The 922,746-nt window shown below is 39.6% G+C and carries 874 protein-coding genes, 30 tRNA genes, 6 rRNA genes, 1 other RNA gene, 27 pseudogenes, 11 riboswitches and 2 other annotated features (1 of these 951 cut by a window edge); of the genes and pseudogenes, 203 read left to right on the top strand and 735 right to left on the bottom strand.

Going from position 1 to position 922,746, the window contains the following annotated elements:
- Nucleotides 1–79 precede the first annotated feature (79 nt).
- The 7 genes from KFZ58_RS19350 to KFZ58_RS07725 all read right to left on the bottom strand — a co-directional run bounded on the left by KFZ58_RS19350 (nt 80) and on the right by KFZ58_RS07725 (nt 7,543).
- Nucleotides 80–124: an erythromycin resistance leader peptide gene (locus tag KFZ58_RS19350; protein ID WP_108721263.1), complete on the bottom strand. Its 45-nt coding sequence runs from the start codon at nt 122–124 to the stop codon at nt 80–82.
- Nucleotides 125–242: 118 nt separating this feature from the next.
- Nucleotides 243–2,132, bottom strand: coding sequence for an ABC transporter permease (locus KFZ58_RS07750; RefSeq protein ID WP_235794233.1), 1,890 nt, complete (start codon nt 2,130–2,132; stop codon nt 243–245).
- Nucleotides 2,107–2,871, bottom strand: a complete 765-nt coding sequence (locus tag KFZ58_RS07745; protein ID WP_235794232.1) for an ABC transporter ATP-binding protein — start codon at nt 2,869–2,871, stop codon at nt 2,107–2,109. The genes KFZ58_RS07750 and KFZ58_RS07745 overlap by 26 nt, the downstream gene beginning before the upstream one ends.
- A gap of 121 nt (nt 2,872–2,992) precedes the next feature.
- Nucleotides 2,993–3,994, bottom strand: coding sequence for a sensor histidine kinase (locus KFZ58_RS07740; RefSeq protein WP_235794231.1), 1,002 nt, complete (start codon nt 3,992–3,994; stop codon nt 2,993–2,995).
- The gene (locus KFZ58_RS07735) at nt 3,991–4,698 is read right to left on the bottom strand and encodes a response regulator transcription factor (RefSeq protein ID WP_235794230.1); all 708 of its coding nucleotides are present in this window, start codon (nt 4,696–4,698) and stop codon (nt 3,991–3,993) included. The genes KFZ58_RS07740 and KFZ58_RS07735 overlap by 4 nt, the downstream gene beginning before the upstream one ends.
- A gap of 226 nt (nt 4,699–4,924) precedes the next feature.
- Nucleotides 4,925–6,109 carry a cation:proton antiporter gene (locus KFZ58_RS07730; RefSeq protein ID WP_235794229.1) on the bottom strand — a complete coding sequence of 395 codons (1,185 nt, stop codon included), beginning with the start codon at nt 6,107–6,109 and terminating at the stop codon, nt 4,925–4,927.
- An 18-nt stretch (nt 6,110–6,127) separates the two neighbouring features.
- Entirely contained in the window at nt 6,128–7,543 is a 1,416-nt protein-coding gene (locus tag KFZ58_RS07725; RefSeq protein WP_235794228.1) for a sodium/glutamate symporter, read from the bottom strand.
- Between the two features lie 189 nt (nt 7,544–7,732).
- On the opposite strand from KFZ58_RS07725, the gene KFZ58_RS07720 reads away from it, so the two are divergent.
- From KFZ58_RS07720 to KFZ58_RS07710, 3 genes are read left to right on the top strand one after another with little or no spacing between them, the layout of a single operon-like run.
- On the top strand, nt 7,733–7,936 hold the full coding sequence (locus tag KFZ58_RS07720; protein ID WP_235794227.1) for a hypothetical protein: 204 nt from the start codon (nt 7,733–7,735) through the stop codon (nt 7,934–7,936).
- Between the two features lie 13 nt (nt 7,937–7,949).
- Nucleotides 7,950–8,138 (top strand): hypothetical protein, encoded by a 189-nt coding sequence (locus KFZ58_RS07715; RefSeq protein WP_235794226.1) that lies wholly within the window; start codon nt 7,950–7,952, stop codon nt 8,136–8,138.
- Complete coding sequence (locus tag KFZ58_RS07710; protein WP_235794225.1) at nt 8,131–9,531, top strand: amidase; 1,401 nt, start codon at nt 8,131–8,133, stop codon at nt 9,529–9,531. Before KFZ58_RS07715 ends, KFZ58_RS07710 begins: the two co-directional genes overlap by 8 nt.
- 68 nt (nt 9,532–9,599) lie before the next feature.
- Here the strand turns inward: KFZ58_RS07710 and KFZ58_RS07705 are convergent, their stop codons facing one another.
- Both KFZ58_RS07705 and dacB read right to left on the bottom strand, forming a co-directional pair.
- Nucleotides 9,600–11,663 carry a catalase gene (locus KFZ58_RS07705; protein WP_235794224.1) on the bottom strand — a complete coding sequence of 688 codons (2,064 nt, stop codon included), beginning with the start codon at nt 11,661–11,663 and terminating at the stop codon, nt 9,600–9,602.
- A gap of 213 nt (nt 11,664–11,876) precedes the next feature.
- Nucleotides 11,877–13,238, bottom strand: coding sequence for a D-alanyl-D-alanine carboxypeptidase/D-alanyl-D-alanine endopeptidase (gene dacB / locus KFZ58_RS07700; protein ID WP_235794223.1), 1,362 nt, complete (start codon nt 13,236–13,238; stop codon nt 11,877–11,879).
- 131 nt (nt 13,239–13,369) lie between these two features.
- Here dacB and KFZ58_RS07695 point away from each other — a divergent pair, with 131 nt between their 5' ends.
- Nucleotides 13,370–14,620 (top strand): DNA polymerase IV, encoded by a 1,251-nt coding sequence (locus KFZ58_RS07695; protein WP_235794222.1) that lies wholly within the window; start codon nt 13,370–13,372, stop codon nt 14,618–14,620.
- 67 nt (nt 14,621–14,687) lie between these two features.
- Here the strand turns inward: KFZ58_RS07695 and KFZ58_RS07690 are convergent, their stop codons facing one another.
- Nucleotides 14,688–16,478, bottom strand: coding sequence for a cation:proton antiporter (locus tag KFZ58_RS07690; protein ID WP_235794221.1), 1,791 nt, complete (start codon nt 16,476–16,478; stop codon nt 14,688–14,690).
- 368 nt (nt 16,479–16,846) lie between these two features.
- Here KFZ58_RS07690 and KFZ58_RS07685 point away from each other — a divergent pair, with 368 nt between their 5' ends.
- Nucleotides 16,847–18,148: a S8 family peptidase gene (locus KFZ58_RS07685; RefSeq protein WP_235794220.1), complete on the top strand. Its 1,302-nt coding sequence runs from the start codon at nt 16,847–16,849 to the stop codon at nt 18,146–18,148.
- A 137-nt stretch (nt 18,149–18,285) separates the two neighbouring features.
- Entirely contained in the window at nt 18,286–19,689 is a 1,404-nt protein-coding gene (locus KFZ58_RS07680) for an FAD-binding oxidoreductase (RefSeq protein ID WP_235794219.1), read from the top strand.
- 327 nt (nt 19,690–20,016) lie between these two features.
- Here KFZ58_RS07680 and KFZ58_RS07675 read toward each other — a convergent pair whose 3' ends face one another.
- Complete coding sequence (locus KFZ58_RS07675) at nt 20,017–20,172, bottom strand: hypothetical protein (RefSeq protein ID WP_235794218.1); 156 nt, start codon at nt 20,170–20,172, stop codon at nt 20,017–20,019.
- A gap of 46 nt (nt 20,173–20,218) precedes the next feature.
- Here KFZ58_RS07675 and asnB (KFZ58_RS07670) point away from each other — a divergent pair, with 46 nt between their 5' ends.
- On the top strand, nt 20,219–22,066 hold the full coding sequence (gene asnB, locus KFZ58_RS07670; RefSeq protein ID WP_235794217.1) for an asparagine synthase (glutamine-hydrolyzing): 1,848 nt from the start codon (nt 20,219–20,221) through the stop codon (nt 22,064–22,066).
- A gap of 301 nt (nt 22,067–22,367) precedes the next feature.
- On the opposite strand, the gene KFZ58_RS07665 is transcribed toward asnB (KFZ58_RS07670), so the two are convergent.
- From KFZ58_RS07665 to KFZ58_RS07600, 14 genes and pseudogenes are all read right to left on the bottom strand, one after another.
- Nucleotides 22,368–22,982 (bottom strand): pyridoxamine 5'-phosphate oxidase family protein, encoded by a 615-nt coding sequence (locus KFZ58_RS07665; RefSeq protein WP_235794216.1) that lies wholly within the window; start codon nt 22,980–22,982, stop codon nt 22,368–22,370.
- A gap of 199 nt (nt 22,983–23,181) precedes the next feature.
- Entirely contained in the window at nt 23,182–24,126 is a 945-nt protein-coding gene (locus tag KFZ58_RS07660; RefSeq protein ID WP_235794215.1) for an ATP-grasp domain-containing protein, read from the bottom strand.
- 15 nt (nt 24,127–24,141) lie between these two features.
- Nucleotides 24,142–25,194 (bottom strand): LLM class flavin-dependent oxidoreductase, encoded by a 1,053-nt coding sequence (locus KFZ58_RS07655; protein ID WP_235794214.1) that lies wholly within the window; start codon nt 25,192–25,194, stop codon nt 24,142–24,144.
- 86 nt (nt 25,195–25,280) lie between these two features.
- Nucleotides 25,281–25,388: riboswitch (SAM riboswitch) on the bottom strand.
- 115 nt (nt 25,389–25,503) lie between these two features.
- Nucleotides 25,504–26,403, bottom strand: coding sequence for a sulfurtransferase (locus KFZ58_RS07650; RefSeq protein WP_235794213.1), 900 nt, complete (start codon nt 26,401–26,403; stop codon nt 25,504–25,506).
- Between the two features lie 138 nt (nt 26,404–26,541).
- On the bottom strand, nt 26,542–27,144 hold the full coding sequence (gene cysC, locus KFZ58_RS07645; protein ID WP_235794212.1) for an adenylyl-sulfate kinase: 603 nt from the start codon (nt 27,142–27,144) through the stop codon (nt 26,542–26,544).
- A gap of 10 nt (nt 27,145–27,154) precedes the next feature.
- Nucleotides 27,155–28,932 (bottom strand): annotated as a pseudogene (locus tag KFZ58_RS07640) (SLC13 family permease).
- A 17-nt stretch (nt 28,933–28,949) separates the two neighbouring features.
- Nucleotides 28,950–30,128, bottom strand: a complete 1,179-nt coding sequence (sat, locus tag KFZ58_RS07635) for a sulfate adenylyltransferase (protein WP_235794211.1) — start codon at nt 30,126–30,128, stop codon at nt 28,950–28,952.
- 35 nt (nt 30,129–30,163) lie between these two features.
- Nucleotides 30,164–30,970, bottom strand: coding sequence for a uroporphyrinogen-III synthase (locus tag KFZ58_RS07630; protein ID WP_235794210.1), 807 nt, complete (start codon nt 30,968–30,970; stop codon nt 30,164–30,166).
- Between the two features lie 3 nt (nt 30,971–30,973).
- Complete coding sequence (locus KFZ58_RS07625; RefSeq protein WP_235794209.1) at nt 30,974–31,597, bottom strand: NAD(P)-binding protein; 624 nt, start codon at nt 31,595–31,597, stop codon at nt 30,974–30,976.
- 2 nt (nt 31,598–31,599) lie between these two features.
- Nucleotides 31,600–32,343 carry a sirohydrochlorin chelatase gene (locus KFZ58_RS07620; protein ID WP_235794208.1) on the bottom strand — a complete coding sequence of 248 codons (744 nt, stop codon included), beginning with the start codon at nt 32,341–32,343 and terminating at the stop codon, nt 31,600–31,602.
- A 14-nt stretch (nt 32,344–32,357) separates the two neighbouring features.
- Nucleotides 32,358–33,137, bottom strand: a complete 780-nt coding sequence (cobA, locus tag KFZ58_RS07615; RefSeq protein WP_235794696.1) for a uroporphyrinogen-III C-methyltransferase — start codon at nt 33,135–33,137, stop codon at nt 32,358–32,360.
- Nucleotides 33,138–33,186: 49 nt separating this feature from the next.
- Nucleotides 33,187–34,920: an assimilatory sulfite reductase (NADPH) hemoprotein subunit gene (gene cysI / locus KFZ58_RS07610; RefSeq protein ID WP_235794207.1), complete on the bottom strand. Its 1,734-nt coding sequence runs from the start codon at nt 34,918–34,920 to the stop codon at nt 33,187–33,189.
- Between the two features lie 29 nt (nt 34,921–34,949).
- The gene (locus KFZ58_RS07605; RefSeq protein WP_235794206.1) at nt 34,950–36,797 is read right to left on the bottom strand and encodes an assimilatory sulfite reductase (NADPH) flavoprotein subunit; all 1,848 of its coding nucleotides are present in this window, start codon (nt 36,795–36,797) and stop codon (nt 34,950–34,952) included.
- A gap of 147 nt (nt 36,798–36,944) precedes the next feature.
- Nucleotides 36,945–37,679, bottom strand: a complete 735-nt coding sequence (locus tag KFZ58_RS07600) for a phosphoadenylyl-sulfate reductase (RefSeq protein WP_235794205.1) — start codon at nt 37,677–37,679, stop codon at nt 36,945–36,947.
- Nucleotides 37,680–37,793: 114 nt separating this feature from the next.
- A riboswitch (SAM riboswitch) is annotated at nt 37,794–37,897 on the bottom strand.
- A 252-nt stretch (nt 37,898–38,149) separates the two neighbouring features.
- Nucleotides 38,150–38,250: riboswitch (SAM riboswitch) on the top strand.
- A 139-nt stretch (nt 38,251–38,389) separates the two neighbouring features.
- On the opposite strand from KFZ58_RS07600, the gene KFZ58_RS07595 reads away from it, so the two are divergent.
- From KFZ58_RS07595 to metC, 4 genes and pseudogenes are all read left to right on the top strand, one after another.
- Entirely contained in the window at nt 38,390–39,439 is a 1,050-nt protein-coding gene (locus KFZ58_RS07595) for a homocysteine S-methyltransferase family protein (protein WP_235794204.1), read from the top strand.
- Nucleotides 39,440–39,502: 63 nt separating this feature from the next.
- Complete coding sequence (locus tag KFZ58_RS07590; RefSeq protein WP_235794203.1) at nt 39,503–40,609, top strand: 5-methyltetrahydropteroyltriglutamate--homocysteine S-methyltransferase; 1,107 nt, start codon at nt 39,503–39,505, stop codon at nt 40,607–40,609.
- Nucleotides 40,610–40,744: 135 nt separating this feature from the next.
- Nucleotides 40,745–40,851, top strand: a riboswitch (SAM riboswitch).
- 80 nt (nt 40,852–40,931) lie between these two features.
- A pseudogene (locus KFZ58_RS07585) lies at nt 40,932–42,052 on the top strand (methionine biosynthesis PLP-dependent protein).
- On the top strand, nt 42,049–43,215 hold the full coding sequence (gene metC / locus KFZ58_RS07580; protein ID WP_235794202.1) for a cystathionine beta-lyase: 1,167 nt from the start codon (nt 42,049–42,051) through the stop codon (nt 43,213–43,215). Before KFZ58_RS07585 ends, metC begins: the two are co-directional and overlap by 4 nt.
- A gap of 741 nt (nt 43,216–43,956) precedes the next feature.
- On the opposite strand, the gene KFZ58_RS07575 is transcribed toward metC, so the two are convergent.
- From KFZ58_RS07575 to KFZ58_RS07550, 6 genes and pseudogenes are all read right to left on the bottom strand, one after another.
- Nucleotides 43,957–44,343: an ectoine synthase gene (locus KFZ58_RS07575; RefSeq protein WP_235794201.1), complete on the bottom strand. Its 387-nt coding sequence runs from the start codon at nt 44,341–44,343 to the stop codon at nt 43,957–43,959.
- A gap of 52 nt (nt 44,344–44,395) precedes the next feature.
- Nucleotides 44,396–45,669, bottom strand: a pseudogene (gene ectB, locus KFZ58_RS07570) (diaminobutyrate--2-oxoglutarate transaminase).
- A gap of 4 nt (nt 45,670–45,673) precedes the next feature.
- On the bottom strand, nt 45,674–46,204 hold the full coding sequence (gene ectA, locus KFZ58_RS07565; protein WP_235794200.1) for a diaminobutyrate acetyltransferase: 531 nt from the start codon (nt 46,202–46,204) through the stop codon (nt 45,674–45,676).
- A gap of 432 nt (nt 46,205–46,636) precedes the next feature.
- Complete coding sequence (locus tag KFZ58_RS07560; protein ID WP_235794199.1) at nt 46,637–47,950, bottom strand: 2-hydroxycarboxylate transporter family protein; 1,314 nt, start codon at nt 47,948–47,950, stop codon at nt 46,637–46,639.
- Nucleotides 47,951–47,955: 5 nt separating this feature from the next.
- Complete coding sequence (locus tag KFZ58_RS07555) at nt 47,956–48,819, bottom strand: HpcH/HpaI aldolase/citrate lyase family protein (RefSeq protein ID WP_235794198.1); 864 nt, start codon at nt 48,817–48,819, stop codon at nt 47,956–47,958.
- A 20-nt stretch (nt 48,820–48,839) separates the two neighbouring features.
- The gene (locus KFZ58_RS07550) at nt 48,840–50,021 is read right to left on the bottom strand and encodes a CaiB/BaiF CoA transferase family protein (protein ID WP_235794197.1); all 1,182 of its coding nucleotides are present in this window, start codon (nt 50,019–50,021) and stop codon (nt 48,840–48,842) included.
- Between the two features lie 228 nt (nt 50,022–50,249).
- Between KFZ58_RS07550 and KFZ58_RS07545 the strand changes: the two genes are divergently transcribed.
- Together KFZ58_RS07545 and KFZ58_RS07540 are read left to right on the top strand one after the other, a co-directional pair.
- Nucleotides 50,250–50,891, top strand: coding sequence for a GntR family transcriptional regulator (locus KFZ58_RS07545; protein WP_235794196.1), 642 nt, complete (start codon nt 50,250–50,252; stop codon nt 50,889–50,891).
- Between the two features lie 61 nt (nt 50,892–50,952).
- Nucleotides 50,953–52,014, top strand: a complete 1,062-nt coding sequence (locus KFZ58_RS07540; RefSeq protein ID WP_235794195.1) for a tartrate dehydrogenase — start codon at nt 50,953–50,955, stop codon at nt 52,012–52,014.
- A gap of 53 nt (nt 52,015–52,067) precedes the next feature.
- On the opposite strand, the pseudogene KFZ58_RS07535 reads toward KFZ58_RS07540, so the two are convergent.
- Nucleotides 52,068–52,219: pseudogene (locus KFZ58_RS07535) on the bottom strand (twin-arginine translocase TatA/TatE family subunit).
- 269 nt (nt 52,220–52,488) lie between these two features.
- On the opposite strand from KFZ58_RS07535, the gene thpD reads away from it, so the two are divergent.
- Nucleotides 52,489–53,391 carry an ectoine hydroxylase gene (thpD, locus tag KFZ58_RS07530; protein ID WP_235794194.1) on the top strand — a complete coding sequence of 301 codons (903 nt, stop codon included), beginning with the start codon at nt 52,489–52,491 and terminating at the stop codon, nt 53,389–53,391.
- 394 nt (nt 53,392–53,785) lie between these two features.
- Here the strand turns inward: thpD and KFZ58_RS07525 are convergent, their stop codons facing one another.
- A complete protein-coding gene (locus KFZ58_RS07525) occupies nt 53,786–55,852 on the bottom strand; it encodes a catalase (RefSeq protein WP_235794193.1) in 2,067 nt (688 codons plus the stop codon).
- 130 nt (nt 55,853–55,982) lie between these two features.
- On the opposite strand from KFZ58_RS07525, the gene KFZ58_RS07520 reads away from it, so the two are divergent.
- Nucleotides 55,983–56,846: a DUF421 domain-containing protein gene (locus KFZ58_RS07520; protein WP_235794192.1), complete on the top strand. Its 864-nt coding sequence runs from the start codon at nt 55,983–55,985 to the stop codon at nt 56,844–56,846.
- 126 nt (nt 56,847–56,972) lie between these two features.
- Here KFZ58_RS07520 and KFZ58_RS07515 read toward each other — a convergent pair whose 3' ends face one another.
- The gene (locus tag KFZ58_RS07515; protein WP_235794191.1) at nt 56,973–57,410 is read right to left on the bottom strand and encodes a CBS domain-containing protein; all 438 of its coding nucleotides are present in this window, start codon (nt 57,408–57,410) and stop codon (nt 56,973–56,975) included.
- Between the two features lie 173 nt (nt 57,411–57,583).
- Here KFZ58_RS07515 and KFZ58_RS07510 point away from each other — a divergent pair, with 173 nt between their 5' ends.
- Complete coding sequence (locus KFZ58_RS07510; RefSeq protein ID WP_235794190.1) at nt 57,584–59,551, top strand: acetate--CoA ligase; 1,968 nt, start codon at nt 57,584–57,586, stop codon at nt 59,549–59,551.
- Nucleotides 59,552–59,702: 151 nt separating this feature from the next.
- Nucleotides 59,703–60,575, top strand: coding sequence for a dipicolinic acid synthetase subunit A (dpsA, locus tag KFZ58_RS07505; RefSeq protein WP_235794189.1), 873 nt, complete (start codon nt 59,703–59,705; stop codon nt 60,573–60,575).
- Nucleotides 60,576–60,644: 69 nt separating this feature from the next.
- On the opposite strand, the gene KFZ58_RS07500 is transcribed toward dpsA, so the two are convergent.
- The gene (locus KFZ58_RS07500) at nt 60,645–61,016 is read right to left on the bottom strand and encodes a YuzC family spore coat inner layer protein (RefSeq protein ID WP_235794188.1); all 372 of its coding nucleotides are present in this window, start codon (nt 61,014–61,016) and stop codon (nt 60,645–60,647) included.
- 127 nt (nt 61,017–61,143) lie between these two features.
- Here KFZ58_RS07500 and KFZ58_RS07495 point away from each other — a divergent pair, with 127 nt between their 5' ends.
- The 3 genes and pseudogenes from KFZ58_RS07495 (at nt 61,144) to KFZ58_RS07485 (ending at nt 63,877) form a co-directional block, all read left to right on the top strand.
- On the top strand, nt 61,144–61,920 hold the full coding sequence (locus KFZ58_RS07495; protein ID WP_235794187.1) for a 2-keto-4-pentenoate hydratase: 777 nt from the start codon (nt 61,144–61,146) through the stop codon (nt 61,918–61,920).
- A 178-nt stretch (nt 61,921–62,098) separates the two neighbouring features.
- A pseudogene (locus tag KFZ58_RS07490) lies at nt 62,099–63,630 on the top strand (multicopper oxidase family protein).
- An 82-nt stretch (nt 63,631–63,712) separates the two neighbouring features.
- On the top strand, nt 63,713–63,877 hold the full coding sequence (locus KFZ58_RS07485; protein WP_235794186.1) for a hypothetical protein: 165 nt from the start codon (nt 63,713–63,715) through the stop codon (nt 63,875–63,877).
- A gap of 676 nt (nt 63,878–64,553) precedes the next feature.
- On the opposite strand, the gene KFZ58_RS07480 is transcribed toward KFZ58_RS07485, so the two are convergent.
- The 8 genes from KFZ58_RS07480 to pruA form a co-directional block, all read right to left on the bottom strand.
- Entirely contained in the window at nt 64,554–65,576 is a 1,023-nt protein-coding gene (locus KFZ58_RS07480) for a DUF2332 domain-containing protein (RefSeq protein WP_235794185.1), read from the bottom strand.
- Nucleotides 65,577–65,852: 276 nt separating this feature from the next.
- Nucleotides 65,853–66,434: a helix-turn-helix domain-containing protein gene (locus tag KFZ58_RS07475; protein ID WP_235794184.1), complete on the bottom strand. Its 582-nt coding sequence runs from the start codon at nt 66,432–66,434 to the stop codon at nt 65,853–65,855.
- 91 nt (nt 66,435–66,525) lie between these two features.
- Nucleotides 66,526–67,431, bottom strand: coding sequence for a hydroxymethylglutaryl-CoA lyase (locus KFZ58_RS07470; protein ID WP_235794183.1), 906 nt, complete (start codon nt 67,429–67,431; stop codon nt 66,526–66,528).
- Between the two features lie 236 nt (nt 67,432–67,667).
- Entirely contained in the window at nt 67,668–69,044 is a 1,377-nt protein-coding gene (locus tag KFZ58_RS07465) for an LLM class flavin-dependent oxidoreductase (RefSeq protein WP_235794182.1), read from the bottom strand.
- A gap of 29 nt (nt 69,045–69,073) precedes the next feature.
- Nucleotides 69,074–69,622 (bottom strand): NADPH-dependent FMN reductase, encoded by a 549-nt coding sequence (gene ssuE / locus KFZ58_RS07460; RefSeq protein WP_235794181.1) that lies wholly within the window; start codon nt 69,620–69,622, stop codon nt 69,074–69,076.
- Nucleotides 69,623–69,751: 129 nt separating this feature from the next.
- Nucleotides 69,752–69,859: riboswitch (SAM riboswitch) on the bottom strand.
- Nucleotides 69,860–69,985: 126 nt separating this feature from the next.
- The gene (locus KFZ58_RS07455) at nt 69,986–72,724 is read right to left on the bottom strand and encodes a UPF0182 family membrane protein (protein ID WP_235794180.1); all 2,739 of its coding nucleotides are present in this window, start codon (nt 72,722–72,724) and stop codon (nt 69,986–69,988) included.
- A 198-nt stretch (nt 72,725–72,922) separates the two neighbouring features.
- A complete protein-coding gene (locus KFZ58_RS07450; protein ID WP_235794179.1) occupies nt 72,923–73,921 on the bottom strand; it encodes a proline dehydrogenase family protein in 999 nt (332 codons plus the stop codon).
- A gap of 91 nt (nt 73,922–74,012) precedes the next feature.
- Nucleotides 74,013–75,560 (bottom strand): L-glutamate gamma-semialdehyde dehydrogenase, encoded by a 1,548-nt coding sequence (gene pruA / locus KFZ58_RS07445; RefSeq protein ID WP_235794178.1) that lies wholly within the window; start codon nt 75,558–75,560, stop codon nt 74,013–74,015.
- A gap of 269 nt (nt 75,561–75,829) precedes the next feature.
- Here pruA and KFZ58_RS07440 point away from each other — a divergent pair, with 269 nt between their 5' ends.
- The gene (locus KFZ58_RS07440; RefSeq protein WP_235794177.1) at nt 75,830–77,206 is read left to right on the top strand and encodes a sigma-54 interaction domain-containing protein; all 1,377 of its coding nucleotides are present in this window, start codon (nt 75,830–75,832) and stop codon (nt 77,204–77,206) included.
- Nucleotides 77,207–77,298: 92 nt separating this feature from the next.
- Nucleotides 77,299–78,174, top strand: a complete 876-nt coding sequence (locus tag KFZ58_RS07435; RefSeq protein WP_235794176.1) for a GNAT family N-acetyltransferase — start codon at nt 77,299–77,301, stop codon at nt 78,172–78,174.
- Between the two features lie 53 nt (nt 78,175–78,227).
- On the opposite strand, the gene KFZ58_RS07430 is transcribed toward KFZ58_RS07435, so the two are convergent.
- Complete coding sequence (locus KFZ58_RS07430) at nt 78,228–79,439, bottom strand: hydroxymethylglutaryl-CoA synthase (protein WP_235794175.1); 1,212 nt, start codon at nt 79,437–79,439, stop codon at nt 78,228–78,230.
- Nucleotides 79,440–79,698: 259 nt separating this feature from the next.
- On the bottom strand, nt 79,699–80,958 hold the full coding sequence (locus KFZ58_RS07425; RefSeq protein WP_235794174.1) for a YeeE/YedE family protein: 1,260 nt from the start codon (nt 80,956–80,958) through the stop codon (nt 79,699–79,701).
- 236 nt (nt 80,959–81,194) lie between these two features.
- Between KFZ58_RS07425 and KFZ58_RS07420 the strand changes: the two genes are divergently transcribed.
- Together KFZ58_RS07420 and KFZ58_RS07415 are read left to right on the top strand one after the other, a co-directional pair.
- Nucleotides 81,195–81,653, top strand: a complete 459-nt coding sequence (locus KFZ58_RS07420) for a hypothetical protein (protein WP_235794173.1) — start codon at nt 81,195–81,197, stop codon at nt 81,651–81,653.
- Between the two features lie 74 nt (nt 81,654–81,727).
- Nucleotides 81,728–82,153, top strand: coding sequence for a S1 domain-containing RNA-binding protein (locus KFZ58_RS07415; RefSeq protein WP_235794172.1), 426 nt, complete (start codon nt 81,728–81,730; stop codon nt 82,151–82,153).
- 80 nt (nt 82,154–82,233) lie between these two features.
- Here KFZ58_RS07415 and KFZ58_RS07410 read toward each other — a convergent pair whose 3' ends face one another.
- The 4 genes from KFZ58_RS07410 to KFZ58_RS07395 form a co-directional block, all read right to left on the bottom strand.
- On the bottom strand, nt 82,234–83,823 hold the full coding sequence (locus tag KFZ58_RS07410; protein WP_235794171.1) for a BCCT family transporter: 1,590 nt from the start codon (nt 83,821–83,823) through the stop codon (nt 82,234–82,236).
- A gap of 218 nt (nt 83,824–84,041) precedes the next feature.
- Nucleotides 84,042–84,350 carry a YolD-like family protein gene (locus KFZ58_RS07405; RefSeq protein WP_235794170.1) on the bottom strand — a complete coding sequence of 103 codons (309 nt, stop codon included), beginning with the start codon at nt 84,348–84,350 and terminating at the stop codon, nt 84,042–84,044.
- Between the two features lie 4 nt (nt 84,351–84,354).
- Nucleotides 84,355–84,519, bottom strand: coding sequence for a hypothetical protein (locus KFZ58_RS07400; protein WP_235794169.1), 165 nt, complete (start codon nt 84,517–84,519; stop codon nt 84,355–84,357).
- A 147-nt stretch (nt 84,520–84,666) separates the two neighbouring features.
- A complete protein-coding gene (locus tag KFZ58_RS07395; RefSeq protein ID WP_235794168.1) occupies nt 84,667–84,933 on the bottom strand; it encodes an atypical membrane-integrating protein (Mistic protein) in 267 nt (88 codons plus the stop codon).
- Nucleotides 84,934–85,120: 187 nt separating this feature from the next.
- Between KFZ58_RS07395 and KFZ58_RS07390 the strand changes: the two genes are divergently transcribed.
- The gene (locus KFZ58_RS07390) at nt 85,121–85,909 is read left to right on the top strand and encodes an HAD family hydrolase (RefSeq protein ID WP_235794167.1); all 789 of its coding nucleotides are present in this window, start codon (nt 85,121–85,123) and stop codon (nt 85,907–85,909) included.
- Nucleotides 85,910–86,049: 140 nt separating this feature from the next.
- Here KFZ58_RS07390 and KFZ58_RS07385 read toward each other — a convergent pair whose 3' ends face one another.
- The 3 genes from KFZ58_RS07385 to KFZ58_RS07375 form a co-directional block, all read right to left on the bottom strand.
- The gene (locus KFZ58_RS07385; protein ID WP_235794166.1) at nt 86,050–86,325 is read right to left on the bottom strand and encodes a hypothetical protein; all 276 of its coding nucleotides are present in this window, start codon (nt 86,323–86,325) and stop codon (nt 86,050–86,052) included.
- Nucleotides 86,326–86,427: 102 nt separating this feature from the next.
- Entirely contained in the window at nt 86,428–86,994 is a 567-nt protein-coding gene (locus KFZ58_RS07380; protein WP_235794165.1) for an NADPH-dependent FMN reductase, read from the bottom strand.
- A 14-nt stretch (nt 86,995–87,008) separates the two neighbouring features.
- Nucleotides 87,009–88,064, bottom strand: coding sequence for an LLM class flavin-dependent oxidoreductase (locus KFZ58_RS07375; RefSeq protein WP_235794164.1), 1,056 nt, complete (start codon nt 88,062–88,064; stop codon nt 87,009–87,011).
- 156 nt (nt 88,065–88,220) lie between these two features.
- Between KFZ58_RS07375 and KFZ58_RS07370 the strand changes: the two genes are divergently transcribed.
- The gene (locus KFZ58_RS07370) at nt 88,221–88,565 is read left to right on the top strand and encodes a winged helix-turn-helix transcriptional regulator (RefSeq protein ID WP_235794163.1); all 345 of its coding nucleotides are present in this window, start codon (nt 88,221–88,223) and stop codon (nt 88,563–88,565) included.
- Nucleotides 88,566–88,699: 134 nt separating this feature from the next.
- Here the strand turns inward: KFZ58_RS07370 and KFZ58_RS19345 are convergent, their stop codons facing one another.
- The 3 genes from KFZ58_RS19345 to KFZ58_RS07360 all read right to left on the bottom strand — a co-directional run bounded on the left by KFZ58_RS19345 (nt 88,700) and on the right by KFZ58_RS07360 (nt 91,205).
- A complete protein-coding gene (locus KFZ58_RS19345) occupies nt 88,700–88,831 on the bottom strand; it encodes a zinc ribbon domain-containing protein (RefSeq protein ID WP_370642472.1) in 132 nt (43 codons plus the stop codon).
- Nucleotides 88,832–88,865: 34 nt separating this feature from the next.
- Nucleotides 88,866–89,867: an RNA-guided endonuclease InsQ/TnpB family protein gene (locus KFZ58_RS07365; protein WP_370642471.1), complete on the bottom strand. Its 1,002-nt coding sequence runs from the start codon at nt 89,865–89,867 to the stop codon at nt 88,866–88,868.
- 336 nt (nt 89,868–90,203) lie between these two features.
- Complete coding sequence (locus KFZ58_RS07360; RefSeq protein ID WP_235794162.1) at nt 90,204–91,205, bottom strand: LLM class flavin-dependent oxidoreductase; 1,002 nt, start codon at nt 91,203–91,205, stop codon at nt 90,204–90,206.
- 248 nt (nt 91,206–91,453) lie between these two features.
- On the opposite strand from KFZ58_RS07360, the gene KFZ58_RS07355 reads away from it, so the two are divergent.
- The 4 genes from KFZ58_RS07355 to KFZ58_RS07340 all read left to right on the top strand — a co-directional run bounded on the left by KFZ58_RS07355 (nt 91,454) and on the right by KFZ58_RS07340 (nt 97,899).
- The gene (locus tag KFZ58_RS07355; protein ID WP_235794161.1) at nt 91,454–92,326 is read left to right on the top strand and encodes an AAA family ATPase; all 873 of its coding nucleotides are present in this window, start codon (nt 91,454–91,456) and stop codon (nt 92,324–92,326) included.
- Nucleotides 92,327–92,586: 260 nt separating this feature from the next.
- Nucleotides 92,587–94,506, top strand: a complete 1,920-nt coding sequence (locus KFZ58_RS07350; protein WP_235794160.1) for a vWA domain-containing protein — start codon at nt 92,587–92,589, stop codon at nt 94,504–94,506.
- Between the two features lie 117 nt (nt 94,507–94,623).
- Nucleotides 94,624–96,105, top strand: coding sequence for a sodium/proline symporter PutP (gene putP / locus KFZ58_RS07345; RefSeq protein ID WP_235794159.1), 1,482 nt, complete (start codon nt 94,624–94,626; stop codon nt 96,103–96,105).
- A 108-nt stretch (nt 96,106–96,213) separates the two neighbouring features.
- On the top strand, nt 96,214–97,899 hold the full coding sequence (locus KFZ58_RS07340) for a M20/M25/M40 family metallo-hydrolase (RefSeq protein WP_235794158.1): 1,686 nt from the start codon (nt 96,214–96,216) through the stop codon (nt 97,897–97,899).
- Between the two features lie 281 nt (nt 97,900–98,180).
- On the opposite strand, the gene KFZ58_RS07335 is transcribed toward KFZ58_RS07340, so the two are convergent.
- The 14 genes from KFZ58_RS07335 to KFZ58_RS07270 all read right to left on the bottom strand — a co-directional run bounded on the left by KFZ58_RS07335 (nt 98,181) and on the right by KFZ58_RS07270 (nt 112,932).
- Complete coding sequence (locus KFZ58_RS07335) at nt 98,181–99,554, bottom strand: SLC13 family permease (RefSeq protein WP_235794157.1); 1,374 nt, start codon at nt 99,552–99,554, stop codon at nt 98,181–98,183.
- 53 nt (nt 99,555–99,607) lie between these two features.
- The gene (locus tag KFZ58_RS07330; RefSeq protein WP_235794156.1) at nt 99,608–101,098 is read right to left on the bottom strand and encodes a tripartite tricarboxylate transporter permease; all 1,491 of its coding nucleotides are present in this window, start codon (nt 101,096–101,098) and stop codon (nt 99,608–99,610) included.
- 15 nt (nt 101,099–101,113) lie between these two features.
- Nucleotides 101,114–101,557: a tripartite tricarboxylate transporter TctB family protein gene (locus KFZ58_RS07325; protein ID WP_235794155.1), complete on the bottom strand. Its 444-nt coding sequence runs from the start codon at nt 101,555–101,557 to the stop codon at nt 101,114–101,116.
- Nucleotides 101,558–101,624: 67 nt separating this feature from the next.
- On the bottom strand, nt 101,625–102,605 hold the full coding sequence (locus KFZ58_RS07320) for a tripartite tricarboxylate transporter substrate binding protein (protein ID WP_235794154.1): 981 nt from the start codon (nt 102,603–102,605) through the stop codon (nt 101,625–101,627).
- Nucleotides 102,606–102,731: 126 nt separating this feature from the next.
- On the bottom strand, nt 102,732–103,406 hold the full coding sequence (locus tag KFZ58_RS07315) for a response regulator (protein ID WP_235794152.1): 675 nt from the start codon (nt 103,404–103,406) through the stop codon (nt 102,732–102,734).
- A 21-nt stretch (nt 103,407–103,427) separates the two neighbouring features.
- The gene (locus tag KFZ58_RS07310) at nt 103,428–105,014 is read right to left on the bottom strand and encodes an ATP-binding protein (RefSeq protein ID WP_235794150.1); all 1,587 of its coding nucleotides are present in this window, start codon (nt 105,012–105,014) and stop codon (nt 103,428–103,430) included.
- Between the two features lie 698 nt (nt 105,015–105,712).
- Nucleotides 105,713–106,423, bottom strand: coding sequence for an MOSC domain-containing protein (locus KFZ58_RS07305; protein WP_235794143.1), 711 nt, complete (start codon nt 106,421–106,423; stop codon nt 105,713–105,715).
- A gap of 51 nt (nt 106,424–106,474) precedes the next feature.
- Nucleotides 106,475–107,425, bottom strand: a complete 951-nt coding sequence (locus KFZ58_RS07300; protein ID WP_235794141.1) for a threonine ammonia-lyase — start codon at nt 107,423–107,425, stop codon at nt 106,475–106,477.
- 45 nt (nt 107,426–107,470) lie between these two features.
- Nucleotides 107,471–108,325, bottom strand: coding sequence for a YitT family protein (locus KFZ58_RS07295; protein WP_235794140.1), 855 nt, complete (start codon nt 108,323–108,325; stop codon nt 107,471–107,473).
- Between the two features lie 396 nt (nt 108,326–108,721).
- Entirely contained in the window at nt 108,722–109,333 is a 612-nt protein-coding gene (locus tag KFZ58_RS07290) for a response regulator transcription factor (protein WP_235794138.1), read from the bottom strand.
- On the bottom strand, nt 109,330–110,457 hold the full coding sequence (locus tag KFZ58_RS07285) for a sensor histidine kinase (RefSeq protein ID WP_235794136.1): 1,128 nt from the start codon (nt 110,455–110,457) through the stop codon (nt 109,330–109,332). Before KFZ58_RS07285 ends, KFZ58_RS07290 begins: the two co-directional genes overlap by 4 nt.
- A 111-nt stretch (nt 110,458–110,568) precedes the next feature.
- A complete protein-coding gene (locus tag KFZ58_RS07280; RefSeq protein ID WP_235794134.1) occupies nt 110,569–111,252 on the bottom strand; it encodes an ABC transporter permease in 684 nt (227 codons plus the stop codon).
- A complete protein-coding gene (locus KFZ58_RS07275) occupies nt 111,249–111,986 on the bottom strand; it encodes an ABC transporter permease (RefSeq protein WP_235794132.1) in 738 nt (245 codons plus the stop codon). The genes KFZ58_RS07280 and KFZ58_RS07275 overlap by 4 nt, the downstream gene beginning before the upstream one ends.
- Before the next feature lies 1 nt (nt 111,987).
- The gene (locus tag KFZ58_RS07270; protein WP_235794131.1) at nt 111,988–112,932 is read right to left on the bottom strand and encodes an ABC transporter ATP-binding protein; all 945 of its coding nucleotides are present in this window, start codon (nt 112,930–112,932) and stop codon (nt 111,988–111,990) included.
- A gap of 327 nt (nt 112,933–113,259) precedes the next feature.
- On the opposite strand from KFZ58_RS07270, the gene KFZ58_RS07265 reads away from it, so the two are divergent.
- Complete coding sequence (locus tag KFZ58_RS07265) at nt 113,260–114,147, top strand: fructose bisphosphate aldolase (RefSeq protein WP_235794128.1); 888 nt, start codon at nt 113,260–113,262, stop codon at nt 114,145–114,147.
- 399 nt (nt 114,148–114,546) lie between these two features.
- Here the strand turns inward: KFZ58_RS07265 and KFZ58_RS07260 are convergent, their stop codons facing one another.
- On the bottom strand, nt 114,547–114,759 hold the full coding sequence (locus tag KFZ58_RS07260) for a YjzC family protein (protein WP_235794127.1): 213 nt from the start codon (nt 114,757–114,759) through the stop codon (nt 114,547–114,549).
- Between the two features lie 203 nt (nt 114,760–114,962).
- On the opposite strand from KFZ58_RS07260, the gene KFZ58_RS07255 reads away from it, so the two are divergent.
- The gene (locus tag KFZ58_RS07255) at nt 114,963–115,589 is read left to right on the top strand and encodes a metal-dependent hydrolase (RefSeq protein WP_235794126.1); all 627 of its coding nucleotides are present in this window, start codon (nt 114,963–114,965) and stop codon (nt 115,587–115,589) included.
- A 64-nt stretch (nt 115,590–115,653) separates the two neighbouring features.
- Here the strand turns inward: KFZ58_RS07255 and KFZ58_RS07250 are convergent, their stop codons facing one another.
- The 3 genes from KFZ58_RS07250 to KFZ58_RS07240 all read right to left on the bottom strand — a co-directional run bounded on the left by KFZ58_RS07250 (nt 115,654) and on the right by KFZ58_RS07240 (nt 117,191).
- Nucleotides 115,654–115,812, bottom strand: a complete 159-nt coding sequence (locus tag KFZ58_RS07250; RefSeq protein WP_235794125.1) for a hypothetical protein — start codon at nt 115,810–115,812, stop codon at nt 115,654–115,656.
- A gap of 367 nt (nt 115,813–116,179) precedes the next feature.
- Nucleotides 116,180–116,950 carry an SDR family NAD(P)-dependent oxidoreductase gene (locus KFZ58_RS07245; protein WP_235794124.1) on the bottom strand — a complete coding sequence of 257 codons (771 nt, stop codon included), beginning with the start codon at nt 116,948–116,950 and terminating at the stop codon, nt 116,180–116,182.
- A 169-nt stretch (nt 116,951–117,119) separates the two neighbouring features.
- Nucleotides 117,120–117,191 (bottom strand) — tRNA-Val (locus tag KFZ58_RS07240).
- A 302-nt stretch (nt 117,192–117,493) separates the two neighbouring features.
- Here KFZ58_RS07240 and KFZ58_RS07235 point away from each other — a divergent pair.
- The 6 genes from KFZ58_RS07235 (at nt 117,494) to KFZ58_RS07210 (ending at nt 123,763) form a co-directional block, all read left to right on the top strand.
- Nucleotides 117,494–119,176, top strand: a complete 1,683-nt coding sequence (locus tag KFZ58_RS07235; protein ID WP_235794695.1) for an ABC transporter ATP-binding protein — start codon at nt 117,494–117,496, stop codon at nt 119,174–119,176.
- Entirely contained in the window at nt 119,166–120,989 is a 1,824-nt protein-coding gene (locus KFZ58_RS07230; RefSeq protein ID WP_235794123.1) for an ABC transporter ATP-binding protein, read from the top strand. The genes KFZ58_RS07235 and KFZ58_RS07230 overlap by 11 nt, the downstream gene beginning before the upstream one ends.
- 72 nt (nt 120,990–121,061) lie before the next feature.
- Entirely contained in the window at nt 121,062–121,790 is a 729-nt protein-coding gene (locus KFZ58_RS07225) for an alpha/beta hydrolase (protein WP_235794122.1), read from the top strand.
- Between the two features lie 166 nt (nt 121,791–121,956).
- Nucleotides 121,957–122,475, top strand: a complete 519-nt coding sequence (locus KFZ58_RS07220; protein ID WP_235794121.1) for a YjcG family protein — start codon at nt 121,957–121,959, stop codon at nt 122,473–122,475.
- The gene (locus KFZ58_RS07215) at nt 122,472–122,897 is read left to right on the top strand and encodes a GNAT family N-acetyltransferase (RefSeq protein WP_235794120.1); all 426 of its coding nucleotides are present in this window, start codon (nt 122,472–122,474) and stop codon (nt 122,895–122,897) included. The genes KFZ58_RS07220 and KFZ58_RS07215 overlap by 4 nt, the downstream gene beginning before the upstream one ends.
- Before the next feature lie 158 nt (nt 122,898–123,055).
- A complete protein-coding gene (locus tag KFZ58_RS07210; RefSeq protein ID WP_235794119.1) occupies nt 123,056–123,763 on the top strand; it encodes a DUF421 domain-containing protein in 708 nt (235 codons plus the stop codon).
- A 35-nt stretch (nt 123,764–123,798) separates the two neighbouring features.
- On the opposite strand, the gene KFZ58_RS07205 is transcribed toward KFZ58_RS07210, so the two are convergent.
- Complete coding sequence (locus tag KFZ58_RS07205) at nt 123,799–124,068, bottom strand: hypothetical protein (RefSeq protein WP_235794118.1); 270 nt, start codon at nt 124,066–124,068, stop codon at nt 123,799–123,801.
- 123 nt (nt 124,069–124,191) lie between these two features.
- Nucleotides 124,192–124,407, bottom strand: a complete 216-nt coding sequence (locus tag KFZ58_RS07200) for a hypothetical protein (protein ID WP_235794117.1) — start codon at nt 124,405–124,407, stop codon at nt 124,192–124,194.
- 194 nt (nt 124,408–124,601) lie between these two features.
- On the opposite strand from KFZ58_RS07200, the gene KFZ58_RS07195 reads away from it, so the two are divergent.
- Nucleotides 124,602–125,057 carry a CotY/CotZ family spore coat protein gene (locus tag KFZ58_RS07195; protein ID WP_235794116.1) on the top strand — a complete coding sequence of 152 codons (456 nt, stop codon included), beginning with the start codon at nt 124,602–124,604 and terminating at the stop codon, nt 125,055–125,057.
- Between the two features lie 81 nt (nt 125,058–125,138).
- On the opposite strand, the gene KFZ58_RS07190 is transcribed toward KFZ58_RS07195, so the two are convergent.
- Nucleotides 125,139–125,657, bottom strand: a complete 519-nt coding sequence (locus KFZ58_RS07190) for a CotO family spore coat protein (RefSeq protein WP_235794115.1) — start codon at nt 125,655–125,657, stop codon at nt 125,139–125,141.
- A 118-nt stretch (nt 125,658–125,775) separates the two neighbouring features.
- On the bottom strand, nt 125,776–127,146 hold the full coding sequence (gene mgtE, locus KFZ58_RS07185; protein ID WP_235794114.1) for a magnesium transporter: 1,371 nt from the start codon (nt 127,144–127,146) through the stop codon (nt 125,776–125,778).
- A gap of 124 nt (nt 127,147–127,270) precedes the next feature.
- On the opposite strand from mgtE, the gene prpE reads away from it, so the two are divergent.
- Nucleotides 127,271–128,014: a bis(5'-nucleosyl)-tetraphosphatase PrpE gene (prpE, locus tag KFZ58_RS07180; RefSeq protein WP_235794694.1), complete on the top strand. Its 744-nt coding sequence runs from the start codon at nt 127,271–127,273 to the stop codon at nt 128,012–128,014.
- Here the strand turns inward: prpE and KFZ58_RS07175 are convergent.
- Genes KFZ58_RS07175 through yjbM form a run of 3 tightly spaced genes read right to left on the bottom strand, consistent with a single transcriptional unit; the run spans nt 127,995 to nt 130,345 of the window.
- Nucleotides 127,995–128,897, bottom strand: a complete 903-nt coding sequence (locus KFZ58_RS07175; RefSeq protein ID WP_235794113.1) for an RluA family pseudouridine synthase — start codon at nt 128,895–128,897, stop codon at nt 127,995–127,997. The two genes, prpE and KFZ58_RS07175, sit on opposite strands and share 20 nt — an antisense overlap.
- The gene (locus tag KFZ58_RS07170) at nt 128,894–129,703 is read right to left on the bottom strand and encodes an NAD kinase (RefSeq protein WP_235794112.1); all 810 of its coding nucleotides are present in this window, start codon (nt 129,701–129,703) and stop codon (nt 128,894–128,896) included. The genes KFZ58_RS07175 and KFZ58_RS07170 overlap by 4 nt, the downstream gene beginning before the upstream one ends.
- 33 nt (nt 129,704–129,736) lie before the next feature.
- Complete coding sequence (gene yjbM / locus KFZ58_RS07165) at nt 129,737–130,345, bottom strand: GTP diphosphokinase (protein WP_304956830.1); 609 nt, start codon at nt 130,343–130,345, stop codon at nt 129,737–129,739.
- Nucleotides 130,346–130,937: 592 nt separating this feature from the next.
- Here yjbM and KFZ58_RS07160 point away from each other — a divergent pair.
- From KFZ58_RS07160 to KFZ58_RS07145, 4 genes are all read left to right on the top strand, one after another.
- Nucleotides 130,938–131,507, top strand: coding sequence for a CYTH domain-containing protein (locus KFZ58_RS07160; protein WP_235794110.1), 570 nt, complete (start codon nt 130,938–130,940; stop codon nt 131,505–131,507).
- 78 nt (nt 131,508–131,585) lie between these two features.
- A complete protein-coding gene (locus tag KFZ58_RS07155; RefSeq protein ID WP_235794109.1) occupies nt 131,586–131,969 on the top strand; it encodes a globin domain-containing protein in 384 nt (127 codons plus the stop codon).
- A 17-nt stretch (nt 131,970–131,986) separates the two neighbouring features.
- Entirely contained in the window at nt 131,987–132,880 is an 894-nt protein-coding gene (locus KFZ58_RS07150) for a ClpXP adapter SpxH family protein (protein WP_304956823.1), read from the top strand.
- A gap of 363 nt (nt 132,881–133,243) precedes the next feature.
- Nucleotides 133,244–133,456 carry a hypothetical protein gene (locus KFZ58_RS07145; RefSeq protein WP_235794108.1) on the top strand — a complete coding sequence of 71 codons (213 nt, stop codon included), beginning with the start codon at nt 133,244–133,246 and terminating at the stop codon, nt 133,454–133,456.
- A gap of 65 nt (nt 133,457–133,521) precedes the next feature.
- Here KFZ58_RS07145 and pepF (KFZ58_RS07140) read toward each other — a convergent pair whose 3' ends face one another.
- The 4 genes from pepF (KFZ58_RS07140) to spxA all read right to left on the bottom strand — a co-directional run bounded on the left by pepF (KFZ58_RS07140) (nt 133,522) and on the right by spxA (nt 138,652).
- Nucleotides 133,522–135,333, bottom strand: a complete 1,812-nt coding sequence (gene pepF / locus KFZ58_RS07140; RefSeq protein WP_235794107.1) for an oligoendopeptidase F — start codon at nt 135,331–135,333, stop codon at nt 133,522–133,524.
- A 102-nt stretch (nt 135,334–135,435) separates the two neighbouring features.
- The gene (locus tag KFZ58_RS07135; protein WP_235794106.1) at nt 135,436–136,626 is read right to left on the bottom strand and encodes a competence protein CoiA; all 1,191 of its coding nucleotides are present in this window, start codon (nt 136,624–136,626) and stop codon (nt 135,436–135,438) included.
- A 606-nt stretch (nt 136,627–137,232) separates the two neighbouring features.
- On the bottom strand, nt 137,233–137,916 hold the full coding sequence (gene mecA, locus KFZ58_RS07130) for an adaptor protein MecA (RefSeq protein WP_235794105.1): 684 nt from the start codon (nt 137,914–137,916) through the stop codon (nt 137,233–137,235).
- 340 nt (nt 137,917–138,256) lie between these two features.
- On the bottom strand, nt 138,257–138,652 hold the full coding sequence (gene spxA / locus KFZ58_RS07125; protein WP_235794104.1) for a transcriptional regulator SpxA: 396 nt from the start codon (nt 138,650–138,652) through the stop codon (nt 138,257–138,259).
- A gap of 398 nt (nt 138,653–139,050) precedes the next feature.
- Between spxA and KFZ58_RS07120 the strand changes: the two genes are divergently transcribed.
- Nucleotides 139,051–139,392, top strand: a complete 342-nt coding sequence (locus KFZ58_RS07120) for a P-II family nitrogen regulator (RefSeq protein ID WP_235794103.1) — start codon at nt 139,051–139,053, stop codon at nt 139,390–139,392.
- 21 nt (nt 139,393–139,413) lie between these two features.
- A complete protein-coding gene (locus KFZ58_RS07115; RefSeq protein WP_235794102.1) occupies nt 139,414–140,784 on the top strand; it encodes an ammonium transporter in 1,371 nt (456 codons plus the stop codon).
- Nucleotides 140,785–140,828: 44 nt separating this feature from the next.
- Here the strand turns inward: KFZ58_RS07115 and KFZ58_RS07110 are convergent.
- A pseudogene (locus tag KFZ58_RS07110) lies at nt 140,829–141,421 on the bottom strand (GNAT family N-acetyltransferase).
- A 162-nt stretch (nt 141,422–141,583) separates the two neighbouring features.
- Nucleotides 141,584–142,792, bottom strand: coding sequence for a putative glycoside hydrolase (locus tag KFZ58_RS07105; RefSeq protein WP_235794101.1), 1,209 nt, complete (start codon nt 142,790–142,792; stop codon nt 141,584–141,586).
- 406 nt (nt 142,793–143,198) lie between these two features.
- Here KFZ58_RS07105 and KFZ58_RS07100 point away from each other — a divergent pair, with 406 nt between their 5' ends.
- On the top strand, nt 143,199–144,065 hold the full coding sequence (locus KFZ58_RS07100) for a DMT family transporter (protein WP_235794100.1): 867 nt from the start codon (nt 143,199–143,201) through the stop codon (nt 144,063–144,065).
- Between the two features lie 78 nt (nt 144,066–144,143).
- Nucleotides 144,144–144,322: a binding site (T-box leader), on the top strand.
- A gap of 483 nt (nt 144,323–144,805) precedes the next feature.
- On the top strand, nt 144,806–145,804 hold the full coding sequence (gene trpS, locus KFZ58_RS07095) for a tryptophan--tRNA ligase (RefSeq protein ID WP_235794099.1): 999 nt from the start codon (nt 144,806–144,808) through the stop codon (nt 145,802–145,804).
- A gap of 123 nt (nt 145,805–145,927) precedes the next feature.
- On the opposite strand, the gene KFZ58_RS07090 is transcribed toward trpS, so the two are convergent.
- The 6 genes from KFZ58_RS07090 to KFZ58_RS07065 form a co-directional block, all read right to left on the bottom strand.
- On the bottom strand, nt 145,928–146,689 hold the full coding sequence (locus tag KFZ58_RS07090; RefSeq protein ID WP_235794098.1) for a YjbA family protein: 762 nt from the start codon (nt 146,687–146,689) through the stop codon (nt 145,928–145,930).
- A gap of 77 nt (nt 146,690–146,766) precedes the next feature.
- A complete protein-coding gene (locus KFZ58_RS07085; protein ID WP_235794097.1) occupies nt 146,767–146,973 on the bottom strand; it encodes a YuzI family membrane protein in 207 nt (68 codons plus the stop codon).
- Between the two features lie 274 nt (nt 146,974–147,247).
- A complete protein-coding gene (fabF, locus tag KFZ58_RS07080) occupies nt 147,248–148,486 on the bottom strand; it encodes a beta-ketoacyl-ACP synthase II (protein WP_235794096.1) in 1,239 nt (412 codons plus the stop codon).
- Between the two features lie 30 nt (nt 148,487–148,516).
- Nucleotides 148,517–149,455, bottom strand: coding sequence for a beta-ketoacyl-ACP synthase III (locus KFZ58_RS07075; RefSeq protein ID WP_235794095.1), 939 nt, complete (start codon nt 149,453–149,455; stop codon nt 148,517–148,519).
- A gap of 114 nt (nt 149,456–149,569) precedes the next feature.
- A complete protein-coding gene (locus KFZ58_RS07070; RefSeq protein ID WP_235794094.1) occupies nt 149,570–150,532 on the bottom strand; it encodes a BMP family ABC transporter substrate-binding protein in 963 nt (320 codons plus the stop codon).
- An 88-nt stretch (nt 150,533–150,620) separates the two neighbouring features.
- Nucleotides 150,621–151,217 carry a hypothetical protein gene (locus tag KFZ58_RS07065; RefSeq protein ID WP_235794093.1) on the bottom strand — a complete coding sequence of 199 codons (597 nt, stop codon included), beginning with the start codon at nt 151,215–151,217 and terminating at the stop codon, nt 150,621–150,623.
- Between the two features lie 139 nt (nt 151,218–151,356).
- Between KFZ58_RS07065 and KFZ58_RS07060 the strand changes: the two genes are divergently transcribed.
- Nucleotides 151,357–151,524 carry a DUF2929 family protein gene (locus KFZ58_RS07060; protein WP_235794092.1) on the top strand — a complete coding sequence of 56 codons (168 nt, stop codon included), beginning with the start codon at nt 151,357–151,359 and terminating at the stop codon, nt 151,522–151,524.
- 74 nt (nt 151,525–151,598) lie between these two features.
- Here KFZ58_RS07060 and KFZ58_RS07055 read toward each other — a convergent pair whose 3' ends face one another.
- Nucleotides 151,599–151,949, bottom strand: coding sequence for a hypothetical protein (locus KFZ58_RS07055; protein ID WP_235794091.1), 351 nt, complete (start codon nt 151,947–151,949; stop codon nt 151,599–151,601).
- Nucleotides 151,950–152,054: 105 nt separating this feature from the next.
- On the opposite strand from KFZ58_RS07055, the gene KFZ58_RS07050 reads away from it, so the two are divergent.
- A complete protein-coding gene (locus KFZ58_RS07050; protein ID WP_235794692.1) occupies nt 152,055–152,867 on the top strand; it encodes an undecaprenyl-diphosphate phosphatase in 813 nt (270 codons plus the stop codon).
- Between the two features lie 48 nt (nt 152,868–152,915).
- Here KFZ58_RS07050 and KFZ58_RS07045 read toward each other — a convergent pair whose 3' ends face one another.
- Both KFZ58_RS07045 and KFZ58_RS07040 read right to left on the bottom strand, forming a co-directional pair.
- Nucleotides 152,916–154,052 (bottom strand): TIGR04053 family radical SAM/SPASM domain-containing protein, encoded by a 1,137-nt coding sequence (locus KFZ58_RS07045; protein WP_235794090.1) that lies wholly within the window; start codon nt 154,050–154,052, stop codon nt 152,916–152,918.
- Nucleotides 154,053–154,098: 46 nt separating this feature from the next.
- On the bottom strand, nt 154,099–154,347 hold the full coding sequence (locus KFZ58_RS07040) for a DUF2249 domain-containing protein (RefSeq protein WP_235794089.1): 249 nt from the start codon (nt 154,345–154,347) through the stop codon (nt 154,099–154,101).
- Nucleotides 154,348–154,553: 206 nt separating this feature from the next.
- Between KFZ58_RS07040 and KFZ58_RS07035 the strand changes: the two genes are divergently transcribed.
- Nucleotides 154,554–155,246 carry a Crp/Fnr family transcriptional regulator gene (locus KFZ58_RS07035; RefSeq protein ID WP_235794088.1) on the top strand — a complete coding sequence of 231 codons (693 nt, stop codon included), beginning with the start codon at nt 154,554–154,556 and terminating at the stop codon, nt 155,244–155,246.
- Between the two features lie 59 nt (nt 155,247–155,305).
- On the opposite strand, the gene KFZ58_RS07030 is transcribed toward KFZ58_RS07035, so the two are convergent.
- Together KFZ58_RS07030 and KFZ58_RS07025 are read right to left on the bottom strand one after the other, a co-directional pair.
- Nucleotides 155,306–155,617: a metal-sulfur cluster assembly factor gene (locus KFZ58_RS07030; RefSeq protein ID WP_235794087.1), complete on the bottom strand. Its 312-nt coding sequence runs from the start codon at nt 155,615–155,617 to the stop codon at nt 155,306–155,308.
- A gap of 93 nt (nt 155,618–155,710) precedes the next feature.
- On the bottom strand, nt 155,711–156,472 hold the full coding sequence (locus KFZ58_RS07025; RefSeq protein WP_235794086.1) for an alpha/beta fold hydrolase: 762 nt from the start codon (nt 156,470–156,472) through the stop codon (nt 155,711–155,713).
- A gap of 136 nt (nt 156,473–156,608) precedes the next feature.
- On the opposite strand from KFZ58_RS07025, the gene KFZ58_RS07020 reads away from it, so the two are divergent.
- From KFZ58_RS07020 to KFZ58_RS07005, 4 genes are all read left to right on the top strand, one after another.
- Nucleotides 156,609–157,442, top strand: a complete 834-nt coding sequence (locus KFZ58_RS07020) for a Cof-type HAD-IIB family hydrolase (RefSeq protein WP_235794085.1) — start codon at nt 156,609–156,611, stop codon at nt 157,440–157,442.
- Nucleotides 157,443–157,552: 110 nt separating this feature from the next.
- Complete coding sequence (locus tag KFZ58_RS07015; RefSeq protein WP_235794084.1) at nt 157,553–157,702, top strand: hypothetical protein; 150 nt, start codon at nt 157,553–157,555, stop codon at nt 157,700–157,702.
- Nucleotides 157,703–157,906 (top strand): DUF3813 family protein, encoded by a 204-nt coding sequence (locus KFZ58_RS07010; protein ID WP_235794083.1) that lies wholly within the window; start codon nt 157,703–157,705, stop codon nt 157,904–157,906. It begins immediately after the preceding gene.
- A gap of 182 nt (nt 157,907–158,088) precedes the next feature.
- Nucleotides 158,089–158,352 carry a NifU N-terminal domain-containing protein gene (locus tag KFZ58_RS07005; RefSeq protein WP_235794082.1) on the top strand — a complete coding sequence of 88 codons (264 nt, stop codon included), beginning with the start codon at nt 158,089–158,091 and terminating at the stop codon, nt 158,350–158,352.
- Nucleotides 158,353–158,444: 92 nt separating this feature from the next.
- Here the strand turns inward: KFZ58_RS07005 and KFZ58_RS07000 are convergent, their stop codons facing one another.
- The gene (locus tag KFZ58_RS07000; protein ID WP_235794081.1) at nt 158,445–159,287 is read right to left on the bottom strand and encodes a YitT family protein; all 843 of its coding nucleotides are present in this window, start codon (nt 159,285–159,287) and stop codon (nt 158,445–158,447) included.
- A 131-nt stretch (nt 159,288–159,418) separates the two neighbouring features.
- Here KFZ58_RS07000 and KFZ58_RS06995 point away from each other — a divergent pair, with 131 nt between their 5' ends.
- Both KFZ58_RS06995 and yppF read left to right on the top strand, forming a co-directional pair.
- Nucleotides 159,419–160,279, top strand: coding sequence for a DegV family protein (locus tag KFZ58_RS06995; RefSeq protein ID WP_235794080.1), 861 nt, complete (start codon nt 159,419–159,421; stop codon nt 160,277–160,279).
- A gap of 128 nt (nt 160,280–160,407) precedes the next feature.
- On the top strand, nt 160,408–160,584 hold the full coding sequence (gene yppF / locus KFZ58_RS06990; protein WP_235794079.1) for a YppF family protein: 177 nt from the start codon (nt 160,408–160,410) through the stop codon (nt 160,582–160,584).
- A 28-nt stretch (nt 160,585–160,612) separates the two neighbouring features.
- Here the strand turns inward: yppF and KFZ58_RS06985 are convergent, their stop codons facing one another.
- Together KFZ58_RS06985 and KFZ58_RS06980 are read right to left on the bottom strand one after the other, a co-directional pair.
- Nucleotides 160,613–162,100, bottom strand: coding sequence for an alpha-amylase family glycosyl hydrolase (locus KFZ58_RS06985; RefSeq protein WP_235794078.1), 1,488 nt, complete (start codon nt 162,098–162,100; stop codon nt 160,613–160,615).
- Between the two features lie 170 nt (nt 162,101–162,270).
- Nucleotides 162,271–162,639, bottom strand: a complete 369-nt coding sequence (locus KFZ58_RS06980; RefSeq protein ID WP_235794077.1) for a YisL family protein — start codon at nt 162,637–162,639, stop codon at nt 162,271–162,273.
- A 157-nt stretch (nt 162,640–162,796) separates the two neighbouring features.
- On the opposite strand from KFZ58_RS06980, the pseudogene KFZ58_RS06975 reads away from it, so the two are divergent.
- Nucleotides 162,797–163,992: pseudogene (locus tag KFZ58_RS06975) on the top strand (ornithine--oxo-acid transaminase).
- Between the two features lie 50 nt (nt 163,993–164,042).
- Here the strand turns inward: KFZ58_RS06975 and KFZ58_RS06970 are convergent.
- The 9 genes from KFZ58_RS06970 to KFZ58_RS06930 all read right to left on the bottom strand — a co-directional run bounded on the left by KFZ58_RS06970 (nt 164,043) and on the right by KFZ58_RS06930 (nt 177,125).
- Nucleotides 164,043–164,600 (bottom strand): hypothetical protein, encoded by a 558-nt coding sequence (locus KFZ58_RS06970; protein ID WP_235794076.1) that lies wholly within the window; start codon nt 164,598–164,600, stop codon nt 164,043–164,045.
- A gap of 3 nt (nt 164,601–164,603) precedes the next feature.
- Nucleotides 164,604–165,236: an SCO family protein gene (locus KFZ58_RS06965; RefSeq protein ID WP_235794075.1), complete on the bottom strand. Its 633-nt coding sequence runs from the start codon at nt 165,234–165,236 to the stop codon at nt 164,604–164,606.
- An 87-nt stretch (nt 165,237–165,323) separates the two neighbouring features.
- Nucleotides 165,324–167,003 (bottom strand): cbb3-type cytochrome c oxidase subunit I, encoded by a 1,680-nt coding sequence (locus KFZ58_RS06960; protein WP_235794074.1) that lies wholly within the window; start codon nt 167,001–167,003, stop codon nt 165,324–165,326.
- An 18-nt stretch (nt 167,004–167,021) separates the two neighbouring features.
- Nucleotides 167,022–167,489: a cytochrome c oxidase subunit II gene (locus KFZ58_RS06955; protein ID WP_235794073.1), complete on the bottom strand. Its 468-nt coding sequence runs from the start codon at nt 167,487–167,489 to the stop codon at nt 167,022–167,024.
- Between the two features lie 13 nt (nt 167,490–167,502).
- On the bottom strand, nt 167,503–167,664 hold the full coding sequence (locus KFZ58_RS06950; RefSeq protein WP_235794072.1) for a hypothetical protein: 162 nt from the start codon (nt 167,662–167,664) through the stop codon (nt 167,503–167,505).
- 321 nt (nt 167,665–167,985) lie between these two features.
- Nucleotides 167,986–171,711 carry a helicase-exonuclease AddAB subunit AddA gene (addA, locus tag KFZ58_RS06945; RefSeq protein WP_235794071.1) on the bottom strand — a complete coding sequence of 1,242 codons (3,726 nt, stop codon included), beginning with the start codon at nt 171,709–171,711 and terminating at the stop codon, nt 167,986–167,988.
- Nucleotides 171,711–175,202 carry a helicase-exonuclease AddAB subunit AddB gene (gene addB, locus KFZ58_RS06940; RefSeq protein ID WP_235794070.1) on the bottom strand — a complete coding sequence of 1,164 codons (3,492 nt, stop codon included), beginning with the start codon at nt 175,200–175,202 and terminating at the stop codon, nt 171,711–171,713. The genes addA and addB overlap by 1 nt, the downstream gene beginning before the upstream one ends.
- Nucleotides 175,203–175,854: 652 nt before the next feature.
- A complete protein-coding gene (gene lepB / locus KFZ58_RS06935; protein WP_235794069.1) occupies nt 175,855–176,406 on the bottom strand; it encodes a signal peptidase I in 552 nt (183 codons plus the stop codon).
- Between the two features lie 59 nt (nt 176,407–176,465).
- Nucleotides 176,466–177,125, bottom strand: coding sequence for a TVP38/TMEM64 family protein (locus tag KFZ58_RS06930; protein WP_235794068.1), 660 nt, complete (start codon nt 177,123–177,125; stop codon nt 176,466–176,468).
- Between the two features lie 197 nt (nt 177,126–177,322).
- Here KFZ58_RS06930 and KFZ58_RS06925 point away from each other — a divergent pair, with 197 nt between their 5' ends.
- The gene (locus KFZ58_RS06925; RefSeq protein WP_235794067.1) at nt 177,323–177,712 is read left to right on the top strand and encodes a YhjD family protein; all 390 of its coding nucleotides are present in this window, start codon (nt 177,323–177,325) and stop codon (nt 177,710–177,712) included.
- Here the strand turns inward: KFZ58_RS06925 and KFZ58_RS06920 are convergent.
- The 3 genes from KFZ58_RS06920 to KFZ58_RS06910 all read right to left on the bottom strand — a co-directional run bounded on the left by KFZ58_RS06920 (nt 177,660) and on the right by KFZ58_RS06910 (nt 180,316).
- Entirely contained in the window at nt 177,660–178,181 is a 522-nt protein-coding gene (locus tag KFZ58_RS06920) for a competence protein ComK (protein ID WP_235794066.1), read from the bottom strand. The two genes, KFZ58_RS06925 and KFZ58_RS06920, sit on opposite strands and share 53 nt — an antisense overlap.
- A 213-nt stretch (nt 178,182–178,394) precedes the next feature.
- Nucleotides 178,395–179,390 (bottom strand): lipoate--protein ligase, encoded by a 996-nt coding sequence (gene lplA / locus KFZ58_RS06915; RefSeq protein ID WP_235794065.1) that lies wholly within the window; start codon nt 179,388–179,390, stop codon nt 178,395–178,397.
- Between the two features lie 197 nt (nt 179,391–179,587).
- Entirely contained in the window at nt 179,588–180,316 is a 729-nt protein-coding gene (locus tag KFZ58_RS06910; protein ID WP_235794064.1) for an MBL fold metallo-hydrolase, read from the bottom strand.
- A 100-nt stretch (nt 180,317–180,416) separates the two neighbouring features.
- Between KFZ58_RS06910 and yhfH the strand changes: the two genes are divergently transcribed.
- Entirely contained in the window at nt 180,417–180,545 is a 129-nt protein-coding gene (gene yhfH / locus KFZ58_RS06905) for a protein YhfH (RefSeq protein WP_235794063.1), read from the top strand.
- 187 nt (nt 180,546–180,732) lie between these two features.
- Nucleotides 180,733–182,547, top strand: coding sequence for an oligoendopeptidase F (gene pepF / locus KFZ58_RS06900; RefSeq protein ID WP_235794062.1), 1,815 nt, complete (start codon nt 180,733–180,735; stop codon nt 182,545–182,547).
- Between the two features lie 142 nt (nt 182,548–182,689).
- Here pepF (KFZ58_RS06900) and hemY read toward each other — a convergent pair whose 3' ends face one another.
- From hemY to KFZ58_RS06880, 5 genes are all read right to left on the bottom strand, one after another.
- A complete protein-coding gene (gene hemY / locus KFZ58_RS06895; RefSeq protein ID WP_235794061.1) occupies nt 182,690–184,093 on the bottom strand; it encodes a protoporphyrinogen oxidase in 1,404 nt (467 codons plus the stop codon).
- A complete protein-coding gene (gene hemH / locus KFZ58_RS06890) occupies nt 184,093–185,031 on the bottom strand; it encodes a ferrochelatase (RefSeq protein WP_235794060.1) in 939 nt (312 codons plus the stop codon). The genes hemY and hemH overlap by 1 nt, the downstream gene beginning before the upstream one ends.
- Nucleotides 185,032–185,057: 26 nt before the next feature.
- Entirely contained in the window at nt 185,058–186,092 is a 1,035-nt protein-coding gene (gene hemE / locus KFZ58_RS06885) for a uroporphyrinogen decarboxylase (protein ID WP_235794691.1), read from the bottom strand.
- Between the two features lie 103 nt (nt 186,093–186,195).
- The gene (locus KFZ58_RS19340) at nt 186,196–186,633 is read right to left on the bottom strand and encodes a hypothetical protein (protein WP_370642465.1); all 438 of its coding nucleotides are present in this window, start codon (nt 186,631–186,633) and stop codon (nt 186,196–186,198) included.
- Nucleotides 186,597–188,408 (bottom strand): transglycosylase domain-containing protein, encoded by a 1,812-nt coding sequence (locus tag KFZ58_RS06880; RefSeq protein ID WP_370642464.1) that lies wholly within the window; start codon nt 188,406–188,408, stop codon nt 186,597–186,599. Before KFZ58_RS06880 ends, KFZ58_RS19340 begins: the two co-directional genes overlap by 37 nt.
- Before the next feature lie 145 nt (nt 188,409–188,553).
- Between KFZ58_RS06880 and KFZ58_RS06875 the strand changes: the two genes are divergently transcribed.
- A complete protein-coding gene (locus KFZ58_RS06875; RefSeq protein ID WP_235794059.1) occupies nt 188,554–189,060 on the top strand; it encodes an antibiotic biosynthesis monooxygenase family protein in 507 nt (168 codons plus the stop codon).
- A 59-nt stretch (nt 189,061–189,119) separates the two neighbouring features.
- Here the strand turns inward: KFZ58_RS06875 and KFZ58_RS06870 are convergent.
- The 4 genes from KFZ58_RS06870 to KFZ58_RS06855 all read right to left on the bottom strand — a co-directional run bounded on the left by KFZ58_RS06870 (nt 189,120) and on the right by KFZ58_RS06855 (nt 192,314).
- Nucleotides 189,120–190,456, bottom strand: a protein-coding gene (locus KFZ58_RS06870; RefSeq protein WP_235794058.1) for an IS3 family transposase whose coding sequence is annotated in 2 segments (ribosomal slippage) — nt 189,120–190,075 and nt 190,075–190,456 — 1,338 coding nt in all. Because the reading frame shifts where the segments join, the coding sequence is not laid out codon by codon here.
- 197 nt (nt 190,457–190,653) lie between these two features.
- A complete protein-coding gene (locus KFZ58_RS06865) occupies nt 190,654–191,133 on the bottom strand; it encodes a thioredoxin family protein (RefSeq protein WP_235794057.1) in 480 nt (159 codons plus the stop codon).
- Between the two features lie 3 nt (nt 191,134–191,136).
- Nucleotides 191,137–191,568 (bottom strand): disulfide oxidoreductase, encoded by a 432-nt coding sequence (locus KFZ58_RS06860; protein ID WP_235794056.1) that lies wholly within the window; start codon nt 191,566–191,568, stop codon nt 191,137–191,139.
- A 110-nt stretch (nt 191,569–191,678) separates the two neighbouring features.
- Nucleotides 191,679–192,314, bottom strand: a complete 636-nt coding sequence (locus KFZ58_RS06855) for a phosphatase PAP2 family protein (RefSeq protein ID WP_235794055.1) — start codon at nt 192,312–192,314, stop codon at nt 191,679–191,681.
- Nucleotides 192,315–192,451: 137 nt separating this feature from the next.
- On the opposite strand from KFZ58_RS06855, the gene KFZ58_RS06850 reads away from it, so the two are divergent.
- A complete protein-coding gene (locus KFZ58_RS06850) occupies nt 192,452–192,889 on the top strand; it encodes a ferritin-like domain-containing protein (RefSeq protein ID WP_235794690.1) in 438 nt (145 codons plus the stop codon).
- 110 nt (nt 192,890–192,999) lie between these two features.
- Nucleotides 193,000–194,178: a M20 family metallopeptidase gene (locus KFZ58_RS06845; protein ID WP_304956822.1), complete on the top strand. Its 1,179-nt coding sequence runs from the start codon at nt 193,000–193,002 to the stop codon at nt 194,176–194,178.
- 33 nt (nt 194,179–194,211) lie between these two features.
- Here KFZ58_RS06845 and KFZ58_RS06840 read toward each other — a convergent pair whose 3' ends face one another.
- Both KFZ58_RS06840 and KFZ58_RS06835 read right to left on the bottom strand, forming a co-directional pair.
- The gene (locus KFZ58_RS06840) at nt 194,212–195,423 is read right to left on the bottom strand and encodes an ABC transporter permease (RefSeq protein WP_235794054.1); all 1,212 of its coding nucleotides are present in this window, start codon (nt 195,421–195,423) and stop codon (nt 194,212–194,214) included.
- Complete coding sequence (locus KFZ58_RS06835; protein ID WP_235794053.1) at nt 195,416–196,162, bottom strand: ABC transporter ATP-binding protein; 747 nt, start codon at nt 196,160–196,162, stop codon at nt 195,416–195,418. The genes KFZ58_RS06840 and KFZ58_RS06835 overlap by 8 nt, the downstream gene beginning before the upstream one ends.
- 489 nt (nt 196,163–196,651) lie before the next feature.
- On the opposite strand from KFZ58_RS06835, the gene KFZ58_RS06830 reads away from it, so the two are divergent.
- Together KFZ58_RS06830 and KFZ58_RS06825 are read left to right on the top strand one after the other, a co-directional pair.
- Nucleotides 196,652–197,083, top strand: coding sequence for an HIT family protein (locus tag KFZ58_RS06830; protein WP_235794052.1), 432 nt, complete (start codon nt 196,652–196,654; stop codon nt 197,081–197,083).
- Nucleotides 197,084–197,272: 189 nt separating this feature from the next.
- On the top strand, nt 197,273–197,632 hold the full coding sequence (locus KFZ58_RS06825; protein WP_235794051.1) for a YtxH domain-containing protein: 360 nt from the start codon (nt 197,273–197,275) through the stop codon (nt 197,630–197,632).
- A gap of 136 nt (nt 197,633–197,768) precedes the next feature.
- Here KFZ58_RS06825 and KFZ58_RS06820 read toward each other — a convergent pair whose 3' ends face one another.
- From KFZ58_RS06820 to KFZ58_RS06810, 3 genes are all read right to left on the bottom strand, one after another.
- The gene (locus KFZ58_RS06820; RefSeq protein WP_235794050.1) at nt 197,769–198,737 is read right to left on the bottom strand and encodes a glycine betaine ABC transporter substrate-binding protein; all 969 of its coding nucleotides are present in this window, start codon (nt 198,735–198,737) and stop codon (nt 197,769–197,771) included.
- A gap of 85 nt (nt 198,738–198,822) precedes the next feature.
- A complete protein-coding gene (locus KFZ58_RS06815) occupies nt 198,823–199,665 on the bottom strand; it encodes an ABC transporter permease (protein WP_235794049.1) in 843 nt (280 codons plus the stop codon).
- A complete protein-coding gene (locus KFZ58_RS06810) occupies nt 199,666–200,871 on the bottom strand; it encodes a quaternary amine ABC transporter ATP-binding protein (protein WP_235794048.1) in 1,206 nt (401 codons plus the stop codon). It abuts the gene before it with no gap.
- A gap of 496 nt (nt 200,872–201,367) precedes the next feature.
- Here KFZ58_RS06810 and KFZ58_RS06805 point away from each other — a divergent pair, with 496 nt between their 5' ends.
- Complete coding sequence (locus tag KFZ58_RS06805; RefSeq protein ID WP_235794047.1) at nt 201,368–201,868, top strand: GbsR/MarR family transcriptional regulator; 501 nt, start codon at nt 201,368–201,370, stop codon at nt 201,866–201,868.
- Between the two features lie 8 nt (nt 201,869–201,876).
- Here KFZ58_RS06805 and KFZ58_RS06800 read toward each other — a convergent pair whose 3' ends face one another.
- Together KFZ58_RS06800 and KFZ58_RS06795 are read right to left on the bottom strand one after the other, a co-directional pair.
- Complete coding sequence (locus tag KFZ58_RS06800; RefSeq protein WP_235794046.1) at nt 201,877–202,233, bottom strand: DUF1878 family protein; 357 nt, start codon at nt 202,231–202,233, stop codon at nt 201,877–201,879.
- A gap of 218 nt (nt 202,234–202,451) precedes the next feature.
- Entirely contained in the window at nt 202,452–203,351 is a 900-nt protein-coding gene (locus KFZ58_RS06795; protein WP_235794045.1) for a glycine betaine ABC transporter substrate-binding protein, read from the bottom strand.
- 511 nt (nt 203,352–203,862) lie between these two features.
- Between KFZ58_RS06795 and KFZ58_RS06790 the strand changes: the two genes are divergently transcribed.
- From KFZ58_RS06790 to KFZ58_RS06780, 3 genes are all read left to right on the top strand, one after another.
- Nucleotides 203,863–204,768, top strand: coding sequence for a glycine betaine ABC transporter substrate-binding protein (locus tag KFZ58_RS06790; protein ID WP_235794044.1), 906 nt, complete (start codon nt 203,863–203,865; stop codon nt 204,766–204,768).
- 155 nt (nt 204,769–204,923) lie between these two features.
- On the top strand, nt 204,924–205,109 hold the full coding sequence (locus tag KFZ58_RS06785) for a hypothetical protein (RefSeq protein WP_235794043.1): 186 nt from the start codon (nt 204,924–204,926) through the stop codon (nt 205,107–205,109).
- Between the two features lie 93 nt (nt 205,110–205,202).
- Nucleotides 205,203–206,225 (top strand): peptidylprolyl isomerase, encoded by a 1,023-nt coding sequence (locus KFZ58_RS06780; RefSeq protein WP_235794042.1) that lies wholly within the window; start codon nt 205,203–205,205, stop codon nt 206,223–206,225.
- A 56-nt stretch (nt 206,226–206,281) separates the two neighbouring features.
- Here the strand turns inward: KFZ58_RS06780 and KFZ58_RS06775 are convergent, their stop codons facing one another.
- The 7 genes from KFZ58_RS06775 to KFZ58_RS06745 form a co-directional block, all read right to left on the bottom strand.
- Nucleotides 206,282–206,482 (bottom strand): sporulation YhaL family protein, encoded by a 201-nt coding sequence (locus KFZ58_RS06775; RefSeq protein ID WP_235794041.1) that lies wholly within the window; start codon nt 206,480–206,482, stop codon nt 206,282–206,284.
- Between the two features lie 66 nt (nt 206,483–206,548).
- Nucleotides 206,549–207,499 carry a 3'-5' exoribonuclease YhaM gene (gene yhaM, locus KFZ58_RS06770; protein WP_235794040.1) on the bottom strand — a complete coding sequence of 317 codons (951 nt, stop codon included), beginning with the start codon at nt 207,497–207,499 and terminating at the stop codon, nt 206,549–206,551.
- A 107-nt stretch (nt 207,500–207,606) separates the two neighbouring features.
- Nucleotides 207,607–208,155, bottom strand: a complete 549-nt coding sequence (locus tag KFZ58_RS06765) for a GbsR/MarR family transcriptional regulator (protein WP_235794039.1) — start codon at nt 208,153–208,155, stop codon at nt 207,607–207,609.
- Nucleotides 208,156–208,205: 50 nt separating this feature from the next.
- A complete protein-coding gene (locus KFZ58_RS06760; RefSeq protein WP_235794688.1) occupies nt 208,206–211,166 on the bottom strand; it encodes an ATP-binding protein in 2,961 nt (986 codons plus the stop codon).
- Nucleotides 211,167–211,186: 20 nt separating this feature from the next.
- Nucleotides 211,187–212,413, bottom strand: coding sequence for a metallophosphoesterase family protein (locus tag KFZ58_RS06755; RefSeq protein ID WP_235794038.1), 1,227 nt, complete (start codon nt 212,411–212,413; stop codon nt 211,187–211,189).
- A 102-nt stretch (nt 212,414–212,515) separates the two neighbouring features.
- Nucleotides 212,516–213,766 carry an ABC transporter permease gene (locus tag KFZ58_RS06750; protein WP_235794037.1) on the bottom strand — a complete coding sequence of 417 codons (1,251 nt, stop codon included), beginning with the start codon at nt 213,764–213,766 and terminating at the stop codon, nt 212,516–212,518.
- Nucleotides 213,759–214,658 (bottom strand): ABC transporter ATP-binding protein, encoded by a 900-nt coding sequence (locus KFZ58_RS06745; RefSeq protein ID WP_235794036.1) that lies wholly within the window; start codon nt 214,656–214,658, stop codon nt 213,759–213,761. Before KFZ58_RS06745 ends, KFZ58_RS06750 begins: the two co-directional genes overlap by 8 nt.
- A 149-nt stretch (nt 214,659–214,807) precedes the next feature.
- Between KFZ58_RS06745 and KFZ58_RS06740 the strand changes: the two genes are divergently transcribed.
- Entirely contained in the window at nt 214,808–214,993 is a 186-nt protein-coding gene (locus KFZ58_RS06740; RefSeq protein WP_235794035.1) for a YhzD family protein, read from the top strand.
- Nucleotides 214,994–215,040: 47 nt separating this feature from the next.
- Here the strand turns inward: KFZ58_RS06740 and KFZ58_RS06735 are convergent, their stop codons facing one another.
- Entirely contained in the window at nt 215,041–215,811 is a 771-nt protein-coding gene (locus tag KFZ58_RS06735) for an enoyl-CoA hydratase (RefSeq protein ID WP_235794034.1), read from the bottom strand.
- A 122-nt stretch (nt 215,812–215,933) separates the two neighbouring features.
- Complete coding sequence (locus KFZ58_RS06730) at nt 215,934–216,293, bottom strand: YlbF/YmcA family competence regulator (protein ID WP_235794033.1); 360 nt, start codon at nt 216,291–216,293, stop codon at nt 215,934–215,936.
- Nucleotides 216,294–216,625: 332 nt separating this feature from the next.
- On the opposite strand from KFZ58_RS06730, the gene KFZ58_RS06725 reads away from it, so the two are divergent.
- Complete coding sequence (locus KFZ58_RS06725; protein ID WP_235794032.1) at nt 216,626–217,516, top strand: PucR family transcriptional regulator; 891 nt, start codon at nt 216,626–216,628, stop codon at nt 217,514–217,516.
- A gap of 89 nt (nt 217,517–217,605) precedes the next feature.
- A complete protein-coding gene (locus tag KFZ58_RS06720; protein ID WP_235794031.1) occupies nt 217,606–218,703 on the top strand; it encodes an ABC transporter ATP-binding protein in 1,098 nt (365 codons plus the stop codon).
- Between the two features lie 308 nt (nt 218,704–219,011).
- Here KFZ58_RS06720 and KFZ58_RS06715 read toward each other — a convergent pair whose 3' ends face one another.
- The 3 genes from KFZ58_RS06715 to KFZ58_RS06705 all read right to left on the bottom strand — a co-directional run bounded on the left by KFZ58_RS06715 (nt 219,012) and on the right by KFZ58_RS06705 (nt 221,171).
- Nucleotides 219,012–219,209, bottom strand: a complete 198-nt coding sequence (locus KFZ58_RS06715) for an alpha/beta-type small acid-soluble spore protein (protein WP_235794030.1) — start codon at nt 219,207–219,209, stop codon at nt 219,012–219,014.
- Between the two features lie 123 nt (nt 219,210–219,332).
- The gene (gene fumC, locus KFZ58_RS06710; protein ID WP_235794029.1) at nt 219,333–220,718 is read right to left on the bottom strand and encodes a class II fumarate hydratase; all 1,386 of its coding nucleotides are present in this window, start codon (nt 220,716–220,718) and stop codon (nt 219,333–219,335) included.
- 219 nt (nt 220,719–220,937) lie between these two features.
- Nucleotides 220,938–221,171, bottom strand: coding sequence for an IDEAL domain-containing protein (locus tag KFZ58_RS06705; RefSeq protein ID WP_235794028.1), 234 nt, complete (start codon nt 221,169–221,171; stop codon nt 220,938–220,940).
- A 252-nt stretch (nt 221,172–221,423) separates the two neighbouring features.
- On the opposite strand from KFZ58_RS06705, the gene KFZ58_RS06700 reads away from it, so the two are divergent.
- Nucleotides 221,424–222,287: a cation diffusion facilitator family transporter gene (locus KFZ58_RS06700; RefSeq protein ID WP_235794027.1), complete on the top strand. Its 864-nt coding sequence runs from the start codon at nt 221,424–221,426 to the stop codon at nt 222,285–222,287.
- 68 nt (nt 222,288–222,355) lie between these two features.
- Here the strand turns inward: KFZ58_RS06700 and KFZ58_RS06695 are convergent, their stop codons facing one another.
- Both KFZ58_RS06695 and KFZ58_RS06690 read right to left on the bottom strand, forming a co-directional pair.
- Entirely contained in the window at nt 222,356–222,649 is a 294-nt protein-coding gene (locus KFZ58_RS06695) for an AzlD domain-containing protein (protein ID WP_235794026.1), read from the bottom strand.
- Nucleotides 222,646–223,329 carry an AzlC family ABC transporter permease gene (locus KFZ58_RS06690; RefSeq protein WP_235794687.1) on the bottom strand — a complete coding sequence of 228 codons (684 nt, stop codon included), beginning with the start codon at nt 223,327–223,329 and terminating at the stop codon, nt 222,646–222,648. Before KFZ58_RS06690 ends, KFZ58_RS06695 begins: the two co-directional genes overlap by 4 nt.
- Nucleotides 223,330–223,746: 417 nt before the next feature.
- On the opposite strand from KFZ58_RS06690, the gene nhaC reads away from it, so the two are divergent.
- Nucleotides 223,747–225,111, top strand: coding sequence for a Na+/H+ antiporter NhaC (gene nhaC, locus KFZ58_RS06685; RefSeq protein ID WP_235794025.1), 1,365 nt, complete (start codon nt 223,747–223,749; stop codon nt 225,109–225,111).
- 98 nt (nt 225,112–225,209) lie between these two features.
- Here the strand turns inward: nhaC and KFZ58_RS06680 are convergent, their stop codons facing one another.
- Together KFZ58_RS06680 and map are read right to left on the bottom strand one after the other, a co-directional pair.
- Entirely contained in the window at nt 225,210–225,974 is a 765-nt protein-coding gene (locus KFZ58_RS06680; RefSeq protein WP_235794024.1) for a cobalamin-binding protein, read from the bottom strand.
- 15 nt (nt 225,975–225,989) lie between these two features.
- A complete protein-coding gene (gene map, locus KFZ58_RS06675; RefSeq protein ID WP_235794023.1) occupies nt 225,990–226,742 on the bottom strand; it encodes a type I methionyl aminopeptidase in 753 nt (250 codons plus the stop codon).
- Nucleotides 226,743–226,895: 153 nt separating this feature from the next.
- On the opposite strand from map, the gene KFZ58_RS06670 reads away from it, so the two are divergent.
- Entirely contained in the window at nt 226,896–227,621 is a 726-nt protein-coding gene (locus tag KFZ58_RS06670) for an ABC transporter ATP-binding protein (RefSeq protein WP_235794022.1), read from the top strand.
- Entirely contained in the window at nt 227,614–229,257 is a 1,644-nt protein-coding gene (locus KFZ58_RS06665; RefSeq protein ID WP_235794021.1) for a putative ABC transporter permease subunit, read from the top strand. The genes KFZ58_RS06670 and KFZ58_RS06665 overlap by 8 nt, the downstream gene beginning before the upstream one ends.
- Nucleotides 229,258–229,472: 215 nt before the next feature.
- Here the strand turns inward: KFZ58_RS06665 and KFZ58_RS06660 are convergent, their stop codons facing one another.
- The 8 genes from KFZ58_RS06660 to KFZ58_RS06625 all read right to left on the bottom strand — a co-directional run bounded on the left by KFZ58_RS06660 (nt 229,473) and on the right by KFZ58_RS06625 (nt 236,493).
- A complete protein-coding gene (locus tag KFZ58_RS06660) occupies nt 229,473–229,592 on the bottom strand; it encodes a YjcZ family sporulation protein (protein WP_235794020.1) in 120 nt (39 codons plus the stop codon).
- Between the two features lie 91 nt (nt 229,593–229,683).
- Nucleotides 229,684–230,433 carry a (S)-benzoin forming benzil reductase gene (locus KFZ58_RS06655; protein ID WP_235794019.1) on the bottom strand — a complete coding sequence of 250 codons (750 nt, stop codon included), beginning with the start codon at nt 230,431–230,433 and terminating at the stop codon, nt 229,684–229,686.
- Between the two features lie 56 nt (nt 230,434–230,489).
- Complete coding sequence (locus KFZ58_RS06650) at nt 230,490–231,863, bottom strand: dipeptidase (RefSeq protein ID WP_235794018.1); 1,374 nt, start codon at nt 231,861–231,863, stop codon at nt 230,490–230,492.
- An 88-nt stretch (nt 231,864–231,951) separates the two neighbouring features.
- Nucleotides 231,952–233,088 carry a bifunctional cystathionine gamma-lyase/homocysteine desulfhydrase gene (locus tag KFZ58_RS06645; protein ID WP_235794017.1) on the bottom strand — a complete coding sequence of 379 codons (1,137 nt, stop codon included), beginning with the start codon at nt 233,086–233,088 and terminating at the stop codon, nt 231,952–231,954.
- Between the two features lie 2 nt (nt 233,089–233,090).
- On the bottom strand, nt 233,091–234,017 hold the full coding sequence (locus KFZ58_RS06640) for a PLP-dependent cysteine synthase family protein (RefSeq protein ID WP_235794016.1): 927 nt from the start codon (nt 234,015–234,017) through the stop codon (nt 233,091–233,093).
- Nucleotides 234,018–234,030: 13 nt separating this feature from the next.
- Nucleotides 234,031–234,492: an S-ribosylhomocysteine lyase gene (locus KFZ58_RS06635; protein ID WP_235794015.1), complete on the bottom strand. Its 462-nt coding sequence runs from the start codon at nt 234,490–234,492 to the stop codon at nt 234,031–234,033.
- Between the two features lie 2 nt (nt 234,493–234,494).
- Nucleotides 234,495–235,142 carry a class I SAM-dependent methyltransferase gene (locus tag KFZ58_RS06630; RefSeq protein WP_235794014.1) on the bottom strand — a complete coding sequence of 216 codons (648 nt, stop codon included), beginning with the start codon at nt 235,140–235,142 and terminating at the stop codon, nt 234,495–234,497.
- Nucleotides 235,143–235,785: 643 nt separating this feature from the next.
- Nucleotides 235,786–236,493 carry a YhcN/YlaJ family sporulation lipoprotein gene (locus KFZ58_RS06625; protein ID WP_235794013.1) on the bottom strand — a complete coding sequence of 236 codons (708 nt, stop codon included), beginning with the start codon at nt 236,491–236,493 and terminating at the stop codon, nt 235,786–235,788.
- 166 nt (nt 236,494–236,659) lie between these two features.
- Between KFZ58_RS06625 and KFZ58_RS06620 the strand changes: the two genes are divergently transcribed.
- A complete protein-coding gene (locus KFZ58_RS06620; protein WP_235794012.1) occupies nt 236,660–236,896 on the top strand; it encodes a YhdB family protein in 237 nt (78 codons plus the stop codon).
- A 62-nt stretch (nt 236,897–236,958) separates the two neighbouring features.
- Here the strand turns inward: KFZ58_RS06620 and KFZ58_RS06615 are convergent, their stop codons facing one another.
- The 5 genes from KFZ58_RS06615 to KFZ58_RS06595 form a co-directional block, all read right to left on the bottom strand.
- Nucleotides 236,959–237,645 carry an anti-sigma-I factor RsgI family protein gene (locus KFZ58_RS06615; protein WP_235794011.1) on the bottom strand — a complete coding sequence of 229 codons (687 nt, stop codon included), beginning with the start codon at nt 237,643–237,645 and terminating at the stop codon, nt 236,959–236,961.
- Nucleotides 237,642–238,370, bottom strand: coding sequence for an RNA polymerase sigma factor SigI (sigI, locus tag KFZ58_RS06610; RefSeq protein ID WP_235794010.1), 729 nt, complete (start codon nt 238,368–238,370; stop codon nt 237,642–237,644). The genes KFZ58_RS06615 and sigI overlap by 4 nt, the downstream gene beginning before the upstream one ends.
- 297 nt (nt 238,371–238,667) lie before the next feature.
- A complete protein-coding gene (locus KFZ58_RS06605) occupies nt 238,668–239,369 on the bottom strand; it encodes a PRC-barrel domain-containing protein (RefSeq protein WP_235794009.1) in 702 nt (233 codons plus the stop codon).
- A 67-nt stretch (nt 239,370–239,436) separates the two neighbouring features.
- Nucleotides 239,437–240,261 (bottom strand): S1C family serine protease, encoded by an 825-nt coding sequence (locus KFZ58_RS06600; RefSeq protein ID WP_235794008.1) that lies wholly within the window; start codon nt 240,259–240,261, stop codon nt 239,437–239,439.
- 193 nt (nt 240,262–240,454) lie between these two features.
- The gene (locus KFZ58_RS06595) at nt 240,455–240,673 is read right to left on the bottom strand and encodes a hypothetical protein (RefSeq protein ID WP_235794007.1); all 219 of its coding nucleotides are present in this window, start codon (nt 240,671–240,673) and stop codon (nt 240,455–240,457) included.
- Nucleotides 240,674–240,857: 184 nt separating this feature from the next.
- Here KFZ58_RS06595 and KFZ58_RS06590 point away from each other — a divergent pair, with 184 nt between their 5' ends.
- From KFZ58_RS06590 to KFZ58_RS06580, 3 genes are read left to right on the top strand one after another with little or no spacing between them, the layout of a single operon-like run.
- Complete coding sequence (locus KFZ58_RS06590) at nt 240,858–242,360, top strand: spore germination protein (protein WP_235794006.1); 1,503 nt, start codon at nt 240,858–240,860, stop codon at nt 242,358–242,360.
- A gap of 9 nt (nt 242,361–242,369) precedes the next feature.
- On the top strand, nt 242,370–243,494 hold the full coding sequence (locus tag KFZ58_RS06585; protein WP_235794005.1) for a GerAB/ArcD/ProY family transporter: 1,125 nt from the start codon (nt 242,370–242,372) through the stop codon (nt 243,492–243,494).
- Entirely contained in the window at nt 243,481–244,617 is a 1,137-nt protein-coding gene (locus KFZ58_RS06580) for a Ger(x)C family spore germination protein (RefSeq protein WP_235794004.1), read from the top strand. The genes KFZ58_RS06585 and KFZ58_RS06580 overlap by 14 nt, the downstream gene beginning before the upstream one ends.
- 170 nt (nt 244,618–244,787) lie before the next feature.
- Here KFZ58_RS06580 and KFZ58_RS06575 read toward each other — a convergent pair whose 3' ends face one another.
- From KFZ58_RS06575 to KFZ58_RS06545, 7 genes and pseudogenes are all read right to left on the bottom strand, one after another.
- Nucleotides 244,788–245,996 carry a quaternary amine ABC transporter ATP-binding protein gene (locus KFZ58_RS06575; protein WP_235794003.1) on the bottom strand — a complete coding sequence of 403 codons (1,209 nt, stop codon included), beginning with the start codon at nt 245,994–245,996 and terminating at the stop codon, nt 244,788–244,790.
- An 8-nt stretch (nt 245,997–246,004) separates the two neighbouring features.
- A complete protein-coding gene (locus KFZ58_RS06570) occupies nt 246,005–246,856 on the bottom strand; it encodes an ABC transporter permease (RefSeq protein WP_235794002.1) in 852 nt (283 codons plus the stop codon).
- A gap of 74 nt (nt 246,857–246,930) precedes the next feature.
- Nucleotides 246,931–247,953, bottom strand: a complete 1,023-nt coding sequence (locus KFZ58_RS06565; protein WP_235794001.1) for an ABC transporter substrate-binding protein — start codon at nt 247,951–247,953, stop codon at nt 246,931–246,933.
- 381 nt (nt 247,954–248,334) lie between these two features.
- Nucleotides 248,335–249,405 carry an undecaprenyldiphospho-muramoylpentapeptide beta-N-acetylglucosaminyltransferase gene (gene murG / locus KFZ58_RS06560; RefSeq protein WP_235794000.1) on the bottom strand — a complete coding sequence of 357 codons (1,071 nt, stop codon included), beginning with the start codon at nt 249,403–249,405 and terminating at the stop codon, nt 248,335–248,337.
- A 170-nt stretch (nt 249,406–249,575) separates the two neighbouring features.
- Nucleotides 249,576–251,002 (bottom strand): annotated as a pseudogene (locus tag KFZ58_RS06555) (aldehyde dehydrogenase family protein).
- Between the two features lie 98 nt (nt 251,003–251,100).
- The gene (locus KFZ58_RS06550; protein WP_370642455.1) at nt 251,101–252,303 is read right to left on the bottom strand and encodes a NupC/NupG family nucleoside CNT transporter; all 1,203 of its coding nucleotides are present in this window, start codon (nt 252,301–252,303) and stop codon (nt 251,101–251,103) included.
- Between the two features lie 164 nt (nt 252,304–252,467).
- On the bottom strand, nt 252,468–253,760 hold the full coding sequence (locus KFZ58_RS06545) for an NCS2 family permease (protein ID WP_235793998.1): 1,293 nt from the start codon (nt 253,758–253,760) through the stop codon (nt 252,468–252,470).
- 246 nt (nt 253,761–254,006) lie between these two features.
- On the opposite strand from KFZ58_RS06545, the gene KFZ58_RS06540 reads away from it, so the two are divergent.
- Nucleotides 254,007–254,336, top strand: coding sequence for a hypothetical protein (locus tag KFZ58_RS06540; RefSeq protein ID WP_235793997.1), 330 nt, complete (start codon nt 254,007–254,009; stop codon nt 254,334–254,336).
- Between the two features lie 132 nt (nt 254,337–254,468).
- Here the strand turns inward: KFZ58_RS06540 and odhB are convergent, their stop codons facing one another.
- From odhB to KFZ58_RS06500, 8 genes are all read right to left on the bottom strand, one after another.
- Nucleotides 254,469–255,737, bottom strand: coding sequence for a 2-oxoglutarate dehydrogenase complex dihydrolipoyllysine-residue succinyltransferase (odhB, locus tag KFZ58_RS06535; RefSeq protein WP_235793996.1), 1,269 nt, complete (start codon nt 255,735–255,737; stop codon nt 254,469–254,471).
- Complete coding sequence (locus KFZ58_RS06530) at nt 255,724–258,585, bottom strand: 2-oxoglutarate dehydrogenase E1 component (protein WP_235793995.1); 2,862 nt, start codon at nt 258,583–258,585, stop codon at nt 255,724–255,726. Before KFZ58_RS06530 ends, odhB begins: the two co-directional genes overlap by 14 nt.
- 1,186 nt (nt 258,586–259,771) lie before the next feature.
- Nucleotides 259,772–260,245: a tRNA (uridine(34)/cytosine(34)/5-carboxymethylaminomethyluridine(34)-2'-O)-methyltransferase TrmL gene (trmL, locus tag KFZ58_RS06525; RefSeq protein ID WP_235793994.1), complete on the bottom strand. Its 474-nt coding sequence runs from the start codon at nt 260,243–260,245 to the stop codon at nt 259,772–259,774.
- 46 nt (nt 260,246–260,291) lie between these two features.
- The gene (locus KFZ58_RS06520; RefSeq protein ID WP_235793993.1) at nt 260,292–261,140 is read right to left on the bottom strand and encodes an amidase domain-containing protein; all 849 of its coding nucleotides are present in this window, start codon (nt 261,138–261,140) and stop codon (nt 260,292–260,294) included.
- A gap of 67 nt (nt 261,141–261,207) precedes the next feature.
- Nucleotides 261,208–262,353 carry a tRNA epoxyqueuosine(34) reductase QueG gene (queG, locus tag KFZ58_RS06515; RefSeq protein WP_235793992.1) on the bottom strand — a complete coding sequence of 382 codons (1,146 nt, stop codon included), beginning with the start codon at nt 262,351–262,353 and terminating at the stop codon, nt 261,208–261,210.
- A 20-nt stretch (nt 262,354–262,373) separates the two neighbouring features.
- Nucleotides 262,374–264,077 carry an ABC-ATPase domain-containing protein gene (locus KFZ58_RS06510; RefSeq protein ID WP_235793991.1) on the bottom strand — a complete coding sequence of 568 codons (1,704 nt, stop codon included), beginning with the start codon at nt 264,075–264,077 and terminating at the stop codon, nt 262,374–262,376.
- 135 nt (nt 264,078–264,212) lie between these two features.
- Nucleotides 264,213–264,286: transfer RNA gene (locus KFZ58_RS06505), tRNA-Gly, on the bottom strand.
- A 142-nt stretch (nt 264,287–264,428) separates the two neighbouring features.
- Nucleotides 264,429–265,121: a Crp/Fnr family transcriptional regulator gene (locus KFZ58_RS06500; protein WP_235793988.1), complete on the bottom strand. Its 693-nt coding sequence runs from the start codon at nt 265,119–265,121 to the stop codon at nt 264,429–264,431.
- 438 nt (nt 265,122–265,559) lie between these two features.
- Between KFZ58_RS06500 and dat (KFZ58_RS06495) the strand changes: the two genes are divergently transcribed.
- Nucleotides 265,560–266,429: a D-amino-acid transaminase gene (gene dat / locus KFZ58_RS06495; protein ID WP_235793987.1), complete on the top strand. Its 870-nt coding sequence runs from the start codon at nt 265,560–265,562 to the stop codon at nt 266,427–266,429.
- Between the two features lie 138 nt (nt 266,430–266,567).
- Nucleotides 266,568–268,568 (top strand): S9 family peptidase, encoded by a 2,001-nt coding sequence (locus KFZ58_RS06490; protein WP_235793985.1) that lies wholly within the window; start codon nt 266,568–266,570, stop codon nt 268,566–268,568.
- 362 nt (nt 268,569–268,930) lie between these two features.
- On the opposite strand, the gene argH (KFZ58_RS06485) is transcribed toward KFZ58_RS06490, so the two are convergent.
- The 33 genes and pseudogenes from argH (KFZ58_RS06485) to KFZ58_RS06325 form a co-directional block, all read right to left on the bottom strand.
- Nucleotides 268,931–270,301 (bottom strand): argininosuccinate lyase, encoded by a 1,371-nt coding sequence (gene argH / locus KFZ58_RS06485; protein ID WP_235793984.1) that lies wholly within the window; start codon nt 270,299–270,301, stop codon nt 268,931–268,933.
- A 22-nt stretch (nt 270,302–270,323) separates the two neighbouring features.
- A complete protein-coding gene (locus KFZ58_RS06480; protein ID WP_235793983.1) occupies nt 270,324–271,544 on the bottom strand; it encodes an argininosuccinate synthase in 1,221 nt (406 codons plus the stop codon).
- A gap of 75 nt (nt 271,545–271,619) precedes the next feature.
- Nucleotides 271,620–272,579 carry an ornithine carbamoyltransferase gene (gene argF, locus KFZ58_RS06475; RefSeq protein WP_235793982.1) on the bottom strand — a complete coding sequence of 320 codons (960 nt, stop codon included), beginning with the start codon at nt 272,577–272,579 and terminating at the stop codon, nt 271,620–271,622.
- Nucleotides 272,567–275,818 (bottom strand): carbamoyl-phosphate synthase (glutamine-hydrolyzing) large subunit, encoded by a 3,252-nt coding sequence (gene carB, locus KFZ58_RS06470; RefSeq protein ID WP_235793981.1) that lies wholly within the window; start codon nt 275,816–275,818, stop codon nt 272,567–272,569. The genes argF and carB overlap by 13 nt, the downstream gene beginning before the upstream one ends.
- A complete protein-coding gene (locus tag KFZ58_RS06465) occupies nt 275,805–276,893 on the bottom strand; it encodes a carbamoyl phosphate synthase small subunit (protein WP_235793979.1) in 1,089 nt (362 codons plus the stop codon). Before KFZ58_RS06465 ends, carB begins: the two co-directional genes overlap by 14 nt.
- Nucleotides 276,890–278,095: an acetylornithine transaminase gene (argD, locus tag KFZ58_RS06460; RefSeq protein ID WP_235793978.1), complete on the bottom strand. Its 1,206-nt coding sequence runs from the start codon at nt 278,093–278,095 to the stop codon at nt 276,890–276,892. The genes KFZ58_RS06465 and argD overlap by 4 nt, the downstream gene beginning before the upstream one ends.
- On the bottom strand, nt 278,088–278,933 hold the full coding sequence (argB, locus tag KFZ58_RS06455) for an acetylglutamate kinase (RefSeq protein ID WP_235793977.1): 846 nt from the start codon (nt 278,931–278,933) through the stop codon (nt 278,088–278,090). Before argB ends, argD begins: the two co-directional genes overlap by 8 nt.
- On the bottom strand, nt 278,902–280,128 hold the full coding sequence (gene argJ / locus KFZ58_RS06450) for a bifunctional glutamate N-acetyltransferase/amino-acid acetyltransferase ArgJ (RefSeq protein WP_235793976.1): 1,227 nt from the start codon (nt 280,126–280,128) through the stop codon (nt 278,902–278,904). Before argJ ends, argB begins: the two co-directional genes overlap by 32 nt.
- A 15-nt stretch (nt 280,129–280,143) precedes the next feature.
- On the bottom strand, nt 280,144–281,184 hold the full coding sequence (argC, locus tag KFZ58_RS06445) for an N-acetyl-gamma-glutamyl-phosphate reductase (protein ID WP_235793974.1): 1,041 nt from the start codon (nt 281,182–281,184) through the stop codon (nt 280,144–280,146).
- A gap of 153 nt (nt 281,185–281,337) precedes the next feature.
- Nucleotides 281,338–281,781, bottom strand: coding sequence for a GtrA family protein (locus KFZ58_RS06440; RefSeq protein ID WP_235793973.1), 444 nt, complete (start codon nt 281,779–281,781; stop codon nt 281,338–281,340).
- A 45-nt stretch (nt 281,782–281,826) separates the two neighbouring features.
- Nucleotides 281,827–282,966, bottom strand: a complete 1,140-nt coding sequence (locus tag KFZ58_RS06435; RefSeq protein WP_235793972.1) for a glycosyltransferase family 4 protein — start codon at nt 282,964–282,966, stop codon at nt 281,827–281,829.
- Between the two features lie 21 nt (nt 282,967–282,987).
- Nucleotides 282,988–284,136 carry an NAD-dependent epimerase/dehydratase family protein gene (locus tag KFZ58_RS06430; RefSeq protein WP_235793971.1) on the bottom strand — a complete coding sequence of 383 codons (1,149 nt, stop codon included), beginning with the start codon at nt 284,134–284,136 and terminating at the stop codon, nt 282,988–282,990.
- Nucleotides 284,137–284,372: 236 nt separating this feature from the next.
- Nucleotides 284,373–285,329 (bottom strand): alpha/beta hydrolase, encoded by a 957-nt coding sequence (locus KFZ58_RS06425; protein ID WP_235793970.1) that lies wholly within the window; start codon nt 285,327–285,329, stop codon nt 284,373–284,375.
- A 223-nt stretch (nt 285,330–285,552) separates the two neighbouring features.
- Nucleotides 285,553–286,674: an ABC transporter permease gene (locus tag KFZ58_RS06420; RefSeq protein WP_235793969.1), complete on the bottom strand. Its 1,122-nt coding sequence runs from the start codon at nt 286,672–286,674 to the stop codon at nt 285,553–285,555.
- Nucleotides 286,671–287,936, bottom strand: coding sequence for an ABC transporter permease (locus KFZ58_RS06415; protein ID WP_235793968.1), 1,266 nt, complete (start codon nt 287,934–287,936; stop codon nt 286,671–286,673). Before KFZ58_RS06415 ends, KFZ58_RS06420 begins: the two co-directional genes overlap by 4 nt.
- A 13-nt stretch (nt 287,937–287,949) precedes the next feature.
- Complete coding sequence (locus KFZ58_RS06410; RefSeq protein WP_235793967.1) at nt 287,950–288,888, bottom strand: ABC transporter ATP-binding protein; 939 nt, start codon at nt 288,886–288,888, stop codon at nt 287,950–287,952.
- A gap of 226 nt (nt 288,889–289,114) precedes the next feature.
- Nucleotides 289,115–289,756: a response regulator transcription factor gene (locus tag KFZ58_RS06405; protein ID WP_235793966.1), complete on the bottom strand. Its 642-nt coding sequence runs from the start codon at nt 289,754–289,756 to the stop codon at nt 289,115–289,117.
- Between the two features lie 14 nt (nt 289,757–289,770).
- Nucleotides 289,771–290,778 (bottom strand): sensor histidine kinase, encoded by a 1,008-nt coding sequence (locus KFZ58_RS06400; protein WP_235793965.1) that lies wholly within the window; start codon nt 290,776–290,778, stop codon nt 289,771–289,773.
- An 882-nt stretch (nt 290,779–291,660) separates the two neighbouring features.
- Nucleotides 291,661–292,167: a DNA-deoxyinosine glycosylase gene (locus KFZ58_RS06395; protein WP_235793964.1), complete on the bottom strand. Its 507-nt coding sequence runs from the start codon at nt 292,165–292,167 to the stop codon at nt 291,661–291,663.
- A gap of 190 nt (nt 292,168–292,357) precedes the next feature.
- The gene (locus KFZ58_RS06390; RefSeq protein WP_235793963.1) at nt 292,358–292,921 is read right to left on the bottom strand and encodes a sugar O-acetyltransferase; all 564 of its coding nucleotides are present in this window, start codon (nt 292,919–292,921) and stop codon (nt 292,358–292,360) included.
- 153 nt (nt 292,922–293,074) lie between these two features.
- On the bottom strand, nt 293,075–293,851 hold the full coding sequence (locus KFZ58_RS06385; protein WP_235793962.1) for a GNAT family N-acetyltransferase: 777 nt from the start codon (nt 293,849–293,851) through the stop codon (nt 293,075–293,077).
- Between the two features lie 30 nt (nt 293,852–293,881).
- Nucleotides 293,882–294,022 (bottom strand): hypothetical protein, encoded by a 141-nt coding sequence (locus KFZ58_RS06380; protein ID WP_235793961.1) that lies wholly within the window; start codon nt 294,020–294,022, stop codon nt 293,882–293,884.
- Nucleotides 294,023–294,085: 63 nt separating this feature from the next.
- On the bottom strand, nt 294,086–294,475 hold the full coding sequence (locus KFZ58_RS06375) for a hypothetical protein (RefSeq protein ID WP_235793960.1): 390 nt from the start codon (nt 294,473–294,475) through the stop codon (nt 294,086–294,088).
- Nucleotides 294,472–295,446: a phosphotransferase gene (locus tag KFZ58_RS06370; protein ID WP_235793959.1), complete on the bottom strand. Its 975-nt coding sequence runs from the start codon at nt 295,444–295,446 to the stop codon at nt 294,472–294,474. The genes KFZ58_RS06375 and KFZ58_RS06370 overlap by 4 nt, the downstream gene beginning before the upstream one ends.
- A gap of 575 nt (nt 295,447–296,021) precedes the next feature.
- Nucleotides 296,022–296,969, bottom strand: coding sequence for an alpha/beta hydrolase (locus KFZ58_RS06365; RefSeq protein ID WP_235793958.1), 948 nt, complete (start codon nt 296,967–296,969; stop codon nt 296,022–296,024).
- Between the two features lie 173 nt (nt 296,970–297,142).
- Nucleotides 297,143–297,511, bottom strand: coding sequence for a VOC family protein (locus KFZ58_RS06360; protein WP_235793957.1), 369 nt, complete (start codon nt 297,509–297,511; stop codon nt 297,143–297,145).
- 156 nt (nt 297,512–297,667) lie between these two features.
- Nucleotides 297,668–297,854: non-coding RNA, 6S RNA (gene ssrS, locus KFZ58_RS06355), on the bottom strand.
- A gap of 53 nt (nt 297,855–297,907) precedes the next feature.
- A complete protein-coding gene (locus tag KFZ58_RS06350; protein ID WP_235794686.1) occupies nt 297,908–298,156 on the bottom strand; it encodes a sigma-G-dependent sporulation-specific acid-soluble spore protein CsgA in 249 nt (82 codons plus the stop codon).
- A 12-nt stretch (nt 298,157–298,168) separates the two neighbouring features.
- Nucleotides 298,169–298,315, bottom strand: a complete 147-nt coding sequence (locus tag KFZ58_RS06345; protein ID WP_235793956.1) for a small, acid-soluble spore protein L — start codon at nt 298,313–298,315, stop codon at nt 298,169–298,171.
- A gap of 101 nt (nt 298,316–298,416) precedes the next feature.
- On the bottom strand, nt 298,417–301,905 hold the full coding sequence (locus KFZ58_RS06340; RefSeq protein WP_235793955.1) for a hypothetical protein: 3,489 nt from the start codon (nt 301,903–301,905) through the stop codon (nt 298,417–298,419).
- A gap of 341 nt (nt 301,906–302,246) precedes the next feature.
- Nucleotides 302,247–302,312 (bottom strand): SEC-C metal-binding domain-containing protein, encoded by a 66-nt coding sequence (locus tag KFZ58_RS06335; RefSeq protein WP_235794685.1) that lies wholly within the window; start codon nt 302,310–302,312, stop codon nt 302,247–302,249.
- A gap of 130 nt (nt 302,313–302,442) precedes the next feature.
- Nucleotides 302,443–302,520 (bottom strand): annotated as a pseudogene (locus KFZ58_RS19335) (SEC-C metal-binding domain-containing protein); the annotation flags it as partial.
- A 1,305-nt stretch (nt 302,521–303,825) separates the two neighbouring features.
- Nucleotides 303,826–304,479: an SDR family oxidoreductase gene (locus KFZ58_RS06325; RefSeq protein WP_235793953.1), complete on the bottom strand. Its 654-nt coding sequence runs from the start codon at nt 304,477–304,479 to the stop codon at nt 303,826–303,828.
- A 429-nt stretch (nt 304,480–304,908) separates the two neighbouring features.
- Here KFZ58_RS06325 and KFZ58_RS06320 point away from each other — a divergent pair, with 429 nt between their 5' ends.
- Both KFZ58_RS06320 and KFZ58_RS06315 read left to right on the top strand, forming a co-directional pair.
- Nucleotides 304,909–306,252: an RNA-guided endonuclease TnpB family protein gene (locus KFZ58_RS06320; protein ID WP_235793952.1), complete on the top strand. Its 1,344-nt coding sequence runs from the start codon at nt 304,909–304,911 to the stop codon at nt 306,250–306,252.
- Between the two features lie 301 nt (nt 306,253–306,553).
- Entirely contained in the window at nt 306,554–306,757 is a 204-nt protein-coding gene (locus KFZ58_RS06315) for a hypothetical protein (RefSeq protein WP_235793951.1), read from the top strand.
- Nucleotides 306,758–306,988: 231 nt separating this feature from the next.
- Here KFZ58_RS06315 and KFZ58_RS06310 read toward each other — a convergent pair whose 3' ends face one another.
- Nucleotides 306,989–308,593, bottom strand: coding sequence for a fatty acyl-CoA synthetase (locus tag KFZ58_RS06310; RefSeq protein WP_235793950.1), 1,605 nt, complete (start codon nt 308,591–308,593; stop codon nt 306,989–306,991).
- Nucleotides 308,594–308,805: 212 nt separating this feature from the next.
- Between KFZ58_RS06310 and KFZ58_RS06305 the strand changes: the two genes are divergently transcribed.
- On the top strand, nt 308,806–309,087 hold the full coding sequence (locus KFZ58_RS06305; protein ID WP_235793949.1) for a hypothetical protein: 282 nt from the start codon (nt 308,806–308,808) through the stop codon (nt 309,085–309,087).
- A 102-nt stretch (nt 309,088–309,189) separates the two neighbouring features.
- Here the strand turns inward: KFZ58_RS06305 and KFZ58_RS06300 are convergent, their stop codons facing one another.
- The 15 genes and pseudogenes from KFZ58_RS06300 to KFZ58_RS06230 form a co-directional block, all read right to left on the bottom strand.
- A complete protein-coding gene (locus tag KFZ58_RS06300; protein ID WP_235793948.1) occupies nt 309,190–309,663 on the bottom strand; it encodes an RDD family protein in 474 nt (157 codons plus the stop codon).
- Nucleotides 309,664–309,675: 12 nt separating this feature from the next.
- On the bottom strand, nt 309,676–310,674 hold the full coding sequence (sppA, locus tag KFZ58_RS06295; RefSeq protein ID WP_235793947.1) for a signal peptide peptidase SppA: 999 nt from the start codon (nt 310,672–310,674) through the stop codon (nt 309,676–309,678).
- A gap of 42 nt (nt 310,675–310,716) precedes the next feature.
- Nucleotides 310,717–310,938, bottom strand: a complete 222-nt coding sequence (locus KFZ58_RS06290) for a YdbC family protein (RefSeq protein WP_235793946.1) — start codon at nt 310,936–310,938, stop codon at nt 310,717–310,719.
- A 24-nt stretch (nt 310,939–310,962) separates the two neighbouring features.
- Nucleotides 310,963–311,256, bottom strand: coding sequence for a hypothetical protein (locus tag KFZ58_RS06285; protein ID WP_235793945.1), 294 nt, complete (start codon nt 311,254–311,256; stop codon nt 310,963–310,965).
- Nucleotides 311,257–311,269: 13 nt separating this feature from the next.
- Complete coding sequence (locus tag KFZ58_RS06280; protein WP_235793944.1) at nt 311,270–311,881, bottom strand: 3'-5' exonuclease; 612 nt, start codon at nt 311,879–311,881, stop codon at nt 311,270–311,272.
- A 145-nt stretch (nt 311,882–312,026) separates the two neighbouring features.
- Nucleotides 312,027–313,103 carry a tartrate dehydrogenase gene (locus KFZ58_RS06275; protein ID WP_235793943.1) on the bottom strand — a complete coding sequence of 359 codons (1,077 nt, stop codon included), beginning with the start codon at nt 313,101–313,103 and terminating at the stop codon, nt 312,027–312,029.
- A gap of 25 nt (nt 313,104–313,128) precedes the next feature.
- A complete protein-coding gene (locus tag KFZ58_RS06270) occupies nt 313,129–313,515 on the bottom strand; it encodes an alanine racemase C-terminal domain-containing protein (protein WP_235793942.1) in 387 nt (128 codons plus the stop codon).
- A gap of 8 nt (nt 313,516–313,523) precedes the next feature.
- A complete protein-coding gene (gene alr / locus KFZ58_RS06265; protein ID WP_235793941.1) occupies nt 313,524–314,261 on the bottom strand; it encodes an alanine racemase in 738 nt (245 codons plus the stop codon).
- Nucleotides 314,262–314,315: 54 nt separating this feature from the next.
- Nucleotides 314,316–315,164, bottom strand: coding sequence for a D-amino-acid transaminase (gene dat / locus KFZ58_RS06260; RefSeq protein WP_235793940.1), 849 nt, complete (start codon nt 315,162–315,164; stop codon nt 314,316–314,318).
- 169 nt (nt 315,165–315,333) lie between these two features.
- Entirely contained in the window at nt 315,334–316,332 is a 999-nt protein-coding gene (locus KFZ58_RS06255) for a pyridoxal-phosphate dependent enzyme (protein WP_235793939.1), read from the bottom strand.
- A gap of 1 nt (nt 316,333) precedes the next feature.
- On the bottom strand, nt 316,334–317,515 hold the full coding sequence (locus KFZ58_RS06250; protein WP_235794684.1) for a M20 metallopeptidase family protein: 1,182 nt from the start codon (nt 317,513–317,515) through the stop codon (nt 316,334–316,336).
- A gap of 77 nt (nt 317,516–317,592) precedes the next feature.
- The gene (locus KFZ58_RS06245) at nt 317,593–317,976 is read right to left on the bottom strand and encodes a RidA family protein (RefSeq protein WP_235793938.1); all 384 of its coding nucleotides are present in this window, start codon (nt 317,974–317,976) and stop codon (nt 317,593–317,595) included.
- Between the two features lie 20 nt (nt 317,977–317,996).
- Nucleotides 317,997–319,427: an NAD-dependent succinate-semialdehyde dehydrogenase gene (locus KFZ58_RS06240; RefSeq protein ID WP_304956821.1), complete on the bottom strand. Its 1,431-nt coding sequence runs from the start codon at nt 319,425–319,427 to the stop codon at nt 317,997–317,999.
- A 92-nt stretch (nt 319,428–319,519) separates the two neighbouring features.
- A pseudogene (gabT, locus tag KFZ58_RS06235) lies at nt 319,520–320,871 on the bottom strand (4-aminobutyrate--2-oxoglutarate transaminase).
- Nucleotides 320,872–320,891: 20 nt separating this feature from the next.
- Nucleotides 320,892–321,608, bottom strand: coding sequence for a GntR family transcriptional regulator (locus KFZ58_RS06230; RefSeq protein WP_235793937.1), 717 nt, complete (start codon nt 321,606–321,608; stop codon nt 320,892–320,894).
- Between the two features lie 205 nt (nt 321,609–321,813).
- On the opposite strand from KFZ58_RS06230, the gene KFZ58_RS06225 reads away from it, so the two are divergent.
- Nucleotides 321,814–322,803: a 2-hydroxyacid dehydrogenase gene (locus KFZ58_RS06225; protein ID WP_235793936.1), complete on the top strand. Its 990-nt coding sequence runs from the start codon at nt 321,814–321,816 to the stop codon at nt 322,801–322,803.
- 23 nt (nt 322,804–322,826) lie between these two features.
- Here the strand turns inward: KFZ58_RS06225 and KFZ58_RS06220 are convergent, their stop codons facing one another.
- Both KFZ58_RS06220 and larE read right to left on the bottom strand, forming a co-directional pair.
- Complete coding sequence (locus KFZ58_RS06220; protein WP_235794682.1) at nt 322,827–324,014, bottom strand: M24 family metallopeptidase; 1,188 nt, start codon at nt 324,012–324,014, stop codon at nt 322,827–322,829.
- Nucleotides 324,015–324,502: 488 nt separating this feature from the next.
- Entirely contained in the window at nt 324,503–325,339 is an 837-nt protein-coding gene (gene larE / locus KFZ58_RS06215) for an ATP-dependent sacrificial sulfur transferase LarE (protein WP_370642450.1), read from the bottom strand.
- Between the two features lie 229 nt (nt 325,340–325,568).
- A riboswitch (SAM riboswitch) is annotated at nt 325,569–325,671 on the top strand.
- Between the two features lie 87 nt (nt 325,672–325,758).
- Here larE and KFZ58_RS06210 point away from each other — a divergent pair.
- From KFZ58_RS06210 to KFZ58_RS06185, 6 genes are all read left to right on the top strand, one after another.
- Nucleotides 325,759–326,853 carry a 5-methyltetrahydropteroyltriglutamate--homocysteine S-methyltransferase gene (locus KFZ58_RS06210; RefSeq protein ID WP_235793935.1) on the top strand — a complete coding sequence of 365 codons (1,095 nt, stop codon included), beginning with the start codon at nt 325,759–325,761 and terminating at the stop codon, nt 326,851–326,853.
- Between the two features lie 75 nt (nt 326,854–326,928).
- Entirely contained in the window at nt 326,929–328,059 is a 1,131-nt protein-coding gene (locus KFZ58_RS06205) for a methionine biosynthesis PLP-dependent protein (protein ID WP_235793934.1), read from the top strand.
- An 86-nt stretch (nt 328,060–328,145) separates the two neighbouring features.
- Nucleotides 328,146–328,568, top strand: a complete 423-nt coding sequence (locus KFZ58_RS06200) for a general stress protein (protein WP_235793933.1) — start codon at nt 328,146–328,148, stop codon at nt 328,566–328,568.
- Nucleotides 328,569–328,830: 262 nt separating this feature from the next.
- Nucleotides 328,831–329,601: a gluconate 2-dehydrogenase subunit 3 family protein gene (locus KFZ58_RS06195; RefSeq protein ID WP_370642449.1), complete on the top strand. Its 771-nt coding sequence runs from the start codon at nt 328,831–328,833 to the stop codon at nt 329,599–329,601.
- A 20-nt stretch (nt 329,602–329,621) separates the two neighbouring features.
- Nucleotides 329,622–331,367 carry a GMC family oxidoreductase gene (locus KFZ58_RS06190; RefSeq protein ID WP_235793932.1) on the top strand — a complete coding sequence of 582 codons (1,746 nt, stop codon included), beginning with the start codon at nt 329,622–329,624 and terminating at the stop codon, nt 331,365–331,367.
- A 37-nt stretch (nt 331,368–331,404) separates the two neighbouring features.
- Nucleotides 331,405–331,623, top strand: a complete 219-nt coding sequence (locus KFZ58_RS06185) for a twin-arginine translocase TatA/TatE family subunit (protein WP_235793931.1) — start codon at nt 331,405–331,407, stop codon at nt 331,621–331,623.
- 361 nt (nt 331,624–331,984) lie between these two features.
- On the opposite strand, the gene KFZ58_RS06180 is transcribed toward KFZ58_RS06185, so the two are convergent.
- The 6 genes from KFZ58_RS06180 to KFZ58_RS06155 all read right to left on the bottom strand — a co-directional run bounded on the left by KFZ58_RS06180 (nt 331,985) and on the right by KFZ58_RS06155 (nt 341,338).
- A complete protein-coding gene (locus tag KFZ58_RS06180; RefSeq protein WP_235793929.1) occupies nt 331,985–333,748 on the bottom strand; it encodes an L-lactate permease in 1,764 nt (587 codons plus the stop codon).
- Between the two features lie 97 nt (nt 333,749–333,845).
- Nucleotides 333,846–334,610 carry a fumarylacetoacetate hydrolase family protein gene (locus KFZ58_RS06175; protein ID WP_235793928.1) on the bottom strand — a complete coding sequence of 255 codons (765 nt, stop codon included), beginning with the start codon at nt 334,608–334,610 and terminating at the stop codon, nt 333,846–333,848.
- A 62-nt stretch (nt 334,611–334,672) separates the two neighbouring features.
- Nucleotides 334,673–336,130 (bottom strand): FAD-linked oxidase C-terminal domain-containing protein, encoded by a 1,458-nt coding sequence (locus KFZ58_RS06170; RefSeq protein WP_235793927.1) that lies wholly within the window; start codon nt 336,128–336,130, stop codon nt 334,673–334,675.
- A 21-nt stretch (nt 336,131–336,151) separates the two neighbouring features.
- Nucleotides 336,152–337,534 carry a (Fe-S)-binding protein gene (locus KFZ58_RS06165; protein WP_235793926.1) on the bottom strand — a complete coding sequence of 461 codons (1,383 nt, stop codon included), beginning with the start codon at nt 337,532–337,534 and terminating at the stop codon, nt 336,152–336,154.
- Nucleotides 337,535–338,851, bottom strand: coding sequence for an FAD-binding oxidoreductase (locus KFZ58_RS06160; RefSeq protein ID WP_235793924.1), 1,317 nt, complete (start codon nt 338,849–338,851; stop codon nt 337,535–337,537).
- A 306-nt stretch (nt 338,852–339,157) separates the two neighbouring features.
- Entirely contained in the window at nt 339,158–341,338 is a 2,181-nt protein-coding gene (locus KFZ58_RS06155) for a malate synthase G (RefSeq protein ID WP_235793923.1), read from the bottom strand.
- Between the two features lie 157 nt (nt 341,339–341,495).
- On the opposite strand from KFZ58_RS06155, the gene KFZ58_RS06150 reads away from it, so the two are divergent.
- On the top strand, nt 341,496–342,380 hold the full coding sequence (locus tag KFZ58_RS06150; protein ID WP_235793922.1) for a LysR substrate-binding domain-containing protein: 885 nt from the start codon (nt 341,496–341,498) through the stop codon (nt 342,378–342,380).
- 372 nt (nt 342,381–342,752) lie between these two features.
- Here KFZ58_RS06150 and KFZ58_RS06145 read toward each other — a convergent pair whose 3' ends face one another.
- The 4 genes from KFZ58_RS06145 to KFZ58_RS06130 form a co-directional block, all read right to left on the bottom strand.
- A complete protein-coding gene (locus tag KFZ58_RS06145) occupies nt 342,753–342,869 on the bottom strand; it encodes a putative holin-like toxin (RefSeq protein ID WP_235793921.1) in 117 nt (38 codons plus the stop codon).
- Nucleotides 342,870–343,116: 247 nt separating this feature from the next.
- Entirely contained in the window at nt 343,117–344,577 is a 1,461-nt protein-coding gene (locus KFZ58_RS06140; RefSeq protein WP_235793920.1) for a CoA-acylating methylmalonate-semialdehyde dehydrogenase, read from the bottom strand.
- Nucleotides 344,578–344,595: 18 nt separating this feature from the next.
- The gene (gene ald, locus KFZ58_RS06135) at nt 344,596–345,738 is read right to left on the bottom strand and encodes an alanine dehydrogenase (RefSeq protein WP_235793919.1); all 1,143 of its coding nucleotides are present in this window, start codon (nt 345,736–345,738) and stop codon (nt 344,596–344,598) included.
- A 41-nt stretch (nt 345,739–345,779) separates the two neighbouring features.
- Nucleotides 345,780–347,141 (bottom strand): aspartate aminotransferase family protein, encoded by a 1,362-nt coding sequence (locus tag KFZ58_RS06130; RefSeq protein WP_235793918.1) that lies wholly within the window; start codon nt 347,139–347,141, stop codon nt 345,780–345,782.
- A 243-nt stretch (nt 347,142–347,384) separates the two neighbouring features.
- Here KFZ58_RS06130 and KFZ58_RS06125 point away from each other — a divergent pair, with 243 nt between their 5' ends.
- Complete coding sequence (locus KFZ58_RS06125; RefSeq protein WP_235793917.1) at nt 347,385–349,046, top strand: PucR family transcriptional regulator ligand-binding domain-containing protein; 1,662 nt, start codon at nt 347,385–347,387, stop codon at nt 349,044–349,046.
- Nucleotides 349,047–349,195: 149 nt separating this feature from the next.
- Here KFZ58_RS06125 and KFZ58_RS06120 read toward each other — a convergent pair whose 3' ends face one another.
- The 23 genes from KFZ58_RS06120 to KFZ58_RS06015 all read right to left on the bottom strand — a co-directional run bounded on the left by KFZ58_RS06120 (nt 349,196) and on the right by KFZ58_RS06015 (nt 374,772).
- Entirely contained in the window at nt 349,196–349,681 is a 486-nt protein-coding gene (locus KFZ58_RS06120; RefSeq protein ID WP_235793916.1) for a hypothetical protein, read from the bottom strand.
- A gap of 4 nt (nt 349,682–349,685) precedes the next feature.
- The gene (locus tag KFZ58_RS06115) at nt 349,686–350,192 is read right to left on the bottom strand and encodes a hypothetical protein (RefSeq protein ID WP_235793915.1); all 507 of its coding nucleotides are present in this window, start codon (nt 350,190–350,192) and stop codon (nt 349,686–349,688) included.
- The gene (locus KFZ58_RS06110) at nt 350,153–351,334 is read right to left on the bottom strand and encodes a sodium/proline symporter (RefSeq protein WP_235793914.1); all 1,182 of its coding nucleotides are present in this window, start codon (nt 351,332–351,334) and stop codon (nt 350,153–350,155) included. The genes KFZ58_RS06115 and KFZ58_RS06110 overlap by 40 nt, the downstream gene beginning before the upstream one ends.
- 33 nt (nt 351,335–351,367) lie before the next feature.
- The gene (locus KFZ58_RS19155; RefSeq protein ID WP_255695074.1) at nt 351,368–351,493 is read right to left on the bottom strand and encodes a hypothetical protein; all 126 of its coding nucleotides are present in this window, start codon (nt 351,491–351,493) and stop codon (nt 351,368–351,370) included.
- 906 nt (nt 351,494–352,399) lie between these two features.
- A complete protein-coding gene (locus KFZ58_RS06105) occupies nt 352,400–353,647 on the bottom strand; it encodes a M20/M25/M40 family metallo-hydrolase (RefSeq protein WP_235793913.1) in 1,248 nt (415 codons plus the stop codon).
- Between the two features lie 214 nt (nt 353,648–353,861).
- A complete protein-coding gene (locus KFZ58_RS06100) occupies nt 353,862–354,917 on the bottom strand; it encodes a C45 family autoproteolytic acyltransferase/hydrolase (RefSeq protein WP_235793912.1) in 1,056 nt (351 codons plus the stop codon).
- A gap of 234 nt (nt 354,918–355,151) precedes the next feature.
- Nucleotides 355,152–355,385, bottom strand: a complete 234-nt coding sequence (locus KFZ58_RS06095; RefSeq protein ID WP_235793911.1) for a hypothetical protein — start codon at nt 355,383–355,385, stop codon at nt 355,152–355,154.
- A gap of 124 nt (nt 355,386–355,509) precedes the next feature.
- On the bottom strand, nt 355,510–357,009 hold the full coding sequence (locus KFZ58_RS06090; protein WP_235793910.1) for a sodium:solute symporter family protein: 1,500 nt from the start codon (nt 357,007–357,009) through the stop codon (nt 355,510–355,512).
- Nucleotides 357,009–357,227, bottom strand: a complete 219-nt coding sequence (locus tag KFZ58_RS06085) for a hypothetical protein (protein WP_235793909.1) — start codon at nt 357,225–357,227, stop codon at nt 357,009–357,011. The genes KFZ58_RS06090 and KFZ58_RS06085 overlap by 1 nt, the downstream gene beginning before the upstream one ends.
- Nucleotides 357,228–358,133: 906 nt before the next feature.
- Complete coding sequence (locus KFZ58_RS06080; protein WP_235793908.1) at nt 358,134–358,283, bottom strand: hypothetical protein; 150 nt, start codon at nt 358,281–358,283, stop codon at nt 358,134–358,136.
- A gap of 345 nt (nt 358,284–358,628) precedes the next feature.
- Nucleotides 358,629–359,864: a Zn-dependent hydrolase gene (locus KFZ58_RS06075; protein ID WP_235793907.1), complete on the bottom strand. Its 1,236-nt coding sequence runs from the start codon at nt 359,862–359,864 to the stop codon at nt 358,629–358,631.
- Nucleotides 359,865–359,867: 3 nt separating this feature from the next.
- Entirely contained in the window at nt 359,868–360,128 is a 261-nt protein-coding gene (locus KFZ58_RS06070; protein ID WP_235793906.1) for a hypothetical protein, read from the bottom strand.
- Nucleotides 360,129–360,149: 21 nt separating this feature from the next.
- On the bottom strand, nt 360,150–361,622 hold the full coding sequence (locus KFZ58_RS06065) for an NCS1 family transporter (protein WP_235793905.1): 1,473 nt from the start codon (nt 361,620–361,622) through the stop codon (nt 360,150–360,152).
- A 161-nt stretch (nt 361,623–361,783) separates the two neighbouring features.
- Nucleotides 361,784–363,052: an NAD-dependent dihydropyrimidine dehydrogenase subunit PreA gene (preA, locus tag KFZ58_RS06060; RefSeq protein ID WP_235793904.1), complete on the bottom strand. Its 1,269-nt coding sequence runs from the start codon at nt 363,050–363,052 to the stop codon at nt 361,784–361,786.
- 29 nt (nt 363,053–363,081) lie between these two features.
- Complete coding sequence (locus KFZ58_RS06055; RefSeq protein WP_235793903.1) at nt 363,082–364,455, bottom strand: NAD(P)-dependent oxidoreductase; 1,374 nt, start codon at nt 364,453–364,455, stop codon at nt 363,082–363,084.
- 391 nt (nt 364,456–364,846) lie between these two features.
- Entirely contained in the window at nt 364,847–366,268 is a 1,422-nt protein-coding gene (gene hydA, locus KFZ58_RS06050; protein WP_235793902.1) for a dihydropyrimidinase, read from the bottom strand.
- Between the two features lie 30 nt (nt 366,269–366,298).
- Complete coding sequence (locus tag KFZ58_RS06045; RefSeq protein ID WP_235793901.1) at nt 366,299–367,561, bottom strand: Zn-dependent hydrolase; 1,263 nt, start codon at nt 367,559–367,561, stop codon at nt 366,299–366,301.
- A 326-nt stretch (nt 367,562–367,887) separates the two neighbouring features.
- On the bottom strand, nt 367,888–369,330 hold the full coding sequence (locus KFZ58_RS06040; RefSeq protein WP_235793900.1) for an aldehyde dehydrogenase family protein: 1,443 nt from the start codon (nt 369,328–369,330) through the stop codon (nt 367,888–367,890).
- A 65-nt stretch (nt 369,331–369,395) separates the two neighbouring features.
- Entirely contained in the window at nt 369,396–370,145 is a 750-nt protein-coding gene (locus KFZ58_RS06035) for an SDR family NAD(P)-dependent oxidoreductase (RefSeq protein ID WP_235793899.1), read from the bottom strand.
- A gap of 5 nt (nt 370,146–370,150) precedes the next feature.
- A complete protein-coding gene (locus tag KFZ58_RS06030; RefSeq protein WP_235793898.1) occupies nt 370,151–371,218 on the bottom strand; it encodes a tartrate dehydrogenase in 1,068 nt (355 codons plus the stop codon).
- Between the two features lie 143 nt (nt 371,219–371,361).
- Nucleotides 371,362–372,837, bottom strand: coding sequence for an amidase (locus KFZ58_RS06025; protein WP_235793897.1), 1,476 nt, complete (start codon nt 372,835–372,837; stop codon nt 371,362–371,364).
- 151 nt (nt 372,838–372,988) lie between these two features.
- Entirely contained in the window at nt 372,989–374,458 is a 1,470-nt protein-coding gene (gene panF / locus KFZ58_RS06020; RefSeq protein WP_235793896.1) for a sodium/pantothenate symporter, read from the bottom strand.
- Nucleotides 374,455–374,772, bottom strand: coding sequence for a YhdT family protein (locus tag KFZ58_RS06015; protein WP_235793895.1), 318 nt, complete (start codon nt 374,770–374,772; stop codon nt 374,455–374,457). Before KFZ58_RS06015 ends, panF begins: the two co-directional genes overlap by 4 nt.
- A gap of 401 nt (nt 374,773–375,173) precedes the next feature.
- Here KFZ58_RS06015 and KFZ58_RS06010 point away from each other — a divergent pair, with 401 nt between their 5' ends.
- Nucleotides 375,174–375,866, top strand: a complete 693-nt coding sequence (locus KFZ58_RS06010) for a FadR/GntR family transcriptional regulator (protein ID WP_235793894.1) — start codon at nt 375,174–375,176, stop codon at nt 375,864–375,866.
- Between the two features lie 211 nt (nt 375,867–376,077).
- Here KFZ58_RS06010 and KFZ58_RS06005 read toward each other — a convergent pair whose 3' ends face one another.
- Nucleotides 376,078–376,281, bottom strand: a complete 204-nt coding sequence (locus KFZ58_RS06005; RefSeq protein WP_235793893.1) for a transposase — start codon at nt 376,279–376,281, stop codon at nt 376,078–376,080.
- Between the two features lie 478 nt (nt 376,282–376,759).
- On the opposite strand from KFZ58_RS06005, the gene KFZ58_RS06000 reads away from it, so the two are divergent.
- Nucleotides 376,760–377,725: a P1 family peptidase gene (locus tag KFZ58_RS06000; protein WP_235793892.1), complete on the top strand. Its 966-nt coding sequence runs from the start codon at nt 376,760–376,762 to the stop codon at nt 377,723–377,725.
- Nucleotides 377,726–378,004: 279 nt separating this feature from the next.
- Here the strand turns inward: KFZ58_RS06000 and tkt are convergent, their stop codons facing one another.
- From tkt to rpiB, 4 genes are read right to left on the bottom strand one after another with little or no spacing between them, the layout of a single operon-like run.
- Entirely contained in the window at nt 378,005–380,017 is a 2,013-nt protein-coding gene (gene tkt, locus KFZ58_RS05995; protein ID WP_235793891.1) for a transketolase, read from the bottom strand.
- A gap of 15 nt (nt 380,018–380,032) precedes the next feature.
- Nucleotides 380,033–380,695, bottom strand: a complete 663-nt coding sequence (gene fsa, locus KFZ58_RS05990) for a fructose-6-phosphate aldolase (protein ID WP_235793890.1) — start codon at nt 380,693–380,695, stop codon at nt 380,033–380,035.
- Nucleotides 380,696–380,729: 34 nt separating this feature from the next.
- On the bottom strand, nt 380,730–381,677 hold the full coding sequence (glpX, locus tag KFZ58_RS05985) for a class II fructose-bisphosphatase (protein ID WP_235793889.1): 948 nt from the start codon (nt 381,675–381,677) through the stop codon (nt 380,730–380,732).
- A gap of 17 nt (nt 381,678–381,694) precedes the next feature.
- Complete coding sequence (gene rpiB, locus KFZ58_RS05980) at nt 381,695–382,186, bottom strand: ribose 5-phosphate isomerase B (protein WP_235793888.1); 492 nt, start codon at nt 382,184–382,186, stop codon at nt 381,695–381,697.
- Nucleotides 382,187–382,489: 303 nt separating this feature from the next.
- Here rpiB and KFZ58_RS05975 point away from each other — a divergent pair, with 303 nt between their 5' ends.
- A complete protein-coding gene (locus KFZ58_RS05975) occupies nt 382,490–383,251 on the top strand; it encodes a DeoR/GlpR family DNA-binding transcription regulator (RefSeq protein ID WP_235794679.1) in 762 nt (253 codons plus the stop codon).
- A 47-nt stretch (nt 383,252–383,298) separates the two neighbouring features.
- On the opposite strand, the gene KFZ58_RS05970 is transcribed toward KFZ58_RS05975, so the two are convergent.
- The 20 genes and pseudogenes from KFZ58_RS05970 to KFZ58_RS05880 form a co-directional block, all read right to left on the bottom strand.
- Nucleotides 383,299–384,072 carry a triose-phosphate isomerase gene (locus KFZ58_RS05970; protein ID WP_235793887.1) on the bottom strand — a complete coding sequence of 258 codons (774 nt, stop codon included), beginning with the start codon at nt 384,070–384,072 and terminating at the stop codon, nt 383,299–383,301.
- On the bottom strand, nt 384,065–384,733 hold the full coding sequence (gene dhaL, locus KFZ58_RS05965; RefSeq protein ID WP_235793886.1) for a dihydroxyacetone kinase subunit DhaL: 669 nt from the start codon (nt 384,731–384,733) through the stop codon (nt 384,065–384,067). Before dhaL (KFZ58_RS05965) ends, KFZ58_RS05970 begins: the two co-directional genes overlap by 8 nt.
- Before the next feature lie 35 nt (nt 384,734–384,768).
- A complete protein-coding gene (locus tag KFZ58_RS05960; RefSeq protein ID WP_235793885.1) occupies nt 384,769–385,758 on the bottom strand; it encodes a dihydroxyacetone kinase subunit DhaK in 990 nt (329 codons plus the stop codon).
- 281 nt (nt 385,759–386,039) lie between these two features.
- Nucleotides 386,040–386,936, bottom strand: a complete 897-nt coding sequence (locus KFZ58_RS05955; RefSeq protein WP_235793884.1) for a 2-hydroxy-3-oxopropionate reductase — start codon at nt 386,934–386,936, stop codon at nt 386,040–386,042.
- Between the two features lie 93 nt (nt 386,937–387,029).
- Nucleotides 387,030–387,668, bottom strand: coding sequence for a dihydroxyacetone kinase subunit DhaL (gene dhaL, locus KFZ58_RS05950; RefSeq protein ID WP_235793883.1), 639 nt, complete (start codon nt 387,666–387,668; stop codon nt 387,030–387,032).
- 12 nt (nt 387,669–387,680) lie between these two features.
- Nucleotides 387,681–388,682 (bottom strand): dihydroxyacetone kinase subunit DhaK, encoded by a 1,002-nt coding sequence (gene dhaK, locus KFZ58_RS05945; RefSeq protein ID WP_235793882.1) that lies wholly within the window; start codon nt 388,680–388,682, stop codon nt 387,681–387,683.
- 41 nt (nt 388,683–388,723) lie between these two features.
- The gene (locus KFZ58_RS05940; protein WP_235793881.1) at nt 388,724–389,632 is read right to left on the bottom strand and encodes a dihydrodipicolinate synthase family protein; all 909 of its coding nucleotides are present in this window, start codon (nt 389,630–389,632) and stop codon (nt 388,724–388,726) included.
- Nucleotides 389,633–389,656: 24 nt separating this feature from the next.
- Nucleotides 389,657–390,667 carry a C-terminal binding protein gene (locus KFZ58_RS05935; RefSeq protein ID WP_235793880.1) on the bottom strand — a complete coding sequence of 337 codons (1,011 nt, stop codon included), beginning with the start codon at nt 390,665–390,667 and terminating at the stop codon, nt 389,657–389,659.
- Between the two features lie 19 nt (nt 390,668–390,686).
- The gene (locus KFZ58_RS05930) at nt 390,687–391,583 is read right to left on the bottom strand and encodes a sugar phosphate isomerase/epimerase family protein (RefSeq protein WP_235793879.1); all 897 of its coding nucleotides are present in this window, start codon (nt 391,581–391,583) and stop codon (nt 390,687–390,689) included.
- A gap of 5 nt (nt 391,584–391,588) precedes the next feature.
- On the bottom strand, nt 391,589–392,413 hold the full coding sequence (locus tag KFZ58_RS05925; protein WP_235793878.1) for a sugar phosphate isomerase/epimerase family protein: 825 nt from the start codon (nt 392,411–392,413) through the stop codon (nt 391,589–391,591).
- A 121-nt stretch (nt 392,414–392,534) separates the two neighbouring features.
- The gene (locus KFZ58_RS05920; protein WP_235793877.1) at nt 392,535–393,914 is read right to left on the bottom strand and encodes a GntP family permease; all 1,380 of its coding nucleotides are present in this window, start codon (nt 393,912–393,914) and stop codon (nt 392,535–392,537) included.
- A 153-nt stretch (nt 393,915–394,067) separates the two neighbouring features.
- Complete coding sequence (locus KFZ58_RS05915; RefSeq protein WP_235793876.1) at nt 394,068–395,024, bottom strand: 3-hydroxyacyl-CoA dehydrogenase family protein; 957 nt, start codon at nt 395,022–395,024, stop codon at nt 394,068–394,070.
- A 61-nt stretch (nt 395,025–395,085) separates the two neighbouring features.
- Entirely contained in the window at nt 395,086–395,898 is an 813-nt protein-coding gene (locus KFZ58_RS05910; RefSeq protein ID WP_235793875.1) for a sugar phosphate isomerase/epimerase family protein, read from the bottom strand.
- A gap of 598 nt (nt 395,899–396,496) precedes the next feature.
- A complete protein-coding gene (locus KFZ58_RS05905; RefSeq protein ID WP_235793874.1) occupies nt 396,497–397,333 on the bottom strand; it encodes a class II fructose-bisphosphate aldolase in 837 nt (278 codons plus the stop codon).
- A gap of 103 nt (nt 397,334–397,436) precedes the next feature.
- Nucleotides 397,437–398,876 carry a four-carbon acid sugar kinase family protein gene (locus KFZ58_RS05900; RefSeq protein ID WP_235794678.1) on the bottom strand — a complete coding sequence of 480 codons (1,440 nt, stop codon included), beginning with the start codon at nt 398,874–398,876 and terminating at the stop codon, nt 397,437–397,439.
- Between the two features lie 8 nt (nt 398,877–398,884).
- Nucleotides 398,885–399,178: pseudogene (locus KFZ58_RS05895) on the bottom strand (NAD-binding protein); the annotation flags it as partial.
- The gene (locus tag KFZ58_RS19150; protein WP_255695070.1) at nt 399,172–399,345 is read right to left on the bottom strand and encodes a transposase; all 174 of its coding nucleotides are present in this window, start codon (nt 399,343–399,345) and stop codon (nt 399,172–399,174) included. The gene KFZ58_RS19150 and the pseudogene KFZ58_RS05895, both read right to left, overlap by 7 nt.
- Before the next feature lie 89 nt (nt 399,346–399,434).
- Nucleotides 399,435–399,644 (bottom strand): transposase, encoded by a 210-nt coding sequence (locus KFZ58_RS19145; protein ID WP_255695069.1) that lies wholly within the window; start codon nt 399,642–399,644, stop codon nt 399,435–399,437.
- Nucleotides 399,645–400,204: 560 nt separating this feature from the next.
- The gene (locus KFZ58_RS05885; protein WP_235793873.1) at nt 400,205–401,329 is read right to left on the bottom strand and encodes an alpha-hydroxy-acid oxidizing protein; all 1,125 of its coding nucleotides are present in this window, start codon (nt 401,327–401,329) and stop codon (nt 400,205–400,207) included.
- A 261-nt stretch (nt 401,330–401,590) separates the two neighbouring features.
- The gene (locus tag KFZ58_RS05880) at nt 401,591–402,598 is read right to left on the bottom strand and encodes a 2-keto-3-deoxygluconate permease (protein ID WP_235793872.1); all 1,008 of its coding nucleotides are present in this window, start codon (nt 402,596–402,598) and stop codon (nt 401,591–401,593) included.
- Between the two features lie 579 nt (nt 402,599–403,177).
- Here KFZ58_RS05880 and KFZ58_RS19330 point away from each other — a divergent pair.
- Both KFZ58_RS19330 and KFZ58_RS05875 read left to right on the top strand, forming a co-directional pair.
- The gene (locus tag KFZ58_RS19330) at nt 403,178–403,243 is read left to right on the top strand and encodes a hypothetical protein (protein ID WP_370642496.1); all 66 of its coding nucleotides are present in this window, start codon (nt 403,178–403,180) and stop codon (nt 403,241–403,243) included.
- Entirely contained in the window at nt 403,237–403,611 is a 375-nt protein-coding gene (locus tag KFZ58_RS05875) for an FCD domain-containing protein (RefSeq protein WP_370642495.1), read from the top strand. Before KFZ58_RS19330 ends, KFZ58_RS05875 begins: the two co-directional genes overlap by 7 nt.
- A 279-nt stretch (nt 403,612–403,890) precedes the next feature.
- Here KFZ58_RS05875 and KFZ58_RS05870 read toward each other — a convergent pair whose 3' ends face one another.
- The 5 genes from KFZ58_RS05870 to KFZ58_RS05850 all read right to left on the bottom strand — a co-directional run bounded on the left by KFZ58_RS05870 (nt 403,891) and on the right by KFZ58_RS05850 (nt 409,742).
- Entirely contained in the window at nt 403,891–405,078 is a 1,188-nt protein-coding gene (locus KFZ58_RS05870) for a mandelate racemase/muconate lactonizing enzyme family protein (RefSeq protein WP_235793871.1), read from the bottom strand.
- A gap of 12 nt (nt 405,079–405,090) precedes the next feature.
- On the bottom strand, nt 405,091–406,239 hold the full coding sequence (locus tag KFZ58_RS05865) for a glycerate kinase (protein ID WP_235793870.1): 1,149 nt from the start codon (nt 406,237–406,239) through the stop codon (nt 405,091–405,093).
- A 117-nt stretch (nt 406,240–406,356) separates the two neighbouring features.
- On the bottom strand, nt 406,357–407,700 hold the full coding sequence (locus KFZ58_RS05860) for a 2-hydroxycarboxylate transporter family protein (RefSeq protein ID WP_235793869.1): 1,344 nt from the start codon (nt 407,698–407,700) through the stop codon (nt 406,357–406,359).
- 121 nt (nt 407,701–407,821) lie between these two features.
- Nucleotides 407,822–408,883 (bottom strand): tartrate dehydrogenase, encoded by a 1,062-nt coding sequence (locus KFZ58_RS05855; protein ID WP_235793868.1) that lies wholly within the window; start codon nt 408,881–408,883, stop codon nt 407,822–407,824.
- 184 nt (nt 408,884–409,067) lie between these two features.
- Nucleotides 409,068–409,742, bottom strand: a complete 675-nt coding sequence (locus KFZ58_RS05850) for a GntR family transcriptional regulator (protein ID WP_235793867.1) — start codon at nt 409,740–409,742, stop codon at nt 409,068–409,070.
- 548 nt (nt 409,743–410,290) lie between these two features.
- Between KFZ58_RS05850 and KFZ58_RS19325 the strand changes: the two genes are divergently transcribed.
- Together KFZ58_RS19325 and KFZ58_RS05845 are read left to right on the top strand one after the other, a co-directional pair.
- Nucleotides 410,291–410,734, top strand: coding sequence for a PIG-L family deacetylase (locus KFZ58_RS19325; RefSeq protein WP_370642444.1), 444 nt, complete (start codon nt 410,291–410,293; stop codon nt 410,732–410,734).
- Entirely contained in the window at nt 410,731–413,070 is a 2,340-nt protein-coding gene (locus KFZ58_RS05845) for an FIMAH domain-containing protein (RefSeq protein WP_370642443.1), read from the top strand. The genes KFZ58_RS19325 and KFZ58_RS05845 overlap by 4 nt, the downstream gene beginning before the upstream one ends.
- A 338-nt stretch (nt 413,071–413,408) precedes the next feature.
- On the opposite strand, the gene KFZ58_RS05840 is transcribed toward KFZ58_RS05845, so the two are convergent.
- From KFZ58_RS05840 to KFZ58_RS05825, 4 genes are read right to left on the bottom strand one after another with little or no spacing between them, the layout of a single operon-like run.
- On the bottom strand, nt 413,409–414,218 hold the full coding sequence (locus KFZ58_RS05840; protein WP_235793866.1) for a carbohydrate ABC transporter permease: 810 nt from the start codon (nt 414,216–414,218) through the stop codon (nt 413,409–413,411).
- A 17-nt stretch (nt 414,219–414,235) separates the two neighbouring features.
- Nucleotides 414,236–415,213 (bottom strand): carbohydrate ABC transporter permease, encoded by a 978-nt coding sequence (locus KFZ58_RS05835; RefSeq protein WP_235793865.1) that lies wholly within the window; start codon nt 415,211–415,213, stop codon nt 414,236–414,238.
- Nucleotides 415,214–415,271: 58 nt separating this feature from the next.
- Nucleotides 415,272–416,576, bottom strand: coding sequence for a sugar ABC transporter substrate-binding protein (locus KFZ58_RS05830; protein ID WP_235793864.1), 1,305 nt, complete (start codon nt 416,574–416,576; stop codon nt 415,272–415,274).
- A gap of 55 nt (nt 416,577–416,631) precedes the next feature.
- Complete coding sequence (locus KFZ58_RS05825) at nt 416,632–417,783, bottom strand: ROK family transcriptional regulator (RefSeq protein WP_255695113.1); 1,152 nt, start codon at nt 417,781–417,783, stop codon at nt 416,632–416,634.
- A gap of 294 nt (nt 417,784–418,077) precedes the next feature.
- On the opposite strand from KFZ58_RS05825, the gene argH (KFZ58_RS05820) reads away from it, so the two are divergent.
- Nucleotides 418,078–419,478: an argininosuccinate lyase gene (argH, locus tag KFZ58_RS05820; RefSeq protein ID WP_235793863.1), complete on the top strand. Its 1,401-nt coding sequence runs from the start codon at nt 418,078–418,080 to the stop codon at nt 419,476–419,478.
- A gap of 128 nt (nt 419,479–419,606) precedes the next feature.
- On the opposite strand, the gene KFZ58_RS05815 is transcribed toward argH (KFZ58_RS05820), so the two are convergent.
- From KFZ58_RS05815 to KFZ58_RS05745, 16 genes are all read right to left on the bottom strand, one after another.
- On the bottom strand, nt 419,607–420,905 hold the full coding sequence (locus KFZ58_RS05815) for a family 4 glycosyl hydrolase (RefSeq protein ID WP_235793862.1): 1,299 nt from the start codon (nt 420,903–420,905) through the stop codon (nt 419,607–419,609).
- 458 nt (nt 420,906–421,363) lie between these two features.
- Complete coding sequence (locus tag KFZ58_RS05810) at nt 421,364–422,416, bottom strand: galactitol-1-phosphate 5-dehydrogenase (protein WP_235793861.1); 1,053 nt, start codon at nt 422,414–422,416, stop codon at nt 421,364–421,366.
- A gap of 38 nt (nt 422,417–422,454) precedes the next feature.
- Nucleotides 422,455–422,613: a hypothetical protein gene (locus tag KFZ58_RS05805; protein ID WP_235793860.1), complete on the bottom strand. Its 159-nt coding sequence runs from the start codon at nt 422,611–422,613 to the stop codon at nt 422,455–422,457.
- Nucleotides 422,614–422,682: 69 nt separating this feature from the next.
- Entirely contained in the window at nt 422,683–423,354 is a 672-nt protein-coding gene (deoC, locus tag KFZ58_RS05800; protein ID WP_235793859.1) for a deoxyribose-phosphate aldolase, read from the bottom strand.
- Nucleotides 423,355–423,375: 21 nt separating this feature from the next.
- Complete coding sequence (locus KFZ58_RS05795; RefSeq protein ID WP_235793858.1) at nt 423,376–424,407, bottom strand: zinc-binding dehydrogenase; 1,032 nt, start codon at nt 424,405–424,407, stop codon at nt 423,376–423,378.
- A gap of 49 nt (nt 424,408–424,456) precedes the next feature.
- On the bottom strand, nt 424,457–425,716 hold the full coding sequence (locus tag KFZ58_RS05790) for a galactitol-specific PTS transporter subunit IIC (RefSeq protein ID WP_235793857.1): 1,260 nt from the start codon (nt 425,714–425,716) through the stop codon (nt 424,457–424,459).
- Between the two features lie 81 nt (nt 425,717–425,797).
- Nucleotides 425,798–426,085, bottom strand: a complete 288-nt coding sequence (locus KFZ58_RS05785; RefSeq protein WP_235793856.1) for a PTS sugar transporter subunit IIB — start codon at nt 426,083–426,085, stop codon at nt 425,798–425,800.
- A 2-nt stretch (nt 426,086–426,087) separates the two neighbouring features.
- Nucleotides 426,088–426,573 carry a PTS sugar transporter subunit IIA gene (locus KFZ58_RS05780; protein WP_235793855.1) on the bottom strand — a complete coding sequence of 162 codons (486 nt, stop codon included), beginning with the start codon at nt 426,571–426,573 and terminating at the stop codon, nt 426,088–426,090.
- A gap of 39 nt (nt 426,574–426,612) precedes the next feature.
- Complete coding sequence (locus tag KFZ58_RS05775) at nt 426,613–428,670, bottom strand: BglG family transcription antiterminator (RefSeq protein ID WP_235793854.1); 2,058 nt, start codon at nt 428,668–428,670, stop codon at nt 426,613–426,615.
- Nucleotides 428,671–428,885: 215 nt separating this feature from the next.
- On the bottom strand, nt 428,886–429,017 hold the full coding sequence (locus KFZ58_RS19140) for a hypothetical protein (protein WP_255695068.1): 132 nt from the start codon (nt 429,015–429,017) through the stop codon (nt 428,886–428,888).
- Between the two features lie 409 nt (nt 429,018–429,426).
- On the bottom strand, nt 429,427–429,780 hold the full coding sequence (locus tag KFZ58_RS05770) for a PTS glucitol/sorbitol transporter subunit IIA (RefSeq protein WP_235793853.1): 354 nt from the start codon (nt 429,778–429,780) through the stop codon (nt 429,427–429,429).
- A 36-nt stretch (nt 429,781–429,816) separates the two neighbouring features.
- Complete coding sequence (srlE, locus tag KFZ58_RS05765) at nt 429,817–430,839, bottom strand: PTS glucitol/sorbitol transporter subunit IIB (RefSeq protein WP_235793852.1); 1,023 nt, start codon at nt 430,837–430,839, stop codon at nt 429,817–429,819.
- Nucleotides 430,840–430,856: 17 nt separating this feature from the next.
- Nucleotides 430,857–431,402: a PTS glucitol/sorbitol transporter subunit IIC gene (srlA, locus tag KFZ58_RS05760; protein WP_235793851.1), complete on the bottom strand. Its 546-nt coding sequence runs from the start codon at nt 431,400–431,402 to the stop codon at nt 430,857–430,859.
- Entirely contained in the window at nt 431,386–431,859 is a 474-nt protein-coding gene (locus KFZ58_RS05755) for a transcriptional regulator GutM (RefSeq protein WP_235793850.1), read from the bottom strand. Before KFZ58_RS05755 ends, srlA begins: the two co-directional genes overlap by 17 nt.
- Nucleotides 431,860–431,862: 3 nt before the next feature.
- Nucleotides 431,863–433,746: a BglG family transcription antiterminator gene (locus tag KFZ58_RS05750; RefSeq protein WP_235793849.1), complete on the bottom strand. Its 1,884-nt coding sequence runs from the start codon at nt 433,744–433,746 to the stop codon at nt 431,863–431,865.
- 25 nt (nt 433,747–433,771) lie between these two features.
- Nucleotides 433,772–434,569: an SDR family oxidoreductase gene (locus KFZ58_RS05745; protein WP_235793848.1), complete on the bottom strand. Its 798-nt coding sequence runs from the start codon at nt 434,567–434,569 to the stop codon at nt 433,772–433,774.
- 449 nt (nt 434,570–435,018) lie between these two features.
- Between KFZ58_RS05745 and KFZ58_RS05740 the strand changes: the two genes are divergently transcribed.
- On the top strand, nt 435,019–435,789 hold the full coding sequence (locus KFZ58_RS05740) for an NRDE family protein (protein WP_235793847.1): 771 nt from the start codon (nt 435,019–435,021) through the stop codon (nt 435,787–435,789).
- A 56-nt stretch (nt 435,790–435,845) separates the two neighbouring features.
- On the opposite strand, the gene KFZ58_RS05735 is transcribed toward KFZ58_RS05740, so the two are convergent.
- Both KFZ58_RS05735 and proB read right to left on the bottom strand, forming a co-directional pair.
- Nucleotides 435,846–437,093, bottom strand: a complete 1,248-nt coding sequence (locus KFZ58_RS05735; RefSeq protein WP_235793846.1) for a glutamate-5-semialdehyde dehydrogenase — start codon at nt 437,091–437,093, stop codon at nt 435,846–435,848.
- A 1-nt stretch (nt 437,094) separates the two neighbouring features.
- On the bottom strand, nt 437,095–438,192 hold the full coding sequence (proB, locus tag KFZ58_RS05730; protein WP_235793845.1) for a glutamate 5-kinase: 1,098 nt from the start codon (nt 438,190–438,192) through the stop codon (nt 437,095–437,097).
- 510 nt (nt 438,193–438,702) lie between these two features.
- Between proB and serA the strand changes: the two are divergent.
- Nucleotides 438,703–440,288, top strand: a pseudogene (gene serA / locus KFZ58_RS05725) (phosphoglycerate dehydrogenase).
- Between the two features lie 37 nt (nt 440,289–440,325).
- Here serA and KFZ58_RS05720 read toward each other — a convergent pair.
- The 13 genes and pseudogenes from KFZ58_RS05720 to KFZ58_RS05665 all read right to left on the bottom strand — a co-directional run bounded on the left by KFZ58_RS05720 (nt 440,326) and on the right by KFZ58_RS05665 (nt 451,591).
- Complete coding sequence (locus KFZ58_RS05720) at nt 440,326–441,111, bottom strand: HAD family hydrolase (RefSeq protein WP_235793844.1); 786 nt, start codon at nt 441,109–441,111, stop codon at nt 440,326–440,328.
- 83 nt (nt 441,112–441,194) lie between these two features.
- Entirely contained in the window at nt 441,195–441,848 is a 654-nt protein-coding gene (locus KFZ58_RS05715) for a carboxymuconolactone decarboxylase family protein (RefSeq protein WP_235793843.1), read from the bottom strand.
- Nucleotides 441,849–441,882: 34 nt separating this feature from the next.
- Nucleotides 441,883–442,419 (bottom strand): nitroreductase family protein, encoded by a 537-nt coding sequence (locus KFZ58_RS05710; RefSeq protein WP_235793842.1) that lies wholly within the window; start codon nt 442,417–442,419, stop codon nt 441,883–441,885.
- A gap of 374 nt (nt 442,420–442,793) precedes the next feature.
- The gene (locus tag KFZ58_RS05705) at nt 442,794–444,056 is read right to left on the bottom strand and encodes a 3D domain-containing protein (protein WP_235793841.1); all 1,263 of its coding nucleotides are present in this window, start codon (nt 444,054–444,056) and stop codon (nt 442,794–442,796) included.
- 325 nt (nt 444,057–444,381) lie between these two features.
- Nucleotides 444,382–445,176, bottom strand: a complete 795-nt coding sequence (locus KFZ58_RS05700) for a SurA N-terminal domain-containing protein (protein ID WP_235793840.1) — start codon at nt 445,174–445,176, stop codon at nt 444,382–444,384.
- Between the two features lie 398 nt (nt 445,177–445,574).
- Nucleotides 445,575–445,970 carry a transcriptional regulator Spx gene (gene spx / locus KFZ58_RS05695; RefSeq protein ID WP_235794675.1) on the bottom strand — a complete coding sequence of 132 codons (396 nt, stop codon included), beginning with the start codon at nt 445,968–445,970 and terminating at the stop codon, nt 445,575–445,577.
- Nucleotides 445,971–446,054: 84 nt separating this feature from the next.
- Nucleotides 446,055–446,555 carry a CarD family transcriptional regulator gene (locus tag KFZ58_RS05690; protein WP_235793839.1) on the bottom strand — a complete coding sequence of 167 codons (501 nt, stop codon included), beginning with the start codon at nt 446,553–446,555 and terminating at the stop codon, nt 446,055–446,057.
- Nucleotides 446,556–447,156: 601 nt separating this feature from the next.
- On the bottom strand, nt 447,157–447,795 hold the full coding sequence (locus KFZ58_RS05685; protein ID WP_235793838.1) for a TVP38/TMEM64 family protein: 639 nt from the start codon (nt 447,793–447,795) through the stop codon (nt 447,157–447,159).
- A 77-nt stretch (nt 447,796–447,872) separates the two neighbouring features.
- Complete coding sequence (locus KFZ58_RS05680; RefSeq protein ID WP_235793837.1) at nt 447,873–448,787, bottom strand: DUF7916 family protein; 915 nt, start codon at nt 448,785–448,787, stop codon at nt 447,873–447,875.
- 211 nt (nt 448,788–448,998) lie between these two features.
- Nucleotides 448,999–450,015, bottom strand: a complete 1,017-nt coding sequence (locus tag KFZ58_RS05675; RefSeq protein WP_235793836.1) for an RNA-guided endonuclease InsQ/TnpB family protein — start codon at nt 450,013–450,015, stop codon at nt 448,999–449,001.
- Nucleotides 450,015–450,398 carry a hypothetical protein gene (locus KFZ58_RS05670; protein ID WP_235793835.1) on the bottom strand — a complete coding sequence of 128 codons (384 nt, stop codon included), beginning with the start codon at nt 450,396–450,398 and terminating at the stop codon, nt 450,015–450,017. The genes KFZ58_RS05675 and KFZ58_RS05670 overlap by 1 nt, the downstream gene beginning before the upstream one ends.
- A gap of 311 nt (nt 450,399–450,709) precedes the next feature.
- A complete protein-coding gene (locus KFZ58_RS19320) occupies nt 450,710–451,000 on the bottom strand; it encodes a carbon-nitrogen hydrolase family protein (protein ID WP_370642517.1) in 291 nt (96 codons plus the stop codon).
- Nucleotides 450,904–451,591, bottom strand: a pseudogene (locus tag KFZ58_RS05665) (carbon-nitrogen hydrolase family protein). The gene KFZ58_RS19320 and the pseudogene KFZ58_RS05665 overlap by 97 nt, the downstream one beginning before the upstream one ends.
- 469 nt (nt 451,592–452,060) lie before the next feature.
- Here KFZ58_RS05665 and srtD point away from each other — a divergent pair.
- Both srtD and KFZ58_RS05655 read left to right on the top strand, forming a co-directional pair.
- The gene (gene srtD / locus KFZ58_RS05660; RefSeq protein WP_235793834.1) at nt 452,061–452,675 is read left to right on the top strand and encodes a class D sortase, LPxTATN-specific; all 615 of its coding nucleotides are present in this window, start codon (nt 452,061–452,063) and stop codon (nt 452,673–452,675) included.
- 67 nt (nt 452,676–452,742) lie between these two features.
- Nucleotides 452,743–457,785 carry a 5'-nucleotidase C-terminal domain-containing protein gene (locus KFZ58_RS05655; RefSeq protein ID WP_235793833.1) on the top strand — a complete coding sequence of 1,681 codons (5,043 nt, stop codon included), beginning with the start codon at nt 452,743–452,745 and terminating at the stop codon, nt 457,783–457,785.
- A gap of 247 nt (nt 457,786–458,032) precedes the next feature.
- On the opposite strand, the gene KFZ58_RS05650 is transcribed toward KFZ58_RS05655, so the two are convergent.
- Complete coding sequence (locus tag KFZ58_RS05650; protein ID WP_235793832.1) at nt 458,033–458,242, bottom strand: hypothetical protein; 210 nt, start codon at nt 458,240–458,242, stop codon at nt 458,033–458,035.
- A 214-nt stretch (nt 458,243–458,456) separates the two neighbouring features.
- Here KFZ58_RS05650 and KFZ58_RS05645 point away from each other — a divergent pair, with 214 nt between their 5' ends.
- Complete coding sequence (locus KFZ58_RS05645) at nt 458,457–458,996, top strand: DUF3267 domain-containing protein (RefSeq protein ID WP_235793831.1); 540 nt, start codon at nt 458,457–458,459, stop codon at nt 458,994–458,996.
- Between the two features lie 29 nt (nt 458,997–459,025).
- On the opposite strand, the gene KFZ58_RS05640 is transcribed toward KFZ58_RS05645, so the two are convergent.
- Nucleotides 459,026–459,847 carry a metallophosphoesterase gene (locus KFZ58_RS05640; protein ID WP_370642441.1) on the bottom strand — a complete coding sequence of 274 codons (822 nt, stop codon included), beginning with the start codon at nt 459,845–459,847 and terminating at the stop codon, nt 459,026–459,028.
- A gap of 215 nt (nt 459,848–460,062) precedes the next feature.
- Between KFZ58_RS05640 and KFZ58_RS05635 the strand changes: the two genes are divergently transcribed.
- Together KFZ58_RS05635 and KFZ58_RS05630 are read left to right on the top strand one after the other, a co-directional pair.
- Nucleotides 460,063–460,938 carry a C40 family peptidase gene (locus KFZ58_RS05635; RefSeq protein ID WP_235793830.1) on the top strand — a complete coding sequence of 292 codons (876 nt, stop codon included), beginning with the start codon at nt 460,063–460,065 and terminating at the stop codon, nt 460,936–460,938.
- Between the two features lie 150 nt (nt 460,939–461,088).
- Nucleotides 461,089–461,631: a beta-class carbonic anhydrase gene (locus tag KFZ58_RS05630; RefSeq protein ID WP_235794673.1), complete on the top strand. Its 543-nt coding sequence runs from the start codon at nt 461,089–461,091 to the stop codon at nt 461,629–461,631.
- A 69-nt stretch (nt 461,632–461,700) separates the two neighbouring features.
- Here the strand turns inward: KFZ58_RS05630 and KFZ58_RS05625 are convergent, their stop codons facing one another.
- The 7 genes from KFZ58_RS05625 to KFZ58_RS05595 all read right to left on the bottom strand — a co-directional run bounded on the left by KFZ58_RS05625 (nt 461,701) and on the right by KFZ58_RS05595 (nt 468,373).
- Nucleotides 461,701–462,633 (bottom strand): MBL fold metallo-hydrolase, encoded by a 933-nt coding sequence (locus KFZ58_RS05625; RefSeq protein WP_235793829.1) that lies wholly within the window; start codon nt 462,631–462,633, stop codon nt 461,701–461,703.
- Nucleotides 462,634–462,788: 155 nt separating this feature from the next.
- On the bottom strand, nt 462,789–463,721 hold the full coding sequence (locus KFZ58_RS05620) for an aldo/keto reductase (RefSeq protein ID WP_235793828.1): 933 nt from the start codon (nt 463,719–463,721) through the stop codon (nt 462,789–462,791).
- Nucleotides 463,722–463,874: 153 nt separating this feature from the next.
- Nucleotides 463,875–464,852 (bottom strand): ring-cleaving dioxygenase, encoded by a 978-nt coding sequence (locus tag KFZ58_RS05615; protein WP_235793827.1) that lies wholly within the window; start codon nt 464,850–464,852, stop codon nt 463,875–463,877.
- A gap of 190 nt (nt 464,853–465,042) precedes the next feature.
- Entirely contained in the window at nt 465,043–465,942 is a 900-nt protein-coding gene (locus tag KFZ58_RS05610) for an ABC transporter substrate-binding protein (protein WP_235793826.1), read from the bottom strand.
- A gap of 13 nt (nt 465,943–465,955) precedes the next feature.
- Nucleotides 465,956–466,702 carry an ABC transporter permease gene (locus tag KFZ58_RS05605; protein WP_235793825.1) on the bottom strand — a complete coding sequence of 249 codons (747 nt, stop codon included), beginning with the start codon at nt 466,700–466,702 and terminating at the stop codon, nt 465,956–465,958.
- Nucleotides 466,703–466,717: 15 nt separating this feature from the next.
- Complete coding sequence (locus KFZ58_RS05600) at nt 466,718–467,692, bottom strand: ABC transporter ATP-binding protein (RefSeq protein ID WP_235793824.1); 975 nt, start codon at nt 467,690–467,692, stop codon at nt 466,718–466,720.
- An 18-nt stretch (nt 467,693–467,710) separates the two neighbouring features.
- On the bottom strand, nt 467,711–468,373 hold the full coding sequence (locus KFZ58_RS05595; RefSeq protein WP_235794672.1) for an ABC transporter permease: 663 nt from the start codon (nt 468,371–468,373) through the stop codon (nt 467,711–467,713).
- Nucleotides 468,374–468,729: 356 nt separating this feature from the next.
- On the opposite strand from KFZ58_RS05595, the gene asnB (KFZ58_RS05590) reads away from it, so the two are divergent.
- On the top strand, nt 468,730–470,235 hold the full coding sequence (gene asnB / locus KFZ58_RS05590; protein WP_235793823.1) for an asparagine synthase B: 1,506 nt from the start codon (nt 468,730–468,732) through the stop codon (nt 470,233–470,235).
- An 85-nt stretch (nt 470,236–470,320) separates the two neighbouring features.
- Here the strand turns inward: asnB (KFZ58_RS05590) and KFZ58_RS05585 are convergent, their stop codons facing one another.
- The 20 genes from KFZ58_RS05585 to KFZ58_RS05500 form a co-directional block, all read right to left on the bottom strand.
- A complete protein-coding gene (locus KFZ58_RS05585; protein WP_235794671.1) occupies nt 470,321–471,760 on the bottom strand; it encodes an MDR family MFS transporter in 1,440 nt (479 codons plus the stop codon).
- 415 nt (nt 471,761–472,175) lie between these two features.
- A complete protein-coding gene (locus KFZ58_RS05580; RefSeq protein WP_235793822.1) occupies nt 472,176–472,898 on the bottom strand; it encodes an amino acid ABC transporter ATP-binding protein in 723 nt (240 codons plus the stop codon).
- Nucleotides 472,895–473,554 carry an amino acid ABC transporter permease gene (locus tag KFZ58_RS05575; RefSeq protein WP_235793821.1) on the bottom strand — a complete coding sequence of 220 codons (660 nt, stop codon included), beginning with the start codon at nt 473,552–473,554 and terminating at the stop codon, nt 472,895–472,897. The genes KFZ58_RS05580 and KFZ58_RS05575 overlap by 4 nt, the downstream gene beginning before the upstream one ends.
- 126 nt (nt 473,555–473,680) lie before the next feature.
- On the bottom strand, nt 473,681–474,493 hold the full coding sequence (locus tag KFZ58_RS05570) for a transporter substrate-binding domain-containing protein (protein WP_235793820.1): 813 nt from the start codon (nt 474,491–474,493) through the stop codon (nt 473,681–473,683).
- Nucleotides 474,494–474,923: 430 nt separating this feature from the next.
- Complete coding sequence (gene fosM / locus KFZ58_RS05565; protein WP_235793819.1) at nt 474,924–475,346, bottom strand: FosM family fosfomycin resistance protein; 423 nt, start codon at nt 475,344–475,346, stop codon at nt 474,924–474,926.
- A 13-nt stretch (nt 475,347–475,359) separates the two neighbouring features.
- Entirely contained in the window at nt 475,360–475,866 is a 507-nt protein-coding gene (locus KFZ58_RS05560) for a GNAT family N-acetyltransferase (RefSeq protein WP_235793818.1), read from the bottom strand.
- Between the two features lie 54 nt (nt 475,867–475,920).
- On the bottom strand, nt 475,921–476,025 hold the full coding sequence (gene yxzF / locus KFZ58_RS19445; RefSeq protein WP_502654444.1) for a small protein YxzF: 105 nt from the start codon (nt 476,023–476,025) through the stop codon (nt 475,921–475,923).
- Between the two features lie 95 nt (nt 476,026–476,120).
- The gene (locus tag KFZ58_RS05555) at nt 476,121–476,594 is read right to left on the bottom strand and encodes a tetratricopeptide repeat protein (RefSeq protein ID WP_235793817.1); all 474 of its coding nucleotides are present in this window, start codon (nt 476,592–476,594) and stop codon (nt 476,121–476,123) included.
- 21 nt (nt 476,595–476,615) lie between these two features.
- Complete coding sequence (locus KFZ58_RS05550) at nt 476,616–476,921, bottom strand: hypothetical protein (protein ID WP_235793816.1); 306 nt, start codon at nt 476,919–476,921, stop codon at nt 476,616–476,618.
- 133 nt (nt 476,922–477,054) lie between these two features.
- A complete protein-coding gene (locus KFZ58_RS05545) occupies nt 477,055–477,276 on the bottom strand; it encodes a TIGR04104 family putative zinc finger protein (RefSeq protein ID WP_235793815.1) in 222 nt (73 codons plus the stop codon).
- Nucleotides 477,277–477,305: 29 nt separating this feature from the next.
- Nucleotides 477,306–477,671: a DUF4181 domain-containing protein gene (locus tag KFZ58_RS05540; RefSeq protein WP_235793814.1), complete on the bottom strand. Its 366-nt coding sequence runs from the start codon at nt 477,669–477,671 to the stop codon at nt 477,306–477,308.
- A 30-nt stretch (nt 477,672–477,701) separates the two neighbouring features.
- The gene (locus KFZ58_RS05535; RefSeq protein ID WP_235793813.1) at nt 477,702–478,616 is read right to left on the bottom strand and encodes a phosphotransferase; all 915 of its coding nucleotides are present in this window, start codon (nt 478,614–478,616) and stop codon (nt 477,702–477,704) included.
- A gap of 44 nt (nt 478,617–478,660) precedes the next feature.
- Entirely contained in the window at nt 478,661–478,843 is a 183-nt protein-coding gene (locus tag KFZ58_RS05530; RefSeq protein WP_235793812.1) for a hypothetical protein, read from the bottom strand.
- A gap of 60 nt (nt 478,844–478,903) precedes the next feature.
- Nucleotides 478,904–480,178 (bottom strand): RNA-guided endonuclease IscB, encoded by a 1,275-nt coding sequence (gene iscB, locus KFZ58_RS05525; RefSeq protein WP_235793811.1) that lies wholly within the window; start codon nt 480,176–480,178, stop codon nt 478,904–478,906.
- A 277-nt stretch (nt 480,179–480,455) separates the two neighbouring features.
- Entirely contained in the window at nt 480,456–480,971 is a 516-nt protein-coding gene (locus tag KFZ58_RS05520) for a GNAT family N-acetyltransferase (RefSeq protein WP_235793810.1), read from the bottom strand.
- A gap of 530 nt (nt 480,972–481,501) precedes the next feature.
- The gene (locus tag KFZ58_RS19135; protein WP_255695058.1) at nt 481,502–481,630 is read right to left on the bottom strand and encodes a hypothetical protein; all 129 of its coding nucleotides are present in this window, start codon (nt 481,628–481,630) and stop codon (nt 481,502–481,504) included.
- Between the two features lie 185 nt (nt 481,631–481,815).
- The gene (locus KFZ58_RS05515) at nt 481,816–482,295 is read right to left on the bottom strand and encodes a GNAT family N-acetyltransferase (RefSeq protein WP_370642439.1); all 480 of its coding nucleotides are present in this window, start codon (nt 482,293–482,295) and stop codon (nt 481,816–481,818) included.
- Between the two features lie 52 nt (nt 482,296–482,347).
- Nucleotides 482,348–482,854, bottom strand: a complete 507-nt coding sequence (locus KFZ58_RS05510; RefSeq protein ID WP_235793809.1) for a GNAT family N-acetyltransferase — start codon at nt 482,852–482,854, stop codon at nt 482,348–482,350.
- A gap of 115 nt (nt 482,855–482,969) precedes the next feature.
- A complete protein-coding gene (locus KFZ58_RS05505; RefSeq protein ID WP_235793808.1) occupies nt 482,970–483,146 on the bottom strand; it encodes a hypothetical protein in 177 nt (58 codons plus the stop codon).
- Between the two features lie 62 nt (nt 483,147–483,208).
- Entirely contained in the window at nt 483,209–483,691 is a 483-nt protein-coding gene (locus KFZ58_RS05500; protein WP_235793807.1) for a GNAT family N-acetyltransferase, read from the bottom strand.
- A gap of 160 nt (nt 483,692–483,851) precedes the next feature.
- Between KFZ58_RS05500 and KFZ58_RS05495 the strand changes: the two genes are divergently transcribed.
- Both KFZ58_RS05495 and KFZ58_RS05490 read left to right on the top strand, forming a co-directional pair.
- Nucleotides 483,852–484,103, top strand: a complete 252-nt coding sequence (locus KFZ58_RS05495; RefSeq protein ID WP_235793806.1) for an AbrB/MazE/SpoVT family DNA-binding domain-containing protein — start codon at nt 483,852–483,854, stop codon at nt 484,101–484,103.
- Nucleotides 484,104–484,496: a type II toxin-antitoxin system death-on-curing family toxin gene (locus tag KFZ58_RS05490; protein ID WP_235793805.1), complete on the top strand. Its 393-nt coding sequence runs from the start codon at nt 484,104–484,106 to the stop codon at nt 484,494–484,496.
- Nucleotides 484,497–484,542: 46 nt separating this feature from the next.
- On the opposite strand, the gene KFZ58_RS05485 is transcribed toward KFZ58_RS05490, so the two are convergent.
- The 9 genes from KFZ58_RS05485 to KFZ58_RS05445 all read right to left on the bottom strand — a co-directional run bounded on the left by KFZ58_RS05485 (nt 484,543) and on the right by KFZ58_RS05445 (nt 491,859).
- Nucleotides 484,543–486,330 carry a putative ABC transporter permease subunit gene (locus KFZ58_RS05485; protein ID WP_235793804.1) on the bottom strand — a complete coding sequence of 596 codons (1,788 nt, stop codon included), beginning with the start codon at nt 486,328–486,330 and terminating at the stop codon, nt 484,543–484,545.
- The gene (locus tag KFZ58_RS05480; protein WP_235793803.1) at nt 486,327–487,118 is read right to left on the bottom strand and encodes an ABC transporter ATP-binding protein; all 792 of its coding nucleotides are present in this window, start codon (nt 487,116–487,118) and stop codon (nt 486,327–486,329) included. Before KFZ58_RS05480 ends, KFZ58_RS05485 begins: the two co-directional genes overlap by 4 nt.
- A 201-nt stretch (nt 487,119–487,319) precedes the next feature.
- Entirely contained in the window at nt 487,320–487,688 is a 369-nt protein-coding gene (locus KFZ58_RS05475; RefSeq protein WP_235793802.1) for a DnaJ family domain-containing protein, read from the bottom strand.
- 163 nt (nt 487,689–487,851) lie between these two features.
- Nucleotides 487,852–488,406: an SLOG family protein gene (locus KFZ58_RS05470; RefSeq protein ID WP_235793801.1), complete on the bottom strand. Its 555-nt coding sequence runs from the start codon at nt 488,404–488,406 to the stop codon at nt 487,852–487,854.
- Between the two features lie 61 nt (nt 488,407–488,467).
- Nucleotides 488,468–488,917 (bottom strand): spore coat protein, encoded by a 450-nt coding sequence (locus tag KFZ58_RS05465; RefSeq protein ID WP_235793800.1) that lies wholly within the window; start codon nt 488,915–488,917, stop codon nt 488,468–488,470.
- Nucleotides 488,918–489,108: 191 nt separating this feature from the next.
- On the bottom strand, nt 489,109–489,261 hold the full coding sequence (locus tag KFZ58_RS05460) for a small acid-soluble spore protein P (RefSeq protein ID WP_235793799.1): 153 nt from the start codon (nt 489,259–489,261) through the stop codon (nt 489,109–489,111).
- 63 nt (nt 489,262–489,324) lie between these two features.
- Entirely contained in the window at nt 489,325–489,930 is a 606-nt protein-coding gene (locus KFZ58_RS05455) for a Dph6-related ATP pyrophosphatase (protein WP_235793798.1), read from the bottom strand.
- 132 nt (nt 489,931–490,062) lie between these two features.
- On the bottom strand, nt 490,063–490,446 hold the full coding sequence (gene mscL, locus KFZ58_RS05450; protein WP_235793797.1) for a large conductance mechanosensitive channel protein MscL: 384 nt from the start codon (nt 490,444–490,446) through the stop codon (nt 490,063–490,065).
- 63 nt (nt 490,447–490,509) lie between these two features.
- Nucleotides 490,510–491,859 carry a dihydrolipoyl dehydrogenase family protein gene (locus tag KFZ58_RS05445; RefSeq protein WP_235793796.1) on the bottom strand — a complete coding sequence of 450 codons (1,350 nt, stop codon included), beginning with the start codon at nt 491,857–491,859 and terminating at the stop codon, nt 490,510–490,512.
- 187 nt (nt 491,860–492,046) lie between these two features.
- On the opposite strand from KFZ58_RS05445, the gene menC reads away from it, so the two are divergent.
- On the top strand, nt 492,047–493,129 hold the full coding sequence (gene menC / locus KFZ58_RS05440; RefSeq protein WP_370642493.1) for an o-succinylbenzoate synthase: 1,083 nt from the start codon (nt 492,047–492,049) through the stop codon (nt 493,127–493,129).
- A gap of 271 nt (nt 493,130–493,400) precedes the next feature.
- A complete protein-coding gene (locus KFZ58_RS05435; RefSeq protein ID WP_209463680.1) occupies nt 493,401–493,601 on the top strand; it encodes a cold-shock protein in 201 nt (66 codons plus the stop codon).
- Between the two features lie 61 nt (nt 493,602–493,662).
- Here the strand turns inward: KFZ58_RS05435 and KFZ58_RS05430 are convergent, their stop codons facing one another.
- Nucleotides 493,663–494,595: a manganese-dependent inorganic pyrophosphatase gene (locus tag KFZ58_RS05430; protein WP_235793794.1), complete on the bottom strand. Its 933-nt coding sequence runs from the start codon at nt 494,593–494,595 to the stop codon at nt 493,663–493,665.
- Nucleotides 494,596–494,674: 79 nt separating this feature from the next.
- The gene (locus KFZ58_RS05425) at nt 494,675–495,223 is read right to left on the bottom strand and encodes a hypothetical protein (RefSeq protein ID WP_235793793.1); all 549 of its coding nucleotides are present in this window, start codon (nt 495,221–495,223) and stop codon (nt 494,675–494,677) included.
- Nucleotides 495,224–495,349: 126 nt separating this feature from the next.
- Here KFZ58_RS05425 and KFZ58_RS05420 point away from each other — a divergent pair, with 126 nt between their 5' ends.
- Together KFZ58_RS05420 and KFZ58_RS05415 are read left to right on the top strand one after the other, a co-directional pair.
- Complete coding sequence (locus KFZ58_RS05420) at nt 495,350–495,799, top strand: DinB family protein (RefSeq protein WP_235793792.1); 450 nt, start codon at nt 495,350–495,352, stop codon at nt 495,797–495,799.
- The gene (locus tag KFZ58_RS05415) at nt 495,786–496,907 is read left to right on the top strand and encodes an NAD(P)/FAD-dependent oxidoreductase (RefSeq protein ID WP_235793791.1); all 1,122 of its coding nucleotides are present in this window, start codon (nt 495,786–495,788) and stop codon (nt 496,905–496,907) included. The genes KFZ58_RS05420 and KFZ58_RS05415 overlap by 14 nt, the downstream gene beginning before the upstream one ends.
- A 241-nt stretch (nt 496,908–497,148) precedes the next feature.
- Here the strand turns inward: KFZ58_RS05415 and KFZ58_RS05410 are convergent, their stop codons facing one another.
- Both KFZ58_RS05410 and KFZ58_RS05405 read right to left on the bottom strand, forming a co-directional pair.
- The gene (locus KFZ58_RS05410) at nt 497,149–497,565 is read right to left on the bottom strand and encodes a universal stress protein (protein ID WP_235793790.1); all 417 of its coding nucleotides are present in this window, start codon (nt 497,563–497,565) and stop codon (nt 497,149–497,151) included.
- Between the two features lie 48 nt (nt 497,566–497,613).
- Nucleotides 497,614–499,074: a SulP family inorganic anion transporter gene (locus KFZ58_RS05405; RefSeq protein WP_235793789.1), complete on the bottom strand. Its 1,461-nt coding sequence runs from the start codon at nt 499,072–499,074 to the stop codon at nt 497,614–497,616.
- A 264-nt stretch (nt 499,075–499,338) separates the two neighbouring features.
- Between KFZ58_RS05405 and KFZ58_RS05400 the strand changes: the two genes are divergently transcribed.
- The gene (locus KFZ58_RS05400) at nt 499,339–499,485 is read left to right on the top strand and encodes a hypothetical protein (RefSeq protein ID WP_235793788.1); all 147 of its coding nucleotides are present in this window, start codon (nt 499,339–499,341) and stop codon (nt 499,483–499,485) included.
- Between the two features lie 132 nt (nt 499,486–499,617).
- On the opposite strand, the gene KFZ58_RS05395 is transcribed toward KFZ58_RS05400, so the two are convergent.
- From KFZ58_RS05395 to KFZ58_RS05300, 20 genes are all read right to left on the bottom strand, one after another.
- Nucleotides 499,618–500,298, bottom strand: coding sequence for a Rossmann-fold NAD(P)-binding domain-containing protein (locus KFZ58_RS05395; RefSeq protein ID WP_235793787.1), 681 nt, complete (start codon nt 500,296–500,298; stop codon nt 499,618–499,620).
- A 162-nt stretch (nt 500,299–500,460) separates the two neighbouring features.
- Nucleotides 500,461–501,102, bottom strand: coding sequence for a YczE/YyaS/YitT family protein (locus tag KFZ58_RS05390; protein WP_235793786.1), 642 nt, complete (start codon nt 501,100–501,102; stop codon nt 500,461–500,463).
- A 167-nt stretch (nt 501,103–501,269) separates the two neighbouring features.
- A tRNA-Leu gene (locus tag KFZ58_RS05385) sits at nt 501,270–501,351 on the bottom strand.
- 7 nt (nt 501,352–501,358) lie between these two features.
- Nucleotides 501,359–501,432 (bottom strand) — tRNA-Cys (locus KFZ58_RS05380).
- 11 nt (nt 501,433–501,443) lie between these two features.
- A tRNA-Gly gene (locus tag KFZ58_RS05375) sits at nt 501,444–501,518 on the bottom strand.
- 3 nt (nt 501,519–501,521) lie between these two features.
- Nucleotides 501,522–501,596 (bottom strand) — tRNA-Gln (locus KFZ58_RS05370).
- A gap of 7 nt (nt 501,597–501,603) precedes the next feature.
- Nucleotides 501,604–501,679, bottom strand: a tRNA-His gene (locus KFZ58_RS05365).
- Nucleotides 501,680–501,689: 10 nt separating this feature from the next.
- Nucleotides 501,690–501,763 (bottom strand) — tRNA-Trp (locus KFZ58_RS05360).
- A 16-nt stretch (nt 501,764–501,779) separates the two neighbouring features.
- Nucleotides 501,780–501,864, bottom strand: a tRNA-Tyr gene (locus KFZ58_RS05355).
- 19 nt (nt 501,865–501,883) lie between these two features.
- Nucleotides 501,884–501,959, bottom strand: a tRNA-Phe gene (locus KFZ58_RS05350).
- 51 nt (nt 501,960–502,010) lie between these two features.
- Nucleotides 502,011–502,087, bottom strand: a tRNA-Asp gene (locus tag KFZ58_RS05345).
- Between the two features lie 92 nt (nt 502,088–502,179).
- A tRNA-Met gene (locus tag KFZ58_RS05340) sits at nt 502,180–502,256 on the bottom strand.
- 42 nt (nt 502,257–502,298) lie between these two features.
- A tRNA-Val gene (locus KFZ58_RS05335) sits at nt 502,299–502,374 on the bottom strand.
- An 80-nt stretch (nt 502,375–502,454) separates the two neighbouring features.
- Nucleotides 502,455–502,529: transfer RNA gene (locus tag KFZ58_RS05330), tRNA-Glu, on the bottom strand.
- 17 nt (nt 502,530–502,546) lie between these two features.
- Nucleotides 502,547–502,638, bottom strand: a tRNA-Ser gene (locus tag KFZ58_RS05325).
- Between the two features lies 1 nt (nt 502,639).
- A tRNA-Asn gene (locus tag KFZ58_RS05320) sits at nt 502,640–502,714 on the bottom strand.
- Nucleotides 502,715–502,765: 51 nt separating this feature from the next.
- Nucleotides 502,766–502,881: ribosomal RNA gene (gene rrf / locus KFZ58_RS05315) — 5S ribosomal RNA — on the bottom strand.
- Nucleotides 502,882–503,042: 161 nt separating this feature from the next.
- Nucleotides 503,043–505,961, bottom strand: a 23S ribosomal RNA gene (locus tag KFZ58_RS05310).
- 173 nt (nt 505,962–506,134) lie between these two features.
- A 16S ribosomal RNA gene (locus tag KFZ58_RS05305) occupies nt 506,135–507,705 on the bottom strand.
- Together the 16S, 23S and 5S rRNA genes with 14 tRNA genes alongside form the textbook arrangement of a ribosomal RNA operon.
- Nucleotides 507,706–508,230: 525 nt before the next feature.
- Nucleotides 508,231–509,097, bottom strand: coding sequence for a nucleotidyltransferase-like protein (locus tag KFZ58_RS05300; protein ID WP_235793785.1), 867 nt, complete (start codon nt 509,095–509,097; stop codon nt 508,231–508,233).
- Between the two features lie 131 nt (nt 509,098–509,228).
- Between KFZ58_RS05300 and KFZ58_RS05295 the strand changes: the two genes are divergently transcribed.
- On the top strand, nt 509,229–509,609 hold the full coding sequence (locus tag KFZ58_RS05295) for a YgzB family protein (RefSeq protein ID WP_235793784.1): 381 nt from the start codon (nt 509,229–509,231) through the stop codon (nt 509,607–509,609).
- Nucleotides 509,610–509,712: 103 nt separating this feature from the next.
- Here KFZ58_RS05295 and perR read toward each other — a convergent pair whose 3' ends face one another.
- The 5 genes from perR to KFZ58_RS05270 all read right to left on the bottom strand — a co-directional run bounded on the left by perR (nt 509,713) and on the right by KFZ58_RS05270 (nt 513,063).
- Nucleotides 509,713–510,180, bottom strand: a complete 468-nt coding sequence (gene perR, locus KFZ58_RS05290) for a peroxide-responsive transcriptional repressor PerR (RefSeq protein ID WP_235794669.1) — start codon at nt 510,178–510,180, stop codon at nt 509,713–509,715.
- A 143-nt stretch (nt 510,181–510,323) separates the two neighbouring features.
- Nucleotides 510,324–511,271: a D-2-hydroxyacid dehydrogenase gene (locus KFZ58_RS05285; RefSeq protein ID WP_235793783.1), complete on the bottom strand. Its 948-nt coding sequence runs from the start codon at nt 511,269–511,271 to the stop codon at nt 510,324–510,326.
- A 55-nt stretch (nt 511,272–511,326) separates the two neighbouring features.
- Nucleotides 511,327–511,986: a sugar transferase gene (locus tag KFZ58_RS05280; protein ID WP_235793782.1), complete on the bottom strand. Its 660-nt coding sequence runs from the start codon at nt 511,984–511,986 to the stop codon at nt 511,327–511,329.
- Nucleotides 511,987–512,100: 114 nt separating this feature from the next.
- Nucleotides 512,101–512,568, bottom strand: a complete 468-nt coding sequence (gene bcp, locus KFZ58_RS05275; protein ID WP_235793781.1) for a thioredoxin-dependent thiol peroxidase — start codon at nt 512,566–512,568, stop codon at nt 512,101–512,103.
- Between the two features lie 57 nt (nt 512,569–512,625).
- Nucleotides 512,626–513,063, bottom strand: a complete 438-nt coding sequence (locus KFZ58_RS05270; RefSeq protein WP_235793780.1) for a potassium channel family protein — start codon at nt 513,061–513,063, stop codon at nt 512,626–512,628.
- 178 nt (nt 513,064–513,241) lie between these two features.
- Between KFZ58_RS05270 and KFZ58_RS05265 the strand changes: the two genes are divergently transcribed.
- Nucleotides 513,242–514,540, top strand: a complete 1,299-nt coding sequence (locus KFZ58_RS05265; RefSeq protein ID WP_235793779.1) for a glutamate-1-semialdehyde 2,1-aminomutase — start codon at nt 513,242–513,244, stop codon at nt 514,538–514,540.
- Nucleotides 514,541–514,746: 206 nt separating this feature from the next.
- On the opposite strand, the gene KFZ58_RS05260 is transcribed toward KFZ58_RS05265, so the two are convergent.
- From KFZ58_RS05260 to mutY, 4 genes are all read right to left on the bottom strand, one after another.
- Nucleotides 514,747–516,513, bottom strand: coding sequence for an ABC transporter ATP-binding protein (locus KFZ58_RS05260; RefSeq protein ID WP_235793778.1), 1,767 nt, complete (start codon nt 516,511–516,513; stop codon nt 514,747–514,749).
- 110 nt (nt 516,514–516,623) lie between these two features.
- Nucleotides 516,624–517,151, bottom strand: a complete 528-nt coding sequence (gene ntdP, locus KFZ58_RS05255; protein ID WP_255695052.1) for a nucleoside tri-diphosphate phosphatase — start codon at nt 517,149–517,151, stop codon at nt 516,624–516,626.
- Nucleotides 517,152–517,363: 212 nt separating this feature from the next.
- Nucleotides 517,364–517,534, bottom strand: a complete 171-nt coding sequence (locus KFZ58_RS05250) for a gamma-type small acid-soluble spore protein (RefSeq protein WP_235793777.1) — start codon at nt 517,532–517,534, stop codon at nt 517,364–517,366.
- Nucleotides 517,535–517,696: 162 nt separating this feature from the next.
- Nucleotides 517,697–518,767 (bottom strand): A/G-specific adenine glycosylase, encoded by a 1,071-nt coding sequence (gene mutY, locus KFZ58_RS05245; RefSeq protein ID WP_235793776.1) that lies wholly within the window; start codon nt 518,765–518,767, stop codon nt 517,697–517,699.
- Nucleotides 518,768–518,937: 170 nt separating this feature from the next.
- Here mutY and KFZ58_RS05240 point away from each other — a divergent pair, with 170 nt between their 5' ends.
- Nucleotides 518,938–519,924, top strand: a complete 987-nt coding sequence (locus tag KFZ58_RS05240) for a metal-dependent hydrolase (RefSeq protein ID WP_235793775.1) — start codon at nt 518,938–518,940, stop codon at nt 519,922–519,924.
- A 32-nt stretch (nt 519,925–519,956) separates the two neighbouring features.
- Here the strand turns inward: KFZ58_RS05240 and KFZ58_RS05235 are convergent, their stop codons facing one another.
- The gene (locus KFZ58_RS05235) at nt 519,957–520,286 is read right to left on the bottom strand and encodes a YfhH family protein (protein WP_235793774.1); all 330 of its coding nucleotides are present in this window, start codon (nt 520,284–520,286) and stop codon (nt 519,957–519,959) included.
- Between the two features lie 56 nt (nt 520,287–520,342).
- Entirely contained in the window at nt 520,343–521,155 is an 813-nt protein-coding gene (recX, locus tag KFZ58_RS05230) for a recombination regulator RecX (RefSeq protein ID WP_235793773.1), read from the bottom strand.
- Between the two features lie 104 nt (nt 521,156–521,259).
- Here recX and KFZ58_RS05225 point away from each other — a divergent pair, with 104 nt between their 5' ends.
- Nucleotides 521,260–522,147 (top strand): TIGR01777 family oxidoreductase, encoded by an 888-nt coding sequence (locus KFZ58_RS05225; protein ID WP_235793772.1) that lies wholly within the window; start codon nt 521,260–521,262, stop codon nt 522,145–522,147.
- Nucleotides 522,148–522,344: 197 nt separating this feature from the next.
- Here KFZ58_RS05225 and KFZ58_RS05220 read toward each other — a convergent pair whose 3' ends face one another.
- On the bottom strand, nt 522,345–522,647 hold the full coding sequence (locus KFZ58_RS05220; protein ID WP_235793771.1) for a hypothetical protein: 303 nt from the start codon (nt 522,645–522,647) through the stop codon (nt 522,345–522,347).
- Between the two features lie 135 nt (nt 522,648–522,782).
- On the opposite strand from KFZ58_RS05220, the gene KFZ58_RS05215 reads away from it, so the two are divergent.
- From KFZ58_RS05215 to KFZ58_RS05200, 4 genes are all read left to right on the top strand, one after another.
- Nucleotides 522,783–523,199, top strand: a complete 417-nt coding sequence (locus KFZ58_RS05215; RefSeq protein WP_235793770.1) for a helix-turn-helix domain-containing protein — start codon at nt 522,783–522,785, stop codon at nt 523,197–523,199.
- A 97-nt stretch (nt 523,200–523,296) separates the two neighbouring features.
- On the top strand, nt 523,297–523,500 hold the full coding sequence (locus KFZ58_RS05210) for a PLD nuclease N-terminal domain-containing protein (protein ID WP_235793769.1): 204 nt from the start codon (nt 523,297–523,299) through the stop codon (nt 523,498–523,500).
- Nucleotides 523,500–524,408, top strand: coding sequence for an ABC transporter ATP-binding protein (locus KFZ58_RS05205; RefSeq protein ID WP_235793768.1), 909 nt, complete (start codon nt 523,500–523,502; stop codon nt 524,406–524,408). The genes KFZ58_RS05210 and KFZ58_RS05205 overlap by 1 nt, the downstream gene beginning before the upstream one ends.
- On the top strand, nt 524,408–525,184 hold the full coding sequence (locus tag KFZ58_RS05200; RefSeq protein ID WP_235793767.1) for an ABC transporter permease: 777 nt from the start codon (nt 524,408–524,410) through the stop codon (nt 525,182–525,184). Before KFZ58_RS05205 ends, KFZ58_RS05200 begins: the two co-directional genes overlap by 1 nt.
- Nucleotides 525,185–525,288: 104 nt before the next feature.
- Here the strand turns inward: KFZ58_RS05200 and KFZ58_RS05195 are convergent, their stop codons facing one another.
- The 9 genes and pseudogenes from KFZ58_RS05195 to KFZ58_RS05155 form a co-directional block, all read right to left on the bottom strand.
- Nucleotides 525,289–525,486 (bottom strand): type II toxin-antitoxin system antitoxin, encoded by a 198-nt coding sequence (locus KFZ58_RS05195; protein ID WP_235793766.1) that lies wholly within the window; start codon nt 525,484–525,486, stop codon nt 525,289–525,291.
- 12 nt (nt 525,487–525,498) lie between these two features.
- A pseudogene (locus KFZ58_RS05190) lies at nt 525,499–526,348 on the bottom strand (SPFH domain-containing protein).
- 73 nt (nt 526,349–526,421) lie between these two features.
- Nucleotides 526,422–527,297: a ComEC/Rec2 family competence protein gene (locus tag KFZ58_RS05185; RefSeq protein ID WP_235793765.1), complete on the bottom strand. Its 876-nt coding sequence runs from the start codon at nt 527,295–527,297 to the stop codon at nt 526,422–526,424.
- 136 nt (nt 527,298–527,433) lie between these two features.
- Nucleotides 527,434–529,572: an ATP-dependent Clp protease ATP-binding subunit gene (locus KFZ58_RS05180; protein ID WP_235793764.1), complete on the bottom strand. Its 2,139-nt coding sequence runs from the start codon at nt 529,570–529,572 to the stop codon at nt 527,434–527,436.
- 635 nt (nt 529,573–530,207) lie between these two features.
- Nucleotides 530,208–531,785 (bottom strand): acyl-CoA synthetase MbcS, encoded by a 1,578-nt coding sequence (gene mbcS / locus KFZ58_RS05175; RefSeq protein WP_235793763.1) that lies wholly within the window; start codon nt 531,783–531,785, stop codon nt 530,208–530,210.
- A gap of 117 nt (nt 531,786–531,902) precedes the next feature.
- Nucleotides 531,903–532,703 carry a delta-lactam-biosynthetic de-N-acetylase gene (gene pdaA / locus KFZ58_RS05170; RefSeq protein WP_235793762.1) on the bottom strand — a complete coding sequence of 267 codons (801 nt, stop codon included), beginning with the start codon at nt 532,701–532,703 and terminating at the stop codon, nt 531,903–531,905.
- Between the two features lie 54 nt (nt 532,704–532,757).
- Nucleotides 532,758–534,071 carry a Na+/H+ antiporter family protein gene (locus KFZ58_RS05165; RefSeq protein ID WP_235793761.1) on the bottom strand — a complete coding sequence of 438 codons (1,314 nt, stop codon included), beginning with the start codon at nt 534,069–534,071 and terminating at the stop codon, nt 532,758–532,760.
- Nucleotides 534,072–534,257: 186 nt separating this feature from the next.
- Complete coding sequence (locus KFZ58_RS05160) at nt 534,258–535,064, bottom strand: YfkD famly protein (RefSeq protein WP_235793760.1); 807 nt, start codon at nt 535,062–535,064, stop codon at nt 534,258–534,260.
- Nucleotides 535,065–535,127: 63 nt separating this feature from the next.
- Entirely contained in the window at nt 535,128–535,520 is a 393-nt protein-coding gene (locus tag KFZ58_RS05155; protein WP_235793759.1) for an OsmC family protein, read from the bottom strand.
- A gap of 157 nt (nt 535,521–535,677) precedes the next feature.
- Between KFZ58_RS05155 and KFZ58_RS05150 the strand changes: the two genes are divergently transcribed.
- Nucleotides 535,678–536,832 (top strand): MFS transporter, encoded by a 1,155-nt coding sequence (locus KFZ58_RS05150; RefSeq protein WP_235793758.1) that lies wholly within the window; start codon nt 535,678–535,680, stop codon nt 536,830–536,832.
- A 452-nt stretch (nt 536,833–537,284) separates the two neighbouring features.
- On the opposite strand, the gene KFZ58_RS05145 is transcribed toward KFZ58_RS05150, so the two are convergent.
- The 7 genes from KFZ58_RS05145 to KFZ58_RS05115 all read right to left on the bottom strand — a co-directional run bounded on the left by KFZ58_RS05145 (nt 537,285) and on the right by KFZ58_RS05115 (nt 543,181).
- On the bottom strand, nt 537,285–537,968 hold the full coding sequence (locus KFZ58_RS05145; protein ID WP_235793757.1) for an amino acid ABC transporter permease: 684 nt from the start codon (nt 537,966–537,968) through the stop codon (nt 537,285–537,287).
- Between the two features lie 75 nt (nt 537,969–538,043).
- The gene (locus tag KFZ58_RS05140; protein WP_235793756.1) at nt 538,044–538,916 is read right to left on the bottom strand and encodes a transporter substrate-binding domain-containing protein; all 873 of its coding nucleotides are present in this window, start codon (nt 538,914–538,916) and stop codon (nt 538,044–538,046) included.
- Nucleotides 538,917–539,070: 154 nt separating this feature from the next.
- Nucleotides 539,071–539,886, bottom strand: coding sequence for a YihY/virulence factor BrkB family protein (locus KFZ58_RS05135; RefSeq protein ID WP_235793755.1), 816 nt, complete (start codon nt 539,884–539,886; stop codon nt 539,071–539,073).
- Nucleotides 539,887–539,907: 21 nt separating this feature from the next.
- A complete protein-coding gene (locus KFZ58_RS05130; RefSeq protein ID WP_235793754.1) occupies nt 539,908–540,207 on the bottom strand; it encodes a YtxH domain-containing protein in 300 nt (99 codons plus the stop codon).
- A gap of 60 nt (nt 540,208–540,267) precedes the next feature.
- Nucleotides 540,268–540,942, bottom strand: coding sequence for an SOS response-associated peptidase (locus KFZ58_RS05125; RefSeq protein WP_235793753.1), 675 nt, complete (start codon nt 540,940–540,942; stop codon nt 540,268–540,270).
- 15 nt (nt 540,943–540,957) lie between these two features.
- On the bottom strand, nt 540,958–541,953 hold the full coding sequence (locus KFZ58_RS05120) for a glutaminase (RefSeq protein WP_235793752.1): 996 nt from the start codon (nt 541,951–541,953) through the stop codon (nt 540,958–540,960).
- Between the two features lie 163 nt (nt 541,954–542,116).
- Nucleotides 542,117–543,181, bottom strand: a complete 1,065-nt coding sequence (locus KFZ58_RS05115) for a CAP domain-containing protein (protein ID WP_235793751.1) — start codon at nt 543,179–543,181, stop codon at nt 542,117–542,119.
- Nucleotides 543,182–543,603: 422 nt separating this feature from the next.
- Between KFZ58_RS05115 and mreBH the strand changes: the two genes are divergently transcribed.
- From mreBH to KFZ58_RS05095, 4 genes and pseudogenes are all read left to right on the top strand, one after another.
- A complete protein-coding gene (mreBH, locus tag KFZ58_RS05110; protein ID WP_235794667.1) occupies nt 543,604–544,611 on the top strand; it encodes a rod-share determining protein MreBH in 1,008 nt (335 codons plus the stop codon).
- A 388-nt stretch (nt 544,612–544,999) separates the two neighbouring features.
- Nucleotides 545,000–546,151: a CaiB/BaiF CoA transferase family protein gene (locus tag KFZ58_RS05105; RefSeq protein WP_235793750.1), complete on the top strand. Its 1,152-nt coding sequence runs from the start codon at nt 545,000–545,002 to the stop codon at nt 546,149–546,151.
- A 19-nt stretch (nt 546,152–546,170) separates the two neighbouring features.
- Nucleotides 546,171–547,381: pseudogene (locus tag KFZ58_RS05100) on the top strand (acyl-CoA dehydrogenase family protein).
- 79 nt (nt 547,382–547,460) lie between these two features.
- On the top strand, nt 547,461–548,906 hold the full coding sequence (locus KFZ58_RS05095; protein ID WP_235793749.1) for an NAD-dependent succinate-semialdehyde dehydrogenase: 1,446 nt from the start codon (nt 547,461–547,463) through the stop codon (nt 548,904–548,906).
- Between the two features lie 175 nt (nt 548,907–549,081).
- Here KFZ58_RS05095 and KFZ58_RS05090 read toward each other — a convergent pair whose 3' ends face one another.
- The 6 genes from KFZ58_RS05090 to KFZ58_RS05065 all read right to left on the bottom strand — a co-directional run bounded on the left by KFZ58_RS05090 (nt 549,082) and on the right by KFZ58_RS05065 (nt 555,785).
- Nucleotides 549,082–549,393, bottom strand: coding sequence for a DUF3870 domain-containing protein (locus KFZ58_RS05090; protein WP_235793748.1), 312 nt, complete (start codon nt 549,391–549,393; stop codon nt 549,082–549,084).
- Between the two features lie 5 nt (nt 549,394–549,398).
- Entirely contained in the window at nt 549,399–550,169 is a 771-nt protein-coding gene (locus KFZ58_RS05085; RefSeq protein WP_235793747.1) for an IclR family transcriptional regulator, read from the bottom strand.
- A gap of 63 nt (nt 550,170–550,232) precedes the next feature.
- Nucleotides 550,233–551,405, bottom strand: a complete 1,173-nt coding sequence (locus tag KFZ58_RS05080; RefSeq protein ID WP_235793746.1) for a saccharopine dehydrogenase family protein — start codon at nt 551,403–551,405, stop codon at nt 550,233–550,235.
- A gap of 42 nt (nt 551,406–551,447) precedes the next feature.
- Nucleotides 551,448–552,944, bottom strand: a complete 1,497-nt coding sequence (locus KFZ58_RS05075; protein ID WP_235793745.1) for an aldehyde dehydrogenase family protein — start codon at nt 552,942–552,944, stop codon at nt 551,448–551,450.
- A 30-nt stretch (nt 552,945–552,974) separates the two neighbouring features.
- On the bottom strand, nt 552,975–554,603 hold the full coding sequence (locus tag KFZ58_RS05070; RefSeq protein WP_235794666.1) for a thiamine pyrophosphate-dependent enzyme: 1,629 nt from the start codon (nt 554,601–554,603) through the stop codon (nt 552,975–552,977).
- Nucleotides 554,604–554,609: 6 nt separating this feature from the next.
- A complete protein-coding gene (locus KFZ58_RS05065) occupies nt 554,610–555,785 on the bottom strand; it encodes an LL-diaminopimelate aminotransferase (RefSeq protein ID WP_235793744.1) in 1,176 nt (391 codons plus the stop codon).
- 295 nt (nt 555,786–556,080) lie between these two features.
- Between KFZ58_RS05065 and kynU the strand changes: the two genes are divergently transcribed.
- From kynU to KFZ58_RS05040, 5 genes are all read left to right on the top strand, one after another.
- The gene (kynU, locus tag KFZ58_RS05060; RefSeq protein WP_235793743.1) at nt 556,081–557,352 is read left to right on the top strand and encodes a kynureninase; all 1,272 of its coding nucleotides are present in this window, start codon (nt 556,081–556,083) and stop codon (nt 557,350–557,352) included.
- Entirely contained in the window at nt 557,352–557,993 is a 642-nt protein-coding gene (kynB, locus tag KFZ58_RS05055; RefSeq protein ID WP_235793742.1) for an arylformamidase, read from the top strand. Before kynU ends, kynB begins: the two co-directional genes overlap by 1 nt.
- Nucleotides 557,990–558,838 carry a tryptophan 2,3-dioxygenase gene (gene kynA, locus KFZ58_RS05050; RefSeq protein WP_235793741.1) on the top strand — a complete coding sequence of 283 codons (849 nt, stop codon included), beginning with the start codon at nt 557,990–557,992 and terminating at the stop codon, nt 558,836–558,838. Before kynB ends, kynA begins: the two co-directional genes overlap by 4 nt.
- A gap of 83 nt (nt 558,839–558,921) precedes the next feature.
- Nucleotides 558,922–560,259 (top strand): sodium-dependent transporter, encoded by a 1,338-nt coding sequence (locus tag KFZ58_RS05045; protein WP_235793740.1) that lies wholly within the window; start codon nt 558,922–558,924, stop codon nt 560,257–560,259.
- A gap of 277 nt (nt 560,260–560,536) precedes the next feature.
- Nucleotides 560,537–561,877, top strand: a complete 1,341-nt coding sequence (locus KFZ58_RS05040) for a CoA-disulfide reductase (RefSeq protein ID WP_235793739.1) — start codon at nt 560,537–560,539, stop codon at nt 561,875–561,877.
- A 550-nt stretch (nt 561,878–562,427) separates the two neighbouring features.
- Here the strand turns inward: KFZ58_RS05040 and KFZ58_RS05035 are convergent.
- The 8 genes from KFZ58_RS05035 to ribD form a co-directional block, all read right to left on the bottom strand.
- A complete protein-coding gene (locus KFZ58_RS05035) occupies nt 562,428–563,099 on the bottom strand; it encodes a hypothetical protein (RefSeq protein WP_235793738.1) in 672 nt (223 codons plus the stop codon).
- Nucleotides 563,100–563,323: 224 nt separating this feature from the next.
- Nucleotides 563,324–564,376, bottom strand: a complete 1,053-nt coding sequence (locus KFZ58_RS05030) for a C45 family autoproteolytic acyltransferase/hydrolase (RefSeq protein ID WP_235793737.1) — start codon at nt 564,374–564,376, stop codon at nt 563,324–563,326.
- Between the two features lie 82 nt (nt 564,377–564,458).
- Nucleotides 564,459–565,028, bottom strand: a complete 570-nt coding sequence (locus KFZ58_RS05025; protein ID WP_235793736.1) for a hypothetical protein — start codon at nt 565,026–565,028, stop codon at nt 564,459–564,461.
- Between the two features lie 72 nt (nt 565,029–565,100).
- The gene (locus tag KFZ58_RS05020) at nt 565,101–566,978 is read right to left on the bottom strand and encodes an ABC-F family ATP-binding cassette domain-containing protein (RefSeq protein WP_235793735.1); all 1,878 of its coding nucleotides are present in this window, start codon (nt 566,976–566,978) and stop codon (nt 565,101–565,103) included.
- Nucleotides 566,979–567,303: 325 nt separating this feature from the next.
- Nucleotides 567,304–567,774, bottom strand: a complete 471-nt coding sequence (gene ribH, locus KFZ58_RS05015) for a 6,7-dimethyl-8-ribityllumazine synthase (protein WP_235793734.1) — start codon at nt 567,772–567,774, stop codon at nt 567,304–567,306.
- An 18-nt stretch (nt 567,775–567,792) separates the two neighbouring features.
- Nucleotides 567,793–568,998 (bottom strand): bifunctional 3,4-dihydroxy-2-butanone-4-phosphate synthase/GTP cyclohydrolase II, encoded by a 1,206-nt coding sequence (locus KFZ58_RS05010; protein WP_235793733.1) that lies wholly within the window; start codon nt 568,996–568,998, stop codon nt 567,793–567,795.
- 35 nt (nt 568,999–569,033) lie between these two features.
- The gene (ribE, locus tag KFZ58_RS05005; protein WP_235793732.1) at nt 569,034–569,645 is read right to left on the bottom strand and encodes a riboflavin synthase; all 612 of its coding nucleotides are present in this window, start codon (nt 569,643–569,645) and stop codon (nt 569,034–569,036) included.
- Complete coding sequence (gene ribD, locus KFZ58_RS05000) at nt 569,626–570,741, bottom strand: bifunctional diaminohydroxyphosphoribosylaminopyrimidine deaminase/5-amino-6-(5-phosphoribosylamino)uracil reductase RibD (protein ID WP_235793731.1); 1,116 nt, start codon at nt 570,739–570,741, stop codon at nt 569,626–569,628. The genes ribE and ribD overlap by 20 nt, the downstream gene beginning before the upstream one ends.
- Before the next feature lie 160 nt (nt 570,742–570,901).
- Nucleotides 570,902–571,047: riboswitch (FMN riboswitch) on the bottom strand.
- 330 nt (nt 571,048–571,377) lie between these two features.
- Here ribD and KFZ58_RS04995 point away from each other — a divergent pair.
- Nucleotides 571,378–572,373: a DmpA family aminopeptidase gene (locus tag KFZ58_RS04995; protein WP_235793730.1), complete on the top strand. Its 996-nt coding sequence runs from the start codon at nt 571,378–571,380 to the stop codon at nt 572,371–572,373.
- A gap of 12 nt (nt 572,374–572,385) precedes the next feature.
- On the opposite strand, the gene KFZ58_RS04990 is transcribed toward KFZ58_RS04995, so the two are convergent.
- From KFZ58_RS04990 to KFZ58_RS04820, 35 genes and pseudogenes are all read right to left on the bottom strand, one after another.
- Entirely contained in the window at nt 572,386–572,949 is a 564-nt protein-coding gene (locus KFZ58_RS04990; protein WP_235793729.1) for a DUF6933 domain-containing protein, read from the bottom strand.
- 369 nt (nt 572,950–573,318) lie between these two features.
- Nucleotides 573,319–573,978 (bottom strand): reverse transcriptase-like protein, encoded by a 660-nt coding sequence (locus KFZ58_RS04985; protein ID WP_235793728.1) that lies wholly within the window; start codon nt 573,976–573,978, stop codon nt 573,319–573,321.
- Nucleotides 573,979–574,398: 420 nt separating this feature from the next.
- Nucleotides 574,399–575,301 (bottom strand): RluA family pseudouridine synthase, encoded by a 903-nt coding sequence (locus tag KFZ58_RS04980; protein WP_235793727.1) that lies wholly within the window; start codon nt 575,299–575,301, stop codon nt 574,399–574,401.
- A 61-nt stretch (nt 575,302–575,362) separates the two neighbouring features.
- Nucleotides 575,363–575,593 (bottom strand): excisionase family DNA-binding protein, encoded by a 231-nt coding sequence (locus tag KFZ58_RS04975; RefSeq protein WP_235793726.1) that lies wholly within the window; start codon nt 575,591–575,593, stop codon nt 575,363–575,365.
- A 72-nt stretch (nt 575,594–575,665) separates the two neighbouring features.
- Nucleotides 575,666–575,989 (bottom strand): GNAT family N-acetyltransferase, encoded by a 324-nt coding sequence (locus KFZ58_RS04970; RefSeq protein ID WP_370642435.1) that lies wholly within the window; start codon nt 575,987–575,989, stop codon nt 575,666–575,668.
- A gap of 38 nt (nt 575,990–576,027) precedes the next feature.
- A complete protein-coding gene (cyoE, locus tag KFZ58_RS04965) occupies nt 576,028–576,957 on the bottom strand; it encodes a heme o synthase (RefSeq protein ID WP_235793725.1) in 930 nt (309 codons plus the stop codon).
- 135 nt (nt 576,958–577,092) lie between these two features.
- Nucleotides 577,093–578,067: a tRNA dihydrouridine synthase gene (locus KFZ58_RS04960; protein WP_235793724.1), complete on the bottom strand. Its 975-nt coding sequence runs from the start codon at nt 578,065–578,067 to the stop codon at nt 577,093–577,095.
- 187 nt (nt 578,068–578,254) lie between these two features.
- On the bottom strand, nt 578,255–579,637 hold the full coding sequence (gene rlmD / locus KFZ58_RS04955; RefSeq protein ID WP_235793723.1) for a 23S rRNA (uracil(1939)-C(5))-methyltransferase RlmD: 1,383 nt from the start codon (nt 579,635–579,637) through the stop codon (nt 578,255–578,257).
- Between the two features lie 75 nt (nt 579,638–579,712).
- Complete coding sequence (locus KFZ58_RS04950) at nt 579,713–580,621, bottom strand: diacylglycerol kinase (protein ID WP_235793722.1); 909 nt, start codon at nt 580,619–580,621, stop codon at nt 579,713–579,715.
- A gap of 202 nt (nt 580,622–580,823) precedes the next feature.
- Nucleotides 580,824–582,254, bottom strand: a complete 1,431-nt coding sequence (gatB, locus tag KFZ58_RS04945) for an Asp-tRNA(Asn)/Glu-tRNA(Gln) amidotransferase subunit GatB (RefSeq protein ID WP_235793721.1) — start codon at nt 582,252–582,254, stop codon at nt 580,824–580,826.
- Nucleotides 582,254–583,729 (bottom strand): Asp-tRNA(Asn)/Glu-tRNA(Gln) amidotransferase subunit GatA, encoded by a 1,476-nt coding sequence (gene gatA, locus KFZ58_RS04940; protein ID WP_235793720.1) that lies wholly within the window; start codon nt 583,727–583,729, stop codon nt 582,254–582,256. The genes gatB and gatA overlap by 1 nt, the downstream gene beginning before the upstream one ends.
- Nucleotides 583,730–583,741: 12 nt before the next feature.
- Complete coding sequence (gene gatC, locus KFZ58_RS04935; RefSeq protein WP_235793719.1) at nt 583,742–584,032, bottom strand: Asp-tRNA(Asn)/Glu-tRNA(Gln) amidotransferase subunit GatC; 291 nt, start codon at nt 584,030–584,032, stop codon at nt 583,742–583,744.
- A gap of 209 nt (nt 584,033–584,241) precedes the next feature.
- A complete protein-coding gene (locus KFZ58_RS04930) occupies nt 584,242–584,385 on the bottom strand; it encodes a hypothetical protein (RefSeq protein ID WP_235793718.1) in 144 nt (47 codons plus the stop codon).
- 12 nt (nt 584,386–584,397) lie between these two features.
- Nucleotides 584,398–585,675, bottom strand: a complete 1,278-nt coding sequence (locus tag KFZ58_RS04925; protein ID WP_370642433.1) for a helix-turn-helix domain-containing protein — start codon at nt 585,673–585,675, stop codon at nt 584,398–584,400.
- 275 nt (nt 585,676–585,950) lie between these two features.
- Nucleotides 585,951–587,054, bottom strand: coding sequence for a CamS family sex pheromone protein (locus tag KFZ58_RS04920; RefSeq protein WP_235793716.1), 1,104 nt, complete (start codon nt 587,052–587,054; stop codon nt 585,951–585,953).
- On the bottom strand, nt 587,051–589,063 hold the full coding sequence (gene ligA, locus KFZ58_RS04915) for an NAD-dependent DNA ligase LigA (RefSeq protein ID WP_235793715.1): 2,013 nt from the start codon (nt 589,061–589,063) through the stop codon (nt 587,051–587,053). Before ligA ends, KFZ58_RS04920 begins: the two co-directional genes overlap by 4 nt.
- A gap of 14 nt (nt 589,064–589,077) precedes the next feature.
- Complete coding sequence (gene pcrA / locus KFZ58_RS04910) at nt 589,078–591,294, bottom strand: DNA helicase PcrA (protein ID WP_235793714.1); 2,217 nt, start codon at nt 591,292–591,294, stop codon at nt 589,078–589,080.
- A 20-nt stretch (nt 591,295–591,314) separates the two neighbouring features.
- Nucleotides 591,315–591,992, bottom strand: coding sequence for a heptaprenylglyceryl phosphate synthase (gene pcrB, locus KFZ58_RS04905; protein WP_235793713.1), 678 nt, complete (start codon nt 591,990–591,992; stop codon nt 591,315–591,317).
- A gap of 329 nt (nt 591,993–592,321) precedes the next feature.
- Nucleotides 592,322–592,618, bottom strand: a complete 297-nt coding sequence (locus KFZ58_RS04900; RefSeq protein ID WP_235793712.1) for a YerC/YecD family TrpR-related protein — start codon at nt 592,616–592,618, stop codon at nt 592,322–592,324.
- 23 nt (nt 592,619–592,641) lie between these two features.
- Nucleotides 592,642–593,715, bottom strand: a complete 1,074-nt coding sequence (locus KFZ58_RS04895; protein WP_235793711.1) for a DUF3048 domain-containing protein — start codon at nt 593,713–593,715, stop codon at nt 592,642–592,644.
- Nucleotides 593,657–595,522, bottom strand: coding sequence for an adenine deaminase C-terminal domain-containing protein (locus KFZ58_RS04890; protein WP_370642432.1), 1,866 nt, complete (start codon nt 595,520–595,522; stop codon nt 593,657–593,659). The genes KFZ58_RS04895 and KFZ58_RS04890 overlap by 59 nt, the downstream gene beginning before the upstream one ends.
- A gap of 213 nt (nt 595,523–595,735) precedes the next feature.
- Nucleotides 595,736–596,233 (bottom strand): metallophosphoesterase family protein, encoded by a 498-nt coding sequence (locus KFZ58_RS04885; RefSeq protein ID WP_235793710.1) that lies wholly within the window; start codon nt 596,231–596,233, stop codon nt 595,736–595,738.
- A 77-nt stretch (nt 596,234–596,310) separates the two neighbouring features.
- Entirely contained in the window at nt 596,311–597,558 is a 1,248-nt protein-coding gene (purD, locus tag KFZ58_RS04880) for a phosphoribosylamine--glycine ligase (RefSeq protein WP_235793709.1), read from the bottom strand.
- Nucleotides 597,559–597,734: 176 nt separating this feature from the next.
- Nucleotides 597,735–599,266 (bottom strand): annotated as a pseudogene (gene purH, locus KFZ58_RS04875) (bifunctional phosphoribosylaminoimidazolecarboxamide formyltransferase/IMP cyclohydrolase).
- A gap of 10 nt (nt 599,267–599,276) precedes the next feature.
- The gene (gene purN / locus KFZ58_RS04870) at nt 599,277–599,837 is read right to left on the bottom strand and encodes a phosphoribosylglycinamide formyltransferase (protein ID WP_235793708.1); all 561 of its coding nucleotides are present in this window, start codon (nt 599,835–599,837) and stop codon (nt 599,277–599,279) included.
- Nucleotides 599,834–600,852 (bottom strand): annotated as a pseudogene (purM, locus tag KFZ58_RS04865) (phosphoribosylformylglycinamidine cyclo-ligase). The gene purN and the pseudogene purM overlap by 4 nt, the downstream one beginning before the upstream one ends.
- 17 nt (nt 600,853–600,869) lie before the next feature.
- Nucleotides 600,870–602,282: an amidophosphoribosyltransferase gene (purF, locus tag KFZ58_RS04860; RefSeq protein WP_235793707.1), complete on the bottom strand. Its 1,413-nt coding sequence runs from the start codon at nt 602,280–602,282 to the stop codon at nt 600,870–600,872.
- The gene (gene purL, locus KFZ58_RS04855) at nt 602,258–604,486 is read right to left on the bottom strand and encodes a phosphoribosylformylglycinamidine synthase subunit PurL (protein WP_235793706.1); all 2,229 of its coding nucleotides are present in this window, start codon (nt 604,484–604,486) and stop codon (nt 602,258–602,260) included. Before purL ends, purF begins: the two co-directional genes overlap by 25 nt.
- Entirely contained in the window at nt 604,470–605,153 is a 684-nt protein-coding gene (purQ, locus tag KFZ58_RS04850) for a phosphoribosylformylglycinamidine synthase subunit PurQ (RefSeq protein WP_235793705.1), read from the bottom strand. The genes purL and purQ overlap by 17 nt, the downstream gene beginning before the upstream one ends.
- Nucleotides 605,150–605,401, bottom strand: a complete 252-nt coding sequence (gene purS, locus KFZ58_RS04845; protein WP_235793704.1) for a phosphoribosylformylglycinamidine synthase subunit PurS — start codon at nt 605,399–605,401, stop codon at nt 605,150–605,152. The genes purQ and purS overlap by 4 nt, the downstream gene beginning before the upstream one ends.
- Complete coding sequence (gene purC / locus KFZ58_RS04840; RefSeq protein WP_235793703.1) at nt 605,398–606,111, bottom strand: phosphoribosylaminoimidazolesuccinocarboxamide synthase; 714 nt, start codon at nt 606,109–606,111, stop codon at nt 605,398–605,400. Before purC ends, purS begins: the two co-directional genes overlap by 4 nt.
- Nucleotide 606,112: 1 nt before the next feature.
- Nucleotides 606,113–607,417 carry an adenylosuccinate lyase gene (gene purB, locus KFZ58_RS04835; RefSeq protein ID WP_235793702.1) on the bottom strand — a complete coding sequence of 435 codons (1,305 nt, stop codon included), beginning with the start codon at nt 607,415–607,417 and terminating at the stop codon, nt 606,113–606,115.
- A complete protein-coding gene (gene purK, locus KFZ58_RS04830; protein ID WP_235793701.1) occupies nt 607,414–608,547 on the bottom strand; it encodes a 5-(carboxyamino)imidazole ribonucleotide synthase in 1,134 nt (377 codons plus the stop codon). The genes purB and purK overlap by 4 nt, the downstream gene beginning before the upstream one ends.
- On the bottom strand, nt 608,534–609,025 hold the full coding sequence (purE, locus tag KFZ58_RS04825; protein ID WP_235793700.1) for a 5-(carboxyamino)imidazole ribonucleotide mutase: 492 nt from the start codon (nt 609,023–609,025) through the stop codon (nt 608,534–608,536). The genes purK and purE overlap by 14 nt, the downstream gene beginning before the upstream one ends.
- A 231-nt stretch (nt 609,026–609,256) precedes the next feature.
- A riboswitch (purine riboswitch) is annotated at nt 609,257–609,357 on the bottom strand.
- Nucleotides 609,358–609,470: 113 nt separating this feature from the next.
- Nucleotides 609,471–610,379 carry an SDR family oxidoreductase gene (locus KFZ58_RS04820; protein WP_235793699.1) on the bottom strand — a complete coding sequence of 303 codons (909 nt, stop codon included), beginning with the start codon at nt 610,377–610,379 and terminating at the stop codon, nt 609,471–609,473.
- A gap of 172 nt (nt 610,380–610,551) precedes the next feature.
- Between KFZ58_RS04820 and KFZ58_RS04815 the strand changes: the two genes are divergently transcribed.
- Entirely contained in the window at nt 610,552–611,376 is an 825-nt protein-coding gene (locus tag KFZ58_RS04815; RefSeq protein ID WP_235793698.1) for an aldo/keto reductase, read from the top strand.
- 71 nt (nt 611,377–611,447) lie between these two features.
- On the opposite strand, the gene KFZ58_RS04810 is transcribed toward KFZ58_RS04815, so the two are convergent.
- Nucleotides 611,448–612,059: a DUF2179 domain-containing protein gene (locus KFZ58_RS04810; RefSeq protein WP_235793697.1), complete on the bottom strand. Its 612-nt coding sequence runs from the start codon at nt 612,057–612,059 to the stop codon at nt 611,448–611,450.
- A 336-nt stretch (nt 612,060–612,395) separates the two neighbouring features.
- Here KFZ58_RS04810 and KFZ58_RS04805 point away from each other — a divergent pair, with 336 nt between their 5' ends.
- Entirely contained in the window at nt 612,396–613,892 is a 1,497-nt protein-coding gene (locus KFZ58_RS04805; RefSeq protein ID WP_235793696.1) for a glycine betaine uptake BCCT transporter, read from the top strand.
- A 510-nt stretch (nt 613,893–614,402) separates the two neighbouring features.
- Here KFZ58_RS04805 and KFZ58_RS04800 read toward each other — a convergent pair.
- The 5 genes from KFZ58_RS04800 to KFZ58_RS04780 form a co-directional block, all read right to left on the bottom strand.
- Nucleotides 614,403–614,993, bottom strand: a complete 591-nt coding sequence (locus KFZ58_RS04800; protein WP_235793693.1) for a CalY family protein — start codon at nt 614,991–614,993, stop codon at nt 614,403–614,405.
- A gap of 27 nt (nt 614,994–615,020) precedes the next feature.
- Complete coding sequence (gene sipW / locus KFZ58_RS04795) at nt 615,021–615,587, bottom strand: signal peptidase I SipW (RefSeq protein ID WP_235793692.1); 567 nt, start codon at nt 615,585–615,587, stop codon at nt 615,021–615,023.
- A 34-nt stretch (nt 615,588–615,621) separates the two neighbouring features.
- Entirely contained in the window at nt 615,622–616,119 is a 498-nt protein-coding gene (locus KFZ58_RS04790; protein ID WP_235793690.1) for a hypothetical protein, read from the bottom strand.
- Between the two features lie 88 nt (nt 616,120–616,207).
- Nucleotides 616,208–620,128: a S8 family serine peptidase gene (locus KFZ58_RS04785; RefSeq protein WP_235793689.1), complete on the bottom strand. Its 3,921-nt coding sequence runs from the start codon at nt 620,126–620,128 to the stop codon at nt 616,208–616,210.
- Between the two features lie 215 nt (nt 620,129–620,343).
- A complete protein-coding gene (locus KFZ58_RS04780; protein WP_235793688.1) occupies nt 620,344–620,910 on the bottom strand; it encodes an MOSC domain-containing protein in 567 nt (188 codons plus the stop codon).
- Between the two features lie 128 nt (nt 620,911–621,038).
- On the opposite strand from KFZ58_RS04780, the pseudogene msrA reads away from it, so the two are divergent.
- A pseudogene (gene msrA, locus KFZ58_RS04775) lies at nt 621,039–621,517 on the top strand (peptide-methionine (S)-S-oxide reductase MsrA).
- Nucleotides 621,518–621,553: 36 nt separating this feature from the next.
- Here msrA and KFZ58_RS04770 read toward each other — a convergent pair.
- Nucleotides 621,554–622,264: a gamma-glutamyl-gamma-aminobutyrate hydrolase family protein gene (locus KFZ58_RS04770; RefSeq protein ID WP_235793686.1), complete on the bottom strand. Its 711-nt coding sequence runs from the start codon at nt 622,262–622,264 to the stop codon at nt 621,554–621,556.
- Between the two features lie 168 nt (nt 622,265–622,432).
- Here KFZ58_RS04770 and KFZ58_RS04765 point away from each other — a divergent pair, with 168 nt between their 5' ends.
- Complete coding sequence (locus KFZ58_RS04765) at nt 622,433–623,605, top strand: MFS transporter (RefSeq protein WP_235793685.1); 1,173 nt, start codon at nt 622,433–622,435, stop codon at nt 623,603–623,605.
- Nucleotides 623,606–623,645: 40 nt separating this feature from the next.
- Here the strand turns inward: KFZ58_RS04765 and KFZ58_RS04760 are convergent, their stop codons facing one another.
- From KFZ58_RS04760 to KFZ58_RS04745, 4 genes are all read right to left on the bottom strand, one after another.
- Nucleotides 623,646–624,053 (bottom strand): nucleotidyltransferase substrate binding protein, encoded by a 408-nt coding sequence (locus KFZ58_RS04760; RefSeq protein WP_235793684.1) that lies wholly within the window; start codon nt 624,051–624,053, stop codon nt 623,646–623,648.
- Nucleotides 624,022–624,360, bottom strand: a complete 339-nt coding sequence (locus tag KFZ58_RS04755; protein ID WP_235793682.1) for a nucleotidyltransferase domain-containing protein — start codon at nt 624,358–624,360, stop codon at nt 624,022–624,024. Before KFZ58_RS04755 ends, KFZ58_RS04760 begins: the two co-directional genes overlap by 32 nt.
- 173 nt (nt 624,361–624,533) lie before the next feature.
- Nucleotides 624,534–624,971: a GNAT family N-acetyltransferase gene (locus tag KFZ58_RS04750; RefSeq protein ID WP_235793681.1), complete on the bottom strand. Its 438-nt coding sequence runs from the start codon at nt 624,969–624,971 to the stop codon at nt 624,534–624,536.
- Nucleotides 624,972–625,066: 95 nt separating this feature from the next.
- Nucleotides 625,067–625,720, bottom strand: a complete 654-nt coding sequence (locus KFZ58_RS04745) for an HAD family hydrolase (protein WP_235794665.1) — start codon at nt 625,718–625,720, stop codon at nt 625,067–625,069.
- A 194-nt stretch (nt 625,721–625,914) separates the two neighbouring features.
- Between KFZ58_RS04745 and KFZ58_RS04740 the strand changes: the two genes are divergently transcribed.
- Nucleotides 625,915–626,370: a YndM family protein gene (locus KFZ58_RS04740; RefSeq protein ID WP_235793680.1), complete on the top strand. Its 456-nt coding sequence runs from the start codon at nt 625,915–625,917 to the stop codon at nt 626,368–626,370.
- A 26-nt stretch (nt 626,371–626,396) separates the two neighbouring features.
- Here the strand turns inward: KFZ58_RS04740 and KFZ58_RS04735 are convergent, their stop codons facing one another.
- From KFZ58_RS04735 to KFZ58_RS04680, 12 genes are all read right to left on the bottom strand, one after another.
- A complete protein-coding gene (locus tag KFZ58_RS04735) occupies nt 626,397–627,731 on the bottom strand; it encodes an NCS2 family permease (RefSeq protein ID WP_235793679.1) in 1,335 nt (444 codons plus the stop codon).
- Nucleotides 627,732–627,860: 129 nt separating this feature from the next.
- A riboswitch (purine riboswitch) is annotated at nt 627,861–627,961 on the bottom strand.
- A gap of 59 nt (nt 627,962–628,020) precedes the next feature.
- Nucleotides 628,021–628,176: a hypothetical protein gene (locus KFZ58_RS04730; RefSeq protein WP_235793678.1), complete on the bottom strand. Its 156-nt coding sequence runs from the start codon at nt 628,174–628,176 to the stop codon at nt 628,021–628,023.
- A gap of 15 nt (nt 628,177–628,191) precedes the next feature.
- The gene (guaA, locus tag KFZ58_RS04725; RefSeq protein WP_235793677.1) at nt 628,192–629,727 is read right to left on the bottom strand and encodes a glutamine-hydrolyzing GMP synthase; all 1,536 of its coding nucleotides are present in this window, start codon (nt 629,725–629,727) and stop codon (nt 628,192–628,194) included.
- Nucleotides 629,728–630,014: 287 nt separating this feature from the next.
- Nucleotides 630,015–630,116: riboswitch (purine riboswitch) on the bottom strand.
- 41 nt (nt 630,117–630,157) lie between these two features.
- Nucleotides 630,158–632,362, bottom strand: coding sequence for a transglutaminase TgpA family protein (locus tag KFZ58_RS04720; RefSeq protein WP_235793676.1), 2,205 nt, complete (start codon nt 632,360–632,362; stop codon nt 630,158–630,160).
- The gene (locus tag KFZ58_RS04715) at nt 632,359–633,627 is read right to left on the bottom strand and encodes a DUF58 domain-containing protein (protein ID WP_235793675.1); all 1,269 of its coding nucleotides are present in this window, start codon (nt 633,625–633,627) and stop codon (nt 632,359–632,361) included. The genes KFZ58_RS04720 and KFZ58_RS04715 overlap by 4 nt, the downstream gene beginning before the upstream one ends.
- On the bottom strand, nt 633,627–634,586 hold the full coding sequence (locus KFZ58_RS04710) for an AAA family ATPase (RefSeq protein WP_235793674.1): 960 nt from the start codon (nt 634,584–634,586) through the stop codon (nt 633,627–633,629). Before KFZ58_RS04710 ends, KFZ58_RS04715 begins: the two co-directional genes overlap by 1 nt.
- A gap of 185 nt (nt 634,587–634,771) precedes the next feature.
- Complete coding sequence (locus KFZ58_RS04705; RefSeq protein ID WP_235793673.1) at nt 634,772–636,289, bottom strand: AbgT family transporter; 1,518 nt, start codon at nt 636,287–636,289, stop codon at nt 634,772–634,774.
- A 367-nt stretch (nt 636,290–636,656) separates the two neighbouring features.
- The gene (locus KFZ58_RS04700; RefSeq protein ID WP_235793672.1) at nt 636,657–636,797 is read right to left on the bottom strand and encodes a hypothetical protein; all 141 of its coding nucleotides are present in this window, start codon (nt 636,795–636,797) and stop codon (nt 636,657–636,659) included.
- A 175-nt stretch (nt 636,798–636,972) separates the two neighbouring features.
- Nucleotides 636,973–638,478, bottom strand: coding sequence for an amidase (locus KFZ58_RS04695; protein ID WP_235793671.1), 1,506 nt, complete (start codon nt 638,476–638,478; stop codon nt 636,973–636,975).
- Nucleotides 638,479–638,777: 299 nt separating this feature from the next.
- Nucleotides 638,778–639,956: a Ger(x)C family spore germination protein gene (locus KFZ58_RS04690; protein ID WP_235793670.1), complete on the bottom strand. Its 1,179-nt coding sequence runs from the start codon at nt 639,954–639,956 to the stop codon at nt 638,778–638,780.
- Nucleotides 639,949–641,055 carry a GerAB/ArcD/ProY family transporter gene (locus tag KFZ58_RS04685; protein ID WP_235793669.1) on the bottom strand — a complete coding sequence of 369 codons (1,107 nt, stop codon included), beginning with the start codon at nt 641,053–641,055 and terminating at the stop codon, nt 639,949–639,951. The genes KFZ58_RS04690 and KFZ58_RS04685 overlap by 8 nt, the downstream gene beginning before the upstream one ends.
- Nucleotides 641,052–642,608 (bottom strand): spore germination protein, encoded by a 1,557-nt coding sequence (locus KFZ58_RS04680; RefSeq protein WP_235793668.1) that lies wholly within the window; start codon nt 642,606–642,608, stop codon nt 641,052–641,054. The genes KFZ58_RS04685 and KFZ58_RS04680 overlap by 4 nt, the downstream gene beginning before the upstream one ends.
- Before the next feature lie 137 nt (nt 642,609–642,745).
- Here KFZ58_RS04680 and KFZ58_RS04675 point away from each other — a divergent pair, with 137 nt between their 5' ends.
- From KFZ58_RS04675 to KFZ58_RS04665, 3 genes are read left to right on the top strand one after another with little or no spacing between them, the layout of a single operon-like run.
- Nucleotides 642,746–643,762, top strand: coding sequence for a DUF3231 family protein (locus tag KFZ58_RS04675; RefSeq protein WP_235793667.1), 1,017 nt, complete (start codon nt 642,746–642,748; stop codon nt 643,760–643,762).
- A 6-nt stretch (nt 643,763–643,768) separates the two neighbouring features.
- The gene (locus KFZ58_RS04670; protein ID WP_235793666.1) at nt 643,769–644,773 is read left to right on the top strand and encodes a DUF3231 family protein; all 1,005 of its coding nucleotides are present in this window, start codon (nt 643,769–643,771) and stop codon (nt 644,771–644,773) included.
- Nucleotides 644,774–644,781: 8 nt separating this feature from the next.
- Entirely contained in the window at nt 644,782–645,279 is a 498-nt protein-coding gene (locus tag KFZ58_RS04665; protein ID WP_235793665.1) for a hypothetical protein, read from the top strand.
- A gap of 62 nt (nt 645,280–645,341) precedes the next feature.
- On the opposite strand, the gene KFZ58_RS04660 is transcribed toward KFZ58_RS04665, so the two are convergent.
- A complete protein-coding gene (locus KFZ58_RS04660; protein ID WP_235793664.1) occupies nt 645,342–645,533 on the bottom strand; it encodes a hypothetical protein in 192 nt (63 codons plus the stop codon).
- Between the two features lie 204 nt (nt 645,534–645,737).
- Between KFZ58_RS04660 and KFZ58_RS04655 the strand changes: the two genes are divergently transcribed.
- From KFZ58_RS04655 to opp4C, 5 genes are all read left to right on the top strand, one after another.
- Nucleotides 645,738–646,709: an ABC transporter ATP-binding protein gene (locus tag KFZ58_RS04655; protein WP_235794664.1), complete on the top strand. Its 972-nt coding sequence runs from the start codon at nt 645,738–645,740 to the stop codon at nt 646,707–646,709.
- Between the two features lie 14 nt (nt 646,710–646,723).
- Nucleotides 646,724–647,755 carry an ABC transporter ATP-binding protein gene (locus KFZ58_RS04650; protein ID WP_235793663.1) on the top strand — a complete coding sequence of 344 codons (1,032 nt, stop codon included), beginning with the start codon at nt 646,724–646,726 and terminating at the stop codon, nt 647,753–647,755.
- Nucleotides 647,756–647,847: 92 nt separating this feature from the next.
- A complete protein-coding gene (locus KFZ58_RS04645; RefSeq protein WP_235793662.1) occupies nt 647,848–649,671 on the top strand; it encodes a peptide-binding protein in 1,824 nt (607 codons plus the stop codon).
- Nucleotides 649,672–649,831: 160 nt separating this feature from the next.
- Nucleotides 649,832–650,800, top strand: a complete 969-nt coding sequence (locus tag KFZ58_RS04640) for an ABC transporter permease (protein WP_235793661.1) — start codon at nt 649,832–649,834, stop codon at nt 650,798–650,800.
- Nucleotides 650,801–650,811: 11 nt separating this feature from the next.
- The gene (gene opp4C / locus KFZ58_RS04635) at nt 650,812–651,735 is read left to right on the top strand and encodes an oligopeptide ABC transporter permease (RefSeq protein ID WP_235793660.1); all 924 of its coding nucleotides are present in this window, start codon (nt 650,812–650,814) and stop codon (nt 651,733–651,735) included.
- Between the two features lie 226 nt (nt 651,736–651,961).
- On the opposite strand, the gene KFZ58_RS04630 is transcribed toward opp4C, so the two are convergent.
- Nucleotides 651,962–652,864: an NAD(P)/FAD-dependent oxidoreductase gene (locus tag KFZ58_RS04630; RefSeq protein ID WP_255695049.1), complete on the bottom strand. Its 903-nt coding sequence runs from the start codon at nt 652,862–652,864 to the stop codon at nt 651,962–651,964.
- Nucleotides 652,865–653,139: 275 nt separating this feature from the next.
- On the opposite strand from KFZ58_RS04630, the gene KFZ58_RS04625 reads away from it, so the two are divergent.
- On the top strand, nt 653,140–654,483 hold the full coding sequence (locus tag KFZ58_RS04625) for an RNA-guided endonuclease TnpB family protein (protein WP_235794663.1): 1,344 nt from the start codon (nt 653,140–653,142) through the stop codon (nt 654,481–654,483).
- Between the two features lie 307 nt (nt 654,484–654,790).
- Here KFZ58_RS04625 and KFZ58_RS04620 read toward each other — a convergent pair.
- Nucleotides 654,791–655,048 (bottom strand): annotated as a pseudogene (locus KFZ58_RS04620) (NAD(P)/FAD-dependent oxidoreductase); the annotation flags it as partial.
- Nucleotides 655,049–655,225: 177 nt separating this feature from the next.
- On the opposite strand from KFZ58_RS04620, the gene KFZ58_RS04615 reads away from it, so the two are divergent.
- Nucleotides 655,226–656,380: an AI-2E family transporter gene (locus tag KFZ58_RS04615; RefSeq protein ID WP_235793658.1), complete on the top strand. Its 1,155-nt coding sequence runs from the start codon at nt 655,226–655,228 to the stop codon at nt 656,378–656,380.
- A gap of 67 nt (nt 656,381–656,447) precedes the next feature.
- Here the strand turns inward: KFZ58_RS04615 and KFZ58_RS04610 are convergent, their stop codons facing one another.
- On the bottom strand, nt 656,448–657,191 hold the full coding sequence (locus KFZ58_RS04610; RefSeq protein ID WP_235793657.1) for a pirin family protein: 744 nt from the start codon (nt 657,189–657,191) through the stop codon (nt 656,448–656,450).
- A gap of 184 nt (nt 657,192–657,375) precedes the next feature.
- On the opposite strand from KFZ58_RS04610, the gene KFZ58_RS04605 reads away from it, so the two are divergent.
- The 5 genes from KFZ58_RS04605 to KFZ58_RS04585 all read left to right on the top strand — a co-directional run bounded on the left by KFZ58_RS04605 (nt 657,376) and on the right by KFZ58_RS04585 (nt 661,736).
- Nucleotides 657,376–658,107, top strand: a complete 732-nt coding sequence (locus KFZ58_RS04605) for an ABC transporter ATP-binding protein (RefSeq protein ID WP_235793656.1) — start codon at nt 657,376–657,378, stop codon at nt 658,105–658,107.
- Nucleotides 658,104–658,871 (top strand): ABC transporter permease, encoded by a 768-nt coding sequence (locus tag KFZ58_RS04600; protein WP_235793655.1) that lies wholly within the window; start codon nt 658,104–658,106, stop codon nt 658,869–658,871. Before KFZ58_RS04605 ends, KFZ58_RS04600 begins: the two co-directional genes overlap by 4 nt.
- 249 nt (nt 658,872–659,120) lie before the next feature.
- On the top strand, nt 659,121–660,038 hold the full coding sequence (locus tag KFZ58_RS04595) for a DMT family transporter (protein WP_235793654.1): 918 nt from the start codon (nt 659,121–659,123) through the stop codon (nt 660,036–660,038).
- Nucleotides 660,039–660,136: 98 nt separating this feature from the next.
- Nucleotides 660,137–660,877 carry a YqjF family protein gene (locus tag KFZ58_RS04590; protein WP_235793653.1) on the top strand — a complete coding sequence of 247 codons (741 nt, stop codon included), beginning with the start codon at nt 660,137–660,139 and terminating at the stop codon, nt 660,875–660,877.
- Between the two features lie 199 nt (nt 660,878–661,076).
- The gene (locus KFZ58_RS04585) at nt 661,077–661,736 is read left to right on the top strand and encodes an HAD family hydrolase (protein WP_235794662.1); all 660 of its coding nucleotides are present in this window, start codon (nt 661,077–661,079) and stop codon (nt 661,734–661,736) included.
- Nucleotides 661,737–661,880: 144 nt separating this feature from the next.
- Here the strand turns inward: KFZ58_RS04585 and KFZ58_RS04580 are convergent, their stop codons facing one another.
- The 10 genes and pseudogenes from KFZ58_RS04580 to KFZ58_RS04535 form a co-directional block, all read right to left on the bottom strand.
- Entirely contained in the window at nt 661,881–662,360 is a 480-nt protein-coding gene (locus tag KFZ58_RS04580; protein ID WP_235793652.1) for a PaaI family thioesterase, read from the bottom strand.
- 428 nt (nt 662,361–662,788) lie between these two features.
- A complete protein-coding gene (locus tag KFZ58_RS04575; protein ID WP_235793651.1) occupies nt 662,789–663,391 on the bottom strand; it encodes a trimeric intracellular cation channel family protein in 603 nt (200 codons plus the stop codon).
- 179 nt (nt 663,392–663,570) lie between these two features.
- Entirely contained in the window at nt 663,571–664,908 is a 1,338-nt protein-coding gene (locus KFZ58_RS04570) for a CitMHS family transporter (protein ID WP_235793650.1), read from the bottom strand.
- Nucleotides 664,909–665,042: 134 nt separating this feature from the next.
- The gene (locus tag KFZ58_RS04565) at nt 665,043–665,774 is read right to left on the bottom strand and encodes a response regulator (RefSeq protein WP_235793649.1); all 732 of its coding nucleotides are present in this window, start codon (nt 665,772–665,774) and stop codon (nt 665,043–665,045) included.
- Nucleotides 665,771–667,423: an ATP-binding protein gene (locus tag KFZ58_RS04560; RefSeq protein ID WP_235793648.1), complete on the bottom strand. Its 1,653-nt coding sequence runs from the start codon at nt 667,421–667,423 to the stop codon at nt 665,771–665,773. The genes KFZ58_RS04565 and KFZ58_RS04560 overlap by 4 nt, the downstream gene beginning before the upstream one ends.
- A 213-nt stretch (nt 667,424–667,636) precedes the next feature.
- A complete protein-coding gene (locus KFZ58_RS04555; RefSeq protein ID WP_235793647.1) occupies nt 667,637–669,061 on the bottom strand; it encodes a YfcC family protein in 1,425 nt (474 codons plus the stop codon).
- A gap of 212 nt (nt 669,062–669,273) precedes the next feature.
- A pseudogene (locus KFZ58_RS04550) lies at nt 669,274–671,391 on the bottom strand (heavy metal translocating P-type ATPase).
- Between the two features lie 153 nt (nt 671,392–671,544).
- Entirely contained in the window at nt 671,545–671,862 is a 318-nt protein-coding gene (ccsA, locus tag KFZ58_RS04545) for a cytochrome c biogenesis protein CcsA (protein ID WP_370642492.1), read from the bottom strand.
- Between the two features lie 121 nt (nt 671,863–671,983).
- Nucleotides 671,984–672,244: a metal-sensitive transcriptional regulator gene (locus KFZ58_RS04540; protein WP_235793646.1), complete on the bottom strand. Its 261-nt coding sequence runs from the start codon at nt 672,242–672,244 to the stop codon at nt 671,984–671,986.
- 207 nt (nt 672,245–672,451) lie between these two features.
- Complete coding sequence (locus tag KFZ58_RS04535; protein ID WP_235793645.1) at nt 672,452–673,048, bottom strand: peroxiredoxin family protein; 597 nt, start codon at nt 673,046–673,048, stop codon at nt 672,452–672,454.
- A gap of 334 nt (nt 673,049–673,382) precedes the next feature.
- Between KFZ58_RS04535 and KFZ58_RS04530 the strand changes: the two genes are divergently transcribed.
- Nucleotides 673,383–674,549, top strand: a complete 1,167-nt coding sequence (locus KFZ58_RS04530; protein ID WP_235793644.1) for an RNA-guided endonuclease InsQ/TnpB family protein — start codon at nt 673,383–673,385, stop codon at nt 674,547–674,549.
- 148 nt (nt 674,550–674,697) lie between these two features.
- On the opposite strand, the gene KFZ58_RS04525 is transcribed toward KFZ58_RS04530, so the two are convergent.
- Entirely contained in the window at nt 674,698–675,894 is a 1,197-nt protein-coding gene (locus KFZ58_RS04525; protein ID WP_235793643.1) for an alanyl-tRNA editing protein, read from the bottom strand.
- Between the two features lie 213 nt (nt 675,895–676,107).
- Nucleotides 676,108–676,989, bottom strand: a complete 882-nt coding sequence (locus KFZ58_RS04520; RefSeq protein WP_235793642.1) for a LysR substrate-binding domain-containing protein — start codon at nt 676,987–676,989, stop codon at nt 676,108–676,110.
- A gap of 181 nt (nt 676,990–677,170) precedes the next feature.
- Here KFZ58_RS04520 and KFZ58_RS04515 point away from each other — a divergent pair, with 181 nt between their 5' ends.
- The gene (locus KFZ58_RS04515; RefSeq protein ID WP_235793641.1) at nt 677,171–677,956 is read left to right on the top strand and encodes a sulfite exporter TauE/SafE family protein; all 786 of its coding nucleotides are present in this window, start codon (nt 677,171–677,173) and stop codon (nt 677,954–677,956) included.
- 93 nt (nt 677,957–678,049) lie between these two features.
- Here the strand turns inward: KFZ58_RS04515 and KFZ58_RS04510 are convergent, their stop codons facing one another.
- Complete coding sequence (locus KFZ58_RS04510; RefSeq protein WP_235793640.1) at nt 678,050–678,604, bottom strand: cysteine hydrolase family protein; 555 nt, start codon at nt 678,602–678,604, stop codon at nt 678,050–678,052.
- A 122-nt stretch (nt 678,605–678,726) separates the two neighbouring features.
- Nucleotides 678,727–680,433 carry an IS200/IS605 family accessory protein TnpB-related protein gene (locus KFZ58_RS04505; RefSeq protein ID WP_235793639.1) on the bottom strand — a complete coding sequence of 569 codons (1,707 nt, stop codon included), beginning with the start codon at nt 680,431–680,433 and terminating at the stop codon, nt 678,727–678,729.
- Nucleotides 680,434–680,688: 255 nt separating this feature from the next.
- On the opposite strand from KFZ58_RS04505, the pseudogene KFZ58_RS04500 reads away from it, so the two are divergent.
- Nucleotides 680,689–680,940, top strand: a pseudogene (locus KFZ58_RS04500) (AsnC family transcriptional regulator); the annotation flags it as partial.
- Nucleotides 680,941–681,129: 189 nt separating this feature from the next.
- Here the strand turns inward: KFZ58_RS04500 and KFZ58_RS04495 are convergent.
- Nucleotides 681,130–681,540, bottom strand: coding sequence for an Lrp/AsnC family transcriptional regulator (locus KFZ58_RS04495; RefSeq protein ID WP_235794661.1), 411 nt, complete (start codon nt 681,538–681,540; stop codon nt 681,130–681,132).
- A gap of 116 nt (nt 681,541–681,656) precedes the next feature.
- Between KFZ58_RS04495 and KFZ58_RS04490 the strand changes: the two genes are divergently transcribed.
- Nucleotides 681,657–682,436, top strand: coding sequence for an MBL fold metallo-hydrolase (locus tag KFZ58_RS04490; protein ID WP_235793638.1), 780 nt, complete (start codon nt 681,657–681,659; stop codon nt 682,434–682,436).
- 86 nt (nt 682,437–682,522) lie between these two features.
- On the opposite strand, the gene KFZ58_RS04485 is transcribed toward KFZ58_RS04490, so the two are convergent.
- Both KFZ58_RS04485 and KFZ58_RS04480 read right to left on the bottom strand, forming a co-directional pair.
- Nucleotides 682,523–683,743, bottom strand: coding sequence for an MFS transporter (locus KFZ58_RS04485; RefSeq protein WP_235793637.1), 1,221 nt, complete (start codon nt 683,741–683,743; stop codon nt 682,523–682,525).
- A 15-nt stretch (nt 683,744–683,758) separates the two neighbouring features.
- The gene (locus KFZ58_RS04480; protein WP_235793636.1) at nt 683,759–684,166 is read right to left on the bottom strand and encodes a MarR family winged helix-turn-helix transcriptional regulator; all 408 of its coding nucleotides are present in this window, start codon (nt 684,164–684,166) and stop codon (nt 683,759–683,761) included.
- Between the two features lie 165 nt (nt 684,167–684,331).
- Between KFZ58_RS04480 and KFZ58_RS04475 the strand changes: the two genes are divergently transcribed.
- The gene (locus KFZ58_RS04475) at nt 684,332–684,766 is read left to right on the top strand and encodes a cell wall hydrolase (RefSeq protein WP_235793635.1); all 435 of its coding nucleotides are present in this window, start codon (nt 684,332–684,334) and stop codon (nt 684,764–684,766) included.
- A gap of 201 nt (nt 684,767–684,967) precedes the next feature.
- Here the strand turns inward: KFZ58_RS04475 and ggt are convergent, their stop codons facing one another.
- The 16 genes from ggt to KFZ58_RS04395 form a co-directional block, all read right to left on the bottom strand.
- Nucleotides 684,968–686,611 (bottom strand): gamma-glutamyltransferase, encoded by a 1,644-nt coding sequence (gene ggt / locus KFZ58_RS04470; protein WP_235793634.1) that lies wholly within the window; start codon nt 686,609–686,611, stop codon nt 684,968–684,970.
- A 7-nt stretch (nt 686,612–686,618) separates the two neighbouring features.
- Nucleotides 686,619–686,792 carry a hypothetical protein gene (locus KFZ58_RS04465; RefSeq protein WP_235793633.1) on the bottom strand — a complete coding sequence of 58 codons (174 nt, stop codon included), beginning with the start codon at nt 686,790–686,792 and terminating at the stop codon, nt 686,619–686,621.
- Between the two features lie 14 nt (nt 686,793–686,806).
- The gene (gene pgsC, locus KFZ58_RS04460) at nt 686,807–687,268 is read right to left on the bottom strand and encodes a poly-gamma-glutamate biosynthesis protein PgsC (RefSeq protein WP_235793632.1); all 462 of its coding nucleotides are present in this window, start codon (nt 687,266–687,268) and stop codon (nt 686,807–686,809) included.
- Between the two features lie 17 nt (nt 687,269–687,285).
- The gene (pgsB, locus tag KFZ58_RS04455; RefSeq protein ID WP_235793631.1) at nt 687,286–688,479 is read right to left on the bottom strand and encodes a poly-gamma-glutamate synthase PgsB; all 1,194 of its coding nucleotides are present in this window, start codon (nt 688,477–688,479) and stop codon (nt 687,286–687,288) included.
- A gap of 821 nt (nt 688,480–689,300) precedes the next feature.
- Nucleotides 689,301–690,044, bottom strand: coding sequence for a hypothetical protein (locus KFZ58_RS04450; RefSeq protein WP_235793630.1), 744 nt, complete (start codon nt 690,042–690,044; stop codon nt 689,301–689,303).
- Nucleotides 690,045–690,792: 748 nt separating this feature from the next.
- Complete coding sequence (locus KFZ58_RS04445) at nt 690,793–693,126, bottom strand: NlpC/P60 family protein (RefSeq protein ID WP_235793629.1); 2,334 nt, start codon at nt 693,124–693,126, stop codon at nt 690,793–690,795.
- 17 nt (nt 693,127–693,143) lie between these two features.
- Nucleotides 693,144–693,368 (bottom strand): hypothetical protein, encoded by a 225-nt coding sequence (locus KFZ58_RS04440; protein ID WP_235793628.1) that lies wholly within the window; start codon nt 693,366–693,368, stop codon nt 693,144–693,146.
- A gap of 350 nt (nt 693,369–693,718) precedes the next feature.
- The gene (locus KFZ58_RS04435; protein ID WP_235793627.1) at nt 693,719–693,973 is read right to left on the bottom strand and encodes a YesK family protein; all 255 of its coding nucleotides are present in this window, start codon (nt 693,971–693,973) and stop codon (nt 693,719–693,721) included.
- Nucleotides 693,974–694,262: 289 nt separating this feature from the next.
- Nucleotides 694,263–694,874 carry a peptidoglycan-binding domain-containing protein gene (locus KFZ58_RS04430; protein WP_235793626.1) on the bottom strand — a complete coding sequence of 204 codons (612 nt, stop codon included), beginning with the start codon at nt 694,872–694,874 and terminating at the stop codon, nt 694,263–694,265.
- 172 nt (nt 694,875–695,046) lie between these two features.
- A complete protein-coding gene (locus KFZ58_RS04425) occupies nt 695,047–695,379 on the bottom strand; it encodes a YxeA family protein (RefSeq protein WP_235793625.1) in 333 nt (110 codons plus the stop codon).
- 371 nt (nt 695,380–695,750) lie between these two features.
- On the bottom strand, nt 695,751–697,562 hold the full coding sequence (locus tag KFZ58_RS04420) for an FtsX-like permease family protein (RefSeq protein WP_235793624.1): 1,812 nt from the start codon (nt 697,560–697,562) through the stop codon (nt 695,751–695,753).
- Between the two features lie 100 nt (nt 697,563–697,662).
- Nucleotides 697,663–698,421, bottom strand: coding sequence for an ABC transporter ATP-binding protein (locus KFZ58_RS04415; RefSeq protein WP_235793623.1), 759 nt, complete (start codon nt 698,419–698,421; stop codon nt 697,663–697,665).
- A 100-nt stretch (nt 698,422–698,521) separates the two neighbouring features.
- On the bottom strand, nt 698,522–699,514 hold the full coding sequence (locus KFZ58_RS04410) for a sensor histidine kinase (RefSeq protein WP_235793622.1): 993 nt from the start codon (nt 699,512–699,514) through the stop codon (nt 698,522–698,524).
- A gap of 5 nt (nt 699,515–699,519) precedes the next feature.
- Complete coding sequence (locus KFZ58_RS04405; RefSeq protein WP_235793621.1) at nt 699,520–700,197, bottom strand: response regulator transcription factor; 678 nt, start codon at nt 700,195–700,197, stop codon at nt 699,520–699,522.
- A gap of 1,020 nt (nt 700,198–701,217) precedes the next feature.
- Nucleotides 701,218–703,242 (bottom strand): catalase, encoded by a 2,025-nt coding sequence (locus tag KFZ58_RS04400; protein ID WP_235793620.1) that lies wholly within the window; start codon nt 703,240–703,242, stop codon nt 701,218–701,220.
- Nucleotides 703,243–703,264: 22 nt separating this feature from the next.
- Complete coding sequence (locus tag KFZ58_RS04395; protein WP_235793619.1) at nt 703,265–703,549, bottom strand: DUF3231 family protein; 285 nt, start codon at nt 703,547–703,549, stop codon at nt 703,265–703,267.
- A 231-nt stretch (nt 703,550–703,780) separates the two neighbouring features.
- Between KFZ58_RS04395 and KFZ58_RS04390 the strand changes: the two genes are divergently transcribed.
- The 4 genes from KFZ58_RS04390 (at nt 703,781) to KFZ58_RS04375 (ending at nt 706,413) form a co-directional block, all read left to right on the top strand.
- Nucleotides 703,781–704,287, top strand: coding sequence for a CBO0543 family protein (locus KFZ58_RS04390; RefSeq protein WP_235793618.1), 507 nt, complete (start codon nt 703,781–703,783; stop codon nt 704,285–704,287).
- A gap of 12 nt (nt 704,288–704,299) precedes the next feature.
- Nucleotides 704,300–704,845 carry a CBO0543 family protein gene (locus KFZ58_RS04385; RefSeq protein ID WP_235793617.1) on the top strand — a complete coding sequence of 182 codons (546 nt, stop codon included), beginning with the start codon at nt 704,300–704,302 and terminating at the stop codon, nt 704,843–704,845.
- Between the two features lie 204 nt (nt 704,846–705,049).
- Complete coding sequence (locus KFZ58_RS04380; RefSeq protein ID WP_235793616.1) at nt 705,050–705,895, top strand: RNA polymerase sigma-70 factor; 846 nt, start codon at nt 705,050–705,052, stop codon at nt 705,893–705,895.
- A 110-nt stretch (nt 705,896–706,005) separates the two neighbouring features.
- Nucleotides 706,006–706,413, top strand: a complete 408-nt coding sequence (locus KFZ58_RS04375) for a carboxymuconolactone decarboxylase family protein (RefSeq protein WP_235793615.1) — start codon at nt 706,006–706,008, stop codon at nt 706,411–706,413.
- 170 nt (nt 706,414–706,583) lie between these two features.
- Here the strand turns inward: KFZ58_RS04375 and KFZ58_RS04370 are convergent, their stop codons facing one another.
- The 17 genes and pseudogenes from KFZ58_RS04370 to KFZ58_RS04285 form a co-directional block, all read right to left on the bottom strand.
- Complete coding sequence (locus KFZ58_RS04370; RefSeq protein ID WP_235793614.1) at nt 706,584–706,781, bottom strand: hypothetical protein; 198 nt, start codon at nt 706,779–706,781, stop codon at nt 706,584–706,586.
- Between the two features lie 482 nt (nt 706,782–707,263).
- Nucleotides 707,264–709,057: a group II intron reverse transcriptase/maturase gene (ltrA, locus tag KFZ58_RS04365; RefSeq protein ID WP_235793613.1), complete on the bottom strand. Its 1,794-nt coding sequence runs from the start codon at nt 709,055–709,057 to the stop codon at nt 707,264–707,266.
- Nucleotides 709,058–709,536: 479 nt separating this feature from the next.
- On the bottom strand, nt 709,537–709,677 hold the full coding sequence (locus tag KFZ58_RS04360) for a hypothetical protein (protein WP_235791691.1): 141 nt from the start codon (nt 709,675–709,677) through the stop codon (nt 709,537–709,539).
- An 869-nt stretch (nt 709,678–710,546) separates the two neighbouring features.
- On the bottom strand, nt 710,547–710,906 hold the full coding sequence (gene crcB / locus KFZ58_RS04355; RefSeq protein ID WP_235793612.1) for a fluoride efflux transporter CrcB: 360 nt from the start codon (nt 710,904–710,906) through the stop codon (nt 710,547–710,549).
- A gap of 6 nt (nt 710,907–710,912) precedes the next feature.
- Nucleotides 710,913–711,299: a fluoride efflux transporter CrcB gene (gene crcB / locus KFZ58_RS04350; protein ID WP_370642429.1), complete on the bottom strand. Its 387-nt coding sequence runs from the start codon at nt 711,297–711,299 to the stop codon at nt 710,913–710,915.
- 57 nt (nt 711,300–711,356) lie between these two features.
- Nucleotides 711,357–711,420, bottom strand: a riboswitch (Fluoride riboswitch).
- A gap of 240 nt (nt 711,421–711,660) precedes the next feature.
- Complete coding sequence (locus KFZ58_RS04340; protein ID WP_235793610.1) at nt 711,661–712,005, bottom strand: ArsR/SmtB family transcription factor; 345 nt, start codon at nt 712,003–712,005, stop codon at nt 711,661–711,663.
- Between the two features lie 948 nt (nt 712,006–712,953).
- Nucleotides 712,954–714,606: an FAD-dependent oxidoreductase gene (locus KFZ58_RS04335; RefSeq protein ID WP_235793609.1), complete on the bottom strand. Its 1,653-nt coding sequence runs from the start codon at nt 714,604–714,606 to the stop codon at nt 712,954–712,956.
- A gap of 88 nt (nt 714,607–714,694) precedes the next feature.
- On the bottom strand, nt 714,695–714,973 hold the full coding sequence (locus KFZ58_RS04330) for an adhesin (RefSeq protein ID WP_235793608.1): 279 nt from the start codon (nt 714,971–714,973) through the stop codon (nt 714,695–714,697).
- Nucleotides 714,974–715,028: 55 nt separating this feature from the next.
- The gene (gene arsA / locus KFZ58_RS04325; RefSeq protein WP_235793607.1) at nt 715,029–716,813 is read right to left on the bottom strand and encodes an arsenical pump-driving ATPase; all 1,785 of its coding nucleotides are present in this window, start codon (nt 716,811–716,813) and stop codon (nt 715,029–715,031) included.
- A 15-nt stretch (nt 716,814–716,828) separates the two neighbouring features.
- Nucleotides 716,829–717,185, bottom strand: a complete 357-nt coding sequence (gene arsD, locus KFZ58_RS04320; protein ID WP_235793606.1) for an arsenite efflux transporter metallochaperone ArsD — start codon at nt 717,183–717,185, stop codon at nt 716,829–716,831.
- Nucleotides 717,186–717,278: 93 nt separating this feature from the next.
- Nucleotides 717,279–717,698 (bottom strand): arsenate reductase (thioredoxin), encoded by a 420-nt coding sequence (gene arsC / locus KFZ58_RS04315; protein ID WP_235793605.1) that lies wholly within the window; start codon nt 717,696–717,698, stop codon nt 717,279–717,281.
- Nucleotide 717,699: 1 nt separating this feature from the next.
- Complete coding sequence (locus tag KFZ58_RS04310) at nt 717,700–717,897, bottom strand: hypothetical protein (RefSeq protein ID WP_235793604.1); 198 nt, start codon at nt 717,895–717,897, stop codon at nt 717,700–717,702.
- Nucleotides 717,898–717,946: 49 nt separating this feature from the next.
- Entirely contained in the window at nt 717,947–719,236 is a 1,290-nt protein-coding gene (locus tag KFZ58_RS04305; protein ID WP_235794659.1) for an arsenic transporter, read from the bottom strand.
- Nucleotides 719,237–719,260: 24 nt separating this feature from the next.
- Nucleotides 719,261–719,605, bottom strand: a complete 345-nt coding sequence (locus KFZ58_RS04300; RefSeq protein WP_235793603.1) for an ArsR/SmtB family transcription factor — start codon at nt 719,603–719,605, stop codon at nt 719,261–719,263.
- Between the two features lie 173 nt (nt 719,606–719,778).
- Entirely contained in the window at nt 719,779–719,928 is a 150-nt protein-coding gene (locus tag KFZ58_RS04295) for a hypothetical protein (RefSeq protein WP_235793602.1), read from the bottom strand.
- Between the two features lie 63 nt (nt 719,929–719,991).
- Nucleotides 719,992–720,875 (bottom strand): annotated as a pseudogene (locus tag KFZ58_RS04290) (permease).
- A gap of 91 nt (nt 720,876–720,966) precedes the next feature.
- On the bottom strand, nt 720,967–721,287 hold the full coding sequence (locus KFZ58_RS04285) for an ArsR/SmtB family transcription factor (RefSeq protein ID WP_235793601.1): 321 nt from the start codon (nt 721,285–721,287) through the stop codon (nt 720,967–720,969).
- A 427-nt stretch (nt 721,288–721,714) separates the two neighbouring features.
- Between KFZ58_RS04285 and KFZ58_RS04280 the strand changes: the two genes are divergently transcribed.
- Nucleotides 721,715–722,917: an IS110 family RNA-guided transposase gene (locus KFZ58_RS04280; RefSeq protein ID WP_235793600.1), complete on the top strand. Its 1,203-nt coding sequence runs from the start codon at nt 721,715–721,717 to the stop codon at nt 722,915–722,917.
- Between the two features lie 248 nt (nt 722,918–723,165).
- On the opposite strand, the gene KFZ58_RS04275 is transcribed toward KFZ58_RS04280, so the two are convergent.
- Nucleotides 723,166–723,354: a hypothetical protein gene (locus KFZ58_RS04275; protein ID WP_235793599.1), complete on the bottom strand. Its 189-nt coding sequence runs from the start codon at nt 723,352–723,354 to the stop codon at nt 723,166–723,168.
- Between the two features lie 78 nt (nt 723,355–723,432).
- Between KFZ58_RS04275 and KFZ58_RS04270 the strand changes: the two genes are divergently transcribed.
- Entirely contained in the window at nt 723,433–723,708 is a 276-nt protein-coding gene (locus KFZ58_RS04270; protein ID WP_255695112.1) for a tyrosine-type recombinase/integrase, read from the top strand.
- A 580-nt stretch (nt 723,709–724,288) separates the two neighbouring features.
- Here the strand turns inward: KFZ58_RS04270 and KFZ58_RS04265 are convergent.
- The 5 genes from KFZ58_RS04265 to istA all read right to left on the bottom strand — a co-directional run bounded on the left by KFZ58_RS04265 (nt 724,289) and on the right by istA (nt 728,357).
- A complete protein-coding gene (locus tag KFZ58_RS04265) occupies nt 724,289–724,438 on the bottom strand; it encodes a DUF7667 family protein (RefSeq protein ID WP_235793597.1) in 150 nt (49 codons plus the stop codon).
- Nucleotides 724,439–724,693: 255 nt separating this feature from the next.
- Nucleotides 724,694–725,005 (bottom strand): YolD-like family protein, encoded by a 312-nt coding sequence (locus KFZ58_RS04260; protein ID WP_235793596.1) that lies wholly within the window; start codon nt 725,003–725,005, stop codon nt 724,694–724,696.
- Between the two features lie 577 nt (nt 725,006–725,582).
- Nucleotides 725,583–725,936: a hypothetical protein gene (locus KFZ58_RS04250; RefSeq protein ID WP_235793594.1), complete on the bottom strand. Its 354-nt coding sequence runs from the start codon at nt 725,934–725,936 to the stop codon at nt 725,583–725,585.
- Between the two features lie 73 nt (nt 725,937–726,009).
- On the bottom strand, nt 726,010–726,774 hold the full coding sequence (gene istB / locus KFZ58_RS04245; protein WP_235793593.1) for an IS21-like element helper ATPase IstB: 765 nt from the start codon (nt 726,772–726,774) through the stop codon (nt 726,010–726,012).
- Entirely contained in the window at nt 726,771–728,357 is a 1,587-nt protein-coding gene (gene istA / locus KFZ58_RS04240; protein ID WP_235793592.1) for an IS21 family transposase, read from the bottom strand. The genes istB and istA overlap by 4 nt, the downstream gene beginning before the upstream one ends.
- Nucleotides 728,358–729,372: 1,015 nt before the next feature.
- Here istA and KFZ58_RS04235 point away from each other — a divergent pair.
- Both KFZ58_RS04235 and KFZ58_RS04230 read left to right on the top strand, forming a co-directional pair.
- Nucleotides 729,373–729,594, top strand: coding sequence for a hypothetical protein (locus KFZ58_RS04235; RefSeq protein WP_235793591.1), 222 nt, complete (start codon nt 729,373–729,375; stop codon nt 729,592–729,594).
- Between the two features lie 525 nt (nt 729,595–730,119).
- Nucleotides 730,120–731,358: an IS256 family transposase gene (locus tag KFZ58_RS04230; RefSeq protein WP_304956804.1), complete on the top strand. Its 1,239-nt coding sequence runs from the start codon at nt 730,120–730,122 to the stop codon at nt 731,356–731,358.
- Between the two features lie 80 nt (nt 731,359–731,438).
- On the opposite strand, the gene KFZ58_RS04225 is transcribed toward KFZ58_RS04230, so the two are convergent.
- A complete protein-coding gene (locus KFZ58_RS04225) occupies nt 731,439–732,323 on the bottom strand; it encodes a cupredoxin domain-containing protein (protein ID WP_235793590.1) in 885 nt (294 codons plus the stop codon).
- Between the two features lie 390 nt (nt 732,324–732,713).
- Here KFZ58_RS04225 and KFZ58_RS04220 point away from each other — a divergent pair, with 390 nt between their 5' ends.
- A complete protein-coding gene (locus KFZ58_RS04220; RefSeq protein WP_235793589.1) occupies nt 732,714–733,361 on the top strand; it encodes a YdhK family protein in 648 nt (215 codons plus the stop codon).
- A gap of 291 nt (nt 733,362–733,652) precedes the next feature.
- Here KFZ58_RS04220 and KFZ58_RS04215 read toward each other — a convergent pair whose 3' ends face one another.
- From KFZ58_RS04215 to KFZ58_RS04200, 4 genes and pseudogenes are all read right to left on the bottom strand, one after another.
- The gene (locus KFZ58_RS04215; protein ID WP_235793588.1) at nt 733,653–734,174 is read right to left on the bottom strand and encodes a CueP family metal-binding protein; all 522 of its coding nucleotides are present in this window, start codon (nt 734,172–734,174) and stop codon (nt 733,653–733,655) included.
- A gap of 133 nt (nt 734,175–734,307) precedes the next feature.
- Complete coding sequence (locus tag KFZ58_RS04210; protein WP_235793587.1) at nt 734,308–735,012, bottom strand: cytochrome c biogenesis CcdA family protein; 705 nt, start codon at nt 735,010–735,012, stop codon at nt 734,308–734,310.
- Nucleotides 735,013–735,084: 72 nt separating this feature from the next.
- Nucleotides 735,085–735,605, bottom strand: a pseudogene (gene resA, locus KFZ58_RS04205) (thiol-disulfide oxidoreductase ResA).
- Nucleotides 735,606–736,302: 697 nt separating this feature from the next.
- The gene (locus KFZ58_RS04200) at nt 736,303–737,871 is read right to left on the bottom strand and encodes a multicopper oxidase family protein (RefSeq protein WP_304956818.1); all 1,569 of its coding nucleotides are present in this window, start codon (nt 737,869–737,871) and stop codon (nt 736,303–736,305) included.
- 280 nt (nt 737,872–738,151) lie between these two features.
- On the opposite strand from KFZ58_RS04200, the gene KFZ58_RS04195 reads away from it, so the two are divergent.
- Complete coding sequence (locus KFZ58_RS04195; RefSeq protein ID WP_235793586.1) at nt 738,152–738,478, top strand: four-helix bundle copper-binding protein; 327 nt, start codon at nt 738,152–738,154, stop codon at nt 738,476–738,478.
- Nucleotides 738,479–738,602: 124 nt separating this feature from the next.
- Here the strand turns inward: KFZ58_RS04195 and KFZ58_RS04190 are convergent, their stop codons facing one another.
- The 12 genes from KFZ58_RS04190 to groES form a co-directional block, all read right to left on the bottom strand.
- Entirely contained in the window at nt 738,603–739,277 is a 675-nt protein-coding gene (locus KFZ58_RS04190) for a response regulator transcription factor (protein ID WP_235793585.1), read from the bottom strand.
- Nucleotides 739,270–740,655, bottom strand: a complete 1,386-nt coding sequence (locus KFZ58_RS04185; protein ID WP_235793584.1) for a sensor histidine kinase — start codon at nt 740,653–740,655, stop codon at nt 739,270–739,272. The genes KFZ58_RS04190 and KFZ58_RS04185 overlap by 8 nt, the downstream gene beginning before the upstream one ends.
- Before the next feature lie 14 nt (nt 740,656–740,669).
- Nucleotides 740,670–741,395 carry a cytochrome c biogenesis CcdA family protein gene (locus KFZ58_RS04180; protein WP_235794656.1) on the bottom strand — a complete coding sequence of 242 codons (726 nt, stop codon included), beginning with the start codon at nt 741,393–741,395 and terminating at the stop codon, nt 740,670–740,672.
- Nucleotides 741,396–741,416: 21 nt separating this feature from the next.
- A complete protein-coding gene (locus tag KFZ58_RS19130) occupies nt 741,417–741,542 on the bottom strand; it encodes a hypothetical protein (RefSeq protein ID WP_255695048.1) in 126 nt (41 codons plus the stop codon).
- 392 nt (nt 741,543–741,934) lie between these two features.
- Nucleotides 741,935–742,525: a class I SAM-dependent methyltransferase gene (locus KFZ58_RS04175; protein WP_235793583.1), complete on the bottom strand. Its 591-nt coding sequence runs from the start codon at nt 742,523–742,525 to the stop codon at nt 741,935–741,937.
- Between the two features lie 240 nt (nt 742,526–742,765).
- The gene (copZ, locus tag KFZ58_RS04170; RefSeq protein WP_235793582.1) at nt 742,766–742,975 is read right to left on the bottom strand and encodes a copper chaperone CopZ; all 210 of its coding nucleotides are present in this window, start codon (nt 742,973–742,975) and stop codon (nt 742,766–742,768) included.
- Between the two features lie 34 nt (nt 742,976–743,009).
- Nucleotides 743,010–745,400, bottom strand: a complete 2,391-nt coding sequence (locus KFZ58_RS04165; RefSeq protein ID WP_235793581.1) for a heavy metal translocating P-type ATPase — start codon at nt 745,398–745,400, stop codon at nt 743,010–743,012.
- A 16-nt stretch (nt 745,401–745,416) separates the two neighbouring features.
- Nucleotides 745,417–745,719: a metal-sensing transcriptional repressor gene (locus KFZ58_RS04160; RefSeq protein ID WP_235793580.1), complete on the bottom strand. Its 303-nt coding sequence runs from the start codon at nt 745,717–745,719 to the stop codon at nt 745,417–745,419.
- 189 nt (nt 745,720–745,908) lie between these two features.
- Complete coding sequence (locus KFZ58_RS04155; RefSeq protein ID WP_235793579.1) at nt 745,909–746,187, bottom strand: glutaredoxin family protein; 279 nt, start codon at nt 746,185–746,187, stop codon at nt 745,909–745,911.
- Between the two features lie 132 nt (nt 746,188–746,319).
- Nucleotides 746,320–748,434 (bottom strand): heavy metal translocating P-type ATPase, encoded by a 2,115-nt coding sequence (locus KFZ58_RS04150; protein ID WP_235793578.1) that lies wholly within the window; start codon nt 748,432–748,434, stop codon nt 746,320–746,322.
- A gap of 419 nt (nt 748,435–748,853) precedes the next feature.
- Nucleotides 748,854–750,494: a chaperonin GroEL gene (gene groL, locus KFZ58_RS04145; RefSeq protein WP_235793577.1), complete on the bottom strand. Its 1,641-nt coding sequence runs from the start codon at nt 750,492–750,494 to the stop codon at nt 748,854–748,856.
- Nucleotides 750,495–750,541: 47 nt separating this feature from the next.
- On the bottom strand, nt 750,542–750,826 hold the full coding sequence (gene groES, locus KFZ58_RS04140) for a co-chaperone GroES (RefSeq protein WP_235793576.1): 285 nt from the start codon (nt 750,824–750,826) through the stop codon (nt 750,542–750,544).
- A 306-nt stretch (nt 750,827–751,132) separates the two neighbouring features.
- Between groES and KFZ58_RS04135 the strand changes: the two genes are divergently transcribed.
- Nucleotides 751,133–751,846, top strand: a complete 714-nt coding sequence (locus KFZ58_RS04135) for a CPBP family intramembrane glutamic endopeptidase (RefSeq protein ID WP_235793575.1) — start codon at nt 751,133–751,135, stop codon at nt 751,844–751,846.
- 3 nt (nt 751,847–751,849) lie between these two features.
- Nucleotides 751,850–752,026, top strand: a complete 177-nt coding sequence (locus tag KFZ58_RS04130) for a YdiK family protein (RefSeq protein ID WP_235793574.1) — start codon at nt 751,850–751,852, stop codon at nt 752,024–752,026.
- A gap of 197 nt (nt 752,027–752,223) precedes the next feature.
- Here KFZ58_RS04130 and KFZ58_RS04125 read toward each other — a convergent pair whose 3' ends face one another.
- Nucleotides 752,224–752,874, bottom strand: coding sequence for a redox-sensing transcriptional repressor Rex (locus tag KFZ58_RS04125; RefSeq protein WP_235793573.1), 651 nt, complete (start codon nt 752,872–752,874; stop codon nt 752,224–752,226).
- Nucleotides 752,875–753,095: 221 nt separating this feature from the next.
- Here KFZ58_RS04125 and KFZ58_RS04120 point away from each other — a divergent pair, with 221 nt between their 5' ends.
- Together KFZ58_RS04120 and KFZ58_RS04115 are read left to right on the top strand one after the other, a co-directional pair.
- Nucleotides 753,096–755,018: an ABC-F family ATP-binding cassette domain-containing protein gene (locus tag KFZ58_RS04120; protein WP_235794655.1), complete on the top strand. Its 1,923-nt coding sequence runs from the start codon at nt 753,096–753,098 to the stop codon at nt 755,016–755,018.
- Between the two features lie 90 nt (nt 755,019–755,108).
- Nucleotides 755,109–756,419, top strand: a complete 1,311-nt coding sequence (locus tag KFZ58_RS04115; protein ID WP_235793572.1) for a hemolysin family protein — start codon at nt 755,109–755,111, stop codon at nt 756,417–756,419.
- A gap of 38 nt (nt 756,420–756,457) precedes the next feature.
- On the opposite strand, the gene KFZ58_RS04110 is transcribed toward KFZ58_RS04115, so the two are convergent.
- From KFZ58_RS04110 to KFZ58_RS04025, 18 genes are all read right to left on the bottom strand, one after another.
- Nucleotides 756,458–757,627: an FtsW/RodA/SpoVE family cell cycle protein gene (locus tag KFZ58_RS04110; RefSeq protein ID WP_235793571.1), complete on the bottom strand. Its 1,170-nt coding sequence runs from the start codon at nt 757,625–757,627 to the stop codon at nt 756,458–756,460.
- 219 nt (nt 757,628–757,846) lie between these two features.
- Nucleotides 757,847–758,857 (bottom strand): tRNA (adenosine(37)-N6)-threonylcarbamoyltransferase complex transferase subunit TsaD, encoded by a 1,011-nt coding sequence (gene tsaD / locus KFZ58_RS04105; RefSeq protein WP_235793570.1) that lies wholly within the window; start codon nt 758,855–758,857, stop codon nt 757,847–757,849.
- Entirely contained in the window at nt 758,857–759,303 is a 447-nt protein-coding gene (gene rimI / locus KFZ58_RS04100; protein WP_235793569.1) for a ribosomal protein S18-alanine N-acetyltransferase, read from the bottom strand. The genes tsaD and rimI overlap by 1 nt, the downstream gene beginning before the upstream one ends.
- A 1-nt stretch (nt 759,304) precedes the next feature.
- Nucleotides 759,305–760,003 (bottom strand): tRNA (adenosine(37)-N6)-threonylcarbamoyltransferase complex dimerization subunit type 1 TsaB, encoded by a 699-nt coding sequence (gene tsaB / locus KFZ58_RS04095; RefSeq protein ID WP_235793568.1) that lies wholly within the window; start codon nt 760,001–760,003, stop codon nt 759,305–759,307.
- Between the two features lie 36 nt (nt 760,004–760,039).
- On the bottom strand, nt 760,040–760,504 hold the full coding sequence (gene tsaE, locus KFZ58_RS04090; RefSeq protein ID WP_235793567.1) for a tRNA (adenosine(37)-N6)-threonylcarbamoyltransferase complex ATPase subunit type 1 TsaE: 465 nt from the start codon (nt 760,502–760,504) through the stop codon (nt 760,040–760,042).
- Nucleotides 760,505–760,512: 8 nt separating this feature from the next.
- Nucleotides 760,513–761,481 carry a thiamine-phosphate kinase gene (gene thiL, locus KFZ58_RS04085; protein WP_370642426.1) on the bottom strand — a complete coding sequence of 323 codons (969 nt, stop codon included), beginning with the start codon at nt 761,479–761,481 and terminating at the stop codon, nt 760,513–760,515.
- A 238-nt stretch (nt 761,482–761,719) separates the two neighbouring features.
- Nucleotides 761,720–761,796: transfer RNA gene (locus tag KFZ58_RS04080), tRNA-Asp, on the bottom strand.
- A 152-nt stretch (nt 761,797–761,948) separates the two neighbouring features.
- Nucleotides 761,949–762,025, bottom strand: a tRNA-Met gene (locus tag KFZ58_RS04075).
- 99 nt (nt 762,026–762,124) lie between these two features.
- Nucleotides 762,125–762,240: ribosomal RNA gene (gene rrf, locus KFZ58_RS04070) — 5S ribosomal RNA — on the bottom strand.
- A 161-nt stretch (nt 762,241–762,401) separates the two neighbouring features.
- Nucleotides 762,402–765,321: ribosomal RNA gene (locus tag KFZ58_RS04065) — 23S ribosomal RNA — on the bottom strand.
- 172 nt (nt 765,322–765,493) lie between these two features.
- A 16S ribosomal RNA gene (locus KFZ58_RS04060) occupies nt 765,494–767,064 on the bottom strand.
- A 348-nt stretch (nt 767,065–767,412) separates the two neighbouring features.
- Nucleotides 767,413–767,486, bottom strand: a tRNA-Ile gene (locus KFZ58_RS04055).
- Nucleotides 767,487–767,501: 15 nt separating this feature from the next.
- Nucleotides 767,502–767,575: transfer RNA gene (locus tag KFZ58_RS04050), tRNA-Gly, on the bottom strand.
- Nucleotides 767,576–767,657: 82 nt separating this feature from the next.
- A tRNA-Pro gene (locus tag KFZ58_RS04045) sits at nt 767,658–767,734 on the bottom strand.
- A 5-nt stretch (nt 767,735–767,739) separates the two neighbouring features.
- Nucleotides 767,740–767,816, bottom strand: a tRNA-Arg gene (locus KFZ58_RS04040).
- 1,162 nt (nt 767,817–768,978) lie between these two features.
- A complete protein-coding gene (locus tag KFZ58_RS04035) occupies nt 768,979–769,494 on the bottom strand; it encodes a GNAT family N-acetyltransferase (protein ID WP_235793566.1) in 516 nt (171 codons plus the stop codon).
- A gap of 254 nt (nt 769,495–769,748) precedes the next feature.
- The gene (locus tag KFZ58_RS04030) at nt 769,749–770,681 is read right to left on the bottom strand and encodes a PhzF family phenazine biosynthesis isomerase (RefSeq protein ID WP_235793565.1); all 933 of its coding nucleotides are present in this window, start codon (nt 770,679–770,681) and stop codon (nt 769,749–769,751) included.
- 257 nt (nt 770,682–770,938) lie between these two features.
- The gene (locus tag KFZ58_RS04025; protein WP_235793564.1) at nt 770,939–771,634 is read right to left on the bottom strand and encodes a MerR family transcriptional regulator; all 696 of its coding nucleotides are present in this window, start codon (nt 771,632–771,634) and stop codon (nt 770,939–770,941) included.
- Between the two features lie 158 nt (nt 771,635–771,792).
- On the opposite strand from KFZ58_RS04025, the gene KFZ58_RS04020 reads away from it, so the two are divergent.
- Nucleotides 771,793–772,659 carry a VOC family protein gene (locus KFZ58_RS04020; RefSeq protein ID WP_235793563.1) on the top strand — a complete coding sequence of 289 codons (867 nt, stop codon included), beginning with the start codon at nt 771,793–771,795 and terminating at the stop codon, nt 772,657–772,659.
- Nucleotides 772,660–772,800: 141 nt separating this feature from the next.
- Here the strand turns inward: KFZ58_RS04020 and KFZ58_RS04015 are convergent, their stop codons facing one another.
- The 31 genes from KFZ58_RS04015 to xis form a co-directional block, all read right to left on the bottom strand.
- Entirely contained in the window at nt 772,801–773,337 is a 537-nt protein-coding gene (locus tag KFZ58_RS04015) for a helicase (protein WP_235793562.1), read from the bottom strand.
- Between the two features lie 66 nt (nt 773,338–773,403).
- On the bottom strand, nt 773,404–773,586 hold the full coding sequence (locus KFZ58_RS04010) for a PspC domain-containing protein (protein ID WP_235793561.1): 183 nt from the start codon (nt 773,584–773,586) through the stop codon (nt 773,404–773,406).
- Nucleotides 773,587–773,612: 26 nt separating this feature from the next.
- Nucleotides 773,613–773,756, bottom strand: coding sequence for a hypothetical protein (locus KFZ58_RS04005; RefSeq protein WP_235793560.1), 144 nt, complete (start codon nt 773,754–773,756; stop codon nt 773,613–773,615).
- Between the two features lie 120 nt (nt 773,757–773,876).
- Nucleotides 773,877–774,056, bottom strand: a complete 180-nt coding sequence (locus tag KFZ58_RS04000; RefSeq protein WP_235793559.1) for a hypothetical protein — start codon at nt 774,054–774,056, stop codon at nt 773,877–773,879.
- Between the two features lie 122 nt (nt 774,057–774,178).
- The gene (locus tag KFZ58_RS03995; protein ID WP_235793558.1) at nt 774,179–774,997 is read right to left on the bottom strand and encodes an undecaprenyl-diphosphate phosphatase; all 819 of its coding nucleotides are present in this window, start codon (nt 774,995–774,997) and stop codon (nt 774,179–774,181) included.
- Between the two features lie 152 nt (nt 774,998–775,149).
- A complete protein-coding gene (locus tag KFZ58_RS03990; protein WP_235793557.1) occupies nt 775,150–775,467 on the bottom strand; it encodes a hypothetical protein in 318 nt (105 codons plus the stop codon).
- Nucleotides 775,468–775,527: 60 nt separating this feature from the next.
- Nucleotides 775,528–775,713 carry a hypothetical protein gene (locus KFZ58_RS03985; protein WP_235794653.1) on the bottom strand — a complete coding sequence of 62 codons (186 nt, stop codon included), beginning with the start codon at nt 775,711–775,713 and terminating at the stop codon, nt 775,528–775,530.
- A gap of 213 nt (nt 775,714–775,926) precedes the next feature.
- On the bottom strand, nt 775,927–776,400 hold the full coding sequence (locus KFZ58_RS03980; protein ID WP_370642490.1) for a GNAT family N-acetyltransferase: 474 nt from the start codon (nt 776,398–776,400) through the stop codon (nt 775,927–775,929).
- A 112-nt stretch (nt 776,401–776,512) separates the two neighbouring features.
- Entirely contained in the window at nt 776,513–777,436 is a 924-nt protein-coding gene (locus KFZ58_RS03975) for an alcohol dehydrogenase catalytic domain-containing protein (RefSeq protein WP_235793556.1), read from the bottom strand.
- 131 nt (nt 777,437–777,567) lie between these two features.
- Nucleotides 777,568–778,167, bottom strand: coding sequence for a DJ-1/PfpI family protein (locus KFZ58_RS03970; protein ID WP_235793555.1), 600 nt, complete (start codon nt 778,165–778,167; stop codon nt 777,568–777,570).
- A 111-nt stretch (nt 778,168–778,278) separates the two neighbouring features.
- The gene (locus KFZ58_RS03965; protein WP_235793554.1) at nt 778,279–778,770 is read right to left on the bottom strand and encodes a hypothetical protein; all 492 of its coding nucleotides are present in this window, start codon (nt 778,768–778,770) and stop codon (nt 778,279–778,281) included.
- A gap of 169 nt (nt 778,771–778,939) precedes the next feature.
- Nucleotides 778,940–779,458: a GrpB family protein gene (locus tag KFZ58_RS03960; RefSeq protein WP_235793553.1), complete on the bottom strand. Its 519-nt coding sequence runs from the start codon at nt 779,456–779,458 to the stop codon at nt 778,940–778,942.
- Nucleotides 779,459–779,498: 40 nt separating this feature from the next.
- Nucleotides 779,499–780,158: a nucleotidyltransferase family protein gene (locus KFZ58_RS03955; protein ID WP_235793552.1), complete on the bottom strand. Its 660-nt coding sequence runs from the start codon at nt 780,156–780,158 to the stop codon at nt 779,499–779,501.
- A 241-nt stretch (nt 780,159–780,399) separates the two neighbouring features.
- Nucleotides 780,400–780,660: a hypothetical protein gene (locus KFZ58_RS03950; protein ID WP_235793551.1), complete on the bottom strand. Its 261-nt coding sequence runs from the start codon at nt 780,658–780,660 to the stop codon at nt 780,400–780,402.
- 122 nt (nt 780,661–780,782) lie between these two features.
- Nucleotides 780,783–781,121 carry a hypothetical protein gene (locus KFZ58_RS03945; RefSeq protein WP_235793550.1) on the bottom strand — a complete coding sequence of 113 codons (339 nt, stop codon included), beginning with the start codon at nt 781,119–781,121 and terminating at the stop codon, nt 780,783–780,785.
- Nucleotides 781,122–781,164: 43 nt separating this feature from the next.
- Nucleotides 781,165–781,662: a YddI family membrane protein gene (locus KFZ58_RS03940; RefSeq protein WP_235793549.1), complete on the bottom strand. Its 498-nt coding sequence runs from the start codon at nt 781,660–781,662 to the stop codon at nt 781,165–781,167.
- A 2-nt stretch (nt 781,663–781,664) separates the two neighbouring features.
- Nucleotides 781,665–782,699 carry a lysozyme family protein gene (locus KFZ58_RS03935; protein WP_235793548.1) on the bottom strand — a complete coding sequence of 345 codons (1,035 nt, stop codon included), beginning with the start codon at nt 782,697–782,699 and terminating at the stop codon, nt 781,665–781,667.
- Nucleotides 782,700–782,737: 38 nt separating this feature from the next.
- Entirely contained in the window at nt 782,738–784,759 is a 2,022-nt protein-coding gene (locus tag KFZ58_RS03930; protein ID WP_235793547.1) for a CD3337/EF1877 family mobilome membrane protein, read from the bottom strand.
- Nucleotides 784,760–784,801: 42 nt separating this feature from the next.
- Nucleotides 784,802–787,300, bottom strand: a complete 2,499-nt coding sequence (locus KFZ58_RS03925) for an ATP-binding protein (RefSeq protein WP_304956817.1) — start codon at nt 787,298–787,300, stop codon at nt 784,802–784,804.
- Complete coding sequence (locus KFZ58_RS03920) at nt 787,185–787,706, bottom strand: conjugal transfer protein (protein WP_235793546.1); 522 nt, start codon at nt 787,704–787,706, stop codon at nt 787,185–787,187. Before KFZ58_RS03920 ends, KFZ58_RS03925 begins: the two co-directional genes overlap by 116 nt.
- An 11-nt stretch (nt 787,707–787,717) precedes the next feature.
- Nucleotides 787,718–787,975: a TcpD family membrane protein gene (locus KFZ58_RS03915; protein ID WP_235793545.1), complete on the bottom strand. Its 258-nt coding sequence runs from the start codon at nt 787,973–787,975 to the stop codon at nt 787,718–787,720.
- A gap of 12 nt (nt 787,976–787,987) precedes the next feature.
- The gene (locus KFZ58_RS03910) at nt 787,988–788,959 is read right to left on the bottom strand and encodes a conjugal transfer protein (protein ID WP_235793544.1); all 972 of its coding nucleotides are present in this window, start codon (nt 788,957–788,959) and stop codon (nt 787,988–787,990) included.
- Between the two features lie 40 nt (nt 788,960–788,999).
- A complete protein-coding gene (locus tag KFZ58_RS03905; RefSeq protein ID WP_235793543.1) occupies nt 789,000–789,137 on the bottom strand; it encodes a hypothetical protein in 138 nt (45 codons plus the stop codon).
- A complete protein-coding gene (locus tag KFZ58_RS03900) occupies nt 789,125–789,403 on the bottom strand; it encodes a hypothetical protein (protein WP_235793542.1) in 279 nt (92 codons plus the stop codon). The genes KFZ58_RS03905 and KFZ58_RS03900 overlap by 13 nt, the downstream gene beginning before the upstream one ends.
- A 5-nt stretch (nt 789,404–789,408) precedes the next feature.
- Complete coding sequence (locus KFZ58_RS03895) at nt 789,409–789,699, bottom strand: hypothetical protein (protein ID WP_235793541.1); 291 nt, start codon at nt 789,697–789,699, stop codon at nt 789,409–789,411.
- A gap of 11 nt (nt 789,700–789,710) precedes the next feature.
- Nucleotides 789,711–789,992 (bottom strand): hypothetical protein, encoded by a 282-nt coding sequence (locus tag KFZ58_RS03890; RefSeq protein ID WP_235793540.1) that lies wholly within the window; start codon nt 789,990–789,992, stop codon nt 789,711–789,713.
- A 271-nt stretch (nt 789,993–790,263) separates the two neighbouring features.
- Nucleotides 790,264–791,274 (bottom strand): replication initiation factor domain-containing protein, encoded by a 1,011-nt coding sequence (locus tag KFZ58_RS03885; RefSeq protein ID WP_235793539.1) that lies wholly within the window; start codon nt 791,272–791,274, stop codon nt 790,264–790,266.
- Nucleotides 791,275–791,317: 43 nt separating this feature from the next.
- Complete coding sequence (locus KFZ58_RS03880) at nt 791,318–792,778, bottom strand: FtsK/SpoIIIE domain-containing protein (protein WP_235793538.1); 1,461 nt, start codon at nt 792,776–792,778, stop codon at nt 791,318–791,320.
- A gap of 152 nt (nt 792,779–792,930) precedes the next feature.
- Complete coding sequence (locus KFZ58_RS19125; RefSeq protein ID WP_255695047.1) at nt 792,931–793,056, bottom strand: hypothetical protein; 126 nt, start codon at nt 793,054–793,056, stop codon at nt 792,931–792,933.
- Nucleotides 793,057–793,071: 15 nt separating this feature from the next.
- Nucleotides 793,072–793,470 (bottom strand): DUF961 family protein, encoded by a 399-nt coding sequence (locus KFZ58_RS03875; protein ID WP_235793537.1) that lies wholly within the window; start codon nt 793,468–793,470, stop codon nt 793,072–793,074.
- Between the two features lie 415 nt (nt 793,471–793,885).
- Nucleotides 793,886–794,077 carry an ICEBs1 excisionase gene (gene xis / locus KFZ58_RS03870; protein WP_235793536.1) on the bottom strand — a complete coding sequence of 64 codons (192 nt, stop codon included), beginning with the start codon at nt 794,075–794,077 and terminating at the stop codon, nt 793,886–793,888.
- A 211-nt stretch (nt 794,078–794,288) separates the two neighbouring features.
- On the opposite strand from xis, the gene KFZ58_RS03865 reads away from it, so the two are divergent.
- The 3 genes from KFZ58_RS03865 to KFZ58_RS03855 all read left to right on the top strand — a co-directional run bounded on the left by KFZ58_RS03865 (nt 794,289) and on the right by KFZ58_RS03855 (nt 796,373).
- On the top strand, nt 794,289–794,699 hold the full coding sequence (locus KFZ58_RS03865) for a helix-turn-helix domain-containing protein (RefSeq protein ID WP_235793535.1): 411 nt from the start codon (nt 794,289–794,291) through the stop codon (nt 794,697–794,699).
- A gap of 67 nt (nt 794,700–794,766) precedes the next feature.
- On the top strand, nt 794,767–795,234 hold the full coding sequence (locus tag KFZ58_RS03860) for an ImmA/IrrE family metallo-endopeptidase (RefSeq protein WP_235793534.1): 468 nt from the start codon (nt 794,767–794,769) through the stop codon (nt 795,232–795,234).
- A gap of 29 nt (nt 795,235–795,263) precedes the next feature.
- On the top strand, nt 795,264–796,373 hold the full coding sequence (locus tag KFZ58_RS03855; RefSeq protein WP_235793533.1) for a tyrosine-type recombinase/integrase: 1,110 nt from the start codon (nt 795,264–795,266) through the stop codon (nt 796,371–796,373).
- A gap of 305 nt (nt 796,374–796,678) precedes the next feature.
- Here KFZ58_RS03855 and KFZ58_RS03850 read toward each other — a convergent pair whose 3' ends face one another.
- Nucleotides 796,679–796,996 (bottom strand): hypothetical protein, encoded by a 318-nt coding sequence (locus KFZ58_RS03850; protein WP_235793532.1) that lies wholly within the window; start codon nt 796,994–796,996, stop codon nt 796,679–796,681.
- A 1,068-nt stretch (nt 796,997–798,064) separates the two neighbouring features.
- Between KFZ58_RS03850 and KFZ58_RS03845 the strand changes: the two genes are divergently transcribed.
- Entirely contained in the window at nt 798,065–798,508 is a 444-nt protein-coding gene (locus KFZ58_RS03845) for a hypothetical protein (RefSeq protein WP_235793531.1), read from the top strand.
- A gap of 231 nt (nt 798,509–798,739) precedes the next feature.
- On the opposite strand, the gene KFZ58_RS03840 is transcribed toward KFZ58_RS03845, so the two are convergent.
- From KFZ58_RS03840 to KFZ58_RS03755, 18 genes are all read right to left on the bottom strand, one after another.
- Entirely contained in the window at nt 798,740–799,237 is a 498-nt protein-coding gene (locus KFZ58_RS03840) for a kinase (protein ID WP_235793530.1), read from the bottom strand.
- Between the two features lie 171 nt (nt 799,238–799,408).
- Entirely contained in the window at nt 799,409–799,879 is a 471-nt protein-coding gene (locus KFZ58_RS03835) for a peptide-methionine (S)-S-oxide reductase (protein WP_235793529.1), read from the bottom strand.
- Nucleotides 799,880–799,961: 82 nt separating this feature from the next.
- Nucleotides 799,962–800,357: a group-specific protein gene (locus KFZ58_RS03830; protein WP_235793528.1), complete on the bottom strand. Its 396-nt coding sequence runs from the start codon at nt 800,355–800,357 to the stop codon at nt 799,962–799,964.
- Between the two features lie 130 nt (nt 800,358–800,487).
- Nucleotides 800,488–800,679 carry a DUF6366 family protein gene (locus KFZ58_RS03825; protein ID WP_235793527.1) on the bottom strand — a complete coding sequence of 64 codons (192 nt, stop codon included), beginning with the start codon at nt 800,677–800,679 and terminating at the stop codon, nt 800,488–800,490.
- 64 nt (nt 800,680–800,743) lie between these two features.
- A complete protein-coding gene (locus KFZ58_RS03820) occupies nt 800,744–801,004 on the bottom strand; it encodes a hypothetical protein (RefSeq protein ID WP_235793526.1) in 261 nt (86 codons plus the stop codon).
- A 91-nt stretch (nt 801,005–801,095) separates the two neighbouring features.
- Entirely contained in the window at nt 801,096–801,392 is a 297-nt protein-coding gene (locus tag KFZ58_RS03815) for a hypothetical protein (RefSeq protein WP_235793525.1), read from the bottom strand.
- Nucleotides 801,393–801,509: 117 nt separating this feature from the next.
- Nucleotides 801,510–802,118, bottom strand: coding sequence for a transglutaminase-like domain-containing protein (locus KFZ58_RS03810; RefSeq protein ID WP_235793524.1), 609 nt, complete (start codon nt 802,116–802,118; stop codon nt 801,510–801,512).
- Nucleotides 802,119–802,326: 208 nt separating this feature from the next.
- Nucleotides 802,327–802,650: a YolD-like family protein gene (locus KFZ58_RS03805; protein WP_235793523.1), complete on the bottom strand. Its 324-nt coding sequence runs from the start codon at nt 802,648–802,650 to the stop codon at nt 802,327–802,329.
- A gap of 6 nt (nt 802,651–802,656) precedes the next feature.
- Nucleotides 802,657–802,869, bottom strand: a complete 213-nt coding sequence (locus KFZ58_RS03800; protein ID WP_235793522.1) for a WYL domain-containing protein — start codon at nt 802,867–802,869, stop codon at nt 802,657–802,659.
- 635 nt (nt 802,870–803,504) lie between these two features.
- Nucleotides 803,505–803,588 (bottom strand) — tRNA-Leu (locus KFZ58_RS03795).
- A gap of 120 nt (nt 803,589–803,708) precedes the next feature.
- Nucleotides 803,709–803,793, bottom strand: a tRNA-Leu gene (locus KFZ58_RS03790).
- 16 nt (nt 803,794–803,809) lie between these two features.
- Nucleotides 803,810–803,885, bottom strand: a tRNA-Lys gene (locus KFZ58_RS03785).
- Nucleotides 803,886–804,100: 215 nt separating this feature from the next.
- Nucleotides 804,101–804,175: transfer RNA gene (locus tag KFZ58_RS03780), tRNA-Gln, on the bottom strand.
- Between the two features lie 5 nt (nt 804,176–804,180).
- Nucleotides 804,181–804,257, bottom strand: a tRNA-Asp gene (locus KFZ58_RS03775).
- A gap of 27 nt (nt 804,258–804,284) precedes the next feature.
- Nucleotides 804,285–804,356 (bottom strand) — tRNA-Glu (locus tag KFZ58_RS03770).
- 8 nt (nt 804,357–804,364) lie between these two features.
- Nucleotides 804,365–804,455: transfer RNA gene (locus KFZ58_RS03765), tRNA-Ser, on the bottom strand.
- Nucleotides 804,456–804,458: 3 nt separating this feature from the next.
- Nucleotides 804,459–804,533: transfer RNA gene (locus KFZ58_RS03760), tRNA-Asn, on the bottom strand.
- 189 nt (nt 804,534–804,722) lie between these two features.
- Nucleotides 804,723–805,181 carry a SprT family protein gene (locus KFZ58_RS03755; protein WP_235793521.1) on the bottom strand — a complete coding sequence of 153 codons (459 nt, stop codon included), beginning with the start codon at nt 805,179–805,181 and terminating at the stop codon, nt 804,723–804,725.
- Between the two features lie 196 nt (nt 805,182–805,377).
- Between KFZ58_RS03755 and KFZ58_RS03750 the strand changes: the two genes are divergently transcribed.
- Nucleotides 805,378–806,841: a catalase gene (locus KFZ58_RS03750; protein ID WP_235793520.1), complete on the top strand. Its 1,464-nt coding sequence runs from the start codon at nt 805,378–805,380 to the stop codon at nt 806,839–806,841.
- Between the two features lie 199 nt (nt 806,842–807,040).
- Here the strand turns inward: KFZ58_RS03750 and gvpU are convergent, their stop codons facing one another.
- From gvpU to KFZ58_RS03680, 14 genes are all read right to left on the bottom strand, one after another.
- Nucleotides 807,041–807,445, bottom strand: a complete 405-nt coding sequence (gvpU, locus tag KFZ58_RS03745) for a gas vesicle accessory protein GvpU (protein WP_235793519.1) — start codon at nt 807,443–807,445, stop codon at nt 807,041–807,043.
- Between the two features lie 30 nt (nt 807,446–807,475).
- Nucleotides 807,476–808,249 (bottom strand): YtxH domain-containing protein, encoded by a 774-nt coding sequence (gvpT, locus tag KFZ58_RS03740; protein ID WP_235793518.1) that lies wholly within the window; start codon nt 808,247–808,249, stop codon nt 807,476–807,478.
- Nucleotides 808,250–808,270: 21 nt separating this feature from the next.
- Nucleotides 808,271–808,609: a gas vesicle protein gene (locus tag KFZ58_RS03735; protein WP_235793517.1), complete on the bottom strand. Its 339-nt coding sequence runs from the start codon at nt 808,607–808,609 to the stop codon at nt 808,271–808,273.
- Nucleotides 808,610–808,658: 49 nt separating this feature from the next.
- The gene (locus KFZ58_RS03730; protein ID WP_235793516.1) at nt 808,659–808,943 is read right to left on the bottom strand and encodes a gas vesicle protein K; all 285 of its coding nucleotides are present in this window, start codon (nt 808,941–808,943) and stop codon (nt 808,659–808,661) included.
- Entirely contained in the window at nt 808,909–809,187 is a 279-nt protein-coding gene (locus KFZ58_RS03725; protein ID WP_235793515.1) for a gas vesicle protein, read from the bottom strand. Before KFZ58_RS03725 ends, KFZ58_RS03730 begins: the two co-directional genes overlap by 35 nt.
- A gap of 89 nt (nt 809,188–809,276) precedes the next feature.
- Nucleotides 809,277–810,080, bottom strand: a complete 804-nt coding sequence (locus tag KFZ58_RS03720; protein ID WP_235793514.1) for a GvpL/GvpF family gas vesicle protein — start codon at nt 810,078–810,080, stop codon at nt 809,277–809,279.
- Between the two features lie 3 nt (nt 810,081–810,083).
- Entirely contained in the window at nt 810,084–810,347 is a 264-nt protein-coding gene (locus KFZ58_RS03715; protein WP_235793513.1) for a gas vesicle protein GvpG, read from the bottom strand.
- Nucleotides 810,347–811,114, bottom strand: coding sequence for a GvpL/GvpF family gas vesicle protein (locus KFZ58_RS03710; RefSeq protein WP_235793512.1), 768 nt, complete (start codon nt 811,112–811,114; stop codon nt 810,347–810,349). The genes KFZ58_RS03715 and KFZ58_RS03710 overlap by 1 nt, the downstream gene beginning before the upstream one ends.
- Nucleotides 811,115–811,141: 27 nt before the next feature.
- On the bottom strand, nt 811,142–812,053 hold the full coding sequence (gene gvpN / locus KFZ58_RS03705; protein ID WP_235793511.1) for a gas vesicle protein GvpN: 912 nt from the start codon (nt 812,051–812,053) through the stop codon (nt 811,142–811,144).
- A gap of 25 nt (nt 812,054–812,078) precedes the next feature.
- Entirely contained in the window at nt 812,079–812,339 is a 261-nt protein-coding gene (gvpO, locus tag KFZ58_RS03700) for a gas vesicle protein GvpO (protein ID WP_235793510.1), read from the bottom strand.
- A 77-nt stretch (nt 812,340–812,416) separates the two neighbouring features.
- Nucleotides 812,417–812,677 (bottom strand): gas vesicle protein GvpJ, encoded by a 261-nt coding sequence (gvpJ, locus tag KFZ58_RS03695; protein ID WP_235793509.1) that lies wholly within the window; start codon nt 812,675–812,677, stop codon nt 812,417–812,419.
- Between the two features lie 28 nt (nt 812,678–812,705).
- Nucleotides 812,706–813,197: a gas vesicle protein GvpQ gene (gene gvpQ, locus KFZ58_RS03690; protein ID WP_235793508.1), complete on the bottom strand. Its 492-nt coding sequence runs from the start codon at nt 813,195–813,197 to the stop codon at nt 812,706–812,708.
- A gap of 25 nt (nt 813,198–813,222) precedes the next feature.
- Nucleotides 813,223–813,690 (bottom strand): GvpT/GvpP family gas vesicle accessory protein, encoded by a 468-nt coding sequence (gene gvpT / locus KFZ58_RS03685; protein WP_235793507.1) that lies wholly within the window; start codon nt 813,688–813,690, stop codon nt 813,223–813,225.
- Nucleotides 813,691–814,199: 509 nt separating this feature from the next.
- Nucleotides 814,200–816,371, bottom strand: a complete 2,172-nt coding sequence (locus KFZ58_RS03680; protein WP_304956816.1) for a Tex family protein — start codon at nt 816,369–816,371, stop codon at nt 814,200–814,202.
- 190 nt (nt 816,372–816,561) lie between these two features.
- Between KFZ58_RS03680 and KFZ58_RS03675 the strand changes: the two genes are divergently transcribed.
- Nucleotides 816,562–816,747 carry a hypothetical protein gene (locus tag KFZ58_RS03675; RefSeq protein ID WP_235793506.1) on the top strand — a complete coding sequence of 62 codons (186 nt, stop codon included), beginning with the start codon at nt 816,562–816,564 and terminating at the stop codon, nt 816,745–816,747.
- A gap of 47 nt (nt 816,748–816,794) precedes the next feature.
- Here the strand turns inward: KFZ58_RS03675 and KFZ58_RS03670 are convergent, their stop codons facing one another.
- From KFZ58_RS03670 to acpS, 14 genes are all read right to left on the bottom strand, one after another.
- Nucleotides 816,795–817,391 (bottom strand): SpoIIE family protein phosphatase, encoded by a 597-nt coding sequence (locus tag KFZ58_RS03670; protein WP_235793505.1) that lies wholly within the window; start codon nt 817,389–817,391, stop codon nt 816,795–816,797.
- Nucleotides 817,388–818,179: an RNA polymerase sigma factor SigB gene (gene sigB / locus KFZ58_RS03665; protein ID WP_235793504.1), complete on the bottom strand. Its 792-nt coding sequence runs from the start codon at nt 818,177–818,179 to the stop codon at nt 817,388–817,390. The genes KFZ58_RS03670 and sigB overlap by 4 nt, the downstream gene beginning before the upstream one ends.
- Nucleotides 818,151–818,630 carry an anti-sigma B factor RsbW gene (rsbW, locus tag KFZ58_RS03660; protein ID WP_235793503.1) on the bottom strand — a complete coding sequence of 160 codons (480 nt, stop codon included), beginning with the start codon at nt 818,628–818,630 and terminating at the stop codon, nt 818,151–818,153. The genes sigB and rsbW overlap by 29 nt, the downstream gene beginning before the upstream one ends.
- Complete coding sequence (locus KFZ58_RS03655) at nt 818,630–818,959, bottom strand: STAS domain-containing protein (RefSeq protein ID WP_235793502.1); 330 nt, start codon at nt 818,957–818,959, stop codon at nt 818,630–818,632. Before KFZ58_RS03655 ends, rsbW begins: the two co-directional genes overlap by 1 nt.
- 105 nt (nt 818,960–819,064) lie before the next feature.
- Nucleotides 819,065–820,078: a PP2C family protein-serine/threonine phosphatase gene (locus KFZ58_RS03650; protein ID WP_235793501.1), complete on the bottom strand. Its 1,014-nt coding sequence runs from the start codon at nt 820,076–820,078 to the stop codon at nt 819,065–819,067.
- A gap of 100 nt (nt 820,079–820,178) precedes the next feature.
- Nucleotides 820,179–820,580, bottom strand: coding sequence for an anti-sigma regulatory factor (locus KFZ58_RS03645; protein ID WP_235793500.1), 402 nt, complete (start codon nt 820,578–820,580; stop codon nt 820,179–820,181).
- Nucleotides 820,581–820,582: 2 nt separating this feature from the next.
- Nucleotides 820,583–820,939: an STAS domain-containing protein gene (locus tag KFZ58_RS03640; protein WP_304956815.1), complete on the bottom strand. Its 357-nt coding sequence runs from the start codon at nt 820,937–820,939 to the stop codon at nt 820,583–820,585.
- Between the two features lie 5 nt (nt 820,940–820,944).
- Nucleotides 820,945–821,814, bottom strand: a complete 870-nt coding sequence (gene rsbRA / locus KFZ58_RS03635) for an RsbT co-antagonist protein RsbRA (protein WP_235793498.1) — start codon at nt 821,812–821,814, stop codon at nt 820,945–820,947.
- Nucleotides 821,815–822,014: 200 nt separating this feature from the next.
- Nucleotides 822,015–822,374, bottom strand: a complete 360-nt coding sequence (locus KFZ58_RS03630) for a type II toxin-antitoxin system PemK/MazF family toxin (RefSeq protein WP_235793497.1) — start codon at nt 822,372–822,374, stop codon at nt 822,015–822,017.
- Between the two features lie 4 nt (nt 822,375–822,378).
- Nucleotides 822,379–822,663, bottom strand: a complete 285-nt coding sequence (locus tag KFZ58_RS03625; protein ID WP_235793496.1) for a CopG family ribbon-helix-helix protein — start codon at nt 822,661–822,663, stop codon at nt 822,379–822,381.
- 128 nt (nt 822,664–822,791) lie between these two features.
- Complete coding sequence (gene alr / locus KFZ58_RS03620; RefSeq protein WP_235793495.1) at nt 822,792–823,919, bottom strand: alanine racemase; 1,128 nt, start codon at nt 823,917–823,919, stop codon at nt 822,792–822,794.
- A 631-nt stretch (nt 823,920–824,550) separates the two neighbouring features.
- Entirely contained in the window at nt 824,551–825,582 is a 1,032-nt protein-coding gene (locus tag KFZ58_RS03615; protein ID WP_235793494.1) for a LolA family protein, read from the bottom strand.
- 51 nt (nt 825,583–825,633) lie between these two features.
- The gene (locus KFZ58_RS03610; protein WP_235793493.1) at nt 825,634–827,160 is read right to left on the bottom strand and encodes an NAD(P)H-hydrate dehydratase; all 1,527 of its coding nucleotides are present in this window, start codon (nt 827,158–827,160) and stop codon (nt 825,634–825,636) included.
- Between the two features lie 57 nt (nt 827,161–827,217).
- A complete protein-coding gene (acpS, locus tag KFZ58_RS03605; RefSeq protein ID WP_235794649.1) occupies nt 827,218–827,577 on the bottom strand; it encodes a holo-ACP synthase in 360 nt (119 codons plus the stop codon).
- A gap of 136 nt (nt 827,578–827,713) precedes the next feature.
- On the opposite strand from acpS, the gene KFZ58_RS03600 reads away from it, so the two are divergent.
- Nucleotides 827,714–828,478, top strand: a complete 765-nt coding sequence (locus KFZ58_RS03600) for a rhomboid family intramembrane serine protease (protein WP_235793492.1) — start codon at nt 827,714–827,716, stop codon at nt 828,476–828,478.
- Between the two features lie 29 nt (nt 828,479–828,507).
- On the opposite strand, the gene KFZ58_RS03595 is transcribed toward KFZ58_RS03600, so the two are convergent.
- The 3 genes from KFZ58_RS03595 to cshA all read right to left on the bottom strand — a co-directional run bounded on the left by KFZ58_RS03595 (nt 828,508) and on the right by cshA (nt 832,513).
- Complete coding sequence (locus tag KFZ58_RS03595; protein WP_235793491.1) at nt 828,508–829,935, bottom strand: PH domain-containing protein; 1,428 nt, start codon at nt 829,933–829,935, stop codon at nt 828,508–828,510.
- A complete protein-coding gene (locus tag KFZ58_RS03590; RefSeq protein WP_235793490.1) occupies nt 829,928–830,407 on the bottom strand; it encodes a PH domain-containing protein in 480 nt (159 codons plus the stop codon). Before KFZ58_RS03590 ends, KFZ58_RS03595 begins: the two co-directional genes overlap by 8 nt.
- Nucleotides 830,408–831,016: 609 nt before the next feature.
- Nucleotides 831,017–832,513, bottom strand: coding sequence for a degradosome RNA helicase CshA (gene cshA, locus KFZ58_RS03585; RefSeq protein ID WP_304956814.1), 1,497 nt, complete (start codon nt 832,511–832,513; stop codon nt 831,017–831,019).
- Nucleotides 832,514–832,945: 432 nt separating this feature from the next.
- On the opposite strand from cshA, the gene KFZ58_RS03580 reads away from it, so the two are divergent.
- Complete coding sequence (locus KFZ58_RS03580) at nt 832,946–833,860, top strand: DMT family transporter (RefSeq protein ID WP_235793489.1); 915 nt, start codon at nt 832,946–832,948, stop codon at nt 833,858–833,860.
- Between the two features lie 48 nt (nt 833,861–833,908).
- Complete coding sequence (locus KFZ58_RS03575; RefSeq protein WP_235793488.1) at nt 833,909–834,766, top strand: DegV family protein; 858 nt, start codon at nt 833,909–833,911, stop codon at nt 834,764–834,766.
- A 94-nt stretch (nt 834,767–834,860) separates the two neighbouring features.
- Here the strand turns inward: KFZ58_RS03575 and KFZ58_RS03570 are convergent, their stop codons facing one another.
- From KFZ58_RS03570 to KFZ58_RS03460, 23 genes are all read right to left on the bottom strand, one after another.
- The gene (locus KFZ58_RS03570; protein ID WP_235793487.1) at nt 834,861–835,559 is read right to left on the bottom strand and encodes an alpha/beta hydrolase; all 699 of its coding nucleotides are present in this window, start codon (nt 835,557–835,559) and stop codon (nt 834,861–834,863) included.
- A gap of 324 nt (nt 835,560–835,883) precedes the next feature.
- Complete coding sequence (locus tag KFZ58_RS03565) at nt 835,884–836,261, bottom strand: YppG family protein (RefSeq protein WP_235793486.1); 378 nt, start codon at nt 836,259–836,261, stop codon at nt 835,884–835,886.
- A gap of 80 nt (nt 836,262–836,341) precedes the next feature.
- Nucleotides 836,342–836,629 (bottom strand): glutaredoxin family protein, encoded by a 288-nt coding sequence (locus KFZ58_RS03560; RefSeq protein ID WP_235793485.1) that lies wholly within the window; start codon nt 836,627–836,629, stop codon nt 836,342–836,344.
- Nucleotides 836,630–837,244: 615 nt separating this feature from the next.
- The gene (locus KFZ58_RS03555) at nt 837,245–838,111 is read right to left on the bottom strand and encodes a DUF6612 family protein (protein WP_235793484.1); all 867 of its coding nucleotides are present in this window, start codon (nt 838,109–838,111) and stop codon (nt 837,245–837,247) included.
- Nucleotides 838,112–838,474: 363 nt separating this feature from the next.
- Nucleotides 838,475–838,684, bottom strand: a complete 210-nt coding sequence (locus KFZ58_RS03550) for a hypothetical protein (protein WP_235793483.1) — start codon at nt 838,682–838,684, stop codon at nt 838,475–838,477.
- 17 nt (nt 838,685–838,701) lie between these two features.
- Nucleotides 838,702–839,379, bottom strand: a complete 678-nt coding sequence (locus tag KFZ58_RS03545) for a pilus assembly protein TadG-related protein (protein ID WP_235793482.1) — start codon at nt 839,377–839,379, stop codon at nt 838,702–838,704.
- Nucleotides 839,376–839,768 carry a TadE/TadG family type IV pilus assembly protein gene (locus KFZ58_RS03540; RefSeq protein WP_235793481.1) on the bottom strand — a complete coding sequence of 131 codons (393 nt, stop codon included), beginning with the start codon at nt 839,766–839,768 and terminating at the stop codon, nt 839,376–839,378. Before KFZ58_RS03540 ends, KFZ58_RS03545 begins: the two co-directional genes overlap by 4 nt.
- Before the next feature lie 71 nt (nt 839,769–839,839).
- The gene (locus KFZ58_RS03535) at nt 839,840–840,340 is read right to left on the bottom strand and encodes a hypothetical protein (RefSeq protein WP_235793480.1); all 501 of its coding nucleotides are present in this window, start codon (nt 840,338–840,340) and stop codon (nt 839,840–839,842) included.
- A gap of 63 nt (nt 840,341–840,403) precedes the next feature.
- Complete coding sequence (locus KFZ58_RS03530) at nt 840,404–841,123, bottom strand: YciC family protein (RefSeq protein ID WP_235793479.1); 720 nt, start codon at nt 841,121–841,123, stop codon at nt 840,404–840,406.
- Between the two features lie 92 nt (nt 841,124–841,215).
- The gene (locus tag KFZ58_RS03525; RefSeq protein WP_235793478.1) at nt 841,216–842,040 is read right to left on the bottom strand and encodes a hypothetical protein; all 825 of its coding nucleotides are present in this window, start codon (nt 842,038–842,040) and stop codon (nt 841,216–841,218) included.
- A gap of 182 nt (nt 842,041–842,222) precedes the next feature.
- Nucleotides 842,223–843,734, bottom strand: coding sequence for a hypothetical protein (locus KFZ58_RS03520; RefSeq protein WP_235793477.1), 1,512 nt, complete (start codon nt 843,732–843,734; stop codon nt 842,223–842,225).
- Between the two features lie 38 nt (nt 843,735–843,772).
- Nucleotides 843,773–845,176, bottom strand: coding sequence for a VWA domain-containing protein (locus KFZ58_RS03515; RefSeq protein WP_235793476.1), 1,404 nt, complete (start codon nt 845,174–845,176; stop codon nt 843,773–843,775).
- Between the two features lie 49 nt (nt 845,177–845,225).
- Nucleotides 845,226–845,444 (bottom strand): Flp family type IVb pilin, encoded by a 219-nt coding sequence (locus KFZ58_RS03510; protein WP_235793475.1) that lies wholly within the window; start codon nt 845,442–845,444, stop codon nt 845,226–845,228.
- A 19-nt stretch (nt 845,445–845,463) separates the two neighbouring features.
- On the bottom strand, nt 845,464–846,399 hold the full coding sequence (locus KFZ58_RS03505) for a type II secretion system F family protein (RefSeq protein ID WP_235793474.1): 936 nt from the start codon (nt 846,397–846,399) through the stop codon (nt 845,464–845,466).
- Nucleotides 846,400–846,402: 3 nt separating this feature from the next.
- Nucleotides 846,403–847,332 (bottom strand): type II secretion system F family protein, encoded by a 930-nt coding sequence (locus KFZ58_RS03500; RefSeq protein ID WP_235793473.1) that lies wholly within the window; start codon nt 847,330–847,332, stop codon nt 846,403–846,405.
- On the bottom strand, nt 847,304–848,674 hold the full coding sequence (locus KFZ58_RS03495) for a TadA family conjugal transfer-associated ATPase (protein WP_370642419.1): 1,371 nt from the start codon (nt 848,672–848,674) through the stop codon (nt 847,304–847,306). The genes KFZ58_RS03500 and KFZ58_RS03495 overlap by 29 nt, the downstream gene beginning before the upstream one ends.
- Before the next feature lie 23 nt (nt 848,675–848,697).
- The gene (locus tag KFZ58_RS03490; RefSeq protein ID WP_235793472.1) at nt 848,698–849,831 is read right to left on the bottom strand and encodes a CpaE/TadZ family protein; all 1,134 of its coding nucleotides are present in this window, start codon (nt 849,829–849,831) and stop codon (nt 848,698–848,700) included.
- Nucleotides 849,832–849,870: 39 nt separating this feature from the next.
- A complete protein-coding gene (gene cpaB, locus KFZ58_RS03485; protein ID WP_235793471.1) occupies nt 849,871–850,587 on the bottom strand; it encodes a Flp pilus assembly protein CpaB in 717 nt (238 codons plus the stop codon).
- A 534-nt stretch (nt 850,588–851,121) separates the two neighbouring features.
- Entirely contained in the window at nt 851,122–852,018 is an 897-nt protein-coding gene (locus KFZ58_RS03480) for a diacylglycerol/lipid kinase family protein (RefSeq protein WP_235793470.1), read from the bottom strand.
- A gap of 100 nt (nt 852,019–852,118) precedes the next feature.
- The gene (locus KFZ58_RS03475) at nt 852,119–852,763 is read right to left on the bottom strand and encodes a PepSY domain-containing protein (protein ID WP_235793469.1); all 645 of its coding nucleotides are present in this window, start codon (nt 852,761–852,763) and stop codon (nt 852,119–852,121) included.
- 92 nt (nt 852,764–852,855) lie between these two features.
- On the bottom strand, nt 852,856–854,202 hold the full coding sequence (locus KFZ58_RS03470; RefSeq protein WP_304956813.1) for a HAMP domain-containing sensor histidine kinase: 1,347 nt from the start codon (nt 854,200–854,202) through the stop codon (nt 852,856–852,858).
- Entirely contained in the window at nt 854,199–854,891 is a 693-nt protein-coding gene (locus KFZ58_RS03465; RefSeq protein WP_235793468.1) for a response regulator transcription factor, read from the bottom strand. Before KFZ58_RS03465 ends, KFZ58_RS03470 begins: the two co-directional genes overlap by 4 nt.
- 67 nt (nt 854,892–854,958) lie before the next feature.
- Complete coding sequence (locus tag KFZ58_RS03460; protein WP_235793467.1) at nt 854,959–855,522, bottom strand: GNAT family N-acetyltransferase; 564 nt, start codon at nt 855,520–855,522, stop codon at nt 854,959–854,961.
- A gap of 219 nt (nt 855,523–855,741) precedes the next feature.
- On the opposite strand from KFZ58_RS03460, the gene KFZ58_RS03455 reads away from it, so the two are divergent.
- Nucleotides 855,742–856,371: a VOC family protein gene (locus tag KFZ58_RS03455; RefSeq protein WP_235793466.1), complete on the top strand. Its 630-nt coding sequence runs from the start codon at nt 855,742–855,744 to the stop codon at nt 856,369–856,371.
- Nucleotides 856,372–856,415: 44 nt separating this feature from the next.
- Here the strand turns inward: KFZ58_RS03455 and KFZ58_RS03450 are convergent, their stop codons facing one another.
- Together KFZ58_RS03450 and KFZ58_RS03445 are read right to left on the bottom strand one after the other, a co-directional pair.
- Nucleotides 856,416–856,736 (bottom strand): thioredoxin family protein, encoded by a 321-nt coding sequence (locus KFZ58_RS03450; RefSeq protein ID WP_235793465.1) that lies wholly within the window; start codon nt 856,734–856,736, stop codon nt 856,416–856,418.
- Nucleotides 856,737–856,805: 69 nt separating this feature from the next.
- Nucleotides 856,806–857,621, bottom strand: a complete 816-nt coding sequence (locus tag KFZ58_RS03445) for a DUF368 domain-containing protein (protein WP_235793464.1) — start codon at nt 857,619–857,621, stop codon at nt 856,806–856,808.
- Between the two features lie 165 nt (nt 857,622–857,786).
- Here KFZ58_RS03445 and KFZ58_RS03440 point away from each other — a divergent pair, with 165 nt between their 5' ends.
- From KFZ58_RS03440 to KFZ58_RS03420, 5 genes are all read left to right on the top strand, one after another.
- On the top strand, nt 857,787–857,945 hold the full coding sequence (locus KFZ58_RS03440) for a YfhE family protein (protein WP_235793463.1): 159 nt from the start codon (nt 857,787–857,789) through the stop codon (nt 857,943–857,945).
- Between the two features lie 186 nt (nt 857,946–858,131).
- The gene (locus tag KFZ58_RS03435) at nt 858,132–858,557 is read left to right on the top strand and encodes a DUF4064 domain-containing protein (protein ID WP_235793462.1); all 426 of its coding nucleotides are present in this window, start codon (nt 858,132–858,134) and stop codon (nt 858,555–858,557) included.
- 138 nt (nt 858,558–858,695) lie between these two features.
- The gene (locus KFZ58_RS03430; protein ID WP_235793461.1) at nt 858,696–859,619 is read left to right on the top strand and encodes an ABC transporter ATP-binding protein; all 924 of its coding nucleotides are present in this window, start codon (nt 858,696–858,698) and stop codon (nt 859,617–859,619) included.
- A complete protein-coding gene (locus KFZ58_RS03425; RefSeq protein ID WP_235793460.1) occupies nt 859,612–860,574 on the top strand; it encodes an ABC transporter permease in 963 nt (320 codons plus the stop codon). The genes KFZ58_RS03430 and KFZ58_RS03425 overlap by 8 nt, the downstream gene beginning before the upstream one ends.
- Nucleotides 860,575–860,676: 102 nt before the next feature.
- Entirely contained in the window at nt 860,677–860,856 is a 180-nt protein-coding gene (locus tag KFZ58_RS03420) for a hypothetical protein (protein ID WP_235793459.1), read from the top strand.
- A gap of 115 nt (nt 860,857–860,971) precedes the next feature.
- Here KFZ58_RS03420 and KFZ58_RS03415 read toward each other — a convergent pair whose 3' ends face one another.
- From KFZ58_RS03415 to treP, 4 genes are all read right to left on the bottom strand, one after another.
- Nucleotides 860,972–861,250, bottom strand: a complete 279-nt coding sequence (locus KFZ58_RS03415; protein ID WP_235793458.1) for a YkvA family protein — start codon at nt 861,248–861,250, stop codon at nt 860,972–860,974.
- 106 nt (nt 861,251–861,356) lie between these two features.
- Nucleotides 861,357–862,073, bottom strand: coding sequence for a trehalose operon repressor (gene treR / locus KFZ58_RS03410; protein ID WP_235793457.1), 717 nt, complete (start codon nt 862,071–862,073; stop codon nt 861,357–861,359).
- A gap of 12 nt (nt 862,074–862,085) precedes the next feature.
- Nucleotides 862,086–863,744, bottom strand: a complete 1,659-nt coding sequence (gene treC / locus KFZ58_RS03405) for an alpha,alpha-phosphotrehalase (RefSeq protein WP_235793456.1) — start codon at nt 863,742–863,744, stop codon at nt 862,086–862,088.
- A gap of 27 nt (nt 863,745–863,771) precedes the next feature.
- Nucleotides 863,772–865,682, bottom strand: a complete 1,911-nt coding sequence (gene treP, locus KFZ58_RS03400) for a PTS system trehalose-specific EIIBC component (RefSeq protein ID WP_235793455.1) — start codon at nt 865,680–865,682, stop codon at nt 863,772–863,774.
- 226 nt (nt 865,683–865,908) lie between these two features.
- On the opposite strand from treP, the gene KFZ58_RS03395 reads away from it, so the two are divergent.
- Nucleotides 865,909–866,388: an SRPBCC family protein gene (locus KFZ58_RS03395; RefSeq protein ID WP_235793454.1), complete on the top strand. Its 480-nt coding sequence runs from the start codon at nt 865,909–865,911 to the stop codon at nt 866,386–866,388.
- A 179-nt stretch (nt 866,389–866,567) separates the two neighbouring features.
- On the opposite strand, the gene KFZ58_RS19120 is transcribed toward KFZ58_RS03395, so the two are convergent.
- The 4 genes from KFZ58_RS19120 to KFZ58_RS03380 form a co-directional block, all read right to left on the bottom strand.
- On the bottom strand, nt 866,568–866,702 hold the full coding sequence (locus tag KFZ58_RS19120; RefSeq protein WP_255695045.1) for a hypothetical protein: 135 nt from the start codon (nt 866,700–866,702) through the stop codon (nt 866,568–866,570).
- Between the two features lie 67 nt (nt 866,703–866,769).
- Nucleotides 866,770–868,599: a translational GTPase TypA gene (gene typA, locus KFZ58_RS03390; RefSeq protein WP_235793453.1), complete on the bottom strand. Its 1,830-nt coding sequence runs from the start codon at nt 868,597–868,599 to the stop codon at nt 866,770–866,772.
- A gap of 74 nt (nt 868,600–868,673) precedes the next feature.
- Nucleotides 868,674–869,993, bottom strand: coding sequence for a sensor histidine kinase (locus KFZ58_RS03385; protein WP_235793452.1), 1,320 nt, complete (start codon nt 869,991–869,993; stop codon nt 868,674–868,676).
- 3 nt (nt 869,994–869,996) lie between these two features.
- Nucleotides 869,997–870,680 (bottom strand): response regulator transcription factor, encoded by a 684-nt coding sequence (locus tag KFZ58_RS03380; RefSeq protein ID WP_235793451.1) that lies wholly within the window; start codon nt 870,678–870,680, stop codon nt 869,997–869,999.
- A 306-nt stretch (nt 870,681–870,986) separates the two neighbouring features.
- Between KFZ58_RS03380 and KFZ58_RS03375 the strand changes: the two genes are divergently transcribed.
- Nucleotides 870,987–872,384, top strand: a complete 1,398-nt coding sequence (locus KFZ58_RS03375) for a S1C family serine protease (protein WP_235793450.1) — start codon at nt 870,987–870,989, stop codon at nt 872,382–872,384.
- 499 nt (nt 872,385–872,883) lie between these two features.
- Here KFZ58_RS03375 and KFZ58_RS03370 read toward each other — a convergent pair whose 3' ends face one another.
- Nucleotides 872,884–873,549: a TraR/DksA C4-type zinc finger protein gene (locus KFZ58_RS03370; RefSeq protein ID WP_235793449.1), complete on the bottom strand. Its 666-nt coding sequence runs from the start codon at nt 873,547–873,549 to the stop codon at nt 872,884–872,886.
- A 212-nt stretch (nt 873,550–873,761) separates the two neighbouring features.
- Here KFZ58_RS03370 and KFZ58_RS03365 point away from each other — a divergent pair, with 212 nt between their 5' ends.
- Nucleotides 873,762–874,634 (top strand): NAD(P)-dependent oxidoreductase, encoded by an 873-nt coding sequence (locus KFZ58_RS03365; protein WP_235793448.1) that lies wholly within the window; start codon nt 873,762–873,764, stop codon nt 874,632–874,634.
- A gap of 24 nt (nt 874,635–874,658) precedes the next feature.
- Here the strand turns inward: KFZ58_RS03365 and yxiS are convergent, their stop codons facing one another.
- The 3 genes from yxiS to KFZ58_RS03350 form a co-directional block, all read right to left on the bottom strand.
- Nucleotides 874,659–874,964: a protein YxiS gene (gene yxiS / locus KFZ58_RS03360; protein WP_235793447.1), complete on the bottom strand. Its 306-nt coding sequence runs from the start codon at nt 874,962–874,964 to the stop codon at nt 874,659–874,661.
- 1 nt (nt 874,965) lies between these two features.
- Nucleotides 874,966–875,652: a class I SAM-dependent methyltransferase gene (locus KFZ58_RS03355; RefSeq protein ID WP_235793446.1), complete on the bottom strand. Its 687-nt coding sequence runs from the start codon at nt 875,650–875,652 to the stop codon at nt 874,966–874,968.
- A 104-nt stretch (nt 875,653–875,756) separates the two neighbouring features.
- Entirely contained in the window at nt 875,757–875,957 is a 201-nt protein-coding gene (locus tag KFZ58_RS03350; protein WP_209461826.1) for a cold shock domain-containing protein, read from the bottom strand.
- Nucleotides 875,958–876,282: 325 nt separating this feature from the next.
- Between KFZ58_RS03350 and trhO the strand changes: the two genes are divergently transcribed.
- Together trhO and KFZ58_RS03340 are read left to right on the top strand one after the other, a co-directional pair.
- Nucleotides 876,283–877,254, top strand: coding sequence for an oxygen-dependent tRNA uridine(34) hydroxylase TrhO (gene trhO / locus KFZ58_RS03345; RefSeq protein WP_235793445.1), 972 nt, complete (start codon nt 876,283–876,285; stop codon nt 877,252–877,254).
- 143 nt (nt 877,255–877,397) lie between these two features.
- A complete protein-coding gene (locus tag KFZ58_RS03340; RefSeq protein ID WP_235793444.1) occupies nt 877,398–877,877 on the top strand; it encodes a glutathione peroxidase in 480 nt (159 codons plus the stop codon).
- A gap of 292 nt (nt 877,878–878,169) precedes the next feature.
- On the opposite strand, the gene proS is transcribed toward KFZ58_RS03340, so the two are convergent.
- From proS to KFZ58_RS03325, 3 genes are all read right to left on the bottom strand, one after another.
- Entirely contained in the window at nt 878,170–879,609 is a 1,440-nt protein-coding gene (gene proS, locus KFZ58_RS03335) for a proline--tRNA ligase (protein WP_235793443.1), read from the bottom strand.
- 140 nt (nt 879,610–879,749) lie between these two features.
- Nucleotides 879,750–879,973, bottom strand: a binding site (T-box leader).
- Nucleotides 879,974–880,575: 602 nt separating this feature from the next.
- The gene (locus KFZ58_RS03330; protein ID WP_235793442.1) at nt 880,576–880,911 is read right to left on the bottom strand and encodes a hypothetical protein; all 336 of its coding nucleotides are present in this window, start codon (nt 880,909–880,911) and stop codon (nt 880,576–880,578) included.
- Between the two features lie 113 nt (nt 880,912–881,024).
- Complete coding sequence (locus KFZ58_RS03325; protein WP_235793441.1) at nt 881,025–881,576, bottom strand: cysteine hydrolase family protein; 552 nt, start codon at nt 881,574–881,576, stop codon at nt 881,025–881,027.
- A 25-nt stretch (nt 881,577–881,601) separates the two neighbouring features.
- Here KFZ58_RS03325 and KFZ58_RS03320 point away from each other — a divergent pair, with 25 nt between their 5' ends.
- Entirely contained in the window at nt 881,602–882,252 is a 651-nt protein-coding gene (locus tag KFZ58_RS03320; protein ID WP_235793440.1) for a hypothetical protein, read from the top strand.
- A 51-nt stretch (nt 882,253–882,303) separates the two neighbouring features.
- Here KFZ58_RS03320 and thiD read toward each other — a convergent pair whose 3' ends face one another.
- The 15 genes from thiD to KFZ58_RS03245 form a co-directional block, all read right to left on the bottom strand.
- Nucleotides 882,304–883,134 (bottom strand): bifunctional hydroxymethylpyrimidine kinase/phosphomethylpyrimidine kinase, encoded by an 831-nt coding sequence (thiD, locus tag KFZ58_RS03315; RefSeq protein WP_235793439.1) that lies wholly within the window; start codon nt 883,132–883,134, stop codon nt 882,304–882,306.
- Nucleotides 883,135–883,167: 33 nt separating this feature from the next.
- Nucleotides 883,168–883,653 (bottom strand): DUF456 domain-containing protein, encoded by a 486-nt coding sequence (locus KFZ58_RS03310; protein WP_235793438.1) that lies wholly within the window; start codon nt 883,651–883,653, stop codon nt 883,168–883,170.
- A 16-nt stretch (nt 883,654–883,669) separates the two neighbouring features.
- Nucleotides 883,670–885,103 (bottom strand): ABC transporter ATP-binding protein, encoded by a 1,434-nt coding sequence (locus tag KFZ58_RS03305; protein WP_235793437.1) that lies wholly within the window; start codon nt 885,101–885,103, stop codon nt 883,670–883,672.
- Between the two features lie 11 nt (nt 885,104–885,114).
- A complete protein-coding gene (locus KFZ58_RS03300; RefSeq protein ID WP_235793436.1) occupies nt 885,115–885,945 on the bottom strand; it encodes an ABC transporter permease in 831 nt (276 codons plus the stop codon).
- Nucleotides 885,942–886,931 (bottom strand): ABC transporter permease, encoded by a 990-nt coding sequence (locus KFZ58_RS03295; RefSeq protein WP_235793435.1) that lies wholly within the window; start codon nt 886,929–886,931, stop codon nt 885,942–885,944. The genes KFZ58_RS03300 and KFZ58_RS03295 overlap by 4 nt, the downstream gene beginning before the upstream one ends.
- Nucleotides 886,932–886,943: 12 nt before the next feature.
- On the bottom strand, nt 886,944–888,542 hold the full coding sequence (locus tag KFZ58_RS03290; RefSeq protein WP_235793434.1) for an ABC transporter substrate-binding protein: 1,599 nt from the start codon (nt 888,540–888,542) through the stop codon (nt 886,944–886,946).
- A gap of 174 nt (nt 888,543–888,716) precedes the next feature.
- Nucleotides 888,717–889,169: a DUF5342 family protein gene (locus tag KFZ58_RS03285; protein WP_235793433.1), complete on the bottom strand. Its 453-nt coding sequence runs from the start codon at nt 889,167–889,169 to the stop codon at nt 888,717–888,719.
- A 64-nt stretch (nt 889,170–889,233) separates the two neighbouring features.
- The gene (locus KFZ58_RS03280; RefSeq protein WP_235793432.1) at nt 889,234–890,055 is read right to left on the bottom strand and encodes an urease accessory protein UreD; all 822 of its coding nucleotides are present in this window, start codon (nt 890,053–890,055) and stop codon (nt 889,234–889,236) included.
- Nucleotides 890,048–890,668 (bottom strand): urease accessory protein UreG, encoded by a 621-nt coding sequence (gene ureG / locus KFZ58_RS03275; protein WP_235793431.1) that lies wholly within the window; start codon nt 890,666–890,668, stop codon nt 890,048–890,050. The genes KFZ58_RS03280 and ureG overlap by 8 nt, the downstream gene beginning before the upstream one ends.
- 41 nt (nt 890,669–890,709) lie before the next feature.
- Nucleotides 890,710–891,396, bottom strand: coding sequence for an urease accessory protein UreF (locus tag KFZ58_RS03270; protein WP_235793430.1), 687 nt, complete (start codon nt 891,394–891,396; stop codon nt 890,710–890,712).
- On the bottom strand, nt 891,389–891,844 hold the full coding sequence (ureE, locus tag KFZ58_RS03265) for an urease accessory protein UreE (RefSeq protein ID WP_235793429.1): 456 nt from the start codon (nt 891,842–891,844) through the stop codon (nt 891,389–891,391). Before ureE ends, KFZ58_RS03270 begins: the two co-directional genes overlap by 8 nt.
- A 10-nt stretch (nt 891,845–891,854) precedes the next feature.
- Nucleotides 891,855–893,573, bottom strand: coding sequence for an urease subunit alpha (gene ureC / locus KFZ58_RS03260; RefSeq protein ID WP_235793428.1), 1,719 nt, complete (start codon nt 893,571–893,573; stop codon nt 891,855–891,857).
- A 1-nt stretch (nt 893,574) separates the two neighbouring features.
- Nucleotides 893,575–893,892: an urease subunit beta gene (locus tag KFZ58_RS03255; protein WP_235793427.1), complete on the bottom strand. Its 318-nt coding sequence runs from the start codon at nt 893,890–893,892 to the stop codon at nt 893,575–893,577.
- Between the two features lie 23 nt (nt 893,893–893,915).
- Complete coding sequence (locus KFZ58_RS03250) at nt 893,916–894,218, bottom strand: urease subunit gamma (RefSeq protein ID WP_235793426.1); 303 nt, start codon at nt 894,216–894,218, stop codon at nt 893,916–893,918.
- Nucleotides 894,219–894,997: 779 nt separating this feature from the next.
- Nucleotides 894,998–896,371 carry a glycoside-pentoside-hexuronide (GPH):cation symporter gene (locus KFZ58_RS03245; protein WP_235793425.1) on the bottom strand — a complete coding sequence of 458 codons (1,374 nt, stop codon included), beginning with the start codon at nt 896,369–896,371 and terminating at the stop codon, nt 894,998–895,000.
- Nucleotides 896,372–896,513: 142 nt separating this feature from the next.
- On the opposite strand from KFZ58_RS03245, the gene KFZ58_RS03240 reads away from it, so the two are divergent.
- Nucleotides 896,514–897,719 (top strand): AraC family transcriptional regulator, encoded by a 1,206-nt coding sequence (locus KFZ58_RS03240; RefSeq protein ID WP_235793424.1) that lies wholly within the window; start codon nt 896,514–896,516, stop codon nt 897,717–897,719.
- 40 nt (nt 897,720–897,759) lie between these two features.
- On the opposite strand, the pseudogene KFZ58_RS03235 reads toward KFZ58_RS03240, so the two are convergent.
- The 14 genes and pseudogenes from KFZ58_RS03235 to KFZ58_RS03170 form a co-directional block, all read right to left on the bottom strand.
- Nucleotides 897,760–898,371, bottom strand: a pseudogene (locus KFZ58_RS03235) (glycoside hydrolase family 2 TIM barrel-domain containing protein); the annotation flags it as partial.
- A 105-nt stretch (nt 898,372–898,476) separates the two neighbouring features.
- Nucleotides 898,477–899,757, bottom strand: a complete 1,281-nt coding sequence (locus KFZ58_RS03230; RefSeq protein ID WP_235793423.1) for a TRAP transporter large permease — start codon at nt 899,755–899,757, stop codon at nt 898,477–898,479.
- Between the two features lie 4 nt (nt 899,758–899,761).
- Nucleotides 899,762–900,259: a TRAP transporter small permease gene (locus tag KFZ58_RS03225; protein ID WP_235793422.1), complete on the bottom strand. Its 498-nt coding sequence runs from the start codon at nt 900,257–900,259 to the stop codon at nt 899,762–899,764.
- Nucleotides 900,260–900,329: 70 nt separating this feature from the next.
- The gene (locus KFZ58_RS03220) at nt 900,330–901,352 is read right to left on the bottom strand and encodes a TRAP transporter substrate-binding protein (RefSeq protein WP_235793421.1); all 1,023 of its coding nucleotides are present in this window, start codon (nt 901,350–901,352) and stop codon (nt 900,330–900,332) included.
- A 332-nt stretch (nt 901,353–901,684) separates the two neighbouring features.
- Nucleotides 901,685–903,049: a hypothetical protein gene (locus KFZ58_RS03215; protein WP_235793420.1), complete on the bottom strand. Its 1,365-nt coding sequence runs from the start codon at nt 903,047–903,049 to the stop codon at nt 901,685–901,687.
- A gap of 177 nt (nt 903,050–903,226) precedes the next feature.
- Nucleotides 903,227–905,710 carry a glycoside hydrolase family 2 protein gene (locus KFZ58_RS03210; RefSeq protein WP_235793419.1) on the bottom strand — a complete coding sequence of 828 codons (2,484 nt, stop codon included), beginning with the start codon at nt 905,708–905,710 and terminating at the stop codon, nt 903,227–903,229.
- Nucleotides 905,711–905,793: 83 nt separating this feature from the next.
- On the bottom strand, nt 905,794–906,381 hold the full coding sequence (locus KFZ58_RS03205) for a CalY family protein (RefSeq protein ID WP_235793418.1): 588 nt from the start codon (nt 906,379–906,381) through the stop codon (nt 905,794–905,796).
- Nucleotides 906,382–906,666: 285 nt separating this feature from the next.
- Nucleotides 906,667–907,167 (bottom strand): hypothetical protein, encoded by a 501-nt coding sequence (locus KFZ58_RS03200; RefSeq protein ID WP_235793417.1) that lies wholly within the window; start codon nt 907,165–907,167, stop codon nt 906,667–906,669.
- 163 nt (nt 907,168–907,330) lie between these two features.
- Nucleotides 907,331–909,622 (bottom strand): glycoside hydrolase family 3 protein, encoded by a 2,292-nt coding sequence (locus KFZ58_RS03195; RefSeq protein ID WP_235793416.1) that lies wholly within the window; start codon nt 909,620–909,622, stop codon nt 907,331–907,333.
- Nucleotides 909,623–910,138: 516 nt separating this feature from the next.
- The gene (gene larC2 / locus KFZ58_RS03190) at nt 910,139–910,609 is read right to left on the bottom strand and encodes a nickel pincer cofactor biosynthesis protein LarC2 (RefSeq protein WP_235793415.1); all 471 of its coding nucleotides are present in this window, start codon (nt 910,607–910,609) and stop codon (nt 910,139–910,141) included.
- A 21-nt stretch (nt 910,610–910,630) separates the two neighbouring features.
- The gene (gene larB, locus KFZ58_RS03185) at nt 910,631–911,371 is read right to left on the bottom strand and encodes a nickel pincer cofactor biosynthesis protein LarB (protein WP_235793414.1); all 741 of its coding nucleotides are present in this window, start codon (nt 911,369–911,371) and stop codon (nt 910,631–910,633) included.
- Nucleotides 911,372–911,513: 142 nt separating this feature from the next.
- On the bottom strand, nt 911,514–912,992 hold the full coding sequence (locus KFZ58_RS03180; RefSeq protein ID WP_235793413.1) for a gluconokinase: 1,479 nt from the start codon (nt 912,990–912,992) through the stop codon (nt 911,514–911,516).
- 78 nt (nt 912,993–913,070) lie between these two features.
- Nucleotides 913,071–913,841: an SDR family oxidoreductase gene (locus KFZ58_RS03175; protein ID WP_235793412.1), complete on the bottom strand. Its 771-nt coding sequence runs from the start codon at nt 913,839–913,841 to the stop codon at nt 913,071–913,073.
- A gap of 28 nt (nt 913,842–913,869) precedes the next feature.
- Nucleotides 913,870–915,138 (bottom strand): nickel pincer cofactor-dependent isomerase, group 22, encoded by a 1,269-nt coding sequence (locus KFZ58_RS03170; RefSeq protein WP_235793411.1) that lies wholly within the window; start codon nt 915,136–915,138, stop codon nt 913,870–913,872.
- Nucleotides 915,139–915,725: 587 nt separating this feature from the next.
- On the opposite strand from KFZ58_RS03170, the gene KFZ58_RS19310 reads away from it, so the two are divergent.
- Together KFZ58_RS19310 and KFZ58_RS03165 are read left to right on the top strand one after the other, a co-directional pair.
- Nucleotides 915,726–915,983 (top strand): aldo/keto reductase, encoded by a 258-nt coding sequence (locus tag KFZ58_RS19310; protein ID WP_370642413.1) that lies wholly within the window; start codon nt 915,726–915,728, stop codon nt 915,981–915,983.
- Nucleotides 915,984–916,215: 232 nt separating this feature from the next.
- On the top strand, nt 916,216–917,355 hold the full coding sequence (locus tag KFZ58_RS03165) for a CAP domain-containing protein (RefSeq protein WP_235793410.1): 1,140 nt from the start codon (nt 916,216–916,218) through the stop codon (nt 917,353–917,355).
- A gap of 288 nt (nt 917,356–917,643) precedes the next feature.
- On the opposite strand, the gene KFZ58_RS03160 is transcribed toward KFZ58_RS03165, so the two are convergent.
- The 3 genes and pseudogenes from KFZ58_RS03160 to KFZ58_RS03150 all read right to left on the bottom strand — a co-directional run.
- Nucleotides 917,644–918,069, bottom strand: a complete 426-nt coding sequence (locus KFZ58_RS03160; RefSeq protein ID WP_235793409.1) for a putative toxin-antitoxin system toxin component, PIN family — start codon at nt 918,067–918,069, stop codon at nt 917,644–917,646.
- A complete protein-coding gene (locus tag KFZ58_RS03155; RefSeq protein WP_235793408.1) occupies nt 918,050–918,334 on the bottom strand; it encodes an AbrB/MazE/SpoVT family DNA-binding domain-containing protein in 285 nt (94 codons plus the stop codon). Before KFZ58_RS03155 ends, KFZ58_RS03160 begins: the two co-directional genes overlap by 20 nt.
- A gap of 315 nt (nt 918,335–918,649) precedes the next feature.
- A pseudogene (locus tag KFZ58_RS03150) lies at nt 918,650–918,778 on the bottom strand (RpiR family transcriptional regulator); the annotation flags it as partial.
- Here KFZ58_RS03150 and KFZ58_RS03145 point away from each other — a divergent pair.
- Nucleotides 918,779–919,409: pseudogene (locus KFZ58_RS03145) on the top strand (family 4 glycosyl hydrolase); the annotation flags it as partial. It lies immediately after the preceding pseudogene.
- Between the two features lie 331 nt (nt 919,410–919,740).
- Here KFZ58_RS03145 and KFZ58_RS03140 read toward each other — a convergent pair.
- The 3 genes and pseudogenes from KFZ58_RS03140 to KFZ58_RS03130 form a co-directional block, all read right to left on the bottom strand.
- Nucleotides 919,741–920,179: pseudogene (locus KFZ58_RS03140) on the bottom strand (MFS transporter); the annotation flags it as partial.
- 293 nt (nt 920,180–920,472) lie between these two features.
- The gene (locus KFZ58_RS03135) at nt 920,473–921,825 is read right to left on the bottom strand and encodes a gluconate:H+ symporter (protein WP_235793407.1); all 1,353 of its coding nucleotides are present in this window, start codon (nt 921,823–921,825) and stop codon (nt 920,473–920,475) included.
- 132 nt (nt 921,826–921,957) lie between these two features.
- Nucleotides 921,958–922,746: the 3' portion of a zinc-binding alcohol dehydrogenase family protein gene (locus KFZ58_RS03130; protein ID WP_235793406.1), read on the bottom strand. The gene runs 231 nt beyond the window's last position; only the last 789 of its 1,020 coding nucleotides appear in the window; its start codon lies beyond the right edge, outside the window; the stop codon is at nt 921,958–921,960.

Here is a 922,746-nt window from a genome sequence, read left to right as displayed (position 1 = left end):
TGAAATGAGGATTATTAAAAAAGGACAGACTAATCCCGTTTACTCTGCATACACAAACAGAGTCTTTGAACGTATTCAATTACTGGTTCAAAGCTGGGAAACGTAGTCTCATCGCATGTGTCATTTTTAATAATCCTCCTTAACGTTTAAAAGTATATTAATTATTATATAATTCTTTGTAGAATAAGTCAACGTTTTTTGAATTCAGGTGGCTAGTATGTCGAAGGTCACCTCAAATCAACCTAATAAATAGCTTCCCGTATTTGCTTCGTATAAAAATACCTTACGATCCCGAAATATACAACCTGGATCACTGCAAAACTACCAAGCACAAGCGCAGATTCCTGCAGGAGATTGTAATCAAACATATGAGACAACGCTGTGAGTGCCACCGCTCCATGAACGAGTGCGACAACAATCGGTGCGAAAAACAAAATTGCTGTCTGGCGGTTGACCACTTTTTTCAATTCGGAATCCGTCAGACCCATTTTGGCAATCGTACGGAATTTTTCCTTATCATCATCCAGATCGGTATATAGGCGGAAATACAGAAAGCTTCCGGCAGATACGAAAAATATGATCCCGATAAACAGTCCAATAAACATAATCGGTCCGTATACTTTATTGATTTGATAAATCGTATAGTCTATTGGTGAAAAGTTATAGCCGCCAATTTCATTAAATATGTCTTCACCTGCCTGTACAAGTGTATCATTCCGTGCATTATCAGCCATCCAGGCCACGTTAGTCTCAGTAGAAACCGGTTGTGGCAGCTCCTCATACATATCATCACTGATAATATAGTAGGAGTACATCTCCGGCAGCACATGCGCTTCTAACGTTCTGTCCGGCTGTATGGTCTCACCATCTGCAAGTTCAACCGGGATATCCATCAACCTGCCCGCTTCACTCTCGGGCACTAACACTCTATCACTGTCTCCCACAACAATCGCCTCATCATCCGCTACATTCACCTTGTTTTCACCGATTAATTCCGCAAAACGATTATAGTCAGATTCATTGGTGATTAACACATCTCTATCATTCTGGTTAAAATAATTCATATCAATGACACTTGAATCAGCTTGAATATCGTATGCCTCTATTTTTTCCTCAATGATCCCAATATCTTTTTCTATATCACTTTCCTTGTCATCCGGGTTGGAATTATACGAAAATGTGTAAGGATGCATTTCTTCTAACCCCCTTGTCGAATAAGACTGGAAGCCAATTAACGATCCAATTGCACTGAAAGCAACAGTAGAAATAATTGCCACCATAAAAAATGTCCGCGCATTATCCTTCATGCGGAATGATAAATCGGAAAAAAGTACCATATTGGTTTTTCTCCAAAATATCCCCTTGCTTTGTTTCAAACGCCGGATCACAAAGACACTTAATTGAGTAAATAATAGATACGTCCCGATGGTAACAACAATAATCACAGGTAGCATTGCAACGACAACCTGCATTCCTTTCACATATAGAGCCGTTCCATAACCAGCAATAAGCAGAACTGCTGCAATAATCGCAAGTATGATGGATGCTTTCGGCTCACCTTTTGATCGCCTGTCCCCTTTGATCAAGTCAATCAGTTTCCGAGTACGAAGGATAAATGACACAAACAGTGAAATAAATAAAAACAGAATAATGAATGACACAAATGTAAAGATGATTGCCAGTGTCGGAAAATAAAAATTAAGCGTTTCATCAATAACCAGGACATTTTCCGCGAGCAGCAAAATGGCTTTGGCAAAAACAAGCCCAAGTAAGATACCACTCAATGTCGCAAAAAAGCCGATCAGCATATTTTCCATAAATACCATGAGCCTGATCTGCCTCGTGCTCATCCCTTGCATCATCAACAATCCGAACTCTTTCTTGCGCGATTGCAGAAACGAACTCATCGAATACAAGACAAAAAAGAAGGAGAACACATAAATGATCCCGCCGGCAATCGCCATGCCATACAATATTTCGCCCCGAATCGTTCCCTCCATAAAAACCGGGTGAAATGCAAAGATGGCGAATGCAAAGAAGACCATTACTGTAAACAGGCTGCTCAAAAAATAAGCAGCATACAAACGCTTATTGCGGATGACATTATTAAACGCGAATTGACGAAAAGTCACTGTCATCCCCTCCCATCAAGGAAAGCGTATCAATGATCTTTTGGAAGAAGGTCTGCCTGCTATCACCACGGTGAATTTCCGAATAAAATTTCCCGTCACGGATAAATACAACCCGATCCGAGTAGCTTGCCGCCTGTGGATCATGCGTAACAAGCATCATCGTTGCTTGATCCTCTTTATTAATTGCCTCAAACATTTCCATCACATCTTTGGATGCTTTGGAATCAAGGTTTCCTGTCGGCTCATCGGCCAAGAGCAATTTCGGCTGATGAATCATCGCTCTGGCAGTAGCTGCTCGTTGTGCCTGCCCCCCGGATATTTCATACGTGCGCTTATCCATAATCTCTGAAATACCAAGTTTTTTAGCGATGATATCTGCTTTTTGCTTCATTTCCTTAACGCGTGCTCCATCCAATGTAAGTGGCAAAACAATATTTTCTTCAACTGTTAATGTGTGCAAAAGATTGAATTCTTGAAACACAAATCCCAATTCGCGTCGGCGGAATTTGGCAAGATCATTTTTGTTCAGATGATGCGGATTTTTCCCTTCAATTAGGACTTCACCCGATGTCGGTTCATCTATGGTTGCAATCATATTGAGAAGCGTCGTCTTCCCGCTTCCGGACGGCCCCATGATTGCGACGAATTCACCCTTTTCAATTTCCAGATCGATCGTTGACAAGGCCCTGTAGGCAACTTTCCCTTCATACACTTTGCTTGCGTTTTTGACTTGCAGCATTATGGTTCTCCTTTCGTTGGGGGCAATCGTTAATTCATTTACACCCACCCCAACACATATTTTCTACTATCAGTGTATCTCCCTTGGCCTTGTCATACCATTGATCATTCTTTCATTTTCCTTACATTGATGTAATGTTTTGTGCAGGTGTAAATACAATGCGAAATATTGTTCCTTTACCGACTGAACTTTCCATTTCAACTGCATGTCCGAGGTAATCGGCTACCTCTTTGACAAGATACAATCCCATCCCCGTCGATTCCCGGAATTTGCGCCCATTTTCACCAGTATAGAATGCATGGAAAATTCGCTTCCGGTCAGCTTCCGGAATTCCTATGCCAAAATCTTTCACTTCAAAAATAGCCGCGCCCTTTCTTTCATAAAGTGAGACGATGATTTGCTTGCTTTGTCCAGCCGAATATTTCACAGCATTTTGGATGAGCTGTGTCATGATAAACAAAAGCCACTTCTCATCCGATTCTACGGTGATGCCCGATTTCTCTTTTTCCAGTTTGGGATAGACTTCATTACGGATAAAAAAGCGCTTATTATCCTGATTGATTTCATGAACAAGCTTTTCTAAATCAACCGGTTTAATCTGGAAATCCTGCTCAATCGTCCTGAGGCGCGCCATATACAAAACCGTATTCAAGCCCGTCTTCATCTGCTCGGTTTCTTCCCGAATATTCGAGGATTCCGGTTCATCGAGATTTTGAGCGGTCAATTCGATAACCGAAAGTGGTGTTTTCATTTGATGGACCCAACGATCGATAAACGTAAGGTGTTCTTCTTTACTGGCATCAATCTCGCTGATTCGTTCTGTGTACAGCTTGTACTGTGATTTCAACAAATGATCGAGGGCTTCGGCAACCGGAACCGACTCCGTTTTTTGCAATGATTCATCAAGTGATTCCAGTGGCCCCTCCAGTCTTTGATAAAATTTCCTGCGAGAAAAATAGCGGTATACGAGGTAACAGCAAAATAAAAAGAATCCAAGAAAAATCGCATAAAGCGCCGTTTGAATTTCACGGTATCCATCCAGCCACAGAATTAAAAAAATCATGAAAAACTGCAAAAATTGCAGCCCAATCAACAACTTATTTTCCTTCATGAACAGCTTCATGGCGCGTCCCCCTCATTCCACGTCACATGAAGCCGGTAACCTGCACCTCTAACTGTTTCTACAGCATCATTGATTCCAAGTTCCTGGAATTTTTTCCGAACACGGGTAATATTTACATTGAGCGTATTTTCATCGACAAAGATCTGGTCGTCCCATAATTTTTCCAGTAAATCTTCCCTGCCTGCCACCCTTGGATGTCTGTCCATCAGGCTTTCGATGATATCTGTCTCTTTTTTGGTGAGTGAAACGGTGTTACTGGCGAATTTGAGCTCAAATCGTTCCGGAAAAAGCTGCAGCCCGTTCTTTTGAAGAATTCTTTCCTCATGTTTTGCCGCATATTCCCCGTAAGCTCGGCGCAGTTGACTGCGAATTTTTGCCATGACAACATCTGGATGGAAAGGCTTTGTAATAAAATCATCCCCACCATTTTCGAGCGCCATCACCTGGTCCATTTCCCCGGTCCGGGCGGAAATAAAAATAATCGGACAAATCGATTCAAGACGAATTTGCCTGCACCAGTAGAACCCATCAAAACTGGGGAGGTTGATGTCAAGCAGGACAAGATCAGGACTTTGGCTCAAAAATGTGTCCATCAAGTTTTCAAAATCATCGGCTACTAGCACGTCATAGCTGTATTTTGCTATAAACACGCGCAAATGGTCAGCGATTTTTGCATCATCTTCTACTATCATAATCTTCTCCATGGTAAAACCCTCATTTCAAGTATACTGCAGTTTGATTATAACATCTCAAGTGAAAATCCAGAGTGCTACACTAGGACGGCATAAACACCTTTTAATTAAATATTACTACAAAAACACCCCCAATGTACTGTTTCTTTCGATTATCGTTATAAGAAAGGTCCCTTTTTCAAGATAACCCTTCTTTATAGTACAATCGAAAACAACCTGTAATCGGGGGTGTTATGTTCTAACCTTTTAAACGTTTTGTTAACGGATATACGCCTACACTTTGAATGACTAATGAAAGCAAAACTGCGGCGAATGTTAAAGAAATAAGGATATCATCATTGCTGGCTGCCGCTTCAAATCCCATAAGCAACGCTACAGACATCGATCCTTTTATTCCGGACCATGTAATCAGCGAACTATCTTTTAAAGCAAATTCACTTTTCCACGTCGGGATGGCTTGTGTTAACCCTGTTAATACAAGCCAGCGAACTGCTAGCGATAAGATGAAAATGATAATCGCTAGTGTCCACTCGGAAAAAATTAAATATTCTGCTGCCTGGATACCAATTAATAAAAAGAGTAAGGCTAATACAGACGGCTCAACAATGTTCCAAAATCCATCCAGTGAATCTCGGAAATGATCTTCTTTAATATTTTTACCGAATTCAAAGGATAGCATCATTCCTGCTGTCACAGTGCTGAGTACACCTGAGACACCTATTAGTTCACCAAGATAAAAACTGCCATAGGCAACAATCACACTTAACATCACTTGATAGGTTCGGTGCTTCGAATAATGGACTGCTTTACTCATAAGCCATCCAAACGCAACACCAAGCACAATGCCGCCGATGGATACAAATAAGAACTCTCCGAGAAACATACCGAGAGAAAAGCTTGTTTCATTAACAAACATTCCTAAAAAGATAGAGAAAAGCACAATACTCGTACCATCATTTAACAGCGATTCGCCCTCTACAATATCAGCAATTTTTTCATCACTTAATGATTTTTTTAAGATAGAAACAACCGAAACCGGGTCTGTTGGCGTAAGTATGGAAGCGATCAGTAACGCTCCAACAAACGACATTTGTATAAAGATATTACTAACAAAATAAATAGTTGATCCTAGCAATATCACGGTTAATAACACACCAACAGTACCAAGACAGGTGATAATCCATTTGTTTTTCCGCAAATAATTAAGCGGAAAGTTGTAGGCGGAAGTAAATAATAACGCTGGTAAAAATACGTTAAATATCAACTCCTTTGATATCGTTATATCATCAAAATATGGTACAAATGCAAGGGATAAGCCTAATAATACTAAAATAACTGGCACCGGAAAATACGTTTGTTTCTTATCAATGGAGAATACAATATATCCAACCAGCAGCAAAAGCAGTACTTGATGTGAGCTCAATTAGGCTACCTCCTATAATCATGATTTCTTTTTACCAAAGTATAGTAATCCGACTAATGCACCAGTGATGCACATAACTGCTGCTAAAATAAGAAATGGTATAGCGCCAAGTTGATAAATCAGTGGTACAGATAAGGCTGTTACAAGCCCACCACCAAGAAATGGTTCGTATAACAATTGCTTATAACCAAAACCTTCAAATGCAGGTGATTGGTTTTCAGGATCGGCTATTCGCATCAGCAATAACCCTGTTGCCGTTATCCCCATTGATTGGCCGTAATCTCCGATACCGCGTTCAAACCAGTATGTCGGTATCATTCGTGGAGCCAATACAAGAAAGCCAAATACGTTCCATGCTATTCCTGCCCCTGCCAGTAGTAAAAACGGAACAATATATTGACCGATAACATCAAGTGAAACAGTGGCAATCGCTGTCAAGATTAATATATCAAGTGAAAATCCTTGAATCCGGTTCATCATTTGACGGTCAATAAGCTCGGTATTATCTATTTTATTAAAGAAAATCTGCAGAAGGATACCGCCAATCATCGCCAGCGGGAACAAGGGGATGTATGTCATAAATTCAGAATCAGTAAAAGCACCCCATGTTGCACCTTCCAGCCAAATCAAAAATTGCAGGAGTAACCAACCTACTAATACAGCCAAACCAACAACCGCAAAGTGCAACGAAAGTGGCTCAATAGATTCCGGGCGAACCGTCATTTTTGCGGCCGGATCCCTCTTTTCAAATTCCATTATCCCCTGCTTTCTCAAGGTAGAAAACCCTTTAACATCCTTGATGACATTCGTCTTTTCTTTACGTATCGCCCAGTTAATCAGGATAATCCCTATAATTACACCAGAGAGAATACCAACAGTGGCTAACCCAACAGCAAGATCATAACCCTCAGCAAATCCAAGTTCTTCAAATGTCCCTTGCATCCCCGCAGCTGTACCATGACCACCTTCAAATGCTACCTCAATTAGCGCACCTGCCATTGGTGGCAATCCAAAGAACGGAGACAAAACAAGGATAGCAAGTAAAATACCAATTACATATTGTCCCCAGCCAATCGTCCAACCAAATGAAAGTTGCGGTCCACCAATATTCCATATTTTTTTCAAACTCGGAATGGTTGCCCCTAAAAATAATGTCGCAAAGACAACATTAATCATTAACCCCGGCAAAGCTCCCCAAACCTCCATCACTTCAGGAGTCATAAGGCCAGTAGTCCAAAACGAGTCTTCATCTACAAAATTTCCCATTATCTTCCCGAGAACCTGTGGCCCCAATAGTAGCGCTAAAAACCCCCCAATGACGGAGGATGGGAGAAACAGATTTTGCAGCCAATTCACGCGTACACGAATCCATTTTCCGATAAGAAGAAATACCCCTAAATATAATAATGTAAATCCTATCTGCTCAGGCGTCATATGAAAAACTCCAATTCATGTATGTATTTAAAGCAATTTTTAACTTTATTCCCTAATTTTCTATCTTTAAACGAAATAGGTTGGAAAAGCATTCGATTGGAAAAGTTCCATAAATTTGGGCTTATGCATACAGTGGCATTGAATGCATTTTAAAGAAAGGGTGATCGTTTGTATCATAATAATGCATATATGACTACACATTTCCCCGCTTTACCACACGTGACACCGTATTTTCCGGTCTATATGATTCCATATAATACAGCGGTTGGTCATGATTGGATGAAGCAACCATACTGGCAGGAAAAGCCGGATGATTTTGTTCTTGCACATAACTACCCGAATCAAAAGAAAGTAAATTATATAAACCCTAAAAATTATTATTCATTGTCCTAAAGGAGGCGTCAATATGGAGCAAAAACGTATTAAGGAGCAGTTGAAACGACAGGGTATACCAGTAATAGAGGCAGATCTTCCTTATATACAAAAATTGCTGCTAACGATAGAGCGAGCCCATGCCCCCGTTAAAGCTAACAACAATTTGCATAAAGAAATACCGTTGGTTGTTGTTGACCCGGAGGTCGTTCAATTTGACTGAACTAAGCTTTTATACCGCAAGTGAATTGGCACCGTTAATCGAGGAAAAAAAACTATCCCCCGTCGAATTAACTGAAGCAATCCTTAAAAGAATGGAGAAGTTGGAACCAAAGGTCAATTCTTATATTACCCCACTAAACGAACTGGCATTGCAACAAGCCCAATGTGCTGAAAAGGAAATCATGAACAATTTTTACCGCGGCCCGCTGCACGGTATCCCGATTGGTATAAAAGATAATATGCACACCAGAGGTATCCGGACAACAGTTGGGTCAAAGATGCTGGATGATTTTCACCCCGACATAAATGCTACAGTAGTTGAAAAATTGCTCGGATTCGGTGGCGTTATGACGGGAAAATTGAATTTGAGTGAATTTGCGATAGGACCGTCCAATATCAATCCATTTTATGGAAGCGCACGAAACCCATGGAATCCTGGTCATGTGACAGGCGGATCCAGCGGTGGCAGTGCAGCGGCTTTGGCAGCGGGATTGACAACAATTGCTACAGGAAGCGATACTTACGGATCCATTCGAAACCCGGCATCCATGTGCGGTGTGTATGGTTTGAAACCAACATACGGGCTTGTCAGTGCACACGGCATTACCCCAACAGCGCGTTCCATGGATCATGTTGGGCCAATGGCGCGTTCGGTATCCGATCTTGCCTTAATGATGAACCATATGGCCGGGTATGACGCAAACGATCCTGGCAGTATTAAAGCAAACGTTCCCGATTATGTAAAAGATCTGAATAAAGGCGTCAAAGGGCTTCGCATCGGCATTCCAGGTTTCTTTTTACAAGGCTTGGAACCGGATGTTGAGCTCATCTTTAGAAAGGCCACCCGGAAGCTTGAAGAGTTGGGTGCAACAGTTATGGAAGTAGACATCCCCGAGTTGAATATGGCTAGTTATGCCGGTTATGTTATTGTGATGGGAGAAGGAGCCAGTTATCATCACGGTATGCTGCAAGCGAACCCCGAAGGATTTGGCCCCGATGACCGTATCCAGCTTGAAGCAGGCACTCTAATAACTACCACACAATACGTGGACTCACAGCAAATCCGTCGCGTATTGGTAAAAGCATTGAAAAAGGTCTTTTCGGGCATCGACGTTTTGGCTGGACCTTCCCTTCCGATCACCGCACCACAGTTTGAGCCTAACTGGGTAGAGCAGAATCTTGACCTAACAGAGCGCGCCATGCCATTTACTGTCCCTGCAAACTTGGCCGCAATACCAAGCTTGTCCGTTCCAATTGGCTTATCATCAAAGGGGCTCCCAATCGGCATGCAACTCATGGGCAATCACCTTTCTGAAAAATTATTGCTCCAAGCCGGCTATGCATGGGAATGCACAGACCCACTGGATGGGAAAATGCCTAAAATCGGTTATTAATGCTAAGAGGTAGACCTTATCTACGGTCTACCTCTTTTAAACTTCTATTTTTATGTTTTACTTCCACCCTATTTTCTATCCCAAAAACGCTGCTGCGCAATAGCTGAAACAAAATCCTCTCCGAAGTCTGAATTATTATCGGCAAAAACCACTCCAGCAAAATTATTTTTACTCGACTTTTGAATATATGGCTCCCCAGTCGTTGCAACACCTATAGGTTTATAATGTTTGTATGCTTGACTTACATAAGTCATGATATCCTGGCTGAATCTTTCCTCATTTTTTGAACTTCCACCAACGACGTAAAGTGCGTCATACAGGTAAGGGCTCATGGTAAGAAATGTTGCCTCAACTTTGAGGTTTGTGCCATCCGCTCCTGTTACCGTACCAAGTTGATCACTGACAATGTCAATAAATACCCCACGTTGCTGCAGGTAATTAAGTACACTCGTCACCTCATTACTATTAAAGCCATTGCCAATCAGTACTCCTACTTTTTGCGTATAAGCATATTTTGGTGTACTGTACTGGCTAAGAGATGGGTAACTTGTGGAAACAGGGACATTGGATCCACTTGGGCGGTCTACACCAATATTATCAGCGATGATGCAAGCCATTTCCTTATCCACGTTGACTAGGATATTGACGTTTTGCTGGCGAACAGATTCGCTTTTTACTTTTCCGAGTTGATAGCTAAACCCACTGATCGTATGCTGTTTTTCGATAGGTGTCAAACTATTCCATAAAATCCTCGGTTGTGTAAAGTAATCTTTGAACGAATCACTTCTCGCTCTAATCTTGTAGCCTTCAACTTTCGCTGGATAACTTACATAACCGCCTTCTTCTGGGGGCACCGTGTACGGCGTGTTATTCGCTAAGGAATTTTGATGATAGTTTACCTGATCAACATCGATTCGTTGTCTCATATAGCCTCGTCGCTGATTATTGTGAAACGGGCAAAGTGGCTTATTTATAGGTAATTCAGTGTAATTGGCGCTGCCAAGTCGATGTTGTTGTGTATCTCTATATGCCATTAACCTTCCCTGCAAGACAGGATCATTTGAAAAATCAATTCCCGGAACGACATTTGCAGGGTTAAATGCGACTTGTTCAGACTCCGTAAAGTAATTATCAATATTTTTATTTAATGTCATTTTCCCGATAATTTCAACAGGGATGAGCTCTTCAGGCCAAAACTTTGCAGGATCGAGAATATCAAAGTCGTATTTAAATTCATCCTCCAATGGAATTAGCTGAACACCTAATTCATATTCAGGGTAAGCACCATTGTCGATCGCCTCCCTGAGATCCCGACGATGATAATCCGGATCGAGTCCTCCGATTGTCAGTGCCTCATCCTGAAGAAGGGATTGGACACCAAGGACAGGCTTCCAAACATATCGCACAAAAGTCGCTTTCATTTGTTCATTAACAAATAGGTACGTATTAATGGACCACGATTCCATTACTCGATAGTTTTTTAAAATACCACGATCAGTCATGATCCACTGCACCATATGAAGTGCTTCATGGTTATTGGCCACATAATCCCAAAATAGATCGTGTGCACCACTCGCCGTTGGTATATCATCATCCTGTTTCGATTGGTAAGCATGCATTGCATCTGGGAACTTCATCGCGTCTTGATTAATTAATACAGGCATCGCAATCGTTGTCAGATCGACATTTCCTTCTTCTGTATACAATTTCACTCCCTGGCAACGTAAATCCCTTGCCGTATCATAAGATCCTTTAGCCCCCTGTACTGTAGAAAAACGGGTAGTCAATGGTGTCTTTTTACCCGCTTCCTGTAAGAATCCTGCTTTTGTCACATGTTTCATGGACTGATAACATTCAAATTCTCCATGCGCACTGTAACCTCTTGCATGAACTACTCTTTCCGGTATTTCTTCATGTCCAAAATGTGACATTTTTTCAAAAAACTCATAATCCTGACGCAATGAAGGGCCACGTATACCGGCTTTTAATTGATCCTGGTCTTGTGATCTTTTTTTCCCTTCCTGTGTCGTCATTGGTTCCCCATAATTTGATATGCGGTACTTATTTAACTGTTCCTGTTTAGCATTTTGGCCCACATGCCGGTTGTTTTCTGAAGATGACTTCTCATCCATGTGATCTCACACCCCAATTCTAAATAGTTAACCACTCATATACATATGCGTTTTCACAGGATGTAGAACATTAAAATAGCGGCAGTTCTGTCTTACGTTCTATCCCAAAATCGTTATTTAGCGCTGACTACTTTTGACAAGGCTTCGAGTCGTTCTATGCTTCCACCTTGGCTCCTTTGCCGAAGATTCAGGCACATAGAGAAGTGCTCTATGCTACCCCTCATCGCCAATTATCTCCAACAACGCATCCTCAATGACCTTCCCCTCATCTTCATCCAACAAATTATTAATCATGATGGAAAATAAAAGCCTTCCCTCGGTAAGCGTAGCTATATAACCTGATAATGTGCTCGCACCGTGTATAGTACCTGTTTTTGCTTGAACGGAAAGTCCGTGCATTCGATCTCCTAGCGTTCCACCTATCATACGATCTTCCACTCCCGCAACAGGCAATGCGTTTAAATAGGCAGGAAACCATTCTTCATCTTGAATAGCTAATAAAAGTTCTGTAATCTCATTCGGTGGGATTAAATTAAAATGGGAAATTCCGGATCCATCTCTGATCGAAATCGTATCTGTATTCACACCAAACTTGCGCAGCTCCGCCTCCATGCCTTCTATTCCTTTTTCCCAGCTTCCTACGCCATGTACAACCTTTCCCATTTCTTTCACCAAAATTTCCGCATGCCCATTGTTGCTTAATTTCATAAATGGTACGAGTAATTCTGCTAAAGATACGGATTTATGAGCAATTAACAGATTCGTATTTTCAGGGGCTTGTGCGATTTTCACATTGCCGGTCCATGAAATTCCCTCATTGTCTAATGCCTGCTGAAAAAGATCCATGGCATAGCCTGTCGGCCCCCATACTGAAATCCATTCTTGACTATTTTCTGCTCCCACAGGAATGGTTCCTTTAATTATTATGATGTTTCCTCCATGTTCACGCTCAATCGTTAGCTTGACTTCTTGATTTGAGCCAACCATTGTTGCTTCATTTTGAATTTGTATGTAATCAGTTTTTGGCGATACTGTTATGAATGGTTTTTCTCCCACCTCACTCCCAGGCGCTACTTCGATAATGACAGATCCAGAATTATAATCTTCATCTGGGGAAGCTGTTAATGCAGAAATTTGTGAACCATAATAATAATGCTCATCACTCCAATTCAAATCTGCGGATAAGCGAACATTATCATACCACGTATCATCACCTATGATATCACCTTCGATCTCTGTTACTCCCCGTGCCCGAATCTCCTTTGCAAAATTTTCGAAATCAGCTGGTAGTAATGTAGGATCTCCTTTTCCGATTACATAAAGATTCCCGTGGAGTTTATTTCCATTCAATGATCCATCTGTTCCTATGTTGGTTGAAAAGGTATAATCCTCTCCTAAAACAGAAAGTGCGGCTGCCGCTGTTAATAGCTTCATATTGGACGCTGGTGCTAGACGCGTATCTGCAATACGTTCGTATAGTTTACCCCCGGTTATGGCTGAACGAATGCTGATCCCAATAAGTGCACCGTTTAATTTTGGCTCATTGTGTATGTATTGATTTAGCTGATTCTTCATTTTATTACGCTCCTTTGCTAAGTATTTCCACAAAGATATGTTAGATTCCTTCTAAAGAATAAATTACCATTGTTATTTTTCCTTCCTTTGGCATACAATAAGAACAAACGTTCCTTAAGGTGGTGAGTACAATGGACTATTCCCCGTATCCTCGTAATGATGTGCTTTGCATTGATATGCGTTCTTTCTATGCAAGTGTCGAAGCTGTTAAATTAGGACTTGATCCCATGAAAACGTTGCTGGCAGTCGTTGGTGATCCAAATCGGTCTGGGAGTATTGTCCTGGCAGCTTCTCCGGAATTAAAAAGAAAACATGGCATTAGTAATGTGAGCCGATTCTTTGAGCTGCCGGATGACCCAGGTATTCATATTGTTCCCGCCCACATGGCTGATTACCTTCACGTGTCAGTGGAAATCACGAAGCTAATCAATAACTATGTACCGAAAGAAGCTATTCATCCATATTCCGTGGACGAAGTCTGGGTGACAGTAAACGGCCTGCAAAAACTTTTCGGAGATCGCTGGGAAGTTGCTGGAAAAATCAAGCAGGATATCATGGAAAATTTCGGGATTACTTCTTCTATTGGTATTGGTGATAATAAATTCCTCGCCAAAGTGGTCATGGATTTGCATGCAAAAAAAGCGGGCATTGCCGAGTGTAAATACGAGGATGTAGAAGAAAAACTTTGGCCCTCCCCCATTGAAGATATCTGGGGCATCGGCAGCAGGATGAAACGTAACCTAAATCGAATGGGAATCGTCACACTTGGACAACTCGCCAGATTTAACCTGGAACACTTGAAAAAGCGATTCGGGGTCATGGGTGAGCAGTTGTATTGGCACGCCTGGGGGATTGATTTAAGTCCTGTATTCGGTGATTTTACAAAGAACGAACAGAAAGGCTTTGGACACGGCATATCTTTGCTTCGGGACTACTCCAAAGAGGAGGTTACTGTCTGTATCCTTGATCTTTGTGAAGAAGTCTGCCGCAGAGCCCGAACAGCAAATAAAGTAGGAAAGACCATTCATCTTGGTATCTCTTACGCCAAGGAAACAAGCGGCGGTTTCTCCCGCTCAAGGTCCATCGCAATCCCCACCAATGTAACGATGGATATCTACGAGGTGTGCATGCAGCTGTTCCATCAATTTTACGATGGAGAAAGTAAAATCAGACATGTCTATGTCACCATGGATAACCTGTTTGAAAAAGGGGAAACACAATTGGACTTGTTTGAAGACCGCCCCAAGAAAAATGACATCGGCTATGTGATGGATGCCATTCGGGATAAATACGGCTCAACCGCTATATTGCGTGCGACAAGCTATACCGATGCCGGGATTACGCTGGATCGAAGTAAGAAGATTGGCGGGCATTATGCATGACTCGAATACCTTCATAGTAAACTTCAGGCAGATGGATAAGACATCCATCTGCCTGAAGAAATCCAATTTACGTTTCAGGTGGGGCTAAACTGACAATCGTATCCCCTTCCTTCGCATGTATATGATTGTCTTCTGTAAAAAACGCCACGCCCCCTGATTGTATTGAGTTAAATAACAGGGTTGTATTTTCGCCTATCTCTTTTTTCAACTCTTCATAACTATATCTTTCTGTGATTTCTGTTTTGCTGAATTCGTACCCTTCTTCTATTTTAGCGATTAGATCCTCAATTGCGGTATTTCTTGAGAATAACACTTCTCCACTCACTGTCCAAACCGGAGAAGAAAGGTCTGCCTCTATCTGGTCTTTTGTATTTAATTTATATACACTATTTCGCCCGAAGTCGTCTGTATACCTGGAGCTTACTAGCGCGTTGTATGGTTCGGTCCGTGTAGCAGCAATCAAGTAGTCATACGTTGATGTATCAATTTTAGTATCACTTGATAAAACCTCTGTCCGCTCAAAAGGAATTTCATTTTCTTCTGCATAAATCCGACCTTGCTCGGAAGTATCTGCGATGACGACAGGTATATCCATCCCTTTAAATGTTTTCCCTAAAGCTGCTGTAAATGGATTACCTCCAACCATGAGCACACCAGGTCTTCCTTCCCTCGTCAGACCCAATTTCCCGGCAACCCAATTTAGGGAAAACCCATGTGCACATACAGTAATAAATACGAGCGCAAACGTCACAGATCCAACCAATTCCGCTCCCGCAAATCCATGGTCCATCAATAAAGCGGCAAAATAATTAGCTACGGTTAGTGCCACAATACCTCTAGGAGCAATCCAGCCAATTAAGACTTTCTCTTTTATACTCAAATCTGTATTAATGGTTGATATAAAAATGGAAAGTGGTCGTATAATAAATAAAATAACTGCCACATATCCAAGGATTTCAATATCTAACATTTGTACTAATGTTTCTCGGTCCAGGGATGCCGTTAACATAATAAATATCGATGAGATTAAGAGTGTTGAAATATTCTCTTTAAAATCACGCATGTCCTGTATTCCAGGGACTTTCGTATTTGCCATCGTTACACCCATTGCTGTCACTGCCAATAACCCTGTCTCATGCATAATCAAATCTGAGACAGTAAATACGGCAACAACGGCTGAAAGTAATATCGGTGATTTTAAACTTTCCGGAATATATCCTTTCTTTATTAACCGACCCATACCTTTACCAAATACATATCCCAACAACCCTGTAAATAAAGAGGCTCCAAAAAAGAATAATAGTGATTGTATGTCCGAATTATTCCCAAAAATAAACACGACGATCTGGTAAGCAAAGACAGCTAATAGCGCACCAACTGGATCGATGATAATTCCTTCCCATTTAAGTATTTTTGCAGGTCTAGGCTTTAATTTGGTTTGCTTCAATAAGGGAATAATGACAGTAGGCCCAGTCACAATAAATAACGCACTAAGTACAAAAGCTACAGGCCATGACAATCCAGCGATAAAATAAGCGGCCATGACACCAAGTACCCAACTAAGTAACGCGCCAATCGTCACAATACGAGTTATCGAATGGCCTAACCCGCGAATATCCTTAAATTGAAGTTTAAGACTTCCTTCAAAAAGAATAATAGCTACTGCGATTGACACAATAGGGTCATACAGAACCCCAAAGTCTTCTGAAGGGTTAATCAATCCGATAAACGGACCAACCAGCAAACCTGCGATTGACATAATTACAATTGCCGGGAGACGAAACCTCCACGCTATCCACTGTGCTGCGACACCCAGTACAACGACAAGTATGACCTTTAATAACAGAGAATCAATCATTGCATTTTCACCTCTCACGTCTATCCTAACTATTCATCTAAGTATGTGATAATAATGTAAAATTATACCTTCGAAAAGAAAATGCTAAACAATAAGTAAGTTATCCCGCAATTCTATTTCAGACTTTTGCATTACTATTTTCATAAAAGTTAGTTATTTTGATGGATTGTCCACAATCTATTATCATGCTAAGCTTTCATTAAAGGACGAGCCCCTATTGCATCAAATTAGATAGTATACTCACTCTCTTCAAACAGGAAAAACATAGTTTAAATCATAGCGGTATTTGAGGGGATAATCGCACCTGTTCAAGTGTCCTGTTGCCACAGATAGTAGATTTTAAAATTAAAATCCTGAGGAGGCAAAAAATGAGTAACAGAAAAAGAGTATGGTATGAAGAGGCCGGTCGCAAACTAGATCCAGGGTTGGTGGAACAACTGCGTGTTAAAAGAAAAGAAGACCCTTACGCAACCAGCAACACTGATGATATACCGGTAATTGTGTATTTAACCCAAAACTCGGACAAAGCCAAAAGGGACGATCTACTGAATACCTGTCAAACAGACAATCGGAGCAAATTAGACAAAGATTTACGATTTCATGGAACTGTTGGTGGAAAGCTGACTCCTCAAATGATCAAACAGATTAAAGATCACGAAGCAGTTGATCGCATTTTTTATGACCGTGAAGTCACAAGCTTTCTGGATATCGCTAGCAGACAAATCGGGGCGGTTGATGTACAAGAGCAACATGACTTTACTGGAAACGGTGTAACGATTGCTGTCATTGACACTGGCATCTATCCCCATGCAGACTTAACAGAACCTGATAACAGAATTATCGCTTTTAAAGACTTTATTAATAATCAGGAAGAACCCTATGATGATAATGGGCACGGAACGCATTGCGCGGGTGACGCAGCAGGAAATGCTAATAAGTCAGATGGTTTATATATCGCACCGGCATCTGAAGCATCTGTTATTGGTGTGAAGGTTTTGGATCAAGATGGTGCAGGAAGATTATCGGCCATTATTGAAGGAATTACGTGGTGTATGGAAAACAAAGAGGAGTATAACATTCAGATTATCTCCCTATCTCTAGGAGCTCAGGCATATGAATCATATAGAGATGATCCGCTGGCACAGGCTGTACAAGAAGCTTGGCATAATGGCATCGTCGTTTGTGCCGCGGCCGGAAACAGTGGCCCGGCGCAACAGACTATCAGTACACCTGCTATCAATCCGTTTATCATTACGGTTGGATCTACGGTTGACCAAAATACGGACACGCGTTCAGATGATCATATTGCGGATTATTCAAGCCGTGGGCCAACCATTGATTCACTGATTAAGCCAGATATTTATGCACCGGGAACAGATATCATTTCCCTGTTGGCACCGGAATCTGCGCTGGAACAGCAGTTACCAGAACAAATCGTCGATGAAGATTACCTGCAATTATCCGGTACGTCGATGGCCACACCCATATGTGCAGGCGTCATTGCACAAATGCTCCAAGCCAATCCGAATCTTAGCCCCAATGATGTGAAAAGTATTCTTCAGGCAACAGCTCAACCAATGCTTGATGATTTATGGGGATATATCGAGGCGCGAACTGCGGTAGAAATGGCACTGGATTATGCCACTGGTCAAGAGCGTGTAGCTGAGTAAAAAGTTTATCCCTTTTTATATCGTTAGTGAGGTCTTCCGTGTTTTGGGAGGCCTTTTAACTTTGGTAGACTTTTAGAATTTCGTTCGATATACTAATTATAAAATCAGAAATTTCATAAAAGATAGGGGAGATCTCCATGGAAACAGAAGTTAAAGATGTAATAATTGAATTAGAGAAATTATTACGGGATGATCAGGTTACTATAAATGAGACTGTTCTAGAGGAGCATAGCACAGATGAATCCTATCATACGCCAAGTTCACCAAACGTGGTCGTGTTTCCTGAAAACGCGGACGAGGTGAGCGAAATCGTCAAGTTGGCTGATAAACATCAGATCCCAGTTGTGCCTTATGGCCTGGGAACAAGCCTAGAAGGACATGTGATTCCCTACGATCATGGCATAACCATCGATTTTTCATTAATGAACAACATACTGGAGATTCGGGAAAAGGATTTTCTTGTAAAAGTACAGCCAGGTGTGACCCGTTCCCAGTTAAACAAAGAGCTGAAAAAATACGGATTATTTTTCCCAGTAGATCCAGGTGCAGACGCAACACTTGGTGGGATGGCTGCAACGAATGCCAGTGGAACGATGTCTGTTCGCTATGGCATCATGCGTGATCAGGTTCGAGATTTGGAAGTTGTCCTTGCAGACGGAAAAACGATACATACAGGAAATTTAGCGGAAAAGTCCTCTTCAGGTTACCATTTAAGTGGCGTTTTTGTAGGGTCTGAAGGCACACTAGGCTGTTTTACAGAATTAACGTTAAAGGTATACGGCATACCAGAGCATCAAATGGCTGCAAGAGCTTCTTTTAACACGGTAGATGATGCAGTAGAAGCTGTCACCGCCATATTACAGGCCGGAGTTCCAATTGCTAGAATGGAACTTTTGGATGAGCCTTCCATGGCACAAGCAAATCAATATAGTGAAACGAACTACAAAGAAGTACCAACATTGTTTTTAGAATTTCACGGAAATGAAGCAGGCTTAGCGCAGGATGTTTCGTTTGCTGAAGAAATTCTCAGAGATTTCAGCTGTCTGGAAGTAGCATTTGAAACAGAAACTGCAGCACAGAATAAACTTTGGGAAGCAAGACATCATGTACTCTACGCTTACACACACGGCTATCCGGGAAGGAAATTAATGATAACAGATGTTTGCCTCCCCATATCTGAATTAGCAGGAGCTATTCAACATGCAAGAGAAGCAATAAGAACATTGAATCTCCAAGGTGGTATCGTAGGCCATGTGGGCGACGGAAACTACCATATATTCTTAATGATCGATCTCGATAACACAGAAGAAGTACAAAAAGCAGATCAATTAAATGAACAAATCGTCGAATATGCGCTTAACCGAGGAGGCACATGTACCGGAGAACACGGTGTTGGAATAGGAAAACAAAAATACCAGGAGCAAGAACATGGTGAAGCATTTCATGTGATGGAAAAGATTAAGTGGGCGCTTGACCCAAGTGGTCTGTTTAATCCGAATAAGATTGTGAAAGATGGGGTTTCTGCTGAAAGAGGATGGTAGTTGAATATTTTCGGAAGATGGTTGCCTCCCATCTTAGAGCGCGTGTCTCCTGTTTTAACATGCTTTCTCCCGATTTGGCGAAGCTGTGTCCCGTTTCGGTGCGGTTCTCTCCCGATATGAGAACGTATTTTAATGCTTGACCGCACTTTAAAATTATAAGGTATTAAAAATAAGGAACGGCCCATTGGTGAACATTTCCGCAATTAATAATGGCGCAATGGAAATAGTAGTGTTCTCGTCTAAATGGGCTAATTGAAATATCCCCTCTATATTTTGTTGTTTCTGGCTTTCCTGTATGATTTGCCGCCCATCCAGTCGTTATATAAATTACATATCATCTTCGTTAACCGCCCCTGATCTTATTGCAGAGGCGTCGCCATCTTCTTTCCTTCTTAGAAGCCATACAAATAGTATATCAAAAATAGAAATCCAATCTAATTTTTGAAATTGACTCGCTTGGGAATATTCTCCTTCATCCGGCATAGGATGATACGTAAAGCTTATTGCATCAAGAGAGGATGAATAGACTTTGTGCGGAATTACAGGAATTGTTGATTGGCGGAAAAATGTGAAAACGCAGCTACAGGTGCTGGAGAATATGACAGAGACCCTGACACTCCGAGGTCCGGACGATTCCAACGTGTGGACAGAACAGCATGCTGGATTTGGACATAAACGGCTTGCCGTTGTTGATATTGAAGGTGGTAAGCAACCAATGAGCAGGGAAAAAGATGGAAATACCTATACACTTGTATATAATGGTGAATTATATAATACAGAAGACTTGCGAAAAGAACTGAGAAAGCGCGACTATTCATTTCGGACTTCCTCCGATACGGAAGTGCTCCTTGCGTCCTACATCGAATGGAAGGAAGATTGTGTTCATCATTTAAACGGAATTTATGCCTTCGGTGTTTGGGATGCAAAAGAAGAAAAGCTGTTTATGGCAAGGGACCGGCTTGGCGTCAAACCGTTATTTTTCCATGAGCGTTCCGACCGTTTTATTTTTGGTTCAGAGTTAAAAGCCATTTTAGCGCATACAGATATCCAGGCAGTAGTAGGACGCGACGGTTTGGCTGAGATTTTCGGACTAGGACCTTCACGGACGCCGGGTCATGGTATTTTTAAAGGCATACGGGAACTGCGTGCAGGGCATGCACTGACTTTTTCCCGAGATGGGTTGAAAGTGTGGCGGTATTGGAATGTAAAAAGCCATCAGCAAGAAGATTCTGTGGAAGAAACTGCTGAACAAGTGAAGCATTTATTTGTTGATGCGGTAAAGCGGCAGCTAGTTTCCGATGTACCGGTATCGACGTTTTTATCCGGTGGGTTGGATTCAAGTGCGATTACAGCAATAGCTGCTGAGCACTATAAAACCCAAGGAAAAGGAGCAATCCCTACGTTTTCTGTAGACTATGAAGGAAATGATAAGCATTTCGTGGCAAGTAAGTTCCAGCCTTCCAGTGATCAGGACTGGATTAATAAGATGGTTAACTATAGTTCTACCAATCACCATAATGAGGTGATTTCCGGAGAAGAGCTGGCAGATTTTCTAAAAGAATCAGTCGTTCTGCGTGATCAGCCTGGCATGGCAGATATTGATTCTTCTATGTTATGGTTTTGCCATCGAATTAAGCGGCATACGACAGTGAGTCTGTCAGGAGAGTGTGCAGATGAAATTTTCGGTGGGTATCCTTGGTTTCATGATCCTAAGGGCTCAGGGAAAGGTGGTTTTCCCTGGATGCGTTCATTGGATTCGAGGATTAATCTGCTTCATTCCGAGTGGCAGAGTAAGTTGGATTTAAAGACATATGTGCATGACCAGTATAAGGAAACTATTGCGGAGACACCTCGTCTGGACGGGGAAAATGAAGAGGATGCTCGGCGAAGAGAGTTATTCTATTTAAATATGCACTGGTTTATGGCGCAATTACTGGATCGCAAAGATCGTATGAGTATGGGAGCAAGTCTGGAAGTCAGAGTGCCTTTTGCAGATCATAAGTTGGTAGAATATGTTTGGAATATTCCTTGGGACATGAAAATGGTTGATGGCAGGGAAAAGGGGATTTTACGAAAAGCGATGGAAGGTATATTGCCTGATGATGTGTTGTACCGGAAAAAAAGCCCGTATCCACGAACGTTTCAACCAGCGTATACCAAAGCTGTTGTAAACTGGATGTATGAAATATTGGCGGACAGGGACGCGCCGCTATTTGATTTCATGAACAGGGATAAAGTGGAAGCTATTGTAAGGAGCGAAGGGAAAGAATTTAAAGAACCCTGGTATGGACAATTAATGAAAGGGCCACAGCTAATTGCACATCTTGGTCAGATCGATTATTGGCTGCGAACATATAATGTGAAAGTAAGTGATTAAAGAAAAATGAGAACATATTGGGTCACATTGGCTCATGCAAGATTTTTTGATCCTGAACATAAAAGGCCGCAACCCCCTGGTTTAAAAATAACAAAGACCTGTGATGTGACAGCATCATAGGCCAAATAGACCGAGGCCCCATCAAAAAGGGTTTTTAAGCAGTCTTTAAGAAAAATGACCCCTCAGTGCCTGCGAAACCACATATGAGGAGTTGTTTTTTGTGGTTATTGTTGGACATGATATACGCAAGCAGCATGCCGTGTGAAGTGCATGAAAAGAGTTTAAAATTAATAGGTCAATTTTACAATTTCTGATCTTTTTTACTTTGTTTTGCGTTGAAAAAATCTCCGCCCTTTTGTTTTTGATCATCTGTCCCCCACTGGATTTCCTTATCCAGCGGCTTAAACTTTGGAATATGTTTGGAACAGTGAATATAAGCTTCTTCGACGTTGATAACAACCCAGCGCTCTGGTTTGTCTCCCTCTTTTTCTTTGATGTCATTCATTTGTTCCTCTGGAATTTTCAATGAAGCCAATTGGTCGTTTTCAAGAATTGATGCGTCCCCATTCACATGCAGCCCGATGGAATGCTCGAAAAAATCGATAAACATTAATCCGATATGAGGGTTTTCCAGGAGGTTTCCCAAACTTGCCATTACGCCATTTCCCTTATATTCTGGGTAAATGATGGTTTTTTCATTAATGACACGAACAAACCCCGGTGGACCCCCACGAAAAGAAGAGTCGCAATTCCCTCCTGCATCAGCCGTGGACAAGAATACCATTTCCTGTTTCTCCATAAACACTGTCATTACATGGTTAATATGGTCAAGCATCTGATTATCATAAAACGCCGCAGCTCGCTTCATCGTTCCAAATTGTTTCTGCAGCGTACGTTCCCCTTTAGAACCCGGCATAATTATTTCTCCTTTCACTTTTCAAGCATACACCAATTTCGTTTTAAATTTTAGATGCTGAAAGACATAGAGCAAATTACTCATATTTATTGTAATTATTTCTTTTCACTAATCTCTCTTAAGTTTCTCATCCATTGAGGGCTCTTACCACCCTTGATAATTAAAGCACCTTCCGCTAAAGAGAAGGTGCTTTTATATACTATGATTCCTGAAGGACTGCCCCTCTAACTTTCTTCAATTCTTCTCCCAAATACTTCGCTACTTCCAGCATACCAAATTTCCCACTCTTTGCTTCGGCATCGCTGTTGTAATTGGTATTCGTATTAATATCATACGTATAAATTTCTCCATTTTTATCCTGAATAAACTCGATTCCAGCAATTTTAATGTCATTTGCTGCAAGCACACGTTCATAATTTTCCAGGACAGGATGATCAAAACCTTCTCTTACTTGAAATGGTTCTAATTCCTCTTCTCCTAACTGATCTTCAATCGAGCAGGCATCTGCCGGGCATAGTTCAAACCCTTCCGATGTATCAACACGAACTGCATATAGGAACTTACCACCAACAAACTCACAACGTGTAATGAAAGACTCTGGTGACTCAATATATTCCTGAATTAAGGTAACGCCATCAACCGGCTCCTCAAATTCTTTCCCCTCCACGTATTGCTGCAAGGCTTCAACTGAATGAAAAAGTTTAACACCAAGACCTTTTCCAGCACGGTTATGCTTCGTAATGAATTTCTTTCCTTCAAATGATTCTGCTGCTTTTAACAGTTCATTTTTTCCAACTGCGGCAACAGTTCTTGGCGTTTTAATGCCGAACTTTTCAAGCTCCAAATACTGCAGCACTTTACTTAATTCTAACTGAAGCGCACGGCTTCCATTAATCACTGTTCTCTCGTTCTGCTCCAACCAAGACAGAACAGCACTTGTTAATTCCGGTGCGAAGCGATTTCCGCGCGTATGCGATGAAGCGCTCATCCGGTTATAAAAAACGCCATTTGGTGGCAAAGAAGTCAGGTCAACTTTGCCATTATCCAATAACCAATCTTCATATGGAAGCTGTAACTCTTCTAATCTATTGATTAAATGATCTGTCCATTCGTTATTTTCGTGTAGCACATATATTTTACTCACAAAATCCGCCCCCTATTATATGTTTGTTAACGATGCTCGCAGTTCCTCAACCTTTGGCATAACCTGTTTTGAAAAACGTTCCAATTCTTCCAGCTGTGGCGAACATTGTAATAACAGTAAATCAACGCCAACTCTTTCAAACTCCAAAACCTGTTTTGCAATTTGCTCCGGTGTTCCCACAAGATTTGGACGCAAGCCCCGGTTTGATACAGAATAATCCTGCAACTGAATCTGTTGCTCCAATTCCGACTTTGAGGTAAAATCTTCGAATCCGGCATAACCACTTGTATCTGTTACAGTGGTAATACGATTTAATTCAGCACGTGCTTCTTCTTCCGTATCCCGGCAAATGACATAAGCTGCCATACCAATTGATTGTAGAGGCTCAGGTCCAGCTGACTTTCTTCGTTCATTCATATCGGCAATTTTCGCCTCAGCTTCTTCTACGGTGTGGCCATGCAGGATATAAGCATCACATAGGGACGAAATAACCTGTTTCCCCTTCTCACTCTCACCACCTGCATATAAAACAGGATTCGGACGCTGAACCGGTTTAGGGGAAAGCTGCGTATTCTCTATTTTGTAAAACTTGCCATCATACGAAAATTTCTCTTCTGACCATAAGCCCTTTAAGATCTCAAGAAATTCGGTTGTCCGGTCGTACCTTTCATCATGTTCTGTAAAATCACCGCCATATTGTTTCGCTTCCTCAGCCCACCAGCCCGAAACAACATTTAAGGTAAAACGTCCTTTACTAATATGATCAATATTAGCTGCCATTTTTGCTGTTACAGCGGGATTGTGAAAAACCGGACGAACGGCTGCCATAATTTCAATTTTTTCCGTTACTGCGGCTAAAGCGGCTGCAGTTGACCAAGCTTCGATAGAATCCTGATCTGTTCCTTTTATATCATTTAAATATAATTCAGCGATTAACGTTGTATCGTATCCCCATTTTTCAGCAGATTGTATTACTTCCTTTGCATAATCATATGTTGGAGGCATGTTTTCAGCCTCAACATTTCTAAGCCATCCACCAAAAATAGGTAACCAAAATCCATACTTCATGAACTCCACTCTCCTTCTACAAAATAAACAAAAAACTCTTTCCCGGATAAGAAAAGAGTTTAAAATCTATAACAAGATTACGTCTTCTCTTATCTTTCAAGCGTATGCTTGATGGAATTAGCACAGTATTCTAATTAGCGAACCTGTTGCCGAGGTTTCAAAGGGCCATTTCCCTCCACCTCTCTAGATAAGGATTTAAAAATATGTAATTGTTAGATATCACATTGAAGCAATTTTTGGATAATGTCAATCGATCAGGAATTATTCTATCTTTCTTTGTTTCTGCTTATCCAAAAACAATACAGCGTGTTATTTTTCTTTTTCCACTGTATCCAACGGAAGTTTAGGGTCATCTGCCCATTCCGTCATTGATCCATCGTACATTGCAACATTGTTTTGTCCGAGTTTGTTTAAGATCAGTGCATTCCACGTTGCGGCAATACCACTGCCACAATAAGTTATAACTTTTTTATCCGAGTCAAGTGCTCCAGATTCTTCAAATGTTTTACGCAATTTTTCATAATCATAAAGTTCCTTTGAATCCGTACTAGAAAGATCACCAAAGAACACATTTACACTACCAGGTATATGCCCCTTTCGTGCATAAGTGTCAGTTTCACCATTGAAATCAGCTTCTGAAAGACTGTTAACCAGAATGACATCTTCATCATTTAATGCTTTTTTTACATCTTCTTTTGTAGCTAATAATTCAGGACGTCTTTCTCCAGTAAATGTGGCTTTAGGATAAGAACCTGGCTCTGTCGTAACCGGGCGTCCTTCCTCACGCCATTTCGGAAATCCTCCATCAAGTACTGCAACATTGTCAAAACCTTCATAGCGTAGCTGCCAAGCAAGACGTGATGCCCAGTCGGATGCAATTACTGGAGTGCCTACTATTGCTTGTCCTTGATCATAAACCACGACATAAGAGTCATCTCCAACACCAAGTTCACTAATTTTCTTTACAAATCTTTCTCTTGAAGGGATAGTAAAAGCATATTTGGAATCAGGATCCGAAAGATCTCCAAGCAAATCTGCAAAAACCGCCCCAGGGATATGACCTTTATCATACGCTTCCTTTCCCGACCAAACGTCATAATAACCGGAAGTTGGTTTTAGAAAGGTAGTTGCATCTAACAATCTCAGCTTTGGATCATCCAATCTGTCTGCTAACCAATCTGTGTCTACAAGTAAAGGTACATTACTCATGTTATTTCCTCCTTGAATATAGCTTATTAAACAATCCCTATAAGTTTACTTTGCTTTATTTTTCTATTATAGCTGACTACAGCAGTATGATCAAGTTTTATAATTGAGAAGGAACCGTATAAAAAAACTTACGATCTCCTACACAATATATCCCTTCTCCCTCAAATACGTAACAAGCACCTGAACTGATTCTTCTAATGATTGCTTTTCCGTATCTACAATGACTTCCGGATTAGAAGGCTCTTCATACGGCGCGTCAATACCAGTAAAACCTTTAATTTCACCAGCACGTGCTTTTTTATATAGTCCTTTTGGATCGCGCGCTTCACATGCTTCCACACTGCATTTCACATAAACTTCAATGAATTCATTCTCCCCAAGCAATGCCCGTGCCCCGTCCCGGTCTTCCCGATACGGCGAAATAAATGCGGTTAGGGTCACTAAACCTGCATCAACCATGAGATTTGTCACTTCTCCGATGCGACGGATATTCTCTTTGCGGTCTTCCGGGCTAAATCCTAAATTTTTATTCAAACCGTGGCGCACATTATCTCCATCTAAACGATAGGTGTGGATACCTAACTCATGAAGCCTTTTCTCTAATGCAACGGATACAGTAGATTTTCCTGAACCGGATAATCCGGTAAACCATAAAGCTGCACTTCTGTGATTATTCTTTTCTTGTCTATCCTTTTTCGTAACGTTAGATTCATGCCAAACGATATTTGTTAAACCGCTCATAATTTCCCTCCTAAAACCACCAATAATAGACAATCGTGACAGTTATTGCCATGACAATTAAACTAAGTGGTGCTCCTATTTTTATATAATCCGTAAACTTGTATCCACCTGGTCCATAAACAATCAGGTTTGTCTGGTAGCCAATCGGGGTGATAAAACTAGCTGAGGATGCAATAGCAATTGTAACGGCGAACCCCATAGGATCTAATTGCAGATTTGTAGCCATTTCTAACCCGATCGGAATCATTAATATTGCCGCAGCACTGTTCGTAATTAATTCCGTGAAAATATTCGTTAACATATAAATCAATAAAAGGATAATGAACAATCCCAGCGGCTCCCCTATCATCAATAGACCATCCGCAATCCATTGAGCCAGACCTGTTTTCGTCATTGCGATTCCGACTCCAAAGGAACTGGCAATGAGAAGCAATATATGGAAATGAATGTATCCCTTGGCTTCCTCTGCCGTAATCACCTTGGTTACTAATAATAGAATCACTGCTAGAGCCATCGCTTTAAACATACTTAATACACCAAGTGTCACCATCGCAAACATCGTTAAAAAGATAATGATAGAAAGCCAGCCTTTGACAGGATTACGTTTTAGAGACGCAGGGGTATCCAAGGACGTAAGTACATAGAAATCATTCGATTGTCGATACTTCTCAACAAAATCTGTACCCGCAAGCAATAATAATGTGTCCCCCGGTTTAAAGATAATATCCCCAATTTTACTCTCGATTCGCTCGTTTTTCCGATGTACCGCAATCACACCAGCATCATACCTGGACCTGAACCGTGTTTGTTTAGCGGACTTTGCTAGTAAAGAAGATTGATGGGACACAACAGCCTCCACAATTTGCGTATTGCCATTTTTTAAATCATCAATCTCTAAATGCGTACCTGTTCGTAATGTTAATCCTTTCGTCTTTTGTACATCGGTAAGCGTAGACATTAATCCTGTAAAAATCAATCGATCCCCAGTTTGAATGACCGTTGTTGAACGTACAGGAGATATCCGTTCCTCTCCACGGATAATTTCAATTAAATACAACCCTTTCAAATCTCTCAATCCAGCTTGCTTCACACTTTGATTAATAGAAGAAAAAGATGACTCTACGATTAATTCCGAAATGTATTCTCTGGAATCCGCTTTGACCTGTTGCTGAAACCCCTTGTATTCGGGCAATAACTTATAACCAATCGTAAAAATATAGATAAAACCAGCTATCGTTATGGGGATACCAATAATAGCCAGCTGAAAGATAGAAAAACCCACGTGCCCATAATCAAGTAACATGCCATGGACGACTAAATTTGTAGATGTTCCCATTAACGTAATCGTTCCACCTAGAATCGTCACGTAGGATAAAGGAATTAAAAATTTTGATGGTGCAATACCATGCTCCTCACACCAATTTTTAATTAAGGGTGTTAAGGTTACCACAATTGGTGTGTTGTTTAAAAATCCGGAAAAAATAGCTGTAGGAACAAAAAAGCGCACCATAGATCCTAGTAAACTCTTACTCTTATCAAGCCAGGACTTCATCATCTCATCAATGATGCCGCTTTTCTGTACCGCCCCTGCCACAACAAACAATAATGCAATGGTAAGCATGCCTTCATTAGAAAATCCGCTCAGCGCTTCCTCGGGGTCAGTATCCCCGTTATCAAGAAAACCGTAAGAACGAAAAAAACAACAATATCCGGGCGAGCCACTTCAAAAATCAGCCCGCCTAACATGACGATAATCATGCCTAAAACAATTAGCATCTCAAGTGACATGGGAAACATCCCTTTGGTTAATTTTCTTTCATACCCTTACGAAGTACTGCCGCCACTTCCGGACGTGAAAATTCCTTCGGCAAGTCCTCCCCATTACGAAGCTTTTCACGTACTTTTGTTCCACTTAGATGCACGTGAGATTCTTTATCATGCGGGCACGTTTTTGCAGTACCCATGTTTTCACACTTGGTGCAGTAAAATGCATGTTCAAATTTGAAAATTTGAATGCCCAGTTCCGCTTCAAATTGTGAAATAAATTCCTGCGCTTCGTATGTTCCATAATAATCACTGACACCAGCATGATCACGACCGACAATAAAATGGGTGCAGCCATAATTTTTGCGAACAATCGCATGCAGAATAGCCTCTTTTGGTCCCGCATAACGCATTGCCGCAGGATAAATAACAAGTCGCGTACGGTCTTCTGGATAATAATTTTTTAGAATCACCTGATAGCTTTCCATACGAATATCCGCAGCAATATCATCCGATTTGGTTTCACCAACCAATGGATTTAACAGCAAACCATCCACAGACTCAAGTGCACATTTTTGAATATATTCATGTGCACGATGCACAGGGTTGCGTGTCTGAAAACCAACAACTGTTTTCCAGCCTAAGTCTGCGAACATTTTTCGTGTTTCTGATGGATCCAGATAAAAATCTTCAAACTTGCTATGATTTGGCCGGTTCAATAAATAAATCGGACCAGCTAAATAAACCTCGCCTTTCTCATATGTCTTTTTCACACCAGGATGAGCTCCGTCAGTCGTACCATACACGAGCCTCGCTTCTTTTTCCTTGTCATAGTTGTACTTTTCTTCCAATTCAAGCACACCATAATAAGCGCCGTCCTCTCCAACAAGGGCAATTTCTGAACCAATCTCAAAATCATCTGCTTGCTCCCCGGTCACCGCAAGTGTAATTGGGACACTCCAAATCGTCCCATCTTCAAGGCGCATTTTCTCAACAACTCGTGTATAATCCGACTTGCCCATAAAACCAGTCAACGGGCTGAAACCACCGATGGCGATGAGCTCTATGTCAGATAGACTCCAGGCATTCAGTTCTAATGATTTCATTGCACTCACTTTATTTAGATAGGTTTCTCTTTGCGAACCAACTAATTCTCTTTGTACAAGTTCGCCCCCGTGCGGAATAATAGTTGTTTGTTCCTTTTGCGTTGTTAATGTCATCACTTAAAACCTCCATGTAATTGTTATTCAATTTCTTAATTGGAGTTTCCTGTCAAATAATCCCCTAGTTCGATGACCATTGTGCCCATCTTCGGTTTAGTGGGATGAAAAACAGTAGAAACATAGTGTTGCTCGAGTTCCTTTGCGGTTACTTTTCCCACTGCTACAGCTAAGACTTTATCGTTAAAGGAATCAACAATTTCTTTCGTTTTGCTATACGTAGTAAAAAGGTTTTGAACCTGGGTTTTACTCGTGAAAATCACAGCATCGAGTGACTGGTTGATGATTTCCTGCCTTAAGTTATTTAATGTAGTTTGATCCGGTTCCTTGTAATGATAAGGTTTTGATAGGTAAACAACATAGCCACGATTTTCTAATTTTTGCCTTAGTACTGCACCATCCTTATTATAAGCTTGTAAAAATAAACGTTTCCCTTTGTTAGGTTCCTCAACAGCCAAAGCTTCCAGCATACTTTCCATCGTGCCGTCTTTCGAAACAAATGTTGCTTCCATGGAATGTTTCTTCATCCATTTCTCTGTTTTACTACCACGAACTGCCAAATCTATATTCTCCATTTTCCGGATAAATTCAGGGAGACGATTCATATGATAAGCTGACTTTTCTAAAGTCTCCGCCCCGATCCCTGTAGTTAAAAGTGCCAGATCGAATGGTTTGGTTAGTAGCTCTGAAACATTTTGTTCGCTGATATTTTCATTTAAAATCTGTTCTCCTTGAATAGAAAAAGTGCGAGATGTACCTCCACTATTTTGAATCAGTTTGTTAATTTCATCTGCTTTACGTGTGGCTGCTACACCAATATTCTTACCTTCCAAGCCCTTCATTCCTTATCTCCCCTTCCGGCATAAACTTTTCAGCCACTCGATCGTTTGTCTCTGCTTATGCTTGTTTAAAAAGCTTTCCGACAAAAGTTCCTTTAATAATAATGTCTGAGCCATTTTATCCAGAAGGGAGTCTTTGATTAATTGACGGCTTTCATACAAAAAGTCAACGTAATCTCCATAGCTCTCGTCATAAATCGTATGAAGCTCATTTTTAATTTTGGCTGAAAGCATAGGACTTGCACCGTTGGTTGATATACCTACAGACAATTTTCCTTGTTTAAAATGAGCAGGAAAATGTACATTACCTTGGTCAGCTTCTCCCGCAACATTTAATAAGGAATTCGGAGGTGAAACCTTGATGACAGCTTGATTCACAACCGAATCATTTGTAGCAACGATTATTAAGAAAGCTCCATCAAGATCTTCCGTCTCAACATATTTTTGCTTCCAGTCTAACTGTTCTTCTTCCCAGAGTGAGCGAATCCCTTCCTTAATTTCCGGACTGATTACGGTGAGACGAGCGCCACCCGTAAGCAGGGACTGGACTCTCCGCTCAGCGACGTGGCCGCCTCCGATAATCACGATATTTTTTTCGCCTACATCGACCATAAGGGGGATTACTGCCATTATTAAGCATCCTTTTTATCAAAAGTTTCATAAACACGTTCCTTCAGTGCCTGTTTCATCGCAGGATGGTCGCCGAGCTGCCGGCATAATAAAACATCCTTGTTTGAGTTATTTAACTCACTTATTTTTTCCTCTAAATAATGCATGAGTACTCCCGTAAACCATAAATAAGGAACGATGAAAATTTGCGAATGCGCTTTTGTTAAAGACGACTGAATTGCTTCTTCAAAAGAAGGATTACAGGCAGCTAAAAAACAAACATCAACCCGGCTGAACTTCATCCTTGTTTGTAACTTTCCCCCAATTCGTTCCATATCCCTTTTCGTCTGCGGATTACGGCTTCCTCTACCGACAAGCAGTATTTTTGCATCAGGATTGACTGGTATATGGGTCTCTTTTATCCGTTCTGCCAAGACGTCTATGAAACGATCCTGTACACCAAGTGGTTGCCCATAGGTAAATGTAATAGAAGAATATTTCTCCTTTGCCCGGTTTACCTCTTCAGGTATGTCACTGTAGTAATGCCCGGCACTTAAAAGCAGGACAGGTATGATAGAGATGCGTGAAGCTCCCTGGTTTACAAGCATTTCAATACCTTGTTCTACCGTTGGCCCAGCCAGCTCCAAGAAACAAATTTCCTGAAGCGAAACGTCAATCTGTCGCTTGACAGAGTTGATACATGTAAATGCTTCAGCTATTGCCTCGGGGACACGGCTTCCATGACTGACATATAGAACTCCTTGCATTCATTAACCCCCAATCATCCAAGAACAGCCTGAGCAAAGACCTCTTCCTTTTCAATCGAACGCTGTTCAAACCATTGAATCTCTTCTCTCAGCCGTACAACCTCTCCGATAATAATCATAGCAGGATTCTGGATGGTACTGGACTTCTTCACAATGTTCTGCAAAGTTCCTGTCACCGTTTGCTGCCTCTCTGTCGTACCACAATGTACTAAAGCTATCGGTGTATTCGCATCACGGCCATATCGAATAAGTCTCTCACAAATAGCTGGGAGATTTTTTACTCCCATATAAATGCATAGTGTATCCATTCCTTGTGCAAGATTTTCCCAGTATTTTTCAGTATCAGCACCACTCTTGCTGGCTCCCGAGACGAAGGCAACCGAAGCGCTATAATTCCGGTGGGTTAACGGAATACCAGCATAGGCGGGAACTGCAGAACCAGAGGTAATACCTGGAACAATTTCAAAGGCAATTCCGTTTTGCGCTAACACTTCTGCCTCTTCTCCGCCTCTTCCAAATATAAATGGGTCTCCACCTTTCAATCTGGTGACAGTTTTTCCTTGATTTGCAAATGTACAGAGTAAGTTATTTATCTTTTCTTGCGTCAATGCATGCTGGTTGGGGCGCTTTCCACAATAAATCAATTCCGTCATATTAGAAGCATAACTTAATAATTCTTCGTTAACTAAACGGTCATATAAAATAACATCTGACTGCTGGATGGCCTTTACTCCTTTAATTGTAATTAAATCTGGATCTCCAGGACCAGCGCCTATTAAATAAACTTTGCCCATCATTTCACCACATCCTTCTACATGAATCACAAATTCTGCTTCCTAGTTTTTAGCTTTTGACCATATTCGTTGAATGAAAATCAAGTCCTGAAAGAACCTCATCGACATAACCGGCACGGACAACATAATCACCAAAGTGTTCCCCTTCCTGCCTTTCTTTCGCATACTGATTAATAATAGGATGAAGAATCGCCAGAATCTCTTCTTCCCCTATATTTTCACGGTAAAGGCTATTTAATCGGTCTCCAGTGAAACCACCTCCGAGATACATATTGTATTTTCCGGGGGCCTTCCCAATAAAAGCAATTTCAGCCAGAGCAGGACGTGAACAACCATTAGGGCATCCCGACATACGAATGATGATCTCTTCTTCGTTTAGGCCGGCTTCATCCAATATCACCTCAATTTTATCTATTAGCGAAGGGAGGTATCGTTCTGATTCGGCCATAGCCAAGCCGCAAGTTGGTAAGGCTACACAGGCCATCGAATTTCGCCTTAGTGCAGAATTATGTTTACCATCCGTAAGTCCATATTTTTCGATCAATTCCTTAATTTCCTTTTTCTTTTGGCTCGTTACGTTCGCAATAATCAGATTCTGATTCGGTGAAAGTCGGAAATCCCCTGTGTGGATCTTGGCAATTTCTCTTAGCCCTGTCATAAGCGAATAATCTTCAAAATCCTTGATACGACCATTTTGAATGAATAGAGTCAGATGCCATCTGCCGTCACCCTTTACCCAGCCATAACGGTCACCATTATGGGCGAAGTGATAGGAATGCTCCTCTTCAAGATTCCATCCTAACCTTTCATTTAGTTCATCTTGAAACCAATCGAGTCCTCTGGCATCGATCGTGTACTTAAAGCGGGCGTTCTTTCTATTCGAGCGATTTCCATAATCCCGCTGGATCGTTATCACCTTTTCTGCCAGTTCAATAATTTTATCTTTCGGACAGTAGCCAATCACTCGGGAAACTTGTGGGTATGTGGTTGTATCTCCATGAGTCATTCCCATGCCTCCACCGACCGCAATATTAAACCCTTGCAACTTTCCTTCTTCTAGCACGGCAATCAAACCAAGATCTTGGGAAAAGATATCCACATCATTGGAAGGCGGAACCGCTATACCGATTTTAAATTTTCTCGGTAAATAGTATTGCCCATACATTGGCTCAATTTCCTCCGGGCTGCGACTGTCTTCCACTTTTTCATCATCTAACCAGATCTCATGATACGCGTTTGTCTGTGGAGATAAATATTCACTGAGTTTCGCAGCCCATCCGTAAACCTCCGCATGAACCTCCGATTGATACGGATTCGGATTGCACATCACATTCCGGTTTACATCACCACAAGCAGCTAATGTATCCATCAATGCTTCATTTATTTCCTGCATTGTTTTCTTGAGATTCCACTTTAGTATCCCGTGCATTTGAAATGCTTGCCGGGTAGTCAATTTCAGCGTTCCATTGCCATATTTCTGGGCAAGATCGTCCATGACTAACCATTGCTCCGGTGTAGCCACACCACCAGGTGCACGTACACGCAACATGAACTGGTAAGCTGGCTCAAGCTTTTTGCGCCGCCGTTCGTCTCGTATATCCCTGTCATCCTGCTGGTAACTTCCGTGAAATTTTAACAACTTCGTATCTTCATCTGAAATTGCTCCAGTTATTCGGTCCTGAAGTCCTTCTTCGATCGTCCCTCGCAGGTAGTTACCTTCTTCCTTTATTCGCTCAAGATCGCTCGGAGGTCCATTCTGCTGTGAAAATCTATTGTTCACCATATTTAAGCTCCTTTCCATTTAGCTTCGACTTAATATATATCACGTTGATAACGTTTCTGCTGTCGCATATCTTTCAAATAGACTTCTGCTTCCTCATAGCTCATGCCGCCCTCTTGTTCAAGGATCGTTATCAATGTATGATTGACGTCCTTTGCCATCCGTTTTTCGTCACCACATACATATACATTAGCTCCTTCTTTTAGCCATTGATAGAGTTCCTCACTTTTCTCAAGCATAAGATGCTGGACATACACTTTTTCAGCAAGATCTCGTGAAAATGCGACATCCATCCGGGAGAGCACACCTTCCTTAAGCCACTTTTGCCATTCAACCTGATAAAGAAAGTCTGTGGAAAAGTGCTGATCACCATAAAATAACCACGTTTTACCATCCACACCTGTCTCCTCCCGCTCTTCCAGGAATGATCGAAAAGGTGCTACACCTGTGCCTGGTCCAATCATGATCACCGGCGTGTTAGCATCGGCTGGAAATTTAAAATTCGGGTTACGCTGGATATAAATTGGTAATAGAGACCCCAGCTCTGCCCGTTCCGCAGACTGTCCAGAGCAGACACCGAGCCGATTGCGCCCGTGGGCATTATATCTAACCGTTCCAATTGTCAGGTGTACCTCCTCCGGGTTTGCTTTATAACTGCTCGTAATCGAGTAGAGGCGGGCCGGAATTTTTCTGAGAATCTGTACAAATTCGCTTGGCGGCACCTCCCGAGGCGGGAAATCCTTTATCAAATCAAGCAAATCCCGCCCAACGAGATACGCTTTTAGTTCTTCCTCCCGTCCTGTCCTAACCAGTTCACTTAACCCGTCATTTCTGAAAAGTTGTGCTGCCTGCTCCACCAATGGTTTTATCAGTCTAGTAATCTCGAAATTCGTAAGCAGGGCATCACGCAATGCGCGTGTATCCCCCTTTTTATTTACCGGAACCGTTTCTTCAGGATCCCAGTTCATTTCATCAATCAGTTTATCCACCAGGACAGGATCATTTTCAGGGATGATACCCAAGCTGTCCCCCGGCTCAAAGGCCAAGTTTGACCCTTCGATAGATAACTCAAGATGCCGTGTTTCTTTGTTCGACCCACTTCCATTCAGATCCAAATTTTCTAGAATTTCAGCATTAAAGGGATTGGCTCTTGAAAAGTTCGATTTTTCCGCCTTGAGTGACCCAGTATCTACTTGCCCTGTACGGGCGGTTTCACTTCCAGGCTTAACCTCCTGCGTCACTTGCAATTTATCTAATACACCCTCAGCCCATTCTGCTGCAGGTTCGTCAAAATCTACATCACAATCCACCCGTGGGTAAATCCGTTCACCCCCTAATTCTTCCAACCGTTTATCAAAATCCTTGCCGGTCTGACAAAAGTACTCATAGGACTGGTCTCCCAGAGATAGCACTGAAAATCGCAAATCATCCAGTTTTGGTGCTTTTCTGCCATGAAGAAATTCATAGAAAGATATAGCATTATCCGGCGGTTCCCCCTCTCCATGGGTAGCCGTTATGATCAGTAAATCCTGGACTTTTTTTAAATTTTTTGGTTTAAAATCATCCAACGCAGCTAATGTAACCTTGATATCCCGTTTTTCTAACTTTTCGAGCATCTCCTCGGCAAGTGTTTGCCCATTACTAGTCTCAGATCCAAAAAGGACTGTCACTTCACGGGAAGCTATCTGCTGAACGTTTTGGGATGAAGTTTCAAGCTCTGGCGTATTCTGCACAACAGAATCAGGAGATCCCGCTGTCTGAGGAGCCGCCAGATATCCACTCAGCCAATTTTTTTGCGCCTCCGTTAATGTTGGAAGAAGGCGGTTAAGATTATCTATTTGTTCTTGATTAAAAGGACTGTTCATTACCTGTAACTGCAATTATAGTCACCTCACAAAGGAATAATTTTTCTTCTTTAACTGTATAGCCGGCAGTTGGATAGCTTTCGTAACATAAAACATTGTAATTAGAGCTGTTTACTAGGATTTATGTCCATACGTTTCCATAACTATATGAATTGGATGAATCTAGTTAGAATTATTCCCCGCAGTATGAAGCCCACATTCCGTTTTATCTAGGCCAGCCCACCTGCCTGCACGGGGATCATCAGAATCCGTTACTTGAGAAGTACATGGTATACAGCCGATACTTGGGTAACCTTGATCATGCAAATCATTGTAAGGCAAGTTGTTAACTCGGATATGTTCCCAAACGTCATCCCAAGTCCAATGAATCAACGGGCAAACTTTGATGGACTTAAATCGTTCATCTTTATTAACAAAGTCCGTATGCTTTCGACTGGGAGACTGTTCTCTGCGAAGACCGGAAATCCATGCAGGAACACCACTTAATGCTTCTTCTAGAGGCTTTATTTTTCGAATAAAACAACATTGGTCAGGCTGGCGCTTCCATAGAGCAGAGCCATATTGTTCCGCCTGTTCATCCAGGGTTAAGTCAGGCTTTTTTAAATGAATACGAAGTTCAGGATATTTTTCTTTTATTTTGTCAATAAGTTCATACGTTTCCTGAAAATGAATCTCTGTATCCAAAAAAACAATTTCCGCATCCTTTTTCACCTTGGAGATTAAATCAATTAATACGATGCCTTCCGCGCCAAAGCTGCATGCATAAACAACGGAATCACCGTATGATTCGTAAGCCCATTGCAAAACTCTCGTGGCTCCTTTAGTAGCATCTGTTGGATCCCAATCCTTAAAAGGGTCTCCCGGGAAATCATTATAGCTGACCGAGTAGTTCGTCATATGTCATCCCTCCAAATAAAAAGTATATGTTGAAATCAAAAATACCAATTAAAAATCCCCTTCTTATCATGTAAGAAGAGGATATGCTACTACATTATATTTAGCCATCGACTCTTCTTATCTTCCAGACATATAGCCTGTAGGAGTTGGCACAGTGTTTAACGTAACCTGTTGCCGAGGCTTCAAAGGGCCTTTCCCTCCACCTCTCTCGATAAGAAAAAATGCGTAAAATTAAATTTTATTAACTTGGTAAGTTATTATATACTGAAAAAACGGAAAAGTCAACAGATATTTCAGAAAAAGTATATTTAATTTTAAAATTTCCAGAATAGGGGCGCCTTTTAATATACGTTCTTTTTATTGTTATCTTTCCATACTCCATCTAAAATTATAAAAATTATAATTCTTTCCTTGACTTTCTATAAAAACAGCTGTAATGTGTTTATTAATCAATAATTGAATAAATATTTTTCTTATCCAGAGAGGTGGAGGGACTGGCCCTTTGAAGCCTCGGCAGCGGACTTTTTTTAGTACTGTGCCAATTCCAGAAGCGTATGCATGAAGATAAGAAGAGCAATTAGCGAACGATGTCTAACCCTCTTCTTATTCTAAGAAGGGGGTTTTATTTTTGAGTAATTACCAAAAACGCTATCCATAAACACGGCGTTTGAGAAATTCTTAGAAAATATGTAACCGGGAGGAGAAAAGATATGAAGCGCAGTTTAGAGGAACGTCTTAAAGATGGAACAGTGATTGCTGGGGAAGGGTATTTATTCGAATTAGAACGAAGGGGGTACTTACAAGCTGGTTCCTTTGTTCCTGAAGTAGCATTGAATAACCCCGAGGCACTTAAACAAGCATATAGGGATTATATGAATGCTGGTTCAGATGTTGTACTTGCATTTACATATAATGCACATCGAGAAAAGATGCGTATTATCGGTAAGGAGGACTTGTTAGAACCACTCAATCGTAATGCCATCCGTTTAGCAAAAGAAGTTGCTAAAGAGCATCCAATAGAAGAAGCATTAGTTGCTGGAAATATTTCCAACACCAATCTCTTTGACCCAGAAGATGCTGAATCAAAGCAACAGGTAAGAAATATGTTTGCTGAAATGACAAGTTGGTGCAAGGAAGAAGGCGTCGATTTCATTAATGGTGAAACATTTTACTATCATGAAGAAGCACTCATTGCACTGGAAGAGATTCTTAAACAAGGATTACCAGCTGTTATCACACTTGGACTAATGGGGGAAAACATTTTAAGAGATGGTTATACTGTAGATGAATCTTGCAAAATACTTTCAGAAAAAGGCGCATTGGTCGTTGGGATGAATTGTTTCCGTGGTCCGGACACAATGCAACCATATTTAGCTGACATAAGAAAAGCCGTAAACGGATATGTTGGTGGCTTACCAATTCCTTACCGCACATCCGAAGAAAATCCAACATTCTTTAATTTACCGGACGGAGGATGTAGTTGTCATTTACCATTAGAAACAACTTTCCCGACTGCACTGGATCCACTTTATCATAACCGTTATGAATTAGCAGCCTGGGCAAAGGAAGCAAAAGAAATTGGTATAAATTATATTGGTTTATGTTGTGGTGCATCACCAGCAATGCTGCGTGCAGTGGCTGAGGCGGTGGGTGTTGAAGCCGTGAATTCAAAATACTCCCCCGACATGGAAAAGCATTTCTTATTTGGAAAAGACAAAACACTAAAAGAACACAATTTGAACTATCGGTTAAAAGCTTAAGAGATAGATTTATGGAACGATAACACTAATTTCAAAAAAATAAAAAAGAAAGAAGGAATTTAAATGTCAATCACATTAATAAAAGCACCATTTCGAGGAGATCAAGTTGGAAGTCTATTACGACCAGAGAATTTACATGAAGCGAGAAAGGAATTCCAAGAAGGAAATATTACAGCAGAACAATTACGTGAAGTTGAGACAAAAGAAATTAAACGAATCGTTGACAAACAAATTGAAGTTGGATTAGAAGCAGTAACTGACGGTGAGTTTAGACGTAGATTTTGGCATACCGATTTCTTAGAACATTTGAATGGTATAGAGGGATATGTCCCCGATATAGGATATATTTTCCATGGTAATGAGGAAACGGAAAAATATAATATCCGAAATATAGGAAAAGTTACCTTTAATCCTAACCATCCATTTATAAAAGATTTTGTTGAATTTAATAAAATTGTTGATGGTCGTGCGGTTGCCAAACAAACGATTCCTAGTCCTAATCAACTGTTTAATGAGGGAATTATCGACGAGAGTATCTATCCTGACATTGAGGAATATGCAAATGACGTAATAAGAACATATCGTGATGCATTAAAGGCGTTTTACGATGCTGGAGTTCGCTATTTACAATTTGATGATGTTTATATTGCTGGCCTTTCTTCTCCAGATATCCCGTTTAATGATGGTAAATATTCACGAGAAACACTTATTGATCTTGCATTGCGAGTTATAAATGAAGTATTAGAAGGAAAACCAAAAGATTTGTTCGTGACGACCCACTTATGTCGTGGAAACTATCGGTCTAATTGGGCTTTTGAAGGAAGCTATGAACTTATTGCCCCTAAACTATTTGCAAAGGAAAAAGTTGATGGATTTTTCTTGGAATACGATGATGAACGTTCAGGTGATTTCAAACCATTAGAATTTATTCCAAATGGCGGATCAAGAGTTGTACTTGGTGTCTTAACATCCAAAAATGGTGAACTTGAAGATAAAGAATCAATAAAAGCACGAATTCAGGAAGCATCACAATATGTACCACTTGAACAAATATGCTTGAGTACACAATGCGGATTCGCTTCAACCCATCATGGAAATAAATTAACAGAAGAAGATCAATGGAGAAAACTAAAATTTATTGTTGACATTTCTAAAGAAATTTGGGGATAATTCAAAGCCCTTTTCAGTGATAAGGGGCCTTTCTATCTTTATGATAAACACCTATTAATTTACAAACATCCGAAATGGTAGTTTTGATCATGTGAAAATTATTCAGTGAGAGAAATAAGTTTTTCCAAATTACTGTTCTTATCCAGAGAGACAGAGAGATTGGTCCGTTAAAGTCTTAGCAACCGGTCTTATTTAAGTCCAAGTTGCTAATTCCAATAGGTATATTACCTAGAAGATATGAAGATAGTTTTCGGTATTAAGGACCTTCTTCTTATTGAAGGTCCTTTTATTTTGCTTAATTCACAGAAAAGGGATTGATAACATGACGGAGAAAAGCATCGACACGCTGTTGGCGCAGTTGGGCAATCATTCTGACAAGACGACTGGTGCAATAAGCCCACCGATTTATTTATCGACAGCATATCAACATCAAGGACTTGGTAGGTCCACAGGATATGATTATACACGTACCAAAAATCCAACACGAACTATTTTAGAAGAAGGAATAGCAGAACTAGAAGCTGGTGATAGTGGATATGCCTGTAGTTCAGGGATGGCTGCTATTCAGTTAACACTCTCCCTTTTCCAAACGGATGATGAATTAATTGTTCCAGAGGATATTTATGGGGAACATATCGGTTACTGAAACATTATGAAGATGCCTATAAGATAAAAACAACCTACTCTAAATTTAACGATTTCAATGAAACGGAAAAGTTGATTACCAATAAAACAAAGGCATTATTCATTGAAACACCAACAAATCCATTAATGCAGGAAATTGACATCGAATCGTATGCATCACTTGCCCATAAATATAATCTATTACTTATTGTTGACAATACTTTTTTAACCCCTTATCTGCAACGACCGTTAGAATCAGGAGCTGATATTGTTATTCATAGTGCAACGAAATACATCGGCGGACACAATGATGTACTGGCTGGATTGGTCATTGCTAAGGGAGAGGGAATTTATGAAAGACTAGCAACCAACCATAATGCCTCTGGTGCAGTATTGTCTGCTTTTGACTCTTGGCTATTAATTAGGGGATTAAAAACGCTTGGTTTACGGATGAAACGCCACGAAGAAAATGCCAAGGAAATTACCGAGTATTTGAAAAGTGAACCTGCTGTTACCGATGTATTATATACCGGAATCGGCGGTATGCTTTCATTCCGCCTTAAAGAAAGTAGATGGGTTGAATCCTTTTTAGCAAACCTGCAATTAATTACGTTTGCCGAAAGTCTTGGTGGGGTGGAAAGTTTCATTACTTATCCTGCCACACAGACCCATGCAGACATACCAGTTGAAGAACGAATACGACGAGGAATTGACGATCGATTATTACGTTTTTCCGTTGGTATTGAAGATGTAGGAAACATTATCGAAGACTTGAAACGTGTATTTTCCTATTTGAAAAAGGAGGAAATTGAGATATGAGCAATGAACATTTAGAAACAAAATTCATCCACGCATCAAGGAGCGTAGATATAGAACAGAAAACTGGTGCAGTAAATGTTCCTATTTATCTATCCTCAACATTTCACCAAGAAAGCTTTGATCATTTTAGTCCGTTTGATTATAGCCGATCAGGGAACCCAACAAGGCAAGCATTAGAAGAAACAATTGCCGGGCTAGAAGGCGGAACTAGAGGGTTCGCGTTTGCTTCTGGTATGGCGGCGATATCTTCTGCTTTTATGCTGCTATCAGCTGGTGACCATGTGTTGGTTTCCAGGGACGTCTACGGTGGCACCTATCGTTTTGTGACTGAAGTATTAACCAAGTTTAAAATTGACCATACATTTGTCAATATGTCGGAACTTAACGAAGTAGCTAGCGCAATCAAGCCGAACACAAAAATCATCTATATGGAAACACCATCTAATCCCTGTTTAAACATTACCGATATTAAAGCGGTTGTACGCATTGCCAAAACGAATAATTGTTTAACGTATCTTGACAACACATTTATGTCACCACTCTATCAAAATCCGCTAGACCTTGGAGTGGATATCGTGCTTCATAGTGCGACCAAATTTCTATCCGGGCATAGCGATATTATTGCCGGTTTAGCAGTCACAAAAGATGAAGAACTTGGTGAAAAATTAGCCTTAATGCAGAATTCCTTTGGGGCAATTTTAGGTGCGCAAGATTCTTATCTATTAATCCAGGGGATCAAAACATTGGGAACTCGTCTAAAACAGTCAACCGAAGCAGCACACAAAATCGCCGCTTTCTTAAACGATCATTCGTTAATTAAAAAAGTGTATTATCCTGGATTACCTTCCCATACAGGACATGGTATCCATGTTGGTCAAACGACAGGTGCTGGAGCCGTCCTTTCATTTGAATTAAATGATGATCTAGTAGCCAAAACTTTTGTGGAATATGTCCGCTTGTCAGTTTTCGCTGTTAGTCTGGGTGCAGTCGAGACAATTCTTTCCTATCCGGCTACAATGTCCCATGCTGCAATGCCAAGGGAAGAACGAGAAAAAAGAGGAATTTCTGATGGATTATTTAGACTTTCTATTGGACTGGAACATGCAGACGATTTAATTACAGATCTAGATCAGGCTTTACAAAAAGCTGTCCGTCAAAAATGACTACTTAAATATGCATACTTAAAAAATTTTAGAAAGAGGAAATTGAAATGAAAAAACAATAGTAAAAACTTCGTTTAAAGCAGATCACGTTGGAAGTTTATTACGTTCAGAAATTTTACATGAGGCAAGAAAAGGTTCTAAAGAAGGAAAAATTTCTCAAGAAGCATTGCAAGAAGTGGAAACAAAAGAAATTAAACGATTTTGTTCTTCGTCTTCGCGACAGAAACGAGACGAATCAGCGTTATGTCGCGCAGGCGCCCTGAAATACCCCTGGTATCATGGTTAACCACCGGTTGCTTCTTCTGATAACCACTCCACCCCGGGTTTCGTTGAGCGGAAAGTATGATAAACCCTTTTTGTTCAAGTTTGCGCAAAAGGGATCGACAAGCAATTTCTTTGGGGGCCTCCGTTTTCATACACCCAATTTCAGGCCAAGCAAATTTCTCTGGAAACTCGCGAACGGTGCCAAGAGGGATTGGTCGTCATCAGATGCCGAATCCATCTAATATCTTCAGTTGCGACTTTCTTCCTTGAATAATCATCGCCTGTTTTTCCATATTTTAATGATACTACAGAAAATGGAGTGTGTCCTGAGGGAATTTAAAAGGAGGAGGATTTTGGGGGGACCTGAAAAGTTGCAATATATATATTTAATTTTAAATTATCAGAGTGCATTTTTTAATAGATCAAGATAAAAAGAAACCAGACTAATAAGCCTGGCTCCCTTCTATAATTCTATCCCTACTCCGTCAACAACGGATAATATCCTTCTTCATTATGTGTCTCTCTTCCTACAAGCGGTGGGTTAAATACACAAACCATACGCATCTGCGTTCTGGCACGTAGTCGATGCTTATCATTTTCATCGAGGATATACATCGTCCCTGCTTTAATTTGATACACATCTCCGGTTTCGACCTTTTCAATTTCGCCTTCCCCTTCAATGCAGTAAACCGCTTCAATGTGATTTTTGTACCAGAAGAAATTATCTGTTCCTGCTTTAATAAGGGTATCATTCATGCTGAAGCCGACCCCGTCTTTTTTCAGTAAAAAGCGGCGACTCGTCCAGTTTTCATCAGATGTTTCGTCTGTAGTTCCAACAATTTCTTCAAGTGATTTTACGATCATTTCTATTTCCCCTTTGCCATTATAAATTGTCTATTTAGTCGTGTATTTTAACTTAAGCAAGAACATGCTTAATACTATCATCAAGAATCCCGAGCCCTTTTTCAAGGCCTTCTTTCTCAATATTCAGTGGTGGTAAGAATTTGACAACTTCATCGTTTGGTCCGGAAGTTTCCACAATTAGACCGCGCTTGAAAGCCTCTGCACAAATATCACTTGCAAGACCGTCCACATCAATGGCTATACCTTGCATTAGCCCCTGCCACGAGCTTCAGCCTTCAGCTCTGGATAATTTTTTACCCAAAGGTTTATTGTTTCAGTCAATATATTGGCTTTCGCTTGAATGTCTTTACTGAATTCATCTGTTTCCCAGTTAGTCAAGGCTTCTGTTGCTGCGAGAAATGCCAGATTATTTCCACGGAATGTTCCGTTATGTTCGCCTGGCTCCCATTGATCATATTCTGGTTTAATTAATGTGATCGCCATTGGCAGCCCAATTCCGCCAATTGATTTGGAAAGACAGACAATATCCGGATTAATTCCGGCAGGCTCAAAGCTGAAGAATGTACCGGTTCGTCCACAACCTGCTTGAACATCATCAATAATTAATAAAATGTCCCAGCGCTTGCAAATACGTTCTACTTTTTTCACCCACTCTAATCTGGCAGCATTCATGCCACCTTCTCCTTGAACTGTTTCCAGAATAATGGCTGCCGGCAGGGCAACGCCACTTCCGCTATCCTCAAGAAATCTTTCCAAATAAGCCAGTGAATCCTGATCCTCCACATAATCATCGAATGGCATAGATACCGTATGATGAAGCGGGATACCTGCACCATGACGTTTAAATGAGTTAGCTGTCACAGATAGGGAACCAATTGTCATTCCGTGAAAAGCATTTGTAAAACTGATCACCGTATCTCTGCCAGTTACTTTTCTGGCTATTTTCAACGCGCTCTCCACAGTATTTGTTCCAGTTGGTCCTGGAAACATGATCTTATAATCAAGATTTCGTGGTGTTAAAATTACTTCTTTGAAGCGTTCGAGAAATTCCTTTCTTGTAGTTGTTGCCATATCGAGGCTGTGTATAATTCCATCATTTTTAATATACTCAATTAATTTTTCCTGCATGGCGTCATCATTATGTCCATAATTCAGCGCCCCAGCTCCTGCAAAAAAATCAATATACTCTTTTCCATCTATATCCCACAGCTTATAGCCTTTAGCTTTTTCAAAAATGGTCGGCCATCCTCTGCTGTAACTTCTTACGGTTGATTCTATCTCTTCAAACGTTTTCATTTTCTTATCGCTTAACAAAGCCGTTGTCATGAAATCATCCTTTTATAACTATTTTTTCTTCTTGAATAGGTCCGATTTTAAACAATAGTTCATCCTCATGACCTTCTCCTGGAAAATCATTTGATGAAAAATAATCGCCTACCTCACAATTGGTCTCAAGTTTTTTTGCAAGACCTTGAAATAGGTTTTGTGACGGCGTATTTGATGGAGATACGGTTGCTTCTACGTATTCAACCGCCTCGCAATGTTCACGGTTCAGCAGTTGAAACAACATCTTCGTCCCCAACCCATTACCACGTTCGGATTCGTTAACAGCTACTTGCCAAATGAACAATGTATTCGGTGTATCCGGATGAATAAACCCGGAAATGAAACCGACAGTCTCCCCTTCTCTTTCCGTGACAATCGATGTTTCCGAAAAGATCTCACACCACATAAGATAGCTATAAGAGGAGTTAAGGTCAAGCACGCCTGTATGTTTAATCAACCCCCAAACAGCTGCCCCATCGTCTTTACTTGGCTTACGAAAATGAAAATCTGTTTGAATGTCCTTTTCTCTTGTCAATTCGCCAATTCCGCCTTTACTGATGCTCTCACCTCCGAAATTATTTTTGTAAATTGCGTACCTATTAAGATTAAATCCAAGGATTGATTTCGTCAAAAGGCATTAAACGTGATTCAGCGTGTTTAAACGTGATTCCATCCGATTAATTAAAAATAGTTGCCACAGCCTATAAATAACTACGAAATAATAAGAAATAGACAGAATTTATAGGGATTAGGGAAAAAATACAATAAATACTACATCAATTATAAATTTTTTAAATAGAAAAGAGTCTAAATCAATAATTATCCAGCCAATGTTTAAAGTTATGAAAAAATAGGCTCCCATTGCAGAAGCGAGATTATTGTTCTCACTTCTGCAATGGGAGCAGGTTCATTACGATTCAATTTTACATTTGGAAGCAAGCGATCCGGTACCTTGCTTCCTCTCTAGTTACATAAACAATGGCACTAACAGACCGGCAATTACAAGGATGAGAGCTCCCCCCAAACGGGAAGATAATTGTGCGAATGGCATAAGTTCCATTCTTTTAGCTGCAGATAATACTGCCACATCTCCAGTTCCCCCCATATTTGCCATACATAATCCTGCTGTAATTGCAGATTCGATTGGCTTAAATCCAACCAGTTTTCCTACGCCACCGGCACCAATAATTGCACCGATTACGACACTTGCTACGAGAATAATATATTCGAATGAAATCGCAGCTATAACTGTTTCGAGGTCTGTATAAGCAATACCGATACCAATTAATAATGCAAGTGTCCAATTCTTAGCTACGAATTGATACCATTGGTTTGCAGCCTCTTCGATAAAATCAGGCAATAAATCAAAAATTTTCAATGCTGCTACCAGGATAATCATTAATGCATATGGGTGAAGTGGGATGATTAACCCTAAAATTTGTCCAGCAATATAAAAGGTTAATGCTACTAAAACCCCAACCCCCATTAATTTAATATCATAATTAATTTTCTTATCGCTTCCTACTTTAAATCCTGCCATTAACTCTCCATTTCCAGTTAAACTTGGAACCTTCTTGCCTAACATATCTAATAATCCGGCACATATAATGGCAAACACGTTACCTAAAGCCAAGGCTGGAACGAGTATGGAGATATAATAAGATGGGTCATTCCCTAAAATCTCTGAATAGACTTGGGACATTGGTACAGCACCTGCACCCATTCCGCCTCCCATAATAGGCATAGCTATAAGAATAATTGCATCCCTAAACCCATAACCAATGATCAGACCAATAACACCCGCGAGTAGAATTGAAGCAATGACCGCTGAAAATAAAGGCAACGCAAACCTTGCTCCTGCTACTTTTAATGTTTTGGAATTCATTCCGAGAATACTTCCAGTAATTAATGCTGCAATATAAAAATTTAAAAATTCACCAGAAGTCATAAAATCATTAATCATTGTAACTGTGTACTCTGGCATTATTCCAGAATAGACCAGAAAGGCAGAACCAAAAATCGCTACAATAGCACCTCCGCCAAGGAAGCTTTTAACAATTGGTGTATGATCTCCAATCCAGCCAAACAGTTCTCCCAGAACCATCATAACGATAAGACTGCCAATCATTCCTCCTGGTAAAATTTCCATATACATGGCAGCAATGACAATAGCACTGAAGCCTAAAAACCACAAAATAGGCATATTAAAGATTTTCACCTGATTATACCATGGTTCATTATGATTGATTAATTCATCTGTTGAATACTTATTTGATTCCATTCCTTTCACCCCTTGTTTGTAGAAATCATGTTGAATTCATTTATTACTCTGTTTGCTTTATCAATGATTGGTTTATCAACCATTTTTCCATTCCATTGAAATACGCCTTGTTCATTCATATTTGCTAAGATTTCTCGTGCTTCTTTTATCTCTTTATCGCTTGGAGAGAAAACTTCATTTGCGATTTTGATTTGTTTAGGATGAACTAGCAACTTGCCCCCGAATGCTAATTTTTTTGCAGCTTTAGCATTCTTTTGGAATCCATCCTGATTATTTATATCGATATAGACCGTGTCGATTGGTTTTTGAATCCCTGCTGCACGGGATGATATAACAATTTGTGAACGTGGAAATAATAATTCTTTTTCTTCCTCTGTTGCCTCTCCGTCAATATCATTTACATAATCCACTCCGCCAAATACCAGCGCGGATATACGGGTGCTTGCTCCAGCGATTTCAAATGCGTTTTTTACACCTGAAGCGGTTTCAATTAACGGAAAAATATTTAAAGGGTTTGCCCTTTTTACCATGCTCTCGATTTCATCCAGATGTTTTGCTAAATGTTGAATGTCTTTATCTGTGTTTGCTTTAGGTAGCATAACACCTATGAAATTACCATACGTTGCAATCTCTTTTATCAGTTTCAAATCTATTGCGTATGCTTTTGATTGTATATCATTCATCCTTACAACCATCTGCTTCTCCATGGTGGAAAAGTGCTTGTGTATAAGTGTTCTGGCAGATTCTTTATCGGCTTGTGCGACTGCATCCTCCAGATCAAGGATGATGATATCAGCCGGAAGCTCGTTTATTTTCAGAAGCATTTTTTCCTTATCTGACGGAACAAATAATAATGATCGATGGAGCAATTGAATTTCCCCCTTATTCCTTAAATTACTTCGTCATCTTTTAATACTTTTATTCGGTCATTTTGATATCCAATTTCTTGTAAAATATAATCTGTTTGTTCTCCGACATCTGGAATCGGACCTGCCATCATCTCTTCTTTGTTTTGAAAAATTGGTGGCAATAAAGATTTTATAGTTCCAACAGGGGTTTCTATGTCCAGCCAGCGATCTCTTTCTTGTAGTTGTGGATGTTCGAAAAATTGTTTCATCGAATTCAGTTGTGCATTTGCGATCTTATTTTTTTCCAATATAGCAATCACTTCTTCTGCAGATTTACCTTTTAATTCCGCTTCAATCTCAATTCGTAAATTTTCTTTGTTTTGAACCCTTTTTGAATTACTGTTATATCTTTCGTCCATCGCTAATTCCTCATTTTTGAGAACCGTTTTGCAAAAATTTAACCACTCTCTTTCATTTTGGATAGCGAAAAATACCATATTATTGTCTTTTACAGGAAAAGGTCCATACGGATAAATGGTAGCATGCTGTGCTCCGGTTCTTTTTGGTGATGTGCCTCCATAAACAGAGTAGTACATAGGATAGCCCATCCACTCACCAAGTGCCTCCAGCATAGAGATATCAAGAACTGCACCTTTCTTTGTTTTCGCACGTTTAATCAACTGACCTAAAATACCGCTATATGCATACATTCCTGCAGCAATATCGGCTACAGAAATTCCTGCTTTTGAAGGAGCATCTTCCGTGCCAGTTACGGAAAGAAGACCTGCATCTGCCTGGATAATTAAATCATAAGCTTTTTTATTTACATAAGAACCATTGGAACCGTAGCCGGAAATATTACAAATAATCAATTGGTCATTAATCGCATGCATTTCCTCGTTACTTAAACCAAGCCGATTCATCGCACCAGGAGCTAGGTTTTGAATAACAACGTCTGCATCCTTTAATAATTCCTCAAATATTTCTTTACCTTCTTCTGCCTTCATATTTAAAGTAAGCGATTCCTTCGAACGGTTGAGCCAAACGAAATGGCTTGACATTCCATTAACTGTTTGATCATATCCTCTAGCGAAATCACCAACTTTTGGTCTTTCTATCTTAATTACTCTAGCACCCAAATCCGCCAACTGTCTGGATGCAAAAGGTGCAGCTACTGCCTGTTCAACAGAGATAACTTTTAATCCTTCTAATGGCAATATCATGTAAGCCCTCCCAAACTATTTTAGTAGAAAGAATAAGACCTTCTTAAGGCATAGCATAAATGCTGGCTGAATAATCTAGCGAAAACACAAATCTAGCAACAATTATGGATTTAGAATATTGTATTTTGTATCCAAAATGATATAATCATAGTATATTTATTGTTCATAGAAATGTCAAATTTGCTCATTATTTTTTTGTTCATTATTATTTTTATGGGAGAGATAGTCATGAAAAAAATAAAAAGGGTATCCGCAAAAGACCAGGTATTAAGTACGATTCGTAAAGAAATTTTCAATGGTAGCTTACACAGTGGTCAGGAAATTACACAAGAAGAAATTGCCAGTCTTCTTGGTGTCTCCAGGATGCCTGTCAGAGAGGCGTTTGAGGTTTTGGATCGTGAAGGACTACTGCGAATTGAATCCACTCGGAGGGTAACAGTTGTTGGGCTGAAATATGAGGAAATTCATATCCATTATGAAATCCGTTCCCTTTTGGAAGGGTTGGCAGCATCACATGCAGCTGCTAATACAGCGTATCATAAGCAATTAGAAAAAATACATCAGGAATTGTATAATAGTAGCAGCAAACAGGATAAACAACCTTATGTAGAAATAAACAAGCAGTTCCATCAAACGATTTGGGAAGCATCAAACAGTGTGAAACTAACAAGTATGTTGAATGATTTATGGAACGGACTTCAACCACAATTACCGGCACTAGTAACAGGCCAAACCGAAGCATCTATCAATGATCACAGGCGGGTACTTGAAGCCATACTTGACAGGGACGGGGAAAAGGCAAGAGAATATATGCAAGTCCACATCATAAGTAGTAGAGATAGCTTTATCGAAAACTTTGAAAATAAATAATTGGTCGGGAAAAGTTTTCTTTATAATGATGGTTGACCGACGACCGGATAGGAGGATGAATATGAAACAATTAAAAATCGCTAATATTCCTGGAGATGGGATTGGTAAGGAAGTTGTCCCTGCTGCTGTCAAAGTTTTGGAAGCGGTATCTAATATACATGGGGGATTAAGATTTAATTTTACGGATTTTCCTTACAGTAGTGAATACTATTTGAAGCATGGAGAGATGATGCCAGAAGATGATATTGCAAGATTGTCAGAATTTGATGGCATATTTTTAGGTGCTGTTGGTAATGTGAAATTGGTTCCTGATCATATCTCGCTATGGGGACTTTTAATAAAAATTCGAAGGGAATTTGAACAGACCATTAATATACGCCCGGCAAAAGTTATCAAGGGCGTTCAATCAAAGCTGGCAAATCCAAAAGACTTTGATCTGATTGTGGTCAGAGAGAATAGTGAAGGTGAGTATAGTGAAGTCGGAGGAAGAATTTTTCGGAATGAAGACGAAATTGCCATCCAAAATAATATTTTCTCACGTAAAGGAACGGAGCGTGCGATGCGATTCGCATTTGACCTCGCTAAAGGTAGGAGAAAACATGTAACAAGTGCTACGAAATCCAATGGAATTGTGCATTCTATGCCATTTTGGGATGAAGTCTTTAAGGAGATTTCAATGGATTATCCAGATATTGAAACAGACTCCCAGCACATTGATGCTTTGGCGGCTTTTTTCGTAAGCCATCCGGAGAAGTTCGATGTTATCGTGGCAAGTAATTTGTTCGGAGACATTCTAACCGATTTGGGAGCAGCTATTATGGGGAGTGTCGGTATTGCTCCAGCAGCCAATATTAATGTAAATGGAAAATACCCTTCGATGTTTGAACCAGTCCATGGATCAGCTCCAGATATAATTGGTAAAGGTATAGCGAATCCAATCGGACAGATATGGACAGCGAAATTAATGCTCGATCATTTTGGTGAAGAAGAAATCGGTACTGCTTTGCTGGATGTAATTGAAAGTGTAACAAATAACGGAATTATGACCCCGGATGTTGGAGGAAAACATAAGACAGAAGAGGTGACGAATGAAATTATAAAAAGGTTGAAAAGTCGAGGATAATTTTATTCATCTTGTCTGGCCAGTGGACTGGGTCCATTGGCCTTTTTTACATATTACTCAGTTGTTTCAGGCTGTTTGTCTTCTTTCGATTTACTTGATGTTTCATCATCGTCCATTAACTGATTCGTTGATTTTTTAAATTCGCGTAGCGTCTGCCAAAAGCACTTCCAATCTCTGGCAGTTTCTTCGGTCCTAAAATTATCAACTATTTTTGCCTTGTTATAATATAAACCTAAAATTCACTCAATTCTCTTCAAAAAATCCAATCTATTGAAAACAACTCTTTCTTGCTTTATCTATTTTCCCTAAGCAATTATTTGCTTCTATTATCCTAATATTTCTACTTTGATGTTTTGTATTTAATCTAGTAGGGTAGATAGTGAGACATAGGAAAGTTTCCTTATATAAGCCGGTAATTACACAACAATAGACGCGACATCGAAGAGATAAAAATTTTTGATAGGAGTGTTTATAATGGAAGATCTTTATCCATCACGGCAAAATAACAAACCGGAGATATTAAAACGGAAGGATCCTGTGATTCACACAGAACGATCAAAAGATAATCAAGCCCCTATTTCCAAAGAACAGCTTGATTCATATGAACGAAATGGCTTCTTGCAGATTGAGAATTTCTTCTCACCTCAGGAAGTAACGGATATGCAAAACGGTATTTTCGAACTGCAGGACTCCAGTAGAGACGTAACTTCTGAGAAAGTAATTCGTGAGCCGCAAAGTGAGGAAATCAGATCAATTTTTCACGTGCATAATGATGACAATTATTTTAAACAAGTTGCGAATGATCAGCGCCTACTCGATATCGTAAACTACCTTCTTGGTAGCGATGTCTATATACATCAATCTCGAATTAACTATAAACCGGAATTCTCAGGAAAAGAATTTGATTGGCATTCGGATTTTGAAACATGGCATGTGGAAGATGGAATGCCGCGGATGAGGGCTGTTAGTCTATCGATCGCCTTGTCCGACAACTATACATTTAACGGGCCTTTAATGCTTATACCTGGTTCCCATAACTACTATGTCAGCTGCGCGGGCGAAACACCTGATGATAACTATAAAGATTCGCTGCAGAAACAAAAGCTTGGTGTCCCTGATCATGATAGCCTGCGTTGGTTAGCTGATCAAGGAGGCGGTATATCAGTGCCAACCGGAAAAGCTGGTGCCATCACCTTATTTGAAAGCAATACCATGCATGGATCGAGCGGTAATATTACGCCATATAGCCGCAATAACTTATTCATGGTATATAATAGCGTTGAAAACGCACTAGTAAGACCGTACTCAGGAGGGAAAGAACGTCCTGAATTCATTGCTGTACGAGAAGGTGCTGCAATGTTAAGCGGAAGTAGATAAGAAGCTGACAGGGAAACTTTCCTGACATAGAATTACTGGCACATAAAATTGGGCTGCCTCAAAAGGAGTGTTTACTTCTTTTGGGGCAGTTTTTTCTCTTCTGTTGATGAACATAACCGAATAAAATCCATCCCACACAAATAACGATATTATCATACAACGAAAGTAGATCTTTAAATGGAGATTTCCGAACTACTGCTAAGAATTATAGTATCCTTTTTAGTAATATTTGTTCTAACAAGAACCATGGGAAGAAAAGAAATTAGTCTTATAGATAATAAAGATGATTATGTCTAAGCAAAAGAACCTGTCGCACCTGAGGCTCTTTTCATTTGTCCAACTAAGCATAAAAACGCTGAAGAAATACCATTATCAGCGTTTTGTAAAATAATTACTATTCTCTATCCCAAAAACGTTGCTTCGCGATTGCAGAGACAAAATCCTTTTCAAAGTCCGGATTATTTGCTGCAAAAACAACACCAGCTAGGTTATTACTTTTTGATGCATGCATATAAGACTGTCCAGTTGAGGCAATACCAATTGGTTTATAGTGTTTATATGCTTCATTTAAAAAATTCATAACACCTTGATGGAATTTTGCTTCATTTTCAGAACCTCCCCCAACGACATAGAGTGAGTCATATAAGACAGGATAGGTTCCAGTAAATGTCTTATTGACGTTGAGTGGTGTACCATCTGCACCTGTGACAGTACCAAGCTTTGCACTTATGATGTCTATGAAAACCCCGCAGTGATGTAGGTAGTCAAGAACACTACTTACCTCTCTACCGTTAAAACCATCGTTAATAAGAACAGCGACTTTTTGCGTATAGGCAGAAAACCGCGTATTGCTTAGGGCAGGAGAACTTTGTTCAACCGGGACATGTGGACCCTTTGGAGGATTGACGCCAATATTTTCAGCGATTGCGGTTGCCATTCCTGTATCAACGTTGCCAAACATATCGACAACTTGCTGCCTGACTGATTTACTCTGTACATATTCGAGGTGAAAGTTAAATGTTTCTACAATGTTTTGTTTCTCAACAGGTGACATACTATTCCAAAAAAGTCTTGGCTGTGTGAAGAAATCATAGAACGATTCTCCCCCGCGTTCCCGCGTTTTGTGTCCATCTACTTTTTCCGGGTAATGCGCATAACCACCTTCTTCAGGAGGGGTCTCTGCTGGTGTATTTCCTGCTAAAGAATTTTCATGATAGTTTACGGAATCGACATCAATTCGATGACGTGCAACGCCTTGTCGTTGATTAAAGTTCCTTTCGACAATAGGCTGGTTGATCGGAATATTATTAATATTTGCCGTACCAAGTCGATGATAATCCGTATCCCTGTAGGCAAATGATCTGCCCTGCAACACGGGATCATCAGTGAAGTCAATCCCCGGAACAACCGTTGCTGGGTCAAATGAGGACTGTTCTTCTTCTGCAAAGTGATTATCAACGAGCCGGTTCAACGTCATTTTACCGATTATTTCAACAGGAACAACTTCTTCCGGCCACAGTTTCGTGTCATCTAGAAGATCAAAGTCATACTTGAATTCATCTTCCTCAGCGATCAACTGCACACCGAGTTCATATTCTGGATATGCCCCACAATTAATAGCCTCATGTAAATCTCGTCGATGGAAATCCGGATCTACCCCTCCAATTGTATTCGCTTCATCCAGTAACAATGAATGAACGCCAAGCATAGGTTTCCATACAAATCTGACAAATGTTGACTTCCCCTGTTTATTGATAAATCGAAACGTATTGACTGGCCATCCTTCCATCATTCTCCAGCTTTTTGGACGGCCCCGACCGGACATAAGCCACATAACGAAATGAGCAATTTCCTGATTATTGGCGATATAATCCCAGGCATTATCATGCGCAATAGTCGCTTGCGGAACCCCAGTTCGCGGATTCGGTTTAACTGCATGCGTTAAATCTGAAAATTTCATGGCATCCATAACGGCGAAGATAGCAAATGAGAGTCCCAACATATCATAATTTCCTTCTTGTGTGTAAAACTTGGTTGCAAAACCACGTATATCTATTGCTGTATCCTTGGAGCCCTTACTTCCTATAAAATTGGAAAATCGGACGAATACAGGTGTTTTGGTGCCAGGTTCTTGCAAGAAGTGAGCTCTTGTGACATGTCTCATTGATTTATATAACTCAAATTCTCCATATGCCCCATCGCCTCTTGCATGAACCACTTTTTCCGGGATCCGTTCTCTACTAAAATGTGACTGCTTTCTATAAAAATGAAAGTCTTGAAATAATGTAGGTCCACGCTTTCCTGCTTTTAAGGACCACCGATCATTTGAAATTTTAAACCCGGCATCATCCGTCATTTTCTTGCCTGGACCTGTGTTTTTCTCCCGGTATTGTTCTAGTTGCTCATCTTTTTTATCCTCCCTCCCTGTTCTTTCATTTTCTGATGATGACTTATCATCCATGTAATCACTTCTTTCCCCGTTAAAATTTTCATCCCATGTTATACATATGCACACGTAGAACATTTCTATGATTAAAATAGGTATCTTTAACCATAATAGGAATATAAGTAATCACTAATGGAGGATCTAAATGCCAGATTTTGTAATAATCGTCATACGCTCTATATCTGCCTTCCTTTTTATTTTACTCCTGACAAGAATCCTTGGAAAAAAACAAATCGCACAGCTTACCTTTTTCGATTACATTACAGGTATTTCTATTGGCAATATGGCTGCTTCTGCGGCTATTGATACGAATATGCAATTAATAGATGGGATAATAGGGATATTTATATTTAGTATATTGTCAATGATAATTGCATTTGGGGCTGTAAAATCTCTAAAGTTTAGGCAAATCGTAGAAGGCAGTCCAATTATTGTAATGAGAAATGGAAATGTTCTGGAGAAGAACTTAGCCAAAGTTAGGATGACATTTGATGACCTCATGTTGGGTTTAAGAGAAAAAAGCACGTATAAGTTATCGGATGTTGAAACAGTAACACTGGAAACAAACGGAGAATTAAGTGTGATGAAGAAGTCAGAATATCAACCTTTAACCCCCAAAGATATTGGAATGATGGTGGAACCTGAACATACACCATCGTTAATCATTATTGATGGAAAATTATTGAGGAAGCGCTTGAATTACCTTGGGTATACAGAGGAGTGGCTACTTGGAGAAGTGATGAAACAAGGTGCCGAACATTTTAAAGATGTCTTCCTAGCACAAATCGATTCAAAAGGAAAAGTTTATGTTGATCTATATGATGATAAAGAAAAAGCACCACAAATGAAACAAAAACCACTTCTTGCAGCACAACTGAGGAAGATGCAAGCAGATTTAGAAGGTTTTGCGATCCAAACAAATGATCAAAATGCAAAGCAGATGTATTATAATCAATCAAAAGAACTTCAAGATCTCATCGACAACATCAATCCATTTCTTAAGGAATAAGCTTTGCTGAAAGAATAGAAAACTTTCCCCTAACATAAATCCATTTACATAAAAACCAAAGAGGCTGCTTTAAGCTTTTAGCGAAAGCAGCCTTTTTGGCATGAAATGGGAGTTCCAATCACAAACTTATTTCTGAGGTGCAGAAGGTGTTGAAATACTCGATAATGCCTGTTCTGCGGCAGTGTTCGATTGGTTGTCTACAGCAATATCTCCTAAAGCGACCATTCCAACCACTTGTCCATTTTCTACAACAGGCAAACGGCGTATTTGTTGCTCGGACATCAACTGTGCCGCCGCGTGTACATCCATATCAGGTGTACCCTGTACGACTTGTTGTGCAGTCATAGCCTCTGATATAGGTGTTTGAGCAGCTTCGCCTTGAGCTGTTGATCGGAGCGTAATATCGCGGTCTGTTATAATACCAGTCATTTGACCAGTGTTATTAACAACAGGAATCGCCCCGATATTATGCTCACTCATCACGGCTGCTGCTTCCTGTAGAGACTGTGTTTCCTTCACTGTAAATACATTTGATGTCATAATGCTTCCTAAGTTTTGCTGCATGAAAATAACCTCCCTTTCAATTCCTAGTCTTGTTCATTGTACATATAATATGAGAGGCAGATTTTGCATGTATTGTATTTATTTATAAACGCATTAAATACATTTATTTTATTCTGAAATTTATGTATAATAGTAATTACAATATAAAAATAAAGAATTAAAGGAGAATGTAAATGGATGAAAGTGGCATTTTAAAGGTAGTAGCGAATAGTGAACTTATCTATCCGGACAAAGAAAAGGGACAAGCTACATCTATTGGAAGCAGTGAAGCTTTTCAGGAACTTCTTGAACAATCGCGAGTGGATCCTACTTCCTTCTGGGATAGCGTTGCACGTGAGCTTGTGTGGTACGAGCCATGGAAGGAAACAATAAGTGGAGCTCTTCCAGATTTTCAGTTCTTTACAGGTGGAATCAGCAATCCATGTGTAAACTTACTGGATCGGCATGTCGAAAATGGTGCAGGAAACCGAACTGCTTTAATTTGGGAAGGTGAAAATGGCGATACGAAATTTTATACGTATAATATGCTACTTGCAGAGGTGAATCGATTTGCAAACGTCCTACGTTCATTTGGTGTTAAAAAAGGCGATTGTGTAGCGATTTACCTGCCAAATCTTTCAGAGGCGTTTATCGCTGTGTTAGCCTGTTTTCGAATTGGAGCAATTTTTAACAACATTTTTTCCGGCTATTCGGAAAAATCATTGAAAGATCCTCTCACAAATTTTGAAGCTAAAGTTATCGTAACAGCAAATGCAACACAGCGCCGTGGTAAATTAATTCCTTTGAAAGAAAAAGTCGATCAGGTACTGGAGGAAATCCAGCCGGTTGAAGCTGTCATTGTTGTCAATCGTCTAGATTCGGATACTGAAATGAACGTGGGCCGTGATTATTGGTGGGACGAACTGACGCAAAAAGCAAGCATTGACTGTGAACCGGAAAGAATTGAAGCAAATGAACCTGGTATTGTATTTTACACAAGTGGGACGACAGGAAAACCAAAAGGAGTCGTCCATTCCGGGATGGCATTTGTTATTCAAAATTACATTTACGCCAAGTATCACATGGATCATCAGCCTGACGATGTTTTCTGGTGTACTGCTGATGTCGGTTGGTTAACCATGCATATCTGGGGGATTGTTGGCTCTCTGGCAAATGGTGTGACAACGATTGTCTATGAAGGTGCACCCAATTATCCAACGAAGGATCGCTTTTATCAAATCATCGAAAAATACCGGGTCAACAAACTATTTACCGCCCCCACTGCACTCAGAATGTTGAAAAGCATGGGTGAAAAACCTTTGCAGCAATATGACTTATCCTGTCTTGATGTCATTTCGCTTGTCGGTGAGCCGTTTGATATGGAATCATGGAAATGGACATATGAGGTACTCGGCAAGAAAAATATTTATTTGAATAACACATGGGGGCAGACCGAAACAGCAGGAGCTCCAATCGCAGGAGCAGCTTGGCTAACACCTATGAAACCTGGGGCTACTGGGCTGTCCTTTTTAGGTGCCACATTCGATGTTGTTGACAGCGAGGGAAATTCCGTTGAACCTGGTACACTAGGAAATTTAATTATTAAGAAACCATTTCCAATGCTATGCCGGACACTTTGGAAGGAACCGGAACGCTACTACGGCGCCTATTTCAGCCAAGTGGATGGAAGTTATTTTGCCAGTGATTTAGCTTTAGTCGATAAAGATGGTTACTTATGGGTTGTCGGACGTTCGGATGATGCGCTTAATGTTGCAGGCCACCGATTGAGTACGATGGAAATGGAAAGTGCTGTTTTAGAATGTGAGGATGTCTCTGAAGCTGCTGTAATTGGAGTCCCTGATGAGATTAGAGGGGAAGTTCCAGTTGTATTTGCACGCGTGTCAGATGATATTAATGAATTGGAGACAATAAAGGAAAAAATCTATCAGCGGATTGAGCAGCAAATTGGCAAGATCGCACGTCCAAAAGCTATTATTTTTGCTGAATCATTACCGAAGACCGTTAGTGGAAAAATCATGCGTCGCCTGCTAAAGGAGGTCATTACAGAAGGAACGGTCAAAAGTGATGTAACAGGGCTTGAAGATCCAGAAGCTGTAGAGCATCTTAAAGAAATTGTTGGGGCAAGCACAACTAGAAACTAAAAAAATGACAATACAGTCACTTGTTTAATTTTAGCAAGTGACTGTATTTCTAATTAAATCATGCAATACTTTTTTCGAGATAACATAATTAATCTACGTATTAATATTATATATAGGTACATAAATTACAATAAAAAAGGTGGAATCGTTTTTGATAAACAACCAAAAGCTGCTCATCATAGGTGGGGATGCCAGATATCTGGAGGTTATTGAAAAATTAGCTGCTGAGGATGCAACTGTTTTTTTAGTTGGATTCGATCAAATAAGCTTTGACGACTCTAACGTTCAGCAAGCAAACTTGGATACAGTTGATATGAGTATTATAGATGCCATTATATTGCCTGTCGCAGGTACAAACACAGCAGGAGAAGTAGAAGCTACTTTTTCCGATAAAACAATTTCTTTATCCGAAGATCTGTTTAGACAAACACCAGAGCATTGTATTGTTTACACAGGTACATCCAATTCGTTTTTAGATCAAGCAGCTGCATCAACCAACAAGAAATTAGTCCGTTTGTTTGCTCGTGATGACATGGCAATATATAATTCTATTCCAACTGCTGAAGGCGCATTAAAACTGGCAATGGATGAATTAGATGTCACCATTCATGGGTCGAACGTGATGGTACTTGGTTTTGGAAGAGTTGGCATCACTGTTGCTCGACTCTTTGATTCCGTTGGGGCAAATGTTAGTGTCGGTGTAAGAAATTCTGCTGATGTTGCTCGGATTACGGAAATGGGGGTAAAGCCTGTTCAACTGGCTAACTTAGAGAAAAAGATTGGCGATGTTGATATTTGCATTAATACCATCCCACATCCTGTTATTGATTCCAAGATTATTTCGGCCATGGACAAATCCACTCTCCTTATAGATCTCGCTTCGAAACCCGGAGGCACTGACTTTGAATTTGCGGAACAAGAGGGAATTAAAACATTACATGCGCTCGGATTACCGGGGAAAACTGCACCTAAATCCGCTGGTAAGATTATTGCAAGAGTGCTTCTGGAATTGTTGGAAAAATAATGAAACACCCCCAAAAAAGGTTCCTATATGAACGCTTTTGGGGGCGTTTTTTATAAAATTACACAAAACTTACCTCCATCGCAATGCAATAAGTAATCGGCAGCATTCCAGATCCGTATTAGGAGCTTGTGACCTGAATTCCAACCGTAAATTATCAGGATTATAAGACACATCCACTTCTGTTGCAATGTCTAAGGAATGAATTAGTCGATTAACCTCCACCTCATCTGAAACTTGTGCAGCTTTCATCAATTTCGCATCAAATTCTTTTGACGCAGTTAATTTATCAAGAACTACATTAGCATCATTCATCAGTTTCTTCGTTTCATTAGCTGACTGATGAAAAAGGACAGGATCAACCGGTGGGTATTGGCGAGATGGCCAGAAAGCATGATGATAATAAGGTGGGTAGTAGTAAACAGGGGGATGCACATAATACATAAACAGACCTCCCTTCATAAATAACATCATATGCAATAATGCTTTTCTCAGGGAATGAACAGACTCACTTTCGTTTTACATATTCATAAAATTCCATTATTCTTACTCTAGAGAGAGGAGTGATTCTATGTCAAATGATGTAGATCAAATCGTATATAAATTGTTAGATGCACACAGGACGAAGAATCCAATTGATTTTATAAGAAATGATTATACATTAGATGAACAAACTGCATACGAGGTACAGAAACATTTCGTTCAGAAAAAATGTGAGCTTTATGATCAAGAAATAAGCGGCTATAAAATCAGTATGACAAGCCCGAAAACGCAGGAATTAGCAAGCACGAATGAACCGGCCTATGGCACGTTAACAACGAATAGTCTTGTAAAAAATTCAAGTACAATCGATATAGTTAATTTATTTGATCCGCTAGTTGAGCCTGAATTGATGTTTATTCTGACAGATGATTTATCCATCGGCGCAGCGGAAGATGAGATTCTGGCTAAAAGTAAAATTGCTGCTGGACTAGAAATTCCCGATTCCCGTTATAAGGATTGGTTCCCAAATTTCTCATTAGCAGACCTTTTATGTGATAACGGAGTAACCGGTCGTGTGGTTGTTTCTGAACCTGTTAACCCGCCATCCTTTAAGGATTTAGAAGAAATTAGAATGGAATTAAACCATAATGGAGAGATGATCGGGGAAGGAAAATCAGACAATGTACTGGGAAATCCCACTTCATCCGTAGCATGGCTGACGAAGAAATTAGCAGTTCGTCATATCAGCTTGAAAAAAGGGATGGTTATTTCATCAGGAACTTTTATTTCCCCTCTTCGGCTTGAAAAAGGAACGTATAAAGCTACATACAGTACGATAGGTAATGTTCAAGTGACGATCGAATAGATAATTCATCCCTTTCAGTTTCTTCTGGACGGGATGTTTTTCATTTATTGATTTCTTTTCCCCAAAGTAACCACTGGATTCTTCTCTAGAAATATCTAAAACTAATGAAAACGCCCGTTCACTAATGAGGCTCCTGTCATCTACTATACTAATACCTAATTACAGGAGTGAAATATAGATGAAACTCAAGAAATTTGTTGACGCGTTACCGATTGTGAATGCTTTAGAACCAATACAAAAAATAACAAAGGTGCGTATTATGAAGTACAGATGGAGGAATTTACACAAAAATTGCATCGAGACTTAAGGCCGACTCGATTGTGGGGATACTATCGCCAATTTCCCGGTCCGACAATTGAAGTCAACAAGGGCGATCCAATACAGGTGAAATGGATAAATAACCTTCCCGCAAAACATATCCTCCCAGTTGACAGATCGATTCACAATGTAGCACATCACCCTGAAGTACGGACAGTTACCCATTTACATGGGAGTGTGACCAGGCCGGAAAGTGATGGCTACCCTGAGGCGTGGTATACCAAAGGATTTAAAGAAGTTGGCCCGTTTTTCGAAAGGGAAATATACGAATATCCCAATCAACAGCGGGCTACGCTGCTATGGTACCATGACCACGCGATGGGGCTCACAAGGCTCAATGTTTATGCAGGGCTTATTGGCATGTATATCATTCGAGATGAACAGGAAAAAGCATTAAATCTGCCAAAAGATAACTTTGAAATTCCACTTGTGATTCTTGATCGATCATTCAATGATGATGGTTCTCTGTTTTACCCTCGCCAGCCGGATGATCCAGCAGATGACTTACCAGATCCTTCCATCGTACCAGCCTTTCTTGGTGATAAAATTATTGTGAATGGTAAGGTATGGCCATACTTCGAAGTGGAACCAAGGAAATACCGCTTCCGGATCCTTAACGCATCGAATACACGAGGTTATCAACTATCGCTTGATTCAGGGCAGTCTTTTTACCAAATTGGTTCAGATGGTGGCCTGATGCAAAAGACAGTAAAAATAAACAAACTGGCAATGGAACCGGCAGAACGAGTTGATGTCATCCTGGATTTTTCAAATCATGACGGTGAAACAATTATTTTAAAAAATGACCTTGGCCCAGATGCTGATCCCGAAGACGAAACGGATGAAGTAATGCAATTTAACGTAAACGTACCTCTTTCAGGTAAGGATCATAGTACCATTCCAAGAATATTATCCCGTATCCCTTCCCTAAAGAGGAACAACATTACGACAATGCGAAATTTAAAGCTAATCGGTTCTACCGACGAATTTGGACGCCCTTTATTACTGCTGGATAATAAAAAATGGATGGATCCAGTCACAGAAAAACCTCGGTTAGGCGATACCGAGATTTGGTCTTTCATTAACATTACCGGATTTGCGCATCCGATTCATATTCATTTAATTCAATTTCAAATGTTAGATCGACGTCCATTTGACCTGGACCAATATAATGAAGATAGAAGAATTGTATTTACAGGAAAGGCCACAGCTCCAGAACCAAATGAACGAGGTTGGAAAGACACGGTTTCAGCACCTTCCGCACAGATCACTCGTGTTATTGCTAAATTTTCTCCCTATACCGGAGACTATGTCTGGCATTGCCACATTCTAGAACATGAGGATTATGACATGATGCGTCCGCTTACCGTCATCAACTCTGAAGATTTATAAAGCTTTATATTTTTGTTGGAAACAACCCTCCATGATAATTTTCCTTCTTTTAAGCAAAATAAAAGAGATTGGAGGGATTTATGTGGATAAAAAGAAAAGAAAGCAACGAGCGGAGAGTGTTGTTGCCCCGGGTATGGATGAAGAAGATTCTTATGGTGAAAAAGCAACCAAGGCCGAAGTTGAACAGGAAGAATCGACTAAAGTTACAAGGCTTGTAAATGATGAATATGACCCAAGTGGAAAATAATATGTTGTTGAATGGTTCTTGGCGACCGAAATCTTGGGAAAAGCATCCTAACGGGCGCCATGAGCTGTTCATGGCGACTGAAATCTTGGAAATGCAGTCTTAATGGGCGCCATGAGTTGTTCATGACGACTGAAATCTTGGAAATGCAGCCTTAACGGGCGCCACGAGCTGTTCATGATGACCGAAATCCTGAAAATGCAGCTTATAACGTTGCCATGAGCGGTTCATGACGACCGAAACCTTGGAAATGCAGTCTTAACGGGCGCCATGAGTTGTTCATGACGACTGAAATCTTGGAAATGCAGCCTTAACGGGTGCCATGAGCGGTTCATGAGGACCGAAATCTTAGAAATGCAGCCTATAACGTCCTCATGAGCGGTTCATGACGACCGAAATCTTAGAAATGCAGCCTATAACGTCCTCATGAGCGGTTCATGGTGACCGAAATCTTGGAAAAGAAGTCTGATACACCAGTATGTAAAGTTAATAGCAAGATTTGTTCTTCGCTTTTTGTGAAAGTATACAACCTTGACCACTGGATCGTTTATATTGATTTGGATAAAAAAGAATATCACAGAAATTAATACTCCAACTTACTCCCTTTAACTTTTCACTCGAAAATAACTTCTTTCATTGAGTCTTTCTCTTCCAAACCATTTTTCTCCCTATAAATCTTTTACAAATTCCATGTAAACCACCGACCATGGCTATCTGTTTCTCCTACAATAAAATTGTGTTCATTGCCGTCCAGATAGTAGTCCAGATGCAACTCACCGTCCCACATATTATTGTATAGATGAAAGGTGTCCCGCTCCTTGCCCATATTTCTTATTTCTTCTAAAAGCATTAATTTATCCTGGTTTGAAAACTGATTCGCTACGTGTGTATGGAACACAATTATTGCTGAATCTTTAGGAATTTCCTTAATGATCTCAGGCAATAACGCGACCCCGTCTCCCTCGATTAAATTCAAATGGTTCCTTGTGGCATAATTTGCCGCGCGTTCAAATAATTCCCGTCTGTCATTGTGCTCCGGCCAAATTAACGCTTTTAACCACAAGAAATCATCAGGATCATTTAGATCACTTACATGTAAATCAATCCCTGTTCTGGATGCAACCGGCGGACTATTCTTACGTAAAAGCGGGAAACCTCTCCCCTCCACCTCCCCATTAATTTGAACAATAGAATCATTATTTCCATATACATCATCTGTTTTATAGGTGTAGCTGTATTTATCCCACAACAGTTGCAAGCCAGCACTCGTTCCTATTTCTATCAACGCCAAGGGCTTCTGCACTTTCTCATATGCAAAACAAAAACTGGGATAAAGGTAACTACAACGCCTAACCTCATTAGTTTGGACTAATTTACGTTGCATTACTGTAATTATTTCATCACTGTATTTCTTACAAAAATCCTTGAGATAGGGAAAACATTGATTTGGATTCTCGGGGGTATCTGTGATGCTTCCATAAAAATTCTTCAAATGATGTGATGTACCTTTTAGTAAAAGAAAATGCACAGCACCAAAAAATAAATTCGGAATTGGTTGCCCTCCCTGGGAATTGGTGCACAATTCTAATAACCCTTCATCTTCAGCTGTTCTTTCAGACAAAATTTCATATAAATTGCTTGATCCTCTGCACTCATTAACAGCAAAACTCTTAAAACGGTGGAAAATTACTGATTTATCCATGGAGACTCCTCCGTCACTTTTTGAATTAAATACTCCAAATCTTGACACCTATATTATCATAAAATTCACACCATTTTAATGGCGAAAACTAATTTTTTTATACACTAATACCCCCAAATCAAATTTCATTTCGATTATTGCTATAGAAACAGCTAGGGTGTTTCACTACTATAATCGGCGAAATTAAGAATTTAGGGGTAGAAAAGCGTGAATTTATTTTAAAGGACCTCTAGAAATAAAAGAACCCTTCTATTCGGGTCCCTCAGAGTAATCCTCTTAAATCGTACTATCAATAAATAATGTCAATACTTTAGCACCCTCATTGTCCACAGGGATAAATAAATGGGATTTTGATCCTTGAAAATAGGCACTGTCACCTTTTTCCATGTAATGCTCTTCTCCATCATAATACAAGTAAATTGCACCTTCGAGAATAAATATAAATTCATCCTGGGAATGGGTATAGGTCTCTTGCCGATGGTTCGTATGTTTAGGTGTCACGTGAACAATGGTTGGTTCTACACCATTATATTGGGATCTGTTCGCGAGCAACTCATAGGAGTAGCCCATATTCTCGTCTCCAATTTTAGACTGTCTGTTTGCTTTTGAAAGTAGTACCAGTTCTTGTTCTGATTTGTCATCCAGCACCCATGAGAGAGGAACCTCTAGAGCATCACTGATTTTGGATAATGTAGCGATTGCAGAAGCGGCTTGGCCGTTTTCGATTTTGGATAATAAGCTTTTGGAGATGCCGCATTCATCTGCAATTTGCTGTTGTGTTTTTTTGCTGCGTGCACGCATTTGTTTTATTTTTTTACCTATATTATCAAGATTTATGGTAACTCTCTCCTTTGCCATTTAAGTCGAATATATGCCTTTAATCATAGAATAGCTCGGCTTTACAGTCAAGGAGAGAATCTTTAAACCTTTAACACATGAATATGATCGATTAGGCCGTACTTACATAATGAGCAAGTGTCTTACTTGGCAATTCCTTTCCCAATTTATTCTGCATAAATAATGCTGCCTCTTGTATTTTACGTTCCTGAATCCCTGTTTTCACACCTAAACCATGCAGGAGATACAGCACATCATTTGTTGCTACATTGCCTGCTGCTCCCGGTGCATAAGGACAACCGCCCAAGCCTCCAACAGAACTATCAAATCGAGTTATGCCGTATTGCAGGGATCGCATAATATTAGCGATAGCCATTCCTCTTGTGTCATGAAAATGCATGATAATTTTCTCTTTCGGATAGCGGGATAACACCGCTTCAAGCAGCTGATCCACTTGGGAAGGAACAGCCGAACCGATTGTATCTCCAAGTGAAATATCATCTGCACCATATTCCAACAATTGATCACAAACACGGATAACTTCTTCAGGCGTTATTTTTCCTTCAAACGGACAATCAAATACGGTTGAAACATAGCCTGTTACACGTTTTCCTTCTTGTTTCGCCTCTTGGATAACGTCACGCATTACGGGAAAAGTTTCTGCTATTGTTTTATTTATATTTTTTTTATTGTGGGTTTCGCTTGCTGACATAAACACCGAAGCCCCATCAATCCCAGCTTCCAGCGCATGTTCAAGCCCCTTCCTATTTGGGACAAGCGCCGAATAGAAGACACCCGGATGTTTGATTATCCGCTTTCCAACTTCTCTGGCGTCAGAAAGATTCGGTATCCATTTCGGATGGACAAACGAGGAATACTCAATCTCCCTAACGCCTGATTCGGAAAGCATATTAATCCAAGCAACTTTATCGTCAGTTGAAATCCAGCTCTTTTCATTTTGCAAACCGTCTCGAGGTGCCACTTCTTTTATTTGAACAAAATCTGGCCAATTCTTCATGGTTTCCCCTCCTATTAATCATAGATGATGAAACATTTTCCTTCTATATAAGAATACGCTTACAAAAAATATTAGTTTGTTAGTTCAATTCTATTCAACTTTATATATTTATATTCAACTTTGTTGAATTAAGTGTATAGTCTTTAATGGTGAAATGTCAACTGTTAAAATTAAAAAAGAACCTGTGCTCACTGATTAAGTGGTAGCAGGTTCTTTTAGCTCTTTACGCGAAAAAGTTAATTCACCAACACGCCTTTGGTATTCTTCCCGGGATGATGATCCGGCAGTTGGTCTCCTTGACCGAATAAGTTATCCCTGAGTGTAGTTCCTTCATATTCTTTTTGAACCAATCCTCTATCCTGTAGAATTGGTACTACGTATTCAACGAAATCCTTAAATGTTCCTGGAGTTATCGCATAAGCAATATTAAAACCATCAACTCCAGCTTCATTCACCCATGCTTCCATCGTGTCGGCCACCTGCTCCGGTGATCCGACAGTATACGGCCCCATTCCGCCTATTCCTACAAATTCTTTAATATCTTCTGCGGTTGATGGTTTATCAGGGTCTATCTTCGTAAAGTTTTCTACTGCAGATTGGATTGCATTGCTCTCTACATAGCGTAAATTTTCGTCTGGGTCATATGCAGTTAAATCTATTCCAGTCCATCCACCGAATAAGGCGAGCGCACCTTCATGGCTAATATGATTTTTATAGTCATTAAATTTTGCCACAGCCTCTTCTTCTGTTCGACCAACTATCGGTGTAAACATTGTGAGTACTTTCACCTCTTCCGGTAATCTCCCTGCCTCTTTGATATCAGCATGTAACTTATCAACGGTGTCTTTCGTTGCAGATATCGTTGGTGCACCTATAAACACACATTCGGCATTTTCAGCTGCAAATGCGCGACCTTTCGTAGATGCTCCTGCTTGATAAATAACAGGAGTACGCTGTGGAGATGGTTCACTCAAATGCGCTCCAGGTACTTTAAAATAGTTCCCTTCATGATTAATGTCATGAACTTTGTTAGGATCGGTGTAAATGCCATTTTCTTTATCTACCTTAACAGCATCGTCCTCCCAGCTTTCTTCCCAAAGTTTGTAGGCAACGTCCAGATATTCTGCTGCTATATCGTATCGCTCGTCATGCTTAATTTGGCCTTCCAATCCCATATTGACAGAGGCACTTTTCAGATAAGAAGTAACAATATTCCATCCGATCCGCCCTTTAGTTAGATGATCTAATGTGCTGATTCTGCGTGCAAAAGTGTAAGGATGCTCATGTGTAACAGATGCTGTTACGCCAAAACCAAGATGCTTTGTAACTGCTGACATTAAAGGGACTACCAAGGAAGGGTTATTGACTGGAGCCTGTGCCCCTTGACTTACAGCTGCATCACGTGATCCCTTATACACATCATAAGTACCTAATACATCCGCAAGAAATACAGCATCAAACCGTCCCTTTTCCAACAATTTAGCAAGTTCAATCCAGTATTCGCTATCTTTATAGCGATATGACTCATCATCCGGATGGGTCCATAAACCAGGGGACTGATGCCCAGGCGTGTTCATATCAAACGCATTTAAATAAATCCTCTTTTTAGCCATATATGTTTTCCTCCTTGAAATTTCGTTATTTAAGTAAAAAACACTGCTGACGCCTGTCTGTTAACGATTTCGATAAAATATTGAAGTTGCTTTTTCGTGCGCTGTAAAATGTCCGCATCGATAATTGGATTTTCCTGCTGTTTATCTATTTGACTATCAAGCAGATAAAGTCCTTTTAAATTATGCCCCTTTAATGTGGCCAACACCGGTTTCAAAGCGTATTCGATTGCTAGCAAATGCGACGGACTCCCCCCTGTCATCAGCGGAAGTACTGGTTTGTGCTTGAGTACATCTTGCGGGAGGATATCGAGCAATGCTTTTAGAACACCTGAATATGCACCTTTATACACCGGCGATCCAACTATAATACCTTTTGCATTTTGGACTAATGCCGTAATTTCCTGAATGGCCGGACTATCAAACTTCCCTTGGAATACGTCTTCAGCTGGCACGTCTTTAACAGAAATATGAGTCACTGAAAAATACTCCTGTTGAAGTAAGGCCCCTAAGTATTTAAGTACTTGTTCCGATCGCGAAAATTCAGAAGGACTTCCCGATAGCACAACAATTTCACTCATGTGATCATCCTTTCTTATCATTTGTCTTTTTTCTAAACTTTCCTCTTTAGCTAAGAACTTCTGTATGTAACCATAAAAATAAGCCCCCTTTTCTTATATGAGAAAAGAGGGCTTTACTTTGATATTCCGCTCTTATCTCCCAAGAATTACTCCCGGTGGAATTAGCACCTTCCTGACACTAATCAGGGGTTGCTGAAGCTTCATAGGGCCACATCCCTCAGCTTCTCTTGATAAGAATATTTAGTTATAATGTATAGTGTATTTTAATTAATCCGATAAGTCAAGTGGGTTTTGAAAATTTAAATACAGTAAAATTAGAAAAGGAGCTCCAAATATTATCGGAGCCCCTTTTCCCTACTACAATCATTGTTGTTCTTCATTTAGTCTATCTTCTATCTCTGTCATAATTTCTGCAGCCTCGTTCCAATTTCCTTCAGATAGCGCATCCTGGTAGGAATTAAACAGATCTGAGAACTCTTGTAATATCTCATCTGATTCTGAAATTTGCTGTTCCTGTTCACCTGGCTCTGCTGTCTCTTCAGGTGTTTGCTCCTCATCCGGCTGACGATCCGGATCTACAAGATTTAACATTTGCTCAAGCGACTCCTCAAATGTGGCTTCCATGACGATATGATCATCGTAGGCGATGATAACTTGCTTCACTTCAGGAAGTGACGTCTCGTTGGAAGATTCAATATAAATTGGTTCCACATACATGACCGTATCTTCAATCGGAATGGCGAGCAAGTTCCCACGTATGACTTCAGATCCGCCTTGTGACCAGAGATTCAGCTCCTGAGAAATCGTACTATCCTGATTGATACGATTTTCAATTTGTTGCGGACCGTATACATTTTCCTGTCTTGGAAAACGATATACAAATTTTTCACCATAATGCTCTCCATCATTACGCACACCAATCCAGGCAATCATATTTTGTCGATTTCTTGGTGTATACGGCATCATCAAAATAAATTCTTCTTCTTCATATTCAGGTAGTTTCATTGTTACATAATAAGGCTCCATCTCAATATCTTCATTAAAGTATTTCTCTGTCGGGAACTCCCACGCATCTTCCCGGTTATAGAACATTTCAAGATCGGTCATATGATAGGTGCCGTAGATGGATGCCTGAATATTAAACAACCTTTCAGGGAAGCGGAAATGAGCCCGCACGTCCTCTGGAATTTCCTCTGTGAAGAGTTCAGGAAACATGTTTTCATATGTCTGCAGCAATGGATCTTCCGGATTTGCTATATAAAAATCCACTTCTCCAGTGTAAGCGTCCACGGTTACTTTTACCGAATTTCGAATATAATTGTTGTTTTCCTGATAGGATTCCGAGTATGGATATCTTTCAGCTGTTAGATATGCATCCATCATCCAAGCAAGACTGCCGTCATCACGAACAAAAATATACGGATCTGAATCATATTCGAAAAATGGTGCGATTCGATTAACACGGTCCATGATATTTCGGGTTTCAAGAAACTGACTCTCATCTGTTATCTGATCGGAGACAAACATCCGAAATGATCCCTCTTTTAAAGCAAATAACGCCCGATTAATCCCATCTAACGTAATACCCGAATCTTCTTCATACCGACTCGATACGTTTTCATCACCAGAAGGATAATCAAATTCATCCACTTCTGAATTAACAATTACATTCGGATAAGCCTCTTCCCCATAGTAAATTTGAGGACGTGTTATGTCCAAATCCCCTTCAGGAGGAAGATTTTGTAATATATATTCCGGCTGACCCTGCGCGGTTAATTCGTTAACATGACTCATGGTAACTCCATAACCATGTGTATATCTTAGATTCCGGTTCACCCAGGTTTGTGCTTGCTCTGGTAAATCAACTGTGCTTAATTCTCTTGCCCCAACAAAAACCTGCTCATATTCACCATCGATTTCATATCGGTCAATATCAACATCGTTAAATTGATAATAGGTCCGGAATGTCTGAAGCTGATTATATACATCAAGCAATGGTCTTGAATCATTGATCCGTACATTATTAATGGTTAATTCATTATCTTCCACCATTTCTTCATCTAACGTGCCATCACCTGGATGATCGGATACATCCATATCATTAAGATCATAAGCAGCACGTGTGAAATTAAGATTATGCTCCAGATACTCCTCTTCCTGTGAAAACTCATTCGGTGATACAAGGAACTGCTGTACACCAACAGATGCCAGTTGTCCTACAATTACCAATCCAACATATGCAACAACAGGGATTAGCATGGCTTGGATTTTCCCTTTTCGCAGTGCAATAATCACCCAAACAGTTCCAATAATTGCAACTGCGGCGAGAATATAGGCTTTTGGTATGTTGATAAGATTATCCGTATAACTCAACCCGTGCACAACACTTTGCTGAAAAAGGTTTACTTGATTTGTCAGCAATGTACCATATGGCGCTAGCAAATGATTACAAGCTAAAAGCAACCCAATAATTCCTAGAGTTACTCCCATATGCCACTGGGCTGAACGACTCATTCGGTACATGTTAAATACTGAATAAGAGCCAATCTGCACAATCAGGAAAAAGATGCTTAAACCAAGTAAAAGATAAACAATAAATTCCAGAAACGGCAGAACAAACATATAAAAAGAAATATCCATATTAAAATACGGATCCGCTTGCCCAAATGAAGCATGATTTAAAAGTTTGAGCGCAGGCTCCCAGCCGATCCCCTGTACGACCGTACTCCCAATCAGTCCTGCCAAAAGAGAAACACCAAACATAATGGCATTCATTATTTTTCGCTTCAGAATAATCGGTGGTAGCTGATGCGAATCAAAATGCTTGGTATAAGAACGGATAATCAAGAAAAAAGTGAAATATGTAACCACAAAGAACAAGATAAAGCCCGCTACACCGAGCAACACTTTACTTCCTAGGATAGTCGTAAACACTCCTCCAAAATCAAGGTTATCCATCCATATGTAATCTGTAACCCAGTGGAATGCAACCGATCCGATGATGAGAAGAAGTAGTAGTATTCCAATAACGATACCGAAACGCCTGCCGAATTTTTTCAACTGCGCTACTTGTTTGGGATTCCTATTGCTTTCATTATCCAAAAATTAACTCCCCCCTATGTTTCTTTTATTCTTTTTCCATGATAACAGATTTGTAGTATACTTTCCTTCTAAATATACGAAGAACAAAGAAGAAAGTTTCAATAAGATCTTAGAAACCTTATGAGAAAAGCCATAGCATAATCGCTATGGCTTATATATTAACTGATACGCCATTCTACTGTCTTGCTATTCTCCCATTCATCTCTTCCCTCGCCTCAACAATGCCAACACCAACGCCCCAGCCACTACCCCGGCAATAATTGGTTTTTTCTTCAACTTATTATCTTTCGTGTAAAAGGTATCCTTCAAAACCAAATTAATATTCTGTGGTCTTTCGGCCATACGGCGCATGAAATACCCAAACCACTCCGTGCCGAACGGAATATAGGTACAGAAATTATAACCCTCATCTGTGAGCCCGTGCTGCATGTCATTTCGAAAACCATATAGCATCTGGAATTCGTACGTATTTTTGTCGATATTATTTTCATGGATAAACGCTTTCAATTCATTGATGATATGATGATCATGTGTTGCGATAGAAGTAAATGTCTCTCCTAGCAGTCTTTTTCTAGCAATCATTACAAAATTACGGTCAATGTCCACTTTGTTCTGATAGGCAACTTCCTCGCTTTCTTTATAAGCCCCTTTTACCAGCCTGAGACGTACATCTTTAAGGCTATCCAAATCTACCTCGGTTCGGCATAGATAAGATTGAATAACCGTGCCTACGTTTTCATAATCTGTCCTTAAGATTTGAAGTACATCCAAGGTTTGCTGATAACGCGCATAATCTTCCATATCGATATTGACAAAAATATTATATTGAGCTGCCACTTGCAAAATTTCCTGCAAATTTTGGATGCAAAATTCCTGATCAATATCCAACCCCATTTGTGTTAACTTCACCGATATATGACAATCTATATCCTCTGCATGGATCTTTTCTAAGAGACGAATAGATTCTTCTTTCGCTTCAATGGCCTCTTCTTTTTCGGATACAAATTCTCCCAAACGGTCGAGCGTACAGCTTATTCCATGATGGTTAAGTTCCTTGACCGTTTCTGTAACGCTTTCAATTGTGGTACCCGCCACAAACTTTTCCGCACCCATACGGAAACCCCATTTTTTGGCACTCTTATTTAGTAATTTATTATTTGATAAGCCTATGAAAAAATCTCTTGTTAGATTGGACATGCTGGCGGCTCCTTTCAGGTAACTTCTTACATTAAAATTAGGAACAAGTGACAATAGGTGCACCCTATTGTCACAATTATTCTAGCCTTCTTTAGAAATGTTGCGATAATGTTTTAGCTTCCAAGAAGTGTGTGAGATAATCCGGGCCTCCTGCTTTGGAATCTGTACCGGACATTTTAAATCCGCCGAACGGTTGATAACCGACAATGGCACCGGTACATCCGCGGTTGAAATAGAGGTTACCCACTTGAAATTCATAGCGCGCACGGTTTAAATGCTCACGATTGTCTGAGATTACCGCACCAGTCAAGCCGTATTCCGTGTTGTTTGCAATCTCAAGCAATTCGTCGAAGTCTTCTGCTTTTGCAAATCCTAAAACCGGACCGAATATTTCTTCCTGCATGATACGTGCTTGTGGATCCACATCTTTAAAGATAGTCGGATGAACGAAATAACCTTTGGTATCGTCCGTTTCTCCACCAACAACAAGTTCCCCCTCTTGCTTACCAATTTCAATATAATTACTGATACTATCAAATTGTTTTTGATTAACAACAGCACCCATGTATGCATCTTCTTCACTCGTGTTGCCCACTGTTAATTCTTTTGTCAATTCGACACATCGTCCGAGCACGTCTTCATACACATCCTTATGCACGATTGCTCTTGAGCAGGCAGAACATTTCTGTCCGGAGAAACCGAATGCTGAATGCACAATGGATTGAGCTGCAAGTTCCAGATCTGCGTTATTATCAACGATGATCGTGTCTTTTCCACCCATTTCAGCAACCACTCGTTTTAGGAAGGTTTGCCCTTCTTGTACTTTTGCTGCACGTTCGATAATACGGATTCCAGTTGCACGAGAACCAGTAAAGTTAATAAAGTGCGTATTCGGATGATCCACGAGATGATCGCCAATTTCCGCAGGATCTCCTGGTACAAAATTTACCACACCTTTTGGCAGGCCTGCTTCTTCCAGTGCTTCTACTAATTTATATGCAATCACCGGTGTATTCTCAGATGGCTTCAGGAGCACAGGATTACCCGCTACAATTGGCGCAACAGTAGTACCTGCTACGATCGCAAATGCGAAGTTCCATGGCGGGATGGTAACACCTGGACCCATCGGCTGATAGAAATACGTATTTTCTTCACCCGCACGATCATTAATTTCTTTCCCTTTTTCCAGCTCAATCATATGGCGCGCATAGTACTCTATAAAATCAATACCTTCTGCTGTATCTGCATCAGCCTGCCCCCAAGGCTTACCAGCATCGTATACCAACCATGCGGAAAACTTATGCTTACGACGACGCACAATTGCAGCTGCTCTATACAGCACTTCTGCACGTTCTACCGCCGTCCATGTTCTCCATTTTTTAAAAGCACCTTCTGCTGATTCCATCGCTTGATCGACATATGCTTTTGTGGCTTTCGATACATTTCCAACGACTTGATTTTTATCGGAAGGGTTAACGGAAACCAATTTATCATCCGTATAAATTTTCTCCCCATTGATTACCAATGGATATTCCTGTCCTAACTGCTCTTTCACTTCCTTGAGTGCAGCATCAAATTCCTTTCGATTTGTTTCATCGTTAAAATCAGTAAATGGTTCATGTTTAAATGGTAAAACCAAAATAAAAACCTCCTTGATTTTTGTATCAATTTACTGAAAGCAATTACCTTAAATATTAAAAATATCTCTACAACCCTTCACCATTCTATAAGCAAAATACATGCCAACATCTATTTTTCTATGTTTCTATCGATCATTCGCCTTCAATGCACTGTTTTTATCCCTTTTATCTATTAAGGGCATTTCTAATTTACGTTTATTTTATTTACAATAGTGTAAAAATACTTTACACTTATCTTTACAATCCAAGGTTATATGGAGGGGACATGATGGCTAATGAACGTTATTACCTGGACGCTGTATTATCAACAGAAGATGATGCGATAACGATTATCAACCAACATAAAGAGGTTATTTTTTGGAATGATGCCGCCATACAAACGTATAACATTAAACGTAATGAGATTATAGACAGGCAAATAACAGATTTTTTCCATGACGATGATTTAATGGCTTTAAATGTGCTTGAGACGAAAAAACCAGTTCAAGGTACGTATCACAGGCCACGCCGGGATAAGCATGTTGTCGTTAACGCCTCCCCTATTTTCACGGATGATGGAGAATTAATTGGAGCGATATCCGCAGAACGGGATATCACGCATGTTGTAAAATTAAATGACAGTTTATTAACCACCTCTACAGCGTTAAATGAATTAAGACAAAAGGTTTATACAACGAACACAGAGGAAAACCCTTTTTCACGGCTAAAAGGAAATAGCCTCCCTCTCCAGCAAATGATTCAAATTGCAAGTAAAGCTGCCAAAACAGATGCCACAACACTCGTTCTCGGAGAAAGCGGGACTGGAAAAGAAATTTGTGCAAGGGCGATTCACGAGGCAAGCCCACGCAAAAACGGCCCATTTATTCCAGTTAACTGCGGAGCTATTCCAGAAGCATTATTTGAAAGCGAATTATTTGGCTATGAAGGGGGTGCATTTACGGGAGCCGAGAAAAAGGGAAAAACCGGCAAAATTGAGATGGCAAACGGTGGAACCTTATTTCTGGATGAAGTTGGTGAGCTCCCGCTGGATATGCAGGTAAAGCTGCTTCGTGTACTGCAGGAAAATATCATTTATAAAGTGGGCAGTTCTTCTGGAAAACCAGTGAACGTTCGCTTCATCGCAGCAACGAATCAGAATCTGGAGCAGCAAATGCAAGAAAAACAATTCCGTTCCGATTTATTTTATCGCTTAAACGTCATTCAAATCACCATGCCTCCACTAAGACAGCGAATCAATGATGTAGTCGAACTGGCAAAATTATTTCTCAAACAATTTGCCGTTCAATACGAAGTGCCACTCCCAACACTCGAACAAGATGCAGTAGAAGCCCTTTTTCAACATCACTGGCCGGGCAATGTACGCGAGTTACGAAATTTGATCGAACGTGTAATCATACTCTCGGAAAAATCCGTGATCAAAAAACAAGATATCTTGGCCTTTTTCCATAATACTTCTACTCCAAATACTGTACAGGAAATAGAAAGCAATCATTCGTTGGTTCAGGAAAAAGAAGATATCGAGAAAAAAAGGATTGAAGAAGCGCTCCAGCAAAATAATGGAAATAAAAGTGCCGCTGCTAAAATACTCGGGATTTCACGGGTGACGCTTTATAGTAAGATGAGGAAATACGGGATTAGAGATTAATTAGCGGGCATAGGACTTGAGAGTTTCATATATCTTTTAAAAAAGTTTATAATAAAAATGCTAAAATGATCCTTTCAGGGAGTGAAGAATATATGAAAACAACAATTCGACTTTTGCAAAATAACGACTATCCTCACGTTCAAGATTTGGACACTGGCATTGAAGATGATTATGTAAAAGACATATTTGATAGACTTATACAAGGGCCTAGTCGCTTATTTGGGTTATTCCAGGACGGGCAGCTTGTTAGTATAGCAGGATATACCATTTATGCAGGTAGTTATGCAATGTTAGGCAGATTAAGAAGCGACCGCAGATGGAAGGGAAACGGTTTCTCCACGTCTCTGATGACCCATGTATTGAACGCAGCATTTACCCTACATAGTATTAAGTGGGCTGGTGCCAACACGCAGGAGCATAATTTATCAGCACAACGTGTAATAGAAAAAAACGGTCTATCCAACTATATAATATTACACGGGGCTGTTACTAAAGATACCTCTGCGCTAGAAACAGGTGCAAAGCCTTGGAATCCAGTTACCGACTTACAGCGAAAAAGAGATTGGGTACAACAAACCTATGTAAAATCAGCACAGGTTTTCCCGTATGAATGTTATTACCCCTTCCCCGGTTCCATGGACTTATTTCAAGATCATGACCTTGAGCAATGGGCGTTTTATGAAAATGATGATCAAACCCGTGTATTGATTACCAAGACTGATCAAAAGAAGAATCATTATCTGCATGCCGTATACCCATGGAGCGATATGGCCACGCAACCCGGATTATGGGAGACAATTTCAAGCGATTACGGGAGATTAAAAGAACAAACAGGAGAAGACACCTACATATGGATGGATTTAACAAAAGAGGAAGCTCAAACATTGCCTGCTAATCATCGATTTGAGTTGCCCTCTCCGTGGCTGCTGTATGGGATTTATAAAGAGGAATATGAGAAATTAGGTTAACAGAAAAGACCTTTTGATGTTTCCCACACCAAAAGGTCTTTACTTAAAAATAATCAACGTTCTGCACGAGCCGAAATTTTTTCTGCCTCGATATTACTTGCCTTATTCACATACTGGCGAGAATGTCCCTCGATCCCGGAGAGGCAGATTTTTGCTGGATCTTGGTCAATATCAAGATCAAGGCTTGATCCATCAGTTGGCAATGTCTCCTGGAAAATCTCCTCATATTCGGAAACTGTTACCTCTTTTCTTGTAGCAAATAACTCACTGTGACGCGCTACATTTAAATGCTCCCGGTAACCCGGCTGCAGCCTGCCGGCAAATAACTCCCCTACTGCTCCTGAGCCATAGCTGAATAGCCCGATTCGTGAACCATCCTGCAAGTCTTCACTCTGCTCAAGCAGTGAAAGCAAACTTAAATACAACGAAGCCGTATAAATATTACCAACATTTCTATTATAAACCGCACCAATTTGATGGTTTGCTAATAAACGTTCACTATCTTCTTCTGTTCCTTCATCTAAAACAGCTCTTAACGCTTTTTTGCCCATCTTCGTGTATGGCAAATGAAAAGAAAATGCTTCAAAATCTGCTAGTCCCTGACCTGTTTTGGATTTGTATTGCTCCCAGGCACTGGAGAAGAATGCAATATATTGCTCATTCGAGAATTTTCCATCTACAAATGCTTCGTCAGAGTATACAGGTCGCCAAAAATCCATAACATCAGCAGTCAAATAAGCACTCGGGCCCTCAAGAACCATAATGCTGGGATCTGCGCTTACAACCATAGCAACAGCTCCAGCTCCTTGTGTCGCTTCGCCTCCAGTGTTTAAGCCGTATCTCGCAATATCTGAGCCTAGGACCAATACCTTACTTTCCGGATTCAACGCAATATGCCCTTTAGCCATTTGAATGGCGGCAGTAGCTCCATAACAAGCTTGTTTCACTTCAACAGCCCGTGCTTGAGGATTTAACCCAAGCAGGCGATGCACATATACTGCTGCAGATTTTGATTGATCGATACCAGATTCAGTTCCAAATAAAACAAAATCGATCTTTTCTTTATCTTCTTCATCTAAAATATCCAATGCTGCATTTGCGGCCAATGTCACCGGATCCTGCGTGAGAGGTGCGATAGCCATCTTTTCCTGCCCAATTCCAATTGTAAATTTTTCCGGCTCAACATTTCTTTCGACAGCGAGTTTGTTCATATCCACATATAAATGCGGGGTGTAAAAACCAATTTTGTCAATTCCAATTTCCACTATAAGCTCTCCTTTACTTTTCTGTATTGTGTACATGCCAATGATGGATGGGTAATTTTCCTAAACGATATGATATAGAGTGTCATACTTTACAATTTTTATGATAATATATAATCCTTATTCAACACAATTGAAGAGTTGTTTTGAAGGGTAGTGTAAATGGAAAGGTATTGGTTGACTCTTATGTCGCATTTAACAACAATAAGTACGTAAGAAATCACCATACAAAAACACGTATGGTGATTCACTTCTTAATGCTTCAACAAAATGAGTCTTTTGATTTTGGTACCGATAACCCAAACAACGGCCTGAGATAGAGTGCTACAAAGGTTCCTCCTAATGCAAGGATTCCCCAAATATATCCATGAAGGCTAAATGATGCAATGCCTCCGAAGTATGCGCCGATGTTACAGCCAAATGCGAGCCTGGCACCATATCCCATGAGTAATCCACCTATAACAGCTGCTGCTACATTTTTCGGGTTGATTCTAGTAAACTTAAATAGTCCACCTGCTGCTGATGCTAGAAACGCCCCTATGATTACACCCAAGTTTAATACAGTTGTAGAGTCTGCAAAAATCGATGACTCTAACATTGCGGCGTTAGCACCTTGCCAATAGCCCCAACTAGCTACATCGACGCCAAAGAACTGTGCTATTTTTGAACCCCATAAGGCAAAAGCTGAAGTTATTCCCCATGGTGTACCACGAGTCATTAACGTTAAGGCGTTTAGAACAGCTAACGCAATTGCAGCTGCGAACAACGGCCATGATCCACGGAGAATTCTCCTCCAACCAGTTGCTGACGGTACAGGAGCCATTTTTGGTGCTTTTTTCTTTTTCTCAACAACTAAGGTAATCCAAGCGATTAGACCAAACAATGCAATCGATAATGCCCATGCGCCACCATAACCAAGTCCCGTAGATGTTGCTAGAGAAACAGGTTCGAATGCTGGTAAATCCTCCGTCCAGAACGGAAGGTGTTTGGCTCCTATTGTTGAACCAGCAATAAAGAATAATAGCGTTACAAACATGACAGTACGCCCACCACCGACGGCAAAAAGCGTACCGGAAGCACAACCTCCACCAAGCTGCATTCCTATTCCAAACATGAAGGCACCTACTAGGAGACTAATGCCAATTGGTGATACATATCCAGCAACTTCTCCACCAAAGAATGAATAACCAAATGCTAGAATCGGAGCAAATAATGTAACAGCAACGGCTAACATTAACATATGTGAACGCAGGGCCTGCCCATTTCCGACAGCCGCCAACCTACGAAATGCTGAGGTGAAGCCAAAACGTGCATGGAACAATGTATATCCAAGCAACAAACCAATTACAAGTAGTAGTGGTTGAATACTATTTTGTGTAATCATTAAATATATCATTAATATAGCCCCAACAAATAGCCCACCAATTATTAGTGGCATTTGAGGCTTGTTTAAATCAGGTCTTTTTTCCACCGGATCTTTTACTTCACTTACAGGTTGAACACTAGCTACTGATGTCCCCATCTAAAACACCCTTTCTTGATAAATTTAGTCGGGTTTATCTTCTTATAATATTAACGGCAAGTGGTTGTTGTGTCAAAAGAAATTTATCCAAGCGTCTACCTCGCAGCCAGATAAACAACCCGTGAACGAGATAACTCCACGGCAATACAAGTTTGTAAAACAACTTTCCTCGTATTTTTCCAAGTTCAAGTGGTAAAATAAGATTAAATTCTAAATACAGTCTACATGGAGGTCACATGCTTACATTTGAAGAAAAGCTTGCAATTATTGAATCATTTCCAGAATTACAGCGCTACGATATTTCTCTTGGTCGTGTCAATTTCCATTTTGAAGAGAGTGTCGTTGATAAGAAAATAGTCGTCTATCGTCTACATCCAAATGGGAACGGATTTGTGTATGCTGAACAAATAGATGATGCCTATACGATTGATTCGAAAGGGATGGTAAACATCCGCGATTTTACGAAACAAGAACTACGTAAGGTGATCAAACAATCCATTGCATCACTATCTGAATCGGAGCCTTTTGAAGAAACATGGATAAATGCTGAAAACCAGACCCTAACATTATTTCATGATATTAGCACATGGGATATATATGCCGGTGACACACTGGACGGAACTTACGCAACCCATAATGCTGCAACTGACTATCTTCACCAAGAAGGTTTTAGACGTTTACAAGATACATATTAAACATCTCGCCCATTGATATTCTCCTTTTTATTTGTTATAATTAGTTGGTTTATCATTACTAAGGGGGAACTTCATTGTCAATTGAAGTAGGTAGCAAGGTACAAGGTAAAGTAACAGGCATAACTAATTTTGGTGCATTCGTAGAAATACCAGGCGGCAAAACAGGGCTTGTGCATATCAGCGAAGTAGCTGATAGCTATGTAAAAGATGTTAATGATCATCTAACAAAAGGGGATCAAATTGAAGTAAAAGTTATTAGTGAGAAAGAGGGGAAAATTGCTTTATCCATTAAAAAAGCAATTGATAGACCAGAGCGTCCAGCACGCCAAGGCGGAGATAGCAGGAATTCCAAAGCCAATCGCTCCAGAGGTAATTTCAAATCTAAGGAATCTTTTGAAGATAAAATGGCTAAGTTTTTAAAAACTAGTGAAGAAAATTTATCTACGCTTAAACGCAGCACTGATACAAAACGAGGCGGTAGAGGCGGAAGACGCGGATAGCAAAATGCTTCATCCTATAGATAAATGGACAGGGCAAGCCCGACTAACGGACTTGCCCTTCTTTATATCTCCACTGTTATTTATTGATTCTGTTGCTGTTGTTGTTTCCATTTCTTTTTCTTCCTTACATTATTTACCCATGCTCTATCCTCATCCATCATTTTCTTAGCGGCATAAATAGTCAGAATCTGTAAGAAAATAATCGGTATCCCCAGCAGTCCTGAAACTACTTCCAGTGGGGCAAGGCCACCTATACGCAATAATAGCAGGGCAAACACAGTAATGATTGCGGCGACAATCAGCCGCAAATTTTTCGAGGGTTCTGACTTACTCATGTTCCTCGTTCCTGCATAAGAAGCAATAGTATATGTTGTCGAATCCAGTGTCGTAATCATGAAAATCATGGCAACGACGACAAATGCCACAAGCGCGATAATTGATAAAGGTAATGAACTCAATATGGCCGGTATGGCTGCCATTACATCCTCTTGGGCAATTTCCAGTACAGGAACTTCTCCGGTTAGGAACCTCTGCACGCCAAGACCTCCAAGGACCGCTGTTGCACCCCAAGCTATGAGCATCGGCGCTAATAGATACGTCATAATCATTTCCCTTACCGTTCTTCCCCGTGATATCGTTGCGGCGAAAACACTATGCAGCATAGCCCATGTTGCATTATAGGCGAAATAAAACACGGTATTACTTTGTATATGTGTGCTTTCTCCCATATGAACGGCATTCGTATTAAGGATCATATCAATATAGTGTGTAGACAGAAAACCAATAGAGTCTGTGAAATAATTAAGTATGAATACACCAGGACCCGCTATCATGATAAATAAGGCTAATGCACCGGCAAGATACATATTAAAAGTACTTAATTTCTTAATACCTCTTTCTATTCCTAAGTAGGCACTGATAGAGAAAAAGCACACCCACACGATAGTTACGATTACTGTTAAACCAAACGTAATTTCGATATTAAAAATTTCAGCCAAATTATAAGTAACAATTGGCGTCCCTAATCCTAAGGTAACCGCAGCACCTGCAAGAATACTGACTAGGAAAAGTACATCCAATATTTTTCCGCCAATACCATCTGTAAACTTATCTCCGAAAATTACACGACATGCCTCGGAAATTCGCATAACCGGTTTCTTCCGGACATGGACAAGATATCCAAGGGCAGGTGCTGCCATGACAAAGATAGCAAAAGTTTGGAAAGTCCACAGGAACATACTGTATGCATTCCCCCACATCAGCGCATCTGCTGACATTGCCTCAACACCAATAGGGGGATCTACTGCGACATTGGCCCATTCGGTCATCCCTGTCCGCATGATGGTAGAGCCAAGCCCCATGGCAATGAGAATCGAAGCATATTCAAATAGCGTAAACCTGGGTTTTTCCAATGGATCTCCTAAAACAACATTTCCATATTTGGAAAATGACATATAAAGACCAGCTATAACCATCAAAATGGCATACCAAAGATATCCCCAGTTAAATATCTCCACAACCTGATTAAATATACCATTCAACAATTCCAGCGATTCATCCTGGTACATCGCAAAAGGTATACAAATTGCGATCATAATAAGTATAGAGGGAGCAAATATTTTATGGTCAATTAGACTTTTTTTGCTCGACCCTTTACCTTTCTTTTCCATTATGCAACCTCCATTTATTAATTAATAAATCAAATATACTCTCTCTATTTACCACTTTTTTATATTTATAAACATAGGTTAATAATAGAAAACTGTACCAAGGATGTTTACAAAACGTCTTAAGTTCACCGTGTATGGAGGGGTTGAGCCTCTCTATCATAATAGATAAGCTATTATCTTTCCATAAAAGGCCTTGCAGATCATTATCGCTACAAGACTTAATCAACACATACATCAAGTACATCCGTTAGTTTAATTTCGGTAGCATCATCCAACCTTAATGTAGCCGTATCGATCTTCCTTAACTTACCTTTTGAAGTTAGATAATCACCATCGTTATAATGTTTAATTTCGACAGGCAGATCATGATTTATAGCTTGCTTTAGTGCAGCGTTTATTTGTATTTCTTGTTGCTCCTCTATCATTGGTTTTTCTTTATAATTCTCTTCCGCCCACATTTGATTAAGTAAGTTCGTATGTTCCGGTATCATCAAAGATGTCCATTTTATTGTGCCTCTATCATTCATCCTCTTAAGCCCCCATCTTATTCTTTTGACTGATTGGTCCCGCTGCAAGAATATTTTTTAATTTAAACGTACGCACCTGCTTCCGGTAATAACAATAAGCAACGATAGCATCATGATCGATGCTGATTACCCGAATCACTCGCTCGGTAACGTTATTTTTTACATCCATGTAAAAGACTGCAATCTTTTCCTTTTGTTCAACAGAATGTATAAGCAAACCTTCCAATTTAAATCATTCCCTTCCATCAAGCAAACTTGTGTTCTTATTTGATTATATAGGAACAAGAGTTCTTTATAAAGTGGAAAAATAACACATTTAAGAATCATTATCCGTTGTCTCTTCAGCTTCGGAACCGCTATCATCCTCTTCCAGTTCAAGCCAGGAAAGCATTTCACCAACAATGGCATTAATTTTTTGATGAACCCTGTCTTCCCCATATTTTTCCTTTGCGCGTTCAATATTCTCAATTACATCATCACTAAAATGAATAATCGGCACATCTTCTTCTAAATTATTGAACAGTTCTAGAATTCCATCCAATGATTTATCAAACGACTTTCGCTCTATTTCAGTTGCCTTCATTTTTTATCACCCGGTAATTAGCTTATCCAAAAAATCATAAAATACGTGGATTACATTCAATTTAATCCACGTCATATGTGACCTTAATTCTATATCCTATAAACTTAATCTAAACATTACAGTCAGTTAATCAATCCTTTACATTCAGATGATACGATTGATATATCAAATGAAAGGGAGGAAAAAAATGAATACGCGCGCGATCTTTATTGATATGGATGGGACGCTACTAACGACTTCAAACGAAATATCCCGACGTAACACAGAAGCGATTAATATGCTAATTAATCAAGGGGTTAAGGTTTTTCTTGCAACGGGACGTCAATATGAAATAACAGCCCCTTACTATAAGGCACTTGAATTGAAAACGCCGATGATTTGTTTAAACGGCGCTTCCATTCACGATGGGAGAACAGGAAAAGCGATTCAGGTTAAGCCAATCATGTTGGATAAGGAGCGATTCCACCAAGTAACTGAAGAAGTTTCCTGCAATGTTCTTGTACACACTGCTACCGGCCTTTATTGCAAGAGTATGAGCTCAGAAATTGCCGAATGGACAAGGGAAGGTGGAATTCCTCCAAGTTATGTCGGTGATTTAAGAAATGTGAACTATCAGGATGTGCTAAAATACAGTATTCGAACAGGTGGCCCTAGCCAGCAACTTTCAAAATCATTTAAAGAGGAAGCTGCTGTCATTGATTGGAGTGATGGGTTTGAATTGGTGGCTCGTGGTGTTTCTAAATGGGCAGCCATTAAAACATTACTTCGTGCTTATGGAATCAACTCATCAGAAGTAGTTACATTTGGAGATGGCCCAAATGATATACAAATGCTTCGTCATTCCGGCACTGGAGTCGCTATGGCCAATGCTGATCCAATAGTAAAAAACGCAGCTGACTTTGTCACAGGGCATCATCAAAACGACGGCTTAGCCGAATTTATTGAACGTCACCTCGTCAAGTCCTTTGTTGTTTAGACAAGATAAAAAAGAGGCAAATATGACGCAACTATATAAGAAAAAAATACCGAATCGATAACGATTCGGATTTGCAAATTTTCTTTTCCTTGAATGATGGTATTGTAGTTTGTTTGTATCGATGCGCATTCTATTTCTATTTATAAAACATCATTATTATTTTGTTGCGCTTCCTGTACTTGTTGACGTGTATCGTGCAACTGTTCATAAGCCTGCTGAAATTGTGGGTTTTCCGTGCTTTCAGCTCCCGCTTGGTTCTGCACATTTTGCAATTGCTGTTCTACTTCGTTTAACTGCTGATCTGCTTGTTCCAATAGTTGCGGATCAGAACCTTGTGCAAGCCGGGCAGATTCTTGTGCCTCATGTAATTGTTTACTAATTTGCTGTAATTGCTGATGGACATTCTGGTGTACCATAAAGTTACCCTCCATAAAATCTATAATCGATGAGAATTTATATATTAGTGTTCCATAAATATTTCATCGTATGTATGGAGGATATTTAATTACGACAAAGTCCTAGAAATCATATTCCGCTTCTTTCGCTTCACGAATTTGCTTATAGGTTTCCGTTAATACGACTGTATCTTCCACCAAACGATCAATTCGGAATAATACGTCTTCATTTGTAATTTCTTTTTGATAGAAATCCATTTCTTCGATGAATACATAAGTTTGTACAATTTGTGCTTTCATATATCCTAAAATAGGTTTCACTTGGTTTTCTACAATTAAGTAATGCTTCGCGGAACCTGCTGTTACAATCATGCTGATAACTTTATCGCGAAACGCGTCTACAGGAAGTAAATCAAAGATGTTCTTCAATGTTGCTGGTATGGATGCTTGAAAAATTGGTGTCCCCAAAATAATCGCATCAGCTTCCATGATGGTTTCTGCGACATATTTTGTATCACCTTCATATTCCAAATAGTTACGACCATCACTAAACTGTACATCATACTCTGCTAAATCAATTAACGTCGTTTCCGTCTCTGGGTATTTTTCCGAGACTGCTTTCATGGTATAGTCCATCGCTGTTCTTGTTTTCGTTCCAACTTTCGAACCCGATAATCCGACAACCTTCATTTTTTTCACTCCCTTTATTTTGCCGTGTATTTCTTAATTGCTGGTAAAATTTCAGTACCAATCAGTTCAATATTTTTCTTTAATTTATCAAAAGGCATGCCGCCGAAATCCATTTGTGCGATATACCGTTGATGACCAAATTGCTCATGCTGGTAAAGAATTTTTTCAATTATTTCCTGTGGACTACCAATATTCATCACACTACGCGGATCTACTCCTTGAGCAAAGTGCTGCTTCGGAAATCCTTGGCCATTCGTTCGCTTCATTCCTTCATTAATATGTGGGTACATATCTCGTAAAGCCTGCTGTGATGAATCAGCCGCGTAGAAAAATCCAGCTGTTGCAACTGGGAATTCGGATGGATCAAACCCGCTTTGTTGTAAGGCTTCACGATAAGCGTCTACTGTTCGTTTAAATACTGAAACAGGTCCGCCTAAATGAGCCATGTACATGGGAACTCCGGCATAACCGGCTTTTATTGCACTAGCTGGTGTACCACCAACTGCGCGCCAAATCGGAAGCGAGCCATTTAGTGGACGTGGAAGAACCTTTGCATTATTTAGATCTGCACGAAATTGGCCACTCCAGTTAATTATTTCCTCATCGTTAATCTTCCGTAACAAATCAAATTTCTCTTCATATAACGCCTCATAATCACGAAGATCATATCCCAACAAATCATAAAGCCCCACTCTTGATGCACGACCGGCAACAATCTCTGCACGCCCTCCTGAAATTAAATCAATTGTCGCGAAATCTTCATAGACACGCACTGGATCCGAGGTGCTAATAATCGTAGAAGAGCTTGAGATTTTAATCTTTTCTGTTGCCTGGGCAATTGCTGCTAAAACGACCGTATGTGCTTGTGTTGCAAAATACTCCTGGTGACTTTCACCTACACTAAAAAAATCAATACCTGCCTGCTCAGCAAGCTGCGCTAATTCAATTATTTCATGAATACGTTGCTTTGCGGAAATTCGCTCTCTCGTTCCAGGATCCGGTAAATGATCACCTAATGTATAAAGTCCGAATTCCATTCCTTTGCTTTGATCTATACGATATTTTTCCATTTATTTCTCTCAACCTTTCTTTATATACATTACTATTTTTTATACATTTATTTTCTCATATCCAACTTAATGCTATTATAGAATATATTAACCCAATAAGAAAGTACGCACTTTTAAGTGGTATAGTATACAAAAAGATACTGTGGAGGAGATAAAATGGTAAAGCAACCGGAATTATGTCGTGTGGAAGATGCTTTAGGGATTTTGGTAGGTAAGTGGAAACCCATTATTTTATTACATTTACTGCAGGAGGGAACGAAAAGATTCAGTGAGCTTAAACGTAGTATGCCTGGAATCACACAGAAGATGCTTACAAAGCAGCTTCGAGAATTAGAAGATGAAGACATTATTGAGCGCGTGGTATACCCACAGGTCCCTCCAAAAGTAGAGTACTCTATTACTGAATATGGTAGAAGCCTGGAGCCAATTCTGGAAGCCATGCATGAATGGGGTACGAAGCACATGTTACATAAGAGGAATAAAGTGAACCTCTCCACCTAAATCAAAGATTTTGATGGAGCTTCCCTATTCATAGACGTTAGCTTTGTTCTAATGAACCGAGTCTTACATCATCTCCAAGGGCTTTGTTTTATACTGTTCGGACAGGACCTTGCCCTACAGTCGAAACAATCTATTTATGCAGTTGGACGCAAACCCAAAAGATCCAGTCCAACTTTTTCAATATTCATGGCAGCATTATGGTCGCGATCTAAAACTGTCCCGCATGATTTACATACATGCGTGCGAACGGACAGAGACTTTTTCACACGCTTCTCACAGCCAGAACAGTCTTGACTCGTATTAATGCGGTTTAATTCTTACGAGTTTTCCACCATTGTTTTCACATTTGTATTCAAGCTTATTACAAAAGGCACCCCAACCAGTGTCATGAATCGACTTTGCCAAATGACGATTTTTTACCATATTTCGGATATTCAAGTCTTCGACAAAAACAAATTTATACGTTTTCGATAGATGATAACTTCGTTTATGCAGAAAGTCACGGCGCTGGTTCGCAACTTTTATGTGTAGTTGCTGCACTTTTTGTAATTGTTTTTTCCAGTTATTTGAGCCTTTTTTCATACGGGAAAGTTTCTTTTGTGCTCGCTTTAATTTCTTTTCTTCTTTCAAGAGGAACTTCGGATTTTCTACTTTCGACCCATTGGATAGTACGGCAAACTTTTGAATACCAACATCAATGCCTGTTGATTGAACAGGGAAATCAACCGTTTCGTTTACGTGTCTTTCAACACTGAATATCGCAAACCAACGGCTACCTTGGCGTTTCATGGTGACTTGTTTCACCTTTCCTTCCAATGGGCGATGAAAGTTTACATATACTGCTCCGAGCTTTGAAATTAGTAGACGGTTGTTCTCGTCAAGTGAAGCAGCATATCGCACATCACGTACGTTGACTTCACCGGTTTTCTTGTTTTTTATATTTCGTTTTTCAACCCCAAATTGCGTAAATGTCATTGAATTATAATCTTTGTGTTTTTTGATTTTCGGATAACGTGCACGCCCTTCGAAAAAATTCTTGTATGCGCTTTCCAGACGGAAAAATACCTCCTGCAAAGGCTGCGACGGTATTGTTTTAAGAAAAGGGATCTTTTGTTTATCCGCTTTTTGCTGTTTTTGTAATTTAGTTCGGGACAGCCCTGACTTGTTTTTTTGATAAAAACGCTGTTTATCTAAAAGTGCGGAATTATACTGATGACGACAAATAGACAGCCAACTATCCATTGTTTGCATCTGTTCTTCGTTTGGAAACATTTCATATTTATAATTCATGCGTACCAGCATTTGTTGTCACCTCCCAAACGTTTGTTATATTCTCATTATATCAAACAAACGTTCTTAAGTCTAGACTTTTTAGTTTTTTTATAATAATTATAATAATAAAGCACCTATTCGTCCCCCACTAAATCAAAGATTTTGAAGGGGACTTCTCGACAAGGCTGTTAAATAAAACTTTTTTATTCTTGATCTTCCACATTTATAAAAAGCAAACCCTGTCACGTAGCAAGGGTTTGCTTTTTGCAGATAAGAAAGTATAAAATACTTTCTTACTGCATAAGTGCGGGCTTTGGTTGTCACCCAAAAGCTTGGTGACAACCAAGTTTTCTAAACATCCATTCGTTATTTTCCATTCACAACTTCTTTTAAAATTTCATAAGAGCGCTTTTGCTTGGCCGGATCATACATATACGATATAGCCATGATTTCATCCACATTATATTTCTCTTGGAAACGCGTTAACTGTTCGCGTACCGAATCTTTACTTCCGGTCAAAATCATACTGGACATCGACGTAGCCGCTTCTTTCTCACGCGAATCCCAAAGTTGATCCATGTTTTCAACGGGAGGACTTAACGGCGATTGGGAACCACGTATTATATTTAAGAAAAATTGGTGCATGGTTGTGGCTTCAAATTTGGCTTCTTCATCCGTTTCAGCCGCAATGACATTCAGACATACCGTCATATAAGGAGCATCCAAGTAGTCAGATGGCTGGAATTGTTGACGATAAATGGAAATGGCCTCTTCCATATGTTTTGGTGCAAAGTGGGAAGCAAATACATACGGCAAACCTAATCTAGCTGCCAACACAGCTGAATCAGTGGAAGAACCAAGAATATAGATTGGAATATTCGTGCCAACACCAGGATAGGCTTTTACAAAATCTTGTACCTTTTCAGGGCCAAAATGTTTAAGTAACGTCTTTACATCCTCTGGAAATGTATAAACCGAATCATTTTGAGATCGTCTAAGTGCATTGGCGGTCAACATATCTGTACCAGGTGCCCTACCAAGTCCCAAATCCACTCGATCCGGATAAATGGTTGCCATTGTTCCAAATTGTTCGGCTACAACCAATGGAGAATGATTAGGCAGCATAATTCCACCAGACCCAACGCGTATGGATTCTGTATGCTCCAAGGTATGTTTAATTAACATAGCAGTAGCCGAACTCACAAGTGTCGGCGTATTATGGTGCTCCGCAATCCAATATCGCCTGTAGCCCATCTTCTCAGTTGCTTGCGCCAAATCAACCATTGCATCGATGGCTTCTTTAGATCCCTCTCCTTGACGAATGGGTGCTAGATTTAAAACCGATAACGGTATTTGTATGGTTGACATTTAACATTCTCCTTGTATTTTAATAGTGGATACTATGCTCAAACTTCAGCTAAACTATATTCTTCCAAGTATCTCCATCATATCCCTTAAAGTAAGTAGTTCACAACTCATATGTTTCTCTAGCGATAACTGTGAATAATATTCAAAATACTTCCCTGCGATAAAGAACATTCACTCAGACAAGCACCAGGAAGTGACAAATACCTCCACTAACGTTTAGAATGTCCTTAGAAAGGAGCCTCCTATTAATGACAAATTACAATCTACCTGAAAATATAAATGAAATTTTAAATACAAATCATCGAACTGGCGATGATACGTTTCAAGAATTAATCTCGCAAGGTGGTTATGTACCACCACATATAGAGCTATTAATCGATGCGATCTCGGCACTCAGCATGGGGAAAAACATTTTACTAAAAGGTCCAACAGGCTCTGGAAAAACAAAGTTTGCTGAAACGTTATCGAACCTGTTCCACCAGCCTATGTTCAGTGTCAATTGTTCGGTGGATCTCGATGCTGAAAGTTTAATGGGTTTTAAAACACTGGCATATGAAGAAGACAAACAAGTAATTGAATTTGTACCAGGACCCGTCACGAGTGCAATGAAAGATGGTACTTTCCTCTATATTGATGAGGTTAATATGGCAAAACCGGAAACATTGCCACTTATTAACGGTGTCCTTGATTACCGAAGAACCGTTACTAATCCATTTACAAATGAAATCATCACAGCGAAAGAAGGCTTTAATGTTATTGCTGCGATTAACGAAGGCTATGTTGGCACTGTGCCATTGAATGAGGCATTGAAAAATCGCTTCATCGTTATTGATGTGCCGTATCTTGGAGGAGAACAATTAAAGGAATTAATTCAGACCAATACAAAATTAGCGGATGAGAGGTTAATCGACTTATTCGTCGCCTTGTCTACGGACCTCATCCGTGCTGTGTCCCAAGGAAAACTTGCCGAAGATGCCGCATCCATCCGCGCGTTGCTTGATGCTTGTGATTTGAGCGTACTTATCCCACCAAAACGCGCGATCCTAAGAACAATTGTGGATAAACTGGATGAAGAACGCGAGAGAGAATTTGTGAAGAATTTAGCAGATACATTATTTTAGGCTCTTGTCGTAGGTATTGTTGCTTTTAAAACTTCGCAATTGATATAAAAGACGACATAGGTGCTGTTTGCTATAAGAATTTGTTATAAACGCCGTTCGGGTAAGCGAAGCGAATCCCTGTTCTCAACCATAGTTTCCAAATGATTTTTTCACTACGTCATCTTTTATATCTTATATATCAAAAACAACAATCCTGTAGAAAACAGCCTTATTTTAAAATCCGAAAATTTCAGCTTGACCTGAGAAAGGAGGACGAGAGAGTGAAATATAATCGCTGGAATGATTCCAAGATAGATACGAATCTTTTTCTACAATTACAAGATTTATCCACTATATTATCGGACAATCCAGATTTAAAATTCGAATATAGGTATGGCTCGTTTATTGATCTTATCGATAAAAGAGTAACCGGTAGCAGTTTTTGGGATATTAACAGCCAAGAGAAGAAGGAAAATGGATACAAATCGGATGTATTTTTACGAACAATTGGGACATTACATTATTCCTATCTTCCCGCGATGAAAGCCTATTTAGAAGAGGCAAACCAATCAAACCTGCCAAGATTTGCTGCACAACTATTTACATTACTGGAAGATTTACGGCTCGAAGAAATCATAAAAGAAAATCGACCTGGTACGAAGAAAAACTTCGTTACCCGGACAGATTATCTAAAACACTACTTTGAGACCCAATTAGCTACAAACGTAACAAAAAGCTATCCGCTCGATGAATTGTTTTGTCTCATCTACCTGGCACTTCAGGCCGATAAGCCAGACCCAACTTTTCCAAAAGCAAATGAGCAACAGCTTCGCCAATTAGAAAAATTAAAGCCGCTGATTTATAGCACTTTTGAAGCAAAAAGCACGAATGATACAGCGGAAATTGCGGAGAAAATTTTTATTCAATTAGAAGAAATGTATAAGGATATGATCAATGTTTATTTTACCTTTCCAATTGCACACGTGGAAAATTATGAAAAAAATACATTATTTGATGAATTAACACGTACAGATGAACTGGAGAATGATGACCAGGAAGACGCTGATGACGAGAATAATGAATATTTTGATGAACAATTTTCAACCTGGCACACAGAAAATCAAAACAGTGACAGGAAGCAGAACTTTCTTCAATTTGACCTGGAAGTTGGCACAAAGACAGGTATTATGGGGGGCGGCGCGAGAGAAACAGAAGATGGCGATCAGGCCATGGGAACGATTCAAGGGACATCTGGGCAAAGTGAGAATAATGACTACTCTGAAACCGAAACGTTGGAAAAACAAGGGTCAGTTGAAGGGAAGCAAACAAATAAACCTGTCTATGGAGAAGAAAATAAAAATGCCGTCGCGATTGTAAAGAAAGCTGAATCACCGTCTGAGGAAGATCAACTCGCATACCAGGAAGACGTCCGTACAATCGAATCCTATAAACGAAAGCTCGCTTCAACTATAGAAAAAGCGCTGGAACACAAAATGAATGCTCCACGAAAGGATTTAGTAATGGGCCGGCTATCGAAAAATTTGCTGCCAGTTGTAACGGATGAAAATCCAAGAATCTTTTATAAGAAAACCGAAGAATCCAAAGACATTGATGCCGTATTTACCTTGCTGGTAGACTGTTCCGCTTCCATGTACAATAAAATGGATGAGACAAAAAGAGGGATCATTCTGTTTCATGAAGTATTAAATCAGCTGAAGATCCCCCACTCCATCATCGGTTTCTGGGAAGATGCAAATGACGTAAAGGAAAATTATCAACCAAATTATTTTCACTATATCCATTCCTTTACTGATTCATTCTATCAAAACACAGGAGCTAGAATTATGCAGCTTGAGCCGGAAGAAGATAACAGAGATGGCTTTAGCATACGCGTGATCACAGAGGAATTAGCAGCCAGAAGAGAAAAACATAAATTCCTGCTCGTTTTCTCAGACGGAGAGCCTGCTGCCGCAAATTATGATCAAAACGGAATTATCGATACAAATGTCGCTGTATCAGAAGCACGTAAAAAAGGAATCGACGTCATTGGCATGTTCCTAGCGGACGGAGAGATCGACGAAAGAGAAGATTTAACTATGAAAAATATTTACGGTAATCAGCGCTTAATGATACCAAGCGTTGACCAACTACCCGATCACTTCGCACCACTATTGAAGAAATTACTATTGCGGACAATCTAGGAAGCATGGGAGTTCTTCTCCCCTCAAAAGCATGTATAAAATTCTGATATAAATTGCGATAAAATACGTGTGTAACATACACTTAAAATATAGATTAAACAACAAGGGGGAGAAAGAATGGCTGATCATACGTTTCAACTTATTGCAATTATTTTTTATTTTGCTGTGATGATTGGAATTGGAGTATATGGATATCGCAAAACAAGTAATCTGGATGACTACATGCTTGGAGGACGTAAACTGAATGCTACAACATCCGCACTTAGTGCAGGTGCCTCAGACATGTCTCAATGGTTATTGATGGGGCTACCTGGAGCAATTTATGTTTCAGGTCTTGTGGAAGCATGGATGGCTATTGGGCTTTTGATTGGTGCTTGGGCAAATTGGTTATTGATCGCCCCAAGACTTCGTGCTTACACGCAGGTAGCAAATAATTCAATTACGATTCCGAGTTTCTTTGACAACCGTTTTAAAAATAACTCAAAAGTTTTACGAATCGTATCAGGGATTATTATTTTACTTTATTTCACATTCTATGTTTCATCGGGGTTAGTAGCTGGTGGCGTTTTCTTTGAAAGTTCGTTTGGTTATAACTATCACACCGGTCTCTTAATTGTTGCATCTGTAACAATTGCTTATACATTTATTGGGGGATTTCTAGCAGTAAGTTTTACGGATGTCGTTCAGGGCACAATGATGTTTTTGGCTCTTATTCTAGTTCCGATTTTCGGTTTATTTTTAACAGGAGGGCTTGGAAACACAGCAAACTCCATTAGAGAAGTAGATCCAACGTTACTCAGCTTTTTCGCAACCGCATCAGCAACTGGCGTTATCTCTTCCCTAGCATGGGGACTTGGATATTTTGGTCAACCACATATTATTATAAGATTTATGGCCATCTCATCTGTAAAAGAAACGACAAAAGCAAGAAGAATCGGCATCGGCTGGATGTTCCTTTCCTTACTAGGTGCAGCCGCTACAGCTTTAGTTGGTGTTGCTTACTTCCAGCAAAATCCCGACGTTACACTAACCGATCCGGAAGCAATCTTTATTTCATTAGGCCAAATTATCTTCCATCCATTTATTGCAGGAATAATGCTTGCAGCTGTAATGGCAGCAATTATGAGTACCGTTTCTTCCCAACTGCTTGTTACATCATCCGCATTAGTTGAAGATATTTATAAAGCGGTATTTAAAACAGATGCTAGTCAAAAACAGTTAGTAAATCTAAGTCGTATCGCTGTTTTAGCTATATCGTTAATTGCTATGATATTTGCCTGGCAACAAAATGAAACGATCCTCGGTCTTGTATCTTTTGCATGGGCAGGATTTGGAGCTGCGTTTGGCCCTGTGATTATCTTAGCCTTGTATTGGAAAAAGTTCACAGGTGCTGGGGCACTTTGGGGTATGATTGTAGGCGCGGTTACGGTCTTCGTTTGGGGAACCTCAGACCTATCAGGTTATCTTTATGAAATTGTGCCAGGCTTCGTACTGTGTTTAATCGTTGCCGTTGTTGTTAGTTTAATAACATATAAGCCAAATCAGGAAATCAACCGTGAATTTGATGAAGCACTTGATATTGTTCATAAGGAGAAATAGATTTTTTAAAAACGAGTTTGGTGAATTCCAAACTCGTTTTTGTATATCTATCACAATTACACTCAAAAATATAGTAAGATAATATTGAACCAATAAGGAGGTAATTAAATGGGAACATCACAACCCGAACTGATGGAATGCCGAGAAGAAATGCTTGAATTAACGAAACAACTTGTCAGCATCCAAAGTATTAATAAAACAGAGGGAGAAAAGGTTATAGCTTATTCGTTATACACATTACTTTCCAACCTCCCCTATTTCATGTCAAAACCTAATCACGTCACGATTGAACAAACCATAAATGACGACCTGGAGCGCTATAATGTACTGGCATTTGTGAAAGGAACAAAGACGACAAGTAATCGAACTGTAATCCTAATGGGACACATGGATACCGTTGGCGTCGATGATTTTAACCAATTACATGAATATGCATTTTCACCGGATGAATGGATGGATATTTTAAAAGATAAAGAAACACCTCCATCTGTAAAAGAACAGCTGCAATCCGACGACTGGCTTTTCGGCCGAGGTGCGCTTGATATGAAAAGCGGGCTTGCCAGTAATATCTATTTACTGAAATATTACGCAGCACATCCCGAGGAATTAGAAGGTAATCTCGTATTTGTTGCCGAATGTGATGAAGAGGACGGCTCACATGGTATACTATCCGCTCTTAAAACATTAAAAAACTGGAAAGAAGAACACGATTTTGATTATGTCGCTGCGGTCAATAGTGACTTTGTTTCCGCACGTTCTGAGGGGGATGAAAACCGCTATGTATATAAAGGAGCGGCTGGAAAACTCCTTCCATCCTTTTTAATCACTGGTGCAGAGACGCACGTGGGGGATGCTTTTGATGGGCTTGACCCGAACTTCATCGCAGCGGAATTGACTAGACAAATCAGTTATAATCCGGATCTCTGTAATGAAGCATTAGGAGAAATAACAGTACCTCCTGTAGCTTTAAAACAAACGGACTTAAAACCTACATATACAGTCCAAACCGCGCTATCTGCATATGTGTATTATAATTTTTTTATACATTCATGGTCTCCAAAAGAAGTATTGCATAAATTAAAGGAACAGGCTCAAATTGCATTTACAAATGCGCTTAACTCATTTGAGGAAAGATATCGGATTTTTTGTAAAAAAAGCAATCAGCCATATAAGCAAATACCTTGGCAACCGCGTGTTTTTCTTTATGAGGAAATGGAAAACATACTGATTGAAGAACACGGAGAAACTTTTATTCAACATATGAATAATTTTAAGCAGGAATTGTTAAATGATGATACATTGGATACTCGGATGTTTGCTGCCAGAGTTGTAGAAGAAGCATGGAAATGGATGGAAGATAAAAGCCCTGCCATATTTTTGTTCTATTCATCTTTATATTCTCCGAGAATTGAATTATCCGGCGAAACAGAAAATGAACGCATTCTGATCGATGCCCTTGAACGCTCAGTAGAAGATGTTCAGCCAGATTATAATCATCCAATTGCTGTGAGAAACTTTTTCCCCTATATCTCGGATGCAAGTTTTGTGGCGATGAGTGATGATACCGCCGGGATTAAAGCAGTTGAGAATAATAATCCTGGATGGGGAACAAAGCATTATGTAGAATATCAGGATATTCGTGATATTAATGTCCCGGTAATTAATATTGGTCCATATGGAATGGATGGACATAAACGGCTGGAGCGAGTGGAGATGACCTATTCGTTTGAAATTGTGCCAAACCTGACTAACTTGGTGATTCAGAGAGTGTTGGGGGATAAATTAAAAAAATAGATAAATGAATATCTAGCCAAAATTATTATTGATAAACTAAGACCGGAAAGGCTTTTGTTCCGGTCTTTTGTAAATTTCGACACAGCAGCCATGACGCCCAAGTACAGACTAAAATGGTTTTATTGTTCTTCATCTTCACTGCCTATGTCCTCTATCAATCTTCGGTAAAATTGTGTGTGCTATTTTCTCATCTAAGTCTTCATAGTCGTAATAACGAATCATATGGTATAGTTCATCTTTCGTCTGTTATGGAAATTATCACATTAACGGTGCTACCTTGCTTAAATTACGATTTGCCAATAAAAAAAGAAGCTGAGAAAAACAATAATCAGCCACGCCATCATCGCGACTACCCCCACTCGAAATAAATCGCGCTGATTATAATAGCCATACGAATGGCTTATCAAATGTACCGGGGACTGTGTGATTAATAAAAATCCGGGAATCCCCACCAAGTAGACAGCCATCGCCAGTTCCAGGGAGCTGAACATTGATATCTGTTCACCCAGAATAAGAGCAAGCGGTAGAGCGATGGTTAAAAAACCAAGTACATTAACAAATAAAATTCTGGCGAAAGCTATCAGTACACATAAACCAGCGACCACCGCAACAGGATGAGTATTTTCAAAAGAGCTAGTTAACCAGCCTGCAAACTGACTCATCGCTCCTGTATCTATCAGCATATTAGATAGCATTAAAGTAGCTCCAAAGAATAGCATCATATCCCAATTGATAGCTGTTCTTGCTTCTTCCCAGTCTATTACCCCTACATATGGAAGAACTACCAGGGCAGCTCCAAGCATCCCAATCAGTGGAATGGAATAGCTATGCCACGCATGGGTTAGCCATAAAACAAGAGTAAAAGCTATAATAAAAGCCATCCTTATTTCCTGAGGCTTCCATTTGCCCAGCATCTGTTTTTTGGAATATATGAGCTCTTTGACCGTCTCCTGATCAACCTTCTCTATCGGGAATGCAACCTGGAACAGCACCCAGAGCATGCACACAAATAAAAACATAGGAAAGCTAAAATAGATCAACCAGTTAAGATAGCTCATTTCATTGGAGACAGAGGAAAACATCCCGAATGCATAGATGGTAGAACTTGCGCCAGTAGGAACAAACGCTGCGGAAATCGCACTGACATATGCAGTCCCAATAAAAAATGACTTTCCTAAATTCGTAGTGCGTTGTATTTCACTTAATTTCTTTAATAAATCATCCAAGATATCGCTGATTAATTTCCCTTTTCCTATGTTTGATGGGATAAATACAGTCAGTACAAACATCATGATAAATGATAAGAAAATCAATAATCTGCCAGATCCCTTTGCAAGGTTCAATATGGAAAGGGCTATTCTCCCCGCTAAATCAGTGCGGACAAATGCATGTGCCAGTATAAATGTAGAAAATAACAACCAGACTAAACTGGATCCTAAATAGCTGAGCACCTCTTCATAAGAGGTAAAGTGAAAAGACAATAGCAAGATAAGTATCACTGAACTAAAAGCCAACGGGAACACTCTTCCTATCCAAAGAATTTGGATAATAAGAAGTGCCCCCACTGCTTTTATTTGAAGGCTCCAATCTGCACCAAAAAAGAAAAATAGAACGTAAAGTAATGCAGAAATAGACAGCAATATGTTTTTTTTCATCATTCATCCTCCCCCTTTAAGAAAGGGCAAGACTCTTATATGCTCTTTCCTCTTTACGCTTTACGCTTTTGTATCCATCCAACAATGAAAGGATAACAAATTGATAGAATTGTCATAATCAGCAAAGTGATCGTAATCGGTGATGCAAATAGTACATTGAAAATATTGTCATAGGAAACGATACTTTTTCTGAAATTTTGTTCCATATCCGAACCCACAATAACTGCAAGAATTAAAGGAGCGATAGGGAAATTAAGCAGTTTCATCATCACCCCGATCAATCCAAAAATAACTAGAATGTAGAAATCAATAATACTGTAACTCAGCGTATATGTCCCAATAAAAGCCAATACCAAAATCATCGGATAAAGAATTTTGGGAGGTGTATCTAAAATTTTCACTAATAACCCGATTATAAGGATATTGATTATTACAAGAAACAAGTTTCCGATAAACATACTGTTTACTAAGGTCCATACTGTTTCCGGGTTATTTTCGAACAATAGTGGACCAGGCTGCAGCCCTAGCATAATTAGAGCTCCTAAGATAACAGCTGTAGTTCCAGACCCGGGAATTCCCATGGTAAGTAGAGGGATAAATGATCCGACAGAAGCAGCATTGTTGGAAGACTCAGGAGCTGCAAGTCCCTCAATTGCACCCTTTCCAAACTTTTCTGGATGCTTGGATACCTGCTGTTCCGTGGTATAACTAAGCATTGCAGCGATAGATCCTCCGGCGCCTGGCAGAACACCAATCAGAAACCCTATAGGACTCTGTCTTAGAATCGGCCACTTTGACTGGTTCCATTGCTCTCTGGATATACCTTTCTTTCCTACTTTATTTTTCTCTTTTTTGATTTGATCAATACCAATCAGATTGTAAAGCACTTCACCTACAGCGTAAATCCCAATAATTACTACTAAAAAGTCTATCCCTTCACTTAATTGTGGAATGTCAAACGTAAATCTGTGCACGCCTGTTTGAAGGTCAATTCCAACCGTACTTAAAAGCAGCCCTACACTCATAGAGATAAAACCTTTAACCATGTTCCCCCGTGACAGGGATACAATTGCTGACAGGGTAAACACAAGTAGCAGGAAATATTCTGCTGGTCCAAAGTTAAGGGCGAAAGAGGCCAAAGGCTTTGCCAGTAAGATAAAGCCAATAATTGCTACTGTTCCTCCGATTAGCGAAGCAATTGCTGAAATCGTTAATGCCTGTCCTGCCTGCCCTTTTTGGGCCATTGGATACCCATCAAATGTAGCGGCAATCGCCGAACCATCACCTGGCGTATTAAGTAAAATAGAGCTTCTTGAACCGCCGTACATTGCCCCGTAGTAAATGGCTGCCATAAGCACTAATGCACTAGTAGGATCCATGCCGAAAGTTATCGGGATTAATACAGCAACTGCCGTAGCCGGTCCTAGTCCCGGAAGCATACCTACTACTGTTCCTAAAAACCCGCCAATCAAAACCCATAAAAGGTTCATAGGCTGTAGTGCCGTTGTCAGCCCTTCTATAAAACTCTGTACAACCACCCCCATAATAGGCTCTCCTTTCTATGGTAAACTTACATTTAATAATTCTGAAAATGAATACCAGGATATAAAAGAAAATATAACCGCGATTAATATATTTTTAATCCATGGCTTTCTTCCGTTTACGACAAATAACAAGCCTGTCAGGAAAATAATAGTAGAAATTAAAAAACCTATTCTTTCAAACAGGGATGTATACACAAAAATTAAAACTAATGTAGATACAATCAAAAACGGCGCTCTGCCAGTAAACAATACTTTTAATTCCTCAAATTTCTCATCACGCTGCCTCCACTCTTGTACAAAGTAAATAATACTAAAGAGAACTAAAACTGCCCCTATTAGAAGTGGAAAATACAGCGGACCATTCGGATCACCTACACGGGACCTTGTAAGATCAGACGTCAAGATCAGATAAACAATGCCAACCCCTAAAAAAAACACGGGCGTAATTAATCTAGCCACATCCAACCCTCCTAAAAATGTTCTATACAGGGGATGAACCTATTTTACTAGGTTCACCCCAAGATATTTATTCTATTAGACCTGCTTCTGTCATCAATTCATCAAATCTTTCTGTCTGTTCAGCTAAAAATTCCTGGGATTCCTGGCTATTATGATAGAATGGTTCCCATTCATTATTATTCATAACTTCCTGCCAGGCTTCTGTCTCGACCATCTCTCCAATCGCTTCATCCCAATATGCAATTTCTTCTTCAGACATATCAGGTGGTCCCATTACACCTCTCCAGTGAGGAAAGACCATATCTACACCCTGTTCCTGCCATGTACTTACTTCTTCAAGTCCTTCTATTCTCTCTTCTGAACTAACAGCAATCATGTTTATTTCTCCGGCAAGATGCTGTTCCTTCGACTCAGAAACCGACATAGTTGCCACATCTACATGGCCCCCTAATAGTGCCGTAAGCACATCGCCGCCACTTTCATAAACCAGAAATTCTACTTGGGAAACATCCACCCCAAATTCCTGAGCAGCTTGAACAAAAGATAAATGATCACTATTTCCTAGGCTAGGGCCAACACCAATTGTTAACGATGTAGGATCTTCTTTTAAGGCTTCCATCACTTCTGCCCCTGTTTCATATGGAGAGTCTGGCGGAACAGCTACAGAGACCCATTCCGTACTTAAGATTCCTAATGGGGTAAAATCCTCATAGGTAAGTTCACTTTGACCGAGCAAATTATTTGCAACAAGCAAACTAGAATTAATAGAAATTGTATGAGCATCCTGGCCTAACAAATATTGCCAGCCGACTTCTCCGCCGCCCCCAGGCTTATTAGAGACATTGATATTTTCTTCTATGATCCCTGCATCACCAAGAATTTTCTGCATCGCTCTTGCGGTAGCATCCCATCCACCACCTGGAGTAGCAGGAGCAACAAATTCAATATCGCCTTCTGGAAAATCCGCTTCAGATCCACTGCTCTCTGACGAACAGCCTGCGATAAAAACCAATGTAAGAATCAGCAATAATCCCACATATTTTTTCATGATTATCCCCCTTGTCTTTAAGATTTAAATAAATTGTAAAGCGAATATTAAGTAATGTAAACGTTTTCAAATTAAGCGAAATAAAATAATTAAACCATTTTTTGCGCATTTTGTTCATGGGTATGTTTAACAGAGAGAATACCTCCTTTCCGGGCGTCCAATGATTCCATATTCCTGTTCTACTTTAGCAACGTCTTCTGAAACCAAATATTCCATATAGCGCCGGGCAGTTGTTCTTGATGAGCCGATTTGTTTCCCCATTTCTTGTGCCGACCAGGACTTTTTCTCTTCTTCCATCATGTGTTGAACCTTCGCTAAAGTCACCTGATCAATCCCCTTTGGCAATGACCCTTCTTCGGCCTGCCTGTTCATGGATGGCAACAACAGCTCATCAACTGTAGCCTGATCGATATATTCTTTCTGTTTTAATAAATCTTTTTGCTTTTTATATTCATTCAGAATGGTTGCAAAACGATCCAGACTAACTGGCTTAATCAAATAATTTGTAATCCCTTTACGCATGCTTTCTTCTAATAGTTCTTTCTCTTTTGCTGCTGTTATAATAATGATATCAGCGCGGGGGTGAACATCCCTTAATTTCGGAATTAAATCTGTGCCTAAATAATCCGGCAGGTAAATGTCCAGCAAAATTAAATCCGGTTTCAGCTCTTTTGTTAGTGAGAGGGTCTGTTCACCGGTTAATGCCTTGCCAATGACTTTTATTCCATCCATTTTACCCAGAAACGCTTCATGAATATTTGCAATTCTAAAATCATCTTCTGCAATTACGATATCAATCATTTTAACTATCCCCTTTGACGATTATTTAGGAATATAAACCGTTATAGTGGCCCCTTGACGGCTGGAGTCAATCTCTATTATGCCATTTAATTTATTTACTGCAGCCTTGACATTATACAGACCAAAGCCCCTCTTCTTACTCCTATCCCCTTTCGTTGAATAGCCGGGCTGAAAAATGGTTTCCTGTTCTTCTTCCTTCATGCCGATTCCGTTATCTGAAACTTCAATAATAATATCGTTTCCAATATCAATTGTTGAAAAAGACACTAACGGGTGGGGTACGGATATTACTGCCTCTAAAGCATTATCCACTAAATTACCGATAATGGTAATAAGTTCTGCAACTTCAATATGGGGTGGCAATGGACTAAGATAGCTGCCTTCATCAATCATAAAGTCAACTTTCTTCTCAGAAGCCCTGCCCATCTTTCCTATTAAAATTGCTTGAACATTTGTATCTTCTATTTGATTGAATATACTTCGATTGTTTTTTTGAATATGATTCATTTCCCTATCAATTAATTCCAAGACTTGGTTATAGTTTCCCAACTGCAGCATACCGGAAATAAGATGCATTTTATTTGAATGTTCATGGTTTTGTGCACGTAAATCATCAGAGTACTTTTTCACCTCAGACAATGTGTTAATCATTTCCGTGATTTCCGTCCTATCCTTTATTGTTGCTACCAGTCCGGTAAATTCCCCTTGTGTAAACATAGGAACCAGATTTACAAATAAAGATTTATTGTTTAAATAAATCTCCTGATTCAATTTTTCATCCTTGGTTTCATAAACCCAGCTATATTCCAGAGGTGGAAGCAGTTCATAGATAGGTCTATGAATATATGAATCATTAACTTCCAGAAGATCCTTTGCAGAAGTGTTGATAAGTGTAATCTTATCATGCTCATCAGCAGCGACTACCCCTTCATTTAATGAGGAAAGCAACGTATCCTGTCTGCTGTACAAAGCTGCAATTTCCCGGGGCTCGTACCCGAATGTCTCCTTCCTGATATGCCGCGCCAATAAATATCCCAACACAATTCCGATAATAATAACAGCAACGGAAAGATATAAGATAAACCTTATTCTCTCATATATTAGAGACGCTATATCTTTTTTCAAATATCCCACAGTCGTTACCCCTAAGACGCTCCCCGTCTCCGATAAAATCGGCGCAATGCCTACGATAGACGGGGCTAGAAATTCATCGGATTCCATATTATAATACCCACCAAAAACCCGTGCTTTAAAACCATCGCCAAATGCCTGTACCCTTCCGAGGTATTCTTCGTTCGGATGTGTTAAAACCCGGCCCTCCTTATCCTGGATAATAATGAAATCTGCATCATTCTCCATACTAAACTGATCTGTAAGAAACTGTAGCGACGCTCTGCCATCTCCCTCTTGCAGCGACTCACTTACAGAAGGAAGGAGAGAGACTGTTCTGGCAGTTTGCATGCTCAGTCTATATTTATTGGAAAGTATTTGTTCGACAGTCGAATAGGCAAAGAAAATTGAAAGAATGAAGATAACTGAAATAATAACACCTAATAATAATCCGGTAATTTTAGTTTGTAAAGAAACATTAAACAAACGATTAATCAAGCTATCACCTATTTTTTTGAAATGAAAATATGAATCCGTGCAATCCGATAAGTGCATTTGCACAAATAAACATCTTAATTTTCGGGTCTTAAATGATTTAATAAAAACAAATCCTTTTTGTGAACGGGAAAAATCCACATGGATACAGAGTTTTTGGTGAAATAAAGATGCAAATCCCAATCAACCAAAGGACGTATTATCATGCGGAAAACGTTTAAGAAATCAAATAATGTATTTCAGATTCGCGTATTTTCAATTAACATTATTATACAAAATATGATAAGGCAATTCTATAGATATTTTGTCCCTATTGCTACTTTCTTAGAAGTAATCAAGAATGTATTAAAAAGCATAAAAGTATACTTTTAAAATATAAATCTATTATCATGGCGCATTCTTCAGCTTTTACCTCAACAATGAAGGAAGAAAATTTAAATATTTTCGTATGAATTCTCTTTTTACAAAAGACAATACCAAAAGTAAACTCAGTATTTACAAATATTTTTAAAGACTTAAATAAACATATCTTATATTAGACTGTTTATTGATCATAATTATCACTATATTCTCTCCATTTTAAGTGCCATTCATTTTTTTGCCAATATAAAAAGCCCGATTTACCAACACTTGAATTGGGCTTATTCATACTTCATAAAACAAGGTGTAGATCTATATCTTTAAAACATCATAAAAAATCCTCATTCATTAGGCCCTATCACACGCTTCCGACTACTTGAACTCCCCTTACCCTCTGCACGTTTGGATAACGTGCTACGCCAGCTTGGAGCAAGGAGCTCACAATCAGCAAGTCTACGTGCTAGGTCCAGATCTTGTTTTTGGTTATACATAATATCGTTACACTTCGCAACAGTCCATTCGGGAAATGGTCTTTCTAGAAGCTCGAGGTAATCTCCTGCTTCTATCTCACCTTCCTTGAGAACACGAAAATACCAACCTGTCCAGCCTTCTTGTTGGATTTTAATGGCAAGGTCTTTCATCCTCCAGCGCCGTGCAGGTCTCCAGCAAGGCCTTCTTGGTTGCGAGACTTGTACAACAGCTTCTCCGATATGAAAAATATCTCCAATACACAAATCAGCTTCAGCCATGTGTTGAACGGCTAAGTTTTCGCCAAAAGCACCAATGGTAAAGTCTGTTCGCTCAAGCTTTTTTTGCCATTTAGCATAATGGGAGATAGGATAGACAAAAATTGCCTTTTCCAATCCACCATGATTATTCATGTCGCCTTGCCCATCGCCTTCTAGATTAGTCTCGCCTGCCCAGATCTTCCCTGTAACGGTACGTTTTACGATGCCACTTGTCCATTTGCGCTCCATTGGATTCTTCGCATCTTTTTGCCCAAATGTTTGTGGCTTTCCGACCATAATTCGGTCAATGATGGCTTGATTCATCTATATCATCTCCTAGTATCGTTGCTTTTCTCTTTAACTCAAAAATTCTAGTTATCCCTGACTAAACATCGCTGTATTCCTGATATCAACATTCCCCCCGGAGAGTACACCGACAACATTCTTGTCCCTTATACCAAGTTTATCATTCATCGCCGCAGCAACAGTGACAGCACTTGATGGTTCAATCAGCTGCTTCATTCTCTCTAGGACGAGAAATTGTGCCCGACGAATTTCTTCATCGCTTACTGTGACAATTTGATCCAGGTACTTTTGCACAATTGGAAAAGTAACCTCCCCCGGATGGCTGGCGCGAAGCCCGTCGGCAATGGTGTTTGTTGCAGGAATAGAAGTGATTTGACCCTTTTCCAAAGATAAAACTGTATCATTTGCAGTTTCAGGCTCTACACCAATCACCGTTACATTAGGCTTTGTTTCCTTGATCGCTGTTAAAATTCCTGAAATAAGCCCGCCACCACCGATGGGAACAACGACACAATCCACATCCTCTATCTGATCCAGAATCTCAAGGCCGACCGTTCCCTGACCGGCAATAATAAATGGATCATCGTAAGGAGGAATATAGGTCCCATTATGTTCAGTTGCCAGAACACGGGCTCGTGGCAGCCGCTCAGCTGAAGTCGTTCCACATACCTCCATTTTTCCGTTGTATGCCTTGATCGCATTTGTTTTACTTTTATTGGCATCTTCAGGAACGACAATCGTTGCGGGCACTCCAAGTTTATTCGCGATGTATGAAACTGCCTGTCCATGGTTTCCAGAAGAAGCTGTTGTTATATATGTTGCCCCTTCTTCCAATGCCTCTTTCACTCGATTGGCAGCTCCTCTAATTTTAAACGAGCCTGTCCGTTGTAAATGCTCTGCCTTAAAAAACATCTGATTACCGCAACTTTTAGAAAATTGCGTCGATGTAAGTATAGGAGTTTGATGAATCGTATCAGAAATTTGTTCTCGAGCTTGATGGATATTTTTTAATAAAACCATATGTACGCCCCCTTTTATAAATCTATATTATTGGCTATTTACAAATCACTCGTTTTCTACTTCAATCGTATCATCCATAGAAGGTGTAGCAAAGAAAGTTCCTCCAGAAACGTCTTTCACATTGTGTACAACAACAAATGCATCTGGATCAATATCCCTAATCAATCTTTTCAAATATAAAATCCTTGGTGAACGTACAACCACATAAACAGCTTTCTTATCTTCCTCTGAGTATCCACCGAACCCTTCAAATACAGTAGCACTTGAAGCCATTTCCGTTGTAATTCGCTTTGATATTTCTATACTTTTAAGCGAAATAACATTAACTGCTTTCTTTGCATCAAATCCACTTAATACATAATCGCTAGCAATTTTGCCAACAAATAACGCAACGACAGTGTACATCGTGTATAAAGGACCGATAATAAATACGCCAGCCAATACAATTAAGATATCAAGAACAAATGTTACAAGCACAACATCCCAACCAAATTTTTGGTTAAACATTAACCCAATAATAGATGTGCCTCCAATTGAGCTGCCGGCTTGAATAATTAAACCAAACCCACTACCGGTAATAACACCTGCAAATATTGCAGCAACTAGAGGATCGCCAAGGGGCTGACCTAGATCTTCCGTAAGAAAAATAAGTAAGGATAAGAACGGTACATTAATAAGGCTTTTATATACCATGTGACGAGGAAGAAATTTAACACTTAACCCAATTAAAATCACAAAGCTTATAAATAGTAAGATACCCGGTGAAAAATCAAATGCATAATACAGAAGTAATGATATACCAATTATGCCTCCATCAGCAAGTTGATTCGGTATAGCTAATAATGTTGTTCCTAGTGCAACACACAAAGTCCCAATAATAATTAAAGTAATTTGTTTCATTAAATCGCACCTCCTTTTGAGTTTAAGGCATATCTCAAAAAATGATTTTTATTAGAAAACTTGGTTGTCACCAAGCTTTTCGGTGACAGCCTTAGTTGCACTTATGCAGTAAGAAATATGGATATGCTTTATTAACTGCCAAAATAAAAATGATTCGCTTACTTGATAGCACCAATAATAGGGTAAGTAAAACAATTTAAATGCTTAAGAAATGTTGGGAATGTGTTAGCTATATGATGTGACAATAGATAGAAAGTTATCCATTTTTATTCATGTTCAAAGGATCAATCCCCACTATGATAAATAAGCGAAAGTGCTAACAGATGAGGGGGTTGGTATAATTTCGTAGGGAAAATCAGTCAAAAATAACCTCCCGCTTTATCCAACGAGAGGCACTCATTTACGTTTCCAATAATAAATAGCAAGTTGGGTGCGATCCCTCAGATTCAACTTACTTAAAATAGTTGACAGGGTGTTACGCACTCGTCCTTCACTTATATACAACTGTGAAGCAATTTCTTTATTGGAATATCCTTGAGCGATGAGCTCGAGGATGTCCTGTTCCCGGTTAGTCAGGGGTTCCAAATCTTCAGAGGAGTCTCGATTCCCGGTGATTGTCTTTAGCACATCCGCATCTAATACAGACGAGCCCGAAACAAGCACCCTGATCTGCTGTGCCATATTTGTTGCAGGTGTAGATTTCAGCACATAGCCTTCCGCCCCAGCCCGTAATGCCAACCGAATATTATCTTCATCCCTAAAAGTAGTCAACATCATGATTCTCACCTGTGCCCATCTGCTCTTAATCTCTCTTGTAGCCTGTATACCGTCCATGTTTGGCATCCGAATATCCATTAAAATCACGTCCGGCAAATTATTCGAGCATTCATCAACTGCTTCTTTGCCGTCACTAGCTATAGCAGAAACTTTCATATCCGCTTCACGGGATAGAAGTACTTCTAAGCTTTGACAGACTAAGGTATCATCATCGACTATCATTATTTTCATGAATGAGCTCCTTTCTTATCTACCGAAAAGATGTGATTACTTTCTAAGGGGAGCACACTAACGAGTTGAAAGCCTCTATCAGAAGAGGAGAAGGAAATATTTCCACCAACTGCCTTCGCTCGGGTTCGTAAATTCCGTATTCCGATGCCCGCCTCACCCGATTGTTCTGTTTTTCCGTCGTCAGCCACTAGCAATCGCACAATTTTCTTACTTACATCTAAGGAAACTTCTACATGATTAGCATTCGAGTGGCGATACACATTGGTAAGAGCCTCTTTTAATACAGACTCTAAAATCCCCCATATATACGCAGGAACTCTGTTGGTGTCGCCGTTTGTCTGATATGTCACTTTACATGCTTGGTAGGATTCGCAGATTCTTTCCAGCCGGCTGCTTCCCATCGCGATATCCGGTTTCGTGTTATGGACTGTTTCTCGTAAATAGCTGGCACTATCATTCAGTCTTTGGCTCATCTGCTTAAACATCTCTTCCGCTTGTGCGTTATCTTCTTTCCACAATTGCTCAAAGGCTTGAAGAGCTAGAACGGCTCCAGTCAACTCATGGCCAACATGGTCATGTAAATCGCGAGCTATACGATTACGTTCAGTAAGCTCTGCCATATGGGCAGTCTTGATATTTGCTTCCAGAAGCTCTCCTTTTAACTTTTCTAATTCATACCAATTTTGCCGATCCTGATCAGCTTCTATTTGTAAGTTTCTCACTAGAACGGCCGATTCCTTCATCAACCACCCCGATACAAGCGAAAGGAGAAGAAAAAATAACATAAAGATGGAAGGTATCGCGTAGGCCGCACCTACTAATAGGAGCGGAAAACTGTACAAAGTCTTTCCTTTTAAAGCGGATTCGAACAAAGGTAATGCCATGCCCAGCCAGGCTTGCGGCCATAAAGGGATTACAAGTATGCACGCCAGCTGGTCCACCAAAATCGTCCAAGCCGGCAGCTCAAAACGCCACCTTGCAACAGCCATGGCAATCAATATCATAATCAGTAAAAGGGCTTCTATGACTGCATCTCCATTCAGCCAAAGAACCAATAGAAACATAATAAAAATGATACGAAAAATTAGCTTTCCCCACATAAACGAAACATTTGATTTACCCATGGTTATCAACCATCCTCACTCTAAAACATTTTCACGGGGCTCCACTGATGCAGTTTCGCTTTACGATCTCACACTTCATAATATCATCTTCCCTTAGCATATCATGTTATTTTAAGCAATTCTCCGCTTACTTCCCCCAAGTAAAAAGATCACAGTAAAAAGTAGCAAAAATCCGATTGGGAGGAACATCTTTGATAAATCACCACTCTCCACTAAAATATATTGTGCTTCTGCTAACCAATACGTTGGGAGAACCATAACCAGTTTCTGCATAATGTCCGGCATCAAATCAATTGGCCAGAACAAGCCACCAGCCATTGAAATAAGTATAATCAGTCCAAACAAGATACTAAAAGCTGTCTCCTTTTGTCGAAACAAAGCAAACCAAGCTAAAGAAAAGCTAATAGCGGTAAGAGAAAATACAGCATAAAGCAAGAATAGAAGGCCTGGTTCATACAGTGTATGTCCATATAACATACCACCAATAATCATTGCACCGTTTTGCAGAATAAGCAGAAGCGAATAAGCGAGTAGATTCTGCCATAAATATTGCAGATGAGTAACAGGAGAGACACCGATACGAAGCAAAGTACCGGAAACGCGGTCATCTAACATAATACTGACTAGCTTGGCGGAAGTAAACAATAGTAAAATGCCATAAAACTGAAAACCAATAGGCAACCCATAGGCTCCAGTATCCGGAAGAAATACGAAAACAATTGGCAGTCCAAAAAGCAGTACAATATTAATCAGTTTACGAAAACTTCGCTTAAGCGTAAATGCAAAGATCGTCATACAAGTCTCCTCCTTCCAATAATCATAGTGATAAGTCCAAAGATTACCGACCCCAGTAAGAGTAATCCTACACTCCATACTGCCTCGCTAATATTTTCGCCTAACATTACATTTACAATTGCTGTTTCCCCCAAAGCGAGAGGATTCAGGTACTTGTTGATCACGTTAAATATAGCTACATCAGGAATTGATACAAAAAAGTAACCTGCTAAAATCATAAAAATGAACACATAGGAGTAGCCTGTCAGCTCAGCAAAACGATATTTACGAAATCCAAGTACAGCTGTTAAAAATACCGTTTGAGAAATAAGGGATACCAGTATGAGGACAAGGACAACCCAACCGATATTTCCCCACCCTACTCCATACACCCAGTGCGTAAACAACACAATAACAAAACCATTTATTGCACTGTACAGCGTACTAGCCGTCAAAATAGAATAAGCATAGACATGTAGTTTCAAAGGCAGTGACTGCATTCTCCACCTGAAGTTAGTAAACAAGTCTTCTTTCATATATTCCATTGTATAAAAACCACCGACAAGCTGAAAGCCAATCACGATACCAACGGCTATAATATCGATCCCCCGACGACCACTATCATCCACTACCATATCGCCCATCGCAAAGCCATTCACCGTAATAATAGCCAACGGGAGCACTAACAGAAAGATAAGGCCAATATAGCCACGGAGCATTCGTTTTACTGCAAACCAGGTTAATCTGAAAAACATATTAATCATCCTCCCTATCACGGAGTGTTTTTCCGGTTAATGTTAAGAACACATCTTCAAGGGTAGGTTTTTCCACATTTATCGACTTCACACCACCGGAAGATTTAGCCACCGTTAGTACTCTATCCAGATTTCCTGATCCTGCTTGTGAAATCAGCGTAAACTGATCCCCGTCTCGTATCACCTGTTTTACTCCATTAATCTTCTCTAGCTGCTCTACTAATTCCTCAGGTCCCTCTTCCACTTCCAATTGAACTTTTTCTTCATATTGAATATTCTCTACCAGCTCATCAACGGTTCCTTCTGCAATTACGTGTCCTTGATCCATCACCACCACTCTGGAAGCAATAGACTGGACTTCCTCTATATAATGCGTTGTATAAAGAATCGTCGTTCCCTGCTGCTGGAGCTTACGGATGGATTCGAGAATATGATTTCTTGATTGAGGATCAATTCCGACTGTCGGTTCATCCATAATGAGGAGCTTTGGTTGATGTACCAAGGCACAGGCTATATTCAATCTTCTCTTCATCCCCCCGGAGAACTTAGTCGGAAGCTGCTTAGCTCGTTCAGTTAGTCCAACAAAGGAGAGTGTATCTTGCACACGTTTTTTTAATTCTGCACCGCGTAAACCATATATCCCTCCAAAGAATTCCAGATTCTCTTTTGCTGTCAAATCCTCAAATACCGTAACTTCCTGCGTCACGAGTCCTATTTTAGACTTGATGCTGCTTAAGTTCCGTTGTAGCTTTTTATCAAATACGCTAATATCACCTGAATCTATTTTAATCAAACCTGCCAAAGCATGAATCAGCGTTGTTTTCCCTGCCCCGTTCGGTCCAAGTAGTCCTAGAATTTCACCGTCTTCAATGACAATATCAACATGATCAAGCACCCTCGAGCTTCCATATCTCTTCACAATGTTGCTCATCTCTGCTATTAACATATAATATCCTCCAAATCATCTTCGTTATATAAACTATTATAGCAAGCCCTTATTGGGGTCGGTAGTTACAAATGTAACGGTTTATATTTGGGAAAGCGCTACTGATTCTCATGTAGCTTATTTCAACCAAAATAGTTTGATCTATGCTGATTTCAAAATTACCTAACCGGCTATTGACACACCTGACAATATATAACTTTTCTCACCAAATTCAATAGGTTCTTTTTACTTTTGAACAAACAACTGGTACAATATGTACGAAAGGATACTTTTGTTTTGGTTTTTATCAATCATTGACTTTCACAAAATAGATAAGGAGTTGGAATAATGCAAGACGAACAACTAGACTTCATTAAAAATGGTAAGGGATTTATCGCGGCACTCGATCAAAGTGGCGGTAGTACACCAAAAGCTTTAGCGCTATATGGCATTCCAGAAGATTCATATTCCACTGAGGAGGAAATGTTTGATCTCGTTCATAAAATGAGAACACGTATTATTACCTCCCCTGCTTTCAGTTCTGATTCTATTCTCGGTGCTATTTTATTCGAACAAACAATGGACAATAAAATTGAAGGCCTTTTTTCTGCAGATTACTTATGGGAAAAAGAAGGTATCGTTCCTTTCTTAAAAGTCGATAAAGGACTGGCAGAAGAAGCTGAAGGCGTTCAATTAATGAAGCCTAACCCTGGCTTAGATGCATTGTTAAAAAGAGCAAATGAAAGAAATATTTTTGGTACTAAAATGCGTTCTGTTATTAAAGAAGCAAACCCTGAAGGTATTAAAAAGGTTGTTGACCAACAATTTGAAACAGGTAAACAAATTCTTGCTGCTGGCTTAGTCCCAATTATCGAACCAGAAGTAGATATTAATAGTAAAGACAAAGAAAAATCCGAAGAAATCTTAAAAGATGAAATGGTAAAGCAGTTGGATAAATTAAGTGAAAATGAAAATGTAATGATAAAAATTTCCATTCCAACCGTAGATAACTTCTACAAAGAATTAATTGAGCATCCAAGAGTTATAAGAGTTGTAGCACTTTCCGGTGGTTACCCACTTGAAGAAGCAAATGAAAAATTAGCAGCAAATCAAGGTCTGATCGCAAGCTTCTCAAGAGCTTTATCCGAACCTTTAAATGCCAATCAATCAGATGAAGAATTCAATGCATTGTTAAAAGATTCCGTTAAGAAAATCTACGATGCTTCAATTACGTAAAACCTGTTTAATCACATAAGAATAGAAATAACGTATATGGGGAGTTGTTTTTTTCAGCTAACCTATGCGTTATTTTTTATTTCATTTTATTTATAAGAATCAAATTCCCCCTTAACACCTTAATAAACAGATAATTTGTTTAAATATTTAGAAATTTATTTATTTTCTAATATTAGAAGTTATCAAAAGTATCGAATAGACCGAACTTGAAATTATTTGAACATACATTGCAATACCCCAAAAACCTGAATAATTTCGATTGTAGTTATAGTAGATAAACAGTACACAAATTGTTTAGAAACTATATTTCATTACTACAATCGAAAGTGGAGGTCGTTTTGGGGTATGTTAAATAGAAATTGTATAAATAAAGGACCTAGTATTGGTGTTGCCCAACCACTAGTTATTACTCCTCCCTTGAACACCAGGTTTATTTAGGTCCCGCTGATTAATCCATACACGATCCTGATTGGCGTTCTCCGGAAATTTTTCACCGGCTTCCAGTTTTACTTGTTGCGGATCATTCACATTACTGCCTGTTTCACCACTTTCAATATAAATTCCATTGTTCGGTGCTTTTTGTCCAGCACGAAATTGAGATTGTTCAGCCATGTAATCACTCCTTTATCTTATTATGACTTATATACAATCAGTTATAACTGGAAAAGAGAGGATGAAGATGGAGTATAATCAACATTTGCAAAACGAGATACAATAAATTCCAAATCACCTCTAAACAGAACGCATATTTTGTTGTAAAATAAAACAGTGCGTTTGCACATACTATAAATTTTTTAAAAGAGGTGGAATTAAACGTGAATGGTACAGGACATGCGGCAATTGGAGCAGCAACAGGATTTATCGTAGCGAACACTTTTCATGCCACACCTTCAACAACACTCCTTTTCGTTGGACTTGGAGGAGTTTCAGGATTAATTCCCGACCTCGACATTGATGGGAAGCTTCGGGACAAAATCACGCTATCCCATAAGGTGATTCAAACTGTTGCATTGTTGATCGGGATTCTGATGGTTTTATATAGTTTTTACGAGGGAGCCAGTACTGATAGGTACTTGGGAATCGGTATCGGCCTGGGAATGATTATCTTATCCTCATCCATCAAGCAAAAGCATATGTTAACCATCACAGGAATCGGGGTCATTGCAGGAGGATCCTCCTTACAGGAAACCTGGATGATGCTATTTGGAATTTATATTTTAATCGCGTCTTTCGTTTCGCATCGCAGCTATACCCATTCGATAGTTGGTGTTATTTTCTTCGGAATCATTGTTTCTGAATTGGAAGTGTCCCTCGGCATTAATGGCATTTTCTACACCTGCCTGGCAGGCTATATCAGTCATTTAATTGCGGACAGTAAACTGCTTCCGTTTAGTAAACGAGGAATTAAGCTATTTTTGCCTGTTTCTTCAAAGGAATTCTAGAAAACGAGCAGAAGCAAGACACTGTAGCGCATTGCCTCTGGAAACGCGCTACAGCTTCATCTATTTATCGTTTTCTTTTATTTCTTTTATTATCTAAATTAAGAAACTCACTGTCGCCTGCAAACTCTGCGTCGTTTTTCTCGTTTTTTGGTGAAGTATCATATTTAATGACATTTCTTTGATTGCCCTTATCTTTATTACGATTTTTGTTTTGTTCGGACATGAAAAGAACCTCCTATAAATTGTTTCCTTCATCAATTTTAGTGTATCCATAACCAAGATTCTTATTTGTTCAATCATTACTAATGTAAGTTGGCTGTATGCATTTTTTCAGCAGATTCGTTCAAAATATAAAGGAACGTTTAATTGCAAAGCTAATCAACAAAGAAAAGAGGGTTTCATATGCCAAAAGGAAAAAAAGAAAAGACAAAAAATAAGAACAAAGAAGAGTTGAACGCCATGAAAGACGATAAAAAGTATCGACAAAACCGTCCTCCGAGATAGACCCATTTATCAAGTGGAGATATAAAAACAGCCCATTCTTCTGTGAATAGCACAGAAAAATGAGCTGTTTCATCATTAGCTAACGCTTAACGACTTGTGTATCCAGCATCAGCATGTATAGTTGTTCCAGTGATATAAGAGGACTGATCGGAAGCTAACCATAGGCTTGCCTCTGCAATTTCTTCAGCTTTTCCAAATCGATTTAACAGACTAAGCTGTGGTGCGTATTCTTCTGCAGTATACCCGAACTGCTCCAAAGCTCCACGAAGCATTGGTGTATCGATCGCACCTGGAGCTACAGAATTCACACGAATATTTTTGTCACCATTTTCCAGCGCAGCAACCTTGGTCATTCCTACTACACCGTGTTTAGCTGCAACATAAGCAATATTATCTGGCTGAGGACGGAATCCGCTTACTGATGAAATGTTAATGATAGATCCACCGTCACCTTGCTTAATCATCTGTTGTAGTTCATATTTCATAGATAATGCTGTTCCTTTGAGGTCAATTGACATTAGCTTATCCCAATAATCTTCATCAAACTCTGCTGCTGGCTTATCATCTGGAGTTAAAGCAGCATTATTAACAGCTACATCAAGACGGCCATATTTTTCAACCGTAGCATTAATTAGGTTTTGTACTTGGTCTGATTTAGAAATATCAACTTTAACAAAAAATGCCGTTCCTCCATTTTCTTCAATTTCAGAAACAGCTGCTTGTCCTTTTTCTTCATTTAAATCTGCAATAACCACTTTTGCTTTAGCATCTGCAAAAAGTTTGGCAGTTGCAAGGCCCATTCCCATTGCTGCGCCTGTTACAATTGCTACTTTGTCTTCTAGTACAGGAAATGTCATTTTTCATCGCCCCTTCTTTGTTGTCAAATATTGTCTACAATTTAATTATATGGGCCTAGTTCTAATTAATCAATATTTTTGATTCTATCGATATGTTTATGAACGCAAAAACACCCCATTCATCTGTAAGTTTATACAGAAAAATAGAGTGTTTTTCGTTAAAATAAAATGAGCCGTACTGGATTTGAACCAGTGACCCCTTGCCTGTCAAGCAAGTATTCTCCCGCTGAACTAACGGCTCATAGAATATAGAATTCCCTAAGCTACGGAATCGGAATATGAAACTATCAACACTATTTACTATATATAATGAAACAATTTCTGTCAATAAAAAAATTCCTCGCTTATATCTCGAGATAACATATTTTTATCAGCGTCCCCCTCTTTTCATTCTCCCGCACCCATAAAAACACTTCGTCCCTCGAAATAAAAACTGGAAAAAATCCTGTTTACCAATTATAATGGTGAAAAATTGCTTAACTTTGATGGAGGTTACTTGTGAAGACTTTATCTCATTTGAAAGCCTATAAACTTCCGATCATCATGGCTTATACATTAATGCTTGTGGAACTTGCAGTGGAATTACTACTTCCCCTTTTCCTCGGATTAATGATTAATCAAGGTGTGATGAATCAGGATTTAAATAATATTCTTATGTGGGGCGCAATTATGATCGGTCTCGCATTTATTGCTTTAATAGCTGGAATTTTTAATTCGTTTTATTCGGCCCATGTAAGTTTTGCTTTTGGCTATGATATCCGACAGAAATTGTTTGAAAAGATTCAAGACTTTTCTTTCCGAAACCTGAATCAATATCCAACTTCCGCGCTTGTGACAAGGTTTACGAATGACGTGCGGCAAATTCAAAATACCTTATTTATGGCTCTACGCATTATGGCAAAGGCACCTTTACTTGTATTGGGTGGGGTTGTGATGGCATTTATTGTAAATGCCAAACTTGCAGTGGTCTTTCTAGTTACCGTACCGCTTCTTATTCTGTTTCTTTTATGGGTACTTAAATTCGCTGGTAAAATGTTTAAGAAGGTACAAGGTAATGTGGATAATGTGAATCGCGTTATGCAGGAGAACCTTGCCGGGATGCGGTTGATTAAAGCATTTGTCAGGCGCGGATTTGAGGAGAATCGGTTTATTAAGGCAAACAGCGATTTGGCAAACACAACCAAAACAACCTTTCGATTTGTTGAAGCTTCCATGCCTGTATTGTTGTTTGTTATGAACCTAAGCCTTATTTTCATCATCTGGTTTGGAAATGCACAAGCGTTCGCCGGCCAAACTTCTGTTGGTGAGGTTGTGACAATTGTCAACTACGCATTGCGTGTATCCATGTCCATCTCCATGTTTTCCTTTATCATTATGGCATTATCACGCACAAAAGCCTCGGCCGGACGTTTGGATGAGGTGTTTACATTGGATGTGGACCTGCAGGATCAACAAGATATAGATCAAAGACGAGCCGTTACGGACGGCAAAGTGGAGTATCAGCATGTATCCTTCAGCTACCCGGGGGCAGATGAGGGGACTTTAACAGATATCTCATTCACGCTACACCCAGGTGAAAAACTTGCCATTATTGGGGCCACAGGATCTGGAAAAACATCCTTGTTTCAGCTTCTGCCCCGACTTTATGATTTAGACAGTGGGGAAATTTTTATTGATGGGAAGCGAATTTCTTCCTATCTATTAGATAAACTTCGCGGCAGTATTGGTTATGTCCCACAAAGCCCGCTTCTTTTTACCGGGACAATCAAGGATAATATTGCATGGGGTAAAAAGGATGCTACATTTCAGGACATCATCCGTTCTGCAAAAGATGCGCAGATTCATGAAACGATTATGGAGCTACCTGATCAATATGAAACAAGAGTCGGTCAAAAAGGGGTTAACTTATCCGGTGGGCAAAAACAGCGTATTTCCATTGCCCGTGCGCTCATCCGTAATCCAAAAATTTTAATGCTTGATGATAGTACGAGTGCACTGGATCTAGCCACAGAATCACGGCTGCTTGAAGCTATCCAGCCTTATCAGTGCACGACATTAATCGTTACGCAAAAAGTATCTACAGCAAGGAGCGCAGACCGCATTTTACTACTAGATGACGGGGAAGTTCTCAACATCGGCTCCCATGAGGAATTAATGAAACAATCCGACCTCTATCGCAAAATTGTGGAGTCACAATTTGGAAAGGAGTATGCCAATGTCAAGTAATCCATTAAAAGCCCCTTTTCAATATAAAAAAGTTTCATTAGACGATGTTACGACAGATAATCAACGAAAAGCGAAAGACGTGAGTGGAACCATCAAGCGTATATGGAGCTATTTAGCTAGAGAAAAACGTAAGCTGACCCTTGTCATATTTATGGTAATGGCCAGCTCCGGATTAGCGCTTCTCGGTCCATTTATGGTTGGTATGGCGATCGATGACTATATCGTTACCCAGGAAAGTGCAGGGCTTGGTATGTTGCTAGTGGGGCTCATTTTTGTTTACCTGTTCCACTCGCTATCCATTTTCCTGCAAAACTTTTGGATGGTGGGTGTTGCACAAAATACGGTTTACTCCTTACGAGCGGACTTATTCCAGCAGTTTCATCGTTTGCCGATATCCTATTTTGATAAACGGCAGCACGGCGAATTAATGAGCCGCTTAACGAATGACATCGATAATGTGAACAACACACTAAACCAATCAGTTATCCAAATTTTTTCGAGTGTGTTAACGCTTGTAGGAACGATTATTGTCATGCTGTATCTTAGTCCCATATTAACTGCCGTAACTATGTCGATTATACCGGCAATGCTTTACGCCATACGGTGGATCACGAAACGTACCGGTCCCCTGTATAAATTGCAGCAGAAAGATATTGGGGATGTAAATGGCTATGTAGAGGAAGTTGTTTCAGGCCAGCATGTTGTAAAAACTTTCTCCCAGGAAGAACAGGTTATTGAAGCATTCGAGGAAAGAAATAACAAGCTCAAAAATACAGGATTTTGGGCACAAACCATTGCGGGATTTATTCCAAAAGTCATGAATATGTTAAACTTTCTAAGCTTTGGTTTAATCGCACTTGTTGGTGGTATTCTTGCCATTAATACAACGCTTGTGACAATTGGGGTCATCGTTATTTTCACCGAATATGCACGTCAATTCACCCGTCCCCTGAACGAACTTTCCAATCAGTTTAATGTGCTGCTTTCTGCGATTGCGGGTGCGGAGCGTGTATTTAATGTCATTGATGAGACGCAGGAAGAAACCGATGAAAACGCGGCAAAAACACTTTCTTCAACGAATGGTCATGTTACATTTGACAACGTGTCCTTCGCCTATGAAGAAACACCTATTTTAAAAAATATTAGCTTTGAAGCGCGTCCCGACGAAACAATTGCTTTTGTCGGACATACCGGCGCAGGAAAAACGACAATCATCAATTTGATCTCTCGCTTCTATAACTATGACAGTGGAAAAATAGCACTCGATGGAATTGATTTGAAAGACATCAAACGCTCCAGCCTAAGGCAACATATGGCATTTGTATTGCAGGATTCTTTCCTGTTTCATACCACGATCCGGGAAAATATTCGGTATGGTCGTTTGGATGCAACAGACGAGGATGTCATTCATGCCGCTAAGAATGCAAACGCGCATGAATTCATAAATAAGCTGTTAGATGGATACGACACGGTTCTTGACCAGGAAGGCAGTGGAATCAGCCAGGGTCAGAAACAGCTGTTAACAATTGCCAGGGCATTGCTCGCGGAACCGAAAATTCTTGTGCTGGATGAGGCTACTAGTAACATTGATACCATTACAGAATTGAAAATACAAGAAGCTTTAAAACGGCTAATGCTTGGAAGAACCAGCTTTGTTATTGCTCACCGTTTGAATACGATTCAAGAAGCGGATACAATTGTTATGATGGAGCATGGGGAAATCATTGAAAAAGGCAACCATGAAGAGTTGATTAGTCAGCGCGGGCGCTATTATCAATTATACAAAGGCCAATTATTAGAAAAAGCGAATTAATACCCCTATAATCAAATTAAATACGTCCAGCCAAAAAACTGGAAAAATCCTACTCTAATCGAGGTGTTTGTAATGGGCAGAAAAGGTACCATGATCGAAAAAGAAATAAAGAGTGACTATTTACATGAAACGATGACATTGAAATTGTATCAGCCTGAATCATTTTCTCCCCTATACAAGTATCATATTTGTATTATGCAAGACGGAGATGATTATTATCAGATGGGAAGAATTGCAACACTTAGTGACCGGTTGCATGATAGTGAGGAAATAACGAATACGGTACTAGTGGGCATTCATTACCAGAATAGATATGATCGCAAAGAAAAATATCATCCAAGCGGGGAGCAAAACGCGGCTTACATCAAGTTCCTGGTAAATGAGGTTGTTCCTTTACTGGACAGGGAACTTCCTACATACCATATGGGAAAGTCACGTGCATTAATGGGTGATTCCCTTGCCGGTACATTGGCATTTATGACAGCACTAAAATATCCGAACACATTCGGTAAAGTAATCATGCAATCCCCTTTAGTTGATGAAGAGGTACTAGATGCAGTTGAAAACGCGAAGGATATCTATTCCATTGATATATATCATACCATTGGTACAGAGGAAACCGCAGTAGATACGACAGATGATGGCAAAGTTGATTTTTTAACACCGAACCGACAATTAAAGAAGCTCTTGCAGGAAAAAGGAGCGTGTTATACGTATCATGAATTAGAAGAAGGCCAGCACACTTGGAAGTATTGGCAAAAGGACATGAAACGTGTGTTAACATCCATGTTTGGCGGCTAATTTTCAATGAATTTTAGAAAACTTGAAAAAATAACCTTCCTATTTAATAGGAATTTCTGTTATAATAAAATATAACCGATATTAAAATAGAAACCACACGAGCAACCATATCCATCATATAGCGTGAGACACGAAATAACCATTACTATTATAGGAGGTTTAAATGATGAAATACGGTATCGCTATTTTTCCATCAAAATCAGTTCAAGATGAAGCAAATTCATATCGAATGCGCTATGATCCTCGTTATGATTTAGTACCACCACATATTACGTTGAAGGAATCTTTTGAGGCGGATGATAAACAAATCGAAGAACTGGTGACAGAGCTGAAACATATAGCAAACGAGTTTGAACCTTTTACGATTAATGTGAACAAAGTCAGTACATTCTACCCTGTGACAAACACGATTTATTTAAAAGTAGAACCGATTCAAGAACTTATCGATCTAAATGAAAAGATGCAGCAAGGTAAGTTTCCTGAAAATCAGTCGTATTCCTTTGTTCCCCATATTACAGTCGCACAAGAGCTCGCTGATGATGAATATTCCGATGTATTTGGCAGCCTGAAAATGAAAAAGATCCAGTTTGATGATGAAATTGACCGTTTTCAATTGTTGTATCAGCTGGATAATGGCTCCTGGTCGGTGCATGAAACATTTGTATTTGGGAAGGAATACGTGTGAATATTAAAATAGCAGAAACAAATAAAGATATTGATCATGCCTATCATGTTCGTATGACCGTATTTGTTGATGAACAAAAAGTGCCTCCTGAAGAGGAAGTGGATGACCATGACAAAACATGTCTCCACTTTATTGGGTATGAGGATGAGAAGCCGATTGCAGCCAGCCGTCTTCGGTTTGTTGACAATTACGGAAAACTCGAGCGAATTTGTGTATTAAAAAATCACCGTGGCAAATCACATGGGACAGAGATCATCGATAAAATGGAAGAGATAATTTCAAACAAAGGCTATGCTAAATCAAAATTGAACGCACAAACACATGCAGTGAATTTTTACCAGCACTTAGGCTATGAAGTTATATCCGGTGAATTTATGGATGCAGGTATTCCGCATGTAACCATGATTAAGCATTTACCCTAACAATTAGGTCGACTAAATAGGATACGAAATCCCCTTGCTAAACGCGAAAAAAGAGTTCGTTATACAACATAACGGGCTCTTTTTTTGCTGTCCTAAAATGAATGACTTCTATGCTCTTTGGTAAAGCTAAAATGAAAATGTTAAAAGGGGGCGCAGCAATGCAAGATTATTTACCAATGCTTTGGGATACCTTATTTGGTTTCTTTGCCTTATTTTTAGTGACAAAAATACTAGGAAAAACACAGATTTCACAATTAACCCCATTTGATTTTATTGCAGGCCTGATTTTAGGGGAACTTGTTGGTAATGCATTATTTGACGAGAAAGCCGGCATACCTGAAATAGCATTCGTGGTTACTTTATGGGCAGTTTTATTATACATTACAGAAATAATCACACAAAAATTTAAAAGAACTCGTGCACTAATAGAAGGAAGTCCAGCGATTGTTATTTACAATGGTAAATTAATTCGTGATACCATGAAAAAGAATAAACTTGATGTTAATCAGCTGAAAAATTTACTGCGTGGGAAAGATGTTTTCTCTATTCAAGAGGTAGAATATGCCATCCTGGAAGTAAATGGGACAGTATCTGTGTTGCGAAAGTCGGCTTTTCAAACTCCTACAAAGGGCGATATTAATGTATCACCACAAGAGGTCAAACTCCCTACAACCCTTATCAATGATGGGGAAATTATTTATGATAATCTCAAGGAAAAGAATCTCAACGAAGAATGGCTACTGGAACAACTAAAAGAGCAGGATTTCAACACTGCTGAAGACGTGTTTTATGCAGAATATACGAAGGATAAAAAGCTGTTCGTATTACCATTTGTAAATCGAAATCATGATAAATATGATGTCTAAACGCTCGCTTCATCCTGGCGTGACTGCGTGGACATCTATACACTTTCACTAAAGTGCTGCCCTTTCCCTGTGATCTTTCCATACAGTTGCTCAGAACGTGGATATTTAGGCATGGGATGTTGCGGCTGATCACTTTGATACGAATGATGAAATCGTTCATATTCCTTTTTTATTTCCTGATGTTGCTTTTCTAATACTACTTTAAATGTCTTCTCCACATAATTGGGAAACCTCCGCCTGTCTTCATTGATACGGTTTTGATAATCATTATATTGGTAATGTGTTACCGGTAAAATATATCCCATCGTAATCATCCTTTGGAAAAGACTTTTAAAAGGGCATTTTCATATTCATTTAACTATACCCTATTTTAAGAAAAATATGCCACTTTTCTTATTTATAATGAAGAAAAGTGGCTGAAATGATGTTTAAAACCAGAAGGGCCTTCGTTCAGGCTTATTTTCACTGCTTTCTTCTTTATCATCATCGTCTTTATGGTCTGATGATTCTACATTTTCTGTGCGTTCACCTCTCGGCCCGAAGAAGAATGGGTCACGGCGTTCATGACGTGGTCGTACAATATGGACGTTATCCGCTTTAATCACTAAATCTTTAACATGGATAACTTGTTTTTTATCAGACACTTGAATCACTCCTCCAACTAATATCGATCGTTATTAGTCTATGTTATTTTGTTACACTAGGTGTGGTCATCCGCCCGTAAAGATAGTTGGTTAAATATCTTGATAAATAAGTTGAACGCCCACACAATCCATGCCTTAACACATATTCTATTAAAGACAACTAAGTCAATACACTTTGGAAGGGGTTATAATTCATGGGTTGTGGAAAAGATTATGGCACAGGTAACTGTGTATGTGATATTTTAAGAGAGATTTCGGAGGCACAGAGTGATGTCGTAGAGAATTGCTGTGACACAAGTTGCGAACAATCGATCAACGATTTGCTAGGTGAATCAGAAAATAATAACGGTTTGGATACAGTACCAGTCATCTTATATTGTAAAGATGGTTGCAAACCATTTAAAGGATATGGTGCTAACCCGAACGATATTGGTGACATAACATCCAGCTTCTACTTTAGGGTGAAAAAAGTAACAAAAGATTGCTGTGCAACACTTGAACTATTAAGAGATCCGAAAGATGGAAACAGAGATCCTAAAAGCCCGTGTGAGCAAGATACTAAACCATTACTTGCCACTGGAATCTGCATGACTGTAGATCTCGATTGCTTCTGTCATGTTACTTGTCTGCCAGCAATAAACGCACTTTAATAAATAAGGCAGTAATGATTGTATAAAAAATACACCATTGAAAAGGAGGAGCCTTTCCCCCTTTCCCTGGTGTATTTTTTATTAAAAACCTAACAATCGAATCGATATGATTTCTTCCATTGGAACTGCCGTACTGGAGGCACGCTTACCTATTCGAATAAATACATCATCATCTTTTGAGTCCGTAATTACACCACGGTAGCTCCTTTTCTCCGTTTTAACTTCACACCTTAATTTCGGTGCATACTCCGGGGTGTCTACAAAATAAGCGACCTTCTCTTTCAATGTCATATCCTTAAATTTTTTTTCGTCTTTTTCTTCATCCACTATTACTTCATCATCATTATCTTCTTCACTTTCGTTTGTTTCAGTTTCAGATTCCATTTCATCAGAATAAAGTGCTTCTTCCTTGTAAAAACTTCGATTCAGTGGCTTTTTCAGAACAGATTGTGCCTTTGGAGTTGCTGCATAAGCATCTACTTCCTTATTTCGCCTTCTTTGAGGTGACGTATAGTTATGCTGCATCGGTGCTTTTGGTGTTTGTGCAGATGGCTGATGAATGTATAACAATGGATCCTTCGCAAATTTCTTCTTTCCCATTCGATAATCTCTCCTTTATAAAATGCGTCAACTTATTATATGAACCCAGGATTTGAAATGTGTTCATGGTGTAGGTGTGAGCAAAAAAGCACCTCCCTAAAGAGGTGCTTCCTCCATTTCAAATCAAATAATCCATAAACGCTGTTGCCATGCCGAAATAAATCAAAATGGAAATAATGTCATTGATCGTTGTGATAAACGGCCCTGATGCTACGGCCGGGTCAATTTTAAAACGGTGTATTAACATCGGGATTAATGATCCTGCTAATGTGGCTACAATGAGTGTTGCCATAATAGAAATGCCTACTAATAAACCTAAAAATATATCACCCTGCCACAAATAAATAACGATTGTAATCACGATTCCACATACCGTACCGGTGATCAATCCAGTAGTCGCTTCACGTAAAATCAGTTTGGCTTTCTTCTGTTTTCCATAGTCACCAGTTGCAAGTCCTCGTACAGCGACTGCTAAAGCCTGGGTACCTGTATTTCCAGCCATCCCGGCAATTAATGGAATAAATATAGCTAATACGGCAACTTGATCAAGGGTAGCCTCAAATTGTCCGATTAGACTTGCGGTAAACATGCCTAAAAATAATAGGATAACCAGCCATGGGAGGCGCTTTTTTGCTGAATTAAACGCACTGTCATAACGACTGTCTGTATCAGCTACAGCTGCCAGCCTGGAATAGTCTTCGCTTGCTTCCTCTTCCATAACGTCCAGAATATCGTCAACGGTAATAATGCCAAGTAAATGATTTTGAAAATCAACAACCGGAAGTGCAAGAAAATCATAATCCCGAATCATTTGCGCAACCTCTTCTTGATCTTTCCCCACTGATACGGAGACAATTTTCTCACTCATCACCGCTTCAATACGGACATCATCCTCTGCTATAATTAAATCACGTAAGGAGAGCACACCGACTAAACGCTTATCTTCATCCAAAATATAGAGATAATAAATTGTTTCTGCGTCCGGGGCCTCCTCTTTTAATTGATGCATGGCTTGTTTAACCGTCTTCGTTTTCATAATGGCTATAAATTCAGTCGTCATGATACTTCCGGCTGTTTTCTCTTCATAATGAAGCAATTGTTTAATTTCATCTGCGGAAGCTTTGTCCATAATTGTTAAGAAGCTAGCCACCTGATCTTTGTCCAGTTCATTTAGTATATCCACAGCGTTATCTGCTGCCATTTCCGCTAATACCATCGATGCGAAGCGTGGATCCATCTCCGCGAAAAATATTTTCGTATCGTCTAACTCCATGTTTTCCATAATTTCTGCTATTTCTTCTGGAGATAAATAGGTATATATTTGCAGACGAATTTCTTTTTCTTGTTCGAAAAAAAACACTGCTTGATCATATGGATGTAAATCCAGAAATTCAACACGAAAATCTGTCATTTGCTCATTTTTTAATGCTATTTGCAGCTTTTTCCAATGTTCCCCATACTTTATATCATCGTTTTCTTTGGATTCCATTTAATCACATCCTTTCAGGCAAGAAAAATGATCTAAAATCATGTACACTTTAATCATACACTTATTTTAATCGGGGTTAGAATTACCCGATCCTTCTAAAAACAAAACAAGGTGGAAATATATGATGAAAATAGATGTTATTGGTGATGTACATGGCTGTATAAATGAGTTGCATAAACTATTTAAAACATTAGGCTATCAGAAACAGGATACGATTTACATCCATCCTGATGCAAGAATTCCTGTGTTTCTAGGTGACATCACCGACAGAGGCCCTGCTTCGCTTCAGGTTATCAAGCTTGTGTATGATATGGTCATCGTACACAATAAAGGAAAATATGTACCTGGAAACCATTGCAATAAGTTATATCGTTACTTCCTGGGAAACAATGTTCAAGTACGCCACGGTCTGGAGACAACTGTCGCAGAATACAAAGCTCTTGGCAAAAGTGAACAGGAGCTTATAAAAACAAAGTTCATGACTTTGGTTGAGCAAGCCCCTCTCTACCTGCAGCTTCCTGAAGTGCAGGCAATTGTAGCACATGCCGGGATAAAAGAATCCTATATTGGGCGAACAGATAAAAAAGTAGAAAGCTTTGTTCTTTATGGTGATGTTACTGGTAATTTTGACGAGAATGGCCGTCCTATACGCGGAGACTGGGCGCAGGATTATCATGGCAGCAGATGGGTCGTGTACGGACACACCCCTGTTATGAAACCGCGAATCGTAAACAAAACGATTAACATCGATACAGGTTGTGTATTCGGTAATGCGTTAAGCGCCTTTCGCTTGCCCGAAGAAAAAATAGTAGCCGTTCCCTCAAAACAAGCCTATGTGGCAGATAAATTTAAGTCCTTTCCATTTTAATCAGCCTTTTCATGTCCTTTAAAAGGGGTGCATGAAATAACATGATTTCCTTTGTCGATGGATGTTCCACGCTAAGCTCAAAACAATGCAATGCCTGCCGTGCTATTTTTTCTGTAGATCCGCCATACAAATCATCTCCGGCAATCGGATGGGCAAAATTGGAAAAGTGTACACGGATTTGATGCGTCCTGCCTGTGTCCAATTCGATCTCGATCAAAGAATGATTCAGGTACTCGCAAATCACCTTGTAATGCGTCACTGCTCTTTTCCCTGCCTCTGTTACTGTACGTTCAATTATCGAATTTTCTTTCCGTACAATAGGGGCATCTATCGTCCCTTCTTTCTTCGTGAGATGCCCTTCGATAACGGCTTTATATTTCCGTTTCACTTTTCCGGATTTGTGGGAAGCAGAAAGCAATGAATGACTTAATTGATGCTTTGCTATTAAAACAAGTCCGGATGTATCCATATCGAGCCTTGTAACAATATGGACCGTGTAAGGGATGTTGTTCTTATTATAATAACCTAACAATCCATTTGCAATCGTACCTGACGGGTGATTAATAGATGGAAGGGTCGGAATTCCAGCAGGCTTGTCAATTACGATGATATAATCATCTTCATATACAATTATAAGCTCCATTACTTCCGGTTTTATATTATTTCCAATCATCTCTTCAGGAAATTGTACATGCAAGCGATCGCCAGCTGATAAACAATAACGCACATTTTTCATAGATCCATTGACTAAAATTTTACCACCATCAAATTTTATTGTTTTTATCATTCTTCTTGAAAACCCTTGGTACATTCGCAAATAATCACGTATAATCATGCCGTCATGTTCATGATTAATGATCCACTTCAATTCATTTCCGCTCATATCGAATTGTCATCGTCTGCTACGAATGAATCTCGTACCCTGTTCCAAAATGGAAAAGGCCTGAATCGTGCAAATCGCACCCTTTCTTTTGCCACTCGGCATTGAATGGATTTTACATTCGTGAAATTTGCTGTAAAATGATCAATCGCGATTAGGAAGCTCCTGTCAACCATCGGCTCAAGTAATGCAGTATGATGCTTTGGCAAAATTAATGGTGAACCGATCGTTCGGAAAACACGATTATTTATGGAGGCCATTTCGGTAAGCTGTATCGCTTCAAGTGATGGATGGATGATTCCTCCACCAAGCGCTTTATTGTATGCGGTGCTTCCTGAAGGCGTTGAGACACATAAACCATCCCCACGAAACGTTTCGAAATGTTCTCCCTTTATTTTTACATCAAATACAACCGAGCCTTCTGTCGTCTTAATCATCGTTTCGTTCAAGGCAAGAAAACGATCTTCTTTTCCACCTGATTTGGGACGTATAATTACTTCCAATAATGGATATTCCACAATCTGATATGGTGTCTTTGCAATCTCAATAATTAATTTCTCGACTTCCTCCGGTGTCCAATCCGCATAAAAGCCCAAGTGTCCTGTATGTACACCAATAAAAGCAGTCGATTCCAAGCGATGTACATATCTGTGAAAGGCCTCAAGAAATGTTCCATCCCCACCGACTGAAATGACAATATCCGGTTCTTTCCTGTCATATTCTAAATGAAACTCGGTTAGATATTGCTTCATTGTTGCTTTAATCGCATTGGATTTGTCGTCACCTTTTGATACAATTTTAAATTTCATTTACTCCCCTCCCCTTCGTTTCTTGACTTTTACTTACTTCCGATGGAAAATTCGTTTTGCTTCCTGTACTTCATTTTTAATTTTGGACATTTCTTCATCTAATTTAAAAGCCGCTTCTGCAGCACGCTGCAATCTTTCCTTGACTTCTTTGGGTATTCTTCCTCTGTATTTATAATTTAAGGAATGTTCATTTGTCGCCCAAAAGTTCATTGCCAATGTGCGTATTTGAATCTCCGCAATTATCATTTTAACTCCCATAATTGTTTCAACCGGGTATTCGATAATCATGTGATACGAGCGATAACCACTATCTTTCTTTTCGGATACATAATCTTTTTCTTCAATAATAGCTAAATCATTTCGTGTCCGAAGCATCGTAACTATGGTATATATATCATCGACGAATTGACAGACTACACGAACTCCCGCGATATCCTGCATATCTCTTTCTATATTTTCCAGTGGTATTTGTCTCACTTCAGCTTTTTCCAATATGCTGGCAACCGGTTTTACCCTGCCTGTAACAAATTCAATCGGTGAATCACTGGGTTCATATTCAAATTGTCTCCGCATTCCTTTTAATTTCACTTTCAATTCTTCAACAACTTGTGCATATGGCGCAAGTATCGCGTTCCAATTCAAATCATCACCGCCTATCATTCATATCAAACCCATTTTACCATAACAAATGAAAATGGCTAATCATTGCATATGCTCCTATTTTTGTCCATAATCAATACTAGCCTATTATGCCTAGGCTCTTTTCATAAGTATTATTGCTTTTAAAACTTCGCAGTTGAAAGAAACTGCGATGTAACTTGCAATTAAGATTGATGCTTTTACCCACCGCTACGGAAATACATTCCGCTTTCCGCGGGCGGCTGATGAGCCTCCTCGAGCTACGCTCTGCGGGGTCTCACCGTAGCCTTTAGCTCCCGCAGGAGTCTCCATGTATTTCCTTCGCTGGTGTTGTGCCTATTAAAATCCAGCTACAGATATCCACTTTTGATAGTTGATTGGAGCGGAGGACCGTTGACTCCTGCGGGAAAAGCACGTGTCTGAAGACCCCGCAGCGGTGGTCTTCCGCGAGGAGGCTGAAGCCGTGCCCTAAGGTGCGCAACGGTCCGGAGCGGAAATCAACAAGCACTTACGTCGCAATCTATATCTTATGCGTCGAAATCAACAATCTTTTAGAAATAGCCTATTATGCATTAATTTACGAGGAGATCTAATAATGACACAAGAAATTGAAATTGAATATAAAAATTTACTAACGAAAGATGAGTATGATCGTCTATTATACAACTTACCTTTTCCTGAATATAGCAAAACGCAAACAAATTATTATTTTGAAACAACTGATTTTGCATTGAACAAAAATGGATGCGCTCTAAGAATAAGGGAAAAAGACGGTGTGTATCAGTTAACCTTAAAAGAACCTCACAAAGATGGGCTGCTTGAAACGCATGATTCATTAACAGAAAAGGAAGCAGACGATTGGATACAAGGAAATATCATTGCAAAAACGAATACGACAAAGCAATTGAAAAATAAAGCTATTCCCCCGGAAAACCTTCATTATTATGGAAGTTTGACAACAAAACGGCATGAATTAGAGGACAAGGACATAGTTATTGTACTAGACTATAGTACATTCAATGGCAGGGAAGACTATGAGCTGGAAGTGGAAGCAGCATCTCAGGAAATTGGTATAGAAGCATTCGAAACTTTGCTAAAAGAACATAATATACAAAAAAGGGACACCCCAAATAAAATTGAACGATTTTTTCAAACAATATTGTGAGTAGGAAAATCAGATAAGTTGCTCCCAGGTCGCTCTGTTGCTACAATATAATATACAAACCAGCAAGGAGAATTTGTAATGCAGATTGAACACGGAAGTCTATTCGAAGCTATTGGTGGCTTTAATCAAATAGATAAACTTGTAACTTCATTTTATAAACGTGTCGGCCAACATCCGTTATTGATCCCTATTTTCCCTGATGATTTAACCGAAACAGCCAGAAAGCAGCGATTATTTTTAACTCAATTTTTCGGAGGGCCTAAGCTTTATTCCGAAGAGCGCGGTCATCCAATGATGCGAAGACGCCATTTACCTTTTCCAATAACGCCGGCAAGAAGAGATGCCTGGCTTGCATGTATGGAAGAGGCACTACACGCGTCTGAAATAGAAGAACCCTATCGTACAGCTATATTTGAAAAGTTAAGCTTGACAGCAAACCACATGATGAACACACCGGAATAAGAGAAAGGAGAATCGATGTGAGTTGGAATCAAACTGGGCTCAGAAGCTCAAAACAGACAAACACATCGGCTAATTACAGCTTTTTTGATTTTGTACAAAAGCCCATTGAGATTTATGTCTTTGTTGATCCTCTTTGCCCGGAATGCTGGTCTTTAGAACCATACTTAAAAAAACTGTCAATTGAATATGGGAGATTTTTCACAATTCGCCCAATCGTAAGCGGACAATTAAATACGCTAAATAAAGATCCATTTGATAAGCCAAGAAAGCTAAGGGCAATATGGGAAAAAACGGCGAAACGAACCGGTATGAGCTGTGATGGTGATTTATGGATCGAAAACCCTGTTTCTTTTCCATGGATTGCATCATTGGCAATAAAGGCTGCAGAGCTTCAAGGGAAAAAGTCTGGGAGAATTTTTCTCCGCAGAGTACAGGAAAACTTATTCCTTAAGAAACAGAATATATCTGAAGAAGATGTTTTATTCCAATGCGCAAGGGAAGCTAAACTGGATATAAATGAATTTAAGGAAGATTTATATTCAGACTCAGCCAAAAAAGCACTACAGCTTGATTTGAAATTAACAAAAGAAATGGAAGTAGACTATATTCCAACCATTGTCTTCTTCAATCAAATCGTTGAGCAAGAAGGTATTAAAATATCCGGACTTTATCCATATGACATTTATGTGCTTGTTTTAGCAGAAATGCTGCAAAAAGAGCCTATCCCTTCTGAAAAACCGCCATTGGAGGACTTCCTATCCTTTTACGGTGTTGTTGGCAACAAGGAGATTTCGGTCGTCTATGACTGGACAGTTGCAAAAACAGAAAAAGAAATGAAAAAACTGCAATTAACACAAAAAGTAGAAAGAATTCCTGTAAAGTATGGGTCTTTCTGGAAATATATCAGGTGAACTATAAGCCTTTGTTTTTTAAGGGCTTATTTTTTGTGCATATCGGACTGAGTGGTGCAAAGGTTAGCAAAGCGGGACGCTGATAAGTCTGAGCGCAACATTCAACGAGCAAAAAATAAAGGATACACGGGGCAGCGTGTATCCTTTCATTCTCTCTCTTTGTAAGATACAAAGGGGGATGGGAGAAAGTTTCATGATCAAACAAAGGGGTTTTGTTTGTGTTTATCTTACAAATTAAATATACCAGTAAAATCGATTAGAATCAATAGTTTGTGCATAGTTTCACAAAAATGTCACTTCTATTCCAAATAAAGACACATATAATGTTACAAGCTACGATGAAATGGATAGGAGTTGAGTGAAATGCAGCGTCTACTTCCCTTTTTCTTCTTATTGCTTACCATATTTGCTCTTGTTCTAAATATCTTTGGTCTCATGCAAATCATTCCGTTGTACATTACGTTACCTTTATTATTTTTAAGCCTTTATTTAACCATTTATTCATTCACAAACAGGCGAATGTATCGTGGGCATAAAATGGAAAAGCGCCCGGGTTTCACTAAAGTGAGAGGATAAAGAGGATAGGCTCAAGTATCTATAAATAAAAAACAGGATGATCATTTGATCATCCTGTTTTTTATTTATTTTAGCAGTAATATTTCCAACTCGTTTAGCTTTTCCTCAAAGACATCCATGGCATCTAAAATCGGCTGTTTAGATGTCATATCCACACCGGCTTTCTTCAATATTTCAATTGGATATTCACTACTTCCTGCTTTCAAGAAGTTAATATAACGGTCTACTGCACCATCTTTTCCTGAAAGTATTTGATTCGCAAGCGATGTTGCAGCCGAATACCCTGTTGCATATTGATACACATAATAATTCATATAAAAATGTGGGATTCTTGCCCATTCCAAGCCAATTTCTTCATCTGAGACAACATCATCACCGAAGTATTTTTTATTTAAGTCGTAGTAAATTTCCGTTAGTTTTTCCGCAGTTAGCGCTTGCCCGTCCTGCAAGCGTTTATGAATATCATGCTCAAATTCAGCAAACATGGTTTGACGGAATACGGTACCACGAAAGCCCTCTAGATAATGATTGAGCAAATAGAGCTTCTGTTTCTCATCATCAAGATTCTTTAACAGATAGTCATTTAACAAAGCCTCATTAGTTGTTGACGCCACCTCTGCTACAAAAATCGAGTAATTTCCATAACGGAAGTCCTGCGTTTTTCTCGAATAATAGCTATGCACAGAATGTCCGAGCTCATGTGCTAGGGTAAACGTGTCATTCAAACTGTCCTGCCAGTTCAACAGAATGTATGGATTTGTCCCGTATGTTCCTGATGAATAGGCACCACTGCGCTTCCCTTTATTCTCTTCAACATCAATCCAGCGATTTTCATAGCCCTCTTTTACAATGTCCACATATTCATCTCCAAGGGGGGCTAAACCTTCCAGCACATATTGCTGTGCTTTTTCATAAGGTATTTTCATATCGACATCCTTGACAAGTGGTGTATACATGTCATACATATGCACGTCATCCAACTCTAACACCTTTTTCCGCAATGCCACGTAGCGGTGAAGCAATGGTAATTTTTCATTAACAGCCTCAACCAGATTATCATACACTTGTTCTGGGATATGATTATCATCAAGTGCTGCTTCTCTAGCTGATGCATAATTACGGATTTTAGCATTAAAATTATTCGTCTTCAAATTACCACTTAGGGTGGAGGCAAATGTATTGATAAATTCTCCATACGTATCATACATTGCCTTAAAAGCTTCCTTACGAACATCACGATTTTCTGATTCCAGAAATCCAATATATCTCCCCTGCGTCAAGTCGACCTCTTCCCCATCATCATTTGTAATGGATGGGAAGCTTAGATCAGCATTATTGAGCATGCTGAACGTTTGCGCCGCGTTTGACAACGGCTCGGATGCTTCTGCCAGTAATGCCTCTTCACGCTGGCTTAATATATGGGGGCGCTGACGATTAATTTCATCCAACGTCTTTTGGTATGCTTGTAATTCCTGCTTTTCTTCAAGAAAACCTTTTATTGTCGCCTCATCCATCTCAAGTATTTCCGGTACAATAAAGCTCATCGAACTGGAAGCTAGTGTCAGCACATTCTCAGCTTTTGCGTTAAGTGCTTGGTAAAATGAATTTGTTGTATCCTGATCATAACGCATATGCGCATATGTAAACAGCTTCCCAAGCCGCATTGAAAGCTCATCCTGCAGCTGAAACAGCCCGTACAAGTTCTGAGCTGATTCAGAAAGCTTTCCTTGATATTTCTCAATTTCCGGAATATCCGCCTTCAGTTTCTTTAACTCTTCTTCCCACTTTTCATCTGTTGCAAAAATAGCCTCTAAGTCCCATGTGGATTCTTCAGGTAATTCACTGCGTTTTGGTAATTCCTTTGACGTTTTAGCCAAAACATATTCCTCCTTTATTTCGCTCTACTTCATTAATTCTACATTTGATAAAAAAATCCTTTAAAAAAGACCATATTAGTAGTATATCGAATTATGCGCAAGTCATGCTTGTATTTTGTCTGAAGCCTTTGCTACTAAAAAATCCATCATTGCTTCATCAGCCTTTAAAGCGTCTTCTATATTTTTATGGAATTTAACGGGATTGATTTTTGTAAATGAATGAACTGTTTTCTGTTTCACAATGTCTAAGTGGGATAAAAGCTGAAGATATTGCGTGATAGGATTTTCAGTAGAATGACTTAAAGGAAAATACTGCGGACTGAGAAATTGTTTCCGTAAAAAATGCTCTGTTGCTGTAATGGAAATATGACTTTCTACAGGCAATGGGGCTAATAAATCAATGGCTATTCGACTCTGCCAATCCCACGGCGAGGTCTTCATCCGATATTGTGAAGATACGGGCAGATGAATGATTGACGGCAGGTATTCCAAGTGGGTTCCTTTTAAATATAACCATTGACGCCAGGCTAATTCCGTTCCATACAGATGATTTGTGGGCTTTAATCGGAATTTGTATTTTTCGTTTTTCCATAATTGATAAAGCTCCAGTTGTGTAAATGGCTTTTTCATAAACAGATGCGTGAAATTCATCTGGGTAAGTGATCTCACATCAAGTTTACCGATGGCCTGTCTTGTTTGTGTGAAAAAAATATCCTGAAATGTGATAAATTGAAGGGTTTGTGGACAAAAGTAAAATAAAGTCAATGGTGTATCAGAAGAAAATTGATGGATAAATTGCTGGGAAAACTGATCGATTTTCAAATGATGTTTCGTTTGCCTTTTAAGTAAATTTTCCCCCAGAATCCATATTGGCGTTATTTCGGCATGCGCATATCCCGCGTTTCGCTGTCTTATCTGCTCAGGTCTTACTCGTGCACATTGATATTCAATAGCTATTCTTTTCCTGTTTATCGTTAGCAACAGATCTGGCCGCTGATTAATTTCCGAGATGAATACCTCAAGCTGAACATCCAGTTTTTGATGGATTAACCAGTTATATAGTAGTAATTTGCCTTTCGCATGATACGCCCCCTCCCCTCCTTCGTTTATTGGGCAATTCGATGTCGAACGATGTGCAAAATGTGGGATTACTTTTGAGCCTGCTTTGATGATTACTTGCTGCTTGCATGCTGGGCAGAAATACGGCTGTTTCTGTTTTGATTTTTCAATCTCTATGTTTGTCATGGTGTGGAGCATAATCATATTTCCATTTTTTGATATTGCCTGTAACATAAAATAAAACCACCTCCAACAATTACTATTCGACAGAGATGGACAAATTCCTGCAAAAATAATAAAAAAATTTCTTTTCGTAGGGATTGTTTCTTTTAAATCTTCGCAGTTGATATATACTGCGACGTAATGTGCAATAATTGCCGCCGTCCAGAATCGTTCCGGGCAGTCGCGGACCTTAGGGCACGGCTTCAGCCTTCTCGCGGAAGACCACCGCTGCTCAGGTCTGGACACGTGCTGGGACTGCGCGTAAATGCTCGTCCCACCGAAGACATTTGTTCTAAGCAGGAGTCACCGCCCGGAGCGATACCGAACTGGTGAGGTAGTTTAGTGCTTTGTATATTAATACTGATGCAGTTCATCGGCAGTAATCGCAATATCAGCGTAGGTAATACACGGAGACTCCTGCGGGAGCAGAGGCCTAGGTGAGACCCCGCAGTGCTCCAGCACGAGGAGGGCTCAGCAGCCGCCCGCGGAAAGCGAAGTGTATTACCGGAGCGGTGGATTAACAATCATATCATGATATGTCGCATTCTATATCTTTCGTGTCAAAAGCAACTGTCTTTTAGAAAACAGTATAAAAAAAAGACACCCTGTTTCGAGTGTCTAGACTTCAACTGGAAAATAAGATCTGACTTGAGCAAATGTGTCCGCTTCAAAGATCTTTTTCCCATATTCATCTAATAGGTGAATGGTTACGTCTGTATCATCTGCAAATTCTAATACTTGGCTAATGAAATCTTCCTGAATGTCATCATCCAATAATTCATCAGAAAATTCCATATACAGATAATAGCTTCCATTATAGTGGTAAAGTGTGTCCTCAGCACTTCCTGTGAAATCTGCAAAGTAATGACTTAATTGAATGACATCCTCGAAATCACGAAAACTTACGATAATCGACAGGTTGTCTTCTTCTTCAGATTCATCATTGTTGCCACCACTTGTTCCATATTTATCTTCAAGCATATTTTCTATTTTCTTATCAACAGGTACATCTACTGTTTCACCATCTTCTGTTGGTAACTCGATATTCTCCCCATCTTTGGATACTTGAGCTTTTGTAACAACAAATTCCAGTCCTTTATCCATTGCCTGAACCTGAATCCACAATGGCCCTTCTACAGTAAAGTCCTCTTTATAATTAACTTCATCCATCATTTGCCAAAATAATTGCTCGCTACGTTCACGATTATACCAAATTTCTTCGCGTTCAAATCCACGATCTTCAAGGTCAAAATAGGAAATATAAAACTTTACCGTATTTTCATTAATTCTCTCTATTTCCATTTTTATTTCTCTCCCTTCTATAAATAGTTAGGTGGAAGAGACCACTTCACCTTATCTATAGTGAAATAACTAATCATTTACCACTTACCCTTTAAAATACATTTCTAACCATTCATAGTTATATTTCTACTGCCATTGTATGATAGCTGCGTCCTTCTTGGAAATTAATATGCCTATAAATTTATGATTTGTTAATATCATATTCTAAAGCAATAACAATGATTTGTCACCCCTTAATTTTTAGAGGTGGACTCTACCCTAATATAACAAAAACACAGACCGTTAAAAAGGGATCTGCGTTTTTATTTACATTTATTATTTTCTATTGTTTGTGAGCGAATTAGTTGACCATTCGCTGCGCCTCACGTAGTTGAAAAGTACGTACCGTTCTTGGTAAAAATCGTCGAATCTCATCTTCGTTATACCCAACTTGCAAACGTTTCTCATCCAGAATTATTGGTCTTCTCAATAAACCCGGGTTTTGTTGGATTAAATTAAATAAATCTTTTAAAGGTAATTGATCGATATCAACGTCCAATTTTTGAAAAACTTTTGAGCGAGTCGAAATAATCTCATCAGTTCCATCTTCCGTCATCCGTAATATTTCCTTTATTTCATCCAACGTTAGTGGCTCGGAAAAAATATTCCTTTCTTTAAATAGAATATCATGCTCCTCCAACCATGCTTTTGCTTTTCTGCAAGATGTACAACTTGGTGAGGTATAAAGTGTTACCATGAAACTTCACTCCTCATTCTAAAGTGGGTATTTTCATAAACATTGAGTAACTTATTAGATTAAAATAAGTTTAATTAACCCTATATGTAAATTATACTACATTTGTCAATCAAAAGGTAGAGGATTTCCAAGAAAAATCAAGGTTTTTTCAAATGTTCATGAATTGTTTACATTTATCTTTGTACTAGTAACATACCCCATATCATTTTCAATTAAACCTGATACGTGAAAATATTTTTAAACCTAGCACAATAAATACATCTAAAATAGTGTTGGCGCTTACCTATAATTTTCAAAAAAATCCTTTAAAAATACTTGATTTTTTTCTTTTGAAGATATATGATACTTAACATAACTTTACATGTTAGAAAACCTAACATATGGAAAGGAAGAAATTCATGAAGAAAATTGAAGCTATTATCCGGCCGGAGAAATTCCAGTCACTTCGTAACGCCCTTTCTGCAATAGGTATCGGAGGACTTACTGTGACGGAGGCGGCAGGTACCGGGAAGCAAAAGGGACAAACGGGCATGTTCAGAGGGACAAGTTATCAAATTCAGCTACTTTCCAAAATAAAAGTGGAAATGGTTGTAGAAGAGACGCAAGCAGAGCAGATTGTAGAACTTATCATTGTAAATTGCAATACAGGAAATATCGGAGACGGAAAAATCTTTATCTATCCCATAGAAGAGATTGTTCGTATTCGGACAGGTGAAAGAGGTAAGGAAGCAGTTATCTAATTTATCTAAGGGGGAAATTTCATGGTAAAGAAAAGTTTATTTTTATTGATGGTACTATTTTTAATTGCAACACCTGTTTACGCTGCACCAACGACTACATCACTACAATTATCCGTTGATTTAGTTTGGGTGATGATTGCTGCATTTCTCGTATTTTTCATGCATGCTGGATTTGCGATGGTTGAATCAGGTTTTACAAGATCTAAAAATACATTAAATATTTTGATGAAAAATTTTTTAACCATTAGTATTGCTGCATTATTATTTTTCACTGTAGGTTACGGTATCATGTTCGGGACTTCCGCGGGGTCAATCATTGGATCTCATGGATTTTTTCTAAGTGGTGTCGATGATATTGGATTCTTCGTTTTTCAGGCTATGTTCATTGCTACATGCGCCACAATTATATCCGGTGCTGTTGCAGAGAGAATAAAACTAGGCAGTTATGTATTAATTGTTATCGCAATGACCGGGTTTATATATCCTGTTGTTGGGCATTGGATATGGCAGGGTGACGGTTGGTTAACAACTTTAGGATTCAGTGATTTCGCCGGTTCTACGGTTGTCCACCTAACAGGGGCTATTGCAGCACTTACTGTTGTACTGTTTCTCGGACCTCGTCACGGTAAATATGAGGGAAAGAAAGTTAATGTAATTCCTGGACATAATATTCCAATAGGTGCCCTTGGTGTGTTTATATTATGGCTCGGCTGGTTCGGATTTAATGGAGGAAGTACGCTCGCAGCAGATCCGGAACTGGTACCAATGGTCATCGGAGCAACACTATTATCCACATCTGCTGCCCTGGTCTCATCAGCAGCCTATACGAAATTACGCTTCAAAAGAGTTGATGCTTCATTATCTCTAAATGGGGTATTGGGTGGACTTGTCGGTATTACTGCAGGAGCCGCAGAGATCTCGCTTGGGGGGTCAATCATTGTCGGAATGGTTTCCGGGGTGTTGCTGGTTGAAGGTGTTCGTTTATTAGATACAAAAATGAAAATTGATGATCCTGTTGGTGCGATTACGGTTCACGGAATTTGTGGAATCTGGGGCACATTAGCAGTCGGTCTCTTCTCTACTTCAACTGGATTATTTTACGGAAATGGTTTTTCACAAATAGGAATACAAGCAATTGGTATACTTGCAGTCATCGCTTGGACGGTACTAACTGTAGGGACGTTTGTATTCGTCATTTCACGTTTTTCTTCTATCCGCGTATCTGAAAAAGAAGAAATTGCTGGACTCGACTTCGCTGAGCATGGTTCCAATGCATATGAATTCAAAGAATCATTGTTAACCCAGGAGGATGAACAAGTATCCAGTAGGCTTGGTTTAGCCGATCGACTAAATAACTTATCACCCCCGGTAGCAGATGAAAAGTCTTCCTAACATGAACAAGCCTCGTGCAGAAATTTCTGTACGAGGCTTGTTTTTTAAGCTTTTTCAGTTGTATGAATACCTTCTAATATATCTTTGGAATCACGTTCTTCGTCATATGTCAATACTTCATCAACCGATTGATAGGACTTACCATATATTTCCTCATCTTTATACGTATGAATATCCTCGTACATTTTTTTCATCTTTTGAAAAATCAGATCTTCCGAATCATCATTTGGAGACCAGTATAATATTTCCATTGCGGTGTCCTCATTTGTAGCTAATGAACGGCGATTATAATCAATCTTTTGTGCGTGCGTAAAGCCTTCCCTGTGATAAAAGTGAAGTCTCTTCTCTGAATCTGAATCATCATAATCGATAGGCTCCACTTCCAAAATAATGGGTTTATTTTTCTGTTTTAGCTTTTCAATTAACTTATGTCCTGTTCCCTGCCCTCTCGCATCTGGTGAAACCCATACATAGTCAATAAAGACGAATGAGTCAAATTCCGCAAACATCATGACATGCAGGGGACTTTCATCTTTATAGTAAACATCCCCTTTTCATTTAAGAGCATTTCCATATGCTCTTTTGATTTCATCTCTTCTACCGGGAAATACTTACTTAGCTTTTCATACCAATTCATAACTCGACTCCTTATTTTTTATTGGCTTTTTTTAGTATAACGGAAAATGGATCTTTTGTTAAATCTGCGTAAAATAAGTGCTATTTTTTTAGTATGTCCTGTGATTGGGCATCTAGACCAAAAAAACGGATCCTCTTATTGGAAAGAGATCCGCTTTTTAGATTATTTTCCGATCATATAGTCAACATTCTCTGTATACGTATTCCCGGCGTTCCATAACAGGAATTCATCAATCCCATTATCATATAGTGCTTTAATTTGTGCCTCAACTTCTTCTTTCCCATATTGCTTGGTTGCACCACTATATAGCCAAGGTGCTTCAAAATCCTGTAGCCATGGTCTTGAAACTGGAGGGTCTTCCAGCGCGCCCAATACTTCATTTTCCACTTGAGCATATTCGTTAACAAGATTATATGGTTCTGTGTCAGGTTTTTCTATTCCGAAATAAGACGTCCAATGACTCGGATAGATCATTGATGAAATTACATCGACATTTTCCGATATCTTAGAAAAGTTTTGACCAATACCGGGGGTTTCTTCAATGGTAGCTGCATAGCCGAATATATCCACAGCAACATCGACATCATAATTCGCCAATTCTTCCCTGGCGAATGCAACAAAGTCCGTTACAGCTTGTACACGTCTTTGTACATTATCAAGTTCGGAATCTTCATAATCACCGAGTCCATATTCCAGCTCCGAATCCCGGTTTTCAAATCCTTCCGGGAAGCGTACATAATCAAATTGAATTTCCTGAAATCCCATTTCTGCAGCCATCTTCGCTATCCCCACATTGTATTCCCATACTTCCTTTTCAAATGGATTTACAAATGCTTCTCCTTTATTGTTCACCCATACTTCACCGTTTTGCTGAAAAGAAAGATCAGGTCGCTCTTGTGCTAACACATTATCCTTGAAAACAACAACTCTGGCAATTGGATAAATATCATTTTCTTCCAGTACCTGCATCATTCCTTCCGGGTCACCTATAAAATTCTTTGCTATGTCTTCATACGGGGAACCTTCTGCAGGCGTGAACGTTATATTTCCATTATCTTCCTTAACATCAATTACCATTGTATTTAAGTCTGTTGTATTCACTAAATCCAAAAGCCCCTCAAAGCGACTGCCACCAGCCGAGTTACCAGTAACATAAATACCTCTCACCGCGTCAGGATATTCAAAATCATAGCCTGAATCATATGTAAAACGTTGCATTGGTTCACTTGTATCAATCGATTTAATATTGGTTTCTCTTTCCTTATGTGCGCTTGCTGTTTGCACTTCTTCCCCACTACTATTTATCGGCAGCATTATACTTAGCAGAAGAATACTTATAAATGTAAAAGCCGTGAGCTGTTTTCTCTCCATTACCTATCAATCCCCAAACGTATTTTAATCTAGTATATATGAAATCGACTCAGATTTGAACAAAAAATTAAGGATTTTGTCGAATTTTTTGTTTGAAAGGGAAAGCACGGGGGCGATTCTCGTACTTCCCACCCCATGTCCCCCTAAAATATAGATTCTTGAAAATTTAAATGAAGCAAAAGAACGGTCCCAATGCTTCCTTTCATGATATCTTTTCGCAGTAAATCATTTATATTCATGCTTTTCATCCTTTCTTATTTTAAAAACATAGGCGATTCAATTCTTCCATCAAGACTATAATTTCCTTATCTTTAGTGAAAACAAGAGAAGAACTGCCCCCCATGCTTCCTGCTTCCAGGTATGTTACAATAACAAAGTTGTTATATTTTATAGGAGCGTAATAAATATGTTGAAAGCTTATATGTTGCTAACCTTTTGTGTATTGGTATGGGGAAGCAATTTCGTGTTTGGAAAGATTTTAGTTCAAGATTTCTCCCCAACTCTATTAACATCACTAAGACTTTTCTTTATTGTGTTATTTTTAATTGGAATATCGTTTTATAAAAAACATTTAAAACGTGTAAAAAAAGCAGATTTACTTGCTATTATTTCGCTGGGGGTTATTGGTGTATTTATAAATCAATGGTCCTTTTTTATGGGATTACAAACTGCTGATCCTACAACATCAGCATTAATTCTGGCAACAGCTCCAATTTTAACTGGCTTTTTAGCGGCCACGTTTTTAAAAGAAAAAATAACGATACGTATGTTGTTTGGATCAATTGTAGCGATAATTGGTATTTATTTTGTTGTAACTAGAGGGAGTTTATCTTCTATATCTGTTGATACAGGGCTTCTATGGATTGTTCTAACGATGATAACATTTGCTATAATGATCATTTTAACGAGAGTTCTATCCCAAAGAATTGACCCACTTACCATGACGTTATATTCAAATATTGTTGGCTTTATTGTGTCAATCCCGTTTGTCTTCTTATTAGACAGTCCTTTACGAGTAAGTGTTGATATTTCTGATTGGGCTTTTCTAATCGGAACAGCAGTTATTGTGCATGGTGTAGCCACACTAATTTGGAATAGCAACATTCGATATGTAGATGCTTCAAAGGCATCTATACTATCTAATTTAGAACCTTTTGTGGCAATGGTTATGGGATTAATATTACTTTATAAGCCGATTACATCTGTAGAAATAATAGGTTCCTTATTTATTGTCGGAGGAGTAATTCTAACTACGTACCAACGGAAAAAATGAAGCACGGGGACGATTTCCTGACTCTGCTTCCTGCTTGCATTTCACAACAATGCTATATATAATGATAGAAAATCAATATATAAAGTGATGAAAAAGGCGTAGTACAATTATCCGCTGATTTTAAAGAGAGCTTGTGGTTGCTGAAAACAAGTATCAAGATAAATTGGAATTGGACTTTGGAGCTAATTAAAATTTAAAGTGATCTTTACAAAATGTTAAGATAATAAGGGTGGCACCGCGGTTCATTCGTCCCTGTCTCAGGGATAAATGGGCTTTTTTTATGTAATAAAATAACACTGTTTTGTAAGAGGTTGTTGCTTTTGACACAAAAGTTATAAAAGACGACATTATGCGCAATAATTGCCCCGTCCGGGGATCGCTCCGGGCAGTCGTTTTCCGCGGGCACGGCCTCAGCCTCCTCGCGGAAGACCACCGCTGCGGGGACTAGTTACAGCAACAAAACTGTTTCGTTTTATATACAAATAATATATAGTAGCCAATACTAGCGGAAATACATGAAGACTCCTGCGGGAGCAGAGGCCTAGGTGAGACCCCGCAGTGCGTCAGCACGAGGAGGCTCATCAGCCGCCCGCGGAAAGCGGAATGTATTTCCGTCGCGGAATCCTTGCTCTCAACCACTGTTTGCGAAGAAATTACGTCACATTCTATATCAACTGCGAAGATTTAAAGCTACAAAACTTACAAAAAAAGCCTAAAATAATAAATATGGAGTGAGTGAAATGAAGACAATTTTTTCAGGTATTCAGCCAAGCGGCACATTAACAATAGGAAATTATTTAGGGGCAATGCAGCAATTTGTAAAGTTACAGGATGATTATCAATGTTACTTTTGCATAGTCGATGAACATGCCATTACCGTGCCTCAGGATCGATTAAAATTAAGAAATAATATTCGATCCCTTGCAGCGCTATACCTTGCATCTGGACTCGATCCGGAAAAAGCCACGTTGTTTATCCAATCTGAAGTCCCTGCACATACAGGGCTAGGTTGGATGCTGCAGTCGATAAGCTATATTGGAGAATTGGAGCGAATGACACAATTTAAGGATAAATCTACTGGTAAAGAAGCCGTTTCATCAGCATTGTTAACATATCCTTCCCTAATGGCAGCAGATATTCTTTTGTACAATACGAATATTGTTCCTGTTGGCGATGATCAGAAACAGCATCTGGAACTTACAAGAAATCTGGCACAGCGTTTTAATCATAAATTCAATGATATTTTTACTATACCTGAAATCAGTATCCCTGAAGTCGGAGCACGGATTATGTCGTTGCAGGATCCTACAAAGAAAATGAGTAAATCGGATGACAATGAAAAAGGCTTCATCTCCATGCTTGATGAACCGAAAAGAATTGAGAAGAAAATTAAAAGTGCCGTTACTGATTCGGACGGAATTGTTGCATTTGACAAGGAGAACAAACCAGGCGTTTCAAACCTGCTGACAATTTACTCAAGCTGTACAGGAGAGTCGATAGAATCCCTTGAATCCAAGTATAAAGATAAAGGATATGGTGCGTTTAAGCAGGATACCGCAAATGCGGTTATTGATGTCTTAAAACCAATTCAAGACCGATACCATAACTTAATCGACTCAGAAAAATTAGATGAGATTTTAGATCAGGGTGCAGATAAAGCTGCCTCTACAGCGAATAAAACGGTTGCCAAGGCAAAAAAAGCGATGGGACTAGGCAGAGTAAAGAAGAATAAAGGTTAGAAAACTTGGCTTTTGTCAACTTAAGGTAAAAGCTTTAGTTGCACTTATGTAAATAGGAAAGTTTTATGCTTTCCTATTTGCATAGAAAAAATCATTCAGTGAGAGACCGTCTCACTGAATGATTTACTTTTGCTTCGATGTATTTTGCTCCTGGTTATTTTCCGCTTCCAACATTTTTTCAAGGAAAGGCTGTCCCTTGATTAATTTTGCACATAGTTCTTCATGTGACGTGCTCCATCCTTGCTTCACCCCATTATAAAGGGCATCCCATACTTTATCTTCGTTCATAAATCGTATAAATGGATAGTTTTTTGGATCCCATTCAGTGAGCCAATACCTTAACTCTTTTAGATTATTGGTCGTTCGTAATTGATCCAGCCCCATCATAAGCAGCTGCTTTAATTGGCGCTCTCTCCTTGTTAATCCAAAAACCAGTTCAGGCGGCATTGATAGCATATGGTATTCTTTCTCATAGATAGTGTTATCGAATTTAAAAGATTGAGGTTTTTTGTTTTCAATCATATCGAATACGAGTTGCTCCTGCCTTGGTATTAATCGGCTTTTACGAATCGGAATTTGATAGCCAATTGTATCAAGAGCCAGTATTTCATTACCGTCTGTGACAATACAAGCATATTCAAGTACGGATCGTTCCTGGCCTTTACGGGAATACGCACGTTTATAAATCATATCAAGCATTGCTAAAGGTAGCTCATTCATGTCGTTTTCAATATAATTGTATAAGTCATCCGTTATGTACAATAATGGAACCTGATCTAATAATTCAATTTTGTCATCCTTGCGCCATTCATGGAAATAACAGACGCTATACCCGTTCTCTTCTCCTTCAAACCAATTCACCCAAACATCGTGCAAATATAACATAAACAACCCTCACTTTTTAACTGAACTTACCATACATTATGACCATTATTTCAAAAAAGTATTCGAATGAAATGAGATTAAAGGTTGTTTGGCATACGATAAATCACGAACGCCATAATTAAAAATCCAATCAGCAGAAAATAACATTCTATTCTGCCTCCTACAAAAATAAAGTAATCCGCCCATGTTAATCCCGCTGGCAGTAAGTTCATGTATGCAATAATGGTTACGCCTCCAGCAACAGCCATCCCAAAGCCTATTAAAAATAAAAATACATAACCCATTTTAATCCCCGCCTTGCTTGTCCTTATCTATTATTCTAATTTATGCTTGTACAAACAAATAAATGAATGGTTGGCTGATTTTACTAGTGCTTGAGCTTTAGCGGTGGTTCGGATGGGGCTTGATTCGGTATTCCACTTTAGAAATACTTGCCTTTTATTAAAGGGGTTCTTATGAAGGCGTTCTGTGCTTTCTTAGAAGCACTTATGCTTTGGAATTACGGCTTATTTGTCAAAAAAAGAAACCGAGCCTACTCAGCCCAGTTTCACCTATCACTTATTCATATTTTTTAAAAACCAAGGAAACATTATGCCCGCCAAAGCCGAACGAATTGCTGACAACAACATCTACATCTTGTTTTCTTGCTTCATTTGGCACGTAATCAAGATCACAATCCTCATCCGGGGTTTCGTAATTGATGGTTGCAGGAATTATGCTTTCTTCCATCGCTTTTATGGAGATAACAGCTTCTACACTACCACCAGCACCAAGTAAATGGCCTGTCATCGATTTCGTTGAAGAGACTGGTAACTTATTAGCGTGTTTCCCGAAAACGTTTTTTATCGCAACTGTTTCAAATTTATCATTGAGAGCAGTGCTTGTACCATGTGCATTAATATAATCGACATCTTCAGGCGACATACCTGCATCATCAATGGCATGCTGCATGGCACGGGCGGCCCCTTCTCCATTCTCCGCTGGGGCTGTAATATGATAGGCGTCCCCTGTTGCACCATATCCAACAATTTCGCCATAAATATGTGCGCCGCGTTCTAGAGCCGTTTCCAATGTTTCAAGGATTAACAACCCGGAACCTTCTCCCATTACAAAACCATCGCGATTTTTATCAAAGGGACGGCTTGCTGCTTTAGGATTTTCACTTAGGGACAATGCTTTTGCTGAAGAAAAACCAGCAAATGCCATATTGGAAATTGGTGCTTCTGTCCCTCCTGCGATCATGTAGTCCACATCACCACGCTGCACTGCTTTGAAGGCATCTCCAATCGAATTGGCGCCAGACGCACATGCTGTGACACTGCAAGAATTAATCCCCTTTGCTCCTAATTGAATGGAAACTTGACCTGCAGCCATATCGGGGATCATCATTGGAACGAAAAAAGGACTCACACGTTTATAGCCTTTTTCATTAAATTTTGAATGTTGCTCTTCATATGTCTTCATACCGCCAATTCCGGAACCAATCCAAACACCAACGCGGTCCGCGTTATCCTCATCAATGGTTAAATTTGCATCTTCTACTGCCATCTTTGCAGCAGCTACAGCATATTGTGCAAATGGATCCATCTTTCTGGCTTCCTTTTTTTCCATATAATTTATTGGATCAAAATCCTTCACTTCTGCAGCAATTTGTGCGGGGAATTCTTCTCTGTTGACCTTTGTGACAAAATCAACACCAGATTTCCCAGCTACAATACTATCCCACATTGTTTTGACATCATTACCTAGTGGTGTCACTACTCCTAGTCCTGTTATAACTACTCTTCTATCATTCATAAGGTATTCCTCCCTATCACAATTGTTAACTTATTTTCCCCACTTTAGCGCTATTGCTCCCCATGTTAATCCACCACCGAAACCGACTAACACAATTAAATCATTATCTTTTATTTTACCATCTTTAACAGCTTCTGATAAGGCAATTGGGATCGAAGCAGATGAATTATTTCCATACCTTTTTACAGAATCTGCCATTTTGTCTTCAGAAATTCCAAGTCTCTCTCTTGCTGCTTCCATAATACGTATATTTGCTTGATGTGGGATTAAATAATCCACGTCCGATTCATTATAACCTATTTTCTCGATTACATTTACCGATGATTCAGGCATTTGTCTTACAGCAAATTTAAAAACTTCCCTGCCATTCATTTGAAGATGGTCATTTTCATCCTGATATAACTGTTTGCCGCCACTGCCATCTGCACCAAGTTCAAATGATAAAATACCTTTTCCTTCTGCAACTTCACCAATAACCGCAGCACCGGCTCCATCACCAAATAACACACAGGTATTGCGGTCAGACCAGTCTGTTATTTTGGATAGCTTTTCAACACCGATTACCAGTACATTTTTATATACGTTTGTTTCAACAAATTGTTTGGCAGTAACCATTCCATACATAAATCCTGAACAAGCAGCACTTATATCCATTGCTGCTGCTTTCCTAGCTCCTAGCCTATCCTGCACGATACAGGAAACAGATGGAAAAGGCGTATCCGGTGTTACTGTTGCAACTAAAATAAGGTCGATATCCTCTACTTTTACATTTGCTTCCTCTAACGCGTTTTGTGCAGCAAAAAAAGACATATCCGACGTATCTGTATCATCATCGGCAATTCTTCTTTCTTCTATCCCGGTTCGGCTGCGAATCCATTCATCACTTGTATCCACAATCTTTTCCAAATCTTTGTTTGTAACAACTTTAGGCGGCACGTAATGACCTGTTCCGAGTACACCAACGCTCATATTTGCATCCCCTTTATACATTAAAATATTATTAGTAATTATTATGACTTGGTACTAATATTAATGTATATCTTTAAATATAGCAAGAAAAAAACTGATGTATATGCATCAGTTTTACGATTGGTTGGGTAACAAGCCATTATTCACATATTCTTCGACCGCTTCTTTCACTTCGTTCTGAAAATATTCAGGAACATCCGGACTAAACTGCCCCAGTGAAATTAATTCATCCTGAAAATCAAATGTCATAATACTTCCACCAAGTGACTCTGCATTAAATTCTTCAGCTACTAACTCGTACAACTTATCAACATGTTGAACTGTGCTTGTCAAAACAGTCGATTCCGCTATTTCTGACTGATCCGATACATATCCAATAGCATATAAACCATCTTCTTCGGCTTGTTCAATGATATCGGTGCTATATGCATCTCCTGTTGGGTAAAATATATCCACCTCATCATCGCGCATCTCTCCATATATTTCCGGAGCGGTATTTGTATCATTCCAATCACTGTTGAAATCTACTTGTACCTCAGCTGCGGGATTTTGATAATTCACCCCTTCATAAAAACCTTCAATTTCCGGCTGCCATTCGTAATCGGCTATCATTCCAATCTGGTCTGTCTCTGTCATCTCACCTGCTACCATACCAGCAAAAAAACCCATCGCATGTGAATCGAAATTCAAACTGGTAACATTTTCATCAACATACCCACCATTAAAATAAACAAAATGCACATCCGGATACGTTGAAGCTATATTCGCAAAGTGTGCCCCATAAATATTGCTGTGTCCAAATATAAGATTCACACCATCCTCCACGAACGTATCTACTGCTTCCATGGTTTCTTGCTCTGTTGTTACATTTTCCTCATAGGATACATCTACTTCATACTTCTCTCCAATGTTCTGTAATCCTTCGTATCCTTTTTCCGCCCATGCTTGATTATCTATAGAACTATCCACAAGCATACCAACATTTTGAATTTGTCCAGTATCAAAATAGTCACTGCAGCCTGATAATATGATCAGTACAAAGGTTACTGTAAATAGGCTAATCATCTTTTTCAGCATTGCGCAAACTCCAATCCAAGTCTAACAATTACACTTGTTTTATCGATTTAAAAAGTATACATCAATTAAGTCCGTTTTCATATAAAAGTCATTTATAAAATTTTTTGTATAAATAATAATGTTCCAATACACTTTTTACTTTTTCTTCCATAGGTCTATTGTCACGAATATAGACAGCATTTTCAAGTTTAACATGCTGATTATCTTTATTTTTTTCTGATCGGACCTCTAGAGTTGATGGAAGTTCCTTCATTTTTAACCATTGCATTAATCCTTTCGTAAAATCTTTAATATAGATAGCTTCTGTTTGAAAAAAATCGGAATCAAATGTAATAAATGTGTTATTATAATAAAAACCTTTTTCATTCATTGGCATCCATTCGCCAAAAAGTAATGGGACATTAATTTCCACCCTATTTTCAACTCTGTCCACAAGTACCGGATTAATAATTAATGATTGCCCTGATTTAATCCCTGTATTGCTCTGATCACCAATAATAATTGCAGTGTCATAATGTTTCTTTACATCCGGTTTTACAAAATTAAATGAGCTATTTCTTCCCAAGAACATCGCAAGGACGCTATCTTCATCACCGATCCCATCAACTGTATAACTATTCTCAAGCAACTCGTCTACAATATGGAATCCAATCCAATGATTACAGTTATCTACTAAAATAGACATAGTTATCCCCCTATATGTAAATTTAAATAAATACTTTAACTTTATACGTTCTTTTGATAAACTATATTAGGATGGATCAAATTAAATGTAGGGAATCTTATATTTTTTAAAAAACGGGGTGTTAATGATGCGCTACATAATGACAATATTTTGGGCGCTGGCAATTGGTACTGTTGCTTCCTATGTTTTAACAAGTATGGCCGGTGAGCCATTTGTCTTTACAGAAGTCCTCATTCTAGCGGGTATCTTTGCAGTAGCAGCAATTGTTTTAGCTGAATTTATATTACCGGAAAGAAAAGAAGAGTAAAAGGATAATAAACCCTTGCCTACACGGTCGATTGGCAAGGGTTCCCTTTCGTTTTAAGCTGTTTTTCTAACGTTTTAATACCATGGTAATACACTTAATGCAGTAAGTGCAGCAAGTGGCAATACGAGTCTATTAAACCTTCTTGGTGGCCTGCCATATCCTGCATATCCATAGCCCGGGTAACCATAACCCGGATATCCATAGCTAAAGCCATAACCAAAGCGGTGGTCTTTATCATGATGATGGTGATGGTCATGTGCTGGTTCACCATTACCTATAGGTACAGCAATATAAACATATTCAGTATCCAATCCTGTAACAATACCATCTACTTTTGTAGCGTCAACCATTTCAGCAAGCACATAGGAATGCATATGACTTTTACATAATTCATATATATGATTATAATCGTTATTCATATTCATCTTTTCAGCCTCCTCACCATCTAGACTATTCAACTAAATGGCAGATGGTGACTTGTTGTGTATGAAAATGAGTGACCTTTAGGAGGATATTATAGAATGGAAACAATGACAGAACTTTGGACGTTAATACAATATTTAATATTAGGGTTGGTACAAGGTATTACAGAGCCGATCCCTATTTCCTCGAGTGGACATATCATCATCTTTCGTAATTTATTCGGCATCGAGGCTGAAGGACTTTCCTTTGAGATATTCGTTAACTTCGCGTCCCTTCTTGCGGTTCTAATAATCTATCGAAACGACATTATCCGGTTAACGATAAACGCTTTTCGGTACCTGATAAAAAAAGAGGAAGCTGCCAAAAGTGATTTTCAATTTATTATTTACCTTGTGATTGCGACAATCCCTGTCGGCGTCATCGGTTTATTATTTGGCGACATGATTGGCGATGCGCTCAGTGGAACCAATGTTGTCGGGGTTACATTACTAATTACGGCTGTAGCTATATGGGTAATCCGTAATTTAAGAGGGAGAAAAAGAGACGGGGATTTAACTGTAAAAGATGCGGTGATTGTTGGTTTTGCCCAAGCAATCGCTGTTACTCCGGGTATCAGCCGATCTGGTGCTTCCATTGTTGCATCCATGCTTGTCGGGATGAAACAAGAAACTGCACTCCGTTTTTCTTTCCTTTTGTATATTCCGGTAAGCCTAGGGACAACAATACTGGAAGTCCCCGATTTTATTGGTACACCCGAATTCGAGGCACTGCTGATTCCGAATTTAATCGCATTTATAGCTGCATTTATAGCAACATACTTCGCGTTAAAATGGTTTATGAATATAATGGCTAAGGGAAACCTGGCGTATTTCTCGTATTATTGCGTAATTGTAGGTGTACTTGTGATTTTATTTTTATAATGCGTAAAAGACTTCTGGCATCATTAACTAAGGATGCCAGAAGTCTTTTTATTTTGTCTCCTTTACCTTTTTCTTCTGTCGCATTGCTTTTGGAATATAGACACAATAGGGTTCGCTTTCCATGTAATCTCCTGTAACATTGTATGCTCTGGAGCGAGAACCACCACATACATGGCGAAATTCACATATCCCGCATTTTCCTTTATATTTATCCGGATTGCGTAAATTTTGGAAAACCTCTGATTCGCGGTAAATGGTTGCTAGTGGCGTTTGGCGGATATTCCCTGCTTTAATTGGCAGGAGACCACTCGGCAGGACATCACCGGTATGTGAAATGAAAACAAACCCATTCCCATCGTTTACCCCTTTAGGTGCACGACCTAATCCACCAATTTGACCGGTTTTTCCACTCATTAATGCATCTTCATAGAAAATATGCTCCTTATCACTTTTTCCTTTACTCTTCCGTATTTTACCTTGTATAACAACACGACGATAATGTTGTGCAGCAGTTGTTTTTATATCAAATGGTACACGTTTGGACAACTTATACAGCCAGCGCAAGACACGTTCATGTTCTGCCGGGGAGATCATGTCAGATTCCTTTCCTCTCCCTGTTGGAACAAGGAAAAATACACTCCATAGCACGCAATTAAGATTTTCCACCATTTCAGCCATTTCATCTAAGTATTCATAATTATAGGCGGAGATAACGGTGTTGATTTGCAGTGGCATTTCCAGTTCATTTAAATAGTTTATCGCATTCATTGTTAAATCAAATGAGCCTTCTGTTCCGCGGAAATGATCATGGACTTCCTTACAATGACCATCAATACTGAACGCCCATCTTGCCAGTCCTACATCTTTTGCTTTTTGCATTGCTTCTTTAGTTACATTAGGTGTAGCTGATGGTGTCATCGATACACGCACGCCTTTTTGAACAGCATATTCAGTTATATCAAAAACATCCGGTCGCTCAAGTGGATCCCCACCTGTAAATACAAGCATTGGATTATCCATTTCATAGATATCATCAATCAGCTTTTTACCTTCTTCAAATGTTAATTCCAGTGGATGCCGATGATGTTGTGCCTCTGCACGACAATGCAGGCATTTTAATTGGCAAGCTCGAGTTAATTCCCAAATAACAATAAACGGATTTTCATTATAATCTCGAGAAAACATCGTTTCCCTCCTCTTAAAAATCTTTCTTCATCGTAATACGATTCCATTACATATGGTTATTTTTCCCGATAGTCACACGCCAGAGCGTTGGCCCTTCTTCTGCGTATTCCCAGGAAAACATGCCTTCTCTCTCCATCATAAATTGATAGTGAAGCGGCTTTGGGTCATGATCGTTTGTAAGCTCCATTAATTGCCCTGCTTTTAATTCATCGAAAACCTCCAATATGCGCGCATGTCTAATTTTAGCCTCTAATTCAGGTGCATGCAGCTTCACTGTATATTCTATGTGATTCATACTAATTACCTCCCAGTCGTCTCAAGTTGTGGTACTGACATATATTATAAGTTCTGTGTCATCAATTAGATGTGCGTTAAAACACAGTTAAACATGATTTTCATCACGCAATTGAAAAGTTGTCACATTTTTGCCGATATTGTAGGTTCAGGAATGGTATAATGGTAGTAGAAAGTTGTAGTTTCCTAATGGAAAGGAGCTTTCAAATGAGAACACATACTGTTCAGGAGCTTTTACAACGGTTTTCTATGTTCAAAGATCTGACAGACTTTGAAATGGAACCGATTGTTAATTTAGCCAAAAATCGAATATACCGGCAAAAAACTCATATATTCATGCAAGGTGATCCATTAACGAATGTTTATTTTATACATCAAGGTAAAATAAAAATATATAAAACAGATTTTCAGGGGCGAGAGCAAATCGTAAATGTCTTGCAGCCTGGCGATATGTTCCCACATCAAGGCTTTTTTAGACAGGATGACTATCCTGCGCATGCAGAAGTTTTAGAAGAAGCGACGCTAATCTATATCCCGATTCATTCGTTTGAAAATTTCCTTATGACACATCCGGAAATTACTGTAAAATTATTGCGTGTGTTAGGAGATATCATTGTTGATTTACAGAGTCGCCTTGAGGAGAAGATTTTACGTAACACCTACGAGCAAATTATTCTGCTCTTATTGCGCTTATCCAAAAATTATGGAAAGGAAACAAATAAAGGTCAAATTCGTGTCACCACACGCTTCACCAATAAGGAATTAGCAAATATGATCGGATCCAGCCGTGAAACGGTAAGCCGTACATTAACTATGCTTAAGAAGAAAAATTGCCTCACGACAGATAAAGCCGGCTTTATGATTTTGGATATAGAAGCATTGGAAGACGAATTTTTTTAAAACAAAAAAGAAGGAGATAACAGCCATTGGCAGCTATCTCCTTCTTTTTTATTTCAAGATCAATCTGGAATACCTAAAGCAATTTTTGCATAACGGGACATTTTATCTTTACCCCATGGCGGATTCCAAACAATATTAACATCAATATCCTTGATTTCCGGAATATCCTCCAGTGCACCTTTTACATCTTGCTCAATATGTGCTGCCAGCGGGCATCCCATTGCAGTTAGTGTCATTGTTACTGTACATAAGCCTTCTTCATTTAAATCAACGTCATATATTAATCCAAGATTAACAATGTCAATCCCCAGCTCCGGGTCAATTACATTTTCAAGCGCACCCAGCATATTTTCCTTTAATGCTTCCTCCATATTCGCCTAACCTCCCTCGTATGGTATGTACTTATATTTAAACACAATTTTGCAGGTTTTTAAATGATTTAACTCACTTGTTTTATCATTGCATTATAAATGCTTTTCAAACCATTTCACTGTTTCAAGAATTGCATACCGGCTTACCTTATGATCACGATTGGTTTCTTTTAGGAACCTAATATTTTCCGAATTCTCGTATAGCTCTCTTGCTTCTTCATAAAATGTATACGAGTGGTCAAACGGTACGACACCATCATTTTCACCATGCCAGAATAAAAGTGGTCTCTCTTTTAGTTTTTCTGCCTGTGTGGAGAGATCATAATGCACTAGTTGCTTGTATAGACTCCCAATCATTTCCTCTGTTATAGGGAGGTCTCCCATCTTCTTAAAACTGTCAACCAATGTTTTTGCGTAAGTAGTTATTTTCGGGGAGCCCATTAGTACAGCTGCTGCTTTAATCCAGGGATATTGTGTTAGAGCGGCAGAAGTTGTAATACCTCCCATACTTGTTCCGGCTACTCCAAATCGATTATCTAAAATCAATCCTTTTTGATGAAAAAAATCCTTGATTGTTTGCAGCTCTTCCACATTTTGCATAACAATATCCCAAAATGAGATTTGCCTCTTGGTTGACGATATTTCCCTTTCTCGCTCCCCGTGGTATTGGCTATCAGGAAGTACAACACGATATCCTTTTGCCGCCAATAAATAGGCAAGCGGTAAATTCATTTCTTTTGCACTTGTAAATCCGTGAAAATATGTAAGAATAGGTAAAGCTTGATTTTGTTTCTCCGTATCAACGACCACTAAACTTGGTATTGTATGTATATTCGCATCAAAAACGCCTATCATCATCATGTCTCCTACTGTTCATTTATTCGATTATCTTTATTCTAATATCTCTTTTGACCCTTTTGCAACTAATTAGGAAAAACGCTTTACATCTATAGCATTCCCTTATAAACTATTGTCAGACGAGGTGAAATGAATGGAAAATAAACAACATTTAATTGCTTTGGATTTAGATGGAACCCTTTTAACAGACCGAAAAGAAATTAGTCCCTACACAAAACAAATGGTATTAAAAGCTGCGCGAGATGGACATATTATCGTTATATCAACAGGTAGACCACATCGCGCAAGCATTAATTACTACCATGATCTTGGACTAGATACACCAATGGTTAACTTTAACGGAGCACTGATTCATCATCCTAGAGATGATAAGTGGGATGCGCTTCATAATCCCATGCCTATACGAACTGCGCATAAAATCATCGATGCTAGTATGGAATTAGGTGTACATAACATTTTGGCAGAGGTCATGGACGATATTTATCTTGACCAATATGATGAGCAAATCCTACAGATCTTTCAGGACACCCAAAATGATCCCCCTTTTACGATTGGTAACCTAAAAAACAAACTGCAAGAAGACCCAACATCTTTACTTATTCATCCAAAAGAAGATCATATTCAGCACTTGCGAAGTCACCTGAATGATTATCATGCAGAGCTTATCGAACATCGCAAATGGGGCGCCCCTTGGAATATCATTGAAATTGTAAAAAAAGGAATGAATAAAGCTGTCGGACTTCAAAAAGTCGCCTACTATTTTGGTATTCCAGCGGACAGGATAATTGCTTTTGGGGATGAAGACAATGATCTGGAAATGATTGACTACGCGGGTGTTGGTGTGGCAATGGGCAATGCCATTGGTGAATTAAAATCCATTGCAAATCATGTTACAGATACCAACGAAGAAGATGGCATCGGTATTTTTCTGGAACATTATTTAAAACTACAAGTTAAATCAGTATAAGCTTGATTTGAATCCGTATATTTCCACCTATATATTTTTTAAAAATAACCCATACTACAAGTGAGCGTTCAAAACGTTCACTTTTGTTGTACGTCCAAGGAGGAATCATCATGGGAAAACAGAGTAAATCAAAGCGATTTAGTCATCAAGGCGCTGATTCTGTCAGAAAACATGACGAACGATTCCCTTACCGATCTCGTTTCTCTGATGTAGAGCGGAAACGTGCGGAAGCGGACAACCACACTGTAGGAGGGTTTTAGTTGGAAAACAATTTATTTCAACAAGCTAAAAATGCTGTTACAAATTTTATGAACAACAACCAATCGGGAAATACTACAACCGAGCAAGATAAGCAAGCTGCTCAAAATGCAATTACTAATGCTAAAAGTAACGCATCTCCCGAAGAACAACAGCAATTACAACAGTTGGAGCAACAACTTAAACAGCATAATCAGTTACACTAACCCCGCCGCCCGCACAGTAATTGCCAATTCATTCTTGTGATGAGGAGGATTTACGCGCGTGCGAACAACTACCCTCATCATCCAATGATGGGGGTAAGGTTGTTTCACCCGAATGATAATTGCTTTTTTCTTTTATCTATTTCTGCTAATATAAAGGTAAGTATGATTAGGAGGGATTACTTATGGCTGTACATGTTGAAGCTACACCAAACCCAAACGCATTAAAATTTACATCGGATAAGCTTATCTTTGAAGGGACAAACAGTATTTCCGTTATGCCTGGAGATACAAGTGAGTATGAAATTATGAACGAATTAATGCAACTTGAAGGTGTTGATAACGTTTTTGGATACCAAAATTTTATCACGATAAATAAATTATTTGGTGCAGAGTGGGATGATGTAACACCAAAAGTCACAGAAGTTATCGAGAAACACGGTTATTAAGTACATACGCCCGGAGCGGTATGATCCTGAGAATAACACATTATAAAAGTGAGGCCAGCTTGAGGACAATTCCTCCCGAGCTGGCCTCATTTTTAATCTTTCCGAAAGACACCAAATATACCGGTTGTTTGGACGATATTTGTAAATGCTTTAGGATCAACTTCATGGATGATTCTTTCCAGATCATATAATTCATAGCGGGTTATAACAAGATATACCATGTTCTGGTCTGTATTCGTATAGGCACCTTTCGCAGGTAAAATGGTAATCCCACGAACCATTGTTTTATGAATTTCGTGTTGTAACTCCACTGCTTTATGCGTAATTATCATTGCAGTAAGTTTCTGATGTCTTGTATGAATTGTGTCAATAATACGTGTGGTTACATATAACGTCAACATTGTATAAAGCGCATTTTCCGGCTCATAAAAAATTCCCGCAAAAACAATGATAACTGCATTTAAGATTAAAAAATAGGTCCCTATTGGCTTGTCTCTCATGCGAGATAGCAACATCGCCACAATATCCATACCGCCTGTTGATGCCCCTAATTTCAAGGTGAATCCAACACCGGCGCCAGCAAGCACACCACCAAATACAGCATTTAAAATGATATCATCGGAAAATGTGATTATCGGTATAAATTCCAGAAATAATGTGGTAAATAAAACAGAAACCACACTATAAATAGTAAACCCCTTGCCTACCTTAAACCAGCCTAAGATGAGTACAGGAACATTGAAGAGGAATAAGAGTATACCTGTTGTAAGCCCGATACCTAAATAATCATTAAATATACTTGCTGTTAACTGGGCAGCCCCTGTAAATCCACTAGCATAGACATTGGCGCCAATTAAGAAAAAATTTAGCGACATCGCATTTAGTGCAGCACCAAATATAACAATAGCGATCCGTTTTGCTTCAAATATAAACATAGCGACCTCCTTGTTCAACGATTAGAAAGTTGAAATTTACAATTTTATAAAAATAAATAAATATATTTTGACTATCGCTTCCGATAGCTTTAAACTAAAAGAAATAGAGTATAATGAATGAAGGTGAAAAAATGAATACGAAAATCATGACAGACTCTGCAAGTGATTTGTCAAATGAACATTATAACGAACTTGACATCGAAATGGTACCATTAACTGTTCATCTTGATGAAAAAGAATATAAAGACGTAACAGATATTAACCCAAAAACGGTTTATGATGCGATGAGAGAAGGCAAAAGCCCAAAAACATCACAAGTCTCACCGGAAACCTTTAAAGCTATTTTTACATCCTACGCTAAGAAAAATCAACCTTTAGTGTATATAGCTTTCTCATCCGGACTATCCGGTACCTATCAAACGGCAAAAATGATGGAAACGGAAGTAAAAGATGAATATCCTGATGCAGTGCTGCATGTAATCGATACGAAATGTGCTTCTATCGGCTGTGGCCTCATTGTCATGCACGCTGCTAGGCTCGCAAAAGATGGTGCCACTGCTGATGACATCAGTGAATCTGTTTCTCATCAGGCAGCGTATATGGAACATATCTTCACCGTTGATGATTTGGAATACCTTCTTCGTGGCGGCCGTGTAAGCAAAACGGCAGCTTTTGTTGGCACATTACTTAAAATCAAGCCCATCCTCCATGTTGAGGACGGAAAATTAATACCCCTTGAAAAAATAAGAGGATCCAAAAAGCTATTTCCCCGTATGCTGGAAATCATGGAAGAACGCGGTACTGATTTCGAAAATCAAACAATCGGAATAAGCCATTGTGATGATATCGAAAGAGCAGAAGAATTAGCTGCCATGATTAAAGAAAAGTTCAAACCAAAAGAAGTCATTATCGAAATGGTAGGCTCCGTCATCGGTGCCCATGCAGGCCCAGGAACAATCGCACTCTTTTTCTTAAATAATACAGATAAATAAGCACCCCCATACTGATTCAGGTTTATTCCCTTGGATCAGTATTTTTAATCATGAAAGGGAATGAATCAAAGAATTACCACATATATTTTATAAAAGGTTGTACATAAAATATGTGGGGGTGATTTTATATGTGGAATGAACTAAAGCATATGTATGAAATCGAACGAGAACAATCACCTGAATCGACAAATGATTTATTGGATTTTTATCAAGGAAAGTACGTCACCGGGGAAATTGGCATTCATTATTACCGAACAGTATATTATTACTTACATGAAGAAGGTGCCATATCCGTACATGAATAATATGCTTAATCATAGAAAGAGAAGCCCATTATACGCTTCTCTTTTTCTGTTTAAGGCTTAAATAAATAACTCCCGCGACAAATAAAAGGAATATACCTCCAAAAACACCAATAAAAGTCCAGTTAAATCCTGTATCAGGTTCAACCACGAATACTTCAGCCATCTCCCTTTCCAGTCCTATTCTATGTTCTCCATCCTCATTTTCCCGGACAATATTATCACCAAGATGTCCGCGAAGTTGCATTCCTGGGTCAATATCACTAACAGTAACAGATTGGAGTACACTGTCGTTATTAATAGCTATATACATGGTTTCATCTTCATATGTACGCTTAAAGACACTCATTGCACCACTAGAGCCAACATGTTCAAAATCGCCATGAGACAGGGCCGGGAATTCAGTTCGAAGCGAAGAGATCTGTGACAGAAACTCTTTTACCTCATCGTTACCACTGTTAAAGTTGACAAGCCTTTGAGACTCCTCGGCATCTTCCCCGTACACCGGTATCTCAGACCCCTGAAACAGGCTAGGAACACCAGGTGTTGTATACATATATGTTAAAGCTAGTGTCCATGTCGTTAAGTCATTACGGCCATTCTCTGTAAATTTTTGAGTAAAACGTTCTGTATACATATTGTCCACATACAATATGTCCGAATGGCTCCCGCTTTCTTCCCATGTTTCAACAAGTGCCGAAACTGGATTGCCCTCTTCTGAAAAGACCTCTGTCATTGACTCATATAGATCCTGATTCTCAATTAAATCAATATCCGTGTTTTCTTTTAAATGGGCCGCTCGCTCATCCGTTTGTAAAATATCCCCAAGCAAATAGAAATCCTCATCCATTTCTTTTATTTGTGCTGAGAAATTTTGAAGAAAACTTTCCGATGCCTGATCAACAGCATGAAGCTTAAATCCATCAATGTCTGTTTCATCCATCCAGAACGAGGCCGCATCAAGTAAAAAGTTTTCCACTTCCGGATTGTCCTGGTTTAATACAGCAACATTGTCCGCCCAATCGACGTTTAAATCATTGCTTTCCTGTACCCAGTCCTCTGTTTCAGGGTCGTCAACAATCGAATGACTTGATGCAACATAATTGGTAACAAACTCCATAACAACCTTTATGTCCCGTGCATGCGCTTCATCTATTAATGTATGCAAGTCCTCCATTGTACCAAACTGTTCCTCAACACTATAAAAATCTTCAATCCAATAACCATGGTAGCCATCAGATGCGTTTTCCATTAACGGGGAAAGAGAGATTGTTGTAATACCAATTTCCTTCAATTCATCAAGTTTGTTTATAACCCCCTCTAAATCTCCACCATGATACGCCTTTGAATCATCAACTTGTACCTGCTCGTCACGCTCAAAATTTCCATTATTATAACGATCCACTAATATATTGTATATAATCTCTTCCTGCTCCTCACTCTCTTCCTGTGCAGCGGCCGGCATTGTATTCATAAGAACAAAAATTATGGTAATAAGCATAAATGCTATTCTTTTCATGTAAAACTATCCTCCAAGTAATCATAATTATCCTTACTCTATTATTAACTTTTCCTATAGATAGTCAATAAAAGTCCCTATATTGTTGAAAATAATTCATATTTTCTTGAAATGAAAAAGGATGCCTCTACACTGGAGACAACCTTTTTGATCTTCACTATACTATTTATTTAGGGCAGGAAACCACCTGGCAGTCGTCCAAATCCTAAAGCGATTGTGATAACGATCGCAATAATGGCTTGAATCCACCAACTCTTCGTTGGTTCACGTCTAGTCATTTTAACTAAAATCATTTCCATTGCAAGAACTGCCCAAATGCCGGCAATTCCTTTGAATATCGCTTCACCCATCATGGCACTACCGCTAAAGTAATTTGCCAATAACGCACCGCCTGAATATAAAATTAACAGATAATCCAGTCGTAATATCATTTGTACAATTTTGGAACCTTTAGCCTTACCTTGTTTATGTAATATGTAAGCTACAGCAAACAAAATAAATGCAAGAACCCAAGACGTGACGTGTAAATGTGTATTCATAAATCCGCCTCCCTTAAAATCAATGAATCTAATTTTTATTTTCCATACTTAACTTATCATATCATGATTGCAATTTCACATGAAAGTTATATGTATTTCTTATGAGCAAAAACTGTTATACTGATTGTGAATTGTATTTTGAAATTGGAGGGATATTATGGTGTATTCCAGTCAGGAAATTATTGACCAAACACAGGAATATGGAGCAAAGAATTACCATCCGCTTCCTGTCGTAATATCAAAAGCTGAAGGTGTCTGGGTGCAAGATCCGGAAGGTAATCACTATATGGATATGTTAAGTTCATACTCAGCACTAAACCAAGGTCACCGTCATCCAAAAATCATTGATGCATTAAAGAATCAGGCAGATGCAGTAACGCTAACCTCACGCGCTTTTCATAATGACCAATTAGGACCATGGTATGAAAAAATCTGTAAGCTGACAAACAAAGAAATGGTACTACCAATGAACACTGGTGCCGAAGCAGTTGAGACAGCTATTAAAGCAGCTCGACGCTGGGCATACGATGTCAAAGGTGTTGAAAATAATAAAGCTGAAATCATTGTATGTGAAGGCAATTTTCATGGACGAACAATGACAGCAGTGTCTTTATCTTCTGAGCCAGAATACCAACGTGGATTCGGCCCAATGCTCCCGGGAATTAAAATCATTCCTTATGGAGATATTGAAGCATTACAAGAAGCAATTAATGAAAACACAGCAGGATTCCTATTCGAACCAATCCAAGGGGAAGCCGGAATTATCATGCCACCTGAAGGTTTCCTAAAAGAGGCATATGATGTTTGCTCCCGAAATAATGTATTATACATTGCGGATGAAATTCAGGCAGGACTGGGACGCAGCGGTAAAATGTTCGCCTGTGACTGGGAGGATGTAACAGCAGACATCCTCATACTAGGTAAAGCATTAGGCGGAGGTGTATTCCCTATTTCGTGCATTGCAGCGAACAAAGAAATTCTCGGTGTATTCAATCCGGGCTCCCATGGTTCAACATTTGGCGGGAATCCACTCGCATGTGCTGTATCCCTCGCTGCTCTCGAAGTGATTGAAGAAGAAGAACTAGATGAGCGATCTCTGGAGCTCGGAAATTATATGATGGAAGAATTAAAAAAATAGATAACCCAAACATTAAAGAAGTTCGCGGAAAAGGCCTATTTATCGGTGTCGAACTAACCGTGAGCGCACGCCCCTATTGTGAATCCTTAAAAGAAAAAGGATTACTATGTAAAGAAACACACGAAAACGTCATCCGCTTCGCTCCTCCACTCATTATTGAAAAAAAGGATCTGGACTGGGCGCTCGATCAAATTAAAGAAGTGTTAAAAGGGTAGCTATACAAAAACCACTCTTTAGAGTGGTTTTTGTATTAGAAAATAGAAATTTATTCATATTCCGATTCATCAATGAACAGCAATTGTATAAAATAAATGATAATACATAGTGCAAAGGCAAGGAATCCCCACCCGAGCGTTTTCTGTTCAACGATTAAGTAATTATTACATAACTGGGTAGGCGCGGCAACATACAGCCAACCCATGAAACCAAACATGATACTAAAAACGATATAGATTACATTTTTACCCATTTTTCCTAATTTCCTCCAGCTATCACGTAATGGTACACCAGCTAAAAATGGCAGACTGATAAATTTGAATATCTCTACAGCATGGATTGTCAAAGCCTCATCCATGGTACGTGGCATCATCCAGTATGCCAAGATAATGGTAAATAATAGTATTCCCGGGACACCATTATGATTCCAATTTTCAAAAAAACCAGATAATTTCTTCTGAAAAAATGGTGCCATTAAAATTCCCACTATAATAAGAAGAGGCATTTGCACATGCATATGAAAGCTCATAATGGATTCTACTAACGTAACAACAGGAGGAAGGCACAAGAAGACGTACAACCCTAATCCATAGACTGCTTGCTTCATCGGTTATCCCCCCTCTTTGCTATCAAGAATGGAGGTCACTTTAGCTGCAGCTTCATCAATTTTGGTATAATCCATCACATCAACTAACGTACCACTAGGATCTACTAAATAAAATGCAGAATTATGCGTGAAGTGCCCATTCCCATCCGGAATAACAATAACGCCAAACGCATCCAACAAATCATCCAATTCTTCCTGATCATTTATTCTTGCCATTCGCCACGTTTCCCCATCACTGTTAAAATAATTTCTATATTTAGTCAATGTTTCCGGGTCGTCCCTGATTGGATCAAAGCTGATACTTAAAAAAACAATATCCTCCCCAATGTACTCAGTTGGTATCTGATTATAAACTTCCGCCAGGTTCATTTCCAGCTCCAGACATACATCCGTGCAAGCAGTATAAATAAAGGTGAGCATAACATATTTATCCTCAAACGCTGAAAAAGGATAGACCCTCTCGTTACTATCTTCCAGTGTTACTTCCGGAAATTCAGGCCGCTCTTCAATTAACCCATTTGTCCTCGCACTTTCAGCAGTATAGGCGGAAAACCCATCTGTGCCTATATAGAAAAGCACAACTCCGAATATCAATGTAAGAATAATAGCTAGCGTATTATGCCTTTTGTTAATCATGGAGATCACTCCCCGAATTTTTGATCTTTACAAATAAATAATAGATAGAGATAGTCTTTCATCCAACAGACTATCTTTAATTGTTCATTACCATGTTCTAAATGGTGGAGATCCTGGAGGTGCATTAACGACTAGATCAACAATTGGTACGAGATACCCCATGGAAATAACTGCTATTGCCAGGACGACCCAAAGTCCCCATCGTTCTGTCCATTTTGGTGTTGTCGATGCATCATCTTCCGGTTCTGCAATAGGGAATTCCGTATTTCCCTTAGGTGCTTTAAACATGAGATGGAAAACGATATAGACCATTAGAACAACACCGATAAACAATAGCGTTCCTCCAATTGCCAAAAAGAACAAGTATGGATCCCAGCTCAATGCTGTTGCATTATCCCCGTATGTGGTGTAGGAAGTTCTTCGTGGTGAACCTAAGAGTCCTACCAAGTGCATTGCTCCAGACATAAATAGCATACCTACCGTCCACGTAATCGTTTGGATAATACCCAGTTTATTGATTTTAGGTGTAAGCTCACGTTTTGTTAAATATGGTATTAACCAATACATGATTCCAAAGAAAGTCAATACAACTGTTGTTCCAACCGTTAAATGAAAGTGTCCGGTTACCCATAGAGAATTATGGACAACTTGATTTAATTGGTTATTAGTCTGGGCAATTCCACCTGCTCCAGCTGGAATAAAGGCAATCATTGCAATCATTGGTGCAAGGAAACGAACGTCGCCCCATGGTAACTTCTTAACCCAGCCTAACAGTCCTTTTGCACCTTCTTTCCTTCCAGTACGTTCAAATACGGCGAACATAGCAAATGCCGTCATTAAGGATGGAAATGCGATTGATAGACTCATAAACACGTGCATGAATTTCAAACCTTCTGTAAATCCAGGGTCAACGATCTGATGGTGAAAACCACCCGGAACGTTTAAGATAACTAGTAAAATAACGACAACTCGGGCTAATGTATCGCTAAACAATCTTCCACCGATAATTCTTGGTACGATAACATACCATGCTGAAATTGCGGTGAAATACCAAACGTTTACCAAGGTATGGCCAAAGCTCCAGAACAATGTGCGGCTAAGCATAACATTTACGGTCTCTGTCCACCCAAAAGCCCATGGAATTAGCATTAAAACCTCAATCGTAACACCGATAGATCCAAGGAATAGGAGAAGGAATGCACCTACCGCGAAGAAAGAAAGTAATGGTAAATGTTGACCCTTGTTTCGCTTCTTCCAGATTGCTGCATTTGTAAATACACCAAGCGTAGCTGCCCAAACACCTAAGACAATAAATACTAAACCGATATAGAACCAAGGGGATGCTTGCATAGGTGGATAAAAGGTATACAATACAGTCGCTTCATCCATTACAATGGTTATAACAACCATTGCGGTCCCTATCAACATCAGTCCTAACGCAGTCCACCCCATTTTTCGAACGGAAGGAATAAGACCACCTAGTGTATGGGACATAGCTGCATAGAAATAACCAACCATGAACAATGCAGTAAATATAAGAATTAAGAGTATTCCATGTGCTGTCAGTACCTGATAGTAATTAAACCAAGCAGGCAATTCCAAGAGTCCTGCACGATTAAGTCCTTGCAAGAGTCCTAAAGTTCCTCCAATAAACAATACAATAAATGCTAGTGAAAAATAGGTTAATGTAAGACGTGCGTCATCCGGATTTACACCCAGTGCCTTATTTGTTTTTTCTTTAAATATTTCTTTTGCTGCCATCTCCATCGTATTTTCCTCCCTTCTTTAATAAACTGTAATCGTTGTACTCATCATTTGGTGACCAGCACCACAGTATTCATTACATAAAATCAGGTATTGACCGGGTTCATCAAATGTTTCTGTTATTGTCTGAATATGTCCGGGAACGACCATCGCATTAACATTCGTTCCAGCAATTTGGAATCCATGTATCACGTCTTTTGACGTCATTGTAAACGTGACCTCAGCTCCAGCAGGTACTTCAATTTCATTTGGTGTAAATCCAAATGCCTGCAGTGTCATAACAACTTCATATTCATTCTCCCCTACTTCAAACACACCAGGGTTATCAAAAGGTGCCGTTTCATCCACTTTTTGCGGATCAATCTGATCTGTATCACTAGGTGGCCCCAATCCTTGTGCAAATGTTTGATAACCTGTTACGACCATCGAAAGAACTAAAATTCCAACACCCAAAATAAGCCATATTTCTTCATAGCGATGCAATTTCATATGATTACCTCCTTTATACTCGAATCATGTAAATCACAAACAGTAAGACCATAAAGAAAATGATTCCTCCCCCTACAAATACGATGGAGGAAAATAAAGTTCCTTTTAATGACTTATCATCATTTTTTTCTTGTTCTTGCACTTCCCTTGGGACCATATCTTTTGATGTTTCCATTTAAGATCACCCTCCTTATTTTTAACTTACTTATATTGTAGTTTGAAGCTGTTATAGGTGGTGTGAGACAAATCACATTCTCCTGTGATTTAACTAACATATAATTATGTATTTCTTACCATTATTTTCATCCATTAAATCATTCTAAAACAATGTGATTACGCTTTTTTACACTGTTATTACACTTACAACAGCGATAATATTGTTACTGTTCATACAGTCCCTGTCTAATTAAATGTGCGCAAATTGTGAACATCTTAACATGGACAAACTGAATAAAAAAAGATCAGCCTTCTAAGTGCTGATCTTTTAATCTAATATCTATTTAATTGGCACATATAAAGCCACATTCCTGGAAAAGAAATAGAGATAGGCTGCTTTTACAGGCTGTTTCCAAATCTCCTCAATTGCATTTCGGTACAGATCCATTTGCGTTTCATATTTTTTTACTAATGTTTCTTTTACTTTATCAGCGGGTTCCTCTTCTAAAATTGAATCCGTCTTATAATCGATTAAAATCCAACCATCATCACTTGGTACGAGACAATCGATTACACCTTGGATTAACACATTTTCTTCTGTTTCACCTGTCCAGGCTGCATATACCTCTCTCGCCGGCAATGTGAGACTGAATGGCACTTCGCGGTGAATGGAAGATGCCTCCATCATAAGCTTGGCAATCCTAGTAGTGAAAAATTGTTCAATCGCAGCGAAATCAATAATTTCTGCTTCTTGTTTTGTCAGTATTTCTTTTTCCACCATTGCTTCCACATTTTCTTCAATTTCATCCCGGGCAAGCGCCCTAGTCATTGGCAGATGCTGCATCACAGTATGCATTGCCGTACCCTTTTCGGCAGAAGTAATGGTTTTTTCCTTTTGCATGAAGGTTGGTCTTTTTACAATCGGAGCTTGAAAGTCCTGAACGAGTTGGTCCCCGCTGTATTCATCCATTATCTCCCGTTGTCGTTTAATTTCTGTCACGGTTTGTTTTGCCCTAGACCTAGCAGCTTCTTCAAAAGGATATTGGAAAGATAGGCGTTTATCAACTTTTTCATCTAACGCTTCATCACTAACTTCCACAGGCTGCCATTTTGCAATATTCTCCTTTAGCTGTAATTCGGACTCTTCCTTACTTTCATCTAAATTGGCTAATGCACTTCCATGGATAATGGAAACATCCCAGTCGGAAGGGTCGAGTTGTATCTCATCCAGAATCACGTCACTAATGCCTTCTGTTCGAAGTGCACTATTTTTCGTATGTCGGATTAAAGCAGGTCCGACCCAGTCCAAATACGTTTTAGACTCCATTCGAAAATGAGCAGGTAATACCCAATTAGTATGATCAGCCATCTTTTGCCACTTCTGCTGTTTTTTCTCAAATGAAGCAACGTTTCCAACCATTACCATCTTTTCTTTTGCACGTGTCAGTGCTACGTACAGGACACGCATTTCCTCTGCCAGCAGCTCACGTAATTTTTCGTTTTGCATCGCATGATAAAATAAGGTTGGGTACGTGATGCGCTTAACGGGATCGATGTATTTACTTGCAAATCCTAAATCCTTATGCAATAAATATTTCTTTCTAAGATCCTGTACATTAAACTGCTTATCCATTGCTCCCAAAATAACAACTGGAAACTCAAGTCCTTTACTTTTATGAATCGTCATAATCCGAACAACATCTTCCTGCTCACTAAGTGCCCTAGCAGAACCAAGATCATCCCCCCGCTCTTCCATTCGCTCAATAAAGCGCAGAAAACGAAATAGCCCTCGAAATGAAGTTGTTTCATAGCCTCTCGCTCGGTCGTAAAGTGCACGCAGATTCGCCTGACGCTGTCGTCCACCAGGCATACCACCAACAAAATCATAATACCCTGTCTCACGGTATATGGCCCATATCAGCGCTGATAAAGCGCCTTGTCTGGCCGCCAAACGAAATTCCTCAAGAAGCGAAAGAAAATTTTCCAACTTATCAGCTAGCCTGCCAGTGTTCTGCCGCTTAAACTTCTTCACCGCATCGTAAAAGGCATGATGCTTATCTGCCAGCCGAATGGACGCTAAGTCTTCTTCGTTCAACCCAACAATAGGTGAGCGAAGAACAGAGGCTAAAGGGATCTCCTGTCTTGGGTTATCAATAACCTTCAGCAAGCTGATCATAATTTTGACTTCAATTGCTTCAAAATAACCCGTGGAGAGCTCGGCATATACAGGAATACCCTGCTTTTTTAATTCATCGACAATGGTAGGTGCCCATGTCATCGAACGCATTAAAATAACCACATCACGATACTGCATATCCCGCTGGACCTGTGTTGCTTTATCAACGACTTGGAACGGTTTATTTTCTTTCTGGCCAATCCAGGATTTTATTTTCTCCGCATATGCCCTTGCTTCCAGCTGCGCTTTCTCTAAATCCTGATAATCCTCGTCTTCTTGCGGATCTTCCTCTTCCCCCGCTTCCCTATCAATAATAAGGAGTTCGGGATTTGGCTCAGCGTTGGCCAGATCATCATACATCTTGTTCGCATAAATCAATTCCGCATCTGCATCATAACGAATCTCCCCTAATTCTTCATCAAGAATTTGGCGAAAAATATAATTCGCGCCGTTTAATACTTGCTCCCTGCTCCTGAAGTTACTAGCTAAGTCAATACGATTGGCAACAATTTCATCACGTGCAAATCGCTTATATTTTTGAATAAAGAGCGATGGCTCCGCATGCCTGAAACGGTAAATACTCTGCTTCACATCGCCTACCATGAATCTATTGCCCGGGCCGATTTGGTCACTGATTAATGTTAAAATAGTCTCCTGGACCAGGTTTGTATCCTGATATTCATCTATTAGCAATTCATTAAATTGCTCCTTAAATGTATGAGCGACGCTTGAAGGGACAGGTTTATCAAACGTCGATGATTCATCAATGAGTAGCTCAAGACAAAAATGCTCCAGATCGGAAAAGTCAAGTATCGCCTTTTCCCGTTTTTGTTCCGTAAAACGTGCTTTAAATTGCTTCACTAATTCGGTTAACTGCCGAATAACAGGGGCAAGCTCACGCATGTCTTCTATATGACTTGTCAAATCACGGTTGAACCATTTTTCCTTCATGTCATTCCAGCGCTTTTTGTAGCTTTTTCTTAAGGCTTGTACGCTTTCTTTTTTTATTTCATCACACTCTGTTCGTTTGGCTGATAGTTTCGCAAATGAACTGTCAGCCATAAAAGCTTGTAAATCATCCCAGGATTCAAGATGGTCTAATGCTTCTTGTAGGCCGGCTAAATCAGAATCTACCGCATCAGCATACTGATAAGGACCATCGCTTTCTTTCGTTAATACATGTGCTTGATTCATTTCTTCCTGGATTGCAGTAAATTGGCTTTTTACCTCACGTTTCATAATAGACAACCAATATAACTCGGATTCCTGAAAGTCCTCCGGCACCTCATAAACATCTGCTAGACTTTCAAGCCAATGATCCGGCCATGGGTTCTGCACTGCAAAGTTATATATTTTTAGAACTAAATCTTCTACTTCCACATCACTGCGGTCACTTGAAAAACGATCGACAACTGAAAAAAATCTTTCCAGTTCTTCTCCTTCTGATCCATACCATTCTTCAAATAAATCATCGATTACTTCCTGTTTGATCAGGTCTGTTTCCATATCATTTGCAATGCGAAAAGCTGGATCAATATCAAGCAAATACGCATATTGTTTAACGACATCCAAACAAAATGAATGTAATGTAGATATCGAAGCCTTTTGCAATAAAGAAAGCTGTTTTTTCAAGTGGTTGGACGTTGGATCTTGTGCTAATGCAGCTTCAATAGCCAACCCGACGCGATTTCGCATTTCCTGTGCCGCGGCATTAGTAAATGTAACAACAAGTAGGGAGTCAATATCAGTCGGACTATCTTTTTTCAACAGCTTTTGAATAATCCGCTCCACGAGTACTGCTGTTTTTCCGGATCCAGCAGCTGCTGCAACAAGCACATCACTGCCATCCGTATAAATGGCTTCTTCTTGTTCTTTTGTCCACGCAGCCATTATTTTCCCTCCCCTTTACGGAGTCTTTCTAAAATATCCTCATCTTTCATGTCTGTCAGTTTTCGATAATTGTTCGTTTCTAAGATCGGATCAAATTGGCAAAGTGAATGGAACGGGCAATACGTACAAGCAATTTCTTGTTTATGCTGATAGGGATTTAAGTGTACGCCGCCCTCTGTCATATCAATACCTGCCTGCATCATCATTTGATGAATATGGTTCTGCAGGCTTGTAAAAGTATCATAATCCGCTATTTTGGAATAACTGTAAAAACCGCCATTCTTTTTAACTCCCGCTGGAACAACCTGACTTGAGCCTGATTCTAGGGATGTGTCCATCTGCCTCACCATTTCTTCATCCGACAGAAGCATCCCCTGCATTTTATACTTCCGGAAAATTTCCTGTTCAAGGGCTTCATCATTCACTTTTTCATTTTTAGAGATCATCGGATTGTGTACGTGGAAATAAAGCACCCCTGCTGGTGTAGCTCTTGTCCCAAGCCATTGCTCGGAATTGGAGAGTACAACATCCAGATACGCCAGCATTTGTAATGCCAGTCCATAATAAACCTCGATAAGGTTCAAACCTTTTGCACTCGATTTATAATCAATAATTCGAAGGAATAAATCCTCTTCATTAACTGCTTTATCCACACGATCAATTCGCCCGCGGAGCATGAGTTCATATCCATTTTCTAAGCCAAGGGTAAGTGGTGGGAGTGTTTGGCCCTTCCCGAATCCAAGTTCCAGTCCAACAGGTGAGAAGTTACTCCTTCTAGCTTGTTCACTTAACACAAAAGCCGCCCTTGCGATAACATCCTGTAATTTCTTCTGAATATATTTATAACGGTTTGAACTGTGCAATATTTGATGTTGCAGGATAGGTGCCAAATTAACTACCGCTTTTTGCGCATATACATCTGTATCTTTCTTCGATAGTTGCCCAAATTCTTTCCCATCAGCTTGTATCCACTCTGTAATTGTTCTCAGTGCTTCATGGAAAAGCTGTCCGATGTCAGGTGCATCCAGTTTATATATTTTTCGTTCATCCAGATTTAAACTGTATTTTGCAAAATGCTGATACGAGCAGCGATAATAGGATTCCAATCTGGACACGCTCGCTTTTACCTGTTGTGGATATAATTCTTCCACCGTTTCAGAAGATAGGTTTATAGGTTTATTTTGATAATATAAGCTTTGCAAAATAGTGTGTGTTGTACCAAACCTCGGATGATGGTCCATATACCAATTCAGTACATTCCACCAAATTGGCCCTACAGGGTACCCTTTTCTTATTCGTGCTAATTGAGCTGTTAACGCTGATCTTGTTTTCAACGGAGTAGTAATAAAACGATCTGCTTCTGCCAATTCATCCGGATCCTGTAGTAAAATATGATCACAGCATGCTGGAAATAAGTCTTCGATTCGTTTAATGAGCTGTGACGGCATTTTCGATTTACCCTCTTCATCACTTAATGGATAGCTCACCCAAATCCTATCTTTTGCCGCTGTAAAGGCAATATACATATAAAACCAGTCGTCCAGTAATTGTTGCTTGCTGCTACTAGCCAGTTGCATCCCATGTCCGGCCAGTAATTCTCTTTCCTGCTCATTAATCATTCCATCCGCAGCCGGCTTCATTGGCCAAACGCCATCATTGACCCCTAGCAAAAATGCACATTTAATTCCGCTAATTCTCGAACGGTCAATTGTACCAACAATCACATGGTCAATAGTTGGTGGAACATGGGCAAATTTCAATGTCTCAAAACCAGCATCCAAGGTTGTTCGAAGTGTCGATAAGGTCATGCTTTCTTCGCCGGCTATTTCAACCATTTCATCAAATAACTGAATAACCGCATTCCATACTTGTTCCTGTTCCCTGCCTTTTTCTATTTCTCCTCGATCATCGTATATCTCGCGTGTCTGCTCTAAGCGCTTTGGTACATCGAGATCTTCCAATAACGTATAGGTTATCTCACATAATTCCTGCACTGTACGAGCATTTCTTATTTGCTCATCAAAAGGTTTTAATGCTCGTGCGACTTGATATCGGTACTTGTTTATTCGTTGTTGTATTTCTTTTTCTGAATCGGTTTGTGCTGCCTGATCAAAGCCTCGGAAACGCTGGAAAACCCACTCCTTGTCGCCAGTCCAGCTCGATCTGGAACGAATACCATATTCAAGTACGTAATTTTCCAATTCATCAATGGCATCATTCGTTAATGGAAAATCGGGGTTTGACGATGGAATGAATCCGGTCTTCAACAGACGAAAAACAGCATCATAGCGCCAATTCCCTTCGACAACATCCAATGCAGAACGAATAAATTCGATTAATGCATGATTGAGCATCGTTCGTTTTTCATCAATAAACACAGGGATATCATGATCACTAAATATCGTATCAATCAAATCATGGTATGTACCTGTCTCTCTTATAAATACAGCGATGTCCTGAAATCGATAGTTCTCTTCACGAACGAGACGGATAATTTCCTGTGCGGCTCCTTCGACCTCCGCGCGGGGATGAACAGCCTCGGCAATATTCAAGGGTGCTTCCCCGTCAAAAGTTAGTGCAGGTCTGACATCAAAATTACTTTCCAAATGAGCCAGATACGGTCGGTCCTTGAATCTGCCGTTCGCTGGATCCAATTCAACTGTTTCTTCAATATTAATTTGGTTGTTACGGGCAATTTCCTGCAGGACATGATAGGTTTCTGTTGTTTGATAAAACAGATCCAGTTCGGAAACCTCTGTATCTTGTTGATGATCAACTGTCAGCGTAACCGTTACACGTCTGCATTTTTTCATTAATGCTTCTACTACCGTTAGCTCTTTCGGAGTAAATCGGTGAAACCCATCAAAATATATTTCTGCATCCTCTAGTAACGTTGATTCCTGAATCTTATTTGTCAGTAACTGTAATTGGTCTTCAGAGTCAATATAATTACCTTCAAGTGCGTATATCAATTTTTCATAGATGTAAGCTAAATCTTCCAACTTTGCAGCTAATGCCTCTTCACCAGGCTCTTTATGTACATACTGCTTTATTTGGTGTATTTGTGTTTGGAGATCGTCTGGCGTGACTTCATATCGTTTGAATTCGGTAATCATGTTCTCCAATTGATCGAGGAATCCTTGCTTCTCCATCGCCTTTTGAAAAACGCGCCAGTCCCCCTGTCTTTCCTCAATAATTTTCCTGAGCATCATTTGAATACCGACCGAGCTAATGAATTGCCTGGTTCCGCCGCCGGTTTCCTGGAGTACCCGCCATGCCAACCTGGAGAAACTAACAACTTGCCCGCGGATGCTTCCCTTTATATCCTTATCATTGAACAGGGCATATTCCTGCTGAAATGTCATTTGATCTGGAACAATATAAAAAAGCTTGGGACCTTGTGGGTCATCCAGCAGTTTTTCTTTTATTTCATCAAGGGACCTGCCGCTTTTTCCTGTACCGGCTCTTCCCAACAAAAATCGGATTCCCATCATAATCCCCCGTTTATTCTAGTTTTATAAAAAATAGCTGTTTTCTAAAAGGTAGTTGTTTTTGGTACAAAAGTTATACAAGAAGACATAATGTGCAATATTCACTACCGTCCGGGATCGTTCCGGGCAATCGCGGACCTTAGGGCACGGCCTCAGCCTTCGACGCACACGACGTGCTAGTGCAGGTGTTGCGACAGGACGTCGCGAACTTAACCTGCCTCGCGGAAAAACCACCGCTGCGGGGTCTTCGGACACGTGCTGGGACTGCGCGTAAATGCTCGTCCCACCGAAGACATTTGTTCCCGCAGGAGTCGACTGCCCTCCACTCACCCGGACTAGTGACAGCACGAAACAGTCTCGTTTTATTACACAAATAATATATAATAAGCCAACACCAGCGAAGGAAATACATGGAGACTCCTGCGGGAGCTAAAGGCTGGTGAGACCCCGCAGTGCGTCAGCACGAGGAGGCTCACCAGCCGCCCTAAGGCGCGCCGAATGTATTTCCGTAGCGGTATCACAGTTCACAATTCTTTTCACTCTGTCGTCTTTTATATCAACTGCGAAGATTTAAAAGCAACAATACTTACGAAAAGAGCCTTAAAAATAGAGCTTCTATCTAATTCTATCAAAGATAAAAGCTCTAACATAACTATTTGCCGAGCGTGAAACTATTTTGATTAAGCGGCCAGTATTTAATATCAACTTTTCCAACAAGCTGTTCTGCCGATATAAAACCAAAGGATCTGCTGTCTAAGCTATCCTGCCGATTATCTCCCATAACAAAAAGCTTTCCTTCTGGCACTTCTTCCTTCCCGGTTATTTCTGTTAAGGTAAAATCATTTGTAAATGGTGTCGAATCACTGGCTTGGGCATATGATTCAAGAAACGCTTCATCCCAATGCTCACCGTTCACATAAAGGGAGTCATTCTTATATTCGACCGTATCACCAGGCAATCCAATTACTCGCTTCACATAATCGGCCTGTTGATTTGCATGAAATACGATGACATCAAATCGATCAACTTCTGTTATGTCATAAATGAATGTATTTACCATTAATAAATTACCATCATTTAATGTTGGCTCCATCGATTCACCATCTACTTCATAACTTGCAAAGAAAAGGGATCGAAAGACTACTACTAGTACCAACGTGAAAATAATCACCGGGATAATTCTACGATAATTTAATTTTTTCATTTTTAAACCTTCCTCCAGGGTAATATGATCTATCATCATAATACCCCGTTTGAAGGGTTTTAATCCTTTTGTTCAAGGTTCGGATTGTCTTTTAGCATCGCTTTCTTTTCCAATCTTTTTTCGATATATTTACCTATTATCCAAAATAATACAATACAAACACCGACTATAATGGTTCGTACCGGATTTTGGGCAAATTCCGTAATACTTGCTCCTACATAGGCAATCGAAAAGATCATTACTGATTTTCCAAGTAGTATAGCCAAGATAAATTGCTGTAGGCTAATTTTTGATAATCCAGCTACCACATTAATAACTGAAGATGGTGAAAAGGGAAAACACATGAGTAGAAAAAGAGGTCCGAATCCATGCCGTTCCAGCCATGTAGTTACGATTTTCACTTGTTTATTTTTGCGTATGGACTTCACTATTCGCGTATTACTAAGTTTACGTATAATGAGAAAAACAACAACTGCTCCTGAACTAGCACCAATCCAGGATAATAGAAATCCTTCTAATAACCCATATGCTGCGGCATTTGCAATAACAAACACTATTAATGGAAGAAAAGGAAGAAGTGCCTCAATAAATGGCAATAAAATTCCCGGTAATGGCCCAAGACTTTCATACTCACTCAGCAACTGCTGAATAAATTCCTCCCATCCCTCATTCTCAAGAATGCCTTTCCAATCAGAAAAATCGATGTTCATTAAGTACATTTAGTTAAATCTCCTCATTCATGTATACAAACGCTTTTTATTTCGTTCCATTATGTTTATTTTAATGTAAACATTTTAATATGCATAGTCTAACGTCATATTTAGCCACTTTCTTTTCCATTTAGGGTATATTTTTTATTCATTATATCATATAATATACATAAGGAACAAACGTTCTTAGATGGAGGGATTAACTTATGCGCTATCTTACGGATGAAGAACTGCGGGTAGCTTCACGATTCCTATTTCTTTCAATGGCAATAACTGTTATCAAACAAGATATCGAACATGTTCAAAAAGGAGCCTTTAAAATTAAAGAACCTTATGTTGAATTATTGGAAAATATGGCATCTGAAGCTACGAATGAACGCAGGGAGTTACAAAAAATAATGAAGAATAAAAACATCAAAGTCGTTGCAGGAAACAGGAATGAGTCGTTTTCATCTTTTCTATTCCTTTGCAGGGGCAGGGAGGAGATACGTAACTACTTTAATCCCGTTATTCGAAACAAAGTTGAAGCGATTATACAGGAACTCATGGTAATGGCTCGGCTACCATATCAGCCTTATGTTTCTGCAAAAACTTAATCCGATTATCGAGTAGGTAGCGATATTGCGCCGTTCGCTGTACTTGATTCAGCATGGAACCAAAAGAAACGTCGAGAATAATTTGCTTCCCATTTTTGAAAATGATTTCTGTACGGTGATTTGTTGCTTTATTGATTTGGTCAATATGGGAATGAGCAATCCAAGAACATTTAGGATTTGCAGGTGAGCATGTAGGAAAAAAGTACATCCCACTGGAAGGGTCAATCGAGATCGGTGCTTTATGTGTTAATCCACATATATCACGTGTTCCATCCTGTCTACCCTTTAGGCTGGCACCAAAGAACTTGCAAGCTGAATCAATAATTTTAGTTGGAGAATGGTCGACAACATATTCAAAGTCTTCTTCCAATATGAATCTGGCTGACTTGCCATTGTCACCGTGTTGCACGATAACTGCCATGGTCATTGGGGTAATTTCATAAGTTGGAGTATAAAAATCATTATACATATTTATCATCCTTTCGTTTTTAAACGAAAAGAAAGTGGCTAATTATTAATTTACCAAATTTCAACATAAAAAGCTATATAAAAATTGAATTTCATGAAAAAACTTTTTATTTTTCAGCAATTTCTAATGAAATAGTTGATTTTTCGGGTTATTTTTATAATCAATTTTGATAAAAAAAAATAGCAGCTCATTCTGCCATGAGCTGCCTTTCAATTAATAGATTAAGTTAATAAAATCTTCTTTCGTTATTCGTCCAAGGTAATGTGATACCTCGACATCTGCTAATGCTTCTTCAATCGCTTTTCGTTCATGACGAACACCAGTCAGGCTGTCTTCGATAACTCCTACATTTCCAACGCCAAAGAAGTCACCATAAATTTTGCAGTTTTCGATAACGCCTTTTTTAACATCCAGACGAACGTCCACCAAACCGGCATCAAATTTATGTGATGCTTGAATATTAAAAGATGGTGATTTACCATAGTTCCAATCCCATTGCTGATAACGTTTCTTGGAGATTTGATGAATATTCTCCCAATCTTTGTCGGTTAACTCATGGCGTGGAACGTCTTTGATATCTTCTACATCAAAAACATGTCGCAAAATAAGCGCTTTGAATTCGTCCATGGTAATTTTCTCATCCAGAAATTCGGAAATATTTGCTACACGGCTGCGAATAGATTTGATTCCTTTTGATTCGATTTTTTCTTTATTTACATTTAAAGCGGAAACGACATTTTCAATTTCCGAATCAAGCATTAATGTTCCATGACTGAACATCCGCCCTCTCGTTGAAAACATCGCATTACCGGAAATTTTACGACCGTTTGCCGCTAGGTCGTTCCTTCCGTGTAATTGCGCAGGTACGCCGATTTTATTTAATGCATCAACGATTGGCTGGGTGAACCGTTGGAAATTTTGAAAGCTATTTCCATCATCCTGTGTAATAAAACTGAAATTTAAATTCATTTCATCATGATACACGGCTCCTCCACCTGACAGGCGACGAACAACTTTTATCCCGTTTTCATCAACATATTCCGTATTAATTTCCTCAACGGAGTTCTGATTTCTACCGATAATAATGGAAGGCTTGTTCACATAGAACAATAAATAAGAATCCTGTTCGCCAAAATTTTCTAAAATATATTCTTCCAGTGCCAGGTTAACCATTGGATCTGTAATCCCTTGATTATCTATAAATTTCACTAGTAAACCCCTTTCTTTTAATTTGACTCTTTTTGTAAGTATAGTTGCTTTTAAATCTTCACAGTTGATATAAAAGACCTTACGTCGTCTTTTATATCTTTTGTGTCAAAAACTAAAACTTTTGAAAACAGCCTTTAATTTTCAATCTAACATTAGTTTACTGGAAAAAATAATGGCAATCAACGAATACACTTAACCTATCCCCAAATAAATCCTTCTTCCGCTAAATGAACGACTCCCTCATAATACCGCTTTGCCTCAATTACTAATTGAGACTTTTGACCATATTGCGGCAAATGGCTTAGCATCAACTCTTTCACATTTGCCTTTTCAGCAATGATCCCCCCTTCTTTGCTCGTCATATGTCCCGCTTTTGAACCATCCTGCTCAGCATAAAAGTTACAGTCCGTAATAAGCAAATCCGCCTGCTTCGCAAAATCAATCCATTCCTCTTTAAAACTTGTATCAGCAGTATAAACAAGCGTACTCTCTCCATCGGTGACCCGCATCCCGTAACATGGAACAGGATGATCCGTTTTTAAAAATGTAATAACAAACGGGCCCAACTCCAGTTTTGCGTTTGGATCATAAGCAATTCCTTTGGTGTAATTATGTGTTAGTTTAGCAAAACCTTGTGTATCCTCAGCATGTCCATATATCGGCAATATTTCCTCATTCCCCAACGCGTAAGATTGTACAAGTTTACCATACTGCAATACACCAATATCCGCGACGTGATCATGATGATAATGGGACAAGAGTACAGCATCAATATCAGAAACCTGTTTATACGTTTGTAATTTGGACAGGGCACCACTTCCTGCATCAACTAATAAAGAAAAATTATCTTTTTCAATTAAATACGAAGATGTTGCGCCATTTGGGGCGGGGTAACCACCCCAGCAACCGATTACAGTTAATTTCATATAAAATTCACTCCATTGCTTAAAATTTGTTGTAACACACTATTGACTGAACGAATACTGTTGTAGTACAATACATTTAACAAGTCAAAGGGGGATATCCATGATTAACGTTGTTGAATTTTTTAGAAACCTGCCTCGTAAAAAATGTGCACAATGCGGCCATGACATCCACGAAAAAGCTGATTGCTACATCAATTTATGTGATGATTGTGATCACCCAGCACGGTAATTAAGGATTTCATTTTTACTGTACTATAACATTATACTCCATATCAAGAAGCATGGAACGGTTCCCCCGATCTATCGGGAAGCAGATCCCATGCTTCCTTTTTTTAAAACAGAAAAATTGTATCATTCTTTTTGTTTTTATATTATAGTTAATTAGAGTACCGAAATAACGTGGAGGGGGAATGAAATTGACAACTACTTCAACAAAAAGATGGAAACGCGCGGAGGTTCCTGAAGAACAGAAATGGAACTTAAACGATTTATTTACATCCAATGAGGCTTGGGAACTCGAACTAGCCAAAGTCCAGGAGGATGTCAGTGAGGTAACACAATTTAAAGGAAAATTAGGCGCAAGTGCCGCGAACTTACTAAACGGACTCAGAGCCCAAGAACAACTCCAGGAAAGGGTTACCAGAGTAGCTACCTACGCCTCTTTAAAATCAAGTGCTGATGGGACAAATCCTGACAATCAACGCGACTCGGCAAAGGTCTCTTCAGCTCTAGCGACTATTAACACAAAGCTTTCCTTTATTCAATCCGAATTATTGCGTCTTTCTGATGAAACAATTCAGCAATTTTTAAAAGAAGAACCAAAACTGCAAATCTATCAAAAAGCACTTCAGGACATTGCGGAGAGAAAACCTTATACACTCACACCTGAGCTTGAGGAAACATTAGCGGCACTTAGTGAAGTACATAGTGCACCATACATGATATACGGGCGCAGCAAGTCCTCCGACATGGAATTTGATTCGATCACAGGTGAAGATGGATCCGAACTGCCGATGTCAGCTGCATTATATGAAGACCGCTATGAATTAGCTCCAGATAAAACAACGCGTCGTAATGCGTATAATTCGTTTACCAAAACATTAGATCAGTATAAAAATACGTTCGCTGCAACATATGCAACAGAGGTAAAAAAACAGGTTATTATGTCACGCCTGCGTTCCTATGATTCTGTTACAGATATGCTCCTGCAACCGCAAGAGGTTACAAAGGGTATGTATCATAATCAATTGGATGTTATACAGCAAGAATTGGCACCACATATGCGTCGCTATGCTAAATTAAAACAAGAAAAGCTTGGCCTGGATGAGCTGCATTTCAGTGATTTGAAAGCCCCTCTGGATCCGGAGTTCAATCCTGAAACGACTTATGAGGAGGCTATATCTACTATTCTTGAAGCACTTGAAGTAATGGGTCCTGAATACGGCGAAATTATGAAGAAAGCGATCCAGGAACGTTGGGTGGATTTAGCTGATAATGTAGGTAAATCTACTGGCGCATTTTGTGCAAGCCCATACGGTGTCCATCCATATATTTTATTAACATGGACGGATACAATGCGTGGCGCTTTTGTACTAGCACATGAATTAGGGCATGCCGGACATTTCTATCTTGCAGGCAAGAATCAATCACTCGTTAATACACGACCATCCACCTATTTCGTGGAAGCACCATCAACGATGAACGAGATGCTGCTGGCTAATCACTTACTTGCAAAAACCGATGACAAACGGATGAGGCGCTGGGTAATCACGCAATTGCTTGGCACATATTATCATAATTTCGTTACCCATTTACTAGAGGGCGAATTCCAACGTCGTGTATATGAATTAGCAGAAGCAGATACCCCGCTAACAGCAACTGTATTATCACAACAAAAACGTGAGGCGCTGGAAAATTTCTGGGGTGACACGGTAACATTTGATGAAGGTGCAGGCCTTACATGGATGCGTCAGCCGCACTATTATATGGGACTATATCCATATACGTATTCAGCAGGTTTGACCGTTTCTACTGCAGTTGCTAAGAAGATACAATCAGAAGGGCAACCAGCAGTCGATCGCTGGCTCAATGTACTCAAAGCTGGTGGTACTAAAAAACCGCTTGACCTTATCAAACAAGCAGGTGTAGATATGTCAAAACCTGACGCCATTAAAGAAGCTGTCGCCTACATTGGCTCACTTGTTGATGAATTGGAAAAAAGCTATGAATAAATAACGTCCAAGGAATGGCCGGAACTTTCCCCGGCCATTTTCTATTTTTGTCTATAAAATTTCCCAACACCACTAATTTCATTTCCAATTATACAAAAAGCTGGCTCCAAACAAATGAACATTGTTTGAAGCCAGCATCTACTTACCCTCGCAAAAATTCTACTACTTCATGAGCAGTCTTCTCACCTTGATCAATACAATCCGGTATACCAACACCGTCATAGGAACTTCCTGTTAAAAACGTACCAGGCAAATATTTTCGTGTCTGGTTACGCACTGCTGTAATCCGCTCCAAATGCCCAACCGTATATTGCGGTCTTGCATTTTTCCAGCGTGTGATCACACTGAATTCTGGATCGGATGTAATTTTCATCGTTTTCTTTAAATCCTTCAAGACAATTTCGGTCAATTCCGCGTCTGTCATATCTACAACAGACTGATCATTGGGTCTGCCAACATAACACCGTAATAATATTTTTCCGTCCGGGGTCGTTATCGGCCATTTTTTATGTGTCCATGTACATGCGGTTATCCGGTAATTACTGCTTTTGGATACAAGAAATCCTGTCCCATCAATATCTTTTTTAATCGCTGATTGATCAAAAGCCAATACAACATTCGCTGTTGAGGTTGCCGGCATGTCGTCGAGCGTTTTAAAGAAATCATATTGACTAAACAACCTTGGCACAGTGAAATGCGGTGTGGCCATGATAACAACATCCGCTTTTTCAACGTCCCCATTACTTAATAAAAGATGGTAACCATTATCCTTTTTCTCCACATGATCCACTGGATTACTAACCGTTACAGTGTCCTCATCCAATTTCTCAGCAAGGCTATCAATTAATGTTTCCAAGCCATTTTCCAAAGAGAAAAAGGCTCCAGTAGGATTCTTCTCCTTACTTTTGTCTGGCTTCGGCATTGTTTTCTTTAATCCCTTCATCACACTGCCATATTCCTGCTCCAACTTATAAAAGATAGGATAAGTCGCCTTCAGACTCATTTCATCAATATCACCAGAATGAATTCCAGATAATAGTGGATCAATTTGATTGATCAGCAATTCATTTCCGAAACGACGACGGAAGAAAACGCCAAGTGACTGGTCAGCCGCTTCTTTTCCTCTTGGTAAAACCAAATCAACTAAAGCTCTCCCCTTCCCTTTAGCGGAAATGAGATTGGAAGACAACAAGGGACGGATATTTTTGGGGATCCCCATAAATGTTCCTTTTGGCATTTTATGCAATTTATTTTTCACTAAAATATAAGATTGACCAGTGGCGTTACGGACAATTTGATCTTGAAGTCCCAGTTCCTCCACAAGCTTTACTGCAGGTTGTTTCCTGGCTAGTAATGAATCTGGACCCTGTTCAATCGTAAAGCCATCTCGCTTCATCGTTTTTATTTTTCCGCCTAAGCGATTGCTTGCTTCAACTAACTTCACATCATACGGCAGTCTTTTTTCCTTTATCTCTTTTTGTAAATAGTAAGCGGCGGTTAACCCGGTTATTCCGCCTCCTACAACTACAATATTTTTACGTGCCATCACACATCACGCGTTGCTTGTTTTAAAACGACATCTGCTAATGTATCGATAAATTGCGGATGTACATTTGGCATTTCTGGGCGATAATAATTGGCCCCCAGTTCTTCACAAACAACTTTACATTCATAATCATTGTCATATAAAACTTCCAGGTGATCTGCAATAAATCCAACAGGAGCATAGATGAATGAGCGATATCCTTTTTGCTCGTAAAGATCACGTGTTAAATCTTGCACATCCGGACCAAGCCATGGATCAGGGGTGTTCCCTTCACTTTGCCAGCCGATTTCATAATTTTTAATCGCTGTTTTTTCAATGATAAGTTTCGCAGTTTCAGCTAACTGTTCCGGATAAGGATCACCATCTTGCAGGATTTTCTCTGGTAAACTGTGTGCAGAAACGATTAATACAGCTTTTTCTTTCTCATCATTAGTGAGTTGCTGATAGACACTATCAATCTGCATAGCCCAATAGTCGATAAAGCCTGGTGCATTATACCAGCTCTCCACAGAAGTGAGAGATGTGACACCATGTTTTTCGGCTGCATCATTTGCCCGCTGATTATAGGATTTCACACTGAATGTAGAATAGTGTGGTGCTAATACGATCGAGACAGCCTGTTCAACTCCGTCTTTTGCCATTTCTTCTACTGCATCTTCAATAAATGGTTCAATATGCTTCAAACCAATGTATGCTTTAAATTCGTATTCATCTTGTTTGGCATTAACACTTTCTTCAATCGCTTTTGCCTGTTGTTCTGTAATTCTCGCCAATGGTGAAATACCACCTATTGCTTTATAGCGATCTTTTAAATCCTGCAGTGCATCTTCAGCAGGTTTTCTGCCATGACGAATATGTGTATAATAACGTTCAATATCCGCTTCCTTATATGGCGTACCATACGCCATTACTAATAATCCTATTTTTTTCCTTCCCATTTTACAGCACCTCTTCATGAAAATTCTTATCTTTTGGAATACGTATGAATCAGCTCAGTAAGCTTTTTCAATGTTTCTGGATTGACATCTGGTGTGACACCGTGACCCAAGTTAAATACATGGTTCCCGTCACGCATGCTATCATCAAGGATAGCCTTTGTACGTTTCTCGATAGTTTCCCAATTTGTTAAAAGTAGGGCGGGATCCAAATTACCTTGCAGCACCTTCGTTACACCCATTTCACGTGCTTCCGGAATCGTTGTTCGCCAGTCAAGACCGATCACATCAACAGGCAAATCATTCCATTCCAACAATAAATGTCGTGCCCCTACTCCGAATACGACCAATGGGACATCAAGCTTTTGTAATTCAGAAAAAATCCTTGTCATAACCGGTTTAATAAACACACGGTAATCAGCAACATTTAATGCCCCTACCCACGAATCAAAAATTTGAATCGCCTTTGCACCAGCTTCAACTTGCGCTTCCACATAGGTTATGGTCATGTCTGCCAGTTTGTCCATTAATGCAAACCACACATCCGGCTTGCGATACATTAAGGCTTTCGTTTTGCCATAATCTTTGGACGGTCCACCCTCTATCATATAACTTGCAAGTGTGAAGGGGGCTCCACTGAAGCCGATTAATGGTACATCAAGCTGTTCCTCTGTTAAAAGCTTAATCGTATCAAGCACATAGGGAACATCCGATTTCGGATTAATCATACCTAATTTTTCAACGTCTTGATAATCGGTAATAGGATTATGAATAACCGGACCGATTCCTGACTTAATTTCTACGTCTACACCGAGAGAAGGCAATGGGGACATAATATCTTTATAAAGAATAGCTCCATCCACCCCATAATTCTCAACAGGCAGGCGTGTGACATACGCGCACAATTCAGGCTGATGTGTGATTTCAAATAAGGAATATTTTTTCTTTAGTTCACGGTACTCCGGTTGTGACCTGCCAGCCTGACGCATGTACCATGCAGGCGTATAATCGAGTCTTTCACCCTTATACGCTTTAATCAGCGTATCATTTATTTGTTTGACCATATCATCATTCATCCTTTTTTCCTACTTAACTCCCATACTTACTATATCCATTTATGCGCTGACTGTACAGTAATGCCAAATGATTGTCATCAATTTGTTTAAATTACCATGAAAGGCTCACAGTACTTGATCTTCCCCCTTCCAATTTGGTTAACGGATCATAGGGGACAACATAATACGCATTGGACCCGAAAAGTCCCAATGTGTCTATTTCAAATTCTGTTTCTCCTTCTACCTCTCCTACCCGCTCGTCTACCCCTTCTTGTTCGCGATAAATACGATAAACGACACGATCATCAGCAGACCCCTGCCATGATAATTTCCCTTGAAACAAAGGCCCGAATGAGTATTCGGCATTCAAATTCGTTATTTGAGGTAACTCAATTGGCTCCGGAAGTGCATCTACATCCTCTGGTTTTGCAAAACTTTCTGCCAGTGCTCGCCTGTTATCCATTTCGGTTAATATCGCTTTTGTCAACCTTGTCGGATATTCACTTCCGGCAGTTAAGTAATTATCCTCACTCGCCTCATCATATCCCATCCATAAGGCGGTCGTATACTCGGGGTATAGCCTACAAACCAGGCATCATTTGTCTCACCTTCTACAAAAGGATGCTGTGTGGACCCGGTTTTACCTGCAAGTGCTTTATTGTAGTTGCCATGTGTAGCGGTCCCGCTTTCTACGGTATCCATTAACATTTCTGTCATATTCCACGCTACCTGCGGGCTAAATACTTCCTCTGGGCTTGGATTCGATTCAACAATCATCTCCTCATCCCGGTTGTAAATACGATCAATGGTAAAAGATTCAACCATGGAACCGTTACGCGCAAACGTGCCATAACTTTCCATTAAATCAATGGGTGTTAAGCCTTCGCTTAATCCACCTAATGCAATGGATAAGCCATCATCCTCGAAATTGATGCCCATTTGCTCAAGATAATCCTTTGAATAGTCAACTCCTATTTGATCAAGCAGCCATACCGCAGAGGTGTTTTTTGATGATTTTAAGGCATCATATATCGTTACCATACCATCATATTGCCCGTCGACATTCGCAACTGTATAACCATCATGGTCCATTTGCCGGTCTGGTATAAGTGAAAACGGCGTGTATTCTTGCATCATCGCTGGGCCATATACTGCGATAGGTTTCATAACAGAGCCCGGCTGCCTTGCTACTGTTGCCCGGTTCAGGTCACCTATCTGATAATCCCTGCCACCAATGGCTGAAATGATTTTGCCAGTCGCTTGCTCCATCATAACAAAAGCACCTTGAGCACCTTCTGTATTGCCTGGGAAATACTCTCCATTCTGAAATTGTTCATAGGCAATTTGCTGTGCAGTCTCATCCATATTTACAACAATCCGGTATCCTCCGCGTTTTAGTTCGTTAACGGGTAATTCATGTTTATCTGCAGCTTCCTTCATCACAAGGTCAACATAGCTATCCACCCAGGGATTCACTTCTCTCTCCTGAACATCAAGACCTAAAGATTTCTCTTGCTCCTGAACCCGTTTATCTGTTGAAATAACCCCTGTTTCTTCCATAACACTCAGCACAACATTTCTTCTGTCCAAAGCTTTTTCCGGATGGTTTATTGGGGAGTATCCATTCGGCGCTTTCGCCATCCCAGCCAAAAGTGCCCCCTCTGCAACAGTTAAATCACCAACGGATTTGGAGAAAAAATAATTGGAAGCTGTTTCTACTCCATAAACACCTTCACCAAAATAGATTTCATTCAGATACAATTCCAGTATTTTATCTTTTGAAAATTTACGTTCTAAATTTAACGCAGCCATTACTTCCTTCGTTTTACGTGTCCATGTTTTATCATTCGTTAGAAATAAGTTCTTGGCAACTTGCTGCGTGATTGTACTAGCACCTTCTACCTTACTCATTGCTAAAATGTTTTGGTAAACGGCACGGACTACCGATTTAAAATCAATCCCCCCATGGTCATAAAATCGTCTATCCTCAATGGAAATGAATGCATCTTGAACATGTTCCGGAATTTTCTCCAGTGAAACGGGAGTGCGATTTTCATTATATACTTTGCTGATAACTTCCCCATCTGTTGTTTCAATTACAGTCGTTGCATCCAGTACTAAATCTTCTTCATCAACAATCAATGCCCCGCCAACTAAAATAGTAGTATATCCGGTTAACCCTACGATTAAAATAATTCCTATTGTGATGAGAAAGATTTTAAGTTTATGGGGTAAAGGTCGTTTCTTATTTTCGAAAGCTTTGTGTCTTTTTTTATGTCTATCAGCTCGTTTAGGTTTATCAAATCTTCTATATTCATTCTCCATTTGTTCACCTCTGCACATTCACATGTCCATTATACGACAATTTTCTACAGTTCGAAAGTGACACATCTTTCATGTTTGGAAGTTGATAATGCATCCAGGGATAAGGTACTATGAAATTAAGTCAACTTTGAAAGGGGAACGGAATATGAAAGCATTTATGACAATTGGTACAATAGATTTTCTGCAAAAACTTGCAGCCAAACATGAAGACATCCATTTTCACCTAATGAACAGTAGCGAAGGATCATTAGCTTATTATGAAGATGAACCCAAGAACATCTTTTCTTCTGGAAGAGCGTATGAAGTTGTTATTCAAAGCGGCCTTCTGGAAGAAGAAGGATATGTCGTCATGAATAATATACCTGTAACCGATGATGGTAGAGCTATCTTCGAAGAGCGCTTTAAAGATCGACAAAATGCAGTGGATAAGTTGCCAGGATTCCAAGCATTTCGCTTTTTACGACCTACAAAAGGGGATACGTATGTTGTACTAACACAATGGAGATCTAAAGCGGACTTTGAGAACTGGAAAAACTCTGAAGCATTTAAAAAAGCCCATAAGGGGACTAGCACCAAACCACCCGCATACTTCCCGAACAAACCGTTTATCACAACCTACCATATGCATGATCCGGAAGAAGACGAAGATTAATAGCAAAAGCTAACTAGTCAGTGAAATGAACCCTTTGTCAAGGACATTTTAAAAAAAGACTATGCGACATCTAAAAGATGATTTCTGTATTGCACAGGAGTCATCTTTTTAAGATCCCATTGATATCTATAGTTATTGTAATAAATCATGTATTGTTTTATTTCTTTCTTTAGCTCTTCTAAAGTTTCACACCGCTTTATATAAGCTTCATCTTTAAAATGGCCAAAGAAGGATTCTTGAGGGGCGTTATCCCAACAATTTCCCCTTCGTGACATCGATTGTCCTAATTTGTTTTTCTTTAGTAATGCCTGGAAGTCTGGACTAGTGTAATGAAATCCCTGGTCAGAATGTATAAAGGCGTCTTTTACTAGTTTTACTCTTCTGTTTTCCATAAGTTTTTGGATTGTATCTGTTGCCAAATCTAATGCTAGACTGCTGGAAACGTTATATGCCAATAACTCGTTTGTTGATCCATCTTTAATAGTGGATAAATATGCTTTCTTCCCATTGCCATAAAATAAATAAGTTATATCTGTAAGTAATACTTTTCCTGCTGTTTCCTGTTTGAAATTTCTGTTAAGTGAATTAGGCACAACGGTGTGTTCCCTTGTAGCTTTCATCATTCTTTTATAAGGGTTCGTTTTTCTAATTGGACAAATAATATTGTATTTCCTCATTATTCTTCGGATGCGCTTTAAATTAAAAATGATACCGTATTGCCCGTTTAAAGTCATTTTGATTTGTCTTGCACCCTTTTTACGTCTTTTAAAATGATATGCCTGCAATATAATATCTCTTACTTCCTCCTCTTGATCTTCCCGCTGTTTTCTCCCTTTTTGAGATTCTAATGTAAAATAATTATAATAACCTGATCGTGATACACCAGCCAGTGTGCATAAGTAGCTGACTTTATTTTTTAGTTTGTACTTTTTAATGATCTCATTTATAAGTACAAACTTCTGTGAGGCAGCTAATTCTATTTCTTCTTGCGTAGCCCCCTCTCCATCATTTCGAGCTTTTTTAGTAGTTCATTCTCGGCTTTCAATAAGTGATTTTGTGCTTCAAGACGGGCATATTTCTCCTCTTGTGAAAGTTCTTTTTCACTTGGTCTCCCAGCATTTTCATTTCTAGTATCCTGTAGACCAACTATTCCATTTTTTCTATACGCAGCACGCCACCTCTTGCCAGATGATTGAACACGCTTTATCCCGATAATATTTATATCGAAACCATATTCCGTAAATATCTCTCTTGGAAATTTACCCTTTTCGTTTTCCGTAATAAAAATACGTTTAAATTCATCTGTATATGTGATCCCTTTACTACTAACTGATTTTACATATGGATTACGTGAAAGGATCTCAATTTCTTTCTCCGTAAACATTTTATTACTCATTTTAGCTTCCCCATTCTAAGTAGTTGTAGCGCGCGAGGTGTATTGGGGTTGTTGCCCCGGGGCAACAACCCCAATACACCTCATTCAACCATAAGTTATCTATTTACCCCATTATACATAAAAGTACTCTATAGGGTAGACTTTTTTAAAGTGTCTACTCTATAGGGTACATTCTACAGCTAGTTAGCTTTTTTATTTTAATCCAAAACATATTGATCGAAAAATGCCTCGTATTCCTCTTCAGGGTGCTGACCTACTAAACGCGAAACTTCTTCCCCATTTTCGTAATGAACTACAGTTGGTGTTGATTCAATACCGTATGCCAAACTTTCCTGGCCAAATTCCAACAAGTTGAATTTTTTCAAATCTACTTCCATATCTTCAGCTAATGGTGCTAGATAAGGAGTTGTTTGTTGGCAATAGGCACAATCTGGACTATAAAAATAAACCGTAGCTTCTTCTCCACTTTCCACTGTTTCACTTAGCTCGTCAGGCATGACCTGATTGTCATATAATGGATCATCCAACTGATCAATTGTTCCCTGCTCTAAATCAGTTGTTCCATACGGATTATCCTCATTTTCGACAGTTTGATTGTTTTGGTAATTTGTAACAAAGAATAGCGCAACAAACAATACAATGATAATGCCACCAAAGATAAACAATTTCTTCTTCATACATTAATTCCCCCTAGTTGTTTTTAAAATCATAAGATGTAATACAAAAATAATAATAAATGCTACGCCCGCTAAGAATGGAATCGTAATAAAGCCAAAGTAGTTCACATATGCTGCATTACATGGTACAAGTCCACAGGCACCCCCTGCTTCTTGCAATACGGGTAATTTTTGAACCAAATAGTGATAGGTAGAAACAAACATACCAATCCCGCTTAAAATCAGTCCAGGTAATGCGATGGTAATTTCCTTTTTAATCGCTGCTAGACCGTATATAACAACTAATGGATACATTAAAATTCGTTGTATCCAACAAAGTTCACACGGAACATATCCCATCACTTCCGAATAAAACAAACTACCTGCTAAAGCCACAAACGCTTGGACCCATATTAACAATAACAGGTTTTCTGCCTTTTTGCTCATTTTACTCATCTCCAAACAATCCCCTCTTATCGATTACCCTAATAGTATACAAACATCATGGAAATAAAACAAAAACCTTGCTTAAAAAAATATTATACTGTGACTATTTCTTGAACTTTTCACCTCCGCTGCTTCTGAATAAATTCATATAGATAAATCAATCCGATCAGACAAAGAAAACCAAATAAAAACCCTGAAACAACATCTGTTAAATAATGAACATTAATGAAATACCTGCTGATTCCAATGAGAAAAACAACAAACGCAAAAAACAGCTGTGTAAAAAATATAGCTTTGGATGAGGTTAATTTTTTAACAAGAAAATAGGCCAATAAGCCGTAGCAAACCATCGATATCATCGCATGTCCCGAAGGAAAACTATACCCCTCTGCATTAGCTGCTTCCAAAATACTCGGTCTATCTCTTTCAACGATTTCTTTTATAAGTAAATTAAATAAATGACTTATCAACGTGCCCCCACTAAAAATCAAAGCAGGAAGCCAGTCCTTAAACAACCACCACAGAAAAAGGGCCATAATTATTGTAAATGGCAGCAGAAAGGGCTGTGAACCAAATTCAGTTACGGCTCGGAAAAATGTATATATCCACGAACCATCAAGCCTTGCCACTAGATCACGTGTCCACTGATCCACATATGGGGCACTCCCGCTAACGATTCTTATTATCCAGATCCCTACCGTAAGTATCATCAACACGAACAGAAAAAGAATAATATATTTTTGTTTATTTATCATATCATCCATCTCCTCTCTAAATATATAATATCTCAATTTATGTTTGAAAAAAAATATAAAGGGAACATGCTATATATAATTTACGAATTTTAAAAATTAAAAAGGCGGGGATTAATATGAGTAATGAAGTACTTAAGATGGATAAAAGGTTACAAAATCTAATTGATGGGTTAAATGAAGACTTGGCACATGAATATGGTGCTGCAATTCAGTATACGTATAGTGCCTCTGTAGTTTCAGGCTTATACCGAGCTGCTTTAAAACCATTTTTTGAATCAGAAATTTCAGATGAGTTTGGACATGCTTTGTATTTATCCGAGAAAATCAAATCACTTGGGGGCACACCGACAACAACCGCTGCTGACGTACCACAGCCAACGGGCGTGAAAGATCTTTTAGAAGCAACCCTTCAAGCTGAATCAGATACAATCGATCGCTATGAAAAACGCAAAAAACAAGCTGATGAATTAGGCTACACAGAGCTTGTTGTAAAACTGGAAGATTTAATTGCCGATGAAACCAACCATAAAGAAGAAGTTGAGCGCTTGTTAGATGATCCTAGGTTATCTAAATAAGTTTCATATGGATGTCCCAAATGGGGCATCCTTTTAATATTTCCGAGTCTCCCCTATCTCCTTTAAAAGTGTTATACTAGTTAATAATCAACACGAGGAGGTCTAAATCATTGCTTAAAAACATACATGAATCGATTGATAATTTATACCCCGAAATGGTAAACATAAGAAGATACTTACATCAGCACCCGGAACTTTCCTTTCAAGAAACCGAAACCGCAAATTACATCGCGGCCTTTTATGAAAAATTAGGAATCCCCTATCAAACAAAGGTTGGCGGTAATGGCATAATCGCAACATTAAAAGGAGGAAAACCCGGAAAGACAGTAGCATTACGCGCTGACTTTGACGCACTTCCAATCCAAGATGAAAAAGACGTACCCTACAAATCAAAAGTGAATGGCGTGATGCATGCATGTGGCCATGATGGACATACATCGACATTACTTACGCTTGCAAAAGTAATGAAAGAATATCAGGAAGAGTTGCCAGGCACGATTGAATTTGTCCATCAGCATGCAGAAGAATATGCACCAGGCGGAGCGAAGCCTATTGTGGATTCAGGTGCATTAGATCATGTCGATGCCGTTTTTGGCACACATCTCTGGGCAACAACGCCACTTGGGGTACTGCAAACGTCCAAAGATGTGTTTATGGCAGGTGCTGATCGTTTCGAGATCATCATTCAAGGTCAAGGTGGTCACGGTGCTTATCCGCATGAAACAAAAGATGCGATCGTTCTCGGTTCTGAGGTAATCTCGCAACTCCAGCAAGTTGTAAGCAGAAGAATAGATCCACTTGAAACTGCTGTTGTAACGATCGGTATCTTTGAAGCTGGCAACGCCTTTAATGTTATAGCTGATCAGGCAAAATTAGTCGGTACAGTACGGTATCTGAATCCGGAAATCCAGGAGCAAGCCATTGCCGAAATGGAAAAAGTTATTAAAGGTATATGTGTAACAAACGATGCTTCCTATACCTTTGACTATGTAAAAGGCTATCCACCACTAGTCAACCATGAAAAAGAAGCAGAACTGGTTCTTGAAGCGAGCAAGGAAGTAGAAGAAATTCATACAGCCGAGGAAGTAGTTCCAGTAATGGGAGGAGAAGACTTCGCCTATTACACCCTTAAAAAACCGGGAGCGTACTTTTTCACAGGAGCAAATCTTGACGGTAACCCTTATCCGCATCATCATCCGAAATTTGATATTGATGAGCGCGCACTACCTATTGCCGCCAAGACATTGATTCAGGCTTATTTTGCTTATCAGAACGAATCTAATTCATAATGAAAGGGAGCTCCAGCGTCGGAGCTCCCTTTTCTACACGAGTTTGCTTTTCACATATCCATTAATAAACATGAAGGTAAAAACTGTTCCACTTACCAAAGCAATAACAAATCCAGCGTATTCCTGCATGAAGAGAAACAACAAGGAAAATAATACGGTTTGAAAGAGTGTTAACTGGAACAATAATTTAACCAAAGACTGCTGCCTATACGCTTTTCCAACCGGATAAATATCAAGCCACATCGTGGTTCGATGATGCTGATATAATGTCATCATCTGGAAACAACTTAAGTATAAGAATAGTATTACAAACAGGATCTGCACCCAAACATTAGGAATGAAATAAATAAACAAACCACCGATAATGATCAAACGAATATACATCCCTAAATAATCACCACTGCGTACAAATGTAATCCGATATAAATAATCAAATGTATGCGACTGCGTAAAAGGCAGCCTGCTTACCATGGACACGAGCCATTGCCGTTTTTTAATGCGATTCTTCAAATGAGGTACATCTGCAAACATATTTGCAATCCGGTAAAATGACTGCATCCGGATTTGATCCTTTTCCACTAATAAATCCCAGACGACCCCAGGTTGCTTCCGGGACACGTTTAAATCATATAGGAATACACCTGTAAATAATACTGTCGTTATCCCGGCCATTAGCATATTACCCTGAATGATGAAGTAGAATACAGTTATATTCAGCAATGTACGGACTGTCAAATCTACTTGTCTTATACCTGGTTCTCTTACCTTAAGCATCCACCAATTTGCAATAAGATTTCCTACTTTAAATAGGAGAACAATAGCAATCGTGAGTAAATACATATTTCCGGATCTATCGGGAAACTCAGCAAAATATAATGGCCCGAGTGCAGCGACAACAAGCAAAATAACGTATAACTGAATCACGAAGCTGTAAATAAGGGAATTGCGGAAATAGGCGTTCATTTTACTTTCAGCAGCGATAAGAAAAACCAAATCAGGTTCTTTTAACAATGTTCGAACAGGACTGTAACTTACCAATAGTCCAAGCAACGCGCCGATGATCAACGAAGTAGGAAAGTCTTCCGAAAGCTGTGCTAACCACTGCTGATAATAGACAGCGACGACAGAAATAAAAAAGAACAGTGCAATCATGAGATGTCCATTAAACATATACCGTAAATAACGGCTTAACTCTTTCATGTGAGCAGAAAGGCGCTGTTTAAAAAATTCATGGGAATTAAACATGGTTATCTTCTTCCTTCGTTAATTGCACATATAAATCATCCAACGTAGCACCAGGCATATTAAACTCCTCACGAAGCTCTTCCAATGTTCCGTTTGCTCGGATTAAGCCATCATGCAGAATGATGAAACGATCACAATAACGCTCTGCAGTAGCTAAAATATGCGTGGACATCAACACACCGGATCCATTATTTTTCATTTCATCCATTAATTGTAAATAAGATTGAATTCCTAAAGGGTCTAAACCAACAAATGGCTCATCAACAATATATAAGGGCGGCTCGATAAGAAACGCACACATAATCATGACTTTTTGCCGCATCCCTTTTGAAAAATGCACCGGAAACCAGTTTAATTTTTTCTCCATACGGAATTCTTTTAAGAGAGGCGTTAATCTCTTTTCAAAATCTTCCTCAGAGATATCATAAGCCATCGCTGTTAAACGAAGATGTTCATAAAGGGTTAATTCATCGTACAATATCGGCATTTCCGGAATATAAGCCAGTTGATTTCGATATGATGCGGGACTTTCTGTAAACGTCTTTCCATTTATAGCTACAGTGCCTTTTTTGGCATGCATTAAACCAATAACATGTTTAATGGATGTACTCTTCCCGGCGCCGTTCAAACCGATCAATCCAACAATTTCCTTTGGATAAACATCAAACGAAATTCCATGTAAAACATTTTTATGTGTGTATCCTCCATAAAGGTTATCAATATGTAACAATGGTTCCACTATGTTTCCTCCCAGCTTCAATCACTTGTACTAAATTTTATCACTTTTACATCACAATACCAAAAGAAACTGTCCACTTATTTTCGACATTTTTTTAAATATGTGTGTATAAATAAATGAAATCAGCACAAAATAAGGACTGAAGAAGCGAGGATGTTTCACTGCAAGTAAATTTGTACAAAATACAAATGAGGTGTTAGTGATCGGCATTCTAATGATATAAAACGCTTTTGCCAGGAATGTCTCAGTTACCGCTGAGACGCTGACAAAAATGTTTTTGTAAACCAAATAAAGTTATGCAGCAAATGCGAATTAACGATATTGTTTACGAAATGTCCCCAACGTTAGATATCCTGAGATCCTCCTTCTTCTTAAAGCAGGCTAACCCGCAAACACGCGGGTTATGCCTGTTTCTATGTGTATAGCTTTACATTCTGCCTCCTTTCTATATACAATAAATGTAGAGAATAAGAAGGAGTGGTGAGGTTAATGAGCCATAACGATTGTATTTTTTGTAAGATTCTTGATGGAGAGATCCCCTCAGCCAAAGTGTATGAGGATGACCACGTGTATGCTTTCCTTGATATTAGCCAAGTAACAAAAGGACATACGCTCATAATTCCAAAAACGCACACGAAGAACATTTATGAAACACCGCCGGAAGTTGCTAAAGAATTATTTGCTCGTGTTCCAAAGATCGCAGGCGCCATTAAAGAAGTTTATCAACCAATTGGCATGAACCTGCTAAATAATAATGAGGAGCCTGCAGACCAATCTGTATTCCATTTACATATCCATCTAATCCCGCGATACGGGGATGGAGACGGCTTTTCATCCAATTGGACCACACACACTAACGACTATTCATCCGAAGACCTGCAGCAAATAGCTAAAGATATTAATAGCACAATCGACTCCTAAACTGCCTGTATCTGAAAATTAGTACTTATTATCCATCAAAATATTTGGTATAATAAAAGTAGCTGGCAATCATGTGCAGTAAGTCCTCTGGTACCTAGCATGTCAGAGGTTTTTTAAAAAAGACGTTTGATAGTACCTGAAAAAGAGGAATAGAAATGTAAATAGTGGCGTGAAAGGAGCATATGCGTTATGTCAAAAGGCAAATCATTAGTACTTGGATTTATGGTCGGAGGTGCGGTAAGTGCTGCTACTGCATTGCTAAGTACCCCCGCGTCTGGTAGTGAACTACGTGGTCGTGTTAAAGAGCAGGGTACAGAAATGAAAGCATTAATTAATAACTTAAAGCAAGACGGATTGCGGCTAAGGAAACAAATTACCGAAACATCAAAAGAGGGAGCAGTATTAATTAAAGAACTCACTCAAGAAATGAAAAAATCTGTAGAAGAATGGAAAGAAACAGTCGAGCCCCATCAGGAAAATATCCATCAATACCTTGAACAGATTGAATCAAGCTTAAAGGATCTTGAGGACAAGGTTAAAAAGCAATAACATTCTTTTAAAGCATATCTTGAATCATTTGTAATCAAATAGGATGCCTTCGGACTGAGGCACCCTAATCTGTGTTCATTAATAAAGCTGCCTCATCTAATGATGAGGCAGCTTTATTGTTCATATCCTTAATGTTTTATTCACCAATGCCTTCTGTCCATTTTTCAAGAAGGTCAGGATTCTCTTCAAGGAATTGGCTTGCTGCTTCGTCTTCAGCTGTACCATTATTAACCGCTACGAGCAACTCGTTCTCCATTTCCGTATCGTAATCTTCTGTAATACGCTGCACAACTTCATATGCTGCTGGTGAGTCTTCCTGGAAGCTTGTATGTGCTATAGCTTCGATACGGTCACCTTCACCACCATAGATTTCTTGAGGGTCTTCAAGCATTTTCAGATCCAGTTCTGCAAACATCCAATGTGGTTTCCAACCTGGAATAACAATTGGCTCTTCATTTTCAATCCTTGTCTGTAGTTCAGACAACATAGCTGCTTCAGAACTTGCCTGAAGTTCCCAGTTTTCCAGTCCATATTCTTCTATAGCAGTTTCGGTACTCTGCATAACACCAGCACCTGCATCAATACCTGTTATTGTCCAATCAAGTGCTTCACCCAGTTCTTCGTTACCTTGAAGATCTTCAATAGAGTTAACATCTTCCATGTAGGATGGAACTGTCAAAGACAGCGGTGCCTGCGCTACGAATTCACCGATTGGTTCCAGATCATCCTGATACTCTTCCCAATAGCTACCGTGTGTAGTTGGGAGCCATGAAGCGGTCATAAACGACGCATCATCCTGGGCAACACTTGACCACATCGCACCTGCTTCAACCTGTGTGGTTTCGACATTGTAGCCAACTTCTTCAAGTACCTGTTGAACTAAAGGCGTACGTACCAACGCCCCTGCCCAAGCAACGTAAGTTAAATTAAGATCTGTTTCACCAAGTTCAACGCTGCTATTACTGCTTTCACCGCCGTCGCTGTTGTCACTGTCTCCGGAGTCGCTGTCACTTCCCTCTTCACTGCCTCCGCCGCCACATGCTGCCAGTACCATAACAAGCACAAGCGCTGCAGCTAAGCCTAATAATCTAAATTTCTTAGTCATAATAAATTGACCTCCCTTAAAATAATGTTTCTATATGTTCGGGATCCGCATCACCTGAATGATGCGGAAAAACCCGGTTACATGCTTAATTTTTAACTGCCCCTTTTGTAATGCGGTCAAGTAACATCGCAACGATAACAAGGGACAGGCCACCTTCAAATCCTGGTCCGATCGCAACCTGTGTAACAGCTCTGTATACAACTGTACCAAGACCGGGAGCCCCAACCATTGAAGCGATGACAACCATCGATAGTGAAAGCATGATTGTCTGGTTAATACCTGCCATGATTGATGGCATAGCAAGTGGTATTTGCACTTTCCCCAGTCTCTGACCGGTTGATGAACCAAATGCATTGGATGCTTCAATAAGTTCCTGATCCACCTGCCGGATACCGAGGTTTGTGAGCCTTACAGTAGGCGGCATGGAGAATATAATAGTAGCTACAACACCAGGCACCATGCCAAGGCTGAAGAAGACGACCGCCGGAATCAAATAAACAAATGCTGGCATCGTCTGCATGAAATCCAGAATCGGTGTAATCACCGTCTCGACGGATTTTTTCTGAGACATCCAAATACCAACCGGAATTCCGATAATCATCGACGCGACAACCGAGACAATAACAAGTGCTACCGTCTCCAGTGTTTCCGGCCAATAGCCAAGATTGTTGATAAGGCCAAGACCAACAAGTGCAAAAAGTCCAAGTTTCCAATTTACAATCCACCATGCCAGAAGTGCTACAACTACAATTAGCAAAATCGGTGGGACTAACTCAAGCACTACTACAAAATTCTCCGTAATGAATCCAATTACTGCAGTGATAGCATCAAATACTGCCCCGAACGAAGACGTCAAAAAGTCAACAAATGCTTCCACCCATTCTGCTAACGGAAGTTTGGGGAGAAATGTTCCTGCTCTTTCATCCATTTATTCTTCACCCCCATTTCCGTTCAATACCTTATCATCCCCGGCGAGAGCACCGATAATTGCCCCTCTGACAACAATCCCAACCAACTTGCCCGAATCATCTACAACGGACAGTGGCGCTTTGTCATCAGCCATCGGTTCAAATATATCACCAAGTAATGTGTCCGGGTTTACAGTCGGGATATCGGATGTAAGAATATCTTCCAGGCCTTTACTTTCTTTAGCTGCAGATGCTGCCTGGTCTGCCGTTACATAACCGAGCAACTTCTGTTTTTTATCAACCACATAAATCGTGGAGACACCATTTTCTTTCATTAACCTGAGGGCAACATTTGGGCCCCTGTCAACCGTCACTGTTTCAGCACGCTTCATCACATGACTCGCTGTGAATACATTGGCAAGATTGACATCTTGAACGAAGCGACTAACATAATCATCGGCAGGATCCATTAAAATCTCTTCGGCTGTACCAATCTGTACAATGGCACCATCTTTCATCAGGGCAATCCTGTCACCGATCCGAAGTGCTTCATCCAAATCGTGTGTAATAAAGATGATGGTTTTTTGTACGGATTGCTGCAAATCCATCAATTCATCCTGCATATCTTTTCGGATTAACGGATCCAGTGCACTGAACGCCTCGTCCATGAGAAGGATTTCCGGATCATTGGCTAGAGCTCTTGCCAGACCGACCCGCTGTTGCATACCGCCGGAAAGCTCATTTGGATACTTCTCCAAATAGCCGCCGAGACCAACTAGTTCAAGCGCTTCACGAGCCTTCTTTTCCCGTTCCTCTTTATCAATTCCCTGGATTTCCAAACCGTATTCAGCGTTCTTAAGAATCGATTTATGCGGCAACAAAGCAAAGTTCTGGAAAACCATGCTCATTTTTTTCCTTCGAACTTCTCGAAGTTGCTCCTTATTCATTTCTGTTATGTTTTCATCATCAAACCAAACATCACCAGAGGTTGGCTCGATCAAACGGTTCAGCATACGAACGAGTGTAGATTTACCACTGCCAGATAGGCCCATGATCACAAAGACTTCGCCATCCTGAACATCGAATGTAGCTTGATTAACACCCACTGTCATCCCAGTTAACTCCAGAATTTCATCCTTTGATTTATTTTCATCTAGGTATTTGACAGCTTGTTTCGGACGCCTGCCGAAAATTTTCGTTAATCGGTCTACCTTTATTTTACTCATGTTTTCACCTCACTTAACGACAAAATACTGTCGTTACTCTTTTTTATACAGGATTTTTTACAAATACTGCTGTTAGTTTAATAGATAAAACAAACTTTGATAGAGTTTGTCCGTAGCACAGAGACTCAAGAGCCCTGCCATGTCCATTTTTTCCTCCTTTTTAAGGCAATCTCATGCAACGAGGATAATAGTCATGCGACTTTTTAATCAGATAAAATCCATAAAACAACACCAATAATGTATATTGGATTAAATGTTAAATTTAACTGCCTCGTATCGCTCACTTTTAATACTATATACCATATTGCATTTATATTACAACCCTTAAATTCCATTATTTTTGTATATATTTTTTGTACAGTTTATTCTGTACGGAATTTATATGGATGTATCTTTGATTTACTTCAAATTCCTTCAAAATACTATCAAACTATCAATTTTCAATCTAATGGGATTTAGTGTAACCTTATCTTAGCAAGGCTTTAGGAGGATTTACATGAACATCCCTAACAATGAAGAAATTAGAGATAATCTAATGCTCGAATTCTCAAAAACAGTTGGAAACTTTGGTTTAAGTCCCGTAGAAGCGCGTTTGTTTGCTTATTTATACTTATCTGAAGAACCATTAACCTTAGATGATATGAGTGAGGCATTAGGTAAAAGCAAAACTTCCATGAGCACAAGCATTCGCTCATTATCAGATTTAAACCTTGTTACACGTGTATGGAAAAAAGGGGTTCGAAAGGATTTATATCAAGCCAATAATCAATTATTTAAAACATTTATGAATTCCTATATTAATAAATGGCTTGATACTACGAAACATCAAAAAGATGCCTTAGAGGATAATAAACATCTTATTAACGAGAAAAAGAAAAAGGAATCATCTGAAGAACTCACAACTCTGGATAAGCGTACGCATGATATTTTGCAATTTCATATCCTTGTAGAAAATTTATTCAGAAAAATGAAGGAAACAGGAATTGAGGAGGACTGATTCGAGGATCAACCTCGTCTCATCCTTTTTTCCTCTCGTTCTATGATAAGCGTGAATTCAGCCATTAAAGAAGGATAATATCCTTCTTTTTTTAGTGCGTAAATTGTATTGTTAGGATCAAGCTTTTCCGTAAGCATACCCGCAAATTCTACCAATAAAGATGTAAAATCCAGAAACCCTTCTTCTCTTTGAATGTTGAATTGATCTTCTAACTTTTGCAGCAAATGCATCATTTCCTCAAACTCTTTATATGTAATATTATGTTCTATAATTAGATGAATAAGTGGGTACGCATTCAGATCCATGATTGTGGAAAGTAATTGTAAATGAAAGGACGTTGTATCATTATTATTTAACGTTTTCAATGGCGAAAACCCCCTCAAATAGCAATTTAAAAAATTTCGTTTCATTTAAGCATATTTTACCACTAATTTTAAGGAATAAAAGCAAAAATCATTTATAAAATGAAAATCACCTTCTTTCTTCGAGAAAACGATTCAAAAACTTTGCGATATCTAAAAATGAATCCATTTTGATAATCTATCAAAATGGATTCATTAGGTGTCACACCTACTATATTATTTTATTCATCTTCTATTAAATCTTCAATGGAATCAATATCCATATACTCAGGAACAACAAGACCATTCCGTGTACCGGTCAAGTTCACTCCTAAATCTTCAAAATCTCCTTCATACTCTTCATAGTAAGCCCCATGTGTTGAAGGTAGCCACGCTCCAATCATTGCATCCGCACTTCCGTCCGCAACACTAGCAAACATTGGACCTGGTTCCACTTGAATTAATTCAACTTGATAATCCAATTCATTTTCCAATACGTATTTGGCGACATTTGAACTAGCAATTACATCCGCCCAGGCAACATACGTAACTCTTACTTCCGCTCCGTTTCCAGACTCTGCTCCTTCAACCCAGGAATTAACCAAGTCTTCATTTTCTTCAACCCATTCTTGTGCAGCTTCTTGTTCTGATAATCCTTCTTCAATTTTCAACATAACGTCTTGCAGATGATCCGGCTCCCATTGGAATTGGTCAAAAAATGTATACGCACCAGGCAAGTCTTCTTCTAAACCAAGACGTACAAGAGTGTTTATATTTTCTTCACCACCATAAACCTCTTGTGGATCTTCCAACATTTTCAGATCATACTCAAAAAATTTCCAGTGAGGGATCCAGCCAGTCACAATAATCGGCTCTTCTTCATCAATTGCGCTGCCTAATTCCGTTGCCATAGCAGCACCAGAGCTCTCCCTGAGTTCCCAGTTGTCTTCAAGACCATACGCAGATAATGCGTCCTCCGTTTGCCCCATAATACCAGCCCCTGGGTCAATTCCAACGATCTCATATTCGACCGCTTCGCCAACAGAAGCATTTTCATCAGTAGCTTCTTCACTTCCTCCACAAGCTGCTAATACTATCGATAAAGTCAAAACGGACGTTATCCCTAAAATTTTTTTAAACATGTGTCTCCCCCTTGATTACATATATATGAATGTTTAGACCATTAATTAGTATACATCTTGCATTACTATAATTACAAAATCCAAAATCGATTACATTCTCTACTAAATTGTAAAGTGATAATACACTAATCATATAATATGTATCTTACTTAGAATTCCTCTGTTTTACTTTATCAAACTTCTATTATTTTTACTTTTGTAATACTTACGAAAAACCTTTAAAATGGTGAAAATAGTTTAATATGTTCATTTAGCAAGCTTTATCTTGATTAGACTATTGTTTATACTCAATATCTTGGAAATACTCATTTTGAGAATACCAGCTTATTTGATATGATTAAAAATAGTCATTTGTTGGTGCAACTGGGCACTATTACCTAGTTGTACTTTACTTAACAGGGACGTGGAACCTGCTAAGTATGCAAATATAATATCATTTAAGGGGGTTTTTTCAATATTTAAAGATCGTAAATTCAAATTTGGTTTAATAGTTTTAGTCTTGTTCCTTACGATGTTCTTAGCTGCATGTGGTGGGGATAGCAGCGAGGAAACAAGCAGTGAAGCCTCTGACGATGAGGGCTCTGAGGAAACAAGTGAAGGGCCTGAAATAGGTCAGGAAGAATTAACTCAACCATACGTGGCTTGGGCAAGAGAAACAGTTAGTACACATATGCTGGGTGCTTTGCTTGAGATGGTCGGCTACGATGTTGAACTAGCGCAAGTAGAGGCTGGGGCGATGTGGTCCAGTGTTGCTGATGGTTCAGCCGATTTCCATACATCCGCTTGGCTCCCAGCAACGCACGGAGCGTACTGGGAACAGTATGAGGAGGATATTGTTCAAGTCAAACAGGTGCTTGATGAGGCACCGCTATCTTTGGGTGTCCCAAGTTACATGGAAGATGTGAATTCACTTGAAGACTTGAAGGATAATGAAGAGCTCGGTGAAGCAGTTGATTGGCAGGTTGTCGGAATAGATCCTGGCGCTGGAATCATGGAAAATACACAGGAAGCTTTCGAAGCATACGGTTTGGATAATTGGGAGCTGACATCAAGCTCTGAAGCGGCGATGCTTACTACACTGCAGGATGCCGTTGAAAATGAAGAGCCGATTATTGTACCGCTTTGGCAACCACATTGGATTTTCGGTACATTGGATTTGAAAATGCTTGAGGATCCACAAGAAATTTACGGTGGAGATGGCGACCAGATTTTCACGGTAGCTCGCGAAGGTCTGGAAGAAGATGCCCCAAGAGCTTACAAAGTGCTCGAGCAATATGATGAAAGTTATGAGATGATTGACGAAATGATGCCGAAAGTTCATGCGGAAGATCGGGACCCCGCTGAAGTTGTCCGGGAATATATTGAAAATAACCCTGATCAAGTTGATGAATGGCTTGACGGCGTACCAAGAGAATAAGCAGTAAATGGAACAGGGCGTTGCATCGCCTCTGTTCCATTTTTATTTCGACTCAAATTTAAATCCACACTGTTCAGATCGTTAATATTTTGGTACAGTTATAATTATACATAGAAAGAGAAAGGCTAGGTATCCTTTAGGGGGAGGTTATTTTATTGATTATTTATTTTGTGATTTTCGGGCTGGCGGTCTTGCTTATTTTTAACGTTTTAAATGATAAATTTTGTAGAATAATGGAAATGAAAATAGCGGATCAGAAAAAGTTTTTTCGAGTGATTAATTTTATGCTTGTCGTCTTACTTGTGAATGGTTATGTACGAGTTTTGAATGTAATGGTTTAATTATACATAAAAACTATTTTTCTGCCACAAAACTATGGTATATTTATCAATGTGTTAGTAAAATGTAACAATAAGATTAGGAGTGTTCGTAGAATGAAAAAACTGGCAATGGCTGTAACACTTACAGCAGGCGTATTAACTTTAGCAGCATGCTCTGATTCAGGGGAAGAAACGGTTGTTGAATCAGATGCAGGAAATATTACGCAGGACGAGTTTTATCAAGAGTTAAAAGACCGTCATGGTGAAGCCATGTTGCAGGAGTTAATGACGGTACAGGTTTTAGAAAATAATTATGAAGTAGATGAAGCTGCCGTTGATGAAGAAGTACAAGCAGCAAAAGATCAGTTAGGTGAACAATTTGAAATGGCACTTCAACAGCAGGGTATCCCTGACGAAGAAGCATACCGGGAAGTAGTACGTATTAGCATGTTACAGCAACAAGCTCTTACAGAAGACGTAGAAATTCCAGAAGAAGAAATTCAAGCAGAATATGATCGCAGGAATACAGAAATTGACGCACAACACATTTTAGTTGAAGACGAAGAAACCGCAAATGAAGTGAAAGAGCAACTTGATGATGGTGCTGACTTTGCAGAGCTAGCCAGTGAATATTCAACAGATGGCACAGCAGAAGACGGTGGCAATCTTGGGTATTTCTCTGTAGGTGATATGGTACCTCCATTTGAAGATGCAGCCTATAGCATGGAAGAGGGAGAAATTAGCGATCCTGTCGCCACACAGCATGGTTTTCATATTATCAAAGTAAATGATAAACGTGAGGCAGAAGAATCGATTGGTGAATATGAAGATGTGAAAGACAGTATTCGTGATGAGCTGGCTTTAGAACAAATAGACCCAGCCGCGTCCCAGCAAAAAATGAACCAATTAATGCAAGATGCAAATATCGAAGTGCAACTTGAAGAATTTGAAGGTTTGTTTGCCCCACCGGAAGAAGCACAGCAAAATGAACAAGAATCTGGTGATACTGAATCTGAAAATGGGTCTGACAGTGAATCTGAAGGTGATTCCAACAGTGAATCTGGAGATACTGAATCTGAAGAAGGCTCAGAAGACTCCGAAACAGAAGAGAATAGCGATGAGAATGCAGAAGGGTAATAATTTCGGCACCCTTCAGCTAGGTTAAAAGGCTAATACACATGTATTAGCCTTTTTTAATCTGATATTTGCCGTTCTCTTTGTTCATTTCTATATTGGCGCTCTGCCTCCATGCGATCCATGTATACTTTCCCTTCACGCTCAATAAACTGTTGCTGGAGGCGTTGATCTGCCCGCATCGTTCTAAACGCCATATAGCCACTAAGAAATATACAAATGATCATTACAAAAACCCACCAAGGTACTCCAAGTATCATTTATATAGCCTCCCTTGTCCATCCTTATAATCCCATATATATGTACAAGGAGATGAAATAATGACTTTATTTTTCCTCGAATAGAGGTTTATAAAATGCCCGGTTATCCATAGCAAATAATCGTTCTGTAAATTCACCCGGTTTCACTTTATCTAACGCACGATTTAACATATTCATTTTTGCATCCATTAAATCAATGAGATGCAGGATTTCTGCTTCACGGACTAATGGCGGCTTTGGACTTCCCCATTCTGCTTTTCCATGATGACTTAATACTAAATGTTGTAGAATTAATACTTCTTCTTCTCCTTCAATTTGCAGTTCTTTCGCCATTAAACCGATTTCCTCCACCATCATAGGAATATGTCCTAACAACTTCCCTTCCGTTGTATAGCTTGTCGTCACTACTCCTGATAATTCTTTTAGCTTGCCAAGATCATGTAATATAATACCTGCATACAATAAATCCTTATTAAGTTCAGGGTATAAATTATGTAGCTCCCTTGCAATGGCAAGCATACTTACAATATGATGGGCCAGCCCGGAAACATATTCATGATGATTTTTAGAAGCAGCCGGGTACGTTAGTAATGCTTCTTGATATTTTTTAATAAATGCCCGAACGATTCGCTGCATTACTGGGTTCTCCATCTCAAAAATTACCTCTGTTAACTTTTCCGATAAAATTTCCTTTTCAACCGGAGCCTTTTCAACGAAGTCTGAGACCCGGACACCGTCTGTAGGTTGTGCGGGGCGTACAGACTTGATTTTCAGCTGCGCCTTCCCGCGGAACTGATTCACTTCACCACCAAGTCTGACTATTTGTTCCGGTATAAATACCGTTTCATCCTCTTTTGACGCATCCCACAGCTTTGCATCGATTTCACCTGTAGCATCTCTCAAAATTAAGGTTAAGAAAGGCTTTCCATTGCTTGCAACACCTTTGGTTGCCTCTTTAATTAACATATAACCATCAAACACATCACCAATTGCGGCATATCCAATTCCCTTTACCATCCTGAAACTTCCTCCCCCTGTTTAAAAAAGAGATTGACGAAAAAACCGGCTGATGCAACATGCATTGCATACAAACCTATTCTTTTATGTCAATCTCTGCCTGTTTTTTATTTGTTTTTTGGAATATACTCAAAAATCTCTCCGGATTCCATGACCTTAATTAACTTCATTAACCATTCATAATAATTTTTTGCATAATGCAGTCTTTCCAAATCATCTTCTATTTTACTTTTTAGTTTTTCATCTGCTGTATCAGCCATTAGCTCATTTAACTCAGCTATGGTTTCTTCGGCTTCTTCAATATTTGTTTCGGTTTGCTGGCGCCAGCGGTTACCAAATAAAGAGGTAAAGGATTTGTACCAATCTTCCTCTGACCGATATAGGTCTTTTCGAATCCCTCGCTTAAACGTGGATTCTACCATTCTCATCTCGGATAACGCCCGGACCCCTGTTGACATACTTGTTTTACTCATTACCAATGCTTCTCGCATATCATCCAGTGTCATTGGCTGATCAGCAAAATATAAGACGCCATATAATCGCCCTACAGAAGGTGTAATCCCATACAAATTCATATTTTTTGCGATGACCTGAATAAATCGTTGAATCGTTTCATCATATTTTTCCCAGTTTTTTTCTTCGTTTTCCTCTGGCAATGGATGTCCCTCCATCTGCATATTGTCTAGAAATAGTTTATCATTATTTGCTAATTTATGCGAATCGTATTTCTCAGCCGGACAATTTCAGCATTTTTTGAAGCTTCTACTACCTCTTCCTTACACGTAAAAATGATTATTTGCTGCTCTTCAGCGATTTCCTCCACGATTTCTATTATTCGCTTTGTACGTAGCGTATCAAAATGTACGAACGCATCATCTATAATAAATGGCAATCGATGCTTGTCACTCATTATCTCACTTACCGCTAACCGTAATGCTACATATAACTGATCAATAGACCCTTGAGATAATTCATTCACTGTATATCGCAGGTTGTCATTTGCTTCTACTTGAAATGGCTTATTACCAATAGGAGCATATACCTTGAGATAAGTAGACCCTGTCATTTTTTTAAAGTAATTGGACGTTCGATCGATCACTTTACTTAAATATTTATCCCGGTAATTACGCTTGGTAAGAGCAAGCATTTCCTTGGCTGTCTTCAGTATAGCCCATTGTTTCGCATGTTTATTTAATTGCTCGGTCTCCATCTGAAATCGATGTGTTGTCTCAGAAAGCGATTCAGATGATTCCAACGTCTTAAGCGTTGCATTTACATCAGCAAGTTGATGACGTTTTTCATTTATATCTGTTTCAAACTGATCGATTTTAGATTGCGACTGCTGATGAGCAACTTCCAATTCATCTTGATCCGGATTCGCTTCAAGCAGGTTTTTCAAGGAAGCTTGCGAGAAAGTAACGCTGAGCTGATCAAGGCTTTTAGTTATTGTTGCTTCGATTTCCTGTTTCTCTTCCAGTTGTTTTGATTTTCTATAAAATTCGTCTACGGTTTCTACTTGTGCAATCTCAAGTAAAGCAGTTATTTCTTTTTTATACGTATCCATCTTTTGCTTTGTTACACGTTGTTGTTCATTATTTTCTTCGACTAAATTTGCGTAGTTTTCCAGCTGTTTGATTGCTGTTTGATAGGCATTTGTTAATTGTTCAACCATTTCAAATGAATGATCCATCGATGTAGTAGGGTTTTCCCCATTTTTAGATTGTAAAAACCTGTTAACTTCCTGATGAAATACTTTCTGAATATCTTGTAGTTGATTGAATTCCTCGTAAAATTGCTGCCGCTCTCGGTCTAATGTTACTAGTTGTTTCAATTGATGGAAGAACTCTGGCCAGTAACTGATTTCGACTTCCTGCAAAAATGGATAGGTTTCATATTGCGCCCTTATTCGCGTATTTAATTGCTCCTCCCTCTCCTCAAGCATTCTGCGCTTTTCATCCATTTTAATGAACTGCACATCTATGGCTTTCACTTGTTCCTTTAAGGAATCTAATTCATTTTCACTTTTATTATGAAGCGCAAGTAACTTTTCCGCTTCTTCTTTTTCTTCATTTGTTATCTGAAACGCAGGTGCCTGAAAATCTTCTTGAAGCAGCATATTTTCTATATCTTTGATAGTGCTTTTCCCCCACAGCCATTGTACGAAGCCGATGATTAAAAATAATGGTATGAGATAGAAAAGCAATGTGCTATCTGTGATAATCCCAACTATCCCTACTAGTAAGGAAAGGAGCATACTTGTAAGTAAAATACTCTTGCTATTCTTTTCTTTGGCTTGTTTATTTTTCTCCCATTCTTTTCGTTTATCAGCTGACTCCAATTTTAGCTTTTGGACTATATTATATTGTCTCTGTTCATTCATTTTATCCTGAAGTTCATAATAACGTTCTTCTGATAGTAATCCTTCTTCTATTTCCTGCTGCTGATTGATTACATAATTTCGTTGCTGTTTTGCCTGATTTCTTTCTTGCTGCATCTGGCTTTTTTCCAAATGAAGCTGATTTGCATCATTTTTTAACTGATTCCATGTATTTTCGATGTAAAAAGGGATATCAAGCGAAGCCAAATCTGCTGCTGTTAACCCGGTGTTTAGTTCATTAAGACCTGTGCTTATTTGCGTTTCCCGTTTATTAATTGCTATCTGAAGTCTTTCGAACTCTTTTTCATTTTGTTTATATTGTTCCTTTTTACGAAGAATTTCCTGTCCATGATCGTAAACAGATTTATCTTCCAACTCTTCCTTTAGCGTTGCTATTTTTTTCTGATACTGTTTTTGATTATCCTTCCATACAGCTAGTTCACTCGTTAACGGGAGTAATTTTTCATTTATTTTCTCCAGACGATTTACACCATTTTCTGGGAAGTCAATTTCAGCCGGATAGCTTACTAATTGATTTGTGTAATGGTGATAATCATGGATAATTGGTAATGCATGTTGATGCTTTTCAATGGAAAAGAGGTTCTTTTTTTCCTGTTGAATAGTCTCTTGCATTGCTTTAATTTCGTCTGTTAAAAAAGTTGCTTTTGCTTTCTTTTCCCGGTACAATGCTTCTTCAGTTTTAAATGTATGTAGATTCGAAAAGCGTTCGTTCAATGTGTCAAGCTGCTGATTAATCATTGGTTTTTTTCCATAGGGTTTAAATAATTCGCCAATTTGATTATCTAACTTTTTTTCAATGGAGTAAATATTATTAGCCCCGGTTAAACCAATCCCGAGCAACACTTCCCCAAGATCATCCTCTTTCATTTCTTTAAGTGCATGTAAATCAAAAGCTGAAAAGGAAAAAATAGATTGATACGTGCCATAGGTCATCCCGTTCAAACGATCTTTCAACCACTCTTCATCATGCTCATTCCCATCAGCGGTTAAACATGTTGCCGCACCGTTTCTTACCTCATCCAATCGCTCAATCGTATATTTGCCTGCGGTCGGATCAATTATTGTGAGCCTTCCGCCCATTTTACCACTTGTTTTTGGACGGTAAAAATCACGCTGCTTCGGCGTAAGGCCAAATAACATAAACAGAATGAATTTCTGCAAGGTTGATTTACCGGATTCATTTTCTCCATAGATGATTATAGCTGATTCACTCGTAAATTCAATATCATAATCCACCCATTTGCCAAAACCGTATATATTTGCATGCATTAGTTTCAATCTGACTCACCTCAATCTTTAACGAGATCATTAAACAATAATTGCTGCGCTTCCGTTTTTATAAACTCTTCGTCCGTTTGATTTAACGGTTCTATATATTTTCGCGCCTGCTTGTGCTGATATAATTCCTTCATAAATGGCTGGATCGATACTTCTTCAAAATGACGGGCTAATTCTCCAATAAAATGTTCCCCTTTATATAAATCTGTATCTAATAAAGAATGATAAGTTTCAACCGAATACCGGAAAATAAACTTCCAATTTTGGTTATGGCTTACTGTTTCATTAACAAGCTCCACAACCTCATCAAGATATTTTTCATTCTCCCATTCCTTGAGTTTTGGATTATCACCAGTTAGCGTCAAGTCTATCAGCATTGGTGTAGTGGAAACCCGATTTGTCAGATCATCTTGAATTTTATTTTCGATTTGATGAACTTCCCCGCACGTCGATACATCAATCGTTAACACATGAAATTGTATGGCCTGAAGTGGAATAAACGACATATCGGCACCTGTTTCTGTTAGTACTACATGGTAACAGCCTTTTTCCCCGGTTTCTTTTCGATGTCGTCCCTGAATATTTCCAGGATAAACAATCGGCGGATCTTCCTTTAACATTTCCCGCTGATGAATATGACCAAGTGCCCAGTAATGAAAGTTACGTTCCACTAAATCACTGATTTGAAAAGGAGCATATGTGTCATGCTCTGTATTGTTCCCGACACTCCCGTGAAGCATGGCAATATGAAATGGAATGGAAGGATCCGTAATCGCATATTCATCTGCCTTTTTCGTTAACACAGCGCGATTTTCATAGCTAAAACCATAAATAGCCACCTCTGTTTGATCATCTTTTCGATATACAAATTGCCTCACCTTTTCATCCGGAAAAATATGTACATTATCAGGATAGGTAACCGGATGAATATTTCCATTTATGTAATCATGGTTTCCATGCGATGCATAGACTTGGATGTCATGGGCTTTAAGTTTTCCAAAAGCTCGCCGCAAACGTATCTGTGCCTTTAAGCTTTGTTTTTCATTATCAAATAAATCGCCTGCAAGCAGCACAAAATCAACTTGTTTATCAACCGCAACTTGCATCAAATGATCAAGCGCAGTAAATGTACTTTCCAGTATTTCCGAAAAAATATGTTCAGGTGTATCTGCTAGTCCTTTAAACGGACTATCTAAATGAAGATCTGCTGCATGGATAAATGAAATTTGCTTTGCCATTTTTACACCTCTACTCTCGAACTCTATTTTATCAAAAACGGCCTGCGAATGCACGTTCGAAAACGAAAAGGCCACTTAAAAAGTGACCTCTTTTTTAGACATCTATTCCTTCTTCGATAACATGAACGCCTTTTTCAAATCTTTTAACGAATTCGTTCCCCCATACATGAGTACTCCACCTTTATAGATACGCGCCCCAATGATTGCTAAAAGTACGATTGTTGCTACTAATAATCCAATGGATAAAGCAACTTCCCATGCTGGGATATCCAGCATTCCGACACGTAAAAACATGATCATTGGTGCGAAAAATGGAATAAAGGAAGTTATTTTAACAAGTGCAGAATCCGGCGTACTTAAGCCAAACATCGCAATGAAAAATGCAACCATAATTAACATGATCATCGGCATCATCATTTGATTGGCATCCTCCACTCTACTGACCAGTGCTCCAAGCATTGCTGCAAGTGTTGCATATAGTAAATAGCCGAGTATAAAAAATACAAACGCATAAATATATACCGAGGCAGATCCATCCTGAATTCCCAAGTATTCAAAAATACCACCTGTTAACTCATCCTGTTTTGACATAATCAATGCATATCCGATGCCAACAAATAAACCTACCTGCGCTAAACCCAGTAAAGCTATGCCGGCAATCTTTGCAAACATGTGAGTAACAGGCGGAGCACTGGATACGAGAATTTCCATAACTCTTGATGACTTTTCCGTTGCTACATCGGTTGCTATCATCTGCCCGTAAATGATAATCGCCATGTATAACACAAATAGCATGATATAAACAATTCCTCTAGTTTGACTGAGCTCCTCAGAAGTCTTTGCTGTTTCATCCAGTGCCACCGTTTCAAATGTCACTGGTGCATATATTTCCTCCAACGTTGCCGCGTCAATACCCGCCTGCTGTGTGGCCAGTACTACTTTTAATTGCTGTAGTTGTTGTTCAATAACCATTTGATTCCCGGTGCCTGAAATATCATTTGCGTAATAGATGCTTTCAGGTAATTGATTTTCATTTAAGGATAATACAATGAATGCCTGATACTCTTCCTCTTGTATAGCCGTTCTTGCCTCTTCTTCAGAGCCATTGAATGAAACAAGTTCCATGTTTTCATCTGATTGTTCCACACTTTGGCTTAAAGGCTCAAATAGTTCACCCGATTCATCTATTACAGCGATTTGATCTCTGCTATCATCCGAAAAGGCATCCACGATTGTTTGAATATTAGCGACCCCAACAATAAATAATAGTGTGATGATGGTACTTATTAAAAATGCTTTTGATTTCACACGTGTCATGAACGTATGTGACAGTATGATCCAGAATTTATTCATAAGAAGCACCAACTTTCTCAATGAAAATATCATTTAAGGTAGGCTCTTCCAGTTCAAATTTACGAACAAATCCTTTTCCCTGCAATTCCCTAAAAATTCCTTGAGAGACATCTTCATTTTCAATTTGCAGCTCACAGCCTTCTGTTACTTTTTTATAACTAACAACACCGGGATAATCTCGTAAGAATTCTAGAGGAATTGCTGCGTGAATAACTAAGTTCTTTCTACCATAAGACCGTTTTATCTCCCTTAGAGTCCCCTGAACAACTGGTTTGCCTTTATGTAAAATGCATAAATGCTCACAAAGTTCTTCCACATGCTCCATTTGATGGGATGAGAATACAATCGATGTGCCTCTTTCTTTCAAATCAATAACAGCTTCTTTCAGCATTTCTACGTTAACCGGATCCAGCCCGGAAAACGGCTCATCCAAGATTAGTAGTTTAGGTTTATGAATGATTGCAGAAATAAATTGGATTTTTTGCTGATTTCCCTTCGATAATTCTTCTATTTTTTTATCCATGTATTCCGGCACTTTGAATCGCTTGAGCCATGCTTCTAATTCTGTGACCACTTCACTTTTACGCATCCCTCGTAATTTGCCGAGATAAATAATTTGATCCCTCACCTTTAATTTTGGGTAAAGTCCTCTTTCCTCTGGCAGGTAACCGATCAAATGACTTTTGTCATAGCTAATCGTGTCACCATTCCAGGTAATTTCTCCTTCTGTAATGTCCAATAACCCTAAGATCATACGGAAGGTTGTTGTCTTTCCTGCGCCATTTCCACCTAAGAATCCAAACATCTCTTTTTCCGGTATTTCAAGTGAAAGATGATCTACTGCCGTATGTTTGCCAAACCGTTTCGTTACATCTTTGATTTTCAACGTCAACTTTCTCTCCCCTTTCCCATACAAATATAATACTATACGTTTTTACTTATTAATAGTTTCATTTTTTAAAAATAATGACTTTCTCATTTAAGCAGGATTTTTGTAATTTATCAAGAATACTAATACTAGCAGGTCAAGGAGGTTTTACGATGAAAACATATGCATTAACTGTTTTTGCACAAACCGGCGAAAAGTTATTGGATGAGTCTTTTGAGGCTGGAAACGATGACGAAGCAAAGAAAATCGGCCAATCACGTTTGGAGAAAGAAGGATACAGCGAGCATACCCATCGCTGTGTAACCCCGGACGGGAAATTAATATTATTTCATCGGTAAGAAAGAGCAAACGACTTCATCCATTTTTCCATGAAGTCGTTTTTCTCCTATTTACCTTTAAATTTCGGCTTTCTTTTTTCTAAAAATGCCTGTACACCTTCCTGGTGGTCCTCCGTATGTCTTAACTCCCATTGTGCTTTTCTTTCTTCCTCCACATAGTATTCGAGTGTCTCTTTTTGTTTCGAATGATATATCATTTTTGTTTTAAGCATTGCCGTTAATGGTGTAGCTAGAAGCCTTTGCCCCATGTCTGTTGACTCTTCAACTACTTGTTTATCTGTCAGTATATCGACAAGCCCCATTGCCTTTGCTTGCTCACCACCTACTTGTTTTAAACCCCAGGTGAATTGCTTGGCCTTATTGGTACCAAGACGCTCTTTCAACAGAAAATGTCCTCCCCCATCTGGTGCCAAACCAATTCCAATGAATAGCATCCCTAACTTCGATTTATTTTGGGCAATGACGTAGTCTGCCGTTAATGCTAAACTCAAGCCTAACCCGGCAGCAGATCCCTGGACAGCTGAAATGACAATCTTTGGCATCATATATAGTTTTAGCACAATTTTTCCTATAGTACTCATTACGCCATCAAAAAATTCCTTATCCGCAAAATCCTTCATCATTCCGACATCTCCTCCAGCGGAGAAGGCATTCCCATATCCGGCCAAAATGACAACTTTATCGTCATTCTTTTCAACCGTCTCTGTTACCTCAAGTAATCTTTCCAGCATTTCTTTATCTAATGCATTATAGCGATCGGCACGGTTTAGATAAATATAGGATATATTGTTTTGACTTTCCATTATTACAGTGTCCATATAAACAACTCCTTTTTTGATGTTTATCTATCTCAACCTATTCGACATTGTTTTGGATATTCCTGCTTAAAAACAATAAAAAAAACTCACAGAATCAATCAAATCCTGTAAGTTTCTTCTTATTATTCAGTTGGTTCTTCCGGGCTGCCATACAGCTCTTCTAATGGTGCAGTAATAATACGGCTCACATCATTGATCACTGTGTTCAAGCGCTGTTCCTCTTCCATTAATTTGGAAATTTCACTATGCTGTTGAACGAGTTCGACAACTTGTTGAGCTTTTTGTACCTCTTCTTCCGTGATTTCCTGTCCCTGCATTTGTTTTTCCTGTAAACTCATTTGGGTATCACGGAAATTATCAAACATTTGCTTTGCAGATTCGTCAGCCATCACCGCTTCATAGGCAACTTGCAAATTTTTAAACTCATCACTTTCACGAATTGCTTTTTCTAAGTCATACGCGCTATCATAAATATTTGGCACGACACTACCTCCTTAAGTTATTCTAAAAGTAACTATAACAAACGTAAAGATTCATGTATACTAATTCGTGAAATATCAATGAAATCGGGTATGCCTTTTCTAATATAAAAAGGCTCTTTTCGTAAGTATTTTGCTTTAAATCTTCGTAGTTGATGTAAAAGACGACATAAGTGCTATAAACGCCATTCGGGTCAGCGAAGTGTGTTTCCGGAGCGAATCCCTGCTCTCAACTAGCGTTTCCAAATGAATTTTCACTATGTCGTCTTTTATATCTTTTGTATCAAAAGCAACAATCTTATAGAAAACAGCCTACAAAAGAGAGGTTTTTTAACATGTTAAAACAATTGCAAAATATTTTTCCATCCATGATTATATATAGCGATGATTTCAATAAGGCAACCGGAAATTACCAATGGTTTATCACAGAAACGAACGAAATTATCGGAATTGATAAAAGTGAATTAACAAAGAAAGATACATCGATATTAGCTGCTTTTCTGACGCCCTATGATATACAATTTCCCGTACCTACAGAACATGAAAAGACGTGGAAAAATCGAATAAACAACGGAGCCCTGATCGAAGCGGTAACTCCCTATCGATTTGTCTATTTTTCCATTAAGAAAAATCAAACAGACCCAAAATTATTTAAAGAAGCCCTTGATGAATTTTTCACAAAACCCGCCCCTATTTTATGGGAAAATGAACATGAAGGCATAATAATTGAAGAACAAACAGCTGATACAGAAGAAAACATTTCTTACGGTCAAATTATTGATGTATTAATGAGTGATCTGTATGTAAAAATTAAATTTCTGGTGGGGCCATATTTGGATAATCTAAAGAATATAGACCAGTATTACCATTCATTTATTAAGGGCGCTAAAACGGCATTTGCATACTCGGATAAATCCGTTATAACCTATATCGATGCTATTTCCTATATTCTCCTGGATCTAACAGACGTGCAATTACGAAGTGAAATAACTGCAATCGTTCTAAAAGAATTTAAAACGAATGAAGACGTCCTACATACAATCAAAACCTTTATCGAATGCAATTTAAATGTATCACTTGCGGCAAAGGAATTATATATGCACCGAAACAGTCTGCAATATCGATTGGATAAATTTATTGAAAAAACAGGTGTGGATATACGGCAATTCAACCAAGCAATGATTGTATATTTAGCGATACTGGCAAACATGCACAAAAGTGACTAATATATTTGGTCATGTTTCCTATTCCTTATTTACCTCTCTTTTTATACAATTAAGTTAATAAATCGCTTACATAAATGGAGGAGATACTAATGGCTGAATTACGTATGGAAAACATACAAAAGACCTATGACAAGAATGTTATTGCAGTAGATGATTTCAATTTAGACATAACAGACAAAGAATTTATTGTGTTTGTTGGGCCATCTGGCTGTGGGAAATCAACGACATTACGGATGATTGCTGGCCTGGAGGAAATTTCAGAGGGTGAACTATACATTGATGACCGAAAAATGAATGATGTTGCACCGAAGGATCGTGACATTGCAATGGTTTTTCAGAACTATGCGTTGTATCCACATATGAACGTTTATGATAATATGGCATTCGGATTAAAACTTCGTAAATTTAAAAAAGATGAAATTGAGGCTCGCGTTAATAATGCTGCCGAAATTTTAGGACTGGGAGCGTACCTGGATCGTAAACCAAAAGCACTGTCAGGTGGGCAACGTCAGCGTGTTGCTTTGGGACGTGCTATTGTTCGGGACGCCAAGGTATTCCTAATGGATGAGCCTTTATCCAACTTGGACGCTAAATTACGTGTACAAATGCGTGCTGAAATACAAAAGCTGCACCAACGCTTAAAGACAACTACAATCTATGTAACCCATGACCAAACAGAAGCTATGACAATGGCAACCCGCCTTGTTGTTATGAAGGATGGATTTATTCAACAGGTCGGAGCACCAAAAGAGGTTTATGACAAGCCTGATAATATATTTGTTGGCGGATTCATCGGTTCTCCGTCTATGAATTTCCTTACTGGAAAATTAACTGATGGCCAATTTGAAATGGAGGAAATAAAAATAAAAATCCCGGAAGGTAAAATGAAAATGCTGCGTGATCAGGGGTATGTTGGCAAAGAGGTTACACTTGGCATTCGCCCGGAAGATATTCATGACGAACCAGCATTTCTTGATGCTTCACCAGATACAAAAATTACCGCAGAAATTGATGTTGCTGAATTAATGGGAGCAGAAACATATCTATACTCAAAAGTAAAAGAGCAGGACTTTGTTGCGAAAGTTGATTCACGATCAGATATTACCGGAGGCGCAAGTATCGACTTAGCATTTGATTTGAACGGTGCACATTTCTTTGATCAGGAAACTGAATTACGGATAAGATAATTGTTCCCATGGCGACGTTAGAGACATCATTTTCAGTTTTACGGTAGCCATGAACTACCCATGACGACGTCAAAAGCATCATTTTTCGGGGTTATGGTAGTCATGACGCTCTCAGTGACCAAAGCGGCCTTCAAAGCTTGTCCTAGTTTAGATCAAAGGGATTATAAAGCCCAGAAATGAGCAGTAGCGATTCTTTTCAGTACGTATGATATCTGTGCTATATATTAAAATAGAGGGAAAGCTGTCTGAAAGCTTTCCCTCTATCAATTAACTCACTTAGAGGTTGATACCTCTAATAGCCATTGTTATTAAGATTGTCCATTCATTTGTTGTTGAGCAGTTTGAACAAGTCTTTTCGTGATTTCTCCACCAACAGACCCGTTAGAACGTGAGGTTGAATCAGCACCTAAATTAACGCCAAATTCTTGAGCGATTTCAGTTTTCATTTGATCAAGTGCTTGCTGTACGCCAGGTACAACTAGTTGATTTGAATTGTTATTAGCCATGTTTTTCACCTCCCTGTAATCAATAGTGTGAGCAAATTACTTCAACTTATCACAAATTATCGTTGGTAAATTGTTCAAAAAAACGGTTGCCCCGTCATGAGTGGGACAACCGTTTTTAATATTTTATTTTGGATATGTCATTTCTTCGGGATTAACGTATTTCTCAAATTCCTCTGCAGTTAATAATCCCAGCTCTACCGCTGTCTCTTTCAGCGTTGCGTTATCACTAAAGGCCTTTTTTGCTATTTTAGCTGCATTTTCATAGCCTATATGTGGGTTTAATGCAGTTACTAGCATTAATGAATCATTTAAATATTTTTCAATCTGTTCATGGTTTGGTTCAATACCTTGAACGCAGCGCTGATTAAATGATAGGATGCTATCTGCCAAAATTTGACTGGATTGCAAGAAATTATAAGCAATTACCGGCTTGAATACGTTTAATTCAAAATTACCCTGGCTTGCCGCAAAGCCAATTGTTGCATCATTTCCCATCACTTGTGTTGCCACCATTGTTACTGCCTCACTTTGTGTCGGGTTAACTTTCCCTGGCATAATTGAGCTACCTGGCTCGTTTGCCGGAATGGTAATTTCACCAATGCCACTGCGTGGACCGCTTGCCAGCCAACGAACATCATTCGCTATTTTCAGCATATCTGCTGCCAACGCCTTTAATGCTCCATGTGCATAAACGGTTTCATCATGACTTGTTAATGCGTGAAATTTATTTGGTGCAGAGATGAAATTTTTCCCCGTGAATTCATTAATTGCCGCACAGACACGTTCTGAAAATTCCGGATGTGCGTTTAAGCCTGTCCCTACTGCTGTTCCACCGATTGCAAGCTCTCTTAAATAATGCATGCTCTCGTTAATCATCATTTCGGATTTTTCCAGCATGCGATGCCAGCCGCTTATTTCCTGTCCAAGTGTTAAAGGCGTTGCATCCTGCAGGTGTGTCCGACCAATTTTTACAATATCCTGAAATTCGTCGACTTTTACCTTCAATGTATCTTTTAATGTGCGGACAGCCGGAAGCACCGTATCCTCCAGTTTTAGAACAGAAGCAATATGCATCGCAGTTGGATAGGTATCGTTGGAACTCTGTGATTTATTAATATCATCATTTGGATGAAGTTTCAGGTCACTACCGTCCTCCTCCAACCACAGATTGCCTACATAAGCCATAACTTCGTTGACATTCATATTCGATTGCGTCCCACTGCCTGTTTGCCAAACAACCAAAGGAAAATGATCATTTAATTTACCATCGCGGATTTGGTCGGCTGCATAGAAAATAGCCTCCGCTTTTTTATTATCCAACAGACCAAGGTCGTTATTTGCTTTTGCCGCGCTTTTCTTCAATATGGCAAAAGCCTTGATAATCTCTGTCGGCATTTTTTCATTTCCAATTGGAAAGTTTTGCTTACTTCGCTCAGTTTGCGCACCCCAATATTTAGCTGCAGGTACATTTATTTCCCCTATTGTATCTTTTTCTACACGGTAATCCATCATTTTGTCCTCCCCTATGTTTCAATCTTCTACTATTGTATCAAATTTTGTGGATATTGAAATAATCATGCCATTCTTGCTCTATTTAAATAATTTTCGTAATAATTTTCCTGTACCTCTACCTGCTATTCTTCTGCTAAATTTGTTTTCCCATTCTTACCTTTTTAACCGCATAAAATAGCCTCGCCATAACGAAGGCAAGGCTACAAGGTTCTGGTATTACTCCCAAACATATTGCTTGAATGATTCACTTAAGTGTATAAATTCTGCTTTATTACCAGTTTCAATAGCGTTATTAATTGCTTCTTCTAATTTTTCTTTATTCCACATAAAACATTGTTCATCCAACATCATTCTTGCTGTTAGTTTAAATTCAAATGGGATTTCTTTTCTGGCTTTAAGGATTTTCCCCTCATACCGATAAAATCGATACACCAGTTTTTCCTTTTTCATGGAACACTCCCCCTTTGTTCCTTTTCCCTATTATCTTAGATTTTTCAAATAATTGCAACGCAAAATGCTTATATTTTATAAATTTAGGTTAAAGCCCTGGGGAAATATTTAAAAATGAATGCTCCATGTGATTTTTACCATACTAAACTTACTTTGAGTTTTCCAATACATATACCCTGATGCTTGAATGTTTCTCTAGACCCACCACACACTACTTTGGTAGAATGTTAAAGATTGGCAGGAGGCTATGATATGAACCATTCTGATAACTTAAAAAGAGGAGAAAAAGGGGCATGGCTTAGTATTGGTGCCTATATTATTTTAGCCGTTGTTAAACTGATCGTTGCCGAAGTTGGTAATTCAGAAGCCTTGCGTGCGGACGGTTTAAATAATACTACCGATGTGGTGGCCTCCATTGCCGTTCTAGTCGGCCTGAAAATTTCACGTAAGCCGCCAGATGAAGATCATCATTATGGCCATTATCGAGCAGAAACAGTTGCATCTTTATTTGCAGCGTTTATTATGATGTTTATTGGATTACAAGTTATTTTTGATACCATTCAACAAGTGATCTCACAAGAGTCTGTTCAGCCCGATTTAGTAACAGCCTGGGTTGCCATTGGATCTGCGCTAGTTATGTTTCTCGTTTACTTCTATAATGTGAAGCTTGCCAAAAAAGTACAAAGCAGTGCTTTATATGCGGCAGCACAGGATAATCGATCCGACGCGTTGGTAAGTATCGGAGCATTTATCGGTATTATTGGTGCACAATTCGGTCTTTTTTGGTTGGATCCGTTAGCGGGATTAATGGTAGGAATAATTATTTGTAAAACTGCTTGGGATATATTTAAAGATGCAACACATACACTTACAGACGGTTTTGACGAGAAACAAATGGAACAAATACAAACAAGTATCTCCAAAGTTCCTGAGGTAAAAAAAGTCGTTGATGCCAAAGGCCGTATACATGGCAATCAGGCATTTATTGAAATCACGATTCTTGTCGACCCCGGGTTAACTGTTCAAGAAAGCCATGATATTACAGACCGTATTGAAAATTACCTGGCCAGCAAACACCATATCATGTACGCGCATATTCATATTGAACCGTATTAGAGAAACAGGCTGCCCGCCCGCGACAGCCTGTTTCTCTATATGCATGTCAGCAATCCCAGGCAACCTGGTTACATCGATATAAGAAATACAGTAATAATAGCACCAATAACAACCAAAATAACATTTAATCCGATATATGCCAATCCAATTGCCACAATCCCGCCTATCAATCCAATATAAGGCCGCTCCGGTATAACCGATAATATCCCTGGGAAAATAAGCGCCCCCAGTGCTGCATATGGTATGGCGTTTAACCAGCGATTTACCCAATCACGAAATTCCAATTTATCTACAACAAAAGCAGGAATTATCCTCGGGATCATTGTGACAAGTGACATGCCAATAATAATTAAAAAAATCATGCCCGCTCCTCCTTCAGCAAATAGATTCCACTCATTCCACCAATGATCGTGCCAAGCACAATAGCCCAGCCCGTACTCATGCCCAAATAAACACAAACTGCATTAATCAGCATCGCTATAATTGCAATTAAGCCGACTTTCAGTTCTTTTTTCACAGAAGGTATTAATAGACCAATAAACATCGCATATAATGCAATTCCCATACTCTGACTCAATCGATCCGGAATAACTTCCCCAAGTACCCCACCTAGAAAGGAGCCTAAAATCCATGACAAATAAGCCATTAAAATAATTGCTGTATAAAAAAGTACTCCTTTTTCCATTTTTGCTTCTTTCGGGTTTAAAGCAGCTACTGCAAACGTTTCATCCGTTAATCCCAATGATAATGGGGCCTTCCATTTTAATTTAATATTCCGCAATTGATTCATAAAGGATAAGCTCATCACAAAATGCCGGAAGTTCAATACAAACGTAGCGGTAATAATTTCTAAAGCGCCGGCTCCAACTGCGATCATATTCGCGCCCATAAGTTGACTAGCCCCCGCAAAAACCATGACACTCATCAACGTTAATTCGGATAAAGACATCCCCGCCTGTTTCGCTAAAACTCCATACGTTATCGCAATTGGCAGATAGCCTAGCATAATGGGTAGTCCGGTAGCGAGTCCTCTTTGGAGCATATATATAGATGGTGATTTATTCTGATTTCCAGCTGCATTCGTTCCCACTTTCCATCCCCTCTCTGAAACAATAATTCAAACTATTATATCTGATTTTCAAAAAATAAAAAAGTCCCTTAACTTGAAAATTAATGTTGACATACGCTGTGGTTACAGTGTATATTCGATATTAATCTAAATGAATACGTTAATCCAAGAATGCGAAGTAGATTATTTTTCTGATCAGCAAAAGAGATGGAGCGGTTGGTGCAAGCTCTGGCAGGAAATAATTGAATTACACATTCAGGTGTAGTGGATTTTTTACATGAGTGGTTGAACGTTAATGTTCATCAACCAGGGTGGTAACGCGGAGAGTGAGCTTCGTCCCTATTTAGGGATGGGGCTTTTTTTATTTTCAAACAGAAAGGAGATCAACGCATGTTCCCAGTCAAACCGAAATATAACCCGCATGTTGCCGAGTCGATTATCTTTTTTATCGTCATTGTTGGTTTAATCAGCTATTTTATCGTTGGATTAGGAGCAGACCCCCATATCCCGATATTGCTTGGTATATTCGTTCTTGTTGCGTATGGATTAATGCGGCGAATTCCATTTAAAGCTCTGGAGGAAGCAATGATAACCGGGGCAAAATCCGGCATGGGTGCTGTCTTCCTATTTTTAATAATCGGAATTCTCATCAGCAGTTGGATGATTAGTGGTACCATTCCTGCATTAATCAATACAGGATTCTCATTTATTGGTGGAACATGGTTTTATGGGATTGTATTTGCTATTACTGGCATTATTGGCGTTTCACTCGGGAGTTCCCTGACAACCACGGCGACCATTGGAGTGGCTTTTATTGGAATGGGAAGTGCGATGGATGCATCGATGGCGATCACTGCCGGTGCGATTGTTTCAGGTGCCTTCTTTGGCGATAAAATGTCTCCATTATCAGATACAACCAATCTTGCATCAACGATTGTAGGCGTAGATTTATTTGAGCATATTAAGCATATCAGTCTAACAACAATTCCTGCTTTTATAATCTCGTTTATTTTATTTGTCCTATTATCACCGGATCAGGCAATTTCAACTCAGGGCGGAAATAACTATCAGGCATCACTTGATGCAACCAATCTCATTCATTGGACATCATGGATCCCCTTACTTATATTGGTATTTTGTACTATGTTTAAAATACCTGCATTTATTGCGCTGGGGATCAGTAGTGTGATTGCCACATTACTTGCAAGCATCACGAGTGGACTTGGATGGTCGGATATATGGAACATCTGGTTTAGTGGATATACAGCCACAACCGAATTTGAACCAGTGAACGAGCTGTTAACGAAGGGCGGCATAAATAGTATGCTCTTCACCGTTTCTCTCGTTATTTTAGCTTTAGGATTTGGCGGGCTCTTGTTTGTAACAGGTATCATCCCAAGTATTTTATCTGCTTTTCAGGAAAAACTTAAGCGAGTACGAACCATTATTGTTTCGACTGCCGCAACTGCCATTGGGGTAAACGTATTGATTGGGGAGCAGTATCTTTCCATTATGCTAACAGGCGAAACCTACAAGGGAGTTTATCAAAAGGCAGGGCTTTCCAATAAGGCGCTTTCGCGAACGCTGGAAGATGCCGGTACTGTCATCAACCCACTTGTCCCTTGGAGTGTATGTGGGGTGTTTATCGCAGACGTACTAGGAGTTCCTGTGCTTACGTATTTACCATTTGCTTTCTTTTGTTTATTAAGTCCTTTGATTACCATTATATTTGGTGGGAGATCTTTGAAAAATTAAACATAGAATCTTCCTGTTTTTACACAAGCAGCTGGCGACCGCAAACATTCCTCAACTAAAAAAGGTTGTCTGGGAAAAATCCTCAGGCAACCTTATCATTAATAAATGGTTTGAACTAATTTACGCAAACCCTCAAGTAGCCGTGGTGAGGGTCTGCAAAATAATGATTCCTCAAGTACATGAATAGTACCATTCTGAATGGCCTTCATCTCACTCCATCCGGGACGCTTTTTAACAATCTTGGGGTTCATCTTTTCTTCCTTCACCCCGACCCAGACCATACAAATATGATCCGGGTTACGTTCTTTCACATCATCCCAGTCTGTTTGAACACTTGCCACATTTTCGGTTGCAAAAATATTTTCAGCTCCGGCAAGTTCACTTATTTCTGTTAGCCAATTGACAGATCCTGGAGTAAAAATAGGCTTTGGCCACCATTCCCAGTAGAGTGTTGGCTTATCCGATTGATTAGAAGCTTTTTCCCGGAAGCTTTCTACTTCTGCTATGAATTCGCCGGCCTTCTCCTCTCCTAATGTTTCACAATCCAGAGCGACAGCAACTTTCTTAATATCAGTTGCAATTTCTTCCAACGAATTCGGGTTTAAAATAATATATGGTAGTTTGCGCTCATCCAATGCTTCAATATTTTTTTCCATTCCAGGAACACTTAGTGATGCAAGCACAAGATCCGGCTCTAAAGCTGCAACCTTATCCATATCAATGGAAAGATCCGGACCCAATTTCGGCAGTTCCCGTACTGACTTAGGCCAATCGGAAAAATTATCGACGCCAACTAATTGATCGGTTTTTCCTAAATAATCTACAATTTCCGTGTTACTTGGACAAATAGATACAACGCGCATATGACACCCCCTAGCTTATTTATCCTGATCCGTGGTTAAAAGTGGGCCGTCTTTTGTAATCACAATCGTATGTTCATATTGTGCAGAACGTCCCCCGTCAACGGTTCTGGCTGTCCAGTTATTCGCATCCATCTGACTGTTCCAGGTTCCTTCGTTGATCATTGGCTCAATGGTAATAACCATGCCTTGTTTTAAGCGAAGTCCCTTATTCGGCAAGCCGAAATGCGGAATATGCGGTTCTTCATGTATCGTTGGCCCAATACCGTGACCAGTAAAGTCACGTACAACCGAGAAGCCTTCCCCTTCAGCATATTCCTGAACTGCATGGCCAATATCGCCAATACGATTACCGACTTGCGCCTGTTCAACCGCTTTATCCAAAGACACTTTTGACACTTCCAGCAATCGTTTGCCTTTTTCGTCCACATCCCCCACAGCATAGGTCCATGCAGAATCGGCGAGGCCACCATTCAGATTAACGACCATATCAATGGTTACGATATCCCCGTCTTTTAATTTTTCCTCCCTTGGAAATCCATGACAAATCTCATCATTAATCGATGCACAAATCGCATATGGATAACCATTAAACCCCTTTTGCTCTGGAGTTGCTCCATGATCGGCTAAAAAACCCTCTATAAATGTATCAATTTCCATTGTGGTAATACCAGGCTTAATCATCTTTGCAATTTCCTTATGTGCTTGAACCAGCAAATCTCCTGCTGCTTGCATTTTTTCAATTTCGCGCTTGCTTTTTCTTGTAATCATAATTTCTTCCTTTCTTTTTCCTCAAAATACGTTATACAATATGGATATGTTAAACTATTTATTATACATGTTTAGGTAGCAAAATCTACAATATAGTGTACCATAAAACAAAGCCACTTTCAGTAGGTAAACACTACTTAGGGGGAAATACCATTGATCGAAATTAAAGGCGTTAATAAAAATTTTCCAGGTAAAAAGAAGGCGATTAATGCGTTAAATTTAACCGTTCCTGACGGTAAAATTGTTGGATTTTTAGGGCCTAATGGTGCCGGTAAATCAACCATGATTAAGATGATCACAGGAATTCTGCCGATTGATAGCGGGCAGATTATACTTAACGGCCTGGATATTGAAAAAAATCCCCTTGCTGCAAAGAAGCTATTCGGCTATGTCCCGGATCACCCCGATATGTTTCTGCGACTAAAAGGAATCGAATACTTAAATTTCATCGCTGATATATTTGACCTCCCAAAAGAAATTCGGGAAGAAAGAATAGAACAACTGACAAAACAATTTGATATTTATAATGCACTTGGTGATTATATTCAAACCTATTCCCATGGTATGCGCCAGAAAATCATTGTTACCGGTGTGTTAATCCATGATCCGGCCATTTGGATTTTGGATGAACCGCTAACTGGGCTCGATCCTAAATCTTCATATATGTTAAAAGACATGATGCGAGAGCATGCCAATGAAGGAAACACCGTATTCTTCTCCAGTCACGGGCTGGAGGTTGTAGAACAATTATGTGATGAAGTTGCGATCATAAATAAGGGAGAGCTTATTTTTCATGGAGAAATAGAGGAGATGCGTGATCAGTATCAATCTGATCAATCTTTGGAAGAAGTGTTCCTGGAGTTGACTAACGATGAATAAAGCATGGCTCGTTATGAAGACAATGCTCAAGATGCAATATTCGAAAGCCGGAAGAAACAGTTCACAGGTTTGGGTCTTTGTTATTGCAGCCTTTATCCTATTGCCATTTGTGGGGCTATACATAAGTCTTGTAAATAGTATGGTTAGGGTTTTATATGAATTACTGCAACCATTCGGACAGGAATCACTAATTCTTGGAATTCTGTTTTTAATCCTTCATATGCTTTTATTTCTAATTAGTATTGTAACCGTTGTGAGTGCATTTTATTTCGCGGAGGATATTCAATCATTCATTCCATTTCCGCTTCAACCCTATCAACTATTGCTAGGAAAAGCAGCTAGTCCTTTTTTGTACCTGTATCTCACTGCCGGAGCTATCTTTTTACCAGCATTTTACTTTTATGGAAGTGTAAGTGGGGCTTCTATTTTATATTATTTATTCGGAGTCATCATATTTTTATTGCTGCCTATTATACCTTTTACGATTGCTTCCATCCTGGTGATGGTTCTCATGCGTTTTGTCAATGTGGCTAAAAACAAGGATCGTTCAAAAGTACTTGCAGGCGTTTTTTCGTTATTCTTTATTATTTTCATCAATGTATTCCTGCGACTTAATACAAATTCTGATGATATCTCTGCAAATTTTGCGGCCTTTATCCAGGAAAGGGATGATGTCCTTCAATTAATTACGGCTTTCTATCCCCCTGCATTTGTGAGTACATTAGCACTTACAGAAAGCACGACTTGGATTGGTGTTCTCTCCTTTGCTGCTTTGATAGGGATAAGTATAGCTGCTTTTCTTCTCTTCATTTGGATGGGTCAGTTACTTTATTTAAAAGGGGTATTAGGTATTGGGGCTGGTAATAAAAAGAAAATAGCTCAAAAGAAAGTAAAAAAACAAATGACCAAGAGGCCCGTATGGCTATCCTATATTCTAAAAGAGTTGCGCATTATTTTCAGAACTCCAACTTTTTTAATGCAATGTGTGATTCAGGGATTATTTGGTCCTGTTTTTATTGTGATCATATTAATGCTCGATTCCAGTAATGAATCACTAGCAGGTTTTATGCAGATGTTTTCTGAAAAAGAAAGCTTACTTCTAATGTTTATTGCAGTGGTATTTATTTTAGCTACAAATGCTACATCTATCTCATCTATTTCACGGGAAGGAAAGAGTTGGGAGGCTAATTTATTTCTACCTTTACATCCAAAGCAGGTATTCTTTAGTAAAATAGCTACGGCCTGGGCAATCAATTTAATTACGATTTTATTATTTTTAGTTGTTTTCATTATGGTTCTGCAAATTCCAGCAATTATCATTTTACATTGGTTGGTACTCACCTTAGGTGCAAGCTGGTTTACAAGCGCTTTAGGAACGTATCTTGATTTCTTGTCCCCTAAGCTAAATTGGACAGATGAGCAGGAAGTATTTAAAGCAAGAATGACGGGCTTATTCTCTCTTTTGTATACAGTAGGTATATTCGGTGTGATGGTACTTTTTATATGGAATATGAATAACGTTCAAGGTCTGTGGATGACTTCACTCGTCTTACTTGCTTGTTTAATTATTGCTGTAGGCATCGTTCACAAATTGCTTCAGAGAAAAATTAATGCAAATGAACAGCAGCGGTTATGAGAAAAAACGTTAACCTGTTTTAGAGGTTAGATGTTGGGGCGCGGGGATCCATAAAAGAGCGGACCTCCGAGTTGACTCTTTTGCTGTGCGGTTGTTTCTCGCTGCGCCCAAGTTGATCCCCCTGCTCTCCGCTCGATTCTTCCGTCCCATTTTAAATCACTAACAAAACAAGAGAGGCAACGGAAACTTAAAGTCCGCCGCCTCTCTTTTACTTACTAATAGCCACCGTAGCCGCCTGCACCACCTGTATAAGCGGTACCGATAATAATTAACAATATAAATAATACGACTATAAGCGCAAAGCCAGAGCCGTATCCTGTTTTACCTGCACCCATTTATTTCCCTCCCTGTTTTTTTCGGATTACTATACAATATATGCAGAGAAAAAGAATTAGGAAGGGCGTATACACAGTGCTAAATGAACATTTATAAATAATCCGCTACATTATATATTTTGCCATTTTCAATGTCGTCATCTGTAAGGATGTCGACAAGCACACTACCAACTGCATCGGTGTCTTTTAATAGGTTATTTTGTTTATAATCTTTGAACGTTTCTACTTCTGTAAATGCTTCCTTCGAGCTTTTACGAAGTTGCTCTTGCATATTTGTATCCATAATACCAGGATTGAATGCAATGACTTTATTTTCTGTGTTTCCTTGTTCCAGTGCGACCGTCTGTGTATACATGTTAATACTTGCTTTTGCCGTGCAGTAAGCACTCCAGCCGCTTACTGGTCTATCGGCAGCACCTGAAGTAACGGTTACACCGAAAAGGGGAACACGCGCATCTGTAGCTTTCCTCAAAAAGAAATTCATTAAAACCATTGGAGCGATTGTATTTACTTGTATGTGATTTGCTAGGCTTTCAGCTTTCGTATTCATTGCTTGATCAATAGGTTCTATTACGGCTGCATTATTTACAACGTAGAGTAATGTAAGCTCTTCTGTAAAAACTTCTTCACTAATAGCTTTACATGTATCTTCTAAGGCTGATATATCCCCTAAATCACAAGGGTAATGCATGTATCTTTTATTGTTTTGATCAGCGAGCTTCGATAATTTTTCATTTGTACTTCGTGATATTCCAATTACATTGATGCCGGATTCCAGAAATAATGTTGCAATAGATTCTCCCAACCCTTTCGAAACTCCGGTAATGATGGCAAATTTCATCCTCTCACCTCTTTATATATCAGTACATCTCAATCATTTAAAAGCAAGGTATACACCTATTTATTTCCATTCACTTCATTCCAATAATAAACCAAGGTCTCCATTCCTTTATCAAAGCTATCCAATGGAAAGCTTTCGTTAGGAGAATGCAGACGATCATCAGGCGTTCCGAAGCCCAGTAACACAATCGGCATACCGTAAATTCCCTCAATCCATTCTACAACAGGGATGGATCCGCCCATTCGTACATATACTGTTTCCTTGCCGAATGCTTTTGTATAGCTATTTGCCGCCTTTTTAATCAAATCATGTTCTGGTTCTACTTTATAAGCTTTTGCTGATAATTTTTCTTTTTTTACATCCACCGTTACGCCTGTTGGAGCTACTCGCCTTACATGATCCTCGAGCAATCCTTGTATTTTTTCCGGGTCCTGCCCTGGCACAAGGCGGCAGGTGATTTTTGCAGTAGCTGATGAAGGGATAATGGTTTTGGTTCCTTCTCCTTGATAACCGCCATACATGCCATTTACCTCAAAGGTTGGGCGCGCCATGGTGTGTTCTTTTGCTGTATATCCTTCTTCAGATACTGTTTCAGGTGCACCTGTTGCTTCAGGATAATTTTCTCCATCGACATCTGCAATTAATTTTCTTTCTTCTTCTGTTAATGGTTCCACATCATCATAAAAACCATCAACGGTAATAACCTCTTCCTCATTTTTCATAGAAGCCAGAATGTGACTCAGTGCCATAATTGGATTACGAATTGCCCCGCCATACATGCCGGAATGTAGATCATGATCAGGCCCTGTTACGTTGATTTCGATACCTGTGAAGCCTTTTAATCCATATAAAATGGTTGGCTGATTTTCTGCAACCATACCGGAATCAGAGATTACTGCAAAATCAGCATCAAATTGTTCCTTTTTCTCGTGTAAAGTGTCGTATAGATTTTCACTGCCAATCTCTTCTTCTCCTTCAATACACACTTTCACATTTAGTGGTAGCTTCCCGTCTGTTTTCATATATGCTTCGAAAACAGCAAGGTGCATAAATACTTGTCCTTTGTCATCACTGGAACCACGAGCAAAAACACGTCCGTCTCTTACTTCCGGTTTAAATGGATCACTATCCCATAGTTCAAGTGGATCTGCTGGCTGCACATCATAATGGCCATAGAATAACACTGTCGGTGCATCCGAACCAGCCCCGTTATATTCCGCATACACGAGTGGATGCCCGGGCGTTTTCTGCTTCTCTACATTTTCAAAACCAATATCTGTTAAATATGTAACCAAAAATCCTGCTGCTTCTTCTATATCTTGTTTATGTGCACTGTCTGTACTCACACTGGGAATCGATAAGAAATCATTTAATCGCCCCAATAAATCATCACGATTTTCTTTTATGTAGGCTAATGCTTTTTCACTCATCTGCCATTCCTCCTTGAATTCATGTTCTATTTATTTTAGCATAGCATAGTTAGAAAGAAAAAGGACAGCCCATCAGGCCATCCCCCCCTTATACATCTAATGCATTTTTTAAATCTTCTATTAAATCATCTGCATCTTCAATACCGACAGATAACCGAATCAGTCCGTCTGTAATTCCAAGTTCCAGTCGTCTTTCCCTTGGAATTGATGCATGGGTCATTTTTGCTGGTATAGAGATTAAACTTTCCACCGCACCCAAACTTTCAGCTAGTGTGAAATAGGTCACCTTATCCAATACCTCATCAGCTTTTTCTCCGCTGCCTGCATCAAAGGATAACATACCGCCAAAACCTGTTGCCTGGCTCGCAGCGATTTCATGCCCTGGATGACTGTTTAGACCGGGATAGTAAATTTTAGAAACGTGATCATGATCTTGCAGGAATTCCATGATCTTTTTTGTGTTTGTCTCGATTGCTTCCATACGCAAGCCAAGCGTTTTAATCCCGCGCATCAACAGCCATGAATCCTGTGGTCCCAGCACTGCACCTACTGAATTTTGTATGAAATGAATGTCCTCAGCTAATTTAGCAGAATTCACTGCTACTAGTCCCGCAACGACATCACTATGGCCTCCGATATACTTTGTAGCACTATGCAGTACAATATCTGCCCCAAGATCAAGTGGTTGTTGCCAATATGGCGTCGCAAATGTATTATCTACAATCAGAAGCAGGTTATGTTTTTTAGCGATTTCAGCCATCTTCCTTAAATCTGTTATTTTTAATAATGGATTTGTCGGTGTTTCAATAAATATCGCTTTTGTATTTTCTTGAATAGCTGCTTCCACTTTTTCGGGATAACTGGTATCAACATAATCATGATCCAATTTAAAGCGATTAATCACGCTCGTCATTAGTCGATAGGAGCCACCATAGACATCATCCGTCATTACAATGTGATCACCCGTATCAAATAACATCATCACAGAAGTTATAGCAGCCATTCCCGATCCAAATGCAAAACCGGATTTCCCGTTTTCCAAATCAGCAATTACTGTCTCTAACGCATGTCTTGTCGGGTTTCCTGTCCGTGAATATTCGTACCCTCCGTGATTACCTGCACTTTCCTGTTTATACGTACTTACCTGGTAAATCGGTACAGAAACAGCGCCAGTTTGTTCATCACCTGTAATTCCGCCATGAATCATTTTTGTTTTTGCCCGCATCCCTATTCTCCTTTACCTGAATAAATATTTTTACTTAAATAACGGTCACTTCCATCCGGAAAAACGGTTACAATATTCATTCCAGACTTTGCATTTTTTGCTTCCTGTAATGCAGCAAACATCGCTGATCCGGAAGAACTGCCAACAAGCAGGCCCTCTTTTCTAGCGAGTTCCTTCACAAACCGGAACGCGTCTTCATCTGAAACTGTATGGATCTGATCCATATAAGAGCGATCCATATATTCCGGTAAAAACTCCATGCCGATACCCTCTGTCAGGTGTGGGCCAGCCTCCCCACCTGCGATAATCGATCCCTCTGGTTCAACGATCACTGTTTTGATATTAGGATTCTTTTCTTTCAGATATTGCGCACTCCCCATAAACGTGCCACCAGTACCTGCACCTGCAACAAATATATCCACTTCCCCGTTTAAATCATGCCATAGCTCCGGTCCCAAAGTTTTATAATAGGTCCTTGTATTAGCAGGATTAGAAAATTGCTGTGGAGCAAAACTGTTAGGAATTTCGTCCACTAGTTGTTTCGCTTTTTCAATAGCGCCTGACATGCCTTGCTTTTTAGGTGTTTGAATAATACGAGCACCGAGCGCCTTCATGATCGACAACTTTTCCTGGCTGAAATGCTCCGGGACACAAAAAATCACCGAAAGATTTTTATCTAGTGCCGCTAGCGCTAAGCCGATGCCAGTATTTCCGGCAGTTGGCTCGATAATCGTACCACCTTCCTTAATGGCACCACTTGCTAATGCATCATCAATTAATTCCTCGCCGAGCCTATCCTTCACACTTCCACCCGGGTTGAAAAATTCCAGCTTTGCAAACAAACGCACCCCTTTTGGAAGTGGGAATTTGGTAATTTCCAGTAAAGGAGTCTCCCCAATTAATGCTTGAATTGACTTGTAAATTGCCATGTTTTCGCCTCACTTAGAAAACTTCGTGCCACTCCGTTCTTTTGCCCAACATCTCACGGGCAATCTCCTTAGCACCTTCCAGACTGTGGTTGGCAGCCCAACCACATTGCACTTCATTACATGCAGGAACTTCACCTGCTGCTAATACGTCCTGTAGTGTTTTATCTAATGCATCCAATACTTCATCATAATTATCGTTATTTATAATTGATAGATAAAATCCGGTTTGGCAACCCATTGGCCCGATATCAAGTACATTATCCATATGATTTCGAATGTTTTCCGCCATTAAATGTTCGATTGAATGCAAACCGCTCATTTCCATATGCTCTTTATTCGGTTGTTTAAACCGGATATCATATTTATAAACCTTATCCCCACTCGAACCTTCCGTTACGCCAACTAATCTTACATATGGTGCTTTTACCTTTGTGTGATCAAGATTAAAGCTTTCTACATTCATTTTCTCTGCCATGTTTAACCGCTCCTCTTAAATTTATTTGCTTTTACGATCCAAACAAAATCGTTCTCCTGTTTAAATGTTACATCAAAATTGTACTTTACGAAAATGTTTTGCAGTACATCGATTGTTGTATAATATTCCCGCTCGAGGTCTTCGGCTAACTCGAAAAATCCCTTATCTTTAGCATTTTCAATCATTGATTCCTTCGCAGCAATGGATTTAAACATCGTATCACCGAAAACAATTTTTCCATTTTCAGGCAACATTTCAGCGAATTGTCTAATTGCTGTATCTTTTTCACGATCTGTTAAATGATGAAATGCATACGTGCTTACAATTGTCTCTATTGAGCCTGCGTCTGGAAAATTTAAAAAATCCCCTTCCAATAACGTAAGCTCAGGTAATTTTTCTGCTGCTATTTCCAGCATTGCAGAGGAAGGTTCAACTCCTATAACCTGATGTCCAGCTTGGATCAGTTTTTCCGATAAATTGCCGGTTCCAACACCAAATTCAAGTACAGTTCCACTTGAATACCTGACTACTTCATCCAGAATCCTCTCGTACCCATTAAACACTGCTTCATATTGCGGATCTAATCCTGCCACACTGGTATCATAATCTTTGGCCCACTCATCAAATATACCAAGAAACTCCCGTCCCATAAGCATTCAGCTCCATTATTTTATTAGGCTCTTTTCGTAAGTTTTGTTGCTTTTAAATCTTCGCAGTTGATATAAAAAGCGACGTGACTTGAAATTACTTTTTACCCGCCGCTACGGAAATACATTCCGCTTTCCGCGGGCGGCTGATGAGCCTCCTTGTGCTCGCTGCACTGCGGAGTCTCATCTAGGCCTCTGCTCCCGCAGGAGTCTCCATGTATTTCCTCCGCTGGTATTTGGGTTACTGCCAATGAAGTGCATCCATATTAATATACAAAGCATTAATCAACTTACTAGTTCGGGTGAGCGGAGGGCGGTGACTCCTGCGGGAATAGCACGTGTCCGAAGACCCCGCAGTGTGGTTTTCTCGAGGAGGCTGAGGCCGTACCCGCGGAAAGCACCCGCCCTCCGTTCCCCCGAACGGCGGTTAAAACAAATTTTAATTACATCGCAGTCTATATCTTTTGTGTCAAAAACAACAAACTTTTAGATAACAGCCACTTATTAAAACATAGTAATTAACTATGGATAGTATGAATTATATGTATAACAATAGCATATGTTGCTGACTTTTTCTAGTGCAAAATTTAAAAACGAGTGCTCATATGATACATGAGACACTCGTTCTTCTTAAGGAAGTTATTATTTATTGATTTTCTGGGAATAATCTTTCAACCATATTACCGAATTGATCAAAGAATCCTTCAATCGGTTCGCCATTATTTACATCATCAACATAATTATTCGTTAAATCAACGAAATCCGGATTTGTTGAAATATAAACATTATCGATATCATTATTGACTGATTTTACGATACCAGATATTTCTTCTTTAACGTCATCGGTTAACTCATCGCCATTATCCTGGTTGTTGTTATTTATAGTGCCGTTATTGTTATTCGTGTTATTATTGTTATTCATGTTGTTATTATTATTGTTATTGTTGTTGTTATTGTTGTTATCGTTATCTAATCCAGCTGCAACATATGCATTATTTTCCGTTGTAAGTACATATGCATTGTCAATTTCATCTACTTGGTTCGTTATTTGCTCTGCAGCTTCCTCGGCAACATCATACTGATTATTTCCCTGGTTGTTATTTCCTGGATTGTTATTTCCTTGGTTATTGTTATTTCGGTTTGTATCCTGATTTCTCTCCGAATCTCTTCGCATTGTGTTATCTCGATCATCATTCATTCCGTCCCCGGCGTTATTAAACCGAGTTTGTTCAACGTTGTTTCCGTCAGTTGCACCCTCTTGATTATTTCCATTGCCATCACCATTGCCTCCTCCTTGACATGCTGCAAGTACTAAGACAAGCACAGCTAAAACACTAAAGATTTTCCACTTCATTTGTAATTCCTCCTTACTAATTTGTTTTTAGTATGTAACAGTGAAATAGTATTATACCTATTTTGTTTGAAAACCTAATTATGGTAAGCACACCATTTTTCTTTCCCTCATTATATATAAAATACGGGAAAGCTATCAGTATCCTTACTTTTTAAGGAGGGGAAAAATGGATATTCCGGATTATGATAAGGCACTGTACTACACGCTCTGGGGACAGTGGGATGACTTGCTTGTGGTTATGGTAAGGACGGAAGATGACATGTTGTCAAAGAAAATCCAGCTTTTCTTAAATGCATACCATTACTCACTTGACCAGGAAAAAATTATGAATTCCCACGATAACCTACTTTATTATATAGACCACGCAATGAAATACGAACCAGCGATTGTAATGGAAGTATAAGGAAGCATGGACGTTTGCTTCGTAAAAAGAGGCTCATGCCAAATGGATTGGAATGGGCCTCTTTATTGTTTATCGTCATCTTCAGAATGATTATCTTTTTCGGTATGATAAAATGTATGTATAATTTCTTTTTCTTTCTCATTCATCGATTTATCTTCTTTTCTCGCTGTGTCTCTTACATCCTTTGGGACACGAAAGGTTACAATTTCCCAATCAGGATCCTTCGCTGAGAGTTGTTTGAGGTTATCAGAAATAGGATTGTTGTTTGACTCTTTATTCATATAACTGAAGCCAACCAACATATTTTTTCCTTCATTTATTCGTTCTGCCTCTTCACTTTTTTTCATAATCATGCTAATTACTTTGTCCAATTGTGTATCCTGATACCCTGTTAATTCATTCACGAGCTTAGTTGCATCCCTATTTATTGGACGAATGGAATCAACATCAAGGTTCTCATCAATCACGAGTTCAATACTTGGATTAACATCAACATTTACATAAGCATATGTTTCATTTTTATCCATTGCCAAATAAAAAGGCACAAGAAGTAACACCAGTACAGGTACGATAACAAGTAATCGTGTTTGCACAGTAATAACGGTAGGAGCCCCTGTTTTAAATCCTTTATAGGAAACTTCCGCGCCGATAGCAGCATCTTTGATTGGGATCGTCTTTTGAAACGTCCCTTCTCTGGTCATAATAATGGTATAACGACGATGCTGCTCCATTACGATCCCTTTTTTCACTGACCCACCCCCTTTAAGTAATCTTTAAGATACACATAATCTTCACTGAGAACGATAAACATCGCTAATATGAATTTCCGGTTTCGCTCCAATGTTTTTTTGCTGACATCCACATGTTTCATCAAATGCTTAATTGGCAATTTTTTCTTTCGTTGCACATATTCTCGCAAAGCTGCATTTTCATAGATGACCCTGGCTGTATAAACAGCAGAATCACGAGCATCTCTGTGCCTTGGTGACAAATGCGTCAACTCTTCAAGTGTCAGCTTATAGGTATCAAGCTTTTCTTTAAAGTCCATAATTTCATCTCTACGATACCAGGCCTCTTGTTCCTGCTTGTACTTTTTTCCCGCAGCAATTGTTTCTATTGGGTTTTCCATTTTTTCTGTATCATAACTTTCATCCAATGACACAGCTTGGGGCTTTTTTTGCATATAACGAATATAATCAATCACTTTACGCTTGACGACAAGACTCGCAAACGATAAAAAGGAACATCCTCTCTCCGTAGAATAAGCCAGAATTGCCTCATTAAAGGCTGATAGCCCGATACTGAACTCATCATCCCGCTTTGGATCTATATATCGTTTACAGACTTCAGAAACACATTTAGCTATAAATGGCTGGTATGTCTTTAAAAGGTGATTTTGGACGGTGTGATCCCCTTGCTGTGCTGAGGCAATCATAGCATCAAGTGGATTGACTTGTAATGACTTACTCATCATCAAGCTAATACACCTCCAGCCATTATAAAATTCGTTTTATTATTATTAATTTTGACTGTGATTAGCTTACATTTATATTTATATTTATATTTATTTAAATTATATATCATCATTCATTCACCATCTCTATTTCTAGAATTACATTTACCTATTAATGTATGATTAATCTTAACGTACCACTTAGTCTTTAGGCTATCTCAAAACAATTACATTCTCTTTAAAAATAAGTTACCAGCGTCCAATAGCAGCAAACAAAAATGCCTCCGGTTACAGGAGGCATTTTTGTTTGCTTCCATTTCATCGTTCGAGTAAAATGTCTGCTTTATTTTTATATATTGTACTTTGATTGACATTTTCCAAAGAATCTTTTACATAGATATCTTCTCCGAACCAGTCCACGGATTCAATATCTTCAGGAGTGTAAACAAAATACTCCTCCTCAACCATGCTCTTACTGCTTCTAACAACAACATATTGAATTTTCCAGGATTCATTATCATAGATCATATCTGCAACTCTACCGATTTTTCCATCATTGGCGTGAACCTTAAAACCAATTGTTTCATCTTCACTTCGCAAGTCATATTCCTGAGACTCATCCATTTGTTGATCACGCTGTATTTTTGCTTCGGTAGGTTCTTCAAGCGATCCATACTCAATTCCCCAAAGTGGGTTACCTATCCAATATCTGCTCCAGCCGTAATATCCAATTATGGATTTTTCAGCTTCTTTTGAAACAGCTTGTTCGTCTGCGATCGAAGGGCTATTTCGAATCGTTTCTTTATCGAATTCCACTTCCAAATTCTCGTTTGCTTCATTCAAATTAATGAATGATCTAGGTGACAACAGTACCTTTCTTCCCGGTAGCCATTTTCTTGTATCGACAACCGCGTATCGGATTGCCCATTTCTTATCATCAAAATATACGTCTTTTATTTTACCCATTTCTCCATCTGATGCATCGATATTGTATGTTTTTAAGTCTGATGTGAAAAACAATAGGATTTCCTCCTTTAAAACGTGTTATATATTTTTAATACCCTCCTCCGTGTCATTTAAAACAATTTTACTGGCTATGCGCATAATAATAATCAATTGGCACAAAAAGTCCTACCCGGCCATGGGTATCGTGATTCAGTGTAGCAAAAATCACACCAATCACTTCTCCCTCTTCATTCATAACCGGGCTACCGCTATTTCCACGGTAAACAGGTGCTTCGATCATCAGTACTTCTTCCTCCCAACCCTCTAATTGTGTGTAACCAATGATATTTCCTTCATTTGCAATACCATTAAATTGCAATGGATTTCCAATAAAATGAATGGCTTCATTCTGCTCAAAATTCGTTTCATCAGCAAGCGTGAGATGTGGAAATTGCTGGGATGCATTTGTCTCGAGTACTGCTAAGTCAATCTGAGGATATGTATCTTTTATCTCCGCAGAAAAAAGACCTTCTTCCGGAAATGCTACCATAACCTCCTCTTCCCCTTCGATCACATGGTGGTTCGTCAATATCGTACCATCACTAGTAACAGCAAAGCCTGTCCCCTTACTGTCTTCTGTTTCTATTACGACTACCGCTTCTTTATCTGCTTGAATATCCTCACTCGTGGAGAGTTTTGCTGATGTCATTAAGAAATCAATTGCTGGTATGGAAAACGTTTGTGGGAGTAGTGCAACCACATTGAAGGCCATAACAGCAGCAATAAGCCAAAACGCCCATTTCGGAAATGGACGTTTCGATTTTCTTTCTTCTTTTTCCTGTCTATCCTTTTCGAATGCTTTCCGGCGTTCTTCCTGTACGAGTTCATATAGCTCTTCATCATCAAATTCTTCATATAAATCCTCATCGATCACGTCATGATTCTTTTTTCCTTCATCTTTATCCATAAAGTCACCCCGACCATAGAGCATTTTTCAATTTTTAATAATCCTTTTCGTATATGTTCTTCTATTTTACCATGTTTACGTAAATTCATAAAAAAGCAAGCGTCTACATGACCAAAAAAGGCCACAAACCGGTGTGACCTTAAATTTCTAAAAAGATATTCGAAAAAGGGATGAATCAATTGTACATCAGTACTCAAACTGTTTTTCTTCCAAAAATCAGCTTTATCATGTTTTGTGCTTTTTCCTGGGGAATATCGGTTGATAAAGAAATTTCTTTAATTGAAACATGTGGGTTTTTACGAATGAAATTGCGAACCCTATCCGTTTCCCTAAGACATGTTTCGCACATCATGAATGGACTGCTTTCCATTGGTTCCTTACACAATCGGCAATTACGGATAAACGCTGCCATTTCCCCACCCCTTATATTACTGGTAAATCTATCATAAACCATTCGCTAAATTTAGACAATCGACTTTCAGAAAAATAAGTCATTACTACTATACGAACTGAATTCAATTACTTATTTACCCTTACATAATTTAAACCACCTTCATACATACTATCCAAATAGCATCTGTTAGTTGGAGGTACATATGAGAAATAGAAGAAAAAGACAATCGAATCGTATCTTCCCATTAAAAGTCGACGAATTGAAAAGAATCATGGAGAGTAAGTTTGAAAATAATCCAGACTTAATCTTTTCCATTTATGAACAAGAAAACAAAAGAGTAGCTGTGTTTTTTATAGGTTACATGGTTGAAGTGGAAATGGCGGAAAATTACTTGTTAAAGCCATTATTAAGTATGCAAAAGGAATGGTCCAAGAAATCTGTTTTGAATGAAATTCCGTTAGGTGGAAGTGATACAAAAGATAAATTGGAAGACATCCTTCATAAAATTATGATTGGGGAGGTCTTTGTCTACGTGGAAGGGGAAGACGCTGTTGTCAGCTATCTTCTATCAAAAAAAGAAAAAAGGAATTTGCAACAGGCGGAATCGGAATCCTTAGTGTTAGGCCCAAAAGTAGCGTTTACGGAATCCATTGTCACCAATTTGAATATTGTCCGCTATGGTATTAGATCGACGGATTTGGTGCTGGAAAAACTGGAGGTTGGAAAAAGGGCTCCGCGTGAAGTGCGTATAATTTATTTAAAGTCCATTGCCAATGATACAGATATCAATACAATGCGACAGCGCCTGCAGGATTTAGAAGTTGATGAGATTGATGATGCTTCTGTGTTAATGCAATATATTGAGGATTCTTCATCAACCATCTTCCCGCAGTTTTACTTAACAGAACTGCCCGATCGTTTTACTTATTCTGTGATCAAAGGAAAGATTGGCGTATTGGTTGAAAACAGTCCAGATGCATTTATCGCGCCCACTTCCTTTTTTAGTTTTTTTGAATCGACAGAAGATTTATATATGCGTTGGAATGCCGGCACATTTCTACGAATCCTGAGATTTATTGCCATTTTCGTCGCGGTATTGCTCACCCCTGCATATGTTGCCGCAACAACATTTCATTACGAGGTTATCCCGACTCAGGAATTGATTACCATCGGTGAATCCAGGGCTGCGGTACCATTTCCTCCCATTTATGAAGTATTAGTGCTTGAATTCTTCATTGAACTTCTACGGGAAGCTGGGGCCAGATTACCAACGAAAATTGGACAAACAATCGGTATTGTTGGCGGTGTCGTGATTGGAACGGCGGCCGTTCAGGCGGGAATAACGAGTAACTTTCTCGTTGTTCTTGTTGCCTTAAGTGCACTGGCTTCCTTTACGATACCCAATTATCTGATGAGCACGTCTGTACGTATTATTCGCTTTCCAATGATTATTTTAGCTGGAACACTAGGTATGGTCGGAATGATGTTTGGTATTTGTTTCCTTATTATCCATTTATTAAAGCTAAAATCACTCGGGCGCCCTTATCTTGCGCCTATATATCCATTCCGGTGGGAGGATTTTAATAAAGTACTGTACAGGCTGCCAATGCAAAGGCAATACAAGCGCTTTGCCTCCTATCACCCAAAAGATTTAATACGTTTTAGAAAACGAAAAGCAGTTAAGAAAAAGGATATCGATGAGTAGGTGAACCAAGTGGATCTCAATGTCAACGTAAAACCAAACCTCCGTATTCAGGCATTTTACCTGTTTTTCATTATCTCCTTCATCCAATTAGGGGTCGGGTTGATGGGGACACCAAGGCTCGTTTATTTAGAGGCGCAGCAGGATGCATGGATATCCATCATCATCGCCCTTCTCTTTATACTCCTAGTTATCTTTAGTATGTTTCTTATTCTGAATCAATATGATAATGCAGATATACTCGGCATTCAGGTTGATATTTTTGGCAAATGGCTTGGCAAATTACTTGGTACAATCTATATCATCTACTTTGCAGTTGCGTTGGTGTCGGTATTCATTATGTATATCGAAGTTGTGAAAATCTACATTTTTCCCGAGTTAAGCAATCTCGTGCTGGGACTGCTTTTAATAAGCCTCATTATTTATAGCGTATTGGGAGGTATTCGGGTGATAGTAGGGGTTTCTTTTATCTTTTTCTTCCTTTCCATATGGGTGATTTTCTTGTTAATTGATCCAGCGTTACAGGCGGATATTTCCCATTTTCGCCCGATGTTTCAAGCGTCTTTTACAGAACTGATTCATGGCGCCTACGCTACCTCTTATACCTTTATGGGGTTTGAAATACTTTTTTTAATATATCCGTTTATCCAAAACAAAGAAAAGGCAAAAAAGCCAGTATATATGGCTATTGTATGGACAGCCGCAATCATTCTTATTATCACAGTGATATCAATCGGATTCTTCAGTCCGGAACAAATGAAGACACGAGAATGGGCATTATTGAATCTGTATAAAATGCAATCCCTTCCCTTTCTTGAACGCTTTGACTATATTGTTGTAACCACATGGATGATGGTCGTCCTGCCGAATATGCTTCTGCTTACATGGGGAATGACCTATGGATTGAAGCGGCTGTACCGTATTCCCCAAAAAATCACACTATATATAACGGCAGCTCTGTTAGTTATTTCCTGTTTCTTTCTAGATAACCATTTTCTCATTCAAGAATTTACTAACCGTACGAGCAAAGCCGGATTTTGGCTTGTGTATATATATCCGCTTTTGCTTCTGCCGCTCGTATTTGCAAAGAAAAAGTGGCGAAGGAAAAAAGGAGGCAACCGTCATGTATCCCCGTAGCAAATTTCTCCCATTGTTTCTAACATTGATGTTGCTGACAGGCTGTGTACCGATGAAAGAAATCGAAACACTTGCGATTATAAATGCATATGGTGTCGATTTTGCAGAAGACAAACCGGAGCAACTCGATGTAACTAGTATTGCTTTTCAATTCAATGCTCAGGCAGACAGCATCGCACAGACACTTTCTGGAACAGGGAGTACCATCAGGGAAGCCTTCCACAGCACTGGCTCAAAAACAAGTTATGACCTAAACTCCGGCCAAATCCGTTTAGTTCTTTACGGAAAGGAAACTGCACAAAATGGTATTTTGCCTTATTTAAATACGTTAGTTCGTGATTCCCGCGCATCTGAAATGTTGTATCCAGCTGTAAGCAATACAACTGCCAAAGAATTACTTACAACAGGGCAAGAAAGCACCGGAATTAATATCGCACAGCATCTACAGGGAATAATTGAAAAGGAAATTAAGGAAAATTCGATTCCGGATGTTTCATTTTATAATTTTAACCGTGTAAATCATAGTCCTGGAGAGGATCCGATGCTGCCACTGATTGGTATCAAAGGAAGTAAACCAGAATTAATTGGTATGGCACTATTAAGAGAGAGCAAATATGTTGGTGACATATCGATGGATGATGCTTTTCTTGTTAATCTGTTTCAAAGAAATATAAGCGACAAGCCTTTTAATATTTCTCTTCCAAAAGAGCCTTTTGCACAATATATTGAAGACACCGGGGATGAGGAGAGGCTAAATATTGATCTTTTGATTACGGATGCGAGAAGTAACACAAAATTAACGGATATAGATCAGCCTCGCTTTCAAACAAATATCATAATTGAGGCAAACTTGTTTGAAACCTCAGAAGAAATGGAAATAAAAAATGAACATGTGTTCAATTTGCTGGAAAGAGAAATAGAAAAAGAAATCCAAAACCAATATAACGAACTTTTGAGTAATTTGCAGGAGGCCAATACCGATCCGTTTGGCCTCGGTAAGCTTTATCGGATTCATAAGGAGAATGGCAAATTAACCTCCGAAGAATGGCATGAGAAGTTCCCGGATGCAGCCATGGATTTTAATGTGGATGTAAAGCTCATAAATTACGGAACCGTTCAGTAAACGAAACGCAGCCTAAAAAAACAGCTAACCCAAATGGGCTTAGCTGCTTTTTAGGCTGTTTTCTAAAAGATTGGGACTGCACCAAAGGTTCGTCCCACCGAAAACATTTGTTGCTTTTGACAGAAAAGATATAGACAAGTTACTTAAAATTAAGAAAGAGTCCTAATATATTACGCATCATGATATTCTTCACTCTCTTCAATGTCACTCGAAACCAACCCAGCCAATACATGAATCCGTAAAACAAATCCGACTACTTTCTCCTCGTCATTCACTACTGCAAGCGGAAACTTAGATTCAAGCACTTTCGGGATTAATTCATTGACATACTCGTCCCTTTTTACGACGGTAACATCATGGAGAAGAACATCCTCTAATGTTTGTTTTTCCTTTACCCCTTTTATGGCATCATCAATTGTTATAATGCCCTGCAAGCGACGGCCCCGATCGACAACGAACACACTTGATATTCCGTTTTCTTCCATTTCCTTAACCGCTACCTTTAAGCCATCCTTGATAGACACAAGAGCATTCGGCTTAATCATAACATGCTCTGCTTGAAATACCTTCGAACGATCAATATCTTTAATGAAATCGGAAATATAATCATTTGCCGGTGCTTCTATAATCTCTTCCGGTGTACCAACCTGAACGATACGACCATCTTTCATCACCGCAACACGATCACCTAGTTTAAATGCTTCATTCACATCATGTGTGATGAAAACAATCGTTTTTTGCAATCGCTCTTGTATGTCCAATAGCTCCAATTGCATTTCCCTGCGAATCAGTGGGTCGAGTGCACTAAATGGTTCATCCATCAGTAGTATTTCCGGATCATTTGCCAGAGCCCGCGCTAGCCCAACACGTTGTTGCATCCCACCGGATAATTCATCAGGATATTTATTTTCATAGCCTTTTAATCCGACGTTTTCAATATTTTCAAGCGCTATTTTATGCCTCTCCTCTTTCGATACGTTGCGAATTTCTAAACCATACTCCACATTTGCCAGAATAGTTTTATGATTGAATAATCCAAAATGCTGAAAAACCATTGCTATTTTTTCCTGCCTTACTTTCTTCAGCTGATCCGTACTGTATTTCGTAATATCTTCATCATCGATATAAATGGACCCATCTGTTGGTTTGTTTAATAGATTAAAACATCTGATAAAGGTTGACTTTCCACTACCTGACAACCCCATAATTACAAACACTTCTCCTTGCTTGATCTCTAGAGAAGCGTCATATACGCCAACCGTATGATTCGTTTCTGTTAAAATCTCTTCCTTTGTCTTGCCGCTCTTTATCATCGGGATAACGGATTTTGGTTTTGGTCCAAAGATTTTTGATACATGTTCTATCTTAATTTTTGACATTTGATCGCTTACCTCCTATGCTTTTGAAATTTATCTGCTATACCATTCGTGACACGATCAATGATAACAGCTAAAAATACAATACTAATGCCTGCCTCAAAACCTAAAGCAATATCAATACGGTTAATCGATACAAGTACTTGCTCCCCTAGACCTGAAGCTCCTACCATGGAAGCAATAACGACCATTGCCAGTGCCATCATTGTTGTTTGGTTAACCCCTGCCATAATCGTAGGCAGTGCTTGCGGGAGCTGAATTTTTCTCAGTGTTTGCAATTTCGATGAACCAAATGACTCAGCTGATTCAATTACATCCTTGTCCACACCACGTATCGCTAATTCCGTCAGGCGGATAACAGGCGGTACAGCATATATTAACGTTGCAAAAATAGCAGATACATTACCTAATCCGAAAAAGAAAATGGCCGGGATCAGATAAACGAAACTTGGCATTGTTTGCATTGCATCAAGGATGGGGCGCAGTATATTCGAGACAGGTTTACTAAATGCCATCCATATCCCTGAAGGAATACCTATTAATAAACAAATCAAAACAGCCGTTACGATAATAGCAATTGTTGTCATCATATCTTCCCAAAGGCCAAATGTTCCTATTAAAAATACAAAAAGGCCATAAAGAATACCCGAAAATATCGATTTAAAATACCATCCCACCAAAATAATAAATATAATAAATAACCACCATGGCATCAATGTTAAAAAGTCAGCAATTCCTCCAATGGTACGGGATGATATAAAAAATATAAAATCAAAAAAACCTTCTAACGATGAATCTAAAAAACTTACAATCTGATCTGCATAATCACCTAGATTTGTGCGTATATCAGGAAAATTCCCCATAAACCCATTTCACCTCTTTATAATTTGTTAACCTCAAGAAGCAGCTAACCAAGCGGCCAGCTGCTTCTATTTTATTACAACGCCTCTTTCACTGTTTCAGCTACATCCTCAGGTACCCAGCTTGTCCAAATATCCTCATGTTCGTTCATCCACCAGTTTGCAGCTTCCTCAGGCGTAGCATCATTTTCATCCATATATGTTAAAGCTTGCTCAGTAAGGTCGCTGCTCGTTTCATAGTTACTCAAAAACTCTACGACATCCGGTGCTTGCTCCGGCAAATCTTTATGAACGGCAACCGTAACATCATTTGGAGGAAATTCTGTTGCTTTTGTTTCTTCCCATTCTGCTTCATCATATTCAGGCTCTTCCAGTAAAGTTAAATCCATCGTAGCCGTTACAGCAGTTGGTGACCAGTAGTATCCTACCCAAGCTTCACCTGCATTGTATGCGTCTGTAAGATCTGCCACGATCGCAGCATCAGAACCAGGCATGAAATTATTCATTGTCGCGTCCAATCCATAGATATCGAATTTCGCATCAATTGCTTCTTGAACAGCCCATCCACTTGGAGCATTCACAACTCTTCCTCTGCCAGGATCTTCAGGGTCTTCAAACACTTCCGGGTAATCCTTTAAATCTTCAACTGTTTGTAAATCAGGTGCCATTGGCTCAATACCTCGCTCCTCGTCACCCTCAATGACATATGTTGGTACATATAGGCCTTGATTATTATCGTCAAAGTTAACAGAAACCTCTTCAATATCCCCTGCTTCAATTGCTTCTGTGTAAATTTCTTTTATGTTATCTGTCCATGCTTCCATGTAAACGTTAATGTCACCTTCTATAAGACCTTGAAACGTAGCTGCTGTTGTTCCAGCTGTAACGTCTGTATCATAGCCATAACCTTCTTCAATGATCGTTTGTGCAATACTATTGTGAACACGATTGCTGTCCCAACCAGCATCAGATAATACAATTGTGTCAATTCCCTCTCCCCCTGCTTCGTCTGAGCCGGAATCTCCATTTCCATCTGAATCCCCACAGGCAGAAAGCACTACTAATACAGTAGCACAAATTAAAATGATTAACTTCTTCATAAATTTCTTTACTCCTTTTTATATTTATTTTTAATGATTTAACAAAATGAAATGAATACCCATTACTAATTTTAATAGAATATGTGGATGGCATATCTCGGTCGTAAAAAAAGTGGATTGAAATTCCATTTACAGAGGATGACACGAATGAAATTTCCTTGATGGCTGCCTGCAAACAATGATATTAGTTTACCGAACTCGACATAATTCTACAAATATGCTAAACAGCTAAAATACGGCAAAAGTTGTTATAATATGGCAATACATGAGTTAAAATGCATCTATCAGCTTATTTATCTCTATATCTATCGATAACTCTCCTTATCATCAAAAATAAAAAAGCTCCCTTGATTAGCCGTAGCCAGACAAGGGAGTTTCGTCCTATTTCATGTTTTCTTCTAAGATCTCCATCACACGTTCACGTGCTTTTTCACTTTTATATTCTTTCATATGATCGGTCATAATTGATGAAAACTCTCTTAGTTGCTGAAGTTCCCTAACCAATACCTCTATCGTTAATGATTCCTCTTCAAGCACTCGAGCATATCTTTTTTCAGCGAATGATTTTGCATTGATAATTTGATCCCCCCTGCTTGCTTGTTTCGATAACGGGATGAGCAGCATAGGGATACGCAATGCTAAAAATTCAAATATTGCATTGGAGCCCGCCCTTGATAATACAAAATCTGTTGCCGCAAAAATATCCTTTAACTCTTCATTTACATATTCAAACTGTGCATATCCCTCTTCATTAATAGAGTGATCTACTTTTCCTTGACCACAAATATGGATAATTTGGAAGGATGGCAACAATTCAGAGAGGCTTTCTCTGAGTGTTTCATTTATTTTCTCAGCACCACCACTGCCTCCCATCACGAGTAAAACTGGTTTTTCTTTTGTCAATCCAGCGAATGCCAGCCCCTTTTCTTTATTCCCTTGGAAAAGCTCTTCGCGAATCACAGCACCAACATATTCTCTCTTTGGTTCAGGGAGATATTGCATTGTTTCTTCAAAGGTTGCTAGAACTTTTTTTGCAAAGGGAATGGCAATTTTATTCGCAAGACCCGGCGTGTAATCCGATTCATGAATAACTGCCGGCACGTTACGCAATTTAGCAGCTGCTACGACTGGAACGGAGACAAATCCGCCTTTGGAAAAAATGACTGCAGGCTTTCGCTTGCCAATAATCCTCCATGCCTGCATGGTCCCTTTCAGTACTTTAAACGGATCCTTCAGGTTTTCTTTTGACATATAGCGGCGCAACTTCCCGGTTGAAATGGGATGATAGGTAACATCCTCCAATTCTCCGATAAGCTTTCTTTCAATTCCATCTTTTGACCCTATATAATCAATTTCCCATCCCGCGCGTGCATACACAGGGATCAATGCAAGATTCACAATAACATGGCCAGCACTCCCCCCACCAGTGAAGAGGATGCGTTTTTTTCTCATAAATAGTACTTCCTTTCTATCTTAAAAACGGTGTAATAATCTTTATGATTACATTCTAAAGTGTAATAGAAATAGATAAAAAAAGGAAGTATCTTATATACGAAACAGAAACATGTGAATGTTGATATAAAGCAGGGAGTTTCACCTCGCTTTATATCAGCTACAGTAAGCTATTCATCCAAATTCAATACAACTAGCCTTTCTTCGGTCATTTCTTCAATGGAATATTTAGGACCTTCTTTGCCCCAACCGCTATCTTTCACTCCTCCATATGGCATGAGATCAACACGGTATTGGGATGAATCATTAATAATTAACCCCCGACTTCCACATTCCGTGCTGCATAAAAAGCAGTATCAAGATTTTTGGTGAATATTCCACCTTGAAGTCCGTACGGTGATTTGTTTAATTCCTCAATACATTCATCTAAATGGTTATATTCAATAATACTAACTACTGGTGCAAAAATTTCCTCGTAAACAACCAGCATATCCCCCTTCACCTCGCTCAGCACTGTTGGATCATACATTGCTCCAGTGCGTTTTCCGCCTGTAACTATTGTTGCACCGTTCTGCTGAGCTTCTTTTACCCATTCTTCAGCGCGCTTTGCTTCCTCCTCAGAAATCATAGGTCCTACATCTGTGTCTTCATCATTTGGGTCACCGACGACAAGGTCCTTCATCGCTTCTGTCAATTTTTCCTGAAATTCTTCCTTAACGTCTGTATGCACATACAGACGCTGTGGTGTAATACAGGTCTGACCTGCATACGCGAATCCTGCTGAAGACAGTGTAGCTGCTGCTTTATCCAAGTCTGCTTCCTTATCGATAATAACCGGTGAGTTGTTCCCAAGTTCCAATATCAGCTTATTTAGTCCTGTGTTTTGCTTCAATTTTAATCCAACTTCAGCACTGCCGGTAAATGTATAAGTGGAAATACGTTCGTCCTGTTGCATTTGTTTTCCAATTACAGAACCCGAACCAACAATTACATTCAGTAAACCTGCTGGTAGACCTGCTTTTTCAAACAAAGCCGCTAATCTTAGAGCAGTTACAGGTGTTGCGCTTGCCGGTTTTAGGACAACTGCATTTCCTGCAGCCAGTGCGGGGGCAATCTTATGTGCTACTAAGTTTAAAGGAAAATTAAATGGCGTAATCGCTCCGACGACCCCTACCGGAACACGGATTGTAAATGCCATTCGGTTTTCTGATCCTGGGGCAGCTTCTACAGGCACACCATGTCCGCTAATTCGCTTCGCTTCCTCTGCAGAAAGTTCCATTGTCTGAACAGCACGGTCAACTTCCGTTCGTGCCTGCTTCATCGGTTTTCCAGCTTCCGCCACCATTGTTTTTGCTAATTCCTCTTTCTCTGCCCGCAAGAGTTCAGTAACCTTTTTTAAAATTTCAAAACGTTCATAAGGGGCTAATTGCTTTGATTTATAGGCTTCCTCAGCACTTTCTATGGCATGGTCTACATCCTTTTCAAAAGCTTTAGAAATAGTTGCATAGGTTTCTTGTGTATATTTATTAAGAACTTCCAGCTTTTCTTCTCTTGCTATCCATTTACCATCAATAAAAAGATTAAATTGTTCACTCATCTTATCATTCACCTCTTACTATATATTTTTCCTTACAAAGTTGATTATAAACATTAAAAACAGCCCCCTACGAACGAAGGCTGCTGTTTGTTTATTATTTATAAGAAAAGACCTGCGACTGTAGCGGATAAAATTGATGCTAATATAGAGCCTATCAACAATTTCATGCCAAAACCTGAAACAGTAGCCGCCTTATCACCGTCAATACCTTTCACGGTTCCGGCAATAATTCCAATAGATGAGAAGTTAGCAAAACTTGTCAGAAATACGGTTACAATACCAATTGTTTTCTCTGACATCTCATCAAGCAATGGCTCGAATGCAAGCATTGCTACAAACTCATTTGTCACTATTTTCGTCCCCATTATGGAGCCCGCTTCAATGACTTCACTTGGGGCTATCCCCATTAATAAACCAATTGGGGCAAGAATATATCCTAAAATCTGTTGTAATGTTACGCCGGCAAACACTAATTGAATCAACCAGTTTACTAATTCCAAAGAAGCAATAAATGCAATTAGCATCGCAGCAACAATTAATGCAATTTTACCACCTTCAAGCGCGCCGTTACTCATTGCTTCAAAAATACTTCTATCATTTGAGACATTTTTTACATCCACATAATCTTCTTCTTCCGGAACTGTAACAGGTGCAACAACAGATGCAACCATCAATGCGCTGAACATGTTTAATGGTAGTGCCAACAAAATATATTCCGCTGGCATCATCTGAAGAAAAGAACCTACAATAGACGCTGACACAGAACTCATGGCAGAAGCACTAACGATGTACAGTCGATTATGAGTTAAATGGTGGAATTGTGATCTAATCGCTATTAAAGCTTCAGACTGCCCAAAAAAGATACTGTTCACACCATTAAACGATTCAATTTTTGGTAAGCCTGTAATTTTTGAAATAAGACCGCCAATATATTTAATAGTTATAGGTAGAACTTTTAAATACGTTAAAACTTGGAGCAGGGTTGCGAAAAAGATAATCAGTAACAAGACGTTAAAAAAGAAAACGCCCCCCTCTTGAATCTCAAACCCACCTACCACAAAGTTTATTCCTTCTGTTCCAAATTCAATTAATTTATTAAACACTGCTGATATTCCATTTATAATTGCTTGTCCAATTTGTGTTGAGAACATAAACCAAGTTATCAACAATTGTATTACCAGCATAATGCCAATAGCTTTAAAATTAATGTTTTTCTTATCATTAGACATCAAAAATGCGATGCCAATTACTACTACAATTGCTAATAATCCTAAAATAACCTCCACTATAATCCTCCCCATCTCTAGTTGTAACTGCTTTCATACAGCATAGGTAATTGTACCAAGTCGTCAGACGTCATGCAAGAGATTGTTTATTCTGCATTTTGTTATATCATGTAATTAGTTGTTCCCAATATAACGCGTTTCAACCCACCCAATCGCTTTTGCCTTAGGTTTTCAATCCATTAATGCATAGGGAAGAAAATCATTTGCAGTACAAAAATCACACCAAACAAATATAATATCCAGTGTACTTCTCTTCCTTTCCCACCTACGAGCTTCAATAGCGGATATGTGATAAATCCAATAGCTATTCCTGTGGCAATACTTGATGTAAATGGCATGGTAAGAATAACCGCAAAAGCCGGAAATGCTTCGTCAAAGGTTTTCCAGTCAATTTTAGACAGTCCCTCCATCATGAAACAACCAACGATAATTAATACAGGTGATGTTATCGCAGGAATGTTTGCGACAATCTGAATGATGGGCGTAAAGAAAACGGATAATGCAAATAAGGCTGCTACTACGACAGATGTCATCCCCGTTCTCCCACCTGCTGCAACGCCTGAGGTGGATTCAACATATGCTGACGCGGGGCTTGTCCCGAACATAGAACCAACTGTTGTAGCGGTCGCATCTGCCAAGAGAGCTTGCTTTGCTCGTGGCATATTTCCATTTTTCATGAACCCAGCCTGTTCAGCAACACCGATCATTGTACCGGTTGTATCAAAGATCGTTACAAGTAAAAACGCGAAAACGACGGTATAAAGACCATTCGTGAAAACTCCACCAATATTCATATCAAAAAACACCGGCATAGGAGGCATTGAAACAACCTCGTTTGTGAATTCCAGTTGTCCTGTGAAAAACGCAATGAGCCCTGTTGCCAACATCCCTAAAAATAGGGCACCCTTTAATTTCAGAACAAGCAATATTAAGGTTATAAACAATCCAGTAATCGTCAGCAGTATCATCGGATCACCCAGGTCACCTAACCCAACAATATTTGCATCGTTTGGAACGACCAAACCAGCATTTCTCAGCCCTACAAACGCAATGAAAAGACCAATACCCGATGTGATTCCGTACTTTAATGATGCTGGGATCGCATAAATTAATGTTTCCCGTAATTGCGTAAGACTTAATAAAATAAAAAGAATACCAGCTAAAAACACAGCACCGAAAACTACCTGATAGGATATACCCTGTGTGGCAACCACACTGGCAAAATAGGCATTCATCCCCATCCCCGGTGCTATAGCAATTGGATAGTTTGCAAAAAATGCCATATATAATGTACCAACCACTGCGGAAATAACAGTAGCCATAAAAACCTGGTCAAATGGTACCCCAGCTGAAGACAGAATAGCAGGATTTACTACGATAATATAAACCATTGTAAGAAAAGTTGTAACCCCAGCTACAAATTCTGTTCGAATATTTGTGTTGTTTTCTTTAAACTTAAATAATCTTTCCACCGCTAGCCCCTCTTTCCGAATAATAAAATCAACACAATCTATAATATTCGTTTTTTAGTATTTTTGCAAGGCTATTAAACGTTTTTTTATGTAAAATTATATTTTTCTAGAGTTATAAGGAAGGAAAATACAATCTTCGTCTAAGTAAGTTTGTGTTTTGCCTATTAACTTTTATAGAAAAAACGATTTTTGATAGATGTAAAATGAGATAAGCATGCTATAATGGTTCAGGAGGAGGTGAGTAGAATGAGTGAAGAAATGGCTACTGTATTAACAGAAATTCGCAATTTGAATAAACGGTTTGATTCCGTGGATGAGCGGCTGTATTCTATAGATAAACGGTTTTATTATGTGGACAAGCGGTTGGATTCTATGGATGAGCAATTTAAGTCTGTGAATATGCGGTTGGATTCCATGGACAAGCAATTCAATGAAATACGCGAAGATTTACGTATTGTCAAAGCGCAAACTGCTAAAAATTATGAGCTTCATCTTACTATGGAAAATTCGATGAATAAGAGAGTATCGGAGTTGGAATCGGATGTAAAGATACTTAAAATGGCCATTTCCGATTAACAGATGAAATATACTTTTACACCACAAGTAACTAAATGACAAAAGAAGTACTTCTCACTTCTACAATTTCAAAATTTCCCAAGCACAAAAAGCCCTCACCCTGATATTCCATCAAAGTGAGGGCATATGTTTTTATCCTTCAAGCAATAGATCATATGGATCTTCAAGTAATTGTTTAATGCGTACTAGGAACCGAACTGCTTCACTACCATCAACGATTCGATGGTCATAAGAAAGTGCAATATACATCATCGGACGAACTTCAATAGAATCATCAGGCATAACCATCGCACGTTTTTGGATATTATGCATCCCCAAAATACCAACTTGTGGCGCATTTAATATTGGAGTGGATAACATTGATCCAAAGGTTCCACCATTTGTAATTGAGAATGATCCACCTTGTATTTCATCCAGTCCCAGATTATTTTCCTGTGCTTTTTTACCAAGTTCTCCAATTTTACGTTCTATCCCTGCAAAATCCAGTTTATCTGCATCACGTACAACCGGAACTACCAATCCATCTTCTGCAGATACAGCAATACCTATATCATAGAAGTTTTTCTTTACAATTTCATTGCCCTGGATCTCCGCGTTAAGTAATGGGAACTCTTTCAATGCACCTACAACTGCTTTTGTAAAGAATGACATAAAACCAAGTTTCACACCATGTTTTTCAATGAATTTTTCCTTACGCTCACTACGGATTTTCATTACTTCCGTCAGGTCTACTTCGTTAAAAGTTGTGAGCATTGCTGCCGTTTCTTGTGCTTCCACGAGACGCTTAGCAATGGTTTGACGGCGACGTGACATTTTTATACGCTCTACCGGTTTATCAAACTCTGTTTTCTCGGATTTCTTCGTCTCTTCTTTCTTAGCAGGTTTCGACTCTTTCTTTTCATTTTTACTTTTTGCTGCCGCGTCTACGTCTTCCGGACGGACACGACCTAATGGATCACGCGGGCTCACTTCTCCCAAATCAATATTTAATTCGCGTGCCCGTTTTCTGGCTGCCGGTGAAGCAACGACATCATTTGTACTGTCATCTTTTGGCTCTTCCTTTTTAGAAGATTCATCTTTGTCTTCGATAGATGCTTTTTCTTTCGACGATTCTTCTTTTGGTTCTTCTTTGGATTCTTCTTCGGTAGTATCCCCGCCAGCTTCACCGTTCTCATCTATTTTAGCGATCACATCACCAACTTCTACATCATCGCCTTCTTCGCTAACGATTTCAGTGATTACCCCAGCGAAATCGGAGTTTACTTCAACATTAATTTTATCCGTTTCTAACTCGACAACCGGATCACCTTTTTCTACTTTATCCCCTTTTTTTACTAACCACTCGGCAATTGTGCCTTCTGTAATTGATTCGGCAAGTTCTGGAATTTTAATTTCGTTCACTGGTTTCTCCTCCTTTTGATGAATTGAGTGCTTTTTGGATTATCTGACTTTGTTCTGTTTTATGAACATTCGGTACACCGACTGCAGGAGATGCACGATTAGGACGCCCGATATATCGTAAGGTTTGGCCATCCTGCAGGAGATCTCTTAAATAATCATCAACGAAATCCCAGCTGCCCATATTTTTCGGTTCTTCCTGTACCCAAACAATTTCTTCCACATTTGGTAGATCTTTTAATTCTGCTTCCAGCTGCTTTTTAGGGAATGGATAAATTTGCTCCAGACGTAATACCTGCAGCCAATCGAATTTTTCCTCTGAATCATCCAGTTCCTCTTCGATATCCACCATTACTTTGCCACTCCCTATAAGTAAGCGTGTTACATTCTCTTTCTTAACATTCGGGTTTGGCTGCTTTCGTAATGGTTGGAACCTACCATCTGTGAATTCTTCCGCTACGGACGCTACACGTTGATTACGCAACAGGCTTTTCGGTGTCATTAATACTAATGGTCTGGCTTCTTCACGTCCACGCATTACGGCTTGCCTGCGAATTAAATGGAAAAATTGTGCAGATGATGTGACATTTGCGACAATCCAATTATTTTCTGCAGCCATTTGCAGGAAACGTTCCAAACGCGCACTGGAATGTTCCGGTCCTTGTCCTTCATATCCATGCGGCAATAGCATTACCATATTTGATTTCTCGCCCCACTTTGCACGAGCGGCAGAAATAAATTGGTCAAATATAACTTGGGCAGCATTCGCAAAGTCACCGAATTGCGCTTCCCAAATAACCAATGTATTTGGTGATTGAACACTATACCCGTATTCAAATCCTAATACACCTGCCTCAGATAATGGACTATTACGAATATCAAATGATGCCTTCGCCGCGTCCAATCCGTGCAGTGGACTATATTCATCACTATTCTCTGTATCATGTAATACAAGATGACGGTGAGCAAAAGTCCCTCTTTCCGTATCCTGGCCCGTCAAGCGAATTGGAACCCCGTCCTGTAAAATAGTTGCATAGGCTAACGCTTCTCCTGCACCCCAGTCTACTTTATTGCCTTCTTTCAGTGCATCCTCGCGCCGTTTAAGAATTCTTTCAACTTTTTTAAAGCTATTAAATCCTTCCGGCCGGTTCATTAATCCTTTATTTAGGGATTTTAGCGTATCAAGTGGTACAGCTGTCTCGTATTGATCAATTCCATTTCGTAAGGCTTTTGGAATGGCCTCTGCCTCAGCTTGACCTGCTTCGTTTTCCTTCATGCTTTCATATATATCACGAAGATCACGCTCGACTTTTTCTTGTATACCTTCAAATCCTTCTGTATCCAAAACCCCTTTTTCTTCCAATACGTTAGCAAAAACGTTTACTGCTGTAGGGTGGTTATCAATATCCTGATACAGCTTTGGCTGTGTTGATCTTGGCTCATCCATCTCATTATGGCCATAACGGCGATAGCCTACTAAATCAATAAGAAAATCCTTATGGAATTTTTTCCGATATTCATAGCCAATTCGAATCGCTGATATACAGGCTATTGGATCGTCAGCGTTTACATGAATGATCGGAATTTCAAACCCCTTGGCTAAATCGCTTGCATAACGTGTGGAACGCCCATCCCTCTGATTTGTTGTGTAGCCAACCAGATTGTTTGCAATAATATGAAGCGAGCCTCCTGTTGTATAGCCCGGCAATCCACTCAAGTTTAGCGTCTCCGCAACAACACCCTCACCAATAAATGCAGCGTCTCCATGAATAAGTACTCCAAAGGCTTTACTATCATCACGCATTGGATATCCTTTTTCGGAACGATCATCCTGTGCTGCACGTGCAAACCCTTCAACCACAGGATTTACAAATTCCAAGTGTGACGGATTATGCGCCAATGTAATACGTGTTGCTGTTTCTGTCTCGTTAACATCCTTCGTTGCACCAAGGTGATATTTCACATCTCCGGTCCAGCCATGATTTATCCCCATCGATCCTTCAGAAGGCATTAATTCCTTATCCGGGGAATGATGGAATTCAGAGAATATCTTGTCATATGGTTTTCCTAACACATGGGCCAAAACCGAAAGTCGACCACGGTGCGCCATTCCCATCATGATATTTTCTATTTTATCTGCAGCAGCGTATTTAACAATTTGGTCAAGCATTGGTACCATTGATTCTAAACCTTCAATGGAAAAACGCTTTTGACCAACAAATGTTTTTTGAAGGAATGCTTCAAAACCTTCTACATGTGCAAGGCGTTCGAGTAGTTGTTGCTTGTCTTCATCAGATAAATCCAACCGCGCTTCTCCAGCTTCGATTAATTCCAGTAACCATTTACGTTCTTCGTCATTATTCACATGATCATATTCATAGGTGATCGTACCCGTGTAATACTTTTTAAATTCATTAATAACATCCAAACCGCTTTCAATATTGCTTGGTGCTTTTTCCCATAACCATTCTGCTGGTATGTTTTTTAAATCTTCATCGCTTAATCCATATTTTTTGGGGTCGACTAACTCCGATTTTCTTGTCTTTTGAAGACCAACCGGATAAATATCTGCCTCCAAATGCCCATAACGTCGAATAGCCTCAACAAGTTTCATTGCAGAGGTCAGCTTTTTAACATCATTTTTTGAAGTTTTTTCAGATAGAGTTTGAGTCTCACCATTTGATTGATTTAGCCAATCAGGTGCCCCGTATTTGTCGAACATTTCTTTTGTAGAGGCGTCAAGGCTTTCCGGATCCTCTTTATACAAATCATATTGTTCTTCTACATACCCCATGTTTGGTCCATTAAACTGTTCCCAGAATCTCTCACTGGATTCCTCATTCAGTGCCACGTTTTATACCCCCATTAGAAGTTAACTTTATCTGTTTCACAACGATTCTTAACACTCATTTACATTATAGAACTGACAAATGACTTCATCAACTAATATACCCTATTTTATGCTTGGAAACAATATATGTAACCGGATTTATGCGCTAAATAGGATATTTGCATTTTTTACGGTTTTATGAATAATGAGGCATTATTTTGTCAGGTTCAATTTTTATGCTGTTTTGTTGCTTTTGACACAAAAATATAGAATGCGACATAACTACTGTTTGCTATTAGCATTTGCTATAATTGCCGTTCGGGATCGCTCCGGGCGGATGCTTTCCGCGGGCACGGCCTCAGTCTCCTCGCGGAAAACCCACCGCTGCGGGGCCTTCGGACACGTGCTGGGACTGCGCGTAAATGCTCGTCCCACCGAAGACATTTGTTCCCGCAGGAGTCACCGCCCGGAGCGATACCGAACTGGTGAGGTGGTTCGATGCTTTGTATATTAATACTGATGCAGTTCATGGGTAGTAATCGAAATACCAGCGGAGGTAATACACGAAGACTCCTGCGGGAGCAGAGGCCTAGGTGAGACCCCGCAGTGCGACAGCACAAGGAGGCTCAACAGCCGCCCTAAGGTGCGCGAAGTGTATTACCGGAGCGGCGGATTAACGGGCACATTAAGTTATGTCGTAGTTTTATATCAACTACTAAGATTTTAAAACAACAATATTTACGAAAAGAGCCTTTTTTACGTTCTACACTTCCAATTATAAGATTTATTCTGTATAATAAGGGTATAATAAAATATACGCAAATTTACATATAACTCTAAAGGAGGACATCCCATGTTGGACTTAGCATTATTAGGCGGTGTAATTGTTGTATTCTTAACATCTTGCCTAACTTCAGCATATCAATCAAAACCAGGTGTTCCAAAAAAGAATCAATAATGGAACAAAGGCGGAAGCGCCCGGTTAGCAACGTACAAACTGGAGCATTCCGCAATGAGATAAAGGAAACACGGTGAGCTGACAAGCGAACCGATGTTGACTTATCGTAGTGTAGGAATGTGAAGTTTGCTAGTTGCTGGGCGCTGGAGCCGGACGAGACCTATTTGGCTACTTAATTATCCACATCCCAACATTTTTATAATTTCCTAGACGATAAAACGCCATGCGAAAAATTCGCACGGCGTTTTTTTAATCCATTTTTGGAAAATGCTGTTGCCTTAATGCTTCATAAATAATAATTGCTGCTGTATTTGCTAAATTCAAGGAACGAATTTTATCATTCATATGGATCCGAAGACACCGATCCTCTTTCCCTTCTAACAGTTCTTTTGGAATTCCGTCTGTTTCACGGCCGAAAACAAAGAATATGTCCTCATCTATATTACTATAATCATAATCTGTATAATGCTTTGTACCAAAATTTTCAATATAATAAAATATACCTTCCGGGTACGTTTCATATAATTCATCTAATGAATCATATTCCTTAATTTCAACATCTTTCCAATAATCCAGTCCAGCTCGGCGCAGCATTTTGTCATCTGTAGAAAAGCCGAGTGGATGGATTAAATGTAGTGTTGTATCTGTACCAAGGCATGTTCTTGCTATATTACCGGTATTAGCGGGTATCTCTGGTTGAAATAATACGACATGTAAACTCACTTTCATTCTCCTTACAACTTTTAATAACTAATCTATTATACCACTTCTACTCACCAATTTGAAAAAACTTATACTGTATATTCGGCGTCCATGCTGTTGAATCCTCATAAGACCAGTATCTATTGCGACTATTATCAGTATGTGCGTTAACGAGCGGCATACCATAGGAATCTTTTGCAACAACGATTGTATTATGATCAAAGCGCCCATCACCCTCGAAATCATAGCAAATTATATCTCCAGGAAGTAGCGCTTCCGCATTCTCGACCTCTTTTCCTTGCAATCCTTCTTCAGACCCACTTAAATACCATCTCATGGAATGAGCAACTGCCCAACTAAAGCTCCAATTATCATCCTGATACCACCAGCCTTGCTCTCTAACCGGAGCACCACGCATTGGCGCACCACCTGCCCGTAAACACTGTGAGACGTAATTCGTACAGTCCACGTCAAATTTCCTGTAATTTGGGTTATAACTGTTCCACCAACGCTCTGCATATTGCACTGCAGCAAGACGGTCATAGGAAAAACGCATGTGTGCGGACCTTTCCTGTATTTCATCAGGAGTGATTGACTGTTTCGCTGTTGGCTGCTTAGCTGGCACTATCTCTTTATGATCTGTTATTTCACCATCAAGTAAACGGAATCTATATGGTGTAACCTGCTCCTCCCTATGAAAATGATCCCCCTGCTTGATAAAATAGGCTACATGCAGTAAGTATGCATACTCTGCTTCATTCTCATAACGGATTTTCCGATAAATTTTCGCGTCTCCCTGGATGCGGACAATTTCACTTTCCCGCTCCCTCCATAAAGCCTTTTTTCGTACCCACCAATCATCTGTATTTCGTTCTTCTCTTAAAAAATTCATCCACATTTCTTTTAATTTTTCCACACAAATCCCCTCCATTAAAGAGTATATGGAGGGGAAGCTTGGCAAAGTATGTGATTTTAATAACGATTTACTTGACTGGAATTTCCTGCTGAAAATCCATTCCTTTTTGCATCTCATATAAAACCTGTTCATCCTGTTCTTTTTCCATCGCTGCTGTGATGGCATCATATGCTTCAGGGGTACCTATTTTTCCGAGTGACCATGCAGCTGTTCCGCGGATTACCGGACGCGGGTCATTATTCATAACAGTAATCATCTTATCTACAGCTGTTTTATCCTTATAATGTCCAAGCGCGATTAATGCATTTCGCTGCAAGGGCTTTTTGCCTCTCCAAGAACCTGCTATATGACCAAATGTTTCTTTAAATTCACGATTGGAAATTTGCAGCATGGGTTTAAGTTTTGGTTTTGCAACATCATGCTCCGGTTCAAGTTCCGGATGAATGTGGAAATCTATGCTTTTATTCTTCGGACATACAAGCTGACAAGTATCACAGCCATACACGCGATTTCCGATTTTCGTACGGAATTCATCCGGTAAAAAATCTTTGGTTTGTGTTAAAAATGCGATACAGCGCTGGGCATTTAATTGACCACCCTCGACAATCGCACCAGTTGGGCATGCATCAATACATTTCGTGCATTCCCCGCAGCTGTCATCAACCGGTTCATCAGGAATAAATGGTATATTGGTAATCAATTCACCGAGATACACGTAGGAGCCGAATTCCGGCGTGATGATTGATGTATTTTTTCCACTAAATCCGATTCCAGCACGTTCCGCTACAGCTCGATCCGAAAGCTCTCCCGTATCTACCATCACTTTATTTTCGACACCTGGAACTTTTTCCTTGATAAAAGCTTCGAGTTTTTCCAGTCGCTCACGTAATACCTTGTGATAATCTATTCCCCATGAAGCTCGAGCAAATAGTCCACGGCGTTCTTCTTTCGTACTTTTTGGTGCGTCTTTCATACGGGACGGATAGGCAATTGCAATAGAAAGGATCGACTGTGCCTCAGGAAGCAGACGCTCTGGTTCGGTACGCTCTTCCAATGATCCTTTTTCAAAGCCTGATTGATACTTTAATTCCTGCTGGCGTCTCAGGCGCTCTCTTAATTCACCGAATACATCTGCAGAGGCAAAGCCGATTTTATCGATACCGATTTCTTTACTATAGGCTATAATTTCAGTCTTGAGTTGCTCGGTCTGCATCAGAACTAAGACCCTCCTTTCTATTTTTGCTGTACGTTTGCAGTACGAATCCGATTCAATACAGCAGCGATTTCATACCGGCGTGGACGGGCAATATCGCCGGGATGCTGATTTTTAAATGCCGTAAACGAAGCTAGCCCTTGTTTGTCCATTTGCTGCTCCAGTTCGCCTAAGAGTTCATGCAATGATTTATGTTGCAAGCCATTCGTACGATCAAGAAACTGAATGATTTCCGCAATCATCCTAGTCTGCGAACTATCAACTAACTGTTCTGTATCATCAAAATCGATATCTGTTCTTCCCATAATGATCTTCGTTAATCCTTTGGCTTGCGTTTTGGCTCGATTACCCTTTTTCGTTTGAAGCGTGTTTTGCTGAAAAGAGCGATTCGTAATATCCCCAAATGCTTCTTCTGCAACCTTATCACGTTCCAGCGGATATTTTTCCATAATTTCCTTCGCTTGGATAGTTACATTATATGGGACATATGCTTCCATCATAATAACCGAATCAGCCACTGCAAAATAATCCCCGGATCCGCCCATCACTAGTACTGTCGACACATCAAGCTGGTCACGCATTTGTTTGATTTTATCAATAAATGGGGTGATCGGCTCTTTACTGCTTTTCACCAATTGTTGCATGCGATGATCACGGATCATAAAGTTCGTCGCACTAGTATCCTCATCAATTAATAACGTCGTTGCACCTGCTTCGAGCGTTTCCATCACATTAGCAGCTTGAGATGTACTGCCACTCGCATTTTCCGTGGAGAAAAATTGCGTATCTTGCCCGTGTGGTAGATTATTAATAAATGGAGAGATATTGACACCTGTAATTTGTCTGCCATCCTCTGCACGAATTTTCACAGCGTCAGGATCTGTTAGCACATACTCACGGCCGTCCCCTAACGCATGAGCGTATACGCCACGTTCAATGGCCTGCAAAATCGTACTCTTTCCGTGATAGCCACCACCGACAATGAGCGTGATTCCTTTTTTTATTACCATTCCTTTTATTGGCTCTGATTGATGCGGAATATCCACAGACACCTCGTTTTCTTTCGGACTCTGAAACGGGATAGCTTTTTGTAATGGACGATTGCTGACACCACTTGCCCGCGGTAAAATCGACCCATTTGCCAGAAAAGCAATCCAATTATTGTTGTACATCTCTTCTCGAATCACGTCCTGCTGATCCGCAAGCTCTACAGCCTGGATGATTTGGGCATCTTTGATGCTAAAAATAGAATTGTTTATAATAGCTGGAATAGCTTGAGAGAATAATTTCTCTGCTTCCCTGCCGTTAATACGACGTCCGTTGGCAGGAAGACCTATCGAAATGCATACCGTAATAGCTTCTGCGTTTATTTGTACTGCACTCCGTTCCAGAATTTCTTGTCCTGGATTGTCAAAAAGGATCGCCCCACTCTTGCCGGATCCTTTAATGGTGAACTTTTGGTTCGCAATCGTTTTGCCAACAACCCGTGCAAATGCATCTTCAGTAGCAGTTTTCCTCGATGGGGTATTGAGCCAATCACTTTCTACATGACGCTGCCCTCGAGGAATAACTATCCGAATTTTCGATGGTGTCGCAAAAGGATCGCCCTGCACATAATCGATATATAAATCAAAATTATGATAACTGTATTTTCCCTGTATATCTTTGTACGCTTTATAGCTCTTATTATCCAATTGTTTTAGTTGCTGTAATAGCTTTTTCATGAAAACCCCTCAAATATAGTAGTTTAGTCCCTTTAGAATACTATGCAGGTGACAGGTAATTCAAGTAATGCGGTGGCAAAATAAAAACGCAACGCTTCGTATTAAGATACGAAACACTGCGTTAGGACATATGTATGGAGCGGATGATGGGAATCGAACCCACATCATCAGCTTGGAAGGCTGAGGTTTTACCACTAAACTACACCCGCAAAACCCTGCATACTATGTAGTGCGTTACACTCTTTTTTAAGAATGTAATTTTTATTATAACAAGACCTTTCACACAAAGCAACAGGAAATTCCACTTTTTTTGACAAAATATTTTAGAAGGCTGGTGAAACACCTTCTCATCTAAAGGACACAATTCTCCACACCGCAGTTTTCACAAACAAGCAACCTCCTAAAATAATGCATATTTTTAATCAAAAAATATTTGTTATCATTTTCAATAATTTCTTTTTGCTTCCACTTTTTCACAATACGGCTGACTGTTTCACGAGAGATTCCGATTTGCTTACTAATATCTGTTATCATAATAGGTTCGGTTATAAGAATTCCTTCTGTTGTTACGACACCATACATGTTTGAAATTCTTATAAATACCGAAGCAACGGCACCTTCTGATCCAAAAGCAACATAATCACGTATTTTCGCATTACTTGATTCCAGCGACTCTGCGACCCATCTAGTAAATTGCTGGCCCAATCTACCATTTTGTGCCAGGAGATTTTTAAGTTTATTTTTCCCAATATAATAGATAAATGAATGTTTTGAAGCTTTTGCTGTTGTGGAATATGTTTCTCCACTGAAAACACCCATTTCCCCAAAAACATCATAACCCTTTCTTGTGAAGAAGGTTATCTCTTTTCCAACCCCTATTTCTTTAAAAATACGTATTTCTCCTTGTTGTATGAAATATAAATAATCGGAAGGGTTTTTTTCGGTATAGATGTATACACCCTTTTTAATTTCAATTAACTTCGAGTTAGCTATAAGCATATCATAATCATGTGTATCTAATCTTTTTAATAAAGGTTCCATCATAATCCCGCCCTTCTTTCTTACTAGAGGATGTTCAAAAAGTCCGGTAAAAATGACACTTCGCAGGTGACCTTCTGCTAAAACCGCCCACGTCCTGTGGGCAACGCAGAAGTCACCACAACACGCGAGAAGCTCGTTGGCTTGTTTCTCCGCTCCTTGGAAAAGGAAAACCACTTTTCCTTCGTGTAAAAGCGTCTGCTCGAAACTACGCCGCCTCGAACTTTCGACGCACAGGACGTGCTAGTGCCGGTGTTGCGACAGGACGTCGCGAACTTAACCGGCCGGTCCTTTTTATCCTCCTTTTTGAACGCATACTACTACTATAATCAAACAATTCAATCAAGATCAGTGATGTTTGTCACTAATGCCCCGAAAAATTCGTTTACAATTCAAAAAAATAGATATAGAATAGGCTTATGTTTAAAGGAGGTTTATTGATTTATGTCCGTCTATCCGATTATTTTGGCACAAACAAAGTTTACTCATCGTGACAGTTTAACCTATCCATATGAAGAACGCGGTTTGCAATTTGGCGATGGTGTATATGAAGTTATTCGAATCTATAATGGTGCATTTTACTTACTAAATGAGCATGTGGATCGTCTTTACCGCTCTGCAGAAGCCGTGAAAATAGAGATTACATCAACCAAAGAAGAGCTTACCAATTTATTAATCGATTTATTGGTTAGAAACGATATGACAACAGATGGAAAACTTTACCTGCAAATAACCCGTGGATCAGCACCACGTGATCATGTTTTTCCAGTGGATGTACCTGCAAATATGTATGCCTATATCACAGATGCTCCTCGTAATACCACAAACCTGGAAAACGGTGTTTCTGTCATTACCGAGCGCGATGTCCGCTGGGAATATTGTTATATTAAAAGCTTGAATCTACTGCCAAATGTGCTTGCGAAACAGACAGCTAAAGAAAAAGGAAGCTACGAGGCTATCCTGCACAAGGATGGATTCGTAACAGAATGCAGCTCATCCAATGTATATCTGGTTAAAGATGGAGAGATTTACACACATCCCGCTACAACTAAAATTCTGCATGGTTGTGTTCGCATGCGTATTGAACAATTCGCACGAGACCTTTCCATTCCATTTAACGAGGAAGGATTCTCAGTCGAGGATATTGCACTCGCTGATGAGCTATTCCTATCCAGTAGCACATCGGAAATCACGCCAATTGTGAAAGTCGATAATCAGCAAATTGCTGACGGAAAACCTGGAAAAATCACGAAACAGTTGCAGGAAGCATATGTGGAAGATGCGGCTATTAAAGAGCGTAGCATGGAACATTAGAAAATTGGGGAGCAAGGGACGGTTCTCTTGCTCCTTTTTATTCGATGTATTGAAAAAAGAAAATTCTAGTAATTTAATTGATTCGTAAAGCGAAGTAGTTTACTATAGTTGTAAATCTATTCACTAGGAGGCTATTTAATGAGCGACGATTCAAAACGAACAATAACAGCAGCTGACATCACGCAAATTGAAGTATTCAGTGACCCCAAGTTCACCCCGGATGGAAGTGCATATACATATGTTTCAACAGTGATCAATGACAATAATGAATATGAATCCCATCTATTTTTTCAAAATTTGGATGAAGATGAAGCAAAGCAATGGACGTTTGGCGACGTAAAGAATAGTAGCCCCAGGTTTTCACCTGATGGCAAAAAGATCGTATTCGAGTCCAATCGAAGCGGTCTTCCGCAGCTTTGGATGCTAAACACAGATGGTGGGGAAGCCTGGCAGCTCACTACATTTAAAAATGGCACAGGAAATCCAAATTGGTCAAAGGACGGAAGATACATCATTTTCAGTGCTTCCTTAGACGCTGATGACGATGTACAAAAGCAAAACGAACAAGCAAAAGAAGAGCGTCAAAAAGAGGCTGAGGCGAAAAAGAAACAGCCACTTGTTATAAAACGTCTAGATCACAAATCAGATGCAAACGGCTTCCATGATAATAAACGCGCACAACTCATTTTATTTGATACAGAAAATGGAGATTTCTCCCAGTTGACTAAGGCCGATGCGGATCACGCATTTCAAGATATTTCACCTGATAGCAATACCGTGCTACTAGCAGCCAATTTAAATGAAGATGCAGATTATGAAAATACGAATGATTTATTCCTATTCAATCGTTCAACAAAAGATATAACAAAACTTACAAAAGGCGCATATCATAGTGCCAGTTTTTCTCCAAATGGTGACAAAATTGCCTGCTTCGGTCATGAATATACGTATGCTGGGGCGACGCAAAATGAACTCTATATATTCGATGTAGAAACTGGAGTTCGCACTTGCCTTAGCGAAGAATGGGATATCCAGCTTGGTGATGTCATGATCGGTGACATGAGACTAGGAAACTCCACAACAGGACCGGTTTGGTCAAAAGATGGAGATCGCCTCTTCTTTATAGCTAGTGATTTTGGTGCGACTGGTTTGTATCAGGTATCATTAAATGGCGATTTGGAAGTACTCTATAAAGAGGCGAATCATGTATTTGGATTTTCCTATTATGCCGAATCAGAATCTTTCATTCTCGGGATCAGTACACCAACAAATCCATGTAATTTTTATCAATTGAAAAATGGATCTGAGTTGAAGCGGTTAACCAACGCTAATGCGGCATTTTTAGAGGAAGTTGCTATAACCGAACCGGAAACGTTGACTGTAACCGCAGAAGATGGCTGGGAAATTCAAGGGTGGCTCCTTCGGCCATATGGGTTTGAAGAAGGCAAAAAATATCCATTCGTACTGGAGATTCATGGCGGCCCACATATGATGTATGGCCAGTCATTCTTCCACGAAATGCAATTATTGGCAGCAAAAGGTTACGTTGTACTATACACCAACCCAAGAGGAAGCTACGGATACGGACAACAATTCGTAGATGCTGTTCGCTCTGATTATGGCGGAGGAGATTACACCGACTTAATGAGTGCCGTCGATTACGCGCTGGGAAACTACAGCTTCATTGATGAGACCCGACTTGGTGTGACCGGAGGAAGCTACGGGGGATTTATGACCAACTGGATCGTTGGACATACAAACCGTTTTAAAGCAGCGGTAACCCAGAGGTCGATTAGTAATTGGTTGAGTTTTTATGGTGTGAGTGACATTGGTTACTTCTTCACAAAATGGGAACTTGGTAAAAATTTAATGGAAGATCCAGAGAAACTATGGAACTTCTCCCCATTAAAATATGCAGAAAACGTAGAAACACCATTACTGATTCTGCACGGTGAACAGGACTACCGTTGTCCGATAGAACAAGGTGAACAACTGTTTGTCACACTAAAACATTTACGAAAAAATGCTGAATTTGTCCGCTTCCCGGATTCTAGTCATGAACTAAGCCGAAGTGGGAAACCTGAAATGCGAATCGAGCGCTTAAATCATATTTGCCGGTGGTTTGAGGAGTATTTATAAGAAGTTGTGGTTCATTCAAGTTAATTTCAATGGATTAAAAACCCGCATTTTCCCCTTTGAAAATGCGGGTTTTTCATTGAAAAAGTTGCTTTTGGTAAATCGATCATCATCCATTCCCCATATAAAAGAGGTTTTTAAAATCCCGAACAGTGGTGGGAACCTGTACTTTCTGTTCATCTGGAAATACGGTCGCCTTTTTTATTTTTTCCAGCCTTAGTGTTGTTTCTCCATCAAAATAACGTTCTCTACATTGAAGGAAAATTAGTAGATTCATTATATACAGCAGAAATATCAAATATTTGGGGTCTATCTCCCACTATGCTAACACTTTAGCATAGTGGGAGATAGACCCCTTATAAATTCTATAAAGCGCTCTTCGCCAGCTCGAGCTGTTCCCGCACTTGCTGTTGCGAGGTGCCTCCGTAGCTGTGCCGATTTGCTACAACCTGTTCTGGAGCCAATACATCATAGATATCAGCTTCAAACAGATCACTAAATTTTTTATACTCTTCCATCTTTAAATCTAGCAGATATTTTCCGTTATCAATCGCGTGCAGCACAATTTTCCCAATGATTTCGTGCGCCTCACGGAAAGGCATTCCTTTTGTGACGAGATAATCCGCAATATCTGTTGCATTGGAATAATCCTCAGAAACGGCTTGTTTCATGTTGGCTGTTCTTACAGTCATAGTGTCAATCATTGGCGCAAGCATCAACAAGGAGTTCTCAAGTGTGTCAACCGTATCAAACATGCCTTCTTTATCCTCTTGCAAGTCTTTGTTGTACGCGAGCGGGAGTCCTTTTAAAACGGTTAATAAACCTATTAAATTACCATATACACGTCCAGTTTTTGCACGCAGCAACTCTGGTACATCTGGGTTTTTTTTCTGTGGCATAATGCTTGAACCTGTGCAAAAAGAATCATCCAGCTCGATAAATTGAAATTCCCGACTGCTCCAAATGACCATTTCTTCCGCCAATCTAGAAATATGCATCATCATAATCGAGGACGTGGACATGAACTCGAGAATAAAATCCCGATCACTGACTGCGTCCATGCTATTAGGATAAACATATTCAAAGCCTAACTCTTCTGCAACCTGCGTTCTGTCAATTGAGAAAGTTGTTCCGGCAAGCGCACCGGCCCCCAGAGGAGAACCGCTGACCCGCTTCAGACTATCCACAAGACGTTCCCTGTCCCGCTGGAGCATCCAGAAATAAGCTAACAAATGATGAGCGAAAGATACCGGCTGCGCTCTTTGCAAGTGTGTATAACCAGGAAGGATTGTATCTACATGATCAGAAGCCTGGTTTAAAATTGCCTTTTGCGTTGCTTTAACAAGCTCAATCAGTTCTTCTGTATGCTTTTTTAAATAAAGATGCATATCTGTAGCAACTTGATCGTTTCTGCTTCGTCCGGTATGCAATTTTCCACCCACAGGGCCAATTTCATCGATTAGGAATTTTTCAATGTTCATATGGATATCTTCATTTTCCACGGAAAAGATAAGCTCGCCCTGCTCTAGTTTATTTTGTACAGCTTTCAATCCTGATACAATAGTATTTCCTTCCTCTGCGGTTATAATTTCAGTGGAAACTAGCATGTTCACATGTGCGATGCTTCCCTGTATATCCTCATTCGCTAATTTTTGGTCAAATGAAATGGATGCCGTTTGCTCTTCAACAAGTTTATTCGTTTCTTTGGTAAATCTTCCGCCCCATAGTTTCGACATTGTAAAATTCCTCCCTGCTCAATTACTCCCCGGACTTAATCGCTTCTTTTTTCTTATTTACCTGGGAATGCACTTGCGTTGATAGTCCCCATAACTTAATAAAGCCAACTGCTGCATTGTGATCAAACATATCCCCTTTGGAATAGGTTGCTAATTCTTCATTGTATAAGCTATTGTCGGAATCTCTTGCAACAACCATTTGTGTACCTTTCCACAGCTTCACTTTCACTTTTCCGTTAACACTTTTCTGTGTCTCACCCATAAATGCTTCCAATGCATTTCTTAATGGGGAATACCATAGACCATCATAAATGAGTTGGGTCATTTTTTGATCAATTTGCGTTTTATATTGCGTAACTTCCTTCGTTAACGTTAAAAATTCCAATTCCTTGTGGGCATTAATTAAAATTAAAGCACCCGGGTTTTCATACACTTCTCTGGCTTTAATGCCTACTAAACGATTTTCAATATGATCGATTCTTCCGACACCATGTTTACCGCCAATGTCATTTAATTGTTCGATAATATCAACCATCCCTAGAGACTCGCCATTTAAAGCAATAGGCTCGCCTCCCTTAAATTCAATCTCCACATATTCCGGATCATCAGGAGCGTCTGCAATGGATGCCGTCCATTCAAAGGCTTCTTCTGGTGCTTCATTCCATGTATTTTCAAGAACCCCGGCTTCACAAGCTCTGCCCCAAATATTTGCATCGATGGAATAAGGTTTATCCACATTCACGGGGACATCAATATTTTTTTCCTTCGCATAAGCAATTTCTTCATCCCGGTTCATTCCCCACTCACGTACTGGAGCAATTACTTCCAAGTCCGGATTCAGTGCTTTGATCGATACCTCAAAGCGTACCTGATCATTTCCTTTTCCGGTGCAACCATGCGCAACAGCTACTGCGCCTTCCTCTTCAGCTACTTCAACCAATAATTTTGAAATTAACGGTCTGGATAGTGCAGAAGATATCGGGTATTTTCCTTCATACAGACAATTCGATTTTAGTGCAGGTAATAAATACTCTTTCGCCAGTAATTCTTTAGCATCTATAATAACGGCTTTGTCCGCCCCCACTTGCAACGCTTTTTCTTTAAGTGATTCTAAATCTTTTCCTTCCCCAACTTCTAATCCGAGTGCAATTACATCATAATCATATTTATCTTGAAGCCATTTAATAGAAACCGAGGTATCTAATCCCCCGGAATATGCTAGAACAACTTTCCCTTTACTCATCGTTTATCTCTCCTTGATGCATTTTTATTAATTATAACGTATATTTATGCAAAAATCTATATAAAAATAGAAAAATTATTTTTCCATTAATAATTTTAATAATGCCTTCTGTGCATGTAATCTGTTTTCTGCTTCATCAAAGACAGCAGAATGCTCTCCATCAATAATTTCAGCAGTGACTTCCTCACCTCGGTGCGCAGGCAAACAATGCAGGAAAAGATAATCAGATTTTGCAAATTGCATCAGTTCTTTATTCACTTGAAAGGCTTCAAACCGCAATTTTCTCTCATCTAACTCATTTTCTTCTCCCATACTCGCCCAGACATCTGTGACAACAATATCTGCATCCTGAATTGCCTCTTTTGGATTGTCATGAATAGCCAATTTGGCCCCGTTCTCTTCCCCTTTATTTTTAGCCTGCTGAAAAATCATATCATTGGGCATGTAACCTTTGGGACTTGCTACTGTCATATCCATACCTGTAATCGCAGCGGCTTGAAGCAGCGAATGTGTCATATTATTATCTCCATCACCAACATAGCACAGCTTTAATCCCTTTAATTTTCCTTTATACTCATAAATTGTCAAGAGATCAGCCAGGACTTGCGTTGGATGATGTGGATCTGTTAGCCCATTAATAACGGGTATGGAAGAAGCGTGAGCAAATTCCTCAAGCTTTTCATGAGAAAAAGTTCGAATCATTAATCCATCAACATATCTGGATAGAACTTGGGCTGTGTCGGACACGGTCTCCCCACGCCCTAATTGGATATCGTTTGCACTCAGGAATAACGCATGGCCCCCTAGTTGGATCATGCCAACTTCAAAAGAAACCCGCGTTCTCGTTGATGACTTTTCAAAAATCATGCCAAGCGTTTTTCCTTGAAGATGAGGATGGGAGACACCTTCCTTGACCTGTTTTTTCATCACCAACGCTTCCTTGATTAACACCATAATTTCGTCCCCGGTTAAATCTGCAACTGTTAACAGATGATCTGTTTGTAAGGACGTTTTTATTTGCTTCATGCTTCCCATACCACATCCCCTTTCCTTTTTCCTGGCAGATGTTTTACGTACGCTTGTAATGATCGTGGTATTTCATCTATTGTTTCACCTCTTAGAGAATTTGTTACCTGCCGTAATGTTTCCAAACTCGTGAAGTAAGGAATTTGATAGCGAACAGATAATTCACGAATATAAAAGCCGATCTTCTCTTTCTCTCTTCCCTGGTTAGGAATATTAAGAACGATGTTAGGGGCTTTATGTTGCCAATGGTGCAGCAGATCATCTTTATTTTTTAACATCCTCGTTGTCTGAATTCCATTTGCTTCCAGATATTTCGCCGTTCCTTCGGTTGCCGTAATGTTAGCACCTTGTTTCTCAAATTCGGCAATAAGTTCAACACTTTCCTGTTTCATACGGTCTGATACAGACACAAAAAGCTGTAACTCTTCCGCCTGAGTGAAATCATCCACATAAGGAGATGTTTTTTTCAATGCTTCTTTTTGACTCCAGCCTAGACCGATAATTTCCCCAGTTGATTTCATTTCCGGCCCCAGTACATGATCCACATCTTTTAGCTTACTAGCAGAAAATATTGGTGCTTTTACGGTGTAATACGCTGGTTCTGCCAATAAATCCAGGTCTTCTGTCAATTCTTTCAGTGGTACTCCAAGTTGAGTCATAACTGCCCATTCAATCATCGGGATATCCGTTACTTTACTCATGATTGGTACCGTTCTTGAAGAACGAGGGTTCACTTCCAATACGTAAATAATATTTTCATGAATGACAAATTGAATATTCATCATCCCAATAATAGGTACTGTTTGGCTTATTTTCCTGGTTATATCCACCATAGTCTCTTTCATCTGTTCAGATAAAGATACAGGGGGAAAACTTGTGATACTATCCCCAGAGTGTACGCCAGCTTTTTCTAGATGCTCAAAGATTCCTGGAATAACGATATCTTTTCCGTCACTAATCACATCGATTTCGCATTCTAATCCCGGAATATACTGATCGATTAATAACGGCCAGCAGTGGTCGTTAGTATCTTTTTGAATGCGGGTCACATAGTTTCTCAATTCATCTTCATTGTAGCAAATAAACATCGATTGTCCGCCAATAACATAGGATGGGCGAATCAGTACCGGAAAACCTAATTCATAAGCAGATGCAGACAATTCATCTAGACCATGGACAATATGGCCGGCGATGTGCGGGATGTTTAATTGATTCAAAACATCGTAAAACTGTTCCCTGTCTTCCATCTGATCGATATGTGCCGGTGCAGTTCCTAAAACATTTATACCCTCATCCTGCAGGTCATTTGCTAAATTGATAGCGGTCTGTCCGCCAAATTGAATCAGCACACCAGCAATGTTTTCTTTTTCAATCACGGCCAGAACATCTTCTAGTGCCAACGGTTCAAAATAAAGACGATCAGCAACTGAATAGTCTGTGCTGACGGTTTCCGGATTATTGTTAATCACAACAGCCTCGTAGCCCATTTTCTTGACAGCTAACGTTGCATGAACACTGCAATAGTCAAATTCAACACCTTGACCGATACGAATGGGGCCTGATCCCAGGACAAGAATTTTCTTAGCTGCATCATTTGTTATGACTTCATCGTCCCCAGTCCATGTAGAATAATAATATGGGGTGATGGCATCAAATTCGCCAGCACATGTATCTACTAATTTATATCCTGGTTTTAATGAAGCTTCTTTGTACGTTTTCCGCAATTGTTTTGCCGTTGTGCCTACTAATTCAGCGATCCGTTCATCACTAATGTTAAAATGCTTCGCTGCTTTCACCTTTTCCAAAGAAAGATGTTGCAAGCTATCGTTCGCGAGCGATTGTTCACATTGGATGATACCTTCTATTTTCCTTAAGAACCAGTAATCAATTTCTGTAAGTTCCATCAATTGGCCGATGGTCATTTGACGCATAAAAGCTTCCCCAATGGCAAAAAGCCGTAAATCATTAGGTGTGGATAGAAGTGCTTCTAGTGATTCTGTTGATTTTTCACTCATCCCCGGGAAGTGTAAACTATGCATACCCATTTCCAGCGAGCGTATCGCCTTATTGAGAGCTCCTTCAAATGTCCGATCAATGGCCATCACCTCTCCGGTAGCCTTCATTTGCGTTCCAAGCGTCCGGTCTCCTTCGGTAAATTTATCAAATGGAAAACGAGGGAGCTTAACGACAACATAGTCCAAGGCTGGTTCAAAGGATGCGTAGGTGTTGCCTGTGATCGGGTTAAGAATTTCATCCAGTGCGTAACCGATAGCACATTTTGCGGCGATACGAGCAATAGGATAACCTGTTGCTTTGGATGCTAATGCTGATGATCTACTTACCCTTGGGTTCACTTCGATAATACAATATTCATTCGACTCCGGATGTAATGCAAATTGAATATTACAACCACCGACAACGTCTAAAGCCCTAATCACATTAAGTGATGACGTTCGCAGCATTTGATATTGAACATCGGACAGGGTCTGGGATGGTGCGGTGACAATGGAATCCCCTGTATGAACACCAACAGGATCCATATTTTCCATATTACATACAATCACGCACGTATCGTTTTCATCCCGCATGACTTCATATTCTATTTCTTTCCATCCTTTAATACTTTTTTCTACAAGTACTTGATTAATCGGGCTAAGTGTTAGTCCATGATTTAAAAGATCAATAAATTCCTCTTCATTATATGCAAATCCCCCACCTTCACCACCAAGTGTATAAGCTGGACGTAAAATTACCGGATAACCGATTTCCCGGATGAAGCTCAATCCCTCTTCCATAGATGAAATAATTTTCGATTCTGAAATCGGTTCGCCAATATCCAGCATCAATTGGCGAAATTTTTCACGGTCCTCTCCTTTTTGAATCGAAGGGACGGACGTACCTAATAATTCCACATCATATTTCTCCAAAATACCTTTTTCATATAGCTCCACCGTTAGATTTAGTCCCGTTTGTCCCCCCAGTGTTCCGATCAGCCCATTAGGTTTTTCTTCTGCAATGATTTTTTCAAGGGTATTTACTTCGAGAGGCTCCATATAGACGTGATCAGCTATTTGTTTATCTGTCATGATCGTTGCTGGATTGTTATTTACTAAGACGACTTCGATGTCTTCTTCTTTTAAAGCCAGACAAGCCTGTGTGCCTGCATAATCAAACTCAGCGGCCTGACCGATAACAATAGGGCCGGATCCAATAACGAGAACTTTCTTTAATGGGTTATGCTTCCACATACTTGCTCCCTCCTGAGGTCACTACCTGTTGTATAAAATTTTTAAAAATATATTCGGTGTCGCTTGGTCCGGGGTGTGCTTCCGGGTGAAATTGAACCGATTGAACCGGCAAGCTCACATGCTTAATACCTTCAAGGGATTTATCATTCACATTTTGGAATAAGACATGAAAGGCTTCCTTATCTACGCTATCTCCTTCCACCACATAGCCATGATTCTGTGATGTCATTCGTACTTTCCCTGTAAGCAGTTCTTTCACAGGATGGTTGCCTCCCCGATGACCAAAAGGCATTTTCTTTGTTTTTCCGCCGTAAGCTAATGCAATAAGCTGATGTCCGAGGCAAATGCCAAGTGTTGGAAAATTTTCAGTTAGCGCTTTGATCATTGGAAAATATTCCGCCATCTCTATTGGGTCTCCAGGTCCGTTACTTAATAGAATCCCATCAGGACGCAAATCCTCAATCGCATCAAACGACGTATCAAACGGAACAATGGTCACCTTACAATCTTCTAGTAACAATGCATCCAGGATTGATTTTTTGTAACCAAAGTCAACGAGCACCACATGATATGAACCATTCCCGTACGTTTCCTGCTCTTGTACCGAAACCTGTTTGACTAAATCCAGGCTATGCTTATCTTGCCATTCATTTCGCCGATCTTCATTGTTTTTTGCTGTAACGATTTTTCCCCGAACGGTCTGATGCTTTCGAATGACAGCTACTAAAGCCCGTGTATCCACATTTTTCAAGCCAGGGATATTCGCTTCTTCTAATCTATCAGAAAATGAAGAAGCAGATTGATAATGGCTAGGCTCACCCCATACATCGCTCGCAATCACTGCGGATACAGCGGGACGTTTACTTTCGTTATCCTCATTATTGATCCCATAATTCCCAATTAAGGGATAGCAAAACATTAAAATTTGTCCAGCATAAGATGGGTCAGTCATCATTTCCTGGTAGCCGGTCATACTCGTATTAAAAACGACTTCTCCTGTTATTTCGTTTTCCGCACCGATCCAATCTCCTGCAAATTCCTCGCCGGTTTCTAGTATAAGATAGCCTTTTGTCATGATGAAACCCTCCCTTCTTTCTCCATTAAAAGCTGTTTAAACGATTGAATAAAATGTTCCAACTCTGCTTTCGGCGTTGTTAATGGAGGTAAAATTCGAAGCACATTTGATCCTGCTGCAAGAACAAGGATTTCCTTTTCCCTAAAAGCGCTAATCCATGATTTCACTTCATCTGTCATTTGAATTCCTATCAAGAGACCGAGTCCTCTTATTTCTTCAATACTGGAAAATTCCTGTTTCAATTCTTCCAGTTTGCCTCTCAGCCACTCCGCTTTTTCTCTAACCTCATGAAGTATATCCTCATTCAAGATCGCTTCCATTGTTGCTAGACCGGCACTCATCACAAGTGGATTACCACCAAATGTACTCCCGTGAGATCCAGGTTGGAAAGATTTCGCGACCTCCTCTTTTGCCAGCATTGCACCGACTGGAAGGCCAGATGCAAGCGCTTTTGCTGAAGTGATAACATCGGGTTCTATTCCGAATTGTTCATAAGCAAATAATGTTCCTGTTCTTCCGATTCCAGTTTGAATTTCATCTAGAATAAGTAAAATATCTTCCTTTTTACATAATGCTGCAAGCTCACTTACCCAAGCAAGACCGGCAGGATGTACGCCCCCTTCGCCCTGAACAAGTTCTAGAAGCACAGCTGTGGTCTTTCCATCGTTTATTTGCGTCAAAGCATCAAAGTCATTCAATGGCAAATAACGAAAGCCTGGCGTTAAGGGGGTGAAGCCCTGATGAATTTTCTTCTGACCGGTTGCGGCCATGGTTGTTCCTGTACGACCATGAAAGGAATTGGTAAACGTTACAATCTCCGTCCTTTCAACATTCCCGGAATCACTCGCATATTTTTTCGCTATTTTTATGGCCGCTTCATTTGCTTCGGCCCCACTATTACAGAAAAACACTTGATCAAAACAGCTATTGTCCGTTAACGCTGTTGCTAATTCCTGTTGGGGAGGAATATCATAAAGATTGGAACAATGCCACAATGTATCGAGCTGTCCCTTGACTTTATGGTGAACATTATCTGGCACATGACCTAAATTACAGGTGGCGATACCGGATGTGTAGTCCAGGAACTTCTGGCCATTATCATCCCATACGTTGCTCGCCTTTCCTTTCACAAGTGTTATAGGAAACCGTCCGTACGTATTCATTACTGCTGAGGTGGATTGGCTTTTTACTATGTTAGACATGGTGGGCCTCCTTATCGATAAATACTTTCGTGCCTGCTTCTTTTCCTTTGATGTAATCTTTCAAATCATCCGGGGTTAGCCCATTTAATATGACAGACTCACTTGCACCAGCTGATAAACTGTTTAATGCAGAACGGATTTTCGGTATCATTCCGCCATGAATAACACCTGACGTGATTTTCGCTTCAATTTGCTGTTTGGTAAGTTTGGAATGGACAATTTGCTTGCCATCAACGGTTTCCATAACGCCTGGAATGTCACTGATTAGTGCCAGCTTTCCTTTCAAACTTTCTGCTACAGCTGCTGCTGCCATATCTCCATTAATGTTGTACCGCCCGCCTGATTCATCGATACCGATCGGTGAAATAACTGGAATTCCTCCATGACTCATGATAACTTTTAACCATTCATCATTCACATTGGCAACCTCCCCGACATAACCCAGCGCCCCTGTAGGATCTAGAGGGCTTGCCTTTAAAAGAGAGTAATCCACTCCACTTGTACCAAGTGCTGTTCCACCAGCTTTTTGCAGGTTGGTGACAATTCTTTTGTTAATCGATCCGCTCATCACCATCTCCGCCACGTCTAACACTTCTTTCGTTGTTACGCGAAGACCATCAACGAATGGACTTTCCACTTCCAATTGATGTAGAAGTCGATTAATTTCCGGGCCGCCACCATGAACGATGACCGGTTCACAAATACCGGAACTTTTTAATTCCACAATCATTTTATAAAAGGAATCCGGAAGCTTTTCTAAAATACTGCCTCCTATTTTTAAAACCATCGCGTTCATTACGATCACCTCACGTTCGATAAGATGCATTGATTTTGACATAATCATAGGTTAAATCACAGCCCCATGCAGTTGATACGTGAGAGCCATTTCCTAAGTCTACATTCAATTCTACTGTTTCATTTTCCAGATACTGCTTTGCGTACGTCTCATCAAAATATACTGGAAGGCCTTCTTTCACGACTGCAATATCTCCAAGTGAAACAGATACTTTATCTGGGTCTATCGGCTGTTCACTATACCCTACAGCAGTTACAATGCGTCCCCAGTTCGGATCCGTTCCATAAACAGCAGCCTTTACTAGATTAGAAGAAATAACTGCTTTGGCCACTTGGCTTGCCACGTTATCTGAAGGTGCGCTGCCTACGTTCACTTCAATCAGCTTGGTTGCCCCTTCCCCGTCTCTGGCAATCTGTTTCGCTAACCCTTCGCAGACATACTGGAATGCTTGCAGGAAGGAAGCCCACTGTGGGTGTGACTCATTTAAAACTTTATTATTCTGCTGTCCATTCGCTAGAACTAGAACCGTATCGTTTGTGCTGGAATCACCATCTATTGTAATCATGTTAAATGACTTATTTGTTGTATCGCTTAACGCTTTCTGCAGACTGTCATGATCAACAGCAGCATCTGTCGTAATGAAAGAAAGCATGGTGGCCATGTTGGGGTCAATCATCCCGGATCCCTTCGCAGCCCCGCCGATCGTTATCGTCTTGCCATCGATCTCGACTTCTACCGCTATATGCTTTGTCACCGTGTCCGTTGTTAAAATGGCATTTTCGAAATTATCAGGGGAAGCGTGATTGCTGTCATCCATTGCCTCTATACCGGTATGAATTTTTTCCATTGGTAAAGGAACACCGATCAGACCAGTAGATGATACGGCAACATGATCAACAGCTACACCCATTTTTTCTGCCGCTAATGCCTGTGTTTCCAGTGCATCTTGAATCCCTTGTTTGCCGGTACATGAATTCGCCACACCGGAATTTACAACGACCGTTTGAATTAAATTCTCTTTTTCAATACTTTCCTTCGTCACTTTCAACGGGGCTGCCTGGAATGCATTTAACGTATAGACGCCTGCTGCAGTTGCAGGAGTATCTGAATGAATCCAGCCGAAATCCAGTTTTGTTTTTCGGAAACCTGCATGCATACCTCCTGCTGAAAAACCTTGTGGACTCGTTACATGTCCGTTATTTACGATGTGAATACCTTTTTCTGTTACAGCAACCATCTATTTTCATCCTCCTCATGGGTATATTGGTAAAGTCTTTAAACTGTGCTGCTCATCCCAGCCATTCATTAAATTGGCGTTCTGAATTGCTTGGCCGGATGCCCCTTTTACTAGATTATCAATCGCCGAGACAATAATAAGCTGATTTGTTCGCCCGTCAACATGAAGCCCAATATCACAAAAATTACTTCCATAAACATCCTTCGTAGTTGGAAATTCACCTTTGTCTCTAATTCGGACAAAAGGATTGGATTGATAAAAAGTTTTATAGATATTAATCACTTCTTCTGTTGACGTGTCCCCTTGCAACGTGCCATACATCGTACAAATTAAGCCACGTGTCATTGGGATAAGATGCGCGCTGAATGTAGTAGAAATAGACTCGCCTGCAGCCGACGATAAATATTCGTCTATTTCAGGAATATGTTTATGTGCTCCAATTTTATAGGGCTGAACATTGTCATTCGTCTCTGAAAAATGCGTCATAGCTGTTGGTGTTTTCCCAGCACCTGAGACACCGGTTTTCCCGTCAATAATAATGGGATGTGCTGAAATAATTTTCTCCTTGAGTGCAGGAATGAGTCCAAGTAAGGCGGACGTTGGGTAGCAGCCGGGATTGGACACGACACTCGCTTCTTTTACCTGTTCACTGTAAATTTCTGATAGTCCATAGACCGCATTGTTCAATGTTTCTTGGGGTGCCGCTTCTCCTCCATACCAAGACAAGTACTCTTCCCTGGAGCTGATTCGCAAATCTCCTGATAGATCAATGCATTGTACCGGTGAGTCTTCCAGTTTAGGAATAAGTTCTTTCGATACACCAGCCGGCGTAGCAAAAAACACAATATCCACTTCTGTTTTTAAACGCTCAATCTCCAATTTTTCCAATGGATCATCCACAAAATCAACCAAATGCGGATAAATGGATGCAAGCTGCTCTCCGTGATGGGACCCAGAAATAATTTTCTTAAGATGCATATATTCATGGTTATGTAAGAGCCTGATTAACTCTAGTGCGCCATATCCCGTTCCACCGATAATTGCTACGTTTTTCAATGCTATCTTCCTTTCATGTCATTTCTAAATTAATAATTATTATAAGACTTCACGTATAGTTATGCAAGTATATTTATGAAAAAATATTTATATTTATGCAAAATAATGTATAAAAAACCAAAATCCTAGATGTAGGATTGGTTTTTATTTTACCTATTCTTTTTTTGTCTTTTTAAACACAAAATATTTAATCATAAAAAAACTTGAACAGAATGAAAGAAACATAGCTATACCCTTCGCCACATTATAGCGCAGCCAACCAGGCACGCCTAAGGCCACAAGTAAGGAATTAACCCCTAAGAACACAAGGTTATTTACACCAAGACTAACGATGGCTTGAATAATAAATGTAATTCGCTGACGTTTGCTTCCCTCAGCTGAATTCCGAAACGTAATGCTGGCATTCCAAAAATAGCTGTTTGCTACAGACAACGTATAAGCTATTGTATTATACAATACAAGCATGCTGCTGCCTTCCGTGTGGAATAATAGTAATAATAGATTTAATGTCCCAATATCAATGGCTGCATTTGCAACACCTATTACACTAAACTGCAAAAATTGAAATGGCCCTTTTTTCCTTTTATGCTGTCTCATGAAACCCCTCTGTTTGACCAAAATTATCCACACGGCAACAAGTAATTATGTTAATTTTGCCTTTTCATTATTTCCTTCTAAACCCGTTACTTCTTCATAAAAATGAAGCAATTGTTCAGATTGTCCTTCCCAGCCCATATCCAAAACGTCTTTATGTGCTGATTGAGCCAAACGCTTTCGTAAAGTTTCATCTTCAAACCGTCTTACAGTGGCTGTAAAGTCTTCCGGATTTTCAGGATCGTACAGCAAGCCATTATAATTATCCTCTATTTGTTCGCAAGTCGGCCCACTTTTAGCAGCAACCAGCGGAAGACCGGAAGCCATTGCCTCCATAATAACTAGACCAAGCGTTTCTGTAGTTGACGGGAAAACGAAGACATCGGAAGACGCGTATGCCTTAGCAAGCTGCTCTCCGTGCATATAACCGGTGAAGACAGTATTCGTTCCACTAAAATGCTTTTCAAGTGCCAAGCGATGAGGTCCGTCCCCTATGATAGCAAGAACAAACTCATCCGATTCCTCTAATACAGATTTAATCTTTTCAATTTCTTTTTCCGGAGCAAGTCGACCAACAAAAAGCAGCAACTTTTTCTCCGGATACCCGTCAGTCAATCGATCACGCATTTTGGTGTCATACTGATCCGGTGTAAATAAATCCGTATCGACACCGCGTTTCCAAACATGCACATTATGAAAACCTCGCTTCGTCAGCTCCTTTTGTACCGTTTGGGATGTTGAGAGATTTAACGCTGCCTTATTATGGAGTTTTCGAAAATACCACCAAATTAATCCTTTGAAAATGGAAAGATGGTAGTAATCCAAATATTTAGCTACATTCGTATGATAGGAAGCTACCATTGGATATCCTAACTTTTCTGCATAATAAACACCAGAAAGACCCAAAATAGCTGGATTAACGACATGAACGATATCTGGATCATATTCCTTCAGCAGCTTTTTCACTACGCTATTTGGAAGTGCAAATTGCTTGGAACGATAAAAAGGAAGGGTGCGCGCCGGCACACCGTCAATTTTTGCCCCTTCAAATTCATAAACGCCCAGATCCGGCGCAATAATACGGACGTCATGCCCTTCTTTCATTAAGTAACGTATACTTGCTGTTAGTCGTGTAACCACTCCATCCGTAGATGGCAGGAAAGTCTCCGTTATTATAGCAATTTTCAATCAAGACACTTCCCTTACTTTTTATTTCCATGAAACTGTTGGCAGTACATTTTCTTCTATTACCCGATCCTTGTGATGAAGTACAGTTTTAAGGATATCGCGGATCACCTCATCGGTCAGTAAGTTTGGTTCCAGCCCAAGATCTCTTAGTTTTGTATTTTCAGCATGGTAGAAGTGTTCTTCCTGTTCGACCCTTGGGTTTTCCAGATGAGCGATCGTTGTTTCGATTCCTTCTTCATTCGCTACTTTTTGTACCTTACCTGCAAGATCCAGTACAGAGAAGGCTTCAGTGAATTGGTTAAACACACGGAATTCCCCTTTATCAGCCGGATTCTCTGCTGCAATCTCAATACAACGGACTGTATCCTCAATGTTCAGGAAGCCGCGGGTTTGTCCGCCCTTACCATAAACGGTAAGATCATGTCCGGTAGCTGATTGAATAATAAAGCGATTTAGCGCTGTACCAAATACACCATCGTAATCCAATCGATTGGAAAGTACTGGATCCATTTGGGTTTCTTCTGTATCCAAGCCATAAACAACGCCTTGGTTTAAATCTGTAGCGCGAATACCCCATATTTTACATGCAAACATAATATTATGACTATCATGCACCTTGGAAAGATGGTAAAAAGAACCTGGCTGCTTCGGATATGGAAGCATGTCTTTTCTTCCTTTATGCTCTATTTCAATATACCCTTCTTCAATAGGAATATTCGGTGTTCCATATTCACCCATTGTACCTAATTTAATGAGATGACAATCCGGAACGAACTCTTTAATACCATAAAGAACATTTAAATTACCAATAACGTTGTTAGCCTGGGTGTATACAGCATGTTCCCTATCAATCATTGAATATGGTGCAGAACGCTGTTCAGCAAAGTGAGCGAAAGCATCCGGCTGCTCTTTTTTCAATACCTCACTTAGGAAATCATAATGATTTAAATCACCATCATACGTGCGAATTTCCCTGCCGGTTAGTTCTTTCCATTTAGACACACGTTCATCGAGGGTAGCAATTGGTGTTAACGAATTAGAATGCAGTTCATTATCATATTTCCTTCTAATCATATTATCAATAATGGCTACATCATGACCCTGTTTCGATAAATAAAGGGCAGTCGGCCAGCCGCAAAAGCCATCTCCGCCAGCTACTATAATCTTCATTTCATTACCTCCGCATTTAAATTAATTTAATCCATTCATTTTTACTATCTACTGCTTGATAAGTAGTGCCTTTATCTTAAAATATACAAGGCCAATAAACAAAACCTATTCCCATAAAAAATATCATGTTAGGATAAGTTTAGCAATTATTATCCTTGTTTATCTTTAATCTTAACATATCCTAAACATCTTTCTTCAAGGGAGGGCTTCCTGCCCTTGGCAGAAAACCCTCATTATTATTCCATATATTTGGCCAAAAATTCTTCCATTTTCTCCACATATCTATCTTTTTGTGTGACAAAAGCCTCTCCGTGACCGGCTCCGTTAAATGTGATTAGATCTGCTTCACTATTCGTGTTTTCATACAATTCCTGCGTCATCGCAGTTGGCACAAATGTGTCCGCATTACCGTGAATATATAAGATTGGGATATCTGTCTTCTGCACCTGATCGAGTGCTGAAGCTTCTGTCAGGGTATATCCTGCACGCATATTTGTTACAAGGCTTGTACTTGGTAACACAGGGAAGGCCGGTAGATGAAACATGCGATCCAGTTGATATTCAAATAAATCATACACGCTCGAATAAGGGCTATCTGCAACAATTGCTTTTACATTATCAGGTAAATCTTCCCCGCTTGCCATTAACACCGTTGCAGCTCCCATTGATACCCCGTGTAATACTATCTCCGTATCTGGACCCTGTTTTTCTATTATCAAATCTATCCAATCCGCATAGTCCAGACGATCATGCCAGCCAAAGCCGATATAATCCCCTTCACTATCTCCATGGCCACGCAAATCTGCTGTAAACACATTATAGCCCAGTTCTTCATAATAGTACTGACCATACAAGCCCATATCACTTGCGCCTCCGAGATACCCATGTGCTAATACAACCGTTTTATCTGTGGGCTCTTCGGCTTCTAAAAAATACCCTTGGAGGTTTAAGCCATCAAAAGATGTCATCTCGATTTGTTCGAAATCCTGATTTTGATTCCATTCACGCCAACCACCCTCTGTGAAAACATCCATCGCTTCTGCAGAAACATCTAAATCTGAATTTCCTACGAGGAAATCCTTTACATTACGTTCAATTGCTAAATTATAAAAATAAAAGCTTGCAATAATATCTATAACTAATAAAAAACTAAGAAGTCCTATTCCAATTTTTATCCATCGTTTCTTCTTCACATTGGCCCCCCCTCTCCAAAAAAACTCTTATTCTATTATACTAGAAAATATAGATGATGGAACCGTGTTTGTGATGGTATTTCTTTACATTGAAGTTTATGTGCTGATTAAAGATTCTTTGTAAATTAGATCACTGCTTTTGTGTTTTTTTCAATGAAGAACTATGTTTTCTGACAGATACAAGCAGAGCAAAAACTCCCCGAAACGGAGAGTTTTTCTTTTTTCAGATATGTCTTCTTTCCATTAAATGAATCCCAATGCCCATAAAGACAACACCCATTAATAGCAGTATACTAATTGGATAAAGAAGTTCTTCCAGCGAATAGCCGTATACTGCAATACCATTAAGGACTTCCATGCCATAGGTCAGCGGATTCAATTTGGACAAAGCAAGTAGAAATTCTGATTCCACAATTTCAATCGGCCAAAAAGCACCACTAATCATCGCCATACTTACCGCAATAATGGGTAATACTGCATTGAGTTGCTGTACATTTTTAACAATAGCCGTTATCAAAATGGACAGGGCAACAATCGCAAACACATATGGAATCAGAAGAAGCAGGGTTTCTGCAAATCTGTCGTTAAACTCAACGCCGACCCAATAACGGAAAATGAGAAAAATAATTAGTACCTGCAAATAGCCTTCAAAAAAACTGTAAACTAAATTAGCTGCATACATTTCCCATTTTCTTAAAGATGATAAGATCATCCGATCCCAGATCCCATCTTGTTTATCTGTTAAAATCGGCAATACATTATAACCAATCGTGTAGATCACGAAGAATAGTGTAAAGCCAAACAATCGATGGAATGTATTTTTATTCGTTGGCGTCTCAGCACTGCTAAAATTGCTTGACTGAATAGAAAAAACCGGAGATTCCATGGATGATTCTAATTCTTCCAATGCATTTTCGCTATCCGCTTCATTCGAGGATAGGGCATCCGCTGCTTCCAGAATTTGTTCCTGTTGCTGTTCCTTCTCATACGCTCCCCGAATCGTTTGTTCAACCATATCGGTATTCGGTGAGTCGACACCTACAATTATTTGAAAATTATTCTTTTGAAGAATCACGCCAAGCTCTGCCCTTCCATTCGAAACCTCTTCCACCAATTCGTCTTCAGTCATCCAATTAAACGTAAAAGCATCTGTTTCATCCAAAGCCTCTCCGATGGAAGAAGCGCTTACCCCCTCGTCCTCTGCAAACACAGGAACGCTGATGGTTGTCACCCCTCCAGATCCACCGATAATAAGGGCAAATCCAATGGACATTACTGTAAAAATAGAAAAAACAAAAGGGTTGCGGATAAACAGTTTTAATTTTGAAAGTAAAATTCCAATCATGCTGACGACCCCCTTTTCGGAAAACTTAACGCTGCGAGAATAATGGCCACCATTGCAAAAATAACCAGAAATAAGATATGGTTCCAAATTTCCGACATACCATCACCTCGTAAAATCGTTAAGTATGCTGACATTCCTGCTCCATTTGGGGTGAGATTTCCAATGGTCCGCAAAAACACAGATGAATCCCCGATTGGGAAGAAGCTCCCACCTAAAAAGGCCATAATTGTTACAATGATTCCAGAGAAAAAATTTGTTATCAATTCCGAATTAAACCGGTAGCTTATCGCTGTCAGCAACACGGCTATACCACCAACTGCAGTGGCAAAAGCCAATGTGACAGTGAAAAACGCCAGAAGATCAGGCCACGTTACTCCAAAAACTAGCCAAGCAAAACCGTAAACAATTAATAGATGGAGAAACCCAATAACCATAGCTGACAGTAAAACACCGACAAAATAAACCCAACGCGAGACATTTCCCAGGATGATACGATCAAACACATGAAGTTTCTTTTCAAGGAATGCGATCGAGCCAATGGTAGAAGCAATGAACAGCACATTCATCGCCGCCATCCCGACAGCATAGTACCCTTTTGACGTTACAGGATTACCTTGATTAATTGGCGTTATTTCACCTACAAACATGTCTTCATCCAGTGCAATTGCACGTTCGTCAATTCCATTTTTGCTTAAAAACGTTCCTAATGTGAGTTGTTCCTGGTATTGCTGCAAAATATCATTTACGATAGAAGTTCCAATTTGATGTTCTTCATTTTGTGAAACCTGTAATTCAGGCTGCGTCGGTTCATCAAGCACCATATATGCCAGCATGTCATATGTGAAATTTTCCGGAATTTCGATAATAGCAGTATAGGTGTTATCATCTACTAATTCAGCCAGTTCTGAAGGATCAGCCTCATGAAAATCAACCATCTCCTCCAAAGCCTCACTTCTAAGAACATCCTCTTTTAATATGCGTATAGGCATCAATCCGTCGATATTTGCTCCAATCTCTTCAACTGATTCAGGGGGTAATTCATCTTCTATTGATTCCACGAAACGATCAACTTGCTCTTCTTCGTCCTCATGCTCAATCACTGCAAGTTTCACATTAATTTCCGGACTTTCACCACTCATCATGCCACCGAGCGCAGTCCCAAGTATGGCTATCAGTATGATGGGAAGCCCAACCAGCAATAACAATTGTACAGGATTCCTAAGCAATAGCAGCACTTGTTTTTTTACGATTTGCCAGATCATTTAGATTTCACCCCTAATCCCTAAGTGCTCGCCCAGTGAGATGGAGAAAAACATCTTCAAGCGTAGGTGTTTTCACATCAATTGAACGAAGCTCAAGTTCGGCTTCTTCTGCCAACTTAATTAATCTCGGGAACATATTTATTTCTTTAGGCACCATGATGGTTACTGCTCCTTCATTTTCTTCTCTGAGCACCCTATTAACTGTTGGACTTTCTTCTAACTTATTTATAAAGCTGTCATTCAACCGATTTGTTTTGATGGAAATTGCTTTTTCCGCGGAAAGAATTTGTTTAATTTCCTCTTTTGTTCCGGCTGCGATCAAATTTCCATGATCCAGGATATAAATCCGATCACACAGATATTCCACCTCTTCCATGTAGTGACTCGTGTAAAGAACTGTCATTCGTCTTTCCATATTCAAACGTTTTACAGTTTCCAGAATATAATTTCGTGATTGCGGATCGATCCCGACCGCCGGTTCATCCATAATCATTAATTGCGGATCATGCAGCATGGCGACACCAATATTCAAACGACGTTTCATCCCGCCGGAAAATTTACTAACTACTTCCTTTCGCCGCTCGGTTAACCCAATCAGTTCCAAAACCTCATCTATTTTCCGTTTCAAAGCAGCTCCTTTTAACCGATATATCCTTCCGAAAAACTGCAGATTTTCTTCCGCTGTTAAATCGGTATATAACGCAATTTCCTGTGGCACCATTCCAACAACTTTTCGTAATGGCGCAGGATTTTTCAAAATGCTTTTGTTGTTAAATCGGACGTCCCCATTAGTTGGTTCAACCAAGGATGACATCATCGAAATAGCTGTTGATTTCCCAGCACCATTTGGTCCAAGCAAACCAACAATTTCTCCTTTTTCAATAAACATATTCAGATTTTTGACTGCTTCCTTTTGTTTGAATCTATTTGTAAGATCCACCAATTCAATCATTGCGCTCACCTCCTGTAATTATTAGTTTACATCATCAGTTATATTGATCATATTGCCCGAAGTCACTGAATCATTCCTTTTTCATGTGACTGAAGTCATTTTTTAAATATAAAACAAAGGCTATCTCTAAGTTTTCAGAGATAGCCTTCACGTTTTCTTTATCATTTTAATTGTCGTATCGCGTTGTTCAATGATTTTATTTTCAGGTACAACACGTTGAATCCTCTTAACCATCAGCTATATCATGTTTCACTGCATAAATTGCCAATTGTGTCCGATCACGTAAGCCCGTCTTCTGCAGGATTTGTGTTAAGTGATTTTTTACTGTACCAACAGATAAGTGAAGTTCCTTCGCTATTTCCTTATTCGTCCGCCCTTCACCGATCAGTTTTGTAATGGCAAATTCACGCGGTAAAAAAGGCACATCCTTCGCTGATTCACTTTTAGCACGGTGCAGCAGACGTGGCATCACCTTTGCAGCTACCTCATCATGGATGGTCATACCACCCTTCATACAACTGTACACCGCTTCAATCAATTGTTTGGATTCCGACGTTTTCAGCAAAAATCCATTTGCCCCTTCCTTCAGCGCTTCTACTGCGTATTCTTCATCATTAAATGTCGTCAATATCAAAATTTTAATATTCGGCCATTGTTGTTTAATCTTCCTTGTTGCTTCAATCCCGTTCATAACCGGCATTCTCACATCCATCATAATAAAATCGACCATATGCTTTTCCAGAATGGCTATTGCTTCTTCCCCGTTTTCTGCTTCATGAGAGACATTAATTTTCTCATCCTGTTCCAGAATTACCTTTAGACCTTGTCTGACAATTGCCTGATCCTCAACCAGCAGTACCCGCCACATAAAAAATTCACCCCTTAAGCATTTGGAATTGTCCCCGTGACTACAAACTGTTTATCTGTTTGATATACATCAAGATTTCCATTAACTTCCCCTACCCGCTTTTTCATATTTGTAAGACCGAACCCATACACAAACGGCTTTTCATCATGTATGGCATTTGTTATTTTAAAAGAAATAGCTTCCGTTGCTGATTTCCCTATAGTAACATGTACTTCCCTTGATTGTGCGTGTCGCATTGCGTTTGTTAATGCTTCCTGAATCACACGATACAGTACTACACTTTTCTCATTCGATAATTGTACAGACAAGATTCCCTGCTTTATAGTAAATTGTACGAGAATATTACTTTCCGCTTCTAGTTTCCGGATCAGATGGATCACTGTCGCAATTCCTTCATTATCTTCTGTTTTAAGTGCTTTCACCGCTTGCCTTGTCTCGTTCAGACTTTCTTCCGCCATTTCCTTTAATTTATCATAACCGGAATGCTTATTTTCAATCGCCAGCATCTCAAGCTTCATAATCAGCGCAGTCAATCGATGCCCAACAGAATCATGGATGTCCCTGGCAACTTTTGTACGTTCCTCCAACCTGGCATTCTGTTCTGCTGCCAGATTCATTCGTTTTAAAATCCTGTATTCTCCCAAAAGCTGATCATAAATCTCCCTTTGTTCGCTTCTTTCATCCACCATTTGATTCATCTTTAGTATCAAGAAGGAAAAGAAAAGACTGAGAATTATAAGTTCAAACATTTGTCCGCTCTTTATTGTGGTTAGCGTAAAAGAAAACACAAGATTAATGACTAAATAGACTGGCAGCAATTTACCCTTCATTTTCATGGCAGCATCCATTGTAATAAACAGCAGCAACAAAGTAGTTAGCGCTATTTCATCTAACAGAAAATAGCCATGCATAACGATAATTGATGATAAAATTACATACAGCGGAAATAATACTTTTCCAATAGATAACAGAAAATATATTCCGCTGGCTATCGCAAAAACAATAATGCTTAATGGTACCATTTCGCTATCTCGTAAGATTAACAGCAACCACAAAATGGAAAACACACTAAAGCGTAACCAAAAAAATTTCAACTCTAATCCCACTTCCTATGATTCTGAAAAATTTCTACAAAAGATTTAAGCATGTGTAACTGGACTTGTAATAAGGACTGATCCCTCTTCATATAACCAACCTCTTTTTTATAAACAATACCAAAGATAAGTACATTTGGAAATGTTCTATACCAAATATGAGCGTCACATCTATTTCAATCCGTGTATGTTTTTAGAATCCGAAGGAAAAATTTACGAACGTAGATTTTTATCCATATATGTGGGACGGGTAGTGTTAATACCAAGGTATTAGCATGGGAGGTCGTCATAACTAATACATATCAACTGTTTGCACTACTTTAGCCTTGATAAATCATCTTTTATATAGGAATATTTTACCATTTATTAATAATTTAAACTTTTCTTAATAATTTTGTTGTATAATAGAGAGGACGGGTCCTGCAAGGTGTGCTCAGGAAGAAAGCAGTAAAAGAGATGAACTTTTTACATGGCGGCTTAAATCCCCTAATGAAAGGGGCGTGAGCTTGTGATACCAATTGACAAAGTGCTTGAGTTAATGTTTTTATTTGCCACACTTGTCCTGTTAGTTGTGAACACCAGCCAAGAAAAAAAGTAATCATCCCGATCAGATACACCCGACCCTTGGACAATTACTTTTTTTCCTTTCCCTAGACGAAGCCGCCTAACTGATGCAAGGCACCGTCTGAGGTGGGTCGTAAGTTATCCCTTACGACTCACACTTTAACATTGTATTCTATTGGTCTCAAAAATACAACTGGTTTCACATTTTGGCATTGGTGAAATTATTAAGTATAAAGAAAGGCATCTCTAAGTCGTGACTTGTAAAATTTTACTCCATGCCTCTACTTTCCCTGCAAATGATTTCGTATATTTTCCAGGAATCGGGCTGGTTGATGGCATTTTCACGACATCCACTCCCTCTAGTTCATCGGCTGGAAAATTTCTTTTAAATGTTTGATAGGATTTCCCTCCATTACATGCAATTAATGTAATGGTTGGGTGCTCCTTTAATAATCCGACGATATCATTCGGTTCCTCTTCCCAAATATTTGAATCCAAACTCCCTTCCCTGTAGCACTTGCCTATCGAATCCCATAAAGCAATCCCATGTTGCTTTACAAATGCAATTCTTTGTTCATACTCATCAAGCGGATTCTGATCAAAAAGCTCATAGAGATCGCTCCAAAAATGGTTACGAGGGTTCCCGTAATATTCCTGTTTTTCAAGCGACATCCCACCAGGAATAGATCCAAGAATAAGCACCTTGGGATCTCTCGGTACAACAGGCGGAAATGAATTTATTTTTTCATCCATTAAAATCACTCCATGACTACATATACCCTAACATCAGAATACCTACACTCACAGTAAAGGATAATCCCCATTTACCCAAGGGTTATGCGAAAACATCAGTTGTTAATAATTTCAAACCATTTTGATTCCTATTCATTAGTCTATATATGTATTGAAGGAGCTAAATAATACTTAAAGTCACTATTGGCCTTCATTCTAACTCCAGTTCATTAATAACCTTAGCTGGGTTTCCACCTACAACCGTATTATTAGGTACATCCCTTGTTACGACAGCACCAGATCCAATCACTACATTATCCCCTACATGAATTCCAGGATTGATGATTGCACCACCACCAACCCATACATTGTCTCCGATGATAACCGGTTTTCCAGACTCTATTCCGGATTTTCGTATGTTCGGATTCAATGGATGTATCGCGGTATAAATATGTACACCTGGCGCAATGAAGCAGTTATTTCCGATCCTAATTTCACAGACGTCTAAAAAAACACAATTAAAATTCGAATAAAAATTCTCCCCAACATGAATGTTATAACCGTAATCACATCGGAAAGTTGGTTCAATAAAAACGTTTTCGCCAGTAGAGCCGAAAAGTTCTTTCAAAATTTGGCCCCGTTTCGTATTTTCGGTTTCTAGGGTTTGATTATATAATCTCGTTAATTTTTTTGCATGTAATTGTTCGGCTTGTAATTCTGAGTCAGCTGGATTATACCATTCGCCACTTATCATTTTTTGTTTTTCTGTTTTCAAATTTTCTTTCTCCTTGTCCATCTATGATGTCTCTTCTATTCCATTATTCTATACAATACTGGCTTCATTGTAAATAATTACGTAAAGACTCTCTTAATTCATTAAACCCAAGTCGAATTTTCTTTATACCAGCTTTCTTCAGCCTCTTTTCAACTAAAACCTTTTATACGTTATATAATACGTATCATACGCCCCATCCAAAACATATCCAAGCTTTTGTGCTAACTCAGCAGACTCCAAATTCGCCGCATCCCAACTAGGATATAATCCCCTGTCAAGACACTCCAAAATTAAAGCAGCAGCTGCTACAGTCGCTAAGCCTTTTCTTCTATGATTAGGATGTGTACCAATTTCTATCTCAATTCCTGTATCATAAATACTATAGGATGATGCGCCGCATGCAACTTTTCCATCATACACAACAGCATAGCCTAATCCTCTATTTAAATAATCATCGATAGAATCAAACTGCCCTGTGAAGTCCTTTGAAATCTCATGCAAAGAGGCTTCCTTTGCCAAGGATGCATCAATTCTTTTTAGTTCATGTCCTTCTGGCAGACCTGATAAAAATTTCCCAATATGATTACGATCCAGATCTTCAACATTCTTTTTGAAACTATATCGCTGTATTTTTTTAATTGAACCTTCGTGAATCGTTTCGATGCGTTTTTTCCATTCATTTGTATTGACAATTGCTAGAATGTTTTCAGGCAAATTATTCAATAATGCTTCAGCTTCTTTTGCATGAGGGTTACCAGCATAGAATACAAAATCTCCTAGTGAAATTTGGCAGGCGGTGGGGCTTTCAAGATCATCCACCCAAGCACTTCCCATATGCCCTTGAAGACATGAAAGAATAATGGTGTCATTCATACCATCAAACATAGGGAATAACTTTTTTCTTACATTAAGATCTGATTCATAAATCATGGATGCTCCTTCTTTCTACATTAATTAAACTTAATGCTCTTTCCTAGCTAATTTTCGATTCCTTACAATACTATAAATACCAATTCCCAGAAAAAACAATGTTAGTATCACAAATAAAATTCCGTAACCTGCATCATTATTACCGAAATTATTAAAAGCATAAATAGCCATATTCAGCGCACTTAGAAACAGCCCTATTATAATTAGGGGTTGAACCCTGATTTTTGTCATACCTCACCTTTCCCTTTTGTTATTTAACTCATAAAAACGTTTTTTCACCGTTTCACTTAATGTCCGCATCCTCCTGATAACCGCATCCATATCCATCTCGTCCCGAATGAATAAAACCCACCAGAGCCCAACATACACTAAACAAAGCGTAATCAATACTGCCCATAAATCTCCATTTCCCAGTTGAGAAAAAAGGTATCCCAATCCATTCATGTCTGTTGTGTGCTGCGCACGGAATAATAATCCAACGATGGGGACCAGCAGTGAAACGATAATGCATGCATAAGCCCAATATATTAATTTGCCTCGAAAACAACTATAAATCGCACTGATTAAGGTTAACAACAGAAACAAATAATATATAACCCAAACCCAATTTGGCAATGTACTCACCTCTTTATTTCACGTATCATATCCGTCTTGACCTGCAATACGAATAACTCCAAGGACTGCTTATTTAACCAATTCGTTCCCCATACATCATCATTTTGCAGCATTGTGCCGAGTAGCCAAAATCTTCGTGCAGTGATAAATAGTGGTAAACTATCAACATCGTCTTTTGCCAATCTCCGTTGGGACGAATAGCCATTTAGAAGCCCATCCCAGCATTCTTCTTCCCGCTCGCCATAATTCGTAAGCAAGTTCCACCAAGATACCGCAACATCATATGCCCTGAATCCTATTGCCCCGCAATCAAAATCAAAGACCTCGACTCTACCTTTATTCATATGCATATTACGGCTATGAAAATCACCATGACAGAAGCCTGTTTCCAATTTTTTATTATTCAGTCCTGTCTTGAGGTTTTCTACAATCTCCTGAATATCCCCTTCTACTTCTTTGCCTAAGAACTTGCGAATAACCGGCAAAATAAGGGAAGTTGGTTCATCCAATAAATGATTCAGGTTTAATTCAAATCCGCGACTGCGCTCAGAATGAAAATCATCGGTAACATGATGCAAGTCCCCCAGTACTTCTCCAATTAATTTTGCGTTCTCTGCATTAATCGAAGGTCTCACGCCCTTTGAATACGTAAACAACACGCCATAACGCAGTCCTTCAGGCGCATCTATTTCACATACATAAGTACCATCACGTTTTGCGATCGGATAAGAAGCTGGATACTTTTTTTCATGTAAATGGTGCAGTGCATCCAATTCAAACGCAATAGTCTCTTCACTTCTCCATCCATGGCGGTAAACTCTGAAAATATATTGCTTTCTTGGTGTGATGATCAGATAGGTGTCATTTAAACCTCTTGTTAAAAACCTGCAGTGGCTTATAGGCCCTAAATTATAGCCTTCTAATAATCCTATGATTGATATTTCATCTATTAATGTATGTTTTACGCTTATGTTTGCCATTTTGTCCTCCATGTTGTAAAAACCCCTATTATTAAGATTCGCCATAAGTGGCTATCTTCCTGCTATGATTTCAGTATTTTTTAGCTAAAAAACACCCCTAATTCATGATAACAGAAAGAAGGGGATGTTTTGGTGCTGCTATGTTTTAAAATATTTAACCCATTTTATGCCCCTTTTCTACACCTATAATCGATTATAATTATAGAAAGGGGGCAAAAATGGTTATGTTAATTAATAGGAATTTCCTGTAAACGGAATGATCATTAATCTTCATCCAGTTTATATTATATGTGTTGTATTAAACACATCTAATATGAGTCCATCAAATTTAGGATGCAAATGGAGAAAGCACACTTGAATCGAAAGTGGAAGCGTCTAAACCGGGAGACAACACGTTCAAATCGGGAGAGCTAGCATCCAAGCCGGGAGACAGCATGTTCGAATCGGGAGAGCTAGCGTCTAAACCGGGAGACAGCGCATTCAAATCGGGAGAACCAACATCCGAAATGGGAGACAGCACGTCCAAAACGGTAGACAAAAACTGCTACCCTATAAAGTAACAGTTTTCAAACAACCTATTCCCCCAACACACCATCTATAAAATCCTGCAACCGCTCCTGAAATTCTGCAGTCGCAACCGTATGGGCATCCGTGTGTCCGGCATCAGGAACAATCCATAGTTCCTTTTCACCACCAGCTGCCGCGTATAGTTTATCGGCCATTTCCGTTGGGACAAGTTCATCTTCCGCGCCGTGAATAATGAATAATGGACGCGTGTTATCTTTCACCTGATCGATCGCAGAGGCTTCTTCAAAGGTGTAACCTGCTCTCACCTTTGTCATCACACTTGTTACATCAAGCAACGGAAAAGCTGGAAGATTATATAAATGGTTCAGCTGATGCGTTAATTCTTCCTTAGCCGTCGTGTACCCGCTATCTGCTACAATTCCTTTCACCTCATCAGTAAGGTCTTCCCCACTCGCCATTAAAACAAGAGCAGCGCCCATTGAATTCCCATGGAGAAATATGTCTTCAGCCCCATGGTTATCGACCAACATTTCGGCCCATTGTTGATAATCGAGTCGACCATGCCAGCCAAATCCGATATAGTCACCTTCACTTTCCCCGTGTCCACGGGCGTCCGGCATTAATACATCAAACCCTTGATCATAATAAAATTTCACCAGTTCATCCATATCCTCTTTCACCCCGCGAAACCCGTGAGCAAGAATAACAGCTTTACCGGTTGATACTTCATTATCCAAATAAATTGCTTTTAATGTTAAATCATCATATGAAGTCTGCTCAACGACTTGTTTACCCTGCACCCCGAACCATTCCTCAGCTTCTTCTATGATCGATTGATCCTGCTCGCTGGCAACCGTCTCAACTTCTTCACTATGTAATTCAACCTCATTCCCCCGCTGTACAGCTTCCCCATAAAAATAATTCGTTACCAGAAAAACTGCAACAAGAAGTAGGCTTGCAATAATCCCGGAAATAAGTAGTATTCTTTTTTTCAATTTACACCCCCCTTAATTTTTATTCATTTTCTTGATCCCTTATTACAGGGCTGTTTTCTAAAGATTTTTATTTTCAATTTTACAATATATTTTCATATTAGAAATAAAAAATGAGGCTAATACTCAAGTACAGCCCCAGATCCTCCTATACATACGCTCAAATTGTTCTATAATTACACCCACTCTAGAAACTCAATCCGATTACCAAATGGATCATTTACATAAAAGCGATTCGCTCCAGGTAGACGATCATCAACCCGAAAGTCAACATTTTTCGCAGCCAAGTGCTCCTTCATTCCTTCCAAATTCTTCACATGAAAAGCAGGATGAGCTCTTTTAGCAGACGTAAACGGGTCATCTGATCCAATATGTACATGTACATTCCCGGAACGAAACCACACTCCGCCTTCATCCCGCAATGTATCAGGTTTGTCTATTTCCTCAAAGCCTAATATATCCCGGAAAAATGCTCGTGCTTCATCTTCACTATCTACAGGTGCTGCAAGCCGCACATGATCAATTGATTCAAAGTAGAAATTCATAATATCCAGCTCCTTATATCGTATGATCTAATCATATCAATAACAACCCGAGGAGTATAATACATTTTAAATATCGCTTTTTTAAAGTTTTACTTATATCAACCAAATACTAAAAGACCAGCCTCCAAAAGAAGCTGGTCCCTATCATTTATAAAGTTACAGGCCACAATTGCCGTATTTAATATAAAAAGTTTTAAACCACCACTTCTCCAAGTGGGTGTTTGCAAAAACATTCCTGTCTTCCGCTACACATTGACGGCCCGACATTCCAATTTTTATATAAAACTCCCTATTCATCTGTTAGAGGTTAAAACTTATTTGAATACGCACATCGTAGCTTGTAAATACATTATATACCCGGGGCAAAGAAATTTCAATGGAAAATTCTCCTATTTATCAAAATAATAATTCGAAGACCTCCGTTAATTCTTTTGTCCGAACATCATCCCGAGCATTCCTAGCGTAATTAAGCTCACTTTCCAGAACATCATGTAAATACGCCATTTCCTCTTCACTTAAATCTCTAGCAAACATCTCTTCGTTCTCGTATTTATTGGCTTCCATTTTCCTGACAATTTGTTGGCACATATCACTTTCCATATGATTGGACAGTGATTCACGTAAATAATCTAGTGTATAATCGATTAGGTTCACCTTCTATATTTTCGTATTCTTCTTTTTTGCCCGTTGCTCAAGCTGGGATTTGGCTTGCTGATCCGCTATATCTTCGGACAAGCCCTGAGGATTTAAACTTGAATCGTTCACTTTTTGCTTGCTCCGATTCGTATTATTCTTTTTAGCCACTAAGACCACCTCCAGTAATTAGTGTTACAAAAATTTATGATTATATGCCCTAATTACTCTCCTACTACCAATTAAAGAACTGGGATGAAGAATGCTATCCCTCAGTCCCAGTTCTTTATTTTTTGAACAATTTTTTTGTTAATTATAGTGATAAGTGTTTCTTTGCCTTTTGTTGTTTTCTGTTTATACCATTCATTATAACTGGCGACTGTGATTAATATGGAACCGGCAATGAGGAGGTATGCCCACCATGGCATTGCTCCCCAGAATGGTCTTGTCTGCAGAAAGAGATTCAAGAGTAATACTCCCGCTCCCACAAAAAAGAATGATTTTTGTTTGGAATACATGCCGCCAATCATGGACGTGAGTGATAGTGTTCCTACAATAATGGCGTCATAAACCGTGTTACTTGCCAATCCATCCTGAACGAGGAATAGTGCCACAATCACCAAAATAGTCCATTGCATATAATTCATATTTTTTTGATGTTCTTCACCAGCAAGCCTTTTTATTAAGCTCGCCATCGCAATCCACGGCAGCACATAAAATTCGCGTTCCAGCAACGCAGGCAACTGAATAAATTCCAGCATAGAATAATACGGTTCAAATAAATAGCCGATCGCAATTACTACAACCCATTTACCTTCAACAAAATAAAGACGGTTCCTCTGTAAAAATAATGCAAGCGCTACGAAAATTCCCGGAAATATTTGTTCCCAAAGTACCCAGCCTGAATGGACATACATAAATCCAAGCGCAACAAACCCTGCTATCGTGTACCAGTCAAGCTGAGGAAGATTATTCTCATTCTCCTTATACACTGTAGAATACACGAACATCCCGGCACTGAAGAAAATGACCGCGAGTATCATAAAAAATAAGTAATCGGTTCCCGGATAATAATCGGCGATTTTCATAAATGCCGTAAATACAAGAATCAATGGAAATACATTTAAAATATCCCACTTTTTCACATGCAATAATCTGATGATCATTCCTGTGTATAAAAGGGTTACAATAAGCATGGTTAAATCAAATGGTTGCGAGAATGTAAAATTATAAGCACCGATAAAAGAAAATGGAAGTATATAATAAATCATTCTATTTTTCCATACTTGCTTGCTGGCATACCAAACAGTCATTAAAAGAATACTTGTTGCCAACCAAGCGTAATTCAGCTGATCCCCCATGTTCAGGTTCAGCATCACGTGGATAATCAGCATCCACAGCGATGTAAAGCCTGCATATAGGAATACCTTGATTTTCCATTCTTTTTTTGCATACAAAACGCTCAGACCATAAACAATAACAGCCAATGCCGCTGACCATACAGCTATTTCTCCATAAAACAGAGAAATTAACAGGGCAAACGGGTAATAGATATGACCCAACCACCAGAAAACATTTGTTAATTTCAGGTCATATTTCCTTAAAATCAGTCCGACCACAAATAACAGAAAAGCACCAAACGGCAATTGAAGTGAAGAAACGAAGGAAGAACGAATCATCATACCTTCAGCGTGAAGTGCAAACAGTGTTGTAAGATAAAATACTAAAGATACACTGCTTATGACATAGCGAAATGTTGCGGCTTTCGTTTTCTGGTACAAAAAGTATGCCATGATAATACCGCCAAATACGATTACTGCGCGTAATGTCGGATTAAAATCAAACTTAGAAAAATGCATCGTTAACAGCAAACCTGTAAAATAAAACCCCTGCGACACATAAAATGCATAATTTTTGTATTTTTCCCTTTTAACATAATGCCAGATAACTGTCATGACAAGAAGGACGATGCTTGCTGATACAAGTGCCAACGGTTCAAAAGGTCCGAATTCCGCAAATTCCATATTCCCAGTTACGTTTGCCGCATAAAACAGGGTGATGGAAAATCCCAGTGAGAGCGGCTGTAACCACGTAGTAAAGTTGGTATTCTTAGCAAAGTCTCTCAATTCAAACCGATCCATAGCAACAGCAACAATGCTGATAAACAAAAGCATGATTCCTGCCTGACCATAATCAAGAGCAACTAGCCGAATAAGCAAGCATAGCCCCATCACAACCATGGCGATATCCCGTGCACTTGTTTTGATAGCCTTTAAGAAAGAAGTGATCGTAACACTTCCAAATGTAATATAAAAAGCAAAGCCAACAAAAAACATAGGTAAAACAAGGGAATCATATGGAAAGAAAGTTTCACCAATCCTTACTGTTTCAAAGGAAGCGGTCATTAGGAAAATGGAACTCAAATAAGAAAAGAAAACATTTTTTTCTTTTGCCAGATTGGACAAATAGACAAAGTTACCGGCGATCAGCAGGTAAGCAATAACCAGGATGACGGACGGATCATCCATACGAACGACCATCCCCTGCAAGGTAATATAAATAAATGCCAGTCCGGATATAACAGCACTTGTGTATCGAAACACCTGCGTGATACCATGCTTATCTTCCATGAATTTCGGTATTGCCAGAAAGAAAAACCCGAGTAAAGCGTATGCAATAGGACCTATATGATGTAATGCTGAAAATTCAATGACCTGAAATGCACCATAAACAAGCATAGCACTGAAGACAAAGTTATATTCTCTATGGTTTGTTGCATAAATCATCGCAAAATATATCGCTGCAGTCAGGATCAGATTAAATCCGTGAAACACGTCACTGCTGTAAAAAACAAGCATCAGCATCGTGGATAAAATCAAATTCCCCTGCATGTAAACGACAAATTCTTTGGTAAACAGATTCCATTTATTATTTTTACGGAGAAAGTAATAACTTGCAATAAGCAAACTGTTAAACAGCATGATTCCCAAATAAAAACCGTCTACCGGTAAATGGAACAATAAGATGAAAAATCCAGCAAACAGCGTTAACGTAATATTGGAAAACCAGACAAACAACCTTGCCTGTAAGTTGGCAGCCAGAAATAAATAAACAGGAAGCAGTATCAGACTGCCGATTGCGCCATATAAAAATCGTCCTTCACCGTAAATCGATAAGTAAGAACCCAACTGTTCATAAAACCCGATAGATATGTATACGATCGGCAAAAACAGGCCCCCCAAAACATAAAAGGCAAATGCTGTTTTTGTTATATGAAGAATGCGATTCGTAAATATTGCCAAACCAAAAAACAAAACGGCAACAAAGGCAATCATTCCTGTTTTCATCCAATGTGACAACATATCCCACGTACTTGTGGCCAGTACGGTTCCGCCGATCAAAAGTAAAATAACACCAATTGCTAAAGACCATGTAATATTTCGTTCGCGGATTTCCTGGGCAGAGAGCCGCCGCTTGGTTGGAGGAACATCTTGTCTAACAGCAGGACTCTCTTTTTCATACGTTGTATCATCTGAAAGTTGTGTTTGAAAAGCAGATCGTTTATCATCTTCCGGTTTGTCTTCATGATCATTTACCTGTGGTATTTCGGATAATGACGGATAGAAATTTTCATAATAACGCTTATAACCCTGGAGCATTTTGTTATAAGTCTCATATGAAATATAGCTCCCTTTTTTAAGATTTTCCAACTCTTCCTCCATCAGTTCTTTTTTCTCCTGATCGGTCATCCGATCTTTCAATAAAAACACCTCTTTCCTATAGGGACAGGTGGACTATCCCAGAATGACCGGGATGAGGAACCTGCCCTCAGTGTCACCGCCTTAACATTCAAATTATTCGTTAACTTATTATACCAAATTGAATTTTACGATGAAACTTTTTATTCTATATTGGGTATCTTTTAAAAATGTAGAGGGTCTTTTAGATTGGGGATTCACGGGAATAACACGTGCAACATTAATAAGAGAGAATGGTTGTTATCCATTTCCCTCCTTTGCTGCTTGTAGGTTTATTGTAAACGAACAGATTAATAGATGTTTATCTTGAAACTTTTTGCTGGATCAAGTCTATGGCAAAATTCCTATTTGCCACAGCACTTTTTATACTTTTTGCCACTTCCGCATGGACATGGATCATTCCTGCCCACCTTCACTGACTTTTTACTCTCATTTTTTTTGGACGCTGGTAAAGGCTGCAGCGCTTTTTTCTCCTGCTCAAATAACTCTATAGATGTTTATCTTGAAACTTTTTGCTGGATCAAGTCTATGGCAAAATTCCTATTTGCCACAGCACTTTTTATACTTTTTGCCACTTCCGCATGGACATGGATCATTCCTGCCCACCTTCACTGACTTTTTACTCTCATTTTTTTTGGACGCTGGTAAAGGCTGCAGCGCTTTTTTCTCCTGCTCAAATAACTCTGATGATGTATATCCTTTGAGAAACCATTCCCTCGTGTTATTCATCAGTTCAACGACCTTATCCATTACAGCTTGAACTTTTTCCGTACTATTAAACTCAAATGTTTGACTCAAGAATCCCATTACTTCATTGGGTCCATCACCGATCCTTGTTGCATAAACGCATTCTTCTGCGATACCGTCCGCTTCCGCTTTGGTTATGTCAAAGTTTTTCGTTAGGTAGCTGACTAATTTCATATAGCTGTTATTTCTCTCCACGAATTCGGGCTCACCGGCTCTGAGCAGCTGCTGTTTTGTGAAAGGATAATAAGGTATATCGCTTCTGGCCTTATGTTCTTGTTTAACTTCCTTTGGATCGAACACTCTGCCATTTGAAAATCCATCTTCGTCAATATGGAGTTGCTTACAATAAGCATTCGAATCATGCATAACGAAATAATAATCCCTTAAATCGACCGGTTCGTTCATGTGATTTTCCACCATTTCAACCAATTTGGGACTGTTTAACGTTCCATAATAATACAAAATGCCTCTAGTAAGTTTAATCCACATCGTATTCCTTTTCACATTTGCTCTGACTTTAATATTATTTTTCAAGGCCAAAATCGGTTCGATAAGTTCTTCCGGTACAGCCAATACTTGTTTTCCTTCAAAAGTTCCAGTGTAAATCAAACCGGTACGACGTAAATATCTGATTTGTTCAACCTGTATATCCTCCTCAGTTGTGACTATAAACCCACCATTTTCTGCAATATTTGTCAGCAATTTAAAACGATCTGTGTCCCATAATTGACAAACACGCTCCAATTTATCCGGAATCGTTTCCTGCAACAGGTTTATCAGCTCAGCTTTTTTCAAACTGCTCGCATTTTTTATATCCAAATAACTTCTTATATCAGCAAGCTCATCTTTCGTATAATTATTCAAGCCTTCATGCAGGTTAAAAGGGACTTTTATATTTTTCCAATGCTTTTTATATTGCTTTTTTTCCATCTCAGCTCTATGTTCCTTCATCCCTGCTAACATATTTTTCATAGTTAATTCCATGTCTTCATCAAATTTATCGACCATAATATCACCCGCCTCTTCTTTACTCTATTATAATAGAGAGACTTTCGCGGAACAAGGGGACAGGGATAGGATCATCCTCCCATTATTCTTCCAGTTCCCGGGGACAGTGTACCCCTGAAAGAAAAGACAACACCCCCGCTTATAGGCAAGTTGTCTTTCATTAAAAAATTATTTCATGGGATCTATCGCATCTTTAATAGCTGTTGCTCCTTTCACTACCTGAAATTCCTTTCCGATCGATTTATCATTTTCGAGACTGGCGAGAATCGTTCTTGCTATATCCTCTCTTGGCACTTCGTCTCTATTTACTTCAGGAGCTGCATTTACCATTCCTGTTCCTTCGTCATTTGTTAATAACCCCGGATGTATAATCGTATAGTCCAGATCGGTTGCTTTTAACCATTCATCTGCATAATGTTTGGCAACGACGTATGGTGAAAAATTTTCATTTGCCTCCTGAATAGCTCTGCGGGTTGTATCAAATGAACTAATCATGACAAACCGTTTCACACCTGCAGTTTTAGCAGCTTCTATCGTTTTTACAGCCCCGTCCAAATCAATCATAAGGGTTTTGTCTTTTCCTGTATTTCCACCTGAACCTGCAGTAAATACGACCGTATCGACTCCCTCAGCTGCCTTTTCAATTACATCGACGTCATCCTCCAGATCCACTACAGCAGTTTCTGCGCCTAAACCTTCAAAGAAGGAAGCCTGCTCTTGTTTACGAATCATCGCTCTTGCTTCCATGCTGTCACTTCCCTGTATAAATCGAACCAGATGCTTTCCAATCTGACCATTTGCTCCAACTACAAGCACTTTCATTATAATCCACCCTTTCTATAATTCTGCTTGGGACGAGAACCTGTCCCTCCGTTCCTTTAGAATACTAAATATGACAGAAAATTTAAAGGATAAGGTTTCAGTATGAAATATCGTTGACAATTGTCTATAACAACTTTATCCCTTTCGGCAAGAAGACTCCATCTGAATTGTGTTTCGGGCCAGCCCAACAATTCAGGTGGAGATGAATTGTTGTCAGTCCGTAGGCTGAAAACTTCTCTTGTATTTACTTTTTTGCGAACAAAAATTCGCCTAATCATTTGTCCAATGATATAATAGTCATAGATAAGGATTTATATGATAATGAAATTAAACAATAGGTGGTGCGCCTATCGAAACAATCCGTACATACATTGAGTATCAAATAACGAAGTAATCCTATTTGACTCGCTGAGAAAGGTGGTGAACATAATGGCTAGAAAGAAAGCCGTTAAAGTATTGCGTAAACAAAAGAAATCCGAAAACATTCAACGGTTCACGCAGAAACAGAATATTGGACGTAGTAGGTTGACGGCTAAAGAATTCCGTCTGCTCCAACGTATGTCGCACAGTTCAAAAGCGTTGCGTAATGTTGGATTATATGCGATGAAACAAAACTATTTAAACAACGGTAAGATTCCGAACGCAAAAGAAGTTGACGCTGCAATGCGAGCTGATGTTAACTATTGGGCCGTTCAATCAAACTCCGCTCAAGCAATTCGCAGAACGTTGTATGCAGAAGCGAAAAGCTTTTTTGAAGCGCTTAAAAAATGGAAGGAAAGCCCGGAGGAATTCACGGGTCGTCCTAAATTTCCGAAGTATTCTCACGCTACGGACAAACGTATCATTGAAATCTACCAAGTTCCAAAAGTGGATAAAGACGGATATTGGGCTATTCCAATGAATGTGGCATTTAGAAAACGTTTCGGTTCTATTAACATTCGTATGCCTAAAAACTTGTTGAACAGGAAAATCTCATACATTGAAATCGTACCTAAGCAAAAAGGTCGGTTCTTTGAGGTGCATTACATTTATGAAATGCAAGTCCCTCAGATGAAGAAACAACCAACGACAACTACGAACGCTTTGAGTTGCGATTTAGGTGTAGACCTAATGATGAGTTGTGCAACAAACCATGGTGATACGTTCTTGATTGATGGCAAAAAGCTCAAGTCCATCAACCAATACTTCAACAAAACGATAAGCAATCTGCAAGCGGAAAATTTCGAAAACGGCATATCTAAACGCATTGTAACGAACCGTATGGCGACACTTTGGTACAAACGTGAAAATCAAATCAATGGTTATATCTCACAGGCTGTAGGATTGCTATTTAAAAAAGTAAACGCATTCAACATTGATACGATTGTTGTCGGTTACAACACTGGTTGGAAGCAAGCGTCCCGTATAGGGAAAAAGAGCAATCAGAAATTTGTTCAAATTCCATTTTATAAGCTGATTGCTGCAATCGAAAACAAATGTTTGAAAGAGGGTATTCGTTTCGTGAAGCAAGAAGAAAGCTATACATCACAAGCCAGTTTCCTAGACAAAGATACAATCCCTGTTTGGTCGAAAAATGATAAATCCAACTACACATTCCGTGGTAAACGTATCAATCGTGGTCTGTATCGAAGCAAAACTGGACAATGTATTCACGCTGACATTAACGGGGCATTGAATATTTTGCGTAAATCGGAAATTGTTGAATTGGACGAAGATCTTAACGTTAAAACGCCAATTAAATTGGAAGTACAAAAACGTAAAGCTGTTGCTTAGCGCATAGCTTAGTGGGTGCGTCAACCATCCATGTGTACTCGACTTGTCGGGGCTTGTAGCACACGCCAGAGCAATCTGAGTGGTGGCTTTTTCTATAAGAAGAACTACCCTTTTTCGGAAGAGTGGTGCAAGTGGGAAAACGATAGTTCGTCGTCAGTACCAACCAAAAACAGTGTTTGGGGAGTGCTTAGCGGTGCTTGTTATTCAGAGCGTCAAATCGTCTAAAGCATGTAGCGAGGAGACCTGAGTAGCTAACCCAAGCCCCCACTGAAAGGGGAACTGCAAGGTCCTCAGTGGGGGTATGTTGACCCATGATGAAAAAGAGGGATATCTATTTTTTGATCATGAAGGAAATCCAGTTAATTATGAAATCCCATGTGTTCTTTCCCAAATGGAATTGGCGGATGGACAAATAAAGCTGAATGGTAATTTACAAATTAATGGAGATCCTTTAACAGAAGCGGATATGGAATTTTTAAAGAAGGAAATGGCGAATGGCAATTAAATTACCGATCACCTGGGACCCTGGAATCTCCTATCCGCAAAAAAGGATTATTTCCATCGTACCCGGACTTACAGACATCCTATATTCACTAAATAATTAAGCAGCATCCATCGTTAGGATGCTGCTTTTTTCTATTCACTTAAAAGGAAAACGCCTTTTAATTCGGTTAAATTAATATAACTTTCGTCGCACACAAAAGAAAGCACTGCACCTCATGCAGCGCCCCACGATTTATTTTCCACCAAGGTCCCCGTACTGATCTCTCAATGCTCGCTTCATAACCTTCCCACTCGGATTCTTAGGTAGCTCATCCGTAAAATCCACGCGTTTTGGAACCTTAAATTTCGATAACTTTCCTTTACAAAAATCAATCACTTCGTCTTCCGACAGCGTGGCCCCTTCTTTTAAAATAATAATCGCTGTAACCGCTTCAACCCAGTACGTATCCGGAATACTGACAACCGCAACTTCAGACACACCATCCAGCTGATAAATTGCTTCCTCAACCTCTCTGCTGGATACATTTACCCCACCTGTATTTATCATATCTTTCTTCCGGTCAACAATGGTTACATAGCCTTCGTCATCCATCACACCTAAATCCCCGCTATGGAGCCAGCCATTTTTAAAGGCTTGAGCCGTTTTCTCCGGGTCATGCAAATATCCCTTCATCGCATGCGGTGTTCGATGAACAATTTCACCTATTTCACCGCGGGAGACCTCGATATCCTCATCATCCACAATTTTCGTCTGTACATTTAATGTCGCAACCCCTGCTGAACCGAGCTTACGCAATTGGTCTTCAGGTTGAAGCGCTGTCGCGAGTGGGGCAACTTCTGTTTGTCCATAGAAATTCCAGAAACGTGCGTTAGGTAAGCGCTCCGCAAGTTCTTTTAAGATTTCCCTTGGCATAATTGCCGCTCCATAATAGCATTTTTCCAATGTTGATAAATCACGTTTTTCAAAATCCGGATGACGAAGCAGCCCAATCCACACTGTCGGCGGGCAAAATAGTTGCGTCGCTCCTTCTTCTTCAATTGTTTTCAAAATCAGCTCAGGACTTGCAGCGCCCAGAATGATCCCACTTGAACCGACATATACACTTGGACCAAGAAACACATGAAGCTGTGCACTATGATAAAACGGCAATGCATGAATCGCTACATCAGCTGGATCCATTTTCCCGTCAACAATAGAACTCACATATTCGCTAATAATACTCTTATGGGAAAGCATCACGCCTTTTGGCCGCGATTCCGTACCACTTGTATACAACACTTGAGCAAGGTCATCGTCAGCAATTTCCGCATCAACAAAATCTGTTGGCTGACCGGTGCGCGCGGTAGCTAATGGTGTCCATTCGGTGAGCTCACCAACATAGGCAGCAGAAACTTCCATCAAATAGCGATGTTTTATGTCCAATCTCCCAGCTGAATGATCAAGTAAAGAAGCATATTCCTTAGAGGCAATGAATCCGCTAACTTCGGCGTGCTCCAAAATATACTGAACATCTTCTGTTGTAAGCATATAGTTGATTGGGATCATGACCGCGCCAATGCGTGCCAGGGCAAAATTCACCACAACAAAATCCAAGCTGTTTTTAGACATAACTGTTATCATATCGCCTTTTTTCATCCCATTCATTTGAAAAGCATGTGCCGTCTGGTTAACCATGTTATCCAGTTCCGCATAATTAAGGCGTTGCTCATTGTAAGCGAATGCAAATTTATCCGGCATTCGATCTCGGGTTCTTGCCAGTAAATCCCCTAATGTATTACGACCTGCCCTTTCCAACATCTTGCCAAGCCCATCATGTACATTTGTTTCTCTGTTCATTCTCCCACTCCTCAAATGAATTTGGATGCGACTCATGTTGAATTTTCTTAGTTTAATTTTATTTCAGATAACGGTTAATAGCAAGCAACACCTTAGCCTATAACTTTTTTAAAAAAACTTGGTAAATAATACATAAACTGAAGGACCCTGTGACACTCTATGTACAGAGCATGTTAATCAGCTCAAAAAACTTTCATGGAGGTTATTTCATTATGGCACAACAAAATTCACAACAGCAGATTCAACAAGCTGCTCAGCAAGCTCAACAAGCACAGCAAGCTGTACAACAAGCACAGGCTAGTGCAGATCCACAACAACTTCAGCAAGCTCAACAGCAATTGCAGCAAGCTGAACAAGGATTGCAAAATGCGCAAAATCAAGCAGGAGCTACTGCACAACAAGATCCACAAATCCAGCAAGCTCAGCAACAGCTTCAACAAGCACGTCAGCAAGCAACACAAGCTCAACAACAGCAAAACAACCAACAACAATAATGTAAGGAAATTACATGTAGAGGATCGCCATACTGCGATCCTCTTGTTTTGTTTATAGAAAATCAGGAGCCCCTGCAACATATGCAAAGAATCCTGCTTATTTTACTCCACGAACACAACTCTTGTATTCCCAATCATATCATGCACACCTTGTTTTTCCGGTGTAAATGCTACCACAATATAGAGAAGTACCATAAAGGAAAACACCCGGTAAATAAACCTTCCTACCAATTCTCTGAAAAGAAGATCACTCCACTCTAGTGGTCGTAAGTCATTTCGGATAACTTTCAAACCGAATATCATTTTACCTATCGTCTGATTAAAAAACTTTGTCATCAACAAAAAGTATACATAAAAGATCACCGCTCCAAGGATACCTGTTAATGTCCAAAACCCAACATCGATAGAAGCACCATCGTTTATAAATTTAAACGGGCTAAGCAGGATGCCATTTATGCTGAAAATGACTATTAAATCAACCAAATACGCCCAAAAACGCATCCAGAAGCCAGCGTATCGCCTCGGTAAAGAGCTTGATGTTGCTTCCGTGGTATATTCAATTTCTTCTTCATTCATTTAGGCACCCCCTTATTTCGTATATAAATACATCGCACGCGGCGCATTGGATTCCCTTAACAGGTCCTTGATTCCAGTTACATCAGATTCAGAACCGAACAAATTCTGGACGGCTCCACCTAACCACTGGTTGACTTCAAAGCCCTGTTGATATTCAATAACGCGAGCATTACCTAAGTCATAGTCTTCCTTCATCATAGCAATTGTATCGTCCATCGTACCAAGGTCATCTACAAGTCCATTTTCTTGAGCCTGTGATCCAGTGTAAACTCGGCCATCGCTCAATTCCCGAACCTCTTCTTCAGGCATGTCACGTCCGTCGACAATAACTTGCACAAAATCCCCATACATATCATCAATCATCGACTGCAAAATGTCTCGTTCCTCATCCGTCATCTCACGTGAGGCTGACATAATATCCTTGTATTCACCGCTTTTAATCGTGTTAAAATCAATGCCATGTTCATCGGCAAATTCAGCAAAATTGAAACTCTCCATAATGACACCAATGGACCCGGTCAACGTTGCTTCATGTGCCACAATTTTTTCAGCCGGTGCTGCTACATAATAACCACCGGACGCTGCCGTATTACCCATCGATATATAAACGGGTTTCTCATATTCTTCATGTATTTCTACTATTTTGTCATGGATTTCCGCACTTTCAACAACACCCCCACCAGGTGTGTTCACGCGTAAAATAATTCCGTTCACCGTACGATCTTGTCCAGCTTCCTCGAGCATTTCCAAAAATCGTTGATGATTATACCCGCCTGAATCAAGCACTGAATTTGAAGCAGTATCCTGAATAACGCCTTCCAAATTTAATACAGCGATCTGATTATTTCCATTCCCTTCTTCAATTACACTTTCTTGAAATTTGTTATCCTGCTGAAAATTAAACATTTCCTCAAAGTCAGCTGTGACCACACTTGTCGCCATTCGAAAACCTAATGAAAACACAAGTAAAACCACCGCAACAATGAGCGCGATCCAACGTTTACTATTCATATGTAGCGTCTCCTTTATGTATGTGATAATAAAAATAATACACTATTTATCCATATTCTGTAAAACAGCCTTTAACTCCTTCAACTCTTCTTCCGTCATCGTCACCCCTTTCCCCATTTTCCCTTTCTCAGGTGCCCAGTCCCTTAAATCATATTTTGGTTCACGCCCGTTCCAGCTGACTAAATTCAACTCCTTCGTCCATCCCTTTGGTGATTCAGAAAGCACACCAATGTTTTCCTTAATTTCATACTTCAATTCCGCCATATTCATTCCTCCTTCATTAATTTGTCATCGATTATTAAATATATAGACAAATGGGATGATCATGAGAACGGTAGGTATCAGATACAGGAAAGATAATGCAATTGTACCTAGAATGATCGCTAGTCCTAGCCCAATTAAAGAAAAATCAGTTCGTTTATCAATTTGATAGCCACTAACGATGCCAATCACACCAGCCAAAGCACCCAAAAGTCCAATATTTCCAATTGTATAAGCATTATCCATCACAGCAAATAATTGAGCGGCTAAAGAAATCACAATTCCTAGTACCCCGCCAAGTATGGCTGTTTTTTTCAACATAAATACCTTCTTTCTAAAAGTATAACTTTCGCTTTCGCCTAACGGGTTTACTCCTTGGTGGGACATATCCATGTTCATAGATTCTTCCCTTAGTCATCTGACATTTTTCCAAAAAGAAATCCATGGAACCAGCCTGATATGCGGCGAGAGCCGTCATCAAAATTTTTGCCGCAACCCGAGCGTCTTCCAGTGCATGATGATGTTCAAATCGAATACCGTGATGGGACGCCAGTGTGTTTAGTTTATGATTGATCAAGTCTGGCCATACCCGTTTAGAAATATTTGCTGTACAAAGGTAGTCCATATTCGGATAGGTCAAATTAAAATAATCCAGCGTCTGCCTGAGCACACTCATATCAAAGCTGGCATTATGCGCAACGACGGTGTTTTGTGATAAATAGTTATACAGTGTCGGCCAAACCTGAGGAAATGTTGGTGCATCAGACACATCACTCTCCGTAATCCCATGGATATATGTATTAAATGAGGTAAATTCCATCAACGGATTAATTAAACTGTAAAATTCATCCAAAATCTCATTTTCATTGGCGACAACTACACCAATAGCACATGGACTGAAACGCTTTTCATTAGCCGTTTCGAAATCTATGGAAGCGAAATTCATATGTATAGCCCCTTTTGATGTTGCATTATATTTTCTATATTAACATTAATATGGACGATGGTGGACTTGATAATAAAAAAACACCGGATTCATAGCGAAAGAAATCGCTTATATGGAATCCGGCAGCATTATTCACCAATCTAATTTATGTACCCATATATTCCTGAAGCAATTCCACAAACCGATCGCCCAGCTCCTTTGTGGAAGCTTTTCCTCCAAGATCAGGAGTCAGTTGATTCGTTTCTGTGAGAAGCGTTTTAATAGTTGAAAGAATCGCTTCATCCCACCCGTCTTCCCCGAAAAAATCCATCATCTGACTGACAGACCAAATGGCTGCGATTGGATTTGCAATTCCTTTACCAGCTATATCAGGGGCAGACCCATGTACAGGCTCAAACATCGAGGGGTATTCTTTTTCCGGGTTCACATTTGCCCCTGTCGCTAGACCCAATCCACCAGTAATTCCAGCACCGATGTCTGTTAAAATATCACCGAAAAGATTGGATGTGACAACAACTTCAAAACGCTCCGGATCCTGAACGAAATATAAACTGGCAGCATCCACTAAATAGGAATATGTCTTTACATCCGGGTACTCTTTTCCAACCTCTTCAAACACCTCATCCCAAAAAACCATAGAATAATTTAAGGCATTGCCCTTACTCACACTCGTCAATGTTCTGTTTGTTCTACGTGCTTCCGCGTATGCATACCGTATGATCCGCTCCGTACCTTTCCTGGAAAAGACACCTGTCTGCAGGACAACCTCTTCCGGCTTATCCTTATATAGCCAGTCGCCTGCTCCTGAATACTCTCCCTCACTATTCTCACGGATCACCAGAAAATCAATATCTTTTTCCGTCTTAGATTTGAGTGGTGTTAGGGATGGATTCAAGAGTGTAATAGGTCTTAAGTTTACATATTGATCGAATCCTTTTCGGATCTGCAATAGGAGCTCCCGTAATGAAATATGGTCAGGCACCCCCGGATAACCAACAGCTCCCAAGTAAATAGCATCGAAACCTTTTAGTTGATCAATACCATCATCTTCCATCATTTTCCCATGCTTCAGGTAATACTCACATCCCCAAGGGAATTCCTGAAATGAAAAGGAAATCTCCGGATCTATTTTTTCAATCGCTTTTAAAACTTTCACACCTTCAGAAACGACTTCCGGCCCGATTCCGTCTCCTGGTATTAGTGCTACATTAAAATACTTCATTTTCACCCTCCTTGAAATCGTGTGATCACACATACACCCGCCTAATTCGCTCCGTTAAACTCGACACTACTTCATCTACAATACTATCCATCCAATCTGCAACGTTATAGGCTGAAATTTCATCTGTACCTTGCTTCCCAATTAAAATTACTTCATCGCCTTCCGCTACATTCGGTATTTCTGTTACATCAATCAATGTTTGATCAAGTGATATCGTTCCAACAATTTTTGCCCTACGTCCTCCAACAAGCATCTCACCCTTGTTAGATAATGCTCTACTGTAGCCGTCCCCATGTCCAATCGGCACAACAGCTATTTTTTCATATCCTGTTGTGACATAACTGCCACCATAGCCAACTGGCGTATTTGGAGGTAATTTGCGCACATGAATCAATTTTGACTTCAATTTCATGACAGGTTTTAAGGTGATAATATCTTTTTGACGCGATGCAGGGGATATCCAAATAAAGCAACACCCGGCCTTACCATTTCCAAATGAAGGTCCGGTCTTTCCATAGCAATCGTAGAACCACCAACATGGCGAATGGGAAACGTAAATCCTTGGTTCTTGAGATTTTCTACCACATCTAAAAATAAGTCAAACTGCTTTTCTGTTGTTTCCACGTCCCCCTCATCCGCACTGGAAAAATGCGTGTAAATACCCTCCCACCTGAGGCCAGGGAGGTTGTAGGCAGACTCACAAAATGGAATCACTTCATGCGACTCTAACCCAAACCGATGCAAGCCTGTATCTACTTTTAGATGTACCGGAATTGTTTTCTGTTGCTTTATTGCCGCTTCGCTGATCGCTCGCGCCAACCGATACGAAAATACCGAAGCTGTGAGCTCATAATGAACCACATCTTCTGCCTGCTCGGGAGTGATTGAGTTTAACACATGAATTGGGACATTGATTTCATTTGCGCGTAACAGTGCCCCTTCCTCAACGGTTGTAACACCAAGGCGATCTGCCCCGGCATGAACCGCCTCTTTCCCTACCTGAATCGTTCCATGTCCATAGGCATTTGTTTTTATTACCGCCATTAACATGCTGTTATTTACTATAATTTTGATATTAAGAATATTTTTATATAATGTAGCAAGATCTATTTCGGCAGTGGTTGGATGATAGGCGGATAATGTGGGTGTATAAAACAATATAGGATACCTCCTTCTATTATTATCTCCTCACTACGATGGAGGAGGTACCTATCATGTTTTTGCCAGTTCCCGGATAAGCGAGCGAAATTCCTCTAAAATGCGTAATGTGGTTGCACCTGGAACTCCAGCCCCGATTTTGTGATTGTCTATTTGTAAAATGGGTATAATATCCGATTTTGTTGCAGAGACAAATACTTCATCAGCAGCAAGCATTTCATCAACAGTAAATGTCTCTTCATTCACCTTGATATTCAGTGAATCACATAGTTCCAGTATTTTTTTTCGCGTAATCCCATTAAGGATATAATTATTTGCAGGATGGGTGTACAGCTGTCCGTCTTTTACGATAAACACATTCGATGCACTTGCCTCTGTTACAATATCATCTCGGTGCAGAATCGCTTCAACTGCATTATTTTCAACTGCTTTTTGCTTGGCTAGCACATTTGGAAGCAGGTTTAGTGTTTTAATGTCACAACGCAACCAGCGAATATCCTCTGTGAGCACAGCCGCTCCGCCTTTTTCCTCCAGGTCAGTCATTCGATTCTCTGCCCTTGTATACGCTACAGTGACCGGGGGTACATCTGAGTCCGGAAATTCATGCCACCGCGGGCCTGCACCTCTGGATACCTGCAAATAAATAATACCTTCATGAAGTTCATTAGCGACCACTAATTTCTCTAAACTTTTCTTGAACTCATCCATCTGATACGGAAAATTCAGTTGGATTTCATTCGCGCTTCGCTGTAGTCTCACCAAATGCTCATCCATCATAAATGGCTTTCCGTCATAAACACCAATGACTTCATAAACCCCATCACCAAATTGATAGCCACGATCCTCTATATTGACGACATTTTCCCTTTCCATGATTTGATCATTAAATAGCATTTTAGCCATTGTAGAACCTCCTCCTAATTAGAATGCCGTAGTCGGGTGGTCGAAAGCTGAAGTCGCTCCCGCGAACGCCGAACATCCAGTGCTGAAAGCTGTAGCCGAACCTGCGAACGCCGAACACTGAACTCTGAAAGCCGTAGCCGAGCCAACGAAAAGTTCCTATCTGCTCCATTTAAAAATCTGGAAATTTTGACAGATATTTATTCGCAATATCCATGATGACGGATGTATCAACACTGCAGCCACTAATAATAATCGCAACGTTCGACCCTAAAGGCGCCTTATCATGTAAAATGGCCCCGATCCCAGATGCCGCTGCTCCCTCAATGACTAAGCGATGCTTTTCCAGCATGAAGTTCATTCCTTCAGCGATTGGCTCTTCGCCAAGCAAAATAATTTCATCCACATATTGTTGAACCATTTTGAAGGTATACTGATTATTTTCACCAATTCCTCCTAGCAAACTATCAGCCAATGTATCCTGCTCCTGCACGACAACAGGTTTACCCTGCTTGATACTTTCATACATGGTAGCACCTCGAGCGGTCGATACTCCCAGAAGCTTAAGCTTAGGTTCCATAGATTTCAAAGCAACACCCATCCCGGAATGAAGCCCGCCACCTGAAAGCCCTCCAATAACAGTATCAAGTCCAGGCAAATCCTCCAGCAGTTCCAAGCCAATTGTACCCTGGCCCGCAATCACCTCAGAATCATCAAAAGGATGAATCACCGTTAAGCCATGTTCTTTTTCCAATTGATACGAATATTCCTGCGCGTCATCTTGGGACTGGCCAATAACTTCAATCTGCGCGCCCATATCCCGGATCAGGTCCACTTTCGCTTTCGGGACACGGCCTGAGATACAAATAACTGCTTTCATTCCTAGCTCTTTAGCAAGATAAGCGACACTCATCCCAAAATTACCAGTCGAAAATGTGGTCACACCACGTTTTTGTTGTTCCGGCGTCAAACTTAACATTTTATTGGCTGCTCCCCTAATTTTAAAGGAGCCGCTCACATTCAAATTTTCCAATTTTAAATAAATCGATGTTCCTGCGATTTCAGACAATGTAGGTGAAAAAATCAAAGGAGAGCTTTTTACGATTGGAGCGATCCGCTTATGCGCTGTTTGAACGTCTTTTAAAGTTATCGGTTGTATGTTGCGAGTCATGTTACACTCCCTCCGCTTCTTCCTTCATTAAATAACGTTTGGCTGTTTCGGCAATAATGCAGACACCAATTGGTAAAACTTTTTCATCAATATCAAACGTTGGTGTATGGAGATTCCGGGGAGAGGAAGCCCTGTCATCGATTGCACAACCAAGGAAAAACATCGCCCCCGGAACTTTTTCCGTCATATGAGCAAAGTCTTCTCCACCCAGACCAAACGGCGTGTTGCGTATATAAAAATCAGGATAAAGGTCGCGAATAGTACGGTCAATGAATCGATTAATGCCAGGATCATTTTCAAGTGCAGGGTCCTCACAGGAAATCTTCAACCTATAATCCCCGTTCCACACTTTTACGATTGAAAATGCCTTCTCCAGTTCCGCGTGCATAATTTTGCGAACATCCGGGTTATAGCTTCGAATCGTTCCTTTGATTTCGATTTCAGATGGAAGAACATTGCTGGCAGATCCGCTATGAATGGATCCAATACTGATTACCGCTGATTCAAGTGGAGACACCCGTCTTGCGGTAATTCCGTACACCGCATCCAACACTGGACTAAGCATCCAGATTGGGTCTGTCCCCTGATGTGGATAGGCCCCGTGCCCGCCTGTTCCAAAGATCTTTGCTTCAAAAACATCCACATTAGCCATACTGTATCCATCATGAACCAGCACCTCACCCACTGAATGCTCTGGACTCATATGAAGCGCGATGACAGTATCTACATCATCCAACACACCCGCTTGAATCATATACGGAGCCCCTGTAGAGCCATGTTCATCAGCACGTTCTTCCGCAGGCTGAAACAGGAATTTAATCGTTCCTTGAATTTCTCTATTCTGGAAGTATTCGCTCAACAGATGAGCTGTTCCGAGTCCAATCGCCGTATGCGCATCATGCCCGCAAGCATGCATTACCCCTTGGTTCTGCGATCGGTAGTCATGTGTATTCTCTTCCTGAATTGGCAATGCATCCATATCCGCACGTATCGCGAATGTAGGTCCTTCTCCGGAAGAAAGGGTGCCGACAACTGCGGTTGGATATCCCACGTCCCTTTGAACATGCATGCCTGGAATATTTTCCAGAATCCGGGCAACCATCCGGGACGTTTCTACTTCCTGAAAACTTAGTTCCGGATTCGCGTGAAGCTTGCGCCGCCACTCGACCAACTGCATGACCATTTCCTCTGCTTTTGCCTTTATTTCTTTATTCACTGCAACCAAATGAACGCCCCCTTTTGATCATCCGGACTCGAAAACTACTCCCTGTATGCAATGGCACTGATTTCCACATTAACCTCCAGCAACTGGCTACCAACTGTAATTCTTGCTGGCTTATTGGCCACATCTTTAAAAAATGCTTCATAAGCTTGATTGAATTCAGCCACTGTATCTTGATTTAAATCAGCCAAATGGCATGTTACGTACACGATATCATTGATAGTCCCATTTGCTTCTGCTAATACATGTTTAATATTTTCCAGACTCGCAGTTGTTTGCTCAGAAATGGTGTCTCCCGCTAAGTCACCGTTTGGATGAACACCATCCATGCCTGACACAAAGATAAAATTTTCGACGTTGACCCCTTGTGAATACGGTCCACTAGGTTGAGGAGCGTTCTTCGTTTGAATAATTTGTTTCATGGGCAGCCTCCTTTCAGGCATTACTCCATTCCAATTGCTACATACTGTGTTTCCAAAAACGCTTCGATTCCGTCATGGCCGCCTTCTCTGCCAATGCCGCTCTCTTTCATGCCACCGAAAGGAACTTGTGCAGCAGATGGAGCCCCTTCATTCCAGCCGACAATACCGAAGTTCAGCTGTTCAATAACACGAGTGCCTCTTCCAACACTCTCGGTAAATACGTAAGCTGCCAAGCCATATGGCGTGTCGTTCGCAAGTGCGATTGCTTCGTCTTGAGTTTCTACTTTTTGTACAGGAGCCACAGGGCCAAACGTTTCTTCCTGCATCATCACCATCGATGGATCTGCATCTCCAATTACAGTAGGAGTAAAAAAGACACCGCCATCGGTTGTTGATGCCTCTCCTCCAGTAACAATGGAAGCGCCCTTATCTATCGCATCCTGCACATGATGATTCACCTTTTCCAGGCCTGCCTTATTGATGAGAGGACCAACATCGACCGATTCATCCTCCCCATTTCCTACTTTCAGTTCATTTACTGCTTTCGCAAACTTTTCAACAAATTCATCATACACGCCTGACTGAACATACACCCGGTTAGCACAAATACATGTCTGCCCTGCGTTTCTGAATTTCGAAGCCATCACACCTTTAACGGCCACATCAACATTTGCATCATCTAGAACAATCAGCGGTGCGTGGCCACCGAGTTCCAGCGACAAATTCTTCACCGTATCAGCACTTTGTTTGATTAAAATTTTTCCTACTTCCGTGGAGCCCGTAAACGTTACTTTGCGAACCTTCTCACTTTCCATCACGGCTTTTGCAATTTTTGATGAAGACCCTGTAACCAGGTTAATGACACCTTTAGGGAATCCTGCTTCTTCACATAACTCCATCAATTTCATAGCAGTTAACGGGCTTTCACTTGACGGTTTAATCACAATCGTACAACCTGCGGCGAGTGCAGGCCCCATCTTGCGCGTCAACATAGCAGCCGGAAAATTCCATGGGGTAATTGCCGCAACGACGCCGATTGGCTTTTTCCATACTTGCAGGCGTTTACCTGAAACATGCGTTGGGATCGTTTCCCCGTAAACACGCTTAGCCTCCTCTGCAAACCATTCAATAAAGGAAGCAGCATATTTTACTTCTCCCCTTGATTCGTTAATCGGCTTACCCATCTCAATCGTCATCGTTCGCGCAAGATCTTCTTGATTTTCTAACATAAGCTCATGGAATCGTTTTAAATAGACAGCCCTGTCGTATGCAGTAAGATTCGACCACTCTCCAAAGGCATCATGGGCCGCGTCAATTGCCTGGTTGGCCTCATCTTCGCCACCCACAGGCACGGTGCCGACTATTTCATTCGTTGCCGGATTAGTAACATCCTGTGTCTTCAAATTTTCTCCAACGGATAATCCATTAATATGCATCAAATAGTTTTTCATCATTTGTTCTCCTCTCTGTGTTTAATGTAGGTAGCCGATGCCACACCCGGCGAATACACTAAGGGCGTGGCCTGCTTAGCTCTTGGTTATGATTATTTTGCGGTAACTGCCAGGACTGCTTCAATGGACTCTTCCAATATATCCAACCCTTCCTGCAACTGTTCGTCGGTTATAACGAGCGGCATCAGCAAGCGAATTACATTATCATAAACGCCCGCTTTAAGGGCTACAACGCCACGTCGATGCGCTTCTTTGAAAATCTGATCCGTTATTTGTTTATCAGGGATTTACTCACGCGATCTGTAACAAACTCCATCGCACACATGGCGCCGATGCCTCTCACATCACCAATCACGTCAAAACGAGCTTGCATTTGCTTGAATTTTGCCATGACCTGTTGACCAATTACGTCTGCGCGCCCGTTCAGGTTTTCCTTCTCCATCACATCCAGCACCGCAAGCCCGGCACGGCAGCCAAGTGGACTTCCACAATATGTTCCACCCAGTTCACCGGCACCAGCAGCATCCATAATTTCTTTTCGTCCAATCACACCACTAATCGGCAGTCCCGCAGCCATTGACTTGGAAACGGTAACTAAATCCGGTTCAACTCCGAAATGCTCCATGGCAAAATATTTCCCTGTACGTCCAAAGCCAGTTTGAATCTCGTCAGCTATGAGAAGAATGCCATATTTCCTGCATAATTCGCTTATCCCCTGCACAAATTTCTTATCCGGAATAATGAATCCGCTTTCTCCTTGAACAGGTTCCATAATAACAGCAGCGACCTGATCAGGAGCCACTTCTTTTATGAAAAAATCCTCCATTTCATTTAATAAAAACGCAGAGTACGCTTCTTCACTCATGGACTCCGGGCGGCGGTAGAAATAAGGATACGGGGCATGGTAAACCTCTGGTGCAAATGGACCATATTCATATTTAAATGGCTTCACCTTACCGGTTAAAGACATCGTCATTAACGTTCTGCCATGAAAACCACCGGAAAAAGAAACAACCGCTTGACGTTTCGTATATTTACGGGCAATTTTCACCGCATTTTCAATAGCCTCTGCCCCACTATTTAAAAACATCACTTTCTTTTCAAAATTTCCGGGAGAAAGTGAAGCAATTTTCTCTGCGAATTCAATATATGGGTCATACATCATGACATTAAAGCCGGTATGAATATAGCGGTCAATCTGATCATGCAATGCATCTGTTACTGTCTCATGGCTATGGCCTGCATTTATAGTCCCAATAGCACCGGCAAAATCGATAAAATCATTTCCGTCCACATCTTTTAGCAATGCACCTTTTGCTGAATCTACAAATGTTGGAATTCCGTAACTGACCGCATCCGGAACGATCGCGTGTCTCCTATCAAGTAACGCTTTTGCCTTTGGTCCCGGTAATTCCGTTTGTACGTTCGCAAATTTTTTACTCATATGTTTGGCCTCCCCAAATTTTATTTAACTCCGAGTAAGTTCTCCCCGACGTATGCTATGTGGTCTCTCACCCGTTCATGAACGGTTTGGGCATCCTTTGTTACTAAGGCGTCGTATAATTCTTTATGCTCCTCATAAAATACTTGAGGACTAGAATAATATTGATCAAGATGCACGAGATATGCTCGAATTTGCACTTGAATCGAGTCATAGATTTTGATAATCCTAGAATTGTCGCATAAACCCACGACATAACTATGGAATTGCATATCCAGGTCAAATAGCGCATTCCAATCTTTCCGGCCTACTTCCTCCTTCATTTGTTTAATAATTGCTTCCAGTTCCTGAAAATGTTGCTCCTTCAGATTAGGAAACGCATCCGTGAAGGCATGAGCCTCGATTAATGTTCGAAGTTCGATAATCTCTTTTAAATCCTTATTTGAAAACTGTGCAACATACGTACCTTTTCGTGCTTTACTTATCACAAGCCCTTCCTGTTCAAGAATCTTCAATGCTTCCCGGAGTGTACTCCGGCTGACATCAAACTGCTCTGCCAGCTCTACTTCCAGCAACCGCTCCCCGAAATCAAGCTCAGAATCCCATATTTGCTGTCTAAGTTGTTCCGCGATAAGCTCACTTAGCGGTTTTTGCAATATCACAGTATCATCATCCATATGTTGGAATCTCCTTTTATATTCATCATTTACAACGTAATGTTTTTTGCCGATTGTCGACATTATCTATATCCTCATCTTAAAACACCTATTTTCAATTGTCAATATATTTTTTGAATTATTTATTTTAAATTGACTTTTTTAATATTTATAGCTATTTTGATAGTAAGGGACGCGGGGACAGGAACCTTGTCCCCCCTTGTTCTCCTTCAGGTATTGGGACAAGGAACCTGTCCCTATGTCTTACTCTTAAAATGGAGGTCTGTAATTGAAAAAAATAATTGCTTATGAACGTGTAGAAAAGCCTGTTCTGGAATATTTACAGCAAAAATATGATGTTCAGTTTTTTAAAAATATAGACCCGAAAACTGACCCCGAATTCCTGGAACAATTAAATGAAGCGGACGGTATTATCGGATTGGATTTACCGGTTGATAACGAATTACTGGAAAAAGCCCCTAATCTAAAAATTGTAAGTAATGTCTCTGTTGGCTATAATAACCTCGATCTGGAGCAGTTAGCCACACGGAATATAATGGCCACCAATACACCAGGTATACTAACAGACACGGTGGCCGATACGATATTTGGCATTCTCATTGCCACAGCTAGACGCATACCTGAATTAGATCATTTTGTTAAAAATGGTGAGTGGCAGCAATCGATTGAATCGGAGCACTTCGGTACAGATGTTCACCATAAAACATTAGGAATCATTGGAATGGGACGGATTGGTCAAGCTATCGCGCAAAGGGCACATTTCGGTTTTGATATGGATATTGTCTATCATAGTCGTACACGAAAAACGGATGTGGAAGAGACATATAGCGCAACGTACGCCAGCCTTGACGAGTTGCTGTCTACGTCTGATTTTGTTTGTCTCATCACCCCATTAACACCTGAAACAGAGGGGATGATTGGCAAAAGAGAATTTGAGCTGATGAAGAAATCAGCTATTTTTGTTAACGGCTCTCGTGGTAAGACGGTTGTCGAACAAGACTTAATTGATGCACTTACAAATGGCGAAATAGCCGCAGCAGGCGTAGACGTATTTGAAAAAGAACCAACAGATCCTGACAATCCGCTCTTGAAAATGAAAAATACGGTCACCCTACCACATGTGGGCTCGTCCACACATGAGACAGAATTAAAGATGTCTGAACTTGCCGCAACTAATCTCGAAAAAGGATTAAATGGAGAGAAACCTACGAATTTGATCGATCCAGAAGTGTGGGCACAGCTACATAAAGGCAGCTAGAAGGCTGCCTTTACTCATTCACCTTAAGCTAACCGGATGTTTGGTTTCACGAAAAGTTCTTGTGGAAAGTTATTGAATAATTCAACTCCGGTTTCCGTCACCCGGAATGATTCACTAATCTCCATTCCGGCATAGCCTAAATCAATGGTTGGAATCATGTGAAAGGTCATATTCGGTTCGAGTACGGTGCGATCTCCTGGCCTGAGGCTTGCGGTATGCTCTCCCCAGTCCGGTGGATAATTAAGGCCCATGGAATAGCCAATCCGTGACTCTTTTTTAATCCCGTTTCTTTCAATCGACTGTCGCCATGCCAATTCAACTTCTTCACAAGTAATGCCTGGTTTCACAACATCAAGGGCAGTGTTAACCCCTTCCGTAACAACTTCACTCAAACGTTGTATCTCCTCATCTGCCGCTCCCACCACTGCTGTACGAGCAAGCGGAGCATGATAACGCTTATAACAGCCGGACAATTCAATAATCACAGGCTCGCCCGCATTAAAAACATCATCTGTCCACGTCAAATGACAAGCAGAAGTCTTTTCTCCCTTTGGCACTAGTGGAACAATGGCCGGGTAATCGCCACCAAATTCTTCGGTACCACTTATTTGAGCATGTGAGATTGCTGCAACAACATCACTTTCCCTAACCCCTTCATTTAAGATTTCAAAAGCCGCTTCCATCGCTTTTTCTGAAATCCTGGCTGCTTTTTTCATATAGTCAATTTCCTGATCCGATTTGATAATACGGATCCAATTGGCCAAATTTGTGCCATCCTTGAACTTCGCATCCGGCAGGCCTTTTGTTAGCTGAATATATGACTTTGCCGTAAAATAATAGGTGTCAAACTCCATCGCAACGGTCTTCTTATCCCACTTTCTCTCTTTTAAAAAGTCAGCTACAAAGTCCATCGGGTGCCTAATCGTTGATTGTACATAATGATCCGCATATGGGAAAATATGATCTTCATCCAGCCAACTGGTGTGCCTTGCTGCATTCGCATCCAATCCACGGCCTATCCAGTACGGCTGGTCTTCATCTATCATAACGATGAGCAACTGGTGAACATAAAACGACCATGCATCATAGCCACTTAAATAATTCATATTCGCCGGATCTGTCACTAACAAAATATCTATACCTTCAGCTGCCATCCGTTGCTTTGCTCTCTTCATTCGCTCATGAAACTCCAAAACAGGAAACCTTAACATTACCATCCCTTCCCCTCTTCCTAAATTTACACAGTTCAGCGCACCGCACTGTTCATGAATACAACCGTTTCGCAACACCCCTTTCACTATTTATTCTATGCAATCAAATTACATGTAAGATAAATTTGTTAATGGAAACGCTTACTTATTATATGATAAAACATCACCTAAGGGTGGCTTGTTTCGCAGAAAACTGCGCCTATTTTATAAGATCAATCCAGAACAATAGCCTTATTTATTTTATGTCTAATTATATATCTCGGAACAACTTCCCTTTTATGCCGATTGTCGACATTTATACTTACCACTATCATAATTCAGTCCATTATCATTTGTCAATAAACTAATTTCACAATTTAAAATTATTTATACCCTTGTCATTATTCGACAAAAACCGGGGCTGTACAGGCACTGTTCGGTCTCTGTTCGTATAGAAAAAGCCTTGCAGAGGTGTTACAATTCCTCTGCAAGGCTTAAGATTAAAGATGCTAGCTTACTTCTGACTCCAATTCTTCTGCTGGTAATACTTCGTTCATGCTGCCTGTGCGGTAGCCACGAAGGTCCAGTGATACATAGTTGAAGCCAAGTGACTCAAGTTTTAGCTGGATTTCCTCTCGATGTTCCAGTAATTTGGTTATTTCCTCTGAAGTCACTTCGATGCGAGCAACATCCTCATGGTGACGGACCCGTACCATATCAAATCCTAATTTCGTAATAAATTTCTCTGCCTGATCAACTTGATTGATTTTTTGCTTATCCAGTTTAATACCATAAGGAATTCTGGATGCCAAGCTGCATGATGCAGGCTTATTCCATACCGGTATATCAAGTTCTTTTGTAAGCGCTCGAACTTCCTGTTTATAAAGTCCCGCTTCTTGGAGGACACTACGCGCGCCCGCTTCTGTTCTTGCTTTCAAGCCAGGACGAAAATCATCCATGTCATCCATAATCATGCCATCCAGCACATTGTCATAGCCCATTTCCTCAGCGAGCCCATTCAAATGGGAATAAAGCAATTTTTTACTGTAATACCAACTTTCAGGGGTGTTAGCTACAATATTCGCATCTTCTAATTCTTTTATTTCTGTTTGATGAACACGCACACCCATTTTTTCTGCAAGTTTTACTGCACCTTCAAATTCTTCTTTACGGAATAATTCAGATGCAACGACAACCCCAAGTACATTATCTTCTCCAAGTTCCTGCTGGGCACGCTTTAATACCAACGTACTGTCAACTCCACCGGAAAAAGCTACGATAACCCGGTTCATTCCTGAAAGAATCTCACCCAGCTTGTTGTTTTTCTCCATTGTTGTTTTATTCATACTACCTCGCCTCACTTTTTATAAGATTTCCTTCATTTGGAAAAAATTAATTTGTAAATACAACCTTTTATTTCCTTCTCTTTTTCTATTATAACAGCCAACTAAAACCGTTTCCACAAAAAACTTGAATAGCAACCTATTTCCCACCTATTAAAATAGTTTTCAAATTTCTCCTTGACTTTCCAAAGATTCGATTGTAAAGTATTGTTTATCAATTAAATATACAACTTTCTTATCCAGAGAGGTGGAGGGACTGGCCCTTAGATACCTCGGCAACAGGCTTAACTTAAGTACTGTGCCAATTCCAGAAGTGTAATGCTTGAAGATAAGAAGAGTGACCAGCTTATGGCGTCAAACCTCTTCTTATATTAGGAAGAGGTTTTTTTGGGCTAATAAAATATAGAAAGAAGGAATGAACCATGTCAATCAAAGCACCATTCAAAGCAGATCATGTTGGAAGCTTACTTAGACCAAATAATTTACACGAAGCAAGGAAAAATTTTAAAGAAGGAAACATCACTGCTGAAAAGTTACGTGAAGTGGAAATAAGTGAGATTAAACGTATTGTTGATAAGCAAATAGAAATTGGCCTGCAAGCTGTTACCGATGGTGAGTTCAGACGCACCTGGTGGCATCTGGACTTCCTCGAGCATTTAAACGGATTTGAAGGATATGTTCCTGAGCATGGCTACAAATTTGAAGGAACAGAAACGGAAAAATATGAAGTCAAAAACACAGGGGAAATTTCCTTTAACACTGATCACCCTTTTGTAAAAGACTTTACCGAATTCAATGAAATTGTCGGTGGACGCGCTGTTGCAAAACAGACAATTCCAAGTCCAAATCAATTATTTAATCCAAGGATTCGAGATACATCCATTTATCCGGATATCGAGGACTATGCAAAAGATATCATTAAAGCATACCAGGACGCACTACAAGCATTTTACGAGGCTGGTGTCCGCTACTTGCAATTGGATGATGTATATATTGCCGGCCTCTCTGCACCTGATCTTCCGCCCAATGATATCGCCTATTCGAGAGAAGAATTAATCGACTTAGCATTACGTGTCATCAACGGTGTTTTAGAAGGAAAACCGGAGGACTTAACGGTGACAACACATTTATGCCGCGGTAACTATCAATCTACTTGGGCTTTTGAAGGCAGCTATGCGCATATCGCCCCAACATTACTGGCAAAAGAAAAAGTAGATGGATTTTTCCTGGAATATGATGATGATCGCTCCGGAGATTTTAAACCACTTCATCACATACCAAATGGCGGAGCTCAAGTCGTGCTTGGTGTAGTGACATCAAAAAATGGAGAGTTGGAAGATAAAAAAGCAATTAAAGCACGTATTAGAGAAGCTTCCGAGTACGTGCCATTAGAACAGTTAGCCCTAAGCCCACAATGTGGATTTGCCTCCACGCACCATGGGAATAAATTAACCGAAGAGCAGCAATGGGATAAATTGAAATTCATCGTGGATACAGCGAAAGAAATCTGGACATAAACAGTTATGCAAAGCCCCTTCTCATATTCATAGAGGAGCGGGCTGTTTTATTATTTTTTGCAAGGAGATGAACACATGACAGATAACAGCATAGAAACCAGGTTAGCACAATTGGGCAATAAAAGTGATGAAAAAACCGGCGCCATTAACCCACCGATATATTTAACAACAGCCTATCAGCACAAGGGACTTGGCCAGTCAACTGGCTATGACTACAGTCGCACCAAAAATCCTACCCGGTCTCTATTAGAGGAAGGTATTGCAGACCTTGAAAACGGGGACTCAGGATTTGCCTGCAGTTCTGGAATGGCAGCCATTCAATTGGTATGCTCCTTATTTCGTTCGGGTGATGAGCTGATTGTTCCGCAAGATATATATGGCGGTACATACCGGCTACTTGAGCATTATGAAAATGCCTATGGGATTCAAACCGTATACGCTGATCCGGGGGACATACAGGAAACAAAAAAAGTTATTACTCCTGAAACAAAAGCCATATTTATCGAGACACCGACAAATCCTTTAATGCAAGAATTTAATATCGCAGAAATTGCAGCACTTGCTCAGAAGCACAATATTTTATTTATAGTTGACAATAACTTTTTAACCCCTTATCTGCAGCGACCATTGGAACTCGGAGCTGATATTGTTATCCATAGTGCAACGAAATACATCGGAGGCCATAATGACGTGTTGGCAGGATTGGTTGCAGCAAAGGGAAAGGAAATTTGTGAAAAGCTATCCGTCATTCATAATACGTCAGGGGCAGTTCTTTCCCCTTTTGATTCATGGCTTTTAATTAGAGGGCTAAAAACACTTTCTCTCCGAATGGATAAACATGAAGCAAATACGAAAAAGCTAGCGGATTTTTTACATAGCCATTCGATGGTTACAGATGTTTTATACCCGGGTAAAGGCGGCATGCTGTCTTTTCGCCTTCGTGAAAGTAAATATGTCAATGCCTTTCTGCAAAACCTTCAAGTCATTACATTTGCGGAGAGTCTTGGAGGAGTGGAAAGCTTTATCACCTATCCTGCAACACAGACACATGCAGAAATTCCCGAAGCGGAGCGAACGGCGCGTGGTGTTGATAACAGGCTCTTAAGGTTTTCTGTTGGTATTGAACAAGCAGATGATCTGATTAAAGACTTAAAACAGGCATTTTCAACTTTAGGGAAGGAGCAAAAAAACGATGAGCGCGATTAGGGGGCCAAGTAAAGGTATGACGTTTTAAAATTTCCAACCATGGGAAAAGAATAGTAGATTATTATTCCTAATGGAGGTGTTTTAAAATGGCCAAAGAAATTATTGGATCCTATCCCTCTAAAGATGAAGCAGTGAACGTGGTAGAACGTTTAGAACTTAAAGGTTTTGTCGCTAAAAATATTACTATCTTCGCAAACAGCGACCATAAGAAGGAAATGGAAAAGCGTACCGATGTGAAGGTCAAAAGCGATGCCACTGAAAATGAAGATGATGAATCCTTTATGGATAAGGTGAAAAAGGTATTTACAGGGAACTCAGTTACGGATTCTCATATCGAATTACACGAGAAATTAGTAAATGCCGGCGTATCCGAACATCAAGCACAAAAATACTCAGATGAGATCGAGTCCGGAAATATTCTGGTGGTGGCAGATGATGAATTAAAAATGGGAAATGATGCAACGAGTGATACGGTAACACTGGAAGAAACAGCAATACGGCGAGATTAGGGGGGCCGCTCTGCTTTAATGCATTAGCGTAGTGAGGAAACCCCACAAAGAAGGCGAACAGTGCCAGGCACTGTTCGCCTTCTTTATGTCTACAGTATTTTCAAAAAGTGTTTATTTATGTATTTAAGGGGTCTTTCCCGCTCCGCTCTACCACTTTAACGTAGCAAGGAACAGATCTATAAAAATTTATATGTTTATTTCCGGAATAACTGCACATAATATCCATAATTCGGCAGTTTCTGCAGATTAAGGAGGAATAGTAGTGGCAGATGAAAAGGACGATAAGAATAAGAAACAATCAGAAATGTCCCGGCGGAAATTTATAAAAAATACCGGTTATGTAGCTGGTGGGGCAATAGGTGGCGGTATTCTCGGTTCACTCCTTGGTACCAATTTTCTGGATGGGAATGAGCAGCAAACGGCACCCGAATCTACAAACGGGCAACCTAATTATAACCGTGCTTTTATGCATTTTGACAGTGAAGCGGATTTTAATGTATTAAGTGCAGCAACGGAGCGAATTTTTCCTGAAGATGATAATGGTCCCGGTGCAATTGCATTAGGCGTTCCCTTTTTTATCGACCATCAGTTGGCAGGGGGATATGGGAATAATGATAGAGAGTATATGAGAGGGCCATTTTTCCCTGGATCCGATTTTCAAGGATATCAGACAAGATTAAAACGACGCGAAGTTTTTGATATGGGTATCCAAGCTATCGAACGAGAGAGCCAAGATGAATTTGGCGCTTCTTTTGTGGACCTTGAAGGCGAGCAGCAAGATGAGATATTGCAAAAATTCCAGGAAGATGAAGTAGACATGAAAGGTGTTACACCAACTACCTTCTTTGAATTACTGCGATCAGCAACACTGGAAGGCGCATATTCAGATCCCCTGTATGGCGGAAATAGCAATATGGAAGGCTGGGTAATGAAGGAATACCCTGGCACTTACATGAGTTACTTAAATGAAATTGAGGAAGAAGGATTTATTGAAAAAGAACCAAAAGCCTTGGGATCACACATGTCATCATAATATTGATTGGAGGATAATATATGGCTACAGAACTGGATAAAGTAGAAGTTGTTACAGTAGGCGTTGGCTGGACCGGCGGCATCATTGCTGCAGAGCTCACCAAACAAGGAGTAAACGTTGTAGGTCTTGAGAGAGGAAGAGACCGGTCAACAGAAAATTATCAACATGTTCACGATGAATATCGGTATGCTATTCGTTATGATTTGATGCAAGATCTATCAAAAGAAACCGTAACATTTCGAAATCATAGGGACGAACGCGCACTCCCCATGCGCCAATTAGGCTCTTTCCTACTTGGTGAAGGGGTTGGTGGATCAGGTGTCCATTGGAACGGACAAACGTGGCGTTTCCTGCCATATGATCTTGAAATTAAGACCATGACCGACGAAAAGTACGGACCGAATAAACTGGGTGATGAGTATACCCTACAAGACTGGGGGATTTCCTATGATGAATTAGAACCTTATTTTTATAAGTTTGAAGAAATGGCTGGTATCAGTGGCGACGGGGACTCAATGCCAATGAGCGCACCAAGGAATAACCCGTATCCAACACCAGCAATGAAGGAAACACCGATTACGCAGCGTTTTAAAGATGCGGCTCGTAATTTAGATTTACAGCCTTTTCATATTCCTTCTGGTAACATGTCAGAAACCTATGAAAACCCGGATGGCCAGACGATAGCTCAATGTCAGTATTGCGGTTTCTGTGAGCGTTTCGGATGTGAATATGGCGCCAAGTCTTCGCCAAATGTGACCGTACTTCCAACAGCTCGGGAAACAGGAAATTTCGAGTTACGAACACATGCTAACGTAACTGAGGTGATGTACGATGGCAATCGGGCAACAGGTGTCAAATATATGGATCTGCAAACCGGAGAAGAATTTATTCAACCAGCAGATATCGTTGTCTTAACAAGCTATGTGATGAATAATGTCCGTTTGCTATTAAACGCAGGCATCGGTACTCCTTATGATCCAGAAACGAGAACAGGCGTGATTGGTAAAAATTATTGCTATCAAATCTTACCTGGTGCTACAGGTTTCTTTGAAGAAGAAAAATTCAATACGTATATGGGCGCAGGAGCCCTGGGAGCTGCTGTCGATGAGTACAATGGTGATAATTTTGACCATTCCGATTTAGACTTTATACATGGTGGCGTTGCCAAGATTGCCCAAACCGGACAGCGTCCTATTAATAACAATGTCGTCCCTAACGACACACCGAATTGGGGACAGGAATTTAAATCCCAATCGATAAATTACTATCACCGTAGTTTAAACGTTGGCTGCGAGGGTGCATCCATGCCTCATCGCAACAATTATTTAAGTCTGGATCCGGATTACACGGATATATTTGGATATCCACTTCTTCGTTTAACTTATGACTATACAGAGCAAGATAGAAACCTGCATGATTATCTCGCTGGTAAATGTGCAGATATTATGAAGGAAATGGGCGCAGATATAGTTGAACCAAGTGAAATGACAGACCATTACAACATTGTCCCATATCAAACAACCCATAATACCGGTGGAGCTATCATGGGAGCCGACCCTGAAAACTCAGCGGTTAATAATTATTCGCAAATGTGGGATGTGGACAATCTATTTGTTATTGGCGCTTCAGCATTCGCGCATAATGGAGGCTATAATCCAACAGGTACAGTAGGTGCTCTAGCATACCGGGCAGCAGAGGGCATCATGCAGTTCAGAGAAGAAGATGGCCAGCTTGTTGAAGGGAAAAAGAACAGCAAGATGACGTAAGAATGCCTGACATTTCAAAACGAAAGGAGATAGCAATATGGGCTTTACAAATATAGGCATACCGGGCTTAATTCTCATTGTAATCCTTGCTTTAATTATTTTCGGGCCGAAAAAACTTCCCGAGATCGGGTCTGCATTTGGGCAGACGCTTTCGGAATTTAAGAGATCTGCGACGAGTCTGATAAGTGATGAAGAACCTAAAGTAGAAGTAAAAGAAGATGGGAAGTATGATTCTCAGGCTGAGAAGACGGATTAGGAGTGTGGGAGGAAAATAGTCTAAATCGAAGCGAACAGTTGGTGCTGTTCGCTTTTTTGGGTTGTTTTCCGATTGATATGCGGTCTCTCCCGTTTCGGTGCTGATCTCTCCCGGTTTGACGTTCTGTCTCCCGATTTAGTGCTGCTCTCTCCCGGTTCGACGTTACTCTCTCCAGGTTCGGATATGTCTCTCCCGATGTGAGTCGACGTTAAAAATCACTGGTCAAGGAACAACGGAATGCCTTAAAACAAGATAAGGAGATGCTGCCAGGCCATGAGATTTTATACTAATGAATATCCAAGAACCATTTTAAAACATAAAAAACTCCCTCTATTCAGAAGGAGCTTCATTACAATAGGATTTAAGAAGCGGCGCGACGTTGAATGGCGTCTAAACGCTTGTTGTTTGTCGCAATAATGTAAATAACGATCCCCCAAATAATAACCGCGATAATCGATCCAATGTTGAAAATCCCCTTTTCGGCTGTCCACATAATCGAATAACCTATGGAACCTAACAACAATGAATAATAGAAAAACGGGAGAAGCGTTTTTCGAATAACGTCTCCTTCTTTCCCTACAAGCCCAACAACCGCTGATGCTGCGACAACGTTATGCACACAAATCATATTTCCAGCTGCACCACCAACTGCTTGAAGTGCAACCATCCACGTCGCGTCACCACCGATGCGCTCGCCTACCCCGAATTGGAAAAGGGAGAACATCATGTTACTAACCGTATTACTGCCAGCAACAAATGCGCCGAGCCCTCCAACGAACGTTGCAAAGATTGGATACATAGATCCCGCAAGATTTGCAACACCTTCTGCTAAAGCTAGCGGCATTTCTTGATAACCAGCCGCTCCGCCGTCTGAGTTAAGAAACACCTGCACCATAGGAACAGTAAAGATAAGAGCCGACCCAGCAGCAATCATTGTTTTACCGGAGTCTTTCCAGGCTCTAGCGAATTCCATGGCTCTCATCCCGTGCATATAGTATGTGAATACTGCAACAACGATAAAAATAAATCCCGGGGAAAATAGAATTTCCCAGCTGGAGGTTATTTCTGTCCCAAAAATATTAGGAACCGTTATCGTGCCAGCCTTAAGCCAATCTCCAACTACGGTTAGCCTTGAAATCAATAAAAGTGCGGCAATCAAAACGTATGGAGCCCATGCGCGCCACATGCTTATTTTACCTGCATAAATATCACTATGTTTAAGTTCAACTCGCCCGGTCCACGTTGGATCCCAGCGGTCTTTTGATTCGAAGTCCCAAATTTCGTCTTCCTTTGGCATTAGGAAACCCCTTTTGGCAGCTGGAATTACAATTGCCAATCCAACTAAGCCACCAATCATTGCAGGAAACTCAGGTCCTAATAAATTTGCAACAATAACATATGGTATCGTCATCGCGAGGGATGCAAAGATTGCGAACTTCCAGACCTTTAACCCTTCACTGAATGATTTATTCTTCCCAAAAAATCGTGTTAAGATAGCGACTAAAAATAACGGAATTAATAGTCCCGCAATGGTATGAAGCAAGGCCGCCTTACCAGCAACACTAAATACGAAGCCGGACACATCAGTGATTTGGGCGAGCGGCTCAACTCCTGTTCCCACTCCCACAATCATTGGCGTTCCAACTGCTCCAAATGATACTGGTGTACTTTGGATAACCATGCCGGAGACAACAGCTGCCATCGCCGGAAATCCAAGTCCAACCAATAATGGCACTGCAACAGCTGCAGGTGTACCAAATCCTGCTGAACCTTCAATAAATGAACCAAACAGCCATGCAATGATAATTACTTGAATACGCCGGTCAGGGGTAATATCTGTAAAACCGCGACGAATAGTATGAAGCCCTCCGCTTTCTTGCAGTGTGTTTAACAGTAAAATAGCGCCAAAAATAATAAATAAAAGTGTAACAGCAACGATCAGACCATGAACAGATGCAGCAGCTACTTTGGGAAAGGCTACATCCCAAACGAAAAGAGCCAGTAAAACAGCGACAATGTAGGAAAGCGGCATGGCCTTACTCGCTGGCCATTTAAGTCCAACTAAAAAAACAGCAACAACGATAATTGGAAGCAAGGCCAGAATAGCTAATATTCCACTACTCATTTTAAAATCCCTCCCTTTTACATATTTTTTATATAAAACAATACGTATGTCTGCCTATAACAAGCAGGAAAAATATTGTTTAATAACCAAAATAAAGTCAACCCTGTTTTACTGGATTACGAAGCTCACCAATTTCAGCAATTTTACAGTTGATTTCATCTCCATCTTTCATCATTTCAGCGCCGAGCGGACTGCCAGTTAAAATAACATCCCCCGCTTCCAGCGTCATCACACTGGAAAGGTAAGCAATCATCTTTCTCATGGAAAAAATCATAAGTGCTGTTGTGCTATCCTGTTTCTTGTCACCGTTTAAATATGCTTCAACTTTGACATTATCAGGGTCGAGTTCAGTTTCGATGTATGGTCCGAGCGGTGTAAACGTGTCAAATGATTTTCCTACCATCCAATGTCCATCTTCATGGAAAAATTGCGGTGCCGTTACATCATTGGCTACCGTATAACCAAAAATATAGTCTGTAACCTCTTGTTCAGTAAGGTTACTCGCGCGTTGCCCAATCACTACTGCAAGCTCTGATTCAAATTTCACTTCTTCAACTTTTCTTGGTAAAACTATAGCTTCTCCACTTCCAATAACAGAGGAAACTGGTTTATAAAAAAACACTGGAATCTCAGGTAATTCAGAGGGTAAGTCATCCGTTTTACCGACATAATTTGCACCAATTCCAATTACGTGTTTCGGTATAAGCGGTGCCAATAATTTAATCTCAGAATAGCTGTGGATTACTTCTGTATGGTTCCAACCTGTAAATATGTCTCCTTCAATTTGTTTGATACCATTGTCTGTTGCGATTCCTTGCAAAACTCTTTCATCCATCTGTTTTTTAAATCTAGCGAATTTCATTGTTTTCACTCCTCAAGCTCCAGTTCTTAAGAGATGGGTCAAGTGGCCCGTCTCTCAGGCTATTATACTTCTACTGTCTTCCATTCTTGCTTCACTTCTACACAGCGACCAGGGCTTGGAAATAGTTTACCGGGATTTAATAGATCCTCGGGATTAAATACAGCACGTATATCCGTTTGCGCAGCCATTTCCTCGTCACTGAAGATAAAACGCATTTCCGCTGACTTTTCGATCCCTACACCGTGTTCACCAGTAATCGAACCGCCAATATCGGCACAAACTTTCAAGCATTCCGAACCCGCTTTTGAAGCTCGTTCACTTTGCCCGGGAATACTTGCATCGAATAAAATAAGCGGATGAAGATTCCCATCCCCTGCATGGAAAATGTTTGCAATACGAAGCTCATACTTCAGACTAATTTCGGAAATTTTTGCAAGCACTTCAGGCAAACGTGTTCTAGGAATAACACCATCTTGTACGAGGTAGTCAGGAGAGATTGCCCCCATTGCACCAAATCCCATCTTGCGGTTTGCCCACCAAAGTCCTCGCTCTGCTTCATCTTTAGCCACTTTTACCTCACGTACATTATTATTTTGACAAACGTCAAGAATTTCATCGATTTGATCATCAATTCCAGCCGCGATTCCATCAACTTCAATAAGCAAAAACGCAGCAATATCTCTCGGGTGCCCAACCGGATAAGCGGCGGATTCAACACCTTCGATGGCTATAGAATCCATCATTTCAAGTGCGGCTGGAATAATACCAGCAGAAATAATATCTGAAACAGCTTGGCTTGCATCATTAATATCATCATAATAAGCAAGAACGGTTTTCTTACCTTCAGGGGTTTTTAACACCTTCACCGTAACTTTTGTCACAATGCCAAGCGTCCCCTCTGAACCAGTCAAGAGCCCAAGTAAATCGTATCCCGGACGATCTGGAACCCCGTCCTCACCTATTTCAATAATTTCACCACTAGGAAGAACGATCTCAAGCCCCAAGATATGATTTGTCGTAACGCCATATTTTAAACAGTGAGCACCACCCGAATTTTCAGCAACATTGCCACCAATTGTGCATGCATATTGGCTTGAAGGGTCTGGTGCGTAATAATAGCCTTTGTCTGAAATAGATTGTGTCAACTTTAGGTTAATATAGCCAGGCTCAACAACTGCTTTTCTATTTTCCAAGTCAAGATGGAGCATCTTCTTCATCCGAACCAGACTAATTAGGACTTCACCTCCGAGCGGGGTTGCGCCTCCGCTCAAGCCTGTTCCAGCCCCACGCGCGATATAAGGAATTTCTACTTTATTTAAGTATTTCACAACATCTGAAACCTGTTTTGTATTCCTCACAAAAACAACCGCTCTTGGCATCCCTTTTGACATCGTATAGCCGTCACATTCATATGAAATGAGATCTTCTTTTAAATAAAGAACTTCACTCTCGCCAACAATATTGATTAATTGCTGAACAACAGCATCAGGTTTTTGCTTTTTACGCTTTTTTCCAAACAAACCTTTCACATCCTTTTTTAATTAAGATTGCACGAGTTTGGCCTGCTCACTTTTCTCTTTTTCATAAGCCCAATCAAGCAGTTGTACGGTATGAACAACCTTTTCACTTCTACCATATTTTTTAACCCCCATTGCGATTTGCAGCATACAACCGGGATTACCCATTGAAATCATGTCAATATTTTCAGGAACATCGTCCACCTTACGCTCAAGAAGTGCCCCTGCCATCTCAGGATGTGTAAGGTTATAGATTCCTGCACTTCCACAGCATCTGTCAGCATCAGGTAAATCTACCATTTCCACGCCTGGTATTTCATTTAAAAGTTGGCGAGGTTCAAAGCGTATACCCTGCCCGTGCGCTAGATGACACGCGTCATGGTACGTAATTTTTGTATTAACTTCTGCTTTTGGACGTTTAAAATCATTGTCATACAGGAACTTAGAAACATCTTCAATTTTCGCTGAAAAATCTTCTGCTAAAGGGAGCATTTCAGGGTCATTTCTGAATAATTCATTATATTCCTGAAGTGCACATCCACAGCCTGCAGCATTTACAAGGACTTTGTCATAATCTTTAAAGGCCTCAATATTTTGTTTGGCGAGTTCTTTCCCTGTTTCTCTTTCACCGGCATGAATATGAAGAGCCCCACAACACCCCTGTTGTTTCGGAAGACCAACTTCAAACCCGTTATGTGTGAGAACGCGAATGGTCGCTTCGTTAACATCACTGAACATGACGTCCATGATACATCCTGTCAGCATGCCAACCCGTTGCTTTTTCTCTTCTTCAGCAGGCACGATCTCTGGATATCTGCCAAGTACAGGTTTTTCAACTTTCGGGAGAATGGATTCCATATCTTTCAAGTGTGTTGGCATTACATTTAGCAATCCTGTTTTTCTAACTACACTTTGCATACCGCTTTTTTGGTAAAACCGCATAAAAGACCCAAGCATATTCATACGATTCTGATACGGAAAAAAGCCGTTCAAAGCTGTCTTACTAAGCATACCTGTAAGACCTGTTAAAGGCATCGCTTGGCGAATTTGTCCACGAGCTTCTTCAATCAGCCCACCGACTTGGACGTCTGCCGGACATGCTGTTTCACAAGCACGGCAATCAAGACAATCAAAAACGGGTTTGGAAAAAGCTTCATTAATATCAATTTTTCCTTTCCCAACTGCTTCAATTAAATAAACGCGTCCTCTTGGTGAATGCTGTTCTTCACCTGTTTCTTGGTAAGTGGGACAAGCTTCAAGGCACATGCCACAGTGAACACAGTCTGCCCATTTATTTTCATCGGGAATATCCTCCCCAAGATAGTTTCCTAACGTCTTTGTTTGACAGGCTGGCCCATTTTCCAAGAGATTCACCAGGTTAGCAGATTCTTTTTCACCCACACTCATTTATATACCTCCTACAAAACGTTGTCGATTTAGGTTTCCCTTAGGGTCGTTCGTTCGTTTAATACCTTCCAGCAAAGCAAAATAAGATGGTTTTTCACCCCAAACATTAACCAACTCTCTTAACTTAAATGGTAAATGTGTACAAACAGCATATCCATTCCTTTCTTCTGCCTTTGACCTTAGTGCCTTAATATATAAAACAATATTTTCAGGAAATCCCTTTATAAATATCCTCGAAATACCATGACCTACACCACCATGCGCTTCAACGGAAACTTGATATACTTTAGAAAGTTGCTCAGCTGTTTCCAAGATAACGGGAACATCTAAATTATTACTTCCAATTTTCAATGCAGCTTGTGTATCCGCTTCGTTCTTTTCATCATTGTACCCATTGGGTCCAATATGGCGAAATCTTTCCCACCATTGTCTTGCTTCTTCCGCGTGTAATACAGAATGTTCCACTTCACCTGGCAAATGTTCATCTACCCAATTCTCCTGATCGAGAACAGCATTTTCTCGGTCTTCAAATGAAATGGCAAGTGTATAGTGATTTTTGCCAGTCATCTTTTCAGCAACAGAAGGATTTAAAAGTTCAATAGATACCGGTTCCATCATTGAATCGAGGATGAACACAGAGAATTCACGAATCTTTTGTTCATTACCTTTAGGGAAATACAGAAGAGACAACCCCTCATATTTCGGGAGCGGACGTAACTTAATCGTGATTTCACTAATGACACCAAGCGTTCCCATTGACCCGATGAAAAGTTTATTCATGTCATAACCCGCGACGTTTTTCACAACTTTACCACCTGTACGGATAACGTTTCCGTCTGCGTACACGATTCGTGTTCCGATAACCAAATCTCTGGCAGATCCATAAAGCAGTCGTTTCGCCCCGCTGTCATTCGCTGCAATAATGCCGCCAATCGTTGCCATCTCAGGCCAGGGAGCGTCAAGCGCTACACGCTGCCCTTTTTTGCCTACTTCATCTGTAATTTCTTTTAACGTCGTTCCAGGTTTCACCGTTAATGTCAGGTCTCCAGCTGAATGCTCCACAATACCTTTGTATTTGGCAAGCGATAATAGAATATCTGCCTGTTCAATCGCCCCTCCGTATCCTCGTTTCGTACCACCTGAAACAATATTGACCGTTTTATCGTATTTATTCGCATATTCAAGGACTTTTGAAATGTCTGCTTCAGAATGGGCCTCCATGATTTGCATACCGCCATTTCCAAGCGGATGCCTTGTTTCATGGCTTGGCTTCATTTGTACTTTCGGCAAAAGTCCTGCTAGATCCGGAGAAACCATGTTGCCATACCCCCTTTGGTTTTTGGTTGAGAAATCGCTTAGCTCTTGTAAATATCTATGCTTCTAAAATGATTTGATCACTTAATGAAATCGTTTCCATTAAATGGATTAACATATCAGTACCGTACCTATTTATAGCGGTTCTTTATTCTATTAAATCACTGTACTATATCTAGGTCAACACACTGTTTCAAAAAATCAGAAATATCATTATATATTTATAGAATAGTAGGGACTGGCTGCATACGGAAGCAACAGCCCCATTAACCTATTCCTATAGACGAGGCGTGAGTCACCTCCCCCCTATCACGATTTTAGTACATGTGCACTTTCTTTTACTTCTTGACGTCGACGGTGAAGAATTGGCTCTGTGTAGCCGCTTGGCTGATCTTTTCCTTTAAATACAAGGTCGCAAGCTGCTTGGAATGCGATCGAGTCATCGAAGTTAGGCGCCATTGGACGGTATAGTACATCTCCTGCATTTTGCCCGTCAACAATTTTAGCCATGCGCTTCAGCGTATTTAATGTTTGCTCCTCTGTACAAATACCATGGTGCAGCCAGTTTGCTATCATTTGGCTGGAAATGCGCAAAGTAGCTCGGTCTTCCATAAGCGCAACATTGTTAATGTCAGGAACTTTGGAACAGCCCACACCTTGCTCAACCCAACGAACAACGTATCCAAGTAATGTCTGTGCACTGTTATCAAGCTCTTCCTGTATTTCCTCTGCCGACCAGTTTGGATTTTCTGCAACTGGAATTTGCAAAATTTCATCACGGTAATCTTTTACTTCGTTTGCTAGTTCTTCTTGCACTTTTCTTACATCAATTTCATGATAGTGAAGTGCATGCAGTGTTGCTGCCGTTGGTGATGGAACCCAGGCTGTGTTCCCACCTGCCTGTAAATGCCCTCTCTTCTCTTTAAGCATCGCATCCATCAAATCTGGCATGGCCCACATTCCTTTACCAATTTGTGCTTTCCCTTTCAAACCAGCAGCTAAGCCAACACGTACGTTATTTTTCTCATAGGCATTCAGCCAAGTGGATGATTTCATCTCACCTTTACGAATCATCGGACCTGCTTCCATTGATGTATGGATTTCGTCACCTGTACGGTCTAAGAAACCTGTATTAATGAAAACAATTCTTTCTTTTACCTCATTAATACTATTTTTCAAATTCAAGCTGGTACGGCGTTCTTCATCCATTAAGCCGATTTTCAGTGTATTGCGCTTCATATCAAGCATATCTTCTACACGATTAAATAATTCATTTGCAAAAGCAGCTTCTTTTGAACCATGCATCTTCGGCTTAACAATATACACAGAGCCTTCCTTCGAATTTTGCAATGGTCCATTGCCTAAGAGGCCGTGTTTAGCCATCAAGCTTGTAAACACACCATCCATAATACCCTCAGGAACTTCTTGCCCGTTTTCATCTAGAATCGCATTGTTTGTCATTAAGTGACCAACATTACGGATAAACATAAGCACACGGCCGGATAGTATGACATCTTCGCCGTTCGGGCCTATGTAAGTACGGTCAGAGTTCAATGTACGTGTCACTTCTTTTCTTTCTTTTGTGAATACAGATGTTAAATCCCCTCTGCTAAGACCAAGCCAGTTGCGGTATACGAGTGTTTTATCCTCTGCGTCTACAGCCGCAACGGAATCTTCACAGTCCATAATGGAGGAAGTAGCAGACTCTAGGTAAATATCTTTCACGCCCGCCTCATCCGTTTTTCCAATCGAGTGATTTCGGTCGATTTGGATTTCAAAATGTAATCCGTTATTTTTCAGCAAGACAGCACTGGGATCTTCCGCTTGCCCCTGGTAGCCAGCAAATTTAGAAGCATCTATCAGTTCCGTTGTGTCACCGTTTTTAAGTGTGACTTCAAATTTCCCATTAACGATTGCATAATATGTTGCTTCTGTATGTGAGGAACCCTTAAGTGGTACATGTTCATCTAGAAAGTTTTTAGCAAAAGCTATGACTTTTTCACCGCGCACAGGATTATATGAACCTTTTTTCTCGGCCCCTCCTTCCTCACTTATTACATCTGTTCCGTACAATGCATCATAAAGTGATCCCCAACGTGCGTTAGCAGCATTGATTGCATAGCGCGAATTGTCAATCGGTACAACAAGTTGCGGCCCAGCCTGAAGTGTAATAACATCATCAATATTATCTGTCGTTATGTTAAAATCATCAACACGCGGCTCCAAGTAGCCGATATGCTCCAAGAATGCTTTGTACGTATCAGAGTCAAACGTTTGGTTTTCTTTATGCCATGTATCAATTTGCTTTTGAAATTCCTCGCGTTCTACTAACAATGCTTTGTTCTTTGGAGTCAAATCAGAGATAAGCTCCCCCAAATCTGTCCAAAACGTTTCATTGTCAAGACCTGTTTCCGGTAACGCTTCCACATTCACAAAATCATAAAGCTCTTTTGCAACCTGAATACTTCCCTTTTTTACGTAATCCACCATTCATCATACCTCCACTTCCTTCATTCTACTTCTATTCTATTACAGAGCGGTGTAAAAACAAAAATACATTTTTTGCATGAACGTTATTCCTTTTGGCTATACCTTGTAGTATAATAGAGGAAAAATTACAAAATATTGTCTTGAAAGGGTGCCTATCATGGAAATAAGACAGATAGAATATTTTGCAGAAGTTGCGAAACAGTTGAACTTTACAAGAGCCGCATCCATCCTTCATATTTCTCAGCCGTCATTAAGCAAGACAATTAAAAACCTTGAGGCCGAACTCGGTGCTCCGCTTTTTTATAGAGGGGCTAATCAATTGGATCTAACGGATGCAGGTCAAGCCCTTTTAGTAAATGCGAAACATGTACTGCATGCGTTTGAAAATTTAACATCTGAACTAAATGATGTCATTGATTTGAAAAAAGGTGAAATTAAAATTGGAATCCCCCCTATTATAGGTGCTGCATTTTTTTCAAAATTAATCAGCCAATACAAAGAAGCTTATCCTTCCATTGAATTGATCTTAACTGAAGTAGGCAGTAACAAAATTAAACATGGCGTTGATGAAGGCACACTTGACATTGGTTTAGTATGTAATGTGCCCATTCGAAAAGGAAACTTTGAAACTGTTAAACTATTAAAGGATCCCCTAATGCTTATTGTGCATAAAGACAATCCTTTAGCTAAAAAAGATACAATCGACTTTTCACATATCAAAAAAGAGCCATTTATTTTGTACCGGAATGATTTCTCCCTGCATGACAGTATTATTGAAGCTTGCGAAAAACACGACTTTTATCCAAATATCGTCTGTGAAAGCTCGCAAAAAGACTTTATGGTTGAAATGGTTGAAGCAAAGTTAGGTGTTGCTTTATTACCGAGTAAAATTTGTAACCAGATTAACAACGAAAAAATTATCGCCATTCCTTTTAACAGACCTGTTGTTAATTTGGAGTTAGGCATGATTTGGAGAAAAAACACCTACTTACCGTTCGCTGTACGTGAATTTATCGCCATGTCGGAATTGTTTACGATTTAATATATTATATATGGATTGGCTAAGGTGTGGTAAACAAATTAACAAAACATTGAAAGAGTATGGCCCTTCAAGGTTTTGTAGAATCATAATCTTTTTTCAATTTATCTAAAATACTGTACTTATTATGAGGATCCAACTCCTCAATACTGACTATATGTCCAATATCCATTCCGATAGTTCAATCATTTATTAGAAACTCAGGACTCACCAAACCAATGTTTCCATTGACAGTATAAAAAATTAAATTTATACTATACTTATAAATAAGGAACCGAGTAGCATCAACTACCCGGTACCGGCAACTACAACTGCATCAAGAGCAGTTGGCCAACTTTCTTGTTGTTTACCTGAGAAGTAACCGCTAGCCTTGGTCTAGGAGCGGTTATTTCTTTTTATCAGGTAAACGACAATAGTCACAACAAAAGTCAAATTAGCAATTTGGAGTAATCCAAATTGAGCTAACAGACTCAGTGTTTCATATGTCGTCATTCCCTGCCACCTCCTCTCTTGAGGACTTAAAAAGAGGAAATGGCCAACCGCTCACAATACCTATGTAGTTGCTGATATTATTTTAACATATCTTTTCATAGATTAGTAGTAATAAAGAATAAATGTTCGATGAATTATTCCCCATATCACAAATATAATTAACAAAACCTTGAAAGAGCATACCCTTTCAAGGTTTTATTAAAATCTCAATCATTATTTTTCATCTAATCTATAATCCTGTTGTGGATCAAACCCACCTCGTAGTAATAACCTTCTTCCGCGTATAAAAATTAAGCCCATCTTTCCCATTCGCATGCAAATCCCCATAAAACGAATCTTTCCAGCCAGCAAATGGGAAGAATGCCATTGGCGCCGGCACACCAATATTTACACCGAGCATCCCTGCATCAATCGTTTCACGGAATTGGCGGACACTGCCTCCATCATTTGTAAATATACACGCACCATTTGCAAAGCGTGATTTATTTGTTAGGTCAACAGCAGAATCAAGATCCTTGACTCGGGCAATAGATAGAATAGGTGCGAACATTTCATCCTGCCAAATTTTCATTTCCGTCGTTACATTGTCAAAAATAGTCGGTCCTACAAAATAACCTTCACGTTGCGCATCTTTATCGCTACGTCCATCACGAACGAGTTTAGCTCCTTCTCTTTCTCCCGTTTCAATATAATTTAACGTTTTCTCTTTATGATTCTCACGGATAACCGGTCCCAGGAAAACACCTTCATCCAGACCGTTACCAATTTTAATTTCATTTGTTTTTTGTGTAAGCTGTTCAATGAATTCATCCGCAACTGATTCCTCAACAGCAACAACGGAAGCTGCCATGCAACGTTCTCCAGCTGAACCAAACGCAGCATTAAGAATTTGTGTTGTTGCATTATCCAGGTTTGCGTCAGACAATACGATGGAGTGGTTCTTAGCTCCTGATAATGCCTGCACACGCTTCAAATTGTCTGTACCACGTTTATATACATACTCAGCAACTGGCTGCGAACCAACAAAAGAAATTGCCGCTACATTTTCATGATCAAGCAGACCATTCACCACATCATGTGCACCATGAACAATATTGAATACACCGTTTGGCAATCCTGCTTCTTCTAATAATTCAGCTAAACGATTAGCAAGTAATGGCGTACGTTCAGATGGTTTTAGTACGAACGTATTACCAGTTGCAATGGCCATTGGGAACATCCAAGCTGGGACCATCATCGGGAAATTAAATGGCGTAATTCCGCCGACAACCCCGATTGGATACTGATAAACACCTGATTCAAGTCCATTAGCAATGGATGGCAATTGTTCTCCCATCATTAAGGATGGTGCGCCTGCAGCAAATTCAACATTCTCAATACCTCGTTGTACTTCCCCTTGTGCTTCTTTAAAGCTTTTTCCGTTTTCAATGGTTACAATTTCAGCCAACTCATCCCAGTGATCTACGAGTAATTGTTGATATTTAAATAAAATACGTGCGCGTTTTGGAACTGGTACCTCTTTCCAGGTTTGAAAGGTTTCAGAAGCAACGTTTACTGCTTGATCCACATCATCCAATGAGGAGATCGGTACATGTGCGATAACTTCTCCTGTTGCCGGATTATATACGGATTCTGTTTTATCCGATTTTGCTTCAACCCATTCTCCACCTACATAGTTTTGAACTGTTTTTACTTTTGTTTGACTCATTTAAATAACCTCCAAAAATTATAATGATTGCGCTGCTATTTCTCTATCATTCAATAAGGAGTTTGGATCCTTATACTCCACTACATGAGAGTCTGCAACAGCTTTATATGTTACATACCCATCCATCGTATTAATTCCCTTTAAAATAGCTTCATCTTCTAAACTTGCTTTAACATATCCCTTGTTGGCAATTTTGAGTGCATATGGGAGAGTAACATTTGTTAATCCAAGTGACGATGTTCTTGGAACCGCTCCAGGCATATTCGCTACAGCATAATGAACGACTCCATGTTTCTCGTAAGTCGGACTATCATGGGTGGATATTTTATCAGCCGTTTCAAAAATCCCCCCTTGATCAATAGCAACATCTACGATAACCGATTTTTCCTTCATTGCCTTTACCATGTCTTCCGATACCAATTTTGGTGCTTTTGTTCCCGGGATTAATACAGCTCCAATAACAAGATCAGATTCCGCTACGGCTTCAGCTATATTAAAAGGATTTGATATAACGGTGTTAACTTGATTCCCGAATAGATGATCCAACTCTCGCAATCTATTGGCATTCAGATCAATAATAGTTACTTCCGCCCCTAATCCAAGGGCAATACGAGCTGCGTTTGTTCCTACAACTCCACCACCAATGACAGTTACCTTTCCTCTTTTAACACCAGGGATACCACTTAAAAGAATTCCCTTTCCGCCCTTTGTTTTTTCTAAAAATTGAGCGCCAATTTGGGTTGCAATTCTGCCGGCAACCTCACTCATTGGTGCAAGTAACGGCAGGGAGCCATCTTTGTCCTGAATGGTTTCATATGCGATACTTACTACCTTCGAATCCATAAATGCCTTCGTTAAAGCTGGCTCAGCAGAAAGATGAAGATAAGTAAGTAATAGTAATCCAGGATAAAAATAGTCATATTCTTCCGGGAGTGGTTCTTTTACTTTCATAACCATTTCCTGAGACCATACCTCTTCCGAATCTTTTACAATCTCAGCCCCCGACACCTGATATTCTTCATCACTGAAACCTGACCCACCTCCAGCTTGACTTTCTATTACAATCTTGTGCCCCGAATTTACAAGTGTATAGACACCAGAGGGAGATATTGCCACCCTGTTTTCATTGTTTTTTATTTCCCGCGGTATACCAATCTTCATTTATATCCCTCCATATTACAGCAGATTAAAACTCACTCACCTTAAGCTTCGTTATCTTTAAAAACTTTTTTTACGACATCAATAATGAATTCCAAATCATCATCTGTACTCGACAGTGGTGGACATAACGTTAGTATATTATTATAGCCCGCAACCGTATCTCCGTTTTTCCCAATGATCAATCCATTCGCTTTACAGTCTCCAATAATTTTTCCGATTCGTTCTGTGGATGCCGGCTCTTTTGTATTTTTATCTTTGACTAATTCAATCCCCATTAAAAAGCCCAAACTGCGAATATCCCCCACATACGGATGACTTCTTAGTTCTTCAAGCTCTTGCTGAAGTCGGTCACCTAATACAGCTGCTCTATCTGTTAGATTTTCTCGTTCCATAATTTCAATGTTTTTCAAAGCGACGGCACAAGACGTAGGGTTTCCTCCAAATGTATTAACATGACGGAAATGACTATTTTCCTCACTTGCTTTAAATGATTCGTACAAATCCTTACGTACAGCTGTGACTGATAATGGCAGGTAAGCACTTGTAAGACCTTTTGCCATCGTAATAATATCTGGCTTAATATCAAAGTGCATATGACCGAATGCTTTACCAGTTCTACCAAAACCGCAGATTACTTCATCAATAATTAGTAAAACGCCATGTCGCTTACATATTTTCTCGACTTCTTTCACATATACTGGATCTGGAATTAGCACACCGCCACCGGTGATTAGTGGTTCCATAATAATACCAGCAATGGTCTCTTTTTGCTCCCAAATAATTTTCTCTTCCAGTTCCCTGGCTCTTTGTAAATTGTGTTCCTCAACAGACATTCCTGCAGGCTTCCGGTAATTATCAGGAGGGGCTACATGTAAAAAACCAGAAGAAAGTGGTTCGTATTTGTATTTACGTAATGCCTGGCCCGTTGCAGCCAGTGCACCCATAGAACCACCATGATACGCTCTATAACGTGAAATAAATTTATATCTTGAAGATTCACCATTTTGTTGATGGTATTGCCGGGCGATTTTAAATGCAACCTCATTTGCATCGGATCCACTATTCGAATAAAAGATCATATAGTCATCATCTAACATATCATTTATTTTTTCAGCAAGCTGAATTCCTGGCACATGGCTTTGTGTCATTGATGTATAAGCCATCTTTTTCATTTGTTCGTATGCAACTTGTGCCAACTCCTCACGGCCGTAACCAACGTTTACACACCAAAGTCCAGACATCGCGTCCAGATATTTATTTCCTTGATGATCTGTGATCCAAGAGCCCTCCGCTTCAGACGCAATCATTGGATAGCTTTTTTCATTATACTGGGAAATATGGTGCCATACATTTTCCCGATCCTTTTCATTAAGTAACTGTGCTTCTTGATTTACTGTTTTCATATTCATCCTCTCCTTTCGAAAGATTGATAAAATCAAATCATTAAGAGCCTCGTTGAATTTACTAATTGTCCAACTATTTGTCATTAGCCATATCGGCTCTTCATTTCTTTCCGTATTATTAAATCTTATTTGACAGCGCTTTCTACATCGTTCATAATTAATTATATAGATAATTATTAAGATTTTCACTTTACATTGTGTTACATTATACCGATTTTAAATTAACACTTCGGAGGGATCGAATTGAACAATAAATTTGAACCAACTGTTAATAATGTTCTTTCAAGAGAAACATTTAAAAATGCAGTAGTCCTAGCAGGGGCTGGAGGGTTAAATAAGAAAATAAAATGGACACATATATTGGAAACGAAAAAATTTGATACGCTAATAAATGGGAATGAATTAATTCTTAGTACTGGTTTGGATCTTCAACTTGATTCATCCACAGCAACCTATGAAAGATTAATTGAAAAAAAGACTGCAGGCATCTGTATCGAATTGGGACCTTATTTCTCTGGTCTTACATCTCAGATAAAACAATTAGCGGATGAAAACAATTTCCCCATCATCGTATTTAAAGAAATTGTAAAATTCGTTGATATTACGCAGGATCTACATACATTGATTATTAATCAGCATCACCAAATGCTAAACCAATTAAGTGAATTGACACAGAAATTCACCGAACTATCCCTTGCCCCAAATGGCATATTAAAAATCTTACAGCAGCTACATAACAGTTTTAATCAACATGTGTTTTTTTTAACCGATGAAGCAAAATCATATTATTATCCTCCAGAAGCCAGTCATTTAGAACTGTTGCTTCAAAAATATTTTAAAAAATCAAATCCAATAAATATACAACAAAAAATAATTACAATGGATAATTACTCATTTGCTTTAGCACCAGTCGTAGGACTAGGGCAAGTATGGGGATATCTGTGCTTGCATATAGATGACAAACAAACAGATGAGTTATTTTTCTCTGTATTAGACCGTGCTGCACTTTCGATAGCTCAGATCTTATTAAGAAATAGAACGATAGAAGAGAGAAAATTAAATATGGAAGACAAATTAGTGCAAAATTTACTTCAAGGGAGAGATTATGAATTAGAAGAACTTCAAGCCTTTCTCCCTTCCATAAGTGAAAATCTATATTATAGAATTTTTATCATTCAGACCAATGCCCCTCCGTTAAATATGGAAGAAGACTGGGAAGAAATAAAAGTGCAACGATCCATGCTGATTCGTACTCTATTTAAACAATCAGGCTGTTTTCCGGTCGTTTCAGTTAAAAAGAATGAAATTGCCATAATGTGTTCTTTTACTGCTGAAGACAAAAAAATAAAAGAAACAAAATGGCTATCAACTATAATTGATAAAATATTCAACGTAGATGAAGAAAACATTATAGATGGAAGATCCACTTCCATTGGCGTGAGTAAGGTTTACCAGAATATTTCTCGAGCACCAATCGGTTATATAGAAGCAAAAGAAGTTCTTCAGTTACAGAATGTGGGTCTCTCGCAATGCTTCTACTATGAAAATATAGGTATCTATCAACTCCTTTTTAAAATACAAGAAGAGGGACACCTGGAATCTTATATTAATGAACATATTGGTGATTTAATTTCTCATGACCATAAAACGGATGCTGAGTTTCTAAGGACACTTGAAGTTTATTTCGAATGTAATGGTTCAAAAAAGGAAGCCGCTGACCGTTTATTTATTGTTCGGCAAACACTATATCACCGACTAGATAAAATTGAACAGATTCTAGGCAAAGATTTTATGGAACCGATGAACCGAATATCTATAGAAACTGCTATAAAGGGTTACCATTTAATGAATAGCAGAATTGATAAAGAAAATAAAAGATTAAATGTAACGGGTTTGGTTAACTAAACTGATACCCTATTCATAAAAAAGTTTGCAGACAAAGGGCTAAGTCCCTTGTCTGCTCAGAAACGAATCCCATTTTTAATATGTAAAATTCGCTTTCCGATCTGTAAACCTAGCGTTCTCATCAACCTTATTTTACACCCTATAATTTTTTATAGAGGATGGTACTGACCTGTTACACCATCCACAATAAAATCCTGTCCATCCCTTTTTTTATTGTAAACCACCCAGAAAGGTCGATAGAATAATTGTTGTTTTTCTACCTGGACGTGTGAGAAAGAAATCATTCTCATTTTTAAAGATAATGATTGAAAGATAAAACTCTCGGATATGGGTAAACAGTCTTCAAGTGTCTGATATTGCTGCATTCGCTGTTCATCCAATATCTCAGTCTCTTCCAATTTCGGGTTGTAATCTACCAGTGAGCCATTCCCACTTATAGCATCCACCGCACAACCCACCTTTTCATCCATCGGCAGAAAAAGTCTCTTAGCTTTTACATTATAGATGAAAAAGTAATACGGATAATAGATAATTCTATCCGCTAAATACTCTGCATCAGGCTGTAATTTCATGAGACTTGTTTCTATTTGTTTCTTTTCAAATTTAATTGATTGTGTTAAGATTTTTTCTCCCATGTCATTATCCCTCTAAATTTAGTCTGACTTTTGGATCTCCAACTGTACGTCTGTGCACTTTGTCAAGCGACGATTCCTGTTGCATTTCGTTTGATTTCGGCTGGACTTCTTTTGTTTCAAGAAAGTAGGAAATATTTCGTGCTTCAGGTGCTAAATCTTCAAAAATTCCCTTTTCCAATTTCTTAGGGATTCTTTTATTTTGTTTGGCTAAGTCAAATGCACCCAAAATTGGATCTGAAGGAGGCGTCCCAAACTTATTTCCAATCAGAAATGCAATTAGGGAAATCAACAGCCCTGCCAGAAATGGGTGTATCCCAGTCGCATTTTGAAGCGTGAATAACTCCCACACAATATTGGTTACAGAGCCACCGACCATTGCACTCAGAATACCAATTTTATTGGCTTTTTTTGAATAAACGGAAGCAATATAAGGGATCATAAATGTATTGCCCAATACGCCAAAAGCAAATATTACAAGAGCAAAAACGGTTGGCGGCTCGTATATAGCCACAACAATACCGATAATGCCCCAATTAAAATACATAACCTGGACACTAGTAACTGTTGTTTGTGACTAGCCTTCTTATTTATAAATCGGCTGTAAACATCACGTGAAAGTGTAGTCCCAGCTTGCATTAGCAAAGCATCACATGTAGACATAATGGCAGCCATAATGGCTGAGAGCAAAATCGCCGCTGCTATTCCCGGAAATAACATATAAACCATCTCCGGAATAACCATCTCAGGATCTGAAATGCTGGGCATAAGTATAATGGCTGAAAGTCCTAATATATAAGGGGTGAAAGTAAATAGTTGATTAAATCCTGCTGACCATAGAATTGCATTTTTGGTGGTATCGGCGCCTTCCATGGACATATGTTTAACAGAAACGTGTGGCAGTCCCATATAGCCGATAGCATAAATAAGTACTGCCCCCAGAATAACTCCCCATTGTCCGTAATAGATCAAATCCCTACCCCAAATGCTAAGATAGGTGGGGTCAATTGCTGCAAGTTGTCCATTTAACCCTGATAGCCCCCCCACTTGTGGCAATACCATGATACCAATTATGCTCACGCCTATCAGCATAATAACCCCTTGCACAAATCCACTGAAAGCAACAGCCAGATATCCTCCTGCAACAGTATAAATAACTATAACGCCTATACCTATAACAAGAGCCAATTGATAGGAAAACCCTGACATGGCTTCCAATGCCTTTCCCGCAGCAATAAACTGTGCAAATGCATATGCAAACAGGAATATGATTGCTACAGCTGCTCCATACACACGGATTGCTGTACTTTCAAACCTTTTTTCTAGATATTCTATTGGTGAAAGAGCACCTAATAACTGCGACATCCTTCTCATTCTTTTTCCCAGTACTGATAAATTAACAATGGAACCACCAGCATCACCTATAGCATACCACAGCGCATGCCAGCCCTCTTGGAATGCTTGCGCAGGCCCACCCATGAACATAAACCCGCTCATAGATGAACTTTGCATGCTTATAGCTGTAACTGGTGCACCGATTTTTCGATTCCCTAATAAATAATGATCTGTCGATACTGATGCTTTCCTGGTAAAATATAATCCTATCCCCAGCATAGCTAGTAAATAAATGAAAAAAACGATAATGTCTAAGTTCATTAATGATTACTTCCCTTCTAGTAAGTTTTTATGTTATTCTTCTGTATCTCCAATTTTTTCATCCCGACGCATTTTGAAATACATGACTAAAGCTGAAGTGACCCAGATCACTGGCCAAGGCAACATTAACAGTACAGTTTCCCAAGGTAAATTAAACATGGATTCGCCCCCTTTAATAGTAATTACAACTTTGTTAGGCGTTTTCACACAATCTAAATCTAAATTAGATATATTTTTACAAATATTTTGTTACAAGTTATTGTATTTTCTTCAGTTAACAAATATACTAGACAAAGTGTCAAGTTCTTATAGGTTTATGAAGACATTTTGTGACAGATGAATAAAATAGAAAAGTCCTCTGCCTTTTAACTTCAGAGTTTACCCATGCTAGGTGTGGAAAAACAGGGATAAGAAGTCTCGGTATGCATTATAAAAAAGACCTTTTTTAAAATAATGACAATGGTTTCGCGATCCTAGTCAAACTAGAGGACGGAACTACAATGGAATTGTTACTGAACTTGAAACCTTCCTTCAGCCAATCTACGGGAAACAATTTCTATTTTAGAAGAGTTTTAACGAAACAAATTTCCTTGAACTAAAAGTAAGAGGAGAAATTCTAAAAGAAAAAAAGAAAACCAACAAATTCATCATTTTGTGTTGTGAATTTGTTGGTTTTCCTTTTTTATTTATACTTAATCGTCACACTCTTTAACTGCTTATAATTATACAAGTGGATACCGGAAATGCTCCTTAAGTCAGTCTGTGCCCTAATGGTTTGAATATCAATCGTCTTCTCCGTATTCGGTTGTAGTAAGTGTTCATCTTGAGACAGCACCTTTTTTATTTCCTACAAAGCGTCTTTCCTATAACGAAGCTTGATCTCTCTGTTGAAACAAATAATCCCATTCATGAGCTTCAATACCATTAAAGTGAATTTTCTGAATAAAAATTTCCAATATCTTTTAAAAAATTATTTTTTAACCAGCGTTCATCCATACCTTTTAATCATGGAATAGCTGACTTTTCGTCATTCAGACTGTCCCACAGCGCGCTATACGCAATATATTACTCACCTCTTAAAACTTCAAGCACCATATGTGCTACAAAAGCACCTCTAACAGCAATATCATCTGTATTAATATATTCCTTACCTGGCTGATGCGCGAAATCTCCACTCATTCCCATACCATCAAGAGTTGGACAACCAACAGATGCAGTGAAATTACCATCAGTTCCAGCCCTCCCAATATCTCCTGTCATATCCATATTAAACCTTTTTCCAACCTCTTTGGCATTTTCATAAAGAGCCCTGTGTGCAGCATGATTTTCATCAAAAGGCGGTTTTTCTATACCACCCTTTGTCGTAATTTTAACCTCAGAGTTAAATGGCTTTAGATTTTGAAACAATGAATCGTATTTTTCCGCGATATCGGCAGAAGAAAATCTGGCATCTATGGTAAGCTCTCCAAAACCTGGTACGGTGGGCCAGCCAGCATTGCCGCTATTTAAGCAAGTACAGGCGATTGCCACACCATTTTCCAGATCCGTAAGGCTTTCTAGGTAAACAGCCTGCTGCGCCAGTTCTTTCAAGCTGCTTTCTGCATTTTCAGGCTCTTGACCAGAGTGCGCTGGCTTCCCTTCTGCAACAAATGTATAGTTCCCTCGGGCATAGCGTCCGATTGTCAAGCCACCAGAATAGTCCCCAAAAGTTGGTTCCACAACAAAGGAAGCTTTGCTCTTTTTGGCTAACTCTTTATAATGCATATGTGATGTAGGGCTGCCCGCTTCTTCATCAGAACTTAAAAAAAACACAATCTTTTTGTTTTTAGGAAACAAACTAAGCTCCTTTAGTGCTTTTCCAACCATATAAACTTGCAGGTCTCCACCTTTCATGTCAAATACACCTGGCCCCCATACTTTAGTACCTTCTTGTTTCCACACGTCACCAAATGCGCCTTTTTCATACACAGTGTCATAGTGACCCACAAAAAGTACCTGTTCATCACCCTCTCCTAATTCCATTAGAAGATGGTCCCCATAACGACTGTCGTTACTTGGCACAACATTGCACTTAAAGCCTATTTCTGAAAAGGTTCTTTCGAAATAATCCCTGCATTTTTTTAAATCTTCCTTGTCACCCTCAGTTGGTGATTCTAAATTCACGGCTTCTTTTAACATATCTAAAAACTCTTCATTATGTTTTTCCATATATTCTAAAAGCATTTTTTCTTCCGACATTAAATTCTCTCCCTTTTGTAATTTAGGTTCTCGCCATTCACCGAGGACAATGGAACAAGTTTCTCCTTGCCTCATCTGCTTGGTTTTCCTCCTTTTTTCGGAAGAATTTTTTCAGTTTCGCTCGGCCTTGAACTAGGAATTTAGCATTCCCCTTTTTTTATCCTCGAATTTTGTGAGACTATTAATTAAACATTTTTCCATATGCCCTTAATTTTTTGCTTTTTATGCTTTAGAATTTAATACTCAAGTGCGTACACTATACTCAATTCTTAGAAGTAGGTTAAGATTATTAAATTATAAATTCACAGGGCTTTCCTTTAATCCAAGTCAATTTGTTATCAGTCAAATCCATAACAATGCTGAAGACAGTTTCCATTCCTGAGAATTTTGAAGTATTCTTCTCAAAAGAATGGCGGCATATAGAATCTGGGTAGTTCTCATGATTTGAAAGTAAATAAAATAAATCTTTTGCATTTACGTCTTCTTTTGTTAAATTTCTTGTTAGTTCACCGATTTTAGTAAGGCGATTATAGGAATCTGAAGCAACATCTTCTCTTACTTTTCGCTTCATTTCTTCTGCACAAATATGATTTGTATGAATTAACACTCCATTTTTTGGTTGTAATTGTTCAGTATGTATAGGAGATACCTCCATACTTACTGATTGCCCCGTTCGTGAAGCTATTAAAAAATTAGCAGGAGATGCCATTTGGTTATTATCCACCCTAGAAATAGCCTTTTCAATTGAATCAGATTCAAGTACGGATCTTAATCCTAAATGAATAGGAACTTTGGCTTGCCAAGTATTTGTTACTAACGCATTAAGACATACACCGATGCCCTCACTATTACAACCTATTTTTCCGATAATTCCCGCTTCAGTTATAATTTGTATTGTTGGAAGATTTGTTTGCTGAATTTCTAAGTGTATTAATGAATCAGTTTGCTCTCCTTTCCAATCCCAATTTTGAGCTAACCAGGATTTAAGAGTTTTGGGTCTTGTTAAAGCAAATGAAGTGCACCCATCCGGTGAGTCTACCAAAGCAATTTCACTTCTAGTATTAAGGATGAGAATATCTTCAAACTTAACATTGGCACCATCAGCAATGCCTTCCATTTCTTTAATATAATTTAAATTATATTCTTCAATAGCTGTTAAATGTAATAAAGATTTTTCACATGCCTCTTTCCATGAATATCCTGATGTCTCTCTAAACATTTTTTCATATGTTTCTAGGCTATTATGAACTTTATCTTTCAAAGTATTACCATGCTTATATCCAATTTGGTAAGGTGTACCTGATAATCTTAGTATCGTATTTTCTTCTGGTGAAAATTCTGTCATTTAGTAAACCATCCTCCCCTATCATTAACAAAACATTTTAAAACAGTAATACTTAGCCATTTCTTGAGCATGTTAGCAATCTACAGGTTTACCTATTCACGAAATATAGGGTTTCGGTAGCCTTTGTTTTTATATCAAGCTTTATTACTCTTTATACTTTGTAATTAACAATTCAAACCTATAAACCCTATAATCTTCATTTCTATAAGAAATAATATTATCCAACTAAAATTTTTATTCCCCATAAATTCGAGCTTTCACCTTTGATTTGGTGTAAATCAAAATCGTTTCTCCATCTACAATAGTCCACTCCACTTGTGCCTTAGGTAACTCATCAAACAAGAAGTCAGCTAGTTTACTAGGCTCCAATATCCCCTTAATAAAATCTTCAAAGGAAGCAAGTATCATTAAAAGTATAAATCCGTATTGCCTGAAGAACTGACACTCTTTTATCATAGCCTGGCCCAAGGTAGACTGGTAACTGATGCATGAATTCCACGCATTGAATTAAATGGATTTGAAGTATTCTTGTCAGTAATAATTTCTCCATCAATATAAAGGTATAGTTTCCCCATATATATTCCACGTAAATTTATTTAACATGGACTGTGGATTCATTTTCATCTTCATAAAGCTCATCAATCATATCAGGGAAGAACCGTTCGACAGTCTCTTTAGATACCGGCTGAGTCATTAATGAAACAGCAAAAAACACTACAGCGTTAGCTATTAAACCCCAGATTCCAGCATGTATATCAAGCGGATGTACGACGACGAAAGAAAAAATTAACGTGATAATAAAACCGGCAATTATTCCCCATAAAGCTCCGTGTTTAGTTCCTCTGGGCCACATGAACATACCTACTATAGCTGGAAACGATTGTGCAATAAATCCATATCCAATTAATAACATATACACTAGACTTGCAGGTTGTATGATAGCAATTGGTGCTACAATAAATAACATGATCGGAAATATTAATCGTCTCGTCCACTTACCTGCAGTTTCATCGCTCCAGTTAAGCATTGGTTGTAATACATCTTTACTGTAACTTAAAGCGGTTGCATGAAAACATGGTTCACTAGATGACATTGATGCTGCAAGAGTTCCAGCACCCAATAAACCAGCTACAATGACTGGCATAGTGTCAACAGCTAATTGAATAGCAACATGGTCTGGATTACCTATTTCTGGATACATAAATATTCCAATAAAACCTACAATTATCATCGGTATGAGAACAATATAGAATGTTGGTAGTAATCTTGCAGACCTTCTAAGAGACTGCTCGGATTTTGCTCCCATCCACTGAATCCAGTGATTTTGCCATATTGAGAAAAATGATATTAATATTGAAGTTGTCCAGAAAGTAACATTCATATCCCCTAAAGCGCCAGGAAGTGTAAAGAACTCGGGAACGTCTTGTGCTACTCTTTCAAAAATAGGGGTTATGGAAAATCCACCAGTGAATTGATTAGTGGCCCATAAACCTACGAAAAAAGATACAAACAACATTAAAGCTCCCTGAAAAGCATTCGTTAATCCAATAGCTTTCAGGCCACTTCTATAAAGATAAATTGAAACTGCGCCCAATGATAAAAAAACACCGATCCAAATTGGAATTAGCCCATAACTCATTACATTTAAAATATAAGCTGCACCAGTAGTCTGAATTACTGCGTAAGCTAAAAGTCCAATTGAGGTAACAATAGATGTTATACCTCCTAGAGCTTTGCTTTCATAACGATCAGCAATAGCCCCTGGCTGAGTTACGTGATTATATTTTTTCCCAAGCCTCCAAACTTTAGGCCCAAAATACCACGCTAAAAATGCCATATATGTTAAATAAACAACAACATATAAAGCAGGAGCACCTTTAGAATACGCCCATCCTGGAGATCCCATGAAAGTATAAGCGCTTACACCGCCAGCACCAATTAAAAGGTAGACCATAATAGGCCCCATGCTTCTACTACCAACCCCCCAATTTTCTGCGCTATCCATATTCATTCCCTTTCCTGCGAAGGAGCCCATTACTACGGCAATAACCATATATGATAGGGTTATAATTAGAGGAATATACTCATACATCAATCGGCACCCCCAATTTTATCGATTAGTATCATAGAAAAAGTTGTTAAAAAAATAAGCACAATAGACCACAGCATCATTAATGGCATTCCTAATACAATGATTTCTTTATTAAATAGATGAATGATTGGCCAGGAACCTAAAGCAATTACAAACGCAACTAAACAAACACTAAACCAACCTTTTTTAGTTTTTGGTAGTTTAAATGTAGCTTTCATCTGAATTTCCCCTTTTCCTTTTTATTTCTAATTTATACTCTCAAAATTCACCACCCATTTTTTAAGATTTTAATTATATTCTTATAAATCTCAGGTCGCTCACCATAATCCGAATAAACCTTAATTATGTAATCGCTAATAAAAATACTCTAAAATTAATTTAAAAATATCACGAGATAGAATATATCTTGAATTTTTGATATAATTGAATTATATCATCTATAAGATGATAATCCACTAGACATATTGTTAATTTTCTATTGGCTTAAGAATACTTTGTGTTAAAAAGTATAGACACATTACCTAAATCGTCTATACTTGAAAACCCTCCTAGTACTTCGTAAATCATCGGAATCGTCCCCTACTTGACGTTTCTCTTCTGTTAATACTATCACTTCACATGTTATTATACTTTCTGTTAAATCATCCAATTTTATTTAGTTTATCTTTATTCATTCTACGACCATCAATATCTTCTCCCTTCATCTCATTGAAGACGTTTTATAAATATCTTTTACGCTCCACTTTTGGACTATGCGTGGTAGAGATCGAAACCGGACGTGAATTTAGCTTCAACAAAATAACATAAAAATCCACACAAGCGCTTTACTTTTTTAATTATTAATGATTAGACACTTCATAAAGTGAAATTGTTACCGTGTTTTCACTTTATGACAAGTGCGCTTCATCTTCAATTCCTTTATAGAGTAGTTAAGTTGTATTCTGTTAATTTAAGATGATAAAAAAAGGGGAAGTTCATTCATGAACGAGAATACTTCTATAGAGAATACAATAATCAAATTAACTGTTCGTCCTATGAAATTGGATTTAAGCACGGGGAGAAAGCTAATGGAACGGATCCAGGGAAGAGGCCAAAACCTTCTCTTCCCAATCGACCAAGAGTTCCTAAGCTTCTTCCAAATTGTCACAACGATCCAGGCACGAAGTTTTTGATGAAGGTGCATGGTCCGTGCCAATTTCGGGGGTGTCTTTTTCCATTGCTTTAGCTGTTCCGGTTGTTCTTGAGTCAAATCTTCTAACACTTCGGCGATCCATTACTATGTTTTTTTCTCCCTAATCATAATTGTTTCTTAATTTTATCCATAACTAGAGCACTGAAAAGAAAAAGTGAGCAACACTTGTAATAAAGAGTCGTATTAAAGAAATCGGAGAACTAAACGATTTTCATTCTAACACGCTAAGAGTTTTAAACATCTTTTTAAAAACTAAGTAAGCACAATGCCACTGAGAATCTTTCTATTTTCAGTTAAACTACAGAAGGATATAAAAAAGATGACTCAAATTCACTTTTGAAATTAAGAGTCATCTTTTATTGAAAAAGCTTGAGAGAAATCTATCAGAATAGATTTCTCTCAAGCCTTTGCCACTAATCCAGTTAATTTACTCCACTGCCAAACCTAAAACCGTCTGCAAAATAACATTCACGCCGTTTTCACAATCCTCCCAAGGTGTTAGCTCATCTTCCGCATGGCTCTTCCCGTTTATACTCGGTATAAAGAGCATGGCGGTTGGAATATAAGTTGAAATAAACTGCGCGTCATGGCCTGCGCCGCTTACCATGCGTTTATAGGAATATCCCATACTTTTCGCCGATTGTTCCACTGTATTTACGAGTTGTTCATCAAACCATACCGTAATCCGGTCCCATTGCTTAATTGTTTTCACTTCACACGCTTCTTTGCCTGCAGAATCCGTCAGGCCTTCAACGATTTCTTCTACCTGGCGAAGTGTTTCGGCTTCCTGATGACGTGCCTCCAGGGTGAACACTACCTTATTGGGGATGACGGTATGGATATTTGGGCTTACATTTATCCTACCCATCGTATAGACCAAACGATCATCCAATTTATTCATTTTCTCACGTATTTCGGTAATTAAATTGTTAGCGGCAAACAAGGCATCTTTACGCATTGGCATTGGTGTTGTACCCGCATGGTCGGAGTCACCCGTTACTTCGATTTCATAATTGACCATGCCAACTACACCTTCAACGACACCAATCTGCAGTGATTCGCTTTCTAAAACAGGTCCTTGTTCAATGTGCAGTTCTAAAAAAGCTTGAGCGTTTGTTAAACGATTTTCTTCCTTTCCTTCAAATCCGCTGTTTTTAAGTGCTTCCCCAAACGTCATCCCATTCGGGTCTGCAACCTGCAACATGGTCGATTTATCAAACCAGCCGGAAAGCACACCGGAACACATCATCGCGGGTTCAAATCGTGCTCCCTCTTCATTGGTAATATTGGCGACTACAATAGGGACTTGGGGTTTGATGTCATGTTCCACGAGCGTTCGAACTACTTCTAGTCCTGTCAATACACCAAGCACCCCGTCAAACCTTCCACCCCTTTCGACCGAATCCAAATGGGACCCCATAACCACCGGTAACGCATCTTCATCTATTCCCTGCAATGTAGCATACATATTAGCCATATCATCCCACACGACTGTCATTCCAAGCTTTTCACACTCGGACTTGAAATGCTTCCTGACTTTAAGGTCTATTTCGGATAATGCTAAACGTGTAACGCCATTGTTTTCAGTCCTCCCGAAATCAGCGAACTCTTCTACGGTATTTTTTAGCCGTTCTCCATTAATAAGTACTTTTTGCTTTTCCACCACTTATTTCCTCCCATTCATTCTCTCTAATCCTTTTTTTGCGCTTATTTTGCTGTTCGATAGTTGCTTGATATACAGCGTCGTATAATACTTTCGGCTATCTGGGTTAGTTAAAAGCATTGTTTTTTTATCAAACGTCGTTTTATTCTCAAATTCAACCACATCTCCATCAAGCGTGCCTTTTGAACCGGTCATAATGTATCCTTTTTTGACCAGATCATCAACTTGGAGTTTTTCTGTTAGAAAATCAACATGGCTTGACAATGATATCCCCCTCCTTATCCATTATCCTATCACTTCTTCCTGATCATTTTCACTATCTTCATTAATCACCCAATCACGTCCAACAGTGATTCCCAGATATTTCTCATCACTCGGATCTTCTATTTCCGCTTGCGGAAACTTTTTGAAGTACCAATATTTAGACAACAAATAGTAGATTGCTCCTGCTATGACAAAGCCGACGATAAATGAATAATCCAAGAACAAAATAGCAACAGCACCGCCAATCACCCAGGCAATAAACCCCACTATGTTAACACCACCGTGAAATTTGAATTGACCCTCATGCCGATAAAGTTCCTGCACATTAACCCTTCTTTTTCGTAACAGATAATAATCAACAACGAGAATCCCGCTGATCGCTGATAAAACAGCCCCAAAGAATAACAAAGCCTGTGTTAATATTTCATAGACACTCCATGGCTGAATAATCGTCCCTACTATTCCTACAATAAATACCGCCACCATATTTGATACTTTTGGCCCTAGCACATTTGAAAAAATAGCTGCTGCAGGTACAATATTCGCAGCCGTGTTTGTTGACCACTGCGTCAGTACAATCATTAGAAGCAATATAGCAAGCATCCAACCTGAAGCCGTCTCCTGCAGTGCAATAACCGGATTGGAGATACCTGCAACCATAAAGGCTGCCGCACCAATCATTATCATAAATGTCTCCGTCAATGGCATCGCGATCAGACTGCCGATTAAATTCGTTCGGTTCCGTTTAAACCAATTTCTTTCATGTTTAGGTGCTTTAAAAAACCGTGATATGGTCGGTATATCACATCCTAACGTCGCCCAGAAACCCATATTGGCAAAAATAACAACCATAAACGCAGTAACCGCTGCTCCACCCGTAACCGGACTCGCTGCCCATGCCCAGACATCGCCTCCCTGCGCTGCGATATCTGTTGTCAGGGTATGATAGATAACTAAAGACAGAATAATAATGATTGGAGCAGCAAAATCAGCAAATCTTTCTACCCATTTAATACCAGAGGCGGTATTGATCAACTGAACAAGGGCAAATATGATATAACATAACAACCAGTTATCAAATCCTGAATTAAAGGTATTGATAATCGAGTTGATTGCGGTTGAACCGAAATACGTATTTAATCCAAACCAAAATGATGCAGTAATTGCTCTTGCCAGGGAAGGGATGTGTGTACCTACTATGCCAAATGGTGCCCGCATATAAACTGGAAAAGACAAGCCATGTTCAACCCCTATATCCCCGACAAGTGAAATAAAACCGCCAACTGCAACACAACCTATCAATGTTGCTAGTACTACCCAGGGCAAGGAAATACTTTGAACTCCGGAAGCGCCAATATCAAAGGTTGCCAAAAGTATGGCCATCCCAACCCACATTGCAAAAAATCCCATTACTCCTATCTTCCTATGGTTGTAACTAATTGGAAGCAAGTCCGGTGACTTTAGGTACGAGTTTCCTTTATTGGTCTTTCCCATTTTTCGTCCCCTTTTGGTTTATTGAGGATGGTGAAGCTGTTTGATTTTCCAAACCATCAAAACAGCTTACTCCTCGATTAATAACTTTAACTCAACGAATCCCTCCACCTTTTCTTTTTTTAGTTATATACTTATATACGTAACTAGTAAATTCATAACAGTTATTTACTATTCATCACTTGCAAAGCCGCCTGTCGATTATTCCAGGACATTGGCGGTTCGGTTGGCTTAAGATCTATCATATCGATTGCCCCTTCAACCGGACAAACGATTGAACAAAGGTTACATCCGACACATTCATCCTCCCTAACTTGCAAATAATCATTACCATTTTCATCAACGAGCATATCAATACACTGGTGGGCAGTGTCCTCACAAGCAATATGACACTTATTACAATTAATACAAATATCATTATTGATACGAGCAACCGTCTGATGATTTAAATCCAAGTCGCTCCAATCTGAATATTTTTCAACTGATTTTCCAACCAGTTCCTCTACAGAATCAATTCCCTTATCATCCAAGTAATTACTTAATCCCTCGGTCAAATCATCGATAATACTGAACCCATGATGCATGGCAGCTGTACATACCTGTACACCCCCGGACCCCATCAACATAAACTCAATAGTGTCCTGCCATGTTGAAATACCACCTATTCCCGAAATTGGGATATTAATATCCGGCTGACGTGCACATTCTCCAACCATATTAAGAGCAATTGGTTTAACCGCCGGGCCACAGTAGCCACCATGGGCAGCCTTTCCATTCACATTAGGTGTTGGATTCCATGTATCAATATCTACACCTATTAAACTATTGATCGTGTTGATCATACTTATGGCATCGGCTCCACCACGTTCTGCAGCTCTTGCAGTCGCCGTTATGTCTGTAATATTCGGTGTTAGTTTAGTGATGACTGGTACTTCAGCGACTTCCTTCGCATACAGGGTTGATTTTTCAACTAAATCTGGATGCTGGCCCACCGCTGCTCCCATTCCCCGTTCAGACATACCATGTGGGCAGCCAAGATTTAACTCAAACCCATCTACCCCTACGTCTTGAACTCGTTTTATAATTTCATGCCACTTATCCCGCTCTGGTTCTACCATTACCGAAGCAATTATGGGATGATCCGGAAAAAGTTTCTTCGTTTCATATATTTCTTTTAAATTCTCCTCAATAGGCCGATCGGATACTAATTCAATGTTGTTAAAACCAGCAACCCGCTGACCATTAAAGTGATGTGCTCCAAAACGTGAGGTAACGTTCAACACTGGCTCACAAAGCGTCTTCCATACAGCCCCGCCCCATCCAGCTTCAAACGCACGTTGCACTTGATAACCAGTATTCGTTGGCGGTGCAGATGCGAGCCAATACGGGTTGGGAGATTTAATCCCTGCAAAATTGATACTAATCTCAGCCATATTCATCCTCCAATCATTCGAAATCTTTTTTATACGTTCTCCATTTCCGTATCTTTTAATTGTTGATGTATGGAATATGCCGCTTCTTTCCCCTGCTGTGCAGCAGATACTGCCATTGCTTCACCAACGCCTTTTTCAAAAACCACATCTCCTGCAGCATAAACTTTTGGGTTCGAAGTAAGATATGTCTCATTATCCACCTTCACAACACCATCAGAATGTTCCAGCTCAAATTCATCGATTAACTGGTGATGCCGCGTCTGACCGATTGCTTTAACCACAATATCAATATCCATTAAAAATTCAGATCCTTCGATTTCTACTGGTCGCATACGGCCATCAGATTCTGCCTCTTTTAATTCCATGTGAACACATTCCATCTGCTTTACATTTCCACTACCGTCACCGATCAAGCGCTTAGGTGTAACTAACCATCTGAATTCAACGCCATCCTGTTTGGCAAATTCGTATTCAAAGTCATATGCTGACATTTCCGCTTCTGTCCGCCGGTAGAGTATTTTAACATTATCAGCACCAAGTCTTACCGAAGTTGTCGCACCATCGACCGCTGTATTTCCTGCCCCAATGACTGCTACACGCTTTCCAATAAATTCGGTCGAATAATTTTCATTCTTCGTTTCCTCAACTAAATCAATCGCATCATAAATGCCTTCTAAATCTTCGCCATCAATGCCTAACATCGGCACCTTTGACATTCCTGCAGTAAGTATGACGGAATCATAAGCACTAACAAGGTCTGCTGCGAAAACATCTTTACCAACTTCGGTATTTGTACGAATTTCAACACCTAAACTTTCAACCTGTTCCACCTCCCATAATGAAATATCCTTTGGAAGACGGAATGGCACAATACCATGGGTGTCTAACCCCCCAGCTTCATCTTTAGCTTCAAAAACTGTCACCTCATATCCTAGTCGCCCTAGCTCTCGGGCTGCTGATAAACCTGCTGGACCACTGCCAACAATCGCAATTCGTTTCCCGTTCTTCCTTCCAGCTTTAAACAATACTTGTTCATTTTTGATCGCCCAATCTGTTGCAAAGCGCTGCAGGTCACCAATCATAATCGGTTTTGTAGAATCATTAAGTACACAAGCGCCCTCACATAATTCCTCCGTTGGACATACACGTGCACAGCTTGCACCGATGGGATTTTCCTCCATAATGGTTGTTGCCGAACCTTTTAAATTTCCGGACGCAATTTTTTTAATAAAAGTGGGGATATCAATTCCAGTTGGACAAGCTGTTATACAAGGTGCATCGTAACAATATAAACAGCGATTTGCTTCATCAAGCGCCTCTTGTGCATTATAACTTGGTTTAGACTCCGCAAAGTTTTTTTCTAAGGCCTCATTCGGCACTAAATTTTGAAATAAATTTCCCATGATTATCCTCCTTTCATGGTTCATCAGTTAAAAAACAATCACCACACCAAATCCTTTTCAGCTCTCATCCCGCTATAAAAACATATTATTGATCCAGAAATCACCTCCTAAAATATGAAGCACAAAGTTTTCGACAAATTATAGAAAGCGCTATCATTTAATGTTATTATTACATAGATTAATAATCTAATACTCACGTTTTTTTACCCGTTTACTATATATTCAGTCATATATGATTACATTTGAAAACGTAATTATATCAAGAATAGAAACTATTATGGTATGTCATTTAGTTTCTATCCCTAATATAATATACAATCGAAATGCTGGTTAGCTTCATTACTATTTTATCTCGACCATTATGATTATAATGATAGAGTTATACTTAATTTCATACACCCTTTAGTTCTTTCGTGGATTTTATATCATCAAAACAAAGGGCGAACGGTTCTCCATGAATAAACTTTCCGTCGCCTTTTTCACCAATAAATTCACCGTCGTCGACCATGAGCTTACCTCGGAGGAATACTTTATCTACTTTACCTTCCTGTTTGTACCCTTCAAACGAACTATAGTCCACACCATGCAGACTGTTCTCATTTGAAATAATCGATGATACATTAGGGTCATATAAGACAATATCCGCATCCATGCCAACACCTATATGTCCCTTACAATGGTCTAATCCCATATTCTTAGCTGGTGTTGTTGCAAATAAATCAACAAATCGTTGTCTGGATAGCTTTCCAGTATTAACTCCATATGTCCAAAGGATGCCCAAGCGATTTTCTACACCTGGTGCGCCATTTGGGATATTGGTAAAGTCATCAGCACCCATATGTTTCTGTGATTCCCAGTCAAATCCGCAATGATCTGTACTGATCGCGTTTAGCCAGCCATTATCAACAGCCTTCCATAATGCTTCTTGGTCGTCCTTCGTTCGTAAAGCTGGCGACATCACATATTTAGCTCCTTCAAAATTAGGCTTAGCTAAATCATTCTCATCAAGCATTAGATATTGGACACATGTTTCGCCATATACCGGAAGACCTTCGTTTTTTGCGGATCGGATGGCTTCCATCACACTCTTAGCTGTAACATGAACAATGTAAACTGGAGCTCCTACCATAGCCGCCAGATTGATCACCCGTTGGGTAGCTTCCAGTTCCACCCGTGCTGGCCTTGAAACTGCATGGTAATACGGGTCTGTCTTACCTTCAGCTACGAGATCCTTTTGAAGAAGATCAATAACATCAGCATTCTCACAATGAACCATTACTGTGACACCAGCTTCTTTTGCAGCTTTTAATGCTTTGTAAAGCGCCTCATCATCACTGTGTATCGGCATACCTTTATAAGCCATAAACAATTTCACAGTAGAAATACCCCTATTGGGCAAATCGGCAATTTCTTCAAATGTCTTATCCACTGGATCACATACGACAGCATGGTACGAATAATCCGCCATGGCCTGGTCAGATACTTCATTCTTATCCATATCAAAGATGCTATCCGCCATCCCCTTGCCCTCTTCTTGATTGACAAATTCAACAACAGTTGTGGTTCCACCGGCAACAGCGGCATGCGAGGTTTCAAATCCTCTTACCCGCTCACCTTTAAACTCAAAGGAATAATGGACATGTTGATCAACTCCGCCTGGAAGGACATATTTTCCTTTCGCATCTACTATTTCGACAACCGTCGCCTCTAATTGTTCCCCAACAGCGGTTATCTTTTCATCCTCTATTAATATATCTCCAATAAATTCGTCGATAGCGGTTAGAATTGTTCCATTTTTAATTAAAGTACGCATATATATCCTCCTTTTAATTTTTGTGAGCACCTATCTTGATGTCTGATTTGTTTCCTTTGTCTTCACAGCCAATTTTTCTATCACCTGTAGTAATAAATCACCTCCCGATTTGATATCCTCTTGCCTTGTATATTCGTCAGGGGAATGACTTTTTCCTTCCATACTCGGAATAAAAATCATCCCTACATCTGTTAAATCAGTCATCATCGCCGCGTCATGAACGGCGCCACTATTCATTCTCATATAATTATAACCATATTCGCTTGCTGTTTCTTCAATAGCATGAGTGATTCTAGAAGATAGTTTGACAGGATTCGATTCACCAATCAATTCAATCTTCCCCTGAAGATTATCTTCAGTAGTCACGGCATTTACTTTTTCAGTCAAAGCGTTGGCAATCAGATCAATCCCCTCAGAGTCCACATCCCTCACATCCACAAAAAATTCCACGCGCTGAGGAATGACATTCGGCATATTCGGCTGACAGATTATTTTTCCAACAGTGGCGACTGTTGTAGGTAGGGCTTGCGTTTTTGCTACCTGTCGAATATGTGAAATGATCGTTGCTGCTCCTGCCATTGGATCCTGTCTCAAATCCATTGGCGTTGTCCCTGCATGATTGGAATCGCCTTCCAAATTAATTTTGAACGTTTTCATTCCTGCAATTGCTTGCACAATACCAACCGATTTATTCTGTGTCTCCAACACTGCTCCTTGTTCAATATGTAGCTCAATCATTGCATCGACTTCTTCGTTTTCAAGAACATCCTTTTCGACATGATCTACACTAAGACCAAAGCTTTTTGCAATATCATAAGCGGATACTCCTTCTCCATTTTTAATCCTTTTGAGATCTGCTGTTCCATACTTCCCAGTTAATACCTTGCTACCCAGCATCGTAACGCCAAAATTAGATCCCTCCTCCTCGGCAAAAATAATCAATTCGATCGGGTGGCTTATCGCTACCTGTTCTTCTTTTAGAACTCGAATTATCTCCAGGGCTACCAAAACACCGGACAGTCCATCATATTTCCCTCCATTTTCTACGGTATCAATATGAGAACCGATCATGATAGAGGTTTTTTTAATTTCCATCCCATACTTAGCTCTGATATTTCCAACGGCATCCACTTTTATCGAGAGATCAAGATCCTTCATTTGCGAAATAAGATATTCTCTCGTTTGGCGATCCTCATAGCTGTAAGAAAATCGTGTACAACCATTATTCGGAGTCCTTGTAAAGCTAACAATCGTTGAAAAATCGTTTAACATTCGCTTTAGATTGATATTCACTTTTGTCATCCCTCCTATTTGTAGTTAATCGGGATTATCTTACATCGGATAGTTATGAATACATAATATTTGCTAAATATAATCTATTTAGATAATAATATTATAACTGTAGAAATTCTTCACCACACTAGACAGATTGTTAAAAATAAATCAATTACATATAACATAATGACAAGTATTCACATATATACAAAATATCTCAAAATCCGATCTCAGCTATGGTATGAAAGCTGGGCCTTTTCTTACCAAATAAGACAAACTGAAAAAAGACTCCGACCATCAGAATCCGATGATCAGAGCCTTTTTTAGCTAATTATGTCCCAACCTCAATTATATTTCACCGCAACATTCTTTACCTGTGTATAATTATAAAGCGCAATCCATCCTTTTTCCCGACCAATACCACTCTTTTTATAACCGCCAAATGGCATCTGCACACCACCGCCGGCACCATAATTATTGATAAAAACTTGTCCGGAATCAATTCTGCTTGCCAGGTAATGTGCACGACTGATATCCTGCGTCCAAATGCCGGTAACCAACCCGTAATCCGTGCTGTTGGCCAAATCCAGCGCTTCTGCCTCATCCTTAAATGTAAACACCGTCAATACCGGGCCAAAAATCTCTTCTTGGGCCAGCTTGCTGTCCTTGCTTACCCCATCAATAATCGTTGGCTGCACGTAAAAACCGCCTTCATATCCTTCTACAGTTACCGGGTTCCCACCTGCCACAACGGAAGCTTCTTTTTTCGCCTGTTCAATTAAACCTAGTACATGATTATATTGTTTTTCATTCAATATAGGTCCAAGATGTTTATCATCCATTCCTGCTCCAACGGTTAAACTTTCAAACTTCTCCACCACTTTCTGTAGGAATTCGTTTTTAAATGAGTCTTCCACTAAAAGTCTGGCACCGGCCGAGCAGGTTTGACCGGCATTTTGAATAATAGCCCGAACAACTCCCTCTACGGTTTTATCGATATCACAATCAGCAAAAACAATGTTTGGTGATTTACCGCCAAGTTCCAATGTAGAAGGAACTACATTCGCCATAGCTGCCTGTCCAACCGTAATACCCGTCCCTACCGATCCGGTAAATGTCACATGATTAATTAACGGGTGAGAAGATAATGCTGCTCCGGCTTCATACCCAAACCCCGTTATATGATTAAACACACCTGCAGGCAAATCCAGTTCATCAAAAAACGCTGTCAAACGCATCGCCGTCATCGGCGTATCCTCCGCACTTTTCACTACCACGGTATTCCCCATTGCAATAGCTGCGGCAACACTCCTTGAAATAATCTGCAACGGATAATTCCATGGCACAATATGCGCGGTAACCCCTAACGGCTCACGCACGACATAATCCAGAAGACCATCTTCAATAGGGATCGTATCACCCATGACTTTATCTGCCGCTCCGCCATAAAATCGGAAATACCGAATCGCAGCATCCACATCGGCATATGCCTGAGACAATGGTTTCCCGACATCCATGGATTCCAGTTTTGCTAGTTCATCCCTGTCAGATTTCATTTTCTCTGCAATGTCAAATAAAAGATCGCCTCGTTCATGAGGTTTAACGCTTCTCCAAGCGTCACTTAGAAAAGCGTCACTGGCTGCATTCACAGCATCATCTACATCCTCCTGTGTTCCTCTGGGGATACTGGCAAATACGTTTCCACTGGATGGATTTTTCACATCGATATGCTCTCCATTTTTACTGTTGGTCCAATTTCCGTTTATATACAGTTTAAACCGTTCCATTAAACCCCTCCATACTATTCGCTATAGTTGAACTTCATCTTTGACCCGTCTTGTCATAAGCAAAATCATATATTCCGCCCACCATCAACATGTAAAACGGCACCTGTGATCATTTTTGCTTCATCGGAAAGCAGATATTTAATAGAATCAGCAATATTTTTTGGTGTTAGTAGGCTTCCAAGGGGGACACTTTTTTCGAAAATTTCCTTCCTGGTATCGTCCACACTTGCACCCTCCGCTGAAAATTGACCGAGCATCGTCGTATCGGACGGACCGGGATGAAGCACATTTACATTAATCTGATTTGGAGCCAGTTCCAGTGCCAAAGCCTTGGAGAAAGCCTCTACCGCACCTTTTGAAGCAACATAGGATTGTAAACCCGGTCTTGGTCTGGTGACAGATACCGAGCCAATATTCACAATACTACCTTGTTTCTTTCCCTTCATATATACAGAGGCTTCACGACAAGTTAGAAACATCATAGTCATATTAATATCCATAATGTTATGCCATTCATCCAAACTAACTTCATCAATAGGTGTGGCACTTTGCGCAATACCTGCTATATTAACCAACCCGTCAATATCTCCAAATTGATTAGCTGTTACTTTAAAAATATCTTTTACAGTATCTTCATCCAATAAATCCCCTTGGAATGCTAAAAATTTATTCGTATCTTCATATTTCGAAAGATTATCTGTATGAAGGTCACAACCAACTACATTTGCGCCGTTATCCAGCAAAAGTTTAACTGTTTCCTTCCCCATACCTCCACCTGCACCGGTAACAATGAAGGTTTTGTTTTCAAATGTCATGAAAATCACATCCTTTTTTTAAGTTTGTTTACGATCGCATCCCCGACTTGTCCTGTAGTTGCTTTTCCTCCAATATCTGGTGTAAGTGTTTTCTTTTCTTCCAATACATCTTCTATAGAAAAAAGAACTTTATCATGCAGATCAGAGCGGCCAAAATTCTGCAGCATTAAGGCTAAGGACCAGATTTGCGCAATTGGATTAGCAACCCCTTTTCCTGCTATGTCAGGAGCAGACCCATGTACCGGCTCAAACATGGAAGGGAATTCCCCGTTAGGATTGATATTTGCAGATGGCGCGACACCCAATCCTCCAGCAATGGCTGAACCTAGATCCGACAATATATCTCCAAACAGATTGGAAGCAAGTACCAGCTGAAAATTTTCGGGACGTTCCACAAACAAAGCAGCAATCGCATCTACATAGTATTTTTCATAGGAAATAGCCTCAAAGTCATTTGCTATCTCCTCAACAACCTTGTCCCATAATGTCATCGTATGTATGATAGCATTTGATTTAGTAGCATTGGTTACTTTCCGTAGCTGATGTTCCTTTGCATACTGAAATGCATATGCTGCAACCCTGGAAATCCCTTCCCGTGTCATGATCGTGTTCTGTACAGCGAGCTCCCGCGATTCTCCCTGATACATCTTCCCGCCGGCAGTAGAATATTCCCCTTCCGCATTTTCCCGTATAATCACAAAATCTATATCTCTTTCCTGTTTTAATCGGGTTTCCAATCCTTTTAGCAATTTTATCGGCCTGAAATTGATGTACTGCTGAAAGTTTTTACGGATAGGCATGATCAGCTCCCATATCGGAATATGCTCCGGTACCCTTGAATCACCAACAGCCCCGAATAAGATATTGTCAAATTCTTCTAGTTGTTCGAGGCCATTTTCAGGCATCATTAATCCGTGTTTCACATAATGATCCGTATTCCAATTAAATTCCGTTGTTTCATAAGTGAACGTGGAATCTATCTCGGATAACGTTTTCAATACTTTTAATGCTTCCTTCATCACATCAGGGCCAATTCCATCCCCGGGTAATACTGCAACCTTATATACTTTCATTTAAAAATCATCCTTTTTTCTGACTGTACATTTATGCAAAATATCTATCATGCTGTTATCCTCAATGTTATTTCTGTGGCTATAAATATATTTTTTATCTATATTTCTCTTATTTCTTAACTCAAAACAGAATTCCAGCACGATTAAATATTAGTTACATAATTTGCTGGTTTTCGTCCGTGATTCCAGTTTCCATTCAATTCGCGCTCAATCTGTGCACCCAACTGCAGAAGCAAGCCATCTTCTCCCTGAGGGGCGAGCATATGCATTCCAAGTGGCAATCCATTCTCTAGTTCAGCCATCGGTAAGGAGATCCCTGGCAGTCCACAAATATTGGCAATTGGCGTATAGGAAAAAATACTCCACAGATTTTCAAACCAATCATAAACAGAAGGATTATCACTAATAGTCAGATACTCGGTCGCACCAATCAATGGTGTGGGTTTGGCCATCGTCGGCGTAAGGACTATATCCCAATCTTCAAAGAATGCTGCCATCTTTCTGGAAATTTCGTTAAACATTGTCTCCATTTTGACACGGTCCGTATAGAAGGCAAAGCGGCCTTCCTCCCAGACCCTTATACACATGGATTCAATGAGATCTGCTGGCGGATGTTCCATGTTCTTTTTCTCGAGTATATCTGAAATAGTTTGAGAAAACTTCATAATATAGGATGCTGTCTGTGCCTCATAAGAAGCGTGAAGATCAAGATCCGGTACAACCCATTCAACATAATGTCCAAGCCCTTCAAGGTAATCAGCCGTCTTCTTCAGTTCTGACACAATATGCGGTGTGGCTTTATAATCACCCCACTCATGAGAAACGGCAATGCGAAGTTTTTTCGGATCCCGCTTTATCACCTCGGAGTATGGCTCCTGCGGGGTCCAATAAGGCATAAACTCACCAGGTGCCCCTCCCCTGCAATGATCGACAAAGGCAGCAGTATCACGTATCGTACGGGTATGACACCCTTGCGCAGAAACAACATTCATCAGATCCGAACTGTTAGGGGCTCCCGAAAAAACACCGCGTGACGGTTTCAATCCGATATTGCCATTTACGCCTGCAGGAATTCGAATCGATCCACCCCCGTCTGTGGCATGGGAAATTGGAATGATTCCTGCTGCGACGGAAGCTGCGGTCCCGGCTGAGGAACCACAGGTTGTATAATCAAGATCCCAAGGATTCCTCGTAATATAAACTTTTGGATTCTCTGCAGAACTACAGAGCCCAAACTCCGGTGTTGTCGTACGCCCAATAATGTTTAGACCGGCCTGTCGAATTTGTTTTGTCAGAAAGCTATCAGCCGCAGACCGATTCCCTTCCATGAGCAGCGAACCCCTTTCCTGTAACCTTCCTTTAAGGGTAGGCCCCAGATCCTTCATGAAAAAAGGTACTCCCGCAAAAACTCCATCGGGGTTCATTCCATCACTCAAGGGGGCATCGACTACATCATCAAAAATCTCAATGACAGCGCCAATTTGAGGATTTAATTCCTTGACCCCCTTTGCAACCTGGCTTGCCACTTCTTGTGGAGTAATTTCACCTTTTCGTACTAATTCGGCAAGTCCCATGGCATCAAGTTTAGACCATTCATTCCAGTTCATCGCTAAACCCACAAACGTCACTCCCTCATTGTTGGTACAGTTTTTATGTTCGATTCGACTCTATCATTCTTTGCTTCCATTACAGAAATCTTTTCTCATTCTTATTAAATTGTTTTCTGCAAGTCTATTGTTTAATAAAAATCCCTGCTGAAATTATATGTTCCTATGCTTCTTTTTTAATGTTTCGAGTTGGAAATTCATATGCTTCCTGCTTAAATATCAAACTAAATACGACAAATACAATTAATGAAAGGAATACAGGAACCGTAACGGCATGTACACCGAATAAATCCCCATAAGCCTGATTATATAAGTGTATGGCTATATAAGAACCAATGCCTGTAATCATGGATGCAATCGCACCGGTTTTATTAGCATGCTTCCAGTATAAGCCCATAATAAACGGCCACATAAACGCTGCTTGCAAACCGCCAAACGCAAATAAGTTTAAAAATATTAATAAATCTGGTGGACTGATAGCTAGTAGGAAAGCAACAATCCCAATTACTGCTGTCACACTCATACTGACATTTTTTACTTGTTTTATTGTTGCTTTTGGTTTGACATAATTTATGTAAACGTCCTTAACCACCGACGAACTAACTAGCAACAAAAGCGAGTCAACAGTGGACATAATCGCTGCCAAAGGTGCAGCAAGTATGATACCCGCAAGCCATGGTGGTAAGACTTCCAACGCAACGAGTGGAATAACCTGATCCGCCACATCAATTCCTGGCATGATTGGTCGTGCAAACACCCCAATCAAGTGCATGCCAAGTATAATCGTTCCTACCACTACAGTCCCAATCATGATTGCTCTGTGCATGGATTTGGAATCTTTGTAGGACATCGCCCTTACTGCAATTTGTGGTAAGGCAACAACACCTACACCAACAAGAATCCAGTAAGAGGATACATAAGCAGCAGATAATGAACCATCATTTCCAAAAGGTGTAATCAAATTTGGGTTAATGGATACCAAATCAGAAAAGACGTTGGATAATCCTCCCCCTGCAATGATGACAGCAATAAGCAATACGATAGTACCAAAAAACATGACAATACCTTGAATCGTATCTGTGATTACTACAGCACGAAAACCACCGATAATGACATATATCAAAACAGATACCGTGAAAATAAACAAAGCACCTATATAACTAATACCTGTTAGGGATTGGATAAGATAGGCTCCCCCTACCCATTGAGCTGCCATTGCGGAAAACATAAATACGATAATACTAAAAGCCGACAACAATACAACCGTTTTACTATTATATCTTTCCTTCAAAAAGTCGATAAACGTAACAGCATTATATCTTCTTGATACGATCGCAAACTTTTTTCCCAACACGAGTAACACAAAATATCCCGTTGCTACCTGGGACATGGCAAGCAAAACCCAGCCAAATCCAATGGAATATGCTGCTCCCGGTCCTCCTAAGAAACTGGATGCACTTCCATAAGTTGCAACCATGGTCATGGCAAGTACCAATCCCCCAAACTCACGGCTCCCAAGAAAGTAATCACTGAGAAAGCCGTCTGATTTATTTAATTGCCGGCTGGACCACATTCCAACCACAAAAATAATCGCTAAAAATATTAATAATGGTACCACCACACCCCAATTCATATGTTACTCACCTCATCTTCCTCTTCTTGATTCTCTTTTTCATTTTCATCCTCATCCTCCAAAGATACTTCTGTCAGCATAAATTTCACAACAAAAAATACTAGTGCAAACATAAAAAGCGTTCCCAAAATCAAACTAAAAAATATCCATGCTGGGAATCCCAATATATAGGTATATTCTTCAGGAGGTTTCGAACCCAGTCCATACGCAAAGCCATACCACCATATAAAATTAATGATAGCCAGTGCGCAACCGATCAGAGCTTCCCGGTTAGCTATAGCAAAACGCCATTCCTGCTTTCTTTTATTTTTCATATTAATACTCCTTTCGCTAATGCAAATGATTAAAATGAGATATAATCTTTTAGTTTAACAGTTTATTAGTATTTTGGTTAATTTTCGGCAGGAAAATATCCGCGCTTTTCGAATATCAACTCCTTTGTAGATTTAATTTCTTTATAAGCGCGTTTCCAATTCCAATCAGAAAACCATTTACGTTGACAACGTTTTCATTCCAGTGATTAATGGATTATGTTTACTGAATTGTATATTTTAAGAATTTACATACTATGTATGATGTAGTATATTGTACATAGTCTACCAAAATATTTTTTAATTGTAAATATTAAATGACAGAAAAGTTGCATTTACTAAATATTTTAAATGTATATTATAACCACGCTCATTGTAGATGAGCCTATAGGAGATGAAAGAAAATGACATTATCCTTTGGAAAAATCAACTTAAGTCGAACCATATCCTCAGAAATTGTATTAATTATAAAAGATAATCTTCTTAATGGTTCTTTAAAACCAGGTGACAAATTACCCACTGAAAAGGAATTAATGGAACAATTAGGAGTGAGCAGAACCCCTGTTAGGGAATCAATAAAGATTCTAGAAGCTATTGGTGTAATACAAATTAAACGTGGTGAAGGCATGTTTATAACAAATAGCCTCTCCCAGTTTACATTAAATCCATTAATATTCAGTTTAATTATGCACAGCAATAACATAGAAAAACTTATAGAGTTTCGCCAGCACTTTGAGGTTCTATTAATGAACATGATCATTACAGAAACAAATAATATCAAAAATATTGAAGATGCTTACCACTCCCAAGTAAAAAGAATGAATTCCAGCTTAAGTCCTGAAAAACTTGCTAATATTGATTTGGAATTCCATTATGCCGTTCTAGAAACAACGAATAATCCATTTGTCATAGAAATAGGAAAAACAATTTATGAAATTATCAAGCCAAATATGATTCATTTCAAACATTCAAGTAATATTGAGCGAACATTAAAAACCCATCACTATTATTTAGAATTACTACGCGGCAACATCGATTTTAACTCCACCCAGTTAGTTGAAAAGATGATTAAAAACAATGAGGAAATGATCGAATAGTAACTATAATAATATCCTATTTAAATTGGTTCTGTAACAAATCGCGAGGTTAACGATAATATTCAACAGTTAAAGAGCAGGAAATAGTTACAGACAGCATATTTGTCGAAATTGTTATCTAGCTAGGCGCTTTGCTGCTCATTTTGCCTTAAACGACGCTCGTAACGATTCTGGTATCTTCTCTATTTGGTCATGGCATCCCGTTCTTCTTTCATCGACATTCGAGCTTGATTGAATTTAATGAATAACCAAACCCTTGTTGAATCATGGTTCGAACCTGATTGTTTTTCCCTATTATTTTGGCGTTCGATATGCGATAAATGAAGCGATTGAGAATTGCTTCCTCATCTTCGGTATCGGTCGCCGGCAGTGATGCATTTAACATCTCTTCGAAAGTTACGCTATCTTTACCCATTTATAAAATCTCCCTTAATAGAGCATCTCTTTTTAATTACTATCGTACCGAAAGTTGATTTGGTGGCATTAAAATGAAAAAAATTTATGCTGCCTTCTGGGAGTTTGTTGACAAAAGTAATATAGCTATAGAAAATGTAGAGAACTAATTATAACTTTTTCAAAAAGATACCCCTATTTCCTAACTTTTTTCGATTGTATTGGTGAGTAGAACTATTTATATCATATCGCACCATTACAGCTTGAACATTTAAAGAGAAAAGTCACTCTCCTTTCCCTGCTTTATATATAACCAATGGATTTCAAAATTGTATATGAAAAACCGATAAGCTTAAATCTCTATTGCACTGGTACAATCAGCTCCTCTCGTTCCGGTCTTTAAGCCTGACACCCATGTTGTCATAAATCTCTTTGCAAATCCATAGTTTTAAATGTAAATAGATTTAGTCACTGCAAAAATCAATGAATGGAGGGATCTGATGTTACAAAGGAAGCTTACTGACATCGAAGGCATAAAAGTTGGGCATGAACAAGATTATAAAGGAGCTACGGGATGTACTGTTGTTTTATGTGAAGAGGGAGCAACAGCTGGTGTTGATGTAGAAGGTGGATCACCAGGAACCCGTGAAACGGCACTTCTTTCCCCTGTAAACAGGATTGATAAGGCACATGGAATCTTATTGTCAGGAGGAAGTGCTTTTGGTTTGGATGCTGCGGCAGGAATTATGGAGTACCTAGAAAATAATGACTCAGGATTTGATGTCGGAGTTACTAAGGTTCCGATCGTTCCAGGGGCAATACTATACGATTTGAGTATAGGGGATTATAAAAAAAGACCTGATAAAAAAATGGGTTTGCAGGCATGTGAAAATGCCACTGGAGATGATTGTAAAGAAGGTACTATTGGTGCTGGAACAGGGGCAACAGTTGGAAAAGTCTTAGGAATGGACCGGGCAATGAAAGGTGGTCTAGGTACATATTGTCTTCAGGTAGGTGAATTAATGGTCGGTGCTATGGTAGTTGTGAATAGTTTTGGAGATGTGGTTAACCCGGAAACAGGAGAGATTATTGCCGGAGCGCTCTCTGATTCTGGTGATTTTGTAAATACTGAGGAATTTATGATTAAACAATTTGAGAATCAAACAAATAAAAATCAGGAGAATACCACAATCGGCATTGTTGTTTCCAATGCAAAATTAAATAAGTCTGAAGCCAATAAATTAGCTTCTATGGCCCACGATGGTTTTGCCAGAACAATGCGTCCATCACACACTATGGTTGATGGTGATACAATTTTTACATTGGCTACAGGGAAAGTTGAATGTGACCTGGATTTAGTTGGACTTTTAGCTGCAGATGTAGTGGGAGAAGCTGTCATCAGGGCAGTAAAAATGGCAACCTCGTTACATGGGGTTACCAGTTACTCTGATTTACAGAAGAACTAATAAGACGTTGAGTGAGAAAAAGTCTATTTGAGTAAAATAAAAATTAATGCATCAGATATAGCAGTATCAAGGACTGACTCCAAAATAGCATTTATCGGTCTTTTGGAGCAGTCCAATATTTTTTTGTAGGATAACTCCCTCAAAATTTCTCACATGATAAATCTATTAAATTACCATATCAAATAAAGCTGTTAGCCCCAAAGAGAAAATTCATTCATTCTCATCAAGTCTAACAGCTTCATCCATACTAAAATTTAATTACGCACCACTTAAATTTTCTTATTCCACCAATTCCTCTACGGTTCTAACCACATTCCCCACCGTAAAACCATACGCTTCCATAATCTTTTCACCTTTTGCTGAAGCACCAAATGTATCGATTCCAAGTACTTCACCTTCATCACCTACGTAGCGTTCCCAGCCAAACGAGGAAGCCATTTCAACGGCAAGTCGACGTTTAACGTCTGGTGAAATTACTTTATCCTTATATCCTTGATCCTGTTCTTCAAAACGATCCCAGGAAGGCATACTTACGACACGAACATCAATACCCTTTTCGCTCAGTTCTTTTTGTGCTTTTACAGCTAGCTGCACTTCAGAACCAGTTGCGAGTAGCAATGCATCAGGCGTTTCCTTCGATGCTTCACTAACAATATACGCACCTTTTTTAACACCTTCATAGGCATGTTCTTTTGTTCCTTCCAACGTTGGTAGACCTTGTCTAGTCAGGACTAATGCAGTTGGTTTATCCGTTGACTCAAGAGACAGACGCCAAGCTGCTTGGGTTTCGTTTCCATCTGCTGGACGAATAAGTGAGAGTCCTGGCATTGTTCGGAACGATGCTAAATGCTCAATTGGTTCGTGTGTTGGCCCATCTTCACCAACAGCGATGGAATCATGTGTGAACACATAGGTCACAGGTAATTTCATAATCGATGACAGTCGAACTGCAGGACGTAAATAATCACTGAATACGAAGAATGTACCTGCATAAACATTCAGTCCGCCATGTAGTGCCATCCCGTTTAATGCCGCTCCCATCGCATGTTCACGGACACCAAACCAAATATTTTTTCCTGCATAGTTCTCACGTGTGAAATCCGCTTGGCCGTCAATCAGTGTTTTATTGGATCCTGCTAAGTCAGCACTTCCACCAATAAAGTTTGGTACTGCTTTGGCAATCGCATTTATTACTTCACCAGAGGCGGCACGTGTTGCAAGCTTATCTTTTCCATGCTCGTAAACTGGTAGATTTTTCTTCCAATCTACTGGCAACTTCCCATTCATCGCTAATTCCAAATCATTAGCAGTTTCAGGGTATTTTTCTTTATAGGCCTGTACTAATTGATTCCAATTTTCTTCTGCTTCAGCACCTTTTTTGCCTATTTTTTCATTAAAATCGGTGTAAACTTCCTCTGGTACATAAAAAGGTTCATGTGTCCAGTTGTAGTTTTCTTTTGTTAATTTCACTTCATCTTCCCCGAGTGGTGCACCGTGTGATGCTGCAGAACCAGATTTATTAGGCGAACCGAATCCAATAACGGTTTTTACTTCAATTAACGTTGGCTGGGCTGTATTTTGTTTCGCTTCTTCTAAAGCCTTCCGTAATGCGCCTACATCATTTCCATCTTCAACACGAATGACTTGCCAACCATATGCTTTAAATCGTTCCTCTGTATTGTCGGAAAATGATCTATTTAACTCACCATCCAGTGATATATCATTCGAATCATATAGTGCAATTAATTTCCCTAAACCAAGATGTCCTGCAAGTGATGCTGTTTCATGTGAGATGCCTTCCATTAAGTCCCCATCACTGATTAATGCAAATGTGTGATGATCGATAATAGAAAAATCATCTTTATTAAACGTTGCAGAAAGATGCGCTTCAGCCATCGCCATTCCTACCGCAGTTGCAATTCCCTGCCCAAGCGGTCCGGTAGTTGTTTCTACACCGTCTGTATGATGGACCTCAGGATGACCTGGAGTTCTTGAACCCCATTGGCGGAATCCCTTCAAATCTTCCATCGTGACATCATACCCTGACAAATGAAGCAAGCTATACAAAAGCATCGATCCATGACCAGCAGACAGGACAAAACGGTCACGGTTAAACCATTTAGAGTTTTTTGGGTTATGCGTCATAAAATCTGTCCATAATGTGTACGCCATTGGTGCAGCTCCCATAGGCAGTCCGGGATGCCCAGAGGCTGCGTTTTCAATTGCATCAATGCTAAGGGTACGAATAGTGTTAATCGATTGTTGTTCAACAGAAACTTGAGTTGTTGTCATTATTTTCAGCCCCTTCTATGATAAAGTTTCAGCTTTCTTTGGAACCTTTTCCCAATCTGCTAAAAATTGTTCAATCCCATTATCCGTTAATGGATGTTTCCATAACTTCGGTAAAAGTGACCCAGGAATCGTTGCTATATCCGCCCCAGCTAAGGCAGCGCTTTCTAAATGACCAATCGTTCTGACGCTAGCTGTAATAATCTTTGCATCATATTGATAGTTTTGTAGTGTTTGTTTTAAGCGTTGGATTAACGCTATTCCGTCTTCCCCGATGTCATCCACTCTGCCAACAAAAGGACTAATATAAGTTGCACCTGCTTTTGCTGCCATCAGACCCTGTGCAACAGAGAACACCAACGTAACATTTGTTTTGATCCCTTCTTTAGAAATCGTATTAACTGCTTCTAAACCAGCTTCGGTCATTGGGATTTTAACAACCACGTTTGATGCCCACTTCGCAATCTCTCTTGCCTCTTCTACCATTTCATCTGCAGTAAGACTGATTACTTCCGCACTGACGGGGCCATCTACAATACTGCAAATTTCTTTGATAACTTCTTCAAAATCCCTGTTTCCCTTTGCGATAATGGACGGATTTGTTGTAATCCCATCTACTAAACCTAAACGGTTAATTCGTTTGATTTCGTCTATATTAGCTGTATCTAAGAAAAATTCCATTATTATCCTCCTTGATAATTTAAAATTTTAATCTTTATATGGCTTGCTTCGTATTGTATTGGCTTTCAATATACCGCAATTGTTTATCTTTACCATTTATTAAAATAGAGTGGGTCGTACAGTCTCCATTGTTCATTTTAATACCGTTCAATAATAGATTATCTGTGATTCCTGTAGCAGCAAAAATACAGTCTTCTGAATCAACCAATTGATTGTGTGTTAAGACGCCTCTAGGATCAGCCAATCCCATTTCCTTGCACCTGTTTACTTCTTCTTCATTTCGCGGCAAGAGTCTGGCCTGCATTTCACCACCAAGGGATTTAACCGCGACAGCGCCTAACACCCCTTCTGGTGCCCCACCAACACCAAGGAACATATCGATATTTTTATTTTCAATGCATGTTGCAGTAGCGTAAATAACGTCTCCATCATTAAATAGATGCGCTTTTGCTCCTGATTTTCTTATCGTATCAATATACTCTTTGTGCCTGGGTCTGTCTTGAATAAGAACATTTAATTCTGTAATATCTTTCCCAGTTGCTTTAGCCACTGCTTTTATATTCTCAAGTAATGGAGCTTCAATATCAATTTCACCTTTTGCTTTTGGCCCAACTGCTATTTTTTCCATATACATATCTGGAGCATGAAGCAACGTGCCTTTTGGTGCTGCTGCTATTACTGTAATCGCGTTATCTTGCCCATTCACAGTCGGTGTCGTTCCTTCGATCGGGTCCACTGCAATATCAACTTCGGTTTCCCCGCCTTTTCCAAGATTTTCACCAATATAAAGCATTGGCGCCTCATCAATTTCCCCTTCTCCCATCACGATGGTTCCATGCATGTTCATCTCATTCAGCTGATCACGCATTGCACTTGTTGCCGCATCATCCGCTGCGATTTTGTTCCCACTGCCAACCCAGGGCAATGCAGCAATGGCAGCCGATTCGGTTACTTTTAAAAAATCTAATAACAAGGATTGCATTAGATATTCCCCCTAATTTAGCTGCATTGGTTACCAGATGCCGCTTCCTCTTGCATCCCTTTACCTGTAAACTCTTTTTCCTTTTCAATAATTTTATCAACTTTACGCTTAGAACCTTCTGCCCATTCCACATTCAAATAAGCCTCAGCCACTTTCTTCCCAACTTCTACACCAATGATTTGTGCTCCCATTGTGAGGATCTGTGCATTATTGCTTAATTGTGCTCTTTCAGCAGAATACGTGTCATGCGCAGTTGCTGCTCGAATGCCAGGATATTTATTTGCAGCGATTGCAACACCAATTCCTGTTCCGCAAATAAGAATACCTCGATCAAGTTCCCCTTCACTAATTGCTTGTGAAACTTCAAATGCTACATCCGGGTAATCCACTGCATCACAGGAATGACAACCATAATCCACTACTTCATGGTCCGTCGTTTCCTCTACGTGTTTTTTGATTTCTTCTTTTAATTCAAAACCATTGTGGTCGCTTCCGATACCTAGTTTCATATATAATTTCTCCTTTCGTATTTTTATAAGGTTTATTGTTTCTATTATTATTTTATTATATTTTTTTGTTTTTATCAATGGTTTTTACTCATTTATTTTCATTTCGAAAATAATCGACAATAAATGAACTTGCTTTTCTTTGAAGCATTGATATAAATATAGTGTAATTAAATAATTCACCTATGTTTTCCGTATTTTTGTTTTCTTTCGTTTATATTCGTGGTATGATTAATTCGTAGTATTAAGATTTATTTTGTAATATATTAAAAACTAACATAGTATGTAGGTGATAATTTGAGTAAAATGTTTGCTGCCGAGCGAAAAAAGTTAATATTAAATCTCCTTCAACAAAATAAGCGAATAACGGTGAAGGATCTATCCAAATCATTAGATGTATCAGAAGCAACGCTGCGTACAGATTTAAATACAATGGAAAAGGAAGGGTTGTTAACACGTACACATGGGGGAGCGGTTCTTAATGAAAATGCGCCCCCATCGAATAGTTTTTCTGAAAGGGCTATGAGAAATATAGAAAGTAAGCAAACAATAACAAATAAAGCTGTGGAACTCGTCCAGCGAAAAGATTGTATTTTATTGGATGCAAGTACAACTAGCTTGGAATTAGCTCGACACCTAAAGCAAGAAGAAATAAAACTGACCGTCGTAACAAGCGGAATTTCCGCTGCTTTAGAATTAAAAGAAAACCCTGGCATTAATGTTATATTAATTGGCGGTATGCTAAGAATGGGATCAACGGCATTGGAAGGACTTTTAGGAATTAATATTTTGGACAAAATTAATATTGATCTAATGTTCACTTCAGCCAGTGGATTTACAATTGAAGATGGCCTTACTGACTTTAACGTGTATGAGGTAGAATTAAAAAAAGTAATGGCAGAAAAGGCACATAAAGTGATAGCACTGTTAGATTACACAAAAATAGGAACCAGTTCCATAGCCAGTTTTGCATCAACGGATCAAATTGATACGATCATTACTGATGAAAACGTGTCAAATGATGTATTACAGAAGTTGGCCGATCATCAGGTTAATGTTATAAGATAAGCTTTTACCAATGATAGAGAGCAGCCTTTTTGACTGCTCTCTATTTTCTATCCATACAAATGCTTTTCCAACCGTTCAAGAATTTCACGGAAACTATCCGTATCCCAAGCTGATCTACCGATAAACAGACCGTTCACATCTGTTATATCAATATAATTTAGGAAGTTTTCTCTATTGACACTTCCCCCATATAACAAAGGAATACTACTACCAGAATGATCAAAAAGATTTTCCAACGTTTTGCGCAGATAGGTGTGGATTTCTGCCACATACCCAGCATCTGCAGGAACTCCTTTTTCGCCTATTGCCCAAACTGGCTCGTAAGCGATCATTACATTACGTGCCTGCTCATCCGTTAACCCCTTCAAACAGACTTTAAGTTGAGAGGCCAATGTTTCCTTAGAAATATTATTGCTTTTATGTTCTATATTTTCCCCAATGCAAATTAGTGGTTTCATGCCATAACGTAATGCAGCTAATACCTTTTTATTTATATCCTCATCGTTTTCATTATAATACTGCCTGCGCTCGGAATGTCCAAGTTCTATGATATCTATCCCAATCTCGTCTAACATCCGAGGAGAAATCTCTCCGGTATAAGGACCCGAATCTTCCCAGTGCATATTCTGAGCACCTAAATGAATTCTAGAACTTGAAGTCAGCTCCTTGATCGACACTAAAGCAGTATACGAAGGGATAATAAATAACTCAATAGCGGAAGAGACGTTTTCTGCTATCTTTTTTAGATCTTCTGTATAGGATAAGCCTTCTTCGATTGTCTTTGTCATCTTCCAATTGGTCCCTATCCAAATCTTATTCATTAGCGGCAGAACCTTCCAGCCATTCCCTCATAGATTTAAAAATGATCCAAATCGTTGTGGCACCCGCATCTTGATGACCAATCGCCCTTTCTCCCAGTGATTTAGCCCTTCCGAATTTAGCTACATATTCTTTGGAACTTTCTACACCTTCAGCAGCCTTTTCTTCTGCATTTTTTAATCCTTCCAGTAAACTTACAGGTTTGTCTGCACTTTCTTTTAACCCCTCTACAGCAGGCTCAAGTGCATCTATCATTGTTTTATCTCCCAAACTAGCTTTCCCACGTGTCTTAATGGCCTCCAGAGATTTTTCAAAAATATCAGCCATTAATTGTAAATCCAGCGTTTCTTTAGCATCGAGCTTCTTGACCCCTCCTGTAAATAAAGTACCAAAAATAACACCTGATGCCCCGCCCATGGAATTAATCATGGACATACCAATTGTTTTAAATATATCATTTATTGATTTACACTCTTTTTGGCTTAAGTCTTCTTCTGCTTTGGAAAAGCCCACTGACATTCCAATCCCATGGTCTCCATCACCGATTGCACTGTCGACTTCCGTTAAAAGAGGCTTATTTTCGATTATTTGCTTCCCGACATAAAGAAACATTTCCTTTACTTGGGCTACACTCAAGTTTACTGTTTGCGCTTCTACATTCATGTTGCTTTCCCCCTACCTATAGTTTAACTTTTCGCTTACTTCTTGTAATATGGTGAATTCGCTGTTGCATCATGTAGCTCTTTTAATTCATCATCTAATTTCAGCAACGTGATGGAAAACCCACCCATTTCTTGCGTGGTGCAATAGCTATTTACATCCATATCATATACATTAACCCCTTTTTCTTCTAAAACCCGTGCCACTCGGCGATTGGCAATAAACAATTCCATTAATGTCGTCGACCCAAGTCCATTTACAAGCACACTAACTTCATCGCCTTCGCGTACATTGCTTTCCTTTAACAACGTATCCATTAATCGATCAACCAATTTATCCGCTTTCATTATTTTCGTTCGTTCCATCCCTGGTTCGCCGTGAATACCCATGCCTAACTCCATTTCATCATCAGCCAGTGTAAAGGTTGGCTCTCCGGAATCCGGAATCGTTCCAGGTGATAAAGCAACTCCTATAGAATATGTCTGATCACACGCTTTTTGTGTAACTTCAAAAACTTCATCCAACGATTTACCCTTCTCAGCAGCTGCACCTGCTATTTTTATAACAAATACATCTCCAGCGATTCCTCTGCGATCTTCTTTCCTTTCAACAGGAGCGGATGCTACATCATCACTGACTCTTACAGTACGTGAATCGACATCTTCCATTTCAAGCATTTCAACCGCCATATCAAAATTCAAAACATCACCAGCATAATTTCCATAGATAAATAGAACGCCCTTGCCTGAATCAGCTGCTTTAGCCACTTCCTGTATCGTGTTCGGTGTAGGTGCTGCAAACACATTTCCTAGTGCCACACCATCCGCAAGTCCTTCTCCTACAAATCCAAGAAACAATGGCTCATGTCCACTACCTCCACCAATAACTACTGCTACTTTATCTTTGAGATCTTTACGTGTGATTCCGTTTACATTTTCCAGTTTTTTATGGGAATTTTTATAGGCATACATGAATCCTTCAATCGTTTCTTGAGCGACTGATTCAGGTTTGTTGATGACTTTTTTCAAGATCTACATCTCCTCTCGATTATATGCAATTACTTTTATTTACTTTTGTTTTGTTTTGTTTCATTTTAATTATAAACATAATAGGAATTTGTGTCAATTAAACATTCATTTTAATAGCAGGTGTAGTTCAAGATAAGAAATATTCTATTTAAAAAGAAGAAAAAAATTAAATTGATGAGAGGGGGTAGCTACTAATAGAGTTAGAGAGCTGTCTGTTAAAATGACGAATGAATCTATTATTTCAATAGGGGGGATTCTATCCCCCCTGATTTACTAGATTCCTAGGATTTTCCTCCTTTTGGCGTTTGGAAGTTTCCCATTCTTTCAAAGAAGTTAATGATATATGAATGATCCTTTTTTCCATTTCCATTTGCAATTTCTGAGCTAAAAATTTCTTTTACCAAATTTGTAACAGGAAGTGGTACGCCAATAGCATTTGCTGATGATTGGATGTTTCCTAAATCTTTATAATTCGTTTCGATTCGGCCACCTGGTTCGAAGTCTCTATCAATGATTCGCGGCATTTTAGCATCCATAACAGCACTACCTGCTAAACCACCATGAATGGCTTCGAATAGTTTATTTAAATCGATACCGGATTTACTTGCATATACGCAGGCTTCTGATAATGCAGCAAGGTTGGTGCTGACAATTATTTGATTGGCAATTTTTGCCGCAGATCCAGTCCCAGCTTCCCCAAAATGTACGATATTCTCTCCCATTGCTTGGAATATCGGTAGTACTTTATTAAACTGTGCTTCATCTCCGCCGACCATGATGGAGAGTTTACCTTCAATCGCCATTGGTTCGCCCCCGCTTACAGGCGCATCAATAAAGTGAATATCATATTCCTTTAATTCGCTTGCAAATGCTTTTGATTCTTCCGTTGATACGGAGCTCATATCAATAATAACGGATCCGGCTTTACCATTTTCAGCAAGACCATCATCAGCTGATAACACTTGTGACACATGTTTTGCGGTAGGAAGCATTGTAATGATTATATCACTGTTTTCTGCTACTTCTTTATTTGATTCACATGCATGTCCGCCCAATTCTACTAATTCATTGACAGCATTTGTATTTATGTCAAAAAGATAGGTTTCAAAACCATCTTTAATGATATGACCAGCCATTGGTTTTCCCATAATACCTAACCCAACAAATCCAACTTTCATTTGTAATTCCTCCATTAAATAGTATTTTAGTAAATTGATTTAATATTCCCCGATAACCAAAAGGTAGTTATCGGGGTGACATTTAAATCACTCTTAGTTGTTCAAAAATGGTTGGAATGTAGATAAAATAAAATAGGCAGAAGTAGCTCCTGGATCTTGGGCGCCTATTGATCTCTCACCTAATCGACTTGAACGACCTATTTTCGAAACAATATCTTTCGTAGATTTCATTCCTTCCTCCCCTGCCAACAATGCTTCTTTGAACGCACTTACGAAATCATTTGTTTGAGCAAAGGTTTCTTCCAATCTATTTGCAAAAGGAATGAGTGTATCCATGATGGTTTTATCACCAACTTCGGCTTTTCCCCGTTCTTGTACACCATTAACAAAGGCAGTCCAAAAGTCTTTAAGGTCTGTATCATTAAGTTCTGATTTACCTTTCACTACTTTTCCACCGCGCATAAATCCTGTAGCATATAATGGGCCAACAGAAGAACCAACCGCATTTAAGAATGTCATACCAACTGTAGAACTGATCTTTCCACAATCTGTTTCATCCGCTAGCTTATTATTTAACTGTTCATTTACAGCCTGCCAACCGATGGACATCGTGACACCATGATCTCCATCACCTAATTTACGATCAAGTTCACAGAGGTAATCTTTTTCATTTTCCATAACTTCGACTACTTGCTTGAAATATTCAGTAAAATCTGTTGCTGTCATATTCATTATGCATTCTCCTTATCTTTGTACAAACATTGGGCAGTCGACAGGTTGATCTACCATTTCCTTTAACTCATCATCTAATTTAGTGAGTGTAATGGAGCATCCTCCCATTTCGAGTGATGTAATATAATCACCAACATAAGAACGACAGATATTAACTCCTTTTTCTTTCAAAACTTGCTCAACTCTTCTAAACATAATATATAATTCCATTCGAGGAGTTGATCCCAAACCATTAACAAGGACTGCAACATCTTCTCCCTCATTTATTGCCATATCTTGAAAAATAACGTCCAAGAGTTGATCTGCAACACGATCAGCTGATTCTAGTGGTACTTTTCTAATTCCGGGTTCCCCATGGTGTCCCAGGCCAATTTCCATTTCATTATCACCAATTTCAAAGCTTGGTTCTCCTGTTTGTGGCAATGAACATGGTGTTAATCCAACACCCATAGACCGTGTGTTTTCATTTGTTTTTCTCGCTATTCTTGCAACGTCCTCTAAGTTATATCCTTGTTCTGCAGCGGCACCAGCCGTTTTATAAACAAAGAATTCACCTGCAATACCACGGCGTTTTTCTTTTTGTTCTTTTGGTGCGGATGCAACATCATCTGAAGCAAGCACCATTTCAACATTAATATCTTCCATCTCCACAAGCTCTGCAGCCATACCAAAGTTCATCACGTCACCAGCATAATTCCCATAAAGATAGACTACGCCTGCACCCTTATCGATTGCCTTTGTTACTTCTACAATTGGTGCTGGTGGTGGAGATGCAAAAATATTACCGACAGCAACACCATCTGCCATTCCTTCCCCAACATAGCCCATGAATGCTGGCTCGTGACCAGAACCACCACCAATTAGAATAGCAACTTTACCATCATCCTTTGTCTTTGCCGAAACCAGTGCTCGGTCATTTTCCTCCAAAGCTTTAATATGGTTTGGATGTGCCTTCACATATCCATCGATCATTTCTTCAACTACATTTTCACCATCATTGATAAGTTTTTTCATTCCAGATGCTCCTTTCATAAAAATTATTTTCTGAATTATCCTTAAAGTAACTCTGCTTTCTTTAAGATTTCTTGAAGCTTTTCTTGTTTTTCCGAATCAAGCATGCGAGTTGGCGGTAGAACGTGTGTTGAAATATCCAATCCTTTTAACTTCATTGCTTCTTTGACAACACTGATGAATGGTGAATCAAGTTTATACATTGTTGGAAGGATTGCTAGTCTTTTGTATAAATTCACTGCTGTTTCCATATCATTTTCATAAAAAGCATTATATACACCTATTGCAAGTTCTGGTGCAAAATTTATACTTGCACAAATTGCACCATCTCCCCCCAAGCTTAACGTATTTAGTAAATGATTATCAAAGCCAGCAAGAACGGTAAATTCAGGATATTTCCCTTTCACAGTTAAAATCATATCGTGTATATGTCCTACAGAATCAATCGTGTCTTTAATTCCAACAATATTAGGATGTTTTTCTATCAATTTCAAGACAAATTCCGGACTCATGTTTTGACCTGTTAAATCAGGATAATTATATAGTAATATTGGTAGATTTACAGCCTCAGCTATCTCGCCGTAGTGTACTAACAAGTTTTCTTCTGTTAACGGCCAGTAGTATGGATTAATGACGACAATTCCATCAGCACCAATTTCTTCTGCATGCTTACTTAATGTAATAGCTTCATGAGTGCTGGGACTTCCGGTGCCTATTAATACTGGCACACGCTTATTTACATACTCTGTCGTAAATGCTGCCACTTCCATTCTAAGTTCTCTTGACATTTGTGAGAACTCTCCGCCACTACCAAGAAAGAACAGGCCATCTACACCCGCATCAATTAAAAAATCAATTACATCTGCCATTCCTTTTTTATCAAGTTCTCCATTCGTATCAAAGATGATTGATACTGGTGGAATAATACCCTGAAAGTTTCTTTTTGTAGACATAAAGTCAGCCCCATTCCAAATCATTTAAAACTGATAACGTTCATCCATAACAAACGGTTTTAATTCTACTTTTTCCTTAACACCTTTATTTACAAGGTATTTTGGATATTCTCCACGTAATAAGACATCTGTAATACCCAATGCTGTTTTTGAACGCATTTCTTCAGCAGATTCTTCTGAATAGCCCGCCATATGTGGTGTAAGCGTCACATTTTCCATTTTTAAGAATGGATGATCTGGATTGATTGGTTCTGTTTCAATGACATCTAGGCCAGCACCAGCAACAACTCCACTTTCTATCGCTTCTAAAAGTGCATCTTCATCAACAACGGGTCCTCTGGCTGTATTGACAAGATAGACACCTTTTTTCATCATGCCAAATTGTTCTTTCCCGATCATTCCTTTTGTTGACGCAGTAAGTGGTACATGCACAGATATGAGATCAGAGCTCTCACATAGCTCTTCTAATGATACAAGTGTGACGTTACTCTCCTTAGCAATATCTTCAGATACAAATGGATCTGATACAATAACATTTAAACCTAATGCTTGTACTTTCATTGCCAGTCTCCTAGGAATGTTTCCAAATCCAACTAAACCTATTGTCAACTTATTTAATCTGCGGATAGGTTTTGATAGATTTACATCCCATGTACCATTTTTAACGATTTGGTTTGAAGTAGTTATTTTGCGTAAAAGACTCAAAATTAAAGCTAGAGCATGATCAGATACCTCATCAACACCATAGTCTGGTACATTACCAATACAAATCCCATGTTCAGTTGCAGCATCTAAATCAATCGTATCTACTCCGACACCGTAACGTGTAATAACTTTACAATTTTTTAGATTCTCAATAACTCTACGTGAAATCGGAGCATATAGATTCATGATTGCATCTGCATCATGACAAGCTTCAATTACTTCATCCTCTGTTTTACATTGCATTTTTATAACTTCAATATCTTCATGATCCAGTATTTTATCTTCAAAACGCAGATCTTTATATTCATGATCAGTTATTACTACTTTCATTGATTCTACCACCCTCTAATTAGTTACTAGCTAGTTTTAATGCCTCTTGTAAAATTGTTCTTAGCTGCTTTTCATTTTGGAAACAAGATTCTTCATTACCTTTACCGCGCACCTCAGCAGCTACACGCAAGCCATTCTCTTGAATTTTTAGTTCATCTGCTTTTCGCAAAATCGCACTGATTTTTTCAGTTGTTAAGAATCCGGGAGAGCCAATTTCCATATGAAAATCGCCATATAATTCACTGTTTGAATCAAGAACAGCATTTGAAAAATGAATTTGATGAATAAGAGATTTTCCTTTTTCTAATGCTTCAAAGATATCCTCGCCATTAAGTGCTGCATGTGCCGTATCAAATGCTATACCAACATTATCATGCTTTTCCTGTACTCTGCTTAACAACGCAACCGTTTCATCCGTTGTACCAATAATGCGCTTTTTATGTGCAAAACGGTCAAGTGGTTCGATCAATAAGTTCATATTGTATGCTCTTCCAGCTTCTGCTATTTCGCATAAACTTTCATAAAGACCTTCAATACCATCTGCCCAAAGATCTGCACCCGGGTCATCACCCGTCACAAGTGCAATATTTTTTGCACCGATTTCTGCAGATGCATACAAACTATCTTTTATTTGGTTTACAGTTTCTAATCTAAGCTTTGAATCTAGTGATGAAACATCAAGATTATTCTCTTCAATTAAGAATGTAAGCCATTGCGTTACTTCAATCCCATTTAATTCAGTTAGTTCTAAGATGCGCTTCCGTTCAGGCTTCTCAAAACCATCACCTAATTCAATCGATTTGTAAAAATCTTCTTCAACGACCTTTTCAATTACATCTGCAGTAAAGTTCTTTTCTCTTTTTAATGGATGAAAGACTTCAGGTATTAGTAAAGAAGGAATAAGATTTATATTCATGTCTACTATTCTCCTTTAACAATCGGATAAATGTTTTTCCTTACGTAATCGCCAAGTTCTACAATGACTTCGCTTGTATTTTCTTGCTCAGCTCCTGTTTCTTCTTCAAGCATAACCCATCCGTTATAACCGCCATCTTTAAGAACATTTATACATTTTTCGAAATCAATATCTCCTTCACCCATCTTCATCCATTCATTGTTCTTCGAAGCATCTTTGAAATGGACGTGTTTAACCAATGGTAAAGCTTCTTTAATAATTTCTGCAGCTTCCATTCCACCAAATTCAATATGACCAGCATCCGGCGTATAGCCCATATATTTTGGATCTAATCCATCAAAAAGCACGTCATAGTCTTCTTTAAATCTCCAGTAAGAAGTCACATATGAAATTGGATGAAGGGATGTAATAATACCATGATCTTCAATCGCACGCTTTCCTAATTCATTTGCACCTTTAATGATTTCTTTTTGTCTTTGCAATAAATTATCCCGATTTTTTCCGACTCTAGAAGGCACATTCATGATAGCGCCCGGAAAATGTTTTAAGTACTCAAAATAGTAATCTTCTAATTCCTTTTCTTGAGGAGAGGGTTTTCCACCTTCAAAAGCATGTGGAATGGTTAACGCAGCTAGCTTAAGTCCTCTTTTATCAAGTTCTTCTTTAAACTTTTCAGGCGCATTTTTGTATTTCCCTAATAGCGAAACCTGCATATCTAACCCTGTTAGCCCACCATTTTTAATATCATCCATAATCTGATCCATGATGTCTGCTTCTACATCATAATCCAATACCCAAGTTGAACCTTGATATCCAAATTCCATTGCCATTTTAAATTCCTCCTATTTCTTCTATTTTGATCTTTATTTAGTATATTACAATTCTATCATACCGGTTTTTGAAAGAACCCTATAACAAAATATAGAGTTCTTTTTCAATTTTTCATAGTTGTTACATTAGAAATAGACTAAGAATTAAAGTTAACCCGAAACCTACAAATGATATGATAGTGGCCAAAACAGTCCAGGATTTAAGTGTGTCCCCTACACTCATACCAAAATAACGGTTAACCATCCAGAAGCCTGAATCACTAACGTGAGGTGCAATAACAGCACCAGAAGCAATAGTGATAACAAGTACAGCCATCATCGGATCACTAATACTCATTGTACTTAATATTGGAGCAACTATACTAGAAGAAGTAACCATTGCAACAGTAACTGACCCTACAGCTAGTCTCAGCAAGGCTGCCGTTAGGAAAGCAAATACAACTACAGGTAGATTTACTTGCTCCATCGCATTTGCCATCACATCACCAACGCCGGAAGCAACGAGCATTTCACCAAATATACCACCAGCACCTGTAATTAGAATGATAATTCCTGCAGGTTCAAGCGATTTTGTAGTAATTTGTTGAATTTCGTCTCTTGAATATCCTCGTTTTGTACCAAAAATATAGAATGTTAACAACGTGGTTATCGTTAGCGCCGCGTAAGGATGACCAATAAATACTAGAATGTTTCTTAAAACAGATCCTTCTTCTAAAATAAAAGGCGCTAGTGTATTTAATAACATTAAAATCAACGGCAACATAATAATGGAAATAACACTGATAAAGCTAGGTAACTCCTTTTGCTCCTTTGCATCAGCCTGTTCTTCTAAATCAGCAAGTGCTGCTGCCTGTTGGTTCATCTCTTCCGGTACAGGAACATGAATTTTTTTAGAGATGAAGTTACCATACACTGGACCTGCTAAAATCATTGCTGGAACACCAACTAGAATACCGAACAGGATAACCCAACCTAAGTCTGCTCCTAGAATCGATGATGCAGCAATTGGACCTGGTGTAGGCGGTATCATACCATGAGCAACAAGTAGTCCAGCCAACAAAGGAACACCAAAGAATAACAATGATTTCTTTGTTTTGTTCGCTAATGTATACAATATAGGCATAAGAATAACTAGTGCTACATCAAGAAATATTGGAATGGAAATGATTAGACCAGCTATACCGAGTGCCCATGATGATCTTTTTTCACCAAACTTATTTATCATTGTTAGTGCTAGGCGTTCGGCACCACCTGACACTTTTAACACTTCACCAAACATAGCCCCTAGTCCAATTACGATCGCAATAAAGGCTACCGTTTCACCCATACCCGTCTCAAAAGTTGCTATAATTTCTTCTGGCGTCATACCAACAGCTAAACCAACAATAAAACTTATCAAAATAAGCGCCAGAAACGCTTGAAGCTTTGTTCTCATTACGAGAAACAATAACGCAACTACTCCTAAAATGGCAACAATAATTAGCCATGCTGACTCTCCCATATAATACCCACCTTAAAATCAACTTTTATGATAGTTAGTAATTGGAGAAGAGATAGAACAATATGTTCTGCGACTTCTCCCTTCTCACCCTATCAAACATAATTAAAATCGCTGTTTAGAATTAAATTTTCGTTCCAGACAAGACTATTTGAATCACTTCTTATTATTCGCTTCTTCAATATCTTTCTTAAGCCAATGAATTAATTCCTCTTCACGCTGGTGTTCCATTTGTTCTGTGAATTCAGGTGTCCATTCATAAAAGCCTTTTCCAGTTTTTGGACCATGGTGACCATTATCAACCAGTTCTTTCATGGCTGGGAAAATATCCTTTTTATCACTTAGATCCTCAAACAGATAAGATGTAATAGATGCATTCGTGTTTAAGCCCCCCATATCCATAGTCATAAACGGTCCAGTTACACCAAAGCGCCGACCAAGACTATATCGTATAGCGTCGTCAATATCCTCCATAGATGCAATTTCTTGTTCGAGAATGTACTGTGCTTCTCTAAAAATTGCATATTGTAGGCGGTTTCCAACTGAACCTAATGCATCCTTCTTAACAAGAATCGGTTTCTTATTCATTGATTCCAGAAGTGCCATCGAACGTTCAACTGTTTCGTCAGATGTATGTTCTCCACGTACAACCTCAACTAATGGCATTAAATGAGCAGGATTCCAGAAATGTGTCACAACAGTGCGCTCAGTATTAGTAGTTAATTTAGCGATTTCAGTTGCACTAAGGCCAGAAGTATTACTGCCTATGATTGTATTTTCTGGGCATAATTCATCCAATTTCTTGAAATAATCTTGTTTGAGTTCAAGGATTTCAGGTATCGCTTCTATCACGAATGTAGCGTTAGAAACGCATTCTTCAATGGATTCAGTGAAAGTAATAGAATTAATAATCCGTTGTTTTTCATCCTCATTGAAAACGTCATAACCTACTAATCCATTCAATTTGTCTTCAAGCCCAACACGCGCACGTTGAATATCTTCTTCGTTCATCCCCCATACTTTAACCTCAAGTCCTGACCAAGCAGCGGTCAAAGCAATAGAATGACCCATGATTCCAGAACCAACAATAGATAAATTCTCTTGACTAGACATATTTACACCTCTTATTATTATTTATTTTCTGTGAATGAAACGCTTACCAAAGTATTCTAGTTTATAGGATCGGCTTCAAATTACTAACTACATAATCATTGATATCATATATTACCTTATCTGGATTTACAGCTGTTTCTTCTGTTTCTTCTTCTACCATAATCCATCCTTTATATCCATAATCCTTGAGATTTTGGACAATTGTAGGAAAATCAATATCACCAGTACCCATTTTTTTCCATTCAAAGGTTTTACTGCAATCTTTAAAATGAACATGTTTAATAATGGATAGATTATCTCGTACTATTTCTACTGGGTTCATTCCACCAGCCATAATATGACCTGCATCTGGTGTGTATCCTATGAATCTAGTATCTAAGCCTTTAAATAAAACTTTATAGTCTTCTTTAGTTCTAAAATAAGATGTTGGAGGTGATGCTGGATGAAAGGAAGCAACTACCCCATTTTCAGATGCTCTTTTCCCTACTGTATTTGCACAATTAATAATTTGTTTTTGTCTTTTTAATAAATTATCCCTATTAGGACCAACTCTTGAAGGCAAATTCATAACAGCTTTCGGGAAATTTCTTAAATAGCTTATATAATAATCAGCGCGATCTTTTTCTTCCTTTGTTTCCTCATCATTCTCCCAAGAGAAAGGCACAGTTAAAGCTGCTAATTCTATACCTCTTTTATCAAGTTCCTCTTTAAGTCTCTCTGGCTGCTCTTTGTACTTCCCTAACATAGCAACCTGTACATCAATACCATTGAAGCCAGCATTGCTAACCGTATCCATGATGTCATCTAAATAATCTACTTCCTTATCATAATCCAGTTCCCAAGTAGATCCATGACAACCAAATTTAATTTCCATCTTCTGTCACCTCTTTGTTGTAAAATGGATTCTGGTCAATTACCAATATTGGATTTGTAATCGTTTACTCATTTCTTCACTTCTATATTATCACTTATTTTTAATTTGTCAATATTGTTGTTGTATATTTTCGTATGAAAAATAACTGTAAATTAAATGAAAGCAAACAAAAATAAATATGCATGTTTTTTGATAAAATTACTCTACTATTGAATACTATGAAATTATTAAAGAAAAGAGCAACTGTTGATAAATAATTAACAAATTAAAAAAACTGATAATAGATAAGCTCGTATGCTCGTCTGTTATCAGGGAATTAATTAAATCTTATATACATTAATAGCCTATAGCAATGGCTATTAAAACGCTACTCCAATTAATGAAATAAACGATTCAAGCTTTGCTTTAAAATAGCAATGACGAAATTGAATATAACAATCAATAAATTACCAGTTGTCATAAACTTTCTTCTCTATATCTATATCTCATGTTGACGGACATGCCAACTATCTGTACTTATTTGTCGACCCCTATTTGATGCGTTCTTGTTCTAGGTATTTTGTTATTGAATGTAAATCTACTCTCACTTAATAAAAGTTCACTTGTTAGCAAATAACTTAATAAATTTAGTCATTACAGGTTCCATAGAATGCTGCATCTCTGCCATTACAGTTGAGAGATGAACCATTTCTTTATTTTCGAAATAAGCTTGTAAATGGGAAACGGCAGCCATGGATATTTCTGTGTTCACATTAATTTTACAAATTCCTTTTTGTATCGCTTGTTTCATTTTATCTTCCGGTGTACCAGAACCCCCATGAAGAACCAGGGGGACATCAACAGACTGGCGAATTCTATCTAAAAGATCAAGCTCAATTTTAGGTTCTCCTTTATACATACCATGTGCTGTTCCAATAGCGGCAGCTAAAAAATCCACGCCTGTTTCTGCAACAAATTCTTTTGCGGACTTTGGATCAGTAAGTGTCCCATCGCCTTCTTCCTCATCAGAAAAAGCCCCTCGTGCTAATGAACCAATCTCCGCCTCAACGGACACCCCTGCCATATGAGCGATTTCTACTATCTCTTTTGTAAGACGCATGTTTTCATCAAGATTATACGCTGAACCATCAAACATAACAGATGAAAATCCACAGCGAATGGCACGAATGATGGATTCTTTTTCATATGCATGATCCAAATGAAGCGAAACTGGGACACTAGCTTTATCTGCCATTGCCCTAACCATCGCTGAAAACCCTTCAACATCAACGGTTAGGAAGTATCGCTCCCCTAATGCAATAATAACGGGTTGACTTTCCCTTTCAGCAACATTGATAGCTGCTTGAACAGTTTCTAGGCTATATACATTAAACGCTGCGACACCGTATTTGTCTTTCTGTGCATTTTCTAATACATCTTCTGTATTTGATAGCATTTTGTGCTCCTTTTTCGTTTTTTTAAGTTTTTTCACTCGTATACGAGCCTATACACCATTATTGTTAACATTCAGCCGTATACGAATGGGATTTTTCAATAGCCTATTTATCTAAAATTTCAACTGTCTCCTTAAGCGCATCTTTTGTTCCCACATTTCCAGGGAATATAATGTAAGAAATACTTGGAAACTTACTTTCCTCCCCAGTAAACCATACAGGAATTCCTGGCTTGATTTGTCCAGCAACAGTCGATCTTTGCACTTCAAGGCCATTTGTTCTAATATCACTTGAGGTAATACCGCCTTTAGCCACAATATAACTAGGTCTTACTTTTAACCTTTGAACGATACTTGTTACTGCTTCTGAGATCTGAACGGAAAGCTTAAGTTCTTCTTCTTGTTTGTCTTCACCAAGATCTAGTCTTTCCCGTTTTGTATAAATGGCTACAGTTTTACCTGAACGAATGAGATTTTCACTTGTTTCAATCACTCGATCTGTTTCAGCTTTGAACTGTTCAGGGTGTAAAACAAGGTGAACATTAAATTCAACAAACTCAATAAAATCACATTTCTTCAATTCCTCAAGCTGCTCAGTCGTCTTTTTAACGTGAGAGCCAACAATGATTAAACCACCATGATTGACTTCCTCTTTAATCAATTCATCTCTAGTAAGTAAGCCTTTATCTCTTACTCCTCCTATCACTTTCGTAAGAGCAGCTCCAGATCTAACCATAAAGCGTTTGCCTGCTTTCATTGCTTTAATGAGGGAAATAACAAAAATCTCCACATCGACGTAATCTACCGCATTAACAACGACTTTGTTAAAATCACTCACTTCTAATAATTGATTTGTTATTTTCTCTATCTCAAGTGCTCTGAGTTTTTCCAGTGATATATAGGTTGTATCTTCGGCTTTAAATTCGCCATTTGATTTTTCCTCAGCCCATTCACCTAAATGAGATTTCGTGTAACCAAATGTTCTGTCTTTCGCAAATTCCGTTTCGCCAGCTGGTACCAAATAGTCCTCATTTTGAACATAGTGGATGTTGTCGATCGTAAAACGGTTGCCTTCTTTGAAAAACGGAAGGATTACTTCTCCGTCAAACTTAGTTTCAGAGCTTGATTCAATGGTTTCTTTTAAGACCTTTGTTTCAAGAGGGTAATGACCTCGTAAAGTAGAATCTCCACGACTAATGATGATAAAATCCTTATTATTTTTTTTCGATACTTCTAACACATTTTCAGCAATTTCTACATGTGCTTTTTCCGTTTCAGCTTCTGTGAATCCTCTGGAGTTTGTCAATATGAAAAACATAGAATTTTGCTCGGCAAAACCCTTGTTCAAACTATCTACCGACCAATCCGTGTAAACTGAAATATCGTGAACAGTTTGTACTCCTGTCGGGTCATCATCAAGCACAACGATTTTTTTGTTTAGATCAGCTAATTCTTTTTCAAGCATTTCTTTGATAACATTTGTATTCACCGCATGGATTTTATCAAAAACTTCATTAGCTAATCTTTTTTTCGTACTGTTAATCATGCTCATATTTATGTCCTCCTTACCTCAGCATTCGCAAGTTTTTCAAAGTATTGAACAATACCACCATGATCACCTGTTGCTTTTCCACCGACCTTTAATGCATGGAAAATTTCCAGTAATTGATTTGATAATGCATTGGCACACCAATTTCATGAGCGGTATCTACTACATTCGTAATATCTGCATCAAGGACTGAATTTCCTGCTAATCCACCTCTGATTGCCTCATACAATTTTTTTAACATCAATGTCTTCTTTACTTGCCATAACAAATGCTTCGGACATAGCAGCGATATTTAAATTATTTCACCGTAATGTAGATTATACGAACCGCCATGCTGATCCCCGTAGGTTGGTGAATCGGATGAATCAATATCCAGCACAAGGATTTCAGGTGGCTCCAGCTCGTGAAAGCGATCAATCATTATTCGGTTTACCTCCTGGAATTGTTTCATTGTTCCCTTATCCAATTGTTGATTTAATCAGGACATGGTAAGCTGGGAAGCTAGTTCGTGCTTATCAAAGACTGTCGTAAATACCGGGGTGTTTTTCAAGTTATCTACATGATCGCCTGCATATAACCCGTAGCATTTTGAAAAATCTTTTGCATGATAACATCATGATTGACATGATCACGATGGGATACACCATCTTTTATGTGAACCATTTGTTCAACAATTTTATGTAATCTGATAACATCACTAAATTCCTGATATAATAAAATACCAGCATCACCCGTTAAATCACCGGCGTCAAAATTTACCTTCACACACTATTAGTCATAAAAGGAGTCCGCTTTGGTATGTTTTTTGTTTTGTCACTTATTACATTACCATTACCAAAAATGGGCTCCCTTTCATTTATTTTACTTTCACATTGTATTTAACAAAAATTCGTTGTTGGTAGACATTCCAATTTCAAGAGAAGTAATAACGTTTTTGCAGCGCTTTTGATTTTATTATAACCTCTTCAAAGACTCCATTGACATAGCGTAAATCGAAAATAAAGCGTTCCACTTTGTTTCACTCGATCACTGCAACAAATAAGGCAAGAACGTACGCGCTACCGGCTCCCCATCAAAAATAAGATCCTTCTTCTCATCTAAATAACTATAATTAATATGAGATTTTGGAATATCTAGCTTGATTAGTACAATGATTGTGCATCCGTTTCACCACATTATGATTTTTTGTTCGCATTATCATCATAATAAGGGAAACAGATGTCTTTTATTTACCTTAAAATTCTATCCGAATAATTTTCGAACTTCACAATCTTTTGGACATAAAGGGATGCAGATTAAATGAACTCAGTTTTGAGATATTTATTTTATTTATTGTAATCAAAGAGCTGTGCGTTTTTAATGTCTTCTATTGTTTGTGTACCAGCTAATTGCATAACTGTTCTCAAATCTTTTTCAAAATACTCGAAAACGGATTTAACTCCTTTCCATCCACCGTTGGCCAGCCCGTATAAAACAGGACGGCCAATTGCTACTAAATCTGCACCGCTTGCAATTGCCTTAAATATATGTTCACCACGTCTAATGCCACTATCGAATACAATCGGAACTTCTCCTTGAATAGCATTTGAAATATCTTCCAAAGTATCAAATGAACTAGGAGCACCGTCTAATTGTCGCCCTCCATGATTAGATACCCAAATACCAGAAGCACCAGCACCGATAGCTTTAAGAGCATCATCTGGCGTTTGAACACCTTTAACAAAGATCGGCAAATCTGAATAATTAGTTAAAAATTTAACATCTTCAACTGAAAGTTTTAGTTTTTTATTACTATAAACTGTATCAGAAGAAGTATCATCAGCGCCATCTTCTAAATACCGCGCAACAATTGGCATTCCAAAGGGGTAAACAAATTTATTACGGAGATTTCGTTCTCTTCTACCATCTACATTTGTATCAGCTGTTAAAATAATCGCTGAAGCTCCTACAGCTTTTGCTTCATCAATAATATTTTTATTAACTTCAATATCATCACTCATATAAATTTGGAACCATCGATTATTACCCTGTAGGCCGTTTTCGATATCATCAAAATTACTACTAGAGTAAGCACTAATAGACATAATACTTCCACCATATTCTGAAACACCTTTAGCAGTTCCAGCTTCTTTTGAATCATGAGCAATACCATGCGCAGCAATTGGAGCAACTATAACAGGTAATTGTAATTCTTGATCTAATATAGTAGTACGCATGTCCGGATTTTCTGTATCAGCTAATACTCTTTGTAAAATACCTTTTTTATTCCAAGCTTCAATATTATTTCTTAGAGTATATTCGTCTCCAGCACCACCATATATAAAATCATATCCATCTTTTGGTAACACAGCCTTAGCCAATTTTTCTAATTCAAAAACATTTATAACATCTAACTCTTTAACATCTTTTGGTGCACTATAATTTATTTTATCCTTTATTTCATTTAACATATAAACTTCTCCTTGTGAAATAATTTTTGTATTTAAGAATAAACTATCTTTAAGTGATTCATTGTTAGTGATTTCTGAGGTCCTTCCTCAGAAGAGGGAGGGAAATCTTCAACATCTCACCTATAACCCATTTTTTCTTTGAATCAATGAATCTATGTTTGATATCTTGATTATTTAGGTCTACTTCTGTGTAAATATGAACGATTGAGATATAGTTTCAGTCTCTTTGATATATTTTCTACAAAATAAACAATTTTTTTACTAATTTTCTTCTATGGTCTTCCTATTTATACTTATTTTTGTTTCTTCATTAATTTGGCTTTCAAGTGGATATTGAGGGCTTCCATACTTTTTAGCCCACCAGTTCGTAATTATTGGAACCAATAATGCAGTAAAAACTACTGAAGCTCCAACTTGTACAGTAGCAGAAGCAACATAAGGTTCATATGCTGAATCAACTGATGCAACAATAGCAGGAACAGCAACAGCATTTCCTCCAGTAGTTGCTACAGCCCAAGCTGCATATCCAGGTCTTTTACTAATTTTTCTATCAAAAAACAGAATAAACAAACCTCCTACGAAAACTGTAATTAAACCTAGTAGTATTCCAGAGAGTCCACCTCTGAATATATCCAAGATATTAATCCCTGCCCCGAGACCAAATCCAACTAACGGAATTAAAGCTGTTCCAACCGGCTTGAATAGATCTTGAAAACCTTCGTCTAGATTACCTAACAGCATCCCAACTGCCATAGGGACAACTGCTGCTACAAGTTCCGTAATCCCTATACTCGCAAGCCCTGAAGCACCAAGAGCTAACAAAGTAAATACTGGGCCATCATTGAGTGCTAAAAGTGGAAAAGCGCCTGCATCAACATCATCTCCATATTCACTTACCAATGCTAAGTACATACTTCCGTTACTATTAGTAACGGCTGCAACAACAGCAAGTGCAGAAATTCCAAATACTCCAGCAAGACCAAATATATATCCAAACGCGATCGCTATTCCAGCTCCTATAGCAAATTTTGAAATTAACAGTGTTCCACCTCTTTTAAGGACATGAAACATATCACCAAGTTTTAGTGCAGTACCCAAACAAAATAACTGTGCTCCTATCAACGTATTGACACCCGCATTAGAAAATAATGCAGTAGTTATACTACCTATTTCCAATACAGATGGAATAAATGTATAAATTAAACTACCCAAAAGCAATGGAACAACCATGATGCCAGCAGGAATTTTATTCACATATTTTAAAATCATTCAATTCACATCCCCATTTTATTTATTGATTCTTTTAACAAGAAAGAACTTTTCTCTGAGTAAATCTCTGATCGTTTAATTTTCATCTTCTGTCACCCCTCGCCGAATTTCGCAAATTCCATTATTGTTTTTGTAACCGTTTACTTATATCTTGATTTCTATATTATCACTTATTTTCAATTTGTCAATATTATTATTGTATATTTTCGTATAAAAAATAATTAGTAATAAAATGAAAGTAATCAAAAGTTAAATGTATATTTCTTGATTAATAAATCTACTATCAAATATCATTAGACTATTAAAGAAAAAGATAACTGAGGGTAAGGATATAAACCCCTCTGAAAAGAGATTAACTCAAAATGCTCGTCTATTATCAAAGTAACTTCGTAAATAAATCTTATAAGCTTAGTAATATCGACGATAATAGGTACAATATATAAACCATCGATAATCCTGTTAACCCAGCGATAAATCCTTCAAGTGTCCATGTTTTAAGTGTTTTGGGGGATGGCAAGGTTACCAAATTGATAACAGCTCCGAATGCTTCGCCAATTAAAATAAAGGCTTGCTCAGGAATTGGGCTTTAGCCGTACACCTATAAGGGAAGCTCTTAGGCAATTAATATATGAGGGCTTATTATAAATAAAAAGGTCGTACAATCTACCGATAAAGATTTACGAAACTTATTTCAAGTAAGGATCCTCCTAGAAGGATTTTCAAGTCAAGCAGCAGCAATATATTTACCTGAAGAGAAATTAAATTCACTTTCTCAATGTATTAAATTTGGGCGAGAAGGAACAACTGAAGAGGTTATGAAAGCAAACGAACATTTTCATGAATTAATTGTTCAGGCAAGTGGTAACTCAGAAATCATTGATATCATTAACCACATGAAGTCAATTATCTATCTTTTTCGTAAAACTGTAGTGCTGCACATGCGCCCTTTTCTAATTGATGAGCACGAGGAAAAGCGATTAAAAACAGAGATGGGCAGGCAGCTAAGCAACTGATGGAAAATCGCCTTCAAGCAGATCTAGACTTTTGTTTGCATATTTTAGGGAGTAAAGATTATGAATGATATGGGGGAATTTGGAAATCAGCCTACCTTTCTTATGAAGGTTAGAGAGTAGAGGGCGAGGCTAACCCGCAGTGAATTAAAGCGTGGTACCTCATTATGAATTGGTGAAGGTACCACGCTTAATTTGTTTTAATAATATTTTTTTAGAAACAATTTCATAATTTAACGGGTTGCTATGATGTACTGTCGTAAGGACCAGTTCTTTAGCTAATTATTGATCAATCACAGATCCATCTACGTGAAGTCTAGTATTTATCTCCCTTCTTTTATACGGAAACTTCTCGTCTGCGTTTTCTACTAAATCCATACCAATTCCTACTTGTTTAGGCACATCAATAAAGCCATCTGTCACTGTAGGAACCCATGTTACGAAATCGCTCTGTTTAAAACTTTCTTCCTGGATAGTCTCGGAACTGGTAAACCTTTCTGTGGCAGATAAGGTATTGTGATCAGGTAGTTCCTGTATAGCCAGATTATCTACTGCAGTCGCAATTTGAATACATGCTGCTGTACTTACCGGACTTAATGGGTTATGAGGAACAATCTGTACCCCATGCGCTTCTGCTATTGCAGCAATTTTCTTTGTACCAGTAATTCCACCGCATAAACATACACTTGTCCTTGCATAAGACATGGCGTTTCTGGATAAAAGCATTTCGAATTCCTGGATTGTATGAATTCTTTCGCCAGTAGCAATTGGTACATTAGACTTGCTAGCTATAAGTGCCATCGAATCAAAATTATCGGGTATAACTGGATCTTCCAAGAAGAATGGATGGTACTTTTCAACCGCCTTTGAGAAGGCAACTGCTTCCCCAGGCTGCATTCTTCTATGTAATTCCAAGCATAAATCCATATCATTACCAACTGCTTCACGTATAATTCTCACCCGCTCTGTAGCTTCATTGATCATTTTTACATAAGGTTCAAAATAAGGCGTACTTCTTGGTTCGTCCAAGAAAGGCGACAAATGACCAATCGCATTAAAACCGAGCTCTTTTGCTTTCATGCAATTAGCCACTAGTTCTTCTGTAGTTTCTCCGTGGACATGGTAATAGGTTCTAATTTTATCTCTGCTTTTTCCTCCTAGTAGCATATAAGTTGGCACATTAAACCATTTACCGGCAATGTCCCATAAGGCTATGTCAATAGCACTAATTGCTCCCATGATTGCTGCGCCTCTAAAATGAAAAGAACGATACATATATTGCCAGTGATGCTCTATTTGAAGTGGATCTTTTCCAATTAGATACGTCTTAAACGAGTTAACCGCCTCGGCAGAAGCATCAAGAAATCCCCATGCTCCAGATTCACCTAAACCAACAATACCCTCGTCCGTGAACACTTTTACATATAAAAATCGATTTACAGGCAAGATCTTTACATCAGTAATTTTCATAGTATCCTCTCCCTAATCTACTATATGTATAGCTTTCACCAATCGGAATAACTGATTGGCGGTAAATCTTAAGTTTCGAAAAGTTGTATCTGAATCCATAGCCTCACCCAAAGTCATAGGTGCATTTATTATAGAAAAGCAGGATGTCATCCCTCGGTCATTTAAGATGAAATTATCCTGATTGATTCCACCGGCTAAAGCAATGACAGGGACATCGTATTTTTCAGCCAATTGAGCAACACCAATTGGAGCTTTTCCCATCGAAGTCTGGCCATCCAGCATCCCTTCCCCAGTTATAACAAAATCCGCGCCTTGAATATATTTTTCCAATCCAATAATCTCTAAAACAAGTTCAATTCCAGACTGTAAATCGGCATTTAAAAAGCCCGCAAATGCAGCGCCTAAACCACCGGCAGCTCCAGCACCTTCAATAGCATGAATATCGAGTTTAAGTTCTTGAGAAACCCTGTTTGCAAAACTCTCAAGTCCTTTATCTAATTCTTTTACATCATCTTCTGTCGCACCTTTTTGGGGACCATATACATATGCGGCACCATTTACACCATAGAGGTAGTTATTCACATCACATGCCACCTGAAATTTACAGTCCTTTAATAATGGATTTACTAGATTCGTGTCAATATGCTGAATCTCCCTAAGTACTTTACCCCCGGTTTTAACCTCCTGATTTTGATCATCCAAAAATTTGTATCCCAATGCCTGCAGCATGCCGACCCCGGCATCATTGGTTGCACTCCCACCCAAACCGATAATAAAATGGCGACACCCTTTTTCGATGGCATCATTTATAAGCTCTCCTACACCGTAAGTGCTTGTTTTCAAAGGATTCAGCAAATCTCGTGAAATGAGTGGGAGTCCGCAGGCAGCTGCAACTTCAATCATAGCTGTTTTTCCATCACCCGAGACTCCATACATTGCATTTACATTTTCGTCAAGTGGGCCTCTCACCATTTTTTCTATCCATTGACCTTCTGTTGAGTGAACCAAAGCTTCAACAGTTCCTTCTCCGCCATCAGCCAATGGAAGAGTACTAATTTCTGCATCATTATAAGCTTCAGTTAGGCCTAATGAAATAGCTTCACTTCCTTTTATTGAAGAAATACTTCCTTTAAATGAATCGATAGCAATTAAAACTTTCACCCTCAACACTCCCTCCGTCTATATATTTCGTTTTTCCGCTCCTTGTAACAAATTACACGTGAAAACATAACGAACATTCAATTCCGTTATGTTTTCATTACATTTAAATATGACCTTTTACATTAGGAAAGGAGCTAAAATAGATAAAATAATTAACATAATTGCTCCACCTATCCGCGATGAAATCTGCAAGAATGGCATTAATCCCATTCTTTCTGCTGCACTTAGCACAGCTACGTCACCCGATCCACCCATGTCCGCCATACCAATACCTGCAGCAATGGAAGATTCAATAAAATAGAAACCAACAAGCAAACCAATGAATCCTGCAGCAAGCACTGCAACAATTACTGTTATGACTGTTAAACTGATATAACTTGGGTTCGTAACAATTTCAATTACACTAGTAAAATCAATCATGCCAGCACTGATTGCCACAAGGATAGCTGGCACCCACGCTTTTGTAATTAGTTCATACCAATCCTCTGCAGCTTTTTCAATATATTCAGGTAGGAGGTTGAATATTTTTAAAGCTGCTGCCCCTAAAATAATCCATACATAGTAATGAAACCCCGGTATTAATTCAGCAACAATTTGACCAAAAACAAAAATAGTAGTAGCTATGATAATCCCAATACTCAGACTGTTTAAGGAAAATGGAAAGGCAGAGTTATCACTTTTTAAATCAATCTTTTCCTCGCCTTCTTTTAATCTCAATATCTCTCCATCACCAGAAAAGTTTTTCGGTCTGTTTTTTCTTTTTCCAAGGCCATTCAAGGCACCTGCAGCAAGAATACAAATCATATTTCCTACCATTACGGCTGGTGCGATTTGAGCTAATATCGCTCCTGCATCATCACCGCTACTGGATGCAAAGATTTCTGCCATCGGTACAGCTCCTGCCGCCATACCTCCACCCATGATCGGGCCAACAACATAGAAAATAGTCTGACCAAATCCAAATCCGATTAACTCCCCAACCAGTCCACCAATTAATAACCCTGAGAAAATTGCACCTAAAAGAGGAATAAAAAATCGCACGCCAACCTTCATTAACATCTTACGGTCCATGCTTAAAATACTACCTACAATAATACCTGTTACAGCAAAATCAGAAAAACCAATTTCATTGTAAAATGTGTCTGTAAGAGCTCCCATACTCTCAGGTAACCATCCCCAGTACAGAAATAATGCCGGTATTAGGATACAAAGAATAGGCCCTCCGCCAAATGTACTAAATACTGGTATCTGATTGCCTACCCACATTAATAATAACCCCATAACCACAGAAACGATAAACCCACTTGCAAAATTCACCGGCAAGATTTCCATATAAACAGCAACGAGTAATACAGCAGTAATTGCTAAAAATATTGTTCCATCAATACCAGCGATTTTAAATTTCTGTTTTGGTTCCAAATCATAATTGTCCACTACCTGTTCCTTTTTCACACTGCTCATCTTAACACTCCTTTTATTGTTTTTTTCATAAATCTTTCATCGAAAGCGTTTGCATATATTTGTCAATATATGAATCTATCAATTTCGATAGATTCATATATGTGTTACAGATTCTATGATGTTAGGCTCTAGATTTTAAACGGGTAATAATTTCTTCTGTTACCTCTTTTGTTGTATGCTTTCCACTGATGTCCGGGGTTATAATACCATCACTTGTTGTGCTTTCAATGACATCCAACAGTTCTGCACCTATTTCACCTTCTCCCATATGATCAAGCATCATTTTCGCTGTCCAAATTTGGCCAATTGGATTTGCAATTCCTTTTCCAATAATATCGGGCGCTGAACCATGAACAGGTTCAAACATGGATGGGTACTTACCATTTACATTAATATTTGCAGCTGGAGCAATTCCAACACTACCCATTATTCCAGCACCTATATCCGTTAAGATATCTCCAAACAGATTACTAGCTACAATCACATCGAATTTGTCCGGATGTGTTACAAAGAAGGCAGCCAGTGCGTCGATATGTTGGGAATCTGTTTGAATCTCCGGATAATCTTTAGAAACATCTTTAAATATCTCGTCCCAAAATGGCATGGAATGGACAATACCATTGGACTTCGTAGCGCTGGTTACATGCTTGTTGCGTTTAGATGCTAACTCAAACGCATACCGCATTGCCTGTTCTGTACCTCTCCGAGAAAAAATATTATTTTGAATGGCAATTTCGTTATCCCCACGGAAGATCCTGCCACCAACTTCACTATACTCCCCTTCACTATTTTCCCTGACAACAATTAGATCAAAATCTTTTGGATTGACTAGTGGGGATTTGACACCACTAAGGACTTTGGCAGGTCGAATATTAATTTCTTGTTCAAACTCACGGCGAAGTTTAATTAAAAGTCCCCATAAGGAAATATGATCAGGTACTAGTTTGATATTTCCAACTGCTCCTAAGAATATCGAATCAAAATTTTTAAGTTTTTCTAGACCGTCTTCAGGCATCATAACACCATTCTCTAAATAGTACTCACAGCTATAAGGGAAATCAGTAAACTCAAATGATAGCCCACCATGCACTTCCGATACCGCTTTCAAAACTTCCTTAGCAGCAGGTACTACTTCTTTACCGACCCCATCTCCTGGAATAGTTGCCACTTTAAATTTATTCATTCTCGAATTCCTCCTAAGTAAATAATTATAAGAGTCGTTAGTCGACTGTATTAATTCTTAGAATTATAATATAATATATTTTAACTTTTTGCAATAGCTTTTTTATTTCTTTTATTATTTTTCATCCAACTAAAAAAGCTGTATTCCACATATACGGGATCCAGCTTTATAAAGGTTATTAAATTCATGTTTTTTCTTCTGTAACATTAAGTATCTCCATTAAATGCTTAACATCAAGTTCTAAATGTTTAATCATTTCTGTTGATGCACTTATTTCATCTCTTTGTTCTATATAATCGAAAATCTTTCGATGCTGTCCCAAAATTTCCTTCGCTCTTAATTCTCCTTTAAAATTCAATATTCGAAAATAGTTTATAAGTGCCTTTAGATTATTGACCTGTTTTTGAAGACGACTATTTCTGCAATATGTGAGGATTAAATGATGGAAATTTTCATTAAGCGAAATAATTTTATTGGATTCCTCTTCTGCTTGTATAGCAGTTTCCGTTGTCTTCAACGTATCTTCAATGTCTTTAAGTTCAGCATCTGTAGCTATTTTTGTTGTTAACTTTACCGCAAATGATTCAAGCGCCATGCGACATTGATAGATATCCATTACATCTTTCAATGTAGGTTTGTAAACAATTACTTTTGACTTATCTACCACTAACAGTCCTTCATTTTCAAGAATTCTTATTGCTTCTCTTATTGGACTTTTGCTCACATTGTATTCCTTCGCCAACTGAGTTTCATTGATTCTTTCCTCTGGCTGATATTTCCCTTCAAAAATCATTTGTTTAATCATATGATAAAATTGAACATAATAAGGTTCCCTTTTTTCCAAGGATAAATTGCTCATTTCTTACATCATTCCTTTCGAGTTTTATACTAAGCATTTTTGATTCATAAAAAGATTGGTATCTTATTTAAGTAATATTGTTTCCATAAAAGAGCAGTTGAGGATCCGACCCCTATATTTTACTATATCACAGAGTGGACTTGGAGTAATATAATATTTTCCAGTCCCAAACACAATTAAACTCTCACTATCTTAGTAATATAGAACTTCCATACACCAGATGGACAAGAAAAGGGGCGCTGATCTTTCAATTCTAGCTCTTTGTTCTTGCCGTACCATTCAGGCTAGTAGTTTAAAAATATCCTGAAGAATTTTTATAACTGCTACATTTCATAGTAGTTCTATTTGACCGCTACTTTCTCACTACTAAATCTACTAAGATAGTACTTTTTTAATATTTACTATTTTCAATAAACAATGGTATTATTCTAGTACAAAGTAATTTTTGAATAGTTAGTAAATAAAGTTTACTAACTAACTTGATCGAAAAGGGGGGTGTAAATGAATAAATATTACTTTGTAAAAAATAATGAAAGGGGTTTCATATTATGAGGAAAATTTTCTCTGTACTTTTTTCAGTCGTGTTAATTCTATCTCTTTTGCCACTACAAAGTTCAGTAGCAACCGATGGACAAGAAGAGCCAGATGTAGATTTATGGAATGCAGTAAAACCGCTTAGTACAACTGTGAGTTTTCTAAATACTGGGGCACATCCAGACGATGAACGGAGTGATTTCCTTGCATATCTATCACGTGGATTGGGTGTACAGACTTCTAGTCTTATAGCAAACCGTGGAGAAGGAGGTCAGAATGAGATTGGAAGTGAATTAGGGAATGGACTGGGTATTATTCGATCAAACGAAATGATTGAAGCGGCCGAAATTACTGGGGTAACAGCATATCACTTGAGCGAAACTACTTCTGATCCCATTTACGACTTCGGCTTCTCCAAGTCACCTCAAGAAACTTTGGAAAAGTGGGGGAGGATTTGACTTATGAGCGTCTCATCCGCTTCATTCGCACATATAAGCCAGATATTGTTATGCCTTCTTTCCGAGATGTAGAAAGTCAGCACGGCCATCATAGAACAATCACGATCTTAAGTGAACAAGCATTTGAGGATGCAGCAGATCCATCTGTTTACCCAGAGCAGCTTGAGGAAGGATTGGATGTTTGGCAAATAAAGAAATTATATTTGCCTGCAGAATCTGAAGAAACTGCTACAACATCCATCGAAATAGGTGATTATGATCCTATTTATGGAATGACTTATCCCCAACTTGGAGAAGAATCAAGATATTTGCATAAGAGTCAGGGAATGGGAAATGACATACCTGCAGAACCTAGACAAACTCACTTGGAGCTGGTTAAATCATCAGGAGACAGCGAAAATGATGATCTATTCTCCAGTATTCCTTATAACCTGAATGATTGGGCGGAAATAGTCCCTAAAAAAGGGCTAGGTAACCAATTAGAAAAGTTGCAGCAGGAGATCGAAACCATAATTGAACTTTATCCAAACAGAGATGAAATTTTTCCAGCTACTCAGAACGCTATAAAAGATGTTCAAAAAGTATTAAAAATGACTAAGAATACTGATATGGACGAGAGTACTAAAAATGATTTGGTTCATAAGCTCGAACTTAAAAAAGAACAATTACAACAAGTAAGCTTTGTCTCTTCTAGTCTTAATGTCGAAACTACAATCGATTCAGAGGTTTTAACACAGGGAGAAGAAACACAAGTAACCATGGAAGTCACCAATGAAGGAAATCAAAAAATAAAAAACGTTGAAGCTTCTCTTGTCACTTCTGAAAACTGGGAACATGAAGAAAGCCAAAATCTTAAACACTTAAATCCAGACCAATCCAAAACAGTCGTTTTCAATGTTACAGTACCTGAAGACGAGACATACTACCAACCATATGAGGATTCAGTCTTACAAACTCAAGTTTCGTTTAAAGAAAAAGGAACGCACACTACCAAAATGTTAGAATTAGATGATACTATTGCCGTGTTACCTGCTCTTAGTGTAGAGGCAGATCCAGATAAGTTAACTATAAATACGGCGGATTTACAAGAAGAGGTTCCTGTTTCTGTTAATGTGAAAAATTATTTTAACGGAGAAAAGGATGCAGAAGTATCATTGAATTTGCCTGAAGGATGGACAACAGACACTGAACAGAAGGAAGTAACATTGACAGAGCGTCTGGAGGAGCAAGAAGTAACTTTCAATGTAAGTCCACCGTCTGATATAGAAGAAGGTGACTATTCTTTTGATGTGATTGCTGAATCAGATGAAGAAACTTATGATACCACTGTTCAGGAAATAAAATACGATCATATAAACGATTCCTATTATCAATATCCATCTACTGTAAGTACGGTAGCATTTGAGTTATTAAAACCGGATAACCTTAAAGTCGGTTATATTGAAAGTGGTTTTGATGAGGTAGCCGATTATTTACTGAATGTAGGATTTGATGTAACGAAATTAAGTGAAGCAGATTTGGAATCAGGTGACTTGAGTCAATACGATACTATTGTAACAGGCATTAGAGCAAACCTATCACGGCCAGATTTAATAGAAAACAATCAGCGTTTACTTGATTATGCTGAAAATGGAGGACATGTCGTTGTCCAATATCATAAACCGGGGGATAATTGGGATGTAAATGAAACTCCACCCTATTCATTAGAATTAGGTAGTCCGTCGATTGAATGGCGAGTTACAGATGAAGAGGCACCAGTTACTATGACACAGCCAGATCATAAATTATTTAACTTTCCAAACAAAATATCAGAAAGCGACTGGGATGGCTGGGTACAAGAAAGAGGACTGTACTTCCCTATGAACTGGGATAATCGATATGAAACGTTTGTAAGCATGGCCGACCCAGGAGAAGATCCGTTTGATGGTGGTATTTTGATGACAGATTATGGAGAAGGAACCTATCTGTATTCCAGCTTAGTGTTCTATCGTCAAATCAATAATCAAGTACCTGGTGGATATCGCATCTTCACCAACCTCTTAAGTTATGGCGCCGATGAAAATGTTGAAGAAATTAGTGCATCTAAAATGAAAAGATTAGTAGAGCGTCTAGCGGATGACGGTGAATTTAATAACGAGGACGATGTTCATTTATTAACAACTCACTTAACATCTGTTGACCACTATGAGAATAAGGAGCAAGGTACAAAAGTTGTTAAACATATGTCTAGCTTTAAACAACTAATGAATCAATTGCTGGAGAACGAATCAGTTTCCGAGAAGGCATACAGCGATTTGGATAAAGATGCGGACTCTTTGATTGAAAAATGGCAGTAGAATAATTTATCCCCCTTGTATTAATTTCAGATTGTTACAAGGGGGATTAAACATAGAGTTTGGCTATGCATTCATTCCATTAGGACCAATTCAAAATGAAGTCTCGCCACCAAATATTGATGAGGATAATGGCATATAAATGTTTTCTCTTCATTTATTGATCAACAATAGAACCTTCCATATTTTATCTAGTGTTTATTCCTTTTCTGTTAAATGATATTTGTTTTCAGCATCCTCAACCTAGGTGTAGTAACAAACACCTATAAGCAAAAGGCATCTCTCAGAAAAAGTTAAACTGAGAGATGCCTTAAATTCTATTGATAAAAAATCACGCTATATTACTTCATTCCTGTTAAAACAATTCCCTTAATTATATGACGCTGTAGAAAGATAAAAACCAAAATTAAAGGAATAACAGAAATTGTAGCTCCGGTCATTATCAAATGCCATTGGGATTCAGCCTCTCCAGATGAAAAGTACGACAACCCGACCGGCAATGTTCTAAGGCTAGAAGATTCTGTTACAATCAACGGCCACAGAAACGCGTTCCAGTTACTGAGAAATGAAAATATACCTAAAGCAGATATTGCTGGCCAAACTTGGGGAACAGCTATTTTAAAGAAGATTGAAAACTCATTCATTCCATCAATACGTGCAGCATTCAATAGATCCTCAGGTATCTGTTCCATAAACTGCTTCATCAAAAATACCCCAAACCCTGTCATTAAACCTGGAAATAAGATACCCCAATATGTATCTGTCCACCCTAATTCCGAGCTCATCATATACCAAGGGATAATTAGCATTTCAACAGGTACCATTAAGGTACTGAGAATTAATATAAATAAAAGTTTCTTTCCGAAAAAGTTAAATTTAGCTATAATGTATCCTACAAGTGTATCAAAGAATATTACACTAATTGTCGTAATCACTGCAATGATTATACTGTTGAAGAACCACCTAACAAACATACTCTCTTGCAGAATCTGAATATAATTTGCTAAAGTAGGGCTTTCAGGGATTATGTTCAGATTAAAGATGTCCATTGGCGCTTTCAAGGAAGTGGATACCATCCATATAAATGGAAAAAGCATTAAAACTGCACCTATTATAAGTACTATATAAGGTAATAATTTTCCCGGTTTCACTTTTTTCGCCTCCCTTATCAATAATCAAATTTCTTCGTTAGAACTTTCATTTGAAAAATAGTCAACCCCATAATAAATAGGAATAATACTACGGTTGCAGCAGAAGCTAGTCCCATATCATATTGCTGAAAGGCAGTTTGATAAATATATACAACAACTGAAATTGTAGAATTTAATGGTCCTCCACTGCCATCCATACTCATATTAACGACTTGAGTAAAAGAAACCTGGATAAATGTTATCATCCCAATTATGGAGGAGAACACGATAGTTGGGTTGAGTAATGGAACTGTTACATGCCAAAATTTCTGCCATGGAGTTGCTCCGTCAATATCAGCCGCTTCATATAACATTTCTGGTATATTTGATAACCCAGCGAGAAATAAGACCATTTGAAATCCAATAGATTGCCAAATCATAGCTGCCGATATTACGAAGATTGCTTGATCTGGTGAATTTAAAAAAGGTTGCTGTGAGAAACCTAAATTTATCAATAAATCATTAACAAAACCATTGCTCATGAAAAGCCATTGAAATATCCAGCTTATAGCAACAATACTTGTTACATATGGAATAAAATAAATAACCCTGAACAACCCTACAAAACGATTGATTTTGTGCAGCAAGAGCGCAACAGTTATACCAAGCGTTAATTGGCCAATAACTCCTATTACTATATATATAAAGGTGTTAAGCAGGGATTTAAGAAAAACTTCATCCTGAAATAATGTTACAAAATTTGAAAGCCCCACAAAGGGCCTCTCTCCCGTTGAAAGAAGATTCCACTCCCTAAATCCCACATTAAAGGTAAACAAAGTAGGTAAAATCCGTATACCTATATAGAAGATGAGTGGAAGCAATAAACAAATAATAATGAAAAAGTATTTTTGATATTTGTAGTTATTTCTCATTTTATATAGGAAGGATGGGTTTTGTCTTTTCTTTGGCTTTCTATCTTTCTTATCATAATCTGGTGACGTATTTAATTGCTCCATAGTGCACCTCCTTATAGTAATTAGGGATTAAGGGTACCCCCTCAATCCCAAAAACCTTTTATTTATCGCTCCAATACTCATCATAAAGTGCCTGTGTAGCTTCCACTAATTCATTGAAAGCTTCCTCCGGATCTGCTCCTTCTAGTAAAACTTTATTGGCAGCTTCGATCACAAGGTCACGTTCTCCAGTTTCATCTATAAAGAAATGGGCATTCGCATAAGGTAAAGATTCAATAAATGGACCATATAATTCATCATTTACAAATTCATCCTGCATTGCAACTGCTTCTTTAGCAGGAAGCTCACCTGTAGCATCCAGCCATCTTTCCATTACATCCTCACTGGTTAAAAACTCAAGAAATTTAATCGAAGCGTCCAGTTTTTCACCTTCTACGTCTGCAGTAATACCATTCGTCCAAAATGAAGCATTGGTAGATTGTTCATCCTGTGCTGGAAGTGGTGCAATACCATAATTTAAATCAGGCGCATCACTCTGAAGTGTTCCAACTCGGAATGATCCATCAATATTCATTGCAGCATTTTCTGTAACAAAAGCTGTCACATCATCGGTATAAAAGCCTTGCTCGGAAGTACCCAGTTCACCAGGGAAGCTTAACCAGTATTCAAATGCTTCAAATCCTGCTGGATCTTCATCCCAAACTACTTCTCTACGGTCTTCACTCAATACTTCTCCTCCAGCCTGCAAAGTCAGACCATCTCTAAGCCAATGATGCCCTTGTTGATCCGGTTGCCATGCCATACCGGATTGCACTAAAACGTCATTATCATCTCTTTCAGTTAATTCTACTGCATATTCCTGAAGTTCATCCCACGTTTCTGGAGGAGCTTCAGGATCAAGGCCTGCCTCTTCGAAAAGGTCTTTATTGTAGAACAACGCCAGTGTTCTCACCGCTGTCGGTATCGTCCAGTACTCATCGTCTATTTTAGTTGCATCTACTAATGGGAAAAATTCATCTTCTATTTCTTCATGTGGAAAAGCATCCTGGGGCAGTGGCTGTAAATAACCAGCGTCCACATAGGATGGCACCCAACCATAAAATAAATTAATTACATCCGGCCCCCTACCGGCAGGCACTTGGGCAGCTACTTGTTCATTATATTGATCATAAGGGAAAGTTGTTTGCTCAATTGTTATACCAGGATTTTCCTGCTCAAATTCCTCAATTAATTCATCCATTAAGGTAACCTTTGAATCAAAAGCGTACTGCCAATATTCCAAAGTGATTTCCCCATCACCATTTTCTGATTCACTTCCAGAAGTTTCATCATCTCCACCTGAACAAGCAGCAATTACAAACAATACCAAAACTCCCAATAGTGCAAATCTCCATTTCTGTACCATTTTAAAACCTCCTACTAATATTTTTTTAGAACAGAAGTCCATTATTGAGCACTAATTACATTTTTAATATTGAATCGTGTTCCTTTAACAACAAGTAGCCCGCTCCTAACAACGAAACATCTTTGACACCTGTCGTCTCAAGCTCTGTTTGTATTGGTATATGTTTTTCAATTGTTGTAGATAAATATGGTAAAAATTGATTCATAGACTTTGAAATTCTACCTCCCAATACAATCCTTTCCGGGTTTAATAAAGATATTACATTAATTAGTCCAAAGGAAAGATGAGACAAGGGCTCATTAAGAATTTCTAAAGCAGTTTCATCTCTCTGATTTGCCATTTGGAATATTTTCTTCGCTGTCCATTCGCTTTCTTCAGTTTCTCCTAAATAATTAAGCATTCTTCTTGTAATTGAGGGCCCACCAACATGATTATCTAAAAATCCATATCCCGTAAAAGTATGTTCATATTTTTTCTCTGCAGAATCTTTATCCGTAACCATGTAGCCTATTTCCCCTGCTGCATAAGAAGAACCTCGATAAAGTTGGCCATTAATAATCAATCCACACCCGATACCAGTTCCAAGTGTTATCATTAAAAAATTGTAATTAGTCTTCCCTACTCCTTTCCAGAGTTCACCTAAGGCAGCAACATTCACATCGTTGTCTAGATAAACCGGAAACGGAAGGAGCTCTTCAAGATGAGATTGTAAAGGTATGTTTTTCCAACCAATACTAGGGGCATCCATTACAATACCATCATTTACATTTGTGATTCCTGGAACACCAATCCCCACACCAAATATTTGGTCATTTTCAAGGTTGCTGTTTTGAATAAGATTTGTGACGTTATCAGCAATTACAGCAATAAGTTGACTACCCACATAGAGTTGAGTTTCAAAAGCCGTTTTATTTATAATTTCCCCTGCCAAATTCATGACAGCCATTTCTATCGAGGTTCCTCCTATGTCTACCCCAACCAGATAGTATGCGTCTTGGTTAAAGAATACCTGGTATGGCTTCCTCCCACCAGAGGAACTACCTTTTTCACTTTCTTTCTCACTGACCCATCCCTCCGATAGCAACTCATCAACAAAATTTGATACCGTTGGCTTACTGATAAACAAAGCTTTAGAAATATCAGATCGTGAACTCCCTTGATTTCTTTGAATGTAATGTATAATTTTTCTTTTGTTTAAATCTTTTATGTTAGTCGAACTTACCTGGATGTCCTGAATACTTATGGCTATTCCCTCCCCTCTATAATTAATTATCTTTCAATAAGTTAGTAAGGTTAACTTATTAACTAAAACTGATAATACTATAATAATTCTGATATGTCAACGCTTTCTTTTATAATAAATATTATTTTTTAAGTTTAAACATTTTTAAAACAATTGACACTTTACAATGTAAGGGCTTTTATATACAATAATAAAAACGGAATTAGTAAGTAAAGTTTACTAACTAGAAATTCTATTAAATTTTGAGGTGATGATTAGATGAATAAATTTAAAACTGAGTTTGAGCTTGCTGAAGGTATTGAATTTCCCGGGAAAACATATGTGGAACAATTATTAAAACCCGTATTTGATGATCAAAAAGACCACTTATTTGAAGCAATGTTTAAAGTACATAAGGCACACACCATTATGCTGACAGAGCAAAATATTCTTACGAAACAAGAGTGTAATAAAGCTTTGGAAGGAATACAACTAGTAGAAAACCTTGATAAAAGTGAATTAACATATTCAGCACAATATGAGGATTTATTTTTTTTAGTAGAATCCAAAATTGGAGACCATATTGGTGATGAATTAGCAGGTAAAATGCATATTGCAAAAAGCAGAAATGATATGGGTGAAGCAATGTATCGGATAGTGATACGGAACTACCTGAAGCAGACTATTGAAAATGCAGAAGAATTAAATCAAGTAATTCTCTATCAAGCCGAACAGCATATAGAAACCATTATACCAGCCCATACCCATACTCAACCAGCACAGCCAACTACATTCGGACACTACCTTGTTGCAATTTATGATAATTTATCCAGAGATATAAGAAGATTACAACAGGCATATCAGACTGTGAATCAATCCCCTATGGGCGCAGCTGCTGTCACCACAACGGGGTTTCCTATAAATCGAGAACGTATGGTAGAACTGCTTGAATTCGATGGATTAATAGAAAATTCCTATGATGCAATCGGTACTGGGGATTATTTGATAGAGGCTGCCCAGACATTAATAAGCCTTATGACGAATATGGGAAGATGGATACAGGAACTTTTGCGAATGGCTTCAAAAGAGGTTGGATTGGTAAAAGTCTCTAATGCATATGTTCAGATAAGCAGTATTATGCCCCAAAAAAGAAATCCAGTTTCCATGGAGCATTCGCGTGCCATAGCCAGCAGTGCTGGAGCTGAGGGAATGGCTGTACTTCATATGATTCATAATACACCATACGGAGATATAAACGACACGGAAGATGATCTGCAGCCCCATTTATATAATGGGTATCAAAAAGCAATTAGAGTAATAAAATTAATGCGTGCAGTTATTCTTACAATGGATTTCAATAAAGAGCGAGCTTACCAACAAGCAAGAGAAAATATGATTACAATAACTGAACTTGCTGATGTACTTGCCCGAGACTATGAAACTCCTTTTAGAATTGCCCATAAAAAAGCCAGCATTGTAGCAAAGCGTGCAGATGCTGCAAACAAAGAATTATATGAATTACCATTAGCTACAGTGAATGAGTGGTTAGAAAATATTACATTAAAAAGTAAGGATTGGAAATCTATTCTTGATCCCAAACACTTTATTGAAAAAAGAAAAGTAACAGGTGGAACAAATCCTAGAGTGGTATTAAATATGATACAGAGGAGAAAAAAGTAAAACTATTCTGGGCAGTTATTACCCTTCCCTAAATGATATTAAGGAGGGAAAACTGCCCTTTATTCTTGGGTTTAATTGACACTACTAAATTAAGGAGTCAAATTGTTAATATACTTTTATTATTTTCATTAATCATAAGAGTCATAAGAGAATTGCCTCAAATAAGGTTTGTTAACCTCCATTAATTCATGATAAATATTCATTGCAGCATCTGCGCTTGGGACGTTCGGATCAGTAAGTAAAGCCTGAACAACCAAATTCCGGTCTCCATTTACTCCTGCATCTACTACAAGGTGTTGAACATCAATTTGTGTTTTACATAAAGCTGCAATCCCCCTTGGAAGTTTACCTAGAGCAAGTCCATTCACCCCATTACCGCTGACTATAGAAGGTACTTCAACAATTGCATCATCTGGAAGATTTGTAATATACCCTTCGTTTGGTAAATTGATTGATTCAAGAAGCTCATTGGTGTTGTTTGTTATTCCGTTTATAATATTAAATGCTTTTTCTCCAGAGGGTTTAATCAAATTGCTGTCAATAGCAACATCTTTATTAATAATGCCCTCCAAGATTTTCACCACATCTTGACGCCTTTGTTCGTATTTCCCAAAATCATAGCCTTCTTTACTGATCATTTCATGCGCATAGGGGAAAAATTCTCCTAAATGATCGTCACCAGATGTTGGAAAAAGTCCATAATGACGGAAGATAAACCTTGATAACTTTTCATAGGAAGAATCATAAGTTTTCTCTTTTTCTATTAAAGCTGGATATAAGTCTTCTCCAGTGCGTTTATCTCTAATATCAACCATCCAAGTAAAATGATTTATTCCCCATGCTTTCACATCAATATATTTTCTGTCAGTATGGGTTAAAGTAGAAACAATATCAATCCCCGCATTTATTTGATGACAGAGCCCTACCACTTTCACATTCGTATATTTTTTGATTGCCATACATAAACGACTTTCAGGGTTTGTGAAGTTGATTAATAATGCTTCTGGACAATATTTTTCGATGTCTTTGCAGATATCGAGAATGATCGGCAGGTTTCTCATAGTGTGAAAGACCGCCCCTGGTCCAACATTTTCTCCTAAAACATGAGGAACCCCATGCTTTTGTGGTACAGAAAAGTCTTTCTTCCACATTTTCATTCGATCAACAGCGATGGATACAATCACGAAATCTGCTCCTGGTAGAGCTTCAAGTCTATCAGTGGTAGATGAAATCTTATATCCTGCCTTAAGCTGATCATTTATCCGATTAGCGGCTACTGTTACTTTTTCAACCGCGGCTTTGTCAATATCTACTAACACCAGTTCACTGCCCCATAATTCTTTTGTAGAAAAGGCATCTTTCAACATACTCAGTCCAAAAATTGCACTACCTGCACCGACAATAACTATTTTTGGTTTTTTTAGCATGAAAAGCCTCCATTTACATGAATTAAGTTTTTCCTATTAAACTGCTTTTGATAAGATCATATTAAGTCAAGAGTGAAATCATGAACAGATGGCCTGTTTTTCTTAAAGTCACTATATCTATATTATACACGTTGAGGCTAACTGTAAATTATCATTTCCAAAGCAGATTCGCAAAAAAATGCCAACTCCACCCGTATGAACTAACGCCCCATAAAGTCACCACCCACTAGTATAATCTGTGGCTTAGTAGCAGCTGTGGTTATTACACTTCTGCTTGCTAACTGGTCATCTCCTACGATAGGGTAATTTTGTGATTTGCTAGGTGCGTCCCTCACCACTGCTACAACACTTTCCTAATTCATTGAACAAGAACAAACATTATATTCAACGTATAGAATAGAAGCACTTATACACCAAAAAAGCGTCCATTGACGGACGCTTAACAGAATTATATTTAGTTATCCTTCCCCAGGATAAAACAAAACCTTTACATAAGACCCTTTTCTATTTATAAGGTTATCAAAAGTTTCCGGCCCTTCTTCTAATTTCAACCGATGAGAAATCATTGGTTGTACATTAATCTGGCCTGTACTCATATAATGTACAGAAGAACTCCATTCCTTTCCTGGGAACGGAGAGGAGATGGCGTTCCACGATCCGAGTATCCTTAATTCATTACGTACGATTTTTTCAAAATAGAAACGTTCGATATTGATATCTGCATAAGGAATGCCCATGAATACGACTTCTCCACCCTTTTTGGGTAGAGCAAGAACTTGTGCGGATGTAATTGGGGATCCTGCTGATTCTACAGCTAAATCAACACCGGTGCCATTGGTTTGCTCCATAATCTGTTCATGAGCGGGTTTTTCAAGCGAATTTATTAAAACGTCTGCTCCGACTTCTTTGGCAACTTCAAGCTTGGAATTATCAATATCGATAGCATAAACTTTTTTTGCACCGAATATTTTTGCCCATTGAACAGCAAGTAATCCGATACTGCCACATCCCATGATAGCCACTTCTGCACCTGGCTGGATGCTTGTACGGTAAAAACCGTGCGCAACAACGGATGAAGGCTCGACCAGTGCAGCTGTATCATAATCAACATTATCCGAAAGCGGTACAATATTTTCAGCTGGCAGTTTTACATATTCTGCATAAGCGCCTGGGTGTCTTGCACCAATAACAGTTAATTTTTCACAGCGTGATAATTCACCTTTCCTACAGCTTTCACATTCTCCACAATAGAAAGTAGGGCAGCCTGCAACACGGTCTCCCGCTTTGATTCCTTCTACACCTGTTCCAACCTCTGTTACTTCTCCTGCAAATTCGTGACCAAATGTCATACCTTCTACATAAGGCCCTAATTTATTGTATCTGGAAATATCTGAACCACAAATACCAACAACTTTCACTTTGATAATAACGTCATCTTCCTTTTCAATTACCGGTTCAGGTGATTGTTCAAAACGTATATCTTGCTTGCCATAAAGATTTAGGGATTTCATCTTTAACATCCTTTCTAAATTCTGGTTGACACTTTCTACTAGCTGACGGATTCATCCTTATTCTTTTTTTTATTGAAAATAATTTTATATAGTGCAAAGCCTACGATAAGCGTGTTAAAGATGATTTGATATTCAAAGTAAAAATCACTTATTGCCGTAAAGGGGCCCAACATAAAATCTATCATTGTTTCTACCATTTTCCACCCTCATTTCTATTACAAGTGATTGAACGATTAAGCAGAATTCCTTAATCGTTCTTCTTATAATTAGTACGAAACTTTTGATGTTTCCCCAGAGATAATTGCTATAGCACCGCTTGCTCCGATACGAGTTGCTCCCGCATTTACGATATTTACTGCATCTTCATAATTACGAACTCCACCGGCAGCCTTTACACCAAAATTCTCTCCAACCACAGAACGCAGTAACTTAACATCTTCAACAGTAGCTCCGCCGCCATTAAAACCAGTAGCAGTTTTTACAAAATCCGCATGAGCTTCCACAATTATTTCAGAGGCAGTGATTTTCTCTTCTTTTGTTAATAATGCTGTTTCAATAATAACCTTGGTTGTTAATCCTCCGGAAGCTTTCACAACCTCAGCAATGTCATTTTTTACAACATCAAATTCTTTTGATTTCAACGCACCTAAATTAATCAGCATATCTATTTCTTCTGCACCGTTGTTAATCGCTTCTTTTGTTTCTTCGACTTTTGTGTGCGTTGTTGCTCCGCCAAGTGAAAAACCAATCGGCACTCCAACTTTAATATTATGGGGAGATAATAGATTATGCGCATGTGAAACATAATACGGATTTACGAATACTGTTTTAAATCCGTATTCTATGGTTTCATTACAAAAGTGAGTAATATCCTCTTTGCTTGCTGTCGGTTTCAAAAGTGTATAGTCAATAATATTGGTCAATTCTTGCTTATCCAATTAAATCGCCCCATTTCATTTTTAATCGACGGGAGTTAATAATACCTTGATCGCTTCCCCACTTTTAATTGCCTGGTATGCTTCGTCCCATTGTGTAATATCAAATTCGTGCGTTACCATTGCTTTAGCGTTAACACTTCCATTATTCATTAATTCTAGAGAAGGTTCCCAGTCAGCAGGTTTTTGGCTCCTACTTCCGACAACGCGAATTTCCTTTTGAATAATTTTTTGAAGATCGAATTGAACTTCTGGCTGAGCAAAAAGCCCAACCTGGCCATATTGCCCTTTTTTACGCAGAAGATCAAGTCCTTGTTTCGCTGCAGGAACCGCACCGGAACATTCGAACACAACATCTGCACCATAGCCGTTTGTCAGACTGTTAACAAGTTCCTTGATGTCTTGTTCTTGTGTGTTCACTGCATAGTCGATGCCTATTTCCTTTGCTTTATCCAAACGCACTTTATCATTTGTTAAACCAGTAATTAAAACGGTAGCTCCTCGACTTTTAGCAACCTGTGCAGTAAATAGACCAATCGGACCTGGTCCAATTACAACCACAATATCGCCTTCGCTAATATCCGTTTTTGCCACTGCATGATGGGTACATGACAGTGGTTCTGTCATCGCTGCTGATTTATAATCCACATGTTCAGGAAGATGATGAACGCTACCTTCACGCGCAATCAAATATTTCGTAAATCCGCCGTCCTGCTGTGTACCCAATCCTTTACGATGATTACAGAGGTTATAGTCACCAGCTTTACAATACTCACATTCCCCACAAATATAGAAGGTAGTTTCTGAAGTAACGCGGTCGCCTGATTTAAATGCTGTAACACCTTCACCTACTTCTACAACTTCACCGGCAAATTCATGTCCTAATGTCACAGGGACACCGACTTTATAATGCCCCTCGTACGTATGAATATCTGAACCGCAGATCCCTGCGTATTTTACTTCAATTTTCACCTGGTCTTTCCCGGCTTGAGGTTCTTCCTTATCTTGTATTTCCAGATTTCCAAATCCGAGTTCTGTTTTTACTAGAGCTTTCATCTGAAGTCCTCCTAAACAATCTATTTTAGTTTATATCCAATAGATTCTATTAATTAAACAAGCTAAACACTTTAAAGATTACCCAGTTAACTAAGTTACCACCCTGGTCAATACTTGATACTTGAGTTGAACCTTCTGGCAGCTCAATTTGAGCAGTTTCAGCCATTTGCGTAAATATCGGTGCAACATCTGTTGCGAGGTATAGTGAGATAGCAATCATGAAGGTACCAACAATTACAGAATGAATAATATTACCTCTTGCAGCACCAACAATAAATGCTACAATAAATGGAATAGTAGCCAGATCACCAAATGGTAACAGTGCATTTCCTGGTAAAATAACTGCCAATAGAACTGTGACTGGAACAAGAATCAGTGCTGTTGAAATGACAGCAGGATGCCCAAGTGCTACTGCTGCATCAAGTCCGATATAAATTTCTCTATCCCCAAATCGTTTGTTTAACCATTCACGTGCGGATTCTGAAACTGGCATTAAACCTTCCATCAGGATCTTAACCATACGTGGCATCAAAACCATAACGGCAGCCATTGACATACCAATCTCAATGATTTCACCAATGTTATATCCCGCTAATGCACCAATACCTGCACCAAGAATTAACCCGATGAAAATAGATTCACCGAAAATACCAAATCGTTTTTGAATCGTTTCTGGATCGGCATTCCAATTTTTTACTCCAGGAACTTTTTGTAGTAATTTTACTACTGGAATAAATGGTGCATATGAAATTGTACTACCGGTTGCAATAGAAACACCCGGAAGTTCATAAAATTCGCTAACCATGGGCTGCGTCCAGTCTGCAACTTTAAGACAGACGATTTGAAATAGCACTGCTGCCACTAACCCTTGAATAATACTGCCTGAAATAGCGTAAACCATTGCAGCCATGAACGTATAATGCCAGAAGTTCCAAACATCCACGTTCATTGTTTTTGTCGTTTTCGTAACAAGCATGATGACGTTTACAACTAAACCAAGTGGAATAATAAATGCTGCTACCACCGAAGCCCAAGCAATGGAAGATGTTGCAGGCCAGCCTATATCAATAACATTCAAGCTTACTCCCAACCGTTCAACCATGCCTTGTGCTGCTGGACCAAGGTTTAAAACCAGTAAATCGATTACTAGGAAAATCCCAACAAAAGCAACCCCAATTGTTAAACCAGAACGAAATGCTTTACCCGGTTTTTGGCCAAAGAATAAGCCAAGTAAGAAAATGGCAACCGGAAGAATTACTGTTGCACCCAGATCAAGAAAGCCTTGGATAAAATCTGTAAATGCTTGCATATTTTTACCTCCTCCATATAAAACTGTTATATACCTCAATTTCTCCTAAGAGAAATCGAGGTTAAATAACTACGTAGCGGTTTATTTTTTTAGTTCTTCTAAAATTTGTTTTTTTGTATCGTCAGTACCGATTCCAGTTAGAAAAGAGCGTGCATTAATTACTGGGAATGGAAACTCTTTTTTTGTCATTGCAGTAGTTACAAGTAAATCAGCTGAATCAACATGAGAATCTACTTCAGCAATCTTGATTTGAACTAAATCTACTTTTAAGTTATTTTCTTTTGCCATTTCTTCAATCGCACTATTAACAACTGTTGATGTTGCAATACCTGCTCCGCATGCTACCAACACTTTTTTCTTATCTGCCATTATTATTCACCTCCTTTAAGTGCAGCAAAATCTAATTTATCTTCTAAATGATTCTTGATGCTTGTTTTGTCTGTTTGACTCACTAGATACTTCAACGTTTCTTCATTCTGGAATACCTGCATCAGTTTCTGTAATAATGCAAGCTGTGAATGTGCTTCATTCATTGCCAACATAAACACCAATTTCACGGATGTGGTTTCACTCTCATCACCCATAACACCGAAATCAACAGCATTTCTCAAAACACCCACACTGATTGTTTTTCTGTTGACATGTTCCACATCCGTATGTGGAATCGCTACAGAAAACCCTGCAGTTGGAAGGCCAGTTGCAAATTCTCCCTCTCTAGCGATAATTGCGTTAATGAAGCTTTCTTTCACAAGCCCTTTGTCCACTAGATTGTTCCCCATTGCTGATAAAATTTCTTCTTTTGTACTGCCTTCTATATCTAGTAAAATAACAGATTCATCAAAAACTAATTCACTCATTTCCTGCACCCCTTTATTTAAGTTATTCATGTTTTCTACTCAATCAACGGAATATAATTTTATAATTTCATAAATCTCTTCGGCACTACTGGCATTAATTACTCGTTTTCGATCTCTTTCTGAACCGGCAAGTTTCATTAGCTGCATTAGCGCATGAATATGTTGTTGCTTGTCTACCGCTGCAATGACAATCACTAGATTAATACTGTAATCGCTTGTAAAGTGTACACCCTCATCTAATTTCAGTAGACTCATTCCAACCTCGCGCACCCCTTCTTCAGGTGCTGCGTGAGGTATGGCAATGTTTGGGCCAATTACAATATATGGATCTTCCCCGGTGTGATGGATCATCGCTTCCACATATTTCGGATCAATTTTACCGTTTTCAATTAACGACTCTGCACTTACTCGTATTGCTTCCTCCCAAGAATTCACAGAATCTCTTACTGTTATATATTCTGGTGTAATCAATTCATCTAAATCAATATCCTTGTTTTCCCTACTCTGTCTTATAGATGATTCCTCATCTCGGGATATATACCTATACAAATCCTCGTTTAAAGCCTTTTCATTTTCAATAACTGTATGATTTTTGATAATATCTATTAAATGATCAACGTTAATATCATTCGGCATATAACCATGCAACTCAAGCATCACTTGTTTTCTCAGGCGATATTTTTCCTCCCGTCCAAGAAATGCTTTTGAGATAAACAGATTTTTATCCGTTTCCAAATACGTTGGCGAAAACACAATATCATAATCTAAACCATAATTTAGGAAGTCACGTACAGATAAGGAATCCAAGAACACAAACTCCGGAAATAGTTCCTTTAATTCGTTAAACATTAGTCTTGAAACCGATACACCTTGTGGACATACAACGATTGCCTTTGTTTTTTTCTCAATGCTGTCTCCCTGTCTTGTCATCCAACCCCCAATCAGCATCGTGATATAGGTGGTTTCATTTTCAGGGACATCCTTACCGATTAAATCTTCAAGCGGGCCTGTTGACCGCTTAACAAGATGATGTAATTCCTTGAATTCTTTACTCAGGGAACTCTGAATATCAATCGTTTCTGTAAGTTGATATTTAATTCGATAATAGGCGGGCTTAATATGCTGTATTAATTTATCCATCAACTGTTCCCGCTCCTGAAGATAAATACATGCACTTTTTTCAAACAGACGCAGCATATTATCTACTGCCGGAACTAGATTTGGAACAGCTTCATCTTCTGCCAGAAACTCCGACCAATATACATTTGTAGTTAATAGGTGCAATGTAATGAATAAGCGTTCTTCCATTGGAATTTGCTCCGCCTTACGGAAAATTTCCTCCGTAGCCTGATACTCCTTCGTGCTGGATAATTCCTCGTACTGGATAGAGAAAGCGTTTATTCCACTCCCATTTTCTATCCTTCTTAATATTAAAATAAGTATATAAGGCATCGTTACCATTTTTTCATCCGTGAATTTTAAGTTTAACTTATTCTCCACATTCACAATACGTCTATTAAATTCATCAATTTCTTCTGTTTTGATAGCTGCTATTTCCTTTAATCTGTTTTCTCCATTCTGCATTTGTAGTAATTGATAAGTTACTTTGATGAGCAGCTTTCGGATTTGAAACTCTTTACCCTCTAGTAAATACCCCGATTTTCTCGAATACCGGATAATCAAGTCATACTCATCTAAATAGGTTTGTGCCTGCTTCAAGTCACTAAGAATGGTATTTTTGCTAACTTCCAATTCTATCGTAAAATGATTAAGCGATAGTTCCTCATCGCTGCTTATAAGCATCATGATAATTACTTGTACACGCTGCCCCTCTGAAAGAACTGCCGTTTCTCTTGGAGTGTTATCGGGTTCGCCACTAAATTTGGTGAAAACAGATTGATCAATAATAAAATGGCCTTGTCTTGTTCTTTCTATTACTGGAAGGTTGTTGGTCATCAGCCAGTCATTAATTTTATTAATGCTGTAACCAAGCTGTCTACGAGTTAAGTTATATTTGTTCTCCAAAGCCGTACTAGTTATACTTGGATTACTAGTCAGTTCATCCAAAATCTTAGTGCTTCGATCACTCAGTGACACCTCTTCTCCCCCCTTCGCTAATTTTATTGTAACACCTATTATCCTTAAGTTGAATACGTTTTCAGCACAAACTCTTGGACATTTGATGTACAACGTTGTGATTTACAATAAAAAACCAAGTTTAGACATTTTTTGTTCACATTTTAGTACAATGTTCTTACTCTGGGTAATTGTATAATTGAACAAAGAAGGAGAAAACTAGGAATAGCGATTACTTACATTGCGACCAGACCTTCCGTGTAAAACTCTTGATGCGGATCTCTAATGTTCAGTTTGTGAATGTGATAGTGAATTCTTTTTTCATTCTGCTTGAAAATATCCTCGAGTGTTACGTTGCCTTTTTCCATATGTTTATCTCCCCTCGTCTAAAAAGCACTGCTGCTTTATTGAACTCTCTTTTTAATTACTATCGTATCGAAAGTTGATTTGGTGGCATGAAATTAAAAAATTCGTCCGATCTTCTGGGAGTTTGTTGACGATAGTAATATAGTTATATATCAGAATGAATGACCGTTATGTAAAGCGCTTTTGGAAAGATTGCCCCCTTTTCTTTCTACCTTTCGATTGTAGTAGTGAAAGAGACTAATTAAACTGAAGAAACAGCTTATGCAGAAAGAAGGTCTATTGTTTATGTCACACCGTACATTGGAGTTTTGCATTGTGGATAGTCATGCCAGTAAAACCTATCCAAAAATCAAAAAAGACCCTCACAAGCAATAAGCATCTGCTGTGAAGGTCTCTCATCTTCAAATCCTATTATTTTTCAATCGTAATTGTACTACCGGTTTCCACCCCAGCAATCTCTTTATCTTCTAAATAAAGCGTACCAGATTGTCCTGGTGTTGTGCTTCCGTCGAATTTCAACGTGATGTGGCCTAAGTCATTTAGGTTCTTTCTGACTGCATCACCAACACTTGTAATACGGTAAGAAACATCATCTAATTTTAATGTATGTTCTTCTGTTATATCTTCATCAACGGATACTATATCAATAACATAGCAGAAGTCCGCTAGTTCACTTGGTGCATTATCTCCAAATAAAATCATCATTTTTTCTGCTTCAAAAGCTTTCGCGTCTTTTCCGATACCTTTAATTGTTGTTTGATACATATTAAACACTCCTAAGTTAGTCATTAATTCATGATGTTATTTATATAATCCAAAGCTTGCAAGCCATGCGACAAATACCCTTGGTACACCGTTTAAGAATCTGGAATACAACACAGACGGTACACCAACCTCAATAGTTTTCGTTTCTGCTTCTGCTAATCCTAAACCAACAGGGATAAAGTCAGCAGCATTTTGTGTGTTGATTGCAAATAGTGCTGGTAGTGCTAGATTAGGCGGGATATTCCCTTTTCCAATCTCTACACCAATTAATGTCCCTAATACTTGTCCAATAACGCCTCCTGGTCCGAGCAAGGGACTTAGGAACGGCAGGGAACAAATAAAACCAATAGCCATAAGTCCCCAAATGTTTCCTGCTAAAGGAGACATGACATTAGCGAATAAGTCACCTATCCCCGAACCTTGGATGATACCGATTAGCAACGCTACAAACCCCATGAAAGGAATAACAGTTTGCAACATGGTTTGTACTGCATCACGAGCTGCTTGATAGAACGTATTAATGACTTTTCCTGCTGCTAAACCAATCCTTGTAAGCAAACTCTGCTTTCCTTGCTCAGCCTTTGTCTCCGTAATTTTTTTATCTTTAGAATAAGTGGATTGTTCCTCTGTTTCATTTTCCGAATCACTAGAAGAGGCATTAGAAGCTGACCCGTTCGTATCCGTCTCTTCTTCACCTGCAATACTTACTTGATCTACATCTACATTCGATACATAAATATCTTCGGTTATATATTCTCTTAATGGGCCACTTTTCCCTGTTGCCATAATATTGATAGTCGGAATTCCCTTTTGCGGATAGATACCACAACGTAGTGTCCCGCCGCAATCAATAACAGCGGCCATGATTTCATCTTCTGGTGCCGATGTTTCAAATCCATTTACCGCAGTAGCACCAGTAATTTCACAAATTTTATCTACAATAGCAGGCTTATGGCCACCTGTTACATACATTACTTTATCTTTTTTGCCATTTACACCAAGTACTAAAGGGCCACCAAAGCCACCAGAACCTTTGACAATTTTCACCTTTTTACTCATGATCTGCACCTACCCTTCTACGCATCAACGTTTTTACTTAGTTTTACTTTTTGTTGTTTTTCTACATAGCTTGTTGTCAAGTCAGTAACCCAACCGCCGATAAAGTTCATTAATAACCCTACTAATAAATATCGAACCGCTAAGTCTGTCATTGGCAATCCAAGCTGTTCAATTCCACTTGCAATCCCTAAGAAAATAAATAATTCTGCCGGGTTAATATGTGGGAAAATCCCGTTACTTGTATGAGCAAACTGTCCTGCAGCTGCAAAATAACTTGGCTTATATTTTTCAGGCATAAACCTACCAAGAGAATGTACCATTGGGTTTGCTAGCATAAAAGAACCTAAGAATGGTAGAACCATATACCTTAATAACGGATTCTTTGATGATTTTTGAGCTATCTTATTTATTCGTGATTCTCCAATTAACTGAATAATTGTATTCATAGCAATGAGTAACATTAAAACCAGTGGTACGATAGATCCCATCCAGTCAATAAATGTGTCTGCACCTGTTTGGAATAAGTTAATAAACCCTTCCGCAAAACTAACTATGAAGTCCATGTTTCTTTACCCCTTTCTTTGTAAACATACTATTTACTTTCTTCACTACTTTCATCATTGGCGAAGGAATTTGTTCAATTTCCCCACCTGCTTGTACTACCCTAAACGTATGCTGTGCATTGTGTATCGCTCCCTGAAGCAATTTATTGTAGTTTGCAAGGTCTTCTTCCCCGAGTTTATTTATCTTTTTTCCTTCTAAACCTTTTAAATGCTTGATACGCGAGAACACTGTTACTCCTTGCATATAACGTGATTCCTCAATTTCGTTCTTATTGTTTAATTGAAATAAGACAAGTGTTCCTGATCGGATGATCGTCGGACGTCTTCCAATCGCAACTCTACCTTTTTCTCTAAGCTCAGTATAATGCTTTGTGAAATGTTTGATTTGCACAAAACCAAATATATATTGAACGACAAAGCCAACTGCTAAAATAATAAGCAACATAATGAAAAACATAAGCTATTTCCTCATTTCTTGATTTAAAATATGCGCGAACGATGCATACTTTGTATCCTCGGTAATTTTATTTAGAATATAACTATTCGTTGTAATCGCTAGTACTTCCTCATATAGTCTAATTAGGACCGCCTCATTACCCGCTTCATCAGCTGTAGCTAATAGGAAAACGATTTTAACATCTTGATAATCACGTAATGGCGTATTTAGTAAAGCAACTTTGACAAATATCCCATGGTCATTGTGGCTCACATGTGGAAAACCTACTTTTCCTGACACAGTTGATTTCGCTTGTTCACGCGTGATAATTCTTTCCGTAAATGTTTTATCTACCTTTCCTTCACGAACCAACTCCTCCGACAGAAAGCGAATCACGTCCTGATAGTCGCGAGGCTTTTCGATATGATAAAAATCTTTTTCCTCAATAAAATCAACAATGACACTTTGATTGAATAATTTCTTGTTCCTGACATCTTTGTAAACCAAGAATTGCTCAATTTTTAATTTCAGCAATTGTGTGTCCATGATGTTCTCAATATAGACCACTTTATTAAATAATCGACTTGTCCAAATCGTGGATATAATTAAATCAAATGCTTCAATTTCTTCACTTTCAAATGCCTCTTCATTAAAAACAACGATCTCAATATGATTACCAAAGATTTTCTGTAAGTTAATCTTCAGGAGCTTGGACGTACTTAATCCTTCGTTGGTAATAATCGCTACTGATTGAATTTCTCGGATTTGTTGTTCCAGCTGCTCCAGGTAAACACTGAAATATAACGATAGGAAACCTAATTCACTAATTGGAACTTCAATATTAATTTCTTTTGTTATATTTTCTGCCAATACACTTGAAAGTTCATATGCAAATGGAAAACGCTGTTGCACATCATCAACCAAGTTATTATTTATTTTGACATCAAAAAGCAAACGATTAATTAAATACTTAATATGCAGCTGGATATCTTTACTAAACATTGCTTCATCAATCTTGATGGTATAATAATAATTGATATCTTCAATCGTCTGTTTAATAATTCTCTCCAACATCGAATGTTCACGTTCATTGATCATTTCATCGATAATCGAAGCCCTACGGCCAAGTAATTGAAGCACGATAAGGAAGATTTCTTGATTGGGATTTTCAATGGAGTAGATACGCACCATTTCTTCCTTTAAGGCCTGAAAACTTTTAAAATCCTCTGAGTCAAATACTTGGGAATCAATATCTAATTCCTTCTCTATGAAATGCCCATTCTCTAACCTGGAAATTGTTACTTGTACAGCTAATCGCAGTCTGGTAAAAGAAGCTTCATCCAAATGAAATTTCTTTTTCAAATCCATTAAATTTTGTTCCATTTGATCTGGAATAGGTATTTCTTCATAATGCATGGGAAATTGTTCAATAATTACTTTGCGAATAGTGAATTCATTTCCTTCTAAGCGTAATCCAACATTTGGCGTTCCCTCAACATCCAGTGGATAAGATTGTAATTTATCCTTCAACTCCCCCACAATGTTATTTACAACACTTTTGCTTAAATAAAGTGCTTCGGCAAGATCATCAATCGTGATCCTCTCATGTTCCAACAAGTGATGAAATAGGGCTTCTTGCCTTTCTTCTAATTCTGCTTCGTTGCTGTTCATTTCCTGTCGTAAGATCGCTAATCTATCTAAAAATTGTTCTTCGCCATTGATGAGGATAGATAGGATATTATACTCTTTCATAATTTGAGAAGTGCCTTCAAAATAATCATTGATGTGTGCTACATAATTGGATAAAGTTCTCTGCGATATCTTCATTAGATGGGAAAGTTTTTCAGCGGAAACATTTTCCGTCATAAGGACTTCTACAATTTTCAAATGCTTTTTATTAAGCTCCATAACTTCCCCCCTATTCTAATGAGATTTAACCTCTCGATTTTCCCCCAGAAATGTTAATTGTTGTTCCAGTGATATAGCTTGATTTCTCAGAACTTAGATAACACACTAAATCAGCAACCTCAGCTAATTGCCCGACCCGGCGAATTGGGATTGATTTAGAATAATCACCATTTAATTGGTCTACAGTTGTGTCTCGTGTATATGCTAATGCTTCTTCATATTGCGGTGTTCTTAGCCCAGTTTCTTCTAAGATTCCTGGTGCAATGGCAACCACACGAATATTATGCTTCCCTAATTCCTTTGCCCAGCTTCTTGTAAAGCCAATTAATGCTGCTTTGGTTGCGGAATAAACACTTTGTCCCTCTGAGCCTTCTTGTCCGGCTTCACTAGAGATATTGATAATAACACCTTTTTTCGCCTGAACAAAATAACGGGATACTTCTTGACTAAAAAGAACTGGCCCTTTTAGGTTAACACCAAGCATGAGGTCTAAATCCTTCCTATTAATTTCATATTCCGGCTTCTCACCTTTTGCATCTACTAAGAGTCTTGGTAAGTTAATCCCTGCATTATTCACTAATACATCAATTTGTGATTGTTCTTCTAAAATAGATGCAACTGTACTGCGAACTGCTTCCTCATCTGTAACATCGGTTTCTTTAAAGTGATAACGAGGATGATCAATAGGATTGTCGGTTAAGTCTGTGTTATATACAATCGCATCATTATCTAGAAGCGTTTGCACAATTTGTCTCCCAATTCCAGATGACCCACCTGTTACAATAACTACTTTATCATCTATATCCAACCAATTATTTGTCATTATTATGCCTCCTTGTTTTCTCTTTCTATATCCATTATATTTCGAACCGCTTTCAAAATTAATTTGTTGTTTTGTGCAGATTTATGAAAAAGGGAAAATAATTGTGGGGGATGGAGGGGGGTAGTATAATTTTCATCATTCAGAGCATCTCGTCCAGCGATTTCAGCTATAGGGCCCGCGTACATAGCGTCCCGTCCAGCGGGCACAACAGTTTATTCCGCGGTCAGGGCGTCTCATCCCGCGGCCAGATCGTCTGGTCCAGCGGTCACAGCAGTTTGTTCCGCGAACGGAGCGTCTCGTCCAGCGGCCGCAGCAGTTTGTTCCGCGCACCTATCGTCTCGTTCCGCAGTCATAACAATATTCGACAAAAACCGGGGCGTGACAGGCACTGTTCGGATCGACATTCCCCTTCTACCTCCCGTATAATACTCCCTAAAGGGGGCTACAAAATGTGTTTAATCAACTTACACTTAAATGATCATCCAAACTATAAATTAATTGTTGCTGCGAATCGGGATGAGTTTTATGAGCGGTCTACTGCACCTGCTGATTTTTGGGAGGACGAACCGCAAATTTTGGCAGGGCGGGATTTAGTTCAGATGGGGACCTGGCTTGGTGTTACAAAGCAGGGGCGTTTTGCTGCATTAACGAATTTCCGTGATCCGGACCACATGCAGGCAAGTAAATTTTCCCGTGGCGAGATTGTTAAAGATTATTTGAGGACAGACATTTCACCGGAGGAATTTCTTCATACATTAAAGCAGGACAAAGATAAGTATGTTGGTTACAATGTACTTGTCGGTAATGCCGAGAAATTATTCCATTATAATAATGTACATGACGAAATAACCGCAATATCGCCAGGCACCCATGGACTAAGCAATGACACCCTAAACACGCCATGGCCGAAAGTAACGAAGGGTAAGAAAAATCTGCGGGACTATGTCATGAGTCAGGAAGAAATCGAACCTGATAAATTATTTGAAATCGTCTCTGATGCCGAAGAAGCACCCGATGACGATTTACCGGAGACAGGCGTAGAATTGGACTTTGAACGGAAATTGTCTCCCTTGTTTATCCAAACACCTGATTACGGCACACGCTCTTCCACTGTTTTACTCATCGACAACCAAGATAACATCACGTTCCATGAGCGCACTTTTGATCAAGGAGAGTTTAAAAAGGAAAATCACTTTTCGTTTCAGATAGAAAATATCTAACTCCCACATAACAAAGCGAACAGCCCAATGACTGTTCGCTCATACTTCATCCTATTTCACGCGCGAATCTGTCCACTCCCACGTATGAAAAATTTGCTCGATGTTAATGCAGGTAATCCCATTGGTCCTCTCGCATGCAGTTTCTGAGTACTAATCCCAATTTCTGCACCATACCCGAATTCAAATCCATCGGTGAATCTTGTAGAAGCATTATGATAGACAGCTGTCGCATCCACATTTTGCAGGAACATTGCCGCGTGTTGGTCATTCTCTGTGATAATGGCCTCAGAATGCTTCGTGCCATAATTGTTGATATGATCGATCGCTTCTTCATTATTTGCTACTATCTTAACGCTTACTGTGAGACCAAGGTATTCACTTCCCCAGTCTGCTTCTGTTGCAGGTTTTACTTCAGAAAACACCTTACAAACCCCTTCGTCCCCATAAATCTCCACATTATTTTCATGGAGTTTAGCCAGGAGCTTGGATCCATATTGTTCGAAGTATTTTTCATGAATCAAAACGGACTCAATCGCATTACAAACCGATGGCCGTTGCAGTTTCGCATTTAATACGATTTCCTCTGCCATCTCTTTTTTAGCAGTTTCGTCAATGAAAACATGGCAATTGCCGGCCCCAGTTTCGATTACCGGTACCGTTGATTCACGAACGACCGTATCAATTAAATTTTTCCCGCCTCTTGGTATCAGCACATCCAAATAATCATTTAACTGAAATAATTCTTTTGCCGTTTCTCTGTTCGTGTCCTCGATTAATTGAACCGCATCTACTGGTAGTGCGCTTTTTTCCAGTGCACGGTGGATGGATTGAACGAGTGCCATATTGGAAAATGTAGCCGAAGAACTTCCTCTTAAAATGACGGCATTTCCTGTTTTTAAGGTAAGAGTTGCCGCATCTATAGTCACATTTGGCCTTGCTTCATAAATCATTCCAATAACACCGATCGGAACGCGTCGTTTTTCAATTTGCAGTCCATTTTCTTTTTCAATTGTTTCGAGTAATTCCCCGATTGGGTCTTCCAACGCTGCTACCTGCTTAATCGCAGCAGCCATATCTTTTATCCGTGTTTCATGCAACATAATCCGATCCAGCACCGCTTCAGAAAACCCTTTCGCTTTACCTTCGCTGATGTCCTTCGCATTTTCCTTTAAGATAGCTGCTTGGTCCACGACTAGCTGCTCTGCAATCAACATTAGTGCAGCATTTTTTTCTTCTGTCGTTGCTCCTGTTAATAGAAAACTAGCCTTTTTTGCGGCTTTTCCTTTGTTTTGTACTTCCGTCATTTTATTCACTCCCCATTTTTACCCAGCCGTCACGATGGATAACCTCAGCAGATTTTGCTACTCCACGTGCATCATCCCGTTTTTCGACTGTTTTTTTGATTTCATCTGATGACCAATTAATTTCACCTTTGCCTAAAAATCCGCTTGTGCCATATACGTTTACCACATCCCCTTTGTGGAATGTTCCTTTTACATTAAAAACACCTGCAGGCAATAAGCTTTTTCCATTATATAAAATAGCTTCTTCTGCTCCTTGATCCACATAAATTGTCCCAGTGGTTTCTGAGTGCAATGCAATCCATTGTTTTCTTGTATTAACAGCACCATGCCGACTGGCAATATAGGTTCCATCCCCATTTCCATGTAATATGTCAAGCAATTTTTGAGACCCTCGCCCATAACCAATAAAGACAGGAACACCCAGCGTCATGGCCGTCTTTGCAGCTAGCAGCTTTGACTTCATTCCACCTGTGCCAACTTTTGAAGCCGTGTCATCAGTCCCGTTCACCATGTCATCCGTGATATCCTCCAGAAAGTCAATCCTGTTTGCAAATGGATTTTTTCTTGGATTGCCATCATAAAGCCCGTTAATATCTGTTAAAATAATCAGCTGATCTGCATGGACAAAACCGCTGACAAGCGCAGAAAGCATATCATTATCCCCAAATGTCAACTCTTCAACCGATACTGTGTCGTTTTCGTTTATAATGGGCAAAACCCCGCGATCCAATAATTCCGTGATCGTGGCGAAAGCATTTCTATAGCGTTCCCTATTGGAAAAGTCATTTCGCGTTAATAATAGTTGTGCAGAAGTGATATTGAATTCCTTGAATTTTTCAATATATGTCTGTATTAGCAGCCCCTGCCCAACTGCCGCTGCCGCTTGCTTTCCCTTAATGGTAACAGGTCTAGAGGAATAGCCTAATCCGGTGAATCCAGCAGCAACTGCACCCGAAGAAACTAAAATAACGTCATGATTTTCCTGACGAAGAGCAGAGAGCGCATAAATATGCTCATGTAACTGCTCCTGATCTATTTCCCCTTTTTCATTTGTTAATGAACTACTACCAATTTTGACAACGATTCGCTTTTTGCCCATATTGCATTGCTCCTATGAAATATAAATATATAAAAAAAGCCCATTCATCCTGTATAAAAAAGGACGAAAGAGCTCTGCTTCCGCGGTACCACCATTATTGAATGCTAAAAACACATTCCGCTTTGCTTCGAATAACGCTGGAGTAGGCGCCCATCAAGGGGACTGAGAAGGCAGGTTCTGTGGCTTAATTGCATGCAGAATCTTTCAGCTCGTAAATTCTGCTCTCTTATCACAATAGTTTCACATACTAATCCTTCGTGAACGTTCGTTTATACGTATATAAGGCTATTATAAGATATTCTCCTTAAATGTCAAGCCGCAAAAATGGCAAAATACATTAGACAAAGGGGCCTGTCCCTCACCATGCTAAAGTGATAAAGTGATGAGGGACAGGCCCCTATAATAGGGATTTCCCCTAAATGTCAATAGGACAGGCCCTATTGACAATAAATCTGCATCTGATATGATAAAATTATTTTATAAAATTCTCCATATAAGGGGGGGCTCATTATGACATTTAATATATTAATTACAGATCCATTAAGCGAAGAAGGGATCCAGCCACTTCGCGAAACGGAAAACACGAAAATTGTTATGGATACAAATTTAACACCCGAAGAATTAGCCGTTAAAATTAAGGACTTCGATGCTTTATTAGTACGCAGTCAAACACAGGTAACAAGTGAATTAATCAGTCACGCTTCCAACCTGAAAATCATCGGGCGTGCCGGTGTTGGTGTGGATAATATTGACCTGGATGCTGCGACAGAACATGGAATTATCGTCGTAAATGCACCAAATGGAAATACCAATTCAGCTGCAGAACATACGATGGCGATGCTCATGTCCTTATCCCGAAACATCCCTCAGGCTTATCATGCACTAAAGAATCATCAATGGGACCGAAAAAAATACGTGGGCGTCGAATTAAAAATAAAACACTTGGTGTGGTTGGGCTAGGCAGAATCGGTGCAGAAGTTTCAAGCCGAGCAAAGGGACAACGGATGAATGTCATCGCATATGATCCATTTTTGACAGAGGAAAAAGCAGATAAAATGGGAATTGGCTACGGAACGCTTGAAGATGTCTTAAAAGTAGCGGACTTTATTACCGTACATACACCGTTATTAAAAGAAACAAAACACATGCTTAACGCCGAAGCTTTTCAAAGCATGAAAGATGGCGTGCAAATCGTCAATTGCGCCCGGGGAGGGATCATCGACGAAGAAGCGCTATACGAGGCGATCACCTCAGGAAAAGTAGCCGGTGCGGCAATGGATGTTTTTGAAGAGGAGCCATTCCTTGATCATAAACTACTGGAATTACCTGAAGTAATTGCTACCCCACATCTGGGTGCAAGCACCATCGAGGCACAGGAAAATGTGGCTGTTGATGTCAGTCACGATGTTGTCACTTTTTTAACAGGTGGATCGGTAAAAAATCCCGTTAACCTCCCTTCCGTACCAAGGGAGATTATGAATCAAATAGAACCCTATTTTAATCTGGCGGAAAAACTGGGGTCATTTCTCATCGATCTGACCAGGGAAGTAGCAGAAGAAGTAAACATCTATTATTCTGGGGATTTGTCTGAAGTAGAGGTAGCGCCATTAACTAGAAATACAGTAAAAGGACTATTGCAGCGCTATCTCGGTGACCATGTAAACGATGTAAATGCCCTTTATTTTGCGGAAAGAAAAGGGATAACCGTACATGAAAATAAAACCTCGTCCACAAAAGGGTTCACCAATCTTCTAACAGTAGAAGTGAGAACCAAATCCGGTAAAAGAAAAGTATCCGGAACCCTATTAAATGGTCTGGGACCTCGGATTGTAAAAGTAGATGATTACAGCGTTGACGTGGCACCAGTAGGACATATCGTTGTCATTCATCACTTGGACCAACCAGGTGTTATCGGCAGAATGGGATCCCTTCTGGCACAACACCAAGTCAATATTGCAACCATGCAAGTGGATAGATCCGATGTCGGTGGAAATGCAATCATGATGCTGACCGTTGATAAGCATATGGAAGAAAACGAATTAGAAGCATTAAAAGAACTCGAGGAAATTTATGACGTAACGGCAATAGATTTATAGAATGAAGCACACAGTGATTTTGCTGTGTGCTTCTTCCTTATTCCATATTTTTCGCTAGTGGTACTAACTCTTCCAACTCGGCGATTTCATAAGTCGGGAAAATTTCATTCGCAACTTTTTGTTTGCGATTAATCCAGACAGAATTTATCCCTGCCCTTGATGCCCCAAGAATATCCGTCGTCAAATTATCCCCCACCATTAATACCTCATCCTTTTGAACAGAAAGAAGCTCCAGCGCATGCTCAAAAATGGTCGGGTCCGGCTTCCCTTTCCCGAAAGCCCCTGAAACAACGATCTGGTCAAAATAAGGCGTAAGCTCTGGCGTAATATCCAGTTTTGTCTGTTGTAATTCAGGAGAACCATTGGTGAGCAGTAGCATCTGATAGTTCCCTTTTAACTGATCTAAAACACGAAAAGTATCTCCATATACAAAAGCCTTTTGTTTGCGAAACATTGGAAACTTCTCTGCCAGTTCATAGCCAAATGCTGGGTCGTCAACACCTGAATCTTTTAAGCCACGCGTCCACGCTTCCTTTCGATAGGCAGGAGCAATCTCACTTAATTTCCGAAAAGATTCCCCTTCATCATTAAAATTTCCCCATAAACCTTCAAAGGGATTGATTCCGATCATTTGTGTAAAATCATATGTATCATAATCTTCGTATAACGCCCGGGCATTCCTGCGAACATTCTCTTCCAATAAAACCGGATCAATCGTATACTTCTCTCCCGCAAGGTGGCACGTTGCTTTAAAAGCCTCTTTAATACTTTTCTCATCCCAAAGTAACGTATCATCCAGATCAAACAGAATAGCCTTTATCATCTATTCACCCCCTAAGGAAGCATGGGAACGGTTCTGCTGCTTCGCTCTTTAGGAAGCAGGAGAACCGTCACTTAGCTTCCTTCTTATTCTCCGTAGCTCTCAATCATATTAGCCATATGTGCATAAGCCCCGCCTGCAAGTAAAGCAGATGTCACGAGCACTGCTTCGGCTAATTCTTCATCTGTTGCCCCTTCTTTATCCGCATTTTTTGTATGAACATCGATGCAATAAGGGCATTGCGTTCCATGAGCTACCGCTACGCCAATAATTTCTTTGAATTTCGCGCTCAATTTACCAGCTTTCATGGCTGCCGTATTAAATCCAGAATATCCTTTAAAACCTTCAGGAGCATGCTTGCTTAAACTGCCAAGTCTTTTTAGATTTGAGCGGGTATATAACGCATCTTCTGCTTCCTCATTTTTTGCATTATGAATATGTGTACTATGCGTTACTGCACCACCTGCTTCAATAGCTGCCACTACAAATACAGCTTCGGTTAGTTCTTCAAGCGTAGCTCCCTCTGCTTTTGCGTTCCGCGTATGTGAATCGATGCAATACGGACATTCCGTAACATGAGCTACTGCTACAGCGATGATTTCTTTCTCTTTTTTCGTTAGCGCCCCTTCTTGCAAAACTGCTTCATTAAACGCTCCGAATGCTTGCATCTGTTCAGGAGCAAGATCTTTTAATTGATTTAGATGAGCCATATGGCTTTTTTGATATAAATTATTCGACATGATAAAACTCCTTCATTAAAATTTATTTTAAACTTTATGACTTGCTAGCATCAAATTTTCCATAATGAACAACTTCTTCTCTATCTACATGTTTTTTTGGTCCAGGTGTTTCTCTCGGGTAACCGAGCCCTAAAACTGCAACAATGCGATTTTCTTCCGGTATTTCCAGGATATTTCGTACATGATTTTCCTTAGGAAGTGAATCTTGTTCGTCTTCATTATTGTATACTGCGCCGAAAGCTGACCCCAGCTCCATCTCTACCGCTTCCACCCAGATGAACGCACATGCAATGGAAGCATCCTGCAGCCAGTATTTACTCACCACAGGCTTCCCTGTAACGACAATGGCAGCCGGGGCTTTTTCTAACCATTTCGTATACGGTGTTGTTTCAGCTAGTTGATCTAAAACGTCACGATTTTTTACGACAATTAAATTTTTGGAAGGCAGATTATTTCCTGTAGGTGCAAAATATCCAGCATCCTCTACTTTCCTTAACACTTCATCAGAAATTGGTTTATCTTTGTATTTGGTGATTTCACGACGTTTCTGTATCGCTTCAAATACATCCATACTTGTCCCCCTCTGTTAATTCAATAATAACATAGTTTTGACTTTTGAATGGAAGGATGTGCTTGTAAGCTTCGTTTTTTATTAAAATGGTTTCGATACCATAAGGAATACTTCTTGATAAAATTTTCATTCCTACTTTCTGAGCCTTAGTAAAGTCTTCGCATATATTTACCTTATCTAATAACTACTCGGAAGACGAAACCCCGTTTTCTTTTAAGGCTTATTGTCTTTTTTGAGTAAATACTAGAATATGAGTTGTCAATTCCCATGACGGTTTTAGCCAGTGAGCGGTAGAGACTCTTTACTTCCAATGAAAAAAGGAAAACACCTTATTAAAAGATGTTTTCCCTTGATTTATTTTATTTATTAAATTACTACTCTACCACAGTCACATCAACTGTACGTACACCCCAGTTGAGGGCTTCTTCGGTTGTTGGAACATGAACATCGATTTTATTACCGTTAATTGCTCCACCAATGTCACCTGCTACTGCATGGCCATAACCTTCAACATATACTTCGCTACCTAGTGGAATAACGCTTGGATCAACAGCAATTACCTTTTGGTTCGGATTTGCGTTTAAATCAATTCCTGTTGATGTAACACCAGAGCACCCCTCGCAATCAGCTGTATATGCTGTAGAAGTTACAGAAAATGTTTCACCATTTGCATTTTCCTGTGTATTGTTTTCCGTTTTCGACTCTGCATTTTCTGTGGAGTTAGTAACAGCTTGAGCATCAGTTGCTTCTTGTGCCTCAGTAGCTGCTTCGGCTTCTTTCTCTGCTTGTGCAGCTTCTTTAGCTTCTGCCTCTTCTTGTGCCTTAGCGGCTGCTTCTTCAGCTTTCGCTTCTTCTTGTGCTTTTGCAGCGGCTTCTTTAGCTTCTGCCTCTTCTTGCGCCTTAGCAGCTGCTTCTTCAGCTTCTGCCTCTTCTTGCGCCTTAGCGGCTGCTTCTTCAGCTTCCGCCTCTTCTTGTGCCTTAGTAGCTGCTTCTTCGGCTTCTGCCTCTTCTTGTGCCTTAGCGGCTGCTTCTTCAGCTTCCGCCTCTTCCTGTGCTTTTGCAGCGGCTGCTTCAGCCTCTGCCTCTTTCTCTGCTTTTGCGGCAGCTTCTTCAGCTTTTGCTTCTTCCTCTGCTTGAGCAGCAGCTTGGGCATCTGCTTCTTCCTGCGCTTTAGCAGCAGCCTCCGCTTCTAATTCTTCATTTGTCTGACTATTTTCGTTAAATTTGTCTACATTGGCTGATTCATTATCAGGTACTTGTGCAACAGGTGCTTCTTTCTTTTCACTATTTGACCCATTAATAGTTAACGTTTGGCCAATAGTAATGAGCTCTGATTCAAGGTTATTCCATTCTTTCAAATCAGTTACCGTTACACCCAATTTATTTCCGATGCCAGATAATGTGTCGCCTTTTTCTACTTTGTATTGTTCGTCAATGATTAGTATTTGGTTTGGATGAATGAGAGATGACTTTAAATCATTTACATCAAATAAGTCGTCAACGGTCGTATTATATGCATTTGCTATGCTCCATAAGCTGTCACCTTTTTGAACCTGATAATCCGCAGCTGAAACATTTGTAAAACAAGATCCAGCAACAATGACGCCTGTAGCAACCGTAGCTACTAATTTTTTCACTATGTAGTCCCCCTTAAATTTTCGATACAACTTATAATAGCACATTCTTCCAGACACTAGGTTACACAAATGTTAAAAGTATATTACAAACTGTGTCGAAAAGTAATAAATTAATAGTTTATCATTGTCTGATTATAGAAAATACCCAGCGGAATCCTTATAGCGCGTACCTTGTTTGTAGTATAACTGACAAGAAATACTCTTTTCTGAAAAAAATTACCTCTACTATTGTAGCTAAATTTTCCCATACTAAACATAAAAAACGACCATCAAATTGATATAGATTGTGATGGCCGTATATTTTAGAATGTGACTTTTTCAAGATCTACGCCAAATGATTCGTGATGTCTGCATTTTCGCGAAGTTGTTCAACAAGTACTTGTGATGCTTCCGCTTCTTTTTGATTCCTTACTTGTTCTTCAAGATCTGGTTTCATTTCGTCAAAAGATGGGACTTCAGCTTCTTCTCCATTTTCTCCACCCATTTGCTCTTGCTGGGCGGCAAACTGATCATAAAGTTCTTGTAGTTCTTCTTCCGTTGGCTCCGTGTCACCAGCTTCATCGGCAATAAGTTTATCTATTTTTACTTGCAACTGGAGCTGGGACATTAATTCTTCTTCACCCACGCCTTGTTCTTCCATAGCAGTCATGAACTCATCTTGGGATTCAAGCTGATTAAGTTCTACTAATTCATCCAGTATTTCATTCGTTTCTTCCTCTGAGGCTTCATAATCACTGTTATTTGCTTCCTGTATGAGTAGCTCTGTGCCAATCATGCTTTCTGCAACTTGTCCTTTTAATTGATCCTGGTCAACCTCTTGTCCACTCATCTGTGACTGCATGCTTGCTTGCTGAAATTGCCCTTGATACGTCGTTTCAAATTCTTCTTTGGATATTTCTTCTCCATTCACCTCTGCAACAACGTCAGGAACATCTTCTAAGTCTGGCTCAGGCATTTCTGGGGCTGCTTCTTCGCCTCCACCTTCTTCAGCTGACCCTTCCTCCTGCGTTTCTGAATCCTCACTATTATCTTCAGCTGGCTCCTCCGTATCACCACCACATGCAGCCAGTACAGCTATGAGGACAGCGAGTAATAAACTTAATAACCATTTTTTACTCAATGCAATTCTCCTTTCTTATTCCTACAGTTTGGCACATTGTAACACATCTTTATGAGTTGTACACCTATTTATAAGGTGAACAAATGTCTCTTTTTTATGATTGATTTTTCTACAAACTGTTATTCCGCCTTTTAAGCCCAATCTTATATTAGAAATAAGTTCGGTAACGGCACTGGAAAAATAAGAAAATACTATCGTTGGCATGGGGTTTGCTTTTTGCCATAAGTGAAGTATAAGAGAAGAATAATGAAGCTAGGATGGAATGATAAGGAGTTATAACAATCATGGTTCATGAAAAAGGAATGGGTTTATCTTTTTACAAAAATAAGGAATGTATAAAATGCTCTTAGTAAGGAAATGACCAAAATTAAAACTGCTGCCCATCCGCTATAATACGATTATTCAACCATTTTTTGAGCTTCGTGTAATTGTAGTGAACGGACAGATCTGGGTATAAATACGCGAATCTGAAATTCACTATATCCAACCATTAAACGCTTTTCATCATGGATGATCGGACTTTTTAATATACTTGGGTTTTCCCGGATGAAACTGTACAGATCTTTCAAAGGCAATTGATCCATATCAATAATATTTTTCTGAAAAACGGCAGACTTACCTGAAATAATATCTTCCGTGCCATTATCGGTTAACCGGAAAATTTCTTTAATCTCAGGTAAAGTTAATTGCTTTGAAAATATATTCCGTTCCATGAAAGGTATATCATTTTCTTGTAACCAATTTCTTGCTTTTTTGCAGGATGTGCAACCTGGTCTGACATAAAGTGTCACCATACCGTTATTCTCCATTCTTTTAATGATGTAGCAATACAATCATTCCTGAAATTTATATAAATCACGTCTAAGAATGAAGGTAGATTACTCCTGCAAGCTGATCATGCTGTTAACCTTTTCGGATATATCTTCAAATGAAGTATCCAGTGATAAGGCTAATTCCTTAAACATGACATTTTGTGTATTAGTTAACAGATCCCGATCCTGCGTGTTTATTCTTTGATTGTTCCTGCTTGCCTCTATATTTACCTTCATTAATGTATTTACTACTTTAGAGATTTCCTTGCGATCTCCAGTATTTACTAAACTATTGTATTTTTTGGCTCGCTCTCTTGCGTCCTCTATCCAACTGATACCCGGCTTTTGGAAGGATTGTATAATTTCTGCAGCTTCCTTTTTTCCCATAACCGCCAGCATGACAACTTGATCACTATCTACAGGATTGCTTATTGTTAATTTCGGATTTTCAAGCGGATGCATCACGTAGTAATTTCTCGTAACTTTACCATAACTTTTTTCACTGATATCATCTATTTCACACAATCCATGTACAGAATAGATAACCAAATCTCCAACATTAAACATTTTGGTAGCCTCCAACTCGACAATCGTCAATTTAGTTTACAATACTAGTATACACTAAATTTGTCGAATCGTCAACATAGTTGACAACAAGGAGAGGGGGTCTCTCCTTCGATCAGGAGGGGGTTTGCCTACTCTTCCACTTTGAAAACAAGGTTAACTGGTTTAGATATTAATGCACTCCAGAAGAATTACTGTTGTTTGAGCTTATATACTTCTCTTTCAAGGAAATGAACTTTTTCAATAGTAAAATCATTTTCATATTTTCTCACAATATTATCATCCAATTCTTCATTTATGCTCTCGCGTCAATAATGCTTAATACACGTCAAATCCGTCAAGTGGTCGTAAAAAATTAAAATCCACTTCTTGTTCCTAGTCTGGTTTAGCTTTACTCATGTTATATTTATATAAGCTCGGGGCTGTTCATTCCGCGCTTAGAGCATCTCATCCAGCGGTCTTTGCCACTCGTCCGGCGTTCGTTGCATTTTGTCCCGCGTTCAGCACGTTTTATCCAGCGATTGCAGCATTTCATTCAGCGCCTGTTCTATTCATCCGATATTTATCGAAAAGGAAGCAAAAGAACCGTTCCCTTGCTTACTTATTAAATCGATTGGATCAAATCATAAAAGAATTGCATTCCGTAAATCGCAAATAATGTATATATAAACAGGGTGATCGGTTTGCAAAGTAAAAAGTAAAAGACAAATTTTTTCAAGGGCATCTTGGTAAGTCCCGCAATCAAACAAATAAAGTCATCCGGAAAGCCGGGAAAAACCAATGAAATCCAGAAAAACCTTTCGAATCGTTTTCCCTTGTTGACCCAGCCAATATATTTATCATAGGTTTCCTGTTTGACAAAATAACTTGCAAACCCACGTCCGAACCTTCGTGCCAATAAAAAATTTGTCAAGGAACCAATAAAGATGCCAACTATATTCAGAACGGACCCCAGCCCGATACCGAATAACATCACACCAACTACTGTCGAAACATTTCCGGGCAGAACCGGGATAACGACCTGAACATACGTTAAACCCAAGAATGCCAAAGGTGCAATACTGCCGAACCCTTCGACCCAGTTTTGTACACGGTCAGGATTATTGAAAAACCCGCTTTCAAAAATTAAAAAGGCAATCCCGATTAATAAAATAATACCGACTATGCTTGTAATTCTAACGATTGGTTTTTGATAATTTATGAGTGTTTTCTTTAGATGCGTCATGCCTACTCCAGTTTTCATAAATTTATTGTTAGACTTTCATTTATACAATGAGCTAAGTATATCATAAAGGATGCATGGGGACGGTTCACCACCACTTACCGATTAACTGACGCCGCCATCCTTACATATGTGTGACGTTTCCCGCGAATAGCAATTGAATAGTCCATGATGTTATCCGGTACGGCAATCCCATGCGCACCAGCATCACCGATATGATGGATGTCCGCTCCAGCCATTTTATTGTAGAGGGCCATTTGCTGAGTTGTTTCTTTTGATGCCCCTTCCTGGCTTGTACCGATCGCAGTTAACGCCAATGCGCCCGACGCGTGGGCTGCCTGCACGAGCTGTTCAGTTTTTTCAAGTGTCGTCCCTGGAATACTGCCGACAGCTGGCAAAAGAATCACGTCAGCACCTGCCTGAGCGAATTCTGCCACGACATCCTTGCTGACAATCTCGCTACCAGCCTCATTTTTGACACCGGCACCATGCATTTTTCCAGCAATAATCATGATATCATCAATAATTTCTTTTGCCTGTCTAATTGACTTTAAAATTGCCGTATTCGTGACACCTGTTTTTGGATTCCCGGTCAGACAGATAAAGTCAACTCCCAGTTCCTTCGCTTTTTCCAGCGACTCATGAATTGCGGTACGCCCTTTTGGAAGATTTTCCAACGTTTCTGCGTTATCCGCATCAGGATCAACTGGTTCCAGATTTATCCCAATAGGACGGCCGATTAATCTTTTCAGTTCTTTGATTACTCCCCTCGGTTTATCGACAGTTAACCCTTCAATCTTCGGATGTTCAACGTTGAATAAGTTCAACAGCATCATATCCGCACCGAATGAAGCCGCATATTCCGCATTCGTCAGGCCAGGATAAAGCGGGGTTGATGCACAAATTACTTCTGACAGCATTACTCTACCTTCCGATGCTTCAATGGCTTGCCTTAACTGAGTGCCATTCATTTGGGCAAAATCGGTTGCAGTACAATTCAATAATCGCTTCATTTGTCAAAAAGTCCCTTCTGCAAAAAAGTGGTAGCTCTTCTATTATTTTACAATCAACTTCTCCCACTTAAACACTGATACGTTTTGAAGATGGGAGTTTGCAACGTATCGATCTTATAAAGCGAACGATTAACGTTACCGGACCTGCGACATCAGTGGACTATTCACACTTAGACCCTCTATTCCGTTGGTCTAGCCTTCGGAACTACATTTAGGCGATTTGATAACTTAAAACCTGATTTATTTCAACATCTTTGATGCATAAAGGGATCTCTTTCTTAACTAAATACTTTCTCATAATGTCAGCAGAACCGTTTACATCTGCATTAACCATTTGGTTTTCCTTTGTCCGGTATAAACCGCGTGAGATTCTCTTCCCTGAAAGGTTAGTAACAATCTCTTCCCCATAAGTTGGTATATCGTCCCTATCAAGAAAACTAGCTTTAGAAGTATAGGATTCTTCGGTCACTATGATATTAATACCAACCCGCTCCGCTTTGTATTTGATCATATTAATGAGCAGACTGAAAGGAATACCAACAAACCTCTGGTTATTTTTTGCCCCCATGTTAGCGTTTTGTTTCCACCCTTTATTGTTTCCAATAATAATTGTATTTATGTCTTCTAACTCCGCTATGCTCATTGCGACAAAGCTTGCTTTGTGAAACAAATCCTTTAATTTACGATGTTTAAGCGCATCGAGATTTTGAAGCCGATGAGATGAAAACAATCCTTCTTTCGATGACTTTCCTTGGCGTAGAATACGGTTGTAATACGCACGTTTTTTATTATAAAACTGATTTATTGATTTGATATTTTTGCCCTTCAACAAAACAGGTGCCTTTCCTGTGTTTGTTGTAATGGTTGCAAGGTTATCAATTCCTAAATCAATCGCCATCACACGCTTCGGAATTTCGGAAATAGGTTCGGCAATATTTCCTTCAAAAACAATTTCCACAACAAATTGACCGTACTTCGGAATCACACGAACCGATTTTAGTTTTTCATTTGTGTAACCCAGTTTTCCCAGGTTAAGCTTTTCTTTTATTTTGGGAAACTTCAAACATTTATTTTTAATAGTGCAATCTTGGTTTGAAAATGTAGCTATTCGCATTGCGCTCTTAATATAGCCTGGTATTCTCGGTCTTCCTAGATATTTAGATGGATTTTCTTTATAATCTTTTAAACTCGCAAAGAAAGACTGCCAGTCATCAAACGCATTACGCATCACACTTTGGCTATTTTGTGCAGGAAGTGATCGGTAATCTGATTGTTCGATTTGCTTAAAGAGGGCATCTCAAAGAGATTGCAACTCACTTCGCTTTGTTTTTCTTTTGTTTTTTTCTTTTCTTTGGCCAGACGTTTTTCGTATGTTATTAATTGTTTCGCATTTATCTTTTCGACATTAGCATGAATCGTATCTAATACTTCTTCTTGCAATGGTTGTAATGGTTTATTTGTGGTCAATCCTGTGTATACTTGCCGAATGTAAAAATTAGTGGTGTTATACAAATTCTTGCTGTTTTCACACATATCTTGAAAATAAGCGAACATTCGATGACTCGGTTTAATCCAGATTTGCTGCGTGTTATAGATTGCTTTTTCTCCCAAATCCTACCCCCTTTCCTTCATTTTAATTGTTAATCATATTATATAATTTTTACGATTTAAAAACAAACGTTTGGCTATCATATACTTCTATTTTTGTCGATTCACCCCGCCACCTACGCCTGCGCTAAGAGTTAAGGGCACTCTCGACATTGGTGATAGATAAGTTCAGTCTATTCGATTCAGTTTATGGAAGTAATTTTAAAGATAACTGGCTGACAACTATCTTCAAAGACCGGTTCGGGATTCATTGGCATTTGTACGGCGTTTTTTATCATTTGTTCGGCATTCACGCGAATAGATTCAATTCTTTACTACGTCCGCTTTGTTTCATCAACTTCCAAATGAAAAACGTCTTTCCTGGCATAATGTCCCACCGGATCGAAATCAAAGTGACCCTCGGGGATCTTATCGAGGTCGATATCTGCATAAATATTTTTCTCTTCACTGAAAACCGGTTCTGCGATAAATTCACCTAAGGGGTTGACTACACAGCTTCCGCCCCGTGTCATTTCTTCTGGCAGTTGTTCAAATTCCGGACGGGAGGCAATGTCTTCGGATACATGTCTTTTGTGGAATACTGATTGCAGGATAGGACAAAACATCTCCCCTCCGTGGCAATATGTCTCATGGAAGCAAACCATGTGTCCCTGTGATCTGCGGTTGGGGCGACATAAATTTGAATCCCTTTTTCATACATGGCTGCGCGAGCGAGCGGCATATAATTTTCCCAGCAGATAAGTGCTCCAATTCTCCCGTACGGGGTGTCGAATACAGGCATGGTGCCCATCCCCTTCTCCCCATATGAGTCTTTCGGAGCCCGTCGGTTTCAGCTTCCGATGTTTTCCGAGCAGCGTTCCATCAGGTCCGAAGAACAACACGGTACAGTATAACGTGCCTTCACTGGATTCGCTGTCCTTTTCGACAACACCAATGACCACGTATGCCTTAGCGTCTCTGGCAGCTTTTGCAATACGTTCGGTTTCTTTCCCTGGAACTTGGATGGCATTTTTCCAGTATCTGGTGAAGTCTTCCCTCCCTTGCTGTGACCTGCTGCCAACTACTGCACCAAACAACATACCACGCGGATAGCAAGGAATAAATGCCTCGGAGAATACAATAACTTTTGCCTCGTTTTCCCCTGCTTCGTTTATGAAACGAATGGCTTTATCGGTTCCTTTGTCTTTATCAAACATTTCCGAACCAGCTTGAATAACAGTAGCTTTGTATTGGTTGACCATTTCCATTTCAAATCTCCTCCTAATGTTTTTAATCTTAAATTTTACTATAACGCTACTTGCTGCATACCACCAACACATTTGACCAAGTAGTTTTCTGGAGAAAGAGCAGAAACTGCCTAAATTTTATCCTCTAACTTTGTACGACAATTTTTTACATGTGTTATCTCATGAAACTTTTAGCCCATTTAAAGTTAAATTTGATAAAGAATTAGTACTTTTACCATCTAGTAAATTTATGTAAAATTACTTATATTATAGTAAATAGATTTTTCTTACGACTATGGTTAAAGGAGGTTATTATTCAATTAATCTATCAACTTAACGGAATTTTTACAATTTATTTATAGTATATTAATATTCGTTCGTTATGGTAGATATAGGGAGGTGAAACGTAATATAGTATCTGCGAAATGGAGGTTGTTGTATGAAATGGATAAGTTACATACTCGTTTTTATTGGAGTAATTTGTATTACGGTATTCGGCTACCAATACATCTCCCATGAGCAAGCACAAAATGATTCATTGGAACAGGCGGAAAGGGCTATTGCAAAGCAGCCGAAAGATAGTACCGGAAGCATAAATCCCGCTGCTCCTGCTGATTTCGAGGCACCAGATGGGGACGCTTTTGCTACTCTCGAGATACCTAAACTGGACAAGGTATTACCTGTCGTAGAAGGAGCTGATCCGGATGCGTTGGCAAAGGGCGTTGGTCATGTAACAAATTCAGTCTATCCTGGTCAAAATGATCAAATTGTTTTATCAGGTCATCGCGATACTGTTTTTCGTCAATTCGACAAAATCGAGATCGGTGATCAGTATAAAATTACGACATCTTATGGAACTTATACATACGAAATTAAAGAGACTGAAATTGTTGCAGCTGATGATACTTCCGTCATAGGTGAAACGGGAGAAGAAGTTCTTGTCGTCTCAACGTGCTATCCGTTTGAGTATGTCGGAAATGCGCCGGATCGATTTGTGACGTATGCCTATCCGGTCGACGATGATGATAAGCAAGGTCATTATATCCGTCAGTGAAGTGTGGAGATGAATCTAGCATTTTTTTAATTTGTAGGCTAAACAACATTAAAAAGGAGGAAACGAAATGCAATCACCCATCAGAAGAAAATATTATAGTATGATGATGATTTTTGTATTGATGATAGGTATGCTGACACCTGTAGCAGGCCCCGTCACAGTTCACGCTGATGAGGCGGCGGACGAACCTATCACTGTCGGTGAGGCTATTGAAAAAGAAAATGACGGCAGTGAGCAGACAGTTGCCGGACATATTGTTGGGTATGTCATTAGTCCTGATAATGTATCAGATAATGATTTCCGGGAGGATCATAATGTAGCAATTGCAGAAGAAGCCGGTGAAACAGACGTCGGTAACATGTTGTTTGTCCAGGTGAGTAGTGATTACCGGACAGAATTTGGATTAAATTCAAATCCGGACAATCTGGATGAGGAAATTGTGGTCACCGGTATTATGGAGGAATATCATACCCATAATGGCCTGAAGGAACCGAGCGATATGAGGTTTGCCTCTGAAGAGCCGGATGAACCGCTCGAATTACAGTCCATTACGGATGTTAGAGACCAAGCAACCGGTGAAGTGAAAACAAAAGGTGTTGTCACAGCTAAGTTAAAAAATACCATTCAAATTCAGGATGATACAGCAGCAATTGCTGTGCGCCCAACAAGCCTTGATGTACAAGTGGGCGATGAAATTACTGTGACCGGCAGTTTGAATGATTACAGAGGATTATTGCAACTGGATAATGCGACTGTTGAGGAAAAAACAACAGATGCAGGCATTCCGGATCCTTTGAGCCTGAATGGCGATGAGCTGGAAAACCACCAGTCAAAACTGGCTGTCATCAATAATGTAACACTTACCGATGTCGAGGATGGCGGTGATTGGGCGAATTATACAGCTGAGGATGAGGCCGGGAATACATTTGTGGTGCGTGATGAAACAGGTGAACTAAACTTGGAAACTGGTATCACCTATGATTCTATTACCGGGATGGTGGTACAGTTTGATGAGGACCAACAGATTATCCCGCGCAACCAGTCGGATATTGTCGGTGACGCATCTGCTGTCCAGCCTATTATAGCCAGCCCTGACCCAGGGACTATTCCGGCTGGATCGAATGTTACACTGGAAACAGCGACTAGTGATGCGGACGTTTTTTACACGACAGACGGCAGTGAACCATCGTCAGAAAATGGGGAGCTGTACAGTAATGCGATAACAGTTGACGAGGACGTAACAATCAAAGCAATAGCCGAAAAAGATGGATTAGAATCCAGCGAAATATCTGAATTTCACTATTCGGTTTATGATTCTGAAGATGGTATCATGATTCACGATATTCAAGGTGAAGGACACGAATCACCGATGAATGGCAGCACAGTAGAAGATGTTGAAGGGATTGTCACCTACAAATATGAAATTAGAGGTTCACATTATTTTCATATGCAAACACCTGAAGCAGATTATGATGGGAATGAAAAAACATCTGAAGGTATCGTTGTCTATACAGGAAATACAGATAATGTCGATGTCGGTGATCTCATTCATGTAACCGGAGAAGTCGATGAATATCATATTGATGGGTATGATGATAGAGCTGAAACAGATTTGCCGATTACAGAAATTAATGTGCGTGATGACCAGGGCGGTGCTATTGAAGTTATAGAAAGCGATGTTAAGCTACCGTCAGCTGTTGAGTTAACATCAAGCGATATTCCTGAGACCATCATTGGCGACGATGGTTTTGACAGCTTTGACCCGAATAACTATGCGATTGATTATTGGGAAAGTATGGAGGGAATGCGTGTTGAAGTAGCACCATCACGAGCAGTGGCACCACAAGAACATGGTGACCTGGTTGTGGCAACAGAAGAATTCACGCCGGAAAATACAGCTAATGGTGGTATTCGCTTAACAGAAGAAGGTCCGAATGCACAAACGATTCAGTATAAACTGCATCCTAACGGTGACGCTAGAGATTTTGCGGTCAAAACAGGGGATCGCTTCACAGAACCCGTTGATGGTGTCGTAAATTATGGCTTCGGCAACTACAAAGTCTATGCAGATCTGGAAGAAGTTGAATCTGTTTTTGAAGAAGGCGATACGCAGCCGGAGCAGACAAGTATCGAAAAAGATGATGATAAACTAACGGTTGCAACCTATAACGTGGAAAACTTTTCAGCCAATGAAAGTGAGACCTCACAACAAAAAGCGGAAGATATTGCCCGAGCATTTGTAAGTGATATGGAAAACCCAGATATTGTGGGCATTGTTGAAGTGATGGACAATAATGGACAAGAACAAGGCCCTGATGGTGCGGACGCCTCTGAAAGTTACGAAAGACTGATTGACGAAATCAGGAATCAAGGCGGTCCTGCTTACGACTATGCCAATATCGATCCAGCGTACAATCAGGATGGCGGTGCACCACATGGTAATATTCGCGTTGGTTTCCTTTATAATCCGCAACGTGTGTCACTGACAGACGGTGAACATGGCACAGCTACGGAAGCGACGGTTTATAATGAAGACCAATTGACGCTGAACCCAGGGCGTATAGCTCCAAATGAAGATGTGATGGAGAATACACGCAAGCCATTGGCAGCACAGTTTGATTTTAATGGTGAGAGTGTTGTTGTCGTAGCGAATCATTTTAATTCCAAGTCCGGGGATGATGGTGAATTTGGGCAAAATCAGCCTCCGATAAAGGGAAGTGAACCGCAGCGGCATGAGCTGGCTAGTATCGTCAACGAATTTGTCTCGGATATCAAAGCGGACAATCCGGATGAAAATGTCGTTGTCTTAGGGGATATGAATGACTTTGAATTTACAGAGACGATGGACATTCTTGAAGGCGATGAACTGACCAATGCCATGATGTCCGTGCCTGAAGAAGAGCGGTACACCTATCTTTACCAAGGGAACTCTCAGGTGCTTGATCACGTGCTCGTGTCTAATCACCTCGCTGATGTAACAGAGACTGACGTGCTTCATGTCAATGCTGATTTCACAGATATGCACGGGCGTGCGAGTGATCATGACCCGATTTTGACGCAAATTGATCTGGCGGCAGCTGAAGAAGTTGAAGATGCAGAAGATAACGTAGAGCTATCGATTATGCATATGAACGATACCCATGCACGCGTTGAACCACTACCGAAAATGGTGACGGCGATCAAAGAATTCAGAGAGGACAACCCGGATTCATTGCTTTTCCATGCCGGTGATGTTTTTTCTGGAACGCTTTACTTCAATGAGTTCAATGGACAGGCTGATTTGGAACTGTTGAACTTGATGGATATGGACGCCATGGTTTTTGGCAACCATGAATTTGATTTAGGTGCTGAAGAAGGTGGTCATGAATCGCTGTCAGCGTTCGTTGACAATGCTAACTTCCCATTCTTGGGTACGAACATTGACTTTTCACAGGATCCTTATATGAGCGATCTCGACACAAATCAATCGTTAGCTAATGATCCAGAAGACGGGGAAATTTATGATAGTATTATTAAGGAAATTGATGGAGAGCAAGTTGGGGTATTCGGGTTGACATCCGAAGATACGGCCAATATTGCAAGCCCGGCAGATGTCACGTTTGCCGATTTCATTGAAACGGCCGAACAGGCGGTGCAAGATTTTGAAGATGAGGGCATTGATAAAATTATCGCTCTGACTCACATTGGTTTTGACAGTGCTCCGGAAGTGGGCAATGACTTACGCCTGGCTGAAGAGGTTGATGGCATTGATATAATTGTAGGTGGGCACTCGCACACTGCATTGGAAGAGCCGGAAAGTGTAGAGAAAGATGCTGACGGGGAAACGAAAGAACCTACTATCATCGTGCAGGCAGGCCAGTATGCTGAGAACCTTGGCACACTTGATGTGACATTTGATGAGGACGGTGTCGTAACCCATTATGAAGGCGAATTGCTTGAAGTGGATGGTTATACGGAAGATCCTGAAGCCACGGAGGCACTTGCCCCGTATAAGGAACAAGTAGATGAGGTCATGAACGAGGAAATTGGTGCAGTGGCCATAAAAGATCTGACAAACCCGCGTCAAGATGAGCCTGGTGATGACAGTGTCAGAGCCAATGAAACAGAGCTTGGCAACTTGGTGACAGACGCTATGCTTGCTGGGGCACAGATAGATAATCCTGAGACGGTTATTGCCTTTCAAAATGGCGGGGGTATCCGCGCACCGATTGATGAAGGTGAGATTACGGCCGGTGAAGTCATCAACGTTCTACCATTTGGTAACAACCCAGCGGTAGCGACATTGACTGGCCAGGAAATCAAGGATATTCTAGAACACAGCGTTCGTCAGGCACCAGCTGAAAGTGGCGGATTCCTGCATGTATCTGGTATGCAATTCTATTATGACAGTGAAAAAGAACCGGGCAACCGTGTTGTTCAAATGTACGTTGAGATTGACGGTGAACTGAAGGAAATTCAGTTAGACGCGGAATATCAGGTGACAACGAACGGTTTTACCGCTCAGGGCGGTGACGGATTTGAAACATTTGAACAAGTTTATAATGATGGCCGCGTAAGAGACATCGGCGCATCTGACTGGGAGCAATTGAGAGATTACATGGTTGAAAATTTGGGTGGCATTGTTGATCCTGAACGAGAAGGTCGGATTGTCGATTTGATGGGTGAGGAATTCACGGAACTTCCTGAAGATCCGAGTAATGAAAACGGCGGTACTGGAGATGACGGAGATTCCGGTACAGATCCGGATAAAACGCCACCGGAAGAAGATGGCTCAGATGATAATGACACAACGCCTGGGGGAAATGATGACGACTCTGGTACAGATGGTGACGGCATAGCACCTGGCGGAAGTGGTGACGGTCCTAGTTCTGATGGCGATGACATAACACCTGGTGGGAATGGCGACGCTCCTGGCTCAGATGGCAATGGCACAGTACCTGGTGGAATTAGTGGCGGTTACGGGGCAAATGGTGATGGTTCAGCACCAGGTAGTAATGGTGCAACCTTGCCTGATACAGCAACTAATATGTATATGTTCCTGCTTATCGGTAGTGTGTTACTTGCAGCAGGTGGTGTGATTCTCCTTTACAGAAGGAGATATTCCCGGTAAGCCTAGTCATAAAATGAAGAAAGGTTATCTAAAAACAGCCCCCTTTTCACGATAGGCGGGGCTGTTTTACTTGAGTTTCTCCGTTACATTTTTTCTTGTGTTTCAATGCTATTCTCGATCGTTTTGCATCTTCGTGATACTCGGTGCAAAACAATCAAATAATTGCTGACGTTAGAAATCATGTGAACAGAACGTCCCTATATTTTCCATTACAATGGACACGCCACAATCACCCGATACCCTTTTATTAATTATCCCAGGATTGCTGATTTTTCCTTTTAACCTCTTCTACATCGGTATCACTATAGATATTCGTACCACTGCCCCCTGTTGTTCTAGCAATGAATTCCTTTGCTTCATTATATGACAGCCCAGAACGGCGACTTTGTTCTTTGATTGCCTCAATATCTGTTCCTGCAACCGTGTATTTACCACTGGTCTCATTATTTTTCTTCATGAAAAAACCTCCATTCCGTTTCCTTATTATTTTGCGCAAAAGAGGCTTTTTCATGAATGAAGATTTACATTACCAAAAGCAATCTCATCAAACTGTTTTTCTGGAGTTTTCATCGCTTGTTGAAATATCAAAAGCAATAGCAATAAAAACTAGGATATGATAGAATTTTTGTAGAAATACTCTCTCAATAAAATCACAGATTTAGGAGATATATATGCAATTATTTAAAGAATTAAACGTCCTGGAAGATAAAAAGTTATACTATAAGATTAATCTTTTCAGTTTAGCACTTCTCGTGGTTACTATAGCAGTCGTTTTATTAGCCCACCTGATCTTAATCGGTGAAGTTCATCTGTCTTTTTCTATTTCTAATCTCATTTGGATAATGGGTATATTACTTATTTCCTTACCTATACACGAGTTATTTCACGGAATATTTTTTAAGGCTTTTTCCGAATCGGGAACAATTAAGTATGGTTTTGAAAAAGGGATGCTTTATGCGTCAAACCCTGGGGTATTTTACACGAAACGTCAATTTTCCACCATTGCTCTGGCTCCTTTTGTTTTAAATAGTCTGTTGTTCTTCCTACTGTTCCTGTTTGGAGTGGATGGCACTATCATATGGAGCGTATTCATTTTACATACATCGTCCTGTGCTGGTGACTTTTGGTATATTTATGAAATGATTAAAAATCCAACAATTACACACTGCGAAGATACTCCGGTCGGGATTAAGTTATTTGTTGATGTTTAATACCTATATCATTTACTTAATCGAACGAATCACTTATCACCAACCCTAATCAAGCTCAACTGGCTCTGATTGAGAAATCGGATTGGTGCAACACTCGTCCCCAGCCCACTGTCAATATAAAGATGTTGGTTCGGCTTGAGTTGATATGTACCTTTTTCCAAACTCGGAAAAAGCCCTTGGCCGGGAGCAATTAATGCCCCAATAAAGGGAATTCTCACTTGCCCCCCATGTGTGTGACCACTTAAAATCAAGTCTGCCGGTATGGAATCGTATTTTTCGATTATGCCTGGGGAATGGGATAGCAGTATAGTATAGTGCTCTTCGTTAATACCAGCAAATGCTGCTTCTATATTTTCATGATTTGTTGAGGAATCATCGACCCCAACGATGTTAAGTGTTGTCTGATTTGCCGTGATTTGCTCATTTTTATTATCCAAAATAGTAACGTTTCGCTCCTGAAGACCATTTAGAAGTTCTCCGTAATGCGCATTCCCCCACTCATGATTCCCTGAAACAAAATAGACATCTTCATGGATGGCGGTAATATTTTCGATAAGATTAAAAATATGATCCAATTCATTCGTATTTCTATCGACAAGGTCGCCTGTTAATATAACAATGTCGGCATTTAAGTTTTCTACCGTTTCTACCAGTTTCTCATTGTTATCCCCAAAAATTTTATTATGTAGGTCACTGATTTGCAAAATGTTAAATTCGCCTTGCACTTTATTGCTGTGAAATGCCACTCTATTAACTTTGAAATAGTTTGTATCGATATAGACTTTAGATAAAAAAGCGATAACTATTACACCAAAAATAAGAGGGGTAAGCCATTTTTTCAAAATGTGCACCACCTATAGATATTTTATATCCTACGCCCATTGTATCATTATTTAGTAAAATTATTTATTAAAGATATATAATTAAATTACCGTCGAACACAAGATTACCTTTTGTCACATTTTGTAATAATTTGTAACCTATTTGTTTCCTCCCTATAACCTAAAATCCTATTTTATTTGCTAGAATAATAGTTATGATAGACATCAAATGAGGAGGCTACATAATGTTAAAAGGTAATCACTCAGTAAGGAAGTATATAGTTTCAACCGCTATAATAACATCACTCGTCTTTACACCGATTCTGTCCGGAAGTGTTTTTGCTTATGGCGGTCCAAGTGAGGAAGCAAGTCAAAATAATGAGCCGGTAAATGAACAAGTTGAACAGGTTGATATACAGGAGACAGAGGAAACTACGGAAGTTAATAATAATTTAATATCATCAGGAGATCGTGGAGACTCTGTTAGAGATGTGCAAGAAGAATTAAATGATCAGGGCTATAATCTGAGTGAGGATGCGATCTTTGGTCCGAACACAGATGGAGCAGTAAGAAATTTCCAGGCAGATAACGACCTTTTAGTTGATGGGATAGTAGGGCCAGAAACGTCGGAAGCACTGTCAGTAAACACTGCACCTGCTTCTATCAATGATAATTCAACAACTGAAGAAGAGCCTGACCAAGCAGTAGATACAATGACAATATCTACCACCTCTGAATCCGACGTTGCTTCTTCTGAATCTGATGTTGTTTCTATTGCACAAAGCTTAGTAGGTACTCCCTACTCATGGGGCGGGACCGATCCTGCAACAGGTTTTGACAGCAGTGGCTTTATCAATTATACATTCGCACAAGCAGGTATAGATTTGGACAGAACGCATGCGGCTATGTGGGCTAATAATGGTACACATGTAGAAAATCCAAGTCCCGGAGATGTTGTATTTTTCGCGGATACCTATCAAGGTGGCGTCTCTCATAGCGGAATCTATCTTGGAAACGGCCAAATGATCCATGCTGGTACTGCAGAGACTGGTGTAGAACAAACAACTATGAGCTATGATTATTGGCAAGACCGTTACATTGGCGCAAAATCTTTTGACTAACTACACGTTTTATATAGAAGGAATAGCTTCGAAGCTTTTCCTTCTATTTTTTATGTTAAAACCCATCTAATTACACAAAATAGCCAAAAACTGTTATAGTTTTATTAGAAAACATTCATAAAGGAGCTGACTCAGGTGCACTTAGAAGAAATGCTAGAATACAATAAAGAATTTGTAGCAGGGAAAAATTACGAGACATATGAAACAGATACCTATCCGAATAAGCGAATGGTTGTATTTACCTGTATGGATTCACGTTTAGTCGAATTACTGCCAAAAGCTTTAAACATCCAAAATGGTGATGTGAAGATGGTTAAAAATGCTGGCGCCATCATCCGTGACCCATTTGATAGTATTATGAAAAGTATTCTTGTTGCCATATTTAATTTAAAGGCAGATGAAGTTGTCGTCATTGGCCATCATGATTGTGGTATGTCCCATGTTGATACAGATGCACTAACAAAAGGCATGAAAGAACGCGGGATTACAGAAGAAACCATACAAACACTTACACATAGCGGAATAGATTTACACGCAGAATTTCGTGGATTCGATACAGTTGAAGAATCTGTATCGCAAAGTGTATCTATCATTCGCGATCATCCACTTTTACCAAAAGAAATTAAAGTCCACGGATTAGCTATTGACCCGGGAACAGGAAAAGTAGATGTTGTTACGAAAGACGAAAAATGATTGTAGCGTAAAATAAATCACAACTATAGCCACCAGCGAGGATCAACATCCTCACTGGTGGTATTTCACTTATATCGCTTGAAACATCACGATTCCTTCTTCTTCTACCCGCTTAACTTTACCAACGGATTCTAAATAAATCAATCTTGTTATGGTGGCCATCAGTTGACTCACATATAACGCACTTTCTAAATTTCCATATATTTCCTCACACACCTGATGGGCCGTTTTACGTTCGTTTTCCACACCCTCCAAAACCTGCTGCAATCGGGAGGCATGTCTACTCTTTGTTTCAGCCACACGCTTGTTTAACTCAAAAATAGATTCCCCGTGCCCTGGCAATGCGATATTTGTTGGGCAATTCGCAATCAGCTCCAATGAATGGTAGTAATCTTCAACAGGATTAGCTTCCTCCCCTGTCCATAAACCAATAACTGGAGAAATATCCTTTAATAGATGATCACCAACGATCATCACTTTATTCGATTTGTTATAAAAGCAAAAATGATCTGGCGCGTGTCCTGGCGTCCATATCGCTTCATATAATTCATCTCCCAGCAAAATCTCCCGGTTTTTTTCAAAAAATCCATCAGGTTCGAAATCGTAAATAAAGGATCCATCCTCACTATTTGTTGGAAGCTCGTACCCTCCATGTTTAACTACTAATCTTTTTATCTTATCCCTGACATTGGTTTCCCTGTTTTTTTGCATTTCCTTATAGCCGAGATTCGATGTATACACAGGTACGCCAACATTATCCTGAAACCATTTTGCAAGACCTATATGATCCTGATGCGTATGTGTTAATACTACTTTTTCCACAACAATTCCAGTCTCTAAAACACGCCTCCATACTTCAAATGCCTCTTTTGAATAGAGACCTGTATCGATCACCGTGTAACCTTGTTCTCCTTTGAACAGATAGCAATTTACTTCCTGCATCCCGGAAGAAGAAAAACGGATGTTGACTTTATAAATATTCTCTCTGATTTTTTCTAACACGAAACTTTCCCCTTTTTAATCATATCGAATTAATTACATTTTACAGTTAGTTATTTTAAATGCAAGAAGGAGAACTCGTGGGATGATTGGGTCTTTGCGTTTCCAAAATTAATAAAATCAAAGCTGCATACAATCATGCAGCTTCTAACCTTTTTCTATGAAAAAATACGGCCAATTTGCTGAACTTCACTATCGGTTAATTGAACGTCCAATGCTTTAAAATTGCTTTTCACTTGTTCCAGTTTTTTCGCACCAGGGATAACAGTGTCAATGGAATCGCGTGTTAAGTACCATGCTAGGACAACATGAGGAATTTCTGCCTGCTTAACATTTGCTATTTCACGTAGTTTTTCTACTTTTTCCAGGTTCTTTTCTAATTCTTCCCCCTGAAAATGTGGCATCTGTGCACGTAAGTCGTTAAAGGTTGCATCTTTCGTATATTTACCGGTTAACAAGCCTGAAGCAAATGGAAAGAATGGCACAAAGGAAATATTATTTTCTGCTGTAAACGGGAGTAACTCTTCCTCTGCTGAGCGATTCAGGAGGTTGTATTCTCCTTGGTAAACATCGACATAGCCGTCTTTGTTAGCTTCTTTTAACTCATCAATGGTAAAGTTGGATACACCGATTGATTTAATTTTCCCTTCATCTTTTAATTCTTTTAAAGCACCAACCGCTTCATCTTTTGGTGTTTGATTATCGGAATAATGGATATAGAATAGATCGATGTAATCCGTTTGCAGTCGCTTCAAACTATCTTCTACAGCTTGCTTTAAGAAGGCGGGCGAGTTATCGTTTTGCATGTCCTGACCTTCGAATTTAACGGATCCTTTTGTCGCAATAACAATATCTTCTCTTTTACCAGATTCCTTTAATGCTTCCCCGATTAATTCTTCAGATCTTCCAGGGCCATAGAGGTATGCTGTATCAAGGTAATCTACACCAGCATTTATAGCATCCTTTACTAACTGTTTTCCTGCATTGTCATCTGTACCTGGATAAAGGTTATGACCGCCAATATAATTGGTTCCTAACCCAATCGGGTTCACATATAAATCTGACTTACCAATTTTTACTTTTTTAACCATAATAAAAGGCCTCCTTGAAAACTTGAAAATAGTTGAATTTATTAGTTTAATCGTAATCAATTTGGATATTTTATACAAGTAAGATGCTTGTTTCTTCATAAAAAGACGCTCTCCCTACCATTAAGGAAAACGCCCTTTTTATCATGCCCTTTATTATTCTTTCGTAAATTCTTTCGTACTTCTCACTGTATCAATCGGCCGAACTAGTTTTTCAATTTCATCCCGTTGGGCTTCAAGCATTGAAGGTAACGCTAATTTTTCACCTAGCGTTTCATACGGTTCATCACCCATAAAGCCTGGGCCGTCTGTTGCAAATTCGAATAAAATCTGTGGTGCAACATTGGCGTATAATGATTCGAAATAGTGGCGATTCACATAACCGGATGTCGGGAAACGGAATTCTTGCATACGTTTAATCCATTCTTCCAACACGGAGCGATCTTCCACACGGAACGCGGCATGATGAACGGTACCAAAGCCTTGTCTTGCTTGAGGAAGAACTGTATTATATTCGACAACGACGCGCGCACCATTTCCTCCCTCACCAACTTCAAATAAATGGAAAGAGCCTTCTTTATCTATTTCCTTAAATAATAGTACTTTCTCCATCACTTCTTTAAAATAATCAAAGTTAGCAACAAGGACAAAAATCGGCCCCAGTCCTGTGATCGCATATTCTAATGGTATCGGACCATCTTGCCAAGGAATCCCTGCTGCAACACCTTCATTGTTTTCATCTGATATTAATTGATACTGCTGGTCATCAAAATCCACAAAGGAAAGTGTCTTCGTACCAAATTGTTTTTTAATCCCGGTATGTTTTACTTCCAAACGGTCAAAACGCTTCACCCAATAATCCAGTGCTCCGTCGCTCGGTACACGGAAAGAAGACTTATAAATTTCATTTGTTCCATGCTGGCCTTTTGGAATGCCAGGAAAGTCAAAAAACGTCATATCTGTACCCGGATTACCTGCATCATCCGCAAAAAATAAATGATATGTCTGAATATCATCCTGATTCACTGTTTTCTTCACTAATCGCATGCCAAGTACATAAGTGAAAAACTCATAATTCTTTTCCGCACTGCTTGTAATAGCTGTGACATGGTGTATTCCTTTTAGTTCGTTCATTTAGATTCCTCCAATTCATTTTGCAGTTAGTTGACTATTTTAAACTTAATTAAGTTATCTTTAATTAAATGTAAATGTATCATAGGTAAGGGAAACTGTCAAAAAGTAAGTATAATAGTTGGAGAAGCTTAGGAGCCCCTATACAAAATAAAAAAGACAGTGCCCACATAACGGACACTATCCTTTTTAATTATTCCTCAATTAAACCATTTTCTACTAAAAATTCGCGCGCTACTTCATCTACACTTCTTTCTTCAATGTCAACTTCATAATTTAAACCTCGCATTACTTCACTTGTCAACAAATCATCTAATGGTGCAAAGATTTCCTCTATTTCCGGATATTCTTCATATGTTTCAGCTGTCATTGCAGCTGCTGCATTATATGAAGGGAAGAATGGTAGGTCATCCTCTAAATTAACGAAGCCAAATGCATCGATACGACCATCAGTAGCAAAACCAACAGCCACATCTACCTCCCCGTCTCGTAATGCATTATAGGTAAGTCCTGTTTCCATTTCTCTCACATTTTCATTTGCAAATTCAAACCCATAGGCCTCTTCTACACCTGGCAGGCCATCTTCACGATTAGCAAACTCTGCGTTTGTAGCCATTGAAAGCTCGCCTGGGTTATTATTGATATAATCCGCCAGATCACTTATGGTACTAATTCCTAATTCCGTAGCATGGTCTTCGCGCATCATTAATGTATACGTATTATCAACTTCATTTAAATTTGTCCAGACAATGTCATTTTCTGCTTGATCAATTTCATTTAATCGATCAAATGCTTCCTGAGGATCAACCATCGGATCTTCACCTAAATACGTGACCAGTCCAGTTCCAACATAGTCCCATGTGAGATCAACTTGGTTATTTTCTAAAGCTTGTCTTAGTGCTGTACTCCCGAGGTCAGTGGTTTCATTTACTGTGAATCCTTCTTCCTCTAATAGGAGTGAAGACATTTTAGCGAATAGATATTGCTCTGTGAATGTCTTAGATCCTACTGTTATTTCTTTGTCGTTTCCACCACAAGCAGCTAAAACAACGATCAATACAAATGTTATACATAAAAAAAGTATTTTCTTCATTATATATTCCCCCTTATGATTTAACTGACTGTCTAGCTAATCGTAATCCTTTTGGAACTAATGCATGTTGCATCCCTCTGAAAAAATAGTCTACCAGGATTGCAAGAATGGACACTGGCACTGCTCCTGAGATCAAATAGGCATTGTCAAAGAGTTGAATTCCTGTGAAAATCCATACTCCAAAGCCACCACCTCCTATGAGATAGGCAAGTGCTGCTGTACCGATATTCATAACAATTGCTGTACGAACACCAGCGATAATGGAATAAGCCGCATTAGGCAGCTCAATCTTCCAAAGGATTTGTGTATTCGTAAGCCCCATTCCTCGAGCTGCATCCTTTTTATCATTATCCACTGAATTAATTCCGGCTATTGTATTTTGTAAGATTGGAAGTAGTGAATATACATATAGTGCTACAATTGCCGCATTCATTCCTATTCCAAGAAAACCCATAGCTAAGGCAAGGATTGCTAGACTTGGAACGGTTTGTCCAAGGTTTGCAAAATTCACCACCAAAAATTCAGCTTTTCGAAATTTAGGTCTGGTAAGTAATATACCAAGTGGTATAGAAGTAAGGATGGCAAGTGAACCGGATATTAACACAATCAGAATATGCTCCCCTAATAACTTAGAGAACTCCCCCGGGTTTTCATAAATAGGACTAAACATATCATTCATAATCGTCCATGAGAAGAATACGATGAGGAGAACCCAAAATACTATCTTAACAATTAAACTGATTAATTTATTTTTAGTCATACTGTCGCCCTCCTATCAATTTGAAGTTCCTCTCACTTCCGCATGAAGAAACTTTTCGATGAGATCGAGCGTCAAACTTCCCTTTCTGTTCCCTTGTTCATCTTCAACAACTAACTGATCTGCTTCCTGATTTAGCAACATAGAAATTACAATTCTAATTGACGTGTTTTCACTAACCGTTTTTATACCAGTCGATTCATCATATGGATTTAAAGGTAAGCTTTCATACAATTGCTTTACAGTATATAAGCTTGTACTTTTCAGCACACGATCCTGACCAACAAATTGTGAAACAAAATCATTTTTAGGATGATTTAATATCTCCGCTGGACGGTCAAATTGCATAACTCTGCCATCACGAAGCAAGGCAATTTTATCTCCCATTTTTACTGCCTCATCGATATCATGACTTACAAACAGAATTGTCTTATTCACTTCTCTTTGAATTTGCAAGAATTCTTCTTGTAATTTATTACGCATGATCGGATCAAGCGCTCCAAATGGCTCGTCCATTAACATAACAGGCGGGTCTGCAGCAAGCGCACGAACTACCCCAATTCTTTGTTGTTGGCCACCCGATAGTTCATGTGGATATCTCTTCCGAAACTCATCCGGATTCATTCCAATGAGATCCATTAAATAATTAAACCGATCATGTTTCTTTTTCCTGTCCCATCCCAATAAATCGGGAACAATCATTACATTTTTTTCAATTGTCATATTGGGAAACAAACCATTACTTTGAATAACATAGCCAATCTTACGACGCATCTCAATTTCATTTAAATCTTGTACACGCTGATTATTGAGATTAATTTCGCCTTCAGTAATACCCTCTAATTGATTTACCATCCGTAGTAATGTCGTTTTTCCGCATCCTGAAGGACCAATTAAGATAACGAATTCTCCATTTTCTACATTAAAACTCACATCATCTACTGCTTTGACTTCTCCTTTATAGCTTTTAGAAACATTCTTAAATTCTATCACCTTATCACCTGTCTTTAACTAATTCCCTTTTGGGGTAAATTTCTTTTGGATATACTTTAATAATAGATCGACGATAATCGCTAAAACCGATACAACTACTGCCCCGACAAGTACCATTGTATTATTAGATCTGGAGATACCTTGGTTGATTAAAGATCCAAGCCCCCCTGCGCCAATGTATGCCGCAATCGCACCAATGCCAATATTTAAGACTGTTGCCGTTCTAACCCCAGCCATAATAAGTGGCATTGCATTTGGGATTTCTACTTTTAACAATCTTTGTACGGTGGTCATGCCGATGCCTTTTGCCGCATCACGGATGTTCGGATCCACATCATTAATGCCAGTGTATGTATTACGAACAATCGGTAATTGCGAGTATAGGACAAGTGCTATTAACGCTGGTACAAATCCAATACCTTGCCCAATTATCGATAGGATTGGAATCATGATACCAAATAGAGCAATACTAGGTATGGTCATGATTATCGATGTAATTTGAAGTACGGTTTCAGCTAAATCTTCGTTGGTAGTTAAATAGATACCGAGTGGTACCCCTATCAAAATAGAAATAAGAATTGCAAGACCAACTAACTGAATATGCTCTACTGTGTACTCAAGTACCTGATTGTAGTTAGCAGAGAAATAACTAAGAAAATCAATAATCGCAAACACCTCCATTTTCAATTTTTAACTAAACGTCATTTCTATCTAATTAATTGTGGAGAGGCATCAAAAAGCAGTTAACTTTTTAATAGTATCAATGTTTCATTCATTTTACAAATAAAGTTTATACAGTTTTAAGTGTATAAACTGTAGGAATTTGAAGATAAACGTCGTTTTTTCAATAAATATATTGATTTTTGAAATAGTATAATCTGCAAAGCGAATCGTGATTGATTGAATTAAATAGTCTTTTCGCCTATACTAATTTGGTATGCAGATTCGATAGTGACATCATTGTCCCTATTTATACTTATATACCAAAAATTCAGTGAAAATAAGGATAAAAAATAAATGAAGAGGTGACTTTTACCATGAGTGGCATATTTGCTATGACTGGAAGTATTGATGATGAAAAAATGAACCACGTTTTACACTCGATGAAACATCGTGGTCCTGATAAAGGTGGCGATACATTATTAGATTCCTTTCATTTAGGACACCAACAGCTGTCTATTGTAGGCGTGAATGAGAGGAAACAACCTATTTCAAATGAAAATAAGACAAAGTGGATTGTCGTAGATGGAGAGATTTTCAACTACCAAGATTTGAAAAAACAACTTCGTGAAGCAACTACATTTTTAACAAAATCAGATAGTGAAGTCCTATTGAAGTTGTATGAGGCACAAGGCGCTCAAGCGGTCAAACATTTAGATGGCATGTTTGCATTCGTGATTGTAGACACAGAACAGAATACATTCATGGCTGCCAGAGATACACTGGGCATCAAGCCATTATACTACGGTAATGATAAAGAGGGGAATATGGTATTTGCCTCTGAATTAAAAACCTTATACCTTGTAACCGAGGATGTACATGAATTTCCTCCTGGGCATTATTATACCCCTGAGGAAGGATTTATCGCTTATCGGCATATCCATCAGCCTGATGCTGAACATCTTTTTTCTGAAAATAAAGTATCAGAAATAATGGGCGGCATTCGTGATCAACTGGACCGTGCAGTGCAGAAAAGTTTGATAGCGGATGTTGAAGTTGGTCTATTGCTAAGCGGTGGGCTTGATAGTAGTTTGATTGCCTTGCTTGCTCAAGAACAAAGCAAAATGAATCAACCAATGAAATCATTTTGCGTAGGCAGTGAAAATAGTGAAGATGTGATTCGAGCACGTGAAGTGGCTGAAGAAATCGGAACTGATCACTATGAATACATTTTTACGGAGCAAGAATTAATTGACCATTTGCCCGAAGTAATTTATCACCTCGAGTCCTACGATTCTTCGCTTGTCCGCAGTGCTATTCCAAGCTTTTTCGTATCAAAATTAGCAGCTGAACATGTGAAAGTAATTCTGTCAGGAGAAGGAGCCGATGAATTATTTTCCGGCTATAGCTACCTGAAAGGGATAAAAAACACACAGAAATTAAATGAAGAATTGGTTCGCATCATTAACACCCTACACAACATTAGCTTACAAAGATCAGACCGGATGAGTATGGCTCACTCTGTGGAACTTCGTGTACCGTTTCTTGATTTAGAAGTGATTGATTATGCTTTGAAGATCCCGGCAGACTTGAAACTAAAGGATGGCAAGGTGGAGAAATGGATCTTACGCAACGCTTATGACGGAAGGTTAGAAGACAATATTATCTGGAGAGATAAAGCAGAATTTTCCGAGGGAAGCGGAGCTCTTAATATTCTGGAGAGTTATGCTGAAAGTCAATATAGCGATCAAGAACTAGAAGAGGCAAATTCGGAAAATGATTGGGTTCGTTCCAAACAGGAACTGTTGTACTATAACATTTTCAAAGAATATTTCCCTCAGAGCTCTGTTCTTTCCACCGTTGGACACTGGGCTACAAGCTAAAAACCGAACAGTGCCTGTCACGCCCCGTATTTTGTCGAATAATGTTAAAAACGATCACTTTATTAGTGATCGTTTTTTTCGACTCTTATCTGCTCCACCTTGATTTTATCTGTGTGGAATCATCCGCTCCAGGGCGGGTGTATTTAATAAAGAAGGATAACACGAGACCAATAATAGCGGTAATCCCTGCAACAATAAAGGAGACGTTCACACCATGTATCATCCCGTTCAGGCCCTCATCCGGTATCGCGCCTGTTGTCATGACCGTTACAAGCAAGGCCGTTCCAACTGCACCTGCGACTTGGCGCATCGTATTATTCATCGCTGTCCCGTGTGGTATTAAGCTTTCCGGTAGCTGATTTAATCCTGCTGTAGTTACCGGCATCATAACCATAGCCACCCCGAGCATCCTTACAGCATTGACTATCGCAATATAATTAAATGTAGTCTGCTCAGATAAATTCGTAAACATGAATGTTGTTACGGTTAGGATGGATAGCCCAATAATCGACAGCCACCTGGCACCGAATTTATCAAAGAGTCTCCCTGTAATAGGATTCATAAGTCCCATTACAATCGCACCCGGCATCAATGCCAGCCCTGACTCCATTGCTGTAAATCCGAGCATATTTTGCATAAGTAACGGTAGTACAACCGCTGCTCCGATCATGGCCATAAATACAATCATACCAAGCGCTGTTGTTAAAGTGAATACTTTATATTTAAATATCCTAAATTCAAGTATTGGTTGTTTTAATTTCAACTGCCTCAATATAAACCAAGTAAGAGTAATGGCTCCAACAATCATGGAGATAGAAACTTGCCAGCTGGCCCATCCACTATTACCAGCGGTACTGAATGCGTATAATATACCACCAAACCCAAAACTGGAAAGGATAATCGATAAGACGTCAACTTTTGGAAAGGTCCGTTTTGTAACATTTTTGAGTATGAAATAAGCAACAATTACGTCAATGATAACGATTGGCATAATCACATAAAATAAGCTTCTCCATGGAAAATGCTCCACAAGCCACCCTGAAAGAGTTGGGCCTATAGCTGGAGCAAATGCGATTACTAAGCCAAATAGTCCCATCGCTGTTCCCCGCTTTTCAATAGGAAAGACGAGAAACATGATCGTCTGCATCAGGGGCATAATAATCCCTGCGCCAGAAGCTTGAAGAACTCTTCCTGCCATTAATACTGAAAACCCTGGAGCAATAGCACAAACCAATGTACCCACACCGAAAAGACCCATCGCCGTGAGAAAGAGTCCCCTTGTTGTGAAACGTTCAATCAAAAAAGCTGTGACGGGGATCATAATTCCGTTAACAAGCATAAAAACAGACTGAAGCCATTGGGCAGTGTTTGCGTCCAAATTCAAATCAGCCATAATATGAGGCAGCGCCGTACCTAAAAGGGTCTGATTCAAAATAGCAACAAAAGCACCTGAAATTAATACAAGCATGAGTGGTACTCTGTTGATCGTAGACCCAGCTGATTGTGGGGTTTCGTTTGTAGCCATTTTAATTTTTCCTTCTTTCTTCATGATAAAGATCTGTTTTACCGACACTATTATCAGCATTCTCTATAGGGTAAAAATCATCCATAGTTATGATTATTGCGTCGGGTACAATAGGATATAATAACACACGAATTTATAGAATGGAAGAAGGATGTTTTATAAATATGGACGTGATTTCATAGGTAGCAGATAAGTTTTCATATACACGAAAAAACAAGGTTGACGTTAAGGTTCGTTTTTCATATCGTCTGCTAGTGGTAATAGGAATATCCCTTCTTTTAATGAGCTTCATGCCTTTCATTCAACTGGCTAACATAAAGGGGTACGCACGCCTCGGATTTTGTCGAATCGTGTTCCATGTAAAAGGAAAACGTTTGGGTGTACACTTCCCTTTTACATGAGTGATATCTAGGATTTATAAAATCTTATTTAAAAATTCTTTTGTTCGTTCTGATTGTGGATTTGTAAATAATTGTTCCGGTTTTCCTTCTTCAACAATAGTTCCCTCATCCATAAACAGGACACGGTCGCCTACTTCCCTGGCAAAGCCCATTTCATGTGTTACGACAAACATTGTCATCCCTTCGTTTGCTAGCTGTTTCATTACTTCAAGTACCTCCCCAATCAGTTCAGGATCCAAAGCTGAGGTTGGTTCGTCAAACAGCATCATTTTAGGCTCCATGGCAAGCGCTCGTGCAATAGCAACACGCTGTTGCTGTCCTCCTGAAAGCTGGTTAGGGTATTGATCAGCTTTATCAGCCAAGCCGACTTTTTCGAGCAGTTTTTCTCCACGTTCACGTGCTTCTTCACTACTTAATTTACGAACCTTTTGTGGAGCGAGCATAATATTTTCAATTACTTTTTTATGCGGAAATAAGTTGAACTGCTGAAACACCATACCTACCTCTGCGCGGATCATATTTATATTGGTTTGGGGATCTCTTAAATTCTCTCCGTCTACAATCACGTCTCCACTCGTAATCGTTTCCAGCATATTTAAACAACGAAGAAACGTACTTTTTCCGGATCCACTTGGGCCGATTACACAAACAACTTCCGATGGCTCAATCTGGCAATTAATATCTTTCAACACTTCGTTGTTTCCAAATTTTTTGTATAAATTCTGTACTTTAATCACTGGATATCCAACCTTCTTTCTACAACCCTTAAGACAAGGGATAAGGTTAATGTAATAGCAAGATAAAATACGGCCACTGCTGTGTAAATTTCAACTGCGTTAAAATGATTTGCTGCTATGTTTCTTCCCTGGAACATAAGCTCCGGAACAAGAATGACAGATAACAGCGAGGTGTCTTTTATACTTATAATAAACTGGTTCCCCAGTGGCGGAATCATCCGTTTAAATGCTTGCGGCCAAATGATATGACGCATCGTCTGCCGCTGATCCAAACCAAGCGAACGCCCCGCTTCCATCTGCCCTTTATCAACAGACTGTACTGCACCACGTACAATTTCAGCAATGTAAGCTCCCGAGTTCATCGCAATCACTACGATACCTGCAGTAACGGATTCCATATTATATTGAGTAATTAACGGTAGAGCAAAGAATATCCAAATTGCTTGTACCAGTACAGGGGTGCCCCGCACTACTTCAATATATACACTAGCTATACCGTAAACAATCTTATTATTGGAAATCCGGCCAAGTCCAAAAATAGCTCCTAAAATAAAGCCGATTATTAGTCCGACAACTGATATTAACAGTGTGTAGTACAGACCCGTTCCTAATTGTGGCAGAAAATCAATTACACCTGCCCAATTAAAATTTCCCATGATTTCTCACCTCTTATTGAAAATAAAGCTAAGGCTTACCTATAAATTTGGAGATAAGCCTTAGCTTGTTCGTTATTTTAGATGAAGGATACCTCTAGTTGTTGTATATAGCTGTATTTGTACGATTTATTCTGCAGATCCAAACCATTTTTCATAAAGTTCATCGTATGTTCCGTCTTCACGCAATGTTGCTAAAGCTTCGTTGATAGCTTCTACTAATTCTGGATTGCCTTGAGTAATAGCAATACCATAATCCTCCGCTTGATACAGATCACCAACCATTTTTAAGTTATCCTCTTCTGATGTTTGAATATAGTACCGGACGTTTGGATCATCATATAGAACAGCATCTGAACTACCATTTTCTACTGACAAATACGCCTGATCCAATTGTTCATATTCATTGGCTTCTGCTCCCTCAATGTTCTCATCAATGTAGGCGGAGCTTGTTGAACCTAGACGGGTTGCAATTGTCTTTCCTTCCAAGTCTTCAATACCTTGAATATCTTCATTGTCTGCAGGTACTCCGATCGCCAAACCGGATTCAAAGTATGGATCACTGTAATCAATTACTTCTTTTCTGTCCTCCGTTATACCAATGCCTGCAATAGCAATATCAAATTGACCCGTCTGTAATCCTGGAATGATACCGTCAAAATTGGTAGTTTCTATCTCAATTTCGAATCCCGCCTCGTCAGCAATGGCATTAATGAGATCGATATCAAACCCAACAAGTTCTCCATCTTCCATAAATTCAAAAGGCACAAAGGCGTTATCTGATACGACGGTATATGTATCTTCTAATTCGCTTTCTTCTCCATCGCTTCCTTCTGCATTATCACCACCGGCATTACTGCCAGTCCCACAAGCTGCCAGAACAAATATAAGCGCTAGTGTTAATAATATAGTAACCTGTACTCTCCATTTACCTATTTTCACTGCAATTACCCCCTTAAGTTGTTAAAAAGTGCTGATTCATCAAACCATTCATCTAATTCAACTATCAATCTAATAATACCAAAGATTTAAATTTTAAGAAAATAGATTTTTAAGGCATTTTACGGAATAATCACGTCTTTAATAACCCTCAAGCTATATATAAAGCTTATTCCATCCATATAATAGAGATAACTCCGAAATGCTTTTTAACTCCATGCAGTGCCTGGCACGCCCCGTAATTTGTCGAATCGTGTCAAATCAATTCTCTTTTTGCTTTTATATCCTCTTCCTTTTTTAATAAAAAACGCTTCCTCAAGAACATAATCTTAAGGAAGCGTTTTCGCACCACTTTGCTAGCTCAACGGTAACTTAGTTACACAATCTCCAAGTTTTAATGGATAAGTCTTTCTTCACTCTATCTATCCAGGTATCAATCAAAAAATTCCATATGTGGCTTTTCCGCCTTATAATAATCAATCCGATCTTGGAATGTTCCAGTATGAAATTCAAATTTATGGCCATCCGGATCGGTAAAATAAATCGACTTTTTATCACGCTCATCCCTTGGTCGACCTGATAAAATTGCCACGTTTAGTCGTACTAGTTTTTCATATATAGCATCAAAATATTTTTCTTCGATGGAAAATGCTAGATGTGTATAAGACTGATAGATTTCATTGCGTGGAATATCCCTTTCTTCATTCAAAGCAAGCCACAAGCCATTAAGATCAAAATAAGCAGTGGTCTTCCCTTTCACTAAAAGTTTTGCATCAAAAACATCTCGATAAAAGTGAATCGACTTTTCTAAATCTGAAACAGAAAAAAGTAGATGATTTATCCCCTGTACCTTCACTACGATGCACCCCTTAAAGAACCCTATGATACCTCAGCGCCTTAAAATCCTCACCTTCAACAATGCCGTATTCATCCTGTTCATGGATAAAATGAAACCCCTTCTCCTCATAAAAAGGGATTCCTTTATCATTCGCTTTTGTCACATTCACCCACTGCTCTTTGGCACCGTGTTTCATTAATTCCTCAGTAACAGCGTCAAGGAGCATGGTCCCTATCCCCTCTTTTCTGCGCTCAGGATCCAAATACAATACAAACAGTTCTCCGTGATTTTCACTGATCATGCCGCCCGCACCTGCACCAACAACTTCCCCGTCATCAACAGCAACAATCCACCCATTCCATTGTCTGCTGGTTGTTGTAACTTCCTTTATAATTCTTTCATGGGTGTAAAATTCTTTTATCATCCTGTTTATGTATTCACTTGAAAGCAGTTCATCGTAAGTCGCCCAGTAACTATCAATACAAACGCTTGCAATGCCCTCCGCATGCTCTGGTGTTGCTTTTTGAATGGTTATCATGAAGTCACTCCTATTGAAAAGAAAAAGCTGGTTATCATTCACCAGCCCGTTCTACTATCGATTATTATTCTTCTTCTGTTTCTGCTTATTCAAAAACTTCCTTATAAAAGGATATATTATTGGTCCATATTTTATAATTTTTCTTAGCAATTTACCCATCGTTGTCTCCTCCATTGCACTAGGTTGTACTTTCCTATGTTTATATTACCATGAAATAGAAAATTTTAAACAACAGGAATTGAATGCAGTTAGTGTTACCAAGTTTCATCCAACTTTTCTGCATAAAATTTAATTGCTCTTTCATAATTTTTCAACCAAGGATCATCCGATGATCCGGCAAGCGTTTGCAAAAGTATCGTTACAGCAGCTTTTTCCTTACCCAAATTGTACATTACCATGGCTAAAAAAGCTTTTATAGCCGAATTATCAGGGAACTCCTCTAATCCTTTTGATAAAATTTCCTCTGCCTTCTCGTATTCACCAATACATCTATAGCTGCTCCCCAGTTGCACATAAGCCGCTTCACGAAGTTCACCTTCAATATTATTCGCAAGCGCATTTTCGTAATATGGAATGGCTTCGCTTTCCAAACCCTGCCTGTCAAATGTTTCAGCGAAGTAATGATTACCTTCTGCATTGTCGGGATTACTATTTAATATAGGAAGTAAAATTTCCTGGGCCTTTTCAAATTCCTCATTTTCGATCAGTTCCCTTGCTTTATTTAGCATATAACATTCTCCTCTCTTTATTTATAAATTTAGATTAATAGCGTGAATAACAAACGGGACAACCAAGAATAAGACGGCTATTCCAATTAACATCTTAGATACTTTCGCTGACAGTTTCATTCTGCCTTTTCCAACATACCATCCAGAAAATTGCAATCTATTACGGTATAACACAAAAAGCAAAATGTAAATGCCAACAACCGGAAACCATTGATAATTTTCTACATCATCAAATTGATAGAAATTACCAATTAGAATCCATAGTAGACCGCCTAATAGTAAAAATATAAAAATGATGCGTAATAATTCCAGTAGGACTCTTAACATGATTTTTCCTCCATAAACTTGTAACAATTCTTCACTTTTGACATCCAGTAAGCCAAGCCCTACCATGGAAGTTCTTCTTTACTGGTAAGTTCTATCAAAAAGGGATAAAGCCCAGCCACCAACGGAATAGAAACTAACAACATAATAAAATAACAAGTGAAGGACCGATGAAGACGTTAATAAGCATTAAGCAAGGTGCTATAAAGAGTAACATATTGGATTTTTTTCTTGTACGTGAAGTAACATATTGCTTCTCCGCGCAATACGGACAGGTCATTCCAGTATCTAATGTGAAATATCTTTTACATGTTTGCTTCCAACTCCATTTATGCTCGCAATTCTGGAAAATTGGCATGTGAAGACCCCCTTGATTATTCTAAAAGGTTAAAATGTATCTATATACAACACAATTAAAGTTATGCCCAACACCAAGAAAAAGCCTTTTATTATCTTAATAATATATTCTCTTGAATGTAGATACTTCCACATCATAAATGAATCAAAGGCATGAGAAACGACAACAAAAAATAACACTAATGGGATCCCAATACTTGACGAATTGAACAAGAAAATAAGAGATATAACCAATCCTATTACAATTAGCGCATTTCCCCATTTGTGATACGCATTTATATATTTTCCTGATTCCCCTACTTTTTCGATACCTAGCAATCTTCTTGCTAATTTTACAACAATGTACATTAAAACGAAGAAAATAGCCAGAAGCACTAGTAAAAATAAAAATGGCATAGATTCCAGCCCGTCCTTATATCAAATTTTTCATTCAATCCCATAATCTGAAGCATCCATCAATACCCGAAGTAAACTCTCAAATAACATCCGCTGTGATGGATCAGACCAGTCCTCATTAGCTTCCTCCAATAGCCACATCACTTCATCTAAAAAGACATGCTCTATCGTCTTTTGCCAGTACGAATGTTCTAAATCAGTTAAATGAACCGACTTATTGTAGCCAGACAAGAAAAGCTTCCATTGCTCAGGGGTGAATATTGTATCAGGTGCAGTCGACAACTCGTTATGAAACAAAAGCAAGGCCAATGCTAAATCAAAAATCCTCGGAATCCATCCAGCATTATCCGGGTCTATTAAATAAGGTTCTGGTGTGTAAATTAAATTATTAGCCTTAAAATCATACGGTGTTACGACATTCGGCAAGTTGCTATTTTGTAATTCTTCCTGCTGGGATACGATTTGGATTAACTTCTCTTTGTGCTGTACACTATCCAATACAAATTCATACTTTGCTGCATTCCTTTCTATATTTTGCATGCTCTCTTCCACTTCTTCAACGGTAAAGTCATAGACATCATATTCTTCCAATTGATATACATTTTCTTTGGGTGAATGACTGTGAATTCTCCCGAAAAACTTGCCAGCCTCATAAATTTCGTTATCTTTCCCCGTATATGTAGAACCTTCAATATAAGGATAAACAACGTATGTTTCTCCATCAATGGTTTGCGGGTTATGCCTATTCAAATTCACAGGAGTTACTACTTTGATTCCATTATCGCTTAAGAAGGTTGTATATTCGATCAAACGATATGCTCGCTCAATTGGCCGTTGTGTTTTCTTAACAATTACATCACCTTTTTCAAGCATAACATGGTATACAGGTGAAAAAGGATAAATACTAATCGGCTCTTCTTCCGTATAAAAGCCGAATTTCTGCATTATAGTTGCTCCATTCATTCTGTTCAGCCTCTCTGTGCATTGAATTAACTTCCATAGTTGTCTTCATACTCGATTAATGCCATCACACTAAAAAGCCCTGCAGAGAGTTGTACCTTTATTACATTTACTTGCTCCTCTTCGATAAACTTGTTTATTTTTTTCTCTAATCGATCTGCACCCGCGTATGATTCTAGAATTTTAACAGCTCTCCAAAAGAAGTCTCCCACCTCAAGGAATATGAAAGGCGATAGCCCAAGGACTAGGTGGGAGATGAATTTCGGTTAGCCTCAGTTAAATACCTTCTTTTCAAACTGCCAATTGTTATTATGGCTAATTCGTTTCAAGCTTTTGAGACCAAACTGTTTATAATTTTTATTGGGCATGGTGATATAATCCCCATCAATGGTCTTGACGTATGCCCCACTTGTCCCTGTAAACCCTGTAATATAGCCGGTTGATTCATATACTCTAACTTTGTCATTCAAGTAAAATCCCTTGAGGTATTTCTTGTTCTTTTCATTTCGTTTACTCATCGTGTTTTTCGTTTTACGCCCCTTCCTAGCCGTCGCTTCATGCAGGGAACGTTTCTTTTTCCGAAATTGCTTGATGTTGAAAGTGTCTCTGGTGTTTTCTTTGATGAATGGAATACCACTAATCGCAATCGCATCATTCATATGGCTTTTTTCCAATCCCAGTTCTTTACGTTTCGGCGTAGTTACTGATCCATAGGTGATTGCTGCGTGTGGATACTTGAAAAATACCCTCCTGCGAAAGCTATTCATGAACGGACCTTCTTTGTATTGTGGCAATCTTTTTCCTTCGATCATCCACTTCCAAAGAATGTTTCCGTTTTTATGATTCTCATGTGTGTGACAGTCCGTACAGACGGTAACCAGGTTATCTGCCCGGTTGGAACCTCCGTGTGAACGGTATAGGAGGTGATGAGTGTTCAAAATTTTGCCTTTCTGTTTGCACACGTGACATGTATAGTTATCCCTTGCGAATACAAAGTAACGCACATCATGATACCCATATGCCTGACCCTGTTGGTAGGCAACCCCGGCAATATCCGGGTCGATCATCTTTTGCACATCGAATTTGCCAACCTCTATGGTTAACGCAGGATTAGGCACAAGATCGTAAAACTTGTCGATCCAAAAGAAGGTATTTTCCACCCGGCTCTGGATACTCGGCGGCAACCATCCTTTCTCCCGGTTGCGGTTTTGAAAGCGCGGTTTGCGATAACGTGTTTTCCGGTTTCTTCTGGAGTGTCTGTAGGTTCTTCTGGTATCAATGGCAGCTTTGACATCCTGACGCAGTTCTACTTCTCCCTTAGCTAGTACCTTGTCGTCACTCGTGATAGCGATGCCAACATGTTTTGCTCCCAGATCTACCCCGATATTCACTTCTTGTGTATATCCACTGCTTCCATACAGTAATTGAATCGTAAAAGGGTTATGAGATACAATCTTTGCTTTCTTTTCTTTTAGTAAAACTCGAGCTTTTCTTGGTTTACATGGCATCAAAGGTTTACCATGCTTGTTGATAACGAACACTAACATAGAGTGTTCCTCCTCTCAGAGTGGTTACCCTTCGCCAATGTTGGTATGGCTTTGCTTATATAAGCCAAAGTCAGGTTGACCGTTCCTACCCATTTAGAACTATTACAGCGCCTGCACAGAGCAACGGACTAGGGTATCATCCGAGGGTGTGGTAACCAAACCAACGTAGTCAATGAAGACTAAGGCTAGACAACTAAAGGCTCTTTCAAGCCCCACTTCAATCGGACCAAAAAGGTCGATAAGTGGTGGGTAGTTGACAACTCCTTTCAACGCATCATCACAAAGAAACGGAATAAACATCTATATCCTTGCCCCATTTATTAATACGCTTTTCCCATTTCATCCCTATCCGTTCCGCCACTTTAATCGATGGAACATTATTTATATCGATTAAGGAAATCATCCTTGTCAATCCCAGTTCTTCAAATCCATATTTTTTACAAGCTAATGCTGCCTCAGTAGCGTACCCATTTCCCCACACACGCCTTGCAAATAAATATCCGATCTCCATTTCGACCACACCATCGACTTTTTGCAGAACAATCCCACATTGCCCGAGAAACTCTCCTGTTTCTTTTTCCTCAACAATCCACAAGCCAGAGCCAAAGTTGGCATAATTGCTTATTGTCCAGTCAATCCATTTCTTCGTCTCCTGTTCATCTTTGGTGGATGGATAATATTCCATAGCTACTGGGTCTGAGAAAATTTCCATTAAATTTCCCACGTCATTATTGTTCATTTTTCTTAAGTTTATTCTTTCTGTGCTTAATACAAACGAGTTATCCACTGGCATTTAATCTCCAATTTTGATCTATTTAAAGTAACAAATGTTACCTGCATATACAGTGCTAGACCGCCCTCTGTCCATTATAACAGCAATAAATTTCATTACACAACAAAATAACAAAATAGTATTAAGATTATTTGCAAAAGAACGTTTATTCGATTGTAATAAAGATAACTGAATTATAAAAAAATGGATGTGGTAAAATGATAGTAACGGATACAGTACTTGAAGAGAAATCCTCGTATTCAATGAGTCCGCCTTATTACGACGGGCTTTGGAAAAAGTTAATTAGTGAATTGTTTAAGGAATTTATGCAGTTTTTTGCCCCGGATTTGTATGATGAAATAGTTTTTGCAAAAACCCCGATTTCTTGCAGCAAGAATTGCATAAACTAATTATTAAAGAAAGAGAAGGAACAAATTATACGGATCAAATTGTAAAAATACCGTTGAAAAGTTGCAGCTTGAAGCATTAGGGATAAAGCATAAAACCCAAATCCTAGACTGCCAAATATAACAGCGATAATATTTTGTAACTTATAATTCTCTTACATAAAGACCGATTGGAAACAATATGGAAACAAGCATAATCAAGGCCTTGCTCCCATGATCCAATCCAATAAGCCCTTGATGGTTGCTATAATATTCTATTCCTGCTTCTGCCATTGTTTGTCATTCTATATACGACATCGGGTTTCTGATACTGAAACTAATACTGAATACCATCCAACCAATTATAAAAATATCATGTATTATTCCAATCCAACCGATAAATTTCAATTTGAACATCCATCCTTCAGGTAGATTAGCTCTTCTTCATCTTCTAATAGAATGAAATGGGAGTTTCACTGTCACACACCTATATCTATAATCCCTTTCATACGAAAAACCTTCCCATCCAACTCTGGACCAACTTTCTGCATACCATTCTTTATGTAAAATTTAATCGCATTTGTATTGCCTGTAGCCACTCTTAAATGAAATTCATTTACATTTCTTGTTTTGAAAAATTGCATTGCATAATGATGTAGCTCCCGACTGACTCCACTACCTCGCTTTTTCGGGGTTAGATAATATAAATGAACATAACCGATATTTTCTCCTTCATACTCTCGAATGGAAAGTTCAAGCTGTCCAATTGGTTCATCATTTTCTTTTACCAAAACAAATCCAGCTGGAAAATGAGCTATCTTATCTTCCAGCCAATCCAGATACTCAGATTCTTTTCCTAAACCTGAATCATCCCCAAAACTTATAACAAAGGAATCTCTTCGAAAGCGGATAACCGTATCACGATCCTTTATTAAGTCGATTTTATCAAAATGCAACAATGTCATCTCCACCTTTATAAAGCACTATAAAATTGCTTTACACCTTACCAAACTAGAATTCACTCAAATCATCCCATCCATAAACCAACTCATTAAGATCCACCCCAGCAATTGTAATTTCCATTGAATCTATCTCTCTAGCACCCAAGGATTCGTAAAAATACTTGGAAGGATTATCTTCTAAAGCCAGTACAATCATGGAATTGATACCGAATTGCTTAAGATCTTCAATTACTGGTTGCGTCAACATTTTCCCTATTCCTTTTCCTTGAAATTCTTCCATTATATAAATTGCATACAGCTCGCCAAGAAACGCATCATAATTTCCGGTTTTCTTTTTACCACCAGTTGAAAATCCAACTATCTCTCCTTCCTCATTTTCAGCAACATACACGTTTTGTTCAGTCACATTACTTTCCCATAATTTCGTTCGCTGATCATAGGACAACTTTTGTAAAAATTCATCTGGCAAAATTCCTTTGTATGTCGTTCGCCAACTGTCTACATGTACTTTTGCTATATGCTGAGCATCACTCTTTGTAGCTTTTCTAATATTCATTGATTATCTCCTTTCAGCGACATATACAACGCAGGATTCAATCTTTCCCTGTTTCTTTGTTAAAACTATAAACTTCCACGCTTTTTAATCATTCTTTCGGCAAAGAGGAAACACCCTAACTCAAACCAAAATAAATCAAGCCTGAAACTATTATAAATCCCGAGAAAAACAAAGCCTTATTCAGATTAGACCAATTTTTCATCCAGCCCCATCTTTTTCTATAGATATCAAGCCAAAAAACGTCCACAATAACGGCCAAAACAACAATCAAAATCACTGCAAATAATGCCATGGATTTTATAACCCCCCATCAACATTTACATAATTGAAATCCCAAAGGTATAAAACTCACCTCTATACTTTCAACACCATACGCACTGTCCGCAAAATATGACCATCAAAGTCATCATCAAACTCAGAGACGACTTCAAATCCCTTTGCTTTATAGAATGTTGTACCGATTTCATTATTTTTTTCAACGCTTAAATGAACTTCCCTTGAACCTAATTGATCCATACTTTCATGTAACAGAGCAGTACCTATCCCTTTTCCTTGGTATGCCGGAAATAAATAAAGCGCAGCAAGTTCCACGTTTCCGTCTTTGGAACCGGGAGTATAATTGGCAAAGCCCACCACTTTTCCATCCACTTCCGCAACATAAATAAGCGTGTTCTTTAAACGCTTTTTTATCATCTTGTTACTATAAGCAGCTTTTAAGAAATTTTCCTGTATACGGGCAGGAATAATGCCTTCATATGTTGCATTCCAGCTCGCTTTTGCAACATCCTGCACTTGCGGTATATCTTTCCTTTTCATCTTACGAATCAAAAAATCCATTCCCATCATCCTTATATAATTGTGCCTTAATTGCAATATTTGATAATATTATACCACCTATCAGCTCATCTGTACCGTCTATTTTTCTAAAAATTATTGCGTTGTTTTAAGATTATGTTATAATCGTTATAACGATTATAATATATTGGAGGTTGGTAAAATGAGTAAACATGAACGAAAAGTAACCAAAATCGGCAACAGCTATGGGATTACCTTTCCGAAAGAACTATTAAAAGAAGCAGGAATTTCTTATGGAGACAACGTTCAATTGGAAGTGAAGGAGGGCGACATTGTGTTAAAAAAAGGTAAACAGGTAGAGCTTCCTGAAGGTATAAGTGAAGATTTCTTTGAAGTGTTGGAACGTAATACGGATAAACATAAAGAAACAATAAACGAATTGGTGGACAGATAAATGCGGTACTTAACATATAAAGAAGTTGCTGCCATTAACCAATATATCATTGAAAGATTTAGTCCTGGAGAGCAAATTGGGATAAAGTCAACTGAATTGTTAGATTCAGCTGTGCATCGGCCCAGTCAATCCGTTTTTGGTGAAGATGCTTATCATTCAGTCTTTGAAAAAGCAGGAGCACTCTTTGAATCTATTGCCCAAACCCAGGCTTTTCACAATGCTAATAAACGTACAGCTTTTTTGTCATTAACACAATTTTTGTATTATAACGGGTATGATTTTGAAATGAACAGTCAGACGGAGCAAGCAAATTTTACTGTCAATGTGGTTAATAAAAAGTACAGCTTTAATGAAATGGTAGAGGTAATTGAAACATATAGTTTCCCTTTTTGATAAGTAAAATGAAAAGAAGAAAAAAGCATTGCGTTTGTCCAATGCTTTAAAAATTCCTCTTATATAAACTACCACCAGGTTTTTTATTTTTAAACAAAGCTTTTGAATTACTTTCACTTACAATCTCAATATCAAGCCCTTTATCAATCCGACGTCCACTGACGTGCGTTAACAGTGCAGCAATCCCCAATGAAACAATGAGCATCGCAATAATACCAAGGATGATCATGAAAGCAGGATAGCTCGCCTTCCAGGATAGAAGTGTTGCAAAGACGCCAACGAATGCACTCCAAAATCCGGACAGATCATTGCTTACCTCTGATAGAAATGCCCCGACATCACCGGGAATGACCAAAAGCACAAATGGAATTAGAGCAACGAATAGATAAAGATAGGGCACAACCATTAAAAGAATAGCTGTTCCAAATTTCACCTTCTGTTGCGGATTTTCCGGGTTATATTTCGCCCCGGTTGTGCCAAGCCATAATCCAATCGCACTGATCCCAACCGTAATAACTGCTTTCACAGCAATCCCGATAACAAACTGCGTGATTGACCAACCAAGTAATATTCCGATAATAACTTCAAGTACTGTTAATATAATAAATGGCAGAAGCCAGCTGATCCAGAGTTTTCCAAGTGCTATATCACGACCGGCCAATGGAAGGGTCCGTAATATCCAAACAGATACGCCTTCTCTCCCAATGGAAAAAGCAGCCAACTGTCCATTAAAAATACCATAAATGAAAAGTAAAACAAGCTGTGCGATCGGCCAGGATATTTCATTAAACCCTTGCAAATCACTGAGTGCTGCTCCACCAGTGAATAAACCAATCAATGGGAAAATAATAATGAATGCAAGAGGTAAAAAGACGAACCATTCCCGCATATCACGCTTAATTGCAAACCATTCTTTTTTTCCAACCGCAATAACAGGATGTCGTGGTGTATGTTGACCTCTTTTCACTTTCGTGGTCTTTTGTTTCTTTTTCTTCTTCCCACCACCTTCACTTAACCGGATCCAGCCCGTGCGGAAGCCTTTTTCAACAAGGCTGGATGTTAAAAGCATCATTAATACAGCCAGGATAAGTAATATGGCCAGCGGAAGCAGAAAGTCCGCTCTCCCATTTATGGCATGCACGATTGCTTCACTTGCACATGTGACAGGAACCCAGTCCGGAAATAATGGAAGTCCTGCTAAAAGTGCATCAACGATCGATCCCTCATTTGCCATATTCGGTATCATCACCGTAAAATAGCCAAACAGCCCGGCAACAAGACTTATGATTGGCATCAATACCTCATTAACCTTACTGGCTGGGATAATCTGAATCAACACGAGGTTCATTAAATAAGCAAGCGAAAGACCGATGGCGATTATCGCTAATAGCACAAGCAGCGAAACAGGGTAAAAAATTAAGCTCGCTTCCGCTAGAACCCCGTAGACCATTAGCAGAACAGCAAGAAACACGAAAATCACAAGCGGAACACCAATAAAACTTTGTATATATTTCACCCAGAAAATATACCTTGTTGGGATAGGCAATGTGAAAAGTAAGCCTAAATCTGTTGCGGCATACAAATTCTTAAATACTTGTGGCACGCCCATTAAAACAATGAAAACGATACTCACTAAAAAGCCGTATCCTAAAATTCCTAAAAGCACGGGCTCCGTGATCGATTCGCCTACAGCCAGGACGCCCCTGGACAGGAAAAACAGGAGGAAACCAAGTATAATCAAGGCTACGAAATAACTAATGATATTGGATCTGCTTTGTGATTTTATCGAATTGATTAGCAGTTTACGTTGATTATTCAGAAGTACTTTCATCATTTGCTGTCACCTTGCGCTTCTTTCGATATTTCGCTAATTATATCCTGCTGATCCTCCCCGCCGGTTAGCTCCAGGAAGATATCTTCAAGGCTTTGATCTCCTTTTCCCTCTTGTGTTTTCAGTTCATCCATCGTTCCTAACGCAATAATGTTTCCATCTAAAATAATGCCAACACGGTCACACATTTGTTCAGCGATCTCCAGGATATGTGTCGAAACAAAAGCGGTCATCCCGTTATCACATAACTGTCTGAGCAAGTTTTTCAGGCTTCGTGCGCTTTTTGGATCAAGTCCGACGGTGGGTTCATCCAAAAATAACACATCAGGCTCATGGACCAGCGCCCCGCATATGGCTATTTTTTGTTTCATTCCGTGTGAATAACTTTCAATTAATTCATTTGCGCGATCTGTTAAACTAAATACACGTAGTAATTCTTCTGTTTTTGCTTGAAATCTATCTTGTGGAATTCGAAAAACGGAGGCAATAAATTCGAGATAATCCCACCCCGTTAATTTTGGATATAGATTGGGTTGGTCAGGAACATAAGCGATCAGCTTCTTCGCTTTGATGGGCTCCTTCCAAATGTTAACGCCACCTATTTCAACTGACCCAGTCGAAGGTTCCAGTAAACCCGTCATCATTTTAATTGTCGTTGTTTTTCCTGCGCCATTTGGCCCTAAAAAGCCGAATAGTTCCCCTTTCGGAACTTCCAAATTCAGATTATGTACCGCTTCTTGTCTCCCGTATGATTTTGTTATGTCTGTTAGTTTAATAGATGCTACGGTCATGGATTTTCCGCCCAAAGATCGTTAATCCATTCTATTGTACGCATACTTATTAGTTGAGGTCAAAATAATTTTTTGTAATATTTTTGCCGTGATGGACTTAACTGCTATATTAGGAACGTGCATTCCCCGAACAGTGCCTGTCACGCCCCGTATTTTGTCGAAAAAATAAGGGTGGCGATCTTTGATTTTTCGCTACCCATTTTATTCTTCTACCTTATTTTTTTGTAATGATGGTGGACATGCATAATTGTATGCTTTGATTTTTTTATTAATCTCTTTGATTTTTTTGCGTCTCTCTTTTCCTTCAAGTGTTTGGAGCTCCACTTTTAAATGATCAATCTCATTTGCAAGCTCCACCCATCTCGGTAAGAAATTATTGTCTTTCAATGTTTTATACAGTTGCTTCTCTGGGGGATTCATATAATCGTTCCTGAGTTTTAAAGGTTTGCCTTTACCGGGAAGATCATCAAAATGACCTTCTCTTTCCGCCTTTTTTATAATTTCAGACATATGATCAGTGTACTGAATCCTCTCATCAATCTCGAATTCATCTTTCTTTCCATCATTCATGACGATCACCCCCTCGAGCCACTATTTCATCAACAAATGCTTCCAGTAGCGCTTTTTCCTTTTTGCGTCTCTTCCACCACAATAGCTATATACTTATTCTATGTTCAAAGGAAAAATTCCTGCGAATTTTATTGCACTATTCCGCGAAGACGGCTTTCTATTTTCAACTCCAATAATCCGGATCCGCCATCCTCATCTCCTCTACTGCATCATCCAAATCAGCAGGTGTAATAGTGAATATAGGGTAATCCTCTTTCGTGTTCTTAGCAGCTTCATTAAAAAACCGATTACTTCTCGGAAATTCATCATCCATCAGCATGAGACAGCCGTCACTCTTATCCACCAGCCACATGTTCTTCGCCTTAAACTGATATGCGCCTTTGTATTCTCCCTGGTAAATCGGCTTGTAAAAATCACAGACGGTAGTGAGTTCTTGGTATTTTTCCTGAAGTTCTTCAGGCCAGCGGGATTCCTGATTTTCAAAGGGAGGGAAAATGGCAATATTAACGTCATACGTTTCCTTTAAATCCAGCACAACTTCGGCAGTCCACAATTCAACACCCATCTGACCGGAAATCAGAACCCATTCCAAGCCTTCTTCAATAAAATAGATCAATCTTTTTTCAATGGCCGCTTTAATAAACGCTATCCGTGGGTCACCCTCTTTAAATATATTTAATTCCATTGGTTTATACCCTGTTACGGTCAAAATTTTCATATGTACAGATCACCTCATTCAAGAAAAGAACCGGCAAAATACATGCCGGCCTATCCTTAAGTTAACACCATTTATTCGGTTTTTTCCAGTGATTCATGCCATGGTGACCATATCCGTTTCCTTGAGAATGCGCACCTGCTACATGATTACTATTATGATCATTACATTTTCCCATTCCATGCGGTTGACCGCCGGGTGACATTGCGCCTGCTACTTGGCCTCCTGGTCCATAACCATTACCTGGTGACATCGCGCCTGCTACCTGATTGCCAGGGCCTGCAGGAACATTAAAGGACCCTGCGTATTCATCTACACTGTTTGTTGTATTTTGCATAGATGTGGAATGTGGGTACACATGCTGATTTTTCACAGTATGGTGATTCATAACGGTCGTGTGAGAAGGATGTACATGTTGTACGACACTTTCCGAATACTGATTTACACAATTATGCTTAGTCGGATGCACAATCTTCTTTGGGCATCCACAATGTGGGCCGTGGTGATGTCTCATTTAAAATCCCCTTTCCTATGATAGGTTCACTATTAACCTATGGAAAATGTACAGAAATTGTATAAGACATAAACCTATTTCAGAAAAAATATCTAATCGATCATCCTAGTAATGCCCCAGCACCCCCTTTTTCATCGCAACCTTTTCACAATACAAAAGGCAGCACCAGCTGCCTTTTGCTTGATCCAACTTTACATATCGTGATCCGCGCCCTTATTCTGGCGTGAGTGATTTCTCTGTTTTACTTTATGCGATCCGCTTAATGGTTCTCCATATGGTTGCTCTGGGCTTTTCGGTAAGTTTGGCTTTTCTTGTTGCTTTGGCCCTTTTGGTTTTCCACCCATCATTGTCCCCTCCTTTCCTGCTTTATCGATAGCTTTTGGAGAGGAATGATGTTCTATTCACAATTAATTACGGAGGGGATATCTGAATATCGGCCCATCAAACACAGTGGTATGGTACTCGCCCGATTCCCCCATTGGGCACACATCTTGCTCTCTAATATCTTGGATAAAAGCTTCATCTAATTTGCGACCTACCCATTCTTTAGGAAGTTTTGCATCATCTACTCTAATGACTACCGCCTTAAAATCCAGTGACACGAATTCCCGCAATAAGTCAGGCGCGTCTTCTTTCTTGGACCATAATGGATATAGCGCTTTAAGCCCAGCCGCTTCTGCAACCTGTTCACCCCACTCTCGATGTCCTTCCAAGTAAATATCACCAAAAGCAACTGCATCAATATTATAAAGTCTCTTTAATTCCTTCAACGTTTCCACAAAATCGTGCGTATACGTATCAAAATCCGTTTCTATAAAATGTTCTGGAATGTTAAAACTTTCTGCCTGTGCTTTGATTCGATCTAGCTTTTCATCATGTGCAACTGTTTTCTGCTTCTCTTTCCATACCGTGGTAACCAGACAAGAAACTTCCATATTTTGTTCCTGCAACCGATACAATGCTAAACAACTATCCTTCCCGCCACTGAAGGATAATGCGATCTTTTCAGCCATCGTCTCCACTCCTGCTCGTATAAATGCCTTTTCTAATACGGCTATACCATTTTATTTTCCCAGCCAATTTTCAATTCCTCTTTCTACTTCTTCTTGAGGAATCTATGTAAAATATACGATTTTCCTCTCCGCTTAGTTCAATTTATTCTGCTCTTTCAGCAAATCTCTAATTTCTGTTAGCAGCTCTTCCTGTACATCTACTTCCGGCTCTTCTTCAACCTCTTCTTCCTTCCGCTTAAATTTCATCAGCAAACGAATAAATAGGAAAATAGAAAAAGCAATAACAACAAAATCAAAAACCGATTGAATAAAGCTACCATATAAGATCTCTGCATCACCAACCCTAATCATTAAGTTGGTGAAATCAACACCACCCAGCAATATCCCTACTAGTGGTGTAATAATATTATCGACGAGTGATGTTACAATTGCACCAAAAGCTCCACCAATAATGACTGCAACTGCTAAATCCATTACATTTCCTTTAAACGCGAACTCTTTAAAATCATTCCACATGAGTCAACCTCCATTTACATTTCACTTGGTTATATATTAACCAATACAGCTGACACGTGCAATCTACAGCATGGAAGGTATATCAGAGACTGCTGTTGGGAATGCATACGTTACTTTTTTCAGCTCAGCAGTTGTTAGCTTCAGTTGAATGGCCATTGCAAAATAATTGATTAACTCATCTGCCTTTCCGGTTAGTAAATGTGCGCCTATAATATGGTCTGAATCCTTGTCTGTAATTATTTTCACCAAAGCAATGTTTTCATTCGTATGCTTGTATGTGAACCAATCCGCAATATCCATATAATTGATATCCACATTTAGCGAAGATTCCTTAGCCTCTTCCTCAGACATCCCAGCTGCTGCAAGCTTTGGCGTGGTAAATACGACAGATGGAACACCTGTATAGTCAGCCGTTTTCTGATTTCCCTGTAAAATATTTTCGGCAACTATTTCTGCTTCTAAGTGCCCAACAGGTGTTAACGGGGATCCACTTGTATTTGCCACATCCCCTGCTGCATAAATATTTGGGTTACTGGTATTTTGCATAAATTCATTAACAGTGATGCCGCCTTTTTCGTATGCTACATTTGCTTTTTCCAAATTAAGAGCATCTATCTCCGGTGCGCGTCCCCCACCATGAACGGCGATATCGCCTTGCCATGTTACTTCTTCACCGTTCTTGTCTGCTTTAACCGTGTAGCCATCGGCAGTTTTTTCGATTTCTTTTACAGATGCGTTCAAATGTACGTTAACGCCAATATCTGTTGATTTTTTTACAAGCTTATTAACAAGATCTTGATCAAACCCTTTCAGTGGCTGCTCGCCCCGTTGAATAATGTGGACCTCACTTCCTGACCTTGCTGCAATATGCGCAAATTCAAATGAAATGTAGCCACCACCGACAAAAATAATCCGCTCAGGTAGCTCTTCCAATTCTAAAAATTCATCACTATAGGTGAGATGTTCTTCCCCTTCAATTGGTAATGAAACAGGGGATGCACCTGTTGCAATAATAATTTTACTTGCCTTTAGATTATCATTTCCGACCTGCACTTCCTTTTCACCTATAAATTGTGCTTCTCCATGAAAGGTCGTTACGCCGGCGTCTTTTAAACTTTTTTCCTTTGCTTCAGGAACAGGCTCTGTAAAGTTGCGCTTAAACGCTATTAAATCCTGCCAATTTATCTTGCTGGAAGTTTCAAGTCCATTCCCTTGCATGCGAGCATTCTGATCAATAATATTCGTAGCACTTGTGAGTACTTTTTTCGGATTACAACCACGTAACGGGCATGTACCTCCATAGCCACGTGAATCTATAATGGCCACATTTAAATCAGAATTGCTGCATTTACTTGCTATATCTCCACCACTTGGACCAGTACCTATTACAATAAGATCAAATTGTTTAGACATGTTAATTACTCCCTTCATCACTAATTATCTCTATAATAGAAATTCCCTTTTTCTATTGGATTAAACACCTATAGCTTACATGGATAGTGTACACTAGACAGAGTGCACCTATTTATTCCAATAAAATAATCAGGAGTGTTAAACAGTGAGTCTACCAATAAGCCAAATCAAATTGCATCGTTTAAAAATGAGATTAAACAATCCATTTACAACAAGTTTTGGAACAATCCAGGACAAGGAATTTTTTATAACAGAGGCTATCGATGTAAAAGGCAGCAGCGGCTTCGGGGAGTCTGTTGCCTTTACGAGTCCTTGGTACACGGAAGAAACCGTAGAAACAACGCGTCATATGATAGAGGATTTCTTAATTAAAATTTTACAAGAAAATGAAATTAACCATCCCGATGAAGTGACGGATCTTTTTGCAGTAATTAAACGAAATAATATGGCAAAAGCCGCAATAGAGGGCGCTATTTGGGATTTATATGCGAAGCGAAACAATATATCACTCACTCAAGCGCTCGGCGGACAAAAAAAGCAAATCGATGTTGGTATAAGCATTGGAATCCAAGCCTCGACAAGTGATTTAATCGATAAAATTGACTATTATCTCCAAGAAGGATATAAACGTATCAAGCTAAAAATCAAACCAGGCCATGATATCGAAGTGCTACGCGTAGTCCGAAAGCATTTTCCTGACACCCCAATCATGGCAGATGCAAATTCTGCTTATACATTAGAAGACATCGATCTATTAAAACAATTGGATGATTTTCATTTAATGATGATTGAACAGCCCCTTGCGCATGATGATATCATTGACCACGCCAAGCTTCAGGCAGCTATAGAAACACCGATATGTCTGGATGAAAGTATTCATTCGTTGGATGATGCGAAAAAAGCAATCGAATCAGGCAGCTGTGAAATTATTAATATAAAAATAGGACGTGTTGGCGGACTAACAGAAGCAAGACGCATTCATGATCATTGTCAGCAAAAAGGCGTCAAGGTTTGGTGTGGCGGTATGCTGGAAGCCGGGGTAGGGCGCGCCCATAATATCGCATTAACGACGCTGCCACAATTCGTTTTACCCGGAGATACCGCTGGTTCCGCGCTTTACTTTGAAAAAGACATCATTAAACCGGAAGTTATTGCAAAAAACGGTGTGATTAACATTCCCGATAAGCCGGGGATTGGCTATGAAATAGATAGCGATCAGCTGGAACAATTCAGAATTGATTTTAAAACATTTGACCTTAGAGGCAGTTAAACACCCTATATCGCAACTTTTTCAACCACTATGAAACTTTTTTTCTTATAATGTATATATTTTTGTTTTTTTGTGTTATACTAAAGTTAATTATTTATGTTCGTTAGCAATATTAGATAACTTGGCTTTTCATAGGCCTTCGTTGCACTTATGCAGATAAATTTTTATCTGCCAAGATATATAGTAACTTTTAAGTAATTATTCGTCTTGAATTGTTAGCCAGAACAGAAATAGTAATAAATGTGCTAAATAAGCACTTGGAGGAATTAACATGAACACAGGTTCAGTAAAATGGTTTAACGCAGACAAAGGCTTCGGTTTCATCGAAGTTGAAGGTGGAGACGATGTATTCGTACACTTCTCAGCAATTCAAGGCGAAGGTTTCAAAACGTTGGATGAAGGTCAAAACGTAACGTTCGATATCGAAGAAGGCAACCGTGGCCCACAAGCTACTAACGTTGTGAAAAACTAAGTAACATCATTAAAAAAAGCTCTTTCCATTAAATTGGGAAGAGCCTTTTTTATGTTCCAAGTTATTTTGTAAATTCATCCGTAAGCACTGTAACAATCTGCTTCTTACGTGACACAACACCTTTTAATACTGCCCTGTTGTTCTCATCCAACAATACATCAAATCCCGACTCCACTTTCGCTTGTCCCACGCCGCGTGCAAGTACTTCCGAATCATTGTTTAGGATATCCGTAACAACGAATAAAAATAGATCAAGATCTTTATCTTTAACGATTTGTGCGATTTCTGTTTCTATATCATCCTGAAATGCATAAATTTGACTTGTGTCTACGGCGTTCACCTGAGCGATTTCTACTTTTGCATCACCCATGGAAAATTCCTTGGCATCCATTGTTAACAATTCCGTTACTGTTTTATCACTTAAATCAGCACCAGCCTGTAACAATTCAAGTCCGTACGTTTGCAAATTCACACCAGCAATTTCTGCCAATTCGTATGCTGCATCGATATCTTCCTGCGTGCATGTCGGTGATTTTAACAATAGCGAATCAGAAATAATTGCTGAAACTAATAACCCTGCAATTTCTTTAGAAACGGGTACACCTTTTTCCTTGTACATTTTATTTAAAATGGTTGCTGTACAGCCAACTGGCTCAGCTCGGAAATAGAGTGGCTCCTTCGTTTCGAAATTAGAAATGCGGTGGTGATCGATTACTTCAGCGATTCGTACCTCATCAATGTTATCCACACTTTGCTGAAATTCGTTATGATCAACTAAAATAACGTCTTCTACATCGCTAGGTACTTTTTCAATCAATTGCGGTGCTTCTACACTAAAATAATCTAGTGCAAATTGTGTTTCTTTGCTAACAGATCCAAGTCTTGCCGGTTCAGCATCCTTCCCTAGCTCGCCCTTTAAATCAGCGTATGCCAATGCTGAGGAAATCGTATCTGTATCAGGACTTTTATGTCCGAAAATTAACGTCTTACCCATGTTCATTCTCCTTCGTATGTAAAATAACGTGTCCAATTATTAGATTACCATAATTAATGGTTCATAAAAAATATTTTACTTAATATTGCTCTTTATACCAATCCAATATTTTCTTTCTAGTGACTGCACCCGCAACTTCCTGAACGCTCAACCCACCAATATCTACCACTTTAATAACCGGATCTAATGGACCGTCGTATTCCTGCAGTTTCACAATACAATAACCTTCAAAGGACGATGGTATAATTTCCAATATAGCTTTATCGGCATATGCTTCGTAAATTTTTTCTTCATCGGTTTTGCTCAGTTTCCATTCCGTCGGCTGCTCTTCATCTTTATCATGATCAGTTGCACCCGTATTCGTCGTTGTTCCTTTTACAAGCCCGGTTTTGCTATTAATCGAATGCAGTAATTTAATGATTTCCGAAAATCCTATAAGCAACAAACCAGCTATAACAGCTCTTATTGCTGTATGAAAGAAAATCGGCCATTGTATGGTAGTTTCCCGATTTCCGGCAGGCCCTCCATAGTTTGTAACATTCGCCATCGAGTATGCTAAAATGACTCCGACGACCATCACTACAATTCCAACATAAAATAAAATCCTGCCTATTATATTTCCTTCCATCTTATTACCCCCTTCTCTAATTATTCTCCACCTGCCCGCATATTTCCTTTACAAAAATCAAGTTATTTTACATTCACATTATTTATTCTTATAGTTAGTGTAGATAAAATTTTGGAGGGATATAAAATGTCAAATCTATTTAATTTTACACGGAACACTTTTCTTTCTTTCGTAAAGGATCTCGATGAGAAGACTGCGGATTACAAAGTGCAAGCTTTTAATAATACGATCCACTGGCATGTTGGACATGTGCTTGTAACCGCAGAAGGATTACTTCTTGGCTATCCGAAACAATCGGCTAATTTTCCGGAAAAATATAATGATCTGTTCGCAAGTGGAACAAAACCTGCAGACTGGCCATCAGAAGTGCCTGACCTATCAGAACTTGTGAAACTTTTGGAAGAACAGCAAACGCGTATCAATGAACTGTCGGATGACTTTTTCAAACAAGATCTGCCGTTTGAATTTATGAATTTCAAAACATATGACGAGTTATTTGACATGCTGCTCCATCATGAAAATGAACATCTTGGAAAAATGAAAGCAATGAAACAAGTAGCAAATGCAGGAAAGTAAATTTATTATTATCGGTGGAGGTATATTAGGCGCCAGTACAGCCTACCACCTTGTTAAAAATGGCGCTGAGGTCGTCTTAGTCGATCGAAAAGATAAAGGACAAGCGACAGATGCAGCAGCAGGGATTATATGCCCATGGTTGTCCCAGCGTCGAAATAAAGCGTGGTACCGTTTAGCAAAAGGCGGTGCCCGTATTTATCCCCACTTAATGGAAGAGCTTGCAAGCGATGGCGAAACAGAAACTGGATACGATCAAGTTGGAGCTCTTAGCCTTCACACCGATGAAAAGAAACTCATCGCAACATGCGACCGCGCACATAAACGACGGGAAGATGCTCCCGAAATCGGTGAAATTTCCCTTCTTGATTCGAAACAGACTCAAGGAATGTTTCCACCTTTAAGTGATGTCTTCGGCGCTGTTCATGTCAGTGGCGGGGCAAGGGTTGACGGCAGGAAGCTACGTGACTCCTTATTACGCGGTTTCCAAAAACATGGCGGTGTGCTCCGATATGGCGATGCTAGTCTGTTAAGTAGCAGCAGTCAAGTAACAGGTGTCAAGTTAGATGGTGAAATAATTGAAGCAGATACAGTCATTGCCACGTCCGGTGCCTGGATGAATGAATTACTCGAGCCTTTAGGTGTAGCGTTTGAGGTCACCATGCAAAAAGCACAAATCATGCACCTGGAGGTCTCCGCGGCGGATACTTCGGGATGGCCTGTTGTCATGCCACCGAACAACTCCTACCTTTTGGGTTTTGATAATAGGCGATTAGTTGTTGGGTCCACCCATGAAGATCACACAGGCTTTGACACCCGAGTTACGGCAGGTGGCGTTCATGAAATTTTAAAAAAGGCGTTAGAAGTGGCGCCAGCATTGTCTGACAGTACAGTGCTTGAGACAAGAGTTGGTTTCCGGCCCTTTACCCCAGGCTTTCTCCCAGTATTCGGAGCACTTCCAGGGTTTGACGGGATGTTACTCGCCAACGGACTGGGCGCGTCCGGCCTGACCATGGGGCCGTATATCGGCACACAACTAGCTAAACTCGCACTCGGAGAAGAGTTGGAAATTGATTTAGCAGATTATGACGTTTCCACAGCGATTAAATAGGATGGACTCTACGGGGTCTGTCCTTTTTTATGGCTAGATGTAACTTATGGTGTTCGGGTGATGTTTTGGATTATTAAGGCAATATTCACTCACATTCGAGCGATGCTTTAATACACTAAGGCGATATCCACGCTCAGCCGGGGGCTATAATTCTAAACGGAGATCGTTTAATTCTAAACTCCGAATATTCTCAGCCAATTTAAAAAGCCGCCTCTCACTCGAGACGGCCTCTACCAATCTACTATTTCACAATCAAAACCGGACATTCAACACGTTTAGCCACTTTATGACTGACACTTCCCAGAATAAACGTCTGCAGGTTATTTAACCCACGGCTTCCGATGACCACACAATCAAATTCACGTTCATTGGCAAATTCTACAATCGTAGGCCCCGGTTCTCCGTGTAGAATATGGGTCCCGAATATGACGCCCGACTGGTTTAGTAAATCTTTAATTGGTTTGATTTTCTCTTTTCGCTTTTTTTCTATTTCAAACTTATTCGAAGCATGCAGTACATCCTTTTTAGCTGTATCGCCATCCACAACATAAACGGCATCAATTGTTCCATCAAATTTTTCCGCAAGCCGGATGGCATAATCCACGGATCTTATGGAATGCTCAGATCCATCTACTGCAAGTAAAATTCGCGTAAACAAAGGGCCTCACCTCTTTAGAAACTGCTTTTTTTAATCATAACACAAAAATTAATGTTCCGAAGCATTTGAAAGCCCGCCAATGCGATTTTTCAACTGCTTACTCGCATCATTTAAGCCAGTATAGTAGACCATAATATTGTTTTGCGCAAATTTCATTTCAATTTTATCCAGTGCGCCAACTGCCGAATCATCCCATAAATGGGCATTGGTTAAATCAATTTCAACTTCTTTTACGGAATCTGCGAAAATGAACTTGTCTGTAAAATCACTTACCGAAGCAAAAAACAATTGCCCTTCCACATTATAAATCTTTTTTTGTTCCCGTAATATAAATTCTTCTGTCACTTTAACGTTGGAAATTTTCGCTGCAAAGAAAATTGCGCTTAACAATACACCAGCCAAAACACCCATTGCTAAGTTATCTGTTAGCAATACAATCGCAACAGTTGTTATCATTACAAGAGCGTCCGTACGTGGTAGTTTATGAAGATTTCTCAACGATGACCAATCAAATGTACCAATTGACACCATGATCATGACACCAGCTAATGCTGCCATTGGAATTTGTACAACAACACCACCTAAAGCAATAATGAGAAACATTAGAAACGTACCTGCAACAAGAGCTGACAGGCGCCCGCTACCGCCGGATTTCACATTTATAACCGACTGACCAATCATCGCACAACCAGCCATTCCACCGAAAAATCCAGTAACAATGTTCGCAATCCCCTGCCCGCGGCTCTCTTTATTTTTATTACTTTCCGTATCAGTCATATCATCCACAATATTAGCAGTTAGCAGTGATTCCAATAGCCCTACAACCGCCAAAGCTAATGAATATGGGAAAATAATCATTAATGTCTCAAATGTTAGTGGGACACTTGGAATTAAAAAGACAGGTAATTGCTGTGTCAATGCTCCCATGTCTCCTACCGTACGTACACCAATATCTCCAAAAATAACAATTGCAGTCACCACAATAATGGCTACAAGTGTTGATGGTACTGCTTTTGTGATACGGGGCAGGAGATAAATGATTGCCAGGGTCAAACCAACTAGCGCATACATAACCCAGGTCTCCCCTGCAAAATGCTGAAACTGTGAAAGTAAAATCATGATTGCAAGCGCGTTGACAAATCCGACCATCACCGAACGTGGTACGAATTTCATTGCTCTTGCCAATTTAAAGATACCAAATAAAATCTGAATAATACCTGTTAGAATCGTAGCTGCAAATAGATACTCCAATCCATGGTCCGCTACTAAATTAACCATGAGTAAGGCCATTGCTCCCGTTGCTGCAGAGATCATTCCCGGGCGCCCTCCAGCAAATGCAATGACAACCGCCATACTAAACGATGCATATAATCCAACCATCGGATCTACACCTGCAATAATAGAAAAAGCAATTGCCTCTGGGATTAACGCTAATGCGACAACGATTCCAGCCAGTATATCCCCTTTAACATTGCCAAACCATTCTTGCTTCAATTGTTCTGCCTTCAATGTTTAACCTCTTCCTTCACTATAGTATTTTCAGGCTACAATCAGCCTAATCCGTATATAACCTATGTATCATACCATATATTCCTATCTTACTAAAACGGCAAGTAAACGTAATCATTGCACTCACACTTCTTATTTCGTCCATTTACTCTTGTTTTCTATTCAAACTATCAGCCAACCAACTTTTTTAAAAACTATCCTACTTCAATATTTACAGTTATAATCGCTTTTGGTACGCTTACATAGTAGGAAGGTGATTTTTCAATGAAGGGTAAGATGTTAGTACTTCTATTAGTACTAGGTGTAATAGCAACTGGACTTGCATGCTGGTTCCTAATACAATATGTAATCGATGCATATGATATAGAAAGAGCTATGTCCACTACGATTGAAAAATATTTACATTTATAAATGATGACCAAAGAAATCCATCTATTTCTTTGGTCATTCATTCATTACTTTTTCTCATCTTGCGCTTTCTTTAATTCATCAACTAACACAATTCTTATTTTACCATCAGCTAGTTGCTCAATTATATTTTCATTATTTTTCATAGACTTTCTCCATCATGTTCAGGGTAATCATAGCAAGTGAAGGATACAGCTGCGGGTTAAAGTCGTAGTCGGTAGATATAGCATGCTTCTTAAAGTAAGGAATAATTTTACGCAAAACCTTCTGGGCTAACTCCTCAGGGATATGAAATAATCCACCTTGAGTTATGTATGTAGCATTACCCATTGGTATCAATAAACCGGTTATTATTTCACCACGTTTTGGCGTTAGGAAAATTCTCTGGTTGATACGCACAATCTTTGTGTCCCCACCAAATACATCCTTAAAAATAAATACCCTGTCACTCTCACTTTCACACTCAAGTACATGATAGAATCCTGGATTTAGCGATAGCCAGCTTACTAAAACATCTTGAGTGAAACTACCTTTATTTTCAAATCTATGCTTATTTAATTGCAAATAGTGCTGGAAAATTGTGATCTTTTCAGAACCAATAGGCGAACAAAACGTTGTCCACCATACTAATTGCGGGAAAATACGTTCAGCAAGCGTATCTGATATATTCATCCTTGAAATGATATGCTCTGTTTCTTCCATAATTGTTTCAGCAAAATGCTGGATCAAAAAATAAAATATTTCATCAAGTACCCCAAGCAAATCCTCCTGCTCTTTGTCAGGAAAATAAACACTATTATTCTTTACTGCTTTCATCTAACTTCCTCCCTACTTTTTTTACCATTCTAGCATGGAAAGAAGAATGCTGCAGAAGTCAAAAGCGCATTTTGGGAGTATAAACAATAGCAAAAATTAAATTTTCCCCTAGTGAAAATTTAAAAATCATGCTCTAAACATATTGCAAAATACTATTTTAGCCTATGCACTGGATTTTGAAGATTGCCTTTTAAGACCCGCCTCAATCAAATCAATCCATCCGCCAATTTTATGATAAGAAAACTGAAACAAGGGACTCTGAATAAAAGTAAAAATAAACGTAAACAAAAATACAGGTCCACCTAAAATTAGCCCAAGAAGTAAAATCAAGCTCTCCGTGATAATCCGAACCCTTCTTATTGGAGACCCCAATTTATCAGAGATCGACAGCATAAACCCATCACGCGGACCAGAACCTACCCCTGCCGCGTTATACATACCACCACCTACACCCATAATTACAATTCCAGTGAGTATAATAAGTATATCCGGCCAAGCATACGTAGCCTTTGGCAAGAAATCAAGCCACATAAAAAAATCTACAAATGCCCCAACTAAAAACGCATTAAAAAATGTACCCAATTTAATATACCTTTTATCAAGTATCCATGACACAATAATTAATAAGCCTGAAATGATTATAGCCCATGACCCAATCGATAAACCAACACGCTCAAAAAGCGCAACATTCAACACATCCCACGGGTGGATACCAAGATGCTGCACACTTATCGCAACAGTAATACCAAAACTAAAAAACATTACGCCTATTACGAAGACAGACCAGCGAATTATATGTATCAATAGGATCAACCTTCTTTCATGAGTTTGTAATTATAGAAAAATAAATCTATATCTCATAATAACAGAATCTTCGTGATGGTTGTTTTTTAGTGCTTGAAAATAAAAAATGCTGATTCTGCATTTGCAGAGATCAGCGACAATTACATATTTATTTAGATTAGTTTCGATACCGGTGGCCGGGATCGAACCGGCACTCCAGAAGGAACATGATTTTGAGTCATGCGCGTCTGCCAATTCCGCCACACCGGCATGTGTATGGAGGCGGTAACCGGATTTGAACCGGTGATAAAGGTTTTGCAGACCTCTGCCTTACCACTTGGCTATACCGCCATATAAAGTAATGGAGCGGGAGACGGGATTCGAACCCGCGACCCCCACCTTGGCAAGGTGGTGTTCTACCGCTGAACTACTCCCGCAAGTGGCTGGGCTACCAGGATTCGAACCTGGGGTACACGGGATCAAAACCCGATGCCTTACCGCTTGGCTATAGCCCAATTTTTATGGGGCGACCGGTGGGGATCGAACCCACGAGTGCCGGAGCCACAATCCGGTGCGTTAACCACTTCGCCACGACCGCCATATAAAAATGGCAGGGGTAGTAGGAATCGAACCCACATCAAAGGTTTTGGAGACCTTCGTTTTACCATTAAACTATACCCCTACATTTTAAAAAGTAATGGTGGAGGGGGAGAGATTCGAACTCCCGAACCCTGAGGGAGCGGATTTACAGTCCGCCGCGTTTAGCCACTTCGCTACCCCTCCATCAATTTTAAATAAAGAATGGTGGCTCGGGACGGAATCGAACCGCCGACACACGGATTTTCAGTCCGTTGCTCTACCGACTGAGCTACCGAGCCATGTTAAATCATTCATTTAGTTTTCTCACAATACTCGCTTAAATGTTAAAATGGCGGTCCGGACGGGACTCGAACCCGCGACCTCCTGCGTGACAGGCAGGCATTCTAACCAACTGAACTACCGGACCATTTATTAGAATTTAATTTAAAGTGAATATTTAAAGTACACTACTATTTCAATTAACATAAAAGTAATTCGAAGTAGGTAATTGAAATATTTTGGTTGCGGGGGCAGGATTTGAACCTACGACCTCTGGGTTATGAGCCCAACGAGCTACCAGACTGCTCCACCCCGCGATATAGAAAATAATATAAAATTGTTTCATTATACTTTGAAAATGGTGGAGGATGCAGGGCTCGAACCTGCGACCCCCTGCTTGTAAGGCAGGTGCTCTCCCAGCTGAGCTAATCCTCCGAACTGCATGGGACATATGCATTGATAATTTATATCATACATAATTCTTAAAAAAATATCATAATAAGAGCTGAAAAAGTTGGTGACCCGTACGGGATTCGAACCCGTGTTACCGCCGTGAAAGGGCGGTGTCTTAACCACTTGACCAACGGGCCAATTATTATATGTAAGGTGGCGGAGAGCGAGGGATTCGAACCCTCGAGGCCGCGGTAACGGCCTACACGATTTCCAATCGTGCTCCTTCGGCCACTCGGACAGCTCTCCATGGCTCCACAGGTAGGATTCGAACCTACGACCGATCGGTTAACAGCCGATAGCTCTACCACTGAGCTACTGTGGAATAATCAATTTGAGCATTTGTTGTATTGTGAAGCTATTACAAATTGGAATTGTCTGGCGGCGTCCTACTCTTGCAGGGGCAAAGCCCCAACTACCATCGGCGCTGGAGAGCTTAACTTCTGTGTTCGGCATGGAAACAGGTGTGACCTCTCCGCTATTACTACCAGACCTAATGTGTTAGGTCGTTCTGTGTTGATCAATCAGAACTTCCTTCTTTAAAATGAAGACAAGATATATTATATGCATTTCTAATAGAAAATGCAAGGGTTTTTTTCATTTATACCCTAAAAACTAAATAAGAGTTTCATGAACGACCATCAAAAAAGAAATTAGTTAAGTCCTCGATCGATTAGTATTCGTCAGCTGCACGTGTCACCACGCTTCCACCTCGAACCTATCTACCTCATCGTCTCTGAGGGATCTTACTCACTCGAAGTGATGGGAAGTCTCATCTAGAGGGGGCTTCATGCTTAGATGCTTTCAGCACTTATCCTTGCCACACGTAGCTACCCAGCCATGCTCCTGGCGGAACAACTGGTACACCAGCGGTGTGTCCATCCCGGTCCTCTCGTACTAAGGACAGCTCCTCTCAAACTTCCAGCGCCCACGACGGATAGGGACCGAACTGTCTCACGACGTTCTGAACCCAGCTCGCGTACCGCTTTAATGGGCGAACAGCCCAACCCTTGGGACCGACTACAGCCCCAGGATGCGATGAGCCGACATCGAGGTGCCAAACCTCCCCGTCGATGTGAACTCTTGGGGGAGATAAGCCTGTTATCCCCGGGGTAGCTTTTATCCGTTGAGCGATGGCCCTTCCATGCGGTACCACCGGATCACTAAGCCCGACTTTCGTCCCTGCTCGACTTGTAGGTCTCGCAGTCAAGCTCCCTTCTGCCTTTACACGCTACGAATGATTTCCAACCATTCTGAGGGAACCTTTGGGCGCCTCCGTTACTCTTTGGGAGGCGACCGCCCCAGTCAAACTGCCTACCTGACACTGTCTCCGAACCGGATCACGGTTCTGGGTTAGAAGGTGCGTGCAGCCAGGGTGGTATCCCACGGGTGCCTCCTCGTAAGCTAGCGCTCACGATTCTAAGGCTCCCACCTATCCTGTACAAGCTGCACGAACATTCAATATCAGGCTACAGTAAAGCTCCACGGGGTCTTTCCGTCCTGTCGCGGGTAATGCGCATCTTCACGCATAGTATAATTTCACCGGGTCTCTCGTTGAGACAGTGCCCAAGTCGTTGCACCTTTCGTGCGGGTCGGAACTTACCCGACAAGGAATTTCGCTACCTTAGGACCGTTATAGTTACGGCCGCCGTTTACTGGGGCTTCGGTTCTACGCTTCGCTCGGAAGCTAACGTTTCCCCTTAACCTTCCAGCACCGGGCAGGTGTCAGCCCCTATACTTCGCCTTGCGGCTTCGCAGAGACCTGTGTTTTTGATAAACAGTCGCTTGGGCCTATTCACTGCGGCTCCTCCTGAAGAGGAGCACCCCTTCTCCCGAAGTTACGGGGTCATTTTGCCGAGTTCCTTAACGAGAGTTCTCCCGATCACCTTAGGATTCTCTCCTCGCCTACCTGTGTCGGTTTGCGGTACGGGCACCTATGACCTCACTAGAGGCTTTTCTTGGCAGTGTGAAATCAGGAACTTCGGTACTCTATTTCCCTCCCCATCACAGCTCGCAATTGTTGGACGGATTTGCCTATCCAACTCGCTCACTGCTTGGGCGCACCATTCCATCGGTGCGCTTTCCTTATCCTCCTGCGTCCCCCCGTCATTCAAACAGTCATGAGGTGGTACAGGAATATCTACCTGTTGGCCATCGCCTACGCCTTTCGGCCTCGGCTTAGGTCCCGACTAACCCTGAGAGGACGAGCCTTCCTCAGGAAACCTTAGGCTTTCGGTGAAAGAGATTCTCACTCTTTTTTCGCTACTCATACCGGCATTCTCACTTCCAAGCGCTCCACCAGTCCTCACGGTCTGACTTCACTGCACTTGGAACGCTCTCCTACCATTGTTCGAAGAACAATCCGCAGCTTCGGTGATACGTTTAGCCCCGGTACATTTTCGGCGCAGCGTCACTCGACCAGTGAGCTATTACGCACTCTTTAAATGATGGCTGCTTCTAAGCCAACATCCTGGTTGTCTGAGCAACGCCACATCCTTTTCCACTTAACGTATACTTAGGGACCTTAGCTGGCGGTCTGGGCTGTTTCCCTTTCGACTATGAACCTTATCACCCATAGTCTGACTCCCAGGGCTAAGTAGCTGGCATTCGGAGTTTGACTGAATTCGGTAACCCGGTGAGGGCCCCTCGTCCAATCAGTGCTCTACCTCCAGTACTCATTCCCCTGAGGCTAGCCCTAAAGCTATTTCGGAGAGAACCAGCTATCTCCGTGTTCGATTGGCATTTCACCCCTACCCACACCTCATCCCCGCATTTTTCAACATACGTGGGTTCGGGCCTCCAGTCAGTGTTACCTGACCTTCACCCTGGACATGGGTAGATCACACGGTTTCGGGTCTACGACCACATACTAATTCGCCCTATTCAGACTCGCTTTCGCTGCGGCTCCGTGTCTTCCACTTAACCTTGCATGGGATCGTAACTCGCCGGTCCATTCTACAAAAGGTACGCCGTTACCCATTAACGGGCTTCGACTACTTGTAAGCGCACGGTTTCAGGTTCTCTTTCACTCCCCTTCCGGGGTGCTTTTCACCTTTCCCTCACGGTACTGGTTCACTATCGGTCACGAGGGAGTATTTAGCCTTGGGAGATGGTCCTCCCGGATTCCGACGGAATTTCTCGTGTTCCGCCGTACTCAGGATACACTCCGGAGAAAACGCTCTTTCAATTACAGGGCTCTTACCTTCTATGGCTGATCGTTCCAGATCGATTCATCTAAAGCATTTCTTTGTAACTCCTAATGGAGTGTCCTACAACCCCGAAAAGCAAGCTTTTCGGTTTGGGCTCCTTTCCGTTTCGCTCGCCGCTACTTGGGAAATCGCATTTGCTTTCTATTCCTCCGGGTACTGAGATGTTTCAGTTCCCCGGGTCTGCCTCATCTACCCTATGTATTCAGATAGATGTCCTGTTCCATTACGAACAGTGGGTTCCCCCATTCGGAAATTCCCGGATCAACGTTTACTTACAACTCCCCGAGACATATCGGTGTTAGTCCCGTCCTTCTTCGGCTCCTCGTACCTAGGCATTCACCGTGCGCCCTTCTTCACTTAACTAAATTACTAGTTAATTGTTCCAAAGAACTTACATTTTTTGATGTCGTTATTACTCTTATTTAGTTTTCAAGGTACAAAAAGAGAGATTTACTCTCTCAAAACTGAACCAAACAACCATGTATGTCTTCGACCAGAGGTCTAAGACCTCCAGCGTTCCTTCTAAATATCCTTAGAAAGGAGGTGATCCAGCCGCACCTTCCGATACGGCTACCTTGTTACGACTTCACCCCAATCATTGGCCCCACCTTCGGCGGCTGGCTCACGTAAACGTGTTACCTCACCGACTTCGGGTGTTGCTAACTCTCGTGGTGTGACGGGCGGTGTGTACAAGGCCCGGGAACGTATTCACCGCGGCATGCTGATCCGCGATTACTAGCGATTCCGGCTTCATACAGGCGAGTTGCAGCCTGCAATCCGAACTGAGAATGGTTTTATGGGATTTGCTGAGCGTTACCGCTTCGCTGCCCTTTGTTCCATCCATTGTAGCACGTGTGTAGCCCAGGTCATAAGGGGCATGATGATTTGACGTCATCCCCACCTTCCTCCGGTTTGTCACCGGCAGTCAAATTAGAGTGCCCAACTTAATGCTGGCAACTAATCTCAAGGGTTGCGCTCGTTACGGGACTTAACCCAACATCTCACGACACGAGCTGACGACAACCATGCACCACCTGTCACTCTGTCCCCGAAGGGAACTCGGTATCTCTACCGATTGCAGAGGATGTCAAGACCTGGTAAGGTTCTTCGCGTTGCTTCGAATTAAACCACATGCTCCACCGCTTGTGCGGGCCCCCGTCAATTCTTTTGAGTTTCAGCCTTGCGGCCGTACTCCCCAGGCGGAGTGCTTAATGCGTTAACTTCAGCACTAAGGGGCGGAAACCCCCTAACACCTAGCACTCATCGTTTACGGCGTGGACTACCAGGGTATCTAATCCTGTTCGCTCCCCACGCTTTCGCTCCTCAGCGTCAGTTACAGACCAGAGAGTCGCCTTCGCCACTGGTGTTCCTCCACATCTCTACGCATTTCACCGCTACACGTGGAATTCCACTCTCCTCTTCTGTACTCAAGTCCTCCAGTTTCCAATGACCGCTCACGGTTGAGCCGCAAGATTTCACATCAGACTTAAAAGACCGCCTGCGAGCGCTTTACGCCCAATAATTCCGGACAACGCTTGCCCCCTACGTATTACCGCGGCTGCTGGCACGTAGTTAGCCGGGGCTTTCTGGTTAGGTACCGTCAAGGTACTGCCTTATTCAAACAGTACTTGTTCTTCCCTAACAACAGAGTTTTACGATCCGAAAACCTTCATCACTCACGCGGCGTTGCACCGTCAGACTTTCGTCCATTGCGGATGATTCCCTACTGCTGCCTCCCGTAGGAGTCTGGGCCGTGTCTCAGTCCCAGTGTGGCCGATCACCCTCTCAGGTCGGCTACGCATCGTCGCCTTGGTGAGCTCTTATCTCACCAACTAGCTAATGCGCCGCGGGCCCATCTGTAAGTGACAGCATAAAAGCCGCCTTTCAACTTCTCATCAGGAGATGAAAAGTGTTATCCGGTATTAGCTCGCGTTTCCACGAGTTATCCCAGTCTTACAGGCAGGTTGCCCACGTGTTACTCACCCGTCCGCCGCTCGTTCCACAGGCGCACACCCCGAAGGGTGATTACCTGCTTCCCGCGCTCGACTTGCATGTATTAGGCACGCCGCCAGCGTTCGTCCTGAGCCAAGATCAAACTCTCCATAAAAGTTTGAATATAATTGACACCAATCAATCATATAATGTCTTAGCTTAAAAATTGATTTAGGGTTTAAAATCTTCCATTCAGATTATAATAATCTGAGCTTCGATATCTTACCACTAATATCTGTTTGACATACTGGTTGTTTTGTTCAGTTTTCAAAGAGCAAATTCATTTGTTGCGTTAAATTAGCAACTTTTTAATTATATCATACTCAATCTCTTAAAGTCAATATCTTTTTCAAGTTTCCTTTTAAGAAATGATATTTTGCATCGCTTCTTAAAAACAGCGACTTTCATAATATACCATGTTGACCTATTTAAAGTCAATAAGTATTTTTAAATTTTTTGTCGTTATTTACCGAATGGCTTTTTTGCGACGGAATTAACCTTACCATGGTTGCTATACAAAGTCAACAAGTATTCCACATTTTTTTCTTTTCATTCGTACAACTCCATCAAAATATCCGGCAAATTCCCTGCAGCAAGCCTCTCCCCTAGTCACCCATATATAACTATTCATCACACATCATTAATGTTCTTTATGTTTCACGATATACTTCCGCTTATAAACTCCCGTATTTTTTGTCTTTTCTAGTACCGTCTCGATGATATCTTTTTCTACTAAATAAGAAATTATTTCTGTTAAATATAACCTGTATGAAATTATCGGTGGTAATTCGGTTAAATCTGTATAAGACCATACAGTGTTTTCCTTCATAACATCCAATAAATGTCTTACTGCCGCTTTCGCCCTATTGCTTATAACATGATCCATTGCAATGATCATCAATTGGATTCTTTTTTCTATCTCTTCATTACCTTCAATGAACTCCTCGTACAGCTTATAAATTTCCAAGTCTATTTGCTTCACCTGGCTCCAAATTGTCACCCTGGGATAGTAGCCTTTTTCAATAACTGCCAACCGGGCTAAATAATGAAGGGAATAAAGTATATTGCTATTCGCATCTTTATATTGGCTGGATTCATAGAGGGCTTTTGCTTCACTATAGCTTTTAATGAATTTACCAAACTCGATTGTTTTACGTAAATCTCTTTTAGCATGGGGGAAATCCTTAAGTTGCTCCTTTAAGTTATAAATGAAACCATTGCGCTCGAAAATTTTCCTCCCATATAGAATCAACTCTGCTACGTTATGGTAACTGCTTGTATTAATCAATTCCATTAGTAAGCTCTCTGTTACAATATTTAAAGCAGTAGTTCTTCTCTCTATTTCATAATGCTCCACTTGCCAGAGTTGCTCTGAATCGTTTACCACTATAAATACAACAACATCGAAATCATCTGTAATTGAACCATTGTTATACGTTATTACTATACCCAAGGTGTTTAAGTCATTTATATAATCCTGATAGACAGGTCTTAATAAGTTTTCCATATCACACTATCCCCCAATTTCTTCACTACATCATATATATTTCGCCACATTGAAGTAAAATCCTTTTTTATGAAACGAAATTTTTATGAAAATATGCTATACTACCTATGGAAGATTGAAGGAGGGTAACGATGGCAGAGCAACGAGCAGTTTATTCAAGTAAAATAAATAAGATACGTTCCTTTGCATTAATTTTAGTTTTTGCAGGGATTCTCATTATGTATATTGGACTTTTTACAAGGAACATCGCTTGGTTAACGGCATTATTATTCATCCTTGGGATATTATCGATTATTCTAAGTACTGTCGTTTATCTTTGGATTGGTACATTATCCTTAAAGGCCGTACCGGTAATCTGTCCTGATTGTGGAAAGCAAACAAAAATGTTAGGACGGGTTGATGCGTGTATGTATTGCAAGCAACCATTAACAATGGATAAAGAATTAGAAGGCGAAGAATTTGATGAAAGATACAATAAACGAAGTTATAAAAGGGAGAACAACGAAATATAATTTAGTGGTAGATACTAAAACACCCATAAATATAAGGGTTTCTAGGAAGGCAAACAACACAACGCTTTCATAGAAACCCTTTAATAAATGCTACATTTTGAGATTACTGTTTTTGCACCACTGCACCCTGGCATGCTTCACATTTACCGTAAATCTCCATACGGTGGTGACTGACATCGAACCCAGTTACCTGTTCAGCTAATGATTCCACCTCATCTAATACAGGGTAATGAAAATCTACTATTTTGCCACATTCATCACAAATAATGTGATAGTGTTCTGTCGTGTTACTGTCAAATCTGCTTGATGAGTCTCCGTAAGGTAATTCACGAACAAGCCCAGTTTTTCTTAGTACACGTAAATTGTTATATACAGTTGCAACACTCATATTAGGAAATTTACCTTCAAGTGCCTTATAAATTTCGTCAGCAGTAGGATGGATCGCTGATTTAAGAAGATATTCAAGAACTGCATGGCGCTGTGGTGTGATCCGGACGCCTGATTGCTTTAATGTTTCAATTGCATGTTGTAATTGTTGCTCCTCAGACACGGCCAACCACCTCTCTTTCATTATTTTAATTATAGTCATATTATTACATTATAATTCTTATAATAAGTGTACCTGCTATTACATCAGCATGTCAATAGAAGTATATTACTATCAGAGTCATTTTATAACTATTCTAAAACACCAAAAAAGAAAACAATCCCATATTAATACCCTCTGGTTACATCCACTTTATTTACATATTCACCTTTATCAGTCAAATAGCATTGAAGATTATGTTCGAAAATTCCTAAGGCACGTCTTGTATAATGGGGTGAGAGTCCTGCAATATGTGGTGTTATTGTCACATTTTCTTCCCCCCAAAACGGATGATCTGCAGGTAGTGGTTCCTCTTCGAAAACATCCAGCACAATGTGGGCAACTTCCCCCTGCCTCGCAGCTTTTAGCAAATCGTCGCTATGGACCAGATCACCGCGTCCCATATTCAAGAATACCGCATGATTTGGCAGCAGTTGAAAGTGTTTAAAGGTGAAGAGTCCGCGGGTTTCTTCTGTGCTTGGAAGAATAGACACAACAATATCTACACTTGGGAGCAGGTTTTCTAGATTGTCTATTTTGTGATTTTCATCAAAATACTCAACAGATCTACCGCTTCTGGATACACCGATGGTTTCCACTTGAAAGGCTTTGGCCAGACGAGCAACTTCCTGGCCGATGGAACCCGCTCCCATTAAAAGCATCCTTCTTCCTCTCATTTCCTGCATACGGGCAAAACGATCCCAATGATGATCTTTTTCGCTTTGGTATAAGACTCTAGCTTCACGATACACTTGTAACAGCATAGAAATTGCATATTCAGCCATTGGCGTTTGATGAATTCCTCTTGCATTTGTCACAAGAATACCCTTTTGTTCAATTGCTTCAAATGGCATTTTCTCTATCCCTGCAGACATAACCATAATCCATTTCAGGTTTTCTGCTTGTCCAATTAATCCCTCGTTCAAATCTCCCCCATATGTAACTAGGATCTTAGCTTTATGTAAATGCTGCTTTGCCTCGTCCATATTGTCACAGAATATAAATTCCAGGTTCGAATGCTTTTCTTTTAATTTTTCATGATGTTTGTGCGATATTTTTGCAGAAAATAAAATCATGTAGACTACCTCCCTAATTGCGATTTACTTCTATTGTATACTAGTTTAATTGAAATTAGGAAGATAGAACACTTTTAATAATCTGCATTAAAATTTTCACATCCATTCTTATGCTGCAGTTTCCAATATAGAAAAGGTCACATCTTATTTTTTCACTATAATTTAATTCTCCTTTAAGCTGTGTATAACCGATCATCCCCGGCCTTACTTTCAAACGTTTCATCTGATAATAATTATAGTAGTCAACAATCTCCGGTATCTCAGGCGTTGGCCCTACTAGACTCATATCTCCTTTTAATACATTCCATAATTGCGGGAGCTTATGGAGCTTATATTTTCGAATCCATGTCCCGGTCGGGGTTACCGTAATATAAGAATCTCGCTCGAAATTAAAATCATCTGGCACTCCTTCGTCCCAGGAAGCTGGTACTGGGTGTGGTGGAAAGGCGCGAATGACACGTGATGGATTTGTCATCGTACGGAACTTCCATACTATAAAACTTTGATTAAACTTACCAACCCGTCTTTGACGAAAAAAGATAGGCTTCCCCTCTTTTTTAATAATTCTTATACAAATAAAGACCATTAATGGTGCTAGTAAAAGAAGCAGCGTAATACTTATAACGATATCCGTCGACCGTTTCATGAAAAAATAGACCCTTCTATTTTCAGTTGATGTTGCTCTGGCTTGTGCCCTTGACCTTATATTTTCCATACAAAGCACCTCACTTTTTGATAGGATAATCTGAAAGCTAGTACTACATCCTATTCTAGAAAGAGAGATTATATAACTTAAAAAAAGACAGCCCCATGGACTGCCTTATCTTTATTATAGGTTTTGGCGAATAAATTCCAATGCTTCCTCTACATGACCTTTCACACTAACCTTACGAAAATCCTTTTTTAGCTGCCCTTCCTTATCAATGATGAAAGTAGAGCGCTCGATTCCGTATGATTCTTTGCCAAACTTATTTTTCAGCTTCCAAACATCAAAATCTTCAGCTACTTTATGATCCTCATCTGCCAAAAGTTCAAATGGAAGATCATGCTTATCAATAAATTTCTGATGGCTGGAGGCAGGATCAGGACTTATGCCAATAATTACTGCATCCAGTTCACCAAACTTTTCATGCTGATCGCGAAAATCACATGCCTCTGTTGTGCAGCCTGGTGTCATATCTTTTGGATAAAAATACAAGACAACATTTTTTCCTTTAAAATCTGACAAACTAATATTTTCCCCGTTCTGGTTTGGCAATGTAAAATCTGTTACCTGTTTACCTGCTTCAACTGCCATAATGATCCCTCCATATTTAATCTGTATAGTTAACTATAGCATAGTGAAGAACAGGTTTCATTTATCTCTGCTTCTTTGATGTGATTGTACAAGTCGAAGGACAAATGCTGTAGGCAAAACATACCCAATAAGTGCCTCAATTAAAGCAATGAATCTACCAATTCCAATCGGCGTTATATCACCATAACCAATTGTTAGCATGGTGGCTCCACTAAAATATACCGAATGAATGATTGAACCTAATACACTAACCTCACGCAATTCTTCTCCCTCTACCAAAATTATCCCATGAAAGGAAATAATGAAATAGATAAGTCCAAATCCAATAATAACAGTACTGTATATGATCAGTAATGCATAAAAAAGCTCAGCAGAAAAACGGCTATCACGCATTTCCATATGCCAAGTGATTTTTCCACCACGAATAAATCCAAGTAAACTTTTGATAATAATGAGACAGATTACAACAATTACCAGCCAAGGAATAATTCCCATAAAATCCCCTTCTATTTTGATTGCTTTACATCATGTATATGCTTATCCATCTCCAGGCTTGTCAATTATTTTTTATAGCTGACTTTCCATCCATTGCAAAAATTGCTCACATGATCTATTGTTTTATCTAGTATTGGAACCACCCGCGGTCATGTAAATTTAAGGAGGTTTATGTTTTATGAATTTTTCAAAATCAAAACAACTGTATGAAGAGGCGCTTGAGCTTATCGTTGGAGGTGTGAACTCACCATCCCGTTCCTATAAAGCTGTTGGTGGTGGATCACCGATATATATGGAACGCGGACAAGGGGCTCACTTTTGGGATGTTGACGGAAATAAATATATTGATTATTTAGCGGCATTCGGACCGATCATAACGGGGCACGGGCACCCTCATATTGCTGAAGCTATTTCTCAAGCTGCTACAACTGGGGTGCTATACGGGACACCAACTCGATTGGAAAATCAATTTGCGAAAACACTAAAAGATGCAATTCCATCACTGGAAAAGGTTCGCTTTGTCAATTCCGGTACAGAGGCTGTTATGACAACTGTCCGCGTGGCGCGTGCCTACACGGATCGTACGAAGGTAATCAAATTTGCCGGAAGCTACCATGGCCATTTCGATGCTGTATTAGTTGAGGCGGGGTCTGGCCCCGCTACGCTTGGCACACCCGATTCAGCCGGGATTCCCAGGTCGGTTGCCGAGGACGTGATTACCGTCCCTTTTAATGATTTAGATGCTTTCAAAAGCGCTTTGGAGCACTGGGGAGAACAGGTCGCTGCAGTATTAGTGGAACCAATTGTTGGAAACTTCGGAATCGTCCAGCCACACGATGGATTCCTGCAAGCAGTGAATGAAATGGCTCATAAAACGGGCGCGTTGGTAATTTACGATGAAGTTATAAGCGCTTTTCGATTTACATATGGCAGTGCACAGCAGGTGTACTGCGTTGAGCCAGATATGACTGCAATGGGTAAAATCATTGGTGGCGGTCTACCCATCGGTGCATATGGGGGACGAAAAGATATCATGGAGACTGTTGCACCACTAGGTCCTGCTTATCAAGCAGGAACGATGTCCGGGAATCCTGCCTCGATCGCCGCAGGAATTGCTTGTTTGGAAATTTTACAGGTAGACGGGGTTTATGAAAAATTAGAGGCTCTTGGGGGACGGTTAGAAGAAGGAATCTTGGAAAAGGCGAGATTGAATGAAATTCCAATTTCTGTAAACCGCTTATGCGGTGCGCTAACCGTATATTTCGGTGACGGAGAAGTTACGAACTATGATCAAGCAAAGAATAGTGACGGCGATGCTTTCGCAAAATTCTTCCGTTTGATGCTTGAACAAGGAATTAACTTAGCACCATCTAAATTTGAGGCATGGTTTTTAACAACAGAACATACAGAAGCTGATATTGATGAAACGATTGAAGCAGTGGGGCGAGCCTTTGAAGTGATGGCTGAGAAGGTTTAACAGTTTAGTAACGAGTTTAAGATCATATTGTAACTAACCAGTAATCGCCGTACAAATTAGTGAGATGAAGCGCTTAGAAATAATCCTTCTGAGCGCTTTTTTACAATAAAGTTTCTTAACTAAAGAAGTGGGTTACTTTGAATCATATAAGTGGTTGACTACATAAAAACTCCTTCACAAAACCTGTGAAGGAGCTTCATTTAAAATCACTTTCCGTAACCCGTTTCCCCATCATTCAAATGCTGCACCTGATACAGATTATAATAGCTGCCTTTCATCCGCATTAATTCATCGTGTGTGCCAATTTCTTGAATTTCACCATTTTCAATGAGAACAATTCTGTCCGCGTGGGTAATGGTTGCAAGGCGGTGGGCAACGATAAATGTAGTTCGATCAGACGCCAATTTTTCGACAGCTTCCTGTATCATGTGTTCACTTTCCAGATCCAGTGCTGAGGTTGCTTCATCAAACATCAAGATCGGTGGATTTTTTAAGAAAACACGAGCGATAGAGACTCGTTGTTTTTGACCACCAGACAATTTCACGCCTCTCTCCCCTACTAACGTGTCATAGCCATAAGGTAGATCTTCAATAAACGCATGAGCATTCGCAGCTTTTGCCGCTTCTACAACTTCCTCATCTGTCGCATCCGGATTTCCCATTCTTATATTCATAGCAATGGATTCACTAAATAAGGTATTATCCTGAAGAACCATCCCAATATTATCGCGCAGTGAGCGAGCTTTTACATCACGAATATCCTTACCATCGACTTTTATCGCACCACTTGTCACATCGTAAAATCGTGGTATGAGGCTGATTAAGGTTGATTTTCCTCCCCCGCTCATACCTACAAAAGCAATGGTTTCTCCTCTTTGAACATTTAAATTAACATTTTTCAATACTTCATTTTCTTCTTCATCGTAACGGAAAGAAACATTTTCAATCGCCACAGATCCATCTATCCGTTGAAGTTTTTTCGCGTTATCCTTATCGACAACATCATATTTTTCATTAAAAAATTCAAATACACGATCAATCGATGCGATAGCTTGGACTAAAGTAGTTGACGAGTTTATTAACCGCCTTAGTGGGCTATACACTCTTTCCATATACCCGACAAAAGCCACCATTGTACCTAATGTCAAGTTGCCATTAATGACCTGATATCCCGCGAAAGTGATCACAAGTAATGGAGCTAAATCCGTAATCGTATTTGTAACTGCGAAGGTTTTAGCGTTCCAATCCGTGTGTTTCAAAGCCTTATCAAGGAAGTTTCCATTTCGTGTTTCAAATTGCCCCTGCTCATAGTCTTCTAAGGCAAAACTTCTTGTAACAGGAACCCCTTGAATACGTTCATGAAGATGTCCCTGCACCTCTGCTAATGCCTGAGATCTGTCTCGTGTCAATTCGCGTAGTTTTCCATAGAAGAATTTAATCGCAAACCCAAACAATGGAAATAAAACAATAGAAACAATGGTCAAACCTACGTCCATTGTCAGCATGATTCCAATAGCGATAATTATTGTAGCTAAATCAAGCCATACATTCATTAATCCTGTTATTACGAAGTTTTTCGACTGTTCGACATCATGTATTACCCGGGAAATAATTTCGCCGGTTTTTGTCTGAGAATAGAACTTTAAGCTTAATTTTTGAATGTGATCAAACAGTCGATCCCTTATGTCATACAGAATTTTGTTTCCTACCCATTGAGCTAAGTATTGCCTGATATATTCAACCGGTGGACGTAGTATCAGAAAAACAACAAATGCTATTCCCATTAACCAGAATAGTTCTGATACTTTATCTGCTGCACTCGTATCTGCACCAATAATATTATCAATGACATACCTTAGAATTAATGGCATTAATAATGGAATTCCAAATTTGACAATCCCAATAAGTATTGTCCATAAGATTTTCCATTTATATGGTTTTACGAATTCCATATATTGTTTTACGCTGCTCATAAACTAATCTACCTCAAATTCATAATAAATAGAAAATCCTTGCTACTAGCTGTAACAAGGGTTTCTTTACTACTTGCTAACCGGGCGCTTTAAGCCTTTGTTCATAAAAATTACCGGTATGTTAAATAACGTTCATACCATTGGTCAACGAAATCAGGCGAAAAGGGGCCTTTACGTTGCCTTATACACCTTAACAGATATTCAACGTTGTTATGCAAAATACGATCTAAAACCCGTGGATAATTCATTTGTATTTTATGTTCATCATATTCATCTTCATCTAACAAATCATACGTCATATCCGGGTACACTTTTACATCTAAATCGTAATCAATGTATTTCAACGCTTCTGCATCATAGGCAAATGGAGAGCTCATATTACAATAATAATAAATGCCATCATCCCGGATCATCCCAATAATATTAAACCAATGTTGAGCATGGAAATAACTAATAGCCGGCTCTCTTGTTATCCATGTCCTCCCATCGCTTTCCGTTACTTGTGTTTTGTCATTGGCTCCGATTACAATAGTTTCCGTTCCTTTTAACACTAGACTATTTTGCCAAATACGGTGAATTTGTCCATTGTGTTTATAACTTTGAATTTGCATCACGGAACCCGGTTTCGGAGCAACCACATCCAATCTTCCTTTCTATACATTTTTCCCCCGTTTCCAATCCTGTATTTATTATAATAGCAACAATATGAAATATAAAGTATAATGAACCGATTTAAATAGAACGTATGTTCGTAAAAGTGCCTGTCACGCCCCGGATTTTGTCGAATTAAAAAGAGCTTCCCTGGAGATAGGAAGCTCTTTTAATATGATAATTGGGGTGTGGTGCTAAGTTACTTTTTGTTTTGCTGCGATTTTTGATTTTGTTTTTTTACCTCTTGAGCATTTGTCTCAGATGCAAATTCAGTACCGTACTGACCTTGTCCTTGAGCTGCTTGTTGATTTTGTTGTTTTACTTTTTGAGCGTCTGTACCTGCAGCTGTTTTGTTAGGTTTTTTAGCCATCAGTATCACCTCCGCACTAATAATTTGTCCATTTTAAACGTTGTTATCCACCTTACTGATAGTTAAATTATGGTAAATTATTACCTCATAATGTATAAATGACATCTTTCTACATACTATATAAAAACGAAAGACTCCCATATGAAAAAGGGAGCCTAAAAATTAGTCTATATATTTCATCATCTTCTGGTGGGAAACCGGAAATGGATATGCTTGCAGCCCTTCTTTATTTACAAAACATAAGCGCTCATCTGTCGTATATTGTTGCAGCGTTTCTGCTTCATATATTTCTAACTCCCAGATAATATGGGAAAATACATGCTTTAATTCTCCTTTTTTTTCATTCAATTTAATTTCTAGTCCATATTCGCTGAGAACCCAATTTTCCACATGGCCCCAGCCTATTTCATTGATCGGTACCATAGGAAATTGCCACAGACCTGCCAGAAGCCCTTTTTCTGCCCGTTTTTCAATGACGTACTCACTGTTTTCATTTTTAATTAATAGGCTAACATATGGAATTGTTTTTTGTTTCTTGGCTTTCGACTTTACAGGGAGATCCTCTTCTATTCCTTCTGCAAAAGCAAGGCAATATTCTTGAACAGGACAAAGCAAACAAGCCGGGGATTTTGGTGTACAAACAAGGGCACCTAATTCCATGATTGCTTGGTTAAACGAAGCTGGATCATCCTCGGATATAAGTTCACGAACATAGGATTCAACTAATTTTTTCGTTTTCTGCTGTGCTATATCGTCTTCTATTTTTAAAATACGGGAAATGACACGCATTACATTACCGTCCACTGCTGGTTCGGGCTGATTATATGCAATGGAGAGGATCGCTCCCTTTGTGTATGGTCCCACCCCTTTTAGCGATCCCAGCTCATCAGGATTAGTAGGGATTTCACCGCCATAGGTATCAACAACTTCTCGGACAGCGTTTTGTAAGTTTCTCGCGCGGGAATAATAACCTAGACCTTCCCATGCTTTCAGAACATCCTGAGGGTCTGCATCGGCTAGCTTATATACAGTAGGGAACTTTTCCATAAAACGGTAAAAATAAGGAATAACGGTATCTACCTTTGTTTGCTGAAGCATTATTTCTGAAACCCAGATCTTATAGGGGTCTTGGTCCATGCGCCACGGCAAGTCACGTTTGAAAACAAAATACCAGTCAAGTAAATCCTGCTGAAAGCCTGAAGTGTTGAAAAATTGTAATGTTTTCTCTTTCATAATAACACGTCCTTTATGGTACAATAAGCTGATAAAAATAAATCATTTATTTTAAAGAAATAACAAAAAATCTTAGAAAAACTTGAATTTTGCCAAGACAAAATTCAGAGTAGCACTTACGCGGATAAAAAGTTTTATACTATCTTATCTGCCAAGGAGGACCTTTTACTATGGATACTGGAACCCATATTGTGATGGGTGTTGCACTTGGAGGATTAGCAACCTTGGATCCCGTTGTGCAAAATGATCCAACACTATTCACCGCTGTTTTAACTGGAACGATCATAGGTTCTCATGCACCAGATTTTGACACGGTTTTTAAGTTGAAAAATAACGCCACCTATATCCGCCATCACCGCGGAGCTTCCCATTCCCTCCCAGCAATTATACTATGGGGGATCTTAATTGCCGGAATCATTTATATGTTTGTTCCACAGGTCAATTTCCTTCATCTTTGGCTATGGACCTTCTTAGCGGTTATTATCCATGTATTTGTCGATATATTTAATGCTTATGGAACGCAAGCATACAGGCCTTTCACCGATAAGTGGATCGCACATGGATTTATTAATACGTTTGATCCATATATTTTCATATTGCATGTTGCAGGTATTGGGGCCTGGATCCTGGGCGCGAATCCCGGGTATACATGGTTTATTATCTATGCTGTCATAGCATTATATTATATCAAACGTTACATGGACAAAAGGGAAATCGTTAAAAAGATAAAAGACTACATCCCAAATATTGAACAAATCGCTACATCGCCTACGATTAAACAAAATTATTGGCGTGTAGCCATTACGACAGATACGAAGTTTTTCGTCGCTGCAGTCGAAAATGGTCATATTGAAATCGTTGATGAATTTGAAAAAGTTCCATTGCCTAAGTCCACGATAATGGAGCTGGCCAAAAAAGATAAGAATATCTCGGCATTCCTTTCATTTTCCCCCGTTTATCGCTGGGAAATAAATGATTTTGATGATTTTACAGAAATACGCTTCATTGATTTACGCTATCGTTCCGATGGTCGCTATCCATTTGTTGCCGTTGTGCAAATTGATGATAATATGCGGATAATGAGCTCCTATACCGGTTGGATCTTTTCCGAGCAAAAACTGCAAAGTAAACTATATATGAGCGATAGCCCTGTATAAAAACAGCAAGTGCATTTGCACCTGCTGTTTTTTTAAATCTCATCACCCAATAATGAAATAGGCAGTGCTTCTTCCTTTTCATACGCCTCATCCAGTAGATTTACCCGCCAGCCCCAGGCAAAAACGCCGTTCACATAGTGAATCTTGAATTTATGTCCAGGATCATTCGTTAATTGGTACACCCCGCCTGCAGAAAAGTCTTCCGGGTTCATCGTATATGCTAATGCAACCTGCATTTTCCGTTCATTTACTGCTACTTCCGATATATTACCAAGTTGTTCTGCTTTCATTGCTTTTTCTTTAAAATTTCTAATTTCCGTACGTAATTGCTCAATTGAATAGTCGCTGTATCGATAATTCATGCTTTAATCCCCTCCAAGCTATCATTTTACCAAAATATAATTGGGCACGCATCCTTTCATTCCTCCAACTCCTCCTCTAAAAATTGATTAATCAACGCCATTGAAAAGCCTTTTCCAAATAAACTTTGCTTGATCTTGTTTCTGAGTTTATGTCCCGTAAGCTTTGCCTGATGTTTGCGCAGTAGCTTCTCTCCTTGATAAACGAGTGCATCCCATTCGGTATCGTCATCTTTTTGATTATTGATATCCGCTAAAGCATCCGTAATCACGTCTTGTGTAAAACCCTTCTGCATTAATGTGGCTTGCAGCTGTTGGACCTGCCTGCGAAACGAATCTTTTTTCCCAGTAGTTATTTTCTTCTCGATCCATTTAGCTATGTTTTCATATTGAACTTCATATGGATACTGTTCAACTGCTTCACTGGCAAGTTGGGCAGATACACCTTTTTCGATCAATTCTTTTTTTATGAGCATGGGCCCTTTTGTTGATGTATTCATTCTAGTGCCGACAAACATTTCTGCAAACTGTTGATCATCAAGCAAATTTTCCTCGTTCAATTTTTCCATAATCTGTGTTATATGCTCTTCATCCACTTCTTTTTTCACTAAATAATCACGAATTTCTTTTTTTGTTCGCATTCGGTAGCTTAAAAAGTTGATAGCTTGGGTATATGACTTATGTATAGTATCTTTTTGGATAAGTGTAGCAATAGTTGATTCTTCCAATTCAAGATCCCTGCGAAGGTTGAATTCAACTAATATAGCTTCATCCACACTAAAGCCGAATTTTTCATCTTGGCCATCATTCAAAAAGATATTGTATCGATCCTTCGATTTCTTTTGTGTGGTGATCCGTGCAATCTTTTTCATTGTTTCTCACCCCTTTTCCTAATAATAACATGAAAAATTTGTACGGACATCACCTTAAAAATCGTTAGAACTGCATATACTAATTTATAAGGGAGGGTTATCCATTGAATATATTAATAACTGGCGGGACTGGGTTTGTCGGTGAAAATCTGACCAAAGCATTACATGAGAAAGGCCACCATACCTACATACTCACAAGATCTCCTGAAAAATACACGGATAGCGCGAAATCAACTTTCATAAGCTATGATTATCCAGTCGAACAACTACCTGTGATTCATGCTGTTATTAACCTTGCTGGTGAATCGCTTTTCGGCTATTGGTCCGAAAAGAAAAAAGAATCGATCTTAAACAGTAGAATAGATATAACACAGAAAGTCATCGACATCATGAAAAAACTAGATCAAAAGCCTGAAGTCTTCATTAGTGGATCAGCTGTCGGTTTCTATGGTACATCTGAGGATCTAATTTTCACAGAAGAAACCTCTAAGCCAGGGGGTGACTTTTTAGCCAAGGTTACTACTGAATGGGAAAACGTAGCAAAACAAGCAGAAGAAATGGGTATTCGAACGGTTTATACGAGGTTTGGCGTTATTTTAGGAGAAGAAGGCGCACTCAAGTACATGAGCCTTCCAGTGAAAATGTTCGTCGGTGGAAAAATAGGAAATGGGGAGCAATGGTTAACATGGGTTCACATAGAGGATGTTGTGAAATTGCTTCAATATTGCTTATTTAACAAGGATATGATAGGTCCTATTAATGTTGCCACGCCAAATCCGAAACGAAATAAAGACTTTACAAAAATACTGGCCAATGTGCTAAAGCGCTCGTATTGGCTTCCAATTCCTGCCCCACTAGTTCGTCTGGGAATAGGCGAGATGAGCCTATTAATCGCGAAGGGGCAATATGTTTTACCAAAAAGAGCGCTTGATCAAGGATTCCAATTTTCTTATCCATATTTAAAAGAAGCACTAAAGGAGATCAAGCCCTAAACCCCACTGCCATAAGGAAAAACAAACCGTGTTTTAGATTATCCACATATATCAACAGGGCGTTAATAACTCCAATCAAAGTCTTTATAAAGGTAGGACGTTATTCACATGTAGTTGTTAATAAGTTCCTAGCACGTTGTGTATATCGTGGATAATCCAATGCATTTGCTTTATCATCGCAATTTGCCTGTTCATAACTATGTGGATAGACTTTCTCCAGCCTTCTCCGTAAAAATCCATTCCTCTAAAACTGCTTCTGCTTCTTTTATCGCATCATTTTTCCGATCCCCAAAACCATAACCAATTTTCATATTGGTTGTTTCAAAATTAACAACTGCTTGCCAAACCTTCTCTTTATCTAAATTCCATAGAAATATGATGACTGTGTTCTCTCCAATAACATTTATTTCAAATTCTTCTTCGTGAAACATAGCTCGGAGTATTTTGCATTTTGTCAAGCTTGTGATTGTAGAATGATACAAAATTAGACAGCTGACCATTAAAATCCCTCCACACATTTGTTCTTAATAGGAACATTCTACTATATGTTACATATAAGAACAAACATTCACCCTTTTAGTTCATGAAATCATGGTAGGATTAAATGTAAATCTAGATGTTAGAGTGTGATAAGGATGAGTTTGGAACAAATTGCGCATAATATAAGATTCTTCCGGGATCGGCAGGAATGGACACAAATGGAACTTGCCGAAAAACTGATGGTGTCCCGCTCGGTCATTGCCAAATGGGAAAACTATTCCACTACTCCAGACATTTCATCATTAATGAAATTAAGTAATGTCTTTCGTATAACGCTGGATCAGCTCGTAGGAAATCATTCCTACCGAGATGACCTCTTGAAGGATTTCAAGCAAATCTACAGTTCAAAATCAAAGCCATTTGATGAAGAAGTAGTCGATCTCATCGAATACATAATGACACACCCGAATTTCAAAGACCAAATTTATCGCCTGAAAAATCTACCCATCAGAAAGCAATTATCATTACATACTATATTTGCAGGAATAATAGATCAATATGAAAAGATATGAAAAAATCGAGTGCATTCTCGATTTTTTTCTATTTATACAAAACCTTTTTAGCCCTTCATTCGTATAAAGATTATCGATCTGGATTGGAGTGTGCTATATGCAAGAAATTTTGAATGAAATTAATTGGGCGGTTATTGCTCCGCTTCTCGTTATTCAAGGGATATTGCTAATTGTTGCCCTAATTGATTGGGCGAGGGCAGATAATACTAATGGGCCTAAATGGATGTGGTTCATTATTATTGTTTTTCTAAATATTATAGGCCCTGTTTTATATTTTATTTTTGGAAGGAGTAAGGATTAATGACTTTATTGAAAGTTAGTAACCTCTCAAAAAAATATGACAGTAAACCAGCAGTAAATAATGTAAGCTTTGCTTTCGATCCCCGGAAATGTATAGCACTAATCGGCCCCAATGGTGCTGGGAAAACAACAATATTACGAACATTAGCTGGTCTTTTAAAACCAACTGCTGGTTCTGTTCAATTTGCCAGTATGAAGACAGATGATGACATCCGTAAATATATAGGCTATTTACCGCAACACCCTGTCTTTTATTCATGGATGACCGGCAAAGAATTTTTAGTCTACTCTGCCCAGCTTGCTTTTTTAACAAAAACAGAAGCCAATAATCGTGCAAAAGAGTTGCTTGACAAAGTAGGAATTTCCGATTCAAAAGATAAACGAATCGGCAACTATTCCGGTGGCATGAAACAACGTCTTGGTATCGCGCAGGCGCTCATTCACAAACCGGAACTATTGATACTAGATGAACCTGTTTCGTCATTAGACCCTATCGGGCGACGCGAAGTTCTGACCATGATGGAGAAATTAAAGGAAGAAATGAGTATTCTCTTTTCTACCCATATATTAAGTGATGCTGACAAGGTTAGTGATGAACTACTGCTTTTGCATCAAGGGCAAATTGTTGAATCAGGTCCCATGAATGAATTACGCCAAAAATACCAAACAGCTAAAATCGAGCTCGAATTTCAGGATGATATTGAAAAATACAAGGCCCAGATTGATCAGCTTTCAGCTATTACGAACAGTTATATCGACCGAAATATATTACATATTACCAGCAATGATATTATGAAAGCAAGACAGGAAATCCTCAGAGCGGCATCGCACAGGAATTGGCCGTTAACAAGTTTTACACTAAACCGTGCCTCCCTTGAAGACATGTTCATGAAAGTGGTGAATAACTAATGCAATGGTCAACGATTTTAAAAAAAGAAATGCTGGAGAATTGGCGAAATATGAAATGGATATGGGTTCCTCTAGTCATTATTTTACTTGCAATTATCGATCCAATATCCAATTATTATTTGCCGCAGATTATTGAATCAGTTGGCGGAATGCCTGATGGCGCTTCTATTGACTTGCCTGAATTTGCCCCAGCTGACGTTGTGATGATGAGCCTGGGACAGATAAGCAGTTTGGGTGTTTTGGTTATTGTCCTCATGTCAATGGGAATAATAGCGGGTGAGCGCAAAAGCGGAGTCTCTGAGCTTATATTAGTAAAACCGGTTTCTTATCGCAATTATGTTACCGCAAAATGGGCAGCGCTGCTTCTGCTTGTATGGGGATCATTATTTTTAGGAATGCTGGCAAGCTGGTATTACACCAATATTTTATTCGGTGAATTGTCCTTCGTGGAACTCCTGCAAATTGTCTTTTTCTACGGACTATGGCTTACGCTTGTTGTGACACTTTCAGTATTTTATAATACATTATGTAAAACGCCCGGTCTAGTAGCTTCCCTGACCATCATTACGATCATAGTGATGAGTATCATTACACAAGTATTTGGACATATACTTACATGGAGCCCAAACAATTTATCAAGTCATATTCATGAAATGCTGATTACTGGGAGTCTTTCATCAGACTTGGTTGCGACTGGGTTTGTAACAATAGCCATTACAATTATCCTGTTAGTTGCTTCTATTTTTGCGTTTAAGAATAAAGAGTTGGCAAATTAAAAAGGATGGAGCCTCCTCTATGCTTGATGAGGCATCAGCTTTTTTATCTCATCTTTGCAATTACTATATAATTTTGTCAATGTTTCTGAAAAAAAGGCTCTGCACTATTTATCTGCAGAACCTTCATCTTCTTCTATTTTCTTATCTTCATTTTTTGGCAGTCTTCCTGCTTTTTTTACTGATTCCTTTAGTAAAAATTCCACATGGCTGTTAACGCTGCGAAATTCATCCTTTGCCCAGGCTTGCAAGGCGTTATATAGTTTCGGGTCAATTCGCAATGGAAAATTCTTTTTCTTCGCCATAAAAACCCTCTTTTACTGATATAATGATCCAGTGTTCACGACGGGCTGTGCTCCACTGTCAGCGACGATAGAGACAAGTAAATTATTTGTCATGGAAGCCCGGCGTTCGTCATCCAACTCGACTAACCCATCTTTTTCCATTCGCGAAATTGCATCCTGAACCATGCCGACTGCACCTTCAACGATTTCTTTTCTTGCTGCGATAATCGCACTGGCTTGTTGACGTTGAAGCATTGCTTGAGCAATTTCTGTCGAGTAGGCAAGATGGGTTAACCGTGCCTCAATAATTTCGACACCTGCCACTGTTAGGCGTTCTTGTAACTCAGAAGTTAATTCATTTGAAATCTCTTGTGCATTCCCGCGGAGGGTGAGTTCCACATGCTCAAATGTATCATACGGGTATTTTGTAGCAACAGCGCGGATTGCTGTTTCACTTTGAATCCCAACGAATTGCTCGTATTTATCCACATCAAAAACAGCCTTAGCTGCGTCAACCACCTTATATACAACAACCGCAGCGATCTCAATTGGATTCCCGTTGATATCGTTTACCTTCTAGACGACTACTGTTAAAATTTCGCACACGAAGCGAAATCGTTCGTCTTACTGACAATGGAACTGTGACTACAATTCCTTCCCGGCGGATCGTTCCCATGTACTTTCCAAGAAAAATAACAACAACTGATTGATTTGGCTGAACAAGCGTAATCCCGCTACCTAGAGTGATGGCCAAAACTAAGCAAATCCCGCCCAATACAAATTGTTGTTCAACAAAACTAAACACCGTCCCAACTAAAAGAAATGCAATCAATAAAATTCCTAAAAACCCATTCATCATCCAAGCATTCCTCTCTTGAATCATGTCAACACACCTTCCCCAATTAAAGTGATTTTCATATTATTATGACATCACTTTGATTTCATATTGTACAGTATTAACTTGCTGTTTTCTCCAAATTACGAAGTGGGTTGTCATCCGGTATCACAAGATAGCTATCCCCATCTGTTCGAAGCACAATGTCTCCAAACGTTGCTGTTGAATAAATAGTCGAGTTAATTCGATGTAAATTTTCTATAACCCGATCGACTGGATGGCCATAATCATTTTCCACACTGTACGTAAGGATTGCAATTTGTGGATTTACTTCCTGCAGAAACTCCAATGAACTACTTGTATTTGATCCATGGTGGGCAACTTTAATAATTTCAGCTTGAAGCTTTTTGTTCTCCATTAGTTCTTTTTCCTGTTCTTTCTCCACATCACTCATCAGCAAGAAGTCAATCGCGTCATACGTTATTTTTAATACGATGGATGATTGATTATTGTTCTTCGTCTTCTCGTAACTGTTTAAAACGCGAATTTTTAACAACGGATCAACCTTTATGAGTTCATTTTTCTCCGCTATTTTTATTGGGATATCTTGTTTTCGAATCTGGTTTACATATTTGGCATAAGTTTTCGTGGAATGCAGTTTTCCTGAATCGAGTATTTGATCAATTTCGATATGTTCCATCACATAAGGGAGACCGCCAATATGGTCAATATCAGGATGTGTAGCAATGAGAAGATCAATTTCATCAATTTGCTTATCTTCCAGGTAGGATACAACCTTTTTTCCGGAATCGGGCGGTCCACCATCAATAAGGATTGTTTTACCTGTGGGTGTTTGAATGAGCATACTGTCGCCCTGGCCGACATCAATGAAATGAACTTGCATATCCTGTTGCGATTCACTATGAATTAGTGCCGGTTGCATGGTAAGAATGGAAATGAGCATTATAAAACCGAGTAAAAACTTACTGCTGCGCATGGAAAACATCCTTTATAAAATGATGCTGTTAGTTTTTACACGGATCTTGATTAATATTTATTGGTGGGTTGAAAATTTCTGTGATAATACAAAAACCCGCTGCACAAAGGCAACGGGTTTCCTATGATCATGGTTCTTATGCATTTTTAACTACAATTTCCTCATCTTCAACATCGATTTTAACATTTTCTACAGATTCTTCTTCTAAAATGAAGTCTGTTAGCTGATCTTCAATTTTATCTTGAATAACTCTGCGTAAAGGTCTTGCACCAAAGCGCCTATCATAGCCTAGTCGTACTAATTCTTGTTTTGCTTCATCTGTGATGGTAATTGAAATATCATTTTCCTCAATTGTTTTTTGCAATTCATCAAGCATTAGATCCACAATTACCATTAAGTTATCTTCAGATAGTTCATTGAAATTGATGATCGCATCGAAACGGTTCAAGAATTCAGGTTTAAAATAGTTACTTAAATTTTCTAGTGTAGATACAGCTTCATGTGCATCTCTGTTAAAGCCTACATTGACCTGTTTTTCACCGGTTCCTGCGTTACTTGTCATGATGATAACTGTTTCCTTAAAGCTCACTTGGCGACCTTGGGAATCAGTTAGATGCCCATCTTCCATAATTTGCAGGAACATGTTTTGTACGTCCGGATGCGCTTTTTCGATTTCATCAAGCAGAATAATTGAATACGGATTATGACGTACACGCTCGGTTAACTGTCCAGCTTCTTCATGGCCAACATAGCCGGGAGGTGACCCTATAATTTTGGAAACCGCGTGTTTTTCCATATATTCACTCATATCAAGACGAGTCATCGATTCACGGGATCCAAATAGCTCTTCAGCAAGTGCTTTTGTTAGTTCTGTTTTACCAACACCGGTTGGCCCTACAAATAGGAATGAACCGATTGGACGGTATTTTGATTTGAGGCCTGCACGGCTGCGGCGAATTGCTTTGGCAACTTTTTCAACTGCCTGGCTTTGTCCGATTACTTTTGCTTCAAGGTTTTTACCAAGATCTTTCATTTTTTCCTGTTCATCTGCTTGTAATTTTGTAACAGGAATACCTGTTTTTTCTTCGACGATCAATTGAATGTCAGAAACATCTACATCAATGACAGTCTCTTCATCTTTTGCTTTGTCCAATTGCTTTTGCAGTTGAATTTCTTGATAGCGTAAGTGTGCTGCACGTTCATAGTCTTCTTTCTCAGCTGCTTGCTCTTTCTCTGCAATGATTTCGTTAAGACGGTTATTTAGGGAATTCGAATCTTTCTCTGCGTTTTTTAGATTCAAACGAGATCCAACCTGGTCCATTAAATCAATCGCTTTATCCGGTAGAAATCGATCCTGTATATAGCGACCGGATAGTGTTACGAAAGCTTGAATAGCTTCATCAGAATAACGGACTTCATGGAATTTCTCATACCGATCTTTTATACCATTTAGAATTTGCACCGCTTCATCAGGTGATGATTCTTTTACCATAATTGGCTGCAAGCGACGTTCCAGTGCTGCGTCTTTTTCAATTTGGCGGTACTCTTTTAATGTTGTTGCACCAATTAACTGCAAGTCACCACGAGCTAACGCCGGTTTTAGAATATTTCCCGCATCCATTTGGGAGCTTTCTGCAGTTCCGGCACCGACAAGTAAATGAATTTCATCCACGAATAGGATAACATCCTCACGGGATTGTAATTCCTGAATTAATTGTTTCATACGTTCTTCAAATTGACCGCGCATGCTAGTGTTTGCTACTAATGATGCTACATCCAATAGATACACTTGTTTATTCATTAATTTGGATGAAACATTTCCTTCTGTAATATTTAGTGCAAGTCCTTCAGCAATGGCTGTTTTCCCAACACCAGGTTCCCCAATAAGGACAGGGTTATTTTTATTTCTTCTATTCAGTGTCTCAACAACCTGTTTCACTTCATTATCTCGACCTATGATTGGATCAATCTGACCTCTTTTCGCATCGTCTGTTACATTTTTTGCTAGTTGGTCAAGTAAACCATTATTTTCTTGTTTTTGTCTTGTTTTTGTTCCCATTTTATTTGGACCATTTCCTTGTGCAAAGTTATTAGAAAATGCATCATTAGCATTTCCATTAAACGATGAATCTGAGAAAAAGTTATTTGAATTCATCAATTCGCTTTGAATTTCACGGAAACATTCATTACATACATGCATGTTTACTTTTTCATTATTGATTTGCATTGCGACATTAATGGTAGCTGGATTTGCTCCACATTGTTGACATTGCATTTTCCATTCCTCCTTAAAGGTTTATAATCAATTATTAATATCAAATTTGACTTTGACTATCTTTGACCTTATGAATACATTATAACTTGACCTTCTTTGACTTTCAAGTGGTTTGTTTCATGTTTTAGATTCATTAAACTATAGGTCATTCAAGGTCTGACTAACTTTGACCTTTGATTATTATTATACTCTGACCTTCTTTGACTTTCAAGTGGTTTAGGGATTTTTTTGAGAAAGATGAGCGTGTGAGTCGTTTCCTGCGTTAAACTTTCTTGTGCTTCAGGAACTAAAATAATAAAAATCCTGAATTATTTTTAAGGCAGATGACCTTACTAATATTCTGTTGGTTTCGTTTTTGCGACGTATCATTATGTGAACCGGAGAGAGCTAGGTGTATAGGTTGATGGCTCTTCAGAGTTTCTCTCATTCCGCGATGGGGGACTGTTGTCCCGCGCACGGTCGGAATTGTTCCGCGAAGAGAGGCTGTAGTCCCGCGCGCGGATGAGTTTGTTCCGCGATATGGGGTTCTCGTCCCGCATTGGTGTACGTTTATTCGGCGATAGCCCACACTTGAAAAAGTCAAAGAAACCTAATCTGAATAAGATTAGGTTTCTATTTAAGTTATATTGATTAATTTACAAAACCTGCTTTTCTTTTTCCCTCAGTTCAACTCTCCGAATCTTCCCTGATGTGGTCTTCGGTAGCTCCTCAATGAATTCAATCAGTCTCGGGTATTTATATGGCGCGGTTGAATCCTTAACATGATCCTGTAATTCTTTGACCAAGCCCGTATTATTTTTATCCACATTTTCCTTCAATACAATAAAGGCTTTTACCAGATTTCCGCGGATTTCGTCTGGGCTTGCAACAACTGCGCATTCCTGAACATAGGGGTGTTTGACCAAAGCATCCTCCACTTCAAACGGGCCAATCGTGTAGCCGGAACTGATGATGATGTCATCCCTGCGCCCTTCAAACCAGAAGTATCCATCTTCATCTTTTGAGGCCTGATCTCCTGTGATATAGTAATCGCCTCTCAATGACATTTTCGTTCGTTCCATGTCCTTATAATACTCTCTGAACAATGCTGGAGAATCCAGTTTAACAGCGATGTCGCCGACTTCATTAACGGCTGCAGGACGCCCGTCTTCATTAATTACTTCCACATCGTTACCTGGTGTTGGTTTGCCCATGGAACCTGGTCGTACCTCCATACCTTTCAGGAAACCTAATAGCAATGTGTTTTCCGTTTGGCCATAGCCATCGCGAACCGTTATATCAAAATATTTTCGAAAAATATCAATGACTTCAACGTTCAATGGCTCACCAGCAGACACTGCACTATGAAGCGCAGGGAATTGATAGTCGTCTAAATTATCGACCTTTGCCATAATACGATACTCTGTCGGCGTACAGCATAATACATTTATTTCGTTATCCTGAAGCAATTGCAAATAGGTGTTTGGGTCGAATTTTCCGTTATAGACAAAACCTGTCGCACCTGATCCAAGCACCGATAGAAATGGACTCCAAACCCATTTTTGCCAGCCGGGACCCGCTGTCGCCCAAACTTTATCCCCTTCATTGATAACTAACCAATTTTCCGATGCTGTTTTCAAATGCGCAAAACCCCAGCCATGGGTATGTACGACTCCCTTTGGATTGCCTGTCGTGCCCGAAGTATACGGCAAAAAAGCGATATCATCACGAGTTGTAGCAGCTATTTCTAACTGCTCGGAAGCATTTTCCTTCAGCTCATCCAGCAGGTGCCAGCCATCTGCATGTCCTCCAACAACAAATTTGGTTAATTGATCATATTCTTGTATACCCTTGTATTGGTCAACAAAAGGATAATAACTTACAACACCGCGTACCTCCCCATGACTGACACGATATTGTAGATCACGCGTTTTTAACATCTCAGAGCTTGGAATAATAATGATCCCTGTTTTCAGTGCTGCCAGATAAACTTCATAAGCCTCAATGAGGCGTGGAATCATAATAAGAATCTTGTCGCCTTTTTTTAATCCTTTTTCCAAAAAAGCATTTCCAATACGATTTACATTTTTCATCAGATCAGCATAGGTAATTTCCTTCGAATCACCGTTGTCATTCTGCCATATTAAGGCTTTTTTCATCGGGTCTGTCGCGTATTGCTCCATTTCCATCACAATATTATAATCCTTTGGAGCAATTAATTCTTGCTTTTCCATTGTATAACCCCCAATGCTAATGTACTGTTTAGTATAGCAAAGGTTAGGAAAATTTTAAATAAATATTGCACACTGTAAATGAAAACACGAGACAGATAATCTCTGCCTCGTGCATTATTAGTACCCATAAATCCCTTCAGGAAGTTTATCTTTTAGCACAAAATCATCCAAGCTCCTGAAGGTATACCCTTGAGCTTTAAGTTCTGTAATTAAATGCTCCAATGCTTCTGCGTTATCTGCTGAAACGGTATGGAGGAGCATCACCGCTCCGGGATGAATTTGCTCCATAATTTGATCAAAGGCATATTCCCATCCTTTTTGATTGCTCGTCTCCCAATCAACGAAAGCCAATGACCAAAAGACATGAATATAACCGAGTTCATTTGCCCAATCTAACGTTTCCTCACTAAAAACTCCCTTTGGAGGCCTGAGATATTTTAACTCTTTTTGATCAGATACCTCTGCAACCGCCTCTTCAAGGTCCTCAAGTTCTTTTCTCATGGATTCTTTGGATATTACTGTGAAATCCGGATGATGATAGGAATGATTTCCAACAATGTGTCCTTCATCCACCATCCGTTCGATAAGATCCGGTTGACTCTCCACATAATGTCCTGTCACAAAGAAAGTTGCTGGTACATCTTCTTTTTGCAATACATCTAATACTTCATCCGTATAACCTTCTTCATAGCCATTATCAAATGTTAAGTAAATATTCTTCTCCCCGGAATTGTCTGCATAATAAGCACCATATTTATTTAAGATATCCTGATATGCTCCAATATCAGGGACTTCATGATTTGTGTTTTTTTTAAATCCCCATCCATACCCATTGGACGCCTTAGTCTCCAGCTGCAGACTGCCAATAAAAAAGGTAAGAAAAACGATGACTATTGTCATAAGCGTACATTTCCGCATAACAACCCACCTTCTTTTTCCTTACCTTTTCCTATTTCGTGCTTCATTATTCACTTATAAAATGAGTGCAGCGATCCATCCAAATATAAATAACGGAATATTAAAGTGGATGAATGTCGGAACAACTGTGTCCCAAATATGATGATGCTTACCATCTGCGTTCAAACCTGCTGTAGTCCCCAGTGTACTATCTGAAGCCGGTGAACCTGCGTCGCCTAACGCACCGGCAGTACCAACTAATGTTGCGGTTGCCAGTGGTGAAAATCCTGCTGCCATACAAATCGGTACATACAATGCAGCGATAATCGGTATCGTACCAAAAGATGAGCCTATTCCCATTGTTATAAGCAGGCCAACAAACAATAATATAAATGCAATCACTGCTTTATTATCACCTAAAAAGCCCGAGGAGGCTTCAACTAACGCAGCCACCGCTCCAGTTTCCGTTAAAACATTTCCAAATCCGGCAGCAACCAGCATAACAAACGCAATCATACCCATCATGCTGATACCTTCTGTAACTATCTTTTCACCGTTTTTAAATGGTACTACAATGAAGGCAAACATTAATACCAGCCCAGTCAAGGCACCAGCAATTAGATTATCAGTAATAATTTGTACAATCAATGCAGCTACTATAGCAACAAGTGTTAGGAAATGTTTTATATTAAATGTAACTTTTTCTACCTCAGGTTCTATTAGCGTACTTCCAGCTCCACCTGCTCCCTCTATAGCATCACGGTCCTTGCGATACGTTATAAATATAGCGATTAGTAGACCAAAAACCATACCCAAACCAGGAATAAGCATTGCCAAAGCCGTTTCTCCAACGGTTATTGGTGCTGCTCCGTTTTGTTCCATACCGTCCACAATGGTGTTGTGAAAAAGCAATCCAAAACCAGCCGGAATCATGACATATGGTGCTTTCAGGCCAAATGTCAGTGCAGTTGCAACGCCGCGTCGATCCACACGCATTTGATCAAAAAGTTTTAATAATGGCGGGATTAAAATTGGTACGAATGCAATATGCACAGGAACTGCATTTTGTGATAATGACGCCACACCGGCAATTGCCAGCATAAGCATCGTTTTCTTACCTGTTAATACACGAATAAGAAAGTTTACGAGAATAGTAGTTATTCCCGTGTAGCTAATTGCTACTGCAAAAGCACCTAGCAAGATATAACTTAACGCTGTATTCGCCTGCCCCCCCATTCCAGCTACCATCATTTCAATCGATTCGACAACTCCAAGTCCTGCCATTAAACCAGCAGTGATAGAGGCCGCTATAATTGCTATAATGACATTTACCCGCAGTAAACTAAGAATTATCATGACTAATACTGAGACAACGACAACCCACTCCATACTTGCTTCCCCTTTCGCTTTCTATATCTTTATGGTTTAATTATGTTTAACTTTATTACTTCACTATGATAAAGTATTAAAGTATAAAAATCAACCCTTTGATTAAAATTTTATGTGCAGTAATTTACGTCTTAATATATGTAAAAAGAGCCCTTTCAAGATACAAGGGCTCTTTTTCGAATAGTCCTATTTCAACTGGAACGAGAAGGAAATATGGTCCTGAATTGGTATCCACGAACCGATACCCTGTTTTGTTACGTTTTTGATAGCGATGGACTTGTTCGATCCTTTTAATTGAATATAAACTTCACCAAAGGTCACTTGCCCTTTTTCGCTTACAGCCGGGGCATATGCTTGTAATTCGGCTTGTTTTTCGACAGGAACATTATATGAATTATCCTTCTTTGTATTTTTTCCAATTGTTGTCTCATAGGAAAGTGGTAGCTCTGTCTTTTCTTCTGATTTTAATAACATCATCTTTTTCACATCTTCAGGATCAGAAATTTTATTCGTAAGCGCACCTTTTATTTCCTTATCCTCTTGTTGTACGTAATTCATTTCCTGATCGGTGTCCCCGCCCAAATTATTAAGTTCATTCGTGTTTATTCCCTGATACTCCCAATTAACGGTTGTTTCCGTTGACTCATAATTGAGCGGCCATCTTCCAACATAGACCATTCCACGATAGCCAAATGCAATTGGGGATGGATCTAAGGATGTCTCATTAAGCATCTTAATTAATTCAGGATTTTCAATCGGGATATCGAGTTCATCAATTAATTCCTGCGTTAATTCGCTTGGCTCAATGACCTCTTGATCCTCACCTGAATTAGGAAATGTATTTTCCTTCGATATCGTGAGAACGTGAGCAGGGGGTTCAAAGGGATCGTCCGTCTTATCCTCTTCCTTTTCTTCAGCAAAACTAATTACCGGTAATAAAAAGGCGTAAAAGCATACAATTATTACAATTGCATAATTACTTCTTTTCTTCATGTATCCCATTCCTTTCCTTTTCCTATAGCTTTTTCGGATACATGAATATTATACCTTGATTTTTTACCTGCTTAATTCAATACTTTCGATACGCTCTTTAATTTTGATACTATCCTCTACAGAGCGAACCATAGAACAGTTTTTTCGGGATATTTCCAGGTTTTTATAAAGTTTTTCCGGGTCAAGATTATAGCCTTTCACCGTGAAAACCAAGGAAATTTCTTCAATTCGATTTGCTTCTTCCGGATTTCTGACAACCTCTGCATTAATAATCAGATCTTCAATTTCAGTACGTTGTTTTTCCAAAATTTTACGAAATACGGATCCGCTGCAGCCAGCAATAGACGCTACCATTAGCTGAAATGGTCGGAATCCATAATCCTCATTTCCCGAAACAGTTAGTTCACCATAATTCAAATCTGCTCGCATGCCATTTTCTTTTAGATAAAGTTCCATGTTATCCCCTCCATTTTTATGCTTGTCCTTATATATTTCCATTATTGATTCTATAATAACCTAAATTTTATCAAATAACAGTTTCTAAGCATTGACCTTCCAGACGAAAGCAATTAAATTAGAATCATGCAAATGACGAAATGAACGGATGAACAAAATGGTATCTGCAAAAACTAGATTCTGGATATTAATTGCGCTTGTAACTATTTCCGGCTTTTCACAAGGGATGTTACTACCGCTTTTGTCGATTATTTTGGAACAAAATGGTGTCCCATCTTCGGTCAATGGCCTTCATGCTACCGGCTTATATATTGGTGTACTTATAGCTTCTCCATTTATGGAAAAACCAATGCAGCGATTCGGATTCAAGCCAATCATCATCGTTGGTGGTATGCTTGTATTTATTTCCTTGACGCTATTTCCGTTATGGGAAGCCCTATGGTTTTGGTTTATCCTTCGTGTGACAGTTGGTATCGGGGATCAAATGCTGCACTTTGGCACACAGACTTGGATCACCACAGCTGCAACAAAAGAAACAAGGGGCAGGAGCATTGCTTATTACGGGATGTTTTTTGGTTTAGGTTTCGCACTCGGACCTCTGATGACGCAATTATTGGCGGTAAATGAAGCCCTTCCTTTTATCGTATCAGCAATTCTTAGCATACTTGTATGGTCATCGATGCTATTTGTACGCAATAAATGGCCAGAGAGGGATATTGATACAGTTAGTACTACAAATTCCATTGGGAGATTCCTTCAAACAGGAAAAATAGCCTGGGTAGCGCTCCTGCCAGGATTTGGCTACGGATTTCTCGAAGCATCGCTGCATAGTATTTTCCCGATTTATGGGATACGGATCGGTCATGATGTCGGTATGTTATCATTAATTATTCCTTGCTTTGCTGCAGGAAGTCTCATTACACAGCTGCCATTAGGAATGTTAAGTGATCGGTTTGGACGAAGGACCATTCTTCTTTTTGTTTTAACCGCAGGAACGGCTTGTTTTGCGTTGGCTGCAGCTTTAGAATCATCTGTGGTTGCTTTGTTTATATTGTTTACATTGGCAGGGATGTTTGTCGGCTCGCTATTTTCACTGGGAATCTCCTACATGACCGACTTACTGCCAGGAAATTTACTTCCTGCAGGCAATCTGATGGTAGGAATCACGTTCAGCTTAGGAAGTATTAGCGGCCCCCTACTCGGCGGCTGGTATGTGGAGCTTTTCCCAGGTATTTCTTTCTTTTATTTGATTGTGGCAGTACTGGTGATTATTATTGTGGCGATTTATTTTAAACAAAAGGCTGTTTTCTAAAAGATTGTTGCTTTTGACACAACAAATACCAAACTGCGACATTATATCCAATACTCGCCGCCGTCCGGGATCGTTCCGGGCAGTCGCTTTCCGCGGGCACGGCCTCAGCCTCCTCGCGGAAAACCACCGCTGCGGGGTCTTCGGACACGTGCTGTTCCCGCAGGAGTCGACTGCCCGGAACGATCCCTGACTAGTATTACACGAATAATATATAGTACGCCAATGCTAGCGAAGGAAATACACGGAGACTCCTGCGGGAGCAGAGGCCTAGGTGAGACTCCGCCGTGCGCCAGCACAAGGAGGCTCAGCAGCCGCCCGCGGAAAGCGTAGTGTATTTCCGTAGCGGTATGCTAAGTCGCATTTTATATCAACTGCGAAGATTTAAAAAGCAACAATACTCACAAAAAGAGCTAAGCAAAAAGACACTCACGCAACCTGAGTGTCTTTTCGATTTACAAAAACCTGCTATATCTTAATTCCAATCGATCCTGCATGAAGCCGATCAATATACATATCGGCCAATAAATCAAAGCGACCAAGACATACATTGTCATTGCATCAAATTCTCTTCCAGCAACAATCTGTGTTTTTTGAAAAAGCTCCGGCACTGTAATTACCGCTGCTAAGGAAGTTCCCTTAACGACATCCATGAACACACTGGTCAATGGAGGGATTGCTATTCTTGTTGCTTGAGGCAATATGATTGTTCGCAATGTTGGCCAGTAGCTTATATTCAAAGCTCTCGCTGATTCCCATTGCCCGTTGTCGATACTGTTCAAGGCGGAACGATCGATTTCAGCAATGTACGCGGCACTGTTTAAACCAAATCCGAGGGATGCTGCCATTACTGCTGTGAGTTCTATCCCAACAACAGGCAGCCCAAAATATAATATAAACAAAAATACAAGCATTGGCGTTCCGCGCATAAATGATATATATAGACGCGCTGGCCAGCGAAGTACAACTCGCTTCGAACTACGTGCTAAAGCCAATAACAGTCCCAGTACAAGCCCGATCGCCATCCCCACAATAGCTACAAGAAGTGTCATTGGGATCCCTTCAAGAATAAAAGGCAAGCTTTCCAAAGCCAGTTCAACATCAAATAAACCACCGAAATCAAACCCATTAAAGTCCATTAGCAATTCTCCCTATAGTTCTAATCCTTTTACTTCTTCAATGTCTTCTTCCTATTGCAAGTCTTGCTCTAAATTTTATTCGATACCTTCAATTTCGACAATATCCTCTTCTGGTTCTTTAGAAACATCCTTACCTTCAAAAAATTCCTCTGATATTTCAGTAAGCGTACCATCTTCTTTCATATCAGCAATAGCTTCATTTACGTTTTCTAAGAACACGTCAGCCTCTTTATCTACTACCACATTATTTGTTGTAGAGTGAAATTTTAAATCCGGGTGTATTTCAATATCGAACTCTGGAAATTCGGTTAAGCCCAAGCTTTGTAAATAATAATCATTAATCACGAAGTCTGTTCTTCCATTATTCACATCCCTTAAGTAAGCTTCATTTGGAGCATTTCCATATGTAGCCACTTCTGCACCAAACTCCCTGGCAATATCACTATAGACAGTCGTAGCTGCTCCACCCGCTTTTTTCCCTTCTATATCTTCCAGTGTTTCTATTCCGGAGTGGTCATCTGAACGAACAACCATCGTGGAATACGAGTATTTAACAGGGTCACTAAACCCAAATTTTCCTCTACTTTCTTCCCTTGGGCCTGCTTGAATCATATCAACACGGCCTGTGTCCAGGGCAGTTAACATGGAATCAAAGCCCATTATTTCAAAATTGGTTTCTAAACCTAAACGATCACCAATCGCGCGGGCAACTTCTACATTATACCCTGTAAGTTGATCCTGATTTCCCTCTTCTCCTTCATAATAAGAAGCTGGAAATAATGTACCGGCTGTCCCTACAACAATCTCTCCAGCATCCTGTATTTCTTCCCATTTTTCATCTGTATTATTTTCTTCGCCATTTCCTGTATCACTTTCGTCCGTATTACCACAAGCACTTAAAACGGCTACTGACACCAAAATACTAAGCAATAACTTTAGACTCCGCAAACTATAGACCCCCTTAAAAATATCTGTTATATAAAAAACTTAATAATTATAGTAACAGATTTATAGTGCTAGGTCTATATTTAGGATTCATTTTGGATTCCATTTAACTGCCAAAAGAGACCATACAAAAATAGCTGACCATTCGGCCAGCTATTTACGCTAAATTCTTCCTGATAACGGCGTTAATCACACCACCTGTCATAATGATAATTCCAGAAATATAAAGCCATATCATTAAAACGATAACAGCACCAAGACTGCCATATGTTGCTGAGTAATTAGCCATGTTGTTGACATAAAAAGAAAAACCCAGGGATACCAATTGCCAGCTGATTGTAGAGAATAACGCTCCCCAGATAACATTTCTAAAATAAACTTTTATATTCGGCGCCAGCTTATACAGGGCAACGAATACAACAAAAAATATAATGGAAGATACAAGCCAACGCAGTGCTTCCCACACAGCTAGAAAACCTTCAGATAAACCGAAAAGTGAAAATATCGACTCCCCGATCACCTGACCGAAAACTGGCAGCAAGAAAGCTATACAAATTACAAGGATCATCGCAATCGTCAATACGATAGCAATTAATCTGGAAACAATAAACATACGATCTTCTTCCACTTCATATGCCTTATTTAAAGCTCTCGTGAGTGCATTAATCGCGTTAGATGCAGCCCAAAGCGTACCTATAATCCCTATCGACAATAAACCTCCATTTTGTTGATTGATCAATTGACTAACATTTGCGTTGATTAAATCCGATATTTGCGCTGGTGCATAATTTGTGATTGCAGCAATAACCCGACTTTCTTCGATTGGCAAATAACCAACTAATGTTAATAAAAACATTAAAAATGGGAAAAGGGATAATAGAAAAAAGTAAGCCAGTTGTGCAGCCAAACCCATAATATCATCATCCATAATTCGTTGATATACGTTTTTCGCAAATCCCACTGCTCTTTTCATACCCACTCTCCCTTCTTTATTTTATTCTAGTTCTTTTTTGCTTTCACTTTTAGTTGAAACTTTCTCCAAGGAACCTTCTACTTGCTCTAATGCATTCATCAGATTGGAAGAGCCACTAGATAAATTATCATTAAGCTTATTTAAAGCTACACGCATATTATGTACTGTTTCGGACGGATTTTTCACCATATAGGTTGTCCCTGATTTTACCGTTGTTAGTTTATTTTTTGCATAATGTCTTGTTTCTCTGTCAAACAATGTAACCAAACCCCCAACAACGGCACCTGTGACAACTCCTAGAAATAATTTACGCTTACTCATTTGTATTCTCTCCTTTTAGCATATAGTATCTTTTCCTTTATATTATACAGGAATTATGTATTAATTTCCTTTTGTAATCGGCTCAATACATGTTGCATCATTATTTTTCGCAGCATTAACATAAGTCCCTACATCGTAAGCTGTTAATTCATCATCTTTTATTGTTTGTAAGAATTCATGCGCTTGTGACGGAGACTTTTGAGTTGGTGTGATCCAGTCATCTTCTTTGTTTTTCGGTAAAATAATTGGCATGCGATGATGAATATCCTGCATGAAACCATTTGCTTCTTTTGTCAAAATGGTACATGTAAAAATTTCCTTTTCTCCTTGTTCCCACTTATCCCAAAGACCTGCAAAGGTGAATAATTTTCTATCCGCTGGCTGGATTCGCTTTGGTTGTTTTCCGCTATCTGTTTTCTGCCATTCATAAAAGCTGTCTGCAACAATCAAACATCTTTTTCTGGACATCAATTTTTTAAAGCTCATCTTTTCATGAGCTGTTTCACTTCTTGCGTTAATCATTTTATAACCAATTTTCTCATCATTTGCCCATGAAGGAACGAGCCCCCAGCGCAAATAGCCTGCCCGTTTCGCTTTGCCATCATGAATAATTGCCAGCACATTTTGACCAGGCGCAATATTATAGCTAGGCTGATACGAATTAATTTCCTTCTCCAACCCAAATTCCTGCAAAGTTTCCAATTCATCCGCAAGCAATGTATACCGTCCACACATAACATCACCTCACTCTTAAAATAAACTCAAATCCCACTGGTTAGCAATATGCCGAAGTAATCGAATACCGGCAATACTGTTCCCTTTATCATCTAAAGCCGGGCCATATACACCGATCCCGCATCCGGTAACAAAAGGTAATTCCTCATCACGAACGCGTGGTGGTGATAATGCAATGATCCCACCGGAAACACCGCTCTTAGCAGGTACACCAACATACGCAGCAAATTTCCCGGACGCATCATACATCCCGCATGTCAGCATTAACGCTTTAGCAAGTCGGGCTACCTGACGTGGTATAATTTCTTCTTTATTATTTGGGTCTTCCCCATCATTGGCAATGATCATACCAATTCTGGCCAAATCCTCAAGGGTAACTTCAATGGAGCATTGTTTAAAATATGTCTCTAACGTGATATTAAGATCGGATTCCAAGTAACCAGTTTCCAATAAATAATACCCGATCGCTCGATTCCTCATGGATGAATCTCTTTCTGATTCGTATGCATCTACATTCAGGTGCGGACGATAATCAAGCATGCGTTCCAACAACTGAAATACAGGCTCTAGCTTTTCATCAGAGGTTCTACCCTCAAGCATGGATGTAACTGTAATTGCACCAGCATTAATCATGGGATTAAATGGTTTTTTTAGCTGTGTCATTTCCAGATGCATAATCGAATTAAATGCTTCACCTGTTGGCTCAACGTCAACACGATCAAGTACATAGGACAGGCCTCGTCCCATACAAGCAACAATAAAGCTGAACACTTTGGAAATACTTTGTATGGTGAATGGCACCTCAAAATCGCCGGAACGTATCGTCATACCATTTTTACCAACAATCGAAATTCCTAAATGATCCCGGTTCGCCTCCTGCAGTATTGGAATATAGGATGCTACGTTTCCGTCAACGGTATGTTTCCTGTAAAAGGATACCCAGTCATCTACATAATTTTGCAACCATTCCTGTGTTAACTCTGTATTCCAATTTGTTGCTCCTTGTACCATTGCTACACCTCGCTGCTGGTATTATTTGTAAAAAGCCTATTGTATCACTTCCACCTGTATTATACCTTTATTGCCCTCAAAATATAAAGGAAATGCGGCTAAGTAGCAAGTATTACGTATAAAAAGAGAGACTAACCGAAGTTAGCCTCTCTTAATCTATTATTTATTTTCCAATAAATTGTTGTGTCCAGTGATTACCCTGTTCTACGTAGCCTACACCAATATGCGTAAAGTCACCATTTAGAATATTAGCGCGGTGTCCATCACTGTTCATCCAGCCATTTACAACCTGTTCTGGTGAGGTTTGGCCTTTCGCAATGTTTTCACCGGCAGTACGGTAATCTACTCCATAGCTTTGCATCATATCAAATGGAGAACCATGAGTTGGACTATCATGTGAAAAATAGTTGTTTTGTGCCATATCAAGTGATTTATCTCGAGCAACTTTACTTAGCTCGGTATCAATCTCAAGTGGACTTAGACCATGCTTTTCACGTTCTGCATTCGTCAATTCTACTACTTCCTGTTCAAATTGATTTAACTGTTGTGATTGCTCTTGACTTTGATTTTGCTGTTCTTGATTATTATTTGGTTGTTGCGGAGCCGGTGCTGATGCTTGCGGCTGTTCTTCTTTTTGTTCTGGTTGTTCTTCTTTAGCCGGTTGCTCTTCTTTCTGTTCTGGTTGTTCTTCTTTAGCTGGTTGCTCTTCTTTTTGCTCTGGCTGTTCTTCTTTAGCCGGTTGCTCTTCTTTCTGTTCTGGTTGTTCTTCTTTAGCTGGTTGCTCTTCTTTCTGTTCTGGCTGTTCTTCTTTAGCTGGTTGCTCTTCTTTCTGTTCTGGCTGTTCTTCTTTAGCTGGTTGCTCTTCTTTCTGTTCTGGCTGTTCTTCTTTAGCCGGTTGCTCTTCTTTCTGTTCTGGCTGTTCTTCTTTAGCCGGTTGCTCTTCTTTTTGCTCTGGCTTTTCTACTTCTTCTTGTTTCGGTTGGTCAACTTGCTGAACTTGATTAAAGTCCCAATTGAAATTCCCCAAAACACTTTGAACTTTGTTAAAAAGTCCATTCATATTATTTCCTGAAAATGTACCCGAAACTCCATTCACAGAATAATAGACGTTATATGATAAGTTTTGTGATTGATCAGCATCAGCTGATGCATCTACAGAATTTTGAAAAGCCCCGCCAACAAATAATGTGGCTGATAATGCTGTAACGATGCTTATTTTTTTAAACATCCTAATGCACACTCCTTCGTTTTTTGTTTTTGCAAAATCATCATAGCACGAGTTTTTTGTAATATTTATGGCAGCCTTTTCCAAACTAGATAAATAGAATTATTTTCCACTAAATTCTTCTATTTTTAGGCGTTTTAAGACAACCTGAAATGAGACATGTAGGAAAAAAATCAATGTAGTGGTAAAAATTACAACAAAATAGCTGTTGACATCTCTTAAAAACACCTGGTTTTGTTACAAAGACTCGAAATTTGTAATCAGATTGTTACTTGCCATTCCGGTCTGTATGCTTTATTTTAATAGTATTTACATGGATGTTACACTACCAAAATGTGTAACTAGTAAAAATACCCCCGCAAATTGTCATATATGATAGAATGAATATGAAAGAAAACATCATTGGAGGATCACTAACTATGTCTATGTTATCTAATGCAGAAATTGGAATCGATTTAGGTACTGCAAATATACTAATCTATTCAAAAACAAAAGGAATTGTCTTAAATGAGCCGTCTGTTGTGGCTATTGATATTCATACAAAACAAGTAGTAGCAGTTGGAGCAGAAGCAAAGGAAATGGTAGGGAAAACACCTCAGAACATTGTCCCAATACGCCCATTAAGTGACGGGGTTATTGCAGATTATGATGTAACGGCTCAAATGCTGAAAGAATTTTTGAAAAAAGTAAGCAAGCAAGTTGGATCGTCCATGCGTAAACCGACCGTCGTTGTCTGTACGCCATCTGGAAGTACATCTGTCGAACGACGCGCTATCCATAATGCAGTATCAAGCTACGGCGCTAAACAGGTGCATTTAATTGAAGAACCTGTTGCTGCTGCAATTGGGGCCGACCTACCTGTCGATGAACCTATAGCCAATGTTATTGTTGATATCGGTGGCGGAACTTCTGAAGTAGGAATTATCTCATTTGGAGGGGTTGTTTCTTGCAATTCCGTTCGCACCGGCGGCGACAGAATGGATGAAGAAATCATACAGCATATTCGCAAAAACTATAACATTCTAATAGGCGAACGAACTGCAGAAAGTATTAAAATGGAAATTGGATGTGCACTAGAGGTTCACGATGAGGAAACAATGGACATACGTGGACGGGACATGGTAACGGGATTACCTAAAACGATAACCATTACGTCTACGGAGATTTATTTTGCCCTGAAAGAATCATTACAGCAAATCCTTGAAACAGTTCGCTCGACGCTTGAAAATTGCCCACCCGAATTAAGTGGCGACATTGTCGATCATGGGATTGTGCTAACAGGTGGCGGGTCCTTGTTAAAAGGAATGAAAGAATGGCTTAGCGATGAAATCATCGTCCCGGTACACCTTGCCCCAAATCCGCTTGAATCCGTCGCAATCGGAACTGGACGAGCAATAAAAATGATCGGGAAACTCCAAAAAGCAGCGAAATAAGTTTTAACATAAGTAGTTCAGTTATAGAGTACAAAATGTCACGTTGTACCTTAAAATGGACTACTTTTTTGATTAAAATTATATTAAAAACAAGATTCGGGGCGTCATGGTTGTTTATGGCTACCATGTTAGCCACTTTTGCAGATTTTCAGATATTATTATCTAAAAACAGTTGCATATTACTCAAAATAATGTATAATTAAAATAATGAATCATATGAAAGCGCACTCACATATGAACACTAACAATTTAAAATACTGCCTAATCTGTTCACAGTTCTATGCCAGAATTGTTCCAACAGGTAAAAGCCAGTTCATTTTGGAATTACAGGAAGACTGTAATCCACTTTGATCTGGCTTTTTTTAGTATATAAGAAAGGAGTGAGAAAATGACTGGTGCATTGGAGAATATTCGAGTACTGGATTTGTCCCGTGTTCTCGCAGGTCCTTACTGTACGATGATTTTAGGCGATCTTGGGGCAGAAGTAATTAAAGTCGAAGCCCCGGGCGGGAGTGATGAAACGCGTAAATGGGGCCCCCCTTTTCAAAAAGACGTGAGTGCTTATTACCTTTCCGCGAATCGGAATAAGAAAAGCATAACTGTTGATTTGAAATCAGATGAAGGTATCGAAGTTATTAAATCACTTGTTCAAGAAAGTGATGTCATTATTAATAACTTTAAATCAGGCACGATGAAACGATTCGGGTTGGATTATGAGACACTTACCGAACTAAACCCTGGGATTGTGTATTGTTCTATTACCGGCTTCGGGGAAACAGGGCCGCACAAAGACATGCCAGGCTATGATTTTATCATCCAAGCCATGAGTGGATTAATGAGCATAACAGGAGATGAAGAATCGGGACCACAAAAGTTGGGAGTAGCCATAACGGATGTTTTAACAGGTTTATATGCCTGTATCGGGATTCAAGGGGCATTGCTTGAGCGAACGTTATCCGGCAAAGGTCAGAAATTGGATCTGTCGCTATATGATTCTGCAGTGAGCTCGCTTGTAAATGTTGGCAGTAATTATTTAATGTCGGGAAAAGTCCCTACAGCTCTTGGAAATCATCATGCCAATATTGTGCCATACCAGACCTTCCGGGCGTTAGATGGTGAGATGGTCATCGCAGTAGGAAACGATAATCAATTCGCTAGGTTATGTACCATTCTGGAAAAACCCCAATTAAGTACGGATGAAAGATTTCAAACGAATCCGGATCGTGTGCAGCATCGGGAGGCATTAGTACCATTACTGCAGGAGGTTTTTTTAACAAATACAACAGCATTTTGGCAGAAAAAATGCCAGGAAAACAAAATACCATGCGGGCCAATTCACACGATTAAAGATGTAGCAAATGATCCGCAATTACAGGCTAGGAATATGTTTATTGAATATCATCATCCCACTGCAGGAGCAATAAAAATGATTGGAAGTCCACTGAAGCTATCACGAACCCCTGTTACGGTCCGGCATCATCCGCCTGATGCAGGTGAACATAATGAAGACATAGTAACACGATTTGAATTTAAAAAATAAATTTAAGGAGCTGAACAAGATGAATTTTAATTTTACAGAAGAACAGGAAATGTTACGCGATACGGTGAGAAGCTTCACAGATAAAGAAATTTTTCCATATATAGCAGATTGGGATCGAGAGGGCAAATTCGACCCTGAGATCATAACAAAGCTTGGTGAACTTGGGTTAATGGGTGTATGTATTCCTGAAGAATATGGTGGCAGCGGGATGGATTACAACTCCCTAGCGATTGTATGTGAGGAACTCGAACGAGGCGACACAACTTTTCGTACTGCTGTATCGGTCCATACAGGCTTGAACAGCATGACATTGCTGCAATGGGGCACTGAAGAACAGAAGAAAAAGTACCTCACCCCCAAGCAAAGGGTGAAAAACTTGGTGCTTATGGACTGACAGAGCCCGCAGCAGGTTCGGATGTCTCCGCACTACAGTCAACCGCTGTTAAAGAGGGAGATTACTATATATTAAATGGCCAAAAAACGTGGATTTCTCTATGTGATACAGCTGATCATTTTATCGTTTTTGCCTATACGAAAGACAGATCTGCAAAACATAAAGGGATTTCCGCATTTATTGTGGAGCGCTCGTGGGAAGGCTTTTCTTCCAAAGCTACGAAAGGAAAACACGGTATTCGTGCTGGTAACACTGGCGAGATATTTTTTGACCATATTAAAGTACCTAAGGAAAATCTGCTTGGCGAAGAAGGAGAAGGATTTAAAATTGCGATGGCCGCACTCGATAATGGCCGTTTCACGGTGGCTGCAGGAGCAGTTGGACAGATCATGGCATGCTTGGAAGCCAGTGTAAAATACAGTCATGAACGCGAAACTTTCGGCACAGAAATCGGCAAGCATCAACTTGTACAGCAAATGATCGCAAAAATGGAAGCAGGATTTCAAATGAGCCGCCTTCTCGTATATCGCGCCGGCGAATTGAAAAATCAAGGCGTGCGAAACACAAGGGAGACATCACTCGCAAAATGGCAGGCATGTGATTTTGCCAATAAAGCCGCTGATGATGCTGTTCAGATTCATGGAGCATACGGCTATTCGGATGAATACCCGGTTGAACGTTACCTGCGCAATTCCAAAGCTCCTGTCATTTATGAAGGAACCCGTGAGATTCATACCATAATGCAGGCAGAATATGTGTTAGGCTATCGTCAGGATAAACAGTTAAATAAAATGCTCCCGGCTTGGGATTTTGAAAAGCATGTAACGGTAGAGTAATTTTTTCATTTTTCGCATCTAATAAATTGATAAATGTTTGTTAGATGCGATATCCTTATGGAAAAGGGAGGGTTCAGACATGTTTGAAAAGTCAACGAAAATCATTTTTATTGATGGTAAATGGAAAGAGGTTGATGACGGCAAGGGAGTAGCGGTTTATAATCCTGCTACACTTGAGCCGATCACAGAGGTTGCAGATGGTGGCTCACGTGTTACAGAAGAAGCAATTCAGGCTGCGTCAAAAGCATTTCCTGGCTGGAGCGAATTAACCGGGCGTGAGCGGTCACGCATTCTGTATAAAGCATATGAACTGATGTCTGAAGATGCAGAGCGCTTAGGGGAAATTTTAACAACAGAGCAAGGAAAGCCTTTAAAAGAAGGAATTGGTGAGGTAAAGGGCGCTGCCAACTTTTTATTATGGTATTCAGAAGAAGCGAGCAGAGGTTACGGGGAGTGGATTCCCTCTTCCATTAAGTCAAAACGAATGCTTGTCATTCCACAACCTGTTGGTGTTGTTGGTGCTATTACCCCGTGGAATTTCCCGTCATCCATGATCACCCGAAAAATTGGGCCAGCATTAGCAGCCGGTTGTACGGTTGTATTGAAACCCGCACCGGAAACTCCCTTGTCAGCCATTGAAATTGTAAAGATTTTCGAACGCGCCGGCATGCCAGAAGGTGTTATTAATCTAGTAACCGGGGACGCTCAAGAAATCGGGAATGCAATGCTCAAAAGTAAAGAAGTACGCTTACTTACATTTACAGGCTCTACTGCAGTTGGAAAATACCTGATGCAGGAAAGCGCAGAACATGTGAAAAAGCTGTCACTTGAACTTGGTGGTCATGCACCCAGCGTTGTTTTTGAAGATGCGGATATCGATAAAGCCACAAGCCTTGTACTGGCCAGCAAGTTTAGAAACAATGGGCAAACCTGTATTTGCACGAATCGTTTATATGTCCATGAATCAATAGCAGATCAATTTACCGCAATGCTTACAGAAAAGGTGTCTCAATTAAAAATCGGCTCCGGTTTTGAAGAAGGGGTTGAGCTTGGACCATTAATTAATGAACAGGCTTCGGAAAAAGTTCACTCCCATCTGAGGGATGCAGTCGGAAAAGGTGCACAGGTGGTTCTTGGCGGCGCAGAATGGGAAGGCAATCTAGAAGGCTATTTCTATAAACCTACTGTTCTGACAGATATTTCAGATGACATGCTAATTATGAATGAGGAAACATTTGACCCAATTATACCCGTACAAACATTTAGCGATGAGACGGAAGTTTTACAAAAGGCAAATGATACAGATTACGGATTAGCAGCCTATATTTTTACAGAAAATACAAACCGAGCCATCCGCGCTTCTGAGAAATTAGAATATGGAATTGTTGGTGTGAATGATGTCTTCCCTGCCGTTGCAGAGGCTCCATTTGGCGGGATAAAACAATCCGGAAACGGCAAAGAAGGCGGGCATTATGGGATGGAGGAATTTTTGGAAATGAAATTTGTTTCGATTGGAATTGGATAGTGAACGCAAGAGGATGGTGACGCTATCGGTTGACTGTACGTTTCCCGGTTTGATGAAGCTCTCTCCCATTTCAGAGGGACTGTCTCCCGGTTTGACAGTAATCTCTCCCGGTTCCGAAGTGCCTTCTCTGATTTTTAAGATGCTCTACTATTTTGATCACTCCCCAGCGGAGTGATCAATTCCCAATGTAAGTCTCATACTGCTTATACAAATCCTTCAACGCTGATACAACAGCGCCCCCGGCTTTTCCTAAATAATGTTCTTTTACTTCCTCTACTGGTTTGTCGATGCCATCTTGCAAGCTGTGACCGCGAAGTAATTGCTGTACAAACTCTCTCCCATGAACTGTCGCTAAGGTACAACTGGCTGTTACAACAACGCCATATTTTTTATCTATTTCTGCAGTTATCGTTAATGTTTCATATATACTCTTTGCAGCCATTCCAGATGGAAGACGCGAATGGCCTGCTATAAATACGGTATTCACCTCTATTACTCCCCTTCTCTTTTATAACCTAATGTTCTTGATATTTTCTTTGCTGTCTCTAACGTTTTCAACTTTAAAATTTGTAGATTTTCTCCTTCGAAACGGCTGGATAATCCGCTTACCGCTAATGAGGCAATTACATCATTGCTGTAATTATAAATCGGATAAGATATACCTGTTGTATCCGCATCCTGTTCTCCGATGCTATACGCATAGCCGCTTTCCCGAATTGTCACTAATTCTTTCAGCAGCATTTTCTTATCTATTGGTTTATCATCCTTTAATGGATGTAATTCAGAGTTAGATAGAATTTCTGCCTGTCTTTCCGGTGGCAAAAAAGCCAGTAACATTTTAGGTCCCGAACCTATGTATAAGGGCGAGCTTTTCCCTATCCTGGTATACAACCTGAGCGCACGGTTACTTTCGACCTTCTCGATGTACGTGGCTTCCTGTTGATTCACAATCACCAAATGAACTACTTCATTTATATCTCGCGCCAAGGCTTCCATAAACGGCAAGGCCATTCCTCTTAACTCTAACTTATCGGAGACAATTTGTCCTAATTCAAGCAATTTCAGCCCCAAGCGATACTTGCTATCATGTTCATTTTCCTTTGTTTTATATAAAAAGCCATTTGCCTCAAGTGCTGATAACAAGCGATATGCTGTGGGTTTCGGTATACTTGCCCGATGGGAAATTTCTTTTAACGTTAGCTCATGATTATCTTCGGTAAATAAATCCAACAGTTTTAATGCCTTGGTCACACTTTGATTCATCTCGCCACCTCCCCTCTTATATGTAAAAAAATTTCCCTCTGCTATCAAGCAGAGGGAAATAACCTACATATTCACTCGGTATTTTTCTGCATTTTCTTTTTCTATAATAGTAACACCGCGTTTTGCCATTTTGTTGATATACACCTCACCGGGGACGATTTTCTCTGGTGGATATACACCTTTTTTAGAAATGGTCCCATTACCAATCATCTGAGCGACGACGGATATCGTGTTTGCGGTGGCTCGGGCCATAGCCGTAACATTAGTCTTTCTATCTTTATATGTTGTCATTTCATATTCGTAGACTGCTGGGGCACCTTGTTTTTCGCCGCTAACGACGACCCTTAATAAGACAGCGTCGTCTTTTTCACCAAGCTCAACGACAGGATCCAGTACTTTTAGCAAAACTTGGCGCGGATTAATTTGTTGCCCGTTAACATCAACTTGATAATCCATCCTGGTTAGATTTAAATCCACTAGTAATTTAAATTTTTCAGCATGACCGGGATAGCGAATTGTCTTATACTCCAATGTTTTCAGATCAGGATACGAAAGCGATAAGGTCGATGTCCCTCCTGATGTATGGAATGCCTCCAAGGGGCCGAATTTTTCAAAATGAACACGTTCAACCTCTGACAGTGATGCTATTTCCTGTTTAATCCCATTGCGGATAATCAAGGACGGGTCTGTGTAATGATCAAAGACGCCCTCCATGGAAAAGACATGATTATACTCGAATGGCGGCTCTGGTTTTACCGGAATTCCACCAACATACAATTTTATAGACTCCGGGTTATCTAATTTACTAGCTCCGTGTCCTGATAGAATATTAATCATACCAGGTGCAACACCAAGATCGGGTATCAATGTAACTCCCGCTTGTTTGGCATCTTCCTTCATTGCTAACACTTTATCGGTCACATGCCCAATATGGCCACCTAGATCTACAGAATTTACCCCCATTTGAATCGCTGTTTTTGCAACAATTTCATTAAAAGAGTAAAATAACGCATTGATAATAACATCAAAATGCCGCATATAATTTGCCAGTTCAACCTCGTCACTGGCATTCACTTGATATGCCATCAGTTTTGATGAATCTAATTGATCTACAACCTGCTTTGCTCGGTTTACGTCAATATCTGCTAACCCAACAGCCGTTACATCTTCGCTTGCCACTAAGTCACGTGCGGCTTCTTTCCCCATTAAACCTGACCCTAATACACCGATTTTCATACAATTCCCCCTTGCGAAAAATTGATCAACAAATCTTATATATTAATCCACATCAATTTGTGCGCGCTGCAGTTTGCCACTGTAATCAACGTAAATAGCCTTCCACTCTGTAAACACATCCAACGCCTGCACGCCAGAATCACGATGCCCGTTCCCTGTACCTTTTGTGCCACCAAATGGCAGATGGATTTCCGCACCTGTGGTCCCTGCATTAACATAAACGATCCCGGTATCCAGATCACGCTGTGCTTGGAACACACGATTGACATCAGTTGTGAAGATCGAGCTTGAAAGTCCAAAAGCAACACCATTATTTACCTCAATCGCCTCTTCAAAACTCTTAACCGGGATTAAGGAGACAACCGGCCCGAAAATTTCCTCTTGAGAAATACGCATATCTGCAGTTGCATCCGAAAATAATGTTGGTGCAAAATAATTTCCTTTTCCCTGATCCCCAGCATTCAGTTCATAGCCACCCGCAAGTAATTTAGCACCTTCTTCTTTTCCGATTTCCATATATCCGTTAATTTTATCCATCCCAGCTTTGTTAATAATAGGACCAACCTTGATCGATTCATCCAAACCATTACCGATGGTTAACTCCTCCATCTTAGCAAGCAAGCGCTCTTCTAGCGTTTCTTTCACCTTTTCATGCACGATCACACGACTACATGCTGTACAGCGTTGCCCGCTCGTTCCAAATGCACTCCATAAGATACCTTCCACTGCGAGATCCAGATCTGCATCATCCATCACAATGACAGCATTTTTCCCGCCCATTTCCAAGGACACTTTTTTCAACTGTTTTCCACATTCACTAGCAATATTGCGCCCTGTAGCGTCCGATCCAGTAAATGAAATAACACGGATATCCTTATGCTGAACCATAGCATCTCCCACGCTGGATCCTGAGCCAAATACGACATTCAACACTCCATCAGGCAAACCGGCTTCTTCAAATATTTTTGCAAGTTCGTAAGCCATAATTGGGGTTTCTGTTGCAGGTTTCCAGATTACAGCATTTCCGGCAACGATAGCAGGAAAAGACTTCCATGTAGCGATAGCAATTGGAAAGTTCCATGGTGTAATAATTCCAACAACACCAACCGGAACACGCTGGCTCATCGCAAATTTGTCTTTCAGTTCCGCTGGTGTAGTCTGCCCAAATAGGCGACGCCCTTCGCCAGCCATATAAAAGGCCATATCAATCCCTTCTTGTACTTCTCCACGTGCCTCTTCCAGTACCTTTCCATTTTCCATTGTAAGTAATTGGGAAAGTCTTTCTTTACGTTCTTTCATAAGGTAGCCAACCTGATAGAGTACTTCCGCACGTTGTGGTGCTGGTACTAGTGCCCAATCTTTCTGAGCTTTCTTTGCCCCGGCAACAGCATGATCGACGCTAGATGCATCCGACAGCGGTACCTCCACAATCGCCTCATTTGTTGCCGGGTTGATCACCGGTGCAGTACTACTCACATCTACCCATTCTCCGTTAATATAATTTGCTAGTTTGTTTGTTTCCAATGATACAACTGTCATGAAAAATACCTCCTACAAAGAATTTTTATTTCACCGATCACGTATTTGCGTAATCGTTGATGAAACAGAGATTTGTTCCTTGCCTGTTATAATTTCAATTACTGCTGGTCGTAGCTTTTGTATTGCTTGGTCAAAGGCTACTTCAAATTCTTCTATTGTACGTACGGAATATCCATCAGCGCCCACACTAATTGCTAAATCTTTAAAAGAAACATCACCCAAGTCAGTTGCCTCTACTTTTTTTGGATAATGCATTTCCTGATGCATGCGAATGGTACCATACATATTATTGTTAAAAACGAGACATATGACAGGAATATTATTTCTCACCGCTGTTTCCAGTTCCTGACCTGTCATCATAAATCCGCCATCACCGGATAAGGAAACGACTATTTTCTCCGGAAAGGCGAGTTTCGCGCCGAGTGCTGCAGGCATCCCATACCCCATCGCTCCTGAAGTCGGACCAACATACGTATGTTTTTCTCGGAATGGATAGAAAGCATGGAGCCATCCGGCAAAATTCCCTGCATCTGTTGTTAGGAGTGCATTTTGGGGAAGTCTTTTTGCTATGTGTGCGATAATCTGCTTATTGATCACGTCATCTGCTGAAGCTTCTATTCGACTCACCTTCTCATATGCTTGTCGTCGTGCGTTAGCCCAACTCCCCCAGGCACCATCTATCTCCATGTACATCAATACTTGTAATGCCTCTTTCAAATCTGCCACGATTCCAATATCTGGCCCGTAGACCTTCCCAATCGTGTCATGATCAATCGCTACGTGAATCAATTTTTTATCCGGTCTAATAATCGAATAATCCTGTGTCGTTACTTCAGAAAGCCTCGTACCAAGCGCGATAATCACATCCGCTTGATTGACGGTTTGAAGAATCTCCCTATTCGTACCAAGACCGAGATGCCCTGCGTATAAGGGATGATCATTTGGAAAAGCGTCCTGACGACGAAAAGCTGCGAGTACCGGAATCTTGTATTTTTCTGCAAAAGCTACTAAATCATCTTCTGCTTGTGCATTTTTCACCCCGCCTCCAGCTATAATCACCGGTTTTTTGGCTGTTGTAAGGAGTCTCTCAACAAGCGTAACTTCCTGCTGTGATGGCGCAGGCTTCGGTATAGACGTCACAGGTCCAAAGTGCATTTCTGCTTCTTCAGGCAAAACATCTTCCGGCAATGCGATGACAACAGGGCCTGGTCTTCCTGATTTTGCAATTCGAAATGCGCGTTGTACTATTTCCGGCATGCGCTCAGCATCAGTCACCTCTACAGCCCATTTTGCAATATGCCCGAAATACCTGTCTAAATCTACTTCCTGAAATCCTTCTCTTCCCCTGAATTTCCGATGAACCTGACCTAAGAAAACAACCATTGGTGTAGAATCCTGATAGGCTGTATGTACACCGATGGATAGATTTGCTGCTCCTACCGCCCTTGTGGCAAGCACGATACCTGGCTTTAAAGCAGCTTTCGCATACCCTTCTGCCATAAATGCAGCCCCGCCCTCATGTCTGGTAGAAATAACATCAATCGAAGGCTCATCATGCAGCGCATCCAACACAGGCAAATAGCTCTCACCGGGCACACAGAACGTCTTATCAGCACCTTCCTTTTTCATACATGCTACAATAGCTTGAGCTGCGGTCATTTTCACTTAGGCTTCACCCCCTAAATCAAGCTGTTTCAATCGATTTATAACTTCATCAAGACGTTCTACAGTTACCGTTAATGCGATACGAAAATAGCCTTCACCCAACGAACCAAAAGCAACTCCAGGTGTCACAATAACACCTGCCTCTTCCAATAGTTTATTTGCAAAATCAATGGAATAAAACCCGTCCGGAACTTTTGCCCAAAGGAAAATCGTCCCTCTTGGTTTTTCCGCATAAATCCCCATCTCTTTTAGAGCAGCATACATTTTTTCCATGCGTTCTTTATATATACTGTTCATTGCTTTTACGGTGGAAAAGTCGCTTCCGAGCGCGGCAGCGGCAGCTTTTTGGATAGGAAGAAATTGACTTGTATCCATATTGCTTTTTAATGTTGCTAATGCTTGAATAACATCTCTATTGCCAACAACATAGCCAATTCGCCAACCGGTCATATTGAAACTTTTCGATAGTGATCCGAATTCTACTGCACAGGTCTTGGCGCCAGGGACTTGCATGATGCTTGGTGCCCTGTAGCCATCAAATGTCACCAAATCATACGCCGCATCATTCACAAGCAAAAGATTGTTTTCGACAGCAAATGACATCGCTTTCACAAAAGTGTTTGAATCAATAGTAGCCGCTGTTGGATTGCTTGGGTAATTTAAAAACAGAAGCTTCGAGCGATCGACATCCTTTTTTTCCAGTTCATTAAATTGTGGAACATATCCGTTTTCTGCATCCAGTGGCAAAGGAATATTTTCCCCGTCTGCTAAATGTACGCTCGTTTGATAAACAGGATATCCGGGGTTTGGCAAAATTACCGCATCACCTGGATTAATTACTGCTTGAAATAGATGTGCGATACCTTCTTTTGACCCAATTAATGTCAATACCTCTGTATCCGGATCCAAGTCAACTGCATAATGTCTTTTATAAAAATCCGCAACAGCCTCTTTAAATTCAGAACTGCCGCTATAGGTAGAGTACCTGTGGTTAACTGGCTTTTTAGCTTCCTCCACCAGCTTATCATATACAAAATTGGGCGCAGGTAAATCCGGAGCTCCGATACCTAGATCAATAACGTCTACCCCATTCGCCTCCAAATGTTTTTTCTTGCGTTGAAGTTCGGAAAATAAATACGGTGGTAAGTTTCTCACTTTGTCCGAAACAAAAGACATTCCCATCCCCCTATTTCAATAATTGAAACGTCATTTTATATATCTAACAATAGTATATACCCATATTTTATAATTTGCAATATTATTAAAGTGATAACTGTATTATTTCTCATAAGTATTTTTGCTTTTAAATCTTCGCTGTTGATATAAAAGACGACGTAATGTGCAATAAGAATTGTCACTACGTCGTATTCTCTATCTTTTGTGTCAAAAACAATAACTTTTAGACTTTCACATACAAAATTAACTTCGTTTGTTAAAATGAAACTACCTATACAAAAAGAGGTGTACTGCAATGAAGACCGATAAAAGCTATGCACAACATTTAGATCAGCAAGACAATCTAAAAAACTTTCGAAACGAATTTTATATTCCGAACGACACGATTTATTTTGACGGTAATTCATTAGGACTTATGTCTAAACGGGCTGAAACGACTGTAAATACACTGATGAATGCCTGGAAGACCTATGCAATCGATGGATGGACAGAGGGAAAGCATCCCTGGTTTTACTTATCCCAAAAGCTTGGAAAAATGTCCGCACCTTTAGTTGGAGCTAAACCAGAAGAGGTTATCGTAACAGGGTCGACAACAACTAATCTGCATCAGCTTGTTGCAAGCTTTTTCCAACCTGAAGGAAATAAAACAAAAATCCTTGCAGATGAATTGAACTTCCCTTCAGATATCTATGCATTAAAAAGCCAATTGAGACTACATAATCTCAATCCGGTAGACCATTTAATTCAGGTGAAAAGCAATGATGAAAACACGCTCAAAACGCAAGACATTATTGATGCGATGACGAATGACATTGCGCTCATTATTCTGCCAGGCGTACTCTATCGAAGTGGTCAAATTTTAGATATGGAAAAACTAACAAGGGAAGCGCATAAACGCGGCATCCTAATTGGCTTTGATTTATGCCATTCGATTGGATCTATTCCTCATCAATTATCCGATTGGGACGTCGACTTTGCTTTCTGGTGTACGTATAAGCATTTGAACGGAGGTCCCGGCAGTGTTGGGGGATTGTATATGAATGAGAAACACTTTGGCAACGAACCGGGACTTGCTGGTTGGTTTAGCTCATCCAAAGAAAAGCAATTCGATATGGAGCACACCCTTACACCAGCTGGCGACGTGGGAGCATACCAAATTGGCACACCGCATGTATTAAGTGCCGCGCCGTTACTCGGATCTCTGGAAATGTTCCAGGAAGCAGGGATAAATCACATCCGCCAAAAATCGCTCCAATTGACGAATTATTTAATGGAATTGATTGAAACCAAACTAACCGATTACAATTTTACAATTGCGAACCCAAAAGATGAGAGCATGCGCGCGGGCCATGTTTATTTGAAACATCCGGAAGCTGCTCGTATTTGCAGGGCATTAAAAGCAGATAAAGTCATCCCGGATTTTCGTAATCCGAATGGCATACGTCTAGCACCTGTCGCCTTATACAATACATTTGAAGAGGTCTGGCAAATGGTACAAATTTTAAAAACCATCATGGATGAAGAACGCTATAAAAAATATGAAAATAAACGAGGTGTAATCGCATAATGTCAAATTGGATAGATATTTCTCAGTCGCTAACAAATGAAATCGCACAATTTCCAGGAGATACTCCCTTCTCCTATTCACCTACGTTCACAAAAGAAGAAACTGGCCCTGCTAATATCGGGCAAATGACAACAAGCTTACATATTGGCACACATATCGATGCACCATTTCATTATGACTCAGCAGGAAAGACAGTAGAACAGCTGGATCTGGACTTGTATATCGGAAAGGCAATTGTCATCGATGTAAGTCATACAGATAAAATAACTGCAGCAGTCTTACAGGAATTTGAATGGGAGAATGTACCCCGAGTTTTATTACGCACCTCCCTACCGAATAACCCGAAACATTTTCCGGATCAAATACCAAATCTCGATCCTGATATCGCAGCCTTTTTACAGGAAAAAGGCGTAGCATTATTAGGTGTTGATATACCATCGGTCGACGCCCCCGACAGTAAAGAGCTAGAGACACATCATGCACTTTACAGAAATGGTATTAATATTTTAGAAAATATTATGCTCGATCGTGTAGAGGAAGGTCTTTATGAATTAGTCGCACTGCCACTGGCCATTCACGGTGCTGACGGCAGCCCGGTTCGTGCAGTTTTACGTCCCATCAATGAGGAGAATGAATCATGACAGATAAGTATACTAGTGATACATTTAAATCAGAAGAAGGCATCCATACTGACTTCATTGAAAAAATGACCTATGGCGACTATCTGCAGCTTGATACTTTATTATCGAGTCAAAAAAGGTTATCCGGCCATCATGATGAAATGTTATTCATTATCATTCATCATGTCAGCGAGCTTTGGCTCAAACTAACCATTCATGAAATACAGGGTGCCATCACTGCTATTCAACAAGGTGATCTGCAAGCTTCCTTTAAAATGCTGGCACGTGTTTCTAATATCCAACGACAGATGATTCAAGCATGGGACGTTTTATCAACGTTGACTCCAGCAGAATACATGGAATTCCGTGGGAAATTAGGCAATGCATCTGGCTTTCAGTCCTATCAATACAGACTTGTAGAATTTGTACTTGGCTATAAAACATCTTTTATCCTGAAGATCTATGAAAAGGATCCAGAGATTTATGCCATGTTAGAAAAGGCATACCAATCCCCAGGGCTTTATGATGTTGCAATTGAAACACTGGCTGGAGTTGGCTTTCCGATTAATGAAGCCATTTTAAAGCGTGATTTTTCAAAAACATATGAGAAGGATGCATCTGTTGAACAGGCCTGGCTTACTGTTTATAAAAACGTCGATCAATACTGGGAACTATACCAGTTGGCAGAAAAACTGGTGGATATTGAAGATTCATTTCAGCAATGGCGCTTTAAACATATGAAAACCGTAGAACGAATTATCGGCCATAAAACGGGAACTGGCGGGTCTTCTGGCGTTGGCTATTTAAAGAACGTACTGGACCATTATTTTTTCCCGGAATTATGGGATATTCGAACAGAAATGTAGAAGTAAGACTTGACTTCTAGTCGAAAGGTCAATAAAATTTGTCCAACAAATCAAAAAAGGTATATCAGAAAGGAAGTCGTACAATGCCAGCTAAAAACGATCAATGGGCCACAAAGCTTGGCTTTATTTTATCATCCGCAGGGGCTGCAATCGGCCTTGGTGCTATATGGAAGTTCCCTTATATGACGGGAATGAACGGTGGCGGTGCTTTTTTCCTGCTATTTATTTTATTTACGGTTATTATTGGACTGCCTATTTTACTTGCCGAATTCATTATCGGCAGAGGATCACAAAAGGAAGCGGTCAGTGCCTATAAAACGCTTGCACCTAAAAGTGGCTGGTCATCCATTATCGGACGCTGGGGTGTTGTCGGTGCATTCCTCCTTATGTCCTTCTATAGTGTGGTAGGCGGCTGGGTGTTAATTTACAGCGCTATGTCCATTCCTGGGATGGTCATTCAGGACAACACCGATTATGAAGCATTATTTGCGACGATTACTGGAAATCCGTTGATCGTGATTTTCGGTCTCGCGTTATTTATAATCATTAACATAATCGTTGTTTCATTTGGGATCAAAAATGGGATTGAGAAGGCAAGTAAAGTATTAATGCCCTTATTATTTGTCTTTTTCATTATTCTCGTCATTCGTGCGTTAACCTTTGAAGGTGCTATGGGAGGATTATCATTTTTCCTGCAGCCGGACTTTTCACAAATTACTGGTGAAGGTGTTCTGTATGCACTTGGGCAATCCTTTTTTTCCTTAGCTGTCGGATTCTCGGTGATGGTCACCTACAGCTCTTATTTAAATAAAGATATCAGTCTTCCAATGTCCGCAGGGTCTGTGTCGATTATGAACATATTCGTTTCACTGCTAGCCGGTTTAGCTATATTCCCTGTTGTATTCGCGTTTGGGCTTGAACCAACGGAAGGACCTGGATTACTGTTCATGGTTTTACCGGAGGCTTTTGCACAGATGCCATTTGGTGAGGTCTTCCTAAGTCTGTTTCTTTTGTTATTCTTATTTGCGATACTGACATCGTCATTCAGCATGCTGGAAATTATCACTTCTGCTTTCACAGAAAAAAAACAACGATCTCGAAGAAAAGTCGCTGCCGTAGCTGGTATGATTGTTTTTATTGCAGGAATCCCAGCAGCATTGTCATCAAATGTCTTAGCGGATTTTACCATTTTCGGTTTAACCGTATTTGACGCAACTGACTATCTCGTAAGTAACATCCTGCTTCCTGGTGGCTGTTTACTAATTGCTTTATTCATTGGCTTTAGAATGGATAAAACACTTATAAAAGAGGAGTTTTCCTATAGTAATAAATTATCTCCCGGACTTTATCAAGTATGGTTTCAGATTATGCGATGGGTCGTTCCTGCTACGATTATAATCGTTTTCTTGGGATCAATGTAGGAAGGATATTTTCGTAAGTATTGTTGCTTTAAATCTACCTGCGGGAGCTAAAGGCCTAGGTGAGACTCCGTAGTGCGCCAACACAAGGAGGCTCACCAGCCGCCCTAAGGTGCGCGTAGTGTATTTCCGTAGCGGTATACTACGTCGCATTCTTATCAAAAGCAACAATTTTTTAGAAAACAGCCTATAGAAAAGATGTCGGATTGGTGGAAATTGGCGGTAGAGTCGATTTCCTTTATTTGGTATAAATACTACGTTAGAATAAGGAGCGAATTAGATGGCACAAAAAATTTTAATTGTCGGTGGAGTTGGCGGTGGAGCAACTGTTGCGGCTCAAATTCGCAGGAATGATAAGGAATCTGAAATTATTATGTTTGATAAAGGTGATCATATCTCTTTCTCTAATTGCGGGATGCCCTATTATATTGGAAAAGTCGTCGAAAGTAGAGATGATTTATTAATACCTGCATCTACATTTAGTGAAAAATATGATGTCACAATAAGAACAGGATCTGAAGTTACAAGTATTGACCGCCAAAACAAACAAATTCAGGTAAGAAATGAATCAGATATATACAAAGAAACTTATGACAAACTAATCCTAGCACCAGGCGCATCAGCCGTCGTTCCAAACGTGACAGGAAGAAATGAAGCTTGTATATTTTCCTTGCATACGGTTCCAGACATGGATGAAATACACAATTATATCAAAACTAATCAGCCAAAGACCGCAGCAATCATCGGAGCTGGTTTTATTGGTTTGGAAATGGTCGAAAATCTGCATGCCTTAGGATTGGATTGTACGATCATTGATAGATCTGACCAGGTAATGAAATCAGTCGATAAAAATATGGCTGCTATCATTGAAGACCACCTAAACGAAAAAGGTGTTAAGCTAATTTTAGACGATGGGCTGGCCGGCTATTCTAATGAAGGGAAAACGATCCAGCTTAACAGCGGAAATTCCTTACATGCAGATATGACAATCATGGCAACAGGAGTTAAACCAAATACGCGTCTTGCTATTGATGCATCCTTAAAACTCGGAAATACAGGCGCCATCTCTGTAAGTGAATACATGCAGACGACTGATCCGGATATTTATGCGTTAGGTGATGCTGTTGAAACAAAGGATTTAATTGCACAAACACCAAGACATACAGCTCTTGCATGGCCGGCACACAGACAAGCTTTTATTATCGCCAGTCATCTCAGTGGTGAAAACATTCCATATAAAGGGACGCTCGGATCGTCTATTTTAAAGGTGTTTGACCTAACCGTTGGAGCAACAGGACATAACAGTGCCACTTTGAAAAATTTAGGGTATACATTTAAAGAAGCTACATTACAATCTTATTCTCATGCCGGATACTATCCCGGATCTGATAAGCTCTGGTTGAAAATTTTATTTAATGATAAAACAGGAAGTCTATATGGAGCGCATGTCGTCGGATTTGACGGGGTCGATAAACGGCTTGCAGTGCTGACAACAGCCATCACAGCCAAACTAACTGCAAGGGATCTGCCTGAATTGGAACTTGCCTACGCACCTCCTTATTCTAGTCCAAAGGATCCTGTTAATGTTCTTGGTTATAAAGCATCAGCGATGATTGATTGAACAAAATCGTTAAAAAGTTGGTTTAATCAATCAAGACTGTTTTCTAAATTGTGGCTTTTGACACAAAAGATATAAAAGACGACATAATGAAAATTCTAATGATAGTTGGGTGCTTAGACTTCGCTCCGGAAACACATTTCGCGCACCTTAGGGCGGCTGGTGAGCCCCCTCGTGCTACGCACTCCGGGTCTCGCCTAGGCCTTTCCTCCCGCAGGAGTCTACATGTGTTTCCTCCGCTGAGTGTTCCGGTTTTTGCCGCTAAATTGCATTAGTAATCAGTATTCAAACCATCTCACCAGTTCGGGTCAGCGAAGGGCGGTGACTCCTGCGGGAATAGCACGTGTCCGAAGACCTGAGAGTGGTTTTCTCGAGGGGCTGAGGCCGTGCCCGCGGAAAGCATCCGCCCTTCGCTGACCCGAACGGTGATTATAGCAAACAGTAACTGCTTCGTCTTCTACATCAACTACGAAGATTTTAAATACCAACCATACTTACGAAAAGAGCCTAAATCAAAAATCCCAGCCGTAAATTTCAGCTGGGATTTCATTGCTTATAAATCTTCTTCAAAACGGTACACAAGTGTAAAATTATTTTCATCCAGTAGCTCTGCAACATGGACACGGACTCCATGTCCAAATACAACTTCATCCTCTGTCATTGCAACAATCATTGCTTTTGTATCATTTCTGACATCAATATAGATATCGCCTACTACCGGTTTTAATGTATTATCTTTCTCTGATAAATAAGTAATGGACTCATCTTCAATTTGCTGTGCTTCCGGCACCAGGTTTTTATCACGATAGGCAATTTCCTGGCTGGCATCTGACTTTCCAGGAACCATAACAACATATTCACTATGTTTTACACCATTATCTTTTGTTGTGACTACATTTCCATCTTCAATACTCTCTACTTTCTCAATCTCATTAAGGGAGTAATGATCCAGAAAATCCGGCGTTGGTTTTATGATTAGAATATAATCACCTGGCTCTGGCCTCAAATCTTTATTAATTGTATACCGCTTTCCATAAAAGATAAATGTGTCATTATGCTGAGGTCTATACAATTCAATGTCAGCAGCTCTTGTCAAAAATTGCTGCATATCCTTCAATCGATATAGATGAATCGATTTTCTAAACACGGGTTTTACAGAATACACTTTGTGCAATTCATTATTATAAAACACAAATTGCCCTTTTCTTACCTGATAAAGTTTCATTAAATTACCTCCTATATAACCTTGTAATTTTATAACTGCATTTATTAGAAAACTTGGTTGCCACCAAGCCTTTCGGTGACAGCCTTAGTTGCAATATGCAGTAAGAAATATGGATATACTTTTATTACTGCTGAAAATGAAGTTCTGCATATAGATAGTTTCCCTTACTAGTATACGTTTTAAACCTTAAAATAATCAGAAATCAGTTCAATTTATCCGAAAGCCTATCGTACAACTTCATCCATGTGTCCGAATGCCAGATCAGTATCAACCTCACCTAAGATGCGCGTTGTTGTAATTCGCTCCCCACGAAGCCACCTGTCAAAATCAAAAATAACCGGCTTACGGTCACCACCTAAAGCAAACCATGCTTTCCGTTGCTTCGGAAAATAAGCAGATGTATGAATAGTTCCTGCCCAGTTCTTATATTTATCGGAAAAAATACCTCTATCTGTATCATTCATCATCCGAAATGCTTGGTATTCGTCCGTAGCCTTGCTTTGCTGCTGCCTGATAGCTTCTACTCGTTTATATGAATCATCTAAATGATGACGATTTTCTTCTTTTAATACTTCGAAGTGATTGGTACAGACATTTGACTGACGAACTTCCACTCCTCTTGGTGTCGCTTCAATGACATATGTTTCCTCGTTTTCATCTAATACGACATAACTGAATGAGTGGCGATGCGGTATTTCCTTCAGGAGCGAAATTGCCTCAAAAACATTAGCGCAGTTTTCCAGGATCATTCGCCCAATCATGTTACAGATAAACCCCTCACCAGGTTTCCTCCGGTGGATAAAATTATAGCCCATCGCGAGCCCTTTCTCATTCATCCCGTCCATCCGCCCTGTAATCCGCTGGGATGGACCGATAACAGCATAGCCCTGATCCTTCGGTTGAAAAATCGTATAACGTCCCTCATATGTTCTTGGATGAAAATCATAATTTCGAATCATATAATTAGAGTCTGTGAAAATAGAACATCCACTCTTAACATAGTCAAGCCGATATCCACCAAATTCTTTTAAAACCTCTTCCATCGGCATTTGCAGGCCATCCTGAAGGCCGATAAGCTCATCCCAAATCCCCGGAGCAAACGGTAAAATCGCTCGTTTTACTTCATTCTCACTAATGGAAAAACGCTGCTTTCTGATTTGCCATTGCTTCCTACGATTTGTAATTGTAATAGAACCCTTTAATAATTCCCCCTGCATATAGCCAAAATCATAGTGACTTCCTCGAAATTGGATAATATCGCTATATATATGTTGCATGAATTAATCCCTCATCTTTTCATTTTCTACCCTTAGTTTACTCGATATGGAAGAAAAATGAAATAAAGATTTTCACAAAAGATTATATTTTTCTTTTCGTCTTCTTTATTTTAAAGAAAAGCCTTGTCATCCACAGAGCGAGGAACGCAACTACTATGTCAATAAGGAATAAATAAAATAGATTCATGCCATTATGCATTCGCAGTAAGTCCACGATCATTGAAATTCCACCAAACCCACATCCAAAAATGAAGGAAGCGACAATAGCATAAAGGTAAAAATTTTTACCCTTATTGGTACAATATTGATACAGCAGCATGAAAGTTACTGGAAGTACAACGGCCGTTACCGTGACCCCAGCAGGAATGAACCCGGTCAGGGTGTGGGGATGGCTGAGATAATTTTGTGCGGTTAAAAAATTATCCACATTTGACCACAGCACATGTACCGTGTAACCATAAAAGGAAATTTCGAATAACCTTTCTCTGTCGATTGCGAAGTAGAGGATAATAAATGGTATCACAACACTTGCCAGGTTAAACCAAAAAAACCATGTGCTCATATCCGAATAGAGGTTCCAGTAATTAGAATAAGCATCACTAAGTTGTTCCCTCAATTCATAAATTCGTTGATACATTTGGGCTTCACTCATTGGTTAGACCACCTAAATAAGATGCTATACTATAGCTTGTATCTATAACACCAATCTTATTCAGGTAGTATATTATTTGTTTTCCAACTCCTCCACCATCAGTGAAAGTTCTTCCCAACGCTCCATCTTAGCCTCAAGTTCCGCTTCTGTCTTCTCCTGCTCGGCAAATAACTCCTGAACTTTTTCCGAATTACTGCCTGCATCTATAATCTCTTGCTGTAATTCTTCTACTCTTTCTTCCAACTCCATGATCTGATCCTCAATTTGGTTCCATTCTTTTTGCTCATGGTACGAGAGCTTTTTCTTCTGTTTTTTTGGCCGCTGCTCTACTTTATCAGGTTTCGCTTGCTTCTCTGAAACCTCATGGACTTCCTCTAAATACGCACTATAGTTTCCAAAAAAGCGTTTTACTTCCCCACCACCTGTAAACACGAGCAACTGATCCACAACCCGATCCAAGAAGTAACGATCATGGGACACCGTAATCACCACGCCAGGGAATTGATCCAAATAATCTTCCAGTACACTTAATGTAGTAGTATCCAGATCATTTGTTGGTTCATCCAAAAATAGTACATTCGGTTCCGTCATTAGCACTTTAAGCAAATACAAGCGCCGTTTTTCCCCGCCGGAAAGCCTGCGAATATAGGTCCACTGCTCCGGTCTAGAAAATAAAAATCGCTCCAGCATCTGCTCCGCCGTAATCACTGACTGATCTTTTGTATGAACGACTTCAGCAACCTCTTTAATATAATCAATCACCCGCATGTTACCGTCGAGTTCTTCCTCACCTTGTGTATAATAGCCGATTTTAACGGTTTCCCCTATGTTGACTTCACCTAGATCAGGCCTTATCCGCTCCGCCATTATATTAAGCAACGTCGTTTTCCCGGAACCATTTGGCCCAACAATTCCGATACGATCATGCGGTACAACTAGATGACTGAAATCCCTCAATAGCTTCTTACTGTCATAGGCTTTTTCAATATCCTCTAATTCAATGACTTGTTTTCCTAAACGGGTGGACCCTACCTGAAAATCTACATCCTGCTTTTTTGTATCAAAGGTAGTCTTCTTCATTTCAGAAACACGGTCAACTCTCGCCTTTTGTTTTGTCCCTCTAGCTTTTACGCCGCGTTTTAACCAGGCAATTTCACGTTTTAATGTGTTTTGATGCTTCTGTTTGTTACGCTCTTCCAGTTCTTCACGCTCTGCCTTTTTTTCTAAAAACACTTCATAATTACCTTCATAGATATATAAATTTCCCTTATCCAACTCAAAAATCCGATTGGTTACCCGATTTAAAAAATATCTATCATGGGTAACGAGCAATAGCGATCCTTTATACCCTTGCAAAAATTTCTCCAGCCACTCGACCGTTTCATTATCCAAATGGTTGGTCGGCTCATCCAGTATTAATAAATTCGCTGGCTGAATGAGGGCTTTTGCTATTGCCACACGTTTTTTCTGTCCTCCAGAAAGCTCCGTGACATTTTTATCAAAATCTGTTATTCCTAATTTTGTCAGTACTGTTTTTGCGGTGGTATTCGCTTCCCAAGCTTCATGCTCGTCCATTTTTTGCTGCATTTTAAGTAGTTGGGACTGTACGTCGTCACTACCTGGGTTATTTTGCAAGCGTTGCAGCGCTCGCTCATAGCCACGCATGACCTGCATAATGGCAGAATCCCCATAATAAATTTGTTCAATCACCGTTAAGCTCCCATCAAGCTCCGGGTCCTGAGGCAGATATTCAATATGATAATCTTTTGGATGCTTAATCGTTCCTTTCTCCGGTGCATCTACACCAGCTATTGCTTTTAAAAAGCTGGACTTTCCCGTACCATTGACACCGATGAGACCAATGCGTTCCTGCTCGGTAATCGTGCATGAAATGTCGTTAAATAATATCTTTTCACCATATGATTTATATAAATTTTCAATGTTAAGCATATGCTAACCCTTCCTCACGCTTTTTCAGCAGCTATTCTGTATTGTTCCTTTTATTACTGATCCACGTTTTAACGATGATAACGAGTAAAAACAGAAGCCAAGACGTAACAATATAAAATATGGCTTGACTCATCGTATTCATATCAGAAAAAAAGAAAGCCATCCCTGTCCAAATAACAGCTATGATGATAAATTGTGTAACTAATAGTTTGATGGTAAACGCCCCCGTTCATAAATAGCCTTCCTACTAGTTTATCGTACTCATAGCTGATTTTCCATCTAAAAAGCCGAGAAAGCTGAACGCAGTCGCTTTCCCGGCTTTCTATTATTCCTCGATTACTTTTATGAGGTTTGCCATTTCAATCGCAGACACTGCTGCTTCTGCTCCTTTGTTTCCAGCCTTGGTTCCTGCACGTTCCACTGCTTGTTCAATCGTTTCTGTTGTGAGGATCCCAAAGATTACCGGCTTTCCGGATTGGACAGATGCATTGGATACACCCTTGGCAGCTTCATTACATACATAATCAAAATGCGGCGTTGAGCCTCGAATCACCGTACCTAGCGTAATCACTGCATCATAAGCTGGATTGTTTGCCATTTTCCCGGCAATTAAAGGGATCTCAAATGCACCGGGAACCCATGCGATATCTATATTATCATCCGTTACCCCATGTCTTTTCAATGTGCCAACTGCACCCTCCAGTAATTTACCAGTGATAAATTCATTAAATCTCGCTACAACAATTCCTATTTTCAAATCACTGCCTACCAGATTTCCTTCAAGTGTTCTTCCCATTAGAATCTTCTCCCTCTATTAGTGATGAAATGATAGTAAATGCCCTAATTTAACATATTTCGTTTTCATGTAGCTTTCATTTTCTTCCCGCATATTTGTTTGTATAGGAAGACGTGACTGCATCGTTATTCCAAACGACTCCAGTGCCTTTATTTTTTCAGGGTTATTGGTTAAAAGGTGGATATTTTTCACTCCCAAATCCTTTAAAATTTGTGCACTAAAATCATATTTTCGCAAATCCGGAGCAAATCCCAGCTGTTCATTGGCTTCCACCGTATCGAACCCTTCATCCTGCAGTTTGTATGCACGAAGTTTATTGATCAGTCCAATACCACGGCCCTCTTGTCGCATATAAATTAAAACGCCACGTCCAGCTTCTTCAATTTCCGCCAGTGCTTGATGGAGCTGCGGGCCACAATCACAGCGATGGGATCCAAAGACATCTCCTGTAAGACACTCGGAATGAATCCGCGTCAAAATTGCATCATCTGAATTAGAATCAATGTCTCCTTTTACTAACGCAATATGTTCTTTATCATCCAGGTCATTTGTATAACCAAATATTTTAAATGTCCCGAATTCAGTTGGTAAAATTGTTTCTACTTCCCGCTTAATATGACTTGATTTATTTTTTCGATAGTCGATTAGTGCTTCAATGGTTATTATTTTCAAGTCGAATGTTTCCGCCATATTCTTTAGTTCAGGAACCCTTGCCATCTCGCCATCATCTTTAATTATTTCACAAATGACACCTGAAGGAAATGCCCCGCTTAATGATGCTAAATCAACCGAAGCTTCCGTATGCCCAGGTCGCCTCAAGACCCCGCCCTCTTTTGCAATCAATGGGAAAACATGTCCCGGTTGTTTAAAATCTGTTACCTCCACATCTGGATTAACGAGCGCTTGAATGGTTTGAGACCGCTCTTTTGCACTAATTCCTGTTGTTGAATCTTTGTGATCAACAGATACAGTAAAGGCTGTGCCAAATGGATCTGTACTCTGACTAGTCATTAGAGGCAACCCTATTTTATCAGCTAAATCTGCTTTAATCGATGTACACACTAATCCTTTTGCATGTGTAATCATAAAGTTAATCATTTCTGGTGTCACATGTTGAGACAGCGCAACTAAGTCACCTTCGTTTTCTCTATTCTCATCATCTACAACGATAACCGGCTTTCCTGCTTTTAAATCTGAAACTGCCTCTTCGATTGTATGAAACATAAGCTTCCCTTCCTTCGCGTAATAGCAATTCTTGGTTAATTTTCACTGTTTTGCTTTTGTTGCTCCAGCATCTGTTGCATATATTTAGCGAGCATATCACACTCGATATTAACGGTATCCCCTTTATTTTTTTCACCTAGGACAGTTTCTGAGACGGTATGTGGGATTAGGGAAATCGTAAATGTATTCTCCTCCACATGAAAAACAGTCAAACTGATTCCGTCCACAGCTACTGATCCTTTTTTTATGAAAAATGGGGCAAGTTCTTTAGCGATTTGAACATCATAATAAACCGCATTCTCTTGTCTTTCCTTCCGAATAATCTTTCCCTTGCCATCAATATGACCGGAAACAAAATGACCACCAAATCTGCCATTTGCCGCCATGGATCTTTCCAAATTCACCTTGGATCCTGGCTTTAATGCACTCAGAGAAGTGGATTTGATTGTCTCAGGCATGACATCCACTTGAAAATTTTCCGAATTATAATCCGTAACAGTTAGACAGATGCCATTAACCGCTATGCTGTCCCCTGAGTTTACGTCCGATATAACGCTGTCAGAGCCAATTTTCAGCTTAACTGCCTGATCAGATACATGTTCCATACTTTTCATGGTGCCCATTTCTTCAATTATTCCTGTAAACATCTGATACTTCCTTTCTCGGTTCAGCGATAACTTTAATATCTTCACCAATCATTACAACTTGTTTGATAGTCAAACCTAGAACTTCAGCAATGTGTTGAAATCCTTCGCCTGTAAATGATGTTGGTGCATCTTTTCCGCCAATTAACTTTGGCGCCATATACATAACAAACTGATTAATTCGTTGTTTTTTTAAAAAAGAGCCATTAACCTCAGATCCGCCTTCTACATATACAGACATAACTTTTCTCTCACCCAGAATCCCAAGCACCGTATCTATATCGATCTGTTCCTCGTCAAGCTGAATAACATCCACCTGAGGCTTTTTCAAAAAAGGAGCCTTTTCTTGTTCTATTACATTTCTTCCGGTAAAAATCCACGTTGGGGCTTCATTATCAGTAATAATAGTAGCATCCAATGGCGTTCTTAAGTTGGTGTCCAAAATGATGCGTACCGGGTTTTTCCCGCTATTGGGAAGTCTTGTAGTAAGCTTGGGATTATCTGCAATTACGGTGTTGACACCTACTAAAATTGCGTCATGCTTATGCCGGTAATGATGTACATCAAGCCTAGCTTCTTCACCGGTTATCCATTTGCTATCACCAGTTTTTGTCGCTGTCTTTCCATCCAGGCTGACAGCAGATTTTACTGTTACAAACGGTGTCTTGGTTTTGGTATAATGGAAAAATACTGCATTTACTTCTTCAGCTTCATTTCCCAATACACCAAGATCTACTTGTATATTAGCATTAAGAAGCTTTTCAATACCTTGACCTGCCACCTTTTCATTTGGATCCGCTACCGCAATAACTGCCCGTTCTATACCTTTTTCTACAATCAGATCAGCACATGGCGGGGTTTTACCATGGTGGGAGCATGGTTCAAGCGTGACATATATCGTTGCACCTTTCGTTTTATCCCCAGCCATTTCGAGTGCATGCACTTCTGCATGAGCTTCCCCTGCTTTTAAGTGAGCACCAAGCCCAATGATATCCCCGTCTTTCACAACAACTGCGCCGACTGGGGGATTCGGGCTCGTTTGCGCTGAAACTCCGCGGGCTAGGTCTAGCGCGTATCGCATATAATCTTCGTCATTCAAATAATCACTCCTCACGATTAAAAGGCCTCTGAATTCGCTTCAGAGGCCTGGGTTAGAATTTTTATCAACAAGTTTTAAAAAAAGTATATCTAAAAATGATACATGGACAGAATAATGAAAACCATGCATTGTTCGATTAGAAACATACTCGCTGCTTAAAAAATTCCTTCTCCCATCCAGACTATAACTGTCGGTTCCGGAGTTTCACCAGATCCACCGCTTGGTTTTCATAACCATACGGGTCGCGGACTAAGAATTGATTTCATCACCGCCGATTGGGAATTTCACCCGACCCCGAAGGAATATTGCGTATTTGATTTTCTATAGTATAGCACTGACTTCTGGGAAAATGCAAAAATAGCGTTTGAGTGAATGTTTATTTGCTGGGTTAATCGACAGTTGGTGCGAGATGGTAGTTCGGCATTTATCAGCGTTTCGGACTGTTTTTTCAGCGGAACCTCATACTTTATCAGCTTTTCGGGGACTTTTATCAGCGGTTGATGGCATTTTATCGGCTGTTCACGACTTTTTATCAGCGTTTCCCGGTTTATTCCTGCAAAAAGTGTAAATACTTCACGGCATTTTGGTATAATAACATTTACCAAACACAGACAAGCTAGAAAAGGAGCTCAACCTATGCCTCTCCCAAAAGGAAAATCCAATTGCATTACAGATGTCCAGGATGTGAAAGTAGGACACGTCACATTATATGAAAAAATCGATGAAGTAACTACAATCTGCACAGGCGTCACCGCTATCCTTCCACATAAAGGCAATCTTTTCAATCAGAAAACTCGTGCAGCCAGTGCAGTGCTCAACGGTTATGGAAAAACGACAGGTCTCGTCCAAATGGAAGAACTGGGTCTATTGGAATCGCCAATCATGTTAACAAACACATTTAGTGTTGGAGCAGTATGGCAAGGTACCCTGCAGTACATGATTGACGAAAATAAGGAAATTGGTGATTCAACAAGTACAATCAATCTCGTTGTAGGCGAGTGTAATGACAGCTATCTAAATTCCATTCGGCATCAGGCAATCAAGCCCAAACATGCCGTTCAAGCTATTAAAAGCGCAACAAACAAGCCTGCCTTAGAAGGTGCTATTGGAGCCGGCAAAGGGATGGTCTGCTTTGGCTATAAAGGCGGAATCGGAACAGCTTCACGTGAAGTAACTGCTGCAGGGGAAAACTACACAGTTGGCTGCCTCGTTTTGAGTAATTTTGGCAAAAGGGAGCAGGCACTATTTGCGGATTGGAACAAACTCGAAATGAACACACCTGATGGCTCCATTATGATGATCATTGCAACAGATGCACCCCTTTACGACCGCCAATTAAAGCGGCTAGCGAAGCGTTGTACAACTGGACTCGCACGCACGGGAAGCCATATGGATAACGGCAGTGGCGACATTGCTATAGCATTTTCTACTGCTAACAGGTATTCCCATAACAGAAATACCGCTGTAGAGTCTCTGAACTTTATTCGTGATGACCACACAATAATGAACCAATTGTTTCAGGCGGTTACCGAAACAACGGAAGAAGCAATTATCAGCTCACTTAAACATGCCGAAACGACAGAAGGCAGAAATGGACGGGTTGTGGAGAAAGCTCCATTACAGAAGGATTGACATTTTGCTCCGTCAATCCTCCACGTTTTTCATTCCATTTTTCATCGCGTCCAGCGAATGACTCTCAGGCAATTGGAGAAATGGAACTTTATTATTTCTCCGGTTGGTTTTATCCAAATCAGGTGGCTGTATTTCATCCGCTTCCCACATATGCTTTGTAATTAAAATCGTATCATTTATCTGGGAAATGATATTACGCATGCTGGTAGGTGCATAATTCACCGAATCACATTGTTCCATATATTTATCCACTACTTTCGTGTCAAAACCATCTGCCAGCAAATTCTTCCTGATCCCGTTTTTCATCAGTTCATCAAATTTCATAAAATCTTTCTTAACCAAACCGCCCAGAATAAAGTTATATCGGGATTTATTATTCATGACCAACACATATTTCCTTCTTTTATAGAGGAACATATGCGCATGCCAGGAATATAGCAGATCATTGTCCACTAACTGATCTTTGGATGTTTTTATATTTAATTGTTCAGCGAGCTTTTTGGTTACTTGAAGTAGTAGCATACCTGTCACCTCATTTATATTTTGTCTTTTCAACGTATTCGTAGACAGTTTCATTCTAGCAAAGGGATCCCCAATGCGCAAAACAACACAATTACAGTGGTCATAAGCTTATTTCTGCATCGTAATATTCCCATTATTCGTAGTCAATTTAATCTCGTTATCACCATTTCCAATTACGGTATCCAAGTCGGATTCTCCAAAAATATTGATAGGGTGAATAATGAGAAAGTAATTATTAAGCCTACATAAGAACCCCAAGCGATGGTAAAACGGAGTTAGCTGTGAAAGATGATGATAACATGTTATTCATTGAAACTGGGATGCAAAAAGAGAAACTATTCCAGTTTTTTACTTGGGGAGGTGCGATGACGCTCGCAGTATATCTCCCAGACATAAAAATAACCCCTATGAGTAGGGGCATTCTTAGTAGTCGATTTCTTTCGTGCTTATTATTTCAATTTCTTTTAAAGCTTGAGATGCGAGATGATCTGCTTCACGATTCTTTTTCCGGGAAACAAGTTCATATGCAGCTTCTATTCCTAATTGAGCAATTTTATTTTCAATCCGATCCGCCCATTTGGCTAACTCCTTCTCATAACAGGGCCAATCTTCTTTTAACTGATTAATAACGACTTGAGAATCACCAACTACCGTAACGGGCAAATGATGGACGCCAAGAAGCTCTAACTCTTTTATAGCAAGATGCAGGGCAGCGTATTCTGCCTCGTTATTCGTATCGAGTTCCTCCACCAAGGCATTTTTTCGCAGTCGAAATGATTTTTTGTTCTGTTCATAATAGATCGCACAGCCAAGCCCTGATTTTCTCGTTTCCAGATCAAAGCCACCATCAAAGAAAACTGTAACATTATGTGGTTCTGTTTTGATTTCCTCCAGCTGCTTCTTTAATTGCTTAAAATTCCACGTGGTTTCCCTCGTATCGATGAACTGTATATTTTTCATGCGGCCTGTTTTTTCCAGATCTTCAGCAAATAATAAAGCCTTTGGGGCATACATTTGGTCTGAAGTAAAGGCTGTTTCTGCTCCTTTTGGTGTTTGGTAGGTTATTTCGATTCTGACTTGCATGCTGATGCCTCCGTTCTGAATTTATGAGAAGGAGTTCTTTTTGATTATAGTATTACCGTTTGTTGAATAATATACAGGTTGAACCGCAGCAAAATAGATAAACGGTAGTAATAGTTGCTCTTTGATGACCAATAGCTTGAAAATGTAGCCATAACGGTAACATAAACCGCTTCTTGGTGACCAATATCCTGAAATTGGTGCCATAGCGGTAATCTAAACTGCTTCTTGGTGACCGATATTCTGAAATGGGTGCCATAACGGTAATCTAAACTGTCACCACGTACCGCATAAAAAGACCCTACATCAAATTTTCAATACAGGTTCTTTTAATAAGAAATTACTTTAGTGCCTGCCTCTTCACTACAGCTGTTCCTTTTGATAACTATACCCCTTTATCATATTTTTAACACAATAACATCCTCACCTGGACTTCATCAAAAACGACTTCGGAACATCCGCTTCAAATCGCAATAATTCACCTGAAGTTGGATGCTTAAAAGCCAAAACCTTCGCATGAAGACCAAGCCGTCTTATAACATTTTGCTTGGAGCCATACTTTTTATCACCAACAACCGGATTACCCAGATCCTGCATATGTACGCGGATTTGATTTTTCCGGCCTGTTTCGAGCTGAACTTCCAGTAAGGAAAGTTCTTTGTTGGATTGGATAACTTTATAATGTGTAATCGCATGCTGTCCGTCATTTTTCTTTGGACTGGAATACATCAAACGGGTTTTACTTTCCTTTATCCATGAGGAAACATATCCTTTCTCCTTCGCCATTTCCCCTTCTACTAACGCCGCGTAAGTTCGTTCGTTTACATTTTCTCTCCATGCATCTTGCATCAAACGCTTCGTTTGTTCATTTTTCGCAAACATCATAACGCCTGACGTGTCCTTATCGAGCCGATGCACAACGAAAACTCTGTTTTGTGGATCTTCGCGACGGACATACTCCATCAATTGATGATGAGCGGTTTGCTTCTTCTCCTTTTCGGTAGCGATGGAAAGTAAGCCAGCCTCTTTATTAATGACAATGATGTCCTCATCTTCGTGTAAAATTGACATCCCAATTAATGCACTTTCTTTTATTGCCGCCTTGTTTTTTAAAATGGTAACGGTTTGGCCTGGATAGAGTGAATAATTGTGTTTTGTTTCGATATGGTCATCAACAGTAACCTGGCCGCGGGTGAGAATAGATTTTACTGAGTTTCGACTACGATTGGACATTGCCTCAAGTAAAAACGGCAGCAGCTCTGTTTGTTCTTTAACAGTGTAAATAAACGAATCTCCTTGTTTTCTGTTTTGTTGTTTATTAGACATGTATGATCTCCTTTAATGCTAAAAATAATTTATGTCTTTACTTTAACCGATGTCGAAAAATCTAATCCTCATCCTTCACATCAATATCTTCAGGTAGCGGCTCATTTAAATAATCCTGAATCATTTTTCGATACGTTTCTACCTGCTTGAAATGTGTATCGAATTGGTGCTTGTTAATCATGTACTGTTTTCCATCATAAGCAGCACGAATACGCCCTTGCAAAACGAGCGCTCTAATTTGAGGCTCTTCTATAGACAGAAATTCAGCGGTTTCTGGGATTGTAAGGTACATGGGGGTTATCCTTTCGTTGCGATTTTAGTGTAATTATTATTCCCTATTATACCATATCCCCTTCACAAAAAATCAGAACCCCTCAACAAGAGAGGTCCTGATTTCCATACCTATTTTACTGATTCTCCAGTACGTCATGATATTCTGACGTTTTTTCCAGTTTGCTTTTGGCATACGGACATAATGGCATAATTTTTTCCCTTTTTCCCGCGCGCGCATTACTACTTTTTCTACTAATTCTCCAGCAATACCTTGTCCACGAAGCTCGTCCGATACATAGGTGTGATCGATAACAAGTCTATTATCACCATTTTCTATAAACGTAATTTCAGCCAATGGATCTTTTATATCGTCTCCTACATAAAATTTATTTTCGCCTTTATTGATAGTAGCCATCAAAATACCTCCATTGAATTGTTTTTCTTAGGCAATTACTAGCCAAAAACAGGTAACGTACTGATAATCATCATTAAAAATAAAACGAATAAATAACTTAGTGAATATATAAAAATAGTTTGAGCCCATTTAAGATTGTCTTTTGTGAAAAACCCGCGTATAGCCAAATATAAAAATCCAACATTAAGTAATGTGGCCAGTACGATAAAGGTTGTACCAAATGTTGTTAAAAAAATCGGTAATGGGAGTAAACACGCGACATAGACAACAATCTGCCGTTTTGTAAACGCAAAACCATGTACAACCGGTAACATCGGAACGCCTGCAGCTTTGTATTCGTCATGTCTCTTGATTGCAATGGCAAATGTGTGCGGTATTTGCCAAATAAATAAAATGAGAAACAAAACGATTGGTACGATATGAAAAGCAGGTTGTATCGCTGCCCATCCGATTAAAGGTGTAAATGCACCTGACAGGCTGCCGATTACCGTATTGAGTGTATATTTTCGTTTCGACCACATGGTATATAAAACGACATAGACAAACCATCCAAGCATAGCATATAACGTTGCTTCGAGCGTAGTAAACAGCATTAAGATGAATCCAAGCACTGTGGACACTGCTGCCATTCTAAATACCGTTTGAAGTGAAATGTTCCCAGTTACAGTAGGACGTGTTTGCGTGCGTTTCATTTCTTTATCAAGGTCAACTTCATACCAATTATTAAAAAGAAGTGCGCCTGCTATGATTAATGTACTACCAATTAACGTTAGCAGAAACGTGGACAACTGCTCTGTAAAAGAACCACCGGTAAAATAAACTGCTAACCAGAAACCTGTAAAAACAGGGAAAACATTTGCGATTAACACCTTCATTTTTAAAAGTGATTTGATATCACGAATTATGTTATTGTTTGATGCAACTGACCTGTCCAACTTCTGCGCGGAAGCTGATTCCTCATTGTTCATTTCTGACCCCCTTAAAAACATAAGGTTACTCTAAAAGTATAGTATATCACGAAATGCAAAAGTCGAACAGTGTCTAACACACTGTTCGACTTTGATCTTTCTGTTAATATATCTTTACTTTAAATTGGAACACTTCTACAGTTTCTCAGCCCCATCAACATCAAAGTCATCAATCAATGCACGCACTTCATCTGTTGATTCTGTGCTCATCAATTGATTTCTTAATTCACTCGCTCCTCGATACCCACGGACATATATCTTAAAAAAACGACGAAGAGGTCTGAACGGACGAGGTTCTAATTCTGAATATTTATCATGGAGATCCAGCTGCAACCTTAAGAGATCAAGCAATTCCTTACTACTATGCTCTTTCGGCAGCTTTTCAAAGGCAAATGGATTTTTAAAAATACCACGTCCAATCATAACCCCATCAACGCCGTATTGGTTAACGAGCTCCAAACCAGTTTGGCGGTCAGGGATATCTCCATTGATCGTCAAAAGTGTATTTGGTGCCACCTCGTCACGAAGTTTCTTAATCTCCGGTATTAGTTCCCAATGCGCATCGACTTTGCTCATTTCCTTTTTTGTACGCAGATGAATGGAAAGATTAACAATGTCAGTATTCAATACGTGCCTCAGCCATTCTCGCCATTCGTCTACATTCGTGTAACCAAGCCGTGTCTTCACACTTACAGGCAGTCCCCCTGCTTTTGCTGCTTGTATGAGCTCTGCTGCAACTTCTGGACGTCGGATAAGGCCACATCCCTTCCCATTACGTGACACATTAGGTGCAGGACATCCCATATTGATATCCAGACCCCTAAATCCTTCTTTCGCCATACCAATACTCATTTGCCGAAAATGTTCAGGATTGTCTCCCCATATATGAGCTACCATTGGCTGTTCATCCTCTGTAAATGTCAAACGTCCACGCACACTATAGATCCCCTCTGGATGACAATAACTCTCTGAGTTTGTAAACTCTGTAAAAAACACATCAGGTCTGGCTGCCGCGCTTACGACATGGCGAAAAACAACGTTCGTCACATCTTCCATTGGCGCCAGTATAAAAAACGGCCGTGGTAAATCACGCCAAAAGTTATCTTTCATATTCAAATCCCCTCATTATAGGTTAAAACCCTTATAACAAAATTAAAAAGCAGAAATCTCCCTGCTTCCCTTATACTTATATCATGCTTAAGCAGATTTTATCAAACGAATAAGACCCCGAATCCGTAAAAGTAATATTTTTACGAAAATCAGGGTTTGCTGCAAATGTTTACTTTCACAAACAAATTTAATTAGACAATTTCCTAACTACTATCTCCGCCACACACTCCACGTGATTCGTATTAGGAAACATATCAACTGGCTGAACTTGTTTCGTTTCATACCCACCGTCTTCTAAAATTCGAAGGTCCCGTGCTAATGTCGACGGATTACAGGATACATAAACAATTCGCTTTGGCTTCATTGCCATCATTGCCTCTAGAAAATCAATGTCGCAGCCTTTTCGTGGTGGATCGACGACAATAACATCAGGATCTAAACCTTGTTCTTTCCACTTCGGCATAACTTTCTCTGCTTGTCCAACAGCAAAATTCACATTTCCCATTCCATTTAATTCTGCATTCATGTTCGCATCTTCAATTGCTTCCGGAACGACTTCAATGCCATATACTTTTTTCGCCTTTTGCGCTAAGAATAACGAAATACTCCCAATACCACAGTACGCATCGACGACAACATCGTCCTTATCAATATTGGCATAGTCTAATGCTTTATCATACAATACTTTCGTTTGCTCTGGATTCACCTGGAAGAAGGACTTAGGAGAAATAGCAAAGGTGAGATCACCTATTTTATCGTAAATGTAATTATCTCCCCAAAGCACCTTCGTTTTGTTACCTAGCACGACATTGGTTCGTTGATCGTTCACATTTTGAACAATCGATTTCACTCGAGGAAATTGTTCGGTTAATTCCTTCATGATTTTATCCTTCTCTTTGAATTTCGATGTTTTTGTCACAAAAACGATCATAATATCCTTCGTGTGATGACCTGTACGCACCATAATATGGCGCAGGAGTCCACGATGGGATTTTTCATCATAAGCCTGAATGCCATATTTATTCATTAATTGGCGTGTAAATGGTAGTATTTCATTAATCGCCTCATCTTGCATATAGCATGTATCCTGATTTTGTAGGATGCGATGGCTTCTCTTTTGATAAAAGCCAACGATAAGCTCCCCATTTTTTTCACCTGCAGGAATTTGAACCTTATTACGATAATGAGATGGATTTTCCATTCCTATTATAGGATGGACCGGGACATGTTCTAAATGAGCAATCTTTTTCATGACATTATGAACTTGATCTTGTTTCATTTGCAGCTGAAGTTCGTAGCTCATATGCTGCAATTGGCATCCTCCACAATGAACATGACAAGTTGGCTCAACTCGTTGTGGGCTTGATTTTGTAAGTTCGAGCAATTTACCGAATCCAAAGTTTTTATTTACTTTCACAACTTTAACCTTTGCTTCTTCTTGGGGTAGGGCATTCGGTACAAATAATGGATAACCATCTATTTTCCCTACACCATTTCCCTCATGTGTAAGATCCTCAAAGCTAAGTGTGATTGTTTCATTCTTTTTCACTGGAGCTGTTTGTTTCGCCATTTATATCTTCCTTTACGTTAACAAGTGATTCTTATCTTATCACACACGACTCAAAAAGAAAAAAGACTACTTCGATTAGTAGCCTTCCTTCTCTATAAGTTCATACGGTACCAGCAGTTCAATATGCTGCTGCAAATTGAAAAATTCGCCTGGCAGCAATCCGCCGTATTCACCGTCTATATTTAATTGCATTTTTTCATCTGTAGTTACCTTTATATCTTTAGCCTGTACATATATGATGTTTTCATGTTCCAAATGGAGACCACGCAGTGCTAGTGTCACAATTCGGATAAACTCTGCCAAATTCGTTTTACGTAAAATGAGTAAATCAAAATAGCCATCATTAAGCCTGGCATCTGGTGCAAGTTTCTCAAAGCCACCGACTGAATTGGTGTTAGCTACTAGAAACAGCATGATGTCTTCATCAATTACATTTCCATCATATTCTATCTTTGTACGTATTGGTTTTAAGGAAGGGAGCATCTCAATCCCTTTGACATAATAAGCAAGATGGCCAAGCATTGTTTTTAACTTACTTGGGACGTCATAAGTAAGCTCCGTTAACTTTCCGCCACCGGCAATGTTCATGAAGTAATGACCATTCACTTTCCCAATATCCAGAAACATCGATTGATCCGCTAAAATAATATCAAGTGCTTTATGGATATCACGCGGAATATTTAATGCCCGGGCAAAGTCATTCGTCGTTCCACCTGGAATAATGCCAAGTTTGGGTCTTCCCTCTTGCTCTGCTATTCCATTGATGACTTCATTAATCGTACCATCCCCTCCTGCAGCAACGACCAAATCATACCCTCTGTCCACAGCCGCCCTCGCTGCATCTGTCGCATCCCCTTCACAGGTTGTTGCATGAGCAGATGTTTCATAACCGGCAATTTCAAGTCGCTCCAACACAGCAGGTAATTCTTTTTTGAAAACTTCTCGACCAGATGTCGGATTATAAATAATTCGAGCTTTTCTCATTACGTTCCCTCCCCCATTACTTTCATCATGCAGGGCCGCGATTTGTATTATAATTCATTACACCTTAGAAAACCAGTGAGCAGTAAGAAAGTTTACTTTCTTAACTGCCAAAAACTATCATAGCCCTTTTTGCGCATTTTGAAAAGGGGGTGAGCAAAAGATCACAGAACTAGACGCCTCAGATATGGCATCCATCACTAAATTATCTTTTATCTATTTCTTCTGCAAGCAGCTTATTAACCAGCGGCGGATTTGCCTGCCCTTTGGTTGCTTTCATAACTTGTCCGACAAGGAAGGCTAACGCTTTGCCTTTACCGTCTTTATAATCAGTAACAGATTGTTCATTTTCATCCAGCACACCTGAAATGATTTCTTTTAACTGACCTTCATCGGAAATTTGGACGAGTCCTTTTTCTTTTACGATTGTCTCTGGATCGCCGCCATTTTCAACTAATTCAGAGAATACCTTCTTCGCCATCTTAGAAGATAATGTGCCATCCTCGATCAGTTGAATCATTTTGGCTAAGCTTTTAGGTGTTACCTGCAAGTCATCAAGCTCTTTTTGATGCTTGTTCATATAGGCGGAAACCTCACCCATTAACCAGTTAGATGCCTGTTTAATAGCCGCACCGTTTTGTACTGCTTCTTCGAAAAAGTCAGCCATCTGTTTGGAATTCGTTAAAACAGCTGCATCATATTCCGATAGACCCAATTCTCCTATATAGCGTTTTTTCCTTGCATCCGGTAACTCCGGAATCTGGCTTCGGATTCGTTCTTTCCATGCCTCATCAATGAATAATGGCAGGAGATCCGGTTCCGGGAAATAACGATAGTCATCAGATCCTTCTTTCACGCGCATCAGAATCGTTTCTTTCGTTTTCTCATCATAACGCCGTGTTTCCTGCAGGATCTCTCCGCCGGATAATAATTCTTTTTCCTGACGTTTTTCTTCAAATTCAAGCCCTTTTTGTACAAAGGCAAAGGAATTCAAGTTTTTGAGTTCGACTTTTTCTCCGAACGCTTCCTGACCAATTGGCCTTAGTGAAATATTGGCATCACATCTTAGGGAGCCTTCTTCCATTTTCACATCGGACACACCAGTGTACTGTATAATATTTTTCAATTTCTCCAAATATGCATACGCTTCTTCTGGCGTGCCCATATCCGGCTCTGATACAATTTCAATCAATGGCGTTCCTTGTCGATTAAAATCAATGAGAGAGTAGCCGTCTTCCCCGTGGGTCAGTTTTCCTGCATCTTCTTCGAGGTGCAGTCGCGTAATCCCAAGACGTTTTTTCTGCCCGTTAACTTCAATTTCTATCCAACCATTTTCCCCGATTGGTTTGTCAAACTGGGAAATCTGATATGCCTTTGGATTGTCTGGGTAATAATAGTTTTTTCGATCAAATTTCGTATGTTCCGCGATTTCGCAGTTTAAAGCCATCGCAGCTTTCATCGCAAAATTGACTGCTTCTTCGTTTACCACAGGCAGTGTACCTGGGTAACCTAAATCAATTGGATTTACATTTGTATTTGGCTCTGCACCGAAATTATTTGGGCTGGAACTGAATATTTTTGATTTTGTTTTTAATTCCACATGTACCTCGAGTCCAATAACCGTTTCAAAATTCATTATGCATTGGCACCTCCTAATTGAGGTCGTTTTTTATGGTGATCTGTTGCCTGTTCATACGCATGTGCCGCTTGATAGACGGTACGCTCATCAAAATGTTTTCCAATAATTTGCAGGCCGAATGGAAGTCCGTCTTCAGAAAATCCACAAGGCAGCGATATCCCCGGTAATCCTGCTAAGTTCACTGGAATCGTTAAAATATCATTGGTATACATGGTTAATGGATCATCTGTTTTTTCACCAACTTTAAATGCAGGTGTTGGTGTTGTCGGCCCGATTACGACATCATAATCCTCAAATACTGCATCGAAATCATTTTTAAATAATGTACGAACTTTTTGTGCCTTTTTATAATAGGCATCATAATATCCTGAGCTAAGTGCAAACGTTCCGAGCATAATACGGCGTTTGACTTCTTCTCCAAAGCCTTCGCTGCGGGATAGTTTGAACATATCCATCATGTTGGTGGCGTTTGCCGAGCGCGTACCGTAACGTACACCGTCAAAACGGGCAAGGTTAGCTGACGCTTCCGATGATGCAATAATATAATAGGAGGAAATAGCGTACTTGGTATGCGGCAATGAAACTTCTTCCCATGTAGCCCCCAATGATTCGTACACATCCAGTGCACGTTTGACGGATTCTTTTACTTCTTCTGAGACACCTTCACCAAGGTATTCTTTTGGTACGGCAATTTTCAATCCTTTTACATCATTGGTTAGAGCGTCGGTAAATGCAGGTACTTCCACATCAGCACTTGTCGAATCATTAGCATCATGACCTGAAATCACTTCAAGCACCCTTGCGTTATCCTCTACTGTACGCGTGATTGGTCCGATTTGATCAAGGGATGACGCAAATGCAACCAAGCCAAAACGCGAGACACGGCCGTATGTCGGCTTCATGCCAACCACACCGCAAAACGATGCAGGCTGACGAATCGATCCACCGGTATCCGATCCTAGGCTGAATACCACTTCTCCAGCTGCTACGGAGGCTGCCGAGCCACCACTTGACCCACCTGGTACATAATCTGTATTCCATGGATTTCTTGTTGCAGTAAACCCTGAATTTTCGTTGGAAGACCCCATGGCAAATTCATCCATATTGAGCTTTCCAATCGTAATCGCTTTTTCCGCATTCAGTTTATTCATCACGGTTGCATCATACAGCGGATCATCAAAATTTCTTAAAAATTGACTCGCACACGTTGTCCGTAGGCCCATTGTGATGATATTATCCTTAATACCGCTTGGCATCCCGAACAATTGATTTAATCGGCTATCATTTGCAGTATTATCAAGTTCCTTCGCTTCCTCGCGAGCTCTCTCTTCATCCAGTGTCAAAAATGCCTTCACCTTATCATCCACTTCTTTAATACGATTATAAGAAGTATCAACAAGGTCTTCTACCGAGATCTCTTTCGTATGTAGCTTTTCTTCTAATTCCTTTATACTGTAGTCAAATAGTGACATAATTTGTCCTCCCTACTCCAATATCGATGGCACTTTAAAATGACCAGCCTGTTTGTCGGGAGCGTTTTTCAATGCTTCCTCTTTCTTCGTCCACTCTTTCGGCTCGTCCTTACGCAGTACATTCAAATGTTCTTGATCATACACGGTTGGTTCAATATCACTAGTATCGAGTTCGCTTAACTGATCGGCAAAACGAATAATCGAACCTAATTCCTCCGTCAGTTTATCCGCTTCTTCCTCACTAACCGCAAGCCGTGCCAAATGCGCGACGTGCTTCACCTGATCCTTTGAAATATCTGTCATATCTTACACCTCCAAAAAGGTTGAAATAACTCTCACAATACTATAGATAATAGCAGAATTAGACATGCCTTCGCAACTAATTGGCAAAGTATCAAGGATAGGACCTGGTTTTTGAACAAAAAAAGGCCTGAAATAGCTTCCACACTATTTCAGGCAACTCCATCATATAGTAATAGGGTAAAAAAATTACTGACTAGCTCCCCTCAGGTTTATAAAAGGGTGCTAGGTCGTTCGACTGATAAAATGCTAGGCTCCATCTCCATTGATAAATCAGTTGATTGAGTGTCTTGCGCAAATGCTATACCAACCAAAAGAAGAGATCCTAGAGCTAAAGATGTAATCATTTTTTTCATTTTCTCCCCCCCTTAAAGATTAATTAACTCCTCATATGTTGAGTTTGCGAGTTTATAGTATTTAACAGATTCTTTATACTTACCTAAATCCTCAAGGTGTTCAGCTAACATTTTGGAATATATCACCAAGTTAGCATAGTCTTTGTTTTCTTTTAAATAAGGTATAAAAGTATCTGTAACTAGCATTCTGAATTTTTCATGTTCCTTATTTATAGCATATGTGTATGTTTGAATAATATACTCAAATAAACCAGTGTAGACATCTTTCTTAGCTATTTCTAATAACTCCGAAGCCTTATTTATCATTTCTTCTGACTTATCATAGTTAAGAATAGTATAATATTCTTTTATTAGAGCTGTTATAGCACCTAATCTTTCACTATGAGCAACTCTTTCATCTCCTGCAACCTCAACAAAATAGCTTATCGCATCCTCTGTATCTCCTTTTGCAGCATAAAGATATCCTAGGTTGAGGTTGGTTAATTGAATAACTTGATTATCCTTATTTAATTCACCTAAATGCTTAGCTAGATTATAATTTTTAATCGCCTTATCATACATTTTAATTCTTCTATATGATATTCCTAACAAGATATGGCACTGAGCGCAGCGAATAAAGTTATATTCTCTTTGAAAAAGATCCATTGCCTTACCCGCATAATCAATAACTTCCAATGTGTTTCTAAGCTTACTATGTGTAACTGCAATCGTATATTGTAAATCCCCAATTTCTTTATCCTCTAATTCAATTTGGTTTAGCTTTTCTTCTGCTAGTTTATACAAACGGATCGCCTGGTAGAATTCTCCATTTAATGAGTTATAATTCCCCCGAAACTTATACCAATAAAACTGATGCAAGTTATCAAACGAACTGGATACATCATTTAGCTCATTAATCTTATCCAGGGCTTCTTCAAATTTTCCCAAGACGAGATAATATCTTACCTTATGAATCTCGAACATTAATAAGCTATTTGTAAGGTTGGTATCCATTAATGCTTGTACTTCATGGTGTTTTTCTATAATTTCTTCTTTATCATTTACTTCGAAGAGCATACTGTACCATTCTTTGCATTTTTCCTGGATCGTTGTCTCCAATTCATTATCTAATTGGATGCCCAGACGGGTGCATAGCATTTGGATAACCTCAGGGCTTGCTTCAGTTTTCTTGTTTTCTATCTTGGATAAGTAGGACAAAGAAACTACGCCTTTAGCTAATTCTCCCTGTGTCATTTCCTTCTTTTGTCGTTGTAATTTGATAAAGGATCCGATTTCTACCAATATACCCACCCTAACATCAAAATGGATTTAATTTCCTTGTGTATTTATATTATAACACACTTTCAGATAATTCATATTGGGAAAATTACAGGAAATATATACGATTTTGAGCAAAAAACACCCCTAAAAACTTTCCGATTTTCCTAAATGAGGAAAATCAGCCCATTTTTAAAGCAAAATTGCTAAAAAAGGACTGATTTTAAATACAAGACTATTTACTTAAAAAAGTTCTGGTGTTTTCCCATTGACTATAATGATATAGGTAGACCAGACTACCAATACTTCTAATCATAAATATGAACTGTTGGCGATTCAGCTCCAGCCTCCCGGTAAATAAGGCTTTCCATTTGATTACTCGATGTAATGTTAATTTCTAAATCAAAGTAATCAGCAAACATATCCTGAACCAGACCATACGTATATTGCGTAAATCCGATAACCTCTGCTTTGGCGTTAAATTCAAGCGGAATCTCTATCGTCAGCTGCTGTAATTCTTCATTAATGTAGAAACCTTCACCGATGATGCCTGTATAGTTCGGGAAGAATTCTGCAATTTCATTTCCAAAACTTGTTATAATTTCGTGGTCATCAAAATAGTTTTCCTGTCCTTCTCCAGATGGAAAAAGAACTGTTTCTTCATCGATGGAATCCCAACCACCTATTGACGTGTCTCCGCCAGATACATTCGTTTTTGCGACAAAGTTGCCAGGCACCGGTGAGCCCTGATCTTCTTCCTGGTATATAGCAAACATAATCGGGATATCTTCCAGTCCTTCTATTTGGCGCATTTCTTCCAGTATCGATTGAGCCATTTCCTCTCCCTGCGCCATCATTTCATCCATCGGGATATCTTGGGTGTGCTCGGCTCCCTCTGCCTCGAATTGATAAACAGATTTTAATGCAAGCCCAATCGAAATACCTGCTAAATGAACGGAGTCTTCTTCTCCCTGTACTAAGTAATTCTGCTCTAGAATATGTGATAGATAACGCGGGTTTTCCCGATGCGTATCTTCGTCTGCATCATCTTCCACGTCTGGATTTAACCCATCTATCCATTGCAGTGCCATATCCTCCGTTATATATTGACCCTCTTGAAAATAATGATCTTCCGGGTCATATACTTGCTTCGAATGACGCATCAGCCCTTCTTCCATCTCATCAATATCTACACGATTTGCAATCTGATTCGTAATAACTCCTCTGGCTTCACTAGTCTCATATGGGAGGATCATCCGGTACGTCTCATCAGTCAATTGATTGCTTGGAATAATTGAGGTTTCTTGTTCTGATTCGTCCTCTTGTGAAATTTCCTCATCATTATTTATATTTGGTGCACAGCTTGTGATGAACAGAAGTGCGCTCACAAGCAAAATACTCATTTTCTTCATGGCAACTCGCTCCTAACAATAATTGCTTGTTGCAGCTGTTCCTCATCCCAAATCGTGACCCCAAGTTTTTCCGCTTTATCATACTTGGATCCCGCATCTTCACCTGCAATAAGTATATCTGTATTCTTACTCACACTTCCTGTTACAGAGCCGCCCATCGATTCAACCAGTTCTTTTGCCACACCTCTTGTGAAGCTTTCCATTCTCCCCGTTATCACAACCGTTTTATCTGCAAAAACGCCATCTTGTTTGGCTTGCTTCGGCCCCGTATATTCCATATTAAGGTCCAGCTCTCGTAAAGCATCCAACAGATCGATTACTTCCTGTTCAGAAAAATATTGTACGATCGAATCAGCCATTTTATCGCCAATTTCATCTACTGCAATAAGCTCTTCATAGGACGCGTTTTGCAGATTCTCCATCGTCTCAAAGCTAGCAGCGATCGTTTTTGCAGCTTTTGACCCGATAAATCGAATCCCCAAGCCGAATAAGAGCCTTTCCAACGAGTTTTCTTTGGATGCTTCAATAGCTTCAAGTAAGTTTGTGACTGACTTTTCACCCATACGCTCCAGTTGAAGCAACTCATCCCGATTTAACCTATATAAATCAGCCATGGTATGAATTAATTCTTCCTGGAAAAGCTGTATAATTACTTTTTCGCCTAACCCGTCAATATTCATCGCGTTTCGGGATACAAAGTGGATGAGCCCTTCTTTTAGTTGTGCTGGGCAATTTGGATTGATACATCTTAGAGCAACTTCTTCCTCGAGCCGGACCAATTCACTTCCGCACGCTGGACAAACTTCTGGCATATGATATTCTTTTGTATCCTTGGGTCGCTTCTCTTCCACGACACGAACCACTTCAGGGATAATATCGCCTGCTTTTTTAATGACGACCGTATCACCTATACGAATATCCTTTGCGCGGATTAAATCCTCATTATGCAACGAAGCGCGCCCTACCGTTGTACCTGCCACCTTCACCGGATCTAAGATGGCAGTCGGTGTAATCACACCAGTTCTCCCAACATTCAGCTCAATAGCTGTAAGATTTGTTATAACTTCTTCTGCAGGAAACTTATACGCAATCGCCCAACGCGGATTTTTCGCGGTAAAACCAAGTTCCTCCTGTTGATCAAGATCATCTATTTTGACAACAATCCCGTCAATTTCATAGTTTAAATGAGGTCGCTCCTCTGCCCAATAGTTAATATAATCAATAACTTCTTCAATCGTAGCGCATTTTTTCCATTCCGGATTTGTTTTCAATCCTAATTCCTGCATTCGTTCGAGGCGCTCACTATGCGACGTTAATGCACTGTTTTCCCATTCGCCAACCCCATATAAAAATATATCCAAGTTACGCTTTGCTGCGATTTTCGGATCAAGCTGTCTTAATGAGCCTGCCGCAGCATTTCTTGGATTCGCAAAAGGTTCTTCTCCATTTGCTTCTTTTTCTTCATTCAAAGTAAGGAAAGATTTATGTGGCATAAATGCTTCCCCGCGAACTTCAATTGTACCCTGTTCACTTATCGCCAAAGGGATACTGCGGATGGTTCTCAGGTTACTGGTGATATCTTCACCTATCGTTCCATCACCCCGGGTTGCTCCACGAACAAATTTCCCATTTTCATACGTCAGTGATACTGCCAATCCGTCAATTTTCAGCTCACAGACAAAGGATATTGGTTTATCCGTACCCTCGCGCCCGCGCCTTGCAAAAGCATGTAGGTCTGTTTCATTAAATGCATTACCAAGACTCATCATCGCCACATTATGCCGTACTTTCTGAAACCCTTCTAGTGGTTCACCGCCAACTCGTTGTGTAGGAGAGTCTGGTGTAACAAGTTCAGGAAATTCCTCCTCCAGCTTGAGGAGTTCTTGTAATTTCTGGTCATATTCCGAGTCTGGTACGCTTGGTTTATCAAGAACATGGTATTCGTGATTATAACGTGTAAGTAACTCACTTAAATGTGCTATCTTTTCCTGTGCTTGTTGTTTGTCCACGTACCAAGCACCTCCTATTGTTTCGTAATTGGGGCAAATTTGGCCAGTACTCGCTTGATGCCTACTGGCGCCGGAAATGCGATATCAAGTTCGATTCCTTCACCTTCACCATCTACTTTCACGACAGTACCTACACCCCATTTATTATGGCTTGCTTTGTCACCCGGCCCCCAGGTTTGACTTTCTGCTCCCGTTGTTTTTTGTATTTTTTCTGCTTTTCGTTTCACAGGTGGGGTCAGATTTTTTGGTTGTCCAAATCCACCGCCAAACGTAACTTGTTCCTCTTCCATGCCATCAACTAATTCTTCGGGGATTTCATTAATGAACCTGCTAATTGGATTCATATTCGTTCTCCCATATAGTGTGCGCATTCTTGCATGGGTTAAGTATAGTTCTTGTTCAGCACGGGTAATGCCTACATAAGCCAGCCTGCGCTCCTCTTCCATCTCTTTTTCATCAAACATGGAGCGGCTGTGTGGGAATACTTTTTCCTCTAAGCCGATCAAAAAGACAATTGGGAATTCCAACCCTTTTGCAGCGTGCAATGTCATCAAGGTGATTTTTGGTTCATCTTGATTATCACCCGCATCAACACGGTCAAGATCTGCAATCAGTGCAAGATCTGTCAGGAAAGCAACAAGGGTTTTATCTTCTGCTGTTTTTTCAAAATCCTGTGTAACCGTCTTGAACTCTTCCAAGTTTTCGAGGCGGCTTTGCGCCTCAAGGCTTTTTTCATTCTTCAGCATTTCTTCATAGCCTGTCCGCTCGAGCACAGCCTCAACCATATCTGTAGCTGTTAAAAATTCCTGCTGCTGAGACAAGGTCTGAACGAGGCTTCCGAATTCAGCTAATGCATTGGCAGCTTTCTTGGATACCCCAGTAAAATCAATTTCTTTTACAGCTTCATTGAAGGAAATATCATGGGCAGCCGCATGCGCGCGAACCTTTTCAATAGACGTTTTACCAATTCCGCGTTTAGGTACGTTCACGACACGTTCAAAGCTTATGTCATCATCCGGGTTTGTAATTAAACGCAGGTAGGCGACCATATCCTTGATTTCTTTTCGCTCATAGAACTTTGTGCCGCCAACCATTTGATAGGCAACACCCGACTTCATTAATGTATCCTCGATCGCACGGGATTGCGCGTTCGTCCGGTATAAAATTGCCAAATCATTCGGCGAATAACCCTCTTGTCCGGTAAGCTCCTGAATTTTATCTGTAATAAACAACGCTTCTTCCTGCTCGGTAGCGCCCTGATAATAATGAATGTTTTTCCCGTCTGGATTTTCTGTCCACAGATTTTTCGGTTTGCGTCCAGGGTTATTTCGAATCACTTCATTTGCCGCAGAAAGAATTGATTTTGTCGAACGGTAATTTTGTTCCAGGAAAATTGCCCGTGATGATGGGTAGTCTTTTTCAAATGAAAGGATGTTTGCTATATCCGCGCCACGCCAGCCATAGATCGACTGATCCGAATCCCCGACGACGCAAAGATTTTGAAAACGGCTTGCCAATTGCTTCACAAGGAAATACTGTGCGTGGTTTGTATCTTGATACTCATCAACATGAATATACTGAAAACGGCGCTGGTAGTATTCGAGCACTTCCGGAACCCGTTTAAACAAATGAATCGTCTGCATGATCAAATCGTCAAAATCAAGGGATTGGTTTTTCTGCAGCATTTTCTGGTACGCTTCATAAATTTGCGCAACCTGTCTCTCGAAAAAATTCCCGACATTTTTGTTGTATTCTTCCGGTGTAATCAGCTCGTTTTTCGCCCCGCTAATTTGTCCTAACATTGCCCGAGGGTCAAATTTCTTCGCATCGATATTCAGATTTTTTAAAACTTGTTTGATAACCGATAGCTGATCACCGCTATCCAGAATCGTAAAATTGCGACTGTAGCCGATGCGATCAACATCTCGTCTTAATATGCGTACACACATCGAATGGAATGTGGAAACCCACATCTGTTCACTCTCCGGACCAACTAATCTTCGTACACGATCCTTCATCTCACGTGCAGCCTTATTTGTAAAAGTAATCGCCAGTACATTTCTTGCTGAGACATCCTTTTCGCCAAGTAAGTAGGCGATGCGATGTGTAAGCACCCGTGTTTTTCCACTTCCCGCTCCCGCCATAATAAGCAGGGGGCCGTCCGTATGTTTAACAGCTTCTCGTTGCTCTTTATTCAATCCTTTTAGTAAGCCATCCATCGTCTGACTCATGTTTACACCCGCTCCCTGAATCAATATTCTTTAACTGCTTTCACTGTTTTAATCGCTTCTTCTATGTCTGTATAAATGCCATTCCCTACGATAATCACGTCCGCATGCTCTTTTATTTCACGCGCTTGGGAGACGTTTTCGATCCCTCCACCATAAAAAAGCAATGTAGACTCAAGCTCACTTTTCACTTGTTCAACAAGCTTAGGGTTCCCGTATTTCCCACTATATTCCATATAAAAAATCGGCAAATGAAATACATGCTCCGCCATATAAGCATATGCCGTCACGTCCCCGTCATCCGGCATAAAGCTGTTCGTATGCGTAAAGGCTTTTGCGTCTTGATTTAAAATACAATACCCTTCGAAAAATATTTCATTCCAATTCATCAGTTCCCTATATTGTTTTATCGCCTGATGCTGCATGTCCATCATCCATTTTTTCGCCTTGGAATTCATCACCATAGGAATAAAATAATAATCAAACCCCGGGGCGATTGCCTCCATTGTAGAAATTTCCAAAATGCATGTGATGCTATAACGGCGAATGCGCATGAGTAAATTCATCACTCCATCCAATGTTACATTATCCGTCCCACCAACAATGACAGCATCCGTCCCTGACTCACAAACCATCTCAAGATGCTCATTCGAAATTTCCTTAGCCGGATCCAGCTTGAATATATGCTTCCATTCGTTCATCGTAGTATGCAAAGGCCTAATCCTCCAATATGATAATCCTTTATTTATTATACCAAAAATCACGCTCGGAATTTAGGGATATGTGGAATCTTTTTTCAGAATGGGGGGTTGTTGCTGTGGGGTTGATATTTACACTGTGTGGTTGATTTTCTTGTCCCAACGGTCGATCCCCCAGCTTTCCGGTTAATTTTCTCGCCAACCAATTCTATTCACAGAACCGTCACCACTAGTCACCGAAAAACCGCCACCCAACCAGGCAGCGGCTAATTCATAGTGTATAATAATACATTAGATGATCATAACACAACAATAGCTTTGATGGGGCTATGTCATTTATCTTCCAGTATCCGATCCAGTACGATTTGATAACCATCACTTCCATAATTAAGTGCTCTGCGCACGCGTGAGATGGTTGCTGTTGATGCATTTGTTTCATTTTCAATCACCGTATACGTGTATCCCTCTGTCAGCATTTTTGCCACTTGCAGGCGCTGAGATATCGAATGAACTTCTGACATTGTAGCAATATCATCGAAAAATTGATAGCATTCTTCTCGGTCTTTTAATGACAGTATTGCGTCAAACAATTGATCTAATTGTTCTCCTCGTAATTTATCAATTTGCACGTTTTTCTCCTCCTGCTTCCAAACTAGTTTGATATGCTTACGGCTTGTCCTATTCCAGGGCTTGTTGGAACGACGTTGACCCATGTTTTACCTGGAACAAATCCAACAGGTACCTCGTCTTTAACCGGTATGATCCTTCCATCCTGATTGTCCCATTGAACTTCCTGGATTTGACCTTTTTGAATTAAATAGCCATTCCCGCCGGATTCAAGATCAATCGCACGGCGACCTGTATCATCAATTACTTCATGTTCGGTTTCTATAATGAAGACATTATCCACCTCGATAGGATCACTCGAATTTAAATCAACGGTTTGCTCCCGGTCGTTATATCTTGTATATGTTTCACTATTCTCGTCATAGCTAAATTCTACAATTTGCATTGGGTTATTTGAATAAACAATTTCCACATGATTTGCCGCGTCTCCCGGCAACTCCCGGACTTCACCTTCTCCTAAAAAGGGTAATGGATCATAGGAAGCCGTTGTCTCATACCCTTTTTGGCTTGCGTAGTCATAAACACCTGCAAATTGTAAATAGGAATTGTGCGGTGCTTCTCGAAAAGACTCCCGCTTAAATAGAGTACCATTATTATCATAGATAGAACCATCTAAATGTTCAATACCTCTATCTTCTATCATATCATTTACAACGTTCGCTGCCCCGTGATAAACATATAGCGCATTATAACTGTTCGCAAGTTCAAAGTAATATTCTCGCGCACTCCGGACAGGCCCGACTACTTTCGGCATTTCACTTTGATAGAATGCTAGAAGACGTGTAATGTTCCCTTCTGCCAAAATTTCAAAGACGATGTCTGCCTTGGATAATCCGGATTGCGGCCTTGCTGAGTCATGATTATTTACCATGACACTAACAATTCGGTCATTGACTTTTTTATCTGTTTCAATCCCAGTTAACGGAAAAACATTTTCAGATTCATCCGACCCTTCATCTGCTGAATCCGGCACATTCGTCGATTCCATTTTTTCCTTTACATCTTTTCCTTTTGCCTCATTATCCTGTGAACTACCCTCTTCATTGGAACAAGCAGCAAGAAGCATAAACACTAGCAAAACATAAACTATTTTTCTCATTTATTCCCAACACCTTTGCATAAGTTTCCTCTATTAGATACCTATGCAAAATTCTATTATATATTCTAACGCATCGTAGACGGGAAGAGTACTTCTTTTTCTTCACATCTACGATACCTTGCTGTGTTATGCGAATATACGGCAAATGGGTAGATGACAAAAAGTATATCGTGTAGATTGGATCATTATGAGAATAACCAAATTCCGCTAGCGTTTCTTTAAGCTGCTTTTCTTTTTCAATTAATGTACTCATTTTTCCATTAAACATGACGCCCCCAAGGGTGAGAGGTAGTTCAACTAATACTTCACCATTGTGAACAAGTACGATTCCGCCGCCAATTTCCTTTAAGCGGTTGCCTGCAAGGAGCATATCAGATTTACTTTTTCCGATGAAGACGAAATCCCCTGTTGTTGAATAGGAGCTTGCTAGGCCTCCTAACTTTTCAGTGAACCCGCGAATCGTCGTATTTACACGCCATTCTCCGTTGCGATCCATCAGTAACAGAAAAGCGTCCCCTTTGTTAGCAGGTAACTCTTCTGGCGTGATATCCATTTCAATTGCATATGGTTTTATAATAACATCATTCACCATATCGAGTCCGATCGGCACGGAAAATTGTAAATCCGTCTCTTTTAGAACCGCATCAGAGGTAAGAGGCTTTATGTTATATTGTTCCCAATCGATTGATGGTGTGACAGCCTGCGCTTCATCTGCTTTGACGATCCACTTCCCTTTTGCTAAGACACTTTCCGGATGCGGATTGCTTTTTTCGCGTAAAATATTAATGTGGGCAATCCGACCGGGCGCGATGCTCCCAAGCTGTTCCTCCAGCCTGAAATGTTTTGCCGCATTATAGCTTGCCATCAGGTATGCGTCCTCTATTGGAACCCCTTTATCAATAGCAATTTCAATACAAACATTCAAAAGCCCATTCTCATAAAATCCTGGTGTTGAACCATCTGTCGTCATTGTCAGGTTCTCATAGGTTGGTAGTTTTGCTGCCACTATTTCTTCGATGAGCTTCGGCAAATCCGGTCTAATAGATGAGTAGCGAAGGCCAACCTGGTACCCTAACTGCAGGCGTTTGATCACTTCTTCCCCTGTCATTGATTCATGATCGGCATTCACACCAAACAGCTTCATTTTCGTTAACGTCTTTTCCGATGCTCCAGGAAAGTGGCCCTCGACAGGCTTTCCATGCCTTTTTGTTTCCTGTATCCAATGAAGTAACCTGTCACCGCCATCTAACAAGCGCGGCCAGGAGGTTAACTCGCCGCCTTGGACAACAGATGGATGCGCAAGCCACGACAGGACCTCTCTTGTATTAAATAACGCCTCCTCATCCTTAAGCGCTGTTTGTGCATCAAAACGTGCCCACCAATACATCGAAACAGGCAAATTATTAAACTCTTCCAATATAGAAAACGCTTTCTTTTTATCCAACAAAAAATGCCATAATAAATTATCATTCATTAGTGTAGTTGTCCCCGTTTTCGCAGCATGATATGCCAATTCTTCCGGGTTGTACAATTGTGACGGGTGTGCATGTGGCTCGATATACCCCGGGACAAGGTATTTTCCCTGGCAATCTATGATTTCCGCCGTGTCCTGTTTTTCAGGCAGCTTCTCCCCTACATAGACGATACGGTCATCATAAATCCAAATGTTTGCTTGTAGCCACTGCTTTGTATATGTGTTTAAATAAGTACTGTTTTTTAAAATTAGCGTAGGCGCCTCGATACCATCAATGACGTTGACATGATGTCGAAGCTCACGATTTCTCCAGTAATATTCATCTTCTATCATAAAGCTCAACTCTCCAACTAATTATTTTTCTCTATCGTAACATACTTTTCGCTTTAACACTGTAAATTTTTGTTAAGTTGAAGTGAATTTTTTGTGACAGAGAGGCACCAGTCCATTTTATCCATAAGCCAGTTTCTCGGATTTGAAATAACCATATACGGAGCACGTATCCAATTCGAAGGCTAGTACTTTTTTCTTCCGCGAAGCCTTATATCAGCTCTTATCCCTAAAAAAAACATGCTCCGCCCTAATCTCTTCTCCAACTGTTAGAATGGCAAAGGAATAATAAGGGAGTTTTCGTTTGTCCGTGGGAGAGCCCGGATTCACTAATAGTTTCTTTTTGAAGTAGCGAAGCAAAGGAATATGGGAGTGGCCAAAAATGATGATATCCACCTCTTCTCCCTCAAATACCTCCAGTGCTCGTTTTTCGGTTGTCTTCTTGTCACCATGCCCATGGATAACGCCAATTTTATGTCCATGTACTTCTAATATCTCTTGTGCCGGGAAATGTTCCTTGATATCCTTACTGTCGACATTTCCATATACACCCTTTACTTCTGCATATGTACGAAGCATGTGATGAACTTCCATCGAATTCCAATCACCCGCATGAATAATCAAATTTGTCGTTTCCAATTCCTTTTTAAGTCTTGACGGGAGCTGCTTTCCCTTGTCTGGCATATGTGTATCTGCTATTATTACTATTTTCATTGCAAGTTTCTCTCCTCACAAAAAAGGCCTGTCCTCCACTACTTTAGCACATTAACGGCCGGGGGACAGGCTCCTTTTTAACTTTTCCCTATGTCCCTGCGATAAAAGTATCCTTTCATATCATCAACAGAAGCTAGGGCCTCATATACATTTTCGGCAGCTTTTTCCAATGAATCTTCCTTGGCGCCAACGAGCAGCACGCGCCCACCATCGGATACGAGTGATCCACCTTCCAGTTTCGTCCCAGCATGTACAGTAAAAGCGCCTTCGACTGAGGACATTTCAGGAATCCGCACACCTTTATCGCAATCAGCCGGATAACCCTCTGACGCCACAACCACCCCTGTACAGGAACCTTCCTCCCATTCAAGCTGCGGATCCTTCCCATCCATTACGTCCACTAATACGTGAGCAAGGTCATTTTTCAATAACGGCAAGACTATCTGTGTTTCCGGATCCCCGAAACGTGTGTTAAATTCAATGACTTTCGGACCCTCCGTTGTCATAATTAGTCCCGCATATAAAATCCCTGTAAACGGGCGCCCTTCTTTCATTAAACCATCAACCGTTTTTTGCAAAATTTCTTCGGTAGCAAAAGCCAAATGTTCACTCGAGACATCCGCCACTGGTGCATAGGCACCCATGCCACCGGTGTTCGGGCCCTCATCATTGTCGTAGGCACGCTTATGATCTCTAGCCGTCACCATTGGATAGACATGATTTTCATGCACAAACGCCATCAACGAAAATTCTTTTCCCGCTAAAAATTCCTCGATAACAATTGTAGCACCTGCCTCGGCAAATGCCCTTGTAACTAGCATTTCATTAACAGCCTCTTGCGCCTGTTCGACTGATTCTGCAACAACGACACCTTTGCCGGCAGCTAGCCCATCTGCCTTAATAACGATGGGCGCACCTTTTAAATCAATGTATTGTTTCGCTTCTTCCACACTATTGAATGTTGCAGAAGCTGCTGTTGGGATGTCATACTTTTTCATAAATTCTTTCGCATAGCTCTTGCTTCCTTCCAACAATGCTGCTTCCTTTGTTGGCGCAAAAACCTTTAAGCCCGCTTCATAAAACCGATTCGCTATTCCTGCATTCAATGGATTTTCTGGGCCAACAATCGTCAGGTCAATCGCATTCTCTTTGGTAAATTTAACCAACCCCTCCATATCCATCTCATCAATCGCAACACAGGTAGCCTCTCCAGCGATGCCACCGTTTCCCGGAGCAACATAAATACGGGTCACATGTTCACTTTCCGATAGTTTCATGACAATACTATGCTCGCGTCCTCCCCGGCCGACGACTAATATATTCATAGCGTACTCCTTTCAATTAGAGGATGTTCAAAAAGTCCGGTAAAAATGACACATCGAATTTCTTCGTTGGCTTGCTTTTCCGTTCCTCACGTATTAAGTGCATACGTTCCGCTACTCAAAGCTACGCCCCCTCGAACTTCTCGGTCCTTTTTATCCTCCTTTTTGAACACACATTATTAGTGTTTGAAATGACGCATTCCTGTGTAAACCATTGCGATACCATGCTCATTACATACATCGACAGAATCCTGATCACGCTTGGACCCGCCCGGCTGAATGATAGCAGTGACCCCTGCTCTGACGGCCGCTTCTACCGTATCCGGCATTGGGAAAAAGGCATCTGAAGCTAGCACGGATCCACGCGCTTTTTCACCAGCTTGCTCTATCGCAATCTCCGCTGATCCGATTCGATTCATTTGCCCAGCACCAACGCCGACTGTCTGATTATCTTTTCCTAACACAATTGCGTTGGATTTCACATGTTTCACGGCTTTCCAGGCAAACTGCAGATCCATTAATTCCCGCGCTGTAGGCTCGCGCTCTGTCGCAACAGTTAATTCTTCTTCCGCAACCTCACCATAATCATTATGTTGAATCAGCACACCGCCTTTTATCGTTGTGAGTTTATGATATGATGCCCCGTCACCCTTCATTTCAAGCTCCAACAACCGAATGTTTTTCTTTCGGGTTAAAATTTCCAGAGCCTCTTCTGTAAATCCTGGAGCAATCACAATCTCTAAAAATATCTCACTCAATTTTTCTGCAGTGGCCGTATCTATTTCTCTATTACAAGCAACAATACCACCGAATATTGATACCGGATCTGCATCATACGTTTTTTGAAAAGCTTGGAATAAACCATCTGCTACACCAATTCCGCATGGATTCATATGCTTCACAGCAACGGTTGCCGGATCACTATATTCGGATAAAATTTCAAGCGCGGCATTCCCGTCTTGAATATTATTATAGGATAGCTCTTTTCCGTGCAACTGACTCGCTGCAGCAAGACTCACGCTTATAGATACAGGATTTTTATAAAACGCCGCTTGCTGATGCGGGTTTTCCCCGTAACGCAACCCCTGTGATTTTTCATATGTAACGGTATAGGTTTCCGGAAAATCCTCTCCCGTTTCTGTAGCAAAGTAGTTTGCGATAAGTGCGTCATAGTTCGCTGTGTGCCGAAAGACTTTCGCGGCTAAACTCCTGCGTTTTTCAACGTCTAAACTATCCTCACGTAAATCCATAAGCACCTGTTCATAATCTTGTGGGTCGACAACCACGGTGACATCCTGATAATTCTTTGCACTTGAGCGAAGCATGGCTGGCCCGCCAATATCGATGTTTTCGATAATTTCATCATTTGTAACTCCTGTCTTTTGAAGGGTCTCTTTAAACGGATATAGGTTCACAACAACCATATCAATCGGAGAAATTTTATTTTCATCCATCTGTCTTCTATGTAGTCGGCTTGAACGTTTTCCCAGTAATCCTCCATGCACATATGGGTGAAGTGTTTTTACACGCCCCTCCATTATTTCCGGGAATCCAGTAATATCCTCTACTGCCTTTGCAGGAATTCCAGCGTCTTGAATGGCGCGCAATGTCCCCCAGTGGATATAATTTCATAATCCAGTTCAATAAGTCCTTTAGCAAAATCTGTTATATCTTCTTTATTGGAAACACTAATAAGTGCTCGTTTTTGCATGAAAAATCCCTCACTTTAAAATTAGCTGATTAATAACCTGTGGATATAAGTTGTGTTCCAGTTGCTGCAAGCGTGTTCGCAGCGCGTCGATGGTATCACTTGGAAAAATATCTACTGACTCTTGCGCGATAATCGGCCCTGTATCAATACCTTCATCAATATAATGCACGGTTACACCTGTTTTTTCCACACCTGCATCGTGCGCCTGTTCAATCGCATCCTTCCCGGGAAAAGCCGGAAGTAGCGACGGATGAATATTAATGATTTTCTCTTCAAACGCCTGCAATAATGTTGCGCCGGCAATTCGCATATACCCGGCGAGAAAAATCCACGTGACGCCAGCTTCATGTAACTTTTCGATGATTTCCGCTTCATAATCCTCTCTAGACGCAAATGATTTCGGATCAAACACGAATGTTGGCACGCCTCGTTCGGCAGCCCTATCCAATACTGCTGCCCCTGGTTTATCACAAACAAGCAGCACCACATCACAAGCGAGATCCGTCTCTAACATTGCCTGAAAATTACTGCCTGTACCTGAAGCAAAAACGGCTGCTTTTACCTTACTCATGATGTGAAATGCACCCCTTCATTTGCAACTACATTACCAATAATCGATGCATTCTCACCATTTTCATGCAATACCGCTACTATTTGATTCGCATGTTTTTCCTCAACAACCAACGCCATGCCGATCCCCATATTAAAAACACCATACATCTCTTTATCAGAAATACCAGCAGTTTTCTGTAAAAATGGAAAAATTGCAGGCATTTCCCAGCTTGATGGATCAAGCTCCACACCTAACCCTCAGGGAGCATCCGGGGGAAATTTTCATAAAATCCGCCGCCGGTGATATGAGAGATTCCTTTAATGGAATGGTTTTCTAAAACTGCGGCTACGGCTTTCGCATAAATTTTCGTAGGTGTAAGCAGCGTCTCGCTAAGTGACCTAGACAGGCCAGCATACTGCTCGGATAAATCTAAGTCCGCCACGATTTTACGTACAAGCGAGTAGCCATTCGAGTGAATTCCACTGGCTGGAAGACCAATGACAACATCCCCAGCCTGAATGGACGCACCAGTGATCAATCTTGATTTTTCAGCAATGCCGACAGTAAATCCCGCCAAATCATATTCATTTTCCGAATACAAGCCTGGCATCTCAGCTGTTTCGCCACCAATCAACGCAGCACCCGCGTCCACGCACCCAGTGGAGATTCCTGCAACAATACTTTCAATCATTTCCGGCTCATTTTTACCACAGGCAATATAATCCAGGAAAAATAGGGGTCTGGCTCCTTGTGCGACAATGTCATTCACACACATGGCGACCAAATCAATACCTACCGTGTCATGCTTTCCCAATTCAAAGGCAAGCTTCAGTTTTGTACCGACACCATCTGTTCCAGAGACCATAACTGGTTCTTTATAGTTAAAGGATGTTAATTCAAATAGTCCGGCAAATGCTCCAATTCCACCCAACACCTCAGGTCGAGTCGTTTTCGCAATATGTTTCTGCATTCGCTCAACGGCTTCATAGCCTTTATCCACATCTACTCCGGCATCTTTATAAACATCTGACATGCTAGATCCCCCTTCCATTAGCCATTTGTGTAGGATATTTCTCTTTCCCTTTCTTCTTTCACAGGATAATTCCCTGTCATGCAGGCCATACAAATCCCTTGGTGTATTGTTTTATCTTTGACGATTGCTTTTTCAAGACCGACTTCTGATAAATAAGCCACGCTGTCTGCCCCGATAATATCACACATTTCCTCTGTGGTATGATTCGCAGCGATTAATTCGTCTCTTGTAGACATATCAATCCCGTAATAGCATGGATGTTGAATCGAAGGAGAAGCGATGCGAACATGAATCTCCAAAGCTCCTGCCTCTTTTAGCATATGGACTATTCGCTTACTCGTCGTCCCGCGAACAATCGAATCATCGATCATCACAATCCGTTTCCCTTCCACGATTCCACGAACCGGTGCTAGTTTCATTTTCACGCCTTGTTCCCTTAGGTCCTGAGAAGGCTGAATAAACGTCCTTCCAACATAGCGGTTTTTAATGATCCCCATTTCATACGGCAATCCACTTTCTTCTGCATAGCCAATCGCAGCTGAAATACTGGAATCCGGTACCCCGATCACCATATCTGCTTCAACAGGAGATTCCTTGGCTAGTTCGGCGCCCATCCGCTTCCGCGTGGCATGTACATTTACATGATTTAAATCACTATCCGGCCTCGATAAATAGACATATTCCATTGCACACATGCTTCGCTGCTCGGAGGTGGCAAATCGGGTAGACCTAGTACCTTCATCGCTAATCGTAACAAGTTCACCTGGCAGGACTTCACGAACAAACGTCGCACCTATTTGGTCAAAGGCACATGTTTCCGATGCAACGACATAAGCATCGCCAAGTTTTCCAATGGATAGCGGCCTGATACCACTTGGATCCAGTGCTGCATACATTTTATCCTCTGTTAAAATCAAATAGGCATAGGCACCGACAATTTTATTAAGCGCCTCAGCGATGGATTCCTCATTTGTCTGCATACCGCTCTGTTTAATGAGATGGGCAAGTACTTCTGTATCGGATGATGTTTGCAAAATACTACCCTGATCCTCTAGCTCGCCGCGCAGTTTATGGGCATTCATGATATTTCCGTTATGTGCTAATGCCATACTTCCCGTTTGCGTACGAAACAGCAGTGGCTGAACATTTTCGATTGCTTTTGCCCCTTGTGTAGTGTAACGAACGTGCCCTGCAGAAGCACGTCCGGAAAGTGCCTCAAACTTGGCATGCTTAAACACATCATTAACTAAACCCATCCCTTTATGCGAGATTAATTCTTCGCCGCCATCATTTACAACGATGCCAGCACCTTCTTGCCCGCGATGCTGCATCGAATGCAGGCCATAATACGTAAGCTCCGCTGCCTTTTCATGGCCCCAAATTCCAAATACGCCGCATTCCTCATTTATGCCATTGACTTCAGCAAGCATGGGATAGCTCCTTTCCATAAACTCTTTAGTTTGGCCGTATCTTCCTGAATGACACTTGTATTATTTATGTTTATGTTAAGTTTTCCACCTGAGGTCACCATACCGATTTGACGAGCGTTTTCTACGACTTCTTCAAACCGCGCTTTATTTTCTTCTTTTACCGACACTAAAAATCGTGATTGAGATTCACTGAATAGGGCTACTGTTGTATCACCTTCCAGTTCAACATCAATGCCTAACCCCTTTTCATTAAAAATACTTTCCGCTAAAGCAACAGCTAATCCGCCTTCCGCAAGATCATGTGCCGACTGAACACTCCCTTGATGTATCGCAGTAAGTAACTGATTTTGCCGGATAGCTTCCTCCTCCAAGTCAATCGCAGGTGCTTTTCCTTGGTATTTACCTTCCAGGATATTCTGCAGCTCGCTTCCTCCAAATTCCGCTTTCGTCTCGCCAATCAAATAAATTAAATCTCCTGCTGCCTGAAAATAACTTGGTGTAATATGATTCAATGACGAATGCAAGCCAACCATTCCGACAACCGGGGTTGGGAAAATGGAGTTCCCATTTGATTGGTTATAAAGAGAAACATTGCCTCCAATAACTGGTGTACCAAGCGCTGTACATGCCGCACTCATCCCGTCAACACTCTTTTCCATTTGCCAAAAGACTTCCGGATTTGTAGGGTTGCCGAAATTCAGCCCATCTGTCAGTCCAAGTGGTGTTGCGCCTGAGCAGACGATATTTCTTGCTGCTTCAGCTACAGCAATTTTTCCACCTGTTTCCGGATCCAAATAGATATAACGTGAGTTACAATCGGTGGAAATCGCCAGTGCTTTTTCGGTTCCTTTAATCCGTATAACCGCTGCATCGGACCCAGGGGATACAACTGTATTGGTTTGCACCATGGAGTCATACTGATCATAAACCCATTCCTTACTAGCTATTGTCGGCTGCTGCAAGAGCTGTTTTAACATTTCTGTATGATCTTCCACATGGGGGATGCTATTTTCTATTTTCTGAAATTCCTTGTAATAACTCGCTTCTGTTGATGGCATATGATAAACAGGTGCCGCTTCCGCTAATGCATCAACCGGGATATCTGCCATCACTTCACCGTGCTGCTTGATGCGGAACACCTTTTCCTCAATCACTTCGCCAACAACAACTGCCTGCAGACCATATTTTTCAAAAATATCTATAATTTCTTTTTCGCGTCCTTTTTTCACACATAGAAGCATGCGCTCCTGTGATTCGGACAGCATGAGTTCATAGGCGTTCATGTTTTGTTCACGCTGTGGCACCAGGTCCAGATTCATTTCCATCCCTGTCCCGGCACTACTGGCCATTTCACTTGCTGACGATGTAAGTCCGGCTGCACCCATATCCTGCATACCAATCAATGCGTCCGAGTGAATGACTTCTAAGGATGCCTCAATCAAAAGTTTTTCCATAAATGGATCTCCGACCTGAACAGCCGGACGGTCCTTATCCGAATCCTCTGCTAGATCAACGGAAGCAAATGTTGCCCCGTGAATCCCGTCACGACCGGTAGGCGCGCCTGCATAAATAACGGTGTTGCCGACTCCTGCTGCAATTCCCTTTTGCATGTCATCATGGTTGATTAAACCAATGGCCATTGCATTCACAAGTGGGTTCTCCTCATAGCTGTCATCAAATTGAATTTCGCCACCAACCGTCGGGACCCCAACACAGTTGCCGTAGCTTGCTATCCCATTTACAACCTCTGTAAAAAGATACTTCGTGCGATCTGTCGTTAAATTTCCGAACCTGAGTGAATTCATCAACGCAATCGGCCGGGCACCCATCGAAAAAACATCACGGAGGATTCCACCGACACCTGTCGCAGCCCCTTGGTACGGCTCCACTGCAGAGGGATGATTATGACTTTCCACTTTAAAAACAACTGCCTCGTTGTCACCAATATCAATAACTCCTGCACCCTCTCCCGGCCCTTGAAGGACATGAGGTGCTTTTGTTGGGAACTTTTTCAGCAAGGGTTTGGACGTTTTATAGCTACAATGTTCCGACCACATCACGGAAAATATCCCCGTCTCGGTAAAATTCGGATGACGTTTCAAAATGTCTTTTATCCCAGCAAATTCCTGGTCGCTTAATCCCATATTTTCATATAACTGTCCCTGTTCTACTTTTTCCGGGCTAATGTCATGCGTTCCGAGCATAAGTATCCCTCCAATTTTGGATCATGGACTGAAATAATTTTACACCATCATCACTGCCAAGCAATGCCTCCACAGCACGCTCCGGATGTGGCATCATGCCAAGCACATTACCTGCTTTATTGATAATCCCGGCAATATCTGCTACCGATCCATTTGGATTGTTTTGATAGGTAAAGGCGATTTGATTATTTGCTTTTAGTTCTTCGAGTATTTCCTCATCACAGAAGTAATTTCCTTCCCCATGGGCAATCGGAAAACGAACAACTTCCCCTTTTTTATAGCCAGTGGTGAAAATCGAATTGTCATTTTCCACAACTAATGATTCTTGATGGCACATAAACGAAAGATGTTTATTGCGCATCATCGCACCGGGCAAGAGTTCCGCTTCTGTTAACACTTGAAATCCATTACAAACACCGAGGACCGGCTTTCCTTCTGCGGCATGTTTCTTAATCTGTTTCATCACAGCTGAAGTTGACGCAACCGCCCCGGAACGTAGGTAGTCCCCATAGGAAAAACCACCTGGCAGAAGAATAGCGTCATAGTTTTCGAGATTAGCCTCCTGATACCAGACCAGATCTGCTTCTTCCTGAAGTATCTCTTTCACCGCATGATACATATCCCGGTCACAGTTGGATCCTGGAAAGACAATCACAGCAAATTTCACGATTGACGAGCCCCCTCCGTGCTAATGGAATAATCTTCAATAACCGGATTTGCCAGCAGTTTGTCACACATTTCTTTTACACGTGCTTCCAAGTCTGGCCCATCTTCTACCTGCAGTTCGATATACTTCCCGACACGAGCCTCTTGGATTTCCTGATAGCCTAGGGAATTCAATGACTCCTGTATTGCTTTTCCCTGTGGATCCAGAACACCTTGTTTCAACGTAATGTGAACCGTTACTTTTTTCATGACGTTGCCTCCAGTCGCTGCAAAATTTCTTCATATACCTCGATTAAGTCACCTGTCCCCTGACGGAAAACATCCTTATCCAATTTTTCCTGTGTGTTACTATCCCATAATCTGCATGTATCCGGAGAAATTTCATCAGCAAGGACAATGCGACCATCTTCCATTCGTCCAAATTCCAGCTTGAAATCTACCAGCGTTATATTGATAGATTCGAATAATGTACTTAAGCTTTTATTGATTTCCAGCGCAGTTGCTTTGATTTCTTTTAACTCCGATGGTGTGACGTTGCTTAAGAACAACGCATGTTCATCATTAATCAACGGATCCCCTAAGTCATCATCCTTGTAAAATAATTCAACGAGCGGTGGCTCGAACGGTGTTTTTTCTTTGATGCCAAGTCGTTTTGTAATACTGCCAGTTGCCTTATTGCGAACAACAACCTCCAGTGGAATAATTTCCGTTTGATAAACAAGCTGTTCCGTTTCATTCAGTCGTTCAATAAAATGGGTTTTTATCCCATTTTCATGAAGGATTGGGAAAATACGCGATGAAATTTCGTTATTCAGGCGCCCTTTTCCGTTAAAAACTTCCTTCTTCTCCCCATTAAAAGCTGTTGCATCATTTTTATAGGATAAAACCAGTTGTCCGGGTTTATTTTTCGCCGCATAAACCTGCTTCGCCTTACCCTCATACAAAAGCGCATCCTTCATATTACTCACCTCTTGTTAATCCGATTCGGTTAAAGATGCCATCCACATTTTTCAAATGGTATGTGTAGTCAAAGCAAGCATCGATTTCTGCTCGCGTTAGTTTTGCCGTGATTTGTTCATCTGCTTCTACAAGCTGTTTGAAATGCGTTGCTGTCTCCCATGCCTCCATGGCTTTTGGCTGAACAATATCGTATGCCGTTTCACGAGCCATTCCTTTATCAATTAGGGTGAGTAGTACGCGTTGGGAAAAAATCACGCCATGTGTCTTATCCATATTACGCTTCATATTTTCCGGAAAAACAGTAAGATTTTTTACGATGTTTCCGAAGCGATTCAGCATATAATTCACAGCAATCGTAGTATCCGGCAAAATCACCCGCTCTGCTGAGGAATGGGAGATGTCACGTTCATGCCATAGGGACACATTTTCATACGCCGTCATCATGTAGCCGCGAACGACGCGTGCCATTCCGGTCATATTTTCTGATCCAATTGGGTTGCGCTTATGAGGCATGGCTGATGATCCTTTTTGGCCTTTCGCAAATAATTCCTCTACTTCGCGTGTTTCCGTTTTTTGCAAGTTGCGAATTTCGGTTGCAAATTTTTCAATCGATGTGGCAATTAAAGCGAGAGCTGAAACATAATCTGCGTGACGGTCCCGCTGCAGGGTTTGTGTTGACACAGGTGCTGGCGTCAGCCCAAGATGCCCGCATACATATTTCTCAACAAATGGGTCAATATTGGCATAGGTTCCAACTGCGCCAGAAAGCTTTCCGAATTCGATGTTCTTGGCAGCTAATTCAAACCGCTCCAGATTTCGTTTCATTTCCTCATAATAGAGAGCAAGCTTTAAGCCAAATGTTGTCGGTTCTGCATGCACCCCGTGTGTGCGACCCATCATAACGGTATGCTGATGTTCGATGGCTTTATTTTTTAAAATCTCAATGAAGTTCGTTATATCTTTGCGAATGATTTCATTTGCCTGTTTCAATTGATAAGAGAGAGCCGTATCGACCACGTCTGTAGAGGTCAATCCGTAATGGACCCATTTCCGTTCTTCCCCTAAAGTTTCCGATACCGCACGGGTGAATGCTACAACGTCATGCCTTGTTTCCTGTTCAATTTCATAGATGCGGTTGATATCAAAGGCTGCATTTTCTCGAAGCTTTTTCACGTCTTCAGCAGGGATTACACCTAATTCATTCCATGCCTCACACGCAAGAATCTCCACTTCCAACCATGCCTTGAATTTATTTTCCTCGGTCCAAATGGATCCCATTTCTTCCCTGGTGTAACGATCAATCATCGTTTTGCCTCCTCAAATCTGCTTATCTGCTGTTTTATTTCTTCTTGCGTTTCCGCTATAAATGTAGTATGCCCCATTTTCCGCTTCGTCTTTGCTTCCACTTTACCATACAGATGAACAAATCCATCTTCCATTTTAGGCAATGCTCTTAACACACCATCAAGATCTTCTCCTAGAATATTAATCATTGCCGCGGGCTCTAATAGCTTAATAGGGGCTAACGGAAGGCCAGCAATAGCCCGGATGTGCTGCGCGAATTGCGATATATTGCATGCCTCAATCGTATAATGTCCGGAATTATGCGGTCGTGGCGCCATTTCATTCAGGAAAATGTCTTCCCCTTGAACGAATATCTCAATCGCAAACGTCCCAACTACATTCATTTTCTCAGCAAGCTTTTCCGCAGCTTTGTATGCTTTATTCTGAACTTCTTCGCTAATACGTGCCGGAACTTGCGTTTGATAAAGGATGTGATCCTTATGATCATTTTCAGCAATTGGAAAAAATGAGATTTCACCTGATTTGGCTCTTGTGAAGATTACTGAAATTTCCTTATCAAATGTCACCCACTCTTCGATAATGCAATGGCTGTTTTTTTCCGCAAAATCAACCGCTTGTTGAATGTCAGCTTGAGACTTTAACTTAAGTTGGCCTTTCCCGTCATAACCACCGCTGCATGTCTTAATTACAGCCGGGAAGGAAAATGTTTTTAGCACCTCTTCGCACTCTCTACCATTTGTAATAATAGAAAAATCCGGAATTGGTAGCCCCAGATCCTTCATTAGCTGCTTTTCTTTTTCCCGGTTTTGCGTGATTTCTAATGCATATGGCCCCTGAGGCAGTTTCCCTTTTTCTTCTATATAAGTGGCTGCAGTCAAATCCACATTTTCAAATTCGTATGTAACCACGTCTGCCATTTCTGTTAGTTCCTTTATGGCTTGCTTATCGTCGTAGGCTGCGGTAATTTGTTTATCCGCCACTTGAGACGCTGGACAATTAGTCGTTGGGTCAAGCACAGCTATATAATAACCCATATATTTTGCTGCAATTGCCATCATGCGCCCAAGCTGGCCGCCACCGATTATTCCAATTGTTTGGCCTGGTAAAATGGAAGTATTATTTTTTTGCAAGATCATCCCTCATTTCTGAAACTTTTGCTTGCATATTTTCACGGTAGGTTGTAAGTGTTGCTGCTACATCCCCGTCAAAAGCACCAATTATTTGTGCTGCGAGGAGCCCTGCGTTTGTTGCACCAGCCTTGCCTATTGCCACTGTCGCAGTTGGTACACCGCCCGGCATTTGCACAATTGATAGAAGAGAATCCAGACCCTCTAGCGCTTTGCTCTGAACCGGAACGCCGATCACCGGCAACGTTGTTTGAGATGCCACCATTCCAGGTAGATGTGCGGCCCCTCCTGCGCCTGCAATGATTACCTTCAAACCACGATCTCGAGCAGCTTTTGCATAGGCGAACATTTCATCTGGCGTACGATGTGCGGAAATAATCTCTTTTTCATAGGGAATATGCAACTCATCTAATCCCTTGCATGTATGCTCCATTGTCTCCCAATCTGAAATGCTTCCCATTATGACACCAACTTGAGCCATGTAATCCCTCTTTCTTTGTATAAATAAAAAAGTCTATTCTTCTCCCCTCATATATGAGAGAAGATGAATAGACTAGCTTTGCCCAAAAAGCAATCGATAGTGACGAAACGTGTAAGCAAGGACCTCTAATCGGAGAACGTATAAACCTTGCCGTTCGAAGTATTAGTTTTACAATTACGAGTCACCGGCGATTCTGCCAGACAGAACGCTTTTAACCATTGATTGCATATGCAATGATTCATCCTCCCCCATAGTCCGGCATTTACGGTGCCGGGTAGAAACTTCTGAGCCATATTCTCAGGAAATATATGAGGTAACGTATTTATTTGTTTGCCTGAATTAATCATAACAAATCAGCTGATATAAATCAATAAAATATCGAACATTTTAATATAATTTTAATATAATGTTCGGTTTTTGATCAAAAACCGTAAATCGTTTCCCATTAGGAGCTTACCGGCGCCCCGCCATTCACATGAATAACCTGCCCTGTAACATAGGAAGAATCAGCTGAAGCGAGATAAACATAAGCTGGTGCAACCTCAAACGGTTGACCCGCGCGTTTCATCGGTACATCTTTGCCAAACTGGGTTGCGACATCTTCAGCGGAAAAACTCGCAGGAATTAATGGTGTCCAGATCGGCCCAGGAGCTACCGCGTTTACCCTAATTCCTTTGTCCACAATATTTTGCGACAAGGATCTTGTAAAAGAAACGATCGCTCCTTTGGTCGCTGAATAATCGATCAATTGCACATCACCTTCATAAGCAGTAATGGAGGTAGTATTGATGATGGTGCTTCCTTTTTTCATATACGGTAAAGCCGCCTTCGTCAGATAAAAGAAGGCGAAAACATTTGTTTGAAACGTCGCCTCTATTTGTTCCTTAGAAATATCAAGTAAGCTGTCCTGTGTGAATTGTACACCATGATGGTTCACCAAAACATCTACTTTTCCAAAATAATGTAAGGTCTGCTTGATCACATCTTTGCAATGCTTCTCGTCGCGCAGGTCACCAATAATTAAGAGACATTTTCTTCCAAGTTGCTCAATTCTATGTTTGGTCCGATAAGCGTCCTCATTTTCGTAAGAGTAATAATAAGGAATTACAACATCCGCTCCCTCTTTGGCAAAAGCAATCGCTGCAGCTGCCCCGATTCCGCTGTCCCCACCAGTAATAATTGCTACCTTATCTTTTAACTTTTCTGCACCTTTATAACACGGATCCTCTATAATTGGTCGCGGCTCCATTAATGACTCAATACCAGGTTGCTGATCCTGATGCTGTGGCGGGAAATCTGTTGGTAATTGGCCATATTCAGCGTAGCGTGCGTCTTCGCGATACTTGTAATACATTCCATTTTCCTCCTATACTGGGCGTTTGTATGCAATGTATTCGGAATAAATGGAAAGCGTGCTTTAAGGGCTCTGCTCTATGCGACCTGCCCACCATGAACAGACTCGTCGAGATAAACAGACCCTCTAAAATATGATAAAATGGAAATACCATCAGAAAGGGAGCGATTTCATGCAATACAAAACGCTAAACAATGGACTTCATATACCACAGCTCGGCTATGGTGTGTGGAAAGTACCTAACGAAGAAGTAACCGAGGCAGTAGAACAAGCACTGAAAGCTGAATATCGCTTAATAGACACTGCTAAAGTTTATGGTAATGAGTATGGTGTGGGAGAAGCCTTGGCAGGCAGCAATGTACCACGCGAGGATTTATTTATTACGACCAAATTAGCGAATGCAGATCAAGGTTATGAAAATACATTAAAGGCATTTGATGAAAGCCTTGAAAAACTGGGTCTTGATTATGTTGACTTATATCTCATTCACTGGCCAACACCAAAGTATGACACATATGTAGAGACATATAAAGCATTGGAAAAAATCTATAAAGATGGACGCACAAAAGCAATTGGGGTCTGTAACTTTGATATCGAACATCTAAAGCGGATCATGGATGAGTGTGAAGTGACACCTGCTGTGAACCAGGTCGAGTGCCACCCTTATTTACAGCAAAAAGAACTAAAACAGTTTTGCATGGACCATGGCATTCTACTGGAGGCATATAGTCCATTAATGAACGGTACCAAAGTTATGCAAAATGATGTAATTCAAGAAATAGCTGATAAGCATAGTAAGACACCAGCACAAGTAATTCTTCGCTGGCATCTTCAATCAGATGTCGTTGTGATTCCAAAAACGGTGACACCTTCGCGTATGAAGGAAAACTATAATATCTTTGATTTTGAGCTAAGTGAGGCAGATATGGATCAAATAGTCTCCTTGGATCGTAACGAACGAAATAATCAAGTTCCTAGTGAGAATAATAATCGGTAAAACATCTATGGGGCCTGTCTGTCCGTCCGCCTTAAAGTGTTAATGTAGTAGCGTAGCGCGGGACAGGCCCCCTAATCTTCCCTCTCTGTGGCTCCTGGTTGTGCTGAAGGTCTAGCACTTGCCCCTGCATTACCTTTCTTCGGGTTCATCAGTCTCCCTTTACGTACCTGCTTCACCCAGAAGCCACCATGGATTTGCTTCGGTTCGTATGAAATAATAAATGCTTTCGGGTCAATTGTCTTTATGGTTTCATACAGTCTAAGCTCATATTTTCTAGGTGTTAAAATCTGCATGGACAGACGGTCGCCATCCATTCCATAGGCGAACCAGCTTGTAACACCATAGCCCTTATCCCGTAGTTTGCGCGTAAATTCAATATCCGGATTTGAGGAGACCACATTTACGGTTATATAGCCTAATGCCAATTTCTCTTCAATTTTTGTTCCAATAATTACACCAGTCCCAAAACCAACTGCATAGGCAATAATGTTCTGAACTTGGTCTAAATTATCAAGCACAAGCCCGAGCCCTAGGACATACATAACGATTTCAAACATGCTAACAAACGCAGCTATATATCTGCGCCCCTTTAATGTAAGGATCATTCTCATTGTTGATAACGTTACATATACGATATTTATTACAAGAATGATCACAACCATGACAAATGCATTTTCCAGCAACCTAACACCCTCCTAAATCTCCTATTTCTTTAGAATACCTTATTTTACATTTATATGGAAATAATTTAGAAAACATGAAGGAAATTCATTATGAATGCCACCTTCTCCCAACTACAATCGAATATAGTTGTGAAAAGGTGGCACGATCGAAAAATTTCTTAACTTCCATTGTATTGGTTTTGAGGATAATAGTGAATAGATTATTTATTTTGGACAAAAAAAGAGTTTTTTAATTTTTTGTTTAACCGGTACAGGCATTTGTATATCCATCCCAATAATCAGCCATACTAATCTCATAATTTAGTAAAGATAATTCAACTTTACGGGGGGATCTGCATGAAAAGAGTTTCGAGTGTCTTTTATATAACTGCCGCCTTGATAATAATTGCAGTATTATTAGGAGCTTTATTTCCTGTAGTGGCGGAAAGAATTACAACAGATCTGAATACGTTCCTGTCAACAACTTTTGGCTGGTATTACATGTGGATTATGCTGGGATTTATCGCTGTATCAGTCTTTATCGCATTTAGTCCTTACGGTAAAATCCGATTGGGTAAAGATAAGGAAAGACCTGATTTCGCCACCCCGACATGGATTGCCATGCTTTTCTCTGCGGGACTAGGTATCGGTCTTGTATTCTATGGTGCAGCCGAACCGCTGCTTCATTCTTTTTCAGACGCTCCATTATCAGAACCCGGTACGGATCAGGCAATAAAAGAAGGCCTTATGTTCACCTTTTTCCATTATGGACTGCATGGCTGGGCTATGTACGGGTTAGTCGCACTATCCCTGGCTTTCTTCCAGTTTCGGAAAGGAGAGCCCGGTTTAATTTCCTCCACACTGAAGCCGTTACTCGGTGACAGGATGAAAGGACCGTTTGGAAAGGCAATCGACGTGCTGGCTACATTTGCAACCATATTCGGGGTGGCAACCTCGCTGGGACTTGGTGCTGCTCAGATTAATGCTGGACTTGAATACCTATTCGGATTGGAAGCAAATTTCGCCACCCAATTTATCATCATCGCTGTCATTACGGTATTATTTTTAATATCTGCCTGGTCCGGCTTAAGCAAAGGAATAAAATATTTATCAAATGCTAACATGGTATTAGCAGCCTTGCTATTTGTCAGCATATTACTTATCGGCCCAACCCTACTTATTATGAATTTGTTCACGGAGTCTTTCGGGTATTATCTGCAGAACATAATTCAAATGAGCTTCCGTACTGCTCCTTTGGGCACGGATAATCGTGCATGGCTGGATGACTGGACCATTTTCTATTGGGCATGGTGGATTTCCTGGTCGCCATTTGTTGGAATGTTCATCGCCCGAGTATCCCGTGGTAGAACAATTAGAGAATTTATGATTGGTGTAATGATTGTGCCAACCGTACTTTGCGGCATATGGTTCTCCACCTTTGGCACCACAGCGATCACTGTACAACAAAGCGGCGTAGATCTGACACAGTACGCCATCGAGATAATGAACTTCCAGATGTTTGCTAATTTACCATTTTCGTTTCTATTGTCTCTGATCTCTATCTTACTGATTTTGACATTCTTTATCACTTCTGCCGATTCGGCCACCTTTGTGTTGGGAATCCAGACAACCAATGGATCTCTGAACCCCGGCAACAGCATAAAAATCGTCTGGGGGCTGGCACTGTCCTCTGTAGCCATAGTCCTATTATATGTGGGAGGATTAACAGCACTGCAGAACACGGTTATAGCCGCAGCGTTCCCGTTTTCTTTTATTGTAATACTCATGGCCATATCTTTGTTAAAAGGACTGCAGACGGAACTTAGGTCGATGAAACAAAGAAAAAAGGTTTAAATGAATGATAAATAAGAAAAAAATGGGGATAGAACTGCGCACTCCTTTCCTTGCTGTCACGGCTAAGAAAATCCGATAATCTATATTCTTATCTGTCAAAATGAAAAAGCTATCTCATTCGGCTCACTAAACTAACCGCCTGAGATAGCTCTTTTATATAGGCTGTTTTCTAATAAATTAGGACTGCACCAAAGGTTCGTCCTACCGAAAATATTTGTTCCCGCAGGAGTCACCGCCCTTCGCTCACCCGAACTGGTGAGGTGGTTCGATCATTTCGGCGATAACCGGAATGCCAGCGGAGGAAATATACGAAGACTTCTGTGGGAGCTAAAGGCTAGTGAGACCCCGCAGTGCGTCAGCACGAGGAGGCTCATCAGCCGCCCTAAGGTGCGCGAAGTGTATTTCCGGAGCAGAGGATTAACAAGCATATCAAGATACGTCATAGTCTATATCAATTGCGAATCTTTCAAAGCAACAATACTTACGAAAAGAGCCCTTATATAAACCCGTTTACTCATCCTCACCGGTCGCCTGCTCGGCATTAAATGTCCATTCAAGGTTTAATGAATCGCCTTGAAATTGATTTTGATCTTCACCATTATCAATGAAATTAAATTTGACGACTAAGTCATCTGCTTCTCCATCAGCGGGAAGGCCTTGTTCACCGAGAGCTGGATAAAATATATGTTCATTCACCGCTTCTGGTTCCATACTCCTTAGTTCTGCCAGTGTTGTTCTAAAAATAACTTCATCTATTTTGCTGGCATTGTATAGAAACTCCACTTCAATATGGCTGCCAAAATCATCTGTGTTATCCCCATTTGCATCTATAACACTGTAATCCGTATCGAGCGTTACCTTTTCAATATCCAGCGAGCCATTGTTTGCCAGTTCGAAATCGCGCGTGACGGAATCACCTGGTTGTAATTCACCCACGTCAATAATAGTTGTTGGATTTACCGAGAGATCGAGGGTCCCCGCTGCGAACGTGTTATTCGTCGTTTCGCTGGAACTGAAATAGGCATACGTTCCTCCACCGATTAATGTTAAACCAAGTGCTGCTGATATGACGCCCATGCCAATTTGCTTTTTCATACCCATTTGATAAATTCCCCCTTTAAAATTCTTTCATTCTGTATTTGTGTTCACTTCTTTTTTTCCTTGATCCAACTGACGAAGCGCTCCCCAAATCGTGACCGCAGAATAAATAATCAAGAAAATCCCTGGTATAACGAGAAGTAGCGCTGCGCCTTCACTTGAGTTGGCAAAATTCATCACATAGCCAATGTATGGAATGGTAAACCCTGTGTAGGATCCGACCACATTCTCAGCGTTTACCGGCTCTACATCGGCTGCATTATTGGCATCCCCTTTTGTTATATATTGGCTTCCACCTTCATTAACCTCCATGATTCTATGCGTAACCAGGATATCTTCCTCTGTTCGGAATGTGATGACATCACCTGTTTGAAAGCCAGTCGGATCGTCAACTTCCTTAATCGAGATAATCGAGCCTGTTTGAATATCAGGCTCCATCGATCCGGACAATACCGTTTTTAGTTGGTAACCAAATAGACTGGGTTCCCCTCCTGATGCCTTCATTGAGACGACAAGGAATAAGGTTAGCAGGAGCACGATAAATAATACAATTGTGACGAGATTACTGATCACTTTTAACACACTTTTTCCGCTCATTAATCCATCCCTCCATCGATGTAAAAAGCTTTAATTAGGATTCTTCTTCATCATCACTATCTGCTTCCATATCTTCAGAGTCTTCGTCTTCTTGTTCCGATTCATCACCAGACACCTTTTTATTTTCTTCCACTTGTTGGTCATCAGATTCAGAAACTGAGCTGTCTTTCTCTTCCTTTTCTTTATCTTCCCGTTGCTGCCCGTCTTCTTCACTGTTCGTACCACTTTCCGCTGCTTCGCTCTCTGTTTCTATATTTTCATCCGCCCTATCACCCTGCTTTTTCTTGCTTACCTGTTCTTCCTCTGCGCTATCAACCTGCGCATCCTCGTTTCCTTGCTCTTTATCCGTCTCACCAAATGATGAAGCGATGGAAATGCTCCCATCTTTGGTGGTTGTATCTGAAAAGTGTGCTGTTGTTGGAGCCACTGCCTGTGACACAATTAAAAATAGCAGGTACGTGATGGCGAATAGTCGAATTAGAAAGTGTTTATTGCTGTTTCGATGCTTCCTTGATTGGTCGTGACGTCTCAATGTACCACTCCTTTCAATCTTCTTATAGTCCAGTGGAAAGGTTCCGGAGCTCGGTAACAAACACCCGAGCTCCATCCCCCCGAAAAATTTACTGCCATTCTTCAATCAAATAATCAGCATATTCATGCAGAGTTTCTACTGCATTTTCCGAGATCATTTCCCTATCCTGTTGAAAATCAAGTAATTGTTTGAAATTGTTCATATGTTTGATCGCTTTTTCATTTTGCTCGCTGCCTGCATAATGATCGATTGCTGTCAATTGCGTATCAAGCATTCTTGCGGTTTCATCATCTGCAATCTCACCGTCATCGTTGTACTGTTCTACAAGACTTTTCATTTGTGCAATACTGGCTTCCTGCTCAATCGTTAGCTTTTCAGTTGTTTCATGTCCTCCGAGATCAACGACTTTGAACACAAACTCGTTTTCACCTAGCTCAAGATCCAGTTCAATGTCTGTAATCGTTTCATTAAATCCGTTCATCCCATATGGTTCTGTTTGTTCGTGCTTATAAATTTCACTATCATTAACATAGAGTCTGATATCATCAAAATTATCAGTGATGTTAGCATCTACATTTATGGTACCTGAACCCGTTTTTTCATCCGTATCTACCTCTAACGTTGCTGCTTGTGTATCGACAAAATACCTGCGGCCGATTTCCGCTTCATTTTCGGCATTGTCCACCGCTTTAATATGATGGAAAAAGTAGCCATCTTCCTCATGTGTCAGTGTATAGGTAAAGTCGTAACGGTCCTCTTCTTCATTGTAGGTGACTCCTGCTTGTTCCCCGTCAACCGTTACTTCTTTTACACCTGATTTGTCGGTTACATAGCCTGAGAATTCCACTTCTCTATCCGTTTGTACACCAAGGAATTCCGGTTTTTGCAGATGCAGATTTGGTATGGTTGTATCTGTTGCTTCCGTTGCATCTTCCTCTGTTTGATTTCCTGCATAGTCAACTGCAATGACGGTTAATGTTTGATCAGGCTGTAATTTTTTCGTTAATTGGTGTTCGTTAACGTCTTCTGCGTAAGGTTCGTCAAGAATAGATTCTCCATCAACCTGAACATCCCAATGGGCGAGACCACTTCCATTTTCATTATCTCCCGCATCAACAGTTACTATCTGTTCCTCCTCATTAAAATCTGCTTCCAGTTCCGGTGCAGTTACATCAAGTTCTACCGGGATTTCAAGGGATTGCCAGCTCGCATCATCATAATCAATGACCGCTTCGACCTGCAGGTAATACTGACCCTCTGGTGCTTGCTCCCCGTCTATTTTTCCATCCCAGACACGAGAAGAAGATAGAGAATACATTGGTGCCAGGCCGCTATCATAATAGTTCTTTCTGACATGTGATTCAGTCGTAATTGTGCGCACCGTTTCTTTGTTTTCATCTAAGACGTTAAATTTCACTTCCTTTGCATTTCTAAGGAAGGAAAGTATCATTAATGCATCATCCTGCCTGCCGTCCCCGTCTGGTGAGAAGGCGATGTTTTCCGGATCAACTTCCCCTGTTTGGGTGTCTTCACCAAGGAAGCCGTATGACTCTTCACCTACTGATGTGACAACACCAGTCATTCCATAATAGGTATCTTCGTCCCACACAGGTTTGTCCACAATTGGAGAACTGTCCCATTCACCTTTAAATCCAACATAAGGAACATGTAGCTCCGGATTCACGTCTTGTGGATCGGTTAAGGTGACAAAACCTTCTAACCAGTAACCATTCGTGAAATACTCCGTTAATGCTTCGTCTGCTTCACTAACATCAACAGTAACAGTAATGGTTGACGTTCCACCTGCAGGTACTTCAACTGTACTTACAGCTTCCCCGTTAACGGTAGCTGTACCATCAAGATCCAGCGCACCGAATTGATTTGGCGCAACTAATACGTCTTCCCCATTTTGCACAAATTGATCTGTTTGCGCGTTTGCTTCCACCTCATACGTAACTGCTTCATCCGTATAGTTCTCTGCAGTCAGCTCAAAGGTTACTTCATTTTCTGTAATTTCCTTTAAGGCTACTTTCGCTTCATTTGTCTCTGATTCGGTGACAATTACCGGTGTGGACAATGCGCTATGCAGCTGCATCAAACCAGCACCCTGACGTCGTGGTGACACAAATGCTCCGTCAAACTCCACCAATTTTCCTGTGTTCATCATAATATTTTTAGCCTGAAGAACGCGCTCCGCATTTTCCAGCCCAAATTCCTCATCAACGTACTGCAGCACGAGAGCTCCCCCACCTGCCACATGTGGTGCAGCCATCGATGTACCGCTCATCAATCCATATTCGTCGTTATTCAATGTTGATAAAATTTGTCCGCCTGGCGCGGTAATTTCCGGTTTGAAATCCAGGTTCGGGGTCAGGCCCCATGAAGTGAAAGCACTCATGTTTCCAGCATCCGGGTTATCAATTGTTGACGAGCCACCTGTGAAATCCAATGTGACTTCTTGGCCATCCCTTATCGCATTTACTAGTCTGTCACCATCATTTTTCAGCATGAACAGCTGCGGAATCTCGATTGCGTCTTCCGTAGCCATGTTGACAATACCATCTACATTATTATAAATAATGACACCTTCTGCACCAGCTTCCTGGGCATTTATTGCTTTTTCTGTAAACGGATTTTCACCACGCTGGACAAGTACATACTTTCCTGTTACATCAATATCTGCAAAGTCCTCTGGCAGTCCAAGCCCGGCTTCTACAACCTCAAAACTGTTCTCTACATAATCTGAAGGATGTGTATTTCCCGCTGACAGGAATGGTGCGCTGCCTGTTTCTTCATCAGTCGTATAGTCCACTGCTTCTACTTCTATGTTTGAATTTTCAAAAGAGGCTACTTGCATCGAATCATAGGAGACCCCTGGTGAACCGCTTAGGCCATAATCCGGATTCGTGGCAAGTGGATAATAAAATCCATCTGCGAACAATGCCGAGTTACCTGCTGAAATGGACATGAGAACACCATTATCCACCGCACGACTTACTGCTTGCTGTTCGGGTGACGTTTCATCCACAAATCCGGCAGTTGAACCAAGGCTCATGTTCAATGCATCAACACCAAGTTTAATCGCATCATCAATGGCTTTGATATAGATATCGCCATAGGTTGATTGCATTTCAGGGTCATTTCCGAAAACTTTCAAAGCTAAAAGCTGTGCTTCCGGGGCAATTCCCATAATTCCGCCATTATCCTCGTCTCCATTGGCGCCAACTGTCCCAGCAACATGCATGCCGTGCATGGAAGCGCCATTTGCTACATCACGGATTTCGTCATTTTCATCCATATAGTTGTAGCCATAGGGAACTTTGTCTGTATAAAAATCACCCGGTAAATCATGTTCATCGATTGATTCTTCGACAGATTCTTGCGTATGTGCTGGCTCCGTGTCGCCGGAAAGCACCATGTCACGGTGGTCTGGATCAATCCCGGTATCGATTACACCAACCGTCATGCCCTCCCCTTTGTAGCCGTAATCACGCCACATTTTTTGTGCTTCTACCAATTCTTTACTATATTTCATTTCTGGCTCGACCTTTGGCTGCTCATACTCATTCACGATGTGTACGGATTTTACATCGGGAATTTCTTCAATCTGCTCAAGGTCCCCTTGTTTTACTTCTGCACTAAAACCATTCATAACAGCTGTAAATTCTTGTAAGTATGTAGCTTCCACCTGATCTGTTGTCATTTGCTGTTTAACGGATTCTTGCTGTGCTTTTGCTTCATTTTCAAGCTCTTGTTTTTGGGTTTCTTGCAAACTATTAAACGTCACACCTCTTTGTGTTGCCTTTTCAATTGGTGCTTCATCCTCCATCTCAACAACAACTCTAACGTCTTTATCCGGGTCTTCGGTTTCCTCTAATTTTTCTGTATTAGACTTTTTTGTAACGTTTCCATCAAACGTTTTGCCAGTTATACTTGTTGCACTGGCAAATGAGAAGTTACCCGCAACCAGTAAAACAGCGAGCAACAACGCGGCAATTCGTTTTAACATTCAAATCCCCCTTATGAAAGTTGTTTCGCTTCTCTTTACTCCTTCCTATTAATTTTAATACTTAATATTCAGTTATATTGTAATAGTATAGAATTTTAATAGATTTCACCAGTGCACAAAGACATGGGTAAAATGTCATAAATATGAAAAATTTGCTGAATTTAGGATTCAAAAAAATTGGACTTTCCGGCAATCGGAAAGTCCAATATCATCGATTAAAAGATACCACGCAAGCGTTTTTTCATGGTTATTCGCCATTCCTTAGCGAGTAAATCACAGGAGGCGAGATCATCGGCTAAACGCAGGTCTTCCTTATCGAGGAACATAATTTCATTACAAGCGGCGATGGACCATTGTGGGTAGGGTTGGTCAATTAATTCCATATCCGATTCTGGCTGCACGTAACCTTCCTGTAATACGCGAAAATACCAGCCAGTGCGCCCGCTTTGCACCATTTGTTTTGCAAAACGCATCTTATCAAGTTCCCAATATGGCTGAAAAGGCTGCGAAACTTGTATAATTGCATCACCTATTTTAAATGTATCACCAATACAAACCGTAAATTCATCCATTTCCAGAATGGAAAAATTTTCACCCAACGTGCCCATATCAATAGATTCAGCATCTACTTCTTCCTGCCAAAACATATAATGCTTAATCGGATAGGCGAATATCGCTTTCTCCGCATCATTCTCCGAAAATCCTTCTTTACGTAAGTCTATTTTTTCGTTCTTTTGCTCTACTTTTTCGATAAAAATTTTATGTACGTATGGTTCTTCCATCCTGTCACCTGCTTTATGATATGTTATAGTATATCTATTCTACTTGATTTATACGATTGTAACAATTGGGGGGAAAATAATTGACGAAATATAAAAAAGCTACCTTCGCTGGCGGATGCTTCTGGTGTATGGTGAAGCCATTCGATCAATGGGACGGGATTCACAGCGTTGTTTCAGGCTATACCGGTGGACATCTCGAAAATCCGACATATGAAGACGTGAAAAGCGGGAAATCCGGTCACTATGAAGCTGTCGAAATCACCTATGATCCTAGCATCATCACGTATGAAACTATCCTAAATATATTCTGGCAACAAATTGATCCGACCGATGATGGCGGACAATTTCAAGATCGCGGTGATTCGTATCGTGCGGCAATTTTTTATACTGACGAGGAACAACTGGAATTAGCTGAGGGTTCTAAAAAGGAGCTTGAACAAAGCGGAAAATTTTCCAAACCGATTGTAACGCAAATTTTACCCACTAAGACGTTTTATCCTGCTGAGGATTATCATCAGGACTTTTATAAAAAAGTGAACAGGAATATAAAGAAGACCGGGCGAAGTCGGGCAGGGATGAGTTTATTGAAGCAGTATGGGGAAAATAATCTAATGAAGCGTACGCCTAATAGCGCACGCTTCCCCTATTTTTCACAAGCGGCAATAAACCCTTCATAAATCTGAAGTGATGCCACATCTCCCGATTCTGCCATTGATTCCGGGTGCCACTGCAACCCAAGCGCAAATGGATGGATCTTACTTTCGACAGCCTCGACGATACCATCATTTGCTTTTCCGCTAATTTGAAAAGCTCCAGATACACCCCGATTTGCCTGATGATGCAGGCTGTTGACACGGAATTTTGCAGAACCTGTTAGATGATGCAGCAGGGATCCTTCCTGCACATGCACAAAATGAGAGCCATGATACAGTGGCGCTTTTTGCGAATGCTGAAGCAGCTCCCGATTAATTTGCCCATAGATATCCTGGTACATATCCCCGCCTGCCGCAATATTTAATGTTTGGGCACCTCGGCAGACACCTAAAATAGGTTTACCCCTTTCAAGCAGCTTGTTCATGACCGCAATTTCCGACTGGTCACGTGCGGGAATAATTGTCCCGAGATTAGGATGCGGCTCCTCCTCGAACAGTGTTGGATCAATATCATATCCACCTGTCGCATATAAACCATCGATCTGATTGGCAATTTGATCGACATCTTCCTCTTCTATAAAATATGGCAACATGACAGGCATCCCCCCTGCCCGCATAATAGCCTTCACATTACGATTGGTGACCGCGTAATGCGATTGGTCAATTTCCATCGATGATGTTATTCCAATTAATGGTTTCATATGTTTTCCCCCTCATATTTCCGCATTCCTATACAGCTTATGATTTTGTTTCAGTTTACTTGACCTTATTTTTGCTGTCCAGTTAATTTGCAGACTTTTAATCGGAAAATTATGATATAATTGTAAAATGCGTTCTTACATAAGGATGGTAGGTCAGGAGTGATTGCGGTGGCAAAAAGTAAATCATTAATTCCATTAAAAATGCTGTTATTTAGCTTTCATGCCTCTAATACAGTTATTCTTAGTTTTTTACCATTATATCTACAGTTTAAAGGATTAAACGGGACTGAAATTGGTTGGGTGCTTGCCATCGGCCCGCTCGCTTCTATATTTGCTCAGCCTTTTTTTGGTTATTTGAGTGATAAGTATAAAACGGTGAAATGGGTTCTATTAATTTGTATTATTGGCCTTATCATTGGGAGCACACTATTTTTCCAAATGAACACATTAGTTTCGATCATATTGATGGGCGCGGTTTTCTATTTTTTCACCACCCCAATCGGAGCGCTTGGTGACAGCCTTGCACAACGGCGTGCGGACGATCTCCATGTATCATTTGGAACCATTCGAACATGGGGATCGATCGGTTTTGCTACATCATCGCTAGTTGTTGGAGAGATACTAGCAAATATTGGTATTCAGTACATCATCTTCCCATATTTATTTTTTGGAACAATGGCTTTACTCGTCGTATTTCGCCTAAAAGATGTAAAAGTGGAATCAGATCCTGTCCAATTGAAGGATGTCAAAAAAATTATTACAAATAAACCATTCCTTATCTTTCTAGGACTTATCTTGTTTATAACAATAGGACATCGTGCGAATGATAGTTTTATAGGATTGTATATCGAACAGCTTGGCGGCAGCGAAGGTCTAGTGGGATTAGCATGGTTTGTGGGTGTTGCTACGGAAGCGGCTGTGTTTGCTTTTGCCGGTTTCTGGTTCAAAAAATTTCATCCGTTAATATTTATTATCATCGCCGGTGCTTTATTTAGTATGCGTTGGTTTCTGTTTGCAGCTGTTGATGATCCGGTACATATCATTGCCCTCCAATTCCTGCATGGACTAACATTCGGGATATTTTACCTAGCTGCATTCAGCTATGTGACGCGATTAATTCCAAGCATTCTGCAATCAACCGGCCACCTTGTGTTTTTTGCAACATTTTTCGGGGTCTCCGGGATAGTAGGATCACTTGTAGGTGGATCCATATTTGATAACTTTGGCGGAGGAACACTGTATTTTGGAATGGGAAGCCTCTCATTGATTGGAACGATATTACTAATTGTTTATCATGTATTGCCTTACGGGAAGGAAATACCATCTGGTGAGCGGTCGTAGGGAAAGGGAATGGGGGACTTCTATTTGGGTATAGGAGTCCTTAGTTTATTTTCTCTATTTCTTCCTCTACTTTATTTCCAAAGTGTAGAAATAAATCCTTGTACCTATTTTTTATCTTTTCATAAATTAATCTAGCTTCCTCCTCATCATAAAGATGCGAAGTTTTATTACGGTCTATCATCATATTAATCCATTCATTCCCATCCTCAATCAATCCAAAAGCATAAGCTTCGCGGATAGCCCCTCTTGGACTTTTGATATCGCTAATACCTGTAGCTTCTAGAAACATTTTCATAAGTTTCCAGCTTAGTTCAAAGGTAAATTCAAAACGTTGAATAACTCCATCAAAAATAATATCATCCTCAATTTTTAATTTTGTAGCTTCATTTAGCCTAGAACTTGCCCGATTATAATCTTCAAGCTTCTCGTAAAGTCTTTCCTTGTTCATAAATAATTATCCCCTCCTGTTTTATATTAGCTAATAATCCCTCTTTTGATAACCGATTCAAAAAAACAATATCCATCCTTAAGTGGGTTGGCATTTCCTGAATGCTGTCTTCTATTAGATTTTGCTCGGAATGAGTAGCATTATTTGTTTGCACGGCTAAATCAATATCTGAACTCGGGCAAAAATCCCCACGGGCTCTTGAGCCAAACAGAATAACTTTTTTAATCCGGGAATTGGACGAACAGAATCGTAATAATTGTTCTAAAAAAAGCTCAGGAATGCCCGATTTCACCAAGTTGTTTGACATGCTGACACCACCCGTTCTCTTTGTTGATTTTATTATAGCATTATAGGAGAAAAAGCGAAATCATCAGGGAAAAACGCAACTGCTGTTTTACGTAACACTTGAAACACTTTAGTTTTGTAGAACCCTGACTTATACTCCTCTCTCTGCTTCCCCTGACTACTTATGAAGAATAATTACTTCAAAGCTGTTTTAAAAACGTAACTCACTTTATCATAATCCATTTTATCTTCATAAAAACGATGAGCCTCTGTACGTTTTAACCCAGATGATAGGGCTACATTCTCATATCCATTTTCCCTCGCCCATTCATGCACAAATAAAAGAAGTTTTTCACCGTATCCGTTTGATCGCGCGCTTTCGCTTGTTACTAAGTCAAAGACCCAGACAAAACGTCCATAATAGAGCGTAATCATAGGCTTGAATCCAGCAACTGCAACAATTTCTTCCTCGTTGTATAAGGCAAACAATCTGTACATATCCTTTTCCATAGCTTCGGTTACTAATTCGACATAGGTATTTTCATCAAGATGCGTACGCAGCTGATTCATTATCGGAAACGCCCGAATGATTTCATCTTGTGATTGAAGTTCTTTGATTGTTCCTGTTTCCATTATAAATGCTCCTTTTGGTTTTAATAAGACATCCGTCTGTGATTTACGAATAGAATACTTCTTTTGTGGAATGAAACATGCTTTAATCTATCTATTTATGACTCATAAAGACCGCCTGCTTTTACAGACTTCATAAAATCAGTAACACTATCAAAGACAGCATCAGGCTCATTGGTAAATTCCATTGTTTGATAATCAGGCAACCATTGCACTCCTATTGTATAAACCTTGGCTTGTAACCCAGCCTGTATATCAGCATCACTATCCCCGATAAACATGGCCTCGGTACTTTTTACACCTAAGACGGACAATGCCTTAATAAGCCCCTCTGGATCAGGTTTTGGTTTGTTAACATCATCACCTGTTATGATAACATCAAAAAAGTTATCCATTTGAAGTTCCCCTAATGAAATATCTAAACTTCTCTTTGCCTTTCCAGTAACAATCCCAAGTTTAATCCCTTTATTTTTAAGGTATCTTAATAATTCATCAATTTCCTTATTATAATCAACTAATTTTGAGTGATTCTCTAAGTATGTTGTATAATACAATCCAATTGCCTGTTTTTTATTTTCATGAGAAAGGTTCTCTTTAATAATCTCCGTTTCAGAAGGGCCAAACATTGCTTTAATTTCTTCCGTTGAAAAATCCTTATTATCGAATTCCTTAAAAACACGCTGAAAAGCATAAAAACAGATTGGTAAGGTATTCGCTAATGTTCCATCAAAATCAAAAATAACTGTATTGATAACAAACGCCTCCTGTGAATTTTTCTACTATTCTATACTAGCAGATTTATCACCATAAATGTGAAAACAGCTACTCAAAAAAATAATGCAAGCACGGGATGAAATCTTCTCACCGCGGAAGAACTCAACATGTATATTCCCCCAAAAAATTCAAATACTACATAAACATACTAAATGTAGAAAGGATAGAATAAATGAGACACGTAACCGCACTAGTCATTAAGTTTTTAATCACTGCCACCGTGGTGTATTCCTTATTGTCGATCTTTAACGTAGCAAGTATCCTAGAGATGTTTTTGATTAGTTTGTTCGTAACAGGAGGGGCATATATTATCGGAGATCTGATTCTATTACCGAGGTTTGGCAATGGTATTGCATCGATAGCTGATTTCGGTCTTGCTACAGTTGGTATATGGTTATTATCTTTGGTTTTTATCGGGGCAGAATTCCCTATTTTTACGCTATCCCTTATTGCAGCTTTTTTCATTGCTGTTTGTGAAGCGGTATTCCATATTTACATGCAGGAAAAAGTATTAACATCAACAGATATAGAACACGATGCCTCCAACTCTTCACCGAACCGAATGCAGACAGAGTTTTCAGAGGAAAAGGATGTACATGACGTAGAAAATAAAAATAAAAAAGGCTGATACACGATTGCATCAGCCTTCCACATCTAGCTTAAGAAAATAAAGTACAACACAAAGATAACAAACATTCCATACATGATCGGATGTATCTCTCGCGCACGTTTTTTTAACAACATTGTTATCGGATAGAAAATAAATCCAATTGCAATGCCTGTTGCAATACTGTATGTTAGCGGCATCGTAAGAACGGTAAAAAATGCCGGTACTGCAATTTCGAATTGATCCCAGTCAATCTCTTTCAATGCGGATGACATCATGATACCAACAATGATTAATGCAGGCGCAGTTACTTCGGAGGTCACAACACTTAATAATGGGGAGAAGAACAATGCCAAAAGGAAAAACCCTGCTGCGACTATTGCTGTAAAACCTGTGCGTCCTCCCACACCAACACCAGCAGCGGAATCTACATAAGACGTTGTTGTCGATGTACCAAGCGTTGCACCAACCACTGTTGCTGCAGAATCAGCAAATAACGCTTTTCCGGCACGCGGCAGTCTATTGTTTTTCACCAAACCAGCCTGCCTCGCTACTGCAACCAGCGTTCCTGCCGTATCAAAGAAGTCAACGAATAAGAACGTTAAAATGACCAAAAGCATTTCGACAGTAAAAATATCACCTAAATTTAAAAATGCCTGTCCAAATGTTGGTGCTATACTCGGAACGCTACTGACAATCCCATCAATTCCTGAAGGCGGGGCAATTAAACCAAAAGTAATGCCTGCTAAAACTGTTAGAATCATGCCATAAAATATCCCCGCTTTTATACCAAGCGTGAGTAATACTACAGAAACGATAAGTCCAAATATCGCTAGTAACACATTTGGTGATGTTATATCTCCAAGAGCAAGCAATGTATCTGGATCTCCAACTACAATGCCTGCACTTTGCAGACCGATAAAAGCGATAAATAAACCGATCCCAGCACCCACTGCCAGCTTTAAATTTGCAGGGATAGCATTAATAATTTTTTCCCGAATCCCTGTTAACGTTAGGATGACAAATATAATTCCAGATACTAATACACCTGATAAAGCCGTTTCCCACGGGATACCGTAGCCAAGCATAACGGTATACGCAAAAAACGCGTTTAATCCCATACCGGGCCCTAGAACGATCGGATATTTCGCTATTATTCCCATAAATAAGGAACCAACAGCCGCGGCCAGTGCTGTAGCAACAAATACAGCATCCTGATCCATGCGAGTTACCCCTTCAGGCAGCTCTTCTACCCCTGTTAAAGCCAGGGTTGATGGAATGACAAAAAGGATATATGCCATAGCTAAAAATGTCGTTAATCCTGCCATAAACTCTGTTTTATAATTTGTACCTAATTCCTTGAAATGAAAATACTTCTTCATTACTGCTCCCCCTTGGTTATTAAATAAAAAAACACGCCCCGTTTAGAACCAGGCGTGCTACCATAACTATGCAAGGAAAAGTAATCAAAAGGAAAGCAGCCATTTACTGGAGTCAATGGGCTATCACTATTAAAATCACTAAACCTGCGTAGTCAGACTATTTACGGCAGTCTGGTAGAAACTCTGGGCCATATTCCCGAAATTATACGCATTTTTATTAAAATGTATGTTTATTTTACTACTTGTATCTTATCAAGTCAATAAGATGCGAATGATTGTTTGATTTCGATTAATAAAGTTCGTTTTTAAGATTTCTATTTGCTATTTCAACAAGTCTTGCACGCAAGTCATTAAAAACTTCTTCATGTGAAAAGCGTTTATCACTGGACTTTGCTTCTTTCTGCTTTACATATACTCTCTCTTCAAACTGTTTGCATTCGCTCATATTCTGCCAATTAATCTATTCCCACTCAATCGTACTCGGCGGTTTGCTCGTAACATCATACACAACGCGGTTAATATGCTCGACATCATTCACCATTCTCGTTGATATTTTTTCTAAGGTCTCCCACGGAATACGCGCCCAGTCCGAAGTCATGCCATCAATGGAAGTAACAGCCCGGATTCCGATCGTGTAATCATACGTACGGGCATCGCCCATCACGCCAACACTACGGATATTAGGCAGTACAGTGAAATATTGCCAAATGTCGCGCTCTAATCCTGCAGCGGCAATCTCTTCGCGCAAAATAGCATCCGATTCACGAACAATTTCCAGTTTCGCGTCTGTTACCTCACCTAGTACGCGGATTGCCAGACCCGGTCCAGGGAAAGGCTGACGCCAAACAATGTGATCCGGTATGCCTAATTGAGATCCAAGCTCACGAACTTCATCCTTGAAAAGTGTGTTCAATGGCTCGATTAGCTCAAATTGCATGTCTTCCGGAAGTCCACCAACATTGTGATGGGACTTAATCGTGTGCGCTGTTTCCGTTCCGCTTTCAATTATATCTGTATACAATGTCCCTTGCGCCAGGAAGTCGATATCCTTTAACTTGTCCGCTTCATCATCAAATACATAAATAAATTCATTACCGATGATTTGACGTTTCTTCTCCGGATCGTCCACCCCTTTTAGTTTGGAAAGGAAACGATCTTTTGCATCGACCTTAATGATATTCATATGAAAATCTTCCGCGAATACCTTCATCACGTCATCTGCTTCATTTTTCCGAAGAAGCCCATGGTCAACAAAAATACATATAAGCTGATCCCCGATTGCTTTGTGAATTAAAGCTGCCACAACGGACGAGTCAACGCCACCGCTTAGCGCACATAACACCTTACGATCTCCGACTTTTTCCTGAATTTTTTCTACTTCCATATCGATGAAATTCTCGATCGTCCATTCTCCAGCACTTTGGCACACATCGAAAACGAATTGTTCAAGTAGATGATTCCCGTATTCCGAATGGCGCACCTCCGGATGAAATTGAACACCATACCGTTTTTTCCCCTGATCACTCATTGCAGCAATTGGTGTAGATGGACTAGTTGCGTCAACATGAAAAGTCGGTGGTGTATCTATGACTTTGTCGCCATGGCTCATCCATACGGTTTGGCTGCTTGGTGTATCTTTAAAAAGAATAGGTTCACCTTTCAAATCAATATGCGCCTTCCCATATTCCCGGTTCTGCGCTTTTTCAACGTTACCGCCATAATTTAGAGACATGAGCTGCATACCGTAGCAGATGCCTAAAATAGGAACTTCAAGATCGAAAATTTTCTCATCACAACGGAAGCTATCCTCGTCATACACGCTGTGTGGCCCACCTGAAAGTATAATGCCTTTTGGATCCATTTCCCTGATCGCTTCTGCTGTTAATTTATGGGAGTGCAATTCGCTGTAAACGCCAAATTCTCTTATTCTTCTTGTGATTAACTGATTGTATTGACTGCCAAAATCAAGTACGAGTATCATATCGTTTGTTTCCATTGTTACACTCCTATCTATTGCTTCCTGTTTAGGTCGCGTTGTCTCCCGATTTGGATGCGTTCTCTCCCGGTTCGAATGTGCTGTCTCCCGGTTTGGGGGCGCGCTCTCCCGGTTCAGGCGCATTCTCTCCCGATTTGAAAGCTCACTCTCCTGTTTCGAGCTTGCTCTCTCCTGTTTTCGCTGGCTGTCTCCCGTTTGGGTGTGGACTCTCCCGGTTCAGCCCACCACTCCACAAAAAAATCCTGCATCCCCACCTTTTGCATTCCAAACTACAAAAAGGCAGAAATCCAGGAGATAACTGCCTTCATAGTCAGAGCATTTACGGTGCTCCGGTAGAAACTTTCGAACCATATTATCGAGGATATACAAACGGCATATTTATTATTTCACTTGTAATATCTTCTTATTTTACTAATCAACTCACGGCGGGTCAACCCATTATCCGTTTGATTAAATTTTTCCATAATTGCGTTAGCTGCTGCATGTTTGCGTCTCCCGTTTCATTATTATACAGCACTCGTTCATAATAATTGGTTAGTTGTGCCATTTCATCTGTAGAATAGCGCATATCAATACGTTTTGCATATTCACGCAATGTTTGATCAGGCTCTTTTTCCAGACCAGAATGTTGCAATACCCTCAACAAATGATGGTATGCATCCTGATATGTTTTCGCGTCTCTTCTATTTTTTAATCGTTTTTCCAGCAAATACGTTTGCCAGCGGAATCTTGTTTTATAAACAATAATGCCCAGTACGATTAAAATCACTGCCAATCCACTCACATACCACCAGTTAATCGCGAAAGACGTGTCATCTGTATTACTTTCAGCCATAGCAGTTTCTGCTTCTTCCTCTTCTGGCAACTCCGGATCAGGCTCGATCTCTTCCTCCTCAGGCGTTTGATCCATGACGTCATCCTGATTTTCTCCCGAAGCATCATCTATATTTCTGTGAAAATCAGACAGGTTAGAGAATCCTTGTGTTGGTTCAAATGGTACCCACCCAACCTCTGGAAAATACACTTCCACCCAAGAATGCGCATTTGCATTCGTAACTTCATAGACATCATGTGAATCATCAGCGTTAGCTTCAATCATTTCGCCACTGGTAAAACCCTTTGCCCATCTGGCTGGTATATCCAATGTTCGCAGCAAGACGACCATCGACGTAGAGTAATTATCACAATAGCCTACTTGTGAGTCGAATAAAAATTGATCAACATAATCCTCATCTTCCTCAGGGACAGGAACATCGGTTGTTTGATACTCAAATCCATTTTGTCCGAAATACCTCTCCACTGCTTTTGCTTTACCATAACGATCATCATATTCCGACGTAATTTCTTCTGCTAGCTCACCGACTCGATCAGGAAGTAAAGAAGGAATTTGTGTGTAGCGCTCGTGAATACTTTCCGGATCATCACTACCTGCCTCCTGAAGTTCATCAACTGCAAACGATGGATTATTGTAGGAAATAGTATAATTCTCAAGGCTTGCAGGTTCACCACTTATCCTTGTTTCAATCGACTCGGAATTAGGATCCATGAAATACTGCGCTCCTGCAGCATACACTTGATTTGCCCCGTATGGATAGATAAGTTTTTCAATGGCTGTATTTCCTTGAAAATCAACCATTGCTTCAAGTTTTTCTGTTTCAACAGCTTCAGTATTAAATGTATCTAATGAAATTGTCCCACCATTTTGGGATAGGTAATCAGGGTCCTCGGAATTTTCCCAGCCCTTCCCGGTATATACATCCTTTGTTTCAATCCGCCAATAATGTTCATCAGCCACGCGAGCTTCAAATACAGGTGTATAATCCTGGACGAATGAACCGCCAAGACGTGAATCATCCTCTCCGTAGCCAACCTTTTGAACGGAAGCCCCGCCAGCACCATTATAACCAGCATTTTCCGCAGTACTTTGTATAAAAGGAACCGGGTCAGGCCATTGTGGTTCAAACTTCGGTGCCGCGAGACCAATCAAAGAAGCAATTAGAACCGTAACTACTAACGGAATTGTCCATAATGGCGTCTTTTTTATCCAAGAGAAATCAATCGATTCCTTATCCAGTTCCTTCATGAAATTAGCGACACCTAAAGCAATCAAGGAAATGATAAAGGTTCTCACCATCGCCATGTCACCATCATAAATGGTAAAGGTATCCAGTACAGCTAGATAAATAAACGTGAGCAGCACGAATAAAAAAGTACGTTTCATGACAACAAACCAATAATGCAGTAAATAGCTCATTAACCAGATTAATAATAAGAATAATAAACTGCGGAATAATGGTGTTAAATAATACCATTGCTGTGTAAAAAGCGCTTCTAGATTATAGGCAAGGTCCGCGAACAATTGCTCAAACCACATTCCTGTAAAGAACGTAGCATCCATAAACAGTCCATTAACAATAAACAGCAGCCCAAACCCTTTAAGTAAAAATCCGATCCACCATTTCAATTGAAACATCGAAATAACAAAACAAAACAACGCATAAATGATAAATACCGTTAGACTGCTTGTATACGTAACGTCCCCAACAGGATAAAGCCACTCCAAAAACAGGAGCAAACCGCACACATACAAAATAGAGGAATGCAACAGTGGCTTTTTTTTATTATTTAAACTCATATGCCACTCACCTCAATTGGATTTTCCATTAATTCATTCTCAGTCAGTATGTGAATACCAACACCCGAAAATTGAAGCTGCTCGATAAGCATCTGCTCATTCTGTGAGATGACTTTAGAGGACTGAATAAATAAAATAATGACCTTTTTAGATCGTTGCTTCAACTTCTGAATCGTTTCTTTAAAACCATTATCCATCCGGCTTGTAATAACCATGACAACATTCCCACTATCCATCTTAAACAATTCTTCCTTTAACTTCACCGCAAAGGGCTGGCTGCTTTTAGGCTGAATACGGGATAAATGCTGCAGCATAAAATCTCCTTGATTAGGATCATGATGCACCGGAAAATGAGCGACTTCCTCGCCGATAGAAAGTAAACCAACAGCAGTGGACTGTTTGCGGATGGTTTCCATTAATGAAACCGTTACTTCAACCGCCGCTTCAAATGCGATCAAGTTCATCCCCTCGTAATAACAGCTATCTAAAACAAGTAAGATATCAGTGCTTTTTTCCTGTTCAAATTCCTTTGTCATTACTTCATTTTTTCTCGCTGTTTGTTTCCAATCAATCCAGGAAAATTTATCGCCAGGCATATATTCACGAATACCTGAAGCAACATTTGTATTTTTTAAATTTAATGTATAGGAAGCGGTAGATCCTTGTTCAAAGCTGCTAATCTTTTCTGCCATATTTATGGGGCGCACATTCGGATAAGCCACAAGCTGATCTGATACATCAAATGTATGTTCCCTTTTCACAAAACCAAAGACATCTCCGGTTCGAATCCGAATCTTCGTCAGCTGATGCTCCCCACGCGGAACATGCTGTATTTGGTACGGGATCTCGATTACCCGCTTCATGGATGGAAAAATAACCTCTTTCATTTTTCTCCTAAGCACAAATTTATTTGATTCGACCATATAGCGATATTTACACTCGCGATTATCTTCTTTATTTAATGTGTCCGGAAAAATTTCCTCACAAATACAGTAATATAGTGGAAATGGAATAGCTCGCTCTATCCTAATGGTTGCGTGTACCCCGTCACCTGCCCGAATAACGCGTCGTGATAGATTTCGTGTAACCTTCCAATTTCGAATCGGATAAAGCAGTAATCCCAAATGATAAAGAAAGATTGGCAGAAAGCTGTAAAACAAAAACCAGCTTGTAAATCCACCCTGAAACATGGCAAAAGAAAATAGAAGGAGAAATAAAAATAGGATAAACATGAGATTACCAAGAAATCGCAGTGAATCTTTCATTAAAGAAATTCCTTTCGAATCGGAATATGTGTATTTTTCACGATACTATCCACAACCTGTTCACTTGTCATGCCTTCATATTTAGCTTCCGATGTTAATATAACCCGGTGGGACAAAACAAATGGGGCCAGAAATTTCACATCATCAGGCAGCACGTAATCCCGACTGTATATATAGGCATATGCTTTCGCTGCCCGCATTAATGCGATGGATCCTCTTGGACTTACGCCAAGACGGATAGATGGATTTGTTCTCGTATTACCAACTAGATTAATAATGTAATGTTGCACATTTTTATCAATATAAACTTCTTTCACTTCTTCTTGAATAGCAATCAATTGCTCCTTGGACATGACGGCATCAACGCCCTCAATCGGATGATTTCTAGACGTGCGTTCCAGCATTTCCAGTTCGTCCCCAAATGCCGGGTAACCCATTTTAAGTTTTAAAATAAAGCGGTCCAACTGGGCTTCCGGCAGTGGATATGTACCTTCATATTCAATCGGATTTTGTGTAGCCATAACAAAGAAGGGACGTGCGAGCGGGATTGTCTGCCCGTCTACCGTAACATTTTTCTCTTCCATACCTTCAAGCAGCGATGATTGTGTTTTTGGTGAAGTGCGGTTAATTTCATCAGCAAGTATAATATTTCCCAGTATCGGGCCACCACGGAACTCAAACTCAAGCTCTTTTGGATTGTATATGGAAATACCTGTTACGTCAGAAGGTAATAGATCCGGTGTAAACTGAATTCTTCTAAAATCACAGTCTAGAGACCTAGCCAATGTACGAACAAGCATTGTTTTACCAACCCCCGGTACATCCTCAAGCAACACATGCCCTTGTGCCAATAATGCTACTAAACTGAGGGTTGCAGCTTCTTCTTTCCCAATTATTACTTTATTTATATTTGTTAGTACGGTTTCAATTTTTTCATTGTAAACAGTTGTTTCCAGCATATTTTAAAGACTCCTCTCTAAGGGTCGAAATTTTAAATTAACTATCTACTATTACTATACTAGAAAAGGCCTATGAAGTAAAAACGGATAAATTGAATAATTTAAAATCTAGTGTTAACAGATAAGGAGATTTTTATACATGAAAAGCTCTTTCCCCATTACAAGGGAAAGAGCTTTTATAAATTTTAATATTGGATTGGAGAACCTGGTCCAAGCGGTATTCCCAGGAGCATCCAAGCAACAAGCATAATTGTCCAACCGATAATGAAGTAAATGGAATATGGAAGCATAACAGATATTAATGTACCAATTCCCATATTCTTATCATACTTCTGAGCAAATGCAATGATAATTGCAAAGTATGTCATTAGCGGTGTAATGATATTCGTTGTTGAGTCTGCAACACGATAAGCCATTTGCGTAAGCTCCGGGGAGTAGCCAAGCTGCATCATGATCGGCACAAATACTGGTGCCATCATGGCCCACTTGGCTGATGCACTCCCAATAAATATGTTGATCAGTGCAGTAATTAAGATAAATAACAGAACGAGCGGAATCCCGGAAAGATTGATGCTTTGCAAGAACTCAGCACCGTAAACGCCAAGAACCATCCCCATATTTGACTCCGAGAAAAATGCAACGAATTGCCCTGCAGTAAATGCTAATGCAATGAACATACCCATGGATGCCATGGTATCGGACAATTGATTTGCAACGTCTTTATCGTTACGAATTACCTTGGTTATTTTCCCATAAACAAGGCCTGGGATAAAGAATAACACCGCAATAATAGGTACTAATGAACTCATAAATGGTGATTGAATAATCCCACCATCTTCGCCGCGCATCGGTGCATTTTCCGGCAGAATGAGTAACAGCGTTAAAATTAACCCAACGACTAAGGCTACACCAGACCAGATCAGACCTTTTTTCTCAACGGAAGTAAGTCCTTCCAAATCCTCTGTTTTTTCACCTTTATACTTGCCTAAACGAGGTTCGACTACGCGTTCCGTTACCCAAGCACCTATAAATGTTAGAACAAACACGGAAACAGCAATAAAGTACCAGTTCATGGCAATGTTCATGGTTTCAGCATAAGCCGGGTCAATAATCGATGCTGCAGCTATTGTCATCTCTCCAAGCATAGCATCTGTCGCAGATAAAGATAGGTTTGCACTAAATCCTGCTGAAACCCCTGCGAACGCTGCAGCCAAACCGGCTAATGGGTGCCTTCCAAGTGCTGCGAATATGAGAGCCCCAAGTGGTGGCAGGACAACATATCCCGCATCTGAAGCAACACTGGACATAATACCAGCAAAAACTAAACCAGCAGTAATCAAACGATTTGGTACAGATAAAACAAAACCACGCAATAGTGCACTAATTAATCCTGTGCGTTCTGCAACACCAATACCAAGCATCGTCACAAGTACAACCCCAAGTGGCGCGAAACCAATGAAGTTATCCGTCATACTTGTAAGCATATATTGAATACCATCAGCGCTCAGTAGGTTGTTAATCTCAACCATTTCACCTTCTTCACCAGGGTGCTCCACACTAATCCCGAGTGGCGCTAAAGCAGCTGAAAGAAGAACAACTAGTAACGCTAAAATTGCAAACAATGTGACCGGATGTGGTAATTTATTCCCTACCGTCTCAATCCCATCCAAAGAGCGCTGAAAAACGCCTTTTCTCTTATCCATCGATAATTCCCCTTCCTTGTTGCTATATCGGTAATATTCTGATAATAATTTGTAAAGTAATATTGCGTAACGACTATTATATAGGGGATGTGGACAAATTTAAATAGGGAAATGTGAAGTAAAAATAGTGGAATTATTCTTTATACTCAGAATAGGAGGAGCGTTGGTATTGATACCGGGTTGGTGGCTGCCGATTTGGGTGTGGTGTCTCACGGTAAGGATGCGTTGTTTCCCGGTTTGAGGATGCCGTCTCCCGATTGATGCTGTCCTCTCCCGTTTCGGACGTGCTCTCTCCCGATTTGGTGCTCACCCGATTTCAGACGATGTATCTGCATATATAAGGTTGATACGAATTCTGTGACGTACCTCATTTACAATCGCCCAAACTAAGAGATTCCTCACCTTTTTCCCTATCCACTACCCATTTGATCCATTCTAGCTCCTTCTTTGACAAATCACGCCCTAGCTTTGTTTTAAATTCATCAACTAACATCTCAAATCTGTTCATAACATTGACCCCTTTTACGAAAAATGGAATTTATTACCTATTTTAATAACATCATTTTATCAAGTAAAAAACCAAATATAAAAGGTCATTTATACCTAGAAACGGGGTCTGTCCTAGCTACATTAACGCGTTAGCGTAGCAAGGGACAGACCCCATTCCCTGTTCTTACACATCATCACTTTAACACGTTAGAGGAGTAAGAGGCAGACCAGGCAGCCTCCTCAAAAGCGCCGCTCTGCTCCAGCTGATAAGCGAGCTGCAGCAACCGGTTCTCTTCTCCCTTGGATGCCATTACTTGGACGCCTAAAGGGAGTCCGGCTTCTGATAGGTGTACTGGTACGGACATTGCTGGTTGTCCGGTTAAATTAGCTAGCTGGGTAAATGGTGTGTACGTTAGGCTTGGCAGGAACATGTCGTATACGAGATCCTGCTGCTCCTGCTTGTTCAGCTCATTAACCCGTGACCGCAGTTCCTTTTGTTCCTCCCGTGTATGTGTTAATTCCCCAACTTTTGGTGCTGTATATGCGGAAGCTGGTGTGATATAAAAATCATACGTTTCATGTAAACGCGCCATTTGTGCTGCAGCCGTATCCCATGAAGACAGACTTGCTGAAAATTCCGCGGCAGAAACAGACTTCCCTGCCTGATTCAGGAGCCATGTTTCAATTTCCACATCGTCCGCTGTAATCGCTCGCCCGATACCTCTTTCTAATCGCGCCACTAAGGCAGAGATTTCTCCACTATTCATCACATAATAATCTTTCATTAGTTGGATCCCGTCGACATCATTTTCTTTTTCCTCAACGACGTGACCCTGACTTTCCAGCCATTTCCCTGTTTTCTCAACAGCCAATTTCGCATCTTCGGAAACAGGTGTGCCAACAGGAGATTTCGTACTGTATGCGATTCGGAGTGATTTCTCAAATGGATGCTGCATCGACTCTTTATAGCTTCCCGGAAATAACGGTGTATGGAATGCTGCTTCCGGCTGGACAACTTGAAGCTGATCAAGCATTGCTGCACTATCCCGAACACTTCGACTTAGGACAAAACCAATCGATGCACCCTGCCACTGACGTCCAACACCTGGTCCTACCGGTGTGCGTCCACGTGTTGGTTTCAAGCCAAACACCCCGGTAAACGAAGCTGGAATTCGGATCGACCCGCCTCCATCACTTGCTCCTGCTAATGGGACAATCCCTGCTGCAATCGCAGAGGCAGATCCCCCGCTGGAACCGCCCGGGGAGTAATTGGTGTCCCATGGATTTCTTGTTGGTCCATGCAATTCAGGCTCGGTTATATTTTTTAGCCCAAATTCCGGTGTGTTAGTATGCCCTACAAATTGGAAACCCGCCTCACGGAATTTCTTCACCATATTGGAATCCTGCTCCGCAACGGTTGACATTAACAGCGGAGAGCCGGAAGTTAGCGGCTCCCCTTTTAAACTTTGGGAAAGATTTTTCAATAAAATCGGCACACCACCGAACGGGCCTCCTCCCACTCGTTCCGCCTCTGCAAAAGCCTTTTCCTTCCTAGTATGTGTCACAGCATTTAATGCTGGGTTGACCTTTTCCAGTTGCTGAAAGCTCAATTCCAGCAGTTCTATCGGTGTTACTTCCCGCGCTTTCACTAATTCTGCCATTGCTGTTGCGTCTAGGGTTACATAGTCTTTAAGATCCATTTCTGCACCTCTTTACTATTTTTCCCATATTGTATCATAGGTGAAGATCTCTGGTGAAATTCCCGTTCCTGACGCTGTCTCCCGATTCGGCGTTGTTCTCTCCCGTTTTGAAGCGGTCCTAGCCCGTTTTGTGTGACTTCTATATCCTATTTCTCCGTCTTCTTCCAAGGCGGATCCCCGTACTTATGCAGTTTCTGATTAATTTTATAAACAGAATAGGGTACAACAAACATAAGTACGGCGCATATGATGATCATATTTTCAGGTAATACGCCCAACACTTTTTCCCACATGTATTATCACTCTCTTCCCTGACTTTTTGTCCGATCACTGGCTCCAGTTGAACGGACAGTGATGTTTGCTGACACGTCAATATTACTCTGGGCAAAAATATTATCACCGTGATCCCAGTTATCCTTTATTTGCTCCCACTTCTTATAATGGTTTTGTTTTAATATATTATGAAAATCAAAAAAGTCGACACCTAATTCATTCTGTCCTTTTTCCAGCACTCCGTTCATTAGTTCTTCCATTTTTTTACTGGCATTTCCTTCAATTTCCGACATATATTCCGGTTGCAAGAGACTTCTATCCCCAAACATCTCTGATATAACACCTTCTGCATCAACTGTAATGGATATATTTATATTTTCTACGTCTTTTGCATCTATTTTTATATTTTTTTTCATATTTTCAATCTCAAACGTCATGGGTCGTCCTTCAACTTCAAAATTTATGGTCCCACCCTTTTTATTGCCATTAATCAGATTCAATCCTGTCGCTTCGTCGTCATTCAGTACTCCGGCTATACTGTTATCATGTCCATAAAATACACCTGCACCCTGGTATTCTACTTTATTACCCCTGGGCGTTATCCTCGGAATAACGTAACTGCTCCCGTCTAGTAAAAATTCATGAATATCACCAATCCTTACCGGGGTCAATGTTTCGAGATTCCGATCTCGGTTTTCAATCACATCGTTAATATACATGGCAGGAAGTTCTTCATTTTCCGGTTCTATTTCCAGTATCTCACGGGCATCCCCTTGTGAAATGAGTACCCTGACCTCTCTACGCATTTCATGATCTCGAACATAGGTGTCCATAAGGCTTGAAAATAAGTCCGGCTCTCTTGCTACTTCTTCCGATACAATTATTATTTTTAAATGTTCACGAAACGGAACCGTGTTATTTAGTGTTCCCATTTCCCGAAAAATCTCAAATATACTCCCACCGCTAACAGACAAATTTTCGAAGGCTTTTCCTCCGCCACCAGCCTCTGCAGGGCTACCTAATCCACTAGGAACGACGAACTGGTTCGTCACCGTCACTTGTGGTTTGTCCGCTTCATGGTTTTCAGCTAAATCAATAGCAGATCCAACGATAAATCCACGCTCTTCAATATCTATTTCATCCCAACACCCTGTGAGTAGAATCACCAAGGATGAGCAGATAAGTATGAAAACATATTTATTCACCCCGCTTCACTCCCCTCAATTTAGCAGTAACAAGTAGCAGCACCATCGTAAATACAGTAAATAGAAAGGCTGTATAACCGATTATGCTTGAAAATGTGGATACCTCTACTATGGTTTTCGGGAACATACTAATGAGATATACGATTGGTGCTAAAATAAAAATTAACTTGATTTTCTTTGTATTTTTGAAAATGGAATTCATCGCAAAAACACCTACATCCAGTGCCATTGCTGTGGAGTTAAAAATTGCCATGATCCAAATTACAAAGAAGATGGATTCAAACCGTTGAAAGAATCCTCCCGGGACATCAACGACCTTACCTAACTCGATGGTGGGATAAAGCAGGTTTGCGGTAACTGCATTCCCAAATACGCCGATAGTTGCTATGAAAAACAAAATATATAAAACGATGGGTATAAACATGCCAAGCACAGCCTTCTTCGGGGCTTTTTCCGGTTGTTTCACGAGTGCGATATAAAACCATACAATACCAAATCCCGTATAGGACGTAATACTTGTACCTAGCCCTTCCATATACCCGCTAAAGCTTGTTTGGAACACCGGCAGTAAACCTTCCAGTTTAAACCAACCTATATTGAATGCTAAAATGAGAACAGAAATAAAGAGAATAATAGGCAGGAACATGATATTCAGTCGAAATAACCCTGCCCTTGAACCTGAAACACCGTATACGACAAGAAGCAAGAAGGTAAATGCGATAACTTCAACAGGTGTACGATCAAATAAATAATGCTTGGAAATGTCAGCGATTCTGCGAACAGTAAGTGCGGCTACATTTAATGCGATAACCGCAAACAGAAATGTTATAACAATTGCGACAGGTTTCGTCATTATTTTGGATGCATAGGTAAGGAAATCTTGCTGCGGAAAGCTTGCTGAGATCTTAGCCACAACCCAGGTGATAAAAGCAACGATGCCCCCTGCAATCAGTAATGGAATCCACCCGTCTGAGGAGACAGTTGCTGCCGCTAAATCTTTTGGGAGGGAAAGAATTCCTACCCCCACCACGATGGAAGGAATGGCAAACATGATTTCTCTTTCCGTAATTTTCTCGTCCGCATATTCAAATTTTTTCATTTGCTCGAGTCCCCTCTGTTTGCAGACTTATCGTCATCTGGCTTCAGATATTGTGGCCGTGTTTCCAGTGATGGTATAGGTGCACGTGTAACAAGATCCTTAAAGTCATTTAGAAATGTCGGGGCAAAAGGCGTAGAATAAGGAACTCCGAAGCTTTTTAAGTTTACGATATGGATATTGACTGCAATGTAAACAATAATAATGCCATACAGCCCGAGTACAGCCGCTGAAATCATGGTCGCAAAGCGAATCATTCGAAATGCAATTGCTGTACTATATTCAGGTACGGCAAAGGATGCAATGGCCGTTAATGCAACCACAATGACCATGACCGGACTTACGATCCCTGCCTGCACCGCAGCATCCCCAATAACCAGCCCACCAACAATTCCAATCGTTTGTCCAATGGATGTCGGTAAGCGTGCTCCAGCCTCTCGCAGTAATTCCATGACGATTCCCATCATAACTGCTTCCACAAAGGCAGGAAAAGGTACCCCGTCTCTTGTAGCAGCAATCGAGAAGGCTAAATCAGACGGAATCATTCCCTGTTGATAGGAAACCAATGCAATATATAAAGCAGGTAGAAATAGGGTGAAAAAAGCAGCCAAATACCTTAATATCCGTATCAGGGATCCAATCATCCAACGTTCATAATAATCTTCCGGAGATTGCAGTGTATTGCCTAACGTCGTTGGAGCAATCAATACAAACGGCGTACCGTCGAGTAAAATCACAATTTTTCCTTGCGTAAGCGCGGCAGCCGCCTTATCCGACCTCTCCGTATTTAACATCTGTGGAAAAGGTGATAAGAAACTATCTTCAATCCATTGTTCAATAAAACCGGACTCCGGAGCATAATCCATATCAATCGATTCAATACGCCGATTTACTTCCTTTACAATATCTGGATTGCTGACTCCGGCAATATACGCCACGTTAAGGCTTTTCTGGGAACGACGCCCGATTTTATGTGACTGAAAGCGCAGATTGGGATCCTGAAGACTCCGCCTGATAAGCGACGTATTTGTTCTGATATTTTCAACAAATCCTTCTTTGGATCCACGTATAACCTGTTCTGTCGTCGGTGCTTCGACGGAACGGGTTTCCCATCCTATTGTCGACATGATTATTACTTTATCCAAACCCTCCAAATAAAGAATGGTACTACCGGAAAGAATACCAGCAGAAACAGCGTCTAATGTTGTTCCTTTTTCGACATTGCCAATCGAAATCACTTCACTGTAAATTTCATCAAAAAGCGCTTGTTTTTCGGTTGGTAATTGCTGGTTATCCATCCGTATTTGAAGGTTCTTGAGAATGCTGTTATGTACGACATACTTATCGACTAATCCATCTATATAGGCAATGGCACATTTCTGCTCCGTAGAATGAAGTGTGAACTCCCGTACAATCAAATCATCCGGTTCATCAAGCATTTTTTTAAGATTATCTAAATTTTTATTCAGATCTTTGAAAATTTCAATCGAAAAATTCTCTTCTTTTGGCTTCGCTGTTTGATTTTTGTTTCGTTTAGAACGTGAACGCAATACCATTTCTTGCACCTCAATCACTTGATGAGCTGTTTCCCTTTGTTTTCCCTGATTACGTATATTTATACAAAAGCATCAGCCATGTATAAACGCACTGATTTACGACAAACTATGGACACAATCCTTAAGGAGGACTTTTCATGGAGGCAAGTAATAATATTCCTTTAACAGCTTCAGAACTAGCTCAAATTTGGGGAAATTATATGAATGCGAGTTTATATGATGGTGTACTTTCCTATTTCAAGGAAAAAGTGGAAGACGGGGATATACAATCTGTGATAGAAGATGCACATCTTATTTTTCAAAATCAGTTGACCAGCCTTACAGATTTTCTAAAAAACGAGGGTCATCCAGAGCCACAGGGTTTTACGAATGAAGATGTGAACATTTATGCACCACGACTATATACAGATGGGTACATGTTACAAAACGCCATGCAGTTAGGTGCATTAGGAATGAATGCAGCATCAATGGCGATAAGCCTTTCTGCTAGAGAAGATGTTTATGCTTATTTCTCAAAATCCTTTAGTGATTATAATGCAATTCATCACAAAGCAACATTGGTTGCTCTAGACAAAGGGATCTATGTTCGTCCACCTTCTATCCCGGCACCAAAAGAAGTGGACTTTGTAAAAAAGCAAAATTTCCTGACAGGTTGGTTTGGTGAACGCAGGCCCTTGCTCGCTCCGGAAATCGCCAACCTTTACTCTAATATAGAGCGAAATGCACTTGGCGCCGCAACATTAACAGGCTTTAGCCAAGTAGCACAATCGAAGGAAGTCAGATCCTACTTACAGCGCGGCATCGCCATTGCCAAAAAACATGTAAACATATTCAGTGAAGTCCTCGAAGGAAGTGACGTTCCAGTACCGATGGGGTCAGATCCCCTGGTCACAAATTCTGCAGAGATCTCGCCGTTTTCCGATAAGTTAATCATGTATCATACCACCGAAATGATTGCACTGGGAATCGGATTTTATGGCCTTAGTATTTCTACAAATATTAGAAGAGATATAGCGTCACATTATACTCGATTAATGGCGGAAATTGCCTTATTTTCAGAGGATGGAGCGAATATTATGATCGACAATGAATGGCTAGAAGAACCTCCACGAATGGTCGACAGAGATGAATTAGCCAAAAAACGGAAGGAGTAAACAGAAATGGCAGATTACAAACATATTGAACTCACCGCATCGGAAATTTCTACACTTTGGACTTTATACCACAGTGACACAATGGCAGTATGTGGATTAACGTATTTCTTGTCCCATGTTGAAGATGAACAAATACGCATTATGCTTGAAAGCAATTTAACCCTAATGAAACAGGACGTTGAAAAATTAACCAACTTTTTTATTCAGGAAGATTATCCCATCCCTAAAGGATTTACCGAGCAAGATGTCAATGTAGAAGCACCGCGTCTTTTCTCAGACAAACTTTATCTGGAATACATGCTAAATATGACAAATATAGCTCTCGTAACAAATACAGCTTCCCTTATATCTGTTGAGCGGAAAGATGTGATCGACTTTTACGCTGAAAATTTAACGGCCACCCAGAATCTGCATAGACAACTAAAGGAATTAGCTAAGGAAAAAGGGTTTTATATTCGCACTCCAAGCCTTCCAAAACCGAAACAAATTGATTTTGTAAAGAAGCAGAAATTCCTGGCAGGATGGTTTGCAGATCGCAGGCCGTTACTTGGGGTTGAGATCACCAATCTTGTTTTTAATGCAAGGAGAAATGCGTTAGGACAAGCATTGATCACCGGGTTTAGTCAAGTCGCACAAGCAAAGGAAGTCAGGCAATATTTTGAAAGAGGGCGTGAAATTTCCGGAAAACATGTAAAAGTATTTAGCTCTATTTTAAGTGATGATTATCTGTCTAATAGCGCATTAATAATGACACCTGAAGTAACAGATTCAACGGTTTCTCCATTTTCAGATAAGATGATGATGGAATTGGTTACCGTTTTAATAGCGTCCGGCATAGGGGAATACAGTGTGGGACTAGCAGCAAGTCCAAGAAGAGATTTAGGCGCACACTACGGGCGCTTATCAACAGAGTTAACCGCTTATGCAGAAGACGGGGCAAATATTATGATTGATCATGGCTGGATGGAACAACCCCCAATGGCAGCAGATCGAAAAAATTTAGCGAAATAGGAAAGCTTATGGAGAAAAAGATAAATAAAAAAAGCAGAAGATTAGAAGTCTTATTATGGAGTATCGCCCTACCTGGATTTGGACAATTATTAAATCATAAGTATTTAAAAGGCTTTTTATTAGTCGTTCTAGAAGTTCTAGTAAATGTGATGGGAAACTTCAATCGCGTTATCGTACTAAGTTTCAATGGACAAATCCCGGAAGCAATTGAAGCGACCAATTATCTATGGCTTATGTTTTACCCCTGTTTATATTTCTTTGCGATTTGGGATGCATACAAAGATGCAGGCGGAGGAGGAGAAAAACCTTTTGCTTACTTACCACTTGTATTCTCAGCCTATTTTGTAACAATAGGCTTAATTTTTTCCGCCAAGTTTACCGTTTTCGGGACGTTAATCGGCCCAATGTGGCTGCCGATACTATTTTTGCCGATTGGATTGTGTGTTGGGGCGATTATTCGATGGATATTGTTGAAGGTTTATGAAAAAGATGCTTCCTTCGATTGATGTTAATGAGGAAGCATGGGGGTGGCTCTTCTTTTGTTTCCCGGTTTAGTGGGAGGCTCCCCCTATTTTAACGGGCGCTCTTCCGTTTTGAACCCGCGCTCTCCCGCTTCGGATGTCCCCTCTCCCGATTTGGACGCTTGTTCTCCCCGTTTCACGTGCGACGGAAGCATAAGAACCGCTCCCCCGCTCCGCATCCATAGTATTTTCAATTTTCTTACATAATTGCTTGTCCAGTTGAATATAAATAATACCATCAAACAACAACCTCTACCACATCCAGACTTCACAAGGATAATATCCCCATCCTTTACTTATTTTTACTTTTTTCATAAAAAACTTAAAATTCATTTTAAAAAACTATTGAAAAATATCAAAATTAGTATATACTTTAGCTAATAGTCCTAAGGTAGTACATTTTACTTATTATGTATAAGCCAATTCAACCCGAGGTGAAGCGAATGACTCAAAAGCCATTATTACATGTTGAAGGATTGAAAACGCATTTCTTTTTAGATGACGACATGGTTGCCAAAGCAGTTGACGGGATTGATTTTCAGGTAAGGCCAGGAGAAACAGTGGCAATCGTCGGAGAATCTGGAAGCGGCAAGAGCATCACATCACTCTCCATCATGCAACTGATTAATAAACCAGGAAAGATTATCGAAGGCAAAATTAGTCTTGAAGACGAAAATCTACTGGAAAAGTCAAGGAAGCAAATGACAAAAATACGCGGTAATGACATTGCGATGATTTTCCAGGAACCGATGACAGCACTAAACCCCGTGTATACAATCGGTAATCAAATTGTAGAAACGATAAGAAAGCATCGAAATCGTTCAAAAAATGCCGCTCGGCAGGAAGCGATTGAATTATTAAAAGTCGTCGGATTCCCAAGGGCGGAAGAAGTAATGAATGAATATCCCCACCAGCTGTCAGGTGGGATGAGACAACGGGCGATGATTGCGATGGCGATCTCTTGTCAACCAAAACTACTCATTGCAGATGAACCTTCCACCGCACTCGATGTGACGATTCAAGCACAGATATTAGACTTGCTGGACGAGATGAAAGAAAGGCTTGATATGGCTATACTTCTAATCACACACGATTTAGGCGTTGTTGCCGAGTATGCGGATCGGGTTCTCGTTATGTATGGTGGTCAAGTTGTTGAAGAAACATCTGCCCGACAATTATTTGAAACTACGAAACATCCATATACAACAGGTTTGCTCGATAGCCTGCCAAGTCTTGAAAAAGAGATTAGTAGACTTGGCGCGATTAAAGGTACCGTTCCACCCGCACATAGTTTTCCAAAAGGCTGCCGCTTCTCAGAGCGTTGCCCGCATGTGATGGTTCGTTGTTACGAAGCGAATCCAGAGTTGCTTGAAGTTGAGCCAAATCATAAGGTTCGTTGTTATCTCTATGAATAAGGGGGCCTTGTCACATGACACTCGAACAACAACTATCCGAACAGTCAACAATAAAAGAAAATGATGAAAAAGAAACACTCCTTCAAGCGAATCATATAAAAAAATACTTTCCGATTAAGGGAGGAATTTTAAAACATACCGTAGGCCACGTCAAGGCAGTTGATGACGTCTCCCTTGAAATTAAAAAAGGCGAAACATTTGGACTTGTTGGGGAATCAGGCTCAGGTAAATCGACACTCGGGCGTGTTATTCTCCGCCTCCTTCAACCAACAGAGGGAGAAGTCCTATTTGAAGGCAATGACATTTCCCTCATGAGCAACCGTAAACTCCGAAAATATAGGAAAAACATGCAAATTGTTTTTCAGGATCCGTTCGCTTCCCTTAATACGAAAATGAGTGTTGGCGAACTAATCGAAGAGCCACTGCTCGTTCAGACCTCGGCAACAAAAGCGGAACGTAAGAAAAAATCTATCGAACTACTGGAAAAGGTAGGCCTGCGGGCAAGTGACCGTATGAAATACCCGCATGAATTCTCTGGTGGACAGCGTCAGCGCATCAGTATTGCTCGGGCGCTGGCACTTAATCCGAAATTTATTATTTGTGATGAGCCCGTCTCGGCACTCGATGTGTCAATACAGGCACAAGTACTAAATTTAATGGCTGACTTACAAGAAGAATTTGATTTAACATACCTTTTTATTGCGCATGATTTAAGTGTTGTTAAACATATTAGCGACCGTGTGGCTGTTATGTATCTTGGACGTATCGCCGAGGTCGCACCAAAGAAACCTCTTTATGATAACCCGCTTCACCCATATACACAAGCATTACTTTCATCAGTGCCGCAGACGGATGTTCACCGTCGTCGTGAAAAGATCCACCTAAGTGGAGATTTGCCAAGTCCGTCCGATCCACCTTCAGGATGCGGATTCCGGACTAGGTGCCCACATGCTCACGACAGGTGCGCTGCAGAACGTCCGGAATTAACGGACATGGGGGGCGGCCATTTCGTCGCATGCCACCTATACGATGAGGCCCACACATAAAAAGCGGGTTTTACTAATTAATGGAGGTGGTCACCGGCATATTAAATGGGTTCCACATAGCTACGAGGCAAAAATATAAGGGGGATTATCTAATGTTAAAAAGGAAATGGTTATTGCTTTTTATTTTTTTACTAACACTTGGAATTTTACTCGCCGCTTGTAATAGCGATACATCAGGTGGCGACATGGAAGAAGAAGGCGAAGCTGAAGCGACGGAAGATACAGAAACGGAAGAACCGACGGAAGAGGAAGAAGGGGAAGAAGAAGCTACAGGTGAACCACAAATGGGCGGTACACTGACTGGTGCGATGGATACAGCTCCTGAAGGCTTGTTTAACCCGATTTTCTATACAGAAGCATATGAAGCTAATATTTTGGATTTCACCCATGAATCGCTGCTCAGTCAAAATGAGTCGCTGGAATTCGAACCGGAACTGGCAACCGATTGGGAAATCAATGAAGACCAAACCGAAATCACGTTAACGCTTGAAGAAGGCGTTACATGGCATGATGGTGAGGATTTCACAGCTGACGATGTTGTCTATACCTACAGTGCCATGGCCAGTCCAGGTTATGTAGAAGCGGGAGGCGTTCGTACAGAATATGTTGTTAGACTGCTAGGATATGAGGAATTCAATAACGGGGATACAGAAGAGTTCGAAGGCGTTGTTGCTGAAGATGATCATACGGTTACCTTTAAATTTGCCGAGCCTAATGTAACGATTGAAAAAGATGTGTCCTTCGACATTATTCCAGAACATATCTTTGGTGATGTCCCTATTGAGGAAATTCCTGAACATCCGGCAACACTTAACGCCGGTGAGGTTATCGGTACCGGGCCATTCCAGTTCACAGAAATGCTTGACCGTGAACAATATGTGCTTGAAAAGCATGCAGACTATTGGAAAGGTGAACCATACTTGGATCAAATCGTCTGGCGTGTTGTTGAGCAATCAGTCATGCTCGGGTTACTTGAAAATGGTGAGATCGATTTTATCGGTGATCCAACCGGTGTACCACCAGCAGACTATGAAACAGTAGCAGACGTTGATCATATAGAGCTCATCGAACAAACCGATTTCGGCTACCAGCTGCTAGGCTTTAAGATGAACCACCGGACAGATGCCGACGTTGAAAGCGGAACAATTGACCCTGATAACTGGGAATCAAACGAGGATATGAGTGAACAATTAGTACGTCAAGCGATTGCGTATGCAGTTGACCGCCAAGCGATCGTTGATAACCTGTTATACGGACATGGTTCTGTTATTAATGCGCCGATCGCTCAGCAATTCTGGGCATATGATGAAGAAGCTGCAACACCCTATGAATATGACCCTGAACAAGCGAACGCTTTGCTTGATGAGGCAGGCTATGTTGATACGAATGATGACGGCATGAGAGAAACACCTGACGGGGAAGAATGGGTTGTGAACCTGAACTACCCTACAGGGAATCAACTTCGTGAAGATGCTGCACCAATTCTCGCACAATTTCTAGAGGAAGTCGGTATTACAATCGACTTGCGTCAACCAAAGGAAATGACAGCTTATCAGGAAGAATTAACGGATGATAACACGGATTGGGATCTTTACATGATTGGTTGGAGCTTAGGAAGCGGTGACCCTGACCCATCTGCTTTATGGGGTGCAGATGCTGCCTACAACTTCTCGCGCTGGAACAATGATGAATCCGAACAATTATTACAAGAAGCAATGCAACCACCAGAAGCGTTCGAACAAGATTATCGTGCCGAGAAATACAGTGAGTGGCAATCTGTGTTCTCAGAGGACTTACCTGCGCTTCTCTTGTTTGCACAAAACTCCATTTACGGCTACAACGAGCGGTTAAATGGTGTTAACCCAATGCCATATTCATTCAATAACGACCCTGAATTATGGTGGGTATCCGAGTAACAATCTGAATGAAAAAGAAAAGAGCGTGCGGATTTCACGCATGCTCTTTTCTTTAAAAAATTTATTCATAAGGATACTAGGCTCATCATCAAATCAAGCAGTGATAGCTATTAAATCATAATAAGTAAAATATCCCGGTCTCTAATCAGGGGGAGATTTAGTGTATAAATATATAATTCGCCGTATCCTCATTTTTATCCCAATGCTCTTTTGCTTAACAGTTATTGTATTTGGCCTTGCACTAGCAGCGCCCGGGGATGCTTTATCTGGACAGGAGCTCTCTGACCCGAACGTCGATCCGGAAGTTTACGCAGAGCAACGGGAGGCATTAGGATTAAACGATCCGATTCCCGTCCAATATTGGCGTTGGGTAAGTTCTGCCGCACAAGGTGATTTTGGAGACTCATTAGTTTTTAACGGGCGTACAGTAGCTGAATTAATTGAGGCCAGGTTTTTAAACACGCTTTATCTTGGACTTTTTTCATTAGGTATTACGATTATTGTCGGAATTCCGATTGGTATTTATTCTGCCAGGAAACCGTACTCGCTGCTTGATTACGGCGCAACAGGTTTCGGCTTTCTCGGCCTGGCGATTCCGAACTTTTTCTTCGGTTTAATTGCCATTTATCTTCTATCGATTAATTTGGGGTGGTTCCCGGCACAAGGGACACTTTCTACTCCAGGTCTCACTGGTTTTGAAGCATTTATGGATCGTATACATCACATGATTTTACCTGGAATAACACTTGGCTTGGCAGGGACGGCAACCTATATGCGTTACATGCGATCAGAAGTGCTTGATGTCCTTGGCAGCGACTATATTCGTACAGCGAGAGCAAAGGGGATGACTGATCGTAATGTTCTCTACAAACACACACTACGTAATGCGCTGATTCCTATCATTACAATAATGGGATTTGAAGTTGGGGTGTTGTTAAGCGGTGCTGTTATTACCGAGCAAGTCTTTCAATATCCAGGACTTGGCACGTTGTTTCTAAGTTCGGTCACGAATCGTGATTTCCCGGTCGTTATGGCAATTGCCTTGATACTTGGAACACTCATACTCGTGGGTAATTTATTGGCCGATATCTTTTATAGTATTATCGACCCAAGAATCCGATATGATTGAGGTGAACATATATGCAGCCGAATCCACAAGAAACACCATCTACACAGCCCCAAAAGCATGCAAGCGAGATACAAAATAAGAGCAGAAGCCCATTTCAATTGGCGCTTCGCAGGTTCATGAAAAATAAAATGGCCGTTATAAGCAGCTTTGTTCTTTTAGCTATTATTATCGTTTGCGTTCTTGCCCCTGTATTTACCGATCTGGATCCGGAACAGTCAGATCTTTTATTAATTGAGCAGGGACCGAGTGATGAACATATTTTGGGTACCAATGGACAAGGCCAGGATAACTTTTCACGATTGTTATACGGTGGCCGAATTTCATTGATCGTCGGTTTTAGCGCCATGTTTTTCACCCTTGCTATCGGTGTTGTTCTTGGATCTATTGCTGGCTATTATGGTGGAAAAGTCGATAGCATCATTATGCGGGGCGCAGATATTATGCTTATGCTTCCGTTTCTCGTGCTTGTCCTAACGATCATTGCAATCATACAGGAAGTAACCATAGCATTATTTGTCACTATTATCGCAGTGACGGCTTGGCCAAACTTAACACGAATTATTCGAGGAACTTATTTGTCATTAAGGGAACAGGAATTTGTTCAAGGAGCCCGCGCGATCGGAGCAACTGATTTTAGAATTATCTTTAAGCATTTTATTCCTAATGCTATTGGGCCTATAATTGTTAATGCGACACTAATGATGGCAAGCTACATTATTATTGAATCCGGACTTAGCTTTATCGGCTTCGGTATTCCACAGCCAACACCAACATGGGGCAACATGATTTCAGAAGCACAGAATATCCGGATACTCCGTGAGCATCCAGAAGCCTGGATTCCACCAGGTGTAGCGATTTTTGTTACTGTGCTAGCTATCAACTTTATTGGCGATGGATTGCGGGATGCCTTTGATCCGAAAAGTAAAGCTCGTTAGAAAGGAACAGCAACCTGCCGCGTGGTGGCAGGTTGCTGTCTTTTTTCCTATGGCTCTTTTTAGTATTGTTGCTTTTAAATCTTCGCTGTTGATTTAAACTGCGACATAGTAGGAAATGATGGTTGGTGTATTTACCCGCTACGGAAATACACTACGCTTTCCGTGGGCGGCTGCCTGAGCCTCCTCGAGCTACGAAAAAGCAACAATCTTTTAGAAAACAGCCTTTCTATACTATTTTATTTACACCCGAAGTAATAGCACGCATTGGGTTATATGGCGTAAGATCTACCCCGCTGTTCTCTCCTCCTGCCAATGCAGCAGCTAGTCTCCCAATATACGGTCCCATAGTCAGCCCTGATGCACCCAGTCCTGTTGCTAAAACAACTCCTTTTACTACGTCTATTCCCCCAAGTATTGGTAAAACATCCGGTCCCATCGGTCGAAACCCAATCCGAACTTCCTGCAGTGTTCCATTAGAAAGTCCGGGTGCTACGTTTAATGCCTCTGACGTAACCTCATGTACGCCTCCTGCAGTTGTTCGATAATCGAAGCCAACTCCTGTTTCCCTGGTTGCCCCTACGACTATACGCGCGTCATCAAATGCCAGCATATAGTGACGGCTTTGTGGCAAAACAACAGGCCAATCAGACGTGTCTTCATTAGGTACATGAATATGAGCAATTTGTCCACGTTGCGGTTCTACGTTTAGATTGATTCCTAGAGGTGCTAATAGAGACGGAGCCCAAGCGCCAGTTGCAATCAGAACAGTATTGGCGTATAACTTTTCTCCATTCACCTCAACACCTTCTACGCTGTTCTTATTATATAGCAGCTTTGCTTCGCCTTTTATCATTTCTGCCCCATGTTTTTGCGCAGCTCGTTTTAAAGCGTTTCTAAGTAATCGCCCATCCACTCTTGCAGCTCCAGTTAAGAAAACAGACTTCAAGTCCTCATTCAACAATGGAAATCGCTCTCTCGTTTGGGCAGCGCTGAGTCGTGATATATCCCCCATTTCAGGCGCATCTTTTTGTTTGGAACGTGCCCTGCTCTCTATTTCATCCAGCATTTCAGAATCCGAATTCACAGTCAGAGCGCCTACTTTTTTATCCTTTCGGCAAGAAGACTCCATCTGAATTGTGTTTCGGGTGCCAACCCAACAATTCAGATGGAGATGAATTGCCGTCAGTCTGTAGGCTGAAAACTTCTCTTGTATTATCTTACTTTTTGGCGAACAAAAATTCGCATAATCCTTTGTCCAATGGTATAATTAGTCATAAATAGGAAGTGGATTTGATACGATAAAGAATTTAGACAACTGGTGTGCCTATCGAAATAATCCGTACATAATGAGCCTCAAGAAATGAAATAATCCTATTTGACTCGCCAAGAAAGGTGGTGAACACAATTGCTAGAAAGAAACCTGTTAAAGTATTGCGTAAACAAAAGAAATCCGAAAACATTCAACGTTTCACGCAGAAACAAAATATTGGACGTAGTAGCTTGACGGCTAAGGAATTCCGTCTGCTTCAACGTATGTCGCATAGTACAAAAGCCTTGCGTAATGTTGGATTATACACGATTAAACAAAACCACTTGAACAACGGTAAGATTCCGACTGCAAAGGAAGTTGACGCTGCCATGCGAGCTGATGTTAACTATTGGGCCGTTCAATCAAACTCTGCTCAAGCCATTCGCAGAACGTTGTATGCAGAAGTGAAGAGTTTTTTTCAAGCGCTGGAAAAGTGGAGGAAAAACCCAGAGAAGTTCACTGGTCGCCCTAAATTTCCGAAATATTCTTACGCTACAGAGAAACGTATCATCGAAATCTACCAAATTCCAAAAGTGGATAAAGACGGATACTGGGCTATTCCGATGAATGTGGCATTTCGAAAACGTTTCGGTTCTATTAAAATTCGTATGCCTAAAAACTTGTTGAACAAGAAAATCTCATACATTGAAATCGTACCAAAGCAAAAAGGTCGGTTCTTTGAGGTGCATTACATTTATGAAATGCAAGTCCCTCAAATGAAGAAACAACCAACGACAACTGCGAACGCTTTGAGTTGCGATTTAGGCATAGACCTAATGATGAGTTGTGCAACAAACCATGGTGATACGTTCCTGATTGATGGCAAAAAACTAAAGTCTATCAACCAATACTTCAACAAAACGATAAGCAATCTGCAAGAAAAAAATATCGAAAACGGTATTTCCAAACGTATCGTAACGAATCGTATGGCAAAACTTTGGCACAAACGTGACAGTCAAATCAACGGTTATATCTCACAAGCCGTAGGATTACTATTTAAAAAAGCAAAAGCATTCAACATTGATACGATTGTTGTCGGCTACAATGCTGGTTGGAAGCAAGCGTCCCGTATAGGGAAAAAGAACAATCAGAAATTTGTTCAGATTCCGTTTCATAAGCTGATTGCTGCCATCGAAAACAAATGTTTGAAAGAGGGTATTCGTTTCGTGAAGCAGGAAGAAAGCTATACATCAAAAGCTAGTTTTCTGGACAAAGATACAATCCCTGTCTGGTCGAAAAATGATCAGTCAAGCTACACATTCCATGGTAAACGTATCAATCGTGGTCTGTACCGAAGTAAAACAGGACAATGTATTCACGCTGACATTAACGGGGCATTGAATATTTTGCGTAAATCAAAAATTGTTGAATTGGACGAAGACCTCAACGTTAAAACGCCGATCAAAATGGAAGTACAAAAACGTAAAGCTGTTGCTTAGCGCATAGCTTAGTGGGTGCGTCAACCATCCATGTGTACCCGACTTGTCGGGGCTTGTAGTACACGCCAGAGCAATCTGAGTGGTGGCTTTTTCCAAAAAGAAGAACTGCTCTTTTTCGAAAAGGGTGGTGCAAGTGGGAAAACGATAGTACGTCGTTAGTACCAACCAAAAACAGTGTTTGGGGAGTGCTTAGCGGTGCTTGCTATTCAGAGCGTCAAATCGTCTAAGGCATGTAGCGAGGAGACCTGAGTAGATAACCCAAGGCCCCCACTGAAATGGGAACTGCAAGGTTTTCAGTGGGGGTATGTTGACATCCAACATCATGCTCCCCGTCCTCTTTTAACTGATCAATTAGCTCTGGATAATAATGAGCGCCACCCTTTGCAATTTTGTACCAATTCTCATCCTGCACGCTGGATATCCACGGACATACAATTCCCGCGCCGGCCGAAGTCGCATTCCCTTGATGTTCCTTATCGACCACAATTACATCTGTATTATTTTTTGCCAGATGATAAGCAGCACTTGCCCCGACGATACCGCTTCCTATTATAATGGTTTTCATGGATTCACTCCTATTGGATAATTTAATCTCAATATTCTCATTATAACACTTTCTCAACAATGGTCACGAATATTTGGAAAGAATATCTCTATGAGCACATATAGCATGAAAAACAATATAGCATTGTGCTAAAATATAGTTAGTCTTTATGTGGAACGTCAGGAAAGGATAATGAAAATGAATCGTTGGGAAACCTCACCATTTTTCCGCTTCTTCGGTGGAAAAAATTTATTATATTTATTTGCCCTCTTACTACTCATCGGGCTTAACATTCTAATCTTTACAGAAGTCTCATTTATCTTTGAGCCTATTGTCGTTCTCTTTGGAACAATTGCTCTTCCTTCCATTCTGGCTATCATTGCATATTATTTATTGCGCCCAGTTGTCAGATTGATGGGAAGCTACGGGGTAAAGAGAGGATTGGCAATTTTAATTGTCTTTATTGCACTTAGTGGTCTGCTAGCCTTACTTATTTTTCTAATTGTTCCCTTCCTGCAGCGGCAAATTACGAGTCTCATGAGTGAATTCCCGCAATACATCGCCCAGATGGGAAACAGTTTGGACCAGTGGCTAAGAAGCTCCATGTTTGCTGGTTATTACGAGAACCTGTCTGCGAACATTGATGGGGTATTTCAGACGATCTTGGATAATCTCTCCACCTATATAGGGGATACAATTGAAGGAGTAACTGGTTTTATCTCCCAGGTTGCTGCTGTCGTGATCGCTATTGTGACAGTTCCCTTTATTCTATTTTATTTATTAAAAGAAGGAGAAAAATTCCCGCGAAGAATTATACAAATACTTCCACCCAGATTACGCTCGGAGTTTAGGAGAGTCTTTGACGACATTGATCATCAGCTGAGTTCCTATATTGTTGGGCAAATATTGGTGAGTCTAAGCATTGGGGTCATGATGTACATAGGATTTGTGATTATAGGACTTGAATATTCGTTGCTGCTTGCGGCAATTGCCTGTGTGACAAATTTCGTCCCATATCTTGGACCTGCAATCGCGATTACCCCAGCCTTGATTATTGCCGCGGTAACCTCGCCATTTATGTTTTTCAAGTTAATTATTGTATGGACAATCGTGCAATTGCTGGAAGGTAAATTAATTTCCCCGCAAATTATGGGAAAAAGACTCCATGTACACCCAATAACCATTATATTCGTGTTATTGACCGCAGGAAATTTGTTTGGCGTTATTGGGATACTGCTTGCCATTCCAGGTTATGCGGTATTAAAGGTTGTAGTGAGTCATCTATTTATTCTATTTAAACGACGGCATAACCGCTATGCTGAGAAAGACAATCAATATGAAATTCAAGGGTAAACTCCCCTCCCCAAAGAGGCCACAGAATAATTGTAAGATTTTTCAGTGGCCTCTTTCGAATTGAAACTTATCGCTTTCCCATCCCGCTAATCGTTCCATCCATGGACATTGGTGCGTTCATGGCAACAAAAAATAACACAACGGTTGCATCCGAATTTGCAAGTAGTGGCGGGAGCGGGTTTTCTAAATCGGTAACTGCTTCTTGTTTGCTGATAGTAAGATCATTTATTGTGACCTCTCCGCTCATTACGTATAAAAAAGGTTTGAGATCTTTGTAAGTTGGAATTTCTAATTTTTCACCCGCTTTAGGATGAGCATCGAAAATGTAAACGTCTTGTCTGACATATAGTGGTGCCGCACTCTCCTTTGGTCCTACCATAAGATACCAGTCAGGATTATCTGTTGGTTTGTCGTGAAATTGAATATCCGGATCAAGATCCGATTCAGGTGGCCGGATGAAGATTTGCAGCATTTCCACAGCGGGTTCACTTTTCACCTTTTCTTCATGCCAAAAGCTATAGCCTACATTCATCATCATTAGCTTACCAGGCGCAATCGGCGCTTCAAACCCAGCAGAATCCCTATGAAAGGAAGTGCCTTTGTATACATAGCTGAAAATTTCATCGTTGACATGCTCGTGCATTTTTATGGTCAATCCTTTTTGCATTACTGCATGATCAATATTGCTTAATGTACCGAATGCCGAATCTCCTGTATCTTCCTCTAAAATATCGCTTGGCTGGATGCGGGTAATCGTAAAAGGTCCTCTAAACGGCTTGGCATGATTTCCCGCAGCAAGTTTTTGCAGCATAGTAAATCCCCCTTCTTCTTATTATCAGTATAGCAAATCTTCCATGTTCCTGAAGAATAGGATGTTTTATAGATGTATATCCCGAATAACTTGCTATCCCATTCATTTTTGATAATAATTGTACCTGGGAAGTAAACACTAAATTAGATGAAGAACGAATTTGCTAGTAAGGAAGTGAAATAAATTGACAAGCCATCCGAATGCAGCTGTGCAGTTTCAAGATGTGAATTTTTCCGCTGACGGTGTACATATTTTAAAGGATATTACAGGATATTTCCCAGAGGGTAAAATTACAACATTGGTCGGTCCATCCGGTGCAGGAAAGACAACATTGTTCCGATTATGCAATGGGTTAAAGTCACCGAATTCAGGAGAGATTTATATTAAAGGTAAAAAACTCGATGCCTATGAACCAGTAAAATTACGTCGGAACGTTGGGATCGCACTGCAAAGCGCAACGATGCTAAGTGGCAGTGTACAAAAGAACTTAGCCATGCCGCTAACATTGCAAGGAGAACAATTATCTGAAGAAAGAGCGCAGGAATTAATGCGAATTGTAGGACTTGATGGCTCTTTTTTAAAGAAGAATTCCAAGGACTTATCCGGTGGACAACGCCAAAAACTTTCCATTGCTCGCACCCTTGTGAACAGGCCGGAGATTTTATTACTTGATGAAATCACATCTTCACTGGATCGTGTGTCCCAGCAGGATATCGAAGCACTCATTCAGCAAATCAATCAAAAATACGGAACTACCATTATCTGGATCACGCACAACCTGCAGCAGGCACGAACAATCGGAGAGTTTACGTGGGTTATGATGGAAGGTAAAGTCATAGAAACCGGCGAAAGCGGCTTCTTGGATAATCCGAAAAATACGCAAGTAAAACGCTTTGTGAAAGGGGAACTGGAATGAGTTTTCTAACATTAGCAATCACACTTATATTTGTTCTCATTCCGATTGTCCTATCGAAAACATTTAACTTAGGTCTTGAAAAAGACACCATTATTGCAACAGTTCGTTCCATCATTCAATTACTTGCAGTGGGTTATATCCTTCAGTTTGTATTTGATGCCGAAAATATTATTTATATAGTACTAATGATCGTCGTCATGATTGGAGCAGCTACACAAAATGCCAGGAAAAAAGGGGCATCCATTAAAGGGATCACATGGAAATTAGTGGTGACATTTATTTTTGTTGAAGTTTTAACGCAAAGTATCCTGCTTGGTTTAAATATTACACCAGCAACTGCTCAATATATTATCCCAATTAGTGGTATGGTTATTGGAAACTCCATGGTACTCGGCATACTGTTCCTCAACCGCTTCACGGCAGAAATGGAATCACGCCAGAATGAAACAGAACTGATTCTATCACTCGGAGGAACACCTAAACAAGCAATTCACAAACAGCTTATCACTTCCATTCAAGCGAGCACGATTCCGACAATCGAAAGCCAGAAAACCATCGGACTCGTCCAGTTACCCGGTATGATGAGCGGGCAAATCATAGCAGGGGCTGATCCTGTACAAGCCGTACTATTCCAGTTGCTCATCCTATTCCTTCTATTAACAACAGCTGTTGTCACAAGCATCATGCTGGGATATTTATCGTACCCAACACTGTTTAATCAGCGCATGCAGTTTTTGGAGGATCGATTGGAGGTATCAGAGTAATGGTTGGTGAGAGGTTTACCTGATCTGGGTGAGCCTTTTTTTAATGATGATTTTGGGGGGATTTTATTGTGAATAAGTAAGTAAACTTCGGGATTCGGCTTGATGCCCGCACTCCCGTTTGGACGCTTTAGTGTCAGGACTCAGCATCCGAGCTTCGACATTCACCACCACGGGGTACGAGCCTCTATACGCACATCACAAAATATGATAAGCTATCCTACATTATGGAAATTTGGGTGGTGGAAAATTTTGAAGACAGGTAAAATATACATAATCATCATACTCATCATGTTCACATGGGGGATGAATGTTTCTGCGTTAAAGGTTCTTGTTGAGAATTTCGCGCCTATTACCATCACATCATTAAGGATTTTCGTCGCTGGTTTGACTGCAATTCTTTTCCTTATATTTGCTGAACTCGTTCGATTGCCCAAAAGAACAGAATGGATTTATATTATTGGTGGAGCTTTCTTAAGCGTTGTTTTCCATCATTTCTTTTTAGCGGAAGGACTTACTAAAACATCGGCTACGAATACAGGCTTGATTTTGGGGATGGGACCGCTTTTGACAGTAGTTTTCTCGATGGTATTTTTAAGACGAAAACCAACGTTCATTCAACTTATTGGATTTGTATTTGGAGGCCTAGGTGTTAGTTTTACGGTGTTGGCTGGAAGCGGTGGTCTGCAATCGATCAATGCAGGGGATTTAAATATTTTATTCTCCATTACTTCCCAGGCGCTCAGTTTTATATTAATTAAACGAGCGTCACAAACAATGGATCCCCGACTTCTGACCGGTTATATGCTGCTAATTGGTTCTTTTTTTCTATTTATCATTAGCTTATGGAAAGAACCAGGTGGTTTTGCCGCAGTTGCAGAGGTTTCAGCTCTTTCTGTATGGGCGATCTTCCTTTTCTCAGCAGTGATTGCTACCGGAATAGGGCATATGATTTATAACTATGCCATCGGCCAAGTCGGACCTGCCGAAACATCGATTTTTCTAAACTTGAATACCTTTTTCTCAATCATCGGTGCAGCTATTTTCCTCAATGAATCTATCATTCTAGCACACTTTATTGGACTTGTCTTAATTGTATCAGGTGTCATATTTGGTTCTGGAGGTTTGGAAGCCTGGCTTCTTAAGAGGAAGGTAAAACGCAGATCGTAGGGGATCTTTGCTTGGCTTCCTACACCCTCCTCTTTCCCCGTATAAAATCTAAACCAATCAACATACTAAAAATAAACACAGTATCGATAGGAGAAAATATGTATAAATCTATACGAAAAAGCACCCAACACCGTGATTATCCCTTACCTGATAGCCCTTGGATCATGACGCAAAAGTGGGATCATTTGTTGTTCATGCACCTGCCTGTATCCCAGGAAGTGATGAAAGCACAACTCACCGAGGGGCTCGAGCTGGACACTTATGACGGCGTGGCGTGGATTACAATCATACCATTTAAAATAAGTGATATGCGCCTACGCAAAATGCCGCCCTTCCCCTTTCTGCGTTCATTTCTGGAACTGAACGTGCGAACCTATGTCAGGCGGAACGGAAGAGCAGGTATTTATTTTTTCAGTCTGGATGCCGATAAGCTGCTCGCTGTTCTAGGCGCCAGAGTAGCTACGTTACCCTATTTTTATGCAAAAATGAAAATGAAGAAACGAGCGGGATCTTTCCATTACAGCTCTGTTCGCCGAGGAAACGCTGATGCTATTTTTAAAGGAAGTTACCACCCCATTTCCGAAGCCTACTATCCGGAAAAAGGAAGCCTGACTCACTGGCTACTAGAAAGATATTATTTTTGGTCATATAAAGACGGGGCTTTATTTAGAGGAGATATTCACCACAGGCAATGGAAAATTCGTGATGCAGAAGCGACTATTCAGAGGCAAAACATGGTCCCCTTTTTACCAGAAAATAATATGAATGAAGAACCACTCCTCCTGCATTACGCATCCTCCCGCCGTGTTTTATTTTGGCCGATTAAAAAAGTGGAGTAACAGAGCTTATCGCAGGATAAGGAGCTCTGTTCGCGCGACGAACCGACATGTGCGCGGAACAAGCAACTGCGTACGCGGAACAAACCCCAACTACCGCGGGATGAGGCGCTCTCAGCACAGAACGACCTCCTCACTACTTTGACATACTCACCAAAAACATGCATTATTATAATAACTCCACATAGAAAAGGTGAAAGAGATGCGTGTTGCGATATTCGATTTTGACGGTACTTTGTATGCGAACGAAACGTTTCCGATTTTGATGGATCATTTGAAAAATCATCCCGTCTATCATTCCAAATATAAACGATTTTTACGAACTATTTTACCTCCCTATATTGGCAGCAAGTTGAAAATTTATCCCAAACATAAAATGAGAGAACGGTCTATGCAAATTTACTTAGCTGCACTTGATCAACTCTCTAAACAAGAACTGGATACATACTTCGAGGAAATCGCTGAAAAAATGAAAACGAATTTCAATCAGCAAGTTATTGAAAGGTTGGAACAGCACATCAGTGATAATGATCATGTTATGCTGGTTTCCGGGGCATATACACCACTTTTGCAATCGGTCACAAAGGAATTGCTATTTCATACAATCATCGGGACAGATATCCCCTTGAAAGAGCAGCATGTTGATAGTAAATCTCCAATCTACCATATACAGGCATCACGAAAAAACGAGAAAATCCAAACTGCGCTAGCAAATAAAGATATCGACTGGTCTAATAGTTTTGCTTATGCCGACAGCTTTTCAGACCTTCCTGTTTTTGAACTCGTCGGGAATCCGGTCGCTGTCAAGCCCGAGCCACGACTGGAGTCAACAGCGAAAAACCGTGGGTGGGAGATCATTTAACGGTTAGGAGTCCCTGCCCCTGCCTAAGGTTAAAGAATTTTTGACCACTGGCAGGGGACAAAAAGAACTCTCTGTAACTTTACTCAAAACTCAATAACAGTCGTAATGCCAGAATTAATTTATGCAATTTTTGAAACCTCAACTTTATTTTTTTCCACCAAATGTATCCGGCATGATCACTGCACCAACCTCTCCTTTGGCACAACACGCATCACCTGCAAAAACTTCCGTATGTACCTTAAACTTCTTCGGATGAATTTCTTCCACGGTACCAATCGCCTTTAACGTAACATCCTGAGGTGTTGGTTTAACAAATTTAACCTCAAGCGATGCAGTCACAAAACGTGGTGCATCGAAGTCGTCACCAGGCTCATGACCATTCTTCCGGTGCAGGGCAAGTGACGCCGAAGCCGTTCCATGACAATCGATTAATGATGCAATCACCCCGCCATAGACAAATCCGGGTATTGCCGTATGCTCAGAACGCGGCGTGTGAAAAGTAACCGTCTGATCACCATCCCAACCTGTCCGGAAATGATGCCCACTTTCATTTAGCCGGCCACACCCATAACAATAGGAGAAGTCATCCGGGTATTCATCTTGGATTGCTTTTACTATTTCCATACTTGCCCCCCTTTTCTTCGTAGTATACATGAAATTATTTAAAAAGTCTCTATATTAATACGAATTTAGCAGTAAATGTTGAATATCGTTTTTGTACACTGGCCATCTCAAAGGGCATTGTTTTTAGAATAGACTTTATGGCTGTAAATTTTTTTCGAAAACCTGTTCATCGAATAATACCGCCATATAATAAAAAGACCCACCACGCGTTGTTCTGATGCGTGGTCGGTCTTTTATCCTCATTGTATTATACGAATCAGCAGTGTCTGGATTTTCGTCGTTGGTTGCAATTTGCCCCGCGGCCAAGGCCCCCTTCCAGCGCTCACTGCTATTCATCTCGCAGTCTGATCTCTCAATCCCACGTTCACTACCATTCCTCTACTCCGACCATACTGAATGTAATATAAATTCACAGAAATTATTGTGTATCATTTCCATATTGGATGCCGGGGTAATCTCCATTGAAAACGCACCGAACTCATCCTTAATGTAACAATTGCGACAAAAAGAACACCTGTCGACCAAGGGCCATTGACTAAACCAAGACCAATAATTAAACCGCCGAATGTCGCCCAAAGTGCGTAAATCTCCGCGCGAAGAACCATCGGCTTACGTCCTGCAAGAACGTCCCTGATCATCCCTCCGCCACATCCAGTCAATGTCGCCGCAACGAGTACCGCACTTAATGGTGCATTGACTTCAACAGCACTTAAAGCCCCTTGAATGGCAAATGACGCTAAACCAATCGCGTCAAAAAGAATTCCCCATTTATCCCAATATTCAATCCAGTTATTCGGTAATAGGAAAACCACCGTGAGCACCAAAAAGACGACAACGAATAAATCACCTTGTGTCCAAATGGATTCAATCGGTATACCAATCAACAGGTTACGGATCGTACTACCTCCGAACGCCGTCACAAACCCTAAAACATAAACACCTAAAATGTCATAATCCTCATGCGTAGCAATAATGGCACCACTAATTGCAAATGCAATAGTTCCAACAATGTTAAGTACTTCCCATATCAATGCTTTTCTTCCCTTTTTGTTTTATTGTCTATTATAGTTCTTTAAGTGGTGTTTATACAAATATAAAGGAAGCATGAGGACGGTCCCTCTGCTTCCTTATTTATTTTCCGTAACTGAATTTGTTTCCCTTCTTTTTGATAAGGGAGAAATCAACCGAACCGTTCCCACGCTTATCCCGCTTAAACCACACCAATAAACACCGCAATGATTAATAGTACAATACTCAGTCCCCATAACCACGGGAGGGAATATTTGATATGGCGTCCCATTTCCAAACCTGATAAACCAAGTGCTAGCCAAACAGCTGGTGCTAGTGGGCTGACAAATGTCCCTACAATGTTCCCAATGATCATTGCATATGCTGTAGATAGCGCACCTGTGCCAAAACCTGATGCGATCTGTTCAACTACTGGAAGCAATGCAAAATAATATGCATCCGTACTTAACAGTAAGTCAAAAGGTACACCCAAGACTCCAATAATCAAATGTAAATAAGGACCAACAGCTTCAGGCATTACTGAAACACCGTCTTCTGCTATTGCATCCAGCATTCCTGTTCCTGCCAGAATTCCTAAAAATGAACCTGCAGCTAGAATGATCGTTGCCATTGTCAGAGCGCTTGAAGCATGTGCCTTAATTCTATCCGTTTGATCTTTCAAATTTGGGTAATTAATTGCCAGTGCAATACTGACCCCAATCATAAACGCAAAGCCAGCTGGAATGATCCCCGATACTAACAATGCGACAACACCTATTGCAAGGATCGCATTTACCCAAATTAATTTCGGACGTGCAAGTGAATTTTCAGTGAAAGAAGAGGATTTTTCGTCCTCTTTCTCTATTTCTTCTGGTGTCTCCTCAAGCGCAGCCGCAGCTTCCAACCCCTGATTCCCAAACTGCTCTTTAATTCTCCGTTTTTCTCTAAATCCGAGGAATACTGCTAAACCTATCATCAATACCATCCCTATGATTTGCACTGGTATAAGCGGGTACCATAATTCCGTGACATCTATATCCAGAACGGAAGCAGTACGACCCAAAGGTCCCGCCCATGGGGTCATATTCATGATGGCAGCACTTCCAGCAATCAAGAGTAGCAGTAAATATGGATTCATGTTCATCCGTTTATACAATGGAAGCATAGCAGGAATGGTAATCAGAAATGTCGACGCCCCGGAACCATCCATTTGAGCAACTGCCGCAATCAAAACGGTAGCTACACTTACAGCTATAATATTTCCTTTCGAAAGCGCAACCATCTTGTTAATTAAAGGGTCAAAAAGTCCGGCATCTTGCATAATACCAAAGAATAGAATTGCAAAAATGAACATAACAGCAACATCGATGACTTGATCAATTCCTTGATTAAAATACTCGCCAATTTCACCCAATCCAAAACCGGCAAGAAATGCACCTAATAATGGTATTAATACCATCGCAATAATAGGAGAAACCTTCCCCTTGATTAATAAAATGACAATTGTCAATATGGTCGCAAATCCTATTAAACTTAACATACTATCTTCCTTTCATTCATTGTCTCTATTATGTAAGCGCTAGCAACTCACATCAAAAAAATAATTTTTTTTTTGACTTATTTAATAAATTAGCATATAAAAAAAGAAGGATAAACCTTCTTTTTATAAGTTACTTATTTCTTATATTCTTCATTTTGTTCATAAGTTTCACGGCGCATGTACTCACGCTCCGGCCTGCCGACACTTCCGTATTTTAATGTGGTATGAATCTCACTTGTGGACACCAGGTATTCCAGATAGCGACGTGCCGTGGAGCGGCTTGTCCCGATCAGTTTACTCAGTTCCACAGCAGTTATCCCTTTTTCCTTATTGGATTTCAAAAGATCTCTGATATCATTCAATGTAATCGGATCAATTCCTTTAGGCAAATTCGCGTTTGTACTGCTGGATTCAGTCAAATGATAATTCCCTGTAACAGAATCAATATCACGCTGCCCCAAAATCTCTTTCGCAATAAAAAAGCTACGGTACTGTTTATATCGCTTCAAGGACTGCGTGAAACGATCAGCATCCACCGGTTTCACGATATAATCAAAAGCGCCCCCTCTTAATGCTTCCTCAATCGTTGCAGCTTCGTTGGCGGCAGTGACAGCGATCATATCCACATCCTGATAATGATGACGGATCTGCCAAAACAACTCCATCCCTTTCACATCAGGAATGTAAATATCAAGCAGAATCAACTGTGGCCGAGACATGCAATTTTCCAAATAGGTCAATGCTTCTTCTCCCGTCTTTACAACTTCCTGAACCATATATCCTTCTAAGCTTTCCACATATCTTCTGTTTATTTCAGCAATCCGGAAATCGTCTTCGATAATAAGAACCTGTATATTATCACTCATCTGTGTTTCCTCCTATTTTTAGGTATAATCATCACGAAGCAGGCACCCCTCATTTCCCCTTCTTCAAGCATGACTTCGCCTCCTGATTTATGTACAATATGGCGGGTTAAGCTCAAGCCACTTCCTCGTTTTCCCTTTTCTTTTGTAGAAAATCCTTGTTCAAAAATATGTGGCATATTCGCTTCTGAAATACCCGAACCCGAATCATCAACCTCTACCACGATATCATCCCCTATATCAGTGAAAAATAGGCTAATTCGCCTGTCCCCCTCCTGATTATTTTTAACAGATTCAATCGCATTTTCAAGCAGATTTCCAAGCCCGGTAAGTAGTGCCTCCTGCGTGTCCTCGTGGTACGCTTGGCTAAGTTGACTATCCGGATGAATGGACAAGCTTATCCCAAGTTCATTCACCTGATTGATTTTCCCTTGTAAAAGCCCTTGAGCGACAGAATCTTTTACCTGCTGTGTCAAAAATTCCGATCGTTCCTGCTGGATATTTTTTTCTTTTTTAATAAATTCGATAGCTTCCTGTTTTTCACCTAACTGAAGTAATCCCAAAATCGTATAGAGTTTATTGGAAAATTCATGGGTTTGAGCGCGTTGCGCATTTGCATATTGTTTAATTTGCTGAAGTTCACGCGTCATATGTTCCATTTCTGTTTTTTTCCGAAACGTGGATACAGCACCTTCAATTGTCCCTTCCATGTAGACAGGTACCTGGTTTACCAAGACAACAGATTTCCCGAGTATCATTTCCTTGTCATAATGGCTCTCACCACTTTCCAGTACATCAAACAAAGCCGTACCTGGCAATAGCTCATCGATTGGTTTCCCGGAAAAATGATCCGGGTGCTGCACGTCACCGAACAGAATATGTTTTGCTGCCGTATTCATCAAGGTTATGATTCCCTTACGATCAACAGCTATCATACCTTCATGGGCTGACTGCAATATCGATTCTTTTTGCAAGAGTAAATGCGAGATTTCCTCCGGTTCCATATTGGATAACAACTTTTTGATATAATAGGCAATAAAAATCGCACCTGCAATCCCTAATAGACCAACCCCAGCCAGGGTAAGCCATAGTGACTTGCTCTGATTTGCAATAATGCTCTGGACATCCTCATTAAGAAAACCCACAGACACGACACCCATAATGTCCCCTGCTTCATTCAAAACAGGCAGCTTCCCACGAATAGAAAGTCCAAGTGACCCTGTGCTCCTAGATACATAGGCTTCCCCGTCCTCTAGGGCACGAGCATTGTCCCCACCTATCATTTCTTCCCCGATTCTTTCCGGGTTTGGATGGGAATAACGAATCCCCTCCCTATTTCCAACAACAATAAATTCTGCACCGGTTTCCTCCCGAATTGGAGCCACGGTTTCCTGAATTACAGAAGCAGGATCCTCCAGCTCAAAAGCCGCCTTTACTTCCGGCATATTGGCAACAGTCTTGGCCACACTTAAAGCACGTTTTCCGACCTGGTCTTCGATGGTATTGGAAATAAATATATGAAGAAATCCAGCAAAAAGGATACAAATACCAGCAATTAGCAAACTGATCAGAACAATCATCTTTATTTTCAAACTAACTTTCACATTAGGCTCCAAATTTCGCTTGTTATACGGTTTATGAAAACGAATCATGTTGACGGCTCCTTCATTTATGTAAAAACGGATGGGGTATGGAAGGCTCTGCTCCCAAAACATAGGAAAAAACGCTGCTCCTTTGTTCTGTGAATCTATTATAAAGGGAGCTGATACATATGTCACTTATGCGAGGAGAAGGATTAGACAGTAACACAAGTCAACGCAAAAAGCCCACCTCCCGTAATCGTAAAACGGTAGGTGGACCTGGATTTAGTACGGGCCCCACTCAATCATCACACCAACAGTCAACGTTATTATTGCAATGACAAACCAAATAAGAAATAACGGGAATACCCATTTCAGCCATTTTGTCCATGAAACATTGGCCACAGCAAGACTTGCCATTAGAATACCGGACGTTGGAAAGATGAGATTAGTTAAACCGTCGCCAAACTGAAATGCCTGCACAGCGACCTGTCTGGTAACTCCAACCATGTCAGCCAAAGGCGTTAACATCGGCATTGCGATCATTGCCTGCCCGCTGCCGGAATTTACTAAGAAATTTAATACACCATTGGAAAGGAACATCCCAAGTGCAGCAAATACTGGAGAGAGATTTTCTAATGGTACAGATAATCCATACACGATGGAATCAAGTATCACCCCTTCTTCCAAAATGACGATAACAGCTCTCGCAAGCCCTACTACTAATGCACCGTAAACCAGTCTTTTTGCACCGTCCATGAACGTGATCGCAAGTGTATTATATCGCATTCCTGAGAGTATACCTGCACCTATGGCAATAATCAGGAAAAATGCAGACATATTATTAATGGTCCAACCTAATTGCGATGATCCATACACAAAATATCCCAAACATACGGCTACAAAAATCAGCAACAGTTTATGTCTTATCGTAAAAGGGGCTTCAAGCTGATTCTGATCATCATCACTATCCTCATACACCCCGATTATACTGGACGCGGGATCTGCCATAATTTTCTTCGCATAGCGCCATGTATACCAAATAGTTGTAGCTAATATGATAACAAAAACAACAAACCTGAAACCTGCTCCTGATAAAAGTGGAAGCTCTGCAATGTCTTGCGCGATTCCCACTGTATATGGGTTCATAAATCCAACGCTAAACCCCACAAAGTTAGCTCCAAATGTAATTGCCACTGCGATGATTGGATCAAGTTTAAGCGCCCGTGCTATAATAACACCAATGGTAACAAATGCAATGATTGCATTAGCAACAGCCCCAATTGCCCCGGTTAAAGCAAAAATAGTTGAAATGATAGCGATCAACCAAAACTCACGTCCACGCGTTAAGGTTACTGCACGTTTTATCAGACCATTTAATGCCCCAGAACGTTCGATAACCTCAAACATTCCACCTGTGAACAATATTAGGAAAATAATATCAGCTGACTGTACCATCCCCATTTGAATCGAATTAAAAATATCCATCAAACCGAGTGATGGCCCTTCTGTTTGTTGATAGGTATCAGGAACTACCCGTTCAACTCCATCAACCACTTCCCTATCAAATGAGCCTGATGGTATAAGATATGTAGCAACAAACCCCATTATCAATACCAAAAATAAAATAACATATACATCCGGCATCGCCCATCTTTTTTTCTGGAGATGATTAATATCCCTTTCACCGTTTCCTTCTGTCTTATTCATGGATGTTTACCCCCAACTTTACTGGGAAATTCACAACAAATGCTCAATTGTTATTCCCCCAAAAATCTGAAAAATAGAATATAATTTAGCATTATATCATTTATTAAGTGAAATTAAAAATGGGGGTGGAAGTGGAAGCGGAGGGACGGTTCGATTACTCCCCATAATCAAAAGAAAAAGCATGAGAATTACCCCCATGCTTCCTTCTTCTTTTACTCCTTTAATAACTTTGCATTTATCGCAACAATAATCGTACTTAAACTCATGAGTACCGCTCCCACTGCTGGGCTTAATACAATGCCAATCGGGGCCAGCACACCTGCAGCTAGTGGGATTGCAAATATGTTATAGCCTGTCGCCCACCAGAGATTCTGGACCATTTTTCGATACGTTTTTTTCGATAAATCCATTAGTGCCACAACATCGTTCGGGTTGCTTTTCACAAGCACCACATCAGCTGTTTCCATTGCTACATCCGTACCTGCGCCAATAGCAATCCCCAAATCAGCTGTCGCAAGTGCCGGTGCATCGTTTACACCATCGCCCGTCATCGCAACCTTCCAGCCTTTTGCTTGTATTTGTTTCACCTGATTTGCTTTGTCATCCGGCAACACTTCTGCATAGACTTCATCAATATCCAGTTGTTTTGCCACCCAGTTTGCAACCTTTTTATTGTCTCCTGTTAGCATAATGGAATGTATTCCCTTTTCCTTTAATGATGCGATTGCTTCTTTTGCCGTTTCACGAACGATGTCTGCTAAAGCGACCATCCCGATCAATTCATCTTCAAGTAGAACGAATACAACGGTCTTTCCTTCTTCCGACATTTCATTAAACAATTGCTGATCGTAACTAAAATTATTATTATTTATATATCCCGGACTGACAACATTTACTTTTCTTCCGTCCACGTTGCCTTGTATTCCTTTTCCTGTTATCGATTCGAAATCAGCCAGTTTCCCTAACGCCATGTCTTTTTCTTTTGCTTCCTTCACAATTCCTGTTGCTATCGGATGTTCAGAGTTTTGTTCTACAGTGGAAGCATATTTTAAAATATCTTCTTCATTATACCCCGCGCTTGATACGATATCTGTTACACCAAATTCACCTTTTGTCAGTGTACCTGTTTTATCAAAAACAACGGCATTCAAATTACGTGCCCCTTAAAAATTAGAACGGTTTCGAATTAGCAATCCTTTTTTGGCAGAAATAGATGTAGAAACTGCTACAACAAGCGGTGCTGCTAACCCAAGCGCATGCGGACAGGTGATAACCATAACGGTAACCATCCGTTCAATGGCAACATCAAAAGAGTAGCCCAGCAGCAACCAGATGAATAAGGTTGTAAGTCCCGCGGCTAGTGCTAGGTAAAATAACCATTTAGCTGCCTTGTTCGTCAAATCCTGGGTTCTCGATTTTGATTCCTGTGCTTCTTTTACCATCGTAATGACCTGAGATAAATAGGAATCTTCCCCTGTTTTTTCAACCTGTATAGTAAGAGATCCTTCCTTATTTATCGATCCGCCGATAACTTCATCACCTTTATCTTTTTCAACCGGAACAGACTCTCCTGTAAGCATCGACTCATCAATAGCCGAATTCCCATCAGCGATTATTCCGTCAACAGGGACCTTTTCACCCGGTTTTACAAGTACCCGGTCATTATTTTTCAGTTCGGATAAAGGCATATCCTGTACTTGACCATTATCATCTAAGCGATGTGCTTCATTTGGCATGAGTTTCACCAGCTGTTCAAGCGCATTAGATGCACCCATCACAGATCGCATTTCAATCCAGTGACCGAGTAACATAATATCGACTAATGTAGCCAGTTCCCAGAATAGCTGACTGCCTTCCCAACCAAACACAACCATGGTGCTGTATCCATAAGCTATGGTAATAGCAAGTGCAATGAGTGTCATCATTCCAGGATTCTTATCCTTCAATTCACTGATTCCGCCTGTTATAAATGGCCAGCCACCATAGAAGAATACTATTGTTGATAATGCAAATAAAATAAACATATCACCAGTAAAACGCCAATCGACCCCTATAAAATCTTGAATCATAGGCGATAAAGCGAGAATTGGAATCGTAATAAGTAAAGATATAAAGAATCGTTTCTTAAAATCTCCAACCATATCGCCGTGATCATGGTGTCCATGGTCTCCGTGGCTACTATGGTCATGCGCATGACTTTGATGACTGTCATGGCTATGTTCTTCACCATCATGATGGTCATGGTTTACTTCGTGATCATGTGAATGGTTATGATTGCTATGATGTTCATGTTCACTATGCTTATGTTTATCGTTCTCATGTTTTGCCATTAATATCACTCCTTATAAATTATTTTGCTACATATTGTGCGCAAAGTAATATTTTATATTTTAAGTATATAATACGATACCCCTGTAAGGTAATTTTTAAACCTGAATAGTATTTAACTGTCACCTCACTTACATGATGCTTTTTATATGGCATTATGCATAAGAATGCAGACCGGCTAAGACTAGATTCACAACAATCAGGTTGAACATGTTGATCGAAAACCCAACTACAGTCAGGCGGGTCCCCCCATGCCAACCTCTTGAAAGTCTTAAATGCAAGTATGCAGCACAGAAAAAACGTGTGATTAATGCCCAAACCTCTTTCGGGTCCCAGCCCCAGAAACGATCCCAGGCAATTTGCGCCCATATTGCAGCAAATATTAAACCACCGAGTGTAAATAACGGAGTCATGTGGACGCTTATAATTAATAATTCTTCCATTCGTACTCGTACCATATAATACATCGCCAATATGAAAATTTGATAAATGTACTTTATTGGACAGAAAAAAAGCAATCAAGGCACGTCAAAACAAATCCTCCATTGCTTATTCGATATTTATTTGGGTATTCTTTTTAATTCCAGTATTTGGTTACCGGCTTTTTACAAGCAGGTTTACCGCTTCTTTTACAATATCTTCAGAACTTTGACCGGACTCCTTCTCATTGCGAATGCATTCTTCCAAGTTTCTGCTGACAATTAACGCGATAGCACGATCAAGTGCATTTCTAGCAGCTGACATCTGATTCACTACATCACGGCATTCTTTTTCCTCGTCCATTGCTTTTAACAGTCCCCTGACCTGGCCTTCAATACGTTTCACTCTATTTTTTACTTGATCATCATAGTTCATGATGGGTACTCCTTTCTATGACACAAAGTCTATACCCATACTATATACCCCGCCGCGTATAATTGCAAAATATTTAAAAGTCACGGTTTATCAGCGGTCTGCAATCATTTATCGGCGATTGCTGCATATTTAACAGCATAAGGACCAATTTATCAGCGCTTGGGTGCATCTTATCAGCGGTTAGCCATTCAGCGATTCAGCCTTTAGCTATTCCATCTTTTCCAATTCCTGAATCATTAGATCATAATTCATTGCACCCAGTGCGACGAATTGTATACGTCCACTGGAATCAATCATATAAGAAGTTGGATATGCCATTACCTGATACATATCAGCTACATCGGAACTTTCATCCATCAGGACCGGGAATGTCATTTCAAATTCTTCCACGAACGATTCGACATCCTCCACGCTTTCTTCCGTCTCTGTCAAATCAACTGCTAAAATTTCCACATCCTCACTGTCATACAGCTTTTGAAAATCGGGGATCTCTGCCCTGCAAGGCGGACACCATGTTGCCCAAAAATTAAGGATAACACGCTGACCCCGATAATCAGACAAATGTACCGTTTCTCCCTCAATTGTATTTAATTGAAAGTCAGGAGCAATTTGTCCCTCAGAAATCCCTACTTCATCTGACTCCTCGACCTGATCCTCTTCCCCGTCAGGTATTGGTGAAGTAATTGTCCCACCACCCGAGTTATTATTTTCCTCCGTGGACGTTTCATCCGTTGAACTTGTAAAATCATAAACAGCCCACCCAAACATACCTACAACGACGAGAACAAGAATCGCTTTTTTCATTAATTGTAACCTCCATACCTTCCTGATACTGATAATGATTTAGCCTTGATATTAAGGAGAAAATAATTCTTATGATAATCCCCGATAAGGCAACTCCGATTTCACCTATTTTAACGAGCCACGATTTCCCTCATTATTAACAGTACAAGACTTATATTAAAATTTGATGAAAATACATCCGACTTTTAACAACTTTGCCGAGAAGTCCCCTTCAAAATCTTTGATTTAGTAGGGGATGAATCGGCGCTATTATTATAAAAAACAAAAAAGTCTGGACAGCAAAACAAACGTTTGGTATGATTGATACAAATCAAACGTTCGGGAAGTGACAAAAATGCTAGTATGCATGAATTACAAATATGAAATGTTTCCAAACGAAGAACAAATTCAAAAGCTGGATAGTTGGCTGTTCATTTGCCGTCATCAGTACAACTCTGCACTTTTGGATAAACAACGTTTTTACCAAAAGAACAAGACTGGATTATCCCGAACCACATTACAAGAACAGCAAAAGGAGGACAAGGAAAAATGCAAACTTCTTAAAACAATCCCGTCACAGCCTCTGCAGGAGGTACTCTTCCGGCTGGAACGATCGTACAAAAACTTTTTCGAAGGGCGAGCACGTTATCCAAAAATCAAAAAACATAAAGATTATAATTCAATGACATTTACACAATTTGGGGTCGAAAAACAAAATAGGAAAAACAAGAAAACCGGTGAAGTCAAAGAACGGAATGTGCGTTATGCGGCCTCACTTGATGAGGACAACCGTCTATTAATTTCAAAGCTTGGAGCAGTGTACGTGAATTTTCATCGCCCATTGGAGGGCAAGGTGAAACAAGTTACCATCAAACGCCAGGGCAACCATTGGTTTGCGATATTCAGTGTTGAAAAACACGTAAACGAAACGGTTGATTTCCCTGTTCCATCAACAGGCATTGATGTTGGTATCCAAAAGTTTGCCGTACTATCGGATGGGACTAAAGTCGAAAATCCGAAGTTCCTTGTGAAAGAAGAAAAGAAATTAAAACGAGCGCAAAAGAAGCTTTCCTGCATGAAAAAAGGCTCAAATAACTGGAAAAAACAACTTCAGAAAGTGCAGCAACTTCACATAAAAGTTGCGAACCAGCGCCGTGATTTTCTCCATAAGCTGAGCTATCATCTTTCGAAAACGTATAAATTCGTTTTTGTGGAAGACCTGAATATCCAAAATATGGTTAAAAATCGTCATTTGGCAAAAGCGATTCATGACGCCGGTTGGGGTGCTTTTCGTAATAAGCTCGAATACAAATGCCAAAACAATGGTGGAAAACTCGTAAGAATAAACCCGCACTATACCAGTCAAGACTGTTCCGGCTGCAAGAAGCGTGTGAGAAAGTCTTTGTCCGTTCGCACGCATGTATGCAAGTCATGTGGGACAGTTTTAGACCGAGATCATAATGCGGCCATCAATATTGAAAAAGTTGGACTGGATCTTTTGGGTATGTGTCCAACCGCATGAATAAATTGTTTCGACTGTAGGGCAAGGTCCTGTCCGAGCAGTATAAAATAAAGCCCTGGGAGATGATGTAAGACTCGGTTCAATAGAACAAAGCCATCGTCCGTGAATAGGGAAGCTCCATCAAAATCTTTGATTTAGATGGAGAGGTTCACAGTCTGTTAATCATTGTTTCGATTAACTTTTCAGGTGGTATGATTTTTTCACCTCCACCCTGCGCAACGGAAGCATTTCCTCCCCCTTTTCCATTAATTAGAGAAAGAACCTTTTTGACCAACTCATTCATTTTAGCTTCAACACTCTCTCCTTTTGCGCAGACTAGTTGAAGTTTTCCTTTACTTTCATTTACAAACAATACGATCGTATCACCCGAACGGACAGTAATTCTTTTTGCAAGCAACTGTAGTTCAGACATAGGGCGATTGTCAAAAACAGTCCTGATAATTTTCCGGCCCCATATCTCCTCAGCCTTTTCAATATACGCTTCTGCTTCATAATCTATCAGTTCCGTCTTCAGCTCATTTATCTTTTTCTCCAGTTCCTTATTTTGTTGTAACACTTTAATAGCGGTTTTATTCAGCGCTTCCTGTGGAGCATTTAATGTATCAGATAATCCTTGGATAGCTTGATGTTTCATTCCCAATTCCTTTAACACTCTGCTACCGCATACAAAATAAACACGTGTATTTTTCTTCTGCTTTTCCCAATGTAGAATTTTTAGCGAACTCACCTGTCCAGTGGAGTCAGGATGTGTTCCGCCACAGCCGTTATAATCAAAATCCGGAATAATGACGAGTCGGATATTTTTGGAAACAGAAACTTCTTTTCGGAGTGGATACTGCGAAAGGTCTTCTGCATCCACCCATTTTGTCACAAGCCTCCTATTTTCTAAAATAATATCATTCACTTTATTCTCCACCATCATTATTTCTTCACCACTTAGATCGACTGTGTCCAAATCAATCGTGCAAATCTCCCGTCCAAGGTGGAAACTAACCGTTTTATAATCAAATTCTCTCTCAAATGCCGCAGAGAGAATATGCTGTCCAGCATGCTGTTGCATATGATCAAATCGTTTCTCCCAGTCAATCTCACCTGCAATCCCATGATTTGTATCGACAGGTACTCTAGTATAATGGCGCACTTCCCCGTCAATTTCCTGCACGTCATAAACCTGTACACTATTCAATGTGCCGGTATCATGCGGCTGTCCGCCTCCTGTCGGATAAAAAGCTGTACGGTCCAGCACCACATAAAAACGATCATTATCATCCTTCCCTGATTTCAGCACGCTGGCATTGAATTTGCACATATATGGATCGTCATAATATAACTTTTTTGTTGCCATAACTGTTACTCCTTTTATTGGTTGGATTTTTTACCATTATACTAATAACTTAACTTATCGTGTAGATTTAAACCTTCTAGATTATAGAACAGTTGGCACATATAAAAGTCAGCGTCTTTAGACGCTGGCTTTTAATTAAGACTTATAGACTCTGTGCGGGCCATTTGGACAGTCGTTCATTTTCGTATTTATCTCCTATACGACTTTCCCCGCCTACTTCATCAAAAATGCTTCAAAATACGTCTGTGCTACCCTCTTAAATCTCCGCTTTTTCTGTACCATCCAAAAATCTCTTGTTAAATGAAAGTCTTTGATGGGGATTTCTCGTAATGTCTTATATTTTAATTCTTTCTGGGCGGTTAATTTAGGTAAGATACTCACTCCTAAATCAGCTTCCACTGCACTTTTTATGGCTTGCGTACTACCGAGTTCCATTGCATTTTCTATATTTTCTAGAACATGATGTAGCCTTAATGCATCTTCAACGATTAACCGGGTTCCGGACTCTTTCTCTCTCAAGATCATCTTTTCCTCGGGTAACTCGTTAAGCTCAATCTCACGTTTATCTCCCCAACGATGCGCGTAGGGAGTAACTAATATTAATTCATCATCTGCAAATTTTTGTTTTTTGTATTGGTCATTTTGGAAAACACCTTCCACTAAAGCGATATCTATTTCATTTTCCTCCAATTTCTGAAGAATAAGGGGTGTGTTACCAATCGATAAATTGAATTTAATATCAGGATGAAGCTTTTCAAAACGGCCAATTAAACCAGGCAATAAATATTCTCCAATGGTAAGACTTGCTCCGATATGTAAGATTTTTTCCATTTCTCCTACTTGTTCCTGAATCCCTTCGTAAGCTGCTTTATTTAATGCAAGTATTTCTTTTGCATATGGATAAAGCAGTTTGCCGGCTTCCGTCAACTTTAACTTTCCCTCTTCTCGATCAAATAGTGTTGTTCCATAGCTGTCTTCCAACTGGCGTATTTGCCTCGTTACAGCAGGTTGTGACACAAATCCCAAGTGCGCAGCTTTTGTAATAGTCCCTTCTTTCACCACATGGCAAAACATCCTCAAATTATCAATATTCAACCCTATTCCCCCTTTCTCTTCTATCAAAATAGTGCCTAGCCCTATTCTAAATCCTATTTTATCATAACAGAATCATACCTATTCACTTTTGTTATACCCTATAAAATAAACTGATTTGGGTTGTTTCGCGTTCCATGAGAAGATAAAGTAAGTACTCGGATGAAAGAAAGGAGTGAATTTCGTGGATATCTCAACAGGAATCCTGCTACTTATTATCGGAATTATTGCCGGAGGATACGGCACTATCGTAGGAGCAGGCGGTGGCTTCATCTTTGTACCCGCATTACTTATTCTACTAGATACGGATCCAGTAATCGCAGCCGGCTCTGGTTTAGTAATTGTCCTGATTAATGCCATCACAGGTGTCTTCGGCTATGCGAAACAGAAAAAAGTAAATTATAAAACAGCCCTTACCATCGGAATAAGCGCCCTCCCAGGGGCATTGCTGGGAGTATGGTTACTACAAGTTTATTCTTCGCAATATTTTTATGTTATTTTTGCAACGATATTAGCTGGCCTTGGAATCTTTTTATTTTACAAGAACTCCACATTGCAGGGAAAACTTTTTAAGAGCAGAGCTCCTGTTGCTGCAACACAAGCAGAACCAAAGGTATTAAATAACAGTTGGTTTATCCCCTTAGGGCTTGTTATGGGTGTTTTGTCCAGTTACTTAGGGATAGGCGGCGGCTGGTTATTAGTCCCGATTTTAATTTACCTGTTTAAAGTGCCTACACACCAAGCAGCGGCTACATCTATCTTGTCCTTATCTCTCTATTCTACGGTAGGAGTCATTTCTCATCTCTATTACAGTAATATTGACTGGATGATAGTTGCATTTGGAGGCGTTGGTGTCATAATTGGCGCAAACATCGGAGTGAAATTGTCACAGCGCCTCCCAGGAAAAGTTGTCCTGCAGATGCTGTCAGTGTTGCTGGTAGTTATTGGTGTGAGGATGTATTTCCAATAAATTGTGAAGAAATGCATTAAACTAACGGAGATTTTATAAACAACAGAAAAAAAGGGAGATTATTTATAAAACAATCTCCCCTTCTGAATTTAATTAGTTATTTTGTTGCAAAAATTCTTCGGTCGAAGTTATATTGGCATACATGCCGTCAAGTGCGCTAACAAATGAATAATGAACCTGTTCTGCTGGAACGACCTTACCTTGATAAGATAACTCCCTAGTTGCACAAGCATCTTCAATTAGTGTAGCTTCAAAACCTAGATCAACTGCAGCCCTAACTGTTGCATCAATACACATATGCGTCATCATACCTACAACGACTACCTTTGTTACACCTTTTTCTCTTAACTTGCTTTCTAAATCAGTCTTCAAAAAGCTGTTAGGGAAATTTTTCACAATTGTATTTTCTTTTTCTAATGGTAGAACAGTTTCATATATTTCAGCTCCTTCTGTATTTGGAAGAAAGAAGCCTAACTCTGGACTACCTGCGATATGCTGAACATGAAAAATATTATCCTTATTGTTTTGTCTAAACCAGTCAATAACTTTAACAGCATTAGCGGCTGCTTTATCAGGATTGCTTAACTCCATCTTTCCATTTGGAAAATAGTCATTTTGTATATCAACTACGATTAAAGCTGTACTCATTTTTCCACCTCATTTATAAAATTTTGTTACACTATAATATTGAACCTCCCCCACCAATTCAAAGAATTGGTGGGGGATTCTGAGCTACTTAAAAGATTAGATCAGAACCAGCGCTCGTTCAACTAAGCCTTGGATTTTCTGCTTTCTAGTTTATCCAGACCTATTTTTTCGAAATCTGTCAAAGCATCTTGAGGAAATAATGTATTCCAGGAACACAACCTGTTTAAACTAGAAAGCTCTATCTGATAGAACGTATTTTTACGAATAATAGATAGGGAGTTCGAAATGTACGCCCATTGCGCCCAGTGATGTAGACCTTGTTTCTTCTCTGGAACAAGCGAATGCAACACCGGTGGAAGTTTTTCTTTGAAACCCATCGTCCTGCGAGCAATGACATACGAAGCAGCCTCGTGAATAGAAATTCCGAGACGTTTCATATATTTCATTTTACCAATTTGACTCGTATAGGCAGGGTTTACCTCGTAAACCTCCACGCCCATCTTGTCAGCACGGCTTTTAATAGCCATTATCATAGTATTATAAGCAAATTGACTCATTCGTCGATTTACCTTTTTATTTCCATAAGGATTTTTGACTTTGGATTTCATCGTATCTAATTTTTCTAGTGCAATTGGCTTTTTATGTTGGGCGGCATAACCAACGAAATTGATAGCTTCGGCTTCGATGATTTTTTTCAGTTGACCGGTTGTTTTATTATGGACATCAAATTTCATCGAAAACGATTCGATGAGTTGCCCGATTTGATTTATATTCGATACAGCAAAATGGTCAACGTTTAAATCCAAACCAATAATGCCACTATCTTTGGCGTGGTTAACATACGGATCTGGTGATACATCAACTAAAGCTTTGACAATATAATATTCGCCGCGATCTTCAATCGACCAACTAATTGGCTTGCCAAATGCTTTTTTGTTCTTTAAATTCATTTGTGTACGAATAGCATTATCTATATTTTCTTGGCCATACGGAAATACGACATTATCAAATTTTATAACGTTTCCGTTAATAGCTTTAAACGAAAGTATATTATTATCTGGATCGTACGTAAAAACAAAATTACCATATCTCGCATCTTTTCTACCAGAGACAATCATTTTCCCGTAACGAGCCAAATACCAATCCTTTCTCCAAAGATCTGGATTTGATTGATATTTTTGTGTAGTCGTTCTTGCTTTTGCAAGTTTTTTTGATCCAAAACAAACGCTTTTTGTGTTTTTTTGTAAGCTAGTAATTTGTTTTTGTAGCCTATCTAACCTAAAATGCAAATGCCCCAGACGGGATGCCAGCTGCTTCATTTGAACATCTATATAGAGGTGTTCAAAATCATAACAGTTGTAATAAATATCCGTTTTATTTTTAAATTCCACAACAAAAAAGTTGCCTTTTTGTTGTTCGCGGGAAGTTTTATTAAATTTCGGCTCCCCTTTCATAAAAGAGGACTTTATTTTCTTTAAAATAGTCAGATTTGATTTAGTATTTTTGATTTTTTTCTTAACAGATTTGATCTGTTCTTTTTTATTCGAAATATACATTTTCGTGAGTTCTTCTTGTGCAGAGAGTAGCGCCTTGCCTGCCTGGACGATACTGGTTGTATAGTAATCACTTAATCCATACTTTGCTTTTACACTTAAGTGAACGGATTGCTTTGATTTAGCTTTTGAACCACGCTTCTCACGAATTTCCTCCTGTACCCGAAAATGTTTCGCCTGATTAAACATAAAAAGGGTGTGTTGTGTATTATCTACAGAACTATTTTCTAACGTGTTTTTATATATTCTGTTAGAAAAATAAGTTTGCATAGTCATACACAACACATCCCTTTTCAATTATTTAAATTTATTATATAACATACGAACAGTTGCTTCCAATGATATGATTGCATTATTGGAAATTTTTTCTGTCTTTCCTTCTTTTTACTGCGATTTATCTCACGCTAATTGTTGAAAACCGCAATTTGAAGGAGTCTTCTCGCCTAAGTCGATAAACCATATATTGATTTCTATCGATACGTTGATGAAACATTTTTATATCGAAAAATTTCATGGTGAAAGGAAATTATTATGGAACTTGATAATACTGGTTTTCAGATCCTGCAATTACTATCCGAAAATTCACGTGTTCAATGGAAAGACTTAGGTGAACAAATTCATATGACGGGACAAGCAGTAGGAAATCGGATTAAAAAACCAGAGGAAAGCGGCGTCATTAAAGCGTACTCTATCATAGTAGATCAAATGAAATTAGGACTGTCTTATACAGCATTTGCCATCATTTATATGAAAACAGCAAAACATGATCCATTTTTACATTTTACTCTATTATGGAAACTATTCCTTGTGTCTATCCATACAAGAGATTACTTAAAGCAGTAATAGAAAAGGCGTGTCTCCGAAGTATAGACATATAACCCGGGATAAAAATTAACTGCTCCCGTTTTTTTTACGGTTGATTATGCTCTCTCCCACCTTTAACTTATAGTTATCCGTATTCTTATTGATACACTATTTATTAATAACAATCGATAACTTATAATTCGCATATTCATTTAAACCCTTCAAAAATTGATCTAACACCTCATTCGATGGAAATTTGCATTCAAGAAGATAACAACCTTCCCCACTAATTTTATAGTTGTCTACAATATATTGTTCTTGTGTTTTTATAAACGAGAAATAAGGTTGATGATTCATCGTTTGCGTCATGATAGTGATAAAAGCATGTACAACATACCCTAATTGAGCTTGATTAATCTTTATGGTATACCCCTCAATCACCTCATTGTCTTCCAGTTTCGCTACTCTATCTGCAGCAGCCTGGCCGGTCAAATGGACCTTCTCACCCAATTCCTTCATAGTGATACGACTGTTATTGAATAATTCTTTCAGGACACGCATATCTGTGTTATCTAACATTTTTCCAATCCTTTCAAGTTTCAAGTCGAACGAAAAAAAGACTTGATTTCATCCATGTATTCTTTCATCGATGCTAATATATAATAGGGGTAAATAAAAAGCAAAGGAGTTTTACCATGAATATACAACAAATTCGCAATGCAACGCTGGTTGTCGAATATGCTGGGAAGAAATTCTTAATAGATCCAATGTTATCGGAAAAAGGGGCCTTCCCACCGTTTGGACCAGCTACAGGCTTTCCAGATGCACCAAGACAAGATCAAAATAATCCGTTAGTTGATTTACCGACGTCTATTGATCAACTTATTCATAATGTTGATGCCGTTATTCTTACCCATCTGCACCCTGACCATTATGATGATGCCGCTAAAGAAGCATTGCCAAAAGGTGTAAAAATATTTGTGCAAAACGGGGAAGATGCTCAAGTTGTTAAAAATGATGGCTTTCAAAATGTGGAAGTTTTACAAGAGGGTACAGTCTTTGAAGATATCCAATTAATCAAAACAAAAGGCGAACACGGTAGAGGGGAAGTACTAGAACTCGCTGGTAACGTATGTGGCGTTGTCTTCAAACAGTCGAATGAAAAAACGTTATATGTAGCTGGAGATACGGTTTGGAATGATAAAGTTCAGAACGAAATCGAAACGCACAAACCAGAAATCATTGTAGTAAATGCCGGTGATAATCAATTCAATGAAGGTGGCTCTCTCGTCATGGGCAAAGATGATGTCTATGAAGTGTATAAGACTGCCCCTGACGCAAAAATTATTGCCAGCCATATGGAAGCTGTCAATCATTGGGGGTTATCACGAGAAGAATTGAAGAACTTCATAAGTGAAAAAGGGATCACCTCTATTGTATTGGTGCCGAAAGACGGTGAAGCATACTCATTTTAAAAGTAAAGCAGGAAGAAAGTAATTTTTCTTTCTGCTTTTAAAGTTTCATAGGTATCATTCTCGCTGTTCCATTATTACCATTATGCTTAACTCGACATTGTCTCTGATATGTCTTTGACTTGATGTCTATTTCTCTCGGTTGATTTTTTCCCATGTGCGAAATAATAAATGGCAATAGCAATAAAGGCAATGGCTGCCATGCCTAGATAGAGCCCGCGAAAGCCTGTCAATGGGAGGATAAATCCTAATAGAAATGGGCCAATTCCAATTCCAAAATCATAGAATACAAAAAAGGTCGATGTCGCTAAGCCAACTCGATGATTAGGCGCACGGTTAACAGCAATGGTTTGTGCACTTGATTGCAACGTACCAAAGCCTATTCCAATAATTGCACCAGCTATGAGCAACATAATTCCAAGTTGTACCTGACTAAGTACAATTAAACCAACACCAAATAAGAAAATTGACGGATACATGACCGAATTTTCCCCTTTAAGGTCAAACATCCGCCCTGTTATAGGTCTGGAGAGCACAAGAAAGACCGCATACATGACAAAGAAGAAACTTGCTGCATCTACTAAGTTAATTTCAGTTGCATAAGCAGTCATGAACGATAAAATGCTGGAGTATGCAAACCCACATATAGCAACAAAAATTGCAATTGGAAATGTTGTTTTTTCAAAGTAATCACTAAGACGGAAACCTTTTTTCACAGGTTGGTCTTGTGTAACTTTTTCTTTCTCTGGAACATTCATTAAAAAAGAAGCTACTAAGGCAACAATGGAGAAGATTGTTGTGGCGACGAAAATCATGCTATCAACAAAATAATTACTGATGATCAACCCTAAAAATGGACCTATTGCCATTGCGAGGTTCATACTTGTTGCAAAGTAACCCATCCCTTCCCCACGTCGTACCGGTGGGATCACTTCAACTGCTATGGTTCCTGTTGCGGTTGAACCAATACCAAAAGCAAAACCATGCACGAACCGTATGAGTAATAAAAGTCCTAAACTATTCACTGGAAAATAGAGTAACATGATGACGAAAAACAATGCGGTACCAAAGACCAGCAACCTTTTCCTGCCTACTGTTTCGATCATTTTTCCTGCTATTGGTCTTACAATGACAGCTCCCAAAACAAATATACTCGACGCAAGTCCCGCCATACTTTGAGATGCCTGAAACTGCTCAATTGAATAAATAGCTAATGTTACCATTAACATATAAAAAGATACAAACAGAAGGAAATTCGCTACGGAGATCATGATAAAGTCTTTTGTCCATAATGTTGGTTTTTGGTTCACACAAATTCCCCCTTATTAAAGTTTTTCTTTTAAAAGCTGAATCGTACGTAAAGTTGTTTCCTTATCTCCCTCGGGGATACCATCCATCAGCGCTTGTTCAAATTTACTGACTATCTGTATCGCTTCCTCGTACACGTGAATCCCTTTTTCAGTCAGCCTAATCCTTCGTTCCCTTTTATCTGTCGTTGCAATTTTTTCAATAAGTTGTAGTTCTTCCAACCGTTTGACCGTACGGGAGATGGTGGGTTTCTCCACATGCAGATAACTGCTGATTTCTACAAGTGTAGAAGTTTCATACAGTTTCAAGTAATACACTATCAACCATTGGGAATGATATAAGCCTACCTCAGCTAAATGTTCGTTTAATTTTTTAGTGAACGATCGTGTGAACTGTAAGTGTTGATGAAAAAACGCGTGATTCAATAAATTTCCCCCCCACAACCTGAAAATAGTTACCTAAGTAACTATATACTAGTTTTATGTAACTGTCTAGGTTTTAGTTTACTGGGGCGACAAATTCGACCAGTAGTTCCAAAATGAAGCACTCTTATGTAGGCCTTTTGCATACACTATTTTTGGGGTGAGAAAATGACTAGAATAAAATACACTAGTTCAGACGTTGACTTAATGGCAAGGATGATGAGAGCGGAAGCCGTGGGTGAAGGAAAACTAGGAATGTTGTATGTCGGAAATGTAATTGTTAATCGAGGTGTAGCGGATTGCCTGGATTTTACAGATGTAAGAACAATTCGAGATGTCATTTTTCAGGTGCAAGGGGGAAATTACTCTTTTGAGGCTGTCCAAAAAGGGAATGCATTTTATCAAAGAGCGCGATCTACTGAAAAAAGATTGGCAGAAAAGAATTTAAATTATTGGAGACAGCACCCAGCGAAATATGCCCTTTGGTATTTCAATCCATATGCTCCATGCCCTCCAACATGGTACGGCCAACCTTTTTCAGGCCAATTTAAAAATCATTGTTATTATGAACCTCAAGCGGGGACATGTGCTAGTGTTTATTGAGTTATGTGAGTTCAGGAAAACAGGTTTACAATATGGTCTTGTGCTAGCTGAATAGCGGGAGATTTAGGTTAAATGTCTAAATTAAAAGACCTTCAATATACAGCGTTTTAGACTTGTATATGAAGGTCTTTTCTTTATGGAAAAAATATGCTGTCACTTCCATAGCTTAAATTACTTGAAAGAAGAGTTAAAGTAAATGGATCATTTTGACATCCAAGTTCCGTCTCTATTGGGATCACTGAACCCATGAATTTCATCGTTTTCATCAATGACTAATCCCTGGACGCTCCCAAAATAAGATGTGTCATCCGTATATTGAAGATCAATCCCAAGTTCTTCAGGGTTCTGTAAAAATACGTAATCCTCCTCAGCTTGTAAAACATCTTCGTTTAATTCCAGAAACGTTCTAGGATCGTCTACGGAATCCTGAATGGGTTCGTTAAACTTAACCATTTTTACTAACTGTTGAGCAACCATTGACGTAATTCTTCTTCCGCCAGAGCTTCCAATACCTATGACAGGTGACCCATTTTTTGTTAATATCGTCGGTGTCGTATAACTAAATGGACGTTTGCCGGACTCAGGGCTATTTGGTGAATTCACACGATTACTAAAGTTTTTTAATTGATTATTTAAGAAAAAACCATTCACATATTCTCCTGATCCAAAAAAGTCACTTAGTGTATTCGTTACAGAAACCATCATGCCATTTTTGTCCACTATAACAAAATGTGTAGTGTTTCCATGATCTTCTATATCAGCATCTGACTCCAGATTCCTGCGATATTCCTCCGATAATTCAAGTCCATCGACATCGGATACGAGATCATTGATATGATCTTCTGAAATCATTTCTTCTGTTGGGACATTTGTATAGTTAGGATCCCCAACATTTTCTAAACGATCACTATAACTTATTCTATTGACCATCCCCATCATCAACGAATAGGACAAAGGTTTATCTTTAGTATCTTCGACTTGTAATGACTCAAGCATTTCTAAAACTTGAATTAACATAATACCGCCAGAAGGGGGCGGTGGAGCTAAGACATTATAGTCACCGAATTCACCTTGTAAAGGCTCTTTGACTTCAACCTCATATGATTCCAAATCTTCCACGTCTATTTTCTCTTCCTCATCGCTAACTTCATTTGCAATGTCTCCTTTATAGAAGGCATTCGGCCCTCCCTCTTGGATATCCTCTAACGTTTCCGCCAGTTGTTCTTGCACCAATATTTCTCCCTCTTCAATAGGTTCCCCATCAGGAAAGAAATGGTCTAATTCGGGCAGGTGATCAGCCTCGTTATCCAATGCATCGTGCATTGTTTCAGAAACCGTCACACCATTTGCAGCAAAATGAATTGAAGGATCAATTAGCTTCTCCATATTCATTGTTCCAAAATCATCATGCACTTTGTACATCCCTTGAACAAACCCTGGCAGCCCTATGTCACTTGAAGGTAATGTATCATCCGGTGCGGTTTCACGGTAATCATAAACGGCTGGTGTTTCGCCTTTACCGGGGTGAATTAACATCGTTCCGCCTCCGCCAATTCCTGATCCATGCGGCTCCGACACACCTAAAACAAAACTTACTGCTATAGCAGCGTCTACTGCATTCCCGCCTTGTGCTAATATCTTCATACCTACTTCAGTTGCAATTGAACTATCAGAGGACACACCATACGAACCTTCTTCCTCGCTTGTCGTTGTATCATTAAGGGTGAAGTCAGCATTCTGATCTGTTGATTGGGACCCATTAAAAATGCCACTAACAATTAATAATACGAAAAATATTAGAATCAAACCTATAATAGTAATTTTGAAATGTTTATTGTTGAGCATATTTAGCCTACACCAAAGATATTAAAAAGACAACGGCGGTAATGATTAACCCCATCACGGAATCCATGCTTGTTCTTTTCTTTTGTATTTTAACCGTTTTTAAAACCCATTCTTGAAAAGTTAATCTTGGTTGTGTTTGTTTTATTTGTTTCTTTTTTTGATATTCTAAAGTAGCTTCCATGTATATGTTCCTCCTTAAATATAGTTAGATACAGCAACTACCCCAAAGGTTAGTCCACTAAGCAATAATGTACTTCCGATTGTAGGCAGAACACCTTGTTTTTCTATAGTATTTGCAATTAATCCAGGAACGATAATCCCTATAGCCACCAATCCACTAACTGTCTCCGGAACATATTGGGGAAATGTAAAGTCGAAAATTGCCTTCATAATGATTCCAGTGGTTATCATAGCTGTAAATTTTCTTCTTCCGTATAAGATCGTAAATTTTCCAACAACCTTCATGACGACTAAATATGTCAAAAAACTGATCATAAACGTAGCAACAATACTTACTGGGGAGGTAACCATCATGGCAATATAGCCCGGAACGACTAAGCCTGCTGGAATCGCTCCTGTCCTTTCTGTATAAAATAAGCTTAGAATAACTCCGGCAGCCATTGCCAAATAAATATCTCCGGTGTCAAATACAAACATTTTCAATTCCTCTCTCTCTAGGCAGATTCCTTTGTTATTTTCATTCTCTCAAGTCGAGTTACCAGCTCATCCGCTCCCCCATGTATATTTCCAATTCCGTATATGGTTTTACCGGATAAGAATGGTTGGAGTGCTCGTACAATTTCATCGATGCTAGTCCTTTCTAGATTTATAAGATTTCTGACAGGGAACGCCCCTCTTTTATACGCATCTTCTATGGGTCCCACACTATCTCCCATTACAATTAGTGTTTCTGCTTGTATATTTGGGATAACTTGGTTGACAAATTGTTCCGTACGATCCACTCGATCTGAACGGGTATTCATTATAACTACTGGCTCATCTGTAGGATAACTCAGTTGTTCCACGCGCTCCCATATATTGATTGTGGACGTAGGGTCATTGGCAGAAAACCCATTAACCAAAAAGCTGGGATTATCTACATCACCAATTGGCAGTATCTGCATGGCACCTGGATCCGGCCAAGCTTTTAACATACCTTCACATGCTGTTTCATGATCGATACCTAGTACATCGGCAACAGCTAATGATAATGCTGCATTTTCCGGGAATACCATATACTCGAATTTTTTAAGAAAATCTTCGGAAATGATAGACGTGTCACATATATGCACCTTCGTATTCCGCTGCTTAGCCATTTGCTTAAAGTGAGGAACAAAGGGGCTGTCATTAATAATTAGATCACCATTATAAGGAATTGCTTCAGAAAATGAATCTGCCACCTCTTTTAATGTAGGCCCTAAAACATCCATGTGATCTTCTAAAACATTAACAATTAACCCGATATTTGCTTGTAATATTTTTTCTTGGAAAACGATTTGATAATCTGGTTTAACTGCCATACATTCACTCACAAGAGCATCAGCTTTTAGCTCAGAAGTTTTAGATAAAACTTTTCTTTGTTCACCTATGTTCGGACCTTCCAGTCTTCTCTTAATAGGATCCTCTTGGGAATCAAACCAGTAAAGCATTCTAGCATCTGTTCCAGTCGTTTTTCCAACTGTGTGATATCCTGCCTCTAATAAAACGCCTGTTATTAATCTAGTAACTGTTGATTTGCCTCTAATTCCGTTTACATTCACACGTACTGGGATACTTGCAATGTTTTTGTCGTTAATCATTTTGTCCTTAACCCCAAAGAAAATAGCTAAAGCAGCTAATAACAGAATGATTAAAAATTCTTCTACCATTTTTTCACCTCGACATAAAATGTTCTAAACTTATTTCGTAGCTAGCCTACTTTTCAGCATTTTAAATAAAAACAAAGGGCCCAATCCAAAACAATGTCAAAATAATGATAAAACCTCCTTGTTGGCTCTGACCTTCTATTTCATACAATACCAAAATTATATTAAACTAAAATGAAGTTAGTATATCAATTCTATTACTTCGCTCTATTCGTACTATATTACTAATTTCGCCCAATGAAATGGGTCTTTATTTTGAGAACAAAACGGCAGATTTAAAAAGATGAACTTAAGTTACCAGACTAAACGATTGTACGTATTTCAATGCTTCAATCATGATTTTAGATACTAATCATTTCTTTTTCAGCAGATATGGTTAAATACAATGTCGGCAGATTTAGTTTACAAAAATTGGGACATATTCCCATTTTTTGTCAAAATCCTGTATTATAATTGTCATTTTCGATAATAAACGACGCATTTTTCGCCCTTTTAAAAAATATATATTTATTGAACCCCGTACAAGATATATATTCTTTAATGGAATATCTTGTATTATTTGATGCTAGTGGAGATCCAATTGGATTTTTAATTGTAACAATAAAAAACTGAACCGCGAAGTAAGAGCCGGACGCTCTCTCACTTACACAGTTCAGTTTACACTCCCACCATAACATAATTAGGCCTTTCACCTAATCATTCAAAGTAATAGTTAGAAAAAAACCCATGAAGAGTAATATTTTATACAAAAATATTATCGCCATGGGTGTTTTTTGCACTTCTTTTAACTAAATTACTAGTTTATGAAATAGCATTCGTTTTATTTAATCTTCAACTGTAATATCATAAGATGCTGTTGTTCCATCTTCAGCAGTTACAGTTAGTTCATCACCTGTTGCTACTTCACTTGCTCCTTCTTTCACTTCATTATCTTCTCCGATTACTTCATGTGTTTGGTCGGAGTCATCGGTTGCTGCAAGTGCTCCCAGCACTTCGTCTACCGTTGCATCATTTGCTACCGTTACTGCTCCTATTTCTCCGTCTGTTGGTTCATCAATTGTTTTTACAATTTCTAAATGTTCTGGAGCTTTATTTGGTGCTTCAATGTCTATTTCACTGCTCCCCTCTACAGAAAGGTCATAAGATGCTGTTGTTCCATCTTCAGCAGTTACAGTTAGTTCATCACCTGCTGCTACTTCACTTGCTCCTTCTTTCACTTCATCATCTTCTCCGATTACTTCATGTGTTTGGTCGGAGTCATCGGTTGCTGCAAGTGCTCCCAGCACTTCGTCTACCGTCGCATCATTTGCTACCGTTACTGCTCCTATTTCTCCGCCTGTTGGTTCATCAATTGTTTTTACAATTTCTAAATGTTCTGGAGCTTTATTTGGTGCTTCAATGTCTGTTTCACTGCTTCCTTCAGGTATTTGTTCTACATTGTTAATTTCTGCTTCAGGTATTTGTGCTTCAGTATCAGCTTCTTGCGCGAATGAAGGTGTTGCAAATACCGATGCTGCAAAGATTGCTGATAATGCAGAGGTGGATAATACTTTACAAGGTAGTTTCATGAATAGTCCTCCTTCGATTTAATAAAAATTATTTTTTTGAAATACGTATAAGCATTTATTTTTTGCCAATACGAATTACAAAATATTATTGATTACTTCCATTTTACTAAATCAATTTCTTCATCCTACTGTCTCTTTCATGGCACCTTTGATTCCCTAAATAAGAGTACTAGGATTGTCTAATGAATGTCTAGGTTTCATAATCTTCCCCTCCAGGAAACAGTTAAGGTTTTCTATAAGACTTCAACATTATGACCTAAAATCCTTTTTACCATTTATATAGCTTTGTCTCTGTCTATTAAAACAAAGCAAGTCCAGTCCATTTGTGATATTCAATAGATGCTCCACTATTGCTTTTTTCTGGCAATCTAATCAGAAGAATCATTTTAGTGCACTGTTGCTTAAGACACACAGAACTTCGTTACGATTCTTTGATTTCATTCATTTTATCACACCCTATCCTGGTGCTAACGTAGATTTCAAGCAAAGCTGTGCTGACGCAAACCTTTCAAGAGCAGTCACCTCCTTTAACTGATAAATTCCATACAGAAGTTATAGACTGATCTAAGCTTACGGGGATGCCTTATTTCTATCATTTTCATAAACCATGAAAGAGTCATTGTTATCATCATACAATACTAAATAATCAAAAACTATATCAATCAGATAACAATCATGTGAAATTTGTAAATTTTTGTCATTTGTATTTAATTTATAGATAACACAAAGTAATCGCAGCAAAGAGCTTTTATCGATCGTCTGCCGTCTCAACGGTTGAAATAGTACGTCCTTCGATTAATCTATTTATCCACGGTTCATCATTGATCGTTTGAGACACGATTTCACCATCAATCACAGTGATAAACGCTCCATCTCCTGCGTAAATACCAGCCATGACAGAAGCAGTTCCCCCTTTTAAATCGGAAAAAAACATGAGATCTCCCTGCTGAAGCTCTTCAACATGAAGTTGATCTCCATACTCTCGCAATTCTTCCACATTGGAAGGAAGATCAGTACCGGAGGCTTCTGCATAAATTCGCTTGATAAACTCCGCTGACGTCTCATCAAACGATTCGCCGACATATTGCTCAGCCAGCTGTACCTCCTCGCTCTCCCTAACTTCCGTATCATACGTTCTTGCACCCATATAACGAGGGGGCCAATAATCACTTGTTGTTAAGTCAATGACGGTCACACCGCTGGAAGCTGTCACTGCAATCATCTGGTTATTGCCGATATAGATCGTCGGGATGATACTTGTGCCTTGGAAAAAGAAAATATCTCCTGGTTCAACTTCGTCTCTTGAGATTTCTGTCCCCTCTTCCCATTGTTTTCTTCCATAACGCGGCAGATCATACTGCCATGCTTGGTTATATACATATTGAACAAAACCGCCTGTATCAAATCCCTCATCAGGTGCTGACCCTCCTGGAGTGTACTCGGTTCCCAGCAGCTGATAAGCCTCATAAACTACATCGTTATCATATTGAATAGCAAGATCTTGAAAACGCTTCGCACCAGTAAAATGATCCCGCCAGTATTCGCTCATATACGAAATCGTCGTCTGCCCTTCTCCCCCTGTAGCATGAATGATATAATCCTCTCCTAAATAAATCCCAGTATGAGAAATACCTTCCTGCCATGTTCCTGAGAAATACAGGGCATCTCCTGGCTGTAATTCTTCATCCAAATCAATGGATTCTATATCTGTCCCTTCTGGCAGCAAAGTCTCACCAACTTCCCACTGCCGATAACTAATTCGGGGCAAATAGACATCCAGCGCCTCACGAAAGACAGTTTGGACCAAAAATGAGCAATCAAAGGCGTCCAAGGTATCTCCCGTCATTAAATAAGGTGTTCCTAAATAATTCATTGCTTCCCTTACCACAGGGCTCTCATGATTCTCATAGGTTTCCGGATTTGATTTTTCCAATATTTCATCTGTATAACGAGCTGCCCCTATATAGCGTTCGGCATAGTAGTTATGATAATCTAAATGCCTTTCCTGTACCCCGGAAGATGCAGCAATCACAAATTGGTCATCTCCTGAATAAATCCCTGAGATGATTTCCTGTTCTTCATTTTCAAAAAAGACAAGATCCCCAGGCTGTAATTCGTCTCTGTCGATACTCCTACCAGCTTCCAACTGCGACGATGGGCGTTTGGAGAGCCAGCTTCCAGTCACATCTTTATACACATAGTAAACGAATGAACCTGAGTTAAATCCTTCTTCCGGGCTTTCTCCTGTTCGATTATACGGGGTCTCTATTAAATCCCGAGCTAATTCAATGATCTCATTTTCAGAAGGAGGAGATGTATCTTCCTCGGTGTAACGTTTGGCACCTTGATAAGTATTTGACCAATAGTCACTTGTTTCCATATTCCTCTCAGAGATCCCTTCACTCGTCACAATCACAAAACGTCCGTTGTTTATGTAAATCCCTGACATCAAATGGGTTCCTTGAAAAAAGACCACATCTCCTGGCTGAAGCTCATCAACATCTTCTCCCTGGATCCATTGATCAGCAGCTGATTGGGGAAGAGAAATGCTTTTGGCATCCTCGTAGACATATTGCACTAATTCGGAAGTTATCCAACCTTCTTGATTTTCCCCTAATTTGTCCAAGGCCAGCACAGCAGCCGGATCATCGACATCCTCTTCTGTAAATTGAGCCGCGCCTGCATAGGCACCGGACCAATACTCACTTGTTTCCATATTCCGTTCAGTAATTCCATCACTTGTCACAATCATAAAACGGCCATCATTAATATAAACACCTGACATCAAACTGCTTCCCTGAAAAAAGACCACATCTCCTGGCTGTAACTCACTACGCTTTATCTCCTCACCAATTTGCTTTTGGTCTGCAGCATATTTCGGCAAGGAAATTGACTTTGATTCCTCATAAACATACTGTACAAACTCAGAAGTTAAAAACCCTTGATTGTTACTGCCAACCATATCCAATGCAAGTTCCGCAGCCGGATCACTCCATTCCTCAGCTTTAGCGAAACCAGGGCTCAATGCAAATAATATCAACATATAAAGGAATAATAACAATGCAAAACGCTGTATCCGCATTCACATCTCCTCCATTCTCAATTTAATTTTGAGGATTTGGCCGTTGAATGTCCAAGAGCCAGCCCCTCAAAGGAATCCCCTTTGTATGAATTAATATAGATACCATGACGCCGGTTAATTATTTCGCCAATTTCTTTCCTGGTATAACCAGATAAATAAGATAGACCGCTTGATAACGTAAGTGACGGGGAGCCTTGGCATGTCTCATCGTCATTTGCTTTTCTCAATCTAACTTTAAGCATTCACGGTTATCACCCTCCTATCGAGGTATTTTGTATTTCTATACCCAGATGGATGATTATGGAAACTTTAATTCAACTTATATAAAAGTAGTTTTGGTCAAAGTAATTCCCCATAATAAACACGCACTTTTTATTATCGATCACATTATAAATGATCATTAATCATACACATGTCACAAACAAAATGAAAAAAGATGCTCCCATAAAAGTAAATAATCTCTACGGGAACATCTTCAAAAAATTTTTAACAAAAAACGTGACTTTTCTGCTCCTAATGACTATAAGAAGCTCAGAAAGATCGATATTTCGGGGTCTTAGGAGCATGCCGCCCGTACTTGACTGTTGAACGCTTACATTTTTTTTGCCCAAGGACTGATCATAACCCCCGCAGTTAATCCTATAACCACTGAGGTGCCAATGGTAGCCAAGTTCATACTTTTCCAACTTCCTAGGAAAAAACTGTATAAGATAAGTCCAAAACATAATAAGATAAGAAAGGATGTAATACTAAAAAATAATGCTTCATCAACCAATCTGGCTAATACAAGGACTAAACCGGCAGAAATAATACTAGCAAGGATTATGGGGAACAAGAATGTATCCATATATAAGCCCCTTCCCTAATCCTATGTATTCACTCGTTAAACTCGGGCATTTCAATTTATATATTCCCGAGCTTTAGAAAGGATGCCCCCTTTATTCCTGATAGACGCCCGATAGCATAAGACTGAATTAATTTTTTTATATAGGTGACCATCACTACCAGGTCTGAAAAAGAGGGAAATTGTATCCGAAATACGTACAACCTCAGGATTTGAACAGCTGGTGTTATGGAAAAGCCCCTGACTGATAGAGTCCGGGACTTCCTTTCAGTGATTCATATAAATCAAGTTTTTATCTTGGTTTTGATTCCACAACATCTCCATTTTGATACACATCATAGAATCCGACCGTGCCAGTACCTCCGTCATCAATTAAATCTTGACTTTGTGCTTTCAAAGAATAAAATACTTTTCCATCTGAGTCCTTATGACGCACACCATCGCTACTAAACACTAGATCATCATTATCTAGGGCTATCTCTGCATAAGTAATCGCCTTTTCTACTGTAAACAACTCCGCTTGATACTCTTTTAGTAATACAGTCCATGTATCAACACCGACAATTCCGTCTTGGACTAACCCGTTCTCAGCTTGCAACCTGCGAACTTGTTGGTCTGTGTGCGAACCAAAAGTCCCATCAACTTCTGTTTCAAATCCAAAGTTATTCAACATCACTTGAATAAATTCAACTTCAAAACTGCCTTGGCTCCCCTGTTTCATCATCGGCTGTTTTTCAGGTGGCCAATTTAATATCACTTCATATCCTGCTGGTATCTCTGATTCTGAATGTTGAACCGATTCATTTTCTGAGGCTGCATCTGCAACTGCGTCTGCGGGTTGAAAGGGAAGTGACGCAACCACAAGTGCAATCGCGGGTATTGCTACTAACCATTTCTTTTTCATAACAAATTAACCTCCATTTCCACTTTTTAACAACCACATAATCTCATTTTTTATTTATAATTTCAATATATTTATAGGAATTTTAAGAAAATGATATATTTGATAAACCACTTTAAATTTTGAAATATTTTTGTTGTATCTTTGAAATAAAGTTTGATGATTTATTTTCTTTTCATGGCAAATCATCTTCATCAACCTCTTCATACGTAGTAACAAATTCATTCTCCACGGTTAATTGTATATATGCCCCTTCCCTTAATTCACTAAGTGCCGTAAATTCAATGTCTTTTTGTTCCCCTTCCTCATTTACAGCAGGGAGTTCATAATTAACTGATTTCCGTTCTTGTCCAATTATTCCTTCTTCATCTACCTGCACATACCAATATTCTTCTTCAATAAAAGGGTTAAGATTGGTCTGCGTCATTTCTGGCAAAGAAAAATAAATACCCATAGGTATGCCCACAACAAATAAAGTTACTAGAATAAAAATAATTACCTTTCTCATTTTTTACCTCCCTCGTATATTATGTTTGAACCTAATTTCAAAAGATTTTCAGAACAAATTTTGCATCTTGATCTTCGCAACTATTTTACAAACATCGTATCTTTTTTTACTAACGTCGCGACTTTATTTCAAATGCACAGATAAATCTTTTTTCATACTTTTTTGAGTGCATTTTAAATGGATGGGACTGAAGTCAAGCAAGCAAGCCATCCATTCCAACGGAAGTGGCGACTTATCCGTTGTCCGAGCAGTCATACTTGAAACGGACGACAGTCTTTCTATAATGGAGGATAATATAGACCGCTATTCAGTGAAGTCAAAAGTAAAACATTGCTCCGCTCACCATTCAAATGAAACGGAGCAATTTTACTTTACATACTTTCTTTAACCACTTTCTTATAGTACATCAGTGATATAAGCGCGAATACTGAATATAAAATAATATATGCACCCATTACAGTCAGCATCGGTGTCCACATTTCACTGCCGAATAAAAACCATCCGGCATTAACTGCGAAATATGTGTGCAGCAGGCCGATAAGCAATGGTACACCAAATGTGACAACCATCTTGATTGTAAGACCCTTTACAATTTCATTTTCAGAGAAACCAAGTTTCCTCAGGACATTATAGCTGCCCTTCTCGTCTTCACTTTCCCCAATCTGCTTGAAGTAGAGGATACATCCGGATGTCAGCAGGAATGCAAATCCGACAAATCCGATGACAAACATCAGCATCCCTGAGCCCTGTATCTGATTGGTATACTGATTGATTTTCGATTCGAATGCTGGATTGTTTTCTTCATCCATCATTTCGAAAATTGCCTGACTGTCTTCCCCGGTAATATCAATCGCAAAACTTTCCTGGGGCTGCGCTGTTTCTTCGTCATAGTTATGGTTGTCTTCGAGTGTGCTGTACACCTCACTGGAAACCACTGCCTGAGGGGAACCAAAACTGACATGGGACGGCAGTATAGCATCCTCGTCTGTATCCACCAGCTCAAGTGTATGTTCATAATCATCATCAACCAGCGTCACAGGATGGTTCAGGTTGAAGTCAATGTATGAATCCATAAAGTACGGAATCCCTGTAATGACCAGTTCATTTTCACCGACTTCAAATCCATCGACATTTTCTTCACTTACAATACTCAGATATAATTCAGAACTCATCCCTTCCGGCGTTTCCATATCTACCGTGATGGCCTCACCTTTCGCATCATAGGTAATGGTCGGGATATTCACTGTTTCATGTTCAATGCCATTGTCATCCAGCAGATCACTGTAGAACTGCATATCCCCTTCTTCATAAAAAATGTAATCATTTGGAACAGAAGTATCGACAGACTGTCCCACTGAGTAATAAGAGATATATGAAAGTGACATCATCCCCATACTGAGTGCACTGATCACACTGATTAGAGTTAGTAGGAATGCATTGGACTTCATCTTGAACATGATGCTGGTAAGCGACAGAACATCATTCACATTAACGTGACCATTTTTGGATTTTCTGATCATATTCAGAACGAATGCGACAGAAAACTTAAATGTAATATAAGTACCGGCGATGGTCAGGAAAAGGACCCCAAACATCAACAGGAAGAATAGAGCCCCGAAATCAAGCATGTTGGCTGACAGCCAGTAACCTGAAATGATCATCGCCAGACCCAGAATGCCAAGTATTACAGTACCTGCTCCCAACCCTCTGTAGTTTGATTCACTGGATTGGTCAAGCGTAAGCATTTTAATGAGACGTGTTCGTTTCAAAAAGATGAAGTTCTGTGCCATCAACAGCGCAAATATGAATACGAATAGTATGGCCGTCTGGATGACCGCTTCCATTGAAAAGCTCATCCCTACAGAAAGTTCTATCTGCATCATCCTGAGTAAGATCATGAGCAGGATACGGGACACCAGAAATCCAAAAGCAATACCGATAATCAGGCTGCCAAAATAAATGACCGCATTTTCCAATATAAGTATCCTGAATATTTTCCCGCGCGTCAGCCCGATCAGCTGAAACAGTGCAAGCTCCCTGTTTCTTCTTTTCAGGAAAATTGAGTTGGCAAACATGACGAACGTAACGATGATGACAACCAACAGCACTGACCCGACGATAAATCCGGAGGTCCTCAAGTCACTGGATGTCAATTCTTTTGCAGCACTCTCATCCTGAGACATAAGTACTAATGAGAAATAGAGTACAACACCGAATACAAGGGCAAATATATACAACGTATAGTTCTTCAGGTTCTTGAAGAAGTTTTTCAGAATTATGGAGTTAAGACTCAACGCCGACACCACCAAGCACACTCTGGGTATTCATGATTTCCTTGTAATAGTCTTCCTGCGAACGCTCACCTTTTCTGAGCATTGAATAGACAAGACCGTCCTTCAGGAAAATGACCCTGCCCGAGTAACTCGCAGCAGTGGCGTCATGGGTCACCATCATAATTGTTGAGTTACTTATGCTGTTCAACTGCTGCAGTTTTCTGAGCAGGTTGCTGGCGGATTTGGAATCCAGCGCCCCTGTCGGCTCGTCGGCAAATATGATTTTCGGCTGATGGATGAATGCTCTTGCGGCACTTGTACGCTGCTGCTGCCCGCCGGAAATTTCACTCGGATATTTACCCTTTAAATCGTATATTCCAAGCTCACCTGCAACGAGTTCAAATTGTTTTTCAACATCCGCCTTCTTCATATTTCTGATTGAAAGCGGTAGTAATATATTTTCTTTTACAGTCAACGTGTCGAGCAGATTATATTCTTGGAACATAAAACCGAGATCATTCTTCCTGAAATCGGCAAGCTTTTTATCTTTTAGATTTGTAATATCCTGTCCTTCCATAAAAATATGACCGTTTGTCACTCTGTCGATGGAGCTCAGCACATTCAGCAATGTCGTTTTCCCTGAACCGGATGCGCCCATAATCGAAACGAATTCTCCCTGTTCAATATTGAGATCAATTCCTTTTAACACTTCAGTTCTGTTCAGTCTGTTGCCATATGATTTTTTAATATCTTTTGCTTCAAGAATCATAACGATACCTCCGTTGTTGTTATATCCTTATCTTACTCCTTTGATTCTTCTATTTCCTTTGATTCTTGTGACATATGCACAAGACCATGTGACATTTTTGTCACATGGTCTTCATCTCCTGAAATTTATTCTTTTTAGGGAATGTAAGAATTGTTGTGGTTCCCTCCCCGTATCGGGATTTAACATCTATCACGATGTCCATTGCGTCCGCCACTTCTTTCGTAAGATACATCCCCATACCCGTTGCTTCCCTGTCTCCATGGTCACTGGTGGAAGTAAAACCTGCTTCAAATATCCTTGGAATATCTTCAGCTCTGATCCCTCTTCCGGCGTCTGATATTTCAAGCTCCGGCCATCCTTCCCTCAAATAGCTGGATATTGTAATGTCGCTGTCCCCAGAGTATTTGACGCTGTTGCCGATGATCTGATCCACCATAAAAGAGAACCACTTCAAATCTGTCTCTATTTGGGTGACATGCAGATCCATATCGAACCCGATCCCTTTTTCAATACAGATTGCCCTCAATTTTCTGATCGTATTTGAAATGACATTTTCAATCTCAACACTTTCAATATATAGATCGTTGCTGATGTTCGTGAGTCTTTTCTCATAAAGCATTTCATTCAGCGCGGCATCCAGCCTGAGCCATTCCTCTTCCATCCCTGACCTTTCCTTTTCATCCAGATCATCTATCTTCAATTTCATCGTGGTCATCGGCATTTTCATATCGTGTATCCATCTTGTCAGTTCATCCAGATTTTCTTCTGTCTTTTTGGTTTCACTTTCCAGCATGTCATTGTGAAATTTCTTCATAACTGACAGTTGAGCATCCAGCCTTTTCTGATAAGGAGTCGCAGGAGCCGGCAGACTGTCCGTTTCATCAATTCTTTCAATATTCATTAACTCCAACCTGTAGTTTCTGCCCCTGAAAAAGTCCCACATAAGGAATAAAGACAAAATAACCGTATTGATGATAAAGATATATATCACGGAGAGGATGGGGATTTCAGTATCCAAAATCCCGAGTAATAGGATTGAAAGATTAAACACGATAAAAAGAATCATCCATGGCACCGTTTGTCTGATATACATGAACCTCACTCCTTAAGCATATAACCGAGGCCTGTTTTGGTAATGATTGCATCTTTCAGACCTATACCTTCAAGCTTCTTCCTGATCCTGGTCACATTCACAGTCAGTGTGTTGTCGCTAATGAATCTGGAATCATCCCACAGTTGTTCAATGAGCGCTCCCCTCGTTACTGCCTGATTGATGTCATGGATCAGGACAGATAATATGAATGATTCATTTTTGGTCAGATGAATTTCGTCGTCATTTCTCATGACGGTCAGCTTTTTAAAGTCAAACACTGCATCCCTGAATCTAACAACGTCAATATCCTGATTCTGATACTGATAGACACGTCTCAGCAATGCCTGCACTTTCGCAACGAGCACATCAAAATTAAAGGGTTTCTGAATATAATCGTCACTGCCCATCTGCATACTCATCACCATATCTGTCGGATGGTTCCTGGATGACAGAAAGATGATTGGGAGGCTTGAAATATCCCGGATACGTCGACACCAGTAAAAACCATCGTATTTGGGCAGCGTAATATCGATAATGACCAAATCCGGTTCAATATTGATAAAATCATTTAATATATTTCCAAAGTCAGTGACCCCGTGCACACTGTAATCCCATTCTTCCAGCCTTGCCTTAAGCTCATTAAAAAGTGGCATATCATCTTCGATTATAAAAATTTTTGACATATTCCACCGTCCAGTCTTTATGTATAAAAATATCCTGTCCCCATTATAAAGGAAACTAGATATTTTGTATGCTTTCACAAAATTTAATTCATAAAATTCATTTGGGTATGCCTTTTGCAGCAAACATGCTGTCCATCTGTAGCTTTAAAATAAAGATTGATCAAAACGGACTCTCCATTCGTGAAATCATATAAAATTTTTATAAAACAATTTGATCATTTTCTACTGTTAATTTCTAATCATCGTGCTCATTTCTCAAAGATTATTTAATAAGCTAGATCTTAACATAACCCGACGAGCTAAGACACAATGAGAAGCCAAAAAGCGTGTACAAGACGCCGTCCGAACAATTGATGAAAATAAAATCGACGAAAACTCTGGAAAGCGCATTACATTCGACCATGTATATCCATTTGCCCGGCAAAAAACAACGTTGCCATCATGCTCTAGTTCACTTCGATATTTTATTTTGATCTTTTTCTGACGCCTGTAATGTGATTTAATGAGTTTGTGACCCGAATGGCTAGACTGTTGGAATACACAAACATTGAAAAGAAAGCGACACCACATCTTTCGACATACTCATATAAGCATGCTTGCTGAAGCTGGTGTTGATCTTGCAACGGTTAACGGTTATGGAAGGGGCAGGACACGACGACCCGCAAACGAAATTGAAAATCTACACTCATATGACCAAAAAAATGAAAAAGGGTGTTTTCGTAAAGGTTAGTAACTTTTACGAAAACACCCTTTCAAACATAAATTTATAAAAATGTGAGGTTAATGTGAGGTTTTAAGGATTTAAGCGCCCTTATAACCCTTAAAATCATTGATTGGACAATATTTATTGAGCGACTATTACATCATGCCGCCCTTATACCAAACTCCTGCTCTTATATTCATTACTGCATTTTTTATTACATACACCGAGCCAACACAACGATTTGTATCTCTTTATTGATAAACATTTTTTTAGTTACTTTGTTGTGACTTTTTAAAAGTCACAACAGGTCATTTTACTTATTTCTTTCCCGAGCGGTCCCAGAATCTTGCTTTACGAATCGCTTCAATAAATTGTTTGCTATCATCTTTCACAACACCAGATTCACCAGAAATCTGTAAGTCTTGGATGATATTTGTCCCTTCTTTGATTGCACCAGTTGGTTTATAATGAAGAAAAGCTTCTTTCACAAAATAAGGTGCTTCTTTACTGAACAAGGATGTTTTCCCTTCCTTATTTGTGATTAGAATTGAATCAAATAGGACAGAGTCTGATGTTTGAAATGTATCATCAACCGTCAGCTCTGATCCGTCTTTACCTTGAATCCTGCCTTGGTGATCACTGACAATCTGAGGGATGATATTTGCTTGTTTCAGTTCATTTATTACTCTGTGCAGCTCTTCTGGAAAGCCATCTGCAGCAATAACCCCTACTGTGCGCGTATCTGTTTTATAAGTTGTATTTGCTTGGCTTAATGCTGGTGATGATTTCGTATACGTAATCTCTTTTTTCTTTGGTGCTTGCATACCTAAATTTTGTGCGACACTGGATACCAGTTCATGGCTCACATTCGAATACATCTCTAATACTTGTTCACGAATAGTCATTTCTTTGCATTTTCCAAGTTCAAAGCTGAATGCATTGATAATATGCTGTTTCTCCACATCGCTCATACTATTCCAAAACAAAATTGCCTGCGAGAAATGATCTGTAAAGCTCTCACTCCGTGCGCGGACTTTGCGGCCCTCTACTTTTCCCTGATAATGACTAAATCCACCTTCTTCCTCACTGACAGGCTTCGGTGTATTATTGGCAAGTGAATTTTTATGATAACTCACCTGCCCCACGTTTATTGTCTTACGTCCATATCCATCACGCTGATTATTGTGGAATGGACAAACCGGTCGATTAATCGGCAGTTCATGGAAATTTGGCCCTCCAAGTCGAATAAGCTGTGTATCTGTATAAGAAAACAGACGTGCCTGCAAGAGCGGATCATTAGAAAAGTCGATTCCTGGAACAACACTTCCTGGGTGGAATGCAACTTGCTCCGTTTCTGCAAAAACGTTATCAACATTGCGATTCAGGGTCATTTTTCCAATAATTTTTACAGGCACATCTTCCTCAGGCCAAATTTTCGTTGGATCTAAAATGTCAAAATCAAAACTAAATTCATCTTCTTCATTGATGATTTGGACCCCTAACTCAAATTCTGGATGATTTCCCTGTTCAATAGATTCGTACAAATCACGGCGATGAAAGTCCGGGTCATCCCCATTAATTTTCTGTGCCTCATCCCAAATCACAGAATGGACGCCGAGAACAGGTTTCCAGTGGAATTTGACAAAAAAAGCTTGCCCCTGTTCGTTCACCAGCCGGAATGTATGGACCCCAAATCCCTCCATCATTCGGTAGCTTCTTGGGATCGCCCGATCAGACATGGCCCACATTACCATATGTGCAGATTCCTGATTATTGGCGATCCAATCCCAAAATGTATCATGCGCTGTCGCAGCCTGTGGCATCTCATGATGAGGTTCCGGCTTTACCGCATGTACAAAGTCAGGAAATTTAATGCCATCTTGCATAAAGAAAACAGGCATATTATTGCCGACAAGGTCAAAGTTTCCTTCATCTGTATAAAATTTGGTTGCAAATCCCCGTACGTCCCGAGCTAATTCAAAAGATCCACGTGAACCTTGAACCGTAGAAAATCGTACAAAAACAGGTGTTTTTTTACCTGTTTCCGTTAGAAAATTCGCCTTCGTGAAAGGAGCCAATGATTCATATAACTCGAATTCACCATGAGCTCCGTATCCTCTGGCATGTACCACACGTTCAGGAATGCGCTCATGGTCAAAATGAGTCATTTTTTCTCGGAAATGAAAATCTTCTAAAAGTGTTGATCCTCGCTCACCTGCCTTCAAGGAAAATTCGTCTTCCGCCATTTTTAATCCTTGATTGGTTGTTAATGCTTGATCCTGATCTTTTACTCGGTCTTGATCCAGCTGTTTTTGCTTTTTATTCTTATCTTCGTTTGTCATTTTGCTCCTCTCCTTTCCCTTCTTAATATTTGTAGTACTCTACCCTGTGTATTATATATATTAAACATCTCACACATTTCTGTCTCAATAAGATTAAATCATCGGTAAATAATCTTGGTGCGTTTAAATTCACATCCTGTGCTGTAAACCCATTGCGTACAGCAATTTGTTCATTGGTGAGCAGATTTTGGATAAATTGGACGTGTTGGTGGGATAGATTTAAAGCAAACTCCAGCACGGAGCGTATGTCTTCATCTTCAACCTGGCTCAATGCATAACTAATAATACTGTATAGCCATTGAATCACTTTGATAATTTCTCCAAAGACTTGCGATTTCTGCCGAGCTTAATTCCACATTGGACTGCGTATTCATAAATCAATTCCTCTAGAGGGCAAGTTTTAAATTATCCTTCCTTTTTTGGGGGAATATGTATAGGGATAAAGAGTTAAAGAAACTCTCCCGTTTATAGAATAGTCTCAGCATTAAAACGCTAATAAGTATATTTTCGAGTTATTGTAAAAAGATATCATTAACAATTGGTACAAGGCAGACTGATGAGAGAAGGTGCTTATTTAGTGCTCATTGGAACAGTCACTTTTATAATAAGTTGGATAGCATTTTTCTCTTTTTCTAATAAAAAGAAATTCCCACTGTTTGTATTAACAGGGTACGTAGGTATTATTTTAGCTTTGATTACCGATTTGATGATGTTTGTTTATCCTTTATGGCACTATCCAGGAACAAAGATAGAACTATTTTATATTCAATTATTGAATAGATTTGGATTATACTTTGTAGTTATCTATTTTTTTCTTCAGTCATTACCCAAAAAGCAAACAGTTTTATCAGTTACACGCCATATATTTTATTGGTCTATATTCGCAATATTACTTGAGCTACTTTTTTTGTATATTGGCTTTATTGAGCATGGCTTATGGTGGAACATAGGTTTCTCATATGCTGCTGACTGGATTTTATTTATTATTTTTTACATCCATCATAAGTGGGCGTCAAATCATTCATTAATAATAATTCCAACTTAGGAGGGAGGCAGGATGCAACCTACTTGGCAAGATGTTATTGAATTAACCGAGCAGTTTAGAGATACAAGAATAGAGTATTGGTTGAATGAGACCTTATTTACCTTTAGTTGGTGGGTTCTTTTAGTTACAACCATTGGTCTTTTTATTGTATGGTTCATTATTCTAGATAAAAAAAGAATTTTCGAGATTATCACGTACGGATTTATGGTAGCAACTATAGCAATAATGGGGGATACAATAGGTGTTTCATTAGGATTATGGCATTATCCAAATACGTTAACACCTGTACCTTTAACTATCGAAATACACAAACTGCAAATGCCTATTATTTATATGATGGTTTACCAGTATTTTAAAACATGGAAAGCTTTTTTAATTGCTGCAACAATAAATGCTTTTGTTTTCGCGTTTATGTTGGAACCACTTTTGGTGTGGTTACAGATATATGAACCCTACCATTGGGAGCATGTCTATTCATTTTTTCCTTATATTATAATAGCAGTTGTATTCAAATACGTACTTAACAAATTCAAACAACTGGACCAGCATTATCAATAACAACCTTTGGTATGTGAAATTTTCCTATTCTCTTTACATTAGCTCTTTATTTCTTATTCCAGATAATGGCTCTATTGTTGCCCATATTTATTCGGTTATAGCGCCCGTTAGTTAAAAACCGATAAGATGGTCTTCAATTAATATATCGTATAAAATTAAATTAGTATAAACTTAAGGTAACTTTTAGAAATAGGTGATGCAGTCATGGACTTGGAGACATTATATAAGACTTATCAACCGTTTCTTTTTTCTATTGCGTACCGCATGCTTGGATCAGTTACTGACGCAGAAGATATCGTTCATGATTTATTTTTGGAGCTTAAGATTGACACCAGTCAAGTTAAAAACCTCCAAGCGTATCTTGCAAAAATGGTAACAAACCGCTGCCTCAACTTTTTAAATTCACCACGTCACAGAAGAGAAATCTACACTGGTCCATGGTTACCTGAACCCAATATCGGCTCAACACAACAGCCTTTAAATAAGATCATAAAAGAGGAGACAGTCTCTTATGCCTTTCTCGTTTTAATGGAACGTCTGTCATCTTTAGAAAGAGCCGTATTCGTACTAAGAGAAGCATTCAGTTATAACTATAAGGATATTGCTGAGGTACTGGAAAAATCGGAAGCCAACTGCCGTAAAATCTACAGTCGTGCTAAACAAAAATTAAAAAATGATTTACCTGTTCATTTACAAAATACGGAACAAGTGGTTTCCCTGACGAAATCTTTCATAGAAGCTTCAAAGACAGGAGATGTTGAAGAATTTATTGACGTTCTCTCCGAAGATGTTGTCCTTGTTACAGACGGCGGAGGAAAGGTGCCTTCTGCTCTATATCCAATTGTAAACAAACATCGCGTACTGGCATTTCTTAAAGGCGTTATTAATAAGACAGGCATCATAGGAGAACTTCTCCCTGTAGTGGTTAATGGTCAAAAAGGAATCCTACAAGTAAAAGATGGACACCCGCTCAGAGTTGTCTGTTTTGAATTAGACCCAAATCAGAAAAAATACAGAGAATCTATATTGTTTCAAACCCAAACAAGTTAACGCATATTTTTGTTCCTTAATGTCACAAATCGCTTCTCTATTTTGTCTTATTAATGAAGACCAAAAAATTGATGAGGAGCTGTGCCTTATGAATAAAAGTATAAACTAATATGGTTTTGGCACCAAAAATGTTGAGCGTTGTAGTGAAACTTGAATCGTTAACAAGAAAGATAACATTAGACAAAGGATTTTCAGAGTTGATGAAACTCCAGATTTCACAAATTAATGGTTGCTCCTATTGTATTAATTTACATTCAAAAAAGGCAATAAAACTTGGTGAAAACAAGAGGATTTCTGCACTAAACAACTGGAGACAGACAGATGTTTTTTCAGAAAAAGAACGCCTATGCTTGGAGTTGGCAGAAAAAATAACATTAATAGCTCAAAATAAAATTACGGACGACTTTTACAGCAAAATAACGAAGCACTTCTCAGATAAAGAATATACAGGAATAGTTATGATGATAAATGTAGTAAATCTCTGGAACAGAATAGCCATACCTTTTGGCAAAAAGTGATTGAGAGATTACCTTGTGGCATTCTCGATAAGTTTAATAAATTAATTAGTTCTTCAAGAATATGGCCCTACAATGGAAATTTGGGCGCTGTCCTTTATTCCGGATTTGCGCCCGATCGTAATATTTTTTTCTGATTTTAGCTGGTATTGTCTAGTAATTTATAGGTCAATTCAAACTCCATAATTAAGAAGAAGAAAGCTGGCTAACCATAGAAATACTGCAAATTGAGTTATTAAAAACATAGTAAATTCAAAGGGAGTGAGTTTTCTCTCCCGTTTGATCCCTTTTAGATATTTATAAAAAATGAATGCACATATAAGTAGTACTGCTATAGATGCTCCATAAATGTTTTCCAAGAGACTAATCAAAACAACCCCTTCTCTCTAGTTATTATGCTCCAGTCCTTCTACCTTCCAGATAAGCGCCTGGTTGCGACAGAAAGATCAACACTATCTTGTTTTTTATTTCTATTCCAATCATATGGTTTTTTCACCATACCCATAAAAAATAAGTCAAGAATGTCAAAACAAAAAGTACAATATTATCTATCCACTGTATTTTTTCATTAAAAATTAAATCCTTGATTGTAAATACAGCAAAAAATATCACTGCAATAATGATACTATTTTTAAACATATTGATTCCTCCGCTAAGCCACCTCCATCTGATCCTTTCATTCGTTTGAAGGATAAATACTTATTCCTGATTAGTCAGCAATAGGTAAGCATTTGAAGTCATCTCCAGCTTTTCCCCTGCTCCACACGGAGCGTGCAGGTTTCCCCGCACTCCGCGTTCCATCTAACAAAATATACTGAGTTATAAGTTCCTCGTTACTTATTGTTTGAGATTTTCAAATTGTTTCAAGCTCACATTTCCTACGGAAACGATTGACTTTATTTATCATGTCTCCAGTAAGCTGAAACTCTTTTATAAGTCCATCAATCATCTTTTTATTAGTGGCATGAATTAACTTGTGTATCCCTTTATGCAGGATACGAAGGTTATCAAATTGGTCGTTTCCGCCAAGACTTAAAGGTACATAATGGTGGCAATGAACCTCAGCCGCGGACAATTCCACGCCTGTGATTTCACATTTTCCCATCTTCATACTGTACCTGCTGATTCGGTTATCCATGTATTCAATACTTCGGTTTGGAAGTGTTGATTTCATGAGTAAGCCTATTTCACTTTGGATGTCCGAACGCAACTTTTTGTGTATCATATTCCTTCCTTCTTCCGTGAAGGGCGTCATTTTTGGAGTAAACCCAAAGGTATTCAAAGTTTTTACATCCGCAAGTGGAAATAGATATACACCAGCGATTTGAAATGTTTTAAATCTATTAAGATACATTTTTTTATAAGTTGGTGGCGGATTAGCTGGGTGACCATATTTACCTACTGGTCTAAGCTGATTGTAGATGAACGCACCTAAATCATAGGCAAGACGTGAAAACTCGAGATTAACCTTGGTAGCCCTTTTGAAATATTGATGAATTCCCAAAACAAAACTATTGAAAAGCAACGCATTCATCGCCGAAGGAGAGGTTCTAATTCTTCGAATTAGTTTCTTTGCCTCCTCTTTGATTTTACGTTTTTTACTCGCTTTAATGCCGGTGCGTGCAACACGTTTTTTACCCTTTACGTCAGCCCGGATGGTGAATCCTAGAAATTCGGATTCTCTCTTTCGCAAATTCACTATCTGTGATTTTTCGGGCGAAATGTCCAGTCCCAAGTGGTCCTTGAGATATAGCCTTACGGCATGATACCATTTTTGAGCTGTTTTTCCATCCTTACATAAGATTTTAAAATCATCCGCATAGCGTACGAGATAGCCTTCTTTCAGATTAGTACGCTTTTTGGCTAGTGTTTCACCAGTCCTAGATTGAAAGGATTTGGAAAGAGGGAAGAACTCCCACTGTCCCGCAACCCACTGGTCGAGGTCATTCAACACAATGTTTGCAAGTAAAGTTGATAACAATCCACCCTGTGGAACGCCTTGAGATGGTATCCCTTCACCATCTATTTCAGCTTTGAGCATTTTGGCAATACAAGCTAGTACCTTTCGGTCTTGAATTCCCATATTCCATAGTTGCTTAATAAGTAATGTATGGTTAATATGGTCAAAGAATCCCTTTATATCAATATCCACCACAAAATGAAAATGGGCTTGATTGATTAGAAATTGAATTCTTGCCATGGCGTGATGCGCAGAACGTAATGGTCTAAATCCGTAACTATGATTATAGAACTGGGCTTCCGCAATCGGTTCAAGTACCTGTTTAAAACATTGTTGAATGATTCGATCTAACATACAAGGGATGCCAAGGGGTCTCCACTTTCCATTATCTTTTTCAATCCATTTTCGTCTAACCTTTTTCGGACAATAGTTTTCTAGCTGGTTTTGGATTTCCATCATAAGTTTTTCCTCAGACCATTTTTTCATATCGCTTATCGTTCTTCTATCCGTTCCAGGTGTCTTAGACCCTTTGTTGGACTTGATAGTACGATAAGCAAGCAAGATATTTTCTCTTGATGTGATAACATCATAAAGATGTGAAAAAGCTTGTTGATTCAAACTTTTATCATACAGATCCGTAAACGTTTCCGTCATATCGTAGTAATCCCAATATCGCAAAGCTTGCACTGTGGCATCCCTCCTATTGGAGTGATGTTCCCACGTTCCTACCCGACCGGTGCAATGCACGTGTGGAAAATAACTTTTCATTTCATTAGACTTGGGGCTGTTCCTCCATTCCCATTACAGGAACTTCGTCAGTCATGCCCCTACCCTCGCAAGGATAAATGCTTTTTGGCATAAGCCTTATAGCAACCGTTTCGGATGACAGTCCTTGTTTCAACGTTCCTTGTTTTCCAAGTCCCTTACAACCTAGCTATCCGTACTGAACTTAGGTGTTCCCCTGGAAGCCTGTGAGCTGGATACCGCCTTTGTCCGGTATAGCGTGTTTCATAGGGCGCATTTTTACTGCACACCACTCACCCCATCGCTAGATAGGACATAAGTTTCCCTATGTTCAAACTTTAGACCTGTATATTCGGTTATTCGTCAGTTTCATTTCGCTGAAACCATTCTCACCATATCCAGTTTTTCAGCCGCGCGGCATATCAGTTGGCATACCTTCTCCTACGGAGTGGCTTCAGCCTTCGTTCTGCCGAATCTACCTGTACTTCAAACCCCATGACCTGCCAGTCATGACGCAAGCAGGAGTATTGACGGGATGGTTTCGGGAAACATGGTTCCTTCATTCCCATCCTCCGTTGTAAAGTTTGGATTAACTATAAGTAATCCGCTGCATTTCACGCTTCAAAGCGCTTATAGCATAGCTTGTCGAACGGCGCCCGTTAGCGTAATAAGAAAATCTTTCTATGGTGAATTTTCCTTGCCTCTTTCCCCAAACAATAAATATATTGAAAGACACGATAGTACCCAAAAAGAAACAGTTGAAATTAAACTTTTTGATATGAAACTTAATATTATTGCAACAAAAACAATAAACGTGCTTAGTATAATTTTCCCAGTAATGATTATCACTCCCTTTTAATCATAACCTCAATTATTTTTATTCTACATGAATGTGTGAAAACTTTCTTCCACAATCTGGCCCTTCGTATTATAAGGTCAGCCAATCATTTTACATTTCTGGTTGACCTATTTTTAATAGGTTTTATGCTTGAGGTAGTCGGGGTAGGACGATCTGGCCCGTGGGACACCGATCCCGTCCGTAATACTGTCCACCCCCTCCTTGTAGAAACATGTTTGAGGCTGGTTGGGATGCGATCCCGCATAACAAGCGAAGCTATGAAACTACAAGTGATATTAGAGGCGTACCGGCGAATCTATTAAAGGAGTTGTGATCACATATGGACCCAGTTATCGGCCTGGATATCGCCAAAGGAGAAAGCCAGGTCCAAGCATTTTTACAAAGGAAATAGCCCTATTGCTGCACATATTTATTCGGTTATCGCGCCCTTCGTATTACGGCACATATTTATTCGGGTATCGCGCTCCATTGATTGTTATGTATGGGCTTTCCTGTTATCCCAGAAAAGCATCCATTAGCACAAGATTCGACTGTTCTTTTTGTCCAATTGCGCGGTTAAGATACTTATTAAACCTAAATATAAAAACCAACCGTTGCTGAAATAACACCTACTATAATTGATGTAACAACGTATATGGTTGCTAATTTTATTTTGTTTGATTGTATTAGCTTTATGGTTTCGTTTCCAAAAGTTGAAAATGTTGTATATGCACCACAAAAACCAACACCCCCAAAAAACCATAACCACTCGCTGATATGGCTTGAAAGGTGAAGCTGAGTAATTAATCCGAGTAAAAATGAACCTGTGATGTTTATTATCCAAGTCCCCACTGGAAATGGATTTTCTTTTTGTGTTCCTTTACTAATCAAGTTTCCTACTATAAATCTAACTCCGGCACCTAAAGAACCACCTATTCCTATAACCCAAATCATATTACATCACCTGCTCTTTCTTTTGGATAATGCTAATTTATAACCTAAAAACGCCAGTACTAACCCTAATACTGTGCTAGCTAATACATAAAGTATCCCCATAAATATAAGACCTTTCTGAAATAAGTTAAGGGTCTCTACCGAAAAGGTTGAGAATGTTGTAAAGGAGCCGATAAATCCTATCCCAATTAACAGCGTAAACTCAGGTCTTATTTGTCCCTTTTGGCTTACGAATGTTAAAAACCACCCTAGACAAAAACATCCAATAATGTTGATTAAAAAGGTACCTAGAGGGAATTCATTGTTTATACGTATCCATTCACCCAAAGCAAACCTAAGCATAGCACCAAAAAAACCACCAATCATCACTAACAATAACTTCAATTTAATCACCTTTATACTTTGCAGTTTTAAAAAGACTCCTGCCAAAAGACATAGATATCCCTATTATCTTTGACAGGAGTCATTAGTCTTCATACAGACGGTTATGGTGAACTCCATCACCTATTCCTTTAATACTTATAACTATCTAAAAACTTAACTCGAAACAGTTGATAGATTTTTTGTTATCTTTAGTCATATGCTTTATTATGCGGTAGTACAGCTACAATCTTTGCACTCGCAAACTTCATCAGTACAGTTGTCTGCACATTCTTGACTACAATAAACTTTTCCTTCTATGTCTACTTTGTTTTCACCAAGAAGACAATTACAGCTTGGTCTCACACATTTTTCCATACCAAACTCCTCCTTATTATTTAGGTAAATCTTCGGTTAAACACCAACCTTGATCTAAAAGACTAACGACGCAATTATCAACAATTCGGTACCGAATAAAATTGCCTTCCCGATTACTGCGGACGATGCCTTTATCAACCAATCGTTGAAGTTGGTTGGAAATGGCTTGAGGTTTCATTTCAAGCTGTTCAGTCACCTCACTAACAGATAAATTTGGTGTTCGAATCAAAGTATGCAATATTCTAAGCCGTGTCCCATTAGAAAGTATTTTAAAGGTCTCACTTAAACCCTCAGAGTTATCTGTATCTAACAAGGGGCGTTCCGTTAGTTTTGGTTTTGGTGTACACCAGTTTTCAGCCATTATTTCCACCTCCATTTCACTATTACATTGTATCGTGTAATGGTGTTTTTTGTCAATCACTTATTAAAGAATTTGGCCCGTTTGCGGTATAACCTTATATTACTTTTATCATAAGAAGCCCCTTTAGACAAATTGTATCCAAAGGGGTAAAACTTCTAAACTTTTTTACAAACATCGCAACTTTATTTTAAATCCACACTGAGCCACACATAAAATTACGCAAGTCGAGTAGAAGAGGAACTCTCCACCTTTACGGTAGATCGTATTCCTCCCCCCCTCAAAGAACCGTGCGTGCGCTATTAACGCACACGGCTCCTCCTAGTTATCATTCACAAAAACTCTGCTATCCTTAGTAGTTTTGTTTCCATTTAATGTAACCTACCTCTGTGTGTAGTAAATGTGTCCCTAATAAGATTGATAACTGGTAGCTAGCCTTTCCTCCATCGGCATTACCCAACTTCATTGCTACTACGCTGCTATCCGACTCCCTGCACGGCATTTGGCTTCCTTGCTTTTTATCGCTTGTACACCATACTCTTCTAAAGAAAAGACCGGCAGGGTCTCCTGAGTTGCCGCATCATATCAATGTATGACGTGCCAAGGTCTATGACTCCAGAGAGGTTTTATCCTTCTTGCCTTTAACGAAAGATAAAATGTAGCTTTCTGCAGCGCGAAAAGCATCAGCCCTCTCGATTTGCAAACATTATGGAGCTCAATCCCTTCAACCAGTTGGCTTTCGGCCCGCCACCTAACTGTCTACGCTTAAAGCTAAAGTTACCTTTAGCCCTCCAAAACTCGCTACGAGTGAATGGCTAGTTCTTACTCGACGGGAATCCCACCCGTTATATGATACGACCTATGCTCAGCCGCACTCGCACCCGATTGATTTAGTAAAAAAAGCAGGAAGTGCTGTATGACTTCCTACTTCTTCTTACACTATGATATTTTTCAATTTTGTTCTTTTCCTTTATTAAAAATCTGATAATTCTTATTTCCACCAGATAAGTTATATACTTCTTTAAAGCCCATATTTCTTAGAACGTTCTGTGCTGCATTACCAGTTACTCCACTATTGCAATAAGTAACTGTTGGTTTTTCTGGATCAAGTTCTTTAACTTCTGTTCGTAAATTGGCCATTGGAATATTAATTGCTCCATTTACATTGGAAGCTTCAAATTGCTTGGCAGCTCTTGTATCGATGACTTGTATTTTTTCTCCACTTTCCATACGATTTTTTAATTCTTGAGGGGTAATAAGTTTGTTTTTCTTATCAATTGCATTCTGTAAAGCCATGCCAGTATACATAACCGGATCCTTCGTCGTACTAAAAGGTGGTGCATAAGCAAGATCCAGATGGAACAAGTCTTCTGCTTTTGCTTTAAACGTAATAGCTGTAGCAAATACATCTATTCTTTTATCAACGCCATTTATACCAACAATTTGCACCCCTAAAATTCCCTCGGTTTCTCTGTCTGCCAGTGCTTTAATAACTAATTCTTTTCCTCCAAGATAATCTGCGCTTGCAGGTTTAATATTATGAAGCACCTCAACATCATAACCAGATTCTATGGCTTCTTTTTCACTTAAACCTGTATGGCCTACAGCTAAATCAAATACTCTTAAGATACCAGTACCTAATATACCACGGTGTTCTAGGTCACCTCCCGTAATGACGTCTCCGGCAATACGACCCATTTTATTTGCTGTAGAACCTAATGGACGATAAATAGGCTTTTCTGTAATAAGAGAGAAGCTTTCTGCACAATCTCCTACAGCGTAAACGTCAGTAAGATTTGTTTGCATTTTACTGTTGACTGCTATGGCACCAGTAGTCCCTAGTTTTACACCAATTTCTTTTGCTAATTTTGTGTTTGGCCGAACCCCGACTGCTAAAATTACCATATCTGATTCAATAACTCTTCCTGATTTCGTTTCGACACTATTGTTCGAAACGGCCGTAGCTTCTTCATTCAACAGTAAATTAACACCTTTTGGTTCTAGGTGTTCCTCCACCCTATACGCCATATCTTTATCAAAATGCGGCATCACTTGATTACTACGTTGGACAATGGTTACTTCCAATCCCTTTTGGATGAGTTGTTCAGCCATCTCAAGGCCGATAAATCCAGCTCCTACAATTGTAACTTTCTTAGGCGAGTTATCTCTCATATACGTATCAACTGCAGCAGTATTTTGGATGGTACGTATTTGGAAGACATGATCTTTCTCGACCCCTGGAATACTTGGTGCTATTGGTGTTGCTCCTGTTGCGAATACTAACGTATCATAATTATCTTCTATTACTTCATCGGTATCCAGATTTTTAACTTTAACCTTCTGTTGTTCTGGATCTATCTCTGTTACCTCATGACGTGTATGGATATCAACATTGTAGCGCTTTTTAAACCATGGAGCACTTCTAGGCGTTAAAGCCCCTAACGTATCTACCTCTCCTCCTAAGAAGTAGGGAATCCCACATATAGAATAAGATATATCGTAATCGGCGTTATACAAGGTTATATCTGCCTGTTCATCGTTTCTCCGTGCTTTTGCAGCAACAGAAGTACCAGCAGCAACGGAACCTATTATGATGATTTTCATGTTATACCTCCACGGTGTTAAATAGGATTAGTTTTATTGATTTTTCAATTAAATATACGATACCTTTGTGAAAATATAATACGCGTTTTTAGCATTGATCCATTCCCAGTAAGGCAAATCGTGATCCCTCTGGGGTTTCATCGTTGTCTAGTGTTAATTCCGCTACAGAATCTTTTATATCGTGATCAAGAGCTACCCTAACCCCATTAATTTCCTGGACAATGTCTGTATCCTTTGGTTCATCCAAGGATAATCCAACCTGAGGCCCACAGCATCCGGCTCCATTTGAATAAAAACGTATGCCTTTCGATCCTTTTTCTTGGAAAATCACTTCTAATTTTTGTTTCGCTCCATCTGTAACATTCATTCTCATTTCCTCCTTAATTTTTAATAAAAATTGAAAAGACCTTTTATAGTCTGGGCTACGCGTTGATCATTTCTTTTAGATTGTTATAGCCGATTTTTTCCTCATGCATCCAAGGAATCAGTGCACATTGGTGTGATAGCTCTTCGTTAACTTTGCGGATCCATTGTTTTTCAGAAACGGCACGGCCTTGTAGAACCGAATCGGTTGTGCCAGTTGCATACAAACTTTGATTGATTACCCACCATGTCGGAACGATTTGTGCACGTTTGAGATCCTCTTGAAGTCGTGATGCTTCAAGTACTGGTGTAGCCTCTGCGAGTGTTACAATAACTACTCCTGTTTCTTTTGGGTTACGAAGTCGAGGCAATAATTTTTTAACACTTGTTGGAACTTCACCCTTAGAACGGCTCATTTCCTTGTGGTAAGCTTCAGTTGAATCAAGTAACAACAAGGTATGGCCTGTTGGTGCCGTATCAATAACTACAATCTCGTCATCTGACCTTTCAACAACTTCTGCAAATGCTTGAAACATCGCAATTTCTTCTGTACAAGGTGATTCCAGATCTTCTTTTAAATAGGCAAGGCCTTCCTCATTCTGTTCTTTTCCCACTTTCGAGAGTACTACCTGTTTGTATTTTTCTACTTCTTCCGTTGGATTAATACTACTGATAGATAAATTTTCTTTCACCGTACCATCATCATGAAACATATATGCCAGATTTGCTGCTGGATCTGTCGTGGTCAAATGAACCTTATGACCTTTTTCCGAAAGACCAACTGCAATGGCGGATGCAATGGATGTTTTACCAACCCCGCCTTTTCCCATCGTGAAAATAACACGTGTGCCTTTTGATGAGAAATCGTCTATAATACTGTTTAATTTCGGCAACTGGATCTTTTCGATATCGATACTACTTTCATTTAATGCAGATTCAAGTAATGGATCATCACTAACCCATTGCCTGAGGTTCCCAATCCCTGTTAACGCATAAGATACGTATGGCAGCGTAAATGTTTCGACTTCTTTTAGTTCATCCGGCATTACCTTTAATGCGTTTCGCTGGCGCATATAAAATGCTGTAGAAACTTCATCATCTGGTTGATACGTTTGGAGTAAACCATTTACAATCAGCATCTGATTTTGAATACCAATATCTCTCAGTTCTGATGAAGCACGGTTTGCCTCTATTAATGAAGATTGATCAGGCCGGGAAACCAAAACTAAAGTCGTTTTCTCTTGGTCTGAGAGCGACAAAACAGCCTCTGCATAAGCTCTTTTTTTATCTCCAAGGCCAGACAACGGGCCTAAACAGGATGCACCATGCGTACTCTCTTCTAAAAATCCATTCCATGCTGTTGGTAACTCCAACAAACGAAGCGTGTGTCCTGTTGGTGCAGTGTCAAATACAACATGGTCATAGGTATTCAGTATACTCTCATCAGAAAGCAAATGAGAAAATTCATCGAATGCCGCGATTTCAACTGTACATGCACCTGAAAGCTGTTCTTCCATGGTGGCAACGACAGAATCAGGTAGTTTCCCGCGATAAGGTCCAACTGTTTTTTCACGATAAATTCTTGCCGATTCTTCAGGGTCAATATTTAATGCAAATAGGTTATCGACACTTGGTATGGAGACTGGATCATTTGTTAGCTCCATTTCAAAGACATCCTGTAAGTTTGATGCTGGATCAGTACTAACTAATAGTACCTTTTTTCCTTGATCCGCTAGAGATACAGCTGTTGCACATGCTACCGATGTTTTGCCAACGCCGCCTTTACCAGTAAAAAATAAAAATGGTGTTTCTACATTTACTTTTGGATTGAATGGTTGATACACAAGAACTCCCCCTACTTAATTAAAATCAATTGGAACAACAACTCGTGGCTTTTGTTGAAGTTCATCTGCTTTTACATCTAACCATTTTGCTAGTTCATCATTCGTTGGATAATTGCCCACTTTCACGACTTCATTATTTAACAGTGTAATTGGTAGTGCATCGGCACCTTTTTCATGAAGCACTTGATTTACTTCCTTGTTATCTGTAAAAGCTGCAGGGTCATTAGCTAAGTTATAACGTGTAACATCAAAACTCTTTTGTTCCAGAGAATAAACCGCTGATGCTACACGTGTTAAATCGGGGTCAACACTCGGTCCGCAAACGCCTGTTGAACAGCACATTGCCGGATCAAAGATTTCTACCTTTTTCATTTGAAATTCCTCCTTCTACATCATTATATAACTATATACTTATATAGTGAAGATTGGAAAAGCCTTGAGATCATCTCACGGCCTTTTAATCACTTATTCACCAGTTTCCGCAAAGCGTTTAATTCTTTCCCCAATTTCATTTCTAACTCGTTGGAAAACTGCCCATTTTTCTTCATCTGTTCCTTCTGCTTTTGCAGGATCATCAAAACCCCAGTGTTCTCGCTTCACATGAGGTGGTGTCGTTGGACATCTATCTGCTGCATCCCCACAAAGCGTAACAGCCATCGTTGCATGATTCAAAACTTCCGTATCAATAACTTCTGATTTTTGATCAGAAATATCAATACTTATTTCATTCATTGCTTTAACTGCATTAGGATTTAAACCATGCGCTTCAATTCCTGCACTTTTAACTTCCCAATCTTCCCCAAGATAGTATTTTGCCCAACCTTCGGCCATTTGACTTCGGCAGGAATTACCGGTACATAAGAAATAAATTATTTTCTTAGACATCTTAATGCTCCTTTCTAATTTGTTCTTCTTTTTTCCCAAATAATCTTGAAATATGCCCTGCTAGCAGGAAAAATAGTATCCCTACGACAATCCCAAGTATTGGTACATAAGTGTTTATATATCTTAGCCCTACACCTGCAGAGATAAAAAACACACCCACTAAAATTAATAATCTAGGAACTACGAATGAGCCTCTCATCTTACCATGTCCTTCCCCAATGACATAGTCTTTAAATGAAAATGTTTCTTTATAAAACCGATAACGTCAAATACAGTCCTATTAAGGTAATGAACAAGATTGGAATCGTTAAAATGATTCCTGTTTTAAAATAGGTTCCCCATGAAATCTTCACTCCTTTTTGCGACAACACATGAAGCCATACTAACGTTGCCAGGGATCCAATCGGTGTGATTTTTGGACCTAAGTCAGCCCCAACTACGTTCGCATAAATCAGTGCTTCCCGGATCGCACCGGAAGTATTTGTTTCAGCGATAGCCATAGCATCGATCATCACGGTTGGCATATTGTTCATGATGGATGACAAGAAAGCAGCGATAAAGCCCATGGCTATCGTAGCAACGAATAAACCTTGTTCTGCTGCAGCTTGAATAACGGTAGCTAATGCATCAGTAAGCCCAGCATTTCCTAACCCATATACCACTACATACATGCCAATAGAAAAAAATACGATATTCCATGGCGCACCTTTAATAACAGCTTTTGTATCCACTGCGCTACTGTTTCGTGCCATAATCAAGAAGAAGATGGCTATAATACCAGCAACAATGGAAACAGGAAGGTTGATGAACTCACTTGCAAAGTAGCCGATAACTAGCAGCCCAAGTACATACCATGATAGACGAAACATTCTCATATCCTTAATGGCATCTGCAGGTTTGCTTAATTTGGATACATCATAGGATCTCGGGATACTTTTCCTGAAATAGATCAACAATACGGTGATAGTTGCTATCAGTGCAAATAAGTTTGGAATCATCATTCTGGAAGCATATTCCACAAATCCGATACCAAAGAAGTCTGCGGATACGATGTTCACCAGATTACTTACCACGAACGGTAGGGAAGTGGTATCTGCAATAAACCCACTTGCCATGATGAACGGAAAGATCATTTTTTCGGTAAAATTCAAGTTCCGAACCATTGCCAGCACAATTGGTGTCAATATCAAAGCTGCACCGTCGTTTGCGAAGAAGGCAGCTACAATTGCACCTAAAATACTGATATAGACAAACATCTTGATCCCGTTGCCTTTTGCAATTCTGGCCATATGTAGTGCCGCCCACTCAAAGAGCCCTATTTCATCTAATATTAATGAGATCAGAATAATCGCAACAAAAGCCAGGGTTGCATTCCATACGATTTCTGTTACTTCTATGACGTCGCTAAATCCAACTACCCCAACTAATAAGGCAATAATGGCACCACCGATTGCGGACCATCCAATTGACAGCCCCTTTGGCTGCCAGATAACTAAAACAAGCGTTACTACAAAAATTAAAATTGCTAGTATAAGCATTGATGACAAAACCTTAACCCCCAATTAACAACAAGTAATTCGTCCGCCACTTTCTTCCAATTGCTCTAATTTATCATCCTGGTCAGGCAACGGCTCAAGTAGCTGTTGAACAAATGGATAATATTCATGCGCTTTATTAATCGAATAAAATATCCACTGTCCCCTTCTTTCTTCCTTCACCAGCCCAACATCCCTCAGTTTTCGCAGGTGCTGACTGATCGACGGCTGGCTTGCTTTGAATATCTCCACAAACTCACAAACACAGCAATCATGTGCATCAAGTATTTTTACCATGGTTAAACGCGTTTTATCACCCAACAATTTGAAAATCATCGCAGCTTTATCCATTTCAATTGCAGTTTTAAGCATATATATACACCACCTTTCTTATTCGTTTATTAGTATATAATCACTTGCTTATATATGCAAATGATATGATCTAAAAAATAAATTGTGATTGATTACGCCTATTTGTACAGTATCAAAAAAGGACTTCTCAATGAAGCCCTTTTTACAATGGTTCTAGGTCCTAATTTCCCTTATTACGCCTCTTTCTGCTGCTTTTCAGTGTTCTCCGTTGTCGATCCGCAGCAACTATCTTCAGTCGATTTGACTTCTTCAATTTCAACGCTACAGCAAGCTTGATTAGGTTTAGAGAACAACTTTTTAAAACCAGACTTTTTTTCTGCCATGAATATCACCTCCTTAAAAGGGTAACTTTATAATGCAAGCGTAAAACTATTTTCTTTTTAAACCTAAAAGATTGAATTAACTATAAGGCCAGTGCCTATAGCCACAATTAAAATAGCTGAAATAAATGCCACTAAAAATTTCTTTTTAAATAGTTTAGACAACATAACTACTTCTGGAATACTTGCACCTGCACCACCAATAACTAAAGCAATCACAGTACCCATAGACATACCTTTTGATACAAGGGCTTCTGCAATAGGGAGCATTGTTTCAGGACGAATATACATTGGAATACCAATAACTGAAGCAATCATTACGGAAAATATTCCATCACCACTGGCGTATTTTGTAATGAAATCTGCTGGAACAAATCCGTAAATAAATGCACCAATAAAGACTCCTATAAATAAGTATGGAAGCATTGGATAAAGGAATGCCCAAGCATCATTTAAAGCTTGCTTAACCCTGGAACCTTGTTTGTTACTGAAAAATCCATCTCCTTTAACAGTTACACCCTTATATGTCTCTGCTAAATTAATTTTTGAAAATAAAAGCCCTACTAAAATACTAAAAATACTTAGCACGATAAAATATACTAGCGCAATTTTCCAACCTAAAAGCATCCAAAGCATAAAAATCATGACAGGGTTCATTAGTGGCGAAGCAATTAAAAAACTCATTGAAGGTCCAAATGGGACTTTAGCATTTAATAATCCTGCAAGTATAGGTATTGTTGAACATGAACAAAATGGCGTAATTGCCCCAAAGAATGTCCCTAGTAAATAATTAACAGCTTTGTTTGGACGATTTAAAAATTTTTTAATTTTTTCTTCTGATACTACTTGTTGAATGAAACTCACAATAAAACTCACAACAATAAATAAGGCAAGTAATTCAAAAAATAGTATTAAAAAGTTCTCATGAACTCTAAAATTGAATCTGTCATTATCATAACTCCTTAACCTCTTATTTATCAACTTTTTTTGATATATAAATCAATATTTATTGATGTATATGGTGAAAAACTAAGATACCTATTAGAAAATTTTACAACAAGTATCTTCAGATAAAACAACCTCTATTTGTTTCTCATTAATTTTATAATAGTTCCATGTACCATGTTTTTCTGGAATCAGAATATTAGCATTTACTAATTTCTTTAAGTGGTAAGATAGTTTTGATTGCTTTAACTCTAATTTTTCTTCTAAATCACAAACACATAAATACTTATCTGGGCTTTTACTGATTTCATTTATAATTTTAAGTCGAATTTTATCAGCCAAAGCATTGAACATATTTTCATAAAAATCAAGTGCCTCATCTTCGCCTAATTCATTTATACTTTTAATTAACTCCATTTTTTCACCTCCAAGCAAAACATCAACTTTTTTTGATTTATCAATAGTATATTATTCATAAAATAAAATTGCAACCTTAATGATCAAAAAAAGTTGATTTATTTACACAATAAATCAACACAACTTAAGCACTTTAAACTAAACTTTAATTTCCAATAACTATATGACAATAAGGCCCGATCGTATTATATGGTAGCCAGTCATTGTACTGGTTGACCTATTTTTAATAGGTTTTATTATTGAGGAAGCCGGGGTAGGACGAAATGGCCCGTGGGACTTGATCCCGTCCGTAATACTGTCCACCCCTTCCTTGTAGAAACATGTTTGAGGCTGGTTGGGACATGATCCCGCATAACAAGCGAAGCTATGAAACTACAAGTGGTATAGGGGCGTACCGGCGAATCTATTAAAGGAGTTGTGATCACATATGGACCCTGTTATCGGCCTGGATATCGCAAAAGGAGAAAGCCAGGTCCAAGCCTTTTTACAAAGGAAAGAGGCTTATAAACAAAGCTTTAAATTTAAACACGATTTACAAGGACTTCATGATTTTTATCAGTTTTATCAGGAAGTGGAACGGGTTTCTGGCCAACCTCCGGCTGTCATCTTTGAATCCACGGGGCACTATCATGAGCCTGTGCTCCAATTTCTTGAAGAGCACGGCATAACATATTATTTGATTAACCCAGTGGTTTCCTCTGAAGCCAAAAAAACCAGTTTGCGCAAAGTAAAAACGGACAAAATTGATGCATTCCATCTGGGTGAGCTTTACTATAAAGAAGATTTGGAAGTTTTTCAGAGGAAAACCGAGCAATACTTGAATCTGCGTCAATTAACCAGGCAGCACAGCGCTTTAACGAATAGTTATGTTGATATCAAGCTTCAGTTTCAGGCTGTTGTGGATCAGATTTTCCCAGAATATCATGGTGTTTTTAGTGACCTTTATGGCGACCTCTCGTTGAACACCTTACTGCAGTATCCGACTTCTTTGGATACTCAAAACGTTTCTCAACAGGCTTTGGCCATGGAGATGCGTCAATTTGGGGCAAGGCGTTCCTATGCATGGTTTTTGCATAAAGCAGCTCAATTAAAAGATGCCGCAGAACGTAATCCCTTTCAACATCCTGTTAATCAAGGTCAGCTTATCAGCTTGCGACTGTATATCCAGATGCTTTTTCAATACCAAGAGCACCTATCCAAGTTAAAAAAGGAGATAGATACACTGGCTCAATCCTTTGAAGACTATGAATTGACTCGATCTATTCCCGGGATCGGGGAAAAGATTGCGGCAACAATCATCTCCGAAATTGGGGGAATTGGTCAGTTTGAACGGCCTAAGCAACTGGCTGCCTATGCTGGGGTAGACCCAGCAGTCTTCGAATCAGGTAAATATAAGGCTGCCATCAACCGCATCACGAAAAGGGGATCATCAAGATTACGTCAGGCCCTTTATACGGCTGTGCAATGCGGCCTGGCCAAAAATCGCAATAAAAAACTGATAGTCTTTTATGATCGCAAAAGAAACGAGGGCAAACCTCACAAGGTTGCTATGATTGCCTGTGCTAATAAACTCATTCACTGGATTCATGCCATGTTAAAACATCAAGAAGTCTTTGTAGATCAACCTTAAAAATGATTTAAATTAACAATATTCCGAAATCTTATCGATACAACGGTAAGGTTATTTGGCATGTCCAATTTTAGTGTAACATGTTTCATTGAACTTTTTTACCTTTAAATGTTGACAACTATTAGCTGGTATTGCTTAAGAATAAACAACCGTTTCCGAATAGAACTTTACCTCAGATGATTAATTAGATAAGGATATAGCTTAGATTTCCTCTCCAAACTGTTCACGATAATCAGGCTCTCTTTCCATCAATTGATCAGCTTCATACTGTGGCAAACGATCATAATCCCCTCAACTATTTCAAAAAAATACTCTGTTTCCGATTTATCTTCTACATCCAAAGATGCACCTATATATCTACCATTATCCCAAACATAAACATAAGCATTTTCGCGAACATTTAATTCCTCATATGAACCAATCAACTTGTCTTGCACATGACTCGTAGTATTTTCTATTAAATCCTCATAGTCCGAACCACAACCTACCAACAGTAAAAAAAGAACAAACCAAAAATATTATCCTTTCGTGAAAAAGATGTATTAGATCTGATGGACCGCCTCATGTCCATAACAAATATAATAAGAGCAACACCCCACATTTTTAGGCACATACAAATTAGCATGTTGACAGAGACAGGTGTAGGTATCCCTACAATTATGCAACGTGTTGGACATGAAGACGTAGCAACTACAATGCAAGTTTATACACATGTCACAAACAAAATGAAAAAAGATGCTCCCGCAAAAGTAAATAATCTCTACGGGAACATCTTCAAAAAATTTTTTTAAGAAAAAACGTGACTTTTTTGTGACTTTCCTGTTCCTAATGACTGTAAGAAGCTTAGAAAGACTGGTGTTTCAGGGTCTTAGGGCAGGGCTTACATCATGCCGCCCGTACTTGACAGTTTTACTTAGCATTTCGTGGGTGTCTGAATTAAGCACTTTCTATTATTTAGAGCTTGTTAATTAAGGACTTAATTTCGCTTGATTTCTTGTTTTTATTGATTTTTGTGAGGTTTATGTGAGGTTTTAAAGCCTCACATAAACCATTACAATATAAGAAAGACGTACAATGCATGTGAACAGCGCCCTGTCAAGTAGACAGTGAAAAACAAAAGATCAATGCCACAGCCTGGTACCGATATTCTAACGGTGCTAGGCTGTTTAATCTCTCTTGGTATCGTTCCTCATTATAAAATTGAATGATATCATATTTTGAGGTTTTTTGAATTTCTATTAGATCTCGTATAATGTTAAATCAAGTATTAGGGATATTTTATTCACGAACAAACACTCGCTTGTTTCCGTGTTTTTATTTTTAATCTGATTTTTTGCGAGGTTTTTAGAACCTCACATCGATTACACCTAATCATTTATATTGATACATTTCACTCATTAATTTGTCAATATTGGAGCATATTTCATCCTGCACATCCGTATCATTAATAATGGATGCCATACGTGATTGGTTTTTGAGGTCTACTAACTCTACGCCTTTTGCATATGTGCATCCATACATGTTTTTAATTCCTCCATCTCTGATCTATTAATACCTTTACCATTAATGTGCTTAAATCTATTCTTTGATGTGTCGGCCATAACAGATGATGAAGTACAACGCAGGGAATATAACTGGAGCAACGTTCCTAATTTGTACGATGAGGAATTTAAAAAATATATACTTTCAATGAAGGAATTGAAGCAGGGATAATATGACGTTGCGCTATTAGATGCGGATTTCGATGGAGAAAAATAAACCCCTCAATTAAGAAGGTCAATCAATCCAAGCACCGGTGATGCTGTCCAGCGGCAAATACTCATCCTCGATTTGCACAAACTGATTAAGCACATCTACACCTAACAGCTTGCCTTTTATTTTGTGGTAATCATGATTTTTAAAATATTCTATTTCAATCGTTAAGTCATTTTCTAATGCCATTTCTATCTTTAAATTTATTTCAGCTATATACTGTCCATCTAGATCAGGCTTTTCTTTCCAATCCTGTTGCTCCCACATTTCATTTAATAGTTGAGTCTGCTCCGGCATCATTAAAGATGTCCATTTGATTGTTCCGCGATCATTCATTATTACGCCCCCAATCTTTTATGGATTGATCCAGCTGAAAGGATATTATCTAACTTAAAAGTTCTGACTTTCCTACGATAATAGCAGTAAGCAAGAATTGAATCATTATTTACCTGCAGCACTCGGATATAACGCTGGGTAACTTGGTCTCCACTATCTATATATAAGATTACAATTTTTTCTTTGTGCTCAACAGAACGTCTGAGCAAACCTTTCATTTGACTACACCCCTTAATCAAACATTTGTTCTAATTATATACGAACAAATTTTGCTTATCAAGTGGGAAAATGTGCAAATTAACATTTAAGAGTCGTCATCCTCTTTATTTCCTTCTCTCGAATCGGTATCAACGTCTTCCAGATCTAGCCATGAAAGCATTTCACGCACAACTGATCAGCCACAAGAATGTACCACTTCTGACATGCTTTTCACCCCTATTGCCAGCGCAATTACCAATAGGATAATATTAAAAATAACGAAGGATAAAAAAGCCTAATTTTCTTCTTCTATTTAGAGAGGATTTAGACTTTTGATCTTCAACAATCGGGCGCCCGTTAGTTGTATAGAAAATGACTTTTACATTTTTCCTATCCCGTGAGCAAGAATACTAAATAACAAACTTATTGTTGTTAAGACAGCAACTGTGATAGCAAAACCTTTGTTGTTTTTAAATTCATAGATAGCTGTGAATGCACCAGCTACGCATAGCACTAACCAAACAGGAACAAACATGGCATTTGCAATATTTGTTGATAACAGAGTGTAGCCATTAGTTAAGAAAAATACCCAATGTAAAATCAACAACCCTAAAATTACAAAAGAAATCTTTCTAGGTGCTCTAACAGCTATAATCACAGGAACAATAAACGTTAAAAGTGCAAGAATACTTATAATCGCTAAAAATATTAATGAAATTCCAATGGTAACCACTCCCTTTCATAATACTTTCTTCGATAATCTGGCCCGTTGTAACCGTCAAGTAAAAAGTTACAGTTTTCGCTAATTAATTTGTTACACTTTCTTCTTCAAAAATAGATGATCTATGTTTCATTCGATAACTATCCCCATTTAAGTGAATGATCTCTGCTCGATGAATAATTCGATCCAATATAGCTGTTGTTATAGCCGGGTCGCCTAACAGCTCTCCCCACTCCTTCGGAGCCTTATTGGAAGTTAGTACGATACTGGCGTTATTATATAAATCATTAATTAAATGGAAGAATAAGTTTGCTTCGTGTTGGTCCATTGCCATAAACATCAGATCATCAATAATGACGAGATCAGCGTTTCGTATACGCTTCATCCTAGTTTGCGATTTGCGTGTAATTTCCTCGGTTTTTAAGTTATGTATCAGCTCTCCCATGGAGGTGAATATAACCTTATAACCTTGATTAATAGCCTGCATCCCTAGCCCTATCGCCAAGTGTGTTTTGCCCACACCCGGCGGTCCAAGCAGGATAATGTTGAATAGCTGCTCAATCCACAATAACTCCTTCAATTTATTAAATTGCTTTTTGCTCATGGACTGTTGCTCACTTACATCGAACGAATCCAACGTTTTCTGATAGGGAAATGTTGCCCATTTCAGTCGTTTTTCTACCTGTTTCTCGTCACGTCTTAGTTGTTCGTAATCCACCATTTTCATAAGCATGCTCGCATATGTTTCATCATTTGAATCAGCCTCCTGTAAGAGTACTGGTAAATGATCTGCCGTTTCCGCAAGGCGAAGAGACTTCAGTTTACTCTGTAATGTCGTTAACTGATTCATCGTTTATCCCCCTCTAAAACGGATACGTATTCATTTATATCCCTTATTTGTGTATTTGTTTGAACAATTGAATCACCCAAAGGGTGGCGTGGCCTTGGCGCATTCCCTCGGGAATATATTTTTCCCTCAGTAACTGTTGCTCCCCGTTGTCGTTCAAGATAGTGAATGACATCGCTAAAATCTGTTGCACTAAATAGTTGTTTCTTCATACATTCTTCCAAAGCCAGATCTAATAATCGCTGGTCATATTTTTTAATTTGTTTGGCTATCATCTGGAGTTGATCACGAATGTAACGTTGTTTTCGCATATAGATTTCGTTCAAATACAATCTTGCTTTTTCCTCATCTGTGAATCCTGATATAACTGTTTCAATAAATGTATCGATACCTTTGGTACGATCACGCTTATGCTTGTTATTCTGAATCAGTTCCCCTTTTCTAGGGTCTATTTTATGCTTTGCGATGATCGGCCCTTCTTTTGATTCTCGTATACAAAGGTACGCATCATCTGTTGTTTCAATATAAACTTTTTTTGTCTTATGAAATGTCCCAAGAGGGACGCTGTATCGATTGGAATCATACCAAATGACATTGTCCTTACGAACATTTCTTGTTATACTTGATTCATAGTGGTTATCGGCATATTTGTCGATACGTTGAGAGATTGGTCGCAAGTGTTGCTTTTCGAGGGTGAACACTTCTACCGGTCTCTTTTTTGTTGTATGATGAATTTTGTAATTACCAGTGCGCTCTAACCAATCCCAACCTGCTTCATTCCATGCTTCAAGTCCGTAATATAATCGGTTTTTCGCAAAGTTATATTTGATATACTTGATTACATTTTCTATTTTTCCCTTGCTCTGTGGATCAGCTTTCCTACACATTCTTATCGTCAAACCTCTATCTTCTTTATAAGTCTGGAATTCATGCGTTAGGATTAAGTCCCCACTATTTTCACTGACAAGGATTAGCGCATCCTGATCATAAACAATCTCGTCTGGAGTTCCTCCCCCAAAATAGCGAAAGGCATTCTCATGGGTATGAACCACATCCCTAGTAGTAAAGGGTCTATCCAACCACTCTTTATATTTATACCGTGAATTAGATAGGACAAACGCTATCGCATAAAGCTTTACCTTTTTGCCATCGGGAGTTAATTGCTCCGTTTGCCCAAAATCGACCTGCATTTGTTTTCCCATCGGCAACTCCGGTACAGCCTCATAAGATCGAGGGTTCGGTTCCTTTTTAATATCATATTCCCTGCGTAGTTCCCTTACATAGAGTCGTACCGTACTTTCAGCTACTTGCAGCTTCTGATACTTCTCCATAAGCCAATCAAATACTTGGGCAGCTGTCAGGTCAGGGTGTTCACGTAACCAGGAGAGAATCAGTTCTTGATAGTCATCCAATTTCTTCTTTCTAGTTTTTGTTTGTGTAACCCATTCCGCCATATCCTGGGGATTACGTTTTAAGTAACGGTATACAGTGACCCTGGATATACCAAGCTTTTCAGCCACCTTTACTTTACTAAAACCTTGTTTTAATAATTGCTTAATTTCCATATACATTTCCCACTTATCCACCTTTTTGCCTCCATCACTGTTGTAATCTATCAAACTACCATTATAGCAGTGATGGTTCTTTTATTTTATGCCCATTTTCGCGCCGGACAGTTTTTATATGGCTGCCGTGGGCAGCCATATAAAAACTGCACTCACATCTGGGAAAAGTGTAAACTTTTATTTAGCGGAAACTGTATACTTTAGTTTATCAGTCACACCCGTTCGATAAATAAGGCTTTGATGCATGGTTGAGCCTGCTCGATCGGTTGTTCCAGTGTATAAGTTACCACCTTGCTGTAAAGGGTCACTTTATCCCTTCCTACTCAATCGTGGGCAATTAGGGAGTAACAAAGGTATAAAATGATTTAATAAAACACAAACTGGTGGGGGTTTGATCAAAAGCAACAGTTTGTGTTTTCTTTTTTAGAAAAATCGGGTATACTGTTAGTAGAAGGTCATATAATAGTAAAGCCGTAGACGTTGCCTCGTCTACGGCACAATAGACCGTACCCCATCAAGAGGGGCGGCGCAGGATTAAAATAACCCCTTACGCCTGTTCATACGCAGAGGGGTTATTTTTTATGACTTTTATCGGACATGATAAACGCTATTAACATGCCGAAGGAAATCATCAGCGTTAAAACGTTTTCTATATCCATAGGCAACACCTCCCTTCTTGAAAGATTCCAAAGAAGGTCGATCGGTGCGCCACCCCTCATGCGAAGCCAATCTATTGTTGTTTTTAGTATAACACGAAACGTTTCTTAAATGGATACTCAGCTGTAATTTCATTAATCAAATGTTTTCATGCCTACATTTCCATCTCAAATTCTTGTTTATACTCTTTTTCTTTCTTTACACCCCACTTTTTCATTTCATAATCATTTAATTCCCTATCCAATGAACGGGTAATTCGTTCAATTTATAATATACCTTGTGAGCTTATCCCCCTAATGTATTTTTTTAATAAATTCGGGATTAAACAAAATACTTTCTTAGGCATATATTGTAATAACCTATTGAAAGAGGTGTTTATATGGATTCATTACCAGCAATTGACCTTGGGCTAATGGCAGAACATTTATCAGCCCATGAAGGTGTCATAAACAAATTAGCTGCTTATCAATCTTCAGTGACCAATATGGAGTTAAGGAATATCCTCAAATTACAAGAGGATGTTATGCGTTCTCATGCATGGGTTATGTTAGCCTTTATTAACCCAAATTTTATCATAACGATGTGGAAGTCCCCCCTTTAACCTCTTTTAGAATAGAACATGAACATACTTCCGATAAACTGGGAAATGGAAATGGCGGTAATAATAAATGGATAGCTTTGGAGGCGCATGACACAGCAAAAAATATGTCTACAGCTTCATTTCGAGCATCTTTTAAACCAATGAATATTGAAACAGAATAACGCCTGTTGCTAAGATAAAACATTCATAAGTAGCAGGCAGGCGTTATTCTAGGAACTGTCCGTTATTTTCCATATAATTATATTTGTAAAAGGCAAAGAAAGATAGATCAGGAAAAATATTCTAGTACCAGTGTTCATACTCACATGGTTCAATTGATTTATTGTCTTATTAAAATTATATCTGTAGTAGTAAATCTTGTTAAGTAGCGTTGAAAGTATACTATAGCGTATCCTTTAAATCACGGATTGCAATTATAATGGGAGTGTAAACTGAACTGTGTAAGTGAGAGAGCGTACGGCTCTTACTTCGCAGTTCAGTTTTTTATTGTTACAATTAAAATAATTCAAACGGGAGGTTATTCTATTGGATAAGCCAAAACGAGATTCCAAGTCTGTTGATCTAGCGAACCGAATAATTGAGGAATATCAACCGGAGTCTGTAGAAGATATGCAAAATGCCCTTAGAGATATCTTCGGACCGATGTTTGAAACGGTGCTTAAGGGTGAAATGAATCACCATTTAGGTTATGAATCGAATGATAAAGATGAAAAGGCTACGGAAAACAGACGTAATGGATACGGGAAGAAATCCATAAAAACCAGTTCAGGTGAAGTAGGTATTAAGGTACCACGTGATCGTGATGGGTCTTTTAATCCTGAACTGATACCCAAACGTAAAAAGGATGTCTCTGCGATTGAGAATAAAGTGATTTCCATGTATGCCCGCGGAATGTCGCAGCGAGACATTTCTTCAACGATTGAGGATATTTACGGTTTTTCTGTCTCTCATGAAATGGTTTCTGATATTACAGATCATGTTCTTTCTGAGTTGGAAGAATGGCAATCTAGACCGTTAAGTAGTTGTTATGCATTTGTATTTGTTGATTGCATGTATACAACTGTTCGTAATCAATATGAGACGAAGAAATATGCCGTCTACACGATCTTAGGATACACCATAGAGGGTACTAAAGAAATACTTGGATTATGGTTAAATGAAACGGAAAGCAAACATAAATGGATGCAGATATTTGATGAAATCAAAGCGAGAGGTGTTGAAGACATTTTCTTTATCTCCATGGATGGTGTGAGTGGCTTAGAGGAAGGTGCACGTTCTATTTTTCCTAATGTGACCGTCCAACGTTGTATGGTTCACTTGATTCGTAACTCCGTTAAATATGTACCAAGCAAAGATTATAAAGCATTCACCAAAGCCTTAAGAAAGGTATATGGTGCACCAAGCCTTAAGGCTTGTCATAGTGCATTTGAATCGTTCCAACAACAATGGGCTTCCTATCCAGGAGCGATTGATGTTTGGACAAGGAACTTTCATCATGTTGAGCAACTCTATGATTATGGAAGTGCTATCCGTAAAGTTATGTACACAACCAATGCGGTTGAGAGTATTCACTCCAGCTTCAGAAAGGTAACCAAAAAAGGAGCATTCCCCAACGAGAACGCCCTTTTAAAAGTCTTATATTTACGCGTGACCGAACTTGAGAAAAAATGGGAAGGTGGCTATATCCAAAGCTGGCCAATGGTTATGAACCAACTCCTCCTACATGAAAATCTTAAGGATAGGGTTTTAAAGTATCTTGAGTAAGAGTTGATTTACACACTTTATTTGACAAACCCATTATAATGCAGACTGATAACAATTTAGCAGTCTGGTTTTCATGTTTGCTATGAAACTATCTCTATCATTCCACTCATCCCTGATTCTGCGTGCCCCGGAATTGTACATATATAACGGTATTTACCTGGATTGAGTGGAGTAAATGAAACTTCCTGTTCTTCCCCCGGATTACTGTGAACATGAATTTGACTATCCTCTTGATGGTGATCATGTGAAGAAGACATTTCCTCAACTTCTGCTTCCATTCCTATAACTTCTAAATCATGCTCTACTTCACCAATGTTATCAAGTGTTACCTTTATTGTTTCCCCGGCAGTTAAATCTACTTGATTTGGTGAGAAAGAGAATTCATCAGCTTGGATTACCAGGTTTTTAGTGTTCATATTTTCGTTGTTATTCTGAAATGGTGAAGTGGAAGTAAGTGGACCCATTTGATTATACACTGTGATAAAAAGCGCAAACCCAAAGATCATGATAACAGGATGACTCAACCATCCTTTGGTTTTAATAAACTCCTGATGCATCATTTGAAAAAGAATAAGTATCGTTGCAATGAATAATACAAACATTATTCTTATTAATGCATCCTGAAATTCAGGAGCTATCATTTCCCCAAGCATTGCACCCATCATTCCACCCATGATTCCTGCTAGGGTTCCATCCAGTACAGCCATCAGGCTAATTGGCATCCCAGCTAAGAAGCCAAAAATAACCCCTAATACCATAGCGAACACTGTAGAGTAAAATAAATTTCCTGATAATATAATTCCTGCAATTACACCTATCGTTAATCCAGCGCTCATTCCAAGTGCCATTGCAATCATCATCCCAGCCATAACTGTAATTTTATTTCTATGTAATATAGTTTTCCATATTATAACTGTTGATAACATGAAAATGCCCATGAAAGTTACATATAACGAAAGCGTCATATATTTTCTCCTTTATAAACTTGTCCTGATGATTCATTATATGTTTGTTAAGAAGGTTCATTCATTTGAATATTATTTTTTCATAAAATATACCTGGAAATCATGAAGTGCGTAAAACATTTTCATTATATCCAGCTACGATTCGAACAATAATGATTACCATGATAATCACAATACTTTTTCTTCATTTCAAGCTAGCCCTCGATTTTTAGTTTTTTATTACATAATCCAGGTTATCATAAATAAAAAGTATCCATGTTATGTGCAGAATTTCAACTCCCTTTACTTATCCTTTATTTCTACAATTTGTTATAAATTCTGCACAAAAACTGCATATAAATCGGGTACACTTATTAAGTAAGTGGACACACCAATACTAGGAGGCTAAACGTGAAAAATAAAAAATTACTGATTGGGACTGTTCTATTCATCTCTGCAATTCTTCTCGCAGCATGCGGTGGAGGTAATGAAGACACAAGTCAAGACCAAAACGAAGAAACAAACCAGGAAGAGAACCAAGAAAATGTAAATATGGAATCAGGCAGTGACGAAAATACGGAGTCAGAATCCGGTTCTGATGAAAACATGGATCATTCCGGCATGAATCACTCCAGCTCCGGCGAAGTCCCTGATACCCTGGAAACAGCTGCTGATCCATCCTATGAAGTCGAAAGCCAAGCAATCATTGAATCCGACCATATGGAAGGAATGCAAGGTGCTGAAGCAACAATCGATGGGGCTTATAATACTACAGTATATACTGTTTCCTATACGCCAACGAATGGCGGGGAGCCAGTAGAAGACCACAAATGGGTTATCCATGAAGAACTTGAGAACCCCGGAGAGGCTCCATTAGAACCAGGTACAGAAGTTACCCTTGATGCCTCACATATGGAAGGCATGGATGGTGCAACTGCTGAAATCGACTCAGCTGAGGAAACCACTGTTTATATGGTTAGCTTCACTCCAACCAATGGCGGAGAAGAAGTGTCAAACCATAAATGGGTAACAGAAAGTGAACTATCACCAGTAGAATAGACCGTAAAAGTGTTATCAAAAAGAGCCTATCGATAGGCTTTTTTTTATAGACACAGCAGGGAAACTATTCTGGTAGTATGGCTAACCATCACATCATTCTACAGAAAAGGGTGCATACGAGATTATTATGTTCCATTTTTTCAAAGGGTTAATCTAATAAAAATGTCATCTTACCGATTAAAATAGACCTTTAGATGATGAATTTTTCTGTTTTATTGTTTAAGACGTTTGTTAAAAACAAGCCACCAAAATGATAAAAATTTTTCTAAAGGTAATTACGAGAAAATAGCACTAAGATAACTGCATTGTTGTTATACAAGTATTGTCTCCTTCAAAAGTAGATATTTCTGATTCCGCTGTTTTTCCATCATATTCAATTTTAACTTGATATGTTTTATCACGAGGTAACCATATATCGATGAATCCATTTGCAAATGATGTCATGGTTTCGTCAACTATCACATTACCATCTTCATCTTGAATATATACATCGAATTCTTTCTCCACCAGTTCCCCTTGGCAACCAGTTAGGCTATGATTGGTACAAGGGTGCGTTGTTTTAATAAACGGTGCAATCGAAACAAAAAATTCATCCGACGGAAGACCATAGGTAGTTTCTTTATTATTACTATCAGTTACAATAAGTTCTTCTGAAGTAATGGAAGCAGATACATCATCAGAATTTCCAACACTATAATCATGTACCGTTTCTTTTATATCTTTTATTTCATTTTCATTCGAAGTACTATCATCACAAGCCACCACTATTAAGATGAGCAATAATCCAATCACTGCAAGTATGCCTTTTTTCATAAATTATTCAGCCCCTATTCTATTTTTTAAAAGTGTAATTTATAAATCTTTTGAGACAAGCGATTTTTTAGACATCCTATCTCATTCATTGCTACCCTTCTATAAAGATGTTATAAATAAATCTACATACCTGTTAAAAGCCATAAAAACCAAACCACCCTGCCAAAAAGGCAGTCAGTTTAGTCATCCAATCAAAAAAGAGCGCGATTCCCATAAATATCATTACATAACCACCAATTTTCACGAGACGGATACTATGTTTTTTAATCCAATTTAATTTGCCAATAAAAAGTGATAGTATAAGAAATGGAATAGAAAATCCCAATATATAACTTATCATCATAACCATGCCAATATCCGGATTTGTTGCAGCCAAGGATAATACAATAGCGAGTATCGGTCCTGTACAAGGTGTCCAGCCTAAGGAAAAGGCCATCCCAATAATAAATGTACCAAAAAACCCACCCGGGCGATTCTTAAATGAAATCTTTCTGTCCTTCATCAAGAAATCAAATTTAAGTACTCCTACAATGACGAGACCAAAGAAAATAATTACTACGGATCCTATTTGCCTGATAAGATCCTGATATGTTAACAAGAACTCAGATATAAATGTTGTAGTAAAACCAATCATAATAAAGATACTTGAAAAACCCAATAGGAAGAAAATCGTATGTAGAAGCGCTTTTTTATTTATTTTCTTATTTTCTTCCTTTATATCACTTACACTCATGCCAGTTATATAAGATAAAAATACTGGGTAAAGAGGTAATACACATGGTGAAATAAATGATAAAAAACCTGCGCCAAAAGCAAGAAAGATGTTAATCTCAGACATAAGTCTTCACCTCCATTATCAAGATTCAAATTTAGTTTGTTTTATATAAATAGAATTAATTTCCACTGGTTTTTATGCTTCGGGAAGAATCTCCTGTAAGTATCCCTCAATACTATCTAATGTTAAACCGCCTTCAATTACTTCGGTGATTTCTCCCTCTGGGCTAATGAAAAAAGTGGTTGGCAGCGGCCCCACCTTATACAAGTCCATTACTTCTCCTGTCGTATCGTGTGGAACCGGAAAGGTAAGGTCATAGTTGTCAATAAAACGGTTAATAACTATTTCCGTTGCATCTAAACTGACTGCAACTATCTCTATTCCTTTATCTTTATATTCAGGGTAAAGATCTTGCATATAAGGCATTTCATCTTTACATGGTTCGCCCATGTGCCCCAGAAATTCAGCATAACACCTTTTCCTCTTAAATCACTCAATTGTACCGATTCTAATTCATTATTTGCATTAATCTGCTGAAGTTGAAAGTCAGGTGCCTGATCTCCGACCTGGTATATCGAATTGTCTGCCTGAAGATTTGATACTAAGGCAAAGGCTACCGCGGCCACTAGTACGGTAAGAATAGATATTCTAAAAATGAGACGATTCCTTTTTTTGTTCTTTTTTTCTTTTTTGCTTCATCCAAGCTCACAATTATCATCCTCAAAGAAGTTTGATTAAAGACTTAACCCAATGCAATGTATAATAATCAGCGCTTTTTTTGCAAACATTATTTACTAGCATAGCATAATTATGTGTAGAAACTATGAAGATTTTAAGAGGTTGCAAATTGACACAAATTATTCAAATATGTATTAGAAGATGCTATATTTAAGTATTTCTCCCGTGCAGTTATGGATTCAGTCTTAGGATTAGTGTACATATGCTGCAGATAAGGTGACGGAGCATTTGAACTCGCCAATTATGTCATTGATGTGGATTTAAAATCCTATTTTGATACGATTCCACAAGATAAATTGGAACAAAAAATAAGAAAACGAGTCACAGATGGATCTGTTATTCAACTCATCCATTAATATTCTGCATGTCTGCTTTTATTGTCGTGGTTATCCTATTTTCCAATTTACAAATAGACAGTGAACACTTCAAAGCGAGGAGAATTAGTATAGTTAATTTGTGGGTTTTAAATAGATGTCAAATATCCCCTTCTATATGATTAGTGCAAATTTTAATATGACCAGTGTGAACTATCATTAATCACACTGGCTATTTTAATAATCATTTTTTTACATGTCCAACGTTATATTACGGACCGCCAATACTTTCAGATTGAGCTTATTCCACCTTTACCTGCCCCATCATACCGTTGTCTTCATGTTCAAGAATATGACAATGGAACATATACACACCCTTATGCTTAAATTGAACAGCTATTCTAACTGTCTCATCTGGTTCTACAGAAATAGTATCTTTCCATCCCCGTTCATTTTCTGGTGGGTCTTCTCCATTTTTGGAAAGTATTTTAAATTGAGCTCCGTGAATGTGGAATGGATGAATCATCCCGCCCATCATATCCGGCTTATTGTAAATTTCCCACACTTCAGTGACCCCTTGCTCTTGTGTGAAATCAATTCTATCTGGATCAAATTTCTTTCCATTGATCATTACTTGGTCCATCATCCCAAAGAGTTCCACTTCCTTTGTAACTGGCAAGTTCATCTCTTCTTCTGTAATTGAAAAATCATTCATCTTTTCAGGAATGCTGCTATTCTTTCCACTTTGATCAGAAACCTCAAACAGTAAAAGGATAGATCCATCCTCCTCATTTATTAACGCCAACTCATCTTCTGTGTTAAGCTGTGAAAAATCAATAACTATTTCCGCCCGTTCAGATGGGGTCAGTGTAATTTCATCTAGTGTCACCGGTTCATTCAAGAAACCTCCGTCTGTTGCAACTTGCATAAAGGAATCCCCTGTATTCAATTTAAATGTGTAATTCCCCGCATTAGACCCATTTAATAGACGAAGACGAACCTTTTCTTTATTCACAGTCAACTTTGGATTTAACGTCCCATTAATCAATGACGTATCACCGATTGTTCCATCCTCATTCATTGCAGCACTGTAATTCAATTGTTTCTCATCATCAAATGTTTTATCTTGGAAAATCAAGGGAATATCATTCTTTCCATACTCATCTGGCAATCCGAGATTCTTTGAATTGTCATCTTCGATATAAATCAATCCTGCAAGTCCATTGTATACCTGTTCAGACGTTTTTCCATCTGGATGAGGATGGAACCATAGTGTTGATGCCTCTTGTGTCACTTCAAATTCGATTAACTTTTCTTCTCCAGGTTCTATAATACTATGTGGGCCACCATCTTCTTCTCCTGAAACTTCCAGCCCGTGCCAATGAAAAGTGGTTTCCTCATCTAGCTCATTTATCGTTCTTATTTTCACCGTATCACCTTTTTCAAATCGAAGCACCGGCCCTAAAAAAGACCCATTGTATCCATGCGTTTTCGTTTTAGTACCATCAAATATTTCAGTCTCTCCTTTTTGTGCTCGAACAGTGTATACAACTTCTTCTTCATTATCGCTTTCAAGCATGGAAGGCATTTTCAATTCATTTTCCCCCGTTGAATCATTTAAACTTACCACCTCATCATGACTCATATGACCGTTCTCCATTGTGTCATCATTCATAGTTGAATGATCCATTCCTTCTTCCATGGAATCAGACTCTTCTTCATTCATGTTTCCATTTGACTCATGTTCCTTATCTGCGTTTGATTCAGGTGTTGTTTCATCATTCCCTGTACAAGCCGATAAAACAAGTGCTGCAATAAAGAAGTTAAACTTATTAATAATATTTTTCTTTTCATAAACCATAACTCCCATTAAATGAATTTTTACATATTAATCAATTTCTTTAAAGGCTAAGCATTAATAGCACAAATGATGGTACTTAGTGAAATAATGATTCCTAAACAATGTAACTATATATTAAAACTTTCGAAAATTTATCAAGAAAAAGTTACTATTTGATGAAGTACATAGCTTTACGTTTGTAAAGAATTTGTGCAGTTTTTATGGAGTTTTATTATTTCAGTTTATATTAAAATTTAACGGGAAACTTATATTATGTAATCAAAAAATCACTAAAATGGAGGTTTTATTAATGGCACATGAACAGCATCAACAACTATTACAAACTTTACATGAATGTATGACAGAGTGTAATCACTGTTATGATGCATGCTTAAAAGAGGACGATATTAAAATGATGGCCGAGTGCATTCGATTAGATAGAGAATGTGCTGATATTTGTGCTTATTTAGAACAAGCAATCTCAAGAGGTACACCCTTTGTTTCTGAATTAGCTTCTGTATGTGCTACTATTTGCGAGGCTTGTGGGGATGAATGTAAAAAACATAATCATGATCACTGTCAAAAATGTGCGGATGCTTGCTATAGATGTGCAGACGCTTGCAGAAGTATCGCTTAACTAATTTTGATTGTACGAAAAGTTTACAACTTTAATTAAAAGGATTGCTCATAATTATAATAATATAGTTGTGAGCAATCTATTATTAATACAACCATTTAAGAGGCAGATAACCTATAATATATTAAGGTGATTTGATCCATTTATACCCCACACCCCAAACCGTTACGAAGTACTCGTCAATTGGAAATCCGGCCTGTCGAATCTTATCTCTTATATTTCTAACATGAGAGTCAACTGTTCTACCCCCTGTTTCCGACTCAAATTCCCAAATTAAATCAATTAATTTTTCCCGTTCAAATACCTGATTAGGGTTTTTCATTAAATGTCCAATCATCAAGAATTCCTTTGGAGTTAAATTAATTGGTTTATTCTTATAGGAAAGCTCAAATCGGGATTCATCCCATAGCAACCCGTCTATTTCAATAGTATTTGTTTTATCCCTTCTACGTAACAATGCTTCCATTCTAGCAACTAGTTCTTCTTCATTAAAAGGTTTAGTGATATAATCATCTGCACCTAGTTTCAATCCCTTAACAATATCCTCTTTTTGCTCACGGGCAGTTACCATAATGATAGGTACATCGGTAATTCGTCTAATTTCCTTGCAAAGTTCCCATCCATTCATTTCTGGCATCATAATATCAAGTAAAACGATATCAAAAACTTCTTCTTTTATAAAGGTTAGGGCTTCAATTGCTCCAAATGCTTTCTTGCAATCATAATTGTGAGGTTTTAGATATAAAGCCAATAAGTCTAACATTCGCTTCTCATCATCAATTAACAGCACTTTATTCATTACTACCTCTCCTTAACCATATAATAACACTTGTGCCTTTTTCCAATTCACTTTGCACTTCTATCGATCCACCATGTGATTCTATAATTTCTTTAGCGATCGCTAATCCTAACCCGGTGCCACCGCTTTTCCGTGACCTTGATTTTTCAACTCTGTACAAACGATCAAATATATTTGGAAGGTCTTTCTTTGGAATACCCTCTCCATTATCTGTAATAGAAATTTTGACATATTGATTCGTTTCGCTTACTTCTAATTTAACCTGACTACCTGCATGCGAATGTTTTCTCGCATTATCCAATACATTTAGCAAAACTTGTTGAAATCGTTTTGAATCGACATATGCAACTGTATCATTAGGGCAGTTGACTAAAAATGATATGTTTTTCTCTGTGTATGCTGGTCTAATGCGATCTGCTAACGATTGGATCAACTCTCCCAACACAACTTTCTCACGTTTGATATCAAACTGATTTTGATCCATTTTTGCTAATTCAAATAAGTTCTTAATTAGCACATTCAATTGTTCTGTCTCTTCACGAATAATACCAATATACTCTTCTCTATCTAAATCTGTAATATCGGGGCGGCTAATTATATCTGCATATCCTTTTATATAGGTTAATGGTGTTCTAAGTTCATGTGATATACTTGCCAGAAACTCATTTCTCTCATTTCTTAATCGATCCAAGTCTTGCGATAGTTTAGTAATTGAATTTGCCAATTCTCCTAGTTCATCTTTTCGTTCCTTAGATAACTCAATCCTATTTCTGCCTTCACTCAAATGTTCAGTTGCTTCTTTTATTTTAATTAATGGAAGTGTAATAAACCTAGACAATATAAAAATCGTAATAATTGTTAGAAGTACCGTAATGATGCCCGTAACGAAAAACTGATCACTTAATTGGTCTACAATTCTTTTAACAGTATTTGTGTGAGCAAACATAAAGACGTGACCTTGATGCGCTCCATCAATATTAATTGGACTATCTGTTACAATATATTCCTTCTCGGTCCATCGATCTTCAACAATTTCTCCCCCATTTGGCATGTCTTCATAATCAGTATGCTCCATAACATCCAGCATTTCTTCTTCAATAGGGTCAGAATTAATAAGAATATTTCCGGTTGCATCGGTGATTATAACTACATAATCAGAGGCAGATTCCATTAGTCCAACATGTTCTAATGTTGGACTTTCAAAATGATCTTCAAGTACATCACTATGGGTGTTTCCACGCGCTAATAAGTTGTCCATTACTTCTTCGATTCGATCATTGGCCAAGTTCGTATATAGTATTAAAAATAAAAAAGACTCAATGACTAAGATAAAAATGAAAAATAATAATCCAATTTTAAAAGATAGTTTATTAAACATAATGAACCTCTTTACTACCAATAGGTTAATGTATCAAAAATACCAATAAGAAGGAGTAATACCCCAGCTATCTTTTGGGTAATCGCACCAATCTTTCTGCTTTTCTTTAAAATAGCACCACTTGCTCCAAAATACCAAATTAAAAAGATAACAAGCAAAAGTGGAAGGGATGTGCCAATTCCAAATATGGAAGGAAGGATGACACCATAGGATGTTGTCATAACAACCGGCATTAATGTTAATATAAATAAAACAAACATCGTTGGACAAAAGGCTAATGTAAAACTAACTCCCAATAAAAAACTTCCAGTATAGCTATCTTTTAACCTGTCTGGAATCTTAATCATTCCAAATGATTTATTGAATTGAAACAACCCAATCATAAACAACCCAAATATAATAAGTAAAGGATCAATTGCTTTACGTAGGACTGGAAAAATTTGTGATAAAGCACTGTGAACTTCCTGCCCCAATTGCCAAATAATGATCCCAAGTGCAGAAAATACGACAATCTTCCCCAATATAAATAAGAGTACATGTAACCAGGGAACCTTATCTACTAGTGATTTATTTCCATAAATAGTAATTGCACTAATATTACTTGTAAGCTGGCATGGGGCAACTGCTCCAACTACACCTAGGAAAAAAGTGAATAGTATCGGCATATGTTCGAATCCATATGCCAGCTCATGAATTGGTCTACTTAACATACCGCTAATTTGATTAAAAAGATCAAACATATTCATTCAACTCACTATGGTTTAATTTACTTCATTCTCTAAAATTTGATCCCAGGATTCTGCACCATCTTTTGATCTATAAGCCTGACCTTTTGTGATATAGGCAGCAAACTCCTGATTATCCTGTGGATTTTGTGCAATATACATAGGCCCGTCATAAGGAGCTTCAAATTCCCCATCTTCATTACCATCATTACTACTGTATTCTGCTATATGTAATCGTTACTTGCTTTATCATTTGAACCTGTATCCCCCCTAACTATGTTGTTTTCTTTATTTTTGAGAAAGTAAATCCTCTAATATCATACAAAAAAATATCCATTTTTTGTGCAGCGTTTGTTTTTTAAATTCTTTTTAAACTGGTTTTAACCGTCCATTCTCTGATTCATCTATCTCACCTTTTGATAACCACTCCTTTAAAATCCTCAACGAACATATTTATATCCTAAAAAAACCAATAATTATCAAACCTGAAAACCAACCAGAACGTTAAAAGTTATGAACCCTCTAGCTTAATACCAGAACACAACGCACTCACTTTATTCATTTAAACATTTAATAGACAAAAAGATCCCATTAAAATAGGAGTCCACTTTCAAAACAGACAAGTTTGACTGTTTTATTAGTTCTAAGGTGTCTCGGTTCAAATGACATCCGTCACAAATTTTTTTCCATAACGGTGTTAATATATCCTGTGTTTTTCCTAAGGATGCTTGATCTAATCTTACATGCTCAAAGAATAAAATTTTCGCATTAGGTTTACTAACTCGTTGAATTTCTTGAAGAGCCTTCATCGGTTCTGGAATGGTACAAAAAACAAGCGTGGCTACAACTGAATCAAATGTATTATCCGCAAACGGAAGCTTTTCCGCTTTGACCAGATAGGTTTGAATAGGGATACGTGCTCTCTCCGTCCTTTTAAGTGCTCGTTCCTTCATCAAAGGGTTCGGTTCAATTGCATCTACCCGTGTTGCATCCAGATAGTGAGGAAAGTTCACTCCTGTACCTGAACCAACCTCCAGCACCCTTCCTACTGCCTGACTTACCAATGTTTTACGTATTTTCTTAAACTTAGTTTGTTCAAGCGGTCTCATTAACAAATCATAAATAGATGGAAACCATTTTCCCATTCTTCATTCACCTCACCTCAGGAAGAGATTTCTCCAGAACTGGACATACCATGTGACATATTACCTTGTGAATCGGATGTTGATTCCTCGCTTGTATTTTGCTCGTTTTAATCATTCACTAAAAGGGCATCATTAATGCTATCACCTATCATGGCTAACTTTTTCCAACCTTGCTTTAATTCTTTAAATAAAAAAAGCTGATTTTCCAGTCAGAAAACCAGCTTTTTTATTTTTTAGGCACTAGGCACTAACATCATAGCCTTGATCTTCAACAGCTTCTTTTAGTGTCTCAACATTTACTTTTGATTCGTCAAAAGTAACATCTACTTTGCCAGATTTTAAGTTAACTTCAGCTGCTGATACGCCATCTAATTCATTTAATGCACCTTCAACGGACATTTTGCAATGTCCGCATGTCATGCCTTGAACATCTAGCGTTTTTTGTTCCATGCTTTTTCACCCCCTTTAAAGGTTTTAGAAAAAGTTATATCTTAACTCTCTTCAAGCGAAGGGAGTTAGAAACAACACTTACAGAACTCAGCGCCATTGCAGCGCCAGCAACCCATGGTGCAAGTAAACCGACTGCTGCAACCGGGATTCCTGCTGTATTGTAACCGAATGCCCAGAAGAGGTTTTGACGGATATTTCTAATTGTTGCATGGCTGATTTTAATGGCTTTCGGTATGAGCAATAGCTCGCCACCAAGAATCGTAATATCAGCAGCTTCAATGGCCACTTCTGTTCCAGTTCCAATGGCAATTCCAATATCGGCGATTGCAAGTGCTGGAGCGTCATTTATCCCGTCCCCAACCATTGCTACTTTTTTATTCTGCAACTGAATTTCTCTTACTTTATTCGCTTTTTCTTCAGGTAATACTTGGGCTATTACTTGGTCGATGCCAACCTGCCCGGCAATGGCTTGTGCCGTTCGCTCGTTATCGCCTGTTAACATGATCACTTCTAATCCTTGACCTTGTAACTCTTTAATTGCTTGTGGCGCTGTCTCTTTAATCGTATCTGCAACCGCAACAATTCCGCGATATTTCCCATTAACAGCAATCAGCATAGCCGTTTTGCCTTGCCCTTCATACTCGGCCATTTCTTGCGCCTCATCACCAACAGTGACTAGGCGATCCTGCATTAGTTTTCGATTTCCAACAAGAATTTGATTGCCAGAGATCGTAGCTTCAATACCGTGTCCGGGTATAGCGTTAAAATTATCTACTTCATCTAAATCAATATCTTGTTCTGTTGCATAGGCAACAATCGCTTCTGCAAGTGGATGTTCGGAACCTTTTTCCGCACTCGCGAGTAACCGTAATGTCTCATCATCACCTGTAAAGTTTGTTACTTCAGGTTTTCCTTTTGTGATGGTTCCCGTTTTATCCAACACGATTGCATCTAATGCATGGGTACGTTCGAGATGTTCTCCGCCTTTGAAAAGAATGCCGTTTTCTGCACCCTTTCCTGTGCCAACCATAATGGATGTTGGTGTTGCAAGCCCTAAAGCACATGGACATGCAATCACAAGAACAGCAATCGCTGCGACTAAAGCAGGCTCAATTTGCCCAGGTTGTACAAATGAAATCCATACGATAAATGTTAGAAGGGCAATGCCTACAACGATCGGTACGAAATAGCCAGAAATGACATCAGCTAATCGTTGGATTGGTGCTTTCGATCCTTGTGCATCCTCAACTACTTTTACAATTGATGCAAGTGCCGTATCTTTGCCAACTTTTGTGGCTTCCATTTCAATCGAGCCATTTTTATTTATCGTTGAGCCAATCAAGCTAGCATCTACGTCTTTTTCAATCGGGATGGATTCCCCGGTGATCATTGATTCATCTATAGAGGTTCTACCCTTTACAAGCCTACCGTCTACAGGTATTTTCTCACCAGGTTTTACAACTAACCGATCACCTACAGCAACTTCCTCCACTGGAGTCATGATTTCCTCGCCATTTCTTATCACGCGGGCTTCTTTTGCCTGTAAATTCAGTAACGAGGATAATGCATTCGTTGTCTGGGTTTTCGCTCTTGTTTCCAAATATTTACCAAATAAAATCAACGTTATGATGACAGCACTTGTTTCAAAATACAAATGCGGATCGTACGTTGGATTTCCGATGGTCCTAAATGCTTCGAATAGACTATAGAAATATGCTGCACTCGTTCCTAATGCAACAAGCACATCCATGTTTGCCCCGCCATTACGAAGGTTCTTATATGCACCAACATAAAATTGCCAGCCGATAATAAATTGTACTGGTGTTGCGAGTGCAAATTGGAACCACGGATTCATGAATATATCCGGTATATTCATATTAAATAAATGAACCAACATGGTTACTATTAGCGGCGCAGTTAACACGGCTGAAACGATTAATTTCGTCTTCATATTTTTAATTTCTTTTTCTTTATGCGTTTGCTTTTCTTCTGCTTCCGCTTTAGGCTGTGCATCATAACCCAATTTTTTGATTTTATCAATGATTCCTTTTGTATCAACGAGTCCTGGGTTATATTCGACAGATGCCGTTTCTGTTGTTAAGTTTACATTTGCAGATTTGACACCGCCTTGCTTATTCAATACCTTTTCAATACGGGTCGAACATGCGGCACAGGTCATTCCAAAAACATCTAAATCAGTCTGTTCCATTAAAACACCATAGCCGACTTTTTCAATTTTATTCGAAATATCTTCGACGGAAGTTTTTTCTGAATCATAATCTACCGTTGCCTTTTCTGTCGTTAAATTGACCCGGGCTTCTACGCCATCCATTTTATTTAAAACTTTTTCAATACGATTGGAACAAGCAGCACAGGTCATGCCTGTTACACCAAGTGTTGCATGATTTGTTTCGGTTTCACTCATGAATGCTCCCTCCTAACTACTTGGAAAACTGCTTCAGTACACTCATTAATTCCTCAATCGTTTCCGCGCCTTCTCCTTGTTTAATCGCATCACTAACACAATGGTTGATATGTCGCTCCGTGACAGCGAAGCCTACATTTTTTAATGCGGATTGAATGGCGCTAATTTGTACTAAAATATCTACACAATAGCGATCCTCTTCCACCATTTTCTGTATTCCACGAACTTGACCTTCTATCCGTTTCAGGCGGTTAATCGTTTTTTCCTTTTCAGCTTCTGTTCTTGGGGTACTTGGGTGATCATGTAAGAATTTATCCAAATAAATCACTTCCTTTTCTTTTATACTTACACTATACCCCCGAATGGTATTATTGTCAACAAAAAACCAGGAAAAGGTTAAATTACACCTTATTCATAATTACCATACCTAGCTAGGGAGGGAGGGAGGGAGGGAGGGAGGGAGGGTATTTAGCCAAAAATACTCCCGCTCTAATCATAATGATATTAGCTATCCTACATTTAACAGCCTCTTTATTTCATCCTTATTCCTTTCAAACCCAATCATGCTTTTTGGCTTTCTCACTAACCTCAAAAGGGATGGATCAGAAAATACAAGTGCTGGTACGATTCTATTTCCCGTTATATTTATAAGATCTTTTTCTTTTGATGGTTGTTTTGCTAAATCATATTGTTTGTTCGGAATACGATGACTTTCCAAGAATTTTTTCAAATCCTGGCAATCCGAACAAGTAGGTCTCGTGTAGATTTCCAGATGATATTTAGCCATATCTCTAACCCCTATTGCTTATTCTTTTACTTCTATAATAAACTCCATGTCTTCTTCGGAAAGATCTAGCGTGATTTTACTACAATAACCTCACGCTAGAGTTTTACTTAAATAGCTGTTTAATGACATTACTTAAGCTTTTAATAGTTTTGCATTGATCGCAACAATAATGGTACTCAAACTCATCAATACTGCCCCTACTGCAGGACTTAGTACAATGCCAATGGGTGCTAGGACACCTGCTGCCAGTGGTATGGCAAAAATATTATAACCTGTTGCCCACCAGAGATTCTGGACCATTTTTCGATACGTTTTTTTCGATAAATCCATTAATGCCACAACATCGTTTGGGTTGCTTTTCACAAGCACCACATCAGCTGTTTCCATTGCTACATCCGTACCTGCGCCAATAGCAATCCCCAAATCAGCTGTTGCCAAGGCAGGTGCGTCATTTACCCCATCACCCGTCATCGCAACCTTCCAGCCTTTTGCTTGTATTTGTTTCACCTGATTCGCTTTATCATCCGGTAAAACTTCTGCATAGACTTCATCGATACCCAGTTGTTTTGCCACCCAGTTTGCTACTTTCTTATTGTCACCTGTAAGCATAATCGAATGAACGCCCTCTTTTTTTAATGATGCGATTGCTTCTTTGGCAGTCTCACGAACCATATCGGCAAGTGCAACCATACCGGCTAATTCATCCTCGACCAGTACAAATACAACGGTCTTTCCCTCTTCTGACATTTCATTAAACAACTGCTGATCGTAACTAAAATTATTATCACTTACATAACCCGGACTGACAACATTTACTTTTCTTCCATCCACTTTCCCTTGAATTCCTTTTCCTGTTATGGACTCGAAATCAGTTAAATTTCCTAAAGCAACCTCTTGTTCCTTCGCTTCCTTCACAATCCCGGTTGCTATCGGATGTTCAGAGTTTTGTTCTACAGTGGAAGCATATTTCAAAAGATCTCCTTCGTTATATCCCTCACTAGGCACGATATTAGTTACACCAAATTCACCTTTTGTCAGTGTACCTGTTTTATCAAAAACAACTGCATTCAAATTACGTGCCCCTTCAAAATTAGCACGGTTCCGGATTAACAATCCTTTTTTGGCAGAAATAGATGTAGAAACTGCTACAACAAGAGGTGCTGCGAGTCCGAGCGCATGCGGACAGGTAATAACCATAACGGTAACCATCCGTTCAATGGCAACATCAAAAGAGTACCCCAAGAGCAACCAAATAAATAAGGTCGCAAAGCCGGCAGCTAGTGCAAGGTAAAATAACCACTTAGCCGCGCGGTTCGTCAAATCCTGTGTTCTGGATTTTGATTCCTGTGCTTCCCTTACCATTGTAATAACCTGTGATAAATAGGAATCTTCCCCCGTTTTTTCAACCTGTACGGTAAGGGAGCCTTCCTTATTAATCGATCCGCCGATAACTTCATCACCTTTATCTTTTTCAACCGGAACGGATTCCCCCGTAAGCATAGATTCATCAATAGCTGAATTCCCATCAAAAATCGTTCCGTCTACAGGGATCTTTTCGCCCGGTTTTATAAGTACCCTGTCATTATTTTTCAACTCTGATAAAGGCACATCCTGTACTTGATCATTATCATCTAATCGATGTGCTTCGTTTGGCATAAGTTTCACCAGCTGTTCAAGCGCGTTAGATGCACCCATCACCGACCGCATTTCAATCCAGTGACCGAGTAACATAATATCGACCAATGTTGCCAGTTCCCAGAATAACTGATTGCCTTCCCAGCCAAATACAACCATGGTACTATATCCGTACGCTATGGTAATAGCAAGAGCAATGAGTGTCATCATTCCAGAATTCTTATCTTTCAACTCACTAATTCCACCTGTTATAAATGGCCAGCCACCATAGAAGAATACGACTGTTGATAATGCAAATAAAATAAACATATCACCAGCAAAACGCCAATCAACCCCTATAAAGGTTTGAATCATAGGCGATAAAGCGAGAATTGGAATGGTAATAATTAAAGAAATAAAGAATCGTTTCTTAAAATCTCCGATCATATCTCCATGATCATGATGCCCATGACCTCCGTGACCGCCATGGTCATGTCCCCCATGACTACCATGGCCATGCGCATGACTTTGATGACTGTCATGGGTATGTTCTTCACCATCATGATGGTGATGGTCATGGTTATGGTGGTTGTGTTCGCTGTGCTTATGTTTTTCGTCTTCATGTTTTGCCATTAATATCACTCCTTCTAAATTATTTTGTTTGTCCTTCCATATGTTGCACAAATATCCATTCCTTATTTCTACTATATCATACTATACCTATGTAGGGTAATTTTAAAACTGAAAAGAAAAACTATCTTCATTTGACAAGACTATTTTTAGCTATGGTGACTAATGCTTTATTTCTTTTTGAGTGTTTTTTCGCAACTAGTAAACCCTAGTATACCGATTTATATGAGTTGTGCCTACATTTCCATCTCTTGTTTATACCCTTTTTCTTTCTGGTTAAAAGACATATGTAAATAAAAAGAAAAAAGGACGTCTCCGTAAAAATTATCAGCTTCTACGAAAACGTCCTTTATATTTAATTTTGTAAGGTTTTCAATTTTGCATAAAGGCAAAGGCCTGTCATCACAGGCATGGAGACATGTTTACATCATGCCGCCCATTCCACCCATACCGCCCATGTCAGGCATTCCGCCGCCAGCAGCGCCGCCATCTTCTTCAGGCTTGTCTGCGACTACAGCTTCGGTTGTTAGGAACATTGCTGCTACAGATGCAGCGTTTTGAAGTGCATAACGTACCACTTTTGCCGGGTCAACAATTCCAGCGTCAACCATGTTTACCCATTGGACATTTGCAGCGTCGTAACCTACGCCAACTTCTTCGCCTTTTAGACGCTCAACAACGATTGATCCTTCAAGACCAGCGTTGTGGGCGATTTGGCGTACAGGCTCTTCCAGTGCACGAAGTACGATGCTGGCACCTGTTGATTCATCACCGTCAAGTGTTAAATCACTTACTTTCTTGTAAACATTCACAAGTGCTGTACCACCACCGGAAACGATACCTTCTTGAACTGCTGCACGTGTAGAGTTTAACGCATCTTCAATACGCAGTTTACGTTCTTTCAATTCCGTTTCAGTTGCAGCACCGACTTTGATCACCGCTACACCACCAGCTAATTTAGCCAGGCGTTCTTGTAGTTTTTCTTTATCAAAATCAGAAGTAGTTTCCTCTGCTTGTGCACGGATTTGCCCTACACGGGAGGAAATGGTTTCAGGATTTCCGGATCCTTCTACAATTGTTGTATGTTCTTTCGTAACAACAATCTTAGAAGCACGTCCTAATTGTTCCATTTCTGTGCTCTTAAGATCCAGACCAAGATCTTCTGTAATTACTTCTGCACCGGTTAATGTTGCGATATCTTCAAGCATTGCTTTACGACGGTCGCCAAATCCAGGTGCTTTTACAGCTACTGCATTAAATGTTCCGCGGAGTTTATTCACAACTAATGTTGCAAGTGCTTCTCCTTCAACATCTTCAGCAATAATTAGAAGCGGTCTGCTTTGTTGTACAACCTGTTCCAGAATTGGCAATACTTCCTGGATATTTCCGATTTTCTTATCGGTAATTAAAATATATGGATCTTCCAGGACTGCTTCCATTTTATCCTGGTCTGAAACCATGTATGGAGATGCATAGCCACGGTCAAATTGCATACCTTCAACAACTTCAAGTTCTGTGTTGAATCCTTTTGACTCTTCAATCGTGATAACACCGTCATTACCAACGCGTTCCATCGCTTCAGAAATCAGGCTTCCGACTTCTTCGTCACCGGATGAAACGGATGCAACTTGAGCAATCGATTCTTTGCTGTCAATTGGTTCTGCGATGGTTTGCAATTCTTTTACAGCAACTTCTACTGCTTTTTCAATCCCGCGACGGATGCCTACTGGATTTGCACCTGAAGTTACGTTTTTCAAACCTTCTGTGATCATTGCTTGTGCAAGTACTGTAGCTGTTGTTGTACCGTCACCGGCAACATCATTCGTTTTAGATGCTACTTCGGATACAAGCTGTGCACCCATATTTTCAAATGCATCTTCCAGTTCGATTTCTTTTGCGATTGTTACACCATCATTTGTAATTAATGGAGAACCGAATTTTTTATCTAATACAACATTACGGCCTTTTGGTCCGAGTGTTACTTTTACAGCATCTGCTAATGTATCTACACCACGAAGCATTGCGCGACGTGCGTCTTCATTAAATTTAAGTTGTTTAGCCATATGAAAATTTCCTCCTTCTATTCTAGTCCGAAAATTTTTATTATTTCTTAGCTAATGACAGCTAAAATATCATTCTCACGAAGAATTAAGTATTCCTTGCCTTCGTATTTCACTTCCGTACCTGCAAATTTGGAGAAGATAATAGCATCCCCTTGTGCAACTTCTGGAGCAACTTTTTCACCATTATCAGTTACTCGTCCGGAACCAACTGCAACTACTTTACCTTCTTGCGGTTTTTCTTGTGCAGAGTCTGGAAGTACAATACCGCTTGCAGTCTTTTCTTCTTGCTCAACAAGCTCGATGATTACGCGATCTCCTAGTGGTTTAATCATGTGGAAAGCCTCCTTAATTCCATATCATTTTTGTTCATGTTAGCACTCTTATGCTCCGAGTGCTAATCCCAATTAATATAATAAATAATTCTTTCTAAAAATGCAAGTATAATGTGATACTAATTTTTTAGTTTAGTATGACGACATTCGACAAAATACGGGGCGTGACAGGCACTGTTCGGGTACTCCCCTGAGACGTTCTATTATTATCTGAGGGAAAACTGTGATAAAATGTATGATTGTAAATAGATCTTTAGATGAAACATACACTAGTAGTACATATATTTTTAAAGGAGTCGTTATATTTTGCCAAAACGATATTGGTGGGTCATTTTAACCTATCTTATTATGCAGTTTTCGGGGGTTATTTTTGCGCCCATCCTGTACTTAGTTCTCCCTATAAGTGAATTCGATGCTGTTATTTACTGGTCAATTATAAGCTTTGCTTTGGCGCTTGTGGTTGTGCTTTTCTTATTAAGACCTGATATGAAAACCGGAAATTCACGTGAGGCCGCTCCCATTGGGGCTATGATTGGATGGTCAATAATTGGGGTGTTTATGGCCTTCCTAGCTCAAGGTCTTGCTGCTACGATTGAAATAGAACTGCTTGGAATCGACCCTGGCTCTGAGAATACACAACAGATCATGGATATTTCACGTGCTGCGCCACTATTTATGATTATCCCTGCGATAATAGCACCTGTGTTAGAAGAAATTATCTTCCGTAAAATTATTTTTGGTCAATTTTATGCACGGACTAACTTCTTTATCGCGGCGTTATTGTCTGCTCTAATATTCGGGTTTATTCATTTAGATCCTACACACCTCCTAATTTATGCTTCGATGGGGTTTGTCTTTGCCTTTCTCTATGTGAAGACAAAGCGGATTCTTGTACCTATTATCGTACATGCGGCAATGAACACCATTGTCGTTGCCGCACAATTCGGTTTGACTCCGGAGGACATTGAACGGATGCAGCGAGAACTGGAACAGATGCAGATGATCTTTTTAGGAGGTTAATTTATGGGTATGGCAATCATTTATTTTGCCATGGGTATAGGATTCATATATCTAGCAACTCAATTTGGGGATTCAACATGGGATTTTACAACCATCATTTTTGCACTTGTTGCTACACTTGATTTCGGTGTAGGATTTAGAATGTTATCCGACCACTTTCGGGCAAAGAAAAAGAAGTAGAACTGAATCTGCGTAACGGATTCAGTTAAACGGAGAAAATATTTAGGGATACAAATCAGACTGATTTGTATCCCTATTGTTGTGTAAAATCCAATATTTTCAGCCACTTTAATTATTTGCAGGTGCTCCCGCTCGAGTTGCCACGATCCTCGCTCGAATTTGAGGTGCCTCTCGCTTGAGTTCGCGCTTTCCAACCACTACGAATCCAGCTCGCCCTTCCTCTCTAATGGATAATGCTTCAGAAAGTACACAAGCGCCTGTAGTTCAACAGCCAAATCAATATGATGTACACGAATATAATGTGGTACGGTCAGGCGTGCAGGTGTAAAGTTAAGAATTCCTGATATTCCCTGCTCCACCAATCGTCCGGTAATTCCCTCCGCTTCACTTGCGGGTATTGTTAAAATCACTACTTTTATAGCCTCCATTTTCGCTTCCAAATCATCTATATGATAGATCGGCACTCCGCCAATATCTGTATCCGCTTTATCCCTGTCTGTATCAAAAGCCATTTTTATCCGGATATTATTGTTTTTCATAAAATTATAATGTAAAAAAGCAGTTCCTAAATTCCCTACACCAATTAAGGCTACGTCAGTCACCTCATCTTGATCCAATGTCTTGCGGAAAAATCCAAGCAAATATTCCACATTATAGCCATAGCCCTTTTTTCCTAATGCCCCAAAGTAGGAAAAGTCCCTTCGAATCGTTGCCGAATCTACCTTTACTGCTTCACTAAGTTCTTTTGAAGAGACGCGTGACTTCCCCTGATGGTTTAAATTATTTAAAAATCGATAATATAAAGGTAAACGCTTCGCTGTTGCCTGTGGTATCTTATTCTGATCCATAGTTATTCCTCTCTTCGTTAGAAAACTTGGTTGCACCAAGCTTTTGGGTGACAGCCTTAGTTGCACTTATGCAGTAAGAAAGTATTTTATACTTTCTTAACTGCCTTCTAATGGTCTACCCCTCATTTTAGCAGAAATCTCAGAGAAAGTCGTGATTAATTTCACAATTGTTGCCCCAAAGATTCTGAGTGCGATACACTGGGGTAGATGAGGTGAACGAAATGATAGTAATGCAATTAAATGAGCTTTCGAAATCTTTCGGGGCTGATGAAATTTTATCAAATGTAAAACTTGAAGTGAAAAGCAATGATCGAATAGCTATTGTTGGGAGAAACGGTTCAGGTAAATCGACGTTACTCAAAATTATGGCCAGCGAGTTAACCTATGACGAAGGTGAATTATTTAGGCCAAAAAACCTTACGATCGGATATTTATCGCAGCATACAGCTTTAGATTCTGTAAAAACAATTTGGGATGAAATGGCTGATGTATTCCAGCACTTAACCGCTCAAGAACAGGAACTCAGAGCCATGGAACGAAAAATGGAACAAGCATCAGAACTCTCCGGCACACATTATGAAAAACTTCTGCAGGATTATGATAAGTTGCAACAAACGTTTCAAAACGAGGGTGGCTACACCTATGAAGCAGATATCAAGGCAGTGCTGACCGGCTTGAATTTTCAGGATTATGATTACAACACACCTATTAATGAACTCAGCGGCGGGCAAAAGACACGCCTGGCATTAGGACAACTTTTATTAAAAAAACCGGAACTGCTCCTATTAGATGAGCCAACAAACCATTTGGATATTGATACACTTGGGTGGCTGGAAAACTATCTTATGAGCTATCCCGGTGCGGTAGTGATTGTTTCCCATGATCGTTATTTTCTAGATAAAACGGTGGCTATTGTTTATGAAATTTCCCGCCATAAAACGAAGAAATACCATGGGAGCTACAGCAAATATCTAGAGCAAAAAGCCATTGATTATGAGAAGGAATTAAACGAATTTGAGAAACAGCAAACCGAAATTAACAAAATGGAAGATTTTATCCAGCGTAATATTGCCCGTGCATCGACAACAAAACGCGCACAAAGCCGCAGGAAACAGCTGCAGAAGATGGAAAAATTAGATAAACCATTAGGCGCTGAGATTTCAGCAAATTTCTCTTTCCAGATTAATAGAAGAAGCGGCAATGATGTCCTTAAAATAGACGATCTATCGTTTCGCTATGAGGAAGAGAGCGGTAATTTATTTTCAAGTGTAAATCTGCATGTGAACAGGGGTGAACGAATTGCTTTGATCGGGCCAAATGGTGTTGGGAAAACAACATTGTTAAAAGCAATCTTAGGAAGCGTGAAACCCACTAGTGGACAGGTGCAACCAGGAACAAACGTGCAAATCGGGTATTATGATCAAGAGCAGGCAAATTTATCCTCCTCCAAGACAGTACTGCTCGAGCTATGGGACGCGTATCCAAATGTTAATGAGAAGGACATTCGAACCGTTTTAGGGAATTTCCTTTTTTCCGGTGACGATGTGTTAAAGCTTGTTAACTCTCTAAGCGGCGGCGAGAAAGCACGTCTTGCGTTAGCCAAATTAATGATGCAAAAAGCTAATCTCCTAATTTTGGATGAACCGACAAATCACTTAGATATTGATAGTAAAGAGGTACTGGAAGCAGCATTGATTGATTTTCCCGGAACAATCATTTTCGTATCCCATGACCGTTATTTTATTAATAAAATAACCGATCAAGTAGCAGAAATGCAAACGGGTGGTATAACGATTTATTTAGGTGATTATGATTATTATATGGAAAAGAAGCAAGAAGAGGCCGAAATAGCCAGACTGCAGCAAACAGAAGAAACCGTTCAGAAAACCGATCAGAAAAAACGCAGCTTCCAGGAAGATAAACAAGCCCAGCGCGAGGAAAGAAAGAAACAGCGCCGTATTGCTGAACTGGAAGAAACAATTGAAAAACTGGAACTCGAAATTGCCATACTGGAAGAAAAGATGACCGAACCGGATATCTACCAGGATCACGAAAAAGCATTGGAACTCACCAAACAAACAAGTGAGCTCAAACAGCAAATTGATCCATTAATGGAAGAATGGACGGCACTGCAAGAAGAATAATTTGTATCAAAAATGAGATAGGCTTATAATTATGGTAGACAACTATACAGATTACGTAAGATGTTTCAAATTATATGGAGGTTAAAATAATTGGCTAGTGCTATAGGTGTTCTTATCGTATTACTTTTACTGAACGCATTTTTTGCCGCATCAGAGATAGCTTTCGTTTCATTAAATGAAAATAAAGTCAAGCGAATGGCTGATGACGGAGATAAAAAGGCGCAAAAGCTTTATAATCTTATCAATGAACCAAGCCGTTTCCTTGCAACCATTCAGATCGGGATTACATTAGCCGGGTTTTTAGCAAGTGCTTTTGCAGCCGACTTCTTTGCAGGGCCACTGGCTGAGGCGTTATATAATTTAGGTGTCCCGATTTCTCAAGACGTGCTTGAGACGATTTCCGTTGTTGCAATAACCATTATCCTATCCTATTTCACCCTGGTTTTTGGGGAGCTTGTCCCAAAACAGCTTGCACTGCAGAAAGCTGAATTAATTGCAAATATCGCTACTACACCCGTAACTTGGTTATTTAAAATCTGTTTACCTATAGTAAAGTTCCTGCAATTTTCCACAAATAACACTGTTAAATTGTTTGGCGTTGATCCAGATGCAGATAACGAAGAAGCAACAGAAGAAGACATTAGAATAATGGTTGAAGCCGGCGGGGAAAAAGGGACAATCCAGAAGGGTGAACATGTCATGATTCAAAATATCTTTGAATTCAATGATAAGGATGCTTCCGATATTATCACACACCGGACGGATATGTCTGTTTTATCCATTGATGCTACGTTGGATGAAACCATTAAATTAGTAAATAAGGAGAAATACACCCGGTTCCCTGTATATGAAGGGGACATCGATAATATTATTGGGATCTTACATGCAAAAGATTTACTTCAATTGGATCATCGGGACGAGGGAGCTTTTAATCTAAAAGAAATGATCCGTAAGCCCTATTTTGTATTAGAAACCCAGCATATAGATATTTTATTCAAAGACATGCAGAAGAACAACATGCATATTGCCATCGTACTTGATGAATATGGTGGCACGGAAGGTTTAATTACTATCGAGGATGTCATTGAGGAAATCGTTGGGGATATATTTAGTGAGAGCGACGGCGCTAACGTATCCGAGGAAGAAATCAAAAAGATTGACCCAGCAACATTTTCCATTGTCGGTACCATTCATCTCCACGAAGTAGAAGATGTACTCGAGATCGAATTGCCTACAGAAACGTATGATACATTAAGTGGCTTCCTCATTGACCAGCTCGGTTATTTCCCGCACGCAGGAGAAAAAGCTACAGTGAATTACGAGAACATCGTTTTTGAAGTCGAAGAAGTAACGGAGAAACGAATCGAAAAAGTAGTAGCAACAACCAAAGAAGAAGAATAAAACAAAGACCCACATGATATTGTTCATGCGGGTCTTACCTATTTAAAAAGATAATCACTTTGTATGGTATGTTCCACTGCTACCCGATAGACGATTCCGTATCCAATCATGGTGGATAATACGGAACTCCCGCCATAGCTGATTAACAGTAGCGGAATACCAGTAACCGGCATAATTCCAACCGTCATACCGATATTTTGAAATACATGAATCAGTATTAAACTGAAGTAACCAAAGCATAAATATGCTGCAAATGGCGAATGTCTAAACGTATTTAACCCCAGCGTTACCAACTTATATAACAGCATAAAATACAAGAAGATGACAACTGCGCTACCTATAAAACCAAAGCTTTCTCCAATAACAGAAAAGATAAAGTCGGTGTGTGCCTCTGGATATGGCACTTCCAAGTTGCCCAAGCCTTTGCCAAATAGACTTCCTGACCCCAATGCCATATGGGCACGATCAAAGTGCCAGGTTGCGTCACTGGAAGGTTGAGTTGGGTCAAACCAGGTCATTATCCGGTCCACCTGATATCGCTCAATTCCAAGCTCCCCGGCAGCTTCAGGGAATTGGATAACAAGTGTAAAGACTGCTGCGAGGATTGTCAAACTGCCAACAATTAACGCCGTTATAATTTTCCAATCGATTCCGGACAAAATAATAATGATACCCACAATAAACAGATAAACCATAGCCGTTCCAAAGTCAGGCTGCTGCATAATAAGAAAAACCGGGATAACTGTAATTGTAATAAGTTTGAGCAATAAATAGCTATCTGTTTTCAATGTATTTGCTTCAAATTTTGTTTTATGCCTGCTTATCGTTGCCGCCAAAAATATAATGGTGGAAATCTTCGCAAACTCGCCTGGCTGCATAGAAACACCAAACAACTGAAACCAGCTTTTCGCACCATTCACCGGCTGCGCAATACTTTCCGGACTCACTAACAATACAGCAAGAACAAGCACACCAAATCCATAGATAAAAATACTAGCTTTATATAATTGGTCCATATCAATGAATTGAATAGCTGCTACAACACACGCACCAATACTAAACCAGATGGCCTGCAAGAGAACAAAATTACTTCCTTCATTTTGTTCTAACTGCTGTGCATTATATAGCGCAAGTAAGCTGGTACAAACAAATAAAATAAATAAAAATATAAAATCACTTTGTATATAATAGGATTGCTTTTTAGACATAGCAATATCTCACCAAATTTCTTTCCTCTATCAAATGTTGATTAATTTTAGTAATCCACAGGGAGGACTCCCCAAAAAATAGCGTAAACACAAGTTGTTAACAAAGTTATGCACATTATCCACAGTATTTATAGATTTTACCCACATTTTTCATCCACAAAACCATCATAGATAAATCGCGTTCTCTTGAATATCATCCACATCCCTGTGAATAACTTGTTAATTCAATTCTAATGAAGAACGTGCATTAAGGTCCAGTTCTGATCGTTTTCCCTGTTCAAAAGCAATCGTCCCAGCAGCTGCAATCATTGCTGCATTATCTGTACATAACTTTAATGGCGGAATTAATAACGGGATTTGCATTTGGGCAAATTGCTCCTTCATTGCGGTTCTCAATCCTTTATTTGCAGCTACGCCACCAGCAACAATGACTTGTTTTGCGTTATACTGTTTTGCTGCTTTTACTGTTTTTGTTGTCAATACATCAACAACACTTGCCTGAAAACTCGCGGCAATATCCTCGGCTTTTAATTCATCCCCACGTTGTTGCCCGTTGTGGATAGTGTTAATAACGGAAGATTTAAGTCCACTAAAACTAAAATCATAGCTTCCCTCATCTAACCATGCCCGTGGAAATGTTATATTTTCCACGCCTTTGGCAGCTAAGCGATCGACTTCCGGGCCACCCGGATACGGCAAATTCAACATTCGAGCAACCTTATCATAAGCCTCTCCGGCTGCATCATCACGTGTTTCACCAATCAGTTCATAATTCCCATGATCCCTCATCAAGACAAGTTCTGTATGACCACCTGAAACGATTAGAGCAAGGAGCGGAAATTCAAATTCCTCTTCCAATCGATTTGCGTAGATATGGCCAGCAATGTGATGTACGCCGACCAACGGCTTTTGTTTTGCAAAAGCCAGACCCTTTGCAGAATTAACACCGACAAGTAATGCTCCAACAAGACCCGGGCCTTCTGTTACAGCTATTGCATCAATCGATTCCCATGCTAGCTTAGCTTCTTCAAATGCTTGTTCCAACACGATTGTCATCTGCTCGACATGGTGTCTGGAGGCAATTTCCGGAACAACCCCACCAAAGCGCTTATGGCTTTCGATTTGTGAGGCAACAACATTTGAGACAATTTCTGTACCATTTTTAACAATAGCTACAGCCGTTTCATCACAGCTTGTTTCGATTCCGAGTATATGCATATCTTTTTTCATCATAAGTTCACCCACATTACTATAGCATCTTCCTGATCAACCGCATAATAATTTTTCCGGATACCACCAGGGACAAGTCCAAATTTACGGTACATTTTTTGTGCGACTATATTTGATTTTCTCACTTCAAGGGACAAACGAGCAACCCCTAATTTTATCGCGAATTGGATCGTATACCTGAAAAGCATTTCTCCCAATTTCATTCCGCGATACGCAGGCGTAACAGCAATATTCGTAATTTGCATATCATCGATTACAATCCATGTCCCAATATACCCAATAATTTTTTTATCTAATTCCATAACGAAATAAAAAGCATGTTCATTATCCAAAATTTCCTGATAAAAGATGTCCGTCGGCCAAGGCGCTGCGAAAGTTGCTACCTCGACTTCCATGACTTGGTCCACGTCAGCAAGTTCCATTTCCCGAATAACCATCTCACCCATGTTACTGCTTTTCCTTTTGCTGCTTCTTCCAATTGGCTTCTGCCTCTGCCAAGCGAAGGTAATTGGGTGTTAATGTATGTAGGTTATCAGGCTCACGGTTCAACCCTGCTAAAGCCAAGTAGGAGGGCTTTGCGACATGATAAGGGCCTTCAGGTATAACGGCGAGCTCGCCTAAACTTTCTGTTATCGCTTTTTGATGCAATGAAATATCTGGACTCAAGAAAAGTACTTTCCTTTCTTCCTTTGCAAGCATTTTTAGAAAATCTTCCATTAACATATTTGTTTCTTCAACTATTGTTTCAAGCGTGCTATTTTTCCATTTATACAATCCGGTATAAACCAACCCGCGCCGTGCATCAAAAAACGGGCAGATTGCTCCATTGAAAAAACGCCCTTGAAAGTTGAGGACCTCCAGGCTGGATACACCTACGATTGGAATATTTAATGCCCAGGCCAGCGATTTCGCAGTTGCAACACCAATTCGGACCCCCGTATAGGATCCAGGACCTTTTGCCACAACAATTTTATCTAATTGCTCTGGTGTAATTTGCACCTCACGCATTAATTTATCAATTGCCGGCATTAATCGTACGGAGTGATTTTTTGCTAAATTTGTAACCACTTCACCAGCGATTTTATCATCTTTCATGACTGCAACACCCAATACGTGATTCGATGTATCAATTGCAAGTATATTCATTAAAACGTAACTCCTTATCGTTCGTGTTCCAATCTCTTATAAATTTGAATGCTGTAACTCCTTAACCACCCATTGATAATGGTCGCCTACAGGGGTTAAATCAAAACCTCTTGTATGCTCGTCGATATAACTGATCATAATTTTTAGCCGTTCGTCGGGTAGAAATTCTTCAATATACGTTGCCCATTCCACCACTGTAACGCCTTCCCCATCAAAATATTCCTCAAAACCAATATCCTCATCTGAATCTTGCAGGCGATAGGCATCCATATGATATAAAGGCAGCTCCCCTTCATATTCCTTTACAATCGTAAACGTTGGACTGCTAATTGTACGTTTAATCCCAAGTCCAGTACCAAGCCCCTTTGTAAACGTGGTTTTGCCCGTTCCAAGCTCACCATCTAATGTGATTAAATCACCAGGTCTAAGTAGTACAGCTAACGCTTGAGCCAGCTGTGTAGTTTCTAAGGTAGTATATGTTTTTATTTGATAATCAATCATTAAGACACCTACTTTAAATGGGTATACCCTTTCTTGTATATGCGTTCGCGTTTATTATGTTGAACTAAAAATATGCCACCGTAATCTGCATCCACAGTTACATAGCCAATTTTAGATATTTTCGTATTCGTTTCATCAGCAATTTCTTTCACGATTTCCCAGTCACTGCTTGAGACGGTCCCTAACAACTCAAAGTCCTCTCCACCATAAAGTTTCCATTTATGTTGCAGATCTTCAGGAAATTGATTGAATGACTTGCTTGTCGGGATATAATCATCATGTATTGTTATCGTAACTTGGGACGCCTCCGCAATCTCGGTAGCTTCACTTGCAAGTCCATCACTGATATCATTTAAAGCTGTGCGTGATAACTTGTTTAAACCTTTCGCGAATTCAACCCGGGGACTGGGTGATTGATGTCTTTCGATAAAATAACGCGCATCCCTATAGTCACCCTCACTTGTCAATATATGAAACCCTGCTCGTGAATCTCCTAGTGTGCCTGTTACGAAAGCAATATCACCATCACGCGCGGTACTGCGATAACGAGCTTTTCCCTTATCCGCATAACCAATAACCGTTACGGATAATATAAGTTCATTTCCAGACACCGTATCTCCCCCAATTAAATCCATCTTATAAAGGGACGCCAATTCTTTCATTCCAGTGAAAATATGCGCCAGTTCTCTCTCAGACCAGGATTCCGGAATCACAATGGATACAAGATAAAAAGCAGGCGAGGCTCCCATCGCCGCCAAATCACTTATATTTGCTGCAAGTGCACGATAACCAACATGATAAGCTTCCATCGTATTTTTGGAAAAATGGATGTCTTCCACAAAGGTATCCACAGCTGTCACAATGTCCTGCGTGTGCTGACGAAAAACAGCTGCATCATCGCCGATACCTTTCATTAAGGTTGGTTGCCTATAAAACTGTTGTCTAATCGAATCTATAAATGAAAATTCATCCATCATTCATCACCATTTCATTTTTAACAGTACTACACTAATGATAGCAAAAAGACAGCAAAAAAGAAAAAATAATCGATAATAATAGAGTTTTATTTTCTGGAAAGTGCTGGGGAGATCTAAAATGAGAGGATAAATAAGGGTGTTTTAGTTAAGGATCGTTTCTTCTATGTATTATGTTTTTATATAAAAAAACACATAAATTTCTTGAAAGAAATTATGTGTGAATAAACATTTTTTAAAGTGGCGGTCCGGACGGGACTCGAACCCGCGACCTCCTGCGTGACAGGCAGGCATTCTAACCAACTGAACTACCGGACCAAATTTGATTAACTTGTTTGGTTACTACTACTTTTTAATTTATAAATAACTGTAATTCGGTGTAGTCAGTTAAAGTATTTTAATTGCATTAGAACACGTTAATATTTTTAACTAGCAGAGAAAACTATACAGTGTAGTTAGTTGAAATATTTTGGTTGCGGGGGCAGGATTTGAACCTACGACCTCTGGGTTATGAGCCCAACGAGCTACCAGACTGCTCCACCCCGCGATATGAGTAATATAATTCTAATATCTTACTTAGATTTACACCTAGTGTGTTACAAATTAATTTAACTATTCAACTAGTGGCTTGTTATATATCTGAAAGGCCTGGCGGCGTCCTACTCTTGCAGGGGCAAAGCCCCAACTACCATCGGCGCTGGAGAGCTTAACTTCTGTGTTCGGCATGGGGACAGGTGTGACCTCTCCGCTATTACTACCAGACCTAACGTGTTAAGTCGTTCTGTGTTGATCAATCAGAACTTCCTTCTTTAAAATGAAGACAAGATATATTATATGCATTTCTAATAGAAAATGCAAGGGTTTTTTTCATTTATACCCTAAAAACTAAATAAGAGTTTCGTGAACGACCATCAAAAAAGAAATTAGTTAAGTCCTCGATCGATTAGTATTCGTCAGCTGCACGTGTCACCACGCTTCCACCTCGAACCTATCTACCTCATCGTCTCTGAGGGATCTTACTCACTCGAAGTGATGGGAAGTCTCATCTAGAGGGGTGCTTCATGCTTAGATGCTTTCAGCACTTATCCTTGCCACACGTAGCTACCCAGCCATGCTCCTGGCGGAACAACTGGTACACCAGCGGTGTGTCCATCCCGGTCCTCTCGTACTAAGGACAGCTCCTCTCAAACTTCCAGCGCCCACGACGGATAGGGACCGAACTGTCTCACGACGTTCTGAACCCAGCTCGCGTACCGCTTTAATGGGCGAACAGCCCAACCCTTGGGACCGACTACAGCCCCAGGATGCGATGAGCCGACATCGAGGTGCCAAACCTCCCCGTCGATGTGAACTCTTGGGGGAGATAAGCCTGTTATCCCCGGGGTAGCTTTTATCCGTTGAGCGATGGCCCTTCCATGCGGTACCACCGGATCACTAAGCCCGACTTTCGTCCCTGCTCGACTTGTAGGTCTCGCAGTCAAGCTCCCTTCTGCCTTTACACGCTACGAATGATTTCCAACCATTCTGAGGGAACCTTTGGGCGCCTCCGTTACTCTTTGGGAGGCGACCGCCCCAGTCAAACTGCCTACCTGACACTGTCTCCGAACCGGATCACGGTTCTGGGTTAGAAGGTGCGTGCAGCCAGGGTGGTATCCCACGGGTGCCTCCTCGTAAGCTAGCGCTCACGATTCTAAGGCTCCCACCTATCCTGTACAAGCTGCACGAACATTCAATATCAGGCTACAGTAAAGCTCCACGGGGTCTTTCCGTCCTGTCGCGGGTAATGCGCATCTTCACGCATAGTATAATTTCACCGGGTCTCTCGTTGAGACAGTGCCCAAGTCGTTGCACCTTTCGTGCGGGTCGGAACTTACCCGACAAGGAATTTCGCTACCTTAGGACCGTTATAGTTACGGCCGCCGTTTACTGGGGCTTCGGTTCTACGCTTCGCTCGGAAGCTAACGTTTCCCCTTAACCTTCCAGCACCGGGCAGGTGTCAGCCCCTATACTTCGCCTTGCGGCTTCGCAGAGACCTGTGTTTTTGATAAACAGTCGCTTGGGCCTATTCACTGCGGCTCCTCCTGAAGAGGAGCACCCCTTCTCCCGAAGTTACGGGGTCATTTTGCCGAGTTCCTTAACGAGAGTTCTCCCGATCACCTTAGGATTCTCTCCTCGCCTACCTGTGTCGGTTTGCGGTACGGGCACCTATGACCTCACTAGAGGCTTTTCTCGGCAGTGTGAAATCAGGAACTTCGGTACTCTATTTCCCTCCCCATCACAGCTTGCAATTGTTGGACGGATTTGCCTATCCAACTCGCTCACTGCTTGGGCGCACCATTCCATCGGTGCGCTTTCCTTATCCTCCTGCGTCCCCCCGTCATTCAAACAGTCATGAGGTGGTACAGGAATATCTACCTGTTGGCCATCGCCTACGCCTTTCGGCCTCGGCTTAGGTCCCGACTAACCCTGAGAGGACGAGCCTTCCTCAGGAAACCTTAGGCTTTCGGTGAAAGAGATTCTCACTCTTTTTTCGCTACTCATACCGGCATTCTCACTTCCAAGCGCTCCACCAGTCCTCACGGTCTGACTTCACTGCACTTGGAACGCTCTCCTACCATTGTTCGAAGAACAATCCGCAGCTTCGGTGATACGTTTAGCCCCGGTACATTTTCGGCGCAGCGTCACTCGACCAGTGAGCTATTACGCACTCTTTAAATGATGGCTGCTTCTAAGCCAACATCCTGGTTGTCTGAGCAACGCCACATCCTTTTCCACTTAACGTATACTTAGGGACCTTAGCTGGCGGTCTGGGCTGTTTCCCTTTCGACTATGAACCTTATCACCCATAGTCTGACTCCCAGGGCTAAGTAGCTGGCATTCGGAGTTTGACTGAATTCGGTAACCCGGTGAGGGCCCCTCGTCCAATCAGTGCTCTACCTCCAGTACTCATTCCCCTGAGGCTAGCCCTAAAGCTATTTCGGAGAGAACCAGCTATCTCCGTGTTCGATTGGCATTTCACCCCTACCCACACCTCATCCCCGCATTTTTCAACATACGTGGGTTCGGGCCTCCAGTCAGTGTTACCTGACCTTCACCCTGGACATGGGTAGATCACACGGTTTCGGGTCTACGACCACATACTAATTCGCCCTATTCAGACTCGCTTTCGCTGCGGCTCCGTGTCTTCCACTTAACCTTGCATGGGATCGTAACTCGCCGGTCCATTCTACAAAAGGTACGCCGTTACCCATTAACGGGCTTCGACTACTTGTAAGCGCACGGTTTCAGGTTCTCTTTCACTCCCCTTCCGGGGTGCTTTTCACCTTTCCCTCACGGTACTGGTTCACTATCGGTCACGAGGGAGTATTTAGCCTTGGGAGATGGTCCTCCCGGATTCCGACGGAATTTCTCGTGTTCCGCCGTACTCAGGATACACTCCGGAGAAAACGCTCTTTCAATTACAGGGCTCTTACCTTCTATGGCTGATCGTTCCAGATCGATTCATCTAAAGCATTTCTTTGTAACTCCTAATGGAGTGTCCTACAACCCCGAAAAGCAAGCTTTTCGGTTTGGGCTCCTTTCCGTTTCGCTCGCCGCTACTTGGGAAATCGCATTTGCTTTCTATTCCTCCGGGTACTGAGATGTTTCAGTTCCCCGGGTCTGCCTCATCTACCCTATGTATTCAGATAGATGTCCTGTTCCATTACGAACAGTGGGTTCCCCCATTCGGAAATTCCCGGATCAACGTTTACTTACAACTCCCCGAGACATATCGGTGTTAGTCCCGTCCTTCTTCGGCTCCTCGTACCTAGGCATTCACCGTGCGCCCTTCTTCACTTAACTAAATTACTAGTTAATGGTTCCAAAGAACTTACATTTTTTGATGTCGTTATTACTCTTATTTAGTTTTCAAGGTACAAAAAGAGAGATTTACTCTCTCAAAACTGAACCAAACAACCATGTATGTCCCGACCAGAGGTCTAAGACCTCCAGCGTTCCTTCTAAATATCCTTAGAAAGGAGGTGATCCAGCCGCACCTTCCGATACGGCTACCTTGTTACGACTTCACCCCAATCATTGGCCCCACCTTCGGCGGCTGGCTCACGTAAACGTGTTACCTCACCGACTTCGGGTGTTGCTAACTCTCGTGGTGTGACGGGCGGTGTGTACAAGGCCCGGGAACGTATTCACCGCGGCATGCTGATCCGCGATTACTAGCGATTCCGGCTTCATACAGGCGAGTTGCAGCCTGCAATCCGAACTGAGAATGGTTTTATGGGATTTGCTGAGCGTTACCGCTTCGCTGCCCTTTGTTCCATCCATTGTAGCACGTGTGTAGCCCAGGTCATAAGGGGCATGATGATTTGACGTCATCCCCACCTTCCTCCGGTTTGTCACCGGCAGTCAGATTAGAGTGCCCAACTTAATGCTGGCAACTAATCTCAAGGGTTGCGCTCGTTACGGGACTTAACCCAACATCTCACGACACGAGCTGACGACAACCATGCACCACCTGTCACTCTGTCCCCGAAGGGAACTCGGTATCTCTACCGATTGCAGAGGATGTCAAGACCTGGTAAGGTTCTTCGCGTTGCTTCGAATTAAACCACATGCTCCACCGCTTGTGCGGGCCCCCGTCAATTCTTTTGAGTTTCAGCCTTGCGGCCGTACTCCCCAGGCGGAGTGCTTAATGCGTTAACTTCAGCACTAAGGGGCGGAAACCCCCTAACACCTAGCACTCATCGTTTACGGCGTGGACTACCAGGGTATCTAATCCTGTTCGCTCCCCACGCTTTCGCTCCTCAGCGTCAGTTACAGACCAGAGAGTCGCCTTCGCCACTGGTGTTCCTCCACATCTCTACGCATTTCACCGCTACACGTGGAATTCCACTCTCCTCTTCTGTACTCAAGTCCTCCAGTTTCCAATGACCGCTCACGGTTGAGCCGCAAGATTTCACATCAGACTTAAAAGACCGCCTGCGAGCGCTTTACGCCCAATAATTCCGGACAACGCTTGCCCCCTACGTATTACCGCGGCTGCTGGCACGTAGTTAGCCGGGGCTTTCTGGTTAGGTACCGTCAAGGTACTGCCTTATTCAAACAGTACTTGTTCTTCCCTAACAACAGAGTTTTACGATCCGAAAACCTTCATCACTCACGCGGCGTTGCACCGTCAGACTTTCGTCCATTGCGGATGATTCCCTACTGCTGCCTCCCGTAAGAGTCTGGGCCGTGTCTCAGTCCCAGTGTGGCCGATCACCCTCTCAGGTCGGCTACGCATCGTCGCCTTGGTGAGCTCTTATCTCACCAACTAGCTAATGCGCCGCGGGCCCATCTGTAAGTGACAGCATAAAAGCCGCCTTTCAACTTCTCATCAGGAGATGAAAAGTGTTATCCGGTATTAGCTCGCGTTTCCACGAGTTATCCCAGTCTTACAGGCAGGTTGCCCACGTGTTACTCACCCGTCCGCCGCTCGTTCCACAGGCGCACACCCCGAAGGGTGATTACCTGCTTCCCGCGCTCGACTTGCATGTATTAGGCACGCCGCCAGCGTTCGTCCTGAGCCAAGATCAAACTCTCCATAAAAGTTTGAATATAATTGACACCAATCAATCATATAATGTCTTAGCTTAAAAATTGATTTAGGGTTTAAAATCTTCCATTCAGATTATAATAATCTGACCTTCGATATCTTACCACTAATATCTGTTTGACATACTGGTTGTTTTGTTCAGTTTTCAAAGAGCAAATTCATTTGTTGCGTTAAATTAGCAACTTTTTAAATATATCACATTCATTCTCTAAAAGTCAATAGTTTCTTTTAACTTTTCTTTTAAGAAAATGATGTTTCGGACGCCCTCAAAATGGCGACTTTCTTAATATAACACACTGTCTCATTTAAGTCAATATGTTTTTTTGCTTCAGTAAGCAAAATGGGCCTGGGTGGACTCGAACCACCGACCTCACGCTTATCAGGCGTGCGCTCTAACCAACTGAGCTACAGGCCCAAATAATAAGATAATTGGAGCGGGTGAAGGGAATCGAACCCTCGTCATCAGCTTGGAAGGCTGAGGTTTTACCACTAAACTACACCCGCATGATATAAAAATAATATATTATCCTGTTGATCTTTCATATTTCTATTTCCTCTGCAAATCTGTAGCACCTGTATATTTACATGGTCGGGAAGACAGGATTCGAACCTACGACCCCTTGGTCCCAAACCAAGTGCTCTACCAAGCTGAGCTACTTCCCGTATAATGGTGCGCCCGAGAGGAGTCGAACCCCTAACCTCTTGATCCGTAGTCAAGCGCTCTATCCAATTGAGCTACGGGCGCTTAGAAGCACGTTTTTCAATATAACATATCCTAGCAACTGATTGCAAATATTTTTTCGAGTGCGGTCGGTGGGACTTGAACCCACACGGGATTAACTCCACTAGGCCCTCAATATAGAGAAACCACACTAACTGTTATAAATCCTTAATATAAGTCTACTTGATTATACTCTTTCTATTTGTTTATGCTTTTTTATACTTTTTATGGAGTAAAACCGGAAGTGAAAACATATCAGAAATACCGAACTTTAACATAATATCAATTGTCTATGTTCGTGTTTTAGAAAACTCTTTAACACATCCAAAAGCAATGTCTTTTTCAACAACACCGTTTACTATACATAAAAAATAAATTTATGTCAAGCTTTTCTGGGTCAAAATTTAGCTGGACTTTACAACTCATCAATCAATTGCTCTATTTATTAAATTACAATTAATAAGGAAGAAACACGACTTTATACATAAATTTAATCTTTATTCGTAATAGACGATCCACTAAATAATTCGAGGTTGTTAAAATTCTTTACTTTTATAAAACAATCGCGCCCCTTCGAATTACAGAACAATCAATTAGAATAGAAGATTATGTTACTATGAAGCTCAGCTTCAGTCGGTTATCCAACCAACCTTTTTCTGAAACCATAATTTTCTTACAACATAAATGCTGTTCGTCTGTGATGAGTTTATAAAATGTAGCTGAATCCACAATTCAATAAGAATACATGTTATACTAAAAACAACAATAGATTTCGCTTCGCATGAGGGGTGGCGCACCGATTGACCTTTTTGGACACTTCCAAGAAGGGAGGTGTTGCCTATGGACATTACAAATGTATTAACGCTTATGATATCCTTCGGGATGTTAGTTGCGTTTATGATGTCTGACCATAAAAAATAACCCCTCATATGCTTTAGCTAGGCTCTGAGGGATTATCATCCTTAGCGCCGCCCCTCTTGATGGGGTACGGTCTATTGTACCGTAGACGTTCCAGCGTCTACGGTTTTATTATTGTATGACCTTCTCTTTATAGTATACCCGATTTTTTTAAAAAAGAAAACAACAACAACTGTTTTTGTACAAAAATACCCACAACCTAGCATTGTATTAACCATTTTCCATCTGTTTTGCTCCACAACCGCGCACTTTAACGGAAGAAAGTATACTACTTATCTAGTATGTTTTTTATATTCTCCCATCCATATACAAGTTCATTGAGTTTCTTACCAGCAATCTCTACCTCAACTTTATCTATTACTTTACCGCCTAATGCTTCATAAAATAACCTTGAATTATTATCTTCTAACACAAAAACAAGCATTGTATTTATGCCTGATTTCTCAATTTCCTTAATTACTGGTTTAGCGAGCAGCTTTCCTATACCCTGCCCTTGAAACTCTTTTAAGATATAGATTGAACTTAGTTCTCCCTGATACTCTTCATACTTTCCACTTCTCTCTTTTCCACCTGATGAAAACCCAACAATCTTCCCGGCATCATTTTCAGCAACAAAAACATTTCCTCTTGGAATATTATTAGTCCATAATTCTTCTCGTCTCTTATATGATAAATTATTCAAGAATTCATCTGGAATAATATTTTTGTACGTAGTTCTCCAACTGTCAACGTGCACTTTAGCTATTGCAGTTGCATCAGGTAAATTAGCTTCTCTTATTTTCATATGTTCTCCCCTTTTCTATATTATTAATAGTACCAGATTCCCTGAGTATTCTAATACAATCATCTAAATGTGCATATAACATAACTACTTCTACCATGCTTACCATATTCCTGCTTCTTCACCAATCTTTTCGATTCTTCCTTTTCAAGTAGTGCGCCCGATACAAAAGGATGTTATTCGATTTGCTTGCTCCGTTTCTTGAATGAATAGTACGCTTTTATTAGCTATTATCGGAAAAGAGTGGTGCAACTTACTTATTGATAATTAGTACCCGTTCGTTGAGAAACCTCATCTTCTACACAAATTTCGAAATCTTCAACATGAACTGCATTCCCAGTAATTTCAACATCATAAGATTCTCTTTTCTTCGATATATGCACCACAACTCGACCATCTTTTTGAATTTCATGACCTTGCTCAACTATAAGATTTAGAGAATCTTCAACATTGTTGTTGATTATGTACTTAGCGAAAAATGCTCCCATTACCCCCGAAGCAGTTCCCGTAACTGCATCTTCAATTGTCCCAGAGAATGGTGAAGAAAAGTGTCTAGCGTGCATATCAGCATTAGTATCATAGGTCTCCATACAAAAAGGATGAATAGACGATTTGGGCATTTCCTTCATAATAGCTGGAAATTCCTTGTTATTAGGTTTCATTTTTGTAAAAACATTAAGTTCTTTTATTGGAATTAATAGCGTCCATGCACCTGTGCTTCCATATAGAATCGGTAAATCTTCATGAATATCCGATTCTTTTAATCCTATCGAGTTAGCTAAATCTTCTTTTGAACCATTGAATCTTTCAAATCGAGGTGAAGCCTGTTTCATTGTTATAAATATTTCACTATCAATACTTGAAATTTTTATCGGCAAAATTCCTGCTGTTGTCTCAACTGTAAAGTCGGCTTTATCTCCGAGCAATCCTTTTGTTTTTAAAGCGTAAACGGTGGCCATTGTTGCGTGACCGCATAGGTTCATTTCATGTCCCGGTGTAAAAAAACGTATTCTAAGGTCAGCTACCTCCGATTTAACTGGGAAAGCTGTCTCATTAAACCCTACTTTGAAAGCTATTTGTTGCATTTCTCTATCAGTTAGGTCACCTCCGTTTAAAACTACCCCAGCTGGATTCCCTTTATTAGGTTCTTTACTAAATGCATCATAATGATGTACCTTTATGGATTTCACAGTAAAATTCCCCCATTAGTTAATTTGAAAGTTTCCGGTATTTTACCATTGATTACTACGTTTCGTTTAGAAAATATCTGTTTGCGTAATGAGTCTTATCCAATTAAATGGCCCGATTCTGTAGTGTTGGGCGCTGTTCCTTTGTTCCAGAATTGCTCCCTTTAATTGAATATCATAGTGTTGGATTATAAACACTATTCCCTGCTTCCTTTATCCCATTCAACTCCCCATTAGTACATGAAATATAAACATCGTATTTACTCCGATATATATGCAATTAATTTATATACATACGCTACACCCCTAGTTTGTTCCATTAATATATAGTCGAGATATTCGAAAGAACCCTCTACTATCGTTCTTGTTTCCTTTAGATCAGTTATATTTATTGTAGATAGCGTTTCTTTCACTACCTCTAAAGAGTAAACTGCATTTTGAATAATTTTAATCACTAGAATCCTTCTCAAATCCAAGTAATTGTATACTCGAAATCCGCTATTCATATCTCTTTTAGGATTAATTAAATCTTCTTTTTCCCAATGCCGTATTGTTGACGTTGCGACACCTGCTTCTTTTGCCACTTCGCCAATCGAAAATTTGTGTTTTTTATCCTTCGTGTTTTTTACATTTTCAATATCTTCTAAGTTAAGTATCTTGATGGTTCTTTCCACTAAGTCTTTATCCTTTTGAAGTTGTGATTGAGCATGATTAATCATCCATAAACCAGAAGTAATATCATTTTTGATAAATAAGGGCATAACTCTTTTTATAAAAGACATACCGAAACCATTTTTAAGAGATCGAATGCACTGAAAATATACTTCATGCTCTTTTGTGTATATACGATAACCGTTACTAGCACGTTTGACCTCTGGTATAATTCCCCATCTCTCATAATGCTTAAGTGCAGTAGTGCTTATATTTAATTTCTTTGCAATATCCTTTCCGTTCAATAACGATCACCTACAATAAAAAATTAAAGTAATGTGTTACCTTATTCAAAGTATAACACCTTTGTATAGGGATGATATATAAAAAACCCTTTCACTTGCTTTAATTTAGTAATATATAAAGAGAAAGATCAAATAACAGAATCCAAGGAGGAGTTATGATGTCTACTATCCATTTAAAGTTATTATTCTCCATCGAGGCTGAAAGTGCAGCTAAATTTTATACAGAACTTTTTGACGAGGGTAATATACTGCAAACAACTCATTATCCAATGGACAGAAGTGAATGCGTAGCCTGTGGTATAGATGCAGCTAATGCTGGACAAGTGATGAATGTAGATTTTAGAATTGGTGAAACCATCTTTACAGCAATTAATGGTAAAGAAGGAGAAGAATATAATTACACATCTTCTGCAACTCTATTGCTATATTGTGGTTCTGATGAAGAATATGGGTCTTATGTTAAGCAACTATCAAAGAACGGCAAATTAGTGAAAAAAGAGAAACGGTTTAGTTTAATTCAAGACCAATTTGGCGTATTTTGGAGAGTCACTAAAGATACAGGCAAACAGAAAATTAAACCTTATTTTCAATTTCCTGTAAGCACTTCCCTTGAGGATACTTTGAATAGCTATAAAAAAATATTCCCTAACATGTCTATAGAGAAAGTAAAGCCTAATTTTGAATCTGAAGAAGAATTTAATATAGAGATTCATAATCAGTCAGTTATCTTCGCTAAGGCAAAACATACCAAGAATTTTACAGAATCAATCTCGTTTATCGTAATGTGCAAGAACCGTACTGATGTAAACTTTTATTGGGAGAAGTTTTCTGAAGCAGCAGATGGGGACGGTTTGCATAGAGGTGATAGTGCTTTTCTTGTTGATAATAAAGGTATATGGTGGCAACTCATTACACAAGATTTGTCTGAGATGATGAGAGATACTGAACACTTAGAGCACTCTATAAATGAGCTTAATGGTAACGAAGAGATTTGTACAGACGAAATTATGAAAAGAAGAAAATAAAGGAAAAGCTATTTATATTATTGAATAGAAGCTATAGAGAAGTCCAAACAGGACTTCTCATTTATATGCTATAAGTGATTCAATTGTAGCTTTAAAATAAAGTTTGATAATTATCTACTATTGGTCTTAAACAATCGCGCCCTATTCCTTAACAAAGATAAAGTGGTCGCTTGGCTCCCAAACGTGCCGTTCATCACAAACATACCCCCGAAGCCAAAGTACACCATCAATACATCTAAGATAAAAACCCTTTGGAAATTTATCATCTTCAGTAAGTATTTTTGAAGCTACCGTAATGGAACCATATGGGGCTTGGTGTTGCTGATAGCTATTTAATTCACCTTCAGGTTGATCAAGATATCTAAGCCTCAGATAAGGGGCAAGTTCCAATGGACATAGTTCCAAACCAAGTTGATTAGCTCTACTAAAAATTTGGGTTATGGTACCACCATCCAGCAAACCGAGATCCTGTACGGCTAGCTCAACTGTTTTCAATGTGTATTTACTAATAGAGGTTGTGAACTTATTATCAGCGAACAGCATTTTTCCAAACTCATTCATCAAAATGGATTGCTGTTTTAATTTATTAATAAGCTGTGATTTGGTAAGACCATCTACCTCAACTGTTCTAGTAGTAGTCTGGCAGTTAGGGTATATCTCCTTGTTTTTGATGTCCATTCGTCGTTCCCCTTTCATTCGATGTTTTTCAAAATATTAAAACACCTGTTAATGCAATAAGCACTTTTACAATGTTGGTGGACTATTGGGTATTGTATATACAAGAATTAGATAGATTAGAAGATTAGCCGGTAAAATAATGAAAAGTATTCTTACTCCAAGAGAAGATATACCAAAATAATCAGCAATACCGCCACAAACTCCAGATATAGCTTTATCTGTCGAAGATTTTATTAGTTTATTTTGCACTGCAATTCCCCCTTATCAACTATCTTTTATGTTTCTCCCCCTAAAAACTTATCTAGCCTATATGCTATAAAAACGAGTGCTGCTGCTCCAACACCCATCATTACGCCATCAGTAAAAAATCCAATAATCCCTCCGACCAAAACAAACGTTGTTATCTGTAATTTCATCATAAAATTTTTGCCCCTCGTCTCCTGGATTGTCTTCCTAAATTACTCAAGCTAATGGCACTATTCCTGAATATGTTTGTTCCATTAAAGCGCCCGAATTGAACATTGAATGAGTATCACTAATTAATCATCTATTACTTTTTTATGTTTTAATGGAATGACTAAGGCAAATGCTAAAACAAACAAAATTGTATTGATAGCCATCACTATACCATTCCAATCTCCATTAAAAATAATTATATTAGTTAGAGTTATTAAATGCATTATAAGAATAGTAATTAATAAATATGTTGTTGCTCTCAATTTCATAGCCTCCTTTCTATACTATTGCCTAATTCAGTAGAACGCACTCTTATTCAATTACTGCGCCCGTTATGGAATACGCCAACTACTACAGACAGGTACTGAGATAATCAAAAAATCGTTTATAATAAGAACAGTAACACGAGTACTCCAACTACTAAACAATAAAAAGAGAAGTATTTTAGTTTACCTTTTTCCATAACGTTTATAAACAATTTTAAAGAGAAATAAGACGCAATAATAGAAGCTAATAAAGCAAGTGTGTATGGGATCCAAACCTCTGAAATGTTTTTTTCAACAAGTGTATCAATAGAAAGCAACATAGTACCTAAACTTACGGGTATGTACAAGAAAAAAGAAAATCTAAGAGCAGTTTCTCGTTCCATTCCTGATAACATACTTGCAACAACAGTTGCTCCAGAACGACTTATCCCAGGGATCAAAGAAACAGACTGGGCTAGACCTACTATGATGGCATCCTTCCAAGTAAGTTGACGGTCATTCTTAGTTCCCTTTTTATTTCGAATAATCCATAAAAATATTCCAGTGACAATTAACCCAACACCTACAGTCAAGATACCACCAAGCTCTGCTTCTATAAAATCCCCATAGATAAGTCCAATTATCCCTGCTGGAATAGTACCAATTACTAAATATAAAACAAGATCAAAGGAATCTTTATTTTCAGGACTTTTGCTTTTCGAACTCAAAAAAGATATTGAATTCTTCGCAATTGAAGTTATATCACTTCTATAAATCATAATCACAGCAATCAATGATCCAAAATTAACCAAAATTAAAAAATCAAATCCGTCATTTCCTATATTAATTATTTTTTGAAGGATAACAAGATGGCCGCTTGATGAAATTGGAATGGGCTCCGTAAAACCTTGAAATAACCCTAAAAATATATATTTTAATAGTAACCATAAATCCTGCATTGTAAATTCCCCTTGTAAGCCATCACCCGTAAACGGCAATTATTTGTTTCATAATCGTGCCCTATTGAAGTAAACTTTTTAAGTTTTATTTTCATCATTACTCTTAATATTAAATACTTCATAAAGTAAAACATTGGAAACAGCTAAAATTCCTATAAAAGCATAAACTTTATTCTGTAAATCAAAATAAATATGATGACTGAGAAAACAATAAATAATACAATAGAAGTTATATACTCTCTTTTTCTTTGGCTTCTTTTTCTATCCTTATCTTTGTAGGGGAATACCTCATTAAGAAATATACTAAAGGGAATAACTACTCCGAGAGAAATAAAGAATCCTGTTTTAGGTAAGTCAAGAATAAATACAGACAGTATCAAAATCAAAACCATTATACCAGCCTGTAAATATTCTCTTGTTTTATTATTAATTCTCTTAGACAATTGATACCACCCCACTACTTCAAACATAATGGCCCGATTTAAACGCAGTCCGTATTCGACAACTGCGCCCTTTTCTGGAATAATTTATTATGGTTCGCTAATTCCTACTGCAAGCAAAAGAAAATAAGTAAATACCAACACTGAACCATTCAGTAAAATTCCTGTTATAATAAACCACAGTTTTTTAGATATAATTGCAAAAATTATTCCAAGTACAGAAAGGACTGTAAATACGCTTATTCCCATAGTCAAGTTTGCATTAGAACCTCTCATTACAAAGAAAAAGATAACACTTATTACCGCGGCTAAGATTGATAAAGCCCCTAATATATTCTTTGCTTTTTCCTTATTCAAAATGTCCCCCCTTTTAAAACAATAACCTTATTAAATATTATGCCACTCTGATACCAATATGAGGTTAATCCTTATTAAAGATTAGCGCCCGTTGTGGGACCCCGATTCTGGAATATCTATCACAATAGAAAATTATATATACGCCCGCATTCTGACCACTTTTCCATTCACTTCTGGACCTATTTCATTCATACCGATCTTGCGGTAAAACTTGATTGCAGAGGTATTAGTAGGAGATGCTCTTAAATGAAATTCATTAACATTATTGCTTTTAAAAAACTGCTTAGCATAATCGTGTAACTCTTGTCCCTTACCCTTGCCGCGCTCTTCCTGGGTTAGATAATACAAGTGTACATAACCAATATCTTTGCCTTCATACTCCCGAATGGACAACTCAAGTTGACCGATATATTTATTATTTTCCTTAACCAAAACAAAGCCCTCTGGATAATTAGCTATTTTTTCTTTCATAGAGTGAAGATAATCCTCTTTATCAAAGCCAGAGGCATCACCAAAACTTACTACGAACGAATCTCTTCGGAATTCAACTACCTCTTTACAATGCTTTTCCAAGTTAATGTTTATAAACTGAAGAATAGTTCTCACTCCCCTAATTCCATTATACAATCTTCAACTAAATGGCCCTATCGGCACATATTTATTCGATTATCGCGAGCGTTAGTTGCATAACCATAGTTCCGAAAATATTTAGTTATTCCTAATACCGTACAAGTACCTTTAAAGGGTTAATTGTTCCATTACTTAATTCTTTAAAGCACTGCATCAGATTTTCCTTAGTTGTTTCATATTCAAATATTTGATCTATATAGGGTGTTTTCTTTACATACTTAAAAAACCATTGTGAGTGCCTTTTATAATCCCATCCATCACTTGAACCTACTATACATAATTCTTTCTCATAAAACTCTGGTCCTAATTTAAGTTCTTCTTTATTTCCATCAGACAAAATGCAAATTTTACCGTACTGTCTGATAGAACTTTGCAGTATCCCAAATGCACCGTGCATTCCTGAGCACTCTAAACCGTGTTCATATTTTCCCTCCAATTTATCTTGTAAATCAAAAGCATTCTTCGCACCAAATTCCTTTGCTATATGCCTCCGCCTACAGTCAGGTTCGATGACATCAATATGATCGACACCAATATAATGCTTTAAAAAATAGACGGCCAGTAACCCTATGGTTCCCATCCCCGTTACAAGCACTTTATCCTTAGGATTTGGATCTAGTTTCAAGACACCTTTTGCGGAATCACAAGATAATATTGTGAGCAATGCTTGAGTACTAGGTATATCCTCAGAAACAGGAATTACATTATTTTCTTTCTCTATTGAAAAATCCTTATGACCATAAAACGCAACTACCTTATCGCCAGTATGCACTGACCGAACGTTACCTCCAACCCTTACCACTTCCCCGTAATTTTCGTATCCAGTATTTCTGGGATAATCAGGGTTTATATCTGTAACATCACTTTCATCATACTGGGACAATTCCGCCCCTACACTTACGGCACTAATAACTGTTTTTATTAAAACCTCATTTACACCTAAAGCGGGTAATTCTTGAATTTCCCATTCCAGTGATTTTTTATCTATTAGCATTAATGTATATTGTTTCATAATTTCTCCTTACTATGATTCAATAATTCAATCCACTAATCTCTTCAAAGTCCATTCTTGTTATGCGACAATCTGGCCCGTTTCTTGAATGCATTACTAAACAATTGCGCCCGATCGTATTGTTTAATGGTTTAAACAACGATATCATATTCCATTCTTTTAGCCGTTTTCTGGGCTACCTTATCACCTAACAGTCGTTTAACGATATGAAAGGACATATTGATACCTGCTGAAATTCCACCAGATGTAATAATATCTTTTTCATCTACAAATTTAACATCTCGTTGTACATCGACTTCCGGGAATTCTTTTTCTAGCCTTTCAAGACTCGCCCAATGAGTTGTACATTTTTTGTTTTTTAGTAAACCTGCTTTTGCTAACAGTAATGAACCCGTACATACAGAGGTCATTAGTTGAACGTTTTGCTTTTGGTTTGCAATCCACTTTATTACATTTTCATTATGTATTTCCCGTTCTCTGGCTCCCAAGCCCCCGGGAATGATTAGAATATCAAATTGCGGCATATTATCAATGCTATAATCTGGCTGTACTTTTAAACCATTTCGAGCACTCACCATGTTGCCTACTTCCGATATTGTTTCTACAGCAAAAGGTTTTTCACCGTTTTCTGACGTTGTTACAGAAAAAACTTCAAAGGGACCTGCGAAGTCTAGGACTTCTACATTATCAAATAAAAAAATGCCTACTTTCCATTGTCTATTATTACTCATGTGAAACCCTCCTTTAAGATTGGATCTTCAACAAAAAGGCCCTTATATGCGATATTGAGCCAATCCTTATTAAAGATTAGCGCCCGATTGTTGAAGAACAGAGATATTATTCTAATAAACAACTTTAAAATCTATTGTTGCTTCAATATTATATCTCTCCTGATGTTCCAAATCTCCTTTAGACTCTACAGAAAAATTTGCATACCCTTTCACGACGTAATAACCCGGAGGAAAGCCATCTTTTTTCGAAAAACTCTCCATAAATTCCATATACTCTTTCGAGGTATTATCTGAGCTGAATACTGCATTTTTGTTATATTGTTTTGTATAAGGATTTCCTAGCCTATGAAGTGTTGTGGATAATCCAATGTCATTTACGATATAACTGATTTCGTATCCTCTTGTTTCTTCTAGCACACCAAAAGAAATAGCAGATGAGGAATGATTAATGGTGACCTCTTCTTTATCCCCCTTGTATAATATTTCACCATACAATTTCACATCTTCACCTTCTTTATACTGTTCCTTTTCACTCACAAGTCGGAAGATAAAGTCATCTTGATTCGTTTCATCCGTTGTCTTTTTTACCTCAAAATTTTCCAATTCATTACTACCAATCTTTTCTGAGGAACTACAACCTGCAATAATAAAGATAACTATTATTCCAAATGCTATGAAATATTTTTTTATTTTAATTCCCCCTGTCTCAATTATCTGGCCCTTTTGCTTAACAAATTTATTCGGTTATCGCGCCCGTTCGTTGCACTAATGTTCATTTTAAGTTTTGATACCAAATTACTGCTTTACTTTCAATCTCCGATACTAACTGCCCCTTTTCTTTAGTATATGATGCGACATCATAAAGAAAACGCTTGGACAATTCTTCTTTTAAATCAGCATATTTTTTCAAAGCTTCAGGATACGTTCGCAGATAGTCACGGAATGCTAGGTGACGTTCAATGTTAGAACTACCTGACTCATAAACATGGACGTGATGAGTTCGCTCGTCCCCTCCTTTTTGGTAAAACCGCCGTCCTTGTATCCCATTTTCTCCTTTTGGCTCGTAGCCAATATCGATCATTGCCGCGTTATATTCATCAATCCGGCTAATGCTTTTTACCACAGGCATTATATCAATAACTGGTTTTGCCTTTAGTCCTTTTACTGACGTGCTGCCAACGTGATGAATTTGAATGATTTCAGAACCAAAAACAGCATGTAATTTACTAGCCTCTTTTTCAAACATCTTAGGCCAACTCTTGTTATAGGGAGTCACTTCGGCCTTTCTCATTTATTATCACCTCAACAAAATCAAATTTTAAGGACGCTTCCTATTCGAAAAATGCGCCCGATAGTTGAAGGAGATCTGATCTAATCGTTATTCCATGGAACAACAATGAGTTCTGGCCACAGTTTTTTCCATTTGTCAGCTTTTTTTCATAAATTTCGCGTGTTATCTGTAACTTGTTAGGCCTTACAATCATACCGAAAAGGTCATTCAATCCATAAGGGGCATACACTTCAAATTGATCATTCTCTCCGTTTCTAACACCCATTGACGTTGCAGTTGTTGGCCAAGTATTAATTGCCTCCTCTAATGATTGATATGGTTCTATTTTAAAACCAAATTTCTCTTCATACCAAAGATGAACTCTAGCTTCATTCTTTACGTCCACCTTAAATGGGAGATTATTAAGTAAAGACGTTAATTTGACTTCCATCTCCTTTTCTTTTTCAAAGCTTAAATCCTCAGCATCAAAATAAACAATATCAATGTCTCCAATTCCATAATCCAAAGAATTCCCTGATAAATAATTCCAGACAGTTTGAACTAGAAAGCCTGCTCCAATATAGTAATTTTTTAATTCCAATTGCGATGTTTTCAAGGCTTGTCGTAAGTCCTCACTCAAATTTAAAATATCCTTTAAAATTACCTTTTGAGTATCTATATCTTTATTAAAACCATTCATTTTTACTGCCTTATCAATCAATTTTATTACCCCCTGGCCGTTCCAATCATTTCTTAAAATCTTTTTGAAAAATACTTACTGTTATTCAATTAAGGCCCGTTTGTTGCATTAAAAGAATCCAGCAAATTAACATAATTGCATCAAATGTTTTATGAAATATCTAACTTTAATTTCAAATAATCAAACTTTATTTCAAAGCAATAAAATCGACCAAATAATTATGTAAACGGATATAAATTTTATGCACTACCTTTTTTTGAAGTTAAAAAACTAATTCACAATCTTTACAGTAAAGATAACGAAAAAACTTCTCTCTTAATTTAAACAAACCAACTAATGATAAAGGAAATATTAATATACTAACTAACATGGCTATACTACCAAGAAAATCAGGTAAAAAGCTTGATATAGCATAAGTGATGATATAGGCAAGGAATATCATGATAATTATTCCCATACATCCAATGTTACCTCTTTTCCCTACTCGACGACTGTCGCATCGAGGGCATTTTTGCCATTCCATAGATAATCACACCTTCTTTTTCTTTCGGTCAAAAAATCTTATTAAATATTAAACAATCCTGTTCACGTTTGTCTAAGAGTATAGCGGGTTTCAGAATAAAACTTTAAAGTGAAGCGTATAGCTTAGATTTCCTCTCCAAACTGTTCACGATAATCAGGCTCTCTTTCCATTAATTGATCAATCTCATAACCTCTTATTTGTTCATAATCCCCATCAACTATTTCATAAAAATAATCTGGCTGCGACATATCCTCTACATTCAAAGTTATACCTATATATCTACCATTATCCCAAATATAAATATAAGCATTTTCACGAACATTTAAATCTTCATGTGAACCAACCAATCTACTTTCCACTTCATTTACAGTATTTTCTATTAAATCCTCATACTCCGAACTTCCACCACAACCGACTAGCAATAATAATGAACAAACAACAAAGACCAACTTTCCTTTCATGTCTTTATGCCCCTTTTTTTACAGTCATTTCCTGTATCATAACTTATAATTGATAAAAATCAAAATCCTTCACTTTCCAACTCCCGTCTTTGATTCCCATATCCAATACTAAAACCGTTAATGTAGCACTTTCAATACCATCTACTAATATCTCATTATCAAAAATAACGACCGTTTCCTGCCGATCATCCGTTGACTGACCGTGATAAACATTCACATCTGAAACACTAGACCTAACCACTTTCATGTTATCATCTTCTTGCACAGGTTCTTCAAATTGCAACTGATCTAAAACCTGAGGTTCTGCATACGGTTCAACATCCACTTGATTGGGTTTATTTTCATATACAAAATAACCTTCCACAAAATGTCTAGCACTTTCTCCGGCTTCCTCATGAATCACTGATTCATTTTGAATACCTTCCATCCCTTCCAACTCAGCTTTTAAAAATGAAGCCTCATTCTTTAAATGAGAATTTTCCAACCACAAATACCCTCCAGCCAACAGTAAAACAAGCAAGGCAGCTATCAATTTTTTCAACGTTATTCCTCCAATCCTAACACTTCTCTAGGGTCTTCTTTATCCTCATTAGTCGCATTATTTGTTCTATGATATTCTAAGTGTAAATGGTCACCCGTTGAAGCACCTGTTGACCCACATTCTCCAATCTTATCGCCTTGCTTTACATCATCCCATGTATTTACAGAGATAACCGACATATGACCATACACACTATACTCATCACTGGCATGTTCAATCTTTACATGCTGCCCTAAACCAGTATTCTGTACAACAGAAACAATGACCGTACCATCCGCAACCGCATAAAGACTATCACCTGTACTACAACCAAAATCAATACCGGCATGCAAACGTTGTTCATTATGGATGGGATGATCACGCATCCCAAACTCCGAAGTTACCGTTATGAAATCCAAAGGCAACCCCCAATCGCTATCACCTTCACCCTCTGCATTCTCACAACCTTCTAAATAACGCATGACGTTATCTACATAATTTTCATCACCATAATTACCCCAACCCATTTCAACCGCTTGTTCATTTCCAAAGGCTTCTGCTGATTCCTGACTATATTCCCCGTTATTGTTTTCCTCCACATAATCAATATAGCCACTACCCATGTTATAGGCTTGTAACGCTAATTCCGTATCACCTTCTGCCTGTTCCAATACATCCGCAAAATAAGATACACCCTGTTCAATCGACGTTTCCGGGTCATTAATCGTATTAACGGGATCTCCCATAGATTCAGAGGACTGCATCACATCCGCTAACCGACCTCCCGATTCCTGCATCGTCATTCCCATTAAGATTTCTGTATGATCTTCAATGCCATTTTCAGATGCATATTTTTCAAAATAATCCCGATAACGTTCCACATCATCATTAATCGTATTAAAACGACAGGAAGGCGCATCCGTTTGTTGCTGGTCTCCACTGCTTTCTTCTTTCGCAGGGTCATCACCCGAAATCACCATGATCACACTTCCTAAAAACAAAAAAACAAACATCATCAAAACAAAAAATAATAGGAAAATACCATTGATACCTTTCAAATTATCACCACCAAAAAAGGAATGCCCGTAGACATTCCTTAATGATCTTTACCATCATACGCTTTATTAGAAGCATTCTTTTCTCTTTTTACCGCTGCACTAGATACTTGCTTCTTTCTCTTTACTCCCTCTGGTTGCCTAGAAACACCAGAACGCCTTACTTTCGAACGATTTCCTTTTTTAGACTGATTACTTTGCTCTTTTTGAGACTGACGACGTTTATCCTCTCCAGAAGAATGATAAGATTTACCTTCTATAGGAGGCTTCTCTTTAAAATCGGAAGAATACTTATCTTTTGGCTTTGTTGTATTTTCTTCAGCTTGCGTTTTCCGCTGCTTACGATCTGATAAATCGACAACAGATTGCGAAGGACGCTCATGATTACTGGAAGATGAACTACCTTGTTGATCGCCTTCAGAAGGTACCCCCGAAACTTGGTCATGTTGGGAAGTACGCTCACGACGATTAGAAGATGGCTTCTCTGAAGGTTGATTTTCAGATGGCGACGTTTCAGAGCCAGAATGTTGCGGTGTACGTTCCTTACGTAAATCACTCTGATTGGTACTACTAGAAGCACTTTCTGAAAGTGTCGCCGCTTGTTGCATGCGATTCACGTTTTGTATCGCTTTCCCAGCACCAGGATGGAAATGTGAAACAGCTTTTGCTGTCTTATCCATCGCAGGACTTACCATTCTTTGCTGAACGTTATTCATGAGTTGACCATCCATAGACTGCACGCGACCAGCCGTAACTAACTTCACGATGGCATCCCGCTTTTTAATCATCAATAGAAATAAAGTAATCAGCGTAACCATATTCACCAAATACATGGCAAATGACTCCGGGGGAATCATCACATCCACTACATAAGTAAGCGCAAAGACAAATACAATCACTAAAGCAAGCATTGCTTTTACCACAAACGTTGTCAATAGTTTAAGAAACACTTTAAACCCACTATAAGCAAATTGAGGAATGTACGAAACGATCAAGGCAAACGGCAAAAAGAAAGCTAAGGCTAAAGCGACCAATTGAAGCAAAAAGTTCAAAATGCCAAGACCTAAAAACGGAATGGCAAGAAAAACCGCTGCTAAAAAGGCAATAAGCACTTGCCCTAATTGCGTCCACACCTGACCTTCAGCCATAGAGTGGTTGTTATAATCACTTAATTCGAAACTCTGTATATAGTCTTGCTTCTGACTTAGACCATCCTCTGTACGCTCGTAAGCAAGTAATCGATCAACGCGGTTATAACTTTCTCCACCAGGCAAATCTTCTGGAGAATATTCATCCGCATCATTGATCGCCTGTTCATCCGTTTCCCCATAATTAATAATCAGATACGGGCGCTTAAAAGACAAATCAAAGTAAACATTCCGCATCATCCCAATGGTTCCACTTACCGGATTCTCTACATCTATGGCATCCGTTTGTTCATACACACCATCATCATCTACCATCGTAATCAGCCCATTACCTGCTTCTAATAAATATCCCTGCACCTCTACAGAAAGATTATTAAAAGTACTGACAAAGTAACCAGCATTTAACATCCAATAACCACCAAAAAGAAGCACCATCAGAAACAAAACCGAACGGCGAAATGCTTCTTGAAACGTGCCCTTTGCTACCGCCAAATAAATCATATAACTTACCGCAAAAACAAAAAGCATCTGGCCGAAGTAATCCTGAAGGGTATTATAGATCGACTGCGATATTAAATTTATATGCCCCGAAAAACGATCAATCGGCTCAAGGGTAAATAATTCTTCTAACGCCTTATCAACTCCCACTACTACATTACCTGTAAATGTAAATATCGCGTTGGAAAATCCCATAAATGCACCTTTGATCATGTCATCCTCTGCTTCGTTATTTACAGTATACCGATCAATTGGAAACCGAGTACTTTCTAATTCAATCCCCCCTTGCATCTCTACCTGCGGTTCCGACATGTTTTCTTCATGCCCTCCATATTCCGCAAAAACGACCCCACTTGCAGGAATTAAAAAAAGGATGAACACCATCAACCAAAGCAACGAACGCTTGACCCATTTCACATGCTCCCTCCTTTCAAAAAAAGAGCCACTCGAAGAGTGACTCTACAAATATTTTTCCTCTGCTTGTGCAACTGCTGATTCTTCAATAGTTTCAAATGCGCCTGCCCACTCATCAAACAAGCATTCCACACTCATTTTAGCTGTTCGTCCATAATAATCTTTAAATAAACACTGTCCTTGATACATTTGTTCCAACATATCTATATTTTCCTCGGTAGCTTCCATGTTCATCCACTTTAAAACGTCATCCCGTTCCGTTGGTTCATCAAAGGCAAATGCAACGCCGAAGTTGCCACTTTCTTCTTCGCGCAATGCATCTTTCGTCGATTGCGAGATAAAGAAAAGCGCATTATTATAACTCCGACCAACGCGGCGCATTTGTTTTTCAACCTTTCTACCCGTCGCGTTGGATGTTAGCATCCACGCTTCATCAATAAATTCAGCTGTTCGTTCTTCTTTATTTTGGCCAAACAACTCGCAATACTTACCAAGCGCATACATAACCGCACTAGATTTCATTTGCGCATTCGTATAACTTTCCACCCTATCCGTTACCTCCGGCAAATCCAAGTTTTCAATTTCTACAATACTAATGCGCTGATGAAGAGATAACGCATCATTGGAGCCATCATGTACGCATAATTTCATCATGGAGTCCGCTGTTACTTCCGATAAAAACTCTCCTGCTTTCCGTATCGCTGATTCTTCATGATCACACATGATATCAACCACATGTTTACTGCCAACCTGTTCCCCTTGTTCTTTTCGTTCTAAAACGGTGGTTACTGCTTTTAAAAAAGCTGTATGAATATCATCTTTGCCCTTGAAACTGTAGACTTGGGAAAAAATCATTTCGATCATTTCTCTAGCCTGCATCGGTGGTAAAAACACCACTGGGTCTAATGCTCCCCAGTTTGATTCATCTTCAGCATCCAACGTAATAAAATGAAATTTTTTCAAATGTTCAACAAATAAAGGATAATCCCGTTTAACTTGTGGACTCAACATCACTTTCCGTATCCATTTCCGCAATTCCTTTTTCGGGTCAATATACAGCGATTTCACATCCATCATACTGATATAAATAAACAACAGTTTGGCTAAAAAAGATTTCCCGTTTCCAGTATCACCTGTAATCAACACATGCGGACTTCGTGTTTTTGAACCTTTCACTTGTTGATTGGCTAAGAAAGGATGAAAAAAGATCGGATCACGACTGGAACCAATTGCCGAATCTAGATCTTTATGCTTTTCAAACCGATCAATCCAGCCGATAAAAAAGCCAACCTTCGAGCCAACATCCGCATAAACACCGAAAAAGTTTTCTGCCAGTCCATCCTGCGTTGTTTTTTGCAACCAATGTCGATTGGTAATATCCAAACTTTTCCCCGGTAAAAACTGATAAAAAAGGGAAAGTTGATCAGCAACCGGAATCCGGCAAGTAATTCCTGCAGCCTTCATATGCCGTTTGACCATTTTTGCTTTCTGCAAACAATCTTTTTTCGTTTCACCATCTACAATAATCACCGCTACCCAATTAAACATGTCTACATCATCTTTTTTGATTTCATCCTGTAAACCACGGATAAGATAATCACTAGTACTTACGGACGCATCTGTTTCATCTCCAACCCGGTTTTGTTCACTAGCCGATTGCCGTAACTGTTGCTTTTTTAAATTGACATTCATTTTTGTTTTCGATTTATTTTCCGCCTGCGCTTTCATATCCACTTCTACGGAAAAGGGAAGGGATTGTGCTTCATAAAACAATTCACTTTCTGCCATGTTATGATGAAATTCATCCACGACCAAGAAAGAGATATACCCTTCCTCACCCTCCGCATTTAACTTCAAACAACTAGGGGAAGTAGGGTCGATTACCGTATTTGTAATACCTTCTGGCGTTGCATCATCCGATTGTTCCGATACGTCATGATCAATGCCACGCAGGAAGTTATATCGATTTACATAAATCATTTCTTCCTCTTTTAAACGAACACCCCCAACCATGGCAATCAGTTTTGTTAATTCTTCCTCTGCTTCATCAAATTGTTGGAAGAAGGAAACAGATACATCCTGTTCCCAACCCAACAAATTAACAATCGTATCCGTGACTCTGGAAAAAGCCGAAAACATATTATCCTTTAAATCTGCATCCACCTTGATATTTTCCATTTTCAAACGGACACCTAAAATAAAATCACTTTTGGTTAGCTTCCCTAAACGCTGTTCCAATAAATTCGTTGTTTCCTGTAAATAATAACCTGCCATGTCATCCGCATCTATCGCTATATCCTGCTTTAAATCATCAAAACGTTCACCTAAGCGAAATTCCTGCGGATACATCATCAAGTGAAAATCTTTATAGTCCGTCAATTCTTCAAAGAACTGTTTCCAGTTCCTTTTATAAGACGCCGTCTCTTTCTCATTTTGCCTCGGAATGGATGTTGTCTGAATACGATACAACCCCCACACGTCGCCCGTTTGCGTTAATAACAGGTTGCCTCTCATTGTTTTCATTGGCGTTTTTAATACGCTCACTCTTATCCACCACCTTTACACACTTCCGAAATTGAATTATTTTATCATGCATCCACGCTACCTTTTTATCGTGACAAAAATATTTCTTTGGCAGTTTCACCCAAAAAAGGTATTTCGCAAAATCATATAAATAGAGATAAATATTCTTTCCGTCTGGCTGAATCTTTCGCATTATACTAGTTAAAAGCAACGGGATCCCGATCAAAAAAACTAAAAACGTCCATTCCAGCAAATAGGGGAAAACCGTACGCAAAAGATACAGAAAAAACCCCATAATCGTTAGAAACACCAAAAAGTTGATGGCTGGTATTAACTCAATCGAAAACGGGAGAGAATATTTCTCTGTAATTTGTTGAATCTTTTTAGGTTCACGTAAAGCCTGCCGATAATTAAACACCGTTCGCATGCAAGACCTCCTTACAATAGCTCAATGATGCTTTCAACCCATGTTGTGACTTGCGAAAAGTTCTGTATGACAAACACAACCGCACCACCAATCAAAATACAAGTGATAATGCCACCGATACGCAATCGTGCTAAATTCTTAGCAACTAAATAAATAACAATAATCGTAACGGCTTGCACCACAATATTTAACCACCAGTTTTCTACCTGACCCAAATCAGGTAGATTACTAGTCGAACCTAAAAGCAAGCCTTGAAAAATGTTTCCCATCTTTGCGCCTCCTTATTGATAATCCAATTGTTCCACATAATAATGATTCTGTTGACGTGTAATAAGCATTTCCACATCAATTTCATAGGCTAGTTGCGTCACTACATCTAACATCCTTACTTGCGCATGAACAATAAAACCTTCTTCCGTTTGTTCCATTTGCACATCCGTGATTTCCTCAAAGGTAAACGCACCTTCTAAAGTTCCTGGTTCTTCCATCATATACGCCAAATCATCCGTATTTCCTGACGCATATTCCGTAAAGAAATCACTTAAAAAGTCTTGAATTACTTCCTGTTCTGCACCCGTATAAGCATTCAAACTTTCTGCTTCTTCTTCTACTTCAATATTGCCTTGTAAATTATCGACTTGCGTAAAATAAGGCTCTCTGGCCACTGAAAAACGATCATTTTCACTTACAACTGGGACATTTAATAATAACGTTTGCCGTTCACTGTTATTATTCGTTACACTAGAATAAGTGACTTCATATTGAAAGATCACTTCATTTTCCTTTTCCTCTACATGGAAAAGTTGCTGATTTTTGATCTCTCTTGACCCTTGCATATCACCTGTTTCATCAAAGAACTCCGGTTCATTACCTCCTGTACGAATAACCATGTAATCCTGTAACGCTGCCTTTCGTTGTTCCACCGCTTCAGGATCACTATCTACATTCATATACTTCCGAACAAAATCACGTAAATAACGGTCTGCACGAACAACATTCATTTCTTCTGCTTCATCTTCAGAAGCATTAGCTTCAAACTGTTCATCCCAATCATTCATGGACGATTGCGTATATAACGAAAGCATCACACCTAAAAAGGAAAGAAAAACTAAACCGGTTATCATAAACCAAACAAGAAAAGCTGTACGTTTAGAAGTATCTTTTTTGATAGTGCTTTTTTGCTTCTCCGGTCTTTTGATCTGGGATTTTCTACGCTTCATGCGACGGAATACATCTTTAATAGAGCTTTTCAACTGCTCACCTCTTCCAAAAAAATAATAAAGGATATAATAATTAATCTTCCTCCAGGTTTTCTATAAAAAATTCAAGTTCGTTTAAGATTCCCATCGTTAAGGCAGGATTACCAATTTCCTTTTTGCTTTGTTTGATAGACTTTCTTAATGCCATTGCTTGCTGTTTTAATTCTTCCATGATTCCACCCCTTCCAGAAAATAAATAAAGGATGTTACACGTTGTAACACCCTTTTTGGAGACGCATTTTCCATATAAACTTTTTCATGACTTCCTTTTGGATAATACGTGATCTTATAAAACGCATACCGATACGTAGAATAACCCTTCTCTCTTTTACCTTCAACTACCAAAGACGTACGAGGCGATAAATCCCGTACAAACACCTGCGAAGCGATACCAACTTGAAATCCTAAACTTTTAAAGCGTTGATTGATCGTCCGCATGACAATCACTGTTCCTCATGTTCGAGTAGTAAAAATACAACATGGACCGGCTCTTCAATTCCCTCATCTTCAGGCGGGTCATCATGTTCCGTTGTTGTAAAGGCAAAGCGAACGGTTTCCAATAAATCATTTTTCATGAAACGAACAGCCACTAAAAATACTTCATGCAGTTGCATCACCATGGACCGAACATGTTCTTTCATACGTTCAATCACTCTTTCCGTCCCTTCTAATAGCCCTAGTGATTCTAACCGTTCCTCCAGTACAGAACGATTGACTAATTCTACTTGCTTCATGGAAAAACCTCCTATGTTTTATTATGATTCAGATACATAAAACGAACAGCTTCAGGAACAATCTCTAAATTGCCATTGTCTTCATCCTCCTCAAAAAGATCCAATACCATAAAATAATAGTTATACATATAGTCTTTTACATTTACACCAACCGAGACTGTCTCCCCATAATGTAACCCTTTAGCTATATCCACTAGATGTTCCGTTAAATGATCATAATAGGACAACAAGCCATGTGCTTCTAACGTTTCAATAAAAGCCCATCTGTTTTCAAATCTTACAATCAATCCCATGTAAACACCCCCTCATAGATTAATAGTGACTGCTTATCCCACCGTTCACTATTTATTACTCGTAAAAAGCCGTTTCCTTTTTGTGATGAACCTTGCATCCCCCTGCACCCCCAGAATCAGCCAGTCACTCAAAATAACCTTGGAAACTCACAAGGCGACTGGCTCGCAAAAGTGTAGCAGGGGGATTCTTCATCACAAAAAGACTACGTTTTTTCCTGCGTCATAAACCGTTCACTAGAATAGCTTCTTTGAATATCACATGAGGAAAACCTCAACAAACCATATCCGTTGTTTGGGCCAAATGCACATCCAGCATTTTTTGGTGCCGTTCGGACATTTCTGCCGTGAGTACCATGTCAGACAACTGCTGATTTCCGGATGCCATATCATACTCATGCACCATTTTCATACTCGGAGCACAGGACTGAGCCAGCCAATTTACCGTTTTCTCATAGAAATCATCTTCCGGCTTTTGATACAGGCGAAGTTTACTTACATCCCCAATAAATGCTTGCCAAAAATTACTGGTACGCCAATACTTTTTATTTTCCTGCTTATCTTGATCAACAAAGCGAATATAATTATTAACGATCGAAAGGGCGATATAACGTAAATCCTGCTCTTTGATTAATGTCTCTACAGCTACTTGTGACCGATCATCCTTTAATCGCAGCTCATAACGATTCCATGCCCCGTACTCTTCAACATCTCGTTCATATTTCCTCGCTTGCTCGTAATTTTTTTCATAAAAACATAGATAAGCATCTGATTTTTTGGAACCAAAATAGAGTGTTGTACCACCTTCCTTTTCTTCACCAATATCAAACGAACCGTTATAATCCATCCGTTTAAATCGGGTAATCAATTCTGCACGCTTAATTTTTTCCAATAAAAAAGGCACGGTAAAATACGTTTTCGTATCATCCAGTGCCACATCAAATCGGGTAAAAGAACCCTTATATTCTATACAATCTTGAAAAAAATCAAACCATGTTTTATTCCTTGCTCGCAGGAAACTTTCAAACTGCCGACAGCCTTTACCGGACATTTCAACTAAAATGCCTCGACTATCATCAGGATTGGAATAAAACACCTTGATATAGTCTAGCTGTAGGGTTCCTACATAACCGTAAAATCCCGTTCCCTTCTCCTGCATAAAATCTCTTTTTAAATGAACGACTTGTTCTAAAATTAAATCCACATCATGCGTTTTAAAAGACACCCGTAAGTAGTCAACCATTGCTATTAAGGGATTTACTACCTCGGATTCTTCATTTTCCATCTTTACTACCCCCCTGTTAGCTAGGGGGGTTGGTGTTCTGTCGTCATTCGCTTCGCTCACTCCTCCTGTCTTCCATTCCAGTCGCTACGCTGCCGCTGGCGACTGCCGTCGCCGACGCTCCCTGCACTCCAGACACCGTATGCCTGATTTCCTCTAAAAAGTCATAGCCTTTCGGCACAAGGGGCGTGTAAAATTCTGAAATAACGGATGTACCTGCATCCGCATATCCTCGACCCTTAATTCGTTTATACATAAACGTCTTATCTACATCTCCAAACATCATGCCATAACCTGACTCAGACATTTTCCCTAATGCAACACGGAAGCTAAATTGATCACGTATACCATCAGCTAAATACTTGGCATCTGGTCTTTGCGCCGCCAGAATCAGAAAATAACCCATCTGCCGTCCAAGCATGACCAACTGCTTCATATATTCCAGAGCCTGCATCTTTTCTTTAGGGTCTAACATTTCCATAAACGCCACATATTCATCAAACACAATAAAAACAGGTGGCAAGCCTACATCTGCATAATTACCACCCGTTTTATAGCTCGGCATTTTTTTCATGTCCTCGGATCGTTGCAACATATCCTCGACCGTTTTCCGTAACGTCATCATAATTCCTGTACCCTTTGAAAAAACAGTTCCCTTCGGCATCACTTCCTCTAAATCTGCTAAATCTGCATTTTTAGGATCCAAGATACGAATATCCGCACCCGATTTTAATAAAGCATCAATCATCGTCAAGATGAAATAGGTTTTACCACCACCAGTACCACCTGCGATTAGCATGTGAGGCAATTCATCAAACTTCCATTCCATATGCTTCATAAGCTTCATGGAACCATTATTTACAGAAACCTCTTGAATCGGTATCCGATTTTTCTGGACATCGTATAGAAACTTATAACAAACGAAATTCTCCTCCATTTCTCTTTCCACCATGTCACAATATAAACCGTTCTCCAATTCTTCCCCTAATTCGAGGAATCGCTTTTGAAATCGACTCATATCCATAGCAATTCTTACATAAATATAACCTTTTTTAACCTGATAATAGGCGCGCGGAAAATATTTAATCTTTGCCTTTGTTACCTTCTTATCAGAAATTCCCCAGACGGAATCCGTGGTCACATTCTCCTTTTCAATAAAGTGATTCGATAGAAACATTCTAGCAATCTTTTGTTTGTGCAACGTCCTTTTGAAATGGCCATAAAAACAAAAATAAGCCATTGCCACCGCAATCGCTCCAGCTACGATAGATATGATAAATCCAGTCCCAAGTAATGACCAGCTCCAATGTTGAATATCCCTCAGTAACTCTAGTTGCAACCAATCACGCCACGCTACAAGATGCTCCCTATAATAGAAAACCAGCGCGAAAAGAAACACAAGAATAAAGATCATCATACCCTTTTTCCAAACCGCATATTGCATCCCCGAAGTGATTCGATGCCCCCGATATTTCCACAGACGGCGTTTTATACCATCAAAGGCCATACAACCACCTTTCCAGATAAAACCCCTCACAAAAAGTGTACAAATGCTATCGCATGCTTCTCATGAGGGAAATCTATAATCAACTTTATGGTAGAAACTATCCCAAAAGACAACCATTCTGTCACCGTTCTTATCCGTGATTATATGGCCACTTAGGAAAATGGAAATTCTTCTACCATGATTTCATTTCGGTAAAAATTCACTTCAATCCAAGCCAGGACTGCTGTTTTTCCAGTCATCACATTTCTCCTATAATAAAAGCGTGTCAGCTTCATCACGAACACGCTTCCTCTTTATTTCTTATCAGAACTTTCCTTGGATGAATCCTTAGCACTTTCTTGTTTTTTATCAAAAGTAGCATTTTGCCCGATTTCAATAATATCTTCAGCTTCCAACGTCCAAACTACATTAGCAAAATTTCCATTCGCTTGAGCACGAGCTTTAATGGTTGGATTTTTTAATTTAATTGGTTGCTGAAACTCAATCTCTTTTAAATCAATATAATCCGGGATGGTTACTTCCAATTGTTCCTTTTGTGCAGAAGAACCAATATTATAAATACGAGATTCTAATATATCTGTACGTTGTCCTTTATCACGATCAAAAAACATCTTTTCTCTATCTAATCCCATAAAAATTAAATTTCCAAAAGTAACTTCTTCCTCTGGTCTAATTCCACTTTTAAATTTCATAAATTTATTCGCTCCTCTTTTTTTGAATTCATGTTATTTATTCGATTTCCGTTCACAATTAAAAAAGTACCGCTTAGGTTCTGTGTCCGTCATGGCGCTTATCAGTCGCTCCCAGTTAACCCGATCTTGGCAACCTAGTAGGTGATTTTTATCACCATTAGGACGCTTATTCTAGCCCCCTACAGCATTTTCAAACGTGTCTAGCTGTGTACACTTAATACTCACGCGTGACATTTTCGCCAAAATACCCTATAATAAAAGTGTCAGCTTTTATGAGGGCGTATTTGACAGGCTTGTCAGATGCGCTTTCTTTCTATATATTATTATCAAAGGTCATCCATCCTTTTTAAAGTTGTATTTTTAAAATCCTATCTATCTATTACATGAATCACCCCTTTCATACAATCTTATCAAATTAACCAGCCTCTACAGGACTAGGTTTATAAATATAACGTTCTTCAAACTTTTCTCTATTAACTTTTCCGGGGATAACCATATATCCCTCTTGTTTCATCTCGGCATTTAATGTCCTGATAATTTCGTATGCTTTAGCCTGTTTCACTTTAAGTATTTTTTGAATATCATCAGGAGTCAAAAACTCATACATAAAAACACCTCCAAATGTTTATCTTTTTGTATATTACTTAGTTTAAATCAACTAATAGTTAATGTCAATGATTTATTTAACTTTTAGTGTATATTTTTTCTTTAAGTGGACATTATGTAATAAAACACTTTTTGGATATTTTTAATTTATTACTGATTGTAAATGATAAAATAAGTAAGAATTTAACTCTATGTAGAATAGGTGATAATTGATGACGTTAGAAATGACATTAGGAGAACGACTCCGTTTATCTAGAATGCGAAAAAAGCTTACACAAAAAGAAGCAGCTAAAAAGTTAAATATATCAAATAATGTCTTATCTTCTTACGAACGCGACGCTAGAGATCCAGATACAAAGATGCTAGCTTTAATGAGCGAATTGTATGATGTTTCTTCTGACTTTCTTTTAGGTTTAACAGATCATCCAAATAAGGAAGCTTATGAAAAAAAATCAAAATTAGATACTCTTTTTAACGAAGTTATATTTGAAATAACAAATGAAGACGAACCAACTATTTATTTAGATGAAGGCAATTTAGATGAAGAGACACTAAAACTTGTAAAAAAGGCACTTAAAAATGGAATGAAACTTGTCGATGATATGAAACAAAATGATGAATAACCAAAATCAGAGGTTGTCATCTTCTTCCTAATCCTTTATAATAAGAACAAACGTTCCGGATTGGGGAGTGATTTCTATTTTTACACAAGAAGCAATCAAAGAAGAAGTAAAAATGACTGTAAGCCACTATCAAACTAATAACGTTTACGAACTATGCAATCGGTTTCGCATTGAAATATTTTCAAATAATTTGGGAAAATCTATGGGGCTTCTGCAATATTATAATAATCAGCCTTTAATCCATATTCACACAAACGCCCCTCACAAAAAATTTTCTATCGCCTACATACTAGGTTACTTCTCTTTTAATTTTGACCCAGATAATTCTGTTCTTTTTGATGGCCTTGAAAATCAAGAAGCAATTACGTTTGCTACAGAGCTACTTTTAACGGATGAAATGATTCTTGCGAATTTGAATCAAGTAAGGAAACTTACTACTGGAGAAATCGCAAAATTTTTTAATTTGCCAGTCCCTGCTATTCAAATTAAGATAAATGGGATATCAGATGGTAGGATTCTTTTTCCACACTTTTAAACGAACATACGTACTGGAGGCGGTGCTTTATGCCAATCAAAAAAATCAAAAACGGACGCTATAAAGTTGACATTAGTATAGGTAGTGACCCAATTACTGGAAAACGGCGAAGACTGACAAGAACCGTTTCATCAAAAAAACAAGCAGAAGATGTTTATTATCAACTGACGCAGAAATATAACCGTGGTCAAATGTTAAGTATTCGAGACCTCAGCTTCGATATAATTGCTGAACTCTATCTTGAAGATTGCAAATTACACAAAAAACCTAATTATTATCAAAATCAGCAATACCTTATTCATAAACACATAGCGAAGAATTTTAAAAAGAGTAATCTGAAAAAAGTTACTGCAAATGACATTCGCGATTATCAACAAAGATTGATTAATTCAGGGCTAAGTAACAAATCAATCAACAACATTATGATCTGCCTCAAATGTATTTTTGATAAAGCACTGGAAGAACACGTCATAACTATAAACCCATGTAACTCTGTAAAGAACTTACCCTTGGACAAAAAACAAATGAAGTTTTGGACGCCTGACCAATTTAAAGAATTCATCAGCCTAATTAATGATGAAGAGGAATTTTTGTTCAAAGCTTATTATACAACTGGATATCTTACTGGCATGCGCTGCGGCGAAATGCTTGCCCTAAATTGGAACGATATAGACGAATACAGAAGAGAAATTAATGTCTACAAGTCATTGACTTACATTGACAAAGAAATAGTTATCACTGAGCCTAAAACTAAAAACTCTATTCGCCGTATCAGTATTAATTCAAAGCTTCTCGCTCTATTGAAGACATGGAGAAAGAAACAACAGTTACTTTTCAGCAAGTTAAATATACCTCATTCAGGCAACACTCATATTTTTCAATATCGAGAAAAGGCACCAACCAAAGATATTTTCAGTCGGCGCATTCGAACCATTTGCAAACGGGGAGAGCTAATCCCTATTCGTCAACACGATCTAAGGCATTCTCATGTAGCCTTACTCATTCATCAAGGAGAAGACTATCCAATAATCAAAGAACGTCTAGGACACGCGTCCATTAAAACAACCATAGATGTTTATGGTCACCTCTTTCCTAATAAACAAAAAGAAACAGCTGACAAACTCGACGATTTATTCTAATGTTCTAAATGCCCTTGAAGCCCCTTAGGCTTTCTAAGGGCTATCCTAATTATTTACTTTAGCGTATCTATTGAGTAACAATAAGTTGTTTATTTTTGACAACTTAAAGCCGCATTCTTCCGTTGAAAAATGCGGCTGTTTCACATTTGCTTAACCATTACATTTGAAATTTGATAATAAAGTTGTTTACTGTTATTCAACAAAAGTGCTCCTATGATTGAAGATTATTACAAAAGTCATTTGACTATAGATAGGTTCACTAAAACGATTTTCTCAATTTCCTGAATCATGATGCACTCACCTTCTTAGTGATAACAGTTTGCTATTCTGGGCATTGATTCATCTTTTTCACGAATAAATACTACCCCACTAGGTTTAGTATCAATTACAACTCCTTCAAGTTCTAACTTCATTATTTCCCTGATACCAAATAGCCATTCTCTTTCCGTTACGCTTCCTCGCTTACAGGAAATGCTGAGAACCTGTCTATTATTGCCGACTTCGTGTAAAAAATGTGTTGATCCACTATCATAAGCCTTTATCTTTGGTGATTCATCAGGCGAAAACATTTTAACCATTTTTATTTCGTTTTGACAGTTAGCAGTTACATCTTTAATCTTCATTTATAATTCCTCCTTTAAAGAACATTTGTTCTAATTATAGTCAAAGAAGGATAAAAAATCAACTATAAAAGGTTATTGTTTAAGGCTTATGGTTTTTATACAATCGTCAGCAATAGGTAAGCATTTGAGGTTATCTCCAGCTTTTCCCCTGCTCAACACGGAACGTGCAAGTTTCCCCGCATTCCGCGCTCCATCTAACCGAATCTACTAGATGATAAGTTCCTCGTTACTTCCAGGGAAGAGAATCACATGACAACTCTCCTACCTAAAAGCTTGCACTGTGGCATCCCTCCTAACTGAGCGATGTCCCCACTTTCCTACCCGATCGGTGCAATGCACGCTTGGAAAACCATTGTTCAAATCGTTAGACTTGGGGCTGTTCCTCCACTCCCATTACAGGAGATTCCTTGGTCATGCCCCTACCCTCGCAAAAATAAATGCTTTTCAGCTTATGCCTTATAGCAACCGTTTCGGATGACAGTCCTTGTTTCAACGTTTCTTGCTTTCCAAGTCCCTTACAACGTAGCTATCCGTTCTAAACGTAGGTGCTTCCTGTAAGCCTGTGAGCTGGATACCGCCTTTGTTCGGTATAGCGTATTTCAGAGGGCGCATTTTTACTTTACACCACTCACGTCATCGTTGGATGACCCATAAGTTTCCTTATGTTCAATCTTTAGACCCTTAAATCCGGAAGTTTGTCAGTCCCTTTTCAACGGAACATTCTCACCTTATCTAGTTTTTCAGCCGTGCGGCATATCCGTTGGCATACCTTTTCCAAAGTGAATGGCTTCAGCCTTCGTTCTGCCGAATCTACCTGTACTTCAAACCCCATGACCTGTCAGTCATGACGCATGCAGGAGTATTGGCGGGATGGTTTCAGGAAACATGGTTCCATCATTCCCATCCTCCGTTGTAAAGTTGAAATTATTTTATTTTAATTCCCTGTTTTTCACGCTACAAAGCGTTTATAACAGAACTTGTCGAGCGGCGCCCGATTGATGAAGACTATATGTGTATTTAAAATGAATTTTGCGGAAAGCTACAACAAAAGTATAAAGGAGACAAATAATGAAAAAAATTGTGCTTTTGTTTACGGTAGCAATGTTTTTTACACTTACAACAATAGGTTCAATTAATGCTCAGACTGAATTAACGAATGAAGAAAAAGAGTTTGTACAAACCATTGTAAATGACTTTGAAGATTCACATAGCATAGATCTTGAGGGGTATGATTTCTTTGATGTTAAAAAAACACCGTCTGATAAAGATAATTTGACTCCCGATGAAAAATCTTTAACAAATGTATACACGGATATTGTTGAAAACCAAAGTTTTTTTGGGATTAGCCCGCTCATGTACATTGATAAGGCAAATAACAATGGATATGTGTTAGAGAAAGAATTAAACGGAATGAACAATCTCTATATTTTATCTAAATCAAATCAAACCTGGAAGATTTCAGATAAAGTCCACAAAAAAGGGATAGATTTAGATGAGCTACTAAACAAATAATAATATAGGTGTAGCATTCATCAATTATAACCTTTTGGCCGGGGCGCAGTTTCTCTATTTAAGAATCGCGCTCCGATTGACGCATAAACCTTATTCCGTTAAATGGCCCTTATATGCGATATTGGCGCTATTCTTTGTTAGGGAAAAGCGCCCGATTGGTGAAGATCATTATCGAAGCAATACAACCGATAGCTTGATAAGAAAATCAGCATTTCAAACCAATTGAAATAATTACTTTTGCAGTTGATTTAAAATTAGTTTCAATACATCGTTCTGTGACATATCACTAGTCAATATTGTTTCTCCATTCACTCCAAGATCATCGTTCGGATTCCACCAAGCACGTAAGGAGTCTTCTCTGAATTCCGTCCTTTTCGAACTAGAGTTATGACGTTCAACTGTTTCATCAAAGGATAAATCAAAATAATAAGTGTATGTCTTTTGATTATAGAACTGGATTAAGTTATTCAGCATTTCACCATAACGACCTTTATATAAGATCCCTTCCACAATAATAAATTCACATTTGTCTTTACCGTATTCTGCAATTTGGCGAATCAAATCAATGGAAAGATTCCCTTCCCTATCGTGAACCTTCAACATTTCACGGCGAACGACATCCTGAGAAACCAATAGTGTTCCACGCCCCAAATCATTTTGAAGACTTTTCGCAGTCGTTGTTTTTCCACTTCCAGAGTTTCCTCGTATGATAATTAGCTTAGATTCCATATACTCCCCCTACTCATCATCCTAATCGCCTTCTGGGCTATTAATTTAAAAGTCTTATTCCGTTAAATGGCCCTATTCTGGCATAATTTTTATTCAGCTAAAGCGCCCGATTGTTGCGTTATGTTTCTATGTTTTTATCTTTCTTGCGCCCACTGCTTTTAAAATTCTTCCTTACTTATATCTACTTAATATTTCTTCTGGAATATGACAATAATCATTTGGACATCTATCTAACCTATCTTGATGTTCTTCTGCATTTCTCACATAGTTTGTAAGAGGTAATACTTCAACAACTATAAGGTCATAATCTTTTCTTTCACTAAGTAATGCCTTCGCCTCTTTTAAGTGTTCTAGCATTTCACTATATACTCCTGTTCTATATTTCTCGCCAACATCCTGTCCTTGTTTATTCAAACTGTATGGATCAATGATTTCAAATAAATATCCCATTAATTCCCTGATTGTTACAACCGTCGGATCAAATCCTGTCTTTACACATTCGGCGTACCCATCATACTCACCCTCAAGTGTATGACTTGTTCCATTAGCTCTTCCCGCTTCTGTAAACTTAACTCCAGGTAAAGTCTTTATAAAAGCTTGTACTCCCCATAAACATCCACCTGCAAAATATACTACTTCCATATCGCTCTCCCCCTACACAGCAAAATGGCCCTACAATGACAATTTGGACGCTGTCCTTTATTCCAGAAGTGCGCCCGTTAATTTAAGATACTGTTGCTGTAGTAACTCGTTCCAATAACTCATCAAGAGTTCCAAAGCATTTTTCAACCTCTGGTAGATGATAAAACGTACTTGTTATTTTAAAATTATTTACTTCCTCATTTGGAGAATAAAGAAAAAGCCCTTTTCCTTGTCCCAATGCGATACCTAGTTCAATGTGAGTTCCATTCCCTCCAGGTAATAAAATCACAATGAAGTCGGACTCTAATATCCCATTTTTTTCTTTTTGACCAATAATCTTTAAATCATCAAATGTAGAGATTTGTTCATTTTTCGTCCAGTCATAAGTATGTATGTAACCTTTACTTACAAGTTGATCACTTACATAACGAACTGCATCTATGTTTCTAAAACTCGAAGCTACGTAAAATTTCTCCATATTAAAGGTATCCCCTTTTGATTTTTTGTTGTTTCTGCCATCCAAATGGACATAAGTATCATTACAAATTCTTTAATAATCTGGATCTTTCAGCAAAAGTGGCGCAAGTCCTATGCCGTTCTTGCGCCCTTTAACGGAAGAAAACAGCGTAAACCGCAATACCTAATATTAATACAAGAATAATTATTCCAGTTACCTTCCAATTCAATCCGCCAACTAAATCGGAAAGATTACTTCCATGAATACTGCTAGAAGGTTTTTTCAATTCCTGCTGTCTCATTCTTTCACGTCTTTCTTCAGGAGTTTCATTATCTTTGCCCAATTTTTCACCCCCATAATCATATGCACAATGCGACAATCGCGCTCTTTTGTTTAAGTATAATTCCTCACAATACCTCTTTATATTTAACAACATATGGTGTGAGCAAAAAACCAATAATTCCTATAAGAAATCCTATACCAACCATTACAAAGCTGTTACCTAAAGGATAAAGAACATAACCAAATATAAATATTGGCAAAAGACTCATAGCTCCAACTGTACTTTTACCAAAATTGGTTATCTTATGTTTGGTATATGCCAGCCAAAACGATTTAAAGATTTTACTCCAACTAAATTGTGAATTACAGTTTTTACATTTTTGCAAATTACCCCTCCTTAATACGTAAAACTTTTGCCTACAATCTAGACCTATGAGGCAATATTGACGCTAATGCTTATTCAAGATAAGCGCCCGATTATTGATTATTTAAGATTTTCTTGTCTTTATTTCTTTTAGTAAAAAATGCGACAATAAAAAAGACAATTGCGTTAATTACTAAAAGCGCACTAAAAGTAAATCCCGCTGCAGCCCCCGCTATTCCATCTCCAACCTTCTGACCGATTACATTCGTTGTAATGGAAATAACAAACGGTGTGCTAACAATAAAAATTACCCCAGCGATTCCCCATACCAACCAACTTATCTTTGCTAAGAAAAAAATTAAAACATTAAGCACAAAAAGTATTAGAATAAATATAACCAAAGAATTCATAAGGTCCCCCTAAAAATCACATCATTTTTTTACATTACCCAGCTAGTATTTATGCCGCAATATGGCCCGATTGAAGCATAACCTTTCTTCCGCAAAAACGCCTCGATAAAAGCATAACTATAAATATGCTGGCAAATAATGTTTATACATTTCGACTGCATCTGTATGGTTTCTAAGGGTAGAGAGTGTTTTAGGGTGAGGATTGACATAAATCATAGGATAATCTTTTTCATCCTTATCATCGTTCACCTTAAAAGCTAACTTTTTTTCGTCGATTGAAAATTGTGCATCAATACCCTTTTTGTTTCCACGGGCATCTATCCGAATCCATTTATTTTTGGAGCTTAAGAAAATTGCATTTAAAGCGTGAATACAATAGCCTTTCTCTGGTGTGTCAAATAGCATTAAACGTTGGTAACAAAATCCTGTGGGGATATTTTGCGAACGTAATAAAGCAGCCAGTAAATTTGACTTTGCATAACAAATACCCTCTCTATAGTTCAAGGTATCAGAAGCATCACATGTTACCCGTTCTCCCTTAATATCCCAAGAGTGATCAACTTGATCTCTAACAAATTTAAAAGCTATTTCAGCTTTAACAATTTCTGATTGAGATTGGTTGAATAATTCAGTAATCTTTTCTTGTACTTTAGGGTGGGAATAATTGATTTCTTTTGTATCATGTAAATAATCATTTATCAAACCAGACTCGCAAATCAACTCCATAAACACCCTCCATTTATATGTAAATTACATTTAGGATACATTGTATAGCCACAATTTTAAAGCCCGAATTTTAATATTTAAACTTACTTTAGGCGCATTGAGTTATTCCATTAAATGGCCCTTTTCTGGAAGATCATTTTCAGACCAGTAAAGGCTTTTTTTGTATTAAACATCTTTTATTGAAAAGCAAAGAACTATTATCTTCTCTTTATAATATTTGTACATCAATTATATCACGAAATTTTGCATTTTCATTATTTTTAAGGAAAATATACCCTTTTTGTGTATTGATAGAAGAGATTTTATCTTTAACATAGTAAAAATGGTGATTTGCAAAATATTTAACTTTGACTGTAAGGTCATTGTGGATTGCCATTTGCAACTTCATCTCGATTTCTTCTATCTGTTGCTCATCCAACACTGGCTTCTCTTTACGTTCCTCCTGTTCCCAATACTTATTTAGCATTTGTATTTGTTCTGGCATCATAAGAGCAGTCCATTTCTTTGTTCCACGATCATTAACTCCACTCATTTTTATTTATGCACCTACTTTCCCTTTAATTAACCCTGCCGAAAGGATATTATTTAATTTAAATTTTCGCACCTTTCCCCGATAACAACAGTAAGCAAGAATATGATTATCCTGAACCTGCAACACACGTATATACCTTTGCGTAACTTGGTTATTGCAATCAATATAAATGATGTTGATTGTTTCTTTTCTTTGTAAAGAGCGATTAAACAAATCCATAATCATATCACCTCCAGAAACGTTTGTTCTTTTTATTTTATATGAACACATGTTCTTTTTCAAGCAGAAAAATATGGATAAATTGCAACTCTACACAAAAATTTCTTTTCGATATTAGTTACAGGATATACTCCTTCAGAGAAATTCCTCAAACATCAAACCTATTCATCGTTAAAACTTCAGAAAAGCGCACAGACACATTATTAAACAACACCATCTCCAATATGTATTTCACAACCTTAATAAGTCAGAATGGCTTAAAACGCAAATCAGAGGCATTTAAAGGTGTCAGATGTTAATTAACAATAAAAACGTTTAAAAACTCCTGTTGAGCTATTTCATTTAAGCCAAGTTTGTCGAATCAAAAGAAAAAAACCTTTATAACAAATTTTGCATGTAATGGTTGAGCGAATCCCTAAAGTAAATGAATTTATTGTTACTCAATCCTAGATTAAATTACATGCTCACTTGATTTACGAACATTAAAAACTGACCAATAATCCCCCAGAAAACCCAATGGAGTAAAACTGGAGTAAAAAAGCATAAAAAATACGCCCATTTACAATATAAAATGAGCGTAAATAAAAACACCAAGAGTCGCAAAACCCTTGGCATTCCTGAATTTGTTGCTATAGTGCGGTCGAGAGGACTTGAACCTCCACGGGTTATACACCCACTAGGCCCTCAACCTAGCGCGTCTGCCATTCCGCCACGACCGCATAGATTTATAAAATAGTTTTGAAGTACCTTATACTTTATTTTGTATTATGAAATACGCAACATTTCTGTACCCTGCATTAAAATTAAAATGCCATGAATGTTCACAGCAATTATTTTAATGGTGCGGGTGAAGGGACTTGAACCCCCACGTCCGAAGACACTAGAGCCTGATTCTAGCGCGTCTGCCAATTCCGCCACACCCGCATGCCTTCTATATAAATGGTGAGCCATGGAGGATTCGAACCTCCGACCCTCTGATTAAAAGTCAGATGCTCTGCCAACTGAGCTAATGGCTCTTGTTCGTTTAGTTTTCCTTACTTTCGCGTTATCAGCTATCTAATGACACCATTTCTTCTAACTTAATCAATGTTGTTTAGTGTACTAATTTACTTTCTATATTATATAGCTCAACTTGAATAATCGTCGCAAGGCAAAATCATTAAATATTGCTAGCAGCTTCAATATCGAGAGAGCATTCTATTTTCAATATAATAGATCCTCAATTAAAAAATGGCTGGGCTACCAGGATTCGAACCTGGGGTACACGGGATCAAAACCCGATGCCTTACCGCTTGGCTATAGCCCAACAAATGGCGGTCCGGACGGGACTCGAACCCGCGACCTCCTGCGTGACAGGCAGGCATTCTAACCAACTGAACTACCGGACCCAACCTATTTTATTTTAAAAAGAGAGATGACCCGTACGGGACTCGAACCCGTGTTACCGCCGTGAAAGGGCGGTGTCTTAACCGCTTGACCAACGGGCCATATAAAATGGCGGAGAAGGAGGGATTTGAACCCTCGCGCCGCTCGCGCGACCTACACCCTTAGCAGGGGCGCCTCTTCAGCCACTTGAGTACTTCTCCATATGGCTCCACAGGTAGGATTCGAACCTACGACCGATCGGTTAACAGCCGATAGCTCTACCACTGAGCTACTGTGGAATAATCTAATACGAATGTCTATAGTATTTGTGCAACGAGAAATATAATACAATATTTTCAAGTCGTTGTCAATCATTTTTTTATTAAAATTATTACTTCGACAACGCATCAATTTATTAGCTTATTTAATTTACCATGGATGACATTATTCGTCAATGGCTTCCGCAAAATTTTTCATAACTTCCCCGTTCACCTATCTTGGACTTGCAACTTACCGCTGCATTTGCCACATCTATACTTTTTCACATCAACACGCCGCACTCGTTTATACTCCTGCTTACATTTTGTGCAAATATATGTATACTTATATTCTCTTTTTTGGGATGGTAATGGTGTGCAATGCCTGGGTGATCCGGTTTCCTTTAATAATTCCTTGAAATCTTTATCGCCATGCTTGTAACCTTTTCCTTCTATATGAAGATGGTAATGACATAATTCATGCTTAATGATACCAATAAACTCACTTTCATCCGTTTCAACAACATATTTTGGATTTAATTCGATTATTTTTTGAGCAGGGATATATCTTCCTCCCGTTGTCCGAAGACGATGATTAAATTTTACGTCATGTTTGAAGGGTTTTTTAAAATTATCCAGTGATAGTTTATTAACCAATTGATAAAGTTCTTTTTCATTTAATAGGTCCATTTGCGAAAAACATCCTTATACATATTCATTCTTATTCTATCATAAATGTCTATTTGAATCACATTTTACTACCCTACTTTTAATCCAACCTATTAGTATTATCTAAAATAATTATAATTAAACTTTGATTTTTAACTAGATTGTATTATAATATGATAGAGGTACTCAATAATACTTAAAGGAGAGGGGATTTGCATTGAGTAATAATAGAGAAACACTTACTACTGGAGCTGGCATTCCGGTTGGAGATAACCAACATTCACTTACAGCAGGAAGTAACGGTCCTGGTTTAATTCAAGACTATCATTTAATAGAAAAATTGGCACACTTTAACAGGGAGCGTATTCCTGAGCGTGTTGTTCACGCAAAAGGTGCAGGCGCGTTTGGATACTTCGAAGTTACCAACGATGAAATCTCAAAATATACGAAAGCTAAATTTTTAAGTGAGAAAGGGAAACGCACAAATATGTTTGCTCGCTTCTCAACAGTCGCGGGAGAACAGGGTTATCCAGACACGGTTCGTGACCCGCGTGGATTTGCGTTGAAATTTTACACAGAAGATGGAAACTATGATTTAGTTGGTAACAATACACCAGTCTTCTTCGTTCGTGATGCAATGAAGTTCCCTGATTTCATTCATTCACAAAAACGTCTTGGAAATGGACTAAAAGATCCTAATATGGTATGGGATTTCTGGTCATTATCACCAGAATCACTGCATCAAATTACGTATCTGCATGGTGACCGTGGTATCCCGGCAACTTATCGTCATATGAACGGATACTCAAGCCATACGTATAAATGGGTAAATGAAGAAGGTGAAGCTTTCTGGGTTGTATATCATTTCATCAGTGATCAAGGCGTAAAAGGAATAGATCCGGAGTTAGCTGATAAGTTAGCCGGCGAAAATCCTGATTACCACAGAGAAGATTTAATTAATTCAATTGAGAATGAAGATTTCCCTTCATGGACGTTATATGTTCAAATCATTCCTTATGAAGATTACAAAACATATAAATGGGATATGTTTGACATTACAAAAACGATTTCCAAAAAAGATTATCCACGAATTGAAGTTGGAAAAATGGTACTAAACCAGAACCCTGGAAATCATTTTGCTGATGTTGAACAATCTGCAATGACACCAGCTAACTTTGTTCCTGGAATTGAAGCATCACCGGATAAAATGCTTCAAGGTCGTATATTCAGTTATGCAGATGCGCATCGCTATCGTTTAGGCGCTAACCATCAGCAAATTCCGGTAAATCGTCCGGTTAACGAAACGAACAACTACCAGCGTGATGGTTATATGCGCGTGGACGGAAATGGCGGAAATAAACCCGTTTACGAACCTAACAGTGTAAATGGCCCGGTTGAAGATTCTTCAACAAAAATCAAACCATTTGAAGTATCCGGAGAAGCTGATAGTGTACCTTACGACAGTGCAGATCACTATACACAGCCTGGAGATCTTTATCGTTTGATGAGTGAAGATGAAAAGGCTCGTCTTGTTAAAAACTTCGCTGATCACATGAGACCTGTTGAGCGTGATGAAATTAAATTACGTCAAATTGAACACTTCTACAAAGCAGATCCTGATTGGGGCGAAAGAGTCGCTGCAGACTTAGGATTGTCTGTTCCGGAAAGTGTAAAAAAATAATTAATTAGAAAAGGATAGTGCGGTTTCGCGCTATCCTTTTTTTATGTTAAAAGCGTGTATCCCTATTGCTTTCTGGCTGAAGCCAAGCGTTGAATGCCGAACCACGGGCAAATCCCAAAACACAAGCGAACACACCACCAATAAACATAATGTGTTCGCTGCATTCGTAACTTATTTCCTTTTCGCCTCAACCATTCCATCAAGATTTTTTACTACTTGAACTTTTTGGTTCCGTGATTTTCCCCAGAAAAAAACTGTCCACTTCACTTAACTTGCCTCTCCAGAGAATTTTCCCTTTGTTTGGTGTAGGTTTACTATCTCCACAATAAATACTGGTATTTTTTAAATGGACGAAGTTGGCTTCTCCCTCTTTGTTTGAATTGGCAGACTCACCTGCTTTGACAAGCTGATCGCTAAGTGTTTGAGCAATATCATTTCCATCCTCAAAGGATTCACTTAAGGTTTCAAAATATTCCTTTGCAGAAATCATTGTTCCCGAAACAACTGCTCCGTTAACAAGAAGGGATATGTCCAAGGTGAAGTCATATTGATTCGATGCATTTACAAAGGATTCCAGTATATTATCTTTTGCCGCTTCACTCACGTTTTTTCTCTCCTTTTTTAGGTTTTAGTATTAAGCTGAAGTATCGTCATCGTTTGTTATTGCTGTCTCCTCATCATCGTCTTCTTTTTTGGATTTTATTTTTTTTGAGGAGACACTGCTTGATTTCTTCGAGCCCTTTTTCTTGCTCTGTTTATCCTCTTGTGTTGTGTCGTCATCGACTTGTTCTTCTCCTGTATTCTTGGACTTGCTGTTTTTCTTTATTGAAGAGGTTTTCGATTGCGTGGTTTCCTGATCATCTTCGTCTTCTTCATCCTTAGAAGATGCTGCTTCCTGTTCACTTGCGTACCTATCCTCTTCTGTATGATCTTCTTGATTATCTTCTTGGGCCGTCAGCAATTTATCCAATTTTTCTTCCAGTCCTTCCAGACGATCTTTCAATTCTTCGTTTTCCTCTTTTACTTCCTGATATCCTTCACCGATTTGGCCTGTATCTCCTTCATCATCATTGTCCTGAACCAGCTCTGTATCCGCATCACCTGTGGAATCCCCGCTTCTGTCTTTATGCAGCATGTTGGAAGAAGCTGATTTCAGTTTGTGATACGCTTTATCGGATTTTTTCTTTCCAGCGTCTTTAATATTGCTCAGTTTGTCCTTCGTCACTGCATTAAGGCTTGCGCTCGTTGTCTTTAGTCCCTCTTTGTTGACTCTTGCCCTCAATTTTTTTCTGTTTTTAGGGGCAGACAGATACCCGGCAGTTGCCCCTACAAGCCCACCAGTAGCTGCCCTTACAATTGGAGCACTTTTATTTGTACTATTTTCTTCCTTCTTCTTTTCTTCTGCCATCATTATCTCCTCCTCCAATTATCAATTCGTTTGGTTAACTTGACTTGTATTCAATTTGCTTTCGAGTACTTCAAGACGGTCTTGTAACTGTTTATTTTCTTCTTCCAGTGCTTTTGTGTCTGTGTTTTCGGTAGCATTTGACGAAAGGTATGGATCATTCTCCCACCAATCCATGCCAATTTCTTTTGCTTTATCGACGGATGCCACAATGAGGCGAATCTTAATCGTTATCAGTTCCACATCGGCAATACCAACTCGAATATCGCCTGCAATCACGACACCCTTGTCCAGCACTTTCTCTAATACATCTACAAGGTTACTTGGAGCGTTTTGTACACTCTGAACCGGTTGCTCTGCCATAAATTACAATTCCTCCTTTTACTCTTCTGATGGCTTATCACATATGCTTCTACATCAAGCTCCCTAATGGACCAAGGTCTATATTTAAATCTTCAGCTTCCAAACCAAAGACGTCTTTCAGCTCTTCCATCTTGTCTTCCAAATTCATTAAGGCAACACCGAGGTCTTCAATTTGTTCATCTGTTAGTGTGCCGCCTTCCACTCTTCGTATCGCATGGCGTTCAACGATTTGCCTCAATAGTTCAATGACTGTCATCACAAGTTCCGCCAATCCATCTTCTGCGCTGTCCGGATCCAAATTAATCCGTCCACTTGCTTGGTTGTCCTGTTGCATCGACTAACTCCCTCCTTTGTTGGTCAAAATTATCTGATGTTACGTCTTTCCGGTTATTTTCCTGGGATTGAACGAGCGTTTCCACAGCCGCGACAAGGACACGTAAGTCCAGATACACCAGGTCAACACCAGCAATCGATATAATTAAATCACCCTTAATTGCTACACCTTTATCCAGAATGACATCCAAAATATCGATAAGTCCGACTTCTTTGTTTTCAATGGTTTCTCTTGTTGATGCCACCTACAACCAACTCCTTATTTAAAATTAGGCTTTTCAACGAGACTTTACTTTCGAAAAACATAGCCTGACTTACCTAGCAATATAATAATCTAGGAAAAACTCGAAAAATGATAAGACGGCCAAGGGCCTGATGCCTCTAACCTCCACCCTAATTCGCCAAGTTCATTTTCGAATTGTTTTACTTCCCTCAAGAAGGATGCCACTACTTCTTCCGGTAGCAGGTATACACTATTCCACACCATGTTTTCCTGCAGTCCGGTTACATCTTTATTCCAATTTTTCTTTATTGCATCATGAATGGCATATTGCTTCAGCTTGTCATGTACCATATCACCAACGCGGTCTTTTTCTTTATCAAGTTCCTTATCAATGAGATCATCAATCTTTTTCCTCTCAAAGAATTGTTTGCCACGTGATAATCGGCTGATCTCCTGGCGCTTTTCCTCAATTGCTTCGTTATTGTCACTGACCTGCTTCTTCAGTGCTTCGTCATCTGCGAAAATTTTCACGTTCCATTCCTCATTATCCTTTAGCAGGTCAAAGGAGCTTTCCACCTTATCTTCATTTTCTTGGATCTTTTCACGAAGACTTTCTTCCCCTTTATAGATGGTACAGAATTTCAGTGGGATAATCGTGTGATCCTTATAAAGTGCTGTAATGGTTTCATGATGATGGAATGCTTTTTCCTTCAGCCAATCCATATCGTTATTGATCTTATCTTCAATTTTCTCCTCTGCATAGACTTCTGGATCTAGTTGGCAAACAACTGCAGTGACATTTTCATTGATGGAAACGGGATAAAGCTTTCCTTCCCCGTCAAAACCTGTTAACTCAGGGATTGTCTTCTGTGCTTCTGCTGGTATTAAGCTGTATAGATATATAAGATTCTCCATTGACTATTCCTCTTCCCTTTCCTTTGTCAGTTCTTCCCATTGTTCCATTTCCTTGCGTTTCGCGATTTCGTATCGGATTAGCAACTCTTGCTCTTGTTCTTGAAATACTTCTTCAGGAATTTCCTCCAGTTCATACATCATTTGAAGCTGGATCAGTTTCTGCTGGATAGTTGAAAGGTCATACAGTTCCTTATCTGCCTCTTCCTTTACCTTTTCACCTACTTTAATCACAGCATCGAATGGCCATGTGACCAATTTATGCAGCATCAGGCTTCCTCCACACTTAAACGGATATTGACAAAATTGTAAGCAGGCCAAGGACCGCTGTATTTGAAATCGACCTTATCCTTCCATTTTTCATGCTGTTTGTTTACCATTTCGTCAAACACTTCTTCCTGGTCTCGATTAATTAAAAAAGAAGCATTCAGAAGCGTTGTTTCCGTTTTTGGCTCATTTGTCTTTGCAGCATCAGTCATTTCAGCGAGTGGCTCATAGACACCTGATGTTACCTCGTTCTGGATAGCTGCAAACATGCTTTGTGCCACACCGCCGAGTTTAATGCGGTCGTAGTAGCCTGCAGCTTCCGACTTACCTTGTACCTTCTCAGACATTGCTGCTACTTCCGGATTACTGCGAACCCTGGATTCGAGCCATTCCTTTTTGCCAATCACTTTCAGGCCGAGTTCAATTTTTCCTTTAATTTCAGGAAAAATATTCTCAAATTGTGGGTATAGATTTTTAAGGATTACTTGGACATCTTCCTTGGATTTAAAGACATTCCCGAAACTGATTGGGATGACCGTGTCATTTTTAGCCATCACCGCAGAAACAGTGTTTTGATGCATCATCAGATTCTCTTTGTTCGGATGATAAATTTTCATCGGAACTTCGCTTGCGACCATCGCTGCATCCTTATAGTGAATGGTAAAGATCTCCCGTTTTTCACCTTCCAATTCAATTGAGCCAAAGGACGCTTCTTCATTTGTTTGTATCCCGCAAAAAATATATATTCCTGTTTCATTCGCTTCACTCATTGCCATCGCTCCTTTACACGCTTTCCTCTACATATTGCGGCAGGACGTCCTAATTAATTCTTTTGATGCTTCCAGTGGTTGTTCTGATTCCAAGCATTTGCTAATCGGGTATGCGAGGATATCGATACACAATGTTTGAAAATCCTCATCCTCCCCGTCGACCGGGATGTCTTCCTCTTCCACGAGTCTAGCTATCATTAGGGCAGATCTTAGGCTTGGTCCGTACCTTAAGTCTTTTCCACATTGCTCCCGTAAATCCGCCATAAGATTTGCAATTTCTTTAGCCTGTGTTTCATCCATTCCGCTTTTGGCTGAAAGAATAGCAGCTTCCTTATCGCTTGAGTTATGATCCAAGGGAATGGTAATCAAACGATCCAGCAAGGCATCCTGGGTTTCATATACACCTGCATATTCCATCGGATTGCTTGTAAAAATAATGGTAAACTGCGGGTGTACTCGGATAAAAGGTTCTGTTTGTTTCGATCCGTATAACGGAATAACTCCTTCTTCCAGAATAGAAAGAAAGATATTATTCGTTGTTGGTTTTGAACGGGTGAACTCATCATAAACGAGGGTATACCCATTTTTAGCAGCTTCAAGCAACCGACCGTCCTGCCATGACTCAGTTAGATTTTCATCCTTTTTATAAACAGTACGCACATAGTTGTCGACTGTCTTTTTATGATTATAGCCTGTGAAATCACCGATGAGATCTCGGTTATTTAATTCATGGTTCCCATGCATGAGCATTACCGGGTTTTTTCTTTTCTTTGCAAGGGCCAGAGCCAATGATGTTTTCCCTACTCCAGCCGGCCCTGTAAAATGAACCGGATAGCCCGCTTTCAAATAACGTAAGGAACGAAATAACAGCCGTTTTGTTTCCTCATCCTGCAAAAGTGCATGAGAATCCGGATTGACCCTTTCTTTGAGCTCCGTCATTCTTCTTCCCTCCAAAGCACCTTCATTAGGTTTCGATCCTGCTTCTAAAGCGGATGTCCAATCTCTTAAACGAGGTGACTTCTTTGTCTTCATTTAAATGAACATCATACGTTCCAAGCATTTCATCTTTTGCATAGCGTTTCATGTATTCTTTTTCTTCAATCACTTCAACGGTTGCCCGAAAACCTCCCTCTTCCGCTTTTTCCACAGCTGTGATTTTATGGGGTGGGGCCAGATTTTCCTCAAAAAAATTCGTTATATTATTCATGATTTCTTTAATTTCCATGGCTGCCTCCTTCTCTTCCTTGATAAAGCCTGATTTGTTTTACAGGCAAAGAGGAACGCCTCTTTGCCTGTATTTATTTAGATACTGAATTGAGGCTCTCTTTCATTTGGTTGTGCCGGTAAGCCTTCTTCCTGCACTTCATCACGGAGCAATCCGACAGCTTCGGCATATCTTAACCATGTATCTACACTAGCAATAACTACCCTCGCTTCAACGGTTAATATTTCTATACCTACGACAGATACTCTTGCATAGGCATCAATAACAATACCTTTATCCAAAATGCGGTCAATTACCTCTGCCAAACTTGAACTATCCGTACTTTTTTGAACTGCCATTTCCATTCTCCTTTCAGAATTAAAATGCTTAAGAACTTAATTTTTTAATGTCTTTCGCTGATTTAATATCTGCTGACTTTTTGATATCAGCTGATCCTTTAATGTCCATGGAGCTTTTTATATTTGTTACACCTTTAATATCATGAACACCTTTTAGCTTGTTCGAATCTTTGCTTGACTTTTTATCATTATCTGAAGTAATTTTCTCCTGAAATTCCTGCCCGGATTCCTTGGCGTCTTTTAGCTTATCACGGACGGAAAGCATAACATCCTGTGCCTTTTCTTTTGCTTCCTCTGCTTTTCCATGAACTTTTTGATTGTTATTTTCCTTCACATCCTGCAACTTTTCTGAAGCCTGATTCGCTTTTTCCTGCACTTTTTCTTCCGTCTTTTCTTTAACCATTTCTTCTGCTTTACCTTTGAGTTTTTCCTTTGCCGTTTCTTCTAGTGAATCAGGCGCTAGATCTGCTGCCTTTTTTGCTACTTTACTAGCAGCCTTTTTCACCGGCTTATTTGCCATTAAATCCCCCCTTCAGTAGGTTGATTTACTTTGTGTTTCCGGCTTCGATTTTTAGAAGTGCATCTAATTGTTTCTCAATCCGTTTTAGATTTTCATACATATTTTTATTTTCTTCTTTTAGTTCATTGTATTGTTCAATAAAACCCTCCGCCGCCCCTTTGGCAGGAAGTTCTTCTTCTGTTCGTTCTTTGTGTTGGTTCCGGAACCGATCTTCGAAGTTACGGATGTAGCCTGTCGCCGACTGTCTTATTGCATGCATTGCCTGTTCGGTAATCATATCCTGGGCGGTTCTCCTAATCTCTCTGCCCGCGCTTCGCATTATTTCCGACTGGCCAATACTTGCAGCAAGCCTCCTCCCGTTTCCCGGACTTGCAAGCAAACCTGCGCCAGCCCCAGCAACACCTCCTATCACAACAAGGCTCGTTGCGGATGCACAATTGGCTAATTGTTGTTCAGACTCTGTTTCAATTTCCTTCTGATCTTCTTCTGCCATAATCATCAACCTCTTTTCCCTGTTCGGCTTTTTAATCATCAGACTATTTATTTTTAGTAGGTCCACTATCTGTGAGCCGTTGATTTGCTATACAATTTCACATTCATTTCTTTGTTAAACCCTTAATTAATAAAACCAGCGAAACATTTCCAAAATATTCACTTAATATTACTGACTAGCGACTCTATGTAATACATTTCAAGACTTGATGAATGAACTTAGTGGAAGTAAATATGACACACATTACAGTTAGGTTACATTTTAGATAGGTGTTATTAGAACAAACATGCATCTTATAAAAAAAGAAAAACGATGTGGTGGCTAGGCACGTCGTTTTTCTTCAAGCTTTGTTTGAGTTGATAATTAAAAAAGGCAGGTCACTGCTCTACATACCACTTGTGGTCTGATGTCTAGCGATCGGGTTCGTATTCCAGAAGCACTGAACCCCGAACTATCACTCCCACAACACGAAAAAAAGCCAGTCGCCCAAAAAGCAACCAGCTTCTAACCTAATTCTCACTTCCCACCATCGATAATGCAATCCTGCCTTTATTTGCATCAATATTTTCCACCCAGACGGTGACGACATCCCCTACAGATGCGATGTCCATTGGGTGTTTCACGAATTTATTTGCCATTTTTGAAATATGAACAAGTCCATCCTGTTTGACACCAATATCGACAAAAACACCAAAGTCAACCACATTTCGTACTGTTCCTTGCATTTCCATTCCTGGGGTTAAGTCCTCTAGAGACATGACATTTTGTTTCAGTATAGGTTGTGGAAAATCATCCCTTGGATCGCGCTCCGGGCGGCTTAGGGAGTTCATAATATCAATTAAGGTTGGCTCCCCTATTCCTAAGTTTGCTGCCGTTTCCTGCTTGTCCAGTGTATTGATTTTCTCGCTTAGCTTGTCCGTACCGATATCTTCTAACTTACAATCAATCATTTCCAAGAGTTTTTCCGTATTGGCGTAGCTTTCCGGGTGAATCGGTGTACGGTCTAGTGGATGATCCCCGTCGACAATCCGCAAGAAACCGATCCCTTGTTCATATGTCTTTGCACCAAGTCGAGGGATTTTCTTCAATTGTTTGCGATTGGTAAATTTCCCTTCTTCATCGCGTTTGGCCACAACATTGGCAGCGACAGTTTTACTTAAACCTGCTACATACTGCAGGAGAGAGGATGAAGCAGTATTTACATTGACGCCAACCTGGTTTACTGCCGTTTCTACAACGAAAGTTAATGATTCATTCAATGATTTTTGACTGACATCATGCTGGTATTGCCCTACACCAATTGATTTGGGATCAATTTTCACAAATTCTGCAAGTGGATCCTGAACCCGGCGGGCGATGGATGCCGCACTTCTTTCTTCAACCTGTAAATCAGGGAATTCTTCTCGTGCTAATTTGGAAGCGGAATAAACACTTGCTCCGGCTTCATTAACAATGATATATGGGATATCAAGGTTATTGTTTGTAATAACATCAGAGATGAATTGTTCTGTTTCGCGGGATGCAGTTCCATTTCCGATTGCAATAAGCTCAATATCGTATTTTTTTATAAATTGCATGACGATTTTTTCAGCACCTGCCATGTCTTTTTTTGGTGCAGTTGGATACATGACACTCACATCATGCACTTTGCCAGTTTCATCCACGATCGCCAACTTACAGCCTGTCCGAAAGGCAGGGTCAACCCCTAAGATAGTTCGCCCTTTCAATGGTGGCTGGAGCAATAGGTTTTTAAGATTTTTGGAAAATACATCGATTGCTTGATCTTCTGCTTTTTCTGTGAGGCTGCTGCGAATTTCACGTTCAATCGATGGTTGTATTAACCGCTTGTAGCCATCCTCGATTGCGTCATTAAGTATTTCGGCAACTTGGCTCTTCGTATCTTTTTTGATTATTTCACGTCGCAGGTATTCCGTTATTTTTTCCATAGGTGGCTCTATGCTCACTTTGAGCACATCTTCTTTTTCCCCGCGATTTAAAGCCAAAATTCGGTGGGACACCATGGAACCTACTGACCCGCTGTAGTTGTAATACATTTCATAGACGCCTTTTTCATCTTTTTCCTTATTCTTTACTTCTGATTGAATTGTTCCCCGTTGAAACGTTTCTTTACGTATATACTCCCGGTACGCGGGATCATCGGAAATCCATTCGGCTATAATATTATTTGCGCCTGTTCGTACATCATCTATGGTATGTAAATCATGTTCTTCGGAAAAATACTTCTCAGCTTCAGCGTCGAAGGCAGTCAGTTCCTGCATCCAGATCTGTTCAGCTAACGGCTCTAATCCTTTTTCCTTTGCGATTGTTGCTTTCGTTCGGCGCTTTTGTTTATACGGCCGATACAAATCTTCTACACGTTGCAGTTGGGTTGCCTCCGCAATTTCCTTTTCCAGTTCTTCGGTTAATTTCCCCTGCTCATCAATGATTCGTAGCACTTCTTGTTTTCTTTCTGATAGATTAACTGCATATGTCCATTTATCTTGTACTAATTTTATTTGTACTTCATCCAATCCACCCGTTACTTCTTTGCGGTAACGCGCTATAAAAGGGACTGTATTTCCCTCGTCCAATAAACCGATTACTGTACTTACGATACCTGGCTTTACCTGAGCTTCCCCTGAAACCCATTGGATGAGATCTTTATTTAATTCATTAGTCACAGTAGTTCCTCCTTTACTTACCTATTTATTCTACCAAAGAATGGGGTGATTGCATAATGCAGATGGAACAAAGGCGTAAGCAACCGGTTAGCAACGTACAAATTGCGCCATGCAATACGGGTGGCCGGCAAATGTCGAACAGGATGCCACTAATGCCGAACTGAGTGCGTCGAACGCCTAAGCAGGTCCATTGAATGCCGAATTGAGTACCGCGAACGCCGAAGATGGTCCACCGAATGCCGAACTGAGCGCCACTAACACCGAAGATGGTCCACCGAATGCCGAACTGAGCGCCACTAACACCGAAGATGGCCCACCGAATTCCGAACTGAGCGCCACGAAAGCCGAAGATGGTCCATCGAATGCCGAATTATAACTTCCTAGACTGCAAAAAAAAGACTGACGCGCCAACGCCAGTCTAATCTATTCTTTATATCGCATTGCAATTAGTGTCGTATCATCTGTTCTAATGTCATCACTAACATGCTCGAAGGTTTTCGTAATCGTACGGACATCGTGATTACTCCAATACTTTTGTGACAGGTCTTTATCAGATACACCATCAGAGAACATAATGAAATTCATATCAGGTTCCAACTTTTCCTGTATTACTTTAAAAGGACGTTGGTACCCGCCCAAATAGCCTGCATTCGGTATCGTCCGCTTCTTTTTCCGACCTTCTGTGATTGTCATGACACCAATATTACCTATGGAGGAGAAGGTGTACACTCTGGACATATAATCCAATTTTAAGATCCCTACAACGGCACCTCGTTTACCGGATAACTTATTGTTACATAGTTTGACAAGCTGTTCTACTGTCGCGTGGATATTGTCTTTAATAATGTCGATGACGATCTGAGATGATTCCTTTGCGATCTCGCCACTTCCAAGCCCATCCGCTATCGCACATACAAATTCGTCTTCTGATTCGATATAAAAGTAACTATCTCCACAGTAATAGTTGCCTTTTTTTGGTTGTTGAAAAACAGAAACTTCTACATTCACTGGAGTATTCAATCAAATACCTCCGAGCTTTCAGATTGGATAGCTTCCCTGAGTTTCCTTAGTGAGCGACGTTGTAGTCTTGATACATGCATTTGTGAAATACCCAGTAGCTCCCCGGTTTCTTTCTGACTTAAATTATCAAAATACGTGGATTTGAGAATTTGTTGTTCCCGTTCAGAAAGTACAGGAAGAATTTTTTCCAGTATTATTTGCTGATCAATATTATCAAAGCCCCGTTCGTCCTTCCCGATTAAATCGAGTATGGACACCGTACTGCCATCCGAGTCTGCTTCAATTTTATGATCCACAGAAAGTGCCTTATAGCTTTTGCCCATCTCCATCGTTTCCAGTACATCTTCTTCGGAAACGTAAAGGTAATCCGCAATTTCGGCCACAGTTGGAGATGTCTGATTAATGTTTGTTAAATCATCAGCGGCTTTTTTTATTTTTGGACCTAACTCCTTGATCCTGCGCGGCACATGCACACTCCAGGTTTTATCACGAATAAATCGTTTAATTTCACCAATTATTGTCGGAATGGCGAAGGACTCAAAAGATTTACCAAATGAAGCATCATACCTTCTAATTGCGGCTAATAGTCCAATCATACCTACCTGTACTAAATCTTCGTGAATGGTACTGTTTTTCGAATACTTTCTTGCAATAGACTCCACGAGATCTTTATACGTAAGTACAATTTTTTCCTGTACTACCTCATCAGTAGGTTCTTTTTGCAGGTATTCTATCCATTGGTAAACCTCATCTCTTCCTTTATTGTCTGGTTGAGATTTGGTCGTCATCAAGCCCCACCTCGGTTTCATTAAGATACTTTGTCATTAGAACAATAACACCATTGTCATTATTGATCTCAACTTTGTCCATCAGTGCATTGATTAGAAATAGACCGAATCCTCCTTCGCGCAAGTTTTCAACAGACTCTGTGTTTTTATAAGGGCCTATGTCTTGCTTCACTTCACTTAATTTAAAGCTATCCCCATAGTCAGCAACCATCACTTCCAACCGGTCTTCGTACACACCAAATCCAAGGGTGACTTCCCCTTCCTCTGCGTTCTCATAGGCATGTGTCACTGCGTTGGTAATTGCCTCGGACACAGCTATTTTCAAATCTTCAATGTCTTCATAGGAAAAACCCATCCTGCTGGCGACTCCAGAAATGCTTAAACGGATAACGCCGACATATTCCGCTTTTGCAGGAACCTTCATCTCTATAAAATCAAATTTTTCCTCCATTATGCATTTCCACCTCGAATCCCAGCAATATCCATAATTTCATCCAAGCCGGTTATCTTAAATAATCTGAGTACTCGATCCTGGATATTGATTAATTTTAATTGACTTTCATGCTCTTTCGTAGATTTAAGTGCACTAATAAAAACACCAAGGCCTGTACTATCCATATACGTAACATCTTCTAAATCCACGTTCACCGTATGTCCCTGCTGACTAGTGAGCGGCAGAAGTTTAGCTTTTAATTCAGGCGCTGTGTAGGCGTCCACTTCACCTGAAAGGCTAACCGTAGATGCTTGATTTTGTTCAACAACATCAACCACTAAATTCATGATTTAACCTCCTGAAACGACTGTATGATTTATCATTATGATCACTTTACTTAAGCCGTATTTTAATTATAATTGCTTTTTACATTTACCCATTTACAAGCCACATTAAACATCTTTTTTTAGAATTAATAAGGTAAAGTCGTCTCTTAATTGGAAGTCTTGCATCCGCTCAAAATGCTTATAAACACGGTTAACCATTTCCTGTGCGGGCAGATGAGCATATTGACTTATAACATCCAATACCTCTTCCCTTTCAATAAACCTTTCCCCATCTTTACTTTCCGTGACGCCGTCTGTTAACAATACAACCATGTCACCCTTATGAAGTTTTCTTTCATATTGTTTATAATCCGTATCAGGAAGAACGCCTAGAAGAAGCCCTTTTGCTGTAATCTCTTCAAAGACCTTTGTTTCAGAATTGTAGAAAAAGCCCGGTTCATGACCTGCTGAAGCGTATTGAAGTGTATTCTCCGTGGGGAGGTATTGTGCGTGTAACATGGTGATAAACATGCTGGCGTCAACATTTCGTTCTACAACTCGGTTTAAATTCTTTAATATAGCCTTTGGATACATAGATTCTTCCGGATAGCTCTCCATGGAATATTTGATCATGGACATACATAATGCGGCAGGTATGCCTTTTCCGATAACATCAGCAATGGTAATACCGATTGACCCATCCTTTCCTTTTATAAAATGATGGTAGTCTCCATTCATCTGATGTGCCGGAACACTTATGACACCTATATCGAGGCCATCTATTTCAGGTTTTGTCGTATGAAGCAGACTGTCCTGCATACTTGCAGCAACAGATATTTCCGATTTCATTGTCATTTGTTCTTCCCGCAATACTTGAAATTCCTGATGTGCCAGCCCGTAAGAAATCATTGCTTCCAGCAAAAAGTCCATCGAATGCTGGAACTCCTCAGAGAGATTCGGGTATATATCGCTCAATGCCTGTATATGCAAATTGATAATCTCTTCCGGGAGAATATTATTACTAATAAACGACTTGCTGACTTGTTCAACACCGTACAATGATTGTTCGTCTCGAGTTTCAATATAATGTTTCAGTAAATCCTTATAATTTGCTGCATCTAGTTTCATCGTCTTATCCATCGTTTTTATCCCCCATAACTATATTATACAGGTGTTTTTCTAAAGGCCATAAGTAAAAGGTCAGATTAGTAGAAATCGGCGAAAGAGCCGATTTCGTTGATTACTTGAGCCATTTGACCGTTTTTATCTTTGTGCCACTACCAGCTTCCGATTGTATATCAAACTCGTCCATTAGACGTTTTACACCTGGAAGTCCTGCACCTAAGCCGCCGGAAGTCGTATAACCGTCCTGTATGACGAGAGATATATCACTTATCCCAGGTCCTGAATCAATAGAAATAATAGACATCCCATTTCGACCGAGGTTGTCAATCACTTCAAAGCAAATTTGTCCATCTTCTGCATATAAGTAGATATTACGAGCTAATTCAGATATCGCCGTTGCGATACGCGCCTGATCAACGGTGCCGAATCCGATTTTTTTTGCAATGTCACGGCCAAGCTGCCTGGCACCAACAATATCCAATTCTTGTTGAATATTCATGCGGGATTGAGTTTCCATAGCTATTCCCCCAATTCCTGGTAAAGTTTAACAAGTCCTTGTTCCAGGTCTAAAGCCGTTGGGACATTTTTTAAGTGAATACCTAAATCAATCAAGGTCATGGCAACCGCTGGCTGGATACCTGTTAAAACTACCTTTGCCCCCATGAGATCTGACATAGTAACAACGTCCCCGAGTACCTTCGCAATAAACGAATCGATGACCTCCACGGATGTTAAGTCAATCACTACTCCGGATGAACCATTTTTGTGGATTTTATCCAATAAGTCTTCCTGAAATTGTATAGCCGTCTTATCGTCTATCTCTGTTTGGATAGACACTAATAAATAATTGTTTAATTTAAGAATTGGTATTCGCACTTGTTTCACTTCCCTTGTAAAGATTCAATTAGTTTTTCAATATCTTCACCTTTATTCTCAAGATCAACAATTTGTCTGTTAGTGATTTCCAGAGCGCTTATAAAGCCTTTTTTCAATGAGCTTTTTGTAGGGAATTTATCCAGATCGATGCCGAGAGTGACGATTGTCTGTGCAATTTCCGGACGGATCCCGACAAGAATGCAAGTTGCCCCCACGAGTCTCACTGCTTCAGCTGCTTGAATAATATGATGGGCGACCATAGTGTCAACGACGGGAACACCCGTTATGTCAATTAATACAACCTCTGAATTGTGCTTCATCACACCGTCAAGCAAGTTCTCCATAATTAATTTTGCCCGCTCCGTATCAATTGTACCGACCAGCGGCATTACAGTAATACTGTCCACGACTGGGATAAGTGGTGCAGATAATTCCTGCAAGGCAACCCGCTGCATGGAGAGCGTGTGTTCCCAACTACCCGAATATTCATTCACTAATAGACGAATAATTGGTTCAACCCATTCATCTACACTCTTTAATACATCTGAGATAAAGCTTGAGTCTACTTGTTCGGACTGACTTAATATATAATCCACCGTCACTCTTCTGAACACTTGTAAGCCGTCTGTAATATAACTCAGAGGCCATCCCAAATTAATGATTTTCTCGGAAAAATCCTCAACAGCTTTTATGTTGCCTTGATTTTTGATACTAGTGAATATAACATTTACAAACTCTCTGTTCGTACTTTCAAACAACTCATCCGAAATTGTAGCTGTATAATTATCTTGTTTCAGTGAATTAATTTCATCCATCCACATCTGAACAATTATTTCACTGTTATCTAGTACAATGTATTTAAATTTCTCATCCATTCGCCTAGCCTCCATTTAAATATCAACTATAAAGTAATACATATCTCTATATCTCGGCAATTTTCGCGCAAAATACCCATAATATACTAAGCTTCCTTTATTGTGTCGACTCTATTGTAACATATAATCTTATGAAATTATGCCAAAAGATAAAATCTGTGCACTAAAAAACCCTTGTCGCTCAAGTGACAAGGGCCTTCCTAATGACCATACATATCTTTAAGTCCGAGACTTATTTCTAATGCCTGGTCTATTTTCTTCATCATTTCATTATCTAATTTTGTAATTTTGTCTGTCAAACGCTGTTTATCCAGGGTTCGAATCTGTTCCAGCAAGATTACAGAATTACGATCAAATCCATAACGTTTTGCATTTATTTCTACATGCGTCGGCAGTTTAGCCTTTTGAATCTGTGCTGTAATCGCGGCAACAATAACCGTAGGGCTAAAGCGATTTCCTATATCATTTTGCAGGATCAATACCGGGCGTACGCCCCCCTGCTCTGATCCAACCACAGGGGAAAGGTCGGCGAAATATACTTCGCCTCTTTGAACGATCAAATCGCTACACCCCTATCACAGAGCGCTCGAGGGTGTTTTCAGCCTCCTCTTCGGCCTGAAAGGCTTCTGAAGCGATTGTTAAATTAATCCGTCCCATTTCCTGATAACCCTTCTTCATCGTTTCGCGAAATTGTTGTATATGCTCATCTCTCTTTTGATCCAGGTAGTTTTTCGTCGCCTGACTTATGAAATCACTTAAATCACTGTTTTCGTATTTCATTAATCCATCCACCTCATTCAATAGGTTTGTTGGTAACTTCACTAAGACCTCCTGCAAGCTCTCTGACAAAACTAAACACCTCCGCCAACTGTTGAACGAACTCTTATAAATTCATTTATATGATACCATTGAATTCTAACGTTTGCAAAGGGTTCTGGCAATTTCTTTCAAAAAATCTTATGTTTTGTCGTTTATTACTATTTATTTGGGGTATAAATCCGTGGAACGCGTTTATTAATGATACATGGAATTTCGTAATTAATCGTATCTACATAATTTGCTATTTCATCCATTTCAATGACGTCACTATCTTGCGCACCGATTAACGTCACCTTTGTACCGATTGGGTATTCCGTGTCTAATTGAATCATCGTCTGATCCATACAAATCCTGCCGACAATGGGCATGCGCTTCCCATCCACTAATACAGAAATGCCTTGGAGTTTGCGTATCCATCCATCCCCATACCCAATAGGGATCGTACCAATCCATTCCGATTTTTCCGCTGTATAGGTAGCCCCGTAGCTTACAGACTCACCGGGGGCTATCTTTTTCACAGAAATGAGTCTGCTATGCAAGGAGAAGGCTTGTTTTAAATCAATCTGCCTTTTAGCCTTCACCGCCCCTGATGGATACAATCCATACATTGAAATACCGAAGCGAATATAATCATGCATCTCCTCCGGTAGGCGAATCGAAGCAGCACTATTGCCAATATGAATGGACGCATCGTGTGGCCAGTTTTCCTTAAAGAAAGCCCATAATGCCCCGAAGCGTGCTTTTTGCTTGTAAAAATAAGTCAAATCTTCCTCATCGGCAGTAGCGAAATGTGTAAACACTCCAGTTAAATATATGCTTGGATTTTTATTTAATGCATCCAGGATATTTTTTAATTCCTCTTCCGTGCGGATACCAATCCTCCCCATGCCCGTATCCCATTTCATATGGAGTTTTAAATTTTTCTCCAATTTATAGGTATTAACTTCCTGCAGCCATTCTTCTTGAAAAAATGTCAGCGTAATGTCATGATCAGATGCGACTGGTGCAGCTTCTGGAGAAGTGCGGCCGAGCACTAGTATAGGTGCATCGATGCCAGCTTCCCGTAATACGAGTGCTTCTTCCAGTAATGCAACAGCTAAGGCTTTGGCTCCAGCCTCTAATGCTCTTTTAGCAACCGGTACACTCCCATGACCATATCCGTCTGCTTTTACTACTGCAATTATATTGCTACTTTTAGGTAGTTTTTCCTTCATTTGCTTGATATTATACCCAATTGCATCAAGATTTACTTCTACCCACGTATCTCTATAAAAATGGTCCGTCACAACAAGAGCTCCTTTTTACATTGATGATTATTATCATTATTTATCTTTCACGTGCATCTGTCAATGAAAAGTGAGACTGTTTTCTAAAAGTTTATTGCTTTTGATACCAAAGATATAGAATGCGAAACAGTGACAATTCTTTTGCAAACACAGCCTAATTCCTGACCTACTATCAACCATTGCCAATGTGCACCGCCTTACATCTGCCGTGTATTGACGGGCATAATCTTTTACGCCATGCATCTCGCTTATTATTCGGCGCCGTGAATCCATAAATTCTCTAAGGACAGTATCGGTGCAAAGTGGATATTATCCTGCATGATCATGCCGGGTTACAAGACCATCAAGCGAACGATTGATGCCCTTTGTATGAAGTGGATCGTCTTTTCATCCAGATTATTGGAATGGTTCTACGTGACCGTGCAGACAGGATTATCCGAATGTCGGTAACCTAGAGTCGTTCTACGTGCCCGCGGAAAGCGACTGACCGGAACGATCCTGGACGGCGGGCAAGTATTGCAATTTTATATCAACTCCAAAGATTTAAAAGCAACAGCACTCTCGAAAACAGCCAAAAGTAAAAAGCAGACCCCCCTCTCCGCTTGCGAGTCTGCGTAATCACCACCCTAAATTATTTCACTTCTTGACTTTGAACAGATTGGGCTACTTCGATTAATTCTTCTCTTGTTAATTCTTCACTTGCCAACGTGAAATCTACGCCATCATGAGTCCATTCCAGCGTATTGTCCGACATGGCTCCGACAGTATGACCCAGATTTACGATATCCCCCTTCACTTCTTGCGGAGAGGATAAAGTTGGCTGCACTTCTGTTGTCTCTTCAACAAGTGTGAAATTCTTTTCACCTTCAAATGTCAATATAGATCTTTTCCCATTCTCTAATTCAACATCTTTCTTTTCGGTTAAGTCAGCACCAGCCATATACGTTGGATAAAGAACTGTCAGCTGACCTTGGGTTCCATCACCTGATACCGGCTCATCTACCGTTGCGGCAGTTTCCATATTTTTATCTATTGTAAAGTCATCCTCTTCAAAGCTCGGATCAGTATCGAAGCTTGTAAACTCCACTTGTACCAATGTATTTTGATCCTGGTCAAGCACTTTTACAAGCACTGGTGTAAGGGTATCTTTATCAAAGTGAATTTCCTGAAATGGCAGGTTGTTGTTACTTTGATAATTTGTTTTTGTCCTGAAAACATAATTCGATTCCGTTGCTTCAAATTCTGCCTCTTCATCATTTAACACATCGGTGATAAGCGATTGATATAAATATGGTTGACTGCTGTTGTTCGGCCATTCTGATTGAAATTCGAAATGTTTATTCAATGCCGGGGTAAGCACAAACACGCCATCTTCATTTTTCAAAATGATTTGACTACCTTGTTCATCTTGATTATTTGTCAGCCCTACCCTGTAAAAGTCCTCTTCTTCACTTTCATTTTGATGCCAAATGTCTATATTAAATTGTTGATTTTCCTGCCCTGTGTTCATTTCCATTACTGCCTCAGCCTTATACCCGCTCATATCTTCCAGGTTTTCTTCTAAATCTCCGGCCACATCTTCCTGCGACTTTTCACCACAAGCGGCCAGTACTAAAATTAAACCGATTGCAATCGTCACCCAAATACTTAACTTTTTTTTCATGAACATATCTCCCTTGTCTCGTCAACATTAGGGAACAATTATCACGCAACATTAGAAAATAGTACGATATACCTTTGAAATACCACCGATCACATCAGATGCCATTAAATCATGGTAAGAATGTGTATCTTCTACTAATAATTCCGCAGACCTACCATGGATGAAACATGCGTTACACAATGCTTGGAAAATATTCTGCTTCTGCATTAGCTGTGCTAGAATAATTCCTGTAAGTACATCCCCGCTTCCGCCTTTGGCGAGTCCCGGATTCCCAGTCGTATTTACAGCTTGCTTGCCGCCCGGCGTGGTAATAATCGTGTGCTTTCCTTTTAGTACCAAATAGACATTATGCCTTCGCGCAAATTCCAAGGAATACTGAAACGGTTTTGATAAAAGCTCATGGACAAAAATATCCAGCAGCATAGCCATTTCGCCCGGGTGTGGTGTCATGATCGTAGGATCAGGTCTCGCCCTTAATATGGACAGGTCCGATTTGGTATGGTGTAAGCCATCCGCATCAATAACGACTGGGCTCTCGGCCTGATCAAGTAGACGATGGACAAGTGAACGTGTTTCCTCGTTTTGCCCCATGCCAACCCCTAGCGCAATCGCATCATAACCTTCAAGTGAAACAGGCGTGTCATTCGTTAAATGACCGTTTGTCTCCGAAACTACTAGATACGTAGCCTCAACACTTTCAGAAGCAATCACACGAATAACCTCCTCAGAAGTCCCTGCCGTAATTAATCCTGATCCAGCTTTCAGCGCTGCTTTCACTGTCATTGCTAGTGCCCCGGGCATTGTTTTACTCCCACCAATAACGAGCCCTCGTCCGTGATCCCCTTTATGGTCATAAACTTTGCGCTCCGGCATTGTTTGCCTGAATTCATCGTGACCCCATACGTGTTTATCGGTATATTTCTGAAAAACCGCTTCAGGAAAACCAATAGAAACTGTTTCCCAGTCTCCATAAAAAGGTGCGGTAGCCTCTAGAAATGCGCTCATTTTCGGAGCACCGACAACAAACGTATAATCTGCTTGTACAGCTGTAAACTCAGCAGCGGCGAGGGCCCCTTCATCTGCTGGAAGGCCTGATGGAATATCGACAGAAACGATACAAGCATCTGAATCATTTAAAACAGATACAATCCTGTTTAGGGCTTCTCGCAGCTTCCCTTTGATACCTATCCCTATCATGGCATCAACGACTACATCAGAACGCTTTATGATGCCATTTATATCATTCTCAGCCTCAAGCGTTCGTAATGACCCCCCGCATTTTAAAAATAAATGCTTATGATAAAGCGCATCGCCGGTAATTTTCGCGTCCTGAACCACTTGTACAACGTGAACCACGTACATCTGATTCAGCAACGTCCTTGCGATGACAAATCCGTCTCCGCCATTATTTCCGGAACCTGCAAACACGGTTATACGATTTCCCTTACTCAGACCCGCATCCATTCGGGCGCAGATAGCCCTTCCCGCATTCTCCATTAAAAGCTTTCCATCCATTCCAATTTCCTGCATTGTGTAGTGATCAATATCGTACATTTCTTTTGCGGTGACAATATACACTTCGTTCCCTCCTACCCGCACTAGAATATATGAGACAACCATGGTAAATATGCACTGTTAATTATCCTCAATAATGACCTGGGCTGCTGCATAATCCCTGCTGTGCGTAATCGATATAAATATATTTTCCCCTTCAAACCCGCGCACTTTCATAAATGGAGCCCCATTTTCATCTACGGTTACCTCGATATGCTGAAAGCTCAATTTCCCAATTCCTGTACCATTCGCCTTCGCAAATGCCTCTTTCACGGCATACCTTCCAGCAAGAAATTCCGTTTTTCTTCGCCTGTTTTGCAATTGGGTAAATACATTTTTTTCATTTTGTGTTAAAATTCGATCAACAAATCGATTATTTTTCTCCATACTGTTTTGAATACGATCCAATTCTATTAAATCAATCCCAATACCTTTTATCATCAAATTCCTTACCCTTCTTTGACAAATCACTGTATTTCATATTTTACTGCGATTATAATGGTAATACACTCATAAAATAATAGTACCCGAGTTTCCTATAAAATAAAATCTTTTTACTAAAGGGGGCAAACTCCATATGTTTATTCGAACGGAAAGAAGCGTGAAGGAGTTTATTCAGTTCTATCCAATTGTGGCAGGATTAGTCATTATACATATCGCTTTATGGTTACTCATCGATCTATTGCAACTTCAGTTTGGAACAGTTCTTTACCAATGGGGTGTTGGCAGCAATTTTTTAATTGATCAAGGACAATACTGGCGCCTATTTACTCCCGTATTTTTGCATGCTGGTCTCACGCATATGTTATTTAATTCATTTGCACTTGTATTATTTGGTCCAGCCCTAGAGCAAATGCTGGGAAAAGCTAAATTCCTTGTTGCTTATTTCGGGGCCGGAATAGCAGGGAACCTTGCCACATATGCTTTCGGCCCATCTGACATTTGGTATACCCATCTTGGAGCATCTGGAGCCATTTATGGTTTGTTTGGTATGTACGTATTCATGATCGCATTCCGCAAACATCTCATCGATCCGGGAAGCACGCAAGTCGTCATGATCATATTTATTATTGGATTAATTATGACTTTTGTTCGCTCAAATATTAATGTTAACGCCCATATATTTGGCTTCATCGGCGGATTTGCGATCGCCCCGCTCGTCCTGGCAAATGCCAAGCCCTTTTCCCCCTGGAGGAACCGGCGGCGCTACCAGGATGATGATTCCATCCAATTTGATCCAAATCGATGGAAGAAAAAGAGAGTTTCTAAGAAAAAAATAATATGGATTGTTGTAGGCATCCTTGTTTTACTCGGGATACTTGGGAGACTTAATATATTATAAAATCGGAAAGCCACCTCGGCTTTCCGATTTTATTTACGATAGGAATACCAATCCGATAATTGATCCAGATCAGCTTCGTCCAGTTCTTTTATAGTGTAGTGTTTCCCTGTGCCCAGTTTTCCAATAATGGACAATTTTAGGGTTGCTAACTTTTTAGCCTTTTGAATTTTATGTTGTGTTTTCTCGAATGCTTGAATCCGTTTATGATACATAAGCATTGTCGTTTTGCTAAGCACGCGATAACGTACCATTAAACGATTCTCTTTCAAATAATATCCGCCAGCTCGATATCGTAAAAACCCTAGATATAAACCGCCAATTAGTAAAATGATTATCACCCAGCTAAACTGTGGCAGGAGAAACATTACTGCAATCCCAAGTAAAATAATCGGAACCATCGTGCGGAATAAATAAAAGGTGAGCGCACGTTTAGGCAGCGGGTTAAAATCTTGAGGCTGCTCTGCATAATCCGGTAGAATTTCCTGCAAAAATTCCTCTACTTCATCTCTTTTCATAATCGGAAATAAAACAGTAGAGAAGTCTTCTCCTTGATCCAGAGAGCCTCCAGCTACCTCAGCAAATACAGTAACAAATCCCAGCGGTTGTCTTATCACACTTTCTTGAATGCCGACCGCTTGAATTCTGCCAAGTGGTATCGTTATCTGCTTTTTCTCGAGTAGACCTCGTGTGATAAACAGCTCATCCTTATATTTTGTAATGGTAAAATTCCCATATTTGATCATAGTTCCGGCTATTCCTAATAGCCAAAGGAATAGCAAAAGTGCCAATGCGAATCCTACGATTAACATAATACTTAAACCAATAACCCAACTCATTGCATTGTCAAAAAATCGATCCGGTATAAATCGCTCAAACTCCAAAGCACCTAAGGCTAAAACGAATATTACTCCGATACTCCCCGACGTAGATCCTGCGACAAATAGCCGTTTAAATGAAATTTTATAAAAGGGGTGATTTGTGGTTTCTGCTTCTGTTTCTGGATCTAGTTCTGTTGCTTGCGTATCTTCATTTTTCAATTCATCTCTTAACGTTTGAGCTTCTGTAAATTTAACCGCTTTTAACGAGGCCTCCGATCCATTTCCACTACCTGCCGTTTCAATTTGAACCTTTGCCAGTTTAAATATACGATGAATGACACCTTGTGTTAGGTCGATAGATTGAATCCGATTTTTGGAGATATACCGCTTTTTCCGAATAAAAATGCCATATTCAATGCGCAGCTCTTCCTCCTCCACTCGATACGTATACCGATACCATGAAATAACACTATAGGCGACGATAATAAGTGCCAAAAGTAATACGATTAGAATAAAGTAACCAAAAGACTGGTCCCTAAATGTAATAAAACCAAATATAAGAACAAAGATAAATTCCCTGATACCCTTGATAAAATTAAATATAATTGCTGCTGGATGCAGGCGCTTAGGTTCAGACATCATCTTCATCCACCCTTGCCAATGCAGAAATACTATCCCTTAGATCTGACGCATCCTCCTCGAGTAAAGCCGGAATCTCATGGGTTGTTGCTGCAGTTGAGATGGTCACACTAGCCAGCCCGAATTTCCTCAAAATAGGTCCCTGCTGTGTATCCACATGCTGTACCCGAATCATTGGCACCAACGTTCGCGAAACAATTAATATCCCATGTTGTATATATATTTCCTGTTCAAAAACCTCATAACGCCATCTCCTCCAGCGAATCTTAGGGAGCAAAAATACAAATAAATATGTACTTAAGGCGCTGATTAGTACAGCAATACTTATAAACCAATAGGAAACCGTATAATTATAAGTAATAATGGCTACGCCGATAGTCGCTAACCAAAGGACGCTAATATATATTGCTGCTGTTATTTTCCACGCTTTTATCGCGTCACGCGCGATCCGATTTACCGGTGGCTGTCTCATTCTATTCCTCCTCCTGTGTCTCCATCTATAAATGATTATACATAATCGTTCTTTGGAGAGAAAGTTTTTTTGGATGGAATTGATGAGCTTATCATCGCTTTCGGACGGAAACCCCCTATTACGGTGAAATATTTTCGATAGCGCCAAATGTTATCTGAACCTTTCATGGAGACCTTACCTGTTCTTTTTTGCACTCTTTCGTCGTCATGAACCTCTCATGGAGACCTTACCTGTCCTTTTTCGCACTCTTCCGTCGTCATGAACCTCTCATGGCGACCTTTACCTGTCCTTTTTCGCACTCTTCCGTCGTCATGAACCTCTCATGGCGACCTTTACCTGTTCTTTTTGCACTCTTCCGTCGTCATGAACCTCTCATGGCAACCTGTCCTGTTCTTTTTCGCACTCTTCTGTCGTCATGAACCTCTCATGGCGACCTGCCCTGTTCTTTTTTGCACTCTTTCGTCGTCATGAACCTCTCATGGCGACCTTACCTGTCCGTTTTACTCATCCCAGATAGGCATGACTTATAAAAAAATTATCTTCTCATAAAAATAGAGGTGCAATCCCTGAAACGGATTGCACCTCTACTGTACTACTCATGCGACTCAATTAGTAATTACTGTTCCTCCGGTTTTGGTAGCTTCCTTTTCGGCTTCGTCCACCTTGGTTGCGACCACCTTGATTTCTTCCACCCTGGTTGCGTCCGCCTTGATTGCGCCCGCCACCACCATAATATCGCTTATTATTTCTGCGATTATTATCTTTGGAGCGTTGTGGCCCTTTTACACTAATCGGTGCCACGGAGGAAATCCTTACTGGTGTATCTCTGCGTTCTTTCGTAAGCATCTTCAATGCGGCAGCGATAACTGTTATGGAGTCATTTTCCTGCAATAACTCATTTGCAGTTTCGTGATATGCTTGCAGATCTTTTTGTTCGATTGTTTTGTTGAGTTTATCTACAGTAACTTGTTGCTGGCCTCTTTGTGCATCTTTGTTTGTTGGTGGCATCAGACGTTTCATTTTACTTTTTGTGACTTTTTCAATGGATTTTAGATGCCCAATTTCTCTTGGTGTGATAAAGGAAATAGCCTCACCTGTTTTACCAGCTCTGCCCGTACGTCCGATTCTGTGTACATAACTTTCCGGGTCCTGCGGGATATCAAAGTTATATACATGTGTCACACCGGAAATATCCAAACCACGCGCCGCAACATCTGTAGCAACTAATAAATCAATTCTGCCGTTCTTAAATTTGTTTAATACAGAGGTACGCTTGCCTTGCGTCAGATCCCCGTGCGTACCCTCAGCGCGGAAGCCTCTTGCCTGCAGACCTTCCGTTATTTCATCGACACGTTTTTTCGTTCTGCTGAATATTAACGCCAATTCAGGTGCATTAATATCTAAATGATTGTTAAGTGTTTCGAACTTGAATTTTTCCGGGATCTCGATAAAATATTGATCAATATTTTCGACCGTCATTTCTTTTGCTTTGATTTTAACTTCTTTCGGATTTTTCATTAGGTTTGTTGCAATATCACGGATTTCCTTTGGCATTGTTGCTGAAAATAATAGGGTCTGTCTTTCTTCCGGGATCCCTTTTAGAATATCTTTAATATCATCAATGAAACCCATATTCAGCATTTCGTCTGCTTCATCCAATACTGCAGTTTGTACCATATTGATACGGATTGTTTTTCTGCGCATATGATCGAGCAATCTGCCTGGTGTTGCAACCACAATATGTGGGCCGTCTTTCAGCGCACGTATTTGTCTTTCCATGTGCTGACCACCATAAATGGATAAAGCACGCAGTCCTTTAAATTTTGCCAACCGATTGATTTCTTCGGCAACCTGAATTGCTAGCTCACGCGTAGGAGCTACAATTAACCCTTGAATTTTTCTTTGTTTGGGATCGATTTTTTCGATCATAGGAATACCAAAAGCTGCCGTTTTCCCAGTTCCAGTTTGGGCTTGTCCTATGACGTCATTCCCTTGCATCGCAAGTGGAATTGTCTCTGCTTGGATCGGTGTTGATTCTTCAAATCCCATTTTTTCCAGTGATTTCAAAATGGAGCTTGAAACACCTAGTTCTTTAAATGTTGTCACCTATTCGTCTACTCCTTCTTTTAGTAAAAATTTATTAGTAGAAGAGGCCTTGGATATTTTCTCATACTTTAGATACATTAAATATTGTCCCCGATTTCAGTAGTTTCAAACACCCTTCGCAGGTTAGGGAATTTACATAGCTAATGATATAGGATACCTGCTGAGCCCAAAAGTTACCTGAACACATTTTTACATTATTTTTATTGTCAAAGTATTAGTGGCTTATTTTTTTGCCAAGCCTTTAATGGATATACTTACTTTTCGCCAAAAAAGGCTTCACCAATTTTGGTAAGAGGCCTCACTCGAAAACTAATGCATTTACCATCATAACACAAAAACCGACAGCATACTAACGACTTGAGTGATTTTTTCATTGACCAATGGTAAAATACATATTACGATTCTGTGTGAAATTAAAAAAGGAGGCTTTATATGCGTCGCCCTCCGTTTAATCCATATATAGCGGTTGTCATTGGAGTTATAACTGTATCCGCTTCGGCAGTATTAGTTAAATTAGCAGACAGCGCACCTGCAGCAATAATAGCGAATTACCGTTTATTATTTGCTGTGCTTATGATGTTACCAATCGTGTTACTCAAATATCGACATGAATTCCGATTAATCAGCAGAAAAGATTGGATCCTTTCTATTCTTGCCGGAGTCTTTTTGGCTCTGCATTTTATTCTTTGGTTTGAATCACTGAATTACACATCTGTCGCTAGCTCGGTAGTACTTGTTACATTGCAGCCGATTTTCGCATTCCTCGGAACCTATTTCTTTTTCAAGGAACGATTTTCATCCGGTGCGATTATTAGTATGATAATTGCCTTGTTCGGAAGTTTCATTATCAGTTGGGGTGATTTCCAGTTAGGCGGGATGGCTCTATTTGGAGATATCCTCGCATTATTAGGTGCCATCACCATTACGGTATACTTTTTATTTGGACAACGTGTACGGAAAAATTTATCACTAATGACATACACGTTTGTCGTATACGGAGCAAGTGCCATCACACTTATTATTTATAATATGGCACTCCAGAATCCTTTCTTTGGATATCCAGCTGATCACTGGTGGATATTCCTGGCCCTAGCGATCTTCCCGACATTCTTTGGTCATACCTTGTTTAATTGGGCACTTAAATGGTTAAGCACCTCCACAATTTCTATGGGGATTGTCTTTGAACCAGTCGGTGCATCGATACTCGCATACTTTATCTTAGGTGAAGTCGTCACATGGACACAGTTACTGGGTGGAACGATCGTTATCTTCGGTCTACTTTTATTTATTGTCAGCACATCGCGCAAAACGAGGGTTACCATATCGCAAAAAGAGCGAAAAGGTTAAATAAATGGTATAATAGAACCCACACTAAAGGAGAAATAAGGTGATGTCGTGGATATACAATTAATGACAGATGGCGGAGCAGATATCCCGCAGCGTTTACAAGACGCGCTCGATATTAGCATCGTCCCACTATACTTGAATTTTAAAGACGAGGAATTTAAAACCGGTGTAACTATGGATCTAAACCGTTATTATCGTAAAATTAAAGAAACAAATACGCTCCCCAGTTCTGCCGCACCAAGCCCGAATGATTTTTATGAAGCGTACAAACAGGTCGACCCCAAGACTCCAATTCTTATGCTAAGCATATCCAAAGGGTTAAGCAGCACCTATGAAAATGCAGTTAGCGGAAGAAATAGGTTGCTGCACGAGGAACCTGACCGAGCAATCGAGGTAATCAACACCAAAACAGCTTCAGCCGGGATTGGCCTTCTAATGCATGAAGCCAGTGTGAAAATAGGCGAAAATTATTCCTTTGAAGAGCTTGTTCAACACATCCAAGAACGTATTGAACAAACGACGACGCTATTCATTTTAAAAACGCTCGAAAACCTGATACTTGGCGGTCGATTGGACAGGGTAAAAGGTACACTTGCAAAAACACTTAATATCAAGCTGCTAATGCGGGGAAGCGAAGAAGGAACAATCGAGGTAACGGAAAAAGTTCGTGGTGACAAAAAGTCGATACGGCGTTTTGTGGAGCAAATTGGAGAGTACACCAAAAATGTTGAAGATAAAGTAATCACCATGACACATTGCAATGATGAGAGCAGGGCAAAAAAAGTCCTTTCCGAGATCAAAGAAAAATACCCTTTTAAAGATACATTCCTAAGCGAAACCGGACCATTAATCTCTAATTACGGCGGGGATGGAGCATTGGTGATTTCTTTTTTTAAGGATAAATAGGTCAATAAAGAAAACCTGCTCGTCTAATAGGAGCAGGTTTTCTCTTTGGCTAGGACTTTTGTCGCAAAACTTGCCAAAAGCAACGTTTCCTAATTCAACTTTCGTCCCTTACTAAAAACTCGTAGACCATCTGATTGAGCGTATCTTTGTCATCACCTAAACAAATAAGGTGCCGGGACCTTTCAAAAAAGACAACTTCTTTCTGTTTGGAACTAATTTCCTTATCCAGATAGTAAGCTGTTTTATATGGTACCATGCCATCCTGCTGCCCCTGGGCAATTAAGACAGGTGATTTCACTTTCTTTAAATATCGCCTTGTGAACTTCACCAATTTCACGAACTCAATATTGGCCTTAAATGGAATCGCGGCCTCCATCTTCTTTTTATAATGCAGGTATAATTTATTTTTTCCCAAGTTTCCCCGCATGCCGTCTGCAGCAACTGAAGCTATATCAAGCGTCATTTGTCTGAAGGACAGAAATTTCCCTGAAGGAGCTAATAAAACGAGATTGTCTACCTTATATTTAGCTGCTAAATAGGAAGCAATCATACCACCCATCGAGAACCCGATTAGGTAGATTCTGTCATATTCTCTGTTCAATCGCTTTAGCACATCCTCGGCTGCATTAATCCATTTTCGATAGGAAATATCTTTTAAATCAAGATTTCTTCCATGACCAGGCAATGTCGGAACTTCGATATGCCAATCTGTATTATCTTTAAGGAATCGTGCTAAAGGGTCTACTTCATAAGGGCCTCCGGTAAATCCATGGATAATTAAACATCCAATCATACTAATTCTCCTCTTTAAAAAACCCCATAGTTTCTTATACCCGTTATTCGAATGGAATATTACTGTGCGCATCATATTTCTACTGGTAGCTTTGCTTTATTTTTACAGCCGGGGACGCATGGGGACGATTCTTTTGCTTCCAATGAGACATGTACGGGGCGATCCTGCCTGAGCGCGGAACAATTGCCAGCGAACGCGGGATGACCCTATCTGGCCGCGGAACAAATATCTGCGAACGCGGGATGAACCGACTTATGCGCGGAGCGAATGTCTGCATCCGCGGGACGAATCACTCTGAGCGCGGAATAACACACCCCTGCAACTCTACCTAAATGCTTTAATAATCGAGCCAAACTCCTTCACAATAGGCGAAACTTGATGATATGTGTTAGCCAATTGTCCCACAGTTGAAAGCATTTTATCAAAATCTACCTGCTCTTTTGGATGCTGAGGTTGCTCCATCGAATTTGGGTTCGTTGCGGAATTTATATTTGGGTCAGGTTGATATGAAGTGGAATTTGTTGGTATATAAGCAGGCCAAAACGGCGGTTGTTTTGGCTTTGCAAACTGTTCATAAGGAGTTTGCTGAAGCGCTTGCCCGTTATACGAATGATATGGATGGTAGGGATTACGCGGAAAATGGACACTATCATATGCAAAGTCCTGGTGCTCCGTGTGATGATAATACGGCCTGTTATACATGATGCACACACCTCTTCTATACGTTTTATTATCTGTAATAAACTATGCATATCAATGAATTGTGTGTATCAAACACCGCATTACTCTCCATACCCCTCATAAAAAGGGCTGTAATACGAATTATTTCCAAAACCTAGAGCATATTTAATTTTGTTTTTTTGAAACCCCAAAATAGCAGGCTGATCCTCACCAACGAATGTCACTGGTGTACCAAAAATTTCTATATCCTGCAGTTCTTTCATATAATCGCGATTATGAGATACATTTTTTGTCGCGTAAGAAACATTCCATTCATCTAATTGCTTTATTAATTTTCCACATTGCGGATTCCCATCACTAATGTAGATGGTCACATGATGTTCACTCATCGGTTGAACCCCCTAAAAATTATGAATCTGTCGGTGCCTCTGTTCATTCCTTTATACCCATATATTTAGTATTTGAAACGAAAATATATCAAAAACATCACAAATTTATTACGAATGTTACGAAAAACCATGTTTATGAAAAATAAAACCCGCCTCTTAGACATAGAGAAGCGGAATGATTTTATACATAAAAAGCAGACTATAATATATAACCGAAATAAAAAGCAGTAAAACCTTTTTCAAGAAAATTATTATACGATTCCACTTATTTTTTTACTTTTTTCCAAAATTATGCTTCAGAAGAAGATATCGAATATGGTGATTGGTAGTCATAAGCGATTCATGGCGACTGAAAATCTTAAAAAGAACCTATAACGGTAGCCATGAGCCGTTCATGACGACCGAAAACCTTAAATAGAACCCTTAGCGGTAGCCATGAGCCGTTCATGACTAATATTTACAACTGTTATTTATTTTTACATCTTAGTCCAATATATTTTTTCAAAAAAAGTCACAAAAAAGAGGACTTCCCTCTAACCGAGACAGAAACCCTCTTTTATAAATATGGTTATTTAAATTTTAAAACTGCCACCCAAAAAAAGATGAAGCTATTTACTACTGCTGCTCAATCGCATTATTCTCTATCTCTTCAGGCACTTCAATCGGATCGACATTATTGATGTTTGAATAACTGGATTCCAAGTTTTGGACAAGGTTAATCGCATCTCCCTCTGCCTCCATTGTCATATCCATATTCATATTAAATGCATTCATATCAAATGATTCTTTGTCGATGAACATTTCATAATCCATGCTGTTAATCGTCATATTTTCCAAAGCATTTTGACCTTCTTCACCCATTGCCTGCGTCATTTCAGGTGTCAAAGATTCCTCCATTACTTCCTGGATCAGCTCGTTGAATTTTTCCCCATCCGCATTTAATGTCAAAATAAATTCATCATCTGACTGCTCGAAAGAAAGATCATCGGTATACTCTTGGAGCATCTTCAGCTGTTCTGATGGATCCTGTTGCTGGCCGTCCATTGCATTCACTGCATCCATCGCAGCATTGTCCACCTTCATCCAGTTACCTATCTGATCACTGTACATGTACATTCCATCATCTACCATGTACATTTCCATTCCCATTTCGGGCATGCCTTCTTCGCCGTCCATCATCATTTTGGTCGTTCCCTCTTGATAAATGGCGAGCGGATCCATCGTCATTTGCATGTCGAAACTGCTTTCGGTATCAATTGAAGTTGATTCAGCCTCAGATGCAATCTGTTGCTGCATATTCATCGAAACCTCTGCACTTTCCATTTCCTCCGAAGCTTCCAATGCCTCCGAATATACTTCCTGTGCGGTTAATTCACTTTCTTCTTCCTCGATTGTGTCTGCTGTCGGCTCGGCTGTGTCATTACATGCAGCAAGCACAAAAGCCATAACCCCAGCGAAAACCACCAACATCCATTTCTTCACGTTGTTTCCACCTCTCTAAAATTTGTTTCACCTTTATGTATGATAAAAATAAAGCTTCATTTTATATCGTAATTTATTTTTGCGTTTATGACAACTATAATTCATAAGATTTTATGAATTATGTATTTGATAAAATGGATCTGTCGATAAATCATTTTATTAATTTTTATGAAGCTAGATAACGAGAAAGCACATCCTTGAATTCAATGTTTTTAACAACCGACTAGAGAAGCTTGAATGAACAGACTCATCTGATTTTTTAATAATCATTTTAGGCATATCCAATTTTTAATATGTCCAGTGTCTCCTGTTCATTTAAGTATCGACATGTGTAAGACAATTAACTAGTGAGACAGAAACACTCTAAACAGGGTCTCTCCCTTCTTTTTCTCTAACCTGATTCAAATGGTTCTTTCTCATAAACGGAAGTGCAAACCCCACAATTACAGCAGTTAATGGAAATCCACCATCCGTGAAAAGCCATTCATATACAGTAATTGGTGTAAAAATACCATAGATAAAAATCATAAGAGCTAAGTATATTTTTCTCAGTTTTTTCTCTGATTTGAACATACAATTCCTCCCTCCATTTAATTTAATTGAATTGTATTGCTTGTATTCCAAACATCTTCAAGAAAATCTATTTCCGGACCAGCTGATTCCTGATAGATATTTTCATTTATCCCAGCCATTATGCCATCATAGGAGGTGGATTCGAACTCATTAGCAGCTCTTACATGAATCCTATTATTTTCTATCATCAATTCGGCTCCATCTAACTGGCCGCCATTTTGTACAATGGCCTCTCTTGCTTTATTAATTACTAGTGATTCAATATCTTCATCGGCTAATAATTCGTTAAGTTTTTCTCTGATAACCGGGGTTTCAAGTTCCTCTTTTAAGACAATGTCGAATGCTTCCAATTCGATTTCATTTGCGGACCAATCGTTATATGTAAAGCTTCCAGATAGCTCGCTGACCTTGTCATCCACTTTTTCCTCGATATCTTCAAAAAATGCCTGCAGTGCACCTTCTAGCGTATCATCCTCATACTCAAAAATAACCTGCCGCACTTCTTCATAAAGAACACTACTGGCTGCCATGCTCGCCTGATTTGCTGTAGTCCCGGATTGTTCCTTTACAGCTAGTCCCATCCCCATGTTTAGAACAAATACAAAGAGTATCATAATAATGCTTAACATACCGAGAACGAAAAGAATGATATTCCCATCTTCATTATTAAACCGCTCCTTTAATTTTTTAATCATTCAATCACCCTGCCATAGGCTGTTGTAGAATAAGGAATAGAAGGAGCTGAGATAGAATCAGGCAAAAATATTAAATTAAGATTTACGCTAACCGTGGTCTCAAATTCCTTAGCACCTGCCGCAGGAGTGGTGATTTCGTTCATTTGCAGATAATCCCCGGTTGAAGACAGGATTTTATTCGCAGCTTGTTGCGCTTCACTAGGACTTTTCGTTATCGAATATACATTGGCATATTCATTTGCCGCAGATTGTGTGACCAGCACACCATTTATACCAACAATAAATTGAATCAAAATCATCAATAGGATTAATGCCAATGGAACAATACCCAAGAATTCAATAGTAGCGGACCCTTCTTCATTATTTATTCTTTTTCTCCATTTTTTCATTGCATCACACGCTCCTGCCCTTTAAAAAACCAACACTTTCACTCAGTAATACTAGAACTTAATCAGTGACCTTATTCTTCCTCCAACTCCACATTGTGTTCTTCAGCCATTTCAACTAACCTCACGTCAGCTATTTGTGCCGTTTCCGCTGTTTCCATAAACTTTTCATCCGATTGTTGGACAAGTTCGTTTATTTCTTGTTCATTCGCCATTTCTGCAGCTTTCTCCATTGCCTCATTTCTAAGTTCGAACCCCTCGAGCCATGTATTCATTTGTTCTAATCTTAAATTATGCAATTCATTCACCACATCGGTTTCAGGTTTATTTGACTCAATATACTCTATTATTTCCTCCGCAATTGGAATAACATTTTCATTTTGAAATTCGAATGCTTCCTGAGGATCTGCTATCATTGAAAGTTCTTCCAATCGTGCATCCATCTGGTTCGCTTTTGGATTAACCGTTTCCACATAACTATTATGATACTCGACCAATTCATCTGCTTCAGGGGAACTGCAAGCAACAAGCCCTAAGGAAATAATTAAAATTGCCACTAAAAATATTTTCTTCATCTTTTAAAATCCCTCTCGTTTTTACTTGGATCTTTCCGTCACATCAAACATGCTTGATATTCTTCAAGAAGTGGTTGCTTCTTCTTCATTAATCTCCAATACGTCTAATTCCTCCCTCCATTTAAGTACACAAGAGGTGATATACATAATGACAAATGGAAAGACTAATAGATTCAATGTCATTTGTGTAAGGATTTGCGCCGCAAAGGAATCAGTAATGTTAAAAACCTGTGCTACAACAAACAAACCTATAACACCTTCAATCGTCCCTGAAATTACGATAATCAGGAAAATCTTCAAAAAATTTTTTTTTCCAATACGTATGCCCTCTTTGAACGCTTTCCATACTGGTTTTTCATCAAAAATGCTGATATATGGAATTGGGAAAACGAGTGTCAGCAATATCAACCCTGGAATAGCAAAAAACATAAAACCAATGGCTGATAAAATCGAAACAATAACAGCAAATAAAAATACGGTAAAACCATTAACCAGAAAATGATAAACAGCATTCCTTAAACTATGTTCATTGCCTTTGTATTCATTATATACAAATCGAATATAAGGGATTTGTGCAAATAAATAAAACAAAATTGTCAGCAAAGCATAATAAATATCCGCAAAAGAGTAGACAGGATCCAAACTTGGAGTAATGGTATATATGTAATTGGTCGTAAAAGAATGGAGCATAAGTAAGGGTAATGTTGTTGTCAACATCAAAACAAACATTTTTTCAAATTTTCCTGTATATAATTGCCAGGTGTAACGTAATGGATTAGTCATGATAAACTCCTCTTTATGGATAGTGCAAATTCTCTTTCATACGAGCCCAGGATCTTCAATGACCTAGACTTTCAATAAAATAATTTAACTTCCTAGGGGTAACGTAATATGTCTTTTGCTTGCTGAACTCGTTTATCCAGACCCTCTCGATACGTTTTCATTAACAGGGCATATATTTCAGATTCGGTCATATGGCCAACATAATTATTTTTTGTTGTGCCATCAAGTGACTTTTTCAACTGGGGTTCTGCAACTTCACTTGTCATACCTTTTAAGATCTTAATATCCAAATATTTTTCGAATGGTTTAATTTCCGGATTATTCCGGTTATCATATATGATGTCGAAATCCTTACAGTTATCATATCGATCCTTAAATTGTTTATACTGAATTAGGTTACCCATTACTATATAATGGAGTGCCTCATTAATGTCGTCATCTGTAAAATACCCATTTTTTACAACCCCTTCTTCTAGGGAATTCGAATCTTCAAATAACTGTATAATCTCGTGTTGAAGATCGATCATGGTTTGCATTATAGTTAGCGATCTTTGATAAATAATTCTATCTCTAGGGTTTAGTATTCCAGATTCTAGAATAAACTTTAGATAGTCTCGAATCTTTTCCAAAACTGAAAAGTCCAGATTTGCACGGTGTGAACCACTTTCTCTAAGATTATTAATACTGATGAAGTAATAGATATGTGGTTTAATAGATTCTAGTGCTTCTTTCCTATCTTGCGAATCAGGCGAAATTACTGCATAAGCTTTCACTTTAGCACTGAATTTGCTTTCATAATGAGACAGATAATAATAGTTGTTATTAATTTTATAGGCTTCTGCATTTACCGATGTATTCTCAAGCCACTTTTGGTGCTTTTCCCCTAATTTCAGTAGCTTCTTTCTATCAATTTGCATCTTATCCATCCCTTCTGCAAAACTTTATACTTTTCAATAAAATGTAAACAACTTCATTGATTTTATTTAACTCATAATTTTTTTGATTCTTTTAATCTTTTTCAAAGAGAGTATAAGCAGAACAGATTGACACACTCTACTCTGCTTTAAACTCCAATTACAAGGAAAATCAACCAAAATATTTAGGAAAACCAGCCTGTTACAGTATCCCATCCTTTTTTCGCTATGTCTTTCGTTTTGTCCCAACCTGCTTTAATTTTATCGGTATTGTTTGCAATTAATTGAGTCGTCTTTGATACTGCGAATAGACCAGCCCCTGCTACTGCCAATCCAAGACCAACAGCCTGACCTCCGGGAATAGTGGCGGCAATACCACCGGCACTCATGACTGTTTCACCAAGGTTAACTCCAATCTCAGCACCAGCTGCAGTCTTCTCTGCTCCAGAAGCATCACTCTGTAATGTTTGAGAGAAATCGGATATACTTGCACCTGTCTGATAAGCTGATACGCCGGCGTTCAAGGCTGATGTCACACCATTAAACTTGGTTAGAGCACTCATGTTATTCCAAGTGTTTGATATGTTTGAGAAATTCATGTTTGTATCTATTTGTTTTGCTGAATCAGTGAATAGTGACCCGTATTGTCTTACCTTTGATGCATTCGAAACCTGATTAGCACTCTGTGTTCCTTGAGTAGTTGTATCTAAATAATCTGTATTTCTCCGCAAATCCTCGAGAGCTTTGTAATCATTATACGCTTCATAAGATTTGGAACCAACATCATAAGCGTCAAATGCAGCATGATCACCTACATGCAACTTAGCAGTACCAAGAATTAGATCAGTTGCATGCATCCCAGTTTGGAAACCGTCGTCTATACCATCATCTAATAGATTTACTGTTCCATTTACCATCGTATTAACAGCAAAGTCTGTTGCTTTAAATTCTTCCGTATCATAAAACCGCTCTGGTGGTGTGTAGTCATTTATACCATTTAAGTTACTATCAGATGTGTTCCCGGAATATGGGTTTCCATATAATGGACTTTCTAGGTATGGATTACCTAAATATGGGTTACCCGTAAAGCCGGATCCGTTCCAAGGGTTCTCTCCATATGGATTTCCTGAATAGGGACCACCTGCAAATCCTGAATAATTCCAGGGGTTCCCCACATAGGGATTACTGCCTTGGAACCCGGGTTGATTCCAGGCATCCCCAGAATAAGGGCTCCCTTGATATCCAGGCAGCATCCAAGGGTTCCCGGAATAACCTGACTGTGACCATGCATCTTCAGTGTATGGGTTACCTTGAAAACCTGGTTGCGACCATGTATCTCCTGAGATGCCATTCCCAGTCCACGAGTCACCATTAAAACCGTTTTGTGACCATCCTTCTAAATACCATGGAACGCTACTCCATTCGTTGCCATTCCAGGTTGATCCTTCGTTCGTCCCCTGTCCTTCCCAATCATTTCCTTCCCAGGAATCCCCGGTCCACGGATTCCCTTCCCATTGGAGACTAGAGCCATCCCAGGAATCTCCAGTCCATGGATTCCCTTCCCAGGAATCTCCTTCCCAGGAGTTACCCGTCCATGATTCTACCGCATAAGAAACAGGCTCAATTACGGGAAAAAATGTTAAGAATACAATAGCAAGGGAAATAAATATTCTTGTAATCAATCTCCCAATCTTCATCACCCCGTTGTTTTACGACATATATAACTTATCAACTGCTATTCCTGTGATTGTTCATATCTATCTTCAATTTCCTGAATCATTTCTTCATTATTTTTCGAATTAATTTCTTCCATTCTATCTTCTGAATCGGAAACAGCATTTCCAATTTCATCCATTGCCTCGCCTCTCCTCTTATTAAGTTCCTGTTTTTGATCACGTGTAACTATTTCAAGGTCTTCCATGACTTCTGCCAATGCATGCAAATTATTATCCATATTCGTAGTGTTTAAATTCCATTCATTGTGTATTTCCATAATATCTATATTGTTGTCAAGCCTAGCTCTATCTGCATCAGCTAAAGCATCTGTTTTCCAGTCTTCCCATGCCTCAAGTACTTCTTCCGCACGGTCAAATTCTGCTTGTAATTCATCCTGATTGCTTGCAGAAGTGAAAATGCCATTAGCAACCTCTGCCATCTCTTCTAGTTGTTTTTGAGCTTCCGCATCTGTTTGAAACCCAATTATGTTAATGATAGGTTCCACATTGGATTGAGATAGTGTTTCAGCTACATCCACCGGGTCACCATCACATGTTTCAATCCCATCACTTACAACATAAATTAAATTTGTGTTTTCTTCCGTATTAAAAGATTCCATTGACTCATGCGCTGTCTCTAACGCATCTGCTAGAGGTGTCCAACCAGCCGGATCAAATTGATTTAAAGACTCTTCAAACGCTGATTCGTCATAGGAATCATAACCATAAACCTGTTCAATAGAATCACAAGACATTGCTTTATCGCTTTCGGATCCTGTGCCTTCATGGCCATATACCCGTAGTGATACATTAGCTTCTTCCGGTACACTACTTAAAAACTTTGTTATTGCTTCCTTAGCGACCTGCATCCTAGTTTTGTCTTCTGCATAATTGGCCATGCTTCCGCTTGAATCAAGAAGAATTTCAACATTATAATTTTCCTTGAAATGGTAGCGGGAATCTGGCAAATCAGGGTTACCAAATGAACCAAATTCCCACTTTTTCATTATATCTTCTGGATTTGGATAATCAATTGCCACCAGCGAATACATATATCGTAAATATGCTTCATATTCTTCTTCACTCGGATTTTCACTCATAGACCCTATCTCTTCAAATTCCTTTTTAACCTCCTCTTCCATGTCATAAATATTATCTGCATTTGCAAAAGGCCCTGGTAATTGTTCGGCTACCCCCTTCTCATCAGAGGGAATTGGTGGAACTTCAACCTGCTCAAACCAATTATTATCTTCATTGCCCTCTGTTTCATTTAAATCCTCGTCCCCCTCTGTTTCCACCGTCTCTTCCTCCTGTTCTGCGCTATTCGCTTCTTCTTGAGGCGATTCTTCTGCATTTCCACTGCACGCAACTAGTAACAAAAGGACGGAAGTTATAAGAAGAAGATAGTACCATTTTTTTCGCATTCAATATAACCCCTTAATCTAAGATGATAATATTTATCTGAATAATAAATTAATCTCCGGTAATGTCACCAATAAGGCCCTCAAACGCACCAACAACTGCTTCTCCAATACTATCTGCATCTGCCATTTGTGTAGAAACGACCCCAACAAGAATCACAATAACCGCTGCAATACCAATCCATTCTAACGTCTGTGACCCGCTTTCATCCTTCTTCATTTCCTCTACCTTGTTCATCATCTTCACATAAAACCCATTCATTAATTTCATTTGTCTTCCTCCCATTTTTTTAAAACATATTTAAAATGCTGTTGTCACCCATTAGCATATTCATGATCATTAACCCCGCGATCATTAATATGGAGACAGGTGCAATTAAAAACGTTGTAACAAGTGTTACCTTTGGTGATGCTTTTGCTGCTAATTCCTTAACCTGTTCCTGTCGGATTTGCCTTAAGTCATCTGCCTGAATTTTAAACGTTTTAGCTATCGGTATTCCGAGATCCATACCTTGTATGAGAGCCTTTATTAAAGATTGAAATTCTGGGTTGTCATTTCTTCGCAGCAGTTCCCGATAAGCTCTTTCTCTTGTGGTACCCAAATCAATTTCATGGTTGAATCTGGAAAACTCCTCACGAATTGGACCATCGAAATGTCGAATCACCTCCCTAAGTGCTTGATCTAAACTAACTCCAGCTTGCACACTGGTACTTACTGTATCCAAAAAATCCGGTAAATCCTGACGAATCCGATTTTGCCTCTTTTTCACCTCTCTTCTAATTAATAAGATTGGTATGAAATAACCTAATACAGGTAAAAGTATTATCATATATTGTGAAAATGGTAGACCGATAATGACTGATAGTATTCCAACAAAAAAACTTACAATAAATAGAAAAATCTTTAACCCTTGAAATCGCTGTACAGTTAACTTTAAAGGGTTTCCTGACTTTCTGAGCCAATCATCTACCATGTGATTCTCACTGAAAAAGTTAATCCGCTGCCCTAGATCCGCAAAATCATCTGCGTACGTTGTAACCTTTTGAAATAAATTCGCCCTTTTGTCCTTCTTCTTTTTCTTTTTTTCAAAAGGATCAACATGTGTCACATCCGAAACATGTGTAATAACATCTCGTTTCCCATTTATGTAGGACCAAAAATGCTTCAACCATAATAAAACACAAAACCAAAATGCGATGATTGTTAAAATAATTAATGCATCCATATGCTACACCTTTATATTCGTTATTTTTCGTATTAATAGGAAAGAGAGTACAATTGCTCCAACAAATAAAGCTAATATAACTAGACCAAAGCCTGACCACAAAGGATCAACAAACCCTTCCATAACGTTGTTCATTACAAGTAATAAAAACACAGGCATTGCTGGAACGATAAATGAAATATACTTTTCCTCAGAGGTCATTGTTTTAATCGTTTGGTTTAAAACTTTTCGGTCTTCAAAGGTTTCTGCCATTGTGTCCAGTGTACGAGCTAAATTACCTCCCGTTTTTTTCTGGATAAGTAATGTTGCTATAAACAAATTAAATTCTCGTGATTTATTTCTTTTTTGGATAGCCCTTAATGCAGGCTCTAAAGGCACTCCTAGTTTCAATTCATTGGAAATTCGTTTAAACTCATTTCCGGCGGGGATGGATAACTCTCTTGCAACAATGTCAATACCCTGATTTATCGTAAGACCAGAGCGCGCAGCATTTCCCATTAACCGGCATACCTCTCCAAGTTGTTCATTAAAACGGTTCTCGTAATTATTTTTCCTTAAGTAAAAAAGCAGAAAATGTGTCGCTATCATAAGAAATAAGGGAATCAATATACTAATAGCCACTGGCATATTGAATACGGCATAAAATAGAATAAATAACGTTAAGCCTCCCACCAGTAAGGCTCCGAAATATTCAGAAGGTAAGAGCTTCACATTTGCATTCTGAAGCTTAGCTGCCAATGCCTTAGAGGATTCTCGTTCGTCAAAACGGTCTCCCCATTTGCTAACCATGCTCTTTCGCTTTTCTTCAGGAAACCATTCCTTTACTTTTTTATTCCATTCTTTCTTCTGGGAACGATAACCTAAGTAATAATAGCCGAATAACAATAACGATAATACCGCTAAACTATAAAGTATAGACGCTGCTATGTTCATAGTCCATTTCCTCCTTGGGGGTAAAGAAATCCATATCTAGATCTATTCCGTAAACTTGCAGATGTGGAATACATTTAGGAATAATCCCTGTTGGGGTGTAGTATCCTAGTACGATTCCTTCTGCGTTAACACCTGTACGCTGAAAACGGAAAATATCGCGAACCTGAATTTTATTTCCCTCGATTTTTTCTACTTCAGATATGTTCGTTATTCTGCGTGTACCGTCCGTTAACCTTTGCACCTGTACAATATAATCCAAAGCCCCTACAATATAATCTCGAATAATGTGTGTCGGCAGATCCATTCCAGCCATGACTACCATGCCTTCCACACGATTAATCGCATCAACCGGTGTGTTGGAATGAACAGTTGTTAATGAACCTTCATGGCCGGTGTTCATCGCCTGAAGCATATCGAATGCTTCAGCTCCGCGCACCTCACCGACAATAATTCTATCAGGACGCATCCGTAGTGAGTTCTTCACAAGTTCTCTAATTGCTATTTCCCCGGTTCCTTCTACGTTTGGGGGGCGAGCTTCCATACCAACAACATTGTTGCGATCCAGTTTCAATTCAGCTGAATCCTCAATGGTTATCACACGTTCTCCAAGTGGAATGGACTTCGCAAGTGCGTTTAGCAGTGTTGTTTTCCCACTACCTGTTCCTCCTGAAATTAATACATTTAACTTAGTTTCTACAAGTGCTTGCATGAAGATGGACATCTCGCTTGTAAATGTATCGTTATCTTCCAAGTCATCCATGACAAAGGGTGTCTTTCTGAATTTACGAATGGATAAGATTGTGCCACTCAGGCTTATTGGTGATATAACCGCGTTTACTCTGCTTCCATCAGGTAATCTAGCATCCACCATGGGTGAACTCTCATCTATTCTTCTCCCAAGTGGTGCTACCACTCGATCAACAATATGCCTCACATGCGATTCATCCTTAAAGGAAACATCTTCCCGTTCGAGCTGACCTTTTCTTTCTACATAAATTTCTTTTGGGCCATTTACTAAAATTTCAGTAATGGAGTCATCTTTTAAAAGCGGCTCCAGTGGTCCAAATCCAACACTTTCATCAATTAATTTAGAAAGAAGTGATTCTTTGTCGAGTCTGGGAATGACTACCTTTTCTTCAGCCATAAATTGATTGATATATTTCTCTATCCTTAAACGTTTATCTGATTCCTCTAAACTGGTAATCAGTTCCAGATTAACCTCTGTTAATAGCCTGGTTTTATAATGTTCCACTAATTCATCTATATAACCAGTACTTGTTATATAATTATTGTTTACATTCTTTGAGGCGTTTTCTTTAGCAGTTCGCTGAAAAAGAGCCAATTCCCCACCTCCTTAGAGCAAGATTATTTCAACATGGAATGAACCCATTTATGTACATCTTTTGCCACTGCAGTTAATTTTTTCTCTTTTGCTTCTTTTCTTAATGGCTCCCCTTGATTAATATACTGTTGAAGCCCTTTATCTCTTCGTATCTCTGCTGCAATGGTGTATGCAATAAATCGCTCCATATCCTTTTTATTTAACTCCTTGTCTTTTCCTTTAAAATTCATGACAAGTTCCAATCTATCTTCTGTAGTTATGCCTAAGCGATGGAATAGACTTTCCACATTTTTTAATACACGAATGGCTATGGTGTCGATGTTCATCACATAATAAATCTTATCCGCTTCCTCCAATGCTGCATAAATTCTTTCATCTACCCATGCAGGTAAATCTATAATGATAAAATCATAGTTCCGTTTACTTGCACGGAGAAGCCTTAAAATAAACTCATCACTAATCTTCTCTGCCATCTCTGCGTCACTTGGACTCAGTAATACTTGTAGATTAGAATGCTTTTCAACTTCTGCTACATTACGAATATGATGTTCACTCATTTCATCAATAACAGGGATTAAGTCAACAATAGAGCGGCTGCTTTCCAATCCAAGGAATGTTTCGGAACCCCCATACTGTAAATTTAGATCTATGTACAGCACATTTGCAGTTGATTCCAATTTTATTGTTTGAGCAAATGCCGTGCTGATTAAGGACTTACCAACACCTCCACTGCCACTGTAGAAAGCAAAAACCTTACCTCCACCTTTTTTAAAAGATCCTGAATCCGTTTCCCGATCGTAAAGACTAGCAGCTTCCTTAGCGACGGAGATTAGTTTCTCCATAAAAAGGATTTCCTCACCCGGGAAAACATAATAGTCTGAAACCCCTAGACGAATTAAACCACGCAGTACTTCAAAGTTCTCTTCATCATTTACACAGATAATGGAGGCCGTTGGGAAATCTGTTAACACAAGTTGTGCGTCTTCTACTGCTGAATTATTTTCTGAATTTATGATAAGAATTATTTGCGCATTGTACTTTTTTAACTCCGTTGTTGTAACAAAATGCAGTTGAAATGTATCCTTGATTTGTTCCTGTATAGATGTTGTAAGTTCTTCATTATCTCCAACAACATAGATATCATTTGCCATATTCATATATTTCCTCCACCCGACTAACTTAATGTGAATTGGTTATTACTCGTCGTTATTATTGCCTTCTTCATTCTCATTTGACTGATTTTGGTCGCCATTACTATCCTCATCTTCTGAAGACTCACCACTATTTTGATCTGCTGGTGGCAATTGCCCTACATTCGCTTTGACGATTCGAAAACTGTCCGCGTAATTTTGCATATGTATCAGTTGTGGTACCATATCATAGGGCACCTCAACCTGCACTCCGGAGAACTCTCCTTCACTCTGAGCAACTCTTGCCACTTTTACATCTTCCATAAAGACTTCGGTAACCGGCTCTTCATCGAAACTATGAGACACCAGAATGTCCACCCGATCCAATGCTGTCAGAGCTTCATCAAAAAACACTTTTTCTGATTGTATAAGTGAGATTATTCGATTTTCAGCTTCCGTAACAGATGAGGCCTCTTTTAACATGTTTTTCGTAATAACATCTCCCTCTGACAAAGGAACTACAGAAACTTTATTTACAAAATCATCGATATCCGTTACATGTTCATCACGTAAATAACTGTTAGGTACTTCATCTGTCGTTACATCATCCGGAGTAATAATTTGCCTTGAGCTAATGTCACCGTTTGCTACATAAATGGTTACTTCTGTTCCTAAATCCGTATTTAAAGCTTGTACTTTTTGTAAGACAAGAAATCCGGATATTACTGCAAGTGCAATTGCTATTAATAGAAATATGATCGCTTTACGCTTTGATTCCAGCACTTTTTAACCTCTTTTCTTCTTTTTTCTATACCTATTTAACAATGATTACGTAAATATAAAATATGTCAATCAGGTGACCAACGACGAACTTTAGGGAAAATTGTGTAATATGAAACTCCTGTTCCCTTGGTGCGAATTTTTTAACATTCTATCATTAATTTTTTTAAAAAAGTATAAAACTACTTAATAGGCATTTGTAGCAAAATCATAATCAACCGTTTGTATATACCATACTTTTGCCACATTTTTGCCACACCATGTAACTATGTATCTATCTATTGTAGAGTAAATATCGGGGTAGGTTTAGGTCAGGTACTTACATACAAAAAAATACCTTAACAATTTATAAGATATTATCTTTAATCTAATAGTAGCATTTTCCATTGTCAACAACTATTACTATCTTTCCAAAAAGACAGTATGAAAGTACTACTTTGGTAACTGTAGTTCTGATTGTTAATTAATTCTTTTGACCTAATTTTATTTATCTATAACTTTTTCACACCGCTTATTTCGACTGTCAATTGTTCTAGTCTACCCTCGTGATCGAACCATCCTAATATGCCCAGGCAACAGCACAATTTCAGACGGAGTTGTCTCACTAATTTCACCATCCATATCAATATCCTGATAACTATCCGTTGTTACCTTCAGATCTGTTGCCTGAAAATAATCCAATTCATTTAATTGCTCTGAATCAATGTTTGGATTGTTCATGGATAACAGTTCCCGAAATGAGGCCAACGTAGAATTTTTTACAATTAACACATCCAGTTTTCCATCATTCGGGGCTATGGAAGGAATGGGTAGTTCTCTTGTTCCAATGAATTTCCCATTTAGAACCAAAATCATTACAGCCTCTCCGTCATGAGTGGCATCATCTGCTTGAACTTCATAGTGGAACGGCTCAGCCTGATTTACGGAACGGAGCGTACTCATAAAATAACTCAGTATACCAAAGCTATTTTTTTGATCCTCATTTATATTCTGCGATGCCTCCGATACTAAGCCAATGCCCCAAAAGTTGAGGAAGTACTTTTCACCGGATTTGCCAAGATCAATATCTACCGTTTCCCCATCAACGATTGTCCCTGCCGCCTGCTTTAGATTTTGTGGCATTTGCAGCATTCTGCTAAAGTCATTGGACGTTCCACCAGGCAATATTGCGATAACCGGCCTTTTTTCCAAAGCTGCGATACTATTAATACATGTATGTACTGTACCATCTCCTCCAAGGATAATAAGAAGATCTATCTGTTTGGCAAAAGTAACACATGTTCTTTTTGCTTCCTCAACGCTGTTCGTTTGAATAACGGTGAGCTCTTTTATAACTTTAGCTAGTACAGGTAAGGTCTGCGCCAATTTTTGCTCCATATCATTTGCTCCGGCATTGCCATTGTATAGAAATAGCGCTTTGTCGTAGTTCGGCATGTTATCGTCTCCAATCCTTAACGTTATATGTATTTAATGAGGAATCCGGTTATGTAATGGAAAAGGCTACCAGCATAAAAACTGGTAGCTCAGTTGAAGATTAATCATCTTCCCTATCGATTTCAATGACAAGGATTTCTCCAGTATACGCATCAATCTCTATTTCCGCTTCGTCTTCACCTTTTTCAAGTTCAATTTCGTACATACGACGGCCGTCATCTTCGTCAAGCTCAAGGTCTGTAATCTTTCCATCAAATTCATTTAATGCAATTTCCTCTGCCTTTTCTAAGTCAATAACGGTATTGTTGTTAGATTTAGTTGATGAATTTCCATTATTGTTACCGTCGTCTTGGCTGTCATTGTTATTTGTATTACCTTGGTTGTCGTCTCTGTCATCTGCGTTATCATCTCTGTCGTCCGCATCATCATCTTTTTCAGTTATTTCTACATTGCCTGAGGAGAGTTCTCTTTCCTTCAGATTCAACACTTCCCCACTGCTGCCATCTAGTTTTATATCGTATTCTTTCCCATCGTTTTCTACTTCCACTTCATAAACTGCCCTATTGCTATCCTTTTCCAATTCGAGTTCCGTAATGGTTCCAGGATATTGATCTGTGACCATTTGACGAATCTCATCTGTGGATAATTCCGGATTAGTCTCGGAGGCATTCGATTGATAAATACCTAATCCTAAAACAGCAGCAGCTGCCGTGGCTCCAATTGTAACTCCTAATTTTTTCTTCATTTCTTTTTCCTCCTTGTTTGTTGTTACTTATATCATATCCTCGGAGAATGAAGGAACAATGTGATTAAGATTAGAATTTGATGAGAATGACATTAATTTTCATTCACTATTGGCAGGGTTAGCGTAAATGTTGAGCCCACGCCAACATTACTTGTGACGGATAACCTGCCATTATGCGCATCAGCGATTGACTTTGCAATGGCTAAACCTAGTCCGGTTCCACCTGTATCCCTGCTTCTCGCTTTATCGATCCGGTAAAAACGGTCAAAGATCCGCTCCTGTTCTTTTTCCGAGATTCCCTGGCCGTAATCTGTTACATTGAAAATAGCTTCATTGTTTCTTTCTGAGATGACAACTTTAATTTCATCATTACTGTATTTTAATGCATTATCAATTAAAATATAGATAACTTGCTGTAATTGATTCGGATTTCCACTTACGAGCAGTTTTGGAATCCGCTTCTCAAAAATAATTTCCCGCGCATAAGCACCTTTAAAAGTAGCAATTGTCTCTTCGCAGAGCATGGTCATATCCACCTGCTGCATTTCGGCTTCTGTTTTATTTTTTGCAAGTGACAGCATCTGCTCTACCAATTTCTGCATGCGATCCGCTTCAGAATCAATCGCCTCCACAGATTCATTAAATAATTCCGGATTTTCTCTTCCCCTTCTTCCAAGTAACTGCGCATAACTTTTCACAATAGAAATTGGCGTTTTGAGTTCATGAGAAGCATCGGAGACAAATACCTCTTGTTTCTCAAAATTATCCTTTAAATAATCAATCATTTCATTGAATGTCTTTTCCATTTCATAAAGCTCATCTCGAGAACGATTCCCCGCATCAATCTTTTTCCAATTTGCATGTCTTGTGTTTTCTTTCATGGTTTGAATGAGTGCTTTAATCGGACTGAGTAAGAATCTGCTTAATACGATCCCGGCAATTATCGATGGGACAAGCATAATTATTGAAGCAACAACCAATACATAAAATAGAGTCGTCATCGTTTCCTCAAGTGCTAACAGGTGATTGGAAACCTGCAATGTGACAACATCCCCATTATTCCATATGATCGGTTTTGAAATCACGGCAACATCTGCCGCGTTTTCCTGCGATACAATGGTTTGCGATTCATTTATGGAAAACTCATGGGCTAAATCACTGGATATAGTTGGTTTCTTTAGTTCTGTGATCAAGCTACCATCTTCTCCAATGACACGAATCATGCCGTCTGTCGGTAAGTATGCACCTAACAGGTCGTTTGTTGGAATACCCGGATTGGAATTAAGTGTTTCAACAATCGTATTTGTTTGGGCAGCTAATTGCTCCAGTTCACTGTCAGCAGTTATATTGTAAAACAAGTAATAAATGGATGTGACTAATAAAATTAACACCAGCATAAACAAACTTGAAAACAGTTGAATTTTCGTCCGCAGTTTCATTGGACCTGATCCTTTATCGTATATCCTACACCGCGAACTGTTTGGATATAGGCCTGATCGTGTCCCTTATCCATTTTCTGACGTAAATAACGGATATAGACATCCACAACATTTGTATCACCAAAATAATCAAATCCCCAAACGTTTTCAATAAGCTGATCTCGTGTAAGAACGATATTTTTATTTTTCAACAAACATACAAGCAAGTCAAACTCCCGTGGCGTAAGCTCAATTGCCCGGCCATCCCGCTTCACTTCATGGGCATTTAAATCGACATGTAAGTCACCTACGTTGAGATCATTTCCGTTGTTTTTTTGTGTTACAGGTTTCCTGAGATGTACTCGGATACGAGCAAGCAGTTCCTCGATTTGAAATGGCTTCGTTATATAATCATTTGCACCTAAATCCAGGCCGCTCACTTTATCATGAATCTCATCACGGGCTGTCAGTAAAATAATTGGCGTGCTATCATCTGTCCGTCTAATTCTTCGTAATACTTCCAATCCGCTCAAGCCAGGAAGCATAATATCAAGCAATACTAAATCCCAATCGCTTTCCTTCATCAAGCGAAGTGCATCATTTCCATTATCCGCAATTTCCGTGTTGTAATTTTCATAATCAAGCTCCAGTTGCAAAACCCGGCTTAATTTCCGTTCATCTTCCACAATCAGAATAGCTGGCTTTTCCATGTATTCACCTGCTTTATAGATCTCTTTTCTGTACTATACCATGAAATGCATGAAAATAGAGCAGTAATTATTTAATTTTCGCATAAACACACGTATCTCTTAATTCTTCCCCATCAATTTGGATGGAATCATTATAATGAATACCCTCCAATGAGAATCCTAACCGTTCAGGTATCGCTCTACTCTTGGCATTTTTGGTATCGCAACATATTTCAACCCTGTTTGCCTTCAGTTCCCTAAAGGCAAAGTCAGCAATCCCCTCTACTGCTTCAGTCATATAGCCTTTTCCGCTTTGTCTGGAGTCAACCCAATAACCAATTTCAAATTTAGGAATTTCCCAATCGATGCGATGCAACCCGGAAGATCCAATAAAATCACCTGTCTCCCGGTGGAACACATGTAAACGTAAATCTTCCCGTTTTAAAAATTGTACATGCGCCTCTCGTACACTTATCTCTACATCCTCCAGCGACTGATCCTTCCTGGCAAATGGGAGCCATTTTTTCAAATCCTGTTTACTCGCTTCAATGGCTTGGTATACTCCTTCAAAGTCACCTGGGAGCGGCAAGCGGATAAATAGGTGTTTTGTGTAAAATTCATGAGGAAAATCTTTAAGTATTGGATTTTTCATTTCTAAGTCCCCCTTGGTATAAATTTCTTTTCATTATACTAAGAACTCGGTAAAATTGCGATAAGAACTAGTGGGGTTCACTGGTATAATCGAAAGAAGGGCGAAAAAAGAGGCAAATTTTATATAAAAATATACCCCCTATATGAGAAAAAATTCGATTGTAGTTGCAAGAACCAGACATTTTTTCATCAGTACATTTCGAGGAGTTGATTTGATTTTATGCTAGCCATTGACCACATCGTCGTTGCAGCGAAAGATCCGGCACAAGCTGCCCATGATTTTGGAAAAAAATATCATGTTACAACCATCGAAGGAGGCAAGCATGACAATTGGGGAACATATAATTACCTAGCCTATTTGGAAAACGAATGCTATATCGAGTGGATAGGGATTTTTGATGAAGGTATTGCGGATAAATCAGCAAATCCGCTTATTCAGCAGCTCGCGTCCGCGTTTCGTATTAATTTTGAAGGAGTCATGCAATTTGCATTACGCACGGAAAGTATGGATGAGTACATCAAACATTTTGACGCAAAGCATATAGCGTACACAGGGCCGATCCCTGGAAGCAGAGCGCGGCCTGATGGGTCGGCCTTACAATGGAGAATGTTATTTCCTGAATCAAACAAGCAGCTTCCATTTTTAATTGAGTGGAGTAATGGGAAAAATATGCCGCAGAACGAACGTGTGCTAAATAAGCAGCATTTGCATTCCATTACATTTGGAGTAGAAGATCAGGAATTATTGAATCACATCTATCAGCTCGATGTCGTTAATAATAAAGTAGAGCTAAAGAACGGGATCTTACGCATAGAAAATAGTGAAAACCTGACCTTCGAATTGGTATGAAAAAACGATCATTCCGCTCAGATGGAATGATCGTTATATTACCTTTAAGCTAATTGCTGATGGAGAAATTCGGTTACAGATTCTGGTGACTTCGTGTAGGCACTATGTTGGTGTGCTAGCTTCTCACCGTTCTTGAAGATCAAAATACTTGGAATACCCATGACTTCATATTTTTCGGCAAGGCCATTTACTTCATCACTGTTGACTTCATACCATTTGTAATTGTTAAATTCGTCCATAACATCACCAATGAACATGTTCATACGCTTGCAATCGGGACACCAATCAGCAAAAAACTTAACGATAACTGGCTCTTCGCTGTTAATAACTTCATTGAATTCCTCTACTGTATTTATAGCTTCCATTTCAATACACCCCTTTTTAGCTTCTACTTTTATTGTACTGTCTTTTTCAATAGATGTCTCATCGTTTGCTTACTCCTGGTATTCCACTTTTCCTAGGATATATGCGACGAAGAGTCCTGCTGCAAATGTCACAACACTAAGCAGTAATAAGGGTATGTCCATAGGCCAGCCTGGAAATACGACGAAAATGGATCCGATAACCAGCCCGATAATAATGGCAAATGTTCCCGTGTAGTGATTCGTTAAGAAATAGTGAATGATTTTACTCATTACTGCAAGGCCAATAACAATGCCTACACCAGTAACGGCAATAATATCAAACTGTAAATTGCTTATAGCAGAAATGATTGTAGAATAAACACCGATAAGCAACAACATAAATGATCCACTAATTCCCGGCACAATCATTGCACTACTTGCGATGAAACCTGAAAAGAATAGTAGAATATACGTAGACCCGGTGATATTTTCAATAACAGCACCTTCGTTAGGATTAAAAAAAGCTAATGATGCAACGAGTATAACGGCGATGATTAAAAAAACAAATTGCTTCAGTTTGAACGTGTGCTTGGCATCAGCTTTGTGAAATAAATATGGCAAAACACCAAGAATCAACCCAAGGAAGAAAAATTGTGTTGGTCCCGGATAATGTTCAAACAACCATTCAATCACGTTCGCTAATAAAAATATGGCAGTTACAATTCCAACGCCTAAGGGAATTAAGAACCCTAATTGCTTTTTCCAATCTTTACTTACAAACCCGTTAATCGCGGCAATTAGCCGGTCGTAAATACCGAGTAAAACAGCAATGGTACCTCCGCTTACCCCCGGGATGACATCGCTCGCTCCCATTATTAAACCACGATAAATATTTTTCCATTCCATAGCTCTAGATTCTCCCTTAATAGTTAGCGATATATAATAAACATAGGACTAATTATATCAAAATATGCTTGTATTTTATATATAATTATACCAGCATGTTTTAATTTATTGTTTTCGGGAAGATATATAATAGAACGAGAATTTTTAGATGAAAGGATAATTATAATGCCAAAGACACAATATCAACCAACAGATAATAGAGAACTTTCCGATGCACAGGAAGTACATTATGCGAAGGAATTTAAAAAAGCTGACATGGCCGGCGGGTACCGCAAGCCAAAAGTAAGAGAAGCAAAACGGGAAAATCCCGATTTACTCAAATAATAAAGTGATAAATGGAGCACCTTGCCTATGGTGGGCGGGGTGTTTTTTATTCGACAAATTTCGGGTGGTGCCTGTCACTGTTCGGGTTTTACCCGAACAGTGATGTTTTTGATTAGGTGGGTTATGTGTATTATAATTGAAGATAGTTTTGTCAGTTTTGCATTTTAGAGGGGAGGAGTTTATATTATGAAACGAACAGGTGAAGTTATATTAGGTATTATTGGAGCTTTGATTTATGGCTTTTTCGGTCTAATTGGCGGCTCAATGATTTGGCTACAAAATAATGAGGCTTTGCTGCAACAGGCTTTGGAAGAAGCACCACAAGGTGGCGAGATTCCGGTAGAGGATTTTAATGAATTTATGGAAGTTATGGGAAGCAGCGGAATGGTAATGCTTATATCTTCCATTGTTGCTATCATTTTAGGCATCATTGCAATGATATTCTTAAGAGGCAATAAAAGACCAAAAGCAGCAGGTATTATTTTCATCGCAACACCAGTGATTGGCATCTTTGTATTTGGATTTGTATTTGGAATCATGAGCGGTATTTTCTACCTAATTGCTGGTATTATGTGCCTTGTCCGAAAACCCAAAACACCAATCGAAGCGTAATAGAATACAATTTTTCTCCCCATATCAAATGGGGGGATTTTTTTTGCTCTTTTCTATGGTACTATTGGAAATGTATGAAACATTCCTATATTTTCATGCGTACATAGAAGGGGATTTGAAAAATGGAGGTCTTACATAATGTCAGAAACAGCCATGGAACTGATTGATGTCAAAAAGACAATTGGCAAGAAAGAAATTATCAAAGGGTTATCATTCACGATTAACAAAGGGGAAGTATTCGGCTTTATCGGGCCAAATGGTGCTGGTAAAACAACGACGATTCGCATGATGGTCGGATTAATGAAATTGTCGGGTGGCGATGTACGGATTTTAGGTAACAGCATTAATAGTGATTTTAAGAAAGCTATTCGAGAAGTTGGGGCAATCGTGGAAAATCCGGAAATGTATCCATTTATGACCGGAGCCCAAAATTTAGCACATTACGGGCGGATGATTCCTGGGGTAACCAAGGAACGAGTGGACGAGGTTATCGCATTAGTAGGTCTTGAGAAGGCAATTAAAGAAAAAGCAGGCAGATACTCCTTAGGCATGCGGCAACGCTTAGGTATCGCCCAGGCTCTTTTGCACAACCCGTCTGTATTAATTTTGGATGAACCAACAAATGGACTTGATCCTGCTGGAATTAAGGAAATTCGTCAATACATCCGCCGCTTAGCAACAGAAGCGAACGTTGCTGTTATTATCTCCAGTCATCTTTTATCAGAAATTGAATTGATGTGCGATCGGATTGGGATCATTCAAAACGGTGAACTCGTTGCCACCGAATATGTAAATGATGCAACAGATTCTAATCAGGGTCTCAGCCAAGTGGAATTGGAAGTAACTCCTGCTGAGAAAGCAATGGAAGTCTTACAATCATCATATGGAATCGATGCAGAACGTATCAATAATTCGCTCTCCTTTCAACTGGAGAAAGAGAAAATCCCAATGATCATTCAGACCCTTGTCAAACATGAAATTTCTGTGTATCAAGTAGGCGTAACGAAAGAAACATTAGAGGATAAATTCTTTGATCTGATTGGGGAGAATACAATTGAGTAACTTTTTTAAGCTTGTTTATAATGAACTAACAAAAATGTACATCCAAAAATCCACCTGGGTTATGTATATCATTTTAGGTGGATTAATCATTGGCGGAGCAGCTATAACCAGCGCCTTTGGTAATGTAGATGAGGATTACGCAAGCGACAATTGGCGCGAAGCCTTGCAGGAAGAAAATGAAGAGATCCAGCAGCAAATGCAAGAGAACGAGCAGGAAGACGGGACATATGTAGCCGTTAATCCAAACCAAATTGAGAAAAATAATTATCATTTGGAAAATGATATCCAGCCTACTGGTTACGGGGCATGGCAGTATGTGCAAGAAAACCAAGGACTACTTTCTATTGTCAGCTTACTGACGATTATTGTAGCAGCCGGGATAGTAGCAAATGAATTTAAATGGGGAACGATTAAATTATTACTGATTCGTCCAATATCACGAGCGAAAATTTTGGCATCCAAATATATTTCTGTACTTTTATTTGCATTATTTACGCTTCTTTTTGTTTTATTACTTTCCTGGATTATTGGTGCGTTGTTCTTCGGTGTCGAAGGGGCTAGTCCTTATGTTGTACAATCGCAAACGGACGGATATGCATATGTATCTGTGATTGGGGAGATCGTCTCTGAGTATGGCTATGGTTTGGTTAATTTAGTCATGATGGCAACATTCGCCTTTATGATTTCATCCATTTTCCGTAGCAGCGCATTGGCAATTGGAATAGGCGTTTTCCTGATGATGGGCGGAAACATCATTGTAACAGCCTTTGCGGATTATGAATGGGCTAAATATATTCTGTTTGCCAATACAGACCTAAGTCAATACGCAAGTGGCAACACACCATGGATAGAGGATATGACATTAGGCTTTTCCATTACCGTTTTACTCGTTTATTACGTTGTATTTATGCTGTTGTCCTGGATATTTTTCACAAAAAGAGATGTGGCGGGATAGTGTTAAATTCATGTAAAAGCGGTTCTAAGGATAGAAATATAATAAAATGCATACTATAATAGTAGTAGAGAAAAATTTATACCTTTTACTGGGGTGTTATACGTGAAACGCTATCTAACCGCATTTTTTATCGGATTAAGTGTGATAATTTTACTGATAGGCTTACAAATTGACCTCTACTGGAGCGGGGCTCTTGTTTGGGGATTAGCCATCATCTGCTTATTGCTAGCGGCATATTACTCAAGATATATACCAAATGATAAAAACAGCAAAAATTCATAACGAAGAATCTAAAGAACAGAGGCCATACTTTTGAGCGGCCCCTGTTCTTTATTTATAGCCAAATTTAATTCGATTCGACAAATTTCGGGTGGTGACAGGCACCGTTCCGAATCCGCTACTGGAACAACTTGTGTTTTTCTTTTAATGATTCTGGTGCTACTTTGACCATTTGTTGCAGTAGGAATATTGCAATTGTGGCGTCGTCCACGATTCCAAAAAGCAGTATGAAATCCGGGATTAGGTCAAAAGGAAGTGCGATATAGCCTATAATCAGAACAGCAAACAGAATCTTGGTCGAGCGTTTTACTTCATTTGTCATGAAGAAATCTTTCATAAACGGAATCGATTTATGAAATTTAAATAGAAAACGAATTCGATTGAAAAAGCGGTACATGATGATCACCTGTTTCTATGTTGTATTTACCAGCAAATTTTATACCCTTTTATAAACACTTGCCTTCCAATGATAAGAACACCACCTTGAAGCAATAAGGTGGTGTTTAATTTTGCACTCGCCTTGCGAAATCAACAAAGCGAAATTTATCCGGCCTATGTCTCGATTCCGTATATTGAAACAAGCTCGTATCGTCCAGATACACTTGACTTCTAATCACAACAATATTCGAAAATCCATCCAGATCCAATAACGCACGATCTTCTTCTGTGGGTTCTTCTACAAGGATTTCCTTTTGTGCGAAGGATACGACTAGCCCCATTTCCTTTTCTATATACTTGTAAATCGAATCCTCACATATTTTTTTTGAAAGCAAAGGAACATATGCATCATGGAAAAAATCTTTATCCAGTATTATTTTTTCACCAGATATCTCCCTCACCCGGAAAACCTTCCATATGTCACCACTGTCCGCTGTATCGAATATGGAATGGATGCTATGATCAGCCTGTACAAACCCTAGTTCCTTCACAATCGTTTTACTTGATAGCTGCATATTCTCTGCAAGTTCACTGAAGCTTATAATCCCTGATACCGGAAAGGAAAGCTTGTTTAAATCAATCACAATAGATCCCTTGCCACGGATTTTTTGAATATAGCCATTTTGTGATAACAAATTCAATGCTTTTCTAATTGTTTCACGGGATGTGTTATAGTTCTCTGTCAACGCATTTTCGGATGGCAGCATTGTAGATGCTGGCCATACTTGTGCTTGTATTTTCTTCACTAAATCATCATATATAGTTAAATATTTCTTTTTCATGTCCATACCTCATTATTTCACATAATACACAATGGATTCATAAGGTCTTAGCGTTAATTGTTCTCCTAAGTTTTGGGAGTCCGAGTAATTTGATAGTAAAATCCGATCAGGTTTCGGACTATCTATAGGGAGATTCACAGTAACTTCCTCGGCGTAAAAATTGCTCACTACAATTAATCTTTCACCTTTCCAATTACGTGTATATGCAAATAGTTGTGGATCATCTTCCAGCAATAGCTGATAATCCCCATAGGTAATGATATCATATTTTTTACGTAGCGCGATTAACTTTTGATAATGGCTGAAAATAGAGTCCTTTTCTTCCAATACGTTTTCTGCATTGATTTCAGGATAATTCTCTGCTGGCTGAATCCATGGTGTCGCCGTTGTGAATCCGGCATTAGCTTCACCTGTCCACTGCATTGGCGTCCTGGCATTATCACGTGATTTCTGTTGCAGGATTTCGATCACTTCCTGCTCCGACTTTCCTTCCTGCTTGAGTGTTTCATATGCGTTTAATGACTCAACATCACGGTATTCTTCGATGGATGTAAAGCCAGGGTTGGTCATACCGATTTCTTCGCCCTGATAAATGTAAGGTGTTCCTTGCATCATATGCAGGACGGTCGCAAGCATTTTTGCGGATTCTTTATGATATCTTTCATCATCCCCGAAGCGAGAAACCGCACGTGGCTGATCATGATTGCACCAGAACAGCGCGTTCCAGCCGCCCCCTTCATGCATCCCGACCTGCCAATTGGAAAGGATCTTTTTCAATTCTATAAAGTCAAACGGGGTCTTTGTCCATTTCTCCTTATTTACGTAATCGACCTTCAAATGGTGAAATTGGAATGTCATATCAAGCTCTTCCCGCTCCGGCTTTGTGTACATTACACAGTTTTCCAGCGTTGTAGAAGACATCTCTCCAACTGTCATCAGATCGTATGGCGTAAGAACAGCTTGATTCATTTCATGTAAAAATTCATGTACGCGTGGCCCATCGGTATAAAATTTCCGACCGTCCCCATTCTCGTCATTTGGGAAAAGCTGATCTTTGGAAATCAGGTTAATCACGTCCAGGCGAAAGCCGTCAATCCCTTTGTCGCCCCAGAAACGCATCATCTCATAGACCTTTTTTCTTAATTTTTCATTTTCCCAGTTTAAATCACCTTGTGTCCGATCAAATAAATGGAGGTAATATTGATCTGTTTCTTTATCATACTCCCACGCAGATCCACCGAATTTCGACTGCCAGTTAGTCGGCTCAGCCCCGCCTGCTGCGTCTTTCCAGATATAGAAATCACGATAGTCACTGTTTTTTGATGAGGCGGATTGCTTAAACCATTCATGATCAGTGGATGTATGGTTAATAACTAGGTCCATAATAAGCTTCATGCCACGCTTATGCGTTTCTTCCAGTAATTGTTCGAAATCTTCCATTGTGCCATATGTCGGTTCAATGGAATAATAATCACTGATATCATAGCCATTATCATTTTGTGGAGATCTGTAAACAGGTGTCAGCCAAATAACGTCGGCACCTAGTTTTTTAATATAGTCTAATTTTTGGATAATCCCTTGAATATCCCCAATACCATTGCCGGTTGTATCCATAAAACTTTTCGGGTAAATCTGATAAACGGTAGCCTTTTCCCACCATGCTTCATTCATTGTTTTCACTCCTAAGTTTAGTATTGATTAGTTTGTGTTCAACTTTCGTTTGCCTAAAAGATACGTAATGATAAATGGAACGATGATTACGATTCCCATGCCAATAAAGAAGGAAATCCAGTTTTCTAATACAATAGATAGAAATGCCGGGATCCCACCTATTCCAACCGAAGTAGCTTGCACAGCTTGAAGTGATATGAACGCACCTGCAATGGAGGTACCGATCATTGCTGCTATGAATGGATACCTAAGTCGCAAATTAACTCCGAACATTGCTGGTTCAGTAACACCTAGATATGCAGAAACACCCGAAGTTCCGGCGAGTCCTTTTAATTTCTCATCTTTAGATACAAGCATCATCGCAAATGCGGCTGACCCCTGGGCAATATTTGATAGGGCAAGAATCGGCCATAGGAATGTCGTCCCTGTACTGCCAATCAATTGCAAGTCGACAGCTAGGAATGTATGATGCATTCCTGTAATAACTAATGGTGCGTAAAGGGCTCCATACAACAGTCCCCCGATAACTGGAAAGGCTTCAAATACCGTGATAACACCGCCTGTAATCCCGTTTCCGATTTCAAATGTAACGGGACCAATAATAATAAATGCTAGGAAGCCCGTTACTAATAATGCAACTGGGGCAACGACTAATAATTGCAAGGAATCGACAACACGTTTTTTTAACCAAACTTCTATTTTTGCCAGGACCCATGAAGCAACTAGTACTGGAAGAACCTGACCTTGATAACCAATCATATCAATCTCAAGACCAAATAAATTCCATGTAGGTGCATTCCCTTGTGCAGCTGCTTGTGCGTAATCACTTGCTGGCATTAAAGCAGGATGTACCATGATGAGACCTAAAACAATACCTAATAATGGATTCCCACCAAACCGATTCACCGCAGACCAACCAATTAATGCAGGCAAAAATGTAAACGCAGTATTGGCAATAATATTGATCATATCTGCTATACCTGCCCACTGAGGATACATCTCGATGATCGATTCTTCTGCGAATATCGGGTTGATTAAAATATTATTAAGACCCAATAATAAACCAGCTGTAACAATTGCTGGCAAAATCGGAATAAAGATATCTGCTAACACTTTAATTCCACGCTGTAATGGATTTTGTTTTTTACCACCAGCTTCCTTTACTTCTTCTTTCGTTGCTTCGCTAATACCTGTTTCATCAACCATTGCTTTATAAACCTTATCAACCGTACCTTGTCCAATGACGACCTGGAACTGGCCATTTGCTGAAAAAGAACCCTTTACAAGCCCTATGTCATCCAACGCCTCCTGATCAACCTTCTCTTCATCAGACAAAGCAAAACGCAGTCGCGTTACACAGTGCGTTGCTGCATTTATATTAGCCTCCCCACCCATTGCAGCTACAATTTCTTCCGCTTCTTGACTGTATTGCACCGTTTTTGTTTTGGATTTTGTGTCCGCTTTCTTTTCATCTTTGGGTTTTGTTTGAAAAAGGATGGACTCACCGGCTACAAGTTTTTCTTGCTGTGTTTTTTCAATTTCAAGTGTATCGCCGTTTGTAATAATAACTGGAGAAACATGATTAGCTGCCTTTTCCTTAATAAACGCTAAATCAAACGTTATCAAAGGATCGCCAGTTTTAACCTGATCTCCTTGTTTCACATGTGCTTCAAACCCTTCCCCATCCAGGGCCACCGTTTCTAATCCAATGTGAATTAATACTTCTACACCGGACTCTCCTTGAAGACCAACAGCATGCTTTGTAGGGAAAACTTGTACAATCTCCCCATCAAACGGAGCAACTACTTTTCCGTCACTTGGTTCTATCGCAAGACCATCACCCATCATTTTTTGCGAAAATGTAGGATCTGGAACATTCTCTAGTTCAACGACCCGCCCGCTAAGTGGCGCATAGATCATTTCTTCTTTTTCATCCATAAAGGAACCTCCAGCTGCATTCTATTTTTTAAAAACCTGTATATACAAGTGATTGTTTCTATAAATAGTATAACTTGTATATACAAGTTAGGCAAGGGCTTACATTTATTTTTTTGTTATTGGTATGCCCTGAAAGGCTAACATTACGCGGAATTTATGAGTCTTGTAATTAAATTAAAAGTGCTTTATGCTTATCTACGTAAAACTGAAAAAGGGGTGATTTGATGTGATAGCTACAATAGATAAATTAGGCGAAGTACCTACTGCTGTTTACGAAAGACAGATTAATTATCCAGTAGATGATGTATGGTCTTATTTGACGGAAAATGAGAAGCTACAGTTGTGGTTTCCGGAGCTTGAAATTGGTGAGCTGGAAATAGGCGGTAAAATCCATTTTGATCTTCAAGATGGCACCTATGAAACGATGGATATACTAGAAGTAGATCACGGGCGCGTATTTGCATTTACGTGGGATAAAAATTCAGTTCGATTTGAATTAACAGCAAATTCTTTTGGGTGTCGCCTGGTATTCAAAGAATATTTGAATGAGGTTACAGGTCATACAGCTAAGGATTTAGCCGGATGGCATATTTGTCTGGATGTGATAGAGGCATTACTTGATGGTACCACTATTAGAAACCGAAGAGGCCGCTGGAATAAATGGTATTCGAGGTATCAGGAATTAATAAAAGAAGCGATGCTTTAAGCGCAGTCGCTTCTTTTTTATATTTGAGTGATTTACTTGGGGGATTGTCGCTTTCAGGTTGATTTTTCTCGCTCTTCGGTTGATACCTCAGCTCTCGAGTTGACTCTTCCCGCTCTCCGGTTGATTCTCCAGCTCACGGGCTGATTTCCGCGAACAGGGCCCCCTGTCCCGCGTTGGTGTCAATTTGTTCCGCGCACACTGTCATCTGTTCCGCGGTCTGCACCTCTCGTCCCGCGCACGCTGTCGTTTGTCCCGCGAATAGTGCTCCTCGTCCCGCGCACGCCGCCATTTGTCCCGCGAACAGCGCTCCTCATTTAAAAAAGGGCCTGTCCCCACCACTTTAGCACAGCGGGGGACAGGCCCCATAGAACGCGCACAGCGCTAGCCTAACTTAGACTTCTTTGCTGCTTTCTCACGTTCGTTTTTATTCAGTATCTTCTTCCGCAATCGAATTGATTCGGGTGTTACTTCACAGTATTCATCGTCGTCTAAATATTGGATTGCTTCTTCTAGTGACATATCCTTTGTTTTCCTGATGGTAGACGTTTGGTCCTTGGTTGCGGAACGGACGTTTGTCAGATGTTTTTCTTTGGTGATGTTAACCGTAATGTCGTTCTCACGGTTGTGTTCACCAACAATCATTCCTGCATAGATTTCCGTTCCAGGTTCAACGAATATGGTGCCTCGGTCTTCAAGCTGCATGATACCGTATGTTGTTGCCTTACCATGTTCCATACCGACTAGAACACCTTCTCGTCTGCCACCAACTTGTCCTTTTACGATCGGTTCGTAAGCATCGAAGGTATGATTTATAATTCCGTATCCATGTGTCTGGGTCATAAACTCTGTTGTATAACCAAGCAGGCCGCGTGAAGGTACTTTGAACTCGAGACGAACTTGTCCATTGCCATCATTAATCATGTCGAGCATTTCGCCTTTTCGATAACCAAGGGATTCCATAACCGGTCCTTGATACTCTTCAGGCACGTCTATTTGGACACGCTCCATCGGTTCACATTTCTGACCATCAATTTCTTTTACGATTACCTGAGGTTTTGAAAGTTGTAATTCAAATCCTTCTCTGCGCATGTTTTCAATCAAAATGGACAGGTGCAACTCGCCGCGTCCGGAAACAGTCCATGCATCCGGTGAATCTGTTGGATCTACACGAAGACTAACATCTGTCTCAAGCTGTTTTAGTAATCGTTCTTCAATCCGTCTGGACGTTATATACTTCCCTTCTTTTCCTGCGAAAGGGCTGGTATTCACTAAAAATGTCATTTGCAATGTTGGTTCATCAATTCGCACCATCGGTAATGCCTCTGGATGATCTTTATCGCCAATTGTCTCCCCTACGTTAAGATCTTCTAGTCCTGAGATGGCAACAATGTCACCAGCTTTTGCCTCTTGAATTTCAATTCGTTTTAATCCAATAAAGCCAAATAATTTACTGATGCGGAATGACTTCTGACTGCCATCTTTTTTCATAACCGTTACTTGCTGGCCAACACTTATCGTCCCGCGAACGATGCGCCCTACACCAATACGTCCAACATAATCATTATAATCAAGCAATGTTACTTGAAATTGCAGAGGCTCATCTTTTGTGTCGGCTGGTGCAGGGATATGGTCCAGAATGGTTGTGAAAACAGGATCCATGGTTTCTTCTTGGTTGTCGGCTTCCAAACTTGACGTCCCATTCAATGCAGATGCATAAACGACAGGGAATTCCAGTTGTTCATCATCAGCTCCAAGTTCGATGAATAAATCAAGTACCTCATCAACTACTTCTGTAGGTCTTGCATTCGGACGATCGATCTTGTTTAAAACGACGATCGGTGTCAGTTTTTGTTCCAATGCTTTCATTAACACAAAACGCGTTTGTGGCATTGTTCCTTCATAAGCATCCACAACTAAAGCTACACCGTCTACCATTTTCATAATCCGCTCAACTTCACCACCAAAATCGGCATGCCCAGGCGTGTCGAGAATATTGATGGTTGTATCTTTATAATTAATCGCTGTGTTCTTCGCCAAAATTGTAATACCACGCTCTTTTTCAATGTCCCCAGTGTCCATGGCACGTTCATCTACTTGCTCATTTTCACGGAACGTTCCGGAGTATTTTAACATTTGATCCACGAGTGTTGTTTTACCGTGGTCAACGTGGGCAATAATGGCGATATTACGAATATCTTCTCTTAATTGCATAAAACGTTCGCTCCTCTATATTAAGGATAAGTCAACTTAAGGATTATATCATAAAACTTATGCTGATGCAAAATTTATTTTGGAAAAACTATTTCGAATTTTGCCCCACCAAGTTCTGAGTCAGCAACTTTGATTTTACCACCGGACTGCTCGATAATCGCACGCGCAATAGCCAAGCCTAGACCTGTTTCCCCGTTCTTACCTTTTACAAACCGGTGAAAAATATGTGGAATCAAATCCTCAGATACACCGTCTCCATCGTCTTCTACTGTAATTGTAGTCATTTGATTTCGCTGATAAACATGTATAGCGACCTGTGATTTCGCATGGCGAATACCATTGATTGTCAAATTCAACAAGGCCCGGAGTAACTTTTCCTCATCCACCATTAACGTAATATCACCTTCTACATTATGATGGAAGTCAATATCTTTTTCATTCACCAATGGTAATGCGCGTTCTTCGACTTGATTGATCAATGAACGAAGTTTAACTTGGGTCCTGTTATAAGCAGCGGGCTCACTATCGAGTTTCGCTAATACGATCATTTCATTAATAATCGTTTTAAGGCGATTTACTTCGGTCACCATTACTTCCAAGCCTTTTTCCTGATCCTTTTCATCAAAAATCCGATCCCTGATCCCTTCTGCATAGCCTTGAATCGTCATTAAGGGTGTTTTCAGTTCATGGCTCGCATTTTGAAAAAAGCTCTGCTGTGTGTGCATATATCTTTGAAGTTCTTCTGCCATTTCGTATACACTTTGTTCAACTTCCTTAATCTCCCCTGTTGCATTGATGCGTTCTATATCATCAAATTGCCGTTTTTCAATCTTCTTTAATTGCCATTTTAACTTGGAAAGTGGAGTTACCAATTTATTTGTTAAAAATGTACTTATTAAAACAGCCACTGCCGCACCAATCAGAAATACCAAAAGCATCCTGGCAACAAAATTTTGCTGGACAGCTTGTATATCATTCATCGGTGTTAGTAAAATTAACTCAATTCCGGTATCTTGCGGATAAAACAAAATTCTCGACGTAACAAAATTATTATCTCCAAACTCCCAAAGGTTTTCACTATCATCCGCAAAATCATTGTTTTCCCACAGGCCACGTACAATTCGATTTGACATTGTTGAAAACAGCACAGCATCCTGGTTACGATCGTATAGGAACAGCTGCAGGTCCTGGTCCTGTAATAGTTCAGCATATTGACCTGTCCCATACTGCTCCGTCATTACACTTACTAGAATTTCACCATTCTGCCTTAATTGCCGCTGTTCATCCTGGATCAACAAATCTAAAATCAAGGAGTAAATAACATAGCCTGCTACAGCCATAATCACAATAAGCAATGTCGTAAAAGCAATGTTCAACTGGTGTTGAAGTTTCATGAATTAACCCTCTTCTCGCAGGCGGTACCCATAACCCCATACCGTCTCTAGGGCTAGGGTTGCGAATTTTTTTCGGATTCGTTTCACTAAATCATCTACCGCGCGGTCACTTCCAAAGTAATCATCACCCCATACCTTCACTAATAATTCCTCTCTGGAAAATGCCCGATTTGGATTTTCAGCAAACAGCAAAAGCATATCAAATTCCTTTGTCGTTACTTCCTGTTCCACGCCATCCCAAAATACGCGCCGATCATTCTTATGAATGAATAAATGATCAACCTTGACTTTATCCTGAGAAATTTCTTCCTCTTTTGTCACTGTACGTACCCGTTTAAATAGCCTTTTGACACGTGCCGTTAATTCTCGTGGGCTGAAAGGTTTCGTTAAATAATCATCACCGCCCAGCTCAAGCCCGAGAATTTTATCGATCTCCTCATCCTTCGCTGAGATAATAATAATAGGTATATCACTTTCATTACGTATTTTTTTGCAAAATTCATACCCATCCATCCCCGGAAGCATAATATCTAAAATCCACATATCCGGAGGGTTTATCTCCCACACGTCCCAGGCTGCTTCTGCAGAATCCAGAATGGTGACATCAAATCCTTCTTTTTTTAAATAAGCGGAAACGATATTTTGTATATTTTTGTCGTCCTCTACAACGCCAATATGATATTTCATTAGACAATCACCTTTCCATCATAATTCGTACATTTATTTTACCATAAAGTGTAGCTTGAACCTGTGCGTCAGTTCAATTAGTTTGATCATTATTATTTTTGGGTAAAGGATATAGGAACTCGATTAATATTAGAAACCTTATCTTACCGCGAAGTTTTACACATTTCTCCCACATTTATCCCAAATATGCGCCAAAATGGTACGGTATTATAAGATTATTAGAACATTTGGTAGATGCACTTATGCAGTAAGAATATGGATATACTTTCTTAACTGTAAACTTAATGAAATTGGAGTGATAACATAATGGATAACAACAATGAAGAAAACAAATCACTTAATCATAATGAAGTGGAGGAACCATCGGGCGTTGAGGAAGAATCAACGGGTGATGAGAAGGAATCAACAAACGTTAAAGAGGGGGAAACAGCTGACGGTGTGGAAGAACCTACCAACGTCGAGGGAGAACAAACCAGCACAGATGAAGAGAATCGAGCTACTACGACAGAGCCAGAGAAAAAGCCAAAATCAAAAAAATCCGGCGTAGGTGTTCTGCTTGGAGGAATTGTTGGCGGACTTATTTCTGCTGCTGTTGTCATTGTATTATTTACCAGTGGCGTTATCTCACTTAATGATTCAGCTGAAACATCATCCGAATCTGCAGAAACCTCGGAAAGCGAATCAACAGAAGTTGTAGATACATTATCCACAGGTAATGCGGATGCCGCTTCCAATATGGAGGAAGCATCCGAAGCGGTTGTAGGAGTTACAAACCTGCAGCAGCGAAATATCTGGGAACAAAGTGAAAATGAGGCTGGAAGTGGTTCAGGTATTATCTATAAGAAAGAAGATGGCAGTGCATATGTTGTAACCAATCAGCATGTTATTCAAGATGCTGAAGAGGTTGAAGTTAGGTTAAATGATGAAGAAGAAGTTCCTGCACAGGTACTAGGGACTGACCCCTTAACAGATTTAGCCGTTTTAGAAATTGATGGAGAGAATGTCGACACCGTTGCCAATTTAGGTTCATCAAGCGACCTGCAAGTTGGTGAAACAGTTGCAGCTATTGGAAATCCGCTCGGCGAGGAATTTGCTAACACCGTTACACAGGGTATTGTCAGTGGCTTAGAGAGATCGGTCAGTGTGGATACAAATCAGGACGGCCAGCCGGACTGGGTGACAGAAGTTATTCAAACAGATGCAGCTATTAACCCTGGGAATAGCGGCGGCGCATTAGTCACGAGTGAGGGAGAAGTAATTGGGATTAACTCTATGAAAATTGCACAGCAAGCTGTAGAAGGTATCGGATTTGCCATCCCAATTGACGAAGCCCTGCCAATCATGGAGCAACTCGAAACAAATGGAGAAATAGAGAGACCGGTCATTGGAATCACGATAGCCAGCTTACAACAAGTACCTCCTCAATACCGCAGTGAGATCAACATACCAAATGACGTAGGAGGCGGCATGGTAGTTGCAGATGTTCAAACAAATTCATCAGCAGATCAAGCAGGCTTACAACAGTATGACGTCATTACGAAGATCAATGGTGAAGAAGTGACATCCATTTTAGATTTAAGACAGCATCTCTATTCCGATGATAATCAAATCGGCGATACAATTGAAATAGAATATTACAGGGACGGTGATCAGGAAACAGTAGATCTTGAACTCCAAGGTCAACAAGAAGAGCAAGAACTGTGATAACTTTAGATAGCTCAGTGTACGAAAGAACCTAGCCCATATCCTGGGTTGGGTTTTTTATTTTGTCGAATAACTTTAAATGAGATTGTTCTCTTTTTGTCATATCTCACTTATGTTTTGTGATATTTCGCACTAACTATTGAACAAAAATCTCTACAATAGATATTGCTGCTTATATTATTGCCGGAGTTGGCGGGATTGGCCAATGGATTAGTTGTTTTGTGGGTTTCGTTTTGGCGGAATTCGGGGAGGCAAAAAACGACATAAAAAAGCTAAAATGGTAGTAGCGAACGTTTCTAGGTGGATGGGATTGTGGAAATGTTACTCAAACGGTAACATAAAGCGGCTCTATGTGACCAATGTCTTGAAAAGGTAACTTTGGTAACATAGAGGGTCTATGTTACCAAAGTTACGAAAAAGTAACTCAAACGGTGTCTAAGCTACCTAAAAATTGAAAAACAGCCAAAACGATAGTGAATATTCCCTATCACAAAAAATCTTAATACTCATCCTCATATTTATTATGATTCCAAGTAACTCCGTCATAATTGCCGTCTATATCCGCGGCTAAATAGCCCTCTAAATCCTCTGTTGATCCAACATTTTCGTCGCTATTTGGATACATTTCATCATAATTATCTTTATCTCCATAGAAGTCAGATGGTGTTTCAGATGTACCGTAACGACTCACCTCTTGCCAGGCATCTTCTGAATCATAACCAACTTGTTCTTCATCTGTGACTTCATCCGGATTAATATTTGGACTAAATACTTGCTCTTCTACAGGCCTGCTATGCTCGAAATTGGCATCATTCACATGTTCAATACACCGATCAGCAGTTGGCAGAGCTTCTAATCGTTCAAACGGGATATCTTCCCCACATTTACCGCAAATGCCATACGTCCCCTCTTCAATAGCATGAAGCGACTCATTAATCTCTTTTAATTCCGTTTCCGCATGTTCATTAAGCGCGAGGTCCTTTCCTCTTTCGAACATCTCTGTCCCCATGTCCCCAGGATGATTATCATAATTTGACAACTCGCCTATCGACTCTTTTGTCATTTCAAGCGTTTTACCAAAGTGATCCTGCACGTGGTTAATTAATTCTGTTTGCCTAGCCATTAATGCAGTTTTGCACTGGGCAAGTTGCTCGCTTGTAATCATTACGATCAGCCTCCATTAATTGTTTAACCGTGCTACCTATACTATGTGTAAAAGTATTATAATGATTCTCTGCTTAAGCTCCCAAATCATGTCAATAGCGGGAATGTCATCCTCTTTTTTCGAATAAAGGAATTATTTGTGTTATAAAGGAATTGGCGTGAACAGTGTCGAAATAAATATAAAGACCACTTTTAAAGAGGAGAGATGATCGTATGCTTTCAATTAATGCAAAAATTGGTTTCATAGGCGCAGGTGTAATGGGGAAGAGCATGGCAGCAAACTTACAAAACGCTGGTTATCCCGTATCTGTCTATACACGGACCAAGGAAAAAGCCAGTGAGCTAGTCGATAACGGTGCAACTTGGAAAAGCTCTGTCGCTGAATTAGCACAAACAACGGATGTAATTATCACCATGGTCGGTTATCCATCAGATGTAGAGGAAGTTTATTTTGGAGAAAATGGTATTCTTGAAAATGCGAAGGAAGGGTCATATGTCGTTGATATGACAACCTCAAAACCTGCTTTGGCCGTAGAAATTTATAAACAAGCACGGGAGAAAAATATTTCTTCCATGGATGCACCTGTTTCCGGCGGTGATGTTGGAGCAAAAAGTGGGACACTTGCAATTATGGCAGGTGGCGACCAGGAGACGTTTGATTCCGTCTTACCTCTTTTTGATGTTGTTGGCGAAAATATTATCCTACAAGGCGGGGCAGGAGCAGGCCAGCACACGAAATTAGCCAATCAAATTACCATCGCTTCAAATATGATTGGAGTTTGTGAGGCAATCTCCTATGCTAGAAAATCGGGACTCGACCCTTCGCGTGTGCTTGATAGCATTACAACAGGAGCAGCAGGCAGTTTTTCCCTGTCAAAACTGGCACCTCGCATGCTTGAAGGTGATTACGCACCAGGATTTTATGTGAAACATTTTATCAAAGATATGACCATTGCGCTTGAATCCGCTCAAGAGATGGGACTGTCAACGCCAGGACTCTCACTTTCCCTGGACCTTTATAAGGAGCTCGCTGAACAAGGTGAAAATGACAGCGGGACTCAGGCGTTGATTAAGTTATTTGCATGATGAGTGAGTTAGAGAAACGGAGAATTACGATTTCTTCTCCCGTTTCTCTATTTCTCCCTGTACAATAAAAGCTAAATCGTCATTTCCGAAAAGCTGAAGTACTTGTAAAACCGTTTGATCATCTATGTCCTCGGATTCTTTTTTAGAAACAGTTAATTCCATTGTTTCTGCTAGCGTGTTATTCCTCAATTGAGCCGGATAGGCTTGTTCATATAAAACATTCGGATGAAGATCATTATTAATACACCATTGGGCATAAATTAATATCATCATTTTCTCATCGTTTTGATAACTTTCGATGACTTGTTCTTCTATTTCTTTTTTATCCACTTTATTCACTACCTTTTCGAAGCATAAATATCCACATAAATGTCAAAGCTTGTTTTAGCTCTATTGGCAAGTCTTTATAGTGATGCTCTTTCACGCCGTCTTTATAAACACCGACCCCATCAATATATTCCAAATTATTATCTGTGGTAAGCTGCCTGAATTCCCATGGCATCATCGTATTGGCAATCGCTTTTTTACCAAGCAGACGGGGATAGCTATTTGTTCTTGGACCAGCAGTTGGACCTAGAATTCCCACACAGAGCAATCCATCTTTTTTCACGACACGCTTTAATTCATGGATAGCTTTAGCAGGGGATTCTGTCCATTCCAACACATTAATCGCCATTACCGCGTCAAAGCTCCCATTTTCAAATGGCATGTCACTTACATCACCTTGTGAAAAAGGAATACCTTCATGCTTGGCTCGTTCCTTGGCAAGCGCGACCATTTCACTGGAAATATCCATCCCGACCACATCATAGCCAGCCTTATACAATTTATAGGATCCATAACCATCTCCACAGCCAATATCCAGGATCTTGCCGCCCTCTTTAACATGGTTTTCTACAAAAGGAATAATATCCTTTCTACTTCCATTATCCCACATATTCACACTCCGTTCATTCCAAAAGTGTGCACGATTATCCCATTGTAATTCTGCTTCTTTTTTCCAATTAAATGATGTCATAAATTCCCTCCTCCATGAAGATATTCGACCTAAGTGAGCTAAATTCCTGTTACATAAAAAAGATCTACCCCACGAGTGAGATAGACCTTCTTTTCTAACATCTATTATAGACGAGTAACGTTTGCTGCTTGTGGTCCGCGGTTACCTTCAACGATTTCAAATTCAACACTTTGACCTTCTTCAAGTGTTTTGAAACCTTCAGCGTTAATTGCAGAGAAGTGTACGAATACATCGTCTCCATCTTCACGCTCGATGAAACCGAAGCCTTTTTCTGCATTAAACCATTTTACTGTGCCATTCATCATATAAATGACCTCCTTATACAAATATCGTGCAAAGTATAATTGAATCATAAATACTTTTACACCACTTTGATAAAGAGATCGTAAAGTATTATTCAAACTCCAATTTCCTTTTGCTATTATTAACTTTACCCTTTTGCTGCGAAAAATGCAAGCGTTTAGCAAAAGTTTTTTTAATTAGAATTTATTGTGGTGAGAATATGAGCATTGTACAAACTGGCAATTAACATAAAAACATGATAAAATACTTCATTGCAAGATTATAAAATAAAATATCGACTACCGTACATTTATATCTTGCAAATATGAATGAATAGGTGGTAATCAAATGGAAAGCAGTACAAACTATCAAGTTTTATTGTATTATAAGTATGTATCTATGGAAGATCCGGAAAGTTACGCGGAAGAGCATCTTCAACTTTGTAATGACTTGGAATTAAAGGGTCGCATTTTAGTTGCTTCTGAAGGAATCAATGGAACTGTTTCCGGTACCATTGAACAAACCGAAAAATACATGGAAGCAATGCATAACGATCCGCGCTTTGCTGATATGACCTTTAAAATCGATCCGCATGACGGGCACGCATTTAAAAAAATGCATGTGCGCCCTCGTAGTGAATTGGTAAGTCTTCGTTTGGAAGAGGATATAAATCCACTGCAAACAACTGGGGCGCATTTGTCTCCACAAGAATTTTACGAAGCAATGCAGGATAAAGATACCGTTGTTCTCGACGCGCGAAATGATTATGAATATGACTTAGGGCATTTCCGTGGCGCGATTCGCCCTGACATTGAGGCATTCCGCGAATTGCCTGAATGGGTTCAAGAAAACAAACACCTTATTGAGGGAAAACGTATCCTGACCTATTGTACAGGCGGCATTCGCTGTGAAAAATTTTCCGGATGGCTAGTGAAAGAAGGCTTTGAAGATGTCGCACAGCTCCATGGCGGAATCGTAACTTACGGGAAAGATCCTGAGGTTCAAGGAGAATTATGGGATGGCCGCTGTTACGTATTTGATGAGCGAATTTCCGTACCAATTAATCAGAAGGAACATGTTGTTGTCGGCGCGGACTATTTTGACGGCCAGCCATGTGAACGTTACGTGAATTGCGCTAACCCCGATTGCAATAAACAAATTATTTGCTCAGAGGAAAATGAGCATAAATATATCCGCGGCTGTACACATGAATGTCGTGTTAGTCCACGCAATATGTATGTAAAGGAACATGATTTGGCTGAAGAAGATGTTCAGCACAGACTTGAGCTTCTTGGAGAAAGTTTGAAGCAGGAAGTGTAATCTGAAGAAGGCGGCCTTTTGAAGGGTCGTCTTTTTTTGTTGTTTTGAGGATCCTATATAGATGCGAGGGGCGGCAAACCCGGATAAATATTTTGACATCAGAGAACTAGCATTGCTATCCTTCTAGTAAAGGAGGCAATCATATGAGTATTTATGATTTTTCTGTAAAGACAATGCTAGGTAATGAGAAATCACTGGCCGATTATAAAGGGAAAACACTTCTTATCGTGAACACAGCAAGTAAATGTGGATTCACACCACAATTTGAAGGACTGCAAAACGTATATGACCAATTTAAGGATCAGGATTTTGAGATACTCGGATTCCCATGCAATCAATTCAATAATCAGGACCCGGGAAGTGAGGAGGAAATCTCTCAATTCTGTGAGCGTAACTATGGAGTTACATTCCCAATGTTCAGTAAAGTGGATGTAAAAGGCGAGGATGCACACCCACTTTTCAACTATCTAACTACCGAAGAAAAAGGAATGCTGACCAAAGATATTAAGTGGAATTTCACAAAGTTTTTGGTTAATAAAAATGGAGAAGTTATCGACCGGTTTGCACCACAGACGAAGCCGGAAAATATGGTGAAGGATATTGAAAAGGCTATAAAGGGGTAAAAGGGAACGAGATGCTGTCTTCCGGTTTAAAATTGTTATCTCCCGTTTTAGTGTGTTTCTCTCCCGGTTTGAGGCTGCTGTCTCCCGGTTTAATGTGGCTCTCTCCCGTTTCTGTGTGCCGCTCTCCCGGTTTGGCTTGGCCCTCTCCCGATTCAGGAGTGCGCTCTCCCGGTTTGGAGTGCCGCTCCCTAGTTTTTCCTGTCACGGTAAACGGTTCTCACTCTTGGTTGATTTCCCCACAACCTACCAATAGAAAAACGAGCGCATCTACCACCGCTCGTTTTCCATCATATTAATAAGCTTTTGCCCAATACACGAGTTCCTTAGCTTCTCTCCCGCAGCACACGCAGGTATCTGCTACTTTTTCCTGTTCAAATGGGATTAGGCGTGAGGTTGCTGTTGTCTCTTCTTTAATTTTCTCCTCACAAGCCACGTCTCCACACCACATTGCTTTAATAAATCCAGCGTTTTGATCAAGCGTTTGTTTGAATTCATCCATATCCTTGGCAACACTCGTTTTCTCGTTACGATGCGCTAATGCTTTATCAAATAAGTTTTTCTGAATTTCTTCTAATAAAGCAGGCAAACGTGCTTCCAAATCGGTAAGTGCTACAAATTCTTTTTCACCGGTATCACGGCGAACGAGTACGACCTGATCTTTTTCAATGTCTTTTGGACCCATTTCAATCCGTACCGGCATTCCTTTCATTTCGTACTCATTAAATTTCCAGCCTGGCATTTTGTCACTTGCATCGATACCAACGCGAACAAGGTCCTTCAATTGATCACGCAGGTCATACGCTTTATCGAGTACACCTTCTTTATGCTGGGCAACTGGGACAATCATGGCTTGCGTCGGTGCAATCCGTGGAGGCACGACTAATCCTCTGTTATCTCCATGCACCATAATTAATGCACCCATGATACGTGTGGAAAGTCCCCATGACGTTTGATGTACAAATTGACTTTCACCGTTTTCATCTAAATACGTAATATCAAATGCTTCTGCAAATCCTGAACCAAAATGATGTGAGGTCGCCGATTGCAATGCTTTACCATCATGCATCAATGCTTCAATGGTCAGGGTATAGTTTGCACCAGCAAATTTTTCTTTATCCGTTTTGCGGCCTTTATACACAGGGATTGCCAGATAATTTTCTACCACATCAGCATAGACCCTAAGCATTTTATCTGTTTCTTCAGATGCATCCTCATCGGTTGCATGTGCTGTATGTCCTTCCTGCCAATGGAATTCAGATGAACGCAGGAACGGACGTGTTGTTTTTTCCCAGCGCACAACATTTGACCACTGGTTATAAAGCATCGGCAAATCACGATACGAATGAATATTATTCGAATAGTAATCACTAAACAACGCTTCTGAAGTTGGGCGTACAGCTATTCTTTCAGCTAATTTCTCCTCTCCACCATGTGTCACCCAGGCTACTTCCGGCGCGAATCCTTCCACATGATCTTTTTCCTTTTGCAGCAGGCTTTCAGGAACAAATAATGGGAATGATACATTCGAGTGCCCTGTTGCCTTAATTTGACGGTCCAGTTCATCGCGGATATTTTCCCATATTGCAAAACCATCCGGCTTAATGATCATCGTTCCACGTACCGGGCCGTAATCAACCAAATCCGCCTGCTTCACAACGTCTGTATACCACTTGGCAAAATCATCTTCCATTGCTGTTATGTTTTGAACAAACTGCTTATTTTTCTTACCCAAGCTGAACACCTCTATCTTAAAATTTTATTTTTTAGAAAAACTTACATTCACTTGGTCTTTAGCGAATGATTAGTTTTTCTTATAAGGTCATCCTTAGATCTATACTTGCTGACGTTAGAACAGAAAAAATCCTCCATCCGAAAAGGGACCGAGGTCTGGTGGTGCCACCCTTGTTTACAAGGACCGCTCCTTGTACACTTGAATCGATAACGGTGAAGAACCGCGCTCATCTTACAGCAAAAATGCCTTTCCGATGGCGAACTCAGGAGGCAGGTTCTAAATGATGCCTTTGGAAATTTCCACCAATTCATTTCCTCTCTTTGAAAGACGATCAACTTATACTAATCCCCATCAACGTTTCGTATATAGTATCTAATATATAGTGGTATGAGTGGAAAGTCAAGGTTTACTAGGGAATGAGTTGGTATAGAAACCTTTAGAATTATCACAAAAATCAAACGAATATTCTTGTGAATTCTTACTCGAGCCAGTATAATCAGTATTAGGGTATGATATATACCCCTAACCTCCTTATGAAAGGGGGTGATAAGTGATGGAACAGGTAATAATCTTGCTTACGCTTTTGCTTAATTTTGCATTAGCAGTAATAAATCTGCTACATGTATTATTGAGCAAACGTAAGAAGAAAAAAACCCTCACTCGGATAAGTGAGAGTTCCAACATTATTACTGAGAAGAGGAGAAATCCTCTTCTCTACCCATCATCTTATGTATATCATACCCTATTTATTCAAAAATTACAACGGAAGAGGTGTTTCTATGCTAAACTTTACATTAATCATTTCATTAGCAACAACTGCGGTTTTGTTAGCAACCACTATCCTACTATTCAAAGACAAGAAAAGTGAAACAAATTGATGTTAAAGTCCATATAAAACCTGTTTTCAATTTGATGATGAGACAGGTTTTATTTAAACCATAACTTGGCAAGACACCGCCCGAACTATTAGCCTTTACGGTTCTTGAAAATCATACACAAAGCATACACAGCAAGCCAAAGTTCTGCTGGATGCTCATGATCAAAAACTTTTAATTTATGCTTTTCACCACGAAGATTTGTCTTTTGTGATTTTCTCATATCAAAGAACGACCTTTCTCCTCGAAGGAGTTCTTCCTGGTCATCCACAAATATGCTTGCTGTCAGATCTCCATAATGATTTTTCACATTATAATGATGCTGGTCGGTTTCAACATAGAAAGGCAGAAATTGAGATATACCTTCTTTGGTAGTTAAACGGTGATTGGAAATAATAAGTAATAATGGCCTAAATAACTGTCCCACAAGGCCTCCTCCTTGTAAAAGATTAGAAAAATTATTTACGAGTCTAATAGAGGGACGGAGGACGACAGGAACACCGTCCCCTTTCAACTGGTGCTGGGACAAGGAACCTGTCCCTATAAAACTCTCGCACCCAATGTGTCCGTAAAATGTCCCAATGCCCAATCATGGCCTGCCTGATTGAAGCTTGCTACCGCATCTTTATGTACCACAATTTTAAAACCTTTGTTGTATGCATCCACGGCTGTATGCAGTACACATATATCTGTAACCACGCCTATGATATGAACCTCATCAATTCCTCGCTCACGTAATTTTATCTCCAAGTCAGTGCCGGCAAATGCGCTATACCGTGTTTTGTCAAAATAATAGACATTCGCTTTATCCTTGTTTTCCTCGTACACATTTGCCAGCTCTCCATACAAATCGCGACCTGGCGTACCGATAATATTATGCGGTGGAAATAAATCAGATTCCGGATGTAGTTCGTCTCCTTCTTCATGGGCATCAATAGCAAACACAACATAATCGCCCCCTTCAATAAACTCCCTAGTCAAATCCACTACCCTGGATTCAATCGCCTGCCCAGGTCCCCCACTTGTCAGCTTTCCATCCTCTGCTACAAAATCATTTGTGTAATCCACATTCAGTAATGCACGCTTCCCCATTTGTTATCCTCCTTGTTCTATTCTTTTGCTGGAGACAGGGACACTGTCTCCGCTCGTCTGGTGCTGGGACGGTGAACCTGTCCCTTTTCCCCTCGTTGCTTCGGCTCTCGATCGGTTTGCTTCGGCTCTCGATCGGTTTGCTTCGGCTCTCGATCGGTTTGCTTCGGCTCTCGATCGGTTTGCTTCGGCTCTCGATCGGTTTGCTTCGGCTCTCGATCGGTTTGCTTCGGCTCTCGATCGGTTTGCTTCGGCTCTCGATCGGTTTGCTTCGGCTCTCGATCGGTTTGCTTCGGCTCTCGATCGGTTTGCTTCGGCTCTCGATCGGTTTGCTTCGGCTCTCGATCGGTTTGCTTCGGCTCTCGATCGGTTTGCTTCGGCTCTCGATCGGTTTGCTTCGGCTCTCGATCGGTTTGCTTCGGCTCTCGATCGGTTTGCTTCGGCTCTCGATCGGTTTGCTTCGGCTCTCGATCGGTTTGCTTCGGCTCTCGATCGGTTTGCTTCGGCTCTCGATCGGTTTGCTTCGGCTCTCGATCGGTTTGCTTCGGCTCTCGATCGGTTTGCTTCGGCTCTCGATCGGTTTGCTTCGGCTCTCGATCGGTTTGCTTCGGCTCTCGATCGGTTTGCTTCGGCTCTCGATCGGTTTGCTTCGGCTCTCGATCGGTTTGCACCTTCGTGATACAAAATGGAACAGGAACACTGCCCCCGCTCATCTGGTGCTAGATCATCCTTATTCTTTGCTAACCTTAATCTTATGTGCTTCATCAAACCTACGCATCGCTGCATGATACGTCGGGCCTACAACATCTGTATACGAAAATCCATGCTCAATCGCGGTTGTAACAAAACTCTTTGCCAGTCGAACTGCTTCTGCGATAGGTTCGCCCTTGGCTAAATTTCCTGCAATTGCTGCCGAATACGTACACCCTGCCCCACTCGTGTTAACTGTATCAATACGTGGCGCTTCGAACGTCGAGATCGTCTCCCCATCGTACAATACATCAATTGCCGGGCCTTCTAATCTGCCCCCTTTTACCAATACATTATCTGCACCTAAGGCATATAGATCTATCGCTGCACGCTTCAGATCATCGACACTAGCCAAATCTCTTCCACCCAATAATAAGGAAGCTTCCGGTACATTTGGCGTAATAATCGTGGCCCTCGGGATCAGGCTATTTATTAATGCATCAATCGCATCATCCCTCAAAAGTTTGGAATCCAGTTTCCCAATCATGACAGGGTCGACAGTAATATTTTTAATCGAAGAATCCTTGATTAATGCAGCAACGGTTTCTATTACTTCTTTTGAAAATAACATCCCTGTTTTAAGCCCGTCCGCACCTACCTGTTTCATTGCTGTAGCAAATTGCGCTTCAATGGCTTCCAGCGTCTGCGGATGCACATTTTTATCCGTCTCTGGATGTCTACCAACGATGGCTGTTACGACACTCATCCCATAAACATCAAGTTCCTGAAACGTCTTCAAATCTGCTTGAATCCCAGCGCTTCCACCAGCTGCTGAACCTGCAATGGTGATTACTCGTGATGGGAAATTCATATCCTAAAATCCTTCCTTTTTCCAAATTATCTATTAAAATAATACTACGACAAAAAACCAAATAATCATAATAAATTGCACAACGACTTTTGCCACTGCGCCGCCTAAAAATCCGATAAGCGAACCAATTGATGCACGAAGCGCCTCTTGTCCAGTCCGCTTCTGCGTCATTTCAATAAGGAAAACAACGATAAATGGCACATAGATAATCCCAAATGGAGGTGTAATAAAGGAACCAACGATAACCGCTACTGCCGCGCCTCTTTCTCCCCATTTGCTTCCACCGAATTTTTTCACAAAATAACTATTAGCAATGATATCCGCAACAAAGAGAATAACCGTAAACACACCCATTATAATCCAAAAGAAAGTGGTGAGCTCATTTGCATTTAAGACAAAATGATACAACAAAAATCCAACCCATAGCACAAGTACGGAAGGAATAATAGGAAAAAGTACACCAACAAAACTTAAAATAAATAATACAACAATCGCGATCCATATAAGAATATCCAGCATGTTATCCTCCATTCATTCACATATTTACGATAGCTTCAAAATCGACAACCCGATCACTAATTTTTTGAAGTAATTGATGATCATGGCTTATTGCTAGTATACCGATATTACGCTGTTTTGCTAATTTTAACACGGATTGCCAAATAATTGCTTGTGTAATCGCATCAAGCATTGTCGTCATTTCATCAGCAATCAGGTATTTCGTGTTTTCATGAAGGGCCCGTGCAACACAAAAGCGTTGCAATTCTCCGCCTGATAATTCGCTTGGGTAGCGCGAGAGCCATTCTTGCTTAATTCCAAGCGCTTCCAGTAATTCATGATCCATGATTTGCGCTTCTGAAAGCATCTTCCTCATTCTCCATTTTGGATTGATTGCTTTTTCCGGATGCTGCCATACTAATTGCACGGGATGCATGCCTGCGCGAAAATCATTCTCCCCATTCACGTTAATCCTACCCGCAATTGGCTTCAAATATCCTGCAATAAGACGGGCCATCGTTGTTTTCCCGGAGCCGCTATAGCCGAATAATCCGACGACTTCACCAGCGTTTATGCTAAGATTGAGCTTTTCAAACAGGTTCAATTCATTCGGATAGTGATACGTCATGCCCTGCACTTCAAGCATTCCACCGGTCTCTTGTGCTTCCGCTTTCGACGGTAATGTCACAAAATCATTCTGCGGCAATGCGTTCCATAATGCTCGCGTATACGGATGAGCTAATTTCTCACCCTTTCCGGTAAAATCACTCGCATTTGCAGTTTCAACCGTTTCTCCGTCATTCATAACTACAACCCTATCAGCGATTTGTAATGCAGTATCAATATCATGTGTGATAAACATGACCCCTTTACCCTCCGAAGCCAAACTTTTCAGATGCAAAACCGTTTCATACAAGACTTGCGTGTCCAGTCCAGGCGTCGGCTCATCGGCAATAATTAAATTTGCACTACTGACCATGGCTGTTGCAGCTAAAACTCTTCTCGCCATCCCCCCGGATAATTCAAAGGGATACCGATTTTCAGCTTCTTCAGGCAATCCTATTTTTTGAAAAACAGCACGCTGCTTCATTTTTTTATCACCACGATGAATAGACGCCTGCACCTGCTTCCCCGTTTTTATCAGTGGATCCAAGGCATTGACCGATTGCGGGATAAGCGAAATCTCTTTTCCACGTAGCTCGCCGCTTTTTTCACTCGTAAGCTGCTCCCCTTTATAATTCAACACACCAGAAAGCGCGGCATTTTCAGGAAGGACCCCAAGCACAGCATTTGCAAGCAGACTTTTCCCTGATCCGCTTGCTCCAATAACCGCAACAATCTCGCCTTCATGAATCGTCATATCCAACCTGCGAATCACTTGCATCGTCGTTTCACGCAACCCTTTTTTATATTGGCGAAAGAATAGCGAAAGATTCTTCACTTCAAGCAGTGGTTTTTTTTGTATCGTCATCCTATCCTATCCTATCCCTTCTGTCCATGAAACGGATCAATAAATCTGCTCACATTTTTCCCAAGTACATCAAAAATAGCAACCATCAGTAAAAGCGATAGACCTGGGAAGAATGCCAGCCACCACATTCCTGTTGATAAATATTGCATCGATTCGGATAAAATAATGCCAATCGCCGGTTGCTCTGTTGATAACCCGAATCCGAGAAACGTAATCGCCGCTTCATGCAAGATCGCATGTGGAAAAAGTAAAATAAAGCCGATTACAAGCTGTGGGATCAAATGTGGGACCAAATGATTCCTGGCAATCCACAGCCTTGATTTGCCAAGTCTACGCGTGACACCAACATATTCAGCTGTTTTTACTTGAAGCATCTCGGAACGAAGCACACGCGCGAGGCTTGGCCAATGGGTTAACGCCAAACCAATAACGACTCCAGTAAATCCACCACCCATTGCAAAAGAAATTAAAAGCAGTAGCACGATATGCGGTACGCTGAGAAAAAGGTCGATGAGCCATGTAACGATGTAATCTATTACCCTATTCCAGGACGCTAGCAAGCTAAGAATAAGTGCAATAACCGTACTCGAAAAAGCCGCAAGAATGCCAACACCAAGGCTCAAAGTAAGCCCTTTTAACGTACGTGCAAGCATATCACGTCCCAGCCAATCTGTACCAAAAAGATTACTGAGAGAAGGACTGTTATTTCTCGCTTCCAGGTTTACACCAAGCTTTTCATCACCGATTAATAAACCACTCACGACCATCCCTACAAGTAAGGTAATCGAAATAATAATCGCCGCTAGTGTACGTTGTCTTAGATTCATTCTTCCTATCCTCATAAGACTTCCCCCCTTCTCAAACGGGGATCAACCATTTTATATAATAAATCAGCGATTACATTCCCGACAAACACGAATACGGTACTACATAAAACGATCCCGAGCAGTAGCGGAACGTCTCCCCCAAGGCCTGCTTGTACTACAGCCTGTCCAAGGCCCGGATAGGAAAAGACCTGTTCCGCCAGTACAGCTCCACCAAAGAGTTCTCCAAATGAAGCAAAATGAATGGAAATAGCCGGAAGCGAAATATTACGCAAGCCGTGCCGCCAAAGAAGCATAAATCCACGCTCACCCTTCGCTTTTGCAAATCGCACATACTCCGAGTTTAGCACGTCAATCAATTTTTCCCTTGTATGCAATGCCACATTTGCAACACCAACGATGCTTAATGTCAATGCCGGTAAAATCAAATGTCTCAACCGCTCTAGGAATGAAACATCCTCAGCTAGTATCCCAGCTGGTGTACCAAGTCCAATCGGGAACCAGCCCAGCCACACGGAAAATAGCATTAATAATAATAAACCTAGCCAAAATGCAGGCGTTGAAGCAAGTGTAAAACAATAGCTTTTTATTACACGGTCAATCCATGTTCCCTCTTTCATGCCGGAAATGATTCCAAGTACAAAACCAAAAAGGCCTGAGAGAACCCAGGCCACACCCATTAGAGACACGGAAGCAAGAAATCGTTCAGCAATGACACTAGCTACAGGACTCCGGAAAATAAGGGATGTGCCCATGTCCCCTTGGAGAATATTTCCCCCCCAGTTTAAAAACTGCTGGGCTTTCGATTCATCCAGGCCCCAATGCGCAGCAATATTTTCCCTTTGTTCTGGGCTTACCCGCGTCATATCAGCGCCGATATACGACTGAACAGGGTCAATTGGTGAGTAGCTTACAAGCGCAAAGGATAGAATACTGATTGCGATTAACAATGTGACAAGTTTGATAAACTTACCTGCAATATAAAAAGAAATATGCTTACCCATTCAGGCCTCCCCCTACTCTTTCCAATGCCACTGTTCAATAAAGTCCGTAACCGGCCATCCATGTCCATGTGGTTGAACCTTTTGCTCACCAATTTCCAAGTTTTCGTCTACAAAATACAGATGCTCCAGATTAACTAACCATGCCCACGGTGCATCTCCTTTTGCAGAAAATCCGGTCTCGCCGTCCCATTGTGCCTTTTGCCAATATTCATTGGCTTCTTCTTGGGATGTTGCACTTAATGCTTGATTCATATAGTCATCAACAGTCTCATTCGCATAGTAATTGGCATTATAATAGCCGATACCTCTTGTTTCACTGCTGTATAAATTATACATTTCAAGCGGATCATGACTTCCCCAACCCATCATCACCGGATGGGAATACATGAGCGTCCCTAGTTCATTCCAGCTTTTTCCTTCTGTCGTTACATCTATGCCAAGGGGCTCAATCATATCTGCAAAAGCAATCGATAAAGACTGACGGCTTTGATCATCAGCTGGATAAAGCAAGGTAAAGGCGGCTTCCATTCCATCTTTTTCGCGGACCCCATTTTCATTTTCTTCCCAGCCAGCTTCATCCAGCATTTGTTTCGCCTGCTCCATTTGATCATCTTCAAATACAATGTCCGGATTCCACCATGGAAGCCCGTCGGCAACGCTGTACGCAGGTGTACCAAAGCCTTCGAGTACGCCGTCAACTAGAGCTTCTCGATCCACTGCAATATTGATCGCCTTGCGAATCGTCTCGTCAGCTGTTACATCATTACCAATCGGTGCGCCTTCATCTGTTTCTTCGCCTTCTCGCACAAATGGGAACATAATTCCCCGATTATCAACACTATTCAATTCGACCAGTTCCATCCCAGGTACATCCTCTTTTGCAAATGCAGGTGGTACCGATGCGACATCGACCTCTCCTGCTTTTGCTGCTGCAAATGCCGCATCCTCTGACAGGAATAGAAAAGTCAGCTGCTGAAAGGCGGGTTTTTCTCCGTAATAATGGGGGTTAGCAGTTACAATTAGTTGCTGCCCCTTGTCCCATTGTTCAAGCTGAAAAGGCCCGGAACCGACCGGATTTTCATTATAAGTCTCATCATAAGCATGTTCCGGTACAATACCCGTTGAAATAAGCAGGTAAATAAAGGTTGATTGCGGTTCTTTCAACGTGAATTTTACTTCATCATCCTGTATTTTTTCCACTTTTTCCATATTATTCAAGTCGATAATGGAACCACTATCAGCGGCTGTTTCAAATGTAAAAACAACATCGTCTGCAGTGAGTGGTTCTCCATCCGAGAATTGCACATCATCACGTATTTGTACTGTCCATTCCAATCCATCTTCACTAACTTCATAGTTTTTGGCTAAATCATGTTGGATATTAAAATCCTGATCTTGCTTCAGCAGCGTGCTTTGGAACAGAGGCGATCCATATCGTCCCCATCCTGTTGTAGGATCAAACCCATCTTCCGGCTCGCCGCCGATGGCCAGGACCAGTTCGTCTTTTGGAGTTTCATTTGCATTATTTGCATTATTATTTTCACTATCTTCTGCACAAGCACTTAATAGGAATGGTAAAAGTACAATTAATAATAGTTTATTATATCTCATATTACGTCTCCCCTGTATTCTTCTTTTCCTATTTTATATTTTATTTTTTGATCCGGCAACATATGTTATAGAAAGAACAATTAAAATAACCACCTATAAACGCTCTATTAAACGCAGAAGGTGGTGTGGTAATTACCAAAGCAAATAGCACCCTAACGAGAGTGCTATTATATATTACTCCTTCTTTTTCTCCTTCACTTTTTCATAAATCTTTCCTTCTATCTTTTTCACGCGTTTCTCTTTCAGTTTATGTGTTGGCTTTGGATCATGCCATTGGAGTTGCCCGTCACGGAAAACGCCAGTATATTCATTCCCCTGAATCGTTAATTTAAATACATGATCATCATGGGGTTTATCATCAAACATTGGTTTGATTTGAATATCATCTGTTTCATCCTTAACCCCACGCTCCTCCATAAGTTCATGAATCTCGGTTTCAAGCGAATCTAATTGCTCATCTCCAAGATCCTGTTTTGGATGTGGATTTAACCATTGAATTTCTCCATCGTGAAAATATCCTTTATATTCTTTTCCATCTACAGATAGTGAAAATTGACGCCGCTCATACGTACGCTTCTTAAATACCCGTTCCTCTTCAAACACATCTGGTTTCATTTCGTCTGCCACTGAAAAGCCTCCCAATCCATCGCTTTTATGGTTATATTTTTCCCCTAATCGCGGTTAGTTATCCTTAATATTTTCTAAGAAAACTCGGCTTAGATTGAAACCAAGCCTCACTTATTACATTATGACAGGCCGTAAATATGCTTTCAACCACTTGTGTCTTGTTAGCCATTACTCGAATCGTAAAGCCCGGTACTACAAGCTTGGATATCCCTGCTTTAAAATCCCCTTCCTGCCTGTTGATTGTTTCATACAATTGATCCACAAGATCAGCATTGACTTGTTCCCCAACAACAAAGAATGACCCTAAATGAGTATAGCCTTCCATAATCCCTAGCCCATTCATATGTTGTGCTTTTGGCGTCAGTTTTATATGATCAAATGCGACTAACTCATCTTCCATATAAATTTCATTAACCAGACGAAGGGTATCGTAACTGAAACGTTCGCCCTCAGGTGACCAACCCGGTGTCAAAATATCGGAATAAAGTAATGTTGCTCCTTTTTCCATGTGTACAATATTCTTTTGGTGGTAGCGGGCGTCCTTATAAGCGATGAGAGGGTCCGGCAAATATTCCAGATAACTGCCCTTCCCAAGGAAAAGTTCCGTTTCCTGATATGCATGGCTATTTGGCGTTTTATAAACTTTTGTAGCGCTTTGTGTCGTCAAGGTAAGTTTCGCATTTTCACGAAGCGATACTTTCATTCGGTACGTGTCCCCATCCAAATATCCACCGCCTGGGTTTAAGATATAATAACAGGGCTGGGATTGATGAAGGTAAACGGGGCGCATAACTTTAAAGGCCCCTCGGAAATATACATTGTTAGCAACTGTCCTGCCTTGCCGGTCTTCCGCATCAAGCTCGAGAATACCTGTCCAATCAGACATCTTGTTCGAGTCCCTTTAACAATGCATGCTTCTTGATCCAGTCAACAACCTCATCCAAACCTGTATTATCCTTTAAATTTGTAAATACAAATGGTTTGTTTCCGCGGAATACCTTCGTATCAGATTCCATGATGTCCAAATTTGCACCAACATATGGGGCCAGATCCGTTTTATTAATCACAAACAAATCAGATTTAATCATACCTTGGCCACCTTTACGGGGGATTTTTTCTCCTTGGGCAACATCAATAATATAGATAGAAAAATCGACAAGTTCCGGACTAAATGTAGCTGCAAGATTATCTCCTCCGCTTTCTACAAATATAAGCTCAATGTCCGGATGTTTCTCCTCAAGCTCTTCCATGGCTGCAAAGTTCATGGACGCATCTTCACGGATTGCGGTATGTGGGCATCCGCCCGTTTCCACCCCAATGATACGATCTTCCGGAAGAATCCCGTTCTCCACTAAAATTTTGGCATCTTCTTTTGTATAAATATCATTGGTAATAACCGCCATGCTCACTTCTTTATCCAATTGACGCGTAATTTTTTCCACGAGCATGGTTTTACCTGCACCAACAGGGCCACCTATTCCTATTCTGATCGGTTCCATTTCTAACACTTCCCTTTCATTTAAAATTTCGTTAGGATTTCTTAACTGCTGAAAATACGAATTCCCACACGCTCATGCATCATTTGGGATAACTCCAGTCCCGGTGATACAATCCCAAATTCTTCTTCATTCAACTGCATAATTTTATCCGTTGCTTCCCTTAAATGTTCTTGGAATGCATAAATAATCTTTTGGCCTGTCGTTTGCCCTAACGGTATTGCTCGTACCGCATTTTGAACGAGGCCGGAGACCGTAGAATACAGATAGTATAGAATTGTCGTTTCCTTTTCTACCTCCAAAAAATGCCCAACCATTGTAAATACAATGGCAGGATGTCCGAAGGCTCGCCCCTTTTTTATCCGGTTCTGATAAACAGATAAAATCGGTGCCTCATAAAGGGTAGCCGCGATTTTCAACAAACGATCACCCATACGCTGCGTACCGTCTCGTGTTTCCCTTGCAAGACTTTGCACGGTTAATTTGCGATCAAGATCCCAAATTTTTTCAATATCACCTTGTTCAAGTGCATCATAAACCAAACTTGCAGCTAGCCCATCAGCGTATACAAGCTGTTCCTGCAGGTAAACCTGTAGCCACTCAGAAAATGTCTCCTGGTCGTGTACTGCCCCTTCTTGCATATAGCTTTCCAGTCCAAATGAATGACTAAATGCACCTGTTGGAAAGTTGGAATCACAGAGCTGAAACAAAGATAATACGTTGTTATTCATGACTATGCCCTATATGACGAAATGCTTGGTTTACTTTTCGGTCTTCGCGGCTAAATGGAATTCCCAACTCTTGTAATAGTTCCTCTACCAGGTAGTCATATTGCACAAGCATACTATCTCCCTCAAACTGTGCCGGAAGATGACGATTCCCCAGCTGATGCGCGATGGTTCCCATTTCATTCAACGTGCGCGGGTTAATGACTAATAAATCATCTGACATGACATCGATAATAATCATATTTTCATCATCCATATAGATCACATCACCAGCTTGAAGATCGCGGGCTTCCTTCAGCCGAATACCCAGTTCACGACCATGATCGGTCTCCACCCGCTGGATTCGTTTTACCAGATGCGCACTTTCAAGCAGCACTTTTTCCCTATGGCGCTTTTCTAGTTCAGCTTGCTCTAAATCATTTATGTTTGTGACAACTTTATCTATAATCAATTCCTTCACCTCAAAACAAGAAGTAACGTTGCCCCATTGGAACGGTATCAACAGGATCACATGTAATTACTTCTCCATTTATTTTTACTTCATATGTCTGTGGATCTACATCGATATCAGGTGTTTCTGAATTTAGCTTCATATCTTTTTTCGTTAGATTACGAATTCCATGTACAGGGCGAACCATTTTTTCAAGTCCAAGCTGATCCTTGATGTTAGCCTCATAAGCTGCTTGCGAAACAAATGTAATCGAACTCTGATATAACCCTTTACCCTGCGTTGCATACATTGGCCGGTAAATCATTGGTTGTGGTGTTGGAATGGATGCATTTGCATCACCCATTAACGTACTTGCGATAACGCCATTTTTAAGAATCATTTCCGGTTTTGCGCCAAAGAATTTTGGATCCCAAAGAACAAGGTCCGCCATTTTGCCAACTTCAATAGAACCAATATAATCTGATACTCCATGCGCAATCGCAGGGTTAATCGTATATTTGGCGACATAACGTCTCGCTCGATTATTATCCTTGTGCTTGCTATCTCCTTCCATTGAACCCAGCTGCATTTTCATTTTATCCGCTGTTTGCCATGTTCTCAGTACAACCTCACCAATACGCCCCATTGCCTCGGCGTCTGAACTTGTCATACTAAACACACCCATATCCTGCAGCACATCTTCAGCTGCTATCGATTCACTGCGAATACGTGAATCAGCAAATGCGATATCCTCTGGTACAGATGGATTTAAATTATGTGCAACCATGACCATATCCAGATGTTCATCAATCGTATTAACGGTGTATGGTAATGTTGGATTGGTTGAGGCTGGCAAAACATTCTTCATTCCAGCAGATTTAATCAAATCCGGCGCATGTCCACCACCAGCACCTTCTGTATGGTACATATGGATGCCGCGACCGTTTATTGCTTTCATCGTGTCTTCAAAAAATCCACCCTCATTTAACGTATCCGCATGGAGTGCGACCTGAACATCATATTTATCGGCAACACGCAAAGCATAATCCACGACAGAAGGTGTTGCTCCCCAATCTTCATGTACTTTTAAGCCAATTCCACCTGCGAGAATTTGATCAGCTAAAGGTTTTTCGGCTGAGGCATGGCCTTTTCCTGTCAGTCCAACGTTGATCGGCATTCCTTCTAATGCCTTTAGCATGGTATGCATATGCCAAGCTCCAGGCGTCGCTGTTGTCGCCCTTGACCCTGCTCCCGGCCCAGCACCTCCACCGATTAATGTTGTTGTTCCACCGGTCAACGCAACATCCACTTGAGCTGGATTAATGAAATGCACATGTGTATCTATCGCACCAGCGGTAATGATCTTACCCTCTCCAGAGATCACTTCCGTTGACGTACCAACAATAATATCCACATTATCCTGCACTAGCGGATTCCCAGCTTTCCCAATCCCGGAAATAAGCCCATCACGAATGGCAAGATCCGCTTTATAAATGCCTGTATAATCAAGAACAATGACATTCGTTATAATGGTATCTGCTACACGTTCATCGTCCTCGCGTGCGATTAGCGGATGTTGCCCCATCCCGTCACGCGTAACTTTTCCTCCACCAAATACGACTTCTTCACCATATGTTGTAAAATCCTTTTCGATTTGAATGAACAGATTTGTATCCGCCAAACGGACAGAATCACCTGTGGTCGGTCCATACATTTGCGAATATTGATCTCTCGACATTTTAAAACTCATGTTAATCCCGCCCTTCTAATGGTCCATCTACTTTATTATGAAAACCATAAACCTCTCGTTTTCCAGCGTAATCAATCAACTCAACATCTTTCTCATCACCCGGCTCAAAACGAACCGCAGCACCGGCAGGAACATTTAATCGTTTCCCGTACCCTTCATCCCTATTAAATTGTAATGCATTATTTACCTCATAAAAGTGATAGTGCGAACCAATTTGAATCGGCCTGTCTCCTGTATTTATCACAGAAACCTTGGAACTCTTACTATTAGCATTACACACAATTACTTCCTCTTTAAAAATGATTTCACCTGGTTTCATTAATCGTTAAACTCCCTTCAAATTTAGCGAATCGGATGGTGTATTGTAACTAATTTTGTGCCATCCGGAAACGTAGCCTCTACTTGCACATCATCAATCATTTCTGGTATACCTTCCATTACATCCCCACGCGATAGAATGGTTGCCCCATATTCCATTAATTCAGCAACCGTTTTTCCATCTCTTGCACCTTCCATTACCTCATCTGTAATCAGTGCCATCGCTTCAGGATGATTCAACTTCAGTCCTCTTTCTCTTCTGCGCCTCGCAACATCCGCAGCCACTACAATTAAAAGCTTATCAATCTCCCGTGGTAATAATTGCATGTTTCACCCTCCTCGTTAAAAATATAGTCTGTTGTACGATAAGTTTCTCCATAATTTGGGCTTTAAAACCAATTTTCTCCATATTTGTTATGGAAAAAACACTAAAAGTACCGACGCAAATAAAATATAGTCATTCCCGATTTGGCGGGGTTCTCTCTCGAATTGGAGGTAAGGTCTACCAATTTTCGGATGTTGTCGGATTTTGGAGCTGCTGTCTCCCGGTTCCGCCTGCCTCTCTCCCGATTTCGAAGCGCTGTCTCCCGGTTCCCCCTGTCTCTCTCCCGGTTCGAGACGCTTTTCTCCCGATTACATGAACCTCCCTCCCGGTTTGATGTACTTCTCTCCCGATTTCGGAGTGTTGAATAAATCAGCCTATATGAATCAACTAGAAATAGAATTACCCACTTGTGAAATGAGTAACAAAGTAATAGTTAGCGATGAAAAGATGATTAGATACAATTAAATTTTTTCTTAAAAATGTAAGTAAGTTTTCGTGTTATCCATTTTCAATGTGTGTTGATGGAGACAGTGGATCTCCTGGACAACGAATAGAGAGGTTTATCTATTTTCCCATTCGTAGATTAACGAAGGAAAAATAGATTAGGTGTTGATATAAATTTCTGTTGATATATACGAGTGATTTACTACTCTACCCTATTTTACATATCCCCCTGGGAAAGGCAAGCTTTAAATATGAACTTTTTGTGATTTGTGCAAAAAATGAGGAGCGATTAACCTTATTTTCTAAAATGGTTAATCGCTCTATTAAACTGATCCTATTATTGTTTCGCTTCAAGATCTGCAGAAATCTGAGCAAACATTTTATCATTCAATTTGTATCCCCATTTAAAGATAGCGAAACAAATGATGCAGGCAATTGCTGGTATGAGCATCATCATGACTTCAATACCTATTAATGTCTCAGCTGTTTGTACAACATTTGGAACATAGCCAATAATTGCTAAACCTGTTGCACCAGCAAAACCGGCAATGGCTTGGGACAACTTTCTCATAAAGCTGTACATGGAATAGGTTGTCCCTTCCTGCCTGACGCCTGTTTTCCATTCCCCGTAGTCAATAACATCGGAAATGAAGGCCCATACAAGCATATTCGGAATACTGATCCCAAGCATCCCCACCCATAAGAAAAGAAGTGCAGTTATTGGGGTGGTGGGTAGGATAAATAATACTCCCATTGCTACAGCCCCGATCAGAAGTCCAGCTAAGGTTATTGCTTTTTTGCCATATTTTGCTGTCAGCTTCGGTATAAAAATAACGAGTAACACAACAGATCCAATATTCAACATATTATAAACCGAGAATAAGAATTCATTTCCCAAATTATAGGTAAAGAAATAGAGTCCAACAGATTGGTTAACTAGCATGGCCAAAAGGATGAAGAATGACATGAATGAAAGTGCCAAAAATGGCCCATTTGTCAAGATTCTCGTAAACATTTTTAAATTCATTTTCTCCGGGTTTGCGGACTTGACCGGTTTAATACGCTCTTTCGTATTTTTATAGGCTAAGAAATAGAGTATTAAGGCAATCACCCCAAACATACCAACTACAGCGGGATAACCTATTTGATCAGAAGGGAAAAGCGCTACCATTGGAACGACTAGAATCCCGATTGAAAACACACCTATTTGTGAGCCTAACCCACGGAAAGAAGCCAAGGAAGAACGGTCTACCGGGTCTCTGGTCATGACAGAAGCTAATGACCCATATGGAATATTGATCAGCGTATAAGCCATACCAAATAAAATATAAGTCACATAGGCATAAATTAATTTACCGCTTTCAGAAAGGTCCGGCGTAATGAATACCAATACAGCCATTATAACAACCGGGACCCCCGCCCATTTCATATAGGGCCTGAATTGTCCATGTTTGTTATTTTTACCAAAACGGTCAACAATCGATCCCATTATTGGGTCATTAATTGCATCCCAGATTCGTGCCACAAGAAATAATGTAGCTACGGCTGCAGCAGATATTCCAAAAACATCCGTATAAAACACCAATAAATAAGTTGTAATCATCGAAAATGTTAAATTGTTTGCCGTGTCACCGAGTCCATAGGAAAGTTTTTCTTTAAAACCTAAATGTTCTTTTACTACTGGTTCTTCTTCTACAATTTTATTTTCCATTTGAAGTTCCTCCTAGTTGCAATCGTTTTCATTATTCTATTATAATAGAATCACAGCATTTCTATAAGGACTCATTCAACATTTAAAGGATAAATATAGCGTTTTCAGATAACGCTTTCTATAAAAGAGGGGGAGCAAAAAGATGGATCAGTCCAGTATTGTTTCTGCGGCTATGAAAATATATCAAATTACCAATTTAAACACATATGTATTAGATTCAAACAGCGACTTTATCTATCATCATGAAGACATTTCAATACCTGCTTTCATGCCCGGAGCCGAGGAAGAAGATGTGGTGTACCTGCAAGCACAAATGCAACATAATCAAGTGTATTCCTACACGAACGAATGGGGTTTGCATTACATCGGTTATCGTTTTTCAAATAACGAACCCTTCGCTGTAATCATCGGCCCATTTATGAAATTAACACCTGATATGTATAGCTTAGCCAGGGAATATAATCTCAGTAATAATGAAAGCGAAGAGCTAAGAACGGTATGCAATCAGATCCAAGTACTTACAATGGATAAAGTTACTAGTTTTGCCAGTATTATTCAGCAATTTGAAATACTGATAGATAAAGAAGCAACACCCATAAGAATCACGTTGCAAAAGAATAACGAGAAATACAAGAAGAAGGAAATCGATGCCGGCATGGATGAAGATGCCAAAATTATAACAATGCGATATAAATTAGAAGGGGATATTATGCACGCTGTTGAACAAGGAGACAAGTCTACAGCCCTGAGGCTATTGAATTCCAATGATATACTGTTCTCCTTTTCCGAGCGGTTTCCCAATCAACCACTACGAAGGGTGAAAAACCTGGCTATTGTTTTAAGTACGCTATTACGATCTGCTGTCATTAGAAGTGATGTCCCAGCAATTTTTGTACATCGTGTATCCGATAAGTATGCCTATCAAATAGAATTTACCAAGCAATTATCCAAATTGCAGCAACTATATGAGGATATGGTAGTCGAATACACTGATATGGTGGTCGCTAATTCATTAACTAATTACTCAAACATTACTTCCACAGCAATTGAATATTTAGTGAGCTATTGTGACAAGCCAATTGACAAAAATGAAATTGCGGAACTTTGCTTTACACATCCAAGTCACCTGTCACGAAAATTTAAACAGGAAACAGACATGACGATTACAGGCTATCAGCAAATGATACGAATCAACAAGGCAAAACATTTGTTGAAAAATGAGAGCATTTCCATTGAAGAAATAGCATGGTTAGTAGGTTATGAGGATTCGTCCTATTTTTCCAGGGTATTCAAGAAAGAAACAGGGAAGACGCCTTCTCAGTATAGGGAACCCGCGCCTTCTTCTTAAACATAAAAAATGGTCACCTCCATAGGAAGCTGACCATTTTTTAGTACCCTTTATAACCAAAATCCGGAATTTCACTCCAGCGTTTCTTAAATTCATGTGCTGCTAATTTCGGTTTGCGATCACGTGTAAAGATACCTTTTTTATTTCCTTGTACACGCATAATGCCTTGGCTTGTACCAAAGTCGGCAAAGTTCCATACCTGCTCGCCGATAAAGTTATCGAATTCATCGAAGACCTCATGGTTTGCACGAAGGTATTCCACTTGAAATTCCTCTGTGAACATAACCGGATCAACGTCATGCAAGCCAGCAACTGTATCTGCACCGTACTCTGTCATCATTATCGGTTTACCTGGGCAACGTTTATTCCATTCTTCAAATTCCTGACGCAAATGTACTTTCGCAACTTCCCAGTCCCCGCTGTCAACATACCAGCCATAGTAGCGATTTAATGCAAGAACATCGATTAATTCCGCTATTTTATCTTTATCCGGCGTGGCTGCTAAATACGTAACGATTGTCACCGGCCTGGTCTGCGGATCTTGCTCTTTTGTTAATTCAATAAGTGGCTTGAAATATTCATAGGCACCTTCTTCTTCGGAAGCTGGTTCGTTAGCTACAGACCACATGACGACAGACGGATGGTTTTTATTATAATCATATCCCGCTGCTTAATAAAAGGATTAATTTAGCATTCCAACAATTACCCATAATAAAAAACACCCCCATCACCAATTGGTGATGGGGATGTTGATAATCTATAATCCTAGCACTTGCGGTAACCATAGCACAACTGACGGGACAAGGGCTATAATTATTAATATTACAATCATTATCCCATAAAACGGTAATAGCGCTTTGGTTGTTTGTTCAATTGATATTCTTCCTATTGACGAACCTACAAATAGTACGGTCCCAACAGGTGGTGTGATTAATCCAATACCTAGACATAAAATCATTACAACTCCAAAATGAACCGGATCCATGCCCACACTTGTTGCAACAGGCAGTAATATCGGTGTTGCAATTAGTATAAGTGGAGCCATATCCATGATCATCCCTAAAAGTAATAAAATAGCAACGATCATAAGAATTGTTACTATATCATTCGGTGAAATACTTATTAAAGCATCTGATACCATGGCAGGTACTCTAAGTAGCGCTAATAACCAGCCAAATGCTGACGAAGCAGCGATGAGAAATAATACCATTGCTAGTGTATTAAAGGTTCTTTGTAAAATTACACCCATTCTTGAGATACCAATATCTCTGAACACAAAGAATGTGATAATAAATGCATATAATGTACCAATAGCAGCAGATTCAGTAACAGTGAAAAATCCACTGATAATACCGCCCAGGATGATAACAGCAGTAAGTAAACCCAACAAGCCTTCCCAAACGATTCTAGGAATGTCTTTCTTCTCTACTACTTCCCCTTTAGGATAGTTTCTTTTGACCGAAAGAATATAGACTATAATCATTAATGCCAACCCAAGCAGTAGTCCGGGAACAAGTCCACCCATAAATAAAGCACCAACAGACACACCACCAGCTGCCGTTGAATAGATAATCATGTTATGACTTGGCGGGATCATTACCCCTTGCGCTGAACTGGAAACCGTCGTGGCAACAGAAAATCCGGAATCATATCCCTGTTTTTTCATCATTGGAATCATAACAGAGCCTACAGAAGAAGTATCAGCAATCGCTGATCCTGATATTCCCCCGAAAAAGGTACTGGCAAGCACGTTAACCAGTGCTAGTCCACCTCTAATTTTTCCAATGATCACATTAGAAAGGTTGATCAACCTTCGTGAAATTCCACCTTCATTCATTATTTCCCCAGCAAGTACAAAGAATGGTATAGCTAGTAAAGAAAACGAATTTAACCCACCTACCATTTGTTGTATAAGAGCTGATAGGTCTAGCTCCATATACAAACCAGTAGCCAAGGAAGATAATATAAGTGAAAGTGCAATAGGAATTCTAAATATGAGCATTAGTAAAAAGCTGCCTATTAATATTACTACTTCCATCGTCTCACTCCTCACTTACATCGTCTAGCTCTTGATGCATTCCTTTTCTAAATAGTAGTTCTATCCCATTCAATGTTACGAAAACTCCTGTGATTGGCATGCACGCATATAGTACACTGGAAGGCCATCCAATTGCAGGCATCGTTGAACTGCTTGTCAATATAGTAAATTGCCATCCATAGTACATTAAAACTATACCAAAGCCGATAACTAATACTTTTGCCAGATAATCAAATATATCCTGAACCTTTTCAGGAAACATGTTAACAACAAGCCCGACACCAATATGAAGTTTTTCTTTAAATCCATATGCTATACCAAAAAAGCTTACCCAAACAAACAGTAGTCGGGATAATTCTTCACTCCAGGCAGGTGCCGTGCCTAAAATTTGCCTGGCAAATACTTGATAAAGAATTACGAGAACCATTACTACCAATATTATTAAGGAAGATACTAAAAGTAGCCGATCCAAAGCATTTTTGGTCATCTTTAAAGCCTTCATGATGAATCCTCCCTTAGATTAAGAGAAGTAAGAACCCGAGGACGGGCCCCACCTCTCCTCCTCAAATCACTTATTCTGTTAACCTATCAATCCATTCACTGTACTGGTCACCAAATTCATCATAGACAGGTTGAACAGCTTCTCTCCATGCTTCCGTATCCTCAACTTCGATAAGTTCATTTCCGTTTTCCTCAACAGCTTGTCGAGACTCTTCTGTCAATTCTGCCCAAGCTTCACGCTGCACTTCAACAGATTCCATCGCTGCCTCTCTAAATGCTTCTTTATCTTCATCACTTAGCGTATCCCATAATTCCTGGGATCCCAGTAATACTTCCGGTGTTCCTTGGTAACCATTTACCGTGAAATATTCTGCTACTTCATAATGATTGGACGTGTAGTAACTTGGAAAATTATTTTCCGCACCGTCAATGACACCTGTTTGCAGCGCTGAATACACTTCTCCGTATTCCATTGGAGTTGCAGATGCACCTAATGCCTCTACAATAGATATCGCTAGATCAGAAGATTGTACACGGAGCTGAAGTCCTTCCATATCTTCTGGTGTTTCAACAGGACGAACAGAGTTATAGAAACTTCGCTGGCCGGAATCATAGAATGTAAGGCCTACTAAGCCTGAGCCATCTAATGTACCTAAAAGTTCTTGCCCAACTTCACCGTTTAACTTCTCCCATTTGGCTTCTTCATCCTCAAATAAATAAGGCATAGACAGAACACCAATAGATTCTGAGAATTCAGTTAATGGTATTGCATTAACCCTTGCTAACTCGATTGTACCTAGTTGTACTTGCTCAAGTACTTCTGCCTCTTCACCCAATTGCCCACCGGAATACACTTCTACTTCATAACGTCCATCCGTTTTTTCCTCTACCAATCTAGCAAATTCTTTGTCGCCGACTGTAGTAGGATAATCTTCCGGGTGATTCTCAGCTAATGTTAGTGTAACTGTTTCTTCTGATGATCCATCATCATTTCCTTCTTCTGATCCAGCATCTTCAGATTCGCCTCCACATGCTGCTAAAACGATTACAACAAAGAACAGAATCGAGAATAAGGCTACTAATTTTTTATTCATCCTATTTTCCCCCTAAAATATTATTGTAAAATCATGAGTTCCTGTGTAGAGTGTCAACATCTTGTACCAACATTTTAATGTCGAATACCCCTCCTTATATTATTTGTTCAGTAAACAAACTAAATAATTGATTATCTTTATTATAATTGTAAGCGGTACAATAATCAAGCGTTTTCATTTAAAAAATAAGGAAAAATTCCTATATATCTTCAAACTCAATAGATTCGATGAGCGTCAACAGCTCTAAATACTTTCACCTCCATTCATTTTTCTTTTTAAATTTTATTCTCTTTTTCGCTAAGATAGAACAAAAATGTCACTTCTAACCATTCCTATAAAAGTAAATATGCGATAACTGTTCCTATTCCACCAAAAGCCAAAGAATATAACAGGTTATTCATCGTGATACGATACGGATTTTGTCCGGTATTTACTGCAGTTAATTGAACAACCAATCCATAAGTTCCTACTGTTAATGTTGCAATCGAACTTGTGACCAATACAATGGCAAGGCTGACCGGGTTCATAAATTCAAGTAAGGTTGCAATAACTCCACTTAATATCCCAATCGTCGCTATTGGATGAATACCAAACATGCTCATAAATATAAAGATTAGCTGAATCATAACAAATATGACTATTGGATAATCAGAAAAAGCTAAAATTGGTTGTTGGATAAAATCAAGAAACGGTGTACCATCAATGCTATTTGCAAAGAATGCTAAGGATATAAACAATACGATGAAATTTTGCATCGTGTTCGTCTTCGCTTTCCATGTGCTCCATCCGATAATCCAGAAACTACGTCCTCGCTTCATAATGAGGGACCATATAAAAGCAAATGGAAAAATAAGTATCGTAACAGTGAAAATAAAATCTAAATTAAACAGGTTTCCAAGAGAAATAACCAATGTTAAAAATAGAACAAGTGCCACTAGTAAATGAACAATTTTTTTGGTCATTTCTTTCATATTAATAGATTGCTTACTCGTATTTGCATAAGCATATTTTTTATAATGAAACCTACCCCAAATCGAGTCCAATAAAAAAGTAATCAACGCAATCAAGAGTAACCAAGGTAATAAGGAAACGTAATCAACACCGGTTGTAAATATGGAAACAGCCAATAATATTTCTAATGGGCTCCACAATAAAGCCAACGAATAACCTCTTAACGTCGCAGTAGCAATAAATGAATCCCGTAATCTCTTATCAAGTGGCCTTAAGTTTTCCTTTAAAACATCCTGGGATATGGTAGCAGCTGATAAATTTAAAAAAGATGCCAATGTGAGTGTCGTTATGGAACTGCGCGGATATAGTTTACCTAAGTCAGAAACATTTACTTTCAATAGATTGTTCAGACTTTGATCAAACCTTCCGCTCCTCACCACACTGTTCATCCATGGTAGCATCGCTAAAAGAGTCAACAGTGACATGTTTGATGTTAATAAAGCTGGGACAGTAGCAATTGATTGGCCTGAAGTCGCAAAAACAATACCACCTATCAAAATAAATGCACTCCCAAGAATTTTAAATAATCTCGAAGCTCCTGCAAACGATACAGCTAACATGATAAGTGCCATAATACCCAATATGTAATTTAAATTATCACTTTCTATAAATACGTTAATGATATGGATCACAAATACAAAAGAATAAAAGATATATAGATAGCGAAAGATCGGATGGTTTTTCATTGGTGCCTCCTTAGGTTATTTATTAATGTGAATTAGTTTGTGCGCCAAACAAATTGCCAAACACCTTTATCATATATGTAAGCGTTTATTTTTTCAAGATAATTGTTTTTTGAAAAAAGAAAGAAGCTGCCAAAATAACGACAGCTTCTTTCTTAGCGTAGGTGGATTCTTACGCCTCTATTCCCATTTCTCTATCAACGTATCTGCCTTGTACTTGAGATTATTATACGCCTTCTTGGAAATTAAATCATCTTCATTCTGATGATCAAGTAGGTGGTTGAAACTTTCCATGTGTTTAACAACCTTATCTGCTTGTCCTACATCTTCGAAACGATTTATAGCATTCAGGTGAATGTTTAAGGAACGAGCAACATCATCGTTTGCAAATTCTCCCTCTTCTTCTAAATTATCCACAAGTGTTTTTATATCGGTTGCATTTATAATACCCCAATTATTAACACTATCAGTTACATTTTCTCCGTCTGCTGTATCGGCTGTTGCAACCACAACATTATCATCAGCATTTAGTTCTACATTATCCCAAACAAATACTCCTGTTTGTTGTTTTTCACCTTTGCCATAATCTACGCCATTTACAGTAAGCGTAACTTCATCCAAGTTCGAGTAAACTTTAACAGGTGTTGTGCTTTCCGGTCTTTCCGTGTATCTTCTGCTTGTGATATAAACAAATGGATCTTCCTCATTCCATTGTGCTTTGTAAAAATAGAAGGAATCCTTCTTCAGCTGGCGATCATAGGATACGAGACCCTTATCATTAATGCCTGGATTATTCCCCTCATCTCTATCATCCGAACCAAAATCAAACATATTCCATACATGGGTGGCCCATAATTCTGGATGGTCTTCGATAATATTGTAATTCTCTTCATGATAGAAATTCTGGTATTCTTCTGGATGCCAATCACTTCGGCTATCTTCCATTCCATTCCATTCAAAATCCTCATCGACTATATCATGTTGGTGAGGATGTCCACCAGCTCCATATTCAGAAATTCCCAATACAGCATCAGGATACGTTTCATGAAGGTCAGTCAAGAAATTATCCAATTCTGGTGTCGCTGATTTAGGACTATACCAACCATAATAAAGATTCATAGAAGATAGATCTATAAACTTATCAATTTCGTCATTGCCTCCATTTTGGGATTCATCGGAGCCCCAATCCAGATTTTCATCTATTTGCGATTGAACAATTGCTTGCGTTACTAGTCTTTCCGGGTCCAATTCCTTTGCAGTTTCACTAAGACGCTGAACCAATTCAGTTGCCATCTCATACTGTTCTTCCTCTGTCAAATCTGAATCCAATACAAAATCATTATAACCGATTTCATTATGAACTCCCCAGGTTACAATAGAAGGATGATTGTAATTCTGCTTAATCATTTCCGTTAATTGTTGTTCCGCATTTTCTGCAAATTCCGTAGTGGAAGTCATTTCGTTCACAAACGGGATTTCCGTATAAACTACAAGTCCCATTTCATCAGCCTTGTCAAACACATACTGTGAATGCGGATAGTGGGCTACTCTTATTGTGTTCGCGCCAATTTCTTCAATAAGCTCAAAATCCTCTTCTCTGACATCTTCAGGAACAGCATTGCCATAGCCTTCTCTGTCTTGGTGAATATTTACACCACGAAGCGGATAGCTTTCCCCATTCAGGAAGAATCCTTCATCTGGATCCACGGAAAAATACCGAAAACCTACTTCATCTGTTACTTGGTCAATTACTTCACCATCTCTTGTTACATTTACTTCAACCGTATATTGATAAGGATCCTCTACGCCATTCCATAGGCGCGGGTTATCTACTTCCATTTCACCCATAAACACCCCGTTTTCTTCCGACATTTCTGTTGATGTTACTTCTTCACCTTCTGCATTGTTTATTGAAGTTTCCACTGTTATTGTCTCAGCATCCGTCTCATCTACAACAACCGGTGCCTCAACCGTAACTTCTGCCGTTTCTTCAATGGACTCATCATTTGGAACGGAAACATATACACCATTGGAGCCATTATCTTGTACATCGATATGAGTCTTATCTGTCACTACTAGGTTGACACTTCTATAAATTCCACCCCAGAAAGTAAAATCACCACTTAATGGCATCGAATCTTTCACTTCATTGTTTACCCGTACAGCGATCGTATTGTCTTGTCCAAAATCTACATGCTCGCCAATATCAACTGCAAATGCAGTATACCCTCCAATGTGCGTATCTACAGGTTCACCATTTATAAATACTTCTGCTTCTTTATTCGCTGCTTCAAATTGCAAGAATAATTCTTTACCCTCATAACTTTCAGGGATATTTAATTGTTTTCTATACCAACCATCACCCATGTAATAGTCGTCTCCACCGTCAGCTCCATCTTCTGCATTCCAAGTATGAGGAAGACTTATTTCATCCCAATTACTATCATTAAATTCAACTGCACTAAAATCCTCTTCTTCACCTTGGGCTCCTTTGTGAAATTTCCAATTATCATCAATGTTTTCTACAATTCTACCCGTATTGGCCACTGTATTTTCTCCATTACTTTCATCGCCATCATTGCCAGTAGCAGTAACGGTTAAGATTGGCACTAACAAAAGAATTGCTAATAGAAATGGTACAAATTTTAAAATACGGTTTGTCATCTACTCTATCTCTCCCCATATAAAAGTTTTTTAAAAGGAGCAGAATAAGCCTGCTCCTTAGTACTAAATATTTCTAATTCATCTTAATTTTCATCACCTGCTGTTTGTTGAGCATTAAATGTCCACTCCAGATTTAAAGCATCGCCCTGGAATTCGTTTTGATCTTCTCCGTTATCAACGAAGGTGAACTGAACAACGAGGTCATCGCTAGTACCCGCTTCAAGCCCATCTTCACCTAACGTAGGGAGGAATACTTCCTCATTAACAGCTTCAGGTGACATGCCTCTTAGATCTGCTAATGTTGTTTCATAAATCACTTCATTCAGTTGATCCGCATTGTATAAAAACTCTACCCGGATGTGCTCTCCAAAGTCACCCGTATTATCACCTTCCGCATCTGTTACAGAATAATCCGTTTCCAAGAGTACTTTGTTAATATCCACTGAACCATTATTTTGAAGTTCAAAATCGCGAACCATGGAATCACCAGGTTGAATATTTTCAACATTAATGACTTCCGTCGGTTCAACACCTAAATCAAGTGTTCCTGCTGCAAACGTGTTGTTCGTCGTCTCACTATCACTGAAATATGCAAACGTCCCTCCACCTATCAATGATAATCCGAGTGCAGCTGTCATAACTCCCATACCTAATTGCTTTTTAATACCCATTAAAATTCTCCCCTCTATATACTTCTTTTTTTAAGATTACACTGTTTTTCCACTTGATTCCTACTAATCCCAACGTTATAGATTACTAAACTAGTTTAATTTGTAATTGAACGTCCTATTGTAATAAGCCGCCTCGTATAATAAGTTTAGAAATTAATTTTCTTGCTCTTTTACTTATAAATAATACTTCTTCGCCATATTATAATATGGGCAATTGTTATATAGTATCGATGTTGTGGTACTGTTAACCACCTTCAGTATTTCTCTCAATTTCATTGTGAGCCATTAGTCTGAGATATCCTCTTCATCCTGCTCTTCTTCTGTTTTATCGCTTTTCATTTTTGAAGAAGGGTTGGGTGATTCAGGGTTTTCAGTTTGATTGGTTCCTTCTTTTATTTGGTTGTTACTATTGCTTTCATTTCTATCAGTGGATGAAGTTGTTTTATCTTTTTGCTTGTCCGCCTGATCGGAAGTCTCTTCTTCACGATATTGATCATTACTGTTCGTCTCTTCCGGCTTGTCCTCTTGTTTCATTTCCTGTGCACTATTATTTCTGTTCTCTTCTTGGTCATCCTCTGACTGAATTTCGCCCAAATCACTATCTGAGCCTTTGTCCGATTCCTGCAGCTCATCACCAAACGTAACGCCTGTAGAAATCGTTCCATCAACAATTTCAGAATCACTGAAAGATGCGGTGGTCGGTGAAGTTAAGTGAAAGACGATGCAAAACAGCAGGTATACCATAGCGAATAATCGAAAAAAATTGATTGTAAATCGTTTTTTCATACTCTGATATTTTTTGATTATTGTAGCCTCCCATCACTAACTCTTAATTTAGGGTGACTTTGTGTAAAATTAACTTTTACCTCTGTAGCATTGTATGGTACTATTTTTAGGTTCCCCTAAGACAGGTTTTGTTCCTGCCATAGGGGAAAGTCAAGCTAAAAAATTATTGCCAGTTCTCAAGTAAAGAATCAGCATTATCCTTGAGTGCCTTATACGCTCTCTCAGATATCAAATCTTCTTGATGATCAAGCAGCAATTTAAAACTTTCCATGTGCTTGACAACTTTATCGGCTGCTTCTTGATTTTCAAAACGATCTACAGTAGTCAAATGCATGTTTAAAGAACGGACAACTTCAGCATTTTCAAACTCGCCATTTTCCTCGAATTGATCAACAAGGGTCATCGTATCGGCAGCACCTATATACGACAAACCAAAACCATAACCATAGTCATCTCCACTTTCTGCCTGATAAACATAAGAAGGATCTTCCTCAAAGCCAGGAATATCCCCGACTTCATTTTCTACTGCTTCCATATCAGCAGGAAGCGTAAATGGAAGTGTTCCTGTAGGGTTGAATTCCCCTCGAATAATATCCACTACCGACTCAGGCTTCGTGTGAAATGTGTTGATGACTGCTTCCGCATTCGGTTCAATTGTATCCATTACCCACGGTTGGGTCATGTTTACCGCAAGAATAGTCGGGACCGTATTCTGAATTTCATTGATTCTGTCTACCCGATCAATTCCTGTGTCAGGGCCTATTTGAACCGCTGGATCATTATCCCAATTCGATACTACTGGTTGTACCCAAACAAACGCATGTGTTGCTTCCTCGATATCATCCGTAATGTTGATAGAGTCATCATAATTTTGGATGGTCTGTCTTAATCTTTCAGTGCTTTCAGTATCATCTTCATCCGTGCCGAACTGCTCAACATAAAGCTTAACATCATCAATTTTTTCATCATCCAACGGCAAAATATTTTCGTCATTACGCAATAGAACGTTGGACTTGCGATGTGCTTCGTCAGCTAGTTCCTGTGATTGTTGATTATTGAAGACTTCCAAAGCATGACCCGGGTCTACATACGGATCTTCAAACAATCCTAATTGCATCATTTCTGTGAGTAAATAGTCTACCGATTCATCAATTTTCTCTTCTTCCAGTAAACCTTCCTCAACTGCCCTGATAATAGGTGTGGAATCAGTTTCCCCAGAAATAATATTTGTTCCTGCATTAATTGCTTTTGCAAATTTTTCCACAGTTGTTAAATCTTCGGCACCCCAGGCCTCACCTGTAACCGCACCGGTGTCAGAGTTCACATAACCCTCGAAACCAAGCTGACCGCGCAGTAAGTCTGTTATGATACCTTCGTTTAATGCAAAGCCAACTTCTTCAAATTGCTGGTCCTCACTATACCATGGCAATCCTTGATCCGCGCTGTGCTCATTGCTTGGATATGCGTAATAAGGCATGATGGAAGATACACCAGCTTCAATTGCGGCCTCAAATGGCGGGATGTGATATTCTAGCAGGCTTCCTTCTGTTGGATAAGGATTGAAATTACCATTTTCAAAATGAGGATCCTGCCCATCATCACGTGCTCCGCCACCAGGGAAATGCTTCATCGTCAGAGCAACACTATCTGAACCAAGCTCTTCACCTTGGAATCCTTCAACAAGTGAAGTCATCATGTCGGAGATGAGTTGAGGATCCTCTCCGAATGTATCTTCAATTCTTGACCATAACGGATCTGTTGTGACATCCGCCGTATACCCATAAATCTTATGAATTCCTGCAGCTCTCCATTCCTGTGCGGCTATTTGAGCAAATTCCTTTACAAGATCTGCATCACGCGTTGCTGCAAGACCTAAGGTTCCCGGCCAAAAAGAGTGTTGATCCATTGCTACAGTATTATCAGTATAGTCCGTTGATGTATGATTTCTTGGGTTTGAAGTTACAACAACTGGGATACCTAATCGTGTTTCTTCCGCCACTTCTTGTAGCTGATTTGTATATGTTGCCAGTTCATCTGCAGGGGGAGTTTGACGGAAAATTACATACCGCATATCATTCTTGGTAATCATCTCATCGTTCTCATCTACATATCGGCCATCATCCGGATCTTCATTCATACTGTGGGTGGAAATAAGCATCATCCCTGCTTTTTCCTCAAGCGTCATTCGTGATATGAGATCTTCAACTCGCGCGTCAACAGAAAGCCTCCAATCTTCATATGGATCCAGTTCTCCGTTGTCATTTAAATCTCTGAATTCCTCCCCATCAATTTCAAGGATATCTTTCACTCGAGTATCAACATCCGGGATATCGTTTTCTCCGCTTTCCGATCCGCTGCTATCTCCACTTGCTTGGAAAGGAGCATGCGAAAAGGCCAACAACAAAACGAGTGAAAATATCAAAGCCTTTTTTAAGTGATTTGATACTACTTTCAAAACGTTCCCTCCTCTTTTTTTAAGACTGAAAAAATTAACAACCAACAATGAAGCTCTATGAATTAACGAACATAATCACCTCCTTAAATAGTCACAAATCATCGAACTTGTACTATTATTGCGAAAACAAATTGTAAAATTTCAATTTAGTTGTAAGTTTCGAAACTACCTTTTAAGGATTAATAGATATTAAATGATTGTTTGCCAAACAAACTATTAAGCTAACATTAATTGATTGTTTGGCAAACAAACTATTTTTCTGATAACAAAGGTCTTAAAACTTAAATAAACAGAATTAGCATAAATAATTGAAAAATAATATTTTATGTTTTATTAAGATATATCTTAAATGTAAACGGTTTAATTTTCAATACCTTTTGTCATATTCTTCAATAAATGACAAAAAATACCTATATGCCTCTAAATTATGTAGGCACATAGGTTATGTTTTAGATCTTTTGTACTATTTATATTTTCTAACAATGCGTGAAAAAAGACTGAGATAAAAATACTTATCTATTCCACTTTCCTCCAAACCCTCTCATAAACCTCCTTCAACGGCACATCAAACTGCTCAGCAATCGCCTTACAATCCTCATATTCCGGTGATCTCTGAACAACCTCACCATTATAAACTCCCTGTTTCACCGTAACGGAGGGGCCCCACTCCGTTTCTACTTTAACAAAATTTCGTTCCATGCGATGCACAGTCAATGGATAATAACGAATGCCAAATGTGGTTGTTTCCTTGAGCAAAATCTCTTTCATTTTATCCATATCTTTTCGGGGACAAAGCAATTGAAGTAAGATTCCCGGTCTATTCTTTTTCATATAAATCGGTGTATAGAATACATCGTTTGCCCCAGCTTCAAATAAGACATCCATTACATAACCAAGCCATTCGCCGGAAATGTCATCGAGATTCACTTCCATTTTAATCATTTCATCATCAACATGCTCATAATCAGGAGGTGGATAGGAAACCATCTCAAAAACTCCTCTCAATGTTTATGCTTTATTTGCTAGCTGATCAATCAACACCGCATTATAAGCGCCACCAAAGCCATTATCTATATTTACAACACTAATACCTGATGCGCAGGAATTTAACATTGTAAGCAAGGCGGACAACCCTTGAAAATTCGCGCCATACCCAACGCTCGTAGGAACAGCGATTACGGGATGTGCAACAAGGCCACCGACAACGCTTGGCAGCGCACCTTCCATACCTGCTACAACTACAGACACAGTAGCGTTTTGAATGTCTTCAGCATTGTCCAGCAGACGATGGATACCGGCAACACCGACATCATAAAAGCGCTTGACTTTACGACCCAGTAGCTCTGCTGTAACAGCAGCTTCTTCTGCTATTTTTAAATCAGAAGTGCCGGCACAAACAACTGCGATATAACTATCAGACTCGTTGGTGGTTCCCGTTTGTTGCCAGGTTAAAATTTCCGCGACGTCATAATAGATAAGTTCAGGATGTAACTTGAGAATTACTTCTGCCTTCTCACCGGAAATCCTGGTCGCCAGCACATCATTACCTTTTGCTTTAATCGCTTCAATGATAGAGGTGATTTGTTCAGGTGACTTCCCTTCTCCATAAATAATCTCCGGAAAACCCTGGCGTTTTTTCCGTTGATGGTCCACTTTCGCAAAGCCTAAATCCTCATATCCAGCTAATTTTACCTTGGCTTCTGCTACACTTAACGTACCATCTTGGACCTGCTTTAATATATCTTCCATTCGTTTGCTCACCTCATTTTAAAAAATTCCACCAGCATAATCTACTGATGGAATTATATCATATTAGAAAACTTGGCGTTCACCATGCCTTTCGGTGAATGCCTAAGTTGCACTTATGCAAATAGGAAAGTTGTATGCTTTCCTATTTGCCAAAGTTGACCGACAAATCTTTTGCGATCTTCTTGTACTTCTCATATATTTCTATATACTTAGCATGATTCTCCCTATTCGGCTGAATGACTTGCTCAGCCGGCATATTTTCTTTAATCGCCTCAAAGGAACGAATCTTGTCAATTCCAACCAAGGCTGTCCAAGCCGCGCCCCATGCTGCATTATGATGCGTGTCTGAGAGATATATTTCTTGCCCGAATACATCTGCCATGATTTGCACCCATAACGGCGACTTGGCCAACCCTCCATTGACACTGATCTTCTCAGGCTTGCCTGCTATCTCTTCCAGTGATTTGCCAATTTGGTAAATATTAAATGTAATCCCTTCAAGCACCGCACGTACTAAATGTTCTTTTTTATGACCAATGCTCAATCCGTAAAAATTCCCTTTGGCATGCTGATTCCATAACGGGGCTCTTTCCCCATTTACATACGGAAGAAAAATAATCCCCTCTGCCCCGGGTTCGATTTTTTCCGCCATAGCAGTCAGTTCATCATGACTTCCCTGAAAATCCAGCAGATCTTTTAACCATTGCAGGGCAATGCCGCCATTATTTGTAGGTCCACCTATTATAGAAGTATCATCGGTAAAAGCATATGTAAATGTTTCATGCTTTTTATTGACGCTTGCTCCTTTAATAAATTGTCTGATCGCGCCACTTGTACCAACAGAAACAGCCACTTCTCCAGGAGAAATCGCACCACTCCCCAGGTTTGCCAGCTGTCCATCCGCTGCTCCAATAACAAAAGGGACTTGTGAATCCATACCAATTTCTTCAGCAACTGATGGATTTAAAGCCGGCAGCACTTCCGTAGGTGGCACAATTTTTGATAACTGTTCCCTTTTTACACCCGCAAACGCTAACGCATCCTCATCCCAGTCCAAAGCCTCGACATTCAACATGCCTGATGCGGATGCCATCGAATAATCAACAATACGCTCACCGAACCATTTTTGCAGCAAAAATTCTTTCATCGACATGAAATACGTCGCTTTCTGATAGGACGGATAATTATTTTCCTTCATCCACCGCAATTTTAGCAATGGGGACATCGGGTGAATGGGTGTACCTGTCCTTCCGTAAATATCCATTCCATTTGATTGCATGAGTTCCTGAGCCTGAGCGCTGCTTCTACCATCAGACCAGATGAGCATGTTTGATAAAGGCTCAAAGCTGTCATCTACACAAATAATCGAATGCATCGCACAAGAGATTCCGACCGTTAGTAATTCATCATCTTCTACACTAGCTTTTTCAATAACTTCTTTCATCGCAAGGGCTGTAGAACGCTCAATTTCCATTGGTTCCTGCTCCACCCATCCTGCTTGAGGATAATAGGTGGTGTTCATTTTCTCCGATTCAGCAATTAATTTTCCACGAAGGTCAAACAAAACGGCCTTCACACTTGTTGTCCCGAGGTCAAGTCCGGCGACTAATTCTCTACCCATCATTATCTCTTCCTTTACACACAAATTAATTTCTGTAGAAAAAGGCCCTGGAGCCTCTTCCCCAAAGCCTTTTGTCTCCTATATTGTCATACTTCCAAATCCGCCATCGACACGCAGAAGTGATCCTGTTACAAAGCCTGATGCTTTATCAGAAGCAAGATATACAGCTGCTCCTTGGAGTTCTTCCGGCTCACCGAAACGATTGAGTGGTGTATGGCTCATGATGGAAGCGATCCTGTCCTCACTTAGGATTTTACGATTTTGCTCTGCAGGGAAGAATCCTGGAATAATGGCGTTTACACGAATTCCATTTGGAGCAAATTCTCTCGCCAGGAATTGTGTCACATTATTTACGCCTGCCTTTGAAGCTGAATACGTAAATACTTTAGATAATGGCGGTCCTGATGATACGGATGAAATATTAATAATGCTGCCTTTTCGTTCTTGTTCAATCATTTTTTTCGCAAAAATTTGGGTTGTAAATACGAGTCCTCTTAAATTGACATCCATAATGTCATCCCATTCATTTGTATCTAATTCCATGAATGGGGTAGAGCTGTTTTTACCAGGTGCATTTAATACAATGTCCCAGCCACCGGCCCATGCTTCGATATCTTTTGCCGCTTTCTCTATGGTTTCAAGATCACTTACGTCGGCTTGGAAAGATTTTGCGACACCGCCCTCAGCTTCGATCTCCTTTGTTACTTCTTCCGCTTTTTCCATGTTACGACCGATGATCGCTACTTGTGCGCCCTGTGCTGCCAATCCTTTCGCGATCGATCCACCTAATACACTGTTTCCGCCAACTGCTACGGCGGTTTTTCCTGTTAAATCGAATAAGTTACTCATTTTTTTACTTCCCCTAGTCGCTATGTTTTTATGTTAAATTACCTACGTCATCAAAATCTAGATCATATAGGTCTGAAATTTGGTCAATGCTTTCATGGTCCTTCACATGATCAAGCAGTCCTTCTGATACCTCAATTTCACTTAGTTCCAAAGTGTTTTTAATGCGAACCATTTTCACTGTTGTAAAGTCCAAAATATTACTTGTTTTAATGGCTGCCTGGATCGTTTGTCGATCATTAGGCAAGGTTGTGGCTATATGCGTCGGCGTCACAACCGTTGATGTTAACCCGTTGGCATATGTTGCTTCCCGGTCCATCTTGTCAACAAGACGTTGTGTGGTGAAGTCTGCTGTTCCGACCCCATTGGCATTCCCTTCTGTTTCAGGGGTTAAATCAAGCACGACCATTTTTGTTACATCTGGTCCGCCATATGCATAAGGTGTTGGATAGCGCCCCGTTATATTTGGATCCATCCCATCGCCGCTGATATTTTTGCCGATTTCATCAATGATAAGTACATCAATTTTGTCAAAATGGAGTTTCGGTAATAACTGTTTTGACAGCTTTTGTAGTTCTGTTTCTCTTTCCTCGATTTCTTCAGGAGCCAGTACTTCTATTTTTGCCACTTTATCAAATGGGTTCTCAACAGACGCTACCGCAAAGATAATTGGCATTTTTTCCATCGTCATTTTTGCCATCGCCGGAACGTATTCCGCCATATGTTTAAAGCCAAGCTGATGGCATGCTTCGGCACCTTTTTGTTTGCCAAGTCCAATACTGATCATCTTCATAATCCCGCTTTCAACCGGTCCACGGAAAGCTGTATGCGGCTTCACTCGGTTAATAACGACAATTCCATCTGCTTTCGAAGCAATTTCGTCAATATAGACAGGGAGTCCATTCGACAATTCCCCGACTTTGATTACTTCCATGGAAGATCGGATCTCTGCGTTTACACTTTCCTCGGTTACGCCCAAATGTTCCAGTACCGCTTTTTGACCTTCACCTGTAGCCCCGCCATGGCTCCCCATACATGGTACGATAAATGGCTTTGCACCTAAATCCTGCAGGAACTTAACCGTCACAGCAGTCATTTCAACTAGACGATCCAAACCTCTGCTTCCAACCGCCACCGCAATTTCCATTCCCGGCTTAACAGTTTCTCTAATATGTTCCTTTTCCAGTTCAGATTGCAGCGCACTGCCAAGGTCATCTATCTTGTCAGGTTTAAATTCCTGACTCACTTTTGCCATTTTAGGAACAGGAATGTCCTGCAAAAGTTCTTGAAGAATACCCATCCGTATGCACACTCCTTTTGAATATGTTCGTATTTTTTATATTTCCCTTTAGTCTATTCTTAACACCATGTTAATAGAAAAATCACCCTTAGTCATGTAATCCCTTCCAAAAAGACGCTTAGATAAAGTTTGAGGTTAAATTATTTAGTTTGTTGGATAAACAAATTATCTAATTTAAGGATAGCATTTCTCTAACTGTTCGTCAATCAGAATTTGAGAGTTTCGTCTGAATTTATTTTTAAAAAATACGTCGACATCAGCGAAAAAACTGGTGACTTTCCAAACCATATTTAATCCAGTGCAAATCTTGGCTCTCATGGTTAAAAATAAAGATTATTAGGCCTGGAAGTATTGACCCTTCGCTAAAGGCGCATCCGATAAATATACTTTGATCCCCATCATGGCAGGGCCTAAAGAGATGTTCATTAGCCGATTCCAATTTTTTGTGCTTATCCACATCCATTGGTCGATTAGCTTCTAATACATATTAAACACTACCCTTGCAAAAAATGGGATATACTCACACCTACGTTTTTTTCATATTTTTCGTCTGTCCCTGCCGCCACAATTAAAGCAATCATTATCTTTTGCATTTTTTGTCAATATCTTCTAAGATTTTTTCTTCAAAAAAGTATAATGCAAATGTTTTTCAAATTTTACTGGCGTGGTGTGTTAGAAATGGGAACACCATTGCTATATCACAATTCAGTAATGCTGAACACGTTATAAATAAAGTAAAAGCTGCAAACATCAAGCTTACAGAAGAGGATCTGGCTAAAATAGATGCTGTTTACCCAGAGCCAAGTGTTAGTTATGAACAGATTGAGAGCATGCTCACTAATTAAATTTTAATCGCATTTTACTATTCGTTCGACGTACTAAAATTTTAGTCCGTCCCTTTGTCTTCAACAAGTTTTCCCTTCACTTTTAGCCAAAAATGTCCAACTATCAACGATCACTAGCAATTCATTTACTTTTGCAATAGAATACTTTATGATCTTAAAAAAGAACCATGCCTAAAGAGGATTGTTCCCCCTGAACATTCCGTATATTTTATAAAAATTGGAGCGTGTAGCAGTGAAACGATTTATTCTACTATTAATGATTGTGTTTATCGGCTATGTTTCAAAGCCGTTATGGGAAGAGCCAGTTCAACAATTTGTTTCTTCATATGTGATGGATCCCATCCAATCTACAGTCGATTGGGCACAGGATAATCCAGATATCGATGCTGCAATTGACAGTCTAAATCAGCAATTGAATTCTCTGTTTGCGACGATTGATGATCTAACGCCAGAATCAGAATCAAACGATACGGACATTGAAACACCGGAATTAACAGACCCCACAGATCAAATATTTTCGGTTCATAATATTGAAATAGGTGATTCCAGAGCTGAAGTTGAACAGGAAACCGGAGAACCACAGCGGACTTCGGAAAATGAATATGGTGTGGACTGGGAAGCCTATCATGAAAACTATCAAAATTTCATTATGGTTGCTTATGACGAAGAAGATACCGTTCGTGGCCTTTATACCAACCAAGATTTGATTGCCTCTCCAACCGGAATAGAACTCGGAAGCTCAAAAGAATCTGTTGATGAGCATCTCGGTACTCCTGAATCGTCCATGAGGAAAGGTTTGGTCAACTATCAGATTAATGATAATGGAGAATATGATGTATTCCAGATCGACAACAACTATGTCACTATGTTTTATGATAAGCACGAAAATAATACAGTTACTGCCATCCAAGTTATCGATGAAGAACTCGAACAAAACAAAAATGCGTTTTATGCAGAACCTAGCGAGCAGCTGCAAGAAGGCTTAGAATATCAGTTGTTTGATTTAACAAATGCCACAAGAGCAAAACACGATTTGCCTATTCTTACATGGGATGATGAGGTTAGAGAAACTGCTCAGGATCATAGCTTGGACATGGCGGAAAATCAATACTTCGATCATGTAAATTTAGAAGGCCAATCTCCATTTGATCGTATGGAGGAAGACGATATTGGTTTTACGACCGCTGGTGAAAACCTTGCATACGGCCAGTACAGCAGCATTTTTGCTCACGAGGGGCTCATGAATTCCTTGGGACACAGGGAAAACATCCTCCGGGAGAATTATAGAAATTTAGGAGTAGGAGTGGCTTTTAATGACGAATCACAGCCTTATTATACCGAAAAGTTTTATAGTGATTCTTTAGCTCTATAGAACTTGTATAGAATTAAAGTAATTGATTTATAATTGATTCTCAGAAGAAGTAAGAAGTCATCAAGCTGCTTACTTCTTTGACATGCTACTGTAGCGCTGTCGTTGGTCTCATTAATTGTTGAGCGTATACGATAAATGGATAAACCATTAGTATACAGTTGTCGATATTCCAGGAAAAAATCACAAAAACATAACCGGGCTGTTTCCAAAAATACTAGGAAAAGAAATTATGGGACGCTTTTTATCAAATAGAAAGGCCTTGTTGCATCCCAAAAAGAGATTATCTATTTATGTAAAATCACGAAGGAAATCCGCCGGTGTGTAGACGACTAGGAATTCCTGAATTTCCTCCGTGTGAAAATCCTTATCGCCAGTCACAAAGATATCTGGTTTAACATTTAAAGCTGATAATAATATTGGTAAATCTTCTTCGTCTCGAATGTGTGGTACATCAAACAAAGAGATATCCTCGGGAGAATAGGCTAATTCAAAGTCTATGTTTGATAACATGTAATCCCATTCGACTAATTTGTCCGGAAATTTCCTTTTTAGAACACGAGAAACTTCATCTATCGAGTAGCTGGATAAGATAAGAATATGATCTTGTATTAGCACTCTTATTAATCGGCGGCAATGGGATTTCTCTGAAAGTAAAGCCGATATGAGTATATTCGAGTCAATAAACACTCGAATTTTATTTCCTGTTTCGTTCATCCCACATCTCCTTTCGAACCTGTTTCAAGTCCTCCAGCAATTCTTCTTCACTGATCCCTTTTTCTTTGGCTTCCCGGCTAATCGAATCTGCAAATTCATCGAAAACAACTAATGCACCTTTCTTCACAACCATTTTCCCATCGCCTTCCACTTCGAATATAATTTGATCACCTTCCTCCAAATTAAGTGCTTGGCGTACTGTTTTTGGGACTGTAATTTGACCTTTTGAAGTTAGACGAGCTGATTTCGCTTTATACATTTCCATTTCTTTCATCCTTTCATGTATTCCTTACTTCATTATTTCCTTACCTATATCTTAGCATATTCATATTTATTTATCCATCCACTCTGTTAGATAATAATCAGACAACAGAATTCCTCCATGGTAATCAATTTATTCTAGATCTTTTTGGAAACCTTATGAGTTAGAGAGCCGACAATAAATTAGTCTAATGCGCTTTCTCTTGCACAAAAGTGGATGTCCACTTATGCAGACATCCACCTTTTTATTTAAATGATATAAAGATAATGTTTTCAATAAAGGGTATTTTCGGGCTCTATAGCTAGCTCAGCCTCTTATTCACCCAAGCTTATATATTTCACGGGCCAGTGCTTCCAGAATATAAATCACAGGTACTTGTGTCGTAATATTTGCGTTTTCAAACCACTCCTCTGTTACATAATATGGGATGTCTATATCAGATATTTTATAGAAGGAATGGGCTGGGAACCTGAATTTATTCAATCGTTAAATGCTTTGACTTGTCCATACCATATGTATTACTACAAGTCGAAGGAAATGTTGGATAAGACGATTGAAAGTTCCAAGACAGAAGGTACGCGTGCTGAAGTCGTTCAACAATTGGAAAATGATTTGTTTGAGCTTTATAAAGATCCGAATCTCAACATTAAACCACCTCAATTGGAAGAGCGGGGCGGCGCATATTATTCCGATGCAGCGGTTCGTTTGATTACATCTATCTACAACGACAAACGCGACATTCAACCGGTAAACACGATCAATCGTGGTGCAATCCCAAGTATCCCACATGAATCAGCCGTTGAAATCAGTTGTGTGATTACAAAAGATGGTCCAATACCGTTGGCGATGGGAGATCTACCAGTGGCAACAAGAGGACTTGTCCAGCAAATTAAGTCATTCGAACGCATTTCAGCAGAATCAGCTGTGACTGGTGATTATAATAAAGCAGTACTTGCCTTTAACGATTAATCCGCTAACACCAAGTGACGCAACTGCAAAACAAATTGTTGATGAAATGATGGAGGCACATAAAGAGCATCTTCCTCAATTTCAAGAAGACAAAGTTACAATGAATTAATGCTTTAACGTAGTGCTGGCATTTAAAGCAGCACTACGTTACATTCAATTCAAATTTAAAGGTGTAAATCACATGAATAAATTAGTGCTATCTGATATGGATGGAACATTTCTAAATAATAGCGGTGATTTTAACAGGGAACTTTATCAGGATGTAAAAAAAACAATGAAAAAAAGGCGTTGTTTTTGCTCTGTTAAAAATTATCTCCCTTTTTCGAGTCATCTTATATTGTCGCATCTGAAGCAGCCTGGATTGAGAGTGACGTAGCCGATGCGAACGTTCATAAAGGCACGACTGTTGAACAATTACAGCGGATGTTGAACGTAAAACCGGAAAATTGGATAACCAGGCCAACGAGCCCCATCGCCGCACCGCGCTTATGAATCGGATAAATTAATAAAAAGACCGTTTGCATCAGCGGCATCATAATTCCGGCACCCGCTGACTGAATAATTCGGCCAAGTAAAAGAACGCTAAAGTTCGGCGCAATCCCGGCTATCAATGTTCCAAAGGCAAAAATGCTCATTGCAGAAATAAAGAGCTGCCGTGTTGTAAAACGTTCAATCAAGAAGGCTGTAACGGGAATCATCACACCATTGACGAGCATAAAAACAGTAGTTAACCAACTGGGCTGTGCTGTGTTGGCACTAACATGCATTTCTTCCATAATCGGAGGGATTGCTGTAATCATTGTGATTTAAAATTGAAATAAATGCCCCAGCCAATAACAAGGCCACAATTGTCTTTCTGTTATAAGTTTGGGATGTCATTCAAACCTACCTCTTTCTATCTATTAAGACAATTATTTATCATAACTGTTTCTGATCCATATGAACAGTAAGAGGCATCGTTTCATTTATTTAGTGTGCTTAATCATCTTTTGCATATTTACTTTCATTCTCTAACATTTTTCTCACTTCATTACTCTTTATTTATATTTTAGCATTATTCCATCTATTCATCCTTCCTATTAGACCCATGAGAGATTTTTACAATTGTGTACAACGAAAACCACCGAACAGCGCTAATCACTATTCGATGGTTCTAATCTCAATCTATCATTCTAAATAAACAAGCTTAAGAACAGAACAAACACAAGTCCACATACGGAAATAATTGTTTCCAGCACTGTCCACGTTGCAAATGTTTCTTTCATTGTTAAGCCAAAGGATTCTTTAACAATCCAGAATCCAGTATCATTTACGTGAGAAGCAATAATACTTCCTGCACCTGTTGCAAGCACCATTAGTTCAAGGCTAACATCTGAACCCTGCATCATTGGGATTACTAACCCAGCTGTTGTTAGAGCAGCTACAGTTGCAGACCCTTGTGCAATTCTTAGCAAAGCAGCTATCAACCAAGCTAATAGTATTGGAGAAATGGTACTTCCTTCAAAGATCTGCGCAACATAATCTCCTACTCCACCATCAATTAATACTTGTTTTAATGCACCACCTGCACCTAGGATCAGTAACATCATACCGATGGCAGCAACAGAATTTTCCGCTGATTTCATAAGCTGGCTCATTGGTATCTTTCTTGCTACTCCCATGGTATATATAGCAAGTAAAACAGATAGCAGCATAACGGTTGTTGGAGCACCTAGCATTGCAACAATATCAAAGAATACGTTATCCGAAATTCCCATGGAGTCTTTTATTACCGAAATAATTGTAGAAATCCCCATCAAAATTACAGGAAATAAAGATGTGAATAAACTAACCCCAAAACCAGGAGTATCTTCCAATTTAAATTCTTTTGCTTCCCCAATAGAGGCCATACTGCCGGATGGTTCTCTTTCAAATGCAGATGGAACCATTTTTTGTGCAAATCTCGTAAATAATGGCCCTGCTATAATTACTGTTGGAATTCCAATGATAATTCCATATACTAATACCAACCCCACATTGGCACCATATTGCTGAGCAATAACGGTAATACCTGGAGATGGAGGCAAGAACGCATGGGTTACCGATAAAGCAGTAGTCATTGGTAATCCTAACCAGAAAAACTGGACTTTTAGTTGTTTAGCAATTTGATAAGCAATCGGGATTAATAATACGAGCCCAACTTCGAAAAATAGTGCAATCCCTAGAATGAAACCACCAGCAACAACCGCCCACTGAATGCGTTTTTCTCCGAATTTATGAATCAACGTCATGGCAATACGCTGGGCTCCCCCGGCATCGGCGACTAATTTGCCTAAAATAGCACCAAGTCCAAAGACTAATGCAATTCCACCTAACGTATCGCCCAAACCATATTCAATGGAGGCAACAATTTCATTTATCGGCATGCCCAATGCCAATGCAAGGGCAAATGAAACAACAACTAATGAAATGAACGTGTTTACTTTGAATTTCATTATTAAAACTAGTAATAAGACAACGCCGAGCGCGACGATTAGTAATGGCATCTTTCTCTCCCCTTTATATAAAGATATTATTTTTCATATTGATAGCGGTTACTATTGATTTAATATTGTTTTTGTGATTACGATTTTCCTCTAATCTGTAACCCTAACGCTATTAATGCCCTGATCAAAACCTTATTCAAATTCAATAACTGCTTTTCTTACTTTATCCGGGTTTTTCTCAATAAACTCGAATGCTTCTTTCAGGTTGTTAATATGGAACCGATGCGTCACTAGACCATTATGTGTTAATTGTTTTGTGTTTATCAGTTCAACAACTTTTCCAAATTGATTGGTTTGAAGTCTTGATCCAGTTATGGTTAATTCCTTTTTCGTAATATGCATCATGGCAATGGATGATGGCGTTTCGTTAAATCCAAGTGTTACGACATTACCTGCTGGCGATGCAGCTTCAACAGCCAATTCAAATGTTTGAGGAGCTCCTACTGCATCGATGACAACGTTCGCACCCTCATCATTTGTTATTTCATTGATTGTCGTCACAGCATCAACCTCTTTTGGATTGATTGTATAATCAGCGCCATTTTCTTTTGCAAACGCCAGGCGTTCATTTGTAAAATCTGAAATAATGACAGTCGCACTGCGTAATTTAGCCATTTTTAATACAGTTATACCAATTGGACCAGCACCTTGGATAAAGACTGTTTGTCCTTCCTTAACATTACCTCTCCACGTAGCTTGGGCACCAATGGTATAAGGTTCAGCCATTACTGCTTCATCCCACTCAATCTCAGAATCTACTTGATGCACTTGTATTTCTGGGAGAGTAACAAACTCTCTCATTCCTCCATCTTCATGTACACCAAACACGGAAACTTCTTTACATACATTCGGACTGCCATTTTTACATGCATAGCATTTGCCGCAAAAGGTGATAGGCTCAATTACTACATGATCACCAAC

The organism is Virgibacillus sp. NKC19-16, from assembly GCF_021560035.1.
Classification (GTDB): domain Bacteria; phylum Bacillota; class Bacilli; order Bacillales; family Amphibacillaceae; genus Virgibacillus_L; species Virgibacillus_L salidurans.
This window is presented reverse-complemented; position numbering and strand designations above follow the sequence as displayed.

Coding starts and splice junctions, on each gene's coding strand:
- argH (WP_235793984.1), bottom strand. CDS start 270,301: ATGTCGAAACTATGGGGCGGAAGATTTACCAAAGAAACGAATAAACTT.
- KFZ58_RS06860 (WP_235794056.1), bottom strand. CDS start 191,568: ATGAGTAAAATGAGCAAAAAGGCAGAAAACCTGTTATTGTTAATATGG.
- KFZ58_RS06695 (WP_235794026.1), bottom strand. CDS start 222,649: ATGATTTTTTTAATTATTATTGGCATGTCACTTGTCACAATGATCCCG.
- KFZ58_RS06245 (WP_235793938.1), bottom strand. CDS start 317,976: ATGAAACAAATTATTCAAACGAAGAACGCTCCTCAACCTAGTGGACCG.
- argB (WP_235793977.1), bottom strand. CDS start 278,933: ATGTCAAAATCAATGCATCTTATCGAACGTGAGGTGATCGTAATGAAC.
- KFZ58_RS06320 (WP_235793952.1), top strand. CDS start 304,909: ATGGCTAGAAAGAAAGCCGTTAAAGTATTGCGTAAACAAAAGAAATCC.
- KFZ58_RS05210 (WP_235793769.1), top strand. CDS start 523,297: ATGCAAGAAATTTTGAATGAAATTAATTGGGCGGTTATTGCTCCGCTT.
- larE (WP_370642450.1), bottom strand. CDS start 325,339: ATGAATAAAACAACAATGGAGAAAAACAACAAGCTGGGTGAGATTCTT.
- KFZ58_RS05095 (WP_235793749.1), top strand. CDS start 547,461: ATGTTTGAAAAGTCAACGAAAATCATTTTTATTGATGGTAAATGGAAA.
- KFZ58_RS06255 (WP_235793939.1), bottom strand. CDS start 316,332: ATGACTCGCAACATACAACCGATAACTTTAAAAGACGTTCAAACAGCG.
- larB (WP_235793414.1), bottom strand. CDS start 911,371: ATGGAAGATATATTAAAGCAGGTCCAAGATGGTACGTTAAGTGTAGCA.
- KFZ58_RS04510 (WP_235793640.1), bottom strand. CDS start 678,604: ATGAGTACAGCTTTAATCGTAGTTGATATACAAAATGACTATTTTCCA.
- KFZ58_RS05810 (WP_235793861.1), bottom strand. CDS start 422,416: ATGAAATCCCTAAATCTTTATGGCAAGCAAGATATACGTTTTGAACAA.
- dat (WP_235793987.1), top strand. CDS start 265,560: ATGTCCGTCTATCCGATTATTTTGGCACAAACAAAGTTTACTCATCGT.
- KFZ58_RS07355 (WP_235794161.1), top strand. CDS start 91,454: ATGACAAATTACAATCTACCTGAAAATATAAATGAAATTTTAAATACA.
- opp4C (WP_235793660.1), top strand. CDS start 650,812: ATGCAGCCGAATCCACAAGAAACACCATCTACACAGCCCCAAAAGCAT.
- KFZ58_RS05150 (WP_235793758.1), top strand. CDS start 535,678: ATGGTATCTGCAAAAACTAGATTCTGGATATTAATTGCGCTTGTAACT.
- KFZ58_RS07235 (WP_235794695.1), top strand. CDS start 117,494: ATGGCTTATACATTAATGCTTGTGGAACTTGCAGTGGAATTACTACTT.
- rlmD (WP_235793723.1), bottom strand. CDS start 579,637: ATGGCGAAACAAACAGCTCCAGTGAAAAAGAATGAAACAATCACACTT.
- pcrB (WP_235793713.1), bottom strand. CDS start 591,992: ATGAACGAATGGAAGCATATATTCAAGCTGGATCCGGCTAAGGAAATT.
- KFZ58_RS05215 (WP_235793770.1), top strand. CDS start 522,783: ATGAGTTTGGAACAAATTGCGCATAATATAAGATTCTTCCGGGATCGG.
- menC (WP_370642493.1), top strand. CDS start 492,047: ATGAGATTAAACAATCCATTTACAACAAGTTTTGGAACAATCCAGGAC.
- KFZ58_RS03225 (WP_235793422.1), bottom strand. CDS start 900,259: ATGAAGGCTTTAAAGATGACCAAAAATGCTTTGGATCGGCTACTTTTA.
- KFZ58_RS07145 (WP_235794108.1), top strand. CDS start 133,244: ATGCAGCGTCTACTTCCCTTTTTCTTCTTATTGCTTACCATATTTGCT.
- arsD (WP_235793606.1), bottom strand. CDS start 717,185: ATGAAAAAGGTAGAAATCTTTGATCCGGCAATGTGCTGTTCAACAGGC.
- KFZ58_RS05685 (WP_235793838.1), bottom strand. CDS start 447,795: ATGAAAACTGGAGTAGGCATGACGCATCTAAAGAAAACACTCATAAAT.
- KFZ58_RS05460 (WP_235793799.1), bottom strand. CDS start 489,261: ATGGGTGGAAAACCAAAAGGGCCAAAGCAACAAGAAAAGCCAAACTTA.
- KFZ58_RS04440 (WP_235793628.1), bottom strand. CDS start 693,368: ATGCTTAAAGTTAGATTGAGAAAAGCAAATGACGATGAGACATGCCAA.
- KFZ58_RS07550 (WP_235794197.1), bottom strand. CDS start 50,021: ATGATATTGCCATTAGAAGGATTAAAAGTTATCTCTGTTGAACAGGCA.
- trpS (WP_235794099.1), top strand. CDS start 144,806: ATGAAGACAATTTTTTCAGGTATTCAGCCAAGCGGCACATTAACAATA.
- KFZ58_RS07290 (WP_235794138.1), bottom strand. CDS start 109,333: ATGAAAATAATGATAGTCGATGATGATACCTTAGTCTGTCAAAGCTTA.
- KFZ58_RS06490 (WP_235793985.1), top strand. CDS start 266,568: ATGAGCGACGATTCAAAACGAACAATAACAGCAGCTGACATCACGCAA.
- KFZ58_RS05420 (WP_235793792.1), top strand. CDS start 495,350: ATGTCAAATCTATTTAATTTTACACGGAACACTTTTCTTTCTTTCGTA.
- KFZ58_RS05500 (WP_235793807.1), bottom strand. CDS start 483,691: ATGGATTTTTTGATTCGTAAGATGAAAAGGAAAGATATACCGCAAGTG.
- KFZ58_RS06120 (WP_235793916.1), bottom strand. CDS start 349,681: ATGGGAGAAAAAATCTTAACACAATCAATTAAATTTGAAAAGAAACAA.
- KFZ58_RS05910 (WP_235793875.1), bottom strand. CDS start 395,898: ATGGAAATTAAATTTGGTTGTCATGGATCTACTTGGGAACTGGATTAT.
- KFZ58_RS04615 (WP_235793658.1), top strand. CDS start 655,226: ATGAATCGTTGGGAAACCTCACCATTTTTCCGCTTCTTCGGTGGAAAA.
- KFZ58_RS06315 (WP_235793951.1), top strand. CDS start 306,554: ATGTTGACCCATGATGAAAAAGAGGGATATCTATTTTTTGATCATGAA.
- KFZ58_RS03850 (WP_235793532.1), bottom strand. CDS start 796,996: ATGAAGATTAAAGATGTAACTGCTAACTGTCAAAACGAAATAAAAATG.
- cobA (WP_235794696.1), bottom strand. CDS start 33,137: ATGGGCAAAGTTTATTTAATAGGCGCTGGTCCTGGAGATCCAGATTTA.
- KFZ58_RS05165 (WP_235793761.1), bottom strand. CDS start 534,071: ATGGAGTGGGTTGTCGTTGTCTCAGTATTAGTCATGATAATTCTTAGT.
- KFZ58_RS06035 (WP_235793899.1), bottom strand. CDS start 370,145: ATGACATTTGAAAACAAAACCTTCATTGTTACCGGTGCAGGTGGAGGT.
- KFZ58_RS05115 (WP_235793751.1), bottom strand. CDS start 543,181: ATGTTTAAAAAAATAAGCATCGTTACAGCATTATCAGCCACATTATTT.
- KFZ58_RS07470 (WP_235794183.1), bottom strand. CDS start 67,431: ATGAAGAATTGGCCAGATTTTGTTCAAATAAAAGAAGTGGCACCTCGA.
- spxA (WP_235794104.1), bottom strand. CDS start 138,652: ATGGTAACACTTTATACCTCACCAAGTTGTACATCTTGCAGAAAAGCA.
- KFZ58_RS07385 (WP_235794166.1), bottom strand. CDS start 86,325: ATGGTACACCAGAATGTCCATCAGCAATTACAGCAAATTAGTAAACAA.
- KFZ58_RS05750 (WP_235793849.1), bottom strand. CDS start 433,746: ATGGAGCTTAATAAAAAGCATTTGAAAATTGTAGAAGTCCTTATGACG.
- KFZ58_RS04285 (WP_235793601.1), bottom strand. CDS start 721,287: ATGGAGTTAATTAAAAGTATAAATGAATTAGGCGAAGATGAGGCACTT.
- KFZ58_RS07590 (WP_235794203.1), top strand. CDS start 39,503: ATGTCAATCACATTAATAAAAGCACCATTTCGAGGAGATCAAGTTGGA.
- KFZ58_RS05555 (WP_235793817.1), bottom strand. CDS start 476,594: ATGCTAAATAAAGCAAGGGAACTGATCGAAAATGAGGAATTTGAAAAG.
- KFZ58_RS07440 (WP_235794177.1), top strand. CDS start 75,830: ATGGCTAATGAACGTTATTACCTGGACGCTGTATTATCAACAGAAGAT.
- KFZ58_RS05265 (WP_235793779.1), top strand. CDS start 513,242: ATGAATTTTTCAAAATCAAAACAACTGTATGAAGAGGCGCTTGAGCTT.
- KFZ58_RS06180 (WP_235793929.1), bottom strand. CDS start 333,748: ATGAGTAGTGGAATATTAGCTATTCTGGCCTTGCTTCCAATTATCGTT.
- dhaK (WP_235793882.1), bottom strand. CDS start 388,682: ATGAAAAAACTTATCAATGATGGTGAAAATGTAGTTGAAGAAATGATC.
- KFZ58_RS05605 (WP_235793825.1), bottom strand. CDS start 466,702: ATGACTAAAAATAAATTAATCAGTTTAATTGTTAAGATAGTATTTTGG.
- KFZ58_RS06550 (WP_370642455.1), bottom strand. CDS start 252,303: ATGGGGAGGATTATAGTGGAGGTTATTTTAGGATTATTAGCAATTGTA.
- KFZ58_RS03960 (WP_235793553.1), bottom strand. CDS start 779,458: ATGAGAAAGGCCGAAGTGACTCCCTATAACAAGAGTTGGCCTAAGATG.
- KFZ58_RS04650 (WP_235793663.1), top strand. CDS start 646,724: ATGACACTCGAACAACAACTATCCGAACAGTCAACAATAAAAGAAAAT.
- KFZ58_RS05735 (WP_235793846.1), bottom strand. CDS start 437,093: ATGACGGAAGTACAAAACAAAGGAAAAGCCGCAAAAAAGGCTAGTTTT.
- KFZ58_RS06220 (WP_235794682.1), bottom strand. CDS start 324,014: ATGTTAAGGTTTCCTGTTTTGGAGTTTCATGAGCGAATGAAGAGAGCA.
- KFZ58_RS05270 (WP_235793780.1), bottom strand. CDS start 513,063: ATGGGAATTATTCCTTGGCTGGTAATTGTTGTAATCTGTCTCATTATT.
- KFZ58_RS06850 (WP_235794690.1), top strand. CDS start 192,452: ATGGATAAAAGGTTACAAAATCTAATTGATGGGTTAAATGAAGACTTG.
- KFZ58_RS06210 (WP_235793935.1), top strand. CDS start 325,759: ATGTCAATCAAAGCACCATTCAAAGCAGATCATGTTGGAAGCTTACTT.
- KFZ58_RS06415 (WP_235793968.1), bottom strand. CDS start 287,936: ATGATCTGGCAAATCGTAAAAAAACAAGTGCTGCTATTGCTTAGGAAT.
- KFZ58_RS03970 (WP_235793555.1), bottom strand. CDS start 778,167: ATGAGTAATAATAGACAATGGAAAGTAGGCATTTTTTTATTTGATAAT.
- hemE (WP_235794691.1), bottom strand. CDS start 186,092: ATGGTCAAACAAATAAATGATACGCTGATTAAAGCGTATAAGGGTGAA.
- dacB (WP_235794223.1), bottom strand. CDS start 13,238: ATGAAGAATCAGCTAAATCAATACATACACAATGAGCCAAAATTAAAC.
- KFZ58_RS04415 (WP_235793623.1), bottom strand. CDS start 698,421: ATGATTCTTGAAGCAAAAGATATTAAAAAATCATATGGCAACAGACTG.
- KFZ58_RS07545 (WP_235794196.1), top strand. CDS start 50,250: ATGAAAAAAATAAAAAGGGTATCCGCAAAAGACCAGGTATTAAGTACG.
- KFZ58_RS06395 (WP_235793964.1), bottom strand. CDS start 292,167: ATGGATGAAAAAATAAATTCATTTCCGCCTGTTGTACCGAGAGATCCC.
- KFZ58_RS03595 (WP_235793491.1), bottom strand. CDS start 829,935: ATGTCTGAACCTAAGCGCCTGCATCCAGCAGCAATTATATTTAATTTT.
- KFZ58_RS06700 (WP_235794027.1), top strand. CDS start 221,424: ATGAACCATTCTGATAACTTAAAAAGAGGAGAAAAAGGGGCATGGCTT.
- gatC (WP_235793719.1), bottom strand. CDS start 584,032: ATGACAGATATTTCAAAGGATCAGGTGAAGCACGTCGCGCATTTGGCA.
- KFZ58_RS06030 (WP_235793898.1), bottom strand. CDS start 371,218: ATGAAAGTATATAAGGTTGCAGTATTACCCGGGGATGGAATTGGCCCT.
- bcp (WP_235793781.1), bottom strand. CDS start 512,568: ATGGCAGTTGAAGCAGGTAAACAGGTAACAGATTTTACATTGCCAAAC.
- KFZ58_RS03365 (WP_235793448.1), top strand. CDS start 873,762: ATGCTTTCAATTAATGCAAAAATTGGTTTCATAGGCGCAGGTGTAATG.
- KFZ58_RS03270 (WP_235793430.1), bottom strand. CDS start 891,396: ATGAATAACAACGTATTATCTTTGTTTCAGCTCTGTGATTCCAACTTT.
- KFZ58_RS07695 (WP_235794222.1), top strand. CDS start 13,370: ATGGACTATTCCCCGTATCCTCGTAATGATGTGCTTTGCATTGATATG.
- KFZ58_RS03435 (WP_235793462.1), top strand. CDS start 858,132: ATGAAACGAACAGGTGAAGTTATATTAGGTATTATTGGAGCTTTGATT.
- KFZ58_RS04930 (WP_235793718.1), bottom strand. CDS start 584,385: ATGAAAAAAATGATTACATCTTTAGCTCTAGGATCTCTTCTTTTGGTT.
- KFZ58_RS04665 (WP_235793665.1), top strand. CDS start 644,782: ATGGAGAAAAAGATAAATAAAAAAAGCAGAAGATTAGAAGTCTTATTA.
- KFZ58_RS05135 (WP_235793755.1), bottom strand. CDS start 539,886: ATGAAAAGAGCAGTGGGATTTGCGAAAAACGTATATCAACGAATTATG.
- KFZ58_RS07480 (WP_235794185.1), bottom strand. CDS start 65,576: ATGGATAAATCAGTAATTTTCCACCGTTTTAAGAGTTTTGCTGTTAAT.
- kynB (WP_235793742.1), top strand. CDS start 557,352: ATGTCAAATTGGATAGATATTTCTCAGTCGCTAACAAATGAAATCGCA.
- KFZ58_RS03350 (WP_209461826.1), bottom strand. CDS start 875,957: ATGATGAATGGCACAGTAAAATGGTTTAATGCAGAAAAAGGCTTCGGT.
- treP (WP_235793455.1), bottom strand. CDS start 865,682: ATGGATGAAAAAGAAGAAATGATCTATGCGCCACTTAGCGGGCGGGTC.
- KFZ58_RS06110 (WP_235793914.1), bottom strand. CDS start 351,334: ATGAACTTAGACATTATCGTTTTTTTCATTTATTTACTAGCTATGCTG.
- KFZ58_RS05240 (WP_235793775.1), top strand. CDS start 518,938: ATGGATACTGGAACCCATATTGTGATGGGTGTTGCACTTGGAGGATTA.
- KFZ58_RS07190 (WP_235794115.1), bottom strand. CDS start 125,657: ATGGGAAAGAAGAAATTTGCGAAGGATCCATTGTTATACATTCATCAG.
- KFZ58_RS04175 (WP_235793583.1), bottom strand. CDS start 742,525: ATGGGAAAATGGTTTCCATCTATTTATGATTTGTTAATGAGACCGCTT.
- KFZ58_RS06440 (WP_235793973.1), bottom strand. CDS start 281,781: ATGAGACAGCATAAAAGGAAAAAAGGGCCATTTCAATTTTTGCAGTTT.
- KFZ58_RS05745 (WP_235793848.1), bottom strand. CDS start 434,569: ATGACAAATAATTGGTTGGATATAGATGATAAAGTAGTTATTGTAACA.
- KFZ58_RS04590 (WP_235793653.1), top strand. CDS start 660,137: ATGTATAAATCTATACGAAAAAGCACCCAACACCGTGATTATCCCTTA.
- KFZ58_RS03810 (WP_235793524.1), bottom strand. CDS start 802,118: ATGGAGTTGATTTGCGAGTCTGGTTTGATAAATGATTATTTACATGAT.
- KFZ58_RS06015 (WP_235793895.1), bottom strand. CDS start 374,772: ATGAAAAATAAAAGAAAGCAGGAATGGCGTTTTGCTATAGCTAACCGG.
- KFZ58_RS03645 (WP_235793500.1), bottom strand. CDS start 820,580: ATGGAAACTCAATCCCGCATGAATATTCAACAAGAATTGGATATTGTT.
- KFZ58_RS05465 (WP_235793800.1), bottom strand. CDS start 488,917: ATGAGACATCACCACGGCCCACATTGTGGATGCCCAAAGAAGATTGTG.
- KFZ58_RS04610 (WP_235793657.1), bottom strand. CDS start 657,191: ATGCTGCAAAAACTTGCTGCGGGAAATCATGCCAAGCCGTTTAGAGGA.
- KFZ58_RS07250 (WP_235794125.1), bottom strand. CDS start 115,812: ATGTCCGAACAAAACAAAAATCGTAATAAAGATAAGGGCAATCAAAGA.
- KFZ58_RS04985 (WP_235793728.1), bottom strand. CDS start 573,978: ATGCAAGTCAGAATCGAAATAACCTACCAAACACCAAAAGGAGCAGAA.
- KFZ58_RS07400 (WP_235794169.1), bottom strand. CDS start 84,519: ATGGATGTAAAAAATAACGTTACCGAGCGAGTGATTCGGGTAATCAGC.
- KFZ58_RS03160 (WP_235793409.1), bottom strand. CDS start 918,069: ATGAACGAAACAGGAAATAAAATTCGAGTGTTTATTGACTCGAATATA.
- copZ (WP_235793582.1), bottom strand. CDS start 742,975: ATGGAACAAAAAACGCTAGATGTTCAAGGCATGACATGCGGACATTGC.
- mbcS (WP_235793763.1), bottom strand. CDS start 531,785: ATGGAAAAGCAAGAATTAATTGCTCCAAAGGATTATAATATTGTGATG.
- KFZ58_RS06190 (WP_235793932.1), top strand. CDS start 329,622: ATGGCTACAGAACTGGATAAAGTAGAAGTTGTTACAGTAGGCGTTGGC.
- KFZ58_RS03800 (WP_235793522.1), bottom strand. CDS start 802,869: ATGGATTTGTTTAATCGCTCTTTACAAAGAAAAGAAACAATCAACATC.
- KFZ58_RS05045 (WP_235793740.1), top strand. CDS start 558,922: ATGCCAGCTAAAAACGATCAATGGGCCACAAAGCTTGGCTTTATTTTA.
- KFZ58_RS04200 (WP_304956818.1), bottom strand. CDS start 737,871: ATGGGAGTTATGGTTTATGAAAAGAAAAATATTATTAATAAGTTTAAC.
- KFZ58_RS07705 (WP_235794224.1), bottom strand. CDS start 11,663: ATGGATGAGAAGTCATCTTCAGAAAACAACCGGCATGTGGGCCAAAAT.
- KFZ58_RS04120 (WP_235794655.1), top strand. CDS start 753,096: ATGATAGTAATGCAATTAAATGAGCTTTCGAAATCTTTCGGGGCTGAT.
- KFZ58_RS03255 (WP_235793427.1), bottom strand. CDS start 893,892: ATGAAACCAGGTGAAATCATTTTTAAAGAGGAAGTAATTGTGTGTAAT.
- KFZ58_RS04125 (WP_235793573.1), bottom strand. CDS start 752,874: ATGGATCAGAATAAGATACCACAGGCAACAGCGAAGCGTTTACCTTTA.
- argH (WP_235793863.1), top strand. CDS start 418,078: ATGAATAAATTTAAAACTGAGTTTGAGCTTGCTGAAGGTATTGAATTT.
- KFZ58_RS04580 (WP_235793652.1), bottom strand. CDS start 662,360: ATGGAAATAGTAAAAGCAATCCAAGATGAATACCCGGATGACTTCTCC.
- gvpJ (WP_235793509.1), bottom strand. CDS start 812,677: ATGGCAGTTCAAAAAAGTACGGATAGTTCAAGTTTGGCAGAGGTAATT.
- KFZ58_RS03990 (WP_235793557.1), bottom strand. CDS start 775,467: ATGTTTGAAGTAGTGGGGTGGTATCAATTGTCTAAGAGAATTAATAAT.
- KFZ58_RS03500 (WP_235793473.1), bottom strand. CDS start 847,332: ATGAACATAGCAGCGTCTATACTTTATAGTTTAGCGGTATTATCGTTA.
- KFZ58_RS07375 (WP_235794164.1), bottom strand. CDS start 88,064: ATGGAAAAATATCGTATAGATCAAAGCAAAGGAATGGAATTCGGACTT.
- KFZ58_RS05295 (WP_235793784.1), top strand. CDS start 509,229: ATGGCAGAGCAACGAGCAGTTTATTCAAGTAAAATAAATAAGATACGT.
- sat (WP_235794211.1), bottom strand. CDS start 30,128: ATGACATTAACAACGCAAAAGGAACAAACAACTATTATTCCGCACGGG.
- KFZ58_RS06385 (WP_235793962.1), bottom strand. CDS start 293,851: ATGATTTATGAATCAGATCTTAATGTAAGAAAAAAGTTATTCCCTATG.
- KFZ58_RS06300 (WP_235793948.1), bottom strand. CDS start 309,663: ATGAATGAAGAAGAAATTGAATATACCACGGAAGCAACATCAAGCTCT.
- KFZ58_RS07390 (WP_235794167.1), top strand. CDS start 85,121: ATGAATACGCGCGCGATCTTTATTGATATGGATGGGACGCTACTAACG.
- KFZ58_RS03205 (WP_235793418.1), bottom strand. CDS start 906,381: ATGGGTATTAAAAAGCAATTAGGTATGGGAGTTATGACAGCTGCACTC.
- KFZ58_RS05010 (WP_235793733.1), bottom strand. CDS start 568,998: ATGTTTCATACAATCGAAGAGGCAGTTTCAGATTTAAAAGCAGGAAAG.
- KFZ58_RS05490 (WP_235793805.1), top strand. CDS start 484,104: ATGCGGTACTTAACATATAAAGAAGTTGCTGCCATTAACCAATATATC.
- KFZ58_RS05900 (WP_235794678.1), bottom strand. CDS start 398,876: ATGATTAACAGTACGAAAAAAAGATTAGCTAATGAAGTTTTTGATAAA.
- tsaE (WP_235793567.1), bottom strand. CDS start 760,504: ATGATTGATTATCAAATAAAAACATATACTACCTTAGAAACTACACAG.
- srtD (WP_235793834.1), top strand. CDS start 452,061: ATGAAATGGATAAGTTACATACTCGTTTTTATTGGAGTAATTTGTATT.
- KFZ58_RS07315 (WP_235794152.1), bottom strand. CDS start 103,406: ATGATTGATATCGTAATTGCAGAAGATGATTTTAGAATTGCAAATATT.
- KFZ58_RS05105 (WP_235793750.1), top strand. CDS start 545,000: ATGACTGGTGCATTGGAGAATATTCGAGTACTGGATTTGTCCCGTGTT.
- KFZ58_RS07295 (WP_235794140.1), bottom strand. CDS start 108,325: ATGAAACAAATTACTTTAATTATTATTGGGACTTTGTGTGTTGCACTA.
- KFZ58_RS05615 (WP_235793827.1), bottom strand. CDS start 464,852: ATGAACGAACTAAAAGGAATACACCATGTCACAGCTATTACAAGCAGT.
- KFZ58_RS06185 (WP_235793931.1), top strand. CDS start 331,405: ATGGGCTTTACAAATATAGGCATACCGGGCTTAATTCTCATTGTAATC.
- dhaL (WP_235793886.1), bottom strand. CDS start 384,733: ATGAATGTAGAAGCGCAAACAGTAAACTTGAGTGTAGCCCAAGTAAAG.
- KFZ58_RS06855 (WP_235794055.1), bottom strand. CDS start 192,314: ATGATAAATAAACAAAAATATATTATTCTTTTTCTGTTCGTGTTGATG.
- KFZ58_RS05720 (WP_235793844.1), bottom strand. CDS start 441,111: ATGATAAAGGCTATTCTGTTTGATCTGGATGATACGTTACTTTGGGAT.
- KFZ58_RS03220 (WP_235793421.1), bottom strand. CDS start 901,352: ATGAATAAAAAATTAGTAGCCTTATTCTCGATTCTGTTCTTTGTTGTA.
- KFZ58_RS06970 (WP_235794076.1), bottom strand. CDS start 164,600: ATGAAGCAAGCAGTCTATGGATTAGGGTTGTACGTCTTCTTGTGCCTT.
- KFZ58_RS06005 (WP_235793893.1), bottom strand. CDS start 376,281: ATGGGTAAAGATAGCGTAACTTTCGAAGAGATGTTAAATGCATCACTG.
- KFZ58_RS04950 (WP_235793722.1), bottom strand. CDS start 580,621: ATGAGAAAAGCTCGAATTATTTATAATCCGACATCTGGTCGAGAAGTT.
- KFZ58_RS04300 (WP_235793603.1), bottom strand. CDS start 719,605: ATGCTTAAAACTGCAATTGAAATGGATAAAGCTGCGATGATTTTCAAA.
- KFZ58_RS07405 (WP_235794170.1), bottom strand. CDS start 84,350: ATGAATGATAGAGGCACAATAAAATGGACATCTTTGATGATACCGGAA.
- KFZ58_RS03950 (WP_235793551.1), bottom strand. CDS start 780,660: ATGGAATGGCAAAAATGCCCTCGATGCGACAGTCGTCGAGTAGGGAAA.
- gvpT (WP_235793518.1), bottom strand. CDS start 808,249: ATGGCAGAAGAAAAGAAGAAGGAAGAAAATAGTACAAATAAAAGTGCT.
- KFZ58_RS05785 (WP_235793856.1), bottom strand. CDS start 426,085: ATGGCAGATAAGAAAAAAGTGTTGGTAGCATGCGGAGCAGGTATTGCA.
- KFZ58_RS07270 (WP_235794131.1), bottom strand. CDS start 112,932: ATGTTAATAGCAGAGATGAGCAACATTGTGAAGAGATATGGAAGCTCG.
- KFZ58_RS05740 (WP_235793847.1), top strand. CDS start 435,019: ATGTGTTTAATCAACTTACACTTAAATGATCATCCAAACTATAAATTA.
- KFZ58_RS04565 (WP_235793649.1), bottom strand. CDS start 665,774: ATGAGTGATAATATACAGGTTCTTATTATCGAAGACGATTTCCGGATT.
- KFZ58_RS03455 (WP_235793466.1), top strand. CDS start 855,742: ATGCTAGCCATTGACCACATCGTCGTTGCAGCGAAAGATCCGGCACAA.
- KFZ58_RS03650 (WP_235793501.1), bottom strand. CDS start 820,078: ATGGATAAGACGATGAAACTAGATGCAGCAAATTATAAGGATTTACTG.
- KFZ58_RS04155 (WP_235793579.1), bottom strand. CDS start 746,187: ATGGCTAAATATCATCTGGAAATCTACACGAGACCTACTTGTTCGGAT.
- KFZ58_RS05250 (WP_235793777.1), bottom strand. CDS start 517,534: ATGGCTAAAAAACCTAACAAAACAGCTGCAGGTACAGACGCTCAAAAA.
- KFZ58_RS05155 (WP_235793759.1), bottom strand. CDS start 535,520: ATGGAACTTTATCTAAAAGAAAATGGCATGCGAGCAGATTTGAATTAT.
- sigI (WP_235794010.1), bottom strand. CDS start 238,370: ATGATGAGTAAGTCATTACAAGTCAATCCACTTGATGCTATGATTGCC.
- rpiB (WP_235793888.1), bottom strand. CDS start 382,186: ATGAAACTAGGTATCGGAAGCGACCACAATGGTTTTGAATTAAAAGAA.
- KFZ58_RS06620 (WP_235794012.1), top strand. CDS start 236,660: ATGGATATTCCGGATTATGATAAGGCACTGTACTACACGCTCTGGGGA.
- KFZ58_RS05480 (WP_235793803.1), bottom strand. CDS start 487,118: ATGACCGTAGCATCTATTAAACTAACAGACATAACAAAATCATACGGG.
- KFZ58_RS04385 (WP_235793617.1), top strand. CDS start 704,300: ATGCAACCTACTTGGCAAGATGTTATTGAATTAACCGAGCAGTTTAGA.
- KFZ58_RS05285 (WP_235793783.1), bottom strand. CDS start 511,271: ATGATTTTATTTTCTGCAAAAATATCGCACAAACATCATGAAAAATTA.
- KFZ58_RS05120 (WP_235793752.1), bottom strand. CDS start 541,953: ATGGTACAAGGAGCAACAAATTGGAATACAGAGTTAACACAGGAATGG.
- KFZ58_RS07275 (WP_235794132.1), bottom strand. CDS start 111,986: ATGTTTTTCAGATTAACCTGGTTTGCAGTAAAACGAATGCTCCGTGGC.
- KFZ58_RS06540 (WP_235793997.1), top strand. CDS start 254,007: ATGAGTGAAGAAATGGCTACTGTATTAACAGAAATTCGCAATTTGAAT.
- KFZ58_RS07045 (WP_235794090.1), bottom strand. CDS start 154,052: ATGTTTTCTCGAGATTATAATGAAAATCCGTTTATTGTTATTTGGGAA.
- KFZ58_RS04600 (WP_235793655.1), top strand. CDS start 658,104: ATGAGTTTTCTAACATTAGCAATCACACTTATATTTGTTCTCATTCCG.
- KFZ58_RS06510 (WP_235793991.1), bottom strand. CDS start 264,077: ATGAAAAAGCTATTACAGCAACTAAAACAATTGGATAATAAGAGCTAT.
- argD (WP_235793978.1), bottom strand. CDS start 278,095: ATGTCTAACATAGTAAAAAGCCAATCCACCTCAGCAGTAATGAATACG.
- KFZ58_RS07195 (WP_235794116.1), top strand. CDS start 124,602: ATGGGTTGTGGAAAAGATTATGGCACAGGTAACTGTGTATGTGATATT.
- KFZ58_RS03835 (WP_235793529.1), bottom strand. CDS start 799,879: ATGGAAGTAGTATATTTTGCAGGTGGATGTTTATGGGGAGTACAAGCT.
- KFZ58_RS03440 (WP_235793463.1), top strand. CDS start 857,787: ATGCCAAAGACACAATATCAACCAACAGATAATAGAGAACTTTCCGAT.
- KFZ58_RS19130 (WP_255695048.1), bottom strand. CDS start 741,542: ATGTATATTGCACAAAATCCACAGGATAATCAGGAGTTTGCTGCCTAT.
- purB (WP_235793702.1), bottom strand. CDS start 607,417: ATGATTGATCGTTACACCAGGGAAGAAATGGGATCCATTTGGACCGAG.
- KFZ58_RS05905 (WP_235793874.1), bottom strand. CDS start 397,333: ATGCTATCAAATACAGAAGATGTATTAGAAAATGCACAGAAAGACAAA.
- mreBH (WP_235794667.1), top strand. CDS start 543,604: ATGTTATCTAATGCAGAAATTGGAATCGATTTAGGTACTGCAAATATA.
- KFZ58_RS04895 (WP_235793711.1), bottom strand. CDS start 593,715: ATGAGAAAAATAGTTTATGTTTTGCTAGTGTTTATGCTTCTTGCTGCT.
- KFZ58_RS03475 (WP_235793469.1), bottom strand. CDS start 852,763: ATGAAGAAAAAATTAGGAGTTACAATTGGAGCCACGGCAGCTGCTGCT.
- KFZ58_RS06780 (WP_235794042.1), top strand. CDS start 205,203: ATGAAAAAACTGGCAATGGCTGTAACACTTACAGCAGGCGTATTAACT.
- KFZ58_RS04675 (WP_235793667.1), top strand. CDS start 642,746: ATGGAGGCAAGTAATAATATTCCTTTAACAGCTTCAGAACTAGCTCAA.
- KFZ58_RS05630 (WP_235794673.1), top strand. CDS start 461,089: ATGCTAGAATACAATAAAGAATTTGTAGCAGGGAAAAATTACGAGACA.
- addA (WP_235794071.1), bottom strand. CDS start 171,711: ATGGCTGCGTGGACAAAAGAACAAGAAGAAGCCATTTATACGGATGGC.
- KFZ58_RS04015 (WP_235793562.1), bottom strand. CDS start 773,337: ATGGACATCAAAAACAAGGAGATATACCCTAACTGCCAGACTACTACT.
- KFZ58_RS07090 (WP_235794098.1), bottom strand. CDS start 146,689: ATGTTATATTTGCACGATGTTTGGGTGAATTGGTTTGAAGGAGAAGAG.
- ribE (WP_235793732.1), bottom strand. CDS start 569,645: ATGTTTACAGGAATAATTGAAGAAATGGGCACCATGAAAAGTATGGAA.
- preA (WP_235793904.1), bottom strand. CDS start 363,052: ATGGCTGAGATTAGTATCAATTTTGCAGGGATTAAATCTCCCAACCCG.
- KFZ58_RS07330 (WP_235794156.1), bottom strand. CDS start 101,098: ATGGGGGTGGTTGTACAGAGTTTTATAGAAGGGCTGACAACGGCACTA.
- KFZ58_RS03480 (WP_235793470.1), bottom strand. CDS start 852,018: ATGCCGAACTACGACAAAGCGCTATTTCTATACAATGGCAATGCCGGA.
- KFZ58_RS03290 (WP_235793434.1), bottom strand. CDS start 888,542: ATGAGATATAATAAACTATTATTAATTGTACTTTTACCATTCCTATTA.
- KFZ58_RS05680 (WP_235793837.1), bottom strand. CDS start 448,787: ATGAAGCGATTATTGAATTGTACTGCAACCGATTTTGCCCAAATGAAT.
- KFZ58_RS05300 (WP_235793785.1), bottom strand. CDS start 509,097: ATGGAAAACTTATTAAGACCTGTCTATCAGGATTATATAAATGACTTA.
- KFZ58_RS07020 (WP_235794085.1), top strand. CDS start 156,609: ATGGAAAATAAACAACATTTAATTGCTTTGGATTTAGATGGAACCCTT.
- KFZ58_RS05915 (WP_235793876.1), bottom strand. CDS start 395,024: ATGTCTAGTCAAGAGAATTTATCTATTGTTGGTTCTGGAATCATGGGT.
- KFZ58_RS07220 (WP_235794121.1), top strand. CDS start 121,957: ATGAAATACGGTATCGCTATTTTTCCATCAAAATCAGTTCAAGATGAA.
- argF (WP_235793982.1), bottom strand. CDS start 272,579: ATGGGAAGCATGAAGCAAATAAAAACGTCCTTACAAACAGATCATCTG.
- KFZ58_RS06805 (WP_235794047.1), top strand. CDS start 201,368: ATGAACATCCCTAACAATGAAGAAATTAGAGATAATCTAATGCTCGAA.
- KFZ58_RS04490 (WP_235793638.1), top strand. CDS start 681,657: ATGAATATACAACAAATTCGCAATGCAACGCTGGTTGTCGAATATGCT.
- KFZ58_RS07085 (WP_235794097.1), bottom strand. CDS start 146,973: ATGGGTTATGTATTTTTATTTTTAATAGGCTTTGGGATGGCTGTTGCT.
- KFZ58_RS07720 (WP_235794227.1), top strand. CDS start 7,733: ATGACTACACATTTCCCCGCTTTACCACACGTGACACCGTATTTTCCG.
- mutY (WP_235793776.1), bottom strand. CDS start 518,767: ATGAAAGAGAAAACATTACAATTTTTCAACACTTCAGGCTTTCAGCAG.
- KFZ58_RS04555 (WP_235793647.1), bottom strand. CDS start 669,061: ATGAATAAGACAGAAGGAAACGGTGAAAGGGATATTAATCATCTCCAG.
- KFZ58_RS04380 (WP_235793616.1), top strand. CDS start 705,050: ATGGACTTGGAGACATTATATAAGACTTATCAACCGTTTCTTTTTTCT.
- KFZ58_RS07245 (WP_235794124.1), bottom strand. CDS start 116,950: ATGACATTTCCTGTACTAGAAGACAAAGTAGCAATTGTAACAGGCGCA.
- KFZ58_RS04735 (WP_235793679.1), bottom strand. CDS start 627,731: ATGAAGAAGTATTTTCATTTCAAGGAATTAGGTACAAATTATAAAACA.
- KFZ58_RS07715 (WP_235794226.1), top strand. CDS start 7,950: ATGGAGCAAAAACGTATTAAGGAGCAGTTGAAACGACAGGGTATACCA.
- KFZ58_RS06595 (WP_235794007.1), bottom strand. CDS start 240,673: ATGGCAGCGTTTATCCGTAATTGCCGATTGTGTAAGGAACCAATGGAA.
- KFZ58_RS05395 (WP_235793787.1), bottom strand. CDS start 500,298: ATGAAAGCAGTAAAGAATAATAGTGTTTATTTTCCTGACAAAGAGCAG.
- KFZ58_RS04680 (WP_235793668.1), bottom strand. CDS start 642,608: ATGGTATTGCGTTCACGTTCTAAACGAAACAAAAATCAAACAGCGAAG.
- KFZ58_RS05030 (WP_235793737.1), bottom strand. CDS start 564,376: ATGCAACATATATATAGCGATATTATCCAATTTCGAGGAAGTCACTAT.
- KFZ58_RS05780 (WP_235793855.1), bottom strand. CDS start 426,573: ATGAGTGAATTAGTTTTTGATGAATCTGTTATTTTACTAGATATAGAA.
- KFZ58_RS03985 (WP_235794653.1), bottom strand. CDS start 775,713: ATGAGAGGTTCTAATGCAAACTTGACTATGGGAATAAGCGTATTTACA.
- KFZ58_RS06790 (WP_235794044.1), top strand. CDS start 203,863: ATGTTCTTAGCTGCATGTGGTGGGGATAGCAGCGAGGAAACAAGCAGT.
- KFZ58_RS06910 (WP_235794064.1), bottom strand. CDS start 180,316: ATGAAATTAACTGTAATCGGTTGCTGGGGTGGTTACCCCGCCCCAAAT.
- KFZ58_RS03380 (WP_235793451.1), bottom strand. CDS start 870,680: ATGAAATATCATATTGGCGTTGTAGAGGACGACAAAAATATACAAAAT.
- KFZ58_RS07380 (WP_235794165.1), bottom strand. CDS start 86,994: ATGAAGGTTGTCGGATTATCGGGTTCGAAAGTTGGAACGAAAACAAGA.
- KFZ58_RS06640 (WP_235794016.1), bottom strand. CDS start 234,017: ATGGCAATTTACAAGTCAATTCAAGCATTAATTGGGGAGACTCCTTTA.
- srlE (WP_235793852.1), bottom strand. CDS start 430,839: ATGAGTAAAAAGGTGAAAATTGTCAAAGGTTCTGGTGGCTTTGGTGGC.
- KFZ58_RS05970 (WP_235793887.1), bottom strand. CDS start 384,072: ATGAATAAGATTTGGATAGGGACCAATTGGAAGATGACAAAGACAATC.
- tsaD (WP_235793570.1), bottom strand. CDS start 758,857: ATGAAAAAAGATATGCATATACTCGGAATCGAAACAAGCTGTGATGAA.
- KFZ58_RS03300 (WP_235793436.1), bottom strand. CDS start 885,945: ATGAGGATAGGAAGAATGAATCTAAGACAACGTACACTAGCGGCGATT.
- KFZ58_RS06200 (WP_235793933.1), top strand. CDS start 328,146: ATGGCCAAAGAAATTATTGGATCCTATCCCTCTAAAGATGAAGCAGTG.
- thpD (WP_235794194.1), top strand. CDS start 52,489: ATGGAAGATCTTTATCCATCACGGCAAAATAACAAACCGGAGATATTA.
- KFZ58_RS03210 (WP_235793419.1), bottom strand. CDS start 905,710: ATGACAAACCGTATTTTAAAATTTGTACCATTTCTATTAGCAATTCTT.
- KFZ58_RS04715 (WP_235793675.1), bottom strand. CDS start 633,627: ATGAAAGATTCACTGCGATTTCTTGGTAATCTCATGTTTATCCTATTT.
- gvpQ (WP_235793508.1), bottom strand. CDS start 813,197: ATGGCAAATAAGCCGGTGAAAAAGGCTGCTAGTAAAGTAGCAAAAAAG.
- KFZ58_RS06205 (WP_235793934.1), top strand. CDS start 326,929: ATGACAGATAACAGCATAGAAACCAGGTTAGCACAATTGGGCAATAAA.
- fabF (WP_235794096.1), bottom strand. CDS start 148,486: ATGAATGATAGAAGAGTAGTTATAACAGGACTAGGAGTAGTGACACCA.
- KFZ58_RS06600 (WP_235794008.1), bottom strand. CDS start 240,261: ATGGATAAAGATGAAGGAAAAAAGAATCATGACGTGATCGATGAGGAT.
- KFZ58_RS04960 (WP_235793724.1), bottom strand. CDS start 578,067: ATGAAAGATAACTTTTGGCGTGATTTACCACGGCCGTTTTTTATACTG.
- hemH (WP_235794060.1), bottom strand. CDS start 185,031: ATGGGAAGGAAAAAAATAGGATTATTAGTAATGGCGTATGGTACGCCA.
- KFZ58_RS07105 (WP_235794101.1), bottom strand. CDS start 142,792: ATGGAGAGAAAACAGCTCACGGCTTTTACATTTATAAGTATTCTTCTG.
- KFZ58_RS06965 (WP_235794075.1), bottom strand. CDS start 165,236: ATGATTAACAAAAGGCATAATACGCTAGCTATTATTCTTACATTGATA.
- KFZ58_RS04180 (WP_235794656.1), bottom strand. CDS start 741,395: ATGTTTGATCTTTTTAATCAAATTAGCGGTATGTTAAGTAGACCAATT.
- rsbRA (WP_235793498.1), bottom strand. CDS start 821,814: ATGGATGAGAAATTTAAATACATTGTACTAGATAACAGTGAAATAATT.
- KFZ58_RS04445 (WP_235793629.1), bottom strand. CDS start 693,126: ATGCGGATACAGCGTTTTGCATTGTTATTATTCCTTTATATGTTGATA.
- KFZ58_RS04645 (WP_235793662.1), top strand. CDS start 647,848: ATGTTAAAAAGGAAATGGTTATTGCTTTTTATTTTTTTACTAACACTT.
- KFZ58_RS05040 (WP_235793739.1), top strand. CDS start 560,537: ATGGCACAAAAAATTTTAATTGTCGGTGGAGTTGGCGGTGGAGCAACT.
- KFZ58_RS06405 (WP_235793966.1), bottom strand. CDS start 289,756: ATGTGGCGGGTACTGCTGGTTGAGGATCAGGCAATTGTCAGACAAGGT.
- KFZ58_RS05510 (WP_235793809.1), bottom strand. CDS start 482,854: ATGAATATTAGAAAAGCTACAAAGAGTGATGCTCAGCATATAGCAAAA.
- KFZ58_RS03830 (WP_235793528.1), bottom strand. CDS start 800,357: ATGGAGAAATTTTACGTAGCTTCGAGTTTTAGAAACATAGATGCAGTT.
- purE (WP_235793700.1), bottom strand. CDS start 609,025: ATGGCTCAAGTTGGTGTCATAATGGGAAGCATTTCAGATTGGGAGACA.
- metC (WP_235794202.1), top strand. CDS start 42,049: ATGAGCAATGAACATTTAGAAACAAAATTCATCCACGCATCAAGGAGC.
- KFZ58_RS03460 (WP_235793467.1), bottom strand. CDS start 855,522: ATGAAAAATCCAATACTTAAAGATTTTCCTCATGAATTTTACACAAAA.
- KFZ58_RS19340 (WP_370642465.1), bottom strand. CDS start 186,633: ATGGGATATGATGAGGCGAGTGAGGATAATTACTTAACTGCCGGAAGT.
- KFZ58_RS06925 (WP_235794067.1), top strand. CDS start 177,323: ATGCGCTATCTTACGGATGAAGAACTGCGGGTAGCTTCACGATTCCTA.
- asnB (WP_235793823.1), top strand. CDS start 468,730: ATGAGTGGCATATTTGCTATGACTGGAAGTATTGATGATGAAAAAATG.
- KFZ58_RS06865 (WP_235794057.1), bottom strand. CDS start 191,133: ATGAAGAAGAAATTGTTTATCTTTGGTGGCATTATCATTGTATTGTTT.
- cyoE (WP_235793725.1), bottom strand. CDS start 576,957: ATGAACAATGAGGAATCAGCTTCCGCGCAGAAGTTGGACAGGTCAGTT.
- KFZ58_RS04730 (WP_235793678.1), bottom strand. CDS start 628,176: ATGAGCGAATGCAAACAGTTTGAAGAGAGAGTATATGTAAAGCAGAAA.
- KFZ58_RS06690 (WP_235794687.1), bottom strand. CDS start 223,329: ATGCTCCAAAGAGGACTCGCTACCGGACTACCCATTATGCTAGGCTAT.
- KFZ58_RS07510 (WP_235794190.1), top strand. CDS start 57,584: ATGGATGAAAGTGGCATTTTAAAGGTAGTAGCGAATAGTGAACTTATC.
- KFZ58_RS03905 (WP_235793543.1), bottom strand. CDS start 789,137: ATGGAAGAATTAAAACAGCAAGCAATGGCATTAAGAAAGTCTATCAAA.
- KFZ58_RS05475 (WP_235793802.1), bottom strand. CDS start 487,688: ATGAATGATGGAAAGAAAGATGAATTCGAGATTGATGAGAGGATTCAG.
- KFZ58_RS06010 (WP_235793894.1), top strand. CDS start 375,174: ATGACATTATCCTTTGGAAAAATCAACTTAAGTCGAACCATATCCTCA.
- KFZ58_RS03135 (WP_235793407.1), bottom strand. CDS start 921,825: ATGCCATTACTAATCGTCGCGCTCGGCGTTGTCTTATTACTAGTTTTA.
- KFZ58_RS07060 (WP_235794092.1), top strand. CDS start 151,357: ATGACAATATTTTGGGCGCTGGCAATTGGTACTGTTGCTTCCTATGTT.
- pgsC (WP_235793632.1), bottom strand. CDS start 687,268: ATGTTTGTATTTGACACCGGAGATATTTATTTGGCAATGGCTGCCGGA.
- KFZ58_RS07370 (WP_235794163.1), top strand. CDS start 88,221: ATGGTAAAGCAACCGGAATTATGTCGTGTGGAAGATGCTTTAGGGATT.
- pdaA (WP_235793762.1), bottom strand. CDS start 532,703: ATGCGGAAATGTACGCTTATGACAATAGTCATCGTTTTTCTTACCTTT.
- KFZ58_RS07155 (WP_235794109.1), top strand. CDS start 131,586: ATGCAGATTGAACACGGAAGTCTATTCGAAGCTATTGGTGGCTTTAAT.
- KFZ58_RS07690 (WP_235794221.1), bottom strand. CDS start 16,478: ATGATTGATTCTCTGTTATTAAAGGTCATACTTGTCGTTGTACTGGGT.
- KFZ58_RS05495 (WP_235793806.1), top strand. CDS start 483,852: ATGAGTAAACATGAACGAAAAGTAACCAAAATCGGCAACAGCTATGGG.
- KFZ58_RS03995 (WP_235793558.1), bottom strand. CDS start 774,997: ATGCAGGATTTATGGTTACTATTAAAATATATATTTTTAGGGTTATTT.
- KFZ58_RS05205 (WP_235793768.1), top strand. CDS start 523,500: ATGACTTTATTGAAAGTTAGTAACCTCTCAAAAAAATATGACAGTAAA.
- KFZ58_RS03240 (WP_235793424.1), top strand. CDS start 896,514: ATGGATCAGTCCAGTATTGTTTCTGCGGCTATGAAAATATATCAAATT.
- KFZ58_RS04890 (WP_370642432.1), bottom strand. CDS start 595,522: ATGATAGAAGATGAATATTACTGGAGAAATCGTGAGCTTCGACATCAT.
- addB (WP_235794070.1), bottom strand. CDS start 175,202: ATGGGAATCCGATTTTTGTTGGGAAGAGCCGGTACAGGAAAAAGCGGC.
- KFZ58_RS04540 (WP_235793646.1), bottom strand. CDS start 672,244: ATGAACTATGATGATCAAGTAAAAAATAGAGTGAAACGTATTGAAGGC.
- ggt (WP_235793634.1), bottom strand. CDS start 686,611: ATGCTCAACAATAAACATTTCAAAATTACTATTATAGGTTTGATTCTA.
- KFZ58_RS07360 (WP_235794162.1), bottom strand. CDS start 91,205: ATGTCAACCATACAAATACCGTTATCGGTTTTAAATCTAGCACCCATT.
- KFZ58_RS07465 (WP_235794182.1), bottom strand. CDS start 69,044: ATGGCTAAAAAGAGGATTTATTTAAATGCGTTTGATATGAACACGCCT.
- KFZ58_RS07675 (WP_235794218.1), bottom strand. CDS start 20,172: ATGCCGGATGAAGGAGAATATTCCCAAGCGAGTCAATTTCAAAAATTA.
- KFZ58_RS04805 (WP_235793696.1), top strand. CDS start 612,396: ATGAAAAGAGTTTCGAGTGTCTTTTATATAACTGCCGCCTTGATAATA.
- KFZ58_RS04475 (WP_235793635.1), top strand. CDS start 684,332: ATGACTAGAATAAAATACACTAGTTCAGACGTTGACTTAATGGCAAGG.
- KFZ58_RS04405 (WP_235793621.1), bottom strand. CDS start 700,197: ATGTCAAAAATTTTTATAATCGAAGATGATATGCCACTTTTTAATGAG.
- fsa (WP_235793890.1), bottom strand. CDS start 380,695: ATGGAATTTTTCTTAGATACAGCTAATATAGACGAAATCAAACGAATT.
- KFZ58_RS03550 (WP_235793483.1), bottom strand. CDS start 838,684: ATGTTCAAATCAGAGAAAAAACTGAGAAAAATATACTTAGCTCTTATG.
- KFZ58_RS03915 (WP_235793545.1), bottom strand. CDS start 787,975: ATGGGAAACATTTTTCAAGGCTTGCTTTTAGGTTCGACTAGTAATCTA.
- KFZ58_RS04005 (WP_235793560.1), bottom strand. CDS start 773,756: ATGATGAAATTACAGATAACAACGTTTGTTTTGGTCGGAGGGATTATT.
- KFZ58_RS07395 (WP_235794168.1), bottom strand. CDS start 84,933: ATGAAGGCAACTGAAATAGAGCGAAAGTCGTTTGATAAATCATTGGAT.
- KFZ58_RS07170 (WP_235794112.1), bottom strand. CDS start 129,703: ATGAAATTTAAAATTGTATCAAAAGGTGACGACAAATCCAATGCGATT.
- KFZ58_RS06995 (WP_235794080.1), top strand. CDS start 159,419: ATGAATACGAAAATCATGACAGACTCTGCAAGTGATTTGTCAAATGAA.
- KFZ58_RS03375 (WP_235793450.1), top strand. CDS start 870,987: ATGGATAACAACAATGAAGAAAACAAATCACTTAATCATAATGAAGTG.
- KFZ58_RS03505 (WP_235793474.1), bottom strand. CDS start 846,399: ATGGATGCATTAATTATTTTAACAATCATCGCATTTTGGTTTTGTGTT.
- KFZ58_RS06630 (WP_235794014.1), bottom strand. CDS start 235,142: ATGGGACGGGAGTTTCTTGGTATATTTGATGAGTGGGCCAAAGATTAT.
- KFZ58_RS06500 (WP_235793988.1), bottom strand. CDS start 265,121: ATGATGGAACCTTTATTAAAAAGATTAGATACACATGATTATGATATG.
- KFZ58_RS03890 (WP_235793540.1), bottom strand. CDS start 789,992: ATGGGATTGATTGTAAGATTTGAAAACAGATGGGCTTTTATTGAAACG.
- KFZ58_RS03340 (WP_235793444.1), top strand. CDS start 877,398: ATGAGTATTTATGATTTTTCTGTAAAGACAATGCTAGGTAATGAGAAA.
- KFZ58_RS06290 (WP_235793946.1), bottom strand. CDS start 310,938: ATGGCGGAATTGAAGTATGAAATTAAGGAAAACATTGGTGTGCTTTCT.
- KFZ58_RS03565 (WP_235793486.1), bottom strand. CDS start 836,261: ATGTATAACAGGCCGTATTATCATCACACGGAGCACCAGGACTTTGCA.
- KFZ58_RS06165 (WP_235793926.1), bottom strand. CDS start 337,534: ATGAGTGTGGGTGAAAAAGAATCTGCTAACCTGGTGAATCTCTTGGAA.
- KFZ58_RS04375 (WP_235793615.1), top strand. CDS start 706,006: ATGGTTTTGGCACCAAAAATGTTGAGCGTTGTAGTGAAACTTGAATCG.
- KFZ58_RS03845 (WP_235793531.1), top strand. CDS start 798,065: ATGAAAAAAATTGTGCTTTTGTTTACGGTAGCAATGTTTTTTACACTT.
- KFZ58_RS04815 (WP_235793698.1), top strand. CDS start 610,552: ATGCAATACAAAACGCTAAACAATGGACTTCATATACCACAGCTCGGC.
- KFZ58_RS06590 (WP_235794006.1), top strand. CDS start 240,858: ATGAGAAATAGAAGAAAAAGACAATCGAATCGTATCTTCCCATTAAAA.
- KFZ58_RS05070 (WP_235794666.1), bottom strand. CDS start 554,603: ATGACCGCAGCTCAAGCTATTGTAGCATGTATGAAAAAGGAAGGTGCT.
- arsC (WP_235793605.1), bottom strand. CDS start 717,698: ATGTCTAAGAAAATAATTTATTTCTTATGTACCGGTAATTCCTGCCGA.
- KFZ58_RS03600 (WP_235793492.1), top strand. CDS start 827,714: ATGTTTATTCGAACGGAAAGAAGCGTGAAGGAGTTTATTCAGTTCTAT.
- KFZ58_RS05560 (WP_235793818.1), bottom strand. CDS start 475,866: ATGATAACCATTCAAAAAGCAACACCAGAGCATGCGGAGGGCATTGCA.
- KFZ58_RS05160 (WP_235793760.1), bottom strand. CDS start 535,064: ATGAAGAAAAGAAGTAATTATGCAATTGTAATAATTGTATGCTTTTAC.
- KFZ58_RS06065 (WP_235793905.1), bottom strand. CDS start 361,622: ATGGGAAAGACCAATAAAGGAAACTCGTACCTAAAGTCACCGGACTTG.
- KFZ58_RS05975 (WP_235794679.1), top strand. CDS start 382,490: ATGTTTGCTGCCGAGCGAAAAAAGTTAATATTAAATCTCCTTCAACAA.
- KFZ58_RS05540 (WP_235793814.1), bottom strand. CDS start 477,671: ATGCCATTTTTATTTTTACTAGTGCTTCTGGCTATTTTCTTCGTTTTA.
- treR (WP_235793457.1), bottom strand. CDS start 862,073: ATGAAAAAGAAATATTTAACTATATATGATGATTTAGTGAAGAAAATA.
- KFZ58_RS03355 (WP_235793446.1), bottom strand. CDS start 875,652: ATGACATCATTTAATTGGAAAAAAGAAGCAGAATTACAATGGGATAAT.
- KFZ58_RS05415 (WP_235793791.1), top strand. CDS start 495,786: ATGCAGGAAAGTAAATTTATTATTATCGGTGGAGGTATATTAGGCGCC.
- KFZ58_RS03900 (WP_235793542.1), bottom strand. CDS start 789,403: ATGCGGACGATCAATCAACGCTTTAAAAGTTTAGGATTTCAAGTTGGT.
- larC2 (WP_235793415.1), bottom strand. CDS start 910,609: ATGGTTTCCTATCCACCTCCTGATTATGAGCATGTTGATGATGAAATG.
- KFZ58_RS07210 (WP_235794119.1), top strand. CDS start 123,056: ATGCAAGATTATTTACCAATGCTTTGGGATACCTTATTTGGTTTCTTT.
- KFZ58_RS07225 (WP_235794122.1), top strand. CDS start 121,062: ATGGGCAGAAAAGGTACCATGATCGAAAAAGAAATAAAGAGTGACTAT.
- KFZ58_RS04425 (WP_235793625.1), bottom strand. CDS start 695,379: ATGAGAAAGGTAATTATTTTTATTCTAGTAACTTTATTTGTTGTGGGC.
- KFZ58_RS05075 (WP_235793745.1), bottom strand. CDS start 552,944: ATGACAGTTGTATCATTGGAAACAAACAAACTAGCAAATTATATTAAC.
- KFZ58_RS07725 (WP_235794228.1), bottom strand. CDS start 7,543: ATGACGCCTGAGCAGATAGGATTTACATTATTATATTTAGGGGTATTT.
- KFZ58_RS03920 (WP_235793546.1), bottom strand. CDS start 787,706: ATGCGAACGGTGTTTAATTATCGGCAGGCTTTACGTGAACCTAAAAAG.
- KFZ58_RS19325 (WP_370642444.1), top strand. CDS start 410,291: ATGAGGAAAATTTTCTCTGTACTTTTTTCAGTCGTGTTAATTCTATCT.
- KFZ58_RS05610 (WP_235793826.1), bottom strand. CDS start 465,942: ATGAAGAAAATACTTTTTTTATGTATAACATTTGTATTGATCGTTGTT.
- KFZ58_RS07075 (WP_235794095.1), bottom strand. CDS start 149,455: ATGAGCGTTGGTGTACTCGGAACAGGTCATTACGTGCCGCCTAAAGTT.
- KFZ58_RS04235 (WP_235793591.1), top strand. CDS start 729,373: ATGGATTCATTACCAGCAATTGACCTTGGGCTAATGGCAGAACATTTA.
- KFZ58_RS06980 (WP_235794077.1), bottom strand. CDS start 162,639: ATGAATACACATTTACACGTCACGTCTTGGGTTCTTGCATTTATTTTG.
- KFZ58_RS07160 (WP_235794110.1), top strand. CDS start 130,938: ATGACACAAGAAATTGAAATTGAATATAAAAATTTACTAACGAAAGAT.
- KFZ58_RS07595 (WP_235794204.1), top strand. CDS start 38,390: ATGAAGCGCAGTTTAGAGGAACGTCTTAAAGATGGAACAGTGATTGCT.
- KFZ58_RS07340 (WP_235794158.1), top strand. CDS start 96,214: ATGGGAACATCACAACCCGAACTGATGGAATGCCGAGAAGAAATGCTT.
- KFZ58_RS06840 (WP_235794054.1), bottom strand. CDS start 195,423: ATGTTTAATTCCCATGAATTTTTTAAACAGCGCCTTTCTGCTCACATG.
- KFZ58_RS04150 (WP_235793578.1), bottom strand. CDS start 748,434: ATGGCAAAACATGAAGACGAAAAACATAAGCACAGCGAACACAACCAC.
- KFZ58_RS07025 (WP_235794086.1), bottom strand. CDS start 156,472: ATGATAGGCGTTTTTGATGCGAATATACATACAATACCAAGTTTAGTG.
- KFZ58_RS06305 (WP_235793949.1), top strand. CDS start 308,806: ATGGCACAACAAAATTCACAACAGCAGATTCAACAAGCTGCTCAGCAA.
- KFZ58_RS06465 (WP_235793979.1), bottom strand. CDS start 276,893: ATGACAAAAGGCTATCTTATACTAGAAACCGGCGAGGAATTTGCAGGA.
- prpE (WP_235794694.1), top strand. CDS start 127,271: ATGAAAATAGATGTTATTGGTGATGTACATGGCTGTATAAATGAGTTG.
- KFZ58_RS06920 (WP_235794066.1), bottom strand. CDS start 178,181: ATGTATAATGATTTTTATACTCCAACTTATGAAATTACCCCAATGACC.
- KFZ58_RS04885 (WP_235793710.1), bottom strand. CDS start 596,233: ATGAAAATAGTAATAATAGCAGATACACATATGCCAGACAAGGGAAAG.
- KFZ58_RS05025 (WP_235793736.1), bottom strand. CDS start 565,028: ATGAGTGAAGCCCAAATGTATCAACGAATTTATGAATTGAGGGAACAA.
- KFZ58_RS03885 (WP_235793539.1), bottom strand. CDS start 791,274: ATGGAAAATGAAGAATCCGAGGTAGTAAATCCCTTAATAGCAATGGTT.
- KFZ58_RS03445 (WP_235793464.1), bottom strand. CDS start 857,621: ATGGAATGGAAAAATATTTATCGTGGTTTAATAATGGGAGCGAGCGAT.
- KFZ58_RS04210 (WP_235793587.1), bottom strand. CDS start 735,012: ATGTCTGAGATTAACATCTTTCTTGCTTTTGGCGCAGGTTTTTTATCA.
- KFZ58_RS04020 (WP_235793563.1), top strand. CDS start 771,793: ATGTCTACTATCCATTTAAAGTTATTATTCTCCATCGAGGCTGAAAGT.
- KFZ58_RS03715 (WP_235793513.1), bottom strand. CDS start 810,347: ATGCTGCATAAATTGGTCACATGGCCATTCGATGCTGTGATTAAAGTA.
- KFZ58_RS07260 (WP_235794127.1), bottom strand. CDS start 114,759: ATGGCTGAACAATCTCAATTTCGTGCTGGACAAAAAGCACCGAACAAT.
- KFZ58_RS05940 (WP_235793881.1), bottom strand. CDS start 389,632: ATGTCTACAAAAAGAAACTTTCAGGGTATTATTCCACCAGTATCAATC.
- KFZ58_RS07100 (WP_235794100.1), top strand. CDS start 143,199: ATGTTGAAAGCTTATATGTTGCTAACCTTTTGTGTATTGGTATGGGGA.
- KFZ58_RS05620 (WP_235793828.1), bottom strand. CDS start 463,721: ATGGTTAAAAAAGTAAAAATTGGTAAGTCAGATTTATATGTGAACCCG.
- spx (WP_235794675.1), bottom strand. CDS start 445,970: ATGGTGACACTTTATGTCAGACCAGGTTGCACATCCTGCAAAAAAGCA.
- KFZ58_RS03570 (WP_235793487.1), bottom strand. CDS start 835,559: ATGATTGGATGTTTAATTATCCATGGATTTACCGGAGGCCCTTATGAA.
- KFZ58_RS07135 (WP_235794106.1), bottom strand. CDS start 136,626: ATGTTACAGGCAATATCAAAAAATGGAAATATGATTATGCTCCACACC.
- KFZ58_RS06105 (WP_235793913.1), bottom strand. CDS start 353,647: ATGAGGCAAGGAGAAACTTGTTCCATTGTCCTCGGTGAATGGCGAGAA.
- KFZ58_RS05435 (WP_209463680.1), top strand. CDS start 493,401: ATGAACACAGGTTCAGTAAAATGGTTTAACGCAGACAAAGGCTTCGGT.
- KFZ58_RS04340 (WP_235793610.1), bottom strand. CDS start 712,005: ATGGCTGAAAACTGGTGTACACCAAAACCAAAACTAACGGAACGCCCC.
- KFZ58_RS04185 (WP_235793584.1), bottom strand. CDS start 740,655: ATGTTTAATAAACTATCTTTTAAAATTGGATTATTATTTTTCATTTTT.
- KFZ58_RS04990 (WP_235793729.1), bottom strand. CDS start 572,949: ATGAAACTGTCTACGAATACGTTGAAAAGACAAAATATAAATGAGGTG.
- KFZ58_RS07285 (WP_235794136.1), bottom strand. CDS start 110,457: ATGGGTAAATCAAATGTTTCGTTTATGTGGGGAAAGCTAATTTTTCGT.
- KFZ58_RS07300 (WP_235794141.1), bottom strand. CDS start 107,425: ATGGTTTTATTAAAAAATATCCATCAAGCTCGAGAACAAATTTCTGAT.
- KFZ58_RS06760 (WP_235794688.1), bottom strand. CDS start 211,166: ATGCATGCAAATATATACGGTTTTGGCAAATGGGTGGATTATGATATT.
- hemY (WP_235794061.1), bottom strand. CDS start 184,093: ATGGCACGTAAAAATATTGTAGTTGTAGGAGGCGGAATAACCGGGTTA.
- KFZ58_RS07425 (WP_235794174.1), bottom strand. CDS start 80,958: ATGGGGACATCAGTAGCTAGTGTTCAACCTGTAAGTGAAGTAAAAGAT.
- KFZ58_RS05955 (WP_235793884.1), bottom strand. CDS start 386,936: ATGAAAGTTGGATTTGTTGGGTTAGGTATTATGGGAAAACCAATGGCT.
- KFZ58_RS04570 (WP_235793650.1), bottom strand. CDS start 664,908: ATGTTAAGTTTAATAGGATTTGCGACCATATTGACAATTGTCATTTTA.
- KFZ58_RS04035 (WP_235793566.1), bottom strand. CDS start 769,494: ATGAAAATAAGAGAAGCTAATTTACCTGATGCAACTGCAATAGCTAAA.
- kynU (WP_235793743.1), top strand. CDS start 556,081: ATGAAGACCGATAAAAGCTATGCACAACATTTAGATCAGCAAGACAAT.
- gvpT (WP_235793507.1), bottom strand. CDS start 813,690: ATGGCAGAAGAAGATCAGAAGGAAATTGAAACAGAGTCTGAACAACAA.
- istB (WP_235793593.1), bottom strand. CDS start 726,774: ATGAATCAGTTAACGACATTACAGAGTAAACTGAAGTCTCTTCGCCTT.
- KFZ58_RS04535 (WP_235793645.1), bottom strand. CDS start 673,048: ATGAAAAAAGCGATTCTTGTTCTCGTCGTTGTAGGTATGTTTGGGTGG.
- KFZ58_RS03295 (WP_235793435.1), bottom strand. CDS start 886,931: ATGGGTAAGCATATTTCTTTTTATATTGCAGGTAAGTTTATCAAACTT.
- KFZ58_RS05835 (WP_235793865.1), bottom strand. CDS start 415,213: ATGGAGCAATTAAATACGTCACCAGATTATGATAAGAAAGATAGAAAG.
- KFZ58_RS03875 (WP_235793537.1), bottom strand. CDS start 793,470: ATGAAATTTAAAAGTGGAATTAGACCAGAGGAAGAAGTTACTTTTGGA.
- KFZ58_RS04700 (WP_235793672.1), bottom strand. CDS start 636,797: ATGAACAGATTTGAGATGTTAGTTGATGAATTTAAAACAAAGCTAGGG.
- KFZ58_RS03465 (WP_235793468.1), bottom strand. CDS start 854,891: ATGGAAAAGCCAGCTATTCTGATTGTGGAAGATGAACGGAAATTAAGC.
- trhO (WP_235793445.1), top strand. CDS start 876,283: ATGGAAAGCAGTACAAACTATCAAGTTTTATTGTATTATAAGTATGTA.
- KFZ58_RS06175 (WP_235793928.1), bottom strand. CDS start 334,610: ATGAAATTCGCTAGATTTAAAAAACAGATGGATGAAAGAGTTTTGCAA.
- KFZ58_RS03250 (WP_235793426.1), bottom strand. CDS start 894,218: ATGCAATTATTACCACGGGAGATTGATAAGCTTTTAATTGTAGTGGCT.
- KFZ58_RS04280 (WP_235793600.1), top strand. CDS start 721,715: ATGGACCCTGTTATCGGCCTGGATATCGCAAAAGGAGAAAGCCAGGTC.
- KFZ58_RS06825 (WP_235794051.1), top strand. CDS start 197,273: ATGTCAAAAGGCAAATCATTAGTACTTGGATTTATGGTCGGAGGTGCG.
- kynA (WP_235793741.1), top strand. CDS start 557,990: ATGACAGATAAGTATACTAGTGATACATTTAAATCAGAAGAAGGCATC.
- KFZ58_RS07655 (WP_235794214.1), bottom strand. CDS start 25,194: ATGAAGTATGGATTTTGGTTACCTATTTTTGGTGGATGGCTTAGAAAT.
- guaA (WP_235793677.1), bottom strand. CDS start 629,727: ATGGAAACAAACGATATGATACTCGTACTTGATTTTGGCAGTCAATAC.
- KFZ58_RS06625 (WP_235794013.1), bottom strand. CDS start 236,493: ATGAAGTGGAAAATCTTTAGTGTTTTAGCTGTGCTTGTCTTAGTACTT.
- KFZ58_RS19140 (WP_255695068.1), bottom strand. CDS start 429,017: ATGGAAAAAGGCAACGTAACACTCGAGGATATTTTCAAGCAGAATGAA.
- KFZ58_RS05445 (WP_235793796.1), bottom strand. CDS start 491,859: ATGTCTAAACAATTTGATCTTATTGTAATAGGTACTGGTCCAAGTGGT.
- dat (WP_235793940.1), bottom strand. CDS start 315,164: ATGGCTAAAATGCTATTTAATGATCAAATCATGGAAAGGGAAAATGTC.
- fumC (WP_235794029.1), bottom strand. CDS start 220,718: ATGGATTACCGTGTAGAAAAAGATACAATAGGGGAAATAAATGTACCT.
- mecA (WP_235794105.1), bottom strand. CDS start 137,916: ATGGAAATAGAGAGAATTAATGAAAATACGGTAAAGTTTTATATTTCC.
- KFZ58_RS03655 (WP_235793502.1), bottom strand. CDS start 818,959: ATGAATTTAGTGGTTGATGTTGTTGAACAAAATCAAGCATCTACGGTT.
- carB (WP_235793981.1), bottom strand. CDS start 275,818: ATGTGGAAGCATAACCCATTAAAGAAAGTTCTCGTTATTGGATCCGGC.
- KFZ58_RS07015 (WP_235794084.1), top strand. CDS start 157,553: ATGGGAAAACAGAGTAAATCAAAGCGATTTAGTCATCAAGGCGCTGAT.
- KFZ58_RS06380 (WP_235793961.1), bottom strand. CDS start 294,022: ATGGCTATTTATGCTTTTAATAATTTCGGTAATAATGATGCAGGTTAC.
- ribH (WP_235793734.1), bottom strand. CDS start 567,774: ATGGGAAGAACACTTGAAGGAAATCTGGTAGGCAGTGATTTGAAAATA.
- KFZ58_RS03370 (WP_235793449.1), bottom strand. CDS start 873,549: ATGATTACAAGCGAGCAACTTGCCCAGTGCAAAACTGCATTAATGGCT.
- KFZ58_RS04750 (WP_235793681.1), bottom strand. CDS start 624,971: ATGGAAACAGGAACAATCAAAGAACTTCAATCACAAGATGAAATCATT.
- KFZ58_RS06880 (WP_370642464.1), bottom strand. CDS start 188,408: ATGGAGAATGAATATAGAAGATTTGATAAACCTAAACGAGCTGATAGA.
- KFZ58_RS06755 (WP_235794038.1), bottom strand. CDS start 212,413: ATGGCAAAGCAAATTTCATTTATCCATGCAGCAGATCTTCATTTAGAT.
- gatB (WP_235793721.1), bottom strand. CDS start 582,254: ATGAATTTTGAAACGGTTATTGGACTCGAGGTACATGTGGAATTAAAA.
- KFZ58_RS07685 (WP_235794220.1), top strand. CDS start 16,847: ATGAGTAACAGAAAAAGAGTATGGTATGAAGAGGCCGGTCGCAAACTA.
- KFZ58_RS04820 (WP_235793699.1), bottom strand. CDS start 610,379: ATGTATTACAAGTATCGCGAAGACGCACGCTACGCTGAATATGGCCAA.
- KFZ58_RS03180 (WP_235793413.1), bottom strand. CDS start 912,992: ATGGGTAGAGAATTAGTCGCCGGACTTGACCTCGGGACAACAAGTGTG.
- KFZ58_RS03520 (WP_235793477.1), bottom strand. CDS start 843,734: ATGAAGATTGGGAGATTGATTACAAGAATATTTATTTCCCTTGCTATT.
- KFZ58_RS04330 (WP_235793608.1), bottom strand. CDS start 714,973: ATGAATGTTACAGATGGAGCGAAACAAAAATTAGAAGTGATTTTCCAA.
- KFZ58_RS07230 (WP_235794123.1), top strand. CDS start 119,166: ATGTCAAGTAATCCATTAAAAGCCCCTTTTCAATATAAAAAAGTTTCA.
- rsbW (WP_235793503.1), bottom strand. CDS start 818,630: ATGGAGGAAAAATTTGATTTTATAGAGATGAAGGTTCCTGCAAAAGCG.
- KFZ58_RS07120 (WP_235794103.1), top strand. CDS start 139,051: ATGAAGAAAATTGAAGCTATTATCCGGCCGGAGAAATTCCAGTCACTT.
- purF (WP_235793707.1), bottom strand. CDS start 602,282: ATGCTTGCTGAAGTCAATGGCATAAATGAGGAATGCGGCGTATTTGGA.
- KFZ58_RS04770 (WP_235793686.1), bottom strand. CDS start 622,264: ATGAAACCATTAATTGGAATAACATCATCGATGGAAATTGACCAATCG.
- KFZ58_RS06960 (WP_235794074.1), bottom strand. CDS start 167,003: ATGGAGATGGCAGCAAAAGAAATATTTAAAGAAAAAACAAATAAGGCA.
- purC (WP_235793703.1), bottom strand. CDS start 606,111: ATGAAGGATGCGCTTTTGTATGAGGGTAAGGCGAAGCAGGTTTATGCG.
- KFZ58_RS05885 (WP_235793873.1), bottom strand. CDS start 401,329: ATGTTAAATGAAATAAAGGATAAAATAAATTATAGTGCACCAAAAGAT.
- KFZ58_RS03855 (WP_235793533.1), top strand. CDS start 795,264: ATGCCAATCAAAAAAATCAAAAACGGACGCTATAAAGTTGACATTAGT.
- KFZ58_RS05260 (WP_235793778.1), bottom strand. CDS start 516,513: ATGAGCAGCGTAAAACAATATATGGAATTCGTAAAACCATATAAATGG.
- KFZ58_RS06090 (WP_235793910.1), bottom strand. CDS start 357,009: ATGTATGAGTATATTCCTCTAATTATAACCCTATCATATATGGTTATT.
- KFZ58_RS06400 (WP_235793965.1), bottom strand. CDS start 290,778: ATGGTACCATTAAGCATTATTGTTTTTGCGATAGCCAGCGGAATATAT.
- KFZ58_RS05855 (WP_235793868.1), bottom strand. CDS start 408,883: ATGAATAAATTTAAAGTGGCAACTATTCCAGGAGATGGGGTCGGTAAA.
- cysC (WP_235794212.1), bottom strand. CDS start 27,144: ATGAGCGGTTTAACAAATATCGTTTGGCATGAATCTAACGTTACGAAA.
- putP (WP_235794159.1), top strand. CDS start 94,624: ATGGCTGATCATACGTTTCAACTTATTGCAATTATTTTTTATTTTGCT.
- KFZ58_RS04995 (WP_235793730.1), top strand. CDS start 571,378: ATGCCTCTCCCAAAAGGAAAATCCAATTGCATTACAGATGTCCAGGAT.
- purS (WP_235793704.1), bottom strand. CDS start 605,401: ATGAAAAAAGTAACGGTTCACATTACGTTGAAACAAGGTGTTCTGGAT.
- KFZ58_RS03895 (WP_235793541.1), bottom strand. CDS start 789,699: ATGAAGCAAGTAGAATTAGTCAATCGTTCTGTACTGGAGGAACGGTTA.
- gvpO (WP_235793510.1), bottom strand. CDS start 812,339: ATGGAAATTAAAGAAATCATGAATAATATAACGAATTTTTTTGAGGAA.
- lepB (WP_235794069.1), bottom strand. CDS start 176,406: ATGAAAAAATTAAATTATCGTAGAATTATCCCGGTGATTATTTTCACG.
- KFZ58_RS04130 (WP_235793574.1), top strand. CDS start 751,850: ATGGGTATGGCAATCATTTATTTTGCCATGGGTATAGGATTCATATAT.
- yhfH (WP_235794063.1), top strand. CDS start 180,417: ATGATTAACGTTGTTGAATTTTTTAGAAACCTGCCTCGTAAAAAATGT.
- KFZ58_RS05085 (WP_235793747.1), bottom strand. CDS start 550,169: ATGAATCAAAGTGTGACCAAGGCATTAAAACTGTTGGATTTATTTACC.
- KFZ58_RS06655 (WP_235794019.1), bottom strand. CDS start 230,433: ATGAAATTTGCCATCATTACCGGAGTTTCGAAAGGGTTGGGAGAATCT.
- KFZ58_RS07600 (WP_235794205.1), bottom strand. CDS start 37,679: ATGACGAACTACTCGGTCAGCTATAATGATTTCCCGGGAGACCCTTTT.
- perR (WP_235794669.1), bottom strand. CDS start 510,180: ATGAAAGAGAGGTGGTTGGCCGTGTCTGAGGAGCAACAATTACAACAT.
- KFZ58_RS03305 (WP_235793437.1), bottom strand. CDS start 885,103: ATGACGATACAAAAAAAACCACTGCTTGAAGTGAAGAATCTTTCGCTA.
- KFZ58_RS07265 (WP_235794128.1), top strand. CDS start 113,260: ATGCAAGACGAACAACTAGACTTCATTAAAAATGGTAAGGGATTTATC.
- yppF (WP_235794079.1), top strand. CDS start 160,408: ATGTGGAATGAACTAAAGCATATGTATGAAATCGAACGAGAACAATCA.
- KFZ58_RS05850 (WP_235793867.1), bottom strand. CDS start 409,742: ATGAGCAATTTATCCTTGGAAAAAAGGGAACCTTATTATGTTCAATTT.
- KFZ58_RS06830 (WP_235794052.1), top strand. CDS start 196,652: ATGAGCCATAACGATTGTATTTTTTGTAAGATTCTTGATGGAGAGATC.
- KFZ58_RS05485 (WP_235793804.1), bottom strand. CDS start 486,330: ATGATGAAAGTACTTCTGAATAATCAACGTAAACTGCTAATCAATTCG.
- KFZ58_RS05930 (WP_235793879.1), bottom strand. CDS start 391,583: ATGAATATAAATCTTATTCCTTCTTTACTAATACCTGAAGTCTTTCAT.
- KFZ58_RS04585 (WP_235794662.1), top strand. CDS start 661,077: ATGCGTGTTGCGATATTCGATTTTGACGGTACTTTGTATGCGAACGAA.
- glpX (WP_235793889.1), bottom strand. CDS start 381,677: ATGCAATCCTTGTTATTAGATTTTTTAAAAGTAACCGAATCGGCTGCC.
- KFZ58_RS06680 (WP_235794024.1), bottom strand. CDS start 225,974: ATGCGCGTTGTATCTATTTGTCCAAGTAACACGGAAATTGTAGATTAT.
- KFZ58_RS06795 (WP_235794045.1), bottom strand. CDS start 203,351: ATGTTTAAAAAAATTTTAGGGATAACGTCCGTTTTGACTTTATCGATA.
- KFZ58_RS07515 (WP_235794191.1), bottom strand. CDS start 57,410: ATGCAGCAAAACTTAGGAAGCATTATGACATCAAATGTATTTACAGTG.
- KFZ58_RS06040 (WP_235793900.1), bottom strand. CDS start 369,330: ATGGAACGGTTTAAACTGTATATAAACGGAAATTGGACCAACAGTAAA.
- pgsB (WP_235793631.1), bottom strand. CDS start 688,479: ATGGTAGAAGAATTTTTAATCATTCTGTTATTAGCTGCTTTAGCTATT.
- ald (WP_235793919.1), bottom strand. CDS start 345,738: ATGAAGATTGGTATACCGCGGGAAATAAAAAACAATGAAAACAGGGTG.
- KFZ58_RS04760 (WP_235793684.1), bottom strand. CDS start 624,053: ATGAACAAGGAAAGACTTTACGAGAAGCTTGAAGATTATAATCGGGCA.
- KFZ58_RS05880 (WP_235793872.1), bottom strand. CDS start 402,598: ATGATTTTAAAATATGTGAATAAAATTCCTGCTGGCATCATGGTTGTT.
- KFZ58_RS05770 (WP_235793853.1), bottom strand. CDS start 429,780: ATGTATCAAACAACAATTAAAGGTATCGGAAAAGACGCGAAAGCTTTT.
- KFZ58_RS05545 (WP_235793815.1), bottom strand. CDS start 477,276: ATGCCAATTTTCCAGAATTGCGAGCATAAATGGAGTTGGAAGCAAACA.
- KFZ58_RS05595 (WP_235794672.1), bottom strand. CDS start 468,373: ATGGAGGTGTTTGCGATTATTGATTTTCTTAGTTATTTCTCTGCTAAC.
- KFZ58_RS07070 (WP_235794094.1), bottom strand. CDS start 150,532: ATGCTGAAAAAGATGATTAGCCTATTTACAGTAACCTTTGTACTGATC.
- KFZ58_RS05400 (WP_235793788.1), top strand. CDS start 499,339: ATGAAGGGTAAGATGTTAGTACTTCTATTAGTACTAGGTGTAATAGCA.
- KFZ58_RS07735 (WP_235794230.1), bottom strand. CDS start 4,698: ATGGAGAAGATTATGATAGTAGAAGATGATGCAAAAATCGCTGACCAT.
- KFZ58_RS07520 (WP_235794192.1), top strand. CDS start 55,983: ATGCCAGATTTTGTAATAATCGTCATACGCTCTATATCTGCCTTCCTT.
- KFZ58_RS06155 (WP_235793923.1), bottom strand. CDS start 341,338: ATGGTGGATTACGTAAAAAAGGGAAGTATTCAGGTTGCAAAAGAGCTT.
- KFZ58_RS04740 (WP_235793680.1), top strand. CDS start 625,915: ATGAGACACGTAACCGCACTAGTCATTAAGTTTTTAATCACTGCCACC.
- KFZ58_RS04400 (WP_235793620.1), bottom strand. CDS start 703,242: ATGACAAACGAAGATAAGAATAAAAAGCAAAAACAGCTGGATCAAGAC.
- KFZ58_RS03200 (WP_235793417.1), bottom strand. CDS start 907,167: ATGAAAAAACGATTTACAATCAATTTTTTTCGATTATTCGCTATGGTA.
- KFZ58_RS19135 (WP_255695058.1), bottom strand. CDS start 481,630: ATGGCAGAAGCAGGAATAGAATATTATAGCAACCATCAAGGGCTTATT.
- KFZ58_RS05655 (WP_235793833.1), top strand. CDS start 452,743: ATGCAATCACCCATCAGAAGAAAATATTATAGTATGATGATGATTTTT.
- KFZ58_RS06725 (WP_235794032.1), top strand. CDS start 216,626: ATGTTAAAACAATTGCAAAATATTTTTCCATCCATGATTATATATAGC.
- KFZ58_RS07365 (WP_370642471.1), bottom strand. CDS start 89,867: ATGCTGGTACGCATGAATTATAAATATGAAATGTTTCCAAACGAAGAA.
- KFZ58_RS04360 (WP_235791691.1), bottom strand. CDS start 709,677: ATGAAGGAACCATGTTTCCCGAAACCATCCCGTCAATACTCCTGCTTG.
- KFZ58_RS04920 (WP_235793716.1), bottom strand. CDS start 587,054: ATGAAGAAAATGAGTATTTTGCTTGTGAGCGCACTTCTGTTCATCACA.
- KFZ58_RS05815 (WP_235793862.1), bottom strand. CDS start 420,905: ATGCTAAAAAAACCAAAAATAGTTATTGTCGGTGCAGGTAGTGCAATT.
- KFZ58_RS05195 (WP_235793766.1), bottom strand. CDS start 525,486: ATGGCGAAGAAAAAGAATTTTCCATTGCGAATTGACCCGAAACTATAT.
- KFZ58_RS04410 (WP_235793622.1), bottom strand. CDS start 699,514: ATGTATATCAGACAAACGGTGCCATGGATGATTCTTTTTATCGTGTTT.
- KFZ58_RS04165 (WP_235793581.1), bottom strand. CDS start 745,400: ATGAGTGAAACCGAAACAAATCATGCAACACTTGGTGTAACAGGCATG.
- KFZ58_RS05505 (WP_235793808.1), bottom strand. CDS start 483,146: ATGGCATTATTTGCAGTGATTTTGATTGTTGTTTTGGCCGTTATTGTG.
- KFZ58_RS03175 (WP_235793412.1), bottom strand. CDS start 913,841: ATGAGTAACTTATTCGATTTAACAGGAAAAACCGCCGTAGCAGTTGGC.
- KFZ58_RS05715 (WP_235793843.1), bottom strand. CDS start 441,848: ATGTCGAATAATTTATATCAAAAAAGCCATATGGCTCATCTAAATCAA.
- KFZ58_RS06570 (WP_235794002.1), bottom strand. CDS start 246,856: ATGGGGAATTTTCCTGATATACGCACAAATCTAGGTGATTATGCAGAT.
- KFZ58_RS07175 (WP_235794113.1), bottom strand. CDS start 128,897: ATGAGCGGAAATGAATTGAAGTGGATCATTAATCATGAACATGACGGC.
- KFZ58_RS07040 (WP_235794089.1), bottom strand. CDS start 154,347: ATGAATCACATAGAATATACAGTGAAGCTGCATGCACCTGAATTAGAG.
- KFZ58_RS03530 (WP_235793479.1), bottom strand. CDS start 841,123: ATGACTAATCCATTACGTTACACCTGGCAATTATATACAGGAAAATTT.
- KFZ58_RS07205 (WP_235794118.1), bottom strand. CDS start 124,068: ATGGGATATATTTTACCGGTAACACATTACCAATATAATGATTATCAA.
- KFZ58_RS05860 (WP_235793869.1), bottom strand. CDS start 407,700: ATGAGCAGTGTGAAAAAGGAACAGGTAGTGGACAATTATGATTTGGAA.
- KFZ58_RS07560 (WP_235794199.1), bottom strand. CDS start 47,950: ATGGAATCAAATAAGTATTCAACAGATGAATTAATCAATCATAATGAA.
- recX (WP_235793773.1), bottom strand. CDS start 521,155: ATGAAAAAGATTGCACGGATCACCACACAAAAGAAATCGAAGGATCGA.
- KFZ58_RS06580 (WP_235794004.1), top strand. CDS start 243,481: ATGTATCCCCGTAGCAAATTTCTCCCATTGTTTCTAACATTGATGTTG.
- KFZ58_RS04800 (WP_235793693.1), bottom strand. CDS start 614,993: ATGGGTATGAAAAAGCAAATTGGCATGGGCGTCATATCAGCAGCACTT.
- KFZ58_RS04785 (WP_235793689.1), bottom strand. CDS start 620,128: ATGTTAAAACGAATTGCCGCGTTGTTGCTCGCTGTTTTACTGGTTGCG.
- KFZ58_RS03545 (WP_235793482.1), bottom strand. CDS start 839,379: ATGATTAAAAAATTAAAGGAGCGGTTTAATAATGAAGATGGGAATATC.
- KFZ58_RS04670 (WP_235793666.1), top strand. CDS start 643,769: ATGGCAGATTACAAACATATTGAACTCACCGCATCGGAAATTTCTACA.
- KFZ58_RS05080 (WP_235793746.1), bottom strand. CDS start 551,405: ATGAAAATCGGTGTATTAGGGTCAGGTTTAATGGGGAAAGAAGCCGCA.
- KFZ58_RS05805 (WP_235793860.1), bottom strand. CDS start 422,613: ATGGTAGAAACAATGATAGATTTTATGTTGGGCCCCTTTACGGCAATA.
- KFZ58_RS06705 (WP_235794028.1), bottom strand. CDS start 221,171: ATGAAAAAGGAAAAACTGGTGTATCGATTTTATCGGTATGAGGGGAAA.
- KFZ58_RS04335 (WP_235793609.1), bottom strand. CDS start 714,606: ATGAAAATCATCATAATAGGTTCCGTTGCTGCTGGTACTTCTGTTGCT.
- KFZ58_RS05535 (WP_235793813.1), bottom strand. CDS start 478,616: ATGCAGAAATTCGGCTTTTATACGGAAGAAGAGCCGATTAGTATTTAT.
- KFZ58_RS06055 (WP_235793903.1), bottom strand. CDS start 364,455: ATGGGAAATTTATTTCAAAATTTAGTGCCGAATGAGGCCTTAGAAAAA.
- KFZ58_RS05145 (WP_235793757.1), bottom strand. CDS start 537,968: ATGGACTTTAATGGGTTTGATTTCGGTGGTTTATTTGATGTTGAACTG.
- KFZ58_RS03730 (WP_235793516.1), bottom strand. CDS start 808,943: ATGCAACAGGACAACCAAGCAAGTGGACGGATTAATTTGGATCCGGAC.
- KFZ58_RS03245 (WP_235793425.1), bottom strand. CDS start 896,371: ATGGAAAATAAAATTGTAGAAGAAGAACCAGTAGTAAAAGAACATTTA.
- KFZ58_RS06275 (WP_235793943.1), bottom strand. CDS start 313,103: ATGAAGTATTTTAATGTAGCACTAATACCAGGAGACGGAATCGGGCCG.
- queG (WP_235793992.1), bottom strand. CDS start 262,353: ATGCAGACCGAGCAACTCAAGACTGAAATTATAGCCTATAGTAAAGAA.
- KFZ58_RS07630 (WP_235794210.1), bottom strand. CDS start 30,970: ATGAAGGGCTTGGAAGGTAAGAATATTGGTGTAGCAGCCACACGTAAA.
- KFZ58_RS03720 (WP_235793514.1), bottom strand. CDS start 810,080: ATGGAGAATCTTATATATCTATACAGCTTAATACCAGCAGAAGCACAG.
- KFZ58_RS05790 (WP_235793857.1), bottom strand. CDS start 425,716: ATGCAAGCATTTACAGATTTTATCCAAGGCTTTCTTGATCTGGGTGCA.
- KFZ58_RS05585 (WP_235794671.1), bottom strand. CDS start 471,760: ATGGCTACAAACGAAACCCCACAATCAGCTGGGTCTACGATCAACAGA.
- KFZ58_RS05125 (WP_235793753.1), bottom strand. CDS start 540,942: ATGTGTGGACGGTATACATTGCTTGCGGATGAATTGGAAACTTTGCAG.
- KFZ58_RS03535 (WP_235793480.1), bottom strand. CDS start 840,340: ATGAAGAAAATATTTTTAGTGGCAATTTTAATTATTTCCTTAGGGCTT.
- KFZ58_RS03470 (WP_304956813.1), bottom strand. CDS start 854,202: ATGAAACTGCGGACGAAAATTCAACTGTTTTCAAGTTTGTTTATGCTG.
- KFZ58_RS04265 (WP_235793597.1), bottom strand. CDS start 724,438: ATGTATGGATGCACATATGCAAAAGGCGTAGAGTTAGTAGACCTCAAA.
- KFZ58_RS03735 (WP_235793517.1), bottom strand. CDS start 808,609: ATGGCAGAGCAACCGGTTCAGAGTGTACAAAACGCTCCAAGTAACCTT.
- KFZ58_RS06575 (WP_235794003.1), bottom strand. CDS start 245,996: ATGTCAAAAATTAAGATAGAACATGTATCAAAAATCTTTGGACCAAAA.
- KFZ58_RS04195 (WP_235793586.1), top strand. CDS start 738,152: ATGGCACATGAACAGCATCAACAACTATTACAAACTTTACATGAATGT.
- KFZ58_RS03515 (WP_235793476.1), bottom strand. CDS start 845,176: ATGCGAAAAAAATGGTACTATCTTCTTCTTATAACTTCCGTCCTTTTG.
- KFZ58_RS07030 (WP_235794087.1), bottom strand. CDS start 155,617: ATGGAGGAAGCATTAAAGGAAAATATGCTGGGTGCGCTTGAAAATGTA.
- KFZ58_RS19320 (WP_370642517.1), bottom strand. CDS start 451,000: ATGTTTTGTCCTATCCTGCAATCAGTATTCCACAAAAGACATGTATCC.
- KFZ58_RS03280 (WP_235793432.1), bottom strand. CDS start 890,055: ATGTCTGATTGGACAGGTATTCTCGAGCTTGATGCGGAAGACCGGCAA.
- KFZ58_RS07475 (WP_235794184.1), bottom strand. CDS start 66,434: ATGGCAAAGGAGAGAGTTACCATAAATCTTGATAATATAGGTAAAAAA.
- KFZ58_RS06735 (WP_235794034.1), bottom strand. CDS start 215,811: ATGGACACTGTAATAATGGAAAGTCAAAACAATATATCCTATATTTAT.
- KFZ58_RS04310 (WP_235793604.1), bottom strand. CDS start 717,897: ATGAGAGGCTCATTCGTAGTTCCTAGATTATTAATTTTAGTGGGTGTG.
- KFZ58_RS07035 (WP_235794088.1), top strand. CDS start 154,554: ATGAGAACACATACTGTTCAGGAGCTTTTACAACGGTTTTCTATGTTC.
- KFZ58_RS03840 (WP_235793530.1), bottom strand. CDS start 799,237: ATGGAATCTAAGCTAATTATCATACGAGGAAACTCTGGAAGTGGAAAA.
- treC (WP_235793456.1), bottom strand. CDS start 863,744: ATGAATGAAGCATGGTGGGAAAAGGCTACCGTTTATCAGATTTACCCG.
- map (WP_235794023.1), bottom strand. CDS start 226,742: ATGATTACAAGAAAAAGCAAGCGCGAAATTGAAAAAATGCAAGCAGCA.
- ureG (WP_235793431.1), bottom strand. CDS start 890,668: ATGGAACCGATCAGAATAGGAATAGGTGGCCCTGTTGGTGCAGGTAAA.
- KFZ58_RS05220 (WP_235793771.1), bottom strand. CDS start 522,647: ATGGTCAGCTGTCTAATTTTGTATCATTCTACAATCACAAGCTTGACA.
- KFZ58_RS07540 (WP_235794195.1), top strand. CDS start 50,953: ATGAAACAATTAAAAATCGCTAATATTCCTGGAGATGGGATTGGTAAG.
- KFZ58_RS04525 (WP_235793643.1), bottom strand. CDS start 675,894: ATGGCAACAAAAAAGTTATATTATGACGATCCATATATGTGCAAATTC.
- KFZ58_RS03815 (WP_235793525.1), bottom strand. CDS start 801,392: ATGAATTCTTTGGTTATATTTATTCTAATACTTTTTGTGCTTAATGTT.
- KFZ58_RS07065 (WP_235794093.1), bottom strand. CDS start 151,217: ATGTCTATTTTAGTAGATAACTGTAATCATTGGATTGGATTCCATATT.
- KFZ58_RS06370 (WP_235793959.1), bottom strand. CDS start 295,446: ATGGCAAACATAAGCGTAAAACATACATTAATAGATGAAATATCAATC.
- KFZ58_RS06280 (WP_235793944.1), bottom strand. CDS start 311,881: ATGAATTTCGCTTCCATAGATTTCGAAACGGCTAATGAAAAGCGTTTC.
- ssuE (WP_235794181.1), bottom strand. CDS start 69,622: ATGAGTGAAATTGTTGTGCTATCGGGAAGTCCTTCTGAATTTTCGCGA.
- murG (WP_235794000.1), bottom strand. CDS start 249,405: ATGAGAAAAAAACGCATCCTCTTCACTGGTGGGGGGAGTGCTGGCCAT.
- KFZ58_RS06240 (WP_304956821.1), bottom strand. CDS start 319,427: ATGAAAAACTATTTGATGCATATTAATGGATTATCCGTTGGAGAAAAT.
- KFZ58_RS04295 (WP_235793602.1), bottom strand. CDS start 719,928: ATGGCAGAAAAAAAGTCTGGTTTTAAAAAGTTGTTCTCTAAACCTAAT.
- KFZ58_RS07335 (WP_235794157.1), bottom strand. CDS start 99,554: ATGAAAAAAAACATATTGCTGTCTATTTCTGCATTACTTTACGTTCTA.
- KFZ58_RS04975 (WP_235793726.1), bottom strand. CDS start 575,593: ATGTACCTTACAATCCCAGAAACCGCTGAATTTCTGTCTATAGAAGAG.
- KFZ58_RS05650 (WP_235793832.1), bottom strand. CDS start 458,242: ATGAAGAAAAATAATGAGACCAGTGGTAAATACACGGTTGCAGGAACA.
- KFZ58_RS06080 (WP_235793908.1), bottom strand. CDS start 358,283: ATGGATCGCCGAAGTGTTAGAAGATTTGACTCAAGAACAACCGGAACA.
- KFZ58_RS07280 (WP_235794134.1), bottom strand. CDS start 111,252: ATGACGATCTTTGCATTTACGCTTAAGCGAAGTTTTCGTAAACTGATT.
- crcB (WP_235793612.1), bottom strand. CDS start 710,906: ATGATTTGGGTTATAGGAATAGGTGGTTCTTTAGGTGCCGGAGTTAGA.
- KFZ58_RS06230 (WP_235793937.1), bottom strand. CDS start 321,608: ATGTCGACAATCGGCAAAAAACATTACGTTGTAAATGATGAATATAAA.
- KFZ58_RS06085 (WP_235793909.1), bottom strand. CDS start 357,227: ATGAAAGCTACATTTAAACTACCAAAAACTAAAAAAGGTTGGTTTAGT.
- KFZ58_RS04305 (WP_235794659.1), bottom strand. CDS start 719,236: ATGCTTATACTAGCAATTTTAATTTTTGTAGTAACGCTTGTTTTAGTT.
- proB (WP_235793845.1), bottom strand. CDS start 438,192: ATGGGCAAAAAGCGAATCGTTGTCAAAATTGGTAGTAGTTCATTAACA.
- KFZ58_RS07420 (WP_235794173.1), top strand. CDS start 81,195: ATGCTTACATTTGAAGAAAAGCTTGCAATTATTGAATCATTTCCAGAA.
- mgtE (WP_235794114.1), bottom strand. CDS start 127,146: ATGGAATCCAAAGAAAACGATGATATAAAGTATGGGGAACATTGGAAA.
- KFZ58_RS06750 (WP_235794037.1), bottom strand. CDS start 213,766: ATGAATAAATTCTGGATCATACTGTCACATACGTTCATGACACGTGTG.
- KFZ58_RS03525 (WP_235793478.1), bottom strand. CDS start 842,040: ATGCAAATTGATAGAAAGAAGCTACTGAAATTAGGGGAAAAGCACCAA.
- KFZ58_RS03490 (WP_235793472.1), bottom strand. CDS start 849,831: ATGAATATGGCAAATGATATCTATGTTGTTGGAGATAATGAAGAACTT.
- KFZ58_RS07665 (WP_235794216.1), bottom strand. CDS start 22,982: ATGCCGGGTTCTAAAGGGGAACGTACGCTGCAGAAACAATTTGGAACG.
- KFZ58_RS05575 (WP_235793821.1), bottom strand. CDS start 473,554: ATGGGAAATTTTAATTGGGCAGGTGTAATTGATTTTCTGCCACAATTA.
- KFZ58_RS07625 (WP_235794209.1), bottom strand. CDS start 31,597: ATGGCAGTAATCCCCCTTATGGTCGATGTAGGCGAAAAAAATATCGTG.
- KFZ58_RS07115 (WP_235794102.1), top strand. CDS start 139,414: ATGGTAAAGAAAAGTTTATTTTTATTGATGGTACTATTTTTAATTGCA.
- KFZ58_RS05065 (WP_235793744.1), bottom strand. CDS start 555,785: ATGTCTTTTGTTTCGGACAAAGTGAGAAACTTACCACCGTATTTATTT.
- mscL (WP_235793797.1), bottom strand. CDS start 490,446: ATGTGGAATGATTTTAAAGAGTTCGCGTTTAAAGGAAATGTAATGGAT.
- KFZ58_RS04970 (WP_370642435.1), bottom strand. CDS start 575,989: ATGGCTACTATCAATAAAGGCGAAAATAAATTTTATGTAGGAGACGAT.
- groL (WP_235793577.1), bottom strand. CDS start 750,494: ATGGCTAAACAACTTAAATTTAATGAAGACGCACGTCGCGCAATGCTT.
- KFZ58_RS04260 (WP_235793596.1), bottom strand. CDS start 725,005: ATGAATGATCGCGGAACAATCAAATGGACATCTTTAATGATGCCGGAG.
- KFZ58_RS06645 (WP_235794017.1), bottom strand. CDS start 233,088: ATGCGGGCAAAAACAAAAATGATTCATGGCGGAATTACAGGTGATGAA.
- KFZ58_RS04450 (WP_235793630.1), bottom strand. CDS start 690,044: ATGAAACTACCTTGTAAAGTATTATCCACCTCTGCATTATCAGCAATC.
- KFZ58_RS03155 (WP_235793408.1), bottom strand. CDS start 918,334: ATGGAAATGTATAAAGCGAAATCAGCTCGTCTAACTTCAAAAGGTCAA.
- KFZ58_RS03805 (WP_235793523.1), bottom strand. CDS start 802,650: ATGAGTGGAGTTAATGATCGTGGAACAAAGAAATGGACTGCTCTTATG.
- KFZ58_RS04755 (WP_235793682.1), bottom strand. CDS start 624,360: ATGTCAAACAACTTGGTGAAATCGGGCATTCCTGAGCTTTTTTTAGAA.
- KFZ58_RS05235 (WP_235793774.1), bottom strand. CDS start 520,286: ATGAATTATCGATACAGCGACTATTCAATTGAGCAATTACGTACGGAA.
- KFZ58_RS06360 (WP_235793957.1), bottom strand. CDS start 297,511: ATGAATTTCTACTTTGAATCAATTGATCATGTGCGGCTTGCAGCACCT.
- KFZ58_RS06310 (WP_235793950.1), bottom strand. CDS start 308,593: ATGAACAGAGAAACAAATGTACATGATGGGCTTGGCAAGATGTTGGAA.
- typA (WP_235793453.1), bottom strand. CDS start 868,599: ATGCAATTAAGAGAAGATATTCGTAATATCGCCATTATTGCCCACGTT.
- KFZ58_RS07680 (WP_235794219.1), top strand. CDS start 18,286: ATGGAAACAGAAGTTAAAGATGTAATAATTGAATTAGAGAAATTATTA.
- KFZ58_RS03170 (WP_235793411.1), bottom strand. CDS start 915,138: ATGGGTATTCTTCAAGAACTTTTGCAGGACATTCCTGTTCCTAAAATG.
- argJ (WP_235793976.1), bottom strand. CDS start 280,128: ATGGTTGCTGTAACAGAAAAAGGTATTCACATCGTAAATAACGGACAT.
- KFZ58_RS05185 (WP_235793765.1), bottom strand. CDS start 527,297: ATGCGCAGCAGTAAGTTTTTACTCGGTTTTATAATGCTCATTTCCATT.
- KFZ58_RS03215 (WP_235793420.1), bottom strand. CDS start 903,049: ATGAAAAACCATCCGATCTTTCGCTATCTATATATCTTTTATTCTTTT.
- nhaC (WP_235794025.1), top strand. CDS start 223,747: ATGTTCCCAGTCAAACCGAAATATAACCCGCATGTTGCCGAGTCGATT.
- cysI (WP_235794207.1), bottom strand. CDS start 34,920: ATGGTGAACAATAGATTTTCACAGCAGAATGGACCTCCGAGCGATCTT.
- KFZ58_RS04215 (WP_235793588.1), bottom strand. CDS start 734,174: ATGAAAAAAGGCATACTTGCAGTGATTGGATTATTGCTCATCTTAATA.
- pcrA (WP_235793714.1), bottom strand. CDS start 591,294: ATGAGTCAGACGATGGATGGCTTACTAAAAGGATTGAATAAAGAGCAA.
- KFZ58_RS06635 (WP_235794015.1), bottom strand. CDS start 234,492: ATGGCAGAGAAAATGAATGTAGAAAGCTTTAATCTTGATCACACAAAG.
- KFZ58_RS05520 (WP_235793810.1), bottom strand. CDS start 480,971: ATGCCAGTGGATAACTCGTTTGTATTAAGCACAGAAAGAATAAACTTA.
- KFZ58_RS06325 (WP_235793953.1), bottom strand. CDS start 304,479: ATGAAAGTGCTTGTAGTTGGAGCAAATGGTCAGATTGGAAAGCATCTG.
- KFZ58_RS03310 (WP_235793438.1), bottom strand. CDS start 883,653: ATGCTGGATATTCTTATATGGATCGCGATTGTTGTATTATTTATTTTA.
- KFZ58_RS07050 (WP_235794692.1), top strand. CDS start 152,055: ATGACAGAACTTTGGACGTTAATACAATATTTAATATTAGGGTTGGTA.
- KFZ58_RS06285 (WP_235793945.1), bottom strand. CDS start 311,256: ATGTTGAAAAAAACAGCCATACTTGGCGGGGTACTAGGAATTGTGATT.
- KFZ58_RS04660 (WP_235793664.1), bottom strand. CDS start 645,533: ATGGTATTATTTATATTCAACTGGACAAGCAATTATGTAAGAAAATTG.
- gvpN (WP_235793511.1), bottom strand. CDS start 812,053: ATGACGGAGCTCAAAGAAAGGGTCAATCCGGATTCTCATGCACTTTTG.
- KFZ58_RS03865 (WP_235793535.1), top strand. CDS start 794,289: ATGACGTTAGAAATGACATTAGGAGAACGACTCCGTTTATCTAGAATG.
- KFZ58_RS07435 (WP_235794176.1), top strand. CDS start 77,299: ATGAAAACAACAATTCGACTTTTGCAAAATAACGACTATCCTCACGTT.
- hydA (WP_235793902.1), bottom strand. CDS start 366,268: ATGCGTACTTTAATTAAAAATGGAACAATTCTAACCGCTATCGACGAA.
- tkt (WP_235793891.1), bottom strand. CDS start 380,017: ATGACAACAACTCAAGTTTCTGTTGAACAACAATCGATTAACACTATT.
- KFZ58_RS06715 (WP_235794030.1), bottom strand. CDS start 219,209: ATGGCTAATAACAATTCAAATCAACTAGTTGTACCTGGCGTACAGCAA.
- KFZ58_RS03450 (WP_235793465.1), bottom strand. CDS start 856,736: ATGGAAGCTATAAATACAGTAGAGGAATTCAATGAAGTTATTAACAGC.
- KFZ58_RS04720 (WP_235793676.1), bottom strand. CDS start 632,362: ATGAGTTTAAATAATAAAAAAAAGCCACTGTTGCATTCCTCTATTTTG.
- KFZ58_RS06140 (WP_235793920.1), bottom strand. CDS start 344,577: ATGAGTCAAACAAAAGTAAAAACAGTTCAAAACTATGTAGGTGGAGAA.
- KFZ58_RS03415 (WP_235793458.1), bottom strand. CDS start 861,250: ATGTACCGCTTTTTCAATCGAATTCGTTTTCTATTTAAATTTCATAAA.
- KFZ58_RS05645 (WP_235793831.1), top strand. CDS start 458,457: ATGCAATTATTTAAAGAATTAAACGTCCTGGAAGATAAAAAGTTATAC.
- KFZ58_RS07525 (WP_235794193.1), bottom strand. CDS start 55,852: ATGGATGATAAGTCATCATCAGAAAATGAAAGAACAGGGAGGGAGGAT.
- KFZ58_RS04705 (WP_235793673.1), bottom strand. CDS start 636,289: ATGGATAAGAGAAAAGGCGTTTTTCAGCGCTCTTTGGATGGGATTGAG.
- KFZ58_RS05550 (WP_235793816.1), bottom strand. CDS start 476,921: ATGTTAAGAGTCCTACTGGAATTATTACGCATCATTTTTATATTTTTA.
- KFZ58_RS05675 (WP_235793836.1), bottom strand. CDS start 450,015: ATGCGTAATGCGTTTGATGACTGGCAGTCTTTCTTTGCGAGTTTAAAA.
- KFZ58_RS06815 (WP_235794049.1), bottom strand. CDS start 199,665: ATGGATGAAAGAGCAGGAACATTTCTCCCCAAACTTCCGTTAGCAGAA.
- KFZ58_RS06410 (WP_235793967.1), bottom strand. CDS start 288,888: ATGATTGAATTGGTGGATCTTACAAATAGATTCAAACAAAAGGAAGCA.
- yhaM (WP_235794040.1), bottom strand. CDS start 207,499: ATGGTAAAGGGAATTGGATATGCCGCAATTGGTGATGTGTTTGATGGT.
- KFZ58_RS05180 (WP_235793764.1), bottom strand. CDS start 529,572: ATGCAATGTCAACAATGTGGAGCAAATCCAGCTACCATTAATGTCGCA.
- KFZ58_RS05430 (WP_235793794.1), bottom strand. CDS start 494,595: ATGGGTAAGACGTTAATTTTCGGACATAAAAGTCCTGATACAGATACG.
- KFZ58_RS03615 (WP_235793494.1), bottom strand. CDS start 825,582: ATGAAAAAAAAGTTAAGTATTTGGGTGACGATTGCAATCGGTTTAATT.
- KFZ58_RS04420 (WP_235793624.1), bottom strand. CDS start 697,562: ATGTCTCAGGATGAGAGTGCTGCAAAAGAATTGACATCCAGTGACTTG.
- KFZ58_RS04980 (WP_235793727.1), bottom strand. CDS start 575,301: ATGTCTAATAAACAACAAAACAGAAAACAAGGAGATTCGTTTATTTAC.
- KFZ58_RS03230 (WP_235793423.1), bottom strand. CDS start 899,757: ATGGAAGTAGTAATATTAATAGGCAGCTTTTTACTAATGCTCATATTT.
- KFZ58_RS04190 (WP_235793585.1), bottom strand. CDS start 739,277: ATGAATAAAGTGCTGTTAATTGATGATGAGAAGCGAATGTTAGACTTA.
- KFZ58_RS05035 (WP_235793738.1), bottom strand. CDS start 563,099: ATGAAACTTTATCAGGTAAGAAAAGGGCAATTTGTGTTTTATAATAAT.
- KFZ58_RS06565 (WP_235794001.1), bottom strand. CDS start 247,953: ATGAAGAAGTTAATCATTTTAATTTGTGCTACTGTATTAGTAGTGCTT.
- KFZ58_RS05470 (WP_235793801.1), bottom strand. CDS start 488,406: ATGAAAATTTTGACCGTAACAGGGTATAAACCAATGGAATTAAATATA.
- KFZ58_RS07495 (WP_235794187.1), top strand. CDS start 61,144: ATGTCAAATGATGTAGATCAAATCGTATATAAATTGTTAGATGCACAC.
- KFZ58_RS04685 (WP_235793669.1), bottom strand. CDS start 641,055: ATGAAAAAATTTGAATATGCGGACGAGAAAATTACGGAAAGAGAAATC.
- KFZ58_RS07410 (WP_235794171.1), bottom strand. CDS start 83,823: ATGGAAAAGAAAGGTAAAGGGTCGAGCAAAAAAAGTCTAATTGACCAT.
- KFZ58_RS04430 (WP_235793626.1), bottom strand. CDS start 694,874: ATGAAAAAGAAATGGTTAGTAGCAATACCCGCGATTGCACTTGTGGTT.
- dhaL (WP_235793883.1), bottom strand. CDS start 387,668: ATGAATATGACAGCAACAGATTTTACTGAATATTTCAAGCAAGTAGTC.
- KFZ58_RS05020 (WP_235793735.1), bottom strand. CDS start 566,978: ATGCTTAACATTGAAAATTTATATAAATCATATGGTGAAAAGATATTA.
- xis (WP_235793536.1), bottom strand. CDS start 794,077: ATGTATGAGTTTTTGACTCCTGATGATATTCAAAAAATACTTAAAGTG.
- KFZ58_RS06130 (WP_235793918.1), bottom strand. CDS start 347,141: ATGAAAACAGTAAATCAAGAAGCACAGTTACTTAATGAAAAGGATCGG.
- acpS (WP_235794649.1), bottom strand. CDS start 827,577: ATGATAAAAGGTATTGGGATTGATTTAATAGAATTGGATCGTATTCAA.
- KFZ58_RS04780 (WP_235793688.1), bottom strand. CDS start 620,910: ATGGAAGAACCATACGTACATAAAATTTTTATCGAAAAAGTAGAGCAA.
- KFZ58_RS05635 (WP_235793830.1), top strand. CDS start 460,063: ATGTTAAAAGGTAATCACTCAGTAAGGAAGTATATAGTTTCAACCGCT.
- KFZ58_RS06650 (WP_235794018.1), bottom strand. CDS start 231,863: ATGAGTGAAAAAGCATTAGCCTACATAAAAGAAAATCGTGATGATTTA.
- KFZ58_RS05130 (WP_235793754.1), bottom strand. CDS start 540,207: ATGAGTAAGCGTAAATTATTTCTAGGAGTTGTCACAGGTGCCGTTGTT.
- srlA (WP_235793851.1), bottom strand. CDS start 431,402: ATGGACTTCATAGTTAGTTTTGCGGAAGGGTTTATTAACTTATTCCAA.
- KFZ58_RS04530 (WP_235793644.1), top strand. CDS start 673,383: ATGCTAGTATGCATGAATTACAAATATGAAATGTTTCCAAACGAAGAA.
- purL (WP_235793706.1), bottom strand. CDS start 604,486: ATGCTCGGAACGCATGACATTAGCCCGGAAAAAGTAGAACAGGGACAG.
- KFZ58_RS05455 (WP_235793798.1), bottom strand. CDS start 489,930: ATGGCTGAAAAGATCGCATTATCCTTCAGTGGCGGGAAGGATAGTTGT.
- KFZ58_RS05795 (WP_235793858.1), bottom strand. CDS start 424,407: ATGAAAGCTCTAGTAAAAACAGAACTCGGATTTGGAAATCTGGAAATA.
- KFZ58_RS06955 (WP_235794073.1), bottom strand. CDS start 167,489: ATGAAATTGCATCGCTATGAAGAAATATGGCTTATTTTGGGTGTTGGA.
- gatA (WP_235793720.1), bottom strand. CDS start 583,729: ATGTCACTATTTGACTACAGTATAAAGGAATTAGAAGAAAAGCTACAT.
- KFZ58_RS03325 (WP_235793441.1), bottom strand. CDS start 881,576: ATGGGGAAGCGTGCATTACTGAATGTGGATTACACAAATGATTTTGTA.
- KFZ58_RS06420 (WP_235793969.1), bottom strand. CDS start 286,674: ATGATTGGAATTTTACTTTCAAAATTAAAACTGTTTATCCGCAACCCT.
- KFZ58_RS06660 (WP_235794020.1), bottom strand. CDS start 229,592: ATGGGTGCAGGTAAAACAGGATACGGCTCTGGCTTTGCGCTTATAGTC.
- KFZ58_RS05200 (WP_235793767.1), top strand. CDS start 524,408: ATGCAATGGTCAACGATTTTAAAAAAAGAAATGCTGGAGAATTGGCGA.
- KFZ58_RS03755 (WP_235793521.1), bottom strand. CDS start 805,181: ATGGACCTATTAAATGAAAAAGAACTTTATCAATTGGTTAATAAACTA.
- KFZ58_RS03710 (WP_235793512.1), bottom strand. CDS start 811,114: ATGAGTGAAGCGAATGAAACAGGAATATATATTTTTTGCGGGATACAA.
- groES (WP_235793576.1), bottom strand. CDS start 750,826: ATGATTAAACCACTAGGAGATCGCGTAATCATCGAGCTTGTTGAGCAA.
- KFZ58_RS06875 (WP_235794059.1), top strand. CDS start 188,554: ATGAAAGCATTTATGACAATTGGTACAATAGATTTTCTGCAAAAACTT.
- KFZ58_RS07740 (WP_235794231.1), bottom strand. CDS start 3,994: ATGAAGCTGTTCATGAAGGAAAATAAGTTGTTGATTGGGCTGCAATTT.
- KFZ58_RS07055 (WP_235794091.1), bottom strand. CDS start 151,949: ATGAATATGAATAACGATTATAATCATATATATGAATTATGTAAAAGT.
- KFZ58_RS04110 (WP_235793571.1), bottom strand. CDS start 757,627: ATGTCTAAAAAGCAATCCTATTATATACAAAGTGATTTTATATTTTTA.
- KFZ58_RS06775 (WP_235794041.1), bottom strand. CDS start 206,482: ATGATACTTGGAGTACCTTGGTGGGTTTTTGTAATGATCATTTGTATA.
- rimI (WP_235793569.1), bottom strand. CDS start 759,303: ATGGGTGAGATGGTTATTCGGGAAATGGAACTTGCTGACGTGGACCAA.
- KFZ58_RS06100 (WP_235793912.1), bottom strand. CDS start 354,917: ATGACAGAATTTTCACCAGAAGAAAATACGATACTAAGATTATCAGGT.
- KFZ58_RS06665 (WP_235794021.1), top strand. CDS start 227,614: ATGAATAAAGCATGGCTCGTTATGAAGACAATGCTCAAGATGCAATAT.
- KFZ58_RS07320 (WP_235794154.1), bottom strand. CDS start 102,605: ATGAAAAAATATGTGGGATTATTGCTGATTCTTACATTGGTTTTTATC.
- thiL (WP_370642426.1), bottom strand. CDS start 761,481: ATGATGGATGAATTTTCATTTATAGATTCGATTAGACAACAGTTTTAT.
- KFZ58_RS07000 (WP_235794081.1), bottom strand. CDS start 159,287: ATGTTTATATTTGAAGCAAAACGGATCGCTATTGTTATATTTGGTGCT.
- KFZ58_RS05425 (WP_235793793.1), bottom strand. CDS start 495,223: ATGGAAGGAAATATAATAGGCAGGATTTTATTTTATGTTGGAATTGTA.
- KFZ58_RS06270 (WP_235793942.1), bottom strand. CDS start 313,515: ATGAAATTGAAGTCAAAATTGATTCATGTGCGCAAATTACCTCCAAAT.
- KFZ58_RS06820 (WP_235794050.1), bottom strand. CDS start 198,737: ATGACTAAGAAATTTAGATTATTAGGCTTAGCTGCAGCGCTTGTGCTT.
- KFZ58_RS05925 (WP_235793878.1), bottom strand. CDS start 392,413: ATGGCAATGGAATTTGGATATCAAGGTTCAACTTGGGTATTGGATTAT.
- KFZ58_RS06000 (WP_235793892.1), top strand. CDS start 376,760: ATGTTACAAAGGAAGCTTACTGACATCGAAGGCATAAAAGTTGGGCAT.
- KFZ58_RS06985 (WP_235794078.1), bottom strand. CDS start 162,100: ATGAAAAGAATAGCATTTATGCTTATTACCATAATTTTTGTTCTTATG.
- KFZ58_RS19155 (WP_255695074.1), bottom strand. CDS start 351,493: ATGTTTAATTTACCTTGGGAAACTGTACTGTTAATGTTGCCTTGGCCA.
- KFZ58_RS06430 (WP_235793971.1), bottom strand. CDS start 284,136: ATGAAGATTATAGTAGCTGGCGGAGATGGCTTTTGCGGCTGGCCGACT.
- KFZ58_RS05280 (WP_235793782.1), bottom strand. CDS start 511,986: ATGGAAAATATAAGGTCAAGGGCACAAGCCAGAGCAACATCAACTGAA.
- KFZ58_RS06950 (WP_235794072.1), bottom strand. CDS start 167,664: ATGGAAACATCAAAAGATATGGTCCCAAGGGAAGTGCAAGAACAAGAA.
- thiD (WP_235793439.1), bottom strand. CDS start 883,134: ATGAATTTCCCATCACGAGTAATCACCATTGCAGGTTCAGCAGCTGGT.
- KFZ58_RS05920 (WP_235793877.1), bottom strand. CDS start 393,914: ATGGGAGAGTCAGCATGGCTAATTATTGTTGCCATTTTAGGAGTAGTT.
- KFZ58_RS06930 (WP_235794068.1), bottom strand. CDS start 177,125: ATGTACTTAATGAACATCGATTTTTCTGATTGGAAAGGCATTCTTGAG.
- KFZ58_RS04505 (WP_235793639.1), bottom strand. CDS start 680,433: ATGACTATGCAAACTTATTTTTCTAACAGAATATATAAAAACACGTTA.
- KFZ58_RS03510 (WP_235793475.1), bottom strand. CDS start 845,444: ATGAAATTAATGAATGGGTTTTATGTGAAGATGATGAACAAGGTAGAG.
- KFZ58_RS05710 (WP_235793842.1), bottom strand. CDS start 442,419: ATGGATGTATTTGAAGCGATACAGAAACGTCGTGAAATCACCAAATAC.
- KFZ58_RS06160 (WP_235793924.1), bottom strand. CDS start 338,851: ATGGTTTCTCCGGATCTAGCAGGACTTTTGCCGAAAGTACAAATGAAG.
- KFZ58_RS06480 (WP_235793983.1), bottom strand. CDS start 271,544: ATGAGTAAAGGGAAAGTTGTTCTAGCATATTCCGGGGGATTAGATACC.
- KFZ58_RS05690 (WP_235793839.1), bottom strand. CDS start 446,555: ATGTTTAATGTTGGAGATTTGGTTATCTATTCTGTACATGGATTGTGT.
- KFZ58_RS06810 (WP_235794048.1), bottom strand. CDS start 200,871: ATGAGTAAAATAAAGGTAGACCGATTAACGAAAATTTTCGGCAGGCGT.
- ureC (WP_235793428.1), bottom strand. CDS start 893,573: ATGAGTTTTAAAATGTCGAGAGATCAATATTCGCAAATGTATGGACCG.
- KFZ58_RS03430 (WP_235793461.1), top strand. CDS start 858,696: ATGTCAGAAACAGCCATGGAACTGATTGATGTCAAAAAGACAATTGGC.
- KFZ58_RS06250 (WP_235794684.1), bottom strand. CDS start 317,515: ATGGTCATGCAGTTGGTCGAGTGGCGGCGCAAGCTTCACGCGAATCCG.
- KFZ58_RS04695 (WP_235793671.1), bottom strand. CDS start 638,478: ATGGATCTTAAAGACTATGTAACCCTAGACGCAACAGCAATGGCAGAA.
- KFZ58_RS07005 (WP_235794082.1), top strand. CDS start 158,089: ATGGCTGTACATGTTGAAGCTACACCAAACCCAAACGCATTAAAATTT.
- KFZ58_RS04225 (WP_235793590.1), bottom strand. CDS start 732,323: ATGACGCTTTCGTTATATGTAACTTTCATGGGCATTTTCATGTTATCA.
- KFZ58_RS03540 (WP_235793481.1), bottom strand. CDS start 839,768: ATGAAAAAATGGAGAAAAAGAATAAATAATGAAGAAGGGTCCGCTACT.
- KFZ58_RS07500 (WP_235794188.1), bottom strand. CDS start 61,016: ATGTATTATGTGCATCCCCCTGTTTACTACTACCCACCTTATTATCAT.
- KFZ58_RS19120 (WP_255695045.1), bottom strand. CDS start 866,702: ATGAGGAGCGCTGTTCGCGGGACAAATGGCGGCGTGCGCGGGACGAGG.
- KFZ58_RS03580 (WP_235793489.1), top strand. CDS start 832,946: ATGCGTCGCCCTCCGTTTAATCCATATATAGCGGTTGTCATTGGAGTT.
- KFZ58_RS07575 (WP_235794201.1), bottom strand. CDS start 44,343: ATGATCGTAAAATCACTTGAAGAAATTGTTGGAACTACAGACGAAACA.
- sipW (WP_235793692.1), bottom strand. CDS start 615,587: ATGAGCGGAAAAAGTGTGTTAAAAGTGATCAGTAATCTCGTCACAATT.
- yxzF (WP_502654444.1), bottom strand. CDS start 476,025: ATGGGTAAATTGCTAAGAAAAATTATAAAATATGGACCAATAATATAT.
- sigB (WP_235793504.1), bottom strand. CDS start 818,179: ATGACGACCAAATCTCAACCAGACAATAAAGGAAGAGATGAGGTTTAC.
- KFZ58_RS03880 (WP_235793538.1), bottom strand. CDS start 792,778: ATGGCCTTTGATGGTATAAAACGCCGTCTGTGGAAATATCGGGGGCAT.
- KFZ58_RS04435 (WP_235793627.1), bottom strand. CDS start 693,973: ATGGATACATTCTTGTTCCCCATAATCCTTGCTAGTATTATTTCTGCC.
- KFZ58_RS06740 (WP_235794035.1), top strand. CDS start 214,808: ATGAAAACATATGCATTAACTGTTTTTGCACAAACCGGCGAAAAGTTA.
- KFZ58_RS04630 (WP_255695049.1), bottom strand. CDS start 652,864: ATGGAGTCTTCTTGCCGAAAGGATAAAAAAGTAGGCGCTCTGACTGTG.
- KFZ58_RS07745 (WP_235794232.1), bottom strand. CDS start 2,871: ATGCTGCAAGTCAAAAACGCAAGCAAAGTGTATGAAGGGAAAGTTGCC.
- KFZ58_RS03975 (WP_235793556.1), bottom strand. CDS start 777,436: ATGAAACAATATACATTAATGCTAATAGATAAAAAATCACTGGAATGG.
- KFZ58_RS04465 (WP_235793633.1), bottom strand. CDS start 686,792: ATGGAAGCTACTTTAGAATATCAAAAAAAGAAACAAATAAAACAAACA.
- KFZ58_RS07620 (WP_235794208.1), bottom strand. CDS start 32,343: ATGCAAGGAGTTCTATATGTCAGTCATGGAAGCCGTGTCCCCGAGGCA.
- KFZ58_RS05935 (WP_235793880.1), bottom strand. CDS start 390,667: ATGAAAGTAGTAATAACTGATCATGAATATAAAGATCTGCGTTTTGAA.
- KFZ58_RS03560 (WP_235793485.1), bottom strand. CDS start 836,629: ATGAGTGAACATCATGTGACCATCTACATTAGTGATGGGAATCCGCAA.
- KFZ58_RS05830 (WP_235793864.1), bottom strand. CDS start 416,576: ATGGTACAGAAATGGAGATTTGCACTATTGGGAGTTTTGGTATTGTTT.
- KFZ58_RS04495 (WP_235794661.1), bottom strand. CDS start 681,540: ATGTTAGATAACACAGATATGCGTGTCCTGAAAGAATTATTCAATAAC.
- KFZ58_RS05870 (WP_235793871.1), bottom strand. CDS start 405,078: ATGAAAATTACTGATGTAAAGATCTTGCCTGTAAATCGATTTTTATAT.
- KFZ58_RS04655 (WP_235794664.1), top strand. CDS start 645,738: ATGACTCAAAAGCCATTATTACATGTTGAAGGATTGAAAACGCATTTC.
- KFZ58_RS05755 (WP_235793850.1), bottom strand. CDS start 431,859: ATGTTTTTCATTATGTTGCTTATTATTTTAGCAGTTGGCTTTGTCGTT.
- iscB (WP_235793811.1), bottom strand. CDS start 480,178: ATGTTAGTGTTCGTTATCAACAAGCATGGTAAACCTTTGATGCCATGT.
- purN (WP_235793708.1), bottom strand. CDS start 599,837: ATGAGTAAGGTAAAAGCAGCCGTTTTTGCTTCAGGTACAGGCAGTAAT.
- KFZ58_RS03945 (WP_235793550.1), bottom strand. CDS start 781,121: ATGAAAGGAAAGTTGGTCTTTGTTGTTTGTTCATTATTATTGCTAGTC.
- KFZ58_RS03590 (WP_235793490.1), bottom strand. CDS start 830,407: ATGAGACAGCCACCGGTAAATCGGATCGCGCGTGACGCGATAAAAGCG.
- KFZ58_RS04710 (WP_235793674.1), bottom strand. CDS start 634,586: ATGCTGGAAACAACTGTTTACAATGAAAAAATTGAAACCGTACTAACA.
- KFZ58_RS03385 (WP_235793452.1), bottom strand. CDS start 869,993: ATGAAACTTCAACACCAGTTGAACATTGCTTTTACGACATTGCTTATT.
- KFZ58_RS07305 (WP_235794143.1), bottom strand. CDS start 106,423: ATGAATCAAGCCATCATTGACCGAATTATGGTCGGAAAGCCACAAACA.
- panF (WP_235793896.1), bottom strand. CDS start 374,458: ATGAATTGGGGTGTGGTGGTACCATTATTAATATTTTTAGCGATTATT.
- tsaB (WP_235793568.1), bottom strand. CDS start 760,003: ATGAATATACTTGCAATTGATACATCGAATCACGTATTGGGTGTTGCA.
- KFZ58_RS06720 (WP_235794031.1), top strand. CDS start 217,606: ATGGCTGAATTACGTATGGAAAACATACAAAAGACCTATGACAAGAAT.
- KFZ58_RS04560 (WP_235793648.1), bottom strand. CDS start 667,423: ATGATTCGTTTTCATAAACCGTATAACAAGCGAAATTTGGAGCCTAAT.
- sppA (WP_235793947.1), bottom strand. CDS start 310,674: ATGAATAGTAAACGTTGGATCGCGCTCATTGTTGCGGTGGTTTTACTT.
- purD (WP_235793709.1), bottom strand. CDS start 597,558: ATGAATATATTAGTCGTCGGCCGGGGAGGACGCGAGCATAGTATTGTC.
- KFZ58_RS06150 (WP_235793922.1), top strand. CDS start 341,496: ATGGAAATAAGACAGATAGAATATTTTGCAGAAGTTGCGAAACAGTTG.
- KFZ58_RS07450 (WP_235794179.1), bottom strand. CDS start 73,921: ATGTCCAATCTAACAAGAGATTTTTTCATAGGCTTATCAAATAATAAA.
- KFZ58_RS07650 (WP_235794213.1), bottom strand. CDS start 26,403: ATGAGTAATGTACCTTTACTTGTAGACACAGATTGGTTAGCAGACAGA.
- KFZ58_RS06145 (WP_235793921.1), bottom strand. CDS start 342,869: ATGACGACATATGAAACACTGAGTCTGTTAGCTCAATTTGGATTACTC.